The organism is Arachnia propionica (assembly GCF_037055325.1).
Lineage (GTDB): Bacteria > Actinomycetota > Actinomycetes > Propionibacteriales > Propionibacteriaceae > Arachnia.
Map to the genome: position 1 here is coordinate 2237355 of NZ_CP146373.1, position 922746 is coordinate 3160100.

A 922746-nucleotide genomic window follows, 5' to 3' on the forward strand; every position below is an offset into this window, starting at 1 on the left:
TTGTCATGGCTGTTTGGCTTCTTTCTCGCCCCGGTTTCCCTCATGTGTGGGGACCTTTGGCAAATCGAAAATTGGAAGTTCTTCTCGTGGCGCTCTGGGTCACCAGGACGACTTGGTCACGCCGGGAAGCTGACCTGAGTGGGCGAGCTCACGCAGGCAGATACGGCACAGACCGAACTTGCGGTACACCGACTTGGGACGACCGCAGCGCTTGCAGCGGGTGTAGGCGCGCACACCGAACTTCGGCTTGCGGGACTGCTTGACCTTGAGTGCTGTCTTAGCCATGGTTCACGCTCACTTCTTCTTCTTGGGCTGGAACGCGGGGCCGCGACCGCCCTTGACCGGCTTCGGATCGTCGACTGCCTTGAAGGGGAAGCCGAGGTGCTTCAGCAACGCACGACCCTCCTGGTCATTGGTGGCCGAGGTCACGAACGTGATGTCCATGCCACGGACGCGGTCGATCTTGTCCTGATCAATCTCCAGGAACATGACCTGCTCGTTCAACCCGAAGGTGTAGTTGCCCTTGCCGTCGAACTGGCGACCATTGAGGCCGCGGAAGTCGCGGATACGAGGCAGAGCCAGGGTCAACAGCCGGTCAGCGAACTCCCACATGCGGTTCCCACGCAGGGTGACGTGACAGCCGATGGGCATGCCCTCACGCAGCTTGAACTGAGCAATGGACTTGCGGGCCCTGGTGATGGTTGGCTTCTGACCGGTGATGACGGTCAGATCACGGACGGCACCGTCGATGATCTTGGAGTCACGCGCAGCCTCGCCGACGCCCATGTTGACCACGATCTTGGTCAGACCGGGAATCTGCATGACGTTGGCGTACTTGAACTCCTCCTGCAGGGCAGGGATGATCTGCTCGCGGTATTTCTTCTTCAGGCGCGGGATCTCAACGTCGCTGCTCATCAGATCTCCTTCCCGGTCTTCTGGGCGATGCGAACGCTGCGCTGGGCCGGGTACTCGGACCCGTCGGAGCGCTTCTTGGTGACATCGACGCGCTTGTAGCCAACCCGGGTCACGACCTCCTTGCCGTCAACTTTGGTGACGAGCTGGACGTTCGAGACGTGAATGGGGGCCTCAGAGCTGATGATGCCGCCCTCGATGCGCCGACCATCGGCACCCTGGGATTCGCGCTTGTGTCGTTTGATGACGTTGACGCCCTCGACGGTCACCTTCTGGGATCGGGGATCGACGGCGATGATCTCACCGGTCTTGCCCTTGTCCTTGCCCGCGATGACCTTGACCCGGTCACCCTTCTTGACGTGGAGCGAGTTCATCCTCAGATCACCTCCGGGGCGAGCGAGACGATGCGCATGAACTTCTTTTCACGCAGTTCCCGCGCCACCGGGCCGAAGATACGGGTGCCGCGGGGCTCCCCGTCGCTCTTCAGGATGACGGCGGCGTTCTCGTCGAATTTGATGTACGAGCCGTCGCCGCGGCGACGCTCCTTGACTGTACGCACTACAACGGCCCTGACGACTTCGCCCTTCTTGACGTTGCCGCCGGGGATCGCGTCCTTGACCGTGGCGACGATGGTGTCACCGAGGTAGGCGTAACGACGCTTCGAGCCACCGAGAACGCGGATGCACAAGAGTTCCTTGGCACCAGTGTTGTCGGCGACCTTGAGTCGCGACTCCTGCTGGATCATTTGTTCTCCTCCGTCCGACCGGTTCCCGGGCCCGGGCCTGGTCGGAACTCGCATGATGAACCCCCTGGATTTTGCCAGGAGGCGCCCCGGGCCTCGGGCACGGGGATTTCGTCACCCGAGAGAGGTCCCCAACCGGATACCCGGAGGGCACAGACTCAAGGCAACTTGCCAAGAGTACCCCACGGGACCTCGCCAGGCGAAACCGATACACCAGAGCGGCAGGAACTGCCCTGGCCCTGGAGGCCATTCGCCCTCGGAACGAAGCTCCACGCCCACGCCTGCTCGCGGGTTTCACCGGTGGATACGTGGTCGTGGACGGTCTTCTACAAAAGTCCTCGGCGGTACTATCACCCCACTTTCCCAGCACATCATCTCAGCACGGCGAACTTATCCTCGCTACGCAGGATCAGGTATTGATCGTCCTGCTCGATGTAGGTGTAGTCATCGAAAGTCTGTGTCCACAGTTTCTCCGATTGTCCAGCTCTGATCGCGACAAGCTCCACCCCTTTCCCCCTGTCATCGGATGCCACGATGTCGCCGCCCGCTGTTCGAAACACCACTCGCCCGGACGCAACCGAATGTTTCTCCAGCCCGATCTCCCCCGTGTCCATATTGGCAATTCCCACGTTCAAGGTCTGCGCCTCCGCGAACAACACCACCGGCTGTCCTTCGTGATCAAAGATGATCGGATATCCATTGCCCCAGTTTTGTCTCCACCGCACATCCCCGGTGCGGGGATCGAGACGTTCGATCATCTCGCCCCGCCGCGACCCTATGAGCAGGACATCCTTGAAAACATGGAGCGGCCCCCCGGAGTCTGCCTTCTGCCAGAGCTGGTTTCCCGTCGAGTCGTAAGCGCTCAGACGACCTTTTTCCTGTTCGGATGTGACGATGACTCCACTGACACGCACGAAAGTCGTTGAGTCGTCCTTCCACGGGGGCGGACTGCCGTCGTCAAGGGACAGAGACTTGAAACAGCTGATCTCGGCCCCAAACTCGTTGATCCAACAGAAATCGGCAAATCCGTCGCGTTCCTTCACCGTGTACGCCCCCTCCTGCGGCACAATTTCCACCTCGGTACTCCACGCGATGGCATCGGAATTCACGATGTCCGGTATGCGACTGATCTTCACGGTGCCAATACGTTCCTCATCCGGCTCGTAGCGGTACACCGCTTTCATGTCACCGCCGATGAGCGACCCATGGCCCAGGTCCAGTTCCCGCACGAATTCTCCGTTCGATGCCCTGTGAACCAGGAACCGGTTCTTTCCGACCGCATCCGTGACAATCAGTCCGAAGAGTCCATCGGGTAATTTCGTGTGGATTTGGACGCTCACCGCACCGCTGACCCGGTCGCTGACGTCAACCGCCCATCGCTCCGAGCCATCAGCCCATGCGAGCATTCTGAGCCGGGCACCTCCCTCGGTGACATTGGGAATTACCAACAAGCCCTCCGCCGTCCCTCCCACGGCGCCACCCCGATGTTCACTCTCCCACGCAATCTGCGGGGCTTGATTGAGTCCCGTCACGGGCTTGATGCTCTCCCCATCGCTCCCGCCTCGCAGGAGGAACCACCAGCTTCCGAATCCTGCGACAGCCACCAGGACAGCGGCCAGCATGATGAACAGAATTGTTCGGCCCCTGCGCGGCGCAGACGACGACTGCGGCGAGGCCGGCTGAGGGGTCATCGCTTCCTCCGAAACCTGTGAAGGTGTTCCGGAAAACCCCGGAGAGGAAGTAACGGGCCCTAACGGCGGCGGAATCATGTTCGGGCCCGGTCCACGATGCCCGTCGGGTGGGGTGTTGTGCTCGCTCATACAATCCTCACTGATCCAGTGAGCCCATTCTTGCGCATCGGGAACCGCGCGGGGAGAGATCGCGCGAACTGCTCCCGAGAGCCCACTGCATGGCTCTGGCGTCGTCGTCGTTTTGGCCATCCAGCGATTTTCGATAGCCGAACCTAACTGACGCGACGGTTTCCGGGGAAAGAACAGCTAGTCTCTTCAGCATGGAACTTACTGGAAAGCTTAAGGAAGCCTTCAACGCCCAGGTCACCATGGAACTGACCGCCGCTGCCGTATACCGGCAGCTCTCCATCGATATGGAAGCCCTCGACCTGCCGGGCATCGCGGGTTGGTTCAAAGCCCAGTCCGCTGAAGAAGAAGTACACGCCGAGAAATTCATCGCCCACATGTTGGATCGCGACGCCACGCCGCTGCTGGGCACCATCAAGGCCCAGACCAAGCATGTCACCACGGTCCTCGAGGCCTTCGAGGCCTCTCTCGCCCACGAGAAGAAGGTGTCCGGGGCAATCCGCGATCTTTACCGTCTCGCCAGTTCAACCGATGACATCGACGCCCTTCCGCTGCTCAGCTGGTTCATTGACGAGCAGATTGAAGAGGAATCCACCGTCTCCGCCATCATCAGCCGAATCAAACTGATCGGCAATGACGGCAACGGCATCCTCCGCCTCGACGAGGAACTCGGCGGTCGCTCAACGCAGGCCTGAGCCCATAGCCATCACACAGGCGCGGGGCGGCCTGATTCCCTCCTGGGAGTCAGGCCGTCCCGCGCCTCGTCAGATGCTGAAGTCATCTCGATCAGGCGTTCCGCCGCTTCAGCACCATTCTTGCCGAATCCACCAGCAACACCAGACCAGCACCCATCTGGATGCAGTCCTTGAGCACCAGACGTCCGCGGCCCGACAGGAAAGGCAGCCCCAGATCCGCGTCTGCCAGCCCTTGAGCCGGAGCGGTCACCCAGACCTGCGGCGTGGTAATCAGGAAGGACAGGGTGACGCACGTGAACCCGATCAGCGCCAACGCACCCAGCATGCCCAGTTCAGGGCGCACCCAGTGCAGGGCTATGAACACAGCGATCAGGATGATGCACACCCCCACGAAGATCGACATCGAATACGTACCGTTGGCCTCATGCCAGGCTCGGTTCGCTTCATTCAGCACGCCTTCGGCATTGACATGGGCCTTATAGTTCTCAGGATCCTTGATCATCCACCTCATGAGCGGAGACGTGGCGACAAAGGGAACATGCCGTCGGCCTCATACTTGAACCACTTGAGTCCCCCGATCCATAGCAGAACGATCAAGACCCCAATCCGCAACACCGTCATCGCGACCCGGTCGAGACCCGAGATCCACCTACTCACCCTGAGCACAAATCCCGTCAAGCCGCTTTTATCAGCTTCGGTCACAGTTTTTCCTTTCTCAATGAGGACACACGTGACCCGTTACGGGTAGAACACCCGCATCACAGCACAAGGTCTTACCTGCAGACGCTCTCATCGCACGCGTCACGTGAGCCAGATCAATTCTCAAACGAAGAATGATATATGAATCAAGGATAAGATTCGGAGAAATCCGGCCACGCGAGCGGCGCGCACCACACCCTGCGAGGAAAAATTGAATTTTTCACTACTCGCGCGAAACGCGACGATCTCACTACGACAACGGCCCGGCCTGCAGGAGGCCGGGCCGTTCATGTGATTCAGATCACTTGGCGCGTTCGATGATCTCGACCAGACGCCAGCGCTTCTGCGCCGACAGCGGTCGGGTCTCCATGACGCGGACGCGGTCACCGACGCCAGCGGTGTTGTCCTCGTCATGGACCTTGATGCGCGACGACTTGGTCATGACCTTGCCGTAGAGCGGGTGCTTCACGCGGTCCTCGACCAAGACGACAATGGTTTTGTCCATCTTGTCCGAGACGACGACGCCCTGCATCACCTTGCGGCGGCCGCGCTGTTGGGTGGTGGTTTCAGACATGCTCACTTCTCCTGGATCGCGGGCTCATCGACGATACCGAGGTTGCGTTCCTGCAACACGGTGTAGACGCGGGCGATGTCTTTGCGGACCTCGCGAAGCCGCCCGTGGGACTCCAGCTGACCCGTGGCGGCGGCGAACCGGAGGCCGAACAGTTCCTCCTTCAGCTCCACCACCTTGGCGTTGAGCTGCTCGCGGGACAGGCCACGCAGCTCGTTGGCGGTCAGGGCCTTGCTCATCAGATCTCACCTGCTTCGCGTTTGATGAAACGGGCCTTGAAGGGCAGCTTGTGGATTGCGAGGCGCATCGCCTCACGGGCCACGTCCTCAGCCACACCGGAGAGCTCGAAGAGCACCCGACCGGGTTTGACGTTGGCCACCCACCACTCGGGCGAGCCCTTGCCGGAACCCATTCGGGTCTCAGCCGGTTTCTTGGTCAGGGGACGGTCCGGGTAGACGTTGATCCAGACCTTGCCGCCACGCTTGATGTGACGGGTCATGGCGATACGAGCTGCCTCGATCTGACGGTTCGTCAGGTAGGAGGACTCGAGCGCCTGGATGCCGTACTCACCGAAGGCGAGCTTCGTGGCGCCCTTGGCAACACCGTCCCGCTTCGGGTGGTGCTGTTTGCGGAACTTGACGCGACGAGGAATCAGCATGGCTCACGCTCCTGCGTTCGAGGTTTCGGGAGCAGCCTCGACCGGTGCCTGGGCTGCTTCTGCGCGGCGGCGTCCGCCACGCTCGGGACGATCCCCGCGACCCTCGCCGCGTCCCGGGCGGCGGCCCGAACGCTGACGACCGGTGGGGGCGGAGTTGCGGGCGGCCTTCTGGGCAGCACGTTCGGCACGGGTGCCGGTGACGTCGCCCTTGTAGATCCACACCTTGACGCCGATCCGCCCGAAGGTGGTGCGGGCCTCGTAGAAACCATAGTCAATGTCGGCGCGAAGGGTGTGCAGCGGCACCTGGCCGTCACGATACCCCTCGGAACGCGACATCTCGGCCCCGCCGAGACGCCCGGAGCACTTGATGCGGATGCCCTTAGCGCCGGAACGCATGGCCGTCTGCTGGGCCTTGCGCATCGCGCGACGGAAAGCCACACGGGCCCCCAGCTGCTCGGCGACACCCTGCGCCACGAGCTGGGCGTCGATCTCGGGGTTCTTAACCTCGAGGATGTTCAGCTGCACCTGCTTGCCGGTCAGCTTCTCCAGCTCGGCCCGCACCCGCTCCGCCTCGGCGCCGTTACGCCCGATGACGATCCCGGGACGCGCGGCGTGAAGGAAGATGGTGACCCGTTTGGAACGACGCTCGATCTCGATGGAGGAGATCCCGGCGCGTTCCAGCGACTTGGTCAGGTAGTTACGGATCTTCACGTCCTCAGCCACGTAGTCTGCGTAGTTCTTCGTCGCGTACCAGCGGGTGATGTGATCCGTGGTGATGCCGAGACGGAAGCCGTTCGGGTTGATCTTCTGCCCCATGCTCAGGCCTCCTTCGACTCTCGGGGTTCAACGACCACAGTGATGTGGGAACCGCGTTTCAGGATCCGCGAAGCGGAACCCTTGGCGCGGGGACGAATGCGACGCAGGGTCACGCCCTCGTCGACGAATGCCTTCGACACGTAGAGGTCCTGGGGGTCCAGGTCCTCGGCGTTCTCAGCGTTGGCGACGGCCGAGGCCACCACCTTGTACACGGGCTCCGAAGCCGCCTGGGGGGCGAACCTCAGGGCGGTAAGGGCCTCGGTGACATCCATGCCGCGGATCAGATCCACCACACGACGCACCTTCATCGGGCTCATCCGGACGTGACGCGCGATGGCGTAGGAGCCGGGACGATCACCGAGCAGGGCCTCGCGACGGGCGCTGTTGCCGTTTTCGTTGCTCATCGTTTCGTTAGTCCTATCCTCGCGCCTCAGCGGCGACGGGCCTTCTTGTCTTCCTTCACGTGCCCCCGGAAGGTGCGCGTGGGGGCGAATTCGCCCAGCTTGTGACCAATCATGGCCTCGGTGATGAACACCGGGACGTGCTTGCGACCGTCGTGCACGGCGATGGTGTGGCCCAGCATGTCCGGGACGATCATCGAACGGCGCGACCAGGTCTTGATGACATTCTTGGTGCCCTTTTCGTTCTGAACGTCCACCTTCTTCATCAGGTGGTCGTCAACGAAGGGGCCTTTCTTCAGGCTGCGTGGCATATTTCCTCAGGCTCCCTATCAGCGCTTCTTGCCGGTCTTGCGGCGACGCACGATGAGACGGCTGCTCGCCTTGTTCTTGTCGCGGGTACGGCCCTCGGGCTTACCCCACGGGGACACCGGGTGACGACCACCCGAGGTACGGCCCTCGCCACCACCGTGCGGGTGGTCGACGGGGTTCATCACGACGCCACGAACGGTCGGGCGGATGCCCTTCCAGCGGTTACGTCCTGCCTTGCCCCAGTTGATGTTCGACTGCTCGGCGTTGCCGACCGTGCCGATGGTGGCACGGCACCGGACGTCGACCATGCGCATCTCCCCCGAGGGCATGCGCAAGGTGGCGTACTTGCCCTCACGGGCCACGAGTTGAATGGCCGCGCCAGCGGAACGACCCAGCTTGGCGCCGCCTCCGGGACGCAACTCAACGGCATGAACCGTGGTGCCGACGGGGATCTGCCGCAGCTCCAGGTTGTTGCCGGGCTTGATGTCGGAGCCCGGACCGGAAACCACGATGGTTCCCTGGGTCAGGCCGTTGGGGGCGATGATGTAGCGCTTCTCGCCGTCGCGATAGTGCAGCAGCGCGATGCGGGCAGTGCGGTTGGGGTCGTACTCGATGTGAGCGACCTTCGCAGGCACACCATCCTTGTCATAGCGCTTGAAATCAATGATGCGATAGGCCTGCTTGTGACCACCACCGATGTGGCGCGTGGTGATACGACCCGAGTTGTTACGGCCACCGGTCTTCGATTTCGGGGCGAGCAGCGACTTCTCCGGAGTTGAACGGGTCAGTTCGACGAAATCGGAGACGCTGGCGCCGCGGCGACCCGGGGTCGTCGGCTTGTACTTGCGGATACCCATGACGAATCAGTCCTTCTTCACTCGCCCTGGCCGGCGAAGATGTCGATGCGGTCACCCTCGGCGACGGTCACGATGGCACGTTTGACATCGACCCTCTTGCCGATGCCGAAGCGAGTGCGACGACGCTTGCCCTGACGGTTCTGGGTGTTGACGGCTATGACGCGAACATCAAAGATCTTCTCGATAGCGATCTTGATCTCGGTCTTGTTCGCGCGGGGGGCCACGACGAACGTGTACTTGTTCTCGTCGAGGAGGTTGTAGCTCTTCTCGCTGACGACGGGACGCCAGATGATGTCGCGGTGATCGCGGATCTTCAGCTCGCTCACTTCTCCTCCTTGCCTTCCATCACGTTCACGAAGCCGGCGGCCTCAGCTGCCTCGGCGGTCTTGAACCAAACCTCGGCGATAGTGCGGGAGTACCACGGCGACTCAGGGGTATGGAATTTCATGGAATCCTCGTTGCCCTTGATCTCGAACCCAGCAGGCGGCTTGTCACCGCGGTAGGAGTTCTTGCCGTAGTCCTTCTTGGCCTTCACCTCGGTCGTGGCCTCGGCCTCAGATTCGGTGGCGATCGCCTCGGCACCCCGGTTAGTGAACGCGGCCAGCGCCGCGGAGGTGAACACGACGGTGTCGGCCACCAGCACGTCGTAGGTGTTGAGTTGGTCGACGGCCAGGACGTGGATGGTCGGGACGTTGCGCAGGCTCAGCCAGGAGACCTCCTCGAACCGGTCGAGGACCACGAGCACCTTCTTCAGTTCACCCAGCTGCGCGAGCGTTTCAAGAGCGGTGCGGGTGGAGGGAACCTCGCCGGGAACCAGCTCGGAGACCACGAAGACCTGGCCGTCGCGGGCGCGATCGGACAGGGAGCCGCGCAGGGCCGCGGCGATCATCTTCTTGGGGGTGCGCTGGGAGTAGTCGCGAGGCTTGGGACCGTGAACGGTGCCGCCGCCGGTCCAGATCGGGGAACGACGTGAACCGTGACGGGCACGACCGGTTCCCTTCTGTCGCCACGGCTTGCTACCGCCGCCACGAACCTCACCGCGGGTCTTGGTGGAGTGCGTGCCCTGGCGGGCAGCGGCAAGCTGGGCCACCACGACCTGATGGATCAGAGGAATGTTGGTTTGGACGTCGAAGATCTCGCCGGGCAGCTCGGCGGTGCCGGCTTTCTTACCCTTGGGAGCGTGGACGTCAACGGTGATGGAGCTCATGCCTGCTCACCCTTCTTTGCTGCGCTGCGCACGACGACGAGCGAGCCGTTGTTGCCGGGGACCGCGCCGCGAACCAGCAGCAGGCCTCGTTCGGCATCGACGGCGTGGATCTTGAGGTTCTGGACGGTCACCTTGGCGTTACCCATGCGACCCGCCATGCGGAGGCCCTTGAACACGCGACCGGGGGTGGAGCAGCCACCGATGGAACCAGGTGCGCGGTGCTTGCGGTGCACGCCATGTGAACTCTTGAGGCCCCCGAAGCCGTGGCGCTTCATGACGCCCGCAGTGCCCTTGCCCTTGGTGGTCCCGGTCACGTCGACGAACTCACCACCGGCGAAAAGCTCGGCGGTCAGCTCCTGGCCAAGAGTGAACTCGGATGCGTTGGCCGTGCGCAGCTCGAGCAGGTGCCTGCGAGGAGTGACACCGGCCTTGTCGAAGTGCCCCTGGGCAGGTTTCGTGACCTTCCTGGAAGCGATGGCTCCGAAGCCGAGCTGGACGGCGTTGTACCCGTCCTTCTCGGGGGTGCGGACCTGGGTGACGACACAAGGCCCGGCCTGGATGACGGTGACGGGGACGACCTTGTTGTTCTCGTCCCAGAGCTGGGTCATGCCGAGCTTGGTGCCCAGGATGCCCTTGACGATTCGTTCGCTGTTGCTCATCTCGGACCTCACGGAAGCTTGATTTCGATGTCGACACCGGCCGGAAGGTCGAGGCGCATCAGCAGATCGACGGTCTTCGGCGTGGGGTCGAGGATGTCGATCAACCGCTTGTGGGTGCGCATCTCGAAATGCTCGCGGCTGTCCTTGTACTTATGGGGCGAACGGATCACACAGAACACGTTCTTCTCGGTCGGCAGCGGCACGGGGCCTGCCACCTTGGCACCGGTGCGAGTCACGGTGTCGACGATCTTGCGCGCCGAGCTGTCGATGACCTCGTGGTCATACGCCCGCAACCGGATGCGGATCTTTTGTCCCGCCACAGTTCATTCCTTCTACTTGTCCCTGATGGAGTTCTCATGAACTTTTTGGGGCCTGGACCCCTCCGCCGCTCCGACCCCCGAGGTCGGGAGTGTCGGGCCCGAAGCCGCAAGGAAAGACCTGCCTCCAGCTTTCCGGAGGTCACATCTTGCGCTTGGGCGACCTGCTCGACCTCGACAAGGAGGGCATTCGTCACACACACGACAGACGCCACCCCTTGCGGAGCAACCTGCACATTCTTGCATGCCCTCGCCGACGTGCCAAATCGCCGCTGCGTTCAGGGGGTGCTGCGGTTCAGGAAAGCGAGGATGGCGCGCACCCGGCGGTTCTCGTCTCCGGGCTCGAAACCGAGTTTGGAGAAGATGTTGGAAACATGTTTTGCCACAGCAGCCCCAGACAGGAAAAGCCGCCCAGCGATTTGGTTGTTGGAGAGTCCCTGGGCCATGAGCTCCAGCACCTCGAGTTCTCGCGGAGTGAGTTCTCCCAGCCCAGAACGGGAAGCCTGCATCATGGCGCGTGCGACCTCCGGGTCGATCACCACTCCCCCGCCAACCACCATCCGCAACGCACCGATGAAGTCCGCGACCTGCGCCACCCGGTCCTTGAGGAGGTACCCGGCTCCACCCGCACCTGGCGGGGCCGGGAGGGCGAACAGCTCCTGGGCGTGCAGCGGGGAGACGTACTGGCTGAGTACCAGAACCGCCACCCGGGGGTGTTCCTCCTTGATCCGGATAGCGGCCTGAAGGCCGTCGTTGGTCATGGTGGGCGGCATCCGAACGTCGGTGATCACCACGTCGGGAACCGCTTCCCGCCCGGCCAGTTCGGCGATGGCGGCCAGGAGCGCATCAGCGCGGTGTTCCTGCCCGACGATCTCGTAGCCCTGGCGTTCCAGGAGCCCGACGAGCCCTTCACGGAGCAGAGCGGAGTCGTCGGCCATCAACACTGTGGTCATGAGATCACCACCGCGGGTTCGCCTCGATTCAGTAGGAGAGGAATGGTAACGGCCAGCTGCGTGGGTCCTCCGGGTGGTGAGGAGATCGTGAGTTCACCACCCGCGGCAGCCACGCGTTCCTTCATGCCCGCCAGCCCGTGTCCGGGAACGATTCTCGCTCCGCCCTGCCCCTGGTCGACGACGGAGACCCGGAGGTCCTGGCCAGCGGCCAGCAGCACGGTCACATCCGCACGGGGCGCGTACTTGGCGGCGTTTCCGATGGCTTCACAGGCGAAGAAGTAGCCGACCGCCAGCACCCCCTCGGGGAGTTCGGGCAGCGGTTGTGGCACGACGATGCGCACCCGGTTGGCCGCGGTGGCCGCCACCTCCTCGAGTGCCGCAGGCAGACCCTGCTGCCTGAGCAGCTGCGGATGGATGCCGCGAATCGTCCGGCGAAGTGCCCCCAGGCCCTCCTGAATGGCGGTGTTGGCCTCGGCCAGGAGCTGCGCAGTAACGGGGTCGTTCTCGACCGCTGGGGAGAGCTGCGCCTCCCCCACCTTCATGGCGGCGGCCACGAGGTATTGCTGGGCGCCGTCGTGGAGGTCGCGTTCGATACGGCGACGTTCCACCTCGTAGGCCTCGACGATGACTCGCCGCGAAGCAGTGAGTTCAGCGATCCGCTGGGCGGCCTCCTGCTCATGGCTGACCTGCCGTTTCCTTCCCCAGCGCATGACAGAGAATCTATCGCGTGCCCTGCGTATCCCACGACCACGGGGTGAGCCGATACAGAAGTGCCCTCTCCCGTCCGGAGCCAGCTGCGTCACAATCACCCCACACCCGAACAACACACCCATCCTTGGGTCCCCGGACGCCCTCGCCATGGTTTCAACACGACCCACTCGCAGAGCTCGCAGGCCGCTTCACAGGGCTCCGAGGACATGGGGTGTAGGAGAATAGGTAGTGCTGGCACCACCCCGAATGTGGAGTGCACCCTGTGTTGCGCGACCGATCCCGGCGATGGAATTGAGACATGTTCGATGACACCTACTCAGCGGCCCTGCTGGCCACTCACGACATCACGAAGAGTTTCGGCTCGGTCAAGGCACTGGCCGGGGTCTCCCTCACCATCGCTTCTGGGGAGTCCGTCGCCATCATGGGGCCCTCCGGTTCCGGCAAGTCCACCCTCCTGCACTGTCTGTCGGGTGTGCTGACCCCCGACAACGGACCGGTCCTGTTCGCCGGCAAGGATCTCACCCGGATGTCCGACGCGCAGCGCTCCCATCTACGGTTGCACCAGTTCGGTTTCGTCTTTCAGGACGGCCAGCTGATCCCGGAGCTCCCAGCCCGTGAGAACGTGGCGCTGCCGCTGATGCTCACCGGCACCCGGCGCCGCGCCGCGCTGGCTAAGGCCGATGAGGTCCTGGCGAAGATTGGCATTCCCGATCTGGCCGGTCGTCGTCCCTCCGAGATGTCGGGCGGACAGGCACAGCGGGTCGCGATAGCCCGCGCACTGGTGGCGAACCCCCGGGTAGTGTTCGCCGACGAGCCCAGCGGCGCACTCGACCAGGCAACGGGTCACGAGGTGATGCAGTTGTTGACCGCAACCGTCGCTCGGGTAGGGGCGTCCCTGGTGATGGTTACCCACGACTCGGCGGTCGCCCGTTGGTGCTCACGCCTGGTAGAGATCCGTGACGGCCTGGTCCACGCCGACCGCCGCCTCGACGTAAGGGTCGCGCGATGAGCGCCGCCACCGGTTTGACCGGCCTCACGTTCCAGCTCACCCGCGCGCGCTTCGCGGTTCGCCAAGGCGAAGCCCTACTGTTTTTCGCAGCTGTGCTGGCCAATACCATCTCCGCCGCCCTGGCTTTCACCGTGGCGGGCGGAACGATGATGTTCTACACCCGCTGGGAACAGCCCACCGGACTGCTGGCGGCTCTGAAGGCGGAAGATCCCTCCTTCGACTTGATCCTGGGTTTCTACGTGGTGCTTGCCTTGATTGCCACGGCTCTGCTGGTACCCGCGATGACCTCCCTGTCGGCATCAGCAGCCGTGCTGGGGGCGCAGGGTCGTGAGCAGCGGCTGTCAGCTCTTCGACTGCTCGGACTGAGCTCCGGCGATGTGACCCGCATGTCGTTGATCGACTCGGCCATCCAGGCGAGCATCGGCACTCTCCTCGGTGGTCTGCTCTACCTGGTGACCGCTCCCTTCTGGGGGGCGCTCGAATTCCAGGGGGAACCAACGGCCCTGATCCTGCCCTGGTGGCTGGCACTGACCGTTACCGCTTTGAACATCGTCATCGCGCTGATCGCCACCTGGTGGGGGCTGCGACAGGTCCGGATCTCCCCACTCGGTGTCGCCCGCCGTGGCGCGAAACCCCGAATGACCTGGAAACGGGTTGTGGCTTTCCTCACAATTCTGGTCGTGACCTTCGTCGTAATGCCTCGTCTCCTGTCCGGAGGTGAAGCCATGGCCTATGTGGTGCTGGCTGCACTGATCAGTAGCGTGATCTTCGGCTACAACCTCTTCGGACCGTGGATGCTCCAGATCTTCGCCCGTCTCTACCGTCTGATTCCCGGCCCCGCAGCGCTGATGGCCGGACGCCGAATCATGGCCGATCCCCGCAGCACCTGGCGTCGCATCGGCGGGCTGGGAATCCTGGCGCTCATAGCGGGCTATCTAGGATCGATGCCCTTCGAGATGAACAGCAACATCAATGCTCTCATGCGAACTTTTGCGGACAAAGCCAGGTGGGACCTCGCCAAGGGAGTAGTCATCACCTTGACGGTTGCTCTGCTGCTGACTGCCACTGCCATCCTCATCAGCCAGGCCTCGTCCATATTCGAAAGGGCCGGTCTCACGGTCGCGCTGCACCGCCTCGGCACACCCAGTTCCTTCCACACGAAGGCACGGTGGCTGGAGAACCTGGGGCCGCTGGCGCTGGTCACCGTGGTCGGATACCTCGTTGGCCTCGGCATTGCCCAGCCAGTGCTGATGGCCATGGAGAAAAAGCTCGGGCAGCAGGCCTCCGAGGCCGGAAACGTGGTGGTGGCCGCAGTGCTCGTAGGTGGCTTCGTCCTCGCCGCCCTGGCGCTGGCGGCCACCCAGCCCCTGCAAAATCAGGTGCTGCACACTCAGCGGCGTCGCAACGACTGAGCACTCACTGGCCTCCCGACCCGGAACGGCGGTACGCCCCCGGGCCGGGAGGTCACGACTGTGCCCCGACGTAACTGCGCACCGCCATCCGCCACGTGCCGATGGCCAGCAGGACGGAACCCGCGAACGAAACCGCGAGCAACACCAGCTGACCGCTCTCGAAGAAGCTGTTCGCTGGGACGGTGATGGCCAGTCCGACCGGAACCACGAAGGTCAGGATGATCTGCAGTGGAAGCGCATGGAGACCCAGGGGCCAGCGTCCCACGGTCTCGAGGATCTGATTCGCCACGATGAGCACCCCCTTACCTCTGCGCATCATCATGCCGAGGCCGGCGATCAGGTAGCACCATGCGGCGAGCGTACCGATCCCCAAGGCGAGCGCCACGACGTAGTGGGCAATCCTCAGCAGACCACCACCAGCATTCAGCCAGGTCGCAATCGTGATCCCGACTCCGAGCAGCACGTGGGTCAGAGGACCGAACGCCACCTCTGACAAACCGATCAGGAACAGTCGTGGTCCGGGGTTCAGCAGAATCAGGTCGGCACTTCCGTCGTGAATACCCTCGATGAACCGGACCGTCGACGGGTACAACGCCACCTCGATGACCCCGAGGACGATGAAATGCGTACCGAGCAGAAAGACCAGCCCCTGGGCTGACCAGCCCGCCAGCACCGACGTCCTGGACGCGACGAACCACAAGCCGAGAAGATCCGCGCTCAAGGTGATACCGCTCAGCAGGAGCGACATCCAGAAATCCGTCCGGTAGGCCCAGAGCCTGGTCACACTCATCTTCAGCAGCGCCGAGAAGCAGCGAAGGAGGTATCGGATCCGCATCTCAAGCCACCACCGTCTCGAATCGGGCCACCGCCCTGCGCGACAACACAACAGCCGACAGCAACGCCAACACGGCCCACAACGCCTGCTGTCCCAGAACCACCCACCCGGAGACGCCGTCATCGAACAGGCTCAACGGCAGCGCCAGCATGCTCGGGAACGGGGTCAGCGACGCGGCCGTGTCAAACCAGTCCGGGAGCAACTCCAGCGGGGCAAAGCTGCCCGAGGCCAAACCCTGAACCGCAAAGTACAAGCCATTGACGGCATTCATCCGTGTGGTCCAGAAGGACAACTGCGCAAGCCCCCACTCGATGAGAAACCGGATCACGATCGCCATCACCAGGGATGCGAAGAAGAACACAGCACGATCCCATCGAACGTCCAGGTAGGCCTTCCCCACGATCCACATCACCGCCCCACCGACCAAAGCCACGGGCCCGGAGAAGAGCTTCGAACCCAGCGTGAGCGCCAGATCGCGACCCACGACAGCGCCCGGGCGCAGCAACTGGAGGGCATAGTCGCCGGAACGGATCCGATCACCGTAATCCCACATCAGCCAGGTGTAGGACAGGTTGTTCACGACGAACGCCATGCTGAAGTACGCCGTCAGCCTCGCTCCACCAGCGCCGCCACCGATCCCCTCCACATTCGTCCAGATCGCCAGCATGACGACCGGCTGGAGGAGACTCAACACAATCCACACGACAGCGGCCCCCGGGTAACGCCACTCCGCCCGGTAGAAGACGAGGGCCTCCGCCCAGACTCCCCTGATCGTTCTCACCCGACCCCACCCTCGGCATACAACGCGGCAACCAGGTCGTTCATGTCAGGACGTCCGATGGTGATCTCCGTGAATGCCACCCCAGCCCCGGTCAGGGCATCAACCACCTCACGCGAGGACGCGTTCGTGTCGAACCGGAACACCGAGGCGTCGGATCCCGGAACCTCCCTGTGTTCGAAAGCCGCAATCACCCTCCTTGCCTCGTCGACACGCCCCGGATCGAGGGTGAGGCCCACACGCAGAGGAAGGGGAGCGTGAGAGACCATGTCCTGCAGTGACCCGTCGAATACGAGCCTTCCACCGTCGAGGAGCAGGGCCCGGTCACACACCGCCTCGACGTCCTCCATGTAGTGGCTCGTCAGGATGATCGTCGCCCCCGTATCACGGTTGTACTCCCGCAGGAAACCACGAAGCGACCTCTGCGAGGCAGCATCAAGCCCGATCGTCGGCTCGTCGAGCAACACCAGCTCGGGAAGGTGCAGCAGCCCCATCGCCAGCTCCCCACGCATCCTCTCCCCCAGCGACAGGGTCCTGACGGGACGGTCGATATAGGCTCCCAATCCGAGGAGCTCCTCGAACCGCGCCAGGGTCTCGTCGAACTCATCGCGAGAGATGTCGTACAGCACCCGTTGCAGCTCCAAAGAGGCACGCAGGGGCACGTCCAGGTTGGCCCTCTGCTTCTGCCCCATGATCAGGGAGGTACGCATGAGAAACCCGCGGGACCTGCGGGCCGGGGTTTCACCCAAACAGGAAATGGTCCCCTCGCTCGGTCGCAGAACCCCGGAGAGCATCCGCATCATGGTGGACTTGCCCGCCCCGTTCGGCCCCAGCAGGGCCACCGACTCACCCGCCGCAACCCGGAACGAGACATCATTGACGGCCCGCCCCCTACCGGTCTTCGATCCGCGGGGCCGCCGGTAAGCGCGACTCACACGTGAAACCTCAATCACCGGCGAACTTTCACCATCACTTCGCATCACACCACCCCAGCTATCCCGACCCTCATCCTCGCGGGTCCGGCGCTCTCATCCCGTACAACGAATACTCCGACGCCCTCTCCTTTCAAGGCGTTCGGTTTCCCCGCGATCCGCCCCTGATGGTATCAATCGCGAGAGGCTCTGTCAGTTCCCTCGGCCCTCATAGAACCCGAACCAGGCCGCTGCTCTCATTCGACGCGAAAGTTATCGACAACAAGTACCAACAGACGAAGTCGTCCTGTGAGGCGTGTTCACAACCATCGTCAAACGCGCTCTGACCAGGGGTTTCGCTGGCGAACGCAACACCCTCGACTAAACCTCACTGCCCACGAAATTACGTAGCCCCCCACTCCACTCCCGCATGATTAGAAGTTGCCGGATTTCGCTCCCCAGAACATCAATCCGGGTATAGTCCCAAACATGCTAATCCTCGGAGGGAACAGGCCACAAAGATGCATCTCTGCATTGATACCGCGATCTACTCAACAGGATAGGCTTACCAAACTACGTCACCTCGCATTGACCACGACATCCGCCCTACCCGGCTTCCGTCGAATTAGCTCAACGCAGACCGTCTCATTATCAGCACCGCATCTCGGCGACTGCACACCTAGCACGCATCCACACACTTGCACGCGGGTCACACGGCACGGCCTACCATCAATTTTTCCTGGTCCAAATATTCTATTAACTAAAAGTGAGAACTTTACATTGAGCCTTATTCACAGCCTTCCTCAAGTGCGCCCTGACTAGGGGCTTTGCTGGCCGACACGCCGTCTGTGAATAAGCCTCATTATATCCCACGAAGCGTTGTACCCACCGAAACCCAGAAACCCTTCCAACTGCCCCCATGAAACATCTCGAAGCAGGAATACCTAATAATGTTTTCTAAGCAAAAAAATCCCATTCACCACCCACCCCCAACCGATCACAGTCGCATCTCACTCGCCATTATCGATGGCGATATGTTTGTTCGCCAAACCCTTACGGAAATTTTCACTCAAACGACCGATATACAGGTAGCTTCAACGCTGGATAATGCAGAGGAGGCAGTGCATTATATTCAACACAATCCTGTCGATGTCGCATTGATGGATATTCACTTACCAGGAATTTCAGGCATTAAGGCAACCTCTATCATTCGACACCACTATCCACAAGTTCGGGTGCTCATCATGGCCTCCGCGGCGAGCCGGAACTCAATCGACACGGCGATGACAGCCGGAGCGACGGGATACTTGCTCAAGAATACGCGCACGTCTCAGCTCATAGCAGCTATTCGAGCTGTGGTCCAAGACCTTTCCGTATTCTCACCAGACTTGCTCAACCAGATTCTACCGAATCGTCATCACACAATGCGGACAGCAAACGAACTGGCCATTACACAAAAAGAGCTCATGGTGTTGCACTACCTGAACCGGGGGCTGCGAAATGCAGACATTGCCGACAAAATCTACGTCTCCGTCTCCAGCGTCAAAACCTATATCCATTGCCTACTGAAAAAACTCGGAGTTGACAGCCGCTTGAAGCTCGTAGCACGTGCCCGCGAACTCGGCCTCCTCGAGGATTAAGAATCAATCGTCGCACGTCTAAAGGGCACGGTCAAAGCAATGGCCCCGGCGACTGCCAACAGGGCTGCGACGACAACGGAGAAAGTAGACACATCTTCGGACACCATACGAACCGGCATGACCATGGAACTGACAATCGGTACATAGGAGAGGATCACCTGTGGCATTCCTTGGAGATACATCGCTGCAAACCACATTCCCATCAACCCAAGGTTGAGTGGAACTGATGCGTCACGCAACGCATCCATGTTTCGGGACCGAAGCCCAATCAAGGCCCAGAGAAGGCACACGTTGAGATAGCCGAGAACAAACAACGGAACATAGGCGACAAGAACACTCGAACCCAACGATTCTATAAGACCACTGGGCAGTGCGCGCCGCAACAGGAGCAATGCCGCGAGCAACAAAGTCATCTGAACAACCGAGATGGTGATGTTCGCTATTAATTTACCTAATATGAGGGCACGGAGAGGCATCAATTGCCTCAGGGTGTCATACACCCCTAATTTTTTGTCCTCGACGATACTGACAGCCAGCTGTTGGCCAACCATCAAGCCCGCGAACAGGAATCCGCAGCCGAGCGCGGCAGCGAAGAGCTGTCGTGTGACAACATCTTGGGTCTTCGCGCCATCTGCCGCAAGAGCTACTCGGACTTGATCATCGGCGGCGCCTCGTTCCACTGCTATCCACTGCCACGCTATAGCATGGGCGACCTGGGTTCCGGAGCCTGCGATCGATTCTGGAATCGTGACAGTCACCTTGAGGGTCGACTCCGAACCTGCCAGAGAAATCTGCGCCCGAATCACATCTTGGGACGCTGCAGTTCCCGGTTCCACCGGCTCACACAAAGCCACCACTCCCGAACCCCGCCAGCCAGCACACAGGGATTGCGCCAAAGGCACGGCTGCCGATTCTGCCTCAACAACCATGCTCTTATCACTCTTCGAGGTCTGCAGATACTGAAATATCGCCACTGCCCCAACCAACGCTAGCGAACCGATCATGGCAACGATGAAGCTGCGATTTAGGAGCTTCCTGAAGATCTCTCGCCTGGCCACGATAAGGAACTGCATCCACGTGAATGGCAATTTACTCCTCCTCGCACGCACGGCGGGAACAAGCATCGTAAAACTCACGCATTCGAGTGCGATTTTTCTGACTCAGAGAGAAAATACCTCCCCATGATATGGACTGCGCCAATCTCGCCCTGACTTCATGAGTATCAGGCATCGCCTCGACACTCCCATCGGGCATGGTTACTTCCCATTCGCGACTCCCTTCGTGCATACCAAGGGTTGTCGATTCAGCACGCCCGGCATGGATCACCGTGACTCGGTCGCACAACCGCTCCAGAACATCAAGCTGATGTGAAGATAGAATCACTGCAACTCCTTCCTCCTTACGACTTCTGAGAAGGTCAGAAAGTGCATCAACCCCCTCCACATCCAGCCCAGAGAAAGGCTCATCCCAGAGAATGCAGTGCTGGGAACACACCAAGGCGGCAGCAATCTGGACCCGTTGCTGATTGCCAAGTGACAGCTCTCCCACCCGACGCCCAACAAGGGAATCCAATCCGAGGGAGGAGACGACTTCTCCGAAGAACTCATTTCGACGAGCACGAGGGTGGCGCAGCCGGGCGTAGAACTCCACGGTCTGACGAACGGTGTCCTGTGGATATAAGCCACGCTCTTCAGGCATAAAGCTGAAGGACCGCTGCACTTTTTCCCTCAGAGGAACATCATCCCACGTGATGGAACCTCCATCAGGCCGGGTGAGCCCAACGACACAACGAAGTAGCGTTGATTTTCCTGCCCCATTGGGACCAACCAAGGCAGTAATCTCACCCCGAGGCGCCCATAGCCGCACTCCCCTCAGAGCCTTGACGGTCCCGAATGACTTCTCGATACCCTCACACAGCAGACCACCCCCGGGCGGAGCAGCGTGCCGCGCATGATATTTCACCGTTCTACAGGCTCGGTAGTCTCAGATCTCCCCCTGTTTCGCCGACGTGCGTACGCTGCAATGAGACTGGAGGATACCACCGCCATCAGGACACACCCAACAGTGATGGGTTGCCTCAGAGAAGGAGGCGCATAGAAGCCAGTCGTCAAGGCTAGGCCCGTGAAGAGGGCCACTACGCATATGATCAAGATTACAACTTTACCTGAAAGGTCACTAGTCATCAGCCCTTCTCCTTTCTTGCGCCATAGTACCACCGAAGCCTCTTGACGAAAGCGAAGACACTTGCGTTTCGCGGCACGAATCACACACCCCAAGCAAATCCGCGCCATTCACCTGCGGAAGAGTTTCGGTTTCAAACCAACGCTCATACCAGCGGCACCGCACATCGGCTCGAGGAACGAGACTCATGGCCTTGCTGGGGCATCCTTGGCAGAAGTTGAAATACTCACACTCCACGCATTCAACCCCACCGGGCCTGGGGGCATTTGCCAATTGAAAAGATTTGAGACCACCGAATATTTCACAATACTCGTCCGTCAGTAGATTGCCCAGTCTCCCTAGAGAGTCACCGAAGTTGCAGGGACGCACGCCAGCCTTTACGTCAACAGCGACGGTGCGATGGCCTGCACCACAGTTTCGAATCTGTTCCACCCCGCCAGCCGCCGTGGGAGCACCAGCCTGCGTAATCCCGGGGCCGCTGTAACCCGCCTTCTTGAGCGCCTCCTCCAAGCGACGCGAAGTCCCAGCAGAGGCGAGAGCCGAATCGGTAACATTACATCCGCGCCCGAAGGGAGCCACCGGAGAAAATGCATGCAGCGCCGGAGCCAATTTGCGCCCCAGAGAAACGAGCTCAGGAACCTCATGCAAAGTCCCTTCAGAAATGCTCGTGGCAATACGCGTTGGTTTTCCCGCCTCTGTGCATACTCGCACCGCTTCAACGGCTCGCTGGAAAGAATGCCTATGCTTACGGAACAAGTCGTGCGTGCGCTCGATCCCGTCGATGCTGACCTGAACAGCCACGTTGTCGCGCCCCATGATGGCATCACGCACCTTTCCCGGAACCCCCAGAAGATACCCATTGGTCAGGACGCTAACCAGACTGAATTTCGAGCAAGCGAGGTTCAGCATCTCCGTGAATTTTGGATGAATAGTACATTCACCTCCACTTAATTCAACCACTTGGACACCATTGGCACTCAGGAGCTCGACCACAGTCGCGAAGGTGTCAATGGACATGAAACTGCCAACATTTTGCCGTGCCGCTATATAGCAGTGCTCACAAGAGAAATTACAGCGGTCCGTGATTTCGATTACCGCATGTTGCGGATAATAAGCGTCACGCCTGCCCGTGACCTGCGGAGGCCGTGCGGGCGACAGTGGCTGCTCGGTCCAGCGAAGCAATCCGCGCATTGAAAGCGCCCAGTTAACAGCTCGATCTGCCAGAACCGGCCCAAAGACTGGATCACTGCCCTTGACGTATCGCTCGACGATTTCCTCGAGGGTAACCGTGCCATCAGCAATGCTCACGACATCCACATAGAAACCATCGATCGCAAAATATGCCATAGACATAAAGCCCCCTCGACTGTCAGCTGCATACCCATTCAACTCCTCGGCTTCTCGGGCATTTTGGAGGCTTATCGACAGACGACCACCACTTGCATCGCGATGAAATTTGAAAGCTGGATTCACGTGCGGATACATAGCCTTCTTCCCCTGAACCATGCGATCAGCGACCGCTTCTTACGAAACGTAATTGTTTACATATGAAACGTCAGCAAATCCGTTTGTTCTTGACGGATCGCGTTCGCCAGCCCCTGATCACAGTACTCCATAGACGCACTTCCACCGATAGACCACAGAGCGGCAGATGCTGCGCCAGCGGTGCCGTAGTTTATTTCGGCACAAACAACGCACAGGCCGCAGGCACCACAGACCCCACACACACCACAACCATCCGTGATAGTGAGGTTAAGCTCAGGCTGCTCAGCAGGCTTTCTTGGAGCTGCTTTCAGCCCCGCATCTGGGGTGAGCTCACCACTCATTTTGACATCAGTGATCACCACGGTAAAGATGGCATTCCCAACTACCCGTTGGCGCTGCACACCTGCTGGCCGCAGAGTTTCCTGTTCTCCGAGTTTGATCCTGTCATCAACGACACTTTCCGGACCGAGCACGGCACTGAGGGGCTGCGCATCACCGATCTCGAATGACGACTCTTCATCACAGAAGCACAAAAAATTTGCGAGATCATGCCGAAGCGAAGGCTTGTCTGCAGGAAAACCAAAACGCGCTACTTCTTCCAAGGTCGGCGTTGTTTCTCGCCCAGAATCCAAAAACAGTCCCGCGAGGGCACGGGTGAGTCCTGCAGACAACATTCGCGCCTTCCCATCATCCTGCTCACCGACGAGTGCCCCACAAGCAAGATCACGATCCGTGATCAACAGCACGTCAGCCACCAATTTCAGTGCATTCGGCATCGAAATACACCCTCCTCGATCTGAACCTCATTCTGCGGTTCTCCCGCAGAACCCGACATGTTTCACACTAAGCCACATCGAAGCGGTTTGGAAGACTCCTGCTCCTGAATTAGACCTTGGTACAACTCTTCAGTACGAACGGACAGTTATGTGAACCGAATCCGCCAGAAGTACAACGCCAGCACCTCTGGGACGCGATGCTTTTGTAGCCAGTGATGAAAGAGGCTTCATCGAGCACGTGAGCATAAATCTGCACTGCGCCGGCTCGAAGCGCAGCGAGGATTTCAATCAGCAGGTCGCGGCGGGGCAGTGGGAAACCCACCTGACCCTCACGCAACATCACCGATCTCCCCGATGCCCGTCCGGCCCACAACGCGCTCCCCCTTGACTCCACACATGGCTCCGACCTAGTGTCTGACCTCATGGAACATCCCCGCATGATGCAGCTCGGCGCGCACTTCACCGCCTCTGCATGCCGGTGTTCCCGCCCGGTCCGTCAGTTCTGACGCACCCGGAAGTCCGGATCGTCCCGGAATTTTCGTCTTCGCTGCGCGCTCATAGTCCTCTGCGTTTTCCGGCAGCCGTCACACACTGACCCGTCACACCCGTTGATGGTCAACGATCCACACCCTGACCAAGGAGTACCCATGCCCATTTCCCGTCGCCACATCCTGGGTGGCACATTCTCCTCGTTGGCCCTGGCCTTCACCGCCTGTTCCGGAGCATCGCCCGACCCGGTCGCCTCCTCCGGGACGGGATCAGCCGGCAACGGACAGTTCCGAACCCTCGACCAGATCAAATCCTCCGGCACCGTCAGGATCAGGGTTTTCAGCGACAAGGCCCCCTTCGGATATATCGATGCCGACGGCAAACCCGCGGGCTATGACGTGGTCTACGCGGAAAGAATCGGCAAGGACCTCGGCGCACAAGTGGACTACGTTCCCGTCGAGGCCGCTTCCCGGGTCGAGTTCCTGCAGACCGCGAAGGTGGACATCATCCTGGCGAATTTCACCGTCACACCGGAACGTGGGGAGAAGGTGGACTTCGCCAACCCCTACATGAAGGTCTCCCTCGGAGTGGTCTCCCCGGACTCGGCACTGATCACGGAGGAGCCCCAACTGGCCGGCAAGAAGATCATCGTGGTCAAGGGCACCACAGCCGAGGCCTGGTTGGCCAAAAACCATCCGGAGATCGAACCTGACAAGTACGAGCAGTACAACGACGCCACCAGCGCCCTGGCAGACGGTCGTGGGGACGCCTGGGTCACCGACAACACCGAGGCCCTCGCCTGGGCAATCGCAAGCGACGGTTTCACCGCCGGTATCACGGCTCTCGGTGACCCCGACAGCATCGCAGGCGCCGTCACCAAGGGCAACGGGACGCTGCTGTCGTGGCTGAACGAACACCTGGTCACCCTCGGCAAGGAACAGTTCTTCCACGCCGACTTCGAACAGACCCTGCGACCCGTGTACGGCGACTCGGCGTCCGCGGAGGAACTGGTGGTCGAGGGAGGACAGCTCTGAGTACGGGGAGCCTCACCGGCGAGGAGTTGGAATGAACTGGGGCATCGTCTTCAGCTCGGTCCCCGTCTACGCCGAGGCGGCACTGCTCACGGTGCGGGTCGCGCTGTTCGGAATCGTCGGGGCCCTGTTCGTCGGGATCTGCTGCGCCGTGACACAGCATTTCCGTGTCCCCGTTGCCCGTCAGCTGGCGATCATCTACATCGAGATCTCGCGCAACACCCCGCTGCTGGTACAGCTGTTCTTTCTCTACTACGGACTACCGAAGCTGGGCATGAAACTGGATCAGGAGATCTGCGCCATCATCGGGCTCACATTCCTGGGCGGCAGTTTCATGGCGGAGACGCTGCGGAGCGGACTGGATGCGGTGGAGCCGATCCAGCTGCAGTCCTCCCTGAGCCTCGGCCTCACACCATGGCAGGCAACGAGGCGGGTGATTCTTCCGCAGGCCGTCGCCATCAGCATGCCGGGTATCACGGCGAACCTGGTGTTTCTGGTGAAGGAGACCTCCGTGGTCAGCATCATCGCTTTACCAGATCTGGTGTTCAGAGCAAAGGAACAGATCGGGTCGAAATACCAGACGTCCGAGGCCCTGCTGCTGCTCGTCGTCTGCTACCTGCTCATCCTGCTCCCGGTCTCGCTGGGCGCCGGTTTCCTGGAGAGGAGGTTGCGCCGTGCGACTTTCGGGGATTGAGCTGCTCCTCCAGGGACGAAACTTTCTGCGGCTTCTCGAGGGATTGTGGGTCAGTGCATCCATTGCTCTGATCGCCATGGCTTTCTCGATCGTTCTCGGCATCGGACTGGGCATCGTCATGACATCACGGAACCCGGTGGTGAAGCTGTTCACCCGCATCTACCTGGAGGTGGTGCGAATCATGCCGCAGATCGTGTTGTTGTTCCTGGTGTTCTTCGATCTGGCCCGCTATCTCGGCGTCAGCCTCGACGGCCAGGCGGCCGCGGTCGTCGTGTTCACGCTCTGGGGCACAGCCGAAATGGGCGACCTGGTGCGTTCCGCTATCACGTCGATCCCGAAACACCAGTACGCCAGTGCGCAGGCACTCGGCCTGACTCCGTGGCAGGTGCAGTGGTACGTCGTGCTGCCCCAGGCGGCGCGTCGCCTGCTTCCGACCAGCATCAACCTGACCAACCGCATGATCATGACCACTCCCCTGGTGGCTCTCATCGGTGTGGTCGAGGTGTTGAAGGTCGGTCAGCAGATCATCGATGTCAACCGTTTCACCCATCCTGACGGTGCCTTGTGGATCTACGGCACCGTGTTGATCATGTATTTCGTCGTGTGTTTCCCGATCTCGTGGGGTGCTCGGCGTCTCGAGAGGAAGTGGGCCACCACATGACCCCGATGTTGCGAATTTCCGGTCTGGGAAAGAACTACGGGGATCTCCGGGCCTTGGACGGAATCGACCTGGAGGTCTCCCCCGGCGAGGTGATTGCCGTCGTCGGCCCCTCGGGCTGCGGGAAGTCGACGCTGCTGCGTTGCCTGAACGGCCTGGAGGCGATCACGGACGGCACTGTGGAGTTGGACGGTGTCGTGATCACGGATCCGGGGACGTGCTGGACCGAGATCCGGCAGCGAGTCGGGATGGTGTTCCAAAGCTACGAGTTGTTCCCACATCTGAACGTGATGGACAACCTGCTGCTCGGACCTCGTCTGGTGCAGGGGCGCACACGTGACGAGGCCGTGAAAGAGGCCATGGAGCTGTTGGAGCGTGTCGGGCTCGCCGAGAAGGCGAGGTCACTGCCGCGCGAGCTGTCGGGGGGTCAGAAGCAGCGGGTCGCGATCGTGCGAGCGTTGATGATGCACCCAGAGCTGCTGCTACTCGACGAGATCACCGCCTCCTTGGATCCAGAGATCGTCCGTGAGGTCCTCGATGTGGTGCTGGAGCTGGCCGCCGATGGCATGACCATGCTCATCGTTACCCACGAGATGCCCTTCGCGCGGGCGATCGCGGATCGGGTGGTGCTGATGGATGCGGGGCGGATCGTCGAGATCGCCTCACCGGAGAAATTCTTCACCGATCCCGAGACGGAACGCGCACGGGCGTTCCTCAAGACGTTCGAGTTCGATTCGGTCCACCAGCGCAAGAGCCGACCAGGTGTTTCCTGAGGTAAAGGTCCGCCGCTCAGAGAGTCTCACGCAGCGCACGCAACCGTTTGAGGGTTTCCTCACGACCCAGGATCTCCATGGATTCGAACAGCGGCGGCGACACCTTGGCCCCGGTCAGTCCGACCCGCAGCGGCCCGAAAGCGAACTTCGGTTTGATGCCCAGCCCGTCGACGAGTTTCTCCCTCAGCCCGGCCTGGATCGATGCGGCATCGAAGGGTGCCGTCTCCAGCACCTCGATTCCAGCGTCGAGGACTTCCGCGGCATTGTCGGGCAGCGACGCACGGGCTGCTTCCTCGATCTCCACCCGATCGGCGAAAAGAAACCCCAGCTTCGGTAGGGCCTCACTCAGCAGGGTCATGCGTTCGCTGACCAGCGACACAGCCCGCCGCAACACGTCGGTATCGATGGCCGCGTCCCAGTCGCCACGTTCGGCGTGGAAGGCGACGATCCGTTCGGTCAGTTCATCGGCGCCGAGGGCGCGAATGTAGTGACCGTTCAGCCAGTCCAGTTTCTTCACGTCGAAAACCGGCCCGGTGGTGTTGACCTTGTCCCATGCGAAGTTTTCGACGAAATCCTCGAAGGTGGCCACCTCGGAGTCGTCATCGGCAGGCGGATAACCCAACAGCTGCAGGAAGTTGCGGACCGCCTCCGACAGGTAGCCCTGTTCGCGGAACCACATCAGGCGGGCGGCCGGGTTGCGGCGCTTAGAGATCTTCGACCTGTCGGTGTTGCGCAGCAACGGCATGTGCGCGTACTGCGGTTCGGGGAAACCGAGCCAGCGGTACAACAGGAGGTGTTTCGGAGTGGAACTGATCCACTCCTCGCCGCGCACCACCGTCGTGATCCCCATCAGATGGTCGTCAACGACCACGGCCATATGATAGGTGGGGAAGCCATCGGCCTTCAGGATCACCTGGTCGTCGGGGAAAGGAGCTTTCACCTCACCACGGATGATGTCGGTGAAGGTCAGGGGCGCGTCGTCGGGCACGAGCATCCGCACCACCGGGGTTTCAGTGAATCCGGGAAGCTTCGCACGCTCCTCGCGGGACTTCCCGAGACAGAGCCGGTCATAGCCTGTCCTGGCCGCCTTCGTGGCGTCCTGTTCCTTGCGCAGCTGCGCGAGACGTTCCGAGGAACACCAGCAGTAGTAGGCGTGTCCATCGGCGATCAACTGCTCGACGAAAGGCCGGTAGGTGCCGAGCCGCTCCGACTGCCGGTACGGTCCAAAATCGCCGCCCTCCAGCGGCCCCTCATCGGGAGAAAGCCCGAGCCAGGCGAGGGTATCGTGGATCTGCTCCTCACTGCCTTCCACAAGCCGGTTCTGGTCGGTATCCTCGATCCGCAGCACGAACGAGCCGCCGGTTTTGGCCGCCCATGCTTTGTCGAACAAGGCCATGAACGCGGTACCAACGTGCGGATCCCCCGTCGGCGAGGGGGCAACACGGGTGCGGGCGGGAGTCAGCTCAGTCATAGTGGCCCAAGCCTAATGGCCCCACCACCATCGGACCGAAACCAGGAGTCGCGCTCGTGGCATCATGATGGCGTGTCCTCCCGCGAATCCCATCGCTCACGCGCACTGAGAAGCTCGGAGTCCCTCCCCGAAACCACGGATGGGCCCTCTCCCATCAGCCGCCACTTCACCTTCTGGCTGGACGAGGTTTTCCGGGTACCCGGCACCGGTTTCCGGTTCGGCTTCGACCCGTTGCTGAGTCTGGTTCCCGCCGCAGGCAACGTGGTGGCAACAGCTCTGGGGTGTGTCGTGATCCTCGATGCGATCCGGCTACGCGTCCCCATACCGGTTCTTCTCCGGATGCTGTGGAACTACGTGGTCAACTGGTGTCTTGGTTCCATTCCGCTGATCGGGTCCTTCTTCGATGCGCTGTGGATGTCGAACGCGAAGAACCTGAAACTGCTGCACCGCACCCTCGAGGACCGCAACCAGGTGCGCAAGGCCACCATCGCCTATTGGCTGGTGGCGTTGACCCTGGTGCTCGGTGTCACACTCGTCCTGCTGGCCACACCCTTCGTGTTGCTGTTCTGGTTGTTCGGTCTGTGGCTTGGAAGGTGATAGCTTCACCACATGAATGAGCCGGGTGTCCCGAACAATTTCATCACCGATGCCATCCGCCGCGACAACGAAGCAGGAACCCACGGTGGCAGGGTCCAGACCCGGTTCCCACCCGAACCCAACGGTTTCCTGCACGTCGGTCACGCCAAGGCCATCGTCGTGGACTTCGGCACCGCCGAGGACTTCGGCGGCAGCTGCATGCTGCGCCTCGACGACACCAACCCGGAAGCCGAAGAGGAGGCCTTCGTCAACTCCATCATCGAGGACATCGAATGGCTGGGCTACGAGCCCTCGGAGGTACGCCACGCATCCGACTACTTCGAGACCCTCTACGACTGGGCTGTGCAGCTCATTGAGAAAGGCCTGGCCTACGTCGATGACCAGGACGGCGAGACTATCTCGGCCACCCGGGGGTCCTTCAACACACCCGGCATCGAATCGCCGTTCCGCAACCGCAGCGTCGCGGAGAACCTCGCCCTGTTCGAGAGGATGCGCACCGGGGAGTTTCCCGACGGCTCGCGAGTGCTGCGGGCAAAGATCGACATGGCACACGAAAACATGCAGCTACGCGACCCCGTGATGTACCGCATCCGCAACGTTGCGCACCACCGCACGGGTGATGCGTGGTCGATCTACCCCACTTATGACTGGGCCCACGGCCAGTCCGACGCGATCGAGGGCGTCACCCATTCCATCTGCACCCTCGAATTTGAATCCCACCGGCCCCTCTACGACTGGTTCCTGGAGCAGCTCGAGGTTCCCACTCCCCCACGCCAGTACGAGTTCGCGAGACTGGAGCTGACCCACACCGTCACATCCAAACGGCGCTTGGCAAAGCTGGTCGCGGACGGCGTCGTGGACGGCTGGGACGACCCTCGGATGCCAACCATACGAGGACTACGACGGCGCGGCTACCCGGCAGCCGCCATCCGAGCGTTCTGCCGCGAGGTCGGAACCACTCGCACCAATTCACGCAAGGCCATCGAAGAGCTGGAGAGCTACGTGCGTCGCACGCTGAACGCGACCGCACAGCGCCGGATGGCCGTCACCCGACCTTTGAAGCTGATTCTGCCGAACTGGCCGACCAACTCCGACGGCAGCCCGGTGGTCGAATGGTTCGAGGTGGTCAACAATCCGGAGAACCCGGACGACGGCACCCGTCTGGTGCCGTTCACCGGGGAACTGTGGATCGAGCAGGACGACTTCCGTGAGGTTCCGCCGCCGAAATATTTCCGGCTCTCTCCCGGTCGTGAGGTCAGGTTGCGTGGCGCCTACTTGGTCACTGCACGCGATGTGGTCAAGGACGAGGAAGGCAACGTCGTCGAGGTGCGCTGCAGCTTCGACCCGGGCTCCCGTGGCGGCACCCCCGCCGACGGTCGGAAGGTGAAGTCGACGATGCACTGGGTATCAGCCCCACACTCCCTGGACGCCACCGTCGCCCTGTACGACAGGCTGTTCACCGCCGCGGCCCCTGGGGAACGCACCGGGGAAGCACTCGATGACCTCAACCCCACCTCCCGTGAGCTGCTGACCGACGCAAAGGTAGAACCCGCCCTGGCAGACGCGGCACCGGGTGAAGTGGTGCAGTTCGAGCGGCTGGGATACTTCGCTGTCGACGATCGCACCCCGCTGCTGTTCCACCGCACGGTGGGTCTGCGGGACGAGTGGGCCAGTATTCAGAAACGCGGCTGAAAGCCTATCCACAGGAGACAGCAGCTACGGTTGTCTGCATGCTTCCCACCGACGAAACCGCCACCGAGGTGGCCTTGGACCTGTTGACCGTTCTCGGATATGCAGCCATCGGATTCCTCGCAGGCGTCGTCGTCTCTGTGATCATCTCGATCATCATGCGGCAACTGGCCCGCCACCAGGAGGACCTGGGTTTCCTTAGCCGGAACCTACGACTCCCCCAGCGCCTCATCCTGACTGTCTTCGGCACTGGCATGGGCGTGCTGTTCGCCAGCGCCCCCACCCCGTGGCAGGCGGCACCCTCATGGCGGGCGAATTTCGAGCACTTTTTCCTGATCGTGATGATCTTCGCCGCTGCATACGGCATGACGGGAGTCATCAGAACCGTCGAGGACGCTGTCCTCGCCCGTAAGAAGAACGCCCGGGAAACCCCGCAGTTCCGGCGCATCCGCACCCAGATGCAGGTCATAGCCCGAGTGCTGATCGGGGTGGTTTGGATCGGGGCAACCGCCGGAGCGCTGCTCACCTTCGATCAGTTCCGAGCCATCGGAACATCCCTGCTGGCCTCCGCCGGTCTGGTCTCACTGGTCGCCGGTCTCGCGGCGCAGTCGTCACTCACGAACGTCTTCGCCGGACTCCAGATCGCCTTCACCGGTTCCCTGCGCGTCGGCGACATCGTCGTCACAGACGACAACCAAGGAACCGTCGAGGAGATCACCCTCACCTATGTGGTGCTGAGGAGCTGGGACGAGCGGCGCTGGATCGTGCCATCGACGCTGTTCACCACGAAAACCTTCGAAAACTGGAGCCGGGAGGAACCGCGACAAACAGGAGTCATCGAATTCGACCTGGACTGGCTAGTTCCCGTGGAGGCCATGCGGATCGAGCTGCTGCGCCTAGTCAAAACCACGGACCTGTGGGACGGTCGCACCGTCGCTCTCCAGGTCATGGACGCCACGGGAGGTTCGGTCCGGGTTCGTGCCGTCGTTTCCGCGACGAACTCCAGCAGATTGTTCGAGCTTCGCTGCCTGCTGCGTGAACAGCTCATCAACTGGTTGCAGACCCAGGCGGTCTACGCTCTTCCCCGCACCCGCCTAGAGCCGGACACCACCACCGCTCCTCCCCGGGAGCAGCGCCAGGACTTCGTCGAGCAGGTCAAGGCCGACTGGGAGGCCGAGCAGGCCGACGAGCGGGAAGCCGCCCAGCTCCTGCCGCCCACAGAAAGCTCCGAGCACAACAACGATGACAAGAATCAGCAACATTCCGGGGGACGACTCGGCTGGCTGAAGGCCTTCCGCCGTTCCATCGGGTGACCCGTCCCCCGAAGAACATCACTGACAATTCCAGACGTTCCCTTGCCGTCTGGCATTCACGAGGCGGCCTCACCCAGAGCTTCCTCGGTTCTGCGCACACGAAGAAGGGGCCCACACATTCGTGCGGGCCCCTTCCGTTGCCTGTCAGGCGGCGATCACTTGATGATCTTGGTGACCTTGCCAGCACCAACGGTGCGGCCACCCTCGCGGATCGCGAACTTGAGGTTCTCCTCCATGGCGATGGGCTTGTTGAGGTGAACGGTCATGTCGGTGTTGTCACCGGGCATGACCATTTCCTTGCCCTCCGGCAGCTGAACCACACCGGTGACGTCGGTGGTGCGGAAGTAGAACTGCGGGGAGTAGTTGGAGAAGAACGGCTTGTGACGACCGCCCTCTTCCTTGTTGAGCACGTAGACGGTGGCCTCGAAGTCGGTGTGCGGGGTGGTGGAACCGGGCTTGATCACGACCATGCCACGCTCCACGTCCTCCTTCTTCGTGCCACGGAGCAGAAGGCCGACGTTCTCACCGGCGCGACCCTCGTCGAGGATCTTGCGGAACATCTCGACACCGGTGACGGTGGTGGTCTGCTTCTCGGGGCGGATGCCGACGAGGTCAACGGTGTCGCCGGTCCTGACGATACCGCGCTCGATACGACCGGTGATCACGGTGCCACGACCGGTGATGGTGAAGACGTCCTCGACGGGCATCAAGAACGGCTTGTCGGTGTCACGCTCGGGCTGCGGGATGTACTCGTCGACCGCATCCATGAGCTCGAGGATGCTGCCGGCCCACTTCTCGTCGCCGTTCAGCGCCGGGAAAGCCGCCACCCGGACGATCGGCAGGTTGTCGCCGTCGAACTCCTGGGCGGAGAGAATCTCGCGAAGCTCCATCTCGACCAGGTCGATGAGGTCGGCATCCTCGTCGGCGATCATGTCGCACTTGTTGAGGGCCACGACAATGGCCGGCACACCGACCTGACGGGCGAGCAGGATGTGCTCGTGGGTCTGCGCCATCGGGCCGTCGGTGGCGGCCACAACGAGGATCGCGCCGTCCATCTGAGCGGCACCGGTGATCATGTTCTTGACGTAGTCAGCGTGCCCGGGGCAGTCGACGTGCGCGTAGTGACGCTTCTCGGTCTGGTACTCGACGTGCGCGATCGAGATGGTGATACCGCGCTGACGCTCCTCAGGGGCCTTGTCGATGCTGTCGAACGGGGACAGTTCGTTGAGCTCCGGGTACTTGTCGTGGAGCACCTTGGTGATCGCCGCGGTCAGAGTGGTCTTGCCGTGGTCGACGTGTCCGATGGTGCCGATGTTGCAGTGCGGCTTGGTCCGCTCAAACTTGGCCTTTGCCACGTAGGGCTCCTTCTTGGTCCAACCACGCACTGTGCGTGGCCATATATTCTGGTGCACCCCTGAGCTATGGGTCACACCAGGGGTCCGACGCCCAAAGCTTATTACCCGGGCGCATACCCGTGCAATGCTATCGGGCCGCTCCTGGAAGTCAAACTCAAGGCCGCGCTCCAGCCCCCTTCAACAACCTTCGTCCAGAAAGGACTCATCCCCCGCGTCGAGCTGGCGGAGCTGTGCCACCCGCCCGGCATGCCGCCCACCCTCGAAGGAAGCTTTCAAGAAGGCCTCGCAGATGGCCAAGGCGACATCGGGGCCCACCACCCGGGATCCGAAACACAGGACGTTCGCATTGTTGTGCCGCCGACTCATCGCTGCCGAATAGGCCTCGGAAACACATGCTGCACGAATCCCGTTGACTTTGTTGGCCGCGATGGAGATGCCGACGCCAGAGCCGCAGATCGCGATTCCCACATCGAAACGCGCTGCAGCCACCTCGTGAGCCAATCGAACCCCCCATTTCGCGTAATCGGTGCGCTCGGAGATGGCAGGTCCGCGATCCACCACGTCGTAGCCGAGCTCTCGCAGACGGGGAATAAGGTCGATGCGCAGATCGTGAGCAGCATGATCGCTGGTGATTCCAATTTTCATGCGACAACGTTACTGACCCGGCTCCAAGGTCTTCCATAAACCTCCTGTCACATTGCCCTCGGTGCGCGCCGCGCGGAATTCCAGCGTCCTCCTTGTGTCCGAACGAGCAGCACCACCGTCTCCCCTCTCCAAACCACCCAGAACCCCGCTCTACCAAGAACTTTTGCTCTTTTTGGGGCGGCTTGTGCCCGCGTTTGGGATATTTCACGGCCCTCCCGGTTCGAAGTAGACCCGGTTAGCCTCCAGCCCAATGTCACAGGACGTCGAAACACTGATTGACCGCGGCTTCTAGAATTACGGGCGAGGCGACATGGGGCGAGTTCGGGCGCCTCGGCGACGTTGAAGCGCGTCAGGTCGCCGATCCCGTTTGACCACCGCCTCCGGCACCAAGTGCTCAAACGGGGCCAGGCGGCCCAGACGGATCCAGGGACCAGGGCCAGTCGAGGGCCTAAAATGGGTTAGTGGGCACTCATGAAATTCCCGCAGCATCACCTAACCGACGCAGCAGCCCGGGGCTGCTCGTCGTGGCCGGGGCGGGCCTCATCGGATCCCGCCTGGCGGACATGGCTCAGGACAGCGGCTGGAAGATCCGGATCCTCCACCGCAGCGGACCGGACAGGGCGCCGCAGAAAGGCCTCAAGGTTGACGCCTCCGGCAGAGAGCACACCTGGTGGGCCCCCGCCGAGCATCTCCTGGCACCCGAAGCCCTGGAGGGAGCAAGAGCCGTAGCGTGCTTGTCGGGCGCCCCGATCGCGCCGCGTCCCTGGACACCTGCGCGCCGTCGCGTGCTCGCGGCCTCGCGCCTGTCCACCACCGCCCTCATCGCCCGGGTCGCCGCGGGCCTGCCCCCGGCGATGCGGCCCGGGGTCCTGCTGAGCGGGTCGGCCACCGGCTTCTATGGGAATCAGGGGGATGAGATACTCGACGAGACGTGCGGTCCGGGCGAGGGTTTCCTGTCCGAGCTATGCCAGCGCTGGGAGGCCGCCGCAGGCCCGGCGGCACGGGTCGGACTGCGCACGATCCAGTCTCGCACGGGCTTGGTGGTCAACCCCTCGGGCGGGCTGGGCAAGATCCTCGGCACCGCCTACCGGCTGGGGGCGGGGGCTCGGCTCGGTCGCGGCGACCAGTGGCAGCCATGGATCGGGCTGGAGGACGCCGCGGCTGCACTCCTATGGGCCATCGAGCACGACGACGTCTGCGGGCCGGTCAACCTGACCGCACCCGAGCCCCTGCGTAACCGCGACCTTCATCGGCTGCTGTCCCGCTCACCCGGCCCACCCTCGCCAGCGGTAGTGCCTCAGTTCCTGCTGGACCGGGCGAGGAGGACCGGGGCGACCGGCGGTACCAGCAGCATCGGCAGCATGCTCGCCGAGCTGCTCGGCGCCTCCCAGCGTGCTGTCCCCCAGGCACTGCTCGCCTCCGGCTTCCGCTTCGCTGCGCCGAGCGCGGCCTCGATCTGGGGACCCGGCACCTGACTCCCGCCCCGACGCCGCGGCGACCATGATGTGAACATCGCGGTGTCGGGCTGCCTCGCCGCCCGACGGGAGCATGAGATGGGGCCACCGACCGCCGGAGTGCGGCTGCCCTAGCCCCGACGGGGTCCGACACCATGGTCAACCAGGGTCTCCTGGTCAACAACCCCACGGAGCACTGCAAGGCAACCCAGTGGTTCTTCCGCACTGCCCTGCTGGGCAACAGCGACGGCATGTTGTCGCCCAGCAAGGTCCTCCAGGAACACGGGGACCACGCAGTCATCCAGAACTGGCTGCAGAAAGTCGTCGACCTAGGGGACCCCCGCCATCGATGCCCTGACCCGGGCCAGGAACACTCCCACGATTTCTCTTCCCACCACCCTCAATGCGCGACGCGCAGATTTTCCGCGTCCTCCTTTTGCCCGACCGGGCGACGTCCCAGCTTCCTGGAGCACAACCCTCTAAATCCGCTCTGACAAGCACTTTTGCCCAGATAGAAGCCGAAAACCCCTGCGTTTCAGGCACCCCTCCCCTCTCCTCTCCCGAAACAGGTCCGGTTAGTCTCCATCTCATGTCACAGGACGTCGAAACACTGATTGACCTCGGCTTCAAGGCCTACGGGCGAGGCGACAACACCCAGGCGGCACGTTGGTGGCGGATGGCAGCGGCGCAAAGACGCTCCGACGCCATGGTCAACCTCGGCCTCCTGACGGACAACCCCACAGACCGCGAGGAGGCCACGCAGTGGTTCTTCCGCGCCGCCCTATTGGGCAACACTGACGGCATGCTGCTTCTCAGCGGAATTCTTCAGGAACAAGGAGACCACGTCATCGCACAGAGTTGGTTGCAGAAGGCCGCCGATCTGGGCGATCCTCGCGCAATCGAGGCTTTGGCACAGGCCCGGAACACCCCCAGGCGCATGGAGACCGCACCGAAACATAGCACCGCGGATCAGCTCAACGATCTGACCCTGGTGGACTGACAACCGATTCCCCCTCACGGGCCCCGTCCGCTCCTGCACGGGCGGGCCTTTCAGCGTCTCCCGCCACGAGAAGTGAGCGAGCCGCAAAGGCCCACGAGCACCAGCTCCAGGACAAAACCACACTGGGAAAGGCCAACCGGCCCGGGACCTGAAGGTCCCGGGCCGGTTGGATTGTTCAGTGCGAATCACTCGCCGCCGCGAGCCTTGGCGACGATCTCCTCCGAAATGTTCTTCGGGGTCTCGGCGTAGGAGTCGAACTCCATGGAGTAGGAGGCCTGACCCGAGGTCTTCGAGCGCAGGTCACCGACATAGCCGAACATCTCCGACAGCGGAACCAAGGCGCGCACGACGCGGTTGCCATGCAGTTCGTCCATCGACTGGACGTGGCCACGCCGGGCGTTCAGATCACCGATCACGGTGCCGAGGTAGTCCTCGGGGGTGGTGACCTCGACGGCCATCATCGGCTCCAGGATCGCCGGATCGGCCTTCCTCGCAGCCTCCTTGAAGGCCATCGAGCCGGCCAGCTTGAACGCCAGCTCCGAGGAGTCGACGTCGTGGTAAGCGCCATCGGTCAGAGTGACCTTGATGTCCTCGACCGGGTAGCCAGCAAGCACACCAAACTGCATTGCCTCCTTGATGCCGGCGTCGACCGCAGGGATGTACTCCTTCGGGATACGCCCACCTGTGACGGCGTTGACGAACTCGTAGCCCGAACCGGCCTCGGTGGGTTCCAGGTCGATGATGACGCGACCGAACTGACCCGAGCCACCGGACTGCTTCTTGTGGGTGTACTCCACTTTCTCCACCTTGCGGCGCAGCGTCTCACGGTAGGCAACCTGCGGTTTACCGATGTTGGCTTCCACCTTGAATTCGCGCTTCATGCGGTCAATCAGCACCTCGAGGTGCAACTCACCCATGCCTGCGATGATGGTCTGACCGGTCTCCTCGTCGGTGTGGACACGGAAGGTCGGGTCCTCCTCGGCGAGCCGTTGGATGGCCACCGACAGCTTCTCCTGGTCCGATTTCGACTTCGGCTCAATGGCCTGCTCGATGACGGGGTTCGGGAACTCCATCGATTCCAGGATGATCGGGTGCGCGGGATCGCAGAGGGTCTCGCCGGTGGTGGTGTCCTTCAGACCCATCACGGCGCAGATCATGCCTGCGCCAATCGATTCGATCTCTTCACGCTTGTTGGCGTGCATCTGGTAGATCTTGCCGATGCGTTCCTTCCTGCCCTTGGTCGCATTCAGAACCTGCGATCCGGCTTTCAGCACACCAGAGTAGATGCGGATGAAGGTCAGCTTGCCCAGATGCGGGTCCGCGGCGATCTTGAAGGCCAGAATCGACAGCGGCTCGTCCTCGGATGGTTTGCGGGACATCTCGATGGATTCGTCACCCGGCTTGAAACCCTCGATGGCAGGCACGTCCAACGGTGAGGGCAGGTAGTCGACGACTGCATCCAGCAGCGGCTGCACGCCCTTGTTCTTGAACGAGGTACCACACACCACCGCGGTGAAGGCGGAGGACAACACACCGCGGCGGATGGCGGCCTTGATCTGCTCGACGGTGATGGCCTCGGGATCCTCCAGCCACAGCTCCATGAACTCGTCGTCGTGCTCGGCGATGGTTTCCAGCATCTCGGCACGGGCAACCTCGGCTGCCTCGACCATGTCAGCGGGAATGTCCTTGACCTCGTAGTCCTCAAGCCCCGGTTTGGTGACCTCGATCGGCCAGATGTTGGCCTTCATGGTGACCAGGTCGACCTGGCCCTGGAAGTTGGCCTCCGCGCCGATCGGCAACTGCAGCAGCACCGGAGTGGCATTGAGACGTTCACGGATGGTCTTGACGCAGTGCTCAAAGGATGCACCCGTGCGGTCCAGCTTGTTGATGTAGCAGATGCGCGGCACCCCATACTTGGTTGCCTGGCGCCACACGGTCTGCGACTGCGGTTCCACACCTGCAACGCCGTCGAACACCGCCACTGCCCCATCGAGCACACGCAGGGAGCGCTCCACCTCGACCGTGAAGTCAACGTGTCCCGGGGTGTCGAGGATGTTGATCTGGATGTCGTGCCAGAAGGCGGTGGTGGCAGCGGATGTAATGGTGATACCGCGTTCCTGCTCCTGCTCCATCCAGTCCATGGTGGCGGCGCCGTCGTGAACCTCGCCGATCTTGTAGGACTTGCCGGTGTAGAAGAGGATGCGCTCGGTTGTGGTGGTCTTACCGGCGTCGATGTGCGCCATGATGCCGATGTTGCGAACCTTGGACAGGTCGATCTTGGCCACGTTCAGTCCTTTACTGAAGAAGTCTGTGAAGCGGTGAGAACCCCCGGGCGAAGGCCCGGGGGCAAGGCGATCACCAGCGGTAATGAGCGAAGGCGCGGTTGGCCTCGGCCATCTTGTGGGTATCTTCGCGGCGCTTGACGGAAGCGCCGAGCCCGTTGGAGGCGTCCAGAATCTCGTTCATGAGCCGCTCGGTCATGGTCTTCTCACGACGGGCGCGGGAGAAGCTGACGAGCCAACGCATGGCCAGCGTGGTCTGGCGTCCCGGTTTGACTTCGATCGGCACCTGGTAGGTGGCGCCGCCGACGCGACGGGACTTGACCTCGATGGAGGGCTTGACGTTGTCGAGGGCCCGCTTCAGGGTCTGGACGGGGTCCTGCCCGGTCTTGGCGCGGGTTCCTTCGAGGGCGTTGTAGACGATGGACTGGGCCACGGTCTTCTTGCCGTCGAGCAGGATCTTGCTGACGAGCTGGCTCACCAGCGGGGAGCCGTAGACCGGATCGACCATGACGGGGCGCTTGGGCGCTGGTCCCTTGCGAGGCATTACTTCTCCTTCTTCGCGCCGTAACGGCTGCGGGCCTGCTTGCGGCCCTTGACACCCTGGGTGTCGAGGGCGCCGCGGATGATCTTGTAACGGACGCCGGGCAGGTCCTTCACACGGCCACCACGCACCAGCACCATCGAGTGCTCCTGCAGGTTGTGGCCGACGCCCGGAATGTAGGCGGTGACTTCGATGCCGGAACTCAGGCGGACACGCGCAACCTTGCGCAGGGCGGAGTTTGGCTTCTTCGGAGTGGTGGTGTAGACGCGAGTGCAGACCCCACGACGCTGCGGCGAGCCCTTAAGAGCGGGCGTCTTGTTCTTGCTGACCTTGTCGGTGCGGCCCTTGCGGACCAGCTGCTGAATTGTTGGCACCTGTTGGTATCACTTTCGTTGTCTGGACGGGTATCCCTGGCTCGCAGCCGTCCCCAAGGAGCTTCCCGGGTCACCGTTTCCGTGAGCATCGCTGACGCGGCTGCCGTGCGAACTCCGCACAGACCCGGGACTTCTTCGCAACTCAAGGATCCTCAGGGTCATGCCAGGGCACGCACAAAGTGTCCACTCACGGCGGACACACTCGGCAAGGGTACAACGCTCGATTGTCGGGGTCAAACATACGATTCCACGAGCCCTCCTTCACCATGTGGGGCCAAAGATCACCCAAACGAGCCATCCCGCGAATTTCCGGCGACCGATCGCTCTTGTTCGAGTGTGTTGATGACCCAGTCGGTGATGGGGTTGGTTTCGGTGCGGATGCCGGTGTCGTGGGTGCCGTTGGGGTCGTACCAGAGGGTGGTGTTTCCGCCGAGTTCTCTGGAGTGTAGCGCCCAGGTGAGTCCTTGGCGGGGGTTGACGCGGGCGTCTTTGACGCAGATGACTATCAGGGTTGGTGGTGGGGTGGTGGTGAGTTTGCGCAGGGGGGAGAGTTCCTCGAGGGCGTGTCGGTGGTGGGGGTTGTGTTGGGGGTCGCCCCATTCGTCTCGGTCGGCTTGTTCGGTGAGTGAGGGGTGGCGGAGCAGTGATTCGAGGGGGTCTATGTAGCCGTTGACGATCACGGCAGCGTCGATAGGTGCTGTGTGATCGGCGAGGAGGGATGCGGTGAGGAAACCTCCGGCCGAGACGCCGATGACGCATATTGTGGTGGCGGTTACTGCTCCTTGACCGTTGCGTAGCCAGGCGATGGCTGCGATGGTGTCGGCCAAGGAACGGCCGCGTCGGTCCTGAGAGCCGGCGTGATGGCGTTGGGGGTCTCCTCCTCCTCGAACGTGGGCTGTCGCCACGGCGTAACCGCGATCCATCCAGCGACCAAGTTCCTGGTCGCCGTCGAGGTCGATGTCGATTCCGTAGGCCCCATAGACCATGACGATGACCGGCCCGTGGAAGGTGGCGAAGTCACCGCGCCATCGGATGTCAAGATCACACTGATACCCGTCCGGGGAGACGACACGCTCGCGTGTGGCGTGGATATCTGCTCCGGGATGCTGATGCGACGGGTTGAGTACCCGTCCGGCACCGTCGAGGTACCAGGTGATAGGGGGTGTTCCCACGATCATCTCGGTGATGACGAATCCGGTTGAGACGGCGCCGGGACTCGGGGTCAGCTGGAACATTCCCGCTGTGCTCAGCAAAATCCGCTGACCAACAGCAGCCGTGGCGGTGTGTGCCAGTGGTATCCACACCAAGTCCTCGGTGTGGCAGGTGTCCTGGGTTCGACTGACCCGGGCGAGCACGGCCCCGTGGGCGCCTACGAGATGGCAGAGTTTTCCCTGCCCGGCCGCTACCTGCCACCGATTCTGTACCTGACCGTCACTGATCTGGCTGGCCTCGATACGCCACCGCTGATTGATGTTGACCGCGTGGAGCAGCACGTAACCGGCATCCAGTGGCGCAACATCGATCAGGCCGGGATCACACACCTGTTCAGACACAGGAATGGCCTGCTGCGGATCGGTGAGGTCGAAGACCTGCCAGACCCTGCGACTACGAACGCCGTGACCGACCTTGACGAAACACCGCACGGAACATGCCTCGACCTTGACCCCGGCGGCGGGTCCCTCGGCAAGTACCCGCGGAGGATCATCCAGACGGGTCGTAGTGACCGGCAACAGGCGCGCTCTGGCCCTGCCCGGCTCGTTGGGATGCGGCTCCACGAACACCACAACCGGCGACTCTGCCTGAGCCAACACTGCTTCGGGATACAGTCCCACCAGTACGAGTCCGGGTTCCGGATCGCCCCATTGGTGAACCGCCACCGCGTAGCGTTCCCGTTCGGGGTCGCGCAGAAGACGACACCACCACCCCAACTCCACAGACAGGTCACGCCTGCCCGTCACCCAGCCACGCAGTCCCTCGATCCCGGTTTCCGCAAATACCAAGAGTGCGCCCATCGGATGCTGCTCCACCGGATCCGACACCGGCTGCCCCACCAAGTCCTTGTCATCCCCCGTGGCCAAACGCAACCATCCCCCAGCCAAAGGCACCACCTCAACACCATCAGCACCCCATCTCTCACTCCAAGAGGTTTCAGGATCGCCCTCGACTGTGTTGATGTCTTGACCGTGTTCCTTCAGCAACTTCATGAGTGTGGTGTCATCAACCTCCAGCCATCGACTCCAGGGCGAGGAAGAACCACTCGCAGACGAAACCTCAGGAATATCCATTATCGATCATGTCTCTCAATCATTGCTTGCATGGTGCTTCAGGACGCGTGACTGATGGTGTTTCAGGCTGCGACGAGGGACCGGAACAGTGCAGAGCGTCGGTGCACCTCGGCGGGTGGTCCGAACTCAACCAACCGTCCCTTGTCCAGCACCAAGACCAGATCGGCGATGTCCATGCCGAAGTGGCCATGTCCGGCAGCGAAGGTGGTGATCCCCCCCATCGTGGTTCGAATGAGGTTCATGATCTGTTCCCGGTTCAGGACGTCGAGCCCGGAGGTGATCTCATCCAGCAGGAGCATCCGTGGCTGGCCGACGAGGGTCCTGGCTATCGCCAGCCGCTGGCGTTCACCGCCGGAGAAGGCGTACGCCGACTCCCCCACCGGTGTGTCCAACCCGCCGTCGCGGGCACTGATCGTGTCAGCCAAACCCACCTGACGAATGATCTCCCAACAATGCTCGTCATCAATGTCGCGTCCCAGCAACAGGTTGTCACGCACGGTTCCGCTGAACAACGGGCAGGCCTGCTCGATGTAACCAACCTGTCGTCGGTACTCGTCATCGTCATGCTCACCGAGCGGAATTCGATCTGCAAGGATTGTTCCGTCGGCGGGGACGATGAATTTCTCCAGCAGCGACAGGATGGTTGACTTGCCCGACCCTGAGGAACCGGTCATGGCGACCCAAGAGCCAGCTGGGACGCTGAATGTAACGCCGGCCAGTGCGTATTCGCGATTCCCACCTGCCTGCGGGTATCGCACTGACACATTGCGAAAATCTATCTCCCCCATCAAACCGGTTTCCGTCGGGAATCCACCAATCTGAGTAGCGACTGGCTTGAGCTGGATCCGAGATGCGGATTGATCGGTCACGGCACGCAGGTCGATGATCCGCTGCAATGCTCCCAGACACTCTGCCATGTCCATGACGGTGCCCGCGCTCCCGGTGATCGGGGCGATGATGAGCATCATGTACATGAAAAAAGATACCAGCGCCTCAACGGAGATACTTCCGGTCTGCACACGCAGCACCGCGATACAGACGATCACCAGCAGCGTCGCCTGTATGCAGATCGTGACCACCGGGCTCATGAAGGCATGTGCCTTGGCGCCTCGGTTGGCAGCATCGAGGAGTTTCTGACTGGATTTGTCCAAGCGACGAGCCGCAAATTTGTCAGCTACGAAGGCCCTCAGGGTCAGTACTGAGTCCAGCGCGCGGGTCACCTCCGCGACATATGCCCCCTGGGCTTCCTGACGATCGAAGGAGAACGAGGTCAGTCTGTTTGATATGACGATGATGAATGCTAGACAGCCCACCGTCAAACCAACCGCCGAGACAGTGAGGATCGAATCGATGACCGTCATCTGGGCCAGCGCTCCCACCACCATGACGATCCCGCCGAGGGCTTGCACGGGCCCTTGAGTGAAAACTTTGTCGAGGCGCTCGGAGTCTATGCTGCACCGGGCGACCAGATCAGCCGTGGGGTGCTGAACGAGCTTGTCCGCAGGAACCCGTAACGCAATTGCTGCGGACTCGTCTCGGAAAGCACGCACTGTACGATTACCAGCCTTCGCGCCCACAACATTCACAACAGCCGCCACACCCGAAGCGAAAACAGCTAGCCCAGCCAGAATCGCCCCGTACGGAAGCGCAGCAACGAATCCCCCATTCTGCAACACCCCTACAACTGATCCGGCCAACATAGGCTGGGCCAGCGATACAAGAGAGGACAATACCGTACCAACAAAAATCAGAACCAAGGACCTCGGTTCTAAACGCAGAATCCTCAGGAGACGGCGCAGACGACTCTTCGGCGGCTCAGCGAGGAAAACGGCGACCGACCCGCCACCCTGAGAATGGCAACGAAAGTCCTCACTAAGAACAAGATCCCGAGGATTTTTGGCCAATGGCGTTCGAGGTTCCGGCAGAGTCCGGGAACTCTCGGGCATAGCACGCCGGGGAACCATGCCGCGGCCGAACGAATCCACCCGGAACGGGTCCAGATGTTTCGCAAAATCCGAGGTCACAGCTATTCCCTTGCCTTTACCCATTGTTTCACTTTCAAACCGCCTAGAAGATTATCAGAATGCTATTTGTCAAAAATTACAGATAGGTGGCGACAAACGATTCTCGCCGCCACCCACCATAGAACTCAGACACTGCTAGCCGCACGCCCAGATACTGTAGGTCGAGCGGGAACACCAGAAAATACTCTGGTCAGTGGAGACTCGCCCCTTGGCATCCTGGGGCATCTCGACGGTGTCAGCTTGAAGATTCAAAACATTGGCCATAATTGCTACTTCCTTTACGATTGTCTTCGAACATCATGCGATAGTTGTTCAGCGGCACCACTTCGTTCATCACTCCACTTGATGCGGTACACCGAACCAAGGACGGTTGGGTGGCGGCAAACGACTCTCGCCGCCACCCACCATAGAACTCAGATACAGCTAGCGATCAGCACACAAAGAGGCTATGACTAGTCGAGCCAGAGGAGCACCAAACAATGCTGGTATGGTCGGAGCGCTTGGTCTCCTGGGTCATCTCAGCGGTATCAGCCTGAAGATTCAAAACGTTAGCCATAATTGCTACTTCCTTTACGATTGTCTTCGAACATCATGCGATAGTTGTTCAGCGGCACCACTTCATTCATCACCCAACTCGATACGGTGCTCACCGAATCGGATACGGATGGGTGGCGGCAAACGACTCTCGCCGCCACCCACCCACCATAGAACTCAGATACAGCTAGCGATCAGCACATCCAGAGGCTATGGCTGTTCGAGGTGGAACACCAAACAATGCTGGTATGGTCGGAGCGCTTGGTCTCCTGGGTCATCTCAGCGGTATCAGCCTGAAGATTCAAAACATTGGCCATGATTACTACTTCCTTTACGATTGTCTTCGAACATCATGCGATGGTTGTTCAGCGGCACCACTTCATTCGTCATTCCACTCGATGCGGTACACCGAACCAAGGACAGATGGGTGGCGGTAAACGATTCTCGCCGCCACCCACCCACCATAGAACTCAGATACAGCTAGCGATCAGCACATCCAGAGGCTATGGCTGTTCGAGGTGGAACACCAAACAATGCTGGTGTGATCAGAACGCTTAGTCTCCTGCGTCATCTCAGCGGTATCAGCCTGAAGATTCAGAACGTTGGCCATTGGGTTTTCACCTCCTTCCAAAAATTTTCAGTGTTGGGTTTATAGTTCCCCACCCCACCCCGTGTTGTGGGGGTGGGGAACTAGTGACTCGGTACGACCCCGATGAGGTCGCGTGTTTCCGAGCCAAGCTCTGAAACCGCCGGTTGCTGTAGCAGGTCGGCTGTGCGGACGCTGATCGGCAGAGCAAGGTACGGGTGCTGGGATCGGTAGGTGTGCAGCGCCAGCGCGACTCCGGCAGCGCCGGTACCCAAGTCGGAACTGAGACGGATCAACCCGTCACCGATCACCAAGGCGTGTTCGTCATGGGTCAGAAGACTGCCGAGCAGCAGACCCGCTTGTCGATCGGCCTCCGCCCGATACTGGTCTCCAGCGGCTGTCAGCGTGACGAGGATGCCGGCGCGACCGTGATCCAAACCCGGATAGACGTAGAAGTTGGAGGAGCAGGCTTTGATGATCCCGGCACGTTCCTGCCGGGTCAGCACTGGCTCACCCGTGATACGTTCGAGCGCCGAGGCGATCAGCAGCACACCCGCTGATCCCCAGTCGTTGTAGGGAAGGACCCGGCTCTTTTCGCGGTCTTCGATCATCACCTCACCGGTTGGGATGGTGACGCACGCATCCAGATCCGCGCGCAACCGAACCCTGGCCCTGGCAAGCGGTTCCTCAGCGCCGGTGACGGCATGGGCAACCAAGTCGGTCAACGCCACCCCAGTCAATCCCCAAAACAGTCCCCGGCGACGACACAACGCAGTCCACGCTGATCCGTCCGGCGTGAGGCAGGCATCCAACCTGCGATACGCCGCAACCGCACGATCCATCAACTCCGAATCCCCGGTCGTTTTCGCAACCTCTAGTGCAGCCAAGATCACTCCCGCCTGACCCGCACCCAGATCCAATCGACGCCGCCCCAAGGCCCGGTCGAGTGCCACATCCGCGGCGGCCACAGCATCCTGGTGTGCACCCACCTCGCTGAGTGTCAGCGCAACCCCGGTCAAACCATTCAACAATCCCGACGCTTCCTGCTCCGGCCACGCCTTGGCAATCTTCCGCAACGCATCCACATCACGATCAGCTGGTCGAACACCAACACGCTGCTGCGCCAACACCACGCCAGCACGCCCAGTCGTGATCACCTCATGAACACACTCCCCCGACTGGCTGATATCACCAGGAAACGCCCCACCCGAACCAAACTGCCGCGACCACTCGATCCCGCTCAACAACCCGGAAATCCCAGAATCCAGCCCCGGTGGCTGAGGTGGCACACCAACAGTGACATCACCTGCCGTCACTGGACGAGCGCCAGCGGCATAACGCCCCTCCACCGACGCCAACTGCTCAGCTGCCCGTTCGCCATAGATCTCACGGACCTTTCGACGACACCGATCCCAAAACGCCGGCGACACCGCCTCAATCTCAAAGTCAACGCAATACAAGAGCATGATGCAACGCGCCACTGCAAACCAGTCAGCCTGCACGGCATCCAATGACTTGTCAGCACAGTACTCGAACACCCTGAAACCGAGCTCACGCGGTGAATCCACCCTACTGGCATCCTCCAGATCAAGCATCGTCACCGTTCCATCATCGGAGACCACCACATTCCCGGGATGGAGATCGCCGAATGCCCAACCACGCTGGTGAATCCTTTCGACGATGGCGATGATTTGTTCCACGATGGCCACCGCTTGGCGGGCGTATTCTGCGGGATCGTTATCTTGAAGACGATCGTTATATGACATCCAGGACGTGAGGGCTACACCGGGAATGTAATCCACTTCCAAATAGCGGTGCTCCCAGGCTGTGAACGAACCTCGAAGCTGCTGCACGCCTTTCACGCCGACAAGGTCTCGCAGCACTTCTTCCTCAGCCAACTGGCGCTGCAAGGCGCACCGGTTCCGGCCGTCCAGCCCGGCATGCGGTCTGGCTTCTCGTAGAATCCTGACCTCACCATCAGGCAGTTCCGCGCGATACACCCCACCCGCATTGCTGAAGCTCAAGGGCTTGATGCTCACGAAATCATCCAACCGGGACTGGCTCGACTGCTGCGATGCCTCATATGCCGGTCGAAGAATTTCTGGAAGCTCGACTCCCTCAGGAATCACAACACGTGGATCACGATGATCGGGTATCAATTGCATGTTACGAAGATCAACAATCGACTCAACCGGGTCATCATCTACATCAGGCACTCGCATACCAAGAATTGCCCCATACCGAACGAACACAGGAGCATTTGGGACGTATCGAAGGTCGGAGAGGATATAAGGCCCTTCCTGCCCCTTCAACGTATCGCCGAGAGCGATCAGTAGTTCCCGCAACTGGTCATCGTCATTGGGATAGATCGTGATGAACTTACCCGCCGCACCACGAGCCTGATTCTTAGAAGAAGAGCCACGCAACTGGCCCAAAGTCGGCAAAAACTTAAACGAAACCCCAGCCTCCAGGCACACCCTTGTGGTTCGCGCCAAAGTCTCCACAGCGCACTCAGGTGTCGCCGACACATGAATCTTCCACCCCTGCATACGAGGCTGCCAATCGCGGGGCGTCCACCCCTCCCAACTACCCCGGCACTGCACCAGCCATCCAGCCGGCAACTCCACCGACTGCAGCCGCTTATCCGACAGGCCAGCCAGCATCTCGACAAGCGGTCCCGACTGACCATAGAAAGGCGATTCCTTCACCGCTCCCTGAAAATACTCAAAACGTACAGCCACAGATTCTTCTCCCTATGTCTTCCAATCAAAATTTAGCGATTTTCCAGATAGCTCAGCCAGCCAAGTTCCAGAACACCAACTGATATAAACAGTCGATTCCCACACGACTAGCACGGAATCAGCTCTGGCGCGAAGCATTTATTCACACACCTTGAGCGACACTCACATGTATTCTTTGAGGCTTATTCATAGGGGTGTTTTGGCTTTCTCCAACTAACGCTTTATCCGAGGGGGATGTGGGGGCGGCTTGCCCGATCTGAGACAATTCAAGGTGTAGAAAGAAAACCCTCAGATGAAAGACAAGCCGCTGCCGTGAATACTACCACGATCCTTGAGCGTGATCAGATCCTTGACCTGTGTGAACTGATCCACACATCCCGTTCCGGAAACCTATCCGGCAGCAGGATCCCGTGCCCTAGGCTTGTTCCGCTGTATCCAAATCACTGTGTTAACACTCAGACACAACCTCACCCAAGAGTTACTGGCCGACATCCACACGGTTTCCCAAGCCACCATCTCGAGAGTAGTGGCGGTCTACACTCCCTTGATCGCCGAGGCCCTCCAAGCCTGGGTGCCCGGCACGGGGGACCTCGACCCAGACCGCCAGTACATCATCGACGGTACTCTGGCGCCCTGCTGGTCATGGCACGACCGTCCCGAGCTGTACTCAGGCAAACACCACACGACGGGGGTGAACCTGCAAGTGGCCTGCACCCTGACCGGACAGCTCGCCTGGATCCCCAGAACCATCAGCAGGCAGTGTGCATGATGCAAAGGCCATCACAGAATCCGGATTCCTCACAACCCTCAATGCTCACAATCATATCGGGGACAAGGGCTACATCGGATTGGGAATGATCACCCCCGTGAAGAAACCCGCCCATGGTGAACTCACCGACACCGATAAAAGAAACAACACGACCATCAACCGCGTCCGCTACCTCATCGAACGTGTCATCGCGAACCTCAAAACCTGGCGTGTCCTGCACACCGATTACCGTCGCCCTTACAACACCTTCGAAACCACAATACAAGCCGTCACGGGACTCGTCTTCGCCTACACCCCATGAATAAGCCTCTTTGTTCTTAAATAGAAATACAATCTCGCAAGGTAATATCAAAGCCCCCTCGTATTTATCGAATCCAACCGGTCCAGAGCTAGCAGCAAGTTGCATAACCCGATTGATGATTCATTTCGATCCGCTGTTGCGGAACACGCCACCTAGAACATCACGCCTACTTTCATCATGTCAACCCCTCCAGTCGAGATCTCACCGTCACTCGAAGTCGCCACCCAAGCGACTTGCCTGAGGTTTCGTACCGCTGCTTTGTGAGTTTAATTTTTGAAATATGACCCCAGAAATGGGTTCGCAAACAGAAAGATCCCCAGTCAGAAACGCTTTCACATATGATTGAATGTGACACTTTAGCCCGAGTTGCTTGCGCGAGAATCCCCTACCGGTAGCATGAGAACTGACACGGATCACCCAACGTTTCGTGCCGGTTTCTTTCGAGGCGGGGGAGGGCACAGCATGCCGCGAAGAATAGATCTAAATGTGAAGAAACGAGCGTTACGGCTACTGCGCGAGCACCGAGGTCGGTACCCGACGTTGACGGCTGCCTGCATCGCCGTGGCACGCCACGAGGGGATTGGAGCCGAGACCCTGCGACGCTGGGCGGTGCAGGCCGAGATCGATGAGGGGTCCCGCACCGGGACCAGCAGCAGGCAGCATGAGCAGATCCGAGCCTTGAAGGCGGAGAACATTCGACTACGGGAGGATGTGGCGATACTGAGAGCAGCGACAACTTTCTTCGCGGGGGAGCTCGACCCCTACAACCGCTGACCATCGCCTTCATCGGGGAGATGCGCGGCCGAGGTTTCGCGGTCGAGTCGATCTGCCGGGTCCTGCGAGGACAGGGCTGTCAGATTGCTGCGAGGACCTATCGGGCCTGGAAGACACGTCCACCATCGGCCCGGGCGATCAGCGATCAAAGAGTCCTAGAAGCTATCGAGAAGCTCGCTTGGACGACCGACTCTCGAGGTCGCAGGCGTCTGACTCCTGAGGGTCGTTACGGACGTCAGAGGATGCTGACGGCGTTACGCAACGCAGGCGTGGATGCCACCCCCGGAGCGGTGGACAGGGCCATGCGGAAACTCGGTCTCAGTGGGATCAAACGCAGCAGATCGGCGTAGGAAAAGCTTGACGTGTCCAGTCGAGTCGCAACGTCACAGCTCCAACGCTGAAGGTGCGCGTCCCGGCCTCATCCCAAGGAGTTGGGTGGACGCATGAGCCGTGTCCTTGGAGATGAACACGTCTGCGCCCGCCATGAAGTGACGTGTACCTCGAGGTCCTACCTCAGTACCGATCAAGCGCTCGGCGCGTCTGCGATCCCCATGTCTAGCCCATGCACGGAAGAGCGCGCAGATTCCTCTGGATGTGCGGAGCCAGAGTCTTTGCGTGCTCCTCCTGCTGAACAACGGAAGGGGCGGTCCCCCATGGGTGACCGCCCCTTCTGAGCCTCGTCAGCGGATGTCGCCGAAGTCGATGTCGTCCAGTGGAACACCGGGGACATCCAGATCAGAACCGAACGAGTAATCGTACGGGTCGTAGCTGACCGTGTAGGCCTGCGACTTCGCATCCGCAGTGGGCTCCACCCGGATGTTGCGATAACGCTCCAGACCGGTACCAGCCGGAATCAGCTTACCGAGGATCACATTCTCCTTCAGGCCGACGAGGGTGTCCGACTTGCCCTGGATGGCGGCGTCGGTAAGCACCTTCGTCGTCTCCTGGAAGGACGCGGCCGACAACCACGAATCCGTGGCGAGGGATGCCTTGGTGATACCCATCAGCACCGGACGTCCCTCCGCGGGCCGCCCTCCCTCGGTCAGGGCCTTGCGGTTCGCCGCCTCGTAGACCTGCCGGTCCACCAGCTCACCCGGCATCATCGAGGTGTCACCCGAGTCGATGACGGTCACGCGACGCAGCATCTGACGGATGATGATCTCGATGTGCTTGTCGTGGATGGGAGCGCCCTGCGTGCGGTACACGCGCTGCACCTCTTCAACCAGGTGCTCCTGGACCTTGCGCAGACCACGGACGCGCAACACGTCCTGCGGATCCACCTGACCGGCGGTGAGCTGCTGACCGATGCTCACGTGCACCCCGTCGCGGATTGCCACGCGCGCCCCGTTAGCGTCCTCGAACTCCAACCGAGTGCGGCGCGCCACCGGGTACTCGAGGTCATCGCCGCCATCGTCACGCACGATGATGATCTTGCGGCTGCGGTCACCGTCCTCGATGCGGATGACACCGTCAGCCTCGGCGATGGGTGCTTTACCCTTCGGCTGCCGGGCCTCGAACAGTTCCACGACGCGCGGCAGACCCTGCGTGATGTCGTCACCAGCCACACCACCGGTGTGGAAGGTACGCATCGTCAGCTGGGTTCCGGGCTCGCCGATGGACTGAGCAGCCACGATACCGACAGCCTCACCGACGTCTACGGTCTTTCCGGAAGCCAGCGACCGGCCATAGCACATGGCGCAGGTACCGGTGGCGGCCTCGCAGGTCAGCACGGAACGAACCTTGACCTGGGTGACACCGACGGAGGCAAGCCGCTCGATCTCGGCGTCACCGAGATCGGTGCCCGCGACGACGAGCACGTTGCCCTGAGAGTCAGTGATGTCGGTTGCCGCGGTGCGGGCATAGACGGCGGTCTCCACGTCAGGAACGATAGAGACGGAAGCTCCCTCCTCCAGCGGTTCCGCCGCGATCTGGGTCTTCCTGCCGTCCTCGTCCGTGACGATCTTGGTCCAGCGAGCGATGGTCTTGACCAGCCCACGTTCGGTCTGGCAGTCCTCCTCGCGGATTATGACGTCCTGCGAGACATCCACCAAGCGCCGGGTGAGGTACCCCGAGTCGGCAGTCCGCAACGCGGTGTCGGCCTGTCCTTTACGGCCACCGTGGGTGGAGATGAAGTACTCCAGCACCGACAAGCCCTCGCGGAAGTTCGATTTGATGGGCCGAGCGATGATGTCGCCCTTCGGGTTGGCCACCAGGCCTCGCATAGCCGCAATCTGACGCATCTGGGTCATGTTGCCGCGAGCACCCGAGTTGACCATCACGAAGATCGGGTTGGTCTGCGAGAAGTTGTCCTTCATCGCATCCGTCAACTCCGCGGTGGCGTCGGTCCACAGCTCGATCAGCTCCTGACGACGCTCGTCCTCCGTCACCGAACCACGCTCGTACAGGGTGTCGATCTTCGCGGCCCGGGCGTCGTAGGCAGCGAGGATCTCTGGTTTGCTCGGCGGGGTCTGGACATCCGCGATGGAGACGGTCACTCCGGAGCGCGAACCCCACTGGAAGCCCAGGTCCTTCAACCCATCGAGAGTGCGCACGGTGTCGATCAGTGGATACCGCTCGGCAAGGTCGTTGACAATCTGGCCGATCTGTTTCTTGCCGACTCGCTCATTCACAAACGGGAAGTCCGAGGGAAGGGCCTCGTTGAACAGGGCCCGTCCAAGCGAGGTCTCGAGGATGACCGACCCGTCGGCACGCACCTTGTCGGCATACCCGACTGGGGGAATGACCCCCTCGAGACGCAGCTTGATGGGAGCGCCGACGTGCAGGTCACCGCGGTCGTGGGCCATGATCGCCTCGGCCACCGAAGAGAATGCGCGACCGGCTCCCTTCTCCTCTTCCTGCAGCATCGTCAGCCAGTACATGCCAATGATCATCTCGTGGCTGGGGACGGTCACGGGACGACCGTCTGCCGGCTTCAGGATGTTGTTCGTCGACAGCATCAGCACCCGCGCCTCGGCCTGGGCCTCGGCAGACAGTGGCAAGTGAACGGCCATTTGGTCACCGTCGAAGTCGGCGTTGAAGGCTGCACAGACGAGCGGATGAAGCTGGATCGCCTTGCCCTCGATCAGCTGCGGCTCGAAGGCCTGGATGCCGAGGCGGTGAAGGGTTGGTGCACGGTTCAGCAGCACCGGATGCTCGGCGATGACCTCCTCCAGCACATCCCACACGATGGGGCGCTGCCGCTCCACCATGCGCTTAGCGGCCTTGATGTTCTGAGCGTGGTTGAGATCGTCCAGGCGTTTCATCACGAAGGGCTTGAACAGTTCGAGGGCCATGGCCTTCGGCAGGCCGCACTGATGCAGCTTCAGCTGGGGACCAACCACGATAACCGAACGACCCGAATAGTCGACGCGCTTGCCAAGCAGGTTCTGGCGGAACCGGCCCTGCTTGCCCTTGAGCATGTCCGAGATCGACTTCAAAGGACGGTTACCCGGCCCGGTAACAGGACGGCCACGACGCCCGTTGTCGAACAACGAATCGACGGCCTCCTGGAGCATGCGTTTCTCGTTGTTGACGATGATCTCGGGCGCGCCAAGGTCGAGGAGACGCTTCAGCCGGTTGTTGCGGTTGATGACGCGGCGATAGAGGTCGTTGAGGTCCGATGTTGCGAACCTACCGCCGTCGAGCTGCACCATGGGACGCAGGTCCGGCGGAATGACTGGAACGGCATCGAGCACCATCCCGGACGGGTCATTGTTACCGCTGAGGAAGGCAGCTACCACCTTCAGGCGCTTCAAGGCGCGGGTCTTGCGCTGTCCCTTGCCGTTGGTGATGGTCTCACGCAGCTTCTCGGCCTCAGCCTGCAGGTCGAAGGTCTCGAGACGCCTCTTGATGGCCTCGGCACCCATGTAGCCGGTGAAGTACTTGCCGTAGCGCTGCTTCATGTCCCGGTAGAGGATCTCATCGCCCTCCAGGTCCTGCACTTTCAGCGACTTGAACCGATCCCACACAGCCTGGGCGCGATCGATTCGACGCTGGTACTGGTTACGGAGCTGCCCCGCTTCCTTCTGCGCTCCGTCAGAGACCTTGCGTTTGATGTCGGCCTTGGCGCCCTCCGATTCGAGCTGGGCGAGGTCCTCCTCCAGCTTGGCCAAGCGGGCCTCGATCTCCGAGTCCCGGTTCTTCTCGAGCTGTTTGATGTAGGCCTCGTGACGGGCCTGGAGGCTCGGGAGGTCGCGGTGACGAGCCTCCTCATCCACGTGGGTGATCATGTGCGCGGCGAAGTAGATGACCTTCTCCAGATCCTTCGGCGCGATGTCCAGCAGATACCCGAGGCGCGAGGGGACGCCCTTGAAGTACCAGATGTGGGTGACGGGGGCGGCCAGTTCAATGTGCCCCATCCGCTCGCGGCGCACGTTGGAACGGGTCACCTCGACGCCGCAGCGTTCACAAATGATGCCCTTGAAACGCACCCGCTTGTACTTGCCGCAGTAGCACTCCCAGTCCCGGGTGGGGCCGAAGATCTTCTCGCAGAAGAGGCCGTCACGCTCCGGTTTCAGAGTGCGGTAGTTGATGGTCTCGGGCTTCTTGACCTCACCGTGGCTCCACTCGCGGATCTGGTCGGCGCTCGCCAGTCCGATGCAGAGCTTGTCGTAGACGTTCACGTCCAGCATTGGTTCTCTTTCCCCCGCCGCCCCGGCGGGTGCCTGTGCCTGAAATCTGAGGTTTTACTGGTGCCGGGTAACCGGCGTGTGACTGAGTCAGACTCAGACTTCGGTGACGTCGAGGAAGTGGTCGCCTCCGGGACGTCTCCCGAGATCGATGCCGAAGTCCTCGGCGTTGCGCAGATCGTCCTCCGATTCCCGCAGGTCGATGACGCGTCCGTCCCCGGAGAGAACCTCCACGTTCAGACACAACGACTGCATCTCCTTGACGAGCACCTTGAAAGACTCCGGGATGCCGGGTTCGGGGATGTTTTCTCCCTTGACAATTGCCTCGTAGACCTTCACGCGACCGGGGACGTCGTCGGACTTGATGGTCAACAGCTCCTGGAGGGCCCACGCAGCTCCATAGGCCTCGAGGGCCCACACCTCCATCTCGCCGAAACGCTGACCACCGAACTGCGCTTTGCCGCCCAGCGGCTGCTGGGTGATCATCGAGTACGGGCCGGTGGAGCGGGCATGGATCTTGTCGTCGACCAAGTGGTGCAGCTTCAGCATGTACATGTAGCCGACGCCGGTCTTCTCCGGATAGGGCTCACCGGAGCGACCGTCGAACAGCTGGGCCTTGCCGCCGCCATCGATGAGGCGCTCCCCGTCGCGGGTGGTCAGCGAGTTCTCCAGCAGGCCGGTGATCTCGTGCTCGTCCGCGCCGTCAAAGACGGGGGTGGCCACCCGGGAGTCCGCCTCGACGCGGCCGAGACCGACCTGGCGCAGGCGATCCGCCCAGGCCTCCTTGACCTCCGTGATGTCCCAGCCGGTCTTGGCGATCCACCCGAGATGGTTCTCCAGCACCTGCCCGATGTTCATCCGGGACGGGACGCCGAGAGGGTTGAGGACGATGTCGACGGGGGTGCCATCGGCAAGGAAAGGCATGTCCTCCACGGGAAGGATTTTCGAGATAACGCCCTTGTTGCCGTGACGGCCAGCAAGCTTGTCACCGTCGCTGATCTTGCGTTTCTGGGCGACGTGGACCCGCACCAGCTGATTGACCCCGGGCGGCAGTTCATCGTCATCACGGGTGTCGAAGACCCGCACCCCGATGACGGTGCCAGATTCACCGTGCGGCACCTTCAGGGAGGTGTCGCGGACCTCGCGGGCCTTCTCCCCGAAGATCGCGCGCAGCAAGCGCTCCTCGGGGGTCAGCTCGGTCTCGCCCTTCGGGGTGACCTTGCCGACCAGGATGTCACCGGCCGACACCTCGGCACCGATGCGGACGATGCCACGCTCGTCGAGATCGGCCAGCATCTCGTCGGAGACGTTGGGGATGTCGCGGGTGATCTCCTCGGCCCCCAGCTTCGTGTCGCGGGCGTCGACCTCGTGCTCCTCGATGTGGATCGAGGTGAGGACGTCGTCCTGAACGAGACGCTGCGACAAGATGATCGCGTCCTCGTAGTTGAGGCCCTCCCACGGCATGAATGCAACAAGGAGGTTCTTGCCGAGCGCCAACTCACCCTGGTCGGTGCAGGGGCCGTCGGCCAGAGGGGTGCCGATCTCGACACGGTCCCCGACCGCGACCAACGGGCGCTGGTTGATGCAGGTGCCCGCGTTGGATCGCACGAACTTCTCGAGCCGGTAGGAGGAGTAGGTGGCGTCATCATTGGCGATCTCGATGATGTCCGCCGTGACCGAGGACACCACACCGGCCTTCTTCGCGAGGGTCACGTCACCGACATCCACGGCGGCACGGTACTCCATGCCGGTGCCTACGAATGGGGCCTCGTTGCGGATCAGCGGCACCGCCTGGCGCTGCATGTTCGCACCCATCAGCGCACGGGAAGCATCGTCGTGCTCAAGGAACGGGATGAGCGCGGTGGCAACCGAGACCATCTGACGCGGCGAGACGTCCATGTACTCAACGTCTGCAGCCGGGATGGTGTCAACGTCACCGTGTTTGATGCGCACCAAGACGCGTTCCTCGGCGAGGCGACCCTCGGCGTCGAGGACCGCATTGGCCTGGGCGATGGAGAACCGGTCCTCCTCGTCGGCGGTCAGGTAGTCGATCTGGTCGGTGACCTTGCCATCGACGACGCGCCGGTACGGGGTCTCGATGAACCCGAAGGCATTGACCCGGGCGAACGAGGCGAGCGAACCGATGAGGCCGATGTTCGGACCCTCGGGGGTCTCGATCGGGCACATGCGACCGTAGTGCGAGCTGTGGACGTCGCGTACCTCCATGCCCGCGCGGTCGCGGGAGAGGCCGCCGGGACCGAGCGCCGAGAGCCTGCGTTTGTGGGTCAACCCCGCGAGCGGGTTGTTCTGGTCCATGAACTGCGACAGCTGTGAGGTGCCGAAGAACTCCTTCAACGCCGCCGTCACGGGGCGGATGTTGATGAGGGTCTGCGGAGTGATGGCCTCGATGTCCTGAGTGGTCATGCGGTCGCGGACGACGCGTTCCATGCGTCCCAGGCCAGTGCGCAACTGGTTCTGAATCAACTCACCGACGGTGCGGAGCCGACGATTGCCGAAGTGATCGATATCGTCGTCCTCGACCGGCAGGCCGTTCAGCTCCTCCCTGTGCTCGTGGAGGGCCACGACGTACTTGATGGCCGCGACGATGTCCTCCATGGTGAGGACCTGGCTGTCGAAGGGCAGGTCGAGTCCGAGCTTCTTGTTGATCTTGTAGCGGCCAACTTTTGCCAGGTCGTAGCGCTTCGGGTTGAAGTAGTAGTTCTCCAGCAGCGCCTGGGCGGCATCGCGGGCCGGGGGCTCGCCGGGACGCAGCTTGCGGTAGATGTCCAGCAGCGCTTCGTCCTGGGTGTTGACGGTGTCCTTCTCCAATGTCATGCGCATGGACTCGAAGTCACCGAACTCTTCGAGGATGCGGTCCTCGCTCCAGCCGAGGGCCTTGAGCAGGACCGTGACGTTCTGCTTGCGCTTGCGGTCGAGACGCACGAAGACCATGTCGCGCTTGTCGATCTCGAACTCCAACCACGCACCGCGGGAGGGGATCACCTTGCAGGAGTAGATGTCTTTGTCGGATCCCTTGTCAGGGGTGATCTCGAAGTAGACGCCTGGGGAGCGAACGAGCTGTGAAACAACGACACGCTCGGTGCCGTTGATGATGAAGGTGCCCTTGTCGGTCATCAGCGGGAAGTCGCCGATGAACACGGTCTGCGACTTGATCTCACCCGTCTCGTTGTTGACGAACTCAGCGGTCACGAACAGCGGGGCGGCATAGGTGACGTCGCGGTCCTTGCATTCCTCGATGGAGTGCTTGGGCTCTTCGAAACGATGATCGCGGAAGGACAGCGACATCGTCTCGTTGAAATCCTCGATGGGGGAGATCTCGGAGAAGATCTCCTCCAGCCCGGAGCGGGTATTGACATCGGTGCGGCCAGCGGCCAGGCGCTCCTCGACATCGGCCTGCCAGGCCTCGTTTCCGATGAGCCAGTTGTAGGAGTTAATTTGGAGATCGAGCAGGTTGGGGACCTCAAGTGGTTCGTGGATCTTCGCGAATGAGATCCGACCACTGGGCAAGACAACATTGGTGTTCTTCAACGCAGAGCGCGAGGCGGCCAAGATTCGGTCCTTCCGGGAACGCGGCTGGTTCGTCGCACAACAAAGGACCCGCGTCAAATCACGGGCACGATTGCAGAGCAGGGCAACAAACTACTATAGGCTACGAGAGCTCCGGAAGCAAGCCAGGAACCGAAATCACCTCATCAAACATGGTAGCGGACCATGAGACATGTGCAACGTGGTCAGTCCTGGCCTCGGAACTTCACGATCACCTGCACCAGTCCAGCCCATGACACCCGGCCAACCATCCACCCACAAGCCACGGCTTTCGCTCCAGATCCACCAGCCCGCTCCCTGCGCGTCATGGGACATGGATTGCGACATCATCGCCGAGGCCAGGCACGCAACAGGTCATGGAACCCGACGACGGCGGTCAACAGCCTCAGCGGCCCGATCTCCCCCACTCTGTAGTCACTGGAAGCGACGAACCTCCTCCTCAGCGTGGAATCGCAACGCCCTAGCAAGACGCGCAGCTTCAGCCCGTGCAGCGGATTCGAGGCCACGGCTACTCGCCCCGCGCCGGTGAGCATCGGCGCCACGCAGCGGGCATTCTCCACCGTGGTACGCGATTTCTGCTCCAGGATCACCTCACCGGCGAACCCGAGGCGGCGCACCTCCCTGGAGAGCAGTGCAGCCTCTGACACCCCCGCGCCCGCCGGATCGCCTCCGCAGGCCAGGATCCGACTTCCCGACCCGTAGCGACGGGCTGTCCTGACCGCCACTCGAGCCCGCCAGCAATTGACGACATTGGCCCGCGCCGGGTTCCGGTTGCGAAAACCGGGCAACACGACCGTCACCGCTCCTTCCGGGGACGCAGTCAGCAGCTGCGCCGCAAGGGCCTCCACCAGTTCGGCGACGCCCCAGGCCAGCAATCCGAACCCCATCAACCTCCGATGTCGCACCATGCCCTCCGACGATACAGCCCGCCCCATCGGGTTCCTTCAAAGACGAATGGCCCACCCCGTTGGGGTGAGCCATTCGAAAATGCAGTGCCGTCGAGGCAGAAATCACTTGAGCTCGACGGAACCACCGGCGGCCTCGAGGGCAGCCTTGGCCTTCTCCGCGACGTCCTTCTCGACCTGCTCGAGAACGGGCTTCGGGGCGGACTCCACCAGATCCTTGGCCTCCTTCAGGCCGAGGCTGGTGAGGGCGCGCACCTCCTTGATGACGGCGATCTTCTTGTCGCCACCCGAGGCAAGGATGACGTCGACCTTGCCAGAGTCGGCTTCCTCGGCGGCACCGGCATCGCCACCGCCTGCGGCGGGGGCACCGGGGACCACGGCGGCAACCGGGGCAGCGGCGGTGACGTCGAAGGTGTCCTCGAACAGTTTCACGAACTCGGACAGTTCGATGAGGGTCATCTCCTTGAAGGCGTCAAGGAGTTCTTCCTTGGTGAGCTTCGCCATGATGGGCGTTCCTTTCGATCAAGCATCGCAAGCAGTCACGCTGCGACGGATTTCTTTTCCGCAGCGGCTGCTGCTCAGGCCTCGTCGGCCGGGGTGACGTCGCCAGCAGCGGCGTCCTCGTTCGTGGTTTCGGCAGCCGGCGCCGAACCGGCTCCACCGATCAGGTCCGGGTTCTTCTCGGCAGCGCTCTGTAGCGCACCGAGCAGACGGGCACTCTTCGACAGCGGAGCTGCCAGGGTGCCGGCGGCCTTCGCGAGGCTGCCCTTCATGGCGCCAGCCATCTTGGACAGCAGGACCTCGCGGGACTCGAGGTCGGCAAGCTTGAGGACCGCCTTGGCGTCGAGGAACTTGCCCTCAAGAACGCCTCCCTTGATAACCAGGAACGGATGTGCCTTCGCGAAGTCGCGCAGCCCCTTGGTCACCTTGGCGATGTCGCCGGTGATGAAGGCAAACGCTGTGGGGCCGACGAGCGTCGATTCGATACCCTCGATGCCCACTTCCCTGGCCGCGAGCAGGGCCAGAGTGTTCTTCGCAACGGCGTAGGTGGCACCATCACCGAGAGACCTGCGCAGATCCTGCAGGTCCTTGACGGTGAGACCACGGTACTCGGTCAGCACCACGGCCGCGGAGTCCGTGAACTTCTGTCCCAGCTCCGAAACCTTGGCAGCCTTTTCCGGCCTCGCCATTGGGTCTCCTTCCATAACTGTTGTCGCCATCGACCCCAGGAAATGAAAGAAACCCCGACGCCGGTGGCGCGGGGCGGGCAGGAACGACGCCTGCTGGCTTGCGGTCACCTGCGCGGGCTCCCCACGGAGAGGAATTGAGACTTGCGTCACCTGCGGTCTTCGGCTCGAGGAATTCTAGGTGACAATCCGACAGCTCACAAATTCAGTCTTCGGACTCCGCGCCGATCAGCGGGCAGCCCGACCGCAGATTCCGGACGTCCGTCGCCCGGCCTCGACGCACCCGGTTCGCTGAGCCACGGGCACTCACCCCACAGGAACCCATCCATACGATCCCGAAGCCCCGGACACTCGAGGGTATTGGCACGGGCAATCGCACCGGCTATCTTTGAGACACTGTGTTGCAGGAGATTAAGCATGCCTAATAAAGACGGAATGGGCAACGTATTCCTATCGAAATCTGGGGGGCGTGCGACGTGGCTTGTCGGCGCCCTCCGGATTGGATCCGCCGCATTCACGGGAACGACCCTCGCGATCATCGGGCAGGCTTGGGGGAAAGCACTCGACGAGCAGCCCGTGGAGACGACAACCTGGCTGTGGACCGGGTTGACCGCCATGGTGGCCGCGTGCTGCGCCTTCGCTGAGGTGCTCCTCGGCGGCTGGTCGGCCCGCCAGGAGGAACGCCGCCTCAGGGCCCGACTGCTGGATGCCCATTTCCGTGCCGCCGTGCGTCCCGCCGCCCCAGCCGACGATTCCGCGACACCACCGACCCGCGCCACCTCCAGCTCCCGACCTCGGCACGGTCGCAGGCACCGCCGCCCCACCGCTACGAGCGCTCCCTCCCCCGCCCAGCTGGTGACCCTGATGACCGACAACGCGGAACGCATGTCCGAGTACCGCCAGGTCTACCTGGGTGCGACTCTCGCGGCGTCGGCCATTCCTTTCCTCACCCTGGCCTACGTCACCTCCCTGGATCCGCTGCTCGGTCTCGGGATCATGGCCGCCTGCCCCCTGGTTCCCCTGGCAATCTGGGGATTCATGCGCTTGTTCCGCAAGGTCTCGGCGGCCTCCCGCAAGGAACGCGGCCGCCTGGCCGTGCAGTACCTGGATGCGTTGCGCAACCTGATCCCCATCCGCCTGTTGAACGCGGGCAGGCGGACCGAGGAACGGCTGCGCGCTCAGGGCGAGACCAACCGCCGGGCCATCATGCGGTTGCTGGCGGGCAACCAGGTGGTGATCATCGTCCTCGACGGTGCTTTCTCGTTGCTGCTGATCTGCTGGTCCGTGCACCTGATCGGCTCCCGCCTCGCGGCGGGTGCGATCACGCCGGGGCAGGGCCTCTCGGTGGCCTTGCTGCTGACCCTGATGCTGGAGCCCCTGGTGCAGGTGGCCGGATTCTTCTACATCGGCATGGGCGGGATGGCCTCGCAACGCGCCATTGGCCAGCAGCTGTCGCACATCCCCGCCGAGCGTCCCACCGCAGCCTCCGGGGCCGCACCGACCGAATCCGCCATCAGCCTGCAAAACGTCCACCACGACTACGGTCGCGGGCCCGTCCTGAACGGTCTCGATCTCGAGGTGCCGTACGGGGCCAAGGTGGCGATCATGGGTCCTTCCGGGGCGGGGAAATCGACGCTGCTGTCGCTGCTCCGCGGAACTCTGCCTGTCCAGCGGGGAGCGGTCGTGCTCGACGGCCGGAACCTGGGGGCACTCGAACCGGAGCAGGCCTGCCGCATCTCGGCCTGCGTCGCACAGTCCACGTGGCTGTTCTCGGGCACCGTCGCCGACAACTTGCGCATCGCAAACCCCGGCGCCACCGATGAGGAGCTGTGGGAGGCCCTGTGCCGCGCCCATGTGGCCGATGAGGTGGCGCGGATGCCGCAGGGCCTGAATTCCGACGTCGGTGAGCGCGGGCAGCTGATCTCGGGAGGACAGGCTCAGCGCCTGTCCTTGGCCCGGGCCTTCCTGTCGGGACGCCGCATCCTCCTGCTGGACGAACCGACCAGCCAGGTTGACGTGGTCTCGGAGGCGGCCATCATCGATGCCTTGGCCGAGATCGGCCCCGACTGGACGGTGCTCGTGGTCACCCATCGCCGTTCCCTCCTCTCCATCGCCGACGCGGCCCACGAACTGCGCGACGGCGTTCTGCTCCCCCTCGACATGGCGGTCGCCCGATGAACACCCCGAGCACCTATGGACTGATCCGTTGGCTGACCAGCATCACCCGCCCGGTCCATCCACCGCTGCTGGTTTCCTCCGTGCTGCGCTGCGTCAACCTGGGGCTCGAACTGGTGCTGTTCGGACTGGCCGGCCTGCTGGTGGCGTCCTTCGCATCCGGCCATCCCGTCGGTGGGCTGCTGCTCTGGATAGTGATGGTCGCGCTGGCCAAGGCGCTGGCCCACTACGCGGAACAGTTCACGGGTCACTACGTAGCCTTCAAGGTCCTGGAATTGCTGCGGGGTCACGCCTTCGCGTCGCTGTGGCCGAAGGCACCAGCTGTGGTGCTCCGGAACCGTTCCGGCGACCTGCTGCCGACCCTGACCCGCGATGTGGACCGCATAGAGGTGGTCTACGCCCACACCTTCGCACCTTTGGTATCGGCCTTCGTGGTGCCGATCGCCGCCCTAGCGACGGTGGGTTCGCTGATCGGCTGGGACCTGGTCACGATCCCAGCGGTCTGCATCGCGCTCGCGTTGTTGGCGGTGCCCTTCGTGGGACTGCGGCGGTCGCTCCACTCAACCGCTGAAGGGCTGCGGCTGCGTGGACAGCTGACCGCGCACGCCACCGACTCCGTCTACGGAATCGACGAGGTCCTCTCCTACGGCCACCAGCGCAGCCGGATCGAGGAACTCGACACACTCGGCTCCCAGGTGCGCGATGCCGCGATGCCGCCGCTGGTCTTCAAAGGGCTGCGGCGCGGCGCGAACCTGGCCCTGACCCTGATCTCCGCGACCTCGATCGTGTGGACCGGAATCTCGGGACACACCGATCCGCTGGTGGTGGCGGCTCTGGCCGCAGCGTCGCTGCGCCTGTTCGAGGGGCCGCGGGGTGTGCAGGACGCCGTCGGATACCTCGATCACTCGCTGAGCGCGGCCAGGCGACTCTGGGGGCTCTGCCACGCACCCAAGACGGTTTCGGACGGCCCACAGGAGCTGCATCTAGAAGCACCGCCGAGCATTGAGTGGCGCGACGTCGACTACCACTACCCGGGTGCCATGCCCGGCAACCTTGCACTGTCGGGGATCTCGGTGACCGCGAACGCGGGCAGATGGACAGTGTTCGTCGGCGCCAGCGGATCGGGCAAGTCGACGGCCGCGCAGCTGCTGCTCCGCTACGACGAGTTGGCCGGCGGTGACATCCTGATCAATGGGATCTCCGTGCGCGACTACACCCTCGACTCCCTGCGCCGCACCATCGTCCTGGTGCCGCAGCGCGGGCAGGTACTGGATGCCACCATCGCCGAAAACCTGCGACTGGGTGCCCCCGATGCCACCGACGAAGACCTGTGGCATGCCCTGGCGGTCGCCGAGCTGGCCGATGAGGTACGGGCCATGCCGCAAGAACTCGCAACCCGGACGGGCCGCGACGGGCGGGAGCTCTCGGGCGGGCAGCTGCAACGCCTCTGCCTGGCCAGGGCACTGCTAGTGAAACCGCGGGTACTGGTGCTGGACGAGTTCACGGCCAACCTGAACATCGACCTGGAGGCCCGCATCCGGGCCAATCTGGAACACGCTCTCCCCGGGTTGACCGTCATCGAGATCACGCACCGCCTAGAGCACCTCGACTCGGCGGACCGGGTCTTCGAGTTCGACCGGGGAAAGGTTACCTCCCGGACCGTACCGCGGTGAGCGCTGATCGCGGTCCCCGTTCAGCAGCCGTGATTGCCAGCCACGGAGCCCGTCACCCAGCCGGAACCCGAGAGATGTCGACCACGGCGACCTCCTCGCCACCATCGTCAAACACCACTGCCTGCTCCCCCAGGTCCACCATCGAGTAATGTCCCCGACCGGCGAGGAAGTGCCAGGCCACCCGTTCCTCGCCCTCGTGGATGAACCCCGGATCCCCGGCGGTGATGCACCCCAGTTCCATTCCCTGTTCCTCACAGATGACATCGATGATGCGGGCGTAGCGGGGTTTGTTCTCCTCGGCGAACCGTTCCCGTTCCGCGAGCCGGGCCGCCAAGTCCGGGATGGTCCGGATGATCCCGGCCAGGTGAGCCTCCAGGTGTTCCAACCAGATCGCCTCCACGTTGAGGTGGTTTCTGATGAAAGCGGAGTTCAGCTCGATCAGATCCTCGGCGCCGTTGAGTTCGGAAAACCTGTCGGAAAATTGCTCGAAGGGATCCGCGGACTCGAAGAGCCCCCCGTCGAGGAACGCCCGTTTTTCCTCTGCATCCTTGGCCTCCCACCTGGCCCGCAGCTCTGAGAACAGCTCGGCGTGCCCGGTGGCACCGAGCAGGGGGAGAGCGCGGGTGATGTGGTCGAGGACCTGGTGATCGCCGCCGCAGTTGAACATGAACTGCGAGATCCCTCCGTTCATGACCTCCGCCAAGTAATAGTCGACGTAGTAGGAGCCGAGCGCATCAGGACTCAGCTCACCGGGCTCCGCGCCCTCTTCGAGCAGGTAGTTGACCACGGAGATGTTGGACTCGATGACGGCGTACACGTCGCTGTTCCTGATCGACTCCTGGGATACGACAATGTGGTCGACGAGCATGGGATTCCTTCCGATCGGAGCAGCATGCTAGCGGTTTCAATCAGAAGGGTGGGCCACGCACCGGAACCCTTCGTCTGTTAGGAAGGAGTCATGCAGGATTCCCTCCGCTTCCCACCCGACCCGTTCGTCATGGAAGGCTTCTACGCCACCCCACCAGTCATCGACGTGGATGCTTGGCGCGAGTATCTGTCCCGCGAGTTCGGCCCCACGGATGTCATCGGCGAGGGTGGGCCTCCCACCTTTTTCGCCTTCACTGAGCACCGCTTCGACTACGAGGACCGGTCAGGGGTCCCGGCACAGACCTTCCTCGCCACGTCCAAAGACTCCCCCGACCTTTCCGCCTACGAGACGGCGCTCCAGCAGAGCTGGGACTTCCCCGACATCAAGGACGTACTGCCTCGGGGCCGTCACACCCTGTCCACCTTCGAATTCCTGGCCCGCTCCCTGGCCTTCGAGGACCGACTGCGGCTGTTCCGCACCCTCACCTCGGCCCTGGTGGAACTCACCAATCCCATCGCGCTGTATTCCGGCGCGGCAGACGCTTTCTTCGAACCTCGGCACTGGCTGGAGGTCCAACACGAGGACCACACCTACTACGGTTTCTTCAACGTGCGGTTGTTCAGGATCAGCAACAGCGACGACAATTCCCTGATGGACACCCGTGGTCTGGGTATCTTCGGCGTGCCCGATCTTCAGTGCCATTTTCGAGGGCTCGATCCTGGCGAGATCGCGAGGCTGCTGTATAACACCGGCACCTACGTGATGCACGAGGGCGACGTGATTGACGATGGCCACACTGTCCCGGGCATCCAGGAGGGGAGCCGCTGGCGCTGCCAGCACGAGCAGGCCATGGTCGGCCCCGACCGGGAGGTCCTAGACATCTGCCCGGAGGCCCCCTACGCCGCAGGAAACCGCACCCCCTGACGAGCCACTGTCCCGGATCAACGGGCTCCGGTAAGCCCCTCGTCGAGAGAGTTCCTCACACCAGGCTGACGGGTTTGATAGGGTCGCGCGGTTTGGTCCGCATGAGCTCCACGCCGTCCTCGACGTGCTCGATCCCGGTGAAGCGGTGAGTGATCATCTTCTCGGGGTGGATGCGTCCACCCCGGACAAGGGTGGCCATCCTGTCCACGCGGTTACGGCCACCAGGGGCAACCCGCCGACGAAGTGCTTGTGGCCCATGCCCACCAAGGTCGCCTCGCGGCTGATCTTGATGTTCTCGCCCTCTCCTAGAGAGTTGACGTTCGCTACCCGACCGCCCACCTTCAGGATGTCAAAGGTCCGCTGGAAGGTGCCCAGGTCTCCCCCGGCGACGATGACCCGGTTGATGCCCTGGCCCTTGGTTGCCTCCATGATTTGTTCAACGATCCCGCCCTCGCGGTAGTTGATGATGTCAATTGCGCCGTATTCCTAGGCGACCTCGATGCGCTTGGAGCGCGAGCCGACGGCGAACAGGCAGCCCGCACCGAGAACGGACGCACTGGCCACGGAAATCAGCTCACCGAATCGATTCCGATGATTACTACGACGTCACCGGGTTCGATGTTGGCGAGCTTAGCCCCGTGAAGCCCGGTGGTGACGATGTCGGATAGCATCGCGCCGACCTCGGGGGAGATCCCCTCCGGCAGGTGGGCCAGGTTGCCGTCGGCGTCGTTGACGTGGATCAGTTCGGCGAAGACGCCGTCCTGTGATGTTGGAGAACTTCCAGCCGTCGAGCGGAACGCCGGAGTGCATGGCGTAGGTCTCCTGGGCGGCCGCCGAGGACCAGTCGGGGGTGATGGCGGGGATGATCACCTGGTCGCCAACCTTGAAGTCCTCGACCATGGATCCCACTTCAACGACCTCACCGACCGCCTCGTGGCCGAGCATCATGTTGTGGCGTTCCCACGCCACCCTCGTAGACGGTGTGGATGTCAGAGGAGCACGGAGCCAGGGCGATCGGACGGCAGATCGCGTCCATCGGCCCGCACTTCGGGTCCTCCTTCTCAATCCATCCAGCCTCGCCGATCCTGAGCATCGCGTAACCCTTCACTTTGCCTTCTTGCACTGGGTTCGAACGATCCGGTGTTTGCTTTCTCAAACAAGAGATCACCTCACTGGTCCGACGACTATGCCGCCCAGCCGCCTGCACCACTTTTCGTCGGGCCACCTCCGCTTCAATCATTACAGCGTGGTTCTTTGGCGGTAACCTTTCACGTCATATTTCCCGATCGGATTTGGGCCGGGATCCAGGTCGGAAAGCAAGAAACTTTTTCTCCCGGGACACTGTGAGCAACCCACGAGACAAGGCCCCGGCACGGACATCTCACGGGTGGCTCAGCGATGGTAGAGTTCAGTGATCCGGTCCAGGTGGGTCAGCAGCCTGGTCCTGATCTCGGTCGGCGCCTCGACGCGGACGCCAGGGCCAAGGCGAAGCAGGATCGTGAGCGCGTGGAGATCGTCCATGAACTCCAGACGCGCGGGACGCCACTTCCCCGCGGGCGGATCGTCGCCCAGTTCGGTTTCGTCGACACGGATGGCCCACTCCCGGGCATCCTCCCACCGATCCGCCCGGAGCCACCCGGTCACGACCACCGGGGTGAACCGCTCGAAGAAGCGGGCACGATGCCGCTTCCAGGCCGCGGCAACATCCACCGCATCGTCCGCGCAGGGCGTTGCGAGCAGGGTGGCGGTCCGAATGCGAGCCACCTTGAGGAACCGCATACGCTCGTCGCTGGTTGCGCACAGGTACCAGTCGCTGCCCGCGCTCACCAGCCCGTGCGGCTCCACCACCAGATCCTGCACGACCGCCCGGGGCGACCGGTAATCGAGACGCGCCTTCTTCCGCGCGAACACGGCTGCCTGCACCGTCGCGAACGCCTCCCCGGGTTGCAGGGCATCAGGTTGGGGCAGCCAGCCGTTCGGGTCAATCACGATCCGCGACGCCGCGGCCGCCGTCCGGTTGCGATGGGCATCCGGGACAGCGGCGAGCAGCTTGCGAACCCCCGAAACAAAGGCTGCACTCAATCCCATCGCGTCAGCACCCCACGACGAGAGCGCCGCGAACAGCGCCCGGCTCTCATCCCCGCTCAACGCGGTCACATCGGTGCGATACCCCGATAGCAACCTGACCCCTCCCCCGGGACCGCGCTGGCAGTACACCGGGACCCCGGCAGCCGACAGCGCCTCCACGTCCCGCAGAATCGTGCGGCGCGAGACCTCCAGTCGTCGCGCCAGTTCCCCGGTCGAGAGACCGCCGTGGGCACGCAACAACCAGATCATCGACAACAACCGATCCGCCCTCATGAATCCGAGACTGTCACACGAACATGACAGGAGATGTCACCAACGGCCCGTACCTTCTCAGGCGACAAACCGGATCCCGAGCGACAAGGAAATCTCTCATGACGATCTTCACCCCGACCAGCGTCATCCTCTACGTCGAGGACGTGAATACCAGCACTGCGTTCTATCGCCGGGCCCTCGGCGAGGAACCCGTCGAAACCTTCGAGGGCTTCGCGGTTTTCGCCCTGACCGAGGATGTCACCCTCGGCCTGCAGGCCCGCGACGGCATCGATCCGGAGGCCGTGGGTACCCCGGGCAGCGTCGAACTTTCCATGAGCAACGCCACCCGCGATGACGTCGACCGCCTTCACCGATCCTGGAGCGAGCTCGGCTTCCCCATGGCCCTAGAACCCACCGAGCTCGCCTTCGGCTACACCTTCGTCGCCACCGATCCCGACGGGCATCGCCTCCGCGTCTGCGCCACCGACACGACGAGCCTGTGACGGCGTCACTACACCCCACGAACCATCCTCCGACTTGAGCTGACGTACCCCGATACGCCTCCAGCTGCCCAGCATCACGCATCAAAAGGACATTCATCCTGCTGAATGTCGATTAGATCACCTGCTGGATGTCGAGTAAGGGTGGTCATGTATCTTCGGCGCACCGTGGACGAGCTGCTGGACACGTTCCTCCCCCAAGCGCCCGCCATTGCGCTGGACGGGGCGAAAGGGGTCGGGAAGACCGGCACGGCGCTTCAGCGTGCCACGAAGGTTTTCCTCTTGGATCGCCCAGACCAACGCGCCCTCGTCGAGGCCGATCCCGACGGAATCCGCCGGCCGGGAACGACGCTGCTCGATGAATGGTCCCGGATGCCCGAAGTCTGGGATCTCGTGCGCAGGGAGGTGGACAACGAAGCAGGTCCGGGCAGTTTCCTGCTCACTGGATCCGCCACCCCCGCCACGGCGCAGGGAACCCACAGCGGCGCAGGGCGCATCCTGTCGCTGCGCATGCGCCCCATGGCCCTCCACGAACGTGGGCAGCTCATCCCCACCGTCTCACTCACCTCCCTGCTGGCGGCAGAACCACCCTGCTCGGCCGAGATCGAAGGCCACACGTCGTACTGCCTGGCGGACTATCTGGACGCCATCGCGGCAAGCGGGTTTCCCGGCATCATGGGTCTTGGTCCCGACCTGCGAACCGAACAACTCGCCACCTACATCCAGCGCGTGATTGATCGTGACCTGCTGGATCTGGGCTATGGCGTGCGCCGGCCCGAAACACTGCGCCGCTGGCTCGCGGCATACGCCGCCGCATCCTCGACCACCACCAGCTACTCCAAGCTTCTTGACACCACTACCTGCGGCGACGGCCAACAACCGACCCGGGACACCACCCAGACCTACCGTGATCACCTCACCCAGCTCTGGCTGCTCGACCCGGTTCCTGGTTGGAGCCCCAGCCGCAACCCCTTCACCAGATTGCAGCAGGCGCCGAAACACCAACTGGCCGATCCCGCCCTGGCGGCCTCGCTGCTGGGCGCGACCGCCTCCTCCATGACCACCCCTCGCCATTCCCACCTCGCCGGCCCCTTGTTCGAGGCCCTCGCCACCCTCACCGTGCGGGTGGCCGCCGAGGCGGCACGGGCCCGCGTGGGCCATCTGCGCACCCGCAACGGCGATCACGAGATCGACCTGATAGCCGAGACCCGCGACGGGCGCATCGTCGCCATCGAGGTGAAACTGGCCGCCTCGGTGACGGACCCGGATGTTCAGCACCTCGTCTGGCTGGGCTCCCGCCTGCCCCAGGACGTGGCCGACCTGGTGATTCTCACAACGGGAACCACCGCCTACCGGCGGAGAGACGGCGTGGCGGTGATCCCCCTTGCGCTGCTCGGGCCGTAGGCACACCGCATCACGCCTACGTCCCGAGCACCTGCCCAACCTCCCTCGATCACGACGCCGGGCACATTTCTTGCCAGCCACCGGCGAGCCTGCCGAAGCGTTGCACAAAGGCCAGCAAACCTGCGGGATCGATCACAGCGAAACGACGATCTGCGTCACAGCAAATCTGCGGTTTCGCCGTCTCTTGGATAGGCTTTCTCCATGTCGCGGCTGATTGAACGAGCCATCCAGTCATGGGCTGAGGAACTCCTCGGCTTCAGTCCGGTCCTGGTCGTAGAAGGGGCCAGACAGACGGGCAAGTCAACTCTGGCGCGGATGTTGCGGCCAAACGCCATCACGGTGAACCTCGACGATCCCCAGACCTTGGACTACGCCAGGAACGATCCGGTGGGATTCGCCGCTCAGGCAGGTGATGGCGTCCTCATCATCGATGAGTTCCAGCGCCTGCCTTCGTTGTCGCTGGCGATCAAGGCCAACGTTGACGCCGATCGTCGACCCGGTCGTTTCATCCTCACGGGATCATCGGATTTCGCGCGGGTACGTGGTGACAAAGATTCACTCGCCGGACGCGCGCTGTCGGTGACCGTGTGCCCGCTGACCCAGGCCGAGGTCCGGGACACAACTGCGTCGGGAACACTGGTTGACAGGCTGCTCGGGGCAACGGGAGTTCACGACCTTCCGGCTTCCGCTGAGCCACTGACCCACACCGGCCTCGCGCATCTTCTGACGGCAGGTGGTTTCCCTGCGGTTCACAACGCCATACCACGACTGCGGGCGGAATGGTACCGCAACTACGTCGAGCGGCTGGTCCGCGTCGACGCCCTCGCTGACGGTTCCCGCCTCGCCCCTGAGCGCCTACTCACGGTGCTCCAGCTGCTCGCCGCCCACCAGTCCGGCGAACTGGTCAAGGCGCGTCTGGCCCAGGAGGCGGGACTCGCGGCATCGTCGGTGACGAGTTACCTGGACGTGCTGGCCAGGCTGTTCCTCACCCTGCGCGTGAGGCCGTGGGAGACCAACCTCACGAAACGAGAAATCGGGCGGGCGAAGGTCTCCGTGCTGGACTCCGGGCTGGCCGCATGGTTATGCGATGCCTCCCCGACCGCCCTGACCACGATCCCACACGGGGTGCAGCAGCTCGGGGCCCTGACGGAGGGGTTCGTCGCCGGCGAGCTGCACGCCCAGCAGCAGTGGAGCAGGAGCCGATACCGCATGCACCACTACCGTGACCGCAACCAGAAGGAGGTCGATTTCATCCTGGAGGTCGACGATTCGCGACTGATCGCGATCGAGGTCAAGGCCAGCCGAACCGTCACGGGCTCCCACCTCGCCGGGCTGCGATTCCTGAAGGAAAAACTCGGTCCCCGCCTGACAAGGGGCGTGGTTCTCGCGCCCATTGACCGACCCGCCAGCTTCGGCGACGATCTGTGGGCGCTGCCTCTCTCGGCCCTGTGGAGCTGAAACCCTGCGCAGGGGAACGGGAAACAGCACGTCACGATGCCAGGGTCCGGCGGCGGGACCGGCAATCACGGTCTTGAGCGCGACCCGTTTCTCCCCTGCTGGGCAGCGATCCGCCTGCGCCGTTCGTTCTGGGCGGCCCTAAGGGCCGGGCCGTCAGCGAGTCTCCTTGAACTCGACATGGCGCCGGATGGTGGGATCATACTTGCGCAGCGAGAGCCGGTCGGGATCGTTGCGGCGGTTCTTCCGAGTCACGTAGGTATAGCCGGTTCCCGCGGTGGAGCGCAGTTTGATCAGCGGTCGCAGGTCATTCTTCTTGGCCATCTCAGAGCTTCCTTCCCTGGGCAATGAGGTCCGCGACCACCGCATCGATGCCCCGGGCATCAATCACCTTGATGCCCTTCGCAGAAACTGTGAGCTTGACCCTTCGTCCCAGCGACGGCACCCAGTAACGCTTTGTCTGGACGTTGACGTTGAAGCGACGATTGGTCTTTTTCTTCGACCAGGGGACGTTGTGCCCGAAACCGGGCACGGCCCCCGTGACCTGACAGTGACGTGACATGGGACTCCTCGGGTTGCACGAACATTCGCCGATAATGATAATGAGTCGCAATTGAAGTTCCAACCCGACCCTCGGAAGGCCCATGATGAAACCAGGCATCCATCCCGACTACCACCCCGTCGTCTTCCGCGACATCACCACCCGAACCATGTACCTGACCCGTTCGACGATGACCTCTACGCAGACGATCGAGTGGAGCGACGGGAACACCTACCCCCTGGTCGATGTGGAGATCACCGCCGACAGCCACCCCTTCTACACGGGCAAGGCGCGCAGACTCAGCGTCACGGGACGCGTCGAAAAATTCCAGCAGCGCTACGGGAAGATCTGACCCTGATACCCGCACCCCAGGCTGGCCACCATGCACTCACACATCGCCCGGACCTGCCCCGACGAGGCAAACCGGGCTTTCGGCCCTGAACCGCCCAGGCCACCGCCTTCCCACATCACAGGCAGGACAGCTGGCGACGCCTCGGCGCAGCCCACCAGGGACTCACACCTGGAAGAGCACAAAGCGCGCACCGTGAGGATCGGCGGCCTCGGCCATGCGGCCCCACGGGGTGTCAGCCGCTTCCGAAAGAATCTCTCCCCCGAGCCGAAGCACCTGCGCGACCGCCTCGTCGACATTCGTGACACCGATGTGAACCCGCCAGCCCGGAATCGCGACTGGACCCTCACAATGCTTCATCTCACCGATGCCGCAGACCGCATTGTCACCTTCACCGTTGGTGATGTAGGGCACCTCGTCACCGTCGATCGGGTGCCGATCCCAGCCGAACACGTCACCATAGAACGCCACGCACCGCTCGAAATTCCTGCTCATCACGTCGTACCACACAGGCATGCCCGCAACAGACACGGAGGAGGAACCAGTGAAGGCGGGATCGTGCAGCGCTCCGACACGCGACCCGTCGGGATCCTCAACAACGGCATAGACCATTGCTTCGTCCACCCGAACCGGGGCGATGATGACGTCGCCTCCAGCTGCCTCCACCTTGTACGCAAAATCACTCATATCCGACATCGTCAGACAGACGAGCCAACCCGAATATGGTGCCTCTTTGGACAGTGGCTCAATGGTCCCGATCATGTTCTCCGACAGCGAAATGACGTTCGCGAGCGGTGAGTCAGGATCGCCCTTCTCGATGCTCCAACCAAACAGTTCGTGGTAGAACTCAGCGGATGTCTCCGGTTCTGCCGTGTACAGCTCGATCCAGCAGGGCTGCCCGGGAAGAATCTTGTTCACCGTTTCAGTCATGGTGTCTCCTTGCCCCAACGATTCGACGCACTGGCTCACACCATAGCTTCATCGGCAAAGGCTGAACGGCCCCGGTCACCGGCGCTGGATGGCGAGCGACCCTGCTCGCCCATTCCTTACTCAGACGACGGCGAAGGGGCGGACACCGAATGGTGCCCGCCCCTTCGTCGTCAATGGTTCACTCAACCGGTTTGGTGATCGTGCCGTCGACCAGGACGCTGGGCGACATGGTCGCGGAGATCGCGACCTTCTTCACGTAGCGGCCCTTCGACGCGGCGGGCTTGAGACGCAGGATCTCCTCCAGCGCCGCAAAGTAGTTCTCGACAAGCTGCTGCTCGGTGAACGAGGCCTTGCCGATGATGAACTGCAGGTTGGCGTGCCGGTCCACGCGGAACTCGATCTTGCCGCCTTTGATGTCGGAGACTGCCTTGGCCACATCCATGGTGACGGTGCCGGTCTTCGGGTTCGGCATCAGGCCGCGCGGGCCGAGGACACGACCCAGCCGGCCGACCTTGCCCATCATGTCGGGGGTGGCGACGACCGCATCGAAGTCCAGGTAGCCGCCGGAGATCTTCTCGACGAGATCGTCGACGCCGACCTCATCGGCTCCCGCTGCGATCGCGGCTTCTGCCTTCTCACCGGAGGCAAAGACGAGGACCCGAGCCGTCTTGCCAGTGCCGTTGGGAAGGTTGACCGTGCCGCGCACCATCTGATCCGCCTTGCGGGGATCGACGCCGAGGCGCACCGCGACCTCGATGGTCTCGTCGAACTTGGCCGAAGCCATTTCCTTGACCAGCTTCATCGCCGCCTCGGGCGTGTGCAGCTGGGAACCACCGCGCTTCTCGGCGGCGGCCTTGTAGGCCTTGCTGTGTTTCATTTTCTGGTTCCGTTCTTTGTCGTCAGCCTCGCGGGCTGATCCACCAGTTCTGGTGCGGGAGTGATCTCCCTGCCAGGGGGGTGTGTCACTCGACGGTGACGCCCATGGAGCGGGCGGTGCCCTCCACGATCTTGCAGGCAGCCTCGACGTCGTTGGCGTTGAGGTCCGGCAGTTTCATCGTGGCGATCTCGCGAACTTGGTCCTTGGTGAGCTTGCCCACCTTGTTCTTCAGCGGGTTGTCTGAACCCGACTGGATTCCGGCGGCCTTCTTGATGAGCTCGGCAGCGGGCGGGGTCTTCGTGATGAAGGTGAACGTGCGATCCTCGTAGATGGTGATCTCAACGGGGATGACGTTACCGCGCTGGGACTCCGTCGCCGCGTTGTACGCCTTGACGAATTCCATGATGTTGACGCCGTGCGGGCCGAGGGCGGTGCCGACCGGCGGCGCCGGGGTGGCGGAGCCGGCCTGCAGGGCAACCTTGACGAGGGCTGCAACCTTCTTCTTGGGAGGCATGTTGGGTCCTTATGGGTTTAGATTTGGAACGGTCACGCCGGGCGCACCCGGATCGCGACGCAACGCGCCATTGTAGGGTCCCGGAAGGGCGGGAACCTAACCGACCTTCTCGACCTGCTTGAATTCCAGGTCGACGGGGGTCTCACGGCCGAGGATCTCGACGAGAGCCCGGAACCGCTGCTGGTTGGCGCTGATCTCGGTGATCGTGGCGTGCACCCCGGTGAAGGGGCCGTCGGTCACCATCACGGAGTCGCCGACCGCGAAATCGACGATCTCCACCTTCTTCTTCGCGCGCGCCACTGTGGCGGAGGCCTTGGAGGCCGCCTTCGCGACGACGGAAGGAGTCAGCATGCTGACCACCTCGTCCAGACTGAGCGGGATGGGGGTCTGGCCGTGACCGACGAAACCGGTCACGGAGGGGGTGTGGCGCACCGTCGCCCACGAGTCGTCGGTCAGCTCCATCCGCACCAGCACGTAGCCGGGCAACACGCAGCGGGTGACGGTCTTTCGGGTGTTGTTGCGCACTTCGACGACCTCCTCGGTGGGAACGATCGTCTCAAAGATGTAGTCCTCCATGTTCAGGGATGCGGCCCGGGAGTCGAGGTTCTGCTTGACCCGATTCTCCATACCCGAATAGGTGTGAATGACGTACCACTCGCCGAACTTGGCCTCCAGTTCCTCCCGGAGCTTCGCGACGGCCTCGGCGGTGGCGTCGTCGGTTTCAGGGTGCTCGGGTTCGTCATCCTCCGGTTCGTCGGTGAGGGCGATCTCTTCCTGGGGTTCGTTCTCCTCGTCGAGCGGGCCGAGGTCGATCTCGACCTCGTCGCTGGAGGCGGGAAGCTCCCCCAGGTCGATCTCGAAGTCGTCGGTGTTCTCACTCACTGGGGGTTCCTCCAAACAGGCTGAGCAGGGCCCAGCCGAAGCCGTTGTCGAGAAGCATGACGTAGGCAATTATGAACAACACGAACAGCAGGACCGCCGAGAACAGCACCGTGAGTTCCCCCCAGCTGGGCCACACGACCTTTTTGAGCTCAGTCGCGGACTGGCGTACGAACTGCACCGGGTTCTTCGCCCTGTAGGGATCGTGCTCGTCACGCTCGCCCTTGGTGCGTTTCTTGGTGGCCGTCGTTTTTTTCACGGGGGCCTTCGCGGTCTTGCGGGCCACCACCTTCGACGTCTTCTCGTCGGCCTTCTCGGTGTCGTCGTCCTCCGCGCCGTCCTCGGAGGCTTCCTCGTCGAACTGGTCCTCCAGATCGGCGATCACCTCGTCGTCGGCGACGGGGTCAGCCTCGGGGATCTCGTCCCCGTCCTGCCGAGTCTTGTCGTCGCTCACGCGCGGTCCCTTTCGGTCAACAAACGAAATGCCTGCCCACCCACTGGGTGGCAGGCGTTGGAAGCATGTGCTTCGCAGGGCAGGAGGGACTCGAACCCCCAACCTGCGGTTTTGGAGACCGCTGCTCTGCCAGTTGAGCTACTACCCTTCGGCGCGGTCACGCACCTTGCTGAAGGCGCGACCAACCTCGCCAAGCCCCTACCCTACCGCATCCCCGGCAAGGTCCGAAATCTCTGTTCAGATGCTCACGCCGACGAGGTTTACCTCGGGGGCCAGGGTGATACCGAACCGTTCCCGGACCCCGTCGCGGATCTCACGGGCAAGATCGAGGACGTCGGCGGTGGTGGCGTGCCCGCGGTTGGTGAGCGCCAGCACGTGCCGGGTGGACAACCGCGCCGGGCCGGTTCCGTGACCCGCGGGGAATCCGGCGTGCTGGATCAGCCAGGCGGCGCTGGTCTTGATCCCTCCATCTGCGGAAAAACGGGGAGCCTCCGCGGGCAGGGAGGCAGCCTGCTCCGGGGTGAGGATCGGGTTGGTGAAAAAAGATCCTGCGGACCAGGTGTCGTGGTCGTTCTCGTCCAGAACCATGCCCTTCCTCCGTCGGATGGCGAGCACAGTCTCCCGCACATGGACTGCCGGAGCGCGCTGCCCCACCTCGACGCCGAGGGCACGGGCCAGTTCGGGGTAGCGGATGGGTTGTCCCAGGTCTCCGAGCGGCAGCTGGAAGTCAACACGCAGCACCAGGTGACGCCCCTTCTCGCGTTTGAAGCGGGAGTCGCGATAGCCGAAACCACACTCGGCAGCCGCAAAGCTGCGGATACGCCCCTCGGAGCGATCCCAGGTGCGGACCCGCTGGATGAGGGTCACCACCTCGGCCCCGTAGGCACCGACGTTCTGAATCGGGACGGCCCCCACGGACCCGGGTATCCCGGAGAGGGCCTCCAACCCGGACCACTGCGAGGCCACGGCGCGGGCGACGAGATGGTCCCATGTCTCCCCCGCGGCGACCTCCAACTGCGCCCCGGAACAGTCCGCGGTCTCGGTGCGAACCCCTCGGGTGGCGACCTTGACCACGGTGCCGTCGAAGCCCTCGTCGGCGATCAGAACATTGGAGCCGCCGCCGAGGATCAGGACCGGTTCGCCACGGGAGTCGCAGTCCGCGACGGTGTCGATGAGCTGCTGTTCGGTCCTCGCCTCGACGAAACGCCGCGCGGGCCCGCCGAGTCGGAAGGTGGTGTGGTTCGCGAGCGGCTCAGTCAATGCGGACCTCCACCTTCGCGGCCCCCAGCACCGCGTCGTCACCGCAGGTCGCGGTCAGGTTGACGGTGGCCACCCCGTCGGCGACGGCGGCGACGGTCCCGGTGAAACGCACCAGCGTGCCCTCGTCGGTGTCAGGAACCACCACAGGACGGGTGAACCTCACGCAGTAGCGCCCGACGCGGGCCGGATCGCCGATCCAACGGGTGACCAAGCCGAGCCCGGCACCCATCGTCCACATGCCGTGGGCAAGCACCCCGGGCAGGCCGATGGCGCGGGCGTGGCGGTCGGAGAAGTGAATCTCGTTGAAATCCGTGGAGGCACCGGCGTAGCGCACCACCACCGACCTGGTGACCCGGATCTCCAAGGCCGGGAGTTCCTGCCCCACCTGGATCTCGCGCTCAGTCATGGGGGGCCTCCTCGCGGGTGTGCATCAGGGTGGAACGGGCGTCGCAGACCGCCTCGTCGTCGACGGTCAACGCCACCAGGATCGTGACCATGTCCAGGTTGCCGCGGTTGCGGACCCGTTCGATGGTGAGCCGGGCCACCACGTCGTCGCCCTCACGCAGGGGACGGTGGAAGTCGAAGGTCTGGTCGGCGTGGACGGTGCGGTGCAGGGCCAAGCCCAGCTCCTCGTCATCGAAGAGAGCGCCCCAGGCCTGGGCTGCGATGACGGCCGCGAAGGTCGGTGGAGCGATGGGATGGTCACCGAAGTAGGCGGGGTTCTCGTCCTGGATGGCGCGTGCGAACTCTGCGATCTTTGCGCGGCTGACGCAGTAGGCGGGGGCCGGAGCATAGGTCCGGCCCGCGTGCTCGGCGGAAATCGGCATGGGGGAAGGCTACCGGGAAAACAGCGAGGGCCGCCCCTTGCGGAAGCGGCCCTCGTCGAAAGGGTGCGGCTCAGCGGGTCTCGCGGTGCGCACGATGGGTGCGACAGCGCGGGCAGTACTTCTTGAGCTCGATCCGGTCGGGATCGTTGCGACGGTTCTTCTTGGTGATGTAGTTGCGCTCCTTGCACTCGGTGCAGGCAAGCGTGATCTTCGGACGAACGTCCTGCCCCTTCTTGGCCATGATCAGTTTCCCTCGGTGTAGTGGCGCGGATGCGCGCTGGCTTCGGTTGTGTGGTGACGAGGGCGGGACTTGAACCCGCGACACAGCGATTATGAGCCGCTTGCTCTACCGACTGAGCTACCCCGTCGACATTCCCACCCGGGGCTTCCGGGCAAGAACAGAGCCCCCATGCGGAATCGAACCGCAGACCTTCTCCTTACCATGGAGACGCTCTGCCTACTGAGCTATAGGGGCCAGCCGTCGGCAAACTCTACACGGCCCTTCGCGAGAAGCACAAGTCGACAGCTGAGGCCCACCTATCAGGACGACACCCTCCGTCCGGCACCGCTTCGTCCGGCCCACGAACCGCTCAGCAGCAGGGCTGCGAGAAGACCAAAGAGCACCACCGCAGGCCATCCGATCAGGCCCGCCGGTCGCGGCCACGACACCGTCTAGGAGCAGGGCCGCCCCGAAACTCACCAGTAGGAACACGTCGACCGCCCGCACGTGAACACCCTGCCGCCCAGTAGCGGTCATTACTGTTGCTCCCCCGCGAGCATCTGACCCGAGGGCAGGAACCACAGGCCAACCATGTCGCCGTCGCGGTTGTAACTGACGCGGGCCACAAGTTCGGCGGCCTCCATGTGAAGGGGCTCCTCCACCACGACAACCCCACCCGACAGAGCCAGGGGGGTCGGGGTGCCGCGCCGTTCGAGCTCCCCGCCCAGCGCAATCACCTGCGCCCAGGCGTCTGCTAGCCGCTCGGCGTCGAGCTGCCATCCGGCACGCGGGCCGGCCAATTCTTCTGCTTTTTGCCATTCGTGCTTCTCGATGGCGTCGAGAAATACCTCCGCCTTCTCGACGGCGGCACGGAGTTCGGAATCGGTGGGTTTCTTCATGGGTTTTCCTGTTCTCGGGTCGGTCGGGTTTCCGAAGCGCTGAAAGGCCGCCTGGCGGCTGGTTCCCAGGGCATCGCCAATGGCCTGCCAGGTGACCCCCCTCCCCCGGGCCGCGGCGACTAGCCGGACCAGGACCTCGTCAGTCAGCATCTGGAGCGAGCGCACAGCAGCCAAGGAGTGGGTCATGTCACCCCCGGGAACGTCCGGATCATCGGCGGTGGCAAGTTCTGCCGCCACCAGGGAGCTGATCTTCCGAAGACGCCCCACGAGTTCTTCGACAGCCACATCGTTGATCGACATGCGTAAAGGTTAGGTTTACGCCACTTTCCTTGTCAAGTTTCTATTGACAAATCTGGGGGGAGGTTGGCCTACCGAACTCGCGACTCTCAGTGCCCGGTGCACAGGCCGAGCAGGGCCTCGAAATGAGCGGCAATCGATATTCGCGCAGGTAGATTGACCCCATGACCTCCGTACAGCTCGTCGACGAGATCCGCGGCGCGCTCGCCGCTGCCGGCGACCCCGAGAAGGCTGTCCGGGAGCAGGCCTACATGAAGTCGACGCTGCCCTTTCACGGGGTACGGCTACCAGAGGTACGACGCATCACCAAGAGTCTGCTGAAGAAACATCCCCTGACTGGCCGCGATCAGTGGGAACGGACCATCCAGAAGCTGTGGGACGAGGTCACCCACCGGGAGCAATGGTACGCAGCACTGGAGATCGCGGGATACCGCGATGCCCGCGACTGGCAGGACCTTGAGGCCCTCGAGCTGTACCGCTACCTCGCCACAACCGGGGCGTGGTGGGATGTCGTCGACGAGATCGCCTCTCCCCTGGTGGAGAACGTGGTCGCGACCATCCCCGAGGCGCGGGCCGTGGTGTGGACCTGGGCCACGGGAGACGATCTGTGGTTGCGTCGCATCTCCATCATCTGCCAACTGCAACGCAAGACCTCCACCGACCTGGAACTACTCAGCCACTCCATCGACTCCAACCTGGAAGGGTCGCGACACGGCTCCGAGTTCTTCATCCGCAAGGCCATCGGTTGGGCGCTGCGGCAACACGCCCGCATCGATCCGGACTGGGTGAAGGCCTTCGTGGAGACGCGCGCATCACGGCTGAGCGGACTGAGCCGCCGGGAAGCCCTCAAACACCTGTGACCACTACCGCCCGGACGGAATGACGACGGATCAGGTCGCCGGGGAGTTCGGCATCACCCGGCGCGATGTCGTTGTGGAAATTCTGCTTCACCATCTCCAGGAGGTCGTCCACAACACCTTGCTGCTGGCTGGCAGGTACAACCGCGTTGGTCGCCGTCCTGGCACTGGCCGGGGCGGCAGGCCCATCCACTAGGTGAGCTGACCGGATCCGACGGGTGAGGTCGTAGAATCCTTGCGCATGATGACGCAGCAGGTTCTTCCGTCCGGCCAGGAACCGGGTACCGGTAATGAACCGCTGCCGGCAGTGCATACGATCAAGCGCCGGTCCCGTACGGGTCTGGGATTCCTCGTTGCTGTTGTCATCATCGGGATCATCAGTCTGCTCGGTGGCTGGGACATCATCATGGCCGAACGTGACGAATCACTCGTCTCCGTGTCTCCTGGCGAAGTGGCGCACGCAGACCCCTTCGATGTGACATTCCTCAGGGCCTTCCACGCCACCGATCTGGAACCCATGATCCGCCCCAAGAACGGAAAACGCCTGCTACTCATCTCCCTGGATGTGGTCAACACCGACAAAACCATGGTGAGCTCGACGCTGCTCGCCCGCGCGCTGGTTCCGGATCTCCCCCTGGCCACGACGAATAACGAACCTGACGGCCAGGCTGAGCCGGCCGATTTCTACCGGATTCAGGACCACCAGGAGCAGGGGAGTTTCCAACCCGGCCTTCCTCAACGCATCCTCGCCGCCTGGTGGCAGGACGAAACAACCCCCCTGCCCACCGAGGTCACTGTGACCCTGTCCGGACACACCCACCAGGAGAGCAGCGTCATGGAAGGCCTGATGTTGTGGTCTGACCGGGAGGAAAAGGTCTCCGTCACCCTTCCCGTGGAGGAGCTGAAGAAGGGATGACCACCATCAACCGAGAAGTTCCCGGGCCGCCCCGGAGAATGTATCCGGACCCGGATCAGGAATTCCCGTCCCGTCGGCGCCGGTTGTCGCGCTGGCTGACGATCCCGGCCCTGGTCGCGGCCCTGCTGTTCGGGTCATGGGCCGTAAGCCACCTCCCCACCAGCAGCTCCGTCACCAATGACCAGTTCCTTCGCGCGGGCACGGTGGGCCAGCCCGTGGACCTGCGCACGGGATCGGTGAAGGTGACCGGAGTCCGCTCCGCGGCAGAGATCCAGTCCGGGAATCAGGTGGCCACAACCCCCGGGATCTGGCTGGTCGTCGATGTGGACTTCACGCCGAGGAACGAGCCCCGCAATCTCCTGCCACCTCAGTTGTCGGACTCGATGGACCGTTCTTTCGGCGATTCCCAGGCCATCAACGTGCCGCCCTGCAGCTCGGGGCAGCCCGGCATGGTCTTGGGCTGCACCTTTGCACTCGAACTACCGACGGATGCTCTGACGGGCGCCACCCTTCTCCTGCACTCGGAGGGCAGCCTCTACGCAGTTCCCTTCGACGTGGCGAGCATAGATCTGGGCATTGACGATTCCCGGGCGGAACAGCTCGCAGCAGAAACCGGACGTGTCGTCCTGAAGGAGCCACAAGTGAAGGGCAAGGCGTGAGATCCCCGTGGTGGGCCCGCAACCGCGGATGGGTGTTTGCCCTGCTTCCGCTGTTGGTGTGTGCAACACTGGCCTGCTCCCAGCGCCTCGTGAATCTCTACCTACCTTGGGAGGAGAACGGTCGCCGCATCAGCGGACATGACAGGAGGGGGGAACTGCACCAGAGGTTCGTCGTGGAAGACACCAAGAAACAGACGAGAACAATGTCCGAGATCACGGTCGCGGTGCAGGTGACGGATGTCCAGGTTGTCGAGAACGAGAACGGCGAAATCACGGCGGCGGAAGGAGCGCAGCTGTGGCAGGTGGATCTTGAGTTCACCGCGGAACCGGATCAGATCCTGACGTACTGCAACATCCAGTTGGAGGCCGACGGGGTGCGGTACGGCGGCAAGGAGGCCAAGGTCCACAGCTCCCCGTACGGCTCCATAGTGCCGCCCACCTGCGTGCCCAAGGAAACTCCCGGTCCGTCGTTCAAACTTTTCACCTCGGAGGTCACCGAGACCACACCGCCTCGCCCGAGAACATGGTCCAGGAGCCTGACCTTCGCCCTGCCCACAGGCGTCACGCCACAGGCACTACGCCTGTGGTGGCATCACCCGGAATACCTATACATCCCCTTGTAAGCCCCGCTTCGGAACGGCGACGCCGTTTCCCGGCCCGCCGCGCGACTCACCGGAAAGCCGTTTCCCGCCGACCACGAGGTTGACGGCAGCTGCCAGGAGAGCCATTCCCAGCACGGAACCGACGAGCTGCGACGCCGCATCGAGGTAGGGAAACAACGCCAGGTGGAGCGTGGGTGAGCGAGGTCCGATCGCTTCGTGCAGCAACCACGCGACCCCGACCTGGGATTGATTCACCGCGACGAATGACAGGCAGAAGATCACTATGGGTGCGGGCCCGGCGACGATGATCCGTGACACGGCACCCCAGAAATGGCGCAGCGGGGTGATAACCGGTTCGGCGAACTCGGCGAGCACCCGCCGTGAACGCTCCGAGAGCTTTCCCAGACGCATGGCCACGCCCTTGGGAGTGGGCATTTCGCTGCTCGCGAGGTCGGCCTGGTAATTCGCGGCTCCGATGGCAAGCCACGCCAGAGGAATCACGACCAGCGTGCTGAATCCACCGCCGAGGCCCGCTACCCATTCGACGGCAGCCCGCACTGCATCCCCCACCGGTCCCAGCCATGCGGCGAACGCTTCCCAGGCCTTTGCAAGGTTGTCGACGACAGCTCTTTCTCGAATCCATTGGAGGATCTCCTTGAATTTCGACAAGAACGCCTTGGCGAGAGTGACGACCCACAGCGACTCCAGGTACATGGCCCCCAGTGCCGCGACCGTGGACCGACGGAAGACGTCAGTTATGGAGATGGCCTTGCGAAGGACCAGTGTCACGACCACCAGGAGCAGTAGATACCACCCCTCCGCGTAGTCAAGCCGTGGCGCCAGGGTGGTCACAGGGGAGCTGGTGCTCACGTCGTAATAGACGTCCTGGACGTAGTAGCGGCTGTCCTGCGCCAGCAGACCCTGGGACGCGTACGCGGCTATGAAAGGAACCAGAACCCGGGCCGTGATCATGAAGTGGTAGTACCACCGCTCCAGAATCGTGGATCCCCGGTAGGTTCCCTGAAAGGCCGGCAGTGTCTCCGAGGTGACTCGCAGCATCAGCATCAGACTGATCAGGGTGCTCAACGGCGCAAATGGCAGAATCAACACCCCGACCGCCCCATGGAAATTCGATCCCCACAAAGCCAACCACAGGAACCCCATGCGCCCGATGATCCCGAGCAGGCACAGGCCGACGAGCTGTGGCCAGTGGTCGCGCAGCACACGGCCGGTGTCGGCCAGCAGACGCCCCCAGAGCACGAACCAGTCCCGCACCGAATCCATGTTACTGAGACGAGCCGTCATGGACGAGACGCCAGTTCTGCGCCTCTGGGATGTCGATGCCGTGCGCCAGGGCCCAGTCGATGAGGAGCTGACGAATGTCCACCATGTCGTTGTAAAGGACGGGGGCGTTCGCGACCTGCCGGTAGCCACCTGCTCCGCTGAGTCGATAGTGATTCAGGGCAACTGCGAACCGATCAGCATCGGGAACCGGTTCGCCCCCGGGGTGGCGCAGATCCGTGATGCGCCTCCCGACCGGTTCATTCAGGTTGATCTCGTAGTCGACACCCCATGCGATGTCGTACTGGTAGTCCCAGATGGTCTGGCCGTCGCGTTCGACGCTGGTCATGGTGGCGGGGTCGAAACGCTGGCCGTGTGGCAGGTCTGCGTAGTAACGGGCGGCGTGTTCCAGGTGTGCACGCAGCTCAGTACCGGTCAGCAGGACCGCGGCGAGGGTGTTGTCGAAGACGTAGAGGCTGGCGAGATCGCGGATGCTGACCGGCCCTTGCGGGATGACGGCGGTCCGTGACGTGGGCGCGGTGAGGCTGATCACGGGCAGGGTCGCGTACTGCCCGCTGGCCAGCGCCTCGGCGACGGTAGCGGCCTGGACGCGCTGGATGAAGTCGATGGCCCCGGTGGCATGCCACCGGGAGTCGGAGGTGCTGAGTTCACGCGGGGACACCGCGACCTGCCGGTTCACGTGTGCACGAGTGGCCTCGTGGGCCTCGGCGACGGCGTCGAGCACCCGCGGGTCGGGCACCTCCCCTCGGGCGCGGTGGGGGGTGGCGCCCAGCACCTCGATGCGCCAGGAATCGCCGTCGTGCTCGGCTTCGATGACGGTCTCCGTCAGCCCTGCGGCGTGGGCCCTCGGCTGAGTGAGCAGGACCGGGCGGCCCGTGGCACGGCAGGTCACCCACTGCTCAGGTTCGTCGCGGTGCGTGTGTCCGATGACCATGACGTCGATACCCGGTACCTGCTCCGCGATCTCCCGGGCCGGATTCTCGGCAGGCGCGTCGGCGTTTGTGGCATAGGTGGTCTGCCCGATCCCCGCGTGACACAGGACGACCACCATGTCGAACAGGAATTCCTCACGCAGCCTCGGCACCCAGTGGGATGCGGCGGCGACCATGTCGGTGACGTCCACTTTCCCTGCGAGCTGCTGGCGGTCCCAGATCATCGCTCCCGGCGTGGTCAGGCCGAGCACCCCGATCCGGATCTCCCGCCCATCGAGGTGGCGGGTCACAGACGCAAAGGCTGGGAACACCGGCAGTCCCGAATCGGAATCGACGACGTTGGCCCCGAGCAGCAGCGGGTCGAGCTGCTGCTCGAAGGAGTAGAGGAAATCAAGGCCGTAGTTGAACTCGTGGTTTCCGATGTTGACCGCGTCGTAGCCCATGACGTTGAACGCCGCCGCGAGCGGGTGAACCAGGCTTTCGGTCCCGGGCTCGTGTCGAGCGAAGAAGGTGCACAAAGGGTTGCCCTGGATGGTGTCGCCATTGTCCACCAACGCCACGGTCTCTGCCCCGCGTTCGGCCCTGATGCGTTCCACAACTGTGGACAGCTGGGCCAGCCCGGCCTCTGCTTCACCGGTCCAGGACTGGTCGCGATAGTAGTCCCAGTTCAGGACGGTGCCGTGAACGTCCGTGGTGGCCAGCAACGTGAGTCGCGACATCTGGGCTCCTTCAGTCAGGGTCGCAGCGAGCCTATCGCCTCCGTCCATGGGGACCGCCGGGTTGTGCATCGGATGTCGCACGATCACAGTAAAGGCATGCGTTTCGCCCTGGCACAGCTCCTTTCCACCGTCGATCCCCAGGAAAACCTGGCAATGGTCACCGCCGCGGCCCGCCGGGCCACCCAGGGCGGAGCCGATGTGATGGTGTGCCCAGAGGCCACCATGTGCTCCTTCCTCCGCACGCCCACTCAGGTCGCCGAGACCTTTGACGGGCCGTGGGCCTCGACCGTGCGCCGCTTGGCCGGCGACCTCGGGATCACCATCATTGCGGGCATGTTCACCACGGCACACGACAGCCGGGTGCACAACACGCTCGTGGCGACCGGCGAATGCGAGGGCCGCTACGACAAGATCCATCTTTTCGACGCTCTCGGACATCGCGAGTCAGAAACCGTCGCACCGGGACGACGGTCGACGTCGATCAAGATCGCCGGGCACAGTCTGGGGCTGGCCGTCTGCTACGACGTAAGGTTTCCCACCCATTTCATCAACTTGGCCTTGGGAGGAGCCACGGTCATGGTGGTGTGCGCTTCCTGGGCACCCGGTCCGGGGAAGCTGCACCAGTGGCGAACTCTGGTGACGGCCCGGGCGATGGATTCTGTATCTTTCGTGGTCGCCGTGGATCAGGCGCTTCAAGGCGACGGGGAAACCCCCAGCGGCCCGACGGGAATCGGCCACTCGATGGTGGTGGATCCCACCGGGCAGGTCCTGCTGGAGCTGGATGCGGAACCTGATCTGGCCTTTATCGATATCGATCCGGACAAGGTCGTCGTTACCCGGAAGACACTTCCAGTACTCGACGGGAACCGGCTGCGGTCGCTGTGACGTTGTCACTGGACGGCTTCCGTCCAGGATGTCATCAGCTCTCCACAAACTCGGTGTTGAGAAACGGATGCAACCAGTAAGCGTTCGCACACCTCTCGCGGGACGAGAGACCCTAGGGCGGGTGTCGGTTCACAGCACTCGCCACCCTCCACATCTACGGTTCGAGCGACCTGTGGGCCCCCACCGAGGAGGGTGTTCAGAAATATCGCAACAACGGCACCACGGACTGGAGAGAAATTGGCACCATAGTGCGTGACGTGATCTACCACGTCGTCCTGACGTGGATGTCCCTGCTGATCCCCAGCGTCTGGAGCCTGGCATGAAAGACCATTTGTACCTGCGGTATTCCCGCAACGATCTGAAAAGGAACTGGGGTATCAACGCGGCCCTCATGGCCATCCTGATCCTCAGCGCCTTCCTCATGGCAACCGGCTGCATGGTGATGGAACGCCTCCTCGGCGGCATCAACCAGCTCTTCGAGGAGGCCAAACCACCTCATTTCCTGCAGATGCACACCGGGGACTACGACACCAAGGCTCTCGACGACTTCGCAGCCGCACATCCCGAGATCGACTCGTGGTTCATCGAGGACATGGTGGGGTACGACTCCTCCTCTCTGACATGGTCCCGGTCTTCGACAAGTGAATCCGGAAGCCTGGCAGCGAGCCTCATTGACAACCTGTTCATCACGCAGAACAAGAAATTCGACCACCTGCTGGACGGCTCGGGCACCGCCGTGGAACCGGGCAACGGGGAGGTCTACGTCCCCGTTGCCTACCAGGACACGTTCGACCTCCGAGTCGGCGACACCCTTTCGATCCAGACGGACACAGGGCCCCGTGACTTCACGATCTCGGGTTTCGTCCGCGACTCCCAGATGGCCTCCTCACTGTCCTCCGCGACCCGGTTCGTCATCTCCCCCGACGACTTCGCCGCCCTCGAGTCCGCGGGCGGGGGAAATAGCGAGATCATCGTTGAGTACCGACTCACGGATACTTCCAAGGCCAGCGCCTTGCAGACGGCATACGACTCGGGTCACTCCCTTCCCCGCAACGGCCCAGCCGTCACGTTCGACATGATCCGCCTGATCAACGCGTTCAGCGACGGGCTCGTCGCGGTGGCGCTGGTCTTCGCCAGCCTCCTGCTGGTGGTGATCGCCCTGATCAACCTGCGTTTCGTCATCCGGGGAACCATGGAGGACGAGGTCCGCGAGATCGGTGTCATGCGAGCCATCGGGCTCCCCGCGCGAGCGATCACGGGGCTCTACCTGGGCAAGTACAGCATCATGGCGCTCCTGGCATGCGTCATCGGCGGGCTGCTCGGCATCTTCGCCACGAATTTGTTGACGACCAGCATCGTCAAGAACTACTCCGCTTCCGCTCCCGGACCGGCCACCATCCTGACACCCGTGATCGCCTTGGCGTTGGTGTATCTCCTCGTCGTCGGAATCTGCCGCGGCATCCTGCGCGGGATCCGCCGCATCGAGGTGGTGAATGCCCTGGTGCGCGGCAGCACCCTGAACGACCGGCAGATCGCGAGGAAAGCCGCTGGGCTGGCCCGCAGGGCGCGCCGCACCAGTCTGGGTGCGGGGCGAGGCAGCATCAACCGGCGCTTGTCTCTGGCGGATCTGCGCGCCGAGATGGGCCAGTGGATCCTCATTCCATTGGTGTTCTTCCTGACCTCGTTGCTGCTGATTCTTCCCATGAACCTGCTCAGCACCTTCTCCAGCCCGCGGTTCGTCACCTACATGGGGGCTCCCGAATCCGACATCCGCGCCGACGTGCAGTTCTCGAAAGAAGTCGAGGCCACACGTGGCAAGCTCGTGAGTGCGTTGGAGAATGACCAGCGCCTCACCAACATCCGGACCTACGCGAACGTCCTGTACGAAACCCAAGGGAAAGAAGGCTGGGAGACGCTGCGCGTGGAGGTCGGTGACTACTCGGGCAACACCGTGAAGTTCCTCACCGGCAGCCGCCCGGAAAACGGTCACATCGCACTGTCCGTGCTGAACGCGAAGAAATACAACGTCAAGGCCGGTGACACCATGGCCATCAGGCTCGACGGGAAAACGAGCACCGTCACGGTCTCGGGCACCTACCAAGACGTCACCAGCGGCGGACACACCGCCAAAATGCAGGGCTCCGTCACGGAGGGCGCCGCCAGCTACGTCATCTACGCCAACACGGCCGGGGGCACCGACCCCGCCGCGATCGCGGCGGAGTACGACTCCCAATACAAGCACGCGAGCGTCATCCCAATGCAGGAATACGTGAAGCAGACCCTGTCATACGTAACCGACGCGTTCCGCAGCGCCGCTCTGCTGTCTCTCGTCTTCGGCCTGGCCGTAGCGGCCCTGATCACCGGGTTGTTCCTGAAACTGCGACTCACCCGGGAACGCCACCGAATGGGTGTGCTGTCCGCGCTCGGGTTCTCCAGGAACGAACTCATCAGCCAGGTCCGGTTCAAGACGGTGCTCACCGTGGCGGCCGGCACCGCCGTCGGCACGGTGTTCACCGCCACCCTCGGGGAGGGGCTGATCAGCGGATTGATCTCGCTGACCGGCATCGGCCTGACCAGTCTGAGTTTCATCCCCAATCCGCTTCTGGTCTACCTCGGCTACCCCTTGCTCCTCATCACGGTTGGCTTCCTCGCCTCCGTGCCGCTCACCGCCGGGTTGCGCCGCGGCGGATCCAGCGAATGGCTCACCAAGTAAAAGAGACGATCATGCCAACCATCACGCTCGACTGCACTGAAATCACCAAGACCTACACCACCACCGACCCACCGACCCACGTTCTCCACGGGGTCGATCTCCAGGTGCCCGAAGGGGAATTCCTGGTCATCATGGGAGCTTCGGGATCCGGCAAGTCGACTCTGCTCTACAACATCAGTGGCATGGACCGGCCCACCGCAGGAACAGTGCGTCTCGAGGGGCGGGAACTGACCGGTCTCAGCGACAAGGAAATGAGCCGGGTTCGTCTGACCCGCATGGGTTTCGTGTTCCAACAGGCGTATTTCCTGTCCAATCTCACCATCCGCGACAACGTGCTGCTTCCCGCGCTCAAGGCCGACCCGAGAAGAGCCGGCGAAGCAGCCTCCCGGGTGGATGCGCTGCTCGACCGGTTCGGCATCGGGCACGTCAAGCAGCACGGGATCACGGAGGTCTCCGGTGGGCAGCTCCAGCGCGCCTCCATCTGCCGGGCGCTTGCCGGTGAACCGGCAATCGTGTTCGCCGACGAACCTACCGGAGCGCTGAACAGCTCCATGACAACCGAGGTCATGGACGCCCTGTCCGATGTCCACTCCGAGGGGCGGACCATCGTCATGGTCACCCACGACCCGGCGTGCGCGGCCCGCGCGGACCGGGTGGTGTATCTGAGAGACGGGCGGCTCGTGGACTCGCGTTCCATGAACCGCCGGCATCCTGCACATGCCACACAACGCGAGGATGACCTCCTGGCCTGGCTGCGCGACCTCGGTTTCTAGACCCAGAACATACAGAACACCCCGGAACCTGGATCAGGAGAGCGTCCCACCCCTGACCCCATAGTTGGTCGCGCCCTCAACAGCCGCGACGCCCCACCTCATAGCACAAGGAGAAACCATCATGACCGAAACCGACTTCATCACCGGTATGGGTATGGTGAGCCTCCTCGGCGCCACCACTGACGAGTTCGAGAGAAACCTACTCCAGGGACGCCACGGCATTGTTCCCCTCCCCAAGGAACGAAAAGAAGGCCTGACCGTTCAGGTTTACGCTCCCGCGGCGGGGCGGAGATGCTGGGAACCCGGCTGGCCTTGACGGGGTTCCAGAACCTGCGCGCGCTCACCCCGGTCGGTGACCCCGATCGCGCAGGCCTCCCCTTCGAAAGGGCCCGGGCAGGATTCGTCATGGGCGAGGGCGGTGCGGCCGCGGACCGGGCCATCAGTGACGCCTTGGCAGAAGCCGGTCCCACCTCAGGGACCGAACACATCAATGCTCATGGCACGGGAATCGTCAAGAACGACCGCGTGGAATCCCTGGCCATCTCCCGAGCGTTTGGGCCTCATTCCCCGTGAACTCAACGAAATCGATGACCGGTCACCTCATGGGGCGGCAGACGCCCTGGAAACGATCGCATCAGTCCTCGCCCTACTTCGCGACGAGGTACCACCCACGGTTGGAACTTCAGAGCTGGATCCACGCATCGACATCGATGTAGTGCTGAAAGCCTCCAGAAAAACCAAACTCGCACGCGCTGTTTCCCTGTCGCTGGGTTTCGTGGGACGAAATGCGTGCCTGATCTTGGAGAAGGCAACATGACAATCGATCTCGTCATCACTGACGCCGATACACTCGACGCTCATTCTTTCAGGACCTTGAAATCACTACTACCGCATGAGCGACAGGAACGAAGCGAGAACTACGGCAGAAGGGTGGACCGCTACACGAGCGTCGTGGCGTTCGCACAACTTAAGAAAACTGTGGACGGATTAAGAAAACTGTGGACGGAGCGCCACCGCCACCCACTACCGGTGATAACGGGGCAGGTTCGGGAAACTCGGATTCAGCAAGGATTCCGGCCTGCACTTCAACTGGCCCCACGACTCGACTCTGTGTGCGTGCGCGTTGACCCCGATACCGGTGGGGGTTGACATGTCAGACCCCGTCCCCTTCGAGCAGGATCTGTCTCACTACATGGCGGCTCGGGGGAACGTCGCCTCAGAGGGCATCTGCAACGCAAGAACGACCTCAGTGCGCTGTGGCCCCGGAAAGAGGCAACGGTCAAGCGCACCGGCATGGGACTGACAACACCGCTGCAGCAAATCGACACCACGACGGCGAAGGATATCCTCACCTACGCGTGCGAAGCAACGGACTTCCAGGTCAGTGTGAGTGTCCAAGGCCTCACCGCGGATGCGCTCCGAGACCAGCTGCGGGTGCGTTTCCTCACCCCGCGCCCCCTTTTCCACGTGACTCGAGGGGCCACACGACACCCTCTCCGCCAGCTGACCCCCACCCTGACGTGACGTCCACCACAGCCGGGACCCACACAATACCGGCCCCGGCCCGGGGAATCTTCCGTCGCCGACCATAAAACACACGACGTTCCGTTTTCCAAGATTTTTCTGGCTAGTTCCCGATGCACCTTTTTCTTGATAGCGTGATGCGGTGACAAGTTACATCGCAGTCATTTCACAGAGGCTACGCGACAAGCGTGTCACGTCATTTTCCCCGCCCCACGCGTCTCACCCACACCAAGAGCCAAAATTTCAACAAGCTTAGGCGGGACAGGTGAGCATTCCGAAACAATCAATTTCATGATTCAATGAAAGGGTGTCATGAAATCATGCAGAAACACGTCAGATCATGGCTGATTCTGAGCGCCGCATTCTTATTGCTGCTCTCTAGTTCAACACTCGCCCATTCGGAGGACCAGAAGCCCAAGAGCCTTTCGATCGTCCACCTCGGCGACTCTTACTCCGCCGGGAACGGCGCGGGACAGTACCACGGCCCAGCAGCCTGTCGGCGCAGCGGTCGGAATTGGGGAGCTCTCTTCGCTTCCTGGGCCAACTCGCAAGGCATCGCAGCCAGCTACCAGAACCACGCCTGCTCGAGAGGAAGAATAGGGGATCTGTTCTCGTCCCGCACCCTTCCCAAGCAGTCTTCCAGAGGGGTGAGCGCCAACTCCATGGAGGATGCCAAGGCCAAACTCGATTCCTCCGACGCCTGCTCCACCCAAGCCATCGGTGACGACTTCCTGTCCGTCGATTACCACCTCACGAAGAACAACAGCCTGTGGCCCTGGGGCAAGGACTACACCTACGAGTGTCAGATAACGATCCGCGCACAGGCCGATTTCGTCGGCCCCCAAACCGATCTCGTCCTCATGACCATGGGCGGAAACGATCTTGGTTTCTCTCATCTGATGACCAACTGCTTCGGCCCCAAGATTCCCTTCGTCATGGATGGCGCCCACGCCGTGAAGTGTCGTGACGACATCGCCGCCGCCAAGAACAACCTCCCGAACACGTTGAACAAGCTCAAAGAAAACATCGCCCAGTTGATCACCACCCGGATGACAGGAAGCACGACCTCCAAGGTGATGCTCCTGAGTTATCCTCTTCTGTCCACAGACCGAGCCTACGTACTAAACAACGACGGCATCCAGTTCGACGCCTCGCGCGGCATCAGGGAACTCGGCCAGTTGGCGGTCACTGAACAGAAACGGGTCATCGGCGAACTCGAGGCCATGTTTCCCGGACGTGTGAAATTCGTCGAGAACACCCCGGCAGCCTTCGCCGGCCACGAACCCGACCCCCGGGTGTTCACGAAGAACGATTCCCGCTGGATCAACGAGTTCCTGGAAACCGAAGGGGATTACGGCTCCGACAACAAGGTCACAGGGAACTTCTCGAAGACCCCTTCAGACTGGTATCACCCGAATCTGATCGGACATCGCGAGATGTCAAAGCTCGCCCAGACCGCTTCCAGTACGACCAGCGCGCAGGAGATCGGTGCTCGTCGTGGAAACGTGGACATGGCCTTCGTCGTCAACACCAACAGTCCCCTCTCAAGCCAGATCGATCAGGTCCGGGCAGCCATCTCTTCCGCCACCGACAAGGTGGCCAACGAGACAAGTTCCGCACGCTTCGCGCTCATCACCACGGACACCACCGGACAGCACAGGGTGGCGCAGCCCTTCACCGCGGACACCACCACCTTTCTCGATGCAGTCGCGACACTGGATTCCGCCCAGACCACCGCAGAATCAACGGGTGACACCACCACATCACTGGGCTGGCGTTCCGGGGTACGTCGCACCACGGTCATGATTGGCGCCGCGAAATCTATGGATGAGGCCCAGTCCACGAACATTGTTCCCACGGCAGATGCGGGCTCCACCACACAGGTGCTGACCATCGACACCGCTGCCGGAGCATCGTCGCAGGAAGCCTCCGGAAGCCAGGCAGCCGAGGCCAGCACTTTGACGGTGACAGATGGCACCGAATTGGAGACCGCGGCCACCGCACAGATCAGCGCCCTGCTCGATGCCCCGGTCGCCACGCTTCAGGGACCCTACATGGGCAAGATCGGTGAGGAACTGGAACTCGATGCCCGCGGAAGCTACGCGTTCGACGGTCAGGTGGTCCGCTTCGAGTGGGACTTCGATGGGGATGGAAACTACGATGAGACGACCGCCACCGGTTCAACCAGCCATGCGTACACGGACACGGTGAACAATGGTTTCGCGAAGGTCCGAGTGACCGACAGCAACGGTCGGCAGTCCGTCGCATCCGCGCGCCTCGACGTCACCCAGGACGGCGACACCGTTCCGGATGAGTTCGACAACTGCCCGACGATCTCGAACCCCCAGCAGGAAGATCTCGACCACAACGGGGTTGGAGATGCCTGCCAAGAATCCGGCACGCAGCAAGCTGAGGAACCGCAGGGCGTGGAGGACCCCGCCTCCTCCGACCCATCCGCTTCCTCCTCCGACCCTGCAGAGCAGCCGGGCACACCGGCGTCCTTCGCTCCGGGGGTCCCTGCGCAGGGCAGACCCATGGCCCCGGACCACCCAGGTCTGCCCCGCACCGGCGCGTAGACCATGAGCGTGGCCCCGGTTCCTGTTCCAGGACCGGGGCCACGCTCATGCGTCATTCCGCCTCAGGTAGGCCGTGATACCCTTGCCGCTACCCATCAGGGCAGCAGCCATCAAGCGGCCACACCGCCGACCCGTCGAGGCGGCTTCTCGAACGGAGGCAGCGGATGCGACTCAGGACGTGGCTTGTTCTGGGACTCGTTCTTCTCACGCTGCCGCCATCAGTGGTGCCTGCGCATTCCGACACGGAGGCACCCCGGATCCTGTCCATCGTGCACCTCGGGGATTCCTACTCCTCGGGGAACGGCCTCAGCAATCACCAAGGTCCCCCTTCCTGCTTGCGCAGCAGCAACACCTGGGGTTCCCTCTTCGCGTCGTGGGCGAACTCCCAGGGCGTAGCCACCAGCTACCAGAACCGTGCCTGCTCCGGCGGAAACATCGATGATCTGTTCTCACCGCGGGCACTTCCCCAACAGTCCGCCAAGAAAGTGGCCGCCGATTCCATCGAGGAGGCCCGAGCCAGGTTGGAGGAAACCGACGCCTGCTCCGCCCGAGCGGCCGGCGACGACCTCCTGTCCGTCAACCACCACCTGCGGGAGAGCGATGGCCTGTTGCTGTGGACGAGGAAATACACCTACGAGTGCCAGCTGACCATTCGCGCCCAGGCTGATTTCGTGGGACCCCAGACGGATCTGGTGCTGCTGACCGCGGGTGGAAACGAGCTGGGATTCACCGACATCATCGCGAACTGTTTCGGACCTCGGATCCCCGGCGCACTGGGCGGAGCGAACGGGACGAAGTGCCGCGAGGGTGTGGCGGCGACCACGTCCGGACTTCCCGAGATGCTGGACCGGCTCAAGTCGCAGATCTCCCGGCTGCTCACGGAACGGATGACCGGAAACCCCGCGTCACAGGTGATCCTGCTGGCCTATCCCCTGCTGTCCTTGGACCGTCCCCACCTCCTGCCCGACGGGGCGGTGTCCTTCGACGTCGCCCGGGGGGTACGGGAACTGGGACGGGCCGCTATCAGGGAACAGCGAAGGATCATCGGCGAGCTGGAAAAGGACTTCCCCGGGCGCGTGAAATTCATCGAGGAGATCGCAGATGCCTTCGACGGGCACGAACCGGACCCGCGAGTGTTCACCAGGAACAAGCACCGCTGGATCAACGAGTTCCTGGAAACCTCGGGTGACCACGGCAATGCTGGGGGGATCAGCGGAATCCGGTCTGGTTCCAGCACCGACTGGTACCACCCGAACCTGGTAGGACATCGCCGGATCGCAGCGCTCATGCAGGATCCGTCGAATCTGATCAGCGCACGTTCCGCCACGGAGACAACCGACTCCCCCACCGCAACACTGCAGGGCCCGTACGTGGGAAAGGTCGGTGAGAACCTGATGCTGGATGCCCGCCCCAGCTTCTCAGCCCGGGGACGAATCACCCGATTCGAGTGGGACTTCGACGACGACGGTACCTTTGACGCGACAACCAGCGACGGACGCGTCCTGCGCACCTACTCAAAACAGATCAGCGGGTACGTCCGAGTCAGGGTCACCGACGACTCAGGTTTCCAAGCAACAGCATCCGCGCTGCTGGACATCACCCGGGACGGCGACACCATCCCCGACGAGTTCGACAACTGCCCTGAGCAGCCCAACCCGATGCAGGATGACCTCGACGGCAACGGCGTCGGGGATTCCTGCCAGGACCCCGCAGAGTGGGGAATCACCGCACCTCCGGGAAGCAGTGAACAGCCGACCGCACCCCCGACCGAGGAGCTGCCCGCTCCGCCTCTACCCCGGCCACCGGTTCTCCCGGCATCGCCCGGCCTACCCAAGACCGGAAACTAGGGAAAGAAACAGCGGAGCCCGGTCCTTGGAAGGAACCGGGCTCCGCTGGTTTTCGCCCTGTCTCAGGCAGGAATCACCTCGAAACCGACCCGGGCGGTGACCGCGGGGTGCAGCTTGATGGATGCGACGTGGTTGCCGACGGTCTTGACCGGCTTGACGAACGACACCGACCGCTTGTCGATGGCGGGGCCACCGGCCTTCTTCACGGCCAGGGCCACGTTCGCGGCGGTAACTGCGCCGAACAGCGAACCCGATTCCGCAGCGCGGGCCGGAACCTTGATGGTGAGTTCCTCGATCTGGGTGCGGAGCTCCTGCGCATGCTCGACGCCACGGACCTCGCGGGCGTCACGGGCGCGCTTGATGCCCTCGATCTGCTTCTCAGCACCCCGGGACCAGACAATGGCCTTTTTCTGAGGGACGAGGTAGTTGCGACCGTAGCCGTTGCGGACCTCGACGATATCGCCGGCGATGCCGAGCTTGTCGACGGTGCTGGTCAGGATGAGCTTCATCTGTTCTTCCTCCGATCAGCGGGCGGTCGAGGCGTAGGGCAGCAGGGCCACCTCACGCGCGTTCTTGACGGCCAGCGCGATCTTGCGCTGGTCCTGGACGGACAGCCCGGTCACGCGACGGGCGCGGATCTTGCCACGCTCCGAGATGAACCTCTTCAGCGTCGCGATGTCCTTGTAATCGATGTTGGCCACGCGAGTGGTCTTCACCGGCATGATCTTCTTCTTGTTCACAGACTTGCGCTGTGGACCGGCCATTGTGGTGCTCTCCTAATCTTGCGGGCCTTTCCGGCCCAGTGGGAAGCCCGTCGTGAGACGGAATGTGCCAGCCGACCCGGCGGGTCGGTTGTGCGGGTGGATCAGAACGGGGGCTCCTCCGCGGCCGCCTGGTTCCATGGGTCGTTGCCGCCCCGGTTCCCGCCGCCGTAGCCTCCGCCACTGCTGCCCCACGGATCACTGCCCTGGCCCTGCTGGGGCTGGTTGCCGTAGCCGCCTTGGCTGCCGTGGTTCTGTCCGCCACCCTGGTTCTGGTTGCCCTGCCAGTTTCCGCCACCCTGGCCCCCACCACTGGTGCGGGTGACCTGCGCGGTGGCGTACCGCAGGGAGGGACCGACCTCGTCGACATCAACTTCGAACACCGTGCGGCGCTCGCCCTGCTGGGTCTCGTAGCTGCGAGACTTCAGCCTGCCCTGCACGATGACACGCATCCCTTTGGTGAGGGACTCGGCGACGTGCTCGGCGTACTGGCGCCAGACGGCGCAGTTGATGAACATGGCCTCGCCGTCGCGCCATTCACCCGACTGTCGGTCGAAGGTGCGGGGCGTCGAGGCGACGGTGAAATTGGCCACCGCGGCACCACTGGGGGTGAAGCGGAGGTCCGGGTCTCCGGTGAGATTGCCCACCAGCGTGATCTGGGTTTCGCCTGCCATGTTTTCCTCCGGGATCGGACTTGTCTTTCATCAACACTATGGTCGCCACCCCCGACAGAAACCTTCGGGGCCGGGGATTGACCTCAGTGTTGAAAGCTCACTTCTCGAGGCGGAGCACCTTGGTGCGGACGATCCGTTCGTCGATGCTCATCAGGCGGTCCATCTCCTGGACCAGCGCGGGATCGCAGGTGACTTGCATGACGGCGTAGCTCGCCTCGGACTTCTTGTTGATGTCGTAGGCCAGACGCCTGCGACCCCAGTGGTCGACATTGTCGACCGTGCCACCACCGGCGGTGATGACCTCGAGGTGCTTTTCGATCAGGCCCGGAACCTGGCGCTCGTCGGTATCGGAATCGACGAGGACCATGATCTCGTACTTGCGCATGGGTACTGCCCAACCTCCTTCGGACTGGCGGCCACGGGTCGTTCCCGCAGCAGGAGGGCATGGCCGACCGAGTGATCAGCCGAGGGCTGAGTTTACCCGAGCGGCCCCGTCGCGGGAAACCCCGGCAGGTCCAGGCGTCCCGACGCCTCGATCGCCTCCCAGAAGAAGTCCGCCATGGCCCGGTAGCCGGCATCGTTGGGATGGAACCAGTCTGCTGCGGTGTTGATGTGGTAGCGCAGCGGCCCGAGGCCCCGGGTTGCCTCGTGGATGTGGACCCGGTGATGACCGTGCAGGGCGATGAGATCGGCCACCGCGTCGTTGAACCTCTCCGCCCGTCGGGACAGCACTGGCAGCGTGAACCAGGGCACGTCCGCGACGAAGCTGCCCGGGGGCAGCTGGGTGAGGATGTCGACGAAGTGTTTCTCGAAGGACTCGAGGGTGTTTCCGGGCAGCACCACGTCGTTGCCGCCGATGTCCAGGGTGAGGATGTCGGGGGCACGGTCGAGTTCTGCCAGCTGGGGAAGCTGATAGCGGACGACGTCGCGGCTGGTGGCCATCGACACCGACAGGTTCGTCACGACGACCTGCCGCCGGCTCACCTGCGAGATCCGCTCCGCGAGCAGCGCGACATAGCTGGTCTCCACCCGACTGGCCCCCACGCCCTGAGCTGCGGAATCCCCGAGAGCCACGTAGTGAATCGCGTCCTCGGGGACGTTAGTGGCCGCTCGGCGCCAGTACTCGGCGTAATCGACCGCGTGACGGTTGATCGTTGCACGTCCCATGACATAGGCCGCGCCCAGCGCTATTCCTGCCGTCGCGAGGGCGGCACCCATCCAGCGTTTCATCGGCGGCGGTAGGGGCCGGGGATGATCGGGTTGCCGTCGCGGCCCCAGGCGATCAACCCGCCCGAGACCGACTCCGCGAGGATGCCCTTCTCCCGAAGTTCCGCCGCGGCGATGGAGCTGCGCAGCCCGTTGTCACAGATCACGACGACGGCGGAGTCGCGTTCGGCCAGGGGGTCGCCGCCGTGAATGGCGTCAAGGGGGTCGTCGTGCAAGTCCTTGGGGTCGACCGGCCTGGCGCCGGGTGCGTGCCCGGCCTCGTACTCGGCCTTGGAGCGGACGTCTATCAGAACGGCACCCTTGCTGAGTGCCAGCACTGCGTCCTCGACGCTCAGACCGGAGGAGCGTTTGCTCAGGAAGTCGAACAGACCCATGCGGTCAATAATTCCACGGCTTTCCCGGGCGCTGACCGAGCCATGCCGATCCTGTTCGGGATGGTCATGCCAGGAACGTGTTTCTGCTCTTGCCAACGCATTCTCGCTCGAGCGGCACATTCCCGGCGGGACGTGACTGTCGGGCTAGCCCCACCCGGATTGACCGGGCAGCGGGATGGGGCGCGGGCTCACGACCCAGAAAGCTGGACGTCATGAACTTCACCACCTCGATCTCCGTCCGCGGCCTGACCCGCATCTACGATGTGCCGGGGCGCGACGACGCCCGCGTGGTCGCGCTCGACCAGGTCGACGCCGATTTCCCCGCAGGAAGTTTCACCGCGATCGTCGGCGCCTCCGGTTCGGGCAAGTCGACGCTGCTGCACTGCATGGCAGGTCTCGATCAGCCCACCAGCGGCCGGGTATCCATGCTCGGCACCACCACCTCGGAGATGAAACCTGCCAAACGCGCCGCGTTCCGTGCCGCCAACACCGGGTTCGTGTTCCAGGAGTACAACCTCATCGCATCACTGACCGCCGCCGAGAACGTGTCCATGCCTTCCAGGTTGGCTGGCACTCCACTCCCGGACAGCCAGATCCGGGATGCCCTCGAGGCCGTCGGCCTCGGGCATCGGGCCAACCTGAAGCCTCATCAGCTCTCCGGCGGCGAACGTCAGCGCGTGGCCATCGCCCGGGTGATGGCCAGCCACCCCAGGATCGTCTTCGCCGACGAACCCACCGGCGCCCTCGATCTCGACTCCACCGGCCTGGTCCTCAACTGGCTGCGAGAACTCGCCTCACGGGGAACAACGGTGGTCATGGTCACCCACGACGTCGAGGCCGCAGCCCTGGCGGACTCCGTCGCGGTGATGGGTCAGGGCCAGCTCGCGGAGTGGTCGACCGCCCGCGACGCCCGGGTGATAGCCGAGCTCGTCCACACGGTCCGCGCGCTCTGAGGAGACGGAAAATGTCAACCTTGATCTGGAAGGACCTGCGTCATCACGCCAGCGAGTGGCTGTGGTCGCTGCTAGTGGCCACCGTCGGCGGCACCATCATCGGAGTCGTCATCACCTCGTGGTGGAGCGCCGTGCAATGGTCTCTGACCCACCCAGATGGGCCGTACATGCTCGCGAGCAACATCCTCGGCAGCAACATGGTGTCCTACATAGGAGTGGCCACCGCCCTGGTCATCTCGACGACCCTCGGCCTGACGGTGACCGCCCAGCAGCGTTCCCACGCGCTGTGGAAGGTGCTCGGCATACCCGGCCGCCGTATCCGTTCGGTCATCCTGTGGCAGGTCTGCGCCGTCGGTCTGGTCGGTGGGCTGCTGGGAGGGTTGTTGGCCCTGCCCACGACCCGTGTGTACCTGTTGACATGGCGTGAATTCAGCCTGTTCCCGGATGACCTGCCCCTGTCGATGCCGTTGTTCGGGATTCCCGCGACAATGCTCGTCACCGCCCTGTTCAGCGTGCTCGGCGGATTGGGAACAGCGCGCCGAGCAGCGAACGTCCCGGAGATGCAGGCGCTGCGGGAGGCGGCATCCCCCAAGACCCGGACGAAACTGTGGCAGTGGATCGCAGCCGGCTTCTTCCTGATTCCCGTGGTGCTGATGCCGATCCTCATCAACCTTCCCCCCGAGGCCCTGCACAGTGCTCACACCCCGGAGATGCCCGATGTGCCGGCCGAGGCGGCAACCGCGGATTTCGAGTCCCCGGGCGACCGTGCCGTCCTGGGCGGAGGCATCGGGCTCATGGTCACCCTGGCGGCGTTGTTCATCCCGAACTGGACCGTTCGCCCGCTGCTGATCGGGTGGACGAGCCTGATTCCCGGCCGCAGTCCGGCCTGGTTCGCCGCCCGCGCCAACGCCCGGCATCGCTCGGCGTTCAGCTTGACGACTATCGTGCCTTTCGCCATCGCCGTCGCCATGACCGGCGTCTTCCACACCGTAGCCAATGCCGGACGGGCTGCCGGCGGCATGCATGGCGGGGTCAACGGTTTCCTGACCATCATGGTCCCGATCTTCTTCGTCGCCGGCGCAGGGGGCATCGCGAACATCGCGATGGTGGGACGGACCCGCCGCCAGGAGGGAGCCCTGCTCGGGGTGATCGGAGCGAGGTCGGGCACGATCCTCGGATCCACGATCCTGGAGGGCGCGATCTACGCCACTACCGGAATCCTTTTCGGGCTGGCTGTGACTCTGCTCAGCGCCACCTCCGCTGCCCTGATGTCCGGGGGCGGGATGGAGGTCTTCATCGGCTCCATCCCGGTCACAACGCTGCTGCCCGCGATCGGGGCATCACTCGTGCTGGCCATCACCACCACGTGGCTACCCGCCCAGCTCGACCGCGGGCCAATGATGGAGAGCCTGCGCCAGCCGGTTTGACGCGAGGATTCAGAGCTGGTTGAGCCGGGGCGAGATCTCGCCCCCGGCTCAACCAGCTCGGGGAAAATCACCAGCGGTCGTGGTGGACGACCTCCTCTAGGGCGATGCGATGATTCCAGCCAAAACGGATCAGGTCGGGGATCTCCTGGAGTTTCGTCACGCGACCCACGCACAGCCAGCCGACCGGTCTCACCCGTTCTGGAAGCCCGAGCAGCTCCTTGAGGAAGAGTTCCTGGTAGAACGACACCCATCCGACTCCGAGGTCCAGGGCGGTGGCCATCAGCCACAGGTTCTGCACGGCACACACCACCGAGAACGTCCCGGCGTCGCTGATGGTGTGGCGTCCCAGGACGTTGGGGCCGAAGCGTGTCGGATCGTAGGTGGCGACGATTCCCAGCCCGGATTCGCGGATCCCCTCGATCTTGATGGGATTGAATTTCTCCCGCTGGTCCTCGTCGAGGGAGTCGGCATAGTCCTGCCGACACTGCGCGACGTGCTCGGCGAAAGCGTCGAGGATGGCGGTGTCGCGGACCACGACGAAATCCCACGGCTGACTGTTGCCCACGCTCGGGGCGGCGTGCGCCGCATTCAGAAGGTCGGCGAGTTCCTCCTCGCCCAGGGGGTCGCCGGTGAACTCGGCACGCACGTCGCGGCGGCGCTTGATGATCGCTTCGAGGGCTTCCTTGCAGTCCAGATCCATGCGGAAGACCCTAGCGGGAACTTTCTCGCGACCTCGGGAGGGCAGCAGGTCATCCCCGCGGCTGCCCTGACGCGCCAACCAGGGCGCCGACGCTGCTTCAACGCCTCGCACCTGCCGTCGATGAATTCCTTGAAACGCTCCTCCACCTATCAGCGCCGTGCCTTGAGGATGGACTGAAAGGACAATGGACCGCCGAAGAGAATCAGAAAACATGGTTCGGGCAACGAGTCGTTGTGGGTGAGGGACCTCGACTGGCGAACCAGAAATGCTTCGACCAAATTTCTTGGTGGATCACGCACAGCCATCTTCTGATGCAGACTTGACTTGGAAACTAACAAACAGAAAGTTAGTATTCAAGAATGAAGTCACGTGTGGCGCTGCAGCAGCTGGCGGAGGTGACCGAGTCCCAGTGGGGCATGGTCACAACCGCCCAGGCCCGCGCACAAGGCATCGACCACATGACCCTCAAACGGCTCAACGATGACGGCCATCTGGTCCGGCTCATCCACGGCGTCTACCGCAGCGCCGGCGCCCCGAGCACGGAACACGAGGAACTTCGGGCAGCGTGGCTCGCGACCGAACCCCGCAGGCTGGCTCTCGAACGCCTCCACGACGACCGCCCGGGGATCGTCGTCTCCGGGGAATCCGCTGCCCGGCTCCACGGCATCGGAGACCTCTGGGCCACTCGGAGCGAGTTCACCTCGCCGACACGGCGGCAGAGCCAGCGGCTCGATGTCCGGTACCGCACCCGGAACCTTCCCCGTGAGGATGTCACCGTCCGGGACGGCCTGCCTACGACCACACGGGAACGCACCATCGCCGACCTCATCGAAGATCGACAGGACCTCAGCACCGTCGCGGACGCTCTCCGGGACGCCACCCGGCAGTCTTCCCTGGACACCGAACGCCTCACCGAGCTCCTGGCTCCCCTGGCGCGCCGCAACGGCTGTGCGGCAGGTGACGGCGCGGCGCTGCTGGAAAAGCTCTCCCGGTCGGCGGGAATCGACGAGGACAGCTGGGTCAGACGCATCGCAGAAAACGGACCCCTCATGGCAAAGATCCTCACGTCTCCCCAGGCGCAGACCATCTTCGAGAAGCTCCCGAACGTCTTCAGTGACCTCCTCGGCGCCTCAGGACTCCAAAAAGCCTTCGCAGCAACGAACCAGAAGGTCTGGAAGTCTTTTCACACAGGAAACACCGAATTCTTCGTCCCGGAAACCACTGAGCTGCTCGCGAACACGATTCGCAATCAGCTGGTTCATCCGATGGCAAGCGCATCACGTCCCACTCCCCCGCCGCTGGAGTCCGACATGCCACACGAGTGCGAGGATCCTAGATGACAGACCCCTACCGGACGCCGGCGGCGGTCGAGTCGGCAATACGATCAGCCGCTCAGAAAGCAGCCCGGAACGACAGGTCCCTCAGCGCCCAGGAGCGCATCCGGCTGGAGTACTTCCACCGTTTTCTGTGCCGGATCTTCTCAGAGACGCCAACCGACGCATGGCTTCTCAAGGGCGGAACGGCCCTGCTGGCCAGGGTCCCATCGGCGCGGGCAACCAGTGATGTCGACTTGTTCAATCGGCATCACTCACTGGCCGCCGCCCTGACCGAGCTTCGGCGCCTTGCGGCCCTTGACCTGGGAGATTTCTTCCGCTTCGAGTATGTCAGCCACACGGATTCACTCGGCGGTAAGCAGCAGGCCTACACCGAAGGAATCCGCGTGAGTTTCGACGTCTACATCGGCGTCAACAAAAAGGACCGGCTGAATGTCGATCTCGTTGTCAAAGCCGTTACGACAGACACCCCGGAGACCATCATCCCGTCGAATGTCCTAGCACTCCCCAAACTCCCGCAGTGCGAGTATCGCCTGTACCCTTTGGTCGACCAGATGGCGGACAAGGTGTGTGCGACACTTTCCCTTTACAACGGTCATCCTTCGACACGTGTGAAGGACCTCGTGGACCTTGTTCTCCTGACACTCACACAGACCATCGATGGCGGCAGACTCGAGGTGGCCATCACCCGAGAAGCAGCGTCCCGAGGGTTACCGTTCCCGGAGACCTTCACGGCACCTCCGGACTGGGATGTCTCCTACAGAAGACTCGCCTCCCCCATCTCGGACTGCAAGGACCACCTCACCGTCGCATTGGCCACGAGCCTCGTCAATGCGCTGTTGGAACCGTTGCTGGCTGGGAAGGCCAAGGGCCTGCGGTGGGATCCCAAGATTCGCGCATGGGTTTGAGCCGGCTTGGGGGGCGGAACACGAGGAGCTCTGCACGGCGTGGCTCGCAGCCGAGCCCCTCCCGTTGCTTGAGGTAGTGAGTACGAGGGGATTTGAGGATACTTAGAGTCAATGCAAGTGAATGACGGCACCTCCTCCAATCGCCCCAGAATGCGAGAGTCGAATTGATTCAAATCTCAACTGAGTTTTCCGCCATGATCCTGAACAGAGAAGGGGAGACTGCCCAAGACTGGTTGGAGGCCTTGCCGTATACGGTGGAAGATTTGCTCGACAGGTGGTACCTTCGCCTGGAGGGACCGCCGATGTACGGGATGTGCGCTGTGGTCCTGCCTGTTCATTGCAAGGACGGGAAACGCGGTGCCCTGAAAGTGAGTTGGGTCGACGACGAGACCCGGCTCGAGTCCGTTGCATTACGTACATGGGGCGGTCATGGAGCGGTCTCGGTGCTGCGCACCGACGAGGTGTCCGGCGCCATGTTGTTGGAGCGGTTGGATGAGCGGCGGGGCCTTCTGGACATCCCAATTCAGGAAGCGCTGGACATCGCCGCCGCCCTCCTTCGCGAACTGCGCGTTCCCGTATCCGCTGGGTTTCGCAGCGTCGGTGACATCGCTGCCCGGTGGGGCACGGAGTTCCCCAAGAACTGGCGGCGGCTCGGCGAACCGTGCCCCGAGGAGCTCGTCTCCTCTGCCGTCGATGTGTGCGCAGAGCTGGCCGTCCTGCCTGCGGAGCCCTCGCTGCTGCACGGTGACTTCCATTACGCCAATATCCTTGGGCGCGGCAAGGATGCGTGGGCCGCCATTGACCCCAAGCCACTAAAAGGCGACCCCGCGTATGAGGTGGTTCCGCTGCTGCGCAACCGTTGGAGCGAAATCCGGGGCGGTGACGAAACGAACACCACGGTGCGGAAACGGATGGAGCGGTTCGCCGGAATGGCCGAGCTGGACCCAATGACCGTGCGGCGGTGGTGTCTCGTGCGCAGCGTGGATGACGCGATGTGGTTTCAAGAAAATGGCTACGAGGCCCGGGCGGAGATTTCTTGGGACATCGCCAGGTCGATGTCGGCGGATCTGTGAGGCTTGTTCACGGGCATGGGCCGCCGCAGAACTCTCATTCAAGGCGAACTCGAGGGCAGCTGTTCATGAAAACCCGTGAAAGACCTCGTGGACTTTGTCGTCCTCATCCTCACACAGACCATCAATGGCGGCAGACCCGACGTGGTTTCGACTCGGACCGCTCCTTCGTCGCGGTCCGGCTCAACCAGCTTCATGAGGGGTGAGCCCCAACTCATCCGGCAAGAACCCGTCCGGCTGATGGCTCAACTGGAGCGCCGACGTCGTTCCAGTGCCTCGTACATGCCATCGATGAGTTCCTTGAAACGCTCCTCCACCTGCCGACGGCGCACCTTCAACGTCGGGGTGAGCAGGCCGTTGTCGGTGGTGAGGTCGTCGTCCATCAGCTCGGTGGCGCGGGGTTTCTCTTGGCTCGGGAGCTTGTCGGTCAGGGCGGTGACCCTCCGACGCAGCTCCTCGGCCAGCTCGTTGGACTTCAACCAATCGGCCACCTCCCCCGGCCACTGCATCAATTTTCCGAGCTCCTCCACGTGCGGCAGCGACGGTTTGACCAGCAGCGTCACGCAGGGCCGGTTGTCGCCGAGCAGGACGGCGTGCTCGAACAGTGGGTCGGCGAGAATGAGCCCCTCGATGGGCTGCGGAGCGACGTTCTTGCCGCCCAAGGTGACGATGATGTCCTTGATGCGGTCGGTGATGACCAGAAACCCGTCGACATCGACGTATCCGGCGTCCCCGGTGTGCAGCCAACCGTCGGAGTCGATGGCGGCGGCGGTGGCCTCCTCGTTGTTCCAGTACCCGGCCATCACGTTCGGGCCACGGAACAGCACCTCACCGTGTTCGCCGATGTGCAGCTGCCCGCCCTTGAGCACCCGCCCCGTCGTGCCGATCTTGAACCCACCCGGCGAGTTGAAGGTCACCAGCGGCGAGGCCTCGGTCAGCCCGTAGCCGGTATAGATGGGCATCCCGACCGCGGAGAAGAACTCCTCGATCTCCTTGCGCAGCGGCGCCCCACCACAGGCCAGGACCGCCTTGTTGCCGCCCAGGGCGACGCGGATCGAGGACAGGACGAGCCGGTCGGCCATGCCGAGCTGGGCGCGCCAGAACCACGCCGGTCGCCTTCCCTTGCGGTAGGCCCGCTGGTTCCGGGCCCCCACGCGCAGCGCCCACTTGAAGATGCCACGTTTGATCCCCGAGGCCGCGACCTTCGCGTGAGCGGTCGCGAAGACCTTCTCGTAGAGCTTCGGAACGCTCACGAGCAGCGTCGGCTTCGCCTGCACCAAGACCTTGGCAACGGTGCGGGGGTCGGGAACGTAGGTGTTCATGCAGCCCTTGAGCAGCACGATGCTGGTCCATGCCCGCTCCAGCGCGTGCGAGAGGGGCAGGAAACACAACGAATGTTCCTCCGGCCCGAAGTGGAACAGTTCCTCGATCGCCTCTTTCTGGGCGATCATCGCGGAGTGCTTGAGCATCACCCCCTTCGGGTCGCCCGTGGTGCCGGAGGTGTAGATGATCGATGCCAGGTCATCAGGGCCCGCCTGAGCGAGACGGGCCTCCAGGGCCCGGGCATCGGGGTTGGAGCGGAAGTCGTCGTAGGTGATGACCCGCTCCGGCATGCCCTCCCAGGGGTCGAGAATCACCACCTGTTCCAGATCGGGCAGATCATCGGCGACCTCCAGGACGCGTTCACACTCGCTGCGGCCGCCCACGAACAGGATCCGTAGCCTGGAGTCGGCGGCGATGTGCCGGATCTGTGCCGGGGTGGAGGTGGCGTAGATGGGCACCGGGATGGCCCTCACTGTGGCGGCGCCGAAGTCGATCTCCGACCACTCGGGGCAGTTGTTCGCGAACAACCCGATGCGGTCTCCCGGCTGGATTCCCCGGTTCAACAGCCCTTGAGCCGCCTCGTCGATGCGCTTACCGAACTCCCGGAAGGTGTGAGTGCGCCAGCCCCCGCCGACCCGGATCCGGGTGGCTGGGCGGTCAGCGTGCTCGGCTATGGCCGCGCGCATCTGCACGGCGAGGTGCTGGATCATTGGTCCTCCTGGTCGGGAACCAAGGATAGAGGTTCATAGCGACGGCGAGTCCCTTAGGGCCTGCTGCGAAGAGCGTCGCCTGGGTGAGGACGCCCCGGACGGGACATCGGACCACCCGATCCGGTGCGCCGCAGCCGGGCATGACTTCCGCACCAGGACCCAACTACGGGCACAGCCGGTGGAGCCCGCACGTGACCGTGCCATCGTCCAGGGTCAGGACCGGGCCCGTTCCGGTGATGATGAGAACCGGGGCGAGATCGTTGACCGCCCGCACTGCGGGATCGTCCATGAGCACCGACGATCCCGCAGCTTCCAGGGCAGTTCGGGTCTTTCCGCAGGCGCGCACGCCCTCCAGCATCACCGCTCCGGAGATCCTGAGCGCACGTCTCATCGCGCCGTCCATCACGCGTGGAAGATACGCCCCTGTCACTATCCACCTCCCTGGCCTTGATTCCGCAGACGTTCTAGGCATCAGTTTGCAGACATCGTGGAGGCGGATATGCAGAATCCGTTCTCAGACGACCGGGATGCAGATCTCGGTGAGGTACTGCGCCGGATCCTGGACCTGTACCGGGCCAACGATGTAGCGGTTGTACATGGGACCGGTGATCTTCAGCCCGGAGCGGGTGATGTACTCGGCCAGTTCCTCGTTGACGGGACCGAACTGGTCGTAGCCGCCACGGAAGGTGGCCGCCGCGACCCGCTGTTCTGGCAGCTCCCGGATCACGAGCGGCTCGGATGCGACGGTGCCGGGGGCGACGGGTTCCCAGATCTCGATGTCGATGTCGGAGTCGCGATACTCGGGGTCGTGGAAGATGGCTCCACAGGGCTCGCCGGTGTACGTGAGGCCCTGCTTCTGGAACGCCTCCATGAATTTCGCCCACACCGTGTTTTCGTCGGTGTAGGAGTCGATCTTCGTGCGCAGGGCGGCGACGAGCTGCGCGGGATGGGTGGTGACGGTGATGTCGGCCATGGTGGCCCTCCTCGTGGTGTGGGAGATGAGTCTGTCGATCTCGGCGATGCGGTGGCGGACCGCCTCGGCGTCGGCGACGAGTTGATCGCGCTGCACGGCGAGCGCGCGACCCAGCGCCTCGGGGTCGTCGCGTTGCGGGAGCAGGGCGGCTATGGCGGAGACGGAGAACCCGACGTCACGCAGCTGACGGATCAGCGTCGCGTCACGCACCTGCGAGGATGCGTAGAACCGGTGACCGGTGAAGTCGTCGGTGGTGGCCGGGCTCAGGACGCCGTTGGCGTCGTAGTAGCGCAGCATCCGCACCGACAGCCGGGTGAGAGTGGAGAACTCCCCGATCCGGATCAGTCTCGTCTCGGTCATGACACCATCGTGGGACCTGACACCGTGTCAGGGTCAACCGGGCCGGATTCCCCATCCGGCCTCGCGACCTGCAAGACTCTCCGCCATGAATCCGGCACCCTGGCGCAATCGGCTGAGTTTCGGACTGGGCACACTCGGTCGCGACATGTCGGCCGCGCTGGTCAGCATGTACCTGATGTTCTACCTCACTGATGTGCTGCACATCTCGCAGTCGGCGACGGTGGTGGTGACGGTGGTTCTGGTGGCGATGCGGATCTTCGACGCCCTCAACGATCCCTTCATGGGTGTCATCGTCGACAACACCCGTTCCCGGTTCGGCAAGTTCAAGCCGTGGATCGCGCTGGGCGCGGTGCTGTGGGGGGCCGCCACGCTGGGAATCTTCGTGGATCTCGGATTCTCGGGGGCGGCCTTCCTGGTGTGGTTCACCGTGGTCTACCTGGTGTGGTCGGTGGCCTACACCATCAACGACATCTCCTTCTGGGGCATGCTGCCCGCCCTCTCCCAGGACCTGAAGGAACGGGAACGCATCGGGGTGATCGCCAGGATCTGCGCCAACCTCGGGTTGTTCTCGGTGGTGGTGGCGGTGGTGCCCGCGACGAAGGCCCTCGGCGGGCTGCTCGGCAGCGAGCAGCTGGGGTGGCTGGCCTTCGCCGCGCTGCTGGTGGTGCTGATGCTGGGTTTCCAGTCGTTGACGCTGCTGTTCACCCGGCAGCAGGTGGCGGTGGGGGCATCGCAGACCCCGTTCCGGGAGCTGGTGCGGGTGATCGGCCGCAACGACCAGCTGCTGTGGGCGGCGGGGGCGATGCTGTGTTTCATGGGCGGTTACATGACCGTCACGAGCCTCGGCATCTACTACTTCAAGTACGTCTACCGCGACGAGGCCGCCTACTCGGTGTTCGCCGCCATCCTCGCGGTGACGCAGCTGGCCGGGTTGGCGCTCTTCCCGCTGGTTCGAAGGTTCCTGCGTCGTTTCCAGATCCACACCTTGGCCACCCTCCTGTGCCTGGCGGGGCTGGTGGTGTTCTGGTTCGCGGGTTCGTCGCTGACGGTGGTGGCGGTCGCGGGGGTGCTGCTGTTCACCGGGCAGGCTTTCATCCAGTTGCTGATGCTGATGTTCGTCGCCGACTGCGTCGAGTACGGGCAGTGGAAGCTGGGACGTCGCAACGAGTCGGTGACGTTGGCGGTGCAGACGTTCATCTACAAGGCCTCGAACGCCATCGGCAGCGGGTTCGTCGGCCTGGCGCTGCTGGTCTCCGGGATCAGCGGAGCCCGGGGGGTCGAGGACGTGACTGCTGCCGGGATCGTCGCATTCAAGTCGGTGATGCTGCTGATCCCCATGGCTCTGATCGCGACGAGCTGGCTGATCCTGCGAGCCGGCTACCGGCTCGACGAGAAACGCTACACCGAGATCCTCGCCGATTTGGAGGGCGGGGAAACCTCCGCCTGACGATCTCCCCTCCCCGGGGCGAATCCATCTCCCCGACCACACTCGCCCTGGTTTCGACACGACCAGTTCGCCGAGCGAGCAGGCCGGCTCAGCCGGTTTCTTGCGACGCTCTACCCGAGGGTCAGCAGGGCGGCCACCGCTATCTCGAGGGCGTCTTCGAACATGGTTTCGCGTTCGGCGGCCGTGAGGTCGGCGGAGTGGTCGAGGAGGTGATCGGAGACGGTCAGCACCGCCAGGGCCTCGGCGTTGTTGCGGGCGGCCGCCGCGTACAGACCCGCGGCCTCCATCTCGACCGCGAGGGTACCCAGCTTGGACAGCTCCGGGATGATGTCGGTGCGGGGGTGGTAGAAGTAGTCGCTGGTGAAAACGGAACCGACGTGAACCGCCCTGCCGCTGCCCCGTCGCGCCTGCGTCACGGCGGCGGCGAGCATGTCGAAGTCCGGCGCCAGCGACAACGTCACCCCGGGGACCGCGACGGTGGCCACCGAGGAGTCGGTGTGCGCGGCGGAGGCGATCACGACGTCGCGGACGCGCACCTTGGGCGAGAAGGCCCCGCAGGTCCCGACCCGGCAGATGCGCCTCACCCCGTGACGGGAGAACAGTTCAGTGGCGTAGATGGACATCGACGGAACCCCCATCCCGGAGGCGGTCACGGTGACGGGAACCCCGTCGAGGGTGCCGGTCCAGGTTCCGATGCCCCGGACGTCGGAGACCAGCTGGGCGCCATCGAGCCGGTTCCGGGCGATGTGTTCGGCGCGACGCGGATCACCGGGCATGAGTACCAGAGGGGCGATCTCACCGATTTCACGGGAGAAGTGTGGGGTTGAAGACATGACAAGAGCCTAGCCACGTACGATGACCGGATGGATGCCACCGGCGACGTGGTGCTGAGACCACCCGAACCCTCCGACGCCGAACCCCTGCACCTGCTTTTCCGGGACCCCGAGGTGATGCGTTGGATCGGGGATGGGCGGGTGCGGAATCTCGCGTACTACGAGGATTTCGTGCACCACCAACGCGAGTTGTTCCACACCAAGGGCTACTGCTTCCACACGTTGTGCGTCGAGGGCCGGGTAGCCGGCTTCGCGGGCCTTCACGACTGGAACGCGGAGTGGGGGCCGACGGGATCCGTCGAGCTCGGATACCGGCTCGGAAAGCGTTACTGGGGCCGGGGCATCGCATTCGACGCGGCGCGCAGGGTACTCTCGGGTGTCCCACATCTGCCGCTCACCGCGATGATCGCGGTCGGGAACACCCGATCCGAACGCTTGGCGCTGCGACTCGGATTCGTGGCCGCCGAATCCTATCGGATCCCGGGTGGCGGCGAGGCCCGCTGCCATCGTCGCGGGGCGGGTACCGGGTCGTGAGAAAGTTCAAGCCCCGGATCCATCCGATCCGGGGCAGTGGCAGGTGTTGGATTTGAACCAACGTAGGCAACGCCGACGGTTTTACAGACCGCTCCCTTTGGCCGCTCGGGCAACCTGCCGAACGCTGGCTGACCAGCGACGGAAAGAGTATCAGTGCCGGACGGATACGTCCAACCCGGGGTGCGAGCGGGCTCCCGTGAAAAGTTTTGAGGCTGTGGTGAAAGGTTTTGTACCGTGTACCCCACATTTTCTTTCCACATGACATAACTCGCGGGATGCGGAGCGACGGGGTGGCGGGTCGCGGGTGGCGGAGCGGCGGCGGGGAGAAAAACCGGGCGAGGCTGGCACAATGGGTGCCCCACGATCCGAGGAGGAACCCATGGCAGCGGACAGCTCTTTCGACGTCGTCAGCAAGGTTGATCGCCAAGAGGTAGACAACGCGCTGAACCAGGCCGCCAAGGAGGTGTCGCAGCGCTTCGATTTCAAGAACACCGACTCCTCCATCCGCTGGTCCGGGGAGGCCATCGAGATCGAGTCGAGCGGCGAGGAGCGCGCGAAGGCGGTGCTGGATGTGTTCCAGTCGAAGCTCGTCAAACGCGGGGTGTCGTTGAAGGCTCTCGACACCGGCGAACCCCGCATCTCCGGGAAGAAGTGGAAGATCACCTGCACCACCAAACAGGGCATCAAGCAGGAGGACGCGAAGAAAATCTCCAAACTGGTGCGCGACGAGGGTCCCAAAGGCGTGAAGGTGCAGATCCAAGGTGACGAGCTGCGAGTCAGCTCGAAGTCACGCGACCACCTCCAAGAGGTCCAGCGCCTCATCAAGGAGGCCGACTACGACTTCGCCGTCCAGTTCGTGAACTACCGCTGACCCATCGGGGTCGCCGAGCCGACCGCCAGCGACGGGGATGGCGCCGGGAGTGCCCGTCCCTGTGGCCGCTGGGCCATCGCGGCGATACCGCGACCCATCAGGCTTTCGCGACCGCCAGGAACATCGGGAAGTCCTGGCGCTCGCCGTCAACCTCCTTGCCGACCACCCCGGCGTCGTGGAAACAGACGTCGCGGTATCCCGCCTTCTCCAGCCAGCCACGCAGCTCGTCGCGGCAGAAGCCGTGATGGCCGTGGAAATCGACGACAGTGGCGTGGTAGCGCTTCGCGGCGTCGTGGTCGAGGTCGGCGATCGCCACCACACCGCCTGGGGTCATCACCCGAAGCAGCGCTCCCAGCAGGGCCGGCACGTCATCGACATGGTGGAGAAACATCTGCGCCAGCGCCAGCTCGTAGGGACCACCCGGGATCCCCTCGGCGAGGTCGGTCACCGCGGCGCTCCACCCCTCCAACCTCTCGGACGCCAAGGCCTTCGACGCGACCTCGATCATCGCAGGTGAGGCGTCCAGCAGGGTGGTGGGCCCAAGCACGTCGGCCAGGCAGCGGGCGAGCATTCCCGTTCCGGAACCCAGCTCAACCGTCACCGGATGTCCATCGAGGGGCACCACCGAACGCATAACTGCAGCGACCCTTCGAACCCTGGCCATCCGCTCCAGGTCGTCGTCCCAGGTGGCAGCCCGTTCGTCAAAATCTTCACCCATGGCCTGAGCCTACCGGGCAGCTTCGGTGGCCCGCTTCGGGATCAGGTGGACCACCGCGACAATCACCGCTCCGACCGCGAGGCCAAGCGCAGCGGAGCACGCGGTCTCCACCACCCATTCGAGCACCTCACCGGTCACCGGCACCGAGGCGGTGGCATGGGCCAGACCATGCACCAGTCCCAGGGGCGCACCCCACCCGAGCTTGGCGGCCCCATCGAGCAGGATGTGGCCACCGACCCACAGCATGGCGGCGATCCCGATCACCGACAGCGCGGCCAGCAACTTCTGCATAGCACCCACCAGAAAACCCCCGAGCGCACGCCCCGCCCCCGTGCCCTCCTTCAGTTTCAGGCCGACGTCGTCCATCTTCACGATCAACGCCACCACGCCGTAGACCAGCAGCGTGATCAGGATCCCGACCAGCACCAACGTGATCGCACGGCGCCAGAAACCCTCCTCGGCGAGGGAATTCAAAGAAATCACCATGATCTCCGCGGACAGGATGAAATCGGTGGTGACGGCACCGCGCACCAGGGCGTTCTCGTCCTGCTCGCCGCGATCCGCGACCGGCTCCTCCTCATGATGTCCAGAGAGCGCCTCCCAGAACTTCTCGGCGCCCTCAAAACACAGATAGGTGCCGCCGAGCATCAGAATCGGAGTCAGGATCCAGGGAATGAACTGGCTCAAAGCCAGCGCCACCACCAGGATGATCGCCTTGTTCCGCAACGATCCCTTCGCGATCCGCCAGATGATCGGCAGTTCCCGGGCAGGGCTCAGGCCCGTGACGTAACGGGGAGTGACGGCGGCATCGTCGATCACCACCGCCATTGCCTTGGTGCTGGTTACGCTGGTCAGTTTTGCGATCATCGCCACGTCGTCCAGCAGCGCGGCCAGGCCTCCGGCCATGTGTTTCCTCCAACTTCTCGGGTCGTCACAGAAGGTAGCACTCCGGTCGGCACTACCATGCGACGCCATGAGCACCCTGCGCCTGATCTCCCACAACGTCAACGGCATCCGCGCCGCCCTGCGCCGAGGCCTGCACGATTTGTGGCGACGCGAGAGGGCCGATGTCATCTGCCTGCAAGAGGTGCGCTGCCGCCTCAAAGACCTGCCCGGCGACGCCTTCGCCGGCCACCACGTCGCGTGGTCCATCGGCGAGCTGGCGGGTCGCAACGGCGTGGCGGTCCTGACCCGTGATGCGCCGGAACGAGTCGCCACCCTCGACGGCACCGCGATGGTCGTCGCACCCGACGGCACAGCCAGCGAGTCGGAGGTGGACCGGGTGGGCAACCGTGACCTAGCTGCCTTCGCCGGCGAGGGCCGCTACGTGGAAGTGGATCTGGCCGGGGCGCCCATCCGTGTGGCCTCCCTCTACCTCCCCAAGGGCGCCGTTCCGGAACACCACGCCCGGAAACCCGAGGAAGCTGACACCCCGAAATACGAACGAAAGATGAAATTCATGTCCGGGCTGGCACGTCACTTGACTCAGGCCCGCAGATCCGCGGCGCAGGCCGGGCGCGAGTACGTGATCGTCGGTGACTTCAACATCGCCAACACCCGACATGACCTCAAGAACTGGCGTTCCAACCAGCGCACCGATGGTTTCCTGCCCGAGGAACGCGACTGGTTCACCGCTCAGCTCGGTCCCCGGACCCTCGTCGACGTGGTGCGTGCCATGCACCCGAACCAGGACGGCCCCTACTCGTGGTGGTCGTGGCGAGGCCAGGCGTTCGCGAACGACGCGGGCTGGCGCATCGACTACCACCTGACGACGCCGAGGCTGGCACGGTCGGCGGTTAGGGCGGAATCGCTGCGCGAGTCCGATTACGACTCCCGGGTCAGCGATCACTGCCCCGTCGCAGTCGACTACGACCTGACCATGCTCTCCTGAGAAACCCCGGCGTCCCATTGCTGGGTGAGTTCGTGGGCCTTCACGGATTCCCAGATCGCCCAGATCAGCAGCAGCGCAACCAGCCAAGTTCCGTTCCGAACCGCGAAGACCATGGCTTCGTAGGCCAGCAGAACCGCGGAAATGATGATCGCGATCCGGAGCCGGCGGGTGCTGGGGCGGGTCATGGGAAACAACACCCCTCCCCACAGCAGGTACCAGGAGTGGAGGGCCGGGAGGGTGAACGCCGACAGCAACAACCCCCACCCGGTGAAGTTGAGGGGGCGACGTCCGAGGTGCCGGATAGCCAGCCACACAATCCCGATGGCACAGACCAGAAGTCCGAGGGAACGCATCGCCCCCACGGCTGCTTTGCCATCCTGATCGATGCCCATGAGGTTGAGGAGGTATTCAATGGCTTCGCCCAGCAGGTTGAACGGCGAGGCGCTGGTGACCTTGCCGGGAACATCGACCGCGTTCACCCAGCCGAATCCGAGCCCTGTCACGACACTCAGCAGCACGAATACCGCCACTGAAACGGCCAACGACGCCAAGGCCCTGGCCGCGGCAGCTGCCAGGGGACGAAGTTTCCAGGAGGTCCAGGGGTGGGTGATGAAGGGCAGGGCCACTGCGACGAAGACCGCAGGCTGTTTGATGGCGGCCCCCACCCCGACTGCGACCGCCCCCCACCACCAGGTGCGCCACCTGGTGGTGACCCAGATCCCCATCATCGCCAGGCCCATCATGAGGGCGTCGTTGTGGGCACCGCCCACAAAGTCGATGATGACGATGGGGTTGGCCAGGACGAACCAGCTGGCGGCAGCCGGGTTAATGCCGAAACGCCCCGCAATCCGAGGCACACACCACCCGATCATTCCCACACCGATCAGCGCGGGAAGCCGCATGATCACCGCGGACCAGTAGGGATCGAATCCAACCAGCACGATCAACCAGTGGTTCATCCTGAGAGCCAGGGGTCCGTAGGGTGCCGCTGTATCGCGCCACACCCAGGCCACCTGGTCGGCGAACTGCCCGGGCAGGATCCCGGGACCCACCAGGTAGGGGTTGAGATCGTTGTGGAGCAACCAGCCCTGGGCCGCGTAAGAGTAGGCGTCGTGACTGAAGATCGGCGGAGCGATCAGCATGGGGGCCGCGACGATCACGAGCATTGCCCAGTGACGCAGCTGCGGCTGTCCCCGCGCTTCTCGCCGCGCCGGGCGCACCCTGAGCCAAAACTCGAGCATCAGGGCCAGCCCTGCCATGGTGATGGCGGTTCCGACCCACGTCCACTCGACGCCAGCCAGCCCGTACGAGGACATCGCTCGGGTCAGCGGGGAGGTCCGAGGCAGGTAGGCGGGGGTCAGTGACCCCAACACCAGCAGCACCGAACCAAGGCATCCCGCAAGTACGGCACGTGTGTTGAAGGCGTCCTTGAAAGCCTTCAGCCCACGTAGCGCCGCAGCCTGCACCACCTGCATCAATTCTCCTCCCGCTGCCGCATCCAGCGGACGAGATGATCGGCGCCACCGCTCAGTTCGCCGCCCATCGAAACCCTTCCCGCAGGCTTGTCAAGGGCGCGCATCGGCGTTTCGCGGGATGAAAGGTCGATCTGGGCCATGGGAGGCATACTACGGGTCGGCGACATCAGAAGCTTCTCCACCTCCTGCCTGCGCCCTGCCATGAAGGCCATTTCGACGAGCCGCTATACACTTGCCCGAGGCTTTGAGAGTGAGAGGGTTGTTCGTGGCTGAGACGCGGTCGCTAGATCGGGTGGTGATCCGCTTTGCTGGGGATTCCGGCGATGGAATGCAGTTGACGGGGGATCGTTTCACTGCCGAATCGGCTTCGCTCGGCAACGACATCGCCACCCTGCCCAACTATCCAGCAGAAATCCGCGCCCCGCAGGGCACCCTTCCTGGAGTCTCCTCCTTCCAGGTGCACTTCGCCGACTACGACATCGTCACCCCTGGCGACCGGCCCGACGTGCTGGTAGCCATGAACCCGGCTGCGCTGAAGGCCAACCTCGGTGACCTTCCCAAGGGCGGGGTGATCATCGTTGATGAGGGCGATTTCACAAAACGCAACCTGGCGAAGGTCGGATGGGACGCGAACCCACTGATCGACGGTTCCCTGGCCGACTGGAAGGTCCATTCTCTGGACCTGACAGGCATGGCGACGGCAGCGGCGAAACCCTTCGGGCTGGGCCGCAAGGACGCGGGGCGCACGAAGAACATGTTCGCTCTGGGATTGCTGTGCTGGTTGTACTCCCGCGACACCTCCGGGACCATCGACTTCCTGAAGACCAAGTTCGCGTCGAAACCCGAGATCCGCGACGCGAACCTGGCGGCCTTCCGAGCTGGACACGCCTATGGGGAGACCACCGAGGTCTTCGAGCATCGCTACCACGTGGCCTCGGCCCCCATGAAGCCCGGTCGCTACCGCCAGATCACCGGGAACCTCGCCACCGCGTACGGTTTGATGGCGGGTGCCGACCGCGCCGGGATGCAGCTGTTCCTGGGGTCCTACCCGATCACCCCCGCCTCCGACATCCTCCACGAGCTGAGCCGCCGCAAGGACGCCGGCGTGGTCACGGTGCAGGCGGAGGACGAGATCGCGGGCATCTGTTCCGCGCTGGGCGCCTCCTACGCGGGCCTGCTCGGAGTGACCACCACATCGGGGCCCGGCATGGCCCTGAAGATGGAGGCCGTCGGTCTGGGCGTGATGACCGAACTGCCCCTGGTGATCGTGGACGTGCAGCGCGCCGGACCGTCAACGGGGATGCCGACCAAAACCGAGCAGGCCGACCTGTTCCAGGCGATCCTGGGGCGCAACGGCGAATCCCCTGTGGCGGTGTTGGCGGCCCGCTCCCCCGCGGATTGTTTCGCCACCGCCGTCGAGGCCTGCCGGATCGCGGTGAAGTACCGGACCCCGGTGATCGTGCTCACCGACGGCTACCTGGGCAACGGGGCGGAGCCGTGGCGAATCCCGGATCTGGACGACATCGACCCGATCATCCCCGGTTACGCCACCGAACCGAACGCGACCGATCCCAAGGGCAAACCCGTCTTCCATCCGTATCTGCGCGACGAGAACCTGGCGCGCGCCTTCGCGGTGCCCGGCACCCCGGGGTTGGAGCACCGCATCGGGGGGCTGGAGAAGAACTCCGCCACGGGCGCGATCTCCTACGTCCCCGACAACCACGACCTGATGGTGCGCACCCGGCAGGCGAAAATCGACGGCATCGTCCGCGACATCCCCGATGTCGAGGTCCACGACCCCTCCGGACGGGCCCGGTTGCTGGTGCTGGGGTGGGGTTCCACCTACGGGCCCATCACAGCCGCCGCACGCCGGGTACGGCTGGCGGGTCGCGAGGTGGCGACGGCCCACCTGCGTCACCTCAACCCGATGCCCGCCAACCTGGGGGATGTGCTTCGCGGCTACGACAAGGTGCTGGTGCCCGAGATGAACCTGGGGCAGCTGGCCTTCTTGCTGCGCGCCCGATACTTGGTGGACGTCCAGAGTTATTCACGGGTGCGGGGGCTGCCCATTTCGGTGGGTGAGCTGGAGGCCGACCTGACCGCTGAGATCGACTCACTGGAGGTGGAATGATGCACGGGCTCGCCGGGCTTCCCCTCGCGCAGGCACCGCAATCCCGGAAGGACTACACCAGCGACCAGGAGGTGCGTTGGTGTCCTGGCTGCGGCGATTACGTGATCCTGTCCACCTTCCAGGCCATGATGGCCGACCTCGGCATCGCCCGGGAGAACACCGTCGTGATCTCCGGCATCGGGTGCTCGTCGCGCTTCCCCTACTACGTGGACTGCTACGGAATGCACTCCATCCACGGTCGCGCCACCGCTATCGCCACCGGGGTCGCGGCGGCCCGCGAGGATCTCAACGTGTGGGTGATCACGGGTGACGGTGATGCGCTGTCGATCGGCGGCAACCATCTCATCCACGCACTGCGGCGCAATGTGAACATCAACATCCTGCTGTTCAACAACCGCATCTACGGGCTGACGAAAGGGCAGTACTCCCCCACCTCGGAGCAGGGCAAGCTGACCAAGTCCACGCCCTACGGCTCCTTGGACGTGCCGTTCAACCCGGTGGCGCTGGCGCTCGGCGCGGAGGCGTCGTTCGTGGCGCGCGCCGTCGACTCCGATAGAGCTCAGCTCACTGACGTCATGAACGCGGCGGTCCGGCATCGTGGCGCCGCCCTGATCGAGATCTACCAGAACTGCCCAATCTTCAACGACGAGGCCTTCGACGCCCTGAAGGGCCCGGAGTCGGCGAACGCGCTGATCCGGCTCCGCGACGGTGAACCCGTGGTTTTCGGCACCGAGGAACAGTTCTGCGTGGTCCGGGAACCCGACGGGGGGTTGCGGGTCGCCGAAACCGCCACCACTGCCCCGGAGAGGATCGTCATCCACGACACGAGACGCCCGGACCCGTCACAGGCCTTCGCCCTGGCGCAGCTCACCGACCACGGCGTGATGCACCGCGCCCCGGTCGGGATCTTCCGGCAGGTGGAACGTCCTGCCTACGACGACCTGCTGCGCGCGCAGGTGGCCGAGGCACGCGCGGAGAGTCCGCACGATGCATTGCAGGCCGCCATGTCCGGGAAGAGTTTCTGGAAAATCGACTGAAATATCGTGTGGGCAGTGTGTGGGCCCGGCGATCCGTGGATCGCCGGGCCCACACACTGAAGCAGGTTTTTCTTATCTGTCTTCCCAGACCACCTTGGGATCATCCTCGGCAACATTGAGCGTCGCCTTCGGGAATCTCGATCCCTTACCGAATCCCCAGAGATCGCACGGCTCTGTTCCGCTCGAGTCGGTGCACGTGGCAGACAGGCTCACAGAACCCATGTCTCTGGCGGAGATGATCGTCGGTACCGACGAACCCGGCTCAGGAACGACATTCTCCAGCTTGTATGCATTCTCGGAGTCCTGAGTGCGCGTGATACTACCCTCAACGAGGGTGGTTCCATCCTTCAGCGTGCCGCTGATGGCCATGTTGCACCCTGGATCGAGATTCGTGGAGGCCAGGCAGGCCTTTGCCTCCGGGACCACCTTCTCACGGAACAGATCGATGCCAGCCTGACTCACCTTGAGCTTGAGATCCGAAGATGGCGTGTCGTTCTTGCTGCTGGTGATGAGGATGGTGTTTTCTCCTTCAACCTCAAGGTACTTGTTGGCAGATGCGACGACATAACTTCCCGGGAAAGCCGAGCGGTTCGTCTCACTGCTCTTGACAGTCACGCCGTTCACGGTGAGATCGACCCCCTTGAGCATGTACAGCCCCAAGGTGGGAAGAGACGTGAAGATCTTGTTGTCGCTGGAGCCAACCGTGTACTCTTCGGTAGCCGGCTCACCGGCCACCTTGTAGGTGACAGAAACCTTTTGGGAACTACTGTACTCAGTCGTGACTTCACCGACCGTTATCTCGGTGATCGGGGCCCGGGTCAGCGAATCTTTCAACACCTCGTCGGTGAGCAACGATGCATCGGATGTGGCGGATGAGGAGCCCAGGAATTTCTTGGCATCCTCCGCGCGTCCCTCCGAAACCGCGGTCAAATAATTCGTAACAACGGCTTTAGCTGCTTCTTTGGGGTCCGCAGGCAGTTCTGAACCGTCCCCTCCCGCAGCAGTCTTGTTGGAGAACACACCCGAGAGCACCAGCACCAGCGCCACGACCACCACCGCGGCGACAAGACCCAGGCCAATCCACAGCGGGGTCTTCGACTTTTTCACCGGGTTCCCTGCCCCCTGCTGGAGATGACCCGCCGCATATATAGGTTGCTGCCCTGTGTACCCTTGCCCGGGTCCCTGCTGTGGCGGCCCCTGGTGGGAGGACCCCGGATCCTGTTGTGGATTCTGCGAAGGACCTTGGTAAGGCCCCTGTTGCCCAGAGCCCTGGTTCAATGCGTTCGGTTTCCCCGACGCGTGGCCCCCTTGGGGTTGCTGTCCCCCCGGGGGAACGAACTGCGGGGCATCCGCCTGCACTTCAGCGTGCGGCGCCGATGTTTCCTGTGGCTGCTGCGGAACGGGGTTCTCCTGCTCTCCCGACTGACCGGAGGCATCGGGCCCGTGCGGTGTTGACATCTGTTTCCTTCCTCACCCGCTTCCGGAGCGTCTCAGCTCACGGAAACCGGGGCAACATCGAACTCGGTCGTGAGCCCAGATCATCACGCAGACCCACTCCAACACGCTACACCACGCAGCGCTCTCGCGAGAGGCCTCGAGGATGTGATTCCGGGTTTTTCCACATTCCCATGCACCTGCCCCACTGAACAGGCCAGAACAGGGCTAGACGATCCAACCAGCGCACCCCGATGCTCCATGGTGGGTCTAGCGATGGCCCAGCACCCTCACGGATTCTTTCCCGGACATGAGCTGCAGCTCAGCGAGAACCGGGCGCTGAGAAAGAGGAAGTTGTGGAGGGACCAGACTCATCCAGCCAAGGCCCCTCCCCAAGGACGCACCCCCCGCGTCACGTACGCCGGTGGCCCAGTACTGTCCGCTACCTGTTGCCCGGCGCCACTGGCGCCGGGCAACAGACGGGAACAGCAGATTCGGCCCCCGGCTCGCTGCCGTTCAGATTCCCTTCCGCAAGGTCGCCGGTTTCCTCGTGAAACATCGGCGGACCAAGGACAGTCGATGCAGCGCGCATGGCCGACACCCCCATGACGGCCATGCGCGCATTTCGCGCGTCGACGTATCTCCCCATCCCGGAATCCCCTGAACTCACTCGCATGATTCGACAGCGGATTGAAGCTATCAGGAAAATCTGTCCACTGAAAGGAGGACAATGATCACACACTTGCCGAAAGGCCACATGAGGGGAGGGGTGGGATTCCTTGGGCAGAACTGAATCCCACCCCTCCTGAGGGGCGCAGCGCGCCATTGCGCCGCCAGCCGAAGGGGGATACGGCTCTTTACCCCCAGGGCGCACGGAGCGCCCGTTCTGATGGCTCACCTAAGAGCCACATTCGCTTGTCATGTCATGTCGCGATCACACGCTTGATGGACCACGAAACCAAGAGGTTTTCCCTCCTCCCGACGAAGACTTTCTCGCGAGACTGTCACGAGCCAAAAAGCGCAGCGCAATCGGACAGGAGACACTCAGCGAGCAACCGCATGAAACATCACTGACCCAGCAGGAACAGTACATACACCCTCTTCCCTGCAACGCATTCAAAAGAGACATATGATTTACTGACATCTCTGCGCTCCACATTCTTTAGGAAACAGGTTTCTACTGAGCAAAAACGGCCTCTGAACTTTTCTCAACAACACCGGAGGTCGCCGGCTTATGCAGCTCACAGAAGCCAGAGCAGCAGCTTGGCAACACGCATCGAATCGACTCATTTTCGCCCCTCACGTTTTCCGACAGGACGTCCGACATGTCTGCCGGCCAGCGCACCAGCAACCGCGACCACGCACAGCAACCCCACCACCAGCCCAGGCGGCGTCGACTCCTCAGGCTCAGCTCCCGAAGATTCCTCCTTGTTCGGCCCCTGTTGGTTGGCGATGAGCACCTCGGAAAGCATCGCCGGGGAGGTCTCTACGAAACGTTCGCCGTTCTCGACCAGCCGAGAGAACCCAGACGCTCCACCTGCGCCATCCGAGTGCGCATCAAACATGCGACGAGACGGCGAAGATTTTCTCCTCACGGAGGATGGAAGCCAAAGAGACCTTTCTCCAGAACATACTTCTTCGCCGCCACGAAGAGTAAGGCTCGCACCTCTAGATTTCTCCAGGAGTCTCGCAAGACGAGCGCAATGCGATGGCATCTCCTTCAGGGATGATTCCGCGCGACGGTTCAGCCCTATCATCTGAGTCCAGAAAGCATCGCCTTCACCTCCACCAGCAGTATGGAATTGACCACGAAAACAGATGCGCACCACCATCTCAGGCATGATCCGCGCTCCGCTTTCCTCCAGGTCAACTTGGAGTCCCCAAAGGCTCCCGGCAAAGCCCGCTTGCCGCCACCGTTCCATTTCACCGACAGCCGTCGATGTCCCAGCAGCCAGAAAAGCCACCAATGCCCCAATCACGACTACACGCAGAAGGCGATCGACTCCGCTGACCTTGCGCCTACCCCCAAACTTCAACTCGCCCCCATCTCCATAAAGAGTTGATTCTTTGAACAACACCCAACTTAACAGAAGTTACCCTTCACGGCGAGGGCATCGCGTCGAAACTCTGGCCGTTCGTCCAAGAAATCCCGTGTCTTCGGGCCAAAAGTCACCACGCAGGAACGGCTGCAGTGAGCAAAAACTTTGTTCACCGAGAGTAGCACTGCGGATTGACGGGAGCATTCACGTTGATTGAATCAACTCACATGGATGTCAACGGATGGCCAAACCCCTCAAACAGGATTCATCTGAGGACACAACTTTCAGACATCATCATGCCGCGGCAGGGCCAGAGCAAACGGGCAGCACCTGATTGACTGCCCGGCCTTTGCGGTCGGGACGCCATGGAATGGGAGGGATAGAGCGGATCGCTATTACCGATCACGTGACGGTGCTCATTCACAGGACACGCTCTGCGCAGCGAGTGCCTTGACCGCGACGAGTTTGGTGGAGACAGCGCCTGAACGTCGTTGTTCGAGGACACGCAACGGGCCCTGATTCCGTAGAACCGGGGCCCGCGTACTTCGTGGGTTACTCAGCGCCTCAGGCGCCGGTCTTCGGCAGACCCGGTTTCACCGGCGGCGGAAGCGGCCTGACCGGGGTCGGGGTGACGGTAACCGTCGACGTCGGAGTCGGCGTTGGACTCGGCGTCGGAGTGACCGTCGGGGTCGGTGTTGGGGCGCCACACACCGGCTGATCCTTAGTAGTAGTGAACGTCGCACTAGTTTCACTCACCCGGGTCCAGCCCTCCGGCAACACACCACCAAACTGGAACCCAGCCTTCGCAGTAGCCGACGCCGTAACAGTCACCTTCCCAGCCTTGACCTCAACCTTCGGCTCAGAAAACTCCACACCCTCAACCGGATCAAACACCGCAGAAGGAGCCGAAGGAGTCAACGAATCCGCAGGACAGGTACCCACATCAACCCTCGGAACAACCGGAATCACACACTTCGGCTGCGTCACCGTCGTCGTATAGGTCACCACACCATTGACCACACTCCAGCCCTCAGGGAGATTCGCAGTATCAATCCGATACCCAGGCCTCGCCGTCGCAGTCACAGTGACACTCACCCGATCACCATCACTAGTGATAACAGGCTCCCCATAATCAATCTGCTCGGTATCCTCAACACCCGAAACACTCGGCCGGGTAGGGGTAGTCGAATCAACCGGACACACCCCCGCCTTCACAACCGGAACCACCGGCACCACATCCCGGGTGCAGGTCGGCTGAGCAACGACCTTGGTGAATGTGAAAGAACCATCACCATTCGCAACCCACCCCTCAGGCAGGTTCTTCTCATCAACCTTCCTGCCAACCACCGGCGTAGCAGTCACCTTGACCGTCACCTGATCCCCAGCCCTGGTGAACTGCGGCTGGGAGTAAGTGATGCCCTCTGTAGGACCAACCTCAACCGTAGGATCCGACGGCTCCGAAGCACCCGGAGCACACACACCCGGCGTCACCTTCACAGAACCCACGACCACACCCGGCTGACTCACCGGATTCGTCAAAGTCACCTCGAGAGTTTTCAAACCCTCAACCGTCACCTGGGCACTGTTCGCATCCGGAGCTCCATCAGTCACACCATCCCCGGAAAACGCGGGGTCGCCGAACTCCACCCCAGCCACAGCCGGAACCTTCTCCGTGAACGTCACAACAGTCCCATGAGGAACGTTGTTCAAGGTCGTCAGCGTCCCATCGCCCTTCACGTTCAAGGTTCCGGTCCTCACCTGCCCCTTGACCGTGTAGCTGTAATCCACCGGAAAGACGGTATCCGTCGGCACCGCGCCAGCCGCGTCATTGGCCACGGTCTTCCCAAGAGTCACATGCCCAACGGTGTCGCTACCCCCTGCACCGGTTCCACCGCCGGCTGCTTCCCGGATGGCTGTTGCTTCGTAGGAATTATCATTGACCTTGACGGCGTTCGGGTACTGCCCACCGACGAGAATCTCCTCACCAACAGAAAGAATGTACTCAAACAGGTACATGTCATCCCCAGAGAATTCTTCGGAGTTGTTGTAGGTGAGTTGTATCCGACTGGTGTCGTCGATGTTTGCGGTCACGCCCGGATAATTAGCACCATCATTCTTGTAAACGACGGTGCGGCAGTCAGCACGCCAGTTCTCGTTCCAGCACAGAGGATTGTTGTTGGGGATCCGGTAGAGAATGACTTCTCCCGGCTTCGCGGTCAGCGTAGAGCCCGGAACCTTAAACGTGTCATCAATCGTCAGGGTTTTACCACTCAGCTCCTGCCCGGGGATGCGAATCTTCCAGGCCAAGCTGTCGTAGGGATCCCCAAGGAAGTAGCCAACTTTTGAAATGTCGTCAGGAACATACGGGGAATAGCCGATGTCCGTCTGCCCGTTCGGGAGCGGAACCTCAATCGGCGTTCCTCCGTTAACGAGCAATGTGGCGGTATCTCCCGTGTGAGTTGCCCCCACCCTGGTGTTGATGAAGAACTCGCCGCCCACACCAGTCTTGCCGACGACGTTGCCGTTCAGGACGCACGACACCTCAGCCCGGGAAACAGTACAGGTCCCGTAGCTGACGGGATCCTGAGCCGAACCAACCAGTTCAAAGGTGCCGCTGGTTCCCTCGAAAGCAGCAGGCAGGCCGATCGTGAAGGTGTCGCCTTCCTGGCCGCTGTAGTCGTTGATGGCCCAGCGACCGCTGAGCTCCACATCATTCCAGACGTAGGTGGGCCCAGCAGGCGACGTCTTGTCCGTCAGCTCCACGCTTCCAGGAACGATCGGATTAATCACGTCAGCATGCGCCGTCTGCACACCCTGTACCAGTCCGAACAGGACCATCGCTACCACGAGCAACAACGGACCGAAACGCCCTCTGCTCTCCCAAGTCCGCTTCTGTTTCACAACAGCTTCCCCCATGTTTTAAATCACGCTACCGCGCAATCGCTTAGAAGTTCCTACTTCCAGTCGATTAGCACATACGCGGGGTTAGCGTAGCCGTCCGCGATGATTCCCTCATCTTCCCTTTTGTACATTACGGAAAGATGGATGTGGGTGACGAAGGAAACGGTCGGGGCCCGATCACGCGATATCGGGCCCCGACCAATGAGAACAGGAAATCAGGCGCCGGTCTTCGGCAGACCCGGCCTCACCGGAGCCGGAAGCGACCTGGCCGGAGTCGGCGTGACCAACGGAGACGGAGACGGGGTCGGGCTCGGAGTGGTCGGAACTTCGCAGACGGGGAGCTCAACTTCTCCTGCGAAGACAGCGGTCTTGGCGTCAATCCGTTTCCAGCCCTCCGGCATCGGGCCACCGAACTCATGGCCTTCCTGGGCAGTTGCAGTGACGGTGACGGTCACCTTGCCATCAGCGACCTTGATCTCCGGTTGGCCGTACGTGACCCCGGGGGTTTCGGCCACCGTGACGGTGGGTTGCGACGGAGTGGTGGAGTCGACGGGACACGCCTGCGCACCGACGGTCGGGGTCACGGGGGTGACGGTCTTCACGCAGGTCGGCTGGGTGATGGTGGTGGTGAAGGTGTAGGTGCCGTCGCTATTGGCCTTCCAGCCTTCCGGCAAATGCTGGTCATCGATCTCCCTGCCCGTCGCAGGGGTGGCGGTGACCTCGACGGTCACCTTGTCACCGGAGGTGGTGAGCTTTGGGGTGGAGTAGGTGATGCCGTCGGTCTCGCCGACCTTGACGGTGGGTTTGGAGGGCTCGCTGGAGCCCGGTGTGCACACGCCGAGGGTGACTTCGACCGGGGCCAGTTTCGGGTTCACGTGGTTGGTGAGGGAAACCTCGACGGTCTTGAGGCCCTCGATGGTGACCTGGGCGCTGTTGGCGTCGGGAACCCCGTCCTTGACGCCCTGCCCCGAGAACGCCGGGTCGCCATAGTCGATGTCACCGCTGGAGGGAACCTTCTCGGTCAGGGTGACAACGGTGCCATTCGGGACGTTGTTGAGGGTTTCGAGGGTGCCATCGGCCTTCACCGCTAGCTCGCCACTGCGTGTCTGCCCCTTGTATTGATAGGACCAGGTCACCGGGTAGGCGGTGTCGGCGGGGACCTGGCCGCCCACGACGGCCTTCTTCACGGCAAGATGCCCGACAGTGTCACCGGAACCCGTGCCACCACCCGACACGCTCTTGACAGCGGTCGCAGTGCGGTGTTCGGCATCGACGGTGGCCTTGTTGCTGTACTGCGCCCCTGCGGGGATCGGCCCGTCGGCTTTCAGCCGCAGATCGAACACGTAGAGCCGATCGGCCTCGAATTTCTTGCCCTTGTTGTCGATGGTGGCAGTAACGACGTCCTTGGAATCGTCAACGGAAACCTTGAGCGATGGCGTGGTGGATGCGTCCACGGAGTGATGGCACTCGTCGGTGTAACTCTCGTTCCAGCACTTCGGAGTGTTGGGGACCCAGTGGACGGACGGGTTACCGTCGATGACGGTCAAGGTGGTTCCCGTCACCGCGTAATTGTCCGTGATGACCATGCGGGAACGATCGGCCACCCGGGAGCCAGGAACCACGATCCGCCAATGGATGACGCTCAGGTCATCGGTCGGGAACCACCCGGACTTGTTGATCTCGGTGGGAACCTTGGGGCTGTAGCCGATGTTCCTCTGCCCATCGGGCAGCGGAACATCGAGTGGGCCGCTGCTGAGGGGGAAAGTGACCTTGTCGGTGTTGATCAGGGTGCTCACTTGTGCGCTCACCCACAGCGAGCCACCGACATTGTTCTTGCCCTCGACGTTCTCGTTGAAGGTACAGACCACGTCGGTTTCCCTCACCTCGCAGGTACCGTAGGTCAGCAGATCGCCCTCGGCCCCCTTGAGCTCGAAACTTCCAGTGGAACCTCCGATTTCTTTGGGCAGGTTGAGCCTGAAGGTATCCCCCGCTTTGCCGCTCTGATCGGGGATCCTCCACTGTGCATCGATCCGCACACCACTCCACAGGTAGACCGCGGGATCGCCGGCATCAAGTTTCGACAGCCGGATGCTTCCCCTGTCGATGGCGTTCACCTCGGCGGCCCGCGCCACGGGGCTCGCAGCAACCAGACCGGCAATGCCGATCAGGAAAGTAAGCAGAAGCACCCCCGGCCTCCACCCGCTGCGAGCTTTGGTCCTCTTCAACACGTCGTTTCCCTCTCATGTCAATACATGTAGTTCTTGTCCTCCGATCAGCTGACCTTTGGAGGCTGACGAACGTTAACACGAATTGCTTGAAGGGTGCACCATTTGGTCAGTTATGCATAGCTCACATCCCACCTTTTGTCCCGCGAGCCATCTTTCTACCAGCAGCCAGACCTGTCGTTCAGGTGCTCTTCCACTGTGGAGTTCCCCGAAAACCTTGCGCAAAACCAGTGTTCACACCACGTCTTCATCTCCACAGACGCACTGCGACGCGGTCGCGACAGAGTAGAAAACATCTTCGAGCGCAACAACCGCGCTGCCACTAACACGAAACCTGATCCACGGGCTCGGAACACACCCCACGACCCATCCGACAAAGGATAGGAACACACTCATCGACTTCCGTAGCGCACGTGAGCATTGTTTCGCTGGCACAGGACTTCCCGTCTCCACAGGAACGGCGCCACACCCACAGCCATTTCCGGGTATCCGTCGCGCATCCGGACATAGCGTGGCGTCGGGCCACCAGGCCTCGGCGCATGTGTTTCAGTCACGAAAAGGACGTGACCACAAGGAAGATCCCCGGAAACCATTGACATTGGATCGTACAATCGACGCGGTCGCTGACCATCCGCGTCGCGAGAACTCCCGCCGAAGCGCTGACCACGTACGGCACGTAGCTCCACCCTTGAACAGGAAGCGCGACCGAGGAATCAGGCGGAGCGTTCCACCAGGTCGTCACAGACCTGGAGCAGCAGCTGTTTGACCTGGCCCTCCGGAAGCGGCCCCAGATGCTGCCTGGCCAGGTCTGCGTGGCGGCGAACCTCGACCCGCGCCTTCTCGATGACAGGATGGATACGCAACGCAGCCAACGCCTCCGCAAGAACCGCATCATCGCTCAGGTCCCCAGCGAGCAGGTCCTTCAGGGGCTGATCAGCGGGGTCATTGGAAGCCTCCAGCAGCAGCGTCGGCAGCGTCGGCACCCCCTCACGCAAGTCTGTGCCCGGGGTCTTGCCGGCGACATCGCTGGTGATGTCGATGATGTCGTCGCTCAGCTGGAAGACCAACCCGACTTCCTCGCCGTAAGCCGCCAAGGCATCCCGAATTCTCTGAGGAGCCCCCGCAATCATCGCACCGAACAGCGCGGAAGCGGCAATCAGCGAGCCTGTCTTGTCAGCGATCACCTGCAGGTAGTGCTCCAGCGGCACCTCCCCCGTCTCCGGGCCACGGGTCTCCGCAATCTGCCCCTGCACGAGCCGAGTGAAGGTCTTCGCCTGAAGCCGCACGTAGTCGGTGCCAAGGTCCGCCACCAGGATCGACGCCTTCGCGAACAGATAGTCGCCGATCAGGATCGCTATGGAATTGCCCCACCGGGAGTTCGCGGACGGCGCGGAGCGGCGCACATCGGCCTCATCCATGACATCGTCATGGTAGAGGCTCGCGACGTGGGTCAGCTCCATCACGAGGGCTGCCTTCAGCAGCCGCTCCTCGTCCACCTCACCACCGAACTCCGACGCGAGATACACCAGCTGAGGCCGGAACCGTTTTCCTCCAGCCGCTATCAGGTGGCTGGCGGCCTCGGTGACGAACGGGGAATCGGCCACGGCAACCTGCCGCAGCTGCTCCTCGAAGCGGATCGAGAGGGCTTCGATGTCGAGGGTCAAGATGACTCCAGGGGTCAGCGGATGAACTGAGCGGCTCCAGCCGCCAGGTCAAGAATGCTACCCGGAATCAAACCGAGAACGATTGTCGCCACAGCGGACACCGCAACAACGATCCAGGTCCAGCCGGAGGCCTCGGCCACCCTGCCCTGTTCACCGCGCTTGGGTTCCTTGAACCACATCGCCACCACGACCTTCAGGTAGAAGAAGGCGGCCACGAGGCTCGCGATCACCGCGACCAGAACCAGCCAGCCGTACCCGCCTTGCCAGGCGGCGGCGAAGACCACCAGCTTGCCGACGAAACCCGCGGTTAGCGGGATACCGGCGAAGCTGAGCAGGAACAGGGTCATGACCCCGGCGACGAACGGGCTGGTCCGTCCCAGCCCCTGCCACGCAGCGATCCCGTTCGCTTCTCCCCCGGCGCGCCGAACCATCGTGATGACCCCGAAGCCACCAAGGGTGGCGAAACCGTAGGCCAGCAGGTAGAAGGAGATCGACCCGACCGACGAGACACGGTCCTCGACCGTGAAACCCACCGCGGCGACGAAACCTGCCAGGATGAACCCGGCGTGGGCGATCGAGGAGTAGGCGAGCAGACGTTTGATGTCCTGCTGCACCAGGCCCACCACCGCGCCGACCACCATGGTCGCCACCGCGACGGTGGCGATGATCGGTTGCCAGTCCCAGCGCGCCCCACCGAGAGCGACGTAGAACACCCGCAGGAGCGCGGCCACGGCGGCCGTTTTGGTGGCGATCGCCATGAAACCGGTCACAGGGGTCGGGGCGCCAGTGTAGACGTCCGGAGTCCAGGTGTGGAACGGCACCGCACCCACCTTGAACAGCAGTCCGACGGCCAGCATCACCAGGCCGGCCAGCAGCAGCACTGGCGGCGACTCGTCGGTGACTATGGCCTGCGCCACACCGGCGTAGGCGAAGGTACCCGCGTAGCCGTACAGCAGCGCCACACCGAACAGGAAGAACGCGGAGCTGAACGCGCCGAGCAGGAAGTATTTCAGTGCCGCTTCCTGACTCAGCCAGCGCCGACGCCGCGCCATCCCTGAAAGCAGGTACAGCGGCAGGGAGAAGATCTCGAGCGCCACGAACAGCGTCAGCAGGTCGTTGGCGGCCACGAACAGCAGCATCCCGAACAACGCGAACAGAATCAACGGGAAGATCTCGGTGTGTTCACGGCGCTGACGTTCGGCCTCCCGCTCCATCGGCGACCCCGGAACGGTGGCGGCGGATGCGGCGAAGGCCGACACCCCGCCAGCGACAGCGCGTTCGGCAAACAACGCCACCCCTCCCAGACCAACCAGCAGCAGCAGCGACCAGAAGAAATACGTAGGCCCGTCCACGGCGATGCTTCCAGGAGCGACAATCTTGAAGTCCCCGCGCACCCAGTTGTAGACGGTGAACCCCATGGCAGTGAGGACCGTCAGCATCGCCAGTCCCGTCTGCGCGGGGTAACGGTACTCGCGAGGGGCCACGGCCTCGAGGAGCACCCCCAGGGTGGCGCCGACCAGCAATGTGATCAGGGGTGCCTCGAGCATCCACTCCATGACCGGAACGGTGATCTCAAGCGGGCTCATCAGTTCTCTCCCTGGATCGTGGGGGCGGGATTGGTCTCACCGGCGGCTTGCATCACGCCCTGTGCCGCATCATCGGCCACCTGGAGCAGCGGCTTCGGGAAGAACCCGAAGACGATCAGCAGCACCAGCAGCGGCACCACTGCCAGGCGTTCGCGCAGGTTCAGGTCCGTGGAGACGTGTTTGCGCACGTCGTCGGGCACGGGGCCGGTCATGGTTTTCTTGTAGACGGTGAGCACGTAGGCCGCAGCCAGCACCATTCCGAGGGTCAGCACTGCGGTGTGCACCGGGTAGCGCTGCCAGGAACCGGCCATCACCAGGAACTCCGAGACGAAGCTGGACATGCCGGGCAGAGCGAGCACCGACAGGCCCGAGAGCAACAGGAAACCGGCCAGCACCGGGGCGGTTTTCTGCACCCCGCCGTAGGCCTCGATGGCGGCGGTGCCGCGGCGTTTCACGAGGAAACCGATGACCAGGAACATCGCTGCCGTGGAGAAGCCGTGGTTCAGCATGTAGAAGATCGACCCGCTCAGCGACTGCGTGGTCAGCGCGAAGATCCCGAATACCATGAACCCGAAGTGGCTGACGGAGGTGTAGGACACGAACCGCAGCAGGTCGGGGCTGCCGAGCGCCATGAGGGCGCCGTAGAACATGGAGACCACCGCCCACACCAGGATGACCGGTGTAGCCCAGTGCGAGGCCTCGGGGAAGATCGTCATGCAGATCTTGATCATCCCGAAGGTGCCGATCTTGTCGAGGATGCCCACCAACATCGTCGACGAGCCGGCGGTGGCCTGCTCGGCGGTGTCCGGCAGCCAGGTGTGCAGACCGGCCATTGGTGCCTTCACCGCGAACGCGAAGAAGAAAGCCGCGAACAACCAGTAGCCAATGTCGCCACCCAGGTCGAGGCCCTTCAGGTCGCTGATCAGGAAGCTGGGATCCCCTGCCGCCACGGAGACCGCATACAACCCGGCGACGCCCACCAGCATCACCAGCCCACCGGCCAGCGAGAACAATAGGAATTTCACGGCCGCCGCGGCCCGTTCCGGCCCGCCAAAACCCGAGATCATGAAGTACATCGGGATCAGTGTGGCCTCGAACATCACGTAGAACAGCAGCACGTCGTTGGCCAGGAACACCAGGAGGGAGAGCCCTTCCAGTGCCAGCGCGAGGGCGAAGAAGGTCCGCGTCGACCAGCGGGCGCCCTCCGCGTCGCCGACGTGCCACTCGGCGATCAGCACCAGTGGGGTGAGGATCACGGTCAGCAGCACCATGACGGCACTCATGGAGTCCAGTTCCAGGGCGTAGGAGGTCCCGATTATCTGGATCCACGACACCGTCTCCGACAGCGGCTTCTTCAGGTGGGGGCCGGTGGTCCCCAGGACGAAGACGAACACCCCGAGAACGGTGGTGGCGAACGCGAAGCACAGGCCGATGACGCGGGCGGCGGTGCCGCGCACGCAGGTCAGGACCAGGGCGCCGAACAGCGGCAACAGCGCGAGAATGCTCAGGAGGGGAATCGAGTGGTTGATCACGTGAGTTCTTCCTTCCTCAGACCAGCCGTCCGAACACCACGATGGCACCGAGGATCACGACGCCGATCACCAGCGTGAGGCCGTAGGTGCGGGAATAGCCATTCTGTGCCTTCCGCAACAGGCCCGCCACACCTTTCGCCCCATATCCGGAGCCCCGGACGAGGCCGTCGACCACGCCTTGATCCGCAAGGCTCAGCGCGGTCGCGATGCCACTCACGGGCCAGATCACCGCGTAAGTGTTGATGGCGTCCCCGTAGAGGTCGTTGCGACCGATCAGCACCAGCGGATTGCGGGTCCGCGGCGCCTGTTTCGGGATGAGACCGCTGTGCAGCCACCACCCGAGCGCGACACCCAACGCCACGACGACCAGCGTGACCACGCCGATCCAGCTGAAGGCCAGCAGACCGGTCTCGTGGGGATGCGACCCAGTGGCCGGCGCCAGCCAGCCCTGGATCCAGTTGTTCATCACAAGGCCCGCTCCCAGTGAGGCAATGGCCAGGATCACCAGCGGAATGGTCATCACAGCCGGTGATTCGTGCGGGTGCACGTCCTCCTCCCAGCGGCTGCGCCCCAGGAAGGTCATCATCATCAGGCGCGTCATGTAGTACGCGGTGATACCCGCTCCGATGAGCGCCAGGACACCCAGGACGATGTTGCGTTCGAAGGCGGCCTCGATGATGTGGTCCTTGGAGTAGTAGCCCGCGGTGAAGGGGAACCCGATGATGGCCAGATATCCCATGGCAAAGGTCAGGAAGGTCCACCGCATCGCCTTGGCCAGGGCACCAAAGTTGCGCATGTTCACGTCGTCGTTCATGCCGTGCATCACGGAGCCGGCACCGAGGAACATGTTCGCCTTGAAGAAGCCGTGGGTGATCAGGTGGAAGATCGCGAAGGCCGCACCCACCGGCCCGAGACCCGCGGCCAACATCATGTAGCCGATCTGCGACATGGTGGAACCGGCCAGGACCTTCTTGATGTCGTCCTTGGCGGTGCCGATCCAGGCGCCGGCGAGCAGCGTCACGACGCCCACGATCGCCACCGCGAGGGTCGCGGCCTCGCTGATCTCGTAGATCGCGTGGCTGCGCACCACCAGGTAGACGCCAGCCGTGACCATCGTGGCCGCGTGGATCAGGGCGGAGACCGGAGTGGGGCCCTCCATGGCGTCGAGCAGCCACGACTGCAACGGCACCTGCGCCGACTTGCCGCACGCCGCGAGCAACAGCAGGAAACCGAGCAGCGTCGCGGTGGCGACATCGGCCCGCGGTATACCGGCGTTGACCTCGGAGAAGGCGGTGCTGCCGAACAGCGACAGCATCGTGAAAATGGCCATCGCCATTCCCAGGTCGCCGACGCGGTTGACGACGAAAGCCTTGCGACCCGCAGCAGCCGCAGAGGGTTTATGTTGCCAGAAGGAGATCAGCAGGTAGGAGGCCAGACCGACGCCCTCCCACCCGAGGAACAGCACCAGGTAGCTGTCGGCCAGCACCAGCGTGAGCATCGCCGCGATGAACAGGTTCAGGTAGGCGAAAAACCTGCGCCGCCGCTCGTCGTGGGCCATGTAACCGATCGAGTAGATGTGGATCAACGACCCGACGCCGGTGATGAGCAGCACGAACAGGATCGACAGCTGATCGATCAACATCCCGAAGCTGAGGTTCCACGATCCGGTGCTGATCCAGTCGTAGAGATACACGGTGACGGCCCGCTGCCCCTCATCGGCGCCCAGCATTGAACTGAACAGCAAAACCCCGATGGCGAACGACGCCAGGCAGCACGCGGTCGCCAGCCAGTGGCCCCACGAGTCAGAGAAACGCCCGAGGACCAGCAGCAGCGCCGCCCCGGCCAGAGGAATCGCGATCAGGAGCCAGGCGAGGCTGAACAGCCCCATGGCGGGTACCGTCGCTATGGTTTCCAACAACAGCACGGCAGCCTCCTCAGAACTTCAGCAGGTTCGCGTCGTCGACGGAGGCCGAACGGCGGGCACGATACACGGCGACGATGATGGCCAGGCCGACCACGACCTCGGCAGCAGCCACCACCATGACGAAGAAGGACGCCACCTGACCGTCGAGTCCGCCGTGCTGGCGGGCAAAGGTCACGAACACCAGGTTCGCGGCGTTGAGCATCAGCTCCACGCTCATGAAGGCAATGATCGCGTTGCGGCGCAGCAGGAATCCGAGCGCACCGACGGCAAACAGCAGCGCCGCCAGCACCAGATAGGCTTCGGTGCTCACTTGGCTTCTCCTTCCAGTTCAGCGGAAACCTTCTCGATCTCACCGAAGGTGGTGGTCGTCGGGTTGCGCAGGTCATCGACCGCCACCACCGCACCACGGGTGGTCAGGGCGTGGCTCACAGATTTCTCGGCGACGGTGCCGTCGGGAAGCAGCGCAGGCGCGTGGATTGCGTTGGAGCGGGCGTAGACGCCGGAGTTCGGGTCCGGCCCCGGGTGCACACCACCGACCGCATAGCGCTCGATACGAGCTTCCATGTTCTCGGCCTGACGTCGGGGCTCGCGGAGCCGGTCACCGTGGGCCAGCACCATGGCGCCCACCGCCGCGGTGATCAGCAGCGCCGAGGTGGCTTCCAGCAGCACCACGTAGCGCGAGAACAGCAGGGCGGCCACACCCTGGGCGTTGCCGCCGCCGGCCTCGTTGGCCTGCGCCAATCCCGCCGGACCACCGACGAAGACCGCCTGTCCGATGGCGAACACCAGCAGACCCGCGAGGCCGAGCACCGCCAGAATGCCCGCCACCCGCTGGCCCTTGAGGGTCTCCACCACGGAGTCGCGGCTGTCAACGCCAATCAGCATCACCACGAACAGGAACAGCATCAAAATGGCGCCTGTGTAGACGATGATCTGCACCACGAACAGGAACGGGGCGTCCTGGGCGGCGTAGAGGACCGCGAGCCCCACCATCACTCCGGCCATGCAGAGGGCCGAGTGAACGGGTTTGCGGGCGACGACGATGCCGATGGCCAGCAGCACCATGATCGGCGCACACACCACGAAGGCGACGAGCTCACCCGTCAGCGGGGGAAGGGGAATCATTTCACCGCTCCTTGTTTGGGCGCCGTTCGGGTGTCGGGCTGACCGGTGGGCGGCAACCCCAGGAAATAGTCCTTCTCATCATCACCGAGGCGGCGCGGATGCGGCGGCTGCTCCATGCCCGCCACCAGCGGCGCCAGGAGGTCCTGCTTCTCGTAGATCAGCTTCCCACGGGTCTTGTCGGCGATCTTGAATTCATTGGTCATAGTCAACGCACGCGTCGGGCAAGCCTCGATGCACATCCCGCAGAAGATGCAGCGCAGATAGTTGATCTGGTACACGTGCCCGAACCGCTCCCCCGGCGAGAACCGCTGTTCATCGGTGTTGTCGGCGCCTTCCACGTAGATGGCGTCGGCAGGACAGGCCCAGGCACACAGTTCACAGCCGACGCACTTCTCCAGGCCATCGGGCCAGCGGTTGAGCTGGTGGCGGCCATGGAAACGCGGCAACGTGACCTTCTCCTTGCCCTTCTGCGGATAACCCTGCGTAAAGGTCTTGCGGAAGATGGTGTGAAGAGTGATGCCGAAGCCGGCCCACGGGTCGAAGATTCCCATTACCTCTCCTCGCTCTCGGTCGGCGCAACGGTCTCGGACCGGATCACCCGGGCCAGTTCAGGCAGCACCTGACCGGGCCTGGGCGGCACCGGATAGCCGCCCGCAAAGGCATCGAATGGTTTGTTCGGGTCCACGGGAGGCACCCGCTCGGGTTCCTTCTTCCTCGGTGCGAAGGCCACCAGGATCGCCACGAGCGCGACAGCCAGCGCGAGGGTGTAGCGCGGCGCGAGCGCGACCATCACGATCCACAGCAAAGAGATCGGGATCAACCGCTTCCAGCCCAGGTCCATGAACTGGTCGTAGCGGAACCGGGGCAGGGTGCCGCGCAACCACACGAACACGGAGAACAACAGCTGCACCTTGAGGACGAACCAGATCGGGCCGAGCCACGGGTTGTTGAGGGATTCGATGAGGTTGAGCGGCCACAGGGGCAGGTAACCGCCCAGGAACAGGGTCGTGCACACCGCGGAGACCGTCGCCATGTTGATGTACTCCGCCAGGAAGAACATCGCGTAGCGGAAGCCGGAGTACTCGGTCAGGTAGCCGGAAACCAGCTCGGACTCACACTCGGGCAGGTCGAAGGGGGCACGGTTGGTCTCGCCCACCATCGCGATGGCATAAATCACGAACGACGGCGCCAACAGCAACGCGTACCAGCCCATCATCCCGATGTTCGCCTCGCCCTCCACGAAGGGAAGCCGGAAGATGATCGGAGAGCGCTGCGCTTCGACGATGCCGTAGGTGGACATGGTGCCCGCCTGCAGGAACACCCCAACGATGGACAGTCCCATCGCGATCTCGTAGGAGATCATCTGCGCGGAGCTGCGCATCGCACCCAGGAAAGCGTAGGTGGAGTTCGACGCCCACCCAGCCAGCACGATGCCGTAAATACCGATGGATGCGATGGCCAGCACGAAAAGCACCGCCACTGGAAGGTCGGTGACCTGGAGCCGGGTGGGGACCCCAAAGATCTCCACCTCACCGCCGAACGGGATCACCGTCCACGTGGTGAAGGCCGCCATGCCGGTCAGAATCGGAGCCAGGTTGAACACCCACTTGTCCGTGTGCTTCGGTCGGAAATCTTCCTTCACGAGCAACTTCATGCCGTCAGCGAGCGCCTGACCCAAACCGAAGGGGCCGTTCATGATCGGTCCGAGGCGGTGCTGCATCTTGCCGACGAGGCGCCGCTCGTACCAGACGTTGAAGATGGTCCACACCAGCAGGATCACGAACAGGGCGAGGACCTTGATGGCGATGAGCCACCACGGATCCTGGAAGAACACGTTCATTCCTGATCTCCTTCATCGCTGGAGGCGGGCGTCACGGTCACGATGGACCCGGGCACCACGCCGAGACGACCGGGTTCCCCGGGGTTCATCGGCACCCACACCACACCGTCGACCATCTCCGTGAGCTGGACGGGCAGCAACTGCGAGGACCCAGGGGCTTCGACGCGGCACAGCTCACCGATCCCGAATGCCGCAGCCGTCGCCGGGGACATCCGGGCGACGGCAGGCCGGGCGGTCCTGCGCAACGCGATCTCGAAGTCAATACCGCTGGTGGCGTCGAGAGCCTCCCGCCACGAGGCGACCACGAGGCCTCCCTGGGTCACACCGGCGTCGAGTTTGCGTGGAACCGCGACCCGCTCGCCCTCCCAGGGCCCGAGCTCCCGGAAATCGGCCCAGGCGGCAGCGGATGTGCGGAACCCGAGGTCGGTTCCCATGGCGTCGGCCAGGGCCGCGAGGATCCGTAGATCGCTCATGGGATGTTTCGTGCCCTCGTTGACCAGAGCGACGGGCCGGATGCGCTGCTCCCAGTTCAGGAAGTGCCCGGCCTGCTCTTCCGTCAGACAGGCAGGGAAGACCACATCGGCCACCTCGGTCACGGCATTGGCGCGAGTGGAGACGTGCACCACAAAACTCTTGCGCAGCGCATGCAGTGCAGAATCGACCTCCGGCATGTCGTAGGGATCGACACCCGCCACCAGGAACGCCTTGAGGTAGCCCTCCTGCGCCGAGGCGAACTGCTCGGCAGCGCTCAGGCCGGGTTCTATCGGCAGGGTCTCGACCCCCCAGGCCGCGGCCATGTCGACCCGGGCTTCCGCGGAAGCGACGGGGCGACCGCCCGGCAACAGACCCGGCAGACAGCCCGTCGCGATGGCACCCATGTCGCCCGCACGACGCGGCATCCACGCCAGACGCGCCCCGCTTCGAATCGCCTTGGAGGAGACCTCGGACAACAGGCCCGGCTGACAGGCAGCCCGCTCGCCGACGAGGATGATGGTGCCCTCCTCCAGCTCCATCGCTTCCAGCGTCTGTGCCTCGGCTCCGGGTGCGACGGGAATCAGCGTCGCAGAGAGCTTCTGCGTTCCGCGGGACGCGAAGGGCGCGAGCGTGGTGACCTTGAGGCCGTGCTTGCGCACAGCCTTGCGCAGTCGCAGGAACACCACGGAGGTCTCGTCCTCGGGTTCGTAGCTGACCAGAACCACGTGTTTGGCGGCCTCGAGATCCGCGTAGGTGACGTCCATTCCGCGCCCCGCGATCCGAGCGGCCAGGAACTCGGCCTCCTCCTCGGAGGCGGCCCGGGAGCGGAAGTCGATGTTGTTGGTACCGAGCACGGTGCGCGCGAACCGCGAGTAGGCGTAGGCGTTCTCGACGGTCAACCGACCGCCAGGAAGCACACCGACCGCGGGTCCCGCGGCCTTCAATCCGGCGACGGCGGCGTCGATGGCCTCGGGCCAGCTGGCGGCCTGCAGGACCCCGTTGCGCCTGACCAGTGGTCGGGTCAAGCGGTCCTCGCCACGTCCCGAAACGAAACCGAAACGTCCCTTGTCACAGAGCCATTCCTCGTTCACCTCGGGGGCATCGCCCGCCTGGTGGCGCTTCACCTGGTGGTGGCGGTGGTCGGCACGGATCTCACAGCCCCCCGCGCAGTGATCGCAGGTGGTGGTCGTTGATTTCAGGTCGAAGGGGCGTGCCTGGAAGCGATAGGCGGCCGACGTGAGCGCACCCACCGGACAGATCTGCACCACGTTGCCGGAGAAGTAGGAATCGTATGGATCCTGCTCGTAGAACCCGACCTGCTGCAGCGCGCCGCGTTCCACCAGCGCAATGAACGGATCCCCGGAGATCTGCTCCGAGAAACGGGTGCAGCGGGCACACAGCACGCAGCGTTCGCGGTCGAGGAGAATCTGCGCGGAGACGTTGACCGGCTTCGGGTAGGTGCGCTTCACTCCGCCGTAGCGCGACTCGCCGCGCCCGTTGCTGAGCGCCTGGTTCTGCAGGGGACACTCGCCACCCTTGTCGCAAATGGGACAGTCGAGCGGGTGGTTGATCAGCAGCAGCTCCAGGATGCCCTCCTGGGCGCGTTTCGCCACGGGCGAGCTGACCTGGGTGCGCACCACCATGCCCTCGGCCACCGGCATGGTGCAGGAGGCCTGGGGCTTGGGGAAACCGCGCCCGTTGCCCGCGTCGGGGATATCGACGAGACACTGACGGCAGGCCCCGACAGGGTCCAGCAGCGGATGGTCACAGAACCGGGGAATGGCGGTACCGATCATCTCGGCGGCCCGAATGATGAGGGTTCCCTTCGGGACGCTGACCGGGACGTCGTCGATGGTGAGGGTGACGAGATCCGGTTTCGGCGCCACCTTGGCTGCGGTTTCGGTTGGCTGACTCACCGGGCTTCTCCTTCCGTGGCGAACAACGCGCTGCGCTCGTAGGGGAAAAGCTCCCAGGCGGGCGTGTGGTAGCCCTGTTCGAACTCGGACCGGAAGTGGCGCACCGCACTCGTCACGCAGGCGACGGCGCCATCGGCCAGGGCACAGAATGAGCGACCACCGATGCTGGTGCAGACGTCGAGGAGCTTGTCCACGTCGCCCTCCTCTGCGGTGCCGGCCTCGAACTTCATCAGCAGCTGCACCAGCCACCACGACCCCTCACGGCAGGGGGTGCACTTGCCGCACGACTCGTGCTTGTAGAACTCCACCCACCGCAGGGTGGTGCGCACCACGGAGGTGGTCTCGTCGAAGACCTGGAGCGCCTTGGTGCCGAGCATCGTGCCCGCCGATGCCATGCCCTCGTAGTCGAGGGGGATATCGAGGTGTTCGGGGGTCAGGATCGGGGTGGAGGAACCACCCGGGGTGAAGAACTTCAGCTCGTGACCCGCCCGGATGCCGCCGGAAAGATCCAGCAGCTGCCGCAGCGTGATGCCCATGGGGGCCTCGAACTGCCCGGGTCGGGCGACGTGCCCCGACAGCGAGTAGATCGTCATACCCTTCGACTTCTCCGTGCCCATCGCCTGGAACCAGGCGGCCCCGTTGTTGACGATCGAGGGCACCGAGGAGATGGACTCCACGTTGTTGATGACCGTCGGGGAGGCGTACAGGCCCGCGACCGCTGGGAACGGGGGACGCAGCCTCGGCTGGCCGCGCCTACCCTCCAGGGAGTCGAGCAACGCGGTCTCCTCGCCACAGATGTAGGCCCCGGCCCCGGCGTGGACGATCACGTCGAGGTCATAGCCGGATCCCAACACGTTCCTTCCCGCGTAGCCGGCCTGGTAGGCCTCCTTGACGGCCTGCTGGAGCCGCCGGATCACGTGCAGCACCTCACCGCGGCAGTAGATGAACGCCTGGTGGGAGCCGATGGCGTAGGAGGAGATGAGCACGCCCTCGACGAGGGTGTGGGGGGAAGCCATCAGCAGCGGCATGTCCTTGCAGGTGCCGGGCTCCGATTCGTCGGCGTTGACCACGAGGTACTTCGGGTTGGGGTTGTCCTGGGGCACGAAGCTCCACTTCATTCCCGTCGGGAAACCCGCGCCACCGCGGCCACGCAAACCCGCGTCCTTGACCAGGGCGATCACTTCTGCCTGGGTCATGCCGAGCAGCGCCTTGCGCAGCGCCCGGTAGCCGCCCGCGGCCTCGTAGCGCGAGAGCTTCCAGGATTTGTCCTGGCCCCACTGGTCACTGAGGACTGGGGCGAGCAGGTCGCTCACTTCGTCTCCTCCTCGGGTGCTGCCGGCAGATTGTCGGGATCGGGAGCGCTCCAGCCGTTCTCGGCGGCGATCCGCCTGCCGAGGGTGGATGCGTGCCCGGCCGAGGGACCTTCGTCGGCGCGCCCGTCGGGGAACCCGGCAAGCACTCGTTCGGCCTTCTTCCACGACGTGATGGTGGCTCCGCGTGGAGAGACCACCTCCTCGCCATTCATGAGCGCGTCGATCAGCTCATCAAGCTTCTCCGGGGTCATGTCGTCGAAGAACTCCCAGTTGACCATCGCCACGGGCGCGTAGTCGCAGGCGGCATTGCACTCCAGGCGTTCCAGCGAGACCCGCCCGCACGGGGTGGTCTGGCCCTCGTCGATGCCCAGCCGCTGTTTGGCCCGTTCCAGGAGGATGTCGCCGCCCATGACCGCGCACAGGGCCGTGGTGCACACCCCCAGGTGATGGTGCCCAGCGGGCCTGCGCTTGAACATGGTGTAGAAGGTGGCCACCCCGGAGACCTGGGCCGTGGTGATCCCGAGGATCTCGGCACACAGCTCGATGCCGCGCGGGCTGATGCGACCGTCGTAGGACTGCACCAGGTGCAGCATCGGCAGCAGCGCGGAGCGCGGGTGCGGATAGCGCCCCGCCAGCTCGTTCAGCTCGGCGATCGCGGTCTCATCGAGGTTGGTGGACTGGTCCGAGTAGTCCACCGAACCGGAATCGGGGAAATCGCTGACGAAATGACCGCTCATCGGTCCACACCTCCAAGAACAGGGTCGATGCTGGCCACGGCCACCACGACGTCGGAGATCATCCCGCCCTCGCACATCATCGGCACGGACTGCAGATGGTTGAACCCCGGGTCGCGGAAGTGGGCGCGGTAGGGGCGGGGGCCGCCATCGGAGACCAGGGTGCAGCCCAGCTCGCCCTTGGGCGATTCGATGGCCTGGTAGACCTGGCCCACAGGCACCTTGAAGCCCTCGGTGACGATCTTGAAGTGATGGATGAGGGCTTCCATCGACTCGCCCATGATGTGTTTGACGTGTTCGTGGCTGTTGCCCTGCCCGTCGGGTCCGATGGCCAGCGACGCAGGCCAGGCGATCTTCGCGTCGCCCACCATGACGGGCTGACCCTGGGTGCGTTCGAGGCGCTCGAGGCACTGCTCCACGATCCGCAGCGACTGCCAGGTCTCCTCCAGGCGGATGCGGAACCGCCCGTAGGCGTCCTGGGTGTCCCAGGTGACCACGTCGAAGTCGTAGGTCTCGTAGCCGCAGTAGGGCTGTGCCCTGCGCAGATCCCACTCGTAGCCGGTGGACCGCAGGATCGGGCCGGTGACGCCCATCATCATGCAGGCGGTGAGATCCATCTTCGCGATGTTCTGCATGCGCAGCTTGAAGATCGGGTTTTCATTGCAGAAGGTCGCGTACTCGGGCAGATGCTTCTTCAGCCAGGCGATGACGGTGCGCAGATGTTCCAGACCGCCTTCCTGCAGGTCGTTGGCCACCCCGCCGGGACGAATGTAGGCGTGGTTCATGCGCAGCCCGGTCAGCCCCTCCAGGAAATCGAGAATCATCTCGCGTTCGCGGAAGGCGATGGTCATCACCGTGAGGGCACCGATTTCCATGCCGCCCGTGCCCATCGCCACCAGGTGGGAGGCGATGCGGTTCAGCTCCATCACCAGGACCCGCAGCACGGAGGCGCGCTCCGGGATGTCGTCGGTGATACCGAGCAGTTTCTCGACGGCCAGGCAGTAGACGGCCTCGTTGAACAGCGGCGCGACGTAGTCCATGCGGGTGCAGAACGCCACACCCTGGGTCCACGTCTTGAACTCCATGTTCTTCTCGATGCCGGTGTGCAGGAAACCAATGGCGGGCCGGATGTGGGTGACGGTCTCGCCGTCCATCTCCAGGATGAGACGGAGCACGCCGTGGGTGGACGGGTGCTGCGGGCCCATGTTGACCACGATCGTCTCGTCCCCACGTTCGGCCTGCTCTGCGGCGATCTGCGCCCAGTCGCCTCCTTGGGCCAGATAGACCCGATCAGCCGTGGATTCGCCGGTGGCGGCGAAGATGTCGTTGCTCATCAGTTGTACGTCCTCCGGTGATCGGGGGCAGGCACGGTGGCGCCCTTGTACTGGATGTCGATGCCGCCCAGCGGGTAGTCCTTGCGCTGCGGGTGCCCCACCCAGTCGTCGGGCATGAGGATGCGGGTCAGCGACGGATGGCCGTCGAACAGGATCCCGAACATGTCCCAGGTCTCGCGTTCGTGCCAGTCGGCCATCGGATAGGTGGCCACCACCGACGGGACCTGCGGATCGTTCTCGGGGGCCGTCACCTCGAGGCGGACTCGACGGTTGTGGGTGATCGAGAGCAGGTGATAGACCACGTGCAGTTCCGCACCGGTCTGTTGCGGGTAGTGCACCCCGCTGACCGACACGCAGATCTCGAAACGCAGGTGGGCGTCGTCGCGGAATGCTTTCACGGTCTCGCGGAGGTGTTCACGGGGCACGAAAATGGTCAGCTCACCGCGGTCGAACAGCACCAGCCCACCGGCCAAGGCGGGGACGAGCTCTGCTCCGCGAGCGACGATGGTATCGAAGGGTTCCCCGAAGGGGCCCTGGGTTTGGCCGGGCATGGAGATCTGCCGCTGAATGTGGCCATACCCGGAGGTGTCGCCGGAGCCTCGGCTCCACATGCCAGCCTTCGTCTCGAACACCGGAGCCTGGGGGGTGTTCTGCCGTGGGGTGATCTCGCCGGGGGTCTCGGTCATCGCATGAGTCCCTTCAGCTCGTGGGTCGCGGGCGCAGCCAGGGCGGCCTCCTCGCGGGCCGCGATGGCGGCGGCCTCGTTCGGACCGATCGGGCGTTTCGCAACCTCCTCGCGGAGCTTGAACATGGCATCGATCAGCATGTCGGGGCGGGGCGGGCAGCCGGGCACGTAGATGTCGACGGGCACGATGTGATCGCAGCCCTGAACGATGGCGTAGTTGTTGAACATGCCGCCCGAGGACGCACACGCACCCATCGAGATCACCCACTTGGGGTTCGGCATCTGGTCGTAGACCTGCCGCACGATGGGGGCCATCTTCTGCGACAACCGTCCGGAAACGATCATCAGGTCGGCCTGGCGCGGCGAGGCACGGAAGACCTCCTGCCCCCAGCGTGCCGAGTCGAAGCGGGGGGTGGCGTAGGCCATCATCTCGATGGCGCAGCAGGCCAGGCCCATGGTCACGGGCCAAAACGATGCCTTGCGCACCCAGCCGAAGATCCCCTCGACCGTGGTGAGCAGGATCCCGGAGGGAAGTTTCTCTTCGATACCCATCTGTGGTCCTCTCGTTCAGTCCCAGTCCAGGCCGCCGCGGCGTTTGACGTAGAAATAGGCCACCAGCACCGTCACGATGAAGCTGATGATGGCGATGATCCCGAAGAGCCCGAGCTGGCTATAGGTGACGGCCCACGGGTAGAGAAAGACGATCTCGATGTCGAAGACGATGAACAACATCGCGATCACGTAGTACTTCACGGGGAAGCGTCCCCCGCCGACAGGCTGCGGGGTGGGCTGGATGCCGCACTCGTAGGAGTCGTACTTGGCACGGTTCTTGCGCCCGGGCCCGATGAGGATGCTCAGGGTCATGGACACGGCCACGAACACCGTGGCCAGCACCACCATCCCGACTATTGGAATGTAGAGATTCACTGTGCTTCCTTCCCTTCCACCTGTCTGCTCACGCCGCCGGCGCTACCCGGCACAAGGCATTGATGACGCGATCCATGGCATCCCCGTCGTGACTGTCGGTCAGGTTCGCCAGCAGCTTCATGACGAAGCGCATCAGGGTCTTGCGGGGCAGCCCGTAGGTGGTGCACAGGTGCATCACGCGCGGGTCGCCGATGAGCTTCACGAAAATGGTTCCCAGCCTGTAGTAGCCGCCGAGGCTGGCTTTCAGCTGAATGCGATAGCCGTGCAGGGCGCGTTCGGCGGACTCGGTGCCGATCCCGCGGGCATGGGCCTGAGCGATGGCATCGGCGGCCAGTTCCGCGGACTCCATGGCGTAGGCGATCCCCTCGCCGTTGAACGGGTTGACCATGCCGCCCGCGTCACCTACCAGTAGCAGGCCGCGACCGTAGACGGGTTGCCGGTTGAAAGCCATCGGGAGCGCCGCGCCCTGGATCTTCCCGAGACGGTTTTCCTCCCGGAAACCCCACTCCTCGGGGGTGTTGGCGAGCCAGCGTTTCATCAGCTCCCGGTAGTCGGTTTTCTGGAATGACCGGGACGTGTTGAGAACGCCGAGCCCGACGTTGCAGGTGCCGTCGCCCATCCCGAAAATCCAGCCGTAGCCAGGCATCAAAGTGGATTCACGAGGTTTGCCGTCCCACAGTTCCAGCCACGATTCGAGGTAGTCGTCGTTGCTGCGTGGGGAACGATAGTAGGTGCGGTAGGCCACCCCCATCGGACGGTCGGAACGCTTGTTCAACCCCATGGCAACCGACAGCCGCGAGGAGTTGCCATCAGCAGCTACCACCAGTGGGGCGCGGTATTCCTCACCGTCTCGGGTCCTCACCCCAACGATGCGACCGGTGCGATCGTCCAGGATCGCCTCGGTCACGTTGGCCCCCTGGATCAGTTCGGCCCCGCACCCGACGGCGTGTTTGGCCATCAGATCGTCGAAGTCAGCGCGTTTTCGCACCAGCCCGTAGGAGGGGAAGTCGGCGAGCTTCGGCCACTCCAACTGGAAGGGCTCGACCCGCCCTCCGTACACACGCAGACCCTTGTTGTGAAGCCATCCGGCCTCTTCAGAGGTGTCAATGCCGAGGCGCACCAAAGCCCGGGTGGTGCGCGGTGTGAACCCGTCGCCACACACCTTCTCGCGCGGGAAATGGCTCTTCTCCAGCAGCAGAACGCCCACTCCCCGCCGCGCCAGATTGGCCGCAGCAGCGGATCCCCCAGGACCCGCACCGACGACGATGACGTCGGCTTCCGCCTTTGGCATTCGACTCTCCTCGCCTTACTCATCAGGAACCCGGCTCCCAAGGCTGCCGTGAACCGGACTTCAGGCCTCAGTCTATGGGGTGACCTCTCTTTCTCACCAACCACCCGGAAACCTCCGATAAATCGACCCTGACTAGGGACAACACCTCAGTTTTTAACAACGGAAAGCGTTCGTTAATCGCACGCGCCGAGCAGCGTGTCGACCTCGGCTGTCCCTGGCCATCCAACCCTTCTGGCCTCTAGGAGCCAGCCTCGACTATCGTTCCCCGGGTGAGCCTTGACTTCGCGACGAAACGGTTGCGCGCCACGACCGTCTCCATCGATGATCCGGGGGACCTCGCGCACTTTCTCACCACCGAGCGAGCCACCGCATTCCTAAGGAAAGGCGAGGGATTCATCACCCTGGGCGAGGTGGCCCGCTTCGAGACCGATTTCCCCGACGCCGCCGACGTCTGGTGGAGCGAGGTCAGCGCCCACATCGACCACGATTCGGAACTCCCCGGCGCCTGGGGAACCGGCCCCCTGGCAGTCGGTTCTTTCGCGTTCGACCCGGACCGCTCCCGCACCCGTTCCGTGCTGATCGTCCCCGAGACCATCATCGGCAAACGCGACGGGCAGGCCTGGATGACCAGGATCAGCGAGAGCCGCCTCAGCCTGGAGCTGCCCGGCAGAGGCGATCCCGTGGTACCAACCGAGGGGATCCGACTGGTCCCTGACGGCTTGTCCGGTCAGGACTGGGCGGACATCGTCGCTGAGGCCGTAGCGCGCATCCGCGCCAACGAAATCAGCAAGGTGGTGCTGGCCCGCTCCCTGAAGGCCGTCGCAGAAGCCCCCATCGACCCGCGTCATGTGCTGCGCAGGCTCCTGCGGGCCTACCCGATGGCCTGGAATTACCTGGTCGACGGCATGGTCGGCGCGACCCCGGAGCTACTGATCCGCCGTCACCGCACCCTGGTCACGTCTCGCGTCCTGGCAGGCACGGTTTCCCTGGACCCCGGCCACACCAACCCTCTCCACAGGGCCGAACAGCTCGCGGGTTCCGGCAAGGACGTCGCGGAACACGAATTCGCGGTCGCATCCGTTGCCGAGGCACTGGAGCCCTACTGCGGCGCCATGAACGTGCCGGAAGCCCCCTCCGTACTGACCCTCCCGAACGTCATGCACCTGGCCACCGACATCACAGGGGTGGCGGAACCCGACATCAGTTCCTTGGCGCTGGCGGGAGCGCTGCACCCGTCGGCGGCCGTCTGCGGCACCCCGACCTTCTTCGCGGGCGAGATCATCGCGGAACTGGAATCCATGGACCGGGGACGCTACGCCGGCCCCATCGGCTGGGTGGACTCCGACGGCGACGGCGAATGGGTCATTGCTCTACGCGGCGGGTTCATCAATCCTGCCCACCCCGGGGAAATCCGCCTGTTCGCGGGCGCCGGAATCGTTGCCGACTCGGACCCACAGGCAGAACTGGCCGAGACCGAGGCCAAGTTTATTCCGATGCTCCAGGCTCTCGGCCTGGTCTGAAACGCCTCCCCCGCCTCACAATCACCTGCTCTAGGCCCATCCACCCGTCTCACGCCCGCCCACTCGAGCCGTAGAGTCGATAGGCAAAAGCAAGGTAAGCATTTCCATCAGAAGGGACAGGCGACTCACGGCAGGAGCAATGCGTCCCGAGTCAGCTGATTCGAGGCAAGCCTTTCCTGCTTCTTCTTCCTTCACTAGGGGTTTCTCGACGCACCCCACACAAGCGACGGAAAACATTTCGCAAGCTTTCAATTTTCGAAACACAAGGGACCATTAAAGACGGGCGAATTCCGCGTCGTTTTTGCTCATTTACCCAAGTCAGCAAAGGATTCTCTTGCTTGCAGGGGGTTGGAACCAGACGTAACGTATTTCTCGTCAGATGCACCACAGACGAAAGGTCCTAGAAATGCCCACCGTCACCCCCGTCAAGTCCTGCGACACCACCACCTGCGCTTTCAACAACAAGGGCTGCACCGCCTTCGCGATCACCGTTGACGGCTCTTCGGCCTGCACCACCTTCATCACCCTCGACGCCCGCGCTGGCCTGCCCACCGCTGAGGGACGCGTCGGCGCCTGCCAGCGCCTCGAATGCGCCCACAACAAGGACCTGCTCTGCAGCGCCTCCGGCGTCACCGTGGTTGACGGCGTCTGCACCTCCTACGAGGCCCGCTGAGTCCCCTGAACGGCCCACAGGGCCGCCACGTCTGAAAGCAAAAGCTCAGGCCCCGCTCGGTGCGGGGCCTGAGCTTTCTCCCGGGGCCAGCCGTCAGATGCACCGGTGGGGGTGCACCGGCCTCGAGTCCTCAACAAGACGCAACACCTGCTGCGTCAATGCCGACAGCGTCGCAGGGCGATCCTCGAAACGCGCGAAGACTGTCGCGGTCTCATGCTCCCCTACGTGCATCAACGTGACTCCCGATCGGTCGACGTCGATGCAGAAAACCCTGTCGAGCACGTGTCCGCAGAGCCCGGAACTGCTCGGGCGAAGGGCGGCCTGCCCCGGCAGACTGCCGTTGATCACGGCACGGCACACCCACCAGAGGGCATCACATCCCTGCGAGGCCACGACGTCGTGCGTCTCGAAATCGTCACACCAGACTTCGGGCGCTTCCGAACAGGTCGCATGGACTTCCTCCCACGAAACCGGGGTGACCCCACTGTGGTCGTGCACCAGGACGCGGTCCGTGACCACCAGACCGATCCGGGTACCGCTGATCTGCGCCAGTTCCGCGACCCGCCCCGGAAGCTGGTTCTCGGACAGCAGGCGGTCCACGGCGGCATTCGGCAGCAGGACGAGCTCGCCCAGCAGGTGGGCGGAAGCCGCGATGACCGAGAGCATCACGTCGTTGCTGTATCGGGTCAGGTCCATCCGCACCACGGTCCCGGAGCCGGGGGGCAGGGTGGACAACAGGCAGTCCTCGTCGGGGCGGACAGCCACCACAATGTCTCCCTGGGCGGTCAGCCCGTGGGCGACGAAGTCGTACTGACTGCTGATCCGCCAAGCCACCAGGGAGCAGGCCGCCCCTCCCCGCAGCATCCGTCCCGCTAAGGAGCGCGCGCGCTCAAGACACATGTCTTGGGAAGCCTCTGGTGAAGTGGTCATCCGCGCCCGCCTTCCAGCTTGATTAACGTCAGCCTAGCGCACTGAAAACTGAGAAGGAATGCCTACTCTCAGCTACGTGCAACGAGCAGCGGGCGGCGAGGTCAGCGTTTCCGCTGCACCCTCACCTTCGAACCGCCCCCACCACGACCGGAACGCCCGGACTTCTGCTCCTCCAGCAGGCGCTGCTGCTCCTCACGTTCATCCATCAGGGCCTGCTGATCGAATCCGGAACGCAGGACCAGCCAGGTGACCGTCGCAATGCCCAACGAGATCCAGGATGGCCACCCGAGGACGAGCGGCAGGGTGATCAACGCGACGATGTCGATGCCGCGGATGAAGGAGAACATCATGCCCGGCGGCATGGCCCCGATCCCGACCGAGACCATGGGGCCGCCATAGTTCGGGGGCTTCGCACACACCCAGCGGAAGGCCGCCAGCAGACCGCCCAACGCGGTGATGAGTGAGACCGAGAGCCCGGTGACCGGATCGAACTCAGCTCCGCCGAAGATCCCCCCGAAAGCGGGCATCGTCGCAGCCGCCCAGAGCAGCGCCAGCAGGGCGGGCACCGTCATGGCGGCCTGCCTGACATCACCCGGGGAGAACGGGAAACAGCGCTGGAGACCCTTGGTGCGGGTCAGCACACGCAGCGTGTTGCAGAAACCAATCAGGGCAGTCATCAGCACCAGCGCGGAGATCGACGGGTTCAGCACCTCGATGCGGAGTGCGTGGACGGCGTAGGGAACAGCAATGGAGGCCAGCCAGAAAGCCAGCGGCTTGGGAGCACGCCACAGCCGCTGCAGGTCGCGCAGGACGATGGCCCACACGCCACTGCCCGACCCACGGGTCGGACGGACGTGCCCACGACGTCGTGCCTGGTCCTCGACCAGGATGTCGCGGACCAGGGCGAAATCGAGGGCGAAAGCGGCGCCCTGCATGCCCGCGAGCAGCGATGAACCCGCGGTGAGTCGCTGGCGACGCATGTGGCGCAGCCGGAGCCAGGCGGGCACGATAGAAATCAGACCCAGCAGCAGACCACCGCCCGCCACCACCCAGGCAAAGTCGACGCTCAGCGCGGCCACGAGACTGATGGGCGCCACCCCGGCGGAGATCGTGACCAGGACGAGCAGGGCGGCGAAGGCGATGATCCCGATCAACCACAGCAGCGCGGTGGTGATCCAGCGCCGTTCCGCTCCTTGCTCGGCAGCCGCGAAGGCCACCAGCCCAAAGCATCCGAGGCCGGATGCCAGCCCCCAGGTGAGAACCTCCGTGGTGTTGCCACCGACCAGGGCCGCCACGAGCACCCCGAGTCCTGCGCCGAAAACCAAAGCCACAATCACCGAGGCAACGAGGCGCCCCGCAAGCATCCTGCGCCGGTCGACATTGCCGTCCATGACCCAGAAACCCTCGGCGGCCGAGGCCACAACGGGACCAAACAGGCGCGCAGCCACGAGGGCCAGGGCCAGGAATCCCGCGACGGCGACCCAGGGCAGCAGCCCCCGCGCCGCCCGGCAGGAATCGGCCGCGCAATCCGCCACGCTGCGTTGGGCCTGCATGATGGAGCTGATCACCATGGCGCCGATCAGGACGAGAGCGAAAACCATCACGTAGGCGTCCTGCATGGCCTGGAAGAGGTTGCGGTCAGCCCTGCCGCGCCGCCAGTCGCGCACGAGAAGACGGAGCTGTTTCTCATCGACCTCGCCGATGACCCCGAACCGTTCGTCGCTCATCGACGTTCCCCCAGCCTCACCTCGCGGGCGCCGATGGCGGCCAGCAGGCTGGGTTCGTGGCTGGCCAGCACGATCGCCAGACCGTCACCGAGCTCCGCCTTGAGGCGGGACCCAAGCCATTCGATACCTTCGACGTCGAGCCGCTGCTCCGGTTCGTCCAGGACCAGCAGGCGCCGGGGCCTGACGAAAGCAGTGGCCAGCGCCAGGCGTCGCCGCTGACCAGACGACAGGGTCGAGGGCAGCTGCCCGGCCTGGGGAACGAGCTGCACCTCCTCGAGGATCTCGTCGACCAGGTCGTCGGGGTCAGCGATCCCATGGGCCCGCGCCAGCAGGTCGAGATGCTCCACGACAGACAGGTCGGGGAAAAAATCGAGATCGTCAATGACGGTGGCCACGTTGCGGCGGATCTCCGGGCTGGTTTCCTTCATCTTCACACCCAGCACCTCGACGGTGCCTTCATCGGGCCGATCGGCCCCGACCAGGCACCGCAGCACCGTCGACTTGCCCGCGCCGTTGCGCCCGGTGAGCGCGACGGCCTCTCCCGCGGCCACCTTGAGGTCGAAGCCTTCCACAATGGTCGCGGGCCCGTAGGCCTTCTTCAGTTTTTCAACCTTGAGAACGATGTCCTTCTTCGCCACGGCGACCATTGTGGCGCATCCCAGCCGGGCACCAGGGCACCACGCAGCGGTATGCGACGCTCATGACATGTGCTGTCCTCATTTGCCCTTTTTGTGTAGGATGCAGGAAATTACCAACGGAGGTAGCCCGTATGAGCGGAATTGCCCGCGTCCAGCCCGAAGCCACACTGCATCCCGGCAAACTCGATCTGCTTGCCAGGTGGCTTCCCGATCAATGGTGGTTCGATGGCGATTCCTCGGACCTGGAGATCGTCGCTAGGTTCCGATTCGTCGATCCCAACGACGTCGTGGGACTCGACTGCATGCTGGTGCGCTCCATGGACGCCGTCTACCACGTCCCCGTCACGTGGCGTCCCCACCCGCTGGACTGCGGTGCACTGATCGGGACCCTCCAGCACTCAGAGCTGGGAACCCGGTACTGCTACGACGCCCAGACCGACCCGGTCTACCTGGACGAGCTGGTGCGGGTGATCCGGGAGAAGGACTCGGACGCCGACATCGTGGCAATCGGACAGGACACGCCATACCCCAGGAACATCAAGGTCTTCGGCAGCGGTTTGGTAGCCGGGGAAACCTCGGGGTATCCGCACGTGGTACACAAACTCAACCGCGCCCCGATCAACGACGTCGTCGGCCAGCTGATGGGCCAGTGGCGCCACCACGGCATCGATCGCGTCGATTTGTTGGCCGTTCTGCACTGAAATTTGTCAAGGGCTGGCGATAAGGTGTGCGCATGCACCAGACCCGAGCCAACCTCGACAAGAAACGCGCCGAGGTCTCGGCCATGTTCGACGGTGTCGCCGCACGCTACGACCTGTTGAACTCGTTGCTGTCGCTGGGCAGGGACCGCGGCTGGCGCCGGGAAACCGTGACAGCCGTCGCCGCACGTCCAGGGGAACGCATCCTGGACCTGGCCGCCGGCACCGGCACGTCATCGTTGCCTTTCGTGGAGACGGGTGCACACGTCTTCCCCACAGACCTGTCGATGGGGATGCTGAAAACGGGCAAGCAGCAACACCCGCGGCTGTCCTTCGTTCGCGGCGACGCCTTGGCCCTGCCCTACGCCGACTCGGTGTTCGACGCAGTGACCATCAGCTACGGCCTGCGCAACGTAGAGGATACCGCCGCCGCTTTGCGGGAGTTGCTGCGCGTGACCCGCCCGGGCGGGCGCATGGTGATCGCGGAGTTCTCCACCCCGGTGAACCGGGCGCTGCGGTTCATCTACGCCCACGGCGCATTGCGGGCGCTACCCGTGGCTGCCAAAGTGTCGAGCAACCCCGTTGCCTACGGATACCTGGCGGAGTCGATCCTCGCGTGGCCCGCGCAGGAGGAGCTGGCAAACCTGATCGCGGACTGCGGCTGGCAAAACGTCGAGTGGAAAAACCTGACGGGCGGCATAGTTGCTCTGCACCGGGCTTGGAAATGACGTTTCTGCTGGACCCGTACGCAGCCCGAAGCTGCCCCGTCAAGACCTTCAACGCTTTCGACCCTGGCACCCCGAAACCCGAGAACCCTCTCGATGAGTCGCTGCTAGAGGCATTCGCGGGCGGCTCGGAGTTCCGCGATTCCATGCTGAAGGCCCTCTGCCGCGCCGCCGACGTGGTCGATTTGCGCGGAGAGAAGAACCCGACCGAAACCTTGGACGCAATGGGCGCCGGCGCATCTGTGATCATTGGCGGAACACTCCCGGCAGACGAGCAGGGACATCGTGTCGGAAGCCCTGATGCCCTCGTACGCGGTAGCGACCGGCCCGGTGGACGTCCCGGCTATTGGCCGCTGCGTGTCAAGCCCTATCGCCTGCTGGAGGAACAGCGAAACGCCAAGGAACTGCGCGTCTCCACGCTCACCTCCCCAACTGTTCTAGAACCACTCCCTGGATACCGTTTCCGGTCCTACCGGCAGGGGGTGCTGTTGGAGCTGGCCCATCACTGGAGACTGCTCCAGGCCTGCGGTCGTTCGGCCTCCACTGCCATCGTCGGATCAATCGGTTTCGACGACCGCACCAGGGGGCTGATCGTCTGGGTGCCCCTCGAGCTGCGCTTCCTGCGCACCTTCTCCCGCACATCACCCAGCGGTCACCGGCTCCGTTCGGCGCTGGAACGCTACGACCACGAGCACGGGTTCCGGGTGCACGTCGCCCAGCAAGCGATGACCCGCGAAATGGATGATTCCCGCCCTCCTGCAGTGCGTCCCATCCGAGTGCCGGAGTGCGAGTGGTGTGCCTGGTGGGAGACGTGTCGACCTCGCATGGACGACGACGACATCTCGCTACGCATCTCCAAGACACCACTCGACGTCCGCGAACTCCAGACCCTGATGGGGCTCGGTATCACGACGGTCTCGCAGCTAGCCGACGCGGATGTTGATGCTCTGCTTCCCGACTACCTGCCGCTCACCGCGCATCGCGACCGCTCGGAGGCCAGGTTGCGCACCGCCGCCCGGCGCGCCCGGATGCTGAAGCGAGGGGTCGCCCTGGAAAAGGCCTCGCTGGAACCCATCGAGGCTCCGCGAGCACCGGTGGAGGTGGACCTGGACATCGAAACTGACGACGGCGACCGCACCTACCTGTGGGGGGTCATGCTGACCGACCGCGCCACGGGGAAACAGAAATATCAGCACTTCAGCTCTTTCACCTACCTCTCCCCCAGCGGAGAGCTGGATCTCGCGATTAATTTCGCCCGCTGGCTCCTGCGGTTGGTGAACAAACACCCCGATCTGCTCGTCTACCACTATTCCGACTACGAGTTGGTGCGCCTGCGTCGCCTCGCCCAGCGCAGCGGGAACCCTGATCTGTCAGCGGTCTGCGAGCTCATCAAGGACCATTTCGTAGATCTTTTCCAGCTGGTCCGCGACAACTTCGTCGCCGTAGACGGTCTGGGGTTGAAGGTGGTCGCGAGCAAGGGCGCGGGGTTCTCGTGGCGCGATGAGGAACCGGGCGGTTTGAACTCGCAGACCTGGTTCGCCACCGCCGTTGACGGCCTCAACGCCGCGGAGCGCAAAGCGGCGCGCATGCGCGTGCTGGAGTACAACGAGGACGACGTCCGGGCCACCTGGCACGTCAGGGAGTGGATGGATCGGCTCGATGCGGAAACCCACGAGGACGCCCAACCCACCTGATCGCATCCCGGATAGCCGGTCAGCCGTCCCTGTCAGGAGGCGGCTGACAGGGTCATGTCCAGAAGCTTGTTAGCCACCTGAGGACCGAACAGGTCGTTGTCCACGTGACTGCCGTCGGGCCGCATCAAGTTGCCGTTCACGGTGTCATCGCACAGTGGCCCAGGGCCAACGCCCGGAGCGTCGCCGCAGAACAGGGAGTCCCCGTCGATGGTGCGGATGTCATCGCGTTGCGCCGCCACTTCCGTGACGATCTGGTTGAACCGCTGCCGATACTCGTCATGCTCGATCGTGTACTTGATCAACATGGACGCCAGCTCGTTGTCGGGACGTGACATCAGGCCGATGCCGGGGCGCTCAGTCAGCACGATCACCAGGGTTTCCCCACGCCCCGTCAACCGGTCGGCGGTGGCGATGAGGTCGCGGCGCTGCGCCTCCCAGAACTCGTCCGACTCCGGGGAGAGCACCCGGTCGCCCTCGTAGCGGTCAATGTACTCGTGCCGAGACCACCACAGGATTATTCCGGGAGAGTGGACTCGGATGGCCTCATCCTGCACGTCCTTGACGGGCGGGCAGAGCTTACCGAACTCATCGTTGGGCCCGAAGTACAGGAATGTGCCCATCGGTGTGCACATGCCCTGGGCTGTTTCTACCACGGTCAATCCCCGTTCCTGTCCGGCCACGGCCAGCGGATCGGCTATCCGCAGCGGAACAGAGTCACCGACCAGCATGATGACGTCACGCCTGATCTCCCCACTACCGTGTCCCAGACGCAGCGCCCGCGCGAGCGGGGTGCCACCCACGAAACCGCTGCTCAGGGCCATGATAACCATCGCAGTGGCTCCTGCGACGATCGCTCTCCACGGCTTGAGGAAATTCCCGATTCGCCCCTGCCTGATCGGCATCTCCAGCAGATGATATGAGGCGGAGGAACACACGAGGGTCAACACCAACACAGCCACCGTCCGCAAAGGTCGGAAGGTCCCGGAGTTGACCCCGAACCACACCGCCACTGGCCAGTGCCACAGGTACAGGCCGTAGGAGATTCTGCCGAGATAACTGATCGGCGCGAACGCGAGCACTTTGGCCTCGGGCGTCGCCAGGCCGTAGCGGACGCCGAGGATGAGCGCGCCGGTCCCCAACGAGAACAGCAGCGCACCCCCGTGGAAGTAGAACGGAGCGGGACCATCCAGCACGGCGAACAGGACCGCGGTCGAGACCGCACCGCCCCAGAACAGGAACCTGGCACAGCGGGTGCACCATGCAGCGAACCGAGGATTGGCGGCAAGGATCGCCAGCAGTGCCCCGAGCATCGGTTCGAAAGCCTTCGCATCGGTTCCCATGTAGGCCCGTTCCGCCGCCTGCGGCGCGTAGAAAAGCGCCAGAAGCACCGCCGAGGCCACGACGATCGCGACAGCAACCCCCGCCAGGACTCGCACCGCATTCCGGTTCCCGGCCCGGAAAACCCTCAGCACCAGCCAGGTGATTCCGGCGATGAGCAACGGCCAGACAATGTAGAACTGTTCCTCGACGGCAAGGCTCCACATGTGCAGCAGGGGCGAGACAGTGCCGTCATTCTCGAAATACGAGGCCGAGCCTATGAATCGCCAGTTCGCGAGGTAGAAGATCGTGTACCAGGCGTCAAGGGAGAGATTGTCGCGGCGATGCACCAGCGCAAAATTCCCCGCCCAGATGAGGACGACGCACACCACCAACAGGGCGGCGGGCATGAGTCGTTTGATCCGCCTACTCCAGAAATCGCCCAGGGATATCCGTCCGCTGCGTTCGACCTGCGCTATCAGTCCCGAGGTAATGAGGAAACCGGAGAGCACGAAGAACATGTCCACGCCCAGAAACCCGGCCGCCATGTAGGGGGCCGAGACGTGGAAGAGAACCACCAGCCCTACCGCTATGGTCCGCAGACCATCAAGCGCGTCGAACCGGTTGCCGTGACGTGCGGGGGCCTCGGACAGCGAATTCACGGGCGGAATGCTAGCACCGTTCGCGTTCCCCACACCTTCTCGGAAGAGAGGACGAGATGCAGAAAAACATGCTCCCGTTTCCCCGGTTGAAACGGCAAGGAATCAGCCGGTGGTGGAGCTCATGTCGTTCAAGATTGTTTGGACCGTCGCCTTGGCGTCGCCGAAACACATCACCGAGTTCTCTTTAAAGAACAGCGGATTCTGCACGCCTGCATAGCCTGCGTTCATGGAACGTTTGAAAACCACCACCTGGCCGGCCTCCCACACCTTGAGAACGGGCATACCGGAGATCGGGGAACCGGGCTCATTCGCGGCAGGGTTGACCGTGTCATTGGCCCCGATCACCAGCACCACGTCGGTGTCGGCGAAGTCGTCGTTGATTTCGTCCATCTCCAGGACGATGTCGTAGGGCACCTTTGCCTCGGCCAGCAGCACGTTCATGTGGCCGGGCAGCCGTCCCGCAACAGGATGGATCGCAAACCGCACATTCACGCCCTGCTCCCGTAGCCGCGCGGTCAGCTCGGCCACGGGATACTGGGCCTGGGCCACCGCCATCCCATATCCGGGTGCGATCACGACGGAACGGGCCTCGGTCAGAAGTTTCGCGACCTCGGCGGTACTGACCTCACGGTGTTCCCCTGCCACGCCACTGTCCGCCACGGGGGCGTCACCGAACCCTCCGAAGATCACGGAGACGAAGGAGCGGTTCATGGCCCGGCACATGATGTAGGACAGGATCGCGCCGGAGGCACCGACCAGGGCACCCGTGATGATGAGAACGCTCTGGTCCAGCACGAATCCGCTGAAGGCCGCTGCCCACCCGGAGTAGGAGTTCAGCATCGAAACAACCACAGGCATGTCGGCGCCACCGATGGCAGCCACCAGATGACAACCCAGGGCCAGGGAGATCAGGGTCACCAGCAGCAGCGGGACCAGCGACAGCGTCGCGACGTACCACCATCCGAGCCCGGCGACGGCCACGAGCATGCCCAGGTTGATCCAGTTCCTGCCGGGCAGCATCAACGGTTTTGAGGCGATGCGACCGTTGAGCTTGCCCCAGGACACCAACGAACCGGTGAGGGTGACCGCGCCGATGAAGATCCCGAGCACCACCTCGACGGCATGCAGCACGTCGGTGTGGTCGGTGTGGGTGGCCGTCAGGTGCACGTTGAATCCCACGAGCACTGCGGCGGCCCCGACGAAGCTGTGAAGCAGGGCGATGAGCTCCGGCATCCCAGTCATCTCGACCCGGCGGGCCTTCCACGTGCCGATGACCGCGCCGATGGCGATCGCCCCGTACAACAGGGCAGCGGAGGTCCAGTCGAAACTTCTCCCGTCAGCGGGCTGGGCGATGGCGTAGTTGGTGGCCACCAGGGCGAGGACCATGCCGAGGATTCCGAACGCGTTGCCCTTCTTCGCGGTCTCGTGTTTGCTGAGGCCCGCCAGGGCGAGGATGAACATCAGGCCGGCAGCGATGTAGGTGGCGTTGACGAGGTTATGCAGGTTATCCAGCACGGCTCAGCCCTTCCGGAACATGTTCAGCATGCGGTGGGTCACCGTGAACCCACCGAAGACGTTGATGGATGCGATCAGCACCGCCACGAAGGAGATGATCCTGATGACCCAGTTGTCGATGGGCAGCTGTGTCATGGCGCCGACGACGATGATGCCGCTGATGGCGTTGGTGACGCTCATCAGCGGGGTGTGGAGGGCGTGGGTGACGTTCCAGACCACGTAGTAGCCGACGACGATGGCCAGCACGAAAACGGCCATCAGGTCCACCAGCCGCTGCGGGGCGAGGGTCAGTAGCGCGATCAGCGCCACCGACCCTGCCCCGACCCAGGCAACCTGGTGCCACCAGGGGCGCGGGGGTTTCGGAAGCGTGACGGGCGCCGAGGGCCTGTCTGCGGCGGCCGGAGCGAGCGCCGCCGCGGAGACCTTGATCTCCGGGGGCGGGAAGGTCACCTCCCCATCACGGACGATGGTCATGGTGCGCACCACCTCATCGTCGAAGTCGATGACGAGGTTCCCGTCCTTCTCGGGGGTCATGAGTTTGAGAGCATTGACGAGGTTGGTGCCATAGAGCTGCGACGACTGCCCGGGAAGCCGGGAGGACAGGTCCGTGTAACCAACGATGGTCACCCCATTGTCGGTGACGTAGCTTTCACCGGGCCGGGTGAGCTCGCAGTTGCCACCACCGATGGCTGCCATGTCCACGATCACCGAACCCGCCTTCATGGATTTCACCATCTCGGCGGTGATCAACCGGGGCGAAGGTTTCCCCGGAATTGCCGCGGTCGTGATGATGATGTCCACCTCACGCGCCTGGGCGGCGTACAGTTCGGCTGCCCGTGCCGCGTAGTCGGCGCCGACCTCCTTGGCGTAGCCATCGGAACTGACCCCCTGATCAGCCTGGCCGACGTGCAGGAAGGCGGCGCCCATGGATGTGACCTGCTCCGCCGTCTCGGGACGCACGTCGGTCGCCCGCACGATGGCCCCCAGCGAGTTCGCGGCGCCGATGGCAGCGAGTCCTGCGACACCGGTGCCGATCACGAGCACGGTGGCGGGGGGCACCTTGCCCGCCGCGGTCACCTGACCGGTGAAGAAGCGCCCGAAAGCATGGGCCGCCTCGACGACGGCCCGGTAACCGGAGATGTTCGCCAGGGAGCTGAGAGCGTCAAGGGCTTGGGCACGAGAGGTACGCGGCACCATGTCCATGCTCAGCGCGTTGATGCCCTGGGCCGCGATCCTCCTGGTCAGGCTCGGGTCCTGCCGAGGCGCCAGGAAGGAGATCAGCGTGGCTCCCGAACGCATGTCCAACAGCTGTGCATCCGAGGGTGCCCCGACTGCGAGCACGATGTCACGGTTCCAGGCGTTGTCGACGATCACTCCGCCGACTTCGCGGTACGCATCGTCGTCGAATGAAGCTCCGAGACCGGCCCCTGTCTCCACGAAGACGTGATAGCCGAGCTTCCGCAGCTGAGCAACGGTTGTGGGAGTCGCGGCTACGCGCGTATCGCTGGCTTCCCGAGGTACACCAATGTCCATAGGATCACGCTATCGCTCATCGAGCGTCCTGCGCATCCAAGGTGGGGCTGATGCCATTTCCGGAGACGACGTCAGGCGGTTGACAAAACCGCCAACCGCCCGACGTGCAGACCGGACCGGGAACGCCTCTCGGCGAAAGGCCGCTCGTAGCGGCTAAAGGTGGAGCCCGGGGTTACCGCGATCCGGTGAGACCCATACTAGCGTGAACTGTGCCAATCACCAGAGCTTTCCGGCGTACCAGGACTTGGAGCATCCCTCCAGCTCAGCGGCGAGCTGATCCCAACGAGGCCCGAGACGTCTACCGATGATGGCTGCCCGGGCACACAGATCCCCGAAATCACCCTCGTATTCCCCCGCGAGAACGCTGCGCACGTCCTCGGCGACAGGCCCCTCAGGAAGCTTCCGCTCAATCTGCCGCAACCGCCACAGCGACCCAGGCAGTGAGACCGCCGCCATCCGGGACCAGAGTTCCAAAAGGTCCTCGATGCCCTCGGCCGCTATGTACTCCACCAACCGGGTGCGCACCGCGGGCACCGCTTTGTCGCCCACCATGTGAACGAGGACAGCGGCGGTGTCGTGAGCCGTGCTGCTCTCGTCCGCCGGGTCCCCTGAACCATTGAACTCTTCAAGGATGTCGCTTGGTCGCCTCACAGGCTTGTGGAACTGACGCACTTCGTCTTCCCTCCTTGAACGAGTATTCATTCGCCACTCCTTGAAGGCTAGTCCTGCCCCAGGACAATATGCAGTAACTCTCGGTCAGAGCTTGGCCTGGCGAGCATCTGACGCAGTGATTGTATGCATGTAACTTCCGCCGTCCGCCACCCCATCGAACGGACCACAGAACCCAGCTCAACCCCTTGTGAAGCGCGGAACACCCGATCGAAAGCGGCTGCGAACGCCGGCTGTCCCTGCTCCAGTGAGGCAAAGATCGTTCCTCCATGGTCATCCAAAAGGATGACACGCAAACACGCCTCGTGTCCAACCTCGGGCGGGGCCAACGCCCCCAGGTCGTGCTGCAGGGTGAGATCACCCAGCAGCAATGTCGTCGGCGCTCCGGTCACCAGTGCGATCCCGGTTGCAGTTGCAACAGTACCGTCTATCCCGGCAAGACCGCGATTCGCCCAGCAAAATCCGGGGTTCGGGTTGATCGGCGCGAGGTCCGCGTAACGAATGCTGGAACTGGCACCGAACACCAGATTCTCGCCGGGACGCGCAGCCGCGACCACTTCTGCAGCCACGGTCTGCCCCGTGAGCTCATGCGGTTCCTGCGGGGTCGTATCCGCCTGCTGTTGCCAACGGGCCAGCCAGGCGGGGTCCCCGGGTGGCAGTAGTACGCGATCGACCACCCGCGCGGCGGTGTGCCCGGGATCGATCCAGTCGGCATGTGGGGCGACGACGATCAGCTCGACATCGCTGCGGCCCAGCAGGTCGGAAACGGGCCTGGACAACGTGGGGTGTCCGAAAACCACCACGCGTTCGATCCCGGGACCGAGGACAGGCAGCAGTTCCCGGTATCGGGGCACGGCACTGCCGGTGCGGGCGTTGCTGGAGGGTTCGGCCAGCAGCGGGACACCTGCCATCTCCGCAGCGGCCCTGGCCTCCGCCCCCACCGCAGGAGGAGCGTCCCCTGCGAGCACCACCGTGCGAGCCGTTCCCGTCACCTCGTATACCTCGGCGCCGACACTCGGGGCGATGCCCGGGAGCACCTCTTGAGGTTCAGGCGCAGGCGTGGCGGCATCAACGAGCGGGGTCTCGAACTCCACGTTGACCTGCACGGGCCCCGGGCGGCGGGTCCTAGTACCCGCGGCCAGGGCGCAGGCACGGGTGATCGTCGCACGCCAGGCCCGTTCGGTGCCTGTGCCGGAGGCCAGCCGCAGCACCCCGACCGCGGCGGGCCCGAGGATCCCCAGTTGATCGCAGGTCTGGTTGGCTCCCGTGCCGACCAGATACGCGGGACGGTCGGCGGTCAGCAGCAAAAGCGGAATCCCGGAGGCGCGCGCCTCCATGGCTGCAGGCACCAGGTTTCCCACCGCCGTCCCGGAGGTGGTGACCACCGCGACGACCCTGCCCGAGGCCTTCGCCATCCCGAGAGCGGTAAAGGACGCGACGCGCTCATCGATCCTGACGTGCAGCCGCAGCAACCCGGCGGCCTCGGCGGCGTGAAGCGCCAAGGAGATCGGGGCGTTGCGGGACCCGGGAGCCAGCAGCACGTCTTGGACCCCGGAGGCCAGCAGGGCCTCCACGATCACCTTTCCCAGCAACGGGGAGTTCACGGCAGACCCACTCCCGCGACCGCGGCCACCCGATGCATCCTGTCCAGCCACCAGCGTTCGGTGCGCGCGTCAGCGCGGCAGGCTGTCAGCAGATCGGCATCGACGCGCACAGGGCGCACCTCGATCTGGCCCGCGACCGGCTGCAGCGGGTGCGCGGTGACGTCACAGGTCAGGAGCCTGCCGGTTTCCAGGCCGCAGGCGAACGGCAGCTCCGGAAGGGCCGCGGCCAGCCGCAGGCCCGCCTCCAAGCCGACGGAGGTCTCCACGGCGCTGGAGACCACCACGGGAAGCCCCAGCCGCTCCGCCAGGTCGAGACAGGCGATGGCTCCGCCGAGCGGCTGTACCTTCAGCACCACCACGTCGGCGGCGTCGAGTTCCCTCACCCGTAGCGGATCGGTGGCCCGCCGGATGGATTCATCGGCAGCGATCGCGACCACACCGTCGAGGCGCCGACGCAGCTCGGCGAGCTCTTCCACGCTGGCACAGGGCTGCTCCACGTATTCGAGGTCGAACTGCGCGAGTTCCCGGATCGCATCCTCAGCCTGGTCGGGTGTCCAGGCCCCGTTGGCGTCGACACGGATCGCCCCGCCGGGTAGGGCAGCGCGAGCGGTCGCCACTCGGGCGACGTCGTCGTCGAGGTTCTCGCCGGGGGCCGCGACCTTGACCTTGAGGGTGCGGCACCCGGATTCCGCGACTCGTCGTGCCACCTCACCGGGGCCGATGGCAGGGATGATGCCATTGACGGCGACGCGATCCCGCAGTGGCTCGGGATGACCCTCTCGGGCCACCGTGGCGCTGGCCCGCAGCCAGGTGGCGGCCTCCTGGTCGCTGTATTCCCGGAAGGGACTCCACTCGACCCAGCCCGCCTCACCTTCGAACAGGACTCCCTGCCGCCGGGTGACGCCCCGGAACGGAACCTGCAGGGGGATGTCGAAGACGATCACCGACCGACCACCGCCCCCAGCAGCAACCCGGCGGCCATCGCCAGCTCCGTGAAGGACGTGGCCTGGAGCATCGCGATCAGGTCACGTCCGATGGCCCCGCCCAGCAGCCGCGCGGCGGGACCGAGCACCAGGACGAACCCCAGCAGCCCCAGCCCCGCCCAAGGTGTGCTGAGCGCCATCACCCCCAGCACCGAGACCGCACCCACCACCAGCAGCGCCACGAAGAAAACCCGGGTTCCGGAATCACCCAGCCGGGTGGCCAGGGTGCGCTTGCCCACCTCGGCGTCGGCGGTGAGGTCGCGGAGGTTGTTGACCACCAGCAGGGCACTGGCCAGGGCCCCGATCCCGATGGCCGCCACCCAGGAGACCGGCGGGGCCGAGTCGAAGGTGACCAGGGTGGTGCCGACCGTCGCCACCAGACCGAAGAACAGGAAGACCATGACCTCCCCGAGGGCGCGATACCCGTAGGGCCGGGAACCGCCCGTGTAGTACCAGGCGGCAAGGATGCTGGCGGCTCCGACAGCCAGCAGCCACCAGTGCCCGCTGATCACGACGATCGCGCTTCCCAGCACCGAGGCCGCAATGAAACACAGGACGGCAGCTCGTTTCACCGACTCGGGACGCGCCAGGCCGGAGGCAGTCAGCCGGACCGGGCCGACGCGCACGTCGTCAGTGCCGCGGATACCGTCGGAGTAGTCGTTGGCGTAGTTGACCCCTATTTGAAGAGCCAGCGCCACCCCGAGGCAGAGCAGGGGAACCAGGATCAGGCGCCACAGGGGTGGTGTGGGTCCGGTCCCGAGTCCCGCGGCCACTCCCGCCAGGATGGGTGCGGCTGCAGCGGGAAGGGTCCGGGGCCGGGCACCGGCCACCCATGTGGAAAAGTTCATGATGGGGGTCATGCTAGTGCTATCGGTCCGCAACAAGACGGTTCAACGCCTCACGGTCCGGTTTGCCCCCGGGGGTGCGTGGGATCGGGGTGACGACGAGCTGCCGCGGCAGCCACGTCCGGGGCAGCGCGCCCGCAAGGGCCTCGCGCCAGCCCGCAAGGTCCCCGCTCGTGGCGAACAACACAACCCGCCTGCCCCATTCTGTGTCCGGGACGGCCAGCACCGCGGTCTCCGGATCGAGGCGCGCCACGGCGGCCCGTACCTCGGCCAGGTCGATGTTCACCCCGCCGGAGATGATCACGTCGTCGATGCGTCCTGTGATCACGAGCTTCCCGTTCGCCCAGCATCCCCGGTCGCTGGTGAGCAGCGCACCGTCGTTCATGACCGCAGCAGTCGCGGCGGGGTCGCCCAGGTAGCCGTCGAACAGGGTCGGACCACCAATAAGCACCCGACCGTCACGCAGCTCGACCCCAACGCCTGGAAGCGGTGTCCCGTCCCAGACCACCCCACCGCAGGTCTCCGACATGCCGTAGCTCTCGACGACGGCCAACCCAGCGTCGTCAGCGCGTTCCCGCAGCTCGTTACCAAGAGGTGCGCCACCGAGCAGGATCAGGTCGAAGGCTTGCAGTCGTTTCGTGACGGCGGCATCCTGCAGGGCGCGGTGCAGCTGGGTGGGCACCAGGCTGATGGCGTCACCGTCGCCGGTGGGAGCGAGCCCCTCGAGGTCGGCGGGAACTACGGGTGTCCTCCTCCCCGCCGTCGCCGAGCGCACCTGCACCATCAACCCGGCCACGTAGCGCCCGGGCAGAGCTAGATGCCAGGTCAGGTCGCCTCCCGCGCGTTCCCGGGCCGCTTTCGCGGCTGCCCGCAACGCGTCCCTGGAAAGCACGACGCGTCGGGCCGACCCGGTCGTGCCGGAGGTCTGCACCACCGCCCCCACATCTCGCGGCAGCCGGGGGGCCGGCCCGTCCGCCAGCCACAGCGCCGCTGCGCCTTCCAGCATCCGGGACACATCCGCGCTCATCGTCACCACCTCCGCTCTTCGGTCGCGACGCGACCCTAACACCGGGAGTGGAAACCGGGTTCCGGGAGCTAGGATTGTCGTGTGCTCAGGGTGCTCTTGTTCGTCGCGGTGGTGATGCTCACCATCTATTGCGTCGTCGAACTCGCACAGACCAAGGGAGCCCGCGTACGCGCCATGCCCCGGTGGCTGTGGTTGTTCGTCGTGATCTGCGTCCCAGTGGTTGGCCCGCTCGCCTGGTTGTTCTCGGGACGCCCCAGCTCACGCTCCCGGCCACGCCCTCTCGCCCCCGACGAGGACGAGGATTTCCTGCGCGGCCTGCGCTGAAATCCACTTCGACTGCTTCTGCGGGGAGATCACCCCGAAACGGAAAGGACGCCCATGCTTGACAGCCCTGATGCCCTGAGCGCCTGGCTGAAATCAACCGCCGCGGAGTTCGAGGCACGCATCGACGAGCTGGACGGGCTGGACGCCGCCATCGGCGACGGCGACCACGGCACGAACATGGCACGTGGCATGGCTACCGCATCCACGATCGTTCCCAGTCCGTGCACCACCACGCGTCAGTACCTCAACCAGGTGGGCATGGCCCTGGTCAGTTCCGTCGGCGGGGCCTCGGGGCCCCTGTTCGGGACGTTCTTCCTGCGCGTCGGGCAGCTTTGGCAATCCCCGCACAGCGTCTCCAGCATCTGGCAGGCATTGAAGGCCGGACGCGACGGAATCGCCTCACGAGGCAGGGCGAAGGTGGGCGACAAGACCATGCTGGACGCCCTGTGCCCCGCCGTCGACGTGCTCGAACACGCGGCCATGGAACGCGACGAGGAGCCCTCCGCCAGCCTGGCCCGGGCAGCTGCCGCCGCCCGGGCGGGCGCCGAGGCCACCCGTGACATGGTGGCCCGCCGCGGTCGTGCGGCGCACTATGGGGAACGCTCCGTCGGGCACATCGATCCTGGGGCGGTGTCCATGGCGATGATCCTCGACAACGCATCCCGGATTCTCTGATCCGGCGCGGGGAGCTGCGTTCTCCCTGCGAAATTTCTGCGCATTTCTGACACCGAGGCGAGCATTTCGCTCAGTTTCAATAGGCTTTCGTGCATGGTTTCGCACGCCACACCGCACAAAGCCGTCATTCTCGCTCGCGGTCTCGGGTCACGCATGCGCAAGGCAGCCGAGAATGTCGCGCTGAGCGCCGAGCAGAGCAGGGCTGCCGATGCCGGTGTGAAGGCCATGATCTCTCTGGACGGTCGTCCCTTCCTGGACTTCGTGATCTCAGCCCTGGCGGACGCCGGTTTCACTGAGATCTGCTTGGTGATAGGCCCCGAGCACGACCTGATCCGCGACCACTACGACGGCATCAGCACACAGCGTGTGCACATCTCCTACGCCGTGCAGGCCGAACCCCTCGGAACCGCCAACGCGGTGCTGGCGGCGGAGGAATTCGCGGGCGAGGACCGGGTGCTGGTGCTCAACTCGGACAACTACTACCCCACCGAGGCCCTCGAGCTGTTGCACGAGGTGCCCAGTTCCGCGTTGGTGGGTTTCACCCGCGAGGGCATGGTGAACCGTTCCAACATTCCCGCCGAACGCATCGCCGCGTTCGCGCTGGCCATCGCCGATGCCGAGGGCAACCTAGCCGAGCTGGTGGAAAAACCTGACGAGGCCACGGTGAAGCGCTTGGGTGAGGGCGCCGTGATCTCCATGAACTGTTGGCTGTGCACGCCCGCGATCTTCGCGGCCGCTCGCGCCATTCCGATGTCGGCGCGCGGTGAGTACGAGATCACCGACGCGGTGCGACGCGCCATCGCCGACGGCGACCCGTACCGTCTGGTTCGAGCGGACCTCGGGGTGCTCGACATGTCGAGTCGCGGGGACATCGCTTCCGTGGTGGATGCCCTGCGCGCCCGGGAAGTGCGCCTGTGACCGCGTGGTTCGTGCCCGGGCGACTGGAGGTCCTCGGAAAGCACACCGATTACGCGGGCGGGAACTCGTTGCTGGCCGCAGTGGAGCAGGGAATCACGATCGAGCTTGAGGATGCGGCCTGCGGGATCTCTGCCGTCACGACGGCCTCGCCCGGTGAGGAGCTGGCCCTGATTCCCGACCGCCCACACACCCTTCCTACTGGGCACTGGGGCGGCTACCTGCAAACGGTGATCGACCGGCTGGCCCTCAACTTCGGTAAGTTGCGTCCCGCGCGGCTGGTCATCGACTCGACGCTGCCGCTGGCCTCCGGCATGTCGTCGAGTTCGGCCCTGGTTGTGGCGGTGGCACTGACCCTGATCGACCACAACGGTTTCCGGGAGAGCCCCGAGTGGCAGGAGAACATCACCTCCGTCACCGATCTGGCCGGATACCTGGCCTGCATCGAGAACGGCATGAGCCTCGGGTCACTGACCGGGGTGCGGGGGGTCGGCACCTTCGGCGGCTCCGAAGACCACACCGCCATGCTGTGCTGCCAGGCCGACCGATTGACGCGATTCCGGTTCTGTCCGATCCAGGAGGGCGAATCCGTCACGCTGCCCGGGGACCTGAGTTTCGTCGTCGGGGTTTCCGGGGTCCTGGCTGAGAAGAGCGGGGCGGCCCTGGAACTGTACAACGCGGCGTCGCTGCAAACCCGGGAGATCGTCGCCGCCTGGAACTCCGCCACCGGCGCCGAGGAGTCCACGATCGGCGGCATCCTGGCCGGCGATGAGGACACCTGGGAAGGCCTCAGCGCGGTCGTCGCCCACTCCCCCGCGCTGTCGGCGCGACTGCGGGCTTTCCTGGTCGAGTCGGAGGAACTGATACCGGCGACGGTCACGGCTCTTGGAGACGGCGACCTCGAGGCTCTCGGCAGACTGGCCGACCGTTCCCAGCGCAACGCCCACGACAACCTGGGCAATCAGGTGCCTGAGACCATCCGGATGCAGGCCCTGGCCCGCGACCTGGGGGCGCAGGCCGCCTCCAGTTTCGGTGCGGGCTTCGGTGGTTCGGTGTGGGCTCTCGTGGCTACCACCGAGGCCAATGATTTCGCCACCGCATGGCTGGAACGTTATTCGGCTGAATTCCCGGAGGTCGCAGAAAGGGCCACCACCCTGGTCACCCGCCCCGGCGGCCCTGCCCACCGGCTCTGACCTCTCCCCGTCCCCCCACTCTCCCCGGCGTTCTCCACCTCCCCTCCCCACCGTTTTGCTGGCCTTGAGGTTGGTTTGCTGGCCTTGTTCACGTTTGCTGGCTTCACAGCGCAGGCCAACGTGAAAAAGGCCAGCAAACCGGGGACGGCACGCCAACTCATGCGGCAGGAGGATTTGGTGACCTGCCAGCCCCACCCGACCTCATCACCGCGATCGAGGACCACCTCGCCGCCCGCGACGACGACCCCCGGCCCTTGACCTAGATCGCCATCGCAGAATCCATTCTCGCCAAGGCCGCCCGCGGAAACGTCATCCTCAACAGAGAAACCACATCAAGGCCACGCAGGGTCTAGGATCGTGTCATGAGGAGCGTTCGGAAATGCGGCGAGCGCGGTGCCATAACGGTGTGGACGGCGGTCGTACTGATCGGTTTCATCGTGATCATCGGAATCGGAGTGGATTTCTCCGGTCACGCTAGAGCCACACAGGAGGCCCGTGGCATCGCTGCGGAAGCAGCCCGGGCAGGCCAGCAACACCTGGGGTTGACGGACGGGCGCCTGAGCCCCGAACCCGATGTCGCAAAAAAGGCGGCCGAGAAATACGTGGCGGCGTCCCGATTCCGTGGCACTGCCCAAATGATCGGCGGCACTGTCATCGAGGTCAAAGTGACGGGAGAATACACCTGTATGTTCCTGAACATCATCGGGATCAGAACCCTTCCGGTCAGGGCAGAAGGAACCTCCGAACTACATTCCTCCTAGAAAACCTGACACAACGGCCTACCGACTCACGCCCGCAACGGTCCGTACATGGCCGCCGTCCACGGATTCCTTCAACCACCTCTCACGTGGCAGGGTCAGCAGCCGTGTTTGTTGTGGTTGGTAGGACAGGGCGCCAGTGCGGTCGGGGTACCAGTCGGGTTCGGTGACGGCGACGGTGACGGCGCACTGTGTCGCCTGCCGTTGGGAATGTTGACTGCGAATGCTTCGATCACACTCGTGTGTACCTGAGAGGAGAGATCCATCTCGATGGTTCCCTGCTGCCCCAAGCCGTTCCACACAATCACCCAGTGTGCGGTCGCGGTGATCGTGTAATCCCCGCGCTGATGATAGACATATCCGCACGTCGGCGACGGCTTGTCGTCTTTCTGCCAGGCGGGGTGTTCCATTCCCTTGTCACACACTTTGGTATCCCCATTGCCCATCTCCCACGTCACCTTCGTCACCGCCGCAGTAGCCGTGATCGCATACCCCGACTCGGTCACAGTCTTGGTGATCGGCCCCCACGTGGCAGGACCCGGGTCTCTGATCCACATCCAGTTATGCCACCCGACATAGTTATGCCCTGTAGGCAGCTTCTCTAACGGGTCAGGCCACAATCCGATGTCTGGGGCGTGAAGATCCATTCGCTCCACCGCGACCTTCGCCAACACCACAGGCTCCGGCGCACCCGCAGGAACAGTAGGCTCATCGCTAGGAGGAGTGGGTAGACCGGGAAAATATCTGGCGCAGGTCCCATCAGGCTTGTAGAGCCCGCACTGGTCCGAAGAACGGTGTTGACCAACCGAACCCCGCCCAGACTTCCCGGGCCGCCCGGGTTTCCCGGGCTGCCCACCAGACCCCGGAGCCCGCACCTCAATCATACAGGACCCAGAATTACTATCTCTTCTTCCACATCGAGTTCCAGAATCAGCACCGGCCTGATCCACGAATCTGTTTATGCCCAAGAAGCAGGCAGCGATGATGGTGATGACGATTATGCGTTTCATTTCGGACACCCCGGAGCCGAGTCGTTCGTGGCATCCCCGAACTTCCACCCTTCCTCGGTTTTGACCACAGCCACATTCCACTGCAGGTACCGCGGTCGCTGCGACGAAATGACCACGGATTTCCCGGTCGCTGAATCGATCACATCGACCTTCCCTGCATCCGTGCACATCTGCACATTCACCGTCCGCACGCCATCAACCTCGACCGGCTCCGACGCACCCGTGATGTGAACAACCGTGGCCCCTGTTTGCACATGTCCTTGCCTGCGGTAGTCGTTCAGCACATTTATGTCTACTTCTTGGCTTTGACCCGTGGTGATGTCCTTCAAAGGCTGAGGATCGCCATCAGGATTACCGAGAATCTCATCACGAATTCGGTAGTAATCGACCAAAACATTGGCTGCCTCCAGTTGCTCCGGAGTGAAAGTCTCCGACGGCTGCGGCCCCGACGGCGTCACCAACTTCGACGGCCGCGAAGACGAAACCTCAGAAGACGGCGATTCGGAAGACGGCGACAACGAGACAGGACTCCCTGACCCCGACACACCACCCCCCGGAGCAGACGACCCCCCGCTACACGACACCAGCACCGAGATCACCGCCGCAACCACACCGACACGACACATCACCATCCGACTCATCACACAACACCTCCATTGGTGCCACAATCCCGAACCGGCCCCTCCGCCCCGGGATTCCACTGACATTAGAACCAGACGCAACCCCCGGAGACAACAAAGGGAAACTCTGACCAAAAGTTAAGGTTCTGGAGGACGCCGAGCGCGTCACGGGCAGCCCTGAAGAACAGATGTCATCGACCACGCAAGGAATGGCTCCATGTTGCGCCGGCGTCGAAGCATCGGCGAGGAGCTGAAACAACGAGTTGCGACGGGAACCGCATGATCGACGAGGCGGCCACGTCCTGCGGGCTGGTCGCACACGGATAAGCAGGTGGAAAAATCTCGTTACGGAGCCGGAGGCGAGGAAATCGGCGGCTGGCCGCAATGCCCTGGGCACCGGGATGTACCGCGACAAAAAGTCCGAAGCCGCCGACCCTTCGGGGACATGATCATCGTTCTTGTCGAACACAACCGGCTCGGCGACTCCGACAACACCCCGCTTACCCTTATCGGCCATCATGGAGGTGCATCAACAGCCAACATCGGCTGTGCATCAAATGGGGGTTTGCTGATCGACGCACCGTCTGCGAACGAACTTTACCGCCTCACTCCTCTCCCATCGAGAAGACCGCGATCCCCACTTTTCCTGAGTCTGTGTCAACAAAGATGGTCTTCATATCCTCAACACTCATGTCCTTGCTCTCGGCGCGCGCTTGCATCCACCCGACTCCGAATTTCTTTGCGTTTTTTTCGATCCGCACTTCTCTTTCCAGCAGGAGGCCGGGCCCCGTCAGGAGGATCACGTCATCGACGGACATGTCGGAGATGTCCATGCTCGCTTTAGTGTCAACATTGATCAGTTCCTGGGGATGTTTCGCGTAGGGTTCCCGGATTGCGGCAGCCGGGTCCCTGAAACGCTCCACCCAACCGCCGGGATGAACATTGAGGATGCCTGTCAGGGTTCCCAGGTCTTCGCCCGATGTGCTCATTCGAGTCACGGTGTAGGGAAAATCCGTATTGACCCGTTTCGGACGTTTTCCTGGAGCCAGGATCAAGGAGTCGGCGGTGGCGCCGATGAGCCATTGATCGGCACGCACCGTCGCCGGATCGGCCCGGACGTCCTTCAGGGAATAGATGTGAAGCGTTCCGGTGCCTGCCGGAAAATAGTTTTCCGCGGTCTGCACCACCAGGGAATCGTTGGTCAGGGCCTGCCCCAGGACCAGACCGGAGACCTGAACGGTGCGGATCTCCTGCCCGGTCTCGGTATCCAGCACGACGGTGTTCATGCGCTGATCGGCAATGTCCTTGGCTTTCCCGTTGACCATGTACGGTTCGAGTTGAATCGCCACGTACTTTCCATCCGGGCTGGCGACAACAGTTTCGGGAGCCGCAAAATTTCCGTGTCTTTTCTCCAAGGTTTCTTGATGCACAGCTCGGAGACCGTTTTCCATCGGCTGCTCGACGGTCGCGGCCCACCGGACCGATCCATCCGCGGGATTCAAGGAGACGACCTGAGTGACGGAGAACCTATCCTTTTCTTCCCAGGGCTCATGATTTCCGGAGACGATGACCGGCCCGCTGGCGGTGGGAATCACGGTGCTATTCCTCAGGTCGCTCACAACGGCGGACCAGCCAGCCTTGGTGGGCTTGGGAGCCTGTACGACACCCGATGCGTCGTCGAGGTTGCTGATCCGGACACGAGGGACGTCCCGACCCAGCGAGCACGCTCCGAGCAGCAGCGCCACGATGAGTCCCGCGACGACGGAAGACCGGGTCGATTTCCCAGGTTTCACGACATGCCTCCCGTCAGGCCATACAGGCGGCGGTAATTCGATCTTGTTCCGTTTGCTGGGTCAAAAACAACCACGGTGACCCCCGGCGCATTCTTAAATACGGCGTCTAGGCCATCGCATCTTGCAGCGAGTTGGACAGGAGCATGATGGTGGCAGTCACCGCCTCTTCCGGGGCCGGATTTACCATACGATTCGAGAGACAGGTAGGTGGATCCGGGCGCGATGGGAATCGTGGCCCCGTCGGAGCCGTTTCCGGGCTGCACGACAACCGCCCCGGCGAGGGTCTCTCCTTCTCCCACGATCGTCACACCAACCTTGGCGGCTGCCACACCCGCGTATTGGGAGGCGGGAGTCGTGGTACGGGAGGCGGGATCGAACACAGCATCCACCCAGGCCTTGTCCGATCCCCCCGAGGAGATCATGGTGCAACTTCCCTTTTTCTCGTCCGCGGAGTACTCGGGATAGAGGGCGAGCGTCTCCGATGCAGTGGATGCGCGGTAGTTGACTCCGGCTGTCCTGCCCAGCGGGATTGGCGCGCTCGTTTCCAGTCCCGCCAGAGAATCGAGTGTGACCGCCTGCATGGCGGCGCTCTCTACAAGCTTCTCGCCATCCGCTTCCTTCTCCTCTGGCGGGGCCTCCGCATACTGTGCGACCCATCCATTCACCACGACAACCCCCTCGGAATGTCCACACGCATCCCCGGTGGGAATACCCTGCACTTCGACGGCAGCTGAAGGGTCTGTATCGGGGGCAACGAGCAGGAGGGCAGGCTTGGACCGATCGCTGTTTTCCTGTCGGCGTTGGAGGATCACGGAGGCATGCCCTGCGGACTTGGTGTGGCTGTTGGCGACCTCAAAATCATCCGGCAATGTCCAACGTTGGCTGCCATCGGCCAGCTCGTAGGCGATGTCACCGTCCAGAACAACAGAATCCGTGAGCTGAATGCCCTTTCCTCCTGCGGGGTGTTCACTGGTCACCTGCCCCGTGAGGGAATCCAGCACCAGGGTCGAATTGTCGTACACCGGTTCTTCGGTCTGATCGTGCCTCCTATTCCCTTGATCAGACCCATCTCGGGGAATCGACATCCTCAGCACAACATGCCGACCATCAGGACTGATCAGTGGATCTTCGTACTTGGCTTGTCTGTGATAGGTCCACAGGGTGGTTCCATCGGGTCGCAGCGCCGTCAACCCGTCCGTGGTGAGGATGATCGGGCCTGCCGCTCCTGCGGTGACAGCGAGCAGATTGGGAACATCCTTCGTCCAGGCAACCGTGGACCCCACCGTGGCCGGCAACTCGGGCAATGCACCCTCCGGCATGGCCGCCGTGGTGTGGGAAAAAGGAGTCGACTGGGCCGGAGGATCCGTCAGAGCACGCAACGAAACGGTCGCACCGGTCAGAACAAGAACGGGAACCAGCGCAACAGCCACCCATCGCACCCTTCTGGCGATCCCCAAACCGGCGTTGTCGTCATCATGACGGGAGAACACGATCCCGGCGGGATCGCCCTTGCCGCCCTCCGGAAACCCTCGCTGATCGCGTATCCCGCGCAGCAACAGATCAAAGACGGCGACGATTCCCAGGCCGAACGCACCCAGAGCCCATACCAAAAGCCGGGCAGCACCAACCGATGTTTTATCAATGAGCATCCACCACGATCGCATCTGATGGATGGCGACCGCGGTCCACCCCAGCCCGACGATTACCGCAGGAACGACCCTCCGTTTCCCATTCCCGGCAGCGAGAAACCAGACGAAAGACAAAATCGCACCGACAATCCACAACGGAACGGGTTCATGGGAATCAACGCGTTCTCCACGCATCCCCCATGCAAAGGTCAGTACCACTGCCGCCAGAAAGGTGAGCACTCCCCCAACCCGAAGCGCCCTGAAAACCGGGACACACCGAGGTACAACCTCTTCATCCCCGACCTTCGTTTTCCCGGTCTGATTTTCCTTCCCAAGACCATCCGTTTTCTTCTCGGAGATCTTGTTTATCGAACTGGCCTCGATGTCGTCCTTGTCTTTCCGGGGCATGTCACCATCGTCCCACGGGACCGGTCCACGACCTCTCACCCGCCGACCCGCCGGGCCATTCCCTCGATGATGAAATGGATCTTGCGGTCCAGGAAACCCCGGTCCGTCCAGTCGTCATTGGGCACGAGCTGCTCCGGGAAATCCTCGGCGAACTTCTCCCGGTTGAAGTTCTCGACGGCGGCCTCCAGCCCCGTCGCAACCGTACCGTCCTCCCCCGGGAGGATCGCACGGTTCGCCTCGATCACCAGATGGGTGCACAGCACGGTGTCGCCGATGAAATCCACGGCGAAAACGGCGTCGTCCGGGCTAAACCCCCGCTCGACCAGCGCATCGATGCAGGTTTTCATACCCCGGGCGAAGTAGTGGTGCGCCCACGTGACCACCAGGAACGTCTCCGCGAGCCCAGGGTGGCGGTCCACCAGACCCCATAACCACTCGGCCTGGTGCCGCAGCAGTTCCCGCCAATCGCCTTCGGGGACAGTGAACCTGTTCTCCCCGGCCAGGCGTTTCAGACAGCCACGCAGCAGGTCGTCCCGCGACGCGATGGTGCGGTACAGCGCCGGGGTGCCGACCCCCAGGAGTTTGGCCACCCCGGCGAGGGTGAAGTCCCGGACCCCGATCTCAAGTGCGGCCGTGACGACGTCGTCGTGGGTGAAGCCCGGTTTCGGGCCGGTGCGCCTCCCGTGTGATCTCATGCGGTTAACGTACTCGTTGCCCACGTCACAGCGTGGCGTTAAGGTGAACCTCATTGAACACTGAAGACCATTTTCCAATCTTTCGAGGTGCACTTCATGACGACGCAGGAACGTGAGCGCGTCGAACCGGACCAGCGGGCCGATCCGAGGGCGGCGAACAAGCAGAAAGCGCAGGAGGGGCAGGCAGCAATCAAGCGCCTGGCCGCCCCGGTGCGCGGACTGCAACGGCTGGGACAGGTGTTCGTGATCGCCTCGGCCATTCTCACGACCGCCCCCTACCTCGCCCTCGTCCAGCTCGGTGACCTCCTGCTGGCCGCCCACAGCGCCGGCACCGTCGTCGACGCCGACCGGGCATGGTCGGCGATCAACCTGCTGATCGGCTCCTTCTCCGGCCAGTTGTTGCTGTACTTCGTCGGCCTGCTCATCACCCACGTCGCCGACCTGAGGCTGCGCGACCAGTTGCAGCGCGGCATCGCGCAGCGCCTGGCCCGGGCCCCGCTGTCGTGGTTCACCGAGTCGACCTCGGGCATGATCCGCAAGGGCGTCCAGGACGACACCCGCACCGTCCACACCGTGATCGCCCACGGCCCCGTCGAGATCCTCAACGCGGTGGTGACCCCGCTGGCCCTGCTTTGCCTTGCGTTCTGGCTGGACTGGCGGCTGGGGCTGCTCAGCATCGCCACAATCCCGCTACACATGGCCACCTACGCCGTCTCCATGAAGGGCATGCCGGAGAAGACCGCCGAGATGGACGCGAAACTGGCGAAAGTCTCCTCCACCATGGCCGAGTTCGTCGCCGGGATCTCAGTGGTCAAGGCCTTCGGGCGAGTCGGTAGGGCGCATTCCGCCTACGTGGATTCCGCCGACGAGTTCTCCCGGTTCTTCCGCGCCTGGGCGCTGCCCCTGGTCTCGATCAGCTGCGTCTCCATGGCGTGGATCTCCATTCCGCTGCTGCTCGTGGTGAACCTGGGGGGCGGGGCCCTGCTGATCCAGGCCGGGACGGTCACGTTGCCCAAGGTGCTCGCGGCCACGCTGATCGCGTTGGTGCTCCCCGGCGCCGTGCAGGTCGTCTCGTCGATCTCCTGGTCCTATCAGATGGCCGGGGCCGCGGCGATCCGGCTGTGCGCCATCCTCGACACCCCTGTCCTGCCCTACCCCGAGACCTCGCAGACCCCCCAAGGGTGCACCGTCGAACTCGATCACGTCACCTTCTCCTACGGCCAGACCCTCGCCGTCGACGATGTCAGTCTCACCCTGGAGGAAGGAACCGTGACGGCCCTGCTCGGCCCCTCAGGTTCCGGCAAGTCGACCCTGGCCACGCTGATCGCCCGTTTCGCCGATCCGGATTCCGGGAGCATCCGGCTCGGGGGCGTCGACCTGAGGCAGCTAACCGAGGAGACCCTCTACTCGCACGTCTCGTTCGTGCTCCAGGACGCCCAGCTGCTGCGGGCCACCGTCCGCGACAACATCGCCCTGGGTCGTCCGGGAGCGGGACTCGACGAGGTCCGGGAGGCCGCGAGAATGGCCAGGATCGACGACTTCGTGATGTCGCTTCCCGAGGGCTACGACACCGTCATCGGCACCGACACCTCGCTGTCCGGTGGGCAGGAGCAGCGGATCGCGATCGCCAGGGCGCTCCTGGTCGACGCCCCCGTGCTGCTCCTCGACGAGGCCACCGCCTTCGCGGATCCCGAGTCCGAGGCCGAGATCCAGCAGGCCCTGACCACCCTGGTGAAGGGACGCACCGTGCTGGTGATCGCCCACCGGCCCGCCGCCATCCGGGGAGCCCACCGGATCGTGGTGATGGACCGGGGACGCATCCAGGCGGTCGGTTCCCACGAGGAGTTGCTCGACGAACCCCACTACCAGGCGTTGCTGCGCCAGAGCGGCGAGCTACTCACCGCCTCACCCAAGGAGGACCCGCGATGAGTGACATCGACCGCAACGCGCTGCTGCCCCGCTACCGCCGCCTCATGACACCGTCCCAGTGGCGGCAGTTGTCCACGGGCCTGACCATCGGTGTGGTGGCCGGGGCACTGACGGGGTTCGCGCTGCTGGCCCTGCTCCCCACATCCGTCGCCCTGACCACGGGTGGCCCGAGCTGGGGGCTGGATTTCGGCGGCTGGCTGGTGGTTCTGCTCATCACCGCCGTCGCCACCCTCACCATCGACTTCATAGGCACCCGCACCGGGTACCTGGGTGCACTCGGTTTCATGCAGAGCGTCCATCACAGCATCGGCGACAAGGTCGCGAGGCTGCCCCTGTCCTGGTTCGACCCGTCGTCGGCGGGCTGGATGTCGCGGATGGCCAGCCAGGAGATGATGTCCTTGTCGCAGTCGGTGGCGCACTTCCTGTACAAGCTGCGGGTCGATGCGGCCGCCTGCGTCGTGATCGGGATCGGCGCCTGGTTCTGGGACTGGCGGCTCGGCCTGCTGCTGACCTGCGCGGCTCCCGTGCTGACCGTGGGCCTCATCATCGGACGGCGCATCCTGAACCACGGCAAGGCCATCGCCGAACCCTCCGAGGTCGAACTGGCGGCCCGCATCATCGAGTTTTCCCGCTGCCAAGGGGCGCTGCGTTCCTGCAACGCACCAAACCCACCGGGCCTCAAGACGGCATTCGAGAACAACCACCGCGACTCGCGGCGCGCCTTCTGGTGGGAGGCCGTCGGCAACATGGTCAACGGCGCCTTCGCCCAGCTCGTGGTGATCTCCATGATCGTCCTGTCCGCCACCCTGGCGCTGTCGTCACAACTCGCCCCGCTTCAGGCGATCGTCACCATCGGTATGTGCCTGCGGTTCATGACGATGCTGAGCGACATCGGGGCCATGATGATCGGTTTCGAGGAGCGCCGACAGATGATGAACCACATCGATCGGGTCATGGACTCCCCCGTGCTGCCCGAACCCGACACATCCCCCGATGCACCCTCCGACGGCAGCGTCGAACTGGTCGACGTCGATTTCAGCTACCAAGCTGGCGTGCCGGTGCTGCGCGGGGTCTCGATGACGGTGCCCAGCGGTTCGATGTGTGCCCTCGTCGGCCCCTCCGGCAGCGGCAAGACCACCATCGCCCGTTTGGTCGCGCGATTCTACGACGTCGACTCCGGGCGGCTCAGGGTCGGCGGGGTGGAGGTGAAGCAGCTGACCACCGAGGACCTGATGTCACAGCTGTCGATGGTCTTCCAGGACGTCTACCTGTTCGACGACACCCTGGAAGCCAACATCCGCCTGGGCCGCCAAGACGCCACCGACGACGAGGTGCACCACGCCGCCAATCTCGCCGGGGTGACGGAGATCGTCGAACGGCTCCCCGGCGGCTGGGAGACCCGGGTCGGTGAGGGCGGTCGGGCCCTGTCCGGCGGCGAACGGCAGCGCGTCTCCATCGCCCGCGCCCTGCTGAAACGGGCACCCATCGTGCTCCTCGACGAAGCCACCAGCGCCCTCGACGCCGAGAACGAGGCGAACATCGTGGCCGCCATGGAGGAGCTGAGACGCTCCTCCACCCTCATCGTCATCGCCCACAAGCTGGAAACCATCGCCGCCGCCGACCAGGTGGTGGTGCTGGGGGCCGACGGCCAGGTTGCGCAGCAGGGCCGGCACGAGGACCTGGTGGGCGTCGATGGCCCCTACCGCGACTTCTGGCAGTACCGGAGCAGCGCCAGCGGATGGTCCCTGGTCTGAATCCGAGTCAAAAAAACCGAACAGCAACACGAGAAAGCAGGAATGATGAAACCTTGGAGATTGCGTCTGGGCGCCGTCATCGTGGCCGCCGCCCTGGGACTGACCGGATGCGCATCCGGTTCCGGCGGCAGCTCCCCGTCGGCCTCGGGCGCCTCCCAGCCGGTCAGGATCGGGGCGCTCTTCGCCCCGACCGATTCACTCGACCCGGCCACCGCCTCCTCACCGGGTTCGATGCTGCTGGCGTTCAACGTCTACGACTCCCTGGCGATCATGACCAAGAAGGGGGCGGCGCTGTCCCTGGCCAAGTCCATCGAACCCAACGCCACCGCCGATGAGTGGACCGTCACGCTGCGCGACGGCCTGACCTACTCCGACGGCACCGCCGCCACTGGGCAGGACGTCCTGGATTCCCTCGCCCATTTCGCCCAGTCACCCAGCTACGCCAGTCTGTACTCCGACATCGACTTCGAGGCCTCCAGCGCATCCGGGTCGACGGCGACGCTGAAACTGAAGAAACCCGCCTCCGATTTCCTCGAATCCTCGCTGGGAATGTTCTCCGCCATCGCCCCGAAGGGCCAGTTCACCGGCATCGGCGCCGGCCCCTTCGTCGTCGACAAGGGGGACCCCGGCACCGGCTACCAGCTACACGCCAACGACAAATACTGGGACGGCACCCCGTCCATCCCGCAGGTCACGATGGTGCCGATCCCCGACTCCACGGCCCAGGCCAACGCCCTGCGCACCAGCGAGATCGACCTCGCCACCGGCCTCAACTCGGCTGCCCTCACGACCCTGTCCGGAGCTCCCAACGTCAAGGTGGCCGACCCCACCCTGGAGTCCGCATCCGCCCTGGAGCTGGCCCTCAACACCCGCGTCGCGCCCTTCAACGACCCGGAGGTGCGGCGGGCCGCCAAACTTGCCGTGGACCGGGACAAGCTGGTCACCACCGTCCTCGGATCCACCGGTGAGGTCGCCAACGACATGCTCGGCAAGGGATACGACAACTACCCGGAGGACGTCGCCCAGACCACGGCCAACAAAGAGGAGGCCAAGCGCATCTTCGCGGAGAAAGGGGTCACGTCCTTCACGATCGTCGCAGCCGACGTCATGCCGGGTATGGTCGCCTCGGCCGAGTTGATGGCCCAGGAGTTCGCCGAGGTGGGGGTGCAGATCACCGTCGACAAGCGCGACCCGCAGACCTACTACAGCAACCCTGCCGAGCTGCACCAGGCGCAGGCGGCGACCGCCTTTTGGATCAACCGCAACCCTATCACCGAGTTCCGCAGCCAGGTCATGCCCGACTACCCCTTCAACCTTTCCGGTTTCACCTCCGAGACGATCCAGCAGAACCTGACGAAAGCCACCGCCACCCTGGACGCGGCCGAGCAGAAGAAGCTGGTGGGCGAGATCAGCAAGGAGATCCACGACCAGGGCGGTGACCTGATCTGGGGCTACCAGAAGCAGGTCTCGGCGTACCGGGCCGGGCTGGAGAATTTCACCTCCGTCCAAGCGGTTCCCTGGCTGACAAAGGCCACCTTCAACCCGGTCGGCTGATCTGGCCTTGGTACGAACCATCGACGCGTCGCCGCAGCAACCCACCTTCACCGGCTGGTTGTTGCGGCGGCTGGCGCGCTCCGCAGGCCAATGCCTGACGGCCTCGCTTCTGCTGTTCCTGCTGATCCAGGCCCTGCCCGGGGATGCGGCAACTGCGAGCGCCTCGAGGAACGGGGCCGCCGCGGTGGAGGCGGCCAGGACCCGGATGGGTCTGGACCGGCCCGTCCTGGAACGCTACCTGGAATGGGTGGCGGGCATCCTGCGGGGGGATCCCGGGACCACGCTCATCACGTCCCGGCCCGTGGCCGAGACGATCACGCAACCGGTTCTGGCGTCGCTGAGCCTGGCCGCGGTGGTGCTGCTGGGGTTGTGCTGCTCACCCTGCCCGTCGCGGTCGTCACCGGGGCGCGTCCGAGGCATCCGGTCAGCCGGTTCCTGACGGGGTTCTCGGTGGCCGCTGCCGCGATACCGGAGTTCGTGGTGGCGATCGCGCTGCTGGCCGTCCTGGCGGTGTGGACCCGCTGGCTGCCGGTGCTGTCGGTGCCCGGTGCGGGTCGCACGGTGTGGGAGAACCCCGTCTGCCTGGTGATGCCGGCGCTGTCGCTGTGGCTGGTGTGTTCCGCATCCCTGACCCGTCGCGTCCAGGCCCTGGTGGCCACCCACGCCGCGGCACCCTACGTGCGCGAGGCGGAACTGGCGGGCCTGACGCGGCGACGGGTGCTGTCCAGGCACCTGTTGCCGTCGGTGGCTCCCGGCGTCCTGCAGCTGCTCGCGCAGACGATCCCCTACCTGCTGGGTGGGGCCGTGGTGGTCGAGACCGTGACCTCCTTCCCCGGTCTGGGGTTCGCGCTGGTGCGGGCCGTCGGGGACAGGGAGGTGCCGGTGGTGATGGCCGCGGGGGCGTTGATGATGGTGGTCGCGGTGGTGGCCTTCACCGTCGCGGATGCGCTGTCGGTGCGCCAGGAACGCATGGTTGCGGTGGTGTGAGGTGAGCGTTTCAGCGAGGATCTGGGGCGGCATCGCCCTGCTGATGGTGCTTGTCACCATGGTCGCCCCGTGGTTGGCGCCAGCGGCCGGGAATTCCGCGGCCACGACGTCCTTCGCCTATTCGGTGGGCGGTCCGGGCGGGTTGGGGCACGACTACCTGGGGCGGCCGGTGCTGCCCCAGCTCCTGGAGGGCGGCCGGGCGTTGCTGATCGCGGCCCTCCTGACCGCGGTGGTCTCGCAGGGCGTCGGGCTGGCCGCTGGTTTGTGGCTCGCCACCCGGGCCCGGGGGGCCTGGTTCGCGCGGTTCGTCTTGGATGTCGTCCTGGTGACACCGATGATTGTTGCCTCGCTGGTGGTCTATCAGCGCGCCGGGGCGTCGCTGTATGCCACCATCCCGATCGCAACCGCCCTGACCCTGCCGTTCACGTCCCGCTACTACCGGGCGGCCGCGGAGCCACTGTTGGGGGCGGCCTTCTTCGAACAGGCCAGGGTGGCCGGCGACAGGACGTCGGTGGCGCTGGTCCGGGAGGTGGTGCCGGTGCTGCTGCGTCCCGTCCTGGCCGACCTGGGGTTGGCGACGATCACCGCCCTCTACCTGATGGCCACCATTTCCTTCCTGGGCACCACCGCCGCCGAGTCCGGTTTCCTGTGGCCGACGATGGTGTCGCGGAACCTCGACGGGCTGGGGCTCAATCCGTGGGCGGTGCTGGCCCCGTTGGGTGCGATGGTGGCGTTGACGGTGCCCGTGAACCTGTTCGTCGATGCCCTCGGAGGTCGCCGTGACTGAACCAGCCGTGCAGGTCGACGACCTGCGGATCCGTTCGGTCGCCGGAACGATCCTGGACAAAACCGCCCTTGCCGTGGAACGGGGCGAGCGGGTCGGGCTCGTAGGGGAATCCGGTTCGGGGAAGTCGACCCTGTCCTTGGCCCTGCTGGGTTCGATCGCGCCTGGTTTGGAACTGGGGGCGGGGAACGTGACGGTGCTGGATGTGCCCGTCGTTGTCGATGGCCGGTTGGCCTCCCCCGGGGCCCTGCGGGGACTGCGGCGTCGCGTCGCCCGGCTGGATCAGGACCCGGCCGGGGCGTTGACCCCGACCCGCCGCATCGGATACCTGATGACGGAGTTGTCGCGGGGTCCGCGTGAGGATGCGCAGCGACTCCGCGACGAGGCCCTGGAGGTCTTCGGGCTGCCGACGACCCGCGACTTCCTGAACCGTTTCCCGGCGGAGCTGTCGGGAGGGCAGCGGCGGCGGGTGGCGCTGGCCCGCGCCCTGGCACGCCGCCCCGAGCTGCTGGTGCTCGACGAACCGACCGCCGGGCTCGACCCGTCGGCCGTCGACGCCGCCCTGGGTCTAGTGGAACAGCTCGTGGCGGAATTGGACGCGACCCTGCTGGTGATCACCCACGACCCCGCGGTGGCGGCGCGCCTGACCAGCCGGGTGGTGGAGATGCGTGACGGGCGTCTCACCGACGGCGTCCCGGCGCGGGAAGTCGTGGCCGCGGATCGCCCGGGAACATCACGAGGCGGCGGAACGCGAAGGGACGCGGAGCCCGTTTTGTGCGTGCGGTCGTTGACGGCGAGCGCGCCCGGGCTGGCCGATCCCCCCGTGACCGGCCTGGACCTGGACGTCCTCGACGGGGAGGCGGTGGCGTTGACGGGACCGTCCGGTTCGGGAAAGTCGACGGTGGCGCGGACCCTCGTCGGACTCTGGCCGAGGCGCGACGGCGAGGTGAGCGTGGCCGGGACGGCCCTGCCGGCGCGGCTGGACGACTGGCCCCGTTCGGCGCGCGGGACGATCGGGTGGGTGCCGCAGGATCCCGCGACGTCGGTGAACCCGGCGTGGTCGCTCGGACGGTCCCTGGCGCGCGCCCATGCCAGGGCGGTGCGACTCGGCAGGGCGGGAACGGGCGTCGAGGAGGCGGCCGAACTGGTCGGTTTGCCACCCGGCTGGGAAACCCGTCATCCGAGACAGCTGTCGGGAGGCCAGCTGCAGCGCTTCGCGATCGCCCGGGTCCTGGTCTCCGGGGCGCGGCTGCTGGTGCTCGACGAGGTAACCTCCAGCCTGGACGCGACCACCCGCGACGCCATCTGCGAGGTCCTGGCCGAGGTCAGGAAACGCATCCCCATGTTGGTGATCACCCACGACCCGACAGTGATCGCCCGCTGCGACCGGGAGGTCAGGCTCAACGACTAAGCCAACACGCGAACGCCCCTTCTCTGAAGCTGGTTGAGCCGGGGCGCGAGCAACGAGCGACCCGAGTTGAAACCACCCGGAACCCGACAAGCAAGCCTCCAAACACCCTCACCATGGTTTCGACACGACCCCGGTTTCGAGAAGATCCCCATTCGATCCGCAGAACTTCCCACCCAACTTAAAGCCTTGGGAAGTTGCAAGAAGCTGACTGCGAACCCGGCCACCAACCGTTCCACAGCCGGGCGTGAGTTCTGTGACAGTTCCCAGTGTCCTGATCCGTAAATTCGTTTCAGGCGTCGAGTGATCGCCTTGTGGATGTCCTCAACGGTTTTAAGCGCAGATGAGACTGCAGTCACACCGGGGTTCAATCCTCGATCGGGTGCCGCACCCCGAATGAAATCTGACGGGAATGGAAACAAGCCAAGACAGCGGCCTAATCCATAATCCAAGGTTTTTCGTCGCTGTCCACAAAACCTATAGCAGCCCGGTTTCTGTCAGGACAGCAAGATTAGTGTCACCAGCAATGTCAATGGCATCGTCGTCAGGGCCAGGCCCAGCCCGTAGGCCTTGGGGGATCTCTGCACCACCGCCACGAACTCCCGCAACATGGCACTCGGCCAGTAATACCACGCAGTACGCGCCCCCAACACCTGAATACCCGTACCCAAGTCGCGGGCCAACAACGCAGCACGCATCGCATGATAATTGCTGGTAACAGCAACTCCCATAGCCTCCGGGCCCAGCCGCGGCTCGACCCGAACCAGATCCGTCGACATCTGGAAATTCTCCCGGGTCGTCGTGGAGCGATCCTCCAACACCAAAGCCGCTTCCGGAACACCCCGCTCCAACGCATACTCCGCCATCGCCCTAGCCTCACTGACAGGTTCATCAGGACCCTGCCCACCACTCATCACCAACAACGGACGCCGCCCAACACCCACCTCACCCCGCCACACCCCAAGGGCCCGGTCAATACGCCCGGCCAGCAGCGGGGTGACCTTCCCAGAAGGAACCCCAGCACCCAGCACCATGATGAAATCCGGGTGAACTCTGCGAACGATACGTTGGTAGAACCAGGAGTACCCGACGAAACAAAAGAACATCAACGCCACCCAACCGGTAGTGAGCATGATGAACGCCGGAACGGGAAAGGCCCGTTTTTCCTCGGTAAAAACCACGGCGACACAAACAACCATTGCCGCAACCAGCCCAACACCAGCGAGCAGGGACAACGAATGCGCCAAGGAGAAACGTTCCCTGCAGAGCATGACCACACCATTGAGGATGAGGAAACCCGCCAAACCGACGGCCATCAAGGGCGACATGAGCACCAGGAAACCCAGCCCCACCAATGGGGCCGCGAAACCGAGCACCGCCAGTACCTGGATGCCGAGCAGCACGGTGACGGCAATCCACCCAGCATTGGCCAATCGCCGCGGTTCCTGGCGGACCCGCCGCCATGCCACCCACCCCACGATGAGTAAAGCTGCCAGCAGTACCAGTCCAGTCAGAGTTGTCGAGCCCACAGTGGCACGATAGCCGCACTGCTGGGCGAATACTCTGCTGTAGCTCATGATTTCGGGGACGCTCGGGGTGTCCTCAGGGGTGACGGGAGCCGGTCAGCCCGTGATCGCAAGACCTTCTCCGGTGCGACGAACCCAGATCCGCTGCCCGGAAGCTACCGGTTCACTTGGCTTCGCCACCAACGGTCGATCCCCACAAGGGTCTGGCCGGGTGGCTCGAAGGCGACTACGGAGACGGGTCTTGACCCTGTCTCCCCCCATTCGCCTGCCCGGTTCACGCGTCTGCTCCCGGTTCATCCAGCCGCCTTGGTGCGGTAGCGCTGGCGGGGCTGCGAGGGGGTTCCATTGCCTCAACCGTCCCCTCCCCGATCATCTGATTGAGGGCTTGCTGGACGGCGGTGCGGCTGAATCCCGTCGCGGCCATCAGCTCGGCGGTTGTCGCCGAGGCCCGTTCCCACAGTGTTTTCTCGATCCCCGCGCGGGCCGTGTTCCTGCGTTCCCCACAAGCCAGCCGACGCCGACGGAAGGTGACGGTGAAGCTCACCATGTCGTCGCGGATCTCGATCGGGGGCATGAGGGCCTTCTCAAGTTCCGCAGCCATCACCGCGAAACCAGTTCCCCGATTCTCAGCAACGAGACCGCCATCGGGGAGCCGCACGTTCTCGAGCAGAGAGGCCAGCCGCTGGTTGCGGGTCGAGCTGATTCCCGCCGTCCCGAGCGTTCGCAGGGTCACTGCGCCGTACAACCCACCGGGGTTGATGACCTCGAGCCGGTCGACGTACATGTTGAGCTGCACCTGGGTGCCGCGTCATCGCCCTGGGCGAAAGTCCGGGGACGGGTTTGGCGCTGCCCCTCCAGGTAGCTGGCGAGCGCATCGGCGTCCAGGTCCTCCGGGCTGGCCCCGGGCACGGGTTCCTCGTCCCAGGCCGGCTGGACGTGTTCCTCCACCAGGCGAAGTCGTTCTACGAGCTCGCGCAGCTCTTTCTCATCCATGCTTCCCGCCCAGCTTCCCACTTAACTTAACGCCCCGGGAAGTTATGCGGGAAGCTACGGGAAGCTGGTTGAACCAACGCACACCCCCTTCCCCGTAGCTGGGTGAGCCGAGTTCAAGAAGGTCCTCATTCACCTGTTTCCTTGCATCCATCGCCTCTGGAGCGCACGCGAGCAGGAAGCGTATCCACAACCTTCACACCTCCCCTTGACACGTGACCATTAAGTCACATATTTTCTCGGGGTGGACATGGACGAGGTGTTCAAGGCCTTGGCGGATCCCACGAGACGCATGCTGCTCGACCGGCTGTTCGCCGAAGAGGGACTCACCCAAAAGGAACTGGAGAAGGACTTCGAAATGACACGGTTCGGCATCGCAAAACACCTGCACATCCTGGAAGAAGCAGGTCTGGTGACCACGAAGCGCGACGGCCGCGTCAAACGACACTTCCTCAACCCCATTCCGATCCACCAGATCCATGCCCGCTGGATCGACAAATACACCGCCCACCAGGCATCCGCCCTGATGGAGCTGAAATCAGATCTGGAGGACTCATGACCACCACACAGGTGCATCGCATCTTCATCAAGGCTGCTCCCGAAGCAATCTGGGAGGCCATCACGAAACCCGAATTCACCCGTCGCTACTTCTATGGGTCCAGCATCGACACGACCACGGAACCCGGCTCACCGTGCGTCTATCGCTCGACCGACGCTCCCCTGGTCGACGGGGAGGTGCTGGAATCGGATCCGGTCCACAGATTCGTGATCACCTGGCGTTCGCTCTATCACCCACCTTCGGCGGACGAACCTGCCAGCCGCGTCACCTGGCTCATCGAACCTCAGGAAGACGGCCATTGCTGTCTCACCGTGATCCATGACCGCCTCGATAGTTCCCCGAACACGGCCAAGAACGTCGGGGCAGCCTGGATGTTCGTGCTCAGCGGCCTCAAAACGGTTGTGGAAACCGGGGAGAGCTGGTGATGCACGGATGAACCGCCACAGATCTTGCGGCCAGTAGCAAGAACCCGTGGCGATCCAGGTGTGGCCCCGGCCCGGGAAACATGGAGGAGGTCCCCTGTGCGGACCACCGCAGCCGCGGGCAGGATCGACGGGCGGTCGCGGTTGGGGCTGTGATCAGTCGTTTTCCAGGCGTTCGGCGATGAGGTCCACCAGCGCCCTGGCCACGTCGTCTTTGCTGCCAGAGGCCCGGATCACCTCGCGACCCTGGGCGTCCAGAACCACGACCGCATTGGGCACGTCACCGAACCCGAGGGCGGGGCCGACGGCGTTGACCGCGAGGAGGTCGGCGCCTTTCCGCCACGCCTTCGCGACCCCGTGGCTCAGCACGTCGCCGTTCTCGTCGCCGGTTTCGGCCGCGAACCCGACCACGAGGGTCCGTCCGTTCTCGCCCCGAGGCGGGTCGGAGACCAGTCCGGCCAGGATGTCGGGGTTCTCCACCAGGGTGATCACCGGTGGCGGGACGGGGCCCGTCTCGTCGTCTTCCAGGCCGTGTTTCTTGATCTTCGCGGCCGACACGGTGGTGGGCCGGTAATCCGCGACCGCGGCGGCCATGACGACAACGTCGGCGTCGGCGCAGAGGTGCCGCACGACGTCGTTGAGTTCCAGGGCCGTGGTCACCGGGACCACCTCGACGGAGGCCGGAAGCTGGGCCAGGATGCCGGCATCGACGTGCGCAGCAGCCAGAGTGACGCGCGCCCCACGGATCGCTGCGGCCCGCGCGATGGCGCAGCCCTGCCGCCCGGAGGAACGATTCCCGAGAAAACGCACCGGGTCGATCGGTTCGCGGGTGCCGCCCGCCGAGACCACCACGTGCCGACCCTCCAGCCCATTGGGCCTGCCCTCGACATCCGAGCTCTCCAGCAAGGCCAAGGCCTCGGTGACGATTCGGTCGGTCTCGGGCAGCCTCCCGATCCCGGAGTCCTTGCCCGTCAGGCGCCCGGAGTCGGGGGTGAGCACCGTCAATCCACGGCGACGCAGCGTGGCGACATTTTCCTGGGTGGCCGGGTTGAGCCACATCTGGGTGTGCATGGCGGGGGCCAGCAGCACGGGCGCGGTGGTGGTGAGTATCGTCGCGGTGAGCAGGTCATCGGCCCGTCCCGCCGCTACACGGGCCAGCAGATCCGCCGACGCGGGAGCGACCACCACGAGCTCCGCCCACTCCCCCACAGCGACGTGCTCGACCGCGGCGGGATCGTCGAAGACGCCCGACGACACCGGAGCGCCGGAGACAGCCGCCAACGCGGGAGCCCCAATGAATCGCAGCGCCGCCTCGGTGGGCACCGTCTTGACCTCGTGTCCAGCCTCCCGCAGAGCTCTGATGACGAAAGGGGCCTTGTAGGCGGCGATGGAACCGGCCACCCCGACGACGATGCGTCGCGGTTCGGCGGGTGTGGGCTCGGGAGTGTCTGACATGAAGCCATGATCCCACGTCCCCGGGCACGGGAATGGGCTTCGACGCCTCGTCACCCGCCCGGGAGATCCGGCTCGGATGGCCTGAGAGAGGTCAATGGGTGGGCCGAGAGCCCGCAGGCCGCAACACACAACAGGCATCCGGCAAGCACCGCCACCTGCCCGGACAGGTCGGTGGCACCCAGCAACATCACCCCAGCGAGGGTGGACACAGCAGCTCCGAGCACGGACATAACGGCTGCGATCCGTACCAGGTCGAGGGCTTCCTCACCTTGGGTACGGGCGGTCCCGGTCACCACGAAGACCCAGCAGGCACAGGCATCGAACCCGGCCGCCAGCGCCAGGGTGAGTGGCAGGCTCGAACTGAAATGTAGACCCACCAGGAGGATGAGTGCCCCGAGGAGCGGCACGACCAGGACAAGCCGCGATGCGTCCATTCGCGGGATGAGCCGCCCCGCGACGAGCGCCGCCGGGATGCTGCCGAGCGAGGTGGCGGCGATCACCATCCCGGACAGGCCCGGCGACAACCCAAGAATTTCCAGACGGGCCGAGGCCACCGGCACGCACAGCATCGTCAGCAACGACGCGGTGAGCACCACAACCGAAACGTGCCGACGTTCCCTGCCATCGAAAGGCACCAGGAACCACGACAGACCCCGACGACCCCGCGGTCGCGGTCGGGATCGAACCGATGCCACGATCACGTAACGCCATCTCAAGGCTGCAACCAGGAGATACAGGGAGCCCGCGACCACCAGTGCGAGTCCAGGCTGCCACGACAGGAGCATCCAGGTGGCCAACAGCGGCGCCACGAAACTGGTCAAGGAGTCGGCAACCTCAAGCTGGGCCTGCGCGCGTCCCATCCATGACGCCGGCACCACGGCCTTGACGGTGGCCCCGAACACGACAGTCTGAACGCCGGCCGCCGCCCCGAGCAGGACCCCCACGACGATGACCCCCACCCGCCCCACCGATACCGGGCCTTCGCTCATGAACACCAGGCCCAGGCCGGCCATCGCGATGCCTGTCAGAAGGTTGCTTCCCCCGAGCCATGGAAAGGCGGGCCACCGCGACACCCACCGTCCCGCGCCCCAACTGGTCAGTGGACGCGCACATCCGGAACTCCACAGATACAACGCAGCCCCCTGCAGATCCCCGAAAAGCAACAGCGACACGGCAGGCACTGCGGTGTCGAGCCACCGGTCTCCGGCAATCGAGAGAACATACGAGCCAAGGAACGTGCGCCAACGACCACTCATCACTGCCATCACACAACTGTCCCTTCACCTCATGGCGCACCAGAATCGCAGCACTCTGCGACCGATCACCTGCGACGACGTGTCCGAACCCGATGCCAGGCAGCCGGACCACTCACCCGGGTGGGATGAATACGTCAATGGTCCCGGGAGTGCGCATGAACGCTCCCCGCATTTTCATGATGCGGGGAGCGCATTGTGTTCACGTCGTCGAGGAGGGTTTTGCCCCGCGCCGTCCCAATGCCGGGACTGCACGGGGCGAAGCACCGTGGTGCGTGCGTGATCAGTTCATTCCACGACGTCGTCGTCAACCCAGTCGAAGGTCTTGGTGACGGCCTTCTTCCAGTTGCGGTACAGGCGATCGCGTTCGGCCTCGTCCATTTCCGCGCCCCAGCGCCTGTCCTCGGCCCAGTTGTCGATGACGTCCTGCTCACCGCTCCAGAAACCGACGGCGATGCCCGCGGCGTAGGCCGCACCGAGCGCCGTGGTCTCCGCGACGACGGGACGCACCACATCGACGCCGAGCTGGTCGGCCTGGAACTGCATGAGGGTGTCGTTGGCGGTCATGCCGCCGTCGACCTTCAGCTCGGTCAGCTTCACACCCGAGTCGGCCTCCATGGCGTCCAGCACCTCACGGGTCTGGAAGGCCGTGGCCTCCAGGACAGCACGGGCGATGTGGCCGCGGTTGACGTAGCGGGTGAGCCCCACCAGCGCGCCGCGCGCGTCGGCCCGCCAGTAGGGGGCGAACAGACCCGAGAACGCGGGCACGATGTAGGCGCCACCGTTGTCGTCGACCGTCGCCGCGAGGGTTTCGACCTCGGGGGCGGATTCGAACATCCGCAGGTTGTCGCGCAGCCACTGCACCAGCGACCCCGCCACCGCAATGGAACCCTCCAGCGCGTAGACGGGTTTCGCGTCGCCGATCTTGTAGCACAGCGTCGTCAGCAGCCCGTTCTTGGAGGGAACGATCTCCTCGCCGGTGTTCATGAGCATGAAGCAGCCGGTGCCGTAGGTGTTCTTCGCCATGCCTTTCTCGAAACAGGCCTGCCCGAAGGTCGCGGCCTGCTGGTCACCGAGGATGCCCGCGACCGGCACGCCGGCCAGGAGACCTTGTGGGCGACCCACGCCGTAGACCTCGGCAGACGACTTGATCTGCGGCAGCATCGACATCGGGATGCCCATGTCGGAGGCGATGGAGGGCTCCCAGTCGAGGGTCTTGAGGTTCATCAGCATGGTGCGGGAGGCGTTGGTGACGTCGGTGACGTGCGCACCACCGTTCACACCCCCGGTGAGGTTCCACAGCACCCAGGTGTCCATGGTGCCCATCACCAGGTCACCGGCCTCGGCGCGTTCCCTGGCGCCCTCGACGTTGTCGAGGATCCACTTGACCTTCGGTCCGGCGAAGTAGGTGGCCAGCGGCAGCCCGACGAGCTCCTTGTACCGGTCGGTTCCCTGCTCGCCGCTGAGTTCCTCGACGATCTTTTGGGTGCGGGTGTCCTGCCAGACGATGGCGTTGTAGACGGGTTCGCCGGTTTTCCTGTCCCACACGAGGGTGGTTTCGCGCTGGTTGGTGATACCGACCGCGGCCAGATCGTTCTTGTTCATCTGTGCCTTCGCGAGAGCCTGGGCGACGACCTCACGGACGTTGCCCCAGATCTCGATGGCATCGTGCTCCACCCAGCCGGCGCGGGGGAAGATCTGCTCGTGTTCTTTCTGTCCGACGGCGACGATGCGCCCTTCGTGGTCGAAGATGATCGCGCGCGACGAGGTGGTTCCCTGGTCGATGGCGAGTACGTGTGTGGGGTTTGTCATGTGAGGGCTCCTTCGTGAAACACCGGGATCTATCCGGAGTGGGGTGGATCACTGCAACGGGAAGGCGAGCAGCGGGGCAGCCAGCAGGCCTCCCAGCAGACCGCCGATCATGGGGCCGACCACCGGAATCCAGGAGTAGCTCCAGTCGGAATCACCCTTGCCCTTGATGGGCAGGAGGGCGTGCATGATGCGGGGACACAGATCCCTGGTGGGGTTGATGGCGTATCCGGTGGGACCACCGAGACCGGTACCGATGACGACGATCAGCAGGGCGACACCGAACGCGCCCAGCCACCCGAGGTTGACCGGATCACCCTTGGTGTTGGTGGTGTAGAGACCCGATGCGATGACCACGAAAACCAGCACGAAGGTGCCGATGATCTCGGTGAGCAGGTTGAACAGCGGATTGCGGATGGCAGGTGCCGTGCAGAACACAGCGAGCTTGGCGCCCTGATCGGCCTCCTCGTCGAAGTGCTGCTTGTAGGCCACCCAGCACAGGAAGGCACCCAGCAGAGACCCGACGAACTGGCCACCGAGGTAGGCCATCACGGTTCCGGTGTCCATGGGCTGCTTGCCCTGGGCGACATCATTGATAAGCAGACCGATGGTGACCGCCGGGTTCAGGTGACCACCGGACTTGGCGGAGGCGATGACACCCACGAACACCGCGAGGCCCCACCCCCAGTTCACGAACAAAAAGCCGGTTCCGTGACCCTTGGACTTGGCCAGCGCGGTGTTGGCAACCACACCACAGCCGAGGAGGATCAGCAGCGTCGAACCGACTGCTTCCGACAGGAAGATGGCGAACATCTCTAGAACTCCAGTTCTGACTACTTTGTCATGGGCATCGCCTAGACGATGCCATCACGGGGATCTGGTGAGGTGGGACCCTCACCGCCGTCCGAACCATTCGAACAGCCAAAGCCAAGCGCTTTCACTAGGAAAAACGCAAGATTCGTGCACGTTCATGCACGGCTTGGAGCATAGCGCACGAATCCGTCCGGTCCATCCAGCAGAACCAGTTCACGAACGCACGAGACCGCTCACCAGGTCCTTGGCTCGACACGCGAAAAGGACCGAACCCGCACCCTCTCCGTCCCTCAGCGGCCAGTCACCCACTCGAAGACGTCGTTGGTCTCTCGGCGACCGAGGAGGAGATGGTCCGCATCAACGCCCTGCTGCAGAAGCCCTACCACGCGGTATCCGACGAACCGCCGGCCTACGTCACCACCCCCATGGACTACTCCACGCAGTCCTGATCGGCCCTGACCCGGTGCGCCCCAGATTCAACCCCATGGGTAGTACGTAACACACTGTTGTCATGGGTACGCGGATGGTTCAGGGACGCGAGGTCTCGGATGCTCGGGTTCAGGCGTGGGCGGATGAGGCCGAAGCGGGCTATGACGTGGACGAGTTGCGGAAGCGTTGGGGGCGTCCGCCCCGGGCGGGAAGTGCCTCCCGGGTGGTGCCGACCCGGTTCTCCGACGAGGAGCTGGCAGGCGGACCACTGGACGACGAGAACCCGTAACGTGAATTGAGAATCGGGCTGGATACGGCAGGAGGCCGCCTCCTGGAAATCGTCGTGTTGCTGTGCGATGACGGTGAAGTCGAGATCATTCACGCGATGAAAGCCAGAGCCGCGTATCGGCGACTCGTGTCCTGAAGCAGACCGCCACAGGCCTCCACCCCGCGACTCTGCGGTGAATTCGAAACCATGCCGACGCCTCCGGTCATGGAGGACCAATCGCAACCACCGTCACCTGCATGCTGACTCGAAGGATCATCCGCAAACACCAGACCCGGCATGGCCGTCGCCAAGAATCCCGTCGGTCACGCATCCACTCGAAGACATCGACGGCCTCCTTGTGGTCGACAACCCGGCTCCAGCAGGCGAAGCGGGTCATGGCGTCGTGGATCGGCACCACCGCGCGGCCGGGGACGGAGTTATCGAGCGCCCTGACGCGCCCTGCCGTCCGGGTCCGCCCACCGCCCGAGCGTCGGCAGGACAACGGCCAGGTAGGAGACGGCCTCGTCCTCGGAGATGCCGGCTGCCTTCGCCATGTATGGGGCGCTGTGTTCGATGAAAGCGTCCAGCGACTCCTCGCCGGTGAAGGAGCCGTCGAGATAGCACCAGGTGCAATACTCCTTCGACTGCGTACCGTCAGCCTCGGCGCCGTAATCCGTTTCCTCGCCCAAGGGAAGGCCACAACTCTGGCAGCGGGGCTCCGGGGGCATCTCCAGGAGCCGAGTGACTGGCACATCGAGCGCGGCTGCGAGGAGTTTGCACATGTCCACGCCCGGGGTCGTCGCTCCGGTCTCCCATCTGGACACGGCCTGGCGGGTGACGAAAACTTTCCCCGCCAGGTCGCTCTGCGTCATGCCCTGAGCCTCCCGGGCCGCGCTGATGATCTCTCCGATACTCATGCTGCTCCCTCGCTTCCGTGGCTCTCGACGTGGCCACGTTCCTCAGGGAACCACACCCCTGCTCCGGCGTCGAGCAACACTTTGTTGCGCCGGCGATACTGCGTCGCGGCACCCACCACCAGGGCACTGGGCACTGGACGGCACATTCCTGTCGCCATGGCCGTGGGCCGCACCCGGGCGCGGTCAGCGCTGTGAGATATCCCCGGGGCGGGGCAGCGGGCCCACGAGTTCGTGGGGAACGTAGGGTTCCTCGAGGAAGGCGATCTCCTCCTCGGTGAGAGTCAGTTCGAGGGCCCGCACGGCGTCATCGACGCGACTCGGTCGCGAGCAACCGACGATGGGAGCCGCCACACCCTTGGCCCATAGCCAGGCCAGGGCGACGTCCGCCATCGCCACGTGGTGACGCTGGGCGAGTTCGGCGACGCGCTCGATGATGGGCATGTCGGTCTCGCGTTCGCGGTCGTACTTGCCGCGCATGGTGGCGTCGGTGGTGGAGCGCACGGAGTCGGAGTCCCATGTGGGTCGGGTCAGATGTCCGGAGGCCAATGGACTGTAGGGGATCACCGACATGCCGTACTGGCGGCACACGGGAATCATTTCCCGCTCATCCTCACGGTAGAGCAGGTTGTAGTGGTTCTGCATGGAGGAGAACCGGGTCCAGCCGTGGGCATCAGCGGTCACCTGCATGGTATGCAGCTGGTAGGCATACATGGACGACGCCCCCAGGGCCCGGACCTTCCCGGAGCGCACGAGAGTATCGAGGGCCTCCAAGGTCTCCTCGACCGGGGTGGCGTAGTCGAAACGGTGGATGATGTACAGGTCGAGGTAGTCGGTGCCCAGACGCTTCAGGGTGCCGTCGATCTCGCGTTCGATGGCCGGGCGCGACAGGTGCCCTTCGTTGAAGTAGACCTTGCTCGCCAGCACCACGTCCTCACGTCTGACGCCGAGGTTCTTCAGCGAGGTTCCGATGAATTCCTCGCTCGTGCCATGGGAGTAGACGTTGGCGGTGTCGATAAAGTTGACGCCCAACTCCAGGGCGCGAGCGATCACCGCCTGGGTGGCCTCCTGATCGATGACCCACTGGTGAAAGTCCGGGAAGGCCTTCCCGAAACTCATGCCCCCGATGCACAGTCGGGGGATGGTGATGTCCGTCGTGCCGAGTCGGGCGTGTTCCATGTCCAGTCTCCTTCGGCGTGTGAGTCGGGCGCATCGGAGGCGCCCCGGCCCAGTCTGCCCCGAGCAGGGCCCCGCGGCCAGGTTCTGGCAGACCCCTCACACCCCCGCCCGCGGCGGCCGGGCTGCGGCGCGCCCGGCCATCGCGCATTCCGTCGCCCAGAACTCATGGACGCAGGCAGGCCAGCGGAATGACGAGGACGCCGTCGTCACGGCGGTATGCGGTGGCGCCCGCGGTGACCACGGCGAGGAAGGACGGCTCGCCCATGCGATTCGCATCCACGCGCTCACGCAGCCGCCTCAGATGAGCCGCGGCCTCATCGAGCTGACGGCTGCCGAGTTTAACCTCGATCGGAGCCCACCGCCCATCCGCGAGGACGATGACGGCGTCCGCCTCCAGCCCGGTCTTGTCCCGGTAGTGGAGGAGAGTCCCGTCGATTGCCTCGGCGTAGACCCGCAGATCGCGCACGCACAGCGACTCGAACTGCAGGCCGAAGGCCTCGAAGTCACGAAGCAGGTCGGCGGGCGTCCAGCGCATGACTGCGACGCCGATCGACGGATCGACGAAGTGCCGGGTCGGGCTCGTGCGAATCGCGGTCTTGGAGCGAAGCACGGGATTCCACGCCGGCAGGTCCTCCACGACATAGGCGCGGGTGAGGGCGTCGAGGTAGTCGCTGACCGTGTTGGGCGCCATGGCGCCGTCGTTGACGGCTAGGTCCGCCGCGATCGTCGTCTGCGAGGCCTGGGTAGAGACGTGACGGGCGTATGCACGCATAAGGGCGCGCATACGGGTCGAATTCCGTGAGACGCCGTCCATGCGCGCGACATCGGAGTCGATGAGCCCCTCGACGTAAGTCCGCGCCAGGCGACCGGGGACCGACGTGGCCCCCGCTGTGACGGCGGCGGGCCATCCCCCGCGGCACAAGACCCGGGCGATATCCTCGACGTCGAGCGGGGCGACATCGGCGACCTCCTCCTCTCCGTCGAAGAGACGCTGCAAAGAGATCCGACCGCTGGAATCCTCCGACTCGAAGAGAGTCATGGTCCGCATGACCATGGGGGCGATCCTCCCGACGCCGGAATGCGCCCCGCCGACGGCGGGTGTTGACGAGCCGGTGAGAACGAACTGCCCCGGCTCCCCGCGAAGGTCGACGGCGAAGCGGACAGCGTCCCACAACTGCGGCGCCATCTGCCACTCATCGATGAGCCGGGGCGTTCGCCCCTCCAGGAGAGCCGAGGGTTTGGCGTCGGCGAGTGCGAGGTAGGACGCGCTGCGATCGGGGTCCTGAAGATAGACGACGCTGGCGGCCTGCTGCAAAGAGGTCGCCGTCTTGCCGCACCACTTGGGACCCTTCACCTGCACCGCGCCGCTGGTGGTGAGAGCCTCGGCGAGCACACCGTCGGCGATCCTGGCCATATAACGCGCGGGCACCATCGACGCTCCTCGACTGAGAACACTGCTGTTTGGCGAAGAAGTCTACCCCGTTGCCTGAGTTGGACTGATTTTGTTGCGTGAGTTGGACCGGTTTCGTTGCGTGAGTTGGACCGTTTTCGTTGCGTGAGTTGGACCAGTCCCGGATGGGGACACCCCGGCACGTCGGCGCGCTCCGACCTGACTTGTCGCAGTTGAGGTTGGGTTGGTGTCTGTGGATTGTGTTGGTGCTTGTCAGGGCGTTTTGGGTGTGTCGTGTGGGTCACTAATCGGGGGGTAGGTTCTGGTGGGTGAGCCTGTTGTTGCGGAAGGTGAAGACCGCTTCCGGGGCGACAGCTGTGCAGATCGTGGTCAAGGAAGGCCGCAAAAACCGGATCATCGAGCATCTCGGGTTTGCTCATGACGAGGCCGGGCTGGCTGTGTTGATGGCCGCCGGCCGGGCCAAGCTGGTCCCACCAGATCAGCAGATGCTGGACTTCAGCGCAGCGACACCCACGCAGCCTGCGGTGGTTGCTGGGAGCAGTTCCGTCTTGCTGGTTGAGGTGGTCCGGGCTACTTGGAAGGCGTTGGGTTTCGACGTGGTCGGTGATGAGGCGTTCTTCCAGCTCGTGCTGGCCCGCCTGGTCGAGCCGACATCGATGCTGGACAGCGCCCGGGGGTTCTGGCCGAGCTCGGGATTGTTCCGGTGCACCGGGCGACGATGCACCGCTGTCTGGCCAGGATCGCAAGGCGGGGTTACCGAGACCAGTTGGCTGCGGCTTGTTACGGCCACGCCACCAGAGACGGAGACGTGACACTAGTGATGTATGACGTGACGACCCTGCATTTCGAGGTCGAGCACGAAGACAAGCTCCGCAAGGTCGGATACAGCAAGGAACGCCGCGTCGATCCGCAAATCATCGTCGGGCTTCTCGTGGACCGCCATGGGTTCCCGCTGGAGATCGGCTCCTGGGAAGGCAACAAAACCGAAACCCACACCATCATCCCGATCATCAACCAGAGCCATGACCCGACACCAGCTCGGCGAAGTGGTGGTGGTCGCCGACGCCGGCATGCTGTCGATGACCAACCTCCAAACACTTCACGAGGCGGGATTGGGGTTCATTGTCGGGTCCCGCCCGGTCAAAGCCCCGGGTGACCTCGCCAAACATTTCCGCTGGCATAGGGAACGCGTTCACTGACGGACAACTGATCGACACGATCACCCCCAGGGATAAAACCACCAGGGCCCAGACAGCCAACCCCATTACGGAACGGGCCGAACCGGTTTGGGATCCAATCCGGTATCCGCATTCGTGGCGGGCTGTATGGCACTACAGCCACAAACGTGCACTCCACGACCGTAGAACCCTCACCGCGCAGGAGAACAAGGCCCGGGCCGTCGTGGCCGGCGAGAAGACCGCCCGCAACCCACGGTTCGTGACCACCAGCAAAGGCACCGCTGTCCTCAACGAGGAAGCGCTGACCCGAGCGAAACAACTGGTCGGGTTGAAAGGCTACGTCACCAACATTCCCATAACCGCCATGCCAGGACAGGAAGTGATCGACGCCTACCACGACCTATGGAACATCGAACAATCATTCCGGATGTCCAAACACGACCTCAAAGCCAGGCCAATCTTCCACCACCAAGCCGAAGCGATCGAAGCCCACCTCACCATCGTGTTCACCGCTCTCGCCATCGCCCGCCAGCTCCAAACCACCACCGGCATCAGCATCAAACGACTGATTCGAACCCTACGCCAAGTCACCATCCAAATCGCCGGTCAAACCATCACCGCCCAACCCCACATAACCCCCGACACCACAGCAATAATCGAGAACATCCTGGGTCACTAAACTGCGACAACTCAGGTCCGATGTCGTCGCGGCCTCCCCGGGGTCTTCCCGGCCAGACCTCGCCGACCTGGGCGAAGACGGCCCTGGCCCGGGGCCAACCCGTGTAGAAGGCGAGCTGGATGACGATCTCCACAATCTCGTCGCGGGTGACGCCGTTGGCCCGACCCATCTCGAGGCGCCCCGCAGGGACCGGATATCGCCCGCTACACCGACGTCGACCCCCCGGAGGCTCCGGTCCTCAGATCGACCAGACGGGGACCGCCTTCACGGTGGCCGTCACGGGGTAGGGCTCCCGGGTCTGGCAGATGACGGCGCCCGCGCCGACGTCGTAGTCGCCGACGTCGGCGAGAACGGAGAAGCCCGCTACAGCCTCACGAGTCACCGTTGCCGAAGTCTTGATCTCAACGGGATGCAGCACACGCCCTTCCTGGATGATCAGGTCGATCTCCCGTTGACGGGCATCCCGGTAGAAATGCACGTTCCGGGCGTCACCGCCGGCGTTGAGATAGGACTTGATGACCTCGCCGACGACGAAGGTCTCAAACACGTGACCGGCCATCGCCCCTCTGCGCAGGGTCTCCGGAGAACTCCACCCCAACAGATGACAGGCCAGCCCCGTGTCCGTGAAGTAGAGCTTGGGAGTCTTGGTGAGCCGCTTGGTCGCATTGGACCAGAACGGGCGCAGCAGACGCACCACGCCGGAGGCCTGCAGGACCGAGAGCCAGCTCTGCGCCGTCTTGGTGTCGACCCCGGCACCCCGGGCGAGGGCGCTGTGATTGACGAGCCCGCCCGTGCGCGCGGCACAGGCGACAAGGAAATGATAGAAACTCGCTTCATCCTTGACAGTGATGAGATCGCGTACATCCCTCTCAAGGTAGGTGCGGACATATCCCATGTAGAAGGCGTCCCAGGACACCGAGGGATCCATGAGCCGGGGCATCGATCCGCGGTGGATCGTGGCCCACAGATCGAGGCCCTCAGGAGACTCGCACCTTCCGTCGTCGCCGACCTCCGACGGAACATAGGGGCCCCTCCCCCTACAACCGGTGAGCTCCCGCAGGGACATGCCCGTCATCTCCAGGATCGCGACCCGCCCCGCGAGCGACTCGCTGACGCCCTGCATGAGGTGGAAGGTCTGGGAGCCGGTCAGCACGACGCACCCCGTCTCGGGGGACTGATCGACGAGAAACTTGACCTGCTGGAACAGCCCGGGAACCCGCTGAACCTCGTCAACGGCCACAGGCAACCGGTTGGCGTCGAAGAAGAGCACCGGGTCCTCCCGGGCGAGCACCTCGGCCCGGGGGTCGTCGAGCGTCACGTAGCGGAAGTCCTCGGGCAGCACGTGTTGCAGCATCGTGGTCTTGCCGACCTGACGCGCCCCGGTCACCAGCACCACCTTGAACTGTCTCATAAGGGACAGCAGCGTTGCCTCGGCCTCGCGATGCCTGTACATGAACCGCCTCCTACCGCGCGATAGCAGGGATTCTACGACACTTCGTGAAAATGTGGATCGCAACTCCAGATTTTCACACCACAGCCTGGAGGACCAGGACGCGATAGCCGAGCCGGGCGAGCTCATGCGAGGGGCAAGGGGCGATGACAGTGGCACTGGAGTGCTCGGTGTTGATGTCCGGGAGGCCGCATGGCGGGGCACGCCACTCGATTCCCCGGACTCGCCGATGTACCTCATCTGGCATCGACAGCAGGTTCTCTCCCCGATCGCCCGGCGCTTCCTGACGCAGGTGAGCACGGCCATCGAGGAGGAAAAAACGAAGGCGTGCCGACAGTGATCACCGCCACTGGCGGTAAAATGTGGCGGTAATCGTCTTCACGCCCCGTACACGACGACATCGACACATGAGGGGACGATCGCATGGTCTACGAGCCGCCGCTGAACCGCACCTCCGAGATCGACGGGTTGTGCATGGAGATCGCCGAACTCGTCGGGGCGCTCGGCCCCGCATCGGCCCTCGGTACAAACCCCGTGCTGCACCGCGAGCTGCGCATCACCACCATTCACTCCTCCCTCATGATCGAGGGGAACACGCTCTCACGCGAAGCCGTCACAGCCATCCTCGACGGCAAGCGCGTCCTCGGTCCCGCTGATCAGATCCTCGAGGTCACCAACGCTCGTCGCGCCTACCAGCTCATGGATGACCTGGACCCCCTCTCCCCGGACGATCTCCTGCGCACCCACGGCGTCATGATGCGCGGGCTCATTGGCGACGCCGGACGGTACCGCTCCGGGAACGCAGGGGTTTTCGAGGGGAGCAGGCTCATCCATGCGGGCACACCGGCCCGATACGTCCCCGAGGTCATGTCGGATCTGTTCGGCTGGATGGCCTCGACCGATCTCCACCCGCTGCTGGTCTCCTGCGTCTTCCACTACGAATTCGAGTTCATCCACCCCTTCTCGGACGGAAACGGGCGGACGGGACGCCTATGGCACACACTGTTGCTGTCGCGGTGGCGGCCGGCGCTGGCGTGGCTGCCGGTCGAAAGCGTGATCCGGGACCGCCAGGAGAGCTACTACGGAGCCATCGCCCGCTCGAACGCGCAGGGCTCGAGTGAGGCCTTCGTAACCTTCATGCTCACGGTCATCCGTGACGCGCTCACTCCCTATACGACGACTCCCTCGATTCGGGACCGCCGAGAACAGGCGCTGTCGTTCCTCGGCGCCAACCCGAATGCGACCATCGCGACGCTGGCCGAGCACCTGGGATGCTCGCGCAGGACAGCGGAGCGCCTGGTCGCCGGGCTGCGTCAGTCGGGACATGTGGCCCGGCACGGCAGCGCCCGGGCGGGAACATGGCGGATCATCGGCGATGCCGGCCTCACGTGAATGCCGGTCAGGATCGCAGTGCCCGGGCGGGAAGGTCACGACACCACCCGGATCCGTGAGACACGGCAGATGATCGGCGCTCGTATGGGCCGCCGATTCCATGCCCGAAGTCAGCCCCTGGCGCTCCCAAGCACGCGGCTGCGGAACTGGTCGGCGGTCAGGTGCCGACGGGATGCGATCGCCAGGTACGACAACCCGACGGCGATCACCCCGAACAGCAGCGCCGCCCCGCCGAGCGCCACCAGGCCCGTCCCGCTGGCCAGGAAGGTGCGCACCAGCAGCAGACCGTTGTGCAGCGGCGAGATTCCCGCGAACCCCTGGACCCAGCTCGGCGTGGTGGATGTCAGTCCGAGGGCGACGGTGATCACCAGGGCCAGCACCGAGATCCCGCGCCCCACGTTGCCGAGCCAGCCGGTCAGAGCGTGATTGATGACCGCGAAACTCGCCCCGACCATCGTCAGCAGGGCAGCTGCCCCGAGGGTGCGTCCCGGCGTCAGTTCGAGAGCCATACCGACCGCGACGCCGAACAGCAGGCCCTGGACCGCGCCGAGCGCGGCTGGGGGCCAGAGGGTGCGCAGCCACAGGGTCGCGCTAATGCGGGAGGAGGCAATCAGATCGGAGGGAATGGGCCGGGCGAAACTCCACGACAGCAGCGACCCGAGCCACAGGGCCGCCACCGCAAGCAACGCTGCCAGCGGCACCATCGCCGACTCGTAGACCTTCCCGTCCTTCAGCACGGGCGAGGCGACCACCTGCGACAACGTGTTGCGGTCGGATTCGCTGTAGCTGGGTAGTTTCGACCTGGCCTCGGAGAGCTTGTCGTGGAAGGTCCCGAGCCCCTGCGACAGTTCCCGCGACCCTGCCCCGAGCCGCAGCAGCCCCGCAGCGAGCTGGGTTGCCCCGTCGGCTGCCTGGCCGACACCGGTCACGTACTTGCCGGTGCCGTCAGCCAGCTGCCCGGCCCCGGAGGAGAGCCGACCCACCCCCGAGGAGAGCTGACCGGTCGCGTCGGCCAGTTGCGCCGATCCGCTGGCGAGTCGGTCCGCTCCCTCGGCCAGACGGGCCGTCGCAGCGGGTAGGGCGGAGGTCTGACTTCGCAGTTGCTGCAACCCGCCCAACAGCTGGGTCGCACCGGTGTTGAGCTGTTCGGCGTTAGTGCGCAACGGCCCGGCCTTGGTGAGGATGGTGTCGGCGCCTTCTCGGAGTTTCGTAACCCCACCGGTCAGTTTCTGCGCCTGCTCATTGAGCTTCGACGGCAGCTGTTCCAAAGCGGTCAGGGGATCGGTTCCGGCGGGAACGACCTTCGCCATCGCGTCGCGCAGTTTGATGACCGATTCGGTCATGCCCAACCCCATCCGCGAGAACCCGCGGGCGGTTTCCAGCAGGGTCTTCCCAGTCTTCGGATCGGTGTGCTGCAACACACCGAGGGCAGCCTTCGCTCCTTGCTGGAATCCCTTGCCCAGGGCGTCGTCCACCCCCTGCTGGTAGGCGTCGCGAAGCAATGTGCAGGTCTCGGTGTTCTCCACCGGACACTTCCAGTTCGCGACCAGTCGCTGAGAGAACTCCTTCAACTCCGACGGTGGTGGTGTGTCACCGGAGGCGTACCCGGCCAGCGTGGAGTCGAGTTTGTTCAGTTGGGCGTCGAAGGCCTCGAGCTTGGAACGCACCTCGTCAATGGTGATGCCGTCAGCCCCCGGAAAGTACTGTCTGAGGGCCTGCTGGGCCTCGCGCAGGGTCGGGACGAGCTGCCCAAGTGCTGCCTGCGCCTCCTTCATGGCTTCGGGGTTGAGTTGGGAGTTCAGTCCCGATTCGAGCTGGGCCAGGCCGTCGCGCAGCTGCCCTACCCCGTCGAGGACGGTGACGGTACCCGATGTGTATCCGGGGATACCTTTCAGCAGCGGCGCGGCCCCGTCGGTGAGCTGGTTCACCCCATCCGCGAGCTTGGGCGCCTGGGCGTTCAGCTGAGCGATGCCTCCCGCGAAGGTCCGGGCACCACCTGCCAGGGTACCGGCCCCACCCGCGAGGGTTGACGCTGCACCGTTGAGTTTCTGCGTTCCCTCGGCCAGGGTGGTCGCGGCGCTGCTGAGTTCCTGTCCCCGGGTGGACAACTCACCAAGCCCGTCGGCGAGTTTTCCGGAGTTCTCAGCCGCCGTGTTGGCCCCCTCGGAGAGCTGGGAACCGGCGTCGTTAAGTTTGCCCGCCCCGTCAACGACCTCCTTGAACTGCTCCCCCACCCTGTTGAAGCCGATGTAGATGTTCTCCAGGTAGGCCTTCGTCAGGGTGGCGTTGATGGTGTCGGTGGCCAGGCCCGCGATGTCGTGCGCGAGGGCTGCATCGGCGAAGGGTGCGTTCTGGGAGACCACGACGTCAACGGTGGCTTGTTTCGCGATGGCGGCATCGTTGCTGCTGAAGGAGGTCGCGGCCTCGGAGAATCCCTCAGGGATGGTGACCACTGCGGCATAGCGACCGTCTTTCAATCCGGCATCGGCGTCCTCGGCATCGGCAATGGTCCACGAAATGTTGGGGCCCTCCCGGGCCACCATCTCGGAGGCCAGCTGCCGCCCCAAAGGCACGACCTGTCCGTTGACGGTGACCGCCTTGTCGTGGTTGACCACCGCGGCATGGATTCCTTGCTCGTTGCTGCCGCGCACCAACCCCAGCAGCATGCCGCAGGCAAGCAGTGGCACCAGGGCCAGCACGACGAGCCCCGGCCAACCGAGGCGATGTCCGGAATGAATGCTTTCAGGTCTCATCGCATGCTCCTGACAGATGGGCCGACGACCAGCACGCCGTCGACGGGAAGGGCGTCGAGAATCGATTCGCTACTGGCGCACAGCACCAACGCGGAGGTGCCGTCGCTGCGGAACCTGCTGATCAGCTCGGTCAGGCGTTCGTCGCCCACATCGATGCTCTCGACCGAATCGACGAAGACAACGCTGCCCGGAACCGGACGCAGCAGCGCCAAGGCCTCGGGCTCCCTGGCCAGGTCGGTGTAGCGGGTTCGGCGATGCACAGCAGCCGCAGCTCCGGGAAGTAGCTCCCCCGCCACCCGGGCTCGCCCGGATGTGATGCCGAGCCTACCCGACAGTGCCAGCGCCAGACCGGTACGGGAGGAGACGGGACCCGCGATGCCGATCACGTTCCCGAGCTCCAGCGCCAGGCTGGTGGGCGGCAGCAGATCCTCGACGGCAACCTCGTCGGCGTAGAGCACATGGTCGCCACCGGGCCACTGGGCCAGTTTCAGCTTTTCCGTGAGGACCTCACCCTCGACATCGAAGGTGGGCAGGATCTTGTCCAGCCAGCGGGGCAGCCACCAAGCCCGCTCCCCCAGCAGCGCCATCACCGCGGGAACCAGCGTCATACGCACGCAGAAAGCGTCGATGGCCACACCGACGGCGAGGGCGAAGGCGATCTGTTTGATGGAGCTGATGCCCTCCGGGACGAAGAACGCAAACACCGCAAACATGATCACCGCGGCGGCCACCACCACGGGGCCGGATGCGACCATGCCGTCGCGGATCGCGTCAACGGGTTTTTTGCCGTGCACGTACTCCTCACGGACCCGGGAAATGAGGAACACCTCGTAGTCCATGGCCAGCCCAAACAGGATTCCCATCAGCAGAATCGGCAGGAAGGAGATCACGGGCATCCCGCGCTCCAGGTTGACCATTTCCTTCAGGTAGCCGTCATTGAACACGAGCGTGGTGGCCCCGAAGGCGGCTCCGACCGACAGCAGGAAACCGAGAGTGGCCTTGACGGGCACCCACACCGACCGGAACACAGCGGCCAGCAGCACCAGCGACAACCCGACCACGAGCACCCCGAACGGCAGCAGTGCCCCCATGAGGCGGGAGTTGACGTCGATCTGCATGGCGGTCATGCCCGTGACGGCAGTCTCGACTCCGTAACGTTCCAGCCACTGGTCGTGCCGGTCTCGCAGGGCCTGGACGAGATCGGCGGTGGCAGGGTCGTCGGGTCCGGTGGTGGGCACCACCTGGAGCATCGCGACCTCCGCGTTCTGGTTGGGGGTGGCCAGCGGCACCGCGGCGACACCGTTGATCGCCTCCACGTCCTCCTTGAGGTCGGCCACCAGTTTCAGCGGATCCCTGCTGGAGATGACGTCGGCGGTCAGCACCAGCGGGCCGTTGCGCCCCACTCCGAAATGTTGCGAGATCAGGTCGTAGGTGACGCGGTCTGGGGCCCCCGCGGTGTGCTGCCCGGAGTTCGGCAAGGCGGTACGCAATCCCAGACCCGGGATCGTCAACGCCCCGAGGCAAACCACCACGACCAGCAGCACCACGACGGGATGCCCGGTGGTGACGCGACCCCACCAGGCAAACGCACCACCTCTGCGGGGCCTGCGACGCCGCCGGGGCCTTCTCGGGCGGGGTCGCAGTCGCTCCCCCAACAGCCCCATCAACGCGGGCAGCATCGTCAGCGCGATGAACACCGCCAGCACGATGGCCAGAGCCGCGAACGCACCCATCACAGTGAGGAACGGAATCCCCGACACCCCGAGACCGAGCAGGGCGATGAACACCGTCAATCCAGCGAACACCACCGCCGAACCGGCGGTCCCGACGGCGCGGGCCGTCGACTCCTCCGCCGTCATACCCTCACCCAGCTGGTTGCGATGGCGGGAGAGGATGAATAAGGCGTAGTCGATGCCGACCGCGAGTCCCAGCATCACGGCCAGCATCGGGGTGGTCGAGTTAATGCTGGCCAGACGGGTGAGGAGCAGCATGACGGCCATGGTCACCCCCACCCCCGTGACCGCGGTCAGCAACGGCAGCCCGGCGGCCACCAAGGAACCGAGCACCAGCGTCAGCACCACCAGCGCTACGCCCAACCCGGCGGCCTCCGTGACGCTCAGACTCGGCAGTTCGATGTTGAAGGCCTGACCCCCCATGTCGAGGGTGGCGCCCTGCGGCAACCGCTGGGACATGCGTTCGGCGACGGCAGTGAGTGTGGCGAGCTGCTCAGTGGTCGGGGCGCCCTTGGTGTCGATCAGGATCGCGACGATAGCGGCCCGGCCATCATCGGAAACCATGCCGGTGATCCGTTCGTTCCACGGGGATGCAGCCGAGTTGACGAAGTCGATCGATTCCAGCTCGGTGATGGTGTCCTCGATGACGTCGCGGAAGTCGTCGACCCGACCGCCTTCGGGGGCCACGAAGATCGCGGAGGCCTGAGTCATGGCGCCCTGCGGGAAGGTCATCCGCAGCTTGTCGAGGGCAACCTGGGAGGAGGAACCGGGGATCTTGAACACGTCGGCGAAGCTGCCCCGGAAGGCCAGAGCGGCACCTCCCATGGCCAGGATCACGAGCAGCCACACGGCAAGAACCAGTTTTGCGTGTTGAAAACACCAGCGACCGAGGGCGTAGAGCTGAGCAGACATCTTCTTCCATCAGTGCAGACTTGCATTCGGGGCACAGCCTACTGCGCACCCAAAAGCCTCCACATCCGGGAAGACCCCGGTCCGGACGACACGTCACTGCTCCGTCCGGGACCCCGACGTCACTGCAAAGCGATCCTTGTTCGGTGAGATCCCCGACCTGCTCCAGGCATCAGGCCGGGGTGGACCCCTCACCGTCGGCGCGCTGCTCCGGCTGGATGGGCTCAGGTCTTCTGCGTGCGGACCAGATCGGCGCCACGACACGCTCACGACCACGCCGCGCCAGCATCATGCCCAACACGATGGTCAACGCAGAGATCATGCCCACGGTGACACCGCTGCTCTCGGCGCCGAACACGCCTCCGGTGAGCCAGTCCGGTCCGGTCACGGTGACTTGCAGGAAAGCCGGCAACTCGTTTCCAGAGACCGGTATCCCCAGCAGCGGGCCCTGCACGACGTTCCAGGCGGCGTGGTAGCCGATCGTCACCCACAGGGAACGCGTCAGAGCGTACAGCGTCCCGAGCAACATCCCACCGGCCAGGGCCACCGATATGCCTCCCCACAAGGTGGCACCGGGATTGGCCATGTGCATGAGCCCGAACACCAGCCCGGATCCGATGATCGCCGCCCACGTACCGAACATCTGCTCCATCAAGCGGTAGCCGATCCCGCGGTACAGCAGTTCCTCACCGATAGCCGCGCTGACCCCCGCCCCCAGGACGGTCAGGGCAATGGCTCCCAGGTCCGGCTGCTCCACGACGCTCCACCGGTACCCGCCGGTCAGCGCGATGACACCGCAGCAGACGAGAAAAGCTGCCGCGCCGCCGGCCAGGCCAATCGCCAGTCCTCGGGCCCAGTGCGTTCTGAGCTCATGGATGTTGCGACGCCGTTCCAGAAAGCGGACGACCAGAAAATACGCGCTACTCAACGTCACTATCTGTATGAGCGCAGCGGGAACGGCAAGGACCGTTTGCAATTCCTCCGCGGGCACGAAGTTGCCCATGATGATGTTCAAGGCCTGGCTTATCAGGAACATGGCGATCAGGAAGACGACGAACCGGACGACGATACCGGCAGCTGTCCCTATCTGCCCAGGACCCCAGTACGCGCGCGACGGGATGTCGGGCACAAGACCATTGGATCGTGACGTGCCGGGTTCTTCTGACAAGTGGACGGAGTTTGTCACCAGTAAACCTCCTCGTGGTAGAAAATGTGGTTCGGGCACACCATCGACAACAGCAGCGCCAAGGCTGTCCCGTTGACGCGAGACCGCTCCCGAGAATTCTCGTCACGCATGATCACGACTCCGTTTCAGCCGCGGGAGAAAACGGCCATGGCGCCAGATACGTGAGTGCTGACGATGTTCAGGAACCTCTCTACGTCCTCACGGTAGTAAAAATGTCCACCCTCGAAGAGAGATATCTGAAACTCGGCATCGGTACATTCCTTCCAGAAGCTCAGGGCCTTCGGATCGACACGATCATCGCCGTGTCCGCCCAACGCCACGATGGGGATATCCAGACGAGGAAGCCGATGACCGTGGTACCGATTCGTCGCGTCATGATCAGCCCGGATTGCGGGCCACACCAGCTCGCGCAGCTCCGGATCGTTCAGCACCTCTCCGGTGTCCGGATCCATGTCACACAGCATCGCGGCCAGCTCCTCGTCGGACTGGTGCCGTCCCGGTGTGAGCGCCGCGACCGGAAGCCTCGCGGAGACCAGCAGCAGCGCGACGGGCAGCCCGGCCTCACGCAGAAGCACCGCCACCTCGTGGGCGATGGATCCGCCCATGCTGTGTCCGAACAGCACCAGCGGGAGGGGCACCTCGGCATGCAGATTCTCCAGATCAGCGGCGACCATCCGCGCCATGGCGCGAAGGGACGGCACCGGGGGGTCGAGGAGACGGTCCTCCCGTGCCGGGTAGCGCACGGCGAACAGTTCCACATCCTCCGCGCCCCCTGCGAGTCCGTTCAGCCACGTGGCGTATGCGCTCGCGGTCCCCCCTGCATGGGGGAAACACACCATCCGGACACCGGGGCAGGGCCCGGTGGCACCGTAGTCTCGCAGCCATTCCTGACGTCCCGGCATCAGGATCCCACCTTCTCCAGCTCCAGGGGCCCGGCTTCCTCGATCGTGCGTACGACATCCGTCCCACCGCCGCGACGTGCCCGGGACTGCGCCAAACCGATGAGGTCATCCGGGCTCGCGTCGGGTACCTCGTCGTCGAACCGGACCAGCGCATTCCATCGCCTCGTGGAAATCACCAGGGCGAGAACGACCACCCCGCACACCACATAGACCATGGCGATAGCACGCCCGGGGCCGTCGCCCAGCATCGCGTGGACCGCGGTTTCGACGCCGGGAACGTTCGCCATCAGCCACTCCATCAGAGCTGTGCCCTGGGGCGCCAGCACGCCGAAACCCAGCGGCGCGCTCGCAGTGGACACCATCGTGTTGATCGCGAACACGCGGCCCTGAAGACGGGCCGGCACCTTCGTCTGGATGATCGTCATCACAACACCGTTGACCAGCAGAATCGATCCTGCCAACCCGAAAATCCCCACGCACACCAGCGGCAACCAGGGCCGGGAAGCGATGATGAGGGCACAGATTCCCAACACCACCGACATCGCGCGCACTGCATCCATGCGACGGCGGCGTGGGCCGCCCCAGATGCTCATCACGACTCCAGCGAGGATGCCCGCGCCACCAGAAACCGCAGTGGCAACGGCCACCTCGCTCAGGGACGCGAAGGTCAACACCAGCGGGGCAACCAGCGAGAGGAGGGGCGCCAGAAACAGGTTGATCAGCGCGAAGTACAGCAGCATGGAGCGGAAGTACCTGTTGCGCATCGAGAACCGGAAACCACCACGGATCTCCTCCCACAAGGACTCCGGAACCTCCGGCATGGCGGCCGGGAAACGGACCAGGGCGACGGTGGCAATCGCGAACACGTACGAAACGACATCGAACGCCAGGATTCCCGGCAGCCCGAAGATAGCAAGCAGACCGACCCCGAACAATGGGGCGATGAAGTTCGCGGCCCCGATGGCCGATTGCAGCATGCCGTTCGCATGTCCCAGGTAGCGCTTCGGAACGATCTGCGGCAGCGCGGACTGGAAGGCCACCCGTTGGCAGGTGACGGCACAGGCCACGAGGCCGAAGACCACCATCATGCTCCACAGCTCCATGGTGTCGGTGATCGCCAGTACCAGAAGCATGCCGAGAAGCGTCATGCAGGCCGCGTCGAAAATCATGATGAGCGTGCGTCGATTGAGTCTGTCCACGACCGCCCCCGCGATGGGGGAGACGATCAGATTCGGCAGGATTCCCAGCACCCCGACGATACCGAAGAGCACCAGGTCGTTGGTCTGGGTCAACACCCACAGCGGCAACGCGAACTCGGTCAACGTCGATCCCGTGAACGAGATCATCTGCCCCGATGCGATGATGGCGAACTTCCCCAGTCCGGGTAGCGTTTCGGCGGATTCCCGACCGCTCTGCAGCACGGACCTGAGCCTGGGCTGGTGGCCGGGTCTGACCGTTTCCCTCGCGATCCTGCTGTCGTGTAGCCACCACGTCGCGGCGCTCTCCCGGAGGGGGCGGGTGAGGCCGGACTCCGTGTGATCCATGACCCGGCGATGCACCGTGGTGAGGATCTCGGCCAGTTCGTCGGGCCGGTAGTTGAGGAAGTAGTGGCCGGCATCCTGAATGCAGACAGACGCGGTTCGATCGGAGTACACGGACCATTCATCACTGCGTTCCTCCCAGAACCGGGAGGCCTGATCGGCTTCACCGATGACGCTGATCACCGGGGCCTGGAAGCGTTGCACGTCGCCGCTGAAGACGTCTGTGAAATAGTCCTCCGCGAACCGGGCGTCCTGGCGCATTGCCTTGACCATGTGGGCTGCGTGTTCCGAGTCCATGGAGTTGATGTCGGTCCCCATACCGGCCAGCCAGTTGACGTGGTTCCTGTCGGCAGTGAGCCGCTCCTGGGCGGACCACCTGGCCAGGGTCGCGAGAATCCTGTTGGCCGGTCGGGCCACGGGAAAGGCGCCTCCGACGTAGAGGGCCTCGATGTCACGTCCCCTGCGAGCGAGTTCCTCCGCAACGGCAGCGGCCACAGCGGACCCGGGTAGGCAGTGCCCATAGATGATCAGCCTGCCGTCAATCCGCTCACATATCTCGTCGGCGACGGCAGCGGCCACCTCGGCGGTGGGGAGGACCTCCTCGCCCAGAATCACGTCATGGCCCGGTGGCTCCACGGCGTGGAGGGAGTACCCTCTCGGAAGCGCTTTAGCCAGATCTCCGAAGACACTGGCATTGGCACCGCCATAAGGAACAGCAATGATCGACGCGATCCTTTCCCTGGCATCCAGCGGTTCGGTGAGCTCGTACAGCAGGCGGCTCTCAGCGCCACCGCCGCCTCGCCTGTCCTCGATCAGCCCCGCCAGCTTCTCGACCGTGGGATGGGAGATGATGTCCATCACGGCGACGGTCACCTCGTCCCCCACGATCTTCCTGATGCGGGAAACGGCCTTCGTCGCCAGCAACGAGTCACCACCCAGGTCGAAGAAGTCCGCGACCACGCTGGGGATCTCGATGTCCAACAGATCGGCGTAGACGGCAGCGAGACTCGCCTCCAACGGGGTGCGAGGAGCGACATCAGGTGCCGCGACCACGCCGCGTTCCGGCTCGGTCAGGGCGGCCCGGTCCACCTTGCCGTGTCCCTTGATCGGGAACACGTCCACCGTGGCGTAGGCCCGAGGAATCATGTAGTCCGGCAGAGTGCGCGCCAGGTGGTCACGAATGCCGGCATCGGCCACGGGCGTGACGCCCTCGGCCCACCGGATCCACCCCACCAGCCGCTCGTGCCCCGGCTCGCCCCGCAGGTCGACGACGCACTGGGCGACGCCCTCCATGGTCGCCAGGGTGGACTCGACCTCGCCCAGTTCAACGCGGTAGCCGCGGATCTTGATCTGGTCGTCGGCGCGTCCGTGGAAGGCCAGCAGTCCGTCAGCACGCCAGCTCACCACGTCACCGGTGCGGTACATGCGTTCGCCGGCACCGCTCAGCGGATCGGCGACGAAACGCGACGCGGTCATGCCCGGGCGTGACAGGTAGCCGCGAGCCAGGCGACCGGAGATGTACAGCTCCCCGCGCACCCCCGGTGGCACCGGACGCAGCCGGTCGTCGAGCACGTAGGTCCGCACGCCGGGCATCGGAGTGCCGATCGGCCACACCGCCTCGAGAGTCTCGAGGTCGGGAGTGACCTCGGTGGTGGTGCAGGCTCCGATGGCCTCGGTCGGCCCGTAGTTGTTGATGACACGGCAATCGACATTCTTCGCCAGGTCACGCATCCACTGCGAGGGAGAACCCTCGCCGGAAAGCACCAGACTGCGACGCGGCGCGACTGCTGCCGCATCCACCTGGGCGGTCAGCGCCGCCAAGTGTGAAGGCGTCATCTTGAGATGGTTCACCTCGTGGTGCGCCAGGAACTGCGCCAGTTCCTCCCCCGTGATGCGGCCATCCATGGCGTGGAGGGTGCCGCCATGGATCAGGGGTAGATAAAACATCGGCAGGCTGAAGTCGAACGCGAGCGACTGCAACAGCGCGTACGAGCCACCGCGCACCACACCCAGATCGGAGGAGACGTCCCACAGATAGTGAACGACCTCACGCTGTTCGACCTCCACTCCTTTCGGTTTGCCTGTGGTCCCGGATGTGTAGATGACATAGGCGAGGTTGCTCGGAGCCGCCGGGGTGGGAACGGCCACCGATCTCTCGGCCAGGAGATCGTCGTAGGAGATGGTCTCGACGTCCGTGCCCACCTCAAGGGTGCCGTCGTGGATGCACAAGGCAGGGCGAGAGCCGGCCAGGATGTATTCGAGGCGATCGCGTGGCATGGCCGGGTCCAACGGCACGTAGGCGCCACCAGCTGCCAGCACCCCGAGGATCGAGGTGGCCGCGGGGATCGCCCGGTTGAATGCAATCGCCACCTTCACATCCGGGCCGATCCCCTTGGCCGCCAGGCGTAGGGCGATCCTGTCGGCGCACCCGTGCAACTGGCCGACGGTGATCATCTCGTCGCCCTCGACAACCGCCGGACGCGACGGATCACCGTCCGCGCCAAGCCGGATCAGCTGGTGCAACGTACAGTCGGGTGCAACCTTCCGGTCCGGTCCCTGCGCCCACACGCGCGTGACCAGGTCATGTTCGGTATCGGTGAGCAGGTCGATGTCGAGCACACGAACCATGGGATCGGCGACGACGCGGGCGAGCAGCATGGTCAGGCGATCGGCCAGCGTCTCGATCCGGAACGCGTCGAACAGGTCGGTGCGGTACATCAGGGATGCCACATAACGGCCGGCTTCGTCCGAGCAGATGTGCAGCCCGAGATCGTAATGGGTTACCGCGGTGGTGGCCCCGATCTCACTGAACCGGAGCGCGTCGGACCCATTCATGGCAGGTTTCACCGCGGTGGCCAGTTCATCGACTGCCAGACTGACCTGGAACAGCGGTGAGGTGTTAGCGACCCGCGGCAGGGCGAGCGCCTTGACGATGTCGACGAACGGCACGTTCTGGGAGGCGAACGCTTCCAGCGCGGTTTCGCGGCTGCGGGAAAGCAGTTCTCGGAAAGTCGGGTTACCGTCCAGCCGGGAACGCATGGCCACCATGTTCACGAAATTGCCGACCACGTCCTCGACCCCTCTGGCGTCGCGGTTCGCCACGGAGGTGCCGATCACGAAGTCTCGTTGGGTGCAATGGTTGGCCAGCAGCACCTGGTACAGCGCAAGCATGGCCATGTAGAAGGTGGCTCCTTCGGCAGCAGCCAGTGCCTTAAGTTGTTCGACGAGCCCCGTCGGAAGCGTGAACTCGTGGGTGCGCCCCCGGCTGGACAGCACTGCCGGGCGCGGCCTGGCGATGTCGAGTTCCAGGTTCCGGGCACCTGTAAGCCTTTCCACCTGCTGCGTCAATCCCCGTGTGCGTCTGGCGACACGCTCCACCGTGGCCTCGTACACCGCAACGTCCTCGTACTGCAGGGGACGCGCACCCAGATCGATGCTCCCGTTGCGAACGGTCTGTTCGAGCGCTTTCCGCAGGTCTGATTTCAGCAGTTCCACGGACCACCCGTCGACAATGATGTGGTGGGCTGTGAAGAGCACCACATGGTCATCGTCGGCGAGTGTCAAGGAGTGGAAACGCGCCAGAGGACCGGCAGCGATGTCGAACGGTGTCGCGAGTATGCGTGAGAACTCCTCCTCGGCCGAGGCCAACGGATCATCGACGCCACGCAGGTCCATGACCGGAATCTCCGCTCCGGTGTCCTCGTGGAGCACCACCGTCGGCTCCCCCAGGTCATCCGCGGGGTAACTGACACGCAGGATGTCGTAGCGGGCCGTCAGCGCTCGGCAGGCCTCCCGGATCCGCTGCTGGTCGACCGGTCCCTGAACCCTGAGTCCGAAACCCACCACGTAGGCGGCGGACCCCGGGTCCATGCGATCCTCGACCCACAACCCGGTCTGGGTAGGGCCCAGCGGGACGACGGCATCGGCCTGCCGCGGACCGGGACCGGAGGGAAGCGACCGGGCCCGGCGCAACCGTTCGGCCAACAACTGTTTCTTGCGCTCCTGTGGAGCAGTCGCGGTGCTCTGCGTTCTCACCGACGCAGGGATGGGTGTGTGGGTCATGATGTGGGCTCTCCCTCCAGCTCGGCGAGCAGAATGGTTTCCAGGATCGCGGCCTGGTCCCGCAGCACGGGTGCCTCGAAAACAGTGCGCAGCGGCAGTTCGACCTCCAGGCGATCGCTGATTCGTGCCGCCACCTTGGTCGCCAGCAACGAGTTCCCACCGGAATCGAAGAAATGGTCCAGGGCGCCGATCACACGGTCATCCGCGAAAACCTCCTGCCAGATCTCGGCCAGCAACGCCTCGACACCGTCCTCGGGCTCGATGTAGCCACGCTGACTTCCCCACTGCGGGGCCGGCAGCCGAGTCTCGTCGAGTTTTCCCTGCACGGTGATGGGGAACTCTTCTACGGCCACGATGGAATCCGGAACCGCGTGCGAAGGCAGGAGATCGGCGAGTGTCAGGCGACAAGACGCGACATCGAAGGTATCCGCGGGGGACGCGACAACCCATGCGGCGATACGAGGGGTGGCATCACCGGCATGCCCCACCCCGACGTGCGCAGCGAGAACCCCGTCGACGGTCAGGAGCATCTGCTCGATTTCACCGGGCTCGATTCGGAAACCCCTGATCTTGATCTGCCGGTCGCTGCGGCTAACAAATTCGTAGGCCCCGTCCGGTCGCAGCCGCACCAGATCACCGGTGCGGTACATGACCGCCCCGGGCTCACCCCAGGTCGCAGCGACGAAACGCGACGCGGTCAGTCCGGGACGGCGATGGTAGCCACGAGCGAGCCCTACTCCGCTCACGTACAGCTCCCCCACTGCCCCGGGGGAAACGGGCCGCAGGTGCTCGTCGAGGACGGCGGCGGACAGGCCGTGCACCACCTCACCGATCGGAGCCGTTCCGGTTTCGGAACCGTCCAGGCGGTACCTGGTGACGTCGATCGTCGTCTCGGTCGGGCCGTACAGGTTGAACACTGGTCGTTGAAGCACTTCAGCAGCGACCGTTGACGCCGGCAGCGCTTCGCCTCCCGCCATGAGAGTGAGCCGGGGAGGCAGGCAGTCCTTCGGCAGCGCCTGCAGCATCGTCGGGACGAACAAGGCCCTGCGGACGTCGTGGCGACGCATGTAGTCGCCGAGCCCGGTACCCGGGACGCGCAGCTCGTCAGGAACGAGCACCAGGCAGGCACCGTGGAACAGCGCCATCGTGAGTTCAAGCACCGACGCGTCGAAACTGAACGAGGCGAACTGCAGCACCGTCTCATCGGGGCCCGCGCCCAATCCGTCGCGTTGCGACGCAGCCAGGGCGACCAGTCCGCGGTGAGTCACCACGACACCCTTCGGCCTGCCTGTGGAACCCGAGGTGTGGATGAGGTAGCACGGATGATCCGTGGAGGGCGGCACACACAGCTCATCGGCCCGGATCGGCCCGTCATCGTAGGCACCGATGGCGGCAACAGTCTCCGGAGCATCCAGCACCACCGAGGCGTCGAAACGATTCGCATCAGCAGCGGTGGTGATCACCAGGTCCGCCCCGGAGTCGTTGAGCAGGTAGGAGATACGCTCGACGGGCTGGTCGGGGTCGATGGGTACGTAGGCAGTACCCGCTTTTTCGACACCGACGATGGCGACGACCGCCCGGACCGACTTGCGCAGCGACAGCGCAACGATGTCCTCGGCACCGATGCCCCGCTGGATCAGCCAGCGGGCGAACTGGTTCGAGGCGGCGTCGAGTTCCGCATAGGTCACAACATCGTCGCCGCAGCACACGGCATCGTGATCCGGGTCGATCTGAACCGCATCGGCGAACAGTTCCGAGAACGTACGTGGTTGCCCGGCGACCGGTCCGGTTTGGACCGCGGCGTCGCGTTCCTCGTCGCTGAGAACGTCGATGGCGCCAATCCGCCTGTTCGCATCGGCGCCGAAGGCCTCCAGGACCCTGAGGAACCGGGTGACGATATCCTCGGCGGCCCCGGCGTCGAGGCGATCCGTCGCGTAGTCCAGTTGGATGCTGAGTTCAGTGCCGTTCTCCCCGACTACCTCGCCAACCTCGAAACTGAGGTCGAACTTGGCACCCAGCGGTCCGGGATGCAGATCCTCGGTCTCGAGCCCGGGCAGCATCAGCCTCGCGGTGTTGCCCCCGCTCTCGGACAGGTGATTCACCATGACCTGGAACAACGGATGGCGGCCCGGTGCCCGGGGTGGAGCGAGAGCATCCACGACCATGTCGAAGGGCACCTGGGAGTGTTCGACCGCACCCAGGATCGCTTCCCGGGCCCTGTCGATGGTCGCGGCGATCGTTGGATTCCCGGTGAGGTCGTGACGGATCGCCAGTGTATTGACGAAGAAACCGACCAGCGGTTCCAGGGCGGGATCGTCGCGTCCCGTCGTCACGGTGCCAAGCGCCATGTCCTCCCCCGCTCCGAGACGATTCAGCAACACGGCCACGGCGGCATGGCACACCATGAACACCGACGCGCCGTGTTCGGACGCCAGACACTGCAGCCGGGACAGGGCCTCAGCTGGCAGCACACCCTCCACGGTGCTGCTGGGACGCGCGCCCGAGGGTGTGTCCGGTTTTTCTCCCGGCAGCCGGATCTCCTCGGGCAGCCCTGCCAGGGTGGCGCGCCACCACTCGATCTCCTCGCTCTGCTCAGCCGAGCGTTCACGCTGCCAGAGTGAGTGATCGGCGTAGGTGACAGGAAGTGGAGCCCACCCGGGGACCCGGCCGAGGCACCGGGCAACATAGGCCTCCTCCAGGTCGCGCAGCAGGGGTGCCAGGGACAGGCCATCGCTGGCGATGTGATGCATGACCAGTACGACGATGTGGCTGTCGACGGACTCCCGGAGAATCCAGAGGCGGATCGGCAGGTCGCGTTCCAGGTCGAAGGAGCGTGCGCTGCTCTCCTGCACCAACGCCATGCGTTCCTGTTCGTCGAGAGCGGACACGTCGAGCACGGTGCACAGATCGGAGACCTCGGGAACCACCATCAAGCGCTGGAAGGGTTCGCCGTCGACGGAAACCATGACGGTGCGCAGGGTTTCCTGACGTTCGACGACGTCACGCAACGCCTGCTGCAGTGCGGGAACGTCGAGGGCGCCCCGCAGCCGGGCGACCAGGGGGAGGTTGTAGGCGGAGGAAGCCTCCTCCAGACGTGTGACGGTCCACAGCCGGCGCTGCGCGAACGATGCCGGCAGCTGCTCGGGTCGGGGGCGGTGGACGATGCGTTCGACCCCGCCCCGGACGTCCGGTGCCGGCTCGGAGGGCAGGTCGTGGGGCGCCTCCGTGGCCTCGTGGCGGCTGCTGGTTGGGGTTTTGGGGTCGTCTGCCGACTCCAACCGGGCCGCCAGGGCACGGGCCGTCGGCGCCTCGAAGACGTCGCGCAACCGCAGCCGCTTCTCCGGTCCACCAAGTCGCGCCACGATCCGGGCGGCGATCAGTGAGTGCCCCCCCAGGAGGAAGAAATTGTCCTCCGGGCCGACCGCGTCCACCCTCAGCGCCTCCGCGAAGACCGCGCACACCCGTGCTTCCAGGGCAGTAGCGGGTTCCTGCAGGCTGGGTGTCACCGTCGCCGGCGGGAGGGCCCGTCGGTCCAGCTTGCCGTTCGGCGTCCTCGGGAAGGAGTCCAGCCCCATGATGACCGTCGGAACCATGTACGGAGGTAGCACCGCCTCGGCACGGGCCCGGACGGCCGTGGTGTCGACGTCCTCACCGGTGACGTACCCCACCAGACGGCCCGGGGCGTCGGGGGCCTCGATGACCACAGCCCCCGTCACGCCGGGAGCATCCGCCAGGCATCGTTCGATCTCGCCCGGTTCGACACGGAAGCCGCGGACCTTGAGCTGCGAGTCGGCGCGTCCGAGGTACATGAGCTCCCACGATCTGTTCCAGGCCACGACATCACCGGTGCGGTAGAGGACCTCGCCCTGCCGGAACGGATCGGCGACGAAACGACTGGCAGTCAGTCCCGGCCGGTTGAGGTATCCGATCGCCAGGCCGGGGCCACCGATGTACAGCTCCCCGGGAACTCCCGGTGGAACGGGTCGCAGGAAGTCATCGAGCACGACCAGCCGGACGGTATCGATGGCACGACCGATCGGTGGCGCTTCCTGACCCCGGGAAGGGGAAAGCGGACCGGCGACGGTGACGATCATCGCCTCCGTGGGGCCGTAGGCGTTGAACAGTGCCCGGCCGAGAGCGAAACGTTCGACCAGGTCGGCGCTCAGCGCCTCCGCGGTCGAAATCAGCACCGGCACCCCGGTCAGGGAGCCGTCGATGGTGGTCAGCACACTCGGGGTGAGCAGCGCCGCGTCGACGTGTTCGAGTGCCGTGCGCAGCTCTTCACCGACGAGTGGCCCGGGCTCGGGAATCACGAGACTGCCTCCGGCCCCCCAGGCCATGCAGAGTTCTATGATGGCCACGTCGAACGACAGGGACGTGATCTGCAGCACCCGCATCCCGGGCCAGCATCCGGTCCGTCGGGTCAGTGAGCGGGTGAAGACACCGAGCCCGCGCCGAGTCATGCACACCCCCTTGGGACGACCGGTGGAGCCGGAGGTGTGGATCACATAGACCGGTTCTTCTGCTGCGGGAGCGCGCGATGGCAGTGGGCCCGGTTCCTCGGAGCCGACCCGCCCCATCTCAAGCACCGGGAGATCGCAGGAGGCGGTCATGGCCGACACCCCCGCGCCGCGCGCCAGGATCAGGCGCGGAGCCGCGTCCTCCGTGACCTGGGTCAGACGCGCCGTCGGGTAGGTGGCATCCAGCGGAAGCAGAACAGCACCGGTTCGCGCGACGGCCAACACGGCCACGATCGTGTCCGCGCTGCGGGGAACACAGACGCCGACGACGTCGCCCGGTCGCACCCCTTCAGCGAGCAGCCGGTGGGCCCACCAGCGGCTTTCCCGTTCCAGATCGGCGTAGGTCAGTTCCCGGTCCCCCATGACGGCGGGTGCAGTGTCTCCCATGAGGGCGTGTGCCGAGGCGAACAGATCGTCGAGCCCCATGGCCGGAACCTCCGGTGCCGGCATGGAGGATCCCATCGCCCGCAGCGAGTCGAGTTCCCCGGGCAGCAACACATCGAGTCCCGAGACCGGGGTGGAGGGATCGTCCGCGAGCTGGCTCAGCGCCTTTGAAAGGCGGGCGGCCAAGTGCTCGACGGTGCTCACGTCGTAGCGGTCGGTGGCGAACTCCAGTTCCAGGGCAAGGCCGTTCCTGGTCTCGCCGAATGCGATGGTCAGGTCGAACTTCGAGCTGGCGACATCACCGCCGGCGAGACGTGCGCGGCCAGTGCCGAACGGAATCTCCGCATCCACCGGTCCGCGGTCCGCGAGCGACACGAGCACTGTCTGGAACACCGGATGGCTACCGGGTACGCGTTCCTGCCGCAGCGCCGCCACGACGTCGTCGAACGGGACGTGCGCATGGGCGAGCGCCTCGGCGTCACGGCGGCGCACCTCGGCGAGCCAGTCGGTAAAACTCGGGTCCCCTGCGAGCCGTGTGCGCAACGCGATCGGGTTGATGAAGAATCCGACGGTTTCCTCGAAGGCGGCATTGTCACGTCCTGCCGTGACGGTTCCGAGCACGAGATCAGGACCGGCACCCAGACGGCTCAGCAGGGCCGTGAAAGCGGCGTGCACGACCATGAACACGGTGGCTCCCTCACGGCGGGCCAGGGCACGCAAGCCCTCCAGTGTGGCCATCGGCACCTCGTCACGAATCACCCGGGCGGCAGCAGCCGTCCTCCCAGCGGATGAGCTCGCGGGCAGGCCTGACCGGGCGGGTGCATCGGCCAGTTGGGTCAGCCACCACGCGGTTTCGCGTGCAGTCAGCGAGTTCGGGTCGTCATCATCGCCCAGGATGTGTGCCTGCACGGCAGCCCAGTCAGCGGGCTGCAGACCGGGATTCGACCAGGATGGTTCCTCACCGTTTTGACGGCAACCGTAGGCGTATGACAGATCCTTCAGCAGGGGGGCGAACGAGGAGCCGTCGACCGCGATGTGATGGAACATCAAAGCGATCCGGCCTCCGCCGGCACTCATCGGCAGCACCACCACACGCACCGGAATCTCCGCCGAGATATCCAAGCCCACGCCGAGGGCCGCGGTGAACATGTCGGGGTCCGTCACCACGTGGATGCGGGCCGGCATCCGGGTCGTCGCCTCGGCAGGGGTCAGGATTCGTTGCCAGGGTTCGCCGTCACGCTCGACGACGAGGGTGCGCAGCGCCTCGTGACGACCGACGAGGTCGCTGACGGCCTCCCGCAGGGCGGTCACATCGAGCACATCGACGTCGAGAACGACCGGAACGTTGTAGGCGACCGGATCCGTGACGAGGTCCTGCTCCAACCAGAGCCTCCGCTGCGCCCGCGACGCGGGCAGCATGCCATCGGTCGGGCGCTCCACCTCGCGGACCGGTTCCGTGGCGGACCCGCCGCCTGCGAAACGCGCCCACGCCCGCGGCACCGGGTCGGTGAACACATCGCTGACGGCAATCGTGAACCCCGTCTCACGCAGCCGGGATACCAACCGGACGGCGAGCAGCGAATGCCCACCCAGTTCGAAGAAGTTGTCGTCAACACCCACCTCGTCGACACCGAGCACCGCTGCCAGGGCCGCGCAGGCCTGCTCCTCGGCAGGTGTGGACGGCGCACACTCGGCCCGTGTCGCGACGACGGGAGCCGGCAACGCCGTGCGGTCGACCTTGCCGTTGCGAGTCAGAGGCAGGGCGTCCAGCACCACGATGTGGTCGGGCACGGCCTGCTTCGGCAGCCTGTCCGCCAGGGCACTTCGCGCAGACATGGGATCGATGGCACCGACCACGTACCCCACCAGCACCGCGTCGGGCCCGAGGTCGCGACGCGCCATCGCCGCAGCCGCCGTGACTCCTGGTAGGGATGCGAGCGCAGTCTCGACCTCGCCCAGCTCGATGCGGAAGCCACGGATCTTCACCTGGTCATCGGCCCGACCAAGGAAACGCAGCGCACCGTCACGGCCACGGCAGACCAGGTCGCCGGTGCGGTACAACCGTTGCCCGTCACCCCAGGGGTCTGCGACGAACCGGCTGGCCGTCGTCCCCGGTCGCCCGGCGTATCCCCGGGCCAGCGCGGCACCACCCACGTAGAGCTCACCGACGCAACCGACGGGCACGGGGTGCAGGAACTCGTCGAGCACCGCCACGTTCTTGCCAGGAGTGGGATGGCCGATCGGCACTGGGTCGACGTCATGGGCATCGACCTGGTGCACGGTGGCATCGATGGTGGTCTCCGTCGGCCCGTACAGGTTGAACAGCTGTACCCGATGCCCGATGTCCTCGACGAGCACCGCGGGAAATGCCTCGCCAATCAGGATCAGCGTCAACCCCGAGGGAATGTCGGCGGGGTCTAACGCCATCGCGACTGCGGGCGTGAGGGCAGCATGGGTGCAGCGCTGGAGGATGTGCACGAACTCGGGTCCGAGCGTACGTGCCCGTTCCGGCACCATGAGCAGGGTGGCCCCCACCAGCAGGGACATCCCCATCTCCAACAAGGCGACATCGAAGCTGTGCGAGATGAACTGCATCACGACGCTTTCTGGTGTCACGTCATAGGCCGCGCAGCTCTGGGCCAGGCTGGCCACACCGGCATGGCTGACGACAACGCCCTTGGGCCGCCCGGTGGATCCCGAGGTGTGGAGGATGTAGGCGGCTCCGTACACGCTGGCCGGACCGGTGGGGGTCGCGGTGGCGGCGGAGAGCCGATCAGCCGTCTCTGGCGCATCGATCACGAGCCTGGGAACGGTGAAACGGTGGGCCACGGCCTCCTCGCACAGCACCAGTGCGGCACCGGAGTCCTCGAGCAAGAAGCTGAGGTATTCATCAGGGTAGGTGAGGTCAATCGGCTGCCACACCCCGCCCGCCTTCATGATCGCCAGCAGGGCGACGATGGAGAACACCGACCGTGTCGGGCAACTCGCGACGACGGTCTCGGGGCCGACTCCCTGCTCGGTCAGCAGCCGTGCCCACCGAGTGGAACACTCATCGAGTTCCGCGAAGGTGAGGGATTCACCGTCGCATTCGACGGCTGTCCGGTCCGGGTCAGCCGCCACCCGGCGTGCGAAGAGCTCCGGGAAGGTGGCCAGGGATGGGACGGCCTCCCCAACCTCGCGTTCCCACCCGGCCTCGGGCGGCAGGGTGACGGTTGTCCGTGATGGGCGTCGCGAGGGATCCTCCACTGCTTGCAGCAGCACGGAGAGAATGCGCTGTCCCAGCTGCTCCACATCGGCCCGGTCGAACAGGCCGGTCGCGTACTCGATGACGCCGGTGATCCCAGAGGCTGCTCCCCCGGCACGATGCTCATCCAGGAAGAAGGTCAGATCAAATCGGGCGAACTGAGTATCCTGTCCCAGCACCGTGGCGGGCAGCGATCCCAGCGACCACTCCGGTTCGTTGTCCTCGGTCATCACGACCAGTGCCACCTGGAACAGCGGGTGACGACCGGGTTGCCGCTCCGGCTGCAATTCCTCGACCACGTCCTCGAAAGCGACGTCCTGATGATCGAAGGCGGCGAGGTCGGTCTCGCGCACCCGGGCCAGCAACTCACGAAACGTCGGATCGCCGGAGACATCGGTGCGCAACACGATGGCGTTGATGAACAAACCGATCAGGTCGGATAGTGCCTCGTGATCACGTCCGGCGACCATCGTTCCCAGCGGAATGTCGGAGCCCGCCCCGAGAAGACGAAGGGCCAAGGCCATCGCGGCCTGGAGCACCATGAACGTGGTGACACCACACCCATGGGCCAGCTCGTCAATGCGGCGGTGCAGCTCTGCATCGATGGAGAACGGCACCCAGGAGCCGGCGTTGCTTGATTGTCCGTGTCGCTGCCGGGCGTACGGCAGAGGGATTTCGGCGGGCAGCCCGGCGAGGGTACGGACCCAGTGGTCGAGCCCAGCCCTCGGGTCGTGCGTCCCGGCCCGTCGCCGCAGCCACTCGGTGTAGTCGGCGTATTGCACGGGAAGCGGTTCCCACTGTGGGGCGTCCCCGAGTTCACGGGCGGCATAGGCACGCCCCAGGTCCCGGGCCAGCGGAGTGACGGACCAGCCATCGGTGGCTATGTGGTGCAGCACCAACGCCAGCAGGTCGCGGGTCCTGCCACGCACGATGGTGGCGCGCAACGGAATCTCGCGGCCCAGGTCGAAGGGTTCGCGGGCGATCCGGACGAGAACCTCGTCGACCTCATCAGCGTCATCGGTCTCCCGCACGTCCAGGGGCACCGCGGTCCCTGCCGGCAGAATCCGCTGATACGGTGTGCCGTCGACGTCCGGGAAGATCGTGCGCAGGCTCTCGTGACGTCCGACCAGATCGTTGAGCGCCGCCTGCAGGGCACCCTCGTCGAGGCGACACGCGACCTGCAGCACGATGGGCACGTTGTAGACGGCGGCTTCGTCGAGGCGGCTGAGGAACCACATCCTCCTCTGCGGGGCGGACACGGGCACGTCGCCGTGTCGTTCGCACGGCACCAGGTCGGGTTCCGACGCCACATCTACGACAGAACGCTCCAGCAGACCGAGCGGGGTCGGCACCTCGAACACGTCACGCAACGTGATGGAACCACCGACCATCTCCTGCCAGCGGCTGATCAACCGGACCGCGAGCAGCGAGTGCCCACCGAGCTCGAAGAACCCTTGATCCACATCGACCTCGTCCAGGCCGAGTATCTCGGCGAAACAGCGGCAGGCTGCCTCCTCCCGTGGCGTGGAGGCTCGCCGTCCCAGGCCCGGATTTTCAACGGCGGGCACCGGTAGACACCGCACGTCCAGCTTGCCGCTGACGGTGAGCGGCAGCGCATCGAGAGCTACGACCGCGGAGGGCACCATGTATGCCGGCAGCTGTCGCGACACCCGGCGTTTGATCTCCGCTCCATCGGCACTGCCGACGACATAGGCGACGATTCGTTGGTCGCCGGGGCTGTCCTCACGGACGATCACCGCGGCGGCCTGCACACCCTCGACTGCCTTGACCTCGGATTCGATCTCCCCCAGCTCGATGCGGAAACCACGGATCTTCACCTGGTCGTCGCTGCGACCGATGAACTCCAGTTCCCCGTCCGCGCGCCATCGCACGACATCACCCGTGCGGTACATGCGCTCTCCCGGTGCATCGAGGTCAGCGACGAAACGCGACGCCGTCATTCCGGGACGGTGCCTGTAGCCGCGTGCCAAGCCCGGGCCGGACAGGTACAGCTCCCCGGGAACACCCGGCGCCACGGGTCGTAGCCTCTCATCCAGCACCCGGGCGACGAGACCGTCGGTCGGATGCCCGATCTCCGGTGGCCGCAGGCCGTCCAGCGGCCACGACACCACACTGGTGACGGTCACTTCCGTGGGTCCGTAGGTGTTGAGGATCCTGCGGTCACTCGCCCACGCCCGCACCAGCGACTCCGGGCAGGCCTCGCCGCTGAGATTGATGTTGCGCAGGTGCTCGAACGCGCCCGGTTCCAGGCTCTGGAGCCGTGACGGCGTGAGTTCGCAGTAGGTGACGCGATGATCCTCCAGGAGCTGCGCCAGACGATCACCCGCGACGACTCCCTCTCCAGGGAGCACGATGGTGCCGGCCACGGCGAACACGGTGAGCAGGTCGATGACTGACACGTCAAAGCTGAACGACGCCAGCTGCAACAGTTTCAGCGACCCGTCGAGCCCGAAGCCGCGCACCTGCGAGGCGACCGTACCCGCCAGGCCGCTGTGGGTGACCTCCACGCCTTTCGGGCGGCCAGTCGACCCGGATGTGTAGATGACGTAGGCCACATCGGAGATCTCCGGAAGCGGCCACGCCACGGGGGCAGGGTCATCCACCACGCAGGTGGCGTCAACGACCGGCAGGAGCCCAAAACGCTGCTGGTTCGCGGAGTCGGTGATCACGGCAATCGGAGCCGCGTCCTCGACCATGAAGGCGATCCGCTCGTCAGGTTGGGCCGGATCGATCGGCAGGTAGGCCGCGCCCGTGCGGCACACCGCCAGGATGGCCACGACGGCGTCGATGTTCTTCGGCAAGCTGACCGCCACCACGGCCCCGGGGCCGGCACCCAGGGCACGGAGCCCACACGCTAGGGTCTCGACGCGCGCGTCCAGGTCGGCGTAGGTGACGGCCTGTGTCCCCTCCTCGACCGCGATGCCCGTGGGACGCATCGCCACGGCGTGATCGAAGAACTCAATGAAACGCACCGGTTCCGGGCAGGGCTCACCGATACCCCACGCGGTGACCTGCTCGACGATGTCGGCTGGAACCACGTTCAGCTCACACACCGGAGCATTGGGGCGCGCGCTGGTCTCAGCGGCGAGCTCACACCAGGCCTGGCCGAGGTAGCGGGCACGCGCTTCGTCGTAGACATCCCCCGAGAACTCCACCTCAATCTCGGCGCTGCCGTCCGCGCGGTCGAACAGGCAGAAGTTGAGGTCGAACTGCGCCGTGCCCAGGTCGAGGTCGGTGACTGCCGTGGCGGGAACCCCGAGGTCAAGGTCGATGTCGTCGCCCTGCCTGGCTGCCACACCGATCTGGAACACCGGGTGCCGGTTCATGGAGCGGGTCGGGTTGAGGTGCTCCACCAACACATCAAAGGGCAGGTCGGAGTGTTCCAGAGCGTCCAGTGTCGCGTTGCGCACGTCATCGCACAGCTCGGCAAAGGTGGTGGCGGCGGAGATGCGATGGCGCATCACCAAGGTGTTGACGAACAGCCCCACCAGGTCAGCAAGAACTTCCTCATCGCGGCCAGCGACCTGCGTGCCGAGTACGACGTCATCGACACCGAAACGACTCACCAGGGCGGCCACCAGTGCCTGGTTCAGCATGTGGGGGGTGCATCCCAGGTCACGTTCCACGGCGCGCAGCCGGTCCCGGAGGGACGCAGGAACGGGCACGAACACACGCGATCCCCTGCCCGTGGCGACGGCTGGACGGGGAGTCGCCAACGACAGCTCGGTGTCCTGCGGGGCGTCGGCCAGCCGGGTGCGCCAGTACTCGGTCTGTTCGTGGGCGAGCGACCCGGGGTCGTGGACATCGCCCAGCAGTTCGCGCTGCCAGGCGGCGAAGTCCGCGTACTGGACCTCCAACGGTTCCCGCTCCCAGGGCGTCCCATCCCGGCGGGCCGCATAGGCCTCACCAAGGTCCCGCGCCAACGGTTCCATGGAGACCCCATCAGCCGCGATGTGGTGCACGACGATCAGGAGGATCCACCCTTCGGGTTCGGCAATGAGGTGTACCCGCAGCGGCAACTCCTCAGCCAGGTCGAACGGCTCGACGGCCAGACGACGCATCGCAGCATCGGGGTCACCGATGTGAGTCATGCACCGCAGCAGCTCCGGCAGGTCCTCGGTTTCCACGATGTCGAGCACGGGCTCACCGTCGACCACGCGGACATGGGTGCGCAGCACCTCGTGTCGGGCGGCGACGTCACGAACCGCCCGGGCCAGCGCGACCCGGTTGACGTCACCGGCCAGGTGCATCGCCAGCGGGATGTTGTAGGCGGGAGAATCGGGCTCTGTCTGGGCCATGAACCAGAGCCGGCGTTGACCGTAGGAAAGGGGCTGAGTCATGTCTTCTCTCCAGAAGTTCAGACGCGGGAACGTGGGGTAAGGCGGGGACGCGGACGGCGTGGCGCTGCAGCGGTGACGGCTCGGGACGCCAGCGCAGCCGGTGTGGGGGCCTCGAACAGGTCGCGGACGCTAACCGCCCAGCCCGCGTTTGCAACTGCGGCGACCACCCGAGCCGCTGCCAGGGAGTGCCCCCCGATGGCGAAGAAGTCGGTCGTCCGCCCGACCCCGGGGCATCGCAGGACTGTTTCGTAGGCCTCGCAGATGGCGCGTTCCACATCGGTGAGCGGGGCGACGAGGTCGTCATCGGGTGCGCTGTCTCCGGGTTCCGGGAGAGCCGTGAGGTCGAGTTTTCCGTTGACCGTCAGCGGGAGCGCATCCAGCGCGATGACGTGCGAGGGCACAGCGTGTGGGGGAAGTTCGGCCCTGGCGCACTCCAGCACGGCGCCGGTGGAGATCCCGGCAGGAGTGACGTACACGACGAGAGCCGGCTGGCCCGCCTGGTCCTCGCGGACCATCACGTGCACCTGCTCCACCCCCTCGACGGCACGCAGCACGGAGGCGATCTCGCCCGGCTCCACCCTAAAGCCGCGCAGCTTGACCTGCTCGTCGCTGCGACCGCGGTAGATCAGTTCTCCTGCACGGTTCCAGCGCACCACATCGCCGGTGCGGTAGACCCGTTCCCCACCGCCATCGGGGTCGGCGACGAAGCGGGTCGCGGTCAGGCCTGCGCGATCGCGGTAGCCGAGAGCGACACCGGGTCCCCCGATGTAAAGCTCACCGTCGACCCCGATCGGGACCGGTCGTAGCAGGGAGTCCAGCACGAGCAGGCGCGCACCGGCCAGTGGGCCTCCGATGGGGGGTGCGTCCCGACCAGCTGTGAGCGGCCCTGCCACTGTGGCCGCGACCGTCGCCTCCGTCGGCCCGTAGGCGTTGAACATCGAACGTCCAGGGGCGAACCGTGCGACAAGCTCGGCGCTGCACGCCTCGGCACCGACCAGCAGGGTGTCGAGCCCGTCGAGACCGGCGGGATCGACCGTGGCCAGGGCGCCCGGAGTGACCAGGGAGACATCGCAGCGTGACAACCACTGCGCCAGTTCGTCGCCGACGAGCACACCGGGCGGTGGGACGACGAGGGTGCCTCCCGCGGGCCAGGCGAGGCAGAGCTCCAGGATCGATGCGTCGAAGGCGAGGGAAGCGAGTTGCAGCACCCGTGTGCCGGGGGTGAGGCCGTAGCGTTCCTCCTGTGCCCGGGCGAAGGCGCCCAGTCCGCGTTTGAGAATCTCGACGCCCTTGGGTTCGCCGGTCGAACCGGAGGTGTGGATGATGTAGGCGACGTCACCTCCGCAAGGTGCGACCTCCGGCAGGCAGCCGTCGCCGTCCGCATCGGCCAGATCGAGCACGGGGGTTCTCGTACCGGCTCGTTCCAGGGCCTCGACTCCCCCGCCTCCGGCCAGCACCACCCGCATGTCGCAGTCCTCGACCAGCCGGCGCAGACGTGCGGCGGGATGGGTGGCATCCAGCGGCACCGGAACCGCCTGTGCCCTGGCCACCGCGAGCAGAGCGACGATCGTGTCGGCGGAACGCGGCACACACACCCCGACCCGGTGGCCCGGTTCCACGCCCTGTGTCCGCAGCCACCCGGCCATCCGGGAGCTACGGAGGTCGAGTTCGCCATAGGTGAGGTGACCGTCATGCGCCTCGACCGCGAGGGCGTGCGCGCCGGCACCGCGCAACGCGTCGGCGAACAGGGTCTCCAGGCCAGCCGGCACGAGGTCCACCTTCGTGGGCATCCCCCAGGACCGTATCGCTGCCGTCTCCCCTGGGGCATGACCCCGCAGCTCGTGCATGCGCAGCGACGGATCGGCGACGACACGCTGCGCGAGCAGGACGTATCTGTGCAGGATTGCCGTCACGGTCTCGTCGTCGAACAGGTCGCGCGAGTAGTCGGCGACGACGCCGATGCCGTCGCGACGCTCCTCCAGGGTGAGGGTGAGATCGAATTTGGATCCCACGACAAGGTTGCGGGCACGCGCCACGTCGAAGAGCGCACCCGGAACCGCCTCGCGGCGGTGGTCCTGTGTGGTGAACATCACCTGGAACAGGGGATGGCGTCCCCCTGAACGGTCCGGGTTGAGGCGCTCCACCACGCTGTCGAAGGCCACGTCGGCATGCGCCAGGCAGTCGGCATCGGAGAGTTTCAGGCGAGCCAGCAGCTCTTCGAAGGTCGGATCCCCCGACAGATCGCTGCGCAGGACCACCGTGTTCACGAAGAACCCGACGACGTCCTCGAGTGCGCTGCTGTCGCGACCGGCGGTGACGGTACCGACCACGATGTCATCGCCTGCCCCGTGAAGGTTCAGCAGCGCCGCAAACACACCGTGCAGCACGACAAACGAACTGACACCGGTCCTACCAGCCAGGGCCGTCACTCCACGCTGCGTCGCGGCGTCGATCTCCGCGCGGACCTGTCCCGCCCCCCGTCCGGATGCCTTGCCGCGCGCACGATCCGGCGGGAAGGTGACCTCCTCCGGCAGCGAACCCAACCTGCGTTCCCACCACGTGGTCCGTTCGGCCAGGCGAGCGGGATCGGTCGCTGCCGCGGCGCGCGCCCAGTCGTGATACTGCAACGCCGGTTGGGGCAGTCGCGGGTCCCGCCCCTCCGAGCGGGCCACATAGGCCGATTCCAGGTCACACAGCAGCGGCTCCATGGACCAGCCGTCCGCGGCGATGTGGTGCAGCACCACGACCACCGAACAACCGTTCCCGCTTCGGATCACGCTGACCCGCACGGGCAGTTCCTCGGTGAGCCGGAACACGTGACGCGCCGCCGCATCGATGGCGGCTGCGGCATCCGGGGTACAGATCTCGTCGATGACCGGAACCAGGGCGACCGCCTCCGACGCAGGGATGATCCTCTGCGCCGGTTCGACGCCCGGCAACACCACGCTTCGCAGCGGCTCGTGACGGGCGACGACGTCCCCGAGTGCGGCCTGCAGGGCCGGGAGGTCGATGTCATCGGCGTCGACGACAACAGGAATGTTGTAGACGGGTGAAGGTCCGTCGATCTGCTCGACGAGCCACAGCCTGCGTTGAGCCTCTGACATGGGCACGATGCCATCGGCGGGCCGGGGTGCCTGCGTGATGCCGGTCGCCGGGGCCCCGCCACGGGCACGGGTGAGGAATCCACGCACGGTCGGCGCCAGCAGCACGTCACGCATGGCGACCCGAATGCCAGCCGCGGCCAGCTGCGAGACCAGTTTCACGACGAGCAGTGAGTGCCCGCCAAGACGGAAGAAGTCGTCATCGGGCCCGACCCGGGAAACCCCGATCACCTCCCCCATGATGCGGCAGGCCTCGGCCTGTTCACCGTCTTCGGCCGCTTTCCCCGAGCCGCTCAGGGACGGGGCAGGAAGGGCATCCCGGTCAAGCTTGCCGTGGATCGTGGCGGGAAGCCGGTCGAGGACCACCCAGTGCGACGGGACGGCATGAGCCGGCAGCGAGGCGGCGGCATGGGCGCGTATCCGTTCCACGTCCACCCCGGCTCCGGCGACGTGAGCGACCAGCGCCTTCCCACCGGCGAGATCATCACGCAGCGACACCGCGGCCCCTGTCACTCCCGGGGCGGCGCCGAGGACCGCCTCGACCTCACCGGGTTCGATGCGGAAGCCGCGCAGCTTGACCTGGGCGTCGTTGCGTCTAACGAAGTGGAGGCGTCCCTCTCCGTCCAGGCGGACCAGGTCGCCGGTGCGGTAACGACGGCCACCGTCCGGCCCCGCAACGAAACGGGACGCCGTCAGGCCGGGTTCGCCGACGTACCCGCGGGCGAGACCGGGACCGCTGATGTAGAGTTCGCCGACCACCCCCGGGGCGACGGGACGCAGGGTGGTGTCCAGCACCTCCAGTCTCGCGCCGTATACGGGTTTCCCGATCGGCACGGAGACCCCGTGGGGTCCGCGGAGACGGTGCCCGGTTCCGAAGATCGTGGCCTCGGTGGGTCCGTAGAGATTGACCAATCGGGTGCGCCCTGCCACAGCGGTGGCGAATTGTGCGGGAAAGGCCTCCCCTCCCAGAACCAAGGTCATGCCCTCCGGGATGCTCGAGGGGTCCAGGGTCAGCGCGAAGGATCCGACCATGAAGGCGTGGGTGACGCCCAGCCGCGCCCACTCGGCCACCAGCGCGCCACCAGAATCGCGGTGCTCGTCGGTGATCAACGCGCAGGCGGCACCGGTCAGCAGCCCCATCGTCACCTCGAGCACGCTCGCGTCGAACCCCGGGGACGCCGCCTGCGCCACGACCGTTCCCTCCCCTACACCACACCACCGGCGTTCGGAGGCCACCATGTCGGCGATCCCCGCGTGGGTGACGTAGACCCCCTTGGGACGGCCGGTGGATCCGGAGGTGTGGATGATGTAGGCACCGGTGTCGGGGGGCAGGGTCGCACCGGGGCAGTCGGTGACCGGGGCGATGGTGGTCAGCAGATCCGTGATGCCGGGGTCATCCGCGACGACCAGGCGCTGCCCGTCCCAGCGGGCCGCATCTGCTACAAGCGTGATGACGATGGCCGCCGAGGTGTCCTCGACCACCATCCGCTGCCGTTCGTCCGGGTAGCGCCGGTCGATCGGTTGCCACACGGCCCCCAGCAGGCTCACCCCGAGGAATGCCGCCACTTGGTCCACCCCGCGCGGAAGCGCGCACGCGACAACGTCCTGGATCGCCACGCCCCTGCTGCGCAGCAGAGCGGCCCAGCGGCGGGCACGTTCGTCGAGCTCTGCCCGCGTCCACCGCTTCTGACCAGCGATCAGCGCGACGGCCTGCGGATCGTTCTCCACCTGCATGTTCCACAAGGATGCGATCGTGGCGCCGCCGACGGATGCCGGACCCACCATGTCGGCTGCCTCTCCGGGCAGCAGGACATCGCTTTCAGCCAGCGGCGCATCGGGGCGGATGGCAACCTGTCGCAGCACGGATTCCAGCCGATGGACCAGCCGTTCGGCGTTCTCGGCACCCACTTCCGCCGCGTATTCGAGGACCCCTGCGATTCCGTCCGGGTTACCGGCCCTGAAGCGTTCGGTGAAGGCCCACACCAGCTGGAAACGAGCGGCGGGCGCAGGGGTCGACTGTTGCCGAACCCCGGGCAGGTGCGGAAGCTCCAGGGTGGCTCCGGATGCACCGTGCGAGGCGTAGTCGGGAACAAATCCGCGCTCCCCTGCACCCATGCTGATCAGGACGTCGATCCAGGGGGTGCGCCCGGGTTCGCGGTTCGGGTTCAAGGCCTCGACAACGCAATCGAATCCGACACCGGAGTTCCGCATCGCCGTCAGATCGCTCTCCCGCAGCTGTGCGACCAATTCCGTGAATGTCCCACCGGGATCGACCTCACTGACGAGAACGATCGTGTTCACGAGTGGCCCCACCATGGCTGCCAGCCCGGCTTCGTCGCGCGCACCGACGGCGGCACCCATGCTGAAACGTCGCCCCGCACCGAGACCGGCCAACACCACCGCTATCGCCGCGTGCAGGACGACGAACGGTGTCGCCCGAAGTCGTTGCGCCAGGGCCAGCACCGCCTGGTGAACACGTGCATCGATGTCGAACGCGACGTACCCCGCTCGTGCGTGGCCGTCCTCGACGACGGGTATCTGCGGGCACCCGGCGGTAACGTCGCGTAGACGATCCCGCCAGAAGGCGATCTGCTCGGCGGTGGCCACCGGATCGGCGGCCCGGCGCACCTGCTGAGCCGCCACATCGGCGAACTGCAGCGGCAGCGGCTGCCACGGGGGCGCGGAGCCCCGGGAACGGGCCGCGTAGGCGGCATCGAGGTCGCGATCCAGCAGCATCATCGACCATCCGTCGCAGGCGATGTGGTGCACGACGAGCACGAACACGTGGTCGCTCGGTGTCCGCAGCAGGATCGGTCGGACGACCTCCTCGGCCAGGTCGAATCGGTCGTGCACGGCACGGGCCACGACCTCCTCTACCTCATCCGGACCGATCTCGCGAACCCTGATGCCGTCGCGGACGGGATCCGGCGCATCCACGCGCTGCCAGACCCGTTCGCCATCGCTGCCATAGCGGGTGCGCAGGATCTCATGGCGTTCCACCACGTCCAGCCAGGCTCGTTCCAGGACTGCGACGTCGAGGCCGCGCCCCAGACGCACGGCGGTGGGCACGACATATCCGGAGGAGCCGTCGGCGCATTCCTCGGCCAGCCACATCCGTTCCTGCGAAGGGGAACACGCCATCTGCCTGGCCCGCGGCACAGGCACAGGCACAGGTGTCGCGCTGGTCGGTCCGAGGTCATCGAGCAGGGCCGCGACATCACCGATGCGCGGCGACGCGAGAACATCCGCAATTACCGGGCAGAGCCCGGTGCGTGACTGCAACTCGGCGACAATCCGGGCCACATCGAGCGAATGACACCCCAGATCGACCAGCGAGTCCTCGACCGTGAGATCGCTGATTCCGGTGACCTGTTCCACCGCCTCCGCCACGATGCGTTCCGCGGTCGTGCGCGGCGGCTCCCCCGCTGCCCGCAGCCACACCGGTTCCGGGAGCGCGGAACGATCCACCTTCCCGCTCACGGTGAGGGGCAGGGCAGGCAGAACGGTCACTGAGGAGGGCACCATGTAGTCAGGAAGTTTCCGCGCCAGTGCGGCACGCAGCGCACGAGGATCTACTGTGGCACCGGGCAGGGGTGTGACGTGGAGCAGCAGTTTGTCGGACTGCGGACCACCTCCCACGGTGACGACCGCCCCTTTGATCCCGGGAAGCCCCAGGACCGTGGCCTCGATCTCACCGGGTTCGACGCGGAAACCGCGTATCTTGATCTGATCATCGGTGCGTCCGAGGTAATGGATCTCCCCCGTCTCGTCGATGCACACTCGATCACCAGTGCGGTACATCCTTTCACCGGGAACCAGCGGATCGGCGATGAAACGGCAGGCCGTGAGCCCGTGCTGCCCGGCGTATCCACGCGCAAGACCGGCCCCGGCTACATAGAGTTCGCCGTCCGTGGTCGGGGCCAAGGTCTCGTCCAGGACATAGGCGCGCATCCCCTCGATCGGATGGCCTATGGGCACGCGTTCGCGGGCCGGGTCGAGGTCATGGGAGTGCAGGCATGTGACAGTGGCCTCCGTCGGGCCGTAGGTGTTGACCATGCGCCGCCCACCACGCGCCCATTCCCACACCAGGGCTGGTGGGCACGCTTCGGCCCCGACGAAAAGGCATTCGAGGCAGTCGACACCTGACCCGCTGGCGCCGGAGAGAACCGGCGGCGGAACCAGAGCGTGAGTGATGCCCCAATTCTTCATTTGATCGGCCAGGGCCTGTCCACTCAGTCGTTGTGGTCCGGGCAACACAAGCGTCGCAGCCGCCCACCACGTACCGATGATGTCCTTCACGCTTGCGTCAAAAGAAAGGGACGCGGTCTGCAGAACTCGACTCCTGGTCGTCAAACGCCAGGACTCGGCCTGCGAACGCGCGAGTGCTTCCAGCCCGGAATGAGGAACCACCGTCGCTTTGGGACGGCCTGTCGTGCCTGATGTATAGATGATGTAAGCAGCCGCGGACGACGGAACCGACGGCCACACAGATGCTCCGGAGGACGCACTCACATCGCCCATGTCCACCAGATTCTGTCCCGAAGGAAAACTTTCCGCCGTCTCGTCGGTGACGACGATTGCCTGTGGACGGGAATCCTCCAGCAAGTAACACAGTCGCGACCGGGGATGAGCGACGTCGAGAGGAAGGTAAGCAGCTCCTGTGCGCACGATCGCCACCAATGCGACGATCATGGCAGCAGAACGTGGAACGCAGATACCGACGACGCATTCCGCTCCCCCGATTCCCCTCTCGACGAGCAGGTTCGCGAGCGCCTCTGCACGGGCATCGAGTTCACGGTAGGTCAGCCGGGCATCGTTGGCATCCACCGCGATGCCTTCGGGGTTGAGCCGGAGAGCCCGTTCAAAGATGGCGGAATAAGTCAGCATCAGGAATCCTTTGCACAAGGTCGGGTGAACCGGGTAGCGGAACACCGCACCGAGCGAGCATTCGGAAATCGACGAATTTCGAGCTCAGAGCGAGGAGCGGGAATCCATTGCCTTAACCAAGGAAGCGGGACGCATATCGGTCCAATGAGAGTCGACCCATTCCATCGCGACCTTCTGTTTCATGGGACCAGCGACCTTCACCCACCCCGAGGGAATATCCGCAAAAACAGGCCATAGCGAATGCTGATTTTCCGCATTGATCAGGACAAAGAAATCAGCATCTTGATCATCAAAGGGATTCACAATAAACTCCAGATATATTTGTATTTAACAAGGATTAAATTCGCGTAAGAATCACTGTTTTCTGGCGAAATGATAGCCACCCAAAAACATTAGGATTTACACTTAAAAACCTATCCGACAGCTACCACAAAGAGAGACCACAGCTTCTGATACATCGCACTAATAACATCGCGCATACACCCGAAGGCCACACCCGAATATCCAGGACAGCTCCATAAAACCCGCCCCGGGGATAACTCGAACTCCGACACAAATCCCAAGGAGGCCGAACAACCCGTTCGCCGATATCTATCACGAGACCTCGGAGCACAACCGGCACCGGCGGCACGCTCAAGGAACCGGAAACTGATCCGAGACCGGAGGCCCGGAGACACCCTCAAACGATGGAAGACCTCGCGCGGGCTCCCAGCACCGGTAGGGGCGAAACGGGCTGGACGAACACGGTGGGGAAACATCCATTACTCACCTCACTCTGCCCTGCACACCGGAGCAACCCGCACAGGGCAGCCACCCGGACAGGACGGACACGATCTAGGCAACGTGTTGGACGATCCGAACTTCCTCGACACCCACAAGAACCATGGCCATCGGAGCAGTCACGATCGACACTCATTCGATTACGACCGCTCCAACACGTCGAGTGACGGCATCGCCCCCCCACCAGCACACCACCAGAAATAGCGGCATTGGCCATCCCTCGGTCACGACCACAGACAGCACCTGCCGCAGGGCCCCGCGGTACACCACGGCCTCTCGGCGATGCAGCCATCGCGACATTCAGGATTCGCCACATGGCAACCTATGCTAATTGCCAATACGACATGACGCAACACCATTCGACAAATCAATCCGTTAACACCCGACCGAAGGTTGTTGAATACTTATCTTTCCGCTTCCTTAAGGCCTTCTCTGAATATTTACTTCCGCAAACTAATCTCCGGTCGAGCGCCAACGATTATCATCAACACACCTCCGCGCCACTACGCACAAGAACGCCTCGAAAGCAGCCTGGCTAAAAGTTAAATATCCAAAGATGAACACCTTCCGCGCCTTTCGTGAAGTCGGCGCCAACTCGATACATGATTGCTTCCACCAATCCCGACAAGATTCGCAAGAAAACCTCGAGAAACACACCAGGAATATCTCTTGCGGACGACGATGGACAACACCCGTCACCCACCCGCGACCCGCTCCACCGGGGAGATGGCGGCCTCGAACACCCCTGCGCGGCGAGATCCAGCGCAGCGAAGCCGCAGGTGCAGTTCACCAGCGATTCGGTGACATCTCGGCACTCGGTATGACAGTAGACTGTTCAACATGACAGACCTGACGCCACGGCGGGAGGCCACTGTCGGCCGCTTGGTCAAAGCTGCCATCAGCCAGTTCGCCGCCCGAGGCATAGACGCCACCAGTGTGGAACACCTGTGCGAAGCCGCAGGATTCAGCCGAGGCGCTTTCTACTCCAACTTCACTTCCAAGGACGACCTGTGCGTCGCGGTGGCCGAGCGCTACCGCGACAGCGTGCAGGCCAGTCTGCCCGAAGCAGTTGCGAGCCTGCCCTCTGACGAGGACCTCGCCCTGGTGGCCGATGCCGCCCTGGAGAGCTTCCTCAAGATCCTGTCTCCCAGCAGGGAGATGACGATCACCCTATTGGAGATCCGAATGCGGGCACTGCGGAGCCCCAAACTAGCTGACCACCTGGAACGGATCAACACCGAGACCCGCCCGGCACTGGTCAAGTTCGTGGACGACCTGGCCACGCGCCTCGGCATCTCCTTCGTGTTGCCAACGGAGTACATTCTTGACCTCTTCGAAGCGCTCTACTACTTCGAGTTCAACCGTTATGGAAAGTACAGCATCCGCCCGCTTCTGACCCCCCTGGCGCTGTTCCTCATGCGCTCGGAGGACTGACGCCCCGGTCACCTCGAAGGTGGATGTTGGCGGCAGCGACAGCCGGACCATGTGTCCTGGCATGTCGCAGCCGCTGGCATTCCTACAGAAACCGTCCGCGGCGATGCCTCAGCTCAGTCCGGCCCTCTCAGAGGGTCAGTTCCCGCAGCGTGGCGTAATCCTCCTTCGAGGGATGGGTGATGATCACCCTCGGCGGGTGTGTACCCGGATGGGGTGCGACGAGGTGGGGCAGCTGCGAGGTGACCTCGGCGTAGGGCACATCCAAGACAGAGTGCCCGCGCTCGAAGGCGATCACATCCACCAGCGGAACACTGGCTCCGGGCACGTCCTCGGGGACGAAGGCCATCGAGAAGAGCTCGTCGTCATGAACGTAGAGATCCTCGTAGTCGGCCACGTGATGGGCGTATTCCTGCTGGACGGATTCCTTGAGAGCGTTGTAGACACGCCCCTCCGCGTGTTGTTTGAGCCTTTGCAGTCGCCTTCCGAGCTGAGAGGTCTTCGGGGGCAGACTCAACTGCCACCGCCGATTGGCCACAACATGGGGCAGCGGATGGAGACCGTCGCGGGCGAGGACGGCCTCCTCCAGGTCATCGAGGAGGTCATCCCAGCGATCCGTCGCAACATTGACCAGGAAGACGTCGTTACGACGGGCGGGGATAACCGCCCAAGCCGTACCAGTGCGCTCGCCGAGCCTGCTCAGGAGTTCCTCCATGGCCGCGGCATCCGCGAACCAGGCCGCTTCATTTCCCGGCGGAGCAGTCAGGGTCAAGACATCGGGTCCTAGCCCCATCTCAGAGAAGGCCATGGCCTCCTCCATGGTGCGCAGGTTTCCGATGGCCCTGCTTTGGAGCTCGATGTCGTACTCCGCGATCCGGTCGCCCGGCAGTTCCGTCTCGGGGACGACACGCAGGGTCGTGGGTTCGTCGATGGCCAGCCCGAAACCGATGAAGTCGGTGAGCCATCCGACCGCCGCCGGAGCCAGCTGCCCCTGCGCAACGAAGTAGTCGGCGCTGCGGACCAGCGGGACGACGGCCTCAAGATCCATTCCGCCCGCTTCCCCGGAAGCACTCACGACGTCCACAGCACGATGCACCCGGGCGACGCGGGCCGCCTCGGGCTCGTTGGCGCGAACCGGTTCAGCCAGACGGGGATCGATCCCGATCACTTGCTCATCCTCGAGGCGCAGCATCAGCATGTCCGAATCCGGCTCCCCGGCTTGAGGCGCATCCAGCACCTCAACCACACCGGGATGCGTCGCGAGGATCCTGATCGCTTCTTCTCGACTCATGAGGCTGACCATACGTGCGGGAGACACGCCGCCGAATGATTGACATCAAAACTGGCCACCTGACCGACAGAGACTGGACAAATACTTGCTTATTTGGAAAGTATTTGTTATTTTGTTAGCAAGTGATGGCCCACGGTTTCAGGAGGACGACATGACCACTCACCCAGATCCCACACCCGAGGAAGCCGCCGGCATGTTGCGGCAGGCCGAGACCACCCTCACCCGGACCAGGGGAAACGCGGGATGGCCGACGATAACCACCCAGATGAGCCTGGGTTCCGCCACCTGCGTGTACCTGCTGGCCAATCGCGACACCCATTTCGACGCCGTCTCCTTCATCGGCATGATGGTGTGGCTCCTGGCACCCCTGATCTTCGTGGTCGCGTTCAGCAAGGTCGCCAAGAACGGTTTCGGGATTCGCTGGGGCATCTACATGGCGGTCTGGACCCTGTGCTGGAGCATCTCCATGTTCTTCCCCACCGCCGCGGTCCGGGTGCCGCTCGCGGCGGTGATCGCGGTCGCGTCCTTCGTCGGCGCCCTCGTGGAGGCACGCCGATGAGCACCGAACATCCCCGCCACAACCTGGTCGACGAGTTCACCAACCCGGTTCGTTTCTCGCTGGTGGCAGGGCTGGCCGGGGTCGAGCAGATCGACTTCGCCACCCTGCGCAACCACCTCCAGGTCTCCGACTCTGTGCTCTCCCGCCAGGCCAGCCAGCTCGAAGGCCTCGGGATCGTCGCCGTCCGCAAGGGTTACATCGGGAAACGCCCCCGCACCTGGTTCAGCCTCACCCCGAAGGGCCGCAAGCTGTGGAAGTCTCACCTGGCGGCGCTGCAGGCCATCGCCGAGGGCTCCGTCCCGACCACCTCGGGGGAAGGTTCCTGACAGGCCCGGCCCGATTTCCCGCGACGCTTCGGCCAAGCGGGCAGACTGGGTGGCATGACCATCGAGAAACTGATTACGGAGGCCCCCGGACAACCGGACTTCACCAACAACGCCTGGATCATCGGCGATGACCGGGACGTGATCGTCATCGATCCGGCCCACCAGCCCGACCGCATCGCGCTTGCCGTCGGTGACCGGAAGGTGAGGGCGGTACTGCTGACCCACGGGCACTGGGACCACGTGACGGCGGCCCCGGCCTTCGCGGCCCTGATGGGCGACCCGCCCGTCCACCTGAACCCCGCTGACGAGTTCCTGTGGCGGGAGACCCACCCGCACGAGGCGTTCCGGCCGATCACCGACAGCGACGAGTTCACGGTCGCCGGGATCACGCTACGGGCGGTCGCGACCCCGGGGCACACCCCGGGCGCGACGTGTTTCGTCACTGACGGGGTGGTTTTCACCGGTGACACCCTCTTCGAGGGCGGCCCGGGGGCCACCCACTGGGATTACTCGGACTTCGACCGGATCATCGCCTCGATCCGAGAACGCCTGTTCACCCTGCCCGACGACACCGTCGTCAACACGGGCCACGGCCCCTCCACGACCATCGGGAAGGAACGCCCGCACCTGGACGAGTGGATCGCCCGGGGATGGTGAGAGCTGCCACCTGGCCGCGTCCAATCCCGAAGGGGCACTCCTGGCGGACGCTGGTCGGGGAGGGCTGGCCCGCCCACGTGCGGGTGCTGCATCCCGCGTCGCGTTGGATCGACGGCGTGGAACACCCGGTGCGATGGCGGGAGATCGCTCCGGAAGGAGTGTCCATCGCGACCGCTGGTTGGTTCGAGGTCTCCGGGATCAGGCTGCACGAGGGAACCGCTGGTCCGGGTTGGGACCACGAACCGGACATCGGCCCGAGTCCCCTGATCCTGCCGGTGTTGCTCCGGCAGATACTGACCGGCTGCTCGGAGGGCCGCCTCTGGATGGGCGAATGGGACGGGTGGGGCAGCCGGAGACGTCCCGCAGTTTCCCGGTCGCTGACGGTTCCGGGGCGGAGATACCACATGACCGCGACGTCACCGCGGGAGCTGCTGACGAGCCTGGATCCCGACCGTCTCCCGGACGTCGTCTGGGATGAGGCCGGAACCTTCATCATTTTGGCGGACATCGACCTGCCCAGCACCATCGTCGGCTGCCGCGAGGGAATCGCCGAAGGCCTCCTCCGGAACCCCAACCTGGAGGCCGTGCGGGTTGACGGCGGGGCACCCATCGTCACCTGATCCCGTCCCTGCGGGCGGTCCGGGTTCTCAGATCGCACCAGAGCCCGTGATCCGTCCCGCTCCACACAGGGGCCGGTGAAATGAACCGAGCCGTAAACCCACCTGCGGGTTTTTCACAACTGGATGGCCGCCAGGCGGGCACGGTCCTCCGGGCCCGGGCGGTCGATGATGAACCGGGGCGGATAGGAGTGTGGGTGTGGCCGCACCAGGTGGGGCAGCTCAGCGACCAGATGTTCGAACCACACCCGGTGGGCGGTTTTCTCTCCGTCCAGGAAATCCACCAGATCTACCCGAGGAACGCTCGTGGTTCCGAGATCCAGGGGAACCTCCGAGAAGGTCACCACATCGTCGGCGACGAACCGTCCCAGGAAGTCGCTCATGAGGTCCACCTGGATCTCGCCGTGACGTTGCAACACGTTCCGGCACGCGCGATAGACGACGTTCTCAGCGTTGAACTTGAGGGTGTGAAGACGACGCCGCACCTCAGGTTCCAACGGCGGAACGTACTCCTGCCACTTGCCGTCGACGACAATGTGCGGAACCGGGTGGACAGCCTCCCGGGCGTCAATCTCGGGTTCCATCAGGTCCATGAGCTCTCCCCAATGCCGGGTCATGGAGTTGACCAGCCACAGGTCCTTGCGGAAGGCCGGAACCGCGACCCACGGAGTACCTGTTTTCCCGGAGTAGTACTCCAGGGCCTTGCCGACGTAGGCGGCCTGAGCGAACCACGACACCTCGTAGGCGGGAGGGTTCTTCACCGCAACGACATCGGAGTCGTATCCCGCGTCCTGGAGCAGCATGTCGTGGGCCAGGGCCCCGAAGTTCTCGAAGGCCCTGCTCAAGAACTGGAGGTCTTCGAGGTCCGTCCGGGGCTGGGGCAGTTCATCCTCGACGATGACCCGCATGCTGGAGGGTTCGTCGATGACGAGTCCGATGCCGATGAAGTCGGTGAGTTTCCCCACCCGCGCCACCCGCGCCCCGCCCCGGTCCATGAAATAGGAGGCGTCGCGCACGATGGGCACCACGTTCGTCAGGTCGAGTGGGGGACGGTTGATGCTCTGCTGCCACATCTCCTCCAGATGTTGGTGCACCTGGGCGACAAGTTCCTGCTCCGGGATCCCGGTTCCGCTGGATTGAAAGAGGTCGGGGTTGATCCCCAGACCCGTGCCGTCAACCATCTGGAAGTGAACCATTCCGAGTTCCACGAACCTCTCGGGCTGCGGCTGGGGAACCTCAGCCACGGAGGGATGAAGAGAGACGATCCTGATGAGTTCTTCCGGCGTCATGTCCCGAGCTTAAAGGACCCCGACTCGCTCCGGTGGCGCAGCGCTTCTGCACGCCACACCGTCCTTTGGGGATCGACTCCCTAGACTGGCCTCAACCGAACCAGGAGACTGCGACATGAAGGTACTCATCACCGGCGGGGCCGGATACATCGGCAGCACCGTCGCCTCGGCCTGCGAGGACGCGGGCCACGACGTCGTCATCCTCGACGATTTCTCCACCGGGCGCCGCGAGTTCGTCGGCAAGCGCCCCCTCTATGAGGGCGACATTGCCGACGACTCCCTGCTCGACCGGCTCTTCGGGGAGCAGCAGATTGATGCCGTCGTGCACTGCGCCGCGAAGATCATCGTGCCGGAATCCGTTTCCGAACCACTGGCCTACTACGAGAATAACGTCGCCAAGACCGTCACCCTGCTGGCCGCCCTGCAGCGCAACGGCGTCGAGCGGTTCCTGTTCAGCTCCTCCGCCTCCATCTACGCCCCCGACGAGAACTTCGTCGTCACCGAGGACTCGCCGCTGCAGCCCGGCTCCCCTTATGCGCGCACCAAGTTCATGGTGGAACTGATCCTTGAGGACTTCACCCGGGCCAGTGACGTGCGAGTCGCGTCGCTTCGCTACTTCAACCCCATCGGCACCGACCCGAAGCTGCGCAGCGGCCAGCAGCTGGAGAAACCCTCCCACGTGTTGGCGAAACTCCTGGAAGCCTGGGTGAACAAGGAGACCTTCACCGTCACCGGTGTCGACTGGCCCACCTGCGACGGCTCCGGTATCCGTGACTTCATCCACATCTGGGACCTCGCCCGGGCGCACGTCGCTGCCCTGGAACACTTCGACGAGGCCACCGCGACCGGCCCCTACCAGGTGTTCAACATCGGCACGGGCAACGGCGTCACCATCAAGGAGTTGGCGGCCTCCTTCGAGACGATCACCGGCGACCCGTTGAAGGTTCGTTTCGGCGATCCTCGCCCCGGCGACGTCGCGGGTGTCTACACCGTCTCCACCAAGGCGAAGGATGTACTCGGTTGGAAGGCGGAACTCACCGAGACCGACGCTGTGCGCGACGCCATCGCCTGGTTGCCCGTACGCAAGGAGAAGTTGGGCTATTGAGTGGTATCAGGAGGGGTCGGTGGCCTCGGCCCAGAGTTGACGGCGTTGCTCGGCGCGGCGCCGGTCCAGCAGGCTCGTGGCCACGCAGACGCCCGCCAGCAGGAGAATGGTCCAGAAAAGTTTGCGGATCATGGCACCAAACCTACCTTCCCGAAATTAATTTCGGATGGCATTCAAGACCGGAGTGGGGGTGGTTCGGGGTGATCCGCGACCACGGTCCGACGTCGCTCCTGCGCGCCCCTGAATAGGCTTGCCGATCATGATGACCGATCTCTCCGAGGCGCATCGCCGCTTGCTCGTGGATGCAGCGACGGCGCTGGGGGCGTTCCTGTTCCTGGTGGTTCCCATGGTTGCGTTGGGTCTTCCGGACTGGGTCGCCATGTTCGGCTGGTCGACTCTCATGGTCGTCTCATTGGCGTTTCGGCGTATCAATCCGCTGCTGGCCGTGGTCGTGTGCGCGGTGGCAGGAACCGGAATGGTGATCCAGGTCACCACCCCAGTACCCGCAATGCTGACGGTACTGGTGGTCATCTTCTCTGCCGCCAGGCACCTGAGCCTCACCGCCGGTCTGGTGGTGATTCCCCTCGGAATCGCGGCCTCCATCATCGGCCCCTTGTCATGGCTGGGCCGGATCCCAGAGGGACAACGGTTCCTCGCGGGCGGGTTGCTGAGCCTGCTGTGCCTGTCAGCGATGGTCAACGCCTACCTGCTCGGTAGGCGGATTACGGTCCAGGGCCACGTGGCCAAACTCGACGAGGCCCTCGCAGAGGAACGCTTCCTGGCCGGAGAACGCAGCACCCAGGATGCAACAGAACTGGCCGACGGCAGGGCCCGCGCCGAGGTGGCCCGGGAACTGCACGACGTGGTGGCGCACTCGTTGTCGGTGATCGTGGTGCAGGCCGAAGGGGCGAAGGCCTTGGCCACCAAGAAACCCGAGGCGGCCATCGAGGCGTTGGACGTGATCGCCCGCACGGGTCGCAGCTCGATCGAGGAAATGCGCCGGATCGTCTCTCTGCTCCGGGGCGAGTCCGATGCTGATTTCGGGCCATCACCGTCACTGCCGCAGATCCCGGAGATGGTGGCCAAGGCCGGCCCTCGGATCAGCCTCGAGATGCCGGAGGAGTTGCCGCCTGTCCCGGAGTCCTTGGGGTTGACCGTCTTCCGCGTGGTGCAGGAGTCGGTGACAAATTTCCTCAAACACGCCGGCCCGACCGCCCAGGCCAGCGCGACGATCACCTGCGAACCAGAAGCCATCGACATCCGCGTCACCGACGACGGGGTCGGGGTCCAGGCATCGACCGAGGGCCGGGGAGCCGGAGTGAGGGGGATGCGCGAACGTGTCGCGGCGATGGGCGGTACCTTCAAGGCAGGACCACGCACTGGTGGCGGCTACGAAGTCAAAGTGCGGCTGCCTCTGCCCTCCCAGCTGGGACGGGGCTGGCTGAAGTGAGGAGGAATGGATGATCAGGGTTCTGCTGGCCGATGACCAGTCGTTGGTGCGCAGCGGATTCCGCATGCTGATCGACTCCGCCGACGACATGGAAACCGTCGGCGAGGTCTCGAACGGGGCGGACGCGGTGATGGTGGTCAAGTCACAACCGGTCGACGTGGTGCTGATGGACATCCGCATGCCGATCATGGACGGCACCGAGGCCACCCGCCAGATCACGGAACTCGGCGGGGAGACGAAGGTGCTGGTGCTGACTACCTTCGATCTCGACGAGTACGTCTTCGCAGCCCTGCGCAACGGGGCCTCCGGATTCCTACTGAAGGACGCCCTACCAGACGACCTTCTGGGCGCGATCCGCACCGTCGCCGGCGGCGGAGCGGTGGTGGCTCCGACGGCGACACGGCGCCTCCTGGATCACGTCGCCCCGAAACTGCCGGCTGGTAAACCCCGCGACGATTCCCGGCTCGACGGACTGACCGAGCGGGAACGCGAGGTGCTGATGGAGGTTGCGCACGGCGCCAACAATGCCGAGATCGGCTCCCGTCTCTACATGGCCGAGGGCACCGTCAAGACCCACATCGGTCGGCTGCTGGCCAAGCTCCAGGCCCGCGATCGCATCGGGCTGGTGCTGATCGCCCACGACTGTGGCCTGCTGGACTGACACCGGTTGAAGCCGTTTGAGCCGGATCGCGAGGAACGCGCAAGCAGGTCGTCTCAACCACCGTGATACGGACTGGTGTCAAGACGACCTGCTCCAGAAGGTCACCGGTTCAGCCGGTGCGCGACTTCTCAGCCGACGATGTCCTCCGCGACAACTCGGGCGGCTGAGGCGGCGGCATCGGTGGCCTGTTCCTCGGCGGCCAGTTCAGCGGCGATCCGCTTCCGGTAGTTCGACTTCTCCTGCTCCAGGCGGGCCTCGTCCCAGCCGAGGACCGCGGCTGCGATCTCAGCCACCTCGTCGACAGCGGCGCCGCCACGGTCGCGGGCTTCGGAGTTGAGCCTCACCCGGGCGACGAAGATGTCCTCTAGGTGGAGAGCACCCTCGACGGCGCAGGCGCGATGGACCTCGGCGCGCAGGAACTGCGGGGCAGCCTCGAGGGGTTTGCCGAGACTCGGGTCCTCATCGATGGTGGCGAACAGGTCGGGCAGTTCGGAGCCGTAACGGCGCACCAGGTGTTGCAGCCGATCAGCATCGAAGCCGTATTTCACGCCCAGGCGGTGCGCTTGGTTCTCCACCGCGTCGAACCCTTCGGCACCCAGCAGCGGCAGCTGCGCCGTCACCGAGGGCCGCGCCTTCGCGAGGGACTTCCCCAGGGCGAAGTTGACGGCGTCCTCGGCCATCACCCGGTAGGTGGTGAGCTTGCCACCGGCGATAGCCACCATGCCCGGGATCACCTCGGTGACGGTGTGCTCTCGCGAGACCTTCGTCGACTTCGACTCATCGAGCACCTTCGGCTGGAGCAGCGGTCGCAGTCCGGCGTAGGTTCCGATGATGTCGTCGCGGGTCAGCGGTGGATCGAGGACCTCGTTGGCGTGATCCAGCACGTAGTCGATGTCCTCGGAGGTCGGCACGGGGTGTTCGAGCTGTTCGTGCCAAGCGGTGTCGGTGGTGCCGATCACCCAGTAGTGCTGCCACGGGATGATGAACAGCACCGACTTCTCGGTGCGCAGGAACAGGCCCGTGGTGGCCTTGATGCGTTCGCGCGGGATGACGATGTGGATTCCCTTGCTGGTGAGCACCTTCAACCCCCCGGTGCCGCCCGCGAGATCCTGGGTCTGTTCGGTCCACACGCCGGTGGCGTTGATGATCCGGTCGGCTTCGATGGTCAATTCGTTGCCGGTCTCCAGGTCGACGGCCTTGACTCCGCAGGCCCGACCGCGCCCGTCCTTGAGGATCTCGGTGACCTTGACCCGGCTGGCAGCGGCAGCCCCGTACTTGACGGCGGTGCGGATCAGCGTGATCACGAGGCGGGCGTCATCGACGCGGGCGTCGTAGAACTCGATGGCGCCGACGAGGGCGTCGCGTTTGATCTCGGGGAAGCGCCGCATGGCCCCGGCCTTGGAGAGGTGGCGCTGGATCGGCACGGTCTTGCGGCCTCTGGAGCCAATACGCGCGAGGGCGTCGTACATGCCGACGCCGACCGCGGAATAGGCGCGCTCGATGACAGGGGTTTTCAGCGGCCACAGGAAGGGCTGCGCTTCAACGAGGTGCGGGGCGATCGTGGTCAGCAGCCGGCTGCGTTCCCTGAGGGCCTCGGCCACCAGCTTGAAATCGAGGTTGTAGAGGTAGCGAAGCCCGCCGTGCACCAGCCGGGAAGAACGCGACGACGTGCCAGCGGCCCAGTCCTGAGCATCCACGACGGCGGTGTTCAGGCCACGCGCCGCGGCATCGAGAGCGATCCCCGCGCCGGTGACGCCGCCACCGATGACGAGGACATCGAATTTCTGGGAGGTCATGGCCTCAAGGGATGTAGCACGCTGTTCCTGGGACAGGACTGTCATGTGATGGCTCCTTCGCTCGGTGGTCCCAGCCTCCCTCCTTGCACGAACGTTCACAAACTGATTGCACATTCGTGCACACCGGTCATTTTCCGACACGGCGCACGTGCAAGGACGCCGCTTATCCCGGATGCCCCACAGGAACGGTCGGTCCGCACGGTGACCTTGGGTCTCGTCAAGAAATACCGCGATGACGACGAAACAGAACACCTCCAGCGGTGCGCGAAGCGGTACCACTGTGAGTGAAGGACATGACCAGGCGCGCTTCGCGCCCCGCCCCCGCTGCGAGGCCACGAACTAACACGACCGGGCGAATCTCGACGCCAAACTTGAGCTGATCCGTGCCAGGATCGACACCATCACCGCTCGCGGGTGCGAGGACTTCCACGACGGGCAGGAGACCTACGACGTCGCCTGCATGGTGATCATCCGACTCGCCGCCCTGCTCGAACGCCCCGAGTTCGAACCCCACATGGAAGCGGTCACCCAGCAGGAGCGCCTCGCCATCCGCACAACACGCAACATCGCGGCTCACACCGGATACCGGTCCATGAACGACGATCTGTTCTGGCTCGCCGTCACGCAACGGGTCCCCGCCATACTGGACCGACTCCGCGGACAGTGACGGCCTCTCCCACACCCGCGAGAAACGAGGACCGTGCGATCAGCGATTTCCTGCACCAGCGGGTGCGGAATTCCCGCTGCCAGCGGCACGGCACGCACAGCAAGAACGGGACCACTGGTGTAGACGACCCCGACCGACGCTGCCTAACCGGGATCCTGACACGGTCGGTCAGCGGGACGGGGTGCCCACCAGTGCCTGGTAGGCGGTGTTTCGTTCCGGGTCGCCGTCGCCCGTCGCGTCAGCCCGCGCTGGCTCCTCGGGGGTGGTCTGAGGGGCCGGTTCGGGTTCGTCGCCGAACATGGAACGGCGTCCCTCGAAGGCCCTGCCGAGGGTGATCTGGTCGGCATACTCGATGTCACCGCCAACGGGCAGCCCGGACGCGGGCCGGGTGACGCGCACCCCGAAGTCGCGCAGCATCCGCCCCAGGTAGGAGGCCGTCGCCTCGCCCTCGGTGTCGGGGTCGGTGGCGAGGATCACCTCGGTGACGGTCCCGTCGGCAAGGCGCTGGAACAGTTCGCGGCTGTGCAGGTCACCGGGGCCGCGGCCATCGATCGGGGAGATCGACCCGCCCAGCACGTGATAGGTGCCGCGGAACTCACCGGTGCGTTCGATGGCGACCACATCCTTCGACTCCTCTACCACGCACAGCAACGACCGGTCTCGACGCGGGTCGCGGCACACCCGGCAGCGGGTTTCCTGCGACACGTTGAAACACACCTCGCAGAACCGCGCCGCCTCCTTGACGCGACGCAGCACGTCGGCGAGCTGGAAGACCTCCTCCTCGGGCGCGTCGAGCAGGTGGAAGGCGATGCGCTGCGCGCCGCGCGGGCCGATGCCGGGCAGGCGACTCAGCTCGTCGATCAGGTCCTGGATGGGGCCCTCGTACAACTCAGAAACCCATTCCCGGGATCTGAGGGGCCGCGGAGGCAGCCGCCGAGTCCACCTGCTGGCGCGCCGACCGGAAGGCGGCGACGATCAACGCGGAGAGGCTCTCGGTGTCCTCCGGGTCACAGGCGGCGGGCGCGATGGTCACGTCCAGCAGCTCACCCAACCCGTTGAGCTTCACCGTGACGAGATCACCACCCGCAGCGGCCTCGAACTCCTTGGCAACCAGGTTGTCGCGGGCGGCGAGCATCTGTTCCTGCATCTGCTGGGCCTGGACCAGCAGCGCATTCATGTCGATTCCTTCGGTCATGGCGTCCTTCCGTCGCGCTCAATGATAAAAGGTCCCACGGACAAACGACTTCTCCCGCACGCCGATCGAGTCCCACAACCAGTTGAGCCAGCACGTGAGACTCGGCTCAACCGACGGGGTCGTCGGGAATGATCTCGGCCCCCAGTTCCTCGGCGAGGAGCTTGGCGGCCAGCTCGTCGGCGTTCTCCACGCTCTGATCGTCCTCTGCGATCTCGGGTTCGGGGTCGGGGTCCGGGGGCGTGGGTGGCGTCGGTTCGGGCCGGCGACGCGGCTGCCTGGGTTCCGGCGGGGGTTCCTGCCGCAGACCCTCGCGTTCCGGGGGTGGAGGCGCGGCCTGCTGCTCCGGCTGGGCCGGGCGTTCGTTGGTGCCGGACATCACGGCCTGGACGCGCACTTCGACGCCTATGACCGCAATGATGGCCTGGATCAGCAGGTCCACCACCCCGGAGGAGGAGAAGTTCTCCCTGGCCCCGGCATCACTGAAACCGAGCAGCAGCTGTCCATCGGTGACGTCCAGCACCTGTGCGTGCTTGCTGAGCATCATGTGGGCGAAACGGCGGCGGCGTTTGACGTCCTCCAGGACGGTGGGCCACACCTGCCGCAGCTCCGGTGTGGTCAGGGTGCGCCCGCTCTGGGCCGGTCGCGGCACCTCCGGCGCAGGCTGTGGGGGACGTTGGGGGGCGGGGGTCTGTGCACCTGCGGGTGGCGCCCCAGCCGGACGACGCTGCGGCCTGCCGGCCTGAGGCTGCCGGGGCGGCTGTGTGGGCTCCGGCTGCGACCGCTCCTGTTTGTGCGGCGCGGCGGGTTCGAATCGCGGGGCCTGCTGCTCGGGTCGGGGGGCCTGGTCGGGACGCGGATCCGAGGTGGGCTGCCGGGCCGCCCTCTGCCGCTCCTGCTGCGGTGGCGCCTGTTGAGGGCGTTGCTCCTGCGGCGTCGGCGCGGGTGCCCCGTCGCCGATCATTCCAACCCGTCGCTCCAACCGATCCATCCGGGCATGGAGACCGCGTTCGTCGGTGTCAGCACCGGGCAGCAGCACCCGGGCACACATCAGCTCCAGGTGCAGGCGGGGCGCGGTGGTGCCGCGCATGGCCGTCAGACCGTCGGCGATCACCTCAGCGGCACGGGTCAGCTCCCCCGCCCCCATGCCCGCGACCTGCGTGGCGAGGCGCTGCGCCTGGTCCGAGGAAACCTCCAGCATGCCGTTCTCGGCGGCCTGCGGCACCGCGGCGAGGATCACCAGGTCACGCAACCGCCGCAGCAGGTCCTCGGCGAACCGGCGGGGATCCTGACCGATCTCGATGATCTTGTCGATGCTGCGGAACACCCCTGCCGCGTCCCCCGCGGCGAAGGCGTCGACGATCTCGTCCAGCAGCGCATCCGGGGTGAATCCGAGAAGCGCCGCCGCCTGGTCGTGGGAGACACCCTCCGGACCGGCGCCGCCGAGCAGCTGATCCAGCACCGACAGGGAATCCCGCACCGATCCACCCCCCGCGCGCACCACCAGTGGCAGGGCCGACGGCTCCACCACCACCCCCTCCGTGGCGCAGATCCCGGACAGGTATTCACCGAGCAGACGCGGCGGCACCAGACGGAACGGGTAGTGGTGGGTACGCGACCGGATGGTGCCGATGACCTTTTCCGGTTCCGTGGTGGCGAAGACGAATTTCGCATGCGGCGGGGGTTCCTCGACGAGCTTCAGCAGCGCGTTGAAACCCGCGGTGGTGACCATGTGGGCCTCGTCGACGATGTAGATCTTGTAGCGACTGTGCACCGGGGCGAAGAAGGCGCGCTCCCTCAGGTCTCGGGCGTCCTCGACACCGCCGTGGCTGGCAGCGTCGATCTCGATCACGTCAATGCTGCCCGGCCCACCGCGCGCCAAATCCTGACAGGAACGGCACACCCCGCAGGGCGTGGACGTGGGGCCCTGCTCGCAGTTCAGGCAGCGCGCCAGGATGCGGGCAGAGGTGGTTTTGCCGCAACCACGCGGCCCGGAAAACAGGTAGGCGTGGTTGACGCGGTTGTTGTCCAGGGCCCGCATGAGGGGCACGGTGACGTGATCCTGGCCGATCACCTCGGCGAACGAATCCGGGCGGTAGCGCCGGTAGAGCGCCAACGGCGGGGGTGCGACCTCGGGACGCGCTTCCCGGTGGCCCGCGACCGACTGCGATGACGCCGCAGGGACGAAGGCCGCCGGTTTCTCATCCCCGGGCTCGTCGAAGAGGCCCGGCCCATCCTGTTCGAAGGCGGGCTCGCCGAGATATCCCTCGTCCAGGGGCGCGTACTCGTCCTCGGGTTCGCCGTCGTACTCGTCTTCCACGCGCTCAACTGTATTGGAGGCCACCGGCACTTTCCCGTCAGCCACGTTTCTCCCCCAGGATCGGCGAACCGGATCGTGGGCCCCGGCGAACAGTCCGTGTCGGAACCATCCGACGGCCAAGCAGCAGGCCCGGCCTGCGAGAGGACGAGGCCCCACCCTGGGGATCTCCTCAACCCATTACGTTATTCAATAACAGTTAGCTGCTAACATATGAGGGTGAGATCCGTCCCCACCCGAACCCGGGCCAGGCTCCGGGAGGCCGCCTTGGACCTGTTCCACCGACACGGCTACGCCCAAACCTCCGTCACGCAGATCGCGAGAGCCGCGGGGGTTTCCCACATGACCTTCTTCCGACACTTCCCCACCAAGGAGTCCGTGGTCGTCGGCGACCTGTTCGACCCCCTCATCGCGACCGCGGCCGCCGCCCAGCCCGAAGAACTCCCGCCCCTGGAACGCGCCGTGCGCGGATTGCTCGCCGCCCTCGACGACCCCGCCGCCGAGGCCGAGCTGGGCTCACAGGAATTCCGGGAACGCATCGAGCTGATCGCCACCACCGACTCGCTACGGTCGGCAGCATGGGCCTCCGGGCAGGCCACCCGGGACGCGATCCGCGAAGCGTTGACGACGCAGGACACCAGGCCTCGCGAGGCCTGCGTGGCAGCGGGGGCCGTGATCGGTGCCGCGACGTCCTTACTCCTGGCCTGGGCGGATGAACCGGCGGACGAACCGGCGATCCAGGTCCTGCGGGAGGGTCTGAAGCTCCTGCTGGGAGAGACGCGGTGAGTCCCGCGCTGGCACTCCGGGGCATCACCCGCGACCTGCGAGGCCGACGGGTTCTCGACAACCTGGATCTGGTCATCAACCCCGGCGAGTGCCTGGCACTGGTGGGCCTGAACGGCGCCGGGAAGACGACCGCCCTGCGCATCGCCCTGGGCATGCTGCGGCCCGGATCCGGGAGCGCCGAGGTCCTGGGGCACGACGCCCGGACCTCCGGCGGTGAACCGTGGGGCGCGGTCGGGCACCTGCTGGAGCTCCCGTTCTCCTATCCCGAGCTGACGGCCCGGCAGAACATCCTCGCCTCCGTCGCACTGCACGGCCACGATCCCCGGCACGTCGCGGATCACATCACCGGACTCGCCGATCTTCTCGGACTGGGCGACTGGCTGGACGTCCCGGCACGTCGCCTGTCGCTGGGTACCCGGCAGAAGGTCGGGTTGGTGGCGGCCATGGCCCACCGACCCCGGTTGCTGGTCCTCGACGAACCGACGAACGCCCTCGACCCGCTGGCTACCGCCGGGCTGCGCGGGATCATCGCGGATCTGACCCGTGACGGCGTGGCCGTTCTGGTGACGAGCCACCACTTCGACGAGCTGGCGCGGATCGCACATCGCGTCGACGTGCTGCACGCCGGTCGCGTCATCGACTCCCTCACCCCCACGGGACCCGATCTGGAGGCCAGGTTCTTCCGGACCGTGCTGGCCGCCGAAGAGCACAAGGAGAAGGAGAGGAAACGATGATCCCCGGCCACGTGGTGGGCATCGAGGCCCGGAAACTCACACGGTCGGCCGTGACCCGGGTGGCGACGGCGACGGCACTGATCCTGGCGCCTGCCACCTCCGCGGGCGGATATGCGGCCGCGACGCTGGCCCCCGACACCCAGGTGGGCACGAAGGCGGCCGGGCTCATGACCACCGTAGGCTGGTCCGGTTTGACGGGGCTGGCGGCCATGGGAACCGGGGTCACCGTCCTGCTCGCCGCCGGGATCGTCGCGTCCTGGCTGGTGGGCCGGGAGTTCACCGATGGCACCGTGGTGGGTCTGTTCGCTCTCCCTGTCGGCCCGGGCGCGATCGCTCTGGCGAAACTGCTCGTCATCACCGCATGGTCCGCGGCGCTGGCCGTCGCATCCGGTGCACTGACGGCCCTGGCGGGCATCTGCCTGGGCCTGCCCGTCACCGGGGCTGCGGGCTGCGCAGGAACCATCACCCTGATCGGTGTACTCCTCGGGGCTGGTGCGCTGCCCATGGCATGGTTCGCGACCCTCGGACGCGGCTACCTGGCGGGGATCGCGGCCGCCCTGGGGATCGTGATCGTCACCAACCTGGCCATCGGTCTCGGCATCGGGGATCTCATCCCGTGGGCGACTCCCGTCCTGTGGGCCACCTCGGGCGGCAACACACCGCCCCTCGCCCTACTGCTCCCACTGGCGGCGGGCTTTGCAGGAACCATCCTCACGACGCGGTCCTGGGGTCGACTGGAGCTGGGAAATCGCTGACAATCCCGCGGCAGAAGAAAAGGCCCCTCGCGCACCCGGAAGAGCTCACTTACCCTTGCTGCCTTCCGACCCTGGGGGAATTGGGCGAGATACCGCCGCACGAGGAACCGAACATGAGTGTACATGAGACAGAACCTTGGCGACGACCTCACGGACGCGCCCCACCGTTTCGCGCCGACCGAGCCGGTACGCGAAACGCACCTCGACCGACGCGACCGGGGTGATCTCGGGTCGATCAGTTCCGAGGGCAGCACACCCTCTAAGCTCCTATCGTCGCCGTTTGAGGGGTTCTGCCATGAATGCCGTTGTCGCCGCCGTTCTCGTGATGCTGATTCTCGCCACCTTCCGAGTACACGTCGTGCTGTCGCTGTTCCTGGGAGCGCTAGTGGGTGGCCTGCTCTCCGGGATCGGCCTGGAGGCGACGATGGTCGCCTTCCAGGAAGGCCTGGCCGGTGGTGCACGCATCGCCCTGTCCTACGCGCTGCTCGGGGCCTTCGCCATGGCCGTCGCCCACTCCGGATTGACGCAGCTGCTCGCCGATTCCCTCATCCGCCGACTCGACGGCCAAACCTCCGGGCAGAAAACCGCCTTCTGGGTGAAGTGGGGCATGCTCGCGGGTATCGCCGCAATGGCCGTGATGAGCCAGAACCTGATCCCCGTGCACATCGCGTTCATTCCGCTGCTGATCCCGCCGCTGCTGGCGATCATGACCCAGCTGCGACTCGACCGTCGCGCCGTGGCCTGCAGCATCACCTTCGGTCTGGTCACCACCTACATGTACCTGCCACTCGGATTCGGGAAGATCTTCCTGGAGGACATCCTGCTGGGCAACATCGCAAAGGCTGGGCTCAACGTCGAGGGCGTCAACGTGATGGTGGCGATGGGCATTCCCGCGCTGGGCATGATCACGGGCCTGCTGATCGCGATCCTGGTGACCTACCGCAAACCCCGCGACTACGACCCCGACGCGAAGGTCGACATCGCCGCCCCCGCGAAGGTGAGCACACCGAAGGTGATCGTCGCCGTGGTCGCGATTGGTGCTAGCTTCGTCATCCAGTCCTGGCTGACGATCACCGATTCCAAGGCCGACCCGCTCCTCGTCGGCGCCCTGGTGGGCCTGTTCGTTTTCATCGCGACGGGCGTGGTGCGACGCTTGGAGGCCGATGAGGTGTTCACCTCCGGGATGCGCATGATGGCGTTGATCGGTTTCATCATGATCACCGCGCAGGGTTTCGCATCTGTGATGAAGGCCTCCGGACAAGTCGAACCCCTCGTCCAGGCCACCGCCGGGCTGTTCGGCGACAACAAGGCGATGGCGGCCTTCGCGATGCTCCTGGTCGGCCTGCTCGTGACCATGGGCATCGGGTCGTCGTTCTCCACCCTGCCGATCATCACCGCGATTTACGTCCCGCTGTGCATGGCGCTGGGTTTCTCGCCCCTGGCCACCGTCTCCATCATCGGCACGGCGGGCGCGCTGGGTGACGCGGGGTCCCCCGCCTCCGACTCGACCCTCGGCCCCACCGCGGGCCTGAACGCCGACGGCCAGCACGACCACATGCGCGACACCGTCATCCCCACCTTCCTGCACTTCAACCTGCCGCTGCTGGCCGCGGGCTGGGTGGCTGCCATGGTGCTCTGAGAGGATTCGCATCCGGCGGCACCACGCCCCGGCAGGCCTGCGTCGCAAGATCTCGGATGACCCGGTTCCTACCGCCGAAACCAGCCGAGTTTGCCCAGTCCCGGGTCCTCGGGTAGGGTTCCCCGCGGAGGATTCGCCTAGAGGCCTATGGCGCTCGCTTGGAAAGCGGGTTGGGTTCACGCCCTCACGAGTTCGAATCTCGTATCCTCCGCCACAAAGAGTAAGAGCGGCTTTGACTAGGGGGTTTACCTCTGGTCAGGGTCGTTTTTGCACATTTTAGCCCCCCTTGTTAACCCCCCATTGGTCCGGCAGACGATGGAGGTCCAGGTTTTGGGGGGTGAAACCTGCCTCCAGAGACTTGGGCATCAGCGGCCCTGTGTGCGACGCAGAGCCGCCATCAGAGCTGCCGCCTGGGATTCCTCGGGAGAGCGCCTCTCGGGGACTTCAGCGGCCTCTTGAAGGCTCGCTTCCTTGGTCAGAGCGGAACCGACAGCGGGCGCGGAGAATTGAGGAGCTGGAGCAGCTTGGTGAGCAGAGCCAGTGCCAGGGTGGCGTTGAATCAGCTCGGAGATGTCTCTGTCTGTCAGATGTGCGAAGCGCACCTTCACAGGCTCACCGTCCGCCCCCAAGGTGAACCCAATGCCTGCGGTGCGGTAGCCATTAGCTATGTTTGCTGGAGCAATCGTAGTTGAGTTGAAACCCCTCTTGGCTGCATCTGGCCCCAGGAACAGGTCGTTGTAGTAGGAAGAAGGCTGCCTGAGAACCACGGGATTGCCGATGTTTGGCCGCATCCATCCCAAGACAGCCTTGTCTGCGTTCTGGGTGGCTCCTACGATGAGGATGTTGAGAGACCGCCCCATCGCCATGATTTTTGTGAGTTGATTCAGGGTGGCAGTCTCACGATTGGTCTGCAAGTCTCCAATCAGGCTAAGCATCTCGTCAATGACCAGGAAGACCATGGGATGGGTCTTCGAGGGGGTCATGCTCCGTCCCAGCTCCCCTTTGGAGAGGTCGATGGGGTTGGCCTTGGAGCGCTTGTCGAGGATGCCTGCAACGTGCCCGATGAGCTGCACGGCATCTTCCATCGAGTACACCACTTCTTTAAACAGCCATGAGTCTTCATAAGGCCTAAGCTCAGACCGTTTTGGGTCAATCCCGTAGAACTCTGAAATTCCCTGCTCCACAAACTCTGCTTGTTGGAAGATTAGGCAGTTCAGCGGCGAGGATTTCCCGCTTCCTGTGGTACCCAGAACCAAGGTGTGATGGGTAGGTAGGCTGAAAGGCTCCCCACACTCTTCCAGCGCCATGGGTAGAGATAACGGATTCTTTGGAGGATTAGCCCTGAGGAAGTCAACCCCGATTTTGGTCTGCATCAAGGTGTCGATAGGTGCCGTTCGGTGAGCCGCATAAGCTACTCCTCGACCCCCTCGGTGACCCGGAATAGGGTTGAGTTCCACCAGGTCCAGCTGAGATGATATCTTCCCTTCGATGCGGGCTACTTCCTCAGCCCCGTGTCCATGCAGGTCAATCGAAATCTGGAAGTGCTGCGAATCATCTCCGCCTCCATATCGGGGCTCCAGCGGCACCACTGTGATGCAGCGGGCCACCTCTCGAACCTGTGCATGAGCATCTAATTTCTTTCCCCTGGCCGCGCCGCGATTGGCCTTGATGCTGGCCTTGACCGCGCGGGGATAAGGACTGAGCCAGGCTGCCCCGAAGCTCATGACGCCCTTCGCCTTCTCTTCTTCCGTCAGCTCCTTCAGGAAGTTGCTGGCCGGGGCGAACAGCTCCCGAAGGCCCGAGTTGGCCAGAAGCATGCTCTGGGCTTTGAAGAGAGGTCTGCTCTGCATGGCAAACCAAGTCCCGGGATTGATGGTCCTGCGTCCCGCAAAGTTCCTCCAGCGGGCGGCCGCCTTGATGACCAGAGGCACCAAGATACGGATGGCAAGGATGGCCCCGGTAAGTGAGATGCCGATGGCCCAGAGGCTCGCGCCAATGTAAGCGTCGTAGAGCGAGTAGAGCTTATCCATTATGATGTTCCTCCAATCTGGTGCGGCTTGTCATGCGAGTTTGATGCGGCGATTGTCGCTGTAGGGGGTCCCATCCCGATGCTTCAGGGGCAAGATTAAAAGCTTCCCCGTGTTGATGAGGCCGAGATTTCCACTGATATCCACCTTCTTGAGTAGTGTGGGAATCTGGGTGCCGATGGTGAAATAGATTGCCCTACCGTAGGTCAGCCCTTCCTTCAGTTCGGCAGCCAAGGTGGCCAAGATGGCTTCATACTCCTTCCAGTTCTTCTTGCTTAGCTCCACTTCAATTAAGAGATTTTGAGAGCGAACCCCGCCCGCTGGCGCTGGCACCCTTGCGGCCAAGTCAGGCTGGTGCACCGCCTTCCTGATGCTCCCCTCGCGCTGCTTGAAACCCAAGGTCCAAAGCATGGGCTCAGCATCCACAACATCCTCGTAGACCAAGGTCCCTTGGGCCACCTGCTCAAATCGCGCCTTCATGGTGGCAGCGCGAAGGGGGCCGAATTCGCTCGGTTCACCCCTTTTCTTGGCCTCCCTCAGAGCTGATTTTACCGGCTCGAAGGCATTGCGCATTTCCTTTTCAGAAATGAGCGCATCCAGACTTAGGGGTGCAATCCCTAGCAGGTTCTTGAAGAAGCCAGCGGGGCTGTAGAGTTGGGCAGCCACTTGAGCAATAGCGGAAAGATGAGCTGCTCGGGTCTTGGCGACCCCCCGGAGCGTTTGCATGGCGCCAGTTTCGTACCCCTTGGAGCCCAGGGTTTCGATACCTTCGGTAGTGATGGAGAAATAGTTCTCCTGGGCTGCGGGGTCTCTGTGCCAGGTGAGCATCCCCATGCGCCTCAGCTTCTTCAAAGTCGCTTCCACACCTCCAATTGCCCTAAGGACACCAGCCTCATAGAAGGGGTTGGCCTGGCGCACCTGGAGCATACTCATCGCTTCCAATGTGGCTCCAGGAAACTTGGCCAGGAAGGCCATGAGTTCTAGGTTTCCAGGGGAGATTTCTGGTTGGCGACGGTTCTTGGATATGATTCGTCTGCTATGTGCAGCTTCTTTTTCAGGTAATTTCAGTAGTGTTGAGACCGGCTTTATCAAATCCATCTCTTCCGGAGAATCGTCTAGCAGTTCGGCCAATAAGTCGGTTGGTTCGAGCATGATTGCCTCCAATCTGACACTGAGGGGTGTTCCCGTTTTCTATATCGCCACACTTTCCCCTATCCCCCTCCCTATCCTCTTCTAATTCCCGCCTACTCCTACCCCAGAACATTATTATGAGCTGTTTTGCCTCGTAGATAAGAGGGTTTTTTGGCGACGGAAAAGCGAAAGATGTTCTGCTTAGACAAAGTCTTCAGCAGAACCCACGTAATCCTTCCTTGGATTCCCTCCAATGGCCCAGCAGTTGGCCGCCAAGAATGACCCAAGTATGACGACAGCGCGTCCAGTGTCGATGGCCCTGTGGGCATTGCGTCTACGCCCGAGGTTTTCAGGTCTCCTCTCCCTGCCGCCTCACCCTCCCAACCCTCACCACGACTAGAGCCATTTAGATATTCATACCAATGCTTTCCCGCCAGGACGCATTGACCCCCAGAGGAATCGACTTCTCCGGGGGTCATTTTTATTGTTCAGATATTAGTAGCGACTCCGGCGGACGAGAGAATGTTGAAAGCAGCAAAGAATGAATAGAGCGCCAGGGTCAACCCCCGGGCGCTTTTTGGGCGCCACCAGGTTTCGGGCCATCCGCGTGTTAGGGCCTTCGGGCAGATGGACGCTGGCAGTGGGGCACAGATATCTCTGTCTCAGGCATTCCCAAGATTGACCAAGCGGTGAACCATGGCACCGTCTCGGACTAGACCATGATGGCAGGGTATAAAAGATGCTCACTTCGGTGAGTGGGTCCTAATTCCCTACGGATGCCAAGCATGGCATTCAGGTCGAGGGATACCTGGACCCTTCCCTATGGGGCCGCACTTGACTTGGATGCGGACATATTTGGAACGCTAACCAGCACTTAGGGAAATCGCGGGTACCGGAGGCCCAGGGAATCTCTGGGGTGTCGTCAGGAGGGTGGGCGGCCATCCAAGTCCCTCACTTCAGGGTGGGGTCATAGATACCTCTATGTCTTCTTTCCTTCTGCACCCACGTCTCCCTAGTCTTGGTGTGCGCTCATCTACTCTCGTGCCGAATGAGTTCTATCGTGAGGGATAGAGCATATTGGAATTAGGAGAACTTCCAGTTCTGCCTGCGCACGTAGTCAAGAAACGTTATTGTGGAGACATTGAATTCGGCAGCCACGTTAGGAATCTTTTGGTTATGGTCAGCAGTTCCAGGGCCCTTCTTAGTCTCCTCGGTCACGATAGTCGCTCTTTCCGCCTTCGCGTGCGCAATGATAAATGGGTCTGCCTCATTTACCTGGCCTTGTACCCATCCGGGGTGCGCTGATGCAATCTCCGCGACTGTCATGAGCTCGACGTCAGTTACTGGGCAGACAAACCCGGGAAGATTCTTTGCCCAGGTGTGGAGTTCGTCGCCGCCTCGGTGCACCTCGCGAAGGATTGCCTCACATATACAGCTATTTCCTGCTGCGACCGCACCTTCCAGTCGGTCCCACATAGCTGGGAAGATGTCTCGTGGATAGCGTCGAACGAGGCCGACAAGGATGTTTGTATCCAGGGTGAATTTCACCGCGCGCCGCCGGTACGGTAGTATTCTTGCAGCATTTGCTCGACAGTTGGAAGTCGCGCGTTTAGGAGATACGTGGCGTCAACAAGGTCGACCCGCCCGTCTTCAAGAGCTCCTGCAACAACGCCAATAAAGGTGCTTCCCAGGTCTCTGTAGCGAAGCTTCCATTGGGGCACGAAACCACTCTTCTTCTTGGTCGTTTCCCGCGCACGCTCCCAAGCATCATCGCTGGCCATTCTGACTTCCTCTAGGCTCGCGTCATCGATGAGCCCGAATCGGCGAAGTCTCACCGCCACGGCCAAAGTGCTCACGCGGAAATGTGCGGCAAGTTCTTCGATAAACGCTTTGACATCGGCATAATCACGCGCAAGCGTCAGGAACTCGTCGCGAGGCATCAGGAACTCAGCGGCGAAGTTGTTAGCCAGGGCTTCTTCAAAGACCCTGTCCTGTAGAGTGCATAGGCCGCTAGTACGATTTATCAGGTGCGCGACCTCATGGAACAATGTAAAGGTTTTCCCTGCTGGGCTGTCGGCTCCGTTAACCACAATTACAGGCAGATGCTCATGGTGTAAGGAAAACCCTCGAAAGCTTGTAAGAGAGATTCCCGTCGTCTGCAAGACTAGAAGGCCATGAGTTTCTAGAAGCAACCTCCAGTCGCTGAACACAGACGCGTTTGGGCCAGACTTAGGCACATAGTTCTGAGTCAGTCCCAGCTCTTCTCGAAACTCCCTTGCTTGGCTGGCGAGGTTATCCCAACGAATCGGCCCCACTGGAAGACGGAGTACCTGCCTGTCGGCGAGTTCGAGCATAGCGTTGCGGTGCTGTTCAGCTCTGCGCATCTCTTTGGCCAAGTCGGATGTCAAAGTCTCGCCTGGGCGGCCACGAAAGTCGGCTGTCGCAGGCACATCCGGAACACTTGGAGGCGGCGCGAAGAAGAATCCTAGGGCACGGTCCAGCTTCTTTGCCATGAGCGTGAGCTGTCGAAACGTTGGAAGCGCGTCCCCACCCTCGAAGTCCACGATGCGCTCGGGCTTCACGTTCAGTGCCCTTGCTAGGTCCGATACGCTCACCTGGCCAACTTGTCTTGCCCACTTGAGGGCAACCGGGTTGATAGGCGCCCTGGCCGCCATCCTGCTACCCTCCATCCTCCGTCGGCTCTGCCCATCTTAGAGCAAGACACCGACCCTTCTGAGTCGAGGGGTGACCATCGAGCTTAGATGGGTTGCCCGGAGCCCATCTGGCGTCCGCACTTCGCCCGTCCAGTTGGTCTCTACCGCAGCTGCGAGTCGTCTCTTTTCTCATGACCTTGCGAGACAGCGCGCGTTTGTGTTGACCAAGGTGGAGGTTCCAGTCTCGGCGCGAGAGAAGCCGTCTCATATCCCCGTCTCAACAGATATTGATTCCAACTCGTGAGACGCACGGGTATTTGAGACAGGAGATTAGTGATGGCGATTCTTGGCTACGCGAGGGTTTCGACGTCCACCCAAGCCCGTGAGGGCTATTCGTTACAGGACCAAAAAGACCGCCTGAAGACAGCTGGAGCTACGAGAGTGTTTGATGATGCCCTGAGTGGCAAGGACCGTCAGAAGCCCGGATTGGAGGCTTTGTTGGGACATCTGCGCCCCGATGATGTCGTACTCTTAGTGAAGCTTGACAGACTGGGACGCTCGCTGTCCGACCTCTCAAGTTTATTGAGGGAAATTGAGGAAACTGGGGCGACTCTCCGAACCTTGGACGGCTTGGACACCGGCACGGCTCAAGGGAGACTGCTCTTTGGGGTCCTAGCTAGCATTGCAGAGTTTGAGAGGGAGATGATTCTGGAGCGGACAGCTATCGGCCGAGCCAGAGCTGCGGAGCTTGGGAAGACTGGGGGCAGACCGAGCGTCGTCAATGAGGCGCTGGTTCGCAGAGCAGCAGAGTTGCATGGCAATCCCTCCCTTACTGCGGGTGAGGCTGCCCGTGCTCTGGGGGTATCCCGAGCAACCTTCTATCGTCTGCTCAGGGCGTCTGGTGGCAAGCCAAATGATTGCCCCTTTGACTCCAGATGAGTGGCAGTGGAGTCCTTGGGTCCTGTGCCCAGGCCTGGACAATGCTGGGATGCTGGCTGCTCTTTTGCCGTGCAGATACTGAGGGGGCTTCTCCAGAGGAGGCCGAGCTGCCCCATGGCCTTACCCACCTCCGCCCTCCGTGATGCCGCCTGGCCGGACCATGCAGCCAGCCCAAAACCCCTGAAAGAACCTGGGGTTCTGGACCGGTTGTCACTGAGTGCAGGTCAGCGTTTGCGGTTCTGGTGGTGTTCCTTGTCCTTGTCCAAGCAGATGGTGATGCCGGTGCCGTCCATGCCTAAGATGTGCCATCGGGCGCCCCTAGTCAGCTCGCTGAAGTCTTTGAGAAACCTCAGTCCAGCTTCCCCGTAGAGCACCCAAGGAAACATCAAAGTTACCTCTGGTCTTCTTAGGTCCCCGGAGTTGCCGCCTTCAAGCTGCCCGGGGTCACACGGGATGGCCCTGGCCACCGCCGACCTAACCTCTTCCATCCAAACCATGACGCGGGCTTCGGCCTTACCAGCAGATATCCCCATGCCCCAGGCGAAGACCACCAAGACCAAGGTAATGAAGATGGTGGGGGTGGTGGCCCTGGTGGCTCCGGTGATGATGGCCAAGACCCAAGCCGCTCCTGCGCCGATAGCCCAAACTTTGCCTGAGGTTGTCTGCCTTGCCGCCAGGATGGCCCTGGGAAGGATGCTGAAAGCAGATACAGGAGTGAAGGTAACCCACTTCATAGTGGAGGCCGCCAGGGTGAAGCCCCAGAAGAGCGTGAAGAAGACCCAGCCGGGAAGGAAGGAACCGTTCTGGGTTGCGAGTTGCATGGCCACCGCCACCACCAGCCCGAGGAGCGCGAAGAGGATGAAAAAGAGGGCTACTAGCCGCCTCGTTCCCCGTCGCGGGTCCTCTCCGGTGGCTATGCCCGCCGCCAAACCGCCTGCGAATGCTCCCAATGACATGACTATCCCTTCAAGTATTGCCGCTTTAGAGCGGCATCCACGCTAGGATAGCACATGCTTGCCGCCCTAGAGCGGTAGAACGTGCCGCTTCAAGGCGTCAGACTTAGGGGATGCCTACTTCGCTCCCCTTGGATACCGAAACGTTGAGGAGAGTCATGGGGTTCCGGGAGCAGATGGGGAGGCGAATCCGCGAGAGACGGCTAGCGCTGGGGCTGAGCCAGGAGAGTCTCGCAGCAGCGGCGGGCTGGGGTCGCCATCACTTGTCGAGGGTCGAGCTGGGTCAGGTCTCCACCGCTGCCGAGCGGCTAATCACCATGGCCGAAGCGCTGGGCTGCTCCATCCACGAACTCGTGCCGGACCTCCCTGACCTTGAGGAGCGCACAGAGAGCGATTCTGAGTCTTCCTGAGCCCTGCCCCTGATGTTCTGCCTAGGATGAGCACTTTTTGAGAAATCTTCTCAGAAACTGCGAAAGTGACCCTGAATGGGGCCGGTAGAACCTGCCGCATCCCGGGGTGTTCCAGGATGCGATTTCAGGTATCGGGCTGGGGTGGCTACTTGCCCCTCGGGAAGTAGTTCAAAGCATCAATACCCTGCTTCTGATGCCACTCGACGGAACTCTGATTCAAAGGCCAGATTGAGGCTAGGTTGATGGGCTCATTCAAGTGCTCAACTCGGAATGCTTCTGGCATCCAGAGCTGGTTCATGGCATGTACTGCTCGAGCATGGGGTGTGGCATCCCTTGGCAGGGCATAGTCGGTTTCCCGGTCAGCCCTCCAAAGACTCCAAAGCGGTGCCATGCCCGCGTAATCTGCCAGCGCATCCGGGAGGGGCTCCTGAGGTGGCTCTGCGGGCCTGCCGAAAATGGCTCCGAGGAACTCCATCGCTTCCTTCTTTTGGCCTGCGCTCGGGTGGGTGTAGACCGCTTGGAGCGTGTTTCGCCTGTCGACCGCGTGACCCGTAATGGCCGAAATCACAACCGCCGGGAAGTTTCGACGGCCCAGCTCGGTGGCGCAGACATGTCGCAAGTCGTGTTCCCGCACCTGCTCGCCATCTCCATATTTTTCCAAGAGGCGCTTCCAGGCGGCATTAACATTCTGGCGGCGGAGCGGTCCCCCCTTGCTGCTGGCGTAAAGGTAGGTGCTCTGCTCAAATAGCGGGGAAAACATCGCCCCAGATGGCCCCATGTTCGGCCGGTCCCAGCGCTGAGCATGGGCTTCCATCTTCCGCCGAAGCTCCCCAATGGTTCCGGCTTGCTCAGCCAGCTTCACGAGGTGGATAGCCCGCCGGAGATAGAGGGCATCCAAGTGAGGTGCTGACACCATCGGAAGGGGGAGTCTCCTGGGCTCAGAGTTCTTCTTGAGGGGCTGCAAGCTGAGGTCCTCAGCCAACTGCCTGTCAACCGTAATGACTGGCTGCGGTAGGCGGTTCTTCCCATGGCGCAACGCGGTCGCAATGGAGCAGTGACGGATGGCCAGTCTCTCCGAGGTTCTGAGGCCAAACCCCAGCAGAAAGCTTGTCAAGTAGGCCTTATAGGGGATTTCCTGCATCAGCAGGGTGATGAATCGCGCCGCCCCTTCCCTGGCCGCGAACTGCGCTCCAACGGCTTTGGACAGCTTCTTGGTGCGCTCGATGGACGCCATGGGGTCGATGACCAGCTTCCCTTCGGCCAACTGCTTGTGGAAGGCCTGCGCCAGGAGCCCTTCTATCGTGGTTAGCGGGGTGGTCCCAAGGAGAAGAGTACCGTCCTTCCCCTTCTTTGCCCGCAGTTGGTCGAGAAACCTTTCGATGTCTTTAGGGGAAATGGCATCCATCGGCATCTTGGCCAAGGCGCTAGGCATGATGTGGTTTCGGAGCAAACCCCGGTAGCGGGGGTACGTACCCCCGCTGAGCTTGCCAGCCTTGTGCCGGGTCTCGATGAGGGACTCCACGGCCTCTCCAAGGGGCTTCAGTACGCCCTGAGGTGTCGCGGAGTCCTTTGGTGCCAGAAGAACATCGATGAAGGAGGCTCCCAGCGCTGCCTCGGCACTGGCCCGCAGCTTGGCGGCTTCCTCCTGCTGACCAAGAGCCTCCAGCTTGAGCACCAACCGGGCCACAGCCATGGGGATGGTGGTGCCCTTGGCCTTGACCCTCGACCCCCCAGTGCCTCCGGGCCAGCTCACTGCTCGAAAACTCCGCGTTCCTTGGGAAGTTTTTGGGCGTTCGATGGTGCAGGATAGCCCCCAGCTGCTCTTCCTTGGCATGGGACCATGGTAGACCCTGTTAGCCCCCTTTGTTAACCCCCCTACTGCCCATTACCCGATTCTCATAGTTCTCAAATATCCTTGTCAAAGCAGGTTCACGCCCTCACGAGTTCGAATCTCGTATCCTCCGCCACAAGAATCACATCTTCCCGAGCCCCGGTGTCCACACCGGGGCTCGGTCTTTCCCGGAGAACCTCCCGCCCTACCCAGGTTCACCGGCCTTCCCGCGACCCACCGACCCATCCGACGCAAACACCAGCCTTGAGTTCGTCCGCTGACCTTCCTGCGTAAACACCAGCCTTACGGCCATCCGCCAGCGCTACAGCGCAAACGTCCGACCACAAGACAAGCGCTCGGCACTTAGACAGGCGCTCGGCGTCACCCGTGTCCCTTGGACCACCCCGGACGATCCGCGACTGCCAGAGCCGCAGGCACCATGGCCGCCACCACGTCATCCAGCCAGGCAGGCATCGGCCCAGTCCCCGCACCGAGGAAAGGACGCACCAGCCCGTAGGTAGTCTGCTGGACCGCGATCCGTACCAGTTCGAGGGGCTCCAGGGACCCAAAACGCCGCCGGGTCAACTCCCCCATCACCGCAAAGACCTCATCGTTGAGCCCCCGGACCGCCTCCCGCAAGTCGTCGGGACAGGCGGCGAGCTCACCATCTCCGGTCTCCAGGCGCGCCATCACGTCCTCGTGTCGGGAAAGCGTCAAGGCCCTGGCCTCACCGGGCTGCTCGCGGCAGTAACGGGGAATGGCAACGGCAGCCGCGGTGAGCGCCTCCCCGGGATCCCGGGACGACCCGGCGGCAGCCAGGAAGTCAACCTGGAATCGCCTGATGCTGCGCACCCACAACGCCAGCAACAACACCTCCCGGTTCGCGAACCGGTAGTAGAGCGACCCGACCCCACCCCCCACAGCAGCCGCAATATCAGCGGTGGTGGCCGCCTTCCCATCCCGCGCAACAACCACGAGAGCAGCATCCAGCAGCGCGTCTTCACTGAACTTCGGCGGCCTTCCCACGGCAGCAAGCGTACCCACCCCCTGCTAGTTTTTGAGCATGAAATCAAAAAAATTCCCTCTGGTGGGCTGGAGTCTCGTGCTCATCGGAATCATTCACAATCTCTTCGGCGTCATCGCCGGATGGCGGCTTCTGGTCGACGCGACGAACGCAGGCCTGATGGGGGTCTGGGACACCCCACCCTCCAGAGGCCTGATTTTCTGGTTCCTGGTGACGGGATTCGCGTTGATCGCCATCGGCCTGCTCGCCGCGCAACTGGAACGCTCGGGGGTGGCCATCGCCTGGTCCTTCATCGTGTTCTTCGGCCTGTTGACGCTGACCGGGGTGGTTCTCATGCCGGCCTCGGGCTTCTGGTTGCTGCTGTTCCCCGTCGCAGCATCGATCCTTCGCCGCACCCGCCACTACCCCCAAGAGAACACCCAGCCCTGACACAAAACCCCGACACCGTTCACTGACTAACGCATGCCATTGCCCACTCACCCCATTAGGATGTCGACCAAGGAGGCGAGATGGCGACTGAGGAGAACCTGGCACAACAGAGGCAACTCTACGGAGAACCGCTCGCCGACATCACAGGGCGCGTTCGGAACAGCCTGAACCTGACGCAGGCAGGCCTGGCGCAGATCCTGGGCCTGTCCGCCCCCATGATGTCCCAACTGCTGTCGGGCCAGCGCGCCAAGATCGGCAACCCGGCTGTTCTCGGGCGCCTGCAGGCCCTCGTGGAGCTGTCCCGGCAGGCCGCAACCCTGACGGCGACGCAACGCACGGAACGCCTCAAGGAGATCCAGGAAGCCACGCCCACGATCTCCACATCCCTGAACCCTGCCGTCCGAGAGCTGCACAACGCGGCACCGCCGGAGGAACTGCTGCGACTCGCAGAATTCACCACGTCCCCCGAGCTGACGCGCCTGCTGAGGATTGCGGCACGGCATGGGTGAAGTTTTCGGAGGACGATATGAGCTGATCGACCTGCTCGGCGAGGGCGGCATGGGCGCGGTGTGGCGCGCCCGCGACCTGAAGCTGAACCGGATCGTCGCCGCCAAGGTGCTACGCCAGTCGGACGCATCGGCTCTGCTGCGCTTCGTCCGGGAGCAGGGACTCCGGGTGAACCACCCCAACGTGATCGCCCCACTCGGGTGGATCGGCGAGGACAACCAGGTACTGTTCACCATGCGCATCGTCGCCGGAGGCTCACTGGCGACACTGATCGGCGACCACGGCGCCCTGCCTCCCCGCTTCGCCGCCGAGATCCTGCGACAGCTCCTGGCCGGCCTCCAAGCGGTTCACGCCGCCCACTTGGTGCACCGAGATGTCAAACCGGCGAACATCCTCCTCGATGCCACCGGATCAGATCGCCCCCACGCCTATCTCACCGACTTCGGGATCGCTGTCGATCTCACCGGGCCGCGCCTCACCGAGACCGGCCTGGTTCACGGCACTCCCGGCTACCTGGCCCCTGAGCTACAGAATTTCGGGGATGTGACCCCCGCGGTGGACATGTTTGCGGCCGGCATGGTGGGCGCCGCAATGCTCACGGGAGCTCGCCCTCGCGACCTCGGCATCGACTCCACCACCCCCACTCCCGAGGGAATACCCGAGAGCCTCTGGTCCCTGATCCGCGACCTCATCAACCCCGACGCCGAAGCACGTCCGTGCATGACAGAGGCCCTGCACCGCCTGGAGACCCCTGAACTGGCGTGGCAGGACGGCGCCGCCGAGTACGTCGAGGTGTTCCATCAACTCGAACCCCTGGACCCCACAAGCCCACACACCTCGTCACAGGGCTTCGAACATTCGGGAACGCTGCTGTCCCCATACGTCACCTCCTTCCCGACGCCTTCCTCCTCTCAATTTCCGCAGCGGACGCCCACCACCGACCGCATCCCGCGGCCGACCCCTCCGACCGGCCAGCTCCAGCAGGCGCACCCCGGATACGCCCAGTTCCGCAGCCCTCACACCTCCACGGCCCTACAGGCCCAGCCCTCCGTCACCCCTCTCCACACCCAATCACCACAATCACTGCCAATGCTTGCTCAGGCCGAAAGCCCCGCCCCGCGGCGAAAAGGCAGAGGAAAACGCCACACCTCCGACTGGGTGCTGTTCGCAGCCTCCGTGGTGGCCTTCATCGCTGGCGTCGTCTTGTTGGTGTTCTGGTACGTGATCTAGGACAGCGCCACCCAAGCGAGGACCGAGAACGGGCAACGACTCTCCCCCGGCGATCGGTCGGGACCGCCGCCACCCCGCATCACGGGTTCGGGTGGCTTCAGCCTCTCCGCCGCAACAGCACGGAGGCCACAGCTCCGCCACTGAGCACGACAATCGCACCGCCGCCCCCGAAGAACGCCAAGGACTTGACGTCGACCGATGCGGTGGCTTGATCCGACCAGGCCCATCCTGGGTCCCCCGCGACCCCATCGGCCTGCTCACGCCCCGGCTCCAGCTCCGGGGCATCAGCCGGGGTTCCCTCACCCCGTACCGCGGTGTCCGCGACCGTGTACCCATGCACCGTTTCGGACCCGAGCTGCTGAAGACTCGCTTCCAGCGAATCGGCGTCCTTCGCGTCGTAATAGCTGCCACCGCCCGCTTCAGCCATACAGGACAGTTGCTGACGCACCTTGTCGCCCACACCGAAACCGACGATGTCGATCTGAGGACTCACGCCGTCCGCAACGAGGTCCCGCACCTCCCCACAGGGATCCGACGAACAGGTCTCCTCCCCGTCCGAAACGAGGATGATACGCCGCTTGCCACTGTCTCCCAGGTCCTTGGCACCTTCCTTCAGCGCATACACGATGGGCGTGCTGCTACCACGGGGATGAAACTGGTTAACCGCATTGGTCAGGACCGCTTTGTCCAGAGCCCCAACAGGATGGGCCAGCCGGGAATCTGCACAGGAACCCGATGTGCTATTCACGTCGACATCCGCCCCGTACACCCTGAGCCCGACCTCGACATCCGAGGACGCGGTGTCGAAAGCGTGAACGAGAGCATTCTTGGCGGCATCCATTTTGGTTTCACCAGACGGGTCCACGTCCTCCATCGACCCCGAGGAGTCCAGCATCAGCAACACCTTGGGCGCGACGTCATCCCCGCGCACAGCAGACATCAGGAAGCCACACACGGCAACCAGCAACAGGGCCCCGCAGGCCGCCGCCAGGCGGTGGTATCGGTTCATTGGCACACCTCCCATGTCTTTGCAACTGCGAACTTAAGCTTCGCTGCCGCAAATGTCAAGCCTCCGGGAGCGGCGCGTCAGCACCCGCAGGAGGTCACCGCCGGTCCACCATCCTCGACGAACCGCGAAGAACACCACAAACTCCACATAGATGAAAACGTGCACATCTCTTGTTCACCAGTCATCGACTTTTCAACGCCTCGGAACATTTTTCGGCACATCTCACACGGACCAACCAAGCCTCTTTCTCGCGAGAAGGACAGTGACTTTCGATGGCACCACTAAAGCGGAGCTTTAAACTTTTGACAACCATCCACTTCTATCGCCAAACTTCTAATATGACCGTACCGCTCAGGGCGCTGGACACCAGCACCAGACCGCAAAACCAAAGGAAGACCATGTCGAGGATTGAACAGATCCAGCAGCACCTACAAAGGCTCGTCGCTCTCACCCCTGACCTCGAGGGAGCACTTCTCGTCACCCTCGACGGCCTGCCCATCGCATCGGCCCTCGCAGGAGGCACGGACGAGGACCGCGTCGCCGCCATGGGCGCGGCCGCACTGGCCACCGGCACCCGCACCGTCAGCGAGCTGAAACGAGGAGAGCTGGAACAGGTTCTCGTAAAGGGCAGCGATGGCTACATCGTCCACATCGCGGCCGGCCCCGAGGCAGTCCTGATCGGTATCTCGAACGGCTACGCGAAACTCGGCATGATCCTCTTCGAAATGAAGGCGACTGCCAAGGACCTCGCTCGCGAACTCGCATGAAAACCCTGGGGGACATGACCTGTCCGGGACGGGCCATGCGCTGGACCTACTACGACGGCAGCAGTCGTCAGGTGGTGGTCACCGATGTGGAAACCCGCTTCCCGACGGGCGAATTGATCGTGTCGCAAACCGACCGGGACGGGGTGATCACGACGTGCAACGAAGCGTTCGTGATCATGTCGGGTTTCCCCAAGGAAGAACTCATCGGAGCACCCCACTCGATCCTGCGTCACCCAGACATGCCCAAAGCCGCGTACGCGGACCTGTGGTCCACCGTCCAGCAGGGAAAACGTTGGAGCGGATACGTGAAAAATCTCCGAGCCGACGGTGGCTACTACTGGGTTTATGCCACTGTGATTCCGAAGGTACGGGGCGGCGAGATCGTCGGCCACACCTCGGTGCGACGCGAACCATCACGGGACAAGGTGTCCGAAATGGAAAAGCTGTACGCAGAAATGGTGAAGGCAGAGGGTCGCTGAAATGACGTTGCAGTTCGCCATCAGTCCCGATGTGAACATTCAGAATGTCACGGACTGGTTCATTTTCAACACCAAGCTGCAGCGGATCACCGGAGAGGCCTTTCACCCGACCGCCTACACGGATTTCGCCGACCTTCACTCAGCCTTTGAAGAAAACAGGGCTGACCTCGTATATGCAAATGCAGCGGATACGGCATACCTGGTCCGGGAAAAAGGATACCTTCCCGTTGCCTGGGCCAGTGGGACGGCGAAGGAAGCCACGGTGGTGGTGTCGGCCGACAGCGAAATCCAGAAGGTCACGGATCTGACCTCCCCGCTGACCGCAGCGGCCACCGACGCCCCGGACGTCGAGAGGATCTGTCGCATTCTCCTGGAACCCGCAGACCTCGCATACCCGGATATCGAGGTCTCCCTCAGGCCGAATCCCGTGCTCGTCGCGAAAGCGGTCATGCAGGGGCAGGTGTCGGTCGGGTTCTTCCCGCAGAACGCCTACGACGAGCTGTCATCGATGGTCAAGATGCAGCTCCGGGAACTGATTCGCAGCCGAATCTACGTGGTGCGCAGCAGCCTTCTCGCCAGTCCCGGCATCGCGCATCTCGTGGAGCCGATCTGGAAGGGTCTGGAGCAGTTGAGCACCGATCCCGCCACCAAGGATCTGCTCACCGCGTTGGGTGCCCCGCAGGGCTGGGAGCGCCTGGAAAGGGAGGACACCGAATTCATGATTGACCTCATGGATGCGCTGGCCCAGGAAGGTTCCCCGAGCCGGTAGAAATAGGCAGGAACCGCACCGAAAATCCACGTGCTGCGCCTCGGGAATCCGAGGCGCAGCATCGTCGATACCGATATTGCAGCTCCGAGCACATCTCCCGGAGCTTTCCCGTGCTGCACAGCACTCACCCGCCTTGTCCTCCTTTTCAGGACCGCTTCAGGGTGACTATTGCGCCCCAGGTTTCCGACCGGGCGCAAACGAGGCGCGGCGACAATCGGAATGCCTCACACGTGTGTTCAACCTGCGAGAGCCGTTGCCCGCGCACTTTCACGTGGCAGGGTATGTGGTATCGCCGTCCCCATCGAAGCAATGAGGCCCAGGAGAAGACCATGTCTCAGCACTTCCACCGTCATCCGAACCTGTTTGTCGCCGCGGCGCTGACCGGAGGTTTACTGGTCGGCTGCAATCCGCCGCTCGCGCCGGTTCCACCTGTCACGACGCCCACGTCGATGCCGGCATCCGAGTCACCAAGTCCTAGCCCATCACCAACCTTGACTCCCAGCCCTGCCCGAAAGCCGATTCAGATTCCCGGCGCCCATCCAGGGGCCGGTGGGCCACTTCCCGACAATGCAACCCCAGCCACCGCCGTCCATCAGGATGTGGCGACGATCATCAACCCAGCGGAGAACATCGGCTGTGACTTCTCCGAGCAACACTCGTACGTTGGTTGCGGAATCGATAATTACGTCACAGACATGCCCTATGGTCGCGATCACGCAGGACCGAAGTGGTGGGTGGAGATGTCAACGAGCGATTCTCCCGGCCTGGAGGAACCCGCGATCACATCCAAGAACAAGACCCCCGCTTTCCAGAGACCAGAAACTCCCCCGCAAGTGGTGCCGTACGGCACCGTCGTCTACCACGGCGACTACACGTGCGCATCCGAACTGGCGGGCATGACCTGTTGGAACACGACCACCGGCCACGGCGCATTCATGAGCAGCATGAGCACAACGACGTTCTAGTGGCGTGGCGTTTAAATAGCTTTACGGTTTGGTGGGGCAATGGGGCATGGCGAACAAACCAGCCCCGGCCCTGCCGCTTCGTGACGGTGACCAAGCGATACTTGAGAAGGTGGTGCGTTCAAGCGCCACAACCGCAGGGGCAGCGCAGCGGGCGAGGATCGTGTTGCTGGCCTCCCAGGGAGTCGCGAATGCGTTGATCTCTGAGTTGGTGGGGGTGTCTCGACCGACGGTGAATCTGTGGCGGGGCCGCTACCTGGAACACGGTCTGGAGGGGCTGGTTGACATCCCACGTCCAGACTGATCGAAGGTGGTTGATGATGCAGCGATCATCACCGCAACGCCCAGGCCTTCCCCCTGAAGCGTCTGGGGGTGACTCACTGGTCGAGTCGACTGCTGGCTCCCCGCCTGGGGGTGCACAAGTCCACGGTCACCAAGGCCTGGAAGAAGTACAGGGGTCCGGCCATGGAAGGCCGACACGTTCACGTTCTCCACCGACCCGGAACTGGAGGCCAAGGTCACCGACATTGTAGGCCTGCATCTGAACCCGCCGGCCAACGCGATCGTGTTGTGCGTCGATGAGAAGTCCCAGATCCAGGCGTTGAACCGCACCCAGAAAGTGCTTGTGATGCAACCTGGCCACAACGAGCCAGGCAGCCACGACTACGTCCGCCATGGCACCACCACCTTGTTCGCCGCCCTGGAAATCGCCACCGGGAAGGTGACCGGGCTCTGCAAGGACCGGCACCGCCACCAAGAGTTCCTCGGTTTCCTCAAGCATGTGGCCCGTGCCTACCCGGAAGCTGGAACTACACCTGGTGATGGACAACTACGCCGCGCACAAGCGAGTCGAGGTCCGCAACTGGCTTACAGCAAACCCACGCATCAAGGTCCACTTCACCCCGACGTCGGGGTCATGGTTGAACCTGGTCGAGGTCTGGTTCGGCATCATCGAACGCCAGGCCATCCGAGGTGGTACCTTCGTCTCAGTCCGCGAGTTGATCGGCAAGATCCGCGAATTCATCAACAGCTGGAACAACCGGAAACACCCGTTCATCTGGACCAAAACCCCAGACGAAATCCTCGCCAAAATCAACCGCAAACGTAAACTCACCTCAACGCCACGCCACTAGGTGTGATGTCAAGGTAGGTCGGTCGGGTCGGTGCGATGATTCTGTTTGAGGTGTGGATTGGGGAAGGTCTCCCGTGGTGGAGTGGGTTTGTCTGGGAACCGGCGCCACAACGTAGAGGGCTTCCGGTCTCCCACACCACCGCTGTCTCCACGCCCCGGATTCGAAGGTCCCCGACAGCGGAGGCCTTCGCCCCGTCGGACGCCGACAAGGGGTGGTAGCCCCGACCTGGAACAGGGCCGCCAGGCGCGCCCGCCGCTTATCGACCACAAACCAGCGACAAGATCGAAAGATTCCGCTGCGCTCTCACCGAGGGCTGGGCGTTGAAGAAGTCCTATGGCCGTCAGAAGCCGGCCGCCTCGCAGCCCTGCCCGGTTGGGTCCACACCCACAATCACCACAGGCCCCACTCCGCGATCACAAAAGCCACACCCATCACCAGGCCGAGGCTTATTCACAGGCGGCGTGTCACCAGTGAAACTCCTAGTCGGAGAACACTTGAGGATGAATATGAATAAGCTTGGCTGAACAACCTCACTGGGCATCACCCCTGACCAACCTCAAGGCCGCCGAGTCCGAAGGCGTCCGTCCCTCAGCGATCTCACAGCGCCTCAACGACAACACCCTGCGCCCCTGACCGACGTCGTCGCACAATCATAGCCCTGATTCGATGAAACCGGACATTGAAAATATAACCGGACACATTCTGCGATCGCGACCACGCGACAAGGGTCCGAAACCCACAGAGAACTGACCAAAGGTAAACTCCCGTAGTCAGAGCCATTTAGACCGATCCAAACCCCTGGTCGCGTCTCACAGTGGGGAATTTTTCACCTTTCCGCCCAGCGTCACGCCATCCGGACTATGCTTCCCAGCGACGCTGGTTCGTCACTGGCGACCCGAAAACAAAGTGGTATTCCGGCCCCCTATCGCTGTACCCGCTTCCGTCCAACTCGAAAACAAGGAGTCGCGATGTCCAACAGCGCACAAGCCTCCGCCAAGGCGAGTTCGCTCGTCATTCGCAGCGCCATTGTCGCCGCCGTTGGCGGCCTGATCTTCGGTTTCGACACCGCCGTCATCTCTGGAGCCAACGCCGCGCTCAAAGTCCAGTTCAACCTCGACGACGGGGGCCTGGGCGCCACCGTCGCCATCGCCACCGTCGGCACCATCATCGGCGCGCTGCTCGGCGGCCGCTCCGCAGACCACTTCGGCCGCCGCAAGCTACTGTTCTTCATCGGCATCCTGTACGTGCTCGGCGCCCTCGGAACGGCTCTGGCACCCAGCCATCTGGTGCTCATGATCTTCCGATTCGTCGGCGGCGTCGGCGTCGGCCTGTCGTCAGTGTGCGCGCCGATCTACACCGCGGAGATCGCCCCGGCGAGGGTCCGCGGTCGCCTCGTCGGCCTCGTCCAGTTCAACATCGTCCTCGGCATCCTCGTGGCCTATCTGTCGAACTACATCGTCGCTCAGATCGTCCACGACCCGCAGATCGCGTGGCGTTGGATGCTCGGCGTGATGGTCGTCCCGTCGGTGCTGTTCCTCGTGTTCCTGATAGCTGTTCCCGAAACGCCACGCTGGCTCATGGCCAAAGGCCACGAGGAGAAAGCGATCGCCATCAGCCGTCGCCTCTGCAACACCGTCGAGGAGTCCGACGAGCAGATCCAGGAGATCCGCGACCAGCTCGCCGCCGCCGGGTCGCAGGCCACCTTGAGCCAGTTCTTCACGCGCCGCTACTTCAAGGTCATCGCCTTGGCGTTCTTCATCGCCATGTTCAACCAGCTCTCCGGCATCAACGCGATCCTGTACTACGCCCCCGAGGTCATGAAACAAGCGGGCGCCGACGACAACGCGGCCCTGCTCATGTCCGTCGGCGTCGGCCTGATGAACCTGGTCGCGACAATGGCCGCTTTGACCGTCATCGACCGCATCGGTCGTCGTTCCCTCATGATCGCCGGCTCCATCGGCTACCTGGTCTCGATGGGTTTCCTGACCGCTGTCATGTTCATGTTCCAAGGTCACTTCAACTCGACCTCGTCGACACTGGTGCTGATCGGCCTCCTGGTGTTCATAGCGGCGCATGCCTTCGGTCAAGGGTCGGTGATCTGGGTGTTCATCTCCGAGATCTTCCCGACGCGCGTGCGCGGCCTCGGTCAGTCCCTCGGTTCGCTGACCCACTGGATGTTCGCCGCGATCACGACCTACGCGTTCCCGCCGATCATCGGTGCTTGGGGTGGCGGCTGGGCGTTCTCCATCTTCCTGGTCTGCATGTTCGGTCAACTCGTCTGGGTGCTGACTAAGATGCCGGAAACCAAGGGCATCCCACTCGAGGAGATGGAAGACAAACTCGGCCTCAACAAGTAGCCGACCGACAAGGAGGTCTCCATGACTCAACCCAAGCCCGTCCTCTGCCTCGGCGAGGCGCTCATCGACGTCGTCATCCGCGACGACACCATGAGTGAGCACGTCGGCGGCAGCCCCCTCAATGTCGCCTGCGTCATCACCAGCCTTGGCCGGCCCGCCCTGATCGGGGCCTGGTGGGGGCGCGACGACCACGGCAAGCTGATCGAGGACTACGCCGCCGACCACGGCGTCGGGGTCGTGCCCGGCAGCGACGGAGCCGCCAAGACATCGCTCGCGTACGCCAGCCTCAACGATGCCGGCAGCGCCGAGTACGAGTTCGACCTGTCGTGGGAGGTACCGCCGCTGCCCGCCCCGGAGGCGATCGCCCACCTCCACACCGGCAGCCTCGCCGCGACCCTTGAGCCCGGCGGCACCCAGGTCCTGGAGGCGGCCCGCGCAATGTCTCAGGTCGGCACCGTCTCCTACGACCCCAACGCTCGTCCAGCGATCATGGAGTCCCCCGACAAGTCGCGCGGCCGCGTCGAGGAGCTCGTTGCGCTGGCCGATGTTGTCAAGGTCTCCGACGAGGACCTCGAGTGGCTCTACGGCAAAAGCACCCCCGTCGAGGAGGTCATGCGGCAGTGGTTGAAGCTCGGTCCGAGCCTGGTCATCGTCACCCGCGGCCCGTGGGGCATCTACGTCAAGCTCGCCTCCGCGCGCGACATGCTGGTGATCGACCCTCTCACCACTGACGTCGTCGACACCGTCGGCGCCGGCGACTCGTTCATGGGGGGCCTCATCTCGGGCCTGCTCGACGCCGACCTGCTCGGTAGCCGTGAGGCCAAGGTCCGGCTCCGGTCCGCAGGTTGGGACGACGTCATGCCGGCGCTGCACCGGGCGACGATCACGTCGGGCCTGACGGTCCAGCGCGCGGGTGCCTACGCACCGACCCATGAGGAGGTCGCTGCGGTCAAGGCCAAGGACCTGCGTCTGGCCTGACCCAGCGTCGACGGCGGGATCAGTCCTCGTCTTTCTCGGACTGGACGATCTCGCCGTCGGCGTTATTCTTTGCCCACTTCTTGCGGCCCCGCTGCACGATCAGCTGATCAGCGGGCTTGATCACCGACGGGGCCCTGCCGTCGTAGTCGTGGATGTCGAGGAACAGGCGCAGGGCGTGGAGGAACTCGTCGTGCAGCACCAGGTCGTCCAGCGACGCCCGGCTCGCCTCAAGACCGGTCCGGTGCCGAGCAGCGCCACGCTCGGAGCCCTCCACCACGACGTGCATGGCTACCGCCGCGCGGCCTTGATGAGGCCGGTCAGGTCGCCTGGGTTGATCAGCTCCGCCACCACTTCGGACAGGGGAAGGTCGGCGCTGATCTGAGCTTCTACCTCGGCGATCTCGGAGAGCTGGTTGGCGACCGTGGCGTCGCTGGTCACCTGCAGTACCAGAACTTCCCCTGGGCGAATGCCTTCGTCGTCGAGCAGCTCCGGGGAGTGGGTCGAGAGGATCACCTGCATGCTGGTCCCGCGCTGGGCCATCGCCAGCAGCGAGGCCAGCTTCTGCACGACAGCCGCGTTGAGCGAGAGTTCCGGCTCTTCCAGGAGCAGCACTCCGCCGTTGGCAGGAGAGCTGATGATGGTCCACAGGAGTCCGATCAGGCGCAAGGTACCGTCAGAGAAGTCGGTTTCGTTCTGCTCCGACGGATTCCTGCGCCAGTTACGGTATCCGGCAATCAGGTGTGGCTGTCCCGCCTTGTCCACCTCCAGCCGCAGCGTTTCGAATCCTGGAACCGCCGACTGCAGGGCACGCTCGATGCGCCGGAACCACGCCTGTCTGGTGCGGACCGGCGTCGCGTTCATGTCCGCGATCATGGAACTGCCGAATGCTCGAGGGCTCGCCCCGCCCGTTTGGGGGTAACGGATCATCTGGGGCACCAAGTGGAAGTAATTGACCTTGGCGAAGTACTCGGCGATGGGCCGGAACTCCTGGTTGGCGGAGATCTGTTCCAGATGCGTCTGGGTGAGCTGATCTGGGTCCCGGTCATCGTTGGCGTCCGGGCGGGACAGCAACTCCCTGCCGTTGCGGGTGACGATCTCGCGAACGACGATGGGGTGGTTGTGGCCGCCCTTCTTCCCCTTGATCGCCAACTCGTAGCGCCATTCATCTTCCCCGTCGCGCAGATCAACCATGATGGCGAGTTCGCCCTTGTGGTTGTTTCGGGCGAACAGGCAACGTGCCCTTGACAAGCCACCGCGCGATTCAAGGGCCGCCGCCAAACCACCGCCTTTCCGGGATATATCACCCAGGAAGCGGAAGAGATCAAGCAGATTCGACTTACCCGCTGCATTTGGTCCGACAATCAGCAGGCGATCCGCCACTGCGACGTCGAGGTTCTTGAAATTGCGCCAGTTGTGGGCAGTGACATGGGTGATCTGCATGGTTCAGTCCTTCCAGTGCACGTATCGTCTCATTGACTGCTCCCGACTCCTCACGGAACCTTTGCCTGGGAAGTAGTGACTGTGACACGCTATCTGAAGGGATGTGCTGTGCCACAGCAGCTCGATGACCTCTGCTGCTGGAGCATCATGTGGTTCAGGGTCGAGCTACATCCAGTAGCGCACCAGGTGGGGGCACCAGGTCCCGTTGAAGAAGGATCCGCGAGCGAGGGCCCTCCGCCGCGGCCATCCGGTGGCAGCCCGGGACGCGCACAACCACCCTGCACAGTGGCGCCGAATCCACATCGCTTTCTCTTCGCCGTGGGAGGATTTCCTCATGCATCCCGTCGACCCATTGATCCTGGACGAATCACCCGAGCGGGCCGGGGCCATCGCCGTCATCGACGCCCCGGGGCTCGTCACGACCGCCCTGGAACGCAGCAGCGACGTGCGGGTGTGGTGCGACGACCTGCGTGACGCGCAGGTCGTGTCCGAGATCAATCCCGGCCTGCTCGTCTCCCATCCGGGTGAGCTGCGCGGAGTGGATCTGGTGTGGGGGCATCTGCCGAAGTCCCTGGCCGCCCTGGACGAGCACTGCGCCAGCGTCCAGGGAGCCCCAGACGTGATGTTCCTCAGCGGGGCAAGGGTCAAGCACATGAACCGCTCCATGAACCAGGTGCTGGCCCGCCACTTCACAGCCGTCAACGCCAGCCTCGGACGTTGCAAGTGCCGCGTGCTGCGGGCCTGGGGACCGAACCAGCTCGAAACCGAATGGCCCAAGACCCGCAACCACCCCGATCTCGACCTGGCCCTCGTCGCCCACGGCGCCACCTTCAACGGCAACCGGATCGACGACGGCACCCGGCTCCTTCTGGAGCACCTGGATCCTAAGGAGGGGACCGCGCTGGATCTGGGGTGCGGCAACGGGGTGATCGCCGCTGTCCTGGCCCGCCGGGGACTCGAGACGACCGCGATCGACGTCTCCTGGTCGGCGGTGGCCTCCACCCGCGCCACCGCTCAGGCCAATGGTCTCGACATCGACGTCCGCTGGGCCGATGGCCTATCCGGTTTCCCCGACCACAGCTTTGACGTGATCGCCACCAATCCCCCGTTCCACCAAGGGCACGCGAAGGAGTCGGAACCCACCCTGCGGATGTTCGACGAGGCCGCCCGGGTGCTGCGTCCCGGAGGGCAGCTGTGGTGCGTGTTTAACTCCCATCTGCCGTGGCGCAGGGAGCTCACCGTCCGGGTGGGTCGGACCAGGGTCGTAGCCCAAGACCGGAACTATCAACTGACGTTTACACACCTGTGACCTGCCCACAGGAAGCACGCACGCACCACACAGGTAACACACAGATTCCCGGAGTTTTCTATCTCCTGTAGCCAACGAAGCGAACAGGAGAGCCTCATGACGAACCAGGAGAACAACCACCCGGCCCACAACACCCAGGAGGGTCTGCCCGGGAATCCCTTCCGGAACGCAGCCGGCTCCCACCAGTCCGTTTCGCGGCCCGGCCAGGCCAATTCTCAAGCCGACCAGACCAGCCCCCCGTCCGGTCAGGCGGCCTCCGGGTCCGAGCAGCCCGGCCAAGGCACCCCCACCTTCCAGCCCGCGACCACCCCCATGTCCCAAGGTCCTCACGCTCCCCAGCCCATTCAAGGCCCCCACATGGCCCACACCCCCCAGGCGACCCACGGACCTGCCCCCACCACACCCCCACTCCCCTCCGGCGTGAGCCACACGGCAGGCCCCTACTCCGCCTCGGCTCCGGTGGAGGCGCAGACCGCGACGAAGAAACCCCGGAAGGCCCGGAAAACCTTGGCGGCCTTCGTGGCCGTCGCCCTGCTGTCGGCCGGGGTGGGTGGGGGCAGCGCGATCGTCGCGAACCACTACCTGGGGGGCAACCAACCCAGCGCCATCTCGACGGCCACCACCACCCAGGTGGCACAACCCTCCGAGAACAGCCCCGACTGGACCGCGACGGCGGCCGCCATCAAGAACGCCGTGGTGGCGATCAAGGTGGAGGGCAGCAACAAGCAAGGGCAGGGTTCCGGTGTGATCATCGACGCCCAGGGCCACATCGTGACCAACAATCACGTGGTCTCCGGCGCGGGACAGGGAGCCAAACTCAGCGTCACGATCGGCGACAAGACCTACTCGGCCAAGGTCGTCGGTACCGATCCCTCCACCGACCTGGCGGTGCTGAAACTCGAGAACCCGCCGTCGAACCTGACGGTCGCGTCTTGGGGGGATTCCTCCAAGCTCAAAGTGGGGCAACCGGTGATGGCGGTCGGCAACCCGCTGGGGTTGTCCGACACGGTGACCACCGGCATCGTCTCCGCCCTGAACCGGCCCGTCACGACCCAGGCCGTCACCGACAACAACGATCTCGACAACAACATCAACAGCCAACAGGACAGCGACGTGGTGGTCACCTCCGCCATCCAGACCAACGCCGCCATCAACCCCGGCAACTCCGGTGGCGCGCTGGTGGATTCGTCCGGTGCACTGGTGGGCATCACGTCCTCCATCGCATCACTGACCTCCAACGGCTCGTCCTCCGGCCAGTCCGGCAACATCGGGATCGGTTTCGCGATCCCGTCTGCCCAGGTCAAATCCGTGGTGGAGCAGCTCATCGCCAACGGCACCGTCAAGCACCCGCAGCTGGGCATCCGGGCCAGCAACGGCACCTCCGGCACCCAACTCGGCGCCCAGGTGGAGGACATCACCCAGGGTTCGGCAGCCGCACAGGCGGGGCTGCAGAAGGGTGATCTCATCACAGCGATCGACGGCACCCCCGTGGTCGGCTCCGAATCCCTCGTGGCGCAGGTGCGCAGCCACGAGGTGGGGAAGGAGGTGACCCTGAGTGTGCTTCGAGGCAGCGAAACCCTTGAACTGAAAGTGACTCTTGGAGCTGCAAACTGAGAGGTCTTCCGACAATCGCTGCCGATCCGGCGCCGTGGTCTCCCGTCCCACTCGGGAAGGCCGCGGCGCCGGCCAGCTTTTCCCGGTGACGTGACCGACGCATCCGCAACATGGCCTAGGCTCGTCGCATGACTACCGCGCTGGGGCACCTTGTCGTGGAGGGGCTGGGATCGATTCGACGCGTCGAATTGGACCTGAGCACCGACGTCACGGTGTTCATCGGGGCCAACGGATCGGGCAAGTCGAATCTCGTCAGTGCCCTGGAGTTGGTGTCGCGCATCTGGGATGACTCCTTCCAGGAGTACCTGCGCCGCCGCGGGGGCGTGGACAATCTCCTCTTCGAGGATGAGCAGACCCGGACGGATCGCATCCTCATCACCCTCATGTCCGGGTTCGATGAGCGGGACACTCGGAATGGTTACCGGGTGGAGCTCAGCCCCGACGAGGTGACCGGTTCGGGTCTGGCAGAGCTGCACGAATGGTTGCTCTTCCAGGCGGGACACGAGCGGCACCGCCCTTACGAGGAGAACCTGGGTTTCGGTTCCCGGAGCCGGGTTCGTGACATCACCGAGTCGGCGGGCTCCGGGAAGTTGCAGAAGTTCGCCAGGTATGTGCGTCCCATCCTGGAGGGTTGTCGCGTTTTTCACTTCGACGACGTCTCTGGTAACGCACCCGTGAAAGGATGGTCGACGGTCGGTGACGACCTGACCCTGCGTTCCGATGCAGAGAACATCGCCGCCTATCTCCACAGGGTCAGCCGGGAACACCCCGGGCACTACAGACGGATCGTGGCGGCCATCCGGCGCGTCACTCCTTTCTTCGACGACTTCGTTCTCCAACCCGATCCCTCGGAACGAATCCGGCTGCGTTGGAAGCAGCGGGGTCTGGACCGCACCTTCCTGGCACGTGAAGCCAGCGGTGGCACGCTGCGTTTCATCTGCCTGGCCACCCTGCTGCTAGGACCGGATCTTCCCGCGACGGTGGTCCTGGACGAGCCCGAGCTCGGGCTTCACCCGGCAGCGATCGACCTGCTCGCAGAGATGGCCCGTGTCGCGGGACGCAACGGCCACAGGGTCCTCCTGGCCACCCAGTCGGTGCCACTGGTGTCACACTTCGACCTGGGCGAGATCGTCGTCCTCGACAGAGTCGACGGCGCCACGGAGGCCTCACGCCCCGATGAGGCGTTCCTCACGGCTTTCCTGGAGAACTACTCCACGGGCAACCTGTGGGAGATGAATCTCCTCGGGGGACGCCCCACGAAAGAGGGGTGAATCCCGTGTAACAGGTCTTCATCCTCGTCGAGGGCCAGACGGAGGAGGTCATCGTCAATGACGTACTCGCCCCGTCTGCCCGGGCCCGTGGTTTCGCGCTCACGCCTACCGTGGTCATCACCTCGGCCACTCCCACCGGCGTTCATCGCGGAGGCGGGGGGTGGAGGCAGTACGACATCAGGCTCCGCAGCCTGCTCGGGGCGAGCCACGCCCACCGGGTCGGCCTCCTCATTGACTACTACCAGTATCCTCAGGGAGCTCCGGGATACGGAACCGAGGGAAGCGACACCCAGCGTCAACGGGATCTCATGCACGCCCTGCGCACCCACTACCCTGATTCCCGGTTCCGTCCTCTCGTCGTGCTGCACGAGATCGAGGCACTCGTTCTGGCGGCCATCGACGCTGGGAAGGGCGACGATCTGCTTCCCGCCAAGGGGCTCGCAGGTCTTCGGCGCGACATCACCCGGGCCGGCGGGCCCGAGCAGGTCGACCACGGCCCTGCCACCTCGCCATCGAAGCGGCTCAGGAAGGCGGACCCGAACTACATCAAGACCGTCACCGGCCCTCTGCTGATCGCCGAAGCGGGGCTCGGCCCGGTCCTGAACCGCTGCCCCACGTTCGCGGACTGGTGGCAGGATCTGCTGTCCTGACCCTGAAAACCGGTTGAGCCGGGTCGTGGGGCTCGGTTCAACCGGCTTTGGGTTGAAACGACCCGTCGCGCTGTGATTCGGATACCCTCGACGCCATGCGCGCCCGTTTGATCGCCCTGAACCCGGAGCCCGTCGACCTGCCCTTCGACGCTGCCTGGCAGCCGCGGCCCTTCGGTCACGTCGCCCACACCGTCGTCGAAACCGACGATCCGGAGCAGCTGCGTCTGCGACTCCTGGAGGTCGCTTCGGGCGGGGTGGTCACGGGTCCCCTCGCCGAGGAGCCGGCGCGTCTGGTGATGATGGATGTGGATTCCACCTTGACCACGACGGAGGCCATCGACCTGCTGGCGGAGCACACCGGCACCGGGGAGCTCGTCGCCTCGATCACGGAACGGGCGATGCGCGGTGAGTTGGATTTCGCGGAGTCGCTGCGGGAGAGGGTCGCGACGTTGCGGGGACTGCCGGTGCGGGTTTTCGACGAGGTCCTGCCCCGCATCACCTTGTCACCGGGCGCGCGGGAGCTCGTCGCCGCTCTGCACGGGGCCGGGGTGAGGGTGGGGGTCACCTCGGGCGGGTTCACTGCGCTCGTGGCTCCCCTGGCCGAGGAGTTGGGCCTTGATTTCTTCAACGCCAACGAGTTGGAGATCCGCGACAAGACGCTCACGGGCCGGGTGATTGGAACGGTGGTGGATCGCGACCAGAAGGCCCGCGATCTCACCCGGTTCGCCGCGACGGCGCAGGTGCCGTTGGAGCATGCGGTGGCGGTGGGTGACGGCGCCAACGATCTGGGGATGCTCGCCGCGGCTGGGCTCGGTGTGGCTTACCGGGCGAAGCCGGTGGCTGCTGCCCGGGCCGATGCGGTGATCGCCTTTCCCCGGCTCGACGCGGTGACGGCCTTGGCCCTGCCGTGAAGAGCACTGCGGGCAAGGTGGCACCTGGCTGGGCTGCCCTCTGGCAAAGCCGATACGCTTGCTGTGCATCCAAGTGCAGGTTTTCCAAGGAGGGAATATGTCAGGTCGGATTCACAACGAGGGTTTCCGCTCCAAGTTGATGTCCGCTGAGGACGCAGCCGCTCTGGTTGAGAACGGCTGGAACATCGGTTTCTCGGGCTTCACCGGGGCCGGGTACCCCAAGGAGTTCCCCAAGGCCCTCGCCGCGCGCATCGATGCCGCGCACGAGAAGGGGGAGGAATTCCGCATCGGCATGTGGACCGGGGCCTCGACAGCACCTGAGCTCGATGGTGCGCTGGCCCGCACGGGTGGCGTCGCGTTCCGTGCGCCCTACCAGTCCGATCCCGAGATGCGCACCGCGATCAACAAGGGCATCACGAATTACTGCGACATCCATCTCTCGCACATGGGGATGCAGGTGTCGCAGGGCTTCCTGGGTCCGCTGCACCTCGCCGTCGTCGAGGCCACCGCGATCACCGAGGACGGCGACATCGTGCCCTCCTCCTCGGTCGGTCTGAACCGCACCTATCTCGAACAGGCCGACAAGGTCATCATCGAGGTCAACTCGTGGCAGTCCGAGGACCTGTTCGGCATGCACGACATCTACTACCCCATCGGTGTCCTGCCTCCGAACCGTGGTGCGCTTCCCATCACCAGCACGGGCGACCGGATCGGTGACAAGGTGCTCAAGGTGGACGCCGACAAGGTGGTGGCGGTCGTCGAAACCAATGCCGCGGACCGCAACACACCGTTCAAGCCCCTCGACGACGATTCCCGGGCGATCGCGGGCTACCTGCTGGACTTCCTGACCAACGAGGTCAAGCACGGCAGGCTGCCCGAGAATCTGCTGCCGTTGCAGTCGGGTGTGGGCAACATCGCCAACGCGGTGCTTGCGGGTCTGCTGGAGGGTCCGTTCGAGAACCTCACCTCCTACACCGAGGTGATCCAGGACGGCATGGTCGACCTGATCGATGCCGGGAAGGTCACCGTCGCTTCTGGTACCGCTTTCTCGCTGTCCCCGGAGGCCGCGGAGCGGATGAACGAGAAGGCCGGGTTCTACCGCGACCACATCATCCTGCGCCCGATGGATGTCTCCAACCATCCCGAGGTGATCCGCCGCATGGGTGTCATCGCCTGCAACGGCATGATCGAGGCCGACATCTACGGCAACGTGAACTCCACCCACGTCATGGGTTCGCGCATGATGAACGGCATCGGTGGTTCCGGTGATTTCACCCGCAACGGCTACTTCTCCTCGTTCGTGACCCCGTCGACGGCGAAGGGCGGCGCGATCTCCGCGATCGTCCCGATGGTCAGCCACGTCGACCACACCGAACACGACGTGGACGTCATCATCACCGAGCAGGGACTCGCGGATCTGCGTGGCCTGGCCCCACGTCAGCGCGCCCAGGCGATCATCGAGAACTGCGCCCACCCGGACTTCAGGGAGCCGCTGCGCGAGTACGTGAAGCTGGCGGCGACGAAGGCCAACGGCCAGCAGACCCCGCACGACCTGGCGACGGCCCTCAACTGGCACGTGCGTTTCCTGGAGACCGGCTCCATGAAGTGACGCCCCGATCCTGAACGCCACAGATTCCTCGTCCCTCTCGTGCATGAAGCGCAGCGGAAAACCGGTTCAACGTCATGTGACGACGTCGAGCCGTCGAATCCCTACGGCTCACGCACGAGGGGGACGGATGTGATGGCGGGGACGGTAATTCGCACACGGAGCAGCGCAATTCGTGCGCGGGATGATTGGGTTCAGGTTCCCAGCTGGTAGGTGCGGTGCCGTTGCCAGCGACCGGTTCCGGGCGGCGGGCCGCTCCACAGTTCGACGGTGGTGCAGACCTGGCGGATCGGTAGTTTGCTGAGCACCTCGGCCTCCGCCGCCTTCAACTCGGCCAGGGGCGCGCGTTTGCCGATGGTGACGTGCGGTACGGCCCTCTCGGGAACGGCCCCGAAGGCGGGGTATTCGGGGAAGACCTCACGGATCCGGGTGACGAGATTCGTCAACACCGCCGCCTCGCTGGGCACGAGATACACCGAATCCGTGCCGAACCATGCGGTGCTGGTGAAATCGATGTAGAACCGCCCGAACTCGCGCAGCACGTCGATCAGGGCGTCGTCGTCCTCCATCGACAGGTTGGTGGTGAACGGGTACAGCAGGTTGAGATGCGCCGACACCCCGTCGGCGGCTGACGGATCGAGACGCTCACGCAGGGTCTGCAACACCGGTTCCGTGTCCGAACATTTCAGCATCAGCGCTGATTGCCGGCGCACCAGATGAGGTTTACGGGCGGCTTGCATGAAGACATCTTATGTTTCTCACAGCATTTGCGTGGCATTGGGCAGAGGCGAGTCGCGATGCGGGCAGTTCCCGGCTGTCCGCGGGATCGTGGAAGACTTGGGGACCGTGAGCATCCAGGAGTACTGCCGCCAGTTGAACACCGACCTCGTGGCCCTGCGCCGCGAACTCCACCAGATCCCTGAGGTGGGCCTCCACCTGCCCCTGACCCAGGCCAGGATCCTGAAGGCCCTCGAGGGATTGCCGTTGGAGATCACGCTGGGAAGGTCGCTGAGCAGCATCGTCGCGGTGCTGCGCGGCACCGCCCCGGGCGGGGGCGAACGCCCCGTGGTGCTGCTGCGCGGCGACATGGACGCGTTGCCCGTGAAGGAACTGTCGGGCGAACCCTTCGCCTCGACGAACGGAAATATGCACGCCTGCGGCCACGACCTGCACATGTCGCTGCTGGTGGGGGCGGTCAAGGCCCTCGTCGCGCACCGCGACGAACTGGCCGGGGACGTGATCTTCCAGTTCCAGCCGGGCGAGGAAAGCGTCAACGGTTGCCTCCACATGCTGAACGAGGGTCTCCTCGACGTCGCAGGACGGCGCCCCGAGGCCGCCTGGGCCATTCACGTGTGGGCGGGCCTCGATCCCCTCGGCACCTTCTCCACCAAACCCGGCCCGGTGATGGCCAGCACCGACGAAATCAAGGTGCGGGTGGTCGGGCGCGGCGGACACGGTTCCGCCCCACACCTGGCCGCCGATCCGGTCCCCGCGATGGCGGAAATGATCACCGCCACCCACGCCATGGTGACCAGGCGGTTCAGCATCTTCGATCCGGTGGTGGTCAGCGTCGGTCGGGTCCAGGCCGGCACCGCCGCGAACGTGCTTCCGGAAGAGGCCTTCTTCGACGCCACGATGCGCACCTTCTCCGATGCCTCCCGGACGCGCCTGAAGCAGCTGTGGCCGGAGCTGCTGGAGGGCATCGCCCGCGCCCACGGCGTCGGGGTGGAGATCGAGGTGGTGGAACAGTACCCCGTCACCGTCAACGACGACGATGCCGCCGATCACGTCGCCGACGTGGTCCAGGAGCTGTTCGGCGAACACCGGCACGTCCGCTGGAGCGAACCACTGGCCGCGGCCGAGGACTTCTCCCGCATCCTGGAGACCGCGCCCGGCTGCTTCATCGGGTTGTCGGCCTGCCTGCCGGAGCTGGATCCGGCCACAGCCCCGATGAATCACTCCGCCTACTGCCGGTTCGACGACTCGGTGGTCGTCGACGGTGCCGCCCTGCTGGCCGAACTGGCCCACAGGCACCTCGCGCCCTCCGCCCAGTAGTCTGGTCGGTGATGACCACCCAGCCGACACCTCCCACACCCGCCCCACATCCCCCGGCGGGTCCCGCTCCTCAGGACGCCACGGTTTCCCGCCGGGTCACGGGCGATCCCCGCCCCCATGGAGCCGCTACCGCCGCCCCACCCGCCCCGAAGGAGATCGCGACGCTGCCGCCACTACCGGTGCTGCGTCAGGACGTGCCGCTGTCGGAGCGCACAGGAGAACCCCCGCGTCCGTGGAGCGTGCTGGTGGGCTTGGTGCTGTTCTGTCTGGCCGCCGCCGCCGTGACCGGGGTCTACGCGCGTCACTGGTGGCTCGCCGTGTTTCCCACCACGTATCCGTCGTCGGCTCATCTGGTCCAGTGGGTGGCCCCCGACCCCGGGAAGTGGTTGTCGCTGACCCTGGAGGGGGTGCTGGCGCTCGTCCTGGTGCTGGTCGCGGGCGCCTGCGCCGTCGCCGGCTACCAGGCGTGGATCGGCTGGAACTGGGCGCGGATCATCTCGATCACGGCGCTGGCCCTGACGGGGGTCGCGGTTCTGCTGTTCGACCTGTGGGCCCTGGTCGCGGTCGTCCTGGCCCTGCTCGGCACGGTGTGCGTGTTCCTGCCCGAGACGACCCGCTACTTCCGGTATTTCGAGGCCCATCGGGCGAAGCGGGAGGAAACCTACCGGAACCCGACGAGCATCTTCTACGGTCGCCTGCCGCGCTTCCGCTAGCAGCGGAGGGATCACGACGAGGAACCGGTCACAGTGAAGCCGGTTGAGTCGGGTCGCACCACAAGCAGACCGCCTCAACCGGCTTCCGGATGGGGCTCCAGGCCTGCTCAACCGGCCTGGAACCCCCGTGATAAGGATTACTTGGATGCGAGGACCTCGCCCTTAGGCCAGGTCTGCTTGATGAAGTCCTTGACCTGCTGGCTGTGCAGCAGCTCGTCGAGCTTCTTCACACCCTGGTTGGCGTTGTCCTCACGCCACACGAGAATGTTGGCGTAGGGATTGTTCTCCACCTGCTCGACCAGCAGCGCATTGCTGGTGTCCAGGTTGGCGCTGAGAATGAAGTTGGAGTTCACGAAGACCAGGTCGAAGCCCGGGTCACTCAGCAGCTGCACGTTAATCTCGGGCTGGTTCTCTTTGAACTCGAGGCCGCGGGGATTCTGCTCGGCGGTCAGGTTGAGAACGGTGGAGTCCTTGGTGAGATTCTTCAGCAGGCCGGCCTGCTCCAGAAGTTTGAGGGCGCGGTACTGATTCGTCACGTCGCTGTTGATGGCGACGACCCCGCCGTCGGGCACCGTGGACAGGTCAGTGTGTTTTTTGGAGAACACGGACAGAGGCTCGATGTGGACTCCCTCACCGTGGGAGAACTTGTAGCCCTTCTCCTTCATCTCGGTTTCCAGGTAGGGCAGGTGCTGGAAGTAGTTGGCATCCAGGGAACCGTCGCTCAGGGATGAGTTCGGGAGCACGTAGTCGTCGAACTCCGTGATCTCGATGTCGATCCCGGCATCCGCGGCGAGATTGTCGCGGACGTACTCGAGGATCTTGGCGTGCGGCACGGGGCTGGCCCCGACCTTCACCTTGGCCTTATCCGACGATGTGCCGCCACCGCAGGCGGCCAGCATCAGGGTCGCGGCCAACAAGGCCGCCAGCAGGGACAGGTGTTTACGCATGATGGCTGCGTCCTTTCCGGGCCAACCACGAGTTGGCCGCTGTTGTCACGGTGCGTCGGTTCCTTTTCAGCGGTGATCGACGCGACGGATCACCACATCTCCCAACACCTGAATGAGCTGAACCATTCCCACGAGGATCGCGATGGTGATCAGCTGCACGGATGTCTCGAAACGCTGGTAACCATAGTTGTAGGCGAGACGCCCGAGGCCACCGCCACCGATCAGTCCCGCCATGGCGGAGTAGCCGACCAGCGTGACCACCGTCGTGGTGACGGCTGCCACCAGCGACGGCGCAGCTTCCGGCAGCAGCACCTTGGTGACGGTCTGCATCCGGGTGGAACCCATGGCGTGGGCGGCATCCACCTTGCCAGGGTGGACGTCTCGCAGCGCTGATTCCACGAGCCGAGCGAAGAACGGCACGGCACCTATGGTCAGCGACACGCAGGCCGCGATCGGCCCCACCGACGATCCGGTGAGCCACCGGGTGAAGGGGATGAGGCTCAGCATGAGGATGGCGTAGGGAATGGAACGGGTGATGTTGGCGATGGTGGACAAGATGACTGAAAGCCCCGGATTCGCCACGATCCCGCCGCGCTGGGTGACGAACAGCACCACGCCGAGCGGCAGCCCCAGGACAACGGTGGCAACGCTGGAGATGCCGACCATGATGAGGGTTTCGTAGATCGCGGGTATGAGGGCCCGGACGATGTCGTCGAGGCTCAGTTCGAGGAGGGTCATCGGCCGGCTCCGTTCAGCTCGGATGTGGGGGTGCGTTTGGCATCGGCGCCGAGTTGACGCAGGTATCCCACCACTGCGTCGGGGTCGGTTCCGTCCGGCACCCGGAGTCTCAGATGGCTGAAGGTGATTCCGGCCAGGTGTTCGACGCTGCCCGCGACGATCGGGATCGTCACCCCGAAATGCTGCGATGTGAGTGCGACCACGGGACGGTCGGCGGTGCTGCCGGATGCGAGCACATCGATGAGCCGTCCGCCGTTTTCGACGCAGGGGTCGTGGGGCGGGATTCCCAGCAGCGCCTGCGACAACGATCCGTCGAGGGTGCGGATCACCTCGGTGAGCGGCCCGGATTCGACGATCCGCCCCGCCTCCAGCAGCGAGACGGAATCGCAGATGCGTTTGACCACGTGCATCTCGTGGGTGATCACCAGAACGGCCAAATCGAGTTGGGAGCGCAGATCGAGGATCAGGTCGAGGATCTCGTCGGTGGTGCGGGGATCGAGGGCGGAGGTGGGTTCGTCGCACAGGAGCACGGCGGGTTTGGTCGCCAGTGCCCGCGCGATACCGACCCGCTGCCGCTGCCCGCCCGACAGTTGCGCCGGGTAGGCGTTCGCCGCGTCCGCCAGCCCGACGAGCTCCAGCAGGTCGAGGGCACGCTCCCGGGCGGAGGCCCGGCGTCCCTGGATCTCCAGGGGGTAGGTGACGTTGCGCCACACCGTGCGGGAGTCGAATAGGTTCGCGTTCTGGAACACCAAGCCCAGGCTCCGGCGGGCGTTGCGCAGCGCGGTTGAATGGACCTTGGTCAGTTCCACGCCGCCGATTTCGATGCTTCCCGAGGTGGGGCGATCCAGCATGGCGAGACAACGCACGAGGGTGGATTTTCCGGCCCCGGAGTGACCGATGATGCCGTGGACGCTGCCCTCGGGAACGGTCAAGGAGACGCCGTCGAGGGCGCGCACCTTGCGTCCGGATTGGTGATAGACCTTGTGCAGGTCGGTTACGGTGATCAAGAACCCTCCTGGATGGTTGGCGTGCTCCTCAGGGGCCGACACATTGCATCAACCCGAAAGACCCCACATAAATTCCTGCACCGTCGCCACTGCCCGGTTCGACGGTGTGTTCAGGCCCGCACGGCTGCGGCGACATCATCGAAAATGTCGCGGTCCAGTACGGCACCGATCCGGCGGACGTCGTCGGGGTCGATGCGGATGATCCGGTTGATCCGCACCTCGCTGGGACGTCGCTGGGGGTCCCACTCCCCCGTCCCGATGTCCATCCAGCGCCGTCCGCTGCGAGCCTCCTGGACGGCGTCGCGGTCGTGGTCCTTGGAGGTCAGCAGCAGCCCGAGCAGCCACTCGTGGTCGCGACCGATGATCAGCACGGGGCGGTCCTTGCCCTCCCTGTGGTCCTCCTCGTAGGGCACCCAAGTCCAGACCACCTCACCCGGGTCGGCCTCCTTCCCGGGGGCCGGGGAATAGGTGATCCTGGGGGTGCCCTTGAAATCGCCGGGATACTCGCGGCGTCCCGATCCCCCGGTGCGGCGGGAGTCGTTCGGACGCCGCCCCGCGCTGCTGGATGTCCCCGTGGTGTGCCTCCTCGTGCTGCGGCTCCGTCGCGATCTGTTCACGTCGGGTCTGAACTGGGCCAGAAGGTCGCGAAAGATCCGTGACAGCAGGTCACCCAGCCAGTTGCTCATGGATTGAGCCTAGAGGGTCCGCACACGAGCTGCGGGCGCGCGGGGAAGGTGTTGTGGAAATGACGTCACATCACAGGAGAAATCGACTGTGAATTCCGCGGGTGTCCTCTGTGAGAGAGGCCCGCGCCCGTCCGATGGGGGGGTTCGGGCGGGCGCGGGCGTCCTTGGGTCCCGGCTAGCCGGGAGCCGGTGTCGCGGTCCGCTGCCCAGATGGGGGGAACAGGCTACGTCTCCTGCGCTCCGGCGAGACATACGTTACCGCACTCACGGTTCACAAGGAAGCCAATCGCCCCGCGCGTTAACCGTGAATAATCCTTTTGGCCTCGCCGCGTTAACCGCGATTAATCTTTCCTGCCATCTCTTTGGTCCCCCACCCGGCATTCACCTTCGTCAAGGACGCGTTTCATACCTTCGTCAGTGGCGGATTTCGTACGTCGGAGGTGGTCAGCGTCACGGCCGGATCACCGCTCCGGCTCCAAACAGCGGGCTTGACGCCGGCACCACGACCTCCCGGTCGCCATCGGAACCACCGCGGAATCCTGGTGACGCCCGAATCTTGGACGACCACCAGCGCCCATCGAGACCTTCTGCACCCGGTCACCATCCCCACGTCAATCGTTCCACCTCCCGGCCTCTTCCCGTGGGATCACCACCCGAATGGCATGATTGCCACCATGTCTGATGCACCCCTGACCGGTACCGTCGCCCTGCTCAGCGACGCCCCCCTCGAGGAACTCATCGGAGTCGTGGAGGTGCTCGCCCAGGAAGGAGTGGCGAACCTGTCGATGCCCGTCGACTCCGCGTCCCTCGAAGAACTCGTGGCTCTGTACGGTCAACGGATCAGGATCGGCGTGCACGGAGCGGTGAAAGCCCCTGCAACGCTGGCGACACAAGGGGCCGATTTCATCCTCCCGGACTTCGTGACCTCAGATATCGCAACCATCGCGGAAGCGCTCGCGCTCGCCTGTTACGCCACCGCCATGACCCCCACCGAGGTAGCAACCGCCCTGACGATGCCCGTCACCGGTGTGCAGCTGCGTCCCGCAGAGGTCGTGGGACCCACCATGGCCGAGCACCTGCAACACATGGGACTGATCGATAAGACGATACCGAGAGGCGGGTTGATCCCCTTCACGGCCAAGCAGTGGCTGAGCGCAGGGGCTCCCGCGGTGTGTGTAGGCAGACACCTGATCGGTGACGCCCTCAAAGGAGGAGACCTGGCAGCCCTCCGCGACCGCTGCCGCAACCTCCGGAACTAGGTCGCGCCACAGTCGTCGGAGCCGCATTCAGCGGGGCTCGAGGAGTCCCGACGACCTTCCCTCACATCCCGCGACGCGGTTTCGGATCGCCTCCATGACGCGGCTGCGGACCCTGTGGCGGTTCCTCATCACGCAGCCTGACCTGAGTGATCTCCGAGTCCGTGAAATCGTCCCAGTCCTCCCCGGGAGAACGCGGTTCGGGTGGCACGACGCTCTCACCTTCACGGAACCAGCCGGTCGGCATGGTCCGCGTCTCCTGCTGGGACACGACCCCCTCAGCGGCATCAGAGCGAAAAGCCTGGTCGCCTTCGGAGGTGAACCGCACCTCGGTCTGATCATTGAGTCCGAGCTCTGGCTCAGATTCCATCGCATCCTCCGGGAGCTCGTCGTCGAGCAGCTCCCCGTCACCGATCAACCCGAGCGTCCCCTCGTCGGCCTCCCTGCGTCGGGATCGGACGATGAGGGCGAGCACCACCAGGGCGGCTGCCGCGACGGTGACAACCCCTCCCCCGATGAGCAGCCACAGCAGGGAATCGCCGCGACTCTCGCTCTGCGCAGTCCCCGCAGACGGCGTCCCAGAGCCGACGGGGCCTCGCGTGCTGGCCGTCGGCGAAGGAGGCGGCGGAACAGTTTCCTGCGCGCTCTCCCCCTCGGTTGGAGTCGGACTGCTCTCGGCGACGGGGGCCTCAATGGTGATCTTTTTCTCAGCCGACCCCGCCGGCAGACCGGCGGCACCGGCGAAGGTTGCGACCAACTTCCCCTCCCCCACCGTGGCACTTGCTGGGATCTCCACGGAGCCGTCGAAGTTTCCATTCGCATCGGTTTGGAGGGTGTAGTCGGACAGCGCGGCGCCGTCGTAGGAGAAACTCACCAGCGCGCCCGAGACCGGCCCACCCGTGGCGGCCTTGACGCTGCCCATCACCCTGACGATGTCCCCCGGGGTCGCACTCGCCGGCTCGGCCTCCAAGGTGACCGCGGTTGCACTCTGGTTCGCAAACTCAATCCGCGAATTCTGTGCCGTTGGGGCGTGCTGGGCGTCCCCGGCATAGGTGATGACGAGCTCCTGGGGGCCTGAAATCTTGTCAGCCGGAACGTTGAACTCCATAACGAAAGCGCCATTGCCTCCGCTGACAACGGTTTGCAGCGGCTGCCCCGCGACGCTGGCTGTCAGCTGCCCACCGCCCACACCCTGTCCGGAACTGTCCAGCAGGAGCCCCTGCACCTTGACATGACCTGTGGTGTCCACGGCAACGTTGCTCTGGATCTGCGTGGGGGCCGGGTCCGCCCGGGCGTTGAGACCCGGCAGAACCAAGGCCAGCAAGGTCGCCAGCAGCAGGCTCAGAGCCGTTCGTCTCGCCCGCAAGGTCGGTGAACTCATTCGGTTTTCCTTTTCAGGAGGGTCTTGTGCAGATTACCGGGAAGGGTCACAGGGTGTCATGGCGCCTGTACCACCAACGCCGGACCGTGGGGTGAGTGTTCTGCCGCGGGCTCACGCCCACTCACCCCCCAACAGCTGCCGACACCCCGTCGCCAAGCCTGCCTTCCAGCCTACCGTCTGCCAGCACCATCCCAGAAGCCGCATTGAGGTGATGGGATGACGTGAACTTTCGGACATGGGATGATACTTCCGACACTCAGTTCAGCTGTGCACCGTTTGTACAAACCGCAACCACAACCTATCCTGAGAGAAGTTCAGGTATTTCTAAGAAATGAGGGGATCCATGGCAAAGGCACGCCGCGCCTTCCTGGAGGAGGACGACTACGACGTCCTCGACATCACCCCTTCCGCCGTCACTTCCCCACGACGGGAGGCAAAGCGACCGCGCATCCTCGGCAGGGTACTGGCCCCCATCGCGCTGTCAGGCCTGGTTGTCGCAGGCTCCTTCGCAATAGCGAGCAGAGGAAACTCCGACAAGGCCGCCGCCCCAAGCTACGAAACCACTGACCTCGGCGTGAGCCGCGGAGGAGAACGCGCTCCCCTGGCCTCGGCATCCCCATCTGGTGATACCGAAACCAGCGCCCCGGCCCCGCTGCCGACTCCGACCGAAACCCCCGAGGCAACGCCAACGGAGACCGCAACCCCCACCGAGGAAGCCACCGCATCTGCTTCCCCGACCAAGACCTTCGACCCCTCCGAACTCGGAGAAAAAACAGGCGAGATGTACATCGCATCCTCGGCCAACGTGCGCACCGGACCTGGATCCGATTACGACGTACGAACCACGCTCGATGCGGGGCTGGCCGTGACGGTAACGAACGTCACCTCGAACGGCTGGCAGCAGATCTCCTACAAAGGCCGCGCAGGCTGGGTGAAGTCCGATCTGCTCACCTCCAAGAAACCTGAGACCCCGTCCGCCTCTCCCTCCAGCGAATCCGGTGGCTCCGGGTCCGGCGGAGGCGCTTCCTCCGGCGGCACCTGCTCGTCCTCCTCGGCGAAGAGCATCGAATCCGGACTCACCTCGAAGTCGATCTCCGTGCTCCACGCCGTCTGCGCAGCCTTCCCGGACGTGAAGTCCTACGGTGGCTACCGCAATGATTCCGGATACCACGGCCAGGGCCGGGCCATCGACGTCATGGTCTCCGGCGACCGGGCCTGGGAAATCGCTCGCTGGCTTCGCGAGAACGCCAAGAGCCTCGGTGTCATCGAGGTCATCCACGCCCAGAAAATCTGGACCACGCAGCGTTCCTCCGAAGGCTGGCGCTCCATGTCGGACCGCGGGTCGGCCACCGCGAACCACTACGACCACGTCCACATCTCCGTCGGCGGCTGACGAACACCCTGGCCTCCCCTCGGGGAGAAGGCACTACACATCCGCCCCGCGGGGAGCTGCCCCAACCACCCGCGCGTGCTTGCCCCGCGCGGCCCGAGACAGCAGGCGCCCTGTCGCTTAGGAGACCCCGTTGAACTCGTAGAGTCGCCACGCCGCACCTCGACCATCGCGCCACTCACGCTTCAGGGTCGCAACCCCGGAGCCGTCCTCATGGATTCCCGGGTACCGCAGCGCCACCGCGTCGGCGGTTGAGAACGCAGGGTCGATCACGAGAGCGTAGCGGACCCTCCCGTCGACAGGGTTGCTCAGCTTCTCCTCGAAATCCCGGTCCGGGGTGATGACGAACTGCTTGGGGTTCCTACTGGCCAAGACGATGGGGAAGGAGTAGGCGACATCCGTGATCACGCTGCCCTCGGGCAGATCCAGGGAGTCGAGATAGGCCGCCACCTGATCCTGCATGACGTACTGGCCACCCTGGGCGACCGAAAGAACCAGACTCTCCTCCCGAGCCAGTCGGGAATCCAGTGATGCCCACCACGCAAGAGGAAGGGGAGCAAGGACGGCAATCAGCACCGTCCAAGCCGTGACCTTCCGAAACGTCAGGCGCTCTTCTCCCCCTCGCAGGGCGGCCAAAATGTATCCGGCCATCACCACCCCCCAGGGAATCGCCATGAGCTGGAATCGGAGCCATCCGAAGGACGATCCGCTCATGAAGGCCAACTCGTCGAAGGCCAGGATTCCCCCCAGGACGGCGGCGGATCCGAGCACACCGGCATCTCGTCGCAGTACAGCGACCACCATGGCGATGATCACGAACAGGAGTGCAAAGGGTGCTACTGCGAACAACTGGGCGGCCAGGTAGGCCAGGATCCCCTCGAGGTTTCCGCCCGTGACGTTGTCGATGGCCTCCCGGGCGCTGGTGACCTGCGCCGTGTTCCCGTACAGCGACGTGTAGGTCGCGAACCACGACCCCGCCACCAGACGCGAGGCCAGCGCCCACGCCCCGAAGGAGGCCGCGAAGGGCCCCCCGACCAGGAAACAGTCCAGCAGGAAGATCGTCTTGGCTCGCCGCCCGCCTCTGGAGCGCCACAGGCTGACGCCAAAGACGATGAGCACGGTGGCAAGCGCAGCCGCCACCGCTTCGTAACGCACCAGATAGGCCAGGCCGAGTCCGAAGCCGGCGTGCGCGAGGTGCCAGGGATCATCCTTCCGGAGCCAACGCGTCAGATGCAACGTCGTGTAGAGAGCAATCGCCAGGAACATGGATTCGCTGGCCCCCGTGGCGGCTGAGAGCAGGATGAGTGGCTGGATGGCCAGGATGCCCGTCAGAACCATCCCGGCACCTCGCCCCACCCCGAAAAGAGTGAGAAGCCGGCGGGCGAACACCATCGCCATAGCGCCACAGATTGCCGAGACGATGACCCCGGCAAACGCCTTGGAGGCCAGCACGGGGATCAGGGGCGAGAGAAGGAGCAGGGGAATCACCGCCAGCGAGGGCAACGGATTCCAGACGAACCCGATGGCCGCCAGGTGGGGATCCCGACTGAAAACCACGTAGTAGCCGTTGGCGACCCGGCTCATGGAGTCGGGAAAGATGATGTTCTGGCTGGTCAGCCAGGCCCCGACCCCTAGGTAAAGCAACAACGCGAGAATGGCCACGATCCAGTCGTCGGATATCCGCAGACGCCCATCCTTCCCGTCCTTCATCTTCATACCCTTCATCACGCACCCCCCGGATCAGAAGCCGCCTGGCTGGGTTCTCCCCCGAGCGGCGGTGGGCTGGTTTTCGTATGAAGGCCGTGTGTCGTCTTCTCCCAGTAGGAGGGGTTACGAATCAGCTGCACGACGGCCTTGACCGCGGCAACCCACATCAGCAGCCAGTACGCGGGCACCAGCAGCGCGGGCACCAGCAGGTCGGGACGTTCCATGACACGAGCCACGTACAGGCTCATGTATGTGACGAGGAGGTTGCCCACCACCATGCACATCAACCCCAGGTGGTAGATCCCAGGCGGGAACAGCCCGGCCACGATCGGGGACTGGGATGTGAACCAGATCAGGGTGAGAATCCAGAACACACCGTTGAGGACGCTGAGCAGAGGGGTTCCGGCGATGAAGATGACCATGTCCGCCACGGCCCGCCATCCGAGCTGCCTGGTGACCAGGCGCGGCGATCGCATGTGCACCAGGAAGGTTTGCAGATAGCCCTTGTACCAGCGGCTCCGCTGCCGAACCCAGTTGATCAGGTCCGGGTTGGCCTCCTCAAGAGTCGTGGAATCGAGCACGCCGACCCGGTATCCGGCCCTGTGCAAGCGGAGTCCCAGGTCGGCATCCTCGGTGACGTTCCACGGATCCCATGCCCCGACGGCCTTGAGCGCCATCACCCGGAAATGATTGGACGTGCCCCCGAGCGGAATCGGGGCGGAGATCCCCACCAGACCGGGAAGCATATTGCCGAACCATGCGCCGTAATCCAGCGTGAACCAGCGTGTCAACAGGTTCTGCCGCGAGTTGTAGAAACCCAGACGTGCCTGCACACATGCATAGTCCGTCCCCAGTCTGTCCAGGGCCAGGACGGCTTTGCGCAGCTGGAGCGGATCGGGCCGGTCCTCCGCATCGAAGATCGTGCACAGCGTCCCGCGCGCGGTCAGGAGACCGTAGTTGCAGGCCTTCGGTTTCGTCTGGGGTTCGGCCTTGGGAACCTGGATCACGGTCAGGTGCGCCCGGGGGCGCAGCCTGCTGGCTGCAGCAATGGTCTCGGTGTCATCAGCCTCCAGCAGAAGCCGAATGTCCAGCTTTTCCCTGGGATATTCGATGCGTTCCAGGGCCTCGACCAGTTCCTCAATCAACGGCTCCTTGAAAACCGGGACAAGCACCGTGTAGACGGGAAGCTGAGCATCAGGGAAAGCCCGGGCATCTTCGTCCGTGATCTTCACCATTCGCTCTCCCCGGGCACCGTGCCTGAAGAGCAGAAACCGGAACCCGAGTGCCCAGATGTAGGAAGCAGTCGCCAACGCCACCAGCACCACAGCGGTGATCCACGGCAGAAAAATCAGACCGACCAGGAACAGCACCACGACGGAGACGAGAATCCCCCGCTGCCACCGGGCCAGAACACTGTGCGCGGAATACGCGGGAGAACGATATTCCAAAGCATGACAGGCCACGTCCAAGACTTGCTCCGGAGCCACCAGGTTCGAATCCGGAAATGGCGCCGGCACCTCTTCGGCTCGGGCGATCGCTCTTCTGCCCGGTGCATGTTTGACCGACCGGGACGTCACAGAATCACCCCGATCCGCGAAAGGACGATGACGAGAACCAGCGCCACACCCACAGTGACGTAACGCGAGACTGGGATGTGGATCAGCTGATCAGAGGGAGCCCATCCACGACGGAACAAAACCGTGCCAACAACGCTCACCCACACGATGGCAACAACGATCAGGGCGATCAGGCGAGCCGGTGGAGGCAGCAACCACGCCAGAGCGGGCAGAGCTGCAGGGCACACCCACATCATGGCCCGGGTACCACTCACTATCAGCATGCACGTCGCCAGACAGAGGAGCCAGGCAATGGTGACGACCGTCGGATTACCGGCAGTTGGCCACTGCCGGAGCACCCAGATCCCCGCTCCAAACAGGATGACCGCGAGGATCAGATCGACCTCCCGATCGTCGATCCTGGGCTGTGTGCGACGAACGCAGAGCAGGACCTCGGCAACCAGCAGCGATATCAACCAGCCGATCCACAGCTCTGGCAACGCGGATGAATCTGGAATCGCCGCCGCAATCAACACCCCACACAGAAATAAGAAGACTGCATGTTCCCTTATTCCATACAGCGCGGCGATCACCCCGGGTCCTCTTCCCTGAAATTTTGTCACCTTGTTTACGGCTCCACCCATTGACGCGACGACCTCCTATGACGCTTTGGACACGACGTGAGGAATACGCTTCGCCTTCGACCGGAAGAAAGAAAACAGCCACGCCGCACGACTGATCAACAGTCGCTCCCGGTCCACTACGAAGGTAATACTCCTCGCAACCAGTGGTTAGGGCGCATCAAACGGGGGGATGCGACCATGATCATCATAACCATAATCCCCCACGAACCAAGGGACCTAGATTTCCCTAACCAAAGGCATTCAATGCCCTGACCAAAGGACATATATTTCATTGGCCGAAAGTATCGCCTCCGCCCGAATCACCCTTCGACAAGTCACGCAGGAAAACCAGCGCCTGGTGAGCGTCGCCGACGGATAGATCCCCCTGAATTCGCGGCTCCATTACGAATTCCTCGGGCTATTGAAAGCCTATCGGGCGACATGAATGCGGTATTTTCACCATCATTTTCCCACAGCGAAACACGCCGGTCACGACGCCGGGTCACGGTCACAGAAGCGTACGATCGCCCGGTCTGGCGCTCCACAGCGGGGCGAGATTTCCACAACAGGACCTAAGCTGGTGCCATGATCAAGCCGGTTGACGCCACCACCACTGCTGCCTGGGATGAGCTGGACGAGCTCGCCGACAATGCCGAACTGGATCTTCGCAGAGCTTTCGCCGACGACCCGGAGCGGGCCGCCCGTTTCACGCACACCGTCGGGGACCTGCACGTCGATCTGTCGAAAAACCTCATCAACGACGACGTCGTAGCGGCGCTGCTGCGGCTCGCAGAACAGACCGACGTAGCTGGCCGCCGGGATGCAATGTTTCGCGGCGAGCACATCAACATCACCGAGGACCGTGCGGTGCTGCACACCGCACTTCGGCTGCCTCGCAACGCGGAATTGACGGTTGACGGGCAGGACGTGGTGGCAGATGTCCACGACGTGTTGGAGAAGATGTTCGCCTTTGCCGACAAGGTGCGTTCTGGCGAGTGGGTGGGGGTCACGGGCAAACCGATCCGCACCGTAGTCAACATCGGCATCGGTGGTTCCGATCTCGGACCGGCGATGGTCTACGAGGCACTGCTGCCGTACAAGCAGCAGGGCCTGGAGTGCCGGTTCATCTCAAACATCGATCCGACCGACTGTTTCGTCAAGACCGCGGACCTGGATCCCGAAACCACGCTTTTCATCGTCGCGTCCAAGACCTTCACCACCCTGGAGACCCTCACCAATGCACGCATGGCCCGCACCTGGTTGCTGGATGCACTGGTCGCCGCAGGTTCCATCGAGGACACCGAACAGGCGCGCCGGGACGCGATCGCACAACACTTCGTGGCTGTGTCCACCGCGCTGGACAAGGTGGCAGAGTTCGGCATCGACCCGGCCAACGCCTTCGGGTTCTGGAACTGGGTGGGTGGCCGCTATTCCGTGGGGTCGGCTGTCGGCCTGCCGGTGGCGATCGCGATCGGTCCCGACGGTTTCCGTGACTTCCTGGCCGGTTTTCACACCGTCGACCAGCACTTCTGCACAACCGATCCGGCACACAACGTGCCGCTGCTGATGGGGTTGTTGAACATCTGGTACGTCAACTTCCTGGGCGCCACCAGTCACGCGGTGCTGCCCTACGCCCAGTACCTTCACCGGTTCGCCGCCTACCTGCAGCAGCTGACGATGGAGTCGAACGGCAAATCGGTGCGCTGGGATGGTTCTCCGGTGACGTGCGAGACGGGCGAGGTGTTCTGGGGCGAACCCGGCACCAACGGTCAGCACGCCTTCTACCAGCTGATCCACCAGGGCACCCAGCTGATCCCCGCCGACTTCATCGCGGTCGCTAATCCGCCGCACGCGATCAAGGATGGCGACGTGGATGTGCACGGAATGCTCCTGGCGAACTTCTTCGCCCAGACTGCGGCGCTGGCCTTCGGGAAGACCGAGGAACAGGTGCGCGAGGAGGGGACGCCAGAAGAAATCGTGCCGGCACGGGTGTTCTCCGGGAACCGGCCCACCACCTCGATCCTGGCGCCCGCACTGACGCCGTCGGTGATCGGACAGCTGATCGCGCTGTACGAGCACATCACGTTCGTGCAGGGAATCGTGTGGGGCATCGACTCCTTCGACCAGTGGGGCGTCGAGCTCGGCAAGAAGCTGGCCCTGGAGATCGCGCCAGCGGTCTTCGGCGACACCCACGCCCTGGCCGCGCAAGACGCATCCACCCGGGCGCTGGTGTCCTGGTATCTGGAAAACCGGCGATGAGCTCCAAAAAGAAGGCGGGCAAACCGCGTCGTCGCCGCCTGGAAGTGGCGGCGGCCATAGCCCTGAGCGTCACGCTCGGCCCGATCCTGTCCGGGGTTTTCATGGTGGCCTCGGGCAGCGCCGACCGGATCTACAGGACGGGCGACGACATCCCAGCCCGGGATGTCATCATGGTGCTGGGCGCCAAAGCCGACCCCGGACGCCCGTCGGGGTTCCTGACGGCCCGCCTGAATGTCGCCATCGAGCTTTTCACATCGGGCAGGGGCAAGGTGATCCTCGTCACGGGAGCCAACACTGCGGAGAGCAATTACGAGACCCAGGTGATGGAAGACTACCTCGTCGCTCAGGGTATCCCCGCGGGCAGGATCGTGCAGGACATCGCCGGCTATGACACCTATGACTCCTGCATCCGGGCCCGCGACGTGTTCGGGGTGCGGGAGATGACGGTGGTCTCTCAGACCTACCATCTGCCGCGCACGATAACCACCTGCCGGGCTCTGGGGGTCGACGCCATCGGGGTGGGTGACCTGACGGCCCAGCGGAACTGGCCTGCGCTTTACCTCCACGGGGAGCTGCGCGAGTTCCCGGCGTACGTGAAGATGCAACTCGATCTGCTGCGCGGGGCCAAGGCGACGCAGTCACCGCCGAGCACCGCCATCCAGGACGCGCTGAAGAACAACTGAGAAGGATCTACTGCCGTCCCGCACGGAATGCCGTGAGATCTCCCTTCTTGCTGCAGACAATCAGCAGATCCCCCACAATTCTGTATGTGGTGTAGTCCCCGACAAAAATGGGGTCTGCTGCTTGGCCCGTCACCATATCAACGAGGTGAAAGGCGCTCTCCTCTTTCTCATACTCATAGAATGCGACAATCTGCCCCTTTCCCGAACGATGCGCAGCTTGTTCGGCGGACGCCGCTTCACACATACTGCCCGTTTCTTTGGGCCAAGCAGCTTTCTCACGAATCTTTATTTCTTTGTTGTTTACCGTGATGGTTTTACACGACTCTTTGCTTGGCAGGGAGTACACAGCCGGAGCCCATGAAGCGTCCCCATCCTTGAACCATTTGCTTGCCTGATCAAGAGTGAAGGTCGTGGGGGACCAGGGGTAGCTTGAAGGCCGCCTGTCCTCGTCAAAGTCAAAAGTTTCCTTGGGCGTGCCGTCAAAATCATAGAGAACAGTCTTTGTCAAACGACCGGTAGCGTTCAGCGAAGTTTCACCGAAGGCGAACCATCCGTCGTCCAGCGCTTCTGGTGTTCTGAGTCCACTTCCTTCGAGAGGTTTTGCATTCCCGTTCTCGAGATCTATGACAAAATATTTGTGGCCATCGCTATAGGAGTTTGTTCCGTTACTCATGGCGAGCACATGGTTTTTCACTTCCTCGCTCAACCATACATGCACAGGATTGGTCGCCGGGACAGTATTTTCCCATTTCTTGCTCGTCAGAGACTCCCACATTGTGCATGTCGTCTTGATGCAGGCGATCACGCCTTTCTTCGATGCGGCAGTCGTAGCTCCGGCACCCCAGGGCGCTGTGACATGCTCGCGAGTGTTGATATCGATCAGAGTGTTCTGGACGATGAGCCAGTTTCCCCAGACAGACGTACCCCACTCGTCGTATCCTTCGACCGTTTCCTGCCAGAGCTGTTCAGGCCTTCCATCACCTAGCTTGAAGACCGTAATTGTGGTAGACCCAGTAGTGCTGCTGTCGGTTATGTGAATGAGTTTGTCATCCACGACCATGATGTACGGACTCTTGTCATGGCTTGGGGATTCCAGATTCCACACCTTCTCGTGGCCTTCAAACCATGCACTCGACCACACCCTGCTGTGGTTCATGCCACCCTGGTCGTTCTTGTTTTGCAGCAGGAAAGACGCTCCGACGGCACCTCCTGTAATCAGGACGACCGCCAACGCAATCAACGAAACTACCAGCCCAGCTCTTCTCTTCTTCTGAGGAGGAGCGCCCCAATGTCCAGAAACGTTCTGTGGGGGAACAGGTCCAGGCACAAAGCTGTTTCCAGGACCACACGGGTATTGGCCAACAGCATACGTTCCTGCCGACGGCAGGGGCGGCATGTGCGCAGACTGATTCGGATTGCAGTCTCTGTGAGGAGTCGGGGGCTGCTGCGGCACTGTCATGCCATTTATAGTTACATGACGGCGGTTCAACCACGATCAGGTTTCCACCAGAAAACGTAAATGCTGTGACTGGGATTCTCGGGTGGCCAGGGCCGGGGTCGAACCGGCGACCTTTCACTTTTCAGGCGAACGCTACTACCAACTGAGCTACCTGGCCGGTGGGTGGCCTGTAGCTCACCCAGCGACCCCGACGGGACTCGAACCCGCGACCTCCGCCGTGACAGGGCGGCGCGCTAACCAACTGCGCCACGGGGCCAATTTCTTGACCTGCTGGCTCTCACCAGCCCGGGTAACTCTAGCGGCACTCCCCGGTTTTGGGAAATCGGGATTTTCACCGCTCTGCAACCCGGTTCAGGGGCTCCACACAGGAGTCTCCCTGGCATCCCCAACGGGATTCGAACCCGTGTTGCCGCCGTGAAAGGGCGGAGTCCTAGGCCGCTAGACGATGGGGACCGGCCCCGAGAAGAATAGTGGCGATCCGCCGCGCGGGCAAGCCAGCCTGCCCAACACCATCCATGGACCAGCGGTTGCCCTCGAGGTGGTCGCTGTCTCCGGTTGGTTGGTCTGGCCGAACCACTGACCCGCCGTGTCCCGGGAGTAGCCTTGTTCTTCGTGAGCAGGAGAGTCGCCACCCCGATGTGCCCGTTGCGTCCCGGCGACCCCTGCGGATTGTGCGTTCCCGGGGCTGACGGACCCCACAACTGCCCGACGGTACGCCTCGTGTTGGAAGACCCCGAGATGCGGGAGATGTGGCTGGCGAAGAAAGCCGAGAAACGCGCCGCTGCCACGTGACCGCAGGGCCCGCGCCTCGCCGCCGACGAGCGCGGGACCTCCGGATCACGTCGCTGAAAGCCTGACGGCGGACGTCGCGATCCGACTCAACCACTTTTGCGTAAAACGGCTTCGACGTGACCTCGCTCACGGTCGGCCCACCCGGCTTCAGGAAACACGATCCACACCTGGGGTACCACCGCATTCAGCGATACCCCAGGCACAGCTCTGGATTCAGGCCGGGCAGGAGGTGCCATCAGCTGGGGCCTCGCCGGTGGCGAAATATTTCACCACCGCCTCATCGACGCATGTGCTCTTCCCCGCGAAGGCAACCGCATGCCCCGAGCCCTCCCAGGTGAGCAGCGTGGCGGAGTCGAGCTGCTTGGCCATGGCAACGGAGTTGTCGTGTGGGGTGACGGGGTCAACCGTGGCTCCGATCACCAGAATGGGACCGGCCCCCTTGGCAGTCAGTGTGAGATTGGGCGCGGAATCCGCGCTCCAGTACTCACACATTGGGAGCGTCCCGAGATTGGCAGCAAACACCGGGGCCTCCGCCGCTTTGTCGGAAACTCCCTTCTCGGCGACCTCGATACCCCGGTCGGGGCGGTCGACGCAGAAGATGGCGGAGGAAGCGTAAGTCCTTGTCGTCCACCCATTCCCATCATGACCGGTCATGATGCCGAAGTACGTGAGCATCTCCGCTCCGTCACCATCCATGGCGCGCTGAAGGGCGGTCGCCAGCTGCGGATAGGTCGACTCGGCGCCGTACAGCGCCGCCCCAAGGCCGAGAGTCGCCACCGACTGCGTGAGCTTCCGCTCCCCCACGGCCACGGGGGTCGCGTCGAGGCCCTTGAGGAAGGCATCGATGCGGCTGAGCACGGCATCGCGATCCTCACCGAGGGAACAGGACGCCTCCCCCGCACACCACTCGGCAAAACGCTGCAACGCCTTCTCAAAACCCCCAACGCCCAGCAGGGGCGAGGAGGGAACGGAAATGTCAACGGCGGAGTCGAGAACCAGATGTCCGGAACGCTCCGGGAACAGCTCCGCATAGGTCGCACCGACGAAGGTGCCATACGACCACCCGAGATAGTTCAGTTTCTCCGCACCGAGAAGATGCCGCAGCAGGTCGAGGTCGCGGACGTTCTCGATGGTGCTCAGGTGATCCAGCAGCTCACCCGAGGCGTCCCGGCACTGCCTGGCGAAAGCCTTCCACCCTTCCCGCTTCACCTGCTCCTCAGTCTCGTCATCGGGGGTGCTGTCGGACAGGAAGGCAGCGTCCGTCTGTTCCGTGGTGCCGCATTCCACGTGGGTGGATTCCCCCACCCCCCGCGGATCCCAACCAACCAGGTCGTAGCCGGGAACGACATCGACGGGCAGACCCTGGATGGTGGGACGCGCTGATACACCGGGCCCGCCGGGGTTGAAGAACAACGGCCCCTTCGACGGATTCGCCGATGGTTTCCGCGTCAACGCGATGTCCAACGACGCCTTTCCCGGATTCTCCCAGTCGAGTGGCACCTTCATCGTCGCGCACTCAACACCCTCGCCACACGCCTCCCACGTGATCGTTTGCTGCGCATATGCCGAAAAGTCATCACCCACAGCGGCGGGCAGTGTCACCGATGGCGTACCGCTGCCCTTGTAGCCGAGCTGGCGATCCATGTTCTGCCCCTCCACGGCAGGCCAGGTCTCATGTTCCGAGACGGGCGTGTCCGGCGCCCCGGGCTGTCCCTTGGGCTGTGTGGTTGACGCCACCGAAGAGGTCGGCGAGGGGGACAGTGGGGCCGGGTACGTGGTCGACGAGGACGGCGACACCTCCGGCGACACGACGCCGGAGGCCACCTCCGAGGGCGACGTGGTACCGCTGGTCACCGGGGACGAGCTTCCGTTGCTCCCCGCAGCGTCGCAGGCGACCAACGACACAGTGGTCGCAATGGCCGCCAAACCCGCCAGGGACCGTAGCGAAAAGAGTTTTCTCATGACTTCTCCTTGCCGGGCCAACTGGCCCGGTAGCCTGCGTTGAAAGCCGGCAGCCCTCACGAGCCTCTCCCTGCCGCCAGCCACTCGGAACGTTACGAGAACCCGCGGCCCCACGCCATCGCATTTTCCCCTGGGAACCCCCTGAATTCCCAGCCGACAACCCTGTGCAGCCAGCCCCAGTCAGCCGTAGGTGGCGAGCCAGCGTCGGGTCTCGTCGAAGAAACGGTGGCGCGGCTCCTCCAGCGACAACACCAGGTCGTGCCTGCCGCCGTGGACGCGGATGAGGGTGACGTGGTCGCCGAGCTGCGGGGCCCGCGCAGCCAAGGCGTCGACGTCGAGAACCACATCCGCGCGGTGCATGTCGTTGTTCCAGGTGCGGGAGGGGTCGCTGCGATCGCTGATCAGCATCAGCACCGGGACCTCGATCCCGAGGCCAGCTGCCACCGCCGCGTGGCCGCGCATCACCGCCGACATCCAACCGACCCGGGGCAGGAAGGCCGGATCCCCTTTGAGGTTGTGGTTGTAGCGCCACTGCCCCTCCTCGTCGGCGGAGATGGAGCGGCGGTAGAGACCCAGTTCGGGCAGGGGAAGCGCTCGGGTCGGGGAGAGCGTCCCCACCGCACCGAAGGCTGCGGCCAGAGCGGGACGCCACGCCTGAAGGCTCGGCAACTCGAGCCATGGCGAGTTCAGCACCACGGCATCCACCACCCCGGGGCGGTCGCGAACGAACAGCGAGACCACCAATCCACCCATCGAGTGCCCCAACAGCACCACCTGATCGTGTCCTTCGGTGCGGATCACCTCGACGGCGGCATCCAACTCCTGGTGGTACTCGGCGAGATCGGCGGTGTAGCCGGCGAGCTGCCCGTCCCGCAGCGACCTGCCGTAGCGGCGTAGATCGAGGGCGTAGAAGTCGTACCCCCAGCTCTCGAAGGCCTCAGCCAGATGGGTCTGGAAGAAGTAGTCGCTCCACCCGTGGACGTACAACACGGCACGGGAACCGCTTGGATCGGAGCGCCGAACAAGCGTGGCGACCACCTCGTGATCCGGCTCGCCCTGGTACTTCTGCGCCCCGGGCAGGGGGATGTCGAGCTGGCGGTAGCCCGGCAGCTCGACATCCGGGATCCAAGGAATCACCGATAGCAATCAGCGATGCGGATACTCGTCCTCGGCGTCGTCGTCAGTGTTGTACTGCTCCGCGAGGTCTGCGTACGCATCTGGAATGTCGGTGGTCTCCCGGGACTGGTACTTCTCGCCTCGGAGTTCACGCTCCAGAGATGCGAAATCGGTGTCCACGGAGCGATATTTCAAATCGCGGGCCACCTTCGTCTGCTTCGCCTTTGCACGGCCGCGCCCCATATGGGTCGACCCCCTCGTTCAATCATCGCGGGCTTGCCGCGGAATCTGTCAGTAACTCGTGACTACGAGCCTACCGGAGTCAGCCACCATGCTCAAAGCATCCCGCCGGGTAGGCTGACTGAACAGACTGCCACGACCCGAGGAGAGCCGATGGAAAAGATCATCTACACCCTCACAGACGAAGCCCCCGGACTGGCCACACGCTCACTGCTCCCAGTACTCCAGGCCTACGGGCGTCTGGCCGGCATCGGCATCGAAGGATGCGACATCTCCCTGGCCGCCCGCATCCTGGCGCGTTTCCCTGATTTTCTACCCGATGACAAGCGGGTTTCCGACACCTTGGATGAGCTCGGGGAACTGACGAGAGACCCCTCGGCCACCATCATCAAACTGCCCAACATCTCCGCCTCGGTGCCGCAACTGAAGGCAGCCATCGCGGAACTCCGGGCCAAGGATTTTCCCCTGCCCGAGTACCCGGAAGAACCCACCACCTCGGAGGAGCAGGAGGTCCGATCCCGCTACGACCGAATCAAGGGATCTGCCGTAAACCCTGTACTACGCGAAGGCAATTCCGACCGCCGCGCACCCGAGTCCGTGAAGAGACATGCGCAGGCCAATCCGCACCGGATGGGCGTCTGGGAACCGGATTCACGGACCCGTGTCGCAACCATGGCCTCCGGCGACTTCCACCACAACGAGCAGTCGGTGGTGCTGGCGGGCGGCGACGTGCTCACCATCCGCCACGTCGACGGTGACGGGACCGTCACCGTCCTGCGGGACGGCCTGGAATCGCTTCCCGGGGAGGTCGTGGACGCCACTGTCATGCGCGCGACGGCGCTCGACGACTTCCTGGCCGAGCAGGTCGCGGCGGCGAAGCGGGAGGGCCTGCTGTTCTCCGTGCACCTGAAGGCCACCATGATGAAGGTGTCCGACCCGATCATCTTCGGCCACGTCGTGAAGGCCTTCATTGGCCCCGTCCTGGAACGCCACGGCGATGCCCTGGCTGCCGCAGGCCTGTCCCCCGACGAAGGCCTGGGAGCGATCCTCGCGGGCCTGGAGAAGTTACCGGACGGCAAGGAGATCCGGGCCGAGATCGACACTGCCCTGGCAGCAGGACCCGCCCTGGCAATGGTCGACTCCACCCGGGGCATCACCAACCTGCACGTCCCCTCCGACGTGATCGTCGACGCCTCCATGCCCGCCATGATCCGCGCCTCCGGTCACATGTGGGGCCCCGACGGCGCGGAGGCCGACACCCTCGCGGTGCTGCCCGACTCCTCCTACGCCGGTGTCTACCAGGCCGTGATCGACGACTGCCGCGCCCACGGCGCCTACGACCCGCGCACCATGGGCACCGTCCCCAACGTCGGGCTGATGGCACAGCAGGCCGAGGAGTACGGCTCCCACGACAAGACCTTCCACGTCGAGCACGACGGTCGCATTGAGGTCGTGAATTCAGCCGGGGACGTGCTGCTGCATCACGACGTCGCTGCGGGCGACATCTGGCGGGCCTGCCACACCAAGGACGCCGCCATCCGCGACTGGGTGGGGTTGGCCGTGACCCGGGCCCGCGCAACCGGCTGGCCCACCGTGTTCTGGCTGGATGAGACCCGCGCCCACGACCGCAACCTGCTGCTCAAGGTGAAGACGTACCTGACCGACCACGAAATCGACGACCTGGACATCCGCGTCCTGCCTCCCGTCGAGGCCACCCGGTTCACTGTCGAACGCATCCGTCGGGGCGAGAACACCATCTCGGTGACCGGCAACGTCCTGCGCGACTATCTCACCGACCTGTTCCCCATCCTGGAGCTGGGAACCTCGGCGAAGATGCTCTCGATCGTGCCGCTGATGGCCGGTGGCGGGTTGTTCGAGACCGGCGCGGGCGGCTCTGCCCCGAAGCATGTGCAGCAACTGCTTGCGGAGAACTACCTGCGCTGGGACTCGCTGGGTGAGTTCCTGGCGTTGGCCGCCTCGCTGGAACACCTCGCATCCACGGGCAACACCCGGGCGGGCGTGCTGGCCGCCACTCTCGATCGCGCAAACGGACGCTATCTGGCCGAGGACAAGTCGCCGACGCGACGGCTGGGCGGCACCGACAACCGCGGATCGCACTACTGGCTGGCCCGGTTTTGGGCAGAAGAACTGGCCGCCCAGCGCGAGAACACCGGCCTGGCGGTGGCCTTCGAACCCATCGCGAGGGCCCTCGCAGAAAGCGAGGATGCGATCGTCTCGGAGCTGATCGCGGTGCAGGGAGCCTCCGTCGACATCGGGGGCTACTACCTGCCCGACGAAGCCCTCGCGTCGGCGGTGATGCGCCCCTCCCCCACCTTCAACGCCATCATCGACGGCATCTGAAAGGCGCCAGGCAAGGAATGGTTTTGACACGACCGGCTCAATGACACCTGCGAGGCCGGTTCACCCACCTTCCACCTCCACGGAAAGCCGGGTGATGGGGTCAGGCCAGTTCGGCGACGCCGGGGCCGTCGTGGGCCTCGATGCGTCCCAGCACCCAGGCGTCAATTCCCCGCGACCCCAGCAGCGCGGCGGCTGTGTCCACGCTGGTCTCGGGCAGGATCGCGACCATGCCAACACCCATGTTGAGGGTGGCCTCGATGTCGGCCTGCGAGACCCGACCCACCTGCTGCACGAGCCGAAAGATCGCGGGCGGAGTCCAGGAGTCGCGTTCCAGCCGGGCCCTCCGGCCCGCCGGGATCACGCGCGCCAGATTGTTGGCCAGCCCACCGCCCGTGATGTGGCTGAAGGCGTGGCATTCCACCTCGCGGATCAGCGCGAGGACGTCGAGGGCGTAGACCCTGGTCGGGGTCAGCAGCTCCTCACCGAGGGTGCGGCCCAGTTCGTCGACGTGCCTGTCCAGCCGCCAACCGGCCTGTTCCAGCAGCACGTGCCGCACCAGTGAGTAGCCGTTGGAGTGCAGCCCGGAGGAGGCCATCGCCAGCACCACGTCGCCGGTCTCGACGCGGTCGGCACCGAGGATGGCGTCGCGTTCCACGACCCCGGTGGTCGCGCCCGCGACGTCGTACTCATTCGGGCCGAGCAGCCCGGGGTGTTCGGCGGTCTCCCCGCCGACCAGGGAGCAGCCCGCCGCGACACAGGCGTCGGCGATGCCCGAGACGATGGCGGCGATCCGTTCGGGAACCACCTTGCCGCAGGCGATGTAGTCGGTGACGAACAGCGGTTCGGCGCCGCAGACCACCAGGTCGTCGACGAGCATGCCGACCAGGTCGAAACCGATGGTGTCGTGGCGGTCGAGGGCCTGAGCGATGGCGACCTTCGTGCCCACCCCGTCGGTGGAGGTCGCCAGCACCGGATGGGTGTATCCCTTCAACGCCGAGGCGTCGAAAAACCCGGCGAAACCGCCGAGCCCGCCCAGCACCTCGGGTCGGCGGGTGCGGGCCACGGATGCCTTCATGAGTTCGACGGCGCGGTCACCGGCCTCGATGTCGACTCCGGCGGCGGCGTAGGCGGACTGGCTCATTTCTCCTCCAGGTGAAGCAGCTCGGCCTGGTCCTTCGGGACCGCTATCGGATAGCGGCCGTCGAAGCAGGCACGGCAGAGTTCGGCGGCGGGACGATGGGTGGCCTCGGTGAGGGCGTCGAGGGAGATGTAGCCCAGGGAATCGGCCCCCAGCGACCGGCAGATCTCGTCGACCCTCAGCCCGGGCGCGATGAGCTCGGCGCGGGTGGCGAAGTCGATGCCGTAGAAGCAGGGCCACTCCACGGGCGGCGAGGAGATGCGCACGTGCACCTGCTTCGCCCCGGCCTCGCGGAGCATGCGCACCAGGGCCCGTTGGGTGTTGCCGCGGACGATGGAGTCGTCGACCACCACGAGTCGTTTGCCCGCGATGACCTCCTTCAACGGGTTCAGTTTCAACCGGATGCCGAGCTGCCGGATGGTCTGACTGGGTTGGATGAACGTGCGACCCACGTAGGCGTTCTTCACCAGTCCGAGGCCGAACGGGATTCCGGAGGCCTCCGCGTATCCGACGGCTGAGGGAGTGCCGGAGTCGGGGGTGGGGATCACCAGGTCGGCCTCGACGGGGTGTTCGCGGGCGAGGATACGACCGATCTCGACACGGGTGGCGTGGACGCTGCGCCCCGCGATGGTGGTGTCGGGGCGGGCCAGATAGACGTACTCGAACAGGCAGCCCTTCGGTGTGGCCTCGGCGAAACGCCGGCTGCGCAGACCTGCCTCGTCGATGGCGATGAATTCGCCGGGCTCCACCTCCCGGACGAAACTGGCCCCCACGATGTCCAGGGCGGCGGTCTCGGAGGCCACCACCCAGCCGGTGGCGAGCCTCCCCAGGACGAGGGGACGCACGCCCTGCGGGTCGCGGGCGGCAAACAGCGTCGTCTCGTTGATGAAGGTCAGGCAGAAGGCCCCCCGCAGCCTGGGCAGCACCGTCATGGCGACCTGTTCGATCGGTTCGGTTCCGAACGAGGCCATGAGCGCGGTCACCAGCGAGGTGTCGTTGGTGGAGTCCATGGTCTTCTTCTCGGGGACCCGCTGGTCGGGGTCGAGTTCGCGAAGCCAGGCCTCCAGCTCGTGGGTGTTGGTGAGGTTGCCGTTGTGGGCCAGCGCCAGGCCGCCGTTGCGGGTGGCGCGGAAGGTCGGCTGGGCGTTGTGCCACACGGACGCGCCGGTGGTGGAGTAGCGGGTGTGGCCGATGCCGAGCCTTCCGCGCAGGGAGGTGAGGGTGGCCTCGTCGAAGACCTGGGAGACCAGCCCCATGTCCTTGAACACGGTGATCCGTTTCCCCGTGGAGACCGCGATGCCGGCGGATTCCTGGCCGCGGTGTTGGAGAGCGAAGAGCCCGTAGTAGGTCAGCTGGGCCACGTCCTCGGATGGGGCAAAGACCCCGAAGACACCACAGGCGTCCTTCGGGCCGTGGTCGATGGGATCGAGATCGAGAGACAGTCGGCCATCAGGTCGGAGCACCGGCTCAGCTTATCGCGGGTTCGTCAGTAACCCACATCACCGAGAACGCCCCCGAACGAGGCCCTGGGCCGACAAGCCGGACCACAGCCACTCATCCCCAGCCCCACGACCCGGCAGGGTTCCAGGCACTTTGCCGGAATCCCGCGCCCTATCTGATCCGGATGCCAAACAGCTTCTGCATCACACGAGTGACCTGTTCCCCAAAAGTTGACATCCGCTCGGCATGCTGGCGATAGCCTCATATTTTTGAATCAGGTCGGCACAGGGTCGGCCAAAGAAAAAAGGAGCAACAATGTCCGACATGAATTTCCTGAAGGAAGTCGCTGATCACGAGCTCTCGCAGTCCGAGAAAACCCAGGCTGGCGGCCTCTGGACCGTCCCGGGTACCCGCACCATCGGCGCTGTCTGCACCATTTCTTGGGAGTGCCACGGCTTCATTTGCGGCTGGCGCTAGTGACCCAGCGAAATGACTCTACCGACGGTGGGGTGTGAGAGCATTCTCATCCCCACCGTCACTCACCATCACACAGGAGCCTATTCATGCAATCGACAGTTTACGCAGCATTTCCGGAACTGAACTCTGCCGAGGTCGACGCACTTCTGCATAAAAATCGCGCCGCCGATGCGCTGGCCGACCTCATGTCGCGGACCACGGGGGCGACCGCGGTCACGTGCTGCCCACCGGAACTGCTCCAGCAGGCTCTTGAGCTGCTGCCCACCACGGACTCCCCGGAACCCATCCCCTTCTTCGAGGCAACCCTGGCGGTAGCGCACGAGGATCTGGCTTGCCTCCTCGGCCAGCTGAGAGACCATGAGCTCCTGTCGCATCCCCACGACACGCTGCGTTCCGTCCTCACGGCAACGGTCTCGCAGATGCAGAATGTCCTGCTCAGGGCGCAGATCCAGCTCGCCTCGGAACACCGGCTCCCCGATGACCAGATCACGTGCCGAACGGCCGAATACACACGCCTGTCCACCTTCCTGGCTTCCAAGCACGGTCTGCGGCTGTTCCAGGAACGCTTCCCGGTTGCCGTGCACATCGCACGCAACATCGTGCGTCGTCGCACCGATTTCATTCTCCAACTGCTCGATCACACAGCATCAGATCTACCATTTCTCCACGAACTCGGAGTCGGGAACGACGTCAAGGTCGCCAACATCTCCTTGGGTGAAGGAGATTCTCACCACGGAAAATCCGTTTCCATTCTGACGTTCTCCGACAAATCCAGGGTCGTGTACAAGCCGAGATCCTTGGCGAACGATCAGGCTTTCTCACTTTTCCAGAAGCATCTCCAGGACATCACCGGAAATGCCAAATTTCTCTCATGCAGGGTCATTGACAGCGGTGATCACGGCTGGGCCGAATACGTGACCGATGCCCAAGAAACCAAGTTCGATGACCCAGAGGCCCTCGGAAATTTCGCGGCAACGATCCAGCTCCTTGGAATCTCGGATGTCCATTTCGAGAACGTCCGATTCCGGGACGGAATCCCAATTCTCACGGACACCGAGACCCTTTTCTCCAGCGTCCTGGAATCCAGCAGGAATCCGCTCGGCCCTGCCGCACGCGCCCTGAGCCAGCTGGTGACGACCTCCGGATTCTTTCCCTCACCCTTGATAGTGCCCCACAAACGCAATCCCGTCTTCGTGGACGTCGGGGTCCTGGGGCAGCGTCGTCCCACCGGCAGCGGCGAACGATCCCTGACCCTTCGCGACCCCTTCACGTCAGACATGCGTATCGAGCCCTCCGGCGTCTCGGAGTCCCCGGAGGAATCGCCGCCGGAGAGATTCGTCGCCAAGGATTTCATCGACGCCGTCTGCCGTTCCTTCCGGCTGACTCTCACAGCGGCCCTATCCGACACCCCGGCGCTGCTCGCCTTCATTCGACGCACTTTCGCCGACGTGACTGTCCGCAGTGTCGCCGCCGACACGATCCGTTACTCAAAGGCGTTGGAGCTCGCCACCAACGCCGCGTGCCTCAGCGACCCCGAGCTCCTGTTGGCCGCGCTCTCACGGGTCGGCGTCTTTCGAGATGACGTCCCCGCCCCCCTTCTCGCCTCGGAATTGAGGCAGCTCGCACAGTGGGACACCCCCGCCTTCGTCGTAGCGGCAACCGGTACGGACCTACTGTCAGGGGACGAGGTGGTCCTACCCGATGCGATGACCGCATCCCCGCTCGACTCGATCACGAATGCGTTGGAACGAATCGACGAGAATTTCATCGAACTCAGCGAATGGTTGATCCAGGTGTCCTTCGCCCCGTACTACGAAGAGGACACCGAGGGCACCGCATTCCGGTTCAGCAACTCAGTCGCCCCCGGAACCGCCACACCCACACGTCACTCCTGGGATGCGTTGAATCTCGGATTCGTGGGCGGCGAGAACGAGTTCACCCCAACGTGGCTGGGAGCGCGCCTGAGCGACACCGCCCACCAGTACTGGTATCCCCACGAACTCAGCATCGACGCATATGCAGGGTCCAGCGGAGTGGCCCTGGCATCGGCCCATGTGGATGGCTCCACGACCCGGGCGGACGATTTCTTCCGCCAGCTGGTGAACAAACTCCAACAGGCCGACCTGTTGGATCCCCGCTTCACGCGCGGCGCCCTGGCGGGAACCGAGTCCGCTCTCTGGGCCGCTGACTGCTACGCACAATTGGTGAATGATGCCGCGTTGGCCGGGCAGGCACGCCAGTTGCTTCGCACTCTGGCGGCGGCTCCCTCGAACGGGTACGACATCGTGGCCGGGGATGCAGGCATGGTGCTTTTGATGACCAACCTGGTCGCGAACCCGCTCAATGACTCGGAGCAGTCGTTGGCAGCTCTTCGGATAGTCTCCCGGAGGCTCGCGGACTGGGTTCTTTCAGACAGGAAACCCATGTCCTTGACCGGGTACGCCCACGGCACCGCAGGGGTCGGGGCCGCACTGGCCTTGGCCACCCCTCTCGTCCGATCCAGCAAGGTCGACTCGGCGGCACGCGCCGTCCTGATCTCGCTCCTCGACGAACGAGATCCACGGACAGGGTTGTGGCCCATCGGGACGGACCACAAGTTCAAGGGTCGGGGATGGTGCTCCGGCAGCCCGGGATTGCTCTTGGCACTGGCCCAGATCCACTCCACGGGACGTTTCGATGACCATCACCTGGAGCCCACAATCAGCTTGCTTGTGGACGCCACGAAACGCGACTGCTTCGGCGGGAACATCTCCCTGTGCCACGGCGACGTGGGTAACCTGTGGATCCTCCGACACGTCGCTTCCCTGACCCAGGACGACCACTTGGCCGAGGACGTCACCCGCGCCTCACGGCGCTATCTCAGGGAGGTCCTGCCCCGCGAGCTCACCAAATCAACCCGCAACTCCATCTCCCACTCTCTCATGGGCGGCACAGGAGGGGCTGCGCTCTTCGAGGCCTCCATGGACGAAACCCGACCTGCCGTGAGGAGTCCACTGTGGCTCGCGTGAAGACCTCCTACCAAGTCACCCAGTCCGACTGCGGCATCGCCTGCGCTCACATGGTGCTCCGGAGCGCGGGAAGCAAACTCTCCCTCCGCGCCTTGCGCGAGGCATTCGCTCCTGGAAGGGACGGACTGACGATCCCACAGCTCAAGCAGCTCATCGAATCCCAGGGAGCCACGGCCAAGGTGTACCGCGCCACCGTGTCCACGGTCCATCAACTTCCCACGCCAGCCATCTTGCTCTGGGAGCCGTCGCACTACGTGGTCCTGGAGCGGACCGTTGGAAAACGCCACGTCATCGTCGATCCGGCCGGAGGCCGGCGCGTCGTGAGCGCAGATGAGTTTGCTGAGCACTTCGCTGGCCTGGCCCTGTGCGTGACCAGCCCCGCCACCCGCCAAGAAACCCCTGATCCCTCTCCGTGGCGGAGCGTGCTCGGTATCGCCTGGCGTCGTCCGTATCTCTTGGCGGCCGTACTCATCGGCGCCATTGTCGTGGGCGCCACGACATTGGCGCTTCCAAACCTGACCAGTGACCTGCTCCAGCAGGCGGCGACCACGCCTCAGGCATCATTGACAGGAATGCTGGTGGCTCTCGCCGCGGGTTTCTTCCTGATCCAGCTGCTCAACCTCGCTGTCACCACCTTCTGCGCCACCGACATCGGCAAGCGGCTCGGCGAGACAGTTTTCCACAAGCTGCTCAACGCCCCGTACTCCTACTTCGTGGTGCGGCCCGTGGGTGAGCTGCTCTTCCGTGTCGGTATCGTCAATCGGCTGGAGGAATCGCTGTCCACCACCCTCGCCCGGGGTGTGGTCTCCAGCGTGATCGCCCTCGTCAGCCTCGGGTGGATCGTCGTCGCCACCCCCACCATCGGGATGGTGGTCGCCCTCATCCTGGGCGTCTATGTCGTTGCCTTCGAGGCCAGCCGACGCGTCGCCAACAGGCTGACCGAGAACCTCAACTCCTCGGAATCGCTGGCCAACGCGGTCATGGTGGACTCACTGAACTCGATCAAATTGGTCAAGAGCCTCGGGTCCGAGCAGCAGGCGTTCGCCTCTTGGGTGGGGCACAACACAGCCGCAGTTCGCACCCGCCGCACCCGAGCGTTGCTGTCCGGCACTCTCACCGCTACCGTCTCCACGATTCAGAGCTTCGGCCCGCTCTCCGTCCTGGTGTTGGCGATCTCCCCCTTGGGCGGGGCGATGGCGTTCCCAGCGGCAGTGGGTCTCCAGATGATCGCCGGAGTCTTCTTCAGCCAGCTCAGCAATCTGGGCTCTATGGCCGTCGAGATCGGTGAAACCAACGCCACCGTTCGGCGCATTGACGACATCCTCTCGGCCCAGGAGGACAACACTTTCGCCGACGTCTCCGGCAAGGATTTCCGCTTCCCCTTACAGGCCGAGGCCGCCTCGTTCAAGTTCTCGCGTTTCGCACCACAGACCATCAACCAGGTCAGCATCCAGTGCCATGAAGGCGAGAGGATCGCCGTCGTAGGCGCCACGGGTAGCGGGAAGTCCACCCTCGTCGGCTTGCTGGCGGGCCTCTACCGCCCCGATCAGGGAAGCGTCCGCTGCGGCGAAACAGAGTTGGCCGAGGTGGCCAAGCCGAGCTTCTTCGACAACGTGGTCTACGTGCCACAGGACGCCCCGCTGCGCAACGCCACACTTCGGGACAATCTGGTCTGGGGGGACCAGAACATCGACGATTCTGAACTCATCGCAGCCCTGAATCAGGCCTGCTTCAACCTGAGGGAACAAGGCCTGCCGATGGGCCTCAACACTTTCCTGACGAACGGCGGACAGAACCTGTCGGGGGGCCAACGGCAGCGGATCGCCATCGCGCGAGCTCTACTGCGGCACCCGCGTCTCCTCATCCTGGATGAGGCAACGTCGGCACTGGATCAGGAGACCGAGACTGTCGTCCACAGGAACCTGAGCGCTGTCGGGTGCAGCACCATCACGGTGACGCACCGACTCGAGACCGTCACCGAAGCAGATCGAATCCTGGTCATGGATCATGGCGAAATCGCCGAGCAGGGCACCTTCGATGATCTGTTCGACCGTCACGGCCTGTTTTTCCACATGTACAACGCCTACCGAACCCATCGCGAGCTTCAAGGAGCGACACTGTAATGCTTGAGATCAAGAACATCTCAAAGTCCTATGCCAGCATCCAAGCCGTCGCAGACGTTTCCTTGACGGTCCATCCCGGCGAGATCGTCGGCTTCGTGGGGCCCAACGGAGCCGGCAAATCCACCACGCTGCGGATGATCACCGGCATGGAAAAACCCGACAGTGGAAGCTGTTCCATCAACAGCCAGCGCATCCGTGATCTCACCGATCCACTGACAACATTCGGGGCCCTCATCGATCGACAAGGCGTTCTCAAGGAACTGACCCCCGTGACCGCTGTGCAGTCGTTGGCCGCGGCCTACGGCATCCCGAAGAACAAGGGGCGGAAACTCCTGGAGCAGGTGGGTCTGGGGCAGGCGCTGCGGCGTCGTGTCGGGACCTTCTCGCTGGGAATGAAGCAGCGTCTCGGAATCGCTCTCGCGCTTCTCGGGGAGCCGCAGTTCCTCATCCTGGACGAACCGATGAACGGCCTCGATCCCGACGGGATCATCTGGCTGCGGGAGCTGCTGCGCGAGTTCTCTCAGCAAGGCGGCGGAGTCCTCCTGTCCTCCCACTCCCTGGCTGAGGTCGAGGAAATGGCCGACACCATCATCATGGTGAACCACGGCCACACCATCTGGTCCGGCTCATTGCAGGACATTCACGCAACGTCCTCACGTGTCGTCGTCTCCACGACCGAGAACCATCGTCTCCTCCATGAGATTGCCACACGTGGGCTCCGGGCCGAGGTGGTCAATGGGGTCGTTCACGTCTTCGACTGCGAGAACGAGGACATAGGACGGATCCTTCATGAGGGCGGCTTCGTCCCGCTCACCCTCACGACCCAACGCACTTCCCTGGAAGACGCGTATCTGGAATTCACCACCCCCGACCATCGGAAGGCAAGCTGATGAGCGCAATGACATTGAGTGATCGAACTTCGGGCACAACGGCACGTCGAGGACGGGAAGAGTACACATCCCCATCGCCTGCGCGTCTGCAGCGATTCGCATCCCTGCGCATGCAGAGGCACGTTTTCTTCGGGAATCGGACGTTGCTTCTCAACTTGGCCGCAGGCCTCCTCGCCATGACAGGTTTGGCCGCTGCAGTAGCGTTCAGCGTCGCCAACTCGTTCAGGAGCGGCCAGCCGTTGGATGACCCGGCTTTCGTTCAGGACATCGCGGTGTTCGGATTTCCCTTCGCCCAGATCTTCCTCGGTGTTGTCGCGATTCTGTTCATCTGCTCCGAGTGGTCCTCCGGTTTCATCTACACCACCCACTCCGCCATTCAGCGACCGCTGAGTTTCGTGGTGGCGAAGACGATGTGGCCCGCTTTGGCGTGCGCCGTCGGGACCGTCGCAATGATGGTGGTCGTGGTGCCGCTCGAGAACTGGTTGTTGGCGGGCACGCCGTACTCGATCTCGTTGTTCGACGCCGCCGTGTGGAGGCAGATCGCAGCACTCGCCTTCGTCACCGTGAGCGCGGTGAGCTTCGCGGCAGGCATCGCCCTGATTCTGCGGAACAGCGCGACTGCCCTCGGTCTCTACATCAGCATCATCCTAATCGCACCGATCATCATCGGGCAGATCCCGGTTGATACGGCGCGCGAGATCGCAAAATGGCTGCCCAACAACGTCTTCAACTTCCTGACCACGAACGCCCCGGACGCGATGGCCACGCTGAACTACCCGCTCCTGATCGCGGCAGCCATCGCTTATCCCTTGGCAGTCCTGGCAATCGGCTTCCTGCGTCTGCGACGTCGAGTGGTCTGATGTCGCAGACCGGGATGTGCGGGTCAGCCCGCGAGGTTGTTCAGCAGCAGGGTCTCCGCCAAGGCCGCCTTGGCGAAGTCACCGAGGTCCAGCGACTCGTCGATGCCGTGCATCCGCGAGTTCGGGTCGGTGACAGCGGTCACCAGCACCAGGGCTCCGGGATTGCGGTCGGCGAACTCGGCGACGATCGGGATCGATCCCCCGCAGCCGATCTCCACGGCCTCCACTCCAAATGCTTCCCGGAAAGCGGCCCTCGCTGCTTCGGCGCGCGGCCCGTCGAGGGTGATCCGGCCGGGCGCTCCACACTGCCCCGCCACGACATCGACGTGCGCGCCCCAGGGCGCGTTCCTGCGCAGGTGATCCTCCAGGGCCTTCGCGGCGGCAGCGGGGTCCTGGCCGGGTACCAGGCGCACACTCACCTTCGCCCGGGCCGACGGGATCAAGGTGTTGGAGGCTTTCGCGACGGGGGTGGCATCGATGGCCAGCACGGAGGCCGCGGGTTTGAACCACATCCGTTCCACCACAGACCCGTCGCCGATCTGCGACACCCCCTCGAGCAGCCCGGTTTCCTCCAACAGCCGATCCTCGGGGTAGTCGAGGTCGGGAGCAGTTCCGGTGACGAGACCCTCGATCGCGACGTTTCCGGCCTCGTCGTGCAGGGTGGCCAGCAGCCGGCACAGCGCGGTCAATGCGTCCGGCACCACCCCACCGAACTGCCCCGAGTGCAGCCCCTCCGCCAGGGTGGAGACAGTGACCTGGCAGTCCGCGACACCTCGCAGTGACGTGGTGAGCGACGGCTTTCCGACCTCCCAGTTGACGGAGTCGGCGACGACGTAGACGTCGGCGGCCAGTTCGTCGCGGTAGCGGTCGAGCAGCGTCGGCATGGTCGGCGACCCGATCTCCTCCTCACCTTCGATGAACACCTTCACCCCGACCGGCGGTGCGCCGTTGAAGACTCGTAGCGCCGCCAGGTGCAGCGCGACCCCACCCTTGTCGTCGGCCGATCCGCGCGCGTACAGCCTGCCGCCGCGTTCCGTCGGTTCGAATGCCGGGGAGGTCCAGGCCTCGATGTCGCCGGTGGGCTGAACGTCGTAGTGGGCGTACAGCAACACCGTCGGCGTCCCCTCAGGCCCGGGAAAGTTCGCCCACACCGCCGGTTTCCCGCCGCCGTCGAGGAGTTTCACCTCCGAGGCCCCGAGGTCCCGGAACAACCCGGAGACCACATCGGCGCAGGCGGCGACGTCGGCGTCGTGTTCCGGCATCGAGGAGATCGACGGAATGGAGATGAGTCTGTGCAGGTCGGCGATGGCGGAGGGCAGCACCCTCTCGACGTTCCAGGCGAGATTGGTCATGCCTTCACCCTACAGAGAGCACATCGGCAGGGATCGATGACGTCGATCCCCGCCGATGTTGCCGTCCGTGGAGCCTCCCCGGGACCTCAGCCCTTGACCGCGCCCGCGGTCAGTCCGGCGACGATGTACTTCTGCAGGTACATGAACAAGAGGATGATCGGGATGGCCGCGACCACCGCGCCCGCCGCGAACAGCGACCACGGGGCGTTTCGTTCGTCGGATGCCCACACGTACATGCCGACCGCCAGGGTGTAGTCCTCCGGACTCTGCAGCACGACCTTGGCGAGAATGAATTCGCCGTAGCTGCTGACGAAGGACAGCAGGCCGACGACCACGAGGATCGGGGTCACCAGCCGCACGATGACCCCCCAGAAGATCTGGGCGTGGGTGGCGCCGTCGATGCGGGCCGCCTCGTCCAGTTCCTTCGGGATGGTGTTGAAGAACCCGTAGATCAGGAACGTGTTGCCGCCGAGCGCCCCTCCGAGGTAGACGGCGATCAACCCGAGGGCCGAGTTGAGCCCCAGCACCGGGTAGATGTCGCGCAGCATCAGCAGCAGCAGGAAGATCGCGACGAAGGCCAGCATCTGCGGGAACATCTGGACCAGCATGAGAGCCGTGAGCCCGCCACGACGCCCCTTGAACCGGTAACGGCTGAACGCGTAGGCCGCGGACGCCGCCATCAGCACCGTTCCGATCGCGGTCGTGGTGCTGACCACGAACGACTGCAGCATCCAGCGCGGGAAATTGGTGCCGAACAGCGTGGCGTAGTTCTCCGCCGAGACCGTGCGGAACAGTTCACTGGAACCGCTGATCGTGCCTCCCGGGTTGAGCGATGCCGACAGCACGTAGAGCAGCGGGAAGATGCAGTAGATCATCAGCACCACAGCGAGGATGTGTTTCCAGCCCACTTCCTTCCACCAGCGGGCGCCCTTGAGGGTGACGTTGTCGTTCATCACATGATCTCCTCGAGCTTGCGGGTCTGCCGGAATCCGAGCCAGGCGATGACCCCGACCACCACGAAGATGAGCAGGGACAACGCGGACGCCAGGCCGTACTGCTTGCCTCCCGACTCGAAGGCTATGGAGTAGACCATCGAGATCAGGATGTCGGTCTCACCGATCAGCACCGGAGCACCGGAATAGTTCGGGCCGCCACCGGTGAGCATGTAGATCAGGGAGAAGTTGTTGAAGTTGAACGCGAAGCTGGCGATCAGCAGCGGCGCGAGGGAGACCATGAGCATCGGCAGCGTGATGTTGCGGAACCTTCGCCAGGCCCCCGCCCCATCCATGATGGCGGCCTCGGTCAGTTCGGCCGGGATCGCCTGCAACGCCCCGGTGCTGACCAGGAACATGTATGGGAATCCGAGCCACAGGTTGACCCCCAGGATGGCGAGTTTCGCCATGCTTCCGTCGGACAGCCACGCGATGTCGGCCCCACCCAGGAGCTGGTTGATGATCCCGAACTCCTTGTTGAGCATGCCCTTCCAGGTCAGCGCCGCCAGGAACGCGGGGAAGGCGTAGGGCAGCAGGAAGATCGCGCGGTAGAAGGTGCGTCCCCTGACCCGTTTGTCGTTGTAGATCACGGCCAGGGCCAGCCCGAGGGCGAAGGTGGTGAGCACGGAGAGAATCGAGAAGGCGAAGGTCCAGGCCGTGATGCCGAGGAAGGGACCCGTCAGCCGCGAGTCGTTGAAGACCTCGGTGAAGTTCTTGGTCCCGACGAACACCCGCCAGCCCGGGGTGAGCTGCGACCCGTCGCTTGCGACGAAGGCCCCCACGGACTCGTCGGCGTGATAGACCTTCCCGTCGGGGTCGGTGAAGGTGTCGGCCGCGGCGTCGTAGGTCAGCGCCGATTTCGCGACATAGGCGAAGGACGCATTGTCGGTGCGCAACCAGCCTTGGGTGGGGTCATCACTGAGGTTGACGCGCAACTCCAGCACATTCTGCTGCCGGGCCTGCACATCGGCCGGCGACAGCAGGTTCCACCCGGGCACCTCCGTCACCCTGGTGCCGGCGACAACCGCTCCCTGCACCTCCGCGAGAGGAGTGTTCTGGGTTCCGACCTCGGCGTGGCCGTCACGCACCACCGCGAATCCAAGCTCGCCGTCCTTCTCGACGACGGTCACGGGGTAGGTCGAGGTGCCCTCGACCCTGCGGTCGGAGGTCTTGAGGATCTGGGTGATGGCGGGCTGTTTGGAGTCGTTGTGACCGTCACCGTAGTTGGTGAACGCCACCCAAGCGGTGGAACCCATCACGTAGACCTGGTAGACGAGCAGGAAGACCAGGCCGGGCAGCAGGTACTTGGCGGGGATCGCCCGCTTGGAGAAGTAGACGTAGTCGGCGACGAGCAGCGCCACGACGAGGAACCCCAGCACGAACCATTGCCGTTGGGGAATTGAAACCATGATGCCGTACAGCCCGAAGGCGTTGACCAGGGCCATCAGGACCAGCTTCGCGTAGAAGCCGGGACGTTTGTAGTCGCGGGCATGGGACAGCCGCGGCTCCGCGGAATCGGTTCTTTCTTTCATGTTGTTTCCAGACCGGAAACCACGCGGGGGCCCGGGGAGCCCCCGCGTGGAACACCGATCAGCCCATGGCGAGCGCGTCCTCGACGTTGGAGATCATCTGCTGCCAGGTGGTCACGGGATCCTCCCCGCGGAGGATGCTGAGTTCGGCGGAACCCCAGTGACTCCAGACCGCATCCATGCCGGTGATGGCGGGCAGGGCCTGGCCGTTCTCACCGGCGGCCTCGAAGCCCTTGAGGACCGGGTCGGTGACGGCCGCCGCGGCGGACTTCAGCGCGGGCAGGCGCCCGCCCTTCTCCTGCAGGATCTTCTGCGCCTCGTCACCGGCCATGTAGTCGAGGAACTGGTTGGCCAGCAGCGCGTTCTTGGAGTGCGACGACAGGTAGACGCCCTGCACCCCGACGAATGGGGCGGCTGGCTGGCCACCCGCGGAGGGCACGGGAAGCACCGAGATGTCGAGCCCGGCCTTGGTGAACTCACCGGTCCACCAGGGTCCGGTGATGATGTAGGGGGACTTGCCGTCGAGGAAGGCCTGCTTGGCCTGATCCCCACCGATGGACTCGGACAGCACACCCTCGTCGGTGAGTTTCTTGATGTAGGCGGCGAACTTCTCGCCGGCCTCACCCTTCATGCCGATCTCGGTGGTGTCGGGTTTGAACAGCGGGGCACCGAAGGAGCTCTGCACCGGGTACAGGTGGTAGGCGTCTCCCTTGTCGCCCTGCTGGATCAGCACGGGGTGGCCCGGGGTGAGCTGCTTGCCCTGGGCGATGAGCTCGTCGAAGGTGGCCGGGGTGTCCTTGGCGAGGTTGTTGTTGCGCACCAGTGCGATGTTCTCCACCGCGTAGGGAACGCCGTAGAGGGTTCCGTCGCTGGTGAAGGCCTTCTTCGCGGCATCGGAGAAACCATCTGCCTTGTCGCCGAGTTCGACGGGCGCGACGACGCCGTTCTTGACCAAGCTGGCGATCCAGTCGTTGGCGCCGACGATCAGGTCGGGGCCGGCCCCGGAGGGGGCCTGGGCGATGAAGTCCGTCCGGACGTCATCGGTCGGTTTCTGCACCACCTCCAGTTTGACCCCGGTGGCCTTCTGAAAGGCTTCACCGATGGCGTTGAACCCCTCGATGCGGGTCTCGTCGGTCCACAGGGTGAGGGTTCCGGAGGCCTGGGAACCGCCGGAGGAACTGTTAGGGGTGGTGTTGCTTGCGGAGCCGCAGGCGGTCAGGGCGAAGACCAAGCCGGTGGCCGCCAGTGCGAGCAGGCGCTTGCTCATGTGGTTCTCCTGTTCTGCAGGGCCGGCTTCGACGCCGACCCATGGTTCTGCTACGCAGACGCTAACAAAATCTCTGCACGATTGCAGCAATTTTTCAGACAATTTTGGCCACAATTTGATAACGTCTCGCAGACAGACTGACCAACGGAGGTACGGATGAGCACGCGCCCACGGATGTCGGACCTGGCCGCTAGCGCCGGAGTGTCTGTCTCCACGGTCTCCCGGGTGCTCAACGGCAAACCGGGAATCCGGGAGAACACACGCCAAGCGGTACTTCAGGCCATGACCGAACTCGGTTACGACCGTGAAAAATTTCAGCAACGCACCGGCGTGGTGGGAGTGATCGTGCCGGAATTGTCGAACCCTTCCTTCCCCGCTTTCACGGAAAGCCTGGGGCAGCTGTTCCAGCCCCTCCACCGCACCGTGATCGTTGCAGCCGGCCCACTGGGCGCGGACGAACCCTCCTGCATCGCGACGCTCCTGGACCTGGGGGTCGACGGCGTGGTGTCCATATCAGGTGCCGCCGCCGACGCCGAGGCCGACCTCGCCCCCTACCTGCGACTGGCGGAGGCCGGGATCCCGACGATTTTCATCAACGGCCACACCACGGAACTCGCTGCGGCATTCGTGAACTGCTCGAGCGCAGAATCCATCGCCTCACCCGTCGCCCATCTGAGGTCGCTGGGGCACGAACGCATTGGGCTCGCCGTCGGCCCGGCCCGTTTCCTTCCCACCCGTCGCAAGTCGTCGGCTTTCCTGGACCTCGGTTTCGGCAAGGACAGCATCGAGCGCACCATCTTCACCCCAGAAGGTGGCCAGGTGGCGGCGGCCAAGTTGCTGGACGCGGGACATACCGCCATCATCTGCGGCTCCGATCTGATGGCCCTCGGGGTGATCCGCGAGGCCCATTCACGTGGACTCCGGGTCCCGGAGGACCTCTCCGTGATAGGTTTCGACGACTCCCCGCTGATGGCGTTCACCGAGCCAGCGCTGACCACCGTGCGCCAGCCCGTCCGCGCCATGTGCGAGGCGGCCGTCTCGGGGCTGGTGCGGGCAATGGACGGCAACACCCCCGACGGCACGGAGCTGGTTTTCCGGCCCGACCTGATCATCCGTCAATCGACAGGACCGAAAACATGACAAACACCCGCGAGTGGTGGCGCTCTGCCGTCATCTACCAGATATATCCCCGCTCCTTCGCCGACAGCGACGGCGACGGCTACGGCGACCTGCCGGGCGTGATCTCGAAACTCCCCTACCTCAAGGAACTGGGTGTGGACGCAGTGTGGCTGAGTCCGTTCTACCGCTCCCCGATGGCTGATGCCGGCTACGACGTCGCCGACTACCGCCAGGTCGATCCGTTGTTCGGGACCACCACGGATGCCCACCGCCTGATCGAGGAGGCCCATGCCCTGGGCCTGAGGGTGATCATCGACCTGGTGCCGAACCATACCTCGGATGCTCACGAGTGGTTCCAGGCGGCGATCGCAGCCGAACCTGGCGCCCCGGAACGACAGCGCTACCTGATTCGCGACGGCAGAGGTGCGGACGGTGAGCTGCCGCCGAACAACTGGCGGTCGCTGTTCGGGGGACAGGGGTGGTCACGACTGACGCGCCCCGACGGCACACCGGAGCAGTGGTACCTCCACTTGTTTGACGTCCACCAGCCCGATCTTGACTGGGGCTCCGACCTGGTCAAGGAGGGATTCGACGACATCCTGCGGCACTGGCTCGACCTGGGGGTCGACGGTTTCCGCGTGGACGTGGCGCACTCCCTCGTGAAGGCTGACGGCCTGCCCGACGCGGAGGAACACACCGAACAGGGAAACTTCAACCTGGGCCCGATGTGGGACCAGGACGGCGTGCACGACATCTACCGTCGCTGGCGCAGGGTGCTGGAGGAATACGACGGGGACCGGGTCCTGGTGGCCGAAGCGTGGGTTCCCTTCCCGGAGCGCCTGGCCCGCTACGTCCGCGAGGACGAGATGCACCAGGCGTTCAACTTCGACTTCCTGGCCTCCACATGGGACGCCGCCAGCTATCGCAGGGTGATTGCAGAGACGATGGCCTCGAACGCCGCCGTCGGCGCACCCACCACGTGGGTACTGAGCAACCACGACGTAGTCAGGCACGCCACCCGCCTGGCGCGCGAGGACACATCCGACACCGAGGGCATCTCCGCCAGCGATCCACAACCTGATGCCGCGCTGGGCATCAGACGAGGCCGCGCGGCGACGCTGATGATGCTGGCGCTGCCCGGATCGGCGTACCTGTACCAGGGTGAGGAGCTGGGACTGCCGGAGCACACCAGCGTCCCGGACGATCTGCGCCAGGATCCGATCTGGTTCCGTTCCGAAAGCGACCAGGTGGGGCGCGACGGCTGCCGCATCCCGTTGCCGTGGGTCGGCGACGCACCCGGCGCGGGTTTCTCCCCGACCGGTCGGACATGGTTGCCGCAACCGGATTCGTACGCCGCCTTGGCAGCCGACCGGCAGATCGGGGTGCCGGGTTCAACTTGGAGCATGTACCACGACGCCCTGCGGCTGCGCCGCGAATTCGGGCTGGGCGAGGGCAAACTCACCTGGGTGGAGACGGACGAGCACGTCGTCGCCTTCGACAACGCAGCGGTGCGGGTGATGGTCAACGTGGCGGGCGCCCCGGTTCCGCTACCGGATGGAGAGGTGCTGTTGGCCAGCACTGAGTTGTCGGGGGAACTTCCCACCGACGCCGCGGTGTGGCTCCGTCGCTACTGAGACACACCCGGCGTGCAGGACAGCTTTCGACGCGAGCTGGCCCTTCGCCACAGCCGGCTCCACCAGTTTCAGGAAGCACGAAGGGACTGGCCCACGTGGGCCAGTCCCTTCGTTCGGATTCTGTTCAGTGGTAGGGCAGGGCCAGGCGGGCGCGCACCTGGAAGCGTCCGTGGTAAACCGCACCCGATGGGTCGGCAGTGAAGATCCGGGAGGCCTCCTGCGTCTCCCCGAGCCGGCGCAGGATCTCCGAGAGGCGTTCTGCCTGCGCCGTCAGGGAATCGATCTGTTCCTCCAACGCCAGGATCCGCCGGATCCCCTCCAGATTGATTCCCTCGTTCTGACTCAGGTGTTGGATGTGGCGAAGCTTCGCGACATCCTTCAGCGAATAGCGACGCCCCCTTCCCCGTGATCGTTTCGGGACTACCAGCCCGAGCCGGTCGTAGCCGCGCAGGGTCTGTGGATGCATGTCCGCCAATTGTGCCGCCACCGAGACCGGGAACACTGGCACCTCGGGGTCGAAGGCCTGGGGCAGGTTCTTGCCCATGTCAGCCTCCGAACAGCGCGGCCCGCGGGTCTTCCTGACCGGCCTTCTCGGCGTACTCCAGCAGCGCATTCCTCGCGTCATCGCTGAGGTGTTCCGGCACCTTCACCTGGATGGTGACGAGCAGATCACCCATGGTGCCGTCATTCCTTCGCACCCCCTTGCCGCGCACCCTGAGGGTGCGACCGTTCGGGGTGTTCGGGGGCACACGCAGTTTCACCTTGGGCCCCTGCAACGTCGGGATCTGGATGTCGGCTCCCAGCGACGCCTCCGCGAAGGTGACGGGAACCTCGATGGTCAGGTTGTTGCCCTGCTGCCCGAACAGCTTGTGGGGGGCCACGTGCACGGTGACGTACAGGTCCCCCGCGGCGCCGCCGTTCTGGCCAGCCACACCCTTGCCCTTGATGCGGATCTTCTGCCCGTCGGTGACCCCTGCGGGGATCCGGACGTTGACGGTGTTGGTCGATTTCCCTCGCCCGGAACCATCACACGCTGCGCATGGATCGTCGACCAGCAGCCCGCGACCGCGACATTCGGTGCAGGGTTCGCTCATCGAGAACACCCCGCCCGACGTGGAGCTGCGCATCCCGGAACCCTCGCACCCAGGACACACCTTCGGCAACGTCCCGGGCTTCGCTCCCGTCCCACGACACGCGCTGCACGCATCATCGGACACGGTGCGCATCGCGACGGTGGTGCCCTCGACCGCCTGTTCGAAGGCCAGTTTCACCTCGCCCTCGATGTCTGCGCCGCGGCGCGGTCCCCGCTGGGAACCTCGCCGCGACCCGCCCGAGCCACCTCCAAAAAGGTTGCCGAACAGGTCACCGAAACCGCCCTGCGCCCCTCCCGCGTTGCGGAACAGGTCTTCGAAGCCGGTGTTCCCCCCGCCCGAACCGCTGCGCCCGAACCGTACCCCGGAGCCACCGAACAGGCTGCGCGCCTCGTCGTACTCCTTGCGCTTCTCCGGGTTGGAGAGGATCGTGTTGGCCTCGGAGGCCTCCTTGAAACGGGCCTCTGCGGTCTTGTCACCGGGGTTCGCGTCGGGATGGTTGTCCCGGGCGATCTTCCGGAAAGCCTTCTTGATCTCCTCGGCGCTGGCCTTCTTGTCCACGCCGAGAACCTTGTAGTAGTCCTTCTCTATCCAGTCCTTGGTGCTCACTCATCGCCTCTCATCTGCGGGGGCCGAGACCACAGCCTCGGCCCGTCCGCGATTCAGTCCTGCCTCGGATTGGCGACGGCGACACGCGCCGGCCGGATCACGCGGTCCTTCAGCTGGTAGCCCGGCTGGATGACCTGCGAGACCGTGGTCACGGTGACCTTCTCCTCGAGAGGCACCTCCATCAGAGCATCGTGATGGGTCGGGTCGAAGGGATCGCCGACAGCTCCGAAGACGACCAGGCCATGTTTGGCCGCCACCTTCTCGAACTCCTCGGCCACCATCTTGAATCCGCCGTCCAGTTCCCCATGGGACTTGGCCAGCTGGATCGCGTCGAGCACCGGCATCAGATCGGTCACGACGACCTCTATCCCCACCTGCCGGGCCAGCGCCCGATCGCGGTCCACGCGTTTCTTGTAGTTGACGTACTCGGCCTGGAGACGCTGCAGATCGGCGGTTCGCTCCGCTGCGACGGTCTCCCAGTCGCGCGTTTCCTCCGCCGCCTCGTCGCTCTCCATGCCTCGTCGGGCCTCGGTCGTCCCGGTGGCCTCGGCGGGAGCCGAGGCGGCTGATTCAACAACCGCCTCGGCCTGCGCCACTACCTCATCGGGGGTGGGCTGCTCGCTCACTTGGATTCCTCGTCATCCACGATCTCCGCATCGACGACATCATCCTGGGCATTGCCACCGGCCTGTTCGGTGGACCCTCCCTCGGAGGTCTGCTGCTGCGAGCCCTCGGCCTTGGCCTGGGCCGCGGCGTACATGGCCTGACCCATCGCGGCGGCCTTGGTGTTGAGGTCATCGATGGCGGCCTTGACCGCATCGTTGTCCTCGCCCTTCAGGGCCTCCTTCAGCTTGTCGACGGCCTCGACGACCGGAGCCTTGACCTCTTCGCCAATGCTGTCGGCGTTCTCGTTCAGCAGTTTCTCGGTGCGGAACACCAGGGCGTCGCCCTCGTTGCGCATGTCGACGCTCTCGCGGCGCTTGCGGTCCTCCTCGGCGTGGCTCTCGGCCTCGCGCACCATGCGGTCGATGTCCTCCTTGGCCAGCGCGGATCCGCCGGTGACGGTCATCGACTGCTCCTTGCCGGTTGCCAGATCCTTGGCGTGGACGTGGACGATGCCGTTGGCGTCGATGTCGAAGGTGACCTCGATCTGCGGAACCGACCGCGGTGCGGGCAGCAGACCGGTCAGTTCGAAGTTGCCGAGCGACTTGTTGTCGCGGGCAAACTCCCGCTCGCCCTGGTACACCTGAATCATCACGGAGGGCTGGTTGTCCTCGGCGGTGGTAAACACCTCAGAGCGCTTCGTGGGGATGGTGGTGTTGCGCTCGATGATCTTGGTCATCACACCGCCCTTGGTCTCGATGCCGAGGCTCAGCGGAGTGACGTCGAGCAGCAGCACGTCCTTGACCTCGCCCTTCAGCACGCCTGCCTGCAGGGAGGCGCCCAGCGCCACGACCTCGTCGGGGTTGACGCCCTTGTTGGGTTCCTTGCCACCGGTCAGTTCGCGCACGAGGTCCGCGACGGCGGGCATGCGGGTGGATCCACCCACCAGCAGCACCTGGTCGATCTTGTCGACGCTGGTGTTGGCGTCCTTGATGACGGTGTTGAACGGCGTGCGACAGCGATCCAGGAGATCCTGGGTCATCCGCTGGAATTCGGCGCGGGTCAGCTTCTCGTCGAGGTGCAGCGGACCAGCAGCCGAGGCGGTGATGTAGGGCAGGTTGATGGAGGTCTCGGAGGCCGAGGACAGCTCGATCTTGGCACGCTCGGCGGCCTCCTGGAGGCGCTGGCGGGCCATCTTGTCCTGGGAAAGGTCGACGCCGTGCTTGTTCTTGAACTGCGTCACCAACCACTCGACGATCTTGGCGTCCCAGTCGTCACCACCGAGCCGGTTGTCACCGTTGGTGGCCTTGACCTCAAAGACGCCATCGGCAATGTCGAGGAGGGAGACGTCGAAGGTGCCACCACCCAGGTCGAACACCAGGACGGTCTGCTCCGTTTCGCCCTTGTCGAGGCCGTAGGCCAAAGCGGCGGCAGTGGGCTCGTTGATGATGCGGTCCACGGTCAGGCCCGCGATCTCGCCGGCCTCCTTCGTGGCCTGGCGTTCGGCGTCGGAGAAGTAGGCGGGGACGGTGATCACGGCATTGGTGACAGCCTCACCCAGGTAGGCCTCGGCGTCCCGCTTCAGCTTCTGCAGGACGAAGGCCGAGATCTGCTGCGGGCGGTAGTCCTTGCCGTCGATGTCTACCTTCCAGTCCGTGCCCATGTGACGCTTGACGGAGCGGATGGTGCGGTCGGGGTTGGTGACCGCCTGACGCTTCGCCACCTCACCCACGAGAACCTCACCGGAGGGGGTGAAGGCGACCACGGACGGAGTGGTGCGGGCCCCCTCGGCGTTGGGGATGACGGTGGGCTCGCCACCCTCGAGGACAGCGACGACCGAGTTGGTGGTGCCGAGGTCGATGCCTACTGCACGTGCCATTTGGGGTATCTCCTGATTCGTTGTGCGGCTAGCGCGTGTTGCCAATCCCAAGCCCCTTGAGCGGGGCAGACTCAACTATGCCACACCAGCGAACCATGTCGCAACCCAAAGTTGAGCCTCAGGGACTCAACCCGGGTTCTGTCGGGGTTTTCCCGGGTCGCCCCTGCGCGAGACGCACAACACACTCGGCGTCCCGGATCATCGAAACGACGACACAACACCGGGGCGGTTCGACCCCTCTCACAGACGCCACGTCCTTCTTCTCCTATAGCTGTTCATGGCGCGACTCTTTCGCCTTTCCTCCCTTTCCTTCTTCAGGTACTCCTCCACCCGGATATTGAAGGTCCCCATGATGTGCCAGCCATTGATGATGACCGCACCGTTCGCTCCGTCGCCATCAGCTTCCGACTCAATGTCGATCGCCGACAAAATGTTGAGGCTCTGGTTGATGATCTGCACCCGCCACGGAACATACAGAATGAAAGTCCCCAATACGGACTTCAGATTCAGCTCAATCACCACACCTGGGGCCATGATGTCCTCGATGTGGATCGTGCTGCTGCCCATCACGACCCGACTTCGTATCGTCGACATGCTGGGACTCATGCGAACAGTCCCACGTCTCAAGACCAAGACCTCGTTGTACGGAGACACTTCGTCCGCGACAATGATTCTCTCCGGAGGCGAGTCGGCAGGTTTCTCCTTGCGCCACTTGTCACTGCCCGGCAGGTCCGAGATGAGGCCGGACAGGTCATCGACGTAGCGGGCCCTGAGGCAGAACTGCCGCCTGTCCTCAAACTCCTCATGACTGATCTGCCCCGCCGTGTAGGCAGCTTGAAGCATCTCGAGTACCTCACCACGCTCGAGATGACCAACGCGCATCGGGACCCGACGAGACCCCGCGGACAGATCTTCCACCATGCAAAGAAGCATACGGCCATCGCGGCTGCCCCGCCCCACTTTCCCGCAAGATCGCGGAAGATTTGAAGAATAGTCGATCCCATCCACACGATTTCATGTCATGGAGCCAAGGATTTCGATTCCTCCAGCCAAGCATCCCCAGAACCCGCCGGCCCGGAACCTTTTCCTGGCACTACGCTCATGTCATCTGCACACCATCCGCCAATCCGCGGCAATCACGTCGTTGGTCGTTGAATCAGCAGCAGCGACCATACACACTAAAGCTCGCGAAACTCGCAAGAAAACCGCACCCGATGAACAGAAAGTGGCCAGTAATGAATTTCCAACCGCCACATGCCGGCCTGCTGGCGTACAGCACCTACGGAAGCTGGGGCGTGCAACGCCCCGAGCACGGAACTCTGGGACGCTACAGCCCCGATATGACGAAACTGCTTCCCGATGGTCGCACCTTTGCGCTGACGCTACGCCTGGATCGCGCCGCCTATCAGCTCTACCGCGAACTCGGGGCCAATCACGAACAGGCGCTGCACAACTCTCTGCTGTGCCCGGCATGGGCCGGTCTCCACAACGCTCCCGGCCACGGCTCCTGGGAGATCGAACTCCAGGCCCCCGCGTCGGATCGGGTGGAGCTGGTCGCCATGCTGTGGCCGCAGAACGAGCGCGAATGGCCCCTCGGGGAGATCAACTTCATCGAAGGGCGTGTCGGAAGCGGTCAGACGCTGACCAACCTCCACTGGCCCAACCCCGACACCGGCGACCCGGATCACGCACCCGAGGAGATCCCTCTCGATGTCACCTACTGGCACCACTACCAGGTCGACATCGACCCGGGGCAGGTCCGCTGGTTTGTTGACGGTCGGCTCCGTCGCGAACTGCACACCCCGCACGCCCCACATAAGGTACCCGTGCACCTGACCATCCACGCGGGGGTCAACCCGGCCATCCTAGACGACTGGCATGACAACTTCGAGTGGGAACAGACCATCCTGTTCCGCCCCCTCCGGATGCCCCGGCTGCCACACGCCTGACGACTCGCTCCCGGATATCGGCACAGAGAAGGGGGCGCGGGGAGAGCTCTCCCCGCGCCCCCTCGCTTCTTTTACTTTCGCAGCAGCACGGATGTGCCACCCCAGAAGTTGAACCCCTTGATGATGAGTGTGCCGTTCGACCCGTCACCAGCTGCCTCGTTCGAGACATGCACCCCGGCCATGATGTTGACGCTGTGGTCAATGACCCGCACCCCCTCCGGCACATAGACGGTGTGGCCACCCATGATTGAACTCAGCGACAGCTCGATCTCCACACCGGGACCCACGACCGCCTCAGTACGAATCTCGTTGCCACCCCACAGGGCAAAACTGTTCACCGCCGGAGTTTTCGCATCCAGGTGGATCACCTTGCCGCTCATGAAGGCGAGCTCATTCCTGCCCGCAGCCCCCTGGGAGACGGCAGGGGCCGAGGAGAGGTTCGCTGGTCTCGTAACGGCATGGTGCCACCCCTCCCCTCCGGGCAGGTCAACGACGAGGGCAGACAGATCGCCGATGTATCGGGCCTTGAGACAAAGCTGTTGCCTCTCATCGAATTCCTCAAGGGTGAGCTGACCCTCGCCATAGGCGTTCTGGAGCACACCAAGCACCGCATCACGCTCGGCATCACCTATGCGCATCTGCACCCGGGGCGATTGTTGAGGCAGATTCTCCGACATGCTGCAAAGTCTACGGTCCACCGCGACCACCAGCAGGAGCGGAATCATCCGCTCCACAACCTCTCGCCCCGCCGAGGTCCCCAACCCATTTCCCAGAGGTACCCTGACGGGACCAACATCAGCTCCAATGTCACGGGCCAACATGCCCGCGACAGCCTCAGCGCCTCGTCACGGCGATGTTCACGGCCACGCCGCCCGCACACCTGAGTCCGACCGCCGCGCTGGCAATTGCACGCTTCACTCGGCAAGAAAACCGCGCTCACGACGAAACGAAGACGGCCCCGACTCGGCATTACGCCTTGTCAGGGGCCATTTCCAACCTTGAGCCGCCCACGGGAATCGAACCCGTGACCTACGCTTTACGAGAGCGTCGCTCTGCCTACTGAGCTAGGGCGGCAGCGGGAACACACTATAGCCGCCCTCATCGGCGGCGACGAAATCCGCTGCACGCCGCCCCGGAGCCGCAGACAACCGACCCAGGAACCACCCGAACGAGGCGCCACGCACACCTCTGCGGCGGTCACCCATCCCGCACACCCTGCAACAACAGGCGCCACCTTAAAGAAAACTAAATTTGTCTTTCGAGAATGCGAGGAGTGAGTTACCATTACTTCATGACCAATCCTGATCTGAGTTCCATCCTGGACGATCTGGCAGCCGGTCGCATCGACACCGCCGAGGCGAACCGGCGCATATCCGCTCTCAAGAACAAGACCGGTGACGCTTCCCGGTCCACTCAATCCGGCCCGAAACAGGAGGACACCCCGAAGGGCAAACCAGGGGGGCTGGCCCGGGTTTCGATCACCGCGGTCGGGCGACGCGTACGAATCGAGGGGGATTCATCGGTTGCCACCCTGTCCGTGGAGGGCCCACACGTGCTGCGTCGCAATGGCGAGGTGATGGAGGTCAGCTCCACCGGGGAGTTCGGCCCCAACCTGAGTGGCTTTTCCTTGATCCGTCCGCCCCGCAGTCTCGACGACCTCCGCGACATCGGCTTGGGCAAGGAGCTACTCGTCAAGGTCAACCCGAAGCTGATCATCGACGTCGAGGCCACCACGGGCGGCGTGCGCAGCACCGGCGTACCCCGTTTCGGACGCGTCCGGGTGACCGCCGGGGGCTGCCACCTGAGCGACGTCGTCGAGGTCTCCGACCTCCTCAGCCAGGCCGGGGGCGTCACCGTCGAGGGCCCGATCAGCCTGGGGCGTTCCCGGTTGAAGGTGGAGTCCGGGTCTCTGACCCTGATCCTCAAACCCGGCTCCAGCGTCACGGTGCACGCTGACGCGAAGTTCGGTCACATCCGCTGGCCCGAGGACAACGGTGGAGCCGATGAAGTGGTCTTCGGCAACGGTTCAGCCCGGTGCGACCTGACCGTCACGATGGGCCTGGCCACGGTGAAGAGTGAGGTACCCGCATGACCTCCGAGCTGTATCACGCCCCCGCCGACTGTCCCGTCTGCGGAGAGGACCTGATCATCATCCGGAAGGGCTGCACGCACTGCGGCTCCGAGCTGGCCGGCGAATTCGCGTCCTCCCCCTACGACCGTCTCGACGCCGCCGAACACGAGCTGCTTCGCGTTTTCCTTGCCTCCCGCGGCAATCTGCGTGAGGTGGAAAAGCACCTCCAGGTCTCTTACCCGACGGCACGCGCCCGGTTTGATGCACTACTGGTGAAGCTGGGTATGAATCCCGATGCCCAATCCGCTCCTCCACAACCCGATGACTCCGGGCCCGCCGGGCAAGGAGAAACGAAAACCGCCACCCCGCAGGAACAGATCCTGGCACGGGTGGCGGCCGGTGAGATCAGCGCCGAGGTGGCGGCCCAGCTGATCGCAGAACTGGAGTAGTTACGTCACGAGGCAACCTTCGTGATGGTCACCGAGATGGTACGGCCGTTGGGGGCCGCGTAGCTGACCTCGTCACCCACGCGATGACCAAGCACCGCGGCACCCAGCGGCGACTGCGGCGAGACGGCCTGGTCAACGGAGGAGTCGGTGCCGAGAATCTCCCTCGACCCGAGCAGGAAGGTCTCCGTGTCGTCATCATCGCCGAAGAACGCGACGGTGACGATGCGACCGGGGCTGACCTCCTCGGGGTCGCCCTGAGCCTCGCCCACCTGGGCGCTTCGCAGGAGATGTTCGAGCTGACGGATGCGCCCCTCCATCTGCCCCTGCTCCTCACGGGCGGCATGATAGCCGCCGTTCTCGGAGAGGTCGCCCTCCTCGCGGGCTGCGGCGATCCTGGCGGTCACCTCGGGGCGACCCACGGTCTTAAGGTGAGTGAGTTCAGCCTCGAGCTTGTCGTGGGCCTCCTGGGTGAGCCACACCGTTTCGGCTTTGGTTTCGGACATCCCGACATGCTAGCACCGGGGCTTCTAAACCCAAGGCGAGCTGAATTCGGCCGCTTCGCCCATGACCCGACAGAATGTCTTCCATGACCTCGCACCCCAAGGGCCCATTGCGCCTACTGCACGTGCACGCCCACCCCGATGATGAGTCGAGCAAGGGCGCTGCAACCACCGCCAAGTACGTGGCGGAGGGCGTGGAGGTCATGGTCGCGACCTGTACCGGCGGCGAACGCGGCGACATTCTCAACCCGGCCCTGGCCGGCGATCCCGAGATCCTCGAGAACCTGCCCGCCATCAGGGCAGCAGAGATGGCCCGCGCCCGCGAGATCCTGGGGATCAAGCAAGTGTGGTTGGGTTTCGTCGATTCCGGCCTGCCGGAGGGAGATCCCCCGCCACCACTGCCCGAGGGATGTTTCGCCCTGCAGGACGTCACGGAGGCAGCGGGGCGGCTGGTCAAGGTGATCCGCGACTTCCGTCCGCACGTCGTGACCACCTACGACGAACGCGGAGGCTACCCACATCCCGATCACATCCAATGCCACCGCATCACCGTCGAGGCGTTCACAGCGGCGGCGGATCCGTCTCTGTGGCCGGAACACGGCACCGCCTGGCAGGCGGCAAAGCTGTACTACCACATGAGTTTCCACCGGCGCAGGTTCGCGGCCCTGGACGCGCTGATGCACGAGCAGGGCCTCTCCCCCAGCCATCCCGCACCGGCCCGCGACGACGATCCGTTCTCGGATGGCCGCCTGACCACGTTCGTCAACTGTGCCCAGTACTTCGGTGTGCGAGACGAGGCGCTGCGGGCGCACGCCACGCAGATCGACCCTGATGGGCCCTGGTTCGCGGTGCCGCTTGCGATTCAGCAGGCGGGCTGGCCGACGGAGGACTACCAGCTGGTGGTCTCGAAGGTGCCGACGATGATCCCGGAGGATGACCTGTTCACCGGGTTGCGGGAGGTTCCTCTGGTACCGGAGTTCATCATCTGACCCTCACCCCGTCCGGCCCCCGCTCTCCGGGTTTGCTGGCCTTCTCGTAGGTTTGCTGGCGTTGTTCACGTTTGCCTGCGCTGTGAAGCCAGCGAACATCACTACGGCCAGCAAACCGACGGTAAGGCCAGCAAACCGCGCCAGCGGCGCCAGGGTCAGGCCCGCCGGGTGGCGGGGTCGCTGCCGTGGAGGAACTTCGCGGCGATGAAACCACCGATGGCACCACCGAGGTGTCCTTGCCACGAGACCCCCGACGCGCCGGGCAGCACGCCCAGCAGGATCGAGCCGTAGAAGAAGAACACGGCCACCGACAGCGCGATCTCCCAGAAGTTGCGGGTGAAAAAGCCTCGCACCAGCAGGTAGGCGAGGTATCCGAACACTAGGCCGGAGGCACCCAGGGTGATGGCGTTGGAGGGTGCGATCAGCCAGACGGTCAGCCCGGAGGTGACGACGGTGATGAGGGTGACCGCCAGCCAGCGTCCCGGACCCGCCAGCCAGGTGAGCAGGCCGAGGATCAGGAACGGCACCGAGTTGCTGATCAGGTGCGGAAAACCGAAGTGGAGCCACGGGGCTGTGAGGATGTGGGGCAGTGATCCAAGATTCCGGGCGATGATGCCGAGCCGATCCAGGGAATGGAAGGACGCGCTATCGATGATCTCCAGCACCCACATGAGCGCGAGTAGACCACCGACGACCACGACACCGGGCTTGACCCCTTCCAGGGAACGACGATCAGCAAAGCTCTGGGTGCTCATGCCTCCAGTGTGGCAGCATGTTCAAATTCTCCACGTCACATTATCCGTATGGATATTGCAGAACCGTCCCGCACATCGCCTCGGCGTGTGTCCGCGGGCGGGCGTTTCCCACCCACAAGATGGTTGAGCCGAGCTCACAGGTATCGAGTCGACACCATCCGGTAGCCGGATAGGGACGTGCGCACGATGCCATCTGGGGGCTCGCGGTATGGTGTCGACACAGGCAGTTCCTTCATCTGCGCCCGGCTCACCCGGCTTCGGGGAGGATGGTCCCGGATTCCGCGGAAGCCCTAAGCTTGACCCTCATGGCGAACCGACTCGCAGATTCCTCCAGTGACCATCTCCTCCAGTACGCCCATCATCCGGTGGACTGGTGGCCCTGGGGTCCTGAGGCCTTGGCGCACGCCGTGGAGACGGACAGGCCGATCCTGCTCAGCATCGGTTACGCATCGTGCCACTGGTGCCACGTGATGGGGAGTGAATCGTTCGAGAACCCGGAGGTCGCGGAGTTCATCAACACCCATTTCGTGCCGATCAAGGTGGATCGCGAGCAACATCCTGTCCTGGACCAGGTGTTCATGACGGCCACGCAACTGATGAACGAGGGCGCGGGCGGCTGGCCCCTGACGGCCTTCCTCACCCCAGAAGGACGCCCGTTCTTCACGGGCACCTATTTCCCACCCGAACCGCAACCGGGGCGCCCGTCATTCATGCAGGTCCTGCAGGCCCTGGCCGACACCTGGAAAAACAACCGGCCAACCCTGACCACGGGCGCGGACGTGGTGACCGGACATCTGGCGGCCCTCTCTGCGGCGCCCCTGACGGACGACGCTCCCGAGGTCCACGAGGCCGTCGAGACGATCGCCGCTGACTTCGACTTGATCCACGCCGGTTTCGGAACCGCCCCGAAGTTCCCATCCGCGACGACGCTGGATGCGCTGCTGGTGCGCGGCGACGCCCGCAGCCTGGAGCTGGCTCAACGCAGCCTGGAGGCGATGGCGCGCGGCGGCATCTGCGACCAGATCGGCGGGGGTTTCCACCGCTACGCCGTCGATCCGGGCTGGGTGGTGCCGCACTTCGAGAAGATGCTCGACGACAACGCCCTGCTGCTGGGCACCTACATCCGCGGCTGGCGCCGCACCGCCGACCACGACGAGGGACTGCGGGCGCTGCTGGAACGCACCGCCTACGGCATCGCCGGTTTCCTAGAACGGGAGCTGCGCGACGAGAACGGCGCTTTCATGGCGGGCCTGGATGCCGATTCCTGCGACATCCGCGGCGCCGTCTTCGAGGGCATCCACTACCTGTGGTCGCCGGAGCTGATCATCGACGCCCTGGGCGAGGAGGACGGCGACTGGGCCACCCGGGTTTTCCACGTCACCGCAGGCGGCACCTTCGGGGAGGGGCTCTCGACGTTGCAGCTGCGCGGCCGCCCCGATGTCGACAAGCTGGCGGAGGTCTCCGGGAAGCTCCTGGCCGAGCGGGGACGCCGGTTCCCGCCCGCCAAGGACCACCTGATCGTGACCTCGTGGAACGCCCTGGCGATCTCGTCGCTGGTCGCGGGCGCCCTGATCTGGAACGAGCCGCACTGGCTGGACCTGGCCCGGGACGCGGCCCGCTACCTGGTGGACACGCATCTGGTGGGCGGCAAGCTGCGACACTCGTCACGGGCGGGGCAGGTCGACGATTCGCTCGCGACCGCTGAGGACCACGGCACCTTGGCCGACGCCCTCGCCACGCTGGCCGGAGCAACGGGTGAGGCCACCTGGTTGCGTCACGCCGAGATCCTCTGCGACCGGGCGGTGGAGCTCTTCGGGGCCGACGACGGCGGCTTCTTCGACGCGGCGGCGGGCGAGTTGTTCGTGCACCCGCGTTCCCTGACCGACAACGTCACTCCGTCCGGGACGAGCGCTCTGGTGCGGGCGCTGCGACGGGTGGGATTGTTGGCAGAGCGTCCCGACCTGCTGGCGCGGGCCGACGAGGCAGCCACCACCACATGGGCGACCGTGGCGGAGAACCCCCGGTTCGCGGGCTCCGCCCTGGAGGACCTGATGATCGCCGACGAGGCCCGCCGCGGCCTGAAACCTGCGATGGTCGTCGTCGCCTCCGACGATCCGTTCGACGAGCTGGCTCGCGCTTCCTGGCGGCTGGCGCCGGCGGGGTCGGTGATCCTGACCGCCCCGGCGAGCACACAAGGTTTCGGATCCTGGCTGGAGGGCCGCGAGAAACGGGCCGTGTACGTGTGCCGCGGACAACGCTGCTTCGACCCAGTGACCGACTACACCGAGCTGAAAACCCCCCTCTGGCATCGGACATGACCCAGTCTCCTTCCCCTGGCGGCCAGGAAGCACACGAGGGAATGAACCTGAACCGCACCGTGGCAAGCCTGCTGGGTTCCCTCGTGGTCTGGGGTGCCGTGGCGGGGGTCTGTGTGTGGTTCCTCGACTACCGGGGCCTGTTCCTCGGGGGGTATGAGCTCGTCACGTTTCGGCACGCTCAGCTCGGGCTCGCAGCCTTCTCAGGGTGGCGGGCACTCGAGGCCCTCCGTGAACTGCTGATGCCTCCCGAGGTGGATTCACCGATCCGACGCTGGACACGGTGGATCCCCCTCACCTGGCTGAGCCTCCTGATGTGTCTCGCATCCTTGCTGGCGATGCTTCACTTCCCCGAGGCTTTGGTGGCGGCCAGCTGGTTACGTCCGACCAACAGCTATAAATCCCACCCCTTGCTGCCGCCCTTCTTCATGCCTGTGATTGAACTGACCATCGGCTCGCTCGGTTTGGTCTGGATCTGGAGTTGCACCTTCGGCATCAACCGGCCCGTGGCGACGCCTCGACGCGTCATGAAGAAAGAGGAAAGGCTCAGGGATTTCCTTGTCACCTCGCAGAAGGTCCGTTTCGCGGCTGCCACGATGATCGCGGGCGCCGTCGCCCTGGGAGCCACCCTGCTCGGACCGGTGGCGAGGTCTGCGGGACCGTCGGCGAGCCTGTCGGCGCCCTGGCCTGCGAGCATGTGGGTTCTGGGAGGCGCGGGCATCGCGGCAATGCTGGCCTCGGCGATGTGGTTCTTCTGCCGCACCCGGCAAGGACATGATCCCTATCTGGTGGTGACGTGGGTCGATTACTTCGCCATCATCGCGGCGATCGCATCACTGCTTACGGTATTCACGCTCCTGCCGGAGGCGTGGCGCCTTTTTCCGCTCACCCATGTCTAACGGTGTGCGGTCACGAAACGTCTCGCTGCACCCTGGCGCGTGATTGCGGATACGTCACCGATCATCTGCCGGTGGCGTCGCCCTCCCACGCTGGATGGGTCACGCCCTGGCTGGCGCTGCCACCACAGGAATCGCATGCCCGGTTCAGAACACCGCCAGTCCAATGGCAACCCCGTGACAGATCGCAGCCGCGATGGTGCAGGCGTGGAAGACCTCGTGGAATCCGAAGAGGCGAGGGTTGAGACGCGGGCGACGGGTGCCGTAGGCCAGCGCCCCGAGCGAGTAGACCAGGCCGCCGGCACACATCAACAGCACCACCGCTGGGCCTCCCGCGGTCCAGAACTCACCCAACCAGCCGAGGGCCGCCCACCCCATCGCCACGTAGAGCAGCGTGTACAGCCAGCGCGGCGCACCCACCCAGCAGATTCTGAAGACGATCCCGAAAGCCGCGATCCCCCAGATCAACCCCAGCAGCACCCAGCGGGATCCACCGTCGAGGAGGGTGAGGGTCAGCGGGGTGTAGGTACCGGCGATGAAAACGAAGATGTTGGAGTGGTCGAGACGACGAAACACCGCCATCGTCGGCTCGTTCCAGTTGCCGCGGTGATAGGCAGCCGAGGTGCCAAACAGCTGTACCCCACTCAGGGTCCACACGGCGCAGCCGATCCGCCCGGGAAGGGTTGGGGCCAGGGCCGTCAGCACCAGGCCAGCGATCAGCAGGGCGGGCGCGAAGCCCAGGTGCAACCAGCCCCGCATGAGGGGCTTGCGGGGCCACTGTCCGCCGTCACTCACGACGGCGACGCCTTCTTCGGGCTTGTCGACTACAGCAATCATCACACATCTACGCTTCCGCAACTTACGCCTCCGTAGGTTACTCCCGGAGGGCGCGGAAACCAATCCTCACACCCCGACTGGACCGGTTGCGGAGGGTGGGTCTCGCTAGAGTGACGCCATGGCACGCCCCCTCAAAGAACTCATCGCCCCCGACTGGGCCGAGGCCCTAACCGACGTGGAGGACCAGATCCACGCCATGGGAGATTTCCTCCGCCAGGAGCTCGCGGAGGGACGCAGCTACCTGCCTGCCGGCGACAACGTGTTGCGCGCTTTCAGCCGGCCGCTGGCCGATGTGCGGGTGCTGATCGTCGGGCAGGACCCATACCCGACCCCGGGGCATGCGGTTGGTCTGTCGTTCTCCGTCGCCGCGGATGTGCGCCCCATTCCTCGTAGCCTGCAGAACATCTACCAGGAACTCAACGACGACCTCGGTATCCCACCCGCCCCGCACGGCGACCTGAGCGCCTGGTTCGAGCAGGGCGTTTTGCTGCTGAACCGAGTGCTGACCGTCTCCCCCGGCAAGGCGGGATCGCACCGCGGCAAGGGCTGGGAGGCCGTCACCACCGCCGCCATCACTGCCCTCGCGGAGCGCGGCGGGCCGTTGGTGGCGATCCTGTGGGGTCGCGACGCGCAGTCCACCCGTTCCCTGCTGGGCCAGACCCCTGTCATCGCCAGCGCCCACCCATCGCCGCTGTCGGCGCGCAACGGGTTCTTCGGGTCGAAACCGTTCAGCCGCGCGAACAAGGCCCTCGTGTCGCAGGGTGCCGAGCCCATCAACTGGGACCTCAACAACACCTGAGAATCGGTTTCGGCGCATCTCAACCGGTTCCACGGCATGTGGGTCATCCGGCGAGGCCATTGCGGTGGGCCCACACCACCACCTGCACCCGGTCCCTGGCGCCGATCTTGGGCAGGATCCGGGTCAGGTGGGATTTCACGGTGCTGGTCTCGACCACGAGTTCGGTCGCGATCTCTGCATTCGACATGCCCGCGGCGAGAAGTTTCACGATCTCCAGTTCCCGGGCCGTCAGCTTCCGGATCTCGGTTGTGTTTCCGGCGGGCGCGTGACGGCGGGCGAACTCCGCGATCACCCGGCGGGTGACGGTGTGGTCCACCAGCCCGTACCCAGCGGCGAGGCGACGGACGGCGTCGACCAGTTCCTCCGGTTCGCAGTCCTTGAGGATGAATCCGTCGGCCCCGGCCTCCAGCGCACCGAAGACGTCGGCATCCAGGTCGAAGGTGGTGACCACGAGCACGGCGGGGCTTCCGTCCTGACGGGAGGCAACGATCTGCCGGGTGGCCGTCAAACCGTCCCCGGCGGGCATCCGCAGGTCCATGCACACCACGTCGGGGCGTTCACGAGCCACCACGGCGACGGCCTCCCGACCGCCCGCGGCCTCACCCACGACGGCGATGTCGCCGTGTTCCTCCAGCAGAACGCGGAACCCCGCCCGCACCACCGCCTGGTCGTCCACCAGCACCACTCGAATCACCGTTCCTCCTCGTCCTCCCCGCCGATCACCGGCACGACGAGCCGGACCCGCCAGCCGCCTTCCGGGGTGGGACCGGTCTCGAGGGTTCCCCCGGCCGCGACCGCCCTTTCCCGCATCACCTTCAGGCCGACACCTCCTGTCCTGGACTCCCCTTGACGCTGCGCGGAACCATTGACGATGGTCGTCTCCAGCTGGTCGCCGGTCTGCGTGACGTCGATCCGCAGCCACGCTCCCGGGGCGTGTTGCAGGGCGTTGCTGATGGCCTGTTGAACCACCCGGTAGACCGCCCTGTCGGCGATCGGGGACAGCGCAGGTCGCGGGAACGGAGGAATGAAGGACACCTCGACCCCGAGGTCGCGGGTGGTGGAGATGAGATCCGGGAGGTCGCGCAGGCCCGCCACGGGGGTGGCGTTCTCGCGCAGCAGCCCCACCACCGATCGCAAGCCGTCGAGGGTTTTCTTGCTCTGCGCTCTCAGCTGCGCGGCGGCTTCTTTGGCGGTCTCGGGGTCGCGGTCGATGAGCCGCCCGACCGCCGCGGACTGCACGACGATGCCCGCCAGATGATGGGCGGCGACGTCGTGCAGTTCCCCAGCGACCCGGCGACGTTCGTCGATCAGGGCCAATGCAAGTTGGTGCTGGTGCTCGCGGACCTCCCAGTCGCGCTGCTGCTGCATGCGCTGGGTCCGGCTGGCCAGCATCACCCCGCCGAGCATCGGCACCAGGTAGAAGGAGAACTTGCCGAGCACGAAGGTGAGGACCTCCGCCCACCGCCCCGGGTCCGGGGAATCCCGCACCACGATGACCACGGCCTCGGCCAGCCCCAGGATCCCCACCAACAGCCCGCCCCGCAGGGGTGGCAGCCGGAGCCCGATGCCGAACCCGGCGGCCGCCTGCGCCACCCAGGCGAAGGTGAATCCTCTGGGCATCAGCACCATCATGGCCAGCTGCGCTCCCCAGACCAGGAACTGGCACACCACGGGGTGGCGGCGCCACAGCACCAGCACGATCCCCTGCGCGCCTCCTAGGCACACCAGGACCGCATAGTTATCCCGGGCCCGGGAGCCATAGCCCAGGGCCAGCGCGGTGGCCTGAAGAATCCCGCAGCCGACGGCCAGCAGCAGGTCGCCGCGACGGATCGGAACGGGGGTGTTCACGGCGTCATTGTTCCGCACTCGGCGAGGAAGGCGCGGGTCACCTCGTTGATCCTGGTGTGCTGCTCGTGATGAACCAAGTGGCCGGCATCGAGGGTCTCGACCCGGTGACACCGACCCTCACCAACGTACGCGCGCAACGCCCTCTGGCTCTCCTTCATGTTCTCCTCCCGGCCCCTGCTGGTAAACACCAGCACCGGCAGGTCCTGGGCGAACCGAAGCTCCTTGGTCTGCTCGACAGCCTCCTTGAGGCTCTTCCTCTGCCGCACCGTCTCCGGCGACATCGCATTCCAGCTGGTCAGCATCGCCTGCTTGTCCACATTTTCCCTGCTGTAACCCTGCTCCAACAAGGACGATTCCACGCCACGAATCGCCTGCACCACCCGCACGCCACCAAGACGCGCCAGAGTGGTCAAGACCCCGGAGAAAAAGCTGGCCCGCCAATCGTCTTCCGGCGGGGAGGCGGTGGCGGGATTCGTCGGGTCGAGACCCACGAACCCGCTCACCTCGCCGGGAAACGTCTCGATGAACTTCTGGGAGTACAAACCCGCGAGCGAATGCCCCATCAGCACGTACGGACCCGGCACCCCCGCGCCGTGCAGGGCGGTATGCACATCCCTGGCGACGTCCCCCGGTAGCATCGGGGAATCCGACCCCTCGCTCCATCCGTAGCCGAAGGGCTCCACAACCGTCACCCTCGCCCACTGCGACAGCTCCTGCGTCAAGGGTTCGAAATCAAGCACCGGCGCCGGGACGCCCAGCCCCGGGAGCAGCACGATGCTGGCCTCACCCTGACCGACGGTGTGGACGTGCATCCTGCGGCCGCCGACATCAACCATCACCCCCGGGGCTGGATTCGCCGCCCGTTCGCTGGCGGTCATGGCCATGTCCGTGACCTTCATCACCCCAACGAGCAGCGCCAGTACCATCACCGTCACACCCAGCGCCCGCACGAATCGACGCCGCTTCCGGGGCCTCCCGGAGTTCGTGGCGTCCTCCTTCTCCGCGACCAGCCTGCGAAGAGCGTCGCCATTGCCCGCGTCAGACACGATTCCTCACCTTTCCTCGCCGGCCACCGCCGGCATCTGGGTCCTTCTCATCCAGCCAGGCATCCAGATCCGCCTTGACCAGCTCATGAGCCCCTCCGGTTGCGACACCCGAGGCCCAGGAGCGGACGACGCCCCTGAACCACAGGCACTCAACAACACCGTCACCACGACGGCACAACCTGCCATGATGCGCTTCAGCACCCTCATCTCCGCTCCTTTTCAATCATCCCTCCATGCTGTCGGTATTGCCACGAGATCCGCTACGGGCCCGGGAAGGAACCTCATTTACGACCTGCGATGCAAGCAGCTCCTTCCCGGCAGACACCGCCGGGGGAGCCGGGTCTGCCCCTCCATCAGGGACATCTGCGTCGTCGCTGATCGCTGTCACTCGCCATCACTGCCGCTGACGGCGGCCAGGCCGTCCCATGCTCCACGCCTCGGCCTTCCACGTTCCCGGCACAGTGGCGAGAGCATCAACCACTTCCCCCACCTGACCGTGGCGGTTCACCCTCTCGGAATGGCCGCACCCACGAAGCTTTGTACGCTTTCCCGTACAGGAGGTGGCCGTGAAGACCATGTCGTACACCGAGTCCCGGGCCAACTACGCAGCGGTGTCCTCGGTGAGGTCGTGAACAATCGCTAGGAGATCGTCATCACCCGGGCGGGACACGAACCCGTCGTGATCGTTTCGCTGGAGGAGTACCAGTCCCTCCGCGAGACCGCCTGCCTGCTGTGCTCACCCGCCAACGCCCAGGCTGACCAGCGCCATGGAGCAGCTCGACAGGAACGACGGCACCCAGCACGACCTCCTCGACGACCACTGAGATGCGGATCTGCTGGGCCAACGAGGCGTGGGAGGACTACCTCTGGTGGTAGGCCCGGGGCCGTCGGACCTTGAAGAGGATCAACTCCCTGATCCGGGACATCGCCCGCAACGGGAACGAGGGGCTGGGTAAACCGGATTCCTCGCAGCCCGGCTCAACCAGCGTCAAGGAAGACGTGCCTCATAGACTGACTTTCATGGAGATTGATGTCCTTGGATGGCTCAGCGGTCGCCGGAACCCCCAGCTCGTGACCGCCGACGACGCCCTGCCCGGGCGTGACACGCCTGTCCTGGGCACCATGCCCCGACATGCCGTGCTCGGCCTGCGCCTGGACGAGGTCCCTGAGGGCTGTGAGGTCGCCTATTTCGCGATGGGGTGCTACTGGGGTGAGGAACGGCTGTTCTGGAGCACCGACGGCGTGGTCAACACCGCCGTCGGGTTCATGGGAGGCTTCACCCCGAACCCCACATATCGCGAGACCTGCACCGGACGCACCGGACACACGGAAACAGTTCGGGTGGTCTTCGACCCGTCACGCATCAGCTACGAGGACCTGCTGAGGATCTTCTGGGAGAACCACGACCCCACCCAGGGCTTCCGGCAAGGCAACGACATCGGCACCCAATACCGGTCCGCGATCTTCCCGGTCGATGCCGCCCAGCACGCGGCAGCCATCGCATCCCGCGATGCCTTCCAGACCCGCATGACCGAAGCCGGATTCGGCGAAATCACCACTGAGATCACCAATGGCGCCACCTTCTACCACGCGGAGGAGGAACACCAGCAGTACCTGCACAAAAATCCGGGAGGCTATTGCCCGAACCACGCCACCGGAGTCGCATGCACATGATGGTTCTCACCCCAAAGAATGACCTGGATCAGGACATGGGTTTTGCGACCCGATCCAGCACTGCCCCTAGAATGAACCGGTGAATCTGCGCCGCGTCATCGTCATCGCGATGGTCGTGCTGCTCGCAGGATGCGCGTCCACATCTGATCCCGCCCCCTCCCCGACCCCCTCCGTTGCCATCTCCGTGAGCGCAACCCCGGATGCGAACGTCACACCGACACCGACGGTGGCCTTCCCAGTACCGATGAGCGTCACTCAGGACCTCACTACGGGCGGTGCGAAACAGATCGTGCGCCGCATGATGGAAATCACGAACAACCGCCCCGCATTGAAACTCGATGTTTCGACCTCCGAGGTGACCCTCACGGTGCTGGACACAACCCAGAAACCGTTCACCCTGCGGTGGCGCGCCAATCAGATCACCCCTGCGGATTCCGACATCCAATACCTGGGACAAACCACCTTCCGCCCAACCGATTATCCACTCGGAAACATCAACGATTTGTTCGATACCGCCACTCGCATGGGAGCGACAGGGATGGAAAAGATCATGCAGATCGTCGAGCAGCGCTCCGGCGAGGTCTACCTCACCGTCACCACAATCCCCGAGACGAAAACCGTGTTCTTTGAGAAGGACGGCACCCCGGTGCGCAACCTCGGCTACACATCCGTGGCGGACCTGACCGACGGCCTGGCTGCCGTCATCGCTGGAAGCCGCGCCGCCACACAGATCGGTTTCGGACCCAACACCGGGTACTGGATCGACCTGCCGGCGAACAACGGCATCACCGAACGACGCATCCGTTCCGCCGCACTGCCGGTGTACACGACCAGAATCAAGGAGGCGTCCTCCCTCACCCCCTTCGATCCGACCCAACTCGACGCCCTGGTGTTGGCGCGTTCAATTCAGAAGTTCAATTCCGGTTCCAAGGCGGAGTGCAAAATCGAGGTGGACAACCGCTACAGGCAAAAAACCCCGATCATCCGCTACGACTGCGGCGGCAAGGTGCATTTCACAGCCCCCGACGGCACCGAGTACTCCGAGGATCAGCTGAGACAGTGAGCTCTCTGCTGTACAGCTGGTTGAGTCAGCCGGCAAGAGAGAGGTCCCTCAGTCGAGCAGTCCCATGCGTTCAGCCTCGGCGCGCAGCGAATCGCGGGCCTCAGGCCTGGCCGCCTCGATCAGGCCCAGCGCCTGGTCGCGCTGGGAAGCCCCGAAGACGCGGGCGGTGTTTTGTTCCGTGACCACCCAGGACGGTTGCAGTGACGTCGTGGGTTCGGTGAGTTTCGGCACGATGGTGGAGCGGTTGGCCTTCGGGTGCCATGACTTCAACGCGATGATCGCCTGCCCGCCCGGGGACTGCAGGGCCCCGACGATGAAGTCGGCCTGCCCTCCGGTACCGGAGATGATGCGGTCGTTGACGCGGGTGGCGTTGATGGCCCCGAACAGGTCGACCTGCAGCGCGGTGTTGATGCTAGTCACCGCCGGTTGTCGGGCGATGTTCCCGGGACTGTTCGTGGTTTCGCAACGCAGCAGCCGCAGCTGCGGGTTGTCGTCGGCCCAGGCGTAGAGCTCCTCGGAACCGTAGGCGAAGGTCGCGGTGATGGGGTGGGTATCGTCGAGGGCACCGGAACGCAGCAGCCCGAAGAAGCCATCAGCCATCAGCTCGGTCCACACCCTGAGTCCACGGCTGTTCCGCAACGCCTGCATCACCGCCTCCGGCAGCGCACCGATGCCGAGTTGGAGCGTGGCGCCGTCGGGCACCATCGCCGCGAGCCTCTCCCCGACCGCCGCGGACTCGTCGTCGATCTTGCCCTCGGGTGCCACCGGCACCGGCTCGGCGATCTCGACGGCCAGGTCGATGTCGTCGACCGACAGCACCCCGTCGCCGTGGATGAACGGCAGGTTCTCGTTGATCTGCGCCACCAGAATCGCGCCGCGCTGTTTCGCGGCGTCGATGGCGCCTGGCAGCACCTGCACCTCGATGCCGAGACTGACCTTCCCGTCAACGACCCGCGAGGTCTGCACCGCGACGACATCCGGAGGCAGCGCCCCACGAAACAGCTGGGGAGTGGTGGACAGCCGCGCCGGGTAGTAGTCGACCCGAGGATTCCCGCGCAGCCCGGAACCGACGAAGGTGGTTTCAAGCCGCACCCCTTCGCGGTCCGGCAGCGCGCCGAGCCCGTTGACGATGAACAGTCGGTACTCGGGAATGGCCGCGTCCAGCAACCCGAGCAGGGCACGTGGGGTACCGAAACTGCCCTGGGTGACGATGCGGGGATTCCCGGGCAGCTCGGGCAGAGCAGCGGCCAGCTGCTCGGGGGCGACGATTCTCACTTCAGCCTCACAGGTCCTGGGTGTCGAAGGTGTTGCAGGAGGAAGGATTACCGGAATCGAAGCCCACACTCAACCAGCGCTGCCGTTGCTCGGAGCTGCCGTGGGTCCACGACTCGGGGTTGACGAATCCACCCTGTTGTTTCTGGATGTGGTCGTCGCCGACGGAACGGGCCGCATCCGCGATGCGCAGCAGGTCGTCCTTGCTGACCGCCTTGATCGGCGAGTTCGAATCCTTCATGACCTGGTTGAACACCACCCCGGCGTAGCAATCGGCCTGGAGTTCAAGCCGCACCTGCGCGGAATCAGCTCCGGTACCGCGCGTGACCTTGCGCATGGTTCCGTCGAGATTCTGGATGTGGTGCCCGAACTCGTGGGCGACGATGTAGAGCTCGGCTGCGTCCCCGCCGGAGGCTCCGAGCTGTTTGAGGAGCTGTCCGACGTAGGAGTCGTCGATGTAGACGGTGGAGTCACCGGAACAGTAGAACGGCCCCATCTCGGTTTGACCCACCCCGCAGGCGGTGTTGATGGTGCCGGAGAACAGCTTCACCGTGGCGTACTTGTAGTTCGTTGCCGTTTTCGACCAGTAGCTCTGCAGGACCTTCTCGTAGAGCAGCCAGCGGCACTCGCGGTTGGTGTTGACGTTGACGTCCTTCTGTTTGCAGTGGTCGAGATCGCTGCCCTGCACCACCGGTTGGGTGTCCTGGCCCGAACTGGATCCGAGCAGGTCGGAGACGTTGATGCCGAACCGCGGGCCGACGAAGACGACCAGCAGCATCAGCACCAACCCGCCGACGCCACCGCCCAGGGCCATCCGGCCACCACCCCCGCCTCCCGAGGCGCGTTGAGTACGCGAATCGGACAGGTCAACGCTGTCGCGATAGTCCATGTGCCACCTCCTCTGACCAGTTCAGCCTAGCCGGGCCGGGCACTCGACACCCTCAGGACGCCAGGACCCCGCGCAGACTCTCGGCGAAGTTCCGCGCCTGCACAGGCGCCAGGTCCCCGTATTGCAGCAGCAATGCAGGCGGATGGTCACGCATCGCGAAATCCCCCAACGTCGAGACCCGATACCCGAGGTCCTCCAGCCGCATCTGCACCACCAGCTCGTCGACCCTCTCGGGCAGGTGCAGCACAAGTTCCGTGCCACTCGGATCGCCGAAGATCCGCACATCGGGCACCAGCTTGCCCAGTGCCGTGAGCAACGCCGCCCGGCGTTCCCCAAACAACGCGAGTGCCCTGTTGCGGTGTCGATACATGGCACCGGAGGACATGTAATGGGCCAGCGCCCGCGCCGAGAAGTCCGAGACCATCGCGACGTCCGCGGCGCGCCTACGGAACTCGTCATCAACTACCAGCCACACCAGCCCCAACTCTGGGGTGATGAGCTTCGAGGAGGAACCGATATAGATCACCCTCGCGCCCTCCCCCGCCATGGAGAACAGAGTCGGCTGGGGGGCATGCCCGTAGGTGAACTCGGCGTCAAGGTCGTTCTCGATGATGACCCCACCGACCCGAGCCGACCACTCCAATAATTCCCGGCGACGCTCAGCACTCATCGCGACCCCTGTGGGCCACTGCCGCGCCGGCGTGACGTACACCACCTTGTCGGCGCCGGTCAGCATGTCAATCCTGAGGCCTTCCTCATCCACGGGCACGCAGTGCACCCGACATCCCTCGTTAATGAGGTGTCGCTGCACCCTCGGATATCCGGGATCCTCGATGGCAACCCCGCAGCCTCGCAGCTCCAGCCCGTGGACGATGTCCGCGATCACGCTTCCAATGCACGGTCGCAACACGATCCGGTCAGGTTCCAGCACCATTCCACGAAAGGAACGCAAGTGGTCGCTGAGCGCCTTCTGCAGGGCCGCGATGCCGCTCGTCGTCTCGAATGGATCAATGGCCTCCCGCCACGCCCGGTTCCAATCCCGCAGATTGATCATGGAGTTGTCCGCTCCCCCGGGAACAGTCAAGTTCACCGATGGGACGGCATCGATCTGGCTCCTGGCCGTTGTTTCCTCAGCCTCGGGTGGGCAACCTCGCAGCAGATCCCGCGCGCCCTGACTGATGCGGGTGCCGCTGCCCTGCGAGGACGTGACCAGGCCCAATCCGCCGAGAATTTCATAGGCCTCGACGACACAGGAACGTGAGATGTCGTACTCCTCGGCGAATCTCCTGGACGAGGGCAAGGGGTCGCCGTCGACGAGGCTGCCGTCCTCGATCCCACGTCTGATCGCCGCGACGACGCGATGGGAAATCGGCGTGACCCCGGGATCGAGGACCAGGCGCTGCTGGATTGGTAGTGCGGTCCTTGCCATGCCAGACAGGCTACCCAGCGGTCGAGTCCCTCGGGCCGATTGAGACCCAGCCTGCAGGAAACTGGCTCGACGGACACCACCGGGACCACCCAAGAGGCACCGCTCCATCCCTCAAAGTGGTCTGCCGTTTTCGTGCTAAGTGGTCTGGGAAACTTCCTGCTGGATCGGCAGCATGTTCCTGTCCGTGGGTGCACGGGTGGCCGTGGGCGGCCTCGTGACGCGGATGCGAGTGGGATCCCACCACGGGGTCCGGACAAGATAACGGGACGGCATGGGAGTCGCAGTGGGCATCAACGAGATCATCCTTTGGATATTGATGCTGTGCATGGTCCTCGGCGGCATAGACCGGGCCATCGGAAACAAGTTCGGTCTGGGCGAACAGTTCGAGGAAGGCTTCAACGCCCTCGGTCCCCTGGCACTCGCCATGGTCGGCATCATCTCGCTCTCACCGGTACTCGCGAAGCTGCTGGGGCCGATCATCAACCCGGTCTACTCACTCGTCGGCGCTGACCCCGCAATGTTCGCGGGTACCCTGCTGGCCTGTGACATGGGCGGCTGGCCCCTGGCCCAGCAGATGACGGCAAACCCGCAGGCGGCGCAGCTGTCGGGTCTGGTACTCGGCTCCATGATGGGCGCGACGGTCGTGTTCACGATTCCCGTCTCCCTCGGGATCATCGAGAAAGACGACCGCGGTTTCCTGGCCAAGGGAATCCTGGCGGGCATCTGCACCATTCCCGTCGGCGTGTTGATCTCCGGTCTGATCGCGGGCTTCCCGATCGGCATGGTGCTGATCAACCTCATCCCCATCGTCGCTGCCGCTCTGCTCATCGCTTTCGGTTTGTGGCGCTTCCCCAACGCCATGACCACAGGCTTCGAGTGGTTCGGCAAGATCCTGCTCGCCATCATCACCGTCGGTCTCATGATCGCGGTTTTCGAAGAGGTGCTGCACATCAAGATCATGCCCGCGGGGTGGGAACTCACACCCGTCACCAAGGGCCTCGAAACGGTCGGGCTCATCGCCATCGTGCTGCTGGGCGCCTTCCCTGCGGTCTTCCTCATCATCAAACTGGCCAGCAAACCCCTCGGCAAGGTGGGCAAGCTCATCGGAATCAACGACACCGCAGCCGGCGGCATGATCGCCACCTTGGCCAACAACATCCCGATGTTCCAGGTCATGAAGGACATGGACAACCGCGGCAAGGTGGTCAATTCCGCCTTCGCGGTGAGTGCCGCCTTCGCCTTCGGCGACCATCTCGGTTTCGTGGCCGGGGCGGAGTCCAGCATGATCGCCGCAGTGATCGCCGGCAAACTTGTGGCGGGCATCGCCGCTGTCGCCCTGGCGCTGCTGTTGTTCGGCAGGTCCCTGCCCAAGGCAGAGGAGGCCCCGGCACCGGAGGCACCCGAAACAGCCACCGAGGGGGCCTGAGACGATGCGGATCGCTCGTGTGATCGGCTCCGCGGTCTCGACCATGAAGCCGGACAACATTCGGGGCTCAAAGCTCCTGATCCTCAGGGCCGCCACCCCCGACAACGAACTCTACGGTGATCCCTTCGTGGCGGTGGACATGGTCAGCGCAGGCGCTGGGGAGCTCGTCCTGGTGGCCGATGGAAGCGCTGCCCGTCGCGGCCTGGACAACGACAACGCCCCCGTCGACTCGGTGATCATGGCGATCCTCGACTCCTTGGAGGTCGAGGGTTGCGTGACCTTCAGGAAGCTTTGATCCCATGGCAACGAAATCCAGGGAGATGCTCAGCGTCGGGATCGACATCGGAACGACGACGAGTCAGCTCGTCCTCTCGCGCCTGTCGGTCAGCAACCACGCGCGCGTCGGCCTGGTACCGCGCCTCGACGTCGACGAGCGCACGGTCCTCTACCAAAGCGAACCCCATCTGACACCGCTGTCAGCCCCTGACGAGATCAACGTCGGGGCGCTGGTGGGAATGATCCACCGCGAGTACGAACGCGCGAACATCGACTCCTCGCAGGTAGAGACCGGGGCGGTCATCATCACCGGCGAAACCGCCCGCACCCGCAACGCGGAAGCGATCCTCCAGGGTCTGTCCGATCTGGCGGGCGAATTCGTGGTCACCGTCGCCGGACCGAGCCTGGAATCCCAGATCGCCGGGCGCGGCTCCGGTGCCAGCGACTGGGCAGCCGAGCACTACGCCACCATCGTAAACGTCGACATCGGGGGCGGCTCCGCAAACGCAGCGATCTTCCGGGCCGGCAAACACGTCTCCTCCGCCGCGATCATGGTCGGCGGCAGGCAGGCCATGGTCAATCCCGACACCGGGGTGCTGGAGCATCTCAAACCCGGCGGCCAGGTGGTCGTCGAGACCCTCGGCCTGACCGACCTCGTGGTCGGCCAACCAGCTCCTGTGCCCGCGCTGCGACGCTTCACCGACGCGATGGCTGACGTCGTCATCGATCTGGTGCTCGGCACGACCTCCCCCTTGGCCGAGAAGCTGGCGCTCACCACTCCCCTCGACATCGACGGCCCGGTCGCGGCCTATTTCGTTTCCGGAGGGGTCGGTGCCGCCTATTACGCGAACCTGCCCTGCTCCACCATCCAGGAGATCGCCCGCTTCGGTGACGTCGGTCCCCTGTTCGCGCAGTCGCTGCGGGAGAATCCGCGCTGGCAACAGCTCCACGTCGAGGAACCCGGACAGACCCTGCGCGCGACCGTGCTCGGGGCCGCGAGCCAACAGGTGACGCTCTCCGGTTCCACGATCTGGGCCGAACGCGAGCATCTGCCGTTGAAGAACCTCCCGGTGATCGAACCGAGGCTGCTCGACGCCGTGCCCGAGTATCGCGACCCGGAAGGTGTCAGGCGCGCCGTCACCCAGGCCGTGAAGCGCTGGGACCGCGGGGAGGCGGACCAGGGGAACTTCGTGATCACTCTCGACCTGCCCCGACGGATGGACTACCCCCAGGTGATAGCCATCGCCACGGGGCTGGCGCTGTTCGCCGACGACTATCTGCCGCGGGGCAAGCCGCTGATCCTGGTCACGGAGGAGGACTACGGGCAGGTGCTCGGCCAGACGATCAAGTCGCGCAGCCCCGATCTGCCGGTCATCGTCGTCGACCAGATCGGTCTCGGAGAGGGCGATTTCATCGACATCGGGGAACCGCTGTTCGAGGGCCGGGTCGTCCCGGTCTCCGTGAAGACCCTCGTTTTCTACCAGTAGGACCTGAAAGGTGAAGGAAACAACCATGCGAAACGGTGTGAAGGAGGTGGCCTGATGCTGCTGCGCACGAAACTTTTCGGTGAAACCTACGAGTTTCGCGACCTGAAGGATCTGCTCGCCAAGGCCAACGAGGAGAAATCGGGTGATCAGCAGGCCGGTATCGCGGCCAAGACCGCGGCTGAACGGGTCGCGGCTCGGCTGATCCTGGCGGAAGTGCCGTTGAGTGCCCTGCGCGAAAACCCGGTCGTTCCCTACGACGAGGACGAGGTGACACGGGTCATCGACGACGCGGTCAACGAGACCATCTACTCGGAGATCAAGAACTGGACCGTCGGCGAGTTCCGTGAATGGATCCTCAACAACAACACCACCAGCGACATGATCCACCGCGTCAGCAACGCCCTGACCGGCGAGATGGTCGCCGCAGTCACGAAACTGATGAGCAACCTGGACCTGGTGGTCGGTGGCAAGAAGATCCACGTGGTCAAGCACTGCAACAACACCATGGGCCTGCCGGGTACGCTCGCCTCCCGCAACCAACCGAATCACCCCACCGATTCCGTCGACGGCATCCGTGCGGCCGCCTACGAGGGCCTGTCCTACGGATCGGGTGACTCGGTGATCGGCATCAACCCCTCCGACGACTCGGTCAGCAGCGTCAGTCGCCTGCTGGAGATGACAAAGGAGATCATCGACCGCTGGGAGATCCCCACCCAGAACTGTGTGCTGGCGCACGTCACCACCCAGATGGAGTGCCTCAAGCGTGGTGTGCCCGTCGGCTTGGTGTTCCAGTCGCTCGCGGGCTCGCAGAAGGCCATGGAGAGCTTCGGGGTCAGCATCGACATGATCGACGAGGCCTACGCGCTGGCGAAGAAGTACTGCTGGACTCCCGGACCCAACTACATGTACTTCGAGACCGGTCAGGGATCGGCGCTGTCAGCGGACGCGCACAACGACGCCGACCAGCTGTGCCTGGAGGCCCGCATCTACTCGATGGCCAAGCGATGGGATCCCTACCAGGTCAACACGGTCGTCGGGTTCATCGGGCCCGAATACCTCTACGACGCCACCCAGATCACCCGGGCGGGCCTGGAGGACCACTTCATGGGCAAGCTCACCGGGATCTCCATGGGATGTGACGTCTGCTACACCAACCATGCCAAGGCGACGCAGAACGACCTGGAGAACCTTGCCGTGCTGTTCGCCGCCGCCGGTGGCAGCTTCATCATGGGCGTACCGCAAGGCGACGACTCCATGCTGTCCTACCAGTCCACCAGCTACCACGACGCCCCGGCGCTGCGACAGGCCCTCGGCCTGAGCCCACTGCCCGAGTTCGCGGCTTGGCTGGAGGACATCGGCCTGTGGAAGGACGGACACCTGACCGACCTGGCCGGCGACCCCTCGTTCTTCCTGAAGAGGTGACCTCACGATGAATGAAAAACTCGAAGAGATCGTCGCCCGCGTCATCGCGGAGTTGAAGCGCGACGGCATCACACCCCCCGACGAGGCCAACCTCGTCCCCGTGCCCGCGGGCAACGGCACCGGCACGTCCGGGGACCTGGTGATCGACCTGCCGGATCCCACCGTGGAATCCGAACGACGCAGGCTGCGGGTGGACAACCCCTACGATGCGGACGGGCTGCGCAACCTGTGCGCAACCACCACCGCCCGGATCGGGATCGGTCGTGCGGGTGCCCGACCCAGGACCGCGTCGCTGCTGCTGTTCCAGGCCGACCACGCCGTCACCCAGGACGCCATCTACGGCATCATCAACGAGGACACCAAGGAGAAACAAAAGCTGTTCACGGTGCACAGCCGGGCCGCGGACCGTTCCGAGTACCTGCTGCGCCCCGATCTGGGACGCCGCCTGACCGACGAGGCCAAGGCCATCATCCAGGAACGCTGCATACAACAACCCGACGTGCAGATCTGCATCGGCGACGGCCTGTCCGCGGCAGCCATCTCGAACAATCTGGGCGACATCTACCCGGTGATCGAGCAGGGTCTCAGCTCTGCGGGACTCACCCTCGGCACGCCGTTCCTGATCGAGAACTGCCGCGTCGGGATCATGAACGACGTGAACACGATCGTGCAGGCGAAGGTCGTGCTGCTGCTCATCGGTGAGCGTCCCGGACTGGGTATCGCGGACGCCATGAGCGTCTACATGGGCTTCGACCCGCAGCCCGGCAAGAGCGACGCCGACCGCGACCTGATCTGCATGATCACCACCCACGGCGGCACCAACCCCCTCGAGGCCGGCGCCTACGTCGTCGAGGTGGTCAAACGAATGATCCAGCACAGCGCATCCGGCGTGAAGCTACGTGCGCTGTCCGGTGGCGAGGACTGAGGAGACGACCATGGCCATTCTCGATCCCGTCAGGCCCACCATCCTGGCGGCACGCATCATCTCCAACGTGGACCAGGGCTTCGCGAAGCATCTGAACCTCAAGGACCATCAGCGCTCCCTGGCGCTGGTCACCTGTGACATCGACGACGCGCTGTACGTCTCCCTCGACGAGGCGACCAAGTTCGCCGAGGTCGACGTGGTCTACGCGAAGAGTTTCTACGCCGGTTCCGGTTACCCGTCGGGTCCCCTCTCCGGTGAGATCATCGGCATCCTGGCCGGGCCAACCCCCGCGGAGGCCCGCTCCGGCCTGGACGCCTGCATCGCCTACGCCGAGGAGGAAGCCTGCTTCTACACGGCCAACGAGGCCGGGGATCTGACCTTCTTCCCGCACCTGATCAGCAGCACGGGCAGCTACCTCAGCGAGGCAGCGGGCATCACCCGCGGCGAGCCGCTGGCCTATCTCATCGCTCCCCCGCTGGAGGCCACGCTCGGTCTTGACGCAGCCATGAAGGCAGCCGGGGTGGAGATGAAGGTGTTCTACGAGCCGCCCTCGGAGACCAACTTCGCCGGTGGCCTGCTCACCGGCACCCAGAGTGCCTGCCGCGCGGCCTGCACCGCCTTCCAGGACACCGTTCTCGACGTGGCGGTCTCGCCTCGAAAGTACTGAAGGAGAATTCAGTGACACACATCGACAAGGATCTGGCATCCATCCAGCAGGCCCGCGACCTGTGCAATCAAGCCCGCGAGGCGATGCGCAGCTTCCAGTTCGCCTCCCAGGAGGAGGTCGACCGGATCTGTGAGGCGATGGTCGAGGCCGCAGTCGCCGAGGCCGCCCGGCTCGGGCAGCTCGCCCACGAGGAAACCGGTTTCGGTTTCCCCCTGCACAAGAAACTGAAAAACGAGTTCGCGTCCCGGAACGTGTGGGAGTACATCAAGGACACCCCCACCTGCGGGGTGTTGCACCACGACAAGGAACGCAAGATCGTCGAAATCGGCGCTCCCGTCGGTGTGATCGTCGCGCTGACTCCCTCCACGAACCCGACCTCGACGGCGATCTTCAAGTCGCTGATCTCGGTCAAGGCCCGCAACGCGGTCATCGTCGCCCCCCACCCGTCGGCGTCGAAGAGCACCGCCGAGGCGGTGCGGGTGATCAGGGAGGCCGGCGAGCGGGCGGGCATGCCTGCGGGACTGATCTCCTGCCTGGAGAACCCGACGATCCAGGGAACCACCGAGCTGATGAGCCACCACGCCACCTCGATGATCCTGGCCACCGGTGGTCCCGGCATGGTCAAGGCCGCTCACAGCCAGGGCAAACCGGCCCTCGGTGTCGGCCCGGGCAACGTGCCCGCCTACGTGGACCGCAGCGCCCATGTCGTCAAGGCCGCCAGGATGATCGTCGAGTCGAAGTCGTTCGACTGCTCCACGATCTGCGCCACCGAGCAGGCGGTGATCGCCGACCGGCCCATCGCGGAGCGCCTGAAGGCCGAGATGCAGGCCCACGGTGCGCACTGGCTCACCAAGGAGGAGGCTGACACGCTGGCCGCGGTGATGTTCCGCCCGAACGGAATGATGGTCGCCGGTCTCGTCGGTCGTACCCCGCAGTACATCGCGAAGAAGGCCGGCATCCAGGTGCCCGAGACGGCCCGCATCCTCGTGGCCGATCTCGAGGGCATCGGTCCCGACCACCCACTGTCGCGTGAGAAACTCACCACCGTGCTCGGCTTCATGGTCGTGGACGGCTGGCGTGAGGGCTGCGACCGCGCCATCGAGATGCTCACCTTCGGTGGCGACGGCCATAGCATCGTCGTCCACTCACGCGACGAGGAAGCGGTCCTGACCTTCGGCATCGAGAAACCGGCTTTCCGGATTCTCGTCAACACCTGGGGTTGCCTGGGCGGGGTCGGGTACACCACCGGGCTGGCACCGTCACTGACGCTGGCGCCCGGAGGTGTCGGCGGCGCTGCTGTCAGCGACAACATCACCCTCACCCACGTCCTCAACGTCAAGCGTCTCGCCTACCATCTGCGCGACGCCCCCGAGGTCGCCAAGCTGTGGGGTGGTCGTGGTTCGGCCCCCGCCTCGACCCAAGCCACCTCGAACGATCCGGGACAGGACGCGATCGACCGGATCGTCGCCCAGGTGCTGGCCGAGATGCGCGGCACCAGCTGAGCGTGGAAGGAGCTGAGACGTGACCGCGACCAATCAGGCTTCAACGGCATCGACCAAGGAGGAGAAAGCTCGAAACACCAGCAAGACACCGGCGCAGAAAGCACCGGCGTCCACGTCCGGGTCCGCCACCGTGGCGAAGCCCCGGGAAGAAACCGACCAACAGCCACAGACCACTAACAGAAGGAGCACTTCCATGGCTGATGTAACTATGACCGCTCTCGGCATGGTCGAGACCAAGGGCCTCGTAGGCTCCATCGAAGCGGCCGACGCGATGGTCAAAGCCGCCAACGTGACCCTGATCGGCAAGGAACAGATCGGCGCCGGACTCGTCACCGTGATGGTCCGCGGCGACGTCGGCGCCGTGAAGGCCGCCACCGACGCCGGTGCCTCCGCGGCGTCGCGCGTCGGCGAGCTGGTGAGCGTCCACGTGATTCCCCGTCCTCACAGCGAGGTCGAGCTCATCCTGCCCAAGACCAAGGGCTGATCCTGTATCCACCGGGCCTGTGTGCTGGCCGGGAGATCTCCGGCCAGCACACAGGGGTGGTTTTCCGCCCTCGTTCACTGAAGGAGCATCATGTCCACACGCACCGTCATCTCCGCGGATCACGTCGCCCAGGCCGCAGCCAACGGACGACTCACCGTCCCCGAAGGAGCGATCGTCACCCCACTGGCCCGGGACCGTGCCGCCGAGCTGGGCGTCAAGCTCGAATCCGAGGGTTCCGCCCCCACACCCCTCCCCCCTGCCGCCTCTGCACCGACCACGTCATCGGACGACGACCTCACCCAGCGCATCCGGACCCTTGTCACCTCGATGCTCGCCAACGACGTCACCGCGACGGCAGCGAGTCGTACACGTTCCGTCAAGCTCTGCCGCGCCGCCGATGCGGTCACCGAGCCGTTCCCCTACCCCGGACCAAAACCCGGCCAGCAGGTGCGCACCGGGGATGTCGTCACCTCCGACGACGGTTCCCCGATGGCCGCCGGCTACATGACCCTGACCGAGGGCAGTTTCCCCTGGGAGTTCAGCTACGACGAGATACAGATCGTGCTCGAGGGTGAACTTCACATCGGAACCCCCGAAGGCACGAAGATCGCCACACCCGGCGACATCATGTACGTACCCAAGGGCTCCACGATCACCTTCGGCACACCAAGCTGGACCAGGTTCGTCTACGTCACCTTCCCCGCCGACTGGGAGTCGGGACTGTGACCGTCGTCACCGAGGCGGAACTCCGCGACCAGCTGCGTCGCCCCACCCTCGGGGCCACCGTCACGGTGCCCGCAAAGGCCCGGCTGACGCCCTCCGCCCAGGACTTCATCAAACAATGGCAGCTCAAACGGGTCGATCCCTCGCAGCCAACACCGGGGACCGCGCCCGCGGCGTCGTCGCCGAGCACTCCTCCCGGACACGGGGAAACCGCCGACACCTCGTGGCAGCAGGAGTCGGTGTTCCCGATCAACCGTCCGCAGCATCCGCGTTGTGACTGCTGCGGAGGCGAGCTCACCCGCAAGGGCGACAACATGACCCAGCTCAACGACGAGGTCTTCGTGGTCAAGACACATCCCCGGATCCGGCTGCGCGGCAAGTTCGACAGCCTGCACGCGCTGGTGCTCATGGCCGAATGTCAGGCACGTAGCACCGGTCCTGACTGGCTGGCGGAGTCGCTGGCCGTCCTGGCCGCGTACTGCCGGGAACTCACCAGCGCCGAATACCATCAGCGGGTCGTGGCGCCGTTGTCCCTGCCCGGATGGGACGAGAAGTCCATTCACAAGGCCACCCACGACCCGGACTCCGTTCTGGGCGTGCCCCATGAAACCCTCGACGGTTCATCGCCGGTGTTGTCGCACTGGCTGAATCTGTGCCGCACCAGCTCCCGCGAACTGGAGATCGAGGCGCTGACGGCACTGCCATCCCAGGACGATCCATTCGCGGTCTCCCTGAACCACGCGCTCAACAGGCTCTCCAGCGCGTTCTATTTCCTGCAGCTGCTCCTGTCGCAGACCAGCCGCACATCCAGGTGAACACTTCAGAAGGACAGGTCCATGCCCAGACACGTGATAACCCAACAGGACATCACCCAGGCCCTCGCCGATGGCAGGACCGAACTGACGCTGCGTCCAGACAGCATCGTCACCGCGTTGGCAGCCGAGGTGGCCCAGCAGAAAGGCATCCGTCTGGTGCGGGCCTGTGAGGAAACCCACGGGGCGGCTCCCGCAGAAGCCGCGAGGCAGCCTGTGTTCGGGCGTTCCGACGTCCGCAACGCCGTGATCGCACGCTACGGCGGCGAACCTGATGGTCTCGACCGTGTCCTGGACCGGGTGCTGGGGCGCTGACATGACCCGAGCCGTTCTTCACATCGCACCCGTCCGGCCCGACATCAGCGTCGAGGAAACAGCTCGCCGTCTCCTCACGGAGCTGGAGAACCGAGCCGTTCACGTAAACCTCGGCCCACTCTTCGCCGCCGATCCCGTCACCGCGGCCACGGATCCCGACCGTGTCTTGTCGGCTGCTGTGGAGGCGGTGGAGAAAGTCAGTGGGGATGTTGTGGTGACCTCCGCGCAGCTGCCGGAGGCACTTCACCCGGTGGCGTTCACGCTTCAGGCCCGGCTGGCCACGGAGCTGGGGGCCGGCCTGGTGCTGGTGAGCGACGGCAATGACGGCTCCCTGGAACAGGTCGCCACGGCAGCGGCCACCGACCTCCACGCCACGGTGGTCGGTGTGCGGCTCGTCGATGGCAGCTGGACTGGAAACTCCGGCAGTGCATCGTCCTACCGTTTGCTCAGCGGGTCGTTCAGCAACCACGTCACCGATCCGACGCACATCACCATTTCCCCCAAGGAAAGCGCCGGCGACGTGCTGAAACGCCTGACCGGGGAGACCTGCCCGGTGGTGCCCGCCGAGCGCATCGACATCCTGGTCGGGCTGATCGTCGGCTTGGCCTCCGGACGGTTCCCGCTCCCCGCGGCAGTCCTGGTCTCCGGCGAGGTGATTCCGGAGTCCGTCACGCGCACCTGGAATCGTTTCGTGCCCACCGTGGCCCTGGTGCAACTCGGCGCTTCCTCGAATGGGGCCGCGGTGCTGGCCCGTGCACGACAGGTCCGGGACGCTCGTCCCGTCACCCCCCTGCTGTTCCAGCGCAGGCTGCTGGACGAGGCACGTGCCGTGGACCAGCGCATCGTGCTGCCGGAAGGCACCGAGCCACGCATCGTACGAGCCGCCGCGGATGTGCTGCGCACGGGAGGCGCCCGGTTGATCCTGCTGGGCGATCCTGAGGCCGTGCGACAGGTGGCCACGTCGGAGGGCGTCGACATCTCCGACGCGGACATCGTCGACCCCACGAACGATCCCCTGCGGGAGCGATTCGCCGACGAGTACGCCGAGCTGCGCGCGAAGAAGGGAATCACCCGAGAGCAGGCCCACGACCGGGTCGCGGACGTCTCCTACTTCGGGACGATGATGGTGCGCGACAGCTTGGCCGACGGCATGGTCTCGGGCGCGGTCAACACCACCGCCCACACGATCCGCCCCGCCTTCGAGGTCATCAGGACCAAACCCGGGGTGTCACTGGTCTCGTCGGTGTTTTTCATGTGCCTGCCCGACCGGGTGCTGGCCTTCGGCGACTGCGCGGTGAACCCAAACCCGACGGCCCCGCAGCTCGCCGACATCGCCATCGCATCGGCTGTGACAGCCGAGCAGTTTGGTCTCGACCCCAGGGTCGCGCTGCTGTCCTATTCCACAGGCACTTCGGGCACGGGTCCGGACGTCGATCTGGTGAAGGAAGCCACCGCCATCCTCCACGAGAAGGCGCCGGGGCTGTGCGCGGACGGGCCGTTGCAGTTCGACGCAGCCGTGGCCGAGTCGGTTGCCCGCTCCAAAGCACCAGGCTCCCCCGTCGCGGGACGCGCAAACGTGCTGATCTTTCCCGACCTGTCTGCCGGCAACGCCGGGTACAAGGCCGTGCAGCGCACCGCGGGCGCCCTTGCGATCGGCCCGGTGTTGCAGGGACTCAACCGGCCCGTCAACGATCTCTCACGCGGCGCACTGGTCGAGGACATCGTCAACACCATCCTGATCACCGCCATCCAGGCGGGCAGGGAAACCCGGTAAGCCACGTTCCCGCGGCTGAAGGAGTGCTCTTCGAAGATCGCGGTCTGCTGGTAGCCGCTGCCTTTAGGATGACACGGTGCGTGTGATTGGTCTTCTTGCCGGTAACGCCGTGGTCGACCTGGTCATCGGCCACGGGGAACATCCCGACGCCACCCTGTACCGGGCCGGTTGGATCGCCAGACGACCCGTGGAAGCGCGGTGTTGTGACGGTGACGTCGTGGTCACCCTGGAGGTTCGTCCCGTCTCCCCCGCTGATGCCCCGCCCGCCGACAGGATGGTGGTGTACGAGGAACCGGGAACCGATGAGGTGCCTGTGATCCGCCAGCGAGTCGGGGCCTACGGCATCGTGCTGTCGGAACGGGGCCTGCTGGGCACGGTCTTGTCGCGGATCACCGGGGCCCCCGGGGCCTGGAACCTGCCGGGCGGTGGTCTCGACGCCGGCGAGGAACCGATGGCGGGTCTGCTGCGCGAAATCCACGAGGAGACGGGGCAGGAGGTCGTCGCCGGGCAGCTGCTGGCCCTCCAGTCGGACCACTGGATCGGTCGCGCCCCGAACGGGGGCTTGGAGGATTACCACGCCCTGCGCATCATCTACTCCGCGACATGCGAGAAACCCAGCCGCCCCCGCGTCCACGACCTGGGAGGGTCGACGGCGCGGGCCGACTGGGTTCCTGTGAAGTCCTGGCGCAAGCTTCCCTGGACCCGCGCGGCTCGGCAGGCGCTGAGCCAGCACCTGCCGAGCCGCTGATCACCGAATCCTGGGGCAGCCCGCTTGCGGGATCAATCCCTGAAGTAGGACAGGATGCGCAGGATCTCGATGTAGAGCCACACCATGGTGACGGTGATGCCGAAGGCCGCACGCCACGATTCATGGGCTGGAGCCTGGGATGCGATGCCGCGCTCGATGTAGTCGAAATCGATCACCAGGTTGAACACGGCAAGGCACACTGCCAGGATCGAGACGCCGATCGCCAGCAGGCCGGCGTTGCTGCCCACAGCCCGCAGTCCGGTGTTGATTCCGAACATGGCGAGCAGGAAGTTCACCAGGAAAACGCCCGCGAGAGCCATGGTTGCGATGGTGACCATCTTGCGGAACTTGGCGGTGACGCGGATGTTGAAGAACTTGTAGGCGGCCAGGGTGGCGGCAGCCGTCACGAAGGTGGCCAGCACCGCGGAGACGACGATGCCCGGCCACGTCACCTCGAAGTACTTCGAGATGCCACCGATGAACAGGCCCTCGAGTGCGGAGTAGAGCAGGACGCCCGCTACCGGGATCTTGTGCCGGAACGAAACGATCAGGGAGACGACGAAGGCGCCGAGTCCACCGACGATCATCACCGGGAACACGAGGTTCAACGGCATCAGGGTGAACGTCGCCGCTGCGGCCCCGAACACCACGAGCAGGGTGATGGCGGTCTTGGCCAGGACGTCGTCCATGGTCATGACACCGACGGGGCTCTGTGGCTGGGGTTGCGCGTATCCGGGCTGGGGTTGTGCATATCCGGGTTGCGGCTGGTAGCCATAGCCCTGCGGCTGGTAGCCGTAGGGCTGCTGATAGGCAGGCGGCTGGTTGAAGGCCGAGCTGCGGGTGAACACGGGATTCGCCATGTGAGGTTCCTTCAGAATCGCGATGACTTTTGTCTCAAGTGTATGTGACCCCACCGACAGGAACGCACAACCGTGCAGGTGCAGGTGACTCCCTGCACACGACGAGCCGGCTTTCGCGAACCCTCAGGCGCGGGCGGTGAGGAACTGGATCAGCGACTCGAAGAACCTGCGACCATCCAGCGACGCCCCCGTCAGCGCCTCAACGTTGTGCTCCGGGTGGGGCATCAGGCCGACGACATTGCCGCGCTCGTTGGTGATCCCGGCGATGTCGTTGGCCGATCCGTTGGGGTTGTCGAGGTAACGGAAAACCACCTGGGCGTTGTCCTCGAGACGTTTCAGGGTCTCGGGGGCGGCCTGATAGTTGCCCTCGCCGTTCTTCAAGGTGATGACGATCTCCTCACCCCTGGCGAAACCACAGGTCCAGGTGGTGTCGATGGATTCGACGCGGAGCCTCTCATCGCGACAGATGAAATGCTGATTGACGTTGCGGATCATGGCGCCGTCGAGAAGGTGGGCCTCGCAGAGCAGCTGGAACCCGTTGCAGATCCCCAGCACTGGCAGCCCCTTGTTCGCGGCATCGATGACGGTTTCCATCACGGGGCTGAACCGCGCGATGGCCCCGCACCGCAGGTAGTCACCGTAGGAGAAACCGCCCGGGAGAATGACGGCATCCACGCCATCGATGGAGTCCGAGCCGTGCCACAGCGGGACGGCCTCGGCACCGCACAGCTTCACGGCGCGCAACGCGTCATGGTCGTCGAGTGACCCCGGGAAGGTGACCACGCCGATGCGGGGCATCAGTCGGTCACCACTTCGTAGGCCTCTATGACTGTGTTGGCGAGCAATTTCTCCGCGGCCTGGGAGACCCGTTCCAGAACCTCGGGGGTGACCTCGCCCTCCACTTCCACCTCGAAGCGTTTGCCCTGGCGGACGGTCATCCCGTCGAACCCGAGGCGCGCGAGGGCACCGGTGACTGCCTTGCCCTGTGGATCGAGGATCTCGGGTTTGGGCATGACGTTAACGACGACGCGTGGCATGGAAACACCCTAGCGGGCCGGCACTGACTGGGATTGGTGCGGCTCGCCCGAAACATCAGGCCAAGGGGTCCTGGAACCGTTGCCCCGTCAGGCGTTCGTAGGCCTCGACGTAGCGGGCGCGGGTGGCCTCGACCACCTCAGCAGGCAGCTCCGGCGGGGTCGTCTCGCGGTCCCATCCGGACTCCTCGGCCAGCCAGTCGCGGACATACTGCTTGTCGAAGCTGGGCAGCGACTCCCCAGGACGCCACAGCTCCGCGTCCCAGAACCGCGACGAGTCGGGGGTGAGCACCTCGTCGGCCAGGACGAGGGTTCCGTCGTCGCGACGCCCGAACTCGACCTTGGTGTCGGCCAGGATGATGCCGCGTCCGGCGGCGATCTGCTCGGCCCGCACGTACACCTCGAGGGTGAGGTCCCGCAGCCGGGTGGCCAGGTCGTCGCCGTGGAGACGGGCGATCGTGGCGAAGTCGACGTTTTCGTCGTGTTCCCCCAGCTCTGCCTTGATGGCGGGGGTGAAGATCGGAGCCGGAAGTTTGTCGCCGTCGCGCAACCCGTCGGGCAGCGGCACCCCGCACACGATCCGCGACCGCTGGTACTCGACCCATCCCGACCCGGTGAGATAGCCGCGCGCCACGCACTCGACCGGCACCATGTCGAGTTTCTCCACGACGATGGCGCGCCCCTTGACCGCGTCGGGAACGTCCACCGAGACGACGTGGTCGGGAACCAGGTCGCGCAGCCGTTCGAACCACCACAGCGACAGCTGCGTGAGCACGGCCCCCTTGCCGGGGATGGGCGTGGGCAGGATGTGGTCGAAGGCGGAGATGTTGTCGGTGGCCACCATCAGCACGTCACCGGCGGGTAGCGCGTACATCTCGCGCACCTTCCCGGCGTGGATGAGGGGCAGACCAAGCGATTCGAACTGGCTCACGACGCCAGCCTAGAGGCTCCGCTGCCGGACGGCGGGAACGCCTGTCCTGTGGTCGAGTACCTGCACCACGGCACACGCAGGCAGCTGCGAACCATGCATGTACGGTGCTCGTGAAACATTTATCATCACACCATGGCTTCACGCGCACTGCCCGAGAACTGGCTGAGGCAGGACCTGATCGTCACCGCCGTGGCCGTGGCGGCGGGATGCCTGATGGCCTGGCTGACCTTCGTCCTGGGGTCAACGACCTTCGCCACCCCCATTGAGACACAGTTGATCGGTTGCCTGCTGCTCCCTCTTCCCCTGATCTGGCGGCGAAGCCACCCGCTGGCCTCCGGGATTGCTGTCAACGCGCTTTACATAGCCTTGGTCAACACCACCGGGATGGATCTCTTCGCATCCCAGGTCACGCTTTTCCTGTCGTTCTACTCGATCGGGGCATGGTCGGCCCGACGCGGGGCGGCTCTCGCCGCCCGGAGCGTCATCAGCATCGCCATGGGATTGAGTGTCTGCCTGAACATACTGGTCAACCTGGGGTCGGCGAAACTGAACGTGCAGTTCGCTTCCGCCAGCACCCTGGCGGCGTTGTTCGCCTTCTTTCTGATGATCAACCTCTCCTTCTTCGCGGGCGCCTGGGTCTTCGGTGACCGGGCCTGGCAGCAGGCTTTGGAGCGGCAGGAACTGGTCGAGGCCAACAGGAACGTCAAGGCGCTGCAGGCCGAGCTGATCAGCCGCGCTATCGAGGAGGAAAGGCTCCGGATCGCGCGTGAGCTGCACGATGTCGTCGCCCATCACGTCACCACCATGTCGGTGCAGGCCGCGGCCACCCGGCGCCTGTTGGGCAGGGACCCGGAGCACACCGAGACATCACTGAAGCAGATCGAGGCCAGCGCGCGACAGGCGGTAAACGACCTGCGCTCGATGGTGTTCACTTTGCGGGAGACCGACGCGACGGAGGAGGGTCTGCCAACCGTGGAGGACATACCGGGCCTGGTGGAATCCGCGCGCCTGGCGGAGGCGCGCGTCAGCTACGAGACGATCGGGGAGCTTCCCAACCTCAGCCCCGCGGTGGAGCTGACCCTCTACCGGGTCGCGCAGGAAGCCCTCACCAACGCCGCCAAGCACGCCGGCCCGACCGCCAGCGTCGCCGTTCGCCTGCGCTCCCGGAAGGATTCCGTGGAACTGGAGGTCTCGGACGACGGTTTTGGGATGCGGCGCAACATCCCGGGTACCGGCACCGGACTGACCGGGATGCGGGAGCGGGTGACGGCCCTCGGGGGCAGCCTCGAGGCCGGTTCGAAACCCCGAGGTGGTTTCCGGGTGCGAGCCGAGATCCCGATGGCGAGAGCGACCGCATGATCCGGGTCCTGCTGGTCGACGACCAGCCCCTCATCCGCACCGGCTTCAAGACCATTCTGGAGACCGAGCCCGGCATCGAGGTGGTGGGCGAGGCGGGCGACGGCGCCCAGGGCGTCGAGCTGGCCCTCGACCTGCGCCCCGACGTGGTCTGCATGGATGTGCAGATGCCTCGGATGAACGGGATCGAAGCAACCCGCGAGCTCACGTCCCGGGGCTGTGGCTCAGCTGTGTTGATCCTGACCACCTTCGACCGCGACGACTTCCTGTTCGAGACCCTCCAGGCGGGTGCGTCGGGGTTCCTGCTGAAAACCGCGGAGGCCGAGAAACTCATCGAGGCCGTGCAGATCCTGGGGCGCGGCGAGGGGTTGCTGTCGCCGCAGGTCACCCGCCGGGTCATCGAACGCTTCACCGCACCCCAGCAGGAACCCCACTGCCCCGGCGGCGCATCAACTGGAGTATTGACGGAACGCGAACACGACACCCTGCTGCACCTGGCACGGGGCCTCAGCAACGCCGAGATCGCGTCCGAGATGTTCGTCAGCCCCGAAACCGTCAAGACCCACGTGTCCAACATCCTCACCAAGCTGGGTTTGCGCGACCGCATCAACGCAGTCATCTGGGCCTACGAGAACGGCCTCATACTCCGGTCGAACTGACCCGAGCGCCAGCGAGCAGGTCGAGCCGACACCAGCTCGCGACCGAACCACACGGCGGGTGTTCCCTCGCGAGAGCAGGCGGCTCACCATCCCGTATCCCCCGTGCGGGGGAGGACGGATTTCCCCCTGCCGCGGGAAGCGCCAACCGGGTCCCGATCCGTAGCGTTGAGGTCATGATCAGCGTACGGAACGTTCACCGGTTCTTCGGTGACAAGCATGTGTTGAACGATGTCTCCTTCGACATCAGGCCCGGCCTCATGACGGGTTTCGTCGGCGGCAACGGAGCCGGCAAGACCACGACCATGCGGATCATCCTGGGCGTGCTGGCGGCCAATGAGGGACAGGTCCTGGTCGACGGCCAGCCCATGAACGCCGATCAGCGCGCCACCATCGGCTACATGCCGGAGGAACGCGGCCTCTACCCCAAGATGAAGATCATCGACCAGCTCGTCTACCTGGCCCAGCTGCACGGCAGCGACGCCGCCGAGGCGCGCCGCTATGGCCTGGAGCTGCTGGAGCGTCTCCAGCTCAACGGCAAACCCACCGACACCCTGGAGTCGCTGTCGCTCGGCAATCAGCAGCGGGTGCAGATCGCCGCGGCCCTCATCCACCGGCCCAACGCGCTGGTTCTTGACGAACCGTTCTCCGGTCTCGACCCGGATTCGGTGGACATCACCGTCGACGTGCTCCGTGAGGTCGCAGCCACGGGCGCCCCCGTCTTGTTCTCCTCGCACCAGCTCGACGTGGTGGAGCGGCTCTGCGACCAGCTCGTGATCATCTCCCGGGGCGAGATCCGTGCCAACGGCACCCGCGCCGAACTCCAGGCCGCCAACGCCGGAAACGAGTGGGATCTCGAGACGAGCACCGACACCGGCTGGGTGCGCGACCTCGTCCCGGTGGTCGAATTCGACGGCGGCTACGTCCGGTTCCAGGCACCCGACGAGGAGACCGCCAACCGCGTCCTGGCCGCTGCCCTGGAACGCGGCACCGTCCACACATTCGGGCGCGTGACCCGCAGCCTGCACGAGATCTACAAGGAGATGGCCCAGTGAACACCCAGACCCCCGCCCGTCCGAGCTTCTGGAGCACCGTCGGTATCGTCGCCAAACGAGAAATCGTGGTGCGGTGCATGTCGAAATCGTTCATCATTTCGACCCTCATCATCTTGGCCATCATGTTCTTCGCCGTCGTTTTCACCCCCCAGCTCGGGAAACTCATGAGCGGTGGCACCACCACGGTCGCCGCCACTGCCGACCTTGCCCCAAAGCTCAGCAACCTGCCACACACCACAGTGATCGAGGTCGCGGACCAGGACGCGGCGCGCAACGCCGTGCTCTCCGAGGAAGCGAACGCCGCCGTGGTTCCGGACGCATCAAACCCGCTGGGAATCGAGGTGTTGGCGCTGCGGGACGCCCCGGCCAGCCTGCTCTCGTCTCTGTCGGTGTCCCCGAACGTTCAACTGCTCGATCCCAACACGCCGCATCCCACCCTTCGCTATTTCCTGGGACTTGGTTTCGGCATGGTGTGGTTGATGGCGGTCGTACTTTTCGGCATGGGTATTGCCAACTCGGTGGTCGAGGAGAAACAGACGCGCATCGTCGAGATCCTGCTGGCCAGCGTCTCCTCGAAGGCACTGCTCACCGGGAAGATCATCGGCAACTCCGCCGCGGCACTCGCGCAGATCCTCGCCATCGCGGCCACCGTCATCGGGGGACTGGCGATCAACGGCAGCGTCCTGCCGGTGGCGGACATGGTGTGGCCCATCGTGTGGTTCGTCGTCTTGTTCATGTTCGGCTTCGTCATGATCGCGGCCCTGTACGCGGCGACCGCCGCGCTGGTCTCCCGCACTGAGGACCTCAACACCGCGCTGCAACCCCTCAGCTGGCTCGTGATGCTGCCTTATTTCGGCATCATCGTCGGCAACAGCAATCCCCTGGCCATGACGGTGATGAGCTACATCCCGTTCTCCGCCCCGGTCGCCGTTCCGGTACGCATCTTCCTCGGCCAAAGCGCCGGCTGGGAGCCGTTCGCCTCACTGGCCCTGCTCATCCTCACCACCGTCGCAGCGGTCTGGCTCGCGGCCCGGATCTACGACCGCGGCCTGCTTCGCACCGGCAAACCCCTGAAGTGGCGAGAGGCCCTCACCGCCGCCTCGTGACCTTCCCGAAAGATAAGGGGCTGTCGGCCGGACACAACCCGGTCGACAGCCCCGTTGCCGTGTCAGCGCCGTACCACCCAGAACATTGCCCCGGTCAGGCCGATAAGAAGAAACACCCCCAGGAAGATCCCGAACACGATCAGGGTGGCGCGCGCAAAGTTCTGTTTGGCACGCGAGAAACTCGACGAGCACGCCATCACCAGAACCGTGACGATATTCACCACGGGGAGAGACATGAGGAGCACAACCCCGACCCAGCTTGCCACGCTGTCACGGCTCGGATCTTCCCAGCGTTGGGACGAGAACTCGCCCGCGGCAGGGGGAGCGTAGGGGTCATACCCGGACGATGACTGCCCGGGGGCATACAGGTACTGGTTGAGGGCGGCTGTCTCGTCTGTCGGGTAGGGCTGCCCTGTCACGACACCACACTCTCCGGTTGGAACGCCCACCGGAGGGGTCGGTTCACCCACCTGACCGGTCGAGTTGCTGACGCCAAAGTCGGGGACATCGCCGCCCAAGGGATCTCGTCCACTTGGGTCGGTGTTCTGGGGAGGCTGACTCATGGTGCTCCTCTGAAGCTCTGATGGTCCTGGAATGCTAACCCCTCCAGGGGCATAGTCGTGGCGGAATCCAAGAATTGCGAGCCGAACCCACGGGGGTGTTCTTCCGGTTGCAACCGGGTGGGACAGCATCCTAGGAAATCGACACCATCCCGCAGCCACGTCGCAGGCCCGTTGGGGAAACCATCCCGTGTTCGGGCCATACTGGTGTTGCGCATGGCAGTAGCAATGTGAAGTGAGCTCGGCAGCCTTAGCAATGTGAAGTGAGCTCGGCAGCCTTCCGGACGGTCGCGAGCCGGGCTTCGCGTTTCACGGTGACGGTTCCTCGAAACCCGAACGAAGTCCACCAGGAATGGAGGCAAACCGAGACAGCAGCCTCAACCACAATTCAGGTTTTCACCACCCCCACACAACCTATAGCAGTCCGGCTTGAAGAGGACGTGAACATGCTGAGAGCATCGGAGCCTTCGTGAGGAACCTTGAATACCGCAAGCTGTGGGTCGGGAATGCAGCATCCAATCTCAGCGATGGACTGGTATTCATCGCCATGCCCCTGATTGCTACTACGCTGAGCAAAGACCCGTTTGTCATCTCCGGCCTGACTGTTGCCTACACGGTTCCCCGAATCGGTGTGGTGCTCGGTATCGGCGTCATGATCGACCGTTATGATCGCCGTCATCTGCTGTACGTGGCGAATCTCTTGCGATTCCTCGCCTACGGTGCTCTCGCCATCCTGTTGGTCAAAGGTGCCGTGAATCTACCCCTTCTCTACGTCATCTACGCCGCAGTGGCGCTGGTCGAGACCATATCCGACACTGCAGTGTTCTCTGTGCTCCCTTCAATCATTCCGGCCAAAGAACTCGATCGAGTGAATTCGCAGATCACCGGCACTCAGCTCGTCATTGATGAATTCGTTGGGCCCCCGTTGGGAGGTTTCCTGTTCGCGGTGACCGCCGCATTACCCATTGGGGCTAGTTCCTTTGCCTGCGGCGTCGCATCCCTGGCCTTCTTCCTCCTACGGGGACCGTACCGAGGCAGTGAGGCCGGTGCGGAACGTACATCCATCTGGAACGATCTGAGTACGGGCCTGGCGTGGCTCCACACAAACGAGATCGTTGCTGGTCTGGTCGCGATCAGCGGGCTAGCGAGCGTCGCCTACAGCCTGCCGTTTTCGTTCCTCGTTGTTTTCGCTCAACGCGTCCTCAGGCTGGATAGCGGAGGCTACGGACTCATGATGTCTTTCTCGGCGTTGGGCGGGCTCCTGGGGAGCTTCGTTTCGCCGCGGCTCCGTCAGCGATTCGGGTACGGCACCAGCATCGTCCTGGCTCTGTTTCTGGGGGCTGTCTCGATCACCATCTGCGGAGCCACTTCGAACACCTTCGTTGCAGCAATAGCGATGGCCGCGTACATCTGTCATGCGGTGATCTGGAGTGTGCTCGCAGGCTCGGTTCGACAGAAGATCATTCCGCAGGACCTGTTGGGACGAATCGGGTCTGCGGGACGGCTGCTGAGCTACCTTGGCTTTGCGACCGGGGCGGCTGCGGGCGGGTGGATGGCTGCAACACTGGATCTGCGGGTCCCGTTCTACCTGTCTGGGCTGTGTTTCCTGGGCTGCGTAGCGATTTCGGTTCGTCTCTACGGCGCGATTCGCGCCTGGGAGAGTGCTCAAGACGAGACGGCCGTCACGGAATGAAACTTATTCACAGGCGACGCGTCGATCGGTAAAACCCATAGTCAGAGCGCGGTTGAGGGTGACTGTGGATGGGCCTTTTGAACGCGGAGTTCTTTCTCTACAGCACGGCCCCCGGACGATAGGCGGCCGCCTCCGGGTGGGTCGCCGTGATCTTCGCGACCTCCTCCGCTATCCGCCCCACCTGCGCCTCGGCGGTGCCTGCCAGGTCGAGGGGATCGGTGACAAGAGCGCCCAGTTCGTCACGAGTCAGCCTGAGGCGGGGGTCGGCGGCGAGGCGGTCGAGGAGGTCGTTGGTCCTCATGCCGTGGCGCATCTCCAGTGCGACGGCGACCGCGTGTTCCTTGATGGCCTCGTGGGCTTCCTCGCGACCCACTCCCCTGCGCACCGCCGCCATCAGCACCTTCGTGGTGGTCAGGAAGGGCAGGTAGCGATCCAGTTCGGCGGCGATCACCTCGGGGAAAGCCCCGAAGTCGGCGAGCACGGTGAGGAAAGTCTCAAACAGCCCGTCGAGCGCAAAGAACGCGTCGGGCAGCGCCACCCGCCGCACCACCGAGCAGGAGACATCGCCCTCGTTCCACTGGTCCCCGGCCAGCTCACCGATCATGGAGACGTAGCCGCGCAGGATCACCGACAGCCCGTTGACGCGCTCGCAGGAGCGGGTGTTCATCTTGTGGGGCATGGCGGAGCTGCCGACCTGTCCCTCCTTGAACCCCTCCGTGACCAATTCGAGACCCGCCATCAGGCGGATGGTGGTGGCCACGTTCGACGGGGCCGCGGAGGTCTGCGCCAAGGCGGTGACGACGTCGTAGTCAAGGCTACGCGGATACACCTGTCCCGTGGAGGTGAGAACGGCCTCGAAACCCAGCTCGGAGGTGACCCGGCGTTCCAGCTCGGCCAGCCTGCCTGCGTCGCCACCGAGGAGGTCGAGCATGTCCTGGGCGGTTCCGACCGGCCCCTTGATCCCGCGCGCCGGGTAGCGGGCGATGAGCTCCTCCAGTCTCCGGTACGCCACCAGCAGCTCGTCGGCGGCGGTGGCGAACCGTTTGCCCAGGGTGGTGATCTGGGCCGCGACATTGTGGGAACGACCGGTCAGCGGCTGCTCGGCCCATGCGACGGCCAGCCGGGCTAGTTGCGCCAGGGCGGCGACGGCGCGGTCGCGGATCACGCACAGCGAGGACAGGACCTGGTATTGCTCGATGTTCTCGGTGAGGTCGCGCGAGGTCATGCCCTTGTGGACGTGTTCGTGGCCGGCGAGGGCGTTGAACTCCTCGATCCGGGCCTTGACGTCGTGGCGGGTGACGCGTTCGCGGGCCGCGATGGATTCGAGGTTCACCTCGCCTGTGACCGCCTCGTAGGCGGCGATCACCTCGTCGGGATCGCCCCCCCCGAAGTCGACACCCAGGTCACGTTGGGCGCGCAGCACCGCCAGCCAGAGCCGGCGCTCGGCAACCACCTTTGCCTCGGGCGCCCAGATGTCGCGCATCTGCGCGGAGGCGTAACGGGTGGCCAGCACATTGGGGACGCTCATGCGGGCAACTCTATTGTCTCCACCGCACTTTCTCCCGAATTCCCGGAGGGCCTGCGGGCTCCTCAGTGTGGGATGCCGATGTCGGTGCGGTGGAAGCCGTCGGGGAAGTTCACCCGCGACAGGTGGTCGTAGGCGCGGTCGCGGGCCTGGTCGAGGTCCTCTCCCAGCCCGACGATCCCCAGCACCCGCCCCCCGGATGCGACGAGTCTCCCCTCGATCGTTATTGTCCCGGCGTGCACCGTCCATGCGCGGTCGGTGTCGGCGGGCAGCTCGATGCATCCTCCCCCAACCGGGATGCCGGGGTAGCCCCGCGCCGCCTCGACGACCACCACGGCGGCGCCGTCGCGCCACCGCAGCGGCGGCAGGCCGGCCAGTTCGCCGCGGGCCGCGGCGCGCAGCACACCGGCGAGGGGGGTCTCTAGCAACGCCAGGACGGCCTGGGTCTCGGGATCGCCGAACCGGACGTTGAACTCCACCACCCGCACCCCGCGACCGGTCAAGGCCAGTCCCGCGTACAGCAGTCCGGTGAAGGGCGTGCCGCGGCCCCTCATCTCGGTCAGTGTCGGGACGATCACTCGGGTCATGACCTCCTCGACAAGCCCGTCCGGGGCCCACGGCAGTGGACAGTAGGCCCCCATGCCGCCGGTGTTGGGGCCGGCATCGCCGTCGCCGACGCGTTTGAAGTCCTGGGCGGGCAGCAGCGGCACCGCGGTGGCGCCGTCACAGATCGCGAACAACGACACCTCCGGCCCGTCGAGGAACTCCTCGATCACCACCTTCCCGCAGGCCTCGGCGTGCGCCAGGGCGGCGGCACGATCGGGGGTGACGACGACCCCCTTGCCAGCCGCCAGGCCGTCGTTCTTGACGACATACGGCGGACCGTAGGCGTCGAGGGCGGCAGCGACCTCATCAGGTGTCGCGCACACGCGGGCATCGGCGGTTGGCACCCCGGCGGCTCGCATCACCTCCTTGGCGAAGGCCTTGGAGCCCTCCAGTTCGGCGGCTGCCGCGGACGGACCGAAGCAATCGATGCCTGCCTCCTGGACGGCGTCGGCCACCCCCGCCACCAGGGGCGCCTCAGCTCCCACGACCACCAGATCGCCCCCGATCCGCCGGGCCAGTGCGACAACGGCTGCGGGATCGGAGGGATCGACGGCGTGCAGGGTTCCGATCCCGGCCAGTCCCGGATTCCCGGGGGCGGCGTGCAACTGGACGGAGGGATCGGCGACGAGAGCGCGGCCCAGGGCGTGCTCACGCCCCCCAGAGCCGAGGAGCAAAACAGTGGTCACGCCCCGAGCTTAGATCCTGCCCCATGGGTCGCGGCACACCGGCTCTTCCGATGCGTCACGCCCGGATGTGTGGATCGCAGCAGCCAGTCCTGTCGGGCGATTGGCCGACAGCAAACCTCCTGGGTCATGCCAAAGTCTCGATTAACCTGTATCTATCGGCGTGCAGAGGCGTGAGGAGCCAGATGAGCATCCATTCAGGATCACCTGCCCATCTCGCCATGCACGCAGACATCACTCATGAGGAGGAAGCGACGCTTCCCGCCCGCTCGGGCGTGCAGGCGTGGCTGCAGGAACTGGCCGAGAACGAGCTCGCCATGGACCGCATTAGCCCTCGTGAACTGACCCAGCGAATCATGCAGGACGCCTTCGGGCGATACTCGCTGCCTCCCCGGGTCGCGGGGATGCTGGCCGCCAGCCATCTGCTGCGCGACGCGGACCCGCAGGACCGGCAGGGCATCCGGCAGCTCGCCACCGCCTGGTTCACGTCCATGCCTCCGAGCGCCGTCGACGAATCCACATGGTTCGTCCGGCAGGCCGTCCGACGCCCCCAGACTCCGCACCTGACGCTCGCGGGACACACCAGCGATGTCCTCGAACTCTCCCGCTGCAACGCCCGGGATGGCCGTCCCCTGCTCGTCTCCGAGAGCGAGGACGCCACCACACGCATGTGGGATCCCAGTACCGGCGAGGAGACCAGCGAGCCCGTCGACTCGCCACTGTCGGGCATCCCCACCAGACGTGAGGCCACGTTCACCGACGCCTACGGTCGGACCCTGTTGGCCACCCCGGACGGGAACAACGTCCAGATCACGGATCGCACGACCGGCGAGGAGGTCGGGGTGCCGCTGCGCGGCCACGATTCCGAGGTGACGGATGTCTTTTCCTTCTACGGTCCCGCCGGGCGTCCATTGCTGGCTTCCGCCTCCCGCGACCACACCATCAGGGTCTGGGATCCGGCCTCCAAGTCGCGCCCGGCGGCGAGATTCGTCGAACAACTGGACGAGATGCAGGTGATCACCTGGTTCACGGCTAGCGACGGTTCGCCGCGGGTCGGTACCATCGGACACCCCTACGACGACGTCCTCCAGATCTGGGAGCCCGACACGGGCCAGTGGGTCGGGGCGTTGAACGCCTGTCCCGGCCAGCTCTGGGCGGAGACGTGCAGCGCCCGGTTCACCACCCAGCAAGGCAACCAGATGCTCGCTGTCGCGGAACAAGAATCCCTGCGATTCTGGGATCTCGATTCGGGACAGCTCGTCGGCGATTCCCTGAACGGACACACCGCACGCATCAACGACATCCTGGCCTGGACCACACCTTTCGGGGACATCCGGCTGGCCACGGCCAGCAGCGACGGCAGCATCCGGCTCTGGGATCCGGTCCGGGGCACTCAGGTTGGTCGGTCGCTGACGGGGCACGCCGGACCGGTCAGGGCCTTGAGCACCTTCACCACCCGTCACGGCGACGCCTGGCTGGCCTCCGTCGGCGACGACGGCGCCATCCGCGTCTGGGATCCCGACGTGGGCCGACAGATCGGCAGGCCCCTGCAGGGACCGTCCTGCCCGATGACCCGCGTGGTCGCCTTCTCCGCCGCGAACGGCGAACCCCGGCTGGTGACCACCGGGGACGACTACATCGTCCGCGTCTGGGATCCGGGCAACGGTCGGCAACTGGGACGTCTCAGCAGCGGCGAGGAGAACCTCTGCGACGTCGTCCTGGTGGGGACGAACCGGGAGGGGCGCACCCGCTTGGTCACGTCAGGACTCGACCGCTCCATCAGGTTCTGGGACATCGCGACGGGCAGGATGACCTACGCCATGCACGCCCTGGACTACACCGAAACCATCATGTCGCTGCGTTACGGCGACCTGGCCGTGAGCCTCAACGACGGCTGGGCGCTGCTGCGGCTGCCGCTGGGGGTGTGAGCTCCGCCTCCGGTTTGTCGATGACGCCGGGTACTGTTCAGGCCATGAGCAACCTGAATGCCTGCTCCGGAGAACGCCGGATGACATGCGACGTCACGATTCCGGAAGGCTGATCGGATGCGTCGGATCCCGAGGAAGATCGTTGCCGCCACCACCGTGGGTGTGTTGGCACTGGCCAGGCTTAGGAATGCCCGCAGACGCGGTGCCGTCAGGTCGATCGCGACCTTCACCACCGCGGACGGGAAACCGCGGGTGGCAACGCTCGGTCGCGGTCGTTTCGTCCGCATCTGGGACGCCGATTCGGGACGCCGGCTGCGAAGGCTGCCGATGAGCGGCGCCTCCGTTCACCTGGCCACCTTCGTATCGAGCACCGGAAGTCCCCGACTCGCGGTGCTCACCGCCGATCAGGAGATCCACATCTGGAATCCGGTCGCGGGAGACCGGATCGGTGAGCTACGGGTCGCGGAAGCAGACATGGGATCACGGCTGGTGGCGTGGAACACCACGTCGGGTCACCCCCGGATCGCAGTCACCTGTGGTGATGCCGGTATCCGCATCATCGATCCCGAGGCCGGGGCACAGGACGGGCTCGTGCTCATGGGCCACGAGGTCGCGGTCGTCGACCTCGTCACCTGGTTCACCCCCGGAGGTCAGCCACGGCTCGCATCCAGCGGCGATGGCGTCACCTTGTTGTGGGACCCGGAAACCGGTCACAACCTGGGGCAGTTGACCGGGCCTGACGAATGGTTGAACAGCATCACCGCCCACACCTCCCCGGAGCGGACGCTGTTGGTGGTGATCGACGAGGAGGGCGGTTACACGCTGTGGGATCCGCAGGCCGAACAGAAAGTGGCTTCCTATCGACTTCCCTCAGGGCTTGAACCCGGTCTCGGGATATCGTTGCCCGGGCTGCGGATTGCCACGGGGCACGGTGACGGCACGGTTCGGGTGACGGACCCCGCTACGGGCGATCAGCTCCACGAGACCCGCTTCAGACGACCGGTCCGGGCGATCGCTTCCCTTCCCGATGGGATGGTGGTCGGCCTAGACGACGGGTGGCGAATGGTGCGGCTCCCCGAGAGCGAGGCGGCCTGATCCTCGGCTCCGCCGGTCGGTGAGCCTCCACGTTTGGCTCAACCCTGCAATTAGTGAGTATACGTATGCATATACTCATCTCATGCCACGACGAACGATCTACGTCTCGGAGAACGATCAAGAGCTCTTCGAGCGTGCCGCACAGGAACCCGGGGGCCTGTCCCCCACCGTCGCCATCGCCCTGAACGAATACATGGCCAGGGCGGTGCTGCGCAACGAGGGGATGGAGGTCATCGACCTGACCATCGATGACAACGGCGTCAGCCACAAGGTCCGTTTCACCGGTCGGAAGCTGCTTCGTCTGGAGGAGAAGGTCGCCAACGGGGTCCGTGTCCGGTTCGCCTACCTCACCAAACAGAACCGCTACGCCATCCACGAGAAGATCATCGCCGATCCAGCCGACTGGGAGGGGCAGGGAGAACGCCTCTGGTGTGACCCCCTCACATGGACCCACAGTTTCTGGATCCGCAGCGACCGCACCCTGGAGGTCTACGACACACTCGACCAGCTGCGCGAGAAAGACCCGGACCTGGCCGACCGGGTCGCCGCCGCCCAGAAGACCCCACCCCTCGAGGAACTCGACATCTAGCATGTCGCACCGTTGAGTGGTTTCTGGTTTTGCGGGGTGGAGCAGGACCTGAATTGCCTGAGTTGACGCTCACAGATGATTGAGCGTGCTCAGCTGCGTCGCCGTGAGTCCGCACAGAATCTCGCGTTTCATTCCTGGGCAGTATTGGAATACGCGCCGAGTTTTCCAGGCCGATACCGTCGCACCCTTCGATGCACCACGGGGCGAAACCTAAACCGCACATAACGACGCAGGCCAACAACCATGAGAAGCACCCCGATATACCGAACCGCTCACTCCTTGGCGCCAGATGTGGATCACCGGTCATAACAAACCCAGCTGCAGCCCAGCGAGCCCGACCGGATCTGAGTTCTGCACTCAACTGTGAAGAGTCGTCAACGCCTAGCACTCACCATGGAAGCTGAATTCCATGCTCGAACGTGGATACTCCCAGCGCAGGGCTCCCGGCTTGGAGGATAGGCCTGCCGGTCTCAGCTCTGCCTAGCTGATGAGGTTGCGGAGCTCTCGTTCCTCATCATCGCTGAGGCCGGCCTGTCTCACGTCCTGACGGCTCTCCTCGTAACGCTGTGCAGCTGCAAGAGTCTCTTCCACGCGTCTGGTGGAGAAACCCTGCAGCTTCGCTTTACTGCAGTCGAGGATGCTCATGTATCGAAGCGCGGGGTCAGGAATCCAGAGCGGAAGGGAACGCGGCCCCATCCAAGGTCGGACCCCGTGCTTCAGGAGCATCGTGTCATCAACAACACGAGCCTGTGCGGAGCTTCCTGTGATGGCTACGCAGTGAGCATAAACCTCACCAAGCGTTGTGGCCTCTCCCCCGATATTGAACGTTCCACAGATTTTGTTCACCACACAGTGAACAATCCAGCCGGCGAGGTCTGCCACATCCAAGATCGCCGTCGGCTGGGTGGCGTCGGGGACCAGGACATCATTCCCTGTGGGATGAGCAAACCGCCAAGGGTAGTAGCCGGATCGTCCAGTCCAATCGCCGTTGCCACCAATCAGACCGGGACGGATGATCGTGAGCGCTTTGTGGTGGTCTCGGTACGCTTCTTCACACGCCACCTTTGCCGGCCCATACTGACTCATGTCTCCCATGACTTCGGCCTCAAGAGCATCGTGGACCTCGGCCATTTCCGTCGTCGCTGTCGCATCGAAGTGGGTGTAGGCACTCCCCGAGGAGACATAAACCCAGTGCTTGGCAGTCAGTCGCTGGGCTGCACGTCGTGCATGACTGGGTTGAGTAGCCACATCGATTACCGCACCCCAGTCTCGTCCAGCAACCGGCTCCAGCGAATCGGGCTGGTCTCGATCCGCTTTGATGAGCACTGCACCGGCAGGAACTTGACCAGAACCTCGCGCCACGCACGTGACCGAGTGCCCAGCAGTCATTAGTTGGCACGCAACCTCGCGCCCTAGGAAACCAGTACCGCCGAGCAAGAGAATGTCCATGGCACAACTGTTGCAGCTGCGCTACTACACATGCAGTTCATTCTGCTGTGAGCAGCTTCAAGTCATGAGCTGCGCACCCGAGTCCGCCACAACCTGTTCCAAGGCATCTGCTGCTTGTCGTGCAAGCTCCGGAACCTCGAGCCCCATCGCTCCGGTGATTGCGTGCAGCATCTCCGACGAGGGATCTTTCAACCCACGTTCGACCTCTGACAGGTACTGTGGAGAGAGCCCAGCTCGCCTTGCCACATCAGCGAGACGCTCACCATGCTTGACACGCTGACCTCGGATCACCTCCCCGACGGCTTCACGCCACAGGCCACCGCCTTGCACCCGAGTTACCGCTCTCAGCGAAAACACAACGCCCATGGCTCCAAGCTACTAAAGCAGTCCTACCAATACTTGGATGGAAGATAGCGAGGCACCGCCGACTGGCGATGCCGAAAACGATCCTGCAAAGCGGCGTGGTTGTCATCTCGCGAGTCTCATAGCCAAGTAGAAACACGGCCCAGGCGCGAGCACATTCCTAGCCCGAGGCTCCACGCTGCGAGGCGCCACCCTTATCTCCCGGGTAGTCACCGAAACCGCCACTGCTTTCACGGTAAGCCCAGATGAGCAAACCCGAGGGCCGTGGTCGGGGGCGCGGGTGAAGGTCTCACAGGATCGGTGGTACAACACTCACCGATCGTCTTCCCAGAAGGAACAGATTCACTCAAGGACACCGCTCTGGAGGCCCTCGGCACCGCGCCCCACGCTCTCATTGGTTCTGGGGCTACACCTGCGGCAACGACATTGGACGGTTGGTCAGGTGGTTGAGGCGCCATGTGAACGCGCTGCCGAGCACGATGGTCGGAATCACCGCGAGAGCAAACGCCCAGAAGGCGGAGCGCAGGACGAAAATACCGAGGGCGGCGAACCCTATGTTTCCAAGCCAGGTGGTCAGCGTCGACGTCCACGACATGAAACCCCCGTCTTCGAGCACTGACAGCAGTTCCCCGTTGAGCCCTTCGAAGAAGTAGGGCACGACGACGATGAAGAAGGCAGCCACCATGATCATGCCGGTCTGGATATCGAGGTTCCCGGCGGTCAAGATCCAGATCAGGGCCGGCGACAGTGCGAGGAAGACCACGACGGCCACTGCCATGGGGATGGCGGAGTAGATGGCGATGCGTCGACGAACCTCGCGCGCGACCGCCCCGCCGCTTTCGCTGACGTAGCCGTAGAACACGAAAGCAGCTCCGAAACAGGCCTGCGGTACCCGACAGAACAGGGTCCAGATGGTGGATGCCACAGTACTTGCAGCCACCCATGTGACTCCGAGCGTGCCAGCCATGACGAACGGAATAGTGTTTCCTGCGTAGTCATTGAGATGCCGCACCCCAACCCCGGCGCCCCGGGCCGCCAAGGTGCGGATCTGCTCCCACACGTTGGCTGCAGAAGGGGGCACGAATTCCCGAACAGCCAGGTGACGCCGCAGCAGGATGCCGCCGATGATCGTCATGCCAAACTGGGCGACGAGAGTGGCTATGGCCACTGCCACTGTGACGGCTCCGGCCAGGGTGCCAGGAATGACATACAGGAAGATGGCGTTCAGCGCGGCGTTCATACCGAGACCCACCGCATACACTGCGAGGCTGCCAGTACGCGCCCCAACGATCTTCAATGCCTCCCGAACACCTGCCAACGCGGCGACGAGAGTGACCCCCAGCAGCCGCACGGCGGCGTACTGACGGGCAGCATCCGCGAGTGCGTGGTCAGAGACAACCAGCGGCAGCACGACCCACACAGCAGCAGCGACAACCACGGCCAGGAGTTCCATCAGCCCGACGACGACAATATAAGCGCGCAGAAGCTCCGGGAACACCCGATCGGACTGCCCAGCTCCCTCCGCACGAGCCAGCCGCGCAGTGAACACGTCGATGAAACCAACGAAGAATGCCAGGAGCAGCGACACCACAGACTCCCCAAGGCCAACCGCGGCGACCGGCACCAGCCCGAATGGGGCCACCATCGCGGTGTCGATGACACTGAACCCGACCGAGAGCAGCCCCAGACCGAGCATCATCAGACCGAAGGAGGCGAACGAACGCGGGGTCAGCTTGGTGTGCTCTCCGGGCCCCTCGCTCATGCGACCAGCTTTGAGCAATCGCGGAGCGACGCACTACCGATATCGAGCATTCCTTCAACTCCTTGATTGGCGTGGAGCCTTGAATCTAGCTCTTCACACCACATTGTGGGGAACGCCTGTTGTGACAAGCCACGTGCGGGCTGCATCAACGAGGTGAGCGGACACCGCGTCATGGCCATCCGCACCCAGGACGCCCAGCACCATGCCCTGATGGAGCAGGACCTGCACAGCAGCGCAGCGGCCACGAGCCGGTGTGCAGCCCACTTGTCCCCCGCCTCACGAAGTGATCTGCGGATCCCAGGACCTCCTGCAACACCACCGCGTGGAAGTCATAGTGTCATTCTTCGCCCGAGACTTCCACCGACACCGGATCCTTCAACACGTAGTGGAACCCACGTCCCTTCCGGTGGGCCCACGCAGGCTGTACCACCCCGACTCGTTCCAGCTTCTGGATCAACGGGACCGCTCCAGCCGCCGATATTCCGAGGATCGATCCCAGCTCCGTCGTAGACAACCTACCCCTCGACTGCACGTAGCTACGCGCCACGGCCTGCCGATCGCGCCCCGGCATGGCGAGTTTCACCCGCTCATACAGGGAAGTCAGTCCCTCCCGTGCCAGCTGGAACCTCGCCTCGACTCTCCACGCGGAGGTGCTCCCACTGCACACGTTCAACACTCAGGAATCACTCAACGAGCTGGTCCATCACACGGATCACGGGTCGAATCACCTCTCGATTGTGTAAACAGATCAGACCGTCGAGCTCAGTGCAAAACCCTCGACGAGAACCATCAGCGGACCCGCATGCCAATGCCCTCACTGAGGCGGTAAACAGACTCTACAAAACCGAGCTGATCCACCGACATGGCCCGCAGAAGACGACCGAGCAGATCGAGCTGGCAACACTCGAATACGTGCGGTGGTGGAACAAAACCCGCCCCCGCCAAAGGCTCGGCCACCACATCCCGACCAAGGCCGAAACAACCTACTACCCCGGTCGCAAATCAACCCAACCAGCACTCGCTGAACAAGAAACCAAGCAGGAACGAAACCCAAGGCGATTCAGTCACACTCCTGCCCGGTCCGACCCTCCGGAACCACCATGGTCCCGGAGAGGATCGACCCGTCGGTGTCAGGACAGCACCGTTAACTAATCGGCAAGTCAGGCTCGCCCCAAAACCACAACATCATCTTCATGATTAACCGGATACCCCTCTTTTGGAAGTTATTAGGGGGCGTGCGACGCGGCGCGGAAATCACGGGGACTAAGTCCGTATCGATTCTTGAATGCGGAGGAGAAGCTGAAAGGGCTAGCATACCCCACCTGGTGGGCAATGGCGGACAAATTGGCATCACTGCGGATCAGGAGATCGGCGGCCAACCCCAACCGCCACTGGGTCACGTAGGTCATGGGAGAGACACCAAGAGTGGCGTTGAAGCGTCTCGTTAGGGAGGCCCGGGAGACACCTGCTACAGCCGCAAGCGACTCTACCGCCCAGTCGTGTGAGGGGTCCGCATGAACCGCTTCCGTGGCTCTGCGAACCACGTCGTCCCGGGGGGCGGAGAGGAGACTGGCATGATCCTGTGCCCCGGTGTCTATCCAGGCACGCAGTGTAGTGACCAACAGGACGTCCAGAAGCCTGTCCAGGACGCTGGACTGTGCAAACCCGTCGTGGGCGGTCTCGCGGGTCAACAGACTGACCAGCTCCGGGATAGGGGAGCTCACCAGAAACCATGGCGGCAGTGACTGCAGCATCAGTCGCCCCAGCTCGGAGTGGTGCCGATAGGTGCCCACCAACAGTTGATCTTCACCCTGTGGATCATTGCCCCAGGTACGGACCCCGGCATTCAGCTCTTCCGATAGATCACGGCCATCTGGACCTGAGCAGACTTGCCCTGCCCCGATCCTGGTGAAAACACCACCGTTGTCCTGGTCCGAACTCAGGGTGTAGGTCGTAGGAGAGCGCACTACAAGGACTTCACCGGCCTCGAACCAACGCGAGCGTGATCCGTTTGCAGTGAGCCACGCCCCGCCGCTGAGCACAGCGACGATGGACAGCGGCGCCTTATCTTCTACTGACAACGACCAGGGACGCCCCATGACCACGTGCAGCAGGAACGCGTCGCGAGCGCGAGGCTGCGCCAAGAAGTCCTCCAGCAGGTCCATGCGCCTAAGTCTAGGTATGGCATCGGGGCACGTTGGTCGAGTCGGTTCAATTAATCTGCTCGAGGTATGGATCGGGGAAATCTCCCGTGGTGAAATGGAACTATCAGGGAACCAGCCCCACAACGAGAGATTTTCCGGAGCCCCACGCCACCTAAGCCAACACTGTCCCCACGCCCCGAACCCGCTCGGCTGATCGTCGAGGGGCAACTGACCTATCCACGCCACACTCCAATCCGCCAGGCGGAGAGGAACCACGGTTTGCGTATTCGCCTCAGATCGAGGTCCTGTCGAGATTACCGATCACCTCCCCATGGCTACACCCGCCATCCGTGTCGCAGCCACTTCGTTACCGATTGAACCGACTCACCCACCTTGTCCGGATCACCTGCGAACCCTTCCACCACCTGCGAACGTAACCTGGTTGGCGAGCTGCTCTGTCACGCGTCAGATTTAGTGGCAGGATCGTTATGCAGATTCTGGGGGAGAGACCGACAGGGGGGAAGGCCGCCAGTGATTCTGGTGGAGAAGGAGACAAGGATCGCGTCGAGTACCCTGACCGCGAGATGACGATCACTGAGGCTGCCCGGCGAGAGAAGCTCAATGAGCAGTCGATCGGGCGACAGAAGACCGATTTCCTTGAAGCGGGAAGGACCGGGTTGACTGCCGGAAATTCTGGGCCCTCGAAGAGGGAGCAGCAGGTGGAGGCCAAGGCTTGCCATGATCATCGTCCCAAGGGCCCGTGGCCGTAACCGGCCCGTGAGGCTGCCCGGGATCTGGTGATCGGTCATGCGTTGGCCAGGTCAACGTGGGGCATCACAAGGTCTGGGTGTTGACCCGGCATGATGGGCACCTAGTGGCGTTGAGGTGAGTTTACGTTTGCGGTCGATTTTGGCGAGGATTTCTTCTGAGGTTTTGGTCCAGACAAACGGGTATTTCCGGTTGTCCCACCCGTTGACGAATTCGCGGATTTTGCCGATCAACTCACGGACTGAAACAAAGGTACCGCCTCGGATGATCTGACGCTCGAAAATGCCGAACCAAACCTCGACCAGATTCAACCATAACCCCAACATCAGAGCGAAGCGAATCCTGATACGCGAGTTCGCTGTAAACCAATAACAGACCTCAACTCGCTTGTACGCGACGTAGTTGTCCACCACCAAGTGGAATTCCCGTCCCAGGTAAGCACGAGCCACATACTTGAGGAAACCCAGGAACTCTTGATGGCGGTACCGGTCCTCAAAGAACCCGGCCACCTTCCCGGTGACGATCTCTAGAGCAGCGAACAAGATGCTGGCGCCATGGCGAACGTAGCCGTGACTACGTCACTCGTTATGACCAGATTCCATCGCACACACCTTCTGGATGCGATCCAACTCCTGGGCCTCGGAATTCTCATCGACACACAACACGACCACGTCAACCGGCGAATACAAATACAGACCTACAACATCGGCAACCTTAACCTCCAGTTCCGAGACGATGGAGAACTTAAACGTGTCAGCCTCCCACGGCCGAACCCCTGTACTTCTTCCAGGCCTTGGTGACCTCGGACTTGTATACCCCCAAGCGGACAGCCAACAACCAACTCGACCGGTAAGTCACCCCCACACTTCAGGAGGAGGCCTAGGCGCTGCGATGACGATCGCCGCATCATCAACCACCGTCGATCAGCCCGGACACGGGATATCAACCAGCCCCTCCAGACCGTATTCCAGATAGCGACCCCACCACAGATTCACCGTCGGCCGAGACACCCCCACCAACTCAGAGACCAACACATTCACAACTCCTCGGGAGACCAATAACACGATCCTCGCCCACTGCACTACCCCCACCGTTGCGACACTCGAACGCACCACCTTCTCAAGTATCACTTGGTCACCATCACGAAACAGCAGGACCAGCACTGGCTTGCTCGCCATGACCCATTACCCCACCAAACCATAAAGCTATTCAAACGCCACACCACTAGGGTGGCGGGCGAGCATGTCGCGCTTCTGTGGGGTTGAAGCATGTCCGCACCAGGGTCACAGCCCCGGGCAGAACGAGTCACGCGAACGTGGGTTCGAGGCGCTGGCCTACGAGCGGTTGTTCCCCAGCGAGATCCCTGACGCACTCACCTTGGCCTTTGAAGAAGAAATCCCTGCCACCTACTTGACACGGAACAACTACAGGCAACTTCGCAAGATCGCCCGGACCGGTGTCGCATGGTCTTCACAAGCGACGTTAGGCCCAAACAGGAGAGTGCCGTGGGCACCCTGCATCAGCCGACCGCAACGCCAGCAATTTCACTTCCGCGCTCAACGCATCCAGCGGCTGTCCGAGTCGACATCGCATGGAAGTGAGTCGCCAGCCCATGGAGCTGTGGACGCCCCACCGATGGAATGGAAGTGACCAAAATAGCGATCGCAGAAGCGGCACCCATGGTCTCGGTGGTCACACCGGTTTTCGAAAGAGAGAAGTAATGTCACTAATCAACATTGTGTCCGCATGCGGTGCGGTCGGTTCCGCCATTGTGGGGGGTATCTACACCAACTTCTCGGCTAGGGTGATGCCTCGGTTGGGTTCGCTGCCAGACGTTGAGGCGATTGAGACCATGCAGCAATTCAACCGCGATGCCCTGCAACTGCCGTTCACGACCTTCTTCTTCGGAACAGCGGTCGCCAGCGTGTGGAGCCTGGTGCACAGCTTGTGCAAGGGGGATCGGACTGTTGGAGACCAGGTATCCGCTGTAGGAGGCGTTCTATATTTAGCGGGCTGGGTACTGACCATCGTCTACAACGTTCCGCGCAACAACCGCTTGGACGCCGTGGTGGCGGGGACTGCTGAGGCATCCCAAGTCTGGCACATGTACCTGAATGAATGGACCTCTGCAAACAGCGTGCGAGCTGTTCTTTCGCTTTTGGGTGCTGTGGGGCTGGGCGTTGGAACTGCCATGAATGTCTTCTCCAACTCGCGGTGACCGGCTAACCGGTACGGTCAGAGCTATCGGCGCGATCAGAGCAGACGAGAAGTTGTTTTCCTTTGCGGCGGCTCCGTCTTTACCTGATCACTTACCCGATAAACGATGCAGGCTGAGCAGCTTTTGTAGACCTGCTCCAACCAGTTCGCCCTGTTCCTGAGGAAAGTTGTGAAACCCTTGGAAGACCCGGGTGTGGAAACCGGCACCTGCATGCATCGCCCAGTGGGGGGCACACTCCAAGGGAGCCACCAAGTCTTGGTCAGCATGCCAAGCGTGCAGAGGAACGGTCAAGCGCGTCACATCAGTTGGTCGTGGCGAGTACCCGCAGACCAAACGGATGTCCCTCCTCAGGGTGGGGATGAACAGGGCCCCGGCGTGGCTGTCCACAAGATCTTGCGCAGCAGCTCCCATAGCCACCATCACATTCAGGAACGCCGCATCGTCCAGGGACAGCAACGGCTGGAACAGCTGTGCGGTTCCTTGCATGGGCGGACGGCTGCCCATGACGACCACGGCACAAGGCATTCGATCTCCCGCGACCTGTCGAGCAGCCGCTGCCTCCACGGCTAGCAAACCCCCCAGGCTGTGTCCTGCCAGAACGTACGGTGTCTGAGGCAGCTGCTCAGACACAACCTGTGCGACCTGGCGTAGACGACCTCCCTCTTCAGGCGGAGGAACGGGACCGGAGCTTTCGAGATCACACAGGATGCGACGCACATTCGGCACCATGATGCGCGTAGCCCGATCAAGATGAGGCCTCCAAGGGCGGACCACGCTGGCAGAGCCACCTGCCGGAGGCAGAGCAACCAAGGTATCTACGCTCAGCTCAGTCATGAATTCCATTCCCTGCCCTGATGCTGCCAATATCAGACCATACGTCCAGTTGAACGGCGTCCAGAAGAGCAGTGCCAACTAAGAGACCGCGGTACCCCCAGGAAAGCACCTTCCGAGCATCTTCCGGGGTGTCAATGCCGCTGGCACTAACCGGGAGCGCACAGCCAGTTTCCAACACTGCGGACAAGAGACGTCGGCTGCGATCAAGATCAGCAGCCTCCCGCTCCTGGGTACGAATGTCCTTGTTGTTGACGGCCACGATTGATTGCTGAGCCACGTGACGGACAGCAGCGATCTCCTTAGCTGAGACCACCTCGATGAACGGCGTCAACCCACACTCTAAGGCCTCCCTAGCAAGTCGCAGCAAGGCTTCCGAGGGCAGTAGTTGGGCAGTAAGGAGAACAGCGTCCCCGCCGAGTTCAACTGTTTGCTCCAGCTGGGACCTTCTGGTGATGAAATCCTTGCGCAGGATGGGCAGATCAGTGCGGGAGCGAACATCGGCCACTAACTGTGGGGTCCCCCCGAACCACTTGCCGGTGACTACGGAGATGCAGGGCGCCTGAGCTTGCTCGTAGGCATTCACGATCTCACTCAAAGACCTCCCACCGAGAAGGTCGACACCATCGGCGCTCCGCGGCTTGACCTCCATTATCAGAGGAAGGGCCGCCTCATGCAGTGCATCATGGAAACGCGTGCTCACGAAACCGCCGCCGGGTCTGTCATGGTCCAGGCCGCCACGAGGTCACTGACTCGATCCGAGCAAATCGTACCGTCAGAGCCACGGGCACCAGAATCCACGTCAATTCCACGGAACAACGAGAGCGCCCGCACTTGCAGTTGCTCCGGGCTGGGCTTCCCATCTAGTCCCCCAGCCAGCAAGAAGGGATGGTCCGCCTGGAAGACAGCCGCATTGATGGTGGCGGGTTTCAATGCTTCCCCGGTGCTTCCCACGCGGTCATGTTGCATCGCGTCTAGGAGGAACATGTTCGCCCCCGCTCTTCGATGGGCTGCAGCGAACCGCAAGTCCGGTGACGTGCCGTCTGGGTTAACGTGCAGAGCCTTGATTATCACCGCGCTGTCTCCAAGCATGTCGCGCAAAGCGCTGACCACCAGGGGGCCTTGAAATGCGTGCAACTGGATCCAGTCGATGTCCGCCGTTGAAGCGACTTTGGCGATCTCTGATGGATCGGCCGAAAATGTCACGAGCACCGGAATCAGGCCTTCCGACCTGGCCTGCCTCGCAAGACCCCCCATTTCCTTGGAAGTGAGTTCATGTTCGGCACCGGCCAGGTGCCACCAGAGTCCCACATGAGTGCCACCACCTTGAGCGATCGCGACAACTTCCGAGGACGTGGTGGCACCACAGACCTTCACCACGTTCTTCCCTTCGCTCATCGAAGCCCCATTACCGAGGCAATTCGATTGAGCTGGATCTCATTCGTTCCCGAGTAAATCGAACCTGCCAGCGAGTTGCGAACGTCACGTTCAAGGCCAAAGGATTTCAGATACCCGCGGCCACCGAAAACCTGGACGGCATCCTGCGCAGTCCGTTGATGGGCACGGGACGCAATGACTTTGGCGATCGAGACGTCGAGTGTGGCTGAGCGGCCGCTGTCCACCGTTTGAGCGGCCCGGATGAGCCACATGCGCGCAGTATCCACCTGGATGCGCATCTCCGCCAACCTATGGGACACCGCTTGTTGGGCAGAAATTGGCTGCCCGAACTGTTGCCGGTCTCGTGCCCAACTGACACACCGTTGGACCCTTCGCTCCATCTCGCCCACGTTGAACATGAAAGAAAAGATGATCTCTCGTTGCATCACGTGGTCGAGCACCAAGAACCCACCACCCACGCGACCGATCAGGGCGTCTGCTCCCAATCGGCAGCCGTCCAGTACGAGCGTGGTGACCGGTGACGCCTCCAGTCCCATGGTCTCCAAGGGCGGTCCTGGCGTGAGCCCCGCCGTGTCCGCAGGGACCAGGAATGCGCTCAGCCCAAGGGGTGAGGCACGATTCGAGGTTCGGGCGTAGACGACATACACGTCCGCCAGCCCGCCATTGGTGACGAATGTCTTGGAGCCGGTGAGTACCCAGCTTTCTCCATCTCGAACGGCTTGAGTGGACATGTTGAGCGCATCCGAGCCGACCAGCTCTTCGGTTATTGCGTGGGCCCCAATCACATCCCCAGATACCAAGCCCGGCAGCCATTGCATCTGCTGCCTCTCGGTACCAAAGTCGCTCAGCGCAACTCCTGTGGAGGCCATGGAAGTGACTGCGGAAAAAGCCAATCCGGCGTCCGTCCCCAACAACCCAAGCTCTTCCAGTTTCAGGCTCGTGGACTCTACGTTCAACCCGCCTCCTCCATGACGGCGAGCCACATGAGCACCGGTGTAGCCGGCTTCCGCGATCTCTCGCAGCGTGCCCGGACCGGAGACGTCTGGAAGAATGGTCGAGGCGTCCGTAACCGCACTTTCTACCACGGGAATCATCACCTCTCTTTCTCAGTATCCCGAGTAGCCGTCATTGCTGAGCACGTGAGCTTCCGTGCCCTGGATGGCAGGACAAAATACAGAAACGAGAATCAAGTCCTCATTCTCACCACCACACAGCACGTGAGCATCATGCTGGTCCAGCACGTAGACCGTTCCCGGGGTGATGTCATGCACGGTGCCGTCGGGTTCACGGACAGAGCCAGATCCCCCGATGCAGTAGCAAGCCTCTAGGTGATTCAGGTATTGCAATTTTGACTCGGTGCCGGCACGTACAACAGTGTGGGCCAGCGCGAACCCCATGGCGTCGGCGGCATTGATCAGCCGATCACTGGTACCGGCTCCCCATTCGACTGTGTTGACCTCGGACCTGTGACGAGTGAACATGACTGTACTCCTTTCGGGTATGACCGATGTGTTATTTCAGTAGGTTTAGGTGAAGAAAGAATTAGATGGGTGATGATGATCCAGTGCCTGTCAGCTCGGCCAGAAATTCACGGAAGCGAGGCAGAAGCCGGCCCTCAGCCAAGCCCTCCTCCACGGCCAGGACAGCGGCAGAGCCAATGATCGCGACATCCGCACCGGTCTGACCGACCTGTTCCACCTCACGGCGGCTGGAGACACCAAATCCGATGGCTATCGGCGCGTCGCCGTGCCGCCGAATCTCTGTGACGGTGTCCGTCAACCCCGTCACATCCAGTTCGGCTGTACTTCCAGAACGCCCGAATCGAGAGACCAGATAGACATAGGACGTGGCTTCTCGGGCGGCTTGGGCCAGCACTGAAGGGGAAGAATGCCTGTGATAGCAGGTGGTGACGATGGGCATCCCGACCGAGTGCGCGACTGAGATGGTGTTTGCTCGCTCCTTCGGCGGCATGCCGTGCAGAAGAATGCCGTCCGCCCCGGCGGCGGCAGCAGCAGCCAGCGTAGGTTCCAGCCCCCGCGGCCTGACGGTCCATGCCCAGTCGAGCAGAAGCACCAGTCGGGTCTGCCGAAGCTGAGGGCTGACCGTCCGCACGATACCGAGTGCGGATTCCAGGTCTGCACCGGCTTGCAGAGCACGGTTCGCAGAACGGCGGATAGTGGGCCCGTCGGTCGGGGAGTCTGGGAAAGGAACAGCCAATTCCACAGCGGCAATGCCGAATTCGTCACATGCCAGCAGCAGATCGATCAGTTCCTCACCTGGCGGATCGCCTACATGAAGGAAGAGGATGATACCTACCTCATCACCGGAAGCCCGGCGAGGTAGTGCCCGAGGTGTCATTTTTTCACCTCCATCAGCTTGGGCCACGCGGAAGAGACGGACTCCAGAAGGACAACGGCGGAGCCGCTATGGATCACATCGATTGCCAAGGCGACCCCTTCCTTCAACGTGGCGCACTCGCCAGCAGCCATCAGACCCGCCCCTGCGTTCAGCGCTACGGTGTGGGTGGCCGTGTGGTTGAGCTGCCCTGTAAGAACCTCACATAGGTGGTGGAGCGCTGCCTCAGGTTGAGCGGCGGGCAGCAGGTCTTCCGGAGAACCGCCCGCAGGAACCACATCTCCCGGTTCGATGACTTTCGGGGCTGACCGCGGGGCACGGAGCCGAGAGGTGGTGAAGCTGATCAACTCATCTGCTCCGAAACGACTCTCACAAATCCACAGGGAACGGCTTTCTTCGAGGTCGGCCCATGCCGCCGCACAGTCGAAGGGAAGACGTGACGAGACGCCAGTCAGCTGGCTGCTAACCGGGACATCCGCTACGAATGGCCCCAACGAGTTGAAGAGCCGACCGAAGTGGCTGAGCCCCAAAGGCAGAATCGCCCGTGCCACCCGAACGAAAACAGAGGGATAGACTCCGATGCTCGCGAAGGAGAGCGGCCCCTTGCCTAGGTCGTCAAGGATTTCCCGGGCACTGTGCTGGAGATCCACCCCCAAGGTTCCTAGGAGGTCCAGGGCTCCCCTGCTCGAGGAATAGGACCTGGATCCGGTCTTGACGGTCGGGACTTTCAGGGCGGCGACCACCAGCGCGGCCGCCGTAGAGATGTTAAATGTGGAAGGTCCGCCTCCAGTGCCAACGATGTTCAGAGCTGTCGTCTGCTGCTTTTCAGTCAGACCTGGAGGAACCAAGCTACCGACCAGCGCTACGAAGGTCTCGGGGGTGGGCATGCGGTTTGCCGTTGCTGCAAGCACAGCAGCAATCTCCACTCCCTCCACACGATGTTCTCGAACGTCATCCCAGAAGGCTTTCCAGGTCATCACGTCTGTGGGGGGCATGGCAAGAATCGATGCCACTCTCTCTGAGGCAGTCACAGTTATCAGACCTAATCACCTTGGCGAGAGGTCACGAACTCAGTGATTGCCTGGATGCTGGAGAAATTCTCAGGATCGAGGTCAGCATCACCCACCGTGATGGAGAACTGGTTTTCAATCCAAGCGATCAGCTTAAGCAGGCCCAAGCTGTCTACGATCCCAGAGTTCATCAGGTCCATGCCCATGGTAATTTCTTCAGCACGGCCTTCGGGATGGAACTCAGTGATCAAGTAGGTGCGAATTTCATCAGCGATTGTTTGCTCATTAATGATCATTTCATGCCCTTTCAAGGAAGGTTCTCCTGTGGGAGGACTTCATGGGTGATGTGAGGTTCATGGCGGTCAGCGAAGATGGCTCTACGGTCCAACTTTCCCGTGCCGGTCCTGGCCAGCGCATGGGTAGTGAAGGTGAACTGATCTGGAACCGCGGCCGCAGGCAATCGCAGGGCGCAGTGTTCCCTGAGAGTGCTGATGAGCGGTGGGCTCGGCGCGGCTCGCGCTACCACCACGACATGTTGCCCACCGCGGTCTCCCTGCTGGACTTGTGCGGCAGCCTCCACGATCTCAGGGTGTTCGGTTACGGTCTTTTCGATCTCGTCCAAGTTCACCGCGATACCACGGACTTTGGCCTGCCGGTCAGTGCGACCGGAGAGCCGGAAAGTTCCTTCCTGGGTGCGGACAACGAGATCCCCGGTGCGGAACCATTCCCGGGGGCCGGTACCAGTGCGGGGGTCCGGAAGAAATCTGTCGACGTCCCGAGAAGGATCGGTGTATCCAGCGGCGCCGAAAGGGGAGCGCACCCATAGTTCGCCGGCGCTCTCACCGTCTACGATTCCACCAGCCTCGTCTAGTACGAGCACCTCTACTCCCGGCAAAGGCTGTCCGATCGGCAGCGGGACGACATCGCTCGGATCCACAACATGCATAAAGGTGTCGTTGGATTCCGTGGAGCCGTAGATGTTTACGATCCGTGCCCGAGGAAAGAGCCGACGGACGGTGTGCAGGGTGGCTGCGTCCACCGTGTCCCCCGTTATGATGACGTGCTCTACGCTCACGCAGGGTTCAGAGACCTCAGACATTCCCGTGTAGAACAGAGGCACGGCCTGGATGACGTGCGCACCGTGTTTGCGTACCTGATTCAGCACCGAGGACCCCCGCAGAGATTCCAGCTGGGTTGGGACCACCACGGTGCCACCAAATGACAACGTGGCCCAGATGTCCAGCAAGGAGATGTCGAAACTGAACGGGGCCAGGGAGAGTGTCGTGCGGTTGGCACCCAGGCCGAACTCCTCAGCGGCCCAGTCCACAAACCGATCGACGCCCGAGGGTGTGAGACGCACACCCTTTGGTGTCCCAGTCGAACCGGACGTCGTGAGAATCATAAAGGTGTCCGTCAGGACGCGAACAGAAGCGCCGGCCTTCTCCTGTATGACCTCCGTACCATCCAGCCACGCTGCCACCCCTGCATCCTGGGCAACGGCATCACGTATCCCGGAAGGCAAAGTGCGAGAGAGCACCAAGGGCGGATGCCCGCCGAATAGACAAGCGAGGATACCGGTCAGGGTAGTGATGTCGCGGTCAGCGAGCACTGCCACAGGTTGCCCCGGCTGGACCAGCGTATGCAAGCGCATAGCCTCCAAGAGGTCGAGGGCCTGTTCGGTAAGCTGCCGATAGGTGACCGTACCCGCCCGGTGGTGGACGGCTATCGTATCCGGAGACTTCTCGGCTTGCTCCAAGATTCGACGGACAGTGGCGGACAGTCCGCAGAGTGTCACTTCTGTACGAAACGTTTCTCTGTGCGTCACGACCCAACCGCCAACATCACATGCCCGTTCTTCACGCTGGTTCCCAAAGGACCTGTCACTTTGAATGAAACCGCCCCTTGCCCCGGCGACCCCGTTATCTCGCACCGTGAAACCGCGTCCACGGGCGTCGCAGCGGAAAAGCGGGCGGCAAGTCGCGATACGCGCCTGATGTCGTTGTCGGCGAAGGCGTTCAACACGGTCTCGAACGACGCAGCGACAACTGCCATCCCATGAACGATCGCCCCCTCGAAACCTGCTGCCCGCCCGGCCTTGTCATCGAGATGGATGGGATTGTCATCCCCGGAGCACCGAGCGTATTCGACCACGTCAGCGTGGGTGAAACGCAGACTGCTGGTCTGCTGCATCCCCTCCCGTACTGGGTGTATGCGAGCAACGGCCGGAGTGTCCTGGTTGATCTCGACAGCGCTGATTTCTTCCGGGCTGACGCCACCCAGGCGGATCTGTGCCCGTAGAACCGCAGCCACCTCTGCATGTTCCGCGGTATCCAGTGTGCAAGTGACCATGACGTCAGCACCACCAACTGCCGCGCGGGCCATCGTGATATAGCTCGAACTGGTGTAGGCCGTGTCCACGCTGAGCTCTTGCCGCAACTCGATGTCCTGCGAAACATGGACCAAGCTTGTGTGTCCAGGAAAATGGTCCGTCACTAGAGCCTGCACGCATGGATGGGTAATGATGAAGGCGTCCACAGGACCGGGGCGGTTTAGCCCAGCCCCCCGCTCCGGGAGGCCGGCACATCGACGTACGAGCCGACGCAGCGTTGCGGTACGTTGCGCGTCTAGAACGGCCGTGTTTCGAAAGGGCAATTGTAAGGACTCAGATTCTGCGATGTTCACGGAATTCTCCTTGGCAGATCGTTTTCGGGCAATCATCATCGAGGCAAGCATTGGTTGTTGTGCGGCAGGGACGCGCTACCACTCAGACGACGACAAGGGCGGCATTGTGTCCCCCGAATCCGAACGAATTAGTAAGCGCTGGTCCGGGTCGGAGCTGACGGGAATCACCTGTCACCACGTCTACGGGACATTCGGGGTCTGTGAGCGAGTGGTTCGCCACTGGAGGGACAATGCCTTCAGACACCGAGCGCACCGTGACGATAACCTCTGCGGTTCCAGAAGCACCGAGCATGTGCCCGGTGACGCCTTTCAAGGCTGTCACGGGAGGACTATGGTTTGTGAACACCCGATGGATCACCTGTGCCTCCACTTTGTCGTTTAAAGGTGTGGAGGTGCCATGGGAATTCACATGGGAAATCTCATCCGACCCCACCCCTGCTTCTGCCAGTGCCTGTCGGATGGCCGCCTCAGCGCCAACACCGCCAGGATGTGGCTGGGTGAGATGGAACGCATCGGTGGTGGACCCGTAACCCAAGACCGTCCCCCAGATCCGGGCACCCCTTGCTACTGCGTCCTTCTCGCGTTCCAGGACCACGAAGGCCCCGCCTTCGCCCATAACGAATCCGTCCCGGTCCCGATCAAAGGGGCGTGACGCTCCGGACGGATCCTCACGTCGTGTGGACAAGGCGTTCAAAGCGGCGAAGGCAGCCATGGTGACCGGGGTCAGGGTGCTCTCGCAGCCGCCCGCCAGCACCACATCAACGCGGCCGGAACGCAGTAAGGTCATGCCATAACCAATGGCATCAAGACCACTCGCGCAGGTAGTTGCTACAGTATGAGCCGGCCCAGATATCCCCAAATGAATGGCAATCATTGCAGCTGCCGCATTCGGCATTGTCATGGTCGGCATAAGCGGACTAACGGCGGATGGGCCAGCAACTGCGTATTGAGCCGACTCCCGATCACTTGCAGCTCGCCCACCCACGGCATTCCCGACGACGACGGCGACCCGAGTCGGATCAGCTCCGCTCACACCAGAATCATGGTAGGCCTCCACACCGGCTGAAACCCCCAGCTGGGCGAACCTGTCCATCCGGCGAAAATTTTTGGCTGACATACCTTCGGGTACCTGGGGACTGACTGCGGGGCTACCGAAGGGAACGGAGTGTCCGGACGCCTGTAGATGAGGGATGATCTGAGTCGTTGGCTGGGCGCGGAGCGCACCCGCCCATAGGTCGGACGCCGTCGCACCGACGGGCGTCACAGCACCCATGCCAGTAATGGAGATGCGATGGGAATCTGCCATCTCAGAGGTCCTCAACGATTCCCTGACGTCGTGCAGCGGTCGTGAAGACTTCCGCGGCGGCGTTGATGTCATCCTGCGTGTGCATGGCCGTGATCGCGATACGCAGTCGTGCCAGGTTGGTTGGTACCGCCGGAGTCACCACAGGTAGTCCCACGACTCCGAGGTCTCGGCAGAGAGTGGCGAAGGCATACGCCTCAGCGTCGCTACCGATGATCAGTGGTACTACGGCCGTCTCACTATCGCCTGTACGCAGCCCAGACTCGGTCATGATCGTCCTAAAGCGGGTCGACTCGGTCTGGATGTGCTTCACGCGCCATGGCTCGGATTCAAGGATGCGCAAGGACTCCAGCGCCGCGCCGACCTGCGCCGCCGGAAGGGCTGCTGAGAAGAGGAAAGGACGTGCAGCGTAGCGCAGGTGATATACGAGTTCCTCGCTTCCCATCACCCAGCCGCCTACTGACGGAATACCCTTGGAGAGCGTACCCACTTTGATGTCGGCCCGAACAGAGTTGCCGAAGTGTTCTTCGATGCCTTTTCCGGTCTCACCTATCACTCCCAGCGCATGAGCTTCGTCCACCATCAGGAGAGCACCGTGCTGATCACATACTTCCCGCAGTTCAGGTAAAGGAGCGATATCCCCATCCATGGAGTAGACGCTGTCCACGATCACCAGGCGAATTCCGCCGGCGGGTGTGCTACTCAGCCGCGCGTCCAAATGGACAGGATCGTTGTGGCGGAACCTGACCGTGTTGGCGCCGCTGAGTTTGGCACCGTCCACCAAGCTGGCATGGGCGTACTTATCGAGCAGAATCGTGTCACCTTCTCCAGTCAGCGCGCCGATTACGCCCATGTTGACCGCGTACCCGGAGGTGAAAACAAGAGCATTCTCGCGGTTTCCCCAAGCGGCAATCCGTTGCTCGAGTTCCCTGTGAATGGGCATCGTACCGGCGAGGGCACGAACGCCGTGAGCGCCTGTGCCATAGGTCTCCGCCGCCTCCTTGGCAGCCGCGATCACCCGAGGATCACCGTTGAGACCGAGGTAGCTATAGCCGGACATCATGAGTAGTTCGCGATCGCCCAGTCTGACGAAGGGTCGGGAAGTACTGGGGGCGTAGGGCACGAAGCTGTTGTAGTCGTGCTCGGTAGGCTCCAAGCGACCGACGCGGCGAATCGTGGCGTCAATGCGGTCTTGCAGTAACTCGGCGGACGAGATCGGGGAGGTACTTTTCATGGAATCGGTCCCTCTAGTCTAAAAGCTGGATGATGATGTGGGGTGGTCACTCAGGGGTACGTGGACGGCGAAGGCAGCGATGAAACCGCGCCCCATGACCCACTTGCCACGGAAGAGCCGTGCTCCGGAGGTCCAGCCGGGGAGCCGGACACTGAACCTCCCCCCTCTCAGCAGATGCGCTTCCCCGTCTGTCATGGGTAGCCACTGCTGATTGATTCGATACGAAGCTTTGTAGGCCGCCTCCTTGACGCAGAAATAGACGACTGGCCATGGGATGTTCGGCTCTCTGCACCGAAGCCGTTGCAGCCCCTGCTGCTCACGGTCGGTAGTGAAGGGGAGGCGCTCCCCATCAAGGTGACGAGCCGTCTCCACATCGATCCCAAAGTCGGCCGTGGTCGATCGGGCAACAGCTGCGCCTGCATAATTGCGGGTGTGGGTCAGACTCCCTTGGTATCCCATAGGAAACAGCGGGATACCGCCGGCACCCCGACCGATCACGGTCTCCTTCACTCCCCAGCGAGCAAGAGCTCGGCGCGCCTGATCACGGGCCACCAACGACTGCAACCTCTGGGGACCCTGGCTTTGCCCCACTAAATGCTGCTCGGCGGGCAGGCCAGCGATATCAGGAAAGGGGCCGTAGTGCTCTGCTACTTGGACCCAAGGTGGAACCACGGAAGCGAGGAGTTTGGTTGTCATGTCGGTCTTACACCACCGTCACTCCACCATCGACGCTGATGACCTGACCGGTCATGTAGTCCACTTCTAAGAAGACCCCGATGGCGCGTGCAATTTCTTCAGCAGTGCCGAAGCGCTGCATGGGGCACTTACTTCGAATGGCCTCTTTAGCACTGTCCTGGAGGTTCTCCGTCATCCCTGTAATCATGAATCCGGGTGAGAGCGCGTTCACTGTGACACCCCGTTTGGCGCACTCCGCGGCCAACGTTCGGGTGAGCCCCATAACCCCGGCCTTCGATGCGGAATAGGCGGTCTGACCGCTGGTGGCAATAAACCCGGATGGTGACACGATATTCACGATCCGTCCCCAGCGACGTGCAAGCATCCCCGGAACGACTGCCCGCGACATGTGGAACGTGCCAATCAGATTTGTCTGGATCACTCGGGCCCAGTCGGCGGGATCCTGCATGGCCATCAGAGCATCTAGCCGGATTCCGCTGTTGTTGACCAGAACGTCCACCGGACCAAGCGTCTGCTCCACCTGCGCAACCAGGGCCGTTGCCTGATCCCACTCTGCGATGTCACCGCCCACGACGCTGGAAGGATGATTCAGCATGGCGGCAGTCTCGTTGGCGGCGTCGAGAGAAGAGTTGTAATGAACTGCAACTGAGCAGCCACGCCGATCCAGTTCTACGGCCAAGGCGCGTCCGAAACCACCTGAGGCACCCGTCACAAGTGCGATTGGGACATCTGGGCGATGTCCGCGGCGCCGAGGCGCGTTACTGTCTCTGCTAGTGCTCATGCCATGGCCGTTTCTTGCTGGCCAGCTTCCTTCGCGCCGGCATCAACGGATCCACCCCATCGAAGCAACATGGACCCCCAAGTCATTCCGGCACCGAAACCAGCAAGCAGTACGAGGTCTCCTTCATGAATGCGTCCTTCTGTCAGCGCTTCAGTGAGAGCAATGGGGATGGAAGCTGCAGCCGTGTTTCCGTAGCGCTCCAGGTTTGTGAAGACTTTCGAGCGATCCAATCCTGAATGTGTGGCGATAGAATTCACGATCCGGATATTGGCCTGGTGGGGGATCATCAGGTCAACATCGGAGACGTCCACTCCGGCCTGAGCGAGCGTCTTGCGAAGGGTCGCCACGGTCAGACGTACAGCATTGAGATAGATCTCGTTGCCGTTGATCTTGGCATAGTGCAGTCCCTTTTCTACTGTTTCGACGCTGGCCGGTAGGCGACTTCCTCCGGCTTCCACCTTGAGGCTCCCGGTCCAGCGCCCTTCAGCGCCGAGATCCCAGCCCAGTATCCATTCGGAATCGTTTGGTTCGAGCAGCAGCGCACCCGCACCGTCCCCCACAAGAATTCCGAGGTCCCGATCATTCGGATCTGCTGTCAACGAATGCGTGTCGGAGCCGATCACCAGTATCGGACGCGGGTCAATTCGAATGAGGGCTGCCGCGGTCACGAGAGCGTACATGAAACCAGCGCACTCAGCGTTTACGTCGTGAGCGCTACCCCTGATCCCCAACTCGTGTTGGACAAAAGCTGACGTAGCCGGGGAGGGCTGCTCGGGAGTGGCCGTTGCTACGAAGAGGTGTGCGACCTCCTCGGGCGCGCAGCCCGCACGCTCCAGCGCTCGGCGTCCAGCTTCCACCGCAAGCGAAGCGGTGGTCTGCCCCGGGCTAACCCAACGGCGTTCACGGATACCGCAGCGGCTCGTGATCCACTCCTCGTCCAGCCCGAATCCGGCGGCCAGCTCTGCACTGTGTATGGTGCGCTCAGGGACACTCATACCCCAGCCAGTGATGGACATGCTCGGCACGTCAGGCCACCACACTTACGAGGCGGGTATGGAAAGTACGCAGAGTGGCCCGACCGTCCTCGTTCTCGAAAACTGCAGCATCCACGCCGCTGCCCGGGTTTTCAGTTTGGAACTTGTACAGCCACTCCATGAGATCCATCGAGTCCACGTCTGACACTTCGGCCAATGGGGTGTCCGGATCGATCGCCGAAGCACCGGAGACCTCTTCCAGTTGACGGGCGAAGTCTTCAAGGGTCAAATTCATTCTTCTTTTCTCCAATATGGGCGTCGGATTCGATGGCTGCCTGCCGTTTCATGCAGAGTGCGTAACCGGCAGCACGGGCAATAGTAAACAAGCAGGGCGCAACAGCGCTGCAAAGTCAATCGATCAACTTGATTCGGGGAATTCTAGTGCGCGTTGCGCCTGCGTTGCGATGGTCCAGAAGAGTTGCAGCCGAAATCACTCAAGTCACGCCTCCTTACCCCAGGTCACGCAGGAGAAATTCATGTCAAACGGCAGCGCCAAGATGCAGGATTCTGCAGCACAGTCGAGGGGACACTCGACCCCCCAGCCCTCTGCAACCAGGATCGTCATCGTGGGGGCCGGATTCTCCGGCATCGCGGTTGGAATCCGGCTCCTTCGGTCCGGCCGGACGGACTTTGTCATCCTTGAGCGCGCTGACGAAGTGGGCGGCACTTGGCGGGACAACTCCTACCCTGGAGCCGGCTGCGACATTCCCTCACTTCTGTACTCTTTCTCTTTCGCGCAGAATCCTGGGTGGTCGAACACTTTTGGATCCCAGGACGAGATCTTGGACTACTTAAAGAGCACTGTGGATCGCTTCGGACTGCGGGAACATATCCGCTTTAAAGAGGAGCTGAAGGATGCATCTTGGGACGACGAGACTCGCACTTGGACTATCGCCACGGACAGGGGGAAGCTGATCGCAGATATTCTAGTGCTGGCAACGGGATACCTCAGCGATCCCCAGCTGCCTGATGTCGCGGGAATCGAGGACTTCGGCGGGCCGATGTTCCACACGGCGCAGTGGGACCACGAGGTGCAGCTCGAAGGACGCGATGTGGCTGTGGTGGGCACTGGGGCTTCGGCCATCCAGCTGGTTCCTGCTATTGCTGGAGAAGTCGGCCATCTCACCCTCTACCAACGCACCCCGGCTTGGGTGAATGCAAAACCGGACACTCCAGTCACCGGACGTGAGCAACGTCGCCGTGCTGGCATCCCCGGCTATCAGCGATTCCAGCGCAACATCAACAAATATGGACGTGAGATAATCGCACTGCTGATGTCCAAGCCCAAACTCATTCAGAAGACGCTCCAGCCGCAGATCGAATCCTATCTGGCTGATCAGATCCCAGACGAGGACCTCCGACGCGATCTGACACCTGACTACGTAGTTGGATGCAAGCGGATCCTCTTCTCGAATGAGTACTATCCAGCCCTGCGCCGGGACAACGTGGAGGTGGTACCACACGCGGTAGACACCTTCCGACCCGGTATCGCTGTTGCGGGGGGAGTTGAGCGAAAGCATGACGTGGTTATCTTCGCTACGGGCTTCAGTGCAGTGGACCGAGCAGCAGCCCACCTGATCCGATCGCGTGGTAAGACCCTCTCTTCCGTATGGGCCCACTCCATGAGCGCCTATGTAGGAAGCACAGTGGCAGGATTTCCGAATCTGATCACCATGCTTGGCCCGAACACCGCATTGGGACACCACTCACAGACCGTCATGTTGGAGGCGCAGGCCGACTATCTGGTCGCCATGCTCGAATACATGGAGAAGAACGACTTGGACAGCGTTGAGGTACGTGAGGACAGTCAACGGGAGTACAACAAGTGGCTTGACATGAAGTTGGACGGAACGGTCTGGCAGACCGGCGGCTGTACCAGTTGGTACCAGGACGCCAGTGGCCACAATCCCATCACATACCCCACCTATACCTGGACCTTCCGACGCCACCTCCGACGCTTCCGTCCCGAGCACTACCGGGCAACCACCCCTGAGATCGGGGCACGCGGCATTGATGTTCCAAGACTGCTCACCGTCGCTGCAGAGGATCGCTAAGCCACACCCGGATACCGAAAAACCCACTATTTCCCCACCAGCACTGCCCATAGTAAGGATTCCCCGTGAGCCGAATTACTGACGCCCCCTCCAACTTGCCCCAAATCTCTCGACGTCTTCTTTTCCGCACAGCCGCCACTACGGTGGTCGGCTATTCATTGACAAATGGCTGGATATCGGAGGCCGAGGCCGATGATTCCGAGACGTCGGAGGCCGAGGCAGAGCGTCTATTTCGGCGACTTCCTCGCCTGCAGGGAACTGTTACCCGAGAGGCTGCCGGTTTTATCACCGATTTCGGTCGTGAGATCAGCGCCCAGCCAATAGCTGTGCTGCACCCCGAGGGTACTGAGGATATCGTCGCTATGTCCCGTTTCTGCACGCTTCACGGCATCCCTATGGCGATGAACGGTCAGTCTGGTGAGACCGACAAGCATGAGTCGCACTCCAACTACGGGCAGGCGCTCACCAAGGGAGGCCTTCAAATCAACGCCCGCAAACTCGCCGAAGTCCGCAAGCTGACCGAGGGCACGGCCGTCGTGGGAGCCGGTACCACATGGGCTGAGCTCGTCGAAGCAGCACTGGATACCGGACAGACGGTTGCCACCCTTCCTGACTATCTCAACCTCTCCATCGGAGGAACTGTTTCCGTGGGCGGCGTGGGAGGCAACGTCCAGCGGTTCGGGCTCTGTTCTGACCTGGTGCAGGAAATCGAGATCGTCGCACCGACAGGAATTGTATACAGGGCCAGTCGTCAGCAGAACGCATCACTGTTTAAGGCGGCTCTCGGCGGGGCTGGCCAATATGGTGTCATCACAGAGGTAACGCTGAACCTTGTTCCGGCGCAGGAGATGGCCACAATCATCAGCCTGTATTATTCGTCGTCAGCGGACTACCTACGTGATCAGCGCACGCTTCTTAAAGTAAAAGACCTGCAGCATCACACAGGAGAGTTCATCCGTGTGGAAGATGACACGGAATGGAACTTCAAAATCGACTTGGGCGTCTATCATCCATCGGGGCAGCCTCGCGACCTAGAGGACATACTTTCCGAGCTGAGCGACGACCGTGACCGACGAACCACAGTTACCATGCCATATCACGACTGGGCATTCCGTGTCACGCCTACCATGCAGTCTCTCTCCGAGTCCGGACATCTAGAGATGAAGAAACCATGGGCCAGTTTCCTGATCCCCGGCGACCGGGTGCAAGAGTTCGTGGACTGGGTCTCGCCGCAGATGTCTCAGCAGGATCTCGGTGCCGGTTTGTGTCTTCTCTCCCCGCTGACTCCTGAATCAATCGCCACGGAGATGTTCATGGTGCCGAGCTCCTCAGACGGTCTGGCGTTTTTCTTTGACCTGTTGGCTTTCCCAGACCCTGACACGCCCGACGTGGATGGGATGTTCGAGCGGAACCGACGCTTCTACGACAAAGTAACCAGCTTGGGAGGTAAGCGCTATATCATCGGTGCCATACCTGGGATGACGAAGTCAGACTGGGTCAATCACTATGGGTCATCACGGTACAGTTGGCTCTCCGTGTTCAAACGGATCTACGATCCACGCGGCGTGCTTACGCCTGGGCAGAGGATCTTCTCATGAGTCAGCTAATCGAGATCACAGACTCGGTCCGACTCCCAGCCGACCGTGAGGTGGTATGGGATTTGCTGACGGCAGAACTGGCCGGGGCTGGCGCTTGGTGGAACCGGACCAACACCTTTGCCGCAGACAGAGATCCGGGGACACTGGGCAGCAGAATCCGCTGGACGATTGCGCCGAACGGGATCAACAAGCCCGGACCACGGTTCCGATTCACATCAGTCACCGTTGAAGCAGTTCGTCCATCTCGGCTGGAACTATCCTTTCGGGGTGATTTTGAGGGCAAGAGTGTATTCCGACTGGAAGACGTAGAGGAAGACACTCGCCTGTCCTTGGAATTTAGTGCAGAATGCCGCGGATGGGCCGGTGTGTTCTCTCGGCTGGTTGACATGTCCGCTAGTCGTTCCCGGAGCACTCGGGACGCTTTCAGACGACTTCGCGAGCTGTTTTTGCAAGTTCCTGATCAAGGAACAACCTCCCCAGAATTCCGACTGTGCGGCACCACCTCTGCTGCGCGTACGGCGATGGACCTGCGCACCGCGTACGGCGATGTCTTGCGCATGTGGCACTGGCAGCCGGTCGATGAACCTCCCGCCAGAGCCACGGCGGTCCTGACACATGGTTGGGGATCATCTTCACGAGCGTTCGACAGCACGGTGGAGAAGCTCCTGCTGCAAGGGATGGACGTGGTTACTCTCGACTGGCCGGGCCATGGCGCCAGTGTCCTTCATCCGACAGGGCAACTGAGTCTGGAACGCTTGGCAGCCGGCCTCTGCGGGGTGCTTGACCTCATTGAGGTGAGGCCCGTCATTCTAGTAGGACACTCGGGCGCGGCTCTCGTCGGGACACTCGCTGCGGCGCAGGCCTCCACAATCGATGGCTTCGTGTTCCTTTCCGCTGCACTCCAGGACCCGGGAGCCACCGCCGCAATGCTCAGGGTCCAAGGAGGTCGGCTACTCGACATCGTCCTGAGCAGCCCAGTGCTCTCCGAAATAGTGCTTTCGCGGATCTTGGGCCCATCCCTGCCGACTGCCACTCGTGCTCTCACAGCCGCTCGTCTACGAGCCGTTGCGCCTGCTGTGCGTCGGTCATACTTCGAAGCAAGTCGTAATGTGGACCTTACAGATTTCGGACGCCGGGTCAGTGTACCTACTTTGGTGATGACCGGGTCGGAGGACATGATGTTCCCGATTCATTCGGCCCGTACCACAGCACTCACCTTTCCACATGGACGCTTCAGGTTGCTGACGGGGCGTGGACATGCACTTCCCGAGGAGGCACCGGACGAGATTGCGCGCGCGGTGCTGGAGTTGGCTCCCAGGGTCGGGGATGGAACGTTCGGGAGCTTCCTACACCAGTAGGCAATGAACTTGAGTGTCTGCCACATGTCACTTCCGTGCTCATCAGGATTACATGATTCCGGGGGAGCGAACTTTTGAGTTTTCTGGATTCAGTTGTTACGAAGGACAGTGGGCCGTGATGAGGTGTGCACGGGAGAACGGGCTCAAGCCATATGAGCCGGAGAGCAGGGGCAATCGCTTCGCAGCGCCTCGGAAGGCACAACCGGCAGAGGAGCGCGTCTTCCCACAGCCCTCGGGCCCACACCTCACGCTCCATCCGGGAGACGACCGGCCAGGCACCGTCCTCTTCTCTGCTTTCCGAGACTGGGGGGGTCTGCGCAGAGCAGAGTGCGGTAGGTGGTCGTTCCCGTCCTATTTCGCGGCCTTGGCCGCCGTATTGGCGGCTTGGCGGAAAGAAGCCATGGGGTGGCTGTTTCTCCACAGTCAGTCTGACGCAACAGCAGATTGCAAGATTCTGACGCATCCAGTCGCGAACGACGACACTCGGCGGCTTCAGTTACACATGGACGAGGCATCAGCGCTGGTCATCTGGCCCCTTCTACCCCGCGAGTGGGAAATCGTACGGATCGAGGCACCAGAGTGGTGGGCGGGGAGATGGGTATACCGACTTGTCTGCAGCACTTCGGACGACGAGCGGTCCGTTGAGCTGCGACCTACTTGGGCGCTATGGGACACCTACAACACCAAGAGTCGCTTCATTGCACCTTCAGGTAGCACTGTCGGCGATGTCACCGCAATTACTGGACCTGGAGTCGATCTGGAATTAGCGATGTCGGACACCGCATTGAAATGGCACGCCGAGGGTCGAATCGTAGGCAAGACTCACTTGGACGTTGGCCGTGTGCCTTTATCCGCGTTCGATCTTCAGCCATTCGGCACGAGCAGGAGACATCGTTACTTGGGCGCGAAAGAGGCCGGCTTTAGTCATCGGAACGTCGGGCGCTCACCAGCTTTTGGTTCGTCCCGGCAACGGCCCCAAACTGCTCTTTCAGGCCCTCTGAAAGAGGCCTGTACTTGGTCTGACCTGAACGGGTGGCTTCGCACTCTGGATCCTGAGACGGAGGTCGGCATCATTCTGACCTGTGACAGGGTGCTCGAACCGGAGGAGCATGCCGAGGTCCTGAGACTACTGGCAGCATATCCTGGTCGAATATTGATCTTGGTTGCTTGTCGACAAGAAGAAATTACAGGGATTCAAGCCATGCGATGGTGACTCGTAGGTGTGGACTCAAGCAGTTGGCATTGCTTTACGCATAGGCGAGCCGCCTCTCTACGCAGCTCGCGGGCAGCTGCTGCTGCACCGGGTGCAGATCGATACGCTAAAAGTTTTGCCGTCTCACGCATTGCATGACCCACCCAAAGAGGCTGCCTCATCTGGAATGCTGCCGAACTTGCAAAATTCAGATAGTCGGCAGCCTCCTCCAGGCGACCTAGACGAAGAGAGAGTCGGCCGAGGTGGTAGGACACCGGTCCCCAAGAAGTGCGGTACCCCTCCCCGCAACCCAGAGCCGCGTAAGGCATGAGCTTATCAATAAGCATGTCCATAGAGTCGGGGTCCTCCGCCTCACTAGAAGCCACCGCCAGGGCACCCAAGTCGTGGAACCCAGCGTCGGATACACTGTCAGGCAAAGATGCCACCAAGAACCGGAACTGTTCACGGCCGTCAGACAAACGTCCTTGAAGCTGGTGAACCAGTGCACTTTCGGCTGCCGAGTACTGGATTTTAATATTGAGAACCAGCGAATGCGTGAATAAACCGCGATCGCCTAGGGCCCAAAGGGCCACAAGACCCTGCCGCAGACAATATCGCTGGTCTAATGGCGGTCTCCATTCACCTTGACAGAAGATGCGCACAGTATCGTACTCACTTTGGATAGCACGGACCTCTGGTAACGTTTCTGCTGTGGATCGGAGTCGTTCTTCGAAACGCTGAACTATCTCATGGTCATTTAGAATGGCGCCAGCAGACAACCCGTGTCGCAGGGCCAATTCTATTGCATCTGAGAAACCGGAGTGCGCGGCAACAACCCACAGGTCCTCGGCGATGACTGCGCGATGCAATGCATTCAGCGGGTTGGTGGACATCAGCTGCAACCGCTCACTAAGTGCGTGGAGCGCCGCTTCCAGGGCTTGCTTTGGCACCTCCAAGCTCTTGTGGCGCAGGACCGATGCCGTAAAACGTGCTGCTTGGAGACAACCCGCGTCTTCCTCATGCCCACGCCACGAGTGCGAGATGACGTCCAGGATGGGTCCCGGAGAGGGGAAATCAGCCGGGTGCTGTTGGAAGCACTCTTCGATCACCTGGACAGATTCCATGGCACGCGGGAGATCGTTCGTACGAATCGCCGCTCCTGCTGTGTCTAGCAGGAGATCGCGCGCCGCAGCGGTGTCCAACGGGACCAGCGCTCGTGCCAATTTTAGACGGAGACTCAGGGCGGTTGCCTCATCGAAGTTGGGCAACAAGCCAACTACTGAGTGACAAAGTTCCTCGACCTCGAGTCGGTCCCCCGCCGCAATGGCCTCCTTGAGGCATTCGAGAATGGACTGGGGACACATCTTGGGGCAGTTCTGCAAATGTGCAACTGACATCCCCTTCAGGATCTTTCGGGCATAGAGTCTAGGAGTCCCGACGTCATCGTGGAACACCGCCCGAGTCAGCTTCCGCGCGATACGTTCCGCCGTAGTCGGGGAGACCGAAGCCAGGATCGCCTCGCCGTACACCCCGTGAGAGAAACGGACAGCCTGCGTGTCAGGGAGAGCATCGGGCAGTGGTACGTCCGTCAGCAAGTGGAGCCGCTTGAGTGTGGCCAAGGAGCTCAGCACCGCCGGCATTTGGATGGATAGGACTGCGGCGAGAACCGATGACTCCACTATCGGACCACACAAGGCAGTCGCCTCCAGAACAGCCAAGTCATCAGACCCCAGTGTCCTGGTCCGGTATCGGAGATGCGCATGGGCGACCGAATCAACGTCGCCCTCGTCTGGGCTGGTAGATATCAATGATGCCAGCAGAGGATTACCACCGGACAGCTCGTAGATCCTATTGACCTGTCCAGGCAATAGGTCTGGCTGTCCCAAGTCCGCCAAGAATTTTTGAATCTCATCCGGCCGCAGCCGGCGAAGCGTCACAGTCCTGCTCCATGGAGCTGCTTGCGGGAGAAGGGAATGCGGGGGGTCAGCATCAAGGAAGTCCTCGATTCCTTCCGTGGAGACCACCATGAGGCGATGCGGCCAACGTTGGGATGCCATGAGTGCGGTGAGTGTCCGCCGTGTGATCTCATCACTGCGATCCAGGTCATCTATCAGTAAGAGCACCGGTTCTTCGACGCCCACGTTCTGCAGATATCGGACCAAGTCCGCCACAGTCTCATTTCGGCTCACAGATCTAGATTCCAGGCACTGACTGGATAATCGATGATATGAGGCTAAGGCATGAGCGAGCACCGATCGGTCCTCCAGAACTTCCCATGCATTGCAGACAATCACATGCTCTGCCTGCGCACCGAACTCACGTAGGAGTGCCTGGATGAACGTAGATTTTCCAGAGCCTGGTTCGCCACGCACCCGTAGGTGCCCGCCGCGGCCTCGGACCGTATCCTGCCAACAGCGCCTAGCCTGATTGAGCTGATCCGTTACGCCATACTGCATGACCGCGGCCCGGGACTGTCGGCGCGGGTTTTTCGGTGCCCCTGTGCGGGTGCCGAGTGCCGAGAGGTAGATGTGCTGGGTCTCATCCTCGGGGGCTATGCCCAACTCATCGTTCAGATGATCCCGGAAACGGATGTACTCATCAATGGCTCGAGCTCTGTTCCCCGCCGCAATCAGAGCGCGCAGCCGGAGGCGCATCGAGCGATCTGACAGCGAATCCGCTGCCACCGCCATGGACGAGAACTCCAAGGCCATGGAGTCGTGCCCAGTTTCCAGCGTGTATTGCGCAGCTAGCTGTGCCAACTCGAGATGCGCGGTCTGGAGTTTGTGACGAACGAGATTGACCCATTCACCATCGACATCAGGCAGGAAGGGTTTGCCCAGTACTTCCAAAGCGCGGACCATCGGGGAAGCGCCGTCCCCGAAGGACAAGAGAGAATTCAGCTGCCCGAGGTCTTTGGAGAGTGCATCGGCTTGGCACTGAACGTACTTTAGAAGATTCAGCGCTTCCTCGACGTCCACCGCAACAGAACGGTCCAGGACCAGCCGGTACAACTCACCGTTGAATTTCAATGAAGTTCTACTGTGTAGCGTATTCAAGCTCCTACGGGCCTTCGAGATGAGACCGCGCAACGCGGATGCCCATGTGTTCGGCCAGTCATCGCCCCATATTGTTGTCGCCAACTGCCCGGGCGTGAGCCCCCCGCGCTCGCGTTCCAGGACGAGGCGCGCCGTCAGCACTTGGACTCGCCGACCCGCCAGCGGTGAGCTAACAGGCGTCCCGTCGATGTTGTCCGTCACCTGTGGCGTCCCACAGAGGGTTATCAAGGAGCGGCGCACTCCCCTTGTGTTCTCCATACGTTCTGATCTCCTCGTTCTTCACACGTTTCGCCCCGTGCCTACCTAGCAGTAGACCCGATCTCCTGTCACATCCATCATGTCTATTGATCCTGCTTCAGGTGATATGGCCGCAATAGTGATTTTGATGACACTTTCAGCGCCCCGACCCGAGGCGAAGTGATGTGGACCTGTCATCGGCGCTGATCCCGGTGACCCCAACCGCCCCACCCGCGAACGAGCGTCGCCATGCGCTTGGAGGCGACCCCACAGTGCGTGTAAAAGCTCTGCTGAATGAGGCCTCCGAGCCGTACCCGACCTGTCGTGCGGTCTCGGCCACGCTCAGGTCCGATCGACTCAAAAGAAGACGAGCCTTGTCCATACGCCAACGTGTCAGGTAGGCGATGGGTGTCTCTCCCACGAGCTGGGAGAACCGAGCACTAAAAAGAGACCGGGAACTTGCTGCCACTCTGGCCAGGCTGGCGACATCCCAAGGGTGTCCTGGGTTGGAGTGTATGGCCAGGAGCGCAGGGCCGATCCGCTCGTCGTTAACCGCTGCAAACCAGCCCACGCGTGCAGAGTGAGTTTCGGCCAACCATGAGCGGATGGCCTGGACCACGATGATGTCTGCGAGCCGAGAGGCAACCACGTCGCCACCCACCTGCTGCGTGGCGAGCTCAGTACCCATGAGCCGGATGGATTCTAGGATCTGTGAATGAGAAACTACAGAATCTCGGGTGAGGACGAGCAAGGGAGGCAGCTGACGCGCCAGCTGCCGGGCTGCCGGCTCCTCGAACCCCACGATCCCGCAAGCAACCCGAGTGGATTCCCCACCCTCGCCGTGCTTTAGAAGCGAGTAACTCGGACCTAAATACTCCTGGGGAAGAAGATCCACCCGGTGGGGCACCATGGTCAAGGTGTCCTCCTCCAGCAGGTCATGGCTGTGCATGATGTGGCCCGTGCCGTGTGGCACCAGCGCAAGATCACCAGGGCGCAAATACTCCGGATCCAGGCCGTCTACCCGGAGCACACAGTGTCCTTCCGTAACAACATGGAAGCTGATGGTCTCTTCCGATGCCGGCATCTCCAACGCCCAAGGTGCGCTCAGCTCGGTCTGGCAGTAGAAATCACCCCGCAGCCGCATTCTATGTAGGATCTCGTCGAGTCTGGATGAGGGTGCGTAGGCAGTGCGCTGGCCTTCACCGGCCAAGGGGTGTGTGGTGGAGGTCATATGACCATGCTGTCACTTATCGGTCGAAAATCCATGAACTATAGACGATTGATCAAGGATTCTGGAGGAATGAACATTCAGAAACCCGCCGAACCCCCTACTGTTGAATGTAGTCGCTTGCAATGGCAAGCATCATCATGATCGATACCGAGCAGCCAGGCTGCATCACAGGTGACATTCCTACCTACAGCAGCACACCTTGCTCGAGAAGATCAGCTATACAGAATCAGGAGTCACCATGTACGTCATCTCTGGAGCCACCGGTCGTATCGGCTCAGCCATTGCCGACCGCCTACTCAGATCCGGCCACCCCGTCCGCGCTATCGTTCGCCGTCCAGATGCAGCCACCGACTGGACCTCCCGAGGGGCCGAGGCGGCTGTCTTGGATCTGCGTGACAGCCAGAAGCTCACCGAGGCTCTGAACGGTGCAAAGGCCTTCTTCGCCATGATGCCCTTCGATCTTTCCGTACCGGACTTGGATCAGTACGCCACAGAGGTGGCGAATTCAGTTTCCAACGCGGTCAAAGACTCTGGCGTTCGCCATACCGTGATGCTTTCCTCCGGTGGTGCCGACCTAACCGAAGGCACCGGCCCGATCCTGGGTCTGCACCACATGGAGCAAGCCCTCGCGCAGACGGGCACTATCCTGACTGCATTGCGCCCGGGGCATTTCCAGGAGAAGTTCGGGGATGTCCTCGGAGCTGTCCTGCACGAGGGGATATTCCCGGTATTCGCCTCAAGCGCAGACACGCCCCTGCCCATGGTGGCAACCCGCGACATTGCGGAGGTCGCGGTCCAGGAACTGCTGGCAGATGCGCAGTCCAGCGAGGCTGTAGACATCGTGGGTCCGGAGTACACGGAGCGCCAGGTTGCCAAGTCGCTGAGTAACGCCCTGGGCAAGTCACTTGAGGTTGTGACGATTCCCGAGCCTGGCTGGATGGACGCCTTGCTGAAGGCTGGCTTCGCACCACACATCGCGGAGAGCCTGATAGATCTGTACCGGGCGGACGAACAGAAGCGTCTGGGGCCACGCGGCAATCGAAGCATTCGCGTGACCACAGATATCGACAGCACGGTCCAGCACGTGCTCGCGCAGGAGGCCTGACCCTCGCCTCCATGTCGGCAGGCAGCTTCCCTATAACGGGGAATCGGTCGGATAGCGAACATCTCTCGTGATGAAACCGTGCAAGATCCTTCGAATCAAGTGACGAGGATTTGACTCGAGCCCCTGATGTCCAAGGCCTCACAAGTTCTCGCCGGAAGGTCTCCATAGGGATAGGGACTGAAGGAAGGTTTTAGAGACGGGACAGTGCGGAGAACCGGGATGTCGGCGACTCTGCGGGAGTTATGGATCGAGTGATGATGGGCCCTGGGGCTATCTCGGCGAGAGATCACAAGGCCCTTACCACGATCCCCCGCAAGGATGGGATGGGCGTCAACGATCTGTTAAGTCCAAGGCTCACCACCACGGTGCTGGGCCTTGGACTTACTCATCCGGGTGTGGTGATGGGCATGGCCTCATCCGGGCAAGGCAGCGAGATGGTCGGCGTCCGAGGGTCATAGAACTTCTTGAACGCCCAACCCCCGGCAAGCCCGCGGTGAATTCGTTCCCTCTTACTGCTGGTCAGCGGCGTCTGTGCTTGTGAGTGTTTCTGATTTCGGTACAGGTGTCACGTTAGGGGTGGGCGCGGTAGTGATCGTCGTTGTCAGTCAGGAACTGGATGGTGTTTCCTCGTTCATGGAACCAGGCAACAGCATTGCGTAAGACCTCAGCAATCATTTCCTTAGGTCTTGTCCTCCTGGGCTTCGACGTGGGCGAGATGGGGAGTGGCCGTCGAGCACGGTGTGTAGGGCAAAAGGTCCTGATCAAGGGGCGGTGGTGGGTGTTCATGGCGACCCTAGTCCAGGCCGGGGCCAACGTTTGGCGCTTGAATCTTTGTTGGCCTCTACATGGTGCCGGCCTCCGTTGTCGAACCTTGCCGAATTTCTTGGTGTTTATGTGGAACTGTTCCGCGTCAGTGATGCCCCACGTTGACCTGGCCAACGCATGACCGATCACCAGATCCCGGGCAGCCTCACGGGCCGGTTACGGCCACGGGTCCTTGGGACGATGATCATGGCAAGCCTTGGCCTCCACCGGCACCACTTCTGCTCAGGCATGTCGATCAACTTCACGAGATCGCCTGCAGATCCTCCAGGAGCTCCTGCAGCACCACCGCCTGGTTCATCCGCGGGTCGCGGGCCGCGTACAGCAACGTCACCACCGGCTGATCGGCGAGTCTCTCCGCCAGGGCCCCGGCCGCGCCAGAGGCCTTCAGCTCGGCCCGGTAGCGGTCCCTGAATTCCTCGAACCGGGACGGGTCGTGCCCGAAGTCGCGTCTCGTCTCGGTGCTCGGCGCCACGTCCTTGCACCACTCATCCAGGTGCGCGGTCTCCTTCGAGATCCCACGAGGCCAGAGCCGGTCAACGAGAACGCGGTAGCCGTCCGTCCCGGCGGGTTCCTCGTAGATGCGCTTGATACGCCAGGAAGTCATGGTGTCATTCTTCACCCGAGACTTCCACCGACACCGGATCCTTCAACACGTAGTGGAACCCACGTCCCTTCCGGTGGGCCCACGCAGGCTGCACCACCCCGACTCGTTCCAGCTTCTGGATCAACGGGACCGCTCCAGCCGCCGATATTCCGAGGATCGATCCCAGCTCCGTCGTAGACAACCTACCCCTCGACTGCACGTAGCTGCGCGCCACGGCCTGCCGATCGCGCCCCGGCATGGCGAGTTTCACCCGCTCATACAGGGAAGTCAGTCCCTCCCGTGCCGGTTGGGACAGGGTCCACACCTCGGGGCCTTCCGTCGGCACACCGGCCACCGGGACGAGAAACCAGGCGCCGGAAACCTTGATGCTGCTCAGTCTTCTCAGCAGCGTACGGGCCATGAACTCATTCGTGTGGGTGATCCTGGCCGCGGTCCTGATGTCGATCCAGCGGTGATCCGCGACCCGCCGTAGCAGCAACAGCAGGCGGTGGTCCTCCAGCACCCGAGGCCGCCCGAGTTCCGAGATCCAGAGCTGCCAGGCAGGATCGGGGGGACGACCGCCCAGAAATACCTCGACGCTGCTGCCTTCCACCTCCCGGAAGGTCGGGGCGGGTTGGCCGTGCCCGACCAGTCCGGAGACCATCCTGTGGATCCCGGCCCCCCGCATCTCCACCAGCCCGAGTGGCTTCAAGAGCTTCATCAGATGGGCGTTACGGGGAAACTGTGGCCGGGAGAACATGTTGTACTCCCCGAATCCCCCGACGAACCCCCCAGGGCTGCGCACCCTCAGCGTCCCGAGACGGTGCTCCTGCTCCACCTCGGTGGCGTGCGAGACGCTCCAGTCGCGGTGCACCACCCCGTTGATGACGGCCTCCCGGGTCGCCTGGGCACTCAGGGCGGGGACGGTTTCCTCCTCCACCCAGTCGGGCATCCGGACCTCGGGGTTGTTCCTGCGGACAGCATCGAGCACCAGCGTCAACTGCTCCAAACCGGAGAGTTCTCCGCTCAGCCGCAGCTCCCTGTGTCCGCCCCGGAGTCGATACTCGATGACCAGACGTCCGCTCCCCACGAACATCCACCAGGCGGCGTTGGTGAGCATTCCGTCGTCCCCGACTGCTCCCAGACGCTGCAGGAGTTCGAGGTCGTGCGCGACCGCGAGGTCACGGGACTCCGCTTCCCCCGACGCCTCGAGGTATCTCCTGACCAGCTGGAGAGCCTCAGGGCGCACCAGGTCCGGGGTCTTGCCGGAAGATTTTCCGGACCAGGTCAGTTTCGGGCGTTTCCTGTGAGATCCCACCGAGGTCATGTGCCCAATACTCACCTAACCTTCGGTCAGCTCGGGGGAATCGCGCCCTTTCCTTGCCCAAACCGGCCCAAAAGCCGACACGATCTTGGACGGTTCAGCGTCCCAGAAGCTTCTCCCTCAGCTGTGTCACGCGACGTTGCTTGGTCTCGTGGCGTTTCGCATCCTCGAAACTCTTGACCCATTCACGCTGATGGCTGGGAGGAAGTCGTTCCCAGGCGGCACGCAGTTCCCCGTCCTCGGCGAGGGCCGCATCCAACGGGGCTGGCGGGGTGACGACAACGCGCGGTTTCGATGTCATGTCGTCAACTTACTGGCCCGTCACAGGAGGTCGTTGATGATGATGCTCTGTTCGCGTCCCGGACCGACCCCGATCCCGGAGATACGGCACCCGATCAGCTCCTCCAAGCGTTTCACATAAGCCCGGCAGTTCGCGGGCAGCTCCCCGAAGTCACGGCAGGCCGAGATGTCCTCGCTCCAGCCGGGCATTTCCTCGTAGATCGGTGTGGCGTGGTGAAAGTCGGACTGGGTGATGGGCATCACGCCGTGGCGTGTCCCATCGACGTCGTAGGCCACACACACCGGGATGCTCTTCCAGCCTGACAGGACATCCAATTTGGTGAGGAAGACGTCGGTGAAGCCGTTGATCTTGACCGCCTGTTCCACCACGAGCGCGTCGAACCAGCCGCAGCGGCGCGGCCTGCCGGTCGTGGCCCCGAACTCACCGCCGTCGCGACGCAGCCGGTCGCCGTTCTCGTCGTGCAGCTCGGTGGGGAACGGTCCCTCACCGACGCGGGTGGTGTAGGCCTTCGCGATGCCGATGGCTCGGTCGATGCGAGTAGGGCCGACGCCCGCCCCCGTGCAGGCACCCGCTGCGATCGGGTTTGACGAGGTCACGTACGGGTAGGTGCCGTGGTCGACGTCCAGGTGGTGGGCCTGGGCACCCTCGAACAGCACCACATCTCCGCGATCGAGGGCGTCGTTGACGAACCTTCCCGCATCGATGACGTAAGGACGGATGGCCTCGGCGTGCGCCAGCAGCGCCTCGACGATCGCGTCGGCCTCGATGGGACGGCGGTTATAGACCTTGACCAACAACTGGTTCTTCTGGTCGAGGGCCGCCTCGACCTTCTGCCGCAGGATCGACTCGTCGAAAATGTCCTGGATGCGCACCCCCATGCGGTTGACCTTGTCGGAATAGGCGGGACCGACACCGCGACCGGTGGTGCCGATGCGCCGTTTTCCGAGGAAACGTTCGGTGACCTTGTCGAGCACCTTGTGGTACTCGGTGATGATGTGGGCGTTGGCGCTGATCAGCGGGTGCGGCACGTCAACCCCACGGGAGGTGAGGGTCTGCAGTTCCTCGGCGAGAACGTCGAGGTCCACCACCACACCATTACCGATCACGGTCGTGGTGCCAGGGTTGAGAATCCCGGATGGCAGCAGGTGCATGACGAAGGTCTCGCCGTCAACGACGAGAGTATGACCCGCATTGTTGCCACCTGAGTAGCGCACACACAGGTCGACGCGATCCCCCAGCTGATCAGTTGCTTTGCCCTTGCCCTCGTCACCCCACTGGGCTCCGACCACGACAACACCAGGCATTGATTTCCTCCACGACACGAAACAAGCCCCAGGCAAAGCCGGGGCCTTACCGCCGCATCTTACCCACACCGACACCCACAACCCCAGCCGGATGGTTAGGCTCTCCTGGCCACCGACGCGGCACGCTTGTGCAGCTCACGCGCTCCTTGCTTGATTCACAAGCAGTTTCGCGCGAGCATCGGGAATGAACGATCGCAAGGGAGCAGGAGCACCCCATGAAGAAGTTGATCAATTCGCCCGACGACGTTCTGGCCGAGGCCCTCAGGGGCGTGGATGCCGCTGACGAGAACGTCCGTGTCGATCACGCCCATCGCGTGATCTTCCGGGCCGAACCCACCCGCCCCGGGAAGGTCGCGGTGATTTCCGGGGGAGGCTCCGGTCACGAACCGCTGCACGGTGGTTTCGTCGGAGTCGGGATGCTAGACGCGGCCTGCGCAGGTCAGGTGTTCACCTCCCCCACCCCAGACCAGATCCTGGCGGCCACCGTCGGCACGGATGCCGGCGCAGGAGTGCTGCACGTCGTGAAGAACTACACCGGCGACGTCATGAATTCCGAGATGGCCGCGGAGCTGGCCGCCGAGCAGGGAATACGCGTCGAGACGGTGGTGGTGGCCGACGACGTCGCGGTGGAGGATTCGCTCTACACCGCAGGCCGCCGCGGGGTCGGGTTGACGGTGCTGCTGGAGAAGATCGTCGGCGCTGCAGCCGAGGAGGGTCGTGACCTGGACGCGGTGGTCGAGGTCGCGAAAAAGGTCACCGGACACGGTCGTTCCATGGGCATGGCGCTGACCTCCTGCACTGTCCCCGCAGCGGGAAAACCCACCTTCGAGCTTCCCGAAGACCAGATGGAGATCGGCATCGGCATCCACGGCGAACCGGGCAGGCACCGCGAACCGCTGACCGGCGCAAAGGACATCGCCCGTCAGCTGGTGGAGCCGATCCTCGCGGACCACGACTTCGCGGGCTCGGAGACCATCGTCATGGTCAACGGCATGGGCGCCACCCCGCTCATGGAACTGTACCTGATGTACGGGGAGGTCAGGACCCTCCTCAACGCCGCAGGAGTGACGGTGGTGCGCAACCTGGTGGGCAACTACATCACGAGCCTGGACATGGCGGGCTGCTCCGTCACCGTCGCGAAGGTCGACGACGAGCTGCTGGCCTTGTGGGACGCGCCCGTGAGGACGGCGGGGCTACGGTGGGGACTGTGATGCTCACCCACGAGCAGTGCATGGCCTGGCTGCAGGCCTTCGCTGCCCTGATCAACGACAACGCGGTTTTCCTCACCGACCTCGATGCGGCCATAGGCGACGCCGATCACGGCACCAACATGGCCCGCGGCACGACGGCGACCCTGGGCAAGCTCGACGCCACAATCCCGCTCGGGGCGATGTTCAAATCCGTCGGCATGACCCTGGTCAGTACCGTCGGCGGATCCGCCGGGCCGCTGTACGGAACCTTCTTCATGAGATTCGGGACGCGACTCGGCGACGTCGAGGACGTGTCCCTGCCCACCTTCGCGGCTGCCCTGAAAGCCGGGCGGGATGGGGTGGTCGAGCGCGGCAAGGCATCCGTGGGCGAGAAAACCATGCTCGACGCCATGACCCCGGCGGTCGAGGCCTTCGAGTCACACGTCGCCGACGGCGATGGACCCCTGGCAGCCGCCACGGCGGCCCTGGCAGCCGCAGAACAGGGCCGGGATGCCACCATTCCACTGGTGGCGCGGAAGGGTCGCGCCTCCTATCTGGGAGAACGTTCCGCCGGACACCAGGACCCGGGTGCCACCTCCACCGTCTACCTGTTCAAGGCCCTCGTGACAGCCGTCGAGGAGGGCTGACCCGTGGCTCTGGTCGGGCTCGTCGTCGTCTCCCACTCCCGCCCGCTCGCCGAGGCCGCGGTGGAGTTGTCGTTGCAGATGGTGCACGGACCACGACCGGAGATCGTGATCGCCGCCGGAACCCCTGACGGCAGGTTCGGCACGGACGCCACACAGGTGGCGGACGCGATCCGGGCCGCCGACCTGGGCGCTGGTGTGGTGGTTCTGACGGACCTGGGCTCCGCGGTATTGAGCGCCGAATTCGCCCTGGACCTGGTCCAGGACGCGAACGCGATCCTGGTCGCGGCCCCGTTCGTCGAGGGCCTATTGGCCGCGACGGTACGTTCCGCAATGGGCGGCACCATGGAGGAGGTCGCCGACGAAGCCCAGGCCGCGCTCACCCCGAAACTGACCGCGCTGGGGCCAGACCCCTGCGAACTTGACGAAACCGCGGAAGAAACCGGCGAGCTGCTGTGGCTGACCGACGCGGAGAATCACATCACACTCCACAACGCGTCCGGTCTGCACGCCCGGCCTGCCGCCCTGCTGGTCGCCAAGGCCCGGGAGTTCGACGCCGAGGTGCGGCTGCGCTGCCACGGCTTGGAGGGAGGGGCTACCTCACCGATCGCCCTGGCAACCCTGAACGCCCGGCAGGGCGACGATGTGTGGATCGGGGCGCGCGGCCCACAGGCCGCCGAGGCCGTGGCGGCCCTGACCTCCCTGATCGCCGATGGTTTCGGGGAACCGTCGAGGAGCCCGAAAACGACTGCCGTGACACCGACCGGTCCGTTGGGAGTCAGTCCGGGACGTGTCGTGGGCATTGCCCGGCTGATGGCACCCCCACTGGTCGATCCCCCGGTGGAGGCTCGGGTGCGGACCTCGCAGCTGTCCGGAGAGAAGAAACGCCTGGAGACCGCGCTGGAGGAGGTCGCCGCCGACTACGAGGCGCGCGCCGACGCATCCGGGGACGATGCGGCCCAGATCATGCGGACTACCGCCACCTTGACCCGGGATCCCGAGTTGCTCCGGTCAGCGCAAGCCCTCATCGACGCCCTGCGCCTGGGCGCTGCGACGGCGGTGTGGCGCACCGCCAACGACATCGTGGAGCGGCTGCACACAGCAGGCGGTCTCCTCGCGGAACGCACCACCGACATCACCGACATCCGCGACCGCATCATCTGCCGCCTGACGGGATGTCCCATGCCCGGAATCCCGGAGTCCGAAGATCCCTTCGTGTTGGTTGCCCACGACCTGGCGCCTTCCGACACCGCTTCCTTGGATCGGGAGCGTTGCCTGGGCATCGTCACCGTGGAAGGTGGCCCCACCGCTCACACCTCAGTCCTGGCACGCAGCATGGGTATCCCCGCCGTCGTGGGTTTCGGCGATGCCCTCTCGATTCCCGACGGAGCCGAGGTGCTGGTGGACGGCACCTCGGGCGAGGTGATCGTCTCCCCGGACGAAACCCAGCGCGCCGGCGCATGCACCACTCCCAGCCCCCTGGAGCCGTTGAGCGCCCCTGGCGCGACCCGCGACGGCGTTCCCGTACCGTTGCTGGCCAACGTGGGCTCCGTCGCCGAGGCCCGGGCCGCGGTGAAGGCAGGAGCAGAAGGGATCGGGCTTTTCCGCACCGAAATCTGCTTCCTCGACGCCGCTGTGGAACCGGATCTCGAACAGCAGTTCACCACCTATCGCGACGCCCTGGCACAGTTCTCGGGACGTCGCGTGGTGGTGCGCACCCTGGACGCGGGCAGCGACAAACCAATGCCTTTTCTCACCATTCCCGGCGAGGAGAACCCCGCGCTGGGGGTGCGCGGCTACCGCACCGCGATCCGTTCCCCCGGGGTGCTCACTCGGCAACTCGAGGCCATCGCCCGGGCCGCGCGGGTGAGCGAAACCGAGGTCTGGGTGATGGCGCCGATGATCTCCACCCCGACCGAGGCCGCGGAATTCGCAGAGCTGGCCCACGCCGCCGGGTTGGAGCGGGTCGGGGTGATGGTGGAGATTCCTTCAGCCGCGCTCCAGGCGGAGGAGATCCTCACCACTGTGGACTTCGTCAGCATCGGAACCAACGACCTCGCCCAGTACACGATGGCCACCGACCGCCAGGCAACGGGCCTGGGCGACCTCCAGGACCTGTGGCAGCCCGCCGTGCTGAGGCTGCTGCACATGGTTGGCGACGCGGGAAGGCGCGCGGGCAAACCGGTCGGCGTCTGCGGGGAGGCCGCAGCCGACCCCGCGCTGGCAGCTGTGCTGGTCGGGCTCGGGGTGACGTCGCTGTCCATGGCCCTGCGCGCGCTGGAGCCGGTGCGCCGCGCGCTGGCCCGGGTCACCATCGAGGACTGCCGACGGGCAGCCGAAGCGGCACTCATGTCCAGCGATCCCGCAGCAGCCAGCGCAGAGGTGTCCCGTCTCCTCGCAATGAGGTGACACATTCGGGGTTAACGACGAAGCCTCCACCCATGTCATACTATTTGCAGTCGCAAACAATCCGGACTGAAGGAAACCCCATGAGCCGCCGTCTCTCCACCATCGTGGCCACCTCCCTTGCTGCCCTCAGCCTCGGTCTGAGCGCCTGCTCAAGCACCATTCCCGCCAACCCTTCACCCGCCGACACCGTCGCTCCAGGACTGACGCAGTCAACCGGGGACGCACCGGGAGGCAATTCCGATCTCGCCTCCAAGCTCCTGGTCGGCCAGGTAGCGGGCGTCACCCTCGCCCAGGTGCAGGTTCACGAGGACGCCACCAGCCCGTTCCCGGACCTGGAGAACCCCTACTACGACAGCGATGTGGACCACAAGATCGAGCCCGCCGGCTGCGAGGCCACCGGCATCGAGCAGCTCCTCGTGGGATCCGAAGGGAAGACCGAGAACGAGGGCATCCGGGTCGCGCTGGGCACTGGCACTTCCTCCCCCCGGAAGCACAAGGACTACGCGAACAAGTGCGCCGAGATCACCAACCACCTCACCGAAACCCCCACCCAGGACAGCATCCAGACGCAGCAGATTCCCGCCATTGACGGCGTCATCGATGTCGTCGCGACGAAAACCCAGCACGGCTTCGTCGGCACGGAGGGGGACGCAGGCTTCTCCACCTACCTGATCACCGGAAACGTCGGCAACATCAACATCACAGTCCAGACATACCCATCCCAAACAGACACCTCCACGGGCAAGGAAGCATCCCTCGACACAGCCGTGAAGATCTTCGAAGCCCAGGTCAAGAAGCTCACTGGCTCCTCCGACTCCACCGAGGGTTCCACCGCTCCTGCCCCCCAGAAGCCGCCTGCATCCTCGCAGGAGAGCAGCGCTCCCTCCCAGAACACCTCGAACCAGGATCTGTCCTCGAAACTCATCAACGGTTCCGTGGCCGGTTTCTCCTTGGCACCGATGGAATCCCCCAGCCCGCTCGCGGCAATCTCCAATTCCTTCTACGAGGCCATGGAGCACAACATCAACCCCGATGGATGCGACCAGACCGGCCTCGACAACCTCACCGCAGGAACCGAAGGCTCCCACGGCCCCGTACACGCCAGGGTCGCGTTGGGGACCGACACCTCCTCTCCCCAGAAGCACAAGCAGTACGCGCAGAAGTGCTCCACGATCACCGGAACCGTCAACGGGGAAGCCATCTTCGAGTCCGTCACGCTGGAGGAAGCCCCCGTGGTTAACGGCGCCACCAACATTGTGGCGACCTCGATGAGCGGCAGCACCCCCAACACCAATGAGGTCGGCCCCAAGTCCTACCTGATCACCGGAAACGTCGGCAACATCAACGTCGTGGTCCACCTGTTCCCGATCGAGGACGGCCAGGATGCCTCCTTCACGGACGCCGTGGCGCTCTTCAAGGCCCAGGTCGAGAAGCTCAACAGCTGAGAGCTGACCCCGGCCCCAACCCCGAGGACGACCTGCGGACGCGCACACTTCCGCAGGTCGTCCTCTGCGTCTCCCGGGACCGGATGACCCGCCGGAATGCGATGATGCCCACACCCTTTCCCTTCGCAAGGAGGACCCAATGCTCCGTCGCATGTACGCTGTCGCAATCGCCGTGCTGACGGCCCTGGTTCTGGGATCCTGCGCGGGGGCGTCATCCACTGACCAGCAGACAACACCTCCCCACCAGGACTCCAACGCCTCACACACCACCGGAAGCCCCGGGGCGGCCGCATCCCCGAGCGCCACCGATGTGTCCCCGTCGTCCGGTTCCGCCCTGTCCGCGAAGCTCCTGACCGGCCCAGTCGCCGGGGTCACTCTCCAAGAAATCGACCGAATCGAGCTTCCACACGACATAGGAAGCGTCTTCGGGCACTGCGGGGACTGCGAGATCGATCCCCCTGAGTGCCTCACGACCGGCCTCAGTTCTCCCGATGCGGCCTCCCAGACAGACGGTGACGCCATGGCCACCACCGTCATGCTGGGCTCCGCCACCTCCTCCCCCGGGAAACACAGGGAATACGCACAACGCTGCCCTTCCGCCAGCGGGACCGCCAGTTCGGTGCCCTTCACCATGAATGTGAAGCTGCTGCCGGAGCCTGACATTGCAGGCGTCAGTGACATCGTCGTGACGGCGAGCATCTGGCACCACGAAGACGAGACAGCACCCGCGAACGAACCATGGCTGATCGTCGTCAGCGGCAATGTCGGCGACATCAACGTCGTGGTTCGTACACGTTCGGCATCAGATGACCAGGACTCCCCGTCCGCCGACGTCGCAACGGAGATCTTCAAGGCCCAGGTCGAGAAACTCAGCGGCTGACCCCATGGCCCTGCCCTGTCCCGGCGCGACCCGCCCGGGGCAGGTCGTGGAGGCATCATGGCCCATCGACGTGACAGGATGGTCGCACATGCAAATGCCCCAAGGAGTCCCCATGCCCCGTCTCCTCCCCGCGATCGCAGCAACCTCCGCAGCAGCCATCCTCGTCGGTCTGAGCGCCTGCTCGAGTACCGCGCCTGCCGGCCCCGCCTCCAGCACCCAGCAGTCGACGCCCCAGGAACCGAAGACGTCCGCTCCGGCCACTGACTCCCCACTGGTCACGGCCTCCGCGGATCCCACGGCTTCCCCCGAATCCTCCTCCCACGAGGACGGGTCGTTTCCAGCCTCAAAGATCCTGACCGGGTCCGTGGCCGGTTTCACCCTCGAGAAGGTAGAGGAGACCAACTCCGAGCCGCTCACGCAACTGTCACATCCCTACTACTTCGAGGAGCATCAGCTCGACCCAGCCGCATGTGATGCGACCGGCATCGAGAGCCTCGTCGTGGGCTCCCATGCGCAGACCGAACACGAGATCGTCACGGTCGCGCTGGGCAGCGACGTCATGTCCCCCGAGAGGCACCAGACGTACGCGAAGAAATGCGCCGAGGTCAATGGCACCATCGACGGTTATCCCGTGCTGCTGAACATCGAGAAACAGAAGATCCCCCACATCGAGGGCGCCGGCGATGTCGTCGCCACGATGACCGACCACGGCGTCCCGAATTCGGAAGGGGACGCCGGTTACAAGTCCTACGTGATCACCGGAAACGTCGGCAACACCAACATCGTGGCCTACACGACCACCACATTCGACGGCAACGGTGCCGGCGTGGAGGCCTCCTTCGACACCGTCGTGGCGATTTTCAAGGCCCAAGTGGACAAACTCAGGAGTTAACCCTGGAACAATGACACCTTGACCCAGTTGTCACACCCATCGGAGGACTGTTCATGTTCCGTCGTTTCCCCCACATCGCAGTCGCCTCACTGGCCGCCCTCACCATCGGCTTGAGCGCATGCTCCAACACCACACCCACAGCATCCCCGTCCGCGAATCAGCAGACGACCTCGCGGACATCCCCCGCGGCGACGAATCCCGAGAGCACTGCCGATACCGCACAGAAAACAGCCGATCCCGATCTGGCCTCCAAGATCCTGACCGGTGAGGTCGCGGGGGTGACTCTCAAGGAGATGCCCGAGATCCCGGACCTGGACAGCGCTCTCAAGGGTGCCGATGTCCAGGTCGAACCCGACGGCTGCCTCAACACGGGTATCACGCAACTCGTGGCGGGCGCCACGTCGGTCACCCAGACCGGGGTCGTGTCGCTCCTGCTGAGCTCCGATTCCGCAGTCCCCGGCAAGTACAAGGAATATGCGCAGAAGTGCGCCTCGGCCAGCGGAACCGTGGCTGGAAGCCCCGTCAAGCAGAGCATCGAGAAGCAGCAGGCACCCGCCGTCGAGGGCGTGAACGACCTCGTCGCAGTGATAGTCACATCCGATTCCACCGTCAATGGCAAACCGTTGAACACCAAGGCCTACCTGCTGATCGGCAGCATCAATGGCAACACTGTCATTGCCCAGTTGCTGAACCTCAACGGCGGGGATCCCTCCACGGAAACTGTCACAGAAATTTTCAAGGCCCAGGTCGAGAAACTCAAGGGCTGATTCCTCCTCTTCCCGGCCCCGGGCGCGAGCCGCCCGGGGCCGTCTCATGCCAAGGACACGGGTTTCCGGGGCGTACACTGTCCCGCGGCCCTGCCACCAACCCTTCGAGGAGCCCGCATGCCCATCCGTCATGACCTGCGCAACGTGGCGATCGTCGCCCACGTCGATCACGGGAAGACGACGCTCGTTGACGCCATGCTGTGGCAGTCGGGCGCCTTCCGGGAGGGCGCCGACGTCAACAAACGGGTCATGGATTCCATGGACCTGGAACGCGAGAAGGGCATCACGATCCTGGCGAAGAACACCGCCGTGCGACACCGGATGTCCGACGGTCGGGATGTGACCATCAACATCATCGACACTCCCGGCCACGCTGACTTCGGCGGCGAGGTGGAACGGGGCCTGGAGATGGTCGACGGCGTGGTGCTGCTGGTCGACGCCTCCGAGGGTCCGCTGCCGCAGACCCGGTTCGTGCTGCGCAAGGCCCTGGCGAAGAAGCTGCCGCTGATCGTCGTGGTCAACAAGGTGGATCGTTCCGACACCCGGATCTCCGCGGTGGTGGAGGAGACCTACGACCTGTTCATGGACCTGCTCGACGACGACGCCTCCGACGCGCTGGACTTCCCGATCGTCTACGCCTCCGCGAAAGCGGGGCGCGCATCCCTGAACCAGCCCGCCGACTCCGAGATGCCGGACTCACCGAACCTGGAACCACTGTTCGAGACGATCCTGGAACACGTACCCGCCCCCTCCTACGAGGAGGGCGCTACCCTCCAGGCACACGTGACGAACCTGGATGCCTCCCCCTACCTGGGCAGGCTGGCGCTGTGCCGAGTGGTGGCGGGTGAGCTGAAACGCGGCCAGCAGGTGGCGTGGTGCCGTCATGACGGCAGCGTCCAGGACGTGAAACTCACCGAACTGCTGGTCACCGAGGCCCTGGAGCGCGTCCCGGCAGAGTCCGCCGGTCCCGGCGACATCGTCGCCATCGCGGGCATCCCGGAGATCACCATCGGAGAGACCCTCTCTGATCCGAACGACCCGAAACCGCTGCCGCTGATCCACGTCGACGAGCCGTCGATCTCCATGACCATCGGCATCAACACTTCCCCGCTGGCGGGCAGGTCGGGCAAGCACCTGACTGCTCGGCTGGTGAAGGCGCGGCTGGAGCAGGAGCTGATCGGCAACGTCTCGATCCGGGTGAAACCGACCGACCGTCCCGACACCTGGGAGGTGCAGGGCCGCGGTGAGCTGCAGCTGGCGGTGCTGGTGGAGATGATGCGGCGCGAGGGTTTCGAACTGACCGTGGGCAAACCGCAGGTGGTGACGAAGGTCATCGACGGGAAGGTGCACGAACCGATCGAACGCCTCACCGTGGATGCCCCCGAGGAGTTCGTTGGCGTAACCACCCAGCTGATGGGGTTGCGTCGCGGTCGCATGGAGCAGATGGTCAACCACGGCACCGGCTGGGTGCGCATGGAATTCCTGGTGCCGGCGCGCGGCCTGATCGGGTTCCGCACCGAGTTCCTGACTGAAACCCGCGGGACCGGGATCATGAACCACGTCGCGGAGGGCTACGAACCGTGGGCCGGGGACTTCCGCACACGCCCGACGAGTTCCCTGGTGGCCGACCGCACCGGCGTGGTCACCTCCTACGCGCTGTTCAACCTGCAGGAGCGGGGCACTTTGTTCGTCGGCCCGGGGGCCGAGGTGTACGAAGGCATGATCGTCGGCGAGAATCCTCGCCCCGACGACATGGACGTCAACCCCACCAAGGAGAAGAAGCTCACCAACGTGCGTTCCTCCACCGGCGAGGAACTGGAGCGCCTCATCCCGCCGCGCCTGATGTCGATGGAACAGCAACTCGAATTCTGCGCCGCCGACGAATGCCTGGAGGTCACCCCCGCGGTGGTGAGGATCCGCAAGGTGGTGCTGGGCCAGAAGGACCGAGCCCGCCTGAAACGCAGCTGACGCGTCTCTTCTCGAAGCCGGTTGAACCGCGCCGAGCTCAGTCCCGGGGTTTCAGCAGGTCGACCACAGAGGCCACGACCTTGAGCCTGGTCTCGACGTTGGCCCCAGCCGGGGCCTTGACCCTTGCACCCAGGTAGGCAACCCGGTCGCCGGCGCTGGAGACGCAGTCGGTCACACGCTGCGGGGTCATCAGCGAGGTCGGCTCGTCGATGGACAGAGGAAGGTGAAGATCCGTCCACGCCCTTCCCCAGCGGGTGTCGATGGCCGCAACACCGGAGAACACCAGGCCGCGCAGCCGTCCGGCCTCGGCGAGGATCTCGACGTGTTGGCGGGGGCGGTCGGGATTCTGCCATTCGAGGGCGGAACTGCCCCAGCTGATCGCGAATCCACAGTCATCGGCGACAGCAAGTTCGGTGATGAGGCTGAGGAATCTCTTGTCTCCGGGAAAGATCGGCGAGTAGGCGTCGCAGTGCTCGATCACAATCTCCGCCCGGAACCTGTCGTCGACCTCCAGGTCGGCGAGGGAACGATGGAAGGCGTCAGCAGATGCCCTCATCCCCGGGGCCGAATGGACGTGAACGAACGAGACGGTTTCTTCCCCGGTCAGCTGGTTCAGATCCTCAGCTGCCTGCCGCACCTCGGTGATCCACTCGACGGCGGCCCGCCTCCCCTGGTCGTCGGTGGAGGCCAGTCCGAAGGCAGGATCATCGGCGAGGCGTCTCACCGTGCCGGGAAGGGCCGTGACGACGCCATGCCGAAATCGGCCACGGACTTGGGTTGCAAACCAAGCCGGATCCTCATGAATGGAATCCGCATAGGGAATCTCGAGCGCCGTCGCAAGATCTCGCTCCGCCAGTCCCGCGTAGAAACTCTCCTGATCGCCCCGTTCACGCGGCATTGTGGCATGGGCACTGACGATGATTTCCGGCATGGTTCCTCCCCCTCATAATGAACAGCCGAAGAGTACATTACACACTCGGTTCAGGGGTAGCGCCGAGGCGGTGTTCTCGCCTCATTGCACGATGCAATGGATCACACTTCCCGGAGCCACCAGCCGAACTTCCTCCTTCTGGAAGAAACACCACGAGACCGCGAAACAAAGAAGAGAATTAACGAAATGGAGTGTCACGCCTTTCAAGGACAGCGCAGAAGAGCAGAGGAAAGCCGACAGCGCGGGGTACAGTCCACGACACATCGACACTCACGCTCAGTAGAAATTTCAACCACCAGGCCGTGTGCACGCCTCCAGGAACCGGCGCTCGGATTCCATGGACATGCCGCCGCCTGAAGGCGTTGCGTTCCGGATGCTACGCACAGCCGGGAAGGGGCGTACCAGAAACCCGGAAATGCCATGAAAAACTTGCTATCCCGGTGATGCAATGAAACCTTTTCACGGCCATCTTCACACCCTCCAACCCCACCCACACCGACCGTCATACCCCGTCAACAAAGTTCGGGGTTGACCACACTTTTTGAGGCTCACGACACGTCTCAAAGAAAGTTCACGCGCACCGCTTGATCCATGATGAATACATTCTCACCCATACGAACACGCCTGCCATGGCATCGTGAGCGACACGAACACCTTTCGGTTTATTTCTGGCACATTTCAACACGGCTTGCCGAACCGCCGTGACAACTGTTGGACCTGGTTTCCCGAGGGCCCAACACATCAGACATCACGGATCAGCTCCACTCTCCGAGCCGACTCAGCCCGCCGTGAAAGAGAAACCCACCACCACTGCCCCCGCCCACAGCGACGCCCACAGCAGACTGGCGAGGGTTCCTATGATGAACCGCTCGCTCTTGGCGGTGTCGGGGGTACGCAGCTCCGGGTAGCGACCGAATCCCTTGACCACCATCACCACCCCGATCCCGGCGGGGAAACCCGCGACGATGCAGGCATAGGTTGCGGCGCGTTCGAGCAACCCAATCCAGCGCCCTCCGGGCAGCTCTTTCTCGGCCTTGACCAGCCGGAGATCTATCAGTTCCGGACCGCCCTCCCCCTCCTCGGCGGCCTCACGTCGTTGGGCCTCACGCCGGGTCTGCCAGTCCACCAGCCTGAAAAACCCGCGCACCACCGGTGTGCCCGCCGCCGTGGCCAGCAGAAAACCCAGCACCACCACCGCGACCCGCGAGTACGTCTCCATGTCACCAGCTTCCCACCCAGCACCGACAATTTCATGGACCAGAATTTCCACCAGACCATGGGAAAACGTCCCTGACCGGAGTTAGACTGACGGAACCCTACAGGGCGACGACGCCCGGAAACAGGAGGTCACATGGCCGCCCCGTCAACCCAGCAACGCCCTGCGCTGGTAGCAAAGGAGTTGCGTGTTCCATTCCTGCTGCTTCTGCTGTGCTTCGCCGCCTGGGGCACGGCAGCCAACCTGACCGACGTGTTGGTGGGTGTGTTCCGGAGCATCTTCACCATGACCATCCTCGAGTCGTCGCTGGTGCAGTTCGCGTACTACGGCGCCTATTTCCTGCTGGCGATTCCGGCCGCGATGATCAACCAACGATTCGGCTTCAAGGCCGGCCTGCTGACCGGCCTCGGGCTGGCCGCGATCGGGGGGTTCCTGTTCCTCCCGGCGGCCAAGACCCTCACCTACGCCATGTTCCTGCTGGCGTTGTTCACCCTGGCGGCGGGGCTGTCCATCCTCGAGACCTCCGCGAACCCCTTGGTGATCGCGATGGGCGACGAGGCGACCTCCACCCGGAGACTCAACCTGGCACAGGCCTTCAACCCGATCGGCGCAAACCTCGGTGTGCTGATGGGCGCGGTGTTGATCCTGCCGCACCTGACTCCCGAGACCGCGAAGTCCATCATGAGCGAGGAGGAGGCCCTCGCCGCGCAGGAGGCCGACCTCGGTCTGGTGCTCGGCCCCTATCTCGGCATCGCGGTGGCGCTCGTGGTCATCTGGCTGCTGATCGCCTTCCGCCGACTTCCCCTGCCCCCGCAGGAAGCCGCCCCCGAGGGAGGCAGCGGGCGTTTCGGACGTCTGTGGGGCAACAAGCTGTACCGCTACGGCGTGGCCGCGCAGTTCTTCAACGTGGCCGCCCAGACCTGCGCTTGGACCTACACCATCATCTACGCGCAGGACGTGGTGGGCACATCCCCCGAGGCGGCCGGCTGGTGGCTGCAGGGCAGTCTGCTGCTGTTCCTGGTGGCCCGGTTCGTGATGGTCTTCGTGCTCGGCATCGTGCGGCCGGCGGTGCTGCTGCTCATCATGGCGCTCTTCGGGGTGGGGTGCTGCCTGACCTCGATTCTCGTGTTGAACATCGTCGGTTTGATCGCGGTGGTGTGTATCTCGGCGGCCCTGTCGCTGATGTTCCCCACCATCTACGGCATGGCCCTCAAGGGCCTCGGAGACGACGCGAAGTTCGGTTCCGCGGGCCTGGTGATGGCCATCCTCGGCGGCGCCCTGATCCCGATGGTCCAGGCCCGCGTGATGGACGTCGCCGGATCGGCTGTCGGCTTCGTCGTGCCAGCCGTGTGCCTGGCGTTCGTGGCCGCCTACGCCGCCTACGACATGCTCCGCACCCGGAAGGAGGCATCATGAAAACCCTGTCGAAGTGGCTGGCCGCCACCCTGGCCGTCGGCATCACTGCCGCCCTGGGGGCCTGCGCCGACAACCGGCCACCAGTCAGCATCGGGCTCATCACGAAACAGGAGACGAATCCCTACTGGGTGACGTTGCGCACGGTGGCCGAGGATTCGGCCCGCAAGGCCGGGGCCACCCTCACCACTGCGACGGGCAGCAGCGACGTCGACGTTGAAGCGCAGCGCACGGCCCTGAAGGAGATGGTGGACAAGGGGGTCAACGGCATCCTCATCACCCCGACGAACTCGACCGCCCTGGCCGCCGAGATCCAGGCCGCACGCGACAAGGGCGTCACCGTGATCGCCCTCGACACCCCCATGGAGCCGCAGGAGACCACGAACGCCTACTTCGGCACCGACAACAAGCGGGCCGGGGAACTGATCGGTCGCTACGCCCGGGCCAAGAGCGACGAACTCGGGTTGAGCCCGCAGATCATGATGCTGAACCTTTCACCCGGCATCACCTCGGGTGAGAATCGAAGCGCCGGTTTCCAGGAGGGCTTCAACATCCCCGCCGACTCGGGCTGGGTGGTGGAACAGGCCAACATCGAAGGAGATCGGGGCCTGGCACAGCAGGCGATGACGGAGGCCCTGACGAAGAACCCGAACATCAACGTGGTCTACGCGGTCAACGAACCCGCCGCGCAGGGCGCCGTCGACGCGTTGAAGTCGGCGGGCAAGGATCTGGCGAAGACCGTGGTGGTCGCCGTCGACGGTGGCTGCGAGGCCATGAAGAATTCGGTGCGCCCTGGAGACATCGACGCCACGGCCATGCAATTCCCGCAGAACATGGCACGCGAGGGTGTCGAGGCAATCGTTGCGAAGGTGCGGGAGGGACGCGAACCATCGGGCTACCTTGCTACTGGCACCGAATTGGTCACCGGCTCACCCGCACCGGGCATCACGGTGAAGAACGTCGAATACGGCGTGCGTACTTGCTGGGGCGGCTAGGAGGAGCCGCGAGTGCCGTGATCGGAGACGGCCCGTGTCGAATCCTTCGCGCGGGCCGCGCGCCCCTCACCGCCCGGCTCAACCAATCTCACACACAGCTGCGGGCCGGTTCGCATGTCACGATCCGGCCCGGCAGAGAAAAATCGAGGGGTCAGTGGGCGGTGGCCCAGTCACGTCCGGGCCAGCTCACCTCGGCGTGCTCGGAGGTCTCGGAGGTATGGATGATGGCGGGACGAGCCGTCAGGGTCGGCATCACGACCACAGCGCCGCGGGTGGCGGGGTAGACACCGAACTCGGAGTCGAGGAAACGGTTGAGGAAGTTACGGATGCTCATGACTCCATGCTGCGTCGTGATATCCCATGCGTCCAATACTTGTTTGTAAGATAATCCATGCGGCTAGGTTATAAATATGGATACGAACGTTCTCCGCTGGTTTCAGCTCGTTGCCGACGGCGCCACCGTCACCGAGGTGAGCGAGCTGGAGTGGACCTCCCAGCCCGGGGTCTCGCGGGCCCTGGCCAGGCTCTCCGAGGAGGTGGGCGCCCCCCTGCTGCGGCGCGAGGGGCGCGTCCTGCGCCTCACCCGCGCCGGAGCGACGTTCAAGCACCACGTGGACGCGATGCTCCACCAGCTCGACGACGGCCTGGCCGAGGTTGCCCAGCTGATGGACCCGGAATCAGGAGTGGTCACCGTAGCCTTCCCACACTCGCTTGGGGAGTGGCTAGTGCCCGGGATCGCGGCTGGCTTCCTGAAGAAGCACCCCGACGTGCAGCTGGAGCTGAGCGCCAGGCATGACGAAACCACCCCGGCCACCGGGACCGGATCGGAGATCGACCTGGAACTGACCACGCTCAGGCCTCACGGACGAGCCCACCACTGGCGCGGACTGCTGCGCGAACCACTCCGCCTGTTGCTGCCCGAGGGACATCCACTCGCCGCCGACACCGCCCCCATCCCCCTCGCTCGGCTCGGCGGGGAATGCCTCATCACGATGCGCAAGACCTCACAACTGTGGGTCGTCACCGACTCCCTGCTGTCTCGTCACGGAATCGAACCCACGGCGGGACTCGTCGCCGACGACCTCCCCACGCTCTACGGCTACGTCGCGGCAGGGCTCGGGGTGGCGCTGGCCCCTGGTCGCCTCAGAGCCGGGGTGCGGCTACAGCGCCTCGCGGAGGACGATGCCTTCCGGGAGATAGGGCTGAGCTGGGCGACCGGTCGACGCATGCTGCCGTCGGCCACGCTGTTGAGGGACCACATCCTGGGACTGGCGAAGTCGCGGCGCCTGCCACGCCCCCCAGAAGAGAGTAATGAAGGGTAGCCCTTAAGATCTTTCATATGAAGGGTTTTCCTGAATGCGTGGCTCTCCTGGGAGACGTGGTGCGTTCCCGGGACTCCGACCGGGCGCGCGTTCACGAGGCCCTATTGAAAGCCATCGCCGCCTGCAACAAAGCCCATCCGCCCCTGGATCCGCTGCGCGTGACCGTCGGCGACGAGATCCAGGGCGTCTACGCCACCCTCGGGCAGGCCGTGGCGGCGATGTTGATGCTGCGCGACGAACTACTGGGAACCGCGGAGGTGCGCTGCGGCCTGGGCGGCGGGGACGTGCAGGTCATCGACGCGAAACGTGGCATCCAGGATGGGTCGGCCTGGTGGAAGGCCCGGGAGGCCATCGAACGCGCGGAGGCCTTGTCCCGGCAACCCGGGAACCGTACCTCCCGTACCGCGCTAATCGACACCCGCGCCGTCGCGAATCCCCTCACCGATCCCGCACTTCGCATGGTCGATGCCGCACTGGCCTCCCTCAACCCGGGGGTCCGACGAAGTTGGGTGCATCTTCGGGCAGGCAAGGACAACGCCACAGCTGCGAAACTCGAAGGGATCACCCCGTCGGCCAACTCCCAGCGCATCAACGACCACGGGCTGCGTCCCCTGGCTTGCCTGGTCGAGACCCTGGTCGCTCTTCCCTGACGCGAGTGTCCCCAGGTCTTGGGCCCGACCCGATCACTTCCAGGCTTCGTAGAAGGCCCTGCTGATCTCCGCCAATTCTTCCAGCGTTCCGCCCGGACCCATCGTGGTCCTCCCGACGCCGCCGTGCACCTGGGCGAAGCACTCGTATCCCTTGAATTCGTTGGTTCCGCAGACGGTCTTCCCGATGGTTCGCACTTCCTTCAGGTCCTTGGTCTGCGCTTCGACCGAGCCTCCCTGCATGTAGCCGATGATGAAGAATTTGTCCCTCTTCGCCGTCCAGTAGGTGACGAGGGAGTCCTTGCCATCCGCGGCATTCTTGGTCTCAAAATCGCCGAACTTCCTCGGCATGACGGGGACCACCTGTTTGCTGCCCGTACGCGTCGGGATAGGCGTGCCGCTCGCCTGTGTGGGCATCGTCGCCGTTGCGCTGGAAGCGCTGGTCTCCGGAACGAGGGTGTGTTCTGTGTGCACAGGCGACTCCACAGGCGTGGTGGCCGCGGGGTCAGCGATACCCTGTCCCTCCCGGAGAATCCACCAGAACCCGAAAGCAAAGCCGCACCCCAGGATCAGGAAGAGGACGACGATCAGACCGACGTTGCTTCCCTTCGACGACTGCGGAGGCATTTCCTGACCCGCCGCGGGCCGCTGGTTGTCGCTCATCTTCACCTCCTGCGACTCATGGTAGATGCCGGGCCGGGATCATTGCACTTTCGTGGGCGGTGGCCACTCCCGACGGCGATCGGAACCACCACCCGGAACCGTCAGTCCTCGTTCTCATCGGACTGGACTATCTCACCGTCGGCGTTCTTCTTCGCCCACTTCTTACGACCCCGCTGCACGATCAGCGGATCGGTGGGTTTGATCATCGACGGGTCCTTGCCGTCGTAGTCGTGAAGGTCGAGGAACAGGCGCATGGCGTTGAGACGGGCACGTTTCTTGTCGTTGGACTTGATCCGGTACCACGGTGCGATCTCGGTGTCGGTCTGTTTCAGCATGGCAGTTTTCGCCTGGGTGTAGTCCTCCCAGCGGTCGAGGGATTCGAGATCCATGGGTGAGAGCTTCCACCGCCGCACCGGATCGAGCTGCCGGATCGCGAACCGGGTGCGCTGCTCCCGTTGAGTGACGGAGAACCACAGCTTCGTCACGGTGATCCCCGACTCGATGAGCATCCGTTCAAAGAGCGGCGCCTGCCTCATGAAAATGCGGTACTCCTCGTCGGTGCAAAAACCCATCACCCGCTCCACACCGGCACGGTTGTACCAGGAACGGTCGAACAGCACGATCTCCCCGGCGGTCGGGAGGTGTTCGATGTAACGCTGGAAGTACCACTGTCCACGTTCCTTCTCCGTGGGTTTCGTCAAAGCAACGACCCGCGCTCCACGAGGGTTGAGGTGCTCGGTGAAACGTTTGATCGCCCCACCCTTGCCTGCGGCGTCACGCCCCTCGAACAAGATGATGTGCTTGGTGCCATTGTCCTGAGCCGAGTACTGGAATTTCAACAGTTCGATCTGCAGCTGACGTTTCTCTGCCTCGTACCTGTCGCGCCCGAGAAGGGTGTCGTAGGGGTATTTGTCGCGCCAGGTCTCGACGGCATCACCGAGCGGATCGATGAGGTACTGGTCCTCGCCGTGAACATCACCAACGGTGTAGCCCTCGTTGCGCACCATGTCGATGAATTCACGCAGGTTCTGATTCATGCACCAAGCTTGGCACGTCGCCCACTCGGTCACCTCCCGCGTCCGTTTTCCTTTGAATCGGGGCCGGGATCGGCAATGATTCATGCATGACTGATATCACCCTGAACGGCACCCCCGTTCACACCCACGGTTCGTTGCCCACCGTCGGCACCAAGGCCCCGGAGTTCTCGCTGGTGGGCAACGACCTGTCCCCCGTCACCCTCGCTGACTTCGCCGGCTCCCGGTTGATCCTCAACATCTTCCCCTCCGTCGACACGGGGGTCTGTGCCATGAGCGTGCGTACCTTCAACGAGCGTGCCGCGGGGCTGGAGAACACCACCGTGTTGTGCATCTCGCGTGATCTGCCTTTCGCGCAGGCACGTTTCTGTGGCGCCGAGGGCATCGAGAATGTGGCGGTCGCATCCGATTTCCGCACCACCTTCGGCGAGGACTACGGGGTAACCATGATCAGCGGTCCCCTCGAGGGGCTCCTGGCCCGTGCCGTCATCGTCGTCGACGAGAAGGGCACCGTGGTTCACAGCCAGTTGGTTCCTGAGATCACGACAGAACCCAATTACGAGGCGGCCATCGCCGCTCTCTGACCCGTTCAGGGCGCCACGAGCAGAAAAATCGGTTGCCCCGAGACCTGTTCACGGACGCTCGTGGATCTGCTCAACCACCTTCGGAGAAACGCCCGCTCGCCGGCTGCTCGCTCAGTCGGCGGGTGGGCGGGCCCCCGACCACGTGACGGCCTTCGCGGCACACCTGTTCGCCGCAGAGGCCGCCGCCACCACCGCGTCGCCCCGAGCCAGACGAGCCGCCAGGACACCAACGAAGGTGTCCCCCGCTCCAGTGGCGTCGACGACCTGCTCCACGACCACCGGCGGGATCGCGTGCACCTCGGTTCCGTCGTCGACAAGAGCACCGCGTTCCCCGAGGGTCATCACGACGCTCCGGGCACCGGTTCGTTCCCGCAGCCGGCGGAGCAGCTCGGCACCGGTCTCATCCGAGGTCGTCAGCTGCGCCGCCTCGTGTTCGTTGACGACGAGGGGATCCGCGGCGCCGTACCAGGGTGGCGGGCTCTCGGGCGCGGGGGCGGCGTTGATCACCAGCCGCGCCCCGGTGCGGGCGGCGAGTGCGACCGCTTCCTGCTGAGCAGCCGGTGGTATCTCGTTCTGCGTCACGACGACCCGGGGTTCGACGTCACCGACCGGAAGAGTGACGTGGGCGTTGGCTCCCTGGACGACGACTATCGTGTTCTCCCCCCGCGAATCCACCTGGATGAATGCGGTGCCGGTGGGAACGCCGGTCAGCCGCCGCAACCACCGGGTGTCCAGGCCCGCTCCGTCAAGGGCCGCACCCTGGCGACCTCCTGCATCGTCATCGCCGACGGAACCGACCATTGCGACCCGAACCCCGTCGCGGGCCGCGGCGACGGCCTGATTGGCCCCCTTGCCGCCGCACGAGAGCGCGAACTCGGAGGCCAGGAGCGTCTCCCCGGGGCCCGGGAGCCGCTCCACGGACACCACGATGTCCTCGTTCACGGATCCCACGACCAGCACATCGATACCCATGTCCCACCTTCCGTATCACCCTGTTGACCCGCTTCGCTGTCCCAGCATGTCACGAGAACCTCGTTCAGTCGTTTCGCTGCGCCCGGATTCGAAACGCCGCGCGGGTGTCTCGTACGCGAGGCCTGAGCCTCAGCGCAGGGTGGCGCGGAAGTGCAGACCCACCTCCGGGTCGACGAGGACTTCCTGGGCCGCGGCGATCCCGTCGACGGTGAGGGTGGCATCGAGGGGGGTGGCCCGTTTCACCAGGGCCAAGGCGATCGGTCCCAGTTCATGATGGCGGGCGGAGGAGCCGACAAACCCCACCGACCTGCCGCCCACCTCCAGCGCGGACCCGACGGCGGGCAGCGCCTCAGCGGTGCCGTCGAGGTGCAGCAGCGTCAGACGACGGGGCGGACGACCCAGGTTGTGGACGCGCGCCACCGTCTCCTGGCCGCGGTAGCAGCCCTTGTCCAGATGGGTGCCGAACAGGCCGATCTCGTTGGGAATGGTGCGGGCGTCGGTGTCGACGAAGATCCTCGGTGTTCCCGAGGCAATCCGGTGCGCGTCGAAGGCCCAGGTCCCGGCGGGCCTACCCTCGGGCAGTGGCGCATCCGCGGGACGGAACACCTCGCGGCCCCCTAGCGCGGGGCGGTGAATCCACTCGCCGGGGATCTCCACGTCGTTGCCGACCCAGGCCAAGCGCAGGTCGTCGCGGGGACGCACCTCCACCCGCATCGTGAAACGCATTGAGGTCAGGAAATCCACCAGCGCGGCGGCGCGTCCCGGTTCGGTCCAGGCCAGCATCCGCGTCCCATCGTCCACGCCGGCCAGGACGTGTTCGACGTGCCCGTTCGGCGAGAGCACCAGCGCCTCGACGGAGCTGCCTGGTTCGAGGGATTCGAGGTGCTGCGAGGTGAGCGAGTGCAACCAGCCAAGCCGGTCCGCCCCGGTGATCTCCAGGACGTCGCGGTTGGACAGGTCCACCACCGCCTCCCCGGCCTCGATGGCGCGCGCCTCCGCGACCGGGTTGCCGTGGTGCCAGACGAGACCGGCATCCACACCGTCCTCGACGAGAATCGCGCTCACTGTTTCGCCAGGCGCGCCCACATGTGGGGTCGCAGATCGTGGTCGGCGGTGGAGCGGTCGAGGGCGTACATCAGATCGCCCTCCACCTTGCCGTAGAGCCGCTGCCCGGAGGTGTGGCTGACGGCGGCACCCTCGGTGCGCACGACGGCGTCGGTGAGCAGGTCGATGCGAGTCACCTGGATCTTGCCGACCAGCACCTCGGTCCAGCCGTCGGAGTTCGTGAGTGTCACCTCGAGGGATGCGTCGCGTTTCGGCCTCCAGAAACCGGTTTCCATGCCGAGCGGCTGATCGAACTTCCCGTCCTCACCCATGCCGAAGACCTGGGAGACGTAGAACAGATAGGCACCGCCGTTATGGGTGAACTCGATGCGCTGCTCGAAGGTGAAATCGTTGCCCTCGTGGTCGGTGCCGTTGCCGGAGCCCTCCCACACGCCGACGAGCCATCCGAGCGCCACCAGCTCCGGATTGAGACCCTCCGGCACCTCGATGTCGATGTTCTGGAAACCCTCCACGCTCAGTCCTTTCGTCCCTTGAACCCGCGCAGCAGCTTGGTTGCAGCCAACGCCAGCGCGGCGACCGCGATCCCGGCGGCGGCCACCGCGAGCACCCACGCAGTGATCATTCCCACGAACCGCAACCCTACCTGTCACTCACCGGACAACGTGGTAGACAGCACCTATGCGTGCTGTCATCACCCGGGTGTCCTCCGCCAGTGTTTCCGTTGACGGGGAGGTGGTGGGCGAGCTACCTCGCCCCGGTTTGCTGGTGCTGGCCGGCGTCGGTCGCGACGACGACGCCGCGGCGGCGAAGACCCTGGCCGCGAAGATCTGGGGGCTGCGGATCCTGCGCGACGAGCTCTCGGCCAGCGACGTCGACGCCCCGATTCTGGTGGTCAGCCAGTTCACGCTGTTCGCCAGCACCCGGAAGGGACGCCGTCCCGGCTGGTCGAAGGCCGCCCCGGGGCCGGTGTCTGAGCCGATCGTCGAGGCCCTCGCCAGCGAGCTGGAGGCTCTCGGCGCCACCGTCGAACGCGGTCGGTTCGGGGCCGACATGCAGGTGACCTCGGTCAATGACGGCCCGGTCACCATCCTCATCGACACCGCGAACTGGGAGTGACCCCACCGATAAAGCAGGCAGGGCACACGCGGGACCAGCGGGTCCGCTGACGTGACACCCCTCAGCCGCGGCCCAGGAACTCCACGCGGGAGACGACGACAGCGTTGGCCTCAGTTTCCGAACCTTCGGGGTCGGTGGTGGACAACACCGTCATGAGAACCTCGTCGGTGACGCTGGGTGGGAATCGCACTTCCTGGGCCCCCGGTTGGCTGATGTCGAGCGGCTGCACGGTCCAGGAGCCGTCGGAAAAGGTCCAGCGCACCGCCGTGATCTTGCGACCCCTCCGGTAGGCCTCATCGGTGGTGTCCCCGTTGATGATGCGCACCCCGACCAGTTCCGTTCCGGGCAGGAAACCGAAGGTGACCGCCTCCCCGACCCCACCACCGGGGCAGCGCCAGGCGGTCTCGGCCCGGGCGTCCACCAGCGCAGAGGCCCGGTCCTGTCGGTCCTGTGAGCACTCCCCGGTGGCTCGGGCGGCAGCGATGGAAACCACGGCCCCGTCATACGGGGTCAGGTCGAGATTGCTGGTGACCGACGGACTGGGGCTCGGTAAGGAATTCTCGCTTTCCGGTTGCATGATCAGCCGCGTCCCTATGACCCCGACCAGCGCCGCCGCGACGCAGCTCACGATCACCAGGCGCAACGAGACCCAGTGGGGCCTGCGTTCCCCGCTGCCCATGGAAGCGGATGACCCGTCACCCGACGCGGTGGCACGCACGTCAGAGGATTCAGAGTTGGTCTGCCGGAAATACTCGTCGGGCAGGCGCTTTGACATGCGGTCATGCTACGCCGTCACACCGCACCATCACGACACCCGACCAAAGCCGCTGATCCTGTTTCCCTGGCCGGAAAGCCACAGTGCGCTCTCCCTGCCCACTCACTGCAAGGCGTCAGGGACACCTCACACCATTCGCCGAATCTTCCACGAAACGCGACGAAAACTTCCATTTGACGGGAAAAATACGCAGGCGGAACGAACACCAGCGGTCGAGACATATCCAGAGAAAACCCTCACTTTAATTGTTTTCTTGACTATCTACCCCTCTCCCCTCTACCCTCGATTTGTTCAGCTTGATACTTACGAAAGTATCTTGAGAAAACGAGGTCATTGATGCCCGCAAGCATTCACCACAGTAGGCAAGGCCGCCTGGCCGGCGTCTACGAGGCCCTCGTCGCACACCCGAACGCCACCGTCAGTTCGCTGATGAAACGGACCCGCCTGTCGCGTCCCACCATCACCACCCTGCTCGATTCCCTCACGGAGCTGGGCCTGGTCGCCCCCCAGGGAGCGGAGGGCAACGTCGGTCGCCCCGCCGAAACCTGGGCTCCCCGCAAGGACGCCGGGGTGGTCATCGGCGTCGACCTCCTCCACCGCAGCGCGCTGCTGGCGGTCGCCCGCCTCGACGGGGAGATCATCGATACCGACCACAGGTCCGATGTCAGCGTGGATTCCTCGGCCCGGTTCACCACCCTGCTGGACCTAATCAGCAAACACATCACCGAGGGCACCGCGGGCCCGCCGCTGGCGATTGTCGTCTCCACCACCGGCACCGTGGACCTCGACGGTCGCCTGATGCGCAGCGATGCTGTCCCCCAGTGGGAGGGTTTCGCCCTCGGTCGCGAACTCTCGCAACGCCTGCACCTGCCGGTGCGGATCGAGAACGACGTGAACGCCTCCGCCTTCGGGGAATTCGCCCTGCGCTGTGGCGATGGTTCCCTTCAGCCCACCGATGACCTCCTCCTGATCGCCCTGTCGCGGGCCATCGTCACCGGCCTCGTCATGGGAGGCGAGCTGCACCGGGGAAACCGACACAACGCGGGCGAGGTGGGGTTGCGCATCATCGACGAGTCCGGTCCGGCATCGGGGAACCTGGCGCGCGCGGCGGAGAGCATCGGAACCGTCTCTGCGGTCCTCGATCCCGCATGCATCGTTTTGTCCCTGCCGAACCGCGAGTCTCCGGGCATCCTCGCCGAGATCATCGATCACCTGCGCATCAACCGCGAGTCGAGTGCAGCCGAGCTGAACCTCCAGGTTTCCCGGCTCGGGCAGGGAGCCGCAATCGTCGGTGCTCTGTCGCTCGCCCTCCGGGAGGCCAGGACCGCTCTTTTCGGCGAGTCCACCCGGCTGATTCCGATTCCCAAGGAAATCGGCCACATCACGAGAATCACAGCGAGAGGAATCCATTCGCCAATGTCCATGGCACAACCGGCGGCCTCGGAGCGCGCCACGCTGCGTATCGGCGTGGTCGGGGTGGGAGCCCGGGCCGACATCGCCAAACATTTCGAGCTCCCGAGGCTCAACTGCCGCATCACCGCCGCCGCTGATCCGCACCCAGATGCGGAAGCACGTCTCCCACAGCGTCTCGGTCGCAGCGATATCAAACTGACGCGCAACGTCACGGAGCTGATCGCCGAGGGCATCGATGCGGCCCTGGTCACCTCCCCCGACGACACCCACGCGAAGATAACCTGCGAGCTGCTCCGGGCCGGGATTCCCGTCTACGTCGAGAAACCCCTGGCGACCCGCATGGACGACGCCATCGAGATCCTGCGCACCGCCTACGAGACCGGAACGAAGCTCTACGTGGGGCACAACATGCGGCACATGGACGTGGTGCGTTCGATGCGAGACCTGATCCGCCGCGGCGCCATCGGCGAGGTGAAGGCGATCTGGTGCCGTCACTTCGTCGGCAACGGCGGCGACTACTACTTCAAGGACTGGCACGCCACCCGCGAACACGCCACGGGTCTGCTGCTGCAGAAGGCCGCCCACGACCTGGACGTGATGCACTGGCTGGCCGATTCTCACACCACACAGGTCACCGCCATGGGTGGCTTGACCCTCTACGACCGCATCACCGATCGCCAGGATCGTTCCGGGCAGCTGCTGGGCGACTGGTTCGACATGGAGAACTGGCCGCCGCTGTCGCAGAAGGGCCTCAACCCGGTGGTGGACGTCGAGGACATCTCGATGATGCTGATGCAGATGGAATCGGGTTTGTTCGCCTCCTACCAGCAGTGCCACTACACCCCCGACTACTGGCGCAACTACACCGTGATCGGCACGGAGGGTCGCATCGAGAACTTCGGTGATTACGAGGGTGGCCACATCAAGCTGTGGAATCGGCGCCACCTCTACGACCCTGAGGGCGACGCCCGGTTCCCGATCAAGGGCGACGACAAGGGACATGACGACGCCGACGTCCTGACGATCAGCGAGTTCGTCTCCTTCATCACCGACGGCACCCCGACCGACACGTCCCCGCTGGGCGCCTGGTATGCCGTCGCTGCGGCCATCACCGCCACCGATTCCCTCCGCAACGGCTCTTCTCCCCGGGACATCCCGGAGCTGGACCCGGACATCGTCACCTACTTCACCAACAACCAGGTCAAGTGACCACTGATCAAAAGGAGAGAATCCGATGAAGCGTCGCACCTTTCTGGCAGCCGCCTCGGTGCTCGGAGCGGCGTCCACCCTGTCGGCCTGTTCTGGACAGGAGAAATCCGGCGAGGAGCTGAGCAAGGACACCAAAGCTGAGCTGACCCTGTTCTACTGGGACAAGAACCAGGCCCCCACCGTCGAGGCCAACATCCAGGCCTTCACCAAGGAGTACCCGAACATCACGATCACCCCCTCGGTGGCGGCCTACAAGGACTACTGGACCAAGCTGCGCACCCAGGCCGAGGGCGACCAGCTGCCCGACGTGTTCTGGATGAACGGACCCAACATCCAGCTCTACGCCTCCAATGGGATGCTCGCCGAGATCGACGACCTCAAGGACGTCGCCTGGGACAAGTACCCGAAGGCGCTGGTGGATCTCTACACGGTGGAGGGCAAGAAGTACGGCGTCCCGAAGGACTACGACACCATCGCCTGCTTCATCAACAAGGAGATCTTCGCCAAGGCCGGGGTGCAGGTGCCCACCGGGGAGTGGACGTGGGAAGAGCATCACGCCGCAGCCAAGGCCATCGCTGATGCCCAGGCCGGGTTTGGTGTGGTCGTGGGGCTCGACGACGCGCAGTCCAGCTACTACAACACCATCCACCAGGCCGGTGGATACGTCATCAAGGACGGCAAGTCGGGCTTCGACGATCCGAAGAGCATTGAGGGCGTCCAGTACTGGGCGGATCTGGTCAAGGACGGCTCGATGCCTGACATGCAGGTTCTCGCCGACACCCCCGCGAAGCAGCAGTTCCTCAACGGTCAAGCCGGTATTTTCTGGTCAGGTTCCTGGATGGTGAAGGAACTGCGTCGACAGTTCACCGGCGACGAGGTCGTCGTGGTCCCGCTGCCGAAGAAAGAAACCCAGGCCACCATCATCCATGGTCTGGCCTACGTCGCCTCGGCGAAGTCGAAGAACCTCGCTGCCGCCAAGGCGGTGGTCAGGGCGTTCAGCAGCCAGGCGGCGGCTGAGACCGAAGCGGCCAACGGCACCGCGATCCCGGCTTTCAGCGGCACCCAGGCCAAGTGGCTGGAACAGGCCCCCAGCTGGAACATCGACGTGTTCACCAAGGCCGCAGAGACCTACGCGGTGCCCTACCCGGTCTCGAAGAACACCTCCGCCTGGGCCGACAAGGAAACCAACCTCAGCGAGGTGTTCACCGGCAAGGTGACCGCCGAGGAGGGCTGCAAGAAACTGGCCGCCGAGATGAACACGGCGCTTGGCCAGGAGTGAAGGAGTAAACGAAAATGACCGTCGACAGGAGTGACGGAGCGAAGGCATCGTACTCCCGGCGACGTCGCGTCAACCCGATGTCGGCAGGGGCCTGGCCCCTGCTGTTCATCGGGCCCCTGATGCTCGGCGTCCTCATCTTCTACTATTTTCCGATCATCGGAAATTTGTACACGTCGCTGACCAGGAGCAATGCCTTCGGCGGCGATCAGAAGTTCGTCGGGCTGGACAATTATTCCTCCCTTTTCTCCCGCCCTGATTTTCCCTCCGCGATGATCAACACCCTCTTCTACACAGCCGTGGTGCTGTTGGCTGTGCCGATCTCGGTGGTGATCGCGTCGCTGCTGGAACTTCCGGGCTTGAAGGGACGCGCCGTCTACCGGGTGTTGTTCTTCATGCCCTACCTGGCGATGCCGGTAGCGATCGTGCAGGTGTGGCGGCTTTTCTACAACGGCAACTTCGGGTTGTTGAACCAGATGCTGAAGACCATCGGGATATCGGACCCGCCCTACTGGCTGTCAACCCCCGGGGTGGTCATGTTGGCTGTCGCGATCTTCGGGATCTGGGGGTCGATCGGGTTCAACGTCATCATCCTCTCGGCAGGCCTGAAGGCGATCCCGAAGGAACTTTACGAGGCGGCTCAGATTGACGGGGCCAGTTCCTGGCACCAGTTCAAGAGCATCACGGTCCCGCTGCTGACGCCGTCGATCTTCTTCCTGACGATCATGCAGGCCATCGGCGGGTTCCAGCTGTTCGATGCCCTCTACGCGATGCTGGGCGCAGGCAATCCCGCCGCCAACTCGTCGCGGTCGCTGGTCTCGTTGTTCTACCAGGAGGCCTTCATCAACAACAACCGGGGGGCCGGGGCCGCGGTTTCTATCCTGATCCTCGCGCTCGTCGGCGTAGTGACGGCAATTCAGTTCTGGGGACAGAAGAAGTGGGTGCACTATGTCTGATCGACCGCGCAAGGGCATGCACAAGCAGAGCCGCCTTCTGCCCGCCCACATCGTTTTGACCCTCGGCGGGTTGACCATGGTCTTCCCGTTCGTGTGGCAGGTGCTGATGTCGCTGTCGACGAACGCCGAGATCCAGGCGGTGCCCCCGCAGTTCCTCCCGGCCTCACCGCAGTGGGGCAACTACGCGGAGGTCCTTGCCAGGATTCCTTTCCTGTCGCAGTTCTGGACGTCGTTCCTGATCACCGCGCTCCGCACGGGAGCCCAGCTGATCCTGTGCTCGATGGCCGGTTATGCCTTCGCCCGGATGCAGTTCAAGGGTCGCAACGTGCTGTTCGGGTTGCTGCTGGCGATCCTCATGATTCCCAGCCAGGCGTTCCTGATCGCCCAGTACCAGATCATCAAGGGCCTCAACCTGCTGGAGACCCCGTGGGGCATCGTGTTGCCGGGCCTGTTCTCGGCCTTCGGGACGTTCCTGATGAGGCAGGCGTTCATGTCGCTGCCGAAGGAGCTGGAGGAGGCGGCACGCCTGGACGGCTGCAACCCCTGGCAGGTGTTCTGGAAGGTGATGTTCCCGCTGGTCAAGCCCAGCCTGTTCGCCGTCGCCATCACGACGGTGCTGTGGAGCTGGAACGACCTGTTGTGGCCGCTGATCGTGACCACCCGCGAGTCGAACATGCCGCTCAGCGCCGGCATCGCGACCTTCGCAGGCCAGCACACCTCCGATTGGAACCTCATGATGGCTGCCTCCGCCATGGCCATGGCGCCGATCTTCGTGTTGTTCTTCTCCATGCAGCGCAAGGTCATCGAGGGGCTCGCTACCTCCGGTTTGAAGGGCTGAGCTCTTTCCGAGGCCCACTCAGTGGGCCTGTGAGGCAATCCGCCGGGTTTTCACTCGAAGGCGATCTCCAGTTCCTCCGCGACCTTGTGGAGGCGCTTGTCGCGGGTCCACAGGCACGCCCCGGGCACCACGAGAACAGAGCCGATGAGACTGACGTCCACCAGGCTCAGGCCTCGGCCCCACAGTCGCCTGGAATCGACGAGGTGCAGCAGCTCATCGTCACGGAGGCTAGGGAATCGATACAGGTTGGACAGGTATGACGTGCGCACCGAACGGGCGGGCATGGAACTCAGCGACAGCTCCCCGATGACCATGGCGTGACAGCCCGCCTCGTCGCCGCGCAGCAGGCGCACCAGGCGCAGGTCGCTGCGACGGAAATGGTCGATCCAGACGGAGGTGTCGACGAGGATCACTTCGCGAGGTCCCCGATGTCCCGGGTCCGTGACGAAGCCTGTGCGTCTGGTTCAGTACCGCCGAGGGCGGCCAGCCGGCGGGCGCTCTCCACGCGGATCAACGTCTCCAGGCCTTCACGAAGCAGGACGGAGCGTTCCTTGACACCGGTCAGTTCCTGGGCGCGCGCCACCAGATCGTCGTCAATGGTAACGGTGGTTCTCATGAGTCGTCCTCTCCGGCATCAAACGTAGCATCAGCTGATGCACGCAATGGCTCCCCACCCACGATCGAAGCACACGACGGGGTCGCTTCGTGCGGTGTGAGTAAAAATCCTTCCGCCCACCCCCGAGACACGGGACATTCGCCTGAGCGCCTCCCCGTCGACTCAGTCGGGCAGCGTCTCTGCGATCAGGTCCTCTAGGAGGTCGATGGCCGCCCGGGAGCCCAGTCCCCCGACCAGCACCCGGATGGCCAGCCCCTCGGCCAGGGCCATGAGGCGCAGCGCGACGGTGGGGGCGTCGGCGACTCCACATTCGTCGAGCAGCGCAGCCGCCTCCTGCACACCCCCCGCGTGCCCCTGCTGCACCAGTTCGGCGACGACGGGGTCGTCGACGCTTTTGGCTTCGTAGGCCAGCCAGATCGAGGTTCCGATCGCGAATTCGGGGGTGGTCGGGATCCGCCCCAGGACGAGCCGGCGCAGCCTCTCCGCGGGGGTGGCGTCGTCGGCGGCCTCGAACCGCTGGGGCGCCATTTTCAACAGCTCCCGGCAGCTGTCGCGAACGAGTTCCTCCCGCGAGGCGTGGTAATGCTGGATGCGACCCACGGAGATCCCGGCCTCGGCAGCGACGGAACGCAGGGTCACGCCCTCGATCCCCCGTTCGGCAATGACCGCCCACACCGCCTTCGCTATCTCCCGGCGTCGCACGTCGTGATCCACTAATTTCGGCACGGGACAAGCATAGAACTTTTTGCGATGCACTTGCATTGCAAAGGAAACAGTGCAAATGTATTGCTATGGTCGCAGAAGTTTCCCCTGAACCCACGTCACGTCCTCCTCGTCGGAAACGCCGCCGGTTGCTGATCCTGACCCTGATCGTCTCGCTCGCCGCGAACGCTCTCCTGCTGGCCACGCGCGGCGGCCCGAAGGTCGGGCAGTGGCGCAGCACATCGGCCCGCGAGACCTACCTCGCCGCCTATCGGGAAGTGGCGGCGAGCATGCCCGCGGCGCAGGAGCACGACATCGCGACCTCCTGGGGCACGGTGCACGTCGCGCTGTTCCCGGGGCCTGAAGGATCAACCAAAGCTCCCGTTCTGCTGCTGCCCGGCTGGGGTGCGGGCATCCCGATGTGGCGCGACCTCCTGCCGGTCCTGACCCGCGAACGCCCCGTCTACGCCGTCGACGCGCTGGGGGACGCGGGCCTCAGCAGCCAGACGGTGCCGCTGGGAAACCCCGAGGCGAACGCCGGGTGGATCAGCGAGACCCTCACTGCGCTCGAGGCCCCGCCCGTGCATGTCGTCGGGCATTCCTTCGGCGGCTGGCTGGCCACCAACTTCGCCCTGCACCATCCCGAACAGACGGCCTCGTTGAGCCTGTTCGATCCGGTGCAGACGTTCTCCACCTTGACATGGGAGGTCTACCTGTTGGCCATCCCTGCATCGATCCCGCTGCTACCGCAGTCGTGGCGCGACGCTGCCTTGGCACGGATCAGCGGCAACGAGACCATCGATCACAGCGACCCCCTGACCCGCTTGATCGACGCGGGAACGAAGGGATACTCCTCCGCCCGCGACCTCCCACAGCAGTTCACCAGCACCCAACTCAGTTCCCTGAGCGTCCCGGTGTACGCGGCGATGGCGGGAAACAGCACGGTTCTGGCCGATCCCCCGGGTGCGGTGCGTCGCGCCGAGGAGTTCGTTCCCACGGTGGAGGCGAGTCTTTGGGAGGGGGCCACGCACTCGCTACCCCTGGAGGAACCGGAGAAGGCCGGAGCTGCGGTTCTCGACTTCATGAACCGCCACGAGCACCCGTGAGAGCCAGGACTCAAGCGGTCAGGGCCGCTGCCGCCTCCATGAGCATCCATCCCGAAAGCTGCACCGACAGGTCGCGTTCCGTGGTCCACTGACGCCGTGCGGGTTTCTGCGCGGGTTGGTTCCACTCGGGCCCGAAGCTCGGCAACCCGTCCGCGTCCTTGGCCGCGTTGCGCCAGGCAGCGTCCGCGGAGGAACGCACCATGTGGGCGGCGAGCTGACGGGTGTCGTCGCCTCCCTCGAACCGGTTGGCCACGAGCGTCAGGTAGCGGGCCAGGATCCCAGCGAACAGACCGCCATCGCCCCCGCCCTGACCGGTGAGCACCCCGTCGGAGTCGCTGAGATGCCGCCACGTGGCGGAGACCAGGTCTGCGATCCGACGTGGGGAGTCCGGCCCCATCACCTCCAGCTCAGCACCCAGCACGATTCCCTGGCAGTAGGTGTAGACGGTGGCGTCGAGACGCGCTCCTTCCTGGGAGGTCACCACCCCGTCGGCCACTAGCCCGCTGCCGAGCATCAAATTTTCGGCGATCCAATCGGTGATCCGCATCGCTTCGTCGCGATATCCGGCGCGGGCCAGCATGATGGCGACCGGCCCGTTGGCGGGGGCGTTGAGGAAGTCGTCGCCGATCCGCCAGGGCACCACACCCTCGGGTCGGATCGCACCGCGGCAGGCCCGGATGATGGAGTCGACGCTGACCGAGGTCCCGAGGACGTCGTTGCCGCGCTGAAGGGCGAGCCCCCACCAGGCCATGTCGTCGTAGTAGCTGTTCGTGCGTTTGAAGCCGTTGCGGATCACACTGGCGCGCACCATTTTCCGCGCCAACCGGGCCCGGTTCTCTTCGGGGTGACGGATCTGGGCGTCGATGATGCAGTCGAACAGGTGCGCCTGCCACCAGTATTGCCATGCCAGGAACAACCGGTGGGACAGCCTCACGGGATGGGATACCATCCCGAGTCGGGTCCCGGGAAGCGCCCAGAGACGTCGGATACTGCGGGCACATACGATACGTTCCGCCAGCGCGGCACGCTCAGCGGGACTGGAGATCTGCATTTCATCCTCCTGTTCCCCACGGGGATGGTCATGGCCCAGTTAACCAGCGAGCCCCGTCACACGATGCCGGTTCGGAAGAAAATCATCGCACCCGAAGCGTCCACACCGATCAGATCGGTTACACAATCAAAAAATGCCGTGGCGACCGACCGTCCACAACGGGCAGCCGCCACGGCAGCTTCTATGTCTCGACGGCGTGCTCAGTCATCGAAGTCGTGACCGGCAGCGTCCGCCTCCTCGATGAGAGTGGCCAATGTGTCGTCCTCCACCAGGTACGGGGCGAGGGCGGTCAGGAAGGCATCGAGCTCCGCTGGAGTGCCCTGGGCCGAGAACATGCTGCTCTCGGGGTCCATGCTGACCTCGGGAGCCAGGCCTTGGGAGACGAGCCAGTTCGCCACGCCTTCCCAGAAGTAGCCATTGGGTTCGTGATCGTGGGCCTCGACGACCTTCCACGTGGGTGGTGCGTCGCATTCGAAGAAAACGGAACGGCTGCCGTCGTCGAGATCGATGGACTTCACGAAATCCGGGATTGCCTCAGACACTGCTCACTCCTTGTCGCGTTGATGATGGGACTGTTGTCCGTCGCACAGTGTGGCAGGTCACCGCCCGGCGGGCTCATGCTGGTTGATGTGCACGGTCTCACCCGTTCCGCCCATGCCGTTTACTGGCAGCCTCCGCCCGGTAGATTGGTGTCCGGGAAATCCTGAGTGATCGTGTCGCAGCCACGACTTCCGGAAACGGACGCCGGGAGCCTGTCCTGTCTGGTGCAGGACCGTCTGCAGCGAGAACATGTCGTTCAGCGTTTCCCGGGTTCGTGGCCATTTGGAACCACACGAGGCGAGAGGCGCGTTGACATGCAGCAGTCGGGATTCACACTGGACACCGGTTCTCGGAAAACCGTTCTGGAGATCAGCGCCCGCGGTCGATTGGTGCTCACCAACCCGGTGTCGAACCGTGGCACCGCGTTCACCGACGCCGAGCGGGAACAGCTCAACCTGGCGGGGCTGCTGACCAACCGGGTCTCGAGCATCGAGGAGCAACTGCAACGCACCTACGGCCAGTTCAGCCGCTGCCCTTCTCCGCTGTCGAAGTTCATCTACCTGTCGCAGCTGCGGGACCGCAATGAGGTGCTGTACTACCGTCTGGTCAGCGAGCACCTGGAGGAGATGCTCCCCATCGTCTACACCCCCACCATCGGGGAGGCCATCGAGAGGTTCAGCCACGAGTACGTCGGCACCCGGGGCGTGTTTTTGTCCATCGACCATCCCGAACGCATCGAGGAGTCGCTGCTCAACTTCGAACTGCCTCCCGAGAACGTCGATCTGGTGGTGGTCACCGACTCCGAGGGGATCCTCGGCATCGGTGATCAGGGGATCGGCGGCATTCAGATCGCCATCGGGAAGCTGGGGCTGTACACGGCAGCCGCGGGCATTCATCCGCAACGCGCCATTCCGGTGGTCTTGGACGTCGGCACCGACAACTTGGGGCTGCTGCACAGCGACCGCTATCTGGGGGAGCGTCACGCCCGGGTCCGTGGTGACCAGTACGACGAGTTCATCGACCGCTTCGTCCGGGTGGTCACCGAGGTGTTCCCCAACGCGATGATCCACTGGGAGGATTTCGGTGTCGCCAACGCCCACCGCATCCTGCAGCGCTACGCCACGGAGGTCTGCACCTTCAACGACGACATCCAGGGCACCGCCGCCGTCGTCCTGGCCGCTGTGATCGCTGCTGTGCGACGCACCGGGATCCCGCTGCGCAAGCACCGGTTCGTGATCTACGGGGCCGGGACTGCGGGCATCGGGATCGCCGACATGATCCAGGGCGCGCTCAGCGCGGCGGGCCGTGAGCCGGGTCAGTTCTACGCCTTCAACCACAACGGGTTGATCATCGAGGACAGCTCCGGGACGCGGGAGTTTCAGAAGCCCTACGCGCGGCCCCGCTCCGAGATCGATGGCTGGGACGTCGCGGATCCGCATCGGGTGAACCTCCTGGAGACCGTCCGGAATGCCCAGCCCACCATTCTCATCGGCGCCTCCGCGCGCGCCGGGGCGTTCTCGGAGGAGGTGGTGCGGGAGATGCACTCGTACTGCGAACGTCCAGTGATCATGCCGCTGTCCAATCCCACCGACCGTTGCGAGGCCCGCCCCTCGGATCTGCTCGACTGGACCGACGGCAAGGCCCTGATCGCGACGGGCAGCCCGTTCGAGCCGGTGCGGCGCGGTTCCGTGCATCACACGATCGCGCAGGCCAACAACGCCCTCATCTTCCCGGGCCTGGGGCTGGGGGTGTCGGTGGTGCGAGCCAGGCTGGTCAGCGAGGAGATGATTTACGCGGCGGCTCAGGCGTTGGCCGGGCTCGTCAACGAGCACCAGCCGGGCGCATCACTGCTGCCGACCATGCGCGACCTCCGGATGGTGGCGGCGACGGTGGCGAAGGCGGTCGCGGAGACCGCCGAGTCGCAGGGGCTGACCAGGCGTCCGTTGACCAACCCGATCCAGGACATCTACGAGCGCATGTGGAAACCGGAGTACCCGGAGTTGCGCATCGTGTGATCCGGCGCATTCACGGGATTCCTGCCAGTCGGTTCAACTCCGAGCGTCAAGACCGCGGTTCCCCTGCGCACCGCACCGACTTTTCCAGTATTCAGTCATCCTGTTCAAACCCGCATTCACGAATCAATTCGGGAGTATTCTGCGCTCACACCACCAGGTGGGCCATCACGAATCACAGGAGAACACGGTGTCTCGGATTTTATTCATTTCCCGACGGACTGCCGCGCTGGTCGCGACACTGATATCGACTTTTCTCCCACTGACCGGTTGCACGATCTACACCACCGCTCCCCCGCCCGCGACGACGACCACCGCCGAGGGACGCAGAACGATCACCAGCACGGAAGGAATCGGGGACTCCGACGCCCACAATCCCGAAGCCCGCGACACTCGGACCCAGAAACCAGCTACCCCCACGGCCAAGGAGACGAAACCGAACAACCCAGGAATCTATCCCGGCGCCGGCGGTCCCCGACCAGCCCACGCCACTCTTATCACAGCGGTCTACCCGGTGGAAGGTGTCGCATCCGTCCCCATCATGGCTGTCATCAAAACCCCTTCGGGAAACATCGGCTGCGAGATCACTCCGGATTACGCTGGTTGCGGAATCCAGAGCTACAAATCAGACGAACCATATGGCAGCGTAAATGGCATACCACGGTGGTGGGTGCCCATCGATGGGTCCGTCGATAAAGTGGAGGCGGTACGCCACCATCTGTTCTCGAATCCCGACCGCGAACCCCAGGTTGTCCCCTATGGCACCGTCGTCTACTACGAGAGCTATGTGTGCGCCTCCGAGGAGAACGGGCTGACCTGCTGGAACAGCGATACCGGCCACGGCGCCTTCATGAATCGCGACGGAGTCACCACTTTCTGACCAATACCACGACATCCCCTTGGGGAGCGTCGGCACCCACTCGCAGAAGCTCGCGTCTCATGCACACAGATGAAGCTTCTGGACGCCCCCACCCCACCGGCGAGCACCGTTATGCTTGGGGTACCGCGTAGATTGCCCGACGAGGGACCCGTGGTGGTGTGAGCCGCTGCGAGACCTGTGGTCGTGTCGCATCCCCTAGGGAGCGCTCGCAGGGGTTTGACTAGGTGTTTTACCCCGTGACAACTCAACAGAGTGATGGTGCCGGGGTCTGTGGGGCGCAGCGCTCGCAGACGTTGATAAAGTCCCTTGTCAGGACCGCCTTCCGAGGCGAGCCATTGTTCCGGTCTCTAAGACCGGACTTCATTGAGACCCAACTGTTCGGGACGCACCGAGAGCCTCCGCGCCAGATTGTTCCGGTCTCTAAGACCGGACTCCATTGAGACTGCCGGCGGCGTGGAGGATCCGTTCCAGTCGTACCGCAAATTGTTCCGGTCTCTAAGACCGGACTTCATTGAGACCTCGGGGCGGCATATTTCATCTGCTACCTGCCGAATTGTTCCGGTCTCCAAGACCGGACTTCATTGAGACTTGACGACTTCGGCCATTCCGCGGCCAACTTCGGCGAATTGTTCCGGTCTCTAGGACCGGACTCCTTTGCGACTCGACCAGCCCCTCCGGGCTCAGAATCCGGGGCTCTATTGCTCCGGTTTTCAGCGTGGTGTATGTATTGCTGCTGAGCTGCTCAGACGGCGAGGTGGTGAGATATCTCTGAGGTCGATAGCGCTTCGGGCTTCCTGCGCGGCTATCGGTTTCTTGTCGGTTCCGGGATGGGGCTGCGGTGCTCTTTGTTCCCTGCGACACCACTCGAGCCCATCATTGGGTTTAGCGGGTTTGCGTCCTGCCCATGTTCGTGATGCAGCCTCGCCCCTTCATGGCCGATGCCGGCACGGGTTCTTGTGCCACACCGCCGTCACGATTCGCGGGGCCTCGGCCATGCCCGCGCATCGCGTCCAGACGCCTAATTCTTCGCCTCCATCCCGCCCCGCAGGTGATGTCCTGCGGGGCGGTGCTGTGTCACGGGAACCACGCACGCATCCGTACTGAATCCACCCGACGATTGGGGACACCGACAATCGCCTGCGGACCCTTCGCGAACTATGACGACGCATCCCCACCCCGGCTCACACCCGAGGATGCGGTTCACCCGCCAAGCGGTTTGACCATGATCAGGCAGGGGGTGTCCTCACCCCACAGGTCGGTTTCCTCCAGGGCCAGAAATCCCATTTTTTCGTAGAACCGACGGGTGCGGGCATAGCCAGGATCCGGATGCGACGGGCCGAGGGTTTTGACCTCCAGCAACCGGACACCCCCTTCCCGGGCATCGCGCTCGATGGCCTCGAGCATCGCGCTCCCGACCCCGCGACCGTGATGAGCACGTTCAACCACCATCAGGTGCACCTCCGCGACGTGCGGGAAATGCCGAGTCACGAGGGTCACCCCGACGACCACTCCCCTGGCGTCACGGACCGTCCAGGTTTCCAACTCTCGGGCATCCACGACATATGCGGCATTCGCGTCCTCGCGACCGAACCATTCCGGGACACCGGCCAGCAACCGGGCAACGTCGCCGGGAACGGGAACATCACGCCGCGCACACAACTGATCGGTCACGCACCGCCCCTGAGACGGCGGAGCACCAGCCCGGGGAGCGGGCGACTACGCGCCGTTCAATTCGTCGGATCACGCGTGACACCTCATTCCGTCGGCTCATCCGCCTGATCGCGAAGATATTCCGTCGCCGCCTGGTCGCCGAGGTAGGCACCATACGCGACGGTACCGACAACGGCCATGACAATCGTGTAGAAGCCCGTTGAAGCGGTTTGGTAAGAAAAATACGGAATCAACACCCACAGGGAGGAGAAGCAGGCTATGAACCCTGATATATGGACATACTTGGCAGCCCGGACGTGCGCCACATGCCACGCCTCTCGGCTGGCCATGGTACTGATCGTCCGAATGCCAATCTTCTCCCCGCGTTTGAAGTTTCTACCGCGGATATAACGTGCCAGATAGAACATGAACCATCCCGCGAAGATCATGACCCCCGCCAGGACAACCCGACTCAGCCACTCCGCAATTGCCAGCTCCTCTTCTGGGGTCACCACACCTCCTCTCACGCCGCCAGTTGGCGGTCTAGAACATCGGCCCACAGGGACGCCACCCCGGGACCATGCCCGTCAGAAGCCCCAACGAACACTAGTTGATTGTTAAATTAAGTCGCGTTGCGCGTCGAAAAACGTGCATTCACCAAGGTACATACCCGCCACGAAGACTCGTCTATACACCAAGGATCACGCCGCGTAGAACTTTCGTTTGTTAACGAAAGTTCAGCCCCAGAGTCCCTATGTTAGTTTTTCAACTTCAGGAGGAGACCAAAAAATGATTCAGCCCCCTCCCAGGGATAGACTATCGGGCATCAGGTTCTCGCCACGAGGATAACGAGAAGGAAATTTTCGGAACCGGGCATCAGAATTGCTGTGCCACGCCACCCGAGGCCTTCCCCACACTCCGACCGAGCACCTGAGGGTCGACCACAACGACCCCGGGCGGATCCGTTCGGCTCAAACCGGATCCACCCGATTCCCACACGGCGATGCCCCGGCGGTTGGTCGACCTCCGGGGCATCGTGGCCCACACTCCGATCACCCGATCGACACATCGCCGCTTTGTTACCGACCATTTGGTCGGTAATCTGTGTCGGCATGACCACTTCCCGGAGCCCCCACGTCGCGACCGGTCGTTCCTGGGCGGCCCTTGGCATCCTCACCCTGGCCGTCATGCTGCTGGCGATCGACGGCACCGTGCTGACCCTGGCCGTTCCCGCCCTGACCGCCGACCTGACGCCAAGCGCGTCACAGATCCTGTGGATCGGCGACATCTACTCATTCACCCTGTCGGGCCTGCTCGTGGTGATGGGCAACCTCGCCGACCGCATCGGTCGCAAACGCCTCCTGATGATCGGGTCGGTCGGCTTCGGACTGTCCTCGCTGCTGGCGGCGTTCGCCACCTCCCCCGAGCTGCTGATCGCTGCCCGGGCCCTGCTGGGAATCAGCGGCGCGACGATCATGCCGTCAACGCTGGCCCTCATCCGTTCGGTGTTTCCCGACCGGCAGCAACGGACGCGGGCCATCGCCATCTGGTCGGCGGGCGCGACGGCTGGCGCCGCCATCGGGCCGATCGTCGGTGGGGCGCTCCTGGAACACTTCTGGTGGGGCAGCGTCTTCCTCATCAACGTCCCCGTCATGGTCGCGGTGGTCGCGGGCGGCTTGTGGTTGCTGCCGGAGTCGCGCAACCCCGGGAAGGGACGGATCGACCTGCTGTCGGCGGCGCTGTCGATGGTGGCCATCATCTCGCTGGTGCAGGCCGTCAAGGAGATCTTCTCCGCCGGTTTCACCGTCACCGCGGCCCTTGCCCTCGCCCTCGGGACGGCGACGGGCTGGTGGTTCCTGCGCCGACAGCGCACCCTCACCACCCCGCTAATCGACATCTCCCTGTTCCGTAACCGTTCCTTCACCGCAGCCGTGACCGCCGACACCGTGACCGTCTTTGCCTTCGTCGGGCTGCTGTTCTTCTTCTCCCAGTACCTTCAGCTCGTGCGCGGACTCAGCCCGCTCCAGACCGGGCTGCTGGAACTCTCGGGAACGATGGCCGCGATCGTGGTGGTCGCGTTCACGGGGATCGCTGTCCGCACACTCGGGACCGGCGGTGCGATCAGCGCCGGACTGGGGTTGGGCAGCGTCGGCCTGGTGATCCTGGCGTTCGCCGAATCCGCGACGGGGCTGGCAGGGATCGTCGTCGCCTTCGCGCTGGTGGGTTTCGGTATCGGATTGTCGACGACCCTCAACACCGACGCCATCGTCGGGGCGGTGCCCACAGAACGCGCCGGGGCGGCGTCGTCGATAGCCGAAACCGCCTATGAACTCGGCACGGCCCTGGGGATCGCGCTCCTCGGTTCCATCCACACCGCCCTATACCGCGCGGCCCTGCCGTCAGGCACCGATCCCGTCATCCGCGAGTCGCTGGCCTCCGCGGTCTCCCTGCTGGATCCCGCCGATCCCGCCCTGCCCGGAGCGCGGCACGCCTTCACCACGGCCATGCAGTGGACCTCGGTGATGGCCGCGGTCCTGGCGGCGGCAACCGCCGTCCTCGCCTGGATCACCATCCCCCGCGCCGCCCCGACGGGCGAGAAAAACGCCCCCGCAGAGACACCCCGGGCCGACATGGAACACTCACTCCGGTAGCTCGCCGCCCTCGGTCAGCGACAGCAGCAGTTCCCTGCCCTCGGCAAGACTGGCCTGCGTCTCCTCGCCGAAGCAGGCGGCCATCGCGAGCCCCTCGGCGGCGCGGCGCACCACCACAACCCGCTGCGGGGACAGGCCGTCAGCCGCCAGATTCTCAGCCCACCATGCGGAATCTCGTTCCGCCACCTCGATGGCCTCCGGAAAGTCGAGCACTCCCGCCCGCACCGGGGTCGGGGAGAAATACCGCAGCACGTCCTGCGATCCCGTGCAGAGCGCCCTGATGTAGGCGCGCATCAACCTGCCAGGACGCTCATCCGAGGCATCGACCTGCTGCATCACGGCCTGACGGAAGGTGGTCACCACATCCTCCAGCAGGGCGACGATGAGCTGTTCCCGATTCGCGAAGTGATGCAGCAGACCGCTCTTGGACACCCCTGCCACCTCGGCGATCCGGGCCAGCGACGCGCCCGTTCCCCGCTCGGCGAGCACCTCGGCGGCGGCCTTGAGCACCGCAGCGCGGGTGCGTTCGGCGTTGCGGATGTGGTGGCCGTCCCGAGTCATGGGCTCACCCTACTGGAAGCCCTGGAAAACGCGGGCCGGGACGATATGCACGCCATCCCGACCCGCGAGGAGATCTCCCGGCGGAGAGGTCGTCAGCCGATGTGGAAGTACTGCGCCACCAGGTCCTCCACCAAGACCCGGTCGGCGGCGATGTCCTCGCGCAGGTTCTCGTCCCCGAGCGCGAACAGCTGCTCGGCCCAGGCGTCGATCAGGCCGGGCGGAAAGACGCCCAGGGCCTCGTAGTCGGCCCGCTGGTCCAGCAAACAACGGGCGGCCTGGGCGCAAGAGGAAGGCAGCTGATCGAGACCCTCGCGTGTGGACGCATCGCCGCTGACGTAGCGGGCCATCGCGTAGTCCAGCATCGACGGGTCACTCAGCCCGATCCTGGCGGCCACGGTGAGGCCAGCCAACAACAGATGGATGTTGGCTGCGCCATCGGGGGACCTGAGCTCGACGGTCTGGGAGTCGTTGGGAAGCTGCCCGACGGGGCCCTCCTGCGGGTTGGCGTCGCGGAACATGCGGTCGTCGAGGTTCTGCCAGCCGAGCGGCACCCGCACCAGCACGGAACGGTTGCGGTCCCCCCAGCAGATGGCGGTGGGGGCCTCCTGGTGCGGGACGAGTCGCAGGAAGGACGTGGGGACCGGGTTGCCGAAGGCCGTGAGGGAAGCGGCGTGCGAAAGATACCCACCGACGACGCGGCGCGCCACGTCGGTGAGCCCGGCACCCTCCGAGAACTGGTTGACACCGTCCTTCATCAACCGGGTGTGGAAGTGCATCCCCGACCCGGCCTGCCCGACAGCGATCTTCGGCGAGAACGACACCTCGATGCCGTAGGAATGCGCCACCTCTCGCACCACCCATTTCGCCAGGGCCATCTCGTCGGCGGCACGGCTGACGTCGGTGGGCAGGAACTCGATCTCCTGCTGCACCATCTGCAGGTCGTCGGCGATGAAATTCCCGACCTCGGCGTGGGCGTACTTGACGGAGCAGCCCATCCGCGTCAGATGGGCCAGGGATTCGACGCGCACCGCCTCCCACTTCGAGAACGGCCCGGCCTCGTGGTATCCGCGCTGGGGTTCGACGGGGAACAGGTCCTCGGCGGGCGAGAACAGGTAATATTCCAACTCACCGAGGGCCTCCAGTCGGCAGCCGGTCTCGTCCTCGAGGGCCTGTTGAGCCTTGCGGAGGATCTGCTGCGGGGAGCTGGTGAGGGGATTGCCCTCCACGTCGTAGAAGCCGCACATGATGTCGAGGGTGGGCAGCTCCGAGAAGGGGTTCAGGAACGCGGTGCGCAGCTGCGGCACCACGTAGAGGTCGGAGCTGTCGGCGTCGACGAAGTCGAACAGCGATGACCCGTCGACCCTCTCCCCCATCGTCAGGATCCTGTCCAGGTGCTCGGCCGACTGGATCGCGAAGTTCAGCACCTTCAGCCGCCCGTCACCGCCGAGGTATCGCAGGTTGAGCATGGGAATGCCCTGCTCGGCGACGAACCGAATGATGTCGGCGCGGGTGAACTCGTGCGGCTGTTTTCCGAGCACACGAACCAGCGGATTGGGGTTCAGGGCAAGGGTGTCGATCTCCGTCATGGGGGTTCTCCTCTTCGAGCTGTCCCAAAAGTCTCAGCTGTTTCGGACATGCTACGGCACGGCCAACCCGGAATCCGTTCACCGGAGCGTGCCCGGTTGCGCAGCACTCGACGCCCGAAACCACCCCACGGGCGGCACAAACCGAGTTGAGTGCTGCGCAACCGTCATCCGCGACGGGTACCCCACTGTCTGGTCGCCACTCGGTAGTGTCGGAGCCCTTCCGCAATTTTCTCCAGCTCACCTCCGGCCGTTTCGATGACCCGGCGGGATCCCTCGTTGTCCTCGGCGCAGAGGATCAGGGCCTCCCCCACACCAATTCCGTTCAGCACCCCGAGGCCCACGCGGAGCAGGACGGTCGCGATGCCGCGGAGGCGCGCTGAGGGCCTGACAGCGTATCCAACGTGACCGCCGAAACGTACCAGGTGGTCGTTCAGTTCGTGACGGACGGACACCCGCCCCAGCCATCGGTCGCCATCGACGGCCCACAGCATCGTCGCTGGGACGAAACCCTCCGGCGGATCGGTTGCATCCAGGCGTCGACGAGCACACATCGCGGCAAACCCAGCGGCGGAGTCGCACTGCTGCCGGGTGAAACCGAATGCTCCGGTGCATTCGGCGCCCCGCTCGTCCTCCGCGTCGAACTCGTCCCACCCTTCCAGGAACGAAACCCTGAACCTTTCGTCTGGTTCGATGATCCGCATGCCGGGACTCTACCGAGATGTCCTGCGCCCCATACCCGAAAGGGCCTCGACACGACCCCCTCTTCACCGCGCCCCGGCACAACCGACATCGCCCTCTCCAAGCTGGTTGAGCCGACCTGCGAGCCCCGCGAGCCAGTCGAGTCGAAACCACAACGAGGATGCCCGGCAACCGATGGCCGGGGCTACCAACCGGAGAACTGCTCCCTGGTTGAAACCCGGTGCAAAGAGCACTGGACAAGGCGGTTCACGCATCCAGGAGGAGCGCCCGGAGTCGGTTCCGGGTGGTCTCGGGAAGCCCGATCACCTCCAGATGGGCCGGGATTCCCGACGCGAACCGCTCGACCAGGGGCCACGTCCTGTGAAGCCACGCCTTCACCTGCTCATCCCTCCACGCGGTCTGCCGGTCGTGGGTCGGGGCGTGACTGGCGACCCCCACCATGGCCCGCACGGACTGCGCGTAGTCGTCGGCGACGACACCGGGCGCGACCCCCCGCGTTGGCGAGCAGGATGGCGGTCACCATGCCGGTGCGGTCACGCCCTGCGCTGCAGTGCACGAGGATCCCGGGTTCGGCTGCCGCCAGCGTCGTCAGGGCGGCGGCCACCAGGCCAGGGAGGATTCGCAGGTTGTGGGGCCAGTATTCGGGGGAATCAAGGATCGGGAAACAGGTTTCCCGGAACTCCGCGTTGTCGTGGTCCTCGGTGGGTGCGGAGAGGATCGTCACGTCCCGCAGGGCGTCCTCACCCACCCGGGGATCACCGTCGCGCCTGCCCCGCTCCTCGGCGCAGCGCAGATCCACCACGGTCCGCAGCCCCCAGCCGCGGGCGGCCCGCCAGCCCTGCTCCGGAATCAGCTCGCGGCGAGGTCCCCGCGCCACCCTTCCGTGTCGCGTGACGCCCCAGCGACCGGCCAGCCCGCCGAGGTCACGAATGTTGGGCACCCCGCCCCAGTCGAGTTCCCGCACCCGAGGGAGTCTACGTCCGGTGGACGGCACGATTCCGAACCGCAGATTGATTGACGGAGCAGGAAGGAGAACGCAATGACCTTGGTCGAGATCTCGTGTCCCATCTGCGGTGCCACCACGAAAACCCTGCCGCGCTACCCGCGCAGGGTGTGTGGCACCTGCGCGGCGAAGGCCTCCGACGAGTCGGGGCGAGCCCTGGAGTTCTTCAACACGTCCATCGGGGGTGGTTTCATCGCCTACTACGCGGACTCGCACCAGACCGAGACCCATCCCGGTCACCTCTGCTTCATCGACGGCATCCGCTGCTACGCCGACGAGGCGCGTTTCGGCGGAATCGTCATACAGACGCTCACCGACCAGCCCGAGTAGTGACTCACGGTCCCCATTCACCCCTACATCCGAGGCCCTTTACGCGACCACCCATTCCATTCGCCTGCCTCGACTTCCGCTGGCCTTGCTCCTTGTTTGCTGGCCTTGCTGTCTATGTGCTGGGCTTGTTCACGTTTGCTGGCCTCACAGCACAGGCAAACGTGAACAAGCCCAGCACACCGCGAATAGGGCCAGCAAACCGGCGCCGCTTGTGTAGACCGAAAACCTCAGGCACCCAGAAGGACCAAAGGAACCACAGCCACCCCGTCGGGGCGCCTGTAGGCGTGTTCACCGGTGTTGAGCAGCACCAGGTCAGCCACCTGGTCTCCCAGTTTTTCCCTCAGCCACAGGAGATGCCGCGCGTCTCTGTCCGAGGCGGCACGGTTCAGCTTGATCTCGAAAGCCACGATCCGCCCGTCCTCGCCCTCAACGATCAGGTCCACCTCCTGCTCGCCGCGTTTGGTGCGCAGGTGGAACACGTCGCCCCCCGACACCTGAGCGGCGCCTCGAACGGTGAGCATCGCCAGATTCTCGAAGAGTCCCCCGACCAACGATCCGCGCGACCCGAGCCACCGTCCCTGCCCCTTGGCCAGTATTTCCGGGGTTGCGCGGAGGAGAACGGCGGCGAGCGCGGGATCGGCCAGGTGATGTTTGGGTGCCTGCACCAGGTTGCGGAGCGAGGTTCCGAGGGGACGCCACGCGGGCACGGGGTCCAGGAGCCACAGGGAGGTCAGCCAGTCACGGTAGCGGCTGACGGTTGCTTTGGTGGGTGGATCGGCATCACCCGGGGTGGCCGCGGTCCTGATGGTCTCCCAGGTTGCCGTCGTACCCACGGCCGAGGCATAGGCGCTCAACCACCCCATCAGAGAGGCAGGGCGACGAATCGAGACGCCGCGTTCGTCGGGGAGCTCGCGTTCGAAGATCCGGGTCGTGTAACTGCGCAGCTGCGCCGTCCGCACGCGAGGAGGAAGCCCGCGCAGCCCCGGGAAACCCGACGCGAGAATCTCCTCCAGGTAGTCACTCACTCCCATCGGGCTCGTTCCCGACACCTCTGCTCCCCCTCGGAGCAGGGCGGCCATGCTGACCGACGGTTCGACCAGATCACGTTCACAAAGCGCCATGGGCCGTATTCGCAGGGAAAGGATACGCCCGGCTCCACTGTGGATCGGGGCGTCCAGACATGGCGATGCGCTACCGGCCAGCAGGAAGCTCCCGGGGTCGGCAGCGTCGTCCACGGCTCTGCGCACCGCATCCCAGACCGCGGGGACCCGCTGCTATTCGTCGATGAGCAGCGGCTTGGGAAGCCGGGTCACCAGTTCCGGATCCGCCCTGGCCATTCGCCAGTGCTGCTCAAGATCCAGGCGCAGCTCGTCGACGGCCCGACGGGAGGCGGTTGATGTCTTCCCCACCCCCTTGGGCCCGTCCAACGTGACCGCGGCGACGTGCGGCATGAAGGCGTCCAGCTCCTGATCAACCAGCCTCGCAAGGTAACCCACGCAGTCAACTATACCTCTGGGCGGAAAACTACTATCCTTTTGGGCGACTCCTCGCCATCCCTCTGGGCGCCGCGGTGATGTCAGCCAACCAACCGTTCGGGAAGGTCTACCGCTCCCCGCTCCTCTTGCTTCACGGTTTGCTGGCCTTGTTCGCGATTGCAGGCCCGACGACCCACTCAGGTCAGGTTTTTCTCCATCGCCTGCCGGGGTCGGACATCCAGGCCGGCGGCCCCCTCACGTTTCCGGAGAGCCCTCAACTCCGGTGTCAGCCGGTCCTCCTCGACGACCTCCCAGCCCATTCGCCGATACCAAGGACCGTTCCACGGAACATCCCGATAGGTGATCAGAGTCATGCGCCGATACCCCCGCTTCCTGGCCCATTCCTCGGCGGCATCGAGCAGGCGGGCTCCGAGACCATGCCCTGCATACCCGGGAAGCACACTGACCTGCTCGACGTGAGGGGTCGAGTCGACGATTTCAAGCCGGACGAAACCCACCGGCTCGTCCGCTCGGGTCACCGCGACCAGTACCCGTCCGGCCCGCTGGGCGGGCAGAAGGGATTCCGGATCCGCCGCAGCCATGTCGTTCATCCCGATCTCGGCGAACAGCGCATCCGCTTCCTGCTCGATGACACTCAGCACTCTCAGCTCGTCCTCGCGGGCCGGACGGATCACAGTCCCTGACACGATTCCCACCCGGCAGTACCGAACACCCGTAGGGGCTTCTCCTGGCGCCCCGGGTGAGCGCTCTGGACGGGGTGGAACTCATTCTTCGCTGGAAACATCCCGTCCCAGTTTCCATTGCAACCAACCACAGGCACCGTCCAGAAGGGCGGTGGCAGCCACAAGTTGTCGACCCGCCCGGGTCGGGGTGGATCGACGGGATGTGGTGCACGCCAGCACCCAGCCGAGATTGATCGCGGCAGCGCATCGCAGGTCCTTGGGCCTCGGTCGTTTCCTCGCCGCTCCCCGGAGCAGCAGGACACTCGTGGTGAGCAGCGCACCCGCCAGCGGGAGTCTCGACTTCAGCGATGGGTTGACCATCCCGAGAATCTTGTCGGAAGCCAGCACCACCCCAGCCGCCGCGAAACACCCGATCCCGTCAACCGTCAGCACTGTCCGCGCCCACCCGGCCCTCATGTCGTCCGAAACGTCACATGTCATGTCGGCTCCTAGTCGTCCTCGTCCACTTCCATGTCCAAGGGTTGCAGTCGGCCAGGCCACCGACGAAAGCGTCTCACGATGTCGCGGCATCGTCCGGGAGCCGCTGGCAGCATGGTTGATGGGATAAAGGCGAGGAGAATGCACATGCCCATGATCGAGATCTCGTGTCCCATCTGCGGTGCAGCCACGAAAACCCTGCCACGCTACCCACGCAGGGTGTGTAGCACCTGCGCGGCGAAGGCTTCCGACAAGTCGGGGCGAGCCCTGGAGTTCTTCTTTTTGCTGGCCTTACCCCTTGTGTGCTGGCCTTGTTCATGTTTGCTGGCCTCACAGCGCAGGCAAACGTGAACAAGGCCAGCAAACCGCGAATAGGGCCAGCAAACCGGTGATAGGGACTTCTCGAAGAATCGGGCGGGCCAGTGAGCAAACCCACGGACGACAGGCCGATCCGACACCCCCGCCCCCGAGGCGGCACGCCGCGACGGCCCGCGTCGCGGACCTCAGGAGAAACCACGTCAGAAGCCGATGCTCCATTCCTCGATCTGGCCGCGGGCATAGGCCGCCTGCCCCAGGTGGGTGACCGCGTCGTCGATGATGCTGACCAGCCGCACCCCGCGGGTGACCGGCGGGTTCCACTTGGTGTCGATCACCTCGTCCAGGTCGTCGGCGGACAGCCCCGAGACGTAGGTCGTGAACGTTTCGGCGCAGGCCTGGAAGTAGTCGAGCAGCAGGGCAGGATCCTCGACGCGCAGCGCGACGACGTCCTCGGCGGTGTCGCCAAAACCGATCGACTTCGGGCCGCGGTCGATTCCGAGACGCTCACCCCAGCTATCGGTGATCCACAGCTGCTCCGAGATCTGCCCGGCATTGGCCAGCCACGCCACCTGGATGTCCATCTGCCGTGCGGCGTGCCACACCAGCCAGGCGATCGAGTTCGCCCGGCCGCCGGGCATCGCGTGGAGGGTTTCCTTGGAGATCTCCTTGAGCACCGTCCGGGCCGTCTCGACGGGCCGGTTGACCGAATCAATCAGAACTGCTTGAGCATCCATGAGTCGATCCTGCCACCGTCCGGCAAACCGCATCCCCGGCTCCACGCACCGGACAACGTCGGTTCCTGCCCCACCGCGGCACCGTTCAGCGGGTGACGGAATCCACCGGCACCCGGTCGAGGTCCTCCAGGGCGATTACATCGTCGTGGATGCCGTTCGCCTCCCGCAGGTGGTCGTCGGTGGTGGTGTACCGGGTGGAGAAGTGGGTCATGGCCAGGCGGCGGGCCCCAGCTGCTGCGGCGATGCGGGCCGTGTCCAGGGCGGTGCAGTGTCCGTGTTCGACCGCCAGCTCCCGCAGGTCGCTGGTGTAGGTGGCCTCCATGGCCAGCAGGTCGACGTTCTCGGCCAGTTTCTCCGCGGCCGGGCAGGGCCGGGTGTCCATGACGAACGCGAACGACCTCCCCCGTCGCGGACGCGACACCTCCTCCAGCCGGGTGACCACACCGTCGATCTCCACCCGACCTTCGCGGTTCAGCTGCCCGACGGCGGGGCCGCAGATGCCGCGGGCGGCCAGGGCCTCCGGGTCGAAGCTGACCCCGGGCAGGTCCTCCACCCGGTATCCGATGGCGGGGACGCGGTGGTCGAGGCAGGCCGCCGAGAGGATGAAGTCCTTGGTCCGCAGCACCTCGCCGGGCTCCGGGCCCGCGTCGACGGGCAGGAACCGGATGTCGGCCTGGTCGTGGTAGATGCTGGCACGGTGGAGCCTCTCGACGTACTCCTGTCCCTGGGCCGGATAGACCACGGTGACCGGATGGGGCACCTGCTCCAGGGAGATGCGCTGCAACACCCCGGGCAACCCGAGGCAGTGGTCGCCGTGGAGGTGGGTGAGGCAGATGACGTCGATGCTGCGCGCCGAGACCCCGGCCCGGGTCATCTGCCGCTGGGTGCCCTCACCGCAGTCGAACAGGACGCCGCTGGCTCCCCAGCGCAGCAGGTAGCCGTTGTGGTTCCGCGTCTTCGTGGGCACCAAGCTGGATGTTCCCAGCGCGACGAACTCGCGATCGCTCATCTTCTCCTCCTCGTCCAGCCCCGGGGCCTGTTGCGAAAAACGCCACTCGGGCGAGGACTCACCGGGCGGGGTGAATCGCTCACCCGCCGTCGTGTTCCTGCACCAGCCGTGCCGGTCGCGACGGTGGGACGTCGGATCGCCCGATCCGGCATGCTGCATCCGGGCGTGGCCTGCCGCGACAGGACCCATACCCTACGGGATCGGGTCGGGCGCCATGTCCGGGGGGCCGCCTGCACGCCTCCACCGCAACCTGCACCCTCCGTGAACGCGTCGCCCGGGGAAACTCCCGACCCGGAGTCTCTCGTCGGCAGGGCGGGTCCGGAATGGCGCCGGTGGCGGACGAGAAAACGACGTGACGGGGATGCAGGATCACGAGTCCGTCCCTCTCGAACATGAGCCGTCTTGATCGTCCCTGAACTCCTGAGCGGGAACGATTGCCGATTCCGCTCCCGGGTTTCTCGATGTCGTGCCCTACCCATCCGCAGAAACGACGTCCCCGCCTGTCGCGGCGAAATGGGTGTCGCTACGATGACCGCGTGTCCGTGGGACCCAGGTGTGATTTCCGAGCTTCCCTGTACAGGAATTACTTCCACATCACACCGCTCTTCCCCAGACACACCCACCCTGCCCCCTGGAGAGTCGATGCTGAGCGCAGACGAGGTCGCACGCGAGGACCTGTTGACCTTTCTCAACGCCGCATTCGTCTCCACCGGGCAGGCCGAATTCCTCACCGGAGGTGACGAGCAACGCCTGGGGCTCGGGTTCCTCCACGACTACGTGCGCGGCAACTATCGTCGCCTCTACGCCCGGCTGCTGGCGGTCGGGGTGAATCATTTCAATGTCGCACAGATCATCATCGGACTGCTCAGCAGCGGTCGCGACACCCCCGACGACTTCCGCAGCGAGGAGAACGCCCTGCTGCGCGCGAGGCTGCGTTCCCTGCCCCCGCAGCGAGCCTGGAAGCTGATGGTCCGGCTGCGTCGGGAGGGCGTCAACAATCGTCGTACCCGCGCCCTGATCCGCGACTACATCGCCGAGCATCCCGACCTCGCCTTCCACGCGGTGAAGTACCGCCGCAAGATGTCGGGGGCGATGCGTCACGCGCACCTGCATCCCGGCGGCGAACTGGCCGATTTCCTGTTCGGCAGCCACAAGGCCCCCTTCGACACCCCGATCCTGGAGCGCTACCGACAGGCGCGGTTCAGCAAGAGCGCGCTCCGCGAGCTGCCGTTCAGCGTCGCACAAGGCCTGGCCGCCAAGCACGGCATCAGCCCCGACGAGCTACTGAAGAGCATGGAACACCGCCTCACCGAACGGGAACGACTCCGCGTCGCCGGTCGCAGCGACACCGTCGAGGTGCGTCCCGAGAGGCTGTCGCTGACCGAACTGGCCAGCTACGTCCTGGGAGTCGACACGCCGCGCGACGAGATCGACTGGCTGGCCGCCTCCGCTCGCGCAGTGCTGGCCCGCACCGGTCCCCTACCCCTGACCGGGAAGGTGGCCGCCGTGCTGGACAACTCGTTCTCCTCCTCGGGTTCACGCGAGAAACGTCGCCGACCGCTGGCCGTCGCCTGGGGCGTGGACCAGCTGCTGCGGGCAGGGCTCACCGACCACGACTACCGGGCTTTCTGGACGCATCCCACCGCCGACGGCGAGGTGCCCCGACCGCGGGGGCAGACGAATCTCACGGAACGGTTGATCGATGCCCTCGAGTGGGGTGCGACGACGGTGCTGGTGGTCTCTGATGGCGCCGAGAACGACCCTCCCGGGGTTTTCCACGCCGCCCTCGACAGCGCGTCGCGGATCGTCCCAGAGCTGTACGTGCTCCACTTCAATCCCGTCTTCGACCCGCAGGAATTGCAGGTGAGCAGCCTCAGCCCGCTGACCCGTTCTATCGGGTTGCGCAACGCCGAGGATCTGCCGACGGCGCTCGGTTTCGCACGCTACGTCACCGGCCACGGCGACCTGGCGGAGCTGGAGACCTATCTCGAACGCCGGGTGCAGGAGTTCCTGGGGGCATCAGCGCATGCGTGAGATGGCACCACCCCTCGACCTGACGGGCCTGCGACCCGCCCCTGCACAGACCTTCGGGGCATTCCGGTTGATCCCGTTGCTGCGCGAAACCCCCTGCCAGGACGTTCGGTTGTCGCGTGCAGCCATCCCGCCCGGCGTGAAAATCGTCGACCTGCCCGGTCGGAAAAGCTACATCGCCTTCGTCCCCCACGGGTTGCGCCTGACCTGGGGCTCAGCCGCAGGCACTCAGGTGAAGAAGAAGGACACCCCCGACGACTGGCAGTTCCTCGAATCGGTGCATCGGCTGCGGAAGAAGGACGGTGAGGACGCGCTGCGTTTCCTGCCGCAGCACCTGGCCATCGAGGGTCTCCTCGAGCTGCACTTCAAACCCCCGACGATCGCGTGGCAGGAGTTGTCGCAGGGGTTCAGGAACCTCGGGATGACCCACCGTTCGGAGTCCTTCTTCTCCGGGCGGGAGATTCCCGGATACGCCACCGCCTTGCGGACCTTCGAACTCCACCGTGGTCAGGTCGGGATGCTGGTCCACACCTCCGACGCACTGATGGCGGCCTTCGTCGTGCCGACCGCCGAGGACTACAAGCTGCTGCACCGCACCCTCCTCGACGATCTCTACGGCGAACTGATGATGGCCTATGCCCTGAACCAACCCACCCGCTGGCTGGTGGATGCGGGCCCGCTCTTCGCCGAGGCCACGAGCATCAATGGGCTGCGTGGGGCGTTGGAGCGCGTGCGGCGCGACTGGTCCGAGACCACCACCGAAATTCTCCTGGGCGACTGGAAGGATCGTTGCTTGTTCACCGAGACGGTCTATCGCCCCGGAAGCATGCGCCTGGAACGCTTCGTGACCGACCTGGAGCTGCGCCGCCCCAACCACATCGGAGAACGCCTGGTCCGCGACGACGGCGAGCTGCTCTACGTCAACACCCTGCGGTTGAGTTCGGCCCAGACCCGGCGCGCCCACCTGCTGCACCAGCTCTCCACGCACGACTGGAACCTGCACGAAGCCGCCGCGGCGCTCGGCACCGACCTTCCCGGGCTTGTCGCACGAATCACCGCGCGGGGTTTCGGACACCTGATCAACAACGCCGTCCGGGAACAGGCAGCGAAGAAACTCCGGGAGCAGGGACGTCTCCCCGGTCACCTGCCCGGAGACTAGAACGTCTTCGTCTCGTCGCGGTTCATGAACGCACCGTGACCAGTGGCGGTGTTCCAGCAGGTCAGGCCCGCATCCTCGGAGGCACACACGTAGTCCCCGTGGTAGACGACGGTTCCATATTCCACCTGCTGACCGGGGGTTCCCGGATTCTGGAACATGGGAGATTCGCTTCTCGACACGAGCTCGGGCTCCGCCTGACTCGCGGACGTGGAATTCTTCATCCTCACCCACCACTTGGCGCCGAGCTCATCCGAACCGTAGGGTTTGCTGTCCGTGTAGTTGATGATCCCGCAGCCCGCGCTCGTGTCCGAAAACTCGCAGGTGATGTTCTTCGACGGGGTGACGATCACCGCGTACCCCGAATGGACGGCGGTGATCGGGGTGGCATTCGCGGGTCGCGGTCCGCCCGCTCCCGAATAGGCCCCCGGAATCGATACCGGCGACCTCGTCGCGGACGGCGACCCCGCACCTGCGGAGGGGCGCGCCGTGGGCAGGGCGATGGCCGCCGAATCCTGGGCACTCGGCGATCCGGATTCAGAGGACGTGGAGGACGCGCAACCTGCCAGCAGACCTCCGGCAAGCACCGACGCGAGTAGCGGACGGAAGCGTCGACGGACGGAATCTGACATGGTCTCCTCCTGGTTCTCTGACAACCCGCTGGGACACGAACGCTCCCACCCTGCCACGAAGATTCTCCTGCCAAAGATACTTCCAAGAAATTCCAGGGCGGTCTGCGACGGTCGGCCCGACCTCCGAAAAGAGCCAAAAGCTACGGCACGATGTCCTAAATCCCACCTTCCCTGCCCGCGTGGCCGGCGCGTGGGGCAAGATTATCCCTGTGAGCAACGTGACCAACCAAGCATTGACGGACAAGGCTGTGCGCACCGCACGACGCTGGGCGCAGCGCTCCCTCGCCCACCCGGAACCCCGCGCAGCAAAGCTGCTGGCAAGCGCGCTCGACCATCCAGATGGGCTCCGCTTCACCCTTGAATTCGTTGACGGCGTTCTGCGCCCCGAGGACCCGGCGGTGGCAGCCAAGAATCTGGCGCGTCTGGCCCGGCAGTCCGTCCCCTTCCTGCCCCCCTACCTGCGCGCCGGCCTCGGTCTCGGCGTCGCCCCCGCGCCCCGGACGATGCTGCCCGCGGTGCGTCGTGCCTTCTCCCTGCTGCTGGGCGACCTCGTCGTCGACATCGGTCGCGATCTCGGGCCGGCGTTGGCCAGGTTGCGCAGGAGCGGTGCGAGCCTGAACATCAACCTCCTCGGTGAGGCCGTGCTGGGCGACGAGCACGCGTCCTCCCGACTCAACCGCACCATTGAACTGCTCAACCGACCCGACGTCGACTACGTCTCCATCAAGGTGTCCTCGGTGATGGGTCCCCATTCGCCGTGGGCCCACGACGCGACGGTGGAGGAGGCCGTGGTTCGTCTCGGCCCGCTCATGGAGGCCGCGAACAGGTCGGGCAAGCTCGTCAACCTCGACATGGAGGAGTACCGCGACCTCCACCTCACCCTTGAGGTGTTCGAGCGGTTCGCCATGAAACTGCCGAACCTGAGGATGGGCCTGGCAGTCCAGGCCTACCTGCGCGAGTCGCCGCTGATGATCGAGCACATCCAGAAACTGGCACGACGCCGCTGCGAGGCGGGCGGCATTCCGCTGCGGGTGCGTCTGGTCAAGGGCGCCAACCTGGCGATGGAACGCACCCAGGCGGAGCTGCGCGGCTGGCCAAACCCGATCCTGCCGTCGAAGGTCGAGACCGACGCCAGCTACCTCAGCGCCCTCGACCGGCTCCTGACCCCCGACTCCATCAAGACCCTCTACGTCGGTTCGGCCAGCCACAACATCTACAGCCTCGCCACCGCCGTCGAACTGGCGAAGGCCCGCGGCATCACGTCGGGCTTCGACATCGAGATGCTGGCAGGCATGGCGGTGCCGTTGCAGCGGGTGATCCTCGACGAAATGGGTTCGTTGCGGCTCTACGTTCCCGTGGTGCCGCGCAGCGAGTTCGATTCCGCGATCACCTACCTGGTGCGACGCCTGGAGGAAAACGCCGCACCGGAGAACTTCATGTCCGGGGCGGCCTCCCTCGGCCACGACATCGCCTTCCTCGACAAGGAGGAGGGACGCTACCGCGACGCCGTCGCGCTGATCGGTTCCCCCACCCCGAGCGCCTGGGCGGTCCAGGAACGCAGCGAACCGACGTCCGTGTTCACCAATACCTCCGACACCGACCCCGCGCTGCTCAGCAACCAGCGGTGGGCCGATTCCATCCGCGAGTCGCTGCCCGCCCCCGATCTCGGCGGCGACACCGTGACCAAGGGCACCCTGACATCCGCCAAAGCCCTCGACGAGGTGCTGACAACAGCCGTCGCCGCAGGGAAGCGCTGGGCCGCGACCCCGGCTACGGAACGCGCCACCGCGCTGCACCGGCTGGGTGTCGAACTGGAGGCGATGCGCACCGAACTGATCACGGTCGCCGCCGACGAGGTGGGCAAGCTCATCGACCAGGCGGACGTCGAGGTCTCCGAAGCCTGCGACTTCGCCCACTACTACGCCTCCCTCGCTGGGGAGGAGGTCGACGGCGCCGCGCACCGTCCCCCGCAGGTCACCGCGGTCATTCCGCCGTGGAACTTCCCGATCGCGATTCCGCTGGGCGGGGTTGCCTCCGCACTGGCCGCGGGGTCGGCGGTGCTGTTGAAGCCCGCCTCCCCGTCGCGTCGCTGCGCGGCGCTGCTGGCCGAGGCGTGCTGGCGGGCGGGCCTGCCGCGCGACCTGGTGCAGTACGTCGTCATGGGTGATCGTGCGCTCGGCGAGAAGCTGGTGCGTGACGAACGTGTCGAACTGGTCGTGCTGACCGGGTCGGCGGAGACCGCCGAGATGTTCCGTTCCTGGCGGCCCAACCTGTCGTTGCTGGCCGAAACCTCTGGCAAGAACGCGCTGATCATCACCCCGTCGGCTGACCTGGACCTCGCAGCCGCCGACCTGGTGGCGTCCGCTTTCGGGCACGCGGGGCAGAAGTGTTCCGCCGCGTCGCTGGGCATCCTGGTCGGATCGGTGGCCAAGTCGCGGCGTCTCCTGGATCAGATCGTCGACGCCGCATCGTCGTTGACCGTGGCATGGCCGGAGGATCCGGCTGCCCAGATGGGTCCGCTCACAGAGGTGCCGGGCGAGAAACTGAGGCGCGGTCTCACCGAGCTGGAGCACGGGCAGACGTGGCTGCTGAAACCGCAACGCATTGATGACCGGCTGTGGCGTCCGGGCATCCGGACCGGAGTGCGACCGGGCAGCGCCTTCCACCAGGTGGAGTACTTCGGGCCGGTGCTCGGCTTGATGGCGGCCCGCGACCTGGCACAGGCCGTGGAGTGGCAAAACGGCACCGAGTACGGCCTGACAGCTGGTCTGCACTCCCTCGATGCCGAGGAGATCCAGTTCTGGCTGGACCGCGTGAAGGCCGGCAACCTGTACGTGAACCGCGGGATCACCGGGGCCATCGTGCGGCGTCAGCCCTTCGGCGGGTGGAAGCGTTCCGCGGTCGGCACCGGGGGCAAGGCCGGTGGCCCAAACTACGTGGTGGGCTTCGGTTCCTGGGAGCCGAAGGACCTCGGCCCCTCCGGCGCCCTCACCGATCCGAAACTTGTGCATCTCTTCCGGGCCGCCGCCCGGGTGCTCGACGAGCAGCAGCTCGAACAGCTCAACGTCGCGGCTACCTCGGATCAGGCGGCCTGGCGGACCCTGTTCGGGGTCTCGCACGACCCGTCGGCTCTGAAGGCGGAGATCAACGCGTTCCGGTACCGTCCCACGCCGGTGACGGTCCGGGTGGAGGTCGACGACCCGCTGCGTGTGCTGCGGGAGGCCTCGGCGGCCCTGGTTACCGGTTCCGCAGCGACCTTCTCGTTCCGCGACGCCCCGTCGGGGGAGCTGTCGGAGGTGCTGACCGGTCTCGGCCTGACGGTCGAGGTGAAGAGCGACGACCGGTTCGACCGGAACGTCCGGGGCCGGGTGCGGCACCTGGGTGAGCGGGACCTGCTGACCGCGGTGGGCGGTTCCATCGACGTCAGTGTCCACGCGGGCCCGACCCTCTACCCGGGTCGCCTGGCGCTGCTGCCCTACGTGCACGAGCAGGCGGTGTCGGTGACCAACCATCGCTTCGGACACCCGACGCCACTGACCGACGACCTGCGCATCTGAAGATCCGCACCGGTCGTCAGCGAACAGACCTCAGGGGTCTCCCGGTGTATTCCGGGAGACCCCTGTCACGTGAGCGCCCCGGCAGGGAAGGGTACGGTGATAGTGACGACAACCCGGGGGGCAGCAACTAGAAAGGCAACAAGGATGCGCATGATTGTCCGGCTGATACTCTCGATTTTGCTCTACTTTTTTCTCCTGGGGCTGTTCGTCATTCTTCTTTCTGCCCTGGGAGGGGCCGCAATCGGCCTATTCGAGCTCATACTTCTCAACATCGTTACGCTGGGCTGCGTGATCTTTTTCTGGCGGCGCACCGATCGCACGAGAAAGAAGGACCACTCACAGAAGAAAACCACGGCCTGACTGCAGCGAGCATCAATCGCCCATTGAACTCAGCTGATCCGGGACGCTAGGAACAAACGACCCGCACCGAAGCCGCTCCTGACACCCGGACAGCAGCCCGGCCACGCGCCCCAGCCTGCCCGGGCAGGACATAGAGTTGACGGCATGATCCTGATCGTCGTGAAATTTCCCGCGATGTCCGAGCAGGGTAATGACTCCATCGAGGCGATGCGCCTTCCAGCTCTTGAGTTCAGCTCAGGGTCAAGTACTGCATCCTCAAATATCGCTGCACTTAGAACTACTACCCGCCGGAACAGCAGCGGCATCGACAAACGAAACAGCACAAATTTCAACGATTTCGGATTGACGCAAGCAGAAAGAAGGACGACAGGCAATGCGCGTGATTGTTCGACTGATACTCTCGATTCTGATCTGCCTTCTCCTTCCGCCCCTGCTCGCTTCCTTTATTTCCCTCGGAGGGGCCAACATCGGAGTGGTAGAAATAACACTCCTCTACATCATCGTCACTGGATGCGTGAGCTACAGCTGGCGATACGCCAAGCGGAAGAAAAAACGCCGCCTCGCACGAGAGAAAACCGACGCCTGATGACGACGAGCATCATTGACATCAGCTGATCCGCGACGCAAGGAACGAACGACCCGAGTCGAAGCCGCTCCTGACACCCGGACAGCAGCCCGGCCACGCGCCCCAGCCTGCCCGGGCAGGACATAGAGTTGACGGCATGATCCTGATCGTCGTGAAATTTCCCGTGAAACCCGAGCTGGCTGATGATTTCATCGAGGCGGTGGGACCGTTCACCTCCGCCACCCGTGCCGAGCCCGGCAACAAGTGGTTCGAATGGTCCCGCAGCGTGGAGGACCCGAACGAGTTCGTCCTCGTCGAGGCCTTCAACGACGACGCCGCCGAAGCCCACGTCACCTCCGACCACTTCAAGGCCGGACTCAACACCATGCGCCCCTTCCTGACCGCCACCCCCAAGATCATCTCGCGCACCGTCGACGGTGATGACTGGGGCGCCATGGGTGAACTCCGAATCGATTGAGCCCACCGCAGTGAACCCGCCCGGACTTCTCACCGGAATGGATAGAAACGCGGCGCGAGCATCTCAGCGAGTGGGCTGAGCCGAAGCGAGTCGACTACGACCGCATGAAGGAAAACGAAAAACCGGACCGCGAGGGAATCACACCACCGGGAGCGAGGGGAATGCCCCGCGGTGGTGGTTCCCAGCTTCGAGGCTACCCGCCCGGAAGCACGCGGTCCGGTTTCCCGCACGTTCACATGAGGGCCTGAGCACCAGTCTTCGGCAGTCCGGCCTTGCGGGGGATCGAGGCCTCCGTGGCCTCGGCGCTTTGGGTCTCCTTCGTCGGAGTGGCGGACGTCGTCGCTTCAACGGGCTTCCGCTCCCCGCCCCTGGACGTCCTCTTCTCACCGGAGTCGGCGGCCTCGTTGGCCGAGACAGCGTTGACACCGCGGGCGTTCTCCGCGTTTTCTGCTCCTGCTCGTCCGGCTCCCCCATCGCTCACAGTCAGTCCTGCGGCCTGCGGGTCACCGTACGTTGCGAAGTTCTGGGTGGCGTACCAGCTTCCACTTCCCGCACTGTAGGCGATTCCGATCCCCAAGGAGTCCGCATTGGGGTCGGTCATGTTGGTGTAGTGGCCCGGCGAGTTCCGCCACTGCTCGAACAGCAACGCGCCGACGTCACCGCCGTCGCTGCGCCACGCGACGTTCTCGGAGCCTCCCTTCCAGCCCTGCGGGTAGTGGTCAGTGAAGTTCGGACGGTGCTCCATTGAATTCCGGGAGGCCATCTGCTCGGACCAGTCCTGTGCGACCGCATCCAGCTCAGCGATCCGGGTCACAGGCTTCAGCCCCAGGCCGGTTCGCAGTTCGTTGACCTTGTTCAGGATTGTCCCGGCGTACTCCGCGCCCTTGCTGTTGACGTCCGCTGGGAGAACGGCGGGCCGTTGTGAGGTCGCCTCGGCGTGAGCAGCCAAGGAGAAAAACGAAATCACAGCGGCCAGCAGCGCCACCAGAGACAGACGAGCCATCTTCATCGGCTTCATCAGCAGTCCTCTCAGTTGGGGGGCAAACACCCATTCATCCAATCACTTCCCTGATTTTTTTTCAGGTTCCGATACGTAACTTTCAGGCAGGAACGAGCGCCAAACCCCCTTTACATGGGCTTTTAACCCCTCCAACCGGCACCTGAGAAGCCCCAAGAAAATCTCAGGATATGGGTGTTTTGAACATCCGAGATGCTCATCTGGCCGAAAGGCTGACAGGCGGAAATGGCATTTTCCAGCGCACGAACCCGCGGTTTCCGCGGAGAAACCCTCCACATCCGATTGCTGCGCGTCATGCACCCAGGAATCACCCACGAGGTCCTGGTTGCCGGGTTCGACACATCACGGAATGAAACGGACGAACGACCTGCACCCCTGCCCGGGGAGGTCGCGGATCTCGGTGAAACCGATCGACTCGTAGAACGCCCGCTGTCCCGGCTCGGCGTCGGTCAGGAGCACGTGCTGGCGCACCCGACTGAAGGGAGCGAAGGCCCGGTTGACGAGCGCTGTCGCGATTCCGCGACGCTGGAAGGAGGGATGGACGAGAACGTCCTGCAGGTAGGCGATGGTGGCCCGGTCGGAGACAATGCGCGCCAGGCCGATCAGTTCGCCGCCCGATCGCGCGGTGACCACGACCGCTGAGTTCTCCAGCCCGCGGATCAGCGCATCCAGGTCGTCGGTGTAGGCGGCCCATCCCACGGAGTCGTAGAGCGTCCGCGTCTCGTCGCGGGACGGGAGCCGGTCGGCGTCGTAGCTCACCTCGTCGTCACACATCACGCGCCCTTTCTTCTCCACATCCACAGCCTGCACGATCTGTACCGCAGGGGCTGGACTTTGTGTATCACAGGGCGCGTTCCATCTGCATCACAGGAACATCTGTGGGCACCGCGACCAGCCGCTCACCCCCTTGTCAAAGCACTATTTCGTCGGCCTCTTCCTGTCCCCTCCTACAGATGAGGGATCTGCCGTTCCAGTCGGCGCCACGCCCCAGCAGGAACTCCCATTCCCGGCGGATCAGACCATCCTCGAACTCAAAGATGTCCAGTGAGCGCCTGCCATCCGTATCCACGAGTAGCGTGGCAATGCGTCTATGGTCTTCGGCTTCAAGCATCTGGTGCATCCTGAAACGGGAGGCCGACTGCGCATAGGCAGCGATGATGGTTTCGCAGTAGCACTCACGCCCTTTGATGACGTCTTCCCCCAGGACCCATTCGACCTGTGGGTGCAGGAACTCCCGGTAGCTGTCCCAGTCCCGCCGGTTCTCCGCATCGAAGAAGTCCGCCAGTTTCCTTCGGAAATCACTCATCGCTCACCCTTTCGGGGCCAGTCAACCATTCATTGCTCACAGCATCAGGCGACCACGTTGGCGTAGCCGCCCGGCACGTTCCACCACTGCCCAAAGAGCCGAACAAAGACTGTACTTTTTGTATCATAGAAGATGTTCCATCTGTATCATAGGATTTCATGGAGTACCGTCCGCGAGTCCTTGACATGGTCCTGGACGATTTGATGCCCGGGCTTCCCGCAATCGCCCTTGATGGCCCAAAGGGCGTCGGCAAAACTGCGACCGCTTCCCGCCGCGCCAGCCGCACCTGGGCCCTGGACTCCGAATCGCAGCGGGCAATAATCGCGGCCGAACCCTCCCGAGTGGCCGGGCCAGGCACCACGTTCATCGACGAATGGCAGCACGTGCCCACCGTCTGGGACGTGGTTCGCCGGGCAGTCGACGACGGCGCTCAGCCGGCCTCTTTCCTGCTGGCGGGAAGTACCACCCCCAATCCCCGGGCCCCCATCCACTCCGGGGCGGGCCGGATCGTGTCGCTTCGCATGAGACCCATGGCCCTGTGTGAACGGGTGGGCGCACATCCCACGGTCTCCCTGAACGCCTTATTGCGGGGAGATGCTGGGGCACTGAGCGGGGATACCCCCGCCGACCTAAATCACTATGCCCACGAAATAGCCGCCTCGGGCTTCCCTGGAATCCATGGCCTACCGGAACGCTTGCGCAGAATGCAGCTGGACGGCTACCTGCAGCGACTGGCTTCGAAAGAATTGAGGACGGAGGACGATCCGGTCCTGCGACGCCCTGAAACCCTCATGTCCTGGTTGCGTTCCTATGCGTCAGCCGAGTCCACCACGACCACGTATGAGAAAATCCGCAACACCGCGGCAATCGGCGACGGCACCCCTCCGAATCGACCCACCACGCTTCGTTACCGCGACTGGCTCACGAGCATGTTGCTCCTGGACCCCGTCCCCCCATGGCAGCCATTGGGAATCAACCTCGGGGCGCTGGCTTCCTCCCCGCGTCACCAGTTGGCGGATCCAGCATTGTCGTTGCGTTTGCTGAATGGTTCAGCGAGAGCCCTCCTGCAGGGTCGTGACGACGTGATCTTCCCCGGCTGCGCTCCTTTGTTCGGGCGTTTGTTCGAGGCTTTGACGACACTGACCGTTCGCGTGTGTGCACAGGTCTCAGATGCCGTGGTCTCACATCTGAGGACGAAACGTGGTGATCACGAGATCGACCTGATCGTCGAGGGCCCCGAGAGGGAGCTGCTCGCGATCGAGGTAAAACTCACCTCTGCGATAGGCGACGACGATGTTCGTCACCTGAACTGGCTGCGCGGCAAGCTGGGCAGTCGGCTCACAGATACGCTCGTCGTGACCACAGGGCCCGCCGCATATCGTCGCAGGGATGGGATAGGCGTCGTGCCACTCGCTCTTCTAGGGCCCTGACACCTTGGCGCTCTTCCCCGAGCGGTCGCGACTCCACAGCATCGGGGCGGTCCCGATGACCGGCTGAACCGATCAGGGACCGCCCCGATTCACGAGCGTCGGATTGCTCTCGTCAGGATTCGACGAGACCCGCCCCAGCAGGATCCTGATACGTGGCGAAGTTCTGGGTTGCGTACCAGGAATTGGTGGCGGAGTTGTAAGCCAGGCCGATTCCCAAGGCGTTCAGATCCCGATTCACCATGTTGTCGTAATGGCGCGGCGAGTGCAGCCACTGCTCGAAGATCTTGGTGCCGATGTCCTCACCGGGAGCATCGCCGCTGCGCATGGCGACATTCTCCGCAGCGCCACTCGCTCCTGCCGGGTAATGGCTGCCAGGATCCGGTCGGTGGGACATGAAGTTCCTCGCTGCCATCTGCTCGGACCAGTCCTGGGCGACCGCATCCAGCTGGACGTAACGGGTCAAGGGTTTCAGTCCATGGCTGGCACGCAGCTCATTGACCTTGGTCAGGATGGTCTGGGCATACGCAGCACTGCTTTGAGTGACTCCCGCAGGGGCTTCAATGACCTGGGCAGGCACATCCGATCCAACGACGGCGCCCTGGGCAGCCGGGGCCGCGACAAGGGGCACGGCAGCCAGTAGGGCACCTGCGAACAAACGCGTCATTTTCATGAAACAGTCCTCTCGTGGCTAGGGAAAATGGACTGCCTCCACCACAACACAACCACGGAGGCCCGCAGAGCCGTGACGAACCAGGCACCCACCGACCGAACGACGACTAACTATGGTTAAGTACGACTTGACTAGGGGTTTCATTAATCTGAATCACTACCTGAAAAATTCTCAGGTTATGTGACTTTCCGGGCGTGTCGCGGCCATCGTCGGCCTCTTGACTACCGAGAAGAAGCTGCGATGAGCCTGGTCACTCGCGATGACCCACGCATCGGGGCGGCCCGATGATCGGCTGAGCCGATCCGGACCGCCCCGATGTCGCAGACGTTGATTCGGCCTCGTCAGGAGGCGACGAGACCAGAACCGCCCGGGTTCTTGTAGTTGGCGAAGTTCTGGGTGCCGTACCAGGACTTGGTGGACGAGTTGTAGGCCAGGCCGATGCCCAGCGCGTTCGCGTCGGGGGCGACCATGTTGGCGTAGTGGCCCGGCGACTTCTGCCACTGTTCGAAGAGTCGGGCGCCGATGTCACCGCCCCCGGAGCCGCCTCGCATGGCGACGTTCTCCGAGGCCGTGCTCCACCCTTGCGGGTATTTGCTGGAGAACTGTGGCCGATGCGACATCGAGTTCCTCGATGCCATCTGCTGAGACCAGTCCTGGGCGATTGAGTCCAGCTGGACGTAGCGCGTCACGGGTTTCAGCCCGAGGCTGGCGCGCAGCTCATTGACCTTGACCAGGATGGTGCGGGAGTATGCGGCACTGCTTTGCACGACCACCGCGGGGGCACCCTGCACGGCGGCCTGAGGCGCATCCGATACGGCGGAGGCCTGACTTACCGGAGCCGCGACGAGCGGCACGACGGCCAGCAGGGCACCCGCGAACAAACGCGTCATCTTCATGAAGCAGTCCTCTCTTGGTGAGGGAATTTGGACCGCGGAACACTCCAGCACACGATCGCGAGCCTCGTCAGCGCTTTGGCACGACAGGCCCGGAGGTTGACAAATACGCCATCGCGGGCCATTCACCGTTTGACTGGCCCTTTTGCCCGGTCGTTGGACGCATTTGAAAATTCGTCACCCCACTCGGCTCCTCGGGCGCGTCAATAGAGACGACACCCACGCGGAATCTGTCGCAGCTCTAAAGCGATAAAACCATTTATATTTCTGATGTCGCAGGCTCATCACCGAGCAGCGGGATCACGCGAATCACCGTTGTTTCCGACCCTCGGCGCCGTCACCACTGACCAACTTCTTGGACGAAAGTGAGCTGACTCTCCGCCAGGGAGGTGCGATTCTGGGGGCTGCGGCATTCTGATGTCGTCAGGCCCGTGGCGAAGGACTTCACGTGCGCGAGATGGAGCGCCGTAACGTGGTGTTTCTCGCGTATCGAGAACACCGAGAGGCGTGATCCAAGGAGGTGATCCGATGGCGGAGGAAAGGCGAGAACTGCAAGAGGCGGGATACGCAACTCTGGGGCAGGCCATGGCGGGGCATGTGATGATCTCTGTGGTCATTGCACCTCTGGTCGTGGGGGTGTTGTGGCTGCTTGGCCTGATCATGCAGCCGGGAACCGACGTCGGCGCCATTGTGGTGCTGGGGCTGGTGACGACCGTGGCCAGTGAGATCCTGATGGCTCTGGGTGAGCGACCTGCGGTGGTGCGCGCCCGGCATTCGACTCCCGGTGGCTGGGCCTACGCCATGTGGATTTTCGTGGTGCCGCCGCTGGTGGGTTTCGTCGTCGGGTGGTGGGAGTCGCCCCGCGTCGCGTTGCCGACGGCCCTCGCCGCTCTCATTGTGTTCTGGGTCGTTGGTCTGTGGTCACAGCCGTGGGAACGGGGCGACAGCCAGGCCGAGGTGCGCGCCAAGTGGGAAGCCGCGAAAGAGATGACCGCGGAAACGTTCGGAGAGGACAAGCTCAGCGACGGCTGGGTGATTCGCAGGGATGACCAGGGCCACGATGACTTCCAGGAGGACATACCGCTGTGGGCGAGCGTGCTCAGTCGGCTGCTGTCGTCGCTGGTCGGGGTTCCGTTTCTCGTCGGCGCGCTGTATCTCCTCAGTTGGCTGCTGCACCTGGATCTTGGTTTCGGGACCGCGATCCTGATCGGCTTTGCGACGACAACGACGAGCAGCGTGCTTGTCGCATTGGCGGAGCATCCGGCGGTGGTGCGGGCCCGGAATCCGAGGCCCGGCGGCTGGGCCTATGCCGTCTGGATTTTCGTTTTTCCTCCCATTGTTGGGGTCGCTATCGGCTGGTGGCAAGAACCCGTACTGGCGCTGCCGTCGGGGCTGGCCGCTCTCGTCGTGTTCTGGGCGTCGGCGTGTGCCGTCAAACCGTGGCGAAGGGCTTTGCGCAAGGCCGATTACCAGGCCACTTGGGAAGCGACCAGGAAATGGTTGCAGGAAACCGAGGAGAACAGCTGATCCATGATCGGTTTCGACACTCACGGCCTCTGCCGATGGCTTCTTGGCTCATCAGCGTGACACCCAGTCGGGGCGACGACGCGTGACAGTTCCCAGGAATCTGGGCGTCCGGTATCCGCACACAGCGCCGCCGTCATCAGTGATCCTTGATTTTCTTGATGTCGGGAGGCAGCGTGTCCCAGTCCCACTCCTTGACCCACTTCCCGTCCTTTTCCACCACACGGGATGTGCCAATATCACCAGACAGCAACCACAGCACGTCGGCACCCTCCTGCCACACCACCCCCACCGGGTGCGCGCTCAGGAGATAGCGCTGATCGTCGCTCCATACCACCTCGCCCGCCGAATTCTTGATCACCGGATACACATTGCGCTTCCCGTCGATCTCCTCCGAGAGAAACTCTGATGTGTACCGCCCCGACGATGATGCCCGCGTCTCCCCGTCACGCAACACAGGTGGTTCCACAGCAAACACCACACTCCACACCCACCAGAGCACCAATGCCGCCACCCCGACGGCACCTGCCACCAAGACCCACGTCCTCGCCTTCATCGCTACGGCCAGTCCTTCCTACTCATCGCGACACCTCGATCATCAACGATCACCGCGCTGTTCCCTTCTCACCCGATCTGGATACCTAGCATGTCCCAACGCCACGGCCCCGGTAGAAGCCCTCGTCACGGGCAGCTCCTGCGCTGCGGCCCGGTGCACCCAGACGCCATCCCCTTCCGGCAATCCGTAGGTGAGCGTGGCGGGTCGTTGACATAAGGGCTCGCGGCCCCGCGATGGGATGGGTGGTGTGAGACATCCCCTCAAGCAGGGGCCACGAGCTGTGGTCAAGTCTACGTGTTCACGGTGCACGGTGGCGAGTGTGAGCACCAACTTGTCCGACTTTGACGCGATCAGCCTGCACTGATCGACGACGGATGATGGTAGAAAGCGACGAGGCCCCTCGCCGGCCACCCCGACTGCAGGGTCGCGTCACGCCCGCTATCCGCCCGGCCTCGGCAGCAGGTCAAGAACACCCACCGGACGCGGCAACACAACGCGACCACCCAAGACATCACGCCCAACTACGAAGAGCAACTTGAGGGTTCGCGGTGGTTTCAGACCCGCCCCACATCCCTATCCTCTTGGCACGCCGTCCTGACAAGCTCTGTTGCGGCGGTTTTACACACCACCACTCCTCACCCCCTCCAAGTAGCGGACAGATCCTGTCCTCAATGGGGTAAAACCCCTCGTCACGTGCCATACACACCTGAGGCTGTTTTTGGTCGTTCTCCAACACCCCTGCCTGAGGGTGTCTCCACGATGCTGAGTCGCAGGAAGCTGGGCCTCTTTATCACGTCCTGGCTCAACCGGATTTAGGAAGGGTTTTCTTCTTGTATGAATGTCACCGGGTTTTCTCCTAGCACCTCCACTGATTGCATTGTTTCGGGCCAGTGTGCTTTTTCGCCTGCGAAGTTGATTTTTAGGCGTTCGTGGTCGGGTTTCCAGGTGAGGACCTGCCGGGTTATCGTGGGCACCTCCTTTTCTTTCTTCCCGCCGCTCGGGGTTTTCCGTAGCCATCCTGCTATCACCTTGCCCGCGTCGATTCGACCGCGCAGCAGCACCTCGCCGTCGCGGCTCCAGCCCCAGATGTGGCTGTATGGGGGTGCTTTGTCGGGGCAGGGGCCGATGTGGAAGCCGTCGTAGTTGGCCCAGGCGCAGGTGAGTTCGCTCGCTTCCTCCCGCAGTTGGGACCATTCCACCTCGCCTTGTCCGGAAAGGTAGCGGGTTTCGGTGGTTCGTTTCTGCTCAGGCATGCTGCGTCTCCTTCTCCTCTTTCTCCTTCAGTGAGCGGTGGGTTCTTTCCAGTTCGATGTCGGCTTCGGTGATGCCCTCGATGTCCTTCAGGGTGGTGGTCATTGCGAAACGCTGGAATTCTTCGCCGAGCTTCAGCTTTTTGAACTGCACCGAACCGAGCCCCGTCGAGGTCCGGCCTCCGATTCCGAGGTATCCCTCCTGCAGGTCTCGCAGCGCCAGCAGCAGGGCCTTCAGCACCCAGGCGTGATGTTCCTCGACGTCGCGCAGTTGTCCGATCACCAGCCGCGCCTGGCAGGTCACCGTCTTTTCGGGGAAGAGTTTCTTCTCCGCCACTCCTCCGGTGAAACGGTCGATGGCGTTGCGGGTTCGTCCCGCCGGGTGGTCGGGTTTCAGTGGGGTGAAGTGGAAACTCCACCTGCCCACCCCGGTTTCTCCGGACCCGAAGACCTCGCAGACGGCGCACTTCCCGCAGCCGCGCCACTGCTGGTCCTCCGCGCCGCAGATGTCCAGGCCGAGGCTGCGTCCGATGTATTCCACCCTTCCCCGGAGGATTCCCTTCCACCGGGTGCCGTGGAACCAGTGGTCCTCTGGTCTCAGCTGATCCTTCAGGTTTTGGGTGGGAAGGTTCAGTCCGTCGATGCGGATCGTCGCTTCCAGGAGGGTGGGTGATTCCTCGGCGGTCACCTTGTGGTCGGTGCCGCCTTGCAGCAGGGCGTCGAGGGCGTCCGGTCCGGCGTCTCGCAGTGAGACCCGGGCCAGCAGGTCGGCGGGGTGCGACAGATCCAGGGTGCGGTACGAGATGGCCGTCACCTTGGCGTGCCCGAGGCCTGTGCTGATTCCGCCTCCGATGGTGACCTGCCACTGTCCGAGTAGCTGTAGCGCCTTGGCGGGGTCGCCCTCGTGCCGCAGGTAGAGCTGGATGGTTTCGGTGTCGTAGACCTCCTCGACGTCGTGCGACCCGTGGTTGCGGGCCGCGTGACGGTTCCGGTCGACGGCGGTGGCGGTGCGGCGTCTGATCTCGGGCTGTCCTTCCTCGCCGCCGGTGAGCCGGGTGCCGAGGAACCACAGCGTAGAGGCCTGGAAGTCTGGTTTTCCGTCCTTCGTTTTCTCCTGACCCATGAGGAGTTCCCGGGCTGCCTCGTCGATGCCGGCCCGGAAGGAACCGGCCAGGCTCGACGGCGGCAACGCCGGCCTTCCGGCGTTATCGCGCAGCGTTTCGAGCGCGGCCTGGTCCTGTCCGACCGCTCCGACGCGCCACGGTCCCAACGGGCGGATCGTCACTCGAATGTAGGTGAGAATCATGTCAGTTCCGTCCCTCTCGTAGCCTCGATGCCCACGGGTTGCGCTGCGCCTGTGGGGTGTCGCGGATCACGCGCCGGGCCGCCGCCCGCCGGCCCTCCGTCAGGTTCAGCCAGGCGCGCCTGCCCTCCAGGGTCTTGGTGTAGTCGCCCTCCCGCAGTTCCTGCAGCCAGCCCGCCACCGCCTTGCGGTCCTCTAGCGGCCAGCCGAGCATGGCGTCGAGATCCGGGGTCGCGACTCCCCCGGTGTGTTCCTCGCCGGGTTTCCCGCCGGGTGGCCGCCAGGGTGTCGTCACCTGTTCGAGCCATCCGAATCCCTCGGCCCTGCGGGTCCCGAGGCCGCGTTCCAGCAGTTTCAGCACCTTGTTCCGGTCGGGTTCCCGCAGTTTCACGACGGCCCCGGGTGCGATGGCGATGTCCCCGGGTTTCGGGGTGCCCGACGCCAGATGCCAACCGCTGATCCCCTCGCCCGCGACCCTGCCACCCCAGGCATCCACGACCTCAAAGCCCTCGAAGGTTTTCATTCCTTTCCATTCGAGGGTGGGTGCGCCGGCCTCATTCAGGCGGATCGTCGGCGACAGGGTGCGCAGCACCACATCCCCCGATGCGGGCAGCTCGGGTGGTGGTGTCGGTTCGATCCGGATCCGGGCACGTCCCATGACGCTTCTGCGACCCCCGATGCTGGCGGATTCCAGCTCCACCAACCTCCCCACCAGATTCTCGTCGCCGTGGATCAGGCCGTGGTAGGTCTGCCGGCGACGGTGGGCCTCGCGGGAGAACAGGTTCCCGTCGAGAGCGGTGCGTTTCTCGGGGTCAATGGCGGTGGTGGTCACCACCTTCAATGCGTTCTTATCGCCCCAGATCACATCGCCCTTGAGGTGTTCTCCCACGGCATCCCCCGCATCCTCGAAGGCGCAGTCGACGTATTCGCCGTCGCCGGGGGCGTACTTGCGGCGCAGCACGGACTGGCTGGCGACGTCCCCCGTCACGGCCAGCAGGGGCCCGAACCGCACCGAGTGGTCGAAGGTTTTCCGGAAGACAGAATCCGGGTCGCCGTACCGGATCCGCCAGGCGGTGGCCAGTGCCCCGCGCAGCGTGGAACCGGGAATGTATCCGAGGCTTGGGGTGTGGAAGGCCCGGGTGGCCCCGGTGCCGATGACGATCGCCTGTTCGCTTGTCACAGTTACCCGCCACCAGCTCATGATGCGCTCCTGACCTGCTCGTTTCCGGCCTGCCCGTTCCTGGCCCGCTCGATCCTGGTGAGCATTGCCTCGATGTCGTCGGTGTCGGTGGTGATGCTCACCCATCCCAGGCCGCGACGCCGGTCGGCGCCGATCCCATCGACCAGTCGCGCGGCGACGTGCAGCAGCGCGACGTGTGTCTCCAGCTCCTCCGGGGGCAGGGGCTGGGTCAGGGAGATCGTCGCGGTGGCCCGATCCGCGTGCAGCTCCTCCGCGAAAAGCAACGCCCCGTCCCGGGCGCGACGCCGCTCGTCGATGGCCACCCGGGAGCGCACCCGGATCCGTTCCCGAAGCTCATCCGTGTGGTCAAGTTTCCCGTCCGAGAAGTTCCACGGAGAGCTGCCGCTGCCGCGTTTCCCGAACACGGCATCCACCAGGTGATGGTCGACGTATGTCGTGCCTCGTCGTTTTCCCGGCAGGACCATGCGGGCGGCGTCCCGCATGACGCCTTTCAGCGACGTGGCTGGCAGCGGATTCTCCTCGTCGATCACGTCGTCGACCTCCCCCTGCCCGTATCCCTGGGAGATGCGGAAGGCGGTGTTGAAACGGATGTCCAGCTCGATCGTGGTCTTGGTCGTCGTCATGCGTACCACCTCATGATGTTCAGTACCGTCAAGAGTTCCTCGGTGCCCTGGTTCGTGGCCCGCTCCCAGTTCCTTCCGAACACCGCGTCCAGGAGGTCCGCGGCCCCGGACAGCCTGCTGGCCCGGTGTCTCAGGTGCAGGGTACGGTCCTTCTCGTCCCTGATCCGTAGTTCCTGGCGCAGGGTGGCGCGCGCCGCGTTGCCGCGTTCGTCGTCGCCGAGCCGACGCGCCAGGTCTCGCAGTTCCTCAATCCGCCCCCAGTCATCGAGGGTGCGGAATCGTCTCGACGGTGTGGGGCCCTCGTTGGTGACATCCAGCCAGGCGAATGACCAGTCGTTGCCCCTCACCGCTTCCTTGGCGGTGCGCAGCAAGGTGGTGGCCAGTTCCACCTGGTCGCCGATGGGGTAGGCGAGTTTGCAGATCACCATGCCCGCGGAGAAGCTGACCTTCCCCGCCCCCAGCCCGAAGGTGTCGCTGCCCGCTTCCTGTTCCAGGTGTTTCAGGAATGTGGTTAGGAAGGGCCATGCCTTGGTGGCGGGCACGGTCACCAGCACGTCGTCGCCGCCGAGGATGTGCGGGACGGCGGGCATGGGGTTCGCCGCGGCGCCCCGGTCGTCTGTGATCTCCTCGATGGCTTTGCGCAGCGCCAGTTTCGTGGCGTCCTTGACGGCCTTGGACACCCTCCGCAACTCCTGCAGACCGTCCTCCGAATCCGCAGCAGCCGCCCTCAGCTCCCGGAACAGCTTCCCGAAGCCGTTGCCGTCGGCGAAGATGGTGGCGACGTGGTTACCGGTGTGGGTGCGCGACCCCTCGGAGCCGAGATCACCGAGCCGCGCCAACTCCTTGAAATGCTCCACCTGTGTGAGATGTCCGAATTTCTCCTGCTTCCGGAGCTCGCGAAGCATGACCTGCTCCACCATGAATCCCTGCTGGACCCCGCCCAGCAGGGACCAGTTCAGGAGCCTGTTGCGGCCCTTCCGCGGAGCACGGGAGGCGCAGTCGCCGCACAGCCGCGTCGTCTCGTCCCCCACCGAGGTTTCCTCCGAGGCCATACCCGAGGAGCATTCGTCGCAGTGATGGGCCAGGGGAAACTCGATCATCGACGGCGGGTACTGCCTGGTTTCGGCAGGAATGTCGTCGTCCTCGGCGCGGATGACATCGCCGTACCCGGCAACCTCCCGGAAGGTGGTGTGGACGTGTGCGGCGGGCAGGTGCAGTTTGATGTTGAGCGCGAGGGCCTCGGCGGCTTTGCGGACCTCGCCAGGATCCTCGCCCCGGATGTTCAGCACCGAGTCGACGTCAACGGCGTCATCGTTGACCGTCACCCCGGGGAAACCCTGCAGGATCTCCCCCGCGGTCTCGAAACTGCGTTCCTCGATGCAGTCGGCGGCCCCGCTGGTGTCGGTGAGGTAGGCCAGCATGTCGGAGGCGCCGCGGCGTCCCCACAGGCGGCGGGACCGGGCGAGATACCCCTGGATTTGACTGACCCCGATGGATGCGAAACACGTCATCTCCGGTCCTTTCACTTCTCGTTGCTCATGTACTGGATCGGGTCGTCGATCCTGGGAAGGGTGCGCATCCTGATCTGGTTGTTCTTGCCTCCGGAGAACTCGGCGTAGTACTTGAAGCTCTTGTCGAACTCCTTCTGCTCCGCCTCGCTGCCCCGCCGTGTGAAGTTGCCCATGGTCGGGTACCAGATGCGATCAGCGGGGACGCTGCTGGTGCCGAGCGCCCTGACGAGTCCGGTGATCCACGGCGCCTCCGGGTCGATGACCTGCATGGCGGCGCTGCACGGATCCACCTCCACCGTCCCTGCACCTGCCCGGTACCTGCCCGCGGCGTCCTGGATGCAAGTATCGGTGATGCGACCGACGGCGGTGCCGAAACCCAGGCCCTTGCCGCCACCGAGGTGGATGGCAAGGTCACCTTTGACGGTGATACCGGCACGTTCTGCGAGTTCCTGGGGTTCCAGCGCGAACATGAGGAACCCGAGCTGGCAGGCGTCGATGTTCTCGAAGTGGATCCGTCCCTTCAGGACGGGGGTTCCCTCGGTGATCCAGCGCCTGGTCTCCTGGCAGTCGGGGGCGCCTTCCTTCGGGTAGTGAGCACGACGCACCTGGCGGGGCGTGAGGCTCGTGCCCTCGGGCTCCTGGCCGTGCCAGTAGAACTTGCGGCCAGCGATCCTCCGCATCCCGGAGCGGCTCCGCAGACCGCCCCAGTGGGACGCCGGTTTCCCTCGCTCGGCCACACCCGCCTCCCGGTTCTCACCCTCCGCTGTGGGGTGTTCCAGGTAGAACGCCCCGGCGCTCGGGCGCGGGGAACGGGTCGGCGGGGGCAGCACCAGCCGCAGCGACACCGGCGCGTCGGTTTCGAAGGCCCCGAACCGCAGATGGGAGGCGTAGGCGTTGTGTTCCGCCTGGTCGCCTCGCTGACCCTCGGTGCGGGCCTCGATGAAACCGAAGGTCGCGCAGGCCGGGCACAGCTCATCCGGATCTCGGCACGGCAGCAGGGACTCGTCGGGAAGCCGCTCGCGGATCGGGCCCTCCCCGAGCTTCCGCCAGCTCGACGACATCGTGAGCCCGGTGACCACACTCTCGCCACCCTTGCTCATGGTGATCCACACCGAATCGCCCGGGGCCAGGGCGCCGTCGCTCCTGCGTCGTTTCCCGATCGTGGTGCCGTTCTTGTGCTTGACCAGCACCTCCGGCCAGTCCTTTGCATCCCATGCGGGCGCCTTGGGGGCGAGCTCACCGCCGGTGACGTCCACCGAGCGCCTGCACAGCTCCCGGTAGCCCTCCCAGGTCCTCTCGCCCAGCCTGACCGGGGTGGTTTCGAGTTTCCCCGCGGCCACATAGATGTGGTCGGCGGGATGGCTGCTCTTCGCCCCGGCGTCGGCGACGTGCACCACCCAGTCGCCGCCCTTCGTGAGCGTGGATTCCCCCTTTGATGTGAGCTGGTCACGAGTTACCTGGTTCGCTTCGTTACCGAAGTTCACTTTGTTACCGCAGCTACGCGGACAGGTGCATTTTTTATCAAAATCATCAAAGGAGATCCGCACCCCGGAGCGCAGCCCCTCCGCCCCGCCGAACAGGCGCCACAGCGCCTTGGCTCGGATCCACACCACCTTGCTGGTGGGCAGTACCGAGATCACTTTCCCGTCGGAATCGACCTCGTCCACCACAGCCAACTGTTTTTCGAGGTGCATGCCCAGGTGTTCTCGATGCACTGGTAGGTAGTCGGGGTCGAGTATGGACAGGCAGCTGCTGCTGATCACCTCGAACAGCGACCGGACGGCGCCTCGCACGGAGGATCCCGGCACGGTGACGCATTCCTCGATCCGGGTGTCGGTGGCGGTTTTCCAGTCCACCGGCATCATGAGCGGGGAACGGAAAGCGAACTCCACATCGAGATATCCGGTCAGCCCGCCCTCGACGGCATTCGCGTGGCCGCGGGGTTTGTCCCGTTTCACTGTGTCGGGCAGCGGAACGAAGGTGTAGGGATTGATGAAGGCGTTTCCACCATCGTGGAACTCGTCCAGTCTCTCCTGAATCTTTCGCTCTTTTTTTCTCGGCCTCTCTGCGCTCCTTTTTGGCCTTTCTGCATTGGCTCTCCTCCGTGGCTGCCTTGACCCAGGCTCGTACACCCTCTTTGCCCCAGCACAACCGCTCCGGATCGGTCCCCAGGATCTCGAATTCGCGCCCGTAGGCCATGTCGCGGAGGCTTTGCGTCCACTCTTTCCCCTTGGGTATCTCCAGTTCGCGTTCCCGGATCCGGCGTTTCTTGTTGGGTTTCGCGATGTCCACGGAGATCCGTTCACCGAGCTGACACATCTCGAGCGATTCGCCTTTGACGATATCGACCAGGCGGTAATACCCCGGATTTCCGGGTTCGTAATCGACACAGGCATCGGGTTCGAACGTAAAAACATTCTGCCTCGTCAGAACCGGTTTTCCATCCCACGTGAGTTCCGAGTCGACCAGCGGCCACACCCGGACGTGGTCCTCGTCGATCTCCTCGACATAGGCGTAGTCATTCACTGCCAAACCTCCTATCCCGCGACCCGCCTGGCCGCTCGTCGTCGAACCCCCACTCCCCAGTCTCCACACACCGTGGGGACGGGGTTCTTCGGGCTTCACCACTTCCTGACGGACGAGACGGGCCACGCCGGGGATGGCGTTTGTTGCCCGCGGCGATCGCGCGCATCGGGATCCGGTCCGCGATCTCCACCACACCGGTTCCCCAGGCCGTTCTCGCCCCGACGCCGATCAGTTCCCCCACCTGGAGAAGCCGGTCGATCTGGCTCGACGAGGCCGCGTCGCCGGTGCAGAGCCAGTCGACCTCCCCGATCGCGACACGGACGTCAAGAAGGCTGGCCCGCCGAGAATCTCCCTCGCTCCATCGCACGGACTGAAGCTCCACCTGCGTGGGAAACACCGACGCCATCACCTCCCGCGGCAGCCGCTCGCCGCGGCCCCGACCGCAGATCAGCGCAAGTCGCCGCTGAATGCTGCCCAGCAGCAGATACGGATCGGGCCAGGGCATGAAAAAGTCGCCGCGTTTGAAGGTGACGCCCTCGGGGAATCGCAGCCGCCACCCCTTCAACGGCCTGCCCGTGATCTCGGCGAGGTTCGCCGAGGCCACCTCCTGGATCCCCTCGACCCGCAGCGTCACCATGCCGAGCCGCTCCCGTTTCCCGAAGGCGACGCGGTCCACTAGCAACGGGGTCAGGACGTCGTCGAACAGCCGCAGCTCCACGAGCACAACGAACTCGCTGACCTGCCGCCACCGCACCGCGTACCGGTGTTCTTCGGAATGCGACTCCCCACCGCCGCTGCCCGGCGACCGGTGCAGCCACGACGAGACCATCGCGTGGATTCCCGAGGGTGTGGGGGCCAGGTGATGGTCCCCCGTCTCCATCCGCAGTAGAACCTGCCAGGTCCTGACCCGCACCGCGGGAAAGGATCTCGGTGACTCCACGTTCAGTCCTGTGGGATGGGATCGAGGAATTCGAGGTAGGGCAGCACCTTGTTCGAGACCGCCTCGAAACATCCGAGTCTGCGACATCCGATGATGCTGCCGCCTTGGCCGCGGACCTCGCCGTGCGGGAAGAAGAAATCGGGTCTGCGGGCCATCTCGGCGCTGATCCGCGGCACGATGTATCCGACCCCCGACACCGGATCCGGCTTCGGGGCGATGTCTCCCTGCCGGATCCTCGTCACCGGGATCTCGCGTCCCTGCACCCGGAGCGACGGCAGTTCTTCAGACTGCTCCTGGCGTCGCACCCACTGGTCGGAGCCCTCGGGGGCCGCCCACGTGAACGGTTCCCCCGCCTCGGGATAGTAGGTGACGTCGTGCGGGGTGAGGTTGACGAGTTTCTTCACCTCGTCCACCTGGGGCATGCCCTGGGGAAAGACTCCCGTGATGGGGGAACTGTTCCCGGATTCGGTGCGCAACACCCGGATGTATTCGCGAACACCCATGCCGGTGTTGCCGAGTTCGTAGAAATCGATCGTCAGGGTGTTGCACCAGCGGGCCGTCAGGGCCGCCATGGCCACGGGTGCGCTGACCGCGAGATGCAGAGTGGTGGCGAGGTCCGCGAGGCTCCGGAGGATTCCGCCCACGCGCCTGGCCAGCTCGTTCCCTTCCGTGTGGTCCATCCATTTCTTGACACCATCGGCGGAGGGGGTGTGGAGGTTGATGACCAGCACCGGCGCGTCATCCAGCTTCTTGGCCAGAGCGAGCAGGGGCGAGGGACGCAGGTCGTCGGCGGCCAACAGCACGACGAGGTTCTTTGCGGGTGCATTCCCCCAGAGGGCCCGTTGCAGCTCGGCGCTGGAGGGCATCTCGTCGGGGGCGAACCCGAGGGGGCATCTGGTCCCGTCGGGGTTCAGGGTTTCCAGGCAGATACTGGTGCTGCATTCCGCGGGTTCGTCCGTGGAGGTCCACTCCTTGCCGTAGGTGTCGCGCCAGGTGAAGCGTTCGATCTCACGGGCGTGCGGTAGCGCAGAACCGAGCGCCCATGCCAGGCTCGGGTGGCAGCCTCCCCGGAAGAGGAGGCGCCTGATCCGGGCCGCGTCGAGTGCGTCGATGAGAACCGGCAGCGCCTGCTGCAGGCAGCGGTAGTCGAGTTCCTCCGGGATCTGCGTGGCGGAATCCTGCCGGAGCCGAATGTGGAGGTCGGCCTCCGGGACGGTGCGGCTGTCCGCGGGCAGGTGGTTGGGTTCGGGCCGGGTCTGAAGACCAATCTCGATCTCCCCGTCGCCGAGCTCCGGTCGGCGCACCTTGAGGCGGTTGCGCAGTAGGCTGCCAAGGACCTGATTCAGTTCGCTGACCGTTGTGCCACCCTCGTCATCGGAGCGCAGCAGCCGCCACTGGAGATGGTCTCTGAGCTGTTCCGCTTCCGGGTATTTCGCCCCTAGCTGTTTGCTGGGAGCATCGATGTCGCATTCGTCCGGGGAACCGGGTTTCCGGAAGGTGTTGATGATGTGCAGCTGGAAACCCTCCGGGTCTTTCTTCTGGACCTCGACCAGCAGCGGCACCTCGGTCTCGGGCACGAAACAACTCTTGGAGATACCGCTGGAGAGCAGCAGAATCCCACCGCTCAGCCCCTCCCCGAAGGCCTGGGTGACGTTGCGTTCGACCGTTCCGGTCTCGAGGTCACGGATGTCACGCCACGGCACGATCCCCCCGACGCGCAGATAGGTTTCGATGAACTCGGCATCGACGGTCCCGCTCCCCTGATGGTAGGAAATGAAAACGGGGCCGGTGCCCCGCACCGGGGGTCGTGATGACGTCATTGCGGTTCTCCTTTCGTGGCCTCACTCATCACTGACGGACGAGGCAGCCGTTGCCTCGCCACTGGTGGGGAGTTTCCTTCCCGTTCGGGAGCGCAATCGAAGCCTGGGCGACATCACCACACCCCTGGATCCGTATGTGCTGTGAGGGATGGTCCCTCAGCTTCACAGAAGGAGGTGCACCATGCTGTGGCGTTGGTGACATGACGAGCAGCCGAGGCTGCGAACCGCAATCTCATCGTTCGTGGGGCGAACCTCAGGGTTCGCCCCACGACCACATTCCCGGGTGCCGCTGGATCCGAAAGTCGGGTGGCGGGAAAGCCCCGTCCTCAGGATTCAGGAGGTGAAAGCTCATGTTGTGGAGTTGGTGATGAGCCGAACGGCCCGGGCCGTGGCATCAACAAACCGCGGGGTGCGCGATGCGCACCCCGCCTTCACGTTCTCACGACCTCGGGTGGAGCAGCCATCGTTCGGCGACGGTGAGGCCCACCCAGTTCTTCCACTCGTCCGACCCCACCGTGCGCAGCAGACCACGGCAGGCCTCGGCGTCGCGTTTCCGTCCGGCCACCTCCCAGCACGCAATCGCCTCCGTCAGGGCCGCGACCGCTCCGGCACGCAGATCCAGGTCGTCGGCAGCGGTCAGGAGCCTCAGGGCGCTCACCCCCCGCACCGACCAGCGGCGCGCTACCGCCGCCGGTTCCGGAATGTCCCGCCGGGTCGTGTCGTGGCACACCCGAAGCGACATCCCGGCGTCCGCGTCGCGGTCCCGTTGCAACCTGGCCGTTTGCGCCACCGTCCCGGTCACCGACCCACCCCAGCTGCGGGCCTGTGGGTCGTAGTCGAGCTGGCCGCTCAGCACCGGTTCGGGGATCGCTCCGGACAGCAGGTCGAAACCGAGCCGGTCGCCCTCACCCGGTTCCCTCCCCCAGGGCAACCCACCGAACCAGCGCACCTCCTGCGGCCCGTCCACCGCGACCGCGCAGTGGGCCGCACCGTCGACGTCGAGGTCCAGCACCCATCGAGCGTTGTTCTCGTCCGTTCCCACCCAGCCGCGCGGCACCTGCTCCCAGTCGACGGTCACGGATTCGACGAGCGCTCCCCATTCCTCTGCGCCCGCCGCCAGGGCAAATTCGGGCCTGAACCTGTCAATGAGTTCAGCGTCCAGCCGCCCGGGTGGCGCGGTTTCCCCCCCGACGGGCCAGGTGGCCAGCAGTTGGCGCGCCCAGTCACCCGAGTCCCCGGTCATCGGGGGCTGGTTCGCGACCTGCTCCAGCGCGTCCCCGAGCAGCCCGACCAGGGGCGTGAAATCGTCCTCGTCACGGTGGTTGTGGAAGTACCTGCACAGCTCCGCCAGTTCGGGCAGCGGGTCGGGTTCGTCCACGAGATGCCCGCTGAGCGAGGCCACCAGCGTCAGTTCCTCCAGCCGCAGCAGCCGCCAGTCGAGCGGCAGCGGCGACCATTCCTGCAGCCACCGCACCACCCCGAGCCGCACCACCGCCTCGGACATGTCCTCGTCGTCGGGTACGAGAGGCAGTTTTCCGACCCGCCCCGGCCCGTCCCACCCGGCTGCCTGCGACGCGAGCCCGGCCACCGCATTTCCGTAGAGATCGGCCAGCTCCTCACGGGACACCTCGACGTCGGCCACCAGGCAGCAGGGCGCCTCTTCGGGTTCGGCGGGGTTCACCGCGACGACGACGGTTTCCAGGGGCAGCGTGACATTTCCCGCCGGCGCCGGTCCTCCTGCTCCTATCTGCACCGGGCCACCACCGAGCGCCTCGATGACGATCTGTTTGTCGGTTCCACTCATTGTTTCCAGTCCTGGTCCATGTGATGGCACACCTCGTCGATGCTCGGAAGCCCCAGCTCGGAGGCGGCGCGCGCATACTCAGCGGTCGCGTCCTCCTCGCCCCGGACAACCGCCAGGGCGCGTTCCTCGTTGGCGCGCAGCCATTCGAGGGCGCGCCCGAACATCACCAGCCGGTCGGGTTCCACCATCCCGCCTGTTTCCTCCGGCGGGGTTTCGTCCTGGTGGACGCCCGTCAACCGACGAAAATCCCTGCGTTGTTTCTGGCCACTCGGGATGCCCCCGTAGATGGCCCACCTGACGATTTTCGACGCCTTCGCCTCGGTGACGGGCCTGCCGGCCATGTCCAGCCGGAAACACTCGTGCCAGGCGCGGCGCATGGCATCCTGGTGGGCCTCCTCCATCTTTTCGGCCCATTTCAGGTGCTGCCCCTGAAGGGTCCGACCTGCGAAGGTAGCGATCATCGCCTGGGCCAGCGCCGCAAGTCCGGCATGAATCCCCTCCCATTCCAGGGAGGGATCGCCCTGCGGATCGGCTTCCTCCCCGAGCGGCAGAAGATCGTCGTCCCAGGCGCGTTTCCCGGGTGTGGTACCCAGGGGCTTCCATCCGGGACACGACGGCCCATTCACCAATCCGACGTACAGGCTTCTCAGCACAATCCTGGCCGATTCGTCGATCAGCCCAAGCCTGGCGCAGGCCCGGGAAACTTCGCGTCGCGCAATCTCATCGGCATTCCCCTTCACATACGGTTCTCGCGCCGCGAGCGAAAACCGAGAAAAGACCGAGCGTTGCAGACCGAGGAAGATGTTCTCCCTCTCCTCGACCACCAACGGCGGGCGTTCATTCTCACCCAGCCCGTAGCGCCCGTAGGGTTCGGCGGCCAGGCTGGCGTGTCCCTCGTCCTCCCAAAGCAGATCGTAGAGTCCCTGGTATCCGGCAAACTCGTGCCTGCCCATCCGCCTGCCCAACGGGACGCTGTTGCACAGGAAGGCCTCCCACACCGACTCGACCTCCATGTCGGTGAGCACCACGTCCTGCCTCCACGTCGATCCGATGGCGACGGCCAGCGCCTCGGCGATCCGACTGACGGTCACATCCAGCTTCTGCTGGCGCGCCCGAGCCATGGCGTCATCGACTCCGCTCCTCAGCAGGGCCAGCAGTTTCTCCACGACCTCACGTCGCACCTCGAGCCATGACAACAGCTCCCGGCCACGTTCGTCGTCGATTCTCTCCCCCCGACCCACACCAACCCACGCGGGTTCATTGGCGATGCGGGGGTGCAACAGGCGTTTGACAACGAGGTTCACGGTCACGCCACACCCCCTGGGGGCGTACCGTGGCCATGTCGGCAGCCGCTCCAGCCACTGCCCGCACCACTGCGCAAAGGACTTGGACATCAGTCTCCTTCCGTCACCATCCATTGACGGACATTACCCCGGAGACGGTCGGGACAACGGATTCTTCTCCACGCGTTCAGAAGTCTGATGACCAAAGCTAATATCTCGCCATGGACAGCTCAGAAAAGGATGCTGCCTCCACGAAACATCCGGAGGCCTTGGCCAGCGAACTGTTCAATGCCGTCAAGAAACTACGCTCCGATGGGATCCAGAACCCCGATCTCCAGATACCCGAACCCTTGCTGACGACGCTGGGACTCACCCCGGGCTCCCCCTTCGCCAGGCACCTGGTCTCCAAGGCACTGTTGTCGTGCGCCGCGCACCTGGAGGAGAGCACCCGGAGCGCGTTCCTGTTCGCCGCCGGGTTCTGCAGAAACATCACCGGCTCCCCCGGGGAGCGGGTGAATCACTCCGCCACCGCATTGAACATAGGGCGCCGCACCCTGTACCGCCACATCGAGAAAGCCGCCCACGAGATCACCCACCTGTTGCTCGCCAGCGACCACGCCCCCGCTCTGGAGAACATCGACTTCATCACGACGAGCACCCACTGCCGGCTGGATCTTCGCGACGACTCGCCCGCCATCCTGCTGAATCGCACGGTGATGGCCCTCCGCGACGGTATCAATGCCCTCGACGAGCACCTGTTCCTGCCACTGCTGCGCGATCCCGAGCTGAAGTACTACGCCCTCGAGGGCTGCAAGCTGTCAGATGTTCGGGAAAACGGCGACTCATGGACCGTTCAGCTGCGGCTCCCCCGCCGCCTGAACGTCGGGGAATCCCACACCTTCTCGGTGTCCGTGCGTCTGCCCGACCACGACTGCCTGGAGCCGGTCTTCGGCTTGGCGCCCGTCACATCCATGCACGCCGCAAGAATCGAACTGCACTTCGAGGCGCGCCTCCCACGACTCGTCGAGCGCATCGACCGCGCCTGGCCCGCCCAAATAATGTCCCCCACTCTTTCCGGTCATCCCGTCGAGGTGATGCACAACAAGGCCGTCGCCACCTTCAGGAACATGCAGCCCGGATGGGGCTACGGGGTTCGTTGGGCCTGGTGAGTACCCCTCCCACTCTCCGGAAAATCCCTGAGTACTCATACCGCCCCGGTAGGTAACCCCTGAGTACCCACCCATGATTCGCGACTAGGGGTTTTGGCCGAAAGTACGACAAATTGTTCACGCAAACCTCAGTCAGCGCGGGTTTGCGAAAGCAATTTTTCTGAGTAGGAATACTCAGCCGCCTGCAAGCCGGATACCTACAAAAGTCAGGTAGCTCCCCTTACCAAAAGCGCTTATCAGCTTCTGGAAGATCCGCCACTCTGGTGTGACAGGCATCAAGAAGACCCCCATCCACAGGGCAAGGAGGACCCACACCGTGACCATCGCTCTCGACAACGCCACCCCTTGCGTCAAGTTCGCCTCACTCTTCCAGAATCCTCTCCTGGAGGACGAGACCAGCGTCGAGACCGCCGCCGACATCCGCACCCAGGCGGCTCTCGCCGCCCACGCCGCGAAGCTCTGCGGGGAATGCCCTCTGCGCGCCCAGTGCCTCACCGACGCGGTGGTCTCCTACGACGTCGCAGGTTTCGTGGCCGGCACCACCGAAACCCAGCGTCGCGAGATCCGCGCACGCCTCGACGTCACCGTCGAGCCGGAAGACCTGGACAGCTTCGCCGGAGTCTGTTCAGGCCGCAGTTTCGACCACGAGGAAATCCACCGGCTGCGGCAGGCCAACCCCACCCAGCCGCTGTCCGCCATCGCTGCGCGAGTCGGCTGCTCCATCTCGACGGTCAAACGCCACCTCAGGCGGGCCGAAGCGCGCAGCGGGGTCGTGAAGTCCATTGCCAAGAAGCGCAAGCCCAGCAAGTGTGAGGTGCTAGAGGCCGCCGTCGAGGTCCTGAGCCCCGCCTCCTCTGTCGCCTGATCCCCTCCCACACGAACCGCCGCCGAACCGGATTCACAGGACATCTTCCCCTCACCGTCCTGCTCGTCCCGGTTCGGCGGCGCTCTAGAACCAGCGTTCCAACTCCTGGACGGTCCCACCGGATTCGAAGTCGCCGGTGACGTGATCTGCTGCGGCCCTCACATCATGAGGGGCGTCGCCCATCGCAACCCCACGACCGGCCCACCGGATCATCTCGATGTCGTTGTAGCCGTCGCCGAGAGCCAACACGTCGGCGGCGGCGACACCGAGTTCCCCGCACACCTGCTCCAAGCCCCGGGCCTTGTCAACGTCCTTGGGGACGATGTCCACCCACGACGACCAGCCCATGTAGTACGACACCTCCCGCAACCCCAGCGCCTCGACCATCTCGGTGAAGACGTCGTCGTCGGTTTCCGGATCGTGCACCACGATGCGGGAAACCGGGCGCGAGGCCAGCTCCTCAACGCTCTCCACGACGAAGTCGCCGTTCAATTCCCCCTCGGGAAAGGGTGTCGAGACCCGCCACAGCATGCCATCGGTGACCGCGATCGCCGCGTTCGGGGCCAGTCTAGCCACCCGGGAGATGGAATCGGCGGGATCGAAACGGGCCTCGTGAAGCACCTCGACGGGCGGATAGTTCACGATCATCGCACCGTTCGCGCACACCGACGGACCGGGCGGCAGACCAAGGGCATCGAAAATCTTCTGCGTTCCGGCCCAGGCCCGTCCCGTCGTGAGTACCACCGGCACCCCAGCGGCGACGACGCGCCGCACCGCATCGTGCACGTCACCGGGCAGGTCGCCGTTGACGCTGACGATGGTGCCGTCGATGTCGAGGGCAACCAGGGCGGGTGTGAAGGTCATCGTTTCTCCTGGGTTCGTGGGGTCACTGACCCGACCAGCGCAAGGCACCCCCGGAAATGGCTCGCGGGCTGGAAGATCAGCCCGCCGTGAGCATCTCCAGGCCGCCGAGATGGGGGCGCAGCGCCTCGGGGACGCGCACCGACCCGTCGGCCTGCTGATGGTTTTCGAGCAGCATGATGATGATCCGGGTCATGGCGCACAGCGTGCCGTTGAGGGTGGCGACGTGCTCGGTTCCCTTCTCCGTGCGGTACCGGATCCCAAGGCGGCGGGCCTGGAACTGGGTGCAGTTGGAGGTGGAGGTCACCTCGCGGTAGCGCTGCTGGGTTGGCAGCCAAGCGTAGCAGTCGTACTTGCGGGCAGCGCTAAGACCGAGGTCCCCGGAGGCGACATCGAGCACCTGGAAGGGAATCTCCAGTGCCTCGAGGAACTCCTTCTCGAAACCGAGGAGCCGCTGGTGCCACTCCTCGGCGTCCTCGGGCAGGCAGTGGATGAACATCTCGACCTTGTCGAACCAGTGAACCCGGAAGATACCGCGGGTGTCCTTGCCGTAGGAGCCGGCCTCGCGGCGGAAGCAGGGGCTGAACGCGGCGTACTGGCGCGGCAGGGAATCGGCGTCGAGGATCTCGTCGCTGTGGAAGGCCGCCAGGGCGACCTCGGAGGTGCCGACGAGGTAAAGATCATCGGTGGGGAGGTGGTAGACGTCCTTGGCGGCCTGACCGAGGAAACCGGTGCCAGCCATCGCCTCGGGTTTCACCAGCGCCGGGGGGATCATGGCGGTGAATCCCCACTCGACGGCCTTGGTCATGGCCAGGTTCAGCAGCGCGAACTCCAGGCGCGCGCCGAGGCCGGTGAGCACGTAGAACCGCGACCCGGAGATCTTCGTGCCGCGTTCCATGTCGATGGCGCCCAGCGCCTCGCCGAGCTCCAGATGGTCCTTGGGTTCGAAACCCTCGGCGGCAAAGTCGCGGGGGACGCCGACGGTCTCGATCACGACGCCGTCGTCCTCACCGCCGCGCGGCACACCATCGATGACGATGTTGCCGAGCTGCATGATCAGCTCGTTGAACCGGTCCCCGGCGGCCTCCGACTGCTCCTGCGCGGCCTTCACCTCGGCTGCAAGCTGCTTGGTGCGGGCCAGCAGTGCGGCCTTCTCCTCGCCCTGAGCCTTGGGGATGAGCCTGCCGAGTTCCTTCTGCTCGGCGCGCAGCCTGTCGAAGGTCGCGATCCCCGAGCGGCGTGCCTCATCAGCCGAGACCAGTTCGTCGACGAGTTCGACGGAATCCCCGCGGACCTCCTGCGAACGTCGGACGAGGTCGGGGTCGGTGCGCAGCAGCTTGGGATCGATCATGGGATGAACTCTACGCGGGTGTCGTGCGAAACCCGGTCGCAGGACCACGATTCCCAGCCCCACCTTCCCACACCGGCTCATCCGGCTCGCGTCAACGGAGCACCTCAGGTGGCATCGAGCGACCGCAACCACTCGGAGGCCTCCTCGAACGCCTCGTCGTCGAAGCCTCGGCGCACGTCGGCTGGTTGGGCGTCGGCGCGCGGGTAGGAGCCGAGGAAAAGCACGTCACGACAGATCCGCCGCAACCCGAGGAGGGCCTCGGCGAGGCGGCGATCACCCAGGTGGCCCTCCGCGTCGATGGCGAAGCAGTAACTGCCGAGGATGGTCTTGGTGGGGCGCGACTCGATGCGACACAGGTTCACCCCGCGCACCGCGAACTGTTGCAGGATCTCCAGCAGGGCTCCCGGGTGGTCCTGGTGCATGTAGGCCACCAGGGTGGTCTTGTCCGCGCCGGTGCGTTCCGGCACCCGACCCGGACGGGAAACCACGACGAAACGGGTCACCGCTCCCGGATTGTCCTCGATGGAATGGGCCAGCTCCTCGAGCCCGTAGAGCCGGCCCGCGACCCGCGCACAAATCGCAGCGTCGTAACGGGAAGCCGGGTCCGCGACCTCCTTGGCCGCGCCCGCCGTGGAACCGGCCTCCGTCACCTGCGCGCCGGGGAGCATCGTGGCCAGCCAGTCGCGGCACTGCGCTGCCGCGTGTCCGTGGGTGAGCACCGAGGTGACGTCGTCGAGGGTGGTGCCGGGGCGCACGTAGATCCCGAATTCGACGGGGATCACCACCTCACCGGTGATCGCGAGGGGATCGCCGTCGACGAGCTTGTCGAGGGTGGCGGAGACCCCGCCCTCCACGGAGTTCTCGATCGGCACCACGACACCATCGACCTGCCCCTGCCTGACGGCATCCAGAGCCTCGCCGACGCTGGCGAAGGGAACCCCATCGGACTCATCAATGCCGAGCAAGGCCTGATGAGTGAACGTCCCTGCGGGTCCGAAATATCCGAGCACCCGCACAGGGTATCGCCGTGTGACCCGCCGTGGCTGCGACATCCCTTCGATGACCCCTCCCGGGAATATGGTCGTTTTTAACAAAACCCGACCGGAAGAGAACACCATGGTCACCGAGCACGCGGACAACCCCGTGATGGCACAGGCCGCTGGACAGGTCGAGACGAAACACCAGCAGATCCACGACCTTCAGATCCGGCTGCAGAAACAACTCCCCGTGCTCGCCGCACACTGGGACGCGGACGAGTTCACCGTGTTCCAGCACGACTACAGCCGTTTCGACTCCGAGTGCGAACGCGTGAAACAGGGCCTCGACATGGTGCATGCCAGCCTGACGGGACAAACAGAGGTGCCCATCCCTCCCGCACGTCGCACACCCACCCGGGACCGCCGGAGAAGCCCCGCGAGCCCCCGGCGTGGTCGCACCACGGCAGTACTCCCCGAGGGCATCGCGGGGCTGGTCGAGGCCAACGCCGAGCTGAGCACCCTCCTGGCGAGGTTGCAGGGCGAGTTGGCTAGCTCCATGGCGCAGTGGGATGACACCGCCCGGCGCGCCTGGACCACGGCACAGACCTCGTGGGACGAATCGAGTCGTCACCGGCAGGACATCGTGGCAGGCCTGCCCGAAACCATGACCCGGACCCACACGAACGCCCGGTTCTCCGCCATACCGATCGCCAGCTAAACCACACCCCCACATCACCCCCGAGCGCATCGGGCCAACCGTGCACGCGACCGAAGAAGCAGATTCACCCACCGTGCGACGTGCTCTCGGAGGAGGCAGGCAGCGCCTCAGGCGTGGGCCGCCAGCAGCTGTCGGGAATCCCACCGTTGAGCTTTCGCCCACGTGTTGCGATGCTCTCCTTCCAGGGCAATGTCCAGCCGGGCCAGGTAGTCGGCGCGGGACAGTTCGATCACTCCGAGACTCGCCAAATGTGGCGTCAGCCACTGCACGTCCAGCAGATCGACGCGGGCCCGGGCGAGTTCTGCCACCAGCCTCAGCAACGCCACCTTAGATGCGTCGCGGCCCAGTTCGGAATGGTGGAACATGGATTCCCCCGCGAACAGCCCTCCCTGATGCACCCCGTAGAGCCCCCCGACCAGCCGACCGTCGGCATCCCAGGTCTCGACGCTGTGAGCGTATCCGGCCTGATGGAGGGCAGTGTAGGCGAAGGCGATGCGGTCATCGATCCACCCGTCAGGACGTTTCGGGTCGGCGCAGGCGGCCAGCACGTCGGGAAAGGCGCGGTCGACGGTGGTGGTGTAACGTGCCGCCATCTTGCGCAGCGACCGGGTGATGCGCAACCCCCCGGGGGGCAGCACGGCACGTCGCAGGGGCGACCACCACCCCATCCACTTTTCTATGGGCATGGGGAACACCCCGCAGCGGTAGGCAACCAGCGCCAAGGCGGGGTCGAACTCGTCGCTGTACCCGATCAGGTCGGAGTCCGGCCAGGCATCGGGTGAGCCGAAGACGTTGTCGAGCACGGGTCCCAGTCTTACAGGATTACGGGGTCTCCCGCTGGCCTGGGGGCCATTTGATGATTTCATCGACCACGGTGAAGATTTTGGTTGGTACACGCAGCAAAATCTTTCACAATGACATAATGCGGGTTGGGGTAGAAGGACGGTGAGAGGATGAGCGACGCCAAAGACACCAACAACAAGATGGTTGCGACGACCGAAGGCCTGACCTCGGACGCCTTCCACCGCCTCCTGGATCTCGCCATCACGGGTCGCGGAAAACTCCTGGGAGCCCGTGCCATCGCGAACAACCAGCTGCGCCACCAGCAGAACCACGAGAACGCCATCCGCGGGCTGTCGAATCAGCACATCGCACTGGCCGGCGGCCAAGGATTCGCGACGAACTGGGGTGGTTTCCTGCTGTCGTTGGTGACCATTCCCGCGAACATGGCCGCAGCCGCCTTCATCCAGGCGCGTGCTGTCGCTGGCATCGCACACCTGCGCGGCTACGAACTGGACGATCCCCGGGTCCGCACCGCGATCCTCGTGGTCATGCTCGGCCCGCGCGGATCCGCGGCTCTCATCGCAGCAGGTGACCTGCCCAGTTCCGCAGCCGCCGTCGCCACCGCCCCCGCCTTCGACCCGCGACTCGACGCCCGCGTGTCCCGGGCTCTCCTGGAGCAGTCGATGAACCACATCGGGGGCAAACGGCTTGGTGTTTTCCTGGCCAAAAAGATCCCCCTGGTCGGCGGCGGGGTGGGTGCAGTGGTGGATGGCTGGTCGACGCGCTCCATCATCCAATACGCCCAGGAGCAGTTCATCTCCCGGCGCCCCCGATCCGCGGGCTACGCGGTCATCGTGGAGGACTGAGCGTCCCCCGCTCCTGCATCATCACGGGTCGTCCCGGACCCGGAGCAGCCACGGGAGCTGCAGAAGAACGCGGCGACGTGTCCCCGTGAAGAGTGCGGATCCCGTCTCCGACGAGCACAATTGGGGCCGTGACTGTGCTTTCCGATCTGGCTGCCCTCATTCCCGACGCCCGCGACCGACTGAAAGGGGTGGCCCGCATCACCCCCGTAGAACTGAACCAGCGGCTCACGGAGGCCACCGGCTCCGAGGTGTGGTTGAAACGTGAGGATCTCCAGCCCGTTCGTTCCTACAAGCTGCGAGGCGCCTACAACCTGATCTCGCAACTCCCACCCGAGGCACGGGAAGCCGGTGTGGTGTGCGCGTCCGCCGGCAACCACGGACAGGGGGTCGCATTCGCAGCGGCGACGCTGGGCATCGGCGCGGTGGTGTACGTTCCCACCACCACGCCCCGGCAGAAACGCGACCGCATCCAGGCCTTGGGACGCGGTCACGTCGAGCTCGTCATGGAGGGCTCCACCTACGACCAGGCCTCCCGGGCCGCGGCACAGTTCGCGGAGCACAACGGACGCATCCTCGTGCCCGCCTTCAACGACCCGCGCACCGCCGCCGGGCAGGGCACCGCCATCGCGGAGGCCGTCGAACAGCTCGGGTTCGTGCCGGATGTCGTCATCCTGCCCGTCGGTGGCGGCGGTTTGATGTCGGGTGCCGCGGCCTGGTTGCGCACCCACCACCCGCAGGTGCGAATCGTCGGGGTGGAACCGGACGGGGCGCCGTGCGTGGCGGCCGCGATCTCCGCGGGACGCCCGTTCCCGCTGAACAACATCGACACCTTCGTCGACGGTGCCGCGGTCAGTCTCGTCGGTGACTACACCTTCGGCGTCATCAACGAGGCGAAGATCGAACTGACCCGCATCCCCGAGGGGCAGGTGTGCTCCGAGATGCTCGCGATGTACCAGACCGACGGCATCATCGCCGAACCCGCCGGGGCCCTCGCAGCCGCCGCCCTGCCCACCGGCGGGGTGGGCACACGCATCCACATTCCCGGTGGGTCGCGAGTGCTGAGCATCGTCTCGGGTGGCAACAACGACGTCGCCCGCTACGCCGACGTCGTGGAGCGGTCGCTGCTGCACGAGGGTCGCAAGCACTACTTCCTGGTCAACTTCCCGCAGCAACCGGGCGCGTTGCGGCGTTTCCTCGACGAGGTGCTCGGCCCCGACGACGACATCACCTACTTCGAGTACGTGAAACGCTCCAGCCGTGAGGTCGGCCCGGCCCTGGTCGGCGTCGAACTCAGCAACCCCGGGGACTACCGTTTCCTCCTGGCCCGCATCACCGAGTGCGGCATGGAGGTCAACGAGGTCGATTCCACCAGCCCCTACTTCCGTTTCCTCGTCTGACCGGTCCGACCAGGCGGGGAGAACACGTCATCCAGCACGGATGTCCCGGCCTCAGACGGGGTCGTGTTCCTTGATGGCTCGGCGCAGCTCGGGCGGTAGGGCGAAGGTCAGGTTCTCCTCCATGAGGCTTTCCTCCTCGGCCTTCGGGAAACCTCGCTCCCTCAACAGTTCCAGCGCCCCCTGCACCAGTTCGTCGGGCACGGAGGCCCCCGAGGTCAGACCAATGGTGGAGACGCCGTCGAGCCAGGCGTCCTGAATCTCGTGGGGATAGTCGATGCGTTCGGAACGTTTCGCGCCGGCCTCGAGCGCGACCTCCACCAGGCGCATCGAGTTCGACGAGTTCCGCGACCCGACCACGATCATCAGGTCGCAGTGGGGTGCGATCTGTTTGACCGCCTGCTGCCGGTTCTGGGTGGCGTAGCAGATGTCGTCGGTGGGTGGGCTCATCAGCAGCGGGAACTTCTGCTGCAGGCGGGTGACGGTCTCCATGGTCTCGTCGACACTGAGGGTGGTTTGCGACAACCAGACGAGGGGTTTGTCGGCGGGCATGTCGAGGCGGTCGACGTCGTCGGGACCTTCCAGGAGGGTGGTGCGGTCCGGGGCCTCCCCCATGGTGCCCTCCACCTCCTCGTGCCCGGCGTGCCCGATCAGGAGGATGTCGGTGTCCTTGGCGGCGAACCTTTTCGCCTCGCGGTGCACCTTCGTCACGAGCGGGCAGGTGGCGTCGATGGTGCGCAGCTCGCGGCGGGCCGCTTCCTCACGCACCGCCGGGGAGACGCCGTGCGCGGAGAACACCACCAGGGCATCGGCGGGCACCTCGTCCAGTTCGTCGACGAAGATCACCCCCCGCTCCTCGAGGGTCGAGACGACGTGCTTGTTGTGCACGATCTGTTTGCGCACGTAGATGGGCGGGCCGTACCTCTCAAGGGCCTTCTCCACGGTGGTAACGGCGCGGTCCACGCCCGCGCAGTATCCACGTGGCGCAGCGACGATGACCCGCTTGCTGGTGCTCATGCGGGCCAGTGTACGGGGCGCACACCGTCCCCCGGTGTTTCCGACCGACCGTCGGTCAGGCGGTCAACGCCCCGGGAATCAGGATCGCCAGCAGCGCCGCGGTGGCGATCATCTCCGTGTAGCCGAGCTGTTTGGTGGTCACCTTGCGGCCCTTCATCACCCCCAGCGAGGGCACCAGCCACGCCCGCAGAGTGCAGGTGATGAAGAACGCCACCAGCCACCAGCGGGGCAGGTGGAAGTCGACGAGCGCGAACAGCACCGCGCAGGCCGCGTGCCAGGTAACGGAGTAGGCGATGTAGCTCACCCGACCGCGTTCCCGCACGTTGGTCTTGACGTAGAACACGGTGCCGAAGAAATACCCGAAACAGGCCAGCGACAGCCCCGCCAGCACCGGCAAACCATCGAGGTGAAGCGGCCCCTCTGAGCCAAGCACCAGGGGCAACGCAGCGGCAGCCAGCACCGTCACCAAACCCGACAGCAACGACCTCTCGCGGCGTTTCCACGCCAGCCACAACCCGACACCGGTCAGCGGCCCGAACACCAGCGCCCACGCCCACCACGCGGGTTTCAGCGCCAGCAGCAGGAGGCCGAGGACGGCTGTGATCGCACCGTAGGTGACCACGGCGCGGCGATACCGGGGTTTGAAGTTCGACTTCAGCCACGTCGCCGTCGCGAAAAAAGCGAAGTAGCCGATCACCCACACCGGGGCCAGCAACACCAGCGGCCACGAGAACCGTCCGGCCCCGATGGCCCAGATCATCCCCATCACGTAGGGCATGATCACCATCGCCCAGGCCCCGTGATGGTTCGGCACCCAGCCCTGCGAATGTCCTCCGGGTTTCCGGGTCATCCTCCTGCTGCTCACAGTACCGAATACTAAGAGGCCCACACCGGCGGTGTTTTCCGGGGACGGGAGTCGCAATCTGGCCGGGTTACTGCTGGTGGCTGGACGTCAGCTCGACGAGGGGTCGTTGAACTTGAAATTCCCCAGGGCGGCGGCGAAATTGATGCCGACGATCCCCGCCCAGATCACCATTCCCATGAGGGTACCGCCATATGCCAGCGCGATGGCTGTCAATGGGATGGCCAGAACCATCGAGGTGATCGCCAACCCCATCGCACTGTAGGAACGGTTATGGCGCTGCACACGGCTCTGTCCGGCTGGAATGAGCGTCTGCGACATGCCCCCCGGGTTCATCGCCTGCTGGCGCCTGATCTCAGCAACCACCTTCTCCGCGAACGATTCGACGAGCGCCGGTTCCATCTCCGGACCGAGGTCCTTGCGAGCTGAGAGCGCGGCTTCAAATTCGGATCTGTCGAGGGGTTGCTGACTCATGATCCAAGCGTAGTCCGGGTACTCATCGGGATGCATGGGTAGGCTCCCTGACATGGCCCTAACCAGTTCTCTCGAACATCCGCAGCCGTTGGCGCGAGTCGTCGGCGCGGTCGCGGACTGGGTGGGCAGGCTCGGCGAGATCTGGGTGGAGGCGCAGGTCATCGAAATCAAACGCCGCGCCGCACCCACCCAGTTCCTCACCTTGCGGGATCGGTTCGCCGACGTCTCCTGCTCGGTGACGACCACGGCTTTCGTGCTGGATGCGGCGGGCCCGCTGCCGGAGGGGTCGCAGGTGGCGGTACGCCTGAAACCGCGGGTGTGGGAGCCCAATGCGTCGCTCAGTTTCGAATGCCTGGAGCTGCGGGTGGCGGGTGTTGGCAGGCTGTTGGCCGAATTGGATGCGCGGCGCCGCAAACTCCAGGCCGAGGGCCTGTTCGATCCCCACCGCAAACGCCCGCTACCGCTGCTGCCCCGCCGCATCGGACTGATCACCGGCAAGGATTCCGACGCCGAACGCGACGTGCTGCGCAACGTGACCCGTCGCTGGCCGGCACGTTTCACCGTCGCACATTCGCCGGTCCAGGGGCCGGGTGCTGCCGCATCGGTGATGCAGGCCCTCCAGGACCTCGACGAGGACCCGGAGGTCGATGTCATCGTCATCGCCCGCGGCGGCGGGGCCCTGGAGGATCTGCTGCCGTTCTCCGACGAGGGCCTGGTGCGGGCAGTCGCAGCCTGCCGCACCCCTGTGGTCTCCGCCATCGGACACGAATCCGACACCCCGTTGCTGGATTTCGTCGCCGACCTGCGGGCCTCCACACCCACCGACGCGGCCTCACGCATCGTTCCGGAGTTCGCAGCCGAACTGGACCTCGTCGTCCTGGCCCGCACCCGGCTTCGGCAGGCCATCGAGGCGCGGATCGGACAGGCCGCGCAGGAACTCGCGGAGCTGCGACGCCGCCCCGTCCTCGCCAGTCCCGCCGCCGCTCTGGAGGGGCACCGCGACCGCCTCGCCCTGCTGCGTCACCGGCTCCGCACCGCCGTCGACCAGCAGCTCACCAGCAGACGAACCGACCTGGCTTCTCACCTGTCGGCGGTGCGGGCCCTGTCCCCGGCAGCCACCCTGCAACGCGGATACGCCTTGCTTGTCGACGAGGCACAGAAGGTCGTCTCCGGCGTCGCCGATGCCCCCGTCGGGGGAACGTTGACGGCCCATCTGGCCGATGGCGAACTCACCCTCACCACGCAGGACAGTCACCCGAAGGAGTCCCAATGACCACACCCACGACGTTGTCCTACGAGGAGGCCCGCGACGAGCTGGTCAAGACCGTCGCCATGCTGGAGTCGGGTGGTACGACCCTGGCGGAGTCCATGGCGCTGTGGAAACGCGGCGAGGAACTGGCCACCATCTGCCAGGCCCACCTGGACGAGGCGAGGGCAGCCGTCGAGAAGCACACCGCTGAGCAGTGAGGCACACGACCCTCCCCTGAAACCGGCTCAGCTGACCTGCGGAACCGGCGTGGAACCTGCGTCGATTCCCGGAGCGTTCCGCGACAATGGGGGCGTGGATTTCTTCGGATGGTTGACGACCATCTGGGATGTGGCCTCACTCCGGGTGATTGAGGACCCCTCCCTGGGGTTACCCAGTCTGCCCACCGCCGGGCTCATCGCGCTGGCGGCGGGGGTCTCCACCCTGCTCGGGCACTGCGCCGTGCTGTTCATCAACCGCGTCAGGGGCGTCCGGTTCCTGGCGATGCTGCTGGTCGGCGGGATCTTTCTCACCCTGCTGTACACCATCCAGGCGCTGATCCTGTGGGCCGTAGCCGGTCCCATCACTCAGCACGGCATGCACCTCACCGACCTGCTGGCGGTGACGTTGTCCTCCACCGCTCCCCTGGCCTACGGATTCCTGGTATTCATCCCCCACCTCGGTGTGCTGATCGGGCGCATCCAGCAGGGCTGGAGCGCGATCTGCCTGTGGCTGCTGGTGACAGCGGCCATGGAGACCAGCTGGTGGCAGGCCCTGATCGCCACCGGCCTGGCCTGGGGCATCATGCAGCTCGCCTCGCGGTTGCTCGGGCATCCCATCGCGTACCTCACCGGTCGCATCTGGACCTTGGTGACGGGCCGGCCTGCGATCCTGGGGCCTCGGGACATGCTGGCCGGAGCGCCGTTCATCCCCATCGAGGCGAAGGCGCTCCCATGATCCGACCAATGATTCTCGTCCTGCTCGAGGTGACGCTGCTGGTGATCATCGTCCTGGCGCTGCTGGCTCCCCTCGAATCCCTCGAATGGTGGGCGCGACGTTACCCGACGCCCTCCCTTCCGGCCCCGAAACCCGCACCCGCCGCCGGCATCCGGCGGTTCGCGGTGTATCTGTCGGGCATCGCGGTGCTCGACGGAAGGTCGATATCGCGCCGCGAACACGCGGTGCTGGAGGAGGTACGCAACCAGCTTCCCGACGTGATCATCACCGAGGACGTATTCCCCTACGCCATGGAGAATCGCGGCCTGCCACAGCGCGCCACCGCCTGGTTGTGGCGTCGCCTGGACTGGGTGCGACGCCGGTTTCCCTGGTCGCCCCTGCCTTTCCTGATCAATCTGCGCAACGTCATGCAGGTGCTGGTCTCCGCCGATCCGCGCTACGGCGGCACCTACAACTTCGGGGTCGCGTGCGTGGTGTGGCGTTCCCTCCTGAACGCGGGCTACGACCCCGACGACCCGGCGCCGGTAACGCTGATCGGCTACTCCGGTGGTGCGCAGATCGCCTGCGGGGTGGCCCGTTTCCTGGCCGCCCACGACGTGCGGGTCGACGTCGTCTCCATCGGCGGGGTCTATGCCGACGATCCGGGGCTGGATCACATCGGTTCACTGACGCACCTCAAAGGCAGCCGCGACCACACCCAGTCGCTGGGCACCCTCGCCTTCCCCGGGCGCTGGTTCACAGCACCCCTGTCCCCCTACGGTCGCGCCCTCAGGGATGGTCGTATCCACACCGTCAACATGGGACCGATCTCACACGCCAACTACTTTTCCCGCCACATCACCCTGGCCGACGGTCGTACCCCGAAACAGGAGACCATCGAGCAGCTCGTCGAGGCGCTGCGTCACTGACCTCAGCGGCTACCGACCGAAACGGCGTTCCCGCTGGGTGTAGTTGCGCAGGGCACGCACGAAATCGACCTTGCGGAAGTCCGGCCACAGGGCCTCACAGAAGTAGAACTCACTGTGCGCCGACTGCCACAGCAGGAAACCGGACAGCCGCTGCTCCCCCGAGGTGCGGATGATCAGGTCCGGATCCGGCTGGCCCTTCGTGTACAGGTGCTCCGAGATCTCATCGATCTCAACGGTGGCCGCCACCTCCTCCAGGGTGCGCCCCTGGGCGGCCCGTTCCGCCAGCAGCGACCTGAAGGCGTCGCGCAGCTCGTGTCGGCCACCGTAGCTGACCGCGACGTTGATGTGCATGCCCACCACCGCTTCGGTTCTGGCCGCCGACGCCCTGAGACTGGCGGCCCGCTCCGTGGGCAGCAGGTCGAGATCACCGACCGCCTGCACCCGCCACCGCCCCGTGTCGGCCAGCGCCACCACCAGTTCGTCGATGACCTCCAGCAGCGGTTCCAGCTCATCCGCGGCGGATCGGTCGAGGTTGTCGGTGCTCAACACCCACAACGTGATGACAGGTATTCCGATGTCATCGCACCATTCGACGAACTGCTGCAGCTTCGCGGCCCCTGCGCGATACCCCGCGACAAGGGGCTGACCGGGTGCGTTGAGCCGTGCCCACCGACGGTTGCCGTCCGCCAGTACCGCGACGTGCCGTGGCATGGCGGAGCGATCCAGCCGTTTGATCACTTGGGCCTCGTACGTGGAGTAGAGCCAGGCAGGAGGCCAGATGCGATCGATGAACCGGCTTGTCGCAGACATGTCCCAAGGGTAGACCCGGAGACACGGAACTCGTCCGTGCCCGTCGGCAATGCGCATTCTCAGCTGCAGGTCTTGCCGTCCTCGGGGAGGGTGCCCTCCTGAAGATAAGCGGTGATCGTCTCGTCGACACACGCGTTGCCCGCCGTCACGGCACCATGACCGGGACCGTCGTAGGTGAGCAGATGCCCGGATTCGAGCTGCTTCGCCATGCTGACGGCCAGCTGGTAGGGGGTCGCGGAATCACCCGTCGACCCGACCACCAGAATCGGTGCCGCGCCCTTGCCGGTCAGTTTTAGGTTGGGTGCGGAATTGGCGGTCCAGCGTTCGCAGACCAGTTCCGAACTCATGTTGCTGCCGAACACCGGGGCTTTCTCGGCCACCTCTTTCCGCATGTCATCGGTGGCGGCCACCCCCGCGTCTGGATGGTCCACGCAGCGGATGGCCGGGAAAGCGTAGGCGACGGTCTCCCATCCGTTGTCGGTGCGACCCGTCAGGAGGTCGGAGGCCTTGAGGATGCCCCTGCCGTCGCCGTTCAATGCCGCTTCCAGGAACTGGGTGATCCTCGGGTAGGCCTCCTTCCCTGAATAGAGGAACAAAGCGATGCCGTTCGCTCCCTGGCCCTGCGTCATCTGCCGGTCCCCGACCTTGAGCGGGTTGGCGTCGAGCCCGTGCAGGAAGGAGTTGATGCGGGAAGTCACCTCGTCGCGCGAGTTCCCGAGGGAGCAGGATTCCTCGCCCGCGCACCAGTCCGCATAGAGCCCGAGGGCCGTCTCGAAACCCTCGGCCTGGAACACCTCCCCCTCGTTGGTGATGTCGACAGCCGAATCCAGCACCAGGCGCCCCGTGTGCTCCGGGAACAGTTCCGCGTACATCGAACCGATGAAGGTGCCGTAGCTGACCCCCACGTAGTTGAGTTTCTCCGCCCCGGTCAGGAAACGCAGCAGATCGAGGTCGCGGACGTTCTCGATGGTGGTGAGGTGATCCAGAAGCTCACCGGAAGCTTCCCGGCATTCCCGGGCGAAAGCGGCCCAGGTGTCGTTGAGGGCGGTTTTCTCCGCCTCGTCGTCCGGGGTGCCGTCCGCGAAATAGGCCTTGTCCGTCTGCTCGGTGGTGCCGCACTGCACGTGGGTGGATTCCCCGGAACCACGCGGATCCCACGCGATGATGTCGTACCCCTTCCACCTGTCACGTCCCAGGGTCGTGGTGAACGATCCCGCCTCCACGCCGGGGCCACCGGGATTGACGAACAACGGACCCTTCGTCGGGTTCTCGGAGGGCATCTTCGTGACCTTGATGTCCAGCGCCGCCTTGCCGGGGTTGTCCCAGTCCAGGGGCACTTTCATGGTGGCGCACAGGGTAGCACCGCAGGGCTGCCAACTCAGGGACTGCTGCCAGTAGGGGGTGAGGTCATCACCGAGGGCAGCGGGAAGCTGCACCGCGGGGTTGGACGCCTTGACGTCGAGCTGACGATCGGGGTTCTCGACCGGCTCCTGCGGCCATGTCTCGTGATCGGAGACAGGAATCGCGGGCACCCCGGGTTTCTGATCGCCGACAGCGGGAGCCGGCTGAGTTGACGACTCACCCGTCGGTTTCTCCCTCTCCTGCTGCTTTCCCGGGGACAGCATCCCGCTGGCGAAGAACACCACCACGAGAACAATCGCGAGAAAGATCAGCATTCCCTGGAACCAGACAATCCCTCTGCGCATCAGCTTTCCTCCTCTGGGGCGACGTGGCGCGCCCCTCGGTTCTTTTTGCTGACACAGACATGCGCCAGCGGACAACGTCTCACACCATCGGTGGTCCGCACCGCCACCTCACCTGCAGGCACCACGTGCCCGACCACCCGTCCCGGACCGTCCGGGATGGTGACCCGCGCACCGATCGGCGGCGCTTGGTTCAGAAAATCGACGTAGAGCGGATGCTCGAACGCGAGACAGCACAACAGTTTCCCACAAACCCCCTGGATCTGAAGAGGGTTCGCCGTCAGGTTCTGGCTGCGCGCCAACCGCATGGACACGGGTTCCACATCGTCGAGGAACAGGGTGCAGCACAGCTCCCGGCCACACATGCCAACGCCCCCGGCCAGTCTGGCGGTGTCGCGAGAGGCTATCTGCCGCAGGTCGATACGCGCCCCGACGGCACGGGCCAGGTCGCCGATCAGGGCCCGAAAATCCACCCTGCCCGGAGCGGTGAAGTAGATCACCGCCAGCTTGTCGTATTCCTTCGAGGAATCTATGTAGTCGGTCGCCATCACCTTCATGGGCAACCCGTGGGCGGCGATCCTCTCGACCGCGATCTCACGGATCCTGCGACGGTGTTCCCGGTTGGCCTCATCGCGTTCCAGATCAGCCTCGGTGGCACGTCCCGCGCATTTCGGCAGCGGCGCCTCCACCATCGTCTCCTCCGGAGCCCACACCACACAGGCCACCTCCACGCCGTCGTCGGTCGGGTAGAGCACCTGGTCACCGACGCGATAGTCACCACCGTCCGGATCGAGATAGTGCAGACGACCGTACTGCTCGAAGGTGACGGCCATGACTCTGGGCATGACCACCAGAGTAACCGCAGACACCGACACGCCACACAACACCCACAGCCCTTCCCGCCCCGCTGAGAGTCAGGACCTGCTCACCGACCTCGTCAGATCCTTAACTTTTGGTCAGAGTTTCTCTTTGTTGTCTCCAGGTATTGGTGTGTGGTTCTAGTGTCAGTGGAATCCCGGGGCGGAGGGGCCGCTTTCGGGATTTGTGGCACCAATGGAGGTGTTGTGTGATGAGTCGGATGGTGATGTGTCGCGTCGGTGTGGTTGCGGCGGTGATCTCGGTGCTGGTGTCGTGTAGCGGGGGGTCGTCTGCTCCGGGGGGTGGTGTGTCGGGGTCGGGGAGTCCTGTTTCCTCGTCGCCGTCTTCTGAGGTTTCGTCTTCGCGGCCGTCGAAGTCGGTGACGCCGTCGGGGCCGCAACCGTCGGAGACTTTCACCCCGGAGCAGCTGGAGGCAGCCAATACCGTCATTGAGTACGTCCGCATCTCTGACGAGGTGTTCGGTAATCCTGATGGTGATCCTCAGCCTTTGAAGGACATCACCACGGGACAGAGCCAAGAAATAGAAATAAATGTGCTGAACGACTATCGCCGGCAAGGGCATGTGCGAACAGGGGCCACGGTTGTTCACATCACGGGTGCGTCGGAGCCGGTCGAGGTTGATGGCGTGCGGACGGTGGATGTGCAGATGTGCACGGACGTTGGGAAAACTGATGTGATCGATTTGGCGACCGGGAAATCGGTGGTCATTTCGTCGCAGCGACCGCGGTACCTGCAGTGGAATGTGACTGTGGTCAAAACCGAGGAGGGATGGAAGTTCGGGGATGCCACGAACGACTCGGCTCCGGGGTGTCCGAAATGAAACGCCTCATGGTCATTGCTGTTGTTGTGGTGTGTCTGTTGGCAGAAGCCGGTCTGTCTCCACAGCTGGCCCATGCAGACGGCAATATTCGATGCGCACGCAGAGACAGGTACTCTGGCGCCTGTGTGTTTGAGGTGCGGGCTCCGGGGTCTGGTGGGCAGCCCGGGAAACCCGGTCGTCCTGGGAAACCCGCCCGTCCTGGGCGGGATTCGATCGGTCAACACCGTTCTTCGGACCAGTGCGGGCTCTACAAGCCTGATGGAACCTGCGCCAGATATTTTCCTGGTCTACCCACTCCTCCTAGTGATGAGCCTACTGTTCCCGCGGGTGCACCGGAGCCTGTGGTGTTGGCGAGGGTTGCGGTGGAGCGGATGGATCTTCACGCCCCAGACATCGGACTGTGGCCTGACCCGTTAGAAAAGCTGCCTACAGGGCATAACTATGTCGGGTGGCACAACTGGATGTGGATCAGAGACCCAGGTCCTTCCACGTGGGGGCCGATCACCAAAACCGTGACCGAAGCAGGGTATGCGATCACAGCCACCGCGGCGGTGACGAAGGTGACCTGGGAGATGGGCAACGGAGACACCAAAGTGTGCGACAAGGGAATGGAACACCTCCCTTGGCAGGAGGAGGACAAGCCGTCGCCGACGTGCGGGTATGTCTATCATCAGCGCGGGGATTACACGATCACCGCGACCGCGCATTGGGTGATTGTGTGGAACGGCTTGGGGCAGCAAGGAACCATCGAAATGGATTTGTCGTCTCAGGTGCACACGAGTGTGATCGAGGCATTCGCGGTCAACATTCCCAACGGGAAACGACACAGTGCGCCCTCACCATCGCCGTCACCGAACCCGACCGGCACCCCAACCGCGCTAGCACCCTGCCCCACCAACCACAACAAACACGGCTGCTGAGGCAGCCCCTCCGACCTGCTGATCAGATGGGCCGGACAGCGTCAGGGCCGGACAGCGACCACGTCTGCTGCCCGGCCCGCCCGGCAGGTTTCACCACGACCCGGTCACTGACGCTCGCAGGTCGACTGCAACCAGCTTCCACTTCTCCACCGCTGGATGCGGCCGAACCGCTACTGATCGACGGTTTCCTTCGCCGCCTCGCGGGAATGCCTGAACGCGGCATCAATGCCCCAGCCACCGCCGCCGAGACAGGTCAGCAACAATGCGACGGCCCCCAGCAGGAGGTCACGATCACCGAGGAACCCATCGAGCCCCGGCAGGAAAGGACTGAACGCGCCCCAGCGAATGAACGCCAGGGAGCAGATCGCCATCACCAACAGCAGAACCCCGACGACCCGCTGCAACAGGCCAATCACCAGCAGCAACGCCATGGCGGCCAACAGGAAGCCCCCGATCCACACCACCATTCGGGGTTCCGGAAGATGGGTGCGACCCAAGACCTCGGTGGCGCCGTCGACGTTGGTGAGTCCCTGGTAGGCCAGGACCGTCAGGATCGCAGCGGTGATGAGGCGCAGGAAGAACAACCCGAGGCTGCCCAGCGGACCATCGGTCGTGCGTCGAGGTTTCTGTACGAGCGCCCGCGAGGCATTCTTCGGGGAGGTCTCGACCACCCCGAGCCTTTCGTTGCGGGCTGCGCGTTCTGCTTCCAGCTTCTCCTGGCGGCGACGTTCCTCCTCCTGCTCCGCGACGGGAATGGGTGTGGGAGCCGGGATCGGGGTGGGGACCTCCTGCGGGGGCGTCTGCATCACCGCGGTCGCCTCGGAGTGTGTGTCCGTTTCCTCGGTGGTGTCGGACTCACTGGACGCATCACCGCGGAACAATCCCGGGGACGTCGCCGAGGAAACCTCGTCAGGTTGAGACGCGACGGGTTCGGCGGCTGGCTGGGTGGGTTGCTCCTTCACACGCTCGAAACGCTGGGTGACGGCGGGGTCGGGATACTGCGGAGGAACCTGTTCCGGGCGGGGCCGCGGGGTTTCCACGGACTCCTCGGGAACCTCCCGCACGCTCTCTCCCCCGAGACGCTGCTCCAGCGTCAGTTCCCTCTTCTTCGGAGCAGGTTCCTCCTGTTCCTCGGGCATCTCGAGGGGCCATGCGTCGATGTTCAGCTGGTTCGAAACCGTCCCGGGTTGCTGCGACGTGATGGGTTCCACGCGCTGCGGGAAAGCCTGTTCCGGCTGCGGCACACCCAAGGGTCGCGCGAAGGTCTCCTCGTTCTCGGGGTCAGCGGGTTCCTGCGTCGAGATAAACGATGGAGCCGGCCTCGGATCCGGGTCCCGGGGCTCGGGCATCCTCAGCCCGGAAACCATCGTGGGTTCGTTGGCTTCTTCGTCCTCCGTGGGCGCGGGTGGTGTTGCAGCCTGGAAGGAGATGTCGGGGGCGTGTGATGCGATGGGCTCCGACCTGACAGCCTTCTCCCGCGCCTCAGGGGTCGTGGGTTGCGGCGTCGGTGTGCTGGCGAAATCCTGCGCTCCGGCAGCACGGGTGGCCGGGCGGGGCCTGGGGTTCGGGCTCTCGACGGGTACCGACTGCTCGGCGGCGTGATCGTCCCACTCGGCGGGATCCAAGGCGGTGCCGTACTCGCTCTGCTCATCCTCCCAGTCGGCGCCGCGGGGCGTGCCCTGCCGCACCCAGTCACCTGCGTCACGTGAAGACATGAACCCTCCTGAATCAGTCAACGCTTGAGCCCATGTTCTCACCGCACCCGGCGAGCGCAATTGAGGCGCGCCCGGTTTTGAACCTTCCCCGGCCCTTGTCAGCGATGTGAGGCCCGCCCCAGCCCCAGCAACATCGCTTCGAGGGCCAGCTGGGGCGCCACGTTGCCCTCGAGGGCCTTTCGGGCCTCCAGCAGGGCGTCGAGGGCGCGCACCGTTTGCTCCGGCCTGGTGCGTCTAGCAAAGGCCGTGATCTCCTCGGCGATGTCTGCGTTCACGAACGACACACCAGGGGCGGTCTGGCAGGCGAGAACGTCACGGTAGTAGCCGGTCAGTTCGGTGAGCACCCGGTCCAGGGCGTCGCGCTGGAAACGTTTCGCCCGGGCCTTCTGCTGGTCCTCCAGTTCCTTGATGGCTCCCTGAATCCCACGCGCCTTGACGCGTTTGGTGCCCATTCCCAACGCCGTTTGAAGCTCCGTCATCTCCCGGGCGTCGAGATCTGCGGTGAGCTGCCCGGCCTCCTCGGACGCGGATGCGACGAGGGATTCGGCTGCCGACAGACAATCGGTGAGGGTGTTGAGCCGGGCGGGCAGCGACAAGATCTCGTGACGCCGTTTCCTGGCCTCCTCGTTCAACGCCAAGGCCCGGGCGCGACCGACATGCCCCTGGGCGGCGCGGGCACAGTACTGGGCCATCACCTCGTCCACGCCGTCACGGCGGACCAGCAGTTTCGCCACCTCCTCGATCGGTGGGGTGACCAGCCGCAGCTCCCGGCAACGGGAACGTATGGTGACGATCACATCGTCAGCGCTGGGGGCACACAGCAGCCACACGGTTTTCGGGGCGGGCTCCTCGAGGGCTTTCAGCAGCGCATCAGCGCCGCGTTCGGTGACGCGGTCCGCGTCCTCGATCACGACCACCTGCCAGCGGCGGTTCACGGGTGCGACATTGGCTCTGGAAACCAGCTGTCGCATCTCATCGACGCCGATGCTGAGCTGTTCGGTGCGCAGCAGGGTCACATCCGGATGGGCACCAGACAGCGATGTGCGGCAGTCGTTGCAGCGCCCGCAACCGCCGTCGCGGCACTGCAGGGCGGCTGCGAACGCCCGTGCCGCGTTGGAACGCCCCGACCCGGGCGGTCCGACGAACAACCACGCATGGGTCATGGCGTGTCTGCCACCCGCCACTGCACGTCGCAGCGTCTCAACGGCCCTGTCCTGACCCACGAGTTCGTCCCACACGCTCACGTGCTCATCCTGCCATCCCCCACCGACGAAGAACCCCTTTTCCCATGCTGGTCGAGCCGGACCGCGAGAAACGAACAACCCAGTTCACCCGAGCAGAGCGAGCACCTTCTCCGCGACCTTTTCAGCGATGTTCTCCCGCGACTCGCGGGCGCCCAGCACGAGGTAACGTTCCGGGTCCTCGCCGGCCAGCCGGAGGAAGTGTTCGCGGGCGCGACGGTGGAAGTCAAGGCCTGCGGCCTCCAGACGATCCTGTTGCCGGATATTCGCAACCGCCTCAGCGGGGTCGATGTCGAGCAGCACGGTCAGGTCTGGCCGCAGCCCGCCCGTCGCCCAGCGCGCCACCTGCTCCACCTCGGCGAGATCCAGCACCCGACCCGCCCCCTGGTAAGCGATCATCGAATCGACGTAGCGGTCGCACACCACCACCTTGCCGTATGCCAGGGCGGGGAGGATCACCTCCTCGACGTGCTGGGCCTTGTCAGCGGCATAGACCAGCGCCTCGGTGCGGGCGGTCAACTCCGGGTGGCCGGGGTCCAGCAGAAGTTCGCGCAGCTTCTCGCCGATCGGGGTGCCGCCCGGCTGCCGCGTCACGACGGGTTCGATGCGGCGGTTCCGAAGCCGGGAAACGAGTTCCACCACCTGGGTGGACTTGCCCACCCCGTCGCCGCCTTCGAAGACGACGAACAAACCGGGGGTGGTCGTGGAAGTGCTCATCTGCGCACCTTAGCCAGTAGTTTGCGAACCTTGACGACCTGCTCGGGCCAATCGGCAACGAAACCGGCGCGGGCAGCGAGCACCCGCTGGTGGCATCGTTCCGCTTCCCGGCCTCGTTCGAAGGCCTCCGCCGGGGTGAGGCCCTCCAGATCCGGGGGGTCAACGTCCGCGACGCAGTCCCGCAGGTCGCGGGCAACCTGCGTGATAGTGTTCAGCAGCTTGGTTCCCGGTTTGCCGTGCAGCCGCACCGCCACCAACCCACAGGCGTGGATCTGCTCGGCCGCCGCCAGCGCGGCCTGCCAGTCGGAGTCGGGGGAGTCGGCGGTCAGCGACCGGCAGCGGTCGGCCAGGATGTAGGCCCCCTGCTGGGCGCGTTTCAGCAGCAGCATCGCCGCGGGTTCGGCGGAGACGTCGCCGAGCCGCGGAGCACGCACCGCAGTCACCAGCGGGTCCGTCACGTCGAGGGCCACCTGCCGGGGCGTGGCAGCCTTCTCGACGGCGGATTCCACGGCCTGCCGCCACTCGGGGTCGAGAACGTTCGCCAACCCCCGCACGTGTCCCCGGAACTTCTGGAGGGCATCCGTGATGGCTTCCTCGTCGCGGTACTGCGCCCGGACGAGACCTTGCAGATCGGCGGCGAACAGCCCCGTCACGAACGCCTCCATGGTTGCTCCGCGATTCAGCGGACCGGGGGTCGGGAAGTCGGTGCCACCGGTGGCGGGCGGGCCGAGGCGCTGCTGAAGGCTTGGGAATTCGTCGACGGCGGTCGCGGAGACCGCGTCCAGCGCGGCCAGCACGTGCTCCAGCTGGTGTCTGCCGAGCAGGTCGGTGGGGGTGAGGGTGGCCTCCCGGTAGCGGGCCGTCGCCATACCTCCGCGACGCACCGTGACCCGTTCGTCGCGGATGCTTCCCAGGGGCCCGTCGGGTCCCCGCAGAAGGTATTCGACCCGCTGGCATTCCAGCGCGGCCACCGGTCCGAGCACGGCGCGGCGCACCAACGGTCGAGTGAGGTCGGCGAACTCCTGGGGCAGCTCAGCGGTGGCCCCCATGGGAACGATCCGTTCGGCGGGCAGATGCGGAGCCCATGCGGGTGCGGCGAGGTACCAGTCCCCCAGCCCGCCGAGCACCCGATGCGCCAGCACCACCCCGGCGCGCAGCAACCGGTCGTCGGCGCTGTCCAACACGGTCACATCGATGCCGTGGCTGGCTGCGCGGCGCTCCATCAACCCGGTGATCCCGATGGCATCCGACAACAGGGACGGGGCATCAGCCTGGAAGGGAAGGTCGAAACGCATCACCGCCGGTCGCTCGAAACCCATGGCATCTACCTTCCCACAAGGCCCGAGGAAACCGGAGCGACGCTCGAGGTGACGACCTGGTTGGGCCAGACCCCTTCCCCAGGCTGGTTGATCCGGACCGCAACCCCTTGGGCGAGCAGTCCGTGTCGAGCCCACATGTCGCCTTCTGGAGGTTTTCTTCCGAAACTCCTCCATCCGGAGGGTCCTCCCGGGTAGTGTCAGCATCACCACACCCGGGAGGCAATGATGCACCACCGAACCACAATGACGGTCACCACCTTGATCCTGTGCGCCTGCCTGCTCCTGAGTGGCTGTTCAGCACGTGTCAGGCAGCGAGATCTCATACGCAAGGACCCCATGAGGCTTATTCACAGACAGCGTGGCGGCCAGTAAAACCCCTAGCCAGGGCGCACTTGAGGAAGGCTGTGAATAAGCCTCATCATCGATGGCACCCTTGATGTCCTGCTGGTCATGGTCGAAGCGTCCCGAACTGTACTCAGGCACACACCACACCACAGGAGTGAACCTGCAAGTGGCCTGCACCCTAGCCGGACACCTCGCCTGGATCTGCCCACCCCTGCCGGGTAGCGTGCATGACGCAAAGGCCATCAAGGAATCCGAATTCCTCACAACCCTCAATGGCCAAAGTCATATCGGAGACAAAAAGGCTTATTCACAGACGGCGCGCCAGCCAGAAAAACCCCTAGTCAGCGCACACTTGGGAAGGGCCGTGAATAGACCTCAAAGGCTACATCGGATTGGGAATGAGCACCCCCGCGAAGAAACCCGCCCATGGTGAACCCACCAACACCGACAGGAGAAACAACACGACCATCAACCGTGTCCGCTACCTCATCGAATGTGTCATCGCGAACCTCAAAACATGGCGTGTTCTCCACACCGATTACCGCCGCCCCTACAACACCTTCGAAACCACAATACAAGCCGTCACCGGACTCATCTTCGCCTACACCCCATGAATAAGCTTCATCGATTCGTGCTTCGATGCGGTCTGAGGCGATGACACTGGTACGTTCGAGGATTTCCTGGCCTGGCTGGCCGATGCTGACCAATCCACTATTACCAGTTCCGGAGGGTTTTGGTATTACGCGGTGGGCAATCTCGGAGAACCGGCGCGTCAGAAAGTCGGCGACCGCTCACCGTCCGATCACATCATTGGTCAGGTCAAGCAGGTAGCCTCGCCGTATCAGGGTCGAGGATAACTCGCATACGTGATGGTGGAACGTAGGGATCGACCTGAACGTGGCCAATAGCTAGTTGAATGCTACCGAGCTGGTAGGTGCCTGTGAGCTGTCTGTACGAGGCGCACCCCCGCTCATCGATGCCCATCGATTTGAGCGAGGGTACGCTCGAGAGCCCTGCGATTAGGCACGACCATCCTCGTTAACAGCAACGTTCTGGAGGCCGGGAAGCCTAGTGAGAGCTACGCCGCCAAGTATTGAAAGCACGACAGCAGCAATTACCATAGCGGCGGTAAAGCCGGTCTGTTGGACACCAAACCCGGTCATTAGCGGCCCAACAGCCAAGCCTGCTGCGTACGCGAGGTTATAAAGCGCGAATGAACCGCCAAGCGTCGGAGGGGTCGATCGAAATCCTTGTTCGCTTATGAGCGTGGTGGCCGGGGCGAGCAGCATCGCCGACGAAAGTCCTAGAATGCCCATGCCAACACCGACCTGCCAGATGCTGGTCGACCAGCCGAGAACAAGCAGTGCGGCAACGACAGCCACGATACCGATGCCGATAAGCACTCGAGGCGATGCTGAGGCGACGAATCTGCCCACGATTGGGTTCGCGATGATACTCACGAGCGCGGCGACGCCGAAGAGCACGCCGATCGTAGTGCTCGTCGCCTGTGCTCCCAGGTGGCCAGGAAGTACTGGTTGCACCGCAGCGAGGACCGCGGCCCCGATCGCGATCGCGGCAACGATGGAGGCAGATCCCGGTACCCGAAGCACGGTGAAGGGCCCAGCTGTGTCATCGGTTTGTCGGGGCGACCCTGGAATGAAGGCTACTAGCAGGATGAGATCAACGATGGCGACGACCGTTGCCACCAAGAATGGCGAGGCCGGCCCAAACGCGTCAACGAGGAAACCAGCCAACGGCGGACCGACAAGTACACCTAGAGTCACGGTGGACATTGCGATACCCATCATCTGACCACGTTTATCAAAACCTGTTGTGGCTGCAATGAGCGACAAGGCCGCGACCCATGCGACACCGCCAGCGATCCCCTGGACGAAGCGGGCGACCAAGAGGAGCCAATAGGGCCCGCCGGCGGCAAACAGTAGGGTCGCAATCGCTAGAACGATCAGACCAGTCACAAGCGGACCCTTCGGACCGCGGCGATCGACGAGGCGTCCAGCGAAGAGCGTGGCAACCACCATGGCTACCGCATACGAAGCGAAGAGGATACCGGTTGCGGCTGCACCTTGTTCGACGACTGCGGGTAACAGTGGAAGCACCGGGATGGCAAGTCCCTGGAGGAGCATATCGGTGAAGAGAATGGCTCCAGCCACGGCGGTGGCGCGGGCCGGAGTTGCACTCGCCGCGCGAGGGGTGGGGGTAGTAGTCATCGTGAAGTGTGTCCTTAGATGTCGAGCAATCCCCTCACCAGCGCCGCGATAGCGGCATCAAGTTTGTCGGGTTGCGGAATGTCTTGCGGCCGAGTCACCGCAGTTACGGTGAACCCTTGAAGAAACGCGAGCACGAGGCTAGCGATTTCACCCGTTGCGGGGAGATCGCTGTCTCTCTCGGACTTGGAAATGAAGCCTTCGATGCGGTTGCGCCATTCGTCGAGGGCGCTGTTATGTTCGGAATACTCGAGGGCTTGCGGAGCAACGAGGACTGTCGTTGATACCAAGGAGCGGAATCGCGCGTCGCCGGCGAGGAGTCGAGTGAACTCAGTCAACAGTGCCTTCAAAGCATCGTAGGCCGATGTTCCTGCCGCCTCGTTGTCTTGAACAAACAAGCGTTGCCCATAATCCCGCCAACCCCAATCAAGCGCCTCGGTCAGCAGGGCCTGCTTGTCGCGAAAATGGTGGTTCAACGCACCGCGTGTGACGCCTGCACGCTCCGCGACATACTCAAATGTTGCCCCCCTCCACCCCTTCTCCTCGAAGGACTTCAGCGCTGCTTCCAGCAGCGCAACGCGGGTTTTTGCCGCGTCTTCAGCAGTTCGTCTCATACATACAAACTAGCACGTATCTTAATGGAGGTCAACAGCTCGAGTTGACTCTTCTCAAACCTTCGCCCAGACAGCTTCACTGCCTCACGCGATTTCCCCGACTACCGGGTTCATTGCCCCATGCGGGCCCCCGGCTAGACATGACCGAGCATGGAGTTAACAATCAACCAACGGCAGACCGCGACAAAAAGGCGTTGACGTAACCGCAGTACTGATCGGACGAGCAAAACCCGCACCTTAGACGAGTTGGATGATCTGACCGGCTGGCACCATGACCACACCCGCACGGCACTGCATGAGGCACTGGCCATCAAACCGACCCAGCCCCGCCAGCCTCGACCCCAGGTCAACGGTGATGAGCTACTGCCTACCCTGGTCCAGTACTAGGTATCGCTGCGGGCCCCAACTAACAAGATCCTGACCCCCTCCATACCCGCGCTAGTGCCGTCGCTGCGAACCGAGGGCGAGATCACCGTAACCGATACCAAACCGAGCTGCTCACCCACGACGGCGGCCTCGCGACGGGCAAGTACTACTTGCACGTTGACCATGACCGACATCGCCACCGGCTGAACCATCAACCAGTCGGTGCCCAACCGGGCCCGCAAGTGGGCCGTAGAAACCATCGGCCATGCCACCGGGCAGTACCCCGTTCCCGGTCAAGGGTATCGACTCCGACAACGGCAGCGAGTTCATCAACCACCACCTGCTCCACTACTGCGAAACCCACAAGATCACCTTCACCCGCGGCCGTTCGGACAAGAAGAACGACGGCTGCTACGTCGAGCAGAAGAACTAGGCACGCGTGAGAGACCTAGACGGCTACTACCGCTACAACTGAACCGTCCTGGGTTTGGTTCCGATCTAGTTGAAGGAGAATTGGAACATGCCTAAGAAGTAACAGTCCAGAGTTGCGTGAGTGCGCGGTCCGATTGGTTCTAGAACGTCAAGCGGTCGAGGGAGGTCCGCGTTCGCGTTCGATCCGGGTCATCGCCCCGCAGGTCGGCGTTGGCGAGGAGACCTTGCGGTTGTAGTGCAACCGATACGGCCCCGAGGCAGAACCAAGGCCTGTGGCCGAGTCCTTGGAGGAACAGAACAAGCGCCTCAAGCGCGAGCTTGCCGAAGCCCGCCGCGCCAATGAGATCCTCAAGGCTGCGTCGGCTATTTTCGCCAGACAACTCGACCGCCCCACGACGAGATGATCCGGTTCATCGACGAACACCGTGACCGTTTCGGGATCGAGGCCATCTGCCGTACTCTGCGTGCGACCACGTGTGGGTTCATCACCTCCCGCGCCTATCGGGCCACCAAGACCCGCCCCGCCTCGGTGCGGGCCCTACGAGACGAGGTCCTGCTACCTGAGATCAAACGGATCCACCAGGAGAACTACAGCGTCTACAGGGTACGGAAGATGCACCACGCGATGCTGCGTTCCGGCTGGCAGATCGGTCGTGACCAGCTCGCCCGCCTGATGAGGATCGCCGGCCTCCAGGGCGTACGCCGCGACCGGAAACCACGTACCACACACCCTGCCGAACACCCCGATACCCGCCTCGATCTCGTCGAACGCCAGTTCACCGCCGAACGCCCGAACCAGCTGTGGGTTGCCGACATCACCTACGTGCGTGTCCTGACGGGATTGTGTTACGTCGCGTTCATCACCGACGTCTGCACCCGCCACATCGTGGGCTGGGCCGTCTCGGCAAGCCTGCACACCACAGGACTACCACTGCTGGCTCTCGAGCACGCCCTGCTGAGCACAAGCACCAGCCGCGGCCATGAAGGCCTGATCCACCACAGCAACAAAAGCTCCCAGTACGTCAGCCTGGCATACTCGGAGGCACTCACCACCGCAGGAGTAACAGCCTCCGTGGGCACCGTGGGCGACTCCTACGACAACGCCCTAGCCGAAACCGTCAACGGGCTCTACAAGACCGAACTCATCCATTCCAAACACCTGTAGGAGCCCATCGAGGCCGTCGAACTGGCCACAATGGAGTGGGTCCACTGCTGGAACACAGCCCGCCTGCACGAAGCCCTGGACTACCACACCCCCACGGAAGTCGAAGTCGCCTACACTCACCACCAGGACCCAACACCCGTTGCACCCTAACCCCAGAAAAACTCAGGACGCTTCACCCTCTTCGCGATAGCCGCCCGGTCCCGTAACGTCAACACACGCCGCACCAACAACCCCTCCCTGACAAGCACTGGTGCTACGGCCCTTTGACACCACCCTCGGGGCTCTTTCTCGGTATGCCGCACTGCGGTTTTCCTCTTCTTTGCGCGTGAGTGTCGGTACATCTGGTTAGACCTGCAAGAACTCACGGATGTAGGACCAGATCGCAGTCTGGGCGAGACCGTTAATGCGAGCGGAGCTGTCGACATTATTAGCAGGTACCCCGGCAACAAACATGGCGTGACCACGACCCGGTACGATTTGGTGCTCAACCTGGGCGCCTGTCTCGGCCTGCTGTATCGCCGCAATGATTTCCTTCCCCATCAGCGACGCCGGCCAGAGCGTGTCGCTTTCCTGTGAGATAAGGAGCGTGCGCGCTTTGATGCGCTCAACAGGCAGCCGCGCAGCCGTGTTGGGGGGAGCTTCCTGGACGGCTCTATCGTGGAACTTTTGTAGCAGTGTCTTGTCCAGAGTTTCATAGAACTCGTCGTCGGCGTCGAAGTGCAAGAACGGCAGAGGCTCACCGTGGAACGTCCAGGAAGAACGTGCCGGCGGCTTCCCGTTTTCCCGCACAGACTCCCACGTGTAGAGGGTGGGCGATAATGCGATAAGTTCATTGACACTCGAATCATGACTTGCCCACGCGAGCGCAAACTCGGCTCCTTTGGACATGCCGATCACACTCGTCCCTTTGGGGTCAATCCCTGACTCATTGTGCAAGCGTCTAGCGGCGTCCTGTGCGTATTCAAGCGGGATGTGCTCGATGGCCTTAGGGAGCCCATACTCTGCCCGCCAATCGAAGTAAGGTAATGCGAGCGCTGGCCTTCCTCGTGATGCGATGAGTGCTGCAATCTGGTTGCACCAGTCGAATCCTCCCCAAGCACCTGGAAGGACGATGACGGCGCGGCTGTTACGTATATGAGTAGGCTTGTAGAGATTCGCTGTGGTCGTATTGGTACGCCATTCGTGTCGAATAACGTCCGCGGTTGTGAAAGTTCGCACGAACTCGGTTGATGCGAGTGGGGCTCCTGTCGCGGGATCGCGCACGTTGATCAGAATGGTGAGTGGGTGCAGCGTGAACGAGATCTGATTCGTCCATCGGGCTGGTTCGTCAGGAGTGAGCTGATGAACAAGACCATGGGGGTCGTACCCGAGGCCGTCATCGGCTTGTGAGGCCTGAGTGAGATCGATGCGGCCTGAGCTATCCGCGTGCACTTCGAGCGTACGAGACCATCGCCGTTGTTCGTGATCATTCGTCGAAATCTCCACCGACAACGGCTGGTTGGGTGCGGCCCCTTGAAGGATAGCGGTGATGGGCTCGTCAACAAGGCCGTGAGGGGCGTGCGGGGCAAAGTTTACCATAACAGAGGATTTTCTTTGACTTCTATAGGCGTTTTAGGACGAGGTATATAGTGGCAGCAGCGGTCACCACGGCGGGCAGGCTGCCGTTCATGACAAAGACGAGAGCATGCACCAACCCGATGAGGGCGTTTTGAAACACGGCGAAGAGCGAGTGAAACCATGGTGCTCTCGGCGATATCACGAGAAATATTCCAAGTGCGATGCTGACCCCGACACCTAGCAGCGGGTGGATGGGTGTCAGGCCGGTTTGAACTGCGCGCAGAAGAAGCTCCTGCCCCGTGACCACTACGAGGGCCAACAGAGTGCCGAGTTCGCCCTGCTGAAAGCGGCGCTGAGCGATGGTGAATGGGAGCGATGCTCCCTGGTAGGCGGCCCAGACCCATCCCGCAGTCCTCCTGGGGATCCGCGTTCCTCCCCAGCAGCGTGAGGCGGAAATCGTGCGGCCGAGCCATAGATACCCGTTGAGGAAAATCGTTGCCTCTGCGAGACCAAGACACAGACCGGTAAGGACGGCTTCCGGCACAGAGACAGTCGACTGAGGCCAACCTACCGTAATTGACAGCGCAAGCCCGCCGATGAGGCCAACGCAGGCCACCGCGTATGCTCGCCCGGATTCCCAGAGTAGCTGGCGACCGGACGTGTCTACGGTGGTCATCCGACCTCCTTCTGCGTTTCAACTGCCCGCATCCAACGCTGGTTCTGTGCCCACGAAAAGACGTTGATCACCAGATGGCCCACAATGGCAGGAAGCAGCGACCCAGTGAGCAGTGTGGCCCCTGTCAGCACGATGGCATATGTTGTCTTGAGGATAATCTGGTGCGTGCCGAAAGCATCATGTGATAGTCCGAAAAGCACCGCGGACACAACCAACAGCGAGATCGAAGTTGCCGGCACCCCAATCCTGAGCGCCGCAAAGCTGACAATACCTCGATAGAGAATCTCCTCAAGGATCGCAACGAGACAGAGCTCCGGCAACGCCCATGGACGGGCGATGGCCAACTTCTGCGGACTAGACCATTGGCAATAAATCTGGGCGATTCCGCCGGCTCTGGCAACCGGCGGATCGGTGTGTAGGCGCTCGTCAACGCTATTCGCCTTCCTCGCCGGTCGAGTCATTGGGTGCACGTACCGTGTCAGAGAGCACTCAGCTAGGACGAAGAGCCCTCCGAGCCCTAAGCCGATCAGCGCATGGACAGCGACAGAGATGAACTCGTCGGGCACTAGGCGAATCGTGGCTCCAGCAACGATGCCTCCGAGGGCGATGGGCGTCATCGTGACAATGAAGACTACGCCGGGCCGCACCAGCCGCCCTCGGCTGACGCACCAAGCGAGAACGTGCGCGCTTAGCGGTCGACCTGCCAAAGCAAGGGCTGTCAGAGCAATCACTCCTGCCTTCCAGCCTTATGCGTAGGGATGCGGAAGCATAGTTTCCGCGACCGGCCCATACGCCTGGAAGCGTGGGTGATTTAGCGGCGGGGCACTCGGCAAACACAGGCTCATGGTGTCGGGAGACCAGACTCGAGGTACGTAGAAACCTAGCCTGCGAGCTTCAGGCGTGGTGCAGTCGGAGAACACGAGCTCTGCGCCGAGGCGTCTGTAGCCGTCGATCACTGCATCGATCTCAGAGCGAACGTCCAGCGCTCCATCAGCAGGTAGGTCATCGGCATCGATAGTTTGGTCTTCGGGGAACTTCTCATCGAGGATAGAGGCGCCATCAGGTCGCGCATAGTGGGCGACGTTAGCGTCGAGATCGAACATCTGTGTGATGTCCGTCGTGCGCGCGCCAACGGCGCCATCCACAAGCTCGGGAGATATTCGCAACATCTTCGACAATTGGACCCCTGCTGCGGATTCGAGGAATGCCTTATAAAGCGATTCTTCGAGACTGGAGGCGATACCTAACCCAAGGTTATGTCCCCTTCCCGACCCCCGGCGGCAGCGCATCACACACGCAGTGACGTGAACGTTGAAGCCCGGCAATTCGAGGTAATGGAAGGTGGGTGTCACTTGCGAGCCAGCCAGATGCCGTTCAAGCAGCGCTTTAAGTGCCGTGGTGCGTTGACTGAAACGCACTCGGGGCGCAACACGGTCGGTGTACCAGTGACCCATCGCTGCGTCTCCGTGAATCAGTTCGTAGAGCGCCGAGCGGATCGCGAGTTCGGGCGAGGTGTGGGCCGCACTACCAGTCGTGACGGCAGAGTTTAGCCACGGCTCGCCCTCACGTTTACGGAGCTGGTACCCGATGTAGAGCAACTGTGCTGGCGCCCACCGTTTCTCGCCAGTGATAAGGGAACGAGTCGGTGTCCATGTTATGGGGGAATCCGGTTCGAGCGGGGAGTAGGCAAACTTCTCCTGCGTGTACTGTTCGTCGCGGAACGGGCGCGCGAAGGGCCCGACAAGAGTGGACCTGCCTGCTAAAGTCATCGAGGCCTGTGTTTCGAAGATGCTCTCGTAGTCGGCAGTAAGCGGTTTGACGACTTGGGCATAGCGTTCGACTGTCTCGCCCACGCTACGAATCAGGGCTTCTTCAGTATAAATACCGCATCCACCAATATGATAGGTGAGACCACTCTTGCGTCCAAGGAGGCACTCAACACCGGTCAGCTGTGCGCCGGAGACGATGATCCGTGGTTCGTCGCGGCCACGCATCATGAAACCCAGAGTGCGGCTGAGTCCGGTAAGTGGGCTGATGATTCGGCGAGCCAAACGGTCGAAGTCGGGTTTCAGCCGCGGGTGATGGTCCGTTGAGGACAGGTTGATGCTACTTGAAGTAGTCATTCCGCGATCTCCTCCAGTGTCCGTGTCCCGAAGTACAGCTCGAAGTCATCACGTTCTGCCACCGACATACCTACAGTACTATCAGGCAGTGGAAGGATTTCGTGAACAGCGAACTCTGAGGTTGGGGCAAAGAATGAGTAGGCGTGAAACATGGTTCCTGCCGTGCCTGTAGTCACCCATGAAACCGCTTCGGACAAGAGATGGGCAGAGAGAAGCTGAGCGAGCACCGGCTGCACCTCGAACGTCTTGTCCTGACTGACGCGGCCTTGCGCGAGAGCCTTCTTATAAGACTGATACGAGGAGCTTTCGCGAAGGTTCATCAGCATACGTGTTTCATAGGCGTCCCAAGATGGCGTGCGCCTCGGCACGGTCGTCGGACCCACGAGGACGAACGGGCCGTCAACGACACCATAGAGCCAAGGCACCTCAAAGTAGTCCATGATTCGATCCACGATTCTAGCCCTCACTGGATCAGCTACCGCCTCAGTGTAAATGACGAAGCTACCGCGCAGACTCTCGAACCGCTGCATCTGGCGATGAAATTCCAAACCATCTTCCAACCAAACTGCATCGGCGTGGGTCAACGATGCCAAGGGGTGGCCCTCATTGGCGAGCGTAATCTCTAGTTCTGGCATTGTTTGCGCCAGCCCCATCTGCAAAGATTCAGAAATCTCGGCGGGGCCGACGATAACCACAGATTCGAAGTGTTTACGAAGAGGGGAACGTCGACCTTGAATCAAGTCAACGTACTGGTCGAGGTAGTTATCTGCCTCCGCAGAGACAATTTCCTTCCCCTCGAGATACTCAACTACCGCGCAAACGTCCTCGCTCTCCTGACAGGTTTCCTTCGCAATCTGTTCAATAGTGTGCTCGCCGTCGAGTAATGCGATGGTGGACGCAAGCTTGCCTGACTCTGATTCGTCGCTCAGCGTCGTAGATGTCGGGTTCCATACTCCATAACGGAACTCCACGCGGTTGACATCATGCACAACGACTGAGTAGCGATTCTTCACACTATAAAGGCTATTCTTCTGCACGCTCACGAGATGTTCCTTCCAACAATGAGGCTTATTCATGGGGTGTAGGCGAAGACGAGTCCCGTGACGGCTTGTATTGTGGTTTCGAAGGTGTTGTAAGGGCGACGGTAATCGGTGTGCAGGACACGCCAGGTTTTGAGGTTCGCGATGACACGTTCGATGAGGTAGCGGACGCGGTTGATGGTCGTGTTGTTTCTTTTATCGGTGTCGGTGAGTTCACCATGGGCGGGTTTCCGGGCGGGGGTGATCATTCCCAATCCGATGTAGCCCTTGTCCCCGATATGATTGTGAGCATTGAGGGTTGTGAGGAATCCGGATTCTGTGATGGCCTTTGCATCATGCACACTACCTGGCAGGGGTGGGGAGATCCAGGCGAGCTGTCCGGTCAGGGTGCAGGCCACTTGCAGGTTCACCCCCGTCGTGTGGTGTTTGCCTGAGTACAGTTCGGGACGGTCGTGCCACGACCAGCAGGGCGCCAGAGTACCGTCGATGATGTACTGGCGGTCTGGGTCGAGGTCCCCCGTGCCGGGCACCCAGGCTTGGAGGGCCTCGGCGATCAAGGGAGTGTAGACCGCCACTACTCTCGAGATGGTGGCTTGGGAAACCGTGTGGATGTCGGCCAGTAACTCTTGGGTGAGGTTGTGTCTGAGTGTTAACACAGTGATTTGGATACAGCGGAACAAGCCTAGGGCACGGGATCCTGCTACAGGAAGGTTTCCGGAACGGGATGTGTGGATCAGTTCACACAGGTCAAGGATCTGATCACGCTCAAGGATCGTGGTAGTATTCACGGCAGCGGCTTGTCTTTCATCTGAGAGTCTTTGTAGTAGAACACTTTGAATTGTCTCAGATCGGGCAAGCCGCCCCCACATCCCCCTCGGATAAAGCGTTAGTTGGAGAAAGCCAAAACACCCCTATGAATAAGCCTCAATGACTGAATGAATGTAGGTTTCGAATAGCCCGTCGATTCCCAGAAGGTCATGCACCTCGTCATCACACAGGCTTCCGCACTCCACTGCTCCCAGGTTGAGCGCAGATGCAGCCAATTCCATCAACGCGGCGATGTGACCGGCTTCGACGAATAGAAATCGCAGTCCTCGGGCTCCGTACTTCCGCATCGACCGCCACGGTCTACCGGCAAGGATGAAGACGACCGAGGACCGCGACATGTGCTCCTGGTCAGGCGGGGAAATACAGGTATCAACAATTTTTGTCGCATCGGCGGCATTGGGAGTGCGTATCAACGCATGACGTCGTTTGTCGTACCGGTGCACGACAGGGCAAAGCCCTTCGACCCGCAGGGGTAACACGTACGCGTCGAGCGGTCGCAGGCCCCCACCGTTCGCTGCTGCATAGAGCGGAAATTGAACTTCATCGCCACTGCTGAGTTCTACACGAGCCCGCCCCGTTTCAGCGAGGCTATGCCCAATGATATCGGTGAGTTGTTGTAAAGAAATCGCTTCTGATTCGAACGAACGGCGGCTACGTCGTCCCATGATAGTCTCACCAAGACCAGCGTCGATAGTTCGTGGAATCGGAAGAGGGATTACGTCATCGGGGTGTGCGTCTTCCTGACCAATGAGCGAGACGGTCCGCAGGCCTTCATCGCTGAAGTAGGGGCGCGTGGAGACCTGAACTCTCACGTCACCTCGCGCCAAACGGGAAGCAAGGAGGTACTGTTCTGCGATTCGACTACTGGGCCCTTGCCCCAAGGTTCTGTGTGTCAGTTCGGATGAACGCAACCCGGTTGACCGGATGGACGGCTGCCAAGTTTTATATCCATTATTGATGGCGAGATGCCTCAGCTCGGATGAGGACAGCAGGAAACCACTTTCTACTTCCTCGGCACCTAGTGGTTTGTGGTTGATTTTTCGAGCAGGTCGATCCGACACATGTCCTCCTCATATGTTCTTTTTCAAACTTCAGCAACACGTCTGCCGGGCGGAGTCGACCTCCGGGCGTTAATGGCGCACCCAGAGGCCAACTACGTTAACCCGCTTGCAGAGTCGCGAGCCGGTCAATGGCGACGTCGACTCACTCGTCGTCGACGGTAACGACCGCAGCCGTCGTGGTGCCAGTGGTCCCTGCCGGAACCACCATCTGTACACCAGCGTCGTCGTTATGCGCGAACGTCCGCTGCTCGGCTACTTCAGTGCTGTTGAGAAGCATGACTCAACCTCCTTGATTACTACTCCTCCGAACGCCTTTCGCTCGGAAACTCGGAGCTGCGATTCCTCGCATGCTCAAGTTAAGCGCGGAACGAAGCGCGTCTCTAGTCCGGAAATACACGGACAGGGTGGCGCTTGACGTCGATACGAGCTATCTTGTATGTATCCGGCTTGGAGGCAGAAGGCCTGCTGTTACCGACACGAGGGCGAAGGCACTGAACCCGCGAACCGCTATACCGCGGAGCGTGAAGGGCATGCGCCCAACTTGAACTAGGAGCGCAGGACCAACGCACGACTTCCTCCCGGGAGCATTGGGGTAGCAGCGGTTAAAGGGGTGACTGTGAAGAAGCGTTCTCTTCGAGCGGAGAGATCCGGAAGCCTTTCGGGGGTCAAGGGGCTTGTCAATCTAGATCCGTTTTGCGAAGCTCTTGAAGAGTGTACAAGACGAGGCGCTAGTGAAGAATTTGATGGTGTACGCTTTCGGATGCTGTTCGACTGTATGCATGAACGCATCAGTTGGGGCCTCAAACTGGTTGAAAATATTGGCGATCTGTCAGAAGATACTGTCGCAGTTACGATCGCTGCAACTCTTTCGGGTAGCCCCTTTCGGTTGACTGGGCTGCTACCACTCCTGACTTTCTCTAGGGAACGCGCACTCCAAGCACTGGTTGAACTCGAAGAACTCAAGGTTGTAGTCACACTCGAGGACCAGTACCGGACCTTCGTTTTTCTTCACCCAGAATCACGTTCTCCTGACGACAGTCAGGTTGGGGCGGCTTCCGACCCGAGCCCCCGAGAACAAGAAGTAGCCAAACTTATCAGTCAAGGCCTAACCAACTACCAGATAGGGGTGCGACTTGGGGTGAGCCAGCGCACGGTCGAGACATACATTCAACGCCTCTTCAGAAAGCTCAACGTAAGTTCACGCTCCCAGATTGTGGCTTGGCATATATGTCAGGAGGCTGCACTTCGTTCCGCCGAGGGTTAACGGCTCTCTTGGCCTTAAGGCGTTATTCACGGGGTTGATTGTGGGCGTATGTTCTTAGGATTTCTAGGTTGGTGGCGAGGTGGATGATTCCGGGGAGTTCTTTGAGGCGTCCGCGGTAGCCGTGTGACAGGATTCTCCAGGTTTTCAGTTGTGCGATGCAGTGTTCGATGTTGACGCGGATTCGGGCGATGGCAGTGCTGAAGTCTTTGTCGTGGTTGGTGCGGGACTGGTTGGGCGGTTCCCGGTAGGGGGCATGGGTGCCGTCAGTGAGGATGAGGTGTCCTTGCTGGATCGCTTCGGCGAGTCCACCAGGGAGGAAGAGCAAGACTGTTTCGAGGAGGACAGTGATACGTCGCCAGGGTTCTGGAGATCGTGGGCTGACAGACTCCCAGGAGGTCGGCGACCACCATCTGGGGCAGGTTCTGGCGAAGGATCAGCAGGCAGGCCACCACCTGGTCCCGCAGGGAGATACGGCATGTGGATAGATTCTTCCCTCGACCTTCGATCACATCGGCGATACGGCAGGTGATCTCGTCACTTGTTTCCTCGGAAAGCCCCGTTGCATGCTGGTAACGCATCGGCTGCTTTCGTGATTGGTTTATGTTGCAACTCAATCATTTCATGAAACAGTCGATGCTTTTTGTATTACTGGCGGCGTTTCATCGAGAAACAACCCTCGTGAATAACGCCTAAAGAATCATGACAACAGCCGAACAAGAAAACTGGACAGAAGACGAACCAGCCTCCAGGTCAGGAACCAGCAAATAGGCCCAGAAGAGAACCCGAGGAGGAACAATGCTTCTACATGTTTCAATACTGGCAACAGGATGCATGCAATACCCCGAAACAAACTTGATCATGCTCCTCGGAATTTCCACTGGTTAGCGACAGCGGTGGCGGCCCTTCCCGGAATTGTCTGCTCCGCTGTCAACCGTTTTTGGGCAGCGGATTGCAGGGGCCTCGGCGCCGGCTGCGGGAAACCCCCGGGGTGACGCATCCAGACTGCGAACGTAGCGGTGGTCAATTCCGCGGACCGAACCGATCGTCACCCGCGGGGAGCCTGCGCGGGCGGATGGTCGTGCAGGCGGAGAAACGGGACGAGACCCTGTCCGAGCCAGACGACCCGCTCAGTCAGCTGACGGAGAACACGCCGCCCCGGCTCACTCGGCTTTGGGGGTGGCCTTCTTCCTCGTCGTGGTCTTCTTCGCTGCGGTTGTGGTCTTCTTCCTGGCGGTGGTCTTCCGGGCGGGTTTCTTCGCCGGACCCTTGGCGCGTTTCTCCGCGAGCAGTTCGAAAGCGCGTTCCGGGGTGATGGTCTCGGGTGAATCGTCGCGACGCAGGGTGGCGTTGGTTTCGCCATCGGTGACGTAGGGGCCGAACCGCCCCGACTTCAGCACGACGGGTTTACCGCTGGACGGGTCGACGCCGAACTCCTTCAGCGGCGGGGCAGCAGCCGCTCGTCCACGAACCTTGGGGGCGGCGTAGATGGCGAGGGCCTCTTCGAGGGTGATGTCGAAGATCTGTTCCTCACTGGTCAGCGACCTCGAATCGCTGCCCTTCTTCAGATACGGCCCGTAGCGACCGTTCTGCGCGGTGATCTCGACGCCTTCCGGGTCCTTGCCGACCACCCGGGGCAGGCTCATGAGGCGTTGCGCTGCGGCCAAGTCGATGCTGTCGAGAGACATCGACTTGAACAGCGACGCCGTCCGGGGTTTCACCGACTTCGGGGTACCCTCCGGCAGCACCTCGGTCACGTAGGGGCCGAATCGACCGTTCTTCGCCACCACCATGTGCCCGGAATCCGGGTCGACACCGAGCTCGCGTTCCTCGTCGAGGGGACGGCTGAGCAGCTCCTCGGCGACCTCCGCGGTCAACCCGTCGGGCGGAAGATCGTCGGGGACGTTAGCGCGACGCCCGTCGGCGGCCTCGACGTAGGTGCCATAGCGTCCGACACGCACGTCGATACCAGAATCGCCAAGCGGGAAGGTCGACAGCCCCTTCGCGTCGATGTCACCGAGTTCGGTGACGAGCTTCTGCAGGCCCGTGGCGGTGTCCCCGTCGGGGCCGCGGTAGAAGTCGGTGAGGACCTTCAGTCGCTTGGCCCTGCCGCCCGCGATCTCGTCGAGCAGTTCCTCCAGGTGCGCGGTGAAGGTGTAGTCCACCAGTTCGGTGAAGTGCTCCTCCAACAACCGGGTGACGGCGAACGCCAGCCAGGTCGGCACCAGCGCGGAGCCTTTCTTGAACACGTAGTCGCGGGCGGTGATGGTGCGGATGATGGAGGCGTAGGTGGAGGGGCGCCCGATCTCCAGTTCCTCCAGTTTCGCCACGAGCGAGGGTTCGGTGTAGCGGGCCGGGGGTTTGGTCTCGTGCTCAGCCGCCTTCACCTTCTCGGCGGCGAGTTCCTGACCCGTGACGAGTTGCGGCAGCCGCGACTGCTTGTCGTCGCTGGTGGAGTCGTCGTCAGTTCCGGCGACGTAGGCCTTCAGGAAGCCGTAGAAAGAGATGGTGCGGCCCGATGCGGTCAGCTCGACGCGTTCCACCACGCCCGCCCCCGCCTGAACCGACGCGGTGGGGGCGGCGGAGATGGCGACGCTGACCTGCTCCCCCTTCGCGTCGGCCATCTGGGAGGCGAGGGTGCGCATCCAGATCAGCTGGTAGAGGCGGTGGGCATCGCCGGACAGGCCGGTGGCGTCGGGATGGGTGAAGACGTCACCCGCGGGCCGGATGGCCTCGTGGGCCTCCTGAGCGTTTTTCACCTTCGAGGCATAGATGCGAGGTTTCGGAGGCAGGTAGCGGGCTCCAAACAGCTGCTCGACCTGGTCGCGGGCCGCTGCGATGGCGGAGTCCGCCAGGGTGACGGAGTCGGTTCGCATGTAGGTGATGAAGCCCTTCTCGTAGAGCTCCTGGGCCACCGACATGGTGCGTTGCGACGTGAAGCCGAGTTTCCGGCCGGCCTCCTGCTGGAGGGTGGTGGTGCGGAACGGCTCGTAGGGACGGCGGGTGTAGGGCTTGGCCTCCACCTTGTCGACACGAAACACGGCAGCCTCGAGGGCCGCGGCGAGTGCGGTGGCGGTGGTCTCATCCAGGACTGCGACCGAGGCGCTGGTGGGCTGCCCGGTGGAGTCGAAGTCGCGGCCCTGGGCGACGCGCACCCCGTCGAGGGAGGTCAGGCGCGCCGGGAAGGTGCGGGGATCGGCTTCGGCGCCGCCGTCGAGGATCACGTCGAGGTCCCAGTAGCCGGCGGACACGAAAGCGATGCGTTCCCGTTCCCGATCGACGATGAGACGGGTGGCCACGGACTGAACGCGACCCGCCGACAGTTTCGGCATGACCTTCTTCCACAACACCGGGGAGACCTCGTAGCCGTAGAGGCGGTCGAGGATGCGGCGGGTCTCCTGCGCGTCGACGAGGTCGGCATCGAGCTGGCGGGGGTTGGCGACCGCCTCGGCGATGGCCGTCGGCGTGATCTCGTGGAAGACCATGCGATGGGCGGGCACCTTGGGTTTGAGTTCCTCCAGCAGGTGCCACGCGATGGCCTCACCCTCGCGGTCACCATCGGTTGCCAGGAGAAGTTCGTCGGCGTCCTTGAGTTTCTGCTTCAGCTCCCGCAGCGTCGCCTTCTTGTCAACGGCCACGACGTAGAGGGGGGCGAAGTTGTCGTCGATGTTGACGCCGGTGCGCGCCCATTTGAGGCCCTTGTACTTCGCGGGCACCTCAGCAGCGCCGGTTGGGAGGTCGCGGATGTGGCCGCGACTGGACTCCACCATGTAGCCGTCACCGAGGTAACCGGCAATTTTCGTCGCTTTCGTGGGTGATTCGACGATCACGAGTCGTTGCCGTTTGTCCGCCATGTGTTCCTGCCTCCCGTCGTCCGCATGGGAACAATAGCCCACGGATCCATCCGGGCTGTGACAAACGACTCAAAAGGCAGATCGTGGGCACGTCGCGTTCCGGTGCAGTCCCCTCGGGGACGCGTTTTCCCGCGCTCAGGCGCTCTCGGAGCTCAGTGGCACATCGGTGATGCCGCGAGCCGGTTTCACCCTCACACCTTCCTGATAGCTGACGGAGCTCTCGAAGGTTTCCTGGTACCTGCTCTCGGCGGTCACCGTGGTGCCTACTGCTTGGAAGGATGCGGTGTTGACGTAGGTGGTGGCCTTGTCGACGGTTTGGTTGTCGGCGAACACGGAGCGCAGTTTGACGTGATAGGTGCACCGGTTGCTCCACGGCCCGCTCATGGTGAGGGTTGTCTCCTGCTGGCCGACGGAGTCGACCTTCAGGTGGAATCCGTCCACACTCTTGCCGACTCCATCCGCAACGACACGAGAGAGACTGGTGTTCGGGTTCCGCGGATCGCTGCACTCCTCGATCACACGGTTGTACACCCGGTCCGCGGCTTCGGCGGAGAACATTCCCGGGGCGGTGGTGTCCTTGATGACCACCTGGGCCCCAGAGGAGTGGTTCGCGTTGATCCATGTGCCGGGCGCCGTGACATCCCAGTTGATGCCTTTGGAGTTGGAGGTGAGCTGTTCGGCCTGGCCTGCCGGTTCGCTCGCGGGTTTCCAGGGTTCGACGGGTTTGACGACGATGGGTTTGTCGTAGGGCAGAGGAACGGTCTGGGTTTTTCCGCTGAGGCTGATGTCGGTGGTCGCGGTGGTGGTGGTCTCAGCGACCTGAAGGTTGACGCGGATGGATCCCTTGACCTCGTTTTTCCGGCGGATTGCTTCCTTGAAGACACAGCTGATGGTCGAGTTCGTGTCCGTGTTGTTGAGGACACACTCACCGGCCTTGGATCCGTCGGCGGTGGTCATCAGCCTGCGGGCGGCGGTGTCCTGGAGTTTGAGGAAAGCAGGTAGCTCGACCGTGAATTCATCACCAAAAGCCACTCGGGCGTTCGTTCCGTCGTAGTTGACACTGAATTCGAGGTTGTCGCCCTGCCAGACCTCCTGACGACCCGTGACCGGGGCACCCGAAGAGTCCACATGCTTGAAGGTGGCGTCGGTGAAGACGATGCCGGAATTGATCTTCGCCTGAGCCGGAGACTCCCCTGCGACGAGGAAGGTGGTAGACATCGCGAGGATGGCAGAAACCGCGGTCGCGACACGTCGTCGCGAAGTGCGCGCACGATGAAGATTCATTTTTCCCTCCCGAGGTCTCAACGCCGGAGAGCCTGCAAGGGTTCCCGGAAGCGATGAACATCGCATGGCTGACCTTAACTCTTCGCGACGGTTTTCGGTAGTCCCGGAAGGCGATTGACGTGGCCCCACCAGGGGACACACGGACCCGACGGGCACAGTTTCGAGACCGTGGCCGGGTCTGCGCGAAGAGGCCTGCCCAGCTAATGGGGAGGAATAGGGCAGGCCTCCTCGCGCGGGTTCGGGGCTGGGATTCACCCGGCCTCGAACCTTCTCGTCCTGCCCGACTCAGCCATTGTGGCCGGTCGTGGGCAGTCCGGTCTGATGGGTGCAGGCAGGCTCTGAGGGTCGATGCGGGCGGCACCTGCTACTGAATGCGACCTCACCGACTGCCCGCCGCAGAAGCGAACACGGGTACTTCATGGACACCTCTCACTGACGACACGACCAGGCGGAGCGGCCTTCCCCTGACACACCAAATCATTGAAAAACAAACTGTCATCGAAAGTATAGGCGCCTGTCGACCTTTCGGCCAATTTTCTCTTCGGAAGCGTTCCACGGGCGCCACACAGGGCTCCGCAGATAGTCGCCTTTCAGGAAATCGGTCGGTTCTGCCACACACGACAATGCCGGCCTCTCCACCTGAGGAGGCCGGCATCTTCGTACGGCTGGACGTCAGCCCTGGGGCCAGGACGGCATGGAGAGCAGGGTGAAAACCGTCTGCACCTGGCTGGGGGCGACGATGGCGCTGTAAACCCCCGCCTCGATGCGCTGCATCCCACGTTCCTGTGCGGCGTGGGAGTCGTGCGCCAGAGACATGACCTCCCAGTGTTCACCGTCGTCGGTGATGCGCATGGCACGCACCGGGAAGCCGTCCCAGGTGCCATGGGTCTTGACGATCCCGGCTTGGGCGATCTGGTCGAGTTCGATGACGATGCGTCGCTGGATACCGCTGTCGTCGCGGCGGAGCCCGATTACGTCGAGCAGCCTGCCGATGTCGTCAAAGTTGAACTGCCCTGGAGAGAAGGAGTCGGCTTCCTTGACCCGGAATGCTTGCATGCTGAGCGGGTCGGGCCGTCCGGGCGGAGTTTTCGTCCCATCGGATTTCTTCCAACCCATGAACAGGCCCCGGTAGGTCGCAAGGACCTCGGCAGGCGCTCCTCCGGACTCCCGCCTCAGGATCTGCGCGCCGGCACGCAGGATCGTCGGGTCGACGTAGAGATACGAGGCCTGGGGGTCGCTGGGAAGGTCGATGACACCGCTGCCGTTGAAGGGCGGGAATTCCAGGAAGTCCCCTCGAGCGACGGCGCGTTCCTCGTCGGTGGTGCCTCCCATGGCGGGGTAGACGGTATCTGTGGGCATCAACGGGAAACGCAGTGTGTGGATGACTTCCGCCCCGGCCAGGGGGCCTTCAGGGCCATCGAGGTCGAGCGCGGCGACGAGATCCTTGGCGGAGTCCTCGGAGCCGATTGAGTCCGCTGCCACGGCGTATCCGAAGTTGAACCCGTACCCGTGCTCGAGGTATGCCTCGAGCAGATCGGGGACGAGAAGCTTCTCGAGCCAAATCGTCATCTGCTTCTCTCTCCGTCGCGGAAACCTGCTACCAGGATCATGTCACTTCTTGGAGCCGCGTTCAGCGAACGAACATGTCGAACGAATGGACAACAACCCCTCCAAGTCAGGTTTCACGCGGCAGTAGGGAAATAATAACGTCCGGGCCCGGGAAATGGTTCCCCGGGCCCGGACGTTCGTCGGGTCAGCGACTCAGCTGCCGGTTCTCGGCAGGCCGGGCCTCACGACCGGCTTCCTCGTTTCCTTCCCGGTGGGCGTCGGGACGCCGGGTGCGGTCGGTTCAATGGTGAGAGTGGGATCCACCGATGGGCTCGGTGCAGGCGAGGCACTTGGCGCATCGCTTTGAGACGGCGGAGCACTCGGCGAGGCGGAAGACGTGGGTGCAGGAGCGCCGGTCGGCCCAGGAGCCGGGACGGATTCCTTGGCGTAGGTGTTCGTCACATTCACCTTGACGGTGTCGTCCTTGACAACAGTCACCGACTGCCCCCTGTCAACACTCAACGAATAACCAGCCCGCGGGGCAGGAACCTCGGAAACCACCTCACACGTAGTTCCAACCGGGAACCTACCCACAACCTTCTCACCACCAGCAGTCACCGCGACGGTACCCGTGGCGGCAACAGCTCCCTCATCATTCTCGCCCGCGGCGGAGCACTTGTACTCAACACCGAAGCTATCGGTGCCCTCAGAACCACCATCAACAACAGTCTTGGAAATCGCAAAGGTTCCGCTGAGAGAGGCCTCGGTGGTGTTCATCAGCGAGACAGGAAGGGTCACCTGGTCCTCGATGGTGAAGGTGGCCTGGGTCTTGTCGCCATTGATGCTCACCTTTTTGTTGGCCGACGAGAACACCGGGGTGCCCCAGGCGATCCCGGGGGTCGCGGGGTCGGCGGAACCAGCTTCTTCACTGAGAGTGACCACGGTTCCCTTGGGGAATGTCGGCATGTACGGCGTGGTACTCCCAACCGTCACGGTCAGTTTCGTCGGGTTCTCAGGTGCATTCCAGCCGGGGTAGTCCGCTGCCGTGGTGCCTGCAGGCAGGGTGTAGTTGACGGTGACATCGAACTTCTGGCCCCGCGGCGGGATCACGTCACCCTGGATGTTCTTGCTCACCTCGAAGCCACCGAAACCCTGCTTGTAGGTGACGATCGCCTTAAACGACTCGAAATAGCTGCGAACAGCAGTGGGAGTGGTGTGACCCGCCTCGACGAAAGTCGCGGCATTGGTGTACTGGAATCCGGGAATCACCTTTTCGCCGCCGGTGAAGGGAGTGGTGAAGTCGACCCGGTAGTCCTTGTCCGCGGAAAGCGGCCCCTCGACCTTGAAGGTGACGGTTAGTCCCTCGAAGCTGGGGGTCACCTTGAAGCCGTCCAGCTCACCGGTACCATCCCCCTTGGCGACGACACGGTCAGTGGCCTTGCCGGTGACGGGATCGCCGTACACCTCGATGAGCTGCACCGTGGACGGGTCCGGCACCTCCATGCCTGCATTGATGGTGTCCTTGATAGTGACGGGTCCGCCGTTGGGATAGTTGTTCTTCAGCCAGGTGCCACCGAAGATGACGCGCCAGTTGATGGCCTTCGACCCGGAGCCGACTCCGGTGGCCCCCTTGACCGCCCTGGTGCCCGGGGTGAACGGCACGATCCTGGGCGCGACGATATCCTCACCCCAGGGGTGCTGGAGCACATGGTTCTGTCCGTTGATGACGAAGGTGCTGCTGGTCCTGGACGTGACCCCGTCCGCCACCAACTGCGCCCGGAGCGTCCCCAGGATGTCTGTGCGACCCCGCACCGCATCGTTCAGGGTACAGGTGATGAGGCTGGCCTTGATATTGCAGTCACCGACCCGGGTCGCACCGACCATGAGAGGCTTGATGACCTCTTGCCGAGAATTTCCCGCGTCGCGATTCACGAACGGCTCAGGCATAGAAATGGAGAAGCTGTCCCCCGGTTGCGGGTTGGCTTTTGTGGCATCGAAGGAAACATCCAGGAAAAAGAAGTTTCCCCGCAGGAGTTGACGTCCGGGAGCTGGCACGGGGTCCCCGGTCTCGGTGACATGGGTGAGCGTCACCGGCCCGAATGAGATGGCGCTGTTCTCCTCGGCATGCGCTACTACACCTTGCACGTAGACACCCATCACGGCCAACACAAAAGCAGCCAGCACCGCAATGAAACGCCGCCACGGCGATACTTCTCGGACATCAGTCATGATTTCCCCTCCTGGACCTGCAATCCCGGAAAACCTCCGGCGAAGCACAATCACTGGTCAGCATAGGGCAGTCCCCACGACCCGGAAAAAGCAGACGAAAATACCCTTCTTTCGTCACAGAAAACGACCACTCAAACCCGGCCAAAGGAATATAACTTTTGGGCTTTGGGACAATTCTTTCTCGCCCTGGTCGAACCGAAATCACCATTGCAAAGCCGGTTGACCCGAAGCGCGAGCACCCTTCCCATCCGGAGCTGGCCGCACCGGTGTGAGCGCCAGAAAAAGCCGAGTCGAAACAATCCGGCAGCCGAAAACAAACCCGGGCGGCGGATTCAGGTTTTGAGCAGCGCCCCGGTGAGGAAGTCGACGGAGCATCGTATCCGAGCGGGAAGGTCCACCTTGGCGCTGCGCCCGGTGATGACCTTGACGATGTCGAGGTAGAGCACGGCATAGATGGTGTGAGCGATGTCCTCGAGATCAGCCGAGGGCTCTCGCGGTTCCGCCCGACGCAGCAGCAAGACCTGAAGAATGGCCTGTTCGACGCGCGAGACGCTGCTGGTGGCCTTTTCCCGGTGCTCGACGCTACCGAACAGAGCCTCACGCTCGTACGCGAGCATGTTCTCGGGGTGGGTCATCGACTCCTCGACGAACGGGCGCAGGATGGTGACGATCGACTCGGCTGTCGTCTGGCCTTCCGCAGCCCCCGACAGACCGGCCTCAATTCCCTCGGCGAAGCGATTGTTCATCACCGCGACGAGCAGCTCGGCCTTGGATCCGGCATACCTGAACAAGGTCCCCACCCCCACATCTGCCGCCTCCGCGATCTCTGCTGTGGTCGCCGCCTCGTATCCCTTCTCGGCAAAGAGCCTGGTGGCGGCCTCCAGGATGCGTTCCTGCTTGGCCGTCTTTTTGCGCTCGCGCAGCGAGGTTCCCGGCGCCGGCTGCTGCATATTCATCCTCACCACCTGGCTCATGGGACGTCATTGGGACTGCTTTCACGATAGCATTTTGGAGCGCACTCCGAACGGAGTACAATCCGTTTTAGGGACGTCGCGGAGGGCGCGGCACCGGATGGATGAAAGCGTGGGAGACATGACTCGCAGGGCATACATGATCGGCGCAGGGATCGGGAACCTCGCCGCCGCCATCTATCTGATCCGCGACGGCGGCTGGCGCGGCGACCAGATCACGATCCTGGGACTTGACACACACGGCGCGAACGACGGCGCTGCCGTCAAGGAATTCGAGGGTGAGTACGGGCACCACCCACTGAGCAATGCTGCGGGTTTCCTCAACCGAGGCGGGCGGATGCTCAACGAGGAGACCTACGAGAACTTCTGGGATGTGATGGGCAGCGTGCCATCGCTGGACCAGCCGGGCAAGTCCGTCACACAGGAGATCCTCGACTTCGATCACGCGCACCCCACCAAGGACATCGGCAGGCTGATCGATTCCGAGGGCCTGCGCGTCTCGGGGCCGAAGGGGTACCGGCACATGCAGTTCACCAACAAGCAACGCCTGCTGTTGACCCGGTTGATGACGCTGCCGGAGTCGCGCGAGAGCGAACTCGACGACGTTTCGATTCGCGATTGGTTCGCCGAGACACCGGACTTCTTCACGACGAACTTCTGGCGGATGTGGGAGACCACGTTCGCCTTCAAGGACGTCTCCTCCGCAGCCGAGCTGCGCCGCTACATGAATCGCATGATCCTCGAGTTCTCCCGGATCAACACCCTGGAGGGGGTCACCCGCACGCCGTACAACCAGTACGAGTCGGTCATCCTGCCGCTGCGCGCCCACCTACAGGGACAGGGCGTCACCTTCATCACCAACCGCAAGGTCACCGAGTTCGTCTTCGCGGATACCCCGTTGCGCGACGAGATCATCGTCACCGGCCTGAAGTACGAGGAGGTGGACAACAACGACGCCGAAGGCCTGATCGAGGTGCATCCCGAGGATCTCGTGTTCGCCACCAATGGTTCCATCACGGACTCGACCTCGATCGGCGACCTAGACACCGCGATCGTCGAGGACCACCGTTACGCGCCGTCGGCCCTGCTGTGGAAGCAGGCTGCGGGACGGTTCTACAACCTCGGCCATCCGGACAAGTTCTTCAACGACCGTTCGCAGTCGGAGTGGACGAGTTTCACCGTCACCACCTCCGACCACAGCCTCATCAACGAGATCTCCCGGCTGACCCGTCAGCGGCCCGGAAACGCGCTCAACACCTTCGTCGACTCCGGCCCGTTGATCTCCCTGGTGGTGCACCACCAGCCGCACTACCACGCCCAGACCCCCGAGCAGGGAGTCTTTTGGGGATATGCGCTCTATCCGCGCCGCCTGGGCGATTTCATCGCCAAACCGTTCATCGAGATGACGGGGCGAGAGATGCTGCTGGAGACGATCGGACACCTGGGTCGCATCGACACCACCGCGCACCCGATCCCGGATCGCGTCGACGAGTTGATGTCCACGGTGATCAACGTGGTTCCCGCTCACATGCCCTACGCGTCGGCTCTGTTCAACCGGCGCACCACGCTGGACCGTCCGAAGGTGGTGCCCGACGGGTCGAAGAACCTGGCGTTCATCAGCCAGTTCGCAGAAATGCCGTTCGACATGGTTTTCACCGAGCAGTATTCGGTGCGGTGCGCACAGGTCGCCGTGTACACGCTGCTGGGCCTGGACAAGCCGTTGACGACACTGCACCACTACGAGCGAGATCCCCGCGTGCTCGCCAAAGCGGCCTGGGTGATGTTCCGCTAGGAGGCCGCCCGCGCTGGCCCCTCCCCCACGGACTCGCCTGCCTTGTTGCCATTCGCCTGCGCCGTGGCGCTGGCCTGTGTCGACAGGGCAGGCGTTCGCCCGCGAAGGCCTGCCCAACGGATGGGGGAGGGAAAGCAATGGAGCGGGCGACGGGAGTCGAACCCGCCTCTGAAGCTTGGGAAGCTTCCGTTCTACCGATGAACTACGCCCGCGCGTCGCTCAGGGACGGGCTCAGTCTAGCGGAGGAACACATCCGCTTGGCAAGCCGGGATGCCCCCGGGTAGGGCTGAACCCTTATGCTTGCCGGCATGAACATCCTGGGCATTGACGTTGGCGGTTCCGGCATCAAGGGCGCCCCTGTTGACCTGGCGCTCGGAGACTTCGCTGAAGCCCGGGTGCGCATCCCCACCCCCTCGAAATCAAGCCCCAAGAACGTCGCGGCTGTGGTGGCGGAGATCATCGAGAACTTCAAGGAGCAGATTCCCGCCGACTCCCGCATCGGCTTGACCATTCCCGCCCCCGTCGTGCACGGGAAGGTGCCGTTCATGGCGAACCTCCACAAGTCGTGGGCGGGACTCGAGGCCGCGACCTTCTTCGAGGATCATCTGGGACGTCCCGTCACCCTGGTCAACGACGCGGATGCCGCCGGACTGGCGGAGGTCCACTACGGCGCGGCAAAGGGCAACGACGGCCTGGTGATCATGACCACCCTGGGCACCGGAATCGGCAGCGCCATCATCCATCGCGGGGTCCTGGTGCCGAACGCCGAGCTGGGACACGTGGAACTCGACGGTTATGACGCGGAGACCCGGGCAGCCTCCTCCGTCAAGGACAAGGAGAAGCTCGGCTACAAGGCGTGGGCCGTACGTCTGCAGCGCTACTACAGCCACATCGAGATGCTGTTCTCCCCCGACCTGTTCGTCGTCGGCGGTGGGGTGTCGAAGGATTCGGAGAAGTTCCTGCCCCTGCTGAAGCTGCGCACCCCCATCGTCCCGGCGAAGATGCGCAACCGGGCGGGAATCATCGGCGCGGCGCTCGCAGCACAGGACGCAGACCTGCGCCCCGATCCCTCCCAAGCTGGTTGACTCGGGGCGCTCAGCTCAGGCAGCGACGAGGCCGGCGAGGATCAGGGCGATGATGACTGCACCCAGGATCACACGGTAGATGAGGAAGCTCGTGAACTTGTTGGAGGAGACGAACTTCAGCAGCCAGGCGATGGTCGCGTAGGCGACGACTCCGGAGACCACGGTGGCGACGATCGTCGGTCCCCAGCCGATCGAGGCGTCGGCGATGTGCTTCCCGGCGGTGACGGCTTCCAGCCCACCGGCGGCAACGAGAGCGGGGATGCCCAGGAAGAAGGACAGCCTGGTGGCGGTCACCCGATCGAAACGCAGGAACAGACCCGCGGAGATGGTGGCGCCCGAACGTGAAATGCCTGGGAAGACCGGCGCGAGGGCCTGGAAGCAGCCGATGATCAGGGCGTCCTTGATGCTGACGTCGCGCATGCCCTTGGTGAGGTTCTGCTGACGGTCCGCCAGCCACATGGCCACGCTCCAGAGGATGAGCGCCCCGGCGATGACCCACATGGAGCGAACCGGGCCCTCGATGAAGTCTTTGAGCAACAGCCCGACCACGGCCACCGGGATAGACCCGAGGATCACACCCCAACCCAGGGTGTAGTCGGGGTCCTGCCGGGCTTCCTTGCTGGCCAGGCCCTTGCACCAGGCCACCACGATCCGGACGATGTCCTTCCAGAAGTAGATGATCGCGGCGAGGATGGCGCCCACCTGGATCACCGCCGTGAAGGCCGTCATGCCTTCCGAGCTGATCTCGTAGCCGAACAGCTTCTCGACGATGTTGAGGTGTCCCGTGGAGGAGATGGGAAGGAATTCCGTGATCCCTTCGACGATGCCGAGGATGACGGCGTGCAGCCAGTTCATGGGTCTCCTGATGGTTCTAGCGAACAGCGGCAGGGCCGAGGGTATCACCCGGGATGACCGGGCAGGAGCGGTGCCAGCATTGCGGAAAGGAGACGGTCCGATCCGCGACCCGACGGCGCCTCCCCAGAGCGTCCACCGGCTTCGTGTCGGGTGGGTGGGCGTTAACCGTGTGTTATGCCTGAGTGGTTTCCGGTTGTCGTCCGTTTGGTGGACATGGTGGCGTGTTGTGGGGTGTTGTCGCTTGTCGGGGGCGTGTGGGGTGGATCGGTGGCGGGCGGGTTGTATTTGATGTTTAAAGGGTGGTTGTGGGGTGGTGGTGGGGTGGGTGAGGGTATGGGGACCTCAAATTTTTTTGTGTGTGAGGAATTGTTTTTTCGGGAAGGGGTGTTTCGCGTGAAGTTCGCGATGGAGAGTGACACGTTGGTGGTGTTGGGGCAGCGGTCTCAGACGGAGTCTGAGGATTTGGGGGTGTTGGTGAGGCGGTTGTTTGAGGCTGCTGAGCCGTTGTCGGGTCAGGTGAATGGTCCGGCGAGGGCTGCGTTTGACAAGTTCAAGGTGAGTGTGGATGAGATTTCTGCGTCGTTGAATTCTGCGTTGGCTGGGATTGTTGGTTCGATTTCGGGGCAGAATCGGGCGTTTGTGACGGCGGCTGAGGATGGTGCGTCGGTGCATGCGTCGGCGGAGGGTGCTGCTGATTTCAGTGCTGAGGGGTTTTTGTCGCGTATCGGTCCGCAGTAGTTTTTGTTGGGGGGTTTTGCTTTTTTTGGGGGGTGTTTGTTTATTTTTCTGGTTTGTTGTGTTGGGAGTGTGTGTGATGTCTGGTAATCAGATGGATCGTAATGATTACAGTGTGGGTGCGTCTCAGGCTGTGCAGGGGAATTTCGAGGCGGTGGCTTCGGAGTTGGAGGCTGCGTTGGATCGTCGGGATGCTGATGTGAAGCAGGCGATGAGTGCATATCAGGCTGATGGGGTCTCGGATGAGTATGCGCATCTGGAACAGCAGTGGAACATGGCGGGTCGTCAGGTACGTGAGGTGATTGGAGCGATCCGTCAATCATTGGCGGAGAACGATGACGTGGCCGCCAGGGCCCTGTCGACCGCACGCTCGGCCGTCCCCGAATGACGAAGGTCGCATTTTCTCCCTTCGCCGATGAGTGGGGCCAGGATTACCGGGCCTTGCTGTGTTCGAGTGAACGGGTCACGCTCACGGCTGCCGTTCGTGGATTCATCCGGGATGCCCGTGAGGGTCGGGTCAAACCGATCCTGGGCACTTCCACGGCAGCCCATCTTGGATGGTTCGTTGCCGACGAGCTGCGGTTCTCCGGCGGGTTGTGGGTCGTCCGGGGCGAGGACGGCGCCATCTACGACGGTCGGTCCGGGTATCGCCTCCAACGGCTTCAGGACCTGTGGGAGAAGTCCTTGGCGGGCCGGGAGAAGTTGTGGTCCTTCCGGGAGTTGGCCCCCACCGCCCAGGGGGCTTTCTTCTTCGACGTGTTCACCCGGGAGCGGGCCCAGGAAAGAACCCGGTGCGGAGCGGTGGCCGAGCACATGGTTGCGGGTCTGGGTGGCGGCAGGTTGGTGCGGTGGGGTGAGTGCGAACCACTGGCCAACGTGTGGAACAGGGATGATGTGACCTACTCGCTGCGGATGCAGATGCCCGTGTCACAACGTCATCTTGCCCGCGGCGAGAACGGAGAGCCGGTGAGCTTCCAGGTCTCCAGAACCAGAAACGGACTGCTGGAGCACACCCGAGGGTTGGTGCCAGCTGGCGAGTACGGGAAGCCGGCAGGCCTCCCGGAGGGGGCGCCGTTGGCGATGCATCCGGCGATCACCGAGACCCTCCAGGGTCTGGTTCAGGGGTTCCGTCCGAATCTGGCGATGGTCTCGTACAGCGAAGTGGTTGATCTGGACGGGTCGCTGGGACAGATCGTGTCCAGAAGAAGAATGGACGTGCCGTTGGCGGTGTTGATCGGGGCTCCGGCGGTACGGGACCTGCAGATCGATGTGGCGGCCCTGTCAGCGCATCACGACGTGACGCCGCTGGGTTTGAGGCGGGCACCGAGCTTGTTGGTGAGGTTCAGCGGCAGGGACGAGCTGTGGCATCAGCTGGTCGCGTTTGCCCACGACCTCGACCAGGAACGCCTGGCGGCTGCACTGGCTGTCGAGTTCGACGACCTGCCGCCCGGGAAAGAAACGAAAGGATGAACCGATGGCCACGGAGCTGGTATTGCTCAGCGACGTCCCCCTCACTGAGGAGGTGCACCACCGCGCGTACAAGCGACTGGGAATAACGGGGGAAATGCTCGAATGGCTCGACGGCCAGGTCTGCACCCTGCACGACGAGACCGGACAACACATTCTCACGGTGCATGCCCCCATGGTGATCCACGATGCCCGGGAGGCAGCAGCTGCGCTGGTGGATCCACCGGAGGCATTCGGGCTGTGGAGCGACATCATGGTGCCTTTTGACAACACGGAAAAAGGCCGCACAGTGGCCGAGGCGATCGCCGCCGAGATCGGTGGCTTGATACGGGAAAGGATATGACTCTCATGACAAGTTGGAAGATTGATCCTGCTGGGGTGGAAAAGATCCTGACGGGCGTGGGAACCGAGCAGGAGGGCCTGATCGCGGCATTGGGCGATGGAGAGTTCGAGGCGATTTTCACTGGGATCAGTGAAGCCGGCGGCCTGATCGCGAAGGTACCCGAAGCGTTGCAGGCGTTGATGCAGAATCAGAAGTCGAATCTGCAAGCGGTCACGAACCGCGTCGCTGCCGGCGCGGCTGGGGTGAAGAACTCGGTTAAAGCCTACGCCCTTGGTCAGGATGACATGGTCGGCGAGTTCCAACGCCAGATGTCGGTGTCGGCGTCGAGCGGCGACTTCTCCTATTTCGAAACCCACGGCTACAAAGATGACCAGTAAATTCCAAAGCAAGAAGAAAGTGGTGCGTCATGGGTGAGCAGCCGCAGTCGGGTGACGGGTTGGTGATACCGGAGGCATTTCCGTGCAAGAGTAAGGATATTAATGCGGAGAATGTGAGGGCCGCCTCCGGAAAACTGAAGTCCATGGGACAAACGATTGATTCCCGGATGGATGCGATCGTTGGGTTGTGGAATGGTTTACCGGCTGTGTATGTGGCTCCGGAAGCGGAGCAGGCGTATGGGTTGATGGCTCCGGCGGCGACGGCGTCGGAGACGATTAAAACGAAGTTTGAGAAGGCTTCTAGTGCGTTGGATGATTTCGCCGGTGCGATAGAACCGGTCAAGAGTGAGCTTGCAACATTGGAGCAGGAGGCTGCTTCGTTTCGTAGCGCCACGTTGTCGGAGTATGGGGACAAGTGGCGGGATCATCAGGAGGTAGTGGATCGTAACAACGCGTTGTTGGGGCGTTACGCGAAGGTGGTGGAGACTCTCACCACAGCGGCTGCTGCGTGCGCGAATACGATTAATGGGTTGCTGGATGGGGTAGAGCTGCCCGCGGTGGAGGGGATCTCGGCGGATGCGCTCATGCAGTCCGGGGAGATGATGCCCTGGGGCGCGCCGGTGGAGAAGAACCGTACACTGTGCGGAATCGGTGGGTCACGGGGTGGGAAACTTCGCGAAGAACACCTGGGACGGTTTCAAGGCCATGGCTGGGATCGGTGCGGATGGGTCGTGGTCGTGGGAGAACGCTAGTAACGCGTGGGTGGGGGTTGGGGATTTCGCGTTGTCGGTGTGGGTGGCGAAGAATCCTGTGGTCGCGGCTGGGGTGACGCTTCTTGGAGGTAAGGATGGGGCCCAGTGGGTGGCGGATCGTTACAAGGTCGTAGCGAAGGCTGTCTCGGGGATGGTGGGTTTTGATTTGGATGCTCACCTTGAGGGTAGAGACGGATTCCATAAGTGGAAGAAAGACGGTGCCGTGTCCGCCGTGACTGAGTCTGTGCTCAATATTGCTTCTGCTCGTATCCCTGGCGCCGGACCGGTCAAGGGTGTTATCGGTGGTACCAAACTGGGTGCTGCGGCACTCGCAACGTTGAACCTGGCCACGCGTGCCGCGGACTATGCACTTCCTGGTGGTGGCTGGCTGATCCGAGGTGGAGTCAAGGTTGTTGATCTGGGATTGGAGCAGATCCAGAAACTTCGTTCCAAAACCTCTATTGACCTCACCGACACAGCAGCACCGGGGCCAGTGAAACCGGGGCCGCTCACTCCCAGCGGACACACCCCCAGTGGCCACGGCGGCACTCCCCCACACACCACCACCAGCAACGGCGGCGGGGGTGGTGGTGTGTCGAAGTCTTCAGGACCGGGCCCTGACTTCCAACCACCCCACTCCCCTACCGGAGCGAGGCTGAACCCCCTCCACGGCCTAAACCTAGACGCCAACAACCCCACCACCACCGGCACCGGTAGCGGCTCCGCTGTGGGCACCGGTTCCGGTCACAACAACACCGGCCATGGGTCTGGTGCAGGCAGCGGTGCAAGTCATACCGGCACCACCAGCACAGGAACCGGCACCGGCACCGGCACCGGTTCCGGTACAGGTAGCGGCTCCGGTGCGGGCACCGCAGGCAGTAGTGGCGCAAGCCATGGCGGCACCAACAGTGGTAGCCCGCAACCCCACGCAAACACCGGCACCAGCAACGGTTCCGGAAACAGTACGGGCGCCACCAGCACCAGTAGTGGCTCTGGGCACGCCAACACAAGCACCAGCACCGGCACTGGCTCCGCTGTGGGCACCGGTTCCGGGCACACCAGCACCGGCCATGGGTCTGGTGCAGGCAGCGGTGCAAGTCATACCGGCACCAGCAGTGGTAGCCAACAACCCCACATCAACACTGGCAGCAGCTCCGGCACCGGTACTGGCTCCGCTGTGGGCGCCGGTTCCGGTCACAACAGCACCGGTCATGGGTCTGGTGCGGGTAGTGGTGGTGCAGGTCATAGTAGTGCGAACAGTGGCGCTAGCCAGCAGCCCCACGTGAACACCGGCAGCGGTCCACGTCCTGACCCGCTGATCGAGAAACCACGACCCCACCACAACCCAGAAAACAACCCCACCAGCAACGGCGATACGGAATCCCCTACCAGCGGGAAGAACCCCGAACACCCCCACCCAAAGGATCTATCAACCCCAACAACCAGGAACAATAACGGGGACACCCCACACACCCACCACGACCAGGAACACACCGGCCCCTCCAGTCGCGGGAACCCCCACGTACATGACGGCGATTCCACACCAACCAACAACCACAACCCACCCACCAAACCCAGCCACTCCACTGATCCCGACCATCCCACCAGCCCGGAACACCCATCCCAGGCTGGTGACGGGTCGTCTCCTACAGGACAGAACACCAGCCCTGATGCGTCGAAGTTGCCTGATCCACCCACCGTGGAAACCTGGGATGGCAAAGAGATTCCAAACACACTACGCCCGGGCCAGGCCAAAGAAAGATTCGGAGTCGACTACACCGACGCGGATGTGAAACACGCCTACGACAACGCATTCGACCCAGTGAAGGGGGAACATGTTGACCCGCGTACCGGGGAACCACTCGTAGAGACCACCCGTGATGGACGAGGACGCGGCTGGGAGATGCGCTACGACCCAGCCACCAAGGATTGGAGTGCCTGGAACAAAGGCGACGGCTACGGGCGTGCAGGGAAACCTGTCGCGTTCCCCGACTACGATCCAGCGGTAGGGAAGACCTACTCCTCTGGTGATGGCCTGGCTCCCGGAGACCCCCATCCACACACCCCGCCCGAAACCCACAACCGAGCCACCGGAACACCAGGCGTGGAACACGTGAACCGAGGCAACACCAACGGCAAGGAGAACCCGAAAATAGAAAACTGGTTGAAATACCAGGAACAAATCACCGGCTGGAAACGCAACAACAAAGGCGAAATGCCCGAATACACACGCTACGACTCAAATGGCGAACCTGTGCGTATCGACGGGCGCACGTGGCGGGGACAACCCCCACAAGAAGTCTACCTCGACGCGAAACGCGGATACCAACGCGTCTACTACGACCCCACCCACACCAAAGGCATGCAACAACAGCTGATTGATGAGGCGAAGAGGCAACGCAGGGTACTTCCCCCCGGTGCTAAACTGGAATGGCACATCTCCTCCAGAGAAGGAGCCGACGCCATCAGCAGGATCCTGGAAGACGAAGGTATCTACGACGTTGATGTGATCTACACTCCTGAAAGGTGACCACGAACATGACCCACGATCTCGATGACATTTCCACACGCGGGTGTTGGACACGCCTCAACGAAACCCCGGAAGACATCGCCCGCATGTCCATGCATTTCATGAAAGAATTCTCCACCCGAATCAAGACGGGCCCCTGGGAACCACTGGAGGGCGAATGGGACGGCACCGAGGAAGACTTGGTCACAGTGGTGAAGAACAATGCGGTAAAGACCGAGGAAGGCAAAATCAGCCGCGGCGCCGGATACAGCACAACATTGAACAATGACCGCGGCCCTTTGAACACCCACTTCAATGTTTCCGCCGGCGAGGACCAACTCTTCGAACAAGTCGCCTCACCTTGCTTCACACAGAAGTATTACCACTCGGAGCATGCGTCGGCGGGTGAATTGTGGGACGCATCGGTTCACGCCGCCGTCACCGCCTTCGATCCCGCATTCGCCGTAGGCCAGGAAATGACCATTCTCATGATGACCCGCCAAGACGCCTGGGAAATCCCGTTCGGGTATCGGGTGTGGATCAACGACTGGGTCGGAACCGTCACCTCACACGCGGAAGGTTTGACCACCGAACGCCTCGGCAACGGCACCCTCATCAAAGTGCCCGACACCTGGCCCGCACAACAAGTCGTCGACGCCCTCACCAAAACCTTCCAAACCAACAACCTCGACGAAGTCCCCATCGAATGGTGACACCGCCCCACACCCCCTAGAGGGGAAACAAGGCACACCATGACAGCACTGACCACCAAAGAATTCACCACATGGGCCAACCGCCTCACAGGCCTCCCCTGGCCCATGACCACCGAGGAATTCGCAAAAATCGCGACACGCGAGTTCGGCTGGACCATCTTTGACGGTAAACAGGTGCTGGCCATCACTCTCCCGAATTATTCCGAACGCGTTTTTGTTGGAAAGACAAGCGAAGAGGAAGTTCGAAAGATTCATTTTCCGTTAGCTAGAACTAAAACGGAAAACCGAGATTCTGAAATAGAGTTGAATGATCTGTTTGCTAGCTATGCAAAAGTCGGCACAGAGACTTGGGGGAACCCAACCAAGACAGAGCATGGCCAAAAGCCTTTGATGACATGGACCCATCCGGCCAGCTGTATACTGAAGATCGTCCGCACACGATCCTTGGTATTGTTCACCTTCTACACTCCACAAGGAGCCCGCTACTACGAGTAGCCACCACACTCAAACAACACATCCCCACCAGAGAAGGAGCCGACGCCATCAGCAGAATCTTGGAAGGCGAAGGTATCTACGACGTTGATGTGATCTACACTCCTGAAAGGTGACCACCAACATGACCCACGATCTCGATGACATTTCCACACGCGCATGTTGGACACGCCTCAACGAAACACCAGAAGACATCGCCCGCATGTCCATGCGTTTCATGAAAGAATTCTCCACCCGACTTGAGACGGGCCCCTGGGAACCACTGGAGGGCGAATGGGACGGCACCGAGGAAGACTTGGTCACAGTGGTGAAGAACAATGCGGTAAAGACCGAGGAAGGCAAAATCAGCCGCGGAGCCGGATACAGCACCACATTGAACAATGACCGTGGCCCTTTGAATACCACCTTCAATGTTTCCGCCGGCGAGGACCGACTCATTGAACGAGTCGCGTCACCTTGCTTCACGCAGGATTTCTATCGCTCTAAGCATGCGTCGGCGGGTGAATTGTGGGATGCATCGGTTCACGCCGCAGTTATGGCTTTCGACCCCGCATTCGCCGTAGGCCAGGAACGAGCCGTTCTTCGCATGACTCGCCGAGGCAGATGGAAGATCCCATTCGGGTATCGGGTGTGGATCAATGACTGGGTCGGCAAGATCACCACCCACGCGGAAGGTTTGACCACCGAACGCCTCGGCAACGGCACCCTCATCAAAGTGCCCGACACCTGGCCCGCACAACAAGTCGTCGACGCCCTCACCGAAACCTTCCAAACCAACAACCTCGACGAAGTCCCCATCACATGGTGATGCCACCCCACCCACGAACCGGAAAAGACAACCCCAGCAATACCTACAGCACACCGTGACAGCACTGGCCACCGAAGAATTCATCACATGGGCAAATCGCCTCGCGAACCTCCCATGGCCCATGACCCTCGAAGAATTCACCACAACAGCAGTCAAAGACTTCGGATGGACCACAACCGAAGGAAACCAGCGTTTCAGTGCTAATTTTTCGACCCATTCCGAGCATATCTTGCTCACCAAGAGAAATGGAACCGAAATTCGGAAATCATATTTTCCGCTAGCTAGATTGAAAACAGAAAATAGAGATTACCGAGCCCGACTGAACGACTTGTTCGTCAGCTATGCGACTGCGGGATCGGAGGCATGGGGGGAGCCAATAAGGACAGAGCGCGGCCCGGAGCCACTGATTGCATGGAAGCATAATTCGGGTTGCATTCTGCAAATCATTCGCACCGACCCGTTGGCTTTGTTTACCTTTTATACCCCACAAGGAGCCCGCTACTACGAGTAGCCACCACACTCAAACAACGCATCCCCACTAGAGAAGGAGCCGACGCCATCAGCAGAATCTTGGCGAAGGAGAAAATCTATGGCGTTGATGTGATCTACACTCCTGAAAGGAGGCCACGAACATGGCCCACGATCTCGATGACATTTCCGTGTATGCGTGTTGGACACGCCTCAATGAAACACCGGAAGACATCGCCCGCATGTCCATGCGTTTCATGAAAGAATTCTCCACCCAAATCAAACTGGATCACTGGAGGCCACTGAGGGATGAGTGGGACGGCACCGAGGAAGACTTGGTCACAGTGGTGAAGAACAATGCAGTAAAGACCGAGGAAGGCGAAATCAGCCGCGGAGCCGGATACAGCATCACCCTACTCAACGGCACTGACTCTTTGAACACCGATTTCAATGTGCGAGCCGGCACGGAGCGACTCATCGAACGAATCGCTTCGCCCAAGTTTTCACAGGATTTCTATCACTCTGAGCATGCTTCGGCGGGCGAGTTGTGGGACGCATCGGTTCACGCCGCCGTTATGGCTTTCGACCCCGCATTCGTCACCGGCCAGGAAATGACCATCCTCATGATGACCCGCCGAGGCGGCTGGAAAATCTCCTTCGGGTATCGGGTGTGGATCAACGACTGGGTCGGCACGATCACCACCCACGCGGAAGGTTTGACCACCGAACGCCTCGGCAACGGCACCCTCATCCGAGTGCCCGACACCTGGCCGGCACAACAAGTCGTCGACACCCTCACCGAAACCTTCCAAACCAACAACCTCGACGAAGTCCCCATCACATGGTGACACCACCCCACACCCCCCTAGAGGGGAAACAAACCACACCGTGACAGCACTGACCACCGAAGAATTCACCACATGGGCCAACCGCCTCGCAGGCCTCCCCTGGCCCATGACCCTCGAAGAATTCACCACGACAGTGTCTAAAGACTTCGGATGGAATTTGGGCAACGGAGGGAAACACTTCATCGCCACTTTCTCAGGACATGTCGAGCACGTGATGTTCAGCGTAAACGACAGGAATGAAATCGATGACGTGCTATTTTTCATAGCAAGAGGCAACCCGGGCGAGCGAGAGAATATTCTTTTACTGAATGATCTTTTTGTTGCATACGTTTCCGCTGGAACGAAGACTTGGGGAAAGGAAGCACAGAAAAGACTGGGAGAAGAGTCATCGGTTACATGGAAGATCCAGGACGATAAAATCCTGAAGTTGGAGCGCACCTCGAAGGTCATTGTGTTCACCTTCTACACCCCACAAGGAGCCCGCTACTACGAGTAGCCACCACACTCAAACAACACCTCCCCGCCAGAGAAGGAGCCGACGCCATCAGCAGAATCTTGGCGAAGGAGAAAATCTATGGCGCTGATGTTATCTACACTCCTGAAAGGTGACCACGAACATGACCCACGATCTCGATGACATTTCCACACGCGGGTGTTGGACACGCCTCAGCGAAACCCCGGAAGACATCGCCCGCATGTCCATGCGTTTCATGAAAGAATTCTCCACCCAAATCAAACTGGATCACTGGAGGCCACTGAGGGATGAGTGGGACGGCACCGAGGAAGACTTGGTCACAGCGGTGAAGAACAATGCAGTAAAGACCGAGGAAGGCAAAATCAGCCGCGGCGCCGGATACAGCATCACCCTACTCAACGGCACTGACCCTTTGAACACCGATTTCAATGTGCGAGCTGGCACGGAGCGGCTCATCGAACGAATCGCTTCGCCCAAGTTTTCACAGGATTTCTATCACTCGGAGCATGCTTCGGCGGGTGAATTGTGGGATGCATCGATTCACGCCGCCGTCATAGCTTTCGACCCCGCATTCGTCACCGGCCAGGAAATGACCATCCTCATGATGACCCGCCGAGGCGGCTGGAAGATCCCGTTCGGGTATCGGGTGTGGATCAACGACTGGGTCGGAACCATCGCCACCCACGCGGAAGGTTTGACCACCGCACGCCTCGGCAACGGCACCCTCATCAAAGTGCCCGACACCTGGCCCGCACAACAAGTCGTCGACGCCCTCACCGAAACCTTCCAAACCAACAACCTCGACGAAGTCCCCATCACATGGTGACACCACCCGACCCGTAAACCGGAAAAGACAACCCCAGCAATACGTACAACACACCATGAACGCGCTGACCACCGAAGAATTCACCACATGGGCCAACCGCCTCACAGGCCTCCCCTGGCCCATGACCACCGAGGAATTCGCAAAAATCGCTACGGGCGAGTTCGGTTGGACCATCTTCGACAGTGAACAAGTACTCACCGCCACTTTCTCAAGATTTTCCGAATATGTCTTAGTCGGCAAAAGAAGCACCGGCGAGGTTCGCAGAATTCTATTTGCCGCAGCCGAAACAACCGACAGGAGAGACCATAGCGAGCCTATCCAACTAAATGACCACTTTGTCAAGTACATCAATGCGGGTTCAACTGAATGGGGAAAGGGTTTCAAGACGATCATCGGAAAACGCCCGCTCAAGGCTTGGAGAACCATTAACGATGGGGTATGCGAACTGGTCCGCGGCCCACATGAGGTAACCTTCACTTTTTATACCCCACAAGGAGGTCTATTCACGGCCCTTCTCAAGTGTGCGCTGACTAGGGGTTTTCCTGGCTGGCGCGCCGTCTGTGAATAAGCCTTAAGGAGCCCGCTACTACGAATAAAACCCCTCAACAAGCGATCCGAAAACCACAGACAGAAGAAAAACATCTCGCGCGCCGACTATTTCACAAACTCACAGACCATGCTCTTTAGGCATTGCTGAATATATTTTCACGACCGGAAATATGCCGTCACCACAGCGGGAGCCAGTCAAAAACCTACAACCCTCCTCCAGGACATCGCAGGAATCAACAGCCCCCAACAACTGTGCTACACGGCTTGGCAATACCCCACCTGGAAAGACACCTCTCACGGCGATGACTACATCCCCGGCGACATGGATCTCCCCATTCCCGAACTCGGCATCCCCGCGCATGAATGCTGACTACCGCAGGAACTTCACGGGTGGTGCCGCACCCTTCTGCTGTGCTGCCTCTCAGCCGTCGCCGGGGGCGGTCTCAGGTAGGCGTCGCTGAATCGCCAAGGAGATCAGCGCCGCCGTGACCTGCTGGAACAGGGTGGAGATGATGACAGGAAACATCGTCGCCGCCGGGAAGAAGGCCGCGGCGATCACCGCGCCGGCGTTGATGTTGCGCATCCCCGACCCGTAGATCATCGCCACCGTGACCGCCCTGCCCTGCCCCGTCAGGCGCGCCGCCAGCCAGCCAAACCCGTAACCGGCCAAGGAGATCAGGAACATGACACCGGTGATCACCAGGAGCATCGGATCGAGGGTCCACACGATCGGCGCGATACGTGTGGAGGAAGCCAGGATCACCACGACGATCCCGCACTTCACCACCATCTGCAGCCACGGAATGACCCTCCCACTCACCCTGCCACCCGTCGCCTCATTGAATGCGACCGCCAGCACCGACGGCGCCAGCACCATCACCACCATGCTGCGCATCAGCTCCCCAGAATCCACGGAGACGTGGGCACCGGTCAGGAATTCCACCCCGAAAGGCAGCAGGACGGGAGTCAGCACCGCATCCACGAACACGGCGACAAGCCCAAGCGTCAGATTGCCGCCACAGATCGCGATCCACGCGAAACCCGCGCTCGCCGTCGGCACGAGGAACTCCAAGACCATGCCCGCTGCGATGTCGGGGCTGCCCGCGAACCCCAGCCGGGCCACCGCCCACGCGACGACCGGCATCACGACGTGAAGAATCCCAAGAATCAGGAGCAGCGGCAGCGGATGACGCAACGTCTCGACGATGCTCCTGGCCCGCAGCGTCGAGGAACCGGCGAAAACGATGACGAAGAAAACCGGCGCGATGGCGGGCAGCAGAACCCCGAGCTGTTCGGGAAAGAGCACCGCGACGACGATCGCCAGCGGAACGACGAAAGGCATAAACGCTGACAACCGGCGGTTGAGTTGGTGTGATGTCATGATGGTGCCCCCATCCTTGCACGTCGACCATCAGGACGTCGCGCGAGCGGAAGTCGACGGAAAGCCGCACCGGATCCCCCAGGAACCATGGTCGGGTCCGCTTGTCGACCACCGGATCGGCGCCGGTAGCTTGGGGACATGTCGCTACCCGAAGAGCTGATCGCCGACCTCGACGTGATCCGCGTCACCCCGGTCCGTGGCGGGGACATTGCACGGGCCTACCGGCTCGATACCCCCTCCGGGCCGGTGTTCCTGAAGACGCACCCCTCCCCCACCCGGATGCTGTTCGAACGCGAGGCGCGCGGCCTGCGGGCGCTGCGGGAGGCCGCACCGCCGGAGCTGCGGGTTCCCGAGGTGTTGGCCGCCTCGCCCCGCGGGTTGGTGCTCGAATGGATCGACGAAGGTGGTCGCGGTCCCGCCACCGAAACGGCGCTGGGCGTCGGCTTGGCCCGGCTGCACAGCCTGCCCGCGCCCCACTTCGGTGGCCTCGACGGCGACACGTCGGGATATCTGGGGTCCGTCGAGGTGGATCTGACCCCGGCGTCGTCGTGGTCCGAGTTCTACCTGGAACGCCGGGTGCTGCCGCTGACCCGACGGGCCGTCGCGGAGAAACGGGTGCCCGCCGAGGCCCTGCGGCTGCTCGACGTCCTCTCCCTCCGTGTCGACGAGCTGTGCGGGCCGCCCGAGCCCCCGTCGCTGGTGCACGGCGACCTCTGGGCGGGCAACCGCCTGGTGGACGTCACGGGCGTCAACTGGCTCATCGACCCAGCCGCGCACTACGCACATCGCGAGTTCGACCTGGCGATGATGGCGCTGTTCGGCGGCTTCGGCGCGGAGGCGTTCGCCTCCTACAACGAAACCCACCCGCTGGCCGACGGCTGGCAGGAGAGAATTCCCTGGCACCACCTGACCCCGCTGCTGGTGCACGCCATCCTGTTCGGCGGCGGCTACGGCGCCTCCGTGCTGTCGACGCTGCAACAACTCGCCGCCTGAAAACGACCTGCCGCGGCACGGTTTCGACACGGGCCGCTTCCTCGTCGCGACCCGGCTCACCCAGCTTCCGGACTCGATGAACCGGTGGTGGAGTAGACATTGGGACATGATCAGTGGAAAGTACGGTCGTCGCGCCCTGCTGTTCGGTGTCGGAACAACAGCCGGGGCGCTCGTTCTCGGCACCCGAGACCAGGACATCGCCACGGCCTCCCCGCCATCGTCCACCCCCAGCGCGTCCGGTCCCCTCTCGCCGACCCCCACGTCCCACATCCCCTCGGAGGCCACAGCCAAGACCGATCCCTTCCGACCGGTGTACCACTACACCCCCGCCAGCGGGAACCTAGCCGACCCCAACGGCTTGATCTTCCACCAGGGCGAATACCACCTGTTCCATCAGCAGGACGGCACCTGGGCGCACGCCGTCAGCCCCGACATGGTGCGCTGGGAACGTCTGGGCACCGCCCTCGAACACGACGCCCTCGGCCTGGCGATGTCCGGCAGCTGCGTCGACGACGGCGCCAACACCTCCGGCCTGGTTCCGGGCGGCGGAATGGTCGCGATCTACACCTCCACCGAAGGTGGGGAGGCACAGTCCTTGGCGTACAGCACCGATCGCGGTCGCTCCTGGAAACGCCACGACGGCAACCCCGTCATCCCCAACGAGGGCCGCAAGGACTTCCGCGACCCGAAGGTTTTCTGGCACGAACCGACCAAGTCGTGGGTGATGGTGGTCTCCCTCGGCGACCGCATCGCCATATACCGTTCCGGCGACCTGCGGTCCTGGACGCACGCCAGCGACTTCGGGGAGGGAAAAGGTTCCCACGCCGCGGTGTGGGAATGCCCCGACCTGTTCCCCCTCGACGACGTCTCCACCGGCCAGACCCGGTGGGTGCTGACGATGTCAATCGGCGACAACAACGAAACCCACGGTTCGACCGCCCAGTACTTCATCGGCGATTTCGACGGCTCCACGTTTTTCCCCGAGGATGACCGGATCCGCTTCACCGACGCCGGTCAGGACTTCTACGCTGCCCAGACCTTCGAAAAGGTCGAGGGGCGCCGCATCTGGCTGGGGTGGATGGGCAACTGGGCCTACCCCTACTCGATGCCCACCGAGGGTTGGAAGAACCAGATGAGCATTCCCCGCGAACTGACGCTGACCACCCGGGACGGGGTACGGCTTCTGCGGCAGCAACCGGTGAAGGAACTGGATGCGCTGCGAGGCCGGGCAGCAGACATCGGCGGGCTATCCGCCACGGACACGACCACCGGGCTGGGGACAGGTCGGGTCGTCGAACTGGATCTGACGCTCGACGTCTCCAAGGCCAGCGATGCGTGGCTGAGCCTGTGCCGCGGCCAGATCGACGGCACACTCCAGGAGGTTCGGGTGGGTGTCATGCCCACCGAGGGCATCTTCTACCTCGACCGCACCGCCGGTGGCCTGGAAACAGTGCCGGGACGCGACGGCGGGACGGCACAATTCGCCCTGCGACGTGAGGTCGCCTACCGTCCCGTCAACGGCACGGTGCGACTGCACGTCTACGTCGATCACTCCAGCGTGGAGGTCTTCGTCGACGACGGCGCCCCTGTGGGATCACTGCTGGTGTTCGCCGATCCCCGGGCCCAGGAACTCGCCCTGGGTGCGAAGGGCACCGCGACGGTTGTTTCGGGAGCCGTGACCCCGTTGTCACTCTGACATGTGCCGAAGGGGCGGCCGGGATCCTGGCAGAGGGATCCCGGCCGCTTCCGGTTGCTCGTGGTCCTGTCGCAACGGCGCCAGAACCGAGGGATCGGAAGGGTTCCGTGGTCGGACGATGCCGAGAGCCACCACGGAACCCTTCACGCTCAGGCCACGAGCTTCCGGTTCCTGAGCCGCAGCACGACGTCGGCGGCCTTGGCCACCTGTTTGCTGTGCGTGACGACGATGACGCACTTGCCTTTGTCGTGTGCGGCGGTCTTGAGGATGTCGATGATGTCGCTGGCGGTGTCCTCGTCGAGGTTGCCCGTCGGTTCGTCGGCGAGGATCACGGGGGCGTCGGAGACCAGTGCCCGACCGATCGCAACCCGCTGCTGCTGCCCGCCCGAGAGTTTCATGACGTTACGGTTGATTTCCTCCTTCTCCAACCCCATCTTCTCCAACACCCGGGCATCTGCCCGGTGATTCACCAGGCGAAGGTTTTCCAGCGGGGTCAGGTAGTCGATCAGGTTGTAGTTCTGGAACACCAGCGACACGTTGCGTTTGCGGTGTTTGGGAAGTCCCTCCTCCGAGATGTCCTTTCCGTTGCAAAAGATCTTCCCACTGGTGGGAACATCCAGCCCGGCGAGCAATCCGAGCAGCGTCGACTTGCCCGCCCCGGAACCACCAAGAATCGCGTAGAACTTTCCCTCCTCGAATTCGAGGGTGACGTTTTCAAGGAGTTTTCGCGCCATTTTATCGTAGGCGTAGTTGACCTTTTCCAGCGCAAGAACGCTCATCTGTGATTTCCTAACTCATCTTGGAGAGAATCTGCTTCGGCGTGAGCCGCAGCATCGGGATCATTGCGACCACCGCCGACACCAGGACGACGGCGTAGCCGAGCAGCCAGGCGCGTCCGAGGTCGAGCGCCGAGGCGGCGGCGAAACTGGGGGGCGGGACGTTGACGCCGGCCTGGCCGTCACCCGTGCCCGCTGCCTGCCCGACGACGAAATCGCCGAGGATGCGGGAAACCTGCCCGGAGGCGAGGGCCGCCAGGCCACCCGCGGCGAGCGCGATCATGGTCAGTTCGATCAGGAACTGCGCGAGCAGGCTCTTCTTGGCCGTACCCACCGACAGCAGGATCCCGATCTCGTACACCCGTCCCCGCACCCAGAACACCAGCACGAACACCAGGATTGCGACGCTCGCGAGGCTCACCCCCGCCAGCATCAGGTTGAGCAACCCCTCGACGGTGGCGATCCCGGAGAGCACCCCCGCGAAGGTTTTGGCGTTGTCCTCCACCTGGAAGGTGTCCCAGGGCAGCGACAGCGCCTTGACCCGGGCGATCGTCGCTCCCAGCTCGTCGGCACTCGCGACCAGGTACTGGGCCTCGGTGAGTCCCTGCCCGGCGGCGAGTTCCCCGCTGGAGGCCAGGTCGGTGTAGAAAGTGTTTTCCGCCATCTCCGAGGGCAGCGACGCCTTCCCGCTGGTCCCGGTGAACAGGCCGACAATGGTCACCGTCACGGATTTTCCGTCACGGTTCAGCGTGACCCGGTCCCCCACCTTCAGGCCGTTCTTCGCCGCCAGTTCCTGATGCATGATCGCCGAGTTCTGGTCGCCCTCGGCGATATGGCGTCCCTCGACGAGGGTGTACTGCTTGGCGGCGAAACCCTGGACCAGGTCGCTGCGGGTCACTCCCGTGACGCCCGCCTCGGGTGCCACATCACCGGAGAGCTCCACCCCGCTGGCGGGCATCTCGACGAGCGTGAGGGCCGACGGCGTGGCGGTGAGAGCTCGGACGTAGTTGTGGCCGGTGACCCCCTGCACTCCGCTGACGGATTGTGCGTCGGTGAGGCTCAGTTCCCCGGTTCCGGGATGAATCACGAACCCGGCTGGCACCCCACGGCTGACGCTCTCCCGGAGGGCCTGCATGGAGCCGCGGACGCTGGCCTCCGCCACCAGGGCGGTGAAGATCACCGTCATGATAAGCAGCAGCACCACGCTCTTTCCGATACGCCTGCTGACCGACAGCCAGGCGCGTTTCAACAATGACATCGCAGGCACCTCAGGACAGCTGGGTGAGCAGGGCCTTGGGCTTGGCGCGCAGCGTCGGGATGGAAGCGATCAGCACCGCGACACACACCAGGGCCAAGGAAATTCCGCACACCAGGGCCCACTGTCCGGTGTCCAGCATCACCTGGACGTGGTCGAGGGTCTTGCCGGACAGGGCTGATTCGTTGTCGGAGCCGAGGCCGCTGCCACCGAGCTGCGAGGCCATCTCCTTCGACGTCGCCTTCGCGGCCTGGGAAACCAGCTGGTTGCCGATGAACTGGGCCGCCCCCTGGGCCGCGAACCACGCCGCACCGAAGGCCGGGATTGCTATCAGCACGAGCTCCAGGATGTGCTGGGCCACGATTCCGGGTTTGGACGTGCCCACCGCCAGCAGGATGCCGGTTTCGCGTCGCCTTTCCCGGGCCCACAGCCACAGCACCAGGGAGATCACCACCACGCCGAAGATGACCGTGGCCACGACCATCGTGTCGACAAGTTTGTAAATGCTCTTCACCGTGCCGGTGACGCCGGCAAGGATCTGGTTGGTCTTGGTGAGCTGGAAGTTCTTCCAATCGACCCCCAACTGACCGGCCTGTTTCATCACATCGTCGAGTGTGTTGGCGGATTCCACAAAGAAGGTGGCGTCCGTGTAGATCTCCTCACCCTTCTCGAACTTGGCGAGCTGTTTTGTGGTGGTCACGTCGGTGTAGACGGAGTTCTGCACCAGCTCGACGCGAGTCTGAGCGGGTTTGATGTTCTCCCCCGAGAAGAGACCGACGATCTCGACCTCCACCTCCTCGGTGGATTTTTTCACGTTGTCGGCATCCTCCGGGTTGGCCTTCAGCTTGAGTTTGTCGCCGATCTTCAGGCCATTCGCCTTGGCGAGATCCTCGTGAATGATTGCCTTGTTGACGTCGGATTCGTTGATGTGACGTCCCTGGCTCAGTTTCAGGCTGCCGGAACGGAAGTTCACGTCCAGTTCGGTGTTGTTCTCCCCATAGCCGCCCACCAGGTTCCCGAATAGTTTTTCCTTCTGGGCGTCGTAGTCGCGCTGGGAATTGGGCAGTTTCAGCGGCTTCGCCCCCACCAGGTCGGCGGTCAACGACATACGACGGAGGTGATCGCTCACCCCGGACACGCCCTTGACGGCGTCGATGTCGGTTTCCTTGACGACACCACCACCCCGGGGAGTCCCGGGATTGTTCTTCCGGTTGTTCTCGAGGGTAAAACCGGCCTTCAGCTGCTGACCGACCTGCGACGCCGCCGCGTCCGTCGAGCCTTTCACCGCGACCATGCTCAGCATGACCGTCGACAAACACAGCAGAATTCCGAACATTATCAATGTCTTCAGTTTTTTGCGCACCACGAAGCGCCACGCACAGGTCAGGGCCCGCATATTCTTTTCTCTCTCGCTCACTCCTCGGGTCGTGCGCTCAGAACGTCCTGAGCGCACGACCGCCATCAGCCGCACAGGTCGGCTCCATTAGATTCCAGATCCGCATGCTTTTCCTCCGCGACCATTCGTCGGATGTGTGACTCCGGATCTCCTCGGGTGTATTCGCTTCCCGACACGAAGCCGGGGAGTTTCCCGTCGGACCCACTGATCCGGTCATCCCGGTGGTTTGGAATCGCTCACGATCTGGCTGGGAGCCTAGCACCGCTCCAGATATCCGGCAGGAAAGGAAAAGCCCTTGCCGAATTGTCTTCTACAACCCAGGTCTTGGGTCAGAAAACCCGAAAAATCAGGGCGCATCGACCCACCGGGAACCACCATCAGGCCGACGCCCCCACCCCGGATGGGACCACGGTAGGAGTCATCCCTCAGAACCGGGCCGAGAGGCCGATCCACCGCGACCAGCGGTCGGAGAAAAACAGTCACGAAACCCACGAGGCTTCACACCGCGAGCCGGTGGATTCGGACCACGAGCAGCTCGGCTCAACCAGCTGTGAGGAGGGGCCTCACATGCGCTCGGGGGCCTCGATTCCGAGGAGGTGGAGGCCCTGGGCGAGGACCTCGCGGGTGGCAGCCGCCAACGCCAGGCGCGAGGAGCGCACCTCTCCCTCGGAACGTAGCACCGGACAGGCCTCGTAGAAGGCCGAGAAAGCACCGGCCAGTTCGTAGAGGTACCCGCACAGTTTGTGGGGGGTCAGTGCCTGGGCCACCTCGTCGACGACCTCACCGAAGCGGCTCAACACCAGCGCGAGGGTGTGCTCGGCAGGATCCTCCAGCACCACGACCGCCCCCCAGCCGATGTTCTCGGCCTCGGCCCTGCGCAGAATCTGGCAGATCCTGGCGTGCGCGTACTGCAGGTACGGCCCGGTGTCGCCGGTGGTCTGCACCATCCGTTCGGCGTCGAAAACGTAGTCCTTGTGGATCGCGCCCGACAGGTCGGCGTACTTGATGGCCGCCAGGGCGATCTCGGGTGAGGCCTCCTGCTCCGCCAGGTCGAGCAGGCTCGTCAGCGACACCGTTCCGCCGTCGCGGGTCTTGAACGGGCGCGAATCGGGACCGAGCACCATGCCGTAGCCGACGTGCTGGGCCTCGACGTCGTCGGGCAGATAACCGGCCTTCCGGGCGGCCTCGAAGAGTTCCTGGAAGTGCTGCGACTGGCGCACGTCGGTGACGTAGATGATCCGGTCGGCCTTCAACTCGCGGACCCGGTGCCGGATGGCTGCCATGTCGGTGGTGTCGTAGCCGTAGCCACCATCCGATTTGCGGATGATCAGCGGCGCATCGAAACCGTCGACCCATAGCACCAGCGCCCCGTCGTCGACGACGGCGACGCCGCGCTCGGCCAGGTCGGCGGCCACCTCCGGCAGGGCGTCGTTGTAGGTCGACTCGCCCGCCAGGTCGGCGTCGGTCAGCAGCACCCCGAGGCGTTGATAGGCGGCGTTGAACCCGGCGAGGGAGACCGCGATCAGCTGCCGCCAGATCGCCAGGGTCTCCTCGTCGCCGCCCTGCAGTTTCACCACACGCGCGCGGGCGCGGGTGGCGAATTCGGGGTCCTCGTCGAAGTGTTTCTTGGAGTTCTTGTAGAGCTGCTCTGCGCCGGCGAGGTCGAGTGTGGTGACGTCGATTCCTGCCTCGAGGATGTGTTCGACCAGCATCCCGAACTGGGTGCCCCAGTCACCGATGTGGTTCTGCGGGATCACCTCGTGCCCCAGGGCGGTGAGGATGCGGTTGAAGCAGTCGCCGATGATGGTGGTGCGCAGGTGCCCGACGTGCATCTGTTTGGCGACGTTGGGCGCCGAGTAGTCGATGACGACCCGCTGCGGATGCGAGGTGCGACTCAGCCCGTGATGCGGATCCTCGAGCACGGCGGTGGCGGCTTGGGCGAGAACGTCGGCGCGAATGCGGAAGTTGATGAATCCCGGCCCGGCAATCTCCAGAGGCTCGCACAGATCGGAGACGTCGAGCCGGGCGACGATGTCCGCCGCGACCTCCCGGGGGGGTCGTTTCTGCTCCTTGGCGAGGCGCAGCGCCACGTTGGACTGGAAATGCCCGAACTGGGGTTTCGTGGCCGGCCTCATCTCCGGATCCACCCCCGTGACGGCGCGCAGACGGGCATCGAGCAGGGCAGGCAGCGATTGCATGAGGGACATTCTCTCACCCTTCGCCGAGGATGGTGATGCTCCTTTCCATCAGGGTGTTCAATGGGGGTCATGACAAGTGCTCCGCTCACCACACTGAACGACGGCCAGTCCATCCCCCAGCTCGGCCTGGGAGTCTGGCAGATGACCGACGACGAGGCCACCGCCGCCGTCAGCCACGCCCTGGAAGCGGGGTACAGGCACATCGACACCGCTGCGATCTACCGCAACGAGGTGGGTGTGGGACGCGCGATAGCTGCATCCTCGCTGCCGCGTGACGAGATCTTCGTCACCACGAAGCTGTGGAACAAGGCCCAGGGCCGCGACTCCGCCCGGCCCGCTCTGGAAAAGAGCCTCGAGAAACTCGGCCTCGACCACGTCGATCTGTACCTGATCCACTGGCCCTGCCCCGCACGTGGAACGTACGTGGAAAGCTGGGAGCAGCTCATCGACTTCCGTTCCGAAGGCCTGGTCCGTTCCATCGGGGTGTGCAACTTCCTGCCCGAGCATCTTGACACCATCGTCGACGAGACCGGCATCACCCCGGTCGTGAACCAGATCGAACTGCACCCCACCTTCCAGCCCGACGATCTGATCAATCACTGCTCGGACCTGCGGGTCGTCGTGGAGAGCTGGTCGCCGCTGGGGCAGGCCGCCGACCTGGAGCATCCCGTCGTCGTCCGCATCGCCGAACGGCTCGGCGCCACCCCGGCGCAGGTCATCATCCGCTGGCACCTGGACCGCGGTTTCGTCGTGATCCCGAAGTCGAAGACCCCCGAACGGATCGAATCGAACTTCGCGGCCCTCGGGATGAAACTCTCGGCAGAGGACCGGGCGGCCATCGACGCGCTCAACGCGGGCAACCGCATCGGCCCCGATCCCGCCACCCTCGAGATGGTCTGAGAGGCCGCTCCCGACCCGACAGCGCACGTCCCCGGACCCCCTCGTTACGGCTGCGACACGGATCACTCGTTCCTCGCGTCCCCGGCTCCCCCGGAAACCGTGAGAATCCCACGCGCTACCCTTCAGCGCATGCGGATTGCAGTGATCGGTTGTGGCTATCTCGGGGCGGTGCACGCGGCCTGCATGGCGGAGATCGGCCACGACGTCGTGGGACTCGACGTGGACGAGGACAGGGTTTCCCAGCTGGCGCAGGGCAAGGCCCCGTTCCACGAGCCCGGTTTCCCCGAGATCCTGGCGCGAACAGTCGCATCCGGTCGAGTGGATTTCACCACCGACCCGCGACGCCTCTCCAATGCCGACCTGGTCTTCATCGGAGTCGGCACCCCGCAGCTGTCGGGCAGGTTGGGCGCGGACCTCAGCCAGATCGACGCAGCCATCGACACCATCATCGAGCACCTTGCCCCCAGACCCGGCACTCCGGCGCTGGTGGTGGGCAAGTCGACGGTTCCGGTCGGCACCGCGCAGCGGCTCGCCGAGCGGCTGGAGGCCAGTGGTAAAAATGTGCTGCTGGCGTGGAACCCGGAGTTCCTGCGCGAGGGCCACGCCGTCGCCGACACCCTCCATCCCGACCGCATCGTCTACGGCCTTCCCGAGGACCGCGCAGCAGGAGAATGCGCCAAGGCAATCCTCGATGCCTGCTACGCGCCCATGCTGGCCGAGAACATCCCCCTGGTGGTGGCGAACCTTCCCACCGCCGAACTGGTGAAGGTGGCCGCCAACGCCTTCCTCGCGACGAAAATCTCCTTCATCAACGCCATGGCGGAGCTGTGCGACGCGACCGGCGGTGACGTCACCCGACTGGCCGAGGCCATCGGCCACGACGACCGGATCGGGGGCAAGTTCCTCCAGGCAGGCATTGGTTTCGGTGGCGGTTGCCTGCCGAAGGACCTGCGGGCCTTCATGGCGCGCGCCGGGGAACTCGGCATCGACCAGGCCCTCACCTTCCTGCGCGAGGTGGACGCCATCAACCTGCGCCGCCGCGACCACGCCGTCACGCTCACCGAAAAAGCGGTCTCGGGGCGGCTGGCGGGCCGGAAGGTGGCGGTGCTCGGGATCACCTTCAAACCCGACACCGACGACCTGCGCGACTCCCCCGCCCTCGACATCACCTCCCGGCTGTGGGCGCGCGGCGCGGACGTGCGGGTCGTGGACCCGGCAGCCGGCACCGAACTGCGCCGTCGCCAACCCGAAATGCGGGTCTGTGACACCGTCGAAGAGGCCCTGACAGGGGTTGATGCGGTACTTCTACTCACCCCATGGAAGGAATTCCTCGGACTGGATCCAGTGGAACTGAGAAGAATCGTTGCCTCACCCGCCATCATCGACGGTCGGAATGTGCTCGACCCCAAAGTGTGGCAGGAATCCGGTTGGAGATATTACGGAATGGGCCGAGGAGTCTCGATCTGGTAACCGTTCTGGAGGTTTCTTGCCATCCGAACGGCCATATCTGAAGGTTTCGGTGCGTCCCGACTTGACATCACCCCAAGATCGGTCAAAGTATGTTTGCGTACTCAAATTTCTTAAGGAGACACAATGACCAAGCGTGAACTGATCCAGGCCATAGCGGCCAAGGCCGGGCTCACCAACGCACAGGCCGAGGCCGCGCTCGATGCCTTCGGTGCCGTTATCACCGAGGCACTCGTCGCCGACAAGAAGATCCAGCTTCCCGGTGTTTTCACCGCTTCCACCGCACAGCGCGCCGAGCGCGAGGGACGCAACCCCTCCACCGGCAAGGCCATGACCATTCCGGCCCGCCGCGTCGCGAAGTTCACTCCGGCCAGCGCCCTGAAGAACGCTCTGTGAGTTTTCTTCACGCGAACTACTGAAGTGCCCCACCCACAGGTGGGGCACTTCTTTTTCGCCCCACACCGCAATAATGATTCCCTCAGGATTCAACGTCTCGAACTGGTCCGTGAAACCCCTGTTCTTTTCACGATTCCCCCGCCGTCGCACGAAATTCCCGACGGCGTCGACGAAGCCTGAGAAGTCCGAATGCCATATCCCAGACGTCCGATGTCCTGATCCGGGTTCTACCACTTGCATGGCCGCTGTGAAGAACAACAGGAACCTCAATGACACGTGTGCGGTCAAGCTGCGCCAGGTAGACGATCTCCGTGCTCGTCAGATAGCCGTGTTCCCGGAGAGAAGGAATGCGTCGCTGCAACCATTCCCTGTCCACGAAAAGAGTTCCCTGACAGTCCGCCACGCTCATGCCGAGGATCACCCGGCGCAGGAATCGGTACCCCCACGACATGACGGTGCGTGGGATCGACCGGGGAACCACACTGGCCGGGTGGGCCTTCGAGCCGATCACCAGGGCCGTTGGGCTGCCGATCGACTCCCAGGAACGGATGTCCGTGACGCCGAAGGGGAGGTCGTCGGCGGTGAGAAGAACCACGTCCCCTCTCGCTCCCGAAGCCCCCGTGAGATATGCGGCGCCGAGCCCCACCTCGGATCGAACCGCCCGGACGGGAAAACTCCAGGACCCCTGGGCGAGCTCCTCGGCGATCTCCCAGGTGTTGTCGGAGGACCCGTTCTCCACGATGATGACCTCGACATCGTCACGACCCAATTCCCGCGTCAATTGCTGCAGCGTCTCTCGCAGGCGCGGACCGCTGTTGTGCGCAGGCACCACGATGGACAATCCCGGTACGTCACTCATCCGCCGTGACCTCCGCCGGAGCCTGTGCTTCCTCCGCGGACGGACGTTTCGCATACACCCAGCCCTTGTAGGCGAAATAATTCCACACGGTGGTGCTGGCGGTGGCGATGAGCTGGGAGGAACCCAGTCCTAGGCCGAACTGGTCGTGACACACGGTCACGATGAACGCCACGACCACGGAATTGAACGCAACAAGGGCCGAATAACGAAACAACGACGCACGCACCGAAGCCTCGGAACGGAAAGCGAACAGGCGCTGCAGGGAATAGGTGAAGAAGAAGGAAGCCCAGAAGGCCAGCAGTGCGGAGAGGCTCGTGGGAATCCCCACGACCTCACGAAAGATGTTCAGAAGTAGAACGTTGAAGGCAAAAGCCAGGCCGCCGGCCACCAGATAGCGCAACGCGCTACTGTGCAGGAGCTTGGAGATACTCAAATCATTCCTTCGCCACAACCCTTAATCCGCTCCTCTGAATGGAGCGGTGACCAAGTGTATCCCAGCTTTTTGAAGCAGGGGAGCCGGTCACGGGTTGGTGATGTGAAGATCCCGCGGCAGGTCGTAGTAGATCTTCAGGGCCTCCTCGTAGCGGGGCATGAGGAAGGCAAACCCATAGGACATCGACGGGACCGGAAGGTTGGTGGATACGACAACCTCACTGCCTGGGGAGGCTGCCTTCAAAGGCTGGACGATCTCGGTCTCGACGAAACGTTGATTGGCCTGCAACCCCACCCAGGCGCTGACGGCCCAGATCACCGCGGGCAGTCCCAACGCCACCCAGGTGATTCCCACCAGCCCGATGCGTTTCCGACCCACCAGCTCCCGAGTCAGGACGGACACCAGCGACAGCACGGTGACAAGCAACAACGCAGCCGGCAGGAAATGAACCCGATCCCCGGAGGTACCACTGCCGAGAACGAACACGTTGGAACCGACGAATCCCGCCCAGGCCACCACCGGAACCCACCCCAGTCGTTCGCGCTCATGGGCCAACGTCACCCACACCGCCAGGAACACCACGGGCACCAGCGCCAGCAGCAGCGCTGCGAACGCAGCAGCCTCCGGGGGCAGCGCCTGCCCGACGTCATCGCCGACGGGCGCGCGATGGGCGTAGGCGCTGGAGACTAGACCGAGAAGACCAACCCCGCCAGCCGTCGACAACGACACCAGACCCCGGCGTCGCGAGGTCACCGCCACCCACACCAGAATCGCGACCAACCCCAGCCAGATCCAGATCGTACGGCCCCAGAACACGTTGAAGGAGACCGCGACGGAGTGGGTGAGTTGTTCGACGACGGAGCCGGCCCCCGCGTTGTCCGCCACCTTTCCGCTGCGCTTCCACAGACCCGGCGCGCACATGTGGGCGGCGAAAGCCACCAGCGACGTGCCGGTCAGCACCCACGCTTTGATGGACAGCCTGCCGCGGGCGGTAACGATCACGACGAAGGCCACTGCCGCCAGGGCACCCGCGACGATCTCATGCAGCGAATCGGTCAGCGCCAGTCCGACAGCGGTGAGAATCACCCACCGCCATGGCAGGTCGTCGCCGTCGAGGATCCGAACCATGCCGGCCAGTCCCACGGCCGCTGCACCGAGCGGGAAGACGTAGTTCATGGCTCCCGCCGTCCAGAACACGGCGTCGCCGGAGAACGAGGGGTTGAGCCACAACAGGAACGGGACGACCATGAGGCCCACCGGGTACAGCCATGCGCGATCGCCACGCGAACGGGTGGCAGCCAGCCAGGCGCCCACCGCCAGGCCGGTGGCGGTCAGCATCAACGGCGCGAACAGTGGATAGAACCACGGACCGGGACGCAGCACAGCACGCAGCAGACTGTCGGAGGTGCGCCCGTTGATCTCACCCCACTCGTGGGCCAGGAATCTCAGCCAGTCGCCGAACGAAAACCTCCCGGCGACGTCCCCTGCCTGCGTGATCAGGAGATAGTCGTCACCGGACATGAACCACCAGCGGTGCAGCAGCCACCAGGCCAGGACGCTGATCCCGGCAGCTCCTGCTACGAGCCACCGGGACCGGAAACGTGGAGAATCGGATTCAGCGGACGTCAACGAACTGGTTCGTGGCGGCCGATTCGATCATCGCCTCACAGACCCGCACCACCTGGGCACCCTGCTCCAACGTGACGACGTCGGAGTCGCGACCGAGGATGGCGTCGCGGAAGTTCTCGTGTTCGGTGCGCAGCGGCTCCGGTTTCGCGATGGCGAAACGGGTCACGTCGCCTTCGGAGACCCCACGGAACTGGGCGATGTCGTCCCACGTGGTGGCGATGCGGCCATTGGCGTAGAAGGTCAGATCAGCGGTGAGGGTGTCCGCGATGAACATGCCCTTCTCGCCCGTCACGATGGTCAACCGTTCCTTGGTCGGGGTCAACCAGTTGACGAGATGGTTGGACATCAGGCCGCCCGACAGCTGGCAGGTGGCCGAGACCATGTCCTCGTACTCGCGTCCCGCCTTGAACATGGTGCGGGCCGCAACCAGCTCGTAGTCGCGCTGCGTGACCCACGCGGTCAGATCGATGTCGTGGGATGCGAGGTCCTTGATGACCCCGACGTCCGCGATGCGTGCCGGGAACGGGCCCTGACGACGGGTGCAGATCTGGTACAGGTCGCCCAGCTCACCCGCCTCGAGACGCTTGCGCAGCTCCTGCAGCGCCGGGTTGTAGCGCTCGATATGGCCGACGGCCCCGACAAGCCCCTTCGACGCGAACGCCTTGACGAGACGCTGGGCGTCCTCGAAGGTTTTCGCGAGGGGCTTCTCGATGAGCGCGTGCACGCCGGCCTCGGCCACTTTGAGGCCGATCTCCTCGTGGTACATGGTGGGAGCCGCGATCACGACGTAGTCGAGGTTCTGCTCCAGCAGGGCGTCGATATCGGGCAGGACGGACAGTCCCTCAGCGACGCCGTGCGGGTCGCCCTGAGCATCAGCCACCGCGACGAGGTCAACCCCGTCGATGGCACGCAGGTTGCGGGCGTGGTGACGCCCCATCATTCCGAGGCCGATGAGACCGGCACGCAGATTACTCATCAGGCACCAGCCTTCGCGAGGGTGTTGACGGCATTCACGATGCGCTCCAGGTCCTCCTGGGTCAGCGACGGATGAACCGGCAACGACAGGCATTCCTTGGCGGCGCGTTCGGTCTCCGGCAGCTCCACCGGCACCTGGAACGGCTTCAGGCGGTGGTTCGGGACGGGGTAGAACATCCCGGAGCCGACCTGGTACTCCTCCTTCAGCGCCTTCGCCAGGCCGTCGCGGTCCTCGGGGACGCGAATCGTGTACTGGTGGTACACGTGGACGGCGCCGTCAGCGACCGGCGGCGGGGTGACGCCCTCCAGGTTCGCCGACAGGAACGCGGCATTCTCCTGGCGGGTCTTCGTCCAGGCATCGACTTTGGTCAGCTGCACCCGACCGATGGCGGCATGGATGTCGGTCATGCGGTTGTTCAGGCCGACGACCTCGTTGTGGTACTGCTGCAGCATCCCCTGGTTGCGGTACAGGCGGACGTTGCGTTCGATGGTGGCGTCGACACACGAAACCATGCCGCCCTCACCGGAGGTCATGTTCTTGGTGGGGTACAGCGAGAACATCGCGAACTCACCGAAGGCACCGACCGGGGTGCCGTTCAGCGAGGCGCCGTGCGCCTGGGCGGCGTCCTCGAACAGCAGCAGCGAGTGCGAGTCGGCGATGGTGCGCAGCGTGTCCATCTTGGCGGGGTGGCCGTACAGGTGAACCGGCATGATCGCCTTGGTGCGCTCCGTGATGGAGGCCTCCACGGATGCGGGGTCGAGGGTGAAGTCGTCGGCGGAGATGTCGGCGAACACCGGGGTGGCCCCGGTCAGGGCAACGGAGTTGGCCGTGGCAGCGAAGGTGAACGACGGCACGATCACCTCGTCGCCTGCGCCGATCCCGCAGGACAACAGACCGAGGTGCAGACCGGAGGTGCCGGAGTTGACCGCGACGCAGGCGCGACCGAGCTTGAAGTGCTCGGAGAACTCGGTCTCGAAGGCCGCCACCTCGGGCCCCTGGGCGATCATGCCGGAACGCAGCACCCGGTCGACGGCAGCGCGTTCCTCATCGCCGATGATCGGCTTTGCGGGGGGAATGAAGGACTGGGTCATCAGGCTTCCTTTACGAGGTTGAGGGTCTCGCCCACCTGTTCGAACTCGTCGCCGGTGTGCGGGTCACGGAATGTGTTGGGACCGGTTTCCTCGAGGGGAAAACCGGAGCGACCCACCCATTTGATGCGCCGGGCCGGCACTCCGGCCACCAGCGCGTAGGCGGGAACGTCACGGGTGACGACAGAGCCGGCGGCCACCGTCGCCCACTCGCCGATCGTGACGGGGGCAACGCACACGGCGCGCGCACCCACAGAGCTGCCGCGCTTCAGGGTCACCCCGACCGGTTCCCAGTCGTGGGCGCTCTTCGAGGTGCCGTCAGGATTGACGGCGCGCGGGAAGGTGTCGTTGGTGAGCACCGCGGCGGGGCCGATGAAGACCCCGTCCTCCAGGTGCGCGGGTTCGTAGACGAGGGCGTAGTTCTGGATCTTGCAGTTGTCCCCAACGTGGACGCCGCTGCCGATGTAAGCTCCCCGCCCCACGATCACGTTCTCACCGATCTCGGCGCCGCCTCGCACCTGGGCGAGATGCCAGATCGACGAGCCGTCGCCGATCTGGATGCCGTCATCCAGGTCCGCCGACGGAAGAATGCGGGGTTCAGCCATGGGGTCCGCCTCTCAATCGCTTGGTTCCGGGTTGCAGTCTAGCCCCAGGATCGCTTCCCGATAACCACGTGAACAGCGCCGAAAAGGCATGTACCGATACGCGACGCGCACTACCGGAAACCGACCCGGTGTCCCCATCCGGGTCGCGCGACCCCTCGATGAGGTGCGCAACAGCGCCTCGCCCGTAGGATCGTCGCAGAAGGAGATCCCCGACGAGGAGACAGCGATGGACGACAGAATCGAGACCCCGGCGTTCGTGGTGGACGAGAACCTGCTCACACGACAGGTGGATTCGTTCCGCGACGCCCTCGACCGCGGCTGGCCCGGAGCCGTCCTGTCGTACTCGGTGAAAACGAACTCGCTGCCGTGGCTGGTGGCGTGGATGGGGCGCAACGGGGTGCCCGCCGAGGTGGTCTCCGAGGAGGAATGGCAGCTGGCTCTGCGCGTCGGACACGACCCCGCCGAGGTGATCGTCAATGGCCCCGTCAAGACCCCGGAGCTGCTCACGCAGGCCTTCGAGGCGGGGGCGATGGTCAACCTCGACTCGCGGCGCGAACTGCGGTGGGTGGCCGAGCGGGCCGCCGCGGGCAAACGCGTCGACTCGGTGGGATTGCGCGTCAACTGGGACGTGAACCGCGACGCCCCCGACCACACCGCCAGCGGATCGGCGGGGCTGCGTTTCGGTTTCCACGCCGACAATGGCGACCTCGATTCCGCGATCGCCGAGATGCGCGCCGCAGGGGTGCGGATCGCGGGTCTGCACCTGCACGTCACATCGCTGACGCGAGCGCTCGACACCTACGTCTCCGCCGGTCACACCGCCCGCAGAATCATCGCGGAACACGGCCTGGAACTCGACTGGATCGACTTGGGGGGCGGGTTCTTCGGGGGCGACTCGGACCGTTTCCCGACCCCCGACCAGTACGTCACCGCCATCCGCGACGCCCTGGGGGATGCCGTCGATCCGGCCCGGACCCGGCTGATCATCGAACCCGGCGCGGCCCTGGTCGCGGTGCCCTTCGAACTGCACACCAGCGTCATCGACACCAAGCCGGTACAAGACCACATCATCGTCGTCACCGACGGGTCGCGCACCAACCTCGACCCGTTCCTGCGCAAATCGGCCTACGAGCACACCGTCCACAGCGACGGCGAACCGTGCTCTACTCCGCAGATCATCTCCGGGTTCACCTGCCTCGATAACGACCGGCTCATGCCCCTCACCGACGCCCCGCGACTGCGGGAGGGAGACCGGATCGTCTACCACAAGGTGGGCTCCTACACGATGACCTTCAATCCGTTGTTCATCCAGTACCTGCCGCGGGTCTATGCTCGGCACGCCGATTCCTCGCTGAGTGTCGTCAGACAGCGCTGGGGGGTCGATGAATACCTGGCCGGCAACACCTGGCAGTGATCCGGAGACGAAGACGAAGGGAAACCGGGACATGAACGTCCTCATCCTCACCGCGGGTAGCCGCGTCCAGACCGTTACGTATTTCAAGCGCGCCCTGGCGGGTCGCGGTCGCGTCATCACCACCGACGCCTCCGAGCTCGCCCCCGCGCTGTACGCGGCGGACGGCCATCACGTCGTGCCGCTGATCAACGACCCCGACTACCTGCCCACCATCCTGCGCATCTGCCGTGACGAGGAGATCTCGGTGGCGTTGTCGCTGCTGGATCCGGAGCTGAGCCTCCTGGCGAAACACGTCGACGAGTTCGAGGCGATCGGCACGAAGGTGATGATCTCCCCCGCCGAGGTGGTGGAGCGGGCCTTCGACAAGTGGGTGATGTACCAGTGGTTGACGGCGGAGGGCTTGCCGACCCCGCGGTCCTGGATCGATCTCGAAGCCTGCCACGCCGACCTCGATGCGGGGGTGGCGCAGTTCCCGCTGTTCGTGAAGTCGCGGACGGGTTCGGCCTCCGCGGGGATTGCGCGGATCGATTCGCGAACCGAGCTGGACGCGGCCTTCGCCGCCACGCCGGGGCTGATCATCCAGGAGTTCCTGCCGGGCGAACCGGTGGACGTGGACGTCTACGTCGACATGATCTCCGGCAACGTGGCGGCCATGTTCGCGAAGAAGAAGCTGCGGATGCGGGCAGGCACCGCCGACAAGTCGGTGTCGTTCAAAGACGACTCCCTGTTCGCGCTCGTGGAGGATTTCGTGACGCGCTGCGGTTTCCGCGGCACCATCGACGTGGACCTGTTCTCCACCCCCGAGGGCTGGTCGATCCTGGAGGTCAATCCGCGTTTCGGCGGCGTCTACCCGCACGCCTACGAGTGTGGCGTCGACTTCCCCTCGCTGCTGCTGAACAACGTCGCGGGCAAGGCCAATGAGCCGCGCATCGGCGACTACGAATCCGACTGGGCGATGCTCGGCTACGACGGCGTCATCATGCACCGCATCGAGGGCCTCTCGGAGCGTTGAGCCGCCCCGGGCCGGCGGGCCCCTTCCCCACCCCCGACGACACCGGGAAGTGGGGATAGGGTGGCTTTCATGCGGAATCTCAATGTGGCGGAGCTGGCGGCCAAGGTCGTCGAAGGGTCCAGGGGCCATGTGGCGAGGGCCATCACCCTGGTGGAATCGACCAAACCCGAACACCGGGCGCAGGCCCACGAGCTGCTGCAGTTGATCAATCCGCACACCGGAAAGGCCTTCCGGGTCGGCATCTCGGGGGTTCCCGGGGCCGGCAAGTCGACCTTCATCAACGCCATGGGCATCAAACTGATCGAGGAACACCACCACCAGGTGGCGGTGCTCGCCGTCGATCCGTCGTCGACCCGCACCGGCGGTTCCATCCTCGGCGACCGCACCCGCATGGGCGATCTCGCCATGCGGGATGAGGCGTTCATCCGCCCCTCACCGTCAGCCGGGCATCTGGGTGGTGTGGCCCGAGCCACCCGCGAGTCGATGCTGGTGCTGGAGGCCGCCGGCTACGACGTCGTGCTGGTCGAGACCGTGGGCGTGGGACAGTCGGAGGTGGCTGTCGCAGGCATGGTCGACACCTTCTTGTTCCTGCACGTCGCCCGCACCGGGGACCAGCTGCAGGGCATTAAACGCGGCATCCTGGAACTGGCCGACGTGATCTCCATCACGAAGGCCGACGGCGACAACGAGGGAGAGGCCCGGGTTTCGGCGCGCGAGCTCAGCATCGCCATGAAACTCATCTCCAGCGACGAGTCGAGGCGACGCCCCCCCGTGCTGACCTGTTCCTCCTACACCGGAGCCGGTCTCGACGACGTGTGGGAGGCGGTCACGAAGCATCGCACCGACCTGGAGAAGGCCGGGGAACTCGTCGGTAGGCGCCAGTCCCAGCAACGCGCCTGGCTGTGGAACATGGTGGAGCAGGAGATCATCCAGTCGCTTCGCACCTCCCCCGAGGTTCGCGAGGTCGCTGCCCGCGTCGAGGCGGATCTCGCGGCCGAGAAAATCAGCGCTGTCGAGGGATCCACCGACATCCTCGAGGCCTTCGCCCGCACCTTCGGCCACCCCGCCACTGACGCGACCGCCGGGTGAGGGCCGGCGGGACCCCGGCTCCGGGACCCCGTGGACGAACGGGTGGGTCCTCACCGGCCTGCATGAACCGGTCGCGCGGTCGTCCCGCAGTATTCCGGGCCGTTTCACAGCCCAGGGACAGGCGAGTCAGGTGACCACGATTGGCCTGTCCTCTAAGCTGGTCCCGTTGAGAGGAGGGTGAATGGGCGTGTTCGACCGCGCTGAGAAGAGGATCGGCGCTGCCGTGGACAAGGTTTTCGCCCGCGCCTTCAAAGGCGACGTGCAGCCCGTCGAGATCGCTGCGGGTATTCAACGGGAACTGGACTCCGAGGCCAAGCTCCTCAGCCGCGACAAGCGGCTGGTGCCGAACGTGTTCACGGTCTCCCTCTCCCCTCACGACTACAACAGGTTGTTTCCCTACACCAAGACCCTCAACTCGGAGATCATCCCGGAACTCAGGGCACACGCGGCGGAACGTTCCTACGTGTTCAACGGCTCCATCCAGATCCTCTACATGCTGGAACAGTCACTGCCCACGGGACAGTTCCGGGTGACCAGCCAGGCCGTCGCGACGGCCCCCGATCAGCCTCCGGCACCCAGACCGCGGGCATCACAGCAGCTGGTCCTGGAGGTCGCCGGGGTGCGGCACCCGCTGGTGCCCCCGGGCCTGGTGATCGGTCGCGGCTCGAACGCGGACCTACGCGTCAACGACCCCGGGGTGTCGCGCCGCCACGCCATGATCTCGGTCTCCGGACCGCTGGAGAACCGCACCATCCGCATCGAGGATCTCGGCTCCACCAACGGCATCGTCGTCGACGGGTCCCGGGTGCAGGCCGCCCAGCTCAGGGACGGTTCCCGCATCGAGATCGGCAACACGAGGATGCTGGTGCATTCGCCGTCGGAGGCGTGAGCCCATGTCCGATCTCGTCGCAGCGGCGATCAAGATTGTCTTTCTCGCCCTGCTCTGGTTGTTCATCGGCATCCTCGCCGACGTGATCCGCAAGGACATGTTCGGTCGGAAGGTGTCGGCCTCCGACCTGCCTGCCAACGAACAGGCCCCGACGAGACGCGGCAGAGGGAAGCGCCAACCCACCCGGTTCGCCATCACCCAGGGCGCCCAGCAGGGTCTTTCGATTCCTCTGGAGCCGACCATCAACCTGGGCCGCACATCCGATTCCACTATCCTCCTCGACGACGACTACGCCTCCTCCCGTCACGCGCAGCTCGTCCAGCGCGACCCGGAAACCTGGGTGGTGACCGATCTCGGATCCACCAACGGCACCTATGTGAACGGCAAACGCATCACCGAGCCCACCCCGATGGGGGTCAACGACATCCTTCGCATCGGTCGCACCATGATGAAGCTGGAGGTGTGAGGCCGATGTTCTCCCTCGACTTCCGCATCTACTCCGAGGTGGGACGGGTCCGCAAGAACAACCAGGACGCCGCCTTCGCCAGCCCGCACATGCTGGTCGTCGCCGACGGCATGGGTGGCGCGGCTGCCGGAGACCTGGCCTCCGCCGTCGCGGTCGCGGAGGCCCATGACGGAAATCGTCGCCTCGATGACGAGCACCTGCTCGAACACATGGCGGGCATCGTGCAACGCGCCAACGACAAGCTCGCCGACCTGATCGAGAACGACCCGGAACTCGACGGAATGGGCACCACCTTCTCGGGTGCCGCCTTCTCGGGCACGTTGCTGGGCATCGCACACATCGGCGACTCACGCGCCTACCTGCTGCGCGACGGCGAGCTGCGACAGCTCACCCACGACCACTCGTGGGTGCAGTCGCTCATCGACGAAGGCCGCATCACGCCGGAGCAGGCTGCCACCCACCCACACCGGTCGCTGATCCTGAAGGTCCTCAACGGGGCCGGAGACACGGATCCGGATTTCTTTGAACTGCACGTGCGCAAGGGCGACCGGCTGCTGTTTTGCTCCGATGGCCTGTCCGGCCTGATGACCCAAGACGAGCTGCACGAGCTGATGGGCCTCGACGACCTCGACGAGTGCGTCACCCAGCTGGCGGCCCTGGCGAACGAACACGGCGGCCACGACAACATCTCCTTGGTGTTGGCGAAAGTGGTGCCACAAGACGATGAACTCGACGCCGCTGAAGCGCAGCTGGCCGGTTCTGCCCTGGAGCGCGAGATCCCCACCATCACCCACGACGAGCAGGGCCCGGGCTATCCCGAGCCGGAACCCGAGCCCATCGAGGATCCCGACCACGACTCGACGGAGAAGGCACGCTACGCACCGCAAGAAAACAAGAACAAACGCCGCTGGCCCACGACGATGATGGCGATTCTGGCGTGCCTGGCCGTCCTGGGAGCGGCCTTTTGGGGGGTGCGGATGTACAGCACCTCCCGGTATTTCATCGCCTCCGCCGACGGGAGGGTCGGGATCTACAACGGCATCCCAGGATCGCTGCTCGGCTACAAGATGAACACCTTGGTGGAGCGCCGCACAACCCGGATCGCGGATCTTCCGATGTTCTTCCAACGCCAGGTGGCCAATACGATCGGTTTTTCCGACCTCACCTCCGCCAACGAGACGGCCAACGCTCTCGACGGGTACGCGAGCCGCTGCCGCGACGCACGTCAGAAGCGCCTCGGGCCCGTCACGAAACCGAGTGAGCCTCAGCCGAGTGAAACAGCAGGTCCGGGCCTGCCCACGAACACCACCGCCGCGCCCCCGCCGTCCAGCCCCACTGGACAGTCGAACTATCCGACGCTACTCGCCCCGATGAGCCCGACGGCCGCCGAGGAAGCGGACCCGGAGGCCTGCTGATGTCGGTCATGCAGCAGCCCTCGGCGACGGGCGAGTACATCATCTACCGGCAACGACGTGGCGTGGAGTTGGTACTGACCCTCATCGCGTGCACATTCGGCGTGGTGGGGTGGGTTGTCTCCTACCTGAGCCTGAGGGGCACACCCCCGGACAACCTGATACCCGGCACCCTCATCTGGTTCGGCATGGCACTGGCTGCACACTTCGTCATCAGGTGGCGTGTTCCCTACGCGGACCCGGTGATCCTGCCCATCGTTTTCCTGCTCAACGGGCTCGGGCTGGCCATGATCGCGCGCCTCGACAACGCCAAGAACACACACGCCGCCACGAACCAGCTGCTCTGGACAGGGTTCGGTATCCTGCTATTCGCCGCGGTCGTGATCTGGCTGCGTGATCACCGCCGGCTCCAGCGTTTCCCCTACCTGCTGTTCTTGGCAGGCATGGTGCTGCTGCTGCTGCCGCTCATGCCGGGGGTCGGTCGCGAACTCAACGGCGCGCGAATCTGGATCGGGCTCGGCCCGTTCAGTTTTCAGCCCGCCGAGGTGGCCAAGATCCTCCTGGCCCTGGCCTTCGCGGCCTATTTCTACGAGAAACGCGACCTGCTGGCGCTGGCCGGCAGACGCATCCTCGGACTCGAGTTCCCCCGAGCCCGCGATCTGGGTCCCATCGTGGTGATGTGGTTCCTCTCGCTGGGCATCATGGTCTTCCAAAACGACCTCGGCACCGCCCTGTTGTTCTTCGGTTTGTTCACCTTCATGATTTACGTCGCGACGCAGCGCCCGGCCTGGCCGATCCTCGCGGGTGTCGCGTTCGTGATCGCGGGGCTGCTCGCCTGGAGGTTCACCAGCCACGTGCCGCGCCGGGTCAATTCCTGGTTGAATCCGTTCAGCGACTACGACGCCAATTACCAGATCATCCAGGCCCAGTTCGGTTACGCCTGGGGTGGGTTGTTCGGGCGCGGCTGGGGGCAGGGTTCGCCGTGGCTGACGCCCATGAATGAGAGCGACTTCATCGCCGCCAGTCTCGCCGAAGAGATCGGGATCGTCGGCATGATGGCGATGGTGATGCTGTACGGGTTCATCGTCGCCCGCGGCATGAAGACAGCACTGATCTGCCCTGACGGTTTCGGCAAGCTCCTGGCGGGTGGGCTGGCATTCACCTTCGCGTTGCAGGTGTTCTCGATCATCGGTGGCATCACTCGTCTGCTGCCGTTGACGGGCCTGACGACGCCGTTCATGTCCCAGGGCGGATCCTCCCTGATCGCGAACTGGATGATCATCGGCATCCTGCTGGTGATCTCCCATCGCGCGCGCATGCCCCAGCGCGCCACAGCCACCCCGCAGGAGCTGATGACTCCTGCACAGTCGACAGCGGTGATTGCGAAATGAATGGTCCCCTGCGGAAAGTCAGCATCTTCATCTCACTGCTGATGGCGGCATTACTGGTGAACATCACCTGGCTGGCCATCGCCAGGTCGGAGGACATGCTCAAGGATCCGCGGAACGTGCGGGTCAGGGATGCCGAGTTCAACACCAACCGGGGTGCGATCCTCGTCGGCAACGACGCGATCGCGATGTCGTCGCCCGCATCAGGAAAGTTCCCGTGGCAACGCACCTTCCCCCAGGGTGCGATGTACTCGTCGGTGACCGGCTGGTATTCGTACTCCTACGGCAAACAGGAATTGGAGCGCACCTGGAACGCGGAACTGACCGGCACCGCGTCGTCGCAGACGATCACCCGGATCGTTGACCTGCTCACGGGCAAGAAAGCGCAGGGCACGAACCTGAACACGACGCTGAACCCGAAGGCGCAGGCCGCCGCGGTCAAGGCCCTGGGCAAGCAGCAGGGGGCTGCCATCGCCATCGACTACACCACCGGCGAGATCCTGGCACTGGTCTCCACCCCCACCTACGACCCGAACCTCCTGGCTTCCACCGATCCCTCGACGGAAACGCAGAACTGGAACGCCCTGATTGACGATTCCGCCGAGCCGCTGAAGAACCGCGCGGTGCGGGAAATCTATCCCCCCGGTTCCACCTTCAAACTGCTGACCGCAGCGGCTGCGCTGGAGGCCGGGTACGAACCCTCGTCCACCGTCGCGTCCCCGACCAGCTACCAGGCACCGGGTTCCAGCCACGGCATCGGCAATTCCACGGATTGCGGAGGCACGGAGACCACCCTCGAACACGCGCTAGCGACGTCCTGCAACACCGCTTTCGCGAAGCTGGGTGTGGAACTGGGGCAGGACAAGATGTTGGGGGTGGCACAGCGTTTCGGTTTCAACTCGGTTCCCGGCATCGACCTGCCGGCGACGGCTTCCAAGTTCCCCACCCAGATGGATCCCGCCTATCTGGCGCAGTCCAGCATCGGGCAGTACGAGGTGGCAGCCACCCCGTTGCAGATGCTGATGGTGGCCTCCGCCATCGCCAACAACGGGGTGTTGATGAAGCCGCACGTGGTCAAGAGCGTCACCGGAAGCGACCTCAAGGTGATCCAGACGGTCCAACCTGAGCAGGCGGGTCGTCCGATCAGCGAGGGAGCTGCTAAACAACTCAAGCAGATGATGGAGAATGTGGTCAGCGACGGCACCGGTTCGCCCGCACAGGTCCGTGGAATGACCATCGGGGGCAAAACCGGTACCGCTCAGTCGGACCCCAACCGTCCCCCCTACGCGTGGTTCGTCGGTTACGCCACCGAACCGCACGTCGCCGTTGTGACTTTCGTGCAGAGCACGTCGGTCGAACGCAACGACATCTCGGGAGGCAAGGTCGCCGCACCTGTGTTCAAGGCTGTCGTGGAGTCCCTCCGATGAGGACAGGCGGAAACTGGGTCCGATGGGCCACAATGGTTCCCGATCAATTGAAAGGACCAGTGCGATGACTGAGCGCGGCACCCTGCTGGGCGAGCGGTACGAGCTCGACCAGATCATCGGGCGTGGCGGCATGGCTGAGGTCTGGCGGGCCCGCGACCTACGACTCGTCCGCGACGTGGCCATCAAACGCCTGCGCATCGACCTGGCCAGCGACCCCACCTTCCAGGCCCGGTTTCGCCGCGAGGCACAATCCGCAGCGGGCCTGAACCACCCGAACATCGTCGCCGTCTACGACACCGGTGAGGAACGCGACACCAAGTCGGACGTGATGGTGCCCTACATCGTGATGGAACTCGTCGAGGGCGTGACCCTGCGGGAGGTGCTGCGCGACGGTCGCAAGATTGTGCCGGCCCGTGCGCTGGAATTCACCGCGGGAGTGCTGGACGCGTTGTCGTACAGCCACCGGGCCGGGATCATTCACCGCGACATCAAACCGGCCAACGTGATGCTCACCCCCGCCGGCACGGTCAAGGTGATGGATTTCGGCATCGCCAGGGCCGTGGCCGACACCTCCGCGACGATGACGCAGACCGCCGCTGTGATCGGCACCGCACAGTACCTGTCGCCGGAGCAGGCGCGCGGGGAGAAGGTCGATCAGCGTTCGGATCTGTACTCGGTGGGGTGTCTGCTCTACGAGTTGCTGTGTTCGGAGCCGCCGTTCAAGGGCGACTCCCCCGTCTCAGTCGCCTATCAGCACGTCCGGGAAACGCCCGTGCCGCCCAGCCAGCGCGACCCGGAGGTCACCCCACCGATGGACGCCATCACGTTGAAGGCGTTGGCGAAGTCGCCGAATGACCGCTACCAGGACGCCCGCGAGTTCCGCGAGGACATTCTGCGCGCCTTGAACGGGCAGCCCGTGATGGCCGCCTACTCCTCCCCCGTCGAGATGCCGACGACGGTGATGCCGTCCTCCGCCCGACGTGCGGCCCCGAGCCCCCTCACTCCCGCGGATGCGAACGCGGCGGAGGCCACCTCGCTGAATGGTGCCGTCGACACCATGGAGCCCGTGGAGGGCGAGGAGGAACCGAAGAAGAAACGCAAGACCCTGGTGGTCGTCTCGGTGCTGGTCGGTTTGCTGGTGATCGGCATTGCGACAGCCCTCTACATGGTGCTCAACCCGGGTACGAAGGAGGTCGTGGTACCGAATGTCGTGGGCGCTCTCCAAGCCTCCGCTGAGGCCACCTTGAAGGAGCAGGGTTTCGAGACGAAGGTGGAGACCGCCGATTCCGACGACGCCCACAAAGGCAAGGTGGTCGACACCGATCCGAAAGCAGGTGTGCAGGCCAAGGCCGGAAGCGTAGTGACCCTCAAGGTGGGCGTGGGCTCGAACCAGCTGCCGATGCCCGACGTGAAGGGCAAGTCATTCGACGAGGCCTCGAAGATGCTCAAAGAGGCCGGTTTCACAGGCACGATCTCCAAGGAGGACATGGACCCGGCAAAAGAAGCCGCGGACGCCGTGAAGGATCAGGCGCAGGAAACGGAACCGGCAGCGGGCCAGGCGACCGCCCCGGACCAAGCCATCACTGTGCGGATCGCCACGGGCAAGTCCGCGGTGCCTGACTTCAGCGGCATGACTGCCGAGCAGGCCCGTTCCTTGGCCAGCGAGAAGGGCTTCAAAAACAAGGTGAACGTGGTGGAGAAGGAGAGCACCGAACAGGCTGCCGGGAAGGTCTTCGCCCAGGATCCCGAGGATGGCACAGCGCTGGATCGCAAGTCCGGAAAGATCACCATCACCATCGCAAAGGCCGCCCCCACCACCGCGAAAATGCCGAACCTGATCGGCATGGACGAGAATCAGGCCAGCCAAGCCTTCAAGAACGCAGGTTTCACGGGCAATCTGCGCATCACAAAGGTGACGACGAGCGACCCCAGCAAACCGATCAACAGGATCTACTCGCAGAACTTCGACCCAGACACGGAGCTGGATAAGAACACCTCCGACGTCTCGGTGGAGATCGCCATCCCGCCCCAGCAGAACCAGCCCACTGCTAGTCCGAGTGCGCAGCCAACCTCCACCAAGGCGCCGGCCCCGTCCCAAACCCCAACGCAGCGGCCCAGCTGAGAGACTTCATTGGTGTGAACGTGCTGGCTCACCCCACACGCCGTGTGAGCCAACACGTGAGCGAAGCGAGCGGCTCGAGTCGACACCCCACCGTCGCCCGAGGGTTCCTTGTGTTGGTCTGGGAGGGTAGCGGTGTGTTTTAGACGCTCATGTCGGCGGCGACCAGGGGGCTGAGACGGGCGGCGCGAGCTGGCGCTTCGGTGTCACCGCAGGTTGCAAGCCAGTTGGCGAGCATCTGATAGCCGCCCTCCGTGAGCACCGACTCGGGATGGAACTGCACCGCTTCCATCGGCCATGCGCGGTGACGTATGGCCATGATGACCCCGGATTCGGTGCGGGCCGTGATTTCCAGCTCCTCCGGGAGTTTTTCTTCGACGGCGGCGAGGGAGTGGTAGCGGGTGGTGCGCAGCGGTGACGGCAGGCCCGTGAAAATACCTTTGCCGTCGTGGGTCACGGGTGAGACCTTGCCGTGCAGCAGTTCGCTGGCCCGGTCGACGACACCGCCGAGGGCAACAGCCATCGCCTGGAGACCGAGACAGACCCCGAACAGCGGCGTGCGACCGCCGAGTCGCCGGATGACGTCAACACACACTCCGGCTCGTTCCGGGGTGCCGGGGCCGGGTGAGAGCAGCACCCCGTCGAAGGCGTCCTCCCAGCCGGGTTCCGCGAAACGCGGATCGTCGTTGCGCCACACCTCCACGTCGGCACCGATCTGGGCGAGGTAGGAGACGATGTTGTAGACGAACGAGTCGTAGTTGTCGATGACGAGGATGCGTGCCACGGGCGCAATTCTGTCACGCTGCGGCAACCGACGCGCCCACGCCGCGGCGTCTCCTCACCTGTCCTGACAAAGAAAGCCGTTGGGCCCGCAGGAAGGGCCCAACGGCTTTGGCGTCCGCTACCCGGCGCCGTATCCGGTTCGAGGCAGTCCGGGTTTGACTGGCGACCTGCTGGGCGGCGGGGCCGAGGTGGGCGACGGCAGTCCCGTCGGCGGCGACACCGTGGGAGGTGTCGATGGTGGCCGGGGAGGCTCCGGCGGCACCGTCACGCCTCCGGAGTCGCTGGCGGTCGGCGACGGGCTCGGGACCTCCGAGATCGTGGGCGAAGCACTCGGAATCGGTTCCACCGTCGGGGAGACGGTCTGGCTCGGGGAGACCGTGGGACGTGGCGACTCCGACGGAGCGACGGAGGGCGTCACGGTCTGGGTGGGCGATGCCGAAGGACTCGGTGTCGGGGAGGGTGAGGGGGGACGGAGGAACTGCTCGGGATCTTCGCACTCGTCCCCGATCCAGTTGCCGTCAATGTCCTGCTGGTTGGGATTCGCGACATCCGGACAGTTGTCGTAAGCGTCGGGTATGACGTCCCCGTCCCGGGTGATGTCGAGTTTGGTGGAACCCACGGAGGTTTTCCCTTTGGTATCGGTGACTCTCACCATCACGTGACCGCTCACCTCCTTGTCGTAGCGGTGAACGACCATGTCGGCGGTGGTGGTTTGATCGAAGGTGCCGTCGCCGTCGAAGTCCCACTCGTACTTCACCACGTCACCATTGGGTGAGTAGCTGGCCCGGGCGTCCAGCCGAACCTCGGAGCCAACCTTGGCGACATAGGGCCCTTGCAGCCAGGCGAAGGGTTTGTCAGCGGAATCCTCGGTCACGTCATCGGCGATGTCCTGCGGCGTTTTCCCGCTCGTGCCGTCGGGGATCGTCCTGCCACCCGTGGCCTCGGTGAGTTCTGCCAGTCCTGCGCCCATCGCGGCGGGATTACCGACCGTTGAAACCCGGGCGTTGGAAACCGCGTAAGAACCAAGGCGAAGGGTCTGCCATGTCAGGCCGGTGACGGGTTCGGGATCCTTGGCCGGTCCGTCTCCCAGTACCAGCATCACCTTGCTCGCGTCCTTGCGCCAGCGCAGCGACAGGCCTTGCACGATTCCGCTGTATACCGATTCCGCGGGATCGCCGGCGGGAGCCAACTCCACTTTGCCGAGCGCGTCCAGAATGTCTCCGGGATTTTCGGTGAAATCCTGATCCAGCCGCGATGGATAATTTCCGGCCACACCGCCGCCTTCCGGGTGGTCCTGATAGGTCACGAGCGCGTACCGGGTATCGCCACCGAAGACGGAAGGGAGCATGGTCGTTTGAATCGACGCCACCGTCTCCGACCATGTGTCACGCATGGATGAGGTGGCATCAACCACGAAAACCACATCCCTCTTGGCCTGATGCCCACCGAGCAATGGAGCATTCTGCGATACCCCGGAGGTTTGGATTAACCTGCCCATCTCACGATGACCGGCAATGTTCGGATGCCAGAAATTCGTGTAGGTGAGGGATCCCTGAGCCTCTATCTTACCGTCCTTGTACTCCCCTTCCGTCTCCATGAACTCATTCAGCCAGCGCTGGGGATTCGTTTTCTCCGTCATCCCCCACACATTGAAATCAGGGTCTGGCTCATGTCCGGCGAAAGCTACGGGGGTCTGCTCGACGAACTTTACTCGACCCAGATATTTCACGTTCAAGCGCTGCACGAGTTGCTTCTGATACTCCACCGCTTGCATTCCCAGTTCGCGCACGGCAGCCGAGGCGTCGTACTGCCCCGAGTCGGTCTCGAGGAGGAAGGGCTTGTCCAGCGAGAGCAGGGGATAGCTCATGAGAATTACCTGGGAGGAAGGATTACCCGACATCTTCTCGGAAAGAAGCTGATCAATGTTTGATTCAAGATCATTCATGATCCGCGACAAATTATTAGAAGTATCCTGAATGTCTTTCTTGCATTTATTCCCATCTCCGCCACCGTATTGAGGCAGGCCAACGGGAGCAAGGCAGTGTTGAATGATATCAGCGAATCCTGCGTCATTACCCCCCATTGTCATGAGCACCAGATCGGTGCCCTTGTCCACCGAATCGGCCTGTGGCCTGAGGGTCAGCTTGCACCGATAGGTGAAATACGAGGTTCCTCCGAGTCGGCTGATCTGGTACTCGACCCCGATAATGTCTTCGCTCGACTTGAGTGAGCAGGCATCCTCCCGCTCCAGTTTGGAACGCACGTCGTCCTCGGAATCCCCCTCGGCGATGCGCAGGTATTGCTCCTCAACGATTCCGGGCTTAAAGATGTCCCCAAGAACTCCACCCGAGCAGGCTCGATTCACGTAGCTCACATCAATACCGAGGGAGCTCGCTGATTCCACGAACCGTTGCCCCCAGTTCTTGGAGCTGCGTTCGCACCACGCCGCACCGTAGTAGGATCCTGCGCCATTCCCCGCCGAGAACGAATCACCGAGCTGAACGACCGACAATCGCTTGGGAGACGGATGCGGAGGCCCCATCACCTCATCGGCTTTCGCCGCCGCAGGATGCAATATCCCCGAGGCGACAAACAGCGCCGCCAACACAACCAGTCGAAGTAATTTTCTCAAAACTCCTCCAATGTATTCCACAGTTTTGGACTTATTCAGATTTCCCCGCCCCCACTCACAGCCTCTCAACAACTTCGAGCATAATGATCAAATCAGCCGCATCATTGTCCGCAATAAAAACACCGCATTTACGTCGAGGGTTACTTTTTTGAGCATTCCATATCATATTGGGCGGCAGGCCGGTCTCGTGCTCCTTTTTCCAGCCCGCCTCCTTGGCGAAGGCGACCGCCCGATCAAAAATCTCCTGCCGATCAGCATCACCCAAGGAGAACACCCTCCTCACCTCAGTGAATTTGGGCTTACCCAAAGGACGCCGATACCCGCTCTCAGAGCCCTCCTTCAGAGGCAGACCCAACAGATCCTTAGCCGCCATAGGATCCTCCAGGAGCACCGGCAACTGCGACCGATCCTCCCCCACATCACCCACAACACCACACCCAGCCAGCACCCCCACACCCAGCAGCATCACACCCCGACGCGACCACGAAACAAGACCGCCACGAACCCCACTGTCCACCATGCACCAATCCAACCACACCCCACCCTCCCTCAGAAGTAGTCCGATTGGAGGACAGGATCCGCAACGTCACACGAGAACAAATCCCACCGACACGAACCGCTCACCCCGCCCCTCCAGCCAGTTAAACCCCTGACCAGACCATATGTAACGACGACCGCGAAGAAGCCCCACGGTTTTGAAGCCATTCAGATTTCACCCACCCCACTCAGGGCACTTCAAGAACCCTGATCCTGATTATCAGATCGGCCGCATCGTCATCAGAAATAGAGACGCCACATTCACGCCTAGGATTATTTTTTTCACCATTCCACACCATGTTGGGCGGCAGACCGGTCTCGTGCTCCTTTTTCCACCCCGCCTCCTTAGCAAAGGCGACCGCCCGATCAAAAATCTCCTGCCGATCAGCATCACCCAAGGAGAACACCCTCCTCACCTCGGTGAACCGGGGCTTACCCAAGGGACGCCCGTACCCTTTTTCGGAGCCTTTCTTCAGGGGAAGAGCCAACAAATCCTCCGCCGCCAGGGGGTCCGCCAGGAGCACCGGCAACTGCGACCGATCCTCCACCACATCACCACACCCAGCCAGCACCCCCACACCCAGCAGCATCACACCCCGACGCGACCACAAAACAAAACCGCCACGAACCCCACTGTCCACCATGCACCAATCCAACCACACGCCCACCCTCCCTCAGTAGTAGTCCGATTGGAGGACAGAAATCACAACGTCACACGAGAACAAACCCACCGACACGACCCTTTCGGTTGCTCCTGTGTCGCTTCCACACCGGGGCGACTTCGTGAGGGACGGTGTTTCCTGTCACCTGGATTTTGCGTGGGTAATTCCCAAGGCGCCCTGGAATGCCGGCAAAGACAAGGAGGATTCCACACTTTCCCGGTATCCCAGACCGTAGGCATCGGCGTACTGCCGGTAGGTGGTCAACGCCCGGGACCCCTTCAGGGCAGCGGCCATGCGACCGGCGTCGCCGATTGCCTCGACCACGTAGGGCGGCGCGTAGGGAATACCGTGCAGGACCACGGAGTTGCCGACACACTTGATGCCCGACGTGGAAATGATCCGTTGTCCCTGAATGCTCACCGCCTCTGCCCCACCTTTCCACAGGGCGTTGACGACGGCCTGGATGTCCTGTTGGTGCACCACCAGGGCGTCGTCGTCGACGCCTGCTGGTCTCACATCGGTGGGGGCATCGGTGAGGGTCACTCGCATTCCGGGACCCGTGACGGGTACGACCGCGGCCTGTTCCGCGACCACACGCTGCTGCTTTTCCAGCTCCGGGGATGCCCCCTGCTGGTGTCCGAGTTCCTCCACCTCGGCTCGAACCTCCGCGACTTCGCCTCGCAGTTGCTCGTTCCGCTGAGCCTGTGTGGCGACCAGGCCCCGCAGGTCGGTGTTGCGGTCGGATCGCAGGTCGGTGCCGCGGGCCGCGATGGCGGAGGCGGTGAGCATCGCACCCGCCAGGACACAGATGATTCCCGTCCCCACCCGGCCTCTGAGGCTGCGGGGGTTCTCATCGTCGCGGGGTCCCCTGATGCGTTTCAGAAGCCGAATCAGACGGGTCTCACTCATGAAACAACCCTACGCGGCACGAACCTCGGATGTGTTTCCGACCGGTCAACTCCACTAATCTTGGTCGGCAGAGGCGAAAGGAGGGGCGCGGTGCCCGAGTCCAAGGTGCGCAAGGAAGCCAAGAGCAAGGCGCGCAAGAAGCAGTCCGAAGAGCTCGAAAAGGCTCGCAAGGAACGCAAGGAACGCAAACGCCTGGCCGCCAACACCGAGCGCCGGTGGGTTCCGTGGACCTTCATTCCCGTCGGGTTGCTGGGTGTGCTCTGGATGGTGACCTGGAACCTGGCGGGGGCTCACATCGATTTCATGAGGGCATTGGGTGACTGGAACATCCTCATCGCCCTCGGTTTGATCATCGCGTGTTTCAGCCTCATGACGCTCTGGAAATAGTAGATGGGGTGGGAACACGCCGGCGGTGAGACCGTCGGTTTCTTCGACGCGGTGATCCTGGACCACGACGGCACCATCGTCGACTCCCACGACGCCATGGTTCGCTCCTACACCCGATGGGCTGCGGAGTACGACGTCGATCTGACCCAGATGCCGAAGTACATGAGCATGCCGAGCCGCGCCTTGACGGAGGCGTTGGTTCCCGACGCGACACGCTGGGACGAGGCGGCGGCACGCATCGAGGAGCTGGAGGTCTCCGACACCACAGGGGTGGTGCCCATGCCGGGGGCGGTCGATGCCTTCCGGGTGTTGCCCGGTGATGCGGTGGCGATCGCGACCTCCTGCACGCAGCCTCTGCTCGACGCCCGATTGCACGCCTCCGGCCTGTCCCATCCCCGAGTCGTGGTGACCCGCGACCAGGTGGAGCACGGCAAACCTGCCCCCGACTCGTTCCTGCTGGCCGCGCAGCGACTCGGCGTGAAACCGTCGCATGCGCTCGTGGCGGAGGACTCACCCGTGGGCATCACCGCAGCCCGGGCCGGCGGGTTCCCCACGCTCGGGATCCTCAGCACCCACACCGCCGACGTCCTCCGCGCCGACGTGCACGTGACGGATCTGTCGCAGGTGACCTGGGAGGTGGGCGACGAGGGTATCCGTGTGATCGTTCACGCCACCCGCTGACGATTCATCGGCCCCGACCGCGAACGGTAGGATTCTCTACCGTGACTGAACCGCGCACCCAGGCAACCGAACCCACCGACTCGGAGCAGACGACGGTCCGCAAGGAGAAGCGGGCACGGCTGCTGACCGCAGAGTCCGAGCCCTATCCCGCCGACCTGGTCCGCAGCCACACCCTCCTCCAGGTGCGTGAGAGCTGGGGACACCTGGAAGCCGGGGAGGAAACCGACGACGTGGTGCAGGTCGGGGGGCGCGTCGTATTCATCCGCAACACCGGCAAGTTGGCCTTCGCGACCCTTCAGGACGGTTTCACCCTTGGCGACAACGGTGAACGCCTCCAGGTGATGTTGTCGCTGGCGGAGGTCGGAGCGGAGGCCCTGGCGGCCTGGAAGTCGGACGTCGATCTGGGCGATCACGTCTGGGTGGAGGGCCGCGTCATCTCGTCGAAACGCGGTGAGTTGTCGGTGATGGCGAAGCGGTGGCGGATGGCGTCGAAGGCGCTGCGTCCCCTCCCGGTGCTGCACAAGGAGCTGTCCGAGGAGAGCAGGGTGCGCCGCCGCTACGTCGATCTGATCGCCCGGGAGGATGCGCGCGCTATGGTGCGCAAACGCGCCGCCATCACCCACGCCATCCGCGACACCTTGTACCGGCAGGGTTACATCGAAGTGGAGACCCCGCAGCTGCAGCTCGTCCACGGTGGCGCCGCGGCCCGGCCCTTCACCACGCACCTCAACGCCTTCGACATCGACATGAGCCTGCGCATCGCGTTGGAGCTGCACCTCAAACGCACCATGGTCGGCGGCGCGGATCGTGTCTACGAGATGGGGCGGGTGTTCCGCAACGAGGGCATCGATTCGTCGCATTCCGCGGAATTCACGATGCTGGAGGCCTACCAGTCGTGGGGTGATCAGCGGACCATCGCGCAACTGATCCACGACATCATCGTCGCCGCCGCCGACGCCGTCGGTTCCCGGCAGGTCGACACCGACCAGGGAACCATCGACCTCGATGGTCAGTGGCGGTGGCTGCCGTTCTTCGACGGGTTGAGCGAGGCGGCAGGTCGCGAGATCACCGTCGAGACCTCCCTGGAGGAGCTGAGGGCTGTCGCTGACGAACGCGAGGTGGAGTACGACCCGAAGTGGAACGCGGGCAAGTTGTCGCTGGAGCTGTTCGGGGATCTCGTGGAGCCCAGGTTGATCCAGCCGACCTTCGTCCACGACTACCCGTCGCTGGCGCAGCCCCTCGCTCGCCCGCACCGCTCCGAGCCCGGGAAGATCGAGGCCTGGGACCTGATCATCGGAGGCATGGAACGTGGCACCGGTTTCACCGAACTCATTGACCCGGTGATCCAGCGCGACGTGCTGGTGCGCCAGTCCCTCGCTGCAGCCGCCGGGGATCCGGAGGCGATGCAGCTCGACGAGGACTTCCTGGAGGCCCTCGAGTATGGGGCTCCGCCGATGGGTGGAATGGGGCTCGGCATCGACCGCCTGGTGATGCTCCTCAACCCGGGAGCGGGCATCCGGGAGACGATTCTCTACCCCCTGCTGCGTCCCTCCGCGGGCTGAGGAACCGGCGACCTCAGCGGAACACGTTCGACAAGAACCCGCAGAACATCGCCACTCCCCCACCGATCGCGAACCACTGCATTGGAATGTAGAAAAGGGTGTGGATGTTCTTGAGCTGGCTGAGTATCTCGGGGCTCTCCGCAGCGATCAGCTGTTCGACCTGGGCGTAGCCCTCCTCCCTGGAGGCGGGAACCTGGACGCCAGGGGCCATCTGGAACTGGCCCGCATCAACACGGGCGCGCAGCTCGGCGCGTCGCTGTTCCTGCCATTCGGCCACCTTGGTGCGGGGACGTATCACGTTGAGCCATCGCCCGCACAGAAAGCCCAGGGCACCACCAACGAGCGCACCGAGAGCTATGAAGATATTGGCAATCGCGCTCTTGTCTCCATACAGACTCATCGGTAGGGCACCGATAGCGAACGCGGTCAATACAGGGATGCCAGCCCCCAAAAGCCCCCAGCCACGAAAAATGATCATGCCCGAATGGTAAGGGTTTCCCGACCCCGCGGTGAGGAGTTGTGATTCATTCAACAATGCATCAGGTCACGACGTGAAGAAGGATGCGACGAAACCTCCCAGGGTCAGCACCCCGATCCCCAGACCCACCATGTGAAGCGGCACTCCGTAGAGGGAGTGCTGATTGAGCATTTTCGGCGACAGGTCCCGGGCCTCGCGCTCCAGTAGCTTTTCCACCTGCGCGTAGCCCTCCTCCTTGCTGGTGGGGACAGGAGCGCCGGGAGCGATCTGGAACTGTCCCTGATCCACCAGGGAGCACAATTCCACGCGCCGCTGCGCCTTCCATTCCTCCAGTTTGACGAAGGGGCGTTTCTGGTTCAGCCACCGCCCCAGGAACCATGCCCCCACGGCACCCAGAAAGCCCCCGACGAGGGCCAACTTCAGAAACATCGCGTTGGACAGTTTGAGCGACGAAGCGATCGCCAGCATGATGCCGGCTCCTAGAACGGGCAGAACTATGCCCATTCCTCCCCAGCCCCTGTAGATGATCATGCATGAACTTTAGTCAACGGGGGCGACGCTCATCTTCCCTTTGGAAAATCCGGGGCAGACAGCTGTGGTCACTGGTGGCGTTCCCCCGTCAGCATGGTCAGGATCAGGACGTTTTTCTCGGGGGCGTCGGCGGGGCAGTCGACGCGGTGCGTGAGGTGACTGGTCAGGTGCAGCACGACCCCCGGCCCCATCTCCACCACGTCGTCGCCGCAGGTGAACAGCAGCCTGCCCTGCGTGCACTGCACCAGGATGGGGTGCGCCGCCTTGTGGTCGTCGAGGCACTGGCCCGGCGCGAAGTTCATGAGGATGACGTTGGCCCCATCACCCTGGAGTTGCCTGCGCACGCCGGGGCGTGGGCGTGACGGATCGGTATGTGGGGCGGAGGCGACGGAGTCGATCACGGTCATCGCCCCACCGCTGCCCGACACCTCCGGGGCGCCGAAGACGTCAGGGGTGTTGACGGGAACCTGGTTCTGTTCGGCCATGGGATCTCCTTACTGATCAGGCGGGGCGATGCTGGTGGACACGGTACCCGGCGGCGAACATGCCCTTCATGTTGACGCCGGCCAGTGCGCGGTCGAGCTGCTGCGGGTTCGGGGAGACGAACCCGGTGATGGTGTCGACGCCGTGGTCGAACAACACCGGGTTGAGCGGAACCGACGGGCCGACCAGCACGGTGTGGGCGTTGCGTGACAGCTCGATCAGGCGCGGCGCGGTTTTGTTGACGAACGCGGAACCGGAGATGAACACGTAGTCGCATTCGGGCAGGAGGTATTCGCAGGCGGAGTCGGGGTAGTCGCCGGGCTGCGGGTTGCGTTCCAGGCAGATGTACTCCCCCGCCGCTTCGAGGGCCTTCTGGGCGAAGGGGAAATGCCCGATGACCGCCACCTTCTTGCCGGCGACGTCGGTGGCGTAGGGGTCGAAGACCATGCCCCAGTTGATGCCCTGCCCGGTAGAGACGAAGCCGTTCGCCTCCGCGGTTTCCGGACGACTGTGCCAGGAGTTGATGGCGGCCTGCCCGATGGAGGCCTCGGCCAGGTTCCAGCTGCGAATCAGACCCGCGGCTTCGCGCAGCGGGATGCCGTCGAGGGTGACCCCGGGGAAGCTGTCGGGGCGAGTCTTGATGTTCATGGTCCACGCCATGCCGATCCCGCCGGCTGAGTTGATCACCCGGGTCCACTGGGCGCCGACGTTCACCGTGGTGAGGGTCACCTCCTGCGGGATCGCGTCGATCAGTGCGTCGTAGATCTCCCAGGGATGTGCCATGCCGTTCTCCGTCCAACCAAGGTGGGGCTTACCCATCGGAGAGTACACGGCAGATTCCGTCGCCAAAACCCCTTGGCATCATCGGCACCAACCGTTATCATCGTCTCATGACGATGAAAGAGACGGGAACTCCCGCCACCGAGACCGAGATGGCAGCGACGCTGTTTAGGTCCCTCGCCGACCCGAACAGACTGGCCATCGTCAAGCACTTGATGCTGTCGGAGCACCGGGTGGCCGACCTCGTCGGGCACCTGGGACTGGCGCAGTCCACGGTGTCGGCCCACGTGCGGGGGTTGCGGGACAGCGGGCTGCTGACCGCACGGGTGAGGGGCCGCGCCACTTTCTATTCCTTGGCCGAGCCAGAACTAACCACGAATCTTCTGGCAGCCGCCGACGACCTTCTGGTTGCAACCGGTGAGGTCCCTGTCACCTGCGAACCGGAAGTCGAGACATCATGAGCGAACACCACGACCACCACGGTCACGAGCATCACACCACAACCCACGACGAGAACGGTCGCGCAGTCCGCGGGCATGACGATCACGGCCACTCCCACGGGCACAGCCACAATCATGCGCACGGATCGACGAACCGGACCCGCCTGGGGATTGCGCTGGGGATCACCGGGGTGATCTTCGCCGCGGAGGTGGTTGGCGCGATCGTGACGGACAGCCTGGCGCTGCTCGTCGATGCCGGGCACATGCTGACCGACTCCGTCGGCTTGGTGGTGGCGCTCATTGCGGCGACGTTGATGAAACGTCCCCCTTCGGAGCGTCACACGTGGGGATGGCAGCGCGCGGAGGTGTTGTCCGCCGGGGCGCAGTCCGCGATTCTGCTGTGCGTCGGCGGGTACGCCATCTACGAGGGTGTGCTTCGTCTGTTCGCCCCTCCGGAGGTGGAGGCGGGCGGGGTGGCCGTCATCGGTGTGATCGGCCTGCTCGGCAATGTCGCGTCGCTGCTGGTGCTGCTGGGCGGCAAGGACAGCAACCTGAACATGCGTGCCGCTTTCCTGGAGGTGTTGAACGACGCCCTCGGGTCGGTGGCGGTGATCGTCTCCGCCGCGGTGATTGCCGTGACCGGATGGACCCGCGCCGACACCGTCGCCGGGCTTCTTGTGGCAGCACTGATTGTGCCGCGCGCCCTGAAGCTGCTGCGGGAGTCGGGGTCGATCCTGCTGGAGGCTACCCCCACTGAACTGGACCTGGCCAAGGTGAGGCAGCACCTGATGGAAAAGCCTCACGTCAAGGGGGTCCACGATCTCCACGCCTCCACCGTCTCCACCGAACTTCCGGTCCTGACGGCCCATGTGGTGCTGGCCGACGAATGCTTCACCGATGGGCATTCGCAGGAGATCCTCGCCGAAATCCAGGAATGCTTGGTCACGCATCACGAGATCAGCATCGAGCACTGCACCCTGCAGCTGGAATCGGAAAAGGTAGCAGAACGACACAAGGAACACCTGCACGCCTAGAAGGTCGCAGGAGCCTCTGGTGGCGATCCCGAACGCAGGAGTGTCACCAGAGGAAAAGTCTTCGCGAAACACGGACCGGGCATTCTTCCCACACCCCGATTGACCCGACCCCGTCACGCTCAGCCCATAGAATATCCGGGAGATCCGGGCCGCGAGCAACACGATCAGGTCGCACCGCGACTATCACCCTCGGAACGACGCCAATAATGCCGTCAACAGGCTTTCACGTCTCCATGAAGTCCGGTCTTAGAGACCGGAACAATGAGGCTTATTCACAGGCGACGTGTCAACCAGTGAAACCCCTAGTCAGAGCGCGTTTGAGGATGGCTGTGAATAAGCCTTAATGCAAGAAGAAATCATGTCCTACACCCCAGCACAAATGGTCTCAATGAAGTCCGGTCTTAGAGACCGGAACAATGATCATTGCCCTTGCTGATCGCGGCATCATCCCCATGTCTCAATGAAGTCCGGTCTTAGAGACCGGAACAATGGCTCGCCTCGGAAGGCGGTCCTGACAAGGAACTTTACCAACGTCTGCGAGCGCTGCGTCTCGCGGACCCCGGCAGTAACACTCTGTTGAGTTGTCACGGGGTAAAACACCTAGTCAAACCCCTGCGAGCGCTCCCTAGGGGAAACGACACGACCACAGGTCTCGCAGCGGCTCACACCACCACGGGTCCCTCGTCGGGCAATCTACGCGGTACCCCAAGCATACGGATGTCGGCGTCTTGCGGTGTACCGAGGTCGATCACCACCACCGAGTCGTAGGCGAGTGCGATCACATCGCGGATGTCCCGTTCCCACATCGCGAGTTCCGCTTTGCTCAGGTCACACACGAACACCGAATACTGAAGCCACTTCCCGTAGCCCTTCATGAGCTTGAAGGTGGCTCGCAGTCGTTTGGGATCCGATATGTCGTAGGAGATGAGATATCGTCGTCGAGCCATGGGTCACCTCGTCATCAATGGGGTGTAGGAATCCAGTTCTCCCGTGAAGGAAGCCGCCAGCACCCGCGCCTGGAGATCCAGCACCCTCCGATAGGACACCTGATACCCGAACAGCGGATGTTTCAGCTCCATGTCGAGGCGACGTTCGTACGCCTTGATGACGGAGCGTCGTCCGTCCGCGGTCAGAACCACCCCGAGATGTCCCCGCATGAAGCTTTTCTCGTTGATTTCACCGTTGTTGAAACACTGCAACGCCACGGATTCCGCCACGAGAGCGCGGAACTCCTCGGCCAGGTCGAGAGCAAGAGCGGGTCTGCCGTAGCGGGGCTGGTGCAGCACCACACCCCTGCGCCACAATGCCTTGAGCGCCTGGGTGGTGATCTGCACGTTCCCCACAACACACACCTGGGAGACGTCAAGGAGTCGACGCTCAGCCACCGTCTCGCCCTTGACCGCCACCAGCAGTCGGCCACCAGAAACCTTCACCGACGCCCCCTGCGTGTTCACATAAACCGGTCTGGTGGCGGGATTTTTGACGATGATCCGACACGGCTGCCCACTGGAACGTTCGAGCAGATAGTTCGTCTCATCGGGCATGCACAACGGCGCCAGTGAGCAACGAGGACAGCGCGGATCGTTCAGCAACGGCGGGGGCGGAAGTTCCTGCGCAGCCACCTTCCGTGCCAACGCCACCAGCTCCCGCACCTCCGTCTCCGCGTCCGGCCCCACATCGATCGAGGCCCTGTGATGCGATCCCAGATAGGAAATCTCGGCGCGGTTCACCGAATACCCGGCGCGTCGCAACAGCACCGCCTGAGTCAAAACCTGCACCCGGTCGGCGGGCCACATTCCGCCATCGCCGGGGCCGGACCCCTTCTTCATGTCCACAGGACTCGACGATCCGTCCTCGTGATCCACCCGGTCGATGACAGCCGTCACCCCGAGGTCCGGATCCGACAACGCCACCTGAATCGAGGTGAACGGTTTCTCCTCCTCATCGGGTGCGGGCATCCGACCGGAACGCCGATCCGTCGCGTCGTGGGCCACCGAACCCTGGACCGTGTCGTCGCTGTGAGCCCAGCGGCCATCCACCCATTCGAGATGAAACAGCCGCTGGCAGTACACCAACTCGTTCAGCATCCTCGCGGGAACCAGCTGCGGTTCCACCGAGTACTCCCCCCGTTCCGACATGGTTATCGCTCCACCGGGCGGAACAATCCGAAACCGAAATGCGAAAGAGACCCAAGCACCAGAGGCTCCGGACGATCCCCGGGCCCCTTCGGCAGGGGGTCGTCGAAGTCCAGCTGCAGCAGCATTCCGCGGCGACGCTGCGCCATCGATTCGTTCCAACGGTATCGACGGAACCTCACCACGTCCTGATCCTCCCAGTCGGCGAGCAGCGTCACCCTCACTGGCGGCGCGCCCCCGGGGTGACGGAAACCAAGTTCACGTTCCACGAGTTTCTGCGCGAACTCCTCCCGCGGTTTGTTCTGCTTGGGGAAATGGTCGGTCAGGAACGGAGTCACAGAAACCCACGTGGTGGCATCGACGCTGGTGTATTCACGCATCACCGTATCGACGGGACCCATCAGCTGCAGGTGCAGTTCAGCTCCGGAGCGATACCCCTTGGGTGCGTTGCTCCAACGGGGCAGGTACCTCGCCCCGGCCAGCCGGGCAAGCGTGTCGGCAGGTATTCCGTCGGGCACCCACAGCACCAGATCCTCCACCTGCCCCGTCAGCTCACCGCCGGCACCCAGCGTCGGCAGCCACAGCCAGTGGGCATGCCGATGCTGAGGTCCGTCACCGAAAGCGTCGTGGTGTCCGGCCAGCGCCTCGACCCCACTGCCCTGCTCCCGCAGATCCGTGTTCTCCTTCTTGGTGCCGAGGATGCGTCCCCGAAGCCCGTGGGCAGCGAGAATGCCGTCCTCGACACGGAAGGGGGCGGTGGGTTCCAGCCGCCACCGAACGGTCGTGGGCTGAACAACAAGGGAGCCAGACATCAAGCACTCCTTTAAAACCATCCGTCAGCACGTGACGAGACCAATCCCGACTACAGAGGATGCTATCGGATAACAAATAACCCGCGAGTTCAGCACCCAACTCCCGCCACCTCTCCATCCGATTTATAATCGACATGCATCAAAGACACCAGCCATCAAAAAAACCTTTCAAAAAAACTTCAGAAATCACCCAAGATACGGATAGCAGCCAGTAAACCTCTAAACAGATTCAACTTAACCCCTGCGAGACATTTTGCAGCCATCACCAACTCCACCTGGATAGGGATTCAAATGACTATAAGTAATCTCACGAACACCCCGACTCACAGAAAATCTTCCCGATATTTCGCCAATCGAAATTGGACGCCGGAGACGAGGTCTGCTAAATCACGAGCCGCCTCTACCCTCTATTCGATTCCCCCTCCAGCTGGATAAATAACCAGATTCCCGCAAAAACTCGAGAGAGCTGAGATAATTCTCCAGTATAGGGATTATTTTCGCTCTCGCGGGGAATACCGACTCGTTGCCTGCTGCGGCGTGGTGGTTGAGGGATCATCCCCGCTCTCACGGGGAATACGGCCTGCAGTGCACTAATGTTCACCGATCCTCCGGATCATCCCCGCTCTCGCGGGGAATACGCTCCCGGCCGGATCATCTATCTTTAGGTGGGAGGATCATCCCCGCTCTCGCGGGGAATACGTCCTGCGAACCCAAGAACAACACGGTGTCGCAGGGATCATCCCCGCTCTCACGGGGAATACCTCGAGGGATTGAGGGGCGGCTCAAGCCGCCCCGGATCATCCCCGCTCTCGCGGGGAATACAGGTTGCGGATCCGGTCGATGAGGGGCCGGTCCGGATCATCCCTGCTCTCGCGGGGAATACGACCCGGCCCGGAGCGTGGAGGATTGGGACCGGGGATCATCCCCGCTCTCGCGGGGAATACCCGCCGGGGGGTAGCACTCCTTCAGTGGATGCGGGATCATCCCCGCTCTCGCGGGGAATACTCGCCCGTTGATTTCCATTGGTTCACGGCCAACGGATCATCCCCGCTCTCGCGGGGAATACTCGCCCGTTGATTTCCATTGGTTCACGGCCAACGGATCATCCCCGCTCTCGCGGGGAATACCTCATTGAGTTCGGCCTTGTGGTCGGCGGGCAAGGATCATCCCCGCTCTCGCGGGGAATACCTGCTGCGCGGCAGCCACTTCCTTCGCGGCGTGGGATCATCCCCGCTCTCGCGGGGAATACTGGCCTTTTCATCCTCAGTGGTGGGGTTCGGTGGGATCATCCCCGCTCTCGCGGGGAATACTACCGCGGCCTTGGAGAGCGCGACCGTCCGTCAGGATCATCCCCGCTCTCGCGGGGAATACGCGGCCGCCGAGAATCATGCTGCGGCCAATGAGGGATCATCCCCGCTCTCGCGGGGAATACTACCGCGGCCTTGGAGAGCGCGACCGTCCGTCAGGATCATCCCCGCTCTCGCGGGGAATACGCGGCCGCCGAGAATCATGCTGCGGCCAATGAGGGATCATCCCCGCTCTCGCGGGGAATACCCGGCCCGCGACCTCGCATCCCTGTCTCGCAGGGGATCATCCCCGCTCTCGCGGGGAATACCGGTTCGGTGACACGTCGACCGCCAACACAAACGGATCATCCCCGCTCTCGCGGGGAATACGCGAGGTCCTCATCGGTCAGCAGCAGCAGCGACGGATCATCCCCGCTCTCGCGGGGAATACTGCCGCGAATCGGCGGCCTTCGCCGGGGAACAAGGATCATCCCCGCTCTCGCGGGGAATACTGCCGCGAATCGGCGGCCTTCGCCGGGGAACAAGGATCATCCCCGCTCTCGCGGGGAATACAGGAATGGGTTGTTGATGGCTGTCGGTGCTGCCGGATCATCCCCGCTCTCGCGGGGAATACTGCAACCGCTCCATCACCTGAAGTAGCAGTGCGGGATCATCCCCGCTCTCGCGGGGAATACTGATGTCCTCGAGCGACTTGCGGACATGCATGAGGATCATCCCCGCTCTCGCGGGGAATACTCCCGGGAACCAGGTGCCCGAACCGACGCGTACGGATCATCCCCGCTCTCGCGGGGAATACTCACCCGACTCGTCGACGCCCGCACCGATCAACGGATCATCCCCGCTCTCGCGGGGAATACTTTCGTGCTGGTTCGGGTCGTGTCTTCTCCTTGGGATCATCCCCGCTCTCGCGGGGAATACGCGTTGCGGGAGTGGCAGCACGCGGTCGCGTCGGGATCATCCCCGCTCTCGCGGGGAATACGACCGGTTTCGTTTCGGACGTGGCGGGCGGTTGGGATCATCCCCGCTCTCGCGGGGAATACCAGCCACCAGGCCCGGGACCGGCCAGCGTCAGGGGATCATCCCCGCTCTCGCGGGGAATACGCCGACTTCGCGACGGGAAGTAGTGACTGCTGCGGATCATCCCCGCTCTCGCGGGGAATACTGTCCCAAGCCCTCCAAGACGGCGATTACGGGAGGATCATCCCCGCTCTCGCGGGGAATACAGAGCAGCTACTGCCTGCGGTGGCACGACGCCGGGATCATCCCCGCTCTCGCGGGGAATACCTCAGGGCGCGAAGCTGAGGTCGCAGAAACACAGGATCATCCCCGCTCTCGCGGGGAATACCAGGAAACCGAGGCCGAGGAAGTGATGGTGGTAGGATCATCCCCGCTCTCGCGGGGAATACGCTGCCGAGGCTGCACGAGGATTGCTGGGACGGGGATCATCCCCGCTCTCGCGGGGAATACGTTTTCCGGTTTCACAACTTAGGTTGCCCTAAGGGATCATCCCCGCTCTCGCGGGGAATACGAGGTGCCGGTGAATGCGCTTCTTGGCAGGAAGGGATCATCCCCGCTCTCGCGGGGAATACACGGGCGTGGGGCATTCGACGCCCCAGCCGAGGGGATCATCCCCGCTCTCGCGGGGAATACACCGACGGAAGATACCAGCTCGCCCTCGACGCCGGATCATCCCCGCTCTCGCGGGGAATACGTTTCCCGGTTTCACAACTTAGGTTGCCCTAAGGGATCATCCCCGCTCTCGCGGGGAATACAAGGCTAGACTTTGTGGTTGCTACGGCCCGGGCGGATCATCCCCGCTCTCGCGGGGAATACTTTGTTGTTCCGAGGAACGAAAGTCCATAAGAGGGATCATCCCCGCTCTCGCGGGGAATACGGTCGGCCAGTGAGATTGATAAGACGGTAGTTGGGATCATCCCCGCTCTCGCGGGGAATACTCCGTTGCAGTGCATATGCACATCCGAGCGACCGGATCATCCCCGCTCTCGCGGGGAATACGCCGCCTCGTCGGAAGGGAAAATGCCGGCGGGGGGATCATCCCCGCTCTCGCGGGGAATACTTTGTTCCTTACTTCGTAACGCGGGTGCCGTCGGGATCATCCCCGCTCTCGCGGGGAATACTCCCCCCCTGCCAACCCCAGTTCTAGGTAGAGGGGATCATCCCCGCTCTCGCGGGGAATACTGTCCCGCATGACAATCCGCGCCATCCTTGGCCGGATCATCCCCGCTCTCGCGGGGAATACACGCGATGAACCACTCGCCGGCCGAGTGAGTTCGGATCATCCCCGCTCTCGCGGGGAATACTAGAGGAAGGTGTCTGTCCAGTCGGGTTCCCCCGGATCATCCCCGCTCTCGCGGGGAATACGGTCGAGGTGGATCACCCGCCTCGCTGTCGGCAGGATCATCCCCGCTCTCGCGGGGAATACCGCCCATCAACGGTGAAGAAACCGGCGTTGTTGGGATCATCCCCGCTCTCGCGGGGAATACAGCGCAGGGAGGCCATCGCTGAGCTGTTTCGGAGGATCATCCCCGCTCTCGCGGGGAATACCAGGCGTTCCACCGTTACAGCCTCAACAACCTGGGATCATCCCCGCTCTCGCGGGGAATACCCAGCGATGGCTTCAGTCGATGAACTCCGGCCCGGATCATCCCCGCTCTCGCGGGGAATACGTCGTAGAAGGCATCCCCTAATTGGACGCTGAGGGATCATCCCCGCTCTCGCGGGGAATACCTCGCCGGGCAACAACTCCATGCCGTCGAGGATGGATCATCCCCGCTCTCGCGGGGAATACTTTGGTGGCCCCAGTGCGATACTCGGCCCGCTCGGATCATCCCCGCTCTCGCGGGGAATACACATACCGTGTCAAAGTAAGTTGGAGTTCCTTCGGATCATCCCCGCTCTCGCGGGGAATACGTGTACCTCCTGACCGTGCGGAACGGGAACAGCGGATCATCCCCGCTCTCGCGGGGAATACCTTTTGTTGGTGAATTGAGTCTTACAGGACAGGGGATCATCCCCGCTCTCGCGGGGAATACTTCTGGAGTAAGCTGTCGCAACAGTCTTTTCCCGGATCATCCCCGCTCTCGCGGGGAATACCCCTTCGACCTGCCCTACTCGCTGGGTTACGCCGGATCATCCCCGCTCTCGCGGGGAATACCTATTACCCGTCCTCGGTCTTCCTCGTCCAGAAGGATCATCCCCGCTCTCGCGGGGAATACGAGCATGGCGATGGTGGGGGCTATCTGGAAGCCGGATCATCCCCGCTCTCGCGGGGAATACCGTTTCGTCGATCCCGACGAAGCCGCCGCATCCGGATCATCCCCGCTCTCGCGGGGAATACGTACACGCCGGCTCGCAGCAAACGATCAACCCGTGGATCATCCCCGCTCTCGCGGGGAATACCACCTTCACCGAAGAAACAAGAGCCGGCCATGGGGATCATCCCCGCTCTCGCGGGGAATACTACGTATTGCCTGGGACAAACCAGCCGCCACGCGGATCATCCCCGCTCTCGCGGGGAATACGGAGTGGCTGTTCAATGATGATGCGGTTGGAACGGATCATCCCCGCTCTCGCGGGGAATACATCCTACGGCTGCCCATGTGGATCACGTTCATAGGATCATCCCCGCTCTCGCGGGGAATACCTTCAACCGCCACTCGTGGCCGGTGTCAACATCGGATCATCCCCGCTCTCGCGGGGAATACTCAACCTCCCTCAACGCCATGTCCTTTTGGGTGGGATCATCCCCGCTCTCGCGGGGAATACGACGGCGTCCCCATTCCCTGGTCCTACGGCTAGGGATCATCCCCGCTCTCGCGGGGAATACGCAGATGTATACAAACTTGTTATTGACGCTAAGGGATCATCCCCGCTCTCGCGGGGAATACAACCAAACGCTAGCCTAGCTAGCAAAGCTATCAGGATCATCCCCGCTCTCGCGGGGAATACCTGGGATCCAGTGGGAGGGGGGGGTGTAAGGAGGATCATCCCCGCTCTCGCGGGGAATACTGTTGCCCATGATCAGTCCTTATGGCGGCAGCGGGGATCATCCCCGCTCTCGCGGGGAATACTTGATAGATAGGAGACACGTTATGGCCAGCACGGGATCATCCCCGCTCTCGCGGGGAATACTTCCGGCGACATGCGCGGCGCATAACACCTGACGGATCATCCCCGCTCTCGCGGGGAATACGTGGCCCTTCCGGCACGAGTGAACTGGGATGTAGGATCATCCCCGCTCTCGCGGGGAATACAAATCACTAGAGAAGGAGGAACCATGAAAAATCGGATCATCCCCGCTCTCGCGGGGAATACGTGGCAAAGATTGGAGCGAATAGAATCGCCTTCGGATCATCCCCGCTCTCGCGGGGAATACAAATTTCGGGAACAGTCCTGTAAATCTGGCGGGGGATCATCCCCGCTCTCGCGGGGAATACACAAAATGAACATTCTCACCCAGCTTCTCTCACGGATCATCCCCGCTCTCGCGGGGAATACGTGATGCTGGCAGGCAGGAACCGCCGCAATTCGGGATCATCCCCGCTCTCGCGGGGAATACTCACCCGAAGGCTCCGCAACCCAGCCGAAAAACGGATCATCCCCGCTCTCGCGGGGAATACCCGCTCAGCCGAATCATAGGCAACCTGGCCATCGGATCATCCCCGCTCTCGCGGGGAATACGCAAAGGACCGCAGCACGGCGGCGGCCCGGAGAGGATCATCCCCGCTCTCGCGGGGAATACGCGTTGATCCACCAATCGTAAAGGCTCTTCTTGGGATCATCCCCGCTCTCGCGGGGAATACTTCCGGAATTCACGCACGTTCGAGTAGTTAGCAGGATCATCCCCGCTCTCGCGGGGAATACGAGGACACTTACGGGTCTATCCCGGCACTTAACGGATCATCCCCGCTCTCGCGGGGAATACTTGGTCCAGGAGGACCTTGAGGTCCAGCGGGTCCGGATCATCCCCGCTCTCGCGGGGAATACGGCGACAGCTCTACTCGGCGATCGAGAACGGTCGGATCATCCCCGCTCTCGCGGGGAATACCGCAGTGTCCATAGCGCTGTACGCTGCGCTCGAGGATCATCCCCGCTCTCGCGGGGAATACCAGCCTTGTCCAGATCGACTTCACCCACTGTGGGGATCATCCCCGCTCTCGCGGGGAATACTCTTCAGCGATACTTGAAATGGTGGGCAGCTCGGGATCATCCCCGCTCTCGCGGGGAATACTGAACCGCCTTCCAATCGGTGTTCGGATGAGTCGGATCATCCCCGCTCTCGCGGGGAATACAGGCTCTCTGATGATGGGAGTTAAGGTTACCGGGGATCATCCCCGCTCTCGCGGGGAATACATTACTGATCTTATACACCTCATCCATGAGGTAGGATCATCCCCGCTCTCGCGGGGAATACTGTAGTTTGGTGTTAACCTCTGGGAGATTAGGGGGATCATCCCCGCTCTCGCGGGGAATACCAAGTACATCATGGAGCATCTGCCACTAAGCCAGGATCATCCCCGCTCTCGCGGGGAATACCCAGGCCGGGGTCAACCAGGCCATCCTGCAGGAGGATCATCCCCGCTCTCGCGGGGAATACACGGTCACCCCTGGAAACGTTACGGACTATGACGGATCATCCCCGCTCTCGCGGGGAATACTCTTGTGGGCTGGCCTGCCCTCCGACCAGCACGGGATCATCCCCGCTCTCGCGGGGAATACCAGGAAGAACCATCCATGCGGAGATCTCAGCTCGGATCATCCCCGCTCTCGCGGGGAATACCCTCGACGATAGACTCTAGGCGGTCTACCACCGGGATCATCCCCGCTCTCGCGGGGAATACCGCCCTCTGAACCGGCCTTATCAGTCGCCCCAGGGATCATCCCCGCTCTCGCGGGGAATACCAGAGGGTCATGCTCGGCAGAGCCAGTCTCAGGGGGATCATCCCCGCTCTCGCGGGGAATACGGAAGAGTATCCCGGAATGTCCGGCGATCGAACGGATCATCCCCGCTCTCGCGGGGAATACGTCGTCGTCGGCCTCGCTGGAGTGGTGGCGACAGGATCATCCCCGCTCTCGCGGGGAATACGAACTTACGGAGTAGACTCTCCGCACCCAGCAAGGATCATCCCCGCTCTCGCGGGGAATACTGTCTGGTGTCGACCGAAATATCCATCGAATCAGGATCATCCCCGCTCTCGCGGGGAATACACTCCCGAGGAAGCCCCATGGCCCAGCCACTTGGGATCATCCCCGCTCTCGCGGGGAATACTAAATCGACACCTAACCTCTATCGGTGAGAGAAGGATCATCCCCGCTCTCGCGGGGAATACTCTAGAATGGGCGTACCGCCAGCCCTCTCACCGGGATCATCCCCGCTCTCGCGGGGAATACTCGGCGTTCTTGGTGCCCTTTTGACGGGCTTGGGGATCATCCCCGCTCTCGCGGGGAATACACTTGTTGACAAGGGATTTTATCAGCTGGACCTGTCGGATCTTGGGAACCCCCTCCTCGCACGTCTCCGCTTCTCGAAGTCACTCGCCCCGCGTCTGCGGCGACCGCCCTCCTGGCGACGTGAGTCGTCTGGCTCGTCGCCTGAAGGACCTGGGCGGACCATCAGGGTTAGCCCCTCATAATCGACTGGCACCCATGGATCACCCCATGTCAGGAAGGACATTCCTTGCTCGTTCCTGGCGCGGAACACCATGATTGCCCGCCCGGTTCCCATCGTCTCGGTAACAATCTGCCACAGCCTTTCCCGGACCCGCGCGCTGAGATTACCCACGAACACACCTGGTGAGATCTGCAGCAACCACCGAGTCACGTGACCACGCAACCCATCCGGCACAGCTGACAGAACCAAAACAACCATCAGCACTCACCACTCGGCATAGGAGACGCCGGCCGCAACCGTTCCCAGAAGATCATCCCAAAGATGCAGGTCATCGACGATCAAGTCCTCATCATCATCCTCCGGAGAAGCACCTCCCCTGCTCAGCAGCTCCTTGATGTCGCGAACAGCCTGTTCCAAGATTCTGCTTTCCCTGATGGCATCCCGCATCCGTCGCCGAGCTTCGGTACCAACTCCCACCTCCGGGTTCTCCAAGGCGACATCAAAGGCAACGGGTATGGAGAGATCAGCCTTGTACAGATCAGCGATGTCATACACGAAAGAACGGTAATTACCGGTATGGACAAAACCCAAACCCGGGGCGCACCCCAGCGCAACTATCACTGCATGAATCAGCCCATACAGCGCAGAATTTGATGCAGACAAGGCTTGATTGATCAGAGAGGAATTGTCGAAATTGTTCGGATCGTATTCGCGACCGTCCCACGGCACCCCGGTACGTTTGGAGCTTCGTCGATACAGCCTCCTGACCCGGGCTCCCTCACGACCCCGGAGCTGCTGAATACTCAGGCTTCCAACGTTCTCGCCCTGGAATCGCATGAGATACATCTGTCTAGCCACCGAAGCCCGCAGAACCGGGTCGCTCACGGCCTTGGCCTGCGCCTCCAACAAACGGGAGGACCTCGACGGCGGAACGCCGTGAGCGTAGTAACGCACACCATTCTCCCCCACCCACACCGTGGTGGCGCCGCTCTCCGACAAGACAGACATGGCACTATGAGTGACACGTACCCCCGGCCCGATCATCAAGACGGACAACGCAGCCGCTGGAACATGGGCCACGCCTCTGGCGTCAGTCACGGTGATCGCGTTGGAGTCCCGATGCACCGTGCACCTTTCCACATACAAGAAGGTGAGGCGGTCCCGGATCCGAACCAGGTCTTTCGGAGCCGGAGGCCGCGCTCCCGGTATGTCCCTCATGGCCGTGCCAACGTCAACAGGCCAGCACCGTAGCCCTTGGCCCTACCGATTCCATTGGCGAGTGCCGACCGCAAAGCCCGCGGATCGGTCACTTTGAGAGTCCCCTGGAAGGTCGCCAACTTGAGGGTGACAGGACGTTTGTCCTCGCCCTTCACCCGGACGAAGTTCTCGACACGCCGATCCACCAGGGAAACCAGCAGATTCTTTCCGTCCACTCGTTCTCCTGCCTTGTTTTCGAGAACCGGCAGGTCCCCTCCAACCTCAGCAGACATCGGGATCTGGAATCCGTTTGCCTCCGCACGATCCAGCAACCATTGCGTCTGCTGAGCCACGGTGACGTGCCCCAGGAGCCGTTTCCTGCCGTCATTGTCCGTGCGGCGATAGGTCGGGTTCACCGTTATGCGGAACCCCCACACCTGGTTTTCCTCCAACGTGGCCAGGAAATCGTCGAGTTTCTTCACCACAACCCCTCCCTCGGTCTCGTATCCCGCCTGTTCGACGAGACCAGCAGGATCGGGGGCCGCCGGCGAGGAAATGTAGAGACAGAGCCCAGGACTCACGTCCGTGCCTGCGCTTCTGCTGGCCTGGCGGTTGTCGTTTGGCCTGTCCAGCCGCCACAGCACCCTGCCCCCACCTTCTGTGTGGAGAACTCCCGGGGGGAAGCTGGTGAGAACGGCCGCATGCAGCCTTTGAAGAGATGACACCAGGTGCCGGCAACCGCGACGGTATGGGTTCAGGTACACACGTGTGAGATACATCAGATCACCGCCATGGGATCGTGACCGCCGGACCTCGGGACCGGCGATTCCTTGGGTTTTTCATACTGCGGATTGTGGATCGTCACCCTTGTTTCATCGACCGAACGCAGCCCGTAGAGGCGCCGTGTGGAGTCAAAGCTCACGGGTACGTCCTGCAGGCTGTGGGAGGACGATGACGGCTCATCTTCCGGAAGAATTCCTTTGTCGGCCACCACCCGCAGGGAAATGTGTTCTTCCCACTTCTTCTGCTGCTGCCAGAAACGAGCAGCCTGCCACGGCAGCTGAGTGATGATCTCCCACGCCCTGCCCTCGTGTACCTGCAGGAACAAGGGCATGGTCGGGGGACAGGACCGTCTTCCCAGATAGAGCGGGAAAACCGGTCGTCGGAGGGCCTCGGCCAGCCCCTCGATGAGCTCTGCCGGCCCCTCGACGAATGCCACGAAAACCGCATCCGCCCGGTAGAAACGATCCGAGAGGGGCATGGAGGTTCCTTCACGGTGTGCCGTGTGAAAATCACGCAGCAGCTCACCGGGCTGATCCACACGCGCCGCCATCCTCAGATTCGCGAGATCCTCAATGGGATCGGTGCGGCGTCTCCCCTGAGCAGCTGCGAGCAGTCCCACAATGCCGCTCTTCGTTGGGAAGGCCTCCGTGGAGCGTCGAGTGAAACGGCTGGAGGAGCCCCATGCCTGCATGGGGCCTGCCAGCCTGAGTACGAGGACCTTGCTCATCGAGCGTCCCGAAGCGCCGTGACCGTTGCCTCACCCAGGTCCACCAGCGGGACACGCTCCCCGAGGGCCTCGATTCCCTGGGCGCGCGCGACCGTCCAAGCGACGAGAGACTTCTCGGGCAGCAGGCCGCTGCCCTCGCGCAGTTCCTTCTCGAAACCGACGAATTCTTTCACGGCCGGCTCGACGAAACCCTTCTGGTCAGCCACGATGGGACTCTCGAAGGCGCCGACCAGGTTGATCGGCTGATCGTCCCGCAGCTGCACCAGAACCGCGTCGGGCAACGTACGGTTCGCGAAAGTGGTGATCTTCCCGGTGGGCATGGAACGCACGAAACTGTCGATGAAGACCTTCACGGCCTCCTCAGCCACCTGTTCGGAACCCAGGTTTTCCTTGAGCAGCTCGAGGTTGATGGTCGCGTAGCGGTAAAGCGTCGCCGATGCGAACTCGATGGAACCGATCATGCCCGCGCCCTCATCCGCCTCGTCGTCGGCGTTCTTCGCGTCATCCACGGCGGTGTAGTAGTCGAACTCCGACTCGACGGCCCCCACTCCCAGAGCATGCGCCACCTGGCAGGCGGCATCGACGTTGAGGCTGTTGGGTTCCGCCACCATTCGCCCGAAGAGAGCAATATCGACGGAGTGATCGACATCGGCCAGGTTCTTGGGTTTGAGTTCCTTGAACGCCTTCTTCGGGTCGTCGGCGTGGGCGACGGAGACGATGGCGTCCGCCACGTGGTCGACCTGCTTGGCGGAGAGGAACACCAGGAATCCGGCTTCCTTGAGCTGCTCGTCGGTCATCGCTTCGGATTTGTTGCGACGAGGTTTCTTCAGTTTGAAACCCATCTCGGTGAGTGCCATCTCAGCCAAGCCTGCAGCGGTCTCAGCCAATGCCGGATCACGCTGGACGACAGCGTCCCTCAACACCTCGACGACCCGCTTGGTGCGGATTCCCCGGTTTCCTTCCGGCAGGGAATCGATAAAGTCCTGACGGGTGGCCCGCTTCACGGCCTGGGAGGAGACCCGCATGCGGCGAACGCCGCCGAAGGTGGCCGATTTCGGGGCTCCGGTGTCATCCCTGTTCGGGTTGGACGGAGGGAGGGTCTGCAGGACGTGAATGTCGACGAAACGTGCCATGGAAGTGGTTCCTTTCAAATTAGTTGGGTTCGGGGATAGAGGTTGTGGTGGAGGAGCCGGTTTGTTCCTCATCGGCCGGGGTCCGAGCGAAATCACGGCCCCACTGACGCAACACGCCCGCGCGGCGCTCCGGTTTCTGCCAGTTGTAAAGGTCCGCCGCGAAACGTCCGTAGTCCATCGGGATTTCCGCGCTGCCGAGCATGCTGACCAGGCCCCGCGCGTGCACGGTCAAGGATTCGAAGGTGGGGGCGGCGATCATGGCGCACAATCGCTTGTAGACGGGATGCTCCTCAGCTCGCTCACGACCTCCCATGTCGGCGTGAGCCAGTCTGCGAACGGAAGCGCCGATGGTGCGTTCGTGTTTCCATGTGCTGTTCATGGGAGCGTCGTTCGATCCTTGGTGCAGGGCCCACAGCGTGAGCGCGGTGTGCACGGCACGCTCCCCCACGGTTGGTTTCTGTCCCAGTTCTTTCTCCGACCCGCTGTCGAGGGTGTAGGACCAGATGGCGGGCACGTCCCCGACCTCCCGTCCGGCGGCGGAACGCAGGTGGGCGCGGGCGGCCACCGCGGCCGAATCGTTTTTCTGTCGCATTCTGATCACGCTGCGCACTCGTTTCTTGACGTCGTCTGCTGAGCGCAGGGGACCGTTCCAGTCCACGTTCTCGGATTCATCGGTCGGGGTGGCATCCACGGTATCCGCGGTCACTTGTTCTCTCCTTTCATGGAGTTGGTGGGTGGCAGTGTTTTGTTCAGCTCCTTGTTGAAAAAGTTCTCGGCGATTCCGCTGCTCATGTAGGTCTTGCCAGTGTTCCGCCCCGTGGTCGCGGAGCGGGGGGCGGATGCGATCAGCTCACCGGCGACCTGTTTCGCTATTCTCCGGGCGGTCTCAGTCCACTCCCGCTGCTTGTTCTCGACATCGCTATTCCCGTCGAGTGACGCCAGCCAGGAGCGGAACGGATCATCGATCTGCGCGAAGAACCTCTCCTTGGCTCGTTTCTGGGCGCCCTCGCCTGCGCCGTCCCCGCTTTCCCCGGCCGCCCTGGAGAGGTTGGCACCCAGGATTCCGACGGCCTTGGCAACCTCTTCGACGTTATCAACCTGCTTCGTCACCAAGTAGGCGAGTGCCTTGCCCTCCTCCTCCAACAGAACCTTCGCCAAGGTCATCTGGTCATGGTAGAGATCCTTGATGGACGCTTCCTTCTTGCCATAGGTCATTCCGACGGCCTCGAGTCGGATGCGCGCCGGGAAATCCAGCTCCAAGGTTTTCAAATGCGTCTGGAAGAGCAGGGTGGCGGACTGCTGGAACTTTTGCTGCTCACGCTTGTCGAAGCCGGGGATTTTCTCGTTCACCGGCAGGGTGGATGGCAGGTTCCGCCAGAAGGCCCGTCCCGGCTCGTGCTTGGCGGGCATGTAGACGTGTTCCTTGAACTTCTTGGACTGTGAGTCGGAGTATCGCCACAGGCTCATGGGTTCGAAGCGCTGCATGTTCTGCGGCCCCAGCTTGTCGCCCTGGGCCAGGAGCACCCCGGTCACGCCATCGCGGTCGCCGTGCAGGCGCATCCGCCGGGAATGCCAGGTGAGCAGCCTAGGAATGCCGATCCCGTTCGGGTCCGGATTGCCTTCCCTGCTGTAGTCGCGCCGCGCCGCGGTTTCCACCGCCTCCGATTCCCACGTGCAGGCCGCCTCGTCGCTCTGTGAGGATGGTCCCTGAAGGCACACCGTATCCGCGACGACCAGGTTCAACATCAAAGTCTCCTTGAGGTTGTCGCCCCGGAGCCAGACGGTGCCGGTCTGCCCGCACCACGCAGGGCCTATGGAATATCCCTTGCCGTCTTTCATCCCATCGTCGCCGACGGCGCCCGAGTGTATGCCGGAGGGATCGTATGCCTGCGCGTGGATCACCCAGACAGCCGCTTCCGCGGGGGTGATGCGTTTCAGGGCCCGTCCGTTACGGGTGGTGAAGAGCTGTCGCTTGCGGTCCGGGACGTCCGCGACGATCTTCTCCAGCCCGGACACCGCACCCTTCGGCGTGCGCAGATCCGGAGCCTGCATGAACGGATACCTTCCACCGAACAGGTAGAAGCGGTCACGCCACTTCTCCAGATAGGCACGGATCGCATCCACCGGCAAACCCGCACTCCGCAGGTTTTTCCAGTCTTTCTTATTCGCCAACGGCACCACCCGGTAGCAGATGGCCAAGAGCACACGTTGGATGGCGATCTTCTGCGTCGGCAGCTCGCAGGCGAGATCCTCGATGTCGTGGGCGCGCTCGAATGCCCCGAGGATTCCCACCTTTTCCACGCCACCGTCCGTGAGCAGGACGGGGATCCACTCCTCGTCCAGCAGGTTGTAGTCACATTCGGTCAAGTTCCTGCACCTCCAGCCCTTTCTCCTGGGTGTATACGAGTTTGCGGTTGTGTAGTTCTGTCTCCAGGCGAGTCGAGTACGCGTCCACACGGCTCATCGGGAGAATCAGCTCGCCCCTGAACAGGGGGTGTTCGAGCCACTCCCAGTTCCGGGTGATTTCACAATCCCAGATGGCACTGACAATTTTTTCGATGGTCTCGTCAAGAGAATCGCCCTTATCCCTAAAAGACCACGGCGGCAATGAGATGCTCCAGGATCGCACCCGCCTCACCTGCTCGGCACTGGGCCAGGTTCCGACGTCCAGGGCCACCGGAATGCCGTCCTCATCCTCCAACCACGGAGGAATGACCGGGACGTTTCCCATCGAGGGATCCAAAGGCACGATGAGCACGGGAATCTGATCTTCCGTGTCCCGCACCGCCGCCTGCGCGTAAATGCCCTCCTTGTTTAGACCCTCCTCCCCTGTCGCCGCGTCCCCGGCGAACGAGGACACCAAGGCGTCTGCTTCCCACGTCGGCAGCTCGCTGCCACCCAGGAAGTAGTGATGTGCCTTGTCGATCGACCTGCGGTTCTCGACGCCCTGTTTCTCCCGGGCCTTCTCGACGGTTTCTGCCCACGATTGCGGACCGACTTCCTTCGTCGAGTAGGCAAGCTGCGTGTAGGCCGCGTAGTCGCCGGGTTCCTCGACCACCAATCCGTCGGGGTGCTCGGCCAGGACACCGAGGAATCTGAGAAGCGGATACGCCCCGTAGACGACCTCGCTGCCACGCCCGTAACTCCACGGCGAGGCGCCGCGGTCGGTGACGATGACGTGGCAGACGGCCTCCTCCAACCCAGCCGGTCTTCTCCGCCCCAGGTGCCTGTGCAGGCGCCCTATCCGTTGCAACACGAGGTCCATGGGGGCCGGATCGGTGATCATCACGTCGAAATCGACATCCAGGCTCTGTTCGATGACCTGGGTGGCGACCACGATGTGCCGCCCGGGACGGTTGGAACCATCCTTGCCGAAGAGGCGCAGCATCCTTTTGTCGCGTTCCACCCGATCGCAGGCCAGGAAACGCGAGTGCAGCAGCGTGACCTCATCGGTGCCGAACCTCTGCGCCAGGACATCGTAGGTTTCCTGGGCTGCCCTGACCGTGTTGCGTATGACGACGGCGCAGCCGCCTTTTCTTGTTTTCTCCCGCAAGAGGTCCACCACGGAGTTCTCGTCAACCACATCGAGCGGGACGATTCGTTTGGGTGTGTGAACACCGCCCCCCGAGACCACCTCGCGGTGAATGGTGCGGCCCTCCTCGCCCACTGTGGTGATCACCGGGTACCCGATATCGCCGTCCAGGCCGGAATCGTCACCCAGTTCGCCGTGGGTGCGTCCGCGGCGGTAGGCGGCGACGAGGCCCCGCCGGCGATCCGACGGGAGCGTGGCCGAGAGCAGCACGACGGGTACCCGGTACAGCCCGAGCCAGGTGAGTGCCGTCTCCAGGTACACCTCCATGTAAGTGTCGGCGGCGTGCACCTCGTCGATGATCACCACCTTGCCCATCAACCCCAGGTGACGCATCAGGACGTGTCGCGATTTCAGGGCGGCCAGTAGCACCTGATCGATCGTCCCTACGACGACCGGCGACAGGGTGGCGCGCCATCGAAGCGCCATCCATCTGCTGGCCAGAAGGCCGTTCTCCCTGCCGCCACCCGATTCGTCGTCGTACACCTGCATGGGGGTTTGTCGCCTACCGAAAAGCGAGAGGAAACCTTCGTTGAGGTCGTTCTTGCCGTGCGCCAGATGGATACCGATTTCTTGGGGGCTGTCCTTCAGAATGGATTTCAGCCAAGCTACGGAACGGGCATACATGGCATCGGTGGTGGCCTGCGTGGGAAGGGCAATCATCACCCCTTGCAGCCCGCGTTTCCGCATCAGTCCCTCGGCGACGGCGAAGGCCAGTTCGGTCTTTCCCGATCCCGGAGGGGCCTCGACGATCATGAGGTCCGGGTCTTCGTCGTTGACGATCTCGACCGCTCGTTGCTGGGCTCTGGTCGGCTGCATCTCGGGGCCCCAGCCGAACCTGTGGCGATAGTGGTCGCGAGGGTTCGTCTCCTCGCGCCTCGGGGCTCTCACGGGGGGAAGCACTTTCGCCAGCGACCATCCTCGCTCCACTCTTTGCCGCTGTTCCGCCGGGTTCAATGGCTCCCGGCGCTCCTCCTGGGGAAGGAGGGGGAAGTAGTCCTCGTTCGACGCGATCCAGTCCGCCATGACGACCACCGAGGAATAGGCGGCGGCCACGCTGATCGGCAGTTCGGGCAGCGCCGTCTCAGCACAGTTCTCGATAGGGAAACCAGACCGACGGGCCATCCACCAGATAATCTCCTGCCTGGATTCGTGCCAGCGGGGTTCGCTTCCCAAGCAACCGTCCCCGTTCTCATATTCCTCACGAGCCGCCCCGAGCACCGCCGGGTTCGGGTAACGGCCATGGTGGACGCCGACGATGACACCCCACTGGGCGGCGCGCTCTCTCTCGCCGCCGCCGGCCGCCACGGCATCCACCAGCGCGAACTGGCTGGCGAATCCGTGCGGAAGATGCTCGCGGTTTTGCACGTCCCTCTTCTCCGGGACGGGCAGGCCGAGTTCACGGACGAACTCCGCGAGTCCGGTGTGCTGGCAGCAGAAGTGAAGCGAGATCTTCCCGACGTCGTGAACACCCGCCAGGAAAACCAGTGCGGCTCGCGCCTTGGACGTGTCACCGTCCCAGACCAACGCCAGGAGCCGACGGTGATGCTCCGACAGGTAGTGGTCGAAGAGCAGCCCCGCGACATCGGCAGCATCCATCAGGTGCTGACTCACGGACAGCCAGGTCGTCGGATCCGATTTGCCGCTCTTGGCCCAGAAGGAAAGCGTCAGCTCCGAGAGAGCAGCTCCGGTCAGGTCCGGTTGCGGATCAAGAAAAGACGGAGATTTCAGGTCTTTGAGTTCGGGGGCAGGACCCCCCGGGCACGGGCGTGCCATTATATTTCTTCCCTCCCTTGGGAAAACTAATAAAAACTGCAACCACAAGAGGAAAGCGGCATGATGCACGCCAACCATCAGGCGCCGATCAGGCTATCCGACAGGCAACAACAACCCATCGAAATATCCCAACGACACATCCGAAGCGTCTTCAAACCACTTCTCCGCTCGCGGCTTTCAGCATTGTAGTGATATTTCTCCCAGGACGACGCCCGGGATCAGACAACATGGCACCGAATCCAGCCTCGCGAGGGACCGAAGGGCCTCGTCCTGACGACCTCAACCAGGCCCCCTACCTCACATGCAAGTGATGCGATACCAACCCGTCAGGTTTCGCGACTACAACTGTGGGTCGCGAAACAGGCTGGCGAAATCGGTCAGCAGCAGGTCTGAGATTCGTTCCTGATCCCATGTAATGCCCGGATCGGGCTCGATGTACGAAAAGATTCCGTTTGTCGACACAAAAGTCTGCGGACTCCATTGGCGCGGTTCCGACATACCGAATGCCCGGAGCCGCATGGTCTCCGCCGTGACGGTCGTGTCGTATTGGGCGCGAATCAGGAAACCCGTGAAGGCGGCACCTGCCGCCTCGGACATCTGTCGAAAACCGGAGGGGCCCGCCAGGGGGGCGCGCAGACGGTATCCCGCAAATGCCGCGAACTGCCCGTACAGCTGGGCGCGAGCTTCGATGCGTCTCTGATCGGACACGCGCAGTGCCGCGGTAACGGAGGCGCGAAGTTCGGGATCGGTCAGCGAGGAGGACGCGGCACTGAGGGCCGTGTGCAGATGCCAGCTCGGTGATTGCAGGATGCTTTCGAAATCACCTTTGACGAGCGTCCGGGTCAGGTCGACGATCAGGTTCCGACGCCCTTGAGGTGTGGCTAGCGTTGATCCATCACCGACCATGTCCGCGACGATGGCCGGAACCTCGGCCACGAAATCGGAGGCGAGGTGCAGCCCCTTGGCCAGCTCCACGAGGACGGCATTCCCGAAAGCCTCCTTGGTCGACCATTGGCGATACGCGGTGGCTCGTGCCACGTGCGCCCGTTTGATGGCTTCCTCGAAGTTGAGCCTCCCAAGTCCCGTATCCAAACCGACCTCGGAGACGATCTCGACTCCAGCAGCGAGAAGCCGTTCCCTCACCCCCAGAGCCGAGGAGCCATCGGGCAGGGACCGTTTCCCCCTCCTCCGAGGATTGTTCTGCGCCCTGCTCACAGGCTCCCATCCTCCTTCTGAAACGCCCCGCTTTGCACTCCGACTCGTCGCACGATATCGTATTTGATACACAATGTCTCATTTAGGAGTGGGTATGTATCCAGACGGGGAGGCGTCACCGCACGCGTGCACACGCCGCACACTGATCCACACTTCACTGGGCCTTGGCGCAGGCGCCACCCTCGCCGTCGTGGGCCTGTCGGGATGCAGCATGGAGCGCAGTGGCGACGGCGGCACCCAGCGCGTCCAGAAATCCGATGTACCCGTAGGCGGTGGAGCCCTGGTCGGCTGGTACGTGGTGACACAGCCGGCAGCAGGAACCTTCCACGCCTACTACGCGGCCTGCCCCCACGCCGGAGTGAAGGTCAGCCGCATCGAGGGGCAGGACATCGTCTGCGACAGTCACGGCGCCCGATTCAGCACAGACAGCGGAGCCGTACTCAAAGGCCCCGCGAAAAAGTCCCTCACCCCTGCCCCATTCACCACGGATGGCGACGTCCTAGTCATCAGCATGCCCAAGGACAAGCAATAAGCGCACGCGTCATCGTCGAGCCATAGCCCGACGACACGTCGCACAACACCCACGCCACAGGCTGGCCCGCCTCATCTTGAATGAGTGAGTACTCACTCATACACTGGTGCGTCGTGATGACCCGTGCCCGACCTCTTCCACCCGCCGAACGACGGGCGTCGCTGATTGCCGCGACCCGCCAGTTGATCCTGGACCACGGTCCGGACGTGACCACCCGGCAGGTGGCGGAGGCCGCCAAGGTGGCCGAGGGAACCCTGTTCAGGGTGTTCCCGACCCGACGCGACCTCATCGCCGCCACCATCGCCGACCACCTCTCCCCCGAACGGCTCGCCGATATCTTCGCTGCGGCTTCCCCCACCACGACCGTCGACGAGACCACCGAGGTGTGTCTGTCCACCGCCGCCGACTACGTCACCACCTTCGGGCGTTTCATCCCCCGACCGCACCGGGGCGGTGACCAGGACGAGATCCGGTTTCGGATCATGGAGCTGTGGGAGGCCCGGGTCTGTGACATCGCAAACTGGATGCGTGATCGCCTGGCCCCGCACGAGACCCAGTTGACGATCCCAGTCAAGGACTTCGCCCATCTCGTCATCACCCTGGCCATGGGGTATGCGCACGGCAGATCTCCCGATACCAGCTTGAACCCCGCCACCCTGGCGCGCCTCGCCCTCGACGGAGCCCGCAGGAAGGATTCCCTGTGATCGCACGACTCAACCGGCTGATCTTCACGTACCTGAAACCGTACTGGCGGGAGCTGTTGGCCGTCCTGGTCCTCCAGGTGCTGGCGACCGCCATGTCGCTATACCTGCCGAACCTGAACGCGCAGATCATCGACGACGGCGTCGTCAAGGGCGACACCGACCTGATCTGGCACAGCGGCGCCCTGATGCTGCTGTTCTCCCTGGTGCAGGCGGCGGGGCAGATCGGCGCCACCTGGTTCGGCGCCCTCACCGCCATGTCGCTGGGCCGCGACCTCAGGGCCGCCATCTTCGACCGGGCCCTGTCGTTCTCCACCCGCGAGATACGCGACATCGGTGCGTCGTCGCTGCTGACCCGCACCACCAACGACGTCCTGCAGGTGCAGACGATCGCCCAAACCACCCTGACCATCATCGTCGGGGCACCCATCATGATGGTCGGCGGTTTCGTCATGGCGGTGCGCGAGGACTTCGGGCTGTCGTGGATCATCGCGGTCAGCGTCGCGGTGCTGGGCGTGACGGTCTCGCTGCTGGTGATCTTCGCCTCTCCCCTGTTCCAGCAGATGCAGACCAACCTCGACAACCTCAACCGGGTACTGCGCGAACAGATCAGCGGCATCCGGGTGATCCGCGCCTTCATTCGCGAGGACCACGAGTCGAAGCGCTTCGAGGGCGCCAACGAGGACGTCTACTCCGTCACGCTGCGCGCCTCCCGCTGGATGGTGCTGCTGTTCCCGATCGCCATGTTCATGGTGAACGTCTCCTCGGTGGCGGTGATCTGGTTCGGCGCCTTCCGCATCGACTCCGGCGACATCCAGATCGGTCAGATGACCGCCTTCCTGAACTACCTGATCCAGATCCTCATCTCGGTGATGATGTCGACGATGCTGCTGTTCCTGGCGCCGCGCTCCGCAGTGTCGGCGGACCGCATCCTGGAGGTGCTGGACACCGAACCCACGGTGGCTCCCCCCACCGACCCGGTCACACCGCAAGAGCTGACAGGAGTCGTCGAGTTCCGTGACGTCACCTTCACCTACCCGGGCGCGGAGGACCCGGTACTGGCGAACGTGTCGTTCACCCTGACCCCGGGCCGCACCACCGCGATCATCGGGTCGACGGGGTCGGGCAAATCCACCCTGGTGAACCTGATCCCCCGCCTGTACGACGTCAGCAGCGGCGAGGTGCTGGTGGACGGCGTCAACGTGCGTCACCTCGACCCCGATGCCCTGTGGTCGCGGATCGGGCTGGTGCCGCAGAAACCCTACCTGTTCTCCGGGACGGTGGCCTCCAACCTGCTCTACGGGCGCCCCGACGCCACGCAGGAGCAGATGTGGGAGGCACTGCGGATCGCCCAGGCCGCCGATTTCGTCGAGAAACTCGACGGCGGTCTCGCCGCCCACATCGCGCAGGGCGGCACGAACGTCTCGGGCGGGCAGCGGCAACGTCTGTCCATCGCGCGGGCGCTGGTGAAGGAACCCGCCATCTACGTCTTCGACGATTCCTTCTCCGCCCTCGACGTCGCCACCGACGCCCGGCTGCGGGCCGCCCTGGCCCCGGCGACGGCGGAGCGCGCCACCCTGATCGTCGCCCAGCGCGTCGCCACCATCCGGGGCGCCGACGAGATCCTCGTGCTGGAACACGGTCGCATCGTGGGTCGCGGCACCCACGATGAACTGCTGGCGAGCAACGCCACCTATCAGGAGATCGTCGACAGCCAGCTGAGCGCCGAGGAGGCCCGGGCATGAGCACCACCACCGAGAACACCAAGGCCGCCACCAAACCCGCGGCCAACAAACGTCCCGCACACGGCCCGGGGAAGATCAGCTTCGGGCCCGGCGGTCCCAGCGGCTCCGGGGAAACCGCGGTCGCTTTCCTGCCGTCGCTGAAGCGCCTGCTCGGAATCATGAAACCGCACCGGATCGCGGTGGCGGTCGCGCTGGCGCTGTCCGTCGGCGCCGTCGTGATGTCCGCCCTCGGCCCGAAGATCCTGGGGGCTGCCACCGACCTGCTGCTGGCCGGGATCGTCGGCAAGAACATGCCCGCAGGCGTCACGAAGGAGCAGGCCATCGAGACCGCCCGCAGCGGCGGAAACGACACCCTCGTCGAGATGCTGCAACGCGTCAATTTCACCCCCGGTCAGGGCATCGACTTCGGTGCCATCGGGTCGATCCTGGCGCTGGTGTTGACGCTCTACATCGTCTCCGCCGTCGCCACCTACGTCTCGAACTGGCTGCTGATCGGCGCGGCCCAGAAGTCGGTGCGGCGGATGCGCAGCGACGTGGAGGCCAAGCTGCAGCGCCTGCCCCTGTCGTACTTCGACGGGCAGCCGCGCGGCGAGCTGCTCTCCCGCGTCACCAACGACATCGACAACATCTCCCAAACCCTGATGCAGACCCTGCCGCAGCTCATCAATTCGCTGCTGACGGTGGTCGGGGTGCTGATCATCATGATGTGGATTTCGTGGCCACTGGCGCTGGTCACGCTGGTCTCGATCCCGCTGTCGATGCTGATCGTGCCGTTGATCATGCGACGCTCCCAGAGGCGGTTCGCCGACATGTGGAAGTCCACAGGCGAGCTGAACTCGGAGATCGAGGAGGCCTACACCGGCCATTCCCTGGTGAAGGTGTTCGGTCGCAAGTCAGAGGTGGAGGCCACCTTCCGCACCCGCAACGAGGAACTGTTCAGGTCGTCGTTCGGGGCGCAGTTCCTCTCCGGGATCCTCATGCCTGTGATGTTCCTGGTCGGCAACCTCAACTACGTCATCGTCGCGGTCTTCGGTGGTCTCCAGGTGGCGACGGGACAGATGAACATCGGCGACGTGCAGGCTTTCATTCAGTACTCGCGCCAGTTCACGCAGCCGCTGACGCAGCTCGCGTCCATGATGAACCTGCTGCAGTCGGGGGTGGCCTCCGCGGAGCGGGTCTTCGAGTTGCTCGACGCCGACGAGATGTCGCCGGAACCGGGCCGCGACCTGACCGCCGAGGGCGGGCACGTCGTCTTCGAGGACGTCACCTTCTCCTACAGCCCGGATCGTCCCCTCATCGAACACCTCAACCTGGAGGCGAAGCCGGGCCAGACGGTCGCGATCGTGGGGCCCACCGGCGCGGGCAAGACCACGCTGGTGAACCTGTTGATGCGTTTCTACGACCTGAACTCCGGTCGCATTCTCCTCGACGGGACGGACATCGCGACGGTGGATCGGGGGGCGTTGCGCGACAACATGGGCATGGTGTTGCAGGACACGTGGCTGTTCGGCGGCACCATTCGCGACAACATCGCCTACGGCAAGGAGGGCGCCACTGAGGAGGAGATCCTGGCCGCGGCGAAGGCGGCGTTCGTGGATCGTTTCGTCCATTCCCTGCCCGACGGCTACGACACCGTCATCGACGAGGAGGGCAACAACGTCTCTGCGGGTGAGAAGCAGCTCATCACCATCGCGCGGGCTTTCTTGTCGGAGCCGGAACTGCTGATCCTCGACGAGGCCACCTCATCGGTCGACACCCGCACCGAACTGCTGCTGCAAAAGGCGATGGCAGCGCTGCGCAGTGGTCGCACGTCGTTCGTGATCGCCCACCGCCTGTCCACCATTCGTGACGCCGACCTGATCCTCGTCATGAACGACGGCGCCATCGTCGAGCAGGGAACCCACCACGATCTGCTCGCAGCGAAAGGTCGCTACCACGAGCTGTACCAGTCGCAGTTCAATGCGCCCGTCGAGGAGGTCCCCGCCCGTTGAGAGGCAGCGTCGATTCACGCCGGTTGAGCCGATCCGCGACTACCAACCCATCGGCCCAAACAAAGAAACCTGAACCTCCAAAACGAAGGTTCAGGCTATGCCAATGTCCCGAGACATCACACCGTGCGCGAGAGAGGAGTTGAACCTCCACGCCCTTGCGGGCACTGGCACCTGAAGCCAGCGCGTCTACCATTCCGCCACTCGCGCGTCCGGGGAGGAACTCTAGCACGACTGCACGGAGAGTGTGCAACTCGCTTGAGGGGCGTTCAGGGGCCCACACCACGTGCCGGAACATCTACTCACAGAACCTCATACGATGTGGGGCAAGGAGGTATGAATGAGCAACAACCAGTGGACCACGCCGGGAGGACAGCCGCAGCAGGGGTACCCGCAGCAGCCCCTTCCACAGTCGGGATATCCACAGCAGCCATCCTTCACCCCTCCTCAGCCCAGCTACGGACAGCCCGGCTATCAGCAGCCCGGCTACGGACAGCCCGGCTACGGACAGCCCAGCTACGGGCAATCCGGCTACGGACAGCAGGGGTTTCAGCCCGCCCAGGGCCCCGTTGGTCAGGGCATGCCCCCGCGCAATGGAGGCAACACAGGACTGATCGTTGCGCTCGTCGCCGTCCTGGTTGCGATCGCCGCTGTCGGGGCATGGTTGGTTCTCGGCAAAAACAACCAACCGATCGCGAGCCCCACCTCCAGCACGCAGACCGCGGCACCACAAGAAACCCAACGCTCTGAGAGTCCCTCCTCCCCTTCAAAGAAGAAGAGCACCGGCCCCACAAGCTCCTCGACCACCCGGAGCAAAGGTTTCAGCACTGCACCGGAGATGCCCACATCTTTCGGCGACTTCACACGCACCAGCACGCCCCAGGGGGAAGCAGTCACCTACAAGAACTCGCATGGGGATTTCTTCATCGTCGCCTACGGTCAGGGAGAAACCGTCGAAGCAAATTCCACCGACCTCACAAACATCGAGAAGATCGGGAAATGGACCTGCGGCAAGGACTCCGATAACACCCCCATGTGCCTGACCGAGGCCCATTCCGGCACCGTGCTCACGCTCATGATCGACACGCCTTTCTCCACACTGACGGAAATCTCCGACACTTTCCTCGACGCCTGGAAATAGCACCGCGCGCTCCGAGAAGCGCTGACCTGCCACCCCGACAGACACCCACGATGCTCCCGTGCAACCACCACGGATTCCACCATCAGACACCTCCCGGAGGACATGACCGACAGGGGTGCTGACACCTCGCGACCCGAACCTGCAGAAACCAGCAGGATTGACGGCTCCGGAATACGTCGATCCCATGCCCCGTTACCATGACAGGCAGGAGGTACGCATGAGCAACAACCAATGGTCCGGATACGACCAACAGCAACCTCAACCCGGACAGGGCAACCAGCCCTACGGACAGCCGGGTTACGGCGGGCAACCCTCAGCCGGTTATGCAGGACAGCAACCCCAACCCGGATACGGCCAGCAGCAACCTCAACCCGGACAGGGCAACCAGCCCTACGGACAGCCGGGTTACGGCGGGCAACCCCCAGCTGTTTATGCCGGACAGCAGCCCTACGGCGGCGGTTACAACACACCCCCACAGCCACCGAAGAAGAACCTCAACGTTCTGCTGATTGCACTCACTGGGGTCCTGGTCGTCGCCCTGGCCTTTGGAGCCTGGTGGTTCCTCGGCAGGAACGACCAGCAAGCCGCCAATCCATCCGCGACCCCCACCACGACGCAGGCGTCCTCACAGACTCCCAGCAGCACCACCCCGTCCCACGACAAGACGCCAAACCCAACCACGAGGAACTCGGAAACGGAGAAGCCCACCTCGCCGGAGACCACCGACGAGGACTCGGGTAGTTTGAGCAACGTCCCCGAGATGCCCAAGTCGTTCAATGGTTTCGAGGCCCTGAGCCCAGGCAAGTTCTTGACCTTCTACCGCAAGGGGTCGCAGATGTTCTCGGTCATCTATTTCGCGGGTGAATCGAAGGCCAAGAGCATGGCTGAAGCTTTCGAGAACCCCGAGACCTTCGGCGACTGGACCTGCGGAAGGCGCACCGCGACTGACTCGTCGGACTCACCAGGTGGTGTATCGTGCATCGCCGCCGCTCATGGCGGAGCCGTTTTTGCGACCATGGGACTCGACGGGCAAGCCTCGGAAGTCGCCGAGAACGGCAAGGCTTTCCTGGCGGCCTGGAAATGATTCACCTTCGATAAAAAGGGCTTCTTCTCATCGGTTTTCGCCAACGATGGTGTTCCCCGCAGTAGCATCACTGCGGGGAACACCATCCCCGGAGAATCCGGAGGACAACACCATGAGCCATCAGCCCTCCCTGCCGGGAGCCGGACTTCGTGTCGCTTTCGTCACCATGCACACGTCCCCCCTGGAACGCGCCGGCACCGCTGACGCGGGGGGCATGAATGTGCTCATCGCCGCGCTGGCCCGGGCGCTGGGCAGGCTCGGGGTGGATGTGGAATTCCTGACCCGCCGCACCGACCCCGACCAGCCGGACCGGCAGGACGTGGCCCCGTCGGTGACGCTGCGACGTCTCCCCGCAGGCCCTCCGACCCCATTGCCGAAAAGCGAAATCGACCAGCACATCGACGAGTTCCGGGAGGCCATGGAGGCCCTAGAACCCCACGACCTGATCCACTCCCACCACTGGATGTCGGGGGTGGCGGCATTGCCTGTCGCCCGCGCCTGGGGGGTGCCGCACGTGATGACCTTCCACTCGGTGGCGGCCCACCCGAATTCGCCGCTGCGCGACGGGGAACCTCCCGAATCACCTGCCCGGGTAGACGGTGAGGTGGTGTGCGCGGAGCAGTCGGATCTGGTGCTATGCGTCTCCCGTCATGAGGCGGCTGTGGTCATCGGTCGTTGCGGGGCCGATCCGGAGCGGGTACGGATCGTGCGCCCTGGCGTCAACGTCGACCTGTTCCACCCCGCCACCCAGCCCTGGGCGCCGCCCGGGATCCGACCCGGCTACGTCGTGTTCGCCGCCCGACTGCAACCCCTCAAAGCCCCCGACGTCGCCATCCGCACCGTGGCCTGCCTGCCCGACGCCATCCGCCCGGACCTGGCGGTGGTCGGTGAGGCCTCGGCGGACTTCGCGGACTACGAGGCCGAACTGCACACTCTCGTCGACGACCTCGGGTTGCGCGGACAGGTGCACTTCCTGCCCGGCCAGGACCGCGAGTCGCTGGCCCGCATCGTGCGGCACGCCTCGGTGATGCTGGTGCCGTCACACTCCGAGACCTTCGGATTGATCGCTCTGGAGGCCTCGGCCTCGGGAATTCCCGTCCTGGCCGCCGCGTCGGGGGGATTGACCGAAGCCATCTGCAACACCCACACCGGCCTGCTGATCCCCACCCACGACCCCCGCACGTGGGCCGAGGCCCTCGAGGCGCTGCTCACCGACAAACCACGCCGCACACTCATAGGCGCCACTGGAAGAGACCGAGCGCTGGCGATGACCTGGGAGCGCGCCGCGGAAAACACCCTGCAGCAGTACCGGAGGATCCTGTGAGAATCACCTTCATCCACGCCCACCCCGACGACGAAACCCTCGCCACGGGCGCGCTGATCGCCTGGCTGGTGACCTCCGGGCACGAGGTGAGCCTGCTGACCGCCACCCGCGGGGAACGCGGCGAGGTGGTGCCGGGGCCGCTGTCGCACCTGGCCGGAACCCCCGCCCTGGAAACCCACCGGGAGGGCGAGCTGGCCGGGGCCCTGAGGGTGCTGGGGGTGTCCCGGCACGCCTTCCTAGGGGATCCGCCCGCCGGTTCGGGACGTCGTTACCGCGACTCGGGGATGCGCTGGATCCGCGAAGGACTCGCAGGTCCCGCCGAGGACGCGGAACCAGATTCGCTGTGCTCGGCAGACCTCGATGATGTCGTAGCAGACGTCGTCTCCTGGATCCGGACGGTGGATGCCGACCTGGTGATCTCGTATCACACCGACGGCGGCTACGGACATCCCGACCACGTCCGCATCCACCACGCGTCCCTGGCGGCCGCGCAGCGCACCGGGAAGGGTTTCGCGGCCGTCGTCCACTCCCCGGGCGATGGGGTCCGCTGGTTCGACCTGCGCGACCTGCAGCCCGTCGTCGAGGAGGCCCTGCGACACCACGCCTCCCAGCTCACCGCCCACGGCGACGGCACCCTCACCCACTCGGGTGGCCAGTCGGAGGCGGTGACGACCTCCGTCGGGTTGCTTCCCGCCCCCGACACCCCATCGGCCGCTGGCCTGGTGGATTCGCTCACCACAACCGGGTAAGCGGTTGCGCCCTTGCGCGCTCACGCAGCACCCAACCGGGTCCTTCCTCCCGGTCGGCGAAAATCCACTGCCAGTCGCGAGTCGTCCTCAGCCCAGCCGAATCCACGCGAAGGCCAGCAGCAGGGCGGCGGGCAGCAGGTATTTGCGGGGGTGCCGCCAGGCGTCACGTCGGGTGCGGAGCCCCCGGAGCGGGGCGTGACGCTCCAGCGCGGGGACGGCGAGGGCCTCCAGCGCCGTGACGACGACCACCAGCCCGGCGAGCAGCGGCAGGTCGCGGGCGCCCAGCAGCCAGTACACCACGCCAACCCCGACGTTGAACATTCCCAGGAAAACAGCGACGGCCGCCGCGTAATGCCACCAGGCTAGTGCGGGCCGCCCCAGCATTGTCAGCTGCCTCGCCAGATCAGGATCGCCGGAGATCATCGTGGTCAAGGGACTATTGACGGCGATCAGCGCCCATGCCAGCGGGAACCGAAGGCCCTGCTCCCAGGAAGTCACGGTGAACACCGTCGCCACGGCGAACAACCCCACCGCGTTGATCCACACGACACGATCCGCCAGCGAGGCGCGCAGGAAATAGTTGGTCCCCGCCCGTCCGCGCATCGCGGCGGAACCGCGGGTGGGCAGCAGGCCCGTGGTGGGAAGGGCGGCCAGCCCGGCCACCAACGTGGCGGACAGCGCCGCGGCCACCAGCCACGAAGGCACCACCGTGCAGGCCCACACCGCCAGCCCGTCGAGGGCCACCACCAGCAGCGGCCCGGCCCATCGCGGCCGGGTGCCGGCCGAGGCCAGCACGGCCGTCACTGACAGGGGACCGCAAGCCGCCACCACGAGCATCGCGCAGACGTCCGGCGCGGCGAGCTGTCCCAGCCGCAGGCCGAACAAGGCAGCGGGCACCACGATCTCGGCCACAAGAAGCATCCACGCAGCCGCCGCAAACGCCAGGTTCACCCGGACTGGGTGGGGCGGCAGCTGGGCGTAATCCCGCATGACATCCACCCGGAAGGTCGCGCTCACCAGCAGGCCCGACGACACCAGCGATGCGGCGGCCACACCCACCACGTACATCGTCGGCGAGATCCGGAGCTCCACCACAGGGGCCAGCACCCAGGCCAGGCCCCAGATCAGCACATCCACGACGACACGGCGACGTGTGGTGAAAGCGCGCAGCAGGACCAGGGTCATCGGTGACGTTCCTTGAGCAGGGCGCGGATGTCGGTGGCGGGATCCAGCGGATAGGGGCGGCTGAGGTCACCCCCATCGAGCACGTACAGGTGGTCGCAGCACCGGGTGAAGCTCTCTGCGACGTGGGAGCTCATCACCACCGCTCCGGTGTCACGGTAGGCGTTGATGCGATCGTAGAGAAATTCGGTGCCCTCGAAATCCAGTCCGTCCACGGGCTCGTCCAGGATGAGCAGGGGCAACCCCAGGCTCAGCCCCGCGATGAGGAAAGCCTTCTTCTTGTTTCCCGTCGACAGACTTCCGATGGTCTTGCGACGAAACGGCTCGAAACCGAACCCCGCCACCAGCTCGTCCACGCGCGACGGGTCCGGCGAGCGACCGAAGACGCGAGACGTGAAACGCAGGTAGGGATCCAACGACCAGTACGCGAAACCACTGCTCTCGGTGAACACGGCGTAGCGTCCGAGCTGGAATGCCTTGTCGCGCGGCTGTGTGGCACGGGAGCGCCAGGTCATGTGCTGGAGGCTGGCGTGCTCGTGAACCCCCACGAGCGTGTTGATCAGGGTGGTCTTGCCGGCGCCGTTGGTGCCCAACAACCCGACCACGGAGTGCTGACCGACGTCGAGTTCCCCAATGTTCAGCACCGGGGAGCCCGCCTTGTACCACGCGGTCAGTCCCCGCACGGTAAGCAGGGGCTCCGCTGCATACTGTGGCCGGTCAGTCATCTTTCTTCCGTAACGATCCCCGCACGGCGAGCACCGTGCGGACGATGAAGGCGAGACCACCCAGCCCACACACGACGGCCATCAGGGTGTCGCTCCGGATGAGCGACAGCACGGCCCCAGCCACGAACACCAACGCCGCCAGGGCGCCGATCACGATGTGACGGTTCACGACATCACCCCTCTTCGTACCCGGGAATCCGGGGGAAACGGCAGGTCTCGTCGTAGAGCAGTCGTCACGAATGGGACATGGGCGCTGCCAGGAAGCAGGGAAAGCAGGCCGGCGGAACGGTGGTGATGGATAACACCGGTTCCCATCGGATTCCTCTCCTCAGTGAGTTCGGCTACAGCTTCATTGCACGCTTCCAGTTTAGCCAGCCACCCATTCAAGCCGTCCCGCGATCCTTTTCACCGACCCTCCCGGCACCGCGACCGGACCCTGGCCCCGCCAGGCCAGCACGAGGTCATCGACGGCGGCGACGTGGATCCGGGTCGCCTCGCTGCCGTGGTTTCGCAGCCAGCCGAGCAGCACCCGACCCCGGAGAGCGTCCGGCTGCCCGGCCAGAGTGGCCACGTCGAGGGCGTCGTCCCGGGCCGCCCGGGCGAGGGCGAGTTCCGCCAGCTCGTCGAGGAGGTCGGCGTCGCCGCGAGCCAGGTCGGCGGTGCGGGCCAGGCCGACGGCGACGTCGCGACCGAGCTCCGAGGCAAGCAGCGCCAGCGCCGAGCGAGCACGCACCCGCGCGAACCGCGGGTCGGTGTTCATCGGGTCGCTCCACCACTCGACCCCCCATTCACGACAGGCCGCCTCGGTCTCGGCGCGCCGGATCCCCAGCAGCGGTCGCAGGAAGGGGCCGCGCCGCGCCGACATGCCGGCCAGCGACCGGATGCCGGAACCGCGCAGCAACCCCAGCAGCACCGTCTCTGCCTGGTCGTCGAGAGTGTGTCCCAGCAGCACGGGATACCCGTCGCGCGACAGGGCCGCCAGGCGCGCCTGGCGGGCCGCCGCCTCGATTCCGCCGTCGCGTCCCACCTCGACGCGCCGCACCTCGGCAGCAATGCCACGCGACATCAGCGCGTCAACCGTCCGCTCCGCCACCTCGGCGGACCCTGCCTGCAGGCCGTGGTCGACGACGACACACAGCACCTCGGAACGCGTGCGAGGTGCGGCCCACACGGCCCCCAGCGCGAGCGCCATGGAGTCGGCACCACCGGAGACGCCGACGACGACGGGACCGGAGGGCAGCAGTTCCGCCACCGCCTGCCCGACCCTGAGCGCGGTGGGCCCGAGTTCACGCCTGGCCACGTTCCCTGCGCCTCCTCAGCCGTGGATCCGCCGCAGCCAGGAGTCGGGGTCGGTGATCTCCGCCGCGGTGGGAAGGTTCGCGGGTCCCGCGAAGGCGGCGGTCAGCGCCTCCATCCCGGCCCGAAGACCCACGTACTGGCAGAAAGCCAGGCCGTCGCGGTACTGGAGGCCCTTGTCGAGGCCGGGTATCAGGCGTCGCCAGCCGGTGCCGGCACTCGGACGGGCGAAGGCCGCGCGCAGCTGCCGCACCGAGGGCACGTGCACCGCCCCGGCTGTGTCCGCGACCAGGTCGGCGTGGCCCTCCAGGAGGGTCATGGTGGCCGTGAGGGCGTCGAGGCACTGTTGCCCCTCGGCGGTAACCAGCAGCGAGCCCAGGCCACGGCCCGCGCGGACCCCCTCCGCCATCTCCACCGGGGAGGGATTGTCGACGCCGAGCGCGGTGATCAGCTCCTCGACGTGACCGAGCAGCCAGGGCGCGGAGTTGAACTGCACCGCGTGGGTTTGTTCGTGGAGGCTCACCCACAGCCGGAGGTCGTCGGCGTCGAGACCGCGTCCGCGCCGCACCTCGACGATGCTCGGGGCCACCAGCATCAGCCGCTTCGACCAGGGATCGTACTGACCCAGCAGACCCCGGCCCATCGCCGCGAAGGAGACCCCCACGCCCAGCCCGTAGCCGATCCCCGTCAGGCTGCGTCGCAGACCGGCGGGTTGCTCCTCGAGCGGCAACCGGCCCAGCAGGTCGCGGGCCATCGCCGCGGCCCGCCGGGACCATCCCGGACGATCCACCACCGCGATCTCCGCAGCAGCCGGACCACCCAGTCGCGAGTACTCGACGGCCAGGTCACCGGCCCTGCGGGCCGCAGCCCGGAGCGCGGCCACCTCACGCACCGCCTCCGGTCGCGCAACACCAGGCCCCGGGTCGGCGAGCAGCCGCTCGACGGCCCGCGCCAGCGACCAGGAGATGTGGGGTCGGCGTTGCATCAGCAGCCGCACCCCGTGATCAGAGAAGCCCCCCGGTCGCTCCACACCTGGGCGGCCCAGCCGTCGGTGGAGCCGTTGGTCATGAACGCGAACGCCACCTCGCGGCCATCGGTGGTGACGGTGGTTCCCGCGAGGGTGGACACCAGCGACAGGGTTCCGGTCTTGGCCCGCACGATGCCACGACCAGCGGTGGAGATCTCGTCGTCGAAGCGCCTGGCCAGCGACCCCGAGACCCCGGCGACGGGGAAACCCTCCTGCACGACCGAGGCCCGGGGGGTGATCATCACGTACCGGACCACCCCGGCCAGCATCGACGCCGTGACGTGATTCTCGCGGGTCAAGCCGGAACCGTCGTACAGCACCGCCCCCTCATGCCACAGACCCAGACGGGTGAGTTCCTGCTGCACGGCGGTGGCCGTGCCGGCGAACGTGGTGGGCTGGCCCAGTTTGCGGGCCAGTTGCATGCCGAGCACCTCGGTGTAGGAGTTGTTGGAGGTTTCCATCGCAGCCGCGGCGAGGGCGTGCACCCCGGGTGAGCTGACCTTCGCGATCTCCTCCCCGGAGCCCGTGGCCGACGCCGGGCTGCCCTCGACGGTGATGCCCTGGGCGGTCAGCTGGGCGGCGAAGATGCGGGCGGCGTCACCCGCGGGGTCGGTGGAGCGCACCTGCTTGTCGTCGCGGCCCTCGTTGGCCCAGAGCGCGGAAATCTGGGTCACCTGGTCGCGGTAGCTGGCGGGCCAGGTGGTGGCCCACGACTCCTGGAACAGGGAGGCGTCGTAGCCGAGGCTCACCGTGCTGAGGCCCTGCGACTTCAGCTTCTCCGCGGTTTTCGCGGCCAGTTCCTCCAGCGAGGCGCGTTTCGGGGTGCCGCCGGATGCGACGGAGGCGAGCAGCGGATCACCGCCCCCGACCAGCACCAGCTGCCCGGGAGCCGGGGAAACGACGGTGGTGTCGAAGGTTTCGGTGCCGTCGAAGACCGACAACAAGGCGGTGACGGTCAGCAGTTTCGTGTTCGATGCGGGAACCAGGAGCTGATCGGCATTCGATGCGGCGAGCACGTCCCCGGTCTCGACGTCGAGCACCTGATAGGCAAGGCTCAGTGACGATCCCTCCGGCACACCTTTGTTCAGGGCGGCGACGTCCTGGGAGTTGAGGCGCTGCTCCAGCACGGTGCGGTCCGGAAGCTTGCCGGGCGCGGCCTCCGGCGCGGCGGAGACGGGACCGGCTGGTCGCTGCTGCGGGGACGGCGCGGGCGAGGACGGGGAGGCACTCACAGAGGCCGGCGCCCCGGCCTCGGATGATGCCGCGCCGTGAAGGACCGCAGTGATGAAAACGGCCATCAACAGCGTCCCGACCACCCCCCCGATGATCACGGGACGCCACGGGATGTTCTGGGGGGACAAATCGACGCTCCTCGTCCGGTAAAGTGCTTGAAAACTGGCCGCCAACGGACGGCGGCGCATCAATCATAGGAGCGACAGTGAGCGACGACGTCATCGAGAGCATTGAGATCTTCAACCCCGAGAGCCGAGTACTGTTCGACGTCACGGTCGAGATCCCGAAGGGCACCAAGAACAAATACGAGATGGACCACCTGACGGGTCGCATACGACTGGACCGCACCTTGTTCACATCCACCCAGTACCCCTACGACTACGGTTTCATCGAAGGCACCCTCGGGCTCGACGGCGATCCCCTCGACGCCATGGTGATCGGCGCCGAACCCACCTTCCCCGGCTGCTTGATCCAGTGCTACGCGGTCGCGATGTTCCGCATGACTGATGAGATGGGTGGCGACGACAAGGTGCTGTGCGTTCCGACCGCGGACACCCGCCGCAGGCACCTCAAAGACCTCGACTCGGTTGCCGAACACATCCTTCTGGAGATTGAGCACTTCTTCAGCGTCTACAAGGACCTGGAGCCGGGCAAGTCCGTCGAGGGTGCCACCTGGACCGGTCGCAAGGACGCGGAGGACGAAATCATCGCCTCCATCGAACGCGCGAAAGGCACATCCTTCGAGCACCACCACGTCAACCTCGCCTGAAACCGACGAGGCATCAAAGAACCGCAGCGGTGGGCATCACATACGTCCTGAACGGGACGACGGGGAGGATCAGCTCACCACCACACCGGCGAGGATCCTACCCGCACCCGCCAACAGGAGACACCCGGTCGCGGTGACGACCGCATACGTTGCCGCCCGCCAGCCCCGGAGGAGCCGCACGGTTTGCAGGCAGGCCGTCGAGAACGTGGTGAACCCGCCGCAGAAACCGACCCCGGCGACGGCCACGACCGCCGCATCCGCGGTCGAGACGAGCCCCATCAGCAGCGAACCCGCGAGGTTGATACCCAACGTCGCCGCCCATGCGGGCCCGTGTCGCGCCACGGCCACATCCACCAGATTACGGGCCACGGCACCCGCTCCCCCAGCCAGTGCGACGAGCAACGGCATCACGTCCGGGTCCGCCCACGCCGAACTAGCCGCGTTCCCAGACGGCGCCCCAGCCACGCCGCACCCACCCCGGCCGGCACCTCGAACACCAGGACCATCAAACCCGTCACGGAGAGCCCCTGCACAGCCAGTGACGACCATGAGGTGAAGGCCCCGATCCCGCCGACGACCAAGAAACACCGCAGCCGTTGCCGTCGCGACCCGAGGATCGCATCCAGTATCCCGAGCAGCGCGCACCCCAGCAGGTTGGCCACCGCCAGACCGGCGGCAGGCCCCAGCAGGAGCACGACCTGACGTGCGGCGGTTCCGACGAACCCCCCGGCGAGGACGGCGAGGAGATCAGCGGGACGCGGGGTGAACACACGGCGACGATACCCCCGGATCGTGTTCCCCGGCCGCGGGGATGAGGGGATGCCACACCCCATGCGGTTCTTCTGTCCACCGCCTACGGGATCACGAGGGGCTCACGCTACGCTACGGCCGTCCCGGGCCCGTCGAACGCCCGAGACGGAAGGAAAACCTGGTGAAAACCATCAAGTTTCGCGTCCGCAACCCACTCACATGGTTGTCTCCCCTGATCTGCGTGGTGTACCTGATCGGTGTCGTCGTCTTCGTCGTCCAAAACCACAAAGACATCTACGTCATCACCGGCGGTTCTGGAGCCCTGCTCATAATGCTGCTGTCCCCCGCGCTCGCGCCGCTGTTTCTGCTCCTGTGGCTGCTCGACCCTGTCCGCCAGGTCCACATGGGTGAGGGTCGGTTCGTCCTCGCCCAGGGCAACGACGTGCTGGGACAGATCACCTACCCGGAGATCGCGCACATGCGTCTCACCGGCTCGAATCACTGCCTCGACGTGTTCGACCATGCAGGCGTCAACAGGATTCACATCGAACCCGCAGTGTTCTGGCGCAACGACAGAAACAAGACCGTCACGATCGCCATCGTCGATTTCATGCGCACCCAGCTTCCCCACGTGGAGAAGTCCGTCGAACAAGGGAAGGGCCAGAAAGCCTACGTAGAGCGCTACATCGACTGCTTCCCGCCCATATCCCACGAAGCGCAGCAGCCCACGGGGCAGCAGTCCCCAACCCAGCCCACCTATCAGCAACCCACCTACCAGCAGCCCCAGGGGCAGCAGTCCCCACCCCAACCCACCTACCAGCAGCCCCAGGGGCAGCCCGGCTGGCGGTGATGCCTGCCGGGCACGGATTTCTGCGGGGCGACGGCGTAGGGTTTTATCCCGTGAGCGATCCGGTGATCCTGGCCCAGGAGCTGCGCAAGTCCTACGGGACCTTCGAGGCGGTGCGCGGCATCGACTTCGAGGTCGAACCCGGGACGTCCTTCGGGTTGCTCGGCCCCAACGGGGCGGGCAAGTCCACCACCATGCGCATGATCGCCGGGGTCTCGCACCGCTCCGGAGGTCGGCTGCGCATCCTCGGAATGGATCCCGACGAGCAGGGACCGCGGATCCGCGCCCACCTCGGGGTGGTGCCACAGAACAACAACCTCGACGCCCAGCTCACGGTTCGCGAGAACCTCATCTTCTACGGTCGCTACTTCGGCCTGCCGAAACGCTGGCTGGCCGCCAAGGCGGAGGAGCTGATCGACTTCGCGCAGCTCGCTGACAAACGCGACGCCCGGGTCGACGACCTCTCGGGCGGTATGAAACGCCGCCTCACGATCGCCCGGGCGCTGGTCTCCGACCCGCGCATCATGCTGCTCGACGAACCCACCACGGGCCTGGACCCGCAGGCCCGCAACGTGTTGTGGGATCGGCTGTTCCAGCTGAAGGAGAAGGGCACCACGCTGGTGCTGACCACCCACCACATGGACGAGGCCGAGCAGCTCTGCGACCGGTTGATCGTCATCGACCACGGCGTGATCGTCGCCGAGGGCAGCCCACCGGACCTGGTGCGGGAACACGCTGGCCGCGAGGTGGTGGAGCTGCGTTTCGGTTCCACCCGCAACGCCGGGGCCGCCGAGCGCATCACAGGCATCGGGAACCGCATGGAAACCCTCCCCGACCGGATCCTGGTCTACTCCGACGACGGCGAGACCGCGCTGCGCGCCGTCATGGAACGCGGCCTCGAGCCGACCTCGTCGCTGGTGCGACGATGCTCACTGGAGGACGTGTTCTTGAGGTTGACGGGGAGGTCGTTGATTGACTGAGACCCTCTCCCCCGTCGATCACGACGCCCAGGCTGCGCGGGTCGCACGCTGGGGTGCCTTCCACCACGCCCGTAACGTCGTCATGCAGCTGCGTTCCTGGTGGGTGAGCCTGTTCGCCATCGGCGCCCTGGAACCGCTGCTGACGGTACTGGCGCTCGGGGTGGGCCTGGGAGTGGTGGTGGACGCCGCCAGCCCGGGGGCGCTCGGGGTGCCTTTCCTGCAGTTCGTGGCGCCCGCGATGCTGCTCTCCTCAGCCGTGCACGCCGCCCAGGCCGAGAACACCCTCGGGGTGTTCTCCAGTTTCAAGTGGCACGAGCTGTACCAGGCTGCCGCCTCCACCCCCACCACCCCGTCGCAGCTGGCGGAGGGACACTGGCTGGGCGCAACGGTGCGTTACCTCATCAACTGCGCCACCGTCATCGCGGTGCTGCTGGTCTTCGGGGCCATCACCCCCGCGAGCGTGCTGGTCCTGCTTCCCGTGGCGGTGCTGACGGCGTGGTCGTTCGGCAACCCGGTGATGGCCTGGACGGCCCTCCAACACGACGAGAAGGGCCAGTTCTCCATCCTCTCGCGGCTGGTGGTGCTGCCGTTGACGCTGTTCTCCGGCACCTATTTTCCCCTCGACGTGCTGCCCGGCTGGCTGCACCCGATCGGCTGGGTCTCGCCGCTGTGGCACGGGGTGAACCTGACCCGCATCCTGACCCTCGGGCAGGCCGCGCCGGCGTGGCTGCCGTTCGTGCACGTCACCTACCTGATCGTGCTGAGCGTCGCCGGACTGTTGATCGCCCGGCGGATCTTCCACCTGCGACTGACCGGGGTCCTGCCCCGCCCCCGCCAGAAACGAACCAGAAAACAGGCCGCGTCGAAACCGGTGGCTGTGCCGCCGAGCGAACTGTCGGACGGCCAGTCGCTGCTGGCCGGGACACACCACTCGGCCTCGTTCAGCGGCAGATTCCCCGTCGTCGCAGCCCGGGGTTTGAAAGCGAACTGGGGTGCCAACAGCCTGCTCATGGCCACGGGGGCGGTCGAACCGGTGCTGTACCTGCTGGCGATGGGAATCGGGCTGGGCACCTTCATCGGCCAGGTGCAGGCGGGGACCAGTTACGCCGCCTGGATCGCGCCCGCGCTGCTGGCCACCTCCGCGTTGAACGGGGCGGTCATGGATGCCACCTGGAACGTGTTCATGAAACTGAAGTTCGACAAGCTCTACGAGACGATGCTCAGCACCTCGCTGGGGCCGCTGGACGTGGCGCTGGGCGAGATCACCGTCGCTCTGGTGCGCGGCGGCATCTACGCCACCAGCTTCGTCGCGGTCATGGCGCTGCTGGGTCTCGTCGGGTCGTGGTGGGTGCTGCTGGCCATCCCGGCATGCCTGCTGATCGCCCTCGGGATCGCGGCCCTGGGGATAGCGGCCACGTCGTTTTGCCGCACCTTCCAGCAGATGGACTGGATCATGCTGGTGCTGATGCCGATGTTCATGTTCTCCGGCACCTTCTACCCCGTCGACGTCTACCCGGCCCCGATCGCGGCGGCGGTGAAATGCCTGCCACTGTGGCACGGCATCGAAATGCTCCGCGACCTCAACGCCGGCGCGGTCAGCTGGCTGACCGCAGGTCACGCCCTCTACTTCGTCGTCCTGGCCATGCTCGGGGTGTGGGTGGCATCGCTGCGCCTCAAGGCCCTGTTCCTGCGGTGAGCCCCTGCGGCGTCGCGACGTGAAAGACTTGCCCCCATGTCGTCGTACCTGCTGTTGCGCAACCCGTCCGCGAATCGCGTCTACGCGGGCGAGGCGGCCACGCTGACCGCCGCCGAACTAGAGATCACCGCTCCCTTCGTCTCGGAGATCACGCAGGCCGAGGTGGCGGGCGTCGACTACCTGGCCTTCGAGGCCGAGCGCATGGGTCGCGACGAACTGGCAGGCATCGCGCGGCAGTCGTCGGCATTCGCATTGTTCCAGCGCGACGGCGACCTGCTGCGGCCCGTCGCGCTGCCGCACACCGATGTCCTCGACGACGACCTCGTGACCATCCCCAAGTACCAGGGAAAGACCAACGAACAGTTCACCCGACTGCTGCTGAACGTCACCGTCGCGGCGGCCAGGCGCAACGCCCCCCACCGGGTGCTCGACCCGATGGCCGGGCGCGGCACCACCGTCTCGACCGCACTCATCGCAGGTCACGACGCCTTCGGAGTGGAGGCCGACGACAAGGCATTCGACGCGATGGCCGCGTTCTACAAGACCTGGCTGCGCCGCAAACACGTCAAACACACGGCAGCCGTCACCCCGGTGCGTCGCGACGGGGTGCGCATCGGTCGTCGCTTCGACGCACGCATCACCGTCGGCAAGCGAGAACTGGTGGCGACGGTGTTCACCGGGGACGCCCGCTCGTCGGGCTCGCTGTACGGAAAGAAACGTTTCGACGCCATCGTCACCGACGCCCCCTACGGGGTGGTGCACGGATCGACGTCGGGCGGACGCAGGTCGCGCACCCCGGCGCAGCTGCTGGCGGAAACGATCCCGGTGTGGGCGGGGCAGCTGCACCCGGGAGGGTCGCTGGGGATCAGCTGGAACACCCTCGGCATGCCCCGCGAGGACCTGGCAGCGCTGCTGACCAACGCCGGCCTGGAGGTCCTCACCGGCGGGGCGTGGGACCGGTTCGCGCACCGCGTCGACTCCTCCATCCGCCGCGATCTCATGGTCGCCGTCAAACCGGTCGCCACATCCTGAAAGATCACATCGCCCGAGGATCACGCTGACGGATCCCACCCCACCCCATGCGTCGGTTTGCTGGCCTTCATGCTGCTTTGCTGGCCTTACCACCGGTTTGCTGGGCTTGTTCACGTTTGCCTGCGCTGTGAGGCCAGCACACATCAACAAGCCCAGCAAACAGGGAATAGGGCCAGCAAAACGAATCAGGGACGACGGACCAGTGCCGGTAGAGCTCGTAGACTCGCCCCATGCGACAACTCGTGCTGATGCGCCACGCGAAAACCCGGGCCAGCCATCCCCGCGGCGACCACTCACGGGAGCTGCTGCCCGCCGGCGTCCAGGACGCCCAGGAGGCAGGCCTGCAACTGCGTCCCCTCGGGTTGGAGCACGCCCTGGTCTCCACCGCCACCCGCGCCCGGCAGACCTTCGCGGCACTCGGCCTCGACATTCCCGTCGAATACCTCGATGACCTCTACTACGAGGGTGTCGACGCCCTCATCCGGCACATCAGCGAAACCGATCCCGCCGTGAACGGTCTCCTGGTGGTGGGGCACGCCCCCACCATCCCCGCGCTCGCCTCCCACCTCGGCAACGCCTCCGACAGCCAGGAAGCCGACCGTCTCCAGTGCTGGTACCCGACATCCACCTTCACGGAGTTCACCTTCGACGACGACTGGTCCAGCCTGGCTCCCTTCGAGCTGGGGCACGTGAGGATGGAACGCACCGTCCGCCGCTGAACCTCCACGTCGAGACGGTGTCGACACATCCCACTCGCTGATACCGGCAGGCCGGCTCAACCAGCTGGCTGGGAGCTCACTGCGTGAGGAACGGCCAGGTGTGGAAGGCCTTCTCGAAACTCGACTCCGACCGGGACGACAGGGCCTCGAAACGGGTCAGTTCCAGGCGACGCCTGCCAGGGGTTCCGGCCCGTTTCCACGACCCCACCACGCGACCTCCCAACACGGCGCTTCGTTTGAACATCCCGTTGTTGCCGGGGACCAGTTTCGGGTGGTCGCGTTCGGTGAGGGCGAACAGGCGGTCCTGGTATCCGAGGATGAACTCGTCGAAGCCTGGCAGCAGGAGTGGCCGCGACGCCGACCTCCCGACCTCGGCGACCTCGTCGGCCAGCCCGACCCGCTGGTAGCGGGGTTCGTCACCGGGCAGCTCCTCGAAACGTTCCCGGATCAGCGCCAACGCCCGACGGGCGGCGCCGAGGGACAGCTTGCTCCACCAGGAGAAGTCGCGCAGCGTCGCGGGGCCGCGGCTGGTCAGGTAGCGGTCGAGCAGTTCGGCGCAGGCGGCGTCGCGGTCGCCGTTGAAACGATCCTCCAGCCCGGTGCCTGCGGGCAGCCATGACTCCGTGAGGGCGAGGTGCTGATCGCCGTCGATGACCGGCCCGTAGCACAGCATTCCGGTGGCGATGTGGTGGAAGGTCATGTGATAGTTCGCGCCCTGCACCTCCGACAGCCCGGCCTCGGCCCAGTGCGCGTGCAGCTCCGCGCGCGGCCTCGGCCCGTCGGCCAGCAGTTCGGCTGCGATCTCGGCGGCGCGTTCGAGATGCCCCGCCGAGATCCCGCGGCCCTTGAGGATGCGCTCCGACTCCCGCAGCGACTTGTCCACGCACAGCTGCGTGATCCACCAGGCATCGGCTGCGGCCATCAGGAAAACGGTGCCGCGCATCGGGTAGCCGCGCACGATCTCACCGCGGGCACAGGCCTCCACGACGGCCTCGATGCCGCCGTCGCTGCGCAACGCGATCGACGCCAGCACCCCGGGCAGGTCCTGGCCCTGATGCGCGCCGAACGCGGCCGCTACCTCGACGGGACGCTCCCACCTGCGGACAACAAGCCCCTGGGAGACGAGCCGGGCGCGCGCAAGCGCGACATCAACCATCGTTCACTCCGTCCGGAACCTGCCGTGGACGCTGACCGCGCGGTGGATCTCGTCGGGTTCCACGACCCCTCCCCCACCCTCGGGCGCCGCGGCGGCCATCGCAACCGCCTCGCCGTAGGCGAGCTGCGGATCCGACCGGTGGTCGGAGAGTTCGACGCAGACGCTCACCTCCGCGCCCGCGGCCCGAGCCATGATGTCGGCGCGGCGACGGGCCGCCCGCACGGCCTCGGTCAGCAACTCATCCTCCACTTTCTGTTCCGTCTCCGGGGTCAGTTTCCAGGACGTGTGACGCACCTCCACCCCGGGGGCCGTTCCCCACCTCACCGCGAAATCCGCGAGCGCCTGGAAGTCCCGGAAGACCACCGTCGCCTCGGCAGAGGCCCGGTACCGCAGGGCACCCCTGCGCTGCGACCGCCACGTGCACACCCGAACCGGCTCCAACCCCCACGAGACGACGGCCTGCGGGTGCAGCGGCGCTACGGCCTCGGAGAACCGCTTTGCCAGGTCGGAGGTGAGGCCCACGACGAACTCCCGGTCGTCGCCTTCGTGTTCCAGCCCCAGCCGGAGCTCCCCCAGCTCAGGCCGTACCTGTCGTTCCGCTCCCCCCTCGACCAGAATCTCCATGCGCGAATCCTACGGGCTTGCACCGCCCCACAAGCGCCAGAACAGGTCGAGTCGAAGCCGTCGCGGCTGTACCCGGAGACATGGGGCTGCCTCTGAGCACCATATGCCGGAATGGTTTCGCCACGGCGCACTCCTTCGTCGCAACCCGGCTCATCCAGGTCCGAGAAGCCCTCTACGCCGCGGGAGGCGGGGCGGTGCTGCCCCGCAGGATGAGTTCGGTGGGGATGATGATGCTCCGGCTGCCGTCGCGCACCCCGGAGGCCACCTGCTCCAGCACGAGCCCCACCATTTCGCGACCGTGGCGTCTGAAGTCCTGGCGCACGGTGGTCAGCGGCGGGAAGCTGTACTCACCGACGTCGAAGCCGTCGAAACCGACGACGGAGACGTCGCCGGGCACCCGCCTGCCCTGTTCGTGCATGGCCCGGATCAGACCGAGGGCCAGTTCGTCGTTGGCGCAGAACACGGCTGTCACCTCCGAGTCGGCGGCCAGCAGTCGGCCTGCCGCGTAGCCCGCCGCAGCGCTCCAGTCGCCGGGAATCGGTTCGGGGACGGGCAGCCCCGCCTCCCGCAGGCACCTGGCCCAGGTGGCCCTGCGGATCAGGCTCGACTGGGAATCCCTCGGCCCGCACACGTGCTGGATGGTGCGGTGCCCGAGCCCCAGGAGGTGTTCGACGGCGTCGCGCACCCCGCCGACCTGGTCGGCACTGGCGGAGGGGTAGTGGTCCACGAGCGTGGAGTCCGAGACCGCCACCGGCATCGACGGCGGCAGGACGAGGTGTTCGCGACCGGCCCGCCCGGCCTGCACCACGACGAGACCGTCGATTGCCTGGTGGGAGAGCCGATAGACGGCCTGGCGCAGGTCGTCGGAGACAGGACGTTCCACCTGGACGAGGTTGACGGCGTAGTCGGCGGCGGTGGCGGCCTCCAGCACGCCCGCGGTGGTGAGGGCCTCGCCGGTGCGCTGGATCCGCTGGGTCAGCACGCCGATCGTCTTGAAGGAGCCGCGGCGCAGGGCCTGGGCAGCGCGATTGGGGGAATACCCCAGCTTGTTCATGGCCCGCAGCACCTTCTCGCGGGTTTCCGGGCGCACGTGTTCGGACCCCGTCGCCACGCGCGAGACCGTCTGCACGGACACGCCGGCCAGACGGGCCACGTCACCCATCGCTGGCGCTCCCTCCGCGCTCCGGCGTTGCCTCGGCATGACGGGAGGCTATCAGGAGCGCAACGACGACCCCACCCATAGCTTTTGTGAACGTTACCATAATGCTTCACTTCGTGACGCCGATATCTTGAGATATTTCCCGTGAAACAGTGCCATAACACGGATCTTCAAGTATTGTGTGAAGGTCACCATGAGGACGTTGCACGGCTGCACGTCCCCTGTGTCCACCGACCTTCAGGGAGTCCGAACGATGATCGTTCCCGGATACTTCGAGGACCTCGGGGTCCTCCACGAACACACGCTGCCGCCCCGCGCCTACTACGTGCCGGCATCCGCCCCCGCCGCCTCGGCTCCATGGGAGCGGGAGACATCCGACCGTTTCCATCTGCTCAACGGTCGGTGGGCCTTCCGGTACCTGCCCAGCATCCACGACCTCACCGAGCCCTTCTGGGAGACCACGGACGCCGGCCCGGAGGGATTCACCATGATCCAGGTGCCCAGCACCTGGCAGCACCTCGGATACGACCACCACCAGTACACCAACGTCCGCTACCCCATCCCCTTTGATCCGCCCCACGTCCCCCAGGACAACCCCTGCGGCGCCTACATCCGCGACTTCGACCACACCCCGGATCCCGCCGCACCCACCACCCAGCTGGTCTTCGAGGGCGTCGACTCCTGCTTCTACGTGTGGCTCAACGGCGCCTACGTTGGCTACAGCCAGGTCTCCCACGCCACCGCGGAGTTCGACGTCACCGAACACATCCACTCCGGCACCAACCGCCTGGCCGTGCTGGTGCTCAAGTGGTGCGACGGCACCTACCTGGAGGACCAGGACAAGTTCCGCACCTCCGGCATCTTCCGCGACGTCTACCTCCTGCACCGCCCGGAGGCGGTGCTGTTCGACTACACCGTCACGACCTCGCTGGGTCCGGTGGTCGACGCGACCCCGGAAACCGCCGTCATCGAGATCCGCGGCTCCTACCGCGGTGGGGTCGTCCCCACCACCGCCGAGCTGACCGACCGCGAAGGACGGGTGCTGGCCTGCGGCGTCCTGGAGCCCTTCGCCGGCTGCCCCGACCACACCCACCGCGCCCGGCTCACCATCACGGCACCCCACCCGTGGAGCGCGGAGGACCCCTACCTCCACACCCTGACCCTCACCAGCCCCGACGAGACCATCACCGACCGGGTCGGGGTGCGGGAAATCGAGGCCAGGGACGCGGTCGTGCGTCTCAACGGCAGCCCCATCACCCTGCGGGGTGTCAACCGGCACGACTCCGACCCGGTCTCCGGTCCCGTCGTCGACCTCGACCACATGAAACGGGACCTGCGACTGATGAAGGAGCACAACATCAACGCGGTGCGCAGCTCCCACTACCCCAACGATCCGCGGTTCTACCAGTTGTGCGACGAGTACGGCTTCTACGTCATGTCCGAGGCCGACAACGAAAGCCACGGCACCCAGACTCGCTTCCTGGCCGACCCGTCCTGGGAGAACCAGGTGGAGCACTGGAACGAACCCATCGCCGACAATCCCGCCTGGACCGAGGCCACCGTCGACCGGATGAAACTGTGTGTCCACCGGGAGAAGAACCGTCCCAGCATCATCTCCTGGTCCGCGGGCAACGAGTGTTCCTACGGCTGCACCCTCGAGGCGGCACTGCTGTGGGTCAAGGGCTTCGATCCGACGCGCCTGACTCACTACGAGAGCTCCTACTACCGCGACTCCAAACGTCGTTACGACTACTCCTGCATCGACCTGTACAGCCGCATGTACCCGGGCATCGAGGAGATCCGTGACTACCTCGATTCCGACCCCGACAAGCCCTTCATCCTCGTGGAGTACTGCCACGCCATGGGCAACGGGCCCGGCGACCTCGAGGACTACTGGGAGATCATCCGCGACGACGAGCGCATGTGCGGAGGTTTCGTGTGGGAGTGGTGCGACCACGCGGTACTAGCCGGCACCAGCGACGACGGCCGACCGATCTTCCGCTACGGCGGCGACCACGGCGAGGACATCCACGACGGCAACTTCTGCGTCGACGGGCTCGTCTCCCCCGACCGCGTCCCGCACCCCGGGCTGGCGGAGCTGAAAAACGTGCAGCGTCCCGCCCGCGTCATCGAGTACGACCAGGAGGAGGGTCTGCTCACCATCCACAACGACCTCGACCACACGGACCTGTCGCAGTACGCCCGCGTCTCGTGGGAGGTGCGCTGCGACGGCGTCGTCGTGGATCGCGGGGACATAGACCTGACCGATCCCGTCCCACCGCACACAAGCGTCATGCTGCGCTGCGAACCGCAGATTCCGCACGCCGGGAAATGCCACCTGCTGGTCACCCATCGGCTCGCGCGTCCCGCACCACTGTTGCCCGCCGGGCACGTCCTGGGCATCGATGAGGTTCCGTTGCACAACGCCGACGGGCGGCACCGCCGGGTCGCGGAGCTCGCACACCGTCCCGCCAGCCGGGGATCGGTGCAGGTCGCACGGGAGGGGACGCGAATCGACGTGGCGACCGCGGGTCTGCGCTGCACCATCGACACGCGCACCGGCCTGCCCGCCGCCCTGAGAGTCAACGACCGGGAAGTCCTGGAACGCCCGGTCGAGCTCAACATCTGGCGGGCCCCCACCGACAACGACCGCCACGTGCGTCTGGAATGGGAACGCGCCCACTACCACCGGGCCATGGCCCGCGCCTACGCCGTCGTCGTCGCCGAGGAGGCGGGGCGCGCGACGATCAGCGCTGACGTCGCCCTGGTGGCACCGACGATCCAACCCGCCCTGCGCGGTCGGCTGATCTGGACCGTCACCGCCGACGGCATCCTCGGGGTGATCCTGCGGATGCGCCGCGCCCTCGGGTTCCCGAGCCTGCCACGCCTGGGGCTGCGGCTGTTCCTGCCCGAGTCCATGAACCGGGTCGACTACCACGGCCTGGGGCCCTTCGAGAGCTACGCGGACAAGCACCGCGCCAGCCATCACGGGGCCTTCAGCACGAGCGTCGCGGACCTCCACGAGGACTACATCCGTCCCCAGGAGAACGGCAGCCACGCCGACTGCGACGAGGTCACCGTCTCCGGCGGCGGCCTGGCCCTGACCGCGGTGGGACAGACCCCGTTCTCCTTCAACGCCTCCCGGTACACGCAGGAGGAACTTGCCGCACGGCACCGCAACACCGACCTCAGAGCGTCGGGCAGCACGGTGCTGTGCCTGGACGCCGCCATGGCCGGCATCGGCTCCAACAGCTGCGGACCGGCCCTGCGATCCCGCTACCGGGTGGACGGCCACGAGCTGGGCATGGAACTCCACCTCCTGCTCACCACCCCCACCAACACCGAAACTCACGACGAGGTGACGTCATGAACGACACGACGCGCACGGCAGCGGCCGGCGAGAAGAAATACCTGAAGTGGTACAACAAGGTGGGCTACGGCTCGGGTGACGTCGCCGGCAACGTCGTCTACGTGCTCCTGTCCGCCTTCGTCATGATCTACCTCACCGACACCGCCGGGCTCAACGCGGGCATCGTCGGCACGCTCATGATGATCTCCCGGCTCTTCGACGGTTTCTCCGACGTCATCTTCGGTGCGCTGCTGGACCGCACCAACACCCGGATGGGCAAAGCCCGACCGTGGATGCTGTGGGGTTTCGTTGGCTGCGCCGGCATGATCGTTGCGATCTTCGCAATCCCCACCGAACTGGGTGAGACCGCCAAATACGCCTGGTTCTTCATCGCCTACACCCTCCTCAACGCCGTGTTCTACACGGCCAACAACATCGCCTATTCCGCACTGACCGCGCTCATCACCCGCAACGGTTCGGAGCGGGTGCAGATGGGTTCCATCCGTTTCATGTTCGCCTTCGGGACGAACCTGCTCATCCAGAGCATCACGGTCGGGGGCGTGGCGATGTTCGGCGGCGGCGCCGCGGGGTGGCGGAACATGGCGATCATCTACGCGCTGTTCGGGCTGGCGGTCAACACCTTGTCGGTGTTCTCCGTCATGGAACTGTCCCCAGAGGAACTGGCCGGCGACGACGACACGGCGCAGAAGGAGGACACGCTGACGGTACTGGAGTCGGCCAAGATGCTGCTGTCCAACAAGTACTACCTCCTCATCCTGGTGGTCTTTCTGCTCACCCAGGTCTTCACGGCAATGCTCAACATGGGCATCTACTTCATGAAATACATCCTGGGGGACGAGAACCTGCTAGGCACCTTCGCCTGGGCTATCAACGTCCCGCTCATCGTCGGCCTGCTGGTGACGCCCATCATTGTGAAGAAGTTCGGGGAGATGTACCGGGTCAACCTCGGCGGCTACGTCATCGCGACTCTCGGGCGGCTCGGGGTGCTGGTGGCGGCCTATTTCCACGACATCCCGCTCATGCTGATCCTCTCGGCGGTGGCCTCCCTGGGGATGAGTCCGCTGCAGGGGACGCTCAACGCCATGATCGCGGAGGCTTCGGAACACACCTGGCTGCGCACCGGCAAACGCATCGACGGGCTCATGTTCTCCTGCACCTCCCTGGGGGTGAAGGTCGGCAGCGGCATCGGAACGGCAGCGGCAGGGTGGCTCCTGGCCGCCAGCGGCTATGACGGCGGTGTGAGCATGCAACCGGACTCGGCGATCCAGATGCTCTACGTCATGTACGTGTGGTTCCCGCTGGTCGCCAACGCCCTCATCTTCCTCCTGCTCACCCGCCTCGACGTCGAGAAGGCCAACGCCCGCCTCCGGGAACAAACCGACGCCTGACCCCGCATCGCCCGTCGGTTTGCTGGCCTTAACCCGGTTTTGCTGGCCTTGTTCGTGTTTGCTGGCCTCACAGCGCAGGCAAACGTGAACAAGGCCAGCAAACCGTAAAGAAGGCCAGCGAACCCCGGCGTCTCACCCCGCGACCGGTGCCGTCTCCTTGTCGTCGGAACCCTCCGATTTCGTCTCTCCGGACACCTTGGCCGCCCCGGACATGAGACGGGCGCTGGTGCCCTCGCCGAGTTCCTCCAGAGCCAGGCGACCGACCATCTGCTGGTTCGTCGTGACGCGTTCCGCCCGACCGCGGGTGAGGAAGCTGACGAACCAGTGCAGCAACGTCGACATCCGCTGCTTGAAGCCCGCGATGTAGAGCAGGTGCAGCACCAGCCACGCCGCCCAGGCCAGGAAGCCCGAGAACTTGACCTTCCCTGCGCTGACGACGGCGGAGAACCGGGAGATCGTCGCCATCGACCCCTTGTCCTTGTACGTGAACGGGGTCGTCGGGCGGTTCCCGGCCAACTGGCCACGGATGACGTTGGCCGCATACCTGGCGCCTTGGATCGCGCCCTGCGCCACCCCGGGCACCCCGTCGACGGCGGCCAGGTCACCGATCACGAACACCTCGGGATGGCCCGGCAGGGTCAGGTCCGGCAGCACCTTGACCCTGCCCACCCGGTCGGTCTCGGCGCCGGTTTGTTCGGCAAGATTCGGACCGAGCGGATTCGCAGACACACCAGCGGCCCACACCTTGCACACCGATTCCACCCTTTCGGTGGAGCCGTCCTTGCGTTTGACGGTGAATCCGCGCGAGTCGACCTCGGTGACCATGGTCTCCGTCCACACCTCGACGCCGCGTTTTTCCAGCGACCTGCGGGCCGAGCCACCGAGGTCCTCGCCGAAGCTGGGCAGCACCAGGGGTCCACCCTCGATGAGAATCACCCGTGCCTGACGCGTGTCGATGCGACGAAACTCGCCGACGAGAGTCTTGGAGGCCAATTCTCGGATCTGCCCGGCCATCTCCACTCCCGTCGGTCCCGCGCCGACGACCGCGAAGGTCAGGAACCTGGAGACGTCCTCCCCCTCCGGGGCGAGTTCGGCCAGCTCGAAGGCGCCGAAGATCCGGGCACGCAACTCCAGGGCATCGTCGATGGTTTTCATGCCGGGCGCGTAGCGGGCGAAATGGTCGTTGCCGAAGTACGACTGCCCCGCACCGGCGGCGACGATCAGCGAGTCGTAGTCGGTGACCTGTTCGAGGCCGTGGAACCGCCACCGCACCTGCTTGGCCTCCATGTCGACCCCCTCGACGAGACCGAGCTGCACCGTCACGTTCTTGTTTTTGCGCAGCACCTCCCGGGTCGCAGGGGCGATCTCACCCTCCGACAGGATGCCGGTCGCCACCTGGTAGAGCAACGGCTGAAACAAATGATGGGTGGTGCGTGCTATCAACGTCACATCGACGTCGGCGCGCCTCAAGGCCTTCGCCGCGAACAGACCACCAAACCCAGAACCGATTATCACAACATGATGCTTGCGCATATCGGCTATTGTGCTGGGCGGGACGGCTTCATGCCAAGTCGGACTCACCTACCGGACGGCGCGAGGGTCGAGCATACACCACCACGCCGGGTGAGCCCCATCCCCTCAGCTGGTTGCACCGAAGCACGAGCAACAAGCACCCCGAGTCGACGCCATCGACGCCTGGTGGCCAGAATCCGACCTCGGCCACCGAGGTGTCGACACGACCCACTCGCAGATGCTCGTGAGGACCGGTTCACCCAGCTGAAGACCCCGGAATCAGATGAGGGCCACGGCGATCGTGGCCGCGACACCCTCACCGGAACGAACGGCGCCTTCCATGTAGCCGTTGAACTTGGTCGAGTACTCCGCCCCGGCCCAGTAGAGGCAGCCCTCAGAGGCCGCGAGAACGGGGCCGCTGGAGGTCCAGATCCCGGGCGCGAAATGTGCCCCGTGACAGCCCCGCGTGTACTGCTCGGCGCTCCAGTTCCGTTCGACGTACTCGCTGGGTTCGGCGGCCTCCTCCCCGAATGCACGGACGGCCGACTCGACGAATGCGCGCCGCCGGGTCTCCAGGGAGCGATGGGCCAGGGAATCGGCCTCGTTGCCCTCGAAGAAACCCATCAGCAGCCCACGGGTCGAGTCGGCCGGTGTTGTGTCAAACGTGACGCGAACCGCCCCCTCGTCAGAGCTCGACTGCCCTGAAAGTCCTCGTTCGCGCCAGAAGGGCGTCTCATACACCAGATATGCCTTGATCACGTTGCCGGGAGCCACCTTCTCCGCGACGTCTCGTCTCCACTGCGGAAGAGGCGGGTCGTATTCCAGGGCGACGGCCAGGCGTGGCGGTAGCGTCGAGACGACGGTGCGGGCCTCGATGGTTTCCCCGGATGCGAGCGTCACGACGGCGGTGTCGCCGTGCGTGACCTTCGTCACGGGATTCCCGAGGCGCACCACCTCCCCGAGATCGTTGGCCAGGGCCTCGCACAGGGCGGTCATGCCTCCCTCGATGCGCTGCTGGTTCAACCCGCCGTTGTTCGCGATCATCGTCTCCAGGCTCGGCCCCGAATTGATCTGCCGCAACCCCTCCTCCAGGGTCGCCTTCGGGATCATCGGCCCGAAAGCCGCTTCGTAGACCTCACCGAAACGGGCCTGCGCCCCACCGGTGCGTAAATTCGTGCGCACCCAGCGTCGTAGGTCCTGCCGCAACCAGGCACCGTTCGCCGCCACCCATGCCGGATCATCGGCCAGGCGGTGTGCGAGACGTCGCAGTCTCAACAACCCCTGGCTGAGGTCGGCGACCTCGAACGGGGTCAATTCCGCCCCATCCGCAGCCGACGGCACCTCAAGCAATCTGCCGTGGATACGCACCACCAGATTTCCACGAGCTGGAATACCAATAGTCCTCAGCCCGTAGCGCTCGATCAGTTCAAAGATGGCGTCGTGTCCGGCGCCAATCCATTGACCTCCGAGCTCCACATACTGGCCGTCGGCGAGAACCCCATTCTCGACACGCCCTCCCACACGGTCTCGAGCCTCGAGCACAACAACACCGAGTCCTCGGTTCCGCAGGTCGCGAGCAGCCACGAGGCCCGCTAGGCCAGCCCCAATGATGGCGCAGTCCAGCATGTTTCCTCCTATAAACCGGCATGCTCTATATAAACCGGCATACTGTTTTCCCCGGATTTCTTACATTACAAGGGGGCCGATTCCCGTTCTCAGGCGACCCCACCAATAACGCGTCTCACCGCATCCGCATCCACGGGGATGCGGGTCACATGCCTGGGGAGGTCCTCGATCCCGGCGAAGCGCTCGGGGCGCGGCGGGACGATGCCGATCGCCTGGGTGATGGTCTCGGCGAACTTCACGGGGAGCGCGGTCTCCAGCACCACGACCGGCCCTGAGATCTCACCTGCGGCCAGCAGCCCGCGGGCGACGTGCACGCCGTCGGCGGTGTGGGGGTCGATGAGTACCCCGTCGCTCTCCCAGGTGGCGCGGATCTCGGCCAGCCGGTCGGCATGGGTGGAGGATCCAGAGACGAAACCGAAGCGGTCGCGATCCTCACCGGACAGGTCGAGCCTGCCGGTTTCCGGCAGTTCCCGGCCAAACAGGTCGGCAACGCGCGCGCCGTCGCGACCCAGGAGGTCAGCAACGAAACGTTCGAAGTTCGATGCCTTCGAGATGTCCATGGACGGGGAGCTGGTGGCGTGGGTCTGCTGTGCGGCGCGGGGCCGATAAATGCCGGTGCGGAAGAACTCGTCGAGGACGTCGTTTTCGTTGGTGGCCAGCACCAGCTGGCGGATCGGCAACCCCATGAGGCGGGCGATGTGTCCAGCCGCGATGTTGCCGAAGTTGCCCGACGGCACCGCAAACGAGACCGGTTCCTCGCCACCGATACGCAGCCAGGCCGCGACGTAGTAGACGATCTGCGCCATCAGGCGCGCCCAGTTGATGGAGTTCACCGCGCCGATGTGGTGGTCGCGTTTGAACTCGGCGTCGGCGTTGATGGCCTTGACGAGGTCCTGGCAGTCGTCAAAAACCCCTTCGACGGCCAGATTCACCACACCGGGATCGTCGATGGAGTACATCTGCGCCTGCTGGAACGGGGTCATGCGGTCCGCCGGGGAGAGCATCACCACCCGTATCCCAGGCCTGCCCAGCAGCGCGTACTCGGCAGCCGAACCGGTGTCTCCGGAGGTGGCACCGAGGATGGTCAAACGCTCACCGCGGCGCGCTAGTTCGTGTGCGAACAACTCGCCGAGCAGCTGCATGGCCATGTCCTTGAAGGCCGCCGACGGGCCGTTGCTGAGGTGCGCCAACCGTACCCCGTCGGAGAGTTCGGAGACTGGCACGATCTGCGGGTCCGAGAACTTCTCGGGCGCGTAGGCGCGCCGGCAGATACCCAGCAGGTCGTCGGCGGAGATGTCGTCGATGAACAGGGAGCACACCTCGAAGGCGAGCGCCGCGTAGCCGTCGTCGGCCAGCACCTTCCGCCACTGGGCAAGGGTGCCTGCGTCCACCCGCGGGTACTCGGCGGGCAGGTAGAGACCACCGTCGGGCGCCAGGCCCTCCAGGAGGATGTCGCTGAAGGCCTTGGTGGTGTGGTCGGTGGCACGGGTGGAGACGTATCGCACGGGCAGCGATCCTACCGGGAGACGCCGGGCACGGCCGGCATGCCGACCGAATCAACTGGCTTCGGGCGGCTATTTGAGGATGTTACGACGCGAGAAGCTGGCCGAGGCCCAGATCCCGAGGACCACCAGCCAGAAGATCGCATACCCCAGCGAGTATCCGTAGTCGAGGTGCGGGGCCGGTTCCTGCCGCACCCCGTCGCCGTTGTAAATGGTGCGGCTCCAGCCGCCGGTGATGAGGTTGAATGCGTTGGTGGTCGGTAGCAACCAGGCCGTCTGGGCGACGTCCCTGGAGAATTCGAGGAACTGGGAGAGCGCCAGACCGACGGAGATCAGCACCCACGCTTTGCCGGTTGACGCCAGGGCCATCGTCACCAGCGCCGCCAGCATCCCCATCACGGCCCCGGCCAGCAGTGCACGCCCCACCTGCGCACCCAGCAGGGAGCCGGCACTCAGCCCCTCGATTCCGCGCACATTCAGGTAGAAGAACACTCCCAGGAGCACCATGAGTGCCGCCCAGAAAGCCATCAAACAGGTCCCGCAGATCGCTGAGGCCAGGGCTTTCGCCCACAGCAGCGGCAGCCTGCGTGGGGTGAAGGTCAGCTGGGTGCCGATGGCGCCAGTGCTGAACTCGGCCCCGATCATCACGGTGATCAGGACCACCACGATGAGCAGGCCCATCTGTATCGTCAGCTCGAGGGATGCGATGACGAATTGTTCGAAGCTCATCTGGGGACGCAGGAACCCCTCCACGGTGATGTTGGTCGGAAGCGCCGTGCAGTCGCTGCTGGACGAACTCGACCCGCAGATCACCTCCAGGTTTATCTGGGCGTCGTTGGACTGCCGCCGCGCCTCGTCCCATTCGAGCGCGGTGTAGGGCTTGAGCGTCACGGCCATCGAGGCCGAGATCCAGAAACCCAGACCCAGCACGAACGCCCCCAGCACTGCCACCTTCCGGTTGCTGATCAGCCTGAGAAGCTCGGCGCGCAGCAGATTCAGCATCACGCCACAGCCCTCCCCTGCGTGGTGGTGAGGCGTTCATCCTCGGTCAGTTCCAGGAACACGGATTCGAGGCTGGAGCGTTGCAGGCTGAGGTGCCTCGGCCACAGGTCCGCCTCCCCGAGGACCCGGGCGACGGCGGCAGGATCGAGTCCTTCGTCACGGGTGACGCGCAGCTGCCCTCCCACCAGCTGGCCGCCGAAACCCGCCTGCCGCAGTGCCTCGAAAGCCGCCGGGACGTCGTCGATCTCCACCACCACGTACTCGGAACCGTCGTTGAGGAATTCCTCCAGCTCCCCCGCCGCGATCACCCGTCCCCGCCCCATGATGGACACGGAATCGGCGATCTGCTCGATCTCCCCCAGCAGATGGCTGGCCACCAGCACCGTGCGACCCGCATCAGCGAGGGCACGCATGGTGGTGCGGATCTCCTGGATACCGGCGGGGTCGAGGCCATTGGTGGGTTCGTCGAAAATCAGCAGGTCGGGTTCCCTCAACAGGGTCGCGGCGATCGCGAGTCGCTGTTTCATGCCGAGGGAGCAGGTGCGGAAAGCCGCCTTCTCGCGTCCCCGCAGCCCAACCTCCAGCAGCACCTCCGTGACGCGGCGGCCCGGCACCCCGGTGGAGATCGCGAGGATCTCCAGGTTGCGCCGAAGACTTATGTTCGGCGCGAACTTGGGGCTCTCGACGATGGCACCCACTTTGTCGATCACATCGGGCAGCCCGTAGGGCACCTCGTGGTCGAAGATGCGCATCTCGCCGTCGTCGGGGCGGATCAGGCCGAGCAGCATCCGCAGCGTCGTGGTTTTTCCGGAGCCGTTGGGACCGAGCAGTCCGTGGATACCACCGAGGGGGACATCCAAGTCGAGTCCGGACACGGCCTGGACGCGCCCGAAACGCTTGGCGAGACCGCGAATCCGCACGGCCCACGCCCCGGGGGTCCGTTTCCAACGCTGCTCGGTCATGCCCGCGACCCTAGTCCGCGGTCGTGGAAAAAAGCGTCGGCCCGCAGTCGTGGAGACGTCAGACTCCGGTCCGCTCATCGAGAACGTCAAGGTTCTTCGCCTCGAGGCGTCGCCACATCAACCAGGCTGCCAATCCCAGCAGCGGGGAGCCGAAGGCAATCCGGGTGGTAGCCGCCACCACGACCACCACGGTTGCGCTCAACCAGATCCGCTGCCAACGGCGGTCGGGCAAGGCCAGGGCGACGAAGGGCGCCGCCCAGGTGAAATACCAGGGTTGCAGGGCGGGACCGAGCAGCGCGAAGGCGAGCAACCCGCCGAGCAGCACCACCCAGGGACGTCCCGGTTCTCCGGGCCGAGGGCCGAACCGCACCACGAGCCACACCCAGGCCGTCAGCACCGCCAGCCCGGCGATAAGGGTGAGTATCCGGATCACCGAGGTCAGCGACTCTTCCTGCCCGAGGAATTTCATTGCCTGGGTGACCCACGACAGCGGCGAGTCGCTCATCACGGCCAGGGGATTACCAGCAGTGGGCTTGTTCCATCCAAAGCCCAGGCCAGAGCCCAGCGACACCCCGACGAACACCCCGACCGCGACCGCTCCCGCCGCCGCGGCCCGGCCCGCGAGCCGCCACCAGTCGCGCCCCGGCGAAGCCGCCCAGGCCAGGGCGACGATCCCGAGCCCCGCGGCTGCCCCCGACTGCTTGATCGTCAGGGACGCTCCGATCAGGGCCCCGCCCAGCAGCAGCCCGGACCAGCCGCCGCGAGTCGCCGCCAACACCGCCAAGGCGATCAAGGCCACCAGCACGGCATCGTTGTGCAGGCCCCCGATCCACTGGAGGATCAGCAGCGGAGTGGCGATTCCCGCCCACAGGGCCGTGTTCACGGGGACCCCGACGCGTAGCGCGATACGTTTCACCGCCCACGCCACCACCAGCAGACAGGCCAGGTGCAGCAGCCGGAACAACAAGATTCCCAGCCATGGCAGGCCACCGCTGGCCCAGAACACGGCTGCGAAGATCAGCAACGCCCCCGCCGGGTAGACCGACGTAGTTTCCACCCAGTCAGCCCCGACCGTGATTCCGGGCAGCTGCGGTTCCCCGAGCGTCATGACGTAGGGGTCGTGGCCGCCCAGCACCATCCAGCCCTGCGTCAGATAGGCGTTCACATCGAGGCTATACACCAGCGGACAGGCCAGCAGCGGCAGCGCCCACAGCACCGTCGCGACCACGGGATGCGGGAAACGCGGCCCGATCCGCCACCACGCGAACAGCATGCCCGCGCAGGACGCCAGGAACAAGACGGCCAGCAGACTGTCGACGACAGGCGCGGGGTCCAGCAGTGCCCAGGCGACAGCGGTCGTGACCGCACTGGAAAGCATCCCGAGCCCCACCCATCCCCACCCGCCGGCGGGATTGGTGACCCGGGAACGTGTTTCGAGAGCAGACATCGGACACAACCCTAGAGGAGGCGCTGTGCAGGGTGGGCGCGTGTTGCTCCACCGCGACCGTCGGGGCGGTTCGGACGCGATCAGCTGGGTTCGACGAACCGCACCAGACCTTCACCGCCGCCGCGCAGCATCACGCCATGAGTGAACAGTTTTCCGAAATCCCCGGGGTGGAACACATCCGGCGCCACCATGAGCGCTCGGACCACCTTTCCGTCCTTGAGGAACACGAAGAGGCTGGCGGAGCCGAGGTAGCGTTCGTCTCGGATGATCCTCTCCCCGAACAGGGACTCGATCTCCTCGGCCTTGGTCCCTTCACCCACAACTCCGAACTGATCCCAGTCGAAATCGGTCATTGAGGAGAGCGCGACCGGGCCACCCCCCTCCTTGATGAACGCCGACAGCGCAGCATCGACGTGTGCATCGGAACTCGGCATGACACCCTCACTCTTCAAACAGGCTGTGAGCGAGACGACGGCGCAAACCACGCACACAATCCTGAACAAAGCACCACGCATGAGGCGCCTCCTCACGACTTTGCAGACTCATCCGGCCCGCCTGGGCTCTCGTCGAGGACGTCAGGCTCCAGAGCCCACATTGCCCCGAAGCTCTTTCGCCCCTGCACCCGCGCAAGTATAACGGGACCCTAGGTGACGTCCCCCGGGAGCAGCCTCAGCACCGGAGGGCGGAGCATTTTATCAGGAAAATTCTGAAGCAACCGGTTGGTTCGTGTCATACGATTGGCTAAAAGACCGACGGCTGGGAGAACCATGAAGGCATTCATCCACGTGCTCAAAGGCATCACCCTGATGCTCGCCCGCATCGTCATGGGCTTCATCATGGTCACCCACGGCTGGCACCGCTGGCAAAACGAGGGAATCGCCGCGGAGGCCGGCATCCTCGAACAGGCGGGCATCCCGAACCCCGGGCTCATGGTGTGGTTGTTGATCGGGTTCGAGGTGGTCGGAGGCATATTCCTGATCCTCGGGCTGGCGACCCCCGCGATCGGCCTCGGCCTGATGGTTCTGAACATCGGCATCATCCTCACCCTCAGATCGCACAACTTCTACGTCCATGACTCCGGCTGGGAGTACAACGCGGTGATGGCCGTAGTCGGCATGATGCTGATGAGCCACGGAGCGGGACGGCTGGCCCTGGACAACCTGTTCCGAACTCCAAAGGACATCACACCAGTCAAGGAGGATCCACTTCCCGAGGAGGAATCACCACAACGCCCCGCCCGATCCCTCCCGGAAGAGCCCGCCTGCTCCCTGGACGCGGAGCCCGCGCGTTCCCTCGACGCGGAGCCTGTCCTCGCCACGTCGGACAGCTGGGCCACCTCGACATGGGGAACACATGCCACACAGGAAACACACAGCAGTCTCATGGCGAAACCCCACTCCTGACTGTCACAGTAGAGGCATGCCTCCCGCACAGCCCACTGCACTGACCCGCCCCGACGGCACGCCCCTGAGGGTCCTCACCGTCGACGACGAACCCAGCCTGACCGAGCTGCTGGCCATGGCCATGCGCTACGAGGGTTGGGACGTGACCACTGCCGCCACCGGCACCGACGCCGTCCACGCGGCCCGCGCCGTCAAACCCGATGCCATCGTGCTCGACATGATGCTGCCGGACTTCGACGGCCTGGAGGTGATGCGTCGCATACGCACCGAACAACCCGATGTGCCCGTGATCTTCCTGACCGCCAAGGACGGCGTGGCCGACCGCATCACCGGGCTCACCGCTGGGGGCGACGACTACGTGACCAAACCGTTCTCCCTGGAGGAGGTCATCGCACGGCTGCGCGGGCTGCTGCGACGCTCCGGGGCGACGACGGTGCAGCCGGAAACCCAGCTCGTCGTCGGCGATTTGATCCTCGACGAGGACTCCCACGAGGTCACCCGCGCTGGCGAGAACATCAATCTCACCGCCACCGAGTTCGAGCTGCTGCGCTACCTGATGCGCAACCCCAAACGGGTGCTCAGCAAAGCCCAGATCCTCGACCGGGTGTGGAACTACGACTTTGGCGGCCAGGCCAACGTCGTCGAGCTCTACATCTCCTATCTGCGCAAGAAGATCGACGCGGGCCGCTCCCCGATGATCCACACCATGCGCGGGGCCGGGTACGTGCTGCGACCCGCGAGTTCCTGATGCGCCCGGCCAGCCTCTCCGCCCAGCTGCGACGGCGCGTCACGGTCGTGGTGGCGGTGCTGGCGCTGCTGATCTCGGCAGGAACCATCGTCGCAGCGGGCGTCATCATGTACGAGCAGCTCGACAAACAAATGGACAACACCACAGCCCTCCAAGTGCGCGAAACCGGCCAGCAGAACGGCCGCCCGAAGGGCATCCTGGCGCCCGGCACACCACCCGGTACCGTCGTGGTGCTGCGCAGTTCGAGCGGCGTCAGTGTCGCATCGAAGATCGGGCACGGCGAGTACGACAACGTCTCCGCGGAAGCCATCAACACCCTGTTGAAGGTCGACACGGACGGTCAGAAACACACCGTGGACGTCCCCGAACTGGGCCAGTACCGGGCGGTCGCGCAGTACAACCGCGACCACGAACTGATGGTGTTGGCCCTGCCGCTGGAGACCGTCAACACCACCATCGTGCGCCTGAGTCTGCTGGCCGTCGCCCTGGGTGTAGCAGCCGTGGTGGCGGCTGCTTTTGCGACCCGCGCCGTCGCCAATGCCGCGACGAAACCGCTGCGCTCGTTGTCGGCGACGGCATCGACGGTCTCGCAGCTGGACCTGGACCGCGGGGAGGTCAACGTGCCCGCCGTCCCTGATCCGGCGCTGCCCCCCGAACACGAGGTGGCGCAGCTGACCGGCGCCTTCAACCGGATGCTCGGCAACGTGCAGGGAGCCTTCAAGGTCCGGGAGGCCTCCGAGACCAAGTTGCGGCGTTTCGTCGCCGACGCCTCCCACGAGCTGCGCAATCCCCTGGCCGCCATCCGCGGTTACTCGGAGCTGGCGGCCCGCAGCGACGGCGCGGACTCGGCGTTCGCGCTGGGCCGGATCGACGCGGAGTCGCAGCGCATGACGAAACTCGTCGAGGATCTTCTCCTGCTGGCCCGGCTCGACGCCGACGCCCCTGTCGAGATGCAGCCCGTCGATATCGTCGCGGTGGTGCTCAACGCCGTCAGCGACGCGCGCGCCGCCGGACCCGATCACACCTGGCGCCTGGAACTTCCCGAGGAAGGGTTCGAGGTGCGGGCCAACGCCGACCGCCTCCACCAGGTGATCGTCAACCTGCTGTCCAACGCCCGTAACCACACCCCCGCGGGCACCACCGTCACCACCGTCGCCGGCATCAAAGACGGTCAGGCTTGCCTGATGGTCGTCGACGACGGTCCCGGCATCGCACCCGATGTGCTGCCCCGGATCTTCGAACGCTTCACCCGGGCCGACGCGTCGCGCCGCCACAACGAGGCAAAATCGACGGGACTGGGCCTGTCGATCGTGCAGGCGGTGGTCGCGAGCTTTGGTGGCCGGGTGGAGGTGGAATCCCGCCCGGGTCGCACGTGCTTCACGGTCTGGCTGCCCCTGGCCACCTGAGTCTCACCCCGAAAACCGGCTACCCTCGGCGCATGGAGATTTCCCGGGAAGCGCTGGCGCGCATGATCGACCACACCCTCCTGCGAACCGACGCCACACCGGCGCAGGTCTCTGCGCTGATCGCGGAGGCCAGGGAGCTGGGTGTCTTCTCGGTGTGCGTCTCGCCGTCGATGCTGCCGCTGACCGACGACCTCACCCCCTTGAAGGTGGCGACGGTGTGCGGGTTCCCGTCCGGCAACCACACCCCGGCGACGAAGGCCGCCGAGGCGGCGGAGTCGTCGCGGCTGGGCGCCGACGAGATCGACATGGTCATCAACATCGGTCATCTGAAGGCCGGTGAACCGCACCGGGTGCTCGAGGAGATCGCCGCTGTGCGCGAGGCCACTACCGGAACGTTGAAGGTCATCATCGAATCCGCGGCCCTGACCGACGAGGAGATCATCACCGCCTGCCGGGCCGCCGAGGATGCGGGCGCCGACTTCGTGAAGACCTCAACGGGCTTCCACCCGGCGGGCGGCGCCAGCCCCCACGCCGTCGCACTGATGGCGGCTACCGTTGACGGTCGCCTCGGGGTCAAGGCCTCCGGTGGCATCCGCGACTGGGCCACCGCCCAGGAGATGGTCGCCGCGGGGGCCACCCGCCTGGGGTTGTCCGCCAGTCGCGCCATCCTGGAGGGCGCCCCAGCCTGATTGGTCAATCGGCCGGAATGGGCAATGATCTTTGAGGTTGCCGCAGGGCCTTTCAACCAACCTGACTTGGCTCATTTAGTGTCATTCCGGGGTGTTGTGGATGGCGTCAAGCCAGGCTTGGGGGTTGGCGGGGATGGGGTCTTCAGCGGTGACGATGGCGTCACCGGTGTCGCGCGTCAGACTGTGTGGCAGGGGTAGTTAGTTGCTGATGCAGTGCTCTAGCTGAAAGGTTTGAGTCATCATGAGTCGTCTTGTGACGATTCGTGTGGAGAAGAAGCTCCGTATCGTGTTGTCCGTGCTGCAAGGTGAGACCTCAATTGAGGCAGTCCGCTGGGAGAAGGTTTCCGAGCAGGCGATCGGGAACTGGAAACGGCAGTTCCTTGAAGGTGACAGAGCTGGGATTGAGGCGGGTAGGTTCAAGCCCACGTCTCGGGAGTAGCAGTTGGAGGCTGAGCCGCCGAAGAGACCGTGGCCCCAACCGGCTCGTATGGCTGCACAGGATCTTGTGGTCGGACATGCAATGTCCCCAAGCCGGCTTGGGGCATCGCACGATCTGGGCGATGCCCCTTCACGACGAGGCATAAGGTCTCACAGGCGACTGTGCTGCGGCTACTGCGTGACGAGGACCTCTTGCTGCCCTCGACACGTACACCAAGCAGTGTCGTGAGCTCGCCAAGGACTGCAAAGCCGGCGTTCGTGAAGATCCCGAACGGCCCCGTACCAGGTGTGGCAACTGGCTCTTGCCTGAGTTCGAGACCACGACTGGTGGGACCTGGCGGTTCGCGGGATGCCGGGACTGGTGCTCCAAGCTTGAGTATCGATTGCCATATCTCGTCGGCTGCGAACCAGCATGACGCGATCGCTGCGGTTGAACTCGGCGGTAGTCGATTACGAGCGTATGTTCGGGCATCCGCTGGCCCGGTACCTGTCCCATCGACGAGAACGCTGGAGAGCCGTTACCCGTGGTTACGATCGTGACCGATATTGGTGGCCCGTTTCGGTCGCTGAACTTCGAGCTGTTCATCACCTCTCACCCTGAACTGCGACACGTCCGCACACGGGTGCGGACACCACGCCAGAGCGTGTCCCCGGGGACGCGGGTTCGGAACGTTGAAGTACGAACGCCTGAACGTTGAAGTACGAACGCCTGTTCCCAGGCGACATCCCCGACGCATTGACGCTGATCGAGCGAGCTGAGGACTACCGCATCGAATACAACACCACGCGCCCTCACGAGGCCATCGCCTGGAGCCGGCCCCTTCGCAATCCACCTCGGGCACGCCGACCCCATCACCCCCAACTTCGAACAAGAAGAAAACCCTGCCAACTACTTGACGCAAGACAATATTGAGCCAAGTCAGGCTCCAACGACTCACCTTTGCCTAGATAAGCATCAAGTGTCTATGGCACGTACCCCAGAAGTTTCGCGACCACTGTGGCGAAAAACACTGCGAGTGCCGGACATCCCATAAGCAACGATACAGCCTTGAGGCTTATTCACAGGAAACGCATCAGCCGAAAAATCCCTAGTCAGAGCGCACTTGGGAAGGGCTGTGAATGACCTTCCATCATTTCTGTCTTCCAGCACTTCTTCGATCGGCGTCAAGAATATCGCCAGGAAGAGTCCCCACCCCCATGCCGGCCAAAATCCGATCCGACAGCTCACCCAAGCAGCTGAGGTTGGCAAACCCCGGCCCCTGACGCAATCCCGAAAGCATGGGTAGGAACAGCTTTGGAACGACCCCTTCGAGTGCCAGATCAGCACCGACCCGCTCTTCCACTCCCGATAATCTGAGTGTTCCTCCGCAGGCGCCAGCAAGAAGCTCCCGTACGTCATCATCCATGAGCTGCGTGAACCACAGCGGATTATTGCCTCGAGCATCAACGACCAGATCGAAACTCTCTTGCCGAGTACCCAACACCGTGTCGCTGATACTGATCACCACAAACTCTCCATTCCCCTCAACAGTTTCAGCTTTTCCACGCAGGTGCAGAACCCGATCATCGCTCTGGAGAAAATCCTGTACCCGCACAGAAAAAACCCCACGATCCGTGCGAGAAATAACATCGCGGCGTGCGGCTTCATCAAGCGCGAGCCAACGGGCAGGTTCGCTGTACAAGCGATTTTCGAACTGGCTTTCGCCGCGCGAGAATATGGTTGCTGCCGGAGAAATTACCTTGATTTCCTTGCACGGGTAGCGTACTAGTTCGTTGACCACACTGGCCGCACTCTCGCCCCCTCCGATTACGGCCACCCGATCCATCTCAGGCAGGGAACCTTCACCTGCCGCGCGCCAGAAACGCGCCAATGAGTACACCTGAGGCAGATCAGCAATGCAGCGCGAGCTGGTTCCAGGGCCAGTAATCATGAGCGCTTCAGAAACCACGTCATGAGTTGAACCGTCATTGAGCTGAACCGATAGTGACCAGCATGCGGGCTCCCCACCACACACCGAAATCCTATCAACACGCCCTGACAGCAGCTTCAGATCAATTCGCTCCGCCGCCCAATTTAGATATTCGGCCCACAGTCGATGCAGAGGCGAGGGATGCCCACGATCAACCCAGGAAGTATATCTATTGGTTTCGATGAGGAATTGGATCCAACTGACTTGAAAAAGTTCCCGATCAACCTTCCTGTTGAGGATGCCCAAGGAGGAGCCTGCTTCATGCCCAGCTATGCGGGTGTTGTAGGGAAAGCCGATGTCCTTAAGCGGTGAAGTACCCAGCAGGTGGCGGCCATTGGTCCAGCCGCCATCCGAAAGCCAGTTTCCACCCACACCCAAGGGATCGAGAACAAGGATCTCGGCTTTTGAGATACCCAAGCATCGCAACGCATGCGCCTTGGCTTGAACAGCAATTGCCTTCGGCCCAGCCCCCAGCACCGTCAAGGACAGCACCATCCGCCCCTTTCGCCTGTTTTCAATAATTTTACTTTCAATAAGCTCATGCTTTGCACTATGAGATTGTATGCATAATATATGAGGCATGCCTACCCTAAATCTACCGCCGGTTGATCATGGCCCCTTCTTGGCGGTCGCAGTCAGTGACGGTGATGCGGCTTGCGCATCCCTGCTGTCGCGCACTGACGCAGGACTCTTCGTCGAGGAGGGGACACAGACCGATACGAGGGAGATCTTGCGCACTGACGCCGTTGGCGTGCCCTCCGATGGCTGCGTGGTGCGTCTCAGGCTGTATCGACGCGGAAAATCCGCCTTGATCACGGCATTGGGCAGTGATGCAACAAGCCTCGGCATGCTTTCCCAGGTCTTGGACCAGGCCCTTGCTGATGCTCCCCTCAAGCTGCCACTGACGACCACTTCGGCGCCTCCTCGGCACTCGGAAATCCAACGCGACCAAGCAGAGGGCAGCGTTCCTCGCGACACATTTGACATCCTCGTCGCTCTGGGGACCGGAGATCCGTGCGCAGCCCTCGCCCGCATCGTTGCGGCAAGTTTAGGGGCTCCGACACAGAGCACCACCATCTGCGCGGCGCCCCCCAGCGGCTGGCCATGCACCCCGCGATCCATTATGGAGTCAACCGATCAAACAGCAAACGCCATAATCAGTGTGGCGATAAGCGATTCCCCACCCAATGATCGGTTTCGTCGTGAGCTAGAGCGCCATGCCCCAGATCAACACGGACAGGTGTGTTCTATCACCGCAGTGCGTAGCAGCTCCAGAGTGCAACTAGTAGTGCGGACCATCACCACCGTAGACCCTGCAGTCGTGCTCCACACTTTGATCTCAGCGATGACGCGTTGGGCATCCGCACCCGATACACCGGTCCCTGCTGCGGAGGTGGGTGCAGTACTACGTCATCCAGATTCCGGCAGTGATGCCGATGACACGGGCCCCTGTAACGAGCAGGAGCAGCTCCTCATCGACCAAGTGCGCCTGGTTCTACATCTCCCTGATGACCAGATCACACTGCGCAGCAACTTTTTCGCTCTCGGCGGTGACAGCATGAGTGCCCTGCAACTGGCCACAGCACTGGGGACCCACGGCTGGCAGGCCGATATCAAGGACGTTTTCCTCAGTCCAGACCTCAGGTCATTGGCAGCCACACTGGTGCCAGGGCCCACAGGTCGACCCGAGGTGACACCTCTCACAGCGTCCGGACTCGACCAAAAAATTCTGGATCGGCTCTTGGACGAGGACAAAGCATGACCTCGATTGTCGATGTGGTGGCCCTCTCCCCCACGCAAGCAGGCATGGTCGCCGTCTCTGCATCGCATCCCACCTATGACCCCTATTTGGTAACCATGGCGTTCGACCTGACAGAGATCACCACAACGCAGGTGCACCGCCTTCGCTCTGCCTTGGAAGGTCTGTGCCAACGTCACGGACATCTCACCGGCCAGATTCGCAGCGAGGGGCTACCCCATCCGGTACTGCTCATCCGCGACGGCGCCCGCCCACAATGGGAGATGCGTGATCTACGCGCTGAGCCCGATCCCATTGCTGCAGCGCAGGAACTCCGGGCCACGGAAGGCAATCGACCGCTGTCCTTGTCAACCGGCCCGCTGACCCGGGCGACACTACTCCAGGTAGGTGGAGACAGCGTCAGAGGACGCTACGTGCTGTTACTCACGATGCACCACGTGATCATCGACGGCTGGTGTATGCCAACCCTGGTCAGTGAACTTGTTTCTCTAATGAGCGAAACCGGAAATCACCTGGAACCCCCTGTGCCATTGCGAAATTATGCGTCCTGGATCGCCGCCCAGGATCGCGGTGTTTCCGAGGACATCTGGAAAGCAGATCTTGCCGACGTCCAGGACATGCCCCGGGTCGGACGCGGAAACGCAGCCGAGAAAGCACCACACGTCGGTGAACACCGTCTTGATGATGCGGACACCACTGCCGTGCGGAATTATGCGCGTGAGCATGGTCTTACCTTGGCCACTCTCGTGCAGTTGGCGTGGGGACGGGTGCTGAGCAGCGCGGTCGGCCAAGATGAGGTCACATTCGGCCAGACAAGTTCTGGTAGGCACCCCGACATTTCAGGAGGAGATCACATCATCGGTGGCCTGGTGACCACCACTCCGGTGCATGTTCGGATCGACGATCGCAGCCCAGCAGAAGCGGGTGCCGAGTTGCAGGCGAGACTCGCACGGTTGAGGCGACACGACTGGCTCGGCTCCGGAGGGGTCGCACAGGCATCGGGATCTGGCGATCGTGAGCTCTTCGACACATTGGTGGTGGTGGAAAACACCCCGACCGGAGATGTGCACCAACCCATAGACCTGGGCGACGATGCAAAAGCTCGCCTACTGCGCATCGATTCCCCCAGCCATTACCCGGTGACACTGGTCGTCGTCGATGATGGCGAGTTGGTGGTGCGAGCTGAATGTCATGACAGCCACGCTCTTGGCGTGTGGTCCTTTGCCGACCCACAACAAACCGCACGCCGGACTGCTCGGGCGCTGACGGAACTGGTCACAGCTCATTCGTTGGCCGAGGTGGACATCCTCTTGGAGGGTGAATCCGCAACGATACAGGGGGCTATTGCACCGATTAACCTGCCGGAATCCCTGGACTCGGCGCTCCAAGCGGCAGTATCCAGGGCTCCCCAAGCTCGAGCTCTGTTGGATGAATTCGGCGAAATTAGCTTTGCGGAATGTCACGCTGCTGTGACTGCTCTAGCGGGAACGCTGCACACGGCAGGAGCGGACACGGGTGAGCCGGTTGCCGTGGCGCTGCCCCGGGACCGGCGAGCCGTAATCGCGCCTTTTGCCATAGCAGCTGCCGGTGGGATCACGGTCCATCTGGACCCCACCCAACCCGTGGGACGGATGGCACAGATCATCTCTGATTCGGGAGCATCCTTGGTACTCACTGATTCCACGACGGCGACCGCCCTGGGGCAGGAGATGTCCCAAGGGATACGCTGCGGCGTTCCTGAGATCCTGGCTCCGGGCCGGGTGACGTGGCACACATTCGGCTACCCACGCCCGGGACAGCTGCCACCGTTGCCCGATGCTCGTCGACTGGCGTACGTCGTGTTCACCTCTGGCAGCACGGGCCGGGCGAAGGGAGTGGCCGTTTCTCACGAAGCCATCTTGAGCTACTGGAAGCACCACGACGGCCATGTCCTGCGTCCCACAGAGAAGCTCCTCGGACGTCAGGTGCGGGTGGCTCATGCTTGGTCCACGGGGTTCGACGCCGCATGGCAGCCCCAAGTTGCTCTGCTCAGTGGACAGTGTGTTGACATCATCAGCGAGGAAACCCGCAACGATCCCGAGAGGTTGGTGCATGCTCTGGCCACGCGCTCGATTGACATATTCGATACCACGCCATCGATGCTTCTGCGCCTGCTATCCGCAGGACTGCTTGAGGATGAGCAGCACCGCCTGAGCGTGCTGGCGCTGGGAGGCGAGGCCATCCCACAGGATCTGTGGAATCGGCTCAGGTCCTTGGGAATAGTTGTATGGAACTGTTACGGCCCCACGGAGGCCACTGTTGAATGCTTCATGGCGCGCGTCGATCGTCACGCCCATCCCACCATCGGTTACCCACTCGATGGCATGGGCGCTGCGATACTCGATCATCGCCTGCGCCCCTTGCCCCCCGGCATGCCGGGCCAATTGACCGTATGGGGAACACAGCTAGCAGAAGGTTATCTTGGACGTCCTGAAGAAACCGCTCAAGCTTTTCAGCAAGCCATCGGTGGTCAACGGTGCTACCTGACCGGAGACATGGCACGCCGTAATCCGGATGGCACTGTCATCTTCGATGGTAGACGTGATGAACAGGTAAAAATCAATGGTTATCGCGTCGAACCGGAGGAATCTGCAACGATATTGCGTTCCCTGACCGGCGTACATGACGCCTGTGTGGTAGTGGAGGAGGAACACGAAAGACCATTTCTCGGTGCACTGGTGGTTACTGATCGCCCAGCGGTCGAGATACGCAGTGAGGCGGCGACCCACCTGCCCCCTTATCTTCTGCCACGAGTGATGGTTCCCGTCCGCCGCCTTCCTCTGACTCGTAATGGCAAGCTGGACCGAGTAGCAGTCACCCGACTACTGAAAGAAACAAGCCACAGAGAAAGAGAAACCGTTGATGGCCCAGGTGAAAGCTCACCTGCGCTGAAAGATCTCTTGGCTGCGGTCTCCCGACTGACCGGTCAAACTCCCGCTCCCTCGTCCCGGTTCGATGAGCTCGGAGTCGACAGTATTGGATTGATGGACGTGGTCGCCGCGTTGCGCAATCCTCCTGCTGACGGAACGGCATGGCAGGTCCGGGTACGCGATCTTGTTGAAAGCTTCAGCCTGGCTGACGCCGCCTTACAGATGCGGCCGTTTGAGGCACCCGATCCCGATAATCCAGCAGCAACACCCCGCTCCTGGCCTCTGGCTCGGCTGGCCCGGACCTATGTCACAACTTCGGGTTCCTCTCTCGCTACGATCGCCCAGAGCCAGGTAGTCGCCCTTCCCAAGGGGGATGATGCAGAACTGATGCGTATCGCCGAAGACTTGCTGAGCTCCCTCGTAGTGGCTCATCCCATTCTTGCAGCCCGTCTCAACGACAACGGAACCATGCTACTCAGCAGCGGTGCCCCACCCAGCCTTGACATGCACCCGGCAGACCGTGCGCTAGCTGATATCCGCGACTGCCAGCTCGACCTGCTGGATCCTTGGAGAGGTCCTTTGTGCACGGCCAGTGTGCGCCGCGGGGAGCCCGGTCAATCGCCCTTGCTGCTCATCACGGTACATCACCTGGCGGTGGACGTGGTCTCCTGGCATGTCCTAGGCGATGACATTGGTCACTTCAGTCAGGGCAAGGCCATCACACCCGAACAGCCTCTGCCCCAGAACAGTGAAGCCGTCACGACCCGCGAGCTGTCCGACCGGATAACCTATGGACCCGCGCTGGGGAAACGGCACGCCGACCCCCGTGTCGACCTAGGTTTGACACCCGCACTATGGCGCCGCACTTCAAGGTCAAGTACGGACGCCGTGTTAAACGCAGCGAGCCATGGAATCAACATGGCCGACCTTCTGGGCATCATCACAGCAGTGACGGATCGTGATATCGCACAGTCATACGGCAACTCGGTTGACACTGATCGCGCTTGGTACACCCTTGAAACCCACGGTCGCAAGGGAATGGAGAACACGCGCGCAGTGGGCTGGTTCACCGCCGAGCGGACATATTCGGTGCCCGTACCGGAGGCCATGCACCGTGACGCGCTGATGTTGTCATTGGTCGAGAAACGCGAGGACAGCTACGCCTTAGCCGTCAGCTGCCTAAATTACCTAGGGCGAATGGACTTCCCCCGCCAGTCGGAAGGGGCCGCATGGCAATTCCTTCCACCCGATCAGCTCATCTCAGAGCTAGGTTCATCCGGGGTGGGGACGCTCCCTGCACGGTTCTCAATGATGCTGACAGCCCATGTCGAGGGCGCTGATGAGGGCCCAGTAATCACCATTGCCTTCGCCGGCGCATCAGGCTTGCTGACACAGGATCAGGTCGAGGAATATGCAACGCGATGGTTGACCAACCTTGAACGATTCGCTACTGAAACTGAGGAGATGAACCGTTGATCGATGCCTCCTGGCTGAGAGAACAACTCACCAAAGAACTTTCACTGGACCCAATGGAAGCCGCCGTTCTGTCCGAAGAAACGGATCTGATTGGTCTCGGCCTAGACTCCCTACGAGTTCTAGCAATCAGTGACGCTCTGGCACGCGCCGGGGTTCGAGTGCACTTCTCAGAGCTGATGATAGATCCGACGTTCGGTGGGTGGCTTGCTGTAATCGCCGAGGCAGAAAACAGCTCCGTGACCGACCTTACTCCACAGATTGATGCTACGCAGGAAGAGTTCCCCCTCGCCACCATGCAGCATGCATATTGGCTGGGTCGCCGCATGGACCAACCACTCGGAGGCGTTGCAGCACATCTGTATGTCGAGTTCGATGGAACTAGCAACGATCCAGACGCATTCATTGCAGCATTACAGAAAGCCACCACAGAACTGGTGCACCGCCATCCCATGCTGCACACCGCAGTGCTCGAGACCGGTTTCCAGAAGATTCTTCCCGTCCCTGACACCTCACCACTCCAAGTACACGACCTGCGCACGCTGAGTAAATCCGACGTGCAGGCACGACTCGATCATTTGCGTGCTCAATACAGCCATCAGATGCTCGATCTGAGCCAAGGAGAGGTCTGGAAGCCAGTACTGACCGTTCTACCGGATGGACGACACCGTTTCCATCTAGACGTCGACATGGCCGCTGCGGACGCCATGAGCTACAGACGCCTGACCGAAGACCTCGCAGTACTGACGCACTCGGCCTTGGAACAAACAGCCCCATCCTTGGCGCCCCTACCCGTGACCTACCGCGACTATCTCCTAAGGCAGCAACAGGCTCTTTCAGCAGCTGACAGCCCCCAAGCGCAACGAGTGGAGCAGGATCGTCAGTGGTGGCAGACACGACTTGCCGACATGCCGAACCCGCCAAGTCTCCCGTTCATACCTGAGGAGCACCGAGCAGATCCCCACCACAGCATCCGCTTGGCGGCCACCCTATCCTCCGCCGAATATCACTCATTGCAAGAGCGAGCACACAGCCGTTCCTTGACCCCGGCAATGGTGGTCGCCACGGCTTTCACCCAAGTCCTCGGGCGTTGGGCTGAAAACAATCGGATGCTGCTCAACATGCCGCTGTTTGCACGTGAGCCAGTCCATCCTGAAATCGACTCGGTGGTCGGCGATTTCACCAACTCTGTGATGGTCAGCGTCACAACATCAGCCAACAGCTTCGTACAAGCTGTTCAGGCCTTGTCCGCCGAGGTCCACACCGCGGCCGCCCATTCATCCTATACCGGTCTACATGTCCTTCGTGACCTGGGACGACATCGCGGACATTCCCTCACGGCGAATGTTGTCTATACATCCGGCCTCGATCTGGGCGATCTGTTCTCACCCAAGGTACGGGAACTCTTTGGAACACCGGCCCATATCATTTCCCAAGGCCCTCAAGTAGACCTTGATGCGCAGGTGGTGGAATTTGACGGTGGCATGTTGCTGAACTGGGATCTTCGGCGAGACGCCCTACCTTCTGGTCTCGCCGAAGACATGTTTTCAGTATTCGTGGGCTACCTACGACAACTAGCTTCAGACGACGCGATTTGGGAAAAGTCTTGCACGATTGAGCTGCCCGAACATCAGCGACGCACACGCATCCAAGCGAACTCCACACAGTGTGACTTGCCTGCCCGCACTTTGCATGACGACATCCTACGGCGGGCTCAACAACAGCCCGCTGCACCGGCCTTGCACTGGCAGGATGTTGACGGAGCAGCCAAGGTACTGACCTACGAAGAAATGGTACGTCGGGCGGGCGCCGTAGCTGAAGCACTACGTTCCAGTGGCGTACACCCAGGAAACACGGTTGCGCTACAACTACCCCGCGGCCCTCAACAGGTAATCAGCATCTTGGGAGTTCTACTGACCGGGGCCGCTTATCTTCCCGTGGGGATTCAACAGCCCAATAGCCGGCGCGACACAGTACTTGCAGATGGCGCTGTGACGTCACTGTTGACTACCGACGATGTCTCAGCGATGCTCGCATCCGACCTTCCAACGCTAAGCGGCGTGCTCGCAGCTGCTGTGGAGGTGGCACCTGAGGCCATTGCGTACGTCTTGTTCACCTCCGGTAGCACTGGACGACCCAAAGGCGTCGAGGTCAGCCACGCCGCCGCTGCAAACACGCTGGATTCACTGACGGCTCGTTTCGGGTTGGCAGCTCGGCCACCAATTGCGCTGGCGCTGTCTGCCTATGATTTCGATCTGTCCGTGCTCGACATCTTTCTGCCGCTGGGGCTGGGAGGTCGAGTTGTTCTCCTGGAGGAGAAGCAGGCGCTGGACGCATTGATATGGGCCGAGCTGATCGAGCAATTCCAGGCCGACCTGCTCAACTGCGCACCCGGGCTCGTGGGTATGCTGCATGAAGCAGCCAAACCGGAACAGCTGGCCTCCTTGCGGCTGCTGCTTACGGGTGGAGATCGTATACCCCCAGCATTGGCTCACGCAATGCGTCACAAGGTTCCCGGGCTGACCTTCGTCGGTTTGGGCGGAGCAACCGAGGCTGCAATTCACTCAACAACGTTCGTAGTCGATGATTCGTTGCCCAGTGACGCGACGGCGGTACCCTACGGCACCCCTCTGAATAACGTCGCAATGCGAGTGGTCAACAAGAACGGACTCGATGCCCCGGACTTCGTCGCGGGAGAACTCTGGATCGGTGGAAACTCCCTGGCGCGGGGATACCGGGGAGATTCAAGGCGCACCGCAGAGCGTTTCGTCACCGTCGCCGACAAACGCTGGTACCGCACGGGTGATCTCGCCCGTTACCGCAGTGACGGGATTGTGGAGATCCTGGGACGCATCGACAACCAGGTCAAGGTCCGCGGTTTCCGCGTGGAACCGGGCGAGGTGGAAGCCGCGCTTGAGTCACTGGACGCAGTGGAGGCGGCTGTAGTCGTGGCACACAACGAACGCCTGCTGGCCGCGGTACAGTCAACTCCCACGGCTTCAGAGACCTTCTCAGGTCAACACATCAAGGAGAGTCTAGCCGCCCTTCTGCCTCCACACATGATTCCAGCAGCCATCATTGACGTGGCAAAGATACCGATCACAAACAATGGAAAGAAGGATCGCAAACATACGTCACAGCTGATCAAGAAATCCTTGGCGAAGACAGTCAATTCGTCGCCAGCCGAGGTTGACGAACCCCGCGACGCTCTTGAGGCAGCACTTAGTTATCTGCTGGGGCAGGTCCTGGGTATTGAAATCAGTTCGGTGACCGCCGACTTCTTCGATCTGGGTGGTGACTCCATCCTGGCCACTAGCTACACCGCTCGGGTACGGGAATTCCTGGATGCCGAAACAATGACGGTGGCCGACGTCCTGGAGCATCGCTCTATACGACAGTTGGCTGACCGTTTGAACCACATACATCCCCAAGCTAAAGATCTACAGGCCACTGCCAAGCTTCTGCTCGAGGTGGCCTCGGTGGAGGTACCATGAGATCGCTCGATGAGGTGCGGACCCTGCTTTCTCAACGGCGAAAAGGCACTACGTCCAGTGCAGCCGACAGCATCCCGGGTCCGCGAGCAATGCACCCACGGCTGAGTTCTGCGCAGCAGGGAATCTGGCTCCAGCAACAACTCGACCCGGACAGCAGTGTTTACAATCTGTGCTTGAGAATGACCCTGAAAACTGCAGAAGGAGCTGCCCCTGTAAATCAGGAGCGTCTCATCGATGCCTTTCGCAAACTTGTGCGTCGGCATGAGGTTTTGCGCACAACGTATCACAGCGGTCCGGACGGTGAACCGTGGCAACAGGTGCACGATGAGCTTGCCCCGGTTGTGCGTCTGCATGCCCCCGGATCTGACCTGATCGAGATCACACGTAGTGCAGCCATCCGTCCATTCGACCTGGCCGTAGACAGCCCAATTCGACTGGATCTGATGCGTGTGGACCCAAACACGCTTGTGATCATCATGACCTTGCAACACATCATCTGGGATGGCATGACGATGTCTGTTCTGGCGCGAGATTTGGCTGCGGCCTATACCAGCGGCGAGGAGCTTCCAGAGTTGACCTGGCACGTCGCGGACTTTGCTGCTCAAGAAGCTTCCAGACCCCAGGAGGCCGAGCGCGTCTATTGGGCGGAAGTGTTTGCTGACGGTATACCCCAACTCACCCTCCCGACGGTCGATGACGCAACCGAAGCAGCAGCCCGCCGTGATCATCGGCTCAGTCACGCCGCAGACACGAATCTGCGTCGTCTGGCACGAGACTTGCAGACAAGTCCTTTTGCCGTGTTCATCTCCGCCTACCACCTCGCCCTGCGGCTCGTCTCAGGGCAGTCGCAGACCGTGATAGGTACAACAGTCGCCAATCGCGAGCAACCAGGGCAGGAGCTGCTCTTCGGGAATTTCAGCAACCAGCTCCCGTTGCTCATCGACAGTTCCCCTCTTTCCCAAGCAAGTTTCGGCGATCTGGTGGCGAAAACCACGCATGTAATCTCGGGAGCACTCCGCCACAAATTGCTGCCAACCGACACGATCTCCAAGGCTGCTGGACTCAACAGATCCGACGGCGACGACCTCTTCCGCACCATGGTGCTCTTCCTCACCCAGGACATCGCCGGTCCCCAGCTGCCGGACACAGCTTGCACATGGGAGCTGATCGACAACGAGGCAGCTATCTACCCACTGACGCTGGAAGCCTTCCACCACCCAGATCGCACTGAGGTGCAGTTCACCCATCAGCGAGGGCTCTCCGCAGAGTTGGTGGACACCATCTCGGATCTCCTGGACACCGTGCTGGCGTCTGCAACCCCACAATGTCCTGTGGAGGACCTGTTGCGGCCAGGATCTGCAGACCAGAGATTTCTGGCTACCCATGCAAAGGGACCGCGCCGCGCGATCGAACCGACGACTGTCGACGCGATGTTGCGCGCGGCGGCTGCACAGGAAGGACAACGCCTTGCCGTGGTGGTTTGCGATTCGAACGGCAAGGAACATGTCTCATGGACCCATGCCCAGTTCGATGCAGAAACGAATCAGCTTACACGAGAGCTGCTGGCCCAAGGGGTGGCCACCGGCGACCGGGTCCTGGTGGTAACTGGCAGGGTCGCGCAGCTACCTTTAGCTCTGGCTGCTGTTCTACGAGCCGGAGCCTGCTACGTTCCAGTGGATCCAAAGTTTCCCCTGCGCCGCATCCGCGCGATCGTCGATGACGCCAGCCCCTCCTTGGTCCTGCTCGCCGGAGAAGCACCACGCGACCCGGCCTGCTACGGGTCTACTCCCTTGTTGGACCTGGATTCCTCCGTCGTCTCCTCGCGAGTGAGCAATCGCAGCAGCAACACCGTGACCTCGGACGAACTGACACGTCCGCTGACCGGCGAGGATGGTTGCTACTTGATTTATACCTCGGGTTCAACCGGGCGGCCGAAAGGAGTCCTGAACCATCACCTAGGCGTGGCGAACCATCTCCAATGGTATGGAAAGACATTCCTTGAGGACCATCCCGCACGCGTACTCCAGAAAGCACCTGTAACCTTTGACGTGGGACTCGCAGAGCTGCTCAACCCCCTGTCCAACGCAGGCACCGTGGTGCTACCTCCTTCCCAGTGGTGGGAGGGAGACGTGGCAGCTCTGGTGCAAATGATCGCTGAACAACAGGTACAGGTTCTCTCCTTGGTTCCCAGTTATTTGCGGGTCATCCTGGACACCGTCGAAGATCCGTCTCGGATGCGATGCCTTGAACGGCTGCTGCTGGGAGGAGAAGCGGTACCTGGAAACCTGGCGCTTCAGGCACGTGAGCTGCTGGGCTGCCGTGTCTACAGCCTCTACGGCCCCACGGAAGCAGCCATGGACGTCACGTGCGTCGAATTTACCCCGGAACTGATTGTGGGCGCCGGAGAAAACCTGATCGGCCGCCCAGAGAACAACGTCACCGTCCGACTGCTCGATGCGCATGACCACGAGGTACCAGTGGGTGTTCCCGGCGAATTGTGTCTGATCGGCGTACAGGTGGCTGACGGCTACCGCAATCTACCTGAAGAGACTGCAGCTGCTTTCGGTGTGAGCCCATTTGAGGAGGATGGTGGCGTACGTATGTACCGCACGGGTGACATCGCGTCCTGGCGACGCGACGGACAGCTCGTGTTCCATGGTCGTTCCGGGGAACAGGTCAAAGTACGCGGCAATCGGGTGGAACTCGGTGAGGTCGAGGCGGCGCTCCTAGAGGTTCCAGGAGTGAAACAGGCAGCAGCTCGCGTGTGGCGGGATCGGCTCGTCGGATACGTGGTGCCCTCCCCCGGGGTCCATGTGGGAATCGACGACGTACGAGAGACCACAAGCCTTAAGGTGCCGGCCTACATGGTGGTTGAGATCATCGTCGAATTGTCGGCACTGCCGCTGAACCGGCACGGCAAGCTTGACCGTGGGGCACTTCCAGAACCAGAGGTATCGGTCAGCACGAACGGTGAACTGCACGGCGTAGAGTTGCACGTCGCTGAAGTCCTGGCACAGGCTCTCGGCCTAGACGATCTTCCCAGCAGAGAAAACAGTCTGTTCTCTCTGGGCGGCGACTCAATCGCGGCTATCCGCGTGGTTGCCGGACTCCGACGTCTGGGCCTGGAAGTGAGCGCCCGCGACGTGCTGGGTGCGCAAGATGTAACAGAACTGGCCGCCCGATGCCGGTATTCCAGCAGCTTCCAAGAGTTGGAAACATCAGGACCACCCCGAGCGCCACTGCCACCGCTGGCGGCTCAACTAGTGTCAACCAGCCCGCAGGGCGGAGGCTTGGCGCAGTTCACGATGCTCGCAGTGGCACCAACAACAACCATTCCAGAGCTGGTGGAAAGACTGGACCAGCTAGTACACAATCACCCGATCCTGGGAGCACGGCTCACATCAGAAGGATGGCTGGAGCTACCCGAGGACTTCACCAACACATACACACTGGAGCTAAACGAAGAAGTCTGTATCACACATCAGGACTCGTTAACCGAAGTGGCTCAAATGATGGCCCGGCAACTCGACCCGGTCGAGGGTCACATGCTGGTCGCTGGCCTGTTTGGCACCGGGAAGCAGCGATGCATAGTCATGATGATCAGCCATCTCGTCGTCGATGCTGTCAGCTGGAGGGTACTGATGCAGGAAATCGCCAACCCTGCCCACGGTACTCCCGAGAACGGATTTCTGAGGTGGGCCGCGCTACTCGGCGAGGACAGTGAACATAACGAAGACGACCATCGCTGGATGCAAATTTCTCGGCAAGCGGCCGGCACCATTGCGCTGGATCCCGGACTGGATATCGAGAGAACTGCTTCAACACACAGATGTGTCCTAGATTCTGAGACATCCACCGAACTCATCTATGCTGCCCAAAAACTGGGCTGCGATTTACTCGACCTGCAACTGGCTGCAGCGGTTAGAGCCCTGCACCTCGTCCTGCCCGGCGCCGGAAACGGAATTACCCTGGAGGGGCATGGGCGGGACAACCCCGCGGCGCTGACAGCGCGTGTAGAGAACGCGGTGGGATGGTTCACTGCGGCTTACCCCTTGGCAGTGGCACCCACCGAAACCCCACTGTCGACACTGTGGAACATTCGCGCAGCACGACGTGGCTTGCCCGTCGACACCGCCCGCCCGATGCTGCTCCGGGAGAAGAACCACATCATCGCCCCGGAACTATGCGTCAACTATCTGGGAGTTTTCAGGGAAGAAATTACGGAGGCGTCAGCCACAGCCTGGCATCCGCTGCCCAGCGTACCCGCAGTCAGCGGATGGGCGAGTGCGGATACCCCACTCTCGTCGGTACTGGACCTCACCACGGAGATGTCCCAACTATCGGTTGGCCACGTCCTGCACGCCACGCTGCGTGCAGCGGGTCGGCACGTGAGCACGGATCAGGCGAAGCAGTTCCTGACTCTATGGCATCGGGAACTGGCCGCGCTAATAGCCGTTTCCCATAAGGATCCCGGCCGTTGCCCCGCAGATTTCGTGGCTGTCGACATTACCGAGACCGATGTACAGGTATGGAACAACACCTTGGGATCCCGGGTGTGTGAGGTGCTGCCGCTGACCGCGCTCCAGGAGTCCTTGACGTTGTCCTCTCTGGCAACCGGTGGCGCCGACGGCTATCTCGTCCAGTCCGTACTGGAATTGAATGATGCAGCCCGACTTCTCGATACCGGGAAGCTAGCCACGGCCGGCAGCATCGTGGTCAATCATCACCCCAGCCTAGGCATTACGCCCCTGACCACGCTTTCAGGCAAACCAGTGGGTGTGGTCACGCCCGGGCTGCGGGTGCCCGCGGTGGAGGTGGACTTGCGCGAATCCGAGGTGGCAGCGTGGCTGACACAGGACGCTTCCACGGCATTCAACTTCACTCGTCCGCCGTTGTTGCGTCTGGCGCTGTTACGCACTGAGGACAGGAGCCGCCTAGTGATCACCTGCCATCATCTGATCACCGATGGCTGGACCGGACAGTTGCTGATGCTGGAGTTGGCACGTGTCCTGGGCGCGCTCCTCAGAGGTGACGAACCAGAAGCTGACGTACACATCACAGGAGACCCGAGAACCTTCGGTAAAGCAGCAGCCCTGATCTCCACGCAACAGGAACAGACCAAACAGATCTGGAGGGGCGTACTGGAGAAAGTGCAGCCGGTTGTCCTGGCGGGTCGTCACGAAACACAACAGGAACCACGGCTCTTGACCACCGAGTTGTCTACCAGAAGTGTCGAACGGTTAAGCAAGTTTGCAGCACGCACATCCGCGTCACTCAATTTGGTCTGCCAACTGGCCTGGGCTAGCGTCCTGTGCAACATCACGGGCAACGACTCGGTGGTCTTCGGTGAGGTGGTTTCAGGTCGCACGCTGGAGGTTCCCGGGATTGAAGACTCCATCGGCTGTTACGCCAACACCATACCGGCACCGGTGACTCTCACAGCGCACAGTACGTGGCGCGAGGCCCTGACCAATTTGGTGGCGCTACGGCGGCACGTGATCGGCTGGGAGCATCTGCCCCTGGTGGACGCTCACCGCTTAGCCGGAGTCCGGAAGTTGTTCGACACCCTTTACGTGTTCCAGTCCTATCCTGCGCAGCATCGTGAGCTCGTGAAGACGTTGCATGCCGCTGGACTACCGCTGCTGGGAGTTCATCCTGGCGGAAGCACCGATGCCAGCGCGGTTCTCATGGTCTTTCCCCCTGGTTCCGTGGGAAGTAATAACACGCTGCGCTTCTCGCTGCACACGGCCCCGGATGTGTTGGATGAAGAACAGAGCCACATCGTGCTCAACATCTTCACCGGCGCCTTGGATGCCATGGCCACTGACCCTGATCGAAACATTGAAGAGTGCGAACTGGTAAGCGACTTCGACCAATTTGCACTGGACACGCTGCGCCCAAATATAACAAGCGAAGGTATTACATGATGAATCCCCCAAGTTCTTGGCTTCGAAGATTCACCCCTGCGACCACGCCCGAGGCGCAGCTACTCCTGTTGTGTCCCCATGCCGGGGCCGGCGCATCTTCCTATCGTGATCTAGCTTCGGCATTAGTCACCGAATTGGAGACTTTTCCAGCCATTGGAATCAGCCCGGCCGAGATCGTAGTAGCGCACTACCCGGGACGCCAGGACCGCGCCGCCGACAGTGTCCCCACTACTGTCCTGGGCTATGCAGAAGGGCTGCTTCCCGAGACGGAATCCCTGATTCGACTGAGCGACGCCCCACGTCCCATCACCATTTTTGGGCACAGTATGGGCGGCTTGATCGGTTATGAACTGGCTCGTCTACTACAACGACGTGGTTTGCCGGTGCGTTTGCTGGTGGTCTCGGCCACATATCCACCACAACTCACAAAATCCGCGCCCGCCCATCCTACCGATGACGAAACTTTACTGGAGCACCTAGCGGCTCTGGAAGGCACGAACATCGAGGTCTTAAGGAATCAGGATGTGTTGTCGCTGGTGCTTCCTGCGCTCAAGGCAGACTATGCGGCCTTCGATAGCTACACCGATGGAAATGACGAGATTCTGACGGCTCCTGTACTGGCCTTGGGTGGTTGGGACGATCCTGGTGTAAACCCCGCTGTTCTACGAGGCTGGGCTGAAAGAACCACGGGAAAGCTAAAAGTAGTCATGTTCCCCGGGGACCATTTCTTCATCAAAGACTCGGTGACCACTGTCGCAGGCACCGTCGCGCAAGAAGTGGATGAACAATGCCGGTGAACACGGAGCACCCCACGCTCGTGAGGGCTGTAGAGCCGAATGCGGATCCCGTAGTGATCGTAGGCCTTGGCATAGAGGCTCCCGGAGGCATCGTCGGTCCAGGGGCTTATTGGGATGCGCTGGAGGCTGGTCGTTCTCTACTCGAGCCTCTACCGCGGGACCGTGGCTGGGATCTGGACTTGGTCTTCAGTCTTCCCGAGCGCATGGGGTGGGGACCGGTACCCGATTCTGGCGGTTTCCTGCATGACGCTACTCAGTTCGACGCGCTCTTCTTCGGGGTAACACCACGTGAAGCGCTTGCGATGGATGCCCAGCAGCGAGTGGCAATGCGCGTCGCCTGGGCGGCGTTGCAGCAGGCTGGCATCAATCCCTCCTCACTCGTGGGACGTAAACAACGTGCGGGTGTGTTCATGGGCGCTTCCTTGAACTTCTACGGCCCACCCCTATACCACCCCGACCCAGTACTCACCGGACGCCGTTCCGCAGGTGTACTAACCGCTTCGGTAGCTGGTCGGATCTCGCACTTGTTGGATCTCCGTGGTCCTTGCATGAGCCTGGATGCAGCGTGCGCCTCTTCTCTGGCTGCTCTTCAGCAAGCGAGCAACGCGTTGCTTCTGGGACAGTGCGACTGGGCCTTGGCGGGTGGAGTGTGCGTCACGGCTACCACGGCACCTTATGTGGAATTCTCCCGGCTGCAGGCCCTCGACCCCACCGGATACTGTCGCCCCTACTCCGCTGAAGCTGCGGGCACCATATGGAGCGAAGGTGCAGTAGTGACAGTGGTGGAACGCCTGAGTCGAGCTAAAAAGTTCGGGCACCAGGTTCTGGCCGAGGTTTTGTCGATAGGCGTAAATCACAATGGAGCCGGAGCACACCTGAGCGTTCCTTCTCAGGATGCTCAGGAACAACTCTATCAACAGGTCCTGACAGACGCCGGCGTAAAACCAGAGGAGATCACTCTATTCGAGGGCCACGGAACAGGAACAGCAGCTGGGGATCCACGAGAACTGCAAGCCATTGCAACCGTGTACGGTCAGGGACGAGAACAAAAACTCGCCTTGGGATCAGTCAAATCAAATCTGGGCCATGCGCAGGCGGCAGCCGGTTTCCTTGGTTTAACCAAGGCGATCCTCGCGGGCCTTCACAGTATAATCCCACCCAGCCTGCATGCCGATCCACCCAGCACAGCGATTGACTGGGAAACTTATCGAATTCATGTTCCGAAGCACAGTTCCCCATGGCATGGGCGTCATCTTGCAGCCGTATCAACATTCGGACTGTCAGGGACAAACGCACACGTCATAATCGAAATTCCCCAGCAGGTGGACCATGCCTAATCTGACAAACTTCCCAGATGGAACTGTTGCGCTACTGATCAGCTCTAGAACCGCCACAGGAGTTCATAGAGAGGCCGCCGCGATATTAAATTTCCTGAGCGGAGACCCCGGCGCAACTCCCGAACAAGTGAGCGATATACTGGTCGCAACCCGAAACACACAGCCTTGGCGGGCACTCATCCGCGTCCGCGACAGAGGCGCTCTCCTAACCGCTCTAGGCAGACTTGCACGCGGTAACAAGACTCATGAAACTCCCGGGGCACTCATTAATGTCGGCCAAGCGCAGTCCAGAACCATTGCCATGGTCTTCCCTGGTCAAGGGGGTCAACACCCCGGCATGGGCGGTGATCTGTACCATATCAGCCCAGGTTATCGTGCCACCGTTGACCACTTCGATGAAATCTTCAACCAAATGAACATTCCGGTGAGAGAGTTCTTGGTCGATGGAATGCGCTCCGAAGCAGTTCAGCCAGCCCTCTTCACCCACATGGTCGCTCTGCAGGCCATGTGGCAGGACTGGGGAGTAACTCCTGACATGATGGTCGGTCACAGTCAAGGAGAACTGGCTGCGGCGTACACTGCGGGCGTCATCACCGAGGAAGACGCGGTACGCGCTATCACAAGACGAACTCGACTCAGCCAGGAAATCGCCGCCACGGGGCGTTATGCCATGCTCATCGTCGGCACCGATCGAGACTCGATTGAAAGGAAACTTCCCACGCTCACCGGTTGGGCAGAGGTGTGTGTGGTGAACTCTCCGTCACTACACGCGGTCGCCGGTGAATTAGGGGCTATTGCAGAGCTCGAGACATCATTGCACGCCGACGACTGTTTCGTTCGGCGAATTGAAGTTGATTTTCCCTCGCACACCCATCTGATGGACACGGCGCAGGAACCCTTTGAGCACGCTTTTGGAAGGCATTCATTCAGTCAAGGTAACACTCTTTTCATTGGATCAACCCTCGGGGCACCTGTCCCTTCCGGGTATTCCCAGGCAGCTTATTGGTTCGCGAACCTGCGCCACAAGGTCCGTTTTGACCTAGCAATTCGTTGCGCTCTCGATCACGGCGCCACGTCCTTCATCGAGATGTCCGGTCACCCGGCTCTCCTAACAGCCATTGCTGAGAATGCCGCGGCAGCTGATTTCAAAGACATTCATGTGTACAACTGCGGCCAGCGCGACGTCGCCGCACCAGTTGGTTTCTCGGATCGCCTGGCCGAAGTCTTGGTCACACATCGCGACATTGCTATCGCTCGTCCCGATCGACACGTGTCAGTGCCTTTGCGGTTTCCACCCACCGCATGGGAGCCCGATGTGTTCTGGGCACCTTACGAACCTGGTAAGGGAACCCCCGGCAGACTCGGCCTGGCGCCACAGTGCCTGAAAGATCACTGGGAGGCCCTTGGCGGTAGCTTCCTCCCTGACCCCAACCGCATCCAAGTGATGTTCGGGGATGAGCACTGGACAGAGTTGCTGAACGAGGAGGCATCCCGTCTCGGGGCCTCGCTTGTCACCGAGGATGCCGCAGTGGGAGTGGCCATGCTGGACTCCGCACTCTGGAATAGTCACGAAACCAGTTCCGCACTATCACTAGTTCATGATTTGCTATGCCAACTGCAAGAAACAGCGGTACCTGATCTGCTGGTCGTCACCACAGGTGCCGAGGATCGCAGTACTCGCGGTGGCGGCAGTCCAGAACCCATCGCGGCTGCTGTAGCCGCCATGCTGCGCTGTCTAGCCTCGGATTTTGCGCCGACCCGGATCCGCCATCTGGATCTCGATCCAGCTGATGAAACGGCCAGCAGCGCACGGCACGTGATGGCGGCTGCCCACATCATGAGGGAATCCGATCTGGCGGTTATGGGCGCTGTTCTTCACACGCGGCGTCTCATACCGCAGGACCAGCTGGCGGACCGCCCCGACTTCTCCGAGGCAGTGGTCGTGGGCGGCACCGGCGTCGTCGGGCGCGAGGTGTGTCGTCGCCTCGCAGAACAGGGGTTCTCACGCGTGGTGGTGGCTTCGCGACGCCCAATGAGCAGTCTTACAAAGGCAGCATTCGAAGCCATCACCATTGCGACCGGAGCCGAGGTCGTACACATACAGTGCGACGTCACGGACCACACCACGCTCAGTGACCTTGCCGCAGCACTGTCCAACAAGCCTCGCCTCGTCGTGCACTGCGCCGTCAACTATGACGCAGTACACGACACCAACTGGGCAGCCGCAATCGCCCCGAAATCTGGCGCGGTGACAGCACTGCGTAAACACCTTGTGCGTCCCAGGGACCGTTTCCTGGTGTTTTCATCCCTGTCAGCAGGTATTGGAGCACGCGGACACGCAACTTACGCCGCCACCAATCGCCTGCTCGAAGTGGCCGCTCTGTCAAATGCAGAGAACACAACCGTGATTCGGTGGGGCCTGTGGCCCTACTCCGGCCACACTGGTGCGGTCAACGGCAGTCTACGGGCGACCGAGGCCGCGGGACTGCGACAGATGGACCCCACCGATGCAGTTATAGCTGCCCTCACGGCACCCACCGGTTTGGTCAGCATCGTGGCAGCGGACTGGGAACGAATCACTGCAGCTTTTTCCCTACACGGGGCGGATTCGCTGTTCCGCCACTTGCTTGCCGTGCCGCAACCGGCGTCAGAACCATCGCCTGTTGACCCACAGCCCACCGAAACGCAATCTGCTCAGAACGATCAACAGACGCCGAGGATGAATGATGAAGTTTCCCGGGATGGGCACCCAAATGGTGTCGCCGAACTGGTGGAACGAGTAGTTCGCGAAGCATTGGGATATCCGTATGAGATGGAACTGGACTTCTCCAGTTCTCTGGTGTCATTGGGGATCGACTCGATCCAGGCCCTCACCGTGCAACGCGAACTTGCACATGCCACAGCAAACGCAGTCACTGCGGCAGCCATCCTCAAGGGAGCAAGCCTGAACGATCTCATCCATACAGCGTTGAAGGGATAGTCATGATTCAGTCACATCAACCCAGGGATCCAGGGTTCGTGCCTTTCCCCCGCGATCTGGTGCAGCAGTATCGCGAGGCCGGCTACTGGCGACAGTTGACCCTGCCACAAATTCTCGACGCAGCTGCTGAAAATTATGGTGACGCGCCCTTCATCTCGGACATGGTCCGTTCCCTGAGTTTTCGCGAGCTAGCCCGTTCCAGTCGTCGCTGCGCCTCATGGCTTGCTGCTCACGGGATCTCGCCCGGGTCGAACGTGGTGTTGTACCTGCCCAACAGCGTCGCTTGGGTTGAGGCGTACTTCGGCGTGATGAGAGCTGGCGCACGTCCTGTGATGATGCTGAGTTCACACGGCCGGGTTGAATTGAGCCACGTGACCCGGAAAGCCGATGCCGTCGCCATCATGGCCACTGGCCGCGTCGGAACCGTCGATTACGCGGCTATAGCTCGACAGATAGTTGATGACTTGCCAAATCTACAGGTGCTCGACGTCGCTTGGAACCAAGAACCACCATGGAGCCAACTGCCCGATCCGGACCAAGCCGCCCTACCACACATCTCACCGGACTCCGTGGCGCTGCTCCAGCTATCCGGTGGCACCACGGGAAACCCAAAACTGATCCCCCGACTGCACGAAGAATACGATTATTGTTCCCGCGCTGCTGCTGACATCAGTGATTTGAGGCGTGGCGACGTGATGGCGGTAGTGCTACCGGCAGCGCACAACTTCGTCCTGTCTTCTCCTGGCTTGCACGGGGCATTGGTGGTGGGAGCCCGAGTGGTGATGGCCCCTGATCCGTCACCTGCGACAGGGTTCGCATTGCTCGAAAAGCAGGGTGTGACGCATCTTGCCCTGGTGCCCCCGCTGCTCCTGACCTGGATGAACTCACTGCAGGCAGAGGAATCAACCCACACCGCCCTGCGAGTGGTCTGGGTTGGCGGGTCGAAGCTGAGTCGCGCGATCGCAGAACGGGTGGAGAGCACCCTGCGCTGCCGGTTGCAGCAGGTCTTCGGCATGGCGGAGGGTTTGTGCAACTACACCCGTCTCGACGATGATCGGGAGACCACGGTGGCAACCCAGGGACGGCCACTGTCTCCCGCTGATGAGGTACGTGTAGTTGATGATCAGGGTCAGCTGGTACCTGATGGCGTCGAAGGGCATCTACAGACGCGCGGCCCCTACACCATCCGCGGCTACTATCGCGCTCCAGAGCACAACGCACGCTGCTTCACCTCGGACGGCTTCTATATCTCGGGTGACCTGGTCACCCGAGACAGCCGCGGCTACCTGACAGTGACCGGGCGCACCAACGACATCATCAACCGGGGCGGGGAGAAGGTCGCTCCAGAGACAGTGGAAAACGCACTGCTGGGCATTCCCGAGGTTCATGACGCATCTGTTGTGGGGGTTCCGGACGATCGCTGGGGCGAGAGGATCGTCGCCTACGTCATCCTGCGTACCCCACTGCCCGACGCCGAGCGCCCCACTCCCCGTCAGCTAATCATGCAGGTCAGACGGAGTGGTATCGCGGCCTTTGCCGTGCCAGATGAGGTTCAGGTGGTTGACGAATTTCCGCTCACCGCTGTGGGCAAAGTCAGCAAGCACCGCCAACGATGAGATGACTGAAACGTGACAGTACACGTGCGCGATGATGGACAAGCAGAACTTCCTGAAGGGATCAGTTGTGGGTAAGGGGATTCAGGGGGCAGTGCTCAAGGGACTCGGGGCGAGGGAGCACGTGTTGACGGTGACGGGACGTGAATACCGCGCGGACCACTTCGTGCGCGTGTTCCTCCACTCCGACACTCTGCTCACTCCTGAGGGGGAGGCGCCCGGGAACTGGGTGCGTGCCTGGTTTCCGGATCCGGATGGTGGGGCGAAACAGTTCCAACGGGGTTACACGCTGGCTGAGACAGATCCGGGGACCGGAGAGTTTGCAATTGATTTTGTCATTCATCATCCGATGGGCCCTGCTGCTTACTGGGCCACGACGTGTGAGCCGGGCGATCAGATCGTGGCGATGCGACTTGGTGAGGAACCCTTCGAGCTGCTCGATCCAGCACCCAGAGGGTATCTCTTCCTGGGTGACCTGGCGTCCTATCCGGCGATCCACGCCTTGGCGTCCTCGATCCCACCGGAGCATCCCGTCGTGGTGTATCTGGAACAGCACGACGAGCGTGACGTCGAGCTGCCGCTACCGGAGGGGCCGAACGTCGAGGCCCGCTGGGTGGATGAGCTGCCCGACGGGCAGGGTCTGGCGCAGGCCATTTCCGGGCGGGACTGGACCGGCTGGTACGCCTGGGTCACCGCCGAGTCCCTCGCGACCCGGCGTGCCCGCACCCCGCTGGAGCGTGAGTTCGGGTTGAACCGGGCCACGCTCCATGCCCAGGCCTACTGGGTGAAGGGGCGTGCCATGGGTAAATCGCGCATCCTGGAGCAGGCCGCTCAGCAACAGGAACCGCAACCCGTAGGGACGGCAACTGTATCTCCCACCCCGGAGCGGGTCCTGGCCCCGGCCCGCGCGGCGTTGGTCGTGGGTGGCTTGGCGCAGGCTCTGCTCGCCGTGGTGCAGGTCGTTCCTTTCATTCTGTTCGCCGAGGTGGCCCGGCTTTTCCTGCGTGGCGCCGGAGTGGGCGAGTTCGTCGCGGTGGGGTTCGCGGCCCTGCTGGTCATGGCCCTGAGCGCTGCCGGCACTGCGGTGTTGCTGTTCGGCATGCACCTCTACGATGCCCGGTTCGCCGCTGCGTTGCGGCGGCGTCTGATGGACAAGTTGAGCACGCTACCGCTTGGTTGGTTCACCAACCGCAAGGCAGCGGATGTGAAAACCCTGGTCGGTGACGACGTGGCCGCGCTGCACTACCTGGTCACCCATTCGGTACTCGATCTCGTGGCTGCGATCGTCACGCCGGTAGCGACCCTGGGGTACCTGTTCGCGGTGCAGTGGCGGCTCGCCCTGGTATTGCTACTCCCGTTGGTGGTGTTCCTAGTTGTGATGATCCGGATCTCGCGGCGCGACGCCGACAAGAACGCTCTCGTGCAGCGCACCTCGGCGCTGGCCTCAGGGCAGGCGCAGACCTTCCTCAGCACGATCGACCAGGCCCGGGTGTTCGGTCCGAGGGCCGTTGTCGACCTGCCGGAGACGCTGTGCCGGATGGGTGATGTCGTGGAGCGTTGGCAGCGGGAAACCTCGCTGGCGAAAACCCAGGCGGTCATGATCAACCGCCCGACTACGGTGCTGGGCCTGCTGGTGCTGGCCGGGTGGGCGTTCATCTCGGCAGGTTGGATGCGTCCCGAGGAGCTGATCGTCTTCCTGATCGTGGGTACCTCGTGCGGGGCCCAGCTGATCGGGATCGCGTCGGGCATCGGCATCCTGACGCAGTCCTTCGCGGCCCGCGACTCCCTGGAATGGCTGCTCGGCACACCAGGTCTGGCTTCCCTTGAGAACCGATCCGCTCCCCCGGGGCACGTTCGGTTCTCGGGTGTCAGGTTCGGCTACGGGGCGGGGCCGACGGTGCTGCCGGCCCTGGACCTGGAACTCCGGCCCGGGCAGGTCACCGCGCTGGTCGGTCCCTCCGGAGCGGGTAAGTCGACGGTGGCAGCGCTGCTGGCGCGGATGTGGGACCCGCAAGCGGGAACCATCAGCATCGACGGCGTCGACATCCGCGGCCTCTCCTCCGATGAGCTGTACGCAAAGGTCGCGATCCTGCTGCAGGACGTGCAGCTGCTGCGGGCCAGCGTGCGCGACAACATCGCCCTGAGCCGACCGGAGGCCACCGATGAGCAGGTGCGGGCGACAGCAGAGGCGGCCCAGATCCATGAGCGCATCATGCAGCTGCCGCAGGGCTACGACACCATCGTCGACAACACCCGGCTCTCCGGCGGGGAACGTCAACGCATCGGGATCGCCCGGACACTGCTGGCCGACACCCCGATCGTGGTCCTGGACGAGGCCACCGCCGCCGCCGACCCGGACTCCGAATGGGCGATCCGCCAAGGACTGGATCACCTCCTCAAGGGACGCACCGTGCTCATGATCGCCCATCGGCTCCACACCGTACGGGACGCTGACCGGATCATCGTGCTGCGAGACGGCACCATCGCCGAATCCGGAACCCATCAGGAACTACTCGACCGGGACGGAATCTACGCCGAGTTGTGGCGCGCCGGCTCCGAACATGAAGGGAGCCGGTAATGCTGCGACACCTGCACGCCATCACGAACGGGCTCGACTTCTGGTCCTATCTGGTCCTAGCCGTCGCCTCCGCGACGCTCCAAGCGGGCGCTGTCCTGGTGCTGTTTCCCCTGGGCAGGTCCTTGTTCGGCGAATCCCCGGCCAACGGCGCCCCGTGGGTGGCGGCGCTGCTGGGACTGATTGTCGCAGCCTGGGGCATGGACGTGCTCGCCGCCCGACGCGGGCTGCGTCTCGGGATCAGCGTGATGCGCACCATCCAGCAGCGCACCCCCGAAGCGGTCCTGGCGTGGCCCGACACGACCCCACAGCGAGCAGCGACGCTGCGCGCCCTGATGGCCGATGGGGCCACCGAGGCCACGTCCGGGGTGATCCTGCTGATAACCCCGGTGATAACCGCCGCGGCTTTCACGCTGGCGCTGGGCCTGGGGCTCCTGTTCGTCGCACCTCCCGTCGGAGTGGTCACACTGGCCGGCGGGATCCTGGCGCTGGCAGCACTGTGGGCCAGCACCGCCCTGGAATCACGAGCCCAGCACGCCTACACGGCGGCAACCGAGGAACTCAACGACCGGCTCTTCGAGTTCGCCTGGGCCCAGCCGTCACTGCGCACGGCACGCAACCTGTCCCTGGGGAACCGGTTGGTGACCGATGCCATCGGGAAAACCCGGGGTCGGGTGCTGAAACTCCTACTGTGGCAGATCCCCGGTGAATTCCTGTTCAGCCTCGTGCTGCAGGTGGTGCTGTTCGGCTTCGGCTGCACGGCATGGCTGGCCCTCGATTCCGGTGTGATCGACGCGATCACCGCGGCCACCCTGATCATCGTGCTGCTGCGGGTACTGGAACAGGTCACCACGGTGGCGGGCACCGTCGCCGGAGTTGTCGCGATCAACCGCAACCTCCAGGAGGTCCGGGCCATCGTCGAGACCACCCCGATCAACCCCTCGCCTCCCATGTCCGAGGCGCCGCACCTGCGAGCCCGAAACCTGAAACTGACTCACCCCGACGGCACCGTCGGACTTGCGGACGTGAACCTGGACCTGGCGCCGGGAACGGTGACCGTGGTGATCGGCGGCTCCGGGTCAGGCAAAACCACCCTCATCAAAACCCTGGCTGGATTGAACACCCTCGACATGGGCACCATCACACTGGGTAGCGGCGACAACCCGGCCGAAGCCACGACGAACCAGCTACGAGGCAACGCAGCCATGGTCTTCCAGGACACGGTCCTGGCCGACGCGTCCCTGCGGAACAACCTGCTGGTAGTCAACCCGAACCTCACCCAGACAGATCTCGACCGCATCGCGGAGGCCGCCATGCTCACCCCCATCCTGAAACAGGCACCGGCGGGCTGGGACACACCGGTGGGTGAACTAGGCGGCCAGCTCTCCGGCGGAGAACGACAACGGGTGGGCATCGCTCGTGCCCTGGCGAAAAAAGCCCCCCTGCTCCTGATCGACGAGGCCACCTCGGCCCTCGATACCCGCAACGAACACGCCATCGTGGACAGCATCAAACAAATCCGCCACAACCACACCACCGTGGTGGTGACCCACCGGCCCGCGATGCTGGAACTCGCCGATGTCGTCATCATGATGCGCGAAGGTCGCATCACAGAGCAAGGCACCCCGGCCGATCTGGCTGCGGCATCCGGGGAATACGCACGACTCCTCCAAGAATGGCGAAAAGCCGCACAATGGAGCATATGAGATCAGAAGCACTTCCGCGGCAGAGAACCGATACGCCAGCCGCTTGGGTCCTGCCGGATCCGCCACCCATACCCGACCTATCCAGATACACACCACAGCGGACAGGTCATGGCGACATCATGATACGAGTAGCGGATCCTGACACGGATGCCTCGCTGGTCGCCGAGTGGATGTCGCAGCCTCATCTGATTGCCACTTGGCAGCAACCATGGCCAGCGTCACAGTGGGCTAGGTACTGGGTGGCACAACTATCAGGAACATATTCGGTTCCTGTGATCATGCTTTATCAAGGTGTCGCCGTGGGCTATCTGGAGATTTACCGCGCTGGCAGAGATGAAGTGGGACGCTGCTACCACTCGGCACGCCACGATCTCGGTTTCCACATCGCGGTTGGCGATCCGCACCTGACGGGCAGAAGGATTTTCTCACCGTTCCTGCCCACGCTGGCCGACGCAATGCTGGAAGCTGACCCACTGTGCCAAGTAGTGATCGTCGATCCTGCTGTGAACAACACACGGATGCACCAGGCTCTACTGAACAACGGCTGGCGCGGAGGTGGCGAGGCGCAACCGCGCCCGGACCGTCGAATCCGGTTGTTCTATCGCGGTAGCAGTGGTCTAGATCCAGTCAAGAGAGGGTTGTCATGAATTCCTCACCGTCCTGGCTGGTGCGGCTAAGCCCGCAATCTGCGGATGGCCCCACGCTCCTGATTTGCCCGCACGCAGGTGGCGGCCCCGTGTTCTACCGTGCACTCGCCGCAGCACTGTTCAACCGGTTGACTGTTTGGGCCGTGAACTATCCTGGGCGCGAACGCCAGGTACAGACTCCCTTGGCTGACTCCATGCATTCCTTGGTGAATTCTATCGTCGACCAGATCCCTCGACACCTTCCCGGGACATTCGTGCTGCTAGGACACAGCATGGGCGCGTTCGTCGCCCAAGAAGTTGCCGTACAGCTCGTACATCAAATTCACGGAGTAATTGTCTCGGCACAGACCTCTCCCTTGACACAGCAGACAGATCGCGAATTACTACACCAAGCAAACGATGAAACACTTCTTCGAGCGGTGGAGTCATTGGGAGCCTCACCTGCCAGTCTGCTGCAACATCCAGAGTTCAAACAGCAGCTGCTGCCGTTACTTCGGCGAGATTTTCAGATCACAGAAACTCACCACCCACGAACTGAGCCACTGCACGTCCCGTTGATCGCTTACGCGGGCGAACAGGACACACTGGCACCGCCGGAGAATATGCGTTCCTGGGAGCACCTCACCACGGCCGAATTTCGATATCGCATCTTTCCAGGTGGACACTTTTATTTTACGGACGATGTTCACACAGTTGCCCATCATCTACACCATGATGCGATGTGGTTCCTGACATGATTGGCAAGCCCCAAGAATGTTCCCGCATGGAGCGCTAAGAGCTGATCATGAAAGCAGCTGCGAGATGTGGTACTCCCTGACCTGCCTGCCAGCCGTGAAACAGGCTCAAAATCCACCCACTTCACCACTTGGATCAGAAGACCTCGGTCGCGATCCGGGGAGCTACATCACCTAGGTCAGGGAGCTCGCCTTTCTCCAGGAAACACCACCAGCTCACAACCGGAAAGGCTCCACAATCAACAAGCACACCTCAGTAATCCAGTCGGCCATCACAGCCCCGAAACGGACTGATCATGTCGAGTGCGGCGGCGGCCCAGCCCCCCGAGCCAGCACGCGGCGACCACGCCACCCAGGCTGGCGACTGCGAAGGCCACGAAGACAGCACCGGCCGGGCTGGTGATTCCCTCTCCGGCCGGGACATTGACCAGCAGGTAGGAGCCGATCACCGGGGCGAGAACCGCGCCGAGCCGGCCGACCCCCAGAGTGAACCCCAGCACGCCCGTCCGCCAATGGGCGGCCACGGCTTCGCTGACGAGGGAGTTGACCAAGTTCTGAGCAGAGGGAGAGACCATACCCAGCACCGCCACGACGAGCATCATTGCGGCCCCAGTGATCACCCCCGAGGGCAGCAGCACCAGGCAGACCGCCCCGATCACACCGGAGACCACCGTCAACGTCAAAGTTCCGAACCGGGTCGCCAACAGACCCGTCAGCAGCGAACCGAGAACTGCACCCGTGTTCAACACAAGAGTCAGCTGAAGCGCACCATCAAGTGGGACGCGGATCTCGGTCATCAGTTTCGTGAGCCACGTCATCAGCCCGTAGAAGGAGAGCAGAAAACAGAAAGTGGCGGCCATGCCAGCGATCGTCGGGGCCAGCAGCTCCCGCAATGGCACACCACGGCGGGACCCCGGGGAAACCTCCTGCGCCACCCCACGGTCCGTGGCCTCGCGTTCCGGATCAACAATCCTTCTGAGCACGGAAAAGAGCAACGGGATCAGCACCGGCCCGATCAAAGCCCCCACGACGAACAAAGGCCTCCACCCGACGTGGGATGCGGTCAGCCAGGACAGCAGACTCGCAGCGATACCACCGGCCGGGATGCCTCCCATCACCACGGAGATGCACAGCGAAGACATCGCCGACAAGCAGGCGGACCGGGCCATGGCCATACAGACCGGCATCACCACACCCAGACCGACTCCCGCCAGCAGCCTCGTCCCTGCGAAGAGCACCGAGTCATGCACCAAAGCGGTACACAGCATGGCGGCCGAGAACACCGAGATACCGCACACCAGCACTCTGCGCTGCCCGTACCTGGAGCTCAGCCACCCGGCCGCCAGACCACCCAGCAGCATTCCGATGAACACGGCGGAGCCCGCGACTCCGGCCAGGGCGGTGTCCAGCCCCAGGGAACCGTCGCGCAGCAGGAAGGGCAGCAGGTTCCCGTAGATCCCGAGGTCGTATCCCTCGACGAGCATGGCCGCTGCAGCGGCCAGTACAACCGGCCAGTCAATCCTTCGTGTTTCGGACACACCCTGCCCATCTCGTGTTGATGCACCGCCGTAAACCACTTCCAACGGCATACAGTTTAGGTTAGCCTAAACAACTATGTCGACGGTTGACGCCCTGTCCCCAGATGGGGTTCCAACCCCTCGCCCGGATCGCTCCGAAGTGGGCCGCGCGGCGACTTTCCCCCGAACCCCGCGGAGGGTTCGGGTCACTCTCCCTCACCAAACCCGACTTCAGGGTGGGGTTGGTCATGCTGGTCGCGATGGCCTTCGGCACCGGCCTGGTCCAGACCCCTGCCGGCACCGCCCTGCTGACCGCCTGTCCCATCGTCCTGGGGTTCCTGCTCGGGTCGTCCCGGCTGTCCCTGCAACTGGCCGGGAGCTACGTCGCACTGCGGGTCCTGCACCACCTGTGCCTGCTTGGGGCGCACCTGCCGTTGGTACCGTGGCTCGGAATCCTGTTGGCCCTCTCGCTCTACGGTTTCCCGGCGCTCGCCATGGGTTTGGTGGTCTTCACCCGGGTGCCGATGAGTGAGGCGATGGCGGCCTTGGGAAGACTGCGGCTGCCGGGCACCTTTCTGGTGGTCGTCATGGTCATCTATCGTTACGTCCCCACATTGCTGGGTGAGCTCAGGACCATCCGGTCAGCGAAGCCGTCACCATCGGCATTTTCATCGCCTTGTACATCGTGCTGTTCTTCATCTGCAGCATGACCATGGGAGCCATCCCGCTGATCATGGTGCTGCTCCCGGTGATCTTCGGAATCTTCGGCGGCCTGATCTTCATGGTCCTGCTCGCCATCGTGGCCTGCGTCGCCGGGTGTTTCTGGGGCCGCGTGTTGACCCGCAGGCAATTCTCCCGCGCCGGAATAGTCTGACGGGTCACGCCCGGCCGAAACTGGACGGGTTCCCCCTTCCCCGGAAACCGGAACTCCCAATCCCATCAAGGAAGGAAACATGGTCGCCACCATTCCGCGACAGAATCCGACGAGCGCCTGGGAACTGATCAGATCCGCGCACACGGCGATGTTCCTGGGCGGCGTGGCCGACAACCAGATCCGGGGTCAGCATGGCGATCATGACGGCCGTCATGCAGCCGGCCGCGCTGCTGGCCCTGACCATCGGGTTGGGTTTCTGGTTCTTCCACCTGGGTTGGGTCACCCCGATCACCGTGGTGGCCTTCGCCCTGGTGTGGGTGGGGATCCCGGAGGGCCTGACCGGCCTGGTCGGTCCGTCCGGGGGTGGCAAGTCGACCGTCACCCGCTTGGCCGCACGGTTCTGGGACGTCGACGAGGGCTCGATCACCATCGGCGGCGTCGACGTGCGGGACATCCCGACCACGAAGCTGATGGAGATGACCTCCATGGTCTTCCGGGATGTCTACCTCTTCAACACCACCATCACCGAGAACGTCCAGATCTCCCGTCCCGACGCGACCGACGCCGAAGTGGCCGACGCGCTCCACCGGGCCGGGCTCGACCAGACGCTCTCCCGGCTGCCAGACGGCGCTGGCACGCAGGTCAGGAAGGGCGGCCAGAAACTGTCCGGCGCTGAACGGCAGCGCGTCTCGATCGCCCGTGCCTTCCTGAAGGACGCGCCGATCCTGCTGTTGGACGAGATCACCTCGGCCCTGGACGCCGAGAACGAGGCCGCTATCACCGCGACCCTGGGCGAATTGTCGCGGGCCGGACGGTCATTGTCATCGCCCACCACCTGTCGACGGTGATGCAGGCCGATCACATCCACGTGCTTTCGGGTCGCGAGAACGGCACACCGACGCGGGTGGTAGAAGAAGGCAGCCCGGGTGGTGACCTGGCCGCCGGGAACGGGGTTTTCGCCTCATTGCTGGCCGATTTCGAGCAGACCGCTCGTTGGCGGGTCCGTTGAGTACCCGTCGCTACGGGATGGCAGCGGTCACCGTGGTGCACAGCGCCGCGCGGTGGTCGGGCATCCCCGGGAGCGCCACGTCGTAGATGTGCAGCCCGGCGACCGGGGTTCCCGGGATTGCTCCGGCGCCCACGTAGTCGCGGGAGATGCCGCGCGACAACCCGGTGCCGATGGCCTTGAGCAGGGCCTCTTTGCGCACCCAGACGCGCGCGAACGCCTCGGGGCGTTCGTCGGCGGGGAGGTCGAGCAGCTCCGCGATCTCCCGTGGATGAAAACTCGAACCGACCTGATCCACCGTCCGCTCCTCCGGGATCTTCTCCACATCCGCCCCAAGCGGAAGATCCCCGAGACCGATCAGCACGACGGAGCCCGTGTGGGACAGCGAAAACTCGACCCCATTGACCGACGGCTTCCCGAACTCGCCTGCGCGGATCTGCACATCCGCCGCGGGTATCAGCGTCGCACGCCCCAGCACCTCGCGCAGCAGCACGTGCGCCCCGGTCCACGCCTCCCCGAGCCCGGGGAAGACGAACCGCGCCGCCCGTTCCGCCTCCTCATGCGAGAGCACGTCGCCCCGTCGACGCGCCCACGCCGCCCCGGCCACCGTGTCGGCGAGCAGCACCACAGCTGATCCCGCCACCGGAAGACAACGCACCCCCGGCAGTCCCGGCAGTTCACCGCGGGCTCCGTCCACACCCAGGCGTCGCCTCAGCTCAGCGACGGAAGGGGAAACAGCCATGCCACCACGCTAGCGGAACCCTCGAGTCGGGATTCACCTCCAGCACACATCGTCCACAGCCCCGCGAGAAAGATCCGCCTTGAAGCATATATGAGCATCTAAATCCATCATTTGGATGGAAACCGACGCATATAGCATGAAATGATGCACAATTGCCGCATGTTGCTGCTTCAGTTCAGTCTGTCGAACCATGCCAGCTTCAGGGATGAGGCCACCCTCAACCTCGTCTCGCACACCCTGAAGTCCCACGTGCCGCGCGACTCGCACTGGTTGCGCCACGTCAGCCGGGTGGCCGCGATCTACGGTCCGAACGCCTCCGGCAAGAGTGCCCTGCTGCACGGGATGCGCTTCTTCGCATCGATGGTGCGAAACTCAGCGACCACGTGGGCGGGAGACCCGAAACTGCCCCGAAGGCCTTTCCTGCTGGACGCCGAGTCCGCCAACCGGCCCTCGACCTTCGTCCTGGACTTCGTCGTTGACGACGTCCGCTACGAGTACGGTTTCAGTCTCACCGAGCACGAGGTCACCGAGGAGTGGCTCCGGGGTTATTGGACGTCGAAGCCCACGACACTCTTCGACCGGCACGGCGGCGACATCGAGGTGGGACGCAGGCTGCGCGGCGGCGCCGCGCTCCTGAGCCGGATCACCGGCCCCCGGGAACTAATGCTGTCCCGCGCCTTCACCGCAAAACACGAGCAGCTCCAGCAGCTGGCCAGCGAGATCATCGAGGGTTTCGAGTTCGTGTCCTACTCCGAGCAGGCACGGGAGGAACGTCTTCGACAACTCACGACTGAGCTGGCCGAGGGGCGTTTCAAGGCAGACGATCTCGTCACGTTGCTGCGCATGGCCGACGTCGGGATCTGCGATGCGGAGGTGAGCGAACGAGAGCTTCCCGAGCACCTCAAGGAATTCCTGATGAACCTCAGCCCGGCCACCGACGCGACGCAGCCCGAGGCCCCAGAGGATGACACACCCCGCGGTCCCGTCCATCTGAATCTGGTCCTGGAGGCAGACCAGCTCGAGGAGTTGATCCTTCAGCTTCGTCGCGCCCTGAGATTCCACCACCTCGGGGTCGACGGGGCCTATCCCCTGGATCTGAACGCCGAGAGCGCGGGAACCCTTACGTGGCTCGGCCTGGCGGTCCCGGCCCTGGCCAGGCTTCGCAGCGGCGGGGTGCTGTGCATCGACGAACTCGACGCCAGTCTCCATCCGCAGCTGGCGCAGGTGCTGGTCTCTATGTTCACCGACCCGGACATCAATCCTCACGGCGCCCAGATCGTTTTCACCACACACGACACGCACTTCATCGACAACGTGAACCCAGCGCGACTCACCCCCGAGCAGGTCTGGTTCACCCAGAAGAACGCGCAGGGGGTCAGCGACCTCTTCAGCCTCGATGAGTTCCCCACCCGGGCCGAACAGAACCACGCCCGTCGTTACCTGTCGGGACGCTACGGGGCACTCCCGCGCCTCGCCCCAACCCAGGTTCGGCACCTCGTCGGCGTCCAGGAGCAACTGCCGATATGAGCGGACGACACAAACGCCGACCGGCGAGGTCACTGAACCGACGGACCGGAACCCGACGAGAAAATCGCAAGCTCTTGGTGGTGACCGAGGGAAAAACGGAGAAAGAGTACCTCGAAGGCCTCATGCAATCCCTTCGCCCCGATGGGATGCAGGTGACCCCAATTGACGTGGTGGACGGCAGAGGAGAACCGAGTAAGGTGCTCAAAACCGCGAAGGCACGATGTCATTCACACACCGATGACTATGACGAGGTCCGGTTGCTCCTGGATGTTGACCAGCACGCAAAGCTCACCCCCGTTCTCCGGGAAACACAGCAGGAGAACTTCTCAGCCGCCGTGTCCAACCCCTGTTTCGAGGTCTGGCTCCTCTGGCACTTCGAGGACTGGACACGGGAGGGCTCCAGCAGCGAGGTCCAGCAGGCCGCTAGACGTCACGGCTTGGGCAAGTCCATCCCTCCGGCCTTTCCTTACCTCAAACATCCTGAGGCGAAGCGTCGGGCCTCACGCGCCCCGGTCGGTGCGAATGAGATCGGGCGGAACCCCTCCACCGCCCTGCCGTCCCTGCTGGAGGTGATTCTCCGGAACGACCCTAAATCCTGAGGAAAAGGCTCGATTCACCGGGATTGGCGGATCGATCCAATCGGTTGTGTTGGCGGCCTGGGCAGCCTTCCTTCGCTGAGCACCATGAGGACTCCCCCAGCTGGTCGCAAACGACCTTGTTCTCGGAGCACCAGGCGTGATGGCGTTGACGTGCTAGCCGGAGGTGTCGAACTGACGCTGGTACAGCTTCGCGTAGGCGCCGTCGGCGGCCAGGAGTTCGTCGTGGGTGCCGCGTTCGATGATCCGGCCTTTATCGAGCACCAGGATCAGGTCCGCGGAACGCACCGTCGAGAGGCGATGGGCCACCACGATCGCCGTGCGACCCTGCCGTGCGACGTCGAGGGCCTGCTGGACGAGATGCTCGGATGTGGCGTCGAGGTGCGCGGTGGCCTCGTCGAGGATGATCACGGGCGGCGACTTCAGCAGCAGCCGGGCGATCGCCAGCCGCTGCCGTTCCCCGCCGCTGAGCCGATAGCCCCGCTCCCCCACCATCGTGTCGAGGCCCTCGGGTAGGCCGCGCACGAAATCGGCGAGCTGCGCCCCCTCGAGGGCCTCCCACAGTTGCTCCTCCTTGGCCTCGGGCCGGGCGTATTCGAGGTTGGCGCGGATGGTGTCGTGGAACAGGTGCGCATCCTGGGTGACATACCCGACGGTCTCGCGCAGGCTCGCCTGCCTCAGGCCCCGCACATCGGCGCCACCGACGCGCACCGCCCCGTACTCGACCTCGTAGAGGCGCGCCACCAGGTGAGTGATGGTGGTCTTGCCCGCCCCTGAAGGCCCGACGAGAGCCACCGTCTGTCCCGGCTCGACGTAGAAGCTGATCTCGCTCAGCACCTTCTCGCCGCGTTTCTTTTCCCTGCCGGCCTCCGGGGAGAGGGAGGCCAGCGACACCTCCGAGGCCGTGGGGTAGGTGAACCACACCTTGTCGAACTCGACGCTCGGCGGGCCCGGCACGTCAATGGAGTCGTGGGCGTCGTAGATGGAGGGTTTCAGATCGAGCACCTCGAAGACCCGCTCGAAACTGACCATGGCGGTCATCAGGTCGATTCGCAGGTTGCTCAGCTGCGTGAGGGGACCGTAGAGACGCGCCAGCAGCGCCACCATCGCGGTGAGGGTGCCGAGGCTGAGTCGTCCCTCGATGACGGCACTGCCACCGAGCCCGTAGAACAGAGCGGTGCCAAGGGCCCCCAACAGGGTCAGCGTGGACAAGAAGACGCGCACCATCATCGCCATCCGCACCCCGTCGCGGGCCACCTGCCCAGCCTGCTCCTCGAACATCCGGGACTCGCGTCGCGGGTCGCCAAAAAGTTTCACCAACATCGCCCCGGAGACGGTGAAGCGTTCCGTCATCGTGTCGGTCAGTTCCGCCTGATGATCCATCCTCAGGCGCGCCAAACGGGCGGCACGACGCGCCACCAGTTTCGCGGGCACCATGAACACGGGAAGCAGCACCAGGGCCGCCAGGGTCAGCTGCCACGACAGCACCAGCATCGAGCCCAGGACGAGAAGCAGGGTGGTGGTGCTACTCAGGGCCTGCGAGAACGTCGACGTGAACGCCTGCTGCGCACCCGCGACGTCCCCGGAAATACGGGAGATGACCCTGCCCGTGTTGGAGCGGGTGAAGAAGGCCAGCGGCATGGTGCTGACGCGGTCGAACAACTGACATCGCAGTCGTTGGGTCAGGCCCTCCCCGATCCGGGCCGAGCACCAGCGTTCCAGCAACGTCAGCAGCGCACCGGCCAGCGCCAACCCGGCGACGAGCAACGCCAGCTGCACGACGAGATCCGTGTTGCCTGTCAGCACTCCGTCGTCGATGATGCGCTGGAACAACAGCATCGGCAGCACGGTGGTTGCACTGCCCAGCAGGACCGTCACGGCGAAGACGATGAGCCAGATCGTGAACGGGCGCGCCTGCAGGAGTATCCGACGGGCCGTGCCGCGCGAGAAGTGGTGTTGCAGCACCGAGCGGTCGCGGGCGAGGGGACTCAACATCGCCCCTTCAGCCCGGCTCACTCCCAGTCCGTCCAGAAGTCTCATGCGAAGAGGGTAAACCCCTTCACCGTTTCAATTTCATTTCCACGGCCAATTCGTCCTCAAAACAGCCATAAGAGGGGGTTCTGCAAAGCAAGAGAGCACGTTTCATGAGCGCCGAGCCCCCTATCGGACCGGAACGTGTCGCGAGAAGAAGGACGAACCACCACGACACTGCACTGCTCCCCGCAGGACATCCCCAGGCCCGACCCCGAAACCATTAGGCTCGGTGCATGCTTCTGAGCGACCGAGACATCCTGGCCGAGGTGACCGAGGGACGGATCGCCCTGGAGCCGTGGGATCCCGCGATGCTCCAGCCGTCGAGCGTCGACGTGCGCCTCGACCGGTTCTTCCGAGTGTTCGAGAACCATCGCTACCCGCACATCGACCCCGCCGAGGAGCAACCCGAACTGACCCGGCTGATCAAGGTCGGCGACGAGGACGCGTTCGTGCTGCACCCGGGCGAGTTCGTGCTCGGTTCGACGTGGGAACAGGTGAGTCTGCCCGCGACAGTGGCGGCCCGCCTGGAGGGCAAGTCGTCGCTGGGCCGACTGGGATTGCTGACCCACTCCACTGCTGGTTTCATCGACCCGGGGTTCTCCGGTCACGTGACCCTAGAACTGTCAAACATGGCGACCCTGCCCGTGAAACTGTGGCCGGGAATGAAGATCGGGCAGCTGTGCTTCTTCCGGCTCTCCTCACAGGCCCAGCATCCGTACGGGTCGAAGGAGTACGGATCCCGCTACCAGGGTCAGCGCGGCCCCACCCCGTCGCGTTCCCACCTGAACTTCCACCGCACCAAGGTGTAATCAAAGAGCGCCAGGCATCTCGAGGGGCCGGCTCCCGTGGGTCGTGACGACCTCCGGTGCCACCGATGTGGCATATCGCCTCCGGACGTGGATGGGGTATCCGGAAGATACCGATGATGCTTCCGGATACCCCATCCACATGAGTGCGGTGTGTCACCGACGTCGGTGGCCGGGGACAATAGCGCAGGGCTTTGCGTCCGTTCCTCCGCTCGGCTTCACGGCGCCGGTCATGACATCACTGGGCGACAAGATGGAACGGGTTGATGTCCTGCTTGGCCATGAGGTACCAGGCGGTGGCACCGGTGTGCAGGCTCGTGTAGTTCACGTCATCGCCACCGGAGTAGCCTTCCTTCGAGTTGGCCTGGATTCCCTTGCCGTCCGCGTTCGGACCGTTCAGCTGTTCCTTGTGGATGCTGTCCAGATACACGCTGGCCTTCTGCTTGTGCGCCTCCGTGCCGCTGGCCCTCAACGCGAGCGCCATGTGGGCGGTGCCCTCCAGCCAGACCGTGTCGTCGTTGCGGCTCAGTTCTTCCGGATTGGTGCGCAGGGCGAACCGCACACCGACGATTGGTTGGGCGGGATTGGTGTTGTCGGTTGTTTCGACGTTGGCGACAGCCCAGTCCAGGGCCCGAGCGTAGGGTTCCGAAAGAAGCGCCAGGTAACCCCAGGACTGCACGTCCTCGGGAACGTACTCGTCCCGGTTGATGGTGACGCCATCAGATTCGGTCCCGATGTGGAAACGCCCTTCCTTCTCGTCCCACATGCTCTTGACGAATTCACGGGCCTGCTCGCAGGCCTTGCTCCACTTGTCATCATTGGTCAGCTGGTGAAGCATCTCGAACAGACCCACCATGTCGATGTTGTGTTCGGTCGAGTTCCAGGCCATTTTCTCCCCATTGGCCCCGTAGCCGGCGGTGAAGCCGCCGGTTCCACGGCTGTCGCTGGTTTCCCGCAGCAGCCACTCACCGACGCGCAGCGCACCGTCACGGTACTTCGCATCCTTGGTGACATGCGCGAGATGGGCAAGCGCCATTCCGGCCCATGCCTGGTTGCCGGCTGCCGTTCCCGTACTCAGGATGTTCGGCACACCATCGGCGTCGAAGAGGTTCTCGGGCCCGTAGGAGTTTCTCACGCGCCCATCACCTATGGGATCCTTCGCCTGCATTTGCAGGAACGCATCCCCCATGTTCTTCGCCCGCTCGAGGGAATCGGCGTTGTCCTTGCGGTTGGCGTAGGCAATAATCACCAGCGCGTCGTCATAGATGACGGAGTTGTTCCAGGAATCCAGATGCCCTCCGTGATAACTCGACGGCAACCGTAGAGCCGGCGCCGCGGCCCACTCATCCATTGCTCCGTCGAGATGTAGGTAGGCGTTGCTGACCGTTTCCTCCTCGGGCGCCGCGCTGGCGGGAGTGAGCACCGCCAAGGACATGCTCACGGCAGCGGCGAGGATTTTTAAGGCTTTTTTCATCAGATTTCCTCACTTTTTCTTTCAAATATTCTTGTTTTCACATATTCCTGCCAGGCATCGGTGCAGACTGTTGCGCGCCGGATGTGGCGGTGTTACGGAGAGCGGGGGCGGTCGTGGAAGTACCCCGCATAGTGCAGGGCCGGTCGAGATATTCCTGACACACCTGGTGCCGCTGTCGGCTATAAACGGCGGGCCGTCCCGTGGATACCTGTTTATTTCCCGCATCGGAAACGTCATCGAGCAGCACTGGCCGCACCCGGTAACGGCGAATGTGCCGGGAACCACGAGTGTTCACCTCAGATCGCTTCTCAGCCCTGCGGGGACAGCTTTCCCCAGGAAAACTTGTTGATGTTCAAAATGTGTCAATCCAGGCCGTTCCGGCCCCGCCGGAACGTCGCGCTGCCCACGGTCCCCGGCCTCGTGTTGACGGCCCCGCGCGACGTGCGTGTGTGCGCAGCGTAACAACGGTGAGGTTCACACGAACCGGGCAGCAACAAAGAAACAACCCGGGTCTGCATCACCCTGCAGCCGGGCAACAGATCTGGACGTTCACATCGTGGTGTCGACGCGGCCAGTTTCATATAGAACAAAGCTGGCTGAGTCGGGCCGCAAGAAGCGAGCAGACCGACTCAGCCAGCTTTGTGGGGGGTGGTTTCAGCGGGCCTGTTCCACCCGCAGGCTCACACCGTCGCCAAGGTTGAGGACTGTCCCGATCGGGACAGTCACCGATTCGCCGTTCTCCAGCAGGTATGGCTCCTCACCATTGAGCTGGATGGTGGTGCCATTGGTGGAGCGCAGGTCCGTGACGCGCGCGTCGCTGGGGCCTGCGGGTTCGATGAGCAGGTGGCTGCGGGAGATGTCGTTGCCGGGGCTGGGCACGCGCATCAACGATGACCCCATGGGGCCGCGTGCCGCGTCAGGGGCACGCCCGACTACCAATCCTCCGACAACATTGGCGAACTCGCCGGTGTTGACTTGCACGCCGATGCCGACGGGGCCGTACTGCTGTGGCTCATCGGCGTAGCCCGCACCGGGACGCTGGAACTGGGAGTCTTCGCTGTGGGCAGCCGCCATCTGCTGGGTTTCCGGCATGCTGACGGGCTGCAGCGGCTCCGAAACGGGTTGGGGTTGCTGCACGACGGGCTCGGGGAACTGGTGCTCGGCGTCGGGCAACCGCACGAGCTGGTCGGGGTCGGTGGTCAGGTGCAGCGCCGAGGCTCCAACCGCTCCGACGACCAACGGCAAGTGAAGAAGCGCGTCGTATTCGAGGACCCCCATGTCGACACGAAGCCCACGGATGGTGCCCAGCGGCGCCTCGTGCCAGGTGAGGGCACCCGATCCGTCGAGTGCAGTCTGACCCGTCGCCATGTCAACGACGGAGATCCGCCCGCGCGCCAACCCGTGCAGCGACCCTCCATCCCAGACGAAAGCCGCGAAGTCCGGCATCTGATCCAGGGAATAACCACGCAGCACCTCGAGCAGTGAGGCCAACGAACCGGCTGCCTGCATGTCCGTCCACAGCTGGTTCACGAGTACCGACATTTTCGGCGGCGCAGGCTGCATGATCGCAACCAGACGCGGTCCCGCCAGCACCAACCACTGGCCGGGTGTGTAGGTAAGCCGCCAAGGACCCAAAGGAAGTGACATCACTTCTCCCGTCGTCGATTTGCTTTCAGCGTAACGCCGGAACGCGCACCAACGGAGTCGGAACACCCCCGGGCAGCCAAACAGGATACAGAAATTGTCCTGTCAAGCATCTACCGTCAGCAACCCCACGACCGACGTGACCCCCCAGACAGGGCCACCCTAGACGTCGACACGCCCGGCTCGCTGACGCTCACCGGGCGCGTCGGGGAGACGTGTTCAGGCCTTGGTGATCTTCACCGTGAGACCGAGTTCCGGTTCCTCCGCGGTCGGATCCTCGACATCGCCGTGTTGCAGGTCGACGGCCAGGACCTCATCGGAGATCAGGTCGGCGTGTTCGCGGATCGCTTGCAGCAGTTCAGCCCCGGCGGCGAGACGCAGAAGGATCCGGTCGGAGACGTCGAGCCCCGCCGACTTGCGGGCCTCCTGAACCACTCGGATCACCTCACGGGCGCGACCGGCGCGCACCAGCTCGGGGGTCAGCTCCAGGTCGAGGGCGACGGTCTCGCCCTGCTCGTTGACCACGCTCCAGCCGTCGCGGGGACGTTCGGTGAGCAGCACCTCGTCGGCGGACACCTCCAGCGACTCGCCGTCGAAATCGATGAGCGACCTGCCGCGTTCCCGCAGTTCCCGGACAAGCCGGGAGGCGTCGGCGGCGGCGATCGCGGCAGCGACCTTCGGGGTGAGTTTCCCGAACCGTTTACCCAGGGCCCGGAAGTTGCCCTTGGCCGTGTGATCGACGAGATCACCGGCGGAGGTGAACGACGCGATGTCCTGGACGTTCAGCTCGGAGCGCACCTCGGCGATGAGCTCCGCTGTCAGTTCCGCGAGGGCTGCCGTCGGCACGAGCATCCGTTTGAGCACCTGCCGCACCTTCATGCGCGACTCGGCGCGGGCCGCGCGCCCCAGTTCCACGATCCGCCGGGCGGTGGCCATCGCTCCCATGAGACCGGCATCGATCAGTGACTCGTCGGCGACAGGCCAGCTGGCCAGGTGCACCGACTCGGGGCCGGTGGGATCGGTGGCGGCGAACAGGTCCTGCCACACCCGTTCCGTGACGAACGGCATGATCGGGGCCATCAGCCGGGTGACGACGTCGAGGGTTTCGTGAAGGGTGGCCAGCGCGCCGGCCTCCCCCGCCCAGAAACGCCGCCGCGAGCGGCGCACGTACCAGTTCGACAGATCGTCGACGAAACCGGCGAGCAGCGCACCGGCCTTCTGGGTGTCGAAGTCGTCGAGGGCAGCGGTGACGTCGCGGATCAGTTCGTTGGTGGCCGAGACCAGCCAGCGATCGAGGACGTGCCGGTCGGCGACAGCGGGCACCGCGGCGCCCGGCTCCCATCCGGAGGCGCGCGCGTACAGCGACTGGAAGGCGACGGTGTTCCAGTAGGTCAAAAGCACCTTGCGGACGGTCTCGGCGATCGTCGAGTGCCCGACACGACGAGCCATCCACGGCGACCCGGAGCAGGCCATGAACCAGCGGACCGCGTCGGCTCCGTGCTGGTCCATGAGCGGGATGGGCTCCAGGATGTTGCCGAAGTGTTTGCTCATCTTACGGCCATCCTCGGCGAGGATGTGACCGAGGCACACGACGTTGCGGTAGCTCGACTCGTCGAAGACGAGGGTGCCGACCGCCATCAGCGAGTAGAACCAGCCGCGGGTCTGGTCGATGGCCTCGCAGATGAAATCTGCCGGGTAGTTGGCCTCCAGTTTCTCCACGGAGCCGGGGGCGTGCGGATAGCCCCACTGCGCGAACGGCATCGACCCGGAGTCGAACCAGGCGTCGATCACTTCGGGCACGCGCCGGTAGGTGGCGCCGTCGCGGACGATCTCAACATCGTCGATGAAGGGGCGGTGCGGGTCGAGGTCGGAAAGGTCGCGACCTGCCAGTTCACCGAGCTCGGCCAGGGAGCCGACGCAGATCAGGTCGGCAGGGTCGTCGACGTTGCGCCAGATCGGCAGTGGCGTGCCCCAGTAGCGGCTGCGCGACAAGGCCCAGTCGATGTTGTTGTTGAGCCAGTCGCCGTAGCGACCGTGTTTGATCGACTCGGGATACCAGGTGGTGGCCTCGTTCTGCGCCAGCAACTGCTCCTTGATGCGGGTGGTGCGGATGTACCACGACGGCTGGGCGTAATACAGCAGCGGGGTGTGGCAGCGCCAGCAGTGCGGGTAGGAGTGGAGGTAGTCGAGCCGACGGAACAGCAGACCGCGTTCCTGGAGGTCGGCGACCAGCGGCGCGTCGGCGTCCTTGAAGAAGACCCCACCAACCAGCTTTACGGCGTCGTCGAAGGTGCCGTTGGCGCGGATCGGGTTGACGAACGGCAGGTCGTAGGAGCGGCACACGATCATGTCGTCCTCACCGAAGGCGGGCGCCTGGTGCACCAGACCGGTGCCGTCGGAGGTGGTGACGTAGTCGGCCAGCACGACGTAGTTGGCGGGGGCGGGGAACTCGACGAGTTCGAAGGGACGCTGGTAGTCCCAGCGTTCCATCTCGGATCCCCTGAACAAGCGACCGCGCGTCCATTCCTCACCCAGCACCGCGTCGAACAGCGGTTCCGCGACCACGAGGCTGCCCTGTTCGGGATGCGTGCCGACGACGTAGTCGACGTCGGGATGCACCGCGATCGCCGTGTTGGAGACCAGCGTCCAGGGGGTGGTGGTCCACACCAGCAGGTCGGCCTGGCCGGCGAGCGGCCCGGAGGCGACGGGGAAACGCACGTAGACCGACGGGTCGGTGACGTCCTCGTAGCCCTGCGCGAGTTCGTGATCGGACAAGGTGGTGCCGCAGCGCGGGCAGTACGGGGCCACCCGGTAGTCCTCCTGAAGGAGGCTCTTGTCGAAGATCTGCTTGAGCGCCCACCACACCGACTGCACGTAGTCGGGGGTCATGGTGACGTAGGCCTCGTCGAGGTTCACCCAATACCCCATGCGGCGGGTCAGGTCGGCGAAGGCGTCGACGTGCCGCAGCACCGATTCACGACACTTCGCGTTGAACGGCTCCACCCCGTAGGCCTCGATGTCGGGTTTGCCAGAGAAACCGAGTTCCTTCTCGACGGCGAGTTCGACGGGCAGACCGTGGCAGTCCCAGCCGGCCTTGCGGTCGACGCGGCGGCCCTGCATCGTCTTGAAACGCGGAAACAGATCCTTGAAGACACGGGCCTCAATGTGGTGCGTCCCAGGCATGCCGTTGGCGGTCGGCGGGCCCTCGTAGAAGGTCCACGGATCGCCGTCGCGGGTGTTCTCGAGGGACTTCGCGAACGTGTCGCGCTCGGCCCACAGGGCGATGATCTCGCGCTCCAGGGCGGGGAAATCAACGGTTGCAGGGACTGCGTTGTAGGAACTCATCGGTACCTCGGTTAGTGACTGGACAAACCGGAGGGACGAGCCGGAACCCGCGGTACCACCCTCCTTGGACGCGCTGGGCGTCCCACTTGATTGTCGATCGCGGCCGGGTCTAGTGAGCGTGCGCCGTTCTTCCGGCAGCTCCGGGGTGATGGCCCCATCAATGCCTTGCGATGCGGGAACAAGTATGCGTGAGACATCCGATTCGGGCAATTCGAGGGCTGCCCTTTCTCTGAAGCCGGTTGCACCAGCACGTAACCTTATCCCTCCCCCAACACCGGTTGAGCCGGGACATGAGGAACGAACACCCCGCCTCGACACCGCATCAAGGGCGCCCGCGCGTGAAACCTCTAGGATCGACCCATGGCCATTTTCGACATCCCCCTTGAGACCCTCCGCAGGCGGCGCAGCATCAAATGGGCCCGGTTCGCGCCCGACGTGCTGCCGTTGTTCGTCGCGGAGATGGACGCCAGGCCGGTGCCTGCGGTGGTGGATGTCCTCTCGCGAATGGTCGCCGAGGGTGACACTGGCTACCCGGAGCTGCCCGACTATCAGGAGGCATTCGCGTCCTTCGCCTCCGATGTCTGGGACTGGGACATCGATCCGACGACGGTGTCGCTGGCCTGCGACGTCATGACGGGTATGCGGGAGATGACTCTGGCGACCACGAAACCCGGCGACGCCGTCGTCATCAACCCGCCGATCTACCCGCCGTTCCGGGCGGTCTGCAACGAGACGGGACGCCGCATCATCGAGGTCCCCACCACCGAGGCGGGACGCCTGGATCTCGACGCCCTGGAGGTCGCGTTCGAGAAGGAACATCCCGCCGCCTACCTGCTGTGCTCCCCACACAATCCGTCGGGGGTGGTGCACACCGCCGAGGAACTCGCTCGGGTGATGGAGCTGGCGAACGCCCACAACGTCGCGGTCATCTGCGACGAGATCCACGCCCCCCTCTCGGGTGCGGAACACACCCCCCTCCACCAGGTGCCAGGTGGCGAGCGGGCGTTCGTCGTGACGTCGGCGTCGAAATCGTGGAACCTGGCCGGCCTGAAGGCTGGGTTGATCATCCCAGGTGCGGAGGTCGCAGATGTGGTCAAGGGTCTCAGCGGCTACGTTCCAGAGTCGGCCAGCTACCTCGGGGTGGTGGCGCATGCGACGGCCCTGACCGAGGGTCGCGACTGGCTGGCGGAGGCCTCCGCGGAGATCCGCGAGAACAAGCAGCACTTCGCCGACGAACTCCACCGCGCCATTCCGGAGCTGACCTACACGCCCTCGCAGGGCACCTACCTGGCGTGGCTGGACTGCTCCCCTCTGGGCCTCGACCACGCGGGCCAGCATTTCTTCGAGAAAGCGAAGGTCCGTTTCGGCCAGGGCACCGACTACGCCCCGTCGGCAGCCCAGTTCGTGCGCGTCAACCTGGCGACGTCGAAGGAGATCATCTCCGAGGCGGTGCACCGGATGGCAGCATCGCTGTAACCCCACCTGCCGCCCGATCCCACCGTTGTTTCGCTGGCCTTAATCCGGGTTTGCTGGGCTTGTTCACGTTTGCTGGCCTCACAGCGCAGGCAAACGTGAACAAGGCCAGCAAATAGGTGCTAAGGCCAGCAAACCGACGTGCCAGAGAACAGCCCCAAGGGAGAGTTTTCCACAGGCGAAAAACTGGTCCTTGACAGCGCAAAGTCAACGTGGCTTCCAATGGTGGCATGACACGCACAACCCTGTGGACCCACGAGCATCTCACGACCCTGGGTCTCACCGACGCCCAACTCAAACAGCACCTCCGCGACGGCACGATGGTGCGTCTTAGGCGCGGTGTTTACGCCCCGACGCAGCAGGCGGACGTGTTCGCGGAGCACCGACGACGAATCCAGGCGGCCGCCATCGACGTTCACGACTCGAGCGTCTTCAGTCACACCTCGGCCGCAGTGCTGCACGACCTACCTGTGCGCATCGAGTCGTTGCGGGAGGTGACCATGACCCGCCGCACTCCCGGGCATGGCGATCACAGCGACCTTCTCCGGGTCCGTCGCACCGCCATCCACGACGACGAGGTCACGCGCATCGCCGGGTTACCGGTGACCACCCTGTCGCGCACGGTGACCGACCTGGCCCGCACGTCGCCCTTCGGGTGGGGTCTCGCGGTGGTGGACGCCGCCCTGGGTCGCGGTCTCAAGCGCGACTTTCTTCAGGACGAGCTGCACAGGCATCCCCGGCTTCACGGGGTGAGGCAGGCGAGTGCTGGCGCTCGGCGACGGACGGGCGGAGTCCCCCGCCGAGTCGCTGAGCAGGTTCCACATGCTGCGGGCGGGCATCCCGGCCCCGGAGCTACAGTTCGAGATCTTCGACGCGAATGGCGAGTTCGTCGCCCGCACCGATTTCGGCTGGCCCGAGCACGGTCTCGTCGGAGAGGTCGACGGGCGCATCAAGTACCGCGAGCTGCTCAGTCCCGGCCAGTCCGCGGCGGATGTCGTGATGGCGGAGAAGCGTCGCGAACAACGAATCCGTGCGTGCGGGTACTGGATCGTCCGGTGGGGTTGGCAGGAGGCCAACGACCAAGCCGCGCTCGCGGCTCTGCTGAACGCCGGTTTCGCGAACACCAGCCCCGTCTGGCCCGCCCGTCGCAGCTCCTGACCCCGGTTTGCTGGCCTTACTCCTGATTCGCTGGCCTTGGCAATGGTTTGCTGGGCTTGTTCACGTTTGCCTGCGCTGTGAGGCCAGCAAACGTGAACAAGCCCAGCAAAACCGGAATAAGGCCAGCGACCCCTCAGATCGCGATCTGCGCCTCCTCCTGTGGACGGCCCAGCTGCGTCAGGCAGCTTTCCAGCACCCGCATCACCTCGACGGTGTCGGACAGCGGCATCGTCGCCGACTGGGTCTGGCCTGCGAGCAGACAGTCGCTGACCTCCATGAGCTCGTGGGCATATCCCCTGCCGATCTGCTTGGCCTCGATGATCCGCGGCAGCACCCCCGAACGGTGAACGGAGATGGTCGTCGGGTGGTGGAACCTAGGCTGGACCTCCACCCATCCCTTCGTCCCGAGGATGATCATCCTTCCCGGCCCGTGGACGTCGAATCCGCAGGTGAGGGCAGCAGTGCCACCGCCGGTGTAGGCGATGTTGATCGTCGCTGCCGACTCCACCCCGTTCGGCGCGTACCGCCCAACGCAGTGCACGTCCCGGGCATTTCCCAGGAAGTCCTGGGCCATGGAAATGACGTAGACGCCCAGATCGAGGACGGCCCCGCCGCCCGTCGCCGGATCCCACAACCGGTTGTTCGGGTCGTAGAACCGGAAGGCACACAGGTCGCCCTGCACGCCGAGCACCTGCCCGATCCTTCCCCACGCAACGACCTCTCGGGCAGCCGCCACTGCGGGCAGGAACCGGGTCCACATGGCCTCCATCGCGAACACTCCGGCATTGGTTGCGGCCTCGACCACCTGCTCAGTCCCGGCGAGGGTGGCGGTGAAGGATTTCTCCACCATCACCGCTTTTCCTGCGGATATCGCCGCCAAGGCGATGTCGCGATGATGCGGATGCGTGGTCGCGATGTAGACCACATCGACGCCGTCGGATTCGATCAACGCCCGGTAGTCCCGGTGGATCGCAGGAATTCCGTGCTTACGCGCGAGCCTCCGCGACCTCTCCAGGTCACGTGAAGCCACCGCTGCCAGTTCGGCCTGGGGCACGAAAGCAAACTCTCCCGCAACGGTGTCCGCAATGCTCCCTGCCCCGATGATTCCCCATCGGATGCTCTCCATGACCCAAGGCTACTCTGGATTATTGGGAGCTGGCCATAACTTTGCGACAACAAATTTCGGGACGAGGACACCCACACACGACACGTTCCGCCCAGCCGCCGCTCCCGTGGGAAAATGCCGACGATGCAGTTTCAGGAACCAGCCAGAAGAATGCGCCGTCTCATGGGGTTCGGCGTGGGGCTGGTCACGGCCCTGCAGGGCCTGGCTCCCATCGAGGACCTGCTCACCCCCGGTCTGGACAGTCTCGCCGCATCCGGGCTCGCCCTCATGGCGCTGGCACATCTGCTGGCCGCACTCGGGGCCTTCCTCGACCTTCCCCTGGCCTGGCCCGTGGCCGTGACCAATACCGTTGGGTTCTGGTTGGCCGGCGCCAGCATGTGGTTCGGCACAGGCCCGGTGGTGTGGCACTCCAACCTGTGGGTCTGGACGATCCTGATCTACCTGCTGCTGCGAAGACGTGACAGTCACGGGCCCTGGATCCTCATGACAGTCGGCGCGCTCGCGCCAATGCTCGCGCTGCTGCCGCGTCTCGACTGGCGGCAGCAGCTCATCGACATGAATTTCACGATCGTCGCGATCGGCATCATGGCACTGGGCTACCGCACCATGCAGGCCCAGCTGCAGGACCTCGAGGACAGCGTCGCCGACGACGCCCGCCGCCGCAGTGTGGAACGACGCACCCGACTGTTGGAGAGCACCCGGCGGGAGAACATTCGTCGCGTCCACGACACCCTCCTGCACCTGTTCCAGCAGGTCGCGAGCGGACGCGGGGAGATCACACGTGAGGAAGTGCTGCGGCTGGGTGAGGAGTCGCGGGCGGGGTTGGGCACCTCCGACCTAGACCTGGAGGCCTCTCCCCTGCTGAGCGCTCTGGAGCAGGCCGTCACGAACGTCGGCTGCCCCGTCGCGCTACGCGTCGAGGACGAGGCCAGCCTGCCCTCCAAGGTGACCCGGAACATCGCCGAGGCCACCCGGGAGGCGGTCCGAAACGTCGCGAAACACGTTCCCGGCGGCACCGCCCAAGTCACGGCCCGCGCGACCGGCAGCGGCTGTACCGTCGTCATCAGCGACTGGGGTCCCGGATTCGATCCCAGCGAGGTTCCGCGCAGCCGCATGGGCATCAAGGAGGGCATCCACGGGCGCATGGCGGAGGTCGGTGGGCACGCCGCCATCCACTCCGACATCGTCGGCGGCACCGCCGTCACCCTCACCTGGCACCCGATCCCGCACGCGGCTCGCATCGGCCCCTCGGGTCGGCGGTGGTTGTCGTTGATCGCGCTGCCGAACCTGTTCGGAACGGGTCTGTTGCTGACGTTGAAGGATGTCGGGCCGAATCTGCTCATGGCCTGGACGCTCTTCGCGGCGACGGTGTTCGTCGTGGCGCTGACCAGCCGCGTGCTACGCAGGCGTGGTCTGCACATCCACGAGGCGATCCTGGCAAACACCTGGGGCATCGGATTGCTCATAGCGAACCACGCCTGGGTGTCCGTGGCTTCCGACAGCAATCGCTACGACCTGTGGACCACCGGCCTGACCACCGCCCTGATGGTCCTGACTATCCCGGGACGGCAGTGGAAGGAAGCCACCGGTTTGATGCTTGCCAACGTCACCGCCAGCATCGCGGGGGCGCTGGGACTGTTCGGGCAGGTCCTGGAGGGCACCGACATCGGCGCCCCCGGGGCCATCATCACCGCTGGCGTGGTGACGCTGGTGTTGGCGCTCGGGGCCTCGGACATCGGGAAACACGCCCACCAGGCACAGGAGGAACGCACCGAAGAACAACTCGCCGAGCAGCTCAGGAACGAGCGGGTGGCGGAGCAGGAGGCGTGGATCGCGGCGCTGGACCGGATCTGCGGCCCCCTGTTCACGGGGCTCTACACCGGGGCCGTTGACCCCGCCGATCCAGCCGTGCGCGTCGAGGCCAGGCACGTAGAGTCGCGGCTACGCGACGCCCTGCGGTTGTGGCCGGGGGGAATTCACCTGGCCACGTCCCTCGACCGGTTGCGTCGCATGGGGTGGGGATGTCTGCTCGATGTGGAACAGGTGGAGGCCTTCGAGGCCACGAGATTCGCCTCTCTGCTGAACCAGCTGGAGCCCGCCGTCCCGGGTCAGCACCTGACCATAACCCGTCGTCAGGGCACACTTGTGGCGACCGTTGCAGAACCGGGTTTAACGGAGACGCGACAGGCAGGCCTCACAGGTGCCAGAATCTTGCTTACCGATCCGGATTTCACCCAGTTCAGTTGTGAGGAGGACCAGCCGTGAACATCAAGGTGGCAGTCCTCGATGACCACGAATTCATCTGCCGCGCCATTTCGGCGCTCGGTCGCGACTACCCGGAGTTGGAGGTGGTGTACACCAGCACCTACCCCGAGGAGTTCCAGGCGTGGTGCCTCGAGAACCATCCCGACGTGGCCATGGTGGATTTGATGTTGCACGGCCAGTTGGCCGGGCACGAGACCATTCGAGTACTGAGTCAGGCGGGCATTTCGTGCCTGGCCTTCACCGCGGACCATCGTCGCGTCCCAATCAGCATGGCCATGCGGGCCGGCGCCCGGGGACTCGCCCTGAAGGACGAGTCCCCGGACAAACATTTCGAGACGTTACGGGAGATCCACGAGACGGGATGGTCGCCGTCCTCGGCGATGGCGGCTGCGCTCATCGAGGACGCGGCGGAGTTGCCCGCCTTGTCGGCCCATGAGCTGCGCTGTCTGCGACTCGCCTCAGAGGGAGTTCCCATCAAGGCCATCGGTCGCCAGTTCAATCCCATCATCTCCTTGTCCACCGTCAAGACCTACCTGGCACGGGCCTACGAGAAGTATGCGGCTGTCGGCAGACCGGTCGGCAACACGACCGCAGCGGCTACCCAGACCTGGGAAGACGGCTGGTTCGATCTCGACGGGACGACGGAACCCCACTGAGGACGCACCTCCGGCGCATCGCGCCCAGTGAAGAGTGCTCGCGCTGGACGAGGTTCTGGGTGTTCCCGGCCTCGTCCGGTAGCCTTCCCTGTCGGTGAAGGAGGTTTGCGTGGGACGCATTGTTCAAAAGTACGGCGGCTCCTCGGTGGCCGACGCCGAATCCATCAAACGCGTCGCCCGCCGGATCGCGCGCACGCGTGCGGACGGGCACGAGGTCATCATCGTCATCTCGGCGATGGGCGACACCACCGACGAGTTGATGGACCTGGCGCTGAAGGTGAGCCCGAACCCGAAGTCCCGTGAGCTGGACATGCTGCTGACCACGGGGGAACGCCAGTCGGCTGCGCTGCTGGCGATGGCCCTGGCCGACCTCGGTGTCGAGGCCGTCAGCTACACCGGCTCCCAGGCGGGCATCCTCACCACCCCCACCCACGGCAACGCGCGCATCATCGACATCACCCCGGGGCGCGTCGTGCGTTCCCTGGACGAGGGCAGCGTCGTCATCGTCGCCGGCTTCCAGGGGGTGGCGCAAACCACCAAGGACGTCACGACGCTGGGTCGCGGAGCCTCCGACACCACGGCGGTCGCACTGGCCTCGGCCCTGGGCGCTGACCACTGCGAGATCTACACCGACGTCGACGGCGTCTACACCGCCGACCCGCGGATCGTGCCGAGCGCCCGCCGGATTGCCGAGATCGGCTACGAGGAGATGATGGAGCTGGCAGCCTCCGGCGCCAAGATTCTCCACCTGCGCTGCGTCGAGTACGCGCGTCGCGAAAACGTGAAGGTCCACGTCCGTTCGTCCTTCAGTGACAAACTGGGCACCTGGGTGAAACCCCACGACGAGGTCAGGAAGGCAGACAACATGGAAGAAGCCATCATCACGGGCGTGGCCCACGACCGCAGCGAGGCCAAGATCACCGTCATCGGCGTCCCCGACCAGGTGGGGGCCGCCGCCTCCATCTTCGAGGTCATCTCGGATGCGGGCATCAACATCGACATGATCGTGCAGAACGTCTCCAGGCTCTCGGACGTGAAGACCGACATCTCCTTCACCCTGCCCATGTCCGACGGTCGCAAGGGCATCGAGGCACTCGAGGCGAACAAGCACAAGATCGGTTTCGAGGAGGTCCTCTACGACGACCAGATCGGCAAGGTCTCGATCGTCGGCGTCGGAATGCGGTCCCATTCGGGCGTGACCACCACCTTCTTCAAGGCCCTGGCCTCCGAGGATGTGAACCTGCAGATGATCTCCACCTCCGAGATCCGCATATCCGTGGTGGTCAGCACCGACGAGGTGGATCGCGCCGTCCGCAGCGCCCACGCCGCCTTTGGCCTGGACGACGAAGAGAAGGCCGTCGTCTACGCCGGAACGGGTCGCTGAGAGGTCCCCGGGGTCGGGGGACCGTCCCCCCCGGCGGGCAGGATCATGGTGGAACACTCGGATCGACCCGGTCCAGCGCACCGCAACCGGCGTGACGTCCTAAGCTGGGGCCATGCTCACCCGACTCCAGGTTGACGGGTTCAAGAACCTGCTGGGACTCGACGTCCATTTCGGCCCCTACACCTGCATAGCGGGGCCCAATGCGGTGGGAAAGTCGAATATCTTCGACGCCATCGAGTTCCTGTCCCTGCTGGCCGATCACACCTTCCTCGAGGCCACCCAGCGCCTCAGGTTGCGCGGCGGGCAGGTCGTGGACCCGCGGTCCCTGTTCTGGAACAACGCCGAATCCAGTGATCCCGTCATCTCCTTCGGTGTCGAGATGATTGTTCCCTCGGAGGTGACCGACGACTTCGGTCGCGAGGTGTCGGCGACCACCACCTTCCTCCGCTACGACCTGACGCTGCGCTACCTCCCACCCGACCCGGGTTCCTCCCAGATCGGGAGGATCCAGCTCGAACACGAGCGCCTGACCCACATCAATCTGGGCGACGCCCCCAAACATCTTCCATGGACCCGCGGTAAGAAGCAGTTCCGCGACGCCGTCGTCAGGGGGAGGCGCGCCGGTGCGGCCTACATCTCCACCACACAGGGTGAGGACGGGGAGGCCGTGGTCAATGTCCACCAGGATGGGGGCAGCCGGGGAAAACCGCGCCCCTCGGCGGCCGCCCGGGCGCCGCGCACCATCGTGTCCACCACGACCGCCGCCGACGACCAGACGATCCTGTCGGCCCGCCGGGAGATGCAGCAGTGGCGGCTGTTGGCGCTCGAACCTTCCGCCATGCGCGCCCCGGACAGCACCCTGGTGGATCCTCACCCCACGACGTCGGGGGCGCACCTGGCGGCGACGCTGTACCGCATGGCCAGGGAACAGGGCGACGGCGTCTACGCCGAGGTCGCATCCGAGGCGGCGGCGCTCACCGACATCCGCGACATTACGGTCGACTACGACGAACGCCGCGACACCCTCACGCTGATGGCCTCCATGGGCGCCGGCCCGCGGCTTCCCGCCCGCTCCCTGTCCGACGGGACGCTTCGTTTCCTCACGTTGTGCATCATGCGCGTCGATGACTCCTTCGGAGGGTTGCTGTGCATGGAGGAACCCGAGAACGGCATCCATCCGGCCCGCATCGAGGCCATGGTCGATCTGGTCCGTTCCCTCGCCGTGGACCCGCAGGATCCGCCGGGGCCGGGAAATCCGATGCGCCAGGTCATGGTCAACACCCACTCCCCCCATTTCGTCCGCTACCACGATGACAACCTGCTGGCCGCGGTGCCCACCCGGGTTCGCAGGGACGGGAGGATCGCGACCACGGTGCAGCTGCGCCCGCTACCGGGTACGTGGCAGGCGATACAAGGAGCACGCACCGTCCTCAAGGCTTCCCTATCGGACTACCTGACTGAACCAGAGAATGCACTGCTGTCACTTGAGGAAGTCTCGTGACCGGCCGGAGCGTTTCCTTCGCATTCCTGTGCGAAGGCTCATCCGACACGGGACTCATCGCACACCTGGAAACCCTGCTGATGCATTTCGGCGTCCAGGAAGCCACCGGCATGCCAGACACCCGGAAGGGCACGATTCCCGCCCGGCTACGGCAGCTGCGCGCGGAGGGAACAGAAGCTGGGATCGACATGGTATTCATCCACCGGGACTCCGACGATCCTGACCGTAAGGGACGGGAACGCGAGATCCGCCGCGGAGTTGAGGAAAGCGGTTTCCCGCATCCGTTCATCCCTGTCATTCCGGTCCAGGAAACCGAGGCCTGGCTTCTCCTGGACGAGCAGGCGATCCGGGACGTCGTGGCCTGTCCAAAAGGGAAACAACCCCTGAGGCTGCCGAAACCGAATGCCATCGAAGGCACCAGAAATCCCAAGGAAATCCTGCAGAAAGCACTTCTCGCGGCAAGTGAGACAAGCGGACGACGGTTGAAGAAGGAGAAGAACAGTTTCAAACATCACCGCAGGGTGTTGCTGCAACGCCTCGATCCCTTCGGCGCCGTGCGGAACCTGCCATCCTGGCAGTGTCTGGAGCGCGACATCCGGCGGGCGCTGGCGCAGCTCGAGAACCAGAGCTGAAGGGAATAGCCCATGCTCAGCCGCTTTCCCACTTGGTCCGTCCGGAAACCGGACAACCCCCGGGCCGATGCCGTCTGCAAGGTAGGTGGGGCACCGATCGGCTGGTCGCGGGACTGGCCGGTGTGTGCCTTGTGCAGCCTGCCCATGAGTTTCCTCGGCCAGTTCACCGGCGACCCCCTGGCGCCCCGCCTCCTACCCGGGCACACGCTGTTCCTGTTCACTTGTGAACGCGACTCGATCTGCGACTTCTGGGATCCCGTCAACGGCGCCAACGCCTGCGTTCTCATCCCCCACGACGAGCTGGGCGCGCACCCAACCCCCATCCCGGAGGAGACCCCCGTGCTGCTGGAGCTGTGGGTGAGCAGCTGGACGAGCAGGGACGACGCCCTCCCCGCGAAGCCGGGGGATTCGCCGCAACCGACCCCCGAAGAAGACCTGTTCACCAAGGCCGGGGGTACGCCTTACTGGACGGACAACGGCCCCGGTTACCGGATCGATTCATCCGATCAGATGGTGCTCCAGATCGACACCTGGGTGACGGTCTCCGATGGCCAGGAAGCCCTTGAGGCCCAAGCTGCAAGGTTTCCTGACCGCGCCTACACCATAAAAAACAGAGCTTCCATCGCGAACCTCTGTAGTGACGGTATCGCTTTCGTCATGACTCACGAGGGGGAACCGGAGGTCTACCTCATGGTCAATCGTTGATCCCGCCCCTGTAGGGCCGGTGTATCCCGGTTCCACCCGGTTGTGCAGCACTCAACCCGGATTTTCCGCCCTCAGCGGCGGTTTTCGGGATTGAGTGCTGCACAACCGTGATCCTGCGTGGTTATCTCGGGTCGCGCACGATCCGGGGCCCCTTCCCTGGAGGTCGTCAATGGCGTCGTCGGTGAGGCGCACGCGCTTCGCGTTCTTCGTCACGGCAGGGTGTGCAGGCCGGACCTGATCTCGGATTCGAGTTCATCCCGGTTGATTCCGAAAGCCTCCATCGCGTCGTCGAGCTCCGTCCGATTGCCCGAATCGGTGACCATCCGGGTCATGACGAGGACGACATCGCGGAGAGTTTCCCGGTCGCGACGGAGAAGGTCCATCTCTTCCCGGGAAACGATCTCGGCAACAGGTTTTCCGTGACGGGACAGGGTCACCATCCGCCCGGATTCCGCAGAACTGACGAGCCCGGAGATTCCGACGCGGTTCGCATCGGTTATGGAGAACACGCTCACGACGACAATTCGACCTGGAAATCTAACTGGAACAACGAGGCCGAAGGGATCGTGGTCGCCACTCGGCCGCCCAGGAAAGCCCCGCGGACAGACGCCCCCGTCGCAGCCGGATCGGTCACGAGCACGGGAACACGCCCCCGCTCAGAAGGGCACCACCCGGTCGCGCAGACTGACAACCACAGTGACACACCACATTGACAATTGTCACTGTGGATGCGAGTGTGTCACTGTGCCCCTCACGGAACAGAAACTGTCAGAGTTCCTGGATTCGCTCCGCGTTCATCGCGGCGACTCGACCTCGGTGGAGGTCAAACGTGCACGGGGCGGTTTGCCCGGCTCGCTCGACACAACCGTGTGCGCATTTGCGAACATGCCTGAGGGCGGAAGGATCCTGCTTGGAATCGATGAGGCGTCGGGTTTCAGGGTCACTGGAATAGCCAACCCCGCTGAGCTGGCGGCCGCGCTCGTGAACCAAGCACGGACAGCGGTCACCCCAACGCCTCACATTGACACTTACAGTGTCAATGTGGCTGGTGTTCCCGTCCTGGTGGCGGATGTGTCTCCTCTGCCGCTCATGGAACGACCGGCCACGGTTCGGGGGCAGGCCTACCTGCGTCAGGCGGATGGTGATTACACCATGCAGGAACACGAACTTCGCATGCTGAGGGCCAGACAACTTCTCGAACCCCAGTTCCGCGATCATGACAAGCAGGAGGTCCCCGGCCAGACCATCGACGACTTGGTGCCCGCGCTCGTCGAGAAGTACATCACCTCAGTCAGAGCGGGAGATCGAAGGCTGGCGGACAGAACCGACGCAGAAATCCTGCGTCGCACAGGTGTGCTCACCGCATCCGGTGAACCGACGTTGGCGGGTTTCTATGCGCTGGGGGACTATCCACAAGGCCTGATGCCCAGCCTCACCGTGACAGCGGCCGTCCAGTTTCCCACGGGCACCGGGGCACGCAACCGCGACCTACAACACTTCACAGGTCCGATTCCGGCTCTGCTGGAGGACATCATGATCTGGTGTCATCGCAATCTGACCTCAGCCAGGACCTACCGCGAGGACGGGCACATGACCGAACGACCCGAACTCCCCCTGACAGCGGTCCGGGAGCTCGTCGCCAACGCTTTGGTGCATCGCGACCTGGGCCCTGAGAGCGTCGGCATGGGCAAGAGCATTCAGATTCGGATCACTTCCACGGCTCTGATGGTGATCAGCCCTGGGGGGCTCAGGGGCATCTCCCTCAAACAGCTGGAAAGCGATGATCATGCCCAGTCAGCGGTCAATCAGCATCTCTACGCCATCGCCAGACGCCTCAGAACCGAGGACGGGCTTCCGATCATCGAGGGAGAGGGCGGCGGTATTCGTGAGGTATTCCGTGCGGCTGCGCAGGCCGGGTTGCGACCCCCGACACTGATCGACACCGGAGTGCAGTTCAAGGCCATGCTGTGGCGCCCGGAGCCACCCGAAGCGACAGTTCAGACACCACCGGCGGCATCACCGGAGAAAACTCCTGCTCCGAGGAAGACCGGGACCGGATCCCAGAACGAAATCCGGGTGCTGGCGTCGCTGCGTCATCTCGGCGACGCATCGCTCAGGGCCGTTCAGGAAGACACCGGCCTGACCGCCCGGCAGGTGCGATACGCGCTGCGCGGGCTGGTGTCATCTGGTTCGGTGGAGATGGTCGGCAAGCAGGGAGTGCGCGGAACCAGGTACCAGCTCACGGGGGGATCCACCCGGTTGCGCAGCGCTCAATCCCGGAAATCGTCCCCGAAGGGGCAGAAATCGAGTTAAGTGCTGCGAAACCGGGATCCCGCCGCTCAGGTTTGCGTCACCGGCCTGAGGAACTGGAACAGCGGCGCTTTGTCGCCGTCCGGATATAGGATCCGCACTTCCACCCCGTAGACCTCACGGATCAGGTCCTCGGTCAACACGTCCGCCGGACGCCCTAGGCACACCGCCCGGCCCTTGTGCAGGACCAGCACATCGTCGCAGAACGTGGTGGCCAGGTTCAGGTCGTGCAGGGCGACGACCACACCCAGCCCCGTCTCCCTCAAGGTTTTGAGGATGTCCAACTGGTGGGAGATGTCGAGGTGGTTGGTGGGTTCGTCCAGCAGCATGACCTGCCCCTCCTGGGCGAACGCCCGGGCCAGGTGGGCGCGCTGCTGTTCGCCTCCGGAGAGGGTGTGCCAGTCGCGGTTCAAGAGGTGTTCGATGCCGGTGCGGCGGGCGGCGGCCTCCACCACCCTGCGGTCACGGGGACTGGGACCGGCCCAGCGACGGCGGTGCGGGATCCGTCCCAGGTCGATGACGTCGCGCACGGTGACGTCCTGGTCGGTGGTCGCCTTCTGCTGCACCACCGACAGCACCCGCGCGATGTCTCGCGGCGCCCAGTCGCCGTAGGGGCGGTCGTCGAGTTTGACGACGCCCGTGCGCGGCTGGATGGTGCGGGCCAGCATCCCCAGCAGCGTCGATTTTCCCGACCCGTTGGGTCCCAGCAACCCCAGGATGCGACCGGGCATCGCGGGCACGTCGATGCCGTCGACGATGATGGCCGGACCGGCGGCCCACGACAGGTTCTCTGCTTCTATCTTCATCGTTTCCTGGTCCTGGCGAGAATGGTTGCGAAGATGGGCACTCCGACCAGGGCGGTGATCACCCCGACCGGCACCTCCAACGGCGCGAACAACGTCCGGGCGATGGTGTCCGCCCAGAGCAGGAAGATCGCACCCATCAGCGCCGAGACCGGCAGCAGCCCCCGGTGCCGGGAGCCGACGAGCATCCGGGAGATGTGCGGCAGCACGAGACCGACGAAACCGATCGAACCCGACGAGGAGACCACGACCGCAGTCATGAGGGCCGCACATCCCAGCAGCACCACCCGGGTGCGCTGCACGGAAACCCCCAGCGAAACGGCCTCCTTCTCACCGAACATGAACGCATCCATGGAGCTGGCCATGCCTATGGTGAGCACGAGGAAACACCCCAGCACCGCGGCTGTGAGCGCGACCTCCTCCCAGGAGACGTTGGCGAAGGAACCCATCAGCCAGTACAGGATGCCCCGGGTGACATTGGCGTCCGCGCCGATCATGATGATGAACGACGTCAACGCGGAGAACCCCTGGGTCACCGCGATACCCGCCAACACGATCTTGTCGGTGGTGCCACCGGCCAGCCGGGACAGCAGCAGGGTCAGGGCGAAGGCCCCCAACGACCCCACGAACGCACCCGCCGAGAAACTGATGACCCCGCCCCCGAGACCCGCGATCAGCACCAGGACCGCGCCGGTGGAGGCGCCCGAGGAGACACCCAGCAGGTAGGGTTCGGCCAGCGGGTTGCGCAGCAGCGACTGCATGATGACGCCGCACAGGCTCAGCCCAGCACCCGCGACCGCGGCCAGCAGCACACGGGGTAGCCGCAGCTGCCACACCGTCGCGGTGCGCAACGGACTCAGCTCGGGGTCGGGTCCCAACCCCAGTTTGTTCGCAACCACTCCCCAGACCTCGCCGATGTTCAGGTCGGAGGGTCCGAAGGTGATCGCGTAGAGGATGGACACAACCAGCAGAACCAGTCCGATCAGCAGAACCGGTGTCACCGGCAGCCTCCGGCGCCGACCCCGGGTCGTCGCGGATGACGTCACTTGAGCCCGAACTGCTCGATCCCGGCGACCAGCTTCTCGGCCAGGTCGACGGTGCGGATCGACGGGTTCATGTCGCCGCCCGCAACCTTGATGAAACGCTCGTTCTTGACGGCGTCCATCTGGGAGGTGACCGGGTTCGACTTCAGGTATTCGATCTTCGCGTCCGCGGTCTCCGCGGTCTGGGACTTGCGGGTGAGATCACCCATCACGATGATGTCGGGGTTCTTGGCGGCGATGTCCTCCCAGCTGACCTGCGGCCACTCGTCGCGCTGGTCGGAGTAGATGTTGGTGATGCCGAGCTGGTCGCTGATGAACTGGGACGCACCGGAACCACCCGCCAGGTAGGGGGCCTCGGAGTTCGCGAACCAGAACATCACCTTGACGGGCTTGCCGGGTTTCTGTGCGACCGCCTTCTCCAAACGCTGTTTGAGCTGGGCGACGAGCTCCTGGCCCTTCTCCGGCACGCCGTGGATGCGGGAGAGCTCATCGATTTCCTGATACACCTTCTCAATGGTGAAGTTCTCCGCTGGGGCTTCGTTGCCGCTCTTCTTGCCGCACTGGTTCGGCGCCAGGTAGGCGGGCACCCCGAGGGATTCGTACTTCTCGTAGCTGCCCGCGACCTTGTCGGTCAGCGTGCTCGGGAAGGATGCCGTGACGAGGTCCGGTTCCTTGGCGATGACCGCCTCCGAGGTGGGGCCGCCGTCGGAGATCCGCTCCACCTTCGCGTTCTCGCTCTCCAGCGACGACAGCACCGGATCGGTCCAGGTGGCGGTGCCCACCATCGTGTCAGCGATCCCGAGGGAGAGCTGGATCTCGGTGGAGGACTGGTTCAGCGACACCGTCCGTGCGGGCGCCTTCTTGAACGTCAACTGGTGTCCGCAGCTGTCGATGGTGAGGGGGAAACCGGCAGCGGAGGCACCGGAGGACTGGGTGGCGGAGGCGTCGGCAGGCTGGTCCTTGGCCGCGCCCGCGCAGCTGCTCAGCAGCAGAGCCGACAGCAGCGCGAGCGAACAAACGGACTTCTTCACGTGCATCTGGGTGATTCCCTTGGGTTGTGAGATGTTTTGGGGGGTGACGGCAGCCACTGAAAATGGCACACAGGATCTTGTCTCGGGGGCCGTTGCGCGAGGCCCTGAACGGCAGGGCACGGTGGTTCGCGTGCTCATCGCCGATCGGTCTTCGGACTCGGGTTCTGCCACCGGACCGCCTTCTCGGGCAGGTCGCCCAGTGGCTTGATGATCCGGTGTCACCCTCACCGCTGCGCGTCAGTTCCGGATTCGCACCGGATTCCCTGCCCGCGGGCACTCGGCGACGTTAGTAAGGCTAACCTTCCAACCAGTCGCTGTCCACCGCCCACACCCTCGTCGAGACCACCTCTTTGAAGCCGGTTGACCCAGCACGTGAACGCATCTTCGCCGAAGCCGGAAATCAACTACCCGGTCTAACCAGTACCGGACAGTCCGTCGGTGACATATTCGGACCCAGCGATTCCTTCAACCATCAACGACCCTCACGCACCAGCCGCATCGCGTTGACAAGCACTGTTGTCATATCCCTATGACACCATCCAGATCTAGGCACGATCGTCAAAAAATTCCGACTGAAATCCCGTCCGGCGAGGTTGACACAGGAAACCAGAGCAGGTATCTTGAAACAAACATCTCAAGGCTAACTGCGCCACAGCCTGTGATGCAGAGGTCGCAGGGCTTGTTCATCACCAGCACGGCTGAATCGATAGACATTCATTAACCGATCAGCGGTCGCAAACAAACCTCATCACACAGACGTCGGGCAAACCGTCTCGCCCGACTCCTCAGAGGATGTTCTCATGAAAAAACAATTCTCACACTTCTCGCAGTCGCAGCTCTGTTCTGCTGCGCAGCCCCAATGGCTCAGGCCAGAAGTTCCTCCAGAACCGTCTCCTTCAACTCCTCGGTGAGCCTGACGGGTAATGTTTGGATCCAGTCCCTTTCCGATTCAGGAGGGTGTGGAAATTACGCCACATCCGTCGTGTCCAACCGGGTTCTGCGGTCGGTGACCAACAAGACAGTGGCACAACCCTACGGCGTCGGCGTATCAGCCTGGGGACTGACCGTTTCAGGACCAGACGGCAGCACGTCCACCACATGGACCAACTCCAATCGCCGCGGCTCCTACCTCTCAGGTAATGTCTGCATGAGCTGGAGCACCTTCTACCTGTCCATGACGGTCAATGGGACCGGCAACTACAATGGCGCGGTGCGAACCGTTTCTGCCCAGGTGTGAATCCTATGAGACGCCGGCTTGGTGTGGTGACCAAGGCCCTCGGTGCAGGCGCGGGATTGACTCTCGCTCTGAGCGCCTGCGGGCTCAATTCCAGCCAACCCACACCTGATAGATACATGACTGCGGAACTCGCAACAACGATCACTGTTTCCGTGGCGGAGAACGGGCTGGTTTCACGTGGCTTGAAAGGCGGAAGACAAACCCCGGATCTCAGAGCCACCAGCGTCCTCCACCAAGCCGGCATCCCCAACCTTCCCGCTGCCCACCCAGAGGGTTTGGAAAGCGTGTGCGAAACGTACGCCGACTCCATTCCTCCTCAGCAGCTCGCCGACGAGGTGAGCCACATCTTCCCAGACGATAAGTTCGGTCGTGCGATCGCCAAACTGAACTGTGCGTCTTTGTCGCCTCCCAGCCGGGAACCCGGAATGCCGAGCGATCCACAACACTACGTGGTGCTGGCCGCCACGTGGACGAGGCTTCCAGGAGTTGAGCCCGAGGACCTCTCTGAGGACCAAGTTCGAGCCGCTCTTCAAGAGCTCTCCCCCGAGCAAGGGAAAACACCTTGGATCCACTGGAACTGCAAAATTATATCTGAGGCCATCAACGCTCAGAATTTATGCAATTCCCTCCCCTCTCTGAACCCTGTTACAAAGGTCTCCTCAACGGAGGAGCTAATGGATTTGAGAGCCCAGATAGAACTGGGCCTTGAAACTAGCGATGAACTCGTGAAGACAACCATGGAAATCGCAGTTCAGGACGCACTCGACGCGGAACAGATACTGCGAATATCAAGACTCAAGGGACGCGAGAGTACCCAGCTCCAGTCATGGCTAGAGCAAGAGGTCAATAGCATGAATTCCCACGGGTTGGTGGCAGTTGATTCGCATTCCTTGGGGACTTTGGGGCAGACCCACATCGCATTCTGCATGATGAAGGAGCGAACCAAGGAGATCTTCAACGACAAAACCGAGACCTCCATGGATGAGGTCGTGAATCTTGCCACCACAACCTCCCAGTTTGACGGACTTAGCGCACGCCTGATGCGGGCCGTAATATTGCGTTCCGCAAACAAACTGGACGACGCCGAACGCTCGGATGTACTCAAACACTATGCGGAAATTACCGCATCCGGCTGTCCCTCTGGCAGGGTGCGCTCCTGCCTCATGACCGCAGACGCTGCACTCCAGCTGGACGACCATGCTTCACCACTAAGAATTGCCGTCCCGCAGAATCTCCCCGACGGGGCAGTGGGCGATACACTCGTTTATCGTGTTCTCGGTATGAAATGGGGTGTCGCCAACGTGGACGAGTGGGTGGCAACCGCCAAGGCCCGGGGGATCGACCCCCTCAGCGACGTGGCGGATGCCGAACACTCCACAAGTCTTCGGATCTGGGCGGCCTCAGCACGTGGCGCAATGCATCCCGATCTCTCCACGCAACAGGAGGAAGACACCAAGGAGAGATTGCAGGGACTTACCACCTGTGACAATGTTGAACGTTTGGCGATGGCGGATCAGGACAGCCCCGAGAAATGCAGCCTCGATTCAACCTTCGCCTACTATCTGAGCTCTGTTTGGGGAATTAAATGACGACCAGAATCGCGTGTCACGGCATCACGAAGTCGTATGGCGAAAACGTCGTGCTCAAGGATCTCGATTTCTGGGTCGACGCCGGCGAATTGGTGACGCTCGTATCGCCGTCCGGCGGTGGGAAGACCACCTTGTTGAACATCCTGGGAGGCTTGACCACGGCGGATCAGGGTGTCGTCGAGGTGGCGGGGCAGGACCTCAGCCGGTTGGACGAGGACGGCCGGGCCGGCCTCAGGCGTCACGCGATCGGCATCGTCCACCAGTCGAGTTACCTGTTTCCCTGGCTCTCGGTGAACGAGAACCTGGAGATCGCTCCCGGCTCCCGCGCTCCCGCTCCGTGGCTCGCGGAGGTCAGGAGAAACCTGGGGATCGATGAATTCCACGACACCGAGATCAACAAGCTCTCCGGCGGGCAGCGACGCCGGGTGTGCATCCTGAGGGCCCTGCAGATGGAGGCGGAGGTCCTGTTGCTGGACGAACCGACCACGGGCCTCGACGACCACCTGGCTTCCTGCGTTCGGCGGGCGTTGCGGGATCTGGCTGACCGGGGCTGCGCGGTCGTCGTCGCGACCCACGAGGAGGCCATCTCAGCGGCGGCGGATCGTGCGATTGCTCTCCGAGGAAGGAGAACCATCCTATGAGCGCCTTCGCCCTGGTCAGACGCAGCCTGGCCAGGACCGTGCGGCGGCACAGGTTGATCGCGGTGCTGGTGTTGCTCCTGGTGTTGGCAACGGTTGTCCTGTCCTGGCTGGCCCGAGGGGCCACCCACGGCACATCCCGAGGATTAACGGAAAGCCTCGGAGCCAAGGAGATCGAGGTCATCCAGGGCTACAGCGGGCCGAACAGTCCACCGTTGAACACGAACGCGGTCACACAACTGGGGAAACTGGACGGTGTGGAGCACGTGTTCCCGTCGGGCATATCAGGAATCGACCCGCCCGCGAACATCGCCGACTCCGAAGACGGCGCAGGGCCGTGGTGGTTGATGCCCCGCAACCCGTTCGACGACCGAATGAAAGACGCCCACAGCAATCCCGCCACTTTCCCGGAACCCGGTCAGATGCTGGTACCCGGAAAACACGAAAACCTGGTGGGAAAGACGATCGAGGTCAACGTCACGCGGGCGGTCAGTTCCACCAGCGGAACGGGCGAGGCGAAACACTTCACGGTGATCGGCACCTACGACCCGGAAACCATCCAGGGAGAGCCCCCGGAGGCGGTGTTCATCAACTCCTCCCAGTTCAACGAGATCCAAGCGGCAGCACTGCCACCAGACACGCCTGGCTACAGCTCCATCTACCTCTACGTCGGAGACGTGAACGATGTCGCGAAGGTGCAGAAGTCGGTGGAGGACCTGGGCTACGGCACCCGCAGCGCCATCGGCTCCGGGATCCAGCTCGACAGGGCCCAACAGGGACTCGCGGTGGCCTCCGTGCTGGTGCTTTTCGTCACCGTCCTCGGGGCACTTTTCGCGGGCACATACGTGGCGGGGGCGTGGATGACATCGCGCATCGAGGAGATCGGGTTGTTCAGGTCCCTGGGATGGACGCGACGGGCGATCGTGAGGTTCTACCTGCTGGAAGCCCTCATCTTCGCGCTGTGCGTCTCGGCCATCGGGGTGCTCCTGGGCGTCGGGGTAGTCACGGCACTGGCTGCACTGCCGTCCCTGCTGACGTCGGTGGCCGGCTTCAGCATGGATCCCGGGGCGCTGCTGGCCCAGGCCTGGGTGGTCGCGGTACCACTGATCGCCGTGCCGCTCGGTTTCATCGCCGGCGCGGGTCGCAGAGCCGCCACACTGCTGCGCGTCGACACGGACACGCTCCTGCGTCAGATCTGACACAACCCGCAGCTGAGTCGAAACCACCTCGACACCTGGTAGGCAGATCCGACCGAGTCTTGACCCTAGTGGTGTGGCGTTCATGAACCGTCCTGGGTTTGGTTCCGATCTAGTTGAAGGAGAATTGGAACATGCCTAAGAAGTACAGTCCAGAGTTGCGTGAGTGCGCGGTCCGATTGGTTCTGGAACGTCAAGTGGTCGAGGGAGGTCCGCGTTCGCGTTCGATCCGGGTCATCGCCCCGCAGGTCGGCGTTGGCGAGGAGACCTTGCGGTTGTAGTGCAACCGATACGGCCCCGAGGCAGAACCCACGCCTGTGGCCGAGTCCTTGGAGGAACAGAACACGCGCCTCAAGCGCGAGCTTGCCGAAGCCCGCCGCGCCAATGAGATCCTCAAGGCTGCGTCGGCTATTTTCGCCAGACAACTCGACCGCCCCACGACGAGATGATCCGGTTCATCGACGAACACCGTGACCGTTTCGGGATCGAGGCCATCTGCCGTACTCTGCGTGCGACCACGTGTGGGTTCATCACCTCCCGCGCCTATCGGGCCACCAAGACCCGCCCCGCCTCGGTGCGGGCCCTACGAGACGAGGTCCTGCTACCTGAGATCAAACGGATCCACCAGGAGAACTACAGCGTCTACAGGGTACGGAAGATGCACCACGCGATGCTGCGTTCCGGCTGGCAGATCGGTCGTGACCAGCTCGCCCGCCTGATGAGGATCGCCGGCCTCCAGGGCGTACGCCGCGACCGGAAACCACGTACCACACACCCTGCCGAACACCCCGATACCCGCCTCGATCTCGTCGAACGCCAGTTCACCGCCGAACGCCCGAACCAGCTGTGGGTTGCCGACATCACCTACGTGCATGTCCTGACGAGATTGATGCTTATTCATAGGGGTGTTTTGGTTTCCCTAACTGACGCTTTATCCGAGGGGGACGTGAAGGCGGCTTGCCCGATCTGAGACAATTCAAAGTGTTCTACTACAAAGACTCTCAGATGAAAGACAAGCCGCTGCCATGAATACTACCACAAGCCTTGACCGCGACCAGATCCTCAACCTGTGCGAACTGATCCACACATCCCATTCCGGAAACCTATCCGGCAGCAGGATCCCGTGCCCTAGGCTTGTTCCGCTGTATCCAAATCACTGTGTTAACACTCAGACACAACCTCACCCAAGAGTTACTGGCCGACATCCACACAGTTTCCCAAGCCACCATCTCGAGGGTGATTACGGTTTACACTCCCTTGATCGCCGAGGCCCTCCAAGCCTGGGTGCCCGGCACGGGGGACCTCGACCCAGACCGCCAGTACATCATCGACGGTACTCTGGCGCCCTGCTGGTCATGGCACGACCGTCCCGAACTGTACTCAGGCAAACACCACACCACAGGAGTGAACCTGCAAGTGGCCTGCACCCTGACCGGACAGCTCGCCTGGATCTCCCCACCCCTGCCAGGTAGCGTGCATGATGCAAAGGCCATCACAGAATCCGGATTCCTCACAACCCTCAATGGTCACAATCATATCGGGGACAAGGGCTACATCGGATTGGGAATGATCACCCCCGCCCGGAAACCCGCCCATGGTGAACTCACCGACACCGATAAAAGAAACAACACGACCATCAACCGCGTCCGCTACCTCATCGAACGTGTCATCGCGAACCTCAAAACCTGGCGTGTTCTACACACCGATTACCGTCGCCCTTACAACACCTTCGAAACCACAATACAAGCCGTCACCGGACTCATCTTCGCCTACACCCCATGAATAAGCCTCATTGTGTTACATCGCGTTCATCACCTACGAAATAGTAGACCCCGAACCGACGGCACCATCAAGGTGGGACAGTTTGATCTCGGCGATAAACTCACCCTCAAACTCAAGAACGAACAACTCGTCACCGAATTCATCAAGAAAGAAGCATAATGATCAGACCTGCCCCGCAGGATTTCATCACATGGACCAACACGCTCCTACAGTTTCCATGGCCCATCCAAGTCAACGATCTCACTCCCTAGATAGGGTCGTGCAGTGTACGGTTGTGGGAAGCGACATGCATGCGCGAAGATGCGGGAAAACCACCGGTTGCGCTCTGTTGGTCCGGCGCAGTTAAGCCGGACCAACAGAGCGCAGATGTCTCAGCCCCGGTCAAGGGGATCCATCAGCATCAGGGGACTTCCCAGTATTCGATGGTACCGGCCGTCACTCCGTTTTGAACGACCTTCACTGCGAGATCGGGGAAGAACTTTCCTGCATCCGGGTCACCTGGATGGCACACGCCATCCGATTCGCCGACCGGTTTGGCCCACACATATGCGTCAGCATGGGCACCGGTGGTATTGCTCGTCGGCCGCGTTCCCACGGCGGCGGTCGGGTTGTTGCAGGTCAGGAACTTCCCGCCTGGGTTGGAGTCGCCCTGAAGGGCAACACCATTGCGGCTGGTGTCGACTACGTAGTGCTTTCCGGCAACGCCCTTCGCTTCGAGGGTCTTGACAAACTGTTCGGCCCACGCCTCTTCGACAGGGGTCGTGCCGGACGAGGAGACGTTCATGGCGAAACCGCGCATGTACTTGATGCCTCCATCGATCACGGCATCTGCAGCCGCCTCCTGATCGAGCTGACCGGAACCGGCATGGATGTAGAGGGCGGCGTTGGGGTTGTTGTCCTGGAACTTCTGCCCGACATAGGTGAGCAGCGGGGCCCGCTCTTTGCGGATCTCCGCTTTGCCGCAGTAGCCGATCGCGTCGGGTTCCACGATCACCATGACGGTCTGGTCGCCAACCATGGCCGAAACCCGGTCGATCCACGCCTTGTAACTCTCAGCGTTGTTGTGACCACCGGCCGAGAGAGAGCCGCAGTCGCGTTGGGGAATGCCGTACAGGGCGATCTGGGCAACCTGGTTGGCTGCCTTGGCCTTGTCCAGCGTGTTCTCCAGTCGTGTGTCTGCATCTGATGACACACCGTCATACCACACCACGCTGGGGGTGTAACCGATGTTGTAGAAGGCGCGTTTTTTCACCGGGTCAGTCTCGGAGCTGTACGCCCAGTAGGCCGCGGTACTGGTCGGCAGATAAGGGGTGCCGGTCGCTGCGGCGGGCTTCCCGTCGCTGGGGGCAGCCGGTGTGCTGGGCACATTCCATCGAATGGCTGCATTGCCCCCCACTGCGCCGGTCGTCGTTGAGGTGTTCGCGCCGTCGGTCGAGTTGACCGTGAAACGGCCTTGGTCGACGCCGTTGACCCTCACTTGGACATCGGGGTCTGCACCATCGCTGAGAGTTGCTTTCGCAGTCACGCTGAGGGTGGGGGCGGCAGTTGCGGTCGGGGTGAAGACCGGCAGCGCCATGGATACCATTGAGGAGCCAACCACCGCAACGGCAAGACTGGTTTTTCTGAGGTGTGAAACAGTCATGATGCCATCATGCCTCACGAAGGGTTCATGAAAGTTACTCGATGGAGTGCTACATGTTTCGTGGACAGTGACGAAAAACAGGTTTAATCGAGCATGTGAGGTAAAATCTGTATCGTGTCCGCATCAAAGGTTCAGCGAAGAGTTCAAACAGCAGGTCGTGTTGGAGGTCATTGAGAAGTCCCGCACGATCAGCGATGTGGCAAAGTCCTACGGTCTGGTCCCGCAAACCGTGAGGATGCTGGGTGAATAAGTGGAGGAAAATCCATTCCGGTATTGAGGGTGAGGAAATGACGGCGACCCAGCTTGCCGAGTACAAGAAAATCAAAGCCGAGCTGCGTGAGGCCCGGACGGGGGATCGATTTCTTGAAAAAAGCGGCGGCCTTCTTCACGCAGGAGTCCCGGTAAAAGCACGATACGCGTACATCCACCGCGAAGAAGGCAACTACCCAACCCGTTTGATGTGCCACTGTCTGGAGGTGTCACATTCAGGCTATTACGCCTGGCGCAACAGGGGCATGTCAGACATCCCACAAAGCGCCGCAGAGGAACTCGCCATTTTTGTGACGTATTTCTTCAACGACTCCAAACAAACCCACCTGTTATAGACGGGTCCACAAAGCCTTGGAATGCGGGTGGTGTTGCGACCAGTCCGGAGACGGTGCGCCGGCTCATGCAGCCTGGAGGGTCTGGTGGCGTGTCAGCCCCGCCCCAAGGCCCACAACTACCGTGCCTGCCGCCGACCTGGCAGGGCGTCTCGACCTGATCGAAAGGAACTTCACAGCAGATGCACCAGTTCCGGAAACTGGTGGGTGACATCACCCATATGCTTCTCGCCCGGGAAGGATTCGTGTACCCGGCAGGCTGTGACGGGGCTGCCTACTCGAAAAGAATTGTTGGCTACGCCATAGCAGGGACACATGCGAACCGAATTGGTCCAAAAAGCTCTGCAAAATTGGCGGCTCGGAACTGCCAGCCCATCAAGGGTGTGACGATTTTTCATGTCGAGTCTAGGGATCGCAGTACACGTCCGCTGACTACACCGCCACCATGAACAAGTATGACCTCCTCGCATCGGCAGGAAGAACCGGCGTGTGCTACGACAACGCAGCAGCAGAGTCATTCAACGCCACCCGCGCAGGAAAGAACTCGTCAACCAGCAGGATCTACCACACCAGAAGAAAAGCAATCAAAGAGGTGACATCGTGGATTGAACACTGACTGCGATCAGACCAGACTTCATTCCGCGATCGGGTACCGCACCCCGAACGAAGTCCATCAGGAATGGAGGAAAACCAAAACGGCAGCCTAAACCATAATCCAAGTTTTTCACTACCATCCACAAAACCTATAGCAGTCCACACAGCCTGAATCACACGGACCTTTCACGTGAAGCAAACGTCAATCATTCCCGGACCTATTGACATGAGGCAAGACGTACATCGGGACGCGGTGACGAAGATGCCGCCAATATGCATCGTGACATCAAGTGCCGTGAGGAATTCGGATTCCGTGAGGGCCTTCGCATCATGAACACCACCCGCTGACGGTTCGAGGGCTCCAGACGATGTGCCCGGTCAGGATACGGGATCCTACTTCCGGACAGGTTTCCGGAACAAGCGGTGCGGCTCAGTTCGCACAAGTCATCGGGCCTGGTCACGGTCAAGATGTATGGCGGTGCTCGAACTCGACTGACGACTGGTATCCCAGTGACGAGTGTGGTCGAGGCTTCTTGTGGACCACCTCGATCCAGCGGGCAACCTCAGTGCGGGTTTCGGCTCGGGTACATCCACCACCTGTAGAGCCTCTCGTAAGGTGATTGGCCGATAGTTACTACTGCCGGATGGTGTCGGCGGGGTAGCGTGGTGAGAACAAAATTTCACCGAGACCTGTCGCACGGCATTTCGCATCGCAATTCCGGTTTAACAGGGGATCTGAGTGGATCTGCTTTGTGGTGCTGGTTGAAGCAAGGATGCGACAACGTGGAAGTGCTGATTTTCTCGAGGGGATGCGGCTGTGGATCTCAGGGGTGGGTGGTGCGCCATTGAACTCGTGCGTGTGCTGAACCCGTGGGGAAAGGTCGTTGACTTCCGTTTCGTGGGTAGGCCTCAAGAAGAGAGGATGAGGAGATTCCGGTGAGGTTCAAGAAGATGTTGGCGACGACGGCTCTTGTTGCGACGATGTCGTGTGGGCAGGCGATGCTTCCTGCTTCGGCCGTCACTGTTCCCGAGGATGCGTCGGTTCCGAGTCTTGTGCAGGAAGATGTCGATCTCCAGGCTGTGGAGGCTGAGGTTACAACCATTTTTGAACGCTATCTTCAACAGGATTCTGAGGGCAGGTGGAGCGTTAATGTAGAGGCCGTCCGGCAGGACGGGGCACCTGAGGCTGAACTGCAACGTATCGCGGAAAGGTTCAATGTCCCGATCGGGAAGTATGTGTTCCCGGGTTCGGAGGACAAGGGAACAAGTGGGAAGGGAGCAAGCCCCCAGCACCAATTCGGCAGCGGGGAGTGGGGCAAATGCGTACTCAACATCGCGGTTCCCGGCGCAGGAACCATGCTCATCGACGGGGCTATCAGGGGTCTTCTAGCAAGGGCGAAGTATGCTCAAGTGGCCTCTTGGCTCCTGCGCGTGGTTGGCCGGTCGGCAATTCGGGGTGGCGCAATCGGCTTGGTGGCTTCGCTTGCCGCGGCAGCAGCCTGGTGTTCTACGTCGGTTGCATCATGAAACAATCCGGTCTGTCAACAAGGGAACTGCGACAACGGCACTTCCCACAGGTTGTCATCTTCATTATCTGCATGGTATTTCTCCTGGCCACCATCATGACGGCAATCTCGTGGATCACGATTCCGCGTGCGACAATCATGGCATCCGTGCTCATCGTAGGACTGACTGCCGCGATGGCATACAAGACTTTTGTAGCGCAAAACATCGCATATAGCACAAATTTCACTATCGTTTGCTCTCTGATCTTGATGGCTGGTATCGCTGGAGCACAATGGGGAACAGAAAAATTTATGCCCGCACTTATCGCTACGCTCACAGTTTCTGCCATTATGACCATTCGCCAGGCCAGATCCACATCCTCTCGGATTCGACCCTGACGCTCTGCCTCTCGGCCTGATGGTCTCGTCAAAGCTTCTCGCTCACAAGATCAGCGAATCATTGCTCTAGAGGCCTATCCATGGAGTGGTGGCGGACGGGACACCTGAGCCCGACAGCAGCGTATTACGAAAAGGTTCAACGAGGCTTATTTAACAGACAGCGCGCCGGCCAGGAAAATCCCCAGTAAGCGCACGCTCAAAGAGAGCTGTGAACAAGCCTCGCTGAAGCTATCAGACCATATCCAAGACCATCAACGTCTAAGATTTAGGTGATCCTCTTCCTCGCCCTGACCCCTTTCACACAAATCTCCCCCACGAAGGAGCCGATGGGTCTGCGGGCCCAACTCAAGATAGAGATCAAAACCGACGACGACCTTGCGAAGACGGCTACGGAAAATTCTCTTGAAGACGCCCTTGCCGCGGAGAAGATGTTGTGGATATCAAAGCACACTGAGCGCGAGAGTTCACAGTTGCAGCCTTGGTTGAATATAGATCAGCCGCATGAACACACACGAAATGGCTGCCGCTGAAACGCAGCCCATCGGAGCCTTGGGGCAGACCCACATCGCATTCTGCATGATGAAGGAGCGAACCAAGGAGATCTTCAACGACAAAACCGAGACCTCCATGGATGAGGTCGTGAATCTTGCCACCACAACCTCCCAGTTTGACGGACTTAGCGCACGCCTGATGCGGGCCGTAATATTGCGTTCCGCAAACAAACTGGACGACGCCGAACGCTCGGATGTACTCAAACACTATGCGGAAATTACCGCATCCGGCTGTCCCTCTGGCAGGGTGCGCTCCTGCCTCATGACCGCAGACGCTGCACTCCAGCTGGACGACCATGCTTCACCACTAAGAATTGCCGTCCCGCAGAATCTCCCCGACGGGGCAGTGGGCGATACACTCGTTTATCGTGTTCTCGGTATGAAATGGGGTGTCGCCAACGTGGACGAGTGGGTGGCAACCGCCAAGGCCCGGGGGATCGACCCCCTCAGCGACGTGGCGGATGCCGAACACTCCACAAGTCTTCGGATCTGGGCGGCCTCAGCACGTGGCGCAATGCATCCCGATCTCTCCACGCAACAGGAGGAAGACACCAAGGAGAGATTGCAGGGACTTACCACCTGTGACAATGTTGAACGTTTGGCGATGGCGGATCAGGACAGCCCCGAGAAATGCAGCCTCGATTCAACCTTCGCCTACTATCTGAGCTCTGTTTGGGGAATTAAATGACGACCAGAATCGCGTGTCACGGCATCACGAAGTCGTATGGCGAAAACGTCGTGCTCAAGGATCTCGATTTCTGGGTCGACGCCGGCGAATTGGTGACGCTCGTATCGCCGTCCGGCGGTGGGAAGACCACCTTGTTGAACATCCTGGGAGGCTTGACCACGGCGGATCAGGGTGTCGTCGAGGTGGCGGGGCAGGACCTCAGCCGGTTGGACGAGGACGGCCGGGCCGGCCTCAGGCGTCACGCGATCGGCATCGTCCACCAGTCGAGTTACCTGTTTCCCTGGCTCTCGGTGAACGAGAACCTGGAGATCGCTCCCGGCTCCCGCGCTCCCGCTCCGTGGCTCGCGGAGGTCAGGAGAAACCTGGGGATCGATGAATTCCACGACACCGAGATCAACAAGCTCTCCGGCGGGCAGCGACGCCGGGTGTGCATCCTGAGGGCCCTGCAGATGGAGGCGGAGGTCCTGTTGCTGGACGAACCGACCACGGGCCTCGACGACCACCTGGCTTCCTGCGTTCGGCGGGCGTTGCGGGATCTGGCTGACCGGGGCTGCGCGGTCGTCGTCGCGACCCACGAGGAGGCCATCTCAGCGGCGGCGGATCGTGCGATTGCTCTCCGAGGAAGGAGAACCATCCTATGAGCGCCTTCGCCCTGGTCAGACGCAGCCTGGCCAGGACCGTGCGGCGGCACAGGTTGATCGCGGTGCTGGTGTTGCTCCTGGTGTTGGCAACGGTTGTCCTGTCCTGGCTGGCCCGAGGGGCCACCCACGGCACATCCCGAGGATTAACGGAAAGCCTCGGAGCCAAGGAGATCGAGGTCATCCAGGGCTACAGCGGGCCGAACAGTCCACCGTTGAACACGAACGCGGTCACACAACTGGGGAAACTGGACGGTGTGGAGCACGTGTTCCCGTCGGGCATATCAGGAATCGACCCGCCCGCGAACATCGCCGACTCCGAAGACGGCGCAGGGCCGTGGTGGTTGATGCCCCGCAACCCGTTCGACGACCGAATGAAAGACGCCCACAGCAATCCCGCCACTTTCCCGGAACCCGGTCAGATGCTGGTACCCGGAAAACACGAAAACCTGGTGGGAAAGACGATCGAGGTCAACGTCACGCGGGCGGTCAGTTCCACCAGCGGAACGGGCGAGGCGAAACACTTCACGGTGATCGGCACCTACGACCCGGAAACCATCCAGGGAGAGCCCCCGGAGGCGGTGTTCATCAACTCCTCCCAGTTCAACGAGATCCAAGCGGCAGCACTGCCACCAGACACGCCTGGCTACAGCTCCATCTACCTCTACGTCGGAGACGTGAACGATGTCGCGAAGGTGCAGAAGTCGGTGGAGGACCTGGGCTACGGCACCCGCAGCGCCATCGGCTCCGGGATCCAGCTCGACAGGGCCCAACAGGGACTCGCGGTGGCCTCCGTGCTGGTGCTTTTCGTCACCGTCCTCGGGGCACTTTTCGCGGGCACATACGTGGCGGGGGCGTGGATGACATCGCGCATCGAGGAGATCGGGTTGTTCAGGTCCCTGGGATGGACGCGACGGGCGATCGTGAGGTTCTACCTGCTGGAAGCCCTCATCTTCGCGCTGTGCGTCTCGGCCATCGGGGTGCTCCTGGGCGTCGGGGTAGTCACGGCACTGGCTGCACTGCCGTCCCTGCTGACGTCGGTGGCCGGCTTCAGCATGGATCCCGGGGCGCTGCTGGCCCAGGCCTGGGTGGTCGCGGTACCACTGATCGCCGTGCCGCTCGGTTTCATCGCCGGCGCGGGTCGCAGAGCCGCCACACTGCTGCGCGTCGACACGGACACGCTCCTGCGTCAGATCTGACACACGGCCCCGGACACCCTCGCCATGGTTTCGGACCCGGGCTGCTCCTCGCAGCCCGGGTCAATCAGCACACGGGGGCGGGAAGCGGCCCCTAACGCCGCCTCCCCGTGCCGAACAGGCCCCGGACGATCTCCCGGGTGACGGTGCGGATCACCTGCATGATGCCGCGACTGGCGATCCGTTCCACCGCTGAGGTGCGACCGCGACCCGATCCCGACGACCGTCCCTCCGAGCGTTCCGCCTGACGCTGTCCCTTCTCCTCCTGGGCGCGACGTTCGGCCTCGGCCTTTTCCGCCTCGGCGCGCTGCCGTTCCTCCTCAGCTGCCTTCGCGCCGGCCTCCAGTTTCGCGGTGAGGATCTCGTAGGCCGACTCGCGGTCGATGGCCTGCCCGTACTTCGCCATCAGCGGCGAGGCCGCCACCGCCTGCTGCATCGCGGCGGCGTCGGTGGGTTGCATCGACGTCTCGGGAGCCCACAACCGGGTCCAGGCGACGGGGGTAGGTGAGCCCTTGGGGTTCATGACGGTGACGATCGCCTCGCCGATCCCGAGGCCCTGCAGCACCTCCTCCAGGTCGTAGCCCGACTTCGGGTAAGTCGACACCGTCGCCTTCAACGCCTTGGCGTCGTTGGGGGTGTGGGCGCGCAGCTGGTGCTGCACGCGGCTGCCGAGCTGCGCCAGGACATCCTCGGGCACGTCCTTAGGGGTCTGGGTGACGAAGAACACCCCCACCCCCTTGGAGCGGATCAGCCTCACGGTCTGGGTGATGGAATCGAGGAAGGCCTTGGAGGCACCCTTGAACAGCAAGTGCGCCTCGTCGAAGAAAAACACCAGTTTCGGTTTGTCGGCGTCGCCGATCTCGGGAAGAGAACCGAACAGGTCGGCCAGCAGCCACATCAGGAAGGTGGAGAACATCTCGGGTCGCGAGGCCAGGTCGGGCAGCTCCAGCAACGAGACGACCCCGCGTCCGTCAGCGGCGACGCGCAACAGCTCCGAGGGTTCAAACTCGGGTTCCCCAAAGAACACGTCACCGCCCTGCTCGGAAAGGCCGACGAGGTTACGCAGGATCACCCCTGCCGTGGCAGCCGAGACCCCACCGATCTCCTTCAACTCGTCCTTGCCGTCGTCGGAGGTGAGGAATTTCAGCAGCGCGACGAGGTCCTTGAGGTCGAGCAGCGGCAGGCCGTTGTTGTCGGCGTAGTAGAACACCAGCCCGAGGGAGCTCTCCTGCACCTCGTTGAGTCCCAGTACCTTCGACAGCAGGATCGGGCCGAACGACGAGATCGTCGCCCGCACCGGAATGCCGGTGCCCTGCCCGCCGAGCGCCAGGAACTCGCAGGGCGCGGCCTTCGGTTCCCACGGCTGCCCCTGCGCCTCGACCCGCGCGGCCAGTTTCTCGCTCGTCGCCCCAGGAGAGGCCATACCGGACAGGTCGCCCTTGATGTCGGCGGCGAAGACGGGCACACCCGCTTTGCTGAGGGCCTCGGCCATCAGCTGGAGGGTCTTGGTCTTGCCGGTGCCCGTGGCCCCGGCGACGAGCCCGTGCCGGTTGAACATCGCCAGCGGAATGCGGATGGGGGCCTCGACGACGGGGGCGCCATCCATCAGCACACCCAGCTGCACCGCCTCACCGTCGAACCCGTATCCGGCCTGAATCGTTGCCACCAGTTCTTCACTCACCCCCCTAGGGAAGCACTGATCGGCACCGTTCCCGGCCAGGACACCCCGGGCGGGATGCGAGGACACTCCAACGCGGGGCGTTTCGTCGCCGCGACCCGCCTGGTGGCGAGAAGTTTCCTGTCCCACGTGACCTGTTGATCGACACCCCACACAGGAGGGTGTTGCCCGGGTTATATGCCGGTGGGCCGATTGGCACGATGATGGCTAAACTGACCGGTGTGATCTTCAAGCGTGTCGGCGACTCCCGCCCCTACCCGGACCATGGCTACGTCCAGAAGCAGTGGGCAGCCATCGCTCCGCATCAGGTGCGGCTGGATGAGCTGGTCACGACAAAACGCACCCTCGACCTCGAGGCCCTGCTGGAGGAGGACTCGACCTTCTACGGCGACCTGTTCGCCCACGTCGTCTCCTGGGGCGGCGACCTGTACCTGGAGGACGGTCTCCACCGCGCTCTGCGCGCCGCGCTGCAGCAACGCCAGACAATGCACGCCCGCGTGCTGGAACTCTCGTGAGAGCCTGAATCGTGCGCGTCTTCCGACTCCTCGCCACCCCGGCCCTGTTAATCGGTCTGCTCATCTTCCTGATCTGGGGGGCGAACCTGGGATGGAACGCCTTGACCGCGCCGCTCCCCACCCCGCCGCCGACCCCGTGCGTCACCCAACAGGTGAGCACACTCACACCGAATCAGGTCACGGTCCTGGTCTACAACGGCGGCTTCACCAGCGGCCTGGGCTCGAAAGTCTCACAGGCGTTGAAGACGGCGGGATTCGAGGTGGCGAAGACCACCAACACCAAGGAACGCGTCACGAAAACCATCATCCGCAGTGGTGAAAACAACACCGACGCGGCGAAACTGGTCGCAAGCTATCTGAATGACGCCACCGTGGAGACCGACTCCCGGATCAACGGCACCGTCGACGTTCTGGTCGGCTCCGATTTCACAGGTCTGACGGAATCCGGACTGACCGAGGTTCCGGTCGAATCCGGCACCATCTGCCTGGCCCCGAGCCCGTCTCCCTCCGCGCTGCCCAGCTGAAAACCCGTCTCCGCGGCACTCCACTCCACGGTGCGAGGCGATGGACTGTCGGGTATGTCACGCCACAGCAGGAAGCAATCCCTGAGTGTTCATAGTTCCCGCCACACGCACACAAGCGGTTTCATGATGCGACGAGGTACTTCACAGACCGTGTGCTGTTCGACGACCCCCAGCCGGAACGGGCCACTCAGTCGTCGGCCCATCCGGCGTCGTGCACCTTGATCGCGACCTGGACGCGGTTTGTCAGACCGAGCTTGTCGAAGATCTGCGTCACGACACCCTTGACAGTGGCGAGGCTGAGATAGTGCCGGGCCGAGATCTCGGCATTTGTCATCCCCCGCCCGATCGCGATCGCGACCTCTTTCTCCCGGGTATTCAGGACAGCCAGCTCCGCCCGCGCATCCTCCCGACGGGGATCACCCCGATACCGGGTCGCGGCCGCGATGACCTGGGACACCACGCTGGGCGAGAGGGTGTGCTCCCCCGCCGCGACCTGTTTGATGGCCTCCAGCATCCGGTCCGGCGGGGTGTCCTTGAGCAGAAAGCCCGCGGCCCCGGCCGCCAGGGCCCGCAGCACCGCGTCGTCGGAGTCGAAGGTGGTCAAGATCACCACCCGCGGCGCGTCCTTGTGGGCCATGAGCTCCTCGGTCGCCGTCAGCCCGTCCTTGCCTGGCATGCGGATGTCCATGAGCAGCACGTCGGGTCGGTGTTCGGCCACCAGGGCCGCCGCCTCGGAGCCGTCGCCGCCCTCGCCGACGAAATCGACCCCTTCGTGTCCCCCGAGCATCAGCTTGAGACCGGCCCGCACCAGGGGATCGTCGTCGATCAGCACCACCCTCACCATGGCATCCACGCCTCCAATTGAAAAACTTCGTCCCGAATTCCGTGCTCGATCCAGCCGCCAACGAGGCCCGTCCGCTCGGCCAGCCCGAGTAGACCATAGCCGCCTCCGGGGACGGCGGCGCCGCGTCCGTTCACCAGGTTGCGTAGTTCGATCCGCAACCCGGAGTCGGGGTCGCCGCTGAGCCGCACCTCAACCTTGGTCCCCGGCGCGTGCTTGCGGGCATTGGTGAGCCCCTCCTGCACGATCCGGTAGGCGTGGCGGCTCACCGCGGGCGAGAGCCCCTCCAGGGCCACGCCGCTGAACTCGATCCGCAGCCCGGCAGCCCGGTTGTCGGCAATGAGGCCCGGCAGGTCGGCGAGGGTGGGCTGCGGCCGGTCCCCGTCCTGCCCCCGCAGCGACCCGAGGACGCCCCGCAACTCGGTCAGCGCCAGGTTGGCGTTCTCCCGGATGGTCTCGGCGATCTCGTGGGTCTGCCCGGGATTGAGGTCGTCCCGGTAGGCCAGCGCCCCGGAGTACATGCTGACCAGCGAGATCCGGTGGGCCAGCACGTCGTGCATCTCCCGGGCGATGCGCTGGCGTTCGGCGGCCTGCCCCTGGGCGACCCGCAGCTGCTGCTCCCGTTCGGCCTGCTCCACCTGGGCCCGCATCGAAGCGATCAACTCCCGACGGGCCCCGGTGTACATGCCGATCGCCACCAGCACCACCGTGTAGAGCAGCAACACCCCGCCGCTGACGATCAGAGGCCACGGCACCTGCAGCGGTGCGTCGCCCACCCGCAGGTCCGTGACCGCGGGCAGCCCCAGACCCCGCCGAACCGGGTCGGACAAGATTTGGAACCCGATGAAGACGGCCCCGGCCGGGAGGATCTCCTTCCACCGCCGCCGGGTACACAGGCTGGCGACCCCCCAGGACGAAAAGCCGCCCAGCGTGACCGTGACCGAGCTCAGCACGCTCAGCGACACCACCACCAGCATCGGGGCCCGCCTCCGGAACCGGATCAGCACCACGGCGGCGATCACACCGAGGAGCTCGAGGACCAGGAAGTTGTGGAAGGCCGGGGGCAGCTCCCGGGACAGGTCCTGACCCACCAGGGGGGCGGCGAACGACGGCAGCACCCAGCCGAGAGCCAGCAGGTAGCGCCAGATCAACGCCCACGCGCCGAGTCGGTATTCGGAGGTCACGGCTTCACCCTAGGCAATGCCCCGTGGCTGTTCCGCCCATCGAAAGTCGAAACCTCGCCGACTTCAGTCGCCACAACACCAGACCTTCACCCGTGGCGCCAGCCCAGCTGGCCCGGGTTGGCTGAAGCCATGATCACCTTCCGAAACCTCACCAAACGCTATGGCGACGTCCTCGCCGTCGACGACATCAGTTTCACTGTCGAGGCGGGAAGCATCACCGGTTTCCTCGGCCCCAACGGCGCCGGCAAATCCACCGCCATGCGGTGCCTCACCGGGCTCGCCTTCCCCACCGAGGGCGAGGCCCTGATCGACGGGCGCCGCTACCGTGACATCCCCAACCCGAGCGCCCAGGTCGGTGTCCTGCTGGACGCCTCCGCCCAGCATCCCGGACGCACCGGACGCGAAACGATCCGGACCGCGGCCACCGCCATGGGGGTACCCCGGTCCCGGGTGGACGAGGTCATCGAACTCGCCGGGCTCACCGCCGCGGAGGCCCGTAAACGGGTCGGCGCCTACTCGCTGGGAATGAGGCAGCGCCTCGGCATCGCCCAGGCCTTCCTCGGTTCGCCCCGGGTGCTGATCCTGGACGAACCAGCCAACGGCCTCGACCCCCAGGGCATCCACTGGATGCGCACCGTGCTGCGGCGCTTCGCCGACGCCGGTGGCGCCGTCCTGCTCAGCTCCCACCTGCTCCACGAAGTGCAGCAGATCGCCGACCGCATCGTCATGATCGGCCACGGCAGGATCCTCACGGAGGGCAGCATCGACGACCTGACCGCCGACGGCGCCAACCTCGAAACCACCTTCCTCAACCTCACCACCACCACCGCTCGCGAAGGAATCTTCGTATGACCGCCATCACAGTCCCCACCCGGGTTCGCTTCAGCAACCTCGTCAAGGCAGAGTCCCGCAAATATGTGAACACCCGGGCGGCACTCGTGCTCTCGATCTTCACGGCCGCGGTCCTGGCCCTGGCCACCATCGGAGCCATCGCCGCCTACCCCGACCTGATCAAGGCCGCCACCGGAACCGACCTCCTGTTCCTTCCGCTGGCCGTGACCTCGATACTCACCGCCGTCATCGTCATCTTGCCGGTCACCTCCGAATGGGCCCAGCGTGGGGCCCTGACCACCTTCGTGGTCGAACCCCGCCGGGAACGCGTCGTCGCGGCGAAGGCCCTCGTCTCGCTCGGGGTGGCCCTCGCGGTGTGGATGGCCTGCCAGCTGTCGTGGGTGGTGTTCAACGCCGCCGGTGCCGCGGTACACGGCCTTGAGGCCTCCTGGGAGTTCCACTGGGCGCGCTGGTTCGAGTTCATCGGGGCCTTCCTGCTCGACGTGACCGTGGCCTTCACCCTGGCGTTGCTGCTGCGCAACACCGCCCTGACGGTCGCGATCTTCATGGCCGGCCCCATCATGCTGGAGACGCTGGGGCTGTTCGGCGAGATCCCGGCGAAGGTCGCCTCCTGGCTCAAGACCCCCGGGGTGAGCCTGCAAAAAATCTTCTCGGCACAAGCGGGCGGACAGACCCCGGATGCAACACTGTGGGGTCAGTTCACCGTGGGCGCCGTCGTCTGGATCGTCGTCCCGCTCGCCATCGGGCTGTGGCTGAACCACCGCGCCGAAGCGAAATAGTCCCCATCCCCGCAGCGGGTGGTCCCGGGCCGGTACCCGGGACCACCTGTTTTCGCGTCGGTGCGCTCTACCGGGGCGGGCATGGAATTGTCCGGCTTCTCACAGTCGAGATCAATACGCCGCCGTAACCACACCGACGGGACCAACCCATCAGGTGATTGCTCACCGGGATGGGTCCTCACCCACGTGCGCCCGGCCGGCACAGGGGACCTCGAGGATTTTCCTGGCTGACGGCGTAGCGTCGTCCGGCCCCAGAAGCGATAAGCAGCCGCGTGGAGGCCTCAGAGAAGAGAGGCGGAAGACGTCCCCCAGCGACTCGGACGGGATCTGGGTCGGAATCACCGAGACACCCACCCTCCAGCGCCGATGGTACTCTTAAATCATGAGTACCACATTCGAGCTTCGCGTGGGAGATCGGGGCAGGGTGGTGCTGCCCGCGGCACTCAGGGAAAGACTGGGCCTGCGACAGGGGGACGTGCTCTCGGTCACCCTGGAGGGCGGCCAACTCGTCGCGTCCACACCCCGCGCGGCCTTGGAACGGGTGCGGGCACGGATCCGCGGAACCGGGGTCGTCGAGGAACTCCTTGAGGACCGCCGTCGGCAGACCGAAGCCGAGCAGTGATGGTGGTCCTGGACGCCTCGGCTCTGCTGGCCTGGTTCGGCGGCGAACCGGGCGCCGATCAGGTCGAACAACACATGCCCTGCTGCTGCAGCACCGCGAACTGGGCCGAGGTCGTCCAGAAACTGACTGCCCGAGGAGTCGGGCTGGGCGACATCCGTTCGGCGGTCTCACTGCTGGGGCTGGTCCTCGAACCCGTGACCACCGAGGACGCCGAAACAGCCGCAACGCTGTGGCAGGACCACCCCACGCTGAGCCTGGGAGACCAGCTCTGCCTCGCCCTCGGCCACCGCCTCGCCGTCCCGGTCCTGACCGCCGACCGCGCCTGGGGCAACCAGCCTCCGATCATCCAGATCCGCTGACCCGGCCAAGCGAGGTCACTAGGTATTGCTCACCGAGACAAGAGCGCTTTTCGGACTTGGGCGTGGGGTGGGGGTGAGGCTGGTGGTGAGCGTGCCTGTGGGATGAGGAAGGGTCGAGGTCCTGGCCGTGGCCACCATCGCCTACCTCGTCCTGACCAAGGCCGTCGCCTGGATCAGGACCCCCGGGTGAGCCGCCATTCTCTCGGCACAAACAGGCGCAGACCCCGAAGGCAACACTGTGGGGTCAGTTCACCGTGGGCGCCATCGTCTGGATCGTCGTCCCACTCATCATCGGGCTGTGGCTGAACCACCACGTCGAAGCGAATGAGTCCCCCATCCCCGCACCGACCTGCGTAACGGGCTTTTTGTAGTTGAGCGTGGTGGGTCGTTGATGCAAGGGCTCGTGGTCCTGCGCTGGAGTAGGTGGTGCGAAATGTGCTCTAGCACAAGGTCCACGCGCTGCTATCAAGCCTAGGCGCTCGCCGGGTTATGCCGCGGGAGTGATTATCACGCTGATCGGCTGTCACGTGAGCGATACGATTGACCTGCCTTCTGGTCGGCTCCGAATTTCACAGGCCTGACGGAATCCGAACTGACCGAGGTCCCGGTCGAATCCAGCACGTCTTCCTGCCACCAAGCCCGTCTCCCTACGCGTTCCGGTAGGAGTCAGGGGACGTGGTTCAGCTGCCCCTCGAGTTCCTGGATTTTCCGGCGCTGCAGTCGACGGACGCGAACGACCTGGACGATGAGGTCGACGGCCACGAACCCCACCGCGAAGGCGGCGGCCCCGAAGAAACGGGAACGCGGATACAGAAGAACGCAGATCAGGAATACCCCGATCCCCTGGAACAGATACAACTTCACCGAGGTTTTGTTCCACAGATGGCCCTTGATGGAACCATCCCAGTACTTCCAGCTCCTTCCCATCACGCGATACTACCTGCTCCGGCAGCGAGGATCGCTCCGACGGGGACCCAGAACTCCGGCCACGATCGGCCGGTCACGCGTGCAGCGCCCTTCACACGGCATTCATTTCTCAGCACCCGAGAGGAAATGATTGCGAAGCCGAATCCGAATTCCGCCCTTAGGACCGCATTGCAGTTTGCTGATTCCACATCCATGCCATGCTTCATGCAAGTCGTATGCCTTTTGTTCGTTCGTTGACGGAGGATGCCGCCCGCTGCATCTGCCGTCACTGCTTAAGTATCGCGGCGCCACAAACCGTGTGCGGCGCCGCGATACTTCTGCGCACAGGCGAGAGCGATGCCCTGCGGCACCACTCTTCACCGATGCGGACGGTTCGGATACTTGCGACGCAGTCGACGAAGATGGATTGCCCAGACGATCTGGTAGACGATACATTCCGCGACCACCATCGCAATCCCCACGATTGCGGCCCCGAGAAACCGGGCAGGCGGGAACAGGACAGCAACGACCACGAACGTCCCAATTCCTCGAAACAGGTAGGCACCCACCGACGGTGTGTATATTCGAAGATGGTCTTCGACGGAGCCATACCAGTTCTTCGTTTTCATCGTCATTGCGATCTCAAATCACCATCGGGAGCCAAAAACTACCACTGCTGCCAGAAAGCACAGGTGATCGCCGACGTTGCCAAGGTCACAGCAATTCCCCACGGATTCAGTTTGACGACCTCTTTGATACCGATCTTGGCGGCGCGTTTGGGAACTTCCTTGCCGAGGTATCGCGCGAGCGCTCCCCAGTTCCGCTGGGTGACCCATGCGCGGAGCAGCTTCCAGTCAACATCAATGAACCCGATGAAGGGGATGGCCCCCTTGACCACGCACGAGGCGTACTCCTGGACTCCTTCTGCCTCGGAGCTGTCAGACGGGCTGGCACTGCCTTTGGCCGCTTCGAAGAGGACCGACAGGTCACGGTCGGGGTACAGACGCTTGGCCGCCTCGTAGTCGATGCACACTTTGCCCTCAGCGTCTCGAATCACCACCTGACTGAACAAAATGGTTAGATTCTGTTCCAACTCCTGCACCTCGGCGTCGGTGAACTCACCGTTCCCGCCGCGGGACGCTGTTGAGACGCCGTCGTCGGCTCTAGCCTCTGTCATAGGCACCGCGAGCATGCTGCACCCCACGAGCAGCGCCAGAATGTACGTGATAATTTTCTTCATATCATCTCCTTTCCCTGAGATGTGTCTGGCGATCGCTGCCTATCTGTTCAGGCTAAATTTCGCCAGGCGAGGACACAACACCTACGCGACAAGAGTTGACGAAAGTTATCGCCGGGAAAACTTCGGTTGCGACCGTCGTACGCTGCGTATTCGCGCGCTGACCACGGTATTTGCTGATCGTTTCTCCACCAGGGAGTGCGCAGACTGGCCATTCGTCATCTCCGCTTCCGTTGGTCACTTTCTCCTGAGCATCCCAGCAATCCGCTCAGTATGCGGGGCGCCACATCAAATAGCTGACAGGATTTCCTCGGTCCCGGGGTTGGTGATGCCAAGCCTGAAGTGCTTGGCAAACCTGCGGCAGATGAGAGCTGAACCCTGGACTGGCCTCTATTCCCGCATCACCGGGGTGGTCGGGTGAATATTTCGGGGAGACCACGGCGACACCCCACCAACGAAAACCTCTATCCACACCGTTACTCGGTCAGCCTCGCCGTTCATGCGGACCATGTCAGAGGTACAAGTAAGGCAGACTGGTACACGGAGCCGAACGCAGAGGAGGGGCCGTGACGACCGTCCGCGTTGACATCGCACCCAACCTGCTGCGCTGGGCCGTGAAACGGGCGCGCTGGGATGAGGAAACTGTCCGCAAACGCGCACCCAAGCTCGACGCGTGGATCGACGGGACCGCACGCCCCACCCTCAAGCAGGTGGAGAAGTTCGCTGCCGCCACCCATGCACCCTTCGGGATGCTTTTCCTGCCCGAACCGCCGGTTGAGGACATCCCCATCCCGGACATGCGGACCATTCGCGACGCCGGGGTCCGCGAGCCGTCTGCCGACTTGCTGGAAACGATCTATCTGTGCCAGAGGCGCCAGGACTGGTACCGCGACGACGCCCTCGACTCCGGGGTGACCCCGCTCAGCTTCGTGGGTTCGACAACCCTTTCCACTCCAGCGGAGGAGGCCGCCGCTCGTATCCGTGCCGCGCTCCGTCTCGACGAGCGATCTGTGCCCAACTGGTCCGCTACGATGACAGATCTCATTGAGCGCACCGAGGCCTTGGGTGTCCTGGTCATGGTCAACGGGATCGTCGGCTCGGACACCCACCGCAAGCTCGATCCAGAAGAGTTCCGGGGGTTCGCCCTGGCCGATGACATCGCCCCGCTTGTCTTCGTCAACGGGGCGGACACCAAGGCCGCGCAGATCTTCACCCTCGTTCACGAGCTCGCCCACCTGTGGCTGGGGTGCACTGCGCTCTCCGACGCAGCTGCGGGCGCTGCGCAGGGGACGAAAGAGGAGGAGCGCTGGTGCAACCAGGTCGCTGCGGAGGTCCTGGTACCTCTCGACTCGCTCCGGTCGGAACGGCCAAGGGGCTGTGCTGAAGACGAGCTGAAGCGTCTGGCGTCCCGCTACACAGTCAGCACCCTCGTCGTGCTCGCCAGAGTCCGGGATGCCGGGTATCTCACGCGGGAAGAATACAAGACCCGATACGAGACCGAGCGCAAGCGCGTCATGGATCTCATGGATTCCCAAGAGAATCGCAGCGGGGGCGGGAACTACTACAACACCCAGCTGCGACGCCTTGGGCTCCCCTTCACCCGAGCTGTGATCTCCGCAGCCCTGGAAGGACGAACGACCTACCGGGATGCCTACCGGCTGCTCGGGACCGTTAAGCACTCGACCTTCGAGGGGCTGGCGGAAAGAGCAGGACTAACGTGAAGTACCTCGTAGACGCCAATGTCCTCATCGAGGCGAAGAACCGCTACTACGCCTTTGACATCGCTCCCGGCTTCTGGAAATGGCTCAACCAGGCGCACGCTCAAGGCACGGTATTCAGCCGGGTCAAGATTCCTGACGCCCGCCAAGGACTTGAAGTCCAATGGGTCAACACCTTTGAAATGCTACGTAACACCGGTGTCACCCTTGACCTTCCCGGCGCTGCCCACTAAGTCGAAGAGAGGAACATCGAATCAGCCAACCACCAATGCATCCACCCGGTTAGAAATGCAGCACAGCCCCACTCCCCCAGCCCACAACTCACACACCATGACGACTCAGACATCTCCCGCACCCACCAACGCCCCTGCTCCCGCCCGCAGCATTCCAGCACCCCCGGAGCCCGGCCAGGTAGTCCAGGTTCGTGTAGCACTCCATTCTCGATAAGACCGGTTTCCTCGTAGATGCCGACCCTGGCTCATCCTGACTGTTGGCCAGCCCCGCCGTCGCGTAAGCGGCTGAGGACTTCGAGATCGTGCTCATCCTCGGGACGTGGATCGTAGCCATTTCTCAATTCACGCAGCCGCTCGGCCGTGCCGACGATAACCGGCACTCCATCGATCGATCCCCTCGTGCGGGCGACGGCCGGATGTGTGAATACCGCGTCCTCAAAGCCTTGTTGGACACCATCCCCGTTGGGCTGGATGACCATGGGATGCACGTCGACCCTTCCGTGTTCGGAGGCGAGTTCGATCCGGATCGGCAGCCAGTCCGTCACCGGCTCGTAACCACGCGACGCCAGCCACTCGATCACATCGGGCACGACATTGGCGTCCACGAAGACATCAAGGTCCCCGTGCTCACGGGTTTGCCGTCCCACCAACGCATCGACGCCCCAACCGCCGTTGACCTGATAGACGATCTCTCTTTCCGTCAGCCAACCGATGATGGTCAAGACCTCGCTCGCAGGCGTGGTGGATGCATGAACCATATGAGACACCTCCCTCCCCTCGGGCTGGGATGACCCGGCCGAATTTTCCAGGCAGGTCGTCTACTGTCAACCCGCTCAACCATTGACGGCTTGGCGAATCCTCCTGGACATCCTGACATGAGACAAGGGGCCGCACACGCAGCACACCGAGAGCCAGACTGCCATTCCTCGGTCCCTCAGTGAACGAAGGGCTGCCCCTGTTCCCATGCCACCCCTGAACGGACACCGCAGCGCCCCGGATGCCTAACTTTCCGGGACGCGACCCCGCGGCCCTCGTCACAGAGCGCGCCGCCAGGTGAGTCCGGGAAACCGGGCGAATCCCCCGTCCATGGTGATGAAGGTGGCGCCGGCCTCGATGGCCATGGCCGCCAGATAGGCGTCGGGAACCACGTTGCCGCGCGCCCCGAGGTTCCGGCACAGGCTCTCGAAGATGCGCCAATGCTCCCGCCCTGGACGGATGCGGACCGCCGACGGGGCGCTCAACACCGTCTGACAGAAGTCCAGCGCCACCTGCGGCGGAGTCGGTTCGCGGTAGACCCGGTGGTTCGTCACGATTCGCAGAAAACCCGACAAGATCAGCTCGGACACCCCGAAGGGTTCGTCGGCGGTTAGCGCAGCCGTGAGCCACGCGTGGTGTTCCGCGAACCGCGGGAACTCCGGCCGGTGCGCGTAGATGAACAGGTTGACGTCAGCGAGCAGCACGATCGTCTTCGCCGAGAAGCGCTGCGAGGGCGTCCTTGTCCTCGAGGTCGACGCCCGGCTTCAACCCGCTGCCGCCGAAGGTGGGCAGGGTGACCTCACGGCGTGGCCCGGCCTGCTCAGCGAGTGAAACCCGTAGGGCGTCGGAGACCACCTCGCTCAAGGTCCTTCCCTGACGGGCCGCCCGCTCCTTGGCCCGGCGCAGCAGTTCATCGTCCAGATTCACCGTGGTGCGCATGATCACATTTTATCGTCACCTCATTGCATCAAGATGCGCGCGGGCACGGCCCGAAGAACCCCGACCGTAGGCTCATCGCCAAGAGGAAGGGCCGAGGTCCTCAAGAAAGCGACAACCCCGGCAACGCTTTGATGGCCGCGGCGGGCTTTGCCAGCTCCTTGGGTTGGGCGGCCGGCGCTGACCTCCCAGCGACCTTTCCGACGAGCCCAAAGCGCGCATCCCGAACCCGACGACCCATTGATATTGACCGCCATTATCATTTAGGATCTCGGGCAGATCACGGAAAGGAGGTGTCCCATGAACCAGGATCTGACGTTTGAGATCGTCGCGCCGCAGTGCGGCAGCGCCTCCGTGGCGCATCCAACCTGCTCGAACGCCCTCGTCGAAGACCTCTTCGGCGACGAGTGACCACGACGCGGTGAGGTGGGGGCTTCCCACCTCACCGCCCGGCTCTCAGGCACCTAGGAGTACACCATGCCGCCCTCCAGCACACTGATCGACACCACACTCGCCGACGGCGTCTGCCTGTTCCGCACCGGCGGCGGGTGGGCGCTACGCCGCCCGGACAGCCTCTTCGTCCGGCTGCACGGCGCGGCCGCCAGTGCGCTGGATCATGCCACCGAGATCGGAACCGATCCTGTGCTCGGCCCCGCCTTCGCCGAGGCCGGGTACCTTCATGAGGGTCCCGCCGCCAGCGTTCGCCCAAACCTGCGCCCCCACGGCCGGGGGGTGCTGCACGACATGGTCACCCCACTGCTCACCGCCGCGTCCACCCAAAACGGCGAGGCCCCATCCCTCCCTTGCCTACTCCTCGACGCCCCGCCCATGGCCCCAACCGAGAACTACGCCCTGACCGCCTGGGCCGAGGGCAACCGCGTTTTCGTCAGTCCGTTCGCCCCCGCGGGAGAGGCCGAGCCCTGCCTCGTCACCGATGTCATCGCCCGGCGGATCGCCGCCTCCGCCACCCCCGGCCTGCTGCGGGACCGCCTCAGCGACCCCGGACGCCGCCCACCGCTGCGGCTGAGCACGCCCGCGGCGCTGCTCATCGCCCACCTCATCGCCCGCCAGGTGCACGACGTGCCCGCCAGCCGCAGGCGGCTATACTGCCTCGACATCGCGGCTGGCCAGTGGGAACAGCACATGGTCCATCCGGTGCCGCGCCTGGCGGATTCGGGTCCGCGCACGTGAACACCATCCGGGTCACCACCAACGATGGGCTGAGCCTGCACACCGAGATCACGCTGCCCGAGCGTCTCCCCGCCCCCGCCGTGCTCATCCGCACTCCCTACGGCACCTCCGCCCACCGACAGGAGGCCACCGGCTGGGCCAAGCGAGGATATGCCGCCGTGGTCCAAGACGTGCGTGGGCGGTACCGCTCCGCCGGTTCCTGGGTGCCCTACACCCACGAAGGCGGGGACGGCGCGGCCACCATCGCCGCCGTCGCCGCCAGCGAGTGGTGCGACGGCCGAGTCGTGTGCCTGGGCTCCTCCTACAGCGCCCACTGCGCGCTGGTCGCGGCCGCCGCCAGCCCCGGCCCGGTGGCTGCCATCGTGGTGGCCGTTCCCGCCCTGTCGCCGCGCCGGGTGGCCCGCGACCGCAACGGGGCTCCCCGCTTCTACGGTCACTCCTGGTGGTGGTTCCAGCACGGGCAGGGACGCACATCCTCGTCCTGTCCCATCCACGACGCCTCGCCGGACGAACCAGGAGCGCTGAGCATCCTCCCGGCGATCGGCCTGCCCAGCGCGGCCGGGGTGGCAGCCGCGGGCTGGAGCTTGCCCTGGCTGCGCGATGGGCTGCCCGATTCCTCCCCCACCCCCCTCGACGCTCCGCCGCCCACGGGGAGCCCGCCAGCCCCGCTCCTGGTGCTCGCCGGGCTGCACGACGTGTTCCGCGACGACGCCCTCGACCTCGCCGACGGCTGGCCGGTGCGGGCCGACGTGGTGGTCGGCGCCTGGCAGCACGACCTCGGCCTGGTGCACCGCAACGGCGACGCGGCGCTGCGGCGCCATCAGGCCCACCGCATCAAACCTGGGGTATTCATCGCCGACTGGCTGGAGCGGACGCTCCGCGATCCCGACGCCACCACACCCGGCAGCAGGCACTTCGCCCTGGAGGGAACCGGGATCTGGGCGCGTCCGGCCCCGGCCCGGCCCCAGCTGTCCTGCCCGTTGTCGGCGGCCCGGACCCGGTTCGTCGCCGATCCGTGTCACCCGCACCCGTCCGCCCTGGGACCGGTGGATGTGCGCGACATCTCCCGCAGGGAGGACCTGGCCCGCTTCGTCTCGGACCCGGTGCGCATCGCCACGGACGTGGTGGGACGCATGGTCGTGCGGCTGTCCGGGCTGGCGGCGCACACCCTCGATGGAGAAGCGGTCCGTGGTCCGCTGGACTGGTGCGTCCGCGTCGCGCTGCGTCCGGCCCCGGCCGACCGCGGCCACACCGGGGCCGGTCTGCTCCAGCTGGGCCACGCACTCGTGCGCACCCCGGACTCCCGCGCCCGGGTCGAGTTGCCGCTGGTCGCGCGGCGCCTGCACCCCGGTGCGCGGATCGAGGTGCACGTCTCGGCCCACCAGTTTCCCCTCTACGCCCGCGACCCCCAGGACGGCACCGAGCCCCTCACCGCCACCCGTCTGCGGCCCGCGCGGCGCCAGGTGCTTCGGGCAAATGTCGAACTGCCCCTGGCGGAGCTGGCGCCCGACCCCACCGAACCCAAGGAGGCGCTTCGATGACCCCCAGCCTGCGCTACCCGTTCGCCTCCGATGAGCGACCCCAGCCAGACCTCGGCGCCGCACTCGACCCGCTGTGCGGCATCATCACGGCGCTGCGTTCCCCCGATATCCCTGGCGGGGCACCGGAGGATTTCCTCTGCGTCGTCGCCGAGGTCGCCGACACCCGCCGCTACGGCGGCTGGTACGCCGACCGGATCGCCGCCGGGACGGCCTTCGGCGACCCGGGCCGGGCCCGCAACGCCGCGATCGGGGAGGCCTTCGAACGCTACTGCGGCAACTTCCTGCCCCCGCTCACCGCCCCCACCAGCCACGCGGCCCTCGTCTCCCGAGGCAAGGCCGCGCTCGGCCCGGACGACCTGCCGAGGTGGTCGGACGAGCAGCTCAGCAGGCCAGGTTTCGCCTACCGCGAGTTCACCGGCGACACCGAGGTCGAGTGGGTCGCGGGCGTGGGCGCCAACGGCGCCGAAACCTGGGCGCCCGCGTCCTGGGTCTACCTCAACTATCATCACGGGCCCCGCCGTCAACTGCCCCGGATCAACCACCTGAACTATTCGGGGATCGCGACCGGCAGCTCCCCCGCCGATGCGGCGCGGCGCGCGCTCGCCGAACTGGTCGAACGGGATGCCATGGTCACCTGGTGGTACTCGGGCGCCGGGGCCGTCGGGCTGGACCAGGAGACGATTCCCGGTTTCAGGCAGCGGTGGCAGGGCGGCCCTCTCCTCGTCGATCTCGTCGTCGTGCCGACCGACCTTCCCCTCATCGTGGTCGGGGCCTACGTGTTCGACGAACGCACCGGGGTGCCCGCGTCGGGTTTCGCTGCGGCCCCGGACGCCGCCAGCGCGGCCGAGAAGGCCAGCCAGGAGGCGCTCCAGGTCTGGATCGCCTCGTCCGGGCTGCTGCGCCCCGACGGGTCCAGCTGGCGGGCGATCGCCGAGGGCATCCTGGCCCGCCGGGTCTACTTCCCCTATCGGGAGAACCGGGCCTACCTCGACGACGCCGGTGACGGCTTCCGCCACGTGAAGGACCTCGCGTCCCAGACCCAGCTCTGGCTCGACCCGCGGATGCTGGCCCACGCCCACCGGTTCACCTCCCCCACGGCCATGGTCTCGGCGGACGAACTGGGCACCGGGAGCATCGACGAGGTGGTCGCGGCCCTCACCGGGCGAGGCCACCCGCCGGTCGCCTTCGACCTGACCACGCCCGATGTGGCCGAGATCGGCGCCGCGACCGTGCGGGTGCTGGCCCCCGGCCTGCAACCGAACGCCCCCGCCGGATACCAGTACCTCGGCACCGCCCGCCTGCACCAGCGCAAACAGGACCTGGCCCCCGGCGCCACCCCGGTCCTGGCCCCACCCCCACACAACTAGGGAAAGACGAGATGCCGCACACCACCGACGCCTTGGAGCGCGCCGACCTGCTGGCGGGCCTGAACCCGCTGCCGCTCCCCCACGCCCTGCTCGACGTCCTGCGGGCGGGGCTCGGCAGCGACCCGGACCGCCCCGACGCCCGCCTGCGCAGGGTGCCGTCGGCGGGTGCCCTGCACCCGGTGCAGGTCTACCTCGACCAGCACCGGGACGGGCGGGCCGAGACCGTGCGCTGGTATCCCCACGGCGGGCTGGTTCCGCTGTCGACCCGCCAGGCCACGCCCCCCGAACGGGTCGACATCGTCCTGGTTGCCGCCCCGGCCCGCACCATCGCCAAGTACGGTGACCGCGCTCTGACCCCCGTGGTACTGGACACCGGTTACGCCTTCAGCGCGCTGCTGCACGCCGCGGCCGCCCACGGTCTCGAGTTGTCCCCAGCCCCCGGCTTCCGGGCCCCGGACGACGGCGGTGCCGCGCTGGCAGCGCTCCGCGTCGGCGCTCCGGCCCACCAGCCGTTCCCCTCCGGTCGTCCCGAACCGGCCGGGGCACGGCCCGGTGGCCTCGTCGAGGCGGCGCTGCACGAGCTGGCGCGGCACCCGATCACCTCTCCGCTGCCGACCTCCGAGGTGTCCCGCGAGGCCATCGCCACCCGGCGCAGCGCCCCGCTGGAGAAGCTGGCTTCCGGCTTCGACCTAGGTGCCACCCTGTCCTTCTTCCAGGACGGGCTGCCGCGGCAGTTTCATTCCGGGGTCACGGCCCACGTCGCCACCGCGAAGGGGGTGTTCACGTGGTGCGAGGGCCACTGGAAACGGGTGAGCCATCGCGACGAACGCCCCGGGCTCGCCGCACGCGCTGCCCATCAGCGGCAGCTGGCCGACGTCGCTGCGCTGGTTCTCTTCACCGCACCCCCGGCCGCCGGGCTGGGCGGTGCAAACTATCTGGCCTCCCGCTTCGCCATCGCCCACGCGGGCTATTCGCTGTGCGTCCGCGCGGCCGGGTGGGGCCTGGGAGCCCGCCCGATCGGGGGGTGGAGCGGCCCGCCCGCCCCGGGAACCTGGGACGGCGGCGAGGCGATCGTCCACGCCGTCGCCCTCGGTGAGACAGGGACGGAGCCTGCCCGATGATCCCTCGCCGCCTGCTGGTGCTGACCCTGCGGGTCAAGTGGCACGTCCTGGCGTCCATCGTGGCGATCCTGGCCGTCACCTCGACCTACCTGGCCACGGCCCTGGCGACCGCGACCGCCCTCGGCGCCCTCACCAGGGGCGAGGCGTCCGAGACCCTGGCGTGGATCGCCATCGTGGCCGCGACCGTGCTGGCCCGGGCCGTGCTGATCCCCTTCCGCACCGCGATCACCACGTCCGCGGGACTGGCGGTGCGTCGCATCCTGCGGGACGACCTGCTGCACCACGTCATGGCCCTCGGGCCGGAGTGGGCCTCGAAGAGCCGCCTCGGGGCGGCCCAGGCCACCATCGTGGAGGGCGTGGACGGGCTGGACCCCTATTACAGCGAGTACCTGCCGCAGCTGGCGGTCACCGTGACCCTGCCCGCCGGGATCGTCGCCGGCGTCTGGCTGCTCCACCCGCCCTCGGCCGTCTTCCTCGCCTGCTGCCTGCTGGTGACCCTGATCGTCCCCCGGTTCAAGGACGCGGCGATGCTGCGCCAGGGCAGCGAACGGTGGCGCGCCTACGTCGAACTCAGCGCGGACTACCTGGAGGCCATGCGGGGCATCCCGACACTGCGCACCTTCGGAGCCGCCGAACGCCGCCGGGACCTGCTGGAGACCCGCAGCACCGGGGTTTACCGGGCCACGATGCGTCCGCTGCGCACCTCGTTGCTGGAGAACGGGATCACGGTCGGGTTCACGCTCTTCGGCACCTTCGGCGCGGTCTTCCTGGCCACGCTCGCCGCGACCCGCGCCCAACTGCCCGGCACCCACGTCCTGTACGTGCTGATGCTCTCGGTGGAGTGTTTCCGTCCGGTGCGGGACCTGGCGAAGGCCTGGCACGCGGGTTACCTGGGGCTCACCGCCTCCGACGGGGTGGACGCGATCCTGCGCGCGAGGCCGGCGGTCGCCGACACCGGCACCGGGACGCTCGCCCTCGGCGGGGCCGCCGAGGTGTCGGTGCACGAGGTCGCCTACACCTATCCCGCGGCCGCCCGGCCCGCGCTCGACCAGGTGTCGGCGCGGATCCCGGCCGGGCAGCTGACCGCCGTCGTCGGGGCATCCGGCGCGGGCAAATCGACCTTCGCCGCGCTGATCTCGCGTCGCCTCGACCCGGATTCGGGACGGGTCGAGATCGGCAGCACCGACCTGCGCCGGCTGAGCCTGGCATCCCTGCGGGCGAACCTGGCCGTGGTCGGGCAGCGCACCCGGCTGTTCCACGACACGGTCGCGGCCAATGTCCGTCTCGGCGCCCCCGAAGCCACCGACGACGAGGTCCGTGCGGCGCTGGCCGAGGCCGACGCGCTCGGTTTCGTGGAGGAGCTGCCCGAGGGCATCCACACCATGTTGTCGGAGGACGCCACGACGCTGTCCGGCGGTCAGCGGCAGCGCCTCGCCCTCGCCCGGGCGCTGATCCGCCGCACCCCGGTGCTGCTGCTGGACGAGCCGACCTCGAACGTCGACCGGCACTCCGACGCCCACATCATGGGCACCCTGAGGTCGCTGACGCCCCGCCACACGATCGTCGTCATCGCCCACCGCCTGGAGAGCATCATGTCGGCCGACCAGGTGATCGTCTTCGACTCCGGCCGGATCGTGGAGCAGGGCGAGCCCGGGGCGCTCGTCTCCTCCGGTGGGGCCCTGGCGGCCCTGCTGCGGGACGAACGCACCCGCCGGAGGCCGGCTGCCGAACCCCAGGAGGTGTCTCGTGCGTGGTGATCTCGCCAGCGACGTCACGGCCCTGAGGCGGCTCTGGCCCGCCATCCGGGCCTACCGCGGCCGTTTCGTCCAGACCGTGCTGGCCAGCCTGGCGGTCCAGGTCGGCACGGTCGGCGCGGCCGTCGCCTCCGCCTGGCTCGCGGGTCTCGCCCTCGTCACGCTGGATCCGGGCTGGCCCACCGGAGGAGACGCGGTCCTCAGCGGGCTGGCGCTGCTGCTCGTGGCCGCCGCGGCGGCGGGCACCTGGGCCGAGATGTATGTCGCCCACGACCTGGCCTACCTCGTGCTGGCGGCCTTCCGCGTCCGGCTGTTCGACCGGTTGCGGCGCACCCAGCCGTCGAGGTCGGATCCCCGGCGCAGCGGGGACCTGTCGGCCACGGCCATGTCCGACGTGGAGAGCCTGGAGTGGATCTACGCCCACGTGTTCGCCCAGGTCGGGACGGCGGCCGTCACGATCCTCGGCGGCACCGTCGCGCTGGCCCTCATCGATCCGGTGGTGCTGGCGGTGCTGGTCCCGGCCACGGTGCTGCTGCTGTCGGTGCCGTGGTGGTTCGCCAGGCGGGCCACCGCGCACGGCGCCGAGTTGCGTCGCGCCAGCGCCAGCTACACCTCCGACATCATCGACACGGTGCAGGGGCTTTCCGAGATCGCCGAGGCCGGGGCGATGCCGCGCCGCCGGGCCCAGCTGGACGCGTCCTGGCAGCGGGTGGAACGGGCCGGGGTGCGCAACGCGCTGCGCGGGTCGGTGGAGGCCGCCTCCGGTGACCTGCTGGTGAGCCTGGCCGCGATCGGCGCCCTGTTCATCGTGTCCCTGCACGTCCACGCCGGGCAGATCCCCGTCTCGTCCGCCCCCATCGTGGTGGCGCTGATCGGGGCGGTGCTGGCCCCGACGGCCACGGTCGCGTCCACGCTGAAGGAGCTGGGCGGTCTGCGGGCCGCGGCATCCCGCCTGTTCGGGCTGCTGGACGCCCCGGATGCGACCGAACCGGCGGCCCACCCGGTCTCCCCGCAACCGACCGACGAGGTGTTGCGGATCTCGTCGCTGTGGTTCGGCTACGACCCCGGACGTCCGGTGCTGCGCGAGCTCGATTTCGCTCTCCGCCGCGGCGAGGTGGTCGCGGTCGTCGGCGCCTCCGGGGCGGGCAAGAGCACCCTCATCAACCTGATCCGCCGGTTCTGGGACCCCGACCAGGGAAGCATCAGGATGCTAGGCACCGACATCCGCGACCTCGCCGACGCCGACCTGCGGCGCCACACCGCGATCGTGGAACAGGACGTGCGGGTCTTCGCCGGGTCGCTGCGCGACAACCTCACCCTGGGCCGGCCCGGGGCGGCTCCGGAGGTCATCGCCACGGCCGTCGAGGACGCCCAGCTCGGCGCCCTGGTCGCGGGACTACCGGCCGGGCTGGATTCCCCCGTCGGGGAGCGCGGGACCGGGCTGTCCGGCGGCGAGGCGGCCCGGCTGGCCCTGGCTCGCGCGCTGGTCATGGAACCCGACCTCTTGGTGCTGGACGAGGCCACCGCCAACCTGGACGCGAGCATCGAACTCGAACTGCACCGGGCGCTGACCCGCACCGCTGCCGGGCGGGCCACCCTGATCGTGGCCCACCGCCGCTCCACCGTGGAACGCGCCGACCGGGTAATCGTGCTAGAGGACGGCCGGATCATCGCCGACACCACGCCCGATGGGCTCGCGGCCTCCGGCACCTGGTGGAACGCCCTGCCCGGCCAGGCCAAACAGGCGCGCCCGGGCGAGGACGAGATGCTAGGTGGCGGCGAACTGGGGCGTAGCCGTTAGGGGAGCCGCTCCCGCGGGGAGTCGATGTGCACCACCAGCCGCCCGGTGTGCTCGTCGGTGCCGACGCGACCGGTGACGGCGAAGACCTCCTCCAGCAGCTGCGGGGTCACCACGGCGGCCGGGTCGCCGTCGGCGACGATGCGTCCCCGGCTCAGGGCGACCACCCGGTCGGCGTAGCGGGCGGCGTGTTCCAGGTCGTGCAGCACCGAGACCACCGTCAGACCGCGGGCGCGTCGCAGCCGCGCTATGAGGTCCAGCACCTCCAGCTGATGGCAGATGTCGAGGAAGGTCGTCGGTTCGTCCAGCAGCAGGATCGAGGCGTCCTGGGCCAGGGACAGGGCCAGCCGGACCCGTTGGCGTTCGCCGCCGGACAGGCTGTCGACCATCCGGTCGCCGAGGTGGGTCGTGCCGGTCTCGGCCAGCGCGACGGCGCAGTGCTCGTCGAAGGGATCGCGCAGCATCGCCCACATGGATCGCTGCGGAAACCTGCCGTGGGCCACCAGCTGGCGCACCGTCATGCCCGGGACGCGGGGCAGCTGCTGGGGCAGCAACGCCACCCGCTGGGCGACGAGACGCCGCGGCGTGGACGCGATGCTGGTCCCGTCCAGCAGCGACTCGCCCTGGATCCGCAGCTCCCCCGACAGGGCGCGCAGCAGCGTCGATTTTCCGCAGCCGTTCGCCCCGACCAGGGCAACCCACTCCCCCCGGCCGATCTTGAGGTCGAGGTGATCGAGGACGAGCCGGTCCCCGAACTGGACGCAGGCTCGACGCAGTTCCATCACTGTCACGGTTCTGACTCCTGGTGTGAGCTGGCCACCGCGACCAGCGCGGCGGCCCCGATGAGGCAGGTGACGGCGCCGACCGGCACCCCCACCTGCTGCCCGTCGCCGGTGAGCTGGATCGCGAGGCTGACGGCCTTGGCGATGAGGTCGGAGGCGGCGACGAACAGCCCCCCGCACACCGCTACGAGCACCACCTGTCGCCTCAGCCGCCCGCCGAAGACCAGCCGGACGACGTGGGGCGCGACGAAACCGACGAAGGCGAGCGGCCCCACGGTCGCCACCGCCGCCGAGGCCAGCAGCACCGCGATCCCGATGCCCACGCCGCGCCAGAACCCGGGTGACACCCCGAGGCAGTGGGCGTGGGAGTCGGAGACCGCGAGGATCTCCAGCCGGTCGGCGACCAGCACCAGCGCCGCGAACCCGACGAGGACCGGTATCGCGATCATCGGGACGTGCTCGGCGACGCGGGCCTCCACCGACCCGATCAGCCAGCGCAGCGCTCCCCCGACGCCGGTGGGCCGGGCGGCGATGAGGATCGTCACCACCCCGGTCAGGGCCAGCGCAGACAACAGGCCGAGCACCGCCGTCTGCTCCGAGGTGCGGCGGTGGGCCACCAGCCACAGCAGTCCGCCGCCGAGCAGGCCACCCACGGTCGCCGACAACACCGACGAGAACACCGACCCGCCGTCGATGAGCCCGGTCCCGGAGGCGATCAGGTAGCCGAGCACCGCCGAGGGGTTCACCGCCGTCAGCTCGGGGGCGGCCAGCGGGTTGCGCAGCACCGACTGCAATGCCAGCCCGGCCAGGCCGAGAGCCGTGCCGGCGAACAGGGCGACGACGAGCCGCGGCAGCCGCAGCTCGGTCAGCACCCGCCACGAGACCGTGTCGGTTCCGGCCAGCAGCTCGGACCAGTCCACGCCCCGCCCCAGCGCGAGATGGGCGACGGGGACGATGAGCGCGGCGGCCGCGATCCACAGGCCCAGCCAGGCACGACGGCTCACCGGTCCGGCCTCCTCGCCACGAAGACCATGGCGACGCAGAACCCGATCAGCGCGGTCCACGCCCCGAGCGGGGTCTCGAAGGGTTTGAACAGCTCCCGCGCCGCGATGTCGGCGCCGACGCTCACCCCGGCCCCGATGATCGCCGTCACCGCGAGCCGGAACACCTCACCCGCCCCCGGGACGAACCACCGGGTCACGGTCGGGGCGACGAAGGCGACCCATGCGATGGGGCCGCAGGCCGCCACCACGAGCGCGACCAGCAACGCGGCGACACCGAGGGCCAGCAGTCGCCAGCAACCCGGCCTCATCCCCAGGGCGGAGGCCTGCTCGTCGCCGAGGGACAGCACCCCCAGCGCAGGCAGCACCGCGACCGTGGCGGCGCAGCCGATGACCAGGGGGACGATCAGCGGCAGGGCGACATCGGCCGTGATCTCGGTGAGCGAACCCACGAGGTATTTGAAGATGATGCTCAACTCGACCTGGTCGGCCGTCGACATCACGGTCAGCACCGCCGCCTGCCAGGCCGTCGAGACCGCCGCCCCGATGAGCAGGGTCTGCGCGGCGCTGCGTCCCCTCGTGGCCGCGAGCAGGCACAGGGCACCCCCCGCCACCGCGCCGGCCAGGGCCCCGGCCGTGCGGGACGTCAGCGAGTGGATGCCGCTGGTGACCAGCAGCGCCGCCACGAAGGCGGCTCCCCCGCTGACCCCCAGCAGGTCGGGCACCGCGAGCGGGTTGCGCATGGCCCGCTGCACCAGCAGCCCCGCTACCCCGAGCCCGGCCCCGGCGGCCGCACCCACCAGCAGCCGGGGCAGACGAATCTCAAGGAACACGATCCGCGCGACCCGTCCCGACGCGGGCAGGCCGAGATAGAGGCTTGCCGTGACGAGAGCGGCCCCCGCCACGGCAAGCAGTATCAGGATCGTGATCCGCTGGCGGAGCCCCACTACTTCTTCAGGTCACGTTCGATGTGGTCCACGGCCTCGGTCACGGCGGTGGCGATGCACCGGGTGCCCCGGCAGAACGTCCACAGTTCCTTGTTGACCTCGTGGACGTGGCCGTTCTTCACCGCGGTGAGCTGTTTCCACACCGGGTTGTCGGCGTAGATCTCCGTGGCCTTCTTGTCGGTCGGGGCGAAGGTCATCGACGAGACGAACATGACCTTCGGGTCCTTCTCCAGGATCTGCTCCATGCTGTAGGCCCCGGCCTTGACCGGGTCGGTGCCGAGCACCTCGAATGGGTTGTTGACGACCTTGCCCAGGGCGCTGCCCAGCGGATCGGCACCCTTGGTGGCCACGCCCATGCCGGAGGCCCCACCCCACATCAGCAGGACGGGTTCACCGGCCACGCCCGCCGTCGTGGCCTTCTGCTTGGCCGCCGCCATGGCCTCCTGGTAGGCCGTCTCGGCCTTGACCTGGGCGTCCGCCTTGCCGGTGAGCGTCGCGACCATCCGCAGGTAGGCCAGGGAGTCCTCGTCCGTCTTGACGTTGACCAGCAGCACCGGCGAGAACTTCTCCAGCGCAGGCTTGAGCGCCTCGTGGACGCCCGCGAGCCCGATCACCAGGTCGGGTTTGACCTCTGCGGCGAACGAGGTGTCCTCGGCCCCGAAGCTGCCCGGCACCACCGGGATGTCCTTGCCCTTGTCGCCGAAGATTTCTGGCCGGGTCGCCAGGTTGGGGGTGGAGGTGGCCACCGGGACGATGCCGAGGCTGGCCAGGATGTCGTCACAGATGCCGGTGAGGCACACGATGCGCTGCGGAGCGGCGGGAACGCTCACCTCGGCCCCATCGGGGCCGGTCGCGGTGAGGGCGGGCGTCACCGGGGTGACACCGGCGACGGGCGCCGAGCTCGTCGCCGCCGTTGGGGCAGGAGATGTCCCCGGCGCGTCCGCACCGGGCACGCAGGCCGACAGGGCGCAGGCGGCAGCAAGGCCCATCAGGACTAGACCACGACGGATCATTCGAAACTCCCAAGAATGATAGCGGTTATCAATTGCAGGGCAATAGTATGCCCACCCCTCGTCACTGTCCGCGCGGGGTGGGTTCAGCCGCGATGGGCCCGGGCGTCGGCACCAACGCCCCACCGGGTACGCGATGGGCAGCCCCCACGGCGCCCGGCACCCCTCTCGCGCGGAGAAGGGAGCGCGTTGGCTGCGTCGAGGCACCCGTTCGAGGCCGGGCCCTGTAAGAATGGCTCTCAGCAGACTATGGTTGGTCCCATCATCACCTGGGGGCATTTGCGATACAGGAGGGATGCCATGGGACGAGGGATGGTCACGGCATGAGCAAGGACGCCTACGCCGTCAGCGCGCAGGTCTACGACCTGCTCAACGCCAGTTTTCGCCTGGGGCAGGTGGCGGCCCTGGAGAGGCTGATTCCGCTGGTCCGCGCCGAGTCGGGGCCGGTACTCGACATCGGGGCCGGGTCGGGCCTGAACACGGTCTTCGTCCTGGAGCGCCTACCGGAGGCACACGTGTACGCCCTGGAACCCAGCCCCGCGATGAGGGCGCTGGTCCTGACGAAGGTCGCCGCGCACCCGGAGTGGTTCGACCGGGTCACGATCCGACCCGAGGCCTTCGGCGCCGCTCCCCTGCCTGATGCCATCAGCGCGGCGATCCTGCTGGGCGTCCTCGGCCACTTCAGCCCGGACGAACGGTCCGCACTGTTCGCCGCCATCGCAGCCCGGCTCCCCGAGGGCGGGGCCGCCCTGACGGACTTGCAGCCGCCCTGTCGGCCCGCGCGGGTGGAACCCTACGAGACCGCCAGCGCCCGGATCGGCGACCTGACCTATAGCGGCCTCGCGGAAGGATGGCCACTCGACGACGAGCGCATGCACTGGAAGATGACCTGCCGCACCCTTGACGGCGATCGCGTGCTGGCCGAGGAGACCACCGAGTACCTGTTCCGCCACCCGGACCCCGAGGCCATCCGGACCGAACTCCGCGCCACCGGACTCAGCCTCGACCAGATCGAAGACACCACCTTCTACCTCATCGTCAAGGACTGACTCGCTCGTCCCCCGGTTCGCGGGCGCCTCCCGGACGGGTGGGGATGCGGAAGCGATCGAGGATCTCTCGGCGGAAAGGGGACTCCATCGACGTCGACGGCGCTCACGCCCCGGGGGCGTGGAAGACCAACACCGCGTAGCCGAGATCGGTCAAGGTGGCGTGGGCCGCGGCCCAGGCAAAGGTGAGCACTCCAGCCAAGAACTTCGGGGATGGAACTGCAACATTGTTACAGCTTGTTACAGTTCAGGTGAGGTGCCAGGTGGCGCGTGGGTCTTGTTTGGCGGAGCCTTCCCGGATGACGAGTCCGAGTTCTTCCAGCTGGGCTAGCGCCCGGGTGGCGGTCATGCGGGCTACCCCTGCCAGTTCGGCCAGCGCCCCGGTGGAGAGCGGCTCCCCCGTCTGGCGCAACGTGTTCAGAATGGCGATCGCGCTGCGGGTGAGCCGGGAGCGGATTTCTTCGGGGAGCGCCTCCTGTGCCGACAAGGTGAGAGTCACCGAGGAAGAGGATTGGAAATAGTGGGGATCGACGAGCCCGCGTCCACGCATCTCGGCGAATAGCCGCGCGATCCCTTCCCCGAGCTCTCTGGTGTACCCCAAGTCGGCGCACACCCGGGCGATGCGCGGGTTACGGGCATAGCGCCGGATATCGAGCGGGCGTTGGGGTTCGACGATGCCCGGGAATCTTCCTGGCGAGGTGATCTCGATCCGGCTTGGGAAAATCTCAAAGCGAATGTGGTCGCCCATGGTGCTGTACGAGCGATGAACGACGGCGTTGACCAGCCCCTCCAGCCAGGCATCCCGGGGAATCCGGGAGATGGGTTCGAAGGTGCCCGCGTCACTCAGTTGCTGCCAGGCGGGCATCATGTCCTCGATCTGGCGGATGGCTTCGGAGATCTGCCGCAGCAGGGAACCTTCCACCCGGCGGTCCTGTTCGAGCGTCATGTTTCGTCCCACGCCCCGGTGTTCCGCCCCGTACTTGAGAATCCGGACGACGGCATTGGGAAACTCACGCTGGGGACGCTCGTCGAACAGCAGCTCGCTGGCCACGGTGAGCCGACCCCGGCGATCCACCAGGTCGCGCGCGGCCAGCGCACCCTCAATGGTCGCCGCGCCGATGCGTTCGGCGTAATCCGCCAGGGCCTGCTGGTCGAGATCCACCAGGGTGAGGTTCACGGGAGTGGCTTCATAGTGCGCCATGCCCCGGTCGAACACGAGCTCACGCTGCTGCGCGGCAGTCAACCGCCGCGACTCATCGCCAACCCGCAGGTAGCACTCACCCTTCTGGGTGACGTGCACGGTCTCCCCCGGAGCGACGTTCAGCAGGACGAGAGTGGCCGGCTCGCCTTCGGCGTCCAGCGCCTCAACCTCTTCCACCCGGGCGCGTACCGGCGGTTCAGTGTAGTCGAGGCAGGCTTGCCGCAGCTCGTTGCGCCGCCGCGCTGACACGTCCTCCACCTTGCCGTCGTGGAGCCCAACGACAATCACCCCGCCATCGGCGTTGGCCATAGCCACCAGCGGGACCGCGAGATCACGTGGCGACACGCGAGCGGACTTGCGTTCGAACCACTGATCTTCCGCAAGGGCCAGCAGCGCTGGCCCCACCTGCTCTGGGGGCAACGTCAGGCTACGATCCACGACTGCCGAGGTCATAGAGTAACTGTAACATTGTTACAGCTTGTTACAGTGTTGCAGCTTCCCAGCACGGGCCGGGGTCGTCGCCACTCCATGCAGCGGTGAGGTGTTCTGCCTGCGAGACGGGCCTGGGTTGATGCGCGACCGCCCGGGTACGGCACCCCAACACCGGGAGGGTGTGGCCCGCCGCATGCAGTTCCGGTTGTCAGGCATGGCCTCTCCCGGTTTTGTCAGTGGGCTCTAGTACGGTGTGAGCACACCTGCTGAGAACAGCATTTAGCGCGCCGTTGGCGTAGGAGACACACGATGGCACCGACCACCAAAGAGGCCCAGCGGGCCGAGTTGCACAAGACCATCTGGCGGATCGCCAACGACCTGCGCGGCTCGGTGGACGGCTGGGACTTCAAGGCCTACGTCCTGGGCATGCTGTTCTACCGGTTCATCTCAGAGAACCTCACCGCCTACATCAACCAAACCGAGCACGCGGCAGGGAATCCCGATTACGACTACCTCGAAGAATCTGATCACCGGGTTTCCGGCATTCTTGAGGGCGTCGTGGAGGAGAAGGGGTTCTTCATCTTCCCCTCAGAGCTGTTCGCCAATGTCCGCGATCGGGCGTCCCGGGACGAGAAACTGAACGAGACCTTGGAGCGGGTATTCCGCAACATCGAGGGGTCGGCGGTCGGCACGGCGGCCGAGGGCGCGTTGAAGGGTCTGTTCGATGACCTTGACGTCAATAGCTCCAAGCTTGGACCGACGGTGCTCAAGCGCAACGGGAAACTCGTCAAGCTCCTGAACGCGATCGGCGATATGCCGCTGGGTAATTTCGAGGACAACTCGATCGACCTTTTCGGGGACGCCTACGAATACCTCATGGGCATGTATGCCTCGCAGGCTGGCAAGTCCGGCGGGGAGTATTACACCCCGCAGGAGGTCTCGGAGCTGCTGGCCCGGCTGACGGTGGTCGGCAAGACCGCGGTGAACAAGGTCTACGACCCGGCCTGCGGGTCGGGGTCGCTGCTGCTGAAGTTCGCCAAGGTTCTCGGGCCAGACCGGGTTCGCAACGGATTCTACGGGCAGGAGATCAACCTGACCACGTACAACCTGGCGCGAATTAACATGTTCCTGCACGACATCAACTACGAGGACTTCAACATTGAGCACGGCGATACCCTGACCGAGCCCAAGCATTGGGACGATGAGCCGTTCGAGGCGATCGTGTCGAATCCTCCCTATTCGACGAAATGGGAGGGAAACGACAACTCGCTGCTCATCAACGACGAACGGTTCGCCCCCGCCGGGGTGCTGGCCCCGAAGTCGAAAGCGGACCTGGCGTTCACCATGCACATCCTGTCGTGGCTGAGCGTCAACGGCACCGCGGCGATCGTCGAGTTCCCCGGCGTGCTGTACCGCGGGGGCGCGGAACGCAAGATCCGCAAATATCTCATCGACAACAACTATGTGGATACCGTGATCCAGCTGCCGCCGGATCTGTTCTTCGGCACCACCATCGCCACCTGCATCATCGTGCTGAAAAAATCGAAACCCGACAACGCGGTGCTGTTCATTGATGCCTCGGGTGAGTTCAGCCGGGTCGGGAACAAGAACAAGCTGCTGCAGCAGAACCAGGATCACATCCTGGAGACCTTCACCGCCCGCCGTGACGTGGACCACGTCGCCACGCTCGTGACCAACGAAGACCTCGCGGCCAACGACTACAACATCTCGGTGTCCTCCTATGTCGAGAAGGAGGACACCCGCGAGGCCGTGGACATCCAGGCCCTCAACGCCGAGATCGCCCGCATCGTTGCCCGCCAGGCCGAGCTTCGCACCGAGATCGACGCCATCGTCGCCGACCTGGAGGGAGAGCCGTCGTGACCGAGGGAGCAGCCGGTGAGGTGATCCTCTACCGGCGCGACGACGGCGCCCCCGCGCTTGAGGTACGCCTGGAGGAAGAGACCGTCTGGCTCAGCCAGCAGCAGATCGCCGAGCTGTTCCAGACCTCCCGCACCAACGTCGTCGAGCACCTTCGGAACATCTACAACGAAACAGAGTTGGACGAGACTACAACCTGTCGGAGATTCCGACAGGTTCGCACCGAGGGTTCCCGTCAGATCGAAGGCAAGAAATGAGCCGAATCGACAAGCTGATCGCAGATCTGTGCCCGGATGGGGTCGAGTTCAAACCCCTGGGTGACATCGCCAAGCTTGTTCGCGGGAATGGTATGCCGAAGAGCGACCTCACCGAGAATGGTGTAGGCGCTATCCACTACGGCCAGATCTACACGCGGTATGGAGCGTGGGCGAGAGCAACAATTTCTTTCGTCTCCGAGACCACAGCCACCAAACTAGCAAAAGTAGATCCTGGCGACATCATTATCACAAACACCAGCGAGAACATCGAAGATGTCGGGAAGGCGGTTGCCTGGATCGGGGACGAGCAGATCGTAACAGGGGGACATGCAACTGTTATCAAACACGCTCAAGATCCTAAGTACCTCTCCTATTGGTTCCAATCGAGAGCCTTTTTCAACCAGAAGAGAGCCTTGGCAACCGGCACCAAAGTCATCGATGTCTCCGCGAGACAACTTGGGAAGATCCGCATCCCCGTCCCACCGCTTGAGGTGCAGCAGGAGATCGTGAGAGTGCTGGATAATTTCACCCAGCTGGAAGCGGAGCTGGAAGCGGAGCTGGAAGCGGAGCTGGAAGCTCGGCGCGAGCAGTACGAGTACTACCGCGCACGACTCTTTGCAACCGATTCGAGCACTGTATTTTCACCACTCGGCGTCATGGCGAAAAATCTCGACAGGAGACGAAAACCAGTTTCCCGCGAAGCCAGAACCCTTGGGAAAATTCCTTACTATGGGGCATCCGGGGTGGTCGACCATGTCAGTAACTACATTTTTAACGGAGATTACCTGCTGATTTCAGAGGACGGAGCAAACCTGCTTACCCGAACAGCCCCTATCGCCTTCTCGATCTCTGGCAAAACTTGGGTAAATAATCATGCTCACGTGCTCGAGTTTACCTCATATACCGAGAGACGTTTTGTCGAGATGTATCTAAACTCGATAGATTTGACGCCATTTATTTCAGGCGCCGCACAGCCGAAGCTCAATAAATCAAAGCTCGACAGCATCCCCATACCAAACCCACCTCGGGAAACAAAAGAGAAAATTGTCCAGACCCTAGAAAGATTCGACTCCTTGGTGAACGATCTCAGTATTGGTCTTCCGGCGGAGCTGGCGGCTCGGCGGAAGCAGTATGAGTACTACCGGGACCAGCTGCTGACTTTTGAGGAGAAACGATGATCCCCAGCCTCGTCCGTCTGGACGAAGACTTCTTCGACGCCCTGTGAGCCACACGATGAAACCGAACGACCACACACCCGCTACAGCCGTCTCCTACGACCCGATTGCGGTTTCGGTGGAGTCCACGGTCGTCGCGGAGTACATCCCTGACCCGCACGAGAAGACCGCCTACCAGTCGGAGGCGGCCCTGGAGGCCGAACTCATCCGGGTGCTGCAGTCACAGGCCTACGAATACCTGCCGATCCGTTCGGAGGCCGACCTGATCGGCAACCTGCGAACCCAACTGGAACTGTTGAACGGATTTCAGTTCTCGGATACCGAATGGGACCGGTTCTTCACCACCTGCATTGCCGGAAAGAACGACGGCATTACCGAAAAGATGGTGCGCATCCACGAAGACACCGTGCAGCTGCTTCGCCGGGACGACGGCACCACCAAGAATGTGCTGCTGATCGACCAGCGGCGCATCCACAACAACCGACTCCAGGTCATCAACCAGTACGAGATCGGCCAGGGCGAGGGCGGAGCCAAGTATTCCAACCGGTACGACGTGACGATCCTCGTCAACGGGTTGCCGCTGGTCCACATCGAACTCAAACGCCGGGGCGTGGACATCCGTGAGGCGTTCAACCAGATCGACCGGTACCAGCGGGACAGCTTCTGGGCGGGCAGCGGCCTGTTCGACTACGTTCAGCTGTTCGTCATCTCCAACGGCACACTCACCAAGTACTACTCCAACACCACCCGGAGTCAACACCTGAAAGAGGGGCAGCAGGCCAGCCGCAGGCGCAAAACCTCCAATTCGTTCGAGTTCACCTCGTGGTGGGCGGACGCCAAGAACCAGCCGATCCGCGACCTGATCGCGTTCGCCAAGACCTTCTTCGCCCGGCACACGCTGCTCAACGTCCTCACCCGGTACTGCGTCCTCACCGTCGACACGATGCTGCTGGTGATGCGGCCTTACCAGATCGTCGCCGCCGAGAAGATGCTGCAGCGCATCGAGATCGCCACCAATTACAAGAAACTCGGCACCATCGACGCCGGCGGCTACGTCTGGCACACCACCGGCTCGGGCAAGACCCTGACCAGTTTCAAGGCAGCCCAGCTCGCCACCCAGATGGACAGCGTTGACAAGGTGCTATTCGTGGTGGACCGCAAGGACCTGGACTACCAGACAATGCGCGAATACGACCGTTTCCAGAAGGGTGCGGCCAATTCCAATACCTCCACCGCGGTGCTCAAACGCCAGCTGGAAAGCCGGGACGCCACGATCATCATCACGACGATCCAGAAACTCTCGACCTTCATCAAGGCCAACCCCAGCCACGACGTCTATCGCCAGCATGTCGTCATCATCTTCGACGAATGCCACCGCTCCCAGTTCGGGGACATGCATACCGCGATCACCAGGGCATTCAAGCGGTACAACCTGTTCGGTTTCACGGGTACACCGATCTTCGCGGTCAATGCGGCAAGTGGCGGAAACCCTCGGCTGAAAACCACCGAACAGGCCTTCGGGGAGAAGCTCCACACCTACACGATCGTGGACGCCATCACCGACAAGAACGTGTTGCCGTTCCGCATCGACTACGTCAGCACCGTGCAGGTGGGCAGCGTCACCGACAAACAGGTGCCGGCCATCGACACCGAACGGGCGCTGCTCGACCCGGAACGCATCAGCAAGATCGTTTCCTATGTGCTTGAGCATTTCGACCAGAAAACGAAACGCGCCTCCAGTTACGACCATTCGGTCGTCACCAATGTGGCCGAATCCAGCCGCACCTCTCGCCGCGCCGAAGCACTTCGGGGACGTCGCCGCGTGCGTGGTTTCAATGCGCTGTTCGCCACCGCATCCATTGAGGCCGCCCGGATCTACTACAACCACTTTGCGCTGCTACAGGAAAAACTGCCGCCCGGACGCCGCCTGAAGATCGGTCTGATCTACTCCTACGGGGCCAACGAGGCCGCCAGCGACGGGATCATCGACGACGAGGCCTTCGACACCGATGAGCTGCCCGCCGACGCTCGCAGCTTCCTGGAGGACGCGATCCAGGATTACAACGACCTTTTCGGCACCAGCTACGACACCAGCGCCGAGAAGTTCCAGAACTACTACAAGGACCTCTCCCAGCGGATCAAGAACCGGGAAATCGACTTGGTCATCGTCGTCAACATGTTCCTCACCGGGTTCGACGCCACCACCCTCAACACCCTCTTCGTCGACAAGAACCTGCGCGCCCACGGCCTCATCCAGGCCTATTCCCGCACCAACCGAATCCTGAACTCGGTGAAGACCTACGGCAATATCGTCGCCTTCCGCAACCTGGAGGACGAGACCAACGCCGCGCTGGAACTGTTCGGCAACCGGGAGGCCCGCGGCGTCGTCCTGCTCAAGCCCTACCAGGACTACTACCGCGAATACGCCGAAAAGGTCGCCGAGTTGCTGGAGGCATTCCCGCTCGGGCAGCCGATCACTGGAGAGGCAGCTCAGAAGGCCTTCATCGCGCTGTTCGGCGCAATTCTGCGGTTGCAGAACATCCTTTCCTCATTCGACGACTTCGCCGGGAACGAGATCCTCAGCGAACGCCAGGGACAGGACTACCGCAGCATCTACCTCGACCTCTACGCCCAGTTCCGTCAAGGCCAGGACGCCGAGAAGGAAGTCATCAACGACGACGTTCTCTTCGAGATCGAACTCATCAAACAGGTGGAGATCAATGTCGATTACATCCTCATGCTGGTGCAGAAGTACCGGGACGAGCACGGCGACGGCGACGACAAAGAGATCCGCTCCGAGATCACCCGGGCGGTCAACGCCAGCCCGACGCTGCGTAACAAGAAGGACCTCATCGAGGCCTTCGTCGACTCGGTTTCCGTTGACGGGCACATCGACGACGAATGGGTGGCCTTCATCGAGGCCGAGCGCAAGACCGAGCTCGCCAGGATCATCGCAGACGAGAACCTCAAGCCGAAAGCCGCCCAGGAGTTCGTCCAGAACGCTTTCCGCAACGGCGAGTTGCGCACCACCGGGACGGCCATCACCAAGATCCTGCCCCCGGTCTCCCGTTTTGCTCCAAGCGGCGGTCACGACGAAAAGAAACAGCGGGTGATTGCCAGACTGAGCGCCTTCTTCGACCGCTTCCTCGGGTTGGGTGCCGCACCAACCGAAAGCCCCGGGCATCATGACTGATCTCCTTGAGCGGTAAGCGACAGACCTGCGGCTCGGCAGGCAGCGGCCCTGATCGAGTCACTCCGCGATCAGCGTATCCAAGGCAGCTAGGTCTTCGTTGGTCAGTGGAGCTGCTTCGTCCATTGCCTGAAGTTGCGCGTGGGGGCGTGTGCCCAGTAGCTGGTTGACATGGGCGTTCGCGCGTTCGTGGCGTTCGATGTAGTCAAGCAGGTCGGCCTTCGCGATCCGGCGGTTCGACCCGACCAGACGGTAGGCCAACAACCCGCGATCCATGATCTTCACCAGATGTGGACGGCTCACCCGCAACAGTTGGGCCGCCTGATTGGGGGTCAGTTCTTTGTCAGAGGCGAGCAGCGTCACGTCCGCACCGCGTCGCACCGCATCAAGCAGGCCTTCGAGCATGATCGCGAGAGGCGAGCCCTGAGGCAGACCCTGAGCAAACTCTTCCGTTTGAGCCAGCTCATCAGCAGAAACCTTGTCGGCAGTCAGCGTCGTGGACATGAGACAGACCTTCACTCGCATAGATGCAATATCTGAAACAACTGTATCAGCTGTTCAACCCTTCACCAACTGGAGGACTGCTACCCGGTCCAGTGGCGAGGAGGTCGACAGCGGTGCGCCATCGGCGCTTCGTCGCTGTGCCCCTGGACCACCTACACCCACTCAGCCAACAGCACCTTGACGCTGGGGACGGACGCGCGCCGTCCCGGACGCACTAGACACGAAGACCGCCTGTCGAACCAGGTCGAGGGCGTCGTCGTTCTGTTCGCAGTAGAGCCGCTCGTAGTTCAAGGACCCGAAGGCCCGTTCTCGGACGCCGTCATGGCCCGGAGCCTTGACCCTGGTGCGGACGTCCGGAACTGGAGCATCAGCCGTGAAGTCCCTTTCGATCAGGTCGGGGCGCCCTGCCAGGTCGGCAGCAGGCACGGTAGTTGTGGGCCTTGGGGCGGGGCTGACACCCCCTCCAGGCCCTCCAGGCTGCATGAGCCGGCGCACCGTCCCTCGGGACTGGTTGCAACACCACCCGCGTTCCAAGACTTTGTGGACCCGCCTCTAGCAGGTGGGTTTGTTCGGAGTCGTTGAAGAAATACGTCACAAAAATAGCGAGTTCCTCTACGGCGCTTTGCGGGTTTCCGACATACCCCTGCCACGCCAAGGTGTAGCAGCCCTGAATGCGACACCACCCGGACAGTGGCGCATCAAACGGGTTGGGTAGTTACCTTCTTCGCGGAGGGGTGTACGCGTATCGTGTTCTTCGCCGGGACTCCCGCCGCGGAGGAAGGCCGCCGCTTTATTTCTGAAATCGATCCCCCGTCCGGGGCTCACGCAGCTCGGCTTTGATTTTCTCGCACTCGGCAAGTTGGGCCGCCGTCATTTCCTCACCCTCGATGCCGGAACGGGTTTTCCTCCACTTGTTCACCCAGCATCCTCACGGTTTGCGGGACCAGAACTGTAGGACTTCGCCACCTAGCTGATCGTGCAGGGGTTTCTCAACGACCTCCGACACGACCCGCTGTTTGAACTCTTCGCTGTACTTAGATGCGGAGATAATACAGATTTTACCTCACATGTTCGATTAAACCTGTTTTTCGTCACTGTCCACAAAACGTGTAGCACTCCACTTTCAATGAGACCGGTTTCCTCGTAGATGCTGACTCTGGTTGTTGATCAGCCCCACCGTCGCGCAAGCGGCTGAGGAGTTCGAGATCGTGCTCATCCTCGGGACGTGGATCGTAGCCATTTCTCAGTTCACGCAGCCGCTTGGCGGAACTGCTCCCCAGAACTGGTGGTTGGGCCACCCGAGTGCCCACAGCAGCCGCGCCCGGTGGTGCCGTCGCTCCCCGGATCTGGCGGTTGGGTCAACGGTTAGCCTGAAAGAAACGATATGTGAAGGGAGCATCATGGCTGAGGCTGTCTTTTCCGCGGTCGCCGAATCCCTGGAGGGCATGGCGACGCGCTGCACATCCCGGGGTATGAGTTTCGTCCTGGACGAGCCGCCTTCGCTCGGCGGCAAGGACGGGGATGAACCCGCTCGAAGCCGTCCTGTCGGCCCTCGGCGCCTGCAAGTGCGTCGTTGCGAGGGCTTTCGCCAAGCCGAACGGCATCCGGCTGCGCCACGTACGGGTCGAGGTGGACGGGGTGTTCGACCCGGACGGGTTCCGGGGGAAGAACCCCGCGGCGAAGGTCGGGCTATCAACAATCAGGACGCGCTACCACATCGACGCAGACAACACCCCCGAAGAGATCGCGGCGTTCGTTGAGTTCATCGAGGCCCACTGCCCGGTCCACGACACCCTGGTCAACCCGCCCCAGCTGAGCTACGAGATCGCCTGAACCAGCAGCGGCCAGGCCTTCGACCGGCCGGGATGGGTGATGGGCTGAGCCGGGGCACCCCACCAGCCGGGGGTCGGCACGGGGTTGCCCCGGCCCTGCCAGCACCTTGGCCGCGGTCAGCCGAGGTGGTCGCGCAGCCCCTCCAGCGCCGGGGCGAACACCTGGCTGGCGAAGAAGGTCTCCCAGTGCTCCCGCTCTTCCTGGGCGCAGTCGAACTCCGTCCACCACTCGACGAGCGACTGACCGGTCGAGCTCACCCGGGTCACTTTCAGCGTGGAGACGTATCCGGTCACGTCGAACGGGGCCGGATCGCAGAACCCGTAGGAGTAGCTGCGGTCGAGGTCCGACAGGCCGAGCAGCCGCTCCCTGATCCGGGATTCGCCGAGCTGGAAGCTCCGCACGGCGCCGACCGTCGCTCCGGTCAGACCGTCCTCGATGTGGCTCTCGGAGACCGCGGAACCGAACCAAGTGGCCAGTCCGTTGAAGTCCCTGAGGGTGTCCCACACCTTGTCGGCATCGTGCTGGATGATCGTGCTGTAGTACGAGACCGTCATGTCAGCCCTTCTTGAAGGTGACGGCCTTGAACTCCTCGGTCTGTGCACGAATGCCCACCTCGGTCGGGAATCGCTCGATGGAACTGGCCCCGTAGAAGCCGACGATGCCGTCGGTGTGGTCGAGGATGTACTGCGCGTCGGCCGGGTTCGCGATCGGCCCGCCGTGGCACAGGCACAGGATGTCGGGGTTGACGCTCCTGGCCGCGTCCGCGAGCTGCTGCACCTTGACCGCCGCCTCCTCCAGGGTCAGCGCGGTCTTCGCGCCGATGGTCCCAGACGTTGTCAGGCCCATGTGAGGGACGAGGATGTCCGCCCCGGCGCGGGCCATGTCCTTGGCCTGGTCCTCGTCGAAGACGTAGGGGGAGGTGAGCAGGTCGAGTTCGTGGGCCATGCGGATCATGTCGATCTCGTGCCCGTACCCCATGCCGGTCTCTTCCAGGTTCGCCCGGAACACCCCGTCGATCAGGCCGACGGTGGGGAAGTTCTGCACACCGGCGAACCCGATCTCTTTCACCTGGCGCAGGAAGTGCCCCATGACACGGAACGGGTCGGTGCCGTTGATGCCCGCGAGGACGGGGGTGCGTTTCACGACAGGCAGCACCTCGTTGGCCATCTCCATGACGATGGCGTTGGCATCCCCGTATGCCAGCAGCCCGGACAGCGAGCCGCGCCCGGCCATGCGGAACCGGCCCGAGTTGTAGATGACCAGCAGGTCGATGCCACCGGCTTCCGCGGACTTCGCGGTGATACCGGTGCCCGCGCCGCCGCCGATGATGGGCTGGCCCTGGGCGACCTGGGTGCGGAAACGATCGAGGATCTCTTGACGGGACATGTTTCTTCCTTCTCAGTTGGTGATGGATGCGTGCAGTGCGCGGGCCATCGCGGCACCGAAACCTGGGTCGTTGATCGCCTGGTCGAGTTCGTGGACGACGACGCCGGAGCCAGCCAGCCCCGCGCGCAGTTCCGCAAACAGCGTGGCGTCGGCCTCGGCGTCCCGGAAGGGGGCTCCCTCGACGTCGATGGCGCTCACGCCCCGCAGGGGGATGAACAGCTCGGTGGGTCCGGTGGCGGCGGCAAGTTTGGCGGCGATGCGGCGTCCCAGCTCGGTCATCTCCTCAGGCGTGGTGCGCATCAGCGTCACGGTGGGGTTGTGGACGAACAGGTTGCGTCCGGCGAACTCGGGCGGCACGGTGTCGGCGGGGCCGAAGTTCACCATGTCGAGCGCCCCCAAGCTGACGACCTGCGGCAGGCCGACCCGCCCGGCCATCTCCAGCCGCCGCGGCCCCGCCGACAGGACACCGCCCACGAGGTCGTCGGCCAGCTCGGTGGTGGTGAGGTCGCACACCCCGGCCAGCAGGCCCGACTCGGCGAGTTTCTCCATGGCGCGGCCACCCGCCCCGGTGGCGTGGAAGACCAGCACCTCGTAGCCGAGGTCGGTCAGGGTGTCGCGGGCCTCGTCCGCGGCCGGGGTCGTCACGCCGAACATGGTGACCGCGACGACCGGTTTGTGCTCGGCGGGGACAGCGGCCAGCCGGTCCTCGTATGCCCTGGCCATCCCGGCGATCGCCGCGACCGCGTTGGCGAACACCTGGGAGGAGACCGAGTTGATGCCGGCGACGTCGACGACCGAGTACATGAGCGTCGCGTCCACCTCGCCGACGTAGGGTTTCACGTCGCCGGAGGCCATGGTCGAGACCAGCAGTTTCGGGAAACCGACCGGGAGGGCCTGCATCGCGGCCGCGGCGACCGAGGAGCCGCCGGATCCGCCGAGGGCCAGCAGGCCGTGGATGCGTCCCGACACCGCCAGGTCGCGGACGATACGGGCCACCCCGACGCTCATCACCTGCATCATCTCGCCCCGGTCGCGGCGTTCGCGCAGGGCGGCGGCGTCGGAGTTCGCGGCGGCGATCACATCGTCGGAGCTGATGTTGGCCAGCGGGCTCGCCGAGAAGGACCCGACATCGACGAACAGGGTCTGCACCCCGTGCTTGTCCAGTTGCTCGGCCAGCCAGGCGTACTCGGCACCTTTGGTGTCCAGCGTCCCGATCAGTGCAACAACAGCCATGCGGTCTCACTCCTTCGTGCGTGTTCGGACCCGTCCTGCTCAAGCGCGGCCGCGGCGGCCCGGCGTCCAGGGGTAGCAGCGAGGCTACGTCTCACCGCGGGACGGCACTAGTCCAATCCAGGAGAATTGGCCCAGGCCGGTGGGGCATACTCGGCAGCATGGGAGTGCGCATGGATTCGGCGGAACTGTCGAGGCTACTCGGGGTGTGGACGGACGCGGACGAGCGCCTGCCGGACGCACTGGCGCGCACCATGTCAGAGCTCGTGGATCACGGTTTCGTGCCCGCGGGAAGCACCTTGCCGCCGCAGCGGGAGCTCGCACAGGTGCTGGGGGTCGCCCGCGGAACCGTCGCGTCCGCCCTGGCGATACTGGAGGCTGGCGGGTATGTGGTCTCGACCCGAGGGTCGGGGACACGGGTGAGGTCGGGCCGGGTGAGTGCCGAGCACCGAGCCGGCGGGCGGCTGTTCTCGTTCACCAACGCCCCGCGCGATGTCATCGACCTGTCCAGCGGGGCCCTGCCCGCGTCCACGGTGACCGGGGAGGTGCTGTCGGCGAGTCCGGACGGGCTCGACCCCTACCTGGAAACCGACGGCTATTTCCCGGCCGGGCTTCCAGTGTTGCGGCAGGCGATCGCCGAGCACCTCACCCGCGATGGGGTGCCGACCCGACCCTCGGAGGTGCTGGTGACGAGCGGGGCGCAGCAGGCGACCTCGCTGGCGATCCGGGGGCTGCTGGACCCGGGCGACCTCGTCCTGACCGAGGACCCGAGCTATCGGGGTGCGCTGTGTGCGCTGCGGGCCCATGGCGTCCGGTTGGAGGGGGTCCCGCTGCGCGACGGCGGCATCGACGTGGACCTGGTGGCGCGCGCGGCGGCGAGGCGTCCGGCCGCGCTGTACTGCCAGACCAGCGTCCACAACCCGACGGGGCAGAGCATGACCAGGGACGCGCGGGCTGCGCTCGCCGACGTCGTCAACCGGCGCGGCCTGCACGTCGTCGAGGACTGCTGTTCCTACGACCTGACGCTGTCAGGACGTCCGGCGTCAACGCTGACGGGCCTTGTTGCCCCGGAACTTCACCTGAGCTGCTGGACGATGTCGAAGCTGTTCTGGGGTGGGCTTCGCGTCGGCTGGGTGAGGGCCGACGAGGCGCGCATCCGCCGGCTGGTGGAGCTGCGGAAGGTCGACGACCTGGCGACCTCCATCGTCGACCAGCTGTATGCCGTGCGGCTGCTGCACCGGGCGGCGGACGCGCGGCGGGAGCGGCAGGCGATGCTCACCACACACCTGGCGTCCACGGAGCGGGTGCTCCGCGAGGTGGCCCCGGCATGGACCTGGCAGCGGATCGTCGGCGGTTCCGGCCTGTGGGTGGACACCGGGACGGACGCCGTCACCTTCACCGAGCAGGCCAAACGGGCCGGAGTCAAGCTCGCCGCCGGGCCGAGTTTCTCGCCCCACGACGGTCACCGCACGATGCTGCGACTGCCCCTGTGGCACGACGGAGCCGAACTGAGACGAGGATTGGGCGCCGCCTTCGGCAGATAAGGGCCGCAGGTGGCGATGATGTGACCGCGGGCCGCGGCCCGGGCGTTTCTGAGTCTGGCTGGGCGATCAGGGCTGGTCTGCGAGGCTGAACAGGTCACCGACCTCGCAGTCCAGCGCCTCGCACAGCGCCGTCAGGGTGCTGAACCGAACGGCCCTCGCGCGGTTGTTCTTCAGGATCGACAGGTTGACCACGGTGATACCGACCTTTTCGCTGAGGGCCGCGAGCGTCACACCCCGGGCCGCGAGCAGATCGTCCAGGTGGCAGGTAATCCGATGGGGTTCCTCGACAGGCATCAGATCGTCGTCTCCACGTCCTCGGCGAGCTGTTCCCCCTGCCGCCAGGCGTAGGCGACGACCAGCACCACCAGCGCCACCCCGAGGGGGACGAAATCGCCAGCGTTGGTCGTCAGCATGGCGAACCCCATCCCCCTGGCGGGCAAGCCGGTGTAGATGAGCATGTTCGCCAGGACCTCGCCGACGAGGAAGGCGGCGGTGAGGAAGATCAGGGCTATTCCCAACTGCACCAGCAGCCGGTGCGCCCCCGCGGAGAAGGCACGGTCGCGCTGCACCAAGAGCGTGAACCGCCAGATCGTGACGCACAGCCAGAGCGTGACCACCGCGACCAGCACGCCCGGAAGCATCGCGCCGAGACGTTGCGTCCACGTCGGATCGGTGAACTCCCACGAGAGTGTCTCAAGGCTTGGGCGCACGATCAGCCCATTCGCGGCTTCGAGGGGAGAGGCCGCCTCGCCCGAACTGGCTTGCGAGGGATTGCCCCCATTGAGCCAGACCAGGGGGTCGCCCTTGACCCATGTCCAAGCGTGCCAGAAGGGGCTCACCAAGGGTGCCACTACGAACAACGCCAGCATGATCCGCAATGTGAGGTAGTCGCCTCGGCTGATTGTGAGTTTCATCGGGACCTCCTAACATATCGCAATTCGATACTAAATGATAAACGATATTATCGTCAAACGATACGCCTAGAGCCCCGGCGAGGACCCGCACCGGCGCTCCCACGGTTCGCTTGCCTTACGGTCATGCGCCTGCGCTGTAGCACAAGCGTTCGTCCACAAGACAAGCGCTCCCGTCGGGAAAGCAAGCAGACGACGGGAAGACAAGCGGGCGACAGGAAGACCAGCGGACCTGTGAGGATGCAGAGGGATACCGTGCGGACGAGCGCCCCGACAAAGCACGAGCCCCCGGCACGGACACCGGGGGCTCAAGCAATGCGACTCTGGCGGTGACGGTGGGATTTGAACCCACGGTGGCTTGCACCACACTCGCTTTCGAGGCGAGCTCTTTCGGCCGCTCAGACACGTCACCGCCGATGAGCGTATCCCAGCCCGGCCCCGCGGACAAATTCGCTGGCCGGTCTCAGCCGACCACGACCTCGAAGGTTCCGACCCGGTCCGCGATCCCCGCGGCCAGGTCCTCGATCATTTCGACGTCGTGGAGACGGTTCCGCCAGCTCTCCGGGATTCCGCTGCGCCCGTACAGCGCCCCTGCCAGCTGCCCGTAGATGGCCCCGACGGTGTCGGCGTCGTCTCCCAGGTTCACGGCCAGCAGCGCACCTTCGAGGAAGTCGTCGGTGCTGGCGAAGGCCCACAGCGCCGCCTCCAGGCTGTGCAGGACATAGCCCGACGACGAGATCTCGTCGCGTTCCTTGACCCGGTAGGAGCCGCGCAGGATCGTCGCCAGGTCGGGGCTGGTCATCTGCTCGGCCAGGTCGGCGGCCAGCACGTACAGCTCCGTGCGCGACGCCCCCTCGATGGCGGCCGCGATCAACCTACCGTAGACCCCGCACGCCTCGACGCACTCGACGGCGGGATGGGTGGTGCGGGAGCTGTCGGCGGAGAACCGTCCCGCGGCCTCGGGGTCGTCGCAGAAGGCCATCGCGACCGGCGCCAGGCGCATCAACGACCCGTTTCCCGCGCTCATCCCATCAATCGCCTCGCGGTAGGGCTCGCCAGTTGCCTCGAACTCCTCCAGGGCGGCGCGGGTCTGATTGCCAATATCGAAACACCGCCCCGTGCTGCTGAGGTACCCGTCGCGATACCACCGGACGAACCGGGCCAGCTGGTCGTGGGGATCGTAGGCCCCGGTCTCGGTCAGGCTCGCTGCGATGCACAGCGCCATCGACGTGTCATCAGTCCACTGCCCGGGCGCCAGCTCGAACACCCCACCGCCCACCATGTCGGTGACGGGCGGGAAGGAATCGCGGGCCTGAAACTCGACGGCGGTCCCCAGGGCATCACCCACCGCCAACCCCAGGAGACTGCCCAGAAGTCGGTCACGCCATGTGTCGCTGATCGGCATGACCTCAGCCTAGGGGACCCGCAGGTTATGGCGACTGCGTCTCACGCATCCCGCAGTCATCCTCGCAGGGGCCATCGCCTCCCCCACTCAAAGCGGCTGCGGATGTAGCGCAGCAGGCGTCTCCGCGCCAGGCCTCGACGCCCTCGCGAACAGCAAATCCGGCGATGACCAGGGCCGCCACAGGATCGGCCCAGGTCCAGTCGAGCAGACTGTTCAGCACGAGCCCGACCAGCAGCGCCGCGGAGAGGTAGGAACACATGAGGGTCTGCTTCGAATCGGCCACCGCGGAGGCCGAGCCGAGCTCACGTCCGCAGCGTCGCTCGAACCAGCTCAGGAACGGCATCACCACCAGACTCAGTGCGGCGAGCACAATTCCGACGCTCGAGTGCTCCGGTTCGCGCACACCGGTCAGCGAGAGGACGGCCTCCGTGGTGACGTAGACCGCCAGGGCGAAGAAGGAGATCGCGATCACCCGCAGTGCCGTTTTCTCCCGGCGTTCGGGATCGGACGAGGCGAACTGCCAGGCAACCGCCACCGCGGAGAGCACCTCCACGACAGAGTCCAGACCGAATCCGATCAGGGCGGCGGACGACGCCTCGCCCCCTGCCGCAAGGGCGACGACGGCCTCGATGACGTTCCAGGTGATCGTGAGTGCGACGACGATCCTGATCCGTCGCTGCAGGGTCGCTTTCCTGCCGGGCTCCAGAGCTTCCGCCGTCACGGGGAAACCTCCGCGACGCAGCAGCAGGGCGATTCCATACAGGCAACGCCATCGACGATCGTGGGGAGCTCCGCCCGCGAAGCACTGGTCAGCATGCTCCGACCCTACAGCGACCACCGACCCGAGGGCAGTGTGCCGCGACCGGACCGGCTTGTCGGGTCGTTGTCCAGGATCGCTCTGTCCACCCACACCTGGGTCCGCAAGGAGTAACCATCGGGGCCGTGGACCACGAACTACCTCACTCCCAGTTCGACCCGAACTGCTCCGGTGCAATGAGCGCGCAACGACATGTGGTGTTTCACGGTGCGAGCTGTAGATCCGTGTGGCCGAAATCATCTCCTTTGTACAGCAGGGCCTCACCCAGATCCTTTGCCAGCGCGTAGGTAATGCAGTCGCCGAAGTTCAACTTCGCAGGATGTCCGCTGCCTCGTCCGAATCTCTGGTGGGCTTCCTGGGCCAGCCGGGCCTGGTGAGGCGTGAACGGCACGACGTCGACACCAAGACCCGATAGAACAGCATCCAGCGTTGGACCTGCGTTGGATACGCCTTTGCTCGCCAGTACTATCGCCAGCTCCAGATAACTCGGGGCAGACATGAGCGCACCGTGTTTCTCGAGCACTGCGCGGAAATGCTCCCCTTCCGGCTCTCTCAGGAGGATTGCCGCGATGGCCGACGGGTCCACGATCATCGGGGAAGTCCCGTGCTCGGGTCGTACAGGGAGTCGAAGTCCACAGGCCCCTCCGACGCGCTCAGCTCCAGGTACACCCGCTCCAGCAGGTCATCCAGCCCAGAGCGAGCACCTTCAGCATCCAGTTTCCCGAGCAGATCCGTAATCGCCTTCTCCACCACCCGCGTTTGGCTGAGGCCAGTCCTGGAAGCGGCCTCGCGCACCAAGTCATGGATGCGCTCATCCTTGATGTTGAGACTCATGGAATGATTCTACCTTTGTGCACACACTTTCTACCATTTGCTTCCAGGTGCCAGCCCTGTCCTCCACGGCGCCGGAACAAGACGCCCAGGGCCACCCGCACACACCTCGGCGCAACCCAGAGCCGGACGTCCGGCACCTCGAGTGCCTCTTCACGCAGCTGTGCCGGATTGGGGAACGGTCGGGATCACCTCGCCGACCTGAACCCGGACCCCCTCCGGCACGGTCAGGGTCCAGGGTTCGTCGGATCGCCACGTACCCGGGAGGCCGTCTTTCGGGTAGTGCTCCAGGACCGCTCCGTCCACCCACACCTGCGACCCGTCCGGCACCTCGACGACCCCGTGGCGGGGATGCGTCAGCCGCACCCCGTCGCCCGCGACCCGCAGCGCCCAGCGCCGCTCCGCCAGCGACGTCTCACCCGCATCGAGGGGATGCCAGCGGTCAACGAGCGCCTCGGCTGCCCCCGGGTCGACGAAACTCACGACCTGCTCGCCTACCAGTTTCACGCGACGCGGCAGGCTGAGGCAGCCCGCGTGGTCGCGGACGGTCGGATCCTGGGCTTGCTGCCGCACCCAGCCAATCAGCAGCGGCTCCCCGTCGGCGACGGTGGCCTGCACAGCGTAGAGGTCGGGGCCGATATCGAGGAGGTTCGCGTGTTCGGCGACGAACCGCGGTCGCGCCCCAGCGGTCTCCACCCGTCCCACCACCGCCAGCTCCCCGGCGGGCCGGTCCCCATCGAGGACGGAGATCAGCAGCACCCAGCGGTCCTCCAGCCGGAACAGCTGCGGGCATTCCCACACGTCCGCGGTGGCGGCAGCCGCCAGTACGGGGTCGTCGGCGACGAACAACCCCAGGTAGCGCCACACCAGTTCGTTCTGCCGGTCGAACAGCAGCACGACGGGGGTGCCGTCGCTGCGGCCCGCCCCGAGGATCGCCAGGGGCCTGCCGTCGAGTTCGAAGACGAACGGGTCGCGCATCACGGCGATGTCGTCGATGTGAGGGGTGGGCGCGACGACGACGGGTGCGTCCCAGGTCACCAGGTCGGGGCTGCCCCAGCGCAGGCACACCGTCGAGGCCCCCGACTCATCCGTGACTCCGGAGTAGACCACCCCGGGGCGTTCATGGCCGGGCAGGAACACCCCCGACCAGCAGCCGGAGGAGTCGGGACCGCCGGGGGTGGGGCCGAAGGCGACGGGCAGCAACCGCCAGTTCGCCAAGTCGTCGCTGACGGCGTGTCCCCACGCGATCCGCCGGTGTTGCGGGGCGGCTGGGTTGTGCTGGAAGAACACGTGCCAGACCCCGTCGCGGAAGGTCATGCCGTTGGGGTCGTTGAGCCAACCGCTGTGCGGTCGCAGGTGATAGCTGGTGGTCGGTGCGGTCACGTCCCAGGTTCCTCTCCGGTCGTGGGGTTTCCTTCATCGACGGCTGGTGAAGAATTCCTCCAGCAGCGCCGCACAGTCGGCTTCCAGCACGCCCGAGGTCACCCTCGGGCGGTGGTTGAGACGCGGGTCACGCAGCACGTCGAACAGCGACGTCACCGCCCCGGCTTTGTCGTCGAAGGCCCCGAACACGAGGTGATCGATCCGGGCGGCGACGATCGCGCCCGCACACATGGTGCACGGCTCCAGGGTCACCACCAGGGTGCAGCCTGTCAGCCGCCACTGACCGAGGGCCTCGGCGGCGCGCCGGATCGCGACCACCTCCGCGTGTGCCGTCGGATCGCCCATGAGTTCGCGTTCGTTGCTGCCCATCGCGATCGGCGACCCGTCCGGTCCGAGGACGACAGCCCCCACCGGCACATCGCCGCGCAGCCCCGCCTCCCGGGCCGCGAGGAGCGCCTGCCGCATCGCCGGCTCGTAGCGTCGCGCCACGCTCGGGAATCCTTCAGTCGTCGAAGGCCTCGACGGCCCGCTCGAACACGTCCTCGATCTTCAGGCGCTGCGCCACCTGCATCAACAGCTCGTCGGAGTCCTCCTCGTAGTCGGTGGCGATGGCCTCCAGTTCGAAGCCCCGCAGCCCGGCGGCGGCAAACATCTCCATGTCGCCGACCGGCGCCGGGTCGTCCTCTTCGTCGGGGATCTCCTCGCCCAGGTAGTCCACGACATCGCGGGCGATGGGCCAGTCGTTGGCTGCGGTGGCATCGCTGAGCACCACCTCCACTGCCCTTCCCCTGACCCGGCAGATGACGAAGAATTCCCCCGCCACCGACACGTATCCGTCCGCCCCGGAATCACCCGGAAGGCGGCTGAGCTGACGGATTAGTTCGTCGAGGTCGTTGGCCAGGTCGAAGTCCATGGGCACCGCCGTCGCCTTGCCGTCTTCCCGGTACACGGCGACGACGAGGTCGATGTCGTCTTCTCCCGCGTCTTCGAGGTCGTCGTCGAAGAATTCCTCTTCCGAATCGTCGGCGGCTTCCAGACCGCGGTCATCCCTCAGGTCAAAAGGCTCGGCGTCTTCATCAAAGGCGTCCACGGCTGATCTCCTCCCGGTCCTACGGAAACCCCATCCTTCCAGATATTCAGTCTCTTCGAGGCTCCGGGGCGATATCCGTTCCCCCAACCCCTCCGGGTGTGTCACAGTGGGCTCGTGGAATTTCGCGTCATCTCTCATCCGCTCGTCGATCACAAACTGACGGTCCTGCGCGACCGCAACACCGAACAGCCCACCTTCCGCAGCCTCGTCGAGGAACTGGTGACGCTGCTGGCCTACGAAGCCACCCGCGGGGTGCGCGTCCACGACATCGCCATCGAAACCCCCGTCGCCCCCACCATCGGCACGAAACTGGACTCCCCCGCCCCCCTGGTGGTTCCGATCCTGCGCGCGGGCCTGGGGATGCTCGATGGAATGCTGCGTCTGATGCCGACCGCCGAGGTCGGGTTCCTCGGAATGATCCGCGACGAGAAAACCCTGGAGCCCACCACCTACGCCGAACGCCTACCGCAGGACCTTTCCGGTCGCCAGTGCTACGTGCTCGATCCGATGCTCGCCACCGGCGGGTCGCTGGGGGAAGCCGTGAAATTCCTTGTCGGTCGCGGTGCCGACGACATCACCTGCATCTGTCTGCTGGCGGCCCCCGAGGGAATCGAGAGGATCCAGGCCCTGCTGGCGGACCTCGACGTCCCCTGCACCCTGGTGGTCTCTGCCGTTGACGAGCGCCTCAACGACCAGGGCTTCATCGTCCCCGGTCTGGGCGACGCCGGCGATCGGCTGTACGGGCTGGCCGACTGAAGGACCACGCAGGGTTGCCCCGAGTTGCCAGCCCGCAGCAACGGTTCAGCTTTCCTTGCCCGTCAGCTTGGCCGAACACTCCTGAGCGGTCTCACCTATGGCCTTGCTGTCCCCATCAGCGACACTGGAGCTGGTATCCGTCGTGCCATCCTGAGTGCCTGAGGCATCGCTGGACGTCTTGCCGTCCTGAGTGCCTGAGGTATCGGTGGACGTCTTGCCGTCCGCGAGTTTCTGGAGGGTGTCGGCACTCACCTTGTCGTAACTGCCATCAACCAAGCAGCCGACGTAGTCGTTGAGTGCGTTGTCGTCATACGAACTCTCGCCCTGCTCCTTCATCATCTTGATGATTCCCGCCTTGACGGCGTCCTTGCTCGGCTTTCCGCTGCACCCAGCCGCGCCACAAGCTATGGCGATCGAGGCCAGGACTGCCACTGACCCCTTGAGCACCCTTAAATTCATGATTGTATTTTTCCCTTCCTCGGCGCGGCTCATGCGCCGACACCGAGCAGGGTAGTTGCAACCGGGACCGTGGTAACGGGTTCTCAGGAAATCAGTAGTAGTACGGAAAATCCGACCAGTTGGGGGTACGGTGCTCCAGGAAGGAGTCGCGGCCCTCCACCGCCTCGTCGGTCATGTAGGCCAGGCGAGTGGCCTCGCCGAGCAGCACCTGCTGGCCGACGAGCCCGTCGTCGACCAGGTTGAAGGAATACTTGAGCATCCGCTGCGCGGTCGGGGACTTCCCACAGATCTTCGCCGCCCACTCGAGTCCGGTCTCTTCCAGCTCCTCGTGCGACACCACCTTGTTCACCATGCCCATCTCGTGGGCCTCCTGGGCATCGTGAACGTCGCCGAGGAAGAAGATCTGGCGCGCGAACTTCTGCCCCACCTGGCGGGCCAGGTAGGCGGAACCGAAGCCGCCGTCGAAGGAACCGACGTCGGCGTCGGTCTGTTTGAACCGGGCGTGCTCGCGGGAGGCGATGGTCAGGTCGGCGACGACGTGCAGGGAGTGCCCGCCACCCGCGGCCCAGCCGTTGACGAGCGCGATCACGACCTTGGGCATGAACCGGATGAGCCGCTGCGCCTCCAGGATGTGCAGCCGGGCGAGTTTCGCCTTGTCGACGGTGTGTGCGGTTTCGCCGTCGGCGTACTGATATCCGGCGCGCCCCCGGATGCGCTGATCGCCGCCGGAGCAGAACGCCCAACCGCCGTCCTTCGAGCTCGGCCCGTTGCCGGTGAGCAGCACACAGCCGATGTCGGCGCTGGTGCGGGCATGCTCCAGGGCCGCAATCAGTTCGTCGACGGTGTGGGGACGGAAGGCGTTGCGCACCTCGGGCCGGTTGAAAGCGATCCTGACTGCCGCGACGTCGCGGGCACGGTGGTAGGTGATGTCGGTGAACTCGAAGCCGGGGATCTCGTCCCATCTCTCGGGCCGGAACGGGTTGGTCATGCCCACACCCTAGAGGTTCCGCGCCTTCTCAGAGGTAGGGGCGTTCCAGGGCGCGGCGGGCGCGGTCGGGGAAATTCGTGATGACAGCGTCGACCCCCAGCGCCGCGAGGGAGCGGATGTCCTCGTTCTTGTCGACGGTCCACACGTTCACCCCCACCCCGGCCTCGTGACACAGCCACATGTAGTTGGGTTGCTGAAGTGCGTAGAAGTGCGGGTGGAGGAACCTGGCCCCGAAGACGTTGGCGTAACACCACGGGTCGTAGAGGCCGTCGGAGTACAGCAGGCCGAGGCATTCCGGGGGCACCGCCCCGCGCAGGTTCGCCAGGGCGAAGTGGTTGAACGACGAGAACAGCACCCGGTGGAGCATCCCGGCTTCCTGCACGATCGTCAGGGCGTCGTTTTCCATGCCGGGATACAGCTCGATGCTGTTTTTCAGTTCGAGGTTGATGTGCAGCCGGGTGGGTTCGAGCAGTTCGAGGACCTCCCGGAGGGTGGGGATCTGCACCTTCCGGTGTCCGACGAAACCGTTGCTGTAGTTGCACAACCGCAGCTGCTCCAGGGTCAGGTCGGCCACCCTGCCGAATCCGTTCGAGGTGCGGTTGATGGTTTCGTCGTGGATGACCACGAGATGTCCGTCGATGGTCCGTTGCACGTCGAGTTCGACGCCGTCCGCACCCATCTCGATCGCCTGCTGGATGGCGGGAATGGTGTTCTCGGGGGCGTATGCCGATGCTCCGCGGTGAGCCCAGATCGCTGTCATGATTCTCCTCCCCGGCCATGATATGCCTTCTGGCAAGGGTTTTCGGGGAGTTCTCCGACATCTAGCGGGCCGGCCCGCACACAGCGGACCGGCCCGGTCGTGTTGAATTCCACGGATCACAGCGGCGGCGGGTTGTCGCGGAACTGTTGCTCGGTCAGACCGCCACCCGGGTCGCCGTCGACTCCCCCGGTCTCGGCGTTGGTGGCGTAGACGGTGGCGAACTGGTAGGTGCCCCAGTTGCGCGTGATCATCTTGGCCCGGCTGACACCGACTCCCGGGAAGTACGGTTTTCCTTCCGTCAGCTCCAGCCGCGGGTCATCAACCAGCACTCCGAGGTGTGGGTAGTAATCCACCCCCATCTGGAGCTGGACGCGTGCCTTGTCGAGGTTGTCGGGTTTCGCCGAGTCCGCCACCACGAGGCGGGCCGCCATCTTGGCGTGCATCGCCAGGATGTCACCGGTGTCATATGTGAAACTTCCGGTCCAGCCGTGGAAGGTTTCACCGACCTTGACGTTGACAGAGGTGTACAGCCCGTCCTCGCTGGGGATCGCTTTTGCGTCGTCCTTGGCCTTCCCGCCGAGGTCGGTGCCTTCCCAGTAGCTGCCCTCCACCGGCTTGACGACGACGGTGTGCCACGTGTTGTCGGAGCGGTGGAGGATGTTAAGGATGTACTTGCTCATCTGGACCCGGACATTGCTCACCGACGCATCGTGATGGGTCACGGCAATCATCCAGGGGGTGATCGCCTCCCACAGCTTATCCGTATAGAAGTCCTTGCGCACAAGCTTTTCGTACCACCAGCTTGGCGTGTTGGTGCCTCTGGCGTTGTTGCCCATAATCAGCTGCCCGGGGCCGGTCTCGGCACGGTGGGAACCCCACGCGTAATCGTTCTTCCTGGACATGTCCTCGAACAGGTGCTTCAGCTGCTCCTCCCGGGTCGCAGGGTTGGCCGGGATCTGATGGACCGGGACATCGTTCAACGGCACCGTCCTGCCCTCGGCGCGGGCGATTCCGGCGCCTGAAGCCAGGACTGCTCCGGCCGCCAGCGAGAGCACTGAACGACGTTTCATGTTGTCTCCTCTCAGTTGCTTCCAGGGCTCGAGGAGCCCCTTCCCGGCAATTATCCAAGAGGAGTGTGAAAATTATTTCAACCTTGTTCCAGGGGATCTGAGAACATTTCAGGGACACCTGGGGGACACCACTGACAGGCACCGTGCGACGCTTGTCACACCGGGCCGCGAGGGCAAGCACCCGGATCGCGTCCAGGCGGGTCCATCACTCCTTCAGGGCGAAGGCGGTGCTCGGCACCCCGTAGCGGGCGTAGGTTGATTCGCAGCCGTGACAGGGACCGACGAGCTGGTCCTCCGGGGAGTGAATCACCACTTCCATGCCGAGTTCGGGGAGTGCGTCGACGCCGTTCTCCTGCGCGGCCTCGGCCAGCACCTTGAAGGCCGCATCCAGCGAGTAGTCCCATTGCGCGTAGGGCCCGCCACCGCGGATCGCGTTGTCCAGCCACGCCTCGTACCAGGCGACGAATCCCGTCGACACCCGCCGGAACTCCCCGTCGCAGAACCGGGAATCGAGTGCCACCGACCCGTCGGTCAGATCGAGCGCCCACTGGGATCCGCAGCCAGCCTGCGCCAGGTGCAGCCAGCCCTCGGTGATCGGGCGCAGGTCGAGGCCGTAGCCGGGGCCGGCCCCGGATGCGGCGACCTCGTCGACGAACCACCGGGCGTCCGAGGGAAGCGGGATGGCGGAGGTGAATCCGGGGGCACCGAGCCGCATTCCGTGGTTGCGACCACCGATCCAGCCGGCCTCGTCCCGGGAATCCTCGGAGGCGTTTCGCAGCAGATCGAGGGTGCGCTGCAGGTCGTCGCGGGTGATGCGGGGAGCGGGCTCGAGTGGCGTCAGGAGCGCCCATTCACGCAGCATGAGGATGCCCTCGAGTTCCGTCGGCCCGTCGGCCAGGACCGCTCGTCCTGGGGCCCAGTCGCCGGAGCCGAGCTTGACCTCAGCGATCAGGTCCGGGCCGACGCCGAGGAAACAGCCGAGCGGAATGATGTCGTTGCCGCGGGTGGCGGGGATGGTGCCGCTGGCGAGCACCTTCGTCGTGAGCGCCCGGGAACCGCCCATCCACTGGCGGTAGGTTTTCGCCGCCTCGAGCGGCACGTTGACGCTGCGGTCGATGCTGCCCATGGTGACGAGATACCTCCGACCCTGGAGGGTGGCCTCGAACTGCTCCACGTCGGGATCCTCGGTGCCGATGAGATCAGCCCGTCCGATCGCGGTGAGCAGCACCGGCCCGAACGCACAGGCCCAGTTGCATCCAGCCGTGACCAGCGCCTGGTACATGTCATCGCCATAACCACTGGCCGTGACGACGGCCCCCGGGGTTCCGAGCGCGCCGCCGTGGATGTCGAGGGTGATGAAAGCACCGTGGGGCGCTTCCTCCTGCAACGAGTTGATGTGGCATTCGATCACGGGCAGCCCATCCCCCAGCCGCACGATCTGGACGCCGTCCTCCTCGGCCACGTGGGCACCGGTGAAGTGGTTTGCGATTACGCCGGCCAGTAGTTTCTCCGGGGTGGGGTTCGGGTCGCTGGGATGACTCATGGTCCCCATGACAACACATATCTGGGGCAACGGAAAAGGCCTCGCGACCGGGAGATTCCGGAGACGAGGCCTGATGCGTAGCGCGCTCGGAGGGACTCGAACCCCCAACCTTCTGATCCGTAGTCAGATGCTCTATCCATTAAGCTACGAGCGCGGGCGAGGAGTAACTATACGACCCATCCCCCGGCTTGGCAAAACAGCGTGAGCGCCGCCCGGAGCGGTGAGATACACCGTTACAACCTCAAGGCCCCGGAAGAAACCGGGGCCTTGAGACGCTGGCGGAGGTGGCGGGATTTGAACCCGCGATGGGGTTGAGCCCCAAACCCGCTTAGCAGGCGGGCGCCATAGACCAGACTAGGCGACACCTCCAGCGCGCTACAGACTAGCCGAGGCATGACGAGACCGGCAACCGGTGCGTCACAGCCTCTTCGCGGACATCGCGAGCGTCATCCTGTCACCCGACCCCCCAAGTACACTGAACCGCGACGCGAGAGAAGGAGACGTCTTGCCCGACAACAACTACCCGCGCCTCTACCGCGGTGGCGACCCGGCACGTCGACGCGACGACGCCACCGGGTGGCCACAAGAAGAGTCCGAACTCGAGCAGACGTCCATCCGTCCCCACAAGGTCTCGGATCAGGAACCGAAGGGCGCGGCGACACCCACGCCCCGCGGCGACAAGGATTCCTCGAAAAAGCGGCGGGAGTCATCGACCAGCAGGTCGAGTCGGTCACGTGATGACGCGAAGAAGAAGACCGGGACGCGCCGCGAATCCCGGGGCGCTTCGGCTCCGAAGCATGCTGCAGGCGCCGGGAGCAGACTGGACAGGTCCTTCAGACGCTGCACCACCTTGACCATCGCCAGCACCCTCCTACCAGGCCTCGGACTCGCAGGAGCCAGACAACGCTGGGCAAAAATCCTGGGAGTACTCCTCCCGGTCGGCTTCCTAGGAGGCCTAATCTGGCTGGCCGTACGCGCCGTCATGAACCCCGAAAGAGCAATCGGCTGGGTTCTGAGGCCCGGGCTCCTGCGCGGCGCCCTGGTGGTCCTGATCATCACCGCCGTGGGGTGGGCCTGCCTGATCGCCTTGACCCACCTCATCACCCGCCCCAAAGGCCTCACCACCACAAAACGAGCCATCGGAGCAGGCCTGGTCATCGCCCTCACCTTCGTCGTCTCCGCACCCCTAGCAGTCGGCGCCCGCTACACCCTGTCCCAACTACAACTCCTGGGATCAATCACCGGAGACGATGTCACAGCAGGCAGCCGCCCCAACATCGACACAAACGCCGAAAACCCCTGGAAAGACACCCCACGACTCAACATCCTGCTCCTCGGCGCCGACAGCACAGGCACCCGCATCAAAGATGCAGGCAACAGCGTTTACACCCCTCGCACCGACACCATCATGGTCGCCTCCATCGACACCACCACCGGCGACACCACCTTGATCCAGATCCCCCGAAACCTGAAGTACACACCCTTCCCAGAAGGCAGCAAACTGGCACAACTGTTCCCACGCGGCTTCCGCGGCACCGGCGACGAAGCCGAATGGTACGTCAACGCACTCTGGGAGAAAACCGTCGCCGGCGACCACCCCGACATGATAGAAGCCCTCGGAACCCCCACCCCCACCTACCCCGGAGCAGAAGCCCTGAAACAAGGAATCGAGGGCATCACCGGACTACACATGCACTACTTCGCCCTGGTCAACATCGACGGCCTGGAACGGCTGATCAACGCCATGGGCGGCGTGCGCTTGAACGTCAACCGGAAGCTCCCCATCGGCGGTGATCACCAGACCGGAAAGCGGCCACACGGATGGGTCCAGCCCGGCGAGAACCAGCTCCTCGACGGCTACAACGCCATGTGGTACGCGCGAAGCCGTTTCGATTCCGATGACTACGACCGCATGGCTCGTCAGTCCTGCCTGGTGAACGCGGTCATCAAACAAGCAGACCCCCTGACGATGCTCACCCGCTACGAGGGCATCGCACAGGCCTCCTCAGACATGGTCATGACCGACATCCCCCAGGAGGTGTTGGCCCTCGTCGCCCAGTTGGCCGTCAAGGTCAAGGACGCCTCAGTCTCCCGACTGGCCTTCGTAGATGGCCAGAACGGGTTCGTGTCAGCCAACCCAGACTTCACCCTGACCCGCACACGAGTACACGACGCCATCACCCCACCAACCCACACCAACGAACCAACAACAACCACCCCACCAGAACAACCCTCAGCACCACCCACAGCCGCCGCATCCACAGCAGAACAAGTCACCAACGCCTGCGCCTACAACCCCCAGGAATGAACTGAACAGGAAGCGACCCGGCGGAAAGCGGCGAGAGTGGGATTCGAACCCACGGAGAGTTGCCCCTCGGCCGCTTTCAAGGCGGCTGCACTAGTCCACTATGCGATCTCGCCATACGGGATCATCCGCGGAACCCATCCTAAGGCACAGTGGGTCGAACGTGGCACGGAGCCCCACCTCACTCCGTTGTGCCCGCCGACAGCCCCGCGTCGCGGATCGTCGCGGCTGCGCCACCCGCGGGGCAAGCAGAACCGCGCTCGTCATCCTTTTGGTCGACACGGCGCGTACACTGAGTCGCGAGGCGAGAGGAGAGGGCGTTGTCCGATACGAGGTACCCGCGACTCTTTCGCGGCGGCGACCCGGAACGTACACACGACGACATCTCTGACCGTTCACGTGGCGAGTCCGATCTCGAGCAGACATCCATCCACCCACACCAGACGTCGAAGCGCACGTCACAGGAGGTCACCGGGAATTCTGCACAACGCGGCACGTCCTCCTCACAACGCAGATTCGACAACTCGCAGGAAAGCGGCACACGGACTGCTTCACACAGCTCCCGGGGCGCTTCGGCTCCGAAGCATGCTGCAGGCGCCGGGAGCAGACTGGACAGGTCCTTCAGACGCTGCACCACCTTGACCATCGCCAGCACCCTCCTACCAGGCCTCGGACTCGCAGGAGCCAGACAACGCTGGGCAAAAATCCTGGGAGTACTCCTCCCGGTCGGCTTCCTAGGAGGCCTAATCTGGCTGGCCGTACGCGCCGTCATGAACCCCGAAAGAGCAATCGGCTGGGTTCTGAGGCCCGGGCTCCTGCGCGGCGCCCTGGTGGTCCTGATCATCACCGCCGTGGGGTGGGCCTGCCTGATCGCCTTGACCCACCTCATCACCCGCCCCAAAGGCCTCACCACCACAAAACGAGCCATCGGAGCAGGCCTGGTCATCGCCCTCACCTTCGTCGTCTCCGCACCCCTAGCAGTCGGCGCCCGCTACACCCTGTCCCAACTACAACTCCTGGGATCAATCACCGGAGACGATGTCACAGCAGGCAGCCGCCCCAACATCGACACAAACGCCGAAAACCCCTGGAAAGACACCCCACGACTCAACATCCTGCTCCTCGGCGCCGACAGCACAGGCACCCGCATCAAAGATGCAGGCAACAGCGTTTACACCCCTCGCACCGACACCATCATGGTCGCCTCCATCGACACCACCACCGGCGACACCACCTTGATCCAGATCCCCCGAAACCTGAAGTACACACCCTTCCCAGAAGGCAGCAAACTGGCACAACTGTTCCCACGCGGCTTCCGCGGCACCGGCGACGAAGCCGAATGGTACGTCAACGCACTCTGGGAGAAAACCGTCGCCGGCGACCACCCCGACATGATAGAAGCCCTCGGAACCCCCACCCCCACCTACCCCGGAGCAGAAGCCCTGAAACAAGGAATCGAGGGCATCACCGGACTACACATGCACTACTTCGCCCTGGTCAACATCGACGGCCTGGAACGGCTGATCAACGCCATGGGCGGCGTGCGCTTGAACGTCAACCGGAAGCTCCCCATCGGCGGTGATCACCAGACCGGAAAGCGGCCACACGGATGGGTCCAGCCCGGCGAGAACCAGCTCCTCGACGGCTACAACGCCATGTGGTACGCGCGAAGCCGTTTCGATTCCGATGACTACGACCGCATGGCTCGTCAGTCCTGCCTGGTGAACGCGGTCATCAAACAAGCAGACCCCCTGACGATGCTCACCCGCTACGAGGGCATCGCACAGGCCTCCTCAGACATGGTCATGACCGACATCCCCCAGGAGGTGTTGGCCCTCGTCGCCCAGTTGGCCGTCAAGGTCAAGGACGCCTCAGTCTCCCGACTGGCCTTCGTAGATGGCCAGAACGGGTTCGTGTCAGCCAACCCAGACTTCACCCTGACCCGCACACGAGTACACGACGCCATCACCCCACCAACCCACACCAACGAACCAACAACAACCACCCCACCAGAACAACCCTCAGCACCACCCACAGCCGCCGCATCCACAGCAGAACAAGTCACCAACGCCTGCGCCTACAACCCCCAGGAATGAACTGAACAGGAAGCGACCCCACAGAGTCCACGCCGACAGCTCCGACAGCCGAGAAGCAGATCCGCCCACGATCAGCTGGTCCTGGTGCGACCGGCTCGCTGACGCTCGCGGGTCGCCTCAACCGACGTCACCCGGGAGAATGGAACAGTGCCACCCAAGTCTCCGCTTCCGCCGCGCCACGGATTGCAGGCCGCATGGGTCCGCACCCCCGACCGCGGGGCGCCCGCACCGTGGGCGACGATGCGGGAATTTCTGCTCGACAAGCTGGGACCCGGTCGCGACTGCGTCGACCCGATGCTGGCTCGCGGCGACTTCGTTGACGAGCACGGTGCGCCGTGGCGGGGCGACGAACCATACCGGCCCAACACCTTCGTCTGGTTCCACCGGGAGTTGCGACCGGAAGCCGAGGTGCCGGGCGCGTTGGAGGTGCTGCACCGCGACGACCGGATCGTCGTGTTCGACAAACCGCACTTCCTGTCGACCATTCCACGCGGCAGGCACGTGCTGCAAAGCGCCGTTGTGAAAGGCAGGGCGACCACGGGGCTGCCGGAATTGTCGGCGGCGCACCGGTTGGATCGCGGCACCGCCGGGGTGCTGCTGATGACCACGGGGAAGCGGTGGCGTTCGGCGTATCAGGACGTGTTCGCGCGCCGCGAGGCGAGCAAGGTCTACGAGGCCATCGCCCCCTTCGACCCGGACGTCGGGTTCCCGCGGGTGGTGAGGTCACACCTGGTCAAACGCGTGGGGGTGCTGCAGGCCGAGACCCTGGATCTGCCGCCGAACTCGGAGACGTGGATCGACGTAATCGAGGTGCGCGGCGCGTGGGCCCGCTACGAGGTCCGTCCCCGAACCGGCCGGACCCATCAGATCCGCTCCCACTTCAATCAGCTCGGACTGCCGCTGCTCGGCGACCCGCTCTATCCGGTGATCTCGGATGTGGACATCGACGACTTCACCACCCCGCTGCGGCTGCTGGCCCGGGACTTGTCCTTCACCGACCCCATCGACGGAAGCGAACGGCGTTTCACATCGCATCGACGACTCACCTGGCCGGACGAGGTCGCATGACCCCTCCCCACCCCTCCCCCAGTTTGCTGGCCTTATCACCTATTTGCTGGCCTTGTTGATGTTTGCTGGCGTCACAGCGCAGGCAAACGTGAACAAGCCCAGCAAACCGACATCAGGGCCAGCAAACCAGTGTTAAGGCCAGCGAAACTTCTCTGCTCACAGCCCGTCGAGTCGGCGTGCGAGAGGATAGGGGACGTGTACACGGAAGGTTCCCTGGGGCGCGGGCGCACGGTGTGGCGGTCGCGGGGCGCGGTGGCCACGATCATTCCCGCCGACGGGTGCATTGACGTCATCCTGCGCGGCGACGACGTCCACCTGGCCGGCCCCTCCACCGTGTGCATTCCCACCAGCCCCGATGTCGGCGAGACTATCGGGATCCGGTTCACCCCCGGGCTGGCGGCCGGGGTGCTGCGGTTCAACCCCGCCGAGGTTCGCGACCTGGCCGACCCGCTACGGGATGTCGTCGGAGCGGCCCGCACTGCGGAGGTCGCGCGGGTTCTGCGTGCTCTTCGCTCCTTCGGAGCCGCTCCCGGGAGCGACCTTCTGGCCTCCCCTGTCGACGGCTGGGCCGGGGTGGCGCGTCGCGCCGCCGCTACCGGGGCCGGTGCCGCGCAGGTGGCCGGGGAGATCGGCTGGTCCGCCCGGCACCTGCGACGCCGAATGCTCGCGACCTTCGGGTACGGCTACGGCGCCCTGGTGCGGGTCGCACGGATGCGACGGGCTCTGTCGCTGATGAAGCCAGGACGCAGATTCCTCGCAGGCCCGGCCACCACGCACTGGTTGAGCCGGGCCGCGACGAAGGAGCAGCCCGAGCCACAACTAGCCCTGGCCGATGTGGCGCACGTCGCCGGATACGCGGACCAGGCGCACATGACCCGCGATTTCCGGCTCCTGGTGGGCCGGACCCCGGCTCAGGTGGCGGGCAGCCAGGCGTAGAGGTCGATCGAGTTGCCGTCGGGGTCGTGGAGCGTGGCGTAACGCTGCCCCCAGTGAGCGTCCCACGGTTCGACGTGTCCGTGATGCCCAGCCGCCACGAGATCGTGATAGACGCGGTCCACCTGCCCCGGGCTGCCCATGTCGAAGGCCAGGGCGATGCGATGCCCACCCGTTGGGATGGTGTAGCCGGCGTCGAACCCGCGGATGACATCGACGGTGTCCCATGCGATGACGGTGCCGCCGTCGAGTGTCGCCTCGACGTGCGGGGCGTCGTCGGAGCCGGTCGGGATGGTGACGCCGAGGGCGCGGTAGAAGGCCAGCGACGCGGCCATGTCGGAGGTGACGATCCCGATGAAACCAAGTGTGAGAGCCATGTGACCACGCTATTGACCGCCCGAAGTCATCGTCTTGAACAAAACGGACACGACACCTCCCCACCCCTTGAGCGGCCACACCAGGCCCCACCGCCCCGTCCCCTCCCACCGGTTTTGCTGGCCTTACAACCCATTTGCTGGCCTTGATCCGGTTTTGCTGGGCTTGTTCACGTTTGCCTGCGCTGTGACGCCAGCAAACATCAGCAAGGCCAGCAAACCGGCGTTAAGGCCAGCAAACCGGATTCGACGGGTGGCCGAAGGTTGGCCGGGGTCCCGGACTGCTGGACGGGGTCCCGGAGGTTGGACTAGGTCCCGGGCGGTTTCCTCACGACAGGTGCGCGGATCCCCACATAGACTTCCTCCCATGCGAGCTGTCATCGTCGAGGAGCCCGGGGACGTCGAGGCCCTGACCATCAAAGAAACCCCCACCCCCACCCCCCAGCCGGGCGAGGTGCTGGTGCGCACCGTCGCCGCGGGCGTGAATCGCGCCGACCTGCTGCAACGCCGCGGCTACTACCCGCCCCCGAAGGGCATCACCGACATCATCGGTCTGGAGGCCTCCGGTGTCGTCGAGGCGATCGGCGCCGGTGTGACCCGCTGGAGGATCGGCGACGAGGTGGTGGCGCTGCTCGCGGGCGGCGGCTACGCGGAGTACTTCGTCGTCCCCGAGGGACAGCTGGTTCCCCCACCCCCCGGAGTGGATCTCGTGACCGCCGCGGGCCTACTGGAAGTGGCCGCCACCGTCGTCTCAAACATGGACGTCGCCGGTTTGAAGACCGGCAAGACGCTGCTGGTCCACGGCGGAGCTGGTGGGGTCGGCACCTTCGCCACCCAGTACGCGAAATCCCTCGGCGCGCGTGTCGTCGCCACCGCCGGCAGCGAGCCGAAGCTGCGGCACTGCCTGGCCCACGGCGCCGAGGTCGCGCTCGACTACCACGGCGACTGGGTCGACGGGGTGCGCGAGGCCACCGGAGGTCGTGGCGCGGACGTGATCTTGGACATCATGGGCGCCAAATACCTGGAGGCGAACGTCAAGGCACTCGCAAAACGCGGTCGCATGGTGGTGATCGGCCTCCAGGGCGGCACCAAGGGCACCCTCAACCTCGGTCTGTTGCTGCAGAAGATGGGAACCATCACAGCCACGTCGCTGCGGTTCCGTCCGGTCGCGGAGAAGGCCGCGATCTGCTCCCGGGTGCAGGAGACGGTGTGGCCGAGGATCGGCAACGGCGAGATCCGCCCCGCCCCCGAGACCCGCGTCCCGTTCGACGAGGTGCGCCGGGCGCACCAGATCCTCGAGTCCGGAAACAACGTCGGCAAACTGGTGCTGGTGTTCTGAGAAGACCCAAAGGAGGCTCTGCGGCGCGGCCGACGAATCGGTCGCGCCGCCTTCCTACGCTAAGCTGACGGCATCGCACTCCCGACAGAATGAGGTTACTGTGCGCGTTGTCAGCATAGTTGGCGCCCGCCCGCAGTTCGTGAAGCTAGCCCCCATCGCAAAGGCTTTCGAGGCCGAGGGGATAGACCACAGGATCATCCACACCGGCCAGCACTACGACGTGAACATGTCGGAGTCATTCTTCGTGGAGCTGGGGATCCCCGCCCCGGACCTGCACCTGGGCGTCGGCGGCGGCAGCCACGGTGTGATGACAGGGCGAATGTTGGAGGAACTCGACCCTGCGCTTTCCGGCCTTGAGCCTGACTGGGTCCTGGTCTACGGCGACACCAATTCCACGATCGCCGGGACCCTGTCCGCCGTCAAGCTTCATCTACGAGTGGCCCACCTGGAAGCAGGGTTGCGTTCCTTCAATCGACGCATGCCGGAAGAACACAACCGTGTCCTGACAGATCACGCCGCGGACCTGTGCCTGGCCCCCACCGCCGACGCGATGGCGCACCTGGCCGACGAGGGCCTGGCCACCCGATCCATACTCGTGGGTGACGTCATGACTGATGTCTGTCTGCAGGTCCGTGATTCCGTTGTGGCCGCTCAGCGCACCGTTCCAGGCATTCCCAGCGGTCAGCGTTACGTCTTGGCGACTATCCACCGCGCGGAAAACACGGACGACCCGCATCGTTTGCGCACGATCCTGACATCACTGAACTCCCTGGATGTTCCCGTGTATCTTCCCGCCCACCCGAGGCTGAAAGCGCGACTGGATTCCGGCGACCTCGGAATCACCCTGGAGAACTTGCATCTCATCGAACCCCTGGCTTACCCGGATATGGTCGCGGCAGTGATGAACGCCGCAGGAGTCATCACCGATTCGGGGGGCTTGCAGAAAGAAGCCTTCCTGCTGGGCACGGTGTGCACCACAGTTCGCACCGAAACCGAATGGGTGGAGACCATCCGTAATGGATGGAACGTTCTTGATCCGAACCTGGAGCGACTGGCCGAGACCGCCACCCGAAACAACCCACCCGCTGACCCCACCGCACCTTATGGTGATGGAACAGCCGCGTTCACGGTGGCACGAACGTTGCTGGACAACGCACCCGCAAAGATGTGAGAAGCAGCATCTGTTCGACGCCCTGCGAAGCGATTCCCCCGAGGTTCAGATCCTTACCCTCAGGGCCCGGGAAACGCACCGCACGAATTCGTTGGGCGGACACCGTCAGATACCCTGCCACACCTTGATTTGGAGCCGATCACGATGAAGCGCATGATCTACCATCACCCGCTACCGCTCACGGAGGATGCAACATCAGCGTCGGGCATCCGACCCGTGCAGATGAAGCGAGCCTTCGAGAAACTGGGCTACGAGGTCTGGGATGTAACGGGATTCACCAAGGAACGCGCCCAACGTGCCGCCGATGTCCGTCATGCCCTACGGCAGGGAACCCGGTTCGATTTCTGCTACTCGGAATCCTCCACCATGCCCATGTCCATGACGAACCCGAACCACCTCCCCACCCGACCGCTCCTGGACCCCCTCCTCTTCCGAAAGCTGCGACGTCATCACATTCCGGTCGGCCACTTCCTCCGAGATGTCTACTGGCGATTTCCCGAGTACAAAAAATCCGTAAAATTCCCCAAACGCGAGGCCGCCCTGCTCGCCTACGGCTGGGACATTCAGGTGTTGCGACATCAGGTTGATCACGTTTTCCTGCCAAGCGTTGAAATGGCCGCGTATCTTGATTTGGGGCGAACTCCGTTCTCGGCGCTACCGCCGGGACACGGATACTCAGCCCCGGTGGACGGCCCGAAAACTGGGATATCCATTTTCTACGTGGGCGGCATCGGGATGCACTACCGCATGCACCAGCTCTTCGCGGGCGTCAAGAAGGCCAGCTCACAGGGCATCGACGTCCGACTTACTGTGTGCGTGCGACCTGAAGAATGGGACATCGCCCAGCACGAATACGCGCAATGGGCGTGCCCGGCAATCACGGTGGTCCACGCCCACGGGCCAGCTCTGCTGGACTACTTCCATGACGCCAACATCGCGTCTCTCATGATCGAACCGATGGAGTACCGCCAACTCGCGGTTCCCGTGAAACTGTTCGAGTACATCGGGGCAGGCAAGCCGATCCTCGCGACGAAGAAAACCCTCACCGGCAGGAAGGTCGAAGAGGAATCCCTCGGCTGGGTCATCGACAACACCTCCGACGCCCTAGTCGAGCTGCTCACACGACTCCAGAACGACCCTGGAGAGATAGAGCGAATGAGGCAGACAGTCCTGGCCCGCCGGGAAGGACACTCGTGGGAAAACCGGGCACGACAGGTGGCAGCCACCCTCCAGGGCTGAAACGCGGATGCACCCTAGGGGCGGCCACCGAACGGATGGTCGGTTCACTTCGCTGATCCCCACCAACGCCACCGGGCACGTTCGACTAGGCTGACGTCGTGACCAAGGTTCTCACTTCTCTTCCCGTCGGCGAACGCGTCGGCATCGCTTTCTCCGGTGGTCTCGACACCTCCGTCGCTGTCGCCTGGATGCGCGAGTCGGGTGCCATTCCGTGCACCTACACCGCCGACATCGGCCAGTACGACGAACCCGACATTGCCTCGGTACCGGGCCGCGCCGAGGTCTACGGGGCGGAGATCTCCCGGCTCGTGGATTGCAAGGAGGCGCTCGTCGCAGAGGGACTCTCGGCACTGGCCTGCGGAGCCTTCCACATCCGCTCAGGAGGTCGCGCGTACTTCAACACCACCCCCATCGGCCGGGCCGTCACCGGCACCCTGCTGGTGCGGGCCATGGCCGCCGACGACGTGTCGGTGTGGGGCGACGGCTCCACCTACAAGGGCAACGACATCGAACGCTTCTACCGCTACGGCCTGATGGCGAACCCGGAGCTGCGGATCTACAAGCCGTGGCTCGACGAGGCGTTCGTCTCGCTGCTAGGTGGCCGCGCCGAAATGAGCACCTGGCTGACCGAACGCGGCCTGCCCTACCGCGACTCCAAGGAGAAGGCCTACTCCACCGACGCCAACATCTGGGGCGCCACCCACGAGGCCAAGACCCTCGAGGACCTCAACGTCTCACTGGAGACGGTGGAACCGATCATGGGCGTCAAGTTCTGGGACCCGACAGTCGAGATCCCGACGGAGGACGTCTCGATCCGTTTCGAGCAGGGCCAGCCGGTGGCGATCAACGGTCATCGTTTCGACAGCCCCGTCGCCCTGGTGCTGGAAGCCAACGCCATCGGCGGGCGCCACGGCATGGGCATGAGCGACCAGATCGAGAACCGCATCATCGAAGCCAAATCGCGCGGCATCTACGAGGCCCCAGGCATGGCGCTGCTGTGGACCGCCTACGAGCGTCTCCTGGCCGCAATCCACAACGAGGACACCCTCGCGAACTACCGCTCCGAGGGACTGCGACTCGGTCGGCTGCTGTACGAGGGCCGCTGGCTGGACCCGCAGTCGCTGATGCTGCGCGAATCGATCCAGCGCTGGGTGGCCTCCGCCGTCACCGGCGAAGTGGACCTGAGGCTGCGTCGCGGCGACGACTACACCATCCTCGACACCCGCGGCCCGAACCTGTCCTACCAGCCGGAGAAACTCTCCATGGAGCGCGTCGAGGACGCGGCCTTCGGACCCACCGACCGCATCGGACAGCTCACGATGCGCAACCTGGACATCGCGGACTCCCGCGAACGCCTCGAACTGTACGCCTCCCAGGGCACACTGCTCGCGGGGCACGTCAACCTCATCGGCACCCTGGAACAGGGCGGTGCGGCAAAGATCGCCGCCCTCGGATCGGGCAGGACCACCGAACAGGTCGAGGACGCGGCCCTGCGCTCGGCCATGGACTTCGGAACGGACTGAGAGACACCTTCTCCCGGCCCGGTTCACCCGGCTTTCACCCCGTGACGCCGGGTGAACCGGGCCGCGACGGAGAAACAATCCGAGTCGACACCATCGGCAACCGATCGGCTCACCCGACTCCAAGGAAGGGCGCCAGCCGCTCGGCTGAAACCCGACCATCGTGCCACTTCTTCGCGAACACCCGGTTCTGAGCAGCCACACCGCGCAACTCGTCGCGACGGTCACGAATGGACGCCACCACCTCGTACAGGTCGTCGGGGGTTGCCTCCAGCAGATGCGGCGACTCCGGCAACCGCTCACGCACCGCCTCGTTCATGCGCCCGACACACACCCGACCCGCAGCCATTGCCTCCACCGCAGCGACCCCGTAGGAACCGAACATCACCTGATCCACCACCACATCACAGGACCTCACCAGCTCCCGAAGCTGCGTGTGCGGCATCCCCGATGGCGCGACGTACTCGATCGCGCCCTCGTCGTGGAGGCGACGCAACACCGGATCGATGAACTGGGTGCCCTTGATCGGTGGTTTCCGCTGCGAGGGAACATGCACCACGAGAGGTTTCTCACGTTCCAGCAGCGGCGCATCTGAGGCCCACGCCTCGACGTCGACCACCACCGGCAACCACGTGCTGAAGGGCAGGTCAAAACCCATGTCCGGGGTGGAATGGAACACCGGCCAGCCACAGGAGGCCGCAAAACCCCGGTTGATCTCGGTGCGACGGATCAGCGAAGACCGCCACTTCTCGTCGCCGACCGTGAAATACGACCACTCGTCACGGGCCATATGGGCCAAGGGATCGCGCACATCGGAGCCGTGCGCGATCAACGCCATCGAATATCCCATCTCCGCCAGCCTTCGGGCATCCGCCTGGAAGTGGGAGGCGCGATCCCATCGCGCAAAGGACATGAAACCATCGAGCGCCACGTGGGTGACGCCGTCGAACAGACGCCTCGCACGCCACCTCCAGGCGACGGGAGCCCGGAACCCGAGCCGACCGAGCAACTTGTCCACCTCGAAGTGGAACCCACCTCCACGCAACGGCACCCCGGAAAACGACCATGCCCCCACCGGAAGATTCGATGCAGCGGCCCGCGCCCATGCGGTCGCCTGCCCGGCGTAGTTCGATGGCCCGATGGCCAGCACAGGACTCATGCGGCACAGATTATCCCGTGAGTACAATCACCTGCAGCAGCGCGCTGGGTTCAGTGTTTGGGAAGGAATCGCTCGTGAAGATCGCTGTTGTTGCTCTTGGGAAGATCGGGCTGCCCCTGGCAGTCCAGTTCGCAGACATGGGCCATGAAGTCGTCGGCGTCGACGTTCAGCAGAACGTTGTGGACAAGGTCAACGCCGGAACCGAGCCCTTCCCGGGCGAGGCCCATCTGCAGGAGAAGTTGTCGAGGCTGGTGCCGGCGGGGAGGTTGCGTGCGACGTGTGACTATTCGGAGGCGATTCCGGGTGTTGATGCGATCGTGATTGTTGTGCCGTTGTTCGTCAACGACGCGACCTGGCAGCCCGACTTCGGCTGGATGGAGGCCGCCACCCGGTCCTTCGCGGAGCACCTCACTCCGGGCACGTTGGTGTCGTATGAGACGACGTTGCCGGTGGGTACTACCCGGGGTAGGTGGAAGCCGTTGATTGAGGAGGTCTCCGGTTTGGTGGAGGGCCGGGACTTTCATGTGGTGTTTTCTCCGGAGCGGGTGTTGACGGGGCGGGTGTTTGAGGATTTGCGGAAGTATCCGAAGTTGGTGGGTGGGCTCTCTCCCGAGGGCACCGCGAAGGGTGTTGACTTCTATGAGCGGGTGTTGAGTTTTGATGAGCGTCCTGATTTGCGGCGGGGTAATGGGGTGTGGGATATGGGGTCGGCTGAGGCTGCGGAGATGGCGAAGTTGGCTGAGACGACGTATCGGGATGTCAATATTGGGTTGGCGAATCAGTTTGGGAAGTTTGCTGCTGCTCATGGGATTGATGTGTATAAGGTGATTGAGGCGTCGAATTCGCAGCCGTATAGTCATATTCATCGGCCTGGTATTGCGGTGGGTGGGCATTGTATTCCGGTGTATCCGCGGTTGTATCTGTATACGGATCCGGATGCGTCGGTTGTGCGTGCTGCTCGTGAGGCGAATATGACGATGCCTGGGTATGTGGTTGGTGTGGTTGAGGGTGTGGTGGGTGATCTGTCGGGTCGTCGTGTGGTGGTGTTGGGTGCGTCGTATCGGGGCAGGGTGAAGGAGACTGCGTTTTCGGGTGTGTTCCCGACTGTGGAGATCCTTGCGTCGAGGGGTGCTGTGGTGGTGGTGCATGATCCGATGTATAGCGATGAGGAGCTTGAGGGGTTCGGGTTTACTCCCTACCGGTTGGGTGAGTCGGTGGATGCCGCGATTCTTCAGGCCGATCATCCTGAGTATCTCGATCTCACTGCTGCGGACCTGCCTGGGGTTTCGGTGATCATTGACGGACGCGGCGTCCTGGACCCGGCCCGCTGGGAAGGCGTCACCTATCGCTCGATCGGTGACGGCACCGCCCAATGAGCAGAGTCCGACACCTCTCCTCCGTCCACGACGTCCACGACACCCGCGTCACCTACAAGGAATGCGCCTCGCTGGCAGCTGCGGGTCACGACGTCGCCCTCATCAACTGCCACGACGGCGACATCGAAGTGGCGGGGGTGCGGGTGATCGGGCTGGGCGCGCCACGTGGTCGCATCGACCGGATCCTCCGCAAGACGTGGGCCATCTTCTTCCGGGCGCTGCGGGAACGAGCCGACATCTACCACTTCCACGACCCCGAACTGATGGGGGTCGGACTGGCGCTACGGCTGTGCGGGAAGAAAGTCATCTATGACGTCCACGAGGACGTTCCCCTGCAGATCATGAACAAAACCTGGATCCCGGGCTGGTTGAAGAAACCGCTCTCAGCGATCACCCGGGTGCTGGAGGGCATCTCGGGCAGGGCACTGAACGCGATCGTCGCCGCCACCCCGTCGATAGCCGAGAAATTTCCCGCCCACACAACGATCGTGGTGCAGAACTTTCCCGAAAAAGGCCTGGCGAACCAACGCAACGACGCCCCCTTCCAGGACCGCACCAATGCCTTCATCTACGTCGGTGGGCTGTCCGAGCAGCAGGGCCTGTTCGAAATGCTCGCCGCCTTCGAGCACCTCCCCGACGACGTCACCGGCCTGCTGGCGGGCAAGTTCAAACAGCTCCAGGAACAAGCCGAGGCGCACCCCGGCTGGCAGCACGTCCACCACCCCGGTCCCCTGCCCCGCGACGAGGTCGTCGCCGGGTTGCGTGACGCACAGGTCGGGCTCGTGCTGGATCACCCGATCAGCAACTACGTGGAAGGGTATTCGACGAAGATGTTCGAGTACATGGCCTGCGGCCTGCCGTTCATCGCATCCGATTTCCCCCTGTGGCAACGAATCGTCGCCGAACACGACTGCGGCATCACCGTCGACCCGTTCGACACCGACGCCGTTGCCAAAGCCCTGAACCGCCTGCTGGAAAACCCGGAGGAGGCGGCCCGGATCGGCGAGAACGGACGGCAGGCGATCCTCCGCACGTACAACTGGGATGTGGAGTTGGGAAAACTCCTGTCCTGCTATGAAAGGCTGTGAGCATGCTCATCCCCGAACGGATCCTCGTACTCGCCCCGCACACCGATGACGCCGAGCTCGGCGCCGGTGGATCCATGGCCAAGTGGCTGGAAGCGGGAGTCGACCTGCACGTCGCAGTGTTTTCGACGGCGGAAGAATCACTGCCAGCCGGTTCCGCTCCGACACGCCTGGCAGACGAATGCCACGCCTCCCTCGACGCGCTCGGGGTGAAACCGGAAAACCGGCAGATCATGCACTACCCGGTGCGCAAGCTCGGCTACCACCGCCAAGAGGTGCTGGAAAACATGGTGGCGATGGAACGCCAGCTGAACCCCCAGTGGATCCTGTTCCCCTCCGGCGCCGACCTGCACCAGGACCACGCCACCATCCACGACGAGGCGATGCGCGCCTTCAAACACAAGACCCTGCTGGGCTACGAACTGCCGTGGAACCACATCACGTTCTCCGCGTCGGCTTTCGTGACCCTCGACAAGCGCCACCTCGACAAGAAATGGGACGCCCTGACGAAGTACACCTCACAGCTCGAAATGGGCAGGTCGTATTTCACCAAGGAATTCCACGAATCCCTGGCCAAGGTCCGCGGTCTCCAGGTGAAACACGAATGGGCCGAGGCGTTCGAACTGATCCGCGTCGTTTTGTGAGGCGAACATGATCGTCACCATTCACCAACCGAACTTCGCCCCCTGGACGGGCTTCTTCGACAAAATGACGAAGGCGGATGTCTTCGTCCTGCTGGACACGGTGCCCTTCACCAAGGGCGGATTCCAGAATCGCGTGAAAATCAAGGGACCAGGCGGGCCGCAGTGGCTGACCGTTCCCGTGCACACCAAAGGCAAGCTGGGACAGCTCACACGCGACGTAGAAACCAACGAGCTGAAACCGTGGCGCAGCGACCACGTCAAGACCCTCCAGACCCTGTACGGGCGCTGCCCAGGCTTCGAGACGGCCACAACAATGCTGGAGACCGTCTACGCCCACGAGACGACGAACCTGGCCGACCTGTGCACCGACCTCATCACCCGGTTGCGCGACCACTACGCGATCCCGACGACACTGGTGCGCGCCTCAGAGCTGAAAGCAACCGGCTCGGCGTCGGAACTACTGGCCGCCATCACCGCGGAACTCGGCGGTGACGTCTACCTGTCGGGTCCCTCGGGCCGCAACTACCTGGACGAATCGGTGTTCGCGGAACGCGGCATCGGGCTGGACTACCACTCGTTCACCCCCACTGCCTACCCTCAGCCGCACGGCGACTTCGCGGGGGGCTTGAGCATGCTCGACCACGTGGCATCGGGCGCTGATCCCTGGTGGTGACGGGGGTGTGAACCGGCTGGATGCAAGAATGCGGTGACCCCAGCCGGTCCGCCCCCAGGGCAGGACGCCTTCCGGCGCCGGAACACAGCCCGGTCGGACTCATCGCGCCCCCAGAGGAGACGCAGAGATGACCACGAACCCATCCCTCCGGAATGCAACCTTCCTCGACGCACGGCACGGTCTGGACGTCACGGCGGTCCTGTTCGGGATCGTGATCGTGTTCCTGGCTCAGGGCATCCTCGGACGGGTGGTGCAGCGGGCCCAGCAGAGCCTCCTCCCGCCCGACTCAGGCACCCATACCCTGATCGGATCCACCCTGACGCTCCCTGCGCTACAAGTGGCGGTCTGCACCCTCTTCCTGTTCCCGTGGACCCTGCTCTGCGACCGCTGCGGGCCGCGGCTGCCCTACACCGGCGGCCTGCTCGTGTGGGCACTGGGGGTGTTCACGGGAAGCTGGTCGGGATCAGCGGAGTTCCTGCTCGGCAGCTACGCACTCCAGGCAGCCGGGGTGGCGGCGATGATCCCCGCCACACTGACCGTCATCACCTCCACCCAACCGCGCCCCGGCGGGTTCCTCACAGGAACGGTCCTCGCCTTCCCAGTGCTCCTCCAGCTACCCGGCTCACTGATCGCCGACCTGCTGACCCGATCGATGGACTGGAGAACAACACTGATCGCGATCTCCGGAGCCGCGATCCCACCGCTGCTCCTCGGGTGGTTCGCGATCCCCTCCGGCCCCGCGACAACCGGCCCCACCCTCGATCCCCCACCGGATTCCCCGGCGGGGAAAGGCCAGGCGGTGGTACAGACCCTGCTGCTCGGCGCCGCGCTGGCAGGGGTCCGGATTCACCTGGAGCTGTCCTTCGCGGCCCATCACGGTTCGCTCCTCCTAGGCGACTCCGCCGGGTACGCAAGGGCCCACAGCGGCCTGGTTGACTTCCCCTTCGCCGCGGGACTGGCCGTCGGGTTCATCACAGGCGCCGTGCTCCCCGGGGGTCACCGGAAAGCCGTACTGGCGTGGGTGATCGCCGCGACGGGTCCGGTGATGGCCGCGATTCCGCTGCTTCCCTCCGACATCTCCTTCCTGGCCGGAGCCGTCCTGGGCACAGTCGGGCTCGGCCTCGGACTGTCCACGCAGCTGGTCTCGCTGCTGCGCCTCGCGACCACGAACCGGACCTTCCGGGCCTCTGCCCTGTTCCAAGGCGTCCAGAACCTCGGCTACGGGGTGGGCATCGCAGTGCCCCTGGTGGTAGTCCTTGTGCTGGGCGACACCGTCGCACCGGACACGAGGGCCCACCTGCTCCTGGGCTGCTCCCTGATTCTGCTGGCCGCGGGGTTCTTCCTCGCATTGAGGAAACTAAAACAACGAGTGGCGCCTCAACGAGGCAGGCACAGCTGAACGAGTCACTCGGGTCGAAGGAAACACCGATGAATCGACAAAACCGGGCGCCGAAGGCCCTGATCGTCGTGTCCACCGCGTCGTCACCACCGGTTTTCCACCTGATATTTCCACCCGGACAACGGACACCGAAAAAGCGATTGACTACGTCATCCGGTCGACTGACAAATGAACTTGAGCATTGTTGAAGAAAAAATTGTCACGGCGCACCCGGTTCAGCTCGCAAGGCGGGCGAAGCAGCGGTAAGGTCCTATTCTGCGGAATCTCAGTTAACCAAGGACAGGTTCATCGTCACGGGGACCCGGCCATCGCCTAGAGTCGGATCACCAAGGCATCCTCACGAGGACAGGAAATCACCTGGAACCTGCACTTGGCGGCAGGGAGGAAGCTTCGCGTTGCGAACAAATGACAACTACGAGGTATTCATGTGGGATAGTGAGCCGCTACTGGCGGTCCGGGGGATGCGCAAGTCCTTCGGTCGACTCGAGGTGCTGACCGGCGTCGACATCGACCTCCGACACGGGGAGGTACTCGGCATGGTCGGCCCCAACGGCGTGGGGAAATCCACCATGGCCTCGATCATCGCCGGCTACACGTCGGCTGATGAAGGGGTGGCCAGCCTGTCGGGTGGACCGTGGGATCCGCGACGAATCATGCTCATCGACCCCCAAAACGAGCTGGACCCGAAACTGACCGTCGTCGAGGCCATGTTCCGGCACATCGAGGGACATCACAGCCTCGCAGAACTGATGACCCGGGCCAAACGCATTCTCTCCGAAACCGGCATCCCCCTGTCCCCCACCCACCGACTCGGCGGCCTCAGCCACACGGAACGCCGCATGGCCGAGGTGGTCCGGATGCTCGCCGATCCGCGTGAAGTCATCGTCATCGACGAACTCAGCAACGCCCTCAACGCCGAGGAGCTCGAGGACCTGCGCTACGCCCTCAACCGGACGGTCGAGGAGGGCCGGGGTGTCCTCTACATCACCCATCAGCTGGAGGAGGCCCTGCGGCTGTGCCACCGGGTCGCGGTGCTGCGCGACGGTCAGGTCGAGGAGATCTTCGACTCCGCCACCACCACCGTCGACCAACTCACCGAAGCGATGTTCGGATCCGTCATCGAGATCACACCGCGACGCGCCAACGCCACCGCCGACATCGTGATGGACGTCGTCAACCTGGAATGCACCAGCGAACCGATTTCCTTCCAGCTGAACCGCGGCGAGGTCCTCGGTTTCACCGGTTCCCGCAACTCGGGCGTGGAAGAGGTACGCGACGCGCTGACCGGGAAACGCCCCGCCCCCATCGCATCGTTGACCGTCGACGGCCGCCCCGCCAGCATCACCGCCCCCCGCGACCTGCCGTCGCTGGGCATCGCGGTGCTGACGAACATGCTCGACCCGGAAAGCGAAGCCCACGCGGCACGCAACATCGTCATGCTCGACGGCGAGGACCAGGTCGACGACGAGGCCATCGAGGACACCACCCGGATCCTGCTCCTGCTGAAAGAGTCGGAGGACCGGATGAGCGAGATCCTGCACCGCCCCGTGCAGTCCACCGGTCAGCGGCGCTGGCAGCAGATGCAGGAGATCGCCAGCCAGAACGCCCGCATCATGATCCTCATCCAGCCCACAGACGGCCTCGACATCGCCACCCGGGAACGTTTCGTGCGTCTCCTGGAGGAGATCACGGGCCGCGGCGTCGGGGTGCTGCTGTTCACCAGCAACGAACGGGAACTGCACCAGTTCAGCGACCGAGTGCTCGTGATGGCCGACGGCAGGATCCAGGAGGAGTGGGACACCAAGGCCGTCGCCACCGAAGCCACCCGGGGGGCGTGACCGGACGCAGGACGTACGCTGTCACGTCCCAACCCGACAAGCCAGCCTAGCCGTCAAACGCCAGCGCTGTAGCGCTGGCGTTTGACGTACGGGCCGGCATGGCACCCCAGCTGGGATGCGACGGATCACTCGCGGCTGCTGGAGATCCACTGCGGCGGGGTGAACGACAGGTTCCGGGATCCCTGCACCAGATCGGCAACGGCATCGAGTCGCGCCACCTGGTCATCGGTCAGCCGCAGCTGCACCGCCGCCGCATTCTGCCGGACCCGCTCCGCCGACCGGGTGCCGGGGATGGGAACCACCGGCAGGCCGAGCCGCCCGGTCCGGTCCAGCAGCCAGGCCAGCGCGACCTGCGCCAGGGTCGCGTCCAGCTCATCGGCAACCCCACGGATCACCTGGAGCAGTTGCTGGTTGGCGTCGTAGTTCCTGACGAACCGGTCCTCGGCTTTGAGCATCGATCCCGCGATCCGCTCCGGTGTCAACGCACCGGTGAGGAACCCGCGACCCAGCGGGCTGTAGGGCACGAACCCGGCCCCCACCTCACGAGCCGCGGGCACCACCTGGGCCTCGACATCACGCGACCACAGGCTCCATTCGCTCTGGACCGCGGTGATCGGGTGGACGGTGGCGGCGGCCCGCAGTTCGGCCGCGGTCACCTCGGACAACCCCAGGTGACGAACCTTGCCCTCCGCCACGAGATCGGCCATGGCCCCCACCGTCTCCTCGATCGGCAGGTCGAACTGGCGGCGGTGCATGTAGTACAGGTCGATGGTCTCGACGCCCAGCCTCCGCAGCGATGCCTCACAGGCGGAACGGACGTAGGCGCGGTCACCGCGCGTCGCCGGAGCGTCGGGGGTTCCGATGAGACCGGTGATGCCGAACTTGGTGGCAACCTGCACCTCCCCCCGACGCTCCCGCAGCAGCTGCGCGAACAACTCCTCGTTCGTACCTGCCGGCCCCTGGGCGCCGGGCCGGGGCTCACCGTAGACATCCGCGGTGTCGAGGAACGTGACCCCCGCGTCGACGGCGGCGTGCAGGGTCGCGAGGGCATCGGCGGGATCGGTCTGCCCGTAGACGTGGCTCAACGCCATCCCGCCGAAACCGATCCGGCTGACGTTCAGGCCGTGGCCCAGATCAATGATGGGTACCTGGTGCATGTCATTCTCCCAGTGCTCGTTCATAGTTGGTGATCTTGTGGTCGAGGGCGCCGAGGTCGTCGGCAAGCTGATTCAGCTGCTGCTGGACGGCATCGCGATGCCGTCTGAGCAGAGCCAGGCGACGCCGGTGCGACGACTCCCCCTCGGCAACCAGCGTGATGTACTCGCGCATCTGCTCCACCGGCATCCCGGTGCGTCGCAGCCTCACCAGCATCTGAATCATCCGGATCGCCCGCCCGTCGTAGCGGCGGTAGCCGTTGGAGGTCCGGTCGATCACCGGGATCAGTCCCTCGCGTTCATACCAGCGAAGGGTGTCGCGGCTGAGGCCGGTGATGTCGGCCACCTCGGCTATCCCGACGGCAATGCTCCCGGCCTGCCGCCATGCCGAGGCGGCCAGGTCATCCGCGGACCGGACGACGACCCCCGCGGCGCGGAGTTCGTCGAGGGCCGCGAGGTGCGCCTCGGCTGTGGTGTCGGCGCAGGCGTTGGACACCACGGTCACTGCATATCCGCGCTCCAGGGCCGACAGGGCGGCGAGCCGGATGCCGTGGCCGGTCACTAAACCGGTCAACACGACGTGCTCGACCCCGAGGCCCCGCAGGGTCTCGTCGGTTTGTGCAACGTCGAAGATGTCGCGGTCGTGTTTGGTGATGACGGGCTGCCCGCGCGGTTCGAAACCGTCCACGAAAGCGGCGTCCGGATGATCGGGATCGGCCCGGTCGTCCCCCGGTTCCGGGGACAGGTACCGGGTGCTGATCACCGGCCAACCGAGGTTAGCCAGCAAACGCCGGACCTCCCGTCCCAGATGCGCCGACCACGGGTCGTGGGCAAGGGCGAGAACCCAGTTCTGCCAGTCGATTTCGAGCAGTGCACTTCGCATGACCCCACACGCTAAACACTGGAGCCCACTCCAGGGCAAATACGACCCGACCCGCTGCCGGATTGTTTCAGCCCGGACGTCCTCCGGTTCTCACGTCTCCTTCGGGCGGTGTGGCACATGCCGAGCCCAGGGCTCGGGTGGCCGCACACGATCCAGTACTGCGTACCGCATGGAGGCGATCGGACGCACGTGGCCACCGGAACCAGGAACCGACGCACCATTACCAAACAGGCAGTGGAGTCGACCCCGACGAGAAACGAAAGTTATGGTACACCCCCAGCCGATCCTTGACTTTGAGCCAATCTTGTTTGATGGCATGGCCACGTTCTTGACACGGACATGCGAGGCGACTTATCCTTTGCCGAAAGTGGAGCGACGTGGCCCTCCTAACTGCATCGTCGCACTCCGGATCCGCAAGGAAGGGGAAGAAGCCATGAAGATCCGGAAACTGGTAGCTACATTTTTTATCATTCTCACGAAAGCTGCTCTCACCGTGCCAAGCGCTTCGGCTGAAACCACTTCGCCAGGCCAACCACCATCCACCAGTCTTCCTGCCACATCTCCCGACGTGGACGGGATCATCGCAAAGGCCAAGTCCAGTGATGTCGGTTTCTCGGCACGTCGCAATCTCATCGCATCCAGCGCCGCTTTCATGCAGGTACTCAGGAAAACGACTCCTGATCACCAGAGAAGCCTGGATTACTTCACAGCCATCTCCAGCGATCAGCAGGCTACCGATCTCGTGGCGAACACCGCCGGTAAACACTATGTGGTCTCGGGCACACCATGCAGAACCCCGACGTCAAACTGGTCGACGGGAAAGCCACCGATGACTCCACCAACCCGCCCGGGGCTAAGAACCTCCCTCAGGATATGCCGCGATGCGGCAAGGCGTGGGCCGCTTTTTCTGCTTGGCTGACCGGAACAACGATGCTGTGCGCACCATTCTCCGGTCCAGCCGCGTGGGGATGCGCAGCAGCGATGGGAATCCTTGGCCTGATGCCAGATTTCAACAGTGCCTGCGACTAGGAGGAAGAAATGACCGGTTTCAGAAAATTCAGGAATCCTGACACCTTTTTCGGACGTTTCGTGTGCCACTTCGCGCTGGGTTTCTCCGCATGCCTTGTGGCACAGGCGATCCTGCTGATGCTGGGACGACTTGACGTCTACCTGGGAGCAATCTGGTCGTTCGGCTTCAGTCTTCTTTTCGGCCTCATCCGCGCCGTGTTGGCCAAACCAGGAACCCCTTTCTGGAGTTCACCCCTCACACAAGCAGAGAAATCACAAACACGCTGAACCCCATTCCGAGAGGCTTATTCACAAGCGACGTGTCAACCAGCGAAACCTCCACTTGGGAGCGGCTGTGCATAAGCCTGCAAGAGCGGCCCGTAGCGTTCGGCAACACGAACGCTACGGGCGCGCTGACCTCGATACGTGCAACAGCAGCGCGTTCACCCGTCCGTGCGCGACCGGGTAACGACCACCCAGCGCATGCGCCAGCGAAACGACGACACCCAGACCGATGTTGCCAAAGCCACCGCCGCCGTGCAGGAGGCATTGCGCATGTGCACACGGGCCTCCAGGCCATCGATCCCACGCAACGACACCCAGATCGACGGCAACCACCGGCTCCGCGGAGCCTCTGCTGAGGACGAGTCGTGAAAAACAGGGATGCTGTTCCCGGATCTCCACGTCATAGCCTTCTTCTTGAAAGGCAGCGACGACTCGCTCCAGCGCCGAGGCGAATTCGTGCTGCGCGGACTGTGTGGTGAACAGGTCCACGTCCTCGGTAGGGCGATCGATGAATCCGTGTTCACGAATGGCACCAGACCCAGCCAGCGCGAACCCTGCTTCCGGGCCTGCCGCCTCCAGGGCAATCCTCGCGATCCTTCTCTGTTCGGAGGCATCCCGGCTCATGTGCGTACCCGGAGTTCGGGGAAACGCGTTTCCCACAGGTCCCGCACCCTCTGGTCCAGGTTGATCACGGGCCACAGCTCGATGAGACGATCCCGGTTGAGTAGACGTTCCTGTTCGGCCACCCGCCCTTCGGTGAGCAACGCCTGGTAGGCCATACGCCGCCCCCCACATCATCCACGTCGATCCCCACGCGATCCTCCTGCCAGCGAACCCCGTGCGGAAGGTCGATCAACCCGTGATAGGGGCCGCGCAGGGCGTCAAGAGTCGTCGGCGCATGGCAGGGCTTCACGTCCCGGAACCGAACACGTCCCGCAACCACACCGGTCACCATGAACCTCCCAGCGCTCGTGAGCCGTCAACATCTCGGCCTGTCGGACCAGTGTAATGAGGTCGCATCGCTGGCCATCAGGTGATCCGCGGTCCCGGCGCCGCCGCCATGATCCGGAGACACTATCACGCCCCTACTTCACGACGTGAAGACCCAACCCCTCACGCGATCCTGCGCAGGATGCCCTTCAGGTCGTCGGGCGAAGGCGCCACCGGGGTGGTCGTGGTGCAGCCATCGGCGAGGGCCGCGGCCACCAGGCCGTCCTCGTCGCGACGCAACACATCGGATGCGACCTTCAGGTCGCTCAACCGCGACGGGATGCCCAGCCTCGACCTCAACCGTTCGACCGCACCGACCAGCGACGTCACCGCCGCCCGCCCCCTCGCCGAGGGGTACAGCAGCCTGCCCAGGCGGGCGTAGCGTTCGGCGGCGCGGTCGCTGCGGGATGCGTTGAATTCGATGACGTGCGGCAGCAGCAGCGCGTTCAACCGTCCGTGCGCGATCGGATAGCGGCCGCCCAGCGCGTGCGCCAGCGAGTGGACGATACCCAGGCCAACGTTGTCGAAAGCCATCGCCGCCATGCAGGACGCGTTGTGCATGTGGGAACGCGCCTCCAGGTCGTCGCCGTGGGTGTAGCAGCGCTCCAGGTTCCCGAACACCAATTCGACGGCCTTCTCCGCCAGCGCATCGGAGAAGTCGCAGGCCTCCAACGCCACATACGCCTCCGTGGCGTGGGTGAGCACGTCCATGCCGGAATCGGCGGTGATGTGCGAAGGCACCCCGACCACGGCCTCCGGATCCAGGATGGCCAACCCTGCCACCAGCTCGCTGGAGGCGATCGGGACCTTCGTGTGCGTCTGCTCGTCGGTGACCACGGCAAACGACGTCACCTCCGAGCCCGACCCGCTGGTGGTGGGGATCGCGACGATCCCCTCCGGCGCCCCGAAACCGGCGTCGAGCGCGGCCTTGTGCATTACCTTCGTGGCATCCATCACCGACCCACCGCCGTAGGCGACGACCACATCGGGCCTGGACTGCAGATACACCGACACCCCGGCGCCGATCTCGGATGTGGTGGGGTTCGGTTTCACACCCGTGAAGGTCGTCACCTGCTCACCGAGCCTGTCGACCACCTTCCGGTACACGTCGGTGGTTGCCAGGAAGTCGTCGGTCACGAGGAACACGGGCCTGCCACGAAACTCGTCGAGCGCCTCCAACGCCGCCGCACCCAGCCGCACCCTGGTGGCCAGCCGGAACTCTCTCATCTCCTGCTCCTGTTCTTCTGCATACCCGAGGGTCCTCCCTGACCGGCGGGACAGGTTGCCCGCGGGGACATCGTCGTCACGAGTGGCGCATCCGAGGTCGCCGGGCCGGCCTCACGGGCGGCGCGGATCATCCAGCGTAGAAGGTGCGCCGAGGGGCGGGACGTGGTCATGCCGCCCTCCCGGAATGTTCCCTGCGGTACTCGGACGGGGTCATCCCGATGTGTTTCTTGAACTGCCGCGAGAAGTAGTTCAGCGGCGTGAAATCCAGCTCCGCGGCGATCCTGAGCACCGGTTTGTCGGTGTGGATGAGCACGAACTTCGCGCGCTCCAGGCGTTTGGCGGTCACGTAGTGGATGAAGCTGGAGCCAGTGCGTTCCTTGAACTTCCTCGCGAAATGCGACTCCGACCACATCAGGTAGGAAGCTGCCTTGTGCAGCGTCAGGAACGACGACGGATTCTTCTCGATCTCGTTCAGCAGCGTCGTGATGCTGCGTTCCCCACCCCGGGCTGCGGGCTCGAGGAGGTCGTGGACGCGGATCAGCAGTTTCTCGCAGTACACCTGGCATTCGTATCGGTTCATCGGGCCGCGTCGGCGTCCCCGGTGGCGGGTGACGATCTGGGAGATGTCGCGCCCGAACTGCACAGCCTCACTCGTGGCGATGCCGATCATCATGTCCTCGTATTCGGACAGCTCCCTCGGATCCACCTTCTGGCTCCAGCGCGGCAGCAGATGGTCCAGGTAGTCGCCAAGCAGCTCCAGGTTCGCGGCTGCGTTGCCCTGTGCGACGTTGCGGGCCATCACCGGGGCCTCCAGCGAGATCCGTCGCTTCACCGACTCGACGGGGATCAGCGGCAGGGGTTTCCGGATTCCCGCCAGCAGCGGGGCGAGTGCCGCGTCGTCACTGGGACCCGGAATCCGCCGGAGCCTGCCCAGCACCGTCCCCGCAACCGCGAAATCCGCCTCGCCGAGAGTGGAACCGAGTTTCGCGTTCGCCAGGCCGACGACCTCGTTGGCCGCGGCCTGCAGCTTGCCGAGGTCGACCACGGCCACCTGATCCAGCAGCTTCGCGGTCTCCGAGTGTTCCAGCACCTCCGAGGCACCCACAATCTGCTGGAGCTGCTGCTGCCCCTCGGTAAGCAGCACCTGCCCGGCCATCACCGCGCCCAGATACTGCGCACCCCACATGATCGAGACGGAAAAATCCACCAGGCCCGCATGACACCGGTACACGACCGGACGTCCCTCGATGGCGCTCTGCAGCCCGCCGTGGGCGTCGCAGCTGTAGCACTTGGCGCGGATCGCGGGATCGCGACGCAGGTACTGGCACAGGGTGCTGAACCGCGACGCCTCCGTGACGGGACGACCCATGGAATCGACGGTGATCATCGCCAACCCGGTGGAGGTGGCGAAATCGTCCTGGATGCGCTGCAACTCCTCGACGTCAATGAGATTGCGCAGATCGAGGGCGGCAGCCGCGTTGCCCGCGACCGGGTTCACGATGAAGTCCGGCACAGCACCTCCTGCACGCGTTTGAATCCCTTGCCTGTGATCGAGTCGACCGCCACGATCTGGTGGGCACCGGCCCGCGCCAGATGGTCGACGGCGTTGTGCACCTGGGTCTCGGTGGCCACCCCGGCATGGGTGACGACCCCCAGCACCTCGCGGTTGAAGGTGGTGGCAAATCCCGGCGGGAAACGGGTTTCGTCGCTGGTGGCGGACTGCACCAGCACCACCACGTCCACGTCGTAGGAGGCCAGCATCAGGGCGTGTTTGTAGCGCCCCACCTCCAGGTACTCGCCCGGGGTGTCGATGGCGGAGGCGAAGGTCTCGATGGCCTGGGTCTTGGCGTACTCGATGGGCAGCCCTTGGAGACGCTGCCTGAATGTCGTCTTGCCGGCTCCAATGCTGCCGACAAGCAGGATCGACCTCATGCCCTACGTCACGTCCTCGTCAACGGCGCCGGGGTGAAGCCGAGAATGGACTGGAGGGTGGTGACGATCCCCGTGACGGCGGACTCGACGTCGGCGAGCTGGCCGGTGATGAGCAGCGACCCGGAGAAGCGGTCGACGAAGGCCAACTCGACTCCCGCCGACTTGGTGGCGATGTCGGCGGCGATCACGGCGGCCTCACCCGGTGTGATGGTCAGCACCCCGATGGCCCCGCTGCTTCCCGCGGGAAGACCGATCTTCGGGTACAGGTGCGGATCGGGATTGGCTATCACGTGGGCGAGCGTGACCTGCTTGCCAGGCACGAACTCCTGGATGATGCGCGTTTTGTCGGTCAACTCGGTCATCAATCGCTCCTCTGGGTTGCCCTCACGATAGGGGCACTTCCGGTCGGGTTCAACGTTGCACGCATTCTCGAAGCAAGAATGTGTAACAACCGGAAGAAACTGTGTATCGGAACCTGCTCTATGGTGTCGGGACAGGCCCAATTGGCCTGCCGCTAGGACTAACGACGAAGGAGTCAGCATGCAGGAAGCGCTCGGAATGGTCGAGACGAAAGGCTATGTCGGAGCGGTTGAGGCCGCCGACGCCATGGTCAAGTCCGCGAATGTGTCCCTCGTGGGCAGCGAGAAGATCGGTGCCGGCCTCGTGACCGTGCTGGTGCGCGGCGACGTCGGCGCGGTCAAGGCCGCCACCGACGCGGGCGCCTCGGCGGCGGAACGGGTGGGTGAACTCATCAGCGTGCACGTGATCCCGCGTCCCCACAACGACGTCGAGAAGATCCTCCCCACCCAGGCCAAGTAGGAGAATGAGCAATGTCTGAGGAACTGATCAACAAGGTCTTGGCCGAAGTGGTCAAGAAGATGGGCGGCGACGCCCCCGCGCCCTCCGCCACACCTGCCCCCGCTCCCACGCCCGCAGCCGGGACCCTGCCCGCCGTGACCGAATTCGTCGGCACCAACGTCCTGGGTGACACCATCGGCATGGTCATCGCCAACGTCGACCCGAAGCTGCGCGCGATGATGAAACTGGAAAAGGACTTCCGCTCCATCGGGATCCTCGGTGCCCGCACCGGCGCCGGCCCGCACATCTTCGCCGCCGACGAGGCCGTCAAGGCCACCAACTCCGAGATCCTGACCATCGAGCTGCCCCGCGACACCAAGGGCGGCGCCGGTCACGGCTCGTTGATCATCTTCGGCGCCGAGGACGTCTCCGACGCCCGCCGCGCCGTCGAGGTGTCCCTCGGGGAGCTGGACCGCACCTTCGGTGACGTCTACGGCAACGACGCGGGCCATCTGGAGTTCCAGTACACCGCACGCGCCTCCTACGCCCTCAACAAGGCGTTCGGAGCCCCGATCGGCAAGGCCTTCGGCATCACCGTCGGCGCCCCCGCCGGCATCGGTGTCGTCCTGGCCGACACCGCCGTCAAGGCAGCCACCGTCGACGTCATCGGCTACGCCAGCCCCGCCGGCGGAACCAGCTTCTCCAACGAGGTCATCTCGTTCCTGAGCGGCGATTCGGGTGCCGTCCGGCAGGCCATCATCGCCGCCCGCGAGGTGGGCATCCCCCTCCTCGGTGCGCTCGGCGCCACGCCCGAATCCACCACGACCCCCTACATCTGAGGACCGATCTGATGCGTTCCAAGAGGTTTGAGGCGCTCGACGCGCGCCCCGTGAACCAGGACGGGTTCGTCAGCGAATGGCCCGAGGTGGGCCTCATCGCCATGGACTCCCCCAACGATCCGAAACCGTCGATCACACTGACCAACGGGCTCGTGACTGAACTCGACGGCAAGACCCGCGACCAGTTCGACATGATCGACACCTTCGTCGCCGATTACGGCATCAACCTGGAGCTGGCGGAGAAGGCCATGGCCATCGACTCCCTCCAGGTGGCCCGCATGCTGTGCGACATCAACGTGCCCCGCACCGAGATCATCCCGCTGACCACCGCCATGACCCCGGCGAAACTCACCGAGGTCGTCGGCAACATGAGCGTGCTGGAGATGATGATGGCGGTCACGAAACTGCGTGCCCGCAAGCAGCCCGCCAACCAGTGCCACGTCACCAACGTCGCCGACAACCCCGTGCAGATTGCCGCCGACTCCGCCGAGGCCGCGCTGCGCGGTTTCGCCGAGCAGGAAACCACCGTCGGTGTGGTCCGCTACGCCCCGTTCAACGCGCTGGCGCTGCTGGTCGGCGCCCAGACGGGACGTCCCGGCATCCTCACCCAGTGCGCGGTCGAGGAGGCCACCGAGCTGCAGCTCGGCATGCGCGGACTGACCGCCTACGCCGAAACCGTGTCCGTCTACGGCACCGAGGCGGTGTTCATGGACGGCGACGACACCCCCTGGTCGAAGGCCTTCCTGGCCTCCAGCTACGCCTCCCGCGGCCTGAAGATGCGCTTCACCTCCGGCACCGGCTCCGAGGTGCAGATGGGCTACGCCGAAGGCAAGTCCATGCTGTACCTGGAGGCCCGCTGCCTGTTCGTGACGAAGGCCGCCGGCTCACAGGGCACCCAGAACGGTTCCGTCAGCTGCATCGGTGTGCCCGCGGGCGTACCCGGCGGCATCCGCGCCGTGCTGGCCGAGAACCTGATCGCCACCATGCTGGACCTCGAGTGCGCCTCCAGTAACGACCAGACCTTCACCCACTCCGATCTGCGCCGGGTGTCGCGGTCGCTGATGCAGTTCGTGCCCGGCACCGACTTCATCTGCTCCGGCTACTCCTCCACCCCGAACAAGGACAACATGTTCGCGGGCTCCAACTGGGATGCCGAGGACTTCGACGACTGGAACATCATCCAGCGCGACCTGCGCGTCGACGGCGGCCTCACCCCCGTGCTGGAGGAGGACGTCATCGCGGTTCGCCGCAAGGCCGCCCGCGCCCTGCAGGCCGTCTTCGACGAGCTGGGACTGCCGGCCATCACCGACGCCGAGGTGGAGGCCGCCACCTACGCCCACAGCTCCGATGACATGCCCAAACGCAACGTCGTCGAGGACCTGAAGGCCGCCGAGGACATGATGAACCGCGAGGTCACCGGCGTGGACGTGGCCAAGGCGCTGTCGCGAGGCGGTTTCGAGGACGTCGCCGAGGCGGTGTTCAACCTCCTGAAACGCCGCGTCGCGGGCGACTACCTGCACACCTCCGCGATCTTCGATGCCGACTTCAACGTGATCTCGGCCGTGAACTCGCCCAACGACTACCACGGCCCGCAGACCGGATACCAGATCGACGACGAGCGGTGGAACCAGATCAAGACCATCCGTCAGGCCATCAGCCCCGAGAGCATCTGAGGTGAGCCATGAGCATTGATGTGAACACCCTCAAGCAGATCATCGCGCAGGTGGTCCAGGAAATGGCCACCGAGGACCAGGCCGCCGCGGCCCCAGCGTCGAGCACCCCGTCCCCCACCTCGGGGGGCACCGCGACGATGACCGCCACGGCTGCGGGGAAACTCACCCTGGCCGAGACCGGTCCTGCGGAGCGCGGCGCCGACCCGAAGGAAGTCGTGGTCGCAGTCTCCCCCGCATTCAGCACCCTGATCCACGAGACCATCATCGGCCTGCCCCACGCCGACGTCCTCAAGGAGATCGCCGCGGGCATCGAGGAGGAGGGGCTCAAACACCGGTTCGTGAAGATCTACAAGAGCGCCGACGTCGGTTTCATCGCCCACCAGGCGGCGAAGCTGTCGGGCTCCGGCATCGGGATCGGCATCCAGTCGCGCGGCACCACGGTCATCCACCAGAAGGACCTGCCGCCGCTCAGCAACGTGGAGCTGTTCAGCCAGTCCCCGCTGATCGACCTGGAAACCTTCCGCGCCATCGGCAAGAACGCGGCCAAGTACGCCAAGGGCGAGTCGCCACAGCCCGTGCCGATCCGCAACGACCAGATGGCCCGTCCCAAGTACCAGGCCATCGCGGCCCTGCTGCACAACAAGGAAACCGCCCAGTGCGACCTGGCCAAGAAGCCCCAGGCGCTGCGGGTCAGCACCGCCTAGGAGAGCCACCATGGATCAGGAACAACTCATCCGCCAGATCATGTCGGAGGTCATGAAGTCCCTCGGGAACGACTCCGTGTCCTTCGCCAAGAACGCCCCGGCACCCGCCGCCCCGACCCAGGCCCCCGCTGCGGGGACCCGACGGATCGGTCGCGACGAATACCCGCTGGCCGAGAAACACCCGGAGCTGGTGAAAACCAACACCGGCAAGGCCCTCGACGACCTCACCTTCGAGGACGTCAAGTCGGGGAAGCTGAGCCCTCTCGACTTCCGCATCTCCTCGGAGACCCTGGAACTCCAGGCCCAGGTGGCCGACGCCGACGGACGCCAGACCCTGGCCCGCAACCTGCGTCGCGCCGCCGAACTGGTGGCGGTGCCCGACGCCCGGCTGCTGGAGATCTACAACGCGCTGCGCCCGTACCGCTCCACCAAAGCGGAGCTGTACGAGATCGCCGACGAGCTGGAGGGTCAGTACGGCGCGAAGGTGAGCGCGGGATTCGTCCGTGAAGCCGCCGACGTCTACGAGGCCCGCGGACGTCTGCGCGAAGACTGAGAAACACGAGACAAGGAGGCGAGGACGATGGCGAAACTGGTCGCTGGCATCGACATCGGCAACGCGACCACCGAGGTGGCGCTCGCTGAGACTGGTGCCGACGGACAGGTGAGATTCCTGTCCAGCGCCATCGTCCCCACCACCGGCATCAAGGGAACCAGCACCAACATCCGTGGGCTGTTCCGCTCCCTCACCGACGCCCTGAACAAGGCGGGACGCCGCATCGAGGACCTCGACTCCATCCGCATCAACGAGGCCGCCCCCGTGATCGGCGACGTCGCGATGGAGACCATCACCGAGACGATCATCACCGAATCCACGATGATCGGACACAACCCCTCCACCCCGGGCGGCCTCGGCATCGGGGTGGGGACCACCATCGCCCTCGACGAGCTGCCCGACGCCCCCGCCGGGCAGCCCTACATCGTCGTGGCACCCCGCACGATCCCCTACGACCAGGTCGCGGCCCGGCTGAACTCCGTCGCCGAGCGCCTGGAGGTCACCGGCGCGATCCTGCAAGCCGACGACGGCGTGCTGGTCCACAACCGCCTGACCCGCAAGATTCCCATCGTCGACGAAGTGCGCCTGATCGAGAAGGTGCCGCTCGGGATGCTGGCCGCCATCGAGGTGGCCGACGTCGGGCGCATCGTCGAGACCCTGTCCAACCCGTTCGGCATCGCGACCCTCTTCGGTCTGGAGGCCGAGGCCACCCGCTCCGTGGTGCCGCTGGCCCGGTCCCTGGTGGGCAACCGTTCCGCCGTGGTCATCAAAACCCCGGAAGGCGATGTGCAGGAACGCCGCATCCCCGCGGGCCGCCTCACCTTCCACGGCGCCAACACCCTCGACGTCGACGTCGACCTGGGTGCCGCCGAGATCATGGACGTCGCCTCCCGGATCCGCGACCTCTCCGACATCACGGGCGAACCCGGCACCAATGTCGGCGGCATGATGGAGAAGGTGCGCGTGACCATGGCGCAGCTGACCAACCAACACACCCGCGACATCCGCATCACCGATCTGCTCGCCGTCGACACCCGGGTGCCGCAGCAGGTGGCGGGCGGCATCGCCAACGAATTCTCCATGGAGGCCGCCGTCGGCATCGCCGTGATGGTCAGGACCGACCGCCTCCAGATGGAACGGATCGCCTCCGAACTGGCCGCCGAAATCGGTGTGCCCGTCGAGGTCGGCGGCGTGGAGGCCGACATGGCCATCCGTGGCGCGCTCACCACCCCCGGCACAGCCGCCCCCATCGCGATCCTCGACATGGGCGCTGGTTCCACCGACGCCTCCGTCATGCGCCCGGACGGCACCGGCACCTCCATTCACCTGGCAGGCGCCGGGAACATGGTGACCCTGATGATCCAGTCCGAACTCGGCCTCGACTCCTTCGACCTGGCCGAGGACATCAAACGCCACCCACTGGCGAAGGTGGAGTCGGTGTTCAACATCCGTCACGAGGACGGCACCGTGCAGTTCTTCGAGGACCCGCTGCCCGGGCACGTCTACGCCCGCACCGTGGTGCTCAAACCCGACGGCATGGTGCCCCTCGACGTGGACCTTCCCGTCGAAACCATCCGCCAGGTCCGCATCCGCGCCAAGGAACAGGTCTTCGTCAACAACGCGATCCGCGCCCTGCAGCGCGTCTCCCCCACCTCGGAGGTACGCGGCATCGACTTCGTGGTGCTCGTCGGCGGTTCCGCCCTGGACTTCGAGATTCCGCAGCTGGTCACCCGGGCCCTGGCCGACTACCGGGTGGTGGCCGGGCGCGCGAACATCCGCGGCGTCGAGGGACCCCGCAACGCCGTCGCCACCGGCCTGGTGCTGGGGGGTGAGTCGTGACCGACGAACGTCCCACCATCAACCTCGCCGTCCATGAGGGCGTCGGCGACGAGCAGCTCACCCAGGTGCTCCTCGGCATCGAGGAGGAGGGTGTGCCGAGTCGCGTGGATCGCCTCTCGGAGCTCAACCCCCTGGTCCTGGCGCACCGCGCCGCCACCTCGTCGCGGCTGGGCATCGGCTTGGGAATCGCCCTCGACTACGTGGTCATCACCACCGAGAAACTCCCCGAGCAGCGCCCCTACCTGGCACACTTCCTGGGGCGCAGCGAACAGGCGGACCGAATCATCGGATCGAACGCCGCCCGCCTGGTGAAAAGACTTCCCCTCCGTGAACCCGAAAGGAGCCAGTGATGCAAGCACTGGGGAGCATTGAAGTGGTGGGCCTCGTCGCTGGCGTTGAAGCCGCCGACGTCGCCTGCAAAACCGCCGACGTCACCCTGATCGGCTACGAACTGGCCAAGGGTGGCGGCTACGTCTCCATCAAGGTCGAGGGTCAGGTGGCAGCTGTCCAGGCGGCCATGGACGCCGCCGAGGTGGCGGCATCGAAACTGACCCGCGTGGTCAGCAAGATCGTCATTCCCCGGCCCCACCCGGAGCTGGAACCCCTCGTCTTCTCAGCCGCGACCGTGGGGCTGGCCACGCCCACCCCCCAGGCGAAGGCGACGACGAAACCCGCCGCCACGACCAAGGTCAAGGCCAAGGCGCCCGGGGCAACCACGCCCGCACCGAAGGCCAGGGCGGCGGAGAAATCCGGCCCCGCCCCCGCGCCGAAGGCCAACGCGAAACCCGAGCCGACACCGCGCCCCGAACAGGCGCGGCCCGCATCCGGCTCGGACCAGAAGTCCGCACCCGAATCGGATCCGAAACCGGGTGCGACACCCAAGAACCCCGCGGAGACCACCAAGGCTCCCCGGACATCCACCACCAGGAGGAAGCAGTCATGAGCAATGCTCTCGGAATGATCGAGACCAAGGGCTACGTGGGGGCCGTCGAGGCCGCCGACGCCATGGTCAAGTCCGCGAACGTGACCCTGATCGGCAGCGAGAAGATCGGCGCCGGCCTGGTCACCGTGATGGTGCGCGGCGACGTCGGTGCCGTGAAGGCCGCCGTCGACGCCGGGTCGTCGGCAGCCGCTCGGGTCGGCGAGCTGATCTCTCAGCACGTCATCCCGCGTCCCCACGGTGACGTCGAGAAGATCCTGCCGCAGTCATGACCGACGCGCTCGTTGCCGAGATCACCAGCCGGGTCCTGGAGCGGATCGCCGCCCTGGACCCGCGCAAGGTGATCGTCGGCATCTCCAACCGGCACGTTCACCTGTGCGACGCCGACTTCACAACCCTGTTCGGTTACACCGCACCGAAGGTCAAGAAGCACGTGCGTCAGCGCGGCGAGTTCGCAGCCGAGGAGACCGTGACCCTGCACGGTCCCCGCGGCACCATGACCCGGGTGCGTGTGATGGGTCCCAACCGTCCCGCCACCCAGGTGGAGTTGAGCCGCACCGACTGTTTCGCCCTCGGCATCAAGGCGCCGATGGCCCAGTCGGGGCATCTTGAGGCCGCCGCTCCCGTGCGCATCGAAGGTCCTCTCGGCAGCATCGAATGCGACCACGCGGTGATCGTCGCGGGCCGTCACATCCACATGGGCCCCCACGACGCAGCCGCCCTCAACCTGAAGGACCAGGACCGCGTGAGCGTCCAGTTCGGGGGAGAGCGTGGGGCGCGTCTGGACAATTTCCTGATCCGCGTCAAGGACTCCTACTTGGCAGAGCTGCACCTCGACACCGATGAGGGCAACGCCGTCGGAGCCAAGACCGGCGACTACGTAACAATCTGTCTGGACCGATAACGATGACGACGAACCCCCAGACCAGAATCAACCGATTCGCGGAGCTCGTGCGAACCGGGAAGGTCGCACACAAGAACGCCAAGCGCAGCGGGCTGCGGCTCGCCGTCGACCTGGGAACGGCCAACATCGTGTTGGCCGTGGTCGACAGCAGCAACCGGCCCGTCACGGGAGGTTGGCGACACGCGAACGTGGTGCGCGACGGCATCGTCGTCGACTGGCTGGGGGCCGTCACCAACGTCCGGGAGATCCTCGCGGAGATCCAGGACAGGCTGGGCCACACCTTCACCGAGGCCGCCGTCACCATCCCACCCGGGATCAGCGAAGGCACCGTGAAGGTGTTCACCAACGTGCTCGACGCCTGCGAACTCACCCCGTGCGAGGTGGTCGACGAGCCCGTTGCCGCGGCCCGGGCCCTCGGCGTGACCGACGGCACCATCATCGACATCGGCCACGGCACCACCGGGGTGTCGCGGCTGCGTGACGGGGTGGTCGACTTCTCCACCGACGAAGCCACCGGCGGCCACCACATGACGCTGGTGCTGTCGGGGGCACTCGGGATGGACTACGACGAGGCCGAGGCGTTCAAGTGCGACCCCGCCAACGTCCACACCGTCTTCCCGGTGGTGCGTCCCACCCTGGAGAAGATGGCCACCATCGCTGAGCGGGCGCTCGGCGGCACCGACCCGGGCACGGTGTATCTGGTAGGTGGTTCCGCCTCCTTGCCCGAGGCTCCTACAGTGTTCGAGAAGATCCTCGGAGTCACGGTCGACCGGCCCGAGGAACCCCTTTTCCCCACCCCGCTGGGGGCGGCCATGAGGAGTGCCAGATGAACGAGGAACAGCTGCGGGAGCTGATCACCAGGATCGTGCGCGACGTGCTCGCTGAACAACCCCGGCAGGAAACCCCGGCCACGGGCAAACCCAACGCGCTGGTGCTGTTCTCCGGTGCCCTGCTCGGTTTCGACGCGGCCCTGGAGTCGCTGAAACGGACCTCGGCACACGTCAACCTCGACTGGCGACAGACCGAGTCGGCCTCCCGCATCCTGGACCAGGAACGCATCGCGGCCCTGGGCATGACCCCGGTCGAGACGTCGCTGGTGCAGGCCCACGACCTGCTCATCGTCCCCACCCTCACCGCGAACCTGGCCGCGAAGGTCGCCCACGGCATCGGCGACTGCCTGGCCAGCAACGTGGTGGCCGAGTTCATCATGACCAACAAACCGGTGGTTGTGGCCACCAACGCCGCTTGTCCCGACTCGGCGGACAAACGCGGCTGGTTCCCGCAGATGCCGTCGGGCTACGCGGCGATGCTGCGTGAGAACCTCGCCGCCCTGACATCCTTCGGGGTGCACCTGGCGACCGCGGAAACCCTCGACCGGGTCGTCGGGGAGGTCGCGGGCGCGGGCGAGGCGGTGCACTGCACCGCGCGCGTGGTCACCGAATCCGCGATCCGTTCCCTGGCTCCGGGGTCGCGGCTGAGCGTGCACCGCAAGGCGATCATCACCGACCTGGCCCGCGAGGCAGCGGCGTCGGCGGACATCACGATCACGAGGAGGAGTTGAGATGTACCTGGCCAAGGTGGTCGGCACGGTGGTCTCCACCAGCAAGGACGAACGCCTCGTCGGTTTCAAACTGCTGCTGATTCAGCGCGTCCACTCCGACGGCACCGCCGTCGGTAACCAGGAGGTCGCGGTGGACACCGTCGGCGCCGGAACCGGTGAGACGGTCATCATCACGAAGGGCAGCTCTGCCCGGTTCGCTGCGAGCCGGCAACAAGCGCCCCTGGACGCGACCATCGTCGGCATCGTCGACGTGGTCGAGGTGGAGGACTGACCGTCATGCCACACGTGTACACGCGCACCGGCGACAAGGGTGACACCGGGCTGTTCGGGGGCTCCCGGGTGCCCAAGCAGAGCCTGCGTGTGGAGGCCTACGGCACCGTCGACGAGGCCAACGCAGCGCTCGGGGCGGCGAAGGCGATGCTGCCCGCCGGCCAGTGGCGGCGTCGCGTCCACGACGTGCAGCAGCGGCTGTTCGTGCTGGCCGCCGAACTGGCCAGCGACCCCGAGGGCGCGGCGATCCTCGCGAACAAGATCAACACCGGCGACATCACCGACCTGGAGCATCTCATCGACGACTGCCTGGCCGTCACGGGGCCGCAGCGGGAGTTCGTGGTGCCGGGCCGCGACGACCGGTCGGGGGCTTTCCACCAGGCCCGCACCGTGGTGCGTCGCGCGGAACGGCGGGTGCTGACCCTGGCCGAGACCGAACCGGTGCGCCCCGAGCTGATCACATACCTCAACCGTCTCTCCGACGCCGTCTACTCCCTGGCCAGGCTGGCCGAGACCTGGCGCGACGAGGAGATCGAACGCATCGTCCGAGACGCCGTCGCCAAGGTCCTCGGATCCCCCTCATCACCGGACGGCGAGCCCACGGGCGAGCAGTCCGCCTCGACACCCTCCCCCAGTCGAATGCCGGCCCGTCGATTCGATCTCGCCGCGGCCAAACGGATCGCCGAACGGGCGGAGGCACGCAGCGCCGAGCTGGGTGTGCCCGTCGTGATCGCAGCCGCGGACGCGGGCGGGAACCTGATGCTGCTGCACCGCATCGAGGGTGCGCTGCTCGCGGCCACAGAGGTCGCGATCAACAAGGCGTGGAGCGCCGTGGCCTTCCAGGCACCGACAGCGACGCTCGGCCCCCTGGCCACCGAGGACGGTCCCTTCCCCGGTCTGGCCGACACCAACTCCGGCCGTGTGGTCCTGTTCGGCGGAGGGGTGCCCGTCCATGTCGACGGGGAACTGGCAGGAGCCATCGGAATTTCGGGTGGCACCGCTGAACAGGACGTGGACATCGCGACCTGCGCGCTGCAGGACTGGAACACGATAGGAGAGCAGTAATGAAGATAGATCCGGCACAGCTGGAAGCGACCATCCGCGAGGTCCTCGCGGCCATGCTCCCCGGCAACGGCAACCAGGCCGAGGCGCCCGCGACGCAGCAGGAAGCCCCGGGTGATGGGGTGTTCGCCGACATGGATTCTGCGGTGGAGGCCGCCCACCTGGCGCAGCGCGAATACCTGACCCATTCGATGGCCGACCGGCGCCGCTACGTCGCGGCCATCCGTGAAGCGATGCTGGCCCCCGAGGCTCTCGACTACATGTCGGAGCAGGCCGTGGCGCAGTCCGGGATGGGTGATGTCGGCCACAAGTACCTGAAGAACAAGGTGGCGGCTGCCGAGACCCCCGGGGTGGAGGATCTCGTCACGGAGGCGTGGTCCGGCGACGACGGCCTGACCACCATCGAGTACTCGCCTTACGGCGTGATCGGGGCTATCACCCCCACCACCAACCCCACCGAAACCATCACCTGCAACTCCATCGGGATGCTGGCCGCCGGCAACGCCGTCGTGTTCAGCCCGCATCCGCGGGTCGCCAAGCTGTCGTGCTGGCAGGTGCGTCGCATCAACCGGGCGCTGCGCGCCGCCGGCGCCCCCGACAATCTCGTGGTGACGGTCACCGCGCCGTCGTTGGAGAACACCAACGCGATGATGGCCCATCCGAAGGTCCGGATGCTGGTGGCTACCGGGGGTCCGGGCATCGTCAAGGCGGTGCTGAGCTCCGGCAAGAAGGCGATCGGCGCGGGCGCGGGCAACCCGCCTGCCGTCGTCGACGAGACCGCCGACATTGAGCACGCCGCGAAGTGCATCGTCGACGGCGCCAGCTTCGACAACAACCTGCCCTGCACCGCGGAGAAGGAGATCATCGCGGTCGATTCGATCGCCGACATGCTGAAGTTCTGCATGATCAAGCACGGCGCCTACGAGGTGACGGCCTCCGAGGTCGCGGAGCTGGAGAAGCTGCTGGTCAATGGCGACAAGCCGCGCACCGAGTGGGTGGGCAAACCGGCAGCGAAGATCTTGGAGGCCATTGGCGTCACCCCGCCGCCCGGGGTGCGGCTGATCGTGTGCGAGGCCAGCGCCACCCACCCGTTCGTGGTGCACGAGCTGATGATGCCGGTGCTCGGGCTGGTGCGGGTGCCGGACGTGGACGCCGCCATCGACCTGGCCGTCGAACTGGAGCACGGCAACCGCCACACCGCGGTGATGCACAGCCTCAACGTCAGCAAGCTGACGAAGATGGGCAAGCTGATCCAGACCACGATCTTCGTGAAGAACGGCCCGTCGTACAACGGCATCGGGATCGGCGGCGAGGGCTACCCGACGTTCACCATCGCCGGACCCACCGGCGAGGGTCTCACGTCGGCTCGCAGCTTCACCCGGAAACGTCGCTGCGTGCTCGTCGGCGACCTGAACGTCCGCTGAGCCGCCATGACCAGACGAATCGCGATAACGGGAGCAGCCGGGCAGATCGGCTACGCGCTGGTCTACCGGCTGGCCTCGGGCGATCTGCTGGGCGACGAGCCCGTCGAATTGCGACTGCTGGAAGTACCGGCGGCTGTGAAGGCCCTCGACGGGGTGGCGATGGAACTGCTCGACTGCGCCTTCCCGCAGCTGAAGGGCATCGAGGTCACCGACGATCCCGCGGTGGCCTTCGACGGGGCGAACGTCGCGATGCTGGTGGGAGCGTCGCCGCGCAGCGCGGGCATGGAACGCGCCGACCTGCTGGAAGCCAACGCCGCCATCTTCGCCGCGCAGGGCCGGGCCCTGGCGGCCTCGGCGGCCTCGGATGTGCGGGTGGTGGTCACGGGAAACCCGGCGAACACGAACGCGCTGATCGCCTCCCGGCACGCCGACGGGATTCCCGCTTCGAGGTTCACCGCCCTGACGCGGCTCGACCACAACCGGGCCCGCGCACAGCTGGCGGCGAAGGCCCGCAGGCCGGTGGCTGATGTGACGAACGTGACGATCTGGGGCAACCATTCGGCCACGCAGTACGCGGACGCCTTCAACGCCCGCATCTGCGGGAAACCGGCGGACCAGTGGATCGCCGACGACGCCTGGATCGCCTTCGACTTCCTCCCCACCGTCGCCAAGCGCGGGGCCGCGGTGATCGCGGCCCGGGGACGTTCGAGCGCGGCATCGGCTGCCAACGCCACCATCGATCACGTCCGCGACTGGCTGCTCGGCACCCCCAAGAGCGACTGGACGTCGATGGCGGTGGTCAGCGACGGCTCTTACGGGGTCCCGGCGGGCCTGGTCTCGTCGTTCCCGGTACGCTGTCACAGTGGAGAGTGGGAGATCGTCCAGGGTCTGCCGCTCAACGCTTTCGCGAGAAGTCGCGTCAATGTCTCTGTCGACGAACTGAAAGCTGAGGCGGAGGAGGTCAGATCGATGGGCCTCCTCCCCGTGTGAGACCGAACCCGGCAGGGCCGCTCCTGCGAAGCCCACCCACCTCTTCTCAACCACCGAAGAGCCGCAGGGGCCCTGCCGGGTTCTTTATTCTTTTCTGACGCCGGAAGGATTCCCGGGAACCGGTCGCGAAGGAGGTCGCCGTGCCAGTTCGTCGTGCCGTGGCAGCCGGCACGACCCACACCGTGGGGCTTCGCGTCGACGGCACCGTGGTCGCAACCGGTGGCAACAGCCACGGCCAACTCGAAGTCGACTCCTGGCGCCTCGGTTGATGTCCGGCTCCACCGACGTCTCGGAACCGAACCGGCTCGTATCCAGGATCTCCGGTGCACATCTCGCCCGCCATGGAGGAGAACACCGATGACATCGAATTGATCGCGGTTATCGCAGGATGTCATCCTTTTGGATGACTTGACTTGTTGCGAGGACATGGAGAAGCGGGGCGTTGTCGCTTTTCGGGGACGTTTGAGCTGAATCGGCGGGACGCAGCTTGTATTTGATGCTTCAAAGGTGGTTGTGGGGTGGCGACGTGGTGGGTAAGGGTATGGGGACCTCAATTTTTCGTGCGTGAGGAATTGTTCTTCCGGAAGGGGTGCTTCGCGGTGAAGTTCACAACGAGGAGTGACGCCCCGGTGGCACTGGAACTGTCCTCATCCACGGAATCAGAGGATGTGGAGTGTTGGCGAGGTGGGTGCGCGAGGCTGCTGAGCCATTACATGAATTCCATGAAACCGGTCGACGGGCTCGAAAGGATCGAACAGTGGATCATTTCCGGCTAAACAAGAAAGTGGTGTGTGATGGGTGAGCAGCCGCAGTCGGGTGACGGGTTGGTGATGCCGGAGGCGTTTCCGTGTAAGAGTAAGGATATTAATGCGGAGAATGTGAGGTCCGCGTCCGGGAAACTGAAGTCCATGGGACAAACGATTGATTCTCGGATGGATGCGATTGTTGGGTTGTGGAATGGTTTACCGGCTGTGTATGTGGCTCCGGAAGCGGAGCAGGCGTATGGGTTGATGGCTCCGGCGGCGACGGCGTCGGAGACGATTAAGACGAAGTTTGAGAAGGCTTCTAGTGCGTTGGATGATTTCGCTGGTGCGATAGAACCGGTCAAGGGTGAGCTTGAGGCGTTGGAGGAGGAGGCTGCTTCGTTTCGTAGCGCCACGTTGTCGGAGTATGGGGATACGTGGCGGGATCATCAGGAGGTGGTGGATCGTAACAACGCGTTGTTGGGGCGTTACGCGAAGGTGGTGGAGACTCTCACCACAGCGGCTGCGGCGTGCGCGAATACGATTAATGGGTTGCTGGATGGGGTAGAGCTGCCCGCGGTGGAGGGGATCTCGGCGGATGCGCTCATGCAGTCCGGGGAGATGATGCCCTGGGGCGCGCCGGTGGAGAAGAACCGTACACTGTGCGGAATCGGTGGGTCACGGGGTGCAGAGCTTCGCGAAGAACACCTGGGACGGTTTCAAGGCCATGGCTGGGATCGGTGCGGATGGGTCGTGGTCGTGGGAGAACGCTAGTAACGCGTGGGTGGGGGTTGGGGATTTCGCGTTGTCGGTGTGGGTGGCGAAGAATCCTGTGGTCGCGGCTGGGGTGACGCTTCTTGGGGGTAGAGATGGGGCCCAGTGGGTGGCGGATCGTTACAAGGTCGTAGCGAAGGCTGTCTCGGGGATGGTGGGTTTTGATTTGGATGCTCACCTTGAGGGTAGAGACGGATTCCATAAGTGGAAGAAAGACGGTGCCGTGGCCGCCGTGACTGAGTCTGTGCTCAATATTGCTTCTGCTCGTATTCCTGGCGCCGGGCCGGTCAAGGGTGTTATCGGTGGTACCAAATTGGGTGCTGCGGCACTGACAACGTTGAACCTGGCCACGCGTGCCGCGGACTACGCACTTCCCGGTGGTGGGTGGCTGATCCGAGGCGGAGTCAAGGTTGTTGATCTGGGATTGGAACAAATCCAGAAACTTCGTTCCAAAACCTCTATTGACCTCACCGACACAGCAGCACCGGGGCCAGTGAAACCGGGGCCGCTCACTCCCAGCGGACACACCCCCAGTGGTCACGGCGGCGCTCCCCCACACACCACCAGCAGCAGCAGCAACGGCGGCGGGGGTGTGGGTGGTGTGTCGAAGTCTTCAGGGCCGGGACCCGATTTCCAGGCCCCGGTCAACCCGCGCGGGCCGAGACTCAACCCCCTCCACGGTTTGAACAACCTGGATGCCAACAACCCCACCACCGGCACCAGCACCGGTGCGGGCACCGGTGCCAGTCACGCCGGCACCAGCACCGGAAACAGTACGGGTGCCAGCAGCACAAACACCAGCACCGGCACAGGCAGCGGGTCGGGTAACGGCACGGGCACCACCAGCACCGGCACCGGTTCCGGCCACGCCGGTACAGGTAGCGGCACCGGTGCAGGCACCGGTTCCGGTCATGCCAGTACAGGCTCCGGTACGGGCACCACAGGCAGTAGTGGCGCAGGCCATGGCAGCACCAACAGCACAGGAAACGGTACGGGCGCCACCAGCACCGGCAGCGGTTCCAGTCACGCCAGCACCGGCAGCGGCACGGGCACCGGCAGCGGCTCTACTGTGGGCAGTGGTTCCGGTCACGCCAGCACCGGCCACGGGTCTGGTGCAGGCAGCGGTGCAAGTCATGCCGGCACAAGCAGTGGTTCCAGTGCAGGCAGTGGTGGTGCAGGTCATAGTGGCGCTAGCCAGCAGCCCCACGTGAACACCAGCAGCGGTCCACGTCCTGACCCGCTGATCGAGAAACCACGACCCCACCACAACCCAGAAAACAACCCCACCAGCAACGGCGATACGGAATCCCCTACCAGCGGGAAGAACCCCGAACACCCCCACCCAAAGGATCTATCAACCCCAACAACCAGGAACAATAACGGGGACACCCCACACACCCACCACGACCAGGAACACACCGGCCCCTCCAGTCGCGGGAACCCCCACGTACATGACGGCGATTCCACACCAACCAACAACCACAACCCACCCACCAAACCCAGCCACTCCACTGATCCCGACCATCCCACCAGCCCGGAACACCCATCCCAGGCTGGTGACGGGTCGTCTCCTACAGGACAGAACACCAGCCCTGATGCGTCGAAGTTGCCTGATCCACCCACCGTGGAAACCTGGGATGGCAAAGAGATTCCAAACACACTACGCCCGGGCCAGGCCAAAGAAAGATTCGGAGTCGACTACACCGACGCGGATGTGAAACACGCCTACGACAACGCATTCGACCCAGTGAAGGGGGAACATGTTGACCCGCGTACCGGGGAACCACTCGTAGAGACCACCCGTGATGGACGAGGACGCGGCTGGGAGATGCGCTACGACCCAGCCACCAAGGATTGGAGTGCCTGGAACAAAGGCGACGGCTACGGGCGTGCAGGGAAACCTGTCGCGTTCCCCGACTACGATCCAGCGGTAGGGAAGACCTACTCCTCTGGTGATGGCCTGGCTCCCGGAGACCCCCATCCACACACCCCGCCCGAAACCCACAACCGAGCCACCGGAACACCAGGCGTGGAACACGTGAACCGAGGCAACACCAACGGCAAGGAGAACCCGAAAATAGAAAACTGGTTGAAATACCAGGAACAAATCACCGGCTGGAAACGCAACAACAAAGGCGAAATGCCCGAATACACACGCTACGACTCAAATGGCGAACCTGTGCGTATCGACGGGCGCACGTGGCGGGGACAACCCCCACAAGAGGTCTACCTCGACGCGAAACGCGGATACCAACGCGTCTACTACGACCCCACCCACACCAAAGGCATGCAACAACAGCTGATTGATGAGGCGAAGAGGCAACGCAGGGTACTTCCCCCCGGTGCTAAACTGGAATGGCACATCTCCTCCAGAGAAGGAGCCGACGCCATCAGCAGGATCCTGGAAGACGAAGGTATCTACGACGTTGATGTGATCTACACTCCTGAAAGGTGACCACGAACATGACCCACGATCTCGATGACATTTCCACACGCGGGTGTTGGACACGCCTCAACGAAACCCCGGAAGACATCGCCCGCATGTCCATGCATTTCATGAAAGAATTCTCCACCCGAATCAAGACGGGCCCCTGGGAACCACTGGAGGGCGAATGGGACGGCACCGAGGAAGACTTGGTCACAGTGGTGAAGAACAATGCGGTAAAGACCGAGGAAGGCAAAATCAGCCGCGGCGCCGGATACAGCACAACATTGAACAATGACCGCGGCCCTTTGAACACCCACTTCAATGTTTCCGCCGGCGAGGACCAACTCTTCGAACAAGTCGCCTCACCTTGCTTCACACAGAAGTATTACCACTCGGAGCATGCGTCGGCGGGTGAATTGTGGGACGCATCGGTTCACGCCGCCGTCACCGCCTTCGATCCCGCATTCGTCACCGGCCAGGAACGAGCCGTTCTTCGCATGACCCGCCGAGGCAGATGGAAGATCCCGTTCGGGTATCGGGTGTGGATCAACGACTGGGTCGGAACCATCGCCACCCACGCGGAAGGTTTGACCACCGAACGCCTCGGCAACGGCACCCTCATCAAAGTGCCCGACACCTGGCCCGCACAACAAGTCGTCGACGCCCTCACCACCACTTTCCAAGCCAACAACCTCGACGAAGTCCCCATCACATGGTGACACCGCCCCACACCCCCTAGAGGGGAAACAAGGCACACCATGCCCGCACTGACCACCGAAGAATTCACCACATGGGCCAACCGCCTCACAGGCCTCCCCTGGCCCATGACCACCGAGGAATTCGCAACAATCGCGACAGGCGAGTTCGGTTGGACCATCTTTGACGGTAAACAGGTGCTGGCCATCACTCTCCCGAATTATTCCGAACGCGTTTTTGTTGGAAAGACAAGCGAAGAGGAAGTTCGAAAGATTCATTTTCCATTAGCTAGAACTAAAACGGAAAACCGAGATTCTGAAATAGAGTTGAATGATCTGTTTGCTAGCTATGCAAAAGTCGGCACAGAGACTTGGGGGAACCCAGCCAAGACAGAGCATGGCCAAAAGTCTTTGATGACATGGACCCATCCGGCCAGCTGCATACTGAAGATCGTCCGCACACGATCCTTGGTATTGTTCACCTTCTACACTCCACAAGGAGCCCGCTACTACGAGTAACCACCACACTCAAACAACACATCCCCACCAGAAAAGAAGCCAACACCATCACCAGCATCTTGGCGAAGGAGAAAATCTATGGCGTTGATGTGATCTACACTCCTGAAAGGTAACCACGAACATGACCCACGATCTCGATGACATTTCCGTGTATGCGTGTTGGACACGCCTCAGCGAAACACCGGAAGACATCGCCCGCATGTCCATGCGTTTCATGAAAGAATTCTCCACCCGACTTGAGACGGGCCCCTGGGAACCACTGGAGGGCGAATGGGACGGCACCGAGGAAGACTTGGTCACAGTGGTGAAGAACAATGCGGTAAAGAGGCTCATCGCAAATGAGGGTGTAGGTGGTTCCTGAAGCCGCTGGTCTCAAGCAGCGACCGGGCGATGTAGTTCGTCAGGTTCCGGAACCCCAAGGCCGATCCGCGGAGGTGCTCGAGGCGGCCGTTGATTGCCTCCGTGGGGCCGTTGCTGGTGCCGGGGCGGTCGAAGAACGCGAGGATGTCGGCGGCGCGCTGCTTCAGGGTGCGGCCGAGGCGGCGCAGCTCGACGAGCCGGTTTGGGACACTAGTGGTCAGCGAGTCGATGACGGACTGCATGAGGAACTTTCCGAGTTTGCGGTCGGGTTCCCGGTAGGCGGTGACCATCCGCTGGTAGATGCCCCAGCTCGCCTCGACCTCGACATGCTGCTCGTCGGCGAACAGTGCTTTCAGGCGTGTCTGCTGCTTCTCGGTGAGCAGGCCGGCGCCGGTGTGGAGGGTGCGGCGGGCCTTGTATAGCGGATCGTCCTTCCGGCCCCGCCGCCCGAATACGTCGCGCTGGATCCGGCGACGGCACTGGTCCAGCGCGTCGCCGGCAAGACGGACGACGTGGAATGGATCTATCACCGTCACCGCGTCGGGCAGCTCCTCGCTGGCGGCGGTCTTGAACCCGGTGAACCCGTCCATCGTGACGACCTCGACCCCGTCCCGCCAACCCTGGACTCGGGCGGCGAGCCAGGTCTTGAATACGCTCTTGGAGCGCCCCTCGACCATGTCCAGCAGCCGCGAGGGGCCCGTCTTCTCACGCACCGGGGTGAGGTCGATGATGACGGTGACGTACTTGTCCCCGGACCTCGTGTGGCGCCAGACGTGCTCGTCGACGCCGAGCACCCGAACCCCGTCGAACCGGCCGGGGTCATCGATGAGCACGCGGCGTCCCTCGGCGAGGACCGCATCATTGGCCGTGTGCCAGGACACCCCCAGCCCTGCGGCGACCCGGGACACAGTGAGGTGGTCGATCACGATCCCTTCCAGCGCCCACCGCATCCCGCGACGAGACAGCTTCGCCCGCTCCGCCGCCGCAGCAGTGAGGTCCTCGCGCCAGGAGCGCCCGCACCCAAAACACTTGTATCGGCGGACGCGGACCAGCAGCATGGTCGGGCGGTACCCGAACGGCTCATGCGCGAGCTGTCGCGTGTCCGTCCCGCGGGAGAGCGCCCTGCTGCCGCAGCCCCGGCACCACGGATCTGGTTCAGCGACCCGGCACTCGATCACCGCCCGATCCGGGGCCAGCCGCTGGCCGACGGCCACGAGGCCGAGCTCGTCGAGACGGCAGAACACAGTCAGGTCAGGGGTCACGAAGGTAGCATGGAGCACGTCGAGGTCTTCCAACAGATGGTCAGTGTGAGAACTTCCATCATCGGAAGGCCTCGACCCTCATCCCGGCACCGACGCGCTCAGCCAGCTACCCACTCATCTGCGAAGAGCCGGTAAAGACCGAGGAAGGCAAAATCAGCCGCGGCGCCGGATACAGCATCACCTTACTCAACGGCACTGACTCTTTGAACACCGATTTCAATGTGCGAGCTGGCACGGAGCGGCTCATCGAACGAATCGCTTCGCCCAAGTTTTCACAGGATTTCTATCACTCGGAGCATGCTTCGGCGGGTGAATTGTGGGATGCATCGATTCACGCCGCCGTCATAGCTTTCGACCCCGCATTCGTCACCGGCCAGGAAATGACCATCCTCATGATGACCCGCCGAGGCGGCTGGAAGATCTCGTTCGGGTATCGGGTGTGGATCAACGACTGGGTCGGAACCATCGCCACCCACGCGGAAGGTTTGACCACCGCACGCCTCGGCAACGGCACCCTCATCAAAGTGCCCGACACCTGGCCCGCACAACAAGTCGTCGACGCCCTCACCGAAACCTTCCAAACCAACAACCTCGACGAAGTCCCCATCACATGGTGACACCACCCGGCCCGCGAACCAGAAAAGACAACCCAGCAGTACCTACAGCACGCCATGACCGCACTGACCACCAAATCTTGGGGTTTCCCTGTTTGGTGGGCATTGTCCCAGCACCTCCTGACTCGTCCGGGTGAAAGCTGTTCCAGGAAGTCCCGATTCACCCGCAGCCGGCATCAATCACCACACAAGCGGCGTCACAACGACAAGACGGAGGCAACCTCAGAACTATCATCGCCTGCAGGAGGTGAGACGATGGGCACTCCCCCACGCGAGACACACAATGTTCCACGCCGCACGAATGACCGTGAATCTGGTGAGTACGTCACCGACCCGGGCCACAAGGGTGACGTCGCACTCGGAGACCTGCACACCGGACACACCGGCCCCCTGAACGGAGTGGCGTGGAGTTCTGACGGCAGTCTCCTGGCCACCGTCGGCGATGACCACACATGTGTCGTCTGGAATCCTCACACCGGCGACCCCGTCGCCACGCTCATCGGTCACACCGACGCCGTGAACAGGGTCGCCTGGAGTCCGGACGACAGGCGTGTGGCGACCGTCAGCCACGATGGAACCTGCATCATCTGGAACCCCCACAGCGCAGAAAGACTCCTCACCCTCGCCGACCACACCGACGTCGTGATGGGTGTTGCCTGGCACCCCGACGGCACCCGTCTGGTCACCGTCAGCTGTGACGGGACCGGCATCGTCTGGGATTCGAGGACGGGCCGTCCGGTCACGACTCTCACCGGCCACACTTACCACGTGAACGGGGTCGCCTGGCATCCGGATGGCTCCCGCATCGCGACCGCAAGCAGCGATGGGACCTGCATCATCTGGGACGCCAGCACCGCAGAGAAGATCCTCACCCTCACCGGACATGACCGCTTCGGGGTCGAGCACGCGGTGTACGGGGTCGCGTGGAGTCCTGACGGAAGTCGTCTGGTCACCGCCGGCTGGGACGACGCCTGCATCGTCTGGGACCCCGAAACCGGCCAACCCATCGTCTCGTTTGTCGATCACACCGACTGGGCGCTCGGGGTGGCATGGAGTCCCGACGGCACCCGGATCGCGACTGCCAGCGACAGAGGAACCTGCCCGGTCTGGAATCCAGACACAGCAGAAGCGATCGCCATCCTCGTGCCCCGGTCCGCGGCCAGGACGACATTCGTGAACGGGGTGGCCTGGAGCCCTGACGGCACCCGCGTCGCCACCGTTGACAGCAACGGGGCCTGCATCATCTGGGATCCCGACACCGGAGAAACAGTCACCACGCTCGCCAGCCGCACCGATTGGGTGGACGGGATCGCCTGGAGCCCGGACGGCACCCGTCTGGCCGCCATCGAAGGCTTGGCCAGGACATGCACCGTCTGGGACCCGGTCAGGGGTCGCCCCGTGGCCACCCACAGCGCTCACACCAACCTGGTGGGCGGCCCAGCGTGGAGCCCCGACGGCACCCGCATCGCCACCACCCACAACGACAAGGCCTGCACCATTCGGGATGCCATGACCGGACAGTTGCTCATCACCCTCACGAGCAGCATCGGTTTTCCACGCGGGGTTGCCTGGCATCCCGTGGGTGACCTCATCGCTGTCGCCAGCGATGGCGGGGGATGCACCGTCTGGAATCCCGACACAGGCCAGGACGTCGTCACTCTCACCGATACCGGCGCCACACGCTTGCTTGACGACACCAGGAGTGCTGTCGCCTGGCACCCCTCAGGCGACCTCCTCGCCACCACCAATGGCGACGGCACCTGCATCATCTGGCAGCCCGCCACCGGGGAAAGAATCCTCACCCTCACCGGCCACACCGCCGCCGTCACCGGGGTTGCCTGGAGCCCCGACGGCACCCGCATCGCCACCGCCAGCGACGACCGCACCTGCATCATCTGGAACCCCGACACCGGGGAAAGAATCCTCACCCTCACCGGCCACACCGCCGCCGTCACCGGGGTCGCATGGCACCCCACCGGCGACCTCATCGCCACCGCCAGCGACGACCGCACCTGCATCATCTGGAACCCCGACACCGGCGAAAAGATCACCACCCTCACCGGCCACACTCGCGCCGTGACCGGGGTCGCATGGCACCCCACCGGCGACCTCATCGCCACCGCCGACGCCTCGGGACTGATCCGAATCTCCCACCTCGACGGCACCCTGGAACGCGCCTTCATCTCCGTGCGACCCCGCGTTCCCGGGGCGGAGAGCTACGCCAGCTGGGCCCCTCAAGGCCTCGATGTCCTGGAAGGAGAAGCCTGGCGGGTGCTGCGCCTCCCGAACCCAGACGACGGAAGCTAGCCGCCCTACGGACCGAGGAGGGCCAGCGGCACCACCGCCACCCCGTCGGGACGCCGGTAGGCGGCCTTGCCCGTCGTGACGACCACCAGATCGGCCACCCGGTCGGGGATCTGGTCGCGCAGCCAGAGGAGATGCTTCACGTCCGAGTCGCCCACCGCAGCCGCGAGTTTCACCTCAATGCCCACGATCTGCCCGTCCACTCCTTCGACGACGAGGTCCACCTCGTGTCGTCCGCCCTGGGTGCGCATGTGGTACACCCGCGCCTCAGCGGCCTGCGCCGCGACCCGCACCGTCAGCGTCGCGAGCGACTCGAACAGCGGCCCCATCATGTGTGCCCCCGACGCGCTGAGCAGGGAGGACGACGACAACCCCAGCAGCCGGGCCGCCAAGGCGGGGTCGGCGAGTTGGTGCTTGGGGGCCTGCTGGAAACGCCGGATCGGGTTATTCGCGGGAAGCCAGCCGGGCACCGGATCCAGTATCCACAGGCGGGTGAGGAGGTCCCTGTACACAATGGTCGTGGTGTGAGCCGGCTGCGCCCCGTCGCCGCCGGTGGTGGCATCCAGCATCCGCGAGTAGGAGGTGGTGGTCGAGGACGCCGCAGCGTAGGCCCCGAGCCAGCGACGCAGCGTCTCCGGACGTCGCACCGCGAAGCCGTGGTCGGGCAGGTCGCGGTCGATGATGCGTTGCAGGTAGGCGTCCAGCAGTCCCCGGCGCAGGCGCGGCGGCGCGTTCATGATCCCGGGGAATCCACTGGCGACGATCGCGTCGGCGTAATCGGTGAGCCCGTATCCGCTGTCCCCGCCCACCGGATCGCGACCGCCCTCGAGGAGCCGCGCCAGCGACACCGTCGGTGTGGCACGTCCGCGTTCCGGCAACGCCATAGGACGCATCCGCAGCGACAGGATCCGCCCCGCCCCGCTGTGGGTCCCGGCGGCATCCGTCGGTGTGGCGGATCCGGTGAGGAGGTAGCTTCCAGGCGGGGCGCCGGAGTCGACACATCGTCGCACCGAATCCCACACCTGGGGCAGTTTCTGCCACTCGTCGAGGAGCAGCGTTCCCGCCGGCACCGCCGTCAGTCCAAAATCCGCTGCAGCAATCCGCCGCTGATCCTCGTCATCCAGCAGCCACGTGGTGGTGGCGCGCCGCCGGGCAGTGTCCGTCTTCCCCACCCCCTTAGGGCCGTCGATCGCAATGGCGGGAGCGAGCGGCAACAGCTCATCCAACTCCAGATCCACCGTCCTGGGCAGATAGTCCATGCTGCCTACGCTACCATTCACGCACTTTCTACACTAGGATTCACACACTTCTTACGCTACCGTTCCCGCATCTCGCCCCCCTCCACAACCCCCATCCCAGTTCGCCACCCCCAATATCCGCTGGCATTACCACCGCACCCGGGGATCCCTCCCACACACCCCGAAGACCTTCTTTGATATGTCACAACACTACCGAAAACGGTAGACTTGTGACATGACAGCGATGGTGAAGTATCGAGATCTCGTGCACGAGATCGCCTTGGACAACCACGGCTACGTCACCACCCAGGCGGCAGTCGAAGCAGGAGTGCCCGCGGTCGAGCTTCCGAAACTCGCGGCACGCGGTGGGATGGAGAACGTCGCCTACGGGTTGTACCGCGTCTCGGCAGTGCCGCGCAGCGAGATCGACCAGTTCGCCGAAGCCCTCCTGCGCGCGGGTGAGGGTGCCTATCTGTACGGGGAATCGGTGCTTGCGCTGCTTGGCCTCGCCGACGTGAACCCCCGCCGGATCACGGTGGCGGTCCGCAGACGTACCCGCCCCAGGCTGCCCGCTTTCATGGAGCTGACTCTGGTCAGGGGCGACGCCCACACGACCCGCTATCAAGGCCTGGATTCACAGCCGGTGGCAGACGCGATCCTCACCTGCCGCGGATCCATCGAAACACCCCGCCTGCTGAACGCCGCCCGGGAGGCCCACGAGGAAGGACTGCTGACCACGCGGGAACTCCGGCTGGTGAGAAAGGAACTGAAGTCATGACCTACACCAGCGCCCCGCCCAGCGTACGCTCCCTGGAACAACGGATCCGTAACGTCGGGGAAGCACGGAACTCGCACTGCGGAGAAGAGTTTCCATGACGATCCGCCTGTCTTCCTCCACCACCCGTCCGCCAGCGCTACAGCGCGAGCACACGACGCATAGGCAGGCAGACCCGCGATTGGCGAAGCCGACGCGATAAGCCGGACTACCCTGAGATGCAGCGGCACAAGAAGGCAGGGAGGAGATATGACGCACACCCACGACTGGGGCAGTTTCGAGGATTTCTTCACCACCGCCATGACCCGGCCCGATACCGATTGGCGGCAGCTCCACGGTCACATAGGTCTGACCGGTACGGCTGTCGATGGCGCCCGCGCAGCAGCCGATCTCATCGCCGTCGGCGAACCCCTCATCGAGGCGTGGCGATTCGGCATCCTTCACACCGTCGACACCTACGACTCCGCACGCCGACGCGGAGGCACCGAGCTCGCGGCCCAGGTCTTCGCCGAGGAGCCCCCGCCAACCGGTTCCGTACACGTCGACGCAGCCTTCGCGGCCCTCGCCCGCCACTTGGCAGATCGCGATGGTTGGCCCCAACCCGCGTGGACCATGCGTCCCGAAAGGGTGAGTTCGGGCTGGTATGTCGCCGCACGTCCGGCCATCGAAGCCATGATCCGCGCCGAGACCCCACCCATCTTCCGCGAGCACGGCGTCTTCATCGCCGCCAACGACCTGGACCGGGCATGACCAGCGCCGCTCCGCTCAGTCGCGACGAACTCTTGGAGCTCCTTGAGGATCTGTCGCACACACTGGCTCGCTCCGATGAGCGGGCCCGCATGTTCGTCGTCGGTGGTGCTGCCATGTCGCTGGGCTACGACCAGACCAGAACCACACGCGACGTCGATGCCCTCTTTGAACCGAAGCCGTGCGTCTATTCCGCCGTAGCAGATGTGGCAGCCCGTCATGGCCTCGATCCCGACTGGCTCAATGACGCCGCAAAAGGTTTCATGCCTGGCCCGGACCCCGACCCACGAACGGTTTATGAATCCGATCATCTCCTTGTACAGGTCGCTTCACCCGAGTACCTCCTTGCCATGAAACTCCATTCCGCCAGACCGGGACGCGATATCGACGACGCAGCAATTCTCTATCGGACAGCCGGATACACCTCACCCGAGCAGGCACTGGACCTTCTCGAGCAGCGATTCCCAGGACGTCTTTTGCCCAGGCACCAGTACCTCGTCCACGAGATCGCAGCGCAGGCATACGACGCGTAGGCAGGTGCGACCCCGCTCCGAGGGGAGCGACGATCACCCCCGACGGTCGCAGCTGAGACGCAACCCCAGCAGCACGCCCCAGACCCTCCGCTCTCCGACTTCACCACGGTTCGCTCGGCGAGAGTCCCAAGCGGTCTTATCGGTCGCACAACCCATACTGATTCAATAATTAACTTCACGTCTTCCTCGCAGAGCAACCTGCTAGGTTGAGGGCATCGTTGCTCCCCAAGAAGGTGATCATGCCTGTTTTGCAGGACTTTGACGTCCGCAGATGTCTCAAAAAATTACCCTTGCCTGAACATCTGAAGAATCTTGCGGAAGATACCGCCAGTCTTCTCGACAGCGAAGGTCGGGTCTCCATGCTGCGAGTCGCGAAGATGCTTCGATACGACGACGCCGCTTGGAGGATAAGAAAGCTTCAGGAACTCCGCACACAGATCGAGAGGCTTTCCGAGGAGAAGCACCTCCAGTTCAGTTTGAAATTACCCGATTCCTGGGACATCAACCTCGAAGCCCAATTCCTTTGTTTCGAGGGACTAGACGACTATCTCCCCGCGGTCCGTGCGCCACACCCGGAGGCTACTCCACTCACGGAAAACATCGTTTCCGACATCGATTCAGACGCACGACCTGTTGCCGTGCTGCTCACCTTCAATGAGCATGAAGCTCACAAGGTGTGGGACACATTTGGCCACTCCCGCCGCGAACTACCCAAGGAAGGCGTGACATATTACGAGCTCGACGAGGTGGGAGGTTTCCGGGTAATCCACGGGCACAGCAGACACCAAGGGCCCCTGGGGGCACAACTCAGCGCCGCGAAAGCCATCGAGCACTGGAGACCAGAAGCGCTGATCGCTGTCGGCATCGCCTTCGGGGTGAAGGAAGAGAAACATCACATTGGTGATGTCTTGGTCTCGACAGGAGTACTCGATTACGAGTCGGCTCGAGTGGAACCCGACGGCACCTTCACCCCTCGGGGCGAAACCCTCCCAACCTCTCAGGAGCTGGCCGACCGCGTGGAGGATCTTAACCTCCGGCGCGCGGAAGTGCGCGACTTGCCTACCATCCACATGGGCACCATTGTCAGCGGGGCAAAGCTGGTGGACAACAAGGAATACCGGGACAATCTCGCTTCCTTGCACAGCACGGTCATCGGCGGGGAAATGGAGGGGTCAGGCATTCTGACGGCCTGCAAAGAAAAAAAGGTGGATGTGATCGTCATTAAGGCCATCTGCGACTGGGCGGCCCACAAGAACAACCCCTCAAAAGAAGACGACCAGAAAAAGGCATCGAAGAACGCGGCCATCGTCGCGCGCGCCATCCTGGAGCGGGGACATCTTCAGAACGAAACCGCCAAGCAAAGAAGAAGACTGCGCGAACTGGAAAACCCAACGAGTACTACACCGCGCTGCCCGGACGTCCTGAAAATGGGCGAACACGACAAAGTGCTTGAGGAGGAACGCCTCATCCGGGATTCCCGCGCCTCCGCTGTGGACCTGGACCCCAAGGCGGCTCCGGGCATACCCGCCCAGGGCACACCGGTGGTGGATGCCATGCTGGATTGGGCAGCAAACCCCACCGAACCCCGATTATTCGCGCTGCTTGGCGAGTATGGCATGGGCAAGACCGTGAGCTGCCAGCACTTCATTCGAGAACTCACGGAGCGCCGGAAGGCAAGCCCCACCCTGCCCATGCCCCTCTACTTCAACCTGAAAAACGTGGCCGACGCGCGCCTGGCCGACAGGCTGGAGGATCTGGTGGTCACCTGCATGCGCGAGGAATGGCTGCCCAAGTACTCCCCGCACCACACGTGGCAGGCCTTCACGTCCTGGCTCGCCGCGGGGCCCTGCGTCGTGATCTTCGACGGCCTGGACGAGATGCTGGTGAAACTCGACAACACCCAAGGACTGTCGTTCCTCAGCCGGCTGCTGAACGTGCTGCAGCTGCTCGACGATGAGGATGCGAACCGGCAAATCAGGCTGGTGCTGTCCTGCCGCACCCAATACTTCAAAACTTTGGATGATCAGCGATCCGTCTTCCCGGGCAGGGACAGGGAAAACCTGAATGCTGATTCCTATCGGACCATGATCCTGCTGCCCTTGGGCGATGACCAGATCCGCCGCTACCTGGAAATCGCGCTTCCCGGCAGCGATATCGCGCACATCATGGACCTGGTGGCCAGCGTCCACAATCTGCCCGAACTGGTCGCCCGGCCCTACACCCTCCAGCTCGTTGCCGAGCACATTCCGGAGATCGAACGCGACCGCGCCAACGGCAAGCCGGTGTTCGGAGTGACGCTCTACAAAGCGATGGTGAAGAGCTGGCTGGCACGCGACAAGGGAAAACACTTCATCGACCCGGAGCGCAAGAACGCATTCATGGCAGAGCTGGCCGCCTGGCTGTGGCGAGAAAAGAAAACCACTGCGCCCGCCGAGGATGTGGAGACCATTTTCCGGCGCTGGGTCCGCGGCGACGAAGACCTGAGCGACATCAACCCCTCAGCACTGACGAAATCGGACAAGGACAAACTGTACGAGGACCTGCGCACCGCCACCTTCCTTACCCGACAGGACGACGAACGCGGCAGCACTTTCCGTTTCGCCCACACCTCACTGCAGGAATACTTCCTGGCCTGCTACCTCTTGGACGCCATACAGCGCGACGACCGCTCCCGCTGGGCCATGCGCGTCCCGAGCGCAGAGACCCTCGACTTTCTGGGCCAGCTGCTGGCCGGGGCCCAGGACCCAGAATTGATGGACACCCTGGTCTCCTGGAAAACCCCCTACCTGGAGCAGGCGAGCGAGCTCCTGCTGCGCTACACCTTCACCGCGAGAAAACGGGATTACCCCGCCCCGAATCTGGCACGAATCGACCTGTCGGGCGCTCACCTGGACGATTGGGATTTCCTCGGCACCCCCGATAATCCCCTCAACCTGGCCGAGGCAAATTTCACCAACACCTCGCTGCGCAGAACCGCCTTCTCCCACGCCAATCTGACAGGCGCCCACTTCACCAATGCCGTCCTCAATCAGAGCACCTTCCGCAACTGCACAACCCGACACACCGACTGGCACGACGCCCTCCATCCGGGAGCGGCGTGGCACACCCCTATTCAGGGCATTCCCACCGGGATAGAAACGGGTCTCTATCCCGGCCACACTAGCCGGGTGACCGGGGTCGCCTGGCACCCCAACGGCGACCTCATAGCCACCACCAGCTACGACCACACCTGCATCATCTGGAACCCCCACACCGGAAAGAAACTCACCACCCTCACCGACCACACCGACTGGGTAACCGGAGTCGCCTGGCACCCGGACGGCACCCGTATCGCCACCACCAGCTACGACCACACCTGCATCATCTGGAACCCCCACACAGGGGAGAAAACCACCACCCTCACCGACCACACCGACTGGGTAACTAGGGTCGCCTGGAGCCCCGACGGCACCCACCTCGCCACCACCAGCTACGACCACACCTGCATCATCTGGAACCCCCACACAGGGGAGAAACTCACCACCCTCACCGACCACACCAGCCGGGTGACCGGAGTCGCCTGGAACCCCGACGGCAGTCTCGTCGGCACCACCAGCTACGACCACACCTGCATCATCTGGAACCCCCACACAGGGGAGAAACTCACCACCCTCACCGACCACACCGACTGGGTAACTAGGGTCGCCTGGAGCCCCGACGGCACCCACCTCGCCACCACCAGCTACGACCACACCTGCATCATCTGGAACCCCCACACAGGGGAGAAACTCACCACCCTCACCGACCACACCAGCCGGGTGACCGAAGTCGCCTGGAACCCCGACGGCAGTCTCGTCGGCACCACCAGCTACGACCACACCTGCATCATCTGGAACCCCCACACAGGGGAGAAACTCACCACCCTCACCGGCCACACCAGCCTGGTGACCGGAGTCGCCTGGCACCCCACCGATAACCTCATAGCCACCACCAGCTACGACCACACTTGCATCATCTGGAACCCCCACACCGGAAAGAAACTCACCACCCTCACCGACCACACCGACTGGGTAACCGGAGTCGCCTGGCACCCAGATGGCACCCGTATCGCCACCACCAGCTACGACCACACCTGCATCATCTGGAACCCCCACACAGGGGAGAAAACCACCACCCTCACCGACCACACTGGCGCAGTAACCAGGGCCGCTTGGCACCCCACCGAAGACCTCATCGCCACTACCAGCCACGATGGCACCTGCATCATCTGGAACCTCCACACCGGCGAGAAAACCACCACCCTCACCAGCCACACCAGCCGGGCAACCGGAGTCACTTGGCGCCCTTCAAAGAACCTCATCGCCACTACCAGCCACGATGGCACCTGCATCATCTGGAACCCCAACACCGCCCAGAAACTCACGACCCTCACCGACCACACCGCCGCCGTCACAGGGGTCGCCTGGCACCCCGACGGCACCCGGATCGCCACCACCAGCACCGACAGCACCTGCATCATCTGGAACCACGAAACCGGAGAGAGAATCCTCACCCTCACCGACCACACCGCCGCCGTCACAGGGGTCGCCTGGAGCCCCGACGGCACCCACCTCGCCACCGCCAGCAACGACCGCACCTGCATCATCTGGAACCCCCACGCTGGCGAAAAGATCACCACCCTCACCGACCACACCCGCGCCGTGACCGCGATCGCCTGGCACCCCACCGACGACCTCATCGCCACCACCGACGCCTCGGGACTGATCCGAATCTCCCACCTCGACGGCACCCTGGAACGCGCCTTCATCTCCGTGCGACCCCGCACCCCCGAAGTGGAAAGCTACGCCAGCTGGACCCCCGCAGGCCTCGATGTCCTGGAAGGAGAAGCCTGGCGAGTGCTGCGCGTCCCGGAACCAGGGGGCGGGAGCAGGCGCCTCGAACTGCCGGGCCTGTCCTACGAACCACCGACCGACTGAGGCGACGGGCTCCCGACCCTCGGGCACCCATCCCACAATGATTTCAACTCGGGCCGTTCCTTCGTCATATCCGCGCCGACTCAATCACTTTTCCGAAAAACTGCGGAAAAAATAGATTTCTTGTCAGACTTTCAGTCATTACATTACGCCAACCCCGACTCGGGATGAGCCCATGAGCTTGAGGTTATTTGCCGTTCAACTTCCGGCGCGCTTGGGAACGACGGCCACGTCATCGACGGCATTACCTGCTTCAATCGTTCGGATACCTTCAGACACACCGAAAATTCCCCCAATCAGCCCCCGGCACAAAAAATCATCATATGATCATCAGTAATGCGCAGTTCTTGCTCATGGCGCTGTGTTGTACTGCCACCACCCGGACGTGCAGACACTCGTCATCCGCTCTACAGAACTGCGCACTTCTTGATCTCGACGCAAGGGGGTATCACATGCACACCCGGCCACACATCCCACGCGTGTCTGTCATCATCCCGACCAAGGATGAGGCCAAGAACTTGGAGGTACTGCTCCCCGACATGCCCGACGTCTACGAGGTGGTTCTCGTGGACGCGGGGTCGCAGGACGGCACCATAGACGTCGCACGCAATCACTTGTCCAATCTTCAGATCGTCCACCAGACCCGCACCGGCAAGGGCAATGCCCTGATCTGCGGCATGCACGCCGCCACCGGCGACATTCTCGTTACCCTCGACGCCGACGGCTCAGCCGATCCGTGCGAGATCCCCGCGTTCGTCGACGCACTCATCGATGGCGCGGATTTCGCGAAGGGATCGCGGTACATGCCGGGCGGGGGCTCCGTGGACCTGACCCGTCTACGTTCAGCCGGCAACTGGGGCCTGAACGTCTTGAGCAACCTCAGCCTGGGCACAAAATTCACCGACCTGTGCTACGGCTACAACGCATTCTGGAAGAGCATCGTCCCGGCCCTGAACCTGCCCGACCCGGATCTGCCCCAACCCGCAGACGGGAGCCGCATCTGGGGCGACGGCTTCGAGATCGAGACGCTCATCACGGTTCGCGCCGCACAGGCGGGCCTGGCGGTCACCGAGGTGCCCAGCTTTGAGCTGAGCCGCATCCACGGTGAGAGCAACCTGCGTACCTTCGCCGACGGACAACGGGTGCTGCGCACCATCACCACCGAGACGGCCCGCAACGGTCGCGCCAAACGCACCCGACTGGTCGCCGCCCCGGCGCGCCACCACCTGCCCACCTGCCGCCTGCGCTCACGTGAGTGGGAACACGTACATGTCTGACGACCCTTCCGGATCTTCTGCGGACGACAACGGTCACGCCCTAGAAAGCGTCACCGTTGTCGTCTGCGCCTACACACTGGACCGTTGGACGGACCTCCGCGACGGCGTGCTGGAGGCCGCCCGTCAACTCGAAGCCTCCGGACGTACCGGACGCGTGCTCGTGGTCGTCGACCACAACGACGACCTCCTCACCAAGGCGGGTGAGCTTTCGGGTCCCTTGGTGGATGTCGTGGCGAACACTCGTAGACGGGGTCTGTCCGGGGGCCGGAACACGGCAATCGGACTCGTCGACACAGATGTGATCGTTTTTCTCGACGACGATGCCACCCCCGAATCCGGTTGGCTCGAACACCTCCTGGTCCCCTTCACGGATCAGGAGGTGCTTATCACTGGTGGCGCCGCCACACCCCGCTGGCCCGACGGAGCCACCCGGCCCGTCTCGCTGCCCGAGGCCCGCAGTGGCCGGGGTGAATTGGACTGGGTGGTCGGTTGCACCTACGAGGGACAACCCACCACTCTCGCCCCGGTGCGCAACGTCATGGGATGCAACATGGCGTTTCGGACCAGCGTGTTCGACACCGCCGGGCTGTTCGGCGAGGACCTCGGTCGCGTGGGTCGCGTGCCGTACGGCTGCGAGGAGACCGAGCTGTGCATCCGCGCGACCCGCCACCATCCCAACGCCACGATCCTCTTTGAACCACAAAGCCGGGTGCGGCACCACGTCAGCTCCGACCGCCTCACGTGGAGCTACCTGTGGCGTCGCTCCTACGCCGAAGGCATCTCGAAAGCCGCCGTGAGTGAACGCACCACACGCAAGGCGTCGCTGTCCACGGAGATGTCCTACGCCACGCGCGTCCTGCCGCGTGGTTTCCTGCGGGAACTGTTCTCGGCCCCCCGCACACGCGGGCGCGGTCTGGGGGGAGCATTCGCGATCGCATCCGCGTTCGTGATGACCGGTATCGGCTACGTCGTCGGGCACTTCGCCATTCGACGGCGTCGACGCAAGCAGGAAGGAAACCCTCGGTGAGTATCACCTGCCGCCTGTGCGGCAACAGCAAACTCATCTCCGTGCTCGACCTCGGTGCCAGCCCGCCATGCGAATCTTTCCTGTCCGAGGAACAGCTCGACCTTCCCGAGGCGACCTACCCGCTTCACCTCCGGCTGTGCCCCGACTGCCTGCTGCTGCAGATTCCGGCCCTCATCACACCGGAGGACACCTTCGGCGGCGACTACGCCTACCACTCCTCCTACTCCACTTCGTGGGTCGAGCACGCCCGAAGGTTCGTCGACCAGGCCGTGGATGCCCTAGGCCTCGACCCGGACGGTTTCGTCGTCGAAGTGGCGGCCAACGACGGATACCTGCTCCAGCACGTCGTGAACCGCGGCATCCGCTGCCTGGGCATCGAACCGAGCGTCAACTGCAGCGAAGCGGCCCGCGCCAAGGGCATTCCCATGCTGAGGGCCTTCCTCGACGAAGCGCTGGCGGCCAGGGTGCGCGACGAACACGGCCCGGCTGATCTCGTCGTCGCCAACAACGTTTTCGCACACATCCCCGACATCACCGGTTTCGCCGCAGGGCTGCGGGAACTGGTCGCCGACACCGGGCGGGTGTCCATCGAAGTTCACCACGCGCTGTCGCTGATCACCGCCGCACAGTTCGACACCATCTATCATGAGCACTTCCAGTACTGGACGGTACTCGCCGCCCGACATGGGCTCGCGGCAGGCGGACTGAGGCTCGTCGACGTGGAGCTGTTGCCCACGCACGGCGGTTCAATCCGGCTGTGGGCGGTGCCCAAGGAAGCGGATGTCTCCGAACATCCACGGGTGGCGGAGGTCGAGGCGGTGGAGAGAACCGCCGGACTCGACAGCCCGGACGGCTACCTCGGTCTCGCTGAGCGGGTCGCCGGGATCCGCGACGACCTGGTCTCGTTCCTGATCGAGGCTCGGCGGGCAGGTCGGCGGGTGGTCGCGTACGGTGCACCTGGGAAGGGCAACACCCTCCTCAACTACTGCGGCATCCTCCCCGATCTGCTGGCCTACGCCGCGGACCGCAACACCTTCAAACACGGTCGATACACCCCCGGTACCCGCATTCCGGTGGTGTCTCCGGAGCACCTCATCGAGGACTGTCCCGACGACGTGCTCGTGCTGCCGTGGAACCTCCGCGACGAGATCACCGCCCAGCTGACGGCCACCCTGAGGCCCGGCACCCGGCTCGTGTGGCCACTGCCCGAACTTGAAGTCGAAACCCTGGGACAACAATGAAAGTCGTACTCTTCTGTGGCGGTCACGGCATGCGCATGCTCGGATGGAGCGGCGAAGGGCTACCCAAACCGCTCCAGCTCGTCGGCGATCTTCCCCTGGTGGTGCATGTGATGAGTCACTACGCCGCCTACGGCCACACCGATTTCGTGCTGTGCCTCGGTCACGCCGCCGACCAGATCCAGGAAGCGGTGGCGAGCGTGGTCGCGAACCATCCGCGGGCCCGGCATTGGCACGTCGACTACCTCGACACCGGCCCGGACACCCTGATCGGCGACCGCCTGAGACTGGCTCGACCCTTCATCGCCGACGAGGAGATGTTCTTCGCGAACTACTCCGACGTGCTCACCGACGTCTCCCTCGACGACATGGTAGAGCGCATGAAGGCCACCCCTGACGCCGTGGCGATGATGCTGTCGGTGCGCCCACACGCCACTTTCCACGTGATCAACACCCGTGAGGATGACACCGTCTCCGGATTCCACCTCCTGGAGGAGCTTCCGATTCGCGCAAACGGCGGCTACCTCATCATGCGCCAGTCGTTCTTCGACCACCTCGGCGGCGGTCGCGACCTGAACGCCGCATTCGCGGAGCTCCTGCCCGCCCGGCGGCTGATCGCCTACCGGCACGACGGGTTCTGGCTGCCCGCCGACACCTTCAAGGAACGCGCGTTCTTGGACGCGATGTACGATTCCGGAAACGTGCCGTGGGGTCGTCGCGGCATGGTGACGGTGCCATGATCCTCGAACCGGTACACCACCTGATGCTGGCGGGGGCGCACTGCGACGACATCGCGATCGGAGCAGGCGCCACCGTCCGTATGCTGTGCGAGGCCACCCCCAGGATGCGTGTGACGGCCCTGGTCCTCACCGGCGCGGGAACCGTCCGCGAGGACGAGGAACGAGCTGCCCTGGCGGAGCTGTGCGCCGGGGCGGACCTCGACGTGCGGGTCGCCGATTTTCCCGACAACCGGCTCCCGGCCCACTGGGGCGAGGTGAAACAGGCCGTCGTGGCGCTGCGTGAAACGGGAGAACCGGACCTGGTGATCGGTCCCCAGCACGGTGACGCACACCAGGACCACCGGCTCGTCGCCGAGCTGCTGGCCCAGGCTTTCCGCCGCCAACCGGTGTGGGGATACGAGATCGCAAAGTACGAACCCGACCTGCCCACCCCGGCCACATTCGTGCCCGTTCCCGACGAGGTGGCACACCTCAAAGCCGACGTCATCACCCGCCACTACCCCAGCCAGGCCGAGGGACATCCCTGGTTCGACGCGGAGGCGTTCACCGCGCTCATGAGGCTGCGCGGCATCCACTGCAACCACCGGTACGCCGAGGCTTTCGTCGTGCCCACCACCACCGTGAAGATCGGAGTTCCCACATGAAGGTCCTGCTCACCGGCCACCAGGGCTACCTCGGCACCGTCATGGCCCCGGTGCTACGCGCAGCGGGCCACGATGTCACCGGCCTCGACGTCGGCTGGTTCGCCGACTGCGTGCTCGGCCCTGCCCCCGCCGACCCGCCCGGCCTGCGCCTCGACCTGCGGGACGTGGGCGTCGCCGACCTGGAGGGATTCGACGCGGTCATTCACCTCGCGGCGTTGTCGAACGACCCCCTCGGACATCTCGCCCCCGAGATCACCTACGACATCAACCACGCGGCCTCGGTGCGGCTCGCGCGACTCGCGAAACAGGCGGGTGTGGGGCGTTTCCTGTACTCCTCGACGTGCAGCGTCTACGGCGCGGCAGGCGACGGGCTCGTCGCGGAGGACGCCGACCTGGCGCCGGTCACCCCGTATGCAATCAGCAAGGTGCGGGTCGAGAAGGACCTCGACGAGCTCACCGACGCGGACTTCTGCACCGTTTCGTTGCGCAACGCCACCGCCTTCGGTTTTTCCCCGCGACTGCGCGCCGACATCGTGCTCAACAACCTCGTCGGGTACGCCCTGCTGACCGGCCAGGTACTGGTGCTCTCCGACGGCACCCCGTGGCGACCGCTCGTACACGCCGCCGACATCGCCGAGGTGTTCGCAGCCGCTCTGGTGGCCCCCGCCGATGCGGTGCGGGGTGAGAAGATCAACGTCGGCACCGAGGCCAACAACGTCACCGTCGCGGAGATCGCGGACGTGGTCGCCGCCGAGACCGGAGCGGCGGTGCGGATCACCGGCGAAGCCGGCAACGACCCGCGTTCCTACCGGGTGGACTTCTCCCGGCTGCGTCGTCTGCTGCCAGGCGCGAACGTGCGCCGCGGCATCGCCGACGGGGCACGGGAACTGGTCGCCGCCTACCGCGACCACGGCATGACCGAGGACCTGTTCACCCACCGGTTCGTGCGACTCGCCCGGATCCGTGAACTGCAGGAATCCTCCCGGATCGACGCCGGGCTCCGGGCCACGACATGAGGCCTCGACGCTCAGCAGCTGCGGAGCCGGGCCACCAGGTCCGCCCAGGAAATCGCCGCGAGGTCGCGGTCGCTCACGATCGGGTCGCCGGGGTGCCACGCGATGCCCAGGTCCGGATCGTCGTACCGCACCGCGACGTCCTCAGCAGGGTCGTGAGGACGGTCGATCCGGTACTGCACATCCGCGGGGCCTCGCAGCACCTGAAAGCCGACGAGACACCCGGTCGGGACCCACAACACGACGAAGTCGTGGTCGTCGAGCATCAGCGAGACGTGGGAGCCGAAGGTCGAAGACCCGATGCGCGCATCCACCACGACGCCGAACACCGCACCGGCGGAGACCCGCATGAGCTTGGACTCGCCGTCGCCCAGCCTACCGTGAAGGCCTCGCAGCACACCGAGGGCCGACCGCGACTGGGAGTCCTGGGCGTGCTCGCCGAACACCACCCCGTGACGCGCACCAATGGCCGCATCGAAGGTCCTGGTGAACACACCCCGGTCGTCGCGATGCGGGCGGGGAGTAAACGTCACCACCCCGCTGATACCGGTTTCGCGTACCTCCATGCCCCCATCATGCCGAAGAAGGAGATCCGACATGGCTGAGTGCATCCTGTGCGGCTCCCGCGACGGCGTGATCGTGCTCGACCTCGGCGCCCAACCGTCGCCGCGTCACTGGCCGCTGCCCACCGACCCGCTCCCCGACCCCACCCACGCGTTGGCCATGCGGCTGTGCCGCGGCTGCGGGTTGGCACAGCTCGACGCCGACGACACCACCGAACCGGAAGTTCCGGTGCCAGAACCGCAGGCGGTCGTCGATCAGGCCCGCCAGGCGGTCGCGGACCTGGGACGGCTCGGTCACCTCGCCGGTCGGGCCACGGTCGTTGAGTTCGGTTCCCCGCACGGCGGCAGCTGGCTGCCGCTGCTCGACCTGACCCCAACCGACGGGCCCGCAGATCTTGTGGTCGACAGCTTCGGGTTGATGCACGAACGCGACCTGCCCGCCGTTCTCGCCCGCCACGCCGAGGCGCTGGCCGGCGACGGCCTGGCCGTTTTCCTCATCCAGCCGCTCGGCGACATCGTCGCGCAGCGCACCTGGACCGCGCTGCGTCACGGCCATCACGGCTATTTCACCCTCACGTCGCTGAGAACCGCGCTCGGCACGGTCGGTCTCACCCCCATCAGCGCGCTGCGCTACGACCTCTACGGCGGGGTCGCGGTGGTGCTCGCCAGCCGAGGCGGAGAACCCGACGCCGGTCTGTTGGCCGCCTACGACGACGAGGCCAGGCGGGGGCTGGCAACCCCGGAGGGGCTCGCCTGCCTGGCGGATGCGGTCTCGGCCTCGACGAACCAGCTGCGCTCCTATCTGGAGGGCCACCGCGCCGCGGGCACGCGTCTGTTCGCCTACGGTGCCGCGTCGAAGGCTGTCGCGGAACTGGCGATGGTGGGCGAGGCTGCCGGCGCGATCCTCGCGGTCGGCGACGCGTCACCGGCCAAGCAGGGACGGTGCATGCCCGGAAGTCGCGTGCCCGTGATCAGCCCGGCAGAACTCATCGCCGCCAACCCCGAAGAGGTGTTGCTCCTGCTGCCGGATCTCCACGACGAGCTGCTGGCCACGCACCCTCAGCTCACGGGACGGATCACGATGCTGGGGGTCGATGTCCCCCGGACATCCCCGTCCCTGAACGCCAGCGGTTGCGTACCTTTCCCAGACACGCCTGGGCGTAGCGGAAGGGACCGGTGAGAGCACTGCGCATCTCCAACGCCCCAAGCTCAGCGGTGTATCCCTGCGGAAGTCCAAATTCTGCGTCGGTGTCCTCCGGATTCGACGAGCCGCCCCGCGCTATCGTCCGCATCCTGGAGATCGCGCCCGGGACCTTGCCCACCGCCAGTCGCAGCAGCGATGGCGTGCACAGGATCTTCGTGAACCACGCCCCCATTCCGGTGCCGTATCCGCGGGCCTGGGCTTTGAGCGCGGGAAGGTCGGAGCGATGACGGTGCCACGTGATGGCCGAGGGTTCCACGCTGATGAAGTACCCGGCTGCGAGCATGCGCAGGTACATGTCGATGTCCTCTCCACCTTTGGTGGGCTGGCCAACCCCCAGGGTGACGTCGAATCCACCAAGGCGCTCGAAGGCCGTCCTGGTCAACGCGGTATTGGCCCCTGTGCCGTAGGCGCCCACCTGGAAGGGGAACAGCGGCAGCTCCGCAGGCGGCGAGGACAGCGAGTACACACAGGGTTTCCGCGCATCAGCCCAGGTCACACGCTGGTCAAACCACGCCTGAGTGCGAGTGCGGATCTCACCGCTGGGCACCAGCCCACACACCAACCCGACACGGGGATCGCGACCGAAACCGCGAGCGATTCCCGTCAACCAGTGGCGGTCCACCACCACGTCATCATCGATGAAAGCGACGTATTCGTGGGCGGCCACCTGCATCCCCCGATTGCGGCCATAGGAGAGCCCTGCAAGCGGCTCGTGGACGTAGCGCACCCGGGGATCGGGATGGCGCAGGGCCACGTCACGGGTCTCGGACGTGGACCCGGCGTTATCGACCACCACGACCTCGAAGTCCGGGTAGTCGCTAGCCAGGACGGAACCGACCGCCTCGCGAAGCAGCCCTCCCCGGTCGCGGGTGCAGATCACTACGCTGATCGGTGGCCGGAACGGTTCCGGTTCCGGGACGGCAGCCGGGAGTTCCTCGACGGCACGCCGAAGCTCGTCGACCCAAACCTGTCCCTCCGCGATGTCGACCGTGACAAAACCACGCACCGTCTGCCCCTCGCGCACCAGGAAACGGGCCCTGTGATAATCCGATCCACCGGCCAACTCAAGCCACGAATCCTTCGTTGCCGATGCCAGGTCGCTAAGATCAAGTTCGCCGATCCACACCGCGCCGGCCCACTCGGGGTTGTCGCTGCTGCGCATAGTTCGTTCCAGCATGACATGACCCTACCTGAGGACGGACGTTATCGACCGCCCATACAGCGCGACACCGCGCATGGCAACGAGGGGAATCCTAGATGAGTATCGACTCCTTGAAGGGTGAAGAAAAAGCCACCACCCCCGCGCGCATTTCCATCGTTCCCGACCCGGAGATGGAACCCGTCGCCATCACCTCGGCCGCCAAGGAGGACGAGGAGAAGCTGAACCGGTTCTGGGTAGCCCTGCTCGTGGCCTTCCTCGGAATGGTGGGTGTGTTGTTGACGATCACTGGCGGCAACGGCGGATTCCAAGGTCTGCTGGTGGCGATCCTGCTGCACACCGTTCCCGGCCTGGCTATTGCGGTGGTGTACCGGCTGCACGGTCTCGATCTCATCCTGTCGTGGTTCGTCGGCAGCCTCGCGGTACTGATCCTGTGTTCGTTGCCGATGGCGCTCACCAGCTTCTGGCATCCGCGTGTGATGGCCACGCTGATCCTGCTCGCCTCGACGGCGGTGGCCGTGTGGGTGGCGTGCAAACGCCCCCCGAGCCTGGAGGCGACGTGGATGCACCGGACGGGCCGAGCGATGATCGGACCGATCGGTCTGGCCACGGCAGGCTTCCTCGTCGCCGTGCTCGCCGCGGGCATACAGCCCCAGCCGCCGGCCCTCTACGGTGCTGCGCTGGCCGCCGGCCCACTGTGGTTCCTCGGACTGGGTGCCATCGTGTTCGCCGTGTGCTGGGCTTTCTCCAGCGTCGGTGGGCGCAGCTGGAGCATCGTGCTGCTGGCCACCGTCGTCCCCATGAGCCAGGCCCTGATGTACGGCACCCCGACGGTGCAGGTGGCGGCCCGTCACATCGGGTTGGTGAACCTGCTCATCACCCATGGGGGTCTGGACCGCGAAGCCGGGATCTACCAGGCCTACTCGGGTCTGTTCGCGTCCAGCGCACTGGTGCAGCAGGCCGCGGGCTGGCCGGACCTGATGATGTACGCCGCCGTGTTCGGGGCCGTCGGCGCGGGCGTGAACTGCCTGGCGGTCGCGCAGCTGGCGCGCTACTTCGTCGACGACGAACGCGCCTGGTGGGCGGGGCTGGTCTTCGCGCTCGGTTCCAGCCTGACCACCAGCTTCTACGCCCCCCAGGTCGCGGGTCTGGCCCTCGTCACGACCGCCACCACCGCGTTGCTGCGCAACAGCACGGGTCTGAAATGGCCGCGGGTCTGGGCGGCCCTGGCGCTTTCGATCGCAGTCGCCCCCACCCATCAGCTCAGTCCCTTCCTGGCGACGCTGATCTGCATCGCCTTGGTGGTGGTTCGGTTGATGAAGTTGTGGTGGTCGCCGGTAGTGCTCGTCGCCCCCGCCGTGATCTGGGCGCTGCTCAACCGCGGCGTGTTGAAGTCGTACGTGTCCCTCGACGAGATGTTCAACGTCATCGCGAACTTCAAAACCCCCTCCAGGCCGAGTTCCAGCGCCCTCACCGCGGACCTCGTCAACCGGATCACGTTCTGGGTGCCGTCCATCGCGCTCGTGTGCATCGGCATCGCCGCGCTCGTCGCCCTCATCCGCTTCCACAACCGCATGACCTTGGGGCTCGCGCTGGCCGCAGCGAGTCCGGTTGCTCTGTTTGCCGCGAACTCCTACGGCTCGGAGGGCATCTTCAGGGTTTCGTTGTTCTGTCTTCCGTGGCTCGCGATCATCGGGTCAATCAACCTGCCTCGAACGGGCCGGCGGTTCTGGACGGTTCCGTGGCATCCGGTCCGCAACGCCGGTGTGGTCGCCCTGACAGCGGTGTTCGTCATCGGAACCACCGGGATGGACTACACACGCGTGATCAACCCCGAAAACGTGAAGGCCGTGGCCTGGGTGGAGGAACACGTCACCGACGAAACCAAGGTGTTCGCTCTCGGCACCACACTGGCCGAACCGGTGCTCATCTCGGGCAAGGACACGTTCTACATTTCCCGGGAATTGCTGCTGCGCGACGAGACCACCGAAATCTATCCTGCGAAAACCGGCGCCGATTACGACCCCCAGGCAGACCTGGAGATGCTCATGCAGCACTGGATGAAAGCGCGGGCAAAGGTACGCTACGTGCTGGCGAGCGAACGAATGAAGGCCTTCGACGAACGCTACGGCCAGCAACTCGCCTCCGACCAGACCCGACTCGAACAGGCGCTCCAGGCAACCCCGGGGGTCACCGTCGCATACCAGGGGGATGGGGTCACGGTGTACGAACTTCCGGAGGGCAACGGCTCATGAGCGTCGCAGTCGTCATCCTCGCCCATGACAAACCCGGACACCTTCACCGGCTCGTGAAAGCGTTGGATGGGCTTCCCATCTTCCTCCACGTCGATGCCGGCACCTCTCCCGAGATGCACCACGAGATGACGGATGGACTCCCCCAGCGGGTGCGTCTGCTGCCACGTGTTTCCTCTGGCTGGGCCAGTTTCGGACTGGTGGAGGCCGAGCTCACCGGTTACCGGGCGGCATGCAGTGAACCGGAGATCCAGCACGTCGTGTTGATGACGGGGGCGGACTATCCGCTGGTGGACGCGCAAACGCTCGCAAAACGCTTGTCCCGCTCCTTCCGGGACCGGTCATGGGTCGATGTGCAGCCGCTACCGATCGCCGATTGGGGGGTGATGCGTGGTTACGACCGTTTCGTTTTCCGCAATCGGCCCGAGAATCGACGACGGGTCTGGTCTCCGCTTCCGCGACGTTGGCCCCGGAGACTCCGTCCCGCAGGTGGGTCGCAGCTCAAGGTGCTTGCCCGCCACCACGCTGAGCTACTGCTGGGAATCATCGATTCCAGACCGGACATCGTCGACTATTTCAGGACCGTGTGGGTTCCCGACGAAACCATGATCCCCACCCTGTTGGCTTCTCCCGAGTTCGGCGCCGAAAGGGATTCCTACCATCACGATGGGAACGCCTGGTACATCGATTGGGGCAGACGTCCCAGCCCCAACCCGCGGTGGCTGGACGAAACCGACCTTCCGGCGTTGCGCGCTGCCCGCACCCGGGAGGTCGCACCCGCCCTGTTCGCCCGCAAATTCCGTGAGGACTCCACCGCCCTGCTGGACCGGATCGAGCAGGACCTGTGGCCGCTGCCATGACCCCGGAAGGAACGACCACGCCCCCGGAGCCCCCGGAGGAAACGACCAAGGTCGCGGGCAGGGGAGGCACCTCCGACCTGTTCGGTCGGGGAATGCTCTACGTCGTGATCTGGTCCATGCAGATGGTCGTGGCGACGGTGGTGTCCCCCGTGCTCACCCACGTCCTGCCGGTGGCGGCATTCGGGTCGTTGTCGGCGGCCATCGCGCTCTACCAGCTGTTGATCGTCCTCACCGTGCTCGGGTTGGACCAGGCGTTGGAGATGCAGCGGGTGGAGGACGCCGACCCAGCCCGCGCCCGAGGACTACTGGCCGCCGGGTTGGCCATCGACGTGCTCATCGTCGGAGGCATCGCGTTACTGTCGCCGCTGTGGGCGCCCGCGCTGGGGTTCTCCAGCTACACGCTGGTGCTCATCACGCTGGGCTGGACCGCCCCTGGCGTGGGGGTGATGCTGTCGTTGTCGCTGCTGCAGGCCGAGGACCGGTTCGCACGGTTCGCCACTGTGTCGTTGATCTCGACGGTGGGTGGTCTGCTGCTCGGTCTGGTGCTGCTGTTCACCTGGGAGCGCACCGCGGAAGTGTACGCGCTGGGCGGGATCATCGGGCAGGTAGTCGCGCTCACGCTGGGGCTGGTGTGGACCAGGCCGCGGCTGGCGGGGCTGTTCGACAAGGAGACGTTGCGTCGCGGACTGCGTCTTGGGATTCCGCTGGCCCTCGCCGGTTTGTCGACTTTCCTGCTCACCGCCGGGGACCGGTTCATCATCCAACGCATGCTGGGCGAGGTGCAGGTGGCGCGCTACCAGGTGGCGTTCACCATCGGCAATGTCGTCACGCTCATGCTGACATTCACCAACCGCGCCTGGTTGCCGCGCCTGAAGAACGTCGTCGACGACGCCCAGCGGTGGCGGGTGATCGCAACCTCCCGGGACGGAGTGTTCTCGCTGGTGGCGTGGGCGGTGCTCGGCGTCACCGTCTCGGCCCCTACGCTGTTGCAGATCTTCGCTCCTGACACCTACGCGCAGGAGGACCTGGTCTCGGTGGTCGCGTTGATCGGGTTGGCCGCTTTCCCGGTCGCGGCGGCGGCGGCGAGCAGCCAGATGCTCATCACGATCCGCTGGTCGGTGCCCTTGGCGTGGGCCTCGGTGGTGGCCGTGGTGGTCAAGATCGCTGCGACCTTCGCGCTCATCGTGCCGTTCGGGCTCGATGGCACGGCAGCCGCGACTTTCCTGGCGTTGTTCTCACAGGCGGTGGTGCTGCGGTTCGCGGTGACGCGACGTCACGCCCCGGTCCGGGTTGCCTGGCCGGTGGTGGCGCTGATCGTCGTCGCAGTGGTGGGCTGTGTCGCATCGATCCTGGCCCCGCAGGAGCCGGTCTGGAGGATCGGTCGGTTCGCGTTCTCTTGCTGCTGTTTGGTGCCGTTCTTCCTAGGTTTGCGACGCCTCCAAACGGCCTGACCCCGAGCTCCCCTCCTGCCCCACAACCACTGCCGCACCGCCCAGGCACGCCAGGAGACGCGAGCCGTCGCGGGGCTGAGGTGACGCAGGACAGTCGGGATCTCGTAGCGGGGGTTGTTCGCGACCTGTTTGAAGAACCGGATGTGTTCGCCGAGTTGCTGCCGGTTATGGCTGTTGGAGAACGACTCCGTCCACATGCGGAATGAAGCGTGCGCCTCGGGCTGGCCGATCATGTCGCCGCGGGTGAGGATCCGCAGCCAGGCGTCGATGTCCATGGCGAACACGATCGCGCCGTCGAACCCGCCGATGGCGTCGTAGTCCCTGCGGCGGAACATCACGCAGGCAGGTTCTCCGACCGGGTTGATCCCGAATCGAACCGCCGTCCTGGCGACCTCGGAGACACCGTGGCGGCCCAACAAACCCGGCAGGCCCGCGTTGCGGTTGAGAACGTCGCCATTACCGTCGATGAAGTCGCGGCGGCACGCGACGAGGGCGACCGTCGGATCCTCCAGGAGCGCGGCCTGGGAAGCGAGACAGTCCGGGCTGATGAGATCGTCGGCACACACCACCTTGATCAGCTCCCCACGGGCCTGCCCGACGGTTGCGCGCCAGTTGGCCGGCAGCGGAAGGGTTCCTTCGGAGCGGATGTATCGGATGCGCGGGTCGTCGAACCCTGCGACCACGCCACTGGTGCCGTCGGTCGAGCCGTTGTCCCGGATCACCACCTCAAAGTCAGCATTCTCGCTCGCCAGCACCGACCGCAGGGTCGCCGCCAGGGTTGGTGCGCCCTGGTAGACCGGGATACAAACGGAAATGTGCGGTCTCATCAGCTTCTCACCGGGCTCTCAAGAACCTGCGGGTGCCCTACCGACCCCCCGACCCGCTCGTTACTTGAATCGTAGCGTGTCGCTCCCGCCCGGTGGGGTCGCACACGCTTGTGGAGTCACTAGGGGTTGGGTGAAGCACGATCACCCGTTAGGGTTTTCCCGTACCGTTAAGGAGAGGGACCTTGATACCAAACCGAATAACTCGACCCCTGATGGCTCTGGGCCTCGCGGCCGCGACGATCACAGGAGGGTTGTTCTTACAACCCCACGGCTCCACCCAGGATGTGACCGCGAACCCGGCTTCTCTCCGTTCAAGCAGGGTCACTCCGAAGGCAGCATCACCCACCCCGAGCGGGCTCGTCGGCGCACAGGCAACAGCTACGCCGGCATCGGAAATCACGAGCAGCGACAGCACGCCCACGGCGAGCGAGTCAGCAACCACCGAGTCATCATCAACCGGAGCTCCCACGTCGTCGGCGAGTGAAACACCGACTGCAACGATGTCCTCCGTGTCGCGGGGTTCAGGCGATCGTTCGCCCCTGAACACCCCGGTCGCGTCCCACCAGTCCTCGGCAGCCGGGTCTGCAACGCCGCAGCAGGTCTCCGAGGGATGGTCCGGCCAGAGCCGCTCCGATGCCGAGATCAACGGGTGGAACATCGACTATTTCGAGGGCTTCGATGCATCCCTCGAGGAGCTGGGCTGGGAGCCTTACGGCTGGGGCGAACCCGAGGTGGGGCACGGCGCCATGGGGGTGATGTCCGACAACAACACGTTCGTGCGCAACGGGGAGCTGATCGTGCGCACCGAGTACAAGGACGGCAAATGGTACGCCGGGGGCACCAGCACCGCGAAGGCTTTCTCGGCCTCGCGTGGCCGCTGGGAGGTTCGCGCGAAGTTCCCGAAGTCCAAGGGCATCGGCTATGTCTTCCTGTTGTGGCCGAAGAACAAGACCTGGCCCCCGGAGATCGACTTCGCCGAGGGGCGAGTCAACGGACCCGAGATCATGGGCACCTACCACTGGGATTCCGACGACAAGCAGGACCACAAATTCGTCGACCACGAGGACATGACCGGCTGGCACACCTACGGCGCGATCGTGGAGCAGGATCACATCATCTTCACCCTTGACGGCAAGGAGTGGGGTCGGATCGATCAGCCGAACGTCACCGACACGCAGATGTGGTTCGGGGTGCAGACCGGAGCGATGGATCCCAACGGCAAGCAGAGCCACACCGAGACCGTCGACGGCGGCGTTCCGGGGGATCTCACCCCGCAGGTATCCGACATCCAGATCGACTACGTGGCTCACTACACCAGGAGCTAGGAGCTGACGCAGAAAAGAGGCGCTGTGCGTCCGACCGGTGGTCGGGCACACAGCGTCTCGTCACTTCGCACGCTGGGACGGGGGAACGTAGAGGTTCTCGACCGGGATTTCGCAGCCCGTGGGGGTGTCGACGATCCGGATGCCCAACTCGTCACGCACGATCTGCAGGTCGGAGCCGACGGGTAGGTCCCAGATGCCGATGAGGGCGGGTTCGATGGTGCACAGGTCGTTGAAGTCGACGATCTGCCAGTTCGACGGGTCGTTGAGGTATTCGGAGGTGTCGATGTGACTCATGATCTGCCAGCCGTTGTCGGCGGGCACCTTCGACGGCCCCCGGACCATCCAGCGCACCAGGCCCTTTTCTTCGATGACGTTGCGGGTGGCCAGGCAGGCTCCTGCCTCAGGAATGAACTCCATTGTCTCAGTCCTTTCGTGGTATCGGACGCTTTCAGCCTAACGACGCTCGCCCCGCTGCTCCGTTAATTCGTGGAACCACAGGCCGAGCTTGACCGATTGACGACCCATCTTCGTCGGATGGGGTGACCCGGGTGTCGGGTTAAGCTGACGAGCATCCGAGCAGGAAGGTTCGACATGGAACTCAACGGCGCGGCTTTCTCGTTCGAGGTGCCGGAGACATGGGAAGTCGTCCCAGCAGAAGGGATGGTGGTGGCGAGCGCCCCTCCCGACTATCTGGGTTTCCGACCGACGATTGTGCTCCGTGAATCCCGGATCGACAGTCCCGTCCCCACCACCCTCGCATCCGTTTCCCAGTTGGCTCTCCGCACCATACCCCAAGAGCTGCCCGGCGCCTACGTCGTGAACGTGGCAGCCATTCCCGACGGCAACGCGACCCCGGGTCCCCGGGAGAGGCGACGCATCTGGACGCTGGCTCCCATGAAACCACCTATGGATGAACTTCTGGGGCTGGTTTTGATCCAAGATTTTATGGTGGCGGGCAATGCCATCGCCGAACTGACGCTCACCCTTCCCGTGGTCGCCTGGCAATCCAACGGCTCCTTCGAACAGATCCTCGATTCACTGCGCCCCTTGGAGCATGGAATGCTACCCCAGACGACAGCCCAGGTCCCGGAGGCCGTGCTCGACCAGTGGGCCACCGCGCGAGACGGCGTCCCTCGCGAAGACGTGACGGTGCAGGGTCACCTCCCTCCCGTCCTGCTGAGCAACACCTGCAATTTGTCTCCCGGCGCACTGACCGAACTAAGGTCTCTATCCTCGGCCGGTTTCTTCGGGAGACGGGTAAGGAACCCGCTTCCCCGCGAGGAGCTACGAGATGCTGGTTTTATCGATGATCGAGGTAGCCCCACAGAGCTGGGCGAGACGGTTTTGAATATGCTCAATCATGGGAACCATTGGATCTTGGAGAATGCTGGACCAGTAGAAAAAGCTCGCAGCGTGGAGGGATGGGGAGTCGAGGAAGCCATCCTCATCTTCATCGGCCCATCTACGAACGAACCGAACAACGGGAAAGGAATTCTTGGGTACTGCGCTACCGATGATTTGGCCCGCATTCTACTGATGTGGTCAGGCACCCAACCGAGTTGGCAGATGTCGTTCACTCTTCCCGAGATTAGCCTCAAAGAAATGATGGGACGCCTGATTGACCACCCCTTCCCAGGACATCTTGAAGGCGATGCTGCAGAATTTTCCGTCGAACGTTGGCAGCAGTTCAGTTTCACAGATGCCGCCGGCGAAAAAGGTATTACATGGATCACGACACCATCTCGAGGTTCTGCATTGTGCGATCGAGGTTCGCAACGAGATGGAGTGAAGATCAGTTCCCCAAACAATCAGCCGCTGTGGGCATATCTGGCAATGACGGCAATGACAATCAATTTTGGAGAAACCAGTGAAATATAGTGTTGACCCTGGATCATGCGAAGCAATTTTCAACCAAGTGGAAGGTTATGTCAGCGACGCCAGTTCCGCGCACACCTCAGTATCAGGAGATATCGACAGCCTCGGCTCAGCCTGCTCAACTGGCTTGGCTGCCCCAATCGCTTCAGCCCTCAATCAGGCTTACAATTTTTCGTTGACGACTCCCATGACGACAGCCGAGCAGCAGACTACTAATGCAGTTGCCGGAGGCAGAGGCGCGGTCTCTGCCATACAGCGAGGGGATGAAGAGATGACGAACAATTCTGAGACAGCCGCCAACGAAGTCGATGAAGTCACCATACAAGACGGGAAGCAAGCATGACCATCGACACCTCAAAACTGGAAAACTGGGCCGACACCAGCACTTTGGACAGCAAGGCCGGAAATCTCAAGAGCCACGGAACCGACTTCAAGAACGCCATCGACAACGCAAAGAGCTCTTGGCAGGGCCTAAGCAGCTGCTATCACAGTCCTCACGCAGATCTGCTCTATTCTTCATTGGATGTACCCGCCACCGCCGCCCAGGATACAGCGACCGGAGCAAATACCATTGCCACGGCCATCACAAATTTTACCAATACTGTTCGCCCCTTGGAGACCGAGCGCACCAACCTGCTGTCAAAAATCTCCTCCTTTGAAGCGTCAAGCGTGTGCTATGAACCTGGGAGTACCGAGCAAATCAAGCAAAGCAAGAAGATCGTTGAGCTGCAAAATGAAGTGGACAATTTGGCCAGCAGGTACACCAGCGCGGTTGACACCTGCGTCCAGGCTTTGGGGAGTATAAAAGCAGACGGAACTCAAGGAAATCCCACAGCAGACGGCTGGCTAAATCTCCTCAGAGACAGCGCATTGTCAGCATCAGGCACGGTCGCCGAAGCGTTCAAGGTTCAGATCACTCGCTACCGCATCAGAGGAGTTGTCAGGTTCTTCAAAATAGATTTCAAGACCCCTTGGATTCCATCCCAAATTTCCAAAGATTACTATTTCAAACTTTTTGAAAAAGGAGATTTCAAGGGAGTCTGGCGAGGAACACGAGGGTTCAAAGAAACTTTCAAAGCGAACCTCAAGTCGAGTTTGCTCGGCCCCGCAAAGGGGAAGTACGGGGCATGGTCCGCACCCAGCGGCGGCCCCAAGGGCAATTGGTTCGGCTTGGGGAAAGAAACGGCAAGCAAAGTAAAGTACGGGGTCTCTGGGGCTGGCCGTGCCGCAGGACGGGGCCTCTTCGTTGTGGGGGCTGCCTTGACGTATACAGGCGAGTACAGTGCTGCGCAAAACCGGCTCAAGGCAGAACATCCCGAACTTTCTTCATCGCAACGCAACCTCAAAGCCGTTGAGAGTTCAGCGGTCAGAGGAACTGCGCAGATAGGCACGTCTGTTGCTGCAGGTGCAGCCGCTGGCTCGCTCTTCTGCCCTGGGGTCGGCACCGCGGTTGGTGTCGCCGTCGGTGCCGCCATGATGATTCCGACTGGAGACGGCAAGAATGTCGGCGATCGGATCGGCGACGGAGCGGAAGCAGTCTGGGGTGGAGCCAAGAAGGCTGGATCAGGCATCAAGAACGCTTTCAAGAAGATCTTCTGATTCCCTCCTCCACGAGAAGGTGGGGTCGGCAAGCTGACTTGCTCGCTGACCCCATCTTTCTTTCTGTTTTCACGCCTCAGGAGAGTTTTCAGACGACCACACCACCCTGCTGGCAGAGCATGGACCACGAACGATCTTTTGACTCAGCGCAATGAGGCATTCGCGCCATCATTCTTGACCACGTTCCAGCCAAGGGGAGGGCGTACACCTCCTGTAACCGAGCGACAATGAACCGGGTCCCCGACACTCACGGTCGGGGACCCGGCGGGCTTCTTCAGCACCATCCTCATAAGACGCTCTGCGGGAGCAGCTTCCCTTTCCGGGAAGCCCGTTTCAGCATGTGCTCAGCAAATGTTGTCGACACACCTCTGGGCATTGCTCACGGTGGTGGTGGCGGTGTCGTCATTTAGGTTCAGCACCTTTCTCACCAGGGCAATCATGTCCGCGACGGCGGTGCCAGCCGACCCAAACCTGGATTCGATGGCGGCGTAGCTGTCCGACACTCCAGTGGCGGTGAAGTCGTTCTGGAACGAAGCAACGTCACTGTCGTGCCCTGTCAAAACCGACATCAGCTCGTTGCAGATATTGTTGATGTTTCCCTGAACCTCTGCGGACACTCCTGTGTCATATGCGACCATACCAGTAGGCATATAAAACTCCTGTTCTCAAATAATTCTGAAGCGACCGCGGTCAGGCTGCTCCGCCGCGGAAGTTCGCCGTGGCGTAATCGGCGGAACCGGCAGTCGTCTGCGCATTGGTCACCATCTCGTCGGTTCCGGCATCGAACGACCGCTGAACACCTGCCTGCCCCTCGCTGATGGAGGCCATGGCGTTGTCCAGATCATTCGCGTACTGCACGGAATTCGCGTGGAATTCTTGGAATTTCACCGCAGCATCACCCTGAAACTTTCCCTCTAGGGGGGCAATAGCATCGGAAAGCTGAAGAACCAGCGCCCCGATATTGGCCTGCGATTCGTTCGTCTGCTTGTTCAACGTCGGCAACGCGTCATCAGTCATGCTGAACTGCACGAAAACACCATCCTCTCGAAAACAAATGAACCAACACTTTGCTACGCGCCGCCCCCCACCAGCACGAACATGACCACCCTAACCCCACAGTGGGTCACGTCCTCGACGTATGAAAACAAGACCGGTCCACCACAACGTTGTCCTGGTCTTTTCCAGCGCAGTACATCCACTAGCGATATCCGTCGATGACGGCAGCCGCCACCTCGGCCCACGCCTCCCTTGTACGGGGATGGACCCGTGCCAGATTGATGCGATCACCGTCGGCAACAGCGGGATCGTTTGGAACCACGAATACCTGCCTGCTGTGAGAGGCCAGGTGCTCCCGCACCGTGTCCTTCTGCACCCGCGTCGAAACCCCGTCCTTGTCGGTGAGAACGACGATCGCTTCCTGCGCCAACCTCGCATAGCCGTGCTGCGCCAACCATTCGAGGCTGCTGGAGGCCCGTTTCGCACCGGACACTGCATAGCCGGCCGCGATCACCACGTTGTCAGCTTTCGCGAGGATGCCCTTCATGGCGTTGTGGGTCACGCCGGTGCCACAGTCAGTGAGAATCACGGAGAAGAAGTGCCGCACCAGATCGTGAACCCTCACGTACCCCTCGGCCGTGAGGCTGTCTGAGATCGCCGGATCTTGCTCACCCGCCAGGACGTGCAGCCGGTCGATCTGCATGATGTAGCTGGATAAATCTGTCCACGTTCGAACCTGGGTAATGTCGCGAACTAGATCAGTGATGCTGTGCGGGTGGATACGCAGCAACTCCTCCTCGCCGAGCAGGCGCTCGGCGAGATCGCCGGAGTCCGGGTTCGCGTCGATGGCGATGGGTGGTGCCCCGCGCATCTGCGCGAGCATCAGTCCCACTCCGGCGGTCGTCGACGTCTTGCCGATGCCGCCCTTGAACGAGAGGAAAGCTGTGCTGTAGGGGCGCGTTAAGGTCCGGGAAATTCTCGCCTCCCGCTCCGACAGACGCAGCTGCTCCTGGCTAGGTCCCAGGTTCACGCGACCCGCGGTCAGCCGGTACATCGCTCCGCGGAATCCGTTCCGCGGAACCGCTTTCGGTGGCTGCACGAACAACACGGGCGAACCGGACGCTGCCGGATCGGTCTGCATTTCTGGCCTGCCCGATGACAGGGGCGGGATGGGCGCACCCGGCGCGACCTGCAGGGGAGGCGGTGCATTCACGGGCGCCGGGGTGCCCTGGCCTCCCATCGACGCAGGCATCTGCTGCCGCACCATGGTGGTCGGTTCCAGGAAGTCGGTGGCCTGGACGTTCTGTTTCGTTCCCGTCGGTGCGGTGGGGTGCATCGTTTTCCTGGAGGCAACGCTCCTGATCGTGTTTTCACCCCCATCGCCTCGAGGAGAGGTTGCATGACGCGGTACCGGTTCCTCCCGTGTCCCGGGTAGCTCCGGCGGGTCCCAGCCGATGCCGGGATCGGCTGGCGCCGGGGGCATGGAGGAAGCCGGAACGGCAGAAGGCACGTCGATCACGGGTGGGGGAGGTACCGGTTGAGCCACATCCTCAGGGGCAGCCGGCGGGGTGGCCACGGCCTGGCCGTCGGAATCCACTGTGAACCACGCCACCTGACTGCCCTGGGTCTCGTCGATACCACGGGCCAGCACCGGCTTGCCCATCTGCCGGGCGATACCAGCCAAGTGCTGGAACACCGACGAGTAGACGTTGGTTGGCACCACCATCTCTACAGGAACCCCGTTGACGGTTGCCTCACGCGACCCCCTGATCACCACGTTCCAGTAGGGCGACTTCATGGGTCTCCTTCCTGTTGGAAGCAGGGTTTCACCAGACCCTGGGATGGTCCATGCAGTGACTAGGCTAACCCCTGCACGAGGTGAGCCCAATCCCTCGGGCAGACCGCACACGCCCCGTCACGAGAAAGAAGACGCGATTGCCATACGCATATGACGACCAGCTCATCGACGCCGTCGCGGTGCGTCGCAAGCGCCTTCTCGCCGGTTTCCTGTTCGGGATGAAACGTACCCGCCGTATCTGGCACGACCGGTTGAGCACCTTCGCCATCAGCATGATCATGGCCGTCGTCATCTGTGCAGTGTGCGTGGGCGTCTCCTTCGTCTCGTCCATTCTCCGGGCCGAGGCACTGAAACAGCAACAACAGCAACAGCGCTATGGACCAGTGAGCACCACGCCCGCACCCACCCCCGCGAAGACATCATGACCGCCGACCCGTTCCTCCGGATCAGCGTTCTGGGCAGCACCCACAACGCCGACCTCGTCGTTCCCTCCGACCAGCCCGCCACGACCCTGCTTCCCCAGTTCCTCGGCTTGCTCGGCGAACCCCACGGTCCTCAGGGCACCTATACGCTCACCACCGCGCTGGGTGAACCCATTGATCTGCACCGCCCGATGGGCGAGGTCGGGCTCGTCGATGGCGCCGTGCTCCGATTGTCGCAGGAAACGGAGACGCCCCCGGTACCTGTCGTCTCGGATCTCGTCGACGCGACCGCCGAGCACGAGGCTTCGGGTCTGTGGGCCAATGCCTCCCGCGGTTGGGTGTTGAGCGTCTGCTCAGCCTTGATGACGGTCGTGGCGCTCGTCTTTCTCCTGCTACTGCGGGGACCCGACGCCCTGGACGTCGGTATCGGGGCGACTGGCCTCTACGTGGTGAGCATGCTGTGCAGGATCCTGCGCAAGGACCTGGCCTGGGCGTACTTCATCGCAGGCGGTGTGGTCGGGATCTGGTGGGCATGGCTCCAGCTCATGACAGGAACCTCGCCGTTGACGGTCCTGCTGATCCTGCTGGTCGCCCAGCTCATCTCCCTGTTGGTCCATACCCGGCAGCGCTTCGCCTACGCGATCGGCTTGGCCGTGCTCGCGGTCAGTACCGGAGCATGGTGGTTGATCCATTTTCTGGTCGTCGATCCGGTCAGGGCGGGCGCTATCACAGCGACGCTCGCTCTCCTGCTGCTCGGCCTTGCCCCGCGGCTCGCGCTCAGCATCGCGGGGGTGTTCAAGGCCGACGACGCCGTCGGACACGGCGCCAGCATGGCGTTGAGCGAGGTCGTAAGCCGCTTGAACCGTGCCCACCAGGTGCTGTCAGTGGCCGTGGTGCTGCTCGCGGGGTTGTGGACGCTGGGGATTCTCCCGGTGGCCGGAACCGCCATCGGCAACGTGTGGGCCCTCGCGATGACCGCGTCGCTGGTCGTGGCGTGGACGCTGCGAGGACGCCACTTCCCCCTGACCACGGAGCGGACAGCGATCTACGTGGCCGCACTCATCGCGACCAGCGCCGTCGCATGGTCTCAGCGGACAACGCCCTGGGCTCCCATTGCGGCAGCGGCGTTGGCGTTGTTTCTCGCCGTCATGTTGTTCGTGCGCACCTCGGATCTCGCTGCCGCCCAGCTGCGAAGGATCGCGACCTGGGTCGAAACCGCGGCGGTGATCCTCACCGTCCCAGTTCTGGTCGGCATGTTCGACCTGTACACCCAACTTTTGGGGAGTTTCCAGTGAGCGAACCAGCAGGACTTCCAGGTCTCACCCCGCCCGGTCGCCGTCCGGCCCGGGAGGCCCCCCCTCAGCAGCAGTGGAGTGGGCAGAAACCACGGCGCCTGCAACTGGAGGAGCCCGCGACCAGACCGAATCGGTTGCCTGTGATGGGAATGCCGCGTCCGGGTCGGCTGACCTTCGACCCCGAACGACAAACACAGATTCCGGTTCCGTATCCCCAGCCCACCCCTCAGGACCACGAAGCGCCGCCGGTCCCGGGAATTCGCAGCCATCCCGACTACACCCGTCTTTCAAAACGTCACGCCATTCCCGGGTGGCGTCGGTTCTTCTCCTGGTTCGCCCGTATCTTCCGCAGCGATGACGTCGCATCCAGGGTGGTGCGCGCCTCTGCCGGGGCCCAGCGTCCGGTCACCACCGGACGGCGCATCGTCGTGGTCGGCGCCAGCGGTGGGACGGGAACCACCAGCGTCACAGTCGGGTTGGCCCGCACCCTGGCTGCGGTACGCAACGCCCCGGTGGCTGTGGTGGCCACGGGAAGCAGCGACGATCTGGAGTCACGCCTGGACACCGGTCCGATTCCCAAGGCGTCCTCGGATCTACCGGCCGGCAGTTTCGCCGACCAAATGTCGGTCATGACCGAAAGTGGCCGCCTCGCCGTCATCCGACCCCACAAAAACGCAGCTGCAACGGCTCGGGGTCTCGCCCGGTTCTTCGCCGTGACGGTCATCGACGCCGGCCAGCACCCGCCCGCACAGCTCGCATCCGAGGCTCACGCGATCGTGATCGTCGCCTCGGCGAGTGCCACAGGAACCACCGCCGCCACGAGAACCGTCGCCGAGCTGCGGAACACAGGGGTGAAACCTGACGCCATCCTGGCGGTGCTGGTGCCGCGCCGGCCCGGGAACGATCCCGCCCCCCACGCGAAACGACTCCGCGACTCCGGTATTCCCACCTTCGTCGTTCCCCACGACCGGCACGTCGCAGGCGGAGCCGCCCTGCACCTGAGACTGGCGGCCGAGAACACGCAGGTGGTCCTTGGGGAACTGGCCGCTGCAACGATGGCATCGTCCGGTAGGTGATCCGATGAGCATCCGGATCGTCCACCGACCCGCCAGAACCACTCCTGCCCTGCAGACGCTGCCGGAGGTGTCGCTGGAATCCCCACCCACCCTCCCGGACGGGAGCGACGGGGCAGGTTCCGCGGCCCTGCGCATCCTGCCCCTACTAGGCGCCGGCGCCGCGATGACCGTCATGATGTTGTTCCGGCGTTCCAATTTCGCGGTCATCGGTGCGCTCATGATGATCGTCACCGTCATCGCCTCGGCCGTCATGATGTTCAGCCAACGAGGCAGGGCGGGCAAGGAACGTCGCGAGAGTCGCGACATCTACATCGAGTATCTGGAGAAGGAACGCGACAAATTGCGAGCCGACGAAAACAAGCGGCTCATCAACGCCCATCGCATCCATCCAGTTCCCGGAGAACTGCTCAGTATCGTCAGGTCACCCGACCGATTGTGGGAACGGCGTCGCGGCGACGGAGACTTCCTGAAGCTCAGGCTCGGAATCGGCACGGTCCACTCCCGGGAAGTCAAGGTGCGCTCCCCCCAGGGTTCAGTCACCCGCAGCGACCCCTTCATGGACAATGAGGTGGAACTGGTCAAGTCGCGTTTCAGCACCACCCCGAGCATGCCCATGCTGGTCGATCTCGATTCCATCGGCGCGGTCAGCGTCGTCGGAAACCGGGATTTCGTCTCGCGGGTTGCACGACTGCTCACCATGCAGGCAGCAACCTTTCACTCCCCCGAGGATCTTCAGCTGGCGCTCGTCGTCGATGACGAAAGACGTGAGGAATGGGACTGGTTCTCCTGGTTGCCACAGCTCGCCGCGCAGAACGTCCAAGGCCCGTTCGGCCCTGGCAGGGTGATCGTGCCGAGTGTCGCACGGCTGCGCAGCGTGCTGGGTCCCGAGCTCGACTCCCGCTCCCCCAGTGCGGCGGAGGCCCGCCGCGCCATGCTCACCGGCAAGGAGATACAGCACGGGCGCATCCTGGTCCTCGTGGATCAATACGGCCAAGCGGCCACGACCTTCACACCAACGGATACGCAAATCAAGCTGAGCCAGGTCAACACAACGGTCATCTACCTCCTGGACGACCGCAGGGCCGAACCTGACGCGATCACCACGCGGATCAGCGAGGGGAAGAAACCGGGAAGCTTCGTTGTCGAGAGCTACCCGAAAGCCGACGCAGCCCCCAAGGTCGTCACCGGGACGCTCGACGACCTGACCCAGGACTCGACAACCGCGCTGGCCCATCTGCTCAGTCCGCTGCGATTGTCGCCCGACTCCCACGAACACGACGCCGCTCGCAGCGCCATGACTTTCGCCGAGCTGCTAGGGGTCCCCGACTACAACAACGTTGACTTCTCACGCGCCTGGGCTCCACGAGGAGACACAGGGTTCCTGCGGGTCGCCATCGGGACCGATGACTCCGGTGAACCCGTGACCCTCGACCTCAAGGAGGCCGCCCAGTACGGCATGGGACCGCATGGCCTGTGCGTCGGCGCAACCGGATCCGGCAAGAGCGAGATGCTGCGCACCCTGGTGCTAGGTTTGCTGCTCAGCCACGACCCAGAGGACCTGGCGATGGTGCTCGTCGACTACAAGGGCGGCGCCACCTTCGCTCCCTTCGACGGCGCACCCCAGGTCTCAGGCATCATCACGAACCTGTCCGACGACGCCAGCCTCATCGAGCGCGTCTACGCCAGCCTGTCCGGTGAGGTGCAGCGACGTCAGCAGGTGTTGCGTGACGCCGGAAACATCGCCGACATCACCACCTACCGGGCGCTGCGCGCCGAACGACCCGAGCTGGGCCTGGCCCCGTTCCCGCACCTGCTGGTCATCATCGACGAGTTCGGTGAGCTGCTAACCGCCCGCCCCGACTTCATCGAGTTGTTCCTGTCCATCGGGCGCATCGGACGTTCCATCGGGGTGCACCTGATGTTGTCCAGCCAGCGGATCGAGAGCGGCAAGCTGCGCGGCCTCGATACCTACCTGTCCTACCGGATCGGCCTGCGAACCCTGTCAGAGAGCGAGTCCCGCACCATCCTGGAGACCACCGACGCCTTCCACCTGCCCCCGATTCCCGGGTACGGCTACCTGAAGGTCGACACCACCACCTACACCCGGTTCCGTTCCGGTTTCGTCTCCGGTCCGTTGCCGGAGGACCCGGACCTCGAACAAAAGGTGGAAGCCCCACCCATCGTGTTCCCGGTTCCCAGCTATCTCGTCACCCGCGCCGAGGCGGGCGACAGCATGCCTGCGGCAACACGCGTGAGCACAAAGACGACAGGCCCGACGGTTCTCAGCACCGTCATGGACCAGCTCCGGCAACAGAAGCGTGCCACCCAGCCGATCTGGCTGCCTCCGCTGCCAGCAGCGACCACGTTGGACACCGTCGCCGGCGAACCCCGTCCCACCGATTCCGGGTTGCGGATCCATTCCAGCGCGCCGTTGCGTTTCCCCATCGGAATCATCGACGACCCGGCCCGGCAGTGGCAGGACACATGGGAGCTGGATCTTCTCGCCTCCGGCGGCCACACCCAGATCACCGGAGGACCGGGCAGCGGAAAGACGACTCTGCTGCGCACCATCACGGCGTCACTGGCCCTGACTCATTCACCGTCGCTGGTCAGCGTCTACGTGCTGGATCTGCTCGGATCGTCCCTGCTGAACCTGCGTGACCTGGCCAACGTGGGCGCGGTGGCCGTCCGTGCCGACCGCGAGGTGGTGCGCCGCACCCTCGAGGAGTTGCGGGGGCTGTTGAACCAGCGTGAGTTGATCTTCCAGCAACTCAGGATCGATTCCCTGGCGACATTGCGCAACATCACCGACGATCCCTCTCTCAATCTCGCAGAGGTCGTGCTACTCATCGACGGCTATGGACAGCTCTCGGAGGAATTCGAGGAGCTGAACGACATCGTGTTCGACCTGTTGCGTCGCGGCGCCGCGCACGGAATCCACGTCATCGCCACCACCACCCGTTGGAACGAGATCCGCCTGGCACAGCAGAGTTTCTTCGGCACCAGAATCGAGTTCAGGCTGACCGATCCGACGGAGTCCGTGCACGGCAGACGCCTGGCCGAGACCCTGCCCACGGACCGTCCCGGTCGGGCCCTGGTCACGGATGGCCTGTTCACGCATGTCGCGCTTCCCAGGATCGATGGGATTGATTCCGCCGAGGACGTCTCCGATGGGTTGCGGCATCTCTCGGAAGCGGTCGCAGCCGGCACGACCGAGCGGGCCGTACCGGTCAGACTGCTCCCGGCAAACCTCTCCCCTGACGGAGTCGAACTTCCCGAAGGCAAGGCGCTGGTGGCTCTGGGGCTGGACGAAACCGACCTCTCGACCACGGTGCTGGACATGAACGGGCCCGACAGACACCTCATCATCTTCGGTGACTCTGGGACCGGGCGCACCACGATGCTGCGGCGGGTGATCGCGGAGCTGGTTCGCACCCACAGCTCCGAGGAGCTGGTTTTCGCGGTCTTCGATCCCCGGCGTTCCCTCACCGGTGTCGTCCCTGAGGGATACCTGGGCGGAACCGCCACCAGCGCCGTCCTGGCGCAAAAACTGGTGGCCGCCATCGTGCCGGAGCTGGAGGCCAGGGTGCCGCGCAGCGTCGACGCCTCCGCCGAGGTGGCTCCTCCGGTTCCACACATCGTTGTCATCATCGACGACTACGACGCCCTGGGGTCGGGAGCCGGCCCCTTCAAGGCGTTGTTGCCATTCGTCCCGATGGGCAACGAGGTCGGGCTGTCGGTCGTGCTGACCCGGCGGATGACCGGCGCGGGACGCGCCATGTACGACCCCCTGATCAACACCATGCGCGACTCCGGAGCCGCCGGGTTTATGTTCTCCGGCGACCGTTCCGAGGGCATGCTGTTGGGCAATCAGCGGCCACGCGCGCTACCAATTGGTCGCGCCATGCTGCTGCACTCCGGACAGCCGGTGCGGACTGTGCAGATCGTGAACCAACCCGACCAGGCGGCTGCATTCACGGGCGAAGACGGATGATCAGGGAATCAGCGTGGCTGTTCCGCCGGACCACGATCCCCGAGCCGCCCGGCCACGGACTACGTTTCCATTCCCTGCGGGTGTTTGAAGAGCAGGCACATCGCCTCCGCTTCTTCCCCAATGCTCACGCGGACCTCGTATTCTCCCGCCTGAAGGTCCGTCACGTCCCATTGGCGCATGTCAAATGCCAGGGTGATGCGCACCTCCTCGTCCTCGCCCGCATCCTCGAAAGCCTCCATGGGCGGTGGCAGAACGCGCAACAGTTCGTTTCGGTAGTTCGGACCGCTCACCTCGACGACCAGGTCTGAAGCGCAGAACTGGGTAGGCGTGCCATGGATGAAGCCCGCGAGATACAGGGGCGCTCCGGGCACGTGTGTGTTGGTTCCAGCACCCACGATCGTGAGCAGCCCGTTTGCCTCCTGAGCGAACGAGCACAGATGCAGGACGAACTTCACCTGCTTCTCAGACCGGGACACTGTCATACCTGTACGGCCGCGTGGTGGCCATGAGTGGTTCTCCCTGCCGGACGATGGTCGGGCGATGATCCGCGGGGCGCCTCGGGTCAAGGGATGTGGCAAGCCATTCGTTGATCCATGCCACCTCCCCCTCCGTCGGGACGTCCCAGTCATCGTGTTGATGCCCCTTGGCCCGCAGCCATTCGTTGACGAGCTGCCACTGCCACAACGGCGAGCTGTCGGTGAAGCAGTGGGGCTCCGGAAACTCGTTGTCCCCCCGGTTGTTCACCCATTTCGACACGGCCTGCTTGGACACACCCGCCCTGCGATGGATGTCTGCCATAGTGACCAGCTCCGGCATGACCGAGCGTACGCTCACACCGCTGAGTCGCATGTGTTCGGCCATAGCCTTGGCCGCTTCGACGGCATTGGCCGCGGAGTCCTCGCCCTCGATCACGGTCTTACCGCACCGTCGCGAGACGGCGAAACGCCCGTCGGACAGCAATGCTTCCTCAACGTCCTGACGTACGTCCTCAACCAGAAACTTCACAACATAGTCACGCTGCATCAGCTTCTCCTGTCCTTGGCTGTCAATTCCACACCCAGCGGTTGACAACAGTCAACCCTACCTCTCAATCAATCAGTTCCGGAATCCACCTCATGGACACAGCTCTCCAAAAAGCGACGGAGACGTTTCGCCTCATTGCCATCGCTGCGCGGGGTCCCGGCCACCGAGCGCGTACACCCATCCCGCGTGGAGCGAGGGCAGAATATTTTGACGCCATGGCCTAATTTGCACACCCGCCACCCCCGGTCCAGCGCCGCACGCAGCGCCTTCAGTGTCTCCGGGTACCCCTTGTACATCTTGCGGAGAGCTGCCGCATCAAGTTCTTTACCATCTCCCATGGTCATCCGCCGGCTCTGGGTTTGCAGCGTAAGGGCAGGGCGACACGACGCATGGTTCTCCCTCGGGAATCAAACCGTTTGGATGACAGCAGAGTAGCCCTACTCGTCCAGCTCGATCTCCTCCCCGGATCCGAACGGCACCCAAGAAGGTCTTCGTTGAGAGTTTTCTCACACGGCGGTTACTGGTAGCCGTCGATCAGGGCCGCTGCGATCTCGGACCACGCCTCCCTGGTGCGGGGGTGGACCCGCTCCAAGCTGATGCGGTCGCCGTCGGCGACGGTCTGGTCGTTCGGCACCACAAACACCTGCCGGCTGTGGCTTGCCAGGTGGGTGCGCACCATGTCCTTCTGCACCCGGATGGACACGTTGTCTTTGTCGGTGAGGACGATGATCGCCTCCTGGGCCAGCTTCTCGTAGCCGTGGCTCGCGAGCCAGTCGACAGTACTGACGGCCCGTTTGACACCGGAGAAGGCGTAGCCGGTGGCGATCACCACACTGTCGGCCTTGGCGAGGATCCCACTCATGGCGTTGTGGGTCACTCCGGTGCCGCAGTCAGTGAGAATCACGGAGAAGAAGTTCTGCACGAGCTCGTGAACGCGCCGGTAACCGTCGGCGGTGAGACTGTCCGAGACCGCCGGGTCCTGCTCGCCCGCGACGACGTGCAGCCTGTCGACCTGCGTGATGTAACCGGACAGGTCCGTCCACGTCTTGACCCGCGGAATGTCGCCCACCAGGTCGGTGATGCTGCGCGGCCGCAGCCGCAGCATCTCGTCCTCACCGAGCAGTCGTTCGGCCAGGTCACCCGAATCCGGGTCGGCGTCGATGGCGATGGGAGGCACGCCCCGCGCCTGGGCGAGAGCCAGGCCCACCCCGACCGCCGTCGAAGTCTTGCCGATGCCCCCCTTGAAGGAGAGGAACACCGTGCTGTAGGGGCGTTCCAGCGACCGGGAGATGCGGGAGTCCCGTTCCGCAAGACGGATCTGGGTCTGGCTGGGACCGAAGTTCACACGCCCCGACGTCAGCCGGTACATCGCGCCGCGGATTCCTCCCTGCGGCACGGCCTTAGGGGGACGCACGAGCAGTGACGACGGCGCCGCATCCGGCACGGCGAGGGCCTGCGATGTCGGCACGTTCATGAAGATCGACCGGAACGGCACGTCCGGGGAAGCCCCGGACGGGGAGATCTCCTGTGGTTTCGGCCTCGGGGTTTCCTGATTCGGCGGGGGACCACTCGGTTTCTGCGGCCTGTCCTGAGGTTTCGGTCTCGGGGCCCCCTGGGGCTGCGGGGCCTGCCTCGGTGGAGTCGGCGGAATCGCGCGCGGCGACGCCTTGGGCGGCACCGGCGGCCTGGGTCCCTCCAGCTGTCGGGGAGGTCCCGAGCGGCCGGAAGCGGTCGCCTGCCGGGGAGGTTCGGGGGGCGGGGGAGCATCCGGCGGCACCGGGGAGATGCTGCTCTCCTGCGGTTCGGGCATTCGCGCCCGCGCAGGAGAGACCGAGATTCTGGGGCTGGAGGGCTGTGACTCCGGCTTGGCTAGAGCCCGGGCGGGCGACGGCTCCACCGAGGGTTCGGAGGCCTCGTTCTCGGTTTCCGTTTGCGGGGCGGGGGCACGTCGCGGCTTCGGCAGGGCCGCCCTGCTGGGGGCCGAGCGCCTGGTGTTGTTGGCCATCGCCGCAGGCGGCTGCGCCGCGGCTGCCTGCCCATCGGCATCCACCGTGAACCACGACACCCGACCGCCCCGGGTCTCGTCCACACCGCGGGCAAGAACAGGACGCCCGGCTTGGCGCGCCTCGGCAGCGAGGTGCTGGAAGACCGACGAATAGACGTTGCTGGGCACCACCATCTCGACCTGCACCCCATTGACAGTCGCATCACTTCTACCCGTGATGATGACGTCCCAGTAGGGCGACTTCATGGGTTTCCTTCCTGTCGAGAGAGTTTCGCCTGACCTAAAGTCAATGCCCGAACAGTAACTAGGCTAGCCCTTGCGGAGAACCAGCCCAATCTGCTAGTCCCGCGCCTGCGCGCCGTGTCTTTCGTCGGAAGCATGAAGCTACTATGGCTACGCCCTTCACCGACAGCCGACATCCCCGCGACGATGCCGCCTCGGTTTGGATTCTACGGTCGCCACAGCCGCCTCGACGACAAACCCCCTAGTCAGCAGGCTTCTCCGGGATCGCGACACAACAGTCCCCCCGACCAAAAGGAGGACAGGACCCCGACACGATCGTGTCAAGGGCCCTGTCCATTTCGCGAGATTGACGCGTACCTCAGATGCCGGTTCTCGGCAGACCGGGTTTCACGACCTTCCCGCACGCGGGTATCGCAACCGTCCGAGTGAACACGAAGGAACCATTCTCCGCAGCAGCCCATCCTTCCGGCAGGTTCTGTCCATCAATGGTTCTGCCCGCCTCAGCAGTTGCGGTGACCTGGATCGTCGCGCTGTTTCCGTTCTTGGTGACCCTCGGCTCGGAGTAGACGATCCCCGCGGTGGGAGTGATCTTGACCGTCGGTTCTGTCGGCTCGGTACCACTCACGGGGCACGTCCCGGGCTTCACCTCGACCGCCCCCAGGGTCACAGCGACTGTTTCTGGGGCCGGAGTCGGAGTCGGACTCAGGGCCGGGTTATCGCTCGCGACGGCATCCGCCGAGTTGGTGAGGGTCACCTCGCGGGTTTTCAAGCCCTCAACCGTCACCTGGGCACTGTTCGCGTCCGGGGCGTTATCGGCCACGCCGTCTCCGGAGAAAGCAGGATCACCGAATTTGAACCCTGCCACAGAGGGCACCTTCTCCGTGAGCGTCACAACGACCCCATCGGGGACGTTGTTGAGGGGTTCCATGGTCCCGTCACCTTTCAGCGACAATTCGCCACTGCGGGTGTCACCCTTGTACTGGTAGGACCAGGACACCGGGTAGGTGGTCGCCGGATCGACCTTTTCGCCGGTGACCACTTTCTTCAGCTCGAGGTGTCCGACGATCGCGCCGGTCCCGACGCCTGCGCCCGACTGATTCTTCTCGGCGTTGGCAACGAGCAGCTCGCCGTCCACGGTGGCCCGGTTCATGTACTTGCCCCCGACGGGGATCTCCCCGCCGGTCTTCAGTTCCAGATCGAGCACGTAGATCCGGTCGGCTTGGAAGTTCTGACCCTTGTTGTCGAGGGTGACCTTCACCTGATCCTTGTCATCATCAACGGCAACCGCAGCCGACGGCACACTGGAGGCATCCAGGTCATGGCGGCACGCCGCGCTGCTAAGCTCTCCCCAGCACTCCGGCGTCGCGGGGACCCAGAAGACCTTGGGGTACCCCTCCGACATGGTCAGAGTGGCGCCTTCCTGTCCGTACTCGTCGACGATGGTCGCTTCGGATTTCCCGGAGATCTTGGAACCGGGGATCACGACGCGCCAATACACGGCTGTCCGATCAGTCCCGGGGAACCACCCGGATTTGCTGGTCTCGGTCGGAAGGATGGGGCTGTATCCGATCTCCTGCTGTCCTTCAGGAAGCGGAACCTGAACCTTCACCCCGTTACTAGTTTCAAATTCAAGCGAGCTGGCCTTCGTCGTCTCCTTCACCTGAGTCTTCACCCAGAACGATCCGTTAACGTCGTGTTTGTTTTCAACATTCTTGTTGAGAGTGCAGACGACCTCACTGAGAGCGGCTTCGCAGCCCCCGTAGGTGACCGATTCATCATCCTCATCCTTGAGGTCGAAGACACCCTCGAACGCCCCAAGTTCCTTGGGCAGCACGAGCTTGAAGGTGTCACCGGCCTTCGCCGCACCGTCCGGGATGCGCCATTGCGCAGCGACCCGGGCAACACTCCACTTGTAGAGCGCCGGCTCCTCATCGGTCAGTTTCGTGATCTCGATGCTGGAAGTATCGATCGCCGGGATTTCAGCCGCCCCAGCCTCGGAACTCGTGACAACAACCCCGGACAGCCCGAGCAGGGACGCGAAGAAGAAAGCCAACGGCCTTCCTAATCCGCGAACTTTAGGTGTTTTCAACATTTCCCCTCCTTACGCCACGGAAGTCTATGCCCTCACCCCCTTCCTGAGGAGCAACACAACAGACAGTGCACAAGATTGACACTCGTCACGGCGAAAGCACCGATCGGCCAGCCCATCGGCATGCACTAGTGCCTTTCGTTACTTTCCTTTCGGCGCATGGGGCGGCAATGATGTGGCCAAACCCCGGTCAGGCCACATCCTTCGAAGGGACTCCCCACGTATTGCAGCCCTGCAGCGTCGTCATGTAGAAGCCCCGGTTCATCCAATAGTCGATCGTCTCCTTGGTGCCGTGCTGCTCGTCTCCCAACGAGTACTTCAGGAAGGTCGCGTAGATGTCGGCGTCGACGCCCATGTTGAGGGTCAGCTGGAGCCGCGAGGTCGAGCAGATGTCCTGGAGTTCGATACGACGGCTGACCTCCATCTCGTCCGCGTCAAGGTAAGTACGGGCGTATCTGGTGATTCCGAGCTGATTCTGAATGTGGTGGAAGTGTTCGTGAACTACGGTGTCGCCTGCGTAAAACCCGTCTTCCGCTTCGAACTCGTAAACGTTCCGCGATAGGTAGATGGTGGCATTGGCGGGACAGTAGAAGGCCGTCTTACTCTGTCTTTCGGAGCCACAGGGGGTATTGACGTCCAAGTCGTAGGCAACCAGGCTGACGGGCTTCTGTTGGATGTCGAGAGCGGTCAGGTAGGGACACCACACGTCCTGAAGACAGTTGATCACGGACTTGTAGTAGGCGGTGTGCTGTTCGCGATTCCTGAACCCCTTCGGTGGAGCAGGACGGTTCCCGACGGGATAGTTCGTCTTGTTGATTCGGGTGGGCCACCAGTTTGTCGGAGACCTTGTCGCCGGTGGTCGGCAGTTCCTCCCAGTCGTGTGGCGGAAGCCAGCTGGGAAGCGGCGGCACCTCCACCTGGGGAAAAGATATGGTCGGCTCCGGTGTCGGGGGACCAGTTTCAGATGTCTGGGTGGCGCGAGCTTCAATTGTCCGGGTGACCTGGACTTCAGGCGGCCATGTGACCTCGGGACCGGTCACGTCACGTGGTGAACGGTTCACGACCGCCGCCACCCCGATGATCAGCAGGACCGGCACCAGCAGGCCCATCAGGACGAACAGGCCCTGCGGTCCGCGCGACGGTTGACGAGAGGCCGGTGGCCGCCAGCTGATCAGTGGTCCTGCTCCTTGGGGCATCGGGCCCACCTTGAGGGAAAGGCCTCCCGGGGTGACCCCACGGGGACGCGCCGTGCTGGGGCTGCTGCGGGGGAATGGCCCGCAGCGTTGCGGGTTGAGGACGCCAGGCCGGATCGAATCCGCTCATCGGCGGTCCGGGCTGTTGGTATCTGGGCTCCACACCATCTCCCATCGTTTGCAGGGAAATCTTCGGCAGGCTACGTTACCTGCCGAATTCCCCGGTACAACATACAAGATGCTCGAACCACGGTCTCCCGCGCATTCGGGGTTCTCCCGCTCAGCCAGTTGCCTGAGGCTGCGGGGACGTGTCGGGGTCAGTTGCTTCCAGGTACTGCAGCACGGCAATGACGCGACGGTTATCGTCGCCGGAGGGCGTCAACCGGAGCTTGTCAAAAATGCTGTTCACGTTCTTGGCGATGGCTTTCTCGGTCACAAACATCGCCTTGGCGATCGCGGCGTTCGTCTTGCCCTGCGCCATGTGGGTCAGGGTCTCGATCTCTCTCGGGGTGAGCCGATCGAGCGGGGGACGTCCCGTGCGGCGTCCGAGGATCCGGGCGACGACCTCCGGGTCGAGACAGGTACCCCCGGTCGCCACCTGCTGCACGGCGTCGAGGAACTGATCGCCGTTGAGTACGCGGTCCTTGAGGAGATAGCCCACCCCGCCGCGCCTGTCCTCCATGAGTTCGCGGGCGTAGAGGGTTTCGACGTACTGCGAGAGCACCAGCACCGGCAGCCCGGGGCGTTTCCTGCGGGCCTCGATCGCGATTCGCAGTCCTTCGTCGGTGAACGTCGGGGGCAGCCGGACGTCCACGATGGCGACGTCCACATCCTCGGTCAGCAACGCCCTGCGCAGCTCGGAAGCGGTCTGCACGACCGCGACGACCTCATTGCCCAGTGCCTGCAGCATCCGGCTGAGACCATCGCGCAACAGGAACTGGTCCTCGGCAATCAACACACGCATCGCTCAATCACCTCCGGAAAGGAGTCTGCCATCCCGCATGAGGTTACGCAGGGCCGGGTGTTCCCCCGAGGCCGGTCACGCCGGAGCATGCCGTGGGCAGCCGGGCGTACAGATTGACCACCACTTGGTTTCGACACGAGCAGCTCCTCCGTCGCAGCCCGGTTCAACCAGCGTTGGAGATGCGGGGGCGGCTCGGACCGCTCTGAAAGGTGGTATTTTCACCACTGTTTTCTGAGCCATGCGCCAGCAGGATTGTGGGTATCAGAGAGTCAAGGAGATGACATGAACACCCACCTCAGCGCACCGACCTCCCGCGGATCGGGCATCGGGTTGAGCGTGCGAGCCCTCGGCCGGTGTCTTCTGCTGCTGGCCCTGTGGCCGGTATCGATTGCACTGTTCATCGCGATCTGGATGGCCGCCGCCCTGATCCCGCTCGGCATCGGGATCCTGCTGGTGCCCGTCGCAGTGAAGGCACTGCGATCGCTGGCCGAGTGGAAACGCCGCATGGCCCATCAGTGGTCGGGGATCCGGGTCGAGTCTCCGTATCTGCCGCTACTACCGGCCGAGCCGGGTTTCAGGGGCCGGTTCGACGAGGCCGTGCGGCTTGTGAAGGACCCCGGAACATGGCGCGACGTCGCCTGGCTGTTCATGGACCTGTGCGTTTCCCCCATGCTTGCGCTTTTCAGCATGGCCACTGTCATCGGCGGGCTGTTGGGGTTGGCGATGCCCATCATCTGGGAACCGTTCGCCAAGAACTGGTCCGACGGCAGTTTCTACCTGTTCGTCCCCGTGAACGAGACCACCGCGCCCTTCATGCCCATTCCCGGCCTGCTGGTGCTGCTCGCCGGGCTGCTTCTCGCACCCTGGTGGGTGAAGCTGCACAGCCGTTTCGTCCGGTGGGCGCTGGGCCCGACCAAGCGCACCCGGATGGCTGCCCTGTCACAGACCCGGCGGGAGACCCGCGACTCCTCCGCGGCCGAGCTGCGCCGCATCGAACGCGACCTCCACGACGGCACCCAGGCCCGTCTGGTCGCGATGGGCATGACCATCAACACCGCCCAAGCAATGATGCGCAGCAACCCGGAGGCCGCCGAGGCGCTGCTGACCGAGGCCAAGAACGCCTCCGCCACGGCACTCGGCGAGCTGCGTGACCTGGTGCGCGGAATCCATCCTCCGGTGCTGGCCGACCGCGGGCTGGGCGACGCCGTGAAGGCCCTGGCGGCGGACTGTGCGATATCTGCGGAGGTGAACATCGAGATTCCCGAGCGAGTGGGTCCGGCACTGGAGTCGGCTGCCTACTTCGCGGTCTCCGAACTGCTGGGCAACGTGGTGAAACACTCCGGCGCCAACCGGGTCGACATCGACCTGCGGATCGAGAACGACGAGCTGCGGATCAGCGTCACCGACGACGGCCGGGGCGGGGCCAATCCCCAGACCGGCACCGGTCTGCGCGGAATCGAACGACGCCTGGCGGCCTTCGACGGCCTCCTGGCGATCCAAAGCCCGATCGGCGGTCCGACGTCCGCGCACATCACACTCCCCGTCGAGTCCTGAACATCCCGGGCCCCTGCCCTGACCATCCCCGGTCTCCTGTCGTCATGTCATTCGGAAAGGTTTTGTACCGCACACGGCACAAAACCTTCCACGACGCGAGCAGAAATCTTCTCACAGGAAAGAGAAACCCTATGTCAAAAATCCCCATGTCCCAACCCGCCCGGTCGGTCTCCACGCCGGCCGAGAACACCGTCGACCGGTCGTGGAAACCGATCATCATCTACACAGCCCTGGCCTTCGGCCTGGGATGGATGATGTACATCCCGGGGCTCCTGCTCAACGCCGGACCCACAACACTCATCGGCACAATCTTCTCCACCACCTTCATGTGGACCCCGGCGGTGGCAGCAGCAGCGGTGGTCCGCTTCATCGAGAAGAAGCCCCTGTTCTCCACCCTCAAGATCAGCCTGAAGGGAGTCTGGAAGAAAGCCCTCCTCTGGTCACTGCTCTCCATCCCCATCGCCTTCATCCTGATCCTCGCCTCCCTCGGTTCCTCGGCCCTGCTGGGCACCTACCACTTCGACCTGATGAACCTCTCCGAATTCCAAAAGGTCCTGGAAGCATCAGGGCAGACCGGACTCACCACTTCCCAGGTGTGGGACGCCTTCTGGCCGCGAATGGCAGGAGTCATCCCCATGCTGTTCCTGGCCGGCATGGTGGGAGCCCTGGGTGAGGAGATCGGCTGGCATGCCTGGCTCTACCCACGCCTGCGCGACCGCCTCGGCGTCACCGCCTCCCTCGCCCTGACCGCCATCATCTGGGGTCTGTGGCACGCCCCCGCCATCCTGCTCGGGCACAACTACCCCGACAACCCCCAGCTCGGCGTCCTCATGTTCATCATCACCTGCGCAGGCCTGATCATCCCCATCCAGCTCCTCATGAACTGGGGCGGCTCCGTCTGGGCAGCAGCATCCGCCCACGCCGCCATCAACACCATAGCGCCAGCACTGCTCATCTTCGCGCCTCTCAACGACGTCAACCACCCCTACGACCCCGTCGCCGCCGCATTCACCGGATGGGGAGGCTGGCCCGTTGTCGCGATCCTCTTCATCGCAGGCGCCATCATCCTCAAGCGGGACAACACTTCCCAACCCAGCACTCCCGCCGCTGGCTGAAGAATCACCCCACGGAATCGTTATGTCATTCGGAAAGGTTTTGTGCCGTGTACGGCACAAAACCTTTCACGATATGACCAAAAGTTTTCCACGTAACATAACGATGAGGCTTATTCACAGACGGTGTGCCGGTCGGAAAACTCCTGGTCAGCGCACACTTGGGGAGGGCCATGAATTAAGCCTCGATGGATCTGGCCGGCTCAGCCGGCGTGGGAAGACGGAGCGGTCAGGTCGGCGACCGTGGCGTCGAGGGCCGCGATCGCGTCGTCGGCCTGGAGTTTCACCCCCACCCCGTGGGCCCCGCCTCCCATGGAGATGGACCGGCCGACGATGGAGGAATCGGCGAACACCGGCCAGGGATGGGTGGAACCGAAGGGTGTGATGGTGCCCCGTTCATATCCGGTGACCCGTTTCGCCTCGTCGGCGTCGGGCATCGACAGGCGGGAGACCCCGAGCAGGGCCCGCAGCTTCGGCCAGGAGAACTCGCGGTCCCCCGGCACCAGGACGAAGATGTAGTCGCCGTCGCCGCGCCGCACGACGATGGTCTTGACCAGGTCGCACACCTCGATACCACGCACCGCCGCCGCCTCCGCGACCGACCTGACGGGTCCGTGCCGGACCACGGTGTGCGCGACCCCGAGTTCCCGGAGCCTCCTGAGCGCTGGGGTGTCATCCATGGGGCGAGTCTACGGTGCTGCGGACAAGGACTGGGCCCCGATTCTGTGGAATCGGGGCCCAGTATTCATCACACCATTCGGGGCTCAGGCGCCGGTCTTCGGCAGACCCGGTTTCACCGGCGGCGGAAGTGGCCTGACCGGGGCCGGGGTAACCACAACCGTCGGGGTCGGAGTGACCGTCGGACTCGGAGTCGGAGTCGGCGTTGGACTCGGTGTCGGAGTCGGCGTTGGACTCGGTGTCGGAGTCGGTGTTGGGGTCGGGGCCTCACACACCGGCTGATCCTTGGTAGTAGTGAACGTCGCAGCAGTCTCATCAACCCGGGTCCAGCCCTCCGGCAACACACCACCAAACTGGAACCCAGCCTTCGCAATAGCAGTCGCCGTGACGGTCACCTTCCCGTCCTTGACCTCAATCTTCGGCTCGGAGAACTCCACACCCTCAACCGGATCAAACACCACAGTCGGAGCAGACGGAGTGGAGGCCCCAGCCGGGCAGGTACCCACATCGATCTTCGGGGCAACCAAAGTCACACACGTAGGAACACCAACCTCACCGGTGTAGGTGGACACCCCATCAACAGGAGCACCCCAACCCTCACCAAGCTTGTCAGTATCAATCACGAACTTCTCATTCACAGGAGTCGCAGTCACCGTGTACTTGAACTTCCCACCCACAATCTCGTGACTAGCAAGCGCATACGTGATGCCCTCCGTAGTCGGCAACGTCACCTCAGGCTCACTAGGCGTAGTAGAACCAACCGTGCACACACTCGCCGACACCACAGGCGCAACCGGAACCACCTTCGTAGCCTCACACACCGGCTGATCCTTAGTAGTAGTGAACGTCGCACTAGTTTCACTCACCCGGGTCCAACCATCCGGCAACACACCACCAAACTGGAACCCAGCCTTCGCAGTAGCCGACGCCGTAACAGTCACCTTCCCAGCAGCGACCTCCACCTTCGGCACAGAAAACTCCACACCCTCAACCGGATCAAACACCGCAGACGGAGCAGAAGGAGTCAACGAATCCGCAGGACAGGTACCCACATCAACCCTCGGAACAACCGGAATCACACACTTCGGCTGCGTCACCGTCGTCGTATAGGTCACCACACCATTGACCACACTCCAGCCCTCAGGAAGATTCGCAGTATCAATCCGATACCCAGACTTCGCCGTCGCAGTCACAGTCACACTCACCCGATCACCAACACTAGTGATAACAGGCTCCCCATAATCAACCTGCTCGGTATCCTCAACACCCGAAACACTCGGCTGACTAGGAGTAGTCGAATCAACCGGACACACCCCCGCCTTCACAACCGGAACCACCGGCACCACATCCCGAGTACACGTCGGCTGAACAACAACCTTGGTGAACGTGAAAGAACCATCACCATTCGCAACCCACCCCTCAGGCAGGTTCTTCTCATCAACCTTCTTCCCAACCACCGGCGTAGCAGTCACCTTGACCGTCACCTGATCCCCAGCCCTGGTGAACTGCGGCTGGGAGTAAGTGATGCCCTCCGTAGGACCAACCTCAACCGTAGGATCCGACGGCTCCGAAGCACCCGGAGCACACACACCCGGCGTCACCTTCACAGAACCCACGACCACACCCGGCTGACTCACCGGATTCGTCAAGATCACCTCGAGAGTTTTCAAACCCTCAACCGTCACCTGGGCACTGTTCGCATCCGGAGCTCCATCAGTCACACCATTCCCAGAGAACACCGGGTCGCCGAACTCCACCCCAGCCACAGCCGGAACCTTCTCCGTGAACGTCACAACAGTCCCATGAGGAACGTTGTTCAAGGTCGTCAGCGTCCCATCGCCCTTCACAGAAAGCTCTCCGCGGCGCGTGACTCCCTTGTACTGGTAGGACCAGGTCACTGGGTAGGTGGTCGCAGGATCGACCTGCCCGCCGGTAACCACCTTCTTTACCCCGATGTGTCCGACCGCATCGCCGGACCCGGTGCCGCCACCCGAGGAAGTCTTCTCGGCGCGGGCGGTGCGCATTTCACCGTCCACGGATCCCCGGTTGACGTACTGGGAACCGACGGGGATCTCGCCATCGGTTGTGAGCTCCAGCTCAAACACGTAGATCCGGCCGGCCTGGAAGTTCTGGCCCTTGTTGTCGAGAACGACCTTCACCTGGTCTTTGTCGTCGTCAACCGTGACGGTGGTCGACGGCGTGGTGGAGTCACTCAGGTCGTTTCGGCATGCTGCGCTTTCCAGTTCATTCCAGCATTTCGGGGTGCTGGGGATCCAGAGGATCTTCGGGTATCCCGCGGACACGGTAAGGTTCGATCCCGCCTGCTGGTAGTCGTCGAGGATGGTCACGCTGGAGCGATCGGAGATTTTGTCACCGGGAATCACGATGCGCCAGTGGATGGTGCTTTGGTCGGCGCCGGGGAACCAGCCGGATTTGTCGATCTCGGTCGGGACGTAGGGTTTGTAGCCAATGCCCTGTTGTCCGCCGGGAAGCGGCACATCCACCTTTTTTCCAGTGCTCACCTCGAAGCTGAGCGTGGAGGCATCCGTCAGAGCGACGACCTGGGTTTTCACCCAGAGCGAGCCGCCGACGTTGTTCTTGTTCTCGACGTTCTGGTTGAAAGTGCAGAGCACCTCGGTCTTGGTGATCTCACAGCTCCCGTAGGTGAGCTGGTCGCCGTCGCGACCCTTGAGTTCGAAGGTGCCCTCGACTCCCCCGAGTTCCTTCGGCAGCGCGATCTTGAACGTGTCATCAGCGTGCCCGGTGCCGTCCGGGATGCTCCAGTTCGCATCCATCCGAACGCTGCTCCACATGTATACCGCGGCCTCTTCGGCATCCGTTTTCGTGATTTTGATACTCGTTGGATCAATGGCCGCGACCTCGGCGGCCTTTGCCGCGGGGCTCGTGATCACGATCCCAGCCAAACCGATCAGGAATGCCAGGAAAACCGTCAATGGTCTCCGCCCTCCACGGGCCCTGAATGTTTTCATTCCCCCTCCTTCGTCACGGCATTGTATGGCCTCAGCCACCTCACATGCGACTTGATTTTCAAAAATCGTGACAACCAGCAAAGGCACGGATGCCCAATGACCAGTCCGGAGAAAGTAGCGCTATCTTTCGTCAGCTTCATTTCGGGAATTGCAGGCCAGAATTGTGGATCCCCGGATAGTTCATAGCTCCGAGCGTCCGGGTGACACCAGGGCTGGTTCTGCATTACGCGCGGTGTCGCTGCACATGAAGACTGGGCCCCGATTCCGTGGAATCGGGGCCCAGTATTCATCACACCGTTCGGGTCTCAGGCGCCGGTCTTGGGCAGACCCGGTTTCACCGGCGGCGTAAGCGGCCTGACCGGGGTCGGGGTCGGGGTGACCGTCGGCGTCGGGCTCGGGGTGACCGTCGGCGTCGGGCTCGGGGTGACCGTCGGGGTCGGAGTGACCGTCGGGGTCGGCGTCGGACTCGGCGTTGGGGTCGGGGTCGGTGTTGGTGTTGGGGCGCTACACACCGGCTGATCCTTAGTAGTAGTGAACGTCGCACTAGTTTCACTCACCCGGGTCCAACCCTCAGGCAACACACCACCAAACTGGAACCCAGCCTTCGCAGTAGCAGTCGCCGTAACAGTCACCTTCCCGTCCTTGACCTCAATCTTCGGCTCGGAGAACTCCACACCCTCAACCGGATCAAACGACGCGGTCGGAGGTGTCGGAGTCAACGAATCCGCAGGACACGTACCCACATCAATCTTCGGAGCAACCGGAACCACACACTTCGGCTGCGTCACCGTCGTCGTATAGGTCACAACCCCACCAACAACAGCCCAACCCTCAGGCAAATTCGCAGTATCAATCCGATACCCAGACTTCGCCGTCGCAGTAACAGTCACACTCACCCGATCACCAACACTAGTGATAACAGGCTCCCCATAATCAACCTGCTCGGTATCCTCAACACCCGAAACACTCGGCTGACTAGGGGTAGTCGAATCAACCGGACACACCCCCGCCTTTACAACCGGAACCACCGGCACCACATCCCGAGTACACGTCGGCTGAGCAACAACCTTGGTGAACGTGAAAGAACCATCACCATTCGCAACCCACCCCTCAGGCAGGTTCTTCTCATCAACCTTCTTCCTAACCGTCGGCGTAGCAGTCACCTTGACCGTCACCTGATCCCCAGCCCTGGTGAACTGCGGCTGGGAATAGGCGATGCCCTTGCTCACACCGATCGTCACGGTGGGATCGGATGGCTGCGTGACGTCCGCAGAGCACACTCCCGGGCTCACGTCAACGGTGGCGAGTTTCGTGGCGATCGGATTCGTCATCGTGACGAAGAGGCCGAAAGAATCACCAACCTTGAGCTGAGCACTCCTGGCATCCGGAACGCCGCTGGTGAGATCAGGCCCAGTGAACGTCGGATCACCAAAACTGGCCCCGGGCACATCGGGTTGGTCCTCAGTGAGCGTGACAACAGTCCCGTCGGGAACGTTGTGCAGTCCCGCGATCCGCCCCTGGCCCGTGAGCGTGATAATTCCGCTGCGTTCCTCACCCTCGTAGGTGTAGCGATACCGAACGGTGAAAACCGCGTCATTCGGAACCCGGTCATCACTCACGTTCATCTTCGGAGGGTCCTGCGCCTCGGGCCGGGACTGCCGCCCGGCGCCCGACGTGATTTGTTGGTCCGTGAAAAACTTGCGAACCGTAATTCGATTCACCTTCGAAATATCTCTCTTGGAGGATCTATTAACGATACTCCCGTTCGTATATCTGCCGTTGACATGGGCGTCGTTGTTGAAGAACGATCCTGTCAGAATCTTTTCCTTGACCTTGAGATCGATCTCCAGGACGTAGACGTACTCATCGGTGAAATTGGCTCCGTTGGCGTAGGTCACGTCGACGGTGTCCGCATCGTCATCGATCTTCACGGTAGCCTTGCCACTGGCCCCACCCGCTTCGGGATAGAGGGTCTGGCTGCAGTCAGGGGCAGTCGTGTCCCGCCGGCACTGCTCGGTGTTGCGGACCCGATAGAGGGTGACGCCGTTCTCCTTCACGGCGAAGGTGGAACCGGTCAGCCTGTACTTGTCCTTGATCGTGAGTGTGTCCCTGCCCGTCATGACTCCACCCGGAACGGTGATGGTCCATTTGACACCATCGGCCGGGGCTCCGGTCAGGACACCTTTGTTGGTGATGGTTTCATTCACAACCGGCGTGGTTCTGGTGTCTTCCTGTCTCACAACACCGGGCGCTTTCATCCCACCGGAATCTGCCACCAGGCCATGAGAGGGCGGCGGGCTGATCCATGCTCCCGCTACGCCCATCAATGCCGACATGAGCAGAGCAACTGATCGCCACCCCCTTCGCGATGTCGTTGTTCTCCTCACGGATTCCCCCTTCACGCTTCGATCAACGGCTTCGAGAAACGAGAAATTAGCCCTCAAAGCGACGTCATGTTAGCCCTGTTTCGCGTTCCCTTTCATCTTTACTTGCAAGAATTAACGATCGGTATCGTTGAGGATATTTCTCACCCATTCCCGATCCTCGAGGCAGCCCCTCCGAGAAACTCCTTGGAGGAAAACATTGACACCGCCACTCACGGCTCTCACCTCAGCCCACCAGACCCTTGGGGACGGGTCGCGGAGCCACACCACTCTGCATCAGGACACGACAGCAGCCGGGAAGAGACCGCCGAACCACCCCCCAAGGCGTGCGTAGCGGGCGAACCATGGGGCAGCCGCACGCCACAGCCCCCGGATGGGGGATTAACCAAAGTCAATCCACACACTTGCATACAACACTGTATCCAACTAGAGTCGCAGCGCTTGCCTCAGCGGCCCAGGAACGCGGCCGAGAACAATTGAAGGGTTGAACACTCATGAAGTTTGCAATGGAAAGCGACACGCTGGTCGTACTGGGGCAGCGGTCGCACACCGAGTCGGAGGATCTCGGGGTTCTGGTACGACGTTTGTTCGAGGCCGCCGAGCCGTTGTCGGGTCAGATGAACGGTCCGGCCCGGTCGGCATTCGACAGGTTCAAGAGCAGTATTGACGACATCTCCGGTTCCTTGAACAGCGCTCTGGCGGGAATTGTGGGGTCCATTGCCGGGCAGAACAGGGCCTTCCAGACTGCGGCCGAAGATGGCGCCTCGGTACACGAGTCAGCCGAGGGAGCGGCTGATTTCACCAGCCAGGCCTTCTTAGCTCGCATCGGCCCGCAATGACCGATTCGCACAGCTCACCCTGCTCCATGTCTGATGTGTATTTTTGAAGCCCTCAGGAGGATTTAGTGTCCACCAACCAAATGGATCGTAATGACTACAGCGTTGCTGCTTCCCAGGCCGCACAGGGAAATTTTGAGGTTGTCGCCTCTGAATTGGAGGCGGCTCTCGACCGCAGGGATGCCGACGTGAAACAGGCGATGAGCGACTACCAGGCGGACGGCGTCTCGGACGAGTACGCACATCTTGAGCATCAGTGGAACGCCGCGGGCCGTCAGGTGCGTGAAGTGATCGGCGCAATTCGCCAGTCCTTGGCAGAGAACGACGATGTCGCGGCCAGGGCGCTGTCTACAGCTCGCTCCGCCATACCCGGGTGACGCACGGGAACCGGCCTCCATCGTGATCATCACAGACTTCGTCCGCCCGACAAGCGAAAGGGCCTGACACCATGACGAGTTGGAAAATTGATCCTGCCGGCGTGGCAGGAATTCTGAACAATGTAGCAAGTGAGCAGGAAGCGCTCGCGAACGTGCTGACAGATGGTGAATTCCAGGCAATATTCACCGGAATCAGCGGGGCGGGCGCACTGGTCGCCGAGGTTCCGAAAGCGTTGCAGGCATTGATGCAGAATCAGAAAGCAAATCTGCAGGCGGTTACCAACAGAATTGCCGCCGGAATCAGCGGCGTCTCCAATGCTGTCGCCGCATACAACAACGGACAACAGGAGATGGCAGGAGAGTTCCAGCGCCAGATGGCCACCTCGGCCGCGAGCGGCGATTTCTCTTATTTCCAGCAACACGGCTACAAGGGTGAGGGTATGTGATGGCAGAGCAGCCACAGTCGGGTGACGGTCTGGTGATGCCGGAGGCCTTCCCGTGCAGGAGTGACAACATCGATGTCGAGAGCATCAAGGCCGGTTCAGGAAAACTAAAGTCGATGGGACAGTCCATCGACTCCCACATGGACAATGTCGTTGGGTACTGGAACGGCATGCCCGGGGTGTACCAGGCCCCGGAGGGTGAGCAGGTCCACGCACTCATGAAACCAGCAGCCGCGGCCTCGGAGACGATCAAGGAGAAATTTGAGAGCGCATCCAAGGCCCTCGACACCTTCGCTGACGAGGTGGGCCCGGTCAAGGCAGAACTGGCCGCGTTGGAGAAGGAGGCAACCGCTTTCCGGCAGGAAGCACTGGCCGGGTACGACGGCAAGCCCTGGAAGGAGCACCAGCCCGCGGTGGATCGCAACACCGAGCTGCTGGGTCGCTACGCCAAGATCGTGGAACGCCTGACCACGGCATCCGCGACGTGCGCCAACGCAATCAACGGCCTGTTGGACGGGGTGTGTGTCGCCACGGTGGAAGGCGTCTCCGCTGATGCGCTCATGCAGTCCGGAGAGATGATGCCCTGGGGCGCCCCGGTGAGCAAGAACCGCAACTGTGGCGAGTCGGTGCTGCACGGCGCCGGGGGATTCCTGAAGAACACGTGGGACGGCGCCACCGGCCTGGCCGGCTTCGGCCCGAACGGATGGAGCGCGAACACGCTGAAGAACTCGTGGGTAGGAACGGGTGATTTCCTCTTCTCCACAGCGGTTCTGTGCTCCCCGGTCAGCCATGCGGCCAAGCTCTTCGGCAACGAAAAGGTGAACTCCTGGATCGATCGGCGCCATGACGTCGCCAAATCGGGACTGACCGGCATGGTCGGTTACGACTACGCCGCTCACAAGAACGGCAAGGACGGTTGGCACAAGTGGAAGGAGGATGGGGTCGCAGCGTTCACCGAGAGCGCGTTGAACGTCGGCACATTCTTCATTCCCGGCCCGGGAACCGGTGGTGCCGTGGCAAAAACCGCCGCATTGGGCGCGAAAACGGGTGGCATTGCCGCGAAGGGCGTTGGGTTCGCCACGAAGTGCGCGGATTTCGCGATTCCGGGCGGGGGGTGGCTCGTCAAGGGTGGAACGAAACTCGTCGACCTCGGCTCCAACACCCTCCGGGGGGCCGAGATTCCCCATCTCATCCCGAAAGGGAAACCCCTGCTCCCGGCGGAGGAAACCGTGCTGGCGGCCAAAACCGGGCCGCTGACTCCCTCCCCGTACGAGATGCGGCAGTCGGAGGCACCGGCACCGAACCTCGGTGAAACCCGCGAACCCGCCCTGCTCCGTGAACCGGCCCTGGTCGGCGCCCCTGCCCAGTCCCACGGGCCCGCGCCGTTCGAGATGAGGGACCGGAGTCTGCTGGACGCGGAACCACCATTGACCCCGAACGAGACGGGGAACGGCACCCCCACCACTCCGGAGGCCCACCAGGCCCGCGCAGGTGTGGGCGACGACCTGCCCCACATGCGACACGGTGGCGGTAGCACACCCCGCGATGGCGGCACAGGATTCCCCACGGGACACCATGGCGACAACCCAGCATCGCATGGTGATACCCCTGAGGGCGGATATGTCGGTCATGGCCCTGAAAACGGTGATCCCTCGCAGCCGCTCTCGTCATCCCACACGCCTGGTTCCAGAGACGCTTTCTCCCCAAGGCATGCTCTGGAAGAGAACATCCCGAACGACCATGAACGTGGTGGGAAAACATCAGGGAATCACCTCTCCGAGGAAACCGGAGAAGTTGCAAAACAATCCAAGAAAGCCGAATCGACACACGGCCCGGATGACGATGCGCAGCTAGTCGAATCACACGATGTAAGCACCAGCCACTCTCAAACGAACGAGAGAGCGGGTACCGAGTTTGCACGCGAAACAGACAACGATCCTCGTCGCACTGATGAGCACATCGAAGACCCCCACAGCCAAGAAAACAACCAGAGTCCGGAAGAAGTTTCGCCAGAGCGCGGTTCCGCGAAGTCCAAGGTACACCAACCGGATGGTAAGCCCACCTTCGACGAGAATGGGAAACCGCTCTATGACGAGAATGGCAACCCGCGCGAAGCCGATCGCGGAGATGACAGACTGCACTACGCCAGCGACCCAGAAGGCACATATCGCGACAAGGGGGCTGACCACAAACTTCAATATTACTCCAACAATCCGGAGAATCATGCCAGAGGGTATGCCAAGAGCGAGGATGATCCCTACCACAGCGGCCCTAGGCCAGTAGATCACAGACGCTTGGGATACAAATCCCCGGCACACCAGTACGAGTGGGAATATCCATTATTTGAATGGCGATCGCACAGCAACGCCGCTCTGTACAGAGGGATACTGAGAAGAAAAGCCGAAAGTATCTATGAAACTTGGTGCGAAGACCTCCAAGGAACTCGTGGGGTGAGCTTCACCGAAGAAAGAAAACGACTAGAAATCGAAATCAGCAATGAGAAAACCTTGTCTATCGATCTGAGCAACATAAAAGACAAGGAAGGAAAGATCAACCTGCAACGCATCAAGGATGCACTGCAGGAAACCCTTTCCGATCTTAAATCAAACACCAATCTCGCGGACGCGAAGCAGCAGTTTTCAACCGCCGCAACCAAGGTAGAGGACGCCCTCAAGAAATTGGAGGATGCCCAGAAAATCAACGAGAAACAACTGCTGGCGGACCTCGACTACGAGAACGCATCCGCCATAACGCAGATTGCTGAATGGATCGGAGATCAGGCTGGCGACAATATTTCCATGGACAACAGTCCAAACTACCTCAAGGATCGCTACCCAGAGATATGGCCCACCGAGCCACTTCCTTCCGCAGAAGGTAAAGTGATAGAGCGCCTCCCCCTCCTTGGGAAGCAGGATTTCTACCTATCCCCTAGGCACCTAGATATCATCGGCAGCGGAAAACTGGATCGCCTGGATATCGAAGAGCTCCTGGGTTCCGAAAGAAAGCCGAGGCGATTTTTCAGATTGGTGGTCGGCGAAAACAAAGGAGGGAACAAGCCCAGCTTTGGAAGCCGCACGATCGCCAACGGCGAGAAAGCGGAACAAGGAAGTTGGCCCTATGCAGCAGATCTGCTAACCGGCAAAAACCAAGACCCCCGCCTCCAGACGGCAATAGCAGACACAGAACACCCAACCATGACCGTTCCCTCAAATGAGGAACTGGCTCCCAAGATCAAGGATAGACTTGTCGCCCGCGAGCTCAACCACGATACCTCTCCTCGCATTCCCAAGGAGTATAAGAATCTCTGGGAGTGGAGACAAGGAGTTTTGGAGGCCAACCCAGACTTGGCTCGACGAGCCGAAACTGACCGAAAGCTACTCTTCCGCGGCTACATGGAAACCCGGGCAGCGTTTTTTCAGCAGCTGAAGGAAGACTGGGTCGAGGTCATTTACGAGACGACCAATGCCAGGACCGACGGCAAGGTAGTAGTCCGAGAATTCGATTTGGGCGGTAGACTCTTCATAAAGCTCGACGAAGAAGGGAATCTCATAAGCAAGTTCGTGCCGGCATGACGATGCAATCTCATCCGGCGACGGGCCGGGCCGATTCCTCGATTCGCACCCGGCCCGCGCCACCGTCGACCGTGACGACCTGGCCGTCGTGGAGGCGGGTGGTGGCCTCAAGGACCCCGAGCACCGCGGGGATGCCGTATTCGCGGGCGACGATGGCGGCGTGCGACAGCAGTCCCCCGGTTTCCGCGACCACCGCCGAGGCGGAGGCGAACAGTGGGGTCCAGGCGGGGTCCGTGGCCTGACAGACCAGGACGTCGCCGGGCCGCAGGCGTGCGAACTCAGCTGGACCGGAGATGACCCGCACCGGCCCAGACGCGACCCCAGGGCTAGCCGCCACCCCGGTCATGCCGCTCCCCGGTTTCACGGGGTCGCGTTCCGGCTGCCACGCCGCCAGGGCCCGGGGCCGGGCGCGGCGGCGTCTCTCGACGATTCCCGCGACATCCACCGGTTCGTCGCGCAACCAGCCCAGCAGCTCGTCGAAACCGAGCAGCGCGACCTCCCCCGGTTCGGCCAGCAGCCCGGCCACCACCATCCTGCGTCCCGCCTCGAGGGCCAGACGGCGCATCTGCTCCCCCAGCTCCTCGAAGTCCACCACCCCGGCTTCCCGCGTGACATGCCCGGCGCGGTAGTCGTCGACGAGACGCCGGAACCGGCGGCGCAGGAACCGGGGCAGCCTGCCGGCAGCCTCGGCCATCAGGTCGGTGTGGGGTCGCGCGGCGACCGGTTCGCGCCGCTGCGTGTGCGCCATCATCGCGACCGTCCCGAGGAAGGCGGGAAGGTCCTCGCGCCATGAGCGGCTGGAGAACGGCTGGTACATGCGGGTGGTGCGGGCCCCGTGCTCTGCGAGGAAACGCTCGACCCTCCTCCACCATTCGGGGTCCTGCTGTGTGACGGCCTCGACGTCGATGGGATTCTGCGCCAGGAGCCGCCGCACCGGCTCGGGGATGGATGCGACGAGCCGGCCGAGTTCCCGGTCGATGACGACGGTGGCGTAGTCGAGGTCGCCGAGGAGGTCCTCCGGCCGGGTTTTCACCCTTGCCAGGCGCAGCAGGACGCGGAGCCGGGCCCCGCGCAGGACGTGGAAGCCGAGGTATTCGACGAAACGGGAGGTCACCATGGCCTCGACCTGACCGGACGCCTCCGTCAGGGCGTCGGCGATGTCCGCGCCGGACAGCGTCGCGACGGGTAGGTCGCGCAGCCGGGCCGTGAACCGCCGCACCCTGGCGCCGGTATCGGCGTCCCAGCCGCGGGGGTCGCGCCACGGGGTCCGGGCGATCCGGACGATCCCTGCGGGCAGCCGCCACCACGAGATCCGGGGATGGCCGATGGTGACGGCGCCGTCGGCATCCATCTCGACGAGCCCGTCGATGGGCCGCATCCGGAGCCCGGCGAACCCGGTGGTGGCGTCGAGGCAGCACACCAGGATCCGGGTCACCATCAGGTCGAGAGGATACGGCGACGGAAAGTGCTCGATGATGTCGTTGCGGATGAAGCGACTTATCCGCCCGACCCGCCGATCCGGCCCCACCGGGGCAGTGGTGGTGATGGGCCGGGCCTGGAGCAGCCACGGCTTCCCGTCGGTCAGGGCCCATTCGACGTCCATCGGCCTGCCGTAGTGATGCTCGACCTGCTCGGCGAGCCGCGCCACCGCAACCACGTCGCGGCCCGCGAGGGATGCCCGACGGCGTTGTTCACCGGAGATCTCGGTGGTGGCGGTTTCGCCGGTGGCGGTCATGTCGATGCGGATGCGTTTGTCGCCAGTGCTTCGTTCGACAATGCGACCACGTTCGACGGCGAAGGAGTCGGGGGTGACCGCACCCGAGACGACGACCTCACCGAGCCCCCAGGCGGATTCGATCACCACTCGTCTGCGCCCGGTGACCGGGTCGAGGGTGAACGCGACACCTGCGGCGTCGGCGGGGATCATGCGTTGCACCACGACCGCCAGGGCGACGTCGTCGTGGGCGAATCCCTGCTCGTCGCGGTAGGTGATGGCCCGGTCGCTCCACAGCGACGCCCAGCAGCGGCGCACCGCTTCGACGACGGCATCCCCGCCGACCACCCCCAGGTAGGTTTCCTGCTGACCCGCGAAGGATGCGTCCGGGAGATCCTCGGTGGTGGCCGAGGACCGCACCGCGACCGGCCCGTTGACCTCTCCCGCGGCGTCGCGGATCCGATCGGCCAGTCCGTCGGGCAGCGGGGCGGCGACGACGAGTTCCCGCAGCCGGTCGTGGTTCCCGGCCTCCAGCAGTCCGGCGATCTCCTCCCGAAGCGGAGTCATCGCGGTCCGGTAGGCCTCGGCAGTGACGCAGAACCCGCCGGGGACGGGAAGGCCCGCCGCGATCAGTTCCCCGAGGTTGGCTCCTTTGCCACCCACCAGGGGGATGTCGGTGGCGCGCACCCGGTCAAGTCCGATGATCATGATGTCTTCTCCTTCACGCCGCCCTGCGTAAGCCACACCACCAGCCCGAGGGCGGCGAGAACGGCCAGTGTGGCGAACAGACCGGTCAGGGCGGGGCCCGCAGCGAGTCCGGAGATGATCCACAGGCTCAGGGCGGGGATCCCGGCGGCCGCACCGGCGTTGCGGCCGAACTGCACCATTCCGCTGGCCCGCGCCATGCGCTCCTCGGATGCGGTTGCCTGCGCGTCGAGGAGCAGCAGGGGCAGCACCAGGCCGGCACCCACCCCCAGAAGGGTGATGCCCAGCAGGAAGACGACGAGCTGGGGGAAGGCCGCCAGGACCGCCCCGACACACCCCAGGACCCAGCCGAGGGGACGCGCCCACGTGCTCGGGGCGAGCTTCCCGGAGGCGAAGGTGCCCGCCCCGATTCCGAGGAGCATGGGGACGAGGAACCAGCCGGTGGTGGTGGCGTCGACGCCGTGGAGGGTCTGCAGGGCCAGCGGCGCGTAGGTGATCGCGCCGATCGAGATCACCCCTGACAGGGCCGCGAGCCACACCAGCACCCCGGGGCCGGCGCCGCGCTGCGACGATCCGCGCACCGTGATGCGCCACCAGCCCTCGGGTGGGGTGGCGGTGGGGAAGCTCCGGGCCGCGAGCAGCGCGATCAGCGACAGCGGCACCCCGGTCAGCACCCCGAGACGCCACCCGGGTCCGTCGGTGAACCAGCCGCCCAGCGGCGGGCCGATCAGGTTCGCGACCAGCTGGATGATCGCCAACCGGGAGAGCGCGCGGGCGCGGGAGGATGCGTCGAGGCTCAGCCCCAGGGCGGCGAGCACCGCGGGCATGATGGCGGCAGCGCCGATGCCCTGGACGACCCGCGCCGCCAGCAGCAGCGACATGGTGGGCGCCCAGGACATCAGCAGGGTGCCGGTCAGGAAGCAGGCATGCCCCGCCACCAGGACGCGGCGGGTTCCCAGGCGGTCGGTGTACTGGGAGAACAGCGGCAGCAGGAGGGTGGAGCACACGAGGTAGCTGCCGGCAACCCAGCCGTACAGCTCCGGCGCGGCCAGTTCGTCGACGATCCGGGGGGTCGCGTTGCCCAGGAGGGTCTGCATCATGGCGGAGACCGCCATGCCCGCGCCCGCGGCGGTCAGCAGGGCGCGGCGGTTCGTCGTGGAACGGGTCACTTCAGTCCGTTCAGGAGAATGTCGAGGGAGGTTGCGAAACGGTCGCGCAGGGAGTCCCCGTCGGGGTGCGTGGCCCACATCAGCACGCACATGTAGTAGCTGCACTGCAACGCCAGAACGGAATCGACCAAGGGCACGTCGTCGCGCAGTTCACCGCTGTTGCGACCCGCGGTGAGAGCATCCGCGACGACCGCATGAAATCGCTTCTGGTTCTCCGACCCGAGGTCGAGGGAAAGGTTGAAGGACCGCGCCTTGACCATCTGCCGGGCCGGTTCAGGGTGGGCCTCCAGCCAGTCGGCGGCGGCGTCGAGCATCCGTCGGAGGCGTTCCTCGGCGGTGCCGTCGCCCACATCCGCATCGAGGACGGCCCGGACCACCTGCTCCCCCAGGTACCGGAAGACGTCGCGTTTGCTGGGGAAGTGCGTGAAGAAGGTGCCCTTGCCGATGTCTGCGGCCTCGGTGATGTCGGCGACGGTGACGGCATCGAACCCCCGCTCGGCGAACAGGCGCATGGCCTCGGTGAAGATCCTCTCCCGGGTCCTGGCACGCCGTCGGCTCACTCGATCACTCATGAATCCACGCTAGAACAAAACCTGACTCCGGTCAATATCTGACTGTGGTCAGATATTGCTTCGTTGAATCCCTCCATCGGCAGCCGCGCGTTTGACACAATGGTTCTGGTAACGGGCAGCGAGGAGGAGCGATCATCAACGCCACGACGAATCCCGGGGGGACGCTGGACCCGCGAAGGTTTTTACCCGGCACGGAGGACGACTGGGCCGCCTACCCACTCGACGAGTTCCTCGTCACGACCGTCCTCGAGGTCATCACCGATCTCGTTGGCTCTGCCGGCATCGACATCACGTTGAACCCGGCCACGATCATGACCTCACTGAACGCCAGGACCGATCCCAACGCGGACCCGATGATCGTGAAGGAGGCACCCGCGGAGAAGACGGACGAGAGCCCGTCCTTGCGTCTCAAACCGGGGGTTTTCCTTCGCGCCCCGCGGATGCTGTTCAAGGTTCTGCGACACGATCCGGCCCGTTGGCGACGAGAGGAACGAAGCTTCCGCTCCCGACTCGACCAGTTCCAGCACCGCGCCGCGCAGGCCAGCACCCTGGATGACAAGGAACTGGCGCACCTGGTCGAGGGGATCGTCGGCCTGTTCCGGACCTGCCTGCGTGACGGTGCGATGTACTACGGTCTGGGACTGGTCTGGATGTACTGGCGGACCGCTCGTCTGCTCAAGAAACAGCCCGACACCGACGACGAATTGGCCGAGAACATCGCGGCCTACTTCCTCCAGCTGTTGCTGATCGACAGGAGCAATCCCCTGGCTCCCCTGTTCGAGCATTTTCGGAGGTTGAGCGAGGACGCCCAGGCCATGGACCTGCAGCAGGTCGTGGTCTCGATTCCCGAATCCGCCTTCGACGCAGCCGAAACCGCGACGGATATTGAGGACATCATTTTCGCAGCGGTGCGCCGCCTGCCGAAGGGGGCGGCGATCGAGTCGCGGGTCGATGCCCTGCTCGCCGGCCTGCCCATCCGGCTGGAGAAGCTCGATTGGCCCTTCTCCCCCCGCCCGGTGATTCCGTTCCGATTACTGGTGGCCCTCCTCGGCAGCGAACCGATTGACGGCCTGGACGACCTGCTCACCGACGAGGACACCGCGAAACAGGTGGCACGGAAACTGCCTTTCAGGAAACGTGCCCGCTGGAAATGGAACGTCACAAAAACCCGCAAGCTGATGACCGGAGCCGTCGGGACGATTTTCCTGCTGCTGGAAACCATCCCCGTCTTTCACCTGGCCTTCGGCGAGGTCGCGAAACGCTTGCAGGACCGGAACCAGGTCGCGGTCTCGGAGGACCTGATGCTTCTTCGCTTCGACGAGATCCTGAAGGCCCTGGAAAACCGTGGAAGCTGCCGGGAGCTCGTGATCGAACACCATAGGGAGCACCTCAAACACGTGGCCGCCCGCCGCGCGAGGAAGCTCGAGGCCAAGGCCGCTGGAAAGATCCAGGAGGACGACACCGAGACCCCCGTCTCACTGGATGGGCTCACCTCCGAGTCGTAGAAACTCCACGAACGGATGTGAAGCACGTCAGCAGCCGTGTTTGTTGTGGTTGGTGGGGCAGGGTGCCAGCGCGGTCGGGGTACCGGTCGGGTTCGGTGACGGCGATGGTGAGGGCGCGCTGTGGCGCCTCCCGTTAGGAATATTGACCGCGAATGCTTCGATCACACTCGTGTGCACCTGGGACGAGAGATCCATCTCAATAGTTCCCTGCTGCCCCAAACCACTCCACACAATCACCCAATGCGCGGTCGCAGTGATCGTGTAATCCCCACGCTGATGATAGACATACCCACACGTCGGCGACGGCTTGTCGTCTTTCTGCCAGGCGAGGTGTTCCATTCCCTTGTCACACACCTTGGTATCCCCATTGCCCATCTCCCACGTCACCTTCGTCACCGCCGCAGTGGCCGTGATCGCATACCCTGCTTCGGTCACGGTCTTGGTGACCGGCCCCCACGTCGTGGGACCTGGATCCCTGATCCACATCCAGTTGTGCCACCCCACATAGTTATGCCCTGCAGGCAACTCCTCCAACGGGTCAGGCCATACCCCAATCTCTGGAACACGAAGATCTGGATCTTTCCGCTGTGTCCCGTCAGCGTCACTGCTCGTCGTGGAATTTCCTGTTCGGTTCATAGATCCATCGTCGGCACAGGACGTGGGTGACGCCGCCGACACACACCACCCCGACCACATGCCAGAACAGCGGATGCCCCAGCAGGGGCACCACGATGGCCAGCCCATTCAAGGCGGAGACGGTCGCGACGAACCGGGCCGAGAGGAGATCCTCGGGGCGGGCGCGCTGCTGGTGGGGTACCAGCCCGATCGCGACCACCACCAAGGCGAGAAAAACCAGTGCACCTCGCCAGAGGGGGAACCATCCCACGAGTACCGCCAAGATCACTCCGGCCAAGCAAACGGCCGCTTTGTAAGCAACCATCAGCACCGGGACCGGGATGGATGACCCTTGCCGTCGATCCATCATTCATTCATCCGTTCGAGATACTGCACGCCACGACGCCTGCAGCGAGTCCAGCGACGATACCCGCCGCACCTCCCCGGAGGGCGAGTCGAGGAGCGACCCGGAGGAGCCACGAAGCGAATTTCGCATATTTTCCAGCTTTCAGCCACCCGACTGCCGTGCCATCAAGCAATTTGATGACGCCTGACCCGACTGACCATGAGAGAACACATCTGACCCACCCTTCGTCGCCAACTTTTTCAGCACTGTTCCCATCACCCGCTGGAGGGCCTGACATGCCAACAGAGTTCAAATTACGCGCAGCCATTTCCAAATCCCTGCTCTCAATACCAGCTGCCGCGGCGCTCTTTGTATCGTTCACCCTCCACAGTCCACTCTGATCTTGCACGAGATAGATCTCGAACACCGTCCGGATTTCTTCTGTCAGTTTCTCCTGCTCATGAGGAATAGATGATGACTGAACTTCGCCATCATTCGAACCGTCATCAGCAAACGCCTGAGGAACAAATCCAAGGAAAATCACGAGAGCAAGTGAAATGGTGATTCGTTTTATCATTGAGTAAGATCTTTCCAGTTTTAGAAGACTTACCACGAGACTTATTCGCAGCCGCCCTCGCCCATTGGTCTGACTAGAGGTTTCACTACCCGAAGGGCAGTCCGTGGTCAAGTCTGCGCATCCTTCAAAAGTCTCCGCACCACAGCGGCGTTCAACAGCGAACCAGGCGAGCCTCGCATATGCAATACTCTTGAGTTTCACGTTAGCTTAGGCGGCTCCCCTCCCTGGGGCAAGCACATGCGTGAGAGAGATTCGTTTTCCCTTGTCACTTCAGCGTGCCGGAGTGGTGCCAGATCAGGGAGTAGCGCCACAACGGGAGGCGCCGCCACACCATCCTGGGCAGGAGCTCGGCGGCCACTCGCCGGACCGTGGTGTAGCCGTGGGACGGTGGCCACACCGTCGGGGCCGTGTGCTCCCAGAAGCCGTACCGCACCGAGAACCACCAGTGCTGGAACAGACCCGGGACGTGGATCAACCGGTCCCCGAGTCTCGTCGCCCGTGCCACACCAATGATCGCCAGAACCCCACTCGACTGTGTCAGGCCGGGTCACGCGCGGCCGCGGAAACCAGGGCCGCGGCCGCGATGAAGATCCCGGCTGCCATCAGCATCGCGACGCGGAAACCGGACGGGGAGGCATCGGCCGCGACCACACCACCCAGGATGGCGACGCCGGCGACGCTGCCGGTCTGCCGTGCCGCGTTCACAACCCCTCCTGCCGTTCCCGCGAGCTCGTCCGGGACGGCCGAGACTGCTGCGGCAGTCGCGGCGGGCATCGCGAAGGCCATTCCGAATCCCGCGGCGAAGGTGACTCCAGAGACGACCAGGGGCGCCGTGCCGGAACCGATGAACGCGGTTCCTACGAACCCCGCAGCCCCGAGGACAAGCCCCATCAACATCGCGGGAAAGACCCCGAACCGGGCGGCCGCCCTGCCCCCAAGCGGGGCGGCGACAACCGCGCTGCAGGCCTGTGGGGCGAGCGCGAGACCCGCTTCCCAGGCATCATGGCCCAGGGTTCGCTGGAAGAACAGGGACAGCACGAAGAGCTGGCCGAAGAAACTCACATTCAGGCAGAATCCGACCGTCACGGCCACCGTGAATCCCCGCCCGGCAAACAAGCCGGAAGGCAACATCGGTTCGGGAATGCGACGTTCCACGGCAACGAAACCGGTCAACAGCCCGGCGGCTGCGACCGCCGCCGCGAGCTGCAAGACTCCCCAGCCGCGTTCGCCCGCCGAGATCACGGCCCAGGTTCCCGCGGCGAGCCCGAGCGCCGAGAGTCCCGGACCGAACAGGTCCAGACCCCGGGGCGCGATCCCGCGCGTCCCGTCGACCGCTCTGATGGTGAGCAGGACGGCCACGGCGATCACCGGAAGATTGATCCAGAACACCGACCGCCACCCGACCGCGGTCACCAACATCCCGCCGAGGATCGGCCCAACTGCGGCGGCCACTCCCCCGGCTCCACCCCACAGGCCGATCGCCCGTGCCCGCGCGGCAGGGTCGGGGTGGACGGCGCCCAGTAGCGTCAGCGACCCGGGCACGACGGCCGCCGCCCCCACTCCCTGCACGGCCCGGGCCGCCACCAGCGTCCCGCCGGTCGGCGCCATCGCGCAGGCAAACGACAGGACTCCGAACCCCAGCAGGCCGATCAGATAGACCTTCCGGGCACCGATGCGGTCGCAGGCGGCCCCGGCGGCGAGCAGCAGGGCCGCGAGCACGAGCGTGTAGGCGTCGACGACCCATTGCAGCGTCCCGATCCCGATCCGCAGGTCGGCGCCGATGCCGCCGAGGGCCACGTTGACGACGGTGACGTCGAGCATGACGACGAAGAAACCGAGCAGCACCGCGGCCGTCGCCGCTCGCCTGCCTTCGCGCACCATCCAGGCCTCCTCATTCAGCCCCGGTCATCAAAGTTCGGCGACCATGGTCACGCCCGGATGGTTCGGTGCGCACCGAACCCGGGGCGGCGAGAATGGAGGGGTGCCCGATCGTTCGTTCCCCGAGAGAATGCCGGAGATCTCCCTGGTCGCCGCCACGTTGGGGGATCCGTCACGCGCCGCGATGTGCACCGCGCTGATGACGGACCGGGCCTGGACCGTCGGCGAACTCGCCCGGTACACGGGCCTGGCCCGCTCCACCGCCAGCGAGCACATCGACGTTCTCGTCGCCCGGGGCATCGCCGCCGAGAGACACCAGGGCCGTCACCGCTACGTCACCCTCGCCGGTGAACACGTGGCGCGGGTCATCGAGGGCCTCGGGGTCGTGTCCGGCACCCTCCTGCCCACGCCCCGGAGCCTGCGGGCGTCCGCCGACGAGGCCCGGTTCCGGAAGGGCCGCACCTGCTACCGGCACCTCGCGGGGCGGCTCGGGGTCGGGCTCGCCGACCAGCTGCGCGGACAGGACCTGATCGATGCCGCATGGCGGCCCACGGAGGCCGGCCGCAATCTCCTCGACTCGTGGGAAACCGGACTGGGTTCCCTGGCGGCGAGCTCCTGCATGGATGCGACCGAACGCCGCCTCCACCTGGCCGGGCCCCTCGGGACGCGACTGTGCAGGCTGTTCCTGGAGCGCGGCTGGATCACCCGGGTCGGAAACACCCGGGCGGTCCGTCTGACGGAACGGGGAGAGGCAGAGTTCACCGGTTGCGGCATTGACCTCACATCGTGACAGGGCGGTGCCAGATCAGGGAGTAGCGCCACAACGGGAGGCGCCGCCACACCATCCCGGGCAGAAGCTCGGCGGCCACCCGCCGGATTGTGGTGTAGTCGTGGGGCGGTGGCCACACCGTCGGGGCCGTGTGCTCCCAGAAGCCGTACCGCAACGAAAACCACCAGTGCTGGAACAGACCCGGGACGTGGATCAGCCGGTCCCTGAGTCTCGTCGCCCGCGCCAGACCGATGACCGCCAGGACCCCGCCCGGGGCGGTCAGCGCGGCCAACCGCGTCAGGGCCGCCCGGAGGTCGGGGATGTGGTGCAGCACGGCCACCGAAGCCACCACGTCGAAACGGCGGCCGAAGTCGTGGGTCAGGACGTCTCCGAACACCCAATCGACGTCTCCGCAGTCCCGGCGCGCCTGGCCCAGAACCTGCTCATCGGCGTCGATGCCCACGACCTCGGGCACGACACGTTGCAGCTCCCGGGTCAGCAGTCCATTGCCACAGCCCACGTCGAGGGCCGTTCGAGCGCCTTCCGGCACCTCCTTGAGGATCACGCCGTGGTAGTGGATGTTGTGATTCCAGCGGTGTGAGATGGTCGGCATCACCCAAAACTACATCGTCCGCCCGGCAAGGCCCAGCCTCGCGTTGAGGGCCGAGTCGATGGACCACTCCTCCGCGTGAGCTCCTGGCTCCCATACTATGTCCACTAGGAGGCCACATATGAATGATCACCCCTTAGCGAACAATATGAATCAACCCGGCAGGCAGTCGCCCTGGGAGGCCAAACCGAACCAGGGCCCACAGCCCCAGCAGGGATATCCACAGCAGCCGTCCCAGCCGTACCCCCAACAGCCCCAGGGACCCGGGCAACCGCCACAGTCCTCCCCCCAACAACCTCAGGGATATGGACAACCGGGCCATCAGCAGCCTTACGCCCAACCCGGCTACCAACAGCCCTACGCCCCCGGCTACCAACAGCCCTACGCCCCCGGCTACGGACAGCAACCACAACCGCCCGGCGGAGGCCGCGGAGGAACAAACCGCATCCTGCTCATCGTGATCATCGGCATCCTGGTGATCGCCCTGGGTTTCGGGGCCTGGTGGGTCATCGCCAACAACACCAAACCAGCCGACCCCAGCACACCCACACCAACCACCACCTCCCCCAGCCCAACAGCCACGCAACCCACCAAGACGACCGCCTCCCCCAGCCCTACGCCCAGAAGATCCAGCTCGACGCCAACCTCGTCGCCCGCCACTGCACCGGAGTTGCCCAAACAGTTCGGCGACTACAATTTCGTTAAAAACATTGACAAAAGCAACGTTTATGAAAATTCTTCGGGCGACCGGATTCTGGCTCAATTCTTGGCGCTCGAAATCCTTTTCGACGCGGAGCGCGAAAAAATGGAAGACCTGACCGAGGTCGGGCAGCTCACCTGTGGCCGAAGCTTCTACGAGGACAAGGATACGAAAGAAAAGAAGTACTTCATGATGTGCATAACCAAAAAGTACGGTGGAGTTCTTGAGCTCGGTTCCACCGAGAGCGCCTCCGCCCAAGAATTGGGGACAGAAGGACAGAAATTCCTTGAGGCCTGGAAGTAAGAGACTGCGTCAACGAAAACCCGAGGGTTGGGCGCCAGTCAGGAAGACGGGGCGTCAGATCGCCAGATCCGGTGCGCCGAGGCTGGATGTGGTCTCCGTGACCCGCACGGAGGCCGGGGATGCTGCGTACGGTTGCAGCGGCATAGGACCGGCATTTTTCGACCCCACCCGCCCATCTGACCCGCTCGTTCTCCTACCATGGTTGGCAAGGAGCAGTACATGAGCAATTACCCTTCCTCGAACATAAACCAACCCGGTGGACAGCAGCCCTGGGGGGCTCAACCCCAAGGAGGCAATCCTCAACAGCAGCCCCAGCAGGGGGGATACTCGCAGCAGCCCCAGCAGGGGGGATACTCGCAGCAGCCCCAGCAAAGCTACCCCCCACAGCAGGGAGGCTACTCACAACAGAGCCACCCCCAGCACGCATATACCCAGCAGGCACAGCAGGGATATACCCAGCAGGCCCAGGCGTATGGGCAGCCTGGATATCAGCAGCCCTACGGACAGGCCGGGTACGTACAGCCCCCACAGCCGCCCGGCAGCGGAGGGGCGACGCGGACGGTTCTGCTTGTGGTCGTTGGTGTTCTCGTGGTCGCGCTGGGCCTGGGGATCTGGTGGTTTGTCACCAAAGGTTCCACACCTGCTGACCCCGCCACTCCCAGTCCCACGGCCACCAGCCCCTCGCCCACGCACTCGTCCCCCAGCCCCTCGCCCACTCACTCGTCGAAGACCCCCACCCCCACGCCCAGCCCCACCCCGACCGCGCCAGCGAAGATGCCTGAGGAATTTGACGGTTTCGTATTCCTCGAAACCCAGGACAACGACAACAACATTTACGAGGCCCCAGACGGTTCGCGGATCGTGGCCAAATTCTTGAAACCCCAGAGACGATTCGAACTACTCAGCAAGGACATCACGGGACAGGTTGCAGTCGGAGATTTCACCTGTGGCTCCATTCACATTGACAACGAGGAAACCAAGGAGAAGGGAGACCTGACGATCTGCATCGCCCGGAAGTATGACGGCGTCTTGATGCTCGCCACATCCACCCACAGGACACCTCAGCAACTGGGCGCTTCTGGCGCCAAATTCCTCGAAGTGTGGAAATAAGAAAATAGAAGATTTCCCCGAAGGAGAGCACCCCTTCCTCGAAGCTAGCCGACCCGCCTCAGGAATCCGTGGCAGTGGCCATTCCCGCTTCGGGAAGGGGGTTTCCTTTGCCCGTTTCGCGCTCCGGCACGGGGGCTCCCGTGAGCTCTTCCGCGGCCTGCCGGGCTCTTTCACGCCAGGTGTAGGCGCCGCGCTGCGCCAGGACCCGGTCACGAACCCGCTGAATCTCCTGTGGATCGTTGGCCAGTCTCTCGAGCAGTTTGATTACCGCCTCGGATGAATTGTCCACGGTCCACCCCACTTCCATCCGCTCGACCATGTCGCCGGCCAACGATCCCTTCGTCACCATCACGGGTTTGCCGGCCCCGATGTAGTCGTACAGTTTCACGGGTACCCCAAGTTTCCAGTATTCATCCAGATCAACGACGATGGTGGCGATGTTAGTTCGTTCGAAATACTCCTGCAGAACGTTTCCGTGGCCGTGAACCACCTCGATGGCCGGGCACGCCCATTGTTCGTACTCGTGTTTGACCGCGTCCCAATCCTCGGGTCGCAGGCACACGATCAGGAGCACGTCCAGGTTCTTCTCCCATGCTTGCTTGACGGCCGCGAATAGCTCGTGAAGTTTGTAATCGAAACCGATCCCACCGACGTAGAACAGCGACAGCCCCGTGTCCGGACCAGGCAGTGGTTCGGCATGCCCATGCCCTGGTTCGAGCGCCGAGACCGGGACGTTTCCCAGATTGATGTACTCGCCCACCTTCAGGCTCGGAAGGAAAACCCTGTCCACGTGACGCCGAAGCGTTCGCAAGTCCCATTCATAGGCGGCCAGGGCGGCCTGAACCTTCAGGAAAGACAACGACTCCCTGTATTCGGGAAACACCCAGTAGATGTCCCTCAGGAACTGCCCGACGGGAATCCCATTCTTACGCAGCGACCGGAAGAAGCCGAGATCCAGGAAGGGACGCGACGGAAGATGGGTGGGATTGGTCATCGTCATGGGCATCGTCGACGACTCGGAATAACAGAAATCGAACCGCGTCCCGCACCGCATGGCGTATCGCACATCAGCTGCTCGTTCAGCGCGCTCCCGTGTGTACCCAGTGACCTCCCACACCTCATATCCGAGTTCCTCGAAGGAACGCTTCATCTGGACCGGCCTGATCCCGGAAGCCGATGCTGCATCCGGAAACAAGGGCAGCGGATGATGGAATATCATGCGCCGGGTCATGCAGACCTCCGAGCAGAAATCGCCACTGCAGCAGCGGCGGAGAAAAGAAATATCAGGTAGTAGCGGAAGGTCGATGACGGAACAATCCCGAGTATGGGCATCAGCGCGACCACGACAACACTCGCCAAATGCTGCCAGTCAAAACTCTCCACGTCGAGTTTCCACGCCCCGCGCCAGACGACTTGGGCCCAGAACGCCACGAACAGCAACGCCACCGGCATGCCGAACCAGATGAGGGCTTCCATGAGCACGTTGTGGGGATCCATCAGCTCACCCGGATAGTTGAGGCGCGCCGCCAGCTGGTAGTTGGGTTGTGTCCCCCAGCCGATCCAAAACTCCAGGTGGGAATCAGGGGTGATGGAGAGGATCCGGTTGATGACTCCCCCACGTTCCTTGGTGGAGTTGTCCTGGACCCATGGGGAGTTCCAGGCGAGCACCCCACCTGCGATCGCAGCGATCAGCGCGATCAGCGTCACCAGTGACATGGATCGCGACGAGACTCGCATCCGCAGGTTGATCCAGACTGCAGCCGCGATGCCCATCAGCAGCGCCAGCAGGGCGCCGCGAGACCCCTGGAGGAACACCAGTCCTGTGGTCAGAACCACCAGGAAACCTCGCAGAATGGTCCTGAAACGCGACGTGTGGTCGAACAGGATGCGCACCGCCAGGAGGGTGACGAACATCGCCAGCACCACGGAGAAGTCGTTGTAGTTCGGATAGAAGGCCGACACCTCGAATCGACTGTTGGCCGTCTGGGTGGTCGAGTCGGAGTAGAAAATGTTGCTCACCCGGAAACCGGTGATGATCTCGCCAATGCCGATGAGCAGAGTGATTCCGAAACACCAGTAGCAGGTGGTGATCATGACCCGCGCCAGGCGCCGCCCGAGAGTGGTCCCGGTCAGCGTCAGGGAAACAAGAAGGAACGCCGCGGTGATGACAGGGAAAGCGACCAGTTCCGGCTCCCTCGCCACGGTCACGAGGGCGACGGAACTCGTCACCGTGCCAAGAACCAACGTCCACAGCCACAGCCGCGCCCGCCTGTGGGGGATGTGCAACGGCAAGACAAGAAGCTGCAGGACGGCTATAGCCACTGTGACGAACAGGCTGCCCGGAATTCGGAGAACCAGCAACGCCACCATGATGGCAGTCAGCCACTCAGCAGTTCGGTCAACCGAAGCGAAACTCGCTGTCAGACGGGGTTTCTCGGCGAGGGGAAGGTCTGTCAAAGCCGGTTCCTGACATCAGGAACGGCGAGGCAGGAGGATTGCTGTTCCCACCCCGACGATCACGCTCACCAGGACAACGACGACCAGCTGCACACCGCGTCCTGAACGCGCCGGGCCAACCGTCACCTGAGGCAGGGGATCAAGTCCGACGCGCAGGTATTCCGGCGACTGGCCGAATGCCTTGGGAGCGTTCTCGGCGAGGCTGGCGGAGACGTCACGCAGCAAGGCCTCGGCCTTGGCCGGGTCCGGGTCCGTGACGGACAGCGAGACGCTGATGAGGCTCGGGGTCTCGAAAGTCACGCGCTCGGTGAGTGCCTGGAGATTCGGAACGTCGGGGTGCTTCTCCAGGATCGGACCGCCGACCGACGGGTGCTTCAGCAGAGCCGTGTAGGTGGTCACCAGCGCGGGCAACATTGCGGCCTGCTGGGTGGCCTGGGATTCGGCGGTCGTCTCGGGGAACTTGAACACCAGCAACTGCTTGGCGGTCTGCTCCTCGGGTTTTGTGAACACCCAGCCGCATCCGACGGCGAGGACGAGCAGGAAGGACAGCAGAAAAACGACCTTCCTTTTCCAGACGCGCGCCAGAATTTCGGGAATGTTCAGAATTCGGCTCTGTGCTTCGTTTTCCATGGATTAATTCACTCTCCATCGCCGATTCGGAAGAACGCGATTCCGGCGAAATTCTCGCGTTTCAGGACGCCGCGTCCGTCAATGATCACCGAAACCCCAGGCAGGTCCGCAGCAGTGAGATCGAGATACTCAGGATGATCGGCCTGAAGAATCGCGGCATCCACCGACTCACCCAACCGGTAGGGAGTAAACCCGAACCCCTCAAGCTCCTCATCGCTATACATCGGATCATGCACCACCACCACAGCACCCCTCGACGCAAGGATCTCCACAGTCGGGAACACACCCGAAAACGCAGTCTCCTTCACCCTGCCCCGATACGACGCACCCAACACCACCACACGACGACCCGACAGATCACCCACCACACCCTCAACCACACCAACCACATACCCAGGCATCGTCATATTCGCCTCACGAGCAGCACGCACAACCGACGCATCCGGATCCGTATACAGATACAACCGCGGATACACCGGAATACAATGCCCACCCACCGCAATACCAGGCCGATGAATATGACTATACGGCTGCGAATTCGACGCCTCAATCACCTTATACACATCAATCCCATGAGCAGCAGCAAACTTCCCAAACTGATTCGCCAACCCAATATTGACATCCCGATACGTCGTCTCAGCCAACTTCGCCATCTCCGCAGCCTCAGCCGACCCCATATCCCACACCCCATTACCCCGCCGCAAATCAGGACGCTCATCAAAACTCAACACCCGCTCATAGAAGTCAACACCCTTCGCGGTGCCCTCGGGAGAGAGCCCACCCACCAACTTCGGATACTTCCGCAAATCCTCAAACACCCGCCCCGTCAACACCCGCTCCGGAGAAAACACCACATGAAAGTCCCGGCCCTCCACCAAACCGGAGACCTCCTCAATCAACGGCTTCCACCTACCCCGGGTAGTACCCACCGGCAACGTCGTCTCATACGACACCAACGTGCCCGGAGTGAGGTGCTCCGCGAAGGACCGGGTGGCGGCCTCCATCCAGCCGAAGTCGGGCTGCCAGGTCGCGTCGTTGACGAACAACGGCACAACAATCACGATCGCATCAACACCCGGAATCGCCTCCGAATAGTCACACGTCGCACGCAACCTCCCCGCCGGCACCAGCCTCGACAACTTCTCCTGCAGATGGGCCTCGCCCGGGAAGGGCTCGGTTCCGGCGTTGACCTTGTCCACAACGTTCTGCTGAACGTCGACGCCGACGACTTCATGGCCCATGTCTGCGAACTGGACTGCCAGGGGCAGCCCGATCTTCCCAAGAGCAACAACAGCGATCTTCACGAACAAACCCTTCCCGGACACCTAGCAGGCTCACTGCCGCAGGCGATTCTACCCATCGTGTTTCAAGAACCACAGATGACGTGAGATGTGTTGGTTCTCGGAGCGCTCTCGGTCAGCGTTCGAGGTAGCCGCGGAGGGCTGTGGCCGAGGCCTTGCCGCTGTGCCAGATGTGCGCGAAGTTGATCCCCTCACGGCCCAGCCGGCGGTAGTGGTCACGATCCTCGACGATGGCGACGATGGTTTCTTCGAGTTCATCGGGGGTGGCCTGCACGATGGGCGGCGCCTCGGGCATCAGGTCCAGCACCGGAGGGGCGAGACGTCCGACGGTAACCCGTCCGGCACTCATGGCTTCGATGGCCGCCACCCCATAAGAGCCTGCCAGCAGTTGATCCACCACGATGTCGACGTCGTGCACGAGGGAGCGCATCTCGCTGTGGGGCACCGACTCGGGGCAGACGTATTCGATCTTTCCCGCATCGTCGAGCTTCCGAAGCACCGGGTCCACGAACTGGGTGCCCTTGATCGGCGGGTTTCGTCTGCTCGGAATGTGCAGTACCCGGGGTTGTGCGCGTTCCAGGAGCGGGGCATCGGTTCCCCAGGTGTTGACGTCCAGGCACACTGGCAGCCACGTGCCGCCCTCCAGGTCGAGCCTCAGGTCGGGGGTGGAGTAGAACACCGGCCTCCCGGAGCTTTCAGCGACGGCGCGGTGCAGTCGGGCGGCGCGGGCCAAGTCGGCACGCCATTCCGCATCCCCCGCGAGATACATGGACCATTTCCCGTTGATCTCGATGTGTCGGTGGGGATCGCGGACGTCGCTTCCGTGGGCAATGAGGGCGGTTTTGTATCCCGCGGCGTTCAACCAGGCAAGATCGCCGGCGAACTTGCGTCTGCGTTTCAGGTGGAAGTAGGGCTCGAAACCATCGAGTGCGACGTGGGTGAGGCCGGCGAACAGTTTCCTGCTTCGCATTCCCCGGGCCACCGGGTTCCGGAACAGGGCGCG

The 922746-nt window shown here is 64.0% G+C and carries 828 protein-coding genes, 15 tRNA genes, 1 other RNA gene, 8 pseudogenes, 1 CRISPR repeat array and 1 riboswitch (2 of these 854 running past the window's edge); of the genes and pseudogenes, 398 read left to right on the forward strand and 454 right to left on the reverse strand.

Annotated features, from left to right (window positions below; translation table 11 throughout):
• From rpsH to V7R84_RS10410, 6 genes are all read right to left on the reverse strand, one after another.
• Window positions 1-7 carry the start of a 30S ribosomal protein S8 gene (rpsH, locus tag V7R84_RS10385; RefSeq protein WP_130873493.1) on the reverse strand. 398 nt of this gene lie to the left of the window's left edge, so the window shows 7 of its 405 coding nt (coding positions 1-7); its start codon is at window positions 5-7; its stop codon lies beyond the left edge, outside the window.
• 92 nt (window positions 8-99) lie between these two features.
• Window positions 100-285: a type Z 30S ribosomal protein S14 gene (locus tag V7R84_RS10390; RefSeq protein WP_338568667.1), complete on the reverse strand. Its 186-nt coding sequence runs from the start codon at window positions 283-285 to the stop codon at window positions 100-102.
• 9 nt (window positions 286-294) lie between these two features.
• On the reverse strand, window positions 295-915 hold the full coding sequence (gene rplE / locus V7R84_RS10395) for a 50S ribosomal protein L5 (RefSeq protein WP_338568669.1): 621 nt from the start codon (window positions 913-915) through the stop codon (window positions 295-297).
• On the reverse strand, window positions 915-1286 hold the full coding sequence (rplX, locus tag V7R84_RS10400) for a 50S ribosomal protein L24 (RefSeq protein ID WP_338568671.1): 372 nt from the start codon (window positions 1284-1286) through the stop codon (window positions 915-917). The genes rplE and rplX overlap by 1 nt, the downstream gene beginning before the upstream one ends.
• A 2-nt stretch (window positions 1287-1288) precedes the next feature.
• Window positions 1289-1657 carry a 50S ribosomal protein L14 gene (gene rplN, locus V7R84_RS10405; protein WP_338568672.1) on the reverse strand — a complete coding sequence of 123 codons (369 nt, stop codon included), beginning with the start codon at window positions 1655-1657 and terminating at the stop codon, window positions 1289-1291.
• Window positions 1658-2025: 368 nt separating this feature from the next.
• Entirely contained in the window at window positions 2026-3276 is a 1251-nt protein-coding gene (locus tag V7R84_RS10410; protein WP_338568675.1) for a PQQ-binding-like beta-propeller repeat protein, read from the reverse strand.
• Window positions 3277-3665: 389 nt separating this feature from the next.
• Between V7R84_RS10410 and V7R84_RS10415 the strand changes: the two genes are divergently transcribed.
• Window positions 3666-4166 carry a ferritin gene (locus tag V7R84_RS10415; protein ID WP_338568678.1) on the forward strand — a complete coding sequence of 167 codons (501 nt, stop codon included), beginning with the start codon at window positions 3666-3668 and terminating at the stop codon, window positions 4164-4166.
• A 91-nt stretch (window positions 4167-4257) separates the two neighbouring features.
• Here the strand turns inward: V7R84_RS10415 and V7R84_RS10420 are convergent.
• The 14 genes and pseudogenes from V7R84_RS10420 to V7R84_RS10490 form a co-directional block, all read right to left on the reverse strand.
• A pseudogene (locus tag V7R84_RS10420) lies at window positions 4258-4787 on the reverse strand (YkgB family protein).
• A gap of 379 nt (window positions 4788-5166) precedes the next feature.
• On the reverse strand, window positions 5167-5439 hold the full coding sequence (gene rpsQ, locus V7R84_RS10430; RefSeq protein ID WP_338568686.1) for a 30S ribosomal protein S17: 273 nt from the start codon (window positions 5437-5439) through the stop codon (window positions 5167-5169).
• Between the two features lie 2 nt (window positions 5440-5441).
• Entirely contained in the window at window positions 5442-5675 is a 234-nt protein-coding gene (gene rpmC, locus V7R84_RS10435; protein WP_014847250.1) for a 50S ribosomal protein L29, read from the reverse strand.
• Window positions 5675-6094, reverse strand: a complete 420-nt coding sequence (gene rplP / locus V7R84_RS10440; RefSeq protein ID WP_338568690.1) for a 50S ribosomal protein L16 — start codon at window positions 6092-6094, stop codon at window positions 5675-5677. The genes rpmC and rplP overlap by 1 nt, the downstream gene beginning before the upstream one ends.
• A gap of 3 nt (window positions 6095-6097) precedes the next feature.
• The gene (gene rpsC, locus V7R84_RS10445) at window positions 6098-6910 is read right to left on the reverse strand and encodes a 30S ribosomal protein S3 (RefSeq protein WP_338568692.1); all 813 of its coding nucleotides are present in this window, start codon (window positions 6908-6910) and stop codon (window positions 6098-6100) included.
• 2 nt (window positions 6911-6912) lie between these two features.
• Window positions 6913-7314, reverse strand: coding sequence for a 50S ribosomal protein L22 (gene rplV, locus V7R84_RS10450; RefSeq protein WP_338568694.1), 402 nt, complete (start codon window positions 7312-7314; stop codon window positions 6913-6915).
• Between the two features lie 26 nt (window positions 7315-7340).
• The gene (gene rpsS, locus V7R84_RS10455) at window positions 7341-7622 is read right to left on the reverse strand and encodes a 30S ribosomal protein S19 (protein ID WP_338568696.1); all 282 of its coding nucleotides are present in this window, start codon (window positions 7620-7622) and stop codon (window positions 7341-7343) included.
• A gap of 18 nt (window positions 7623-7640) precedes the next feature.
• Entirely contained in the window at window positions 7641-8477 is an 837-nt protein-coding gene (gene rplB / locus V7R84_RS10460) for a 50S ribosomal protein L2 (protein WP_338568700.1), read from the reverse strand.
• Window positions 8478-8494: 17 nt separating this feature from the next.
• Entirely contained in the window at window positions 8495-8803 is a 309-nt protein-coding gene (gene rplW, locus V7R84_RS10465; RefSeq protein ID WP_338568703.1) for a 50S ribosomal protein L23, read from the reverse strand.
• A complete protein-coding gene (gene rplD, locus V7R84_RS10470; RefSeq protein WP_338568705.1) occupies window positions 8800-9684 on the reverse strand; it encodes a 50S ribosomal protein L4 in 885 nt (294 codons plus the stop codon). The genes rplW and rplD overlap by 4 nt, the downstream gene beginning before the upstream one ends.
• Window positions 9681-10343: a 50S ribosomal protein L3 gene (gene rplC, locus V7R84_RS10475; protein ID WP_338568706.1), complete on the reverse strand. Its 663-nt coding sequence runs from the start codon at window positions 10341-10343 to the stop codon at window positions 9681-9683. Before rplC ends, rplD begins: the two co-directional genes overlap by 4 nt.
• 8 nt (window positions 10344-10351) lie before the next feature.
• Window positions 10352-10663 carry a 30S ribosomal protein S10 gene (rpsJ, locus tag V7R84_RS10480; protein ID WP_014847259.1) on the reverse strand — a complete coding sequence of 104 codons (312 nt, stop codon included), beginning with the start codon at window positions 10661-10663 and terminating at the stop codon, window positions 10352-10354.
• A gap of 275 nt (window positions 10664-10938) precedes the next feature.
• Window positions 10939-11613 carry a response regulator transcription factor gene (locus tag V7R84_RS10485; RefSeq protein ID WP_338568708.1) on the reverse strand — a complete coding sequence of 225 codons (675 nt, stop codon included), beginning with the start codon at window positions 11611-11613 and terminating at the stop codon, window positions 10939-10941.
• Window positions 11610-12323, reverse strand: coding sequence for a sensor histidine kinase (locus V7R84_RS10490; protein ID WP_338568710.1), 714 nt, complete (start codon window positions 12321-12323; stop codon window positions 11610-11612). Before V7R84_RS10490 ends, V7R84_RS10485 begins: the two co-directional genes overlap by 4 nt.
• Window positions 12324-12622: 299 nt before the next feature.
• Between V7R84_RS10490 and V7R84_RS10495 the strand changes: the two genes are divergently transcribed.
• The gene (locus tag V7R84_RS10495) at window positions 12623-13333 is read left to right on the forward strand and encodes an ABC transporter ATP-binding protein (RefSeq protein ID WP_338568714.1); all 711 of its coding nucleotides are present in this window, start codon (window positions 12623-12625) and stop codon (window positions 13331-13333) included.
• Window positions 13330-14745 (forward strand): FtsX-like permease family protein, encoded by a 1416-nt coding sequence (locus V7R84_RS10500; protein WP_338568715.1) that lies wholly within the window; start codon window positions 13330-13332, stop codon window positions 14743-14745. The genes V7R84_RS10495 and V7R84_RS10500 overlap by 4 nt, the downstream gene beginning before the upstream one ends.
• Before the next feature lie 52 nt (window positions 14746-14797).
• On the opposite strand, the gene V7R84_RS10505 is transcribed toward V7R84_RS10500, so the two are convergent.
• From V7R84_RS10505 to V7R84_RS10515, 3 genes are read right to left on the reverse strand one after another with little or no spacing between them, the layout of a single operon-like run.
• Window positions 14798-15580 carry an ABC-2 family transporter protein gene (locus tag V7R84_RS10505; protein WP_338568716.1) on the reverse strand — a complete coding sequence of 261 codons (783 nt, stop codon included), beginning with the start codon at window positions 15578-15580 and terminating at the stop codon, window positions 14798-14800.
• Window position 15581: 1 nt separating this feature from the next.
• Window positions 15582-16361, reverse strand: a complete 780-nt coding sequence (locus tag V7R84_RS10510; protein WP_338568718.1) for an ABC transporter permease — start codon at window positions 16359-16361, stop codon at window positions 15582-15584.
• Entirely contained in the window at window positions 16358-17338 is a 981-nt protein-coding gene (locus V7R84_RS10515) for an ATP-binding cassette domain-containing protein (protein ID WP_338568721.1), read from the reverse strand. Before V7R84_RS10515 ends, V7R84_RS10510 begins: the two co-directional genes overlap by 4 nt.
• A gap of 881 nt (window positions 17339-18219) precedes the next feature.
• On the opposite strand from V7R84_RS10515, the gene V7R84_RS10520 reads away from it, so the two are divergent.
• Window positions 18220-18909: a response regulator transcription factor gene (locus V7R84_RS10520; RefSeq protein ID WP_338568724.1), complete on the forward strand. Its 690-nt coding sequence runs from the start codon at window positions 18220-18222 to the stop codon at window positions 18907-18909.
• On the opposite strand, the gene V7R84_RS10525 is transcribed toward V7R84_RS10520, so the two are convergent.
• From V7R84_RS10525 to V7R84_RS10540, 4 genes are all read right to left on the reverse strand, one after another.
• Window positions 18906-19997 (reverse strand): ABC transporter permease, encoded by a 1092-nt coding sequence (locus V7R84_RS10525; protein WP_338568725.1) that lies wholly within the window; start codon window positions 19995-19997, stop codon window positions 18906-18908. The genes V7R84_RS10520 and V7R84_RS10525 overlap by 4 nt on opposite strands.
• A gap of 1 nt (window position 19998) precedes the next feature.
• The gene (locus V7R84_RS10530; RefSeq protein ID WP_338568727.1) at window positions 19999-20871 is read right to left on the reverse strand and encodes an ABC transporter ATP-binding protein; all 873 of its coding nucleotides are present in this window, start codon (window positions 20869-20871) and stop codon (window positions 19999-20001) included.
• Between the two features lie 213 nt (window positions 20872-21084).
• Window positions 21085-22596 (reverse strand): radical SAM protein, encoded by a 1512-nt coding sequence (locus V7R84_RS10535; RefSeq protein ID WP_338568730.1) that lies wholly within the window; start codon window positions 22594-22596, stop codon window positions 21085-21087.
• 35 nt (window positions 22597-22631) lie between these two features.
• Complete coding sequence (locus V7R84_RS10540) at window positions 22632-23351, reverse strand: hypothetical protein (protein ID WP_338568734.1); 720 nt, start codon at window positions 23349-23351, stop codon at window positions 22632-22634.
• Window positions 23352-23998: 647 nt separating this feature from the next.
• Between V7R84_RS10540 and V7R84_RS10545 the strand changes: the two genes are divergently transcribed.
• Genes V7R84_RS10545 through V7R84_RS10560 form a run of 4 tightly spaced genes read left to right on the forward strand, consistent with a single transcriptional unit; the run spans window position 23999 to window position 26996 of the window.
• A complete protein-coding gene (locus tag V7R84_RS10545; RefSeq protein ID WP_338568736.1) occupies window positions 23999-24874 on the forward strand; it encodes a transporter substrate-binding domain-containing protein in 876 nt (291 codons plus the stop codon).
• Window positions 24875-24905: 31 nt separating this feature from the next.
• Window positions 24906-25565 (forward strand): amino acid ABC transporter permease, encoded by a 660-nt coding sequence (locus tag V7R84_RS10550; protein WP_338568739.1) that lies wholly within the window; start codon window positions 24906-24908, stop codon window positions 25563-25565.
• Window positions 25546-26226 carry an amino acid ABC transporter permease gene (locus tag V7R84_RS10555; protein WP_338568740.1) on the forward strand — a complete coding sequence of 227 codons (681 nt, stop codon included), beginning with the start codon at window positions 25546-25548 and terminating at the stop codon, window positions 26224-26226. Before V7R84_RS10550 ends, V7R84_RS10555 begins: the two co-directional genes overlap by 20 nt.
• The gene (locus tag V7R84_RS10560) at window positions 26223-26996 is read left to right on the forward strand and encodes an amino acid ABC transporter ATP-binding protein (RefSeq protein WP_338568741.1); all 774 of its coding nucleotides are present in this window, start codon (window positions 26223-26225) and stop codon (window positions 26994-26996) included. Before V7R84_RS10555 ends, V7R84_RS10560 begins: the two co-directional genes overlap by 4 nt.
• 16 nt (window positions 26997-27012) lie before the next feature.
• Here V7R84_RS10560 and gltX read toward each other — a convergent pair whose 3' ends face one another.
• Window positions 27013-28392 (reverse strand): glutamate--tRNA ligase, encoded by a 1380-nt coding sequence (gene gltX / locus V7R84_RS10565; RefSeq protein WP_412728120.1) that lies wholly within the window; start codon window positions 28390-28392, stop codon window positions 27013-27015.
• A gap of 147 nt (window positions 28393-28539) precedes the next feature.
• Here gltX and V7R84_RS10570 point away from each other — a divergent pair, with 147 nt between their 5' ends.
• The 3 genes from V7R84_RS10570 to V7R84_RS10580 are packed head-to-tail and all read left to right on the forward strand — an operon-like array spanning window position 28540 to window position 32066.
• Window positions 28540-29064, forward strand: coding sequence for a DUF4112 domain-containing protein (locus V7R84_RS10570; protein ID WP_338568746.1), 525 nt, complete (start codon window positions 28540-28542; stop codon window positions 29062-29064).
• A gap of 12 nt (window positions 29065-29076) precedes the next feature.
• Window positions 29077-30756 (forward strand): glutamine--tRNA ligase/YqeY domain fusion protein, encoded by a 1680-nt coding sequence (locus V7R84_RS10575; protein WP_338568748.1) that lies wholly within the window; start codon window positions 29077-29079, stop codon window positions 30754-30756.
• A 38-nt stretch (window positions 30757-30794) separates the two neighbouring features.
• A complete protein-coding gene (locus V7R84_RS10580; protein ID WP_338568751.1) occupies window positions 30795-32066 on the forward strand; it encodes a mechanosensitive ion channel family protein in 1272 nt (423 codons plus the stop codon).
• A 155-nt stretch (window positions 32067-32221) separates the two neighbouring features.
• Here V7R84_RS10580 and tuf read toward each other — a convergent pair whose 3' ends face one another.
• Together tuf and rpiB are read right to left on the reverse strand one after the other, a co-directional pair.
• On the reverse strand, window positions 32222-33421 hold the full coding sequence (gene tuf / locus V7R84_RS10585) for an elongation factor Tu (protein WP_338568754.1): 1200 nt from the start codon (window positions 33419-33421) through the stop codon (window positions 32222-32224).
• A gap of 177 nt (window positions 33422-33598) precedes the next feature.
• A complete protein-coding gene (rpiB, locus tag V7R84_RS10590) occupies window positions 33599-34066 on the reverse strand; it encodes a ribose 5-phosphate isomerase B (protein ID WP_338568757.1) in 468 nt (155 codons plus the stop codon).
• Between the two features lie 461 nt (window positions 34067-34527).
• Between rpiB and V7R84_RS10595 the strand changes: the two genes are divergently transcribed.
• Together V7R84_RS10595 and V7R84_RS10600 are read left to right on the forward strand one after the other, a co-directional pair.
• Window positions 34528-35541 carry an epimerase gene (locus V7R84_RS10595; RefSeq protein ID WP_338568760.1) on the forward strand — a complete coding sequence of 338 codons (1014 nt, stop codon included), beginning with the start codon at window positions 34528-34530 and terminating at the stop codon, window positions 35539-35541.
• A gap of 568 nt (window positions 35542-36109) precedes the next feature.
• Entirely contained in the window at window positions 36110-36520 is a 411-nt protein-coding gene (locus V7R84_RS10600; protein ID WP_338568762.1) for a hypothetical protein, read from the forward strand.
• A gap of 185 nt (window positions 36521-36705) precedes the next feature.
• On the opposite strand, the gene fusA is transcribed toward V7R84_RS10600, so the two are convergent.
• From fusA to lanKC, 6 genes are all read right to left on the reverse strand, one after another.
• Window positions 36706-38805: an elongation factor G gene (gene fusA / locus V7R84_RS10605; protein WP_338568763.1), complete on the reverse strand. Its 2100-nt coding sequence runs from the start codon at window positions 38803-38805 to the stop codon at window positions 36706-36708.
• Window positions 38806-38875: 70 nt separating this feature from the next.
• A complete protein-coding gene (rpsG, locus tag V7R84_RS10610; protein WP_014847272.1) occupies window positions 38876-39346 on the reverse strand; it encodes a 30S ribosomal protein S7 in 471 nt (156 codons plus the stop codon).
• Window positions 39346-39717, reverse strand: a complete 372-nt coding sequence (gene rpsL / locus V7R84_RS10615; protein WP_014847273.1) for a 30S ribosomal protein S12 — start codon at window positions 39715-39717, stop codon at window positions 39346-39348. Before rpsL ends, rpsG begins: the two co-directional genes overlap by 1 nt.
• A 281-nt stretch (window positions 39718-39998) precedes the next feature.
• The gene (locus tag V7R84_RS10620; RefSeq protein WP_338568769.1) at window positions 39999-41921 is read right to left on the reverse strand and encodes a prolyl oligopeptidase family serine peptidase; all 1923 of its coding nucleotides are present in this window, start codon (window positions 41919-41921) and stop codon (window positions 39999-40001) included.
• Between the two features lie 143 nt (window positions 41922-42064).
• Window positions 42065-44050 carry an ABC transporter ATP-binding protein gene (locus V7R84_RS10625; protein WP_338568772.1) on the reverse strand — a complete coding sequence of 662 codons (1986 nt, stop codon included), beginning with the start codon at window positions 44048-44050 and terminating at the stop codon, window positions 42065-42067.
• Between the two features lie 1200 nt (window positions 44051-45250).
• Window positions 45251-47809: a class III lanthionine synthetase LanKC gene (lanKC, locus tag V7R84_RS10630; RefSeq protein ID WP_338573878.1), complete on the reverse strand. Its 2559-nt coding sequence runs from the start codon at window positions 47807-47809 to the stop codon at window positions 45251-45253.
• A gap of 523 nt (window positions 47810-48332) precedes the next feature.
• On the opposite strand from lanKC, the gene V7R84_RS10635 reads away from it, so the two are divergent.
• From V7R84_RS10635 to V7R84_RS10645, 3 genes are all read left to right on the forward strand, one after another.
• Window positions 48333-48656, forward strand: a complete 324-nt coding sequence (locus V7R84_RS10635) for a hypothetical protein (RefSeq protein ID WP_338568775.1) — start codon at window positions 48333-48335, stop codon at window positions 48654-48656.
• Window positions 48649-48957, forward strand: a complete 309-nt coding sequence (locus V7R84_RS10640; protein WP_338568778.1) for a transposase family protein — start codon at window positions 48649-48651, stop codon at window positions 48955-48957. The genes V7R84_RS10635 and V7R84_RS10640 overlap by 8 nt, the downstream gene beginning before the upstream one ends.
• 462 nt (window positions 48958-49419) lie before the next feature.
• Entirely contained in the window at window positions 49420-49731 is a 312-nt protein-coding gene (locus V7R84_RS10645; RefSeq protein ID WP_338568780.1) for a hypothetical protein, read from the forward strand.
• 680 nt (window positions 49732-50411) lie between these two features.
• Here the strand turns inward: V7R84_RS10645 and V7R84_RS10650 are convergent.
• The 5 genes from V7R84_RS10650 to rplJ form a co-directional block, all read right to left on the reverse strand.
• Window positions 50412-54362, reverse strand: coding sequence for a DNA-directed RNA polymerase subunit beta' (locus tag V7R84_RS10650; RefSeq protein WP_338568782.1), 3951 nt, complete (start codon window positions 54360-54362; stop codon window positions 50412-50414).
• Window positions 54363-54455: 93 nt separating this feature from the next.
• Window positions 54456-57929 (reverse strand): DNA-directed RNA polymerase subunit beta, encoded by a 3474-nt coding sequence (gene rpoB, locus V7R84_RS10655; RefSeq protein ID WP_338568784.1) that lies wholly within the window; start codon window positions 57927-57929, stop codon window positions 54456-54458.
• 323 nt (window positions 57930-58252) lie between these two features.
• Complete coding sequence (locus tag V7R84_RS10660) at window positions 58253-58834, reverse strand: YdcF family protein (RefSeq protein WP_338568785.1); 582 nt, start codon at window positions 58832-58834, stop codon at window positions 58253-58255.
• Between the two features lie 102 nt (window positions 58835-58936).
• The gene (gene rplL / locus V7R84_RS10665; protein WP_338568786.1) at window positions 58937-59335 is read right to left on the reverse strand and encodes a 50S ribosomal protein L7/L12; all 399 of its coding nucleotides are present in this window, start codon (window positions 59333-59335) and stop codon (window positions 58937-58939) included.
• Between the two features lie 74 nt (window positions 59336-59409).
• Window positions 59410-60021, reverse strand: coding sequence for a 50S ribosomal protein L10 (rplJ, locus tag V7R84_RS10670; protein WP_338568787.1), 612 nt, complete (start codon window positions 60019-60021; stop codon window positions 59410-59412).
• Window positions 60022-60453: 432 nt separating this feature from the next.
• On the opposite strand from rplJ, the gene V7R84_RS10675 reads away from it, so the two are divergent.
• Complete coding sequence (locus tag V7R84_RS10675; RefSeq protein ID WP_412728121.1) at window positions 60454-62196, forward strand: ABC transporter ATP-binding protein/permease; 1743 nt, start codon at window positions 60454-60456, stop codon at window positions 62194-62196.
• Window positions 62193-63866: an ABC transporter ATP-binding protein gene (locus V7R84_RS10680; protein ID WP_338568790.1), complete on the forward strand. Its 1674-nt coding sequence runs from the start codon at window positions 62193-62195 to the stop codon at window positions 63864-63866. The genes V7R84_RS10675 and V7R84_RS10680 overlap by 4 nt, the downstream gene beginning before the upstream one ends.
• Window positions 63867-63918: 52 nt before the next feature.
• Here the strand turns inward: V7R84_RS10680 and V7R84_RS10685 are convergent, their stop codons facing one another.
• Entirely contained in the window at window positions 63919-64734 is an 816-nt protein-coding gene (locus tag V7R84_RS10685) for a DUF4375 domain-containing protein (RefSeq protein WP_338568792.1), read from the reverse strand.
• A gap of 90 nt (window positions 64735-64824) precedes the next feature.
• Here V7R84_RS10685 and V7R84_RS10690 point away from each other — a divergent pair, with 90 nt between their 5' ends.
• Window positions 64825-65658 carry a DUF4261 domain-containing protein gene (locus tag V7R84_RS10690; RefSeq protein ID WP_338568794.1) on the forward strand — a complete coding sequence of 278 codons (834 nt, stop codon included), beginning with the start codon at window positions 64825-64827 and terminating at the stop codon, window positions 65656-65658.
• Window positions 65659-65811: 153 nt separating this feature from the next.
• Here the strand turns inward: V7R84_RS10690 and V7R84_RS10695 are convergent, their stop codons facing one another.
• The 3 genes from V7R84_RS10695 to V7R84_RS10705 form a co-directional block, all read right to left on the reverse strand.
• Window positions 65812-66087 (reverse strand): hypothetical protein, encoded by a 276-nt coding sequence (locus V7R84_RS10695; protein WP_338568796.1) that lies wholly within the window; start codon window positions 66085-66087, stop codon window positions 65812-65814.
• A 201-nt stretch (window positions 66088-66288) separates the two neighbouring features.
• Window positions 66289-66627 (reverse strand): alcohol dehydrogenase catalytic domain-containing protein, encoded by a 339-nt coding sequence (locus tag V7R84_RS10700; RefSeq protein WP_338568799.1) that lies wholly within the window; start codon window positions 66625-66627, stop codon window positions 66289-66291.
• A 423-nt stretch (window positions 66628-67050) separates the two neighbouring features.
• Window positions 67051-68019 (reverse strand): helix-turn-helix transcriptional regulator, encoded by a 969-nt coding sequence (locus V7R84_RS10705; RefSeq protein ID WP_338568802.1) that lies wholly within the window; start codon window positions 68017-68019, stop codon window positions 67051-67053.
• 98 nt (window positions 68020-68117) lie between these two features.
• Between V7R84_RS10705 and V7R84_RS10710 the strand changes: the two genes are divergently transcribed.
• The 3 genes from V7R84_RS10710 to V7R84_RS10720 all read left to right on the forward strand — a co-directional run bounded on the left by V7R84_RS10710 (window position 68118) and on the right by V7R84_RS10720 (window position 71360).
• Entirely contained in the window at window positions 68118-68501 is a 384-nt protein-coding gene (locus tag V7R84_RS10710) for a VOC family protein (RefSeq protein ID WP_338568804.1), read from the forward strand.
• Between the two features lie 147 nt (window positions 68502-68648).
• Entirely contained in the window at window positions 68649-69902 is a 1254-nt protein-coding gene (locus tag V7R84_RS10715; protein WP_338568807.1) for an ATP-binding protein, read from the forward strand.
• A gap of 201 nt (window positions 69903-70103) precedes the next feature.
• Window positions 70104-71360 carry an ATP-binding protein gene (locus V7R84_RS10720; protein WP_338568810.1) on the forward strand — a complete coding sequence of 419 codons (1257 nt, stop codon included), beginning with the start codon at window positions 70104-70106 and terminating at the stop codon, window positions 71358-71360.
• Between the two features lie 153 nt (window positions 71361-71513).
• Here V7R84_RS10720 and rpmG (V7R84_RS10725) read toward each other — a convergent pair whose 3' ends face one another.
• On the reverse strand, window positions 71514-71681 hold the full coding sequence (rpmG, locus tag V7R84_RS10725; RefSeq protein ID WP_338568812.1) for a 50S ribosomal protein L33: 168 nt from the start codon (window positions 71679-71681) through the stop codon (window positions 71514-71516).
• Window position 71682: 1 nt separating this feature from the next.
• Window positions 71683-71919, reverse strand: a complete 237-nt coding sequence (gene rpmB / locus V7R84_RS10730) for a 50S ribosomal protein L28 (RefSeq protein ID WP_338568815.1) — start codon at window positions 71917-71919, stop codon at window positions 71683-71685.
• 85 nt (window positions 71920-72004) lie between these two features.
• Between rpmB and V7R84_RS10735 the strand changes: the two genes are divergently transcribed.
• Window positions 72005-72250: a type B 50S ribosomal protein L31 gene (locus V7R84_RS10735; RefSeq protein ID WP_338573880.1), complete on the forward strand. Its 246-nt coding sequence runs from the start codon at window positions 72005-72007 to the stop codon at window positions 72248-72250.
• 162 nt (window positions 72251-72412) lie between these two features.
• On the opposite strand, the gene V7R84_RS10740 is transcribed toward V7R84_RS10735, so the two are convergent.
• From V7R84_RS10740 to V7R84_RS10800, 13 genes are all read right to left on the reverse strand, one after another.
• Window positions 72413-73177, reverse strand: a complete 765-nt coding sequence (locus V7R84_RS10740) for a VOC family protein (RefSeq protein ID WP_338568819.1) — start codon at window positions 73175-73177, stop codon at window positions 72413-72415.
• A 178-nt stretch (window positions 73178-73355) separates the two neighbouring features.
• Complete coding sequence (gene rplA, locus V7R84_RS10745; protein WP_338568821.1) at window positions 73356-74054, reverse strand: 50S ribosomal protein L1; 699 nt, start codon at window positions 74052-74054, stop codon at window positions 73356-73358.
• A gap of 85 nt (window positions 74055-74139) precedes the next feature.
• A complete protein-coding gene (gene rplK / locus V7R84_RS10750) occupies window positions 74140-74568 on the reverse strand; it encodes a 50S ribosomal protein L11 (protein WP_338568822.1) in 429 nt (142 codons plus the stop codon).
• Window positions 74569-74664: 96 nt separating this feature from the next.
• Window positions 74665-75465, reverse strand: coding sequence for a transcription termination/antitermination protein NusG (gene nusG, locus V7R84_RS10755; protein ID WP_412728055.1), 801 nt, complete (start codon window positions 75463-75465; stop codon window positions 74665-74667).
• Window positions 75443-75901 carry a preprotein translocase subunit SecE gene (gene secE / locus V7R84_RS10760; RefSeq protein WP_338568825.1) on the reverse strand — a complete coding sequence of 153 codons (459 nt, stop codon included), beginning with the start codon at window positions 75899-75901 and terminating at the stop codon, window positions 75443-75445. The genes nusG and secE overlap by 23 nt, the downstream gene beginning before the upstream one ends.
• A gap of 75 nt (window positions 75902-75976) precedes the next feature.
• Window positions 75977-76049, reverse strand: a tRNA-Trp gene (locus V7R84_RS10765).
• 89 nt (window positions 76050-76138) lie between these two features.
• Window positions 76139-77161 (reverse strand): UDP-N-acetylmuramate dehydrogenase, encoded by a 1023-nt coding sequence (locus V7R84_RS10770; RefSeq protein WP_338568828.1) that lies wholly within the window; start codon window positions 77159-77161, stop codon window positions 76139-76141.
• Window positions 77154-77567: a MaoC/PaaZ C-terminal domain-containing protein gene (locus V7R84_RS10775; protein ID WP_338568831.1), complete on the reverse strand. Its 414-nt coding sequence runs from the start codon at window positions 77565-77567 to the stop codon at window positions 77154-77156. Before V7R84_RS10775 ends, V7R84_RS10770 begins: the two co-directional genes overlap by 8 nt.
• Window positions 77560-77988, reverse strand: a complete 429-nt coding sequence (locus tag V7R84_RS10780) for a MaoC family dehydratase N-terminal domain-containing protein (protein ID WP_338568834.1) — start codon at window positions 77986-77988, stop codon at window positions 77560-77562. The genes V7R84_RS10775 and V7R84_RS10780 overlap by 8 nt, the downstream gene beginning before the upstream one ends.
• Window positions 77989-78058: 70 nt before the next feature.
• Window positions 78059-78229 (reverse strand): 50S ribosomal protein L33, encoded by a 171-nt coding sequence (gene rpmG / locus V7R84_RS10785; RefSeq protein WP_014847298.1) that lies wholly within the window; start codon window positions 78227-78229, stop codon window positions 78059-78061.
• A gap of 51 nt (window positions 78230-78280) precedes the next feature.
• Window positions 78281-78356 (reverse strand) — tRNA-Met (locus V7R84_RS10790).
• Window positions 78357-78390: 34 nt separating this feature from the next.
• Window positions 78391-78463, reverse strand: a tRNA-Thr gene (locus tag V7R84_RS10795).
• Window positions 78464-78744: 281 nt separating this feature from the next.
• Complete coding sequence (locus tag V7R84_RS10800; protein WP_338568840.1) at window positions 78745-79407, reverse strand: DUF3887 domain-containing protein; 663 nt, start codon at window positions 79405-79407, stop codon at window positions 78745-78747.
• Window positions 79408-79568: 161 nt separating this feature from the next.
• Here V7R84_RS10800 and V7R84_RS10805 point away from each other — a divergent pair, with 161 nt between their 5' ends.
• Window positions 79569-80264, forward strand: a complete 696-nt coding sequence (locus tag V7R84_RS10805; protein WP_338568842.1) for a DNA alkylation repair protein — start codon at window positions 79569-79571, stop codon at window positions 80262-80264.
• Here the strand turns inward: V7R84_RS10805 and V7R84_RS10810 are convergent.
• Window positions 80251-80454 carry a hypothetical protein gene (locus tag V7R84_RS10810; protein WP_338568844.1) on the reverse strand — a complete coding sequence of 68 codons (204 nt, stop codon included), beginning with the start codon at window positions 80452-80454 and terminating at the stop codon, window positions 80251-80253. The genes V7R84_RS10805 and V7R84_RS10810 overlap by 14 nt on opposite strands.
• 48 nt (window positions 80455-80502) lie before the next feature.
• Between V7R84_RS10810 and V7R84_RS10815 the strand changes: the two genes are divergently transcribed.
• From V7R84_RS10815 to V7R84_RS10825, 3 genes are read left to right on the forward strand one after another with little or no spacing between them, the layout of a single operon-like run.
• Window positions 80503-81177, forward strand: a complete 675-nt coding sequence (locus tag V7R84_RS10815; RefSeq protein ID WP_338568846.1) for a hypothetical protein — start codon at window positions 80503-80505, stop codon at window positions 81175-81177.
• Window positions 81174-81836 (forward strand): hypothetical protein, encoded by a 663-nt coding sequence (locus V7R84_RS10820; protein ID WP_338568847.1) that lies wholly within the window; start codon window positions 81174-81176, stop codon window positions 81834-81836. Before V7R84_RS10815 ends, V7R84_RS10820 begins: the two co-directional genes overlap by 4 nt.
• Window positions 81833-82459 (forward strand): hypothetical protein, encoded by a 627-nt coding sequence (locus V7R84_RS10825; protein ID WP_338568848.1) that lies wholly within the window; start codon window positions 81833-81835, stop codon window positions 82457-82459. The genes V7R84_RS10820 and V7R84_RS10825 overlap by 4 nt, the downstream gene beginning before the upstream one ends.
• Here V7R84_RS10825 and V7R84_RS10830 read toward each other — a convergent pair.
• Window positions 82442-83722, reverse strand: a complete 1281-nt coding sequence (locus V7R84_RS10830) for a hypothetical protein (protein WP_338568850.1) — start codon at window positions 83720-83722, stop codon at window positions 82442-82444. The genes V7R84_RS10825 and V7R84_RS10830 overlap by 18 nt on opposite strands.
• Before the next feature lies 1 nt (window position 83723).
• Window positions 83724-85391, reverse strand: coding sequence for a bifunctional metallophosphatase/5'-nucleotidase (locus V7R84_RS10835; RefSeq protein WP_338568852.1), 1668 nt, complete (start codon window positions 85389-85391; stop codon window positions 83724-83726).
• A 96-nt stretch (window positions 85392-85487) separates the two neighbouring features.
• Between V7R84_RS10835 and V7R84_RS10840 the strand changes: the two genes are divergently transcribed.
• The 8 genes from V7R84_RS10840 (at window position 85488) to V7R84_RS10875 (ending at window position 95709) form a co-directional block, all read left to right on the forward strand.
• The gene (locus tag V7R84_RS10840; RefSeq protein ID WP_338568855.1) at window positions 85488-86276 is read left to right on the forward strand and encodes a carbon-nitrogen hydrolase family protein; all 789 of its coding nucleotides are present in this window, start codon (window positions 85488-85490) and stop codon (window positions 86274-86276) included.
• A gap of 319 nt (window positions 86277-86595) precedes the next feature.
• Complete coding sequence (locus V7R84_RS10845) at window positions 86596-88989, forward strand: ABC transporter permease (protein WP_338568856.1); 2394 nt, start codon at window positions 86596-86598, stop codon at window positions 88987-88989.
• Window positions 88990-89000: 11 nt separating this feature from the next.
• The gene (locus V7R84_RS10850; protein WP_338568858.1) at window positions 89001-89762 is read left to right on the forward strand and encodes an ABC transporter ATP-binding protein; all 762 of its coding nucleotides are present in this window, start codon (window positions 89001-89003) and stop codon (window positions 89760-89762) included.
• 121 nt (window positions 89763-89883) lie between these two features.
• Window positions 89884-90078 (forward strand): beta-ketoacyl synthase N-terminal-like domain-containing protein, encoded by a 195-nt coding sequence (locus tag V7R84_RS10855; RefSeq protein WP_338568861.1) that lies wholly within the window; start codon window positions 89884-89886, stop codon window positions 90076-90078.
• Window positions 90054-90335, forward strand: coding sequence for a hypothetical protein (locus V7R84_RS10860; RefSeq protein ID WP_338568863.1), 282 nt, complete (start codon window positions 90054-90056; stop codon window positions 90333-90335). The genes V7R84_RS10855 and V7R84_RS10860 overlap by 25 nt, the downstream gene beginning before the upstream one ends.
• Window positions 90336-91055: 720 nt before the next feature.
• Window positions 91056-91286 (forward strand): hypothetical protein, encoded by a 231-nt coding sequence (locus V7R84_RS10865; RefSeq protein ID WP_338568865.1) that lies wholly within the window; start codon window positions 91056-91058, stop codon window positions 91284-91286.
• 647 nt (window positions 91287-91933) lie between these two features.
• Window positions 91934-93862 carry a PKD domain-containing protein gene (locus V7R84_RS10870; protein WP_338568868.1) on the forward strand — a complete coding sequence of 643 codons (1929 nt, stop codon included), beginning with the start codon at window positions 91934-91936 and terminating at the stop codon, window positions 93860-93862.
• Window positions 93863-94026: 164 nt separating this feature from the next.
• Window positions 94027-95709 carry a PKD domain-containing protein gene (locus tag V7R84_RS10875; RefSeq protein WP_338568871.1) on the forward strand — a complete coding sequence of 561 codons (1683 nt, stop codon included), beginning with the start codon at window positions 94027-94029 and terminating at the stop codon, window positions 95707-95709.
• A gap of 62 nt (window positions 95710-95771) precedes the next feature.
• On the opposite strand, the gene rplI is transcribed toward V7R84_RS10875, so the two are convergent.
• The 6 genes from rplI to V7R84_RS10905 all read right to left on the reverse strand — a co-directional run bounded on the left by rplI (window position 95772) and on the right by V7R84_RS10905 (window position 98745).
• The gene (rplI, locus tag V7R84_RS10880) at window positions 95772-96218 is read right to left on the reverse strand and encodes a 50S ribosomal protein L9 (RefSeq protein ID WP_338568873.1); all 447 of its coding nucleotides are present in this window, start codon (window positions 96216-96218) and stop codon (window positions 95772-95774) included.
• Window positions 96219-96233: 15 nt separating this feature from the next.
• Window positions 96234-96473, reverse strand: coding sequence for a 30S ribosomal protein S18 (gene rpsR, locus V7R84_RS10885; protein ID WP_014847330.1), 240 nt, complete (start codon window positions 96471-96473; stop codon window positions 96234-96236).
• 101 nt (window positions 96474-96574) lie between these two features.
• Window positions 96575-97144, reverse strand: a complete 570-nt coding sequence (locus V7R84_RS10890) for a single-stranded DNA-binding protein (protein WP_338568876.1) — start codon at window positions 97142-97144, stop codon at window positions 96575-96577.
• 97 nt (window positions 97145-97241) lie between these two features.
• Window positions 97242-97529, reverse strand: coding sequence for a 30S ribosomal protein S6 (rpsF, locus tag V7R84_RS10895; protein ID WP_338568877.1), 288 nt, complete (start codon window positions 97527-97529; stop codon window positions 97242-97244).
• 92 nt (window positions 97530-97621) lie between these two features.
• Complete coding sequence (locus tag V7R84_RS10900; RefSeq protein WP_338568879.1) at window positions 97622-98374, reverse strand: SGNH/GDSL hydrolase family protein; 753 nt, start codon at window positions 98372-98374, stop codon at window positions 97622-97624.
• On the reverse strand, window positions 98371-98745 hold the full coding sequence (locus V7R84_RS10905; RefSeq protein ID WP_338568881.1) for a rhodanese-like domain-containing protein: 375 nt from the start codon (window positions 98743-98745) through the stop codon (window positions 98371-98373). The genes V7R84_RS10900 and V7R84_RS10905 overlap by 4 nt, the downstream gene beginning before the upstream one ends.
• 212 nt (window positions 98746-98957) lie before the next feature.
• Here V7R84_RS10905 and V7R84_RS10910 point away from each other — a divergent pair, with 212 nt between their 5' ends.
• Complete coding sequence (locus tag V7R84_RS10910) at window positions 98958-99698, forward strand: ABC transporter ATP-binding protein (RefSeq protein ID WP_338568882.1); 741 nt, start codon at window positions 98958-98960, stop codon at window positions 99696-99698.
• An 11-nt stretch (window positions 99699-99709) separates the two neighbouring features.
• Window positions 99710-101125: an ABC transporter permease gene (locus V7R84_RS10915; protein ID WP_338568884.1), complete on the forward strand. Its 1416-nt coding sequence runs from the start codon at window positions 99710-99712 to the stop codon at window positions 101123-101125.
• Between the two features lie 67 nt (window positions 101126-101192).
• On the opposite strand, the gene bluB is transcribed toward V7R84_RS10915, so the two are convergent.
• Window positions 101193-101825, reverse strand: coding sequence for a 5,6-dimethylbenzimidazole synthase (bluB, locus tag V7R84_RS10920; protein WP_338568886.1), 633 nt, complete (start codon window positions 101823-101825; stop codon window positions 101193-101195).
• A 359-nt stretch (window positions 101826-102184) separates the two neighbouring features.
• On the opposite strand from bluB, the gene V7R84_RS10925 reads away from it, so the two are divergent.
• From V7R84_RS10925 to V7R84_RS10935, 3 genes are all read left to right on the forward strand, one after another.
• Complete coding sequence (locus V7R84_RS10925) at window positions 102185-103165, forward strand: type IV toxin-antitoxin system AbiEi family antitoxin domain-containing protein (RefSeq protein WP_338568888.1); 981 nt, start codon at window positions 102185-102187, stop codon at window positions 103163-103165.
• On the forward strand, window positions 103162-104067 hold the full coding sequence (locus V7R84_RS10930) for a nucleotidyl transferase AbiEii/AbiGii toxin family protein (RefSeq protein WP_338568890.1): 906 nt from the start codon (window positions 103162-103164) through the stop codon (window positions 104065-104067). The genes V7R84_RS10925 and V7R84_RS10930 overlap by 4 nt, the downstream gene beginning before the upstream one ends.
• A 194-nt stretch (window positions 104068-104261) precedes the next feature.
• Window positions 104262-105140 carry an aminoglycoside phosphotransferase family protein gene (locus V7R84_RS10935; protein WP_338568891.1) on the forward strand — a complete coding sequence of 293 codons (879 nt, stop codon included), beginning with the start codon at window positions 104262-104264 and terminating at the stop codon, window positions 105138-105140.
• A gap of 242 nt (window positions 105141-105382) precedes the next feature.
• Here the strand turns inward: V7R84_RS10935 and V7R84_RS10940 are convergent, their stop codons facing one another.
• The 3 genes from V7R84_RS10940 to V7R84_RS10950 form a co-directional block, all read right to left on the reverse strand.
• A complete protein-coding gene (locus V7R84_RS10940) occupies window positions 105383-107170 on the reverse strand; it encodes a long-chain fatty acid--CoA ligase (RefSeq protein ID WP_338568894.1) in 1788 nt (595 codons plus the stop codon).
• 163 nt (window positions 107171-107333) lie between these two features.
• Window positions 107334-107561 carry a hypothetical protein gene (locus V7R84_RS10945; RefSeq protein WP_338568896.1) on the reverse strand — a complete coding sequence of 76 codons (228 nt, stop codon included), beginning with the start codon at window positions 107559-107561 and terminating at the stop codon, window positions 107334-107336.
• A 123-nt stretch (window positions 107562-107684) separates the two neighbouring features.
• Window positions 107685-108503 (reverse strand): MerR family transcriptional regulator, encoded by an 819-nt coding sequence (locus tag V7R84_RS10950; protein ID WP_338568898.1) that lies wholly within the window; start codon window positions 108501-108503, stop codon window positions 107685-107687.
• A gap of 85 nt (window positions 108504-108588) precedes the next feature.
• On the opposite strand from V7R84_RS10950, the gene V7R84_RS10955 reads away from it, so the two are divergent.
• Window positions 108589-109950 carry a glycoside-pentoside-hexuronide (GPH):cation symporter gene (locus V7R84_RS10955; RefSeq protein ID WP_338568899.1) on the forward strand — a complete coding sequence of 454 codons (1362 nt, stop codon included), beginning with the start codon at window positions 108589-108591 and terminating at the stop codon, window positions 109948-109950.
• Between the two features lie 110 nt (window positions 109951-110060).
• Here V7R84_RS10955 and deoD read toward each other — a convergent pair whose 3' ends face one another.
• Window positions 110061-110783: a purine-nucleoside phosphorylase gene (gene deoD, locus V7R84_RS10960; protein ID WP_338568900.1), complete on the reverse strand. Its 723-nt coding sequence runs from the start codon at window positions 110781-110783 to the stop codon at window positions 110061-110063.
• Window positions 110784-110813: 30 nt separating this feature from the next.
• Between deoD and V7R84_RS10965 the strand changes: the two genes are divergently transcribed.
• A complete protein-coding gene (locus V7R84_RS10965; protein ID WP_338568903.1) occupies window positions 110814-111317 on the forward strand; it encodes a GNAT family N-acetyltransferase in 504 nt (167 codons plus the stop codon).
• A 37-nt stretch (window positions 111318-111354) separates the two neighbouring features.
• On the opposite strand, the gene V7R84_RS10970 is transcribed toward V7R84_RS10965, so the two are convergent.
• Window positions 111355-111436 (reverse strand) — tRNA-Tyr (locus V7R84_RS10970).
• Window positions 111437-111696: 260 nt separating this feature from the next.
• Between V7R84_RS10970 and V7R84_RS10975 the strand changes: the two genes are divergently transcribed.
• Complete coding sequence (locus tag V7R84_RS10975; protein WP_338568905.1) at window positions 111697-112188, forward strand: YajQ family cyclic di-GMP-binding protein; 492 nt, start codon at window positions 111697-111699, stop codon at window positions 112186-112188.
• A gap of 97 nt (window positions 112189-112285) precedes the next feature.
• Here the strand turns inward: V7R84_RS10975 and V7R84_RS10980 are convergent, their stop codons facing one another.
• Window positions 112286-112906, reverse strand: a complete 621-nt coding sequence (locus tag V7R84_RS10980; protein WP_338568908.1) for a class I SAM-dependent methyltransferase — start codon at window positions 112904-112906, stop codon at window positions 112286-112288.
• A gap of 9 nt (window positions 112907-112915) precedes the next feature.
• Window positions 112916-113812, reverse strand: coding sequence for a DUF808 domain-containing protein (locus V7R84_RS10985; protein WP_338568910.1), 897 nt, complete (start codon window positions 113810-113812; stop codon window positions 112916-112918).
• Window positions 113813-113888: 76 nt separating this feature from the next.
• Between V7R84_RS10985 and V7R84_RS10990 the strand changes: the two genes are divergently transcribed.
• Window positions 113889-114797, forward strand: a complete 909-nt coding sequence (locus tag V7R84_RS10990) for an exodeoxyribonuclease III (RefSeq protein WP_338573883.1) — start codon at window positions 113889-113891, stop codon at window positions 114795-114797.
• On the opposite strand, the gene mptB (V7R84_RS10995) is transcribed toward V7R84_RS10990, so the two are convergent.
• Window positions 114773-116272 (reverse strand): polyprenol phosphomannose-dependent alpha 1,6 mannosyltransferase MptB, encoded by a 1500-nt coding sequence (mptB, locus tag V7R84_RS10995; protein WP_338568912.1) that lies wholly within the window; start codon window positions 116270-116272, stop codon window positions 114773-114775. The two genes, V7R84_RS10990 and mptB (V7R84_RS10995), sit on opposite strands and share 25 nt — an antisense overlap.
• Window positions 116272-116412: a hypothetical protein gene (locus tag V7R84_RS11000; protein ID WP_338568915.1), complete on the reverse strand. Its 141-nt coding sequence runs from the start codon at window positions 116410-116412 to the stop codon at window positions 116272-116274. The genes mptB (V7R84_RS10995) and V7R84_RS11000 overlap by 1 nt, the downstream gene beginning before the upstream one ends.
• 119 nt (window positions 116413-116531) lie before the next feature.
• On the opposite strand from V7R84_RS11000, the gene V7R84_RS11005 reads away from it, so the two are divergent.
• Complete coding sequence (locus tag V7R84_RS11005) at window positions 116532-118403, forward strand: 2-oxoacid:acceptor oxidoreductase subunit alpha (protein ID WP_338573885.1); 1872 nt, start codon at window positions 116532-116534, stop codon at window positions 118401-118403.
• On the forward strand, window positions 118403-119440 hold the full coding sequence (locus V7R84_RS11010; RefSeq protein WP_338573887.1) for a 2-oxoacid:ferredoxin oxidoreductase subunit beta: 1038 nt from the start codon (window positions 118403-118405) through the stop codon (window positions 119438-119440). The genes V7R84_RS11005 and V7R84_RS11010 overlap by 1 nt, the downstream gene beginning before the upstream one ends.
• Window positions 119441-119512: 72 nt before the next feature.
• Here the strand turns inward: V7R84_RS11010 and V7R84_RS11015 are convergent, their stop codons facing one another.
• The 20 genes from V7R84_RS11015 to V7R84_RS11110 form a co-directional block, all read right to left on the reverse strand.
• Window positions 119513-120547, reverse strand: a complete 1035-nt coding sequence (locus V7R84_RS11015; protein WP_338568916.1) for a hypothetical protein — start codon at window positions 120545-120547, stop codon at window positions 119513-119515.
• Between the two features lie 1613 nt (window positions 120548-122160).
• On the reverse strand, window positions 122161-122439 hold the full coding sequence (locus V7R84_RS11020; protein WP_338568918.1) for a hypothetical protein: 279 nt from the start codon (window positions 122437-122439) through the stop codon (window positions 122161-122163).
• Between the two features lie 1038 nt (window positions 122440-123477).
• A complete protein-coding gene (locus V7R84_RS11025; protein WP_338568921.1) occupies window positions 123478-125814 on the reverse strand; it encodes a DUF5979 domain-containing protein in 2337 nt (778 codons plus the stop codon).
• 215 nt (window positions 125815-126029) lie between these two features.
• On the reverse strand, window positions 126030-128042 hold the full coding sequence (locus tag V7R84_RS11030; protein ID WP_338568924.1) for an Ig-like domain-containing protein: 2013 nt from the start codon (window positions 128040-128042) through the stop codon (window positions 126030-126032).
• Window positions 128043-128752: 710 nt separating this feature from the next.
• Window positions 128753-129703, reverse strand: coding sequence for a polyprenyl synthetase family protein (locus V7R84_RS11035; protein ID WP_338568926.1), 951 nt, complete (start codon window positions 129701-129703; stop codon window positions 128753-128755).
• Between the two features lie 14 nt (window positions 129704-129717).
• Window positions 129718-131289, reverse strand: a complete 1572-nt coding sequence (nuoN, locus tag V7R84_RS11040) for an NADH-quinone oxidoreductase subunit NuoN (RefSeq protein ID WP_338568928.1) — start codon at window positions 131287-131289, stop codon at window positions 129718-129720.
• A complete protein-coding gene (locus tag V7R84_RS11045) occupies window positions 131289-132821 on the reverse strand; it encodes an NADH-quinone oxidoreductase subunit M (protein ID WP_338568931.1) in 1533 nt (510 codons plus the stop codon). The genes nuoN and V7R84_RS11045 overlap by 1 nt, the downstream gene beginning before the upstream one ends.
• A gap of 16 nt (window positions 132822-132837) precedes the next feature.
• Complete coding sequence (gene nuoL / locus V7R84_RS11050) at window positions 132838-134709, reverse strand: NADH-quinone oxidoreductase subunit L (RefSeq protein ID WP_338573890.1); 1872 nt, start codon at window positions 134707-134709, stop codon at window positions 132838-132840.
• 46 nt (window positions 134710-134755) lie between these two features.
• Window positions 134756-135055 carry an NADH-quinone oxidoreductase subunit NuoK gene (gene nuoK, locus V7R84_RS11055; protein WP_338568933.1) on the reverse strand — a complete coding sequence of 100 codons (300 nt, stop codon included), beginning with the start codon at window positions 135053-135055 and terminating at the stop codon, window positions 134756-134758.
• Window positions 135052-135870: an NADH-quinone oxidoreductase subunit J gene (locus V7R84_RS11060; RefSeq protein ID WP_338568934.1), complete on the reverse strand. Its 819-nt coding sequence runs from the start codon at window positions 135868-135870 to the stop codon at window positions 135052-135054. Before V7R84_RS11060 ends, nuoK begins: the two co-directional genes overlap by 4 nt.
• Window positions 135867-136421 (reverse strand): NADH-quinone oxidoreductase subunit NuoI, encoded by a 555-nt coding sequence (gene nuoI, locus V7R84_RS11065; protein WP_338568937.1) that lies wholly within the window; start codon window positions 136419-136421, stop codon window positions 135867-135869. Before nuoI ends, V7R84_RS11060 begins: the two co-directional genes overlap by 4 nt.
• Entirely contained in the window at window positions 136421-137710 is a 1290-nt protein-coding gene (gene nuoH / locus V7R84_RS11070; protein WP_338568940.1) for an NADH-quinone oxidoreductase subunit NuoH, read from the reverse strand. Before nuoH ends, nuoI begins: the two co-directional genes overlap by 1 nt.
• Entirely contained in the window at window positions 137707-140100 is a 2394-nt protein-coding gene (locus tag V7R84_RS11075) for an NADH-quinone oxidoreductase subunit G (RefSeq protein WP_338568943.1), read from the reverse strand. Before V7R84_RS11075 ends, nuoH begins: the two co-directional genes overlap by 4 nt.
• A complete protein-coding gene (gene nuoF / locus V7R84_RS11080) occupies window positions 140097-141413 on the reverse strand; it encodes an NADH-quinone oxidoreductase subunit NuoF (RefSeq protein WP_338568946.1) in 1317 nt (438 codons plus the stop codon). The genes V7R84_RS11075 and nuoF overlap by 4 nt, the downstream gene beginning before the upstream one ends.
• A complete protein-coding gene (nuoE, locus tag V7R84_RS11085) occupies window positions 141410-142150 on the reverse strand; it encodes an NADH-quinone oxidoreductase subunit NuoE (protein ID WP_338568949.1) in 741 nt (246 codons plus the stop codon). The genes nuoF and nuoE overlap by 4 nt, the downstream gene beginning before the upstream one ends.
• Complete coding sequence (locus tag V7R84_RS11090; RefSeq protein WP_338568952.1) at window positions 142147-143481, reverse strand: NADH-quinone oxidoreductase subunit D; 1335 nt, start codon at window positions 143479-143481, stop codon at window positions 142147-142149. Before V7R84_RS11090 ends, nuoE begins: the two co-directional genes overlap by 4 nt.
• The gene (locus V7R84_RS11095; protein WP_338568954.1) at window positions 143481-144167 is read right to left on the reverse strand and encodes an NADH-quinone oxidoreductase subunit C; all 687 of its coding nucleotides are present in this window, start codon (window positions 144165-144167) and stop codon (window positions 143481-143483) included. Before V7R84_RS11095 ends, V7R84_RS11090 begins: the two co-directional genes overlap by 1 nt.
• Window positions 144164-144718, reverse strand: a complete 555-nt coding sequence (locus V7R84_RS11100; protein WP_338568956.1) for an NADH-quinone oxidoreductase subunit B family protein — start codon at window positions 144716-144718, stop codon at window positions 144164-144166. Before V7R84_RS11100 ends, V7R84_RS11095 begins: the two co-directional genes overlap by 4 nt.
• A 15-nt stretch (window positions 144719-144733) precedes the next feature.
• The gene (locus V7R84_RS11105) at window positions 144734-145093 is read right to left on the reverse strand and encodes an NADH-quinone oxidoreductase subunit A (protein WP_338568959.1); all 360 of its coding nucleotides are present in this window, start codon (window positions 145091-145093) and stop codon (window positions 144734-144736) included.
• Between the two features lie 28 nt (window positions 145094-145121).
• Window positions 145122-146384: a geranylgeranyl reductase family protein gene (locus tag V7R84_RS11110; RefSeq protein WP_338568961.1), complete on the reverse strand. Its 1263-nt coding sequence runs from the start codon at window positions 146382-146384 to the stop codon at window positions 145122-145124.
• Between the two features lie 269 nt (window positions 146385-146653).
• Between V7R84_RS11110 and V7R84_RS11115 the strand changes: the two genes are divergently transcribed.
• Together V7R84_RS11115 and V7R84_RS11120 are read left to right on the forward strand one after the other, a co-directional pair.
• A complete protein-coding gene (locus tag V7R84_RS11115) occupies window positions 146654-147904 on the forward strand; it encodes an isochorismate synthase (protein WP_338568964.1) in 1251 nt (416 codons plus the stop codon).
• Window positions 147905-148310: 406 nt separating this feature from the next.
• Complete coding sequence (locus tag V7R84_RS11120; protein WP_338568965.1) at window positions 148311-148577, forward strand: DUF1540 domain-containing protein; 267 nt, start codon at window positions 148311-148313, stop codon at window positions 148575-148577.
• A gap of 93 nt (window positions 148578-148670) precedes the next feature.
• Here V7R84_RS11120 and V7R84_RS11125 read toward each other — a convergent pair whose 3' ends face one another.
• The 3 genes from V7R84_RS11125 to V7R84_RS11135 all read right to left on the reverse strand — a co-directional run bounded on the left by V7R84_RS11125 (window position 148671) and on the right by V7R84_RS11135 (window position 151881).
• Window positions 148671-149507, reverse strand: a complete 837-nt coding sequence (locus tag V7R84_RS11125; RefSeq protein ID WP_338568966.1) for a hypothetical protein — start codon at window positions 149505-149507, stop codon at window positions 148671-148673.
• A 101-nt stretch (window positions 149508-149608) separates the two neighbouring features.
• The gene (locus tag V7R84_RS11130; RefSeq protein ID WP_338568967.1) at window positions 149609-151234 is read right to left on the reverse strand and encodes a DUF6297 family protein; all 1626 of its coding nucleotides are present in this window, start codon (window positions 151232-151234) and stop codon (window positions 149609-149611) included.
• Window positions 151231-151881: an ABC transporter ATP-binding protein gene (locus V7R84_RS11135; protein ID WP_338568968.1), complete on the reverse strand. Its 651-nt coding sequence runs from the start codon at window positions 151879-151881 to the stop codon at window positions 151231-151233. Before V7R84_RS11135 ends, V7R84_RS11130 begins: the two co-directional genes overlap by 4 nt.
• A 122-nt stretch (window positions 151882-152003) precedes the next feature.
• Here V7R84_RS11135 and V7R84_RS11140 point away from each other — a divergent pair, with 122 nt between their 5' ends.
• The 3 genes from V7R84_RS11140 to V7R84_RS11150 are packed head-to-tail and all read left to right on the forward strand — an operon-like array spanning window position 152004 to window position 154989.
• Window positions 152004-152573: a maltokinase N-terminal cap-like domain-containing protein gene (locus V7R84_RS11140; RefSeq protein WP_338568970.1), complete on the forward strand. Its 570-nt coding sequence runs from the start codon at window positions 152004-152006 to the stop codon at window positions 152571-152573.
• A gap of 32 nt (window positions 152574-152605) precedes the next feature.
• Window positions 152606-153298 carry a demethylmenaquinone methyltransferase gene (locus tag V7R84_RS11145; protein ID WP_338568972.1) on the forward strand — a complete coding sequence of 231 codons (693 nt, stop codon included), beginning with the start codon at window positions 152606-152608 and terminating at the stop codon, window positions 153296-153298.
• Window positions 153295-154989, forward strand: coding sequence for a TM0106 family RecB-like putative nuclease (locus tag V7R84_RS11150; RefSeq protein ID WP_338568975.1), 1695 nt, complete (start codon window positions 153295-153297; stop codon window positions 154987-154989). Before V7R84_RS11145 ends, V7R84_RS11150 begins: the two co-directional genes overlap by 4 nt.
• A 32-nt stretch (window positions 154990-155021) precedes the next feature.
• Here the strand turns inward: V7R84_RS11150 and V7R84_RS11155 are convergent, their stop codons facing one another.
• The 8 genes from V7R84_RS11155 to V7R84_RS11190 all read right to left on the reverse strand — a co-directional run bounded on the left by V7R84_RS11155 (window position 155022) and on the right by V7R84_RS11190 (window position 165144).
• Window positions 155022-156968 (reverse strand): acyltransferase, encoded by a 1947-nt coding sequence (locus V7R84_RS11155; protein ID WP_338568977.1) that lies wholly within the window; start codon window positions 156966-156968, stop codon window positions 155022-155024.
• Between the two features lie 102 nt (window positions 156969-157070).
• Window positions 157071-158483, reverse strand: a complete 1413-nt coding sequence (gene pntB, locus V7R84_RS11160; protein ID WP_338568979.1) for a Re/Si-specific NAD(P)(+) transhydrogenase subunit beta — start codon at window positions 158481-158483, stop codon at window positions 157071-157073.
• Window positions 158484-158486: 3 nt separating this feature from the next.
• On the reverse strand, window positions 158487-160016 hold the full coding sequence (locus tag V7R84_RS11165) for a Re/Si-specific NAD(P)(+) transhydrogenase subunit alpha (RefSeq protein ID WP_338568981.1): 1530 nt from the start codon (window positions 160014-160016) through the stop codon (window positions 158487-158489).
• A gap of 216 nt (window positions 160017-160232) precedes the next feature.
• Window positions 160233-160718: a hypothetical protein gene (locus V7R84_RS11170; protein WP_338568983.1), complete on the reverse strand. Its 486-nt coding sequence runs from the start codon at window positions 160716-160718 to the stop codon at window positions 160233-160235.
• A gap of 17 nt (window positions 160719-160735) precedes the next feature.
• On the reverse strand, window positions 160736-162289 hold the full coding sequence (gene menD, locus V7R84_RS11175) for a 2-succinyl-5-enolpyruvyl-6-hydroxy-3-cyclohexene-1-carboxylic-acid synthase (protein WP_338568986.1): 1554 nt from the start codon (window positions 162287-162289) through the stop codon (window positions 160736-160738).
• Window positions 162286-163233, reverse strand: coding sequence for an o-succinylbenzoate synthase (locus V7R84_RS11180; RefSeq protein ID WP_338568989.1), 948 nt, complete (start codon window positions 163231-163233; stop codon window positions 162286-162288). The genes menD and V7R84_RS11180 overlap by 4 nt, the downstream gene beginning before the upstream one ends.
• The gene (locus V7R84_RS11185; RefSeq protein ID WP_338573893.1) at window positions 163230-164123 is read right to left on the reverse strand and encodes a 1,4-dihydroxy-2-naphthoate polyprenyltransferase; all 894 of its coding nucleotides are present in this window, start codon (window positions 164121-164123) and stop codon (window positions 163230-163232) included. The genes V7R84_RS11180 and V7R84_RS11185 overlap by 4 nt, the downstream gene beginning before the upstream one ends.
• A 16-nt stretch (window positions 164124-164139) precedes the next feature.
• Window positions 164140-165144: an AMP-binding protein gene (locus V7R84_RS11190; RefSeq protein ID WP_338568990.1), complete on the reverse strand. Its 1005-nt coding sequence runs from the start codon at window positions 165142-165144 to the stop codon at window positions 164140-164142.
• A gap of 81 nt (window positions 165145-165225) precedes the next feature.
• On the opposite strand from V7R84_RS11190, the gene V7R84_RS11195 reads away from it, so the two are divergent.
• The 5 genes from V7R84_RS11195 to V7R84_RS11215 all read left to right on the forward strand — a co-directional run bounded on the left by V7R84_RS11195 (window position 165226) and on the right by V7R84_RS11215 (window position 169012).
• Window positions 165226-165468 carry a PLDc N-terminal domain-containing protein gene (locus V7R84_RS11195; protein WP_338568991.1) on the forward strand — a complete coding sequence of 81 codons (243 nt, stop codon included), beginning with the start codon at window positions 165226-165228 and terminating at the stop codon, window positions 165466-165468.
• 54 nt (window positions 165469-165522) lie between these two features.
• On the forward strand, window positions 165523-166143 hold the full coding sequence (gene dhaL, locus V7R84_RS11200; RefSeq protein WP_338568994.1) for a dihydroxyacetone kinase subunit DhaL: 621 nt from the start codon (window positions 165523-165525) through the stop codon (window positions 166141-166143).
• A gap of 93 nt (window positions 166144-166236) precedes the next feature.
• Window positions 166237-167061, forward strand: a complete 825-nt coding sequence (locus tag V7R84_RS11205; protein ID WP_338568997.1) for a nucleotidyltransferase family protein — start codon at window positions 166237-166239, stop codon at window positions 167059-167061.
• Complete coding sequence (locus tag V7R84_RS11210) at window positions 167058-168251, forward strand: galactokinase family protein (RefSeq protein WP_338568999.1); 1194 nt, start codon at window positions 167058-167060, stop codon at window positions 168249-168251. Before V7R84_RS11205 ends, V7R84_RS11210 begins: the two co-directional genes overlap by 4 nt.
• Window positions 168252-168613: 362 nt before the next feature.
• Window positions 168614-169012, forward strand: a complete 399-nt coding sequence (locus V7R84_RS11215; RefSeq protein ID WP_338569001.1) for a pilus assembly protein TadG-related protein — start codon at window positions 168614-168616, stop codon at window positions 169010-169012.
• 95 nt (window positions 169013-169107) lie between these two features.
• Here the strand turns inward: V7R84_RS11215 and V7R84_RS11220 are convergent, their stop codons facing one another.
• From V7R84_RS11220 to V7R84_RS11240, 5 genes are all read right to left on the reverse strand, one after another.
• Window positions 169108-169566 carry a hypothetical protein gene (locus V7R84_RS11220; protein WP_338569003.1) on the reverse strand — a complete coding sequence of 153 codons (459 nt, stop codon included), beginning with the start codon at window positions 169564-169566 and terminating at the stop codon, window positions 169108-169110.
• Window positions 169567-170015: 449 nt separating this feature from the next.
• Complete coding sequence (locus V7R84_RS11225) at window positions 170016-170303, reverse strand: hypothetical protein (RefSeq protein WP_338569006.1); 288 nt, start codon at window positions 170301-170303, stop codon at window positions 170016-170018.
• Between the two features lie 941 nt (window positions 170304-171244).
• On the reverse strand, window positions 171245-172432 hold the full coding sequence (locus V7R84_RS11230; protein WP_338569008.1) for a hypothetical protein: 1188 nt from the start codon (window positions 172430-172432) through the stop codon (window positions 171245-171247).
• A complete protein-coding gene (locus V7R84_RS11235; protein WP_338569011.1) occupies window positions 172429-174468 on the reverse strand; it encodes a hypothetical protein in 2040 nt (679 codons plus the stop codon). The genes V7R84_RS11230 and V7R84_RS11235 overlap by 4 nt, the downstream gene beginning before the upstream one ends.
• A 35-nt stretch (window positions 174469-174503) precedes the next feature.
• Window positions 174504-175163: a TetR/AcrR family transcriptional regulator gene (locus tag V7R84_RS11240; RefSeq protein WP_338569014.1), complete on the reverse strand. Its 660-nt coding sequence runs from the start codon at window positions 175161-175163 to the stop codon at window positions 174504-174506.
• 96 nt (window positions 175164-175259) lie between these two features.
• Between V7R84_RS11240 and V7R84_RS11245 the strand changes: the two genes are divergently transcribed.
• Genes V7R84_RS11245 through V7R84_RS11275 form a run of 7 tightly spaced genes read left to right on the forward strand, consistent with a single transcriptional unit; the run spans window position 175260 to window position 183582 of the window.
• Entirely contained in the window at window positions 175260-177092 is a 1833-nt protein-coding gene (locus V7R84_RS11245) for an ABC transporter ATP-binding protein (protein ID WP_338569017.1), read from the forward strand.
• Window positions 177089-178846 carry an ABC transporter ATP-binding protein gene (locus tag V7R84_RS11250; protein WP_338569019.1) on the forward strand — a complete coding sequence of 586 codons (1758 nt, stop codon included), beginning with the start codon at window positions 177089-177091 and terminating at the stop codon, window positions 178844-178846. The genes V7R84_RS11245 and V7R84_RS11250 overlap by 4 nt, the downstream gene beginning before the upstream one ends.
• A gap of 45 nt (window positions 178847-178891) precedes the next feature.
• Window positions 178892-180400, forward strand: coding sequence for an ABC transporter substrate-binding protein (locus V7R84_RS11255; protein WP_338569021.1), 1509 nt, complete (start codon window positions 178892-178894; stop codon window positions 180398-180400).
• 7 nt (window positions 180401-180407) lie between these two features.
• Window positions 180408-180839, forward strand: a complete 432-nt coding sequence (locus tag V7R84_RS11260) for a hypothetical protein (RefSeq protein ID WP_338569024.1) — start codon at window positions 180408-180410, stop codon at window positions 180837-180839.
• Window positions 180770-181387, forward strand: a complete 618-nt coding sequence (locus V7R84_RS11265) for an ABC transporter permease (protein WP_338569027.1) — start codon at window positions 180770-180772, stop codon at window positions 181385-181387. The genes V7R84_RS11260 and V7R84_RS11265 overlap by 70 nt, the downstream gene beginning before the upstream one ends.
• Before the next feature lies 1 nt (window position 181388).
• Entirely contained in the window at window positions 181389-182174 is a 786-nt protein-coding gene (locus tag V7R84_RS11270) for an ABC transporter permease subunit (RefSeq protein WP_338569028.1), read from the forward strand.
• The gene (locus V7R84_RS11275; RefSeq protein ID WP_338569030.1) at window positions 182167-183582 is read left to right on the forward strand and encodes an ABC transporter ATP-binding protein; all 1416 of its coding nucleotides are present in this window, start codon (window positions 182167-182169) and stop codon (window positions 183580-183582) included. Before V7R84_RS11270 ends, V7R84_RS11275 begins: the two co-directional genes overlap by 8 nt.
• A 494-nt stretch (window positions 183583-184076) precedes the next feature.
• Here the strand turns inward: V7R84_RS11275 and V7R84_RS11280 are convergent, their stop codons facing one another.
• From V7R84_RS11280 to V7R84_RS11290, 3 genes are all read right to left on the reverse strand, one after another.
• Window positions 184077-185108, reverse strand: a complete 1032-nt coding sequence (locus V7R84_RS11280) for a YdcF family protein (protein ID WP_338569032.1) — start codon at window positions 185106-185108, stop codon at window positions 184077-184079.
• Between the two features lie 271 nt (window positions 185109-185379).
• A complete protein-coding gene (locus V7R84_RS11285; RefSeq protein ID WP_338569035.1) occupies window positions 185380-185889 on the reverse strand; it encodes an ATP-binding protein in 510 nt (169 codons plus the stop codon).
• Window positions 185835-186098: a hypothetical protein gene (locus tag V7R84_RS11290; protein WP_338569038.1), complete on the reverse strand. Its 264-nt coding sequence runs from the start codon at window positions 186096-186098 to the stop codon at window positions 185835-185837. Before V7R84_RS11290 ends, V7R84_RS11285 begins: the two co-directional genes overlap by 55 nt.
• A 247-nt stretch (window positions 186099-186345) precedes the next feature.
• Here V7R84_RS11290 and V7R84_RS11295 point away from each other — a divergent pair, with 247 nt between their 5' ends.
• Together V7R84_RS11295 and V7R84_RS11300 are read left to right on the forward strand one after the other, a co-directional pair.
• On the forward strand, window positions 186346-186654 hold the full coding sequence (locus V7R84_RS11295; protein WP_338573896.1) for a metalloregulator ArsR/SmtB family transcription factor: 309 nt from the start codon (window positions 186346-186348) through the stop codon (window positions 186652-186654).
• Window positions 186651-187079 carry an SRPBCC family protein gene (locus tag V7R84_RS11300; protein WP_338569041.1) on the forward strand — a complete coding sequence of 143 codons (429 nt, stop codon included), beginning with the start codon at window positions 186651-186653 and terminating at the stop codon, window positions 187077-187079. Before V7R84_RS11295 ends, V7R84_RS11300 begins: the two co-directional genes overlap by 4 nt.
• Before the next feature lie 153 nt (window positions 187080-187232).
• Here V7R84_RS11300 and coaBC read toward each other — a convergent pair whose 3' ends face one another.
• From coaBC to V7R84_RS11320, 4 genes are all read right to left on the reverse strand, one after another.
• Entirely contained in the window at window positions 187233-188531 is a 1299-nt protein-coding gene (gene coaBC / locus V7R84_RS11305; protein ID WP_338569044.1) for a bifunctional phosphopantothenoylcysteine decarboxylase/phosphopantothenate--cysteine ligase CoaBC, read from the reverse strand.
• 50 nt (window positions 188532-188581) lie between these two features.
• On the reverse strand, window positions 188582-189796 hold the full coding sequence (locus V7R84_RS11310; RefSeq protein WP_338569047.1) for an MFS transporter: 1215 nt from the start codon (window positions 189794-189796) through the stop codon (window positions 188582-188584).
• A gap of 276 nt (window positions 189797-190072) precedes the next feature.
• Window positions 190073-191596: a glycerol kinase GlpK gene (gene glpK, locus V7R84_RS11315; protein ID WP_338569050.1), complete on the reverse strand. Its 1524-nt coding sequence runs from the start codon at window positions 191594-191596 to the stop codon at window positions 190073-190075.
• 48 nt (window positions 191597-191644) lie between these two features.
• On the reverse strand, window positions 191645-192406 hold the full coding sequence (locus V7R84_RS11320) for an MIP/aquaporin family protein (protein WP_338569053.1): 762 nt from the start codon (window positions 192404-192406) through the stop codon (window positions 191645-191647).
• Window positions 192407-192917: 511 nt separating this feature from the next.
• On the opposite strand from V7R84_RS11320, the gene V7R84_RS11325 reads away from it, so the two are divergent.
• Window positions 192918-193124, forward strand: coding sequence for a hypothetical protein (locus tag V7R84_RS11325; RefSeq protein ID WP_338569056.1), 207 nt, complete (start codon window positions 192918-192920; stop codon window positions 193122-193124).
• Window positions 193125-193540: 416 nt separating this feature from the next.
• Here V7R84_RS11325 and V7R84_RS11330 read toward each other — a convergent pair whose 3' ends face one another.
• The 4 genes from V7R84_RS11330 to V7R84_RS11345 all read right to left on the reverse strand — a co-directional run bounded on the left by V7R84_RS11330 (window position 193541) and on the right by V7R84_RS11345 (window position 196628).
• The gene (locus V7R84_RS11330) at window positions 193541-194020 is read right to left on the reverse strand and encodes a zinc ribbon domain-containing protein (RefSeq protein WP_338569058.1); all 480 of its coding nucleotides are present in this window, start codon (window positions 194018-194020) and stop codon (window positions 193541-193543) included.
• Window positions 194017-194154: a hypothetical protein gene (locus V7R84_RS11335; protein ID WP_338569061.1), complete on the reverse strand. Its 138-nt coding sequence runs from the start codon at window positions 194152-194154 to the stop codon at window positions 194017-194019. Before V7R84_RS11335 ends, V7R84_RS11330 begins: the two co-directional genes overlap by 4 nt.
• 49 nt (window positions 194155-194203) lie before the next feature.
• Window positions 194204-195196, reverse strand: coding sequence for an aldo/keto reductase (locus tag V7R84_RS11340; protein ID WP_338569064.1), 993 nt, complete (start codon window positions 195194-195196; stop codon window positions 194204-194206).
• A 163-nt stretch (window positions 195197-195359) separates the two neighbouring features.
• Window positions 195360-196628 carry an ATP-binding protein gene (locus V7R84_RS11345; protein WP_338569066.1) on the reverse strand — a complete coding sequence of 423 codons (1269 nt, stop codon included), beginning with the start codon at window positions 196626-196628 and terminating at the stop codon, window positions 195360-195362.
• Window positions 196629-196915: 287 nt separating this feature from the next.
• Here V7R84_RS11345 and V7R84_RS11350 point away from each other — a divergent pair.
• Window positions 196916-198464: pseudogene (locus tag V7R84_RS11350) on the forward strand (IS1634 family transposase).
• Here the strand turns inward: V7R84_RS11350 and V7R84_RS15490 are convergent.
• Complete coding sequence (locus V7R84_RS15490) at window positions 198400-198633, reverse strand: carboxymuconolactone decarboxylase family protein (protein WP_412728056.1); 234 nt, start codon at window positions 198631-198633, stop codon at window positions 198400-198402. The pseudogene V7R84_RS11350 and the gene V7R84_RS15490 sit on opposite strands and share 65 nt — an antisense overlap.
• A gap of 69 nt (window positions 198634-198702) precedes the next feature.
• Window positions 198703-199917 carry an ATP-binding protein gene (locus V7R84_RS11355; protein ID WP_338569069.1) on the reverse strand — a complete coding sequence of 405 codons (1215 nt, stop codon included), beginning with the start codon at window positions 199915-199917 and terminating at the stop codon, window positions 198703-198705.
• 52 nt (window positions 199918-199969) lie between these two features.
• On the opposite strand from V7R84_RS11355, the gene V7R84_RS11360 reads away from it, so the two are divergent.
• Together V7R84_RS11360 and V7R84_RS11365 are read left to right on the forward strand one after the other, a co-directional pair.
• On the forward strand, window positions 199970-200254 hold the full coding sequence (locus tag V7R84_RS11360; protein ID WP_338569072.1) for a hypothetical protein: 285 nt from the start codon (window positions 199970-199972) through the stop codon (window positions 200252-200254).
• An 83-nt stretch (window positions 200255-200337) separates the two neighbouring features.
• The gene (locus tag V7R84_RS11365) at window positions 200338-201306 is read left to right on the forward strand and encodes a Fic family protein (RefSeq protein ID WP_338569075.1); all 969 of its coding nucleotides are present in this window, start codon (window positions 200338-200340) and stop codon (window positions 201304-201306) included.
• 110 nt (window positions 201307-201416) lie between these two features.
• Here V7R84_RS11365 and V7R84_RS11370 read toward each other — a convergent pair whose 3' ends face one another.
• The 8 genes from V7R84_RS11370 to V7R84_RS11405 form a co-directional block, all read right to left on the reverse strand.
• Window positions 201417-204059, reverse strand: coding sequence for a YhgE/Pip domain-containing protein (locus V7R84_RS11370; RefSeq protein ID WP_338569078.1), 2643 nt, complete (start codon window positions 204057-204059; stop codon window positions 201417-201419).
• Window positions 204056-206704 carry an MMPL family transporter gene (locus tag V7R84_RS11375; RefSeq protein WP_338569081.1) on the reverse strand — a complete coding sequence of 883 codons (2649 nt, stop codon included), beginning with the start codon at window positions 206702-206704 and terminating at the stop codon, window positions 204056-204058. Before V7R84_RS11375 ends, V7R84_RS11370 begins: the two co-directional genes overlap by 4 nt.
• A 169-nt stretch (window positions 206705-206873) precedes the next feature.
• Window positions 206874-207887, reverse strand: coding sequence for a type II CAAX endopeptidase family protein (locus tag V7R84_RS11380; protein ID WP_338569084.1), 1014 nt, complete (start codon window positions 207885-207887; stop codon window positions 206874-206876).
• 125 nt (window positions 207888-208012) lie between these two features.
• Complete coding sequence (locus V7R84_RS11385; RefSeq protein WP_338569086.1) at window positions 208013-208789, reverse strand: thioesterase II family protein; 777 nt, start codon at window positions 208787-208789, stop codon at window positions 208013-208015.
• On the reverse strand, window positions 208789-214392 hold the full coding sequence (locus tag V7R84_RS11390; RefSeq protein WP_338569088.1) for an amino acid adenylation domain-containing protein: 5604 nt from the start codon (window positions 214390-214392) through the stop codon (window positions 208789-208791). The genes V7R84_RS11385 and V7R84_RS11390 overlap by 1 nt, the downstream gene beginning before the upstream one ends.
• Entirely contained in the window at window positions 214389-226901 is a 12513-nt protein-coding gene (locus V7R84_RS11395) for an amino acid adenylation domain-containing protein (RefSeq protein ID WP_338569091.1), read from the reverse strand. Before V7R84_RS11395 ends, V7R84_RS11390 begins: the two co-directional genes overlap by 4 nt.
• A 17-nt stretch (window positions 226902-226918) precedes the next feature.
• Window positions 226919-234889: an amino acid adenylation domain-containing protein gene (locus V7R84_RS11400; protein ID WP_338569093.1), complete on the reverse strand. Its 7971-nt coding sequence runs from the start codon at window positions 234887-234889 to the stop codon at window positions 226919-226921.
• 84 nt (window positions 234890-234973) lie between these two features.
• Window positions 234974-235192 (reverse strand): MbtH family protein, encoded by a 219-nt coding sequence (locus tag V7R84_RS11405; protein WP_338569095.1) that lies wholly within the window; start codon window positions 235190-235192, stop codon window positions 234974-234976.
• Window positions 235193-236509: 1317 nt separating this feature from the next.
• Between V7R84_RS11405 and V7R84_RS11410 the strand changes: the two genes are divergently transcribed.
• Window positions 236510-237103, forward strand: a complete 594-nt coding sequence (locus tag V7R84_RS11410) for a TetR/AcrR family transcriptional regulator (RefSeq protein WP_338569098.1) — start codon at window positions 236510-236512, stop codon at window positions 237101-237103.
• Window positions 237104-237230: 127 nt separating this feature from the next.
• Here V7R84_RS11410 and V7R84_RS11415 read toward each other — a convergent pair whose 3' ends face one another.
• Window positions 237231-238391, reverse strand: coding sequence for a hypothetical protein (locus tag V7R84_RS11415; RefSeq protein WP_338569100.1), 1161 nt, complete (start codon window positions 238389-238391; stop codon window positions 237231-237233).
• Between the two features lie 151 nt (window positions 238392-238542).
• Here V7R84_RS11415 and V7R84_RS11420 point away from each other — a divergent pair, with 151 nt between their 5' ends.
• The 4 genes from V7R84_RS11420 to V7R84_RS11435 are packed head-to-tail and all read left to right on the forward strand — an operon-like array spanning window position 238543 to window position 240553.
• Complete coding sequence (locus V7R84_RS11420) at window positions 238543-238950, forward strand: hypothetical protein (protein ID WP_338569102.1); 408 nt, start codon at window positions 238543-238545, stop codon at window positions 238948-238950.
• Window positions 238947-239276: a transcriptional regulator gene (locus V7R84_RS11425; protein ID WP_338569104.1), complete on the forward strand. Its 330-nt coding sequence runs from the start codon at window positions 238947-238949 to the stop codon at window positions 239274-239276. The genes V7R84_RS11420 and V7R84_RS11425 overlap by 4 nt, the downstream gene beginning before the upstream one ends.
• A 54-nt stretch (window positions 239277-239330) precedes the next feature.
• The gene (locus V7R84_RS11430) at window positions 239331-239933 is read left to right on the forward strand and encodes an MBL fold metallo-hydrolase (protein WP_338569107.1); all 603 of its coding nucleotides are present in this window, start codon (window positions 239331-239333) and stop codon (window positions 239931-239933) included.
• On the forward strand, window positions 239927-240553 hold the full coding sequence (locus V7R84_RS11435; RefSeq protein ID WP_338569108.1) for a hypothetical protein: 627 nt from the start codon (window positions 239927-239929) through the stop codon (window positions 240551-240553). Before V7R84_RS11430 ends, V7R84_RS11435 begins: the two co-directional genes overlap by 7 nt.
• Before the next feature lie 113 nt (window positions 240554-240666).
• Here V7R84_RS11435 and V7R84_RS11440 read toward each other — a convergent pair whose 3' ends face one another.
• Window positions 240667-241839 (reverse strand): hypothetical protein, encoded by a 1173-nt coding sequence (locus V7R84_RS11440; protein WP_338569109.1) that lies wholly within the window; start codon window positions 241837-241839, stop codon window positions 240667-240669.
• Window positions 241840-241954: 115 nt separating this feature from the next.
• Between V7R84_RS11440 and galE the strand changes: the two genes are divergently transcribed.
• Complete coding sequence (galE, locus tag V7R84_RS11445) at window positions 241955-242944, forward strand: UDP-glucose 4-epimerase GalE (RefSeq protein WP_338569110.1); 990 nt, start codon at window positions 241955-241957, stop codon at window positions 242942-242944.
• Between the two features lie 6 nt (window positions 242945-242950).
• Here the strand turns inward: galE and V7R84_RS11450 are convergent, their stop codons facing one another.
• On the reverse strand, window positions 242951-243076 hold the full coding sequence (locus tag V7R84_RS11450; RefSeq protein WP_338569113.1) for a hypothetical protein: 126 nt from the start codon (window positions 243074-243076) through the stop codon (window positions 242951-242953).
• Between the two features lie 127 nt (window positions 243077-243203).
• Here V7R84_RS11450 and V7R84_RS11455 point away from each other — a divergent pair, with 127 nt between their 5' ends.
• Both V7R84_RS11455 and V7R84_RS11460 read left to right on the forward strand, forming a co-directional pair.
• Complete coding sequence (locus V7R84_RS11455) at window positions 243204-244394, forward strand: sensor histidine kinase (RefSeq protein WP_338569115.1); 1191 nt, start codon at window positions 243204-243206, stop codon at window positions 244392-244394.
• A 10-nt stretch (window positions 244395-244404) separates the two neighbouring features.
• Window positions 244405-245055: a response regulator transcription factor gene (locus tag V7R84_RS11460; protein WP_338569118.1), complete on the forward strand. Its 651-nt coding sequence runs from the start codon at window positions 244405-244407 to the stop codon at window positions 245053-245055.
• A 128-nt stretch (window positions 245056-245183) separates the two neighbouring features.
• Here V7R84_RS11460 and V7R84_RS11465 read toward each other — a convergent pair whose 3' ends face one another.
• Window positions 245184-246896: a glycerol-3-phosphate dehydrogenase/oxidase gene (locus tag V7R84_RS11465; RefSeq protein ID WP_338569120.1), complete on the reverse strand. Its 1713-nt coding sequence runs from the start codon at window positions 246894-246896 to the stop codon at window positions 245184-245186.
• A 415-nt stretch (window positions 246897-247311) separates the two neighbouring features.
• On the opposite strand from V7R84_RS11465, the gene V7R84_RS11470 reads away from it, so the two are divergent.
• A complete protein-coding gene (locus V7R84_RS11470; protein ID WP_338569123.1) occupies window positions 247312-247518 on the forward strand; it encodes a hypothetical protein in 207 nt (68 codons plus the stop codon).
• Between the two features lie 306 nt (window positions 247519-247824).
• Here V7R84_RS11470 and recR read toward each other — a convergent pair.
• From recR to V7R84_RS11485, 3 genes and pseudogenes are all read right to left on the reverse strand, one after another.
• Window positions 247825-248406: pseudogene (gene recR / locus V7R84_RS11475) on the reverse strand (recombination mediator RecR); the annotation flags it as partial.
• A 1-nt stretch (window position 248407) separates the two neighbouring features.
• Window positions 248408-248713 carry a YbaB/EbfC family nucleoid-associated protein gene (locus V7R84_RS11480; protein ID WP_338569128.1) on the reverse strand — a complete coding sequence of 102 codons (306 nt, stop codon included), beginning with the start codon at window positions 248711-248713 and terminating at the stop codon, window positions 248408-248410.
• A gap of 106 nt (window positions 248714-248819) precedes the next feature.
• Window positions 248820-251075, reverse strand: coding sequence for a DNA polymerase III subunit gamma and tau (locus V7R84_RS11485; RefSeq protein ID WP_412728057.1), 2256 nt, complete (start codon window positions 251073-251075; stop codon window positions 248820-248822).
• A gap of 171 nt (window positions 251076-251246) precedes the next feature.
• Between V7R84_RS11485 and V7R84_RS11490 the strand changes: the two genes are divergently transcribed.
• From V7R84_RS11490 to V7R84_RS11500, 3 genes are read left to right on the forward strand one after another with little or no spacing between them, the layout of a single operon-like run.
• Complete coding sequence (locus tag V7R84_RS11490) at window positions 251247-251813, forward strand: TetR/AcrR family transcriptional regulator (RefSeq protein WP_338569131.1); 567 nt, start codon at window positions 251247-251249, stop codon at window positions 251811-251813.
• Window positions 251810-252547, forward strand: coding sequence for an ABC transporter ATP-binding protein (locus tag V7R84_RS11495; protein ID WP_338569134.1), 738 nt, complete (start codon window positions 251810-251812; stop codon window positions 252545-252547). The genes V7R84_RS11490 and V7R84_RS11495 overlap by 4 nt, the downstream gene beginning before the upstream one ends.
• On the forward strand, window positions 252544-253302 hold the full coding sequence (locus tag V7R84_RS11500) for an ABC transporter permease (RefSeq protein WP_338569136.1): 759 nt from the start codon (window positions 252544-252546) through the stop codon (window positions 253300-253302). Before V7R84_RS11495 ends, V7R84_RS11500 begins: the two co-directional genes overlap by 4 nt.
• Before the next feature lie 15 nt (window positions 253303-253317).
• Here V7R84_RS11500 and ffs read toward each other — a convergent pair.
• Window positions 253318-253414, reverse strand: an RNA gene (gene ffs, locus V7R84_RS11505) — signal recognition particle sRNA small type.
• Window positions 253415-253597: 183 nt separating this feature from the next.
• On the opposite strand from ffs, the gene V7R84_RS11510 reads away from it, so the two are divergent.
• The gene (locus V7R84_RS11510; RefSeq protein ID WP_338569139.1) at window positions 253598-254941 is read left to right on the forward strand and encodes a Na+/H+ antiporter family protein; all 1344 of its coding nucleotides are present in this window, start codon (window positions 253598-253600) and stop codon (window positions 254939-254941) included.
• Between the two features lie 126 nt (window positions 254942-255067).
• Window positions 255068-255155: transfer RNA gene (locus V7R84_RS11515), tRNA-Ser, on the forward strand.
• Window positions 255156-255306: 151 nt separating this feature from the next.
• On the opposite strand, the gene V7R84_RS11520 is transcribed toward V7R84_RS11515, so the two are convergent.
• From V7R84_RS11520 to V7R84_RS11535, 4 genes are all read right to left on the reverse strand, one after another.
• Window positions 255307-256971, reverse strand: coding sequence for an FtsK/SpoIIIE domain-containing protein (locus V7R84_RS11520; protein WP_338569142.1), 1665 nt, complete (start codon window positions 256969-256971; stop codon window positions 255307-255309).
• Between the two features lie 30 nt (window positions 256972-257001).
• Window positions 257002-258120, reverse strand: coding sequence for a hypothetical protein (locus V7R84_RS11525; protein ID WP_338569145.1), 1119 nt, complete (start codon window positions 258118-258120; stop codon window positions 257002-257004).
• A 1062-nt stretch (window positions 258121-259182) separates the two neighbouring features.
• A complete protein-coding gene (locus tag V7R84_RS11530; RefSeq protein ID WP_338569147.1) occupies window positions 259183-259647 on the reverse strand; it encodes a DUF4411 family protein in 465 nt (154 codons plus the stop codon).
• Window positions 259644-260789, reverse strand: coding sequence for an ImmA/IrrE family metallo-endopeptidase (locus tag V7R84_RS11535; RefSeq protein ID WP_338569150.1), 1146 nt, complete (start codon window positions 260787-260789; stop codon window positions 259644-259646). Before V7R84_RS11535 ends, V7R84_RS11530 begins: the two co-directional genes overlap by 4 nt.
• Before the next feature lie 300 nt (window positions 260790-261089).
• Between V7R84_RS11535 and V7R84_RS11540 the strand changes: the two genes are divergently transcribed.
• Entirely contained in the window at window positions 261090-261692 is a 603-nt protein-coding gene (locus tag V7R84_RS11540) for a recombinase family protein (protein WP_338569153.1), read from the forward strand.
• Window positions 261693-261916: 224 nt separating this feature from the next.
• Here V7R84_RS11540 and V7R84_RS11545 read toward each other — a convergent pair whose 3' ends face one another.
• On the reverse strand, window positions 261917-262648 hold the full coding sequence (locus tag V7R84_RS11545; protein WP_338569155.1) for a hypothetical protein: 732 nt from the start codon (window positions 262646-262648) through the stop codon (window positions 261917-261919).
• A gap of 110 nt (window positions 262649-262758) precedes the next feature.
• Between V7R84_RS11545 and V7R84_RS11550 the strand changes: the two genes are divergently transcribed.
• Window positions 262759-263055, forward strand: coding sequence for a helix-turn-helix transcriptional regulator (locus V7R84_RS11550; protein WP_338569157.1), 297 nt, complete (start codon window positions 262759-262761; stop codon window positions 263053-263055).
• A gap of 145 nt (window positions 263056-263200) precedes the next feature.
• On the opposite strand, the gene V7R84_RS11555 is transcribed toward V7R84_RS11550, so the two are convergent.
• Together V7R84_RS11555 and V7R84_RS11560 are read right to left on the reverse strand one after the other, a co-directional pair.
• Window positions 263201-264748, reverse strand: a complete 1548-nt coding sequence (locus tag V7R84_RS11555; RefSeq protein WP_338569160.1) for a tyrosine-type recombinase/integrase — start codon at window positions 264746-264748, stop codon at window positions 263201-263203.
• 519 nt (window positions 264749-265267) lie between these two features.
• Window positions 265268-265912, reverse strand: a complete 645-nt coding sequence (locus V7R84_RS11560) for a TetR/AcrR family transcriptional regulator (RefSeq protein WP_338569162.1) — start codon at window positions 265910-265912, stop codon at window positions 265268-265270.
• Window positions 265913-265949: 37 nt separating this feature from the next.
• On the opposite strand from V7R84_RS11560, the gene V7R84_RS11565 reads away from it, so the two are divergent.
• The 3 genes from V7R84_RS11565 (at window position 265950) to V7R84_RS11575 (ending at window position 268076) form a co-directional block, all read left to right on the forward strand.
• Window positions 265950-266339 (forward strand): DUF6463 family protein, encoded by a 390-nt coding sequence (locus V7R84_RS11565; protein ID WP_338569164.1) that lies wholly within the window; start codon window positions 265950-265952, stop codon window positions 266337-266339.
• 80 nt (window positions 266340-266419) lie between these two features.
• Window positions 266420-266848, forward strand: a complete 429-nt coding sequence (locus V7R84_RS11570; RefSeq protein WP_338569165.1) for a DNA-binding protein — start codon at window positions 266420-266422, stop codon at window positions 266846-266848.
• Window positions 266841-268076, forward strand: a complete 1236-nt coding sequence (locus tag V7R84_RS11575) for a protein kinase domain-containing protein (protein ID WP_338569167.1) — start codon at window positions 266841-266843, stop codon at window positions 268074-268076. The genes V7R84_RS11570 and V7R84_RS11575 overlap by 8 nt, the downstream gene beginning before the upstream one ends.
• Before the next feature lie 97 nt (window positions 268077-268173).
• Here the strand turns inward: V7R84_RS11575 and V7R84_RS11580 are convergent, their stop codons facing one another.
• Window positions 268174-269085: a VWA domain-containing protein gene (locus V7R84_RS11580; protein ID WP_338569170.1), complete on the reverse strand. Its 912-nt coding sequence runs from the start codon at window positions 269083-269085 to the stop codon at window positions 268174-268176.
• 398 nt (window positions 269086-269483) lie between these two features.
• Here V7R84_RS11580 and V7R84_RS11585 point away from each other — a divergent pair, with 398 nt between their 5' ends.
• From V7R84_RS11585 to V7R84_RS11620, 8 genes and pseudogenes are all read left to right on the forward strand, one after another.
• On the forward strand, window positions 269484-269852 hold the full coding sequence (locus tag V7R84_RS11585; protein WP_130873251.1) for a roadblock/LC7 domain-containing protein: 369 nt from the start codon (window positions 269484-269486) through the stop codon (window positions 269850-269852).
• A gap of 14 nt (window positions 269853-269866) precedes the next feature.
• Window positions 269867-270331 (forward strand): PAS domain-containing protein, encoded by a 465-nt coding sequence (locus V7R84_RS11590; protein WP_338569176.1) that lies wholly within the window; start codon window positions 269867-269869, stop codon window positions 270329-270331.
• A gap of 1 nt (window position 270332) precedes the next feature.
• Window positions 270333-271100: a PhnD/SsuA/transferrin family substrate-binding protein gene (locus tag V7R84_RS11595; protein WP_338569179.1), complete on the forward strand. Its 768-nt coding sequence runs from the start codon at window positions 270333-270335 to the stop codon at window positions 271098-271100.
• A 329-nt stretch (window positions 271101-271429) separates the two neighbouring features.
• A complete protein-coding gene (locus V7R84_RS11600) occupies window positions 271430-272065 on the forward strand; it encodes a hypothetical protein (RefSeq protein ID WP_338569181.1) in 636 nt (211 codons plus the stop codon).
• A gap of 46 nt (window positions 272066-272111) precedes the next feature.
• Window positions 272112-273195: pseudogene (locus V7R84_RS11605) on the forward strand (IS630 family transposase).
• Between the two features lie 257 nt (window positions 273196-273452).
• Window positions 273453-273709: pseudogene (locus V7R84_RS11610) on the forward strand (integrase core domain-containing protein); the annotation flags it as partial.
• Between the two features lie 454 nt (window positions 273710-274163).
• Complete coding sequence (locus V7R84_RS11615; RefSeq protein ID WP_338569184.1) at window positions 274164-275552, forward strand: sugar porter family MFS transporter; 1389 nt, start codon at window positions 274164-274166, stop codon at window positions 275550-275552.
• Window positions 275553-275573: 21 nt separating this feature from the next.
• Window positions 275574-276530: a carbohydrate kinase gene (locus V7R84_RS11620; protein WP_338569187.1), complete on the forward strand. Its 957-nt coding sequence runs from the start codon at window positions 275574-275576 to the stop codon at window positions 276528-276530.
• A 19-nt stretch (window positions 276531-276549) separates the two neighbouring features.
• On the opposite strand, the gene V7R84_RS11625 is transcribed toward V7R84_RS11620, so the two are convergent.
• Both V7R84_RS11625 and V7R84_RS11630 read right to left on the reverse strand, forming a co-directional pair.
• Window positions 276550-276816: a hypothetical protein gene (locus tag V7R84_RS11625; protein WP_338569190.1), complete on the reverse strand. Its 267-nt coding sequence runs from the start codon at window positions 276814-276816 to the stop codon at window positions 276550-276552.
• 2 nt (window positions 276817-276818) lie between these two features.
• Window positions 276819-277970 (reverse strand): AAA family ATPase, encoded by a 1152-nt coding sequence (locus V7R84_RS11630; protein ID WP_338569193.1) that lies wholly within the window; start codon window positions 277968-277970, stop codon window positions 276819-276821.
• Window positions 277971-278304: 334 nt separating this feature from the next.
• On the opposite strand from V7R84_RS11630, the gene V7R84_RS11635 reads away from it, so the two are divergent.
• The 6 genes from V7R84_RS11635 (at window position 278305) to V7R84_RS11660 (ending at window position 285334) form a co-directional block, all read left to right on the forward strand.
• Window positions 278305-279279, forward strand: coding sequence for a class I SAM-dependent methyltransferase (locus tag V7R84_RS11635; RefSeq protein WP_338569195.1), 975 nt, complete (start codon window positions 278305-278307; stop codon window positions 279277-279279).
• A gap of 96 nt (window positions 279280-279375) precedes the next feature.
• Window positions 279376-280893 (forward strand): trypsin-like peptidase domain-containing protein, encoded by a 1518-nt coding sequence (locus V7R84_RS11640; RefSeq protein ID WP_338569197.1) that lies wholly within the window; start codon window positions 279376-279378, stop codon window positions 280891-280893.
• A gap of 128 nt (window positions 280894-281021) precedes the next feature.
• Window positions 281022-282164 carry an AAA family ATPase gene (locus tag V7R84_RS11645; protein ID WP_338569199.1) on the forward strand — a complete coding sequence of 381 codons (1143 nt, stop codon included), beginning with the start codon at window positions 281022-281024 and terminating at the stop codon, window positions 282162-282164.
• A 20-nt stretch (window positions 282165-282184) separates the two neighbouring features.
• Window positions 282185-282814 carry a DUF4276 family protein gene (locus V7R84_RS11650; RefSeq protein WP_338573902.1) on the forward strand — a complete coding sequence of 210 codons (630 nt, stop codon included), beginning with the start codon at window positions 282185-282187 and terminating at the stop codon, window positions 282812-282814.
• A gap of 95 nt (window positions 282815-282909) precedes the next feature.
• A complete protein-coding gene (gene serB, locus V7R84_RS11655) occupies window positions 282910-283725 on the forward strand; it encodes a phosphoserine phosphatase SerB (protein WP_338569201.1) in 816 nt (271 codons plus the stop codon).
• 97 nt (window positions 283726-283822) lie between these two features.
• A complete protein-coding gene (locus V7R84_RS11660; RefSeq protein ID WP_338569203.1) occupies window positions 283823-285334 on the forward strand; it encodes an acetyl-CoA hydrolase/transferase family protein in 1512 nt (503 codons plus the stop codon).
• Window positions 285335-285525: 191 nt separating this feature from the next.
• Here the strand turns inward: V7R84_RS11660 and V7R84_RS11665 are convergent, their stop codons facing one another.
• Entirely contained in the window at window positions 285526-286071 is a 546-nt protein-coding gene (locus tag V7R84_RS11665) for a 2'-5' RNA ligase family protein (RefSeq protein WP_338569205.1), read from the reverse strand.
• Between the two features lie 106 nt (window positions 286072-286177).
• Here V7R84_RS11665 and V7R84_RS11670 point away from each other — a divergent pair, with 106 nt between their 5' ends.
• Entirely contained in the window at window positions 286178-287386 is a 1209-nt protein-coding gene (locus V7R84_RS11670) for a M20 family metallopeptidase (protein ID WP_338569206.1), read from the forward strand.
• Between the two features lie 11 nt (window positions 287387-287397).
• Window positions 287398-288099: a hypothetical protein gene (locus V7R84_RS11675; protein WP_338569207.1), complete on the forward strand. Its 702-nt coding sequence runs from the start codon at window positions 287398-287400 to the stop codon at window positions 288097-288099.
• A 137-nt stretch (window positions 288100-288236) separates the two neighbouring features.
• On the opposite strand, the gene V7R84_RS11680 is transcribed toward V7R84_RS11675, so the two are convergent.
• The 4 genes from V7R84_RS11680 to V7R84_RS11695 form a co-directional block, all read right to left on the reverse strand.
• Window positions 288237-289046 carry a MetQ/NlpA family ABC transporter substrate-binding protein gene (locus V7R84_RS11680; RefSeq protein ID WP_338569208.1) on the reverse strand — a complete coding sequence of 270 codons (810 nt, stop codon included), beginning with the start codon at window positions 289044-289046 and terminating at the stop codon, window positions 288237-288239.
• Between the two features lie 66 nt (window positions 289047-289112).
• Window positions 289113-289784, reverse strand: a complete 672-nt coding sequence (locus V7R84_RS11685; RefSeq protein ID WP_338569210.1) for a methionine ABC transporter permease — start codon at window positions 289782-289784, stop codon at window positions 289113-289115.
• Window positions 289781-290791 (reverse strand): methionine ABC transporter ATP-binding protein, encoded by a 1011-nt coding sequence (locus V7R84_RS11690; protein WP_338569212.1) that lies wholly within the window; start codon window positions 290789-290791, stop codon window positions 289781-289783. The genes V7R84_RS11685 and V7R84_RS11690 overlap by 4 nt, the downstream gene beginning before the upstream one ends.
• A gap of 110 nt (window positions 290792-290901) precedes the next feature.
• The gene (locus V7R84_RS11695; protein ID WP_338569215.1) at window positions 290902-291477 is read right to left on the reverse strand and encodes a type II toxin-antitoxin system PemK/MazF family toxin; all 576 of its coding nucleotides are present in this window, start codon (window positions 291475-291477) and stop codon (window positions 290902-290904) included.
• A 674-nt stretch (window positions 291478-292151) separates the two neighbouring features.
• Here V7R84_RS11695 and V7R84_RS11700 point away from each other — a divergent pair.
• Window positions 292152-292736: a hypothetical protein gene (locus tag V7R84_RS11700; protein ID WP_338569217.1), complete on the forward strand. Its 585-nt coding sequence runs from the start codon at window positions 292152-292154 to the stop codon at window positions 292734-292736.
• A 61-nt stretch (window positions 292737-292797) separates the two neighbouring features.
• Here the strand turns inward: V7R84_RS11700 and V7R84_RS11705 are convergent, their stop codons facing one another.
• On the reverse strand, window positions 292798-294114 hold the full coding sequence (locus V7R84_RS11705; protein WP_338569218.1) for a hypothetical protein: 1317 nt from the start codon (window positions 294112-294114) through the stop codon (window positions 292798-292800).
• Window positions 294115-294457: 343 nt separating this feature from the next.
• On the opposite strand from V7R84_RS11705, the gene V7R84_RS11710 reads away from it, so the two are divergent.
• Entirely contained in the window at window positions 294458-295507 is a 1050-nt protein-coding gene (locus V7R84_RS11710) for an SH3 domain-containing protein (protein ID WP_338569220.1), read from the forward strand.
• 117 nt (window positions 295508-295624) lie between these two features.
• Here the strand turns inward: V7R84_RS11710 and V7R84_RS11715 are convergent, their stop codons facing one another.
• The 3 genes from V7R84_RS11715 to V7R84_RS11725 form a co-directional block, all read right to left on the reverse strand.
• Window positions 295625-297214, reverse strand: coding sequence for a glycosyltransferase family 39 protein (locus V7R84_RS11715; RefSeq protein ID WP_338569223.1), 1590 nt, complete (start codon window positions 297212-297214; stop codon window positions 295625-295627).
• Between the two features lie 14 nt (window positions 297215-297228).
• On the reverse strand, window positions 297229-298698 hold the full coding sequence (locus V7R84_RS11720) for a glycosyltransferase family 2 protein (protein WP_338569226.1): 1470 nt from the start codon (window positions 298696-298698) through the stop codon (window positions 297229-297231).
• Window positions 298699-298784: 86 nt separating this feature from the next.
• On the reverse strand, window positions 298785-299411 hold the full coding sequence (locus V7R84_RS11725; RefSeq protein WP_338569229.1) for a hypothetical protein: 627 nt from the start codon (window positions 299409-299411) through the stop codon (window positions 298785-298787).
• Between the two features lie 564 nt (window positions 299412-299975).
• On the opposite strand from V7R84_RS11725, the gene pgi reads away from it, so the two are divergent.
• Complete coding sequence (gene pgi / locus V7R84_RS11730) at window positions 299976-301649, forward strand: glucose-6-phosphate isomerase (protein WP_338569232.1); 1674 nt, start codon at window positions 299976-299978, stop codon at window positions 301647-301649.
• Window positions 301646-302332: a vancomycin high temperature exclusion protein gene (locus V7R84_RS11735; RefSeq protein ID WP_338569233.1), complete on the forward strand. Its 687-nt coding sequence runs from the start codon at window positions 301646-301648 to the stop codon at window positions 302330-302332. The genes pgi and V7R84_RS11735 overlap by 4 nt, the downstream gene beginning before the upstream one ends.
• 7 nt (window positions 302333-302339) lie before the next feature.
• Here V7R84_RS11735 and V7R84_RS11740 read toward each other — a convergent pair whose 3' ends face one another.
• The 4 genes from V7R84_RS11740 to V7R84_RS11755 all read right to left on the reverse strand — a co-directional run bounded on the left by V7R84_RS11740 (window position 302340) and on the right by V7R84_RS11755 (window position 304244).
• Complete coding sequence (locus V7R84_RS11740; protein ID WP_338569235.1) at window positions 302340-303728, reverse strand: hypothetical protein; 1389 nt, start codon at window positions 303726-303728, stop codon at window positions 302340-302342.
• Window positions 303729-303874: 146 nt separating this feature from the next.
• Window positions 303875-303948: transfer RNA gene (locus V7R84_RS11745), tRNA-Phe, on the reverse strand.
• A gap of 25 nt (window positions 303949-303973) precedes the next feature.
• Window positions 303974-304047, reverse strand: a tRNA-Asp gene (locus tag V7R84_RS11750).
• Window positions 304048-304168: 121 nt separating this feature from the next.
• A tRNA-Glu gene (locus V7R84_RS11755) sits at window positions 304169-304244 on the reverse strand.
• A 159-nt stretch (window positions 304245-304403) separates the two neighbouring features.
• Here V7R84_RS11755 and V7R84_RS11760 point away from each other — a divergent pair.
• Window positions 304404-304583, forward strand: a complete 180-nt coding sequence (locus tag V7R84_RS11760) for a DUF6767 domain-containing protein (RefSeq protein WP_338569237.1) — start codon at window positions 304404-304406, stop codon at window positions 304581-304583.
• Between the two features lie 213 nt (window positions 304584-304796).
• On the opposite strand, the gene V7R84_RS11765 is transcribed toward V7R84_RS11760, so the two are convergent.
• On the reverse strand, window positions 304797-306227 hold the full coding sequence (locus V7R84_RS11765; RefSeq protein WP_338569239.1) for an alpha/beta hydrolase: 1431 nt from the start codon (window positions 306225-306227) through the stop codon (window positions 304797-304799).
• Between the two features lie 79 nt (window positions 306228-306306).
• On the opposite strand from V7R84_RS11765, the gene V7R84_RS11770 reads away from it, so the two are divergent.
• On the forward strand, window positions 306307-306588 hold the full coding sequence (locus tag V7R84_RS11770) for a hypothetical protein (RefSeq protein WP_338569241.1): 282 nt from the start codon (window positions 306307-306309) through the stop codon (window positions 306586-306588).
• Window positions 306589-306725: 137 nt separating this feature from the next.
• Here V7R84_RS11770 and V7R84_RS11775 read toward each other — a convergent pair whose 3' ends face one another.
• Together V7R84_RS11775 and V7R84_RS11780 are read right to left on the reverse strand one after the other, a co-directional pair.
• The gene (locus tag V7R84_RS11775; RefSeq protein ID WP_338569244.1) at window positions 306726-307682 is read right to left on the reverse strand and encodes an alpha/beta hydrolase; all 957 of its coding nucleotides are present in this window, start codon (window positions 307680-307682) and stop codon (window positions 306726-306728) included.
• Window positions 307683-307691: 9 nt separating this feature from the next.
• The gene (locus V7R84_RS11780; protein ID WP_338569246.1) at window positions 307692-307904 is read right to left on the reverse strand and encodes a DUF3073 domain-containing protein; all 213 of its coding nucleotides are present in this window, start codon (window positions 307902-307904) and stop codon (window positions 307692-307694) included.
• Window positions 307905-308054: 150 nt separating this feature from the next.
• Between V7R84_RS11780 and V7R84_RS11785 the strand changes: the two genes are divergently transcribed.
• Window positions 308055-310262, forward strand: coding sequence for an NADP-dependent isocitrate dehydrogenase (locus tag V7R84_RS11785; RefSeq protein ID WP_338569248.1), 2208 nt, complete (start codon window positions 308055-308057; stop codon window positions 310260-310262).
• Window positions 310263-310362: 100 nt separating this feature from the next.
• Here the strand turns inward: V7R84_RS11785 and purM are convergent, their stop codons facing one another.
• Entirely contained in the window at window positions 310363-311403 is a 1041-nt protein-coding gene (gene purM / locus V7R84_RS11790) for a phosphoribosylformylglycinamidine cyclo-ligase (protein WP_338569250.1), read from the reverse strand.
• On the reverse strand, window positions 311400-312863 hold the full coding sequence (gene purF, locus V7R84_RS11795) for an amidophosphoribosyltransferase (protein WP_338569253.1): 1464 nt from the start codon (window positions 312861-312863) through the stop codon (window positions 311400-311402). The genes purM and purF overlap by 4 nt, the downstream gene beginning before the upstream one ends.
• 292 nt (window positions 312864-313155) lie before the next feature.
• Here purF and V7R84_RS11800 point away from each other — a divergent pair, with 292 nt between their 5' ends.
• The 5 genes from V7R84_RS11800 (at window position 313156) to V7R84_RS11820 (ending at window position 320198) form a co-directional block, all read left to right on the forward strand.
• A complete protein-coding gene (locus tag V7R84_RS11800; RefSeq protein ID WP_338569255.1) occupies window positions 313156-313317 on the forward strand; it encodes a hypothetical protein in 162 nt (53 codons plus the stop codon).
• Window positions 313318-313403: 86 nt separating this feature from the next.
• The gene (lanM, locus tag V7R84_RS11805; protein WP_338569258.1) at window positions 313404-316325 is read left to right on the forward strand and encodes a type 2 lanthipeptide synthetase LanM; all 2922 of its coding nucleotides are present in this window, start codon (window positions 313404-313406) and stop codon (window positions 316323-316325) included.
• A complete protein-coding gene (locus V7R84_RS11810) occupies window positions 316313-318448 on the forward strand; it encodes a peptidase domain-containing ABC transporter (RefSeq protein ID WP_338569260.1) in 2136 nt (711 codons plus the stop codon). Before lanM ends, V7R84_RS11810 begins: the two co-directional genes overlap by 13 nt.
• Complete coding sequence (locus tag V7R84_RS11815; RefSeq protein ID WP_338569262.1) at window positions 318448-319338, forward strand: ATP-binding cassette domain-containing protein; 891 nt, start codon at window positions 318448-318450, stop codon at window positions 319336-319338. Before V7R84_RS11810 ends, V7R84_RS11815 begins: the two co-directional genes overlap by 1 nt.
• A 110-nt stretch (window positions 319339-319448) precedes the next feature.
• The gene (locus V7R84_RS11820) at window positions 319449-320198 is read left to right on the forward strand and encodes a hypothetical protein (protein ID WP_338569263.1); all 750 of its coding nucleotides are present in this window, start codon (window positions 319449-319451) and stop codon (window positions 320196-320198) included.
• A 23-nt stretch (window positions 320199-320221) separates the two neighbouring features.
• Here V7R84_RS11820 and V7R84_RS11825 read toward each other — a convergent pair whose 3' ends face one another.
• The 4 genes from V7R84_RS11825 to V7R84_RS11840 form a co-directional block, all read right to left on the reverse strand.
• Window positions 320222-321550, reverse strand: coding sequence for a dipeptidase (locus tag V7R84_RS11825; RefSeq protein ID WP_338569264.1), 1329 nt, complete (start codon window positions 321548-321550; stop codon window positions 320222-320224).
• 86 nt (window positions 321551-321636) lie between these two features.
• A complete protein-coding gene (locus tag V7R84_RS11830; protein ID WP_338569266.1) occupies window positions 321637-322503 on the reverse strand; it encodes a sugar ABC transporter permease in 867 nt (288 codons plus the stop codon).
• Window positions 322503-324074: an ABC transporter permease subunit gene (locus tag V7R84_RS11835; RefSeq protein WP_338569268.1), complete on the reverse strand. Its 1572-nt coding sequence runs from the start codon at window positions 324072-324074 to the stop codon at window positions 322503-322505. The genes V7R84_RS11830 and V7R84_RS11835 overlap by 1 nt, the downstream gene beginning before the upstream one ends.
• A 58-nt stretch (window positions 324075-324132) precedes the next feature.
• Complete coding sequence (locus V7R84_RS11840; protein WP_338569271.1) at window positions 324133-325338, reverse strand: maltose ABC transporter substrate-binding protein; 1206 nt, start codon at window positions 325336-325338, stop codon at window positions 324133-324135.
• 156 nt (window positions 325339-325494) lie between these two features.
• On the opposite strand from V7R84_RS11840, the gene V7R84_RS11845 reads away from it, so the two are divergent.
• A complete protein-coding gene (locus V7R84_RS11845; protein ID WP_338569273.1) occupies window positions 325495-326478 on the forward strand; it encodes a LacI family DNA-binding transcriptional regulator in 984 nt (327 codons plus the stop codon).
• Entirely contained in the window at window positions 326475-328091 is a 1617-nt protein-coding gene (locus tag V7R84_RS11850) for a glycoside hydrolase family 13 protein (protein ID WP_338569276.1), read from the forward strand. The genes V7R84_RS11845 and V7R84_RS11850 overlap by 4 nt, the downstream gene beginning before the upstream one ends.
• A gap of 124 nt (window positions 328092-328215) precedes the next feature.
• Here the strand turns inward: V7R84_RS11850 and V7R84_RS11855 are convergent, their stop codons facing one another.
• The 5 genes from V7R84_RS11855 to V7R84_RS11875 all read right to left on the reverse strand — a co-directional run bounded on the left by V7R84_RS11855 (window position 328216) and on the right by V7R84_RS11875 (window position 333194).
• Entirely contained in the window at window positions 328216-328635 is a 420-nt protein-coding gene (locus V7R84_RS11855; RefSeq protein ID WP_338569278.1) for a heat shock protein transcriptional repressor HspR, read from the reverse strand.
• A gap of 1 nt (window position 328636) precedes the next feature.
• On the reverse strand, window positions 328637-329791 hold the full coding sequence (gene dnaJ / locus V7R84_RS11860) for a molecular chaperone DnaJ (protein ID WP_338569280.1): 1155 nt from the start codon (window positions 329789-329791) through the stop codon (window positions 328637-328639).
• Window positions 329792-329844: 53 nt separating this feature from the next.
• On the reverse strand, window positions 329845-330417 hold the full coding sequence (gene grpE, locus V7R84_RS11865) for a nucleotide exchange factor GrpE (RefSeq protein WP_338569281.1): 573 nt from the start codon (window positions 330415-330417) through the stop codon (window positions 329845-329847).
• The gene (gene dnaK, locus V7R84_RS11870) at window positions 330414-332273 is read right to left on the reverse strand and encodes a molecular chaperone DnaK (protein ID WP_338569283.1); all 1860 of its coding nucleotides are present in this window, start codon (window positions 332271-332273) and stop codon (window positions 330414-330416) included. Before dnaK ends, grpE begins: the two co-directional genes overlap by 4 nt.
• A gap of 240 nt (window positions 332274-332513) precedes the next feature.
• Complete coding sequence (locus tag V7R84_RS11875; protein ID WP_338569285.1) at window positions 332514-333194, reverse strand: DUF1707 domain-containing protein; 681 nt, start codon at window positions 333192-333194, stop codon at window positions 332514-332516.
• A 314-nt stretch (window positions 333195-333508) separates the two neighbouring features.
• Here V7R84_RS11875 and V7R84_RS11880 point away from each other — a divergent pair, with 314 nt between their 5' ends.
• Complete coding sequence (locus V7R84_RS11880) at window positions 333509-334222, forward strand: glycoside hydrolase family 16 protein (protein ID WP_338569286.1); 714 nt, start codon at window positions 333509-333511, stop codon at window positions 334220-334222.
• 71 nt (window positions 334223-334293) lie between these two features.
• On the opposite strand, the gene V7R84_RS11885 is transcribed toward V7R84_RS11880, so the two are convergent.
• The 3 genes from V7R84_RS11885 to V7R84_RS11895 form a co-directional block, all read right to left on the reverse strand.
• Complete coding sequence (locus tag V7R84_RS11885) at window positions 334294-334899, reverse strand: DUF1707 domain-containing protein (protein ID WP_338569288.1); 606 nt, start codon at window positions 334897-334899, stop codon at window positions 334294-334296.
• A 324-nt stretch (window positions 334900-335223) separates the two neighbouring features.
• Window positions 335224-335296: transfer RNA gene (locus tag V7R84_RS11890), tRNA-Thr, on the reverse strand.
• Window positions 335287-335427 (reverse strand): hypothetical protein, encoded by a 141-nt coding sequence (locus tag V7R84_RS11895; RefSeq protein WP_338569291.1) that lies wholly within the window; start codon window positions 335425-335427, stop codon window positions 335287-335289. Before V7R84_RS11895 ends, V7R84_RS11890 begins: the two co-directional genes overlap by 10 nt.
• A gap of 86 nt (window positions 335428-335513) precedes the next feature.
• On the opposite strand from V7R84_RS11895, the gene V7R84_RS11900 reads away from it, so the two are divergent.
• Together V7R84_RS11900 and V7R84_RS11905 are read left to right on the forward strand one after the other, a co-directional pair.
• Window positions 335514-336314 carry a hypothetical protein gene (locus tag V7R84_RS11900; protein ID WP_338569293.1) on the forward strand — a complete coding sequence of 267 codons (801 nt, stop codon included), beginning with the start codon at window positions 335514-335516 and terminating at the stop codon, window positions 336312-336314.
• Window positions 336311-336742, forward strand: a complete 432-nt coding sequence (locus tag V7R84_RS11905) for a DUF2089 domain-containing protein (protein WP_338569296.1) — start codon at window positions 336311-336313, stop codon at window positions 336740-336742. Before V7R84_RS11900 ends, V7R84_RS11905 begins: the two co-directional genes overlap by 4 nt.
• Window positions 336743-336747: 5 nt before the next feature.
• Here the strand turns inward: V7R84_RS11905 and greA are convergent, their stop codons facing one another.
• Window positions 336748-337245, reverse strand: coding sequence for a transcription elongation factor GreA (gene greA, locus V7R84_RS11910; RefSeq protein ID WP_338569298.1), 498 nt, complete (start codon window positions 337243-337245; stop codon window positions 336748-336750).
• A gap of 74 nt (window positions 337246-337319) precedes the next feature.
• Between greA and mca the strand changes: the two genes are divergently transcribed.
• The gene (gene mca, locus V7R84_RS11915) at window positions 337320-338231 is read left to right on the forward strand and encodes a mycothiol conjugate amidase Mca (protein WP_338569300.1); all 912 of its coding nucleotides are present in this window, start codon (window positions 337320-337322) and stop codon (window positions 338229-338231) included.
• 155 nt (window positions 338232-338386) lie between these two features.
• Here the strand turns inward: mca and V7R84_RS11920 are convergent, their stop codons facing one another.
• The gene (locus V7R84_RS11920) at window positions 338387-338902 is read right to left on the reverse strand and encodes a rhomboid family intramembrane serine protease (protein WP_412728122.1); all 516 of its coding nucleotides are present in this window, start codon (window positions 338900-338902) and stop codon (window positions 338387-338389) included.
• Window positions 338903-339291: 389 nt separating this feature from the next.
• Between V7R84_RS11920 and V7R84_RS11925 the strand changes: the two genes are divergently transcribed.
• Window positions 339292-341304, forward strand: coding sequence for a thioredoxin domain-containing protein (locus tag V7R84_RS11925; protein WP_338569306.1), 2013 nt, complete (start codon window positions 339292-339294; stop codon window positions 341302-341304).
• Entirely contained in the window at window positions 341301-342200 is a 900-nt protein-coding gene (locus V7R84_RS11930) for a hypothetical protein (protein WP_338569309.1), read from the forward strand. Before V7R84_RS11925 ends, V7R84_RS11930 begins: the two co-directional genes overlap by 4 nt.
• 144 nt (window positions 342201-342344) lie before the next feature.
• Here V7R84_RS11930 and trhA read toward each other — a convergent pair whose 3' ends face one another.
• Complete coding sequence (trhA, locus tag V7R84_RS11935; RefSeq protein ID WP_338573903.1) at window positions 342345-342956, reverse strand: PAQR family membrane homeostasis protein TrhA; 612 nt, start codon at window positions 342954-342956, stop codon at window positions 342345-342347.
• A gap of 196 nt (window positions 342957-343152) precedes the next feature.
• Between trhA and V7R84_RS11940 the strand changes: the two genes are divergently transcribed.
• On the forward strand, window positions 343153-343833 hold the full coding sequence (locus V7R84_RS11940; protein ID WP_338569312.1) for a uracil-DNA glycosylase: 681 nt from the start codon (window positions 343153-343155) through the stop codon (window positions 343831-343833).
• 43 nt (window positions 343834-343876) lie between these two features.
• On the opposite strand, the gene V7R84_RS11945 is transcribed toward V7R84_RS11940, so the two are convergent.
• The 3 genes from V7R84_RS11945 to V7R84_RS11955 are packed head-to-tail and all read right to left on the reverse strand — an operon-like array spanning window position 343877 to window position 346727.
• Window positions 343877-344527 carry a response regulator transcription factor gene (locus V7R84_RS11945; RefSeq protein WP_338569315.1) on the reverse strand — a complete coding sequence of 217 codons (651 nt, stop codon included), beginning with the start codon at window positions 344525-344527 and terminating at the stop codon, window positions 343877-343879.
• Window positions 344524-345681: a sensor histidine kinase gene (locus V7R84_RS11950; protein ID WP_338569316.1), complete on the reverse strand. Its 1158-nt coding sequence runs from the start codon at window positions 345679-345681 to the stop codon at window positions 344524-344526. The genes V7R84_RS11945 and V7R84_RS11950 overlap by 4 nt, the downstream gene beginning before the upstream one ends.
• Entirely contained in the window at window positions 345678-346727 is a 1050-nt protein-coding gene (locus V7R84_RS11955; protein ID WP_338569317.1) for an alpha/beta hydrolase, read from the reverse strand. The genes V7R84_RS11950 and V7R84_RS11955 overlap by 4 nt, the downstream gene beginning before the upstream one ends.
• 679 nt (window positions 346728-347406) lie before the next feature.
• Between V7R84_RS11955 and V7R84_RS11960 the strand changes: the two genes are divergently transcribed.
• From V7R84_RS11960 to V7R84_RS11970, 3 genes are all read left to right on the forward strand, one after another.
• Window positions 347407-347625: a hypothetical protein gene (locus V7R84_RS11960; RefSeq protein ID WP_338569318.1), complete on the forward strand. Its 219-nt coding sequence runs from the start codon at window positions 347407-347409 to the stop codon at window positions 347623-347625.
• A gap of 122 nt (window positions 347626-347747) precedes the next feature.
• A complete protein-coding gene (gene msrA / locus V7R84_RS11965; RefSeq protein ID WP_338569320.1) occupies window positions 347748-348401 on the forward strand; it encodes a peptide-methionine (S)-S-oxide reductase MsrA in 654 nt (217 codons plus the stop codon).
• 79 nt (window positions 348402-348480) lie between these two features.
• Window positions 348481-349464, forward strand: a complete 984-nt coding sequence (locus V7R84_RS11970) for a hypothetical protein (protein ID WP_338569323.1) — start codon at window positions 348481-348483, stop codon at window positions 349462-349464.
• Between the two features lie 48 nt (window positions 349465-349512).
• Here the strand turns inward: V7R84_RS11970 and V7R84_RS11975 are convergent, their stop codons facing one another.
• The 3 genes from V7R84_RS11975 to V7R84_RS11985 are packed head-to-tail and all read right to left on the reverse strand — an operon-like array spanning window position 349513 to window position 353054.
• On the reverse strand, window positions 349513-350739 hold the full coding sequence (locus tag V7R84_RS11975; protein ID WP_338569324.1) for an acetyl-CoA hydrolase/transferase family protein: 1227 nt from the start codon (window positions 350737-350739) through the stop codon (window positions 349513-349515).
• Window positions 350740-350746: 7 nt separating this feature from the next.
• A complete protein-coding gene (locus tag V7R84_RS11980; RefSeq protein ID WP_338569326.1) occupies window positions 350747-351625 on the reverse strand; it encodes a neutral zinc metallopeptidase in 879 nt (292 codons plus the stop codon).
• A 52-nt stretch (window positions 351626-351677) separates the two neighbouring features.
• Entirely contained in the window at window positions 351678-353054 is a 1377-nt protein-coding gene (locus V7R84_RS11985; protein WP_338569328.1) for a PLP-dependent aminotransferase family protein, read from the reverse strand.
• Window positions 353055-353325: 271 nt separating this feature from the next.
• Between V7R84_RS11985 and V7R84_RS11990 the strand changes: the two genes are divergently transcribed.
• The 13 genes from V7R84_RS11990 (at window position 353326) to V7R84_RS12050 (ending at window position 365615) form a co-directional block, all read left to right on the forward strand.
• Window positions 353326-354480 (forward strand): ethanolamine utilization protein EutH, encoded by a 1155-nt coding sequence (locus V7R84_RS11990; RefSeq protein ID WP_338569329.1) that lies wholly within the window; start codon window positions 353326-353328, stop codon window positions 354478-354480.
• Between the two features lie 4 nt (window positions 354481-354484).
• Window positions 354485-354775 carry a EutN/CcmL family microcompartment protein gene (locus tag V7R84_RS11995; RefSeq protein WP_338569332.1) on the forward strand — a complete coding sequence of 97 codons (291 nt, stop codon included), beginning with the start codon at window positions 354485-354487 and terminating at the stop codon, window positions 354773-354775.
• A gap of 4 nt (window positions 354776-354779) precedes the next feature.
• Window positions 354780-356243: an ethanolamine ammonia-lyase reactivating factor EutA gene (locus V7R84_RS12000; protein WP_338569335.1), complete on the forward strand. Its 1464-nt coding sequence runs from the start codon at window positions 354780-354782 to the stop codon at window positions 356241-356243.
• 54 nt (window positions 356244-356297) lie between these two features.
• Window positions 356298-357665 (forward strand): ethanolamine ammonia-lyase subunit EutB, encoded by a 1368-nt coding sequence (locus V7R84_RS12005; RefSeq protein WP_338569337.1) that lies wholly within the window; start codon window positions 356298-356300, stop codon window positions 357663-357665.
• 7 nt (window positions 357666-357672) lie between these two features.
• Entirely contained in the window at window positions 357673-358590 is a 918-nt protein-coding gene (gene eutC / locus V7R84_RS12010) for an ethanolamine ammonia-lyase subunit EutC (RefSeq protein ID WP_338569338.1), read from the forward strand.
• Window positions 358591-358600: 10 nt separating this feature from the next.
• Window positions 358601-359257, forward strand: a complete 657-nt coding sequence (gene eutL, locus V7R84_RS12015; protein ID WP_338569340.1) for an ethanolamine utilization microcompartment protein EutL — start codon at window positions 358601-358603, stop codon at window positions 359255-359257.
• 11 nt (window positions 359258-359268) lie between these two features.
• Window positions 359269-360759: an aldehyde dehydrogenase family protein gene (locus tag V7R84_RS12020; protein WP_338569341.1), complete on the forward strand. Its 1491-nt coding sequence runs from the start codon at window positions 359269-359271 to the stop codon at window positions 360757-360759.
• Between the two features lie 193 nt (window positions 360760-360952).
• Complete coding sequence (locus V7R84_RS12025; protein WP_338569342.1) at window positions 360953-361243, forward strand: BMC domain-containing protein; 291 nt, start codon at window positions 360953-360955, stop codon at window positions 361241-361243.
• Between the two features lie 90 nt (window positions 361244-361333).
• Window positions 361334-361969: a cupin domain-containing protein gene (locus V7R84_RS12030; protein WP_338569345.1), complete on the forward strand. Its 636-nt coding sequence runs from the start codon at window positions 361334-361336 to the stop codon at window positions 361967-361969.
• Window positions 361966-362781 (forward strand): hypothetical protein, encoded by an 816-nt coding sequence (locus V7R84_RS12035; protein ID WP_338569347.1) that lies wholly within the window; start codon window positions 361966-361968, stop codon window positions 362779-362781. The genes V7R84_RS12030 and V7R84_RS12035 overlap by 4 nt, the downstream gene beginning before the upstream one ends.
• A gap of 21 nt (window positions 362782-362802) precedes the next feature.
• Window positions 362803-363093 (forward strand): hypothetical protein, encoded by a 291-nt coding sequence (locus tag V7R84_RS12040; RefSeq protein WP_338569349.1) that lies wholly within the window; start codon window positions 362803-362805, stop codon window positions 363091-363093.
• A 1-nt stretch (window position 363094) separates the two neighbouring features.
• On the forward strand, window positions 363095-364867 hold the full coding sequence (pta, locus tag V7R84_RS12045) for a phosphate acetyltransferase (protein ID WP_338569350.1): 1773 nt from the start codon (window positions 363095-363097) through the stop codon (window positions 364865-364867).
• 76 nt (window positions 364868-364943) lie between these two features.
• Window positions 364944-365615: an NUDIX hydrolase gene (locus V7R84_RS12050; protein WP_338569352.1), complete on the forward strand. Its 672-nt coding sequence runs from the start codon at window positions 364944-364946 to the stop codon at window positions 365613-365615.
• Window positions 365616-365647: 32 nt separating this feature from the next.
• On the opposite strand, the gene V7R84_RS12055 is transcribed toward V7R84_RS12050, so the two are convergent.
• From V7R84_RS12055 to V7R84_RS12070, 4 genes are all read right to left on the reverse strand, one after another.
• Entirely contained in the window at window positions 365648-366475 is an 828-nt protein-coding gene (locus V7R84_RS12055) for a Bax inhibitor-1/YccA family membrane protein (RefSeq protein ID WP_338569355.1), read from the reverse strand.
• A gap of 123 nt (window positions 366476-366598) precedes the next feature.
• A complete protein-coding gene (gene purQ, locus V7R84_RS12060; RefSeq protein ID WP_338569357.1) occupies window positions 366599-367273 on the reverse strand; it encodes a phosphoribosylformylglycinamidine synthase subunit PurQ in 675 nt (224 codons plus the stop codon).
• Window positions 367273-367512, reverse strand: a complete 240-nt coding sequence (gene purS / locus V7R84_RS12065; protein ID WP_338569358.1) for a phosphoribosylformylglycinamidine synthase subunit PurS — start codon at window positions 367510-367512, stop codon at window positions 367273-367275. The genes purQ and purS overlap by 1 nt, the downstream gene beginning before the upstream one ends.
• 55 nt (window positions 367513-367567) lie before the next feature.
• Complete coding sequence (locus V7R84_RS12070) at window positions 367568-368440, reverse strand: phosphoribosylaminoimidazolesuccinocarboxamide synthase (RefSeq protein WP_338569360.1); 873 nt, start codon at window positions 368438-368440, stop codon at window positions 367568-367570.
• A gap of 132 nt (window positions 368441-368572) precedes the next feature.
• Between V7R84_RS12070 and V7R84_RS12075 the strand changes: the two genes are divergently transcribed.
• The 4 genes from V7R84_RS12075 (at window position 368573) to V7R84_RS12090 (ending at window position 372613) form a co-directional block, all read left to right on the forward strand.
• Window positions 368573-369799, forward strand: a complete 1227-nt coding sequence (locus tag V7R84_RS12075; protein ID WP_338569362.1) for a sensor histidine kinase — start codon at window positions 368573-368575, stop codon at window positions 369797-369799.
• Window positions 369796-370455 (forward strand): response regulator transcription factor, encoded by a 660-nt coding sequence (locus V7R84_RS12080; protein ID WP_338569364.1) that lies wholly within the window; start codon window positions 369796-369798, stop codon window positions 370453-370455. The genes V7R84_RS12075 and V7R84_RS12080 overlap by 4 nt, the downstream gene beginning before the upstream one ends.
• Window positions 370456-370628: 173 nt before the next feature.
• Complete coding sequence (locus tag V7R84_RS12085; RefSeq protein ID WP_338569365.1) at window positions 370629-371507, forward strand: ABC transporter ATP-binding protein; 879 nt, start codon at window positions 370629-370631, stop codon at window positions 371505-371507.
• Entirely contained in the window at window positions 371504-372613 is a 1110-nt protein-coding gene (locus V7R84_RS12090) for an ABC transporter permease (protein ID WP_338569369.1), read from the forward strand. The genes V7R84_RS12085 and V7R84_RS12090 overlap by 4 nt, the downstream gene beginning before the upstream one ends.
• A 62-nt stretch (window positions 372614-372675) precedes the next feature.
• Here V7R84_RS12090 and V7R84_RS12095 read toward each other — a convergent pair whose 3' ends face one another.
• On the reverse strand, window positions 372676-373176 hold the full coding sequence (locus tag V7R84_RS12095; RefSeq protein WP_338569372.1) for a hypothetical protein: 501 nt from the start codon (window positions 373174-373176) through the stop codon (window positions 372676-372678).
• A 466-nt stretch (window positions 373177-373642) separates the two neighbouring features.
• On the opposite strand from V7R84_RS12095, the gene V7R84_RS12100 reads away from it, so the two are divergent.
• Window positions 373643-374866 (forward strand): MFS transporter, encoded by a 1224-nt coding sequence (locus V7R84_RS12100; protein WP_338569373.1) that lies wholly within the window; start codon window positions 373643-373645, stop codon window positions 374864-374866.
• Between the two features lie 97 nt (window positions 374867-374963).
• Here the strand turns inward: V7R84_RS12100 and purB are convergent, their stop codons facing one another.
• Both purB and purD read right to left on the reverse strand, forming a co-directional pair.
• Window positions 374964-376394, reverse strand: coding sequence for an adenylosuccinate lyase (purB, locus tag V7R84_RS12105; RefSeq protein ID WP_338569375.1), 1431 nt, complete (start codon window positions 376392-376394; stop codon window positions 374964-374966).
• 62 nt (window positions 376395-376456) lie between these two features.
• Window positions 376457-377683: a phosphoribosylamine--glycine ligase gene (purD, locus tag V7R84_RS12110; protein WP_338569377.1), complete on the reverse strand. Its 1227-nt coding sequence runs from the start codon at window positions 377681-377683 to the stop codon at window positions 376457-376459.
• A 182-nt stretch (window positions 377684-377865) separates the two neighbouring features.
• On the opposite strand from purD, the gene V7R84_RS12115 reads away from it, so the two are divergent.
• From V7R84_RS12115 to V7R84_RS12125, 3 genes are all read left to right on the forward strand, one after another.
• On the forward strand, window positions 377866-379608 hold the full coding sequence (locus V7R84_RS12115; protein ID WP_338569379.1) for a hypothetical protein: 1743 nt from the start codon (window positions 377866-377868) through the stop codon (window positions 379606-379608).
• 117 nt (window positions 379609-379725) lie between these two features.
• On the forward strand, window positions 379726-380703 hold the full coding sequence (locus tag V7R84_RS12120) for a hypothetical protein (protein WP_338569380.1): 978 nt from the start codon (window positions 379726-379728) through the stop codon (window positions 380701-380703).
• Between the two features lie 82 nt (window positions 380704-380785).
• Complete coding sequence (locus V7R84_RS12125) at window positions 380786-381292, forward strand: EXLDI protein (RefSeq protein WP_338569382.1); 507 nt, start codon at window positions 380786-380788, stop codon at window positions 381290-381292.
• A gap of 480 nt (window positions 381293-381772) precedes the next feature.
• On the opposite strand, the gene V7R84_RS12130 is transcribed toward V7R84_RS12125, so the two are convergent.
• From V7R84_RS12130 to V7R84_RS12145, 4 genes are all read right to left on the reverse strand, one after another.
• Complete coding sequence (locus V7R84_RS12130) at window positions 381773-382741, reverse strand: NAD-dependent epimerase/dehydratase family protein (protein WP_338569384.1); 969 nt, start codon at window positions 382739-382741, stop codon at window positions 381773-381775.
• A 57-nt stretch (window positions 382742-382798) separates the two neighbouring features.
• Window positions 382799-383107: a helix-turn-helix transcriptional regulator gene (locus tag V7R84_RS12135; RefSeq protein ID WP_338569386.1), complete on the reverse strand. Its 309-nt coding sequence runs from the start codon at window positions 383105-383107 to the stop codon at window positions 382799-382801.
• A 403-nt stretch (window positions 383108-383510) separates the two neighbouring features.
• Window positions 383511-384866 carry an MATE family efflux transporter gene (locus tag V7R84_RS12140; RefSeq protein WP_338569387.1) on the reverse strand — a complete coding sequence of 452 codons (1356 nt, stop codon included), beginning with the start codon at window positions 384864-384866 and terminating at the stop codon, window positions 383511-383513.
• A 337-nt stretch (window positions 384867-385203) separates the two neighbouring features.
• Window positions 385204-385449 carry a hypothetical protein gene (locus V7R84_RS12145; RefSeq protein ID WP_338569389.1) on the reverse strand — a complete coding sequence of 82 codons (246 nt, stop codon included), beginning with the start codon at window positions 385447-385449 and terminating at the stop codon, window positions 385204-385206.
• Between the two features lie 182 nt (window positions 385450-385631).
• On the opposite strand from V7R84_RS12145, the gene V7R84_RS15495 reads away from it, so the two are divergent.
• The gene (locus V7R84_RS15495; RefSeq protein ID WP_412728058.1) at window positions 385632-386018 is read left to right on the forward strand and encodes an IS3 family transposase; all 387 of its coding nucleotides are present in this window, start codon (window positions 385632-385634) and stop codon (window positions 386016-386018) included.
• Between the two features lie 74 nt (window positions 386019-386092).
• Here V7R84_RS15495 and V7R84_RS12150 read toward each other — a convergent pair whose 3' ends face one another.
• The 3 genes from V7R84_RS12150 to V7R84_RS15500 all read right to left on the reverse strand — a co-directional run bounded on the left by V7R84_RS12150 (window position 386093) and on the right by V7R84_RS15500 (window position 388956).
• Complete coding sequence (locus V7R84_RS12150; protein ID WP_338569391.1) at window positions 386093-387031, reverse strand: AraC family transcriptional regulator; 939 nt, start codon at window positions 387029-387031, stop codon at window positions 386093-386095.
• An 800-nt stretch (window positions 387032-387831) separates the two neighbouring features.
• Entirely contained in the window at window positions 387832-388320 is a 489-nt protein-coding gene (locus V7R84_RS12155) for a hypothetical protein (protein ID WP_338569392.1), read from the reverse strand.
• A gap of 381 nt (window positions 388321-388701) precedes the next feature.
• Window positions 388702-388956 carry a helix-turn-helix domain-containing protein gene (locus tag V7R84_RS15500; protein WP_412728059.1) on the reverse strand — a complete coding sequence of 85 codons (255 nt, stop codon included), beginning with the start codon at window positions 388954-388956 and terminating at the stop codon, window positions 388702-388704.
• Between the two features lie 542 nt (window positions 388957-389498).
• Between V7R84_RS15500 and V7R84_RS12160 the strand changes: the two genes are divergently transcribed.
• The gene (locus V7R84_RS12160) at window positions 389499-389996 is read left to right on the forward strand and encodes a DUF1772 domain-containing protein (RefSeq protein ID WP_338569394.1); all 498 of its coding nucleotides are present in this window, start codon (window positions 389499-389501) and stop codon (window positions 389994-389996) included.
• 87 nt (window positions 389997-390083) lie between these two features.
• Here V7R84_RS12160 and V7R84_RS12165 read toward each other — a convergent pair whose 3' ends face one another.
• From V7R84_RS12165 to V7R84_RS12235, 16 genes are all read right to left on the reverse strand, one after another.
• Window positions 390084-390839, reverse strand: coding sequence for a thioesterase II family protein (locus V7R84_RS12165; RefSeq protein WP_338569397.1), 756 nt, complete (start codon window positions 390837-390839; stop codon window positions 390084-390086).
• Window positions 390823-391530, reverse strand: a complete 708-nt coding sequence (locus V7R84_RS12170) for a hypothetical protein (protein WP_338569399.1) — start codon at window positions 391528-391530, stop codon at window positions 390823-390825. Before V7R84_RS12170 ends, V7R84_RS12165 begins: the two co-directional genes overlap by 17 nt.
• The gene (locus V7R84_RS12175; protein WP_338569401.1) at window positions 391527-392225 is read right to left on the reverse strand and encodes a hypothetical protein; all 699 of its coding nucleotides are present in this window, start codon (window positions 392223-392225) and stop codon (window positions 391527-391529) included. The genes V7R84_RS12170 and V7R84_RS12175 overlap by 4 nt, the downstream gene beginning before the upstream one ends.
• A complete protein-coding gene (locus V7R84_RS12180) occupies window positions 392222-393319 on the reverse strand; it encodes an acyl-CoA dehydrogenase family protein (protein ID WP_338569403.1) in 1098 nt (365 codons plus the stop codon). Before V7R84_RS12180 ends, V7R84_RS12175 begins: the two co-directional genes overlap by 4 nt.
• 12 nt (window positions 393320-393331) lie before the next feature.
• The gene (locus V7R84_RS12185; protein ID WP_338569404.1) at window positions 393332-393706 is read right to left on the reverse strand and encodes an ectoine synthase; all 375 of its coding nucleotides are present in this window, start codon (window positions 393704-393706) and stop codon (window positions 393332-393334) included.
• Window positions 393707-393767: 61 nt separating this feature from the next.
• Entirely contained in the window at window positions 393768-394583 is an 816-nt protein-coding gene (gene trpA, locus V7R84_RS12190; protein ID WP_338569405.1) for a tryptophan synthase subunit alpha, read from the reverse strand.
• Window positions 394580-395575, reverse strand: a complete 996-nt coding sequence (locus tag V7R84_RS12195) for a hypothetical protein (RefSeq protein WP_338569408.1) — start codon at window positions 395573-395575, stop codon at window positions 394580-394582. Before V7R84_RS12195 ends, trpA begins: the two co-directional genes overlap by 4 nt.
• Window positions 395576-395622: 47 nt before the next feature.
• Window positions 395623-395901 (reverse strand): acyl carrier protein, encoded by a 279-nt coding sequence (locus V7R84_RS12200; protein WP_338569410.1) that lies wholly within the window; start codon window positions 395899-395901, stop codon window positions 395623-395625.
• A complete protein-coding gene (locus tag V7R84_RS12205) occupies window positions 395898-397385 on the reverse strand; it encodes an AMP-binding protein (protein WP_338569413.1) in 1488 nt (495 codons plus the stop codon). Before V7R84_RS12205 ends, V7R84_RS12200 begins: the two co-directional genes overlap by 4 nt.
• A gap of 26 nt (window positions 397386-397411) precedes the next feature.
• Window positions 397412-398008 (reverse strand): MaoC family dehydratase, encoded by a 597-nt coding sequence (locus V7R84_RS12210; RefSeq protein WP_338569416.1) that lies wholly within the window; start codon window positions 398006-398008, stop codon window positions 397412-397414.
• Between the two features lie 346 nt (window positions 398009-398354).
• Window positions 398355-399650: a beta-ketoacyl-[acyl-carrier-protein] synthase family protein gene (locus V7R84_RS12215; protein WP_338569419.1), complete on the reverse strand. Its 1296-nt coding sequence runs from the start codon at window positions 399648-399650 to the stop codon at window positions 398355-398357.
• A complete protein-coding gene (locus V7R84_RS12220) occupies window positions 399580-400809 on the reverse strand; it encodes a pyridoxal phosphate-dependent aminotransferase family protein (protein ID WP_338569421.1) in 1230 nt (409 codons plus the stop codon). Before V7R84_RS12220 ends, V7R84_RS12215 begins: the two co-directional genes overlap by 71 nt.
• Before the next feature lie 18 nt (window positions 400810-400827).
• Complete coding sequence (locus V7R84_RS15505; RefSeq protein ID WP_412728060.1) at window positions 400828-401505, reverse strand: 4'-phosphopantetheinyl transferase family protein; 678 nt, start codon at window positions 401503-401505, stop codon at window positions 400828-400830.
• 7 nt (window positions 401506-401512) lie between these two features.
• Window positions 401513-402286, reverse strand: a complete 774-nt coding sequence (locus V7R84_RS12225; protein WP_338569424.1) for an SDR family NAD(P)-dependent oxidoreductase — start codon at window positions 402284-402286, stop codon at window positions 401513-401515.
• Complete coding sequence (locus V7R84_RS12230; RefSeq protein ID WP_338569426.1) at window positions 402283-403302, reverse strand: ketoacyl-ACP synthase III; 1020 nt, start codon at window positions 403300-403302, stop codon at window positions 402283-402285. Before V7R84_RS12230 ends, V7R84_RS12225 begins: the two co-directional genes overlap by 4 nt.
• 10 nt (window positions 403303-403312) lie before the next feature.
• Window positions 403313-403549, reverse strand: a complete 237-nt coding sequence (locus V7R84_RS12235) for a hypothetical protein (RefSeq protein WP_338569428.1) — start codon at window positions 403547-403549, stop codon at window positions 403313-403315.
• A gap of 22 nt (window positions 403550-403571) precedes the next feature.
• Between V7R84_RS12235 and V7R84_RS12240 the strand changes: the two genes are divergently transcribed.
• The 3 genes from V7R84_RS12240 (at window position 403572) to V7R84_RS15510 (ending at window position 408330) form a co-directional block, all read left to right on the forward strand.
• Window positions 403572-405374: an NAD(P)/FAD-dependent oxidoreductase gene (locus V7R84_RS12240; RefSeq protein ID WP_338569430.1), complete on the forward strand. Its 1803-nt coding sequence runs from the start codon at window positions 403572-403574 to the stop codon at window positions 405372-405374.
• 65 nt (window positions 405375-405439) lie between these two features.
• Window positions 405440-406972: an FAD-binding protein gene (locus tag V7R84_RS12245; protein WP_338569431.1), complete on the forward strand. Its 1533-nt coding sequence runs from the start codon at window positions 405440-405442 to the stop codon at window positions 406970-406972.
• A complete protein-coding gene (locus tag V7R84_RS15510) occupies window positions 406969-408330 on the forward strand; it encodes an alpha/beta fold hydrolase (RefSeq protein ID WP_412728061.1) in 1362 nt (453 codons plus the stop codon). Before V7R84_RS12245 ends, V7R84_RS15510 begins: the two co-directional genes overlap by 4 nt.
• Before the next feature lie 1194 nt (window positions 408331-409524).
• Here V7R84_RS15510 and V7R84_RS12250 read toward each other — a convergent pair.
• Both V7R84_RS12250 and V7R84_RS12255 read right to left on the reverse strand, forming a co-directional pair.
• The gene (locus V7R84_RS12250) at window positions 409525-412779 is read right to left on the reverse strand and encodes a BTAD domain-containing putative transcriptional regulator (RefSeq protein ID WP_338569433.1); all 3255 of its coding nucleotides are present in this window, start codon (window positions 412777-412779) and stop codon (window positions 409525-409527) included.
• Window positions 412780-412972: 193 nt separating this feature from the next.
• Window positions 412973-414046, reverse strand: coding sequence for an AraC family transcriptional regulator (locus tag V7R84_RS12255; RefSeq protein ID WP_338569435.1), 1074 nt, complete (start codon window positions 414044-414046; stop codon window positions 412973-412975).
• A gap of 238 nt (window positions 414047-414284) precedes the next feature.
• On the opposite strand from V7R84_RS12255, the gene V7R84_RS12260 reads away from it, so the two are divergent.
• A complete protein-coding gene (locus tag V7R84_RS12260; protein WP_338569437.1) occupies window positions 414285-415151 on the forward strand; it encodes an NAD(P)H-binding protein in 867 nt (288 codons plus the stop codon).
• 1066 nt (window positions 415152-416217) lie between these two features.
• Here the strand turns inward: V7R84_RS12260 and V7R84_RS12265 are convergent.
• The 4 genes from V7R84_RS12265 to V7R84_RS12280 form a co-directional block, all read right to left on the reverse strand.
• Window positions 416218-416580: a DUF488 domain-containing protein gene (locus V7R84_RS12265; protein ID WP_338569440.1), complete on the reverse strand. Its 363-nt coding sequence runs from the start codon at window positions 416578-416580 to the stop codon at window positions 416218-416220.
• A 4-nt stretch (window positions 416581-416584) separates the two neighbouring features.
• Window positions 416585-417886 (reverse strand): ATP-binding protein, encoded by a 1302-nt coding sequence (locus tag V7R84_RS12270; RefSeq protein ID WP_338569443.1) that lies wholly within the window; start codon window positions 417884-417886, stop codon window positions 416585-416587.
• 94 nt (window positions 417887-417980) lie between these two features.
• Entirely contained in the window at window positions 417981-418184 is a 204-nt protein-coding gene (locus tag V7R84_RS12275) for a YdeI/OmpD-associated family protein (RefSeq protein WP_338569445.1), read from the reverse strand.
• Window positions 418185-418204: 20 nt separating this feature from the next.
• Window positions 418205-419488 (reverse strand): adenylosuccinate synthase, encoded by a 1284-nt coding sequence (locus V7R84_RS12280; RefSeq protein WP_338569446.1) that lies wholly within the window; start codon window positions 419486-419488, stop codon window positions 418205-418207.
• Window positions 419489-419703: 215 nt separating this feature from the next.
• On the opposite strand from V7R84_RS12280, the gene dhaK reads away from it, so the two are divergent.
• From dhaK to typA, 8 genes are all read left to right on the forward strand, one after another.
• Window positions 419704-420699 (forward strand): dihydroxyacetone kinase subunit DhaK, encoded by a 996-nt coding sequence (gene dhaK, locus V7R84_RS12285; RefSeq protein ID WP_338569449.1) that lies wholly within the window; start codon window positions 419704-419706, stop codon window positions 420697-420699.
• Window positions 420699-421325 carry a dihydroxyacetone kinase subunit DhaL gene (dhaL, locus tag V7R84_RS12290; protein ID WP_338573904.1) on the forward strand — a complete coding sequence of 209 codons (627 nt, stop codon included), beginning with the start codon at window positions 420699-420701 and terminating at the stop codon, window positions 421323-421325. Before dhaK ends, dhaL (V7R84_RS12290) begins: the two co-directional genes overlap by 1 nt.
• A 3-nt stretch (window positions 421326-421328) precedes the next feature.
• Entirely contained in the window at window positions 421329-423731 is a 2403-nt protein-coding gene (gene ptsP / locus V7R84_RS12295; protein WP_338569451.1) for a phosphoenolpyruvate--protein phosphotransferase, read from the forward strand.
• An 80-nt stretch (window positions 423732-423811) separates the two neighbouring features.
• Window positions 423812-425176 carry a hypothetical protein gene (locus V7R84_RS12300; RefSeq protein ID WP_338569454.1) on the forward strand — a complete coding sequence of 455 codons (1365 nt, stop codon included), beginning with the start codon at window positions 423812-423814 and terminating at the stop codon, window positions 425174-425176.
• 139 nt (window positions 425177-425315) lie between these two features.
• Window positions 425316-426056 carry a hypothetical protein gene (locus tag V7R84_RS12305; RefSeq protein WP_338569456.1) on the forward strand — a complete coding sequence of 247 codons (741 nt, stop codon included), beginning with the start codon at window positions 425316-425318 and terminating at the stop codon, window positions 426054-426056.
• 112 nt (window positions 426057-426168) lie between these two features.
• Window positions 426169-426948, forward strand: a complete 780-nt coding sequence (locus tag V7R84_RS12310) for a hypothetical protein (protein WP_338569458.1) — start codon at window positions 426169-426171, stop codon at window positions 426946-426948.
• Window positions 426949-427001: 53 nt separating this feature from the next.
• On the forward strand, window positions 427002-427715 hold the full coding sequence (locus V7R84_RS12315; protein ID WP_338569460.1) for a hypothetical protein: 714 nt from the start codon (window positions 427002-427004) through the stop codon (window positions 427713-427715).
• Between the two features lie 117 nt (window positions 427716-427832).
• Window positions 427833-429683 carry a translational GTPase TypA gene (gene typA / locus V7R84_RS12320; RefSeq protein WP_338569462.1) on the forward strand — a complete coding sequence of 617 codons (1851 nt, stop codon included), beginning with the start codon at window positions 427833-427835 and terminating at the stop codon, window positions 429681-429683.
• Window positions 429684-429720: 37 nt separating this feature from the next.
• On the opposite strand, the gene V7R84_RS12325 is transcribed toward typA, so the two are convergent.
• Both V7R84_RS12325 and V7R84_RS12330 read right to left on the reverse strand, forming a co-directional pair.
• Window positions 429721-430614, reverse strand: a complete 894-nt coding sequence (locus V7R84_RS12325) for a DUF4862 family protein (protein ID WP_338569464.1) — start codon at window positions 430612-430614, stop codon at window positions 429721-429723.
• 778 nt (window positions 430615-431392) lie between these two features.
• Window positions 431393-431833: a hypothetical protein gene (locus tag V7R84_RS12330; protein ID WP_338569466.1), complete on the reverse strand. Its 441-nt coding sequence runs from the start codon at window positions 431831-431833 to the stop codon at window positions 431393-431395.
• Between the two features lie 132 nt (window positions 431834-431965).
• On the opposite strand from V7R84_RS12330, the gene fucP reads away from it, so the two are divergent.
• Both fucP and V7R84_RS12340 read left to right on the forward strand, forming a co-directional pair.
• Window positions 431966-433246 carry an L-fucose:H+ symporter permease gene (fucP, locus tag V7R84_RS12335; protein ID WP_338569469.1) on the forward strand — a complete coding sequence of 427 codons (1281 nt, stop codon included), beginning with the start codon at window positions 431966-431968 and terminating at the stop codon, window positions 433244-433246.
• Window positions 433243-434238, forward strand: a complete 996-nt coding sequence (locus V7R84_RS12340) for a substrate-binding domain-containing protein (RefSeq protein WP_338569470.1) — start codon at window positions 433243-433245, stop codon at window positions 434236-434238. Before fucP ends, V7R84_RS12340 begins: the two co-directional genes overlap by 4 nt.
• Window positions 434239-434389: 151 nt before the next feature.
• Here the strand turns inward: V7R84_RS12340 and V7R84_RS12345 are convergent, their stop codons facing one another.
• Window positions 434390-434572, reverse strand: coding sequence for a hypothetical protein (locus V7R84_RS12345; protein WP_338569471.1), 183 nt, complete (start codon window positions 434570-434572; stop codon window positions 434390-434392).
• Between the two features lie 76 nt (window positions 434573-434648).
• On the opposite strand from V7R84_RS12345, the gene V7R84_RS12350 reads away from it, so the two are divergent.
• Entirely contained in the window at window positions 434649-435560 is a 912-nt protein-coding gene (locus tag V7R84_RS12350) for a LysR family transcriptional regulator (protein ID WP_338569474.1), read from the forward strand.
• A gap of 17 nt (window positions 435561-435577) precedes the next feature.
• Window positions 435578-436210: a SatD family protein gene (locus tag V7R84_RS12355; protein ID WP_338569477.1), complete on the forward strand. Its 633-nt coding sequence runs from the start codon at window positions 435578-435580 to the stop codon at window positions 436208-436210.
• Between the two features lie 33 nt (window positions 436211-436243).
• Here V7R84_RS12355 and V7R84_RS12360 read toward each other — a convergent pair whose 3' ends face one another.
• Together V7R84_RS12360 and ppk2 are read right to left on the reverse strand one after the other, a co-directional pair.
• Complete coding sequence (locus tag V7R84_RS12360; RefSeq protein ID WP_338569479.1) at window positions 436244-436870, reverse strand: hypothetical protein; 627 nt, start codon at window positions 436868-436870, stop codon at window positions 436244-436246.
• A gap of 101 nt (window positions 436871-436971) precedes the next feature.
• A complete protein-coding gene (gene ppk2 / locus V7R84_RS12365) occupies window positions 436972-437907 on the reverse strand; it encodes a polyphosphate kinase 2 (RefSeq protein WP_338569482.1) in 936 nt (311 codons plus the stop codon).
• Between the two features lie 86 nt (window positions 437908-437993).
• Here ppk2 and tpx point away from each other — a divergent pair, with 86 nt between their 5' ends.
• Entirely contained in the window at window positions 437994-438488 is a 495-nt protein-coding gene (gene tpx / locus V7R84_RS12370) for a thiol peroxidase (protein ID WP_338569484.1), read from the forward strand.
• A gap of 111 nt (window positions 438489-438599) precedes the next feature.
• Here tpx and V7R84_RS12375 read toward each other — a convergent pair whose 3' ends face one another.
• The 3 genes from V7R84_RS12375 to V7R84_RS12385 form a co-directional block, all read right to left on the reverse strand.
• Window positions 438600-439460: a ribokinase gene (locus V7R84_RS12375; RefSeq protein WP_338569486.1), complete on the reverse strand. Its 861-nt coding sequence runs from the start codon at window positions 439458-439460 to the stop codon at window positions 438600-438602.
• A 129-nt stretch (window positions 439461-439589) separates the two neighbouring features.
• Window positions 439590-440525: a folate-binding protein gene (locus tag V7R84_RS12380; protein ID WP_338569487.1), complete on the reverse strand. Its 936-nt coding sequence runs from the start codon at window positions 440523-440525 to the stop codon at window positions 439590-439592.
• Window positions 440522-441037 (reverse strand): FABP family protein, encoded by a 516-nt coding sequence (locus V7R84_RS12385; RefSeq protein WP_338569490.1) that lies wholly within the window; start codon window positions 441035-441037, stop codon window positions 440522-440524. Before V7R84_RS12385 ends, V7R84_RS12380 begins: the two co-directional genes overlap by 4 nt.
• A gap of 166 nt (window positions 441038-441203) precedes the next feature.
• Between V7R84_RS12385 and dtd the strand changes: the two genes are divergently transcribed.
• On the forward strand, window positions 441204-441641 hold the full coding sequence (dtd, locus tag V7R84_RS12390; RefSeq protein WP_338569492.1) for a D-aminoacyl-tRNA deacylase: 438 nt from the start codon (window positions 441204-441206) through the stop codon (window positions 441639-441641).
• 61 nt (window positions 441642-441702) lie between these two features.
• Here the strand turns inward: dtd and V7R84_RS12395 are convergent, their stop codons facing one another.
• Window positions 441703-442416: an NADase-type glycan-binding domain-containing protein gene (locus V7R84_RS12395; protein ID WP_338569494.1), complete on the reverse strand. Its 714-nt coding sequence runs from the start codon at window positions 442414-442416 to the stop codon at window positions 441703-441705.
• Window positions 442417-442752: 336 nt separating this feature from the next.
• Between V7R84_RS12395 and V7R84_RS12400 the strand changes: the two genes are divergently transcribed.
• From V7R84_RS12400 to V7R84_RS12415, 4 genes are read left to right on the forward strand one after another with little or no spacing between them, the layout of a single operon-like run.
• On the forward strand, window positions 442753-445038 hold the full coding sequence (locus V7R84_RS12400) for an ROK family protein (protein WP_338569496.1): 2286 nt from the start codon (window positions 442753-442755) through the stop codon (window positions 445036-445038).
• A 25-nt stretch (window positions 445039-445063) separates the two neighbouring features.
• Complete coding sequence (locus V7R84_RS12405; RefSeq protein ID WP_338569497.1) at window positions 445064-446317, forward strand: extracellular solute-binding protein; 1254 nt, start codon at window positions 445064-445066, stop codon at window positions 446315-446317.
• 14 nt (window positions 446318-446331) lie between these two features.
• Window positions 446332-447270, forward strand: a complete 939-nt coding sequence (locus tag V7R84_RS12410) for a sugar ABC transporter permease (RefSeq protein ID WP_338569500.1) — start codon at window positions 446332-446334, stop codon at window positions 447268-447270.
• Window positions 447263-448108, forward strand: coding sequence for a carbohydrate ABC transporter permease (locus V7R84_RS12415; RefSeq protein WP_338569503.1), 846 nt, complete (start codon window positions 447263-447265; stop codon window positions 448106-448108). Before V7R84_RS12410 ends, V7R84_RS12415 begins: the two co-directional genes overlap by 8 nt.
• A 50-nt stretch (window positions 448109-448158) precedes the next feature.
• On the opposite strand, the gene V7R84_RS12420 is transcribed toward V7R84_RS12415, so the two are convergent.
• The 3 genes from V7R84_RS12420 to V7R84_RS12430 form a co-directional block, all read right to left on the reverse strand.
• The gene (locus V7R84_RS12420) at window positions 448159-448521 is read right to left on the reverse strand and encodes a type II toxin-antitoxin system VapC family toxin (RefSeq protein WP_338569505.1); all 363 of its coding nucleotides are present in this window, start codon (window positions 448519-448521) and stop codon (window positions 448159-448161) included.
• Window positions 448518-448724 carry a type II toxin-antitoxin system VapB family antitoxin gene (locus V7R84_RS12425; RefSeq protein WP_338569508.1) on the reverse strand — a complete coding sequence of 69 codons (207 nt, stop codon included), beginning with the start codon at window positions 448722-448724 and terminating at the stop codon, window positions 448518-448520. Before V7R84_RS12425 ends, V7R84_RS12420 begins: the two co-directional genes overlap by 4 nt.
• Before the next feature lie 162 nt (window positions 448725-448886).
• The gene (locus V7R84_RS12430; protein ID WP_338569511.1) at window positions 448887-449450 is read right to left on the reverse strand and encodes a TetR/AcrR family transcriptional regulator; all 564 of its coding nucleotides are present in this window, start codon (window positions 449448-449450) and stop codon (window positions 448887-448889) included.
• A 65-nt stretch (window positions 449451-449515) separates the two neighbouring features.
• On the opposite strand from V7R84_RS12430, the gene V7R84_RS12435 reads away from it, so the two are divergent.
• The gene (locus V7R84_RS12435; protein WP_338569514.1) at window positions 449516-450532 is read left to right on the forward strand and encodes an alpha/beta hydrolase; all 1017 of its coding nucleotides are present in this window, start codon (window positions 449516-449518) and stop codon (window positions 450530-450532) included.
• Between the two features lie 10 nt (window positions 450533-450542).
• Here the strand turns inward: V7R84_RS12435 and V7R84_RS12440 are convergent, their stop codons facing one another.
• The 3 genes from V7R84_RS12440 to V7R84_RS12450 all read right to left on the reverse strand — a co-directional run bounded on the left by V7R84_RS12440 (window position 450543) and on the right by V7R84_RS12450 (window position 452374).
• Window positions 450543-451583 (reverse strand): glycoside hydrolase family 76 protein, encoded by a 1041-nt coding sequence (locus V7R84_RS12440; protein ID WP_338569516.1) that lies wholly within the window; start codon window positions 451581-451583, stop codon window positions 450543-450545.
• Window positions 451584-451783: 200 nt separating this feature from the next.
• Window positions 451784-452125, reverse strand: coding sequence for a hypothetical protein (locus tag V7R84_RS12445; protein WP_338569518.1), 342 nt, complete (start codon window positions 452123-452125; stop codon window positions 451784-451786).
• Window positions 452126-452182: 57 nt separating this feature from the next.
• A complete protein-coding gene (locus V7R84_RS12450; protein WP_338569520.1) occupies window positions 452183-452374 on the reverse strand; it encodes a hypothetical protein in 192 nt (63 codons plus the stop codon).
• Between the two features lie 63 nt (window positions 452375-452437).
• Between V7R84_RS12450 and V7R84_RS12455 the strand changes: the two genes are divergently transcribed.
• Both V7R84_RS12455 and V7R84_RS12460 read left to right on the forward strand, forming a co-directional pair.
• The gene (locus tag V7R84_RS12455; RefSeq protein WP_338569521.1) at window positions 452438-454138 is read left to right on the forward strand and encodes an NAD-dependent malic enzyme; all 1701 of its coding nucleotides are present in this window, start codon (window positions 452438-452440) and stop codon (window positions 454136-454138) included.
• Window positions 454139-454325: 187 nt separating this feature from the next.
• Window positions 454326-455015 (forward strand): hypothetical protein, encoded by a 690-nt coding sequence (locus V7R84_RS12460; protein WP_338569522.1) that lies wholly within the window; start codon window positions 454326-454328, stop codon window positions 455013-455015.
• Window positions 455016-456215: 1200 nt separating this feature from the next.
• Here V7R84_RS12460 and V7R84_RS12465 read toward each other — a convergent pair.
• Complete coding sequence (locus tag V7R84_RS12465) at window positions 456216-456686, reverse strand: GNAT family N-acetyltransferase (protein ID WP_338569523.1); 471 nt, start codon at window positions 456684-456686, stop codon at window positions 456216-456218.
• Window positions 456687-456769: 83 nt separating this feature from the next.
• Window positions 456770-457177: an SdpI family protein gene (locus V7R84_RS12470; protein ID WP_338569524.1), complete on the reverse strand. Its 408-nt coding sequence runs from the start codon at window positions 457175-457177 to the stop codon at window positions 456770-456772.
• A gap of 600 nt (window positions 457178-457777) precedes the next feature.
• On the opposite strand from V7R84_RS12470, the gene V7R84_RS12475 reads away from it, so the two are divergent.
• Entirely contained in the window at window positions 457778-459316 is a 1539-nt protein-coding gene (locus V7R84_RS12475; RefSeq protein WP_338569527.1) for an MFS transporter, read from the forward strand.
• On the opposite strand, the gene V7R84_RS12480 is transcribed toward V7R84_RS12475, so the two are convergent.
• The 5 genes from V7R84_RS12480 to V7R84_RS12500 form a co-directional block, all read right to left on the reverse strand.
• Complete coding sequence (locus tag V7R84_RS12480; RefSeq protein ID WP_338569530.1) at window positions 459305-459877, reverse strand: TetR/AcrR family transcriptional regulator; 573 nt, start codon at window positions 459875-459877, stop codon at window positions 459305-459307. The genes V7R84_RS12475 and V7R84_RS12480 overlap by 12 nt on opposite strands.
• A gap of 92 nt (window positions 459878-459969) precedes the next feature.
• A complete protein-coding gene (locus V7R84_RS12485; RefSeq protein ID WP_338569533.1) occupies window positions 459970-461463 on the reverse strand; it encodes a glutamine synthetase family protein in 1494 nt (497 codons plus the stop codon).
• A 164-nt stretch (window positions 461464-461627) separates the two neighbouring features.
• Entirely contained in the window at window positions 461628-462164 is a 537-nt protein-coding gene (locus V7R84_RS12490; RefSeq protein WP_338569536.1) for a GNAT family N-acetyltransferase, read from the reverse strand.
• Between the two features lie 244 nt (window positions 462165-462408).
• Window positions 462409-462540: a hypothetical protein gene (locus V7R84_RS12495; protein WP_338569539.1), complete on the reverse strand. Its 132-nt coding sequence runs from the start codon at window positions 462538-462540 to the stop codon at window positions 462409-462411.
• Window positions 462541-462544: 4 nt separating this feature from the next.
• A complete protein-coding gene (locus V7R84_RS12500; RefSeq protein ID WP_338569540.1) occupies window positions 462545-463126 on the reverse strand; it encodes a tyrosine-protein phosphatase in 582 nt (193 codons plus the stop codon).
• A 75-nt stretch (window positions 463127-463201) separates the two neighbouring features.
• Here V7R84_RS12500 and V7R84_RS12505 point away from each other — a divergent pair, with 75 nt between their 5' ends.
• Window positions 463202-463495: a hypothetical protein gene (locus tag V7R84_RS12505; protein WP_338569541.1), complete on the forward strand. Its 294-nt coding sequence runs from the start codon at window positions 463202-463204 to the stop codon at window positions 463493-463495.
• A gap of 227 nt (window positions 463496-463722) precedes the next feature.
• Here V7R84_RS12505 and V7R84_RS12510 read toward each other — a convergent pair whose 3' ends face one another.
• The 6 genes from V7R84_RS12510 to V7R84_RS12535 form a co-directional block, all read right to left on the reverse strand.
• The gene (locus V7R84_RS12510) at window positions 463723-464616 is read right to left on the reverse strand and encodes a DUF4143 domain-containing protein (protein WP_338569543.1); all 894 of its coding nucleotides are present in this window, start codon (window positions 464614-464616) and stop codon (window positions 463723-463725) included.
• A gap of 153 nt (window positions 464617-464769) precedes the next feature.
• Window positions 464770-464991, reverse strand: a complete 222-nt coding sequence (locus V7R84_RS12515) for a hypothetical protein (protein WP_338569546.1) — start codon at window positions 464989-464991, stop codon at window positions 464770-464772.
• A 176-nt stretch (window positions 464992-465167) separates the two neighbouring features.
• A complete protein-coding gene (locus V7R84_RS12520) occupies window positions 465168-465677 on the reverse strand; it encodes a GNAT family N-acetyltransferase (RefSeq protein ID WP_338569547.1) in 510 nt (169 codons plus the stop codon).
• 78 nt (window positions 465678-465755) lie between these two features.
• Window positions 465756-466154, reverse strand: coding sequence for a hypothetical protein (locus V7R84_RS12525; protein ID WP_338569548.1), 399 nt, complete (start codon window positions 466152-466154; stop codon window positions 465756-465758).
• 515 nt (window positions 466155-466669) lie between these two features.
• Window positions 466670-467203 (reverse strand): mycothiol transferase, encoded by a 534-nt coding sequence (locus tag V7R84_RS12530; RefSeq protein ID WP_338569551.1) that lies wholly within the window; start codon window positions 467201-467203, stop codon window positions 466670-466672.
• 85 nt (window positions 467204-467288) lie between these two features.
• Entirely contained in the window at window positions 467289-468212 is a 924-nt protein-coding gene (locus tag V7R84_RS12535; RefSeq protein WP_338569554.1) for a ribonuclease Z, read from the reverse strand.
• Between the two features lie 642 nt (window positions 468213-468854).
• On the opposite strand from V7R84_RS12535, the gene V7R84_RS12540 reads away from it, so the two are divergent.
• Both V7R84_RS12540 and V7R84_RS12545 read left to right on the forward strand, forming a co-directional pair.
• Complete coding sequence (locus V7R84_RS12540) at window positions 468855-470246, forward strand: hypothetical protein (RefSeq protein ID WP_338569555.1); 1392 nt, start codon at window positions 468855-468857, stop codon at window positions 470244-470246.
• Entirely contained in the window at window positions 470239-471402 is a 1164-nt protein-coding gene (locus V7R84_RS12545) for an ARPP-2 domain-containing protein (RefSeq protein ID WP_338569557.1), read from the forward strand. Before V7R84_RS12540 ends, V7R84_RS12545 begins: the two co-directional genes overlap by 8 nt.
• Here the strand turns inward: V7R84_RS12545 and V7R84_RS12550 are convergent.
• Complete coding sequence (locus V7R84_RS12550) at window positions 471399-472031, reverse strand: hypothetical protein (RefSeq protein WP_338569560.1); 633 nt, start codon at window positions 472029-472031, stop codon at window positions 471399-471401. The genes V7R84_RS12545 and V7R84_RS12550 overlap by 4 nt on opposite strands.
• Before the next feature lie 209 nt (window positions 472032-472240).
• On the opposite strand from V7R84_RS12550, the gene V7R84_RS12555 reads away from it, so the two are divergent.
• The 4 genes from V7R84_RS12555 to V7R84_RS12570 all read left to right on the forward strand — a co-directional run bounded on the left by V7R84_RS12555 (window position 472241) and on the right by V7R84_RS12570 (window position 476991).
• Window positions 472241-475588 (forward strand): bifunctional proline dehydrogenase/L-glutamate gamma-semialdehyde dehydrogenase, encoded by a 3348-nt coding sequence (locus V7R84_RS12555; protein ID WP_338569563.1) that lies wholly within the window; start codon window positions 472241-472243, stop codon window positions 475586-475588.
• A gap of 144 nt (window positions 475589-475732) precedes the next feature.
• Window positions 475733-475948, forward strand: coding sequence for a hypothetical protein (locus tag V7R84_RS12560; RefSeq protein WP_338569565.1), 216 nt, complete (start codon window positions 475733-475735; stop codon window positions 475946-475948).
• Window positions 475949-476092: 144 nt separating this feature from the next.
• Window positions 476093-476563: a hypothetical protein gene (locus V7R84_RS12565; protein WP_338569568.1), complete on the forward strand. Its 471-nt coding sequence runs from the start codon at window positions 476093-476095 to the stop codon at window positions 476561-476563.
• 107 nt (window positions 476564-476670) lie between these two features.
• Window positions 476671-476991, forward strand: coding sequence for a putative quinol monooxygenase (locus tag V7R84_RS12570; protein WP_338569570.1), 321 nt, complete (start codon window positions 476671-476673; stop codon window positions 476989-476991).
• Between the two features lie 232 nt (window positions 476992-477223).
• Here V7R84_RS12570 and V7R84_RS12575 read toward each other — a convergent pair whose 3' ends face one another.
• The 3 genes from V7R84_RS12575 to V7R84_RS12585 all read right to left on the reverse strand — a co-directional run bounded on the left by V7R84_RS12575 (window position 477224) and on the right by V7R84_RS12585 (window position 479315).
• Window positions 477224-478009 (reverse strand): CAP domain-containing protein, encoded by a 786-nt coding sequence (locus V7R84_RS12575; RefSeq protein ID WP_338569572.1) that lies wholly within the window; start codon window positions 478007-478009, stop codon window positions 477224-477226.
• A 342-nt stretch (window positions 478010-478351) separates the two neighbouring features.
• Window positions 478352-478804 (reverse strand): GNAT family N-acetyltransferase, encoded by a 453-nt coding sequence (locus V7R84_RS12580; protein WP_338569575.1) that lies wholly within the window; start codon window positions 478802-478804, stop codon window positions 478352-478354.
• A 115-nt stretch (window positions 478805-478919) separates the two neighbouring features.
• On the reverse strand, window positions 478920-479315 hold the full coding sequence (locus tag V7R84_RS12585) for a nuclear transport factor 2 family protein (protein WP_338569577.1): 396 nt from the start codon (window positions 479313-479315) through the stop codon (window positions 478920-478922).
• A 158-nt stretch (window positions 479316-479473) separates the two neighbouring features.
• Here V7R84_RS12585 and V7R84_RS12590 point away from each other — a divergent pair, with 158 nt between their 5' ends.
• A complete protein-coding gene (locus V7R84_RS12590) occupies window positions 479474-480745 on the forward strand; it encodes an ATP-binding protein (RefSeq protein ID WP_338569580.1) in 1272 nt (423 codons plus the stop codon).
• A 112-nt stretch (window positions 480746-480857) separates the two neighbouring features.
• Here V7R84_RS12590 and V7R84_RS12595 read toward each other — a convergent pair whose 3' ends face one another.
• Together V7R84_RS12595 and V7R84_RS12600 are read right to left on the reverse strand one after the other, a co-directional pair.
• Window positions 480858-481415: a CAP domain-containing protein gene (locus V7R84_RS12595; RefSeq protein WP_338569582.1), complete on the reverse strand. Its 558-nt coding sequence runs from the start codon at window positions 481413-481415 to the stop codon at window positions 480858-480860.
• A gap of 341 nt (window positions 481416-481756) precedes the next feature.
• A complete protein-coding gene (locus V7R84_RS12600) occupies window positions 481757-482311 on the reverse strand; it encodes a CAP domain-containing protein (RefSeq protein WP_338569585.1) in 555 nt (184 codons plus the stop codon).
• A gap of 525 nt (window positions 482312-482836) precedes the next feature.
• Between V7R84_RS12600 and V7R84_RS12605 the strand changes: the two genes are divergently transcribed.
• Window positions 482837-483835 carry a hypothetical protein gene (locus tag V7R84_RS12605; RefSeq protein ID WP_338569588.1) on the forward strand — a complete coding sequence of 333 codons (999 nt, stop codon included), beginning with the start codon at window positions 482837-482839 and terminating at the stop codon, window positions 483833-483835.
• Window positions 483836-483971: 136 nt separating this feature from the next.
• On the opposite strand, the gene V7R84_RS12610 is transcribed toward V7R84_RS12605, so the two are convergent.
• From V7R84_RS12610 to V7R84_RS12660, 11 genes are all read right to left on the reverse strand, one after another.
• On the reverse strand, window positions 483972-484388 hold the full coding sequence (locus V7R84_RS12610; RefSeq protein WP_338569590.1) for a hypothetical protein: 417 nt from the start codon (window positions 484386-484388) through the stop codon (window positions 483972-483974).
• Window positions 484389-485200: 812 nt separating this feature from the next.
• A complete protein-coding gene (locus tag V7R84_RS12615; protein WP_338569593.1) occupies window positions 485201-485641 on the reverse strand; it encodes a hypothetical protein in 441 nt (146 codons plus the stop codon).
• A complete protein-coding gene (locus V7R84_RS12620; RefSeq protein ID WP_338569595.1) occupies window positions 485634-486944 on the reverse strand; it encodes an RAMP superfamily CRISPR-associated protein in 1311 nt (436 codons plus the stop codon). Before V7R84_RS12620 ends, V7R84_RS12615 begins: the two co-directional genes overlap by 8 nt.
• A 1-nt stretch (window position 486945) precedes the next feature.
• Window positions 486946-488142 (reverse strand): RAMP superfamily CRISPR-associated protein, encoded by a 1197-nt coding sequence (locus tag V7R84_RS12625; RefSeq protein WP_338569596.1) that lies wholly within the window; start codon window positions 488140-488142, stop codon window positions 486946-486948.
• Window positions 488139-488765 carry an RAMP superfamily CRISPR-associated protein gene (locus V7R84_RS12630; protein ID WP_338569599.1) on the reverse strand — a complete coding sequence of 209 codons (627 nt, stop codon included), beginning with the start codon at window positions 488763-488765 and terminating at the stop codon, window positions 488139-488141. Before V7R84_RS12630 ends, V7R84_RS12625 begins: the two co-directional genes overlap by 4 nt.
• Entirely contained in the window at window positions 488762-490276 is a 1515-nt protein-coding gene (locus tag V7R84_RS12635; protein WP_338569600.1) for a Cas10/Cmr2 second palm domain-containing protein, read from the reverse strand. Before V7R84_RS12635 ends, V7R84_RS12630 begins: the two co-directional genes overlap by 4 nt.
• An 11-nt stretch (window positions 490277-490287) precedes the next feature.
• A complete protein-coding gene (locus V7R84_RS12640) occupies window positions 490288-492693 on the reverse strand; it encodes a TIGR03986 family CRISPR-associated RAMP protein (RefSeq protein WP_338569603.1) in 2406 nt (801 codons plus the stop codon).
• A gap of 101 nt (window positions 492694-492794) precedes the next feature.
• A complete protein-coding gene (gene cas6, locus V7R84_RS12645) occupies window positions 492795-493742 on the reverse strand; it encodes a CRISPR system precrRNA processing endoribonuclease RAMP protein Cas6 (protein ID WP_338569605.1) in 948 nt (315 codons plus the stop codon).
• 2 nt (window positions 493743-493744) lie between these two features.
• Window positions 493745-495562: a hypothetical protein gene (locus V7R84_RS12650; protein ID WP_338569607.1), complete on the reverse strand. Its 1818-nt coding sequence runs from the start codon at window positions 495560-495562 to the stop codon at window positions 493745-493747.
• A gap of 439 nt (window positions 495563-496001) precedes the next feature.
• Window positions 496002-497366, reverse strand: coding sequence for a hypothetical protein (locus tag V7R84_RS12655; RefSeq protein WP_338569609.1), 1365 nt, complete (start codon window positions 497364-497366; stop codon window positions 496002-496004).
• Window positions 497363-498760, reverse strand: a complete 1398-nt coding sequence (locus tag V7R84_RS12660) for a hypothetical protein (RefSeq protein WP_338569611.1) — start codon at window positions 498758-498760, stop codon at window positions 497363-497365. The genes V7R84_RS12655 and V7R84_RS12660 overlap by 4 nt, the downstream gene beginning before the upstream one ends.
• Window positions 498761-498870: 110 nt before the next feature.
• Between V7R84_RS12660 and V7R84_RS12665 the strand changes: the two genes are divergently transcribed.
• Together V7R84_RS12665 and V7R84_RS12670 are read left to right on the forward strand one after the other, a co-directional pair.
• Window positions 498871-499818 carry a hypothetical protein gene (locus tag V7R84_RS12665; protein ID WP_338569612.1) on the forward strand — a complete coding sequence of 316 codons (948 nt, stop codon included), beginning with the start codon at window positions 498871-498873 and terminating at the stop codon, window positions 499816-499818.
• A 316-nt stretch (window positions 499819-500134) separates the two neighbouring features.
• A complete protein-coding gene (locus V7R84_RS12670) occupies window positions 500135-500683 on the forward strand; it encodes a WhiB family transcriptional regulator (RefSeq protein WP_338569614.1) in 549 nt (182 codons plus the stop codon).
• An 84-nt stretch (window positions 500684-500767) separates the two neighbouring features.
• On the opposite strand, the gene V7R84_RS12675 is transcribed toward V7R84_RS12670, so the two are convergent.
• From V7R84_RS12675 to pheA, 3 genes are all read right to left on the reverse strand, one after another.
• Window positions 500768-501547, reverse strand: coding sequence for an HAD family hydrolase (locus V7R84_RS12675; protein WP_338569616.1), 780 nt, complete (start codon window positions 501545-501547; stop codon window positions 500768-500770).
• 76 nt (window positions 501548-501623) lie between these two features.
• On the reverse strand, window positions 501624-502895 hold the full coding sequence (serS, locus tag V7R84_RS12680) for a serine--tRNA ligase (protein ID WP_338569619.1): 1272 nt from the start codon (window positions 502893-502895) through the stop codon (window positions 501624-501626).
• Window positions 502896-502999: 104 nt separating this feature from the next.
• The gene (gene pheA / locus V7R84_RS12685; RefSeq protein ID WP_338569622.1) at window positions 503000-503905 is read right to left on the reverse strand and encodes a prephenate dehydratase; all 906 of its coding nucleotides are present in this window, start codon (window positions 503903-503905) and stop codon (window positions 503000-503002) included.
• A gap of 106 nt (window positions 503906-504011) precedes the next feature.
• Between pheA and V7R84_RS12690 the strand changes: the two genes are divergently transcribed.
• Window positions 504012-504590 carry a WXG100 family type VII secretion target gene (locus V7R84_RS12690; protein ID WP_338569625.1) on the forward strand — a complete coding sequence of 193 codons (579 nt, stop codon included), beginning with the start codon at window positions 504012-504014 and terminating at the stop codon, window positions 504588-504590.
• Window positions 504591-504697: 107 nt separating this feature from the next.
• Here V7R84_RS12690 and aat read toward each other — a convergent pair whose 3' ends face one another.
• Window positions 504698-505393 (reverse strand): leucyl/phenylalanyl-tRNA--protein transferase, encoded by a 696-nt coding sequence (gene aat, locus V7R84_RS12695; protein ID WP_338569626.1) that lies wholly within the window; start codon window positions 505391-505393, stop codon window positions 504698-504700.
• Between the two features lie 150 nt (window positions 505394-505543).
• On the opposite strand from aat, the gene V7R84_RS12700 reads away from it, so the two are divergent.
• Both V7R84_RS12700 and ilvA read left to right on the forward strand, forming a co-directional pair.
• Window positions 505544-506239 carry an EcsC family protein gene (locus V7R84_RS12700; RefSeq protein ID WP_338569627.1) on the forward strand — a complete coding sequence of 232 codons (696 nt, stop codon included), beginning with the start codon at window positions 505544-505546 and terminating at the stop codon, window positions 506237-506239.
• A 128-nt stretch (window positions 506240-506367) separates the two neighbouring features.
• A complete protein-coding gene (ilvA, locus tag V7R84_RS12705) occupies window positions 506368-507636 on the forward strand; it encodes a threonine ammonia-lyase IlvA (RefSeq protein WP_338569628.1) in 1269 nt (422 codons plus the stop codon).
• A 51-nt stretch (window positions 507637-507687) separates the two neighbouring features.
• Here the strand turns inward: ilvA and V7R84_RS12710 are convergent, their stop codons facing one another.
• The 3 genes from V7R84_RS12710 to V7R84_RS12720 all read right to left on the reverse strand — a co-directional run bounded on the left by V7R84_RS12710 (window position 507688) and on the right by V7R84_RS12720 (window position 509986).
• Entirely contained in the window at window positions 507688-508650 is a 963-nt protein-coding gene (locus tag V7R84_RS12710; protein ID WP_338569630.1) for a 4-hydroxy-3-methylbut-2-enyl diphosphate reductase, read from the reverse strand.
• A gap of 55 nt (window positions 508651-508705) precedes the next feature.
• Window positions 508706-509515: a YwiC-like family protein gene (locus V7R84_RS12715; RefSeq protein ID WP_338569632.1), complete on the reverse strand. Its 810-nt coding sequence runs from the start codon at window positions 509513-509515 to the stop codon at window positions 508706-508708.
• Between the two features lie 87 nt (window positions 509516-509602).
• Window positions 509603-509986 (reverse strand): hypothetical protein, encoded by a 384-nt coding sequence (locus tag V7R84_RS12720; protein ID WP_338569633.1) that lies wholly within the window; start codon window positions 509984-509986, stop codon window positions 509603-509605.
• Window positions 509987-510038: 52 nt separating this feature from the next.
• On the opposite strand from V7R84_RS12720, the gene xseA reads away from it, so the two are divergent.
• The 4 genes from xseA to V7R84_RS12740 all read left to right on the forward strand — a co-directional run bounded on the left by xseA (window position 510039) and on the right by V7R84_RS12740 (window position 513097).
• The gene (gene xseA / locus V7R84_RS12725) at window positions 510039-511259 is read left to right on the forward strand and encodes an exodeoxyribonuclease VII large subunit (protein ID WP_338569636.1); all 1221 of its coding nucleotides are present in this window, start codon (window positions 510039-510041) and stop codon (window positions 511257-511259) included.
• Window positions 511256-511453, forward strand: coding sequence for an exodeoxyribonuclease VII small subunit (locus tag V7R84_RS12730; RefSeq protein ID WP_338569638.1), 198 nt, complete (start codon window positions 511256-511258; stop codon window positions 511451-511453). Before xseA ends, V7R84_RS12730 begins: the two co-directional genes overlap by 4 nt.
• A gap of 94 nt (window positions 511454-511547) precedes the next feature.
• Entirely contained in the window at window positions 511548-512189 is a 642-nt protein-coding gene (locus V7R84_RS12735) for a hypothetical protein (protein WP_338569640.1), read from the forward strand.
• Window positions 512186-513097: a hypothetical protein gene (locus V7R84_RS12740; RefSeq protein WP_338569642.1), complete on the forward strand. Its 912-nt coding sequence runs from the start codon at window positions 512186-512188 to the stop codon at window positions 513095-513097. Before V7R84_RS12735 ends, V7R84_RS12740 begins: the two co-directional genes overlap by 4 nt.
• Before the next feature lie 9 nt (window positions 513098-513106).
• Here the strand turns inward: V7R84_RS12740 and uppS are convergent, their stop codons facing one another.
• The 3 genes from uppS to V7R84_RS12755 are packed head-to-tail and all read right to left on the reverse strand — an operon-like array spanning window position 513107 to window position 516455.
• Window positions 513107-513907, reverse strand: a complete 801-nt coding sequence (gene uppS / locus V7R84_RS12745; protein WP_338569644.1) for a polyprenyl diphosphate synthase — start codon at window positions 513905-513907, stop codon at window positions 513107-513109.
• A 59-nt stretch (window positions 513908-513966) separates the two neighbouring features.
• Window positions 513967-515613, reverse strand: a complete 1647-nt coding sequence (locus V7R84_RS12750) for an alpha/beta hydrolase (RefSeq protein ID WP_338569646.1) — start codon at window positions 515611-515613, stop codon at window positions 513967-513969.
• On the reverse strand, window positions 515613-516455 hold the full coding sequence (locus tag V7R84_RS12755) for a regulatory iron-sulfur-containing complex subunit RicT (RefSeq protein ID WP_338569649.1): 843 nt from the start codon (window positions 516453-516455) through the stop codon (window positions 515613-515615). The genes V7R84_RS12750 and V7R84_RS12755 overlap by 1 nt, the downstream gene beginning before the upstream one ends.
• Before the next feature lie 224 nt (window positions 516456-516679).
• Here V7R84_RS12755 and V7R84_RS12760 point away from each other — a divergent pair, with 224 nt between their 5' ends.
• The gene (locus V7R84_RS12760; RefSeq protein WP_338569651.1) at window positions 516680-517309 is read left to right on the forward strand and encodes a hypothetical protein; all 630 of its coding nucleotides are present in this window, start codon (window positions 516680-516682) and stop codon (window positions 517307-517309) included.
• 512 nt (window positions 517310-517821) lie between these two features.
• Window positions 517822-518229 (forward strand): hypothetical protein, encoded by a 408-nt coding sequence (locus tag V7R84_RS12765; RefSeq protein ID WP_338569653.1) that lies wholly within the window; start codon window positions 517822-517824, stop codon window positions 518227-518229.
• Window positions 518230-518399: 170 nt separating this feature from the next.
• Here the strand turns inward: V7R84_RS12765 and V7R84_RS12770 are convergent, their stop codons facing one another.
• From V7R84_RS12770 to V7R84_RS12785, 4 genes are all read right to left on the reverse strand, one after another.
• Window positions 518400-519944, reverse strand: a complete 1545-nt coding sequence (locus tag V7R84_RS12770; protein WP_338569655.1) for a hypothetical protein — start codon at window positions 519942-519944, stop codon at window positions 518400-518402.
• 98 nt (window positions 519945-520042) lie between these two features.
• The gene (locus V7R84_RS12775; protein WP_338569658.1) at window positions 520043-521188 is read right to left on the reverse strand and encodes a DNA polymerase III subunit delta'; all 1146 of its coding nucleotides are present in this window, start codon (window positions 521186-521188) and stop codon (window positions 520043-520045) included.
• Between the two features lie 84 nt (window positions 521189-521272).
• The gene (gene tmk / locus V7R84_RS12780) at window positions 521273-521902 is read right to left on the reverse strand and encodes a dTMP kinase (protein WP_338569660.1); all 630 of its coding nucleotides are present in this window, start codon (window positions 521900-521902) and stop codon (window positions 521273-521275) included.
• The gene (locus V7R84_RS12785; RefSeq protein ID WP_338569662.1) at window positions 521899-523221 is read right to left on the reverse strand and encodes a hypothetical protein; all 1323 of its coding nucleotides are present in this window, start codon (window positions 523219-523221) and stop codon (window positions 521899-521901) included. The genes tmk and V7R84_RS12785 overlap by 4 nt, the downstream gene beginning before the upstream one ends.
• Window positions 523222-523657: 436 nt before the next feature.
• On the opposite strand from V7R84_RS12785, the gene V7R84_RS12790 reads away from it, so the two are divergent.
• Window positions 523658-523999, forward strand: coding sequence for a transposase family protein (locus V7R84_RS12790; RefSeq protein ID WP_412728123.1), 342 nt, complete (start codon window positions 523658-523660; stop codon window positions 523997-523999).
• Entirely contained in the window at window positions 523965-524180 is a 216-nt protein-coding gene (locus tag V7R84_RS12795) for a transposase family protein (RefSeq protein ID WP_338569663.1), read from the forward strand. Before V7R84_RS12790 ends, V7R84_RS12795 begins: the two co-directional genes overlap by 35 nt.
• A gap of 72 nt (window positions 524181-524252) precedes the next feature.
• On the opposite strand, the pseudogene V7R84_RS12800 reads toward V7R84_RS12795, so the two are convergent.
• The 4 genes and pseudogenes from V7R84_RS12800 to V7R84_RS12815 all read right to left on the reverse strand — a co-directional run.
• Window positions 524253-524342 (reverse strand): annotated as a pseudogene (locus tag V7R84_RS12800) (hypothetical protein); the annotation flags it as partial.
• 43 nt (window positions 524343-524385) lie between these two features.
• Window positions 524386-524550: an ABC-ATPase domain-containing protein gene (locus V7R84_RS12805; protein ID WP_338569664.1), complete on the reverse strand. Its 165-nt coding sequence runs from the start codon at window positions 524548-524550 to the stop codon at window positions 524386-524388.
• A gap of 35 nt (window positions 524551-524585) precedes the next feature.
• The gene (locus V7R84_RS12810; RefSeq protein ID WP_338569666.1) at window positions 524586-525794 is read right to left on the reverse strand and encodes an MFS transporter; all 1209 of its coding nucleotides are present in this window, start codon (window positions 525792-525794) and stop codon (window positions 524586-524588) included.
• A 14-nt stretch (window positions 525795-525808) separates the two neighbouring features.
• Window positions 525809-526405, reverse strand: coding sequence for a TetR/AcrR family transcriptional regulator (locus tag V7R84_RS12815; protein ID WP_338569668.1), 597 nt, complete (start codon window positions 526403-526405; stop codon window positions 525809-525811).
• A 246-nt stretch (window positions 526406-526651) separates the two neighbouring features.
• Here V7R84_RS12815 and V7R84_RS12820 point away from each other — a divergent pair, with 246 nt between their 5' ends.
• Window positions 526652-526792 (forward strand): hypothetical protein, encoded by a 141-nt coding sequence (locus tag V7R84_RS12820; RefSeq protein WP_338569671.1) that lies wholly within the window; start codon window positions 526652-526654, stop codon window positions 526790-526792.
• Here the strand turns inward: V7R84_RS12820 and V7R84_RS12825 are convergent.
• Complete coding sequence (locus V7R84_RS12825) at window positions 526789-527031, reverse strand: hypothetical protein (protein WP_338569673.1); 243 nt, start codon at window positions 527029-527031, stop codon at window positions 526789-526791. The genes V7R84_RS12820 and V7R84_RS12825 overlap by 4 nt on opposite strands.
• A 5-nt stretch (window positions 527032-527036) precedes the next feature.
• On the opposite strand from V7R84_RS12825, the gene V7R84_RS12830 reads away from it, so the two are divergent.
• Complete coding sequence (locus V7R84_RS12830) at window positions 527037-527204, forward strand: hypothetical protein (protein WP_338569675.1); 168 nt, start codon at window positions 527037-527039, stop codon at window positions 527202-527204.
• Between the two features lie 79 nt (window positions 527205-527283).
• Window positions 527284-528518, forward strand: a pseudogene (locus V7R84_RS15515) (IS3 family transposase).
• A gap of 195 nt (window positions 528519-528713) precedes the next feature.
• Here V7R84_RS15515 and V7R84_RS12845 read toward each other — a convergent pair.
• From V7R84_RS12845 to V7R84_RS12880, 8 genes are all read right to left on the reverse strand, one after another.
• Window positions 528714-529946 carry an acyl-CoA thioester hydrolase/BAAT C-terminal domain-containing protein gene (locus V7R84_RS12845; RefSeq protein WP_338569680.1) on the reverse strand — a complete coding sequence of 411 codons (1233 nt, stop codon included), beginning with the start codon at window positions 529944-529946 and terminating at the stop codon, window positions 528714-528716.
• A 22-nt stretch (window positions 529947-529968) separates the two neighbouring features.
• Window positions 529969-530601: a hypothetical protein gene (locus V7R84_RS12850; RefSeq protein ID WP_338569681.1), complete on the reverse strand. Its 633-nt coding sequence runs from the start codon at window positions 530599-530601 to the stop codon at window positions 529969-529971.
• Window positions 530598-531218, reverse strand: coding sequence for a CPBP family intramembrane glutamic endopeptidase (locus V7R84_RS12855; protein ID WP_338569683.1), 621 nt, complete (start codon window positions 531216-531218; stop codon window positions 530598-530600). The genes V7R84_RS12850 and V7R84_RS12855 overlap by 4 nt, the downstream gene beginning before the upstream one ends.
• Window positions 531219-531347: 129 nt before the next feature.
• Entirely contained in the window at window positions 531348-532724 is a 1377-nt protein-coding gene (locus V7R84_RS12860) for a YcaO-like family protein (RefSeq protein WP_338569686.1), read from the reverse strand.
• Entirely contained in the window at window positions 532721-533767 is a 1047-nt protein-coding gene (locus V7R84_RS12865; RefSeq protein WP_338569688.1) for a hypothetical protein, read from the reverse strand. The genes V7R84_RS12860 and V7R84_RS12865 overlap by 4 nt, the downstream gene beginning before the upstream one ends.
• A 29-nt stretch (window positions 533768-533796) precedes the next feature.
• On the reverse strand, window positions 533797-534420 hold the full coding sequence (locus V7R84_RS12870; protein ID WP_338569690.1) for a transposase family protein: 624 nt from the start codon (window positions 534418-534420) through the stop codon (window positions 533797-533799).
• Window positions 534421-534675: 255 nt separating this feature from the next.
• On the reverse strand, window positions 534676-535653 hold the full coding sequence (locus V7R84_RS12875) for a SagB/ThcOx family dehydrogenase (RefSeq protein WP_338569693.1): 978 nt from the start codon (window positions 535651-535653) through the stop codon (window positions 534676-534678).
• 142 nt (window positions 535654-535795) lie between these two features.
• Window positions 535796-535930, reverse strand: coding sequence for a hypothetical protein (locus V7R84_RS12880; RefSeq protein ID WP_338569696.1), 135 nt, complete (start codon window positions 535928-535930; stop codon window positions 535796-535798).
• Between the two features lie 339 nt (window positions 535931-536269).
• Here V7R84_RS12880 and V7R84_RS12885 point away from each other — a divergent pair, with 339 nt between their 5' ends.
• On the forward strand, window positions 536270-536917 hold the full coding sequence (locus V7R84_RS12885) for a helix-turn-helix transcriptional regulator (RefSeq protein WP_338569698.1): 648 nt from the start codon (window positions 536270-536272) through the stop codon (window positions 536915-536917).
• Window positions 536918-536939: 22 nt separating this feature from the next.
• Here V7R84_RS12885 and V7R84_RS12890 read toward each other — a convergent pair whose 3' ends face one another.
• From V7R84_RS12890 to V7R84_RS12915, 6 genes are all read right to left on the reverse strand, one after another.
• Window positions 536940-537242, reverse strand: a complete 303-nt coding sequence (locus V7R84_RS12890) for a transposase family protein (RefSeq protein WP_338569701.1) — start codon at window positions 537240-537242, stop codon at window positions 536940-536942.
• Between the two features lie 835 nt (window positions 537243-538077).
• A complete protein-coding gene (gene topA / locus V7R84_RS12895) occupies window positions 538078-540768 on the reverse strand; it encodes a type I DNA topoisomerase (protein ID WP_338569704.1) in 2691 nt (896 codons plus the stop codon).
• A 135-nt stretch (window positions 540769-540903) separates the two neighbouring features.
• Window positions 540904-542052, reverse strand: coding sequence for an Ig-like domain-containing protein (locus tag V7R84_RS12900; RefSeq protein ID WP_338569707.1), 1149 nt, complete (start codon window positions 542050-542052; stop codon window positions 540904-540906).
• Between the two features lie 672 nt (window positions 542053-542724).
• On the reverse strand, window positions 542725-543621 hold the full coding sequence (locus V7R84_RS12905; RefSeq protein WP_338569709.1) for a hypothetical protein: 897 nt from the start codon (window positions 543619-543621) through the stop codon (window positions 542725-542727).
• Window positions 543622-543813: 192 nt separating this feature from the next.
• Complete coding sequence (locus tag V7R84_RS12910) at window positions 543814-545829, reverse strand: DUF5979 domain-containing protein (protein WP_338569710.1); 2016 nt, start codon at window positions 545827-545829, stop codon at window positions 543814-543816.
• Between the two features lie 332 nt (window positions 545830-546161).
• On the reverse strand, window positions 546162-546785 hold the full coding sequence (locus V7R84_RS12915; RefSeq protein ID WP_338569711.1) for a TetR/AcrR family transcriptional regulator: 624 nt from the start codon (window positions 546783-546785) through the stop codon (window positions 546162-546164).
• A 115-nt stretch (window positions 546786-546900) separates the two neighbouring features.
• On the opposite strand from V7R84_RS12915, the gene V7R84_RS12920 reads away from it, so the two are divergent.
• Window positions 546901-548592, forward strand: a complete 1692-nt coding sequence (locus V7R84_RS12920) for an oleate hydratase (protein ID WP_338569712.1) — start codon at window positions 546901-546903, stop codon at window positions 548590-548592.
• A gap of 138 nt (window positions 548593-548730) precedes the next feature.
• Here V7R84_RS12920 and V7R84_RS12925 read toward each other — a convergent pair.
• Window positions 548731-548804 (reverse strand) — tRNA-Gly (locus V7R84_RS12925).
• 96 nt (window positions 548805-548900) lie between these two features.
• Here V7R84_RS12925 and ppgK point away from each other — a divergent pair.
• Window positions 548901-549677 (forward strand): polyphosphate--glucose phosphotransferase, encoded by a 777-nt coding sequence (gene ppgK, locus V7R84_RS12930; protein WP_338569714.1) that lies wholly within the window; start codon window positions 548901-548903, stop codon window positions 549675-549677.
• A 15-nt stretch (window positions 549678-549692) separates the two neighbouring features.
• Here the strand turns inward: ppgK and V7R84_RS12935 are convergent, their stop codons facing one another.
• Window positions 549693-550532: an undecaprenyl-diphosphate phosphatase gene (locus V7R84_RS12935; RefSeq protein ID WP_338569715.1), complete on the reverse strand. Its 840-nt coding sequence runs from the start codon at window positions 550530-550532 to the stop codon at window positions 549693-549695.
• A 174-nt stretch (window positions 550533-550706) separates the two neighbouring features.
• Here V7R84_RS12935 and V7R84_RS12940 point away from each other — a divergent pair, with 174 nt between their 5' ends.
• The 15 genes from V7R84_RS12940 to V7R84_RS13010 all read left to right on the forward strand — a co-directional run bounded on the left by V7R84_RS12940 (window position 550707) and on the right by V7R84_RS13010 (window position 561913).
• A complete protein-coding gene (locus tag V7R84_RS12940; protein WP_338569717.1) occupies window positions 550707-551270 on the forward strand; it encodes a hypothetical protein in 564 nt (187 codons plus the stop codon).
• Between the two features lie 208 nt (window positions 551271-551478).
• Window positions 551479-551655 carry a hypothetical protein gene (locus V7R84_RS12945; RefSeq protein ID WP_338569719.1) on the forward strand — a complete coding sequence of 59 codons (177 nt, stop codon included), beginning with the start codon at window positions 551479-551481 and terminating at the stop codon, window positions 551653-551655.
• Entirely contained in the window at window positions 551652-552737 is a 1086-nt protein-coding gene (locus tag V7R84_RS12950; RefSeq protein WP_338569722.1) for a DUF6177 family protein, read from the forward strand. The genes V7R84_RS12945 and V7R84_RS12950 overlap by 4 nt, the downstream gene beginning before the upstream one ends.
• Window positions 552738-552741: 4 nt before the next feature.
• A complete protein-coding gene (locus V7R84_RS12955; protein ID WP_338569724.1) occupies window positions 552742-553077 on the forward strand; it encodes a hypothetical protein in 336 nt (111 codons plus the stop codon).
• Between the two features lie 5 nt (window positions 553078-553082).
• The gene (locus V7R84_RS12960) at window positions 553083-553454 is read left to right on the forward strand and encodes a DUF6507 family protein (protein WP_338569726.1); all 372 of its coding nucleotides are present in this window, start codon (window positions 553083-553085) and stop codon (window positions 553452-553454) included.
• A gap of 143 nt (window positions 553455-553597) precedes the next feature.
• Window positions 553598-554206 carry a hypothetical protein gene (locus tag V7R84_RS12965; RefSeq protein WP_338569727.1) on the forward strand — a complete coding sequence of 203 codons (609 nt, stop codon included), beginning with the start codon at window positions 553598-553600 and terminating at the stop codon, window positions 554204-554206.
• Entirely contained in the window at window positions 554118-556736 is a 2619-nt protein-coding gene (locus tag V7R84_RS12970; protein ID WP_338569730.1) for a Tox-REase-5 domain-containing protein, read from the forward strand. Before V7R84_RS12965 ends, V7R84_RS12970 begins: the two co-directional genes overlap by 89 nt.
• Window positions 556733-557428 carry a hypothetical protein gene (locus V7R84_RS12975; RefSeq protein WP_338569733.1) on the forward strand — a complete coding sequence of 232 codons (696 nt, stop codon included), beginning with the start codon at window positions 556733-556735 and terminating at the stop codon, window positions 557426-557428. Before V7R84_RS12970 ends, V7R84_RS12975 begins: the two co-directional genes overlap by 4 nt.
• A 39-nt stretch (window positions 557429-557467) precedes the next feature.
• Window positions 557468-557923, forward strand: coding sequence for a DUF6301 family protein (locus V7R84_RS12980; protein ID WP_338569735.1), 456 nt, complete (start codon window positions 557468-557470; stop codon window positions 557921-557923).
• A 109-nt stretch (window positions 557924-558032) separates the two neighbouring features.
• Complete coding sequence (locus V7R84_RS12985) at window positions 558033-558728, forward strand: hypothetical protein (protein WP_338569738.1); 696 nt, start codon at window positions 558033-558035, stop codon at window positions 558726-558728.
• A 55-nt stretch (window positions 558729-558783) separates the two neighbouring features.
• Window positions 558784-559239, forward strand: a complete 456-nt coding sequence (locus tag V7R84_RS12990) for a DUF6301 family protein (RefSeq protein ID WP_338569740.1) — start codon at window positions 558784-558786, stop codon at window positions 559237-559239.
• A gap of 121 nt (window positions 559240-559360) precedes the next feature.
• Entirely contained in the window at window positions 559361-560044 is a 684-nt protein-coding gene (locus tag V7R84_RS12995; RefSeq protein WP_338569742.1) for a hypothetical protein, read from the forward strand.
• Window positions 560045-560084: 40 nt separating this feature from the next.
• Window positions 560085-560540: a DUF6301 family protein gene (locus V7R84_RS13000; RefSeq protein ID WP_338569745.1), complete on the forward strand. Its 456-nt coding sequence runs from the start codon at window positions 560085-560087 to the stop codon at window positions 560538-560540.
• 109 nt (window positions 560541-560649) lie between these two features.
• Window positions 560650-561345 (forward strand): hypothetical protein, encoded by a 696-nt coding sequence (locus V7R84_RS13005; RefSeq protein ID WP_338569746.1) that lies wholly within the window; start codon window positions 560650-560652, stop codon window positions 561343-561345.
• Window positions 561346-561400: 55 nt separating this feature from the next.
• Window positions 561401-561913 carry a DUF6301 family protein gene (locus V7R84_RS13010; protein ID WP_338569748.1) on the forward strand — a complete coding sequence of 171 codons (513 nt, stop codon included), beginning with the start codon at window positions 561401-561403 and terminating at the stop codon, window positions 561911-561913.
• Between the two features lie 402 nt (window positions 561914-562315).
• On the opposite strand, the gene V7R84_RS13015 is transcribed toward V7R84_RS13010, so the two are convergent.
• The gene (locus V7R84_RS13015; protein ID WP_338569750.1) at window positions 562316-563275 is read right to left on the reverse strand and encodes a hypothetical protein; all 960 of its coding nucleotides are present in this window, start codon (window positions 563273-563275) and stop codon (window positions 562316-562318) included.
• A gap of 138 nt (window positions 563276-563413) precedes the next feature.
• Here V7R84_RS13015 and V7R84_RS13020 point away from each other — a divergent pair, with 138 nt between their 5' ends.
• Window positions 563414-564268 (forward strand): fructosamine kinase family protein, encoded by an 855-nt coding sequence (locus V7R84_RS13020; RefSeq protein ID WP_338569752.1) that lies wholly within the window; start codon window positions 563414-563416, stop codon window positions 564266-564268.
• A 106-nt stretch (window positions 564269-564374) separates the two neighbouring features.
• A complete protein-coding gene (locus V7R84_RS13025) occupies window positions 564375-565964 on the forward strand; it encodes a glycoside hydrolase family 32 protein (protein WP_338569754.1) in 1590 nt (529 codons plus the stop codon).
• 149 nt (window positions 565965-566113) lie between these two features.
• Here V7R84_RS13025 and V7R84_RS13030 read toward each other — a convergent pair whose 3' ends face one another.
• From V7R84_RS13030 to argS, 4 genes are all read right to left on the reverse strand, one after another.
• Window positions 566114-566743, reverse strand: coding sequence for an ABC transporter ATP-binding protein (locus tag V7R84_RS13030; RefSeq protein ID WP_338569755.1), 630 nt, complete (start codon window positions 566741-566743; stop codon window positions 566114-566116).
• Window positions 566744-566753: 10 nt separating this feature from the next.
• A complete protein-coding gene (locus V7R84_RS13035; RefSeq protein ID WP_338569756.1) occupies window positions 566754-567998 on the reverse strand; it encodes an ABC transporter permease in 1245 nt (414 codons plus the stop codon).
• A gap of 10 nt (window positions 567999-568008) precedes the next feature.
• Window positions 568009-569412, reverse strand: a complete 1404-nt coding sequence (locus tag V7R84_RS13040) for an ABC transporter permease (protein WP_338569758.1) — start codon at window positions 569410-569412, stop codon at window positions 568009-568011.
• Between the two features lie 542 nt (window positions 569413-569954).
• Window positions 569955-571589, reverse strand: coding sequence for an arginine--tRNA ligase (gene argS / locus V7R84_RS13045; RefSeq protein WP_338569760.1), 1635 nt, complete (start codon window positions 571587-571589; stop codon window positions 569955-569957).
• Between the two features lie 69 nt (window positions 571590-571658).
• Here argS and V7R84_RS13050 point away from each other — a divergent pair, with 69 nt between their 5' ends.
• The 3 genes from V7R84_RS13050 to V7R84_RS13060 all read left to right on the forward strand — a co-directional run bounded on the left by V7R84_RS13050 (window position 571659) and on the right by V7R84_RS13060 (window position 574352).
• A complete protein-coding gene (locus V7R84_RS13050; RefSeq protein ID WP_338569761.1) occupies window positions 571659-572489 on the forward strand; it encodes an aldo/keto reductase in 831 nt (276 codons plus the stop codon).
• 129 nt (window positions 572490-572618) lie between these two features.
• Complete coding sequence (locus tag V7R84_RS13055; RefSeq protein WP_338569762.1) at window positions 572619-573959, forward strand: UDP-glucose/GDP-mannose dehydrogenase family protein; 1341 nt, start codon at window positions 572619-572621, stop codon at window positions 573957-573959.
• A 123-nt stretch (window positions 573960-574082) separates the two neighbouring features.
• Window positions 574083-574352 (forward strand): HU family DNA-binding protein, encoded by a 270-nt coding sequence (locus V7R84_RS13060; protein WP_338569764.1) that lies wholly within the window; start codon window positions 574083-574085, stop codon window positions 574350-574352.
• Window positions 574353-574479: 127 nt separating this feature from the next.
• On the opposite strand, the gene V7R84_RS13065 is transcribed toward V7R84_RS13060, so the two are convergent.
• The 6 genes from V7R84_RS13065 to V7R84_RS13090 all read right to left on the reverse strand — a co-directional run bounded on the left by V7R84_RS13065 (window position 574480) and on the right by V7R84_RS13090 (window position 579942).
• Window positions 574480-575211, reverse strand: a complete 732-nt coding sequence (locus tag V7R84_RS13065; protein WP_338569766.1) for a glycosyltransferase family 2 protein — start codon at window positions 575209-575211, stop codon at window positions 574480-574482.
• Window positions 575204-575644, reverse strand: a complete 441-nt coding sequence (locus V7R84_RS13070; protein WP_338569768.1) for a GtrA family protein — start codon at window positions 575642-575644, stop codon at window positions 575204-575206. The genes V7R84_RS13065 and V7R84_RS13070 overlap by 8 nt, the downstream gene beginning before the upstream one ends.
• A gap of 87 nt (window positions 575645-575731) precedes the next feature.
• Entirely contained in the window at window positions 575732-577273 is a 1542-nt protein-coding gene (locus tag V7R84_RS13075) for a DUF6056 family protein (RefSeq protein WP_338569770.1), read from the reverse strand.
• Window positions 577260-578249 carry a Gfo/Idh/MocA family oxidoreductase gene (locus tag V7R84_RS13080; RefSeq protein ID WP_338569772.1) on the reverse strand — a complete coding sequence of 330 codons (990 nt, stop codon included), beginning with the start codon at window positions 578247-578249 and terminating at the stop codon, window positions 577260-577262. The genes V7R84_RS13075 and V7R84_RS13080 overlap by 14 nt, the downstream gene beginning before the upstream one ends.
• A complete protein-coding gene (locus V7R84_RS13085) occupies window positions 578249-579340 on the reverse strand; it encodes a DegT/DnrJ/EryC1/StrS aminotransferase family protein (protein ID WP_338569774.1) in 1092 nt (363 codons plus the stop codon). Before V7R84_RS13085 ends, V7R84_RS13080 begins: the two co-directional genes overlap by 1 nt.
• Window positions 579340-579942 carry an acyltransferase gene (locus tag V7R84_RS13090; RefSeq protein ID WP_338569776.1) on the reverse strand — a complete coding sequence of 201 codons (603 nt, stop codon included), beginning with the start codon at window positions 579940-579942 and terminating at the stop codon, window positions 579340-579342. The genes V7R84_RS13085 and V7R84_RS13090 overlap by 1 nt, the downstream gene beginning before the upstream one ends.
• A 226-nt stretch (window positions 579943-580168) precedes the next feature.
• Between V7R84_RS13090 and V7R84_RS13095 the strand changes: the two genes are divergently transcribed.
• The 9 genes from V7R84_RS13095 to pknB all read left to right on the forward strand — a co-directional run bounded on the left by V7R84_RS13095 (window position 580169) and on the right by pknB (window position 591161).
• The gene (locus V7R84_RS13095) at window positions 580169-581356 is read left to right on the forward strand and encodes a hypothetical protein (protein WP_338569777.1); all 1188 of its coding nucleotides are present in this window, start codon (window positions 580169-580171) and stop codon (window positions 581354-581356) included.
• Window positions 581357-581387: 31 nt separating this feature from the next.
• Window positions 581388-582368 carry an ATP-grasp domain-containing protein gene (locus tag V7R84_RS13100; RefSeq protein ID WP_338569778.1) on the forward strand — a complete coding sequence of 327 codons (981 nt, stop codon included), beginning with the start codon at window positions 581388-581390 and terminating at the stop codon, window positions 582366-582368.
• Between the two features lie 69 nt (window positions 582369-582437).
• Window positions 582438-583457 (forward strand): methylmalonyl Co-A mutase-associated GTPase MeaB, encoded by a 1020-nt coding sequence (meaB, locus tag V7R84_RS13105; protein ID WP_338569779.1) that lies wholly within the window; start codon window positions 582438-582440, stop codon window positions 583455-583457.
• Window positions 583458-583638: 181 nt separating this feature from the next.
• On the forward strand, window positions 583639-584346 hold the full coding sequence (locus V7R84_RS13110; RefSeq protein WP_338569781.1) for a DUF3662 and FHA domain-containing protein: 708 nt from the start codon (window positions 583639-583641) through the stop codon (window positions 584344-584346).
• A gap of 4 nt (window positions 584347-584350) precedes the next feature.
• Window positions 584351-584812 carry an FHA domain-containing protein gene (locus V7R84_RS13115; protein WP_338569782.1) on the forward strand — a complete coding sequence of 154 codons (462 nt, stop codon included), beginning with the start codon at window positions 584351-584353 and terminating at the stop codon, window positions 584810-584812.
• Between the two features lie 5 nt (window positions 584813-584817).
• Window positions 584818-586227, forward strand: coding sequence for a PP2C family protein-serine/threonine phosphatase (locus V7R84_RS13120; RefSeq protein ID WP_338569784.1), 1410 nt, complete (start codon window positions 584818-584820; stop codon window positions 586225-586227).
• Between the two features lie 8 nt (window positions 586228-586235).
• A complete protein-coding gene (locus V7R84_RS13125; RefSeq protein ID WP_412728124.1) occupies window positions 586236-587615 on the forward strand; it encodes an FtsW/RodA/SpoVE family cell cycle protein in 1380 nt (459 codons plus the stop codon).
• Window positions 587612-589039: a penicillin-binding protein 2 gene (locus tag V7R84_RS13130; protein ID WP_338569788.1), complete on the forward strand. Its 1428-nt coding sequence runs from the start codon at window positions 587612-587614 to the stop codon at window positions 589037-589039. The genes V7R84_RS13125 and V7R84_RS13130 overlap by 4 nt, the downstream gene beginning before the upstream one ends.
• 64 nt (window positions 589040-589103) lie before the next feature.
• Complete coding sequence (gene pknB / locus V7R84_RS13135) at window positions 589104-591161, forward strand: Stk1 family PASTA domain-containing Ser/Thr kinase (protein WP_338569790.1); 2058 nt, start codon at window positions 589104-589106, stop codon at window positions 591159-591161.
• Window positions 591162-591300: 139 nt separating this feature from the next.
• Here pknB and V7R84_RS13140 read toward each other — a convergent pair whose 3' ends face one another.
• From V7R84_RS13140 to V7R84_RS13160, 5 genes are all read right to left on the reverse strand, one after another.
• A complete protein-coding gene (locus V7R84_RS13140) occupies window positions 591301-591942 on the reverse strand; it encodes an aminodeoxychorismate/anthranilate synthase component II (protein ID WP_338569792.1) in 642 nt (213 codons plus the stop codon).
• Window positions 591943-592059: 117 nt separating this feature from the next.
• A complete protein-coding gene (locus tag V7R84_RS13145) occupies window positions 592060-594573 on the reverse strand; it encodes a PKD domain-containing protein (protein WP_338569794.1) in 2514 nt (837 codons plus the stop codon).
• Window positions 594574-594628: 55 nt separating this feature from the next.
• Window positions 594629-595093, reverse strand: coding sequence for a hypothetical protein (locus V7R84_RS13150; RefSeq protein WP_338569796.1), 465 nt, complete (start codon window positions 595091-595093; stop codon window positions 594629-594631).
• Between the two features lie 205 nt (window positions 595094-595298).
• Window positions 595299-595703 (reverse strand): hypothetical protein, encoded by a 405-nt coding sequence (locus V7R84_RS13155; protein WP_338569798.1) that lies wholly within the window; start codon window positions 595701-595703, stop codon window positions 595299-595301.
• A 210-nt stretch (window positions 595704-595913) separates the two neighbouring features.
• A complete protein-coding gene (locus V7R84_RS13160) occupies window positions 595914-596681 on the reverse strand; it encodes a DUF881 domain-containing protein (protein WP_338569799.1) in 768 nt (255 codons plus the stop codon).
• A gap of 90 nt (window positions 596682-596771) precedes the next feature.
• On the opposite strand from V7R84_RS13160, the gene V7R84_RS13165 reads away from it, so the two are divergent.
• Genes V7R84_RS13165 through lysS form a run of 3 tightly spaced genes read left to right on the forward strand, consistent with a single transcriptional unit; the run spans window position 596772 to window position 599311 of the window.
• Window positions 596772-597068, forward strand: coding sequence for a cell division protein CrgA (locus V7R84_RS13165; RefSeq protein WP_338569800.1), 297 nt, complete (start codon window positions 596772-596774; stop codon window positions 597066-597068).
• A 3-nt stretch (window positions 597069-597071) separates the two neighbouring features.
• Window positions 597072-597749 carry an HAD-IA family hydrolase gene (locus V7R84_RS13170; protein WP_338569802.1) on the forward strand — a complete coding sequence of 226 codons (678 nt, stop codon included), beginning with the start codon at window positions 597072-597074 and terminating at the stop codon, window positions 597747-597749.
• Window positions 597750-597790: 41 nt separating this feature from the next.
• The gene (lysS, locus tag V7R84_RS13175) at window positions 597791-599311 is read left to right on the forward strand and encodes a lysine--tRNA ligase (protein WP_338569804.1); all 1521 of its coding nucleotides are present in this window, start codon (window positions 597791-597793) and stop codon (window positions 599309-599311) included.
• Between the two features lie 13 nt (window positions 599312-599324).
• On the opposite strand, the gene V7R84_RS13180 is transcribed toward lysS, so the two are convergent.
• The 4 genes from V7R84_RS13180 to V7R84_RS13195 all read right to left on the reverse strand — a co-directional run bounded on the left by V7R84_RS13180 (window position 599325) and on the right by V7R84_RS13195 (window position 601586).
• A complete protein-coding gene (locus tag V7R84_RS13180) occupies window positions 599325-599789 on the reverse strand; it encodes a hypothetical protein (protein ID WP_338569806.1) in 465 nt (154 codons plus the stop codon).
• 66 nt (window positions 599790-599855) lie between these two features.
• Window positions 599856-600320: a hypothetical protein gene (locus V7R84_RS13185; RefSeq protein ID WP_338569808.1), complete on the reverse strand. Its 465-nt coding sequence runs from the start codon at window positions 600318-600320 to the stop codon at window positions 599856-599858.
• Between the two features lie 68 nt (window positions 600321-600388).
• Window positions 600389-600805, reverse strand: coding sequence for a cupin domain-containing protein (locus tag V7R84_RS13190; protein ID WP_338569809.1), 417 nt, complete (start codon window positions 600803-600805; stop codon window positions 600389-600391).
• Between the two features lie 16 nt (window positions 600806-600821).
• Window positions 600822-601586 carry a DUF364 domain-containing protein gene (locus tag V7R84_RS13195; protein WP_338569810.1) on the reverse strand — a complete coding sequence of 255 codons (765 nt, stop codon included), beginning with the start codon at window positions 601584-601586 and terminating at the stop codon, window positions 600822-600824.
• Between the two features lie 107 nt (window positions 601587-601693).
• Between V7R84_RS13195 and V7R84_RS13200 the strand changes: the two genes are divergently transcribed.
• Together V7R84_RS13200 and V7R84_RS13205 are read left to right on the forward strand one after the other, a co-directional pair.
• Window positions 601694-602044 (forward strand): metalloregulator ArsR/SmtB family transcription factor, encoded by a 351-nt coding sequence (locus tag V7R84_RS13200; protein ID WP_338569811.1) that lies wholly within the window; start codon window positions 601694-601696, stop codon window positions 602042-602044.
• Window positions 602041-603057, forward strand: coding sequence for a cation diffusion facilitator family transporter (locus tag V7R84_RS13205; RefSeq protein WP_338569813.1), 1017 nt, complete (start codon window positions 602041-602043; stop codon window positions 603055-603057). Before V7R84_RS13200 ends, V7R84_RS13205 begins: the two co-directional genes overlap by 4 nt.
• A gap of 662 nt (window positions 603058-603719) precedes the next feature.
• On the opposite strand, the gene cas2 is transcribed toward V7R84_RS13205, so the two are convergent.
• The 12 genes from cas2 to V7R84_RS13265 form a co-directional block, all read right to left on the reverse strand.
• Entirely contained in the window at window positions 603720-604004 is a 285-nt protein-coding gene (gene cas2 / locus V7R84_RS13210; protein ID WP_338569814.1) for a CRISPR-associated endonuclease Cas2, read from the reverse strand.
• Between the two features lie 3 nt (window positions 604005-604007).
• On the reverse strand, window positions 604008-605195 hold the full coding sequence (gene cas1 / locus V7R84_RS13215) for a CRISPR-associated endonuclease Cas1 (protein WP_338569815.1): 1188 nt from the start codon (window positions 605193-605195) through the stop codon (window positions 604008-604010).
• A 2-nt stretch (window positions 605196-605197) separates the two neighbouring features.
• The gene (csb2, locus tag V7R84_RS13220) at window positions 605198-606004 is read right to left on the reverse strand and encodes a type I-U CRISPR-associated protein Csb2 (protein WP_338569817.1); all 807 of its coding nucleotides are present in this window, start codon (window positions 606002-606004) and stop codon (window positions 605198-605200) included.
• Window positions 606005-606492: 488 nt separating this feature from the next.
• Window positions 606493-613783: a CRISPR direct-repeat array (repeat unit 28 nt; unit sequence GGATCATCCCCGCTCTCGCGGGGAATAC).
• A gap of 21 nt (window positions 613784-613804) precedes the next feature.
• Window positions 613805-614200 (reverse strand): type I-E CRISPR-associated endoribonuclease Cas2e, encoded by a 396-nt coding sequence (gene cas2e, locus V7R84_RS13225; RefSeq protein ID WP_338569818.1) that lies wholly within the window; start codon window positions 614198-614200, stop codon window positions 613805-613807.
• Window positions 614201-614206: 6 nt separating this feature from the next.
• Window positions 614207-615160, reverse strand: coding sequence for a type I-E CRISPR-associated endonuclease Cas1e (gene cas1e, locus V7R84_RS13230; protein WP_338569819.1), 954 nt, complete (start codon window positions 615158-615160; stop codon window positions 614207-614209).
• Window positions 615157-615918, reverse strand: coding sequence for a type I-E CRISPR-associated protein Cas6/Cse3/CasE (gene cas6e / locus V7R84_RS13235; protein WP_338569821.1), 762 nt, complete (start codon window positions 615916-615918; stop codon window positions 615157-615159). The genes cas1e and cas6e overlap by 4 nt, the downstream gene beginning before the upstream one ends.
• Window positions 615918-616649: a type I-E CRISPR-associated protein Cas5/CasD gene (cas5e, locus tag V7R84_RS13240; RefSeq protein ID WP_338569823.1), complete on the reverse strand. Its 732-nt coding sequence runs from the start codon at window positions 616647-616649 to the stop codon at window positions 615918-615920. The genes cas6e and cas5e overlap by 1 nt, the downstream gene beginning before the upstream one ends.
• The gene (gene cas7e, locus V7R84_RS13245) at window positions 616646-617782 is read right to left on the reverse strand and encodes a type I-E CRISPR-associated protein Cas7/Cse4/CasC (protein ID WP_338569825.1); all 1137 of its coding nucleotides are present in this window, start codon (window positions 617780-617782) and stop codon (window positions 616646-616648) included. Before cas7e ends, cas5e begins: the two co-directional genes overlap by 4 nt.
• Window positions 617783-617801: 19 nt before the next feature.
• Window positions 617802-618488, reverse strand: a complete 687-nt coding sequence (gene casB, locus V7R84_RS13250) for a type I-E CRISPR-associated protein Cse2/CasB (protein ID WP_338569826.1) — start codon at window positions 618486-618488, stop codon at window positions 617802-617804.
• Complete coding sequence (casA, locus tag V7R84_RS13255; RefSeq protein WP_338569827.1) at window positions 618485-620149, reverse strand: type I-E CRISPR-associated protein Cse1/CasA; 1665 nt, start codon at window positions 620147-620149, stop codon at window positions 618485-618487. Before casA ends, casB begins: the two co-directional genes overlap by 4 nt.
• On the reverse strand, window positions 620136-623147 hold the full coding sequence (gene cas3, locus V7R84_RS13260; RefSeq protein ID WP_338569829.1) for a CRISPR-associated helicase Cas3': 3012 nt from the start codon (window positions 623145-623147) through the stop codon (window positions 620136-620138). The genes casA and cas3 overlap by 14 nt, the downstream gene beginning before the upstream one ends.
• Before the next feature lie 339 nt (window positions 623148-623486).
• A complete protein-coding gene (locus V7R84_RS13265; protein WP_338569831.1) occupies window positions 623487-624362 on the reverse strand; it encodes a hypothetical protein in 876 nt (291 codons plus the stop codon).
• Window positions 624363-624573: 211 nt separating this feature from the next.
• Here V7R84_RS13265 and V7R84_RS13270 point away from each other — a divergent pair, with 211 nt between their 5' ends.
• The 4 genes from V7R84_RS13270 (at window position 624574) to V7R84_RS13285 (ending at window position 629331) form a co-directional block, all read left to right on the forward strand.
• Window positions 624574-624894: a Rieske (2Fe-2S) protein gene (locus V7R84_RS13270; protein WP_338569833.1), complete on the forward strand. Its 321-nt coding sequence runs from the start codon at window positions 624574-624576 to the stop codon at window positions 624892-624894.
• 116 nt (window positions 624895-625010) lie between these two features.
• On the forward strand, window positions 625011-625598 hold the full coding sequence (locus V7R84_RS13275) for a helix-turn-helix domain-containing protein (RefSeq protein ID WP_338573906.1): 588 nt from the start codon (window positions 625011-625013) through the stop codon (window positions 625596-625598).
• The gene (locus V7R84_RS13280) at window positions 625595-627340 is read left to right on the forward strand and encodes an ABC transporter ATP-binding protein (RefSeq protein ID WP_338569835.1); all 1746 of its coding nucleotides are present in this window, start codon (window positions 625595-625597) and stop codon (window positions 627338-627340) included. Before V7R84_RS13275 ends, V7R84_RS13280 begins: the two co-directional genes overlap by 4 nt.
• The gene (locus V7R84_RS13285; RefSeq protein WP_338569837.1) at window positions 627337-629331 is read left to right on the forward strand and encodes an ABC transporter ATP-binding protein; all 1995 of its coding nucleotides are present in this window, start codon (window positions 627337-627339) and stop codon (window positions 629329-629331) included. The genes V7R84_RS13280 and V7R84_RS13285 overlap by 4 nt, the downstream gene beginning before the upstream one ends.
• A gap of 124 nt (window positions 629332-629455) precedes the next feature.
• Here V7R84_RS13285 and V7R84_RS13290 read toward each other — a convergent pair.
• A tRNA-Leu gene (locus V7R84_RS13290) sits at window positions 629456-629538 on the reverse strand.
• A 130-nt stretch (window positions 629539-629668) separates the two neighbouring features.
• Here V7R84_RS13290 and V7R84_RS13295 point away from each other — a divergent pair.
• The 4 genes from V7R84_RS13295 (at window position 629669) to V7R84_RS13310 (ending at window position 633626) form a co-directional block, all read left to right on the forward strand.
• Complete coding sequence (locus V7R84_RS13295) at window positions 629669-630469, forward strand: flagellar basal body-associated protein FliL (RefSeq protein ID WP_338569838.1); 801 nt, start codon at window positions 629669-629671, stop codon at window positions 630467-630469.
• A 217-nt stretch (window positions 630470-630686) separates the two neighbouring features.
• Window positions 630687-631553, forward strand: a complete 867-nt coding sequence (locus tag V7R84_RS13300) for a flagellar basal body-associated protein FliL (protein WP_338569839.1) — start codon at window positions 630687-630689, stop codon at window positions 631551-631553.
• A gap of 112 nt (window positions 631554-631665) precedes the next feature.
• Window positions 631666-632877 (forward strand): glycosyltransferase, encoded by a 1212-nt coding sequence (locus V7R84_RS13305; protein ID WP_338569840.1) that lies wholly within the window; start codon window positions 631666-631668, stop codon window positions 632875-632877.
• Window positions 632874-633626, forward strand: a complete 753-nt coding sequence (locus tag V7R84_RS13310; protein WP_338569841.1) for a PIG-L family deacetylase — start codon at window positions 632874-632876, stop codon at window positions 633624-633626. The genes V7R84_RS13305 and V7R84_RS13310 overlap by 4 nt, the downstream gene beginning before the upstream one ends.
• Window positions 633627-633713: 87 nt before the next feature.
• Here the strand turns inward: V7R84_RS13310 and V7R84_RS13315 are convergent, their stop codons facing one another.
• The 6 genes from V7R84_RS13315 to dacB form a co-directional block, all read right to left on the reverse strand.
• On the reverse strand, window positions 633714-634811 hold the full coding sequence (locus tag V7R84_RS13315; RefSeq protein WP_338569843.1) for a hypothetical protein: 1098 nt from the start codon (window positions 634809-634811) through the stop codon (window positions 633714-633716).
• Window positions 634808-635533, reverse strand: a complete 726-nt coding sequence (locus tag V7R84_RS13320) for an ATP-binding cassette domain-containing protein (RefSeq protein ID WP_338569845.1) — start codon at window positions 635531-635533, stop codon at window positions 634808-634810. Before V7R84_RS13320 ends, V7R84_RS13315 begins: the two co-directional genes overlap by 4 nt.
• Window positions 635526-635702 carry a hypothetical protein gene (locus V7R84_RS13325; RefSeq protein ID WP_338569846.1) on the reverse strand — a complete coding sequence of 59 codons (177 nt, stop codon included), beginning with the start codon at window positions 635700-635702 and terminating at the stop codon, window positions 635526-635528. Before V7R84_RS13325 ends, V7R84_RS13320 begins: the two co-directional genes overlap by 8 nt.
• A gap of 198 nt (window positions 635703-635900) precedes the next feature.
• On the reverse strand, window positions 635901-636833 hold the full coding sequence (gene tilS / locus V7R84_RS13330) for a tRNA lysidine(34) synthetase TilS (RefSeq protein WP_338569848.1): 933 nt from the start codon (window positions 636831-636833) through the stop codon (window positions 635901-635903).
• A gap of 15 nt (window positions 636834-636848) precedes the next feature.
• The gene (locus V7R84_RS13335; protein WP_338569849.1) at window positions 636849-637814 is read right to left on the reverse strand and encodes a zinc-dependent metalloprotease; all 966 of its coding nucleotides are present in this window, start codon (window positions 637812-637814) and stop codon (window positions 636849-636851) included.
• Entirely contained in the window at window positions 637814-639217 is a 1404-nt protein-coding gene (gene dacB / locus V7R84_RS13340; RefSeq protein WP_338569850.1) for a D-alanyl-D-alanine carboxypeptidase/D-alanyl-D-alanine-endopeptidase, read from the reverse strand. Before dacB ends, V7R84_RS13335 begins: the two co-directional genes overlap by 1 nt.
• Before the next feature lie 77 nt (window positions 639218-639294).
• On the opposite strand from dacB, the gene V7R84_RS13345 reads away from it, so the two are divergent.
• Window positions 639295-639858: an inorganic diphosphatase gene (locus V7R84_RS13345; RefSeq protein ID WP_338569852.1), complete on the forward strand. Its 564-nt coding sequence runs from the start codon at window positions 639295-639297 to the stop codon at window positions 639856-639858.
• Window positions 639859-639927: 69 nt separating this feature from the next.
• On the opposite strand, the gene V7R84_RS13350 is transcribed toward V7R84_RS13345, so the two are convergent.
• Both V7R84_RS13350 and V7R84_RS13355 read right to left on the reverse strand, forming a co-directional pair.
• Window positions 639928-640266, reverse strand: a complete 339-nt coding sequence (locus V7R84_RS13350; protein WP_338573907.1) for a fluoride efflux transporter FluC — start codon at window positions 640264-640266, stop codon at window positions 639928-639930.
• Window positions 640266-640628 (reverse strand): CrcB family protein, encoded by a 363-nt coding sequence (locus V7R84_RS13355; protein WP_338569854.1) that lies wholly within the window; start codon window positions 640626-640628, stop codon window positions 640266-640268. The genes V7R84_RS13350 and V7R84_RS13355 overlap by 1 nt, the downstream gene beginning before the upstream one ends.
• A 161-nt stretch (window positions 640629-640789) precedes the next feature.
• Here V7R84_RS13355 and V7R84_RS13360 point away from each other — a divergent pair, with 161 nt between their 5' ends.
• The 5 genes from V7R84_RS13360 to V7R84_RS13380 all read left to right on the forward strand — a co-directional run bounded on the left by V7R84_RS13360 (window position 640790) and on the right by V7R84_RS13380 (window position 645882).
• The gene (locus V7R84_RS13360; RefSeq protein ID WP_338569856.1) at window positions 640790-641458 is read left to right on the forward strand and encodes a hypothetical protein; all 669 of its coding nucleotides are present in this window, start codon (window positions 640790-640792) and stop codon (window positions 641456-641458) included.
• A gap of 50 nt (window positions 641459-641508) precedes the next feature.
• Entirely contained in the window at window positions 641509-642435 is a 927-nt protein-coding gene (locus V7R84_RS13365; RefSeq protein ID WP_338569858.1) for an ABC transporter ATP-binding protein, read from the forward strand.
• A complete protein-coding gene (locus V7R84_RS13370; RefSeq protein ID WP_338569859.1) occupies window positions 642428-644131 on the forward strand; it encodes an ABC transporter permease in 1704 nt (567 codons plus the stop codon). The genes V7R84_RS13365 and V7R84_RS13370 overlap by 8 nt, the downstream gene beginning before the upstream one ends.
• A 36-nt stretch (window positions 644132-644167) precedes the next feature.
• On the forward strand, window positions 644168-645163 hold the full coding sequence (locus V7R84_RS13375; RefSeq protein WP_338569860.1) for a site-specific DNA-methyltransferase: 996 nt from the start codon (window positions 644168-644170) through the stop codon (window positions 645161-645163).
• A 230-nt stretch (window positions 645164-645393) separates the two neighbouring features.
• Window positions 645394-645882: a SixA phosphatase family protein gene (locus V7R84_RS13380; RefSeq protein ID WP_338569861.1), complete on the forward strand. Its 489-nt coding sequence runs from the start codon at window positions 645394-645396 to the stop codon at window positions 645880-645882.
• 76 nt (window positions 645883-645958) lie between these two features.
• Here V7R84_RS13380 and V7R84_RS13385 read toward each other — a convergent pair whose 3' ends face one another.
• The 3 genes from V7R84_RS13385 to V7R84_RS13395 form a co-directional block, all read right to left on the reverse strand.
• On the reverse strand, window positions 645959-647038 hold the full coding sequence (locus V7R84_RS13385; RefSeq protein ID WP_338569863.1) for a winged helix DNA-binding domain-containing protein: 1080 nt from the start codon (window positions 647036-647038) through the stop codon (window positions 645959-645961).
• 3 nt (window positions 647039-647041) lie between these two features.
• On the reverse strand, window positions 647042-647662 hold the full coding sequence (locus tag V7R84_RS13390) for an SIMPL domain-containing protein (RefSeq protein ID WP_338569865.1): 621 nt from the start codon (window positions 647660-647662) through the stop codon (window positions 647042-647044).
• A gap of 172 nt (window positions 647663-647834) precedes the next feature.
• Entirely contained in the window at window positions 647835-648863 is a 1029-nt protein-coding gene (locus V7R84_RS13395; RefSeq protein WP_338569867.1) for a LacI family DNA-binding transcriptional regulator, read from the reverse strand.
• A gap of 211 nt (window positions 648864-649074) precedes the next feature.
• Here V7R84_RS13395 and V7R84_RS13400 point away from each other — a divergent pair, with 211 nt between their 5' ends.
• Both V7R84_RS13400 and V7R84_RS13405 read left to right on the forward strand, forming a co-directional pair.
• Entirely contained in the window at window positions 649075-652191 is a 3117-nt protein-coding gene (locus V7R84_RS13400; protein ID WP_338569868.1) for a glycoside hydrolase family 2 TIM barrel-domain containing protein, read from the forward strand.
• Window positions 652188-653579 (forward strand): MFS transporter, encoded by a 1392-nt coding sequence (locus V7R84_RS13405; RefSeq protein WP_338569870.1) that lies wholly within the window; start codon window positions 652188-652190, stop codon window positions 653577-653579. The genes V7R84_RS13400 and V7R84_RS13405 overlap by 4 nt, the downstream gene beginning before the upstream one ends.
• A 132-nt stretch (window positions 653580-653711) precedes the next feature.
• On the opposite strand, the gene V7R84_RS13410 is transcribed toward V7R84_RS13405, so the two are convergent.
• The 7 genes from V7R84_RS13410 to V7R84_RS13440 all read right to left on the reverse strand — a co-directional run bounded on the left by V7R84_RS13410 (window position 653712) and on the right by V7R84_RS13440 (window position 662064).
• Window positions 653712-655112 carry an NAD(P)/FAD-dependent oxidoreductase gene (locus tag V7R84_RS13410; RefSeq protein ID WP_338569872.1) on the reverse strand — a complete coding sequence of 467 codons (1401 nt, stop codon included), beginning with the start codon at window positions 655110-655112 and terminating at the stop codon, window positions 653712-653714.
• Between the two features lie 258 nt (window positions 655113-655370).
• Window positions 655371-656717, reverse strand: a complete 1347-nt coding sequence (locus V7R84_RS13415) for a flavin monoamine oxidase family protein (protein ID WP_338569874.1) — start codon at window positions 656715-656717, stop codon at window positions 655371-655373.
• An 89-nt stretch (window positions 656718-656806) separates the two neighbouring features.
• Window positions 656807-658222: a threonine synthase gene (gene thrC, locus V7R84_RS13420; RefSeq protein WP_338569876.1), complete on the reverse strand. Its 1416-nt coding sequence runs from the start codon at window positions 658220-658222 to the stop codon at window positions 656807-656809.
• Window positions 658223-658291: 69 nt separating this feature from the next.
• Window positions 658292-659224: a hypothetical protein gene (locus V7R84_RS13425; RefSeq protein ID WP_338569878.1), complete on the reverse strand. Its 933-nt coding sequence runs from the start codon at window positions 659222-659224 to the stop codon at window positions 658292-658294.
• A complete protein-coding gene (locus V7R84_RS13430; RefSeq protein ID WP_338569880.1) occupies window positions 659221-660183 on the reverse strand; it encodes an ABC transporter ATP-binding protein in 963 nt (320 codons plus the stop codon). Before V7R84_RS13430 ends, V7R84_RS13425 begins: the two co-directional genes overlap by 4 nt.
• Window positions 660184-660241: 58 nt before the next feature.
• Complete coding sequence (gene mptB / locus V7R84_RS13435) at window positions 660242-661630, reverse strand: polyprenol phosphomannose-dependent alpha 1,6 mannosyltransferase MptB (RefSeq protein ID WP_338569882.1); 1389 nt, start codon at window positions 661628-661630, stop codon at window positions 660242-660244.
• A gap of 80 nt (window positions 661631-661710) precedes the next feature.
• Window positions 661711-662064 (reverse strand): hypothetical protein, encoded by a 354-nt coding sequence (locus V7R84_RS13440; RefSeq protein ID WP_338569883.1) that lies wholly within the window; start codon window positions 662062-662064, stop codon window positions 661711-661713.
• Window positions 662065-662397: 333 nt separating this feature from the next.
• On the opposite strand from V7R84_RS13440, the gene V7R84_RS13445 reads away from it, so the two are divergent.
• From V7R84_RS13445 to V7R84_RS13465, 5 genes are all read left to right on the forward strand, one after another.
• Window positions 662398-663033, forward strand: coding sequence for a DoxX family protein (locus tag V7R84_RS13445; RefSeq protein ID WP_338569885.1), 636 nt, complete (start codon window positions 662398-662400; stop codon window positions 663031-663033).
• Between the two features lie 16 nt (window positions 663034-663049).
• On the forward strand, window positions 663050-663781 hold the full coding sequence (locus tag V7R84_RS13450) for a response regulator transcription factor (protein WP_338569886.1): 732 nt from the start codon (window positions 663050-663052) through the stop codon (window positions 663779-663781).
• On the forward strand, window positions 663781-665187 hold the full coding sequence (locus tag V7R84_RS13455; protein WP_338569888.1) for a HAMP domain-containing sensor histidine kinase: 1407 nt from the start codon (window positions 663781-663783) through the stop codon (window positions 665185-665187). Before V7R84_RS13450 ends, V7R84_RS13455 begins: the two co-directional genes overlap by 1 nt.
• 32 nt (window positions 665188-665219) lie before the next feature.
• Window positions 665220-665876, forward strand: coding sequence for a deoxyribose-phosphate aldolase (gene deoC, locus V7R84_RS13460; RefSeq protein WP_338569889.1), 657 nt, complete (start codon window positions 665220-665222; stop codon window positions 665874-665876).
• Between the two features lie 241 nt (window positions 665877-666117).
• On the forward strand, window positions 666118-666315 hold the full coding sequence (locus tag V7R84_RS13465; protein ID WP_338569890.1) for a helix-turn-helix domain-containing protein: 198 nt from the start codon (window positions 666118-666120) through the stop codon (window positions 666313-666315).
• 1129 nt (window positions 666316-667444) lie between these two features.
• On the opposite strand, the gene V7R84_RS13470 is transcribed toward V7R84_RS13465, so the two are convergent.
• Window positions 667445-668779 (reverse strand): SidA/IucD/PvdA family monooxygenase, encoded by a 1335-nt coding sequence (locus V7R84_RS13470; protein WP_338569891.1) that lies wholly within the window; start codon window positions 668777-668779, stop codon window positions 667445-667447.
• An 850-nt stretch (window positions 668780-669629) separates the two neighbouring features.
• Between V7R84_RS13470 and V7R84_RS13475 the strand changes: the two genes are divergently transcribed.
• The 12 genes from V7R84_RS13475 to V7R84_RS13530 all read left to right on the forward strand — a co-directional run bounded on the left by V7R84_RS13475 (window position 669630) and on the right by V7R84_RS13530 (window position 696238).
• The gene (locus V7R84_RS13475) at window positions 669630-670046 is read left to right on the forward strand and encodes a phosphopantetheine-binding protein (RefSeq protein WP_338569893.1); all 417 of its coding nucleotides are present in this window, start codon (window positions 669630-669632) and stop codon (window positions 670044-670046) included.
• A complete protein-coding gene (locus V7R84_RS13480) occupies window positions 670043-674428 on the forward strand; it encodes an AMP-binding protein (protein ID WP_338569895.1) in 4386 nt (1461 codons plus the stop codon). Before V7R84_RS13475 ends, V7R84_RS13480 begins: the two co-directional genes overlap by 4 nt.
• Window positions 674425-677919, forward strand: a complete 3495-nt coding sequence (locus V7R84_RS13485; RefSeq protein WP_412728062.1) for an amino acid adenylation domain-containing protein — start codon at window positions 674425-674427, stop codon at window positions 677917-677919. Before V7R84_RS13480 ends, V7R84_RS13485 begins: the two co-directional genes overlap by 4 nt.
• 89 nt (window positions 677920-678008) lie before the next feature.
• Window positions 678009-683846 (forward strand): amino acid adenylation domain-containing protein, encoded by a 5838-nt coding sequence (locus tag V7R84_RS13490; protein ID WP_338573910.1) that lies wholly within the window; start codon window positions 678009-678011, stop codon window positions 683844-683846.
• A complete protein-coding gene (locus tag V7R84_RS13495; protein WP_338569896.1) occupies window positions 683843-684643 on the forward strand; it encodes a thioesterase II family protein in 801 nt (266 codons plus the stop codon). Before V7R84_RS13490 ends, V7R84_RS13495 begins: the two co-directional genes overlap by 4 nt.
• Window positions 684634-685980, forward strand: a complete 1347-nt coding sequence (locus tag V7R84_RS13500) for a polyketide synthase (RefSeq protein WP_338569897.1) — start codon at window positions 684634-684636, stop codon at window positions 685978-685980. The genes V7R84_RS13495 and V7R84_RS13500 overlap by 10 nt, the downstream gene beginning before the upstream one ends.
• 301 nt (window positions 685981-686281) lie before the next feature.
• On the forward strand, window positions 686282-688960 hold the full coding sequence (locus V7R84_RS13505; protein ID WP_338569898.1) for an SDR family NAD(P)-dependent oxidoreductase: 2679 nt from the start codon (window positions 686282-686284) through the stop codon (window positions 688958-688960).
• 38 nt (window positions 688961-688998) lie between these two features.
• A complete protein-coding gene (locus V7R84_RS13510) occupies window positions 688999-690576 on the forward strand; it encodes a (2,3-dihydroxybenzoyl)adenylate synthase (RefSeq protein WP_338569901.1) in 1578 nt (525 codons plus the stop codon).
• Between the two features lie 31 nt (window positions 690577-690607).
• A complete protein-coding gene (locus V7R84_RS13515) occupies window positions 690608-693151 on the forward strand; it encodes an ABC transporter ATP-binding protein/permease (RefSeq protein ID WP_338569903.1) in 2544 nt (847 codons plus the stop codon).
• Window positions 693151-694854 (forward strand): ABC transporter ATP-binding protein, encoded by a 1704-nt coding sequence (locus tag V7R84_RS13520; protein ID WP_338569904.1) that lies wholly within the window; start codon window positions 693151-693153, stop codon window positions 694852-694854. The genes V7R84_RS13515 and V7R84_RS13520 overlap by 1 nt, the downstream gene beginning before the upstream one ends.
• A 119-nt stretch (window positions 694855-694973) precedes the next feature.
• Complete coding sequence (locus V7R84_RS13525; protein WP_338569906.1) at window positions 694974-695501, forward strand: GNAT family N-acetyltransferase; 528 nt, start codon at window positions 694974-694976, stop codon at window positions 695499-695501.
• The gene (locus V7R84_RS13530; protein ID WP_338569908.1) at window positions 695498-696238 is read left to right on the forward strand and encodes a thioesterase II family protein; all 741 of its coding nucleotides are present in this window, start codon (window positions 695498-695500) and stop codon (window positions 696236-696238) included. The genes V7R84_RS13525 and V7R84_RS13530 overlap by 4 nt, the downstream gene beginning before the upstream one ends.
• A gap of 269 nt (window positions 696239-696507) precedes the next feature.
• Here the strand turns inward: V7R84_RS13530 and V7R84_RS13535 are convergent, their stop codons facing one another.
• Complete coding sequence (locus tag V7R84_RS13535) at window positions 696508-697773, reverse strand: MFS transporter (RefSeq protein ID WP_338569910.1); 1266 nt, start codon at window positions 697771-697773, stop codon at window positions 696508-696510.
• A 104-nt stretch (window positions 697774-697877) separates the two neighbouring features.
• Here V7R84_RS13535 and V7R84_RS13540 point away from each other — a divergent pair, with 104 nt between their 5' ends.
• The 4 genes from V7R84_RS13540 to V7R84_RS13555 all read left to right on the forward strand — a co-directional run bounded on the left by V7R84_RS13540 (window position 697878) and on the right by V7R84_RS13555 (window position 699635).
• Complete coding sequence (locus V7R84_RS13540) at window positions 697878-698462, forward strand: energy-coupling factor transporter transmembrane component T (RefSeq protein WP_338569912.1); 585 nt, start codon at window positions 697878-697880, stop codon at window positions 698460-698462.
• Complete coding sequence (locus tag V7R84_RS13545) at window positions 698459-698626, forward strand: hypothetical protein (RefSeq protein ID WP_338569915.1); 168 nt, start codon at window positions 698459-698461, stop codon at window positions 698624-698626. The genes V7R84_RS13540 and V7R84_RS13545 overlap by 4 nt, the downstream gene beginning before the upstream one ends.
• Before the next feature lie 200 nt (window positions 698627-698826).
• A complete protein-coding gene (locus V7R84_RS13550) occupies window positions 698827-699474 on the forward strand; it encodes an ATP-binding cassette domain-containing protein (protein WP_338569917.1) in 648 nt (215 codons plus the stop codon).
• Window positions 699471-699635 carry a hypothetical protein gene (locus V7R84_RS13555; protein ID WP_338569918.1) on the forward strand — a complete coding sequence of 55 codons (165 nt, stop codon included), beginning with the start codon at window positions 699471-699473 and terminating at the stop codon, window positions 699633-699635. Before V7R84_RS13550 ends, V7R84_RS13555 begins: the two co-directional genes overlap by 4 nt.
• Window positions 699636-699645: 10 nt before the next feature.
• Here V7R84_RS13555 and V7R84_RS13560 read toward each other — a convergent pair whose 3' ends face one another.
• Entirely contained in the window at window positions 699646-700374 is a 729-nt protein-coding gene (locus V7R84_RS13560; protein WP_338569919.1) for a 4'-phosphopantetheinyl transferase family protein, read from the reverse strand.
• Window positions 700375-700533: 159 nt separating this feature from the next.
• Here V7R84_RS13560 and V7R84_RS13565 point away from each other — a divergent pair, with 159 nt between their 5' ends.
• Both V7R84_RS13565 and V7R84_RS13570 read left to right on the forward strand, forming a co-directional pair.
• Window positions 700534-701901 (forward strand): ATP-binding protein, encoded by a 1368-nt coding sequence (locus tag V7R84_RS13565; protein WP_338569920.1) that lies wholly within the window; start codon window positions 700534-700536, stop codon window positions 701899-701901.
• A gap of 80 nt (window positions 701902-701981) precedes the next feature.
• Window positions 701982-702500, forward strand: a complete 519-nt coding sequence (locus V7R84_RS13570; protein ID WP_338569921.1) for an RloB family protein — start codon at window positions 701982-701984, stop codon at window positions 702498-702500.
• 153 nt (window positions 702501-702653) lie between these two features.
• On the opposite strand, the gene V7R84_RS13575 is transcribed toward V7R84_RS13570, so the two are convergent.
• Window positions 702654-704537 (reverse strand): ABC transporter ATP-binding protein, encoded by a 1884-nt coding sequence (locus V7R84_RS13575; RefSeq protein WP_338569923.1) that lies wholly within the window; start codon window positions 704535-704537, stop codon window positions 702654-702656.
• Between the two features lie 227 nt (window positions 704538-704764).
• On the opposite strand from V7R84_RS13575, the gene dcd reads away from it, so the two are divergent.
• Window positions 704765-705340, forward strand: a complete 576-nt coding sequence (dcd, locus tag V7R84_RS13580) for a dCTP deaminase (protein ID WP_338569926.1) — start codon at window positions 704765-704767, stop codon at window positions 705338-705340.
• A gap of 235 nt (window positions 705341-705575) precedes the next feature.
• Here the strand turns inward: dcd and V7R84_RS13585 are convergent, their stop codons facing one another.
• The 3 genes from V7R84_RS13585 to ileS all read right to left on the reverse strand — a co-directional run bounded on the left by V7R84_RS13585 (window position 705576) and on the right by ileS (window position 711800).
• A complete protein-coding gene (locus V7R84_RS13585) occupies window positions 705576-706811 on the reverse strand; it encodes a hypothetical protein (RefSeq protein WP_338569928.1) in 1236 nt (411 codons plus the stop codon).
• Window positions 706812-707465: 654 nt separating this feature from the next.
• On the reverse strand, window positions 707466-708458 hold the full coding sequence (locus tag V7R84_RS13590; protein WP_338569931.1) for an FHA domain-containing protein: 993 nt from the start codon (window positions 708456-708458) through the stop codon (window positions 707466-707468).
• A 216-nt stretch (window positions 708459-708674) separates the two neighbouring features.
• The gene (gene ileS, locus V7R84_RS13595) at window positions 708675-711800 is read right to left on the reverse strand and encodes an isoleucine--tRNA ligase (protein WP_338569932.1); all 3126 of its coding nucleotides are present in this window, start codon (window positions 711798-711800) and stop codon (window positions 708675-708677) included.
• 360 nt (window positions 711801-712160) lie between these two features.
• Between ileS and V7R84_RS13600 the strand changes: the two genes are divergently transcribed.
• Window positions 712161-713276: a MalY/PatB family protein gene (locus tag V7R84_RS13600; RefSeq protein WP_338569933.1), complete on the forward strand. Its 1116-nt coding sequence runs from the start codon at window positions 712161-712163 to the stop codon at window positions 713274-713276.
• 526 nt (window positions 713277-713802) lie between these two features.
• Here the strand turns inward: V7R84_RS13600 and V7R84_RS13605 are convergent.
• Window positions 713803-713973: a hypothetical protein gene (locus tag V7R84_RS13605; protein WP_338569935.1), complete on the reverse strand. Its 171-nt coding sequence runs from the start codon at window positions 713971-713973 to the stop codon at window positions 713803-713805.
• 62 nt (window positions 713974-714035) lie between these two features.
• Here V7R84_RS13605 and V7R84_RS13610 point away from each other — a divergent pair, with 62 nt between their 5' ends.
• Complete coding sequence (locus tag V7R84_RS13610; protein ID WP_338569938.1) at window positions 714036-714431, forward strand: hypothetical protein; 396 nt, start codon at window positions 714036-714038, stop codon at window positions 714429-714431.
• 133 nt (window positions 714432-714564) lie between these two features.
• Here the strand turns inward: V7R84_RS13610 and V7R84_RS13615 are convergent, their stop codons facing one another.
• The gene (locus V7R84_RS13615) at window positions 714565-715557 is read right to left on the reverse strand and encodes a Gfo/Idh/MocA family oxidoreductase (protein WP_338569940.1); all 993 of its coding nucleotides are present in this window, start codon (window positions 715555-715557) and stop codon (window positions 714565-714567) included.
• A 123-nt stretch (window positions 715558-715680) separates the two neighbouring features.
• On the opposite strand from V7R84_RS13615, the gene V7R84_RS13620 reads away from it, so the two are divergent.
• From V7R84_RS13620 to V7R84_RS13645, 6 genes are all read left to right on the forward strand, one after another.
• On the forward strand, window positions 715681-717822 hold the full coding sequence (locus V7R84_RS13620; RefSeq protein ID WP_338569943.1) for a sensor histidine kinase: 2142 nt from the start codon (window positions 715681-715683) through the stop codon (window positions 717820-717822).
• A complete protein-coding gene (locus V7R84_RS13625; RefSeq protein ID WP_338569945.1) occupies window positions 717819-718478 on the forward strand; it encodes a response regulator transcription factor in 660 nt (219 codons plus the stop codon). Before V7R84_RS13620 ends, V7R84_RS13625 begins: the two co-directional genes overlap by 4 nt.
• 109 nt (window positions 718479-718587) lie before the next feature.
• Window positions 718588-719862: an aspartate kinase gene (locus V7R84_RS13630; RefSeq protein ID WP_338569947.1), complete on the forward strand. Its 1275-nt coding sequence runs from the start codon at window positions 718588-718590 to the stop codon at window positions 719860-719862.
• Between the two features lie 112 nt (window positions 719863-719974).
• A complete protein-coding gene (locus tag V7R84_RS13635; RefSeq protein ID WP_338569948.1) occupies window positions 719975-721363 on the forward strand; it encodes an AAA family ATPase in 1389 nt (462 codons plus the stop codon).
• Complete coding sequence (locus V7R84_RS13640) at window positions 721360-721995, forward strand: DUF4276 family protein (RefSeq protein WP_338569949.1); 636 nt, start codon at window positions 721360-721362, stop codon at window positions 721993-721995. Before V7R84_RS13635 ends, V7R84_RS13640 begins: the two co-directional genes overlap by 4 nt.
• Window positions 721996-722007: 12 nt before the next feature.
• Entirely contained in the window at window positions 722008-722700 is a 693-nt protein-coding gene (locus V7R84_RS13645) for a hypothetical protein (RefSeq protein WP_338569951.1), read from the forward strand.
• A 209-nt stretch (window positions 722701-722909) separates the two neighbouring features.
• Here the strand turns inward: V7R84_RS13645 and V7R84_RS13650 are convergent, their stop codons facing one another.
• Window positions 722910-723215, reverse strand: coding sequence for a type II toxin-antitoxin system prevent-host-death family antitoxin (locus V7R84_RS13650; RefSeq protein ID WP_338569954.1), 306 nt, complete (start codon window positions 723213-723215; stop codon window positions 722910-722912).
• Here V7R84_RS13650 and V7R84_RS13655 point away from each other — a divergent pair.
• Window positions 723199-725013, forward strand: coding sequence for an ATP-binding protein (locus V7R84_RS13655; RefSeq protein ID WP_338569957.1), 1815 nt, complete (start codon window positions 723199-723201; stop codon window positions 725011-725013). The two genes, V7R84_RS13650 and V7R84_RS13655, sit on opposite strands and share 17 nt — an antisense overlap.
• Window positions 725014-725039: 26 nt before the next feature.
• Here the strand turns inward: V7R84_RS13655 and V7R84_RS13660 are convergent, their stop codons facing one another.
• From V7R84_RS13660 to V7R84_RS13670, 3 genes are read right to left on the reverse strand one after another with little or no spacing between them, the layout of a single operon-like run.
• Entirely contained in the window at window positions 725040-725816 is a 777-nt protein-coding gene (locus tag V7R84_RS13660; protein WP_338569960.1) for an ABC transporter ATP-binding protein, read from the reverse strand.
• Window positions 725813-726814, reverse strand: coding sequence for a FecCD family ABC transporter permease (locus V7R84_RS13665; RefSeq protein WP_338569963.1), 1002 nt, complete (start codon window positions 726812-726814; stop codon window positions 725813-725815). Before V7R84_RS13665 ends, V7R84_RS13660 begins: the two co-directional genes overlap by 4 nt.
• A gap of 41 nt (window positions 726815-726855) precedes the next feature.
• Complete coding sequence (locus tag V7R84_RS13670; RefSeq protein WP_338573913.1) at window positions 726856-727893, reverse strand: ABC transporter substrate-binding protein; 1038 nt, start codon at window positions 727891-727893, stop codon at window positions 726856-726858.
• 118 nt (window positions 727894-728011) lie between these two features.
• A riboswitch (cobalamin riboswitch) is annotated at window positions 728012-728184 on the reverse strand.
• Between the two features lie 709 nt (window positions 728185-728893).
• Between V7R84_RS13670 and V7R84_RS13675 the strand changes: the two genes are divergently transcribed.
• From V7R84_RS13675 to V7R84_RS13710, 8 genes are all read left to right on the forward strand, one after another.
• A complete protein-coding gene (locus tag V7R84_RS13675) occupies window positions 728894-729124 on the forward strand; it encodes a hypothetical protein (RefSeq protein WP_338569965.1) in 231 nt (76 codons plus the stop codon).
• A 116-nt stretch (window positions 729125-729240) separates the two neighbouring features.
• Window positions 729241-730713: a hypothetical protein gene (locus V7R84_RS13680; protein WP_338569968.1), complete on the forward strand. Its 1473-nt coding sequence runs from the start codon at window positions 729241-729243 to the stop codon at window positions 730711-730713.
• Complete coding sequence (locus V7R84_RS13685; RefSeq protein WP_338569971.1) at window positions 730710-731354, forward strand: ABC transporter ATP-binding protein; 645 nt, start codon at window positions 730710-730712, stop codon at window positions 731352-731354. Before V7R84_RS13680 ends, V7R84_RS13685 begins: the two co-directional genes overlap by 4 nt.
• Window positions 731351-732550, forward strand: coding sequence for an ABC transporter permease (locus V7R84_RS13690; RefSeq protein ID WP_338569973.1), 1200 nt, complete (start codon window positions 731351-731353; stop codon window positions 732548-732550). The genes V7R84_RS13685 and V7R84_RS13690 overlap by 4 nt, the downstream gene beginning before the upstream one ends.
• A 131-nt stretch (window positions 732551-732681) precedes the next feature.
• A complete protein-coding gene (locus V7R84_RS13695) occupies window positions 732682-732828 on the forward strand; it encodes a hypothetical protein (protein ID WP_338569975.1) in 147 nt (48 codons plus the stop codon).
• A 36-nt stretch (window positions 732829-732864) separates the two neighbouring features.
• A complete protein-coding gene (locus V7R84_RS13700; RefSeq protein ID WP_338569976.1) occupies window positions 732865-732996 on the forward strand; it encodes a hypothetical protein in 132 nt (43 codons plus the stop codon).
• Entirely contained in the window at window positions 732993-733517 is a 525-nt protein-coding gene (locus tag V7R84_RS13705; RefSeq protein ID WP_338569977.1) for an IS3 family transposase, read from the forward strand. The genes V7R84_RS13700 and V7R84_RS13705 overlap by 4 nt, the downstream gene beginning before the upstream one ends.
• A 188-nt stretch (window positions 733518-733705) precedes the next feature.
• The gene (locus V7R84_RS13710; protein WP_338569979.1) at window positions 733706-734329 is read left to right on the forward strand and encodes a transposase family protein; all 624 of its coding nucleotides are present in this window, start codon (window positions 733706-733708) and stop codon (window positions 734327-734329) included.
• Between the two features lie 400 nt (window positions 734330-734729).
• On the opposite strand, the gene V7R84_RS13715 is transcribed toward V7R84_RS13710, so the two are convergent.
• Entirely contained in the window at window positions 734730-735971 is a 1242-nt protein-coding gene (locus V7R84_RS13715) for a glycoside hydrolase family 6 protein (protein WP_338569982.1), read from the reverse strand.
• A 67-nt stretch (window positions 735972-736038) separates the two neighbouring features.
• On the opposite strand from V7R84_RS13715, the gene V7R84_RS15520 reads away from it, so the two are divergent.
• The 8 genes from V7R84_RS15520 (at window position 736039) to V7R84_RS13750 (ending at window position 742147) form a co-directional block, all read left to right on the forward strand.
• Complete coding sequence (locus V7R84_RS15520; protein WP_412728063.1) at window positions 736039-736221, forward strand: transposase; 183 nt, start codon at window positions 736039-736041, stop codon at window positions 736219-736221.
• Window positions 736214-736576 (forward strand): hypothetical protein, encoded by a 363-nt coding sequence (locus tag V7R84_RS13720; protein ID WP_338569983.1) that lies wholly within the window; start codon window positions 736214-736216, stop codon window positions 736574-736576. The genes V7R84_RS15520 and V7R84_RS13720 overlap by 8 nt, the downstream gene beginning before the upstream one ends.
• A gap of 442 nt (window positions 736577-737018) precedes the next feature.
• Window positions 737019-737189 (forward strand): hypothetical protein, encoded by a 171-nt coding sequence (locus V7R84_RS13725; RefSeq protein ID WP_338569984.1) that lies wholly within the window; start codon window positions 737019-737021, stop codon window positions 737187-737189.
• Window positions 737190-738103: 914 nt separating this feature from the next.
• Complete coding sequence (locus V7R84_RS13730; RefSeq protein WP_338569986.1) at window positions 738104-738694, forward strand: hypothetical protein; 591 nt, start codon at window positions 738104-738106, stop codon at window positions 738692-738694.
• 71 nt (window positions 738695-738765) lie between these two features.
• A complete protein-coding gene (locus V7R84_RS13735) occupies window positions 738766-739071 on the forward strand; it encodes a hypothetical protein (protein ID WP_338569988.1) in 306 nt (101 codons plus the stop codon).
• Between the two features lie 501 nt (window positions 739072-739572).
• The gene (locus V7R84_RS13740) at window positions 739573-740310 is read left to right on the forward strand and encodes a hypothetical protein (protein ID WP_338569990.1); all 738 of its coding nucleotides are present in this window, start codon (window positions 739573-739575) and stop codon (window positions 740308-740310) included.
• Window positions 740307-740951: an ABC transporter ATP-binding protein gene (locus V7R84_RS13745; protein ID WP_338569971.1), complete on the forward strand. Its 645-nt coding sequence runs from the start codon at window positions 740307-740309 to the stop codon at window positions 740949-740951. The genes V7R84_RS13740 and V7R84_RS13745 overlap by 4 nt, the downstream gene beginning before the upstream one ends.
• A complete protein-coding gene (locus V7R84_RS13750) occupies window positions 740948-742147 on the forward strand; it encodes an ABC transporter permease (RefSeq protein ID WP_338569973.1) in 1200 nt (399 codons plus the stop codon). Before V7R84_RS13745 ends, V7R84_RS13750 begins: the two co-directional genes overlap by 4 nt.
• 91 nt (window positions 742148-742238) lie before the next feature.
• On the opposite strand, the gene V7R84_RS13755 is transcribed toward V7R84_RS13750, so the two are convergent.
• Window positions 742239-743825, reverse strand: coding sequence for a helicase HerA-like domain-containing protein (locus tag V7R84_RS13755; RefSeq protein WP_338569992.1), 1587 nt, complete (start codon window positions 743823-743825; stop codon window positions 742239-742241).
• 218 nt (window positions 743826-744043) lie between these two features.
• On the opposite strand from V7R84_RS13755, the gene V7R84_RS13760 reads away from it, so the two are divergent.
• Window positions 744044-744337 carry a type II toxin-antitoxin system VapB family antitoxin gene (locus tag V7R84_RS13760; protein ID WP_338569995.1) on the forward strand — a complete coding sequence of 98 codons (294 nt, stop codon included), beginning with the start codon at window positions 744044-744046 and terminating at the stop codon, window positions 744335-744337.
• 11 nt (window positions 744338-744348) lie between these two features.
• A complete protein-coding gene (locus tag V7R84_RS13765; protein ID WP_338569997.1) occupies window positions 744349-744861 on the forward strand; it encodes a LytR C-terminal domain-containing protein in 513 nt (170 codons plus the stop codon).
• A gap of 187 nt (window positions 744862-745048) precedes the next feature.
• Here the strand turns inward: V7R84_RS13765 and V7R84_RS13770 are convergent, their stop codons facing one another.
• Together V7R84_RS13770 and V7R84_RS13775 are read right to left on the reverse strand one after the other, a co-directional pair.
• Window positions 745049-745705, reverse strand: a complete 657-nt coding sequence (locus V7R84_RS13770; protein ID WP_338573916.1) for a response regulator transcription factor — start codon at window positions 745703-745705, stop codon at window positions 745049-745051.
• Complete coding sequence (locus V7R84_RS13775; protein WP_338570000.1) at window positions 745699-746886, reverse strand: sensor histidine kinase; 1188 nt, start codon at window positions 746884-746886, stop codon at window positions 745699-745701. The genes V7R84_RS13770 and V7R84_RS13775 overlap by 7 nt, the downstream gene beginning before the upstream one ends.
• 129 nt (window positions 746887-747015) lie before the next feature.
• On the opposite strand from V7R84_RS13775, the gene V7R84_RS13780 reads away from it, so the two are divergent.
• From V7R84_RS13780 to V7R84_RS13795, 4 genes are all read left to right on the forward strand, one after another.
• Entirely contained in the window at window positions 747016-747738 is a 723-nt protein-coding gene (locus V7R84_RS13780) for an ABC transporter ATP-binding protein (protein WP_126379746.1), read from the forward strand.
• Complete coding sequence (locus tag V7R84_RS13785; protein WP_338570006.1) at window positions 747735-748517, forward strand: hypothetical protein; 783 nt, start codon at window positions 747735-747737, stop codon at window positions 748515-748517. The genes V7R84_RS13780 and V7R84_RS13785 overlap by 4 nt, the downstream gene beginning before the upstream one ends.
• Window positions 748518-748899: 382 nt before the next feature.
• Window positions 748900-749139 carry an AbrB/MazE/SpoVT family DNA-binding domain-containing protein gene (locus tag V7R84_RS13790; protein ID WP_338570007.1) on the forward strand — a complete coding sequence of 80 codons (240 nt, stop codon included), beginning with the start codon at window positions 748900-748902 and terminating at the stop codon, window positions 749137-749139.
• Window positions 749139-749498, forward strand: a complete 360-nt coding sequence (locus tag V7R84_RS13795) for a type II toxin-antitoxin system VapC family toxin (protein WP_338570009.1) — start codon at window positions 749139-749141, stop codon at window positions 749496-749498. The genes V7R84_RS13790 and V7R84_RS13795 overlap by 1 nt, the downstream gene beginning before the upstream one ends.
• A gap of 666 nt (window positions 749499-750164) precedes the next feature.
• Here the strand turns inward: V7R84_RS13795 and V7R84_RS13800 are convergent.
• From V7R84_RS13800 to V7R84_RS13810, 3 genes are all read right to left on the reverse strand, one after another.
• Window positions 750165-750425 (reverse strand): hypothetical protein, encoded by a 261-nt coding sequence (locus V7R84_RS13800; RefSeq protein WP_338570010.1) that lies wholly within the window; start codon window positions 750423-750425, stop codon window positions 750165-750167.
• A 356-nt stretch (window positions 750426-750781) separates the two neighbouring features.
• The gene (locus V7R84_RS13805; protein ID WP_338570012.1) at window positions 750782-751039 is read right to left on the reverse strand and encodes a hypothetical protein; all 258 of its coding nucleotides are present in this window, start codon (window positions 751037-751039) and stop codon (window positions 750782-750784) included.
• Window positions 751040-751071: 32 nt separating this feature from the next.
• Window positions 751072-751644, reverse strand: a complete 573-nt coding sequence (locus tag V7R84_RS13810) for a hypothetical protein (protein ID WP_338570014.1) — start codon at window positions 751642-751644, stop codon at window positions 751072-751074.
• Window positions 751645-752207: 563 nt separating this feature from the next.
• Here V7R84_RS13810 and V7R84_RS13815 point away from each other — a divergent pair.
• Together V7R84_RS13815 and V7R84_RS13820 are read left to right on the forward strand one after the other, a co-directional pair.
• Window positions 752208-753362, forward strand: coding sequence for an ImmA/IrrE family metallo-endopeptidase (locus V7R84_RS13815; RefSeq protein WP_338570016.1), 1155 nt, complete (start codon window positions 752208-752210; stop codon window positions 753360-753362).
• Entirely contained in the window at window positions 753359-753592 is a 234-nt protein-coding gene (locus tag V7R84_RS13820; protein ID WP_338570018.1) for a DUF4411 family protein, read from the forward strand. Before V7R84_RS13815 ends, V7R84_RS13820 begins: the two co-directional genes overlap by 4 nt.
• A 245-nt stretch (window positions 753593-753837) precedes the next feature.
• Here V7R84_RS13820 and V7R84_RS13825 read toward each other — a convergent pair whose 3' ends face one another.
• The 3 genes from V7R84_RS13825 to V7R84_RS13835 form a co-directional block, all read right to left on the reverse strand.
• On the reverse strand, window positions 753838-754314 hold the full coding sequence (locus tag V7R84_RS13825) for a nucleotidyltransferase domain-containing protein (RefSeq protein ID WP_338570021.1): 477 nt from the start codon (window positions 754312-754314) through the stop codon (window positions 753838-753840).
• Between the two features lie 312 nt (window positions 754315-754626).
• Entirely contained in the window at window positions 754627-755052 is a 426-nt protein-coding gene (locus tag V7R84_RS13830; protein WP_338570023.1) for a type II toxin-antitoxin system VapC family toxin, read from the reverse strand.
• Window positions 755039-755287, reverse strand: coding sequence for a type II toxin-antitoxin system VapB family antitoxin (locus V7R84_RS13835; protein ID WP_073970044.1), 249 nt, complete (start codon window positions 755285-755287; stop codon window positions 755039-755041). The genes V7R84_RS13830 and V7R84_RS13835 overlap by 14 nt, the downstream gene beginning before the upstream one ends.
• Window positions 755288-755761: 474 nt before the next feature.
• On the opposite strand from V7R84_RS13835, the gene V7R84_RS13840 reads away from it, so the two are divergent.
• From V7R84_RS13840 to V7R84_RS13865, 6 genes are read left to right on the forward strand one after another with little or no spacing between them, the layout of a single operon-like run.
• Window positions 755762-756475, forward strand: a complete 714-nt coding sequence (locus V7R84_RS13840) for a hypothetical protein (protein WP_338570027.1) — start codon at window positions 755762-755764, stop codon at window positions 756473-756475.
• Window positions 756472-758016, forward strand: a complete 1545-nt coding sequence (locus V7R84_RS13845; protein ID WP_338570029.1) for a CocE/NonD family hydrolase — start codon at window positions 756472-756474, stop codon at window positions 758014-758016. The genes V7R84_RS13840 and V7R84_RS13845 overlap by 4 nt, the downstream gene beginning before the upstream one ends.
• Window positions 758013-759383, forward strand: coding sequence for a YcaO-like family protein (locus V7R84_RS13850; protein WP_338570031.1), 1371 nt, complete (start codon window positions 758013-758015; stop codon window positions 759381-759383). The genes V7R84_RS13845 and V7R84_RS13850 overlap by 4 nt, the downstream gene beginning before the upstream one ends.
• 11 nt (window positions 759384-759394) lie before the next feature.
• Entirely contained in the window at window positions 759395-760504 is a 1110-nt protein-coding gene (locus V7R84_RS13855) for a hypothetical protein (protein WP_338570032.1), read from the forward strand.
• Entirely contained in the window at window positions 760501-762261 is a 1761-nt protein-coding gene (locus tag V7R84_RS13860) for an ABC transporter ATP-binding protein/permease (RefSeq protein WP_338570034.1), read from the forward strand. The genes V7R84_RS13855 and V7R84_RS13860 overlap by 4 nt, the downstream gene beginning before the upstream one ends.
• Window positions 762251-764059 carry an ABC transporter ATP-binding protein gene (locus V7R84_RS13865; protein WP_338570036.1) on the forward strand — a complete coding sequence of 603 codons (1809 nt, stop codon included), beginning with the start codon at window positions 762251-762253 and terminating at the stop codon, window positions 764057-764059. The genes V7R84_RS13860 and V7R84_RS13865 overlap by 11 nt, the downstream gene beginning before the upstream one ends.
• On the opposite strand, the gene V7R84_RS13870 is transcribed toward V7R84_RS13865, so the two are convergent.
• From V7R84_RS13870 to V7R84_RS13885, 4 genes are read right to left on the reverse strand one after another with little or no spacing between them, the layout of a single operon-like run.
• Window positions 764056-764838, reverse strand: a complete 783-nt coding sequence (locus V7R84_RS13870) for an ABC transporter ATP-binding protein (RefSeq protein WP_338573918.1) — start codon at window positions 764836-764838, stop codon at window positions 764056-764058. The two genes, V7R84_RS13865 and V7R84_RS13870, sit on opposite strands and share 4 nt — an antisense overlap.
• 5 nt (window positions 764839-764843) lie before the next feature.
• Entirely contained in the window at window positions 764844-765842 is a 999-nt protein-coding gene (locus V7R84_RS13875) for an iron ABC transporter permease (RefSeq protein ID WP_338570039.1), read from the reverse strand.
• Entirely contained in the window at window positions 765839-766786 is a 948-nt protein-coding gene (locus V7R84_RS13880; RefSeq protein ID WP_338570043.1) for a FecCD family ABC transporter permease, read from the reverse strand. The genes V7R84_RS13875 and V7R84_RS13880 overlap by 4 nt, the downstream gene beginning before the upstream one ends.
• Entirely contained in the window at window positions 766786-767799 is a 1014-nt protein-coding gene (locus tag V7R84_RS13885; protein ID WP_338570044.1) for an ABC transporter substrate-binding protein, read from the reverse strand. Before V7R84_RS13885 ends, V7R84_RS13880 begins: the two co-directional genes overlap by 1 nt.
• 320 nt (window positions 767800-768119) lie before the next feature.
• Between V7R84_RS13885 and V7R84_RS13890 the strand changes: the two genes are divergently transcribed.
• Window positions 768120-768845, forward strand: a complete 726-nt coding sequence (locus V7R84_RS13890; RefSeq protein ID WP_338570047.1) for a class I SAM-dependent methyltransferase — start codon at window positions 768120-768122, stop codon at window positions 768843-768845.
• Between the two features lie 244 nt (window positions 768846-769089).
• On the opposite strand, the gene V7R84_RS13895 is transcribed toward V7R84_RS13890, so the two are convergent.
• Window positions 769090-770496 carry an ATP-binding protein gene (locus tag V7R84_RS13895; RefSeq protein WP_338570050.1) on the reverse strand — a complete coding sequence of 469 codons (1407 nt, stop codon included), beginning with the start codon at window positions 770494-770496 and terminating at the stop codon, window positions 769090-769092.
• A gap of 288 nt (window positions 770497-770784) precedes the next feature.
• On the opposite strand from V7R84_RS13895, the gene V7R84_RS13900 reads away from it, so the two are divergent.
• The 4 genes from V7R84_RS13900 to V7R84_RS13915 are packed head-to-tail and all read left to right on the forward strand — an operon-like array spanning window position 770785 to window position 776978.
• Complete coding sequence (locus tag V7R84_RS13900) at window positions 770785-772356, forward strand: type I restriction-modification system subunit M (RefSeq protein WP_338570053.1); 1572 nt, start codon at window positions 770785-770787, stop codon at window positions 772354-772356.
• Window positions 772353-772610 (forward strand): cell filamentation protein Fic, encoded by a 258-nt coding sequence (locus V7R84_RS13905; RefSeq protein WP_338570056.1) that lies wholly within the window; start codon window positions 772353-772355, stop codon window positions 772608-772610. Before V7R84_RS13900 ends, V7R84_RS13905 begins: the two co-directional genes overlap by 4 nt.
• Window positions 772607-773788: a restriction endonuclease subunit S gene (locus V7R84_RS13910; RefSeq protein WP_338570059.1), complete on the forward strand. Its 1182-nt coding sequence runs from the start codon at window positions 772607-772609 to the stop codon at window positions 773786-773788. Before V7R84_RS13905 ends, V7R84_RS13910 begins: the two co-directional genes overlap by 4 nt.
• A 55-nt stretch (window positions 773789-773843) precedes the next feature.
• The gene (locus V7R84_RS13915) at window positions 773844-776978 is read left to right on the forward strand and encodes a type I restriction endonuclease subunit R (protein WP_338570061.1); all 3135 of its coding nucleotides are present in this window, start codon (window positions 773844-773846) and stop codon (window positions 776976-776978) included.
• A 57-nt stretch (window positions 776979-777035) separates the two neighbouring features.
• On the opposite strand, the gene V7R84_RS13920 is transcribed toward V7R84_RS13915, so the two are convergent.
• The 3 genes from V7R84_RS13920 to V7R84_RS13930 form a co-directional block, all read right to left on the reverse strand.
• On the reverse strand, window positions 777036-777479 hold the full coding sequence (locus V7R84_RS13920; protein WP_338570064.1) for a helix-turn-helix domain-containing protein: 444 nt from the start codon (window positions 777477-777479) through the stop codon (window positions 777036-777038).
• A gap of 162 nt (window positions 777480-777641) precedes the next feature.
• Complete coding sequence (locus V7R84_RS13925) at window positions 777642-777905, reverse strand: hypothetical protein (RefSeq protein WP_174525740.1); 264 nt, start codon at window positions 777903-777905, stop codon at window positions 777642-777644.
• Between the two features lie 364 nt (window positions 777906-778269).
• Complete coding sequence (locus tag V7R84_RS13930; protein ID WP_338570067.1) at window positions 778270-778398, reverse strand: hypothetical protein; 129 nt, start codon at window positions 778396-778398, stop codon at window positions 778270-778272.
• A gap of 602 nt (window positions 778399-779000) precedes the next feature.
• Here V7R84_RS13930 and V7R84_RS13935 point away from each other — a divergent pair.
• Window positions 779001-779312 carry an OsmC family protein gene (locus V7R84_RS13935; protein ID WP_338570070.1) on the forward strand — a complete coding sequence of 104 codons (312 nt, stop codon included), beginning with the start codon at window positions 779001-779003 and terminating at the stop codon, window positions 779310-779312.
• Between the two features lie 116 nt (window positions 779313-779428).
• Here the strand turns inward: V7R84_RS13935 and V7R84_RS13940 are convergent, their stop codons facing one another.
• Genes V7R84_RS13940 through V7R84_RS13950 form a run of 3 tightly spaced genes read right to left on the reverse strand, consistent with a single transcriptional unit; the run spans window position 779429 to window position 781931 of the window.
• Window positions 779429-779866, reverse strand: a complete 438-nt coding sequence (locus V7R84_RS13940; RefSeq protein ID WP_338570073.1) for an SRPBCC family protein — start codon at window positions 779864-779866, stop codon at window positions 779429-779431.
• 1 nt (window position 779867) lies between these two features.
• Window positions 779868-780698, reverse strand: coding sequence for a phosphoenolpyruvate hydrolase family protein (locus tag V7R84_RS13945; RefSeq protein WP_338570076.1), 831 nt, complete (start codon window positions 780696-780698; stop codon window positions 779868-779870).
• A gap of 12 nt (window positions 780699-780710) precedes the next feature.
• Window positions 780711-781931, reverse strand: coding sequence for a Tm-1-like ATP-binding domain-containing protein (locus tag V7R84_RS13950; protein ID WP_338570079.1), 1221 nt, complete (start codon window positions 781929-781931; stop codon window positions 780711-780713).
• Window positions 781932-782089: 158 nt separating this feature from the next.
• On the opposite strand from V7R84_RS13950, the gene V7R84_RS13955 reads away from it, so the two are divergent.
• Window positions 782090-783472 carry a PLP-dependent aminotransferase family protein gene (locus V7R84_RS13955; RefSeq protein WP_338570082.1) on the forward strand — a complete coding sequence of 461 codons (1383 nt, stop codon included), beginning with the start codon at window positions 782090-782092 and terminating at the stop codon, window positions 783470-783472.
• A gap of 66 nt (window positions 783473-783538) precedes the next feature.
• On the opposite strand, the gene V7R84_RS13960 is transcribed toward V7R84_RS13955, so the two are convergent.
• The 10 genes from V7R84_RS13960 to V7R84_RS14005 all read right to left on the reverse strand — a co-directional run bounded on the left by V7R84_RS13960 (window position 783539) and on the right by V7R84_RS14005 (window position 789909).
• Window positions 783539-783766 carry a helix-turn-helix domain-containing protein gene (locus V7R84_RS13960; RefSeq protein ID WP_014847832.1) on the reverse strand — a complete coding sequence of 76 codons (228 nt, stop codon included), beginning with the start codon at window positions 783764-783766 and terminating at the stop codon, window positions 783539-783541.
• A complete protein-coding gene (locus tag V7R84_RS13965; RefSeq protein ID WP_338570089.1) occupies window positions 783766-784386 on the reverse strand; it encodes a DUF2975 domain-containing protein in 621 nt (206 codons plus the stop codon). The genes V7R84_RS13960 and V7R84_RS13965 overlap by 1 nt, the downstream gene beginning before the upstream one ends.
• Window positions 784387-784707: 321 nt before the next feature.
• A tRNA-Ser gene (locus V7R84_RS13970) sits at window positions 784708-784795 on the reverse strand.
• A gap of 51 nt (window positions 784796-784846) precedes the next feature.
• Complete coding sequence (locus V7R84_RS13975) at window positions 784847-785788, reverse strand: ADP-ribosylglycohydrolase family protein (protein ID WP_338570091.1); 942 nt, start codon at window positions 785786-785788, stop codon at window positions 784847-784849.
• Between the two features lie 25 nt (window positions 785789-785813).
• Window positions 785814-786698 (reverse strand): cation diffusion facilitator family transporter, encoded by an 885-nt coding sequence (locus V7R84_RS13980; RefSeq protein WP_338570094.1) that lies wholly within the window; start codon window positions 786696-786698, stop codon window positions 785814-785816.
• A gap of 109 nt (window positions 786699-786807) precedes the next feature.
• Window positions 786808-787197 (reverse strand): type II toxin-antitoxin system VapC family toxin, encoded by a 390-nt coding sequence (locus V7R84_RS13985; protein ID WP_338570096.1) that lies wholly within the window; start codon window positions 787195-787197, stop codon window positions 786808-786810.
• On the reverse strand, window positions 787194-787439 hold the full coding sequence (locus tag V7R84_RS13990; RefSeq protein WP_338570099.1) for a type II toxin-antitoxin system VapB family antitoxin: 246 nt from the start codon (window positions 787437-787439) through the stop codon (window positions 787194-787196). The genes V7R84_RS13985 and V7R84_RS13990 overlap by 4 nt, the downstream gene beginning before the upstream one ends.
• 150 nt (window positions 787440-787589) lie before the next feature.
• Window positions 787590-788819, reverse strand: coding sequence for a glycoside hydrolase family 32 protein (locus tag V7R84_RS13995; protein WP_338570101.1), 1230 nt, complete (start codon window positions 788817-788819; stop codon window positions 787590-787592).
• A gap of 33 nt (window positions 788820-788852) precedes the next feature.
• Window positions 788853-789284 (reverse strand): tRNA adenosine(34) deaminase TadA, encoded by a 432-nt coding sequence (gene tadA, locus V7R84_RS14000; protein ID WP_338573921.1) that lies wholly within the window; start codon window positions 789282-789284, stop codon window positions 788853-788855.
• A gap of 37 nt (window positions 789285-789321) precedes the next feature.
• Complete coding sequence (locus V7R84_RS14005; protein ID WP_338570103.1) at window positions 789322-789909, reverse strand: tRNA adenosine deaminase-associated protein; 588 nt, start codon at window positions 789907-789909, stop codon at window positions 789322-789324.
• 114 nt (window positions 789910-790023) lie between these two features.
• Between V7R84_RS14005 and upp the strand changes: the two genes are divergently transcribed.
• Complete coding sequence (gene upp, locus V7R84_RS14010; RefSeq protein WP_338570105.1) at window positions 790024-790665, forward strand: uracil phosphoribosyltransferase; 642 nt, start codon at window positions 790024-790026, stop codon at window positions 790663-790665.
• Window positions 790666-790710: 45 nt separating this feature from the next.
• On the opposite strand, the gene V7R84_RS14015 is transcribed toward upp, so the two are convergent.
• The 7 genes from V7R84_RS14015 to V7R84_RS14045 all read right to left on the reverse strand — a co-directional run bounded on the left by V7R84_RS14015 (window position 790711) and on the right by V7R84_RS14045 (window position 795854).
• Complete coding sequence (locus V7R84_RS14015; RefSeq protein WP_338570108.1) at window positions 790711-791124, reverse strand: hypothetical protein; 414 nt, start codon at window positions 791122-791124, stop codon at window positions 790711-790713.
• A gap of 91 nt (window positions 791125-791215) precedes the next feature.
• Window positions 791216-792112: a 1,4-dihydroxy-2-naphthoyl-CoA synthase gene (locus V7R84_RS14020; protein WP_338570109.1), complete on the reverse strand. Its 897-nt coding sequence runs from the start codon at window positions 792110-792112 to the stop codon at window positions 791216-791218.
• Between the two features lie 28 nt (window positions 792113-792140).
• Window positions 792141-792872 (reverse strand): glycerophosphodiester phosphodiesterase, encoded by a 732-nt coding sequence (locus V7R84_RS14025; protein ID WP_338570110.1) that lies wholly within the window; start codon window positions 792870-792872, stop codon window positions 792141-792143.
• A 116-nt stretch (window positions 792873-792988) separates the two neighbouring features.
• The gene (locus tag V7R84_RS14030) at window positions 792989-793942 is read right to left on the reverse strand and encodes a hypothetical protein (RefSeq protein ID WP_338570111.1); all 954 of its coding nucleotides are present in this window, start codon (window positions 793940-793942) and stop codon (window positions 792989-792991) included.
• Between the two features lie 205 nt (window positions 793943-794147).
• A complete protein-coding gene (locus tag V7R84_RS14035; RefSeq protein ID WP_338570113.1) occupies window positions 794148-795485 on the reverse strand; it encodes an SMI1/KNR4 family protein in 1338 nt (445 codons plus the stop codon).
• A gap of 81 nt (window positions 795486-795566) precedes the next feature.
• A tRNA-Arg gene (locus tag V7R84_RS14040) sits at window positions 795567-795639 on the reverse strand.
• 122 nt (window positions 795640-795761) lie between these two features.
• A tRNA-Ser gene (locus tag V7R84_RS14045) sits at window positions 795762-795854 on the reverse strand.
• A 136-nt stretch (window positions 795855-795990) separates the two neighbouring features.
• On the opposite strand from V7R84_RS14045, the gene V7R84_RS14050 reads away from it, so the two are divergent.
• Complete coding sequence (locus tag V7R84_RS14050; RefSeq protein ID WP_338570115.1) at window positions 795991-797793, forward strand: LCP family protein; 1803 nt, start codon at window positions 795991-795993, stop codon at window positions 797791-797793.
• 28 nt (window positions 797794-797821) lie between these two features.
• On the opposite strand, the gene V7R84_RS14055 is transcribed toward V7R84_RS14050, so the two are convergent.
• Window positions 797822-797906, reverse strand: a tRNA-Ser gene (locus tag V7R84_RS14055).
• Between the two features lie 204 nt (window positions 797907-798110).
• On the opposite strand from V7R84_RS14055, the gene V7R84_RS14060 reads away from it, so the two are divergent.
• The 3 genes from V7R84_RS14060 (at window position 798111) to V7R84_RS14070 (ending at window position 801890) form a co-directional block, all read left to right on the forward strand.
• Entirely contained in the window at window positions 798111-799886 is a 1776-nt protein-coding gene (locus V7R84_RS14060; protein ID WP_338570118.1) for an LCP family protein, read from the forward strand.
• Window positions 799887-800126: 240 nt separating this feature from the next.
• Window positions 800127-800954, forward strand: coding sequence for a pseudouridine synthase (locus V7R84_RS14065; RefSeq protein ID WP_338573923.1), 828 nt, complete (start codon window positions 800127-800129; stop codon window positions 800952-800954).
• A gap of 195 nt (window positions 800955-801149) precedes the next feature.
• The gene (locus V7R84_RS14070) at window positions 801150-801890 is read left to right on the forward strand and encodes a hypothetical protein (protein WP_338570120.1); all 741 of its coding nucleotides are present in this window, start codon (window positions 801150-801152) and stop codon (window positions 801888-801890) included.
• Here the strand turns inward: V7R84_RS14070 and V7R84_RS14075 are convergent.
• Window positions 801866-802264: a VOC family protein gene (locus tag V7R84_RS14075; protein ID WP_338570121.1), complete on the reverse strand. Its 399-nt coding sequence runs from the start codon at window positions 802262-802264 to the stop codon at window positions 801866-801868. The two genes, V7R84_RS14070 and V7R84_RS14075, sit on opposite strands and share 25 nt — an antisense overlap.
• Before the next feature lie 364 nt (window positions 802265-802628).
• On the opposite strand from V7R84_RS14075, the gene V7R84_RS14080 reads away from it, so the two are divergent.
• The 4 genes from V7R84_RS14080 (at window position 802629) to argG (ending at window position 807533) form a co-directional block, all read left to right on the forward strand.
• Window positions 802629-803600, forward strand: a complete 972-nt coding sequence (locus tag V7R84_RS14080) for an NAD(P)H-quinone oxidoreductase (protein ID WP_338570124.1) — start codon at window positions 802629-802631, stop codon at window positions 803598-803600.
• A gap of 100 nt (window positions 803601-803700) precedes the next feature.
• On the forward strand, window positions 803701-804771 hold the full coding sequence (gene wecB / locus V7R84_RS14085) for a non-hydrolyzing UDP-N-acetylglucosamine 2-epimerase (RefSeq protein ID WP_338570127.1): 1071 nt from the start codon (window positions 803701-803703) through the stop codon (window positions 804769-804771).
• A 153-nt stretch (window positions 804772-804924) separates the two neighbouring features.
• Window positions 804925-806010, forward strand: coding sequence for a glycosyltransferase (locus V7R84_RS14090; protein WP_338570129.1), 1086 nt, complete (start codon window positions 804925-804927; stop codon window positions 806008-806010).
• A 98-nt stretch (window positions 806011-806108) separates the two neighbouring features.
• Window positions 806109-807533, forward strand: a complete 1425-nt coding sequence (gene argG, locus V7R84_RS14095) for an argininosuccinate synthase (RefSeq protein ID WP_338570132.1) — start codon at window positions 806109-806111, stop codon at window positions 807531-807533.
• A gap of 109 nt (window positions 807534-807642) precedes the next feature.
• Here argG and V7R84_RS14100 read toward each other — a convergent pair whose 3' ends face one another.
• On the reverse strand, window positions 807643-808689 hold the full coding sequence (locus tag V7R84_RS14100) for a hypothetical protein (RefSeq protein WP_338570134.1): 1047 nt from the start codon (window positions 808687-808689) through the stop codon (window positions 807643-807645).
• Between the two features lie 74 nt (window positions 808690-808763).
• Between V7R84_RS14100 and V7R84_RS14105 the strand changes: the two genes are divergently transcribed.
• The 6 genes from V7R84_RS14105 (at window position 808764) to V7R84_RS14130 (ending at window position 815704) form a co-directional block, all read left to right on the forward strand.
• Complete coding sequence (locus V7R84_RS14105; protein ID WP_338570137.1) at window positions 808764-810065, forward strand: nucleotide sugar dehydrogenase; 1302 nt, start codon at window positions 808764-808766, stop codon at window positions 810063-810065.
• Entirely contained in the window at window positions 810062-811153 is a 1092-nt protein-coding gene (locus V7R84_RS14110) for a glycosyltransferase family 4 protein (protein ID WP_338570139.1), read from the forward strand. Before V7R84_RS14105 ends, V7R84_RS14110 begins: the two co-directional genes overlap by 4 nt.
• Window positions 811154-811155: 2 nt before the next feature.
• A complete protein-coding gene (locus tag V7R84_RS14115; RefSeq protein ID WP_338570142.1) occupies window positions 811156-811794 on the forward strand; it encodes a PIG-L deacetylase family protein in 639 nt (212 codons plus the stop codon).
• A 7-nt stretch (window positions 811795-811801) separates the two neighbouring features.
• Window positions 811802-812467, forward strand: coding sequence for a WbqC family protein (locus V7R84_RS14120; RefSeq protein WP_338570144.1), 666 nt, complete (start codon window positions 811802-811804; stop codon window positions 812465-812467).
• Between the two features lie 127 nt (window positions 812468-812594).
• The gene (locus tag V7R84_RS14125; RefSeq protein ID WP_338570147.1) at window positions 812595-813866 is read left to right on the forward strand and encodes an MFS transporter; all 1272 of its coding nucleotides are present in this window, start codon (window positions 812595-812597) and stop codon (window positions 813864-813866) included.
• A 425-nt stretch (window positions 813867-814291) separates the two neighbouring features.
• On the forward strand, window positions 814292-815704 hold the full coding sequence (locus tag V7R84_RS14130; protein WP_338570150.1) for an ATP-binding cassette domain-containing protein: 1413 nt from the start codon (window positions 814292-814294) through the stop codon (window positions 815702-815704).
• Between the two features lie 125 nt (window positions 815705-815829).
• On the opposite strand, the gene V7R84_RS14135 is transcribed toward V7R84_RS14130, so the two are convergent.
• On the reverse strand, window positions 815830-816885 hold the full coding sequence (locus V7R84_RS14135) for an aldo/keto reductase (RefSeq protein WP_338570152.1): 1056 nt from the start codon (window positions 816883-816885) through the stop codon (window positions 815830-815832).
• Window positions 816863-817741 (reverse strand): isochorismatase family protein, encoded by an 879-nt coding sequence (locus V7R84_RS14140; RefSeq protein ID WP_338570153.1) that lies wholly within the window; start codon window positions 817739-817741, stop codon window positions 816863-816865. The genes V7R84_RS14135 and V7R84_RS14140 overlap by 23 nt, the downstream gene beginning before the upstream one ends.
• A gap of 433 nt (window positions 817742-818174) precedes the next feature.
• Between V7R84_RS14140 and V7R84_RS14145 the strand changes: the two genes are divergently transcribed.
• Together V7R84_RS14145 and V7R84_RS14150 are read left to right on the forward strand one after the other, a co-directional pair.
• Window positions 818175-818660: a hypothetical protein gene (locus tag V7R84_RS14145; protein WP_338570154.1), complete on the forward strand. Its 486-nt coding sequence runs from the start codon at window positions 818175-818177 to the stop codon at window positions 818658-818660.
• A gap of 119 nt (window positions 818661-818779) precedes the next feature.
• The gene (locus tag V7R84_RS14150) at window positions 818780-819037 is read left to right on the forward strand and encodes a hypothetical protein (RefSeq protein ID WP_130873754.1); all 258 of its coding nucleotides are present in this window, start codon (window positions 818780-818782) and stop codon (window positions 819035-819037) included.
• A 114-nt stretch (window positions 819038-819151) separates the two neighbouring features.
• On the opposite strand, the gene V7R84_RS14155 is transcribed toward V7R84_RS14150, so the two are convergent.
• The 6 genes from V7R84_RS14155 to V7R84_RS14180 all read right to left on the reverse strand — a co-directional run bounded on the left by V7R84_RS14155 (window position 819152) and on the right by V7R84_RS14180 (window position 823545).
• The gene (locus V7R84_RS14155; protein ID WP_338570157.1) at window positions 819152-819658 is read right to left on the reverse strand and encodes a nucleotidyl transferase AbiEii/AbiGii toxin family protein; all 507 of its coding nucleotides are present in this window, start codon (window positions 819656-819658) and stop codon (window positions 819152-819154) included.
• A complete protein-coding gene (locus V7R84_RS14160) occupies window positions 819655-819813 on the reverse strand; it encodes a hypothetical protein (protein ID WP_338570159.1) in 159 nt (52 codons plus the stop codon). Before V7R84_RS14160 ends, V7R84_RS14155 begins: the two co-directional genes overlap by 4 nt.
• A 334-nt stretch (window positions 819814-820147) precedes the next feature.
• Window positions 820148-821251, reverse strand: coding sequence for a 1-propanol dehydrogenase PduQ (locus V7R84_RS14165; RefSeq protein WP_338570162.1), 1104 nt, complete (start codon window positions 821249-821251; stop codon window positions 820148-820150).
• 166 nt (window positions 821252-821417) lie between these two features.
• Window positions 821418-822764, reverse strand: coding sequence for a PocR ligand-binding domain-containing protein (locus V7R84_RS14170; RefSeq protein ID WP_338570164.1), 1347 nt, complete (start codon window positions 822762-822764; stop codon window positions 821418-821420).
• On the reverse strand, window positions 822746-823183 hold the full coding sequence (locus V7R84_RS14175) for a EutP/PduV family microcompartment system protein (RefSeq protein ID WP_338570167.1): 438 nt from the start codon (window positions 823181-823183) through the stop codon (window positions 822746-822748). The genes V7R84_RS14170 and V7R84_RS14175 overlap by 19 nt, the downstream gene beginning before the upstream one ends.
• A gap of 8 nt (window positions 823184-823191) precedes the next feature.
• Window positions 823192-823545: a BMC domain-containing protein gene (locus V7R84_RS14180; RefSeq protein ID WP_061787547.1), complete on the reverse strand. Its 354-nt coding sequence runs from the start codon at window positions 823543-823545 to the stop codon at window positions 823192-823194.
• A gap of 178 nt (window positions 823546-823723) precedes the next feature.
• On the opposite strand from V7R84_RS14180, the gene pduA reads away from it, so the two are divergent.
• From pduA to V7R84_RS14290, 22 genes are all read left to right on the forward strand, one after another.
• Window positions 823724-824002 carry a propanediol utilization microcompartment protein PduA gene (gene pduA / locus V7R84_RS14185; protein ID WP_061787546.1) on the forward strand — a complete coding sequence of 93 codons (279 nt, stop codon included), beginning with the start codon at window positions 823724-823726 and terminating at the stop codon, window positions 824000-824002.
• An 11-nt stretch (window positions 824003-824013) separates the two neighbouring features.
• Window positions 824014-824820, forward strand: a complete 807-nt coding sequence (gene pduB / locus V7R84_RS14190; protein ID WP_338570174.1) for a propanediol utilization microcompartment protein PduB — start codon at window positions 824014-824016, stop codon at window positions 824818-824820.
• An 11-nt stretch (window positions 824821-824831) separates the two neighbouring features.
• Complete coding sequence (locus tag V7R84_RS14195) at window positions 824832-826493, forward strand: propanediol/glycerol family dehydratase large subunit (protein ID WP_338570176.1); 1662 nt, start codon at window positions 824832-824834, stop codon at window positions 826491-826493.
• An 8-nt stretch (window positions 826494-826501) separates the two neighbouring features.
• Window positions 826502-827197 (forward strand): propanediol/glycerol family dehydratase medium subunit, encoded by a 696-nt coding sequence (locus tag V7R84_RS14200; protein ID WP_338570177.1) that lies wholly within the window; start codon window positions 826502-826504, stop codon window positions 827195-827197.
• Window positions 827198-827207: 10 nt separating this feature from the next.
• The gene (locus V7R84_RS14205; protein ID WP_338570180.1) at window positions 827208-827750 is read left to right on the forward strand and encodes a diol dehydratase small subunit; all 543 of its coding nucleotides are present in this window, start codon (window positions 827208-827210) and stop codon (window positions 827748-827750) included.
• A gap of 27 nt (window positions 827751-827777) precedes the next feature.
• Window positions 827778-829589 carry a diol dehydratase reactivase subunit alpha gene (locus V7R84_RS14210; RefSeq protein ID WP_338570182.1) on the forward strand — a complete coding sequence of 604 codons (1812 nt, stop codon included), beginning with the start codon at window positions 827778-827780 and terminating at the stop codon, window positions 829587-829589.
• A complete protein-coding gene (locus V7R84_RS14215; RefSeq protein ID WP_338570183.1) occupies window positions 829586-829939 on the forward strand; it encodes a glycerol dehydratase reactivase beta/small subunit family protein in 354 nt (117 codons plus the stop codon). Before V7R84_RS14210 ends, V7R84_RS14215 begins: the two co-directional genes overlap by 4 nt.
• A complete protein-coding gene (locus V7R84_RS14220; RefSeq protein WP_338570185.1) occupies window positions 829939-830532 on the forward strand; it encodes a BMC domain-containing protein in 594 nt (197 codons plus the stop codon). The genes V7R84_RS14215 and V7R84_RS14220 overlap by 1 nt, the downstream gene beginning before the upstream one ends.
• Window positions 830529-830801, forward strand: coding sequence for a BMC domain-containing protein (locus tag V7R84_RS14225; protein ID WP_338570186.1), 273 nt, complete (start codon window positions 830529-830531; stop codon window positions 830799-830801). Before V7R84_RS14220 ends, V7R84_RS14225 begins: the two co-directional genes overlap by 4 nt.
• The gene (gene pduL, locus V7R84_RS14230; RefSeq protein WP_338570188.1) at window positions 830798-831433 is read left to right on the forward strand and encodes a phosphate propanoyltransferase; all 636 of its coding nucleotides are present in this window, start codon (window positions 830798-830800) and stop codon (window positions 831431-831433) included. Before V7R84_RS14225 ends, pduL begins: the two co-directional genes overlap by 4 nt.
• A 2-nt stretch (window positions 831434-831435) precedes the next feature.
• Window positions 831436-832263 (forward strand): ethanolamine utilization protein EutJ, encoded by an 828-nt coding sequence (eutJ, locus tag V7R84_RS14235; RefSeq protein WP_338570189.1) that lies wholly within the window; start codon window positions 831436-831438, stop codon window positions 832261-832263.
• Complete coding sequence (locus V7R84_RS14240) at window positions 832260-832994, forward strand: flavoprotein (RefSeq protein WP_338570192.1); 735 nt, start codon at window positions 832260-832262, stop codon at window positions 832992-832994. The genes eutJ and V7R84_RS14240 overlap by 4 nt, the downstream gene beginning before the upstream one ends.
• Before the next feature lies 1 nt (window position 832995).
• The gene (locus tag V7R84_RS14245; protein ID WP_338570194.1) at window positions 832996-833265 is read left to right on the forward strand and encodes a EutN/CcmL family microcompartment protein; all 270 of its coding nucleotides are present in this window, start codon (window positions 832996-832998) and stop codon (window positions 833263-833265) included.
• A 5-nt stretch (window positions 833266-833270) separates the two neighbouring features.
• A complete protein-coding gene (locus tag V7R84_RS14250; RefSeq protein WP_338570198.1) occupies window positions 833271-834329 on the forward strand; it encodes a cob(I)yrinic acid a,c-diamide adenosyltransferase in 1059 nt (352 codons plus the stop codon).
• Window positions 834329-835750, forward strand: a complete 1422-nt coding sequence (locus V7R84_RS14255) for an aldehyde dehydrogenase family protein (RefSeq protein ID WP_338570202.1) — start codon at window positions 834329-834331, stop codon at window positions 835748-835750. Before V7R84_RS14250 ends, V7R84_RS14255 begins: the two co-directional genes overlap by 1 nt.
• A 6-nt stretch (window positions 835751-835756) precedes the next feature.
• On the forward strand, window positions 835757-836740 hold the full coding sequence (locus V7R84_RS14260; protein ID WP_338570204.1) for a malate dehydrogenase: 984 nt from the start codon (window positions 835757-835759) through the stop codon (window positions 836738-836740).
• 140 nt (window positions 836741-836880) lie between these two features.
• Window positions 836881-837009: an RCC1 domain-containing protein gene (locus V7R84_RS14265; protein ID WP_338570206.1), complete on the forward strand. Its 129-nt coding sequence runs from the start codon at window positions 836881-836883 to the stop codon at window positions 837007-837009.
• 639 nt (window positions 837010-837648) lie between these two features.
• A complete protein-coding gene (locus tag V7R84_RS14270) occupies window positions 837649-838257 on the forward strand; it encodes a hypothetical protein (protein WP_338570207.1) in 609 nt (202 codons plus the stop codon).
• Window positions 838169-840712: a Tox-REase-5 domain-containing protein gene (locus V7R84_RS14275; protein WP_338570209.1), complete on the forward strand. Its 2544-nt coding sequence runs from the start codon at window positions 838169-838171 to the stop codon at window positions 840710-840712. Before V7R84_RS14270 ends, V7R84_RS14275 begins: the two co-directional genes overlap by 89 nt.
• Window positions 840709-841404, forward strand: coding sequence for a hypothetical protein (locus V7R84_RS14280; RefSeq protein WP_338570210.1), 696 nt, complete (start codon window positions 840709-840711; stop codon window positions 841402-841404). Before V7R84_RS14275 ends, V7R84_RS14280 begins: the two co-directional genes overlap by 4 nt.
• A gap of 39 nt (window positions 841405-841443) precedes the next feature.
• Window positions 841444-841899, forward strand: coding sequence for a DUF6301 family protein (locus V7R84_RS14285; RefSeq protein ID WP_338570212.1), 456 nt, complete (start codon window positions 841444-841446; stop codon window positions 841897-841899).
• Between the two features lie 121 nt (window positions 841900-842020).
• On the forward strand, window positions 842021-842260 hold the full coding sequence (locus V7R84_RS14290) for a hypothetical protein (protein ID WP_338570214.1): 240 nt from the start codon (window positions 842021-842023) through the stop codon (window positions 842258-842260).
• On the opposite strand, the gene V7R84_RS14295 is transcribed toward V7R84_RS14290, so the two are convergent.
• Window positions 842229-843539, reverse strand: coding sequence for an ISL3 family transposase (locus tag V7R84_RS14295; protein ID WP_338570219.1), 1311 nt, complete (start codon window positions 843537-843539; stop codon window positions 842229-842231). The genes V7R84_RS14290 and V7R84_RS14295 overlap by 32 nt on opposite strands.
• Before the next feature lie 185 nt (window positions 843540-843724).
• Here V7R84_RS14295 and V7R84_RS14300 point away from each other — a divergent pair, with 185 nt between their 5' ends.
• Complete coding sequence (locus V7R84_RS14300; protein WP_338570222.1) at window positions 843725-844138, forward strand: hypothetical protein; 414 nt, start codon at window positions 843725-843727, stop codon at window positions 844136-844138.
• A gap of 252 nt (window positions 844139-844390) precedes the next feature.
• The gene (locus V7R84_RS14305; RefSeq protein WP_338570225.1) at window positions 844391-846442 is read left to right on the forward strand and encodes a hypothetical protein; all 2052 of its coding nucleotides are present in this window, start codon (window positions 844391-844393) and stop codon (window positions 846440-846442) included.
• Window positions 846443-846447: 5 nt separating this feature from the next.
• On the opposite strand, the gene V7R84_RS14310 is transcribed toward V7R84_RS14305, so the two are convergent.
• Window positions 846448-847698, reverse strand: a complete 1251-nt coding sequence (locus V7R84_RS14310; RefSeq protein ID WP_338570228.1) for an ATP-binding protein — start codon at window positions 847696-847698, stop codon at window positions 846448-846450.
• A gap of 214 nt (window positions 847699-847912) precedes the next feature.
• Between V7R84_RS14310 and V7R84_RS14315 the strand changes: the two genes are divergently transcribed.
• The 10 genes from V7R84_RS14315 (at window position 847913) to V7R84_RS14360 (ending at window position 860626) form a co-directional block, all read left to right on the forward strand.
• Window positions 847913-848455, forward strand: a complete 543-nt coding sequence (locus tag V7R84_RS14315) for a hypothetical protein (RefSeq protein ID WP_338570230.1) — start codon at window positions 847913-847915, stop codon at window positions 848453-848455.
• 246 nt (window positions 848456-848701) lie between these two features.
• A complete protein-coding gene (locus V7R84_RS14320; protein WP_338570231.1) occupies window positions 848702-849202 on the forward strand; it encodes a hypothetical protein in 501 nt (166 codons plus the stop codon).
• The gene (locus V7R84_RS14325; RefSeq protein WP_338570232.1) at window positions 849199-849732 is read left to right on the forward strand and encodes a DUF6036 family nucleotidyltransferase; all 534 of its coding nucleotides are present in this window, start codon (window positions 849199-849201) and stop codon (window positions 849730-849732) included. Before V7R84_RS14320 ends, V7R84_RS14325 begins: the two co-directional genes overlap by 4 nt.
• A gap of 290 nt (window positions 849733-850022) precedes the next feature.
• Window positions 850023-854687 (forward strand): NACHT domain-containing protein, encoded by a 4665-nt coding sequence (locus V7R84_RS14330; protein ID WP_338570234.1) that lies wholly within the window; start codon window positions 850023-850025, stop codon window positions 854685-854687.
• 476 nt (window positions 854688-855163) lie between these two features.
• On the forward strand, window positions 855164-855961 hold the full coding sequence (locus V7R84_RS14335; protein WP_338570236.1) for a glycosyltransferase family 2 protein: 798 nt from the start codon (window positions 855164-855166) through the stop codon (window positions 855959-855961).
• Window positions 855954-856988, forward strand: coding sequence for a glycosyltransferase family 2 protein (locus V7R84_RS14340; protein WP_338570238.1), 1035 nt, complete (start codon window positions 855954-855956; stop codon window positions 856986-856988). Before V7R84_RS14335 ends, V7R84_RS14340 begins: the two co-directional genes overlap by 8 nt.
• Entirely contained in the window at window positions 856985-858229 is a 1245-nt protein-coding gene (locus V7R84_RS14345) for a class I SAM-dependent methyltransferase (RefSeq protein WP_338570240.1), read from the forward strand. The genes V7R84_RS14340 and V7R84_RS14345 overlap by 4 nt, the downstream gene beginning before the upstream one ends.
• Window positions 858226-858966 carry a glucose-1-phosphate cytidylyltransferase gene (locus tag V7R84_RS14350; protein WP_338570241.1) on the forward strand — a complete coding sequence of 247 codons (741 nt, stop codon included), beginning with the start codon at window positions 858226-858228 and terminating at the stop codon, window positions 858964-858966. Before V7R84_RS14345 ends, V7R84_RS14350 begins: the two co-directional genes overlap by 4 nt.
• Entirely contained in the window at window positions 858963-859610 is a 648-nt protein-coding gene (locus V7R84_RS14355) for a PIG-L deacetylase family protein (protein ID WP_338570243.1), read from the forward strand. Before V7R84_RS14350 ends, V7R84_RS14355 begins: the two co-directional genes overlap by 4 nt.
• Window positions 859607-860626 carry an SDR family oxidoreductase gene (locus V7R84_RS14360; protein WP_338570245.1) on the forward strand — a complete coding sequence of 340 codons (1020 nt, stop codon included), beginning with the start codon at window positions 859607-859609 and terminating at the stop codon, window positions 860624-860626. Before V7R84_RS14355 ends, V7R84_RS14360 begins: the two co-directional genes overlap by 4 nt.
• Window positions 860627-860637: 11 nt before the next feature.
• On the opposite strand, the gene V7R84_RS14365 is transcribed toward V7R84_RS14360, so the two are convergent.
• Window positions 860638-861189: a dTDP-4-dehydrorhamnose 3,5-epimerase family protein gene (locus V7R84_RS14365; RefSeq protein ID WP_338570247.1), complete on the reverse strand. Its 552-nt coding sequence runs from the start codon at window positions 861187-861189 to the stop codon at window positions 860638-860640.
• A 31-nt stretch (window positions 861190-861220) separates the two neighbouring features.
• Here V7R84_RS14365 and V7R84_RS14370 point away from each other — a divergent pair, with 31 nt between their 5' ends.
• The gene (locus V7R84_RS14370; protein WP_338570249.1) at window positions 861221-862366 is read left to right on the forward strand and encodes a transferase; all 1146 of its coding nucleotides are present in this window, start codon (window positions 861221-861223) and stop codon (window positions 862364-862366) included.
• On the opposite strand, the gene V7R84_RS14375 is transcribed toward V7R84_RS14370, so the two are convergent.
• Complete coding sequence (locus V7R84_RS14375) at window positions 862263-863567, reverse strand: glycosyltransferase (RefSeq protein ID WP_338570251.1); 1305 nt, start codon at window positions 863565-863567, stop codon at window positions 862263-862265. The genes V7R84_RS14370 and V7R84_RS14375 overlap by 104 nt on opposite strands.
• Before the next feature lie 80 nt (window positions 863568-863647).
• On the opposite strand from V7R84_RS14375, the gene V7R84_RS14380 reads away from it, so the two are divergent.
• Genes V7R84_RS14380 through V7R84_RS14390 form a run of 3 tightly spaced genes read left to right on the forward strand, consistent with a single transcriptional unit; the run spans window position 863648 to window position 868112 of the window.
• Window positions 863648-865804 (forward strand): hypothetical protein, encoded by a 2157-nt coding sequence (locus V7R84_RS14380; protein ID WP_338570254.1) that lies wholly within the window; start codon window positions 863648-863650, stop codon window positions 865802-865804.
• Window positions 865801-866661 carry a beta-1,6-N-acetylglucosaminyltransferase gene (locus V7R84_RS14385; protein ID WP_338570257.1) on the forward strand — a complete coding sequence of 287 codons (861 nt, stop codon included), beginning with the start codon at window positions 865801-865803 and terminating at the stop codon, window positions 866659-866661. Before V7R84_RS14380 ends, V7R84_RS14385 begins: the two co-directional genes overlap by 4 nt.
• Window positions 866646-868112 (forward strand): lipopolysaccharide biosynthesis protein, encoded by a 1467-nt coding sequence (locus V7R84_RS14390; protein WP_338570258.1) that lies wholly within the window; start codon window positions 866646-866648, stop codon window positions 868110-868112. The genes V7R84_RS14385 and V7R84_RS14390 overlap by 16 nt, the downstream gene beginning before the upstream one ends.
• A gap of 167 nt (window positions 868113-868279) precedes the next feature.
• Here V7R84_RS14390 and V7R84_RS14395 read toward each other — a convergent pair.
• Window positions 868280-868939 (reverse strand): annotated as a pseudogene (locus V7R84_RS14395) (glycosyltransferase family 2 protein); the annotation flags it as partial.
• Window positions 868940-869439: 500 nt separating this feature from the next.
• Between V7R84_RS14395 and V7R84_RS14400 the strand changes: the two are divergent.
• Window positions 869440-870264, forward strand: a complete 825-nt coding sequence (locus tag V7R84_RS14400; RefSeq protein ID WP_338570260.1) for a family 16 glycosylhydrolase — start codon at window positions 869440-869442, stop codon at window positions 870262-870264.
• A 60-nt stretch (window positions 870265-870324) separates the two neighbouring features.
• On the opposite strand, the gene V7R84_RS14405 is transcribed toward V7R84_RS14400, so the two are convergent.
• Window positions 870325-870681, reverse strand: a complete 357-nt coding sequence (locus V7R84_RS14405; protein ID WP_338570263.1) for a DUF2185 domain-containing protein — start codon at window positions 870679-870681, stop codon at window positions 870325-870327.
• 489 nt (window positions 870682-871170) lie between these two features.
• On the opposite strand from V7R84_RS14405, the gene V7R84_RS14410 reads away from it, so the two are divergent.
• From V7R84_RS14410 to V7R84_RS14420, 3 genes are read left to right on the forward strand one after another with little or no spacing between them, the layout of a single operon-like run.
• Window positions 871171-872142 (forward strand): hypothetical protein, encoded by a 972-nt coding sequence (locus V7R84_RS14410; protein ID WP_338570265.1) that lies wholly within the window; start codon window positions 871171-871173, stop codon window positions 872140-872142.
• A complete protein-coding gene (locus V7R84_RS14415; protein WP_338570267.1) occupies window positions 872132-872482 on the forward strand; it encodes a DUF6507 family protein in 351 nt (116 codons plus the stop codon). The genes V7R84_RS14410 and V7R84_RS14415 overlap by 11 nt, the downstream gene beginning before the upstream one ends.
• Window positions 872479-873738 carry a hypothetical protein gene (locus tag V7R84_RS14420; protein WP_338570269.1) on the forward strand — a complete coding sequence of 420 codons (1260 nt, stop codon included), beginning with the start codon at window positions 872479-872481 and terminating at the stop codon, window positions 873736-873738. Before V7R84_RS14415 ends, V7R84_RS14420 begins: the two co-directional genes overlap by 4 nt.
• Window positions 873739-874082: 344 nt before the next feature.
• Here the strand turns inward: V7R84_RS14420 and V7R84_RS14425 are convergent, their stop codons facing one another.
• The 3 genes from V7R84_RS14425 to V7R84_RS14435 all read right to left on the reverse strand — a co-directional run bounded on the left by V7R84_RS14425 (window position 874083) and on the right by V7R84_RS14435 (window position 876532).
• A complete protein-coding gene (locus V7R84_RS14425) occupies window positions 874083-874376 on the reverse strand; it encodes a hypothetical protein (protein ID WP_338570270.1) in 294 nt (97 codons plus the stop codon).
• A 52-nt stretch (window positions 874377-874428) separates the two neighbouring features.
• Window positions 874429-874767: a WXG100 family type VII secretion target gene (locus V7R84_RS14430; protein ID WP_338570273.1), complete on the reverse strand. Its 339-nt coding sequence runs from the start codon at window positions 874765-874767 to the stop codon at window positions 874429-874431.
• 169 nt (window positions 874768-874936) lie between these two features.
• A complete protein-coding gene (locus V7R84_RS14435; protein WP_338570275.1) occupies window positions 874937-876532 on the reverse strand; it encodes a hypothetical protein in 1596 nt (531 codons plus the stop codon).
• A gap of 137 nt (window positions 876533-876669) precedes the next feature.
• On the opposite strand from V7R84_RS14435, the gene V7R84_RS14440 reads away from it, so the two are divergent.
• The 4 genes from V7R84_RS14440 to eccCa are packed head-to-tail and all read left to right on the forward strand — an operon-like array spanning window position 876670 to window position 883319.
• Complete coding sequence (locus V7R84_RS14440; protein WP_338570277.1) at window positions 876670-876957, forward strand: hypothetical protein; 288 nt, start codon at window positions 876670-876672, stop codon at window positions 876955-876957.
• Window positions 876954-878249 carry an EsaB/YukD family protein gene (locus V7R84_RS14445; protein ID WP_338570279.1) on the forward strand — a complete coding sequence of 432 codons (1296 nt, stop codon included), beginning with the start codon at window positions 876954-876956 and terminating at the stop codon, window positions 878247-878249. Before V7R84_RS14440 ends, V7R84_RS14445 begins: the two co-directional genes overlap by 4 nt.
• The gene (locus tag V7R84_RS14450) at window positions 878246-879325 is read left to right on the forward strand and encodes a hypothetical protein (RefSeq protein WP_338570281.1); all 1080 of its coding nucleotides are present in this window, start codon (window positions 878246-878248) and stop codon (window positions 879323-879325) included. The genes V7R84_RS14445 and V7R84_RS14450 overlap by 4 nt, the downstream gene beginning before the upstream one ends.
• Window positions 879326-879329: 4 nt before the next feature.
• Complete coding sequence (gene eccCa / locus V7R84_RS14455) at window positions 879330-883319, forward strand: type VII secretion protein EccCa (RefSeq protein WP_338570283.1); 3990 nt, start codon at window positions 879330-879332, stop codon at window positions 883317-883319.
• A 59-nt stretch (window positions 883320-883378) separates the two neighbouring features.
• On the opposite strand, the gene V7R84_RS14460 is transcribed toward eccCa, so the two are convergent.
• The 6 genes from V7R84_RS14460 to V7R84_RS14485 all read right to left on the reverse strand — a co-directional run bounded on the left by V7R84_RS14460 (window position 883379) and on the right by V7R84_RS14485 (window position 890836).
• Window positions 883379-883774 carry a hypothetical protein gene (locus V7R84_RS14460; protein WP_338570285.1) on the reverse strand — a complete coding sequence of 132 codons (396 nt, stop codon included), beginning with the start codon at window positions 883772-883774 and terminating at the stop codon, window positions 883379-883381.
• Between the two features lie 7 nt (window positions 883775-883781).
• Window positions 883782-884342 (reverse strand): hypothetical protein, encoded by a 561-nt coding sequence (locus tag V7R84_RS14465; RefSeq protein WP_338570287.1) that lies wholly within the window; start codon window positions 884340-884342, stop codon window positions 883782-883784.
• Between the two features lie 517 nt (window positions 884343-884859).
• Window positions 884860-886593, reverse strand: coding sequence for a hypothetical protein (locus V7R84_RS14470; RefSeq protein ID WP_338570289.1), 1734 nt, complete (start codon window positions 886591-886593; stop codon window positions 884860-884862).
• 355 nt (window positions 886594-886948) lie between these two features.
• Window positions 886949-888643 (reverse strand): Ig-like domain-containing protein, encoded by a 1695-nt coding sequence (locus V7R84_RS14475; protein ID WP_338570292.1) that lies wholly within the window; start codon window positions 888641-888643, stop codon window positions 886949-886951.
• Window positions 888644-888869: 226 nt separating this feature from the next.
• Window positions 888870-889667: a neutral zinc metallopeptidase gene (locus tag V7R84_RS14480; RefSeq protein ID WP_338570295.1), complete on the reverse strand. Its 798-nt coding sequence runs from the start codon at window positions 889665-889667 to the stop codon at window positions 888870-888872.
• Window positions 889668-890152: 485 nt separating this feature from the next.
• Window positions 890153-890836, reverse strand: a complete 684-nt coding sequence (locus V7R84_RS14485) for a response regulator transcription factor (protein ID WP_338570297.1) — start codon at window positions 890834-890836, stop codon at window positions 890153-890155.
• Window positions 890837-891118: 282 nt separating this feature from the next.
• Here V7R84_RS14485 and V7R84_RS14490 point away from each other — a divergent pair, with 282 nt between their 5' ends.
• Together V7R84_RS14490 and V7R84_RS14495 are read left to right on the forward strand one after the other, a co-directional pair.
• Window positions 891119-892390 (forward strand): sensor histidine kinase, encoded by a 1272-nt coding sequence (locus V7R84_RS14490; RefSeq protein ID WP_338570300.1) that lies wholly within the window; start codon window positions 891119-891121, stop codon window positions 892388-892390.
• A 131-nt stretch (window positions 892391-892521) separates the two neighbouring features.
• Window positions 892522-893505 carry a CPBP family intramembrane glutamic endopeptidase gene (locus tag V7R84_RS14495; protein WP_338570302.1) on the forward strand — a complete coding sequence of 328 codons (984 nt, stop codon included), beginning with the start codon at window positions 892522-892524 and terminating at the stop codon, window positions 893503-893505.
• A gap of 200 nt (window positions 893506-893705) precedes the next feature.
• Here V7R84_RS14495 and V7R84_RS14500 read toward each other — a convergent pair whose 3' ends face one another.
• The 3 genes from V7R84_RS14500 to V7R84_RS14510 all read right to left on the reverse strand — a co-directional run bounded on the left by V7R84_RS14500 (window position 893706) and on the right by V7R84_RS14510 (window position 899377).
• Window positions 893706-894182: a YbaK/EbsC family protein gene (locus V7R84_RS14500; protein ID WP_338570304.1), complete on the reverse strand. Its 477-nt coding sequence runs from the start codon at window positions 894180-894182 to the stop codon at window positions 893706-893708.
• Window positions 894183-894266: 84 nt separating this feature from the next.
• Entirely contained in the window at window positions 894267-897170 is a 2904-nt protein-coding gene (locus tag V7R84_RS14505) for an Ig-like domain-containing protein (RefSeq protein ID WP_338570306.1), read from the reverse strand.
• Between the two features lie 305 nt (window positions 897171-897475).
• A complete protein-coding gene (locus tag V7R84_RS14510) occupies window positions 897476-899377 on the reverse strand; it encodes a hypothetical protein (RefSeq protein ID WP_338570309.1) in 1902 nt (633 codons plus the stop codon).
• 671 nt (window positions 899378-900048) lie between these two features.
• Here V7R84_RS14510 and V7R84_RS14515 point away from each other — a divergent pair.
• The 4 genes from V7R84_RS14515 (at window position 900049) to V7R84_RS14530 (ending at window position 904782) form a co-directional block, all read left to right on the forward strand.
• A complete protein-coding gene (locus V7R84_RS14515; protein WP_338570312.1) occupies window positions 900049-900393 on the forward strand; it encodes a hypothetical protein in 345 nt (114 codons plus the stop codon).
• A 65-nt stretch (window positions 900394-900458) separates the two neighbouring features.
• Window positions 900459-900767 (forward strand): pore-forming ESAT-6 family protein, encoded by a 309-nt coding sequence (locus tag V7R84_RS14520; RefSeq protein ID WP_338570314.1) that lies wholly within the window; start codon window positions 900459-900461, stop codon window positions 900765-900767.
• Window positions 900768-900838: 71 nt separating this feature from the next.
• A complete protein-coding gene (locus V7R84_RS14525) occupies window positions 900839-901213 on the forward strand; it encodes a DUF6507 family protein (protein WP_338570317.1) in 375 nt (124 codons plus the stop codon).
• A gap of 299 nt (window positions 901214-901512) precedes the next feature.
• Window positions 901513-904782 carry a hypothetical protein gene (locus tag V7R84_RS14530; RefSeq protein WP_338570319.1) on the forward strand — a complete coding sequence of 1090 codons (3270 nt, stop codon included), beginning with the start codon at window positions 901513-901515 and terminating at the stop codon, window positions 904780-904782.
• 10 nt (window positions 904783-904792) lie between these two features.
• Here the strand turns inward: V7R84_RS14530 and V7R84_RS14535 are convergent, their stop codons facing one another.
• Genes V7R84_RS14535 through V7R84_RS14545 form a run of 3 tightly spaced genes read right to left on the reverse strand, consistent with a single transcriptional unit; the run spans window position 904793 to window position 908942 of the window.
• Window positions 904793-907204: a PEP/pyruvate-binding domain-containing protein gene (locus V7R84_RS14535; RefSeq protein ID WP_338570322.1), complete on the reverse strand. Its 2412-nt coding sequence runs from the start codon at window positions 907202-907204 to the stop codon at window positions 904793-904795.
• Window positions 907201-908370, reverse strand: a complete 1170-nt coding sequence (locus V7R84_RS14540) for an MFS transporter (RefSeq protein ID WP_338570324.1) — start codon at window positions 908368-908370, stop codon at window positions 907201-907203. Before V7R84_RS14540 ends, V7R84_RS14535 begins: the two co-directional genes overlap by 4 nt.
• A complete protein-coding gene (locus V7R84_RS14545) occupies window positions 908367-908942 on the reverse strand; it encodes a helix-turn-helix domain-containing protein (protein ID WP_338570325.1) in 576 nt (191 codons plus the stop codon). The genes V7R84_RS14540 and V7R84_RS14545 overlap by 4 nt, the downstream gene beginning before the upstream one ends.
• 311 nt (window positions 908943-909253) lie before the next feature.
• Between V7R84_RS14545 and V7R84_RS14550 the strand changes: the two genes are divergently transcribed.
• Window positions 909254-910447 (forward strand): hypothetical protein, encoded by a 1194-nt coding sequence (locus V7R84_RS14550; RefSeq protein WP_338570327.1) that lies wholly within the window; start codon window positions 909254-909256, stop codon window positions 910445-910447.
• A gap of 27 nt (window positions 910448-910474) precedes the next feature.
• On the opposite strand, the gene V7R84_RS14555 is transcribed toward V7R84_RS14550, so the two are convergent.
• From V7R84_RS14555 to V7R84_RS14575, 5 genes are all read right to left on the reverse strand, one after another.
• Entirely contained in the window at window positions 910475-910972 is a 498-nt protein-coding gene (locus V7R84_RS14555) for a hypothetical protein (protein WP_338570329.1), read from the reverse strand.
• A 76-nt stretch (window positions 910973-911048) separates the two neighbouring features.
• A complete protein-coding gene (locus V7R84_RS14560; RefSeq protein ID WP_338570331.1) occupies window positions 911049-911432 on the reverse strand; it encodes a hypothetical protein in 384 nt (127 codons plus the stop codon).
• Window positions 911433-911436: 4 nt separating this feature from the next.
• Complete coding sequence (locus V7R84_RS14565) at window positions 911437-911985, reverse strand: hypothetical protein (RefSeq protein WP_338570333.1); 549 nt, start codon at window positions 911983-911985, stop codon at window positions 911437-911439.
• A 265-nt stretch (window positions 911986-912250) separates the two neighbouring features.
• Window positions 912251-912490, reverse strand: a complete 240-nt coding sequence (locus tag V7R84_RS14570; protein WP_338570337.1) for a hypothetical protein — start codon at window positions 912488-912490, stop codon at window positions 912251-912253.
• 32 nt (window positions 912491-912522) lie between these two features.
• Window positions 912523-913866, reverse strand: a complete 1344-nt coding sequence (locus V7R84_RS14575; RefSeq protein ID WP_338570340.1) for an MFS transporter — start codon at window positions 913864-913866, stop codon at window positions 912523-912525.
• Window positions 913867-913966: 100 nt separating this feature from the next.
• On the opposite strand from V7R84_RS14575, the gene V7R84_RS14580 reads away from it, so the two are divergent.
• A complete protein-coding gene (locus V7R84_RS14580) occupies window positions 913967-914653 on the forward strand; it encodes a winged helix-turn-helix domain-containing protein (protein ID WP_338570343.1) in 687 nt (228 codons plus the stop codon).
• Here the strand turns inward: V7R84_RS14580 and V7R84_RS14585 are convergent.
• The gene (locus V7R84_RS14585; protein WP_338570345.1) at window positions 914643-915245 is read right to left on the reverse strand and encodes a class I SAM-dependent methyltransferase; all 603 of its coding nucleotides are present in this window, start codon (window positions 915243-915245) and stop codon (window positions 914643-914645) included. The genes V7R84_RS14580 and V7R84_RS14585 overlap by 11 nt on opposite strands.
• Window positions 915246-915699: 454 nt before the next feature.
• Here V7R84_RS14585 and V7R84_RS14590 point away from each other — a divergent pair, with 454 nt between their 5' ends.
• A complete protein-coding gene (locus V7R84_RS14590; RefSeq protein WP_338570348.1) occupies window positions 915700-916245 on the forward strand; it encodes a hypothetical protein in 546 nt (181 codons plus the stop codon).
• A 219-nt stretch (window positions 916246-916464) separates the two neighbouring features.
• Entirely contained in the window at window positions 916465-917355 is an 891-nt protein-coding gene (locus V7R84_RS14595; RefSeq protein WP_338570351.1) for a hypothetical protein, read from the forward strand.
• Window positions 917356-917413: 58 nt separating this feature from the next.
• Here the strand turns inward: V7R84_RS14595 and V7R84_RS14600 are convergent, their stop codons facing one another.
• From V7R84_RS14600 to V7R84_RS14620, 5 genes are all read right to left on the reverse strand, one after another.
• Window positions 917414-918586: a glycosyltransferase gene (locus V7R84_RS14600; protein ID WP_338570354.1), complete on the reverse strand. Its 1173-nt coding sequence runs from the start codon at window positions 918584-918586 to the stop codon at window positions 917414-917416.
• Window positions 918583-919812, reverse strand: a complete 1230-nt coding sequence (locus V7R84_RS14605) for an O-antigen ligase family protein (RefSeq protein ID WP_338570357.1) — start codon at window positions 919810-919812, stop codon at window positions 918583-918585. The genes V7R84_RS14600 and V7R84_RS14605 overlap by 4 nt, the downstream gene beginning before the upstream one ends.
• Window positions 919813-919827: 15 nt before the next feature.
• Complete coding sequence (locus V7R84_RS14610; protein ID WP_338570360.1) at window positions 919828-920442, reverse strand: hypothetical protein; 615 nt, start codon at window positions 920440-920442, stop codon at window positions 919828-919830.
• Window positions 920443-920450: 8 nt separating this feature from the next.
• Window positions 920451-921746, reverse strand: coding sequence for a nucleotide sugar dehydrogenase (locus tag V7R84_RS14615; RefSeq protein ID WP_338570362.1), 1296 nt, complete (start codon window positions 921744-921746; stop codon window positions 920451-920453).
• A gap of 112 nt (window positions 921747-921858) precedes the next feature.
• On the reverse strand, window positions 921859-922746 hold the 3' portion of the coding sequence (locus V7R84_RS14620; protein WP_338570364.1) for a hypothetical protein. 186 nt of this gene lie beyond the right edge of the window; only the last 888 of its 1074 coding nucleotides appear in the window; the start codon falls outside the window, past its right edge; the stop codon is at window positions 921859-921861.

Excerpts from the sequence above, each read along its gene's own strand:
- V7R84_RS10390 (WP_338568667.1), bottom strand. The coding sequence starts at position 285 with ATGGCTAAGACAGCACTCAAGGTCAAGCAGTCCCGCAAGCCGAAGTTC.
- rplE (WP_338568669.1), bottom strand. The coding sequence starts at position 915 with ATGAGCAGCGACGTTGAGATCCCGCGCCTGAAGAAGAAATACCGCGAG.
- rplX (WP_338568671.1), bottom strand. The coding sequence starts at position 1,286 with ATGAACTCGCTCCACGTCAAGAAGGGTGACCGGGTCAAGGTCATCGCG.
- rplN (WP_338568672.1), bottom strand. The coding sequence starts at position 1,657 with ATGATCCAGCAGGAGTCGCGACTCAAGGTCGCCGACAACACTGGTGCC.
- V7R84_RS10410 (WP_338568675.1), bottom strand. The coding sequence starts at position 3,276 with ATGCTGGCCGCTGTCCTGGTGGCTGTCGCAGGATTCGGAAGCTGGTGG.
- V7R84_RS10415 (WP_338568678.1), top strand. The coding sequence starts at position 3,666 with ATGGAACTTACTGGAAAGCTTAAGGAAGCCTTCAACGCCCAGGTCACC.
- rpsQ (WP_338568686.1), bottom strand. The coding sequence starts at position 5,439 with ATGTCTGAAACCACCACCCAACAGCGCGGCCGCCGCAAGGTGATGCAG.
- rpmC (WP_014847250.1), bottom strand. The coding sequence starts at position 5,675 with ATGAGCAAGGCCCTGACCGCCAACGAGCTGCGTGGCCTGTCCCGCGAG.
- rplP (WP_338568690.1), bottom strand. The coding sequence starts at position 6,094 with ATGCTGATTCCTCGTCGCGTCAAGTTCCGCAAACAGCACCACCCGAAG.
- rpsC (WP_338568692.1), bottom strand. The coding sequence starts at position 6,910 with ATGGGGCAGAAGATCAACCCGAACGGCTTCCGTCTCGGCATCACCACG.
- rplV (WP_338568694.1), bottom strand. The coding sequence starts at position 7,314 with ATGAGCAACGAAAACGGCAACAGCGCCCGTCGCGAGGCCCTGCTCGGT.
- rpsS (WP_338568696.1), bottom strand. The coding sequence starts at position 7,622 with ATGCCACGCAGCCTGAAGAAAGGCCCCTTCGTTGACGACCACCTGATG.
- rplB (WP_338568700.1), bottom strand. The coding sequence starts at position 8,477 with ATGGGTATCCGCAAGTACAAGCCGACGACCCCGGGTCGCCGCGGCGCC.
- rplD (WP_338568705.1), bottom strand. The coding sequence starts at position 9,684 with ATGAGCTCCATCACCGTTGACGTCCACGCTCCCAAGGGTAAGAAAGCC.
- rplC (WP_338568706.1), bottom strand. The coding sequence starts at position 10,343 with ATGAGCAACAGCGAACGAATCGTCAAGGGCATCCTGGGCACCAAGCTC.
- V7R84_RS10485 (WP_338568708.1), bottom strand. The coding sequence starts at position 11,613 with ATGACCACAGTGTTGATGGCCGACGACTCCGCTCTGCTCCGTGAAGGG.
- V7R84_RS10490 (WP_338568710.1), bottom strand. The coding sequence starts at position 12,323 with ATGCGCTGGGGAAGGAAACGGCAGGTCAGCCATGAGCAGGAGGCCGCC.
- V7R84_RS10495 (WP_338568714.1), top strand. The coding sequence starts at position 12,623 with ATGTTCGATGACACCTACTCAGCGGCCCTGCTGGCCACTCACGACATC.
- V7R84_RS10500 (WP_338568715.1), top strand. The coding sequence starts at position 13,330 with ATGAGCGCCGCCACCGGTTTGACCGGCCTCACGTTCCAGCTCACCCGC.
- V7R84_RS10505 (WP_338568716.1), bottom strand. The coding sequence starts at position 15,580 with ATGCGGATCCGATACCTCCTTCGCTGCTTCTCGGCGCTGCTGAAGATG.
- V7R84_RS10515 (WP_338568721.1), bottom strand. The coding sequence starts at position 17,338 with ATGCGAAGTGATGGTGAAAGTTCGCCGGTGATTGAGGTTTCACGTGTG.
- V7R84_RS10520 (WP_338568724.1), top strand. The coding sequence starts at position 18,220 with ATGTTTTCTAAGCAAAAAAATCCCATTCACCACCCACCCCCAACCGAT.
- V7R84_RS10535 (WP_338568730.1), bottom strand. The coding sequence starts at position 22,596 with ATGGTTCAGGGGAAGAAGGCTATGTATCCGCACGTGAATCCAGCTTTC.
- V7R84_RS10540 (WP_338568734.1), bottom strand. The coding sequence starts at position 23,351 with ATGCCGAATGCACTGAAATTGGTGGCTGACGTGCTGTTGATCACGGAT.
- V7R84_RS10545 (WP_338568736.1), top strand. The coding sequence starts at position 23,999 with ATGCCCATTTCCCGTCGCCACATCCTGGGTGGCACATTCTCCTCGTTG.
- V7R84_RS10550 (WP_338568739.1), top strand. The coding sequence starts at position 24,906 with ATGAACTGGGGCATCGTCTTCAGCTCGGTCCCCGTCTACGCCGAGGCG.
- V7R84_RS10560 (WP_338568741.1), top strand. The coding sequence starts at position 26,223 with ATGACCCCGATGTTGCGAATTTCCGGTCTGGGAAAGAACTACGGGGAT.
- gltX (WP_412728120.1), bottom strand. The coding sequence starts at position 28,392 with ATGGCCTTGTTCGACAAAGCATGGGCGGCCAAAACCGGCGGCTCGTTC.
- V7R84_RS10575 (WP_338568748.1), top strand. The coding sequence starts at position 29,077 with ATGAATGAGCCGGGTGTCCCGAACAATTTCATCACCGATGCCATCCGC.
- V7R84_RS10580 (WP_338568751.1), top strand. The coding sequence starts at position 30,795 with ATGCTTCCCACCGACGAAACCGCCACCGAGGTGGCCTTGGACCTGTTG.
- rpiB (WP_338568757.1), bottom strand. The coding sequence starts at position 34,066 with ATGAAAATTGGAATCACCAGCGATCATGCTGCTCACGATCTGCGCATC.
- V7R84_RS10600 (WP_338568762.1), top strand. The coding sequence starts at position 36,110 with ATGTCACAGGACGTCGAAACACTGATTGACCTCGGCTTCAAGGCCTAC.
- rpsG (WP_014847272.1), bottom strand. The coding sequence starts at position 39,346 with ATGCCTCGCAAGGGACCAGCGCCCAAGCGCCCCGTCATGGTCGATCCG.
- V7R84_RS10620 (WP_338568769.1), bottom strand. The coding sequence starts at position 41,921 with ATGAAGTTGCTGAAGGAACACGGTCAAGACATCAACACAGTCGAGGGC.
- V7R84_RS10625 (WP_338568772.1), bottom strand. The coding sequence starts at position 44,050 with ATGGGTAAAGGCAAGGGAATAGCTGTGACCTCGGATTTTGCGAAACAT.
- lanKC (WP_338573878.1), bottom strand. The coding sequence starts at position 47,809 with ATGCTGGCTGGCCTGTCGGATAAGCGGCTGCAGTCGGTGGAGTTGCCG.
- V7R84_RS10645 (WP_338568780.1), top strand. The coding sequence starts at position 49,420 with ATGCCGCGAAGAATAGATCTAAATGTGAAGAAACGAGCGTTACGGCTA.
- V7R84_RS10650 (WP_338568782.1), bottom strand. The coding sequence starts at position 54,362 with ATGCTGGACGTGAACGTCTACGACAAGCTCTGCATCGGACTGGCGAGC.
- V7R84_RS10660 (WP_338568785.1), bottom strand. The coding sequence starts at position 58,834 with ATGGTGCGACATCGGAGGTTGATGGGGTTCGGATTGCTGGCCTGGGGC.
- rplL (WP_338568786.1), bottom strand. The coding sequence starts at position 59,335 with ATGGCGAAGCTCACCAAGGAAGAACTCCTTGACGCCTTCAAGGAGATG.
- rplJ (WP_338568787.1), bottom strand. The coding sequence starts at position 60,021 with ATGGCGAGGCCGGAAAAGGCTGCCAAGGTTTCGGAGCTGGGACAGAAG.
- V7R84_RS10675 (WP_412728121.1), top strand. The coding sequence starts at position 60,454 with ATGGGCAACGTATTCCTATCGAAATCTGGGGGGCGTGCGACGTGGCTT.
- V7R84_RS10680 (WP_338568790.1), top strand. The coding sequence starts at position 62,193 with ATGAACACCCCGAGCACCTATGGACTGATCCGTTGGCTGACCAGCATC.
- V7R84_RS10685 (WP_338568792.1), bottom strand. The coding sequence starts at position 64,734 with ATGCTCGTCGACCACATTGTCGTATCCCAGGAGTCGATCAGGAACAGC.
- V7R84_RS10690 (WP_338568794.1), top strand. The coding sequence starts at position 64,825 with ATGCAGGATTCCCTCCGCTTCCCACCCGACCCGTTCGTCATGGAAGGC.
- V7R84_RS10695 (WP_338568796.1), bottom strand. The coding sequence starts at position 66,087 with ATGGAGGCAACCAAGGGCCAGGGCATCAACCGGGTCATCGTCGCCGGG.
- V7R84_RS10705 (WP_338568802.1), bottom strand. The coding sequence starts at position 68,019 with ATGAGGGCGGATCGGTTGTTGTCGATGATCTGGTTGTTGCGTGCCCAC.
- V7R84_RS10710 (WP_338568804.1), top strand. The coding sequence starts at position 68,118 with ATGACGATCTTCACCCCGACCAGCGTCATCCTCTACGTCGAGGACGTG.
- V7R84_RS10715 (WP_338568807.1), top strand. The coding sequence starts at position 68,649 with ATGTATCTTCGGCGCACCGTGGACGAGCTGCTGGACACGTTCCTCCCC.
- V7R84_RS10720 (WP_338568810.1), top strand. The coding sequence starts at position 70,104 with ATGTCGCGGCTGATTGAACGAGCCATCCAGTCATGGGCTGAGGAACTC.
- rpmG (WP_338568812.1), bottom strand. The coding sequence starts at position 71,681 with ATGGCCAAGAAGAATGACCTGCGACCGCTGATCAAACTGCGCTCCACC.
- rpmB (WP_338568815.1), bottom strand. The coding sequence starts at position 71,919 with ATGTCACGTCACTGTCAGGTCACGGGGGCCGTGCCCGGTTTCGGGCAC.
- V7R84_RS10735 (WP_338573880.1), top strand. The coding sequence starts at position 72,005 with ATGAAACCAGGCATCCATCCCGACTACCACCCCGTCGTCTTCCGCGAC.
- V7R84_RS10740 (WP_338568819.1), bottom strand. The coding sequence starts at position 73,177 with ATGACTGAAACGGTGAACAAGATTCTTCCCGGGCAGCCCTGCTGGATC.
- rplA (WP_338568821.1), bottom strand. The coding sequence starts at position 74,054 with ATGAAACACAGCAAGGCCTACAAGGCCGCCGCCGAGAAGCGCGGTGGT.
- rplK (WP_338568822.1), bottom strand. The coding sequence starts at position 74,568 with ATGCCTCCCAAGAAGAAGGTTGCAGCCCTCGTCAAGGTTGCCCTGCAG.
- V7R84_RS10775 (WP_338568831.1), bottom strand. The coding sequence starts at position 77,567 with ATGACTGAGCGCGAGATCCAGGTGGGGCAGGAACTCCCGGCCTTGGAG.
- V7R84_RS10780 (WP_338568834.1), bottom strand. The coding sequence starts at position 77,988 with ATGCCGATTTCCGCCGAGCACGCGGGCCGGACCTATGCTCCGGCCCCC.
- rpmG (WP_014847298.1), bottom strand. The coding sequence starts at position 78,229 with ATGGCCAAGAAGGGGCAGGACGTTCGTCCGAAGATCACGCTTGCCTGC.
- V7R84_RS10800 (WP_338568840.1), bottom strand. The coding sequence starts at position 79,407 with ATGTCGATCAACGATGTGGCTGTCGAAGAACTCGTGGGGCGTCTTCGG.
- V7R84_RS10805 (WP_338568842.1), top strand. The coding sequence starts at position 79,569 with ATGACCTCCGTACAGCTCGTCGACGAGATCCGCGGCGCGCTCGCCGCT.
- V7R84_RS10815 (WP_338568846.1), top strand. The coding sequence starts at position 80,503 with ATGATGACGCAGCAGGTTCTTCCGTCCGGCCAGGAACCGGGTACCGGT.
- V7R84_RS10820 (WP_338568847.1), top strand. The coding sequence starts at position 81,174 with ATGACCACCATCAACCGAGAAGTTCCCGGGCCGCCCCGGAGAATGTAT.
- V7R84_RS10830 (WP_338568850.1), bottom strand. The coding sequence starts at position 83,722 with ATGGATTCGGTGCGGGACTGGTTCGTGCTCTGGGGGCGTCTGCTGGCC.
- V7R84_RS10835 (WP_338568852.1), bottom strand. The coding sequence starts at position 85,391 with ATGTCGCGACTCACGTTGCTGGCCACCACGGACGTTCACGGCACCGTC.
- V7R84_RS10840 (WP_338568855.1), top strand. The coding sequence starts at position 85,488 with ATGCGTTTCGCCCTGGCACAGCTCCTTTCCACCGTCGATCCCCAGGAA.
- V7R84_RS10845 (WP_338568856.1), top strand. The coding sequence starts at position 86,596 with ATGAAAGACCATTTGTACCTGCGGTATTCCCGCAACGATCTGAAAAGG.
- V7R84_RS10850 (WP_338568858.1), top strand. The coding sequence starts at position 89,001 with ATGCCAACCATCACGCTCGACTGCACTGAAATCACCAAGACCTACACC.
- V7R84_RS10855 (WP_338568861.1), top strand. The coding sequence starts at position 89,884 with ATGACCGAAACCGACTTCATCACCGGTATGGGTATGGTGAGCCTCCTC.
- V7R84_RS10860 (WP_338568863.1), top strand. The coding sequence starts at position 90,054 with ATGCTGGGAACCCGGCTGGCCTTGACGGGGTTCCAGAACCTGCGCGCG.
- V7R84_RS10865 (WP_338568865.1), top strand. The coding sequence starts at position 91,056 with ATGGGACTGACAACACCGCTGCAGCAAATCGACACCACGACGGCGAAG.
- V7R84_RS10875 (WP_338568871.1), top strand. The coding sequence starts at position 94,027 with ATGCGACTCAGGACGTGGCTTGTTCTGGGACTCGTTCTTCTCACGCTG.
- rplI (WP_338568873.1), bottom strand. The coding sequence starts at position 96,218 with ATGAAGCTCATCCTGACCAGCACCGTCGACAAGCTCGGCATCGCCGGC.
- rpsR (WP_014847330.1), bottom strand. The coding sequence starts at position 96,473 with ATGGCCGGTCCACAGCGCAAGTCTGTGAACAAGAAGAAGATCATGCCG.
- V7R84_RS10890 (WP_338568876.1), bottom strand. The coding sequence starts at position 97,144 with ATGGCAGGCGAAACCCAGATCACGCTGGTGGGCAATCTCACCGGAGAC.
- rpsF (WP_338568877.1), bottom strand. The coding sequence starts at position 97,529 with ATGCGCAAGTACGAGATCATGGTCCTCGTCGATTCCGATACCGACGAG.
- V7R84_RS10900 (WP_338568879.1), bottom strand. The coding sequence starts at position 98,374 with ATGAAACGCTGGATGGGTGCCGCCCTCGCGACGGCAGGAATAGCGCTG.
- V7R84_RS10905 (WP_338568881.1), bottom strand. The coding sequence starts at position 98,745 with ATGGGTCTGTTCGACTTCCTGAGCAAACGCTCCTCCGGTCTGAGCGTC.
- V7R84_RS10910 (WP_338568882.1), top strand. The coding sequence starts at position 98,958 with ATGAACTTCACCACCTCGATCTCCGTCCGCGGCCTGACCCGCATCTAC.
- V7R84_RS10915 (WP_338568884.1), top strand. The coding sequence starts at position 99,710 with ATGTCAACCTTGATCTGGAAGGACCTGCGTCATCACGCCAGCGAGTGG.
- bluB (WP_338568886.1), bottom strand. The coding sequence starts at position 101,825 with ATGGATCTGGACTGCAAGGAAGCCCTCGAAGCGATCATCAAGCGCCGC.
- V7R84_RS10925 (WP_338568888.1), top strand. The coding sequence starts at position 102,185 with ATGAAGTCACGTGTGGCGCTGCAGCAGCTGGCGGAGGTGACCGAGTCC.
- V7R84_RS10930 (WP_338568890.1), top strand. The coding sequence starts at position 103,162 with ATGACAGACCCCTACCGGACGCCGGCGGCGGTCGAGTCGGCAATACGA.
- V7R84_RS10935 (WP_338568891.1), top strand. The coding sequence starts at position 104,262 with ATGATCCTGAACAGAGAAGGGGAGACTGCCCAAGACTGGTTGGAGGCC.
- V7R84_RS10940 (WP_338568894.1), bottom strand. The coding sequence starts at position 107,170 with ATGATCCAGCACCTCGCCGTGCAGATGCGCGCGGCCATAGCCGAGCAC.
- V7R84_RS10945 (WP_338568896.1), bottom strand. The coding sequence starts at position 107,561 with ATGAGACGTGCGCTCAGGATCTCCGGAGCGGTGATGCTGGAGGGCGTG.
- V7R84_RS10950 (WP_338568898.1), bottom strand. The coding sequence starts at position 108,503 with ATGACCGAGACGAGACTGATCCGGATCGGGGAGTTCTCCACTCTCACC.
- V7R84_RS10955 (WP_338568899.1), top strand. The coding sequence starts at position 108,589 with ATGAATCCGGCACCCTGGCGCAATCGGCTGAGTTTCGGACTGGGCACA.
- deoD (WP_338568900.1), bottom strand. The coding sequence starts at position 110,783 with ATGTCTTCAACCCCACACTTCTCCCGTGAAATCGGTGAGATCGCCCCT.
- V7R84_RS10965 (WP_338568903.1), top strand. The coding sequence starts at position 110,814 with ATGGATGCCACCGGCGACGTGGTGCTGAGACCACCCGAACCCTCCGAC.
- V7R84_RS10975 (WP_338568905.1), top strand. The coding sequence starts at position 111,697 with ATGGCAGCGGACAGCTCTTTCGACGTCGTCAGCAAGGTTGATCGCCAA.
- V7R84_RS10980 (WP_338568908.1), bottom strand. The coding sequence starts at position 112,906 with ATGGGTGAAGATTTTGACGAACGGGCTGCCACCTGGGACGACGACCTG.
- V7R84_RS10985 (WP_338568910.1), bottom strand. The coding sequence starts at position 113,812 with ATGGCCGGAGGCCTGGCCGCGCTGCTGGACGACGTGGCGATGATCGCA.
- mptB (WP_338568912.1), bottom strand. The coding sequence starts at position 116,272 with ATGCAGGTGGTGCAGGCTGCGGCGCTACGTGGGCTGAAGGCTTTCAAG.
- V7R84_RS11000 (WP_338568915.1), bottom strand. The coding sequence starts at position 116,412 with ATGGCCCAGATCGACCTTTCATCCCGCGAAACGCCGATGCGCGCCCTT.
- V7R84_RS11010 (WP_338573887.1), top strand. The coding sequence starts at position 118,403 with ATGCACGGGCTCGCCGGGCTTCCCCTCGCGCAGGCACCGCAATCCCGG.
- V7R84_RS11020 (WP_338568918.1), bottom strand. The coding sequence starts at position 122,439 with ATGTTTGATGCGCACTCGGATGGCGCAGGTGGAGCGTCTGGGTTCTCT.
- nuoN (WP_338568928.1), bottom strand. The coding sequence starts at position 131,289 with ATGAGCCCGCTTGAGATCACCGTTCCGGTCATGGAGTGGATGCTCGAG.
- nuoL (WP_338573890.1), bottom strand. The coding sequence starts at position 134,709 with ATGGGGCTGTTCAGCCTCGCCTGGCTCCTGATCGCGATTCCTCTGGCC.
- V7R84_RS11060 (WP_338568934.1), bottom strand. The coding sequence starts at position 135,870 with ATGATTCCCCTTCCCCCGCTGACGGGTGAGCTCGTCGCCTTCGTGGTG.
- nuoI (WP_338568937.1), bottom strand. The coding sequence starts at position 136,421 with ATGGGAATCTTCGACCCGTGGGCCGGCTTCGGCATCACTCTTCACACC.
- nuoH (WP_338568940.1), bottom strand. The coding sequence starts at position 137,710 with ATGAACGTGTTCTTCCAGGATCCGTGGTGGCTCATCGCCATCAAGGTC.
- nuoE (WP_338568949.1), bottom strand. The coding sequence starts at position 142,150 with ATGAGCGGTCATTTCGTCAGCGATTTCCCCGATTCCGGTTCGGTGGAC.
- V7R84_RS11090 (WP_338568952.1), bottom strand. The coding sequence starts at position 143,481 with ATGAGCAACGACATCTTCGCCGCCACCGGCGAATCCACGGCTGATCGG.
- V7R84_RS11095 (WP_338568954.1), bottom strand. The coding sequence starts at position 144,167 with ATGACCGAGACCCCCGGCGAGATCACCCCACGGCAGAACACCCCCCAG.
- V7R84_RS11100 (WP_338568956.1), bottom strand. The coding sequence starts at position 144,718 with ATGGGTATCGAAGAGAAACTTCCCTCCGGGATCCTGCTCACCACGGTC.
- V7R84_RS11110 (WP_338568961.1), bottom strand. The coding sequence starts at position 146,384 with ATGCCAAAGGCGGAAGCCGACGTCATCGTCGTCGGTGCGGGTCCTGGG.
- V7R84_RS11120 (WP_338568965.1), top strand. The coding sequence starts at position 148,311 with ATGCCCACCGTCACCCCCGTCAAGTCCTGCGACACCACCACCTGCGCT.
- V7R84_RS11125 (WP_338568966.1), bottom strand. The coding sequence starts at position 149,507 with ATGACCACTTCACCAGAGGCTTCCCAAGACATGTGTCTTGAGCGCGCG.
- V7R84_RS11130 (WP_338568967.1), bottom strand. The coding sequence starts at position 151,234 with ATGAGCGACGAACGGTTCGGGGTCATCGGCGAGGTCGATGAGAAACAG.
- V7R84_RS11135 (WP_338568968.1), bottom strand. The coding sequence starts at position 151,881 with ATGGTCGCCGTGGCGAAGAAGGACATCGTTCTCAAGGTTGAAAAACTG.
- V7R84_RS11140 (WP_338568970.1), top strand. The coding sequence starts at position 152,004 with ATGAGCGGAATTGCCCGCGTCCAGCCCGAAGCCACACTGCATCCCGGC.
- V7R84_RS11145 (WP_338568972.1), top strand. The coding sequence starts at position 152,606 with ATGCACCAGACCCGAGCCAACCTCGACAAGAAACGCGCCGAGGTCTCG.
- V7R84_RS11150 (WP_338568975.1), top strand. The coding sequence starts at position 153,295 with ATGACGTTTCTGCTGGACCCGTACGCAGCCCGAAGCTGCCCCGTCAAG.
- V7R84_RS11165 (WP_338568981.1), bottom strand. The coding sequence starts at position 160,016 with ATGGACATTGGTGTACCTCGGGAAGCCAGCGATACGCGCGTAGCCGCG.
- V7R84_RS11170 (WP_338568983.1), bottom strand. The coding sequence starts at position 160,718 with ATGAATACTCGTTCAAGGAGGGAAGACGAAGTGCGTCAGTTCCACAAG.
- V7R84_RS11190 (WP_338568990.1), bottom strand. The coding sequence starts at position 165,144 with ATGAGCGCGGATGTGTCCCGGATGCTGGAAGGCGCAGCGGCGCTGTGG.
- dhaL (WP_338568994.1), top strand. The coding sequence starts at position 165,523 with ATGCTTGACAGCCCTGATGCCCTGAGCGCCTGGCTGAAATCAACCGCC.
- V7R84_RS11205 (WP_338568997.1), top strand. The coding sequence starts at position 166,237 with ATGGTTTCGCACGCCACACCGCACAAAGCCGTCATTCTCGCTCGCGGT.
- V7R84_RS11215 (WP_338569001.1), top strand. The coding sequence starts at position 168,614 with ATGAGGAGCGTTCGGAAATGCGGCGAGCGCGGTGCCATAACGGTGTGG.
- V7R84_RS11220 (WP_338569003.1), bottom strand. The coding sequence starts at position 169,566 with ATGTGGATCAGAGACCCGGGTCCTGCCACGTGGGGGCCGATCACCAAG.
- V7R84_RS11235 (WP_338569011.1), bottom strand. The coding sequence starts at position 174,468 with ATGCCCCGGAAAGACAAGGACGACATCGAGGCCAGTTCGATAAACAAG.
- V7R84_RS11240 (WP_338569014.1), bottom strand. The coding sequence starts at position 175,163 with ATGAGATCACACGGGAGGCGCACCGGCCCGAAACCGGGCTTCACCCAC.
- V7R84_RS11245 (WP_338569017.1), top strand. The coding sequence starts at position 175,260 with ATGACGACGCAGGAACGTGAGCGCGTCGAACCGGACCAGCGGGCCGAT.
- V7R84_RS11250 (WP_338569019.1), top strand. The coding sequence starts at position 177,089 with ATGAGTGACATCGACCGCAACGCGCTGCTGCCCCGCTACCGCCGCCTC.
- V7R84_RS11255 (WP_338569021.1), top strand. The coding sequence starts at position 178,892 with ATGAAACCTTGGAGATTGCGTCTGGGCGCCGTCATCGTGGCCGCCGCC.
- V7R84_RS11285 (WP_338569035.1), bottom strand. The coding sequence starts at position 185,889 with ATGTACGTCGACCGGCTCGAGGTCATCAACCCCGGTGGGTTGTACGGC.
- V7R84_RS11290 (WP_338569038.1), bottom strand. The coding sequence starts at position 186,098 with ATGGATGAGAAAGAGCTGCGCGAGCTCGTAGAACGACTTCGCCTGGTG.
- V7R84_RS11295 (WP_338573896.1), top strand. The coding sequence starts at position 186,346 with ATGGACGAGGTGTTCAAGGCCTTGGCGGATCCCACGAGACGCATGCTG.
- V7R84_RS11300 (WP_338569041.1), top strand. The coding sequence starts at position 186,651 with ATGACCACCACACAGGTGCATCGCATCTTCATCAAGGCTGCTCCCGAA.
- coaBC (WP_338569044.1), bottom strand. The coding sequence starts at position 188,531 with ATGTCAGACACTCCCGAGCCCACACCCGCCGAACCGCGACGCATCGTC.
- V7R84_RS11310 (WP_338569047.1), bottom strand. The coding sequence starts at position 189,796 with ATGGCAGTGATGAGTGGTCGTTGGCGCACGTTCCTTGGCTCGTATGTT.
- glpK (WP_338569050.1), bottom strand. The coding sequence starts at position 191,596 with ATGACAAACCCCACACACGTACTCGCCATCGACCAGGGAACCACCTCG.
- V7R84_RS11320 (WP_338569053.1), bottom strand. The coding sequence starts at position 192,406 with ATGTTCGCCATCTTCCTGTCGGAAGCAGTCGGTTCGACGCTGCTGATC.
- V7R84_RS11325 (WP_338569056.1), top strand. The coding sequence starts at position 192,918 with ATGGGTACGCGGATGGTTCAGGGACGCGAGGTCTCGGATGCTCGGGTT.
- V7R84_RS11330 (WP_338569058.1), bottom strand. The coding sequence starts at position 194,020 with ATGAGTATCGGAGAGATCATCAGCGCGGCCCGGGAGGCTCAGGGCATG.
- V7R84_RS11340 (WP_338569064.1), bottom strand. The coding sequence starts at position 195,196 with ATGGAACACGCCCGACTCGGCACGACGGACATCACCATCCCCCGACTG.
- V7R84_RS11345 (WP_338569066.1), bottom strand. The coding sequence starts at position 196,628 with ATGGTGCCCGCGCGTTATATGGCCAGGATCGCCGACGGTGTGCTCGCC.
- V7R84_RS15490 (WP_412728056.1), bottom strand. The coding sequence starts at position 198,633 with ATGGGTCGGGCCAACGGCGTCACCCGCGACGAGATTGTGGAGATCGTC.
- V7R84_RS11355 (WP_338569069.1), bottom strand. The coding sequence starts at position 199,917 with ATGTACAGGCATCGCGAGGCCGAGGCAACGCTGCTGTCCCTTATGAGA.
- V7R84_RS11365 (WP_338569075.1), top strand. The coding sequence starts at position 200,338 with ATGGTCTACGAGCCGCCGCTGAACCGCACCTCCGAGATCGACGGGTTG.
- V7R84_RS11370 (WP_338569078.1), bottom strand. The coding sequence starts at position 204,059 with ATGAGACCTGAAAGCATTCATTCCGGACATCGCCTCGGTTGGCCGGGG.
- V7R84_RS11375 (WP_338569081.1), bottom strand. The coding sequence starts at position 206,704 with ATGTCTGCTCAGCTCTACGCCCTCGGTCGCTGGTGTTTTCAACACGCA.
- V7R84_RS11385 (WP_338569086.1), bottom strand. The coding sequence starts at position 208,789 with ATGCCGGGACGTCAGGAATGGCTGCGAGACTACGGTGCCACCGGGCCC.
- V7R84_RS11390 (WP_338569088.1), bottom strand. The coding sequence starts at position 214,392 with ATGACCCACACACCCATCCCTGCGTCGGTGAGAACGCAGAGCACCGCG.
- V7R84_RS11395 (WP_338569091.1), bottom strand. The coding sequence starts at position 226,901 with ATGACTCAGCCCCTTTCCTACGGTCAACGCCGGCTCTGGTTCATGGCC.
- V7R84_RS11400 (WP_338569093.1), bottom strand. The coding sequence starts at position 234,889 with ATGCTGACTTATTCCGCCATCTTTGAACGGGCTCTCCGGCTCAACCCC.
- V7R84_RS11410 (WP_338569098.1), top strand. The coding sequence starts at position 236,510 with ATGACAGACCTGACGCCACGGCGGGAGGCCACTGTCGGCCGCTTGGTC.
- V7R84_RS11415 (WP_338569100.1), bottom strand. The coding sequence starts at position 238,391 with ATGAGTCGAGAAGAAGCGATCAGGATCCTCGCGACGCATCCCGGTGTG.
- V7R84_RS11420 (WP_338569102.1), top strand. The coding sequence starts at position 238,543 with ATGACCACTCACCCAGATCCCACACCCGAGGAAGCCGCCGGCATGTTG.
- V7R84_RS11425 (WP_338569104.1), top strand. The coding sequence starts at position 238,947 with ATGAGCACCGAACATCCCCGCCACAACCTGGTCGACGAGTTCACCAAC.
- V7R84_RS11430 (WP_338569107.1), top strand. The coding sequence starts at position 239,331 with ATGACCATCGAGAAACTGATTACGGAGGCCCCCGGACAACCGGACTTC.
- V7R84_RS11435 (WP_338569108.1), top strand. The coding sequence starts at position 239,927 with ATGGTGAGAGCTGCCACCTGGCCGCGTCCAATCCCGAAGGGGCACTCC.
- V7R84_RS11440 (WP_338569109.1), bottom strand. The coding sequence starts at position 241,839 with ATGACGCCGGAAGAACTCATCAGGATCGTCTCTCTTCATCCCTCCGTG.
- galE (WP_338569110.1), top strand. The coding sequence starts at position 241,955 with ATGAAGGTACTCATCACCGGCGGGGCCGGATACATCGGCAGCACCGTC.
- V7R84_RS11450 (WP_338569113.1), bottom strand. The coding sequence starts at position 243,076 with ATGATCCGCAAACTTTTCTGGACCATTCTCCTGCTGGCGGGCGTCTGC.
- V7R84_RS11455 (WP_338569115.1), top strand. The coding sequence starts at position 243,204 with ATGATGACCGATCTCTCCGAGGCGCATCGCCGCTTGCTCGTGGATGCA.
- V7R84_RS11460 (WP_338569118.1), top strand. The coding sequence starts at position 244,405 with ATGATCAGGGTTCTGCTGGCCGATGACCAGTCGTTGGTGCGCAGCGGA.
- V7R84_RS11465 (WP_338569120.1), bottom strand. The coding sequence starts at position 246,896 with ATGACAGTCCTGTCCCAGGAACAGCGTGCTACATCCCTTGAGGCCATG.
- V7R84_RS11470 (WP_338569123.1), top strand. The coding sequence starts at position 247,312 with ATGGTGATCATCCGACTCGCCGCCCTGCTCGAACGCCCCGAGTTCGAA.
- V7R84_RS11480 (WP_338569128.1), bottom strand. The coding sequence starts at position 248,713 with ATGACCGAAGGAATCGACATGAATGCGCTGCTGGTCCAGGCCCAGCAG.
- V7R84_RS11500 (WP_338569136.1), top strand. The coding sequence starts at position 252,544 with ATGATCCCCGGCCACGTGGTGGGCATCGAGGCCCGGAAACTCACACGG.
- V7R84_RS11510 (WP_338569139.1), top strand. The coding sequence starts at position 253,598 with ATGAATGCCGTTGTCGCCGCCGTTCTCGTGATGCTGATTCTCGCCACC.
- V7R84_RS11520 (WP_338569142.1), bottom strand. The coding sequence starts at position 256,971 with ATGGATAAGCTCTACTCGCTCTACGACGCTTACATTGGCGCGAGCCTC.
- V7R84_RS11525 (WP_338569145.1), bottom strand. The coding sequence starts at position 258,120 with ATGCTCGAACCAACCGACTTATTGGCCGAACTGCTAGACGATTCTCCG.
- V7R84_RS11535 (WP_338569150.1), bottom strand. The coding sequence starts at position 260,789 with ATGGAGGGTAGCAGGATGGCGGCCAGGGCGCCTATCAACCCGGTTGCC.
- V7R84_RS11540 (WP_338569153.1), top strand. The coding sequence starts at position 261,090 with ATGGCGATTCTTGGCTACGCGAGGGTTTCGACGTCCACCCAAGCCCGT.
- V7R84_RS11545 (WP_338569155.1), bottom strand. The coding sequence starts at position 262,648 with ATGTCATTGGGAGCATTCGCAGGCGGTTTGGCGGCGGGCATAGCCACC.
- V7R84_RS11550 (WP_338569157.1), top strand. The coding sequence starts at position 262,759 with ATGCCTACTTCGCTCCCCTTGGATACCGAAACGTTGAGGAGAGTCATG.
- V7R84_RS11555 (WP_338569160.1), bottom strand. The coding sequence starts at position 264,748 with ATGGCTGTGGCCCGGTTGGTGCTCAAGCTGGAGGCTCTTGGTCAGCAG.
- V7R84_RS11565 (WP_338569164.1), top strand. The coding sequence starts at position 265,950 with ATGAAATCAAAAAAATTCCCTCTGGTGGGCTGGAGTCTCGTGCTCATC.
- V7R84_RS11570 (WP_338569165.1), top strand. The coding sequence starts at position 266,420 with ATGGCGACTGAGGAGAACCTGGCACAACAGAGGCAACTCTACGGAGAA.
- V7R84_RS11575 (WP_338569167.1), top strand. The coding sequence starts at position 266,841 with ATGGGTGAAGTTTTCGGAGGACGATATGAGCTGATCGACCTGCTCGGC.
- V7R84_RS11580 (WP_338569170.1), bottom strand. The coding sequence starts at position 269,085 with ATGAACCGATACCACCGCCTGGCGGCGGCCTGCGGGGCCCTGTTGCTG.
- V7R84_RS11585 (WP_130873251.1), top strand. The coding sequence starts at position 269,484 with ATGTCGAGGATTGAACAGATCCAGCAGCACCTACAAAGGCTCGTCGCT.
- V7R84_RS11590 (WP_338569176.1), top strand. The coding sequence starts at position 269,867 with ATGACCTGTCCGGGACGGGCCATGCGCTGGACCTACTACGACGGCAGC.
- V7R84_RS11595 (WP_338569179.1), top strand. The coding sequence starts at position 270,333 with ATGACGTTGCAGTTCGCCATCAGTCCCGATGTGAACATTCAGAATGTC.
- V7R84_RS11600 (WP_338569181.1), top strand. The coding sequence starts at position 271,430 with ATGTCTCAGCACTTCCACCGTCATCCGAACCTGTTTGTCGCCGCGGCG.
- V7R84_RS11615 (WP_338569184.1), top strand. The coding sequence starts at position 274,164 with ATGTCCAACAGCGCACAAGCCTCCGCCAAGGCGAGTTCGCTCGTCATT.
- V7R84_RS11620 (WP_338569187.1), top strand. The coding sequence starts at position 275,574 with ATGACTCAACCCAAGCCCGTCCTCTGCCTCGGCGAGGCGCTCATCGAC.
- V7R84_RS11625 (WP_338569190.1), bottom strand. The coding sequence starts at position 276,816 with ATGCACGTCGTGGTGGAGGGCTCCGAGCGTGGCGCTGCTCGGCACCGG.
- V7R84_RS11630 (WP_338569193.1), bottom strand. The coding sequence starts at position 277,970 with ATGCAGATCACCCATGTCACTGCCCACAACTGGCGCAATTTCAAGAAC.
- V7R84_RS11635 (WP_338569195.1), top strand. The coding sequence starts at position 278,305 with ATGCATCCCGTCGACCCATTGATCCTGGACGAATCACCCGAGCGGGCC.
- V7R84_RS11640 (WP_338569197.1), top strand. The coding sequence starts at position 279,376 with ATGACGAACCAGGAGAACAACCACCCGGCCCACAACACCCAGGAGGGT.
- V7R84_RS11645 (WP_338569199.1), top strand. The coding sequence starts at position 281,022 with ATGACTACCGCGCTGGGGCACCTTGTCGTGGAGGGGCTGGGATCGATT.
- serB (WP_338569201.1), top strand. The coding sequence starts at position 282,910 with ATGCGCGCCCGTTTGATCGCCCTGAACCCGGAGCCCGTCGACCTGCCC.
- V7R84_RS11660 (WP_338569203.1), top strand. The coding sequence starts at position 283,823 with ATGTCAGGTCGGATTCACAACGAGGGTTTCCGCTCCAAGTTGATGTCC.
- V7R84_RS11665 (WP_338569205.1), bottom strand. The coding sequence starts at position 286,071 with ATGCAAGCCGCCCGTAAACCTCATCTGGTGCGCCGGCAATCAGCGCTG.
- V7R84_RS11675 (WP_338569207.1), top strand. The coding sequence starts at position 287,398 with ATGACCACCCAGCCGACACCTCCCACACCCGCCCCACATCCCCCGGCG.
- V7R84_RS11680 (WP_338569208.1), bottom strand. The coding sequence starts at position 289,046 with ATGCGTAAACACCTGTCCCTGCTGGCGGCCTTGTTGGCCGCGACCCTG.
- V7R84_RS11685 (WP_338569210.1), bottom strand. The coding sequence starts at position 289,784 with ATGACCCTCCTCGAACTGAGCCTCGACGACATCGTCCGGGCCCTCATA.
- V7R84_RS11695 (WP_338569215.1), bottom strand. The coding sequence starts at position 291,477 with ATGAGCAACTGGCTGGGTGACCTGCTGTCACGGATCTTTCGCGACCTT.
- V7R84_RS11700 (WP_338569217.1), top strand. The coding sequence starts at position 292,152 with ATGTCTGATGCACCCCTGACCGGTACCGTCGCCCTGCTCAGCGACGCC.
- V7R84_RS11705 (WP_338569218.1), bottom strand. The coding sequence starts at position 294,114 with ATGAGTTCACCGACCTTGCGGGCGAGACGAACGGCTCTGAGCCTGCTG.
- V7R84_RS11710 (WP_338569220.1), top strand. The coding sequence starts at position 294,458 with ATGGCAAAGGCACGCCGCGCCTTCCTGGAGGAGGACGACTACGACGTC.
- V7R84_RS11715 (WP_338569223.1), bottom strand. The coding sequence starts at position 297,214 with ATGAAGGACGGGAAGGATGGGCGTCTGCGGATATCCGACGACTGGATC.
- V7R84_RS11725 (WP_338569229.1), bottom strand. The coding sequence starts at position 299,411 with ATGGGTGGAGCCGTAAACAAGGTGACAAAATTTCAGGGAAGAGGACCC.
- pgi (WP_338569232.1), top strand. The coding sequence starts at position 299,976 with ATGATCAAGCCGGTTGACGCCACCACCACTGCTGCCTGGGATGAGCTG.
- V7R84_RS11735 (WP_338569233.1), top strand. The coding sequence starts at position 301,646 with ATGAGCTCCAAAAAGAAGGCGGGCAAACCGCGTCGTCGCCGCCTGGAA.
- V7R84_RS11740 (WP_338569235.1), bottom strand. The coding sequence starts at position 303,728 with ATGCCGCCCCTGCCGTCGGCAGGAACGTATGCTGTTGGCCAATACCCG.
- V7R84_RS11765 (WP_338569239.1), bottom strand. The coding sequence starts at position 306,227 with ATGGATCGCCAGCTCGGCTACAAGGGCAGCGGTACGCCATCGGTGACA.
- V7R84_RS11780 (WP_338569246.1), bottom strand. The coding sequence starts at position 307,904 with ATGGGGCGCGGCCGTGCAAAGGCGAAGCAGACGAAGGTGGCCCGCGAT.
- V7R84_RS11785 (WP_338569248.1), top strand. The coding sequence starts at position 308,055 with ATGGAAAAGATCATCTACACCCTCACAGACGAAGCCCCCGGACTGGCC.
- purM (WP_338569250.1), bottom strand. The coding sequence starts at position 311,403 with ATGAGCCAGTCCGCCTACGCCGCCGCCGGAGTCGACATCGAGGCCGGT.
- V7R84_RS11800 (WP_338569255.1), top strand. The coding sequence starts at position 313,156 with ATGTCCGACATGAATTTCCTGAAGGAAGTCGCTGATCACGAGCTCTCG.
- lanM (WP_338569258.1), top strand. The coding sequence starts at position 313,404 with ATGCAATCGACAGTTTACGCAGCATTTCCGGAACTGAACTCTGCCGAG.
- V7R84_RS11815 (WP_338569262.1), top strand. The coding sequence starts at position 318,448 with ATGCTTGAGATCAAGAACATCTCAAAGTCCTATGCCAGCATCCAAGCC.
- V7R84_RS11820 (WP_338569263.1), top strand. The coding sequence starts at position 319,449 with ATGCAGAGGCACGTTTTCTTCGGGAATCGGACGTTGCTTCTCAACTTG.
- V7R84_RS11825 (WP_338569264.1), bottom strand. The coding sequence starts at position 321,550 with ATGACCAATCTCGCCTGGAACGTCGAGAGGGTGCTGCCCTCCGCCATC.
- V7R84_RS11830 (WP_338569266.1), bottom strand. The coding sequence starts at position 322,503 with ATGAACGACAACGTCACCCTCAAGGGCGCCCGCTGGTGGAAGGAAGTG.
- V7R84_RS11835 (WP_338569268.1), bottom strand. The coding sequence starts at position 324,074 with ATGAAAGAAAGAACCGATTCCGCGGAGCCGCGGCTGTCCCATGCCCGC.
- V7R84_RS11840 (WP_338569271.1), bottom strand. The coding sequence starts at position 325,338 with ATGAGCAAGCGCCTGCTCGCACTGGCGGCCACCGGCTTGGTCTTCGCC.
- V7R84_RS11845 (WP_338569273.1), top strand. The coding sequence starts at position 325,495 with ATGAGCACGCGCCCACGGATGTCGGACCTGGCCGCTAGCGCCGGAGTG.
- V7R84_RS11850 (WP_338569276.1), top strand. The coding sequence starts at position 326,475 with ATGACAAACACCCGCGAGTGGTGGCGCTCTGCCGTCATCTACCAGATA.
- V7R84_RS11855 (WP_338569278.1), bottom strand. The coding sequence starts at position 328,635 with ATGGGCAAGAACCTGCCCCAGGCCTTCGACCCCGAGGTGCCAGTGTTC.
- dnaK (WP_338569283.1), bottom strand. The coding sequence starts at position 332,273 with ATGGCACGTGCAGTAGGCATCGACCTCGGCACCACCAACTCGGTCGTC.
- V7R84_RS11875 (WP_338569285.1), bottom strand. The coding sequence starts at position 333,194 with ATGGTGGAAGATCTGTCCGCGGGGTCTCGTCGGGTCCCGATGCGCGTT.
- V7R84_RS11880 (WP_338569286.1), top strand. The coding sequence starts at position 333,509 with ATGAATTTCCAACCGCCACATGCCGGCCTGCTGGCGTACAGCACCTAC.
- V7R84_RS11885 (WP_338569288.1), bottom strand. The coding sequence starts at position 334,899 with ATGTCGGAGAATCTGCCTCAACAATCGCCCCGGGTGCAGATGCGCATA.
- V7R84_RS11895 (WP_338569291.1), bottom strand. The coding sequence starts at position 335,427 with ATGGGTGACCGCCGCAGAGGTGTGCGTGGCGCCTCGTTCGGGTGGTTC.
- V7R84_RS11900 (WP_338569293.1), top strand. The coding sequence starts at position 335,514 with ATGACCAATCCTGATCTGAGTTCCATCCTGGACGATCTGGCAGCCGGT.
- V7R84_RS11905 (WP_338569296.1), top strand. The coding sequence starts at position 336,311 with ATGACCTCCGAGCTGTATCACGCCCCCGCCGACTGTCCCGTCTGCGGA.
- greA (WP_338569298.1), bottom strand. The coding sequence starts at position 337,245 with ATGTCCGAAACCAAAGCCGAAACGGTGTGGCTCACCCAGGAGGCCCAC.
- mca (WP_338569300.1), top strand. The coding sequence starts at position 337,320 with ATGTCTTCCATGACCTCGCACCCCAAGGGCCCATTGCGCCTACTGCAC.
- V7R84_RS11920 (WP_412728122.1), bottom strand. The coding sequence starts at position 338,902 with ATGTGGGTGCTGGAGATCATCGATAGCGCGTCCTTCCATTCCCTGGAT.
- V7R84_RS11925 (WP_338569306.1), top strand. The coding sequence starts at position 339,292 with ATGGCGAACCGACTCGCAGATTCCTCCAGTGACCATCTCCTCCAGTAC.
- V7R84_RS11930 (WP_338569309.1), top strand. The coding sequence starts at position 341,301 with ATGACCCAGTCTCCTTCCCCTGGCGGCCAGGAAGCACACGAGGGAATG.
- trhA (WP_338573903.1), bottom strand. The coding sequence starts at position 342,956 with ATGCGGGGCTGGTTGCACCTGGGCTTCGCGCCCGCCCTGCTGATCGCT.
- V7R84_RS11940 (WP_338569312.1), top strand. The coding sequence starts at position 343,153 with ATGGCACGCCCCCTCAAAGAACTCATCGCCCCCGACTGGGCCGAGGCC.
- msrA (WP_338569320.1), top strand. The coding sequence starts at position 347,748 with ATGGAGATTGATGTCCTTGGATGGCTCAGCGGTCGCCGGAACCCCCAG.
- V7R84_RS11980 (WP_338569326.1), bottom strand. The coding sequence starts at position 351,625 with ATGGACTATCGCGACAGCGTTGACCTGTCCGATTCGCGTACTCAACGC.
- V7R84_RS11985 (WP_338569328.1), bottom strand. The coding sequence starts at position 353,054 with ATGGCAAGGACCGCACTACCAATCCAGCAGCGCCTGGTCCTCGATCCC.
- V7R84_RS11990 (WP_338569329.1), top strand. The coding sequence starts at position 353,326 with ATGGGAGTCGCAGTGGGCATCAACGAGATCATCCTTTGGATATTGATG.
- V7R84_RS11995 (WP_338569332.1), top strand. The coding sequence starts at position 354,485 with ATGCGGATCGCTCGTGTGATCGGCTCCGCGGTCTCGACCATGAAGCCG.
- V7R84_RS12000 (WP_338569335.1), top strand. The coding sequence starts at position 354,780 with ATGGCAACGAAATCCAGGGAGATGCTCAGCGTCGGGATCGACATCGGA.
- V7R84_RS12005 (WP_338569337.1), top strand. The coding sequence starts at position 356,298 with ATGCTGCTGCGCACGAAACTTTTCGGTGAAACCTACGAGTTTCGCGAC.
- eutC (WP_338569338.1), top strand. The coding sequence starts at position 357,673 with ATGAATGAAAAACTCGAAGAGATCGTCGCCCGCGTCATCGCGGAGTTG.
- eutL (WP_338569340.1), top strand. The coding sequence starts at position 358,601 with ATGGCCATTCTCGATCCCGTCAGGCCCACCATCCTGGCGGCACGCATC.
- V7R84_RS12025 (WP_338569342.1), top strand. The coding sequence starts at position 360,953 with ATGGCTGATGTAACTATGACCGCTCTCGGCATGGTCGAGACCAAGGGC.
- V7R84_RS12030 (WP_338569345.1), top strand. The coding sequence starts at position 361,334 with ATGTCCACACGCACCGTCATCTCCGCGGATCACGTCGCCCAGGCCGCA.
- V7R84_RS12040 (WP_338569349.1), top strand. The coding sequence starts at position 362,803 with ATGCCCAGACACGTGATAACCCAACAGGACATCACCCAGGCCCTCGCC.
- pta (WP_338569350.1), top strand. The coding sequence starts at position 363,095 with ATGACCCGAGCCGTTCTTCACATCGCACCCGTCCGGCCCGACATCAGC.
- V7R84_RS12055 (WP_338569355.1), bottom strand. The coding sequence starts at position 366,475 with ATGGCGAATCCCGTGTTCACCCGCAGCTCGGCCTTCAACCAGCCGCCT.
- purQ (WP_338569357.1), bottom strand. The coding sequence starts at position 367,273 with ATGCCCCGCATCGGCGTGGTCACCTTCCCGGGGTCACTCGACGACCAT.
- purS (WP_338569358.1), bottom strand. The coding sequence starts at position 367,512 with ATGCCACGCGTCGTCGTTAACGTCATGCCCAAACCCGAGATCCTCGAT.
- V7R84_RS12075 (WP_338569362.1), top strand. The coding sequence starts at position 368,573 with ATGGCTTCACGCGCACTGCCCGAGAACTGGCTGAGGCAGGACCTGATC.
- V7R84_RS12080 (WP_338569364.1), top strand. The coding sequence starts at position 369,796 with ATGATCCGGGTCCTGCTGGTCGACGACCAGCCCCTCATCCGCACCGGC.
- V7R84_RS12085 (WP_338569365.1), top strand. The coding sequence starts at position 370,629 with ATGATCAGCGTACGGAACGTTCACCGGTTCTTCGGTGACAAGCATGTG.
- V7R84_RS12095 (WP_338569372.1), bottom strand. The coding sequence starts at position 373,176 with ATGAGTCAGCCTCCCCAGAACACCGACCCAAGTGGACGAGATCCCTTG.
- purB (WP_338569375.1), bottom strand. The coding sequence starts at position 376,394 with ATGAGCGTCCCCAATGTGCTGGCCACCCGTTACGCCTCCGCGCAGATG.
- V7R84_RS12115 (WP_338569379.1), top strand. The coding sequence starts at position 377,866 with ATGAGCATCCATTCAGGATCACCTGCCCATCTCGCCATGCACGCAGAC.
- V7R84_RS12120 (WP_338569380.1), top strand. The coding sequence starts at position 379,726 with ATGCGTCGGATCCCGAGGAAGATCGTTGCCGCCACCACCGTGGGTGTG.
- V7R84_RS12125 (WP_338569382.1), top strand. The coding sequence starts at position 380,786 with ATGCCACGACGAACGATCTACGTCTCGGAGAACGATCAAGAGCTCTTC.
- V7R84_RS12130 (WP_338569384.1), bottom strand. The coding sequence starts at position 382,741 with ATGGACATTCTCTTGCTCGGCGGTACTGGTTTCCTAGGGCGCGAGGTT.
- V7R84_RS12135 (WP_338569386.1), bottom strand. The coding sequence starts at position 383,107 with ATGGGCGTTGTGTTTTCGCTGAGAGCGGTAACTCGGGTGCAAGGCGGT.
- V7R84_RS12140 (WP_338569387.1), bottom strand. The coding sequence starts at position 384,866 with ATGAGCGAGGGGCCCGGAGAGCACACCAAGCTGACCCCGCGTTCGTTC.
- V7R84_RS12150 (WP_338569391.1), bottom strand. The coding sequence starts at position 387,031 with ATGGACCTGCTGGAGGACTTCTTGGCGCAGCCTCGCGCTCGCGACGCG.
- V7R84_RS15500 (WP_412728059.1), bottom strand. The coding sequence starts at position 388,956 with ATGGCGAGCAAGCCAGTGCTGGTCCTGCTGTTTCGTGATGGTGACCAA.
- V7R84_RS12160 (WP_338569394.1), top strand. The coding sequence starts at position 389,499 with ATGTCACTAATCAACATTGTGTCCGCATGCGGTGCGGTCGGTTCCGCC.
- V7R84_RS12165 (WP_338569397.1), bottom strand. The coding sequence starts at position 390,839 with ATGGAATTCATGACTGAGCTGAGCGTAGATACCTTGGTTGCTCTGCCT.
- V7R84_RS12175 (WP_338569401.1), bottom strand. The coding sequence starts at position 392,225 with ATGAGCGAAGGGAAGAACGTGGTGAAGGTCTGTGGTGCCACCACGTCC.
- V7R84_RS12180 (WP_338569403.1), bottom strand. The coding sequence starts at position 393,319 with ATGATTCCCGTGGTAGAAAGTGCGGTTACGGACGCCTCGACCATTCTT.
- V7R84_RS12185 (WP_338569404.1), bottom strand. The coding sequence starts at position 393,706 with ATGTTCACTCGTCACAGGTCCGAGGTCAACACAGTCGAATGGGGAGCC.
- trpA (WP_338569405.1), bottom strand. The coding sequence starts at position 394,583 with ATGACACCTCGGGCACTACCTCGCCGGGCTTCCGGTGATGAGGTAGGT.
- V7R84_RS12195 (WP_338569408.1), bottom strand. The coding sequence starts at position 395,575 with ATGCCCCCCACAGACGTGATGACCTGGAAAGCCTTCTGGGATGACGTT.
- V7R84_RS12215 (WP_338569419.1), bottom strand. The coding sequence starts at position 399,650 with ATGACATCAACGCCGCCGCGGAAGTCTTCACGACCGCTGCACGACGTC.
- V7R84_RS12220 (WP_338569421.1), bottom strand. The coding sequence starts at position 400,809 with ATGAAAAGTACCTCCCCGATCTCGTCCGCCGAGTTACTGCAAGACCGC.
- V7R84_RS15505 (WP_412728060.1), bottom strand. The coding sequence starts at position 401,505 with ATGACAACCAAACTCCTCGCTTCCGTGGTTCCACCTTGGGTCCAAGTA.
- V7R84_RS12225 (WP_338569424.1), bottom strand. The coding sequence starts at position 402,286 with ATGAGCACTAGCAGAGACAGTAACGCGCCTCGGCGCCGCGGACATCGC.
- V7R84_RS12230 (WP_338569426.1), bottom strand. The coding sequence starts at position 403,302 with ATGTCCATCACTGGCTGGGGTATGAGTGTCCCTGAGCGCACCATACAC.
- V7R84_RS12240 (WP_338569430.1), top strand. The coding sequence starts at position 403,572 with ATGGGCGTCGGATTCGATGGCTGCCTGCCGTTTCATGCAGAGTGCGTA.
- V7R84_RS15510 (WP_412728061.1), top strand. The coding sequence starts at position 406,969 with ATGAGTCAGCTAATCGAGATCACAGACTCGGTCCGACTCCCAGCCGAC.
- V7R84_RS12255 (WP_338569435.1), bottom strand. The coding sequence starts at position 414,046 with ATGACCTCCACCACACACCCCTTGGCCGGTGAAGGCCAGCGCACTGCC.
- V7R84_RS12260 (WP_338569437.1), top strand. The coding sequence starts at position 414,285 with ATGTACGTCATCTCTGGAGCCACCGGTCGTATCGGCTCAGCCATTGCC.
- V7R84_RS12265 (WP_338569440.1), bottom strand. The coding sequence starts at position 416,580 with ATGACTTCCTGGCGTATCAAGCGCATCTACGAGGAACCCGCCGGGACG.
- V7R84_RS12270 (WP_338569443.1), bottom strand. The coding sequence starts at position 417,886 with ATGACCTCGGTGGGATCTCACAGGAAACGCCCGAAACTGACCTGGTCC.
- V7R84_RS12275 (WP_338569445.1), bottom strand. The coding sequence starts at position 418,184 with ATGACATCGAAACCGCGCGTTGTCGTCACCCCGCCAGCCCCGTTGGAT.
- V7R84_RS12280 (WP_338569446.1), bottom strand. The coding sequence starts at position 419,488 with ATGCCTGGTGTTGTCGTGGTCGGAGCCCAGTGGGGTGACGAGGGCAAG.
- dhaK (WP_338569449.1), top strand. The coding sequence starts at position 419,704 with ATGAAGAAGTTGATCAATTCGCCCGACGACGTTCTGGCCGAGGCCCTC.
- dhaL (WP_338573904.1), top strand. The coding sequence starts at position 420,699 with ATGCTCACCCACGAGCAGTGCATGGCCTGGCTGCAGGCCTTCGCTGCC.
- V7R84_RS12300 (WP_338569454.1), top strand. The coding sequence starts at position 423,812 with ATGAGCCGCCGTCTCTCCACCATCGTGGCCACCTCCCTTGCTGCCCTC.
- V7R84_RS12305 (WP_338569456.1), top strand. The coding sequence starts at position 425,316 with ATGCTCCGTCGCATGTACGCTGTCGCAATCGCCGTGCTGACGGCCCTG.
- V7R84_RS12310 (WP_338569458.1), top strand. The coding sequence starts at position 426,169 with ATGCCCCGTCTCCTCCCCGCGATCGCAGCAACCTCCGCAGCAGCCATC.
- V7R84_RS12315 (WP_338569460.1), top strand. The coding sequence starts at position 427,002 with ATGTTCCGTCGTTTCCCCCACATCGCAGTCGCCTCACTGGCCGCCCTC.
- typA (WP_338569462.1), top strand. The coding sequence starts at position 427,833 with ATGCCCATCCGTCATGACCTGCGCAACGTGGCGATCGTCGCCCACGTC.
- V7R84_RS12325 (WP_338569464.1), bottom strand. The coding sequence starts at position 430,614 with ATGCCGGAAATCATCGTCAGTGCCCATGCCACAATGCCGCGTGAACGG.
- V7R84_RS12330 (WP_338569466.1), bottom strand. The coding sequence starts at position 431,833 with ATGGAGACGTACTCGCGGGTCGCGGTGGTGGTGCTGGGTTTTCTGCTG.
- fucP (WP_338569469.1), top strand. The coding sequence starts at position 431,966 with ATGGCCGCCCCGTCAACCCAGCAACGCCCTGCGCTGGTAGCAAAGGAG.
- V7R84_RS12340 (WP_338569470.1), top strand. The coding sequence starts at position 433,243 with ATGAAAACCCTGTCGAAGTGGCTGGCCGCCACCCTGGCCGTCGGCATC.
- V7R84_RS12345 (WP_338569471.1), bottom strand. The coding sequence starts at position 434,572 with ATGAGCATCCGTAACTTCCTCAACCGTTTCCTCGACTCCGAGTTCGGT.
- V7R84_RS12350 (WP_338569474.1), top strand. The coding sequence starts at position 434,649 with ATGGATACGAACGTTCTCCGCTGGTTTCAGCTCGTTGCCGACGGCGCC.
- V7R84_RS12355 (WP_338569477.1), top strand. The coding sequence starts at position 435,578 with ATGAAGGGTTTTCCTGAATGCGTGGCTCTCCTGGGAGACGTGGTGCGT.
- V7R84_RS12360 (WP_338569479.1), bottom strand. The coding sequence starts at position 436,870 with ATGAGCGACAACCAGCGGCCCGCGGCGGGTCAGGAAATGCCTCCGCAG.
- ppk2 (WP_338569482.1), bottom strand. The coding sequence starts at position 437,907 with ATGAATCAGAACCTGCGTGAATTCATCGACATGGTGCGCAACGAGGGC.
- tpx (WP_338569484.1), top strand. The coding sequence starts at position 437,994 with ATGACTGATATCACCCTGAACGGCACCCCCGTTCACACCCACGGTTCG.
- V7R84_RS12375 (WP_338569486.1), bottom strand. The coding sequence starts at position 439,460 with ATGGGTATCGATGTGCTGGTCGTGGGATCCGTGAACGAGGACATCGTG.
- dtd (WP_338569492.1), top strand. The coding sequence starts at position 441,204 with ATGCGTGCTGTCATCACCCGGGTGTCCTCCGCCAGTGTTTCCGTTGAC.
- V7R84_RS12395 (WP_338569494.1), bottom strand. The coding sequence starts at position 442,416 with ATGTCAAAGCGCCTGCCCGACGAGTATTTCCGGCAGACCAACTCTGAA.
- V7R84_RS12400 (WP_338569496.1), top strand. The coding sequence starts at position 442,753 with ATGCCCGCAAGCATTCACCACAGTAGGCAAGGCCGCCTGGCCGGCGTC.
- V7R84_RS12405 (WP_338569497.1), top strand. The coding sequence starts at position 445,064 with ATGAAGCGTCGCACCTTTCTGGCAGCCGCCTCGGTGCTCGGAGCGGCG.
- V7R84_RS12410 (WP_338569500.1), top strand. The coding sequence starts at position 446,332 with ATGACCGTCGACAGGAGTGACGGAGCGAAGGCATCGTACTCCCGGCGA.
- V7R84_RS12415 (WP_338569503.1), top strand. The coding sequence starts at position 447,263 with ATGTCTGATCGACCGCGCAAGGGCATGCACAAGCAGAGCCGCCTTCTG.
- V7R84_RS12425 (WP_338569508.1), bottom strand. The coding sequence starts at position 448,724 with ATGAGAACCACCGTTACCATTGACGACGATCTGGTGGCGCGCGCCCAG.
- V7R84_RS12435 (WP_338569514.1), top strand. The coding sequence starts at position 449,516 with ATGGTCGCAGAAGTTTCCCCTGAACCCACGTCACGTCCTCCTCGTCGG.
- V7R84_RS12440 (WP_338569516.1), bottom strand. The coding sequence starts at position 451,583 with ATGCAGATCTCCAGTCCCGCTGAGCGTGCCGCGCTGGCGGAACGTATC.
- V7R84_RS12450 (WP_338569520.1), bottom strand. The coding sequence starts at position 452,374 with ATGTTCTCGCTGCAGACGGTCCTGCACCAGACAGGACAGGCTCCCGGC.
- V7R84_RS12455 (WP_338569521.1), top strand. The coding sequence starts at position 452,438 with ATGCAGCAGTCGGGATTCACACTGGACACCGGTTCTCGGAAAACCGTT.
- V7R84_RS12475 (WP_338569527.1), top strand. The coding sequence starts at position 457,778 with ATGACCACTTCCCGGAGCCCCCACGTCGCGACCGGTCGTTCCTGGGCG.
- V7R84_RS12480 (WP_338569530.1), bottom strand. The coding sequence starts at position 459,877 with ATGACTCGGGACGGCCACCACATCCGCAACGCCGAACGCACCCGCGCT.
- V7R84_RS12485 (WP_338569533.1), bottom strand. The coding sequence starts at position 461,463 with ATGACGGAGATCGACACCCTTGCCCTGAACCCCAATCCGCTGGTTCGT.
- V7R84_RS12490 (WP_338569536.1), bottom strand. The coding sequence starts at position 462,164 with ATGCGGATCATCGAACCAGACGAAAGGTTCAGGGTTTCGTTCCTGGAA.
- V7R84_RS12505 (WP_338569541.1), top strand. The coding sequence starts at position 463,202 with ATGACCTTGGTCGAGATCTCGTGTCCCATCTGCGGTGCCACCACGAAA.
- V7R84_RS12510 (WP_338569543.1), bottom strand. The coding sequence starts at position 464,616 with ATGGCGCTTTGTGAACGTGATCTGGTCGAACCGTCGGTCAGCATGGCC.
- V7R84_RS12525 (WP_338569548.1), bottom strand. The coding sequence starts at position 466,154 with ATGACATGTGACGTTTCGGACGACATGAGGGCCGGGTGGGCGCGGACA.
- V7R84_RS12530 (WP_338569551.1), bottom strand. The coding sequence starts at position 467,203 with ATGGATGCTCAAGCAGTTCTGATTGATTCGGTCAACCGGCCCGTCGAG.
- V7R84_RS12535 (WP_338569554.1), bottom strand. The coding sequence starts at position 468,212 with ATGAGCGATCGCGAGTTCGTCGCGCTGGGAACATCCAGCTTGGTGCCC.
- V7R84_RS12540 (WP_338569555.1), top strand. The coding sequence starts at position 468,855 with ATGCTGAGCGCAGACGAGGTCGCACGCGAGGACCTGTTGACCTTTCTC.
- V7R84_RS12545 (WP_338569557.1), top strand. The coding sequence starts at position 470,239 with ATGCGTGAGATGGCACCACCCCTCGACCTGACGGGCCTGCGACCCGCC.
- V7R84_RS12550 (WP_338569560.1), bottom strand. The coding sequence starts at position 472,031 with ATGTCAGATTCCGTCCGTCGACGCTTCCGTCCGCTACTCGCGTCGGTG.
- V7R84_RS12560 (WP_338569565.1), top strand. The coding sequence starts at position 475,733 with ATGCGCATGATTGTCCGGCTGATACTCTCGATTTTGCTCTACTTTTTT.
- V7R84_RS12565 (WP_338569568.1), top strand. The coding sequence starts at position 476,093 with ATGATCCTGATCGTCGTGAAATTTCCCGCGATGTCCGAGCAGGGTAAT.
- V7R84_RS12570 (WP_338569570.1), top strand. The coding sequence starts at position 476,671 with ATGATCCTGATCGTCGTGAAATTTCCCGTGAAACCCGAGCTGGCTGAT.
- V7R84_RS12575 (WP_338569572.1), bottom strand. The coding sequence starts at position 478,009 with ATGAAGCCGATGAAGATGGCTCGTCTGTCTCTGGTGGCGCTGCTGGCC.
- V7R84_RS12585 (WP_338569577.1), bottom strand. The coding sequence starts at position 479,315 with ATGAGTGATTTCCGAAGGAAACTGGCGGACTTCTTCGATGCGGAGAAC.
- V7R84_RS12590 (WP_338569580.1), top strand. The coding sequence starts at position 479,474 with ATGGAGTACCGTCCGCGAGTCCTTGACATGGTCCTGGACGATTTGATG.
- V7R84_RS12595 (WP_338569582.1), bottom strand. The coding sequence starts at position 481,415 with ATGAAAATGACGCGTTTGTTCGCAGGTGCCCTACTGGCTGCCGTGCCC.
- V7R84_RS12600 (WP_338569585.1), bottom strand. The coding sequence starts at position 482,311 with ATGAAGATGACGCGTTTGTTCGCGGGTGCCCTGCTGGCCGTCGTGCCG.
- V7R84_RS12605 (WP_338569588.1), top strand. The coding sequence starts at position 482,837 with ATGGCGGAGGAAAGGCGAGAACTGCAAGAGGCGGGATACGCAACTCTG.
- V7R84_RS12610 (WP_338569590.1), bottom strand. The coding sequence starts at position 484,388 with ATGAAGGCGAGGACGTGGGTCTTGGTGGCAGGTGCCGTCGGGGTGGCG.
- V7R84_RS12615 (WP_338569593.1), bottom strand. The coding sequence starts at position 485,641 with ATGCCTGAGCAGAAACGAACCACCGAAACCCGCTACCTTTCCGGACAA.
- V7R84_RS12620 (WP_338569595.1), bottom strand. The coding sequence starts at position 486,944 with ATGATTCTCACCTACATTCGAGTGACGATCCGCCCGTTGGGACCGTGG.
- V7R84_RS12625 (WP_338569596.1), bottom strand. The coding sequence starts at position 488,142 with ATGAGCTGGTGGCGGGTAACTGTGACAAGCGAACAGGCGATCGTCATC.
- V7R84_RS12630 (WP_338569599.1), bottom strand. The coding sequence starts at position 488,765 with ATGACGACGACCAAGACCACGATCGAGCTGGACATCCGTTTCAACACC.
- V7R84_RS12635 (WP_338569600.1), bottom strand. The coding sequence starts at position 490,276 with ATGACGTGTTTCGCATCCATCGGGGTCAGTCAAATCCAGGGGTATCTC.
- V7R84_RS12640 (WP_338569603.1), bottom strand. The coding sequence starts at position 492,693 with ATGTTTTTACGTTCGAACCCGATGCCTGTGTCGATTACGAACCCGGAA.
- V7R84_RS12650 (WP_338569607.1), bottom strand. The coding sequence starts at position 495,562 with ATGACGTCATCACGACCCCCGGTGCGGGGCACCGGCCCCGTTTTCATT.
- V7R84_RS12655 (WP_338569609.1), bottom strand. The coding sequence starts at position 497,366 with ATGAGTGGAACCGACAAACAGATCGTCATCGAGGCGCTCGGTGGTGGC.
- V7R84_RS12660 (WP_338569611.1), bottom strand. The coding sequence starts at position 498,760 with ATGTCCAAGTCCTTTGCGCAGTGGTGCGGGCAGTGGCTGGAGCGGCTG.
- V7R84_RS12665 (WP_338569612.1), top strand. The coding sequence starts at position 498,871 with ATGGACAGCTCAGAAAAGGATGCTGCCTCCACGAAACATCCGGAGGCC.
- V7R84_RS12675 (WP_338569616.1), bottom strand. The coding sequence starts at position 501,547 with ATGACCTTCACACCCGCCCTGGTTGCCCTCGACATCGACGGCACCATC.
- serS (WP_338569619.1), bottom strand. The coding sequence starts at position 502,895 with ATGATCGATCCCAAGCTGCTGCGCACCGACCCCGACCTCGTCCGACGT.
- V7R84_RS12690 (WP_338569625.1), top strand. The coding sequence starts at position 504,012 with ATGGTCACCGAGCACGCGGACAACCCCGTGATGGCACAGGCCGCTGGA.
- V7R84_RS12700 (WP_338569627.1), top strand. The coding sequence starts at position 505,544 with ATGAGCGACGCCAAAGACACCAACAACAAGATGGTTGCGACGACCGAA.
- V7R84_RS12710 (WP_338569630.1), bottom strand. The coding sequence starts at position 508,650 with ATGAGCACCAGCAAGCGGGTCATCGTCGCTGCGCCACGTGGATACTGC.
- V7R84_RS12720 (WP_338569633.1), bottom strand. The coding sequence starts at position 509,986 with ATGAGTCAGCAACCCCTCGACAGATCCGAATTTGAAGCCGCGCTCTCA.
- xseA (WP_338569636.1), top strand. The coding sequence starts at position 510,039 with ATGGCCCTAACCAGTTCTCTCGAACATCCGCAGCCGTTGGCGCGAGTC.
- V7R84_RS12730 (WP_338569638.1), top strand. The coding sequence starts at position 511,256 with ATGACCACACCCACGACGTTGTCCTACGAGGAGGCCCGCGACGAGCTG.
- V7R84_RS12740 (WP_338569642.1), top strand. The coding sequence starts at position 512,186 with ATGATCCGACCAATGATTCTCGTCCTGCTCGAGGTGACGCTGCTGGTG.
- uppS (WP_338569644.1), bottom strand. The coding sequence starts at position 513,907 with ATGTCTGCGACAAGCCGGTTCATCGATCGCATCTGGCCTCCTGCCTGG.
- V7R84_RS12750 (WP_338569646.1), bottom strand. The coding sequence starts at position 515,613 with ATGCGCAGAGGGATTGTCTGGTTCCAGGGAATGCTGATCTTTCTCGCG.
- V7R84_RS12755 (WP_338569649.1), bottom strand. The coding sequence starts at position 516,455 with ATGCCCAGAGTCATGGCCGTCACCTTCGAGCAGTACGGTCGTCTGCAC.
- V7R84_RS12760 (WP_338569651.1), top strand. The coding sequence starts at position 516,680 with ATGAGTCGGATGGTGATGTGTCGCGTCGGTGTGGTTGCGGCGGTGATC.
- V7R84_RS12770 (WP_338569655.1), bottom strand. The coding sequence starts at position 519,944 with ATGTCTTCACGTGACGCAGGTGACTGGGTGCGGCAGGGCACGCCCCGC.
- tmk (WP_338569660.1), bottom strand. The coding sequence starts at position 521,902 with ATGAGCACTTCCACGACCACCCCCGGTTTGTTCGTCGTCTTCGAAGGC.
- V7R84_RS12785 (WP_338569662.1), bottom strand. The coding sequence starts at position 523,221 with ATGGGTTTCGAGCGACCGGCGGTGATGCGTTTCGACCTTCCCTTCCAG.
- V7R84_RS12790 (WP_412728123.1), top strand. The coding sequence starts at position 523,658 with ATGTCCTGCTGGTCATGGTCGAAGCGTCCCGAACTGTACTCAGGCACA.
- V7R84_RS12795 (WP_338569663.1), top strand. The coding sequence starts at position 523,965 with ATGAGCACCCCCGCGAAGAAACCCGCCCATGGTGAACCCACCAACACC.
- V7R84_RS12805 (WP_338569664.1), bottom strand. The coding sequence starts at position 524,550 with ATGGGCATCGATGAGCGGGGGTGCGCCTCGTACAGACAGCTCACAGGC.
- V7R84_RS12810 (WP_338569666.1), bottom strand. The coding sequence starts at position 525,794 with ATGACTACTACCCCCACCCCTCGCGCGGCGAGTGCAACTCCGGCCCGC.
- V7R84_RS12815 (WP_338569668.1), bottom strand. The coding sequence starts at position 526,405 with ATGAGACGAACTGCTGAAGACGCGGCAAAAACCCGCGTTGCGCTGCTG.
- V7R84_RS12825 (WP_338569673.1), bottom strand. The coding sequence starts at position 527,031 with ATGGTTTCTACGGCCCACTTGCGGGCCCGGTTGGGCACCGACTGGTTG.
- V7R84_RS12830 (WP_338569675.1), top strand. The coding sequence starts at position 527,037 with ATGCCACCGGGCAGTACCCCGTTCCCGGTCAAGGGTATCGACTCCGAC.
- V7R84_RS12845 (WP_338569680.1), bottom strand. The coding sequence starts at position 529,946 with ATGGTAAACTTTGCCCCGCACGCCCCTCACGGCCTTGTTGACGAGCCC.
- V7R84_RS12850 (WP_338569681.1), bottom strand. The coding sequence starts at position 530,601 with ATGACCACCGTAGACACGTCCGGTCGCCAGCTACTCTGGGAATCCGGG.
- V7R84_RS12855 (WP_338569683.1), bottom strand. The coding sequence starts at position 531,218 with ATGACGCCCATCGCCCTCGGAGGCATCGTTGCTGGAGCCACGATTCGC.
- V7R84_RS12860 (WP_338569686.1), bottom strand. The coding sequence starts at position 532,724 with ATGACTACTTCAAGTAGCATCAACCTGTCCTCAACGGACCATCACCCG.
- V7R84_RS12880 (WP_338569696.1), bottom strand. The coding sequence starts at position 535,930 with ATGCTTCTCAACAGCACTGAAGTAGCCGAGCAGCGGACGTTCGCGCAT.
- topA (WP_338569704.1), bottom strand. The coding sequence starts at position 540,768 with ATGGCGGACAAACGGCAACGACTCGTGATCGTCGAATCACCCACGAAA.
- V7R84_RS12900 (WP_338569707.1), bottom strand. The coding sequence starts at position 542,052 with ATGAATCTTCATCGTGCGCGCACTTCGCGACGACGTGTCGCGACCGCG.
- V7R84_RS12905 (WP_338569709.1), bottom strand. The coding sequence starts at position 543,621 with ATGACGATTTGGCTCGAGAAGCTTCTCGTCCCCGATCTGCTCGAGGCA.
- V7R84_RS12910 (WP_338569710.1), bottom strand. The coding sequence starts at position 545,829 with ATGACTGATGTCCGAGAAGTATCGCCGTGGCGGCGTTTCATTGCGGTG.
- V7R84_RS12915 (WP_338569711.1), bottom strand. The coding sequence starts at position 546,785 with ATGAATATGCAGCAGCCGGCGCCGGGAACCTCGCTGCGCGAGCGCAAA.
- V7R84_RS12920 (WP_338569712.1), top strand. The coding sequence starts at position 546,901 with ATGGATGAAAGCGTGGGAGACATGACTCGCAGGGCATACATGATCGGC.
- ppgK (WP_338569714.1), top strand. The coding sequence starts at position 548,901 with ATGAACATCCTGGGCATTGACGTTGGCGGTTCCGGCATCAAGGGCGCC.
- V7R84_RS12935 (WP_338569715.1), bottom strand. The coding sequence starts at position 550,532 with ATGAACTGGCTGCACGCCGTCATCCTCGGCATCGTCGAAGGGATCACG.
- V7R84_RS12940 (WP_338569717.1), top strand. The coding sequence starts at position 550,707 with ATGCCTGAGTGGTTTCCGGTTGTCGTCCGTTTGGTGGACATGGTGGCG.
- V7R84_RS12945 (WP_338569719.1), top strand. The coding sequence starts at position 551,479 with ATGAGTGCATATCAGGCTGATGGGGTCTCGGATGAGTATGCGCATCTG.
- V7R84_RS12950 (WP_338569722.1), top strand. The coding sequence starts at position 551,652 with ATGACGAAGGTCGCATTTTCTCCCTTCGCCGATGAGTGGGGCCAGGAT.
- V7R84_RS12955 (WP_338569724.1), top strand. The coding sequence starts at position 552,742 with ATGGCCACGGAGCTGGTATTGCTCAGCGACGTCCCCCTCACTGAGGAG.
- V7R84_RS12960 (WP_338569726.1), top strand. The coding sequence starts at position 553,083 with ATGACAAGTTGGAAGATTGATCCTGCTGGGGTGGAAAAGATCCTGACG.
- V7R84_RS12965 (WP_338569727.1), top strand. The coding sequence starts at position 553,598 with ATGGGACAAACGATTGATTCCCGGATGGATGCGATCGTTGGGTTGTGG.
- V7R84_RS12980 (WP_338569735.1), top strand. The coding sequence starts at position 557,468 with ATGACAGCACTGACCACCAAAGAATTCACCACATGGGCCAACCGCCTC.
- V7R84_RS12995 (WP_338569742.1), top strand. The coding sequence starts at position 559,361 with ATGGCCCACGATCTCGATGACATTTCCGTGTATGCGTGTTGGACACGC.
- V7R84_RS13010 (WP_338569748.1), top strand. The coding sequence starts at position 561,401 with ATGAACGCGCTGACCACCGAAGAATTCACCACATGGGCCAACCGCCTC.
- V7R84_RS13015 (WP_338569750.1), bottom strand. The coding sequence starts at position 563,275 with ATGACATCACACCAACTCAACCGCCGGTTGTCAGCGTTTATGCCTTTC.
- V7R84_RS13020 (WP_338569752.1), top strand. The coding sequence starts at position 563,414 with ATGTCGCTACCCGAAGAGCTGATCGCCGACCTCGACGTGATCCGCGTC.
- V7R84_RS13025 (WP_338569754.1), top strand. The coding sequence starts at position 564,375 with ATGATCAGTGGAAAGTACGGTCGTCGCGCCCTGCTGTTCGGTGTCGGA.
- V7R84_RS13030 (WP_338569755.1), bottom strand. The coding sequence starts at position 566,743 with ATGAGCGTTCTTGCGCTGGAAAAGGTCAACTACGCCTACGATAAAATG.
- V7R84_RS13035 (WP_338569756.1), bottom strand. The coding sequence starts at position 567,998 with ATGTCATTGTTGAAACGCGCCTGGCTGTCGGTCAGCAGGCGTATCGGA.
- argS (WP_338569760.1), bottom strand. The coding sequence starts at position 571,589 with ATGCAATCGCTGCCTGCCCTGCTCGATGCCCGTCTGCGCGCCGTCACG.
- V7R84_RS13050 (WP_338569761.1), top strand. The coding sequence starts at position 571,659 with ATGACAAGTGCTCCGCTCACCACACTGAACGACGGCCAGTCCATCCCC.
- V7R84_RS13055 (WP_338569762.1), top strand. The coding sequence starts at position 572,619 with ATGCGGATTGCAGTGATCGGTTGTGGCTATCTCGGGGCGGTGCACGCG.
- V7R84_RS13060 (WP_338569764.1), top strand. The coding sequence starts at position 574,083 with ATGACCAAGCGTGAACTGATCCAGGCCATAGCGGCCAAGGCCGGGCTC.
- V7R84_RS13065 (WP_338569766.1), bottom strand. The coding sequence starts at position 575,211 with ATGAGTGACGTACCGGGATTGTCCATCGTGGTGCCTGCGCACAACAGC.
- V7R84_RS13080 (WP_338569772.1), bottom strand. The coding sequence starts at position 578,249 with ATGAGTAATCTGCGTGCCGGTCTCATCGGCCTCGGAATGATGGGGCGT.
- V7R84_RS13085 (WP_338569774.1), bottom strand. The coding sequence starts at position 579,340 with ATGACCCAGTCCTTCATTCCCCCCGCAAAGCCGATCATCGGCGATGAG.
- V7R84_RS13090 (WP_338569776.1), bottom strand. The coding sequence starts at position 579,942 with ATGGCTGAACCCCGCATTCTTCCGTCGGCGGACCTGGATGACGGCATC.
- V7R84_RS13095 (WP_338569777.1), top strand. The coding sequence starts at position 580,169 with ATGGACGACAGAATCGAGACCCCGGCGTTCGTGGTGGACGAGAACCTG.
- V7R84_RS13100 (WP_338569778.1), top strand. The coding sequence starts at position 581,388 with ATGAACGTCCTCATCCTCACCGCGGGTAGCCGCGTCCAGACCGTTACG.
- meaB (WP_338569779.1), top strand. The coding sequence starts at position 582,438 with ATGCGGAATCTCAATGTGGCGGAGCTGGCGGCCAAGGTCGTCGAAGGG.
- V7R84_RS13110 (WP_338569781.1), top strand. The coding sequence starts at position 583,639 with ATGGGCGTGTTCGACCGCGCTGAGAAGAGGATCGGCGCTGCCGTGGAC.
- V7R84_RS13115 (WP_338569782.1), top strand. The coding sequence starts at position 584,351 with ATGTCCGATCTCGTCGCAGCGGCGATCAAGATTGTCTTTCTCGCCCTG.
- V7R84_RS13120 (WP_338569784.1), top strand. The coding sequence starts at position 584,818 with ATGTTCTCCCTCGACTTCCGCATCTACTCCGAGGTGGGACGGGTCCGC.
- V7R84_RS13125 (WP_412728124.1), top strand. The coding sequence starts at position 586,236 with ATGCAGCAGCCCTCGGCGACGGGCGAGTACATCATCTACCGGCAACGA.
- V7R84_RS13130 (WP_338569788.1), top strand. The coding sequence starts at position 587,612 with ATGAATGGTCCCCTGCGGAAAGTCAGCATCTTCATCTCACTGCTGATG.
- pknB (WP_338569790.1), top strand. The coding sequence starts at position 589,104 with ATGACTGAGCGCGGCACCCTGCTGGGCGAGCGGTACGAGCTCGACCAG.
- V7R84_RS13150 (WP_338569796.1), bottom strand. The coding sequence starts at position 595,093 with ATGGTGGACAGTGGGGTTCGTGGCGGTCTTGTTTCGTGGTCGCGTCGG.
- V7R84_RS13160 (WP_338569799.1), bottom strand. The coding sequence starts at position 596,681 with ATGAGTGAGACCCGTCTGATTCGGCTTCTGAAACGCATCAGGGGACCC.
- V7R84_RS13170 (WP_338569802.1), top strand. The coding sequence starts at position 597,072 with ATGGGGTGGGAACACGCCGGCGGTGAGACCGTCGGTTTCTTCGACGCG.
- V7R84_RS13180 (WP_338569806.1), bottom strand. The coding sequence starts at position 599,789 with ATGATCATTTTTCGTGGCTGGGGGCTTTTGGGGGCTGGCATCCCTGTA.
- V7R84_RS13185 (WP_338569808.1), bottom strand. The coding sequence starts at position 600,320 with ATGATCATCTACAGGGGCTGGGGAGGAATGGGCATAGTTCTGCCCGTT.
- V7R84_RS13190 (WP_338569809.1), bottom strand. The coding sequence starts at position 600,805 with ATGGCCGAACAGAACCAGGTTCCCGTCAACACCCCTGACGTCTTCGGC.
- V7R84_RS13195 (WP_338569810.1), bottom strand. The coding sequence starts at position 601,586 with ATGGCACATCCCTGGGAGATCTACGACGCACTGATCGACGCGATCCCG.
- V7R84_RS13200 (WP_338569811.1), top strand. The coding sequence starts at position 601,694 with ATGACGATGAAAGAGACGGGAACTCCCGCCACCGAGACCGAGATGGCA.
- V7R84_RS13205 (WP_338569813.1), top strand. The coding sequence starts at position 602,041 with ATGAGCGAACACCACGACCACCACGGTCACGAGCATCACACCACAACC.
- cas2 (WP_338569814.1), bottom strand. The coding sequence starts at position 604,004 with ATGGCTCGACGACGATATCTCATCTCCTACGACATATCGGATCCCAAA.
- cas1 (WP_338569815.1), bottom strand. The coding sequence starts at position 605,195 with ATGTCGGAACGGGGGGAGTACTCGGTGGAACCGCAGCTGGTTCCCGCG.
- csb2 (WP_338569817.1), bottom strand. The coding sequence starts at position 606,004 with ATGTCTGGCTCCCTTGTTGTTCAGCCCACGACCGTTCGGTGGCGGCTG.
- cas2e (WP_338569818.1), bottom strand. The coding sequence starts at position 614,200 with ATGGTTGTTTTGGTTCTGTCAGCTGTGCCGGATGGGTTGCGTGGTCAC.
- cas1e (WP_338569819.1), bottom strand. The coding sequence starts at position 615,160 with ATGAGGGACATACCGGGAGCGCGGCCTCCGGCTCCGAAAGACCTGGTT.
- cas6e (WP_338569821.1), bottom strand. The coding sequence starts at position 615,918 with ATGTATCTCACACGTGTGTACCTGAACCCATACCGTCGCGGTTGCCGG.
- cas5e (WP_338569823.1), bottom strand. The coding sequence starts at position 616,649 with ATGAGCAAGGTCCTCGTACTCAGGCTGGCAGGCCCCATGCAGGCATGG.
- cas7e (WP_338569825.1), bottom strand. The coding sequence starts at position 617,782 with ATGGCACGTTTCGTCGACATTCACGTCCTGCAGACCCTCCCTCCGTCC.
- cas3 (WP_338569829.1), bottom strand. The coding sequence starts at position 623,147 with ATGGCACGCCCGTGCCCGGGGGGTCCTGCCCCCGAACTCAAAGACCTG.
- V7R84_RS13270 (WP_338569833.1), top strand. The coding sequence starts at position 624,574 with ATGGAGCGCAGTGGCGACGGCGGCACCCAGCGCGTCCAGAAATCCGAT.
- V7R84_RS13275 (WP_338573906.1), top strand. The coding sequence starts at position 625,011 with ATGACCCGTGCCCGACCTCTTCCACCCGCCGAACGACGGGCGTCGCTG.
- V7R84_RS13285 (WP_338569837.1), top strand. The coding sequence starts at position 627,337 with ATGAGCACCACCACCGAGAACACCAAGGCCGCCACCAAACCCGCGGCC.
- V7R84_RS13295 (WP_338569838.1), top strand. The coding sequence starts at position 629,669 with ATGAGCAACAACCAGTGGACCACGCCGGGAGGACAGCCGCAGCAGGGG.
- V7R84_RS13300 (WP_338569839.1), top strand. The coding sequence starts at position 630,687 with ATGAGCAACAACCAATGGTCCGGATACGACCAACAGCAACCTCAACCC.
- V7R84_RS13305 (WP_338569840.1), top strand. The coding sequence starts at position 631,666 with ATGAGCCATCAGCCCTCCCTGCCGGGAGCCGGACTTCGTGTCGCTTTC.
- V7R84_RS13315 (WP_338569843.1), bottom strand. The coding sequence starts at position 634,811 with ATGACCCTGGTCCTGCTGCGCGCTTTCACCACACGTCGCCGTGTCGTC.
- V7R84_RS13320 (WP_338569845.1), bottom strand. The coding sequence starts at position 635,533 with ATGACTGACCGGCCACAGTATGCAGCGGAGCCCCTGCTTACCGTGCGG.
- V7R84_RS13335 (WP_338569849.1), bottom strand. The coding sequence starts at position 637,814 with ATGCAACGCCGACCCCACATCTCCTGGTCGCTGGCGCGGGCCGTCGAG.
- V7R84_RS13350 (WP_338573907.1), bottom strand. The coding sequence starts at position 640,266 with ATGCCGTTGCTCGTCGCACTGGCTGGGGGAGCGGGTGCCGTGGCCCGT.
- V7R84_RS13375 (WP_338569860.1), top strand. The coding sequence starts at position 644,168 with ATGTCGTCGTACCTGCTGTTGCGCAACCCGTCCGCGAATCGCGTCTAC.
- V7R84_RS13380 (WP_338569861.1), top strand. The coding sequence starts at position 645,394 with ATGCGACAACTCGTGCTGATGCGCCACGCGAAAACCCGGGCCAGCCAT.
- V7R84_RS13385 (WP_338569863.1), bottom strand. The coding sequence starts at position 647,038 with ATGGTTGATGTCGCGCTTGCGCGCGCCCGGCTCGTCTCCCAGGGGCTT.
- V7R84_RS13390 (WP_338569865.1), bottom strand. The coding sequence starts at position 647,662 with ATGGAGATTCTGGTCGAGGGGGGAGCGGAACGACAGGTACGGCCTGAG.
- V7R84_RS13395 (WP_338569867.1), bottom strand. The coding sequence starts at position 648,863 with ATGCCGAGGCAACGCCGGAGCGCGGAGGGAGCGCCAGCGATGGGTGAC.
- V7R84_RS13400 (WP_338569868.1), top strand. The coding sequence starts at position 649,075 with ATGATCGTTCCCGGATACTTCGAGGACCTCGGGGTCCTCCACGAACAC.
- V7R84_RS13405 (WP_338569870.1), top strand. The coding sequence starts at position 652,188 with ATGAACGACACGACGCGCACGGCAGCGGCCGGCGAGAAGAAATACCTG.
- V7R84_RS13410 (WP_338569872.1), bottom strand. The coding sequence starts at position 655,112 with ATGCGCAAGCATCATGTTGTGATAATCGGTTCTGGGTTTGGTGGTCTG.
- V7R84_RS13415 (WP_338569874.1), bottom strand. The coding sequence starts at position 656,717 with ATGCTGGACTGCGCCATCATTGGGGCTGGCCTAGCGGGCCTCGTGGCT.
- V7R84_RS13430 (WP_338569880.1), bottom strand. The coding sequence starts at position 660,183 with ATGACCGAGCAGCGTTGGAAACGGACCCCCGGGGCGTGGGCCGTGCGG.
- mptB (WP_338569882.1), bottom strand. The coding sequence starts at position 661,630 with ATGTCTGCTCTCGAAACACGTTCCCGGGTCACCAATCCCGCCGGCGGG.
- V7R84_RS13440 (WP_338569883.1), bottom strand. The coding sequence starts at position 662,064 with ATGCCGAGTTCCGATGCACACGTCGATGCTGCGCTGTCGGCGTTCATC.
- V7R84_RS13445 (WP_338569885.1), top strand. The coding sequence starts at position 662,398 with ATGAAGGCATTCATCCACGTGCTCAAAGGCATCACCCTGATGCTCGCC.
- V7R84_RS13450 (WP_338569886.1), top strand. The coding sequence starts at position 663,050 with ATGCCTCCCGCACAGCCCACTGCACTGACCCGCCCCGACGGCACGCCC.
- V7R84_RS13455 (WP_338569888.1), top strand. The coding sequence starts at position 663,781 with ATGCGCCCGGCCAGCCTCTCCGCCCAGCTGCGACGGCGCGTCACGGTC.
- deoC (WP_338569889.1), top strand. The coding sequence starts at position 665,220 with ATGGAGATTTCCCGGGAAGCGCTGGCGCGCATGATCGACCACACCCTC.
- V7R84_RS13465 (WP_338569890.1), top strand. The coding sequence starts at position 666,118 with ATGAGTCGTCTTGTGACGATTCGTGTGGAGAAGAAGCTCCGTATCGTG.
- V7R84_RS13470 (WP_338569891.1), bottom strand. The coding sequence starts at position 668,779 with ATGGTGCTGTCCTTGACGGTGCTGGGGGCTGGGCCGAAGGCAATTGCT.
- V7R84_RS13475 (WP_338569893.1), top strand. The coding sequence starts at position 669,630 with ATGACGCGTTGGGCATCCGCACCCGATACACCGGTCCCTGCTGCGGAG.
- V7R84_RS13480 (WP_338569895.1), top strand. The coding sequence starts at position 670,043 with ATGACCTCGATTGTCGATGTGGTGGCCCTCTCCCCCACGCAAGCAGGC.
- V7R84_RS13490 (WP_338573910.1), top strand. The coding sequence starts at position 678,009 with ATGCACCCACGGCTGAGTTCTGCGCAGCAGGGAATCTGGCTCCAGCAA.
- V7R84_RS13495 (WP_338569896.1), top strand. The coding sequence starts at position 683,843 with ATGATGAATCCCCCAAGTTCTTGGCTTCGAAGATTCACCCCTGCGACC.
- V7R84_RS13500 (WP_338569897.1), top strand. The coding sequence starts at position 684,634 with ATGCCGGTGAACACGGAGCACCCCACGCTCGTGAGGGCTGTAGAGCCG.
- V7R84_RS13505 (WP_338569898.1), top strand. The coding sequence starts at position 686,282 with ATGGTCTTCCCTGGTCAAGGGGGTCAACACCCCGGCATGGGCGGTGAT.
- V7R84_RS13515 (WP_338569903.1), top strand. The coding sequence starts at position 690,608 with ATGATGGACAAGCAGAACTTCCTGAAGGGATCAGTTGTGGGTAAGGGG.
- V7R84_RS13520 (WP_338569904.1), top strand. The coding sequence starts at position 693,151 with ATGCTGCGACACCTGCACGCCATCACGAACGGGCTCGACTTCTGGTCC.
- V7R84_RS13525 (WP_338569906.1), top strand. The coding sequence starts at position 694,974 with ATGATACGAGTAGCGGATCCTGACACGGATGCCTCGCTGGTCGCCGAG.
- V7R84_RS13530 (WP_338569908.1), top strand. The coding sequence starts at position 695,498 with ATGAATTCCTCACCGTCCTGGCTGGTGCGGCTAAGCCCGCAATCTGCG.
- V7R84_RS13540 (WP_338569912.1), top strand. The coding sequence starts at position 697,878 with ATGGGGTTCCAACCCCTCGCCCGGATCGCTCCGAAGTGGGCCGCGCGG.
- V7R84_RS13545 (WP_338569915.1), top strand. The coding sequence starts at position 698,459 with ATGACCATGGGAGCCATCCCGCTGATCATGGTGCTGCTCCCGGTGATC.
- V7R84_RS13550 (WP_338569917.1), top strand. The coding sequence starts at position 698,827 with ATGACGGCCGTCATGCAGCCGGCCGCGCTGCTGGCCCTGACCATCGGG.
- V7R84_RS13560 (WP_338569919.1), bottom strand. The coding sequence starts at position 700,374 with ATGGCTGTTTCCCCTTCCGTCGCTGAGCTGAGGCGACGCCTGGGTGTG.
- V7R84_RS13565 (WP_338569920.1), top strand. The coding sequence starts at position 700,534 with ATGTTGCTGCTTCAGTTCAGTCTGTCGAACCATGCCAGCTTCAGGGAT.
- V7R84_RS13575 (WP_338569923.1), bottom strand. The coding sequence starts at position 704,537 with ATGAGACTTCTGGACGGACTGGGAGTGAGCCGGGCTGAAGGGGCGATG.
- dcd (WP_338569926.1), top strand. The coding sequence starts at position 704,765 with ATGCTTCTGAGCGACCGAGACATCCTGGCCGAGGTGACCGAGGGACGG.
- V7R84_RS13585 (WP_338569928.1), bottom strand. The coding sequence starts at position 706,811 with ATGAAAAAAGCCTTAAAAATCCTCGCCGCTGCCGTGAGCATGTCCTTG.
- V7R84_RS13590 (WP_338569931.1), bottom strand. The coding sequence starts at position 708,458 with ATGTCACTTCCTTTGGGTCCTTGGCGGCTTACCTACACACCCGGCCAG.
- ileS (WP_338569932.1), bottom strand. The coding sequence starts at position 711,800 with ATGAGTTCCTACAACGCAGTCCCTGCAACCGTTGATTTCCCCGCCCTG.
- V7R84_RS13600 (WP_338569933.1), top strand. The coding sequence starts at position 712,161 with ATGGCCATTTTCGACATCCCCCTTGAGACCCTCCGCAGGCGGCGCAGC.
- V7R84_RS13615 (WP_338569940.1), bottom strand. The coding sequence starts at position 715,557 with ATGGAGAGCATCCGATGGGGAATCATCGGGGCAGGGAGCATTGCGGAC.
- V7R84_RS13620 (WP_338569943.1), top strand. The coding sequence starts at position 715,681 with ATGCAGTTTCAGGAACCAGCCAGAAGAATGCGCCGTCTCATGGGGTTC.
- V7R84_RS13635 (WP_338569948.1), top strand. The coding sequence starts at position 719,975 with ATGCTCACCCGACTCCAGGTTGACGGGTTCAAGAACCTGCTGGGACTC.
- V7R84_RS13645 (WP_338569951.1), top strand. The coding sequence starts at position 722,008 with ATGCTCAGCCGCTTTCCCACTTGGTCCGTCCGGAAACCGGACAACCCC.
- V7R84_RS13655 (WP_338569957.1), top strand. The coding sequence starts at position 723,199 with ATGGAGAACACGCTCACGACGACAATTCGACCTGGAAATCTAACTGGA.
- V7R84_RS13660 (WP_338569960.1), bottom strand. The coding sequence starts at position 725,816 with ATGAAGATAGAAGCAGAGAACCTGTCGTGGGCCGCCGGTCCGGCCATC.
- V7R84_RS13670 (WP_338573913.1), bottom strand. The coding sequence starts at position 727,893 with ATGCACGTGAAGAAGTCCGTTTGTTCGCTCGCGCTGCTGTCGGCTCTG.
- V7R84_RS13680 (WP_338569968.1), top strand. The coding sequence starts at position 729,241 with ATGACTGCGGAACTCGCAACAACGATCACTGTTTCCGTGGCGGAGAAC.
- V7R84_RS13685 (WP_338569971.1), top strand. The coding sequence starts at position 730,710 with ATGACGACCAGAATCGCGTGTCACGGCATCACGAAGTCGTATGGCGAA.
- V7R84_RS13690 (WP_338569973.1), top strand. The coding sequence starts at position 731,351 with ATGAGCGCCTTCGCCCTGGTCAGACGCAGCCTGGCCAGGACCGTGCGG.
- V7R84_RS13695 (WP_338569975.1), top strand. The coding sequence starts at position 732,682 with ATGCCTAAGAAGTACAGTCCAGAGTTGCGTGAGTGCGCGGTCCGATTG.
- V7R84_RS13705 (WP_338569977.1), top strand. The coding sequence starts at position 732,993 with ATGATCCGGTTCATCGACGAACACCGTGACCGTTTCGGGATCGAGGCC.
- V7R84_RS13715 (WP_338569982.1), bottom strand. The coding sequence starts at position 735,971 with ATGACTGTTTCACACCTCAGAAAAACCAGTCTTGCCGTTGCGGTGGTT.
- V7R84_RS13725 (WP_338569984.1), top strand. The coding sequence starts at position 737,019 with ATGAACAAGTATGACCTCCTCGCATCGGCAGGAAGAACCGGCGTGTGC.
- V7R84_RS13735 (WP_338569988.1), top strand. The coding sequence starts at position 738,766 with ATGGTATTTCTCCTGGCCACCATCATGACGGCAATCTCGTGGATCACG.
- V7R84_RS13740 (WP_338569990.1), top strand. The coding sequence starts at position 739,573 with ATGAACACACACGAAATGGCTGCCGCTGAAACGCAGCCCATCGGAGCC.
- V7R84_RS13745 (WP_338569971.1), top strand. The coding sequence starts at position 740,307 with ATGACGACCAGAATCGCGTGTCACGGCATCACGAAGTCGTATGGCGAA.
- V7R84_RS13750 (WP_338569973.1), top strand. The coding sequence starts at position 740,948 with ATGAGCGCCTTCGCCCTGGTCAGACGCAGCCTGGCCAGGACCGTGCGG.
- V7R84_RS13770 (WP_338573916.1), bottom strand. The coding sequence starts at position 745,705 with ATGGTGAGGGTGGTGCTGATCGACGACGATCCCCTGGTGCGGGCCGGT.
- V7R84_RS13780 (WP_126379746.1), top strand. The coding sequence starts at position 747,016 with ATGATCACCTTCCGAAACCTCACCAAACGCTATGGCGACGTCCTCGCC.
- V7R84_RS13785 (WP_338570006.1), top strand. The coding sequence starts at position 747,735 with ATGACCGCCATCACAGTCCCCACCCGGGTTCGCTTCAGCAACCTCGTC.
- V7R84_RS13790 (WP_338570007.1), top strand. The coding sequence starts at position 748,900 with ATGAGTACCACATTCGAGCTTCGCGTGGGAGATCGGGGCAGGGTGGTG.
- V7R84_RS13795 (WP_338570009.1), top strand. The coding sequence starts at position 749,139 with ATGGTGGTCCTGGACGCCTCGGCTCTGCTGGCCTGGTTCGGCGGCGAA.
- V7R84_RS13800 (WP_338570010.1), bottom strand. The coding sequence starts at position 750,425 with ATGGGAAGGAGCTGGAAGTACTGGGATGGTTCCATCAAGGGCCATCTG.
- V7R84_RS13805 (WP_338570012.1), bottom strand. The coding sequence starts at position 751,039 with ATGACGATGAAAACGAAGAACTGGTATGGCTCCGTCGAAGACCATCTT.
- V7R84_RS13810 (WP_338570014.1), bottom strand. The coding sequence starts at position 751,644 with ATGAAGAAAATTATCACGTACATTCTGGCGCTGCTCGTGGGGTGCAGC.
- V7R84_RS13835 (WP_073970044.1), bottom strand. The coding sequence starts at position 755,287 with ATGCGCACCACGGTGAATCTGGACGATGAACTGCTGCGCCGGGCCAAG.
- V7R84_RS13840 (WP_338570027.1), top strand. The coding sequence starts at position 755,762 with ATGCCGCCCTCCAGCACACTGATCGACACCACACTCGCCGACGGCGTC.
- V7R84_RS13850 (WP_338570031.1), top strand. The coding sequence starts at position 758,013 with ATGACCCCCAGCCTGCGCTACCCGTTCGCCTCCGATGAGCGACCCCAG.
- V7R84_RS13855 (WP_338570032.1), top strand. The coding sequence starts at position 759,395 with ATGCCGCACACCACCGACGCCTTGGAGCGCGCCGACCTGCTGGCGGGC.
- V7R84_RS13860 (WP_338570034.1), top strand. The coding sequence starts at position 760,501 with ATGATCCCTCGCCGCCTGCTGGTGCTGACCCTGCGGGTCAAGTGGCAC.
- V7R84_RS13870 (WP_338573918.1), bottom strand. The coding sequence starts at position 764,838 with ATGGAACTGCGTCGAGCCTGCGTCCAGTTCGGGGACCGGCTCGTCCTC.
- V7R84_RS13885 (WP_338570044.1), bottom strand. The coding sequence starts at position 767,799 with ATGATCCGTCGTGGTCTAGTCCTGATGGGCCTTGCTGCCGCCTGCGCC.
- V7R84_RS13890 (WP_338570047.1), top strand. The coding sequence starts at position 768,120 with ATGAGCAAGGACGCCTACGCCGTCAGCGCGCAGGTCTACGACCTGCTC.
- V7R84_RS13895 (WP_338570050.1), bottom strand. The coding sequence starts at position 770,496 with ATGACCTCGGCAGTCGTGGATCGTAGCCTGACGTTGCCCCCAGAGCAG.
- V7R84_RS13900 (WP_338570053.1), top strand. The coding sequence starts at position 770,785 with ATGGCACCGACCACCAAAGAGGCCCAGCGGGCCGAGTTGCACAAGACC.
- V7R84_RS13910 (WP_338570059.1), top strand. The coding sequence starts at position 772,607 with ATGAGCCGAATCGACAAGCTGATCGCAGATCTGTGCCCGGATGGGGTC.
- V7R84_RS13915 (WP_338570061.1), top strand. The coding sequence starts at position 773,844 with ATGAAACCGAACGACCACACACCCGCTACAGCCGTCTCCTACGACCCG.
- V7R84_RS13920 (WP_338570064.1), bottom strand. The coding sequence starts at position 777,479 with ATGTCCACGACGCTGACTGCCGACAAGGTTTCTGCTGATGAGCTGGCT.
- V7R84_RS13935 (WP_338570070.1), top strand. The coding sequence starts at position 779,001 with ATGAACCCGCTCGAAGCCGTCCTGTCGGCCCTCGGCGCCTGCAAGTGC.
- V7R84_RS13940 (WP_338570073.1), bottom strand. The coding sequence starts at position 779,866 with ATGACGGTCTCGTACTACAGCACGATCATCCAGCACGATGCCGACAAG.
- V7R84_RS13945 (WP_338570076.1), bottom strand. The coding sequence starts at position 780,698 with ATGTCCCGTCAAGAGATCCTCGATCGTTTCCGCACCCAGGTCGCCCAG.
- V7R84_RS13950 (WP_338570079.1), bottom strand. The coding sequence starts at position 781,931 with ATGGCTGTTGTTGCACTGATCGGGACGCTGGACACCAAAGGTGCCGAG.
- V7R84_RS13955 (WP_338570082.1), top strand. The coding sequence starts at position 782,090 with ATGGGAGTGCGCATGGATTCGGCGGAACTGTCGAGGCTACTCGGGGTG.
- V7R84_RS13960 (WP_014847832.1), bottom strand. The coding sequence starts at position 783,766 with ATGCCTGTCGAGGAACCCCATCGGATTACCTGCCACCTGGACGATCTG.
- V7R84_RS13965 (WP_338570089.1), bottom strand. The coding sequence starts at position 784,386 with ATGAAACTCACAATCAGCCGAGGCGACTACCTCACATTGCGGATCATG.
- V7R84_RS13975 (WP_338570091.1), bottom strand. The coding sequence starts at position 785,788 with ATGCCGATCAGCGACACATGGCGTGACCGACTTCTGGGCAGTCTCCTG.
- V7R84_RS13985 (WP_338570096.1), bottom strand. The coding sequence starts at position 787,197 with ATGATCGTGGACCCGTCGGCCATCGCGGCAATCCTCCTGAGAGAGCCG.
- V7R84_RS13990 (WP_338570099.1), bottom strand. The coding sequence starts at position 787,439 with ATGAGTCTCAACATCAAGGATGAGCGCATCCATGACTTGGTGCGCGAG.
- tadA (WP_338573921.1), bottom strand. The coding sequence starts at position 789,284 with ATGCGGCAGGCGCTCCTCGCGGCCCGGGAGGCGGGGCTGCGCGGCGAT.
- V7R84_RS14015 (WP_338570108.1), bottom strand. The coding sequence starts at position 791,124 with ATGAATTTAAGGGTGCTCAAGGGGTCAGTGGCAGTCCTGGCCTCGATC.
- V7R84_RS14020 (WP_338570109.1), bottom strand. The coding sequence starts at position 792,112 with ATGACCAACCCGTTCCGGCCCGAGAGATGGGACGAGATCCCCGGCTTC.
- V7R84_RS14025 (WP_338570110.1), bottom strand. The coding sequence starts at position 792,872 with ATGACAGCGATCTGGGCTCACCGCGGAGCATCGGCATACGCCCCCGAG.
- V7R84_RS14030 (WP_338570111.1), bottom strand. The coding sequence starts at position 793,942 with ATGAAACGTCGTTCAGTGCTCTCGCTGGCGGCCGGAGCAGTCCTGGCT.
- V7R84_RS14035 (WP_338570113.1), bottom strand. The coding sequence starts at position 795,485 with ATGAGTCATCCCAGCGACCCGAACCCCACCCCGGAGAAACTACTGGCC.
- V7R84_RS14065 (WP_338573923.1), top strand. The coding sequence starts at position 800,127 with ATGCGGGAATTTCTGCTCGACAAGCTGGGACCCGGTCGCGACTGCGTC.
- V7R84_RS14075 (WP_338570121.1), bottom strand. The coding sequence starts at position 802,264 with ATGGCTCTCACACTTGGTTTCATCGGGATCGTCACCTCCGACATGGCC.
- V7R84_RS14080 (WP_338570124.1), top strand. The coding sequence starts at position 802,629 with ATGCGAGCTGTCATCGTCGAGGAGCCCGGGGACGTCGAGGCCCTGACC.
- V7R84_RS14090 (WP_338570129.1), top strand. The coding sequence starts at position 804,925 with ATGATCTACCATCACCCGCTACCGCTCACGGAGGATGCAACATCAGCG.
- V7R84_RS14100 (WP_338570134.1), bottom strand. The coding sequence starts at position 808,689 with ATGAGTCCTGTGCTGGCCATCGGGCCATCGAACTACGCCGGGCAGGCG.
- V7R84_RS14110 (WP_338570139.1), top strand. The coding sequence starts at position 810,062 with ATGAGCAGAGTCCGACACCTCTCCTCCGTCCACGACGTCCACGACACC.
- V7R84_RS14115 (WP_338570142.1), top strand. The coding sequence starts at position 811,156 with ATGCTCATCCCCGAACGGATCCTCGTACTCGCCCCGCACACCGATGAC.
- V7R84_RS14120 (WP_338570144.1), top strand. The coding sequence starts at position 811,802 with ATGATCGTCACCATTCACCAACCGAACTTCGCCCCCTGGACGGGCTTC.
- V7R84_RS14125 (WP_338570147.1), top strand. The coding sequence starts at position 812,595 with ATGACCACGAACCCATCCCTCCGGAATGCAACCTTCCTCGACGCACGG.
- V7R84_RS14130 (WP_338570150.1), top strand. The coding sequence starts at position 814,292 with ATGTGGGATAGTGAGCCGCTACTGGCGGTCCGGGGGATGCGCAAGTCC.
- V7R84_RS14135 (WP_338570152.1), bottom strand. The coding sequence starts at position 816,885 with ATGAACGAGCACTGGGAGAATGACATGCACCAGGTACCCATCATTGAT.
- V7R84_RS14140 (WP_338570153.1), bottom strand. The coding sequence starts at position 817,741 with ATGCGAAGTGCACTGCTCGAAATCGACTGGCAGAACTGGGTTCTCGCC.
- V7R84_RS14145 (WP_338570154.1), top strand. The coding sequence starts at position 818,175 with ATGAAGATCCGGAAACTGGTAGCTACATTTTTTATCATTCTCACGAAA.
- V7R84_RS14150 (WP_130873754.1), top strand. The coding sequence starts at position 818,780 with ATGACCGGTTTCAGAAAATTCAGGAATCCTGACACCTTTTTCGGACGT.
- V7R84_RS14155 (WP_338570157.1), bottom strand. The coding sequence starts at position 819,658 with ATGAGCCGGGATGCCTCCGAACAGAGAAGGATCGCGAGGATTGCCCTG.
- V7R84_RS14160 (WP_338570159.1), bottom strand. The coding sequence starts at position 819,813 with ATGGCCTACCAGGCGTTGCTCACCGAAGGGCGGGTGGCCGAACAGGAA.
- V7R84_RS14165 (WP_338570162.1), bottom strand. The coding sequence starts at position 821,251 with ATGAGAGAGTTCCGGCTGGCCACCAGGGTGCGGCTGGGTGCGGCGGCG.
- V7R84_RS14175 (WP_338570167.1), bottom strand. The coding sequence starts at position 823,183 with ATGAGGTCGATCCTGCTTGTCGGCAGCATTGGAGCCGGCAAGACGACA.
- V7R84_RS14180 (WP_061787547.1), bottom strand. The coding sequence starts at position 823,545 with ATGACCGAGTTGACCGACAAAACGCGCATCATCCAGGAGTTCGTGCCT.
- pduA (WP_061787546.1), top strand. The coding sequence starts at position 823,724 with ATGCAGGAAGCGCTCGGAATGGTCGAGACGAAAGGCTATGTCGGAGCG.
- pduB (WP_338570174.1), top strand. The coding sequence starts at position 824,014 with ATGTCTGAGGAACTGATCAACAAGGTCTTGGCCGAAGTGGTCAAGAAG.
- V7R84_RS14195 (WP_338570176.1), top strand. The coding sequence starts at position 824,832 with ATGCGTTCCAAGAGGTTTGAGGCGCTCGACGCGCGCCCCGTGAACCAG.
- V7R84_RS14200 (WP_338570177.1), top strand. The coding sequence starts at position 826,502 with ATGAGCATTGATGTGAACACCCTCAAGCAGATCATCGCGCAGGTGGTC.
- V7R84_RS14205 (WP_338570180.1), top strand. The coding sequence starts at position 827,208 with ATGGATCAGGAACAACTCATCCGCCAGATCATGTCGGAGGTCATGAAG.
- V7R84_RS14210 (WP_338570182.1), top strand. The coding sequence starts at position 827,778 with ATGGCGAAACTGGTCGCTGGCATCGACATCGGCAACGCGACCACCGAG.
- V7R84_RS14220 (WP_338570185.1), top strand. The coding sequence starts at position 829,939 with ATGCAAGCACTGGGGAGCATTGAAGTGGTGGGCCTCGTCGCTGGCGTT.
- V7R84_RS14225 (WP_338570186.1), top strand. The coding sequence starts at position 830,529 with ATGAGCAATGCTCTCGGAATGATCGAGACCAAGGGCTACGTGGGGGCC.
- pduL (WP_338570188.1), top strand. The coding sequence starts at position 830,798 with ATGACCGACGCGCTCGTTGCCGAGATCACCAGCCGGGTCCTGGAGCGG.
- eutJ (WP_338570189.1), top strand. The coding sequence starts at position 831,436 with ATGACGACGAACCCCCAGACCAGAATCAACCGATTCGCGGAGCTCGTG.
- V7R84_RS14240 (WP_338570192.1), top strand. The coding sequence starts at position 832,260 with ATGAACGAGGAACAGCTGCGGGAGCTGATCACCAGGATCGTGCGCGAC.
- V7R84_RS14245 (WP_338570194.1), top strand. The coding sequence starts at position 832,996 with ATGTACCTGGCCAAGGTGGTCGGCACGGTGGTCTCCACCAGCAAGGAC.
- V7R84_RS14250 (WP_338570198.1), top strand. The coding sequence starts at position 833,271 with ATGCCACACGTGTACACGCGCACCGGCGACAAGGGTGACACCGGGCTG.
- V7R84_RS14255 (WP_338570202.1), top strand. The coding sequence starts at position 834,329 with ATGAAGATAGATCCGGCACAGCTGGAAGCGACCATCCGCGAGGTCCTC.
- V7R84_RS14260 (WP_338570204.1), top strand. The coding sequence starts at position 835,757 with ATGACCAGACGAATCGCGATAACGGGAGCAGCCGGGCAGATCGGCTAC.
- V7R84_RS14270 (WP_338570207.1), top strand. The coding sequence starts at position 837,649 with ATGGGACAAACGATTGATTCTCGGATGGATGCGATTGTTGGGTTGTGG.
- V7R84_RS14285 (WP_338570212.1), top strand. The coding sequence starts at position 841,444 with ATGCCCGCACTGACCACCGAAGAATTCACCACATGGGCCAACCGCCTC.
- V7R84_RS14290 (WP_338570214.1), top strand. The coding sequence starts at position 842,021 with ATGACCCACGATCTCGATGACATTTCCGTGTATGCGTGTTGGACACGC.
- V7R84_RS14305 (WP_338570225.1), top strand. The coding sequence starts at position 844,391 with ATGGGCACTCCCCCACGCGAGACACACAATGTTCCACGCCGCACGAAT.
- V7R84_RS14310 (WP_338570228.1), bottom strand. The coding sequence starts at position 847,698 with ATGGACTATCTGCCCAGGACGGTGGATCTGGAGTTGGATGAGCTGTTG.
- V7R84_RS14315 (WP_338570230.1), top strand. The coding sequence starts at position 847,913 with ATGACAGCGATGGTGAAGTATCGAGATCTCGTGCACGAGATCGCCTTG.
- V7R84_RS14320 (WP_338570231.1), top strand. The coding sequence starts at position 848,702 with ATGACGCACACCCACGACTGGGGCAGTTTCGAGGATTTCTTCACCACC.
- V7R84_RS14325 (WP_338570232.1), top strand. The coding sequence starts at position 849,199 with ATGACCAGCGCCGCTCCGCTCAGTCGCGACGAACTCTTGGAGCTCCTT.
- V7R84_RS14340 (WP_338570238.1), top strand. The coding sequence starts at position 855,954 with ATGTCTGACGACCCTTCCGGATCTTCTGCGGACGACAACGGTCACGCC.
- V7R84_RS14350 (WP_338570241.1), top strand. The coding sequence starts at position 858,226 with ATGAAAGTCGTACTCTTCTGTGGCGGTCACGGCATGCGCATGCTCGGA.
- V7R84_RS14355 (WP_338570243.1), top strand. The coding sequence starts at position 858,963 with ATGATCCTCGAACCGGTACACCACCTGATGCTGGCGGGGGCGCACTGC.
- V7R84_RS14360 (WP_338570245.1), top strand. The coding sequence starts at position 859,607 with ATGAAGGTCCTGCTCACCGGCCACCAGGGCTACCTCGGCACCGTCATG.
- V7R84_RS14365 (WP_338570247.1), bottom strand. The coding sequence starts at position 861,189 with ATGGAGGTACGCGAAACCGGTATCAGCGGGGTGGTGACGTTTACTCCC.
- V7R84_RS14370 (WP_338570249.1), top strand. The coding sequence starts at position 861,221 with ATGGCTGAGTGCATCCTGTGCGGCTCCCGCGACGGCGTGATCGTGCTC.
- V7R84_RS14375 (WP_338570251.1), bottom strand. The coding sequence starts at position 863,567 with ATGCTGGAACGAACTATGCGCAGCAGCGACAACCCCGAGTGGGCCGGC.
- V7R84_RS14380 (WP_338570254.1), top strand. The coding sequence starts at position 863,648 with ATGAGTATCGACTCCTTGAAGGGTGAAGAAAAAGCCACCACCCCCGCG.
- V7R84_RS14385 (WP_338570257.1), top strand. The coding sequence starts at position 865,801 with ATGAGCGTCGCAGTCGTCATCCTCGCCCATGACAAACCCGGACACCTT.
- V7R84_RS14400 (WP_338570260.1), top strand. The coding sequence starts at position 869,440 with ATGTCCTCCGTGTCGCGGGGTTCAGGCGATCGTTCGCCCCTGAACACC.
- V7R84_RS14405 (WP_338570263.1), bottom strand. The coding sequence starts at position 870,681 with ATGGAGTTCATTCCTGAGGCAGGAGCCTGCCTGGCCACCCGCAACGTC.
- V7R84_RS14410 (WP_338570265.1), top strand. The coding sequence starts at position 871,171 with ATGGATGAACTTCTGGGGCTGGTTTTGATCCAAGATTTTATGGTGGCG.
- V7R84_RS14420 (WP_338570269.1), top strand. The coding sequence starts at position 872,479 with ATGACCATCGACACCTCAAAACTGGAAAACTGGGCCGACACCAGCACT.
- V7R84_RS14425 (WP_338570270.1), bottom strand. The coding sequence starts at position 874,376 with ATGGTCGCATATGACACAGGAGTGTCCGCAGAGGTTCAGGGAAACATC.
- V7R84_RS14435 (WP_338570275.1), bottom strand. The coding sequence starts at position 876,532 with ATGAAGTCGCCCTACTGGAACGTGGTGATCAGGGGGTCGCGTGAGGCA.
- V7R84_RS14445 (WP_338570279.1), top strand. The coding sequence starts at position 876,954 with ATGACCGCCGACCCGTTCCTCCGGATCAGCGTTCTGGGCAGCACCCAC.
- eccCa (WP_338570283.1), top strand. The coding sequence starts at position 879,330 with ATGAGCATCCGGATCGTCCACCGACCCGCCAGAACCACTCCTGCCCTG.
- V7R84_RS14465 (WP_338570287.1), bottom strand. The coding sequence starts at position 884,342 with ATGCAGCGTGACTATGTTGTGAAGTTTCTGGTTGAGGACGTACGTCAG.
- V7R84_RS14470 (WP_338570289.1), bottom strand. The coding sequence starts at position 886,593 with ATGAAGTCGCCCTACTGGGACGTCATCATCACGGGTAGAAGTGATGCG.
- V7R84_RS14485 (WP_338570297.1), bottom strand. The coding sequence starts at position 890,836 with ATGCGTGTGTTGATTGCCGAGGACCAGTTCCTGTTGCGCGATGGTCTC.
- V7R84_RS14490 (WP_338570300.1), top strand. The coding sequence starts at position 891,119 with ATGAACACCCACCTCAGCGCACCGACCTCCCGCGGATCGGGCATCGGG.
- V7R84_RS14495 (WP_338570302.1), top strand. The coding sequence starts at position 892,522 with ATGTCAAAAATCCCCATGTCCCAACCCGCCCGGTCGGTCTCCACGCCG.
- V7R84_RS14500 (WP_338570304.1), bottom strand. The coding sequence starts at position 894,182 with ATGGATGACACCCCAGCGCTCAGGAGGCTCCGGGAACTCGGGGTCGCG.
- V7R84_RS14505 (WP_338570306.1), bottom strand. The coding sequence starts at position 897,170 with ATGAAAACATTCAGGGCCCGTGGAGGGCGGAGACCATTGACGGTTTTC.
- V7R84_RS14515 (WP_338570312.1), top strand. The coding sequence starts at position 900,049 with ATGAAGTTTGCAATGGAAAGCGACACGCTGGTCGTACTGGGGCAGCGG.
- V7R84_RS14525 (WP_338570317.1), top strand. The coding sequence starts at position 900,839 with ATGACGAGTTGGAAAATTGATCCTGCCGGCGTGGCAGGAATTCTGAAC.
- V7R84_RS14535 (WP_338570322.1), bottom strand. The coding sequence starts at position 907,204 with ATGATCATCGGACTTGACCGGGTGCGCGCCACCGACATCCCCCTGGTG.
- V7R84_RS14545 (WP_338570325.1), bottom strand. The coding sequence starts at position 908,942 with ATGAGTGATCGAGTGAGCCGACGGCGTGCCAGGACCCGGGAGAGGATC.
- V7R84_RS14550 (WP_338570327.1), top strand. The coding sequence starts at position 909,254 with ATGACCTCACTGAACGCCAGGACCGATCCCAACGCGGACCCGATGATC.
- V7R84_RS14560 (WP_338570331.1), bottom strand. The coding sequence starts at position 911,432 with ATGATGGATCGACGGCAAGGGTCATCCATCCCGGTCCCGGTGCTGATG.
- V7R84_RS14565 (WP_338570333.1), bottom strand. The coding sequence starts at position 911,985 with ATGATAAAACGAATCACCATTTCACTTGCTCTCGTGATTTTCCTTGGA.
- V7R84_RS14575 (WP_338570340.1), bottom strand. The coding sequence starts at position 913,866 with ATGGTGCGCGAAGGCAGGCGAGCGGCGACGGCCGCGGTGCTGCTCGGT.
- V7R84_RS14585 (WP_338570345.1), bottom strand. The coding sequence starts at position 915,245 with ATGCCGACCATCTCACACCGCTGGAATCACAACATCCACTACCACGGC.
- V7R84_RS14595 (WP_338570351.1), top strand. The coding sequence starts at position 916,465 with ATGAGCAATTACCCTTCCTCGAACATAAACCAACCCGGTGGACAGCAG.
- V7R84_RS14600 (WP_338570354.1), bottom strand. The coding sequence starts at position 918,586 with ATGACCCGGCGCATGATATTCCATCATCCGCTGCCCTTGTTTCCGGAT.
- V7R84_RS14610 (WP_338570360.1), bottom strand. The coding sequence starts at position 920,442 with ATGGAAAACGAAGCACAGAGCCGAATTCTGAACATTCCCGAAATTCTG.